The sequence below is a fragment of the Caballeronia sp. A2-2 genome (genome assembly GCF_057612605.2).
In genome coordinates this window covers 1,026,850-1,936,763 of the sequence record NZ_CM172587.1, presented here as the reverse complement: position 1 = coordinate 1,936,763, position 909,914 = coordinate 1,026,850, and the positions used below count along the sequence as shown (strand labels likewise).

Sequence of the window (909,914 nt, the reverse complement as noted above, 5' to 3'; positions counted from 1 at the left end):
CTCGGCCCAACACGACCGTGCGCAGAAACGCCGCGCGTTGACGCATGCCGCCCGAAAGCTCGAATGGTAAGTTGTCCTCGAATCCGGCTAGACCGAATGCGGCAAAGAGTTCGCGCGCCTTCGCACGCGCATCCCTGCGTTTCATGCCTGCTAGTTCGAGACCGAGCGCGGTGTTGTCCAGAATCGAGCGCCACGGAAAAAGCAGGTCCTTTTGCGGCATATACGCGAACGGCGTGCAATCGCCGGTGCGGTCGCGTCCGTCCACCAGAATGTGGCCGCTCGAAGGCGGCTCAAGCCCCGCCATGATGTTGAACACCGTGCTCTTGCCGCAGCCCGACGGGCCGATCACCGACACGAATTCGCCGGGCGCAGCGCGAAACGACACGTCGCCGACCACATCGCGCATCCCGCCTTTGCCCAGCGCGAAGGACTTTCGAATGTTCAGCAGTTCGATCTTGTTGAGGCTCATGAAACGCTCCTGTTCCGCTGTGTTCGCCCGTTCATTTGCCGCGCCGACGCGCCTTCACATGCCAGGGCACGACGACATATTCGACCGCATAGGTAAGACAGAACAGCGCCACGCTCAGGCTCGCCGTCACGATTACCGAGGCCAGCACGAGGTCCGTTCGAAACGCGTTTTTCTGCATGCCCATGTAGATGCCGAGACCGAACTCCGCGCCCACGTATTCCGCGAAGATCGCGCCCGTCACCGCATACGTGATGCTGATGCGCAAGGCCGTGAAGAACGCCGGCAATGCCGAAGGCAGACGCACGAAGCAGAACAGCTTCCAGCGATCGCCGCCCATGCTCTTGACCAGATTGGCGGATTCTCGGTCCGCGGAATCGAAGCCTTCGACCAGTCCCACCGTCACCGGGAAGAACGTGACGAGCGCGATCACCAGCACCTTCGGCAAGAGCCCGAAACCGAACCAGATGATGACGAGCGGCGCGATCGCGATGATCGGAATGGTCTGCGACGCAACGAGCAGCGGCATCATCCCGCGCCTGAGCCATGTCGAGAAATCGATCGCCACGGCCAACGCCCAGCCGATCACCAGCGACACCGAAAAACCGATCAGCGTCACATACAGCGTGGGCAGCGTGTTGTCCCACAGATCGGCGCGCGCGGCCCACCCTGCTTCGAGCACGCGCGAAGGCGCTGGCAAGATTTCTGGGGCCACGCCCGTGATACGCACCGCAGCCTCCCACACGAACAACAGCACGATGACGATCACGACGGGCGGCGTCACGCGCACCAGCACATCGCGCAAGGGCTCGCTCTTCGCCGCTTTTGCCACGACCGCGGCATCCGTCATGATTTCCGCTCCGTCACCGCCGAGCGGCGCAGACGATGTGAGTTCGTGCATGGGAAGTCCTCGCAACACTTGAATGCCAATGACACGACTAGTTCTTCGTCAGATAGTCGTTGGTAAAGTAGTCCGCCCAGTTAGGCTCGCCCTTGAGCGGCTTGCCATCGGCGCCTGAAAGCAAGCCTTTCTTGAACAGGAAACCTGAAAGACCGGACCATTGCGCGAGCGTCTGCGTGCCGACCTTGCCTTGCGCATCGCGATAGTCGGGCGAGAGCATCTTCTGGCTCTCGATCACGAAGTCCTTGTCCTGAAACGCCGATGCATTAAGCTTGATAAGCGATTGCGCGCCTTCTTCCGGGTGCGCGGCGGCGAACTCATAGCCCTTCTGCAACGCCGCCACGAACTTATGCGCGAAAGCGTCATGCGTCTTGAGCCATGCGGGATTCGACACCACGATCACGGCATAGGCATCCGGGAAACCGTAGTCCGTGTACTTGAAGTACTTCACCGGCTTGCCCGCGCGCTTCGCTTCCAGCCCTTCCCACGCCATGTATGGCAACGCGAAATCCACCGTGCCCTGCTTGAGCGCCTCGATATACGACGAGCGCAACGTGATGTGCTTGAAGTCCCCCGTGCCGCCCGCGTTCTTGATGACCTGCGAGACGATCGCGCGCTCACCCGGCGCACCCACGCCGCCGAACTTCTTGCCTTCGAGATCCTTCGGACTCTTGAGATCATCGCGGCTCGCGAGCACGCCGATGGACGACGCCCAATGCTGATCGATCGCGAACACGGACTTGACCTTCGCGCCCGCCGCGATGGAGAACGTCACTGCATCCTGAAACGTCGTGCCGAAATCGGCGACGCCCGCGCTCACCAGCGCATCGGGCGAAGTCTGGTTATACGGCAGCACCTTCACATCGATGCCTGCATCCTTGAAATAGCCTTTATCGATGGCGACGAACAAGCCTGTGTGGTCCGTGTTCGGCGTCCAGTCGAGCGCGAAGCGAACGGTGGTCAGATCGGCGGCCTGTGCGGCCGACAGACTGCTTGCGGCGATCAACGCAACGGCGGCTTGCCGGATAATGCGAAAAAAGAATGCGTGGGGTTTCACGTCAAGTGACCTCAAGGTTGAGAGAGATGAATTCATGCGTCGGCGGGCGTCGAGAAGCCGAAGCGCCGTTGCCAATAAAGCAGACCGTGCGATGCGCGCGCACTAGTTACCGTGTCGATGTCCGCGAACACCAGCTTGTGATCGCCCGCTTCCACGATGCGGTTGATCGTGCAACCGAAGCACGCCGATGCATCGCGCACCACCGGACCCCAGCCTTCGTCGAGCGTGGTGACATCGCGCAGACGATCATCGGATTTCACGGCGCACGCGGCGGCCACGTGTTGTTGTGCGCTTTCGAGCACGGACAGCGCGAACCGTGTGTCTTCATCGACGCGAGCCAGGAAGCTCGATGCATGCCCCAGCGCGATCATCAGCACGGGTGGCTCGAACGAGATCGAGGTGAACGCGGTGACGGTCGTCGCATGGCATCGGCCGAAATCATCGCGCAGTGCAATCACGGCGACCGGTGCGGCCACGTTGGCCCATGCATCGGCGAGTGCGGGTCCGAGATTCGAAGCCCTGCGTTCGCGCGTGCTGCGTAAGACATTGAGCGAAGGTGAGGAAATCATGTTCGTGCCTTGTTCTTTATGAAGACGACTGCGATTCCGCGAGATCCTCGCGCGTGCAAGCTGCTTCGTGACGCTTCCAGTTGTCGCGATGCTGCGAAGGCGAAATGCCGAAATGACGCTTGAAAACGCGGCTGAAATACGCCGAATCGTTGAAGCCCCAGCGAAAGCAGACTTCGGAAATGCTCTCGCGGAAGTACACCGGGTTCATCAGTTCTTCGTATGCGCTTTCCAGCCTGCGGCGGCGCACATAAAGATTGAAGGCCTCGCCGCCTTCGTTGAGGATCTTCTGCAAATAGCGCGGCGAAATCGACAACAAGGGCGCGACGCTTGCAGGCGAGATGCCCGCATCGCGCAGATGCCGGTCGATCGCTTCATGCGCGCGGCTCAGCAATACCGCGCGGCTCGCTGTCATGTCGCGCCGGTCGGGCGATGCCGCCAGCGCCGCGATGAAGAACTCGCAGATCGACAGCTCGATGGCGCGCACTTCCGCTTCGCTCATCAAATCGCAGGCGCGCACGAAGGTTTCGATCAGCGCGCCGAGCATGCGCGCCGCGCCCGTGTTCGAACGCACCGGCTGCACCGCTTTCAACGCGGCGGATGCGAGAAAGCGCGGCACGCGGCCCGAACGTGGAAGCTGCACGTATTCGAGCGTCAACGCATCGGCAGACTCGATCACCAGCCGATGACCGAGCGGACCGAACACGATATCGCCCTGTTCCAGCGTAAGCGAGTCGCTTTGTGTCCGCACGCGCGCCGCACCGGCCACGACATAAGCCAGCCAATATTCGTTAGGCCTGCGATGATCTTCCGTCGTGATGCTCTGCCCTTCAATGCGCACATTCACCATCTCGAAGCCGCCCGGCGCACGCCAGCGTCGTGCGCGAACGAGCAGCTCATCTGCCGGATCGCGTGGCGCGATGCTCCAGTCGAGGTCTTCGGCGAAGCGTTCCCATGCAGGCGTGCGCGCTGCATCGGGCAACGTCGCGGCATCGAAATGAGAGAGTTCGAGCACGGTGCCTTTCCTTAAGCGGCTGACGAAAGAAAACCGCTGACGAGCGCGTTGAACGCTTCAGGCACGACACGCGAACAGCTATGCCCTCCTGTTTCCAGCACTTCGAGCCTGCTGCCTGTTATGGCCTGCGCGAGCCTGCGCGACTGATAGGGCGGCGTGAGAATGTCGTCGGCGGCGCAGACGATAAGCGTCGGCGTCTTCACATGCGGCAAATGCTTCAACCAGTCGAACGCGAGAATGGCATCGATGCGCGCCGTCACGACCGCATACGGCTGCGCCATGTCTGCCGCACCTCGCGCTTCGGCTTCGAGCGCTTCGGCGTTGTCCTGCACATACCACGCGGGATACATGAAAAGGATGTTGCCGTGCGCGTACGCCTGCGTGCCCGCGCCATCCAGCACGTTGCGGCGCAGCTTGAAACACCAGCGAAAATGCGCATCCGTTGCGGGCCACGATGCGTACAGCACCATGGCTTCGACGCGCGCGGGCGTTTTCGTCGCGAGCACCTGACAGATCGCTCCGCCCGTCGAATGACCGACAAAGCACGCGCTCGCATGACCGAGATGGTCCATCAGCGCGAGCACGTCATCGGCGAGCAATTCGACGGAATACGCGCTTTCGGGCCGCTCGCTACGGTCCGTGCCGCGCTGATCGTGAAGGACTACCGTGTAATCGCGGGCGAGCGCATCGAGATTCGGTTCCCAGAAGCGCGCGCTGCCGCCGAGACCGGAGATCAAATAAAGCAGCGGACCCGACCCATGGATCTCGTAATGCAGATCGACTCCGTTGATTCGTGCGCTGGGCATTGGATTGTTTTTGCGTGAGTATTAAGTTTAAAAGGGCCCGTCAGCCGATATGCGCGACAGTCGCGATCTCGACGAGAAACTCCGGCTTCACCATTTCGAGCTTCACGCAGAAACGCGCGGGACGCGGCTCCTTGAAATACTCCATGTAGACCTTGTTCATCTCGGCGTAGTACGTCATGTCGCGAATGAAAATGTGGTTCATCGTGACGTCTTCGAGGGTCGCGCCCGCGGCTTCCAGCACGACCTTGATGTTCTCGATCACTTGCCGCGTCTGCGCGTTGATATCGCCGTGACCGGTGATCGCGCCGCTGACGGGGTCGGTCGAAAGCATGCCGGCCACGTAGACCGCCTTATCGGCTTTCACGCCCCAGGAGAGATGCGTGAATGAAGTGGTCCAGCCTTCGGGATGAATATGTTCGTTCATGTCGTGATGGATGTTGATGGAGTCAGTCGTTGATTGGCACTACTAGATTGACACGCCTGAAATCGCCGGGTTTGGACTCAGCGCTCCGATCTCTTGGAGTAACGCGTCGTGTTGCTTTTTTCGCTTGGAGCAAGGCGTTTTGGCTGCGTAAAGTGCGCACACCTCAACCGATGTATTCAAGGAATCGCGATGTCTTACACGTATCTCGGCAGCACCGGCCTGCAGGTTTCGAAGATCTGTCTCGGCGCGATGATGTTCGGCGGCCAGACCGATGCGCTCACGGCGCATCGCATCGTCGCGAAGGCGCATGAACAAGGCGTCAACTTCATCGACACGGCGGACATGTATCACGCGGGCGAATCGGAACGCGTGGTGGGCAGCGCCATTGCGAACCAACGCGATGACTGGATCGTCGCGACCAAGGTCGGCAATCCCATGGGCGCGCGTCCCAACGAACAAGGCATGTCGCGCAAGTGGATCATGCGTGCGGTCGAGGACAGTCTCGCGCGGCTCGGCACCGACTACATCGACTTGCTTTATGTGCATCGCGCGGACTTCAACGCGCCGCTCGGCGAGATGGTGCGCGCGTTCGCGGATCTCATCCGGCACGGCAAGGTGCGTTACTTCGGCGTGTCGAACTTCAAGGCGTGGCGGCTCGCCGAAACCGTGCGTCTCGCGGATGAAGCGGGCATCGACCGGCCGGCCGCGACGCAACCGCTCTACAACATCGTCAATCGCGAGGCCGAGGTCGAGCATTTGCCGGCGGCATCGCACTATGGCGTGGGCGTGGTGACGTATAGCCCGCTCGCGCGCGGCATTCTCACGGGCAAGTACGCGCCGGGTGAAGCGCCGGGTGCGGATACGCGTGCCGGCCGCGCCGATCCGCGCATGTTGCAGGCGGAGTGGCGCGAGGAATCGCTCGTGATCGCGCAACGGCTCGCCGACTACGCCGAACGCACCGGCACCACCGCCAGCGCGCTCGCTCAACAGTGGGTGCTCGCCAACCGCAAGGTGACTTCCGTGATCTGCGGGCCGCGCACCGAAGCGCAATGGGACAGCTACATGGCAAGCGCGCCGCGCGACTACACGAGCGACGACGAAGCCTTCGTCGATCAGCTCGTTTTGCCCGGTCATGCTTCTTCGCTGCGCCATGTCGATCCTCATCATCCGGTCGAAGGACGCATCGCGTTCTGAATATCGTGCGTGGCGTCCCGTTCAATGAGCACAGGTTAGGGACGCCATATTGTGCGGACAAGCGCCGAAATTGATGCTTATCGTTGCCGATATAGCAACACCTCCAGACGTGGCCGAGCGCGTGCATGATGCAAACATTTGCGCGCCGATGCGCCCGCACCACGTTATTTTGAAGGGCTGGACGAGACTTTTATGGCCATGCACCCTTTTGGCATGGACGCGGTTTGGAGCGGCGCAGTCCAAACGTGTGTCGTGCGTCCACCTGTGCGGATCGATTCGTGAAACTGCTTTCCCTGCGTTATTTCCATGAGGTCGCGCGGCTCGGCTCCATTCGCCGCGCGGCCGACTTGCTGCATATCGCGCCGTCTGCCGTGAGCCGGCAGATCGCGCAACTCGAAACCGATCTCGACGCGGTGCTGTTCTTTCGCTCCAAGGCGGGCGTGGCGCTCACGAACGCGGGCGAAACCTATTGGCGGCAAACGCGCCGCGTGATGCTCGATCTCGCCAATGCGCGTCAGTCGCTCGACGACATGCGCGGGCTGCGGCGCGGCGAAGTGCGCATTCACGTGATCGAGGGTTTGGTATCGGACTGGTTGCCGCGTCTGGTCAGCGAGTTTCGCAAGCTGTATCCGGGCATACGCTTTCATATCCGTTCGTCATCGACGGATCAGATCATGGCGGCGCTGCTGGAACATGAAGCCGACATTGGCCTGACCTTCAACGCGCCCACGCGCGATGAGATACAGAACATCGAGGAATATGTGGAGCCGGTGACGTGTCTGGTGTCGCCGGATCATCGGTTCGCGGATGCATCGCAACTCAAGATCAGTCAACTGATCGACGAACCCATGGCGCTCGCGGAATCGAGCTTCGGCTTGCGGCAACTGATCGAGCGCGCGTTCGCCCGATATCGTTCGGAGTTCGAACCGGCGATCACCACGAATTCGCTCGAACTGACCAAAGCCATGGCGATGACCGGCACGATGATCGCCTTCATGCCCACGCTCACCGTGCAGCGCGAATTGAACGAAGGCGTGTTGCGTCCGATACCGGTGGAATCGAAGGAACTGTCGGAATCCCGCACGAGTTTGTGCATTCATCGCGACCGGGCCTTGTCGTTTGCGGCGCGCGAGTTGTTGAAGGTCATGCGCGCGGAGTTTCGTTCGCTCAATGCAAAGCAGAGAAAGCGGCGCGCGTGATTCGGCCGCAAGCTGCCCTTTCGCTCACCACGCCCAGCGCACGCCCGCGCCGCCCTCGATCGCGCTCCGGTTCGGACCGTTCACATTCATCGTATAACCGACGTTCGCGTAGACGCTTCCGCGCGCGCTAACCTTGGCGACGATGCCGGCGCCGAACTGCGCGGACGTCGCCGAGACGCTCGCCGGAATCACATCGGAGCCGGCGAACGTCACCGTATCGGTGGCGCCAAAGGTGCGCCACAGGTTCGCGCGCACATACGGCTCCCACGAGGTGCCCGCCGCATCGAAACGGCCGAACAGACGCACGCCGAGACGGCCCGTCAGGCCGCCTGCTTCGTGCAATGACACGCTCGAAATGCCGTCGTCGAAATCGTTGAGCGTGACGTGTTGCCAGATGAGTTGCGCTTGCGGCTCGATGCCGAACATCGACGACAACGCGATCGGCAGGCCCGCTTCGAGCGATGCGCCCAGCGCCGTGCCGTGCGTCGATGCGCCCACGCCGCGCTCCGACGATGGATCGACCGTCAGCGAACTGCCGAGCACGACCGCGTCCGTGTACCAGCCGCCCGGGCCGATGTGCGTCCAGTAGAGGCCGGCGGTGTATGCGTTCATCGACAGATGGCCGGCGTCGCTGTTCGGCACACCCAAAGCGAAGCCGCTCACGTCGCCGCTCGCGCGCGCGAAGCCCACAAAAAAGCCATAGTGATTGCGATGCCCGCCCGGCGCGCCATCGGCGTAGAGATCGTGGCCGACCTGCACGCCGCCGATGCCGCCGCTGAATTCCGGGTCCGCCGCGCCCTCGCTGTGCAGCGTCGCATGGCCGCCCCACATGCGCACCCACGCAGCCGGCAACGCGCCGCTTTCAGTCAATAGCGCCTGCTCGCCCTGACGGTCGTGGAACGTGCCGATCTGCTGCAGCGTGAGTTCGCGGGATAAAGCCGGAATCTCCGAATAGACCGGCACTTCTTCACGATACAGCGGCACCGGGTCGGTGGCGGCCGCCGCCGTCGCGACCGGCAGCGCCATGTTCGTTTCGCGTCCCCTTGCCATGCCTATTGTCGAAGCCGGGTCACCCGTACCCGTGGGCGTCACGCCCGAGAGCGCGGCAGGCAACGTGGTGCTCGAACGCAGATACCAGTTCTCGCCGGTGCCCGCGCTCACGCCGCCCTTGAACAAAAGATACGAATACGCGCCCGCCGACACTGGCTGCCCGAGCGTGAACGAACCCAGGTCCGTGTGCGCGCCGTTGGTCGCCTGCACGACCATGATTCCGTCGCCGCGCGTCATGCCGCCCGCGCCGCCCACGTTCGTCACCGAGACCACGGTCTTGCCGGTCCCTGCGCCGCGTGAGATCACGAGGCGGTCGCTCGGCGAATTGTCCGTGCCCAGCACGCTTTGCAGTTGCAGCCGCGCGCCGCCCAGTCCGTTGTAGTTGCCGTTGACGACGAAGCGGTCGTTCGCGCTCGCGCCGCCGTTGGTCAGGTCGATGGTCGCGTGATTGTCGAACGTGACGAGTTGCCCCGCGACATACGGCGAAATCGACGTCTGGCCGATGCCGCCCGCCAACAGCGTCGTGGTGCCCGAAGTCGAGAACGTGCCGGTGCCCGAAACGCCGTCGCCGAGCGTGAGGCCGCGTGCATCGAAGGTGAGTTGCGTGTTGTCGCCGGTGGAGATCGACTCCCAGCCCGTCAGGCGCGACAGGCCGCTCATATGCGTGCCATCGAGCGTGAGCGTGTCGTTGCCGACGCCGCCGTCGATCCGCGTGACCGCCGCGAGCGTGCTGTCGGTCAGATGGCCGACGATCGCGTTATCGTTGCCCGCGCCGAGCACGATTGCCCCGGCGAGCGTGCCGCCCGTCCAGCTGAACGTGTCGTTCCCGGTCGATGTCGTCACGCCCTGTCCGATCGAACCGCCGGTGATATACACGCCGTTCGCCCCGGTGCCGAGCAGCACGCGCCCGGCGATGGTGCCGCCGGTCATCGTGAAGATGTCGCGGCCGATCAACGCGCTCACGTCGCCGTCGACCTGCCCGCCGGACATCGTGAACGTGCTGTTGCCGGCATTCAGATTCACGTTCCCGCCGACGTGCCCGCCCGACATGCGCGCCACATCGCTGCCAGAGACATCGCCGGAGATCAGCCCGGCCGTCATGGCGAACGTGTTGTGGCCGACGCCCTGATCCAGCGAGACGATCTGGCCGCCGTTCATGGTGAAACTGTCGTCGCCCGAACCCTGCGTGATGGCCCCGGTGACCACGCCGCCGTTCATGTTGAACGTATCGTTGCCCGCGCCCTGACTGACCGCGCCGTCGATGCTGCCCGCGTTCATGTTGACCGTGTCGTTGCCGATATCCGTCGAAATGGCCGCGATGAAAAGCGATTGCGGCGCGATGTGTCCCGTGTTGGTCAGCGTGAGGCTCGCGGGCGTGCTCGATTCGATCTGAACCGAAACCCCGCCGAGCATGCCGGAATTGACCACGTTCATCACGCCGTCGCGCAAAAAGAGAAAGCTGACGGTGCCGCTGTTGTTCAGCGAGCCGCCCGCGCTCACATCGATGCCCGTGGGAATGTTGCCCGAATTGGTGATCTGCACCGGCGCGCCGGTCGTCGTGATGCCCTGGAAGCCGCTGAGCGTGCCGCTGTTCGTCACGTTGCCGCCCTGCGCCAGGTTGATCGCCGCGCCGTGCGTGCCGTTGATGGTGCCGCTGTTGGTGATGTTGCCCGTGCCCGAGAAAATGTCGATACCGAGCGACCCCTGAATCAGCCCGGTGTTCTCGATGTTCGCGCCGCTGCGCGTCATGATGCCTCGCCCGAGGCTATCGGTGCCGAGAATCGTGCCGCCGTTGACGATGGTCGCGGGCAGCGTGCCGATCACCACGCCGGTCGGTCCGGTCACCGTTCCGCCTTTCAGGATGGTGAACGTGCCGCCGCCCTGCATCTCGATGCCTGCCACCGTCTGCCCGGTGATCGCGCCGCTGCTCGAGAATGTGCCGCTGCGTTGAGAAAACACGCCATCGGTGAAACCGGTGATGGTGCCGCCCGCGTTGTTCAGCGTGCCGCCGTTCTCGAACGAGGCGCCCGCGCGGTTCACGCCGATCATCGTGCCGGTGTTGGTGATGTGCGAACTCGGCGTTCCCATGTCGGCGGCGGAATCGCTCCCGACGAGCGTCCCGCTGTTGACGATCGTCGCGCTCGTATTCGCGATGATGGCCGATGCGCTGGTGCCGCGAATCGTGCCCGAGTTGGTGAAGTTGCCGTTGCCGCCCGTGATCGCGACGCCCACCGCGCCTTCTATGCTGCCGCTGTTGTCGAGGTTGAGCCCCTTGGTCGCGCCCACGCCGCCCGTGATCGTGCCGCTGTTGGTGAGCGTGGAGAATCCGTTCATGCTCACGGCGCCGTTCACCGTGCCGGCGTTGTCGATCGTGCTCGCGGCCTCGGCGGAGATGCCGCTTCCCTGCTGACTTGCGATCACGCCGCTCGTCGTATTGACGATCTTCGTCGTCCCGGTCGCGTGGATGCCGATGCCATTCACGCCGCTTGCCGTGATCTTGCCGGTGTTAGTGATGGTGTCGCCGCTTGCATCGAGCGATTCGATGCCGTTCGAGCCGCGCCCCGACACGTTGATCGTGCCGTTGTTGATGAGCGTGTTGCCCGCGCCGGTTCCCGCGCCCGAGGCATAGAGTCCGTGCGATCCTGCGCCCGATGTCGTGATCCGCCCGCTGCCGGTATTGATGAGCACATCGCCGTGCGCCTGCGTGGCCATGCCGAACGACGCGGCCCCGGTCGTCCCGAGCGTGCCTTCGTTGACGAGCGTGCCGCCGCCCGCGCTGCCGGCGTCGCGCATCGCGGATGCGTTCGTGCCGCTCGTCGCGATCGTGCCGGTCCGCGCGTTGCCCATCCGCGCGCCCGCGCCCGCGCCGACATTGACCATGCCTTCCGCGTTCGTGCCGGTGGTCGAGACCGCGCCTTCGTTGACGAGGATATCGTGACCGCTGCCGCTGCTCTGCGCGCGGATGGCATCGGCATCGGTGCCATTGACAGCGAGCGTGCCGCGATTGTCGATCTTGCTGTTATCGCGCACCACGAGCGCCGGACCACCGTTGATGTTCAGCACGGCCTGCGGCGTCACGTCGATCCGCACGTTGACGCTGTTCGCTGCCGCGACCACGGGCGAGGCCGATGGGTTGGGCGCGCGCGTGTCGCACGTGGCGGTTTGGCCGGTGCGCGGCGCGAGGTTGTCGCACGCGGCGAACGTGGGCATCGCGCGAAACAGGACGGTCGCGCCGAAGGCGAGCGATAACGCACGCGCGAGCGGCGTCGCGCAAGGAAAAGCGCACGAGCGAGACATGAATCCTCCGGCCGTTCAGGCACGTCACACATGCAACATGAACCGGCGCGTGGATGGCTACGTGCCGGCTGGTCGCATCGCGGCTCCGGTCTCGTGCTGTACAACGTCGTGGAGAATAGTTCAGACAACGAAATTATGCAAAGTTTTGGCGGAGCGAGGGTGACCGCGTCAATGGTTCGCAGCGCCAAATGATGTCGCTGCATCGCCGTTTTCTTCGGCAAAAGCAGCGCGCTTCAGTCAGCTTGACGACAAACGCCTTGACCGCGTTATGTGCGGTAACGTACATTTCCCTTCCTGACGGGCGGCGTAAAAAGCATCCATGTACAACTCTGTTCCGACGATTGACGCGCGTTCGCGGTCATCGGCCATGAAGTGACGGAGGAACCATGCAACGTCGCCGTTTGCTCCTTCTCGGTCTCGTACTCGCCGATGCCACCGCCACGTTCGCCGCACCCGTGCTGCCCGTGCGCGGCGTGTTCGAAGCCGGTGGCGGCAAGATCACGACCGGCGCGGATTCGGTCACCGTCAATCAGACGTCCACGCGCGGTGTCATCAACTGGACGAGCTTCTCGATTGGCGAAGGCGGCAAGGTCGCGATCGACAACGGCAGCGGCGCGACGCTCAATCGCGTGGTCGGCGGCGGCGGCGCATCCATGATTCTCGGCGCGCTCACCGGCACCGGCACCGTGTATGTGATGAACCCGCAAGGCGTCGTGATCGGCGCCACCGGCGTGGTCAACACGGGCGGGCAATTCCTGGCGTCGTCGCTTGCCGCGAACACGGCGGCGTTCATGGCGGGCGGCCCGCTCGCGTTGTCCAATGGCGGCAACGGCGCGGTCGTCAATCTCGGCAAGATCACATCGAGCGGCGGCGATGTGTTCCTGATCGCCCGGTCGCAAGTGGAGAATCGCGGCTCGATCGATGCCCCCAAGGGCACGGCGGAACTCGCCACCGGCACGCAGGTGACCTTGCAGGACAGCGCGAGCGGCCGTCAGGTCCGGCTCGATCTCGGTTCGGGCGGCACCATCACGAACGCGGGCGCGATCCGCGCGGCGCAGATCAGCCTGCAAGCGGCCGATGGCAACGTCTTCGCGCTTGCGGGCAAGACCAGCGCCATCCGGGCGACCGGCACCGCCGTGCGCGACGGCCACGTCTGGCTGGTCGCGGGCAAGGGCGAAATCCACGCGAATAGCGCGATTACCGCAACCAACGGCAACACCAGCGGCGGCACGGTCGATAGCAGCGCGGCGTCCTTCGACCTGTCGGGCGCGACCATCAGCGCGGGCCAATGGAACGTGACCTCCCCGGCCGTCTCGCTCGATGCCGCCGCCGGCGACGCCCTGTCGCGCAGCCTGAATGCCGGCACGGCGGTGAATGTCGCGGCGACCGGCGATATCGCGCTGAGCGGCAGCATCCGCTGGACCGGCAGCGCGGCGCTTGCGTTCAACGCGCCGCACAGCATCACGGTAGCGGCGGGCAGCACCATCGCCAACACGGGAAGCGGCAATCTCACGTTGCGCGCGGATTCGGGCGCGATCGACAACGGCGGCGGCATCGACAACAAAGGGACGATCGACTGGTCGCAGAGCAAGGGCATCGCCAGTCTGTTCTACGACATGAACAGCACGTCGTCGCCGGGCACCGTGTCGAGCAACCGTTTCTGGACGCCCGCGCCGTTCAGCGGGCTGGTCACGCAAGTCACGGCCTACAAGCTCGTCAACACTGTCGCGGATCTCGCGCAAGTCGCACAAGACCTGACCGGCAACTACGCGCTCGGCCGCGATATCGACGCGAGTTCCACCGCGCTCGACCCGTTCCACCCCATCGGCCAGATTCTCTCGACGCCGTTCGTCGGCCAGTTCGACGGCTTCGGCCACACCATCGGCAACTATCACGCGTATCCCTTCACCGACGCGGTGATCGATTACACCGGCCTGTTCGGCGTGATCGGCAACGCGGGCGTCGTGCGCAACGTGGGGATGGCGAACGCGGACATCGACCGTTCGGCGGCCGGATATTTCGGACTGCTGGCGGGACAAAGCAGCGGCCTGATCGAAAACACCTGGGCGACCGGCAGCTTGCGGGCAGACCCGCCGATCACGGCGGGCGGGCTCGTCGGGCGCAACGACGGCCATATCGAGCGTTCGTGGAGCAGCGCGACACTCGGCGGCAACGGCTTCATGGGCGGGCTCGTGGGCGAGAACAACGGCACGATCCTGCAGTCGTACGCCGCGAGCCACCTGGGCAGTCCCGGCACGCAGGCGGACGCGGGCGGGCTCGTCAGCATCAATGTCGGGACGATCGCGCAGTCGTATTCGACGAGCACGCTGGCCGGCGTCGTCAGCGGCGGATCGCTCGTCTACAACAACGCGGGCGTGATCTCGCAATCGTTCGGAACCGGGACGCTCACGGCCGCCGATCCGACCTTCTCGCTGACCGGCGGCATCGCCACCTATAACCGCGGCACCATCTGGAGCGACGTGTACTGGAACGCGGAATCGACCGGGCAAAACTATCCGGTTCAGACGAACCAGAATGTCGGCACCGTTCCGCCGATGTCGAACGGCCTGACCAACGCGGCCATGGCGCAGGCATCGAGTTTCGGCGGATACGATTTCAGCCCGTCCGGTGCGTGGGCAATGCCCGCCGGCGCGACGCATCCGATCCTGCAATGGCAGCAGGCGCGGCCCTGAAGGCTGCATTCAGAATCGAACACGTTCCTGCCGTGGATCGAAGTGGCCCGCCTTCTCGTTCCTGAACGTGTCGACGACGAAATCCACGAAGACGCGTGTCTTGGCCGATACAAGCGTGCGTGACGTGTAGTAAAGCGAGATCGTGCCGACATCGACGGTCCAGTCCGGAAGCAGCCGAATGAGATCTCCGCGCTCCAGGTCGGGTTGCACATCGGCCAGCGCAATCAACGCCACGCCCAAACCGAGCCGCGCGGCCTCGCGAATCGCGGCGGGATCATTCAAGACGATGGTTTCATCGAGTGCTTCCGCCATCTCCACACCGTTCGCATTCCGTAGCATCCAGTGGCGGATTCGCCCCGTGCCGGTCGAGCGCATGACAATGCCGCGATAGGCCGCAAGTCCTGAGGGATCGGTGGGCGGCGCCCGGCCGGACATATAGGCCGGAGCGGCCACGACGATGCCATGCACCGGGGCAAGCGGACGAGATACGAGTCCGGGCGCGAGTTCGAAGCCGGCGCCAATCGCGGCGTCGTAGCTCTCGGCGATCAAATCCACGGGCCGGTTTTCGAAGTGCCACTCCGGGCGGATGTGCGGGTAGCGCGCCAGAAACGGCGGTAACAACGGCAGCATGTGCATGATGCCGAAGGTCGGGCTCATGCTCACTTTCAGGACGCCTGCCGGTTCGCCGCTTTGTGCCTGCGCTTGGGTAATGGCGCTCTGGAGTGCGTCCAGGTTGCCATCGATCGACATGAGAAAGCGTTCGCCGGCTTCGGTGAGCGTGAGCTTGCGGGTGGATCGTTGAAAGAGCCGTATTCCGAGGTTGCGTTCGAGCATTGCCACGTTTCGGCTAACGGCGGCCGCGGTCAATCCCAGCATGCGTGCGGCTTGAGCAAAGCTGCCGCCTTGCGCGGCTTTCACGAATGATTCGAGATTCGCCAGAGTTTCCATTTATCAAGCCAATTACTCACGTTTGCTTGAAACAAGAACAAGACAATACCCCCTAATCAGCATGCAATAAAGTGCCTAACCTTGGCTCCAGTTTTCCAACCTGGAGTCAAATCGATGAAAGCCATTGTTTTCTCTCGCTTCGGCGAGCCCAAGGATGTTCTCGAACTGAAGACGCTGCCCGAGCCAACGCCGCCGGGCCCTGGCGAAGTGCTGATTCGCGTGACCAAGCTGCAGGTTCACCCCGGCAATCTCATGATGGTTCGAGGCATGTTCGAAATCCCGCTGCCACCGGACGGATTTCTGGTCCCCGGCGCCGATGGCGTGGGTGTCGTCGAGAGCGTGGGCGAAGGCGTGGATCGCGCCCATCTGAAGCCGGGCGTGCGCGTGATCTTCAATCCGAGCCCGGGCGCATGGGCGCAACGTCTCAAGGCCCCTGCCGAATCGGTCACGCCCATTCCGGATGATTTGCCCGACGCCATCGCAGCGCAAATGGGCCCGAACGCCGTGATCGCGCTCATGTTGCTGCGAGCAGCTCAAGACGCGGTGCCGGACGCGGGTCGCGACATACCGATCTTATTGAACGCTGCCGGGTCGTCGGTGGCGCGCTTCGTGACGATCGCGGCGCGCCGGCGTGGCTTGAAAGTCGTAGGCGTGGTCAGAAGCGCAAACGGTGCAAACGTCCTGTCACAGCGGTTCCCCGATATGCCCGTGGTCTCGACAGCCGACCCGGCGTGGCACGACCACGTCCGCCATGCCGCGAACATGCAACCGCTTCAGGTCGTGATGGATCCGGTAGCCGGGGCAATGGTCGGCGATCTCATTCCCTTGCTCGGCGACCGCGGAGTCGTGCTGCTTTACGGCGCCATGTCAGCGGACCCTATCGTCTTCCCGCTCAACGCGGTGCCGCGCGAGATCATGTTCGCAGGCGTGTCTTCTTCGCGCTGGATGCAGAACGCGTCGCGCGAACAGCGCCGTGAGGATGTAGCGGAGGCAATCGAGATCGGCCGCGGCGCGCCTGAAAAATTCGAGGTGGAGGCGGACTACGATCTGACCCGGTTCGCCAGTGCAATCGAACATATCGAGCGCGACAATCGCCATGGGGCAGTCTTGCTCAGCCTGGGCTGATCGATCGAACGGGCCGACGCAGGCGATCGCCCCGGGCGATGCCCGTTAGACAGCCTCGGCGTTGGCCCGCTTTTCAAATCGTCAGTCTGCCTAACGAACAAGCGACACCTTTATCTTCCAAGCTCGTGCAGGTAGGCCGTTCGCGCCGCGGAACCCGTATTGGCGAAGTCCGTGAACACGCCATCCACGCCGAGGCGGAAAAACTTCAGATACTCCTGCGCCGGGTCGCCGTTATAGTCTGCCGCCAGGTATTTCTTCTCGTTGCGGAAGGTGAAGACGTGCACGAACAATCCGGCCTTGTGAGCATCGCTGACGACGCTTGTCGCGGGTTGCGTGGTCGCGGCCGTCGTCGAACCGGCATAGGGCGTGCCGTCCGCATTGGTCGCCGGAAACGGCGATATCTTGAGCGGCACGATTTGCGGCTTCCACGGCCCGATACCGTCCGCGTAAGTCTTGATCTGCGCGAGTCCGGCAGGCGTGAGCATGGCGTCGAACCAGCGCGAGTCGCCCGCGATGGTCCAGTCGAACGGGCGGCTATCGGTGATCTCGTTGTAGATCACCGCGCCGCTGCGGTAATCGACATCGTAACCATCGATCAACTGCACGATCTTCGTGTTGAGGCCGTGCGCCTTCATGTATTGCAGGCTCGTCGGCTCGAAGCTCTGTACGAATACGGCAGCCGTTTTGCTGTTGAGATTGTTGTCGTTGAGAATCTTGATCAGCGCATCTTCGAGCGGGCGGCTGCCCGCCGCGCCGCAGCCGTTGGCGATCGCTTGCGCGTTGTTCCAGGTCGGATTCTTCGTCTCCGGATACACCGACAAGGTGCGCCCCGTTGCCGCGCTCTGGGTCTTCGCGATATCGATGATCTGCTGGAACGTGAGGATCGGATACTTGCCGTTGTATTCGGTGGGACGCTCGCTTGCCGCGTCGTATGTGGTGCCGCCCAGCAGCGTGCCCAGTTCCGCCGCCGTGAAGTCCGTGATCGACCAGTCGCCGGTGTGATCCTCGCCATCGACGATCAGCGACTTCAGCACCGACTTCGGATCGTTCGGATTGGTGAGATCGGTCAGATATTGCGACGGACCGGACGTTGTCGTGGTGGGCCATTTGACGTTGACCAGCACGCCCGGCACGGTGCGCTTTCTCGCGGCGACCGATGCGTTGCTCTTGGCGACATCGGCGACATTGGTGTTGTCGGACAGCCAGGGATTGTGTCGCGCGACCAGCACGCAATCCTTCGATAGATGCAGGTCTTCTTCGAGCGCATCCGCGCCGTTCTGCGCCGCGAGTTCGTACGACGGCTGAGTTTCTTCGGGACGCAAGCCGGGAAGTCCGCGGTGGCCGATGACGAGCGGTTGCTGCTTGTCGAGGGTGGCGAAGTCGTTGTTGTGATCGTCGCTGCCGCAGGCGGTCAGCGTTGTCATGAGCGCGAGAAAAGCGATGGGTGTAGCGACTTTGTTCTTGAAATACTTCGGATACCTTCTCATCGCCAGTCCTATTGTTTGCTTGTATCTTTGCATTATGACTATCGCATCATTACGGCTATATGAATGACATCGACTGACATGGAAACTAAATGAAATATGGACGAAATGCGGACAAGACCAAGCGCAGGTCTGGGTGCGTTTGAATTGCCTTGCTCAAAAAAAACGCGATCACCTGCCGGCTCTTTTAAGCTGACATAGTCAAACAATGGACATTCGATTTAGCCTAAGCATTGTTCCTTGCTGAAGGCACAAATCGATCAAGACGTCACACAAACGTAATTATCGGCCTATAGCCTCGATTCGCTGTGACGGTCGAATACCGGCCGTGTCCTCGGAGCGAACGTGATGACAAGCCTGCGCGCATGGTCGATAGCATTAGTGGGTGGCGTTTCTCTCGTGGGCTGCGGCGGGCACGACGCCACCAATCCCACTCCCCCACAGGCAACGCGCACGATCATCATGGTGTGGGACGGCTTGCGTCCCGATTCCGTCACTCAAGCCGATACCCCTAATCTCTATGCGTTGCGTCAGGCAGGCGTGAACTTCGCCGACAACCACTCGACCTATCCGACCTTCACGATGATGAACGGCTCGTCGTTCGCGACGGGGTCGTTTCCGAAGACGAGCGGTTTCTACGGCAATACGTTCTGGACGCCACCGCAAGGCGCGGCCGCCACGATTCCCGTCGGCAACTCGGCGACCGGCTCAAGCCAGGACTATGTCGATCCGGTCTTCACGGAGGACTATCAGGTTCTCACGACACTGAACAATTACTACGGCGGCCAGTTGCTGCTCGTGAAAAGCCTGTTTGCCACGGCGCAAGCGGCGGGCATGGTGACAGCGACCATTGGCAAATCGGGCGCGGCCTACATTCAGGATCTCGCGCAGGGCGGTTACTTTCTGGATGAGAACACCGCACAACCGCGCGGCCTGGTCACCGAACTTCAGGCGGCCAACATCGCGGTGCCGAAAAACACGACCTTCGGCTATTCGGGCACGAATGCCGTCACGCTCGCCGCGAACAACGGCGACCCCACCGCGCGCGCCGGATACATCACGTTCAATACCACCGCCTACGATCCCGCCGGCAAGCTCACCGTCGCCGCGCGCGACAGCACGGACAGCACGCAGGGCGCACCTGAAGACGCGGCCAACAAGTACATGATGTCGGTCTTCACGTCTTACATCCTGCCGAAGAAGCAACCGATGCTCTCGCTCATCTGGTTCCGTACGCCGGACAACGTCGAGCACGGGTACGGTCCCGGCACGCCCAACATGAAGGCAGGTTTGCGTTCACAAGACGCGCGGCTCGGCGAACTGATCGCAGGCCTGAAGGCGAACAACCTGTACGACCAGACGAACATCGTGGTCGTCTCGGATCACGGGCATTCGACGGTATCGGGTCCGCTTGCGCTCTATCCGTTGCGCGCGATCACCGCTTCCGCTACCCCGCCTGCCGGGCCCGCGATCAACGGTTCCACCAGCGGCACGGATGCCGCCGCGATCGGCGCCATCAACGCCAACGGCTACTCCTTCTCCGGCGACGTGCGTTCGGCCGATCTGCTGACCTTCCGTGGCTTCAAGGCGTATGACGGCGCAGGCTGCGGCACTTCGGCCATGTACGGCCTGAATGCCGCCGGCACACCCACCGTGCCCGTCAAGACGGACACCGGCGGCACCCTTTGCGGCACCGCGAACACGAAGTATCAGGCGATTAGTTCGACACTGCCCACGCCCGTCGCGAGCTTCAAGGTGCCCGCGCCTGGCAGCTTGCCGCCGAACGGCATCGTGGTGGCGGCGAACGGCGGCTCCGACTACTTCTATGTGCCCGGTCACGATCCCGCGACGATCCAGAGTCTCGTGAAGGTGCTTCAGCAGCGGGAGGAATTCGGCGCGATCTTCGTCGACAGCCGTTATGGCAACCTGCCCGGCACGCTGCCGATGTCCATGGTCAACCTTGAAAACGCGACGCGCCAGAACAACGGCCAGCCCGACGTGGTCGCGAGTTTCACCTGGGACGATCAGGTGAATGTGCAGGGTCTTCCCGGCATCGAGTTCGAAAGTGTCGGTGGGCAGCGCGGCATGCACGGGAGCTTCGGCATCAACGACGTGCATAACACGCTGGTCGCGAGCGGCCCGTCGTTCAAGACCACGACCGTGTTGAGCACGCCGACCGGAAATGTCGATGTCGCGCCGACGGTGGCCTATCTCCTTGGCTTATCGATGCCGCAGGCAGACGGACGCATCGTCAACGAATCGCTCCTGACGCCCAAGAGCACGTCGGCGCCGCAAGTCGCCCAATCGACGGTTCAGCCCGCAACGGCGGCGACTGGCCTGCGCTTCGAGCTGCCCACCGACCCTACCGGCGCGAGTGTCGATTCAGCGCTTTTGCAGGGAACGTACTCGATCAGTCTGGCAGTCAAGGATTTGACGGTGGACAGCAAGACGTACCGTTATTTCGATTATGCAAAAGCCATTCGTCAGTAAGCTGCTGGCGTCGATCTGCGCGGCGTTGACGGCAACGGCCACTTACCCGGCGACCAGCCAGGACAAAGCGCCGACGTTCGAATCCGTGTTCGCGACGAACGGTGAGCCATCCACGCTTCACTACACCGTGCAGTTCAGCACGCGCGACGGAAGACACACCATGCAGGTCTGGCGCGACGGCGACACCCGCCTGCGCCGCCGTACCGACGATGCGCTCGACACCTACGTGATAAGAGACGCGACTGACCCAACCGATTATCAGATGATCGTGGTCGATTACGACAAGCACATCACGACGCGCATCGATCGAAACAACCTCGTGCGGCTCGGGCGCTTTCTGGACTGGTTCGATCTCGCGCACGGATTGAAGCATCCCATCGGACCTTATCGAATCATGCGTTCCGAAGCGCCACCCAAGGTCGATGCGCCGCTGTCGGCCTGCCGCTGGTATCAAATCGAGCAAGGCGACGCGCGACATCGCGTTTGCTGGAGCGAGCGCGACCGCTTGCCGTTGTCGATCTGGACGGATTCGCAGGGAGAAATCTGGCGCGTGTCGGCAGTGGACCACACGAGTTTGCCGGCCAATACGTTCGAGCTGCACGATGCCGGCTTCGTGCGCAACGATGCCAATCAGGACATCGACAGCGATTGACATGCAAGGTTCGCGTTCTCTCAAGGCTTCCGGCGTCGATCCATGAAGCTGTCATTCCCGTTCGCTACGCTTGGCGACGATGCTCACATCGAATAAAGCACGCTGAAGGCCAAGGCTCTCACCCGCCCCGAACCGATCACCCAACCTTAACCCATCAAGAACGCGTTGAACCGTCACCGGTCGGGCCTCTCTCCACGCGAGAGGCAAGCAACGCTCTAACGAAACGGAGGCTGAATCCATGTCAGGACTACCTATTCCGCAGGTCGATACGTCCAATGCACGAAACCGGCGGCTCAGCCTGTTTGCTTTTCTTGCCGTCATCACCGTCGGCTTGCTCTATGTCGTCTTTCACCTCGTGGGCGATCTGCAGCCTGTTCAGCAAGCCTCGGCGCTTCCCTACATCTTGCTCGTGGTCGCGTTGCTGATCGCGCTTGGCTTCGAATTCGTGAATGGATTTCACGATACGGCCAATGCGGTCGCGACCGTGATCTACACGCATTCGCTCGCGCCGAACTTCGCCGTCATCTGGTCCGGCACGTGGAACTTTCTCGGCGTGCTGACTTCGAGCGGCGCGGTGGCGTTCGGCATACTGCAGTTGTTACCCGTCGAGCTGATTTTGCAGGTGGGCAGCAGCGGCGGGTTTGCCATGGTCTTCGCGCTGCTGATCGCGGCTATCATCTGGAATCTGGGCACGTGGTATTTTGGTTTGCCCTCCTCGAGTTCCCATACCTTGATCGGCTCGATCATCGGCGTGGGCCTGATGAATCAGATGATGCATGGCCCCAGCGGAACCAGCGGCGTGGATTGGGGACAAGCCCTCGGTGTCGGCAAATCGTTGCTCCTCTCGCCGCTCGTCGGGTTTCTGGCGGCAGGCCTCCTGTTGCTGATCCTCAAAGCAGTCGTGAAAATTCCCGCGCTGTACACCGCGCCTTCGGGAAACACGCCCCCGCCGTTCTGGATTCGCTCGCTGCTGATCCTGACATGCACGGGCGTGTCGTTTGCCCACGGGTCGAACGACGGGCAGAAAGGCATGGGGCTCATCATGCTCATCCTCATCGGTACAGTACCGACTGCCTATGCGTTGAACAAGGCGGTGACGCCCGAGGAAACTCAGACCTTCGTGTCGGTCGCACGCGATACATCGACCGCGCTTGGCCGATACTCAAATGGCGCCCCGAGCCCCGCGAATCCTCGTCAGGATGTCGAACTATATGTTCAGACGCATACCCTTACGCCCGCCACCGTCCCGGCACTTCAACAACTGGTCGAGCTGATCGGCCGGGAAGTCGGCGCATCGGGCGGGTCGCTGGCCAATGTGCCGAAGGACAGCGTCGATAACGTTCGAAACAACATGTATGTCGCATCGGAAGCCATCCGGCTGATGGAAAAGGCAAAGCAACCCGCTTTTTCGGAGGCCGACGCCAAGACCATCGACAACTTCAAAAAGCAAACCGATCACGCCACCAAGTTCATTCCGACCTGGGTGAAAGTGGCTGTCGCGATTGCGTTGGGACTCGGCACCATGGTGGGATGGAAGCGGATCGTCGTGACGGTCGGCGAGAAAATCGGCAAGCAGCATTTGACCTATGGTCAGGGTGCATCGGCCGAACTCGTCGCCATGCTGACCATTGGCGCTGCCGACATGTACGGACTGCCCGTGTCGACGACTCACGTGCTGTCGTCCGGCGTGGCGGGAACCATGGCTGCGAACGGCTCCGGATTGCAGTGGGACACGGTTCGCAACCTCGTGCTCGCCTGGGTGCTCACGCTTCCCATCTCGATCGCGCTGGCAGGGGCCCTTTACTGGCTATTCCGATTCGTTTTCTGATCGTACTTGGTCTGAAGGCATCGAAGGCATCGCGGACCGCGCGGCCTTCGATGCACGATCGCTCTCGAGACGCGTCAGTACCTTTCCGGCACGATCATCGATTCGGGCACGGGATGCCGAATGTACTCCTCATGGTGCACGCGTTCTGGCAACACGACGGGCTCATGCTCCACTTCCTCGTACGGCACCTGATCGAGCAGATGGCTGATGCAATTGAGCCTGGCGCGCTTCTTGTCGACTGCCTGCACGACCCACCACGGCGCCTCGGGAATATTGGAGCGCTCCAGCATGACCTCCTTGACGTGGGTGTATTCCTCCCAGCGTCGCCGGCTTTCCAGGTCCATCGGACTGAGCTTCCATTGCTTCAGCGGGTCTTGCACTCGAGCCTGAAAGCGCAGTTCCTGCTCATCGTCGGTGACCGAAAACCAGTACTTGATGATCTGGATGCCACTGCGAACGAGCAGCCGTTCGAACTCCGGCACGGAACGAAAGAACTCCTCGTATTCATCGTCCGTGCAAAAACCCATGACGCGTTCGACGCCCGCCCGGTTGTACCAGCTTCGATCGAACAGGACGATCTCGCCGCCCGCGGGCAGATGGGACACGTAGCGCTGAAAATACCATTGCGTCCGCTCGCGGTTGTTCGGTGCGGGAAGCGCGGCGACGCGGCACACGCGCGGGTTCAGCCGCTGCGTGATCCGTTTGATCACCCCGCCCTTGCCCGCCGCATCCCGCCCTTCGAACACCACGACCAGCCGGTGACCGGTCTTTTGCACCCAGTCCTGCAACTTCACCAGTTCGCCCTGCAGACGAAAAAGCTCCTGAAAATAGTGCTTGCGCGACAGGCGCGCTTGCTCGGTGAGCGCCGCATCTCCATCCTGAATCCGATCGTCCACCTCCAGTTCGAGTTCCTCGTCATAGGCATCGATGAGGTCCTCCTGAAAACGACGCTGTCTTTCGTCGAGCGCGGCCGCGTCGTGGAATCTGTCGAACTCTGTCATGTCAGTTCTCCTCTTGCGATGGAAAAATTGACGCGCCCGAAGCGGGCGCGCCTGCCACGGCAATCATCGGCTCAAGAAATGACGTTGAAGTTACTGACGGTGAAGTGAAGCCTTCGGCTTGCGCGGGCAAAAAGCGGGGCTCGCGCTTACTAAACGAGTTCGAATCGCACTGGCTTGATGTTCCAGATTGCTTCGCTGTATTCACGAATCGCGCGGTCCGAGGAGAACTTGCCGGAATACGCCGTGTTCAGAATCGACATGCGGGTCCAGCGCTGCGTATCCTTCCAGACCGCGCTGACTTCATCCTGAGCCGTGACGTAGGCGGCGTAGTCGGCGAGCACGAGAAACGGATCCGCGTGCAGCAGATTATCGACCAGCGGACGAAACACCTCTCGATCGCCGTGCGAGAAATGCCCGCTCCCGATCACTTCCAGCACTTCATGCAATTCCTGATTGTTGTTCACGAAGTCCGACGGGATATACCCTTCTCGCTTCACGCGCTCCACTTCGTCGGCATGCAGGCCGAACAAAAAGAAGTTCTCGTCGCCGCATTCCTCGCGAATTTCGACGTTCGCGCCATCCAGAGTGCCGATGGTCAACGCACCGTTCATCATGAACTTCATGTTGCCGGTGCCCGAGGCCTCCTTGCCCGCCGTCGAAATCTGCTCGGAGAGATCGGCCGCCGGATAGATGAAGTGTGCATTCTTCACATTGAAGTCGGGGAAGAACACCACCTTCAGACGTCCGTTCACGAGGGGATCGTCATTCACCACCTCGGCGATACCATTGATCAGCCGAATGATGAGCTTGGCCATTGCATAGCCGGGCGCGGCCTTGCCGCCGAAGACGAAGCAGCGCGGCGTCATGGCAAGCTGAGGATTGCGTCGCAGGCGCTGATAAAGCGTCACGATAAACAGTGCGTTCAGATGCTGGCGCTTGTATTCGTGAATGCGCTTGACCTGAATGTCGAACATCGCGGCTGGATCGACGGCAATGCCCGTCGCGCTCTTGATCTGCGCGGCCAGCGTGCGCTTGTTCGCGTGCTTGACCTCGCGCCAGCGAGCTTGGAAATCGACGTCGTCGGCGTGCCGATCGAGTGCGCGCAGTTGGCCGAGATCGGTGCGCCACGCACGCCCGAGCGTCTCGTCGAGCAACGCGGCGAGGCCCGGATTGCTGAGCATCAGGAAGCGGCGCGGCGTGACGCCATTCGTCACGTTATGAAAGCGCTCGGGCCAGAGTTCCGCGAAGTCGCGCAGCACGGTTTCTTCCAGCAGCTTCGAATGCAGCGCGGCCACACCGTTGACCGCTTGGCTGCCGATCGTGGCGAGATTCGCCATGCGCACGCGCTTCGCGCCGTTTTCATCGATCAGGGACATGCGGGCGATGCGCGCGTCATCGCCCGGATAACGTTGCCGGAGTTCATCCAGAAAGCGTGCGTTGATCTCATAGACGATTTCCAGCAGACGCGGCAACAGGCTTTGAAACAGCGGCAAACCCCACGTTTCCAGCGCCTCGGGCAACAGCGTGTGATTCGTGTAGGCCAGTGTGCGGTGCGTGATGTCCCATGCCTGTTCCCACGGAAGTCCGCGCTCGTCCACGAGCAGCCGCATCAGTTCGGCAACGGCGATCGACGGATGCGTGTCGTTCATCTGCGCCGTGAACATGTCCGGCAAGCGTTCGATCGGTTCGCCCTTGAGCGCGAGTAGCCGCAGCATGTCCTGCAATGAGCACGAGACGAAAAAGTATTGTTGCGCAAGCCGCAGACGCTTGCCGGCTTCGGGCTCGTCATTGGGATACAGCACTTTGGACAGGGTTTCGGATTGCACTTTCTCGTGCACGGCTTCGTAGTAGTCGCCGGCATTGAAGTTTTGCAGATCGAACGATTCGACGGCTTCGCTTTTCCACAACCTGAGCGTGTTGCATGTATTGACTTCGAAACCGGGAATCGGCGTGTCGCACGCCACGCCTTTTACTGTGTACGCGGGAATCCAGCGCACGCCGAAGCGCCCATGTTCGTCGGTTCCACTTTCCGTGCGCCCGCCAAAGCTCACATAGAACGCGACATCCGGGCGCAGGATTTCCCACGGATTGCCTTTTTGAAGCCATTTGTCGGTGACTTCCACCTGCCAGCCGTCGCGAATTTCCTGATCGAAGATGCCGAATTCATAGCGGATGCCATAGCCGATCGCGGGAATTTCGAGCGTCGAAAGCGAATCGAGATAGCAGGCGGCCAGACGTCCGAGACCGCCATTGCCGAGACCCGGTTCTTCTTCGATCGCGACCAGTGCGTCAAGGTCGAGGCCCAATTCCTCGAGCGCCTCGCGTGCGTTGCGCTGGATACCGAGGGCGATCAGGTTGTTGCCGAGTTGCGGCCCGATCAGGAACTCCGCCGAAAGGTAACAGGCCACCTTGGCGTCGTGCGCCACATAGGTACGCGTGGTGGCCACACGTCGCGCCATCATGCGATCGCGCACCGTGTAGGCCAGCGCCACGTACCAGTCGTGCGCCGTCGCGATCTCCGGATACCGCGCCTGAAGACAGATCAGGTTGTCGACGATATCGCGCTTGAGCGCTTCGACACCCAGGCCACTGCGGGCCGGCTCTGCGCTGGCCGGAATATTCAAGGTAGGTGCGTCGTCCATGATCCCTTCCGTTTGCTCGATGTGTTCGGAAATGGCGCGAACATCGACGACGGCCGGATGATGGGCGCGTCGCGACGATTGGCCATGAGCCTGCAAGCATGGTCGGGTTGTATGTCGGGCAGTTGACAGGGCGCAAGCGAACGCTGCAAGGGCGCCTGAGACAGTGAACATGGAACGCCCTGCCGATTACCGAGGCAGGACGCAAGGGTCTTAACACGATTAAGTGGCGACTCAAGCCTCGTCGTCTTCCTCGTCATCGGCCGGTTCGACGAACTCCAGATTGTTCTCGACAATGTCGATTCGAATGTCCTCGGGATCGTCTTCGAATTCGATGTTATTGGGCGGCGTCGCCACCACCTTGAAGTCGTAATCCAGACCGCTTGCGTAGGCGACGTACTCGCTCTCGTCGTCCTCGCGCATGACGTCGTCATCGAGCATGGAGCGTCTTTCCGGATTGAAATCCTTGGCCGTGAGAACGACCCGCTCCTCACGAGAAGTTCAACGTTTCCAGATGGCTCGAGTGTTGACTGTCACAATCGCGCGCTCCTTAATTTTTGGCACGCTGCTTCGTCCGTCAGCGTGAATGCGCGATATCCGCGACCGACGCCTTATACCGAGAAAAATACTCCGTCTTCGGGGACAAAAATCGGTGCTGTGCCTTCGCGCATTCAATTTTCGCGCCATGCCTGACGCTCATATGATGACGAAGCTCGACCAAGCCGACCGGCTGCTTTCCTCGCACAAAACATATCAAGGGTCGCGCGAAAAGACAGTATCCTCGCCCGTTCTTGTGAGCTGATTAAGGAGAAGCGATATGAAGGAATCGAACAAGGCCGTCCTACGAAAAGCGAATGCCGCGGTAAGCGCCGGGGATAACGAGGGATTTCTCTCGGCGTGCGCGGACGACATCGTATGGACGACGGTGGGCGCAGGAAGCCTTCGCGGCAAAGCGGCCGTCCGCGAGTGGATGGCAAACGAGTATGTGACTCCGCCGCAGTTCACGGTCGCCCGTTTGATCGGTGACGAAGATTTCGTGGTGGCGCTCGGCGAAATCATGTCCGCGGACGAAAACGGAAAAGAAATTCGGCATTCCTACTGCGACGTCTGGCGTTTCAGCGAAGGTAAGTTGGTGGAATTGAAGGCGTTCGTCGTGGAGACTTCGTGAAGGTTTGCGGGGTGTGCCCTGGAGCAATCGCGCCGCCCGTCAAAAATTGCTTCGTGCTCCGATACATATCGCGCGACGGTCCGCGTTACGCGTTGTGGGTCATTTTGTGGGTCAGAAAAACAAAAATCCCGCAGGCCATTGACCATGCGGGATTCCAAAAACGCTTTGGCGGAGAGAGGGTCCGCCATAAACCCATTATTTATGGGATTCTCCGCGAATATTTATCTTCTACCCGCCTACCAACCCGCCTACTCGCATATGTGTGGATGGAGAGGAAGCATGCCATTGTGTTTCGCTGGTTATATCAATTGTTTCTCGCGCAAGGCATACCCAAGTTGGAGCTTCTGATAGCGCCGATGCAGTTACCTCGCCTCTCGGCGCTTGGGCAGCTGTTACCACGCCAAAACCGATGCCCGAAGACCCGCTCCGCACAAGGATATTTTTACCAATCAATGCCATTTGACTAGTCTCCGATTGCATTTGATCGGTGTAGTTTGCACCGCAGCCCTGCTGCTATTTGGGTACACGGACAGGCGCTTACTGGAATGAGTCGATTCCCTACAGGTTATGGTTGCAATCAGCGTGGCGACGTTCGCTCAGAAGCGATGTCGTACCCCCGCACCGAAGCTGTTCGAGGTACCGGCCGTGCTCAGCTTGTCGTACATGTAGCTCGTGTAAACATCAGTACGCTTCGACAGCGGATAATCGAAAGTTACGCCGGCCGAGTTGCGGTAATAGGACACCGAGTTCAACGACAGCCGCGTGTTAGTGCGGGAATAAGCGAGTTCCAGCGAGGACACACCAATCGGGATCGTCACTCCGCCGTGATAGGTGTTGTTGTTCGAACCGAAATTAAATGATGCCGTGTGCGTGTAGGTCGCATACAACTGCACAAAGTTGAGGTTGTAGCTTGCGCCTAGATACCACGCATTCTGGTGATCGACCGGCGTGACGATACCCAGTCCGGTTCTGACACGCTGGACGACTCCCGCCAGGTACAACGGCCCTCGATCGTAGACGAGCGTGGCGGTTTCGTCGTGCGCGCCATTCCCTGGCGCAGTCGCCTGCACAGAAAACGTGAGGCCGCCGATCGACGGTGACTGGTAGAGGACCGCACTGTCCCAGCCGGTATCGCCAAGCACGGTTCTCCCATAGTTCACGATCCACGACTGGGTCATCAATGGACTGAAGCGAAACGATCCTCCCATCGGATTGGTACGCGCCATAATGTAGAACAGCGGCGTCACCTGACGTCCCATACGGATCATGCCGTACGGACTCGCCAGCTCGACGTATGCGTTGCGCGAGAATGCGCCATCGCCAGCGAATCGGCCAACCTGACCATTATTTACGAAGATGTAACTCTCGATCGCGAAACCGGCTTTCAGTCCGCCGCCGAGATCCTCGGTCCCCCGCATTCCGTAAAACGAGGTGATCAGTCCGCCGTTGAGCATGCCGACGAGCGACGAGGGATCACCGCTCGCCTTGAAGTTTCCGACTACGGAATCCAGCAGCCCATACAACTGGACCGTCGATGCCTGCGCATGGGCCAAATTCGACACGCCAAACAGGCCAGCGGCGCATGCTGTTCCGATATATTTCGTTATCCTATGTATGTTAGCCATTTTTGTCTCCTCATTGATCTTGTAACCTGCCTAGTATTGATGCTCCTTGTTTGCTATGGCGACAGACCGATGCGCACTGCCCGGCCGTGCTGAAGCGACTGCGCAACCGCTTCCATCACCGCAACATTCGAGAGCATCTGGTGGGTGCTAACGGGATAGTTCGCCTGCCCGCTGATCGCCGCGCAGAAACACTCTATGTTGTCCCTCACCGAATCGTTCCACTCAAACGCCGCCCATCGTTCCGTTTTGTCCGCGCGCCGCACAGAGAGATGACTCGCACCCTTTGAATCCGGATGATCGGCATTGCGCAGCTCGGCCCAGCCTTTCGCTCCGAACACCGCGACGCGCATATAAAGCGGCGTTTCGAGGATCGAATTGATGTAGCCGGTCGCACCGTTCGCAAATCGCACCTGGAGCGACAATGTCCGCCCCGCTTGCGAAACCTCGCGGGCAGGCGCCGCCGCGAAAACCTCGGTGATTTCACCGAGCAGATCTGCCAGCAGGTCGGTCATGTGAATTGCCGTTCCGGTCATCGCCAGCGGCACGGCATCACTCTCTGCTACGCGCCAGTTGTCGGCGGCGAGACTCGCGAGTTTGTCGTGGCTGAAGTTGGCTTCCGCGTGAACGATCGCGCCGAGTTCACCCTCGCGCACCAGCTTCGCGAGCGCGATCACTCCCGCCTCGAAGCGGCGCTCATGACCAATGCCGAGCCGCACCCCAGCACGCGCGCACGCCTCGATGCAGGCGCGTGCGTCTTCGCGGCTCATCGCGAGCGGCTTCTCACAAAACACATGCTTGCCGTGCGCTGCGGCGCTTGTTACCTGCTGCGCGTGCAGCCGATGCGGCGTCGCGATCACAACAAGTTCGATGTCAGAGCGAGCAAGGATCGCTTCACAGTCGGTGGAGAACGGCACGCCAAACTCTTCGGCGACTGCACGGTGCGCATCGCGGCTTCCCACTGCGGCAACGAACTGCAACGCCGGCGAGGCGCGCATCTGCGCAAGCAGGTGTCGTCCCCACCAGCCAAGCCCGACCAGCGCCGCCTTCAACGCCATGACTCGACCTCCATCACGTACAGCCCGCCGTTGTAGTCGGTCGAGTAGATCAATCCATTCGCGTCAACAAACACGTCCGCCGACTGAATCACAAGGGCCCGGTTTTGCCGGCGGTCGACCAGCCGATCCGGCGTCGGCGGCACCAGCGCCGCGATCTCGGCCGGACGATAGGGATCACGGATGTCGAATACGCGCACGCCCGCGTTCTGATACGTCGCGACGACGATCTCCGAACTGACAAACGTGCCAGGGCGATTCTCATGCAGATTGTGCGGTCCAAAATGGCCGGGCTTCGTTGCATAATCAATCTCTGCTGGCGATGGCAAAGTGGCGATGCTTACTGGATTCGACGGCTCCCGGATGTCGAACATCCAGATGAACTTCTCGCCGTCGGCCTGGTTGTCGAGCACCGCTTCATCGAGCACCACGAGCAGATCGCGATCAGGCAACGGCAAGCAGTTGTGGGTGCCACCACCGAACGGAGGCGACCAGTTGCGATGCGCGACTAGCTTCGGCGCCGCGCGGTCGGCGACGTCGAGGATCACCATGCCGGCATCGCGCCATGCGCAGTAGGCGGTATTGCCATGCACGATCGGATGATGCAGCCCGAAGCGTCGCGTGCTATCCCAGACTGGGGTCTCACCGCCCGCCGCGTGCATGCCCGGAATCCAATAGCGCCCCGCCTCGACCGGACGGCGTGGATCGGCCATGTCGATCGTTATGAAGATGTAATCGGTGAAGCCGTCGAGCAGCGCCGAGGCATAGGCCCAGCGCCCACCGGTGTACCAGACACGATGAATGCCGCCGCCCTCGACGGACATGAAGCCGATCTCGCGGGGCGCGTCGGGCGTCGAGATGTCGTACACCGCGAGGCCTGCTCGCCAGTGACGCACCCCGCCGGACCGGCTCGCGGTGCCCACTTTTTCGCCGAGCGCGCCACTGTAATACGCGCGCTCGTCCTGAAACTCGGTGGCGGCGAACATGTCTTTCGCGTTGATGACGAGCAGCAGATCGTCATGCGCCTGCAGATGGATGTTCCAGGTATCTGGCGGAGCGGCCGCGTAATGGACAGGCGTGGGCCGACGTGGATCACGCACATCGATAACGCTGAAGCCCTTCGAGAACATGTGGCCAATGTATGCGTAGCCGCGATGCACCATGAGCTGAACGCCGTCCGGGCGCCCACCCTGGTCGCAGTATCCGATCATGCGCATGTCGCGCGCAAAATCAGGAACCGGAAGTTCTGCAACGGACATAACTCTCTCCAGTTGAAGTCGGATGAATATGCGCCCTCACAGCGCCTTTAAAAAATCGGACGACGCGGTGTTGCGAAGGATGCCGGTCACGCTGTGAAACTCCCGCCAATGCGCATCGTCGGCTGCGTGCTCCGATGCTTCATTGGCGAGCAGGTACTCGCCAAGCGTGCGGCCGCGCTCGAACGCCATGCGTCCTTCGACAAGCCGCTCCTTTTCGAAATGCGCGAGCGCATCGTCGATCGACAGAGCCTTGTTTCCCAACGCATGCGCTAGCACCTGCGCATCCGAGGCGGCTTTGGCCACGCCCATGCCGATGTGCGGCCGGCCGACCGAGGCCGCATCGCCGATCAGCGCGACACGCCCGAACACCATCTTCGGCGAGAACAAATCGTAGATTGGTGTGAAGAACGGCCGCTCGATCACGGCAAGCGTGTCGCTAAACGAAGGCGGCAACTGTCTGCGCGCCGCGTCCTTCAGTTCGTCGATCAATTCCTGACGCACGAGGGGCGGCGGAATCGAAACCGGGTGATGATTGCCCTGTTCATCGACGAGCATTGTTTCGAGCGTCTGAGGGTCGACCGGCCGGTACCAGACCCAGTTGTAGCGCCGCCGGCCGACGTCGAGCGCATGATCAAGGCCCGGAATCGGGTAGCCGATAATCTTGTTGTTCGGTGGGAGGAAGAACGCAAACTTGTCGAAAATTGTGTCACGCGCGGATGCCGGCATTGCCGCCTCGTCGGCGACGCCGCGCCAGATCACGTAGCCCGCATAGATCGGCTGTACCGAGGGCATCACCATGCCGCGAATTCCTGAGCGGTAGCCGTCCGCGGCAATCAGCAAATCGGCGTGCTCGTGTCTTCCGTTCGAGAAATGCGCAGTCACGCCGTTATCATGCTGATCGATCGACACGAGATTGCAGCCGAGGTGATGATGGCCCTCGGGAATTGTCGCGCGCATCGACTGATGCAGCCGGTCCCAGGACGTGACGATCTGCGGATAATCGAGATGCTCGAGCACGTTGTCCGACTGATCGATCGCGATACGGTCCTTGATTGCCACGCCCAGACGCTCGATGTCCGCGCCGCTTTCGACGAGCGCGTCCAGCAGCTCGCCATGAGTGACAATGCCCGCGCCGCGCCCGAACAGTTCGACGTCGGAGCGTTCGAACAGGTCGACCGACCAGCCAGCCTTGTGCAGCAACGCCGTGGCAAAGAGCCCGGCCATCGATGCTCCGATCACCAGCGCGCGAGGACGCGCCGAATTGTTGGAATGCATGTTCATCGCTTGAACCTCTTGGCAATACGCTGAATGAGTAGAGAGAAAGGCATGCGCGTGCTGCGCGGTCCGGCACGTAACGGCGAGTTCAGACGTCACGCAGCCGCGAATAATCGAAGAACGCCATCAGCACCATTGCCACGCAAGGCGGCGCGACGACCATGACGTTAGCGGCGGTGGACCAGCCCCACAGCTCGACCAGTTCGCCGAACAGGAAGCCGGCGAACGGGCCGCTCATATAGAAGCCCGTCATGGCGGCGGACACCGCATAGCCGATTTGCAGCGGATGCGCGCTGCGCTGGATCACTGAGACGAATCGCGCGTAGAAAAAACCGCTCACCATCAACCCGAACAACAACGAGAGTCCTGCGTGGGCGAGAGGCTGAACGGTGCCGTTGAACATCAGGAAGCTAGCCGCCGCAAGTATCGCCAGTCCGCAGAAAATGCCCAGCTTGCCGAGCCTGTCGCCCGCCCAACCGCCGATGACCGCACCCATCGCGCCCAGCCCGTACATCCCGAGCGCCGATCCCGCCGCGACGGATGTGTAGTTCAGATGCTCGCGCAGATACGTTGCGTACAGCGCGGTATAGGAGAAGAACGACAGTCCGACGAGCGCGAAAGACGCCGAAGCGAGGCACACGTTGCGGTTCAGAAGCCGTGGCAGCGACGGCGCTTTCTCGAAGATTCCAGTGCGCTCGGCGGGCTCCATCGCTTCGCTGAAGCGGCCCGGCATGAAGCGCGCGAGCAGCAGCGCGACCACAATGCCCGCGACACCGAACACGTAGAACGGCAGTTCCCATTGCCCGAAAGCGCGATGCAGATGGACGCCGATCACTGGCCCCACCAGCGCCCCGAAGCCAAAAAACGCCTGCATCCAACCCATCGCGGCGCCGCGTGTACGGCCGAAGTAGCCGCCAAGACAACAATAGACGGCGCCGACCTGCAGCGCTTCGCCGACGCCCGTCAAGCCACGGAATGCCGCCAGCGTGGTGAATCCCTGCGCCAGCGGTGTGATGAGCGTGAACAGCGAATAGCCGATCAGCCCGCCCACCAAAATTGATTTGCGCGTATATCTTGCATAGAACCAGCCGGCGATCGGACCAACGATCGCCACGCTTAACGTAAATACCGTGCTGACAAATCCCGCCTGCGCGAGCGAAAGTCCGTAAGTTGTGCGTATCGCGCTTAGCAGCGATGGAAACACCTGGCGATCCATCGCGTTGAACATGTACGACGTGCCGAGCAGACCCATCACCAGGATCAGCATCGGTCGTGACAGGCGGTCGGGCGCCGTCGTCGCGAAGTCGTGTTGCGCGTAGCCTTGCATGCCGTTCATCGTTGTCTCCTGTGTATGCATCCGATGGCTCGTCTGAACCTAAACGGTCACGCCGTCTAGGTCCGTGCAAGCTCTTCTGTGCGATTTGCTCGGCGCGTGAACTGACGCGCCGATAAGGATTTCATGCGTTCACGTTCAGTCCTTCGAGGCGAAAGCCGATCTCGTCGAGCGACTGCATCAGCGTGTCGCCCTGGCGCTGATCGAGCGCGGTCAGCGGCGCACGTACGTGCGCCCAGTCGGGCGTCGCCCCGCTGCGCGCCAGCACGGTTTTCATCGCAGGGATCATGGGCACCGATGCGAAAACGCTCCGCACTGAGAGCGCCATCTGCTCATCGGGCGAGGGTTCGTTCGTCGACAGTGCCGCGAAGTAACGCACAAGTCCCGCCGGATTCATGTTCGCCGTCGCGCTGATGCACCCGGCAGCGCCGAGCGGTAATGCGCGTGCAAGCAATGCTTCGCTGGCAGGAAACACCGAGAAGCCGTCCGAGGCGAACGTTTTCAGCGTAGCTTCGAGGTTTCCCCAGTCGCCGGACGAATCCTTGATGCCGCATACGATGGAGGGATAGCGGCTTCGCAATTGCTCGATCAGGGATAGCGTGATCGGCACGCCTGTCATCTGGGGGATGTGATAGAGGTACACTCGCAGGCGTGCATCGGCCACCTGCTCGATCACGTCCAGGTAATAGCGCAGCAAGCCCGCCTCCGACGGCTGCGGAAAATAGAACGGCGGCAGCATCATAACGCGATGAATGCCGAGCCCGAGCGCGTGTCGGGTCAGGTCGACAGTTTCGCGCACAGAACACGTGCCAGTGCCCGGCATGAAGCGCGCGGGATCGAGGCCTGCCGCGATCAACGCTTCGAGCGCATGGAGGCGCTCGCCGAACGACAGCGAGGCTGCCTCGGAATTGGTCCCGAACACGGCAAGCCCGACGCCCGCGTCCAGCAGCCAGCGGCAATGCGCTTCGAAGGCGGGTTGATCGATGTCGCCGGACGCGTCGAATGGCGTGAGCGCGGGCGCGAGGACGCCGGTCATGGAGGGAATCGGTGTGGGGTCGGCATAGGTCATGTGAGTCATCCGTTTGCGTAGGAAAAGTGAGGCGCGCTTGGCCGGGCTTAGGCTGGCTCGTCCGCGGTTGAAATGCGATGCGTGTGATCATCGGTCGGCGCCTCGGCGTGGGCAGACGCGTCGTGCGCAAGCGCCAGCAGTTCGGCAAGATGCAGGACTTTGCGGCCAGCCCGCTGCTCGATCTGCTCTCGGCAACTAAAGCCGTTGCTCAGAATGAAGGCGGCGGGCGGCGCGCGGCGCACCGCTGGCAGTAGTACCAGTTCGCCGACCTTCGCGGAGATCTCCGCGTGTTTTTTGTCGAAGCCGAACGAACCGGCCATGCCGCAGCAGCCGCTGTCAAGCAATGTCGCCTGTACGCCCATCGTGTCCAGCAGCGCTTTGTCGCCCTGCACGCCGAAGAGCGACTTCTGATGGCAATGCGTATGCACGATGACGTGGGCATCGAAGCGCGGCGGCTGGTAGTCGTGCGCCACCAGAAAATCACCCAACATCTGCGCTTTCGCACTCAAAGCGTGAGCACGCGGATCATCCGGAAAAGTCTTGAGGAGTTCGTCGCGGAACACCGACATGCAGCCCGGTTCAAGTCCGACCAGCGCAATCGGCGCGTCGTCCGCGGCAAACATCGGCGTGAGCGCATCGAGAATCGCGGCAAGCCGGCCGCGCGCGCGATCGAGATAGCCGAAGTCGTACAACGGCCGGCCGCAGCACAACGGTGTCGGCGGCAGCACGGCAACAAAGCCGGCATGTTCGAGCACGCGCGCCGCCGCCTCGGCAATCTCCGGATGGAAGTGCTCGCAGAACGTATCGACCCACAGGATCACGCGCCTGCCTCCGCCTGCCGCTTGGCCGATGCGATGTGCCGCACGACGCCGATAGGTGGTCTTGGCGAATTTGGGCAACGTGCGCGCCGGGTCCACACCCGCGATGCGCTTGGCGAGCGTGGAGACGCCGGGCGTGCGATTAACGAGATTGACAAGCCCCGGCACGCGCGCGGCAAGCGGCGCCCAGTCGCCGATGCGGCCCATCGCCAGCGCCTGGCGCGGACGTCGGCGCTTCTCGTAGTAATGCGAAAGAAATTCGGCCTTGTACGACGCCATGTCCGTATGCGTTGGGCAATCACTGCGGCAGCCTTTGCACGCGAGGCATGTATCAAGCGCTTCCTTGACGGATTCGCTTTGCCAGCCGTCATCGATCAGATCGCCTTGCAGCATCTCCCACAGCAGCCGCGCGCGGCCGCGCGTCGAGAAACGTTCGTCCTGCGTCGCGCGGAAACTCGGGCACATCGTGCCGCCCTTCTGCGCGCGGCATCGTCCCATGCCGACGCAGCGTTCAAGCGCGCGCTGGAAGCCGTTACCTTCGGCGCTGCGGAACTGCAGCTTCGTCGCAAAATTGACGACCTTATACGCCGGGCCGGCGCGCAGATTGTCGTCGATGCGGTAAGCGTCAACGACCTTGCCGGGATTCATGCGGTTGTCCGGATCCCAGATGCGCTTGAACGCGCGCATTGCTTCCATCAACTCGTCGCCGAACATGATTGGCAGCAGCTCGGCGCGCGCCTGGCCGTCGCCGTGTTCTCCGGACAGCGATCCGCCGAAATTGACTACCAACTGCGCGGCCTCGCGCGCGAAGTTGCGGTAATCGAACACCCCCTGAGCGGAGCGCAGGTCGAAGGTCACGCGCGCGTGCACGCAGCCGTCGCCGAAGTGGCCGAACAGCGACGTGCGGTAGCCGTAGCGATCGACGAGCGCCTGAAACCCGCGCAGATAATCGCCGAGCCGCGCTGGGTCGACCGCGGCGTCTTCCCATCCGACTTTCGGATCCACAACGTCCGGATCGATCGACAACTGCGTGCTCGACGCGCCGTTCTCGCGGATCGACCAGATGCGCCGCTGCTCGTCGCGGCTCGTGATTAGGCAGCTCGTCGGACGCGGTCCGGCGTCACGCCTGCACAGCGCGTCGCGGGCCCGCTCGGCCAGTGCGATCGCGGCTTGCGCGGTGTCGGCACCGAATTCGAGCAGCACCCACGCGTCGCCGTCGGGAAGCATTGCAATTTCAGAGGCAGCCAGTTTGCGCGCCTGCAAACCGCGCACGATCTCTCGATCGAGGCCCTCGGCGGCGATCGGCTCGCAGCGCAGATATTCCGGAACGGCGTCGGCGGCTGTATAGATGTCTGGAAAACCGAGCGCCAATACGACACGTTCGCTTGGGCTGTGCACGAGCCGCACCTGCGCGTGCAGCGTGAGCGCACAGGTGCCTTCGGTGCCGACCAGCGCGCGCGCGACGTTGAAGCCGTTCTCCGGCAGCAGCTGATCGAGGTTATAGCCGGACACGCGGCGCCTGAGCGAGGGGAAACGCGCACGTATCAGCGGCGCGTAGCGGTCACGCAACGCGCGCAGCGCAGCGTAGATCTCGCCCTGACGACCGCCCGCGGCGATGATCGCCTCGAGCTGCGCGTCGCTCGTCGGCCCGGTCCAGAAGCGCGCGCCATCGTAGGTCATTACTTCGAGCGCCTCGACGTTTTCGAGCGTCTTGCCCGCCATGACCGAGTGCGGCCCGCAGGAGTTGTTCGCGATCATGCCGCCAAGCGTGCAGCGGCTGTGCGTCGATGGATCAGGTGCGAACGTCAGGCCGTGCTGTTCGGCCGCGTCGCGCAACTGGTCGCAGATGACGCCCGGTTCGACCACGGCGTGGCCTGCCGCCGGATCAAGTTCGACGATGGACGCGCAATGCCGCGACACGTCGAAAACGACGGCGGTATTGACGGTCTGTCCGCTCATCGACGTGCCCGCGCCGCGCATCAGCACTGGTGCGCCATAGCGTCGGCACACTCCGATGCCGGCCGCGAGTTCGTCGAGCGAGCGGGGAATCACGACCGCGACCGGCACCTGCCGGTAATTGGAGGCGTCGGATGCATAGACCGCGAGATGTCCCCGATCGAACTGCACCGACTCGCCCAGCGTGCTTTGCAGGTCGCGCGCCAATGCGCTCGAAGCGCGATCGGCCAAGTGCGCTCCGGCGGTATCCGACGCAGGCAGGCCGGCGTCACCAAGGGGAGAAATCGTTGACGACATGGAAGATTGGGCTCGTATGTTGACGATTGCGATTGGCGCTGCGGCTGGCGCTGAAATGGCGCTACGATCAGCCGCGCAGCCGCCTGACGAACTTGGCCACCGCTTCACCGATTTCATGCGGGCAATCCTCCGGCACATAGTGCTTCGCGCTGACGGTGAGCTCCTCTTGATTCGGCCAGGCGCGGCAAAAGTCGCGCGCAGCGCCGGCTGTGCCGTGGCCTTCGTCGGCGTTAATGAACAGCTTGGGCAGATCCGTGCTTTGCGAGAGCCAGTCGCTATAGCGCTTAACTCGAGCGTAGGTCTCGGGCGGATCGCCATCGAAGGGAATCTGGCGGGGAAACACCAGCGTTGGCAACCGCGACACGCCGGGCTTCAGGAAGCGCTGCGCATATACCTGTTTTTCCGCGTCGGTCAGCGCGCGTTTCACGCCGAGCTCGAACAGCATCTTGTCGACGAAAAAGTTATCTTCGAGCACCATCTGTTCGCCCTCCTCGCCACGTAGGCGGCGAAACACCGCCTGACGTTCCGGCGGCATGTCCGTCCAGAAGCGCGGGCGGACCATCGCCTCCATGTACGCAATGCCCGATACCGATTCCGGATAACGCACAGCGCGGTCGAACCCAAGCGCCGCTCCCCAATCCTGCACGACGAGCACGATGTTCTCGCGCAACCTCAACTGCTCGAACCACGCGTCGAGATAGTCCGCGTGGTCGTCGAAGCGATAGGAATACGTCGGCGAGTCGCTTGACTGGCCCATGCCGATCAGATCCGGTGCAAGACACCGGCCGAGCGGTTCGAGATAGGGAATCACGTTGCGCCATGTGTAGGACGAGGTCGGGTTGCCATGCAGGAACACGATCGGATCGCCCTCACCGACATCGACGTATGCCATCTCCGCGTCGCGCACTTTCACGCGTTGCATGTCATAGGGGAATGCAGCCGAAATGTCCTGACTCATCGTTGTCTCCGTTTGATTGAAATGTGCGCCTGGGAGTTATCGCGTCCGTACGGCATGCCGCGCTTGGGTACCTAGCGATTCCCCCTGTAGTTCTCATAGTCTGGACGTCTCATACTCGACGCTCAAACGAATTTTGGTCGGCTTTTCCATGAGGTTTTTGAATGAACCCTCGTCGTCTGACTCCGTCGATGTCACTACTGATCGCCTTCGACGCCGCCGCGCGCCGGCTGAGCTTCACGGATGCCGCATCCGACCTCGCCGTGACGCAAAGCGCTGTGAGCCGCCAGGTGCAAGCGCTTGAGGAACTGCTGGGCGTGCCGCTGTTTCGCCGCGTGAATCGCAAGTTGACGCTCACGGCGATTGGCGCGGTGTACCACCGGGACATAGGCCAGGCGTTGCAGCGCGTGCGAAGCGCCTCGCTTCAGGCGATCGCGTCGCAAACTGGACGCGGCAGCCTTAATCTCGCCGCACTGCCAACTTTCGCAAGCAAGTGGCTAATGCCTCGGTTATCCGACTTCTACAAGCGGCATCCAGGCGTGCTGATCAATCTGCATTCGCGCATTGGTCAGTTCGACTTCGAACGCACTGGCATCGACGCGGCGATCGGCGTCGGTGACGGCGCGTGGCCGGGGCTCGTGTCATACAAGCTCTGCGACGAAACCCTGCTGCCGATCATCAGCCCGTCGATCGTGCAGACGAACCCCATCCGCGTTCCGCGGGATCTGACGCGCCATTTGCTGTTGCGCGTAGCGGCACGGTCCGATTCCTGGATCCGCTGGTTTGAGGATCAGCAGATCGACGAGCGCTCGATGAACGTCGGCCCGCAATTCGAGTTGACGTCGCACTTGATCGAAGCGGTGTCCTCCGGCATCGGGATCGGGCTCGTGCCCAGTTTTCTGGTGCAGGACGAGTTGGCGTCCGGCGCGGTGATGCTCGCGATCGACCGGCCGTTGCGCACGGGCCTGAGCTACTACCTGTTCCTTCCCGCCGGAGATCAGCCCCTGCCGCAGAGCGTCGCGTTTCGCGAGTGGATACTGTCGCGCGCGCAGCAAGATTTCGCGGAGCCGCACACCATTTCGCATCCGTAATAATTTATCGGCCGATCATTTATCGATCGATAAATTTTATGTCGGCGGAACGGCGCGACCAAGCGTTGCCGCGCCAGCGTTTACCCTTGTGAAACAGTCCGCTGACGAAGACGCGGCGTAACGCCGGCGCGTGTCCGAGGAACGGGTTTCGCCTTTGTCTCGCTTTTCGCCGTCTTTCCAACTTTCGCAGCTTTCGCGGATTTCACAGCTTTCGGCAGATTGTTGAGCACGGCGGGTGTGCCGTTCAGGAAAGCATCGACCTGACGCTCGACGTGCGCTTCGAGATCGTTGGGGATCGGCATGCCATACACCCACTGGCGCATGCCAACGTAGAAGATGCTCGCATGCAGACTCCACACGAGTTCCATTTCTACTTCACGCGTCGCTTTGTCGTTGGCGGGCGGCAAGCCGTAAAACTCGCGGATTTCCTTAATCACTGGCTTGAACACCCGCTCGCACATTCGTTCGAGATAACGTTTGTTAATGCCCTCGCGCGCCAATCCCGCGAAGATGAACGTGCGGATCAACGGACGCGTCAGCATGACGCGCGAATACGCCTGATAGAACGCGGTGAGCCGCGCCTGCAGGTCGACGGTGCGATCCGCGATCAACGCGTCCCAAAGCGGATCCCAACGATAGATCTCGCTGTAAACGCGGTCGATGAGTGCGTCCTTGCTTGGGAAATAGCGGTACAGCAGCGGCTGGGTAACGCCGATCTGTCGCGCCAACTCGCGCGTGCTGCCGGAAAAGCCGTGGGTCGCGAAATGCTCGATTGCTTTATCGACGATCTGCTTTTCGCGTTCTTCCGGCGCCATACGGCGCGAGGTCGCAGTATTCGCGGCCGCCGGGCGTGCGGTCATGCTGCGCATCGACGACGGAGCCAACGGGACGCCGGGACGCTGGATGCGTGGCATCGCAAGCTCTCCGAAGTAGGCGGGTTCGACAATATAGCAAAAGCATCTTACGACTAGTCGCCTTCCGTCCGGCGGCCATTCCATATGGTAATGGCTGTTATTGCCGCCGACGATCTTCTCCAAAGGCGCATTGCGTCTGATCATCTGCTCACCGCAACTCAACTCCATAACCGCGATGAACACCTTCCCGAAACACACCATCGACAACGCGCCCGAAGCGTCCAAAGCCCTTCTTGAAGGCACGAAGAAAGCGTTTGGTTTCGTGCCGAACCTGCAGTCGTACATGGCTGAAGCGCCAGAGCTACTGGCCGGCTACTCAGCACTGTGGGACCTCTTCTCGAAAAGCACGCTGACGCCGCACGAGCAGCAGGTGGTGTACCTGACCTCGAACTTCGAGAACAACTGCCACTACTGCATGGCCGGTCACAGCACGCTTGCAAAGATGATCAAGATGGACGCGGGCGTAATCGCCGCACTGCGCGCCGGCACACCGCTGCCCGATGCAAAACTCGAAGCGCTGCATCGCTTTACGACGCTCGTGGTGCGTGAGCAGGGTTTCGTCTCGGACGCCGATGTCGACGCGTTTCTTGTCGCCGGCTATACCCGTCAGAATGTCCTTGAAGTGATCTTGGGCGTGGCGACGAAGGTGATGAGCAACTACACAAATCACATCGTCCACACCGAACTCGACGGCTTCATGGCCGGTAATGAGTGGACCAAACCGGTCGCTGCTGCGGCATAAGCCCACCCCGGGAGCCCTCACGGCTTTCATCCAACTCATACAGAAGCTCTCGGAGAAACCGCCATGTCCACGTTCGACCGCTATAAAGAAGCCTATCCCAATGCACGACTGACCCGTACACCGGACGGCGTACTCGAAGTCCGTTTCCATACCGAAGGCGCGAAGCTTGTCTTCAATGGCCACACGCATGAACAGTTCACCGATATGTTTCATCAGATCGGCGAAGACCCGGAGAACCGCGTGGTCATCCTGACGGGGAGTGGCGACGCATTCATGGACGCAATCTCGCCGGAAGGTTTCGATTTCTTCACACCGCGCGGCTACGACAAGATCTTCCGCGAAGGCCGCAAGATCCTGATGAATATACTCGACATCGAAGTGCCGATGATCGCCGCGCTGAACGGCCCGGTCTTGCTGCATTCTGAATATGTCCTGCTGTGCGACATCGTGGTGGCGACGCCCGAGGCTGTGTTCCAGGACATGCCGCACGCCGCATTCGGTATCGCTCCCAACGACGGCGTGCATCTGCTGTGGCCGGAAATGATCGGCAGCATTCGAGGCCGGTATTTCGTGCTCACGCAGCAGAAGCTTGACGCTGCAGAGGCGCAGTCGCTGGGTGTGGTGAATGAAATCGTACCTGCAGATCAGTTGCTCAAACGTGCGCACGCCATCGCCGCGACGATCGCAAAACAGCCGCCGCTCACTACCAAATACACGCGCATTGGCCTGACTCAACGCCTGCGTCGCGTGATCGACGAAGGTATCGGCTACGGCCTCGCGCTCGAAGGTATCACCGCAGCCGAAGTGGCGCGCATCGCAGCAGCACAGAGCGCAGCCTGAATCTATTCATTCGTTTAATTCTCTCAACGGAGAACACTCATGTCACTGCAAGACAAACTCGACGCATTCCGGGCCGACTTCAAGGCGGGCAAGCCGCCCTTTAACGCACCGCCGGAGATTCATCCGGTGATGGAGCGCGCTACAGCAGAACTGATTGCGAGTGGGCAAGCTGGCCGCGCAATCAAGGCTGGCGACCGCGCCCCGCATTTCAACCTCAAGGATCAGGATGGCAATGACGTGTCGTCCGCTGCGTTGCTGGTGAAGGGACCGCTAGTGGTGACGTTCTATCGCGGGGTCTGGTGTCCGTATTGCAATATCGAATTGCAGGCGATCAACGAAGTGCTGCCGCAGATTCAGGCCTATGGCGCGAACGTCGTAGCGATTTCTCCGCAGACGCCGGTCAACAGCCGCAAATCCGTGCGCACCAACGAACTCGGCTTTCCGGTGTTGAGCGACGTGAACGGTCAGACGGGCGCCGACTTCGGCTTGCGCTTTGCGTTGCCCGATTATCTGGTCGAGCTGTACAAGAACTTGAAGAACGACCTGCCCGCGTTCAATAACGACCCGAGTTGGACCCTGCCGATGCCGGCGCGTTACGTCATTGGACAGGATGGAACCGTGGTGTATTCGGAGGTCAATCCGGATTACACGCGTCGTCCCGACCCGTCGGACATGTTCCCGGTTCTGGAAAAGGCGACGGCCAACGCCTAAGCCTTGACATTCAACGCGAGGCAACTGCAAGGCCGCGCCGGGGAACCCGGCACGGCCTTTCGATTCCCTCGGGTTCTTAAAGGACTTTTGATGACACAGCGTACATTTCTCATCACCGGCGCGACCAAAGGCATTGGCCTCGCGTTGACAAACCGGCTGATTGCCGATGGCCACTACGTAGTGGGGCTCGCGCGCGAAGCAAGCGATTTTCCAGGCGAACTGGTCCGCGTCGATCTGGCCGACCGTGCCGCAACCGGCGCGGTGCTCGATGTCCTCGTGCGACGTCATGCGTTCGATGGCGTGGTGAATAACGTCGCATTAGTCAGGCCGCAACGTCTGGGCGAAGTCGCGCTAAACGATCTCGACGACGTTCTCGCGCTAAATCTTCACCCTGCCGTGCAAACGGTCCAGGCGCTGCTTCCCAGCATGCAGGAACGCAGCTGGGGACGCGTCGTGAACATTTCTAGCCTGACGATTCTCGGCATGACGCAACGCACGGCATATGCAGCGGCGAAAGCGGCGCTGGTAAGCTTTGCGCGTTCGTGGGCGCTGGAACTGGCAGGCACGGGCATCACGGTGAATGCTGTCGCACCGGGTCCGACCGAGACCGCGCTGTTTCGCGCCAACAACCCGCCCGGGAGCGAGGGCGAGAAGCGCTATCTGTCTGCAATACCGATGGGTCGCTTTGGCCAGCCTCACGAAATAGCTGCGACGATCGGTTTCCTGTTATCCGACGCCGCCGGGTTCATGACCGGTCAGACGCTCTACGTCGACGGCGGTGCGTCAATCGGCAAGCTCGCTTTCTGAAGGCACACTTCCGGTGTCGGCGCCTGTGGCACCGATTACCTCTTCCACGAAGGCGACGAACGCCCGCGCCTTCGCACTCACCAGGCGTCCGGCCGGAAACACTGCCCACAGGTCGATCGGGGGCAATTCCCAGTCCGTCAGGACGGCTTGGATCGAGCCGTCGGCAAGTTCCGGCGAAAACATCCATTCCGACGCGATTGCCAGACCCATTCCGTTCAGCACCATCGTACGCATGCCCTCAGCGGCGCTCACGCTGACACGCCCCGACACCACCACCGCCACTTCCTTGCCTTGCTGGCTGAACGCCCACGACTCGCCACCACCTCGCAACGAATACACGATCACCTGATGCTGACTGAGCTCCGCAGGGGTCTTCGGCACACCTGCTTCGGCGAGATAGGCAGGTGTGCCGACCAGCAGCCGACGACTTTGCGCAATGCGCCGTGCGGTCATCGTCGAATCGTCGAGCGAGCCCATGCGCAGCGCCACGTCTACGCCTTTTTCGAGCAGGTCAATGGTGCGATCGTCCAGCACGATATCGATCTGCAAGTTAGGGTGCCGGCCAAGAAACGACTTAAGTGCCGGAAGGATATGCAGCCGCGCAAAGGTCACGGCTGCGCTGATGCGCAACACACCGGATAGCCCGGTCGACGCGTCGCGCGCGACATGCTCGGCGAGGTCCACCTCTTCGATCGCGCGCCTTGCGTGCTCGTAAAAGCGCTGGCCTGCATCGGTGGGAGCCAGGCCGCGGGTCGAGCGCAACAAAAGCCGCACGCCGAGCCGTTCTTCGAGCTGCGCGATCGACTTCGACACGGCCGGTTGCCCAAGCTTGAGCCGCTTGGCGGCCGCCGAGAACGAACCCGCTTCAACGACGCTGACATACGTTTCCATTGCTGCCATGCGGTCCATGCCGTTGCTTCTCCTCGCGGACCGTGAAAGTCCCTGTTATGGCTGAGATGTGTTCAGGCGGAAGTCTAGCGCGTCACAACATTCGGTCGATCGAAAATGTCGATGATCGGCGTTTGCCATCTGTCTCCCATTCACAAAAGCAATCCGCAAATACAAGCGGCCCTGCCGCAGACGATCCTGCGGCGGGGCCAGTTTGCGATGCGTGCAGTCCGCTTCAGGCAACCGGCCCAGGGCTATGGAATGAATAATCAGTGTACCCGCGTGCGTTGCCGCCGTAGAACGTCGAGCGGTCGTAATGGTTCAGCGGTGCCCCGATGCGCAGCCGCTCCGGCAGGTCTGGATTGGAGACAAACAGGCGCCCGAATGCAACGAGATCGGCGTCGCCTGTTTCGATCATGTGATGCGCGCTGTCCGCAGTAAAGCCGCCTGCCGCGATGAGTGTGCCCTTGTACACGCGCCGCAAGTCTTTCGCTGAGACGGCGGACGCCGCTGCGGCGACGTCATCGTTACCGCGCACTCGCGGCTCGACGACATGCAGATACGCGAGCCCATAGCCGTCCAGACGCCGCGTGACGTACCCGAACGTGGCAAGCGGATCGCTATCGGACATCGTGCCATACGCGCTTCCTGGCGATAGGCGCACTGCAATCTGGTCGGCATTCCACACCGAAGCGATTGCGTCGATCACCTCGAACAGAAAGCGCGCCCGGTTTTCAAGCGAACCACCATACGCATCCGTACGGTGGTTCGAGCCGTCCTGCAGAAACTGGTCGGGCAGATAACCGTTAGCAGCATGCAGTTCCACGCCATCGAAACCGGCCTGTTTCGCAAGCGTCGCGGCGCGACGAAATTCTTCGATCACGCCAGTGATCTCTTCAAGCGCCAGTGCGTGCGGGACGACCTGCTCGACCTCGATCACGCGCCCGTTTTCGTCTTGAATTGCAGAGTGTTCATAAGCGCGCACGGCGGAGGGCGCGACCGGCAACACTCCGCCGATGTTGGCGGGATGCGCCTGTCGTCCCGCATGCCATAACTGCAGGAAGATACGTCCGCCTTTCGCGTGGATCGCGTCAGTGACGCGCCTCCAGCCGCGAGCATGCGCGTCGGTATAAATGCCTGGCGCGCCGACATAGGCGAAGCCGAGCGGAGACACGGACGTTGCATCAGAAATCAACAAGCCGCCGGCCGAAGCGCGCTGCGCGTAGTACTCGACCATCAGATCGCCAGGGACGTTCTGCGCTTCGGTGCGCATCCGTGTGAGCGGCGCCATAACGACGCGGTGACTGACCGGATAAGGGCCGACCTGAGTCTGAGTAAAAAGTGAGTTCATGGCGAGTGCCTGAAAAAGGGAGAAGACCTGTGGATCATCAAGGCGAGCACGATTCTGCAGAAGGCAGCAATGAGCGATAGCTGTCATTCCTGCGCGGAATAGCGAGAAGCATCCGATTCGGGAGGCCCTAGGCCATTCCTTGGGGGAATAGCGCTTATCACTCCGGTCGGACTTCACCGGAGATCGAATTCCGCGCACAGTGCGTCTCAAGGAAGCCGGTATCTCTCTGAAAGGATCACTCGCCATGTACCAGGTTCACGCATTCGCCACACCAAACTCCCTCAAGGTGCCGATTGCGCTCGAAGAACTCGGACTCGCCTACACGCTGCACGCCATCAACGTTCGAAAGGGCGAGCAGAAGAGCGATGCGTTTCTCGCATTGAATGCCAACGGAAAAGTGCCAGTGCTGACCACCGAAGACCGCGATTTCGTGCTGACCGAGTCTGCGGCCATTCTCGTTTATCTCGCCGAAAAGCACGGCAAGCTTCTCTCACAGGACCCTGTACGCCGGGCGCGCACGTTTGAGCAACTGTTCGCTCACGCGTCTGGACTGAGCCCGGCCTTCGGACAGGCAGGTTACTTTCTCAAATTTGCACCGGAAGTGATGCCCCACGCCATCGAGCGCTTTTCCGGCGAGGCGAATCGTCAACTGAAACTGCTCGACACTATTCTTGCCGAACAGCCCTTCGTCGCGGGCGACGAATACTCCATCGCAGATATCGCCCACTTCGGATGGATATGGCGACGAGCCTTCCCAAACGTGACACTGGACATGACGCCGCATGTAGAACGCTGGTACGAAGAGATGCTTGCACGGGCGGCGATAACGAAGGCGATCGGCAAGCTCGAACTGCTTGCGAGAGAGAACGGTTGATCGGATGCACGCCCGCGAGGGCTCCGAAGCTCAAGAGGCGCAATGCAGCGGGCAACTATAGCGGGTGATGCGAGCCATTCGAAAAGCTCCTGTCATCGGCGCGAACATCGGCTTGTGGCCGTCCGCTCGCCGCCAACACCCGATTTTCCTCACGAGGAAAGATTTAGGCGGCGGCGACCGGTCCGGTCATTACTCGCCGGCATATGTCTTATGACTCTCGGGCGATTGCACGCGGTGCGAGGTGTCCAACATACTTTCCGATAGCCACACCAAGGGCCGTAGCGGTTGCTTTAGGTCTTAGAGAATGTTGTCTCAACACTCTTATTGAAGGAGGAATCGATATATGACGAGCTCTAAAAAAGTCTTGATCATTGGTGCATCGCGTGGTCTTGGCCTCGCACTTGCCCAAGAGTGGCTTTCGCGAGACTGGAACGTCGTCGCTACGGTACGAAGTGGCAATACGCCGCTGCATCGCTTAGAACAGGCGTTTCCGGGGAAGATACGTATCGAGCAGATGGACGTCACCGATAGCTCTGATATTGAAGCCCTCGCGAGCCGTCTGCCTGATCACGAATTTGATGTCCTGTATGTCAATGCCGGTGTCGCCCTTGGTCCAGAGGATCGAGCAGACGAGGTTACGACCGAGGACTTCAGCCGTTTGATGGTGACAAACGCGTTGAGTCCGATCCGCATCATTGAGCGGCTGTACGACAAGGTGAAAGAACAAGGAACGATAGCAATAATGTCCTCAAGTCTTGGTAGCGTGGCACTGAACGAAAGCGGTGGATGGGAAGTCTATCGCGCCAGCAAGGCGGCTTTGAATATGCTAATGCGCTCCTTTGCCGCGCGCCACGCGAGCGCTTTACAAAGCCTCGCGCTGGTCGATCCTGGATGGGTTCGGACGGAAATGGGCGGTGCCGATGCCACCTTGAGCATTGAGGAAAGCATCCCCGGAATAGTGAATCAAATAGCCGCGTCGTCGGGCAAGGCAGGACTTCGTTACTACAACTACCTGGGCGAGACGCTTCCGTGGTAGTCCGTTTGCTGGCATGTTGTCGGTTCCTGACTCTTTGCGCCAGATTAACGATAGGTGATGGCCGAGACAAGCGCGATTGCAACCACCCGCTCTCTCCTCACTTAGCGGATTTGCGGATGCTCCCGAGCAATGGCCAGGGCGCGTACCGGGCTCTGCAGACCTTTTCAGGCAAAGGCTAGCCATCGCGTCCCAGACTCCGGTCGGGTCGGTCAACGCGTTTTCGATGTTGGCATGTCGGACACGATCGCACGCGAGCACAGATAATTCCTGGAATAAGCAAGCGGAGCTGGATATACAGCGCTGATCCGTGGCGCGGCAAAGTTCGCCACTCTGCTATAGCCCGTACTACGCAGTCGAGCAAGCATGCACTCGGGCGACTGCGTGCCTCACGAAGCAGTCGGGTGACGACTTCTGCCGACGGCACCGGTCCTGACAACGCCCAGCGCGACCACATTGCCTTTCGGATGGCCGCGCTCGATTTGCGGTCTCGCTGACCGGAGCAGCGCCAGGAGCACGCCTTCCCGTGGCGGACGCGGCGTGTCATGAAGATTACCTGTTTCCGAGGCATTGAGCGGCCGCCATCAGCAGGGAAGGAGCCGTTCGAATGCCGGCTTCGCGAGAGGGTCGGCCGGCAGAATGGCCGACTGCGGGAACTAGCTCGACTCGTGCGGAGCCACGGATCGAGCCTTTCGTGCCTGCGTTCAAGAAATCGCGCAGCGTTTCCGAGGAGGCGCACGCTGCGTTTAAGCTGCGCATGGACTCACTGAATTACGCCCTGGGGTGGCGGGTGAAAAAAGTCTGGAGCGAATCGGCCCGGGACCGACCGTTCCGTCAAATCTTTAGCCCGGTGAAATCAAGTAATCAGGTCGCCGGTCACTTCCTCTGACCGTCCGCCCAGCTTTAACATCTTTAACATGTTTTAACATCGCTTTAACATGTGCCGAAGTGCCTCAAAGCCCCGCCAGTAAAGGTGTTTAGTTAATTAGGGCCATGTTAAAGGCTTTAACATTTTTTTGTTAAAGGGGGATTTTTTCTGCGCGTGAGAGAACGCTCTGTGTCCGGGTCAAAAAGCTGCCAGGTCTCAGATACCCCCTCCCCCTAAGGTCCCAGTGTCTCATCGTACAACTCGACCGTCTATGCACGGTGCATTGGGAAACTGCCGCTATTGGCGATGGGCTAACGTCTCCATGACGGTGTACGCGCTCATTTTGGCGACGACGCGGCATGTCCTAAATCTTTTCGGCGAGATTCTGCACGGATGACCCACAGGAATGTGGCAATCCCGTAACGACGCGGGTTTGCGGGGTGCACTTCGCCACTTTCTCGCCACTTAGTTTTGGTTTTGATGATTTAGCCAAACGCATCTTCTCGCGCCGCCGTGCAAGCGCATTGACAACCCAGCCTAGGTCTGCCTCGCGGTGCACCATCGTTGCGCGCACATCCTCATAGCGCATTACGCGCCTGATGGGTTAAAAAGGAACGTCTGGCGTCGACTACAACCGACGACGTCTATGGAGCGTTTGTCGACGCTGACGAAGTTCGGCATGTCGCCTGCGAATCGATCGAAGGTGTTGGGTTGCGGAAAGAATACGGTTACCAACTCGGATTGGCACGAGCCGTCGATCGAGGTCGTCGTCTTATTTCCGTAGCTAATTTCTAGCACGCGCTGCCTCGATGGCCGCTTTGCGGCGAGCAAATTTGCAGGGGTACTGCCCCAGGCCGGCACAGCAAGCGACAGTCAGCCGATGCGTTCGAATGGCCGGTAGTGAAACCAAAGGAGCCCCTTTGGTGTACAGCGTCCGTGGTCGCTTTCTCTGCGTAGAGGAATTGAGCGCAACGTTCGATCTCGGTTCGCTTCTGCTCGGTTCGAACGAACCGTGCGTCGCAGTGCGATGATGGGGAACGTCGGTAGATTGTCTCAGGTAGGAATTCGTATATATACCGAGGACGACCTCGCCTGACCCGATACTGAAGGTTTGTAGAGGTAGAGGCAGCGACGGCGCCCGGTTCGCATTAGCCGCTCGCTTATCCCCGCGCTGCACGTCGCACAGCTTGAGGCGGCTGACCGAACGCCCGCAAAAACGCCCGACGCATTCTGTCCGGATCGATAAAACCAGTCTCTCGCGCAACAACGTCGATAGGCAACCGGCCTTGCTCAACCATGAGACGCGCTGCTTCTAGCCGCAAATTTTCCACAGCCTTCGCGGGTGATTGCCCTGTTTCCTCGCGGAACGCGCGGGTGAACTGTCGCACGCTCAAATTGGCGGCTTCGGCGAGTCGGCCCACCGTTAACTTAGTGTGCAAGTTACTCTTTGCGAACACCAAGGCGGTCTGTATTCGATCGTTTCTGGCATCGAGATCCAGCAAGGTCGAGTGTTGCAGCTGTCCGCCGGCACGCCGGTGAAACATGACCATCCGCTTGGCGATGGTGCTGGCTATCTTTACGCCGAGGTCGCGTTCTACCATGGAAATCGCTAAGTCGGTCCCTGCTGTCATGCCTGCAGACGTCCACACGGGACCATCGACGATGAAGATACGATCTTCTGCGACGTTGATCTTTGGATAGCTTGTCTGCAAAGCGCGAGCATGAGCCCAGTGGGTCGTGGCGCGTCGATCGTCAAGAATGCCGGCTTTTGCCAGGAAGAATGCTCCCGTGCACATTGAGGCCACACGGCGGGTGGTTTTCACCGCTGTTTGTAGAAAATCGACCAGTGCCGGACTTGGTTCATACACGCCATCTATAACGCCACCAATGATCACCGTATCGAAACTACCCTCATCGAAACGGTCCGTCATGACGGAGTATCCGAGAGAACTTTTGACGGGCCCACCTTCCTCGGAAATCAAACGTATCTCGTAGTGAGGTTTTTTTGTCAGACGGTTCGCCATTTCAAACACCGTCAGGCCGCTGAAGATCATCACCTGAAAATTCGGGGTGACTATATAGCCGATACGAAGCATGACATGTCCTCTGGGGAAAGTTGGTTAGCAGGACACGCTTCTGCCATGCGAGCAACGCGTGCAGGGCTTTCCAACAGCGCGCCGGCTATAGCTGCCTTTGCGGTTCCGACTGACCCCGGCTGCGATTCTAGCGGCCGATACCGACGTGATACACGTCGCTTCGCAAGTATGGCCTGAATTGTCGGATAAACGACCCGCCGAACCGATTGCGGGCTTCTACTATGTGCGAGTCCCTGAACCGAAGCATGACTAGCCGAGACTACTCCATGGATAGCAATTTCACCGAAGCGGCACCTGCTCTGACACCGCCATCCTCTCTTGCTCGCCGCACGTTCCTCGCCAATGGCACTGCGTTGGGCGCGAGTCTGTTGCTGGATCAGAAGGCGCAAGCCCAAAGTCCCCTGACTGGCGGAGGTCATACATCCAAGGAGTATGACATCAGCACCAATGGCATCTCTTTGCACGTAACCGAGCAAGGGGATGGACCGGTTGTGCTTTTTGTCCATGGCTTTCCGGATACGTCCTATACGTGGCGCCGACAGATGGAAACGGTATCGGCTGCCGGATACCGCGCAATTGCTCCAGACATGCGCGGCTATGGCCGCAGTTCCGCCCCCGCGGACGCGACGTTGTACACACCGCTGCACACGACAGGGGATCTGATTGGGCTACTCGACGCGCTGAATATCCCCACGGCAGTCCTCGTGGGCCACGACTGGGGGGCGACACACGCATGGAACGCCGCACTGCTGCGTCCCGATCGATTTACAGCGGTGTTTTGCCTGAGCGTGCCCTACGTCCCGCGTGGGGATGCGAGCGTGTTTGAACGCATGCGGAAATCGGGCCATCAAGACCGCTTTTATATGTTCGAACAGATCCGGCCCGATGCCGATCAGATTTGGGCTGACGCTGCGGTCACCATTCCCGGAATGCTGTATTGGGCCTCAGGTTCTGCACCAGCCGACAAGCGTTGGAGCCCGATGGATCCGGCCCGAAGCCTCCACCGTGCCGCGCCCATCCCTATACCGTCATGGGCGCAACCCGATTATGTCGCTTACAACATCGCTGAATTTCAGCGGACTGGCTTCCATGGTGGCTTGAACTACTATCGAGCTGCGGAGCCGTATTTCTACTTGTCCGCTCCATGGAAGGGCGCAAGGATCAACCAACCCTCATTTTTCATCTGGGGGAAAGCGGATGGCATGCAGGAGCTATATCCGATTACGGCGAACCAGATGCGTGCCGGTCTTCCCGGTCTCGTGGGGAGCCTTGATCTGGATGATGTGGGCCATTGGGTGCAGCACGAAGCCACGGAAGTGGTCAATGAGCATCTCGTCAAGTTCCTACGCACCGTCAGTCCCGCGTGACCTCGACCAGCGCGCTTGCTGCCAACACCCGCCGGGCGTAGTGGTACGAGGTAGAACGACGTTGCTTCGGATGGACACAGCGGCGTAAGGACAATCAACTCAAATGGAATCGACGATGGCGACATTCAAAGGCCCTGTTTTCAAGCTGAACAATGGGATCGAGATGCCTGGCTTCGGCTTCGGGGTGTTTCGCAGTGAGCCGGAGCAGACGGTTAATGCCGTGCAGTCGGCAGTCGCCAACGGATACCGGCTTATCGATACGGCCGCGGCCTACATGAATGAGCAGCAGGTGGGAGAAGGCGTTCGCGCTTCCGGTGTACCTCGCGAGGATGTTTTTGTTACGACCAAGGTGTGGATGACGGACTACGGTTGCGACCAGACTATCCATGCCTCCGATAAAAGTCTGCGCAAGCTCGGATTCGATTATCTGGATCTGTATCTGACTCATTGGCCCGTCCCTTCGGCCTTTGATGAAACTGTCGCATCTTACAAAGCCGCAATGAAGCTTCTTGAGGAGGGGCGCGTACGGGCGATCGGGGTGTGTAACTTCAGCGCGGGTCATCTCCGCAACCTGATTGAGCAAACCGGACATATCCCGGCTGTGAACCAGATAGAGGTACACCCGTTCTTCACCCAAAGTGAACTTCGCGAAGCAGACGAGAAGCTGGGGATCGCTACGCAAGCGTGGTCTCCCATAGGCGGTATCAAGCGTGATGGAGAGAAAGCAAAGGCGTCGGGGAAGGTGCTCGATCCGCTGTTCCATCCGGGTGTGGCTCAACTCGCGGCAAAGTACGGAAAAAGTCCCGCACAGATCATCCTGCGCTGGCAGATCCAGATAGGCACCTGTCCGATTCCCAAATCCGTGCGTCAGGAACGAATCGCCGAGAACATCGATATTTTCAGCTTCGCGCTTGCGGCTGACGAGGTCCAGGCAATCAGCGCGCTCGACACCGGAGAACGCGGCGGGCCGGACCCGGAACTTGTCAGTCCTCAAACCTTCCCACTGAGCACCCATGACTGAACTGAGCGCGCGCACCTTCACCTCGCCACGTCACACGACACATTACTGGGAGTGCGGGCCGGCCGATGGGCCCGTTATGGTTTTCGTTCATGGCTGGCCGGAAATTGGCCTGATGTGGCGCGCCCAGCTCGAGGCATTCTCGGCTGACGGCTGGCGTTGTGTCGCGCCAGACATGCGCGGCTACGGCGGCTCATCGAGCCCGGCCGCTCCCGAGGCCTACGCCCTGATCGAGATCGTTCAGGACATGGTCGAGCTTCACGACCATCTGGGAGGGCGTCCGGCAATATGGGTCGGGCATGACTGGGGAAGCCCGGTGGTCGGGGCGCTGGCCGCACAGCACAGCGACCGCAGTCGCGGCCAGGTACTGATTTCGGTGCCCTATTTCCCGGACGGCTTCGCGCTGCCCAGCCTTTTGCCGCTCATCGATCGACGCCTGTACCCGCTCCACCTTCATCCCGACGGACAGTGGGATTACTATCGGTTTTACCTGACCCATTTCGAACAGACGGTAAGCGACTTCGAGGCAGACATCTCTGCGGCGTTGGCATCACTCTACCGCCCAGGAAATCCTGCGTCCGCGGGCATGGTTTCTCCATCAGCCTTGATCACAAATAACGGAGGGCGCTATGGCTCAGCTCATCGTGCTCCTGCAACGCCCCCTGACCCGACAATGTGGCCACCTGCTGACTTTAATGCTTTGGCCCAATCGTTTCGCGACAATGGATTCCGCCCAGCCAATTCGTGGTACCTGAACGATGCGGTCAACATCGCCTATGCCTCAACCGCACCCGACAATGGCCGTCTGCATCAACCAGTCCTGTTCGTGAACGGCGATTGGGATGCGATCTGCGACATCAACCGCGGCCGACTCGGCGAACCCATGCATGCCAGTTGTACAGATCTTTCCGTCGCGAACCTTCCCGCTGGACATTGGCTTCCTCTCGAACGCAAAGCCGACCTTGTCCAGTCGATCCGTGCGTGGCTTAAGGCGTACGCACTATAGGCGCGAGCCGTCGGCGGAATTTGCGAGAGGTACGCTTACCAGCTTGAAGCCATTTCTGGAGACATTGCATGACTGTTCGCACAATCTTTGTAGCCGGGGCGACAGGTAATACCGGCGGAGCGGCTACAGATGCGCTTCTAGATGCGAGTGAGCGCGTGCGAACATTGGTCCGGAAGGAAGATGACCGGTCCGAGAGGCTTAAGGCGAGGGGTGTCGAGGTAGTCGTTGGAAATCTCTCGGATATCGACAATGTCAGCGTTGCGCTTGAAGGAATCTATTCTGCCTATTTTGTATTTCCCATCGAAGTAGGCGGTGTCTCGGCCACCGCCTACTTCGCGCAGGCTGCGCGTGAGAAGGGAATTCGCGCAATCGTCAACATGTCACAGATCTCAGCTCGTAGCTCGTCGCTCGTCGCTCGTCGCTCGCAGCTCGCAGCTCGCAGAGAGGCGAAGAGTCATGCCGCACGAGATCCTGGATTTCCGGGCGAATCTTTGACTGGTCCGGCACGCCGGTCACACACCTTCGCCCAACCTTCTTTGCGCTGTGGCTGACCTATCCTGGACAGGTGGCAAGCATCAGGAAGGACGGTGTGCTGCAACTTCCTTTCGGAGATGGGCGACATGCGCCTATTGCGGCAGAAAACCAGGGTCGAGTGATTGCCGCAGTCCTCAGAGATCCTGTCCCGCATTCAGGAAAGAAATATCCATTGCATGGCCCGGCGGAAATGAATCACTACGAGATTGCTTCGGAGATGAGCAAGGCTTTTGGGCGTGAAGTGACATACCGGCAGATCGACCTGGTTCTGTTCAAGAAACGCCTGGATAGCAATACCAAATTTAGCGATACGTTTGCCTAGCATCTGATGTCTTTCGCAGTCGATCATCAAGATGGCGTGTTCGCGGGTACGAATACGGTGTCGAGGACCTCACCGGTACGCCACCTATTACAGTCGAGGCATTTATTCGACGGCATGCCACTCTGTTTGCCCAAGTCACCGGACCGGCGAAGTTAAAGGAAAGCCCCACGTTCGCATTGTGACGACGACGGCGCATCATCGCTGCCGGCTCGCTGTCAGCAATCGCGCATACAGCGGACAGTCAATGCATGCACCGCGATTGTCCGCAGAGGGTCGGGAGTACACGCTTGACGACAGGCCGATTTCAATAAGACGGATCCCACTGGCCGCTTTCCGGCGATGAGTTGACAGACGGGTCTGACGCGACCCGACCCTCTGCAGACACTCGAGCAAGTAATGTTCGATGTCGCCTGATGTGCCGAGAACAGCCATTGCGCTTTAGTAAAAGACCGCCGGGCGTGATCCGTTTTTTTTCGCAAACCTATAGTGCTCGAACCGTATCATCCCTGGCCTCATAGGCAACTTTCGCGTAGTCCTCGTCCGCGCGCACGTCCAGTGTGTGCGTCTGTGGCCGTGCAGGACCTAACAAGAAGTCACCTTGCTCGAGTAGCCCGTATGGATTCCGGCATCGGCGTCCTACAAGCCTGCAGAGACTGCGATCGATTCACCTACCGCTCCGAACGTGCGCTCTCACGTGTAAGGAACCCCTGCATCGCGTAAGACTGTTCCTCTGCTACAAAGACGATCAAAACTACTTCTTAAAAACGTCTATCCAAGATTTCCAATGGAGGAGCCTCGAACCCTCGACTGTTTGATGCGTCTTTGTTTGCCGGCCGGCCCTTCACCCATCGGAGGTTACGCCGCTCCGTACAATCAACGTTCAGCAACTCACATCCAAGCATCCTCAGCTTCCTTGGCGATCCAGCTATAGAAGTCCGAGACAATGTGTCGAGCGTGTGATTCGGGACGACTAATCACGCAATACGTACCCTCCAACACGACCTTGAGGTCAAAGGGTGCGATTAGCTGCCCTGAACGGATTGCGCTCGAGGCGAGTACGGGAGTGGTCACTATGATTCCGTGCCCTGCCATGGCGGCTTCTATGCCCAGCGCGGCATGCGTAAAGCGAGGCCCGTCATTAACGTTCACGCATGTGACCCCAGCAGCGGACAGCCACATAGACCAAAACGAATCTGATTCGTATAGAGCTCCGCGCTCGTCATGCAACAACGTGTGATTGGCGACACTATCAATCGTTGTCAGTCGCGTTCCTATACTGGGTGCACACAAGGCGGTCAAGTACACCGGCATAAGCTTACGGACAACCATGCCCGGATAGTTGCCTGTGCCAAAGGCGATCACAATGTCCGACTCGGCTGCCCAGTTGAGAATGGTTTGAGAGTCTCCGCGATATCCGCGAGCCGCCCCTCTAAATTGCCTCATACGCGTTGACACGCGAATATCGGTACCAGGGTGATCAATGGCAAAGCGATGGAGTCGGGTCATAAGCCATTGGGAGCTAAAGGAGGGCGGCACGTCGATAGTCAAAGCACCGCGGCCTTTTTGGTTGCTTAACACAGCGACAGCCTGCTCAATCTTCTCAAAGCCTTCGTGAAGCTGTCCGAAGAATATTCGGCCCGCGTCCGTCAGTTCTATACCTCGATATTTTCGCTTGAACAAATCGGTTCCAAACGATTCTTCGAGTTGGCCAATTTGATGGCTAACCGCCGCGCTCGTCACATTGAGTTCGGCTGCTGCTTCCTTGATAGACAGGTGACGGGCGGCGCTTTCGAACGCTTTGAGCGCGTTCAGCGACGGCGTAGGGAATCGTTCCATCTCCGCTCCAACGAGAGTTTCACTTCATACTTTAGTTTTTCTCACCTTATCGTGCAAGTTTAATCGGGTGACGGTGCATTTTCGAGTGGTTACGATGCAAGAACGATGGCTTTAGAAGTACTGCTAGAGCAGGACAAAGGATTTCTGAGTTTTCTGTGCTCCATAGGTCATAGTGATAATCACCTATCATAAGGACAAGCATCGATGATGGAACTCAACTTATCCTCCCCCGCAGAATTGGGCGGAACGTTTGCTACTTATTCACAAGTTGCAGTAGCCACAGGCGCCACAAAGACGATATATGTTGCCGGCCAAGTGGCCACCGCCGCAGATGGCTCAATCGTCGGAGATGGCGTCACGGACGCGGCTTTCGATGCGCAGGCAGAACAAACATTCGCCAACATCGAGATCGCGCTGAAAAGTCAGGGTGCTGACTGGTCCAATGTCGCGCAATTCGTTTCATACCTCGTGAGCATCAACGACATTGAGCGTTTCAGGTTATGGCGTGAGAAGAAGTTCAAGACGTTATTTCCGGACGGCGAATTTCCGACGAACACTTTGCTCATTGTTAGCCGCTTAGTTCACCCAGCGCTTCGTGTTGAAGTCCAGGCCACGGCGGTCAAATGAGAGGCTACGTCCTGCAGGGCACGCTTGTGTTTGGGCCCGCATCCATTTCTCCGATGAGCGGCGGTGCAGTGGTCACCGAGGGCAAACGCATTGACTGGGTGGGCCCTGCTGCCGAGTTGCCCGACCGCTACAAGAGCAACGAGTATGAATCGATTTGTCTGCCGGATCGCACAATCATGCCGGGCCTGATCGACGGCCACACGCATATCTCCTTTGGTGAGGCTCGATCCGAAGAGGAACTCGCTCTGTACACGCCAGTTGAGTTTAGGACGATCAAGGCAATCTGGAACGCCTATAAGGTGCTGCAGGCCGGCGTTACTTCGGCATTTGACGCGGCCACAACCTACAACATTGCACAGTCGGTTCGTGATGCGATTGACTCCGGTATGTATCCGGGCCCTCGTTTCGCGGTTTCTGGCAAGCAACTAACCTCACATCAGGGACTTGAAGATTCATTCCCGAACTCAGTTGTGTTCCCAGAAGGTCAGGCGGGCGTTTTGGTTGGCTCAACACACGATATCGTCGAGCGAATCCGCTATCAGGTTAAAGACGGCGTCGACGCTATCAAGGTATCGGGTTCCAATGATTCGCTTATCAGTCCCGATTCGCTGGATGGCGCCGCTTTCACCGATGACGAATTCGCGCTGATAGCAAAGGAAGCACATCGCCTGGGAAAGCTCGCAACTGTCCACGCGCGGTCTCGCGATGCCATCACCCTCGCGGCGAAAGCCGGCTTCGATGTTCTGTTCCACGCGTCCTACATCGACGATGAAGGTATCGAAGCTGCGCTGAAAGCGGGCTCTGTCATTTGCCCGACGCTTCCTCTCATCACTAATTTTCTTGCTGCTAACGCTGGAAAATCGGGTGGCCTGATCGACGCGCTACAGCGCGAGTACGACGCGGCGAGAATCAATCTGCCGCGTGCCTATCGCGCGGGAATTCCCTTTGTTCAAGGATCCGAATCGGGTTGGTCTCCGATTCCCTACGGGCACTGGCATGCGCGCGAGGCGGAAATCTTTGTTCAGGAGTTCGGGTTCACGACTCTTGAAGCCATCGAGTGCGCCACCTATTCGGCGACGAAGATGTTCAAGCGTTTCGGTAATGAGGTGGGGATGCTCGAAGCCGGGCGTTTGGCAGATCTGCTTGTGATCGACGGCGACCCGGTGCAAGACATCACGTTGCTGCAGAAGTCGAGCAAGTTCAGTTTCATTTTCAAGGATGGAATTCCCATCGACCGGACGCCGGCTTTACCGCGTCAACGGATGCACTACGAGAAGCACAAAGTCTTCCTCGCTGGGCTGTATGAGTACGATCAGGACGCCGGAGCCGGTGTCTTCAGGCCATAAATCAAGGAGCAGTCATGGAACAGTACAGCTCGGAGCATCTGGCTTCGCTGGTCAAAATCGATCGCGTTCACCGCGACTATTACACCGATCCCCGTATCTTCGACATCGAGATCGAGAAGATCTTCAAAAAGGTTTGGGTCTATGTCGGTCATGATTCGATGGTCCCCAACGTGGGTGACTACTACACGACGACCATGGCGGGCCAACCGGTCGTGATGACCCGCCACACCGACAATAAGGTCTATGTTCTGATGAACCGCTGCGGTCACCGTGGCGCTGTCGTCGCAGCCAAGGAGCGCGGCAACGCTCGCCTGCTCGCCTGTATGTATCACGGCTGGACCTTCCGCTTGAACGGCGAAATTGCGGGCGTTCCGATGCGCAAGGACTTTCCACAAAGCTGCCTGGAAGAGCCGGAATCAGGAATGCTCCAGGTGGCCCGCGTCGATTCGTACCGTGGCTTCGTCTTCGCGTCGTTCAATTCCGACGTCATGCCGCTACTCAACTTCCTCGGCGCGTCGACGGACGGCATTGACGAACTCGTGAACCGCTCGCCGGAAGGCCGTGTCGAGTTCTCGTCAGGCGTCCATCGTTATAGCTTCCGCGGTAACTGGAAGTTCCAGATGGACAACATGGCCGATACCTATCACCCGGCCGCTACACACGGCTCGACCGTTGGCACCGATGGTCGTCAGTTCCAGCGTCGTGCGGGTAAGGAAGGCGGCCGAGCGCCCTTCTTTGCCGACAACGGAGAGTCGATCGTATCGCAGCTTGGCGTGCGCGGCTTCCCCAACGGCCATAGCTCGGAACAATCGCTCTTCGACAAGCCCCAGTCCGGTGGCGAAGGATTCGATGAATATCGGGCGCGTCTTACCGAAGCTTATGGCGAGGAAAAGACAGTAGACATCTTGAAGAATGTGCGCCATTCGCTGACCATTTTCCCGATCCTCGACATCCTGATTGCGCAGACGTCGGTGCGCGTGGTCAAACCCATTTCCGTGAACGAAACAATTGTCGAAATCTGGCCAGTGAAACTGGTAGGCGCTCCTGCGTCGGCGTCTGCTGACATCGTCAAATTCGTGAACATCAGCCACAGCGCTTCGTCCTTTGTGCAAACCGACGACATGGAAGCATTCGAACGTCTGCACAAGGGCGTGCAAACGGGCGGTGAATACACGCTTGTCGCCAAAGGCTTAGGCCATGAGGTTCAGGAAGATCGTGGTGTCCTGTTTGGAGCCCGCTCGTCGGAAGTCGGTCAGCGCGCAAAGCACTACGCCTGGCGTGACCTGATGGGTGCATCGGAATAACTGGACGAGGAAAACTGCAATGACTCTCGAAATACTTCGCTCGTTCATTGAGGACGAAGCAGAAGCACTGGACGCTCGAAACTACGAAGCGTGGCTCGCGATGTACGCGGAAGATGGCGTGTACTGGGCGCCGAAGTACAAGGACCAGACGGATGGGCTCAATACAGTCTCAATCTACTTTGACGATGATCTGGCGCGTAGAACCCGCGTTGAACGTCTGCGTCATACGCTGCTGCATTGCCAGGAACCCGAATCGGCCTGCGTGCGTACGATTTCAAGTCCCCGCCTTGTGAGCCACGACGAGAAGCAAAAGCAATTCATCGTGCGCTCGAAGCTCCTGATGGTCGAAGATCGTTTGGGTCACGATCAGCGTTTGTTCGCAGGCACCGTGCACCACACGATCCGGGTATGGGCCGATGAAATGAAGATTGTCCTCAAAAAGGTTGTGCTCACGAACTGTGATGGCGTTTTCCCGATGTTGACTCAGCCGTTCTAGCAGGAAATGCAACGCACCGAGCGCGGGCCGCAACCATTCAAAATAGACCGGCTCTCGCTTCGATGATATCTCCGGAGACAAACGTGAGTACTTTAATGAGTGATGCCCAGAGTGAACCTGCAAGCTGTCGCTTACCTAAAGCGGTATTTGTGCTGCAGTTCATCTGCGTTGGCCTCGGTTACCTCTTGTATACGTTTAACCGCACTGCGTTCCCTATTGGGCTCAGAGCTATCTCCGGATCACTGGGTTTCACGGTGGTGCAGGCGTCCACGCTCGGTACGATTTTTCTGGTGGGCCAAGGCATCATCGGTATCCCCGCTGGCTTTCTTAACCAGGGGGAAGCCGGTGCACGTGGCGTGACGCAACGCACGGCAACCGTGATGCTGCTCGGTACCGTGGGAACCGGGGTTATGTCTTTAGTACTCTCGTTCCTCGCCTTTAACTATCCATTGACTGTTACCTACCGAATCCTCTTCGGGGTTTTCGAGGGGTTATTCAATATCAGCGTGTACTCGTTCGCTGCTACTGCGTGGCCAGAGCGCCGGGCGTTTGTGAGCACGCTACTCGGATTTTTTTACGCGACCGGTGCGATGCTAGGGCCGCTGGTGTTTTCATCGATCCTGGCGACCAGCCACACGGATGCTGGCTGGCGGTACGGCCTATCAGTTTTCGGAATCTCGACCATCGTCATCGCATTCATCATTTTTGCAGTGCTGACCATCATGATGATCCGTCAGAAAAGAGACATGCCGAAACCGTTTGTGGCTGCTACCCGGGCAGTTCCGCGCGACTCTGTTTCCGTAGTGTTGAAAGATGTGTTTGGCAGTGCCGGCCTGTACAAAGGCTTGATTATCCACATTCTCAACTTGTTCACCATGTGGGCATTCATCGGCGGCTTTCCCTATCTGATGGAGCACTACCAGGGACGCGATGTGGCGTTCACCGGTCTTGTATTCGGTATCGGTTTCGGCTGCACCTCGATGGTGTCACCGCTCTTCGGTTGGTTTGCCGATACTTTTGGTCGCCGTTTGGTCGTGCTGATCCTCGGCGCAACTGACGTGATCGCGCTATATCTGATCACTTTCTTCAGGTTTGATGTGATCACAACGTCGGCCCTTGCTTTCGTGATCGGTGTTGGCGTCAACACCATGTACTTCATGGGCTACGTGCTGGCTCAGGATGGGGTGAAGCCAAATCGTACCGCGATCGCGACGGGTATCGCAGGCTCGCTCGGTTATGTCGTGGCCGGCTTCGCGGGTCCAATTCACGGTCTCGTTACGAACATTGCTGGCTGGCAGTCAGCCACCATGATCGTAATGCTCGCACCGCAGGCCGTTGCAATCTTTGCGGCATTGAAATTCCTCCCAAGCACGAAGGAATGGAAGACTCGCAATACGGCGCAAACGGGTACCAAACATTAGATCCCGCACGGGACCGCGAACCCGTCGCAGCATCCCCAATTGCCATGGGAATCTATCAATGCTTTCGTTCGATTTTATTTTTGAAGAGCACCGCGTGCGCGGGTTCGACGGTCAAAACGTGGGCAAACCTGCGCTCATGCTGATGCACGGCATAGGTCCCGGGGCTTCGTTCCTCAATGCATTTCGCCCAGTGCTTCCATTCCTGAATGAACACTGTCACGTGATGGGGATGGACTGGATCGGTTTCGGCGATAGTGCTCGCAAATCGGAGCAACCCTACGCCGACTTCGATTTCTGGGTGCGTCAGGGGCAGGCGCTGTTGTCGCGTATCCCTGGAAAACGGGTGTACGTGTTTGGCCACTCGATGTCGGCTGCTGTAGCGCTCCGTCTCGCCGGTTCGAACTCGCGTGTCGCCGCAGTGTTCACGACCGGCGCAGCAGGAACCCGTTTCCCATACAACGATGATTTGAAGCGTCTGTGGTCGTTCCCCAAAAGTGCCCAGGAGTTAAAAGCCGCAATGCGGAGCCTGATCCACGATACGAGCAATATCACGGACGATCAGATCGAAAGCCGGTGGGCTACGCTGTCGAGCGGCAACTACGGGGAATACTTTGAAAGCATGCTTTCGGATCCTGAACAACTGATTGCGGACTGGACGCTCAGTGATTCGCAACTAGCAGTAATCAAGTGCCCGGTAACGATGCTACACGGGCGTAATGATGTGGCCTGCCCTGCAAAAGAGACGTCGATCATTTTGGCATCAAAGATCGAGCATGCAAATCTGATTCTTCTTGATCAGTGTGGACACGCTCCCTCGGTCGAACAAACGGAGAAAGTGTGTGCGGCCCTAATGCTCGCGTTCCCTGATGTTTTTAAATCTTAACCCTGAACAGCGCCTAGCCGCTTTTCGATTAATCACCGATTAATTGCTAATTTATATGAAGCTCTTCCGCTATGGGCCCGTTTGCCAAGAACGTCCGGGCATCCTCGATTCCCAAGGGGGAATGCGCTCGCTGTATCCCGTCATCGAAGACATCGACGCCACGATCTTGGGCCCCGAAGGCATGGGATTTCTCAGGGCCGTTGATGCATCGAGGTTGCCTGAAGTCCCGAGCGGCACGCGTATCGGTTCGCCCTTGAGTCCAAAATCGATTATCGCTATCGGCTTAAATTACAGGGATCACGCTATCGAAGCGAATATGACCATTCCCACGGAGCCGGTTGTGTTTTCGAAAGCCATCAGCTCGGTATCGGGGCCGAATGATGACATCATGCTACCCGCACGCTCGGTCAAGGCGGATTGGGAAGTGGAGCTGGCGATCATTATCGGGAGTAAAGCATCGAACGTCAGTGCGGATCATGCGCCGAACTACATCGCTGGCTTTGCGCTCGTGAACGATGTCTCGGAGCGCTCCTGGCAACTTGATCGGGGTGGACAGTGGGGGAAAGGCAAAAGCTTCGACGGCTTCACCCCACTCGGTCCTTGGCTGGTAACCGGTGACGAAGTGGACGGAGCGAAGGCGCTCAAGTTGACGCTCACAGTCAACGACAAGGTGATGCAGGACGGCAATACCAAGAACATGATCTTCAACGTGAACACGGTCGTGGCATATGTGTCGAGCTTCCAAACCCTACATCCGGGAGACGTGATTATCACGGGAACTCCTGCCGGTGTCGGGCTCGGCATGAAACCACCAGAGTTCCTCAGGGCCGGTGACGTAATGTCGATGTCGGGATCGGCATTGGGGGACCAACATCATCGGATTGTCGCATCGGACTAAGTGGTTGCCGCGTGCTTACCGTTTAGTTGTACTGATACTCAAGCAGGGATTGGTTTGTCTTTCTTTTATTAAAAATATATTTGAGACTTGCAATGAAAAAAAATATCCCAGCTATCGCTGCTACAGCTTTCCTTTCGTCAACAGCAGTCCCTGCCCATGCCGTCAGTTACGTCACACTCTACGGCGTGCTTGATACAGGCATCAACATGAATAGCAATTCGGGCGGCAAACACCTCTACAACATGGACTCTACGAGCGGTCCGTTTGGCTCGCGCTGGGGTATCAAAGGCAACGAGGATCTCGGTGGTGGCCTCTCCGCGGTGTTCACTTTGGAGAGCGGTATAAATGCTGCCACGGGAGCATTGGCTCAAGGCGGTACGATGTTCGGGCGCCAGGCATTTGTTGGCTTGTCGAGCATCCGCTTGGGCACGCTTACCCTGGGGCGCCAATACGATTCGATGTTCGACTTTATGGGCGACTACCAATTTAGCCTCTCGTGGTACGGGTCGGGTTCTGCGCATCCGGGCGACCTCGATAACGGCGGGCGTACCTATCGCGAGAATAATTCGCTCAAGTATATGAGCCCGAACATTGAGGGTTTCAAATTTGGGGCCACGGCCTCGCTTGGCGGTCAACCCGGTTCAGTAAGCCGTGCCTCTGGTTACTCGCTGGGAGCGAAATATTCACTCGGTGGCTTCGCCGCCTCGGTCGTCTACGAGCTGTACAAAAACCCGTCGTCGATCGGCGCTATTCTTAACTCGAATGCGAATGCCAAGGACCCCACGGTTACTGCCGCGTACGGTTCGATCAATTCGGGCTTTCTGGCAGGTGCGGGGCCGGCTTCGTCATGGCAAGTGATCGCTGCTGGTGGTCAGTACTTAGTGGGCGACGCCACGATTGGTACTGTATGGACCAACACACGCTACAAGAACATCGGTAACTTCGGTGGCAAGAGTGCAGTGCTTAATTCGGCCGAAATAAACGGCGGATACAGGCTGACTCCGTTCGTTTTCGCGGGCTTGGAATACAACTACACGAAGGGCAACGCGATCACGGGGGACGTTGGCGATCAGACATATCACCAGGTCTCGGCTATCGCTGATTACTCGTTAAGCAAAGCGACTGACGTCTATATCTTGGGCACCTATCAACACGCAAGCGGTACCAGTTCGCGTGGACTACGTGCAGTTGCCGACATAAGCCTCCAGGGCGATTCCTCGAACTCACATCAGACATTTGTGCGAGTTGGGTTGCGTCATCTTTTCTGAAGAGTGAAGGTATCTCATGGTCGGCGCTAAAAAGCAGAAGATGGATATGACACTGGCGAGCGACAGCGATGTCAGTATTGCGTGGAACGATTCACGACCGCTGGGTTATGGACCCCTCGATGAAATGCACAAAGAGTTCTACGACGTAACGCTATTGTTATTCCTCTGCGATGAGGCTAATGCTTGCCGTGCTATAACGGCATTTGAAACCCACTGCATTAAACACTTCGGTCAAGAAGAGAGATGGATGCACGAGACCGAATTTCCACCTCGCCAGTGCCATATCGATGAACACAATGAGGTGATGAAGTCGGTGCGTGAAGTTAAGGCCGCGTGGGGTGAAAGAAGAATCCCATTGTCTGAACTTCACCGGCTGGCCGAATCTCTTTTCCAGTGGTTTCCAGGTCACGCGGATTACCTTGATTCGGCACTCGCCGCATACATGAGCAAAAAGACCCGGGGAGGTACGCCGGTGGTGTTACGTCGCACACTTTAATCTTTAATCTCTGTTACGTGCGTTCGTTCTCAACCCCTTCGGACCGTCGGCAGGCGAGCATCGATGGCCGCTTCCGATGGAAAAACGGCCGCTCAAGTGACCGTGCGCAGGATGTGGCGACCGGCAAGAAATGGCCGATCAGGTGAGGTCGCCAACGACCGCTTTATGGCACTGCAGCTCGAGCAACGTCGATCCGACTGACCACCTCGGAGGCGAACGTGTGACCGCAGGGTCGACTTGAGATATTTGAAGGGTACAAAATCAATAGAAGTTGCGGCTTATGCGGTATGCCCGTTGAGACGATGCGGAATATCGGAATATCTACGCGCCGCTGGGCGACCATCTAAATGCATGGAGCGCGTCATTAGCCGTATTTTCAATAAGTTCTAGCCAAGCCGTGACTGCATAAGCTTTCCGCTTACACCGACTCGCACGGGATTAAGCGTTCAACATCCCACTAAGCCGTCGATTGCAATGCTCGGTCATGGAGGATGCAGACATCCTCTTCTGAGAACAAGCGAAAAAGTTCAGCGGTCGATGCCACGCCAAGCTTAAGCATCGCGTTCGTTTTGTGCGTGCAGATGGTTTGCTTAGAGCGGTGGCGCGCGAACGCGATCTCCTTTAGCGACTGACCGGCTAGCGTCGCCTTCAGAACGTCAATCTCGCACGCGCTAAGAGGCTGATAATTTTGGCCGCGTCTAGGCAGCGTCGCCGCGTACTTGCTAAGCGTGGACGATACAAATTTTCGGCGAGCGTGAGCGGCATCGATCGCTGACTTCAGATGCTCGCCGACTTCATCCCGGTCCAGCACTGCGTGAACGGCGCTCAGGGCCGACAGCGTGGCGAGGTAAGCGGGATTCTTGATACACGAATGCAGCACCAGACCCACGTCAATATGTCCCGCCCGTATGCGGGTCAACAAAGGTTCGCGAGCGGAGTTTTGCCTCGACGAGACGCTCTGCAGGTCCGCGACAATCACATCACACTCACTCGCGAGCTTGGCCAGCGTATCACCGCAGCAGGTCGTGGCCACGGTTGTGACCCCTGCGCATTGCCTAACGGCCGCCTCGGTACCCAGTGCGCTTATGAGATGGCTACCAGCACAAACAACCCTTAACGACATCGTGACCTCGCAGATAGATACGAAGCAACGAGCCTACCGAGGGCGTGGGCCTCGGACAATCGGATGGATACGAACAGGCGATCTTCAGACAGCCGTCGCAATTGCTTTCAATAAGCTGTCGTCGATATCGAGTCGAGTTTTCCCCCACTCTATAGGTACACAAAACTCACTGCCAACACTGCCAAACTGCCAACAGCGGCCTCAAACCCTTACTGGATAAGGGTTTCGTTGTTGGCAGTGGGCAGCGCTTTGATGCCAATTGTTGGCAGTCGACTGCCCACACCAAGCTATCAGGGATTCCGTCATGCGAAACACTGCCAACACTGCCAACACACTGCCAACAGCAAAAGCTATATAGCATAAGGGTTTGAATAGGGTAGTTGGCAGTTGGCAGTGTTGGCAGTGAGATTTCCCTACCCGGGTATTTTGTGAAGGCAGAGAAATCAGTCGAAAGCCATTAGAAAGCGTTTAACGTGATCCTGACAAAGCTTTCATGTTCATGTGTTCCGTTTGGCCATAAAAAAACCTCGCACGGTGGCGAGGTCAAAAGATAGAAGCGCGGCGTGCTGCTACTGATCGTCGTCAGCTTTCCAATCAGCGTGATTTTTACGTGGGTAGAGCACGTAGACCTGCCCCAAGCCACGCCCACCGTTTCTCGTCCAGCCCTTGCGTCCTGTGGGACGCAATAGGATGCGAGCTTTGTGAAGGGCCTTGCAGGCGTGCTTCAGGTCATAACCGACGACGAACACCCCTTTGAAGGTTGCGGGCGGCACGTACACGGTGATCTTGCCGTCGGCGTCGGCCCGGATGAAGCCCAGTGAGTTATGCACCACGGGCATGTTTTCAGTGAGCGGCAGGCGAACGAATCTCGAGTGCTCATGCTGCTCGATGAGACCTTCGACCTGCTCGATCAAACGCTCATCATCGCGGTCGCCCGTCCCGAACACATCAAGCCACCGCCGCCAGACGGTATCGACCGCCTGCTGCGATTCTTCGGCGGTCCACCCCGTCAAGCCCGCCTGCGATGCCATCACCAAGGCAGCGGCTAGCAGGGCGAACTTGCGTGTCGCGCGCCGCACGGGTGGCGCGGCATCCGGCGGCACCATCGCCGCCATACGGATACGCTCGCGCCCGATCTGCTCGCGCGCGTCACTCCACCTTGGCAGGAGCCATTCCACAAACGCGGGCCCAAGCGTGCCATGCTGTGCGCGACCCGCAGCCGTCAGTGCGTCAGAGAAAGCTTCGGCGCTCGCGTAGCCGTGCAGTTCGTCAAATGCGCGATGCAGGCCCGCGTCGGCGGGCACATCAAGCAAGCGCACCTCCTGCCCGCCACGCGGCTTTAGACCGCCTTCGGCGAGATACTGACTCATCGCGACTTCGCCCGTCGAAATGAGCGTCAACCTCCACGACCGAGAAGCGACGGTGCCGCCGTCACGCGCTCCTTGTACCTTCGAAATGCCATTGAGCATCTGGTAGATCGCCGGGCCGATCTTGCGCGCATCGCCCGAGCCGATCTCGTCGAGATATAACAAGCGATCGTTGGCTGACTCCGACATCAGCGCCAGACCTAGGGACGTACCATTCCAGCTCGCCTTGCAGCGGTCTGGGTCTCCCCAGACGCTAGCAGCCACATCGCCGCAGGTGCTCTTACCCGCTGTCGAGTTGGTATAGAGATGCAAACCAATGCCGTCCTTCTCTCCGGCGATGGAAAGCAGCGGCCCGGCCAGCGCGCATGCCACGCTCGTCATAGCGAGGGCATTGCCTTGCGTTAGTCGACCTACCTGCTCTCGCCAATCGCCAAGCGTGCCACGCGCCTTATAGGCGCTCGGATTGTCCGGTTTGCCGTTAAAGTGCATGCGAGCATTGGGTTGCCCAACGACTTCCCCGGTCGGCAATACGAAAGCGCCGTGCTGCCAACCGGTCATGCTGACGATTTCGTACCACGCGTCGCGGTTCTCGGTCTGAAGCCAGTACGCGAGTCGCTCGCGGGCCGCGCGATCGGTTGCGACCGCCAGCCCGCCGCTACGCAATCGCGCCCAACCGTCGCGCTCCCCAATCTCTGCATTGGGCATGGCTTCGATTACCTCTTCGCCGCAACCCGCGCGCCGCCAGCGCAACACGCGCATCTGACGGCCTGGGCTGTCGCGGCCGCTTCCCAACGCCTCCAGCGAGTCACAAAGCCATCGAGGCGCGAGATAGACGGTCTTGCCGCTGTCGCGATCGACTTTCACGCCCACGAAGTACAAGCCGTCTTGACGGCGCTCGTAATACGCTTCTAGTTCGCCTGCGCCGGCAGTTGTCGTTTCTGCAAAGCTACGGTTCGGCTGATCGTCACCATCGGGCTTCACAGCCTTCCTGATCTGCGCGGCGACTGCGGCTGCTCCAAAACGTGTGTGCATGTCGTTGAAGTCCGTTTCGTCGTCACCACGCTTGTCGCCGAACTCCGGCAAGGCAACGGCGCCACCGACGGATCGCGCCGCCTCCACCGCCTTCTGCTGTCCATTACCGAGGTCCGCCAGTACCGTAATCTCGGCATCGGGATAGGCCGCGCGCATCGTCTGTGCAACCTTCGTGAGGTTGCCCGCCGAGAGCGCCGCCACTGCGACATCGCCCGTACAGAGGTGAGCCGATAGCGCTGTGGCGACACCTTCGGCGATGAGCATGCGCTTGCACTCTTCGGGCGCGGCGGCGAACCAGCAGCCGCCCGCCTTCTCCCCATTGGCCAAGGCCGACTTGCGCCCCTGTTCATCGATCATCTCGATGGTGGTCACAGCGCCCCCGACCTGCACAGGTGCGATGAGAACGCGCCCCTCGAGCTGCGCGCCGCCCGACTGTGGCCGGTAGCCGATCAGTTTCTGAAGCTTCGCGGCGTCTATTTCGCGCAGGGTGTCAACCGCACTGACACCCTTGCGCAACAGGTACGGATGATCGTCGCGAGCGGGGTGAGCTTTCTCGATGACGGCGATGGCAAGCGAAGCCGCGTGCTTACGGGCCTTCGTTCGTTTCTGCGCCTCTTGTTCCGTACGTGCGTCGCGCTCGACACGACGGCGCTCGACCTCTGCCGGGTCGATAACCGTTGCGGCGGTCGAACGCGGCTTGTAGCCGTACTTCTTCGCGATCGCGAACAGCGTACCGATGGTGATACCGGCGTCGGGACGCATTGAGCGCCACGTATCCCGAACGTCAGCCGCCACGTAGTTCGGGCTTTGCCGACTCCAGTTGTCGAACATCTCAAAGCCAGCTTCGCCCTCGCTATGCTTTAGCGACGCACCGATGCGAAACCACTCCTCGCGCTCAACGTCCGCCGGGATGAACGATAGCGCTTCGAGGATTCGCTGGCGATTGTCAAACATCGTGATCATTGTTCGCCTCCCGGCCGCACATGAGCCCGTGCGATCACACGAGCGAAGGCAAGGTTGTCGCCGATCGCCGCCGTCGCTTGCCCCGCGAGAACGCCCACGCGCGGCGATCGGACACCCTTCGCCATCATGGTTTCAAGCAGATCGGTACGGCGAAACCCCTTTTCGGCGGCAGCGGCAAACACTACGTCGAGCACGCGGCGTGCGAACTGGCGCACGTCGTCATCGGCTTTCTTTGCATGAAACACAAGGAAGCCGCACATGAGAACGCACTCAGTCGGGCTCGCGTACTCACCTTCAGCGATTGGAATGCCGAGTTTGTAGTTCTCGTTCATACGACCTCCCGCGCGGCCAGCGTCAGCCCCTGAATGAGCTGCGGCAGCAGTTCCGGGCGCAACATGATGCCCTTCTGCGTAGGCACGAATTCACCCGCTGCATTAGCGACCACAAGGCGGACATCGATGTACTCACGGCCTTTGTAACAACGATGAATGATCCGGATGCGCTGCGTCGCGCTCTTCTGAATATCCATCACCACCTTGTCCTGATCGACCGTACTCATACATCCTCCTTCGAACCGATCGCGCACTGACCGTGACGCACGCCATCTGCGTGCACGTATTCATGCAACTGTTCTGCGACTCCAGCAGACCGATCTATCAACATGCGAACGACACCGTAGACAGGGTGGTCGTCGTTCACAGGAAGGTCCGCAATGGCGATCAGCAACATCTGCAAGACATCGTGGAACTGCTGAGCCTTCGCCGCCATCTCGAGGTGCCTAACCATGGTTTCCTCCCTGTAAGGAGTACTCATCGCTGTGAGCACGGCTAGAGCGCTCTATTTTGAGACGGTCGATCAATCGCTGTCGAAGGACGCACTCGGCTTCAGACGCGGTCTCAACGATCTGACCGATGAGCTCGACTTCACTCGCGATGCGATAGAGCAAAAGCGGTTGTTCGGCCTCCTGTAACGCGCTCGAGCGAACTTGCTTGGGTTCGGCGCTTCGATCGCTCGCAATCAAACAACCAACGGCGGCCGTAACGGTGCTCAACGACAACGCTGCGTCGACTGCAACACATGAGCAGTCAGCGAGGAATTGCAGCTCGCTATCCGAGGCGTGCGCCATGTCAAAGCGCTCTGCGAAAAACGCGAGCAAGCCAGCCGCCGACGGTGTTTGATGGATAACGTCGCGTATTGTGTTAGTCATGGCGCACCTCCGCACGGGCGATGTCCACCAGCTGACGTAGCGCATTGCCGGTAATGTCGAGCGCATCCAGATCGGACGCGGCCAGCGTGGCTTCACGCAAGGCGTGTTGCGCGCACTGAATGATGTCGATGTAGACCAGGGGAACGATTCGCTCTGAACGAGCGGAAGAAATAGCACGCATTGCGGCCTCCGACGTTGTGTTGGAAGCCCGCTCCCCACTGCAAAATGGGGTGGGCAGGCACATGACAGGGTTTGCAGACCGGAACGTCGGCACCGGCGAGCGCACGCGCTCCCCTGCCAAGGCCCGCCCATTGATAGGCGCGCAAAGGCATACGGACGAAAAAAAACCGCACTGAGGCGGTCGTCCGCCGACATAATCCGGGCTGCAAATCCCGAGCGAGAGGTGTCTCCTCCCACGATTCAGAGGATAGACGACCGATTCCGACTTCGTCAAGCAAGTGATTTTCGTACTGGACTGATGGTGCGAGCGACTACACTTAGATACGATCGACTTCCAGCATGTAGTACCCCTCTTGGCTGGCCTTCGGGCCAGCTTTTTTTTATCCGTCATTTACGTGGTCTCCGGCGTCAGATACTTGCGGAGTTCACCGACGTTCCAACGGGTTGAGCCACCGATCTTCATGGGTCTTGGCAGTTTGCCGTTATTAGATCGGTCCCATACCGTTGCTACGTGACAGCAGCACAAAGCCGCCACCACGACATCGCTTACGCCTGCGGCGTTCGGCAATCGGTCGAAGTTCTGGAAAGCAACCAGCTCTGATTTTTTCATCGCATAAACTCGGTAGCGTTCGGGATTGAACGCGTCGAATTATGCGAGCGGGCGCTTTCGATGTCGTGGCCCGGAGTTGAAGGAAAAGGGCTCCGGAATAGCTAATGCGATTCTTGATACCGGAACTAAAAACGCTAGTTTTCGTTCCTACTTTCGAGCCGTTCGATCGATCTCGTCCTTTTTGGCCTGTTCTAAAGCTTGTCCGTAGAGCGTGTCCATAGCGGCGGGCGTCGCGAGTGACAAAGCGAGGGGCGCAACTACTTTACGCACGCGATCGGCCAGCATGACGCCATACTCGTCTGGGAACAATGCCACTCCGATTTGCTGCTGGGTGAGAGAAACTTTTGAAAGCGCGGCCCACATAGTCAAATCCAAGTAAGCCAAAATGCGAAATCTAGCCCAGTCGGCCATGTCGGCAACCGTGTACCGCCGCTTGAGATTTGGGACGCCGAGCTTGCTTCGGGTTGCTCTGAGCCACGTCCGAAAGTCTTCCACGAGCTTTTCCTCGGACGCGAAGAGGTCCACCGTTGCATGCACTTTGCCTGACAGGTCGTATCCCATGTCGAGATCAAATTCCCAATGCGGAACATCCAATACTGAGCAGGCCTCTTTCATTTCGTTGTTTTCGGACTTGTTGCCCTCAATGTCTCGTTGTATCGCCGACACCGCTTTTCGATATTTATTATCGGGATCCAATTCAGATGGGATGCTGATAAACCCCGTGAGATGGTCGAAGGCGGACATATCGGTAACCTGTGACTTGAAAATCGGTTTCGAATAGCCGTCCCCCTCTTCAATCTTCATCGATTCGGCTATTGGATTCTCGAAACGGCTCGAGAGCCCTTGCTTCATCTCATCTTGAAAGTACGCTCCCTGTTCGAACATCATAAGTCGCAGAGATCGTTGCATAAGGTTTGCGTACCATTCGCTCCAACCGAAATCACCACAGACGTCGTATTTTCGGATGTCGAAAGCTGCGGGCAGTGATATGTTTTTTCTGGGTCGATGAGCCACTTTTGTTCTGCACCTTCACTTATTCGCTAGTCGGATGAGGAGTCGTCGGCAATCGCAAAGCTTGAGCAGAAGTCAGCCCAATCTGCCATTAGCCGACGGCGTTTCTCCAAAATATCGCCACGCCAATAGGCCATTTCTGATGCTCCGCCGGGAACGTGAGCGAGGGCGACCTCGGCCAGTTCTCGTGGATGGTTCGTATGCTCGCTCGCCCAATCGCGGAAGGTCGAGCGAAATCCATGTGGCGTGGCCGAGAGGCCTTTCTTGCGCAGGATTGCAAGCAGCGTCATATCGCTCAGCACCTTGTTCGAACGTGGCGCGCGAAAGATCAAGTCTGTTTTGTCGTCGCGCTCGATGCTCTTCAGAAGTTCAACGGCGCGATCAGACAACGGAACACGATGTTCTTTCTGAGCCTTCATTCGTTTGCCAGGAATCGCCCATATACGACGATCAAGGTCGACCTCTGTCCATAGTGCTCCCCTTGCCTCCCCGGAGCGCGCAGCGGTAAGGATCACAAATTCCAGACATCGGGAGCCGATGCCAGTCGAATTACGCAGATCTGCGACAAATGCTGGCGTGTCGGCCAAAGGAAGCGCTGGATGATTCCGAACGCGCCTTGTCTTCTTCGGTGCTGATAAGAGCTTGTCAAGGTTGCCGCGCCAAGCCGCTGGATTCATGCCTTCGTCGCGATACCCTTTCACGCGAGCCCAATCAAGAATGGCTTCTATGCGTCCGCGCAGGCGGGACGCGGTCTCTGTTTTCTTTGTCCAGATCGGCTCGAGCACATCAGTGACGTGCGAGCGCATGATGTGCCGGACAAGCAAGTCTCCAATTTTCGGATAAGCGTATTCCGCGATCGTGTTAGTCCACTGGGATGCATGCTTGGCGTTTTTCCATTCAGGCGCCTTAGCTTCAATGAAGCGAGTGGCAGCCTCTTGGAATGTGACATCTAGCGCTCGACTCGCGCGCAGTCGGCTCGCTGCTTCCGCTTTCGCTACAAGAGGGTCGACCCCATTCGCAATTTCATCGCGCATTGCCTGTGCTTTAGCGTGAGCATCCTTCAGCGACACCGCTGGGTACGGACCAAGGCCGATCTCGCGGCGGCGTCCGGCAATCGTTGTTCGTAAGATCCACGAACGAGCGCCGCTCGACGAGATTTGCAGCATCAATCCAGCTATCCGGCCGACCGCGTGCGTACCCGACTTTGACAGACGTGACACGGCGAGCGCGCCAAGTTCTTGTGCAATACGAGGCATTCATTTCTACCCGCCAACCTACCCGCCTAAAAATTTACGACTTATGCCGATTAAAGGCAACCAGTTCCGACTGATAATTTTTAGGGGTTTGGCTGAAAGCCTTATCTGGAGGGGGTTTTGGCGACTGAATCCGATGAGTTCGGATTGTTTGGGAGGGGTGTCCTGGCGGAGAGAGGGGGATTCGAACCCCCGATAGGTTTTACCCTATACACGCTTTCCAGGCGTGCGACTTAAACCGCTCATCCATCTCTCCGGAAGACCGCGATTATACCAACTTCCGCGCGTCGCGCCAGCCCCTACGGATGACGAATGTAGTCCACCAGCGCACGCGTGTAGGCATCGGGTTTTCGGTCGAGCAAACTCACCGCGATCGCCACCGCGAAACCCGCCGGCACGCCGAACACGCCAGAGCTGATCGGCTCGATCCCAAACCACCGCGCACCCGCAAAGCCGGTGAGTTGCGCAAAAAACGGATACGTCGAGACGATGTAATAAACGCACACGGCGAGCCCCGCGATCATGCCCGCCACCACGCCGCGCTGCGTCGTGCGTTTCCAGAACACGCCGAGCACGAGCGCCGGAAACAAGCTCGACGCCGCCAGCGAAAACGCCGCGCCCACTAAAAACAAAATGTTCCCCGTGTTGAGCGATGCAACGTACGACGCCAGCAACGCCACGCCCAGCAACAATATCTTGGAGATGGTCACGCGCCGCTGACTGGTCGCGCTTTTATCGACCATGCAGTAATACACGTCGTGCGACAGCGCGTTCGCGATGGTCAGCAGCAAGCCATCCGCCGTCGAGAGCGCCGCTGCCAGCGCGCCCGCCGCGATCAGCCCGGAGATCACGTACGGCAGCCCCGCGATCTCGGGCGCGGCGAGCACCACCATGTCCGGCTGCATCTGAATGCCCGCCCATCGCACGATGCCATCGCCGTTCACATCGGTGATGCGAATGAGGTACGGCTCCACGCGCCGCCACTGCGTGACCCATTGCGGCAAATCCGCGAACCGATGCCCGACCAGCCCCGTCAATATCTCGTGCTTGATGAGCACCGCCAGCACCGGCACCGTCAGATAAAACAGTGCGACGAAGAACAAGGTCCAGCCGACGGAACGCCGCGCCGACGCCACCGAGGTCGTCGTGTTGTAGCGCGTGAGAATGTGCGGCAAGCTCGCCGTCCCGATCGACAAGCACAGCAACAAAGACAAAAAATTGAGCTTGTGCGTGCGCGGCGTTTCATCGTTCGACGATGTAGGCGCGAACGCTTCGGTCATCGGCACGGGCGCGGCGATGAGTTCGGTGAGCGCATCGCGGTCGCGCGACCAGCGGGTTTTCGCTTCGGCGGGATCGCGCGGGAAAGATGCCAGTTCGCGCTCGCGGGCGTTGATCTCGCGCAGTGGTCCGTTATGGCGGCGCAGGTCGGCCACTTCGTCGATCAGGCGCGCATGTTCGTCGAACCACGACTTCGGCAAGGCATCGATGCGCGCCTGCATCTGCGCGGCCTGCCGCGCGTAATCGGCCCGCACGCGCGCTTCTTCGGGCGATGCTGCCAATTGCCGCTCCAGCGTCCCGACCCGCTCCATCACGCGGCCATAGTTGAGTTGCGGCAACCATCCGAGCCCTTCGCGATGCGCGATCATCGAAACGGGAATGAGCATGGCCGAGATCAGGATGATGTACTGCGCCACCTGCGTCCAGGTCACCGCGCGCATGCCGCCGAGAAACGAACACACGAGAATGCCTGCCAGTCCGCAGAAGATGCCGATCGAAAACTCGATGCCGATGAACCGCGACGCAATCAGCCCGATGCCCTGAATCTGCGCGACGAGATAAACGAACGAACACAAAATCGCGGCGACGGCGGCAAGGCCGCGCACAAGGTTGCTCGAATAGCGCGTACCTAGAAAATCCGGAATGGTATAGCGCGCAAGTTTGCGCACGTAAGGCGCGAGCAGGAAGGCGACAAGGCAATAGCCGCTGGTCCAGCCCATCATGTAAGCAAGGCCGTCGTAACCGCTGGCGTAGATCGACCCCGCCAGCCCGATGAACGATGCCGCCGACAGCCAGTCGGCCGCCGTCGCCATGCCATTGAACGCGGACGGCACGCGCCGCCCCGCGACGTAGTACTCGACGAGATCGGACGTGCGCGACAGCAGTCCGATGACCGCGTACACCGCAATCGGCACGAACAAAAACACGTAACCGATCCACGTGCCCGGCCCGGTCGCGCGCTCGATGCGCTCCATCAAAAAGATGAACAGCAGGAAGCCGACCGTGTACAGCGCGTAGGCGAGGATGAGCCGGTTCGTGAGTTTCATGCGGCCGCGTCGGTTTGTTCGGCGCGGACGGCGCGTAGCAGACGCGCATCGGCAAAACGCATCAGCACAATATAGACGGCGATCAGCGCCACATAGACGAGGATCGTGCCTTGTGCGCCGAAGTAGAACGGCAGCGGAAAGCCCGCCACACGCATCGACTCAAGACGTTGCGCGAACAACGGCAAGACGAAGGAGACGACGAAGCCGACCGCCATCAACATGGCGATCAGCGCAAGATTGGTTCGCCAGTAAACGCGATGCGCGCGCGCCAGCGCTTCAGACACAGGCGGCGCGGTGGAAGTCGAAGAGGAAGATTCGGCGGGAGAAGCCATGCGGCTTTTTATCAAAACCGCATGGCGCAGGCAATCAGGATCGACCGCCTTTAATTACAGCGCTTCTCCAAGCTGATCGAGAATCGCCGGGTTCTCGAGCGTGGACACGTCCTGCGTGATCTCCTCGCCCTTCGCCAGCGAGCGCAACAACCGCCGCATGATCTTGCCGGAACGCGTTTTCGGCAAGTTCTCGCCGAAGCGGATGTCCTTCGGCTTCGCAATCGGGCCGATCTCCTTGCCGACCCAGTTGCGCAGTTCGGCGGCGATCTTCTTCGCTTCGTCGCCTTCGGGACGCGCGCGCTTGAGCACCACGAACGCGACCACGGCTTCACCGGTCGTATCGTCCGGACGGCCCACCACCGCCGCTTCCGCGACGATCGGATTGGCGACCAGCGCCGACTCGATCTCCATCGTGCCGAGGCGGTGACCGGAGACGTTCAGCACATCATCGATACGGCCCATGATGGTGAAGTAGCCGGTCTCCTTGTCGCGCACCGCGCCATCGCCCGCGAGATACAGCTTGCCGCCGAGTTCCTCGGGGAAATAGCTCGTCTGATAGCGCTTCGGGTCGCCCCACACGTTGCGCAGCATCGACGGCCACGGACGCTTCACGACCAGAATGCCGCCCTGCCCGTTCGGCACGTCCTGACCGGTTTCATCGACGATGGCGGCCATGATGCCCGGCAGCGGCAGCGTGCACGAACCCGGCACGAGCGGCGTCGCACCCGGCAGCGGCGTGATCATGTGGCCGCCGGTTTCCGTCTGCCACCACGTATCGACGATCGGACATTTCCCGCCGCCCACGTTCTCGTGATACCACATCCACGCTTCCGGATTGATCGGCTCGCCGACCGTGCCGAGCACGCGCAGCGAAGACAGGTCGTAGCTTTTCGGATGCACCTTCGCATCCGCCTCCGACACCTTGATGAGCGAGCGGATGGCCGTCGGCGCGGTATAGAACACGGTGACCTTGTGGCGCTGGATCATCTCCCAGAAACGGCCCGCGTTCGGATAGGTCGGCACGCCTTCGAACATGACCTGCGTCGCGCCGATGGCGAGCGGCCCGTACGCGATATAGCTATGCCCCGTGATCCAGCCGATATCCGCCGTGCACCAGAAGACATCGCCCGGCTTCATGTCGAAGGTCCACTTCATGGTTTGCGCGGCCCACAGCAACACGCCCGCCGTGCTGTGCTGCACGCCCTTCGGCTTGCCGGTGGAACCCGATGTATAGAGGATGAACAGCGGATGTTCCGCGCCCACCCATTCCGGCTCGCATTGTTCCGCTTCGTTTTCGACGATCTCGTGCAGCCACTCGTCGCGCCCTTCGGTCCACGCGACCTTGCCGCCCGTGCGCTTGTACACGATGACGTTCTTCACCGCATCGCAGCCGCCCGCCGCGAGCGCTTCGTCCGCGATGCTCTTGAGCGGCAGCGCCTTGCCGCCGCGCATCTGCTCGTCGGCGGTGATGAGCGCAACCGCGCCGACATCGACCAGACGCTCGTTGAGCGACTTCGACGAGAAGCCGCCGAACACCACCGAATGCGTCGCGCCGATGCGCACGCACGCCTGCATCGCGACCACGCCTTCGACCGACATCGGCATGTAGATGACCACGCGGTCGCCCTTCTTCACGCCGCGCTTGCGTAGCGCATTGGCCAGACGGCTCACGCGCCCGAGCAAGTCCTGATACGTGATGTTGGTGACGGTGCCATCGTCCGATTCGAAGATGATGGCGTTCTCGCCGCCGCGTCCGGCTTCCACGTGCCGGTCGAGGCAGTTGTAGGACGCGTTCAGTTCGCCGTCCTCGAACCACGTATAGAACGGCGCCTTGGATTCATCGAGCACCTTGGTGAACGGCTTGTGCCACGACACCGTTTCGCGTGCGAGGCCCGCCCAGAAGCCTTCGTAATCGCGCTCGGCCTGTTCGGCCAGCGCCCGGTACGCGTCCATGCCGGAAATGGCCGCGCCCGCCGTGGCTTTTTCGGACGGCGGGAACACGCGTTTTTCATGAAGAACCGATTCGATCGCAGACATCGACAACCTCTCTGATGGTGATTCCAAAGCCGGCGGCACGCATCGTTCGCGACGTGGCGAACCCGCGACGCGCACCGCATGTTATGAGGTCCGATAGCCGGAACGCGTGCTTCGTTTCCTGGCCGGAACCTTGTCTCCTTAATGCCGCGCTCACGTGGCGCAGCGGATGTCACGCATCACGGATTACGTGTGGCGTGTGCATCCCCATCGATTGCAAGATAAGCCGCACAACTTACCCGCTTCTTACGCGCCATGCTCGAATGGCACGGGGTATACGCGGATCATGTGCGATTTAACGCGTCAGTCCCGCAATCGTAACTGAACTGTTCGCGCTGCGGTATGGCGTCCCGGTTCGGGCGGCGACTTGCTGCGACGCGATACAATACCGCGCTTGATCGAGCGCATTTCCAGTGTTCCGTTTTGGCGCACTTCGCTCGTATAGAAGCTCAAAGGCTCGCCGCTTTCGTCCGTCACATTCGCCCGTCATCATCGCGGGCCCGGTCAACCCGAATCGAACGTCAAGCCGCCATGTCCGCACCTGATCGCGTTTCCTCGTCCTACACGCCGATGAAAGCATTGCCCCGCTTCATCTTCATGAGCCGTTGGCTGCAGGTGCCGCTCTATCTCGGGCTGATCGTGGCGCAAGGCGTGTATGTCGTGCTGTTTTTGAAGGAAGTCTGGCATCTCGTCACGCATGCCATGACGCTCGATGAAACCAACATCATGCTCGTGGTGCTCGGCCTCATCGACGTGGTGATGATCTCGAACCTGCTCATCATGGTGATCGTCGGCGGTTACGAAACGTTCGTGTCGCGGCTGGGCGTCGAGGGGCATCCGGACGAACCGGAATGGCTCGATCATGTGAACGCAGGCGTGCTGAAGGTCAAGCTGTCGATGGCGCTCATCAGCATCTCGTCCATCCATCTGCTCAAAACGTTCATCAACCCGGATCAGCACACCTTTCACACGGTGTTGTGGCAGGTGATCATCCACGTCGCGTTCCTGTTGTCCGCGCTGATCATGGCGTATGTAGACAAGCTGACCACGCATACGCATCCAAGACATTTTCATAGTGAAACGGTCGCGCCGCCGCGCAGCGCGCTCGACTGAAGCGTCACGTTTCGCCAGAACACCTAATAAGATTCCCGTCCCCAAGAGTTCCGCCATGACCGTCATCAAACAGGAAGACCTGATTCAGAGCATCGCCGATTCTCTGCAATACATCAGCTATTACCATCCGCTCGACTACATTCAGGCGCTCGGCCGCGCGTATGAACTGGAAGAAAGCGCCGCCGCGAAGGACGCCATCGCGCAAATCCTGACCAATAGCCGCATGTGCGCGGAAGGCAAGCGGCCGATCTGTCAGGACACGGGCATCGTCACGGTGTTCGTGAAGGTCGGCATGGACGTGCGATGGGACGGTGCGACGATGGGCGTCACCGACATGATCAACGAAGGCGTGCGCCGCGGTTATCTGAACCCGGACAACGTGCTGCGTGCGTCGATCGTCAGCCCGCCGGAAGGTGCGCGGAAGAACACGAAGGACAACACGCCCGCCGTGATCCATTACGAGATCGTGCCGGGCGACAAGGTGGACGTGCAGGTCGCGGCCAAGGGCGGCGGCTCGGAGAACAAGTCGAAGTTCGCCATGCTCAATCCGTCGGATTCCATCGTGGACTGGGTGCTCAAGACGGTGCCGACGATGGGCGCGGGCTGGTGTCCGCCGGGCATGCTCGGCATCGGCATCGGCGGCACGGCGGAGAAGGCGATGGTCATGGCGAAGGAATCGCTGATGGACCCGATCGACATTCAGGACATCATCGCGCGCGGGCCGCAGGACTGGATCGAGGAACTGCGCGTGGAACTGCACGAGACGGTCAATGCGCTCGGCATCGGCGCGCAGGGACTGGGCGGGCTTGCCACCGTGCTCGATGTGAAAATCATGGCGGCGCCGACGCACGCGGCCTCCAAGCCGATCGCGATCATCCCGAACTGCGCGGCCACGCGTCACGCGCACTTCACGCTGGATGGCACGGGCGTCGCGAAGCTGGAAGCGCCGTCGCTCGATGCATGGCCCAAGGTGCAGTGGGAGCCGGATACCGAAAAGAGCCAGCGCGTCGATCTGAACACGCTGACGCCGGAAGAAGTCGCCTCGTGGAAGCCGGGCCAGACGCTGCTGCTGTCGGGCAAGATGCTGACCGGGCGCGATGCGGCGCACAAGCGCATCGCCGACATGCTGGCGAAGGGCGAGAAGCTGCCGGTCGATTTCACCAACCGCGTGATCTACTACGTCGGCCCGGTCGATCCGGTGCGCGATGAAGCCGTCGGCCCCGCAGGCCCGACCACGGCCACGCGCATGGACAAATTCACCGAAATGATGCTCGCGCAAACCGGCCTGATCTCGATGATCGGCAAGGCCGAGCGCGGCCCCGTTGCCATCGAGGCTATCAAGAATCACAAGGCCGCGTATCTGATGGCGGTCGGCGGCGCGGCGTATCTCGTGTCGAAGGCTATTCGCGAGGCGCGCGTGCTGGCGTTCGAAGACCTCGGCATGGAAGCCATCTACGAGTTCGACGTGCAGGACATGCCGGTGACGGTCGCGGTGGATTCGCACGGCACGTCGGTTCACAAGACCGGCCCGGCCGAATGGCAGGCAAAGATCGGCAAGATTCCGGTCGCGACGGTTTGATCGCGGGCTAACGGCAAGTTCCTTCCGCCGATGAATGATATAAGTCGGGCCAATCAAGCCCGGCTTTTTATTTGAGATGCGCCTAGTCGAGAAGGATTGTCATTCTCAGTTTTATATAAAACGAAAAGTTTTTTACTCAGACTTGGCATTGTCAGGCGCAACGTTTATCTTTCCGGAAGTGCCCCACGTTACAAATAAGGAACAATCATGCAAGGCGACGCCAAAGTCATCGAATATCTGAACGCGCAGCTCAAGAACGAGCTGACCGCGATCAACCAGTACTTCCTCCACGCGCGGATGTACGACCATTGGGGCCTGGAGAAGATGTACAAGCACGAGTACGACGAGTCGATCGGCGAGATGAAGCACGCCGACTGGCTCATCAAGCGCGTGTTCATGCTCGACGGCCTGCCGAACCTTCAGGACTTGCACAAGCTGCTGATCGGCGAAGAAACCAAGGAAATTCTCGAGTGCGATCTGAAGCTCGAACAGATTTCCCAGACCACGTGCAAGGAAGCGATTGCTTACTGCGAGTCGGTGCGTGATTTCGTCTCGCGCGATATTTTCGACAAGATCCTGCACGACACGGAAGAACACATCGACTGGCTGGAAACGCAGCTCGATCTGATCGTCAAGGTCGGCATCCAGAACTATCAGCAGAGTATGATGGGCGACCAAGAGTAAGCTCTTTGCCCCGTATGTCCGCAGTCGCAGTAATCCCCGCTGTGTCTTCTTCTCCTTCCGAGCGTGCCGCGTCCGACGCGCGCGCGCCGGTCGGCATTTACGATTCCGGTCTCGGTGGTCTGTCGGTGCTGCGCGCCGTGCGGGCGGTGCTGCCGCACGAGCGGCTCGTGTATGTCGCCGATTCGCGCTATGCGCCGTATGGCGAGAAGGACGATGACTTCATCGTGGACCGCACGATGGCCATCGGCGAATGGCTCGTGGCGCAGGGCGCGAAGGCGCTGGTCGTCGCGTGCAATACGGCGACCGCGCAGTCGATCGCGTCGGTGCGGGAACGGCTGGCGATTCCGCTCGTCGGCGTGGAACCTGGCGTCAAGCCAGCGGCGGGCGTGTCGAAAACGCGCGTGGTCGGCGTGCTCGCCACGCAGGTGACACTGCGCAGCGCGCGGTTCCAGTCGTTGCTGGATCGTTACGCAGGCGATTGCCGTTTTCTTTGCCAGCCCGGTCATGGACTGGTTCAGGCTGTCGAACGGTGCGATACCTCGTCGCCCGAACTCATGGCGCTGCTCGAGAGCTACCTCAAACCTATGCTCGATGCCGACGCCGACACGCTCGTGCTCGGCTGCACGCATTACCCTTTTCTCGACCGCGCGATTCGCGAGATCGCAGGCGAACGGCTGCAACTCGTCGACACGAGCGTCGCGATTGCGCGGCAACTCGAACGGCTGCTGGATGCGCATCGCCTGAAAAACGATGCCGCGGTGGATGCGCTCCCGCGCTTCTGCTCTACCGGCGACGGCGAAGCGCAACGCCAGCTTGTCGCTTCCCTGCTCCATATCGATGCGCCGGTCGAGCGCATCGTCATCGAATCGCGGCGCACGCGTTGCGCGGAACCCGACATCGTCTGAGGGTTTCTCACTCGCCGGACGCGCACCGGCAGCCGCTTTCCCCCGCCACACAAGGCTTCCAGCAAGAAGCTCGCTAACTTTGCGGCTGTGTTACAAAAAACACCGAGCGTCGCTTGCAAAGCCTTCCATACTGAATGATAATAATTCGCATTAACGTAAGCTATTGCGAACGACCATGATTGTCTGCGTCTGCAAGTCAGTGTCCGACCGGAAGATCCGCACCGCCATCGCCGAGGGCATGGAGTCCTACGAGGAGCTCCAGTTCGAGCTTGGCGTCGCGCTGTGCTGCGGCAAGTGCGAAGCCACCGTGCGCGATGTGATGGCCGAAAGCGGCGTCTGCGCATCGCGCTGCGGCGTCGAAGCGCACGCGGCGCAAGCCATGCCGCTCACGTTCTACGAGCGCAAGGCAGCCTGAAGCATCGCGCGCCGCCCGCGTGCGGCGCATCGTCGTTTCGGCCACGGCATCCTGCCGCTGGACGCAGTATCGCCTCCCGCAAGCCAGGTTACCTTTCAAGCAGCCGGTCACTAGCCAGCCACGCAACCCTTGACCCTTTGGAGGGAAAGATGGAATTGCTGATTGGTTTCGTGGCCACCTTGTTCATTTCCCTGCTGATCTTCAGAACATGATGTCGTTTGCTTCTCTCCGCGCCGGGTCAGCAGACCGGACAGCGAATTCGGTAACGTGGCGCCGTGGCGTCGTCGGTCAATCCCGCAGTTCTGCAAGCCGCCAATAAGAATGCAGTCCCCGACCTCCTCTTCCAACGTGTTCCAGCCTGCGCCGCCGTCCAGCGTGAATCCGCGCCTGATCGTTGCGTGCGCTGTCGTCATCGCGCTGCATGTCGGCTTGTTCGCCATCGCGCTCAATATGCGCGACAGGCCGATGCCGCGCCCGATCGAAGCCAAGACGATCTCCGCGCAACTGATCAGCGAAACGCCGCAGCCCGCGCCGCTGCCGCAGCCGGTCGCGGTGGAATCGCCGCCGCCGCCGAAGCCCGTTCCCAAGCCGATTCCGAAACCGGTTCCGAAGCCCAAGGTCAAGCCGAAGATCGAGCCCGCGCCCAAGCCGATGCCGGTCACCGAAGCGCCCTCGCAGATCGCCGCGCCCGCGCCGGACCCGACGCCGCCCGCGCCGCCGCAAGCCGCCCCGCCGCCAGCCGCGCCCGCCATCGGTAAGCCGACGATGGAAATCACCGCGCCCAAGGACATTTCGCATCTGAATTGCAGCATCGCGGCACCCGACTATCCGGCGATGGCGCGGCGACGCGGCGAAACCGGCCGCGTCGTGGTGGCCATGACGGTCGGCCTGAACGGCAAGTTCGAGGACGTGCGCGTGCAAAAGAGCAGCGGTTCGCAGCGCCTCGACGACGCCGCGCTCGACGCCGTGCGCGGCAGCGCATGCAGCCCCTTCAAGCAGGACGGCCAGGCCGTGCGCGTGCCGACCTCGGTGCCGATCGACTTCACGCTGAAAGACTGACCAGTTACTTTGAATTTTTAGATACAGGAAGCCAAAAATGCAGAACTACGGGATAGCCCACGTCTGGGCGCAGGGCGACTTCGTGACACGCGGCATCGCGCTCGCGCTCGCGATCATGTCGGTGTTGTCGTGGACGGTGGTCGTCGTGAAGGGATGGAACGTGCTGCGTCTGAAGCGGCTCACCAAGAACGCGGAACAGGCCTTCTGGCACTCGGACGACTTCAACGACGGCATCAAGAAGCTCGGCAGCCAGTCGTCGAGCCCGGCGGACAATCCGTACCTCGCGCTCGCGCTGGCGGGTCAGGAAGCGGCGGAACATCACACGCAGACGCAACCGCATCTGCATGACCGCATGGACGTGTCGGACTGGATCACGCGTTGCCTGAAGGACGTGATGGACGAAGGCGTCGGCCGCATGCAGGCGGGTCTGGCGATCCTCGCCTCGATCGGTTCGACCGCGCCGTTCGTCGGACTGTTCGGCACGGTGTGGGGCATCTATCACGCGCTGCTGACCATTGGCGCGACGGGTCAGACATCCATCGATCAGGTCGCGGGTCCGGTCGGCGAGTCGCTCATCATGACCGCGTTCGGTCTGTTCGTCGCGATTCCTGCGGTGCTCGGCTACAACGCGCTGACTCGCGCGAACAAGAGCATCGTGACCAAGCTCAATCGCTTCGCGCACGGTCTGCACGCGTTCTTCGTCACGGGCGCCAAGCTCAATTCGACCAAGCGCGCGAAGAACGCTTCGTCGGAGAGCCTGCGTCTGGCGACGCGCGCGTCGGCATCATCGTAAGCAAGAGGAAATCGCAACATGGCCATGAGCCCTTTCGCCGGCGATGAAGACGACGGCATGATGAGCGAGATCAACATGACGCCGCTCGTCGATGTCATGCTCGTACTCCTGATCATTTTTCTCGTGACCATTCCGGCCATGAATCATGCGGTGAAGATCGACCTGCCGCATGCGAGCAGCCAGCCGCAGGACGACAAACCCGCGCACGTGGATGTCGCCATTTCCGCCGATGGCACCACGCTCTGGGACGAGCAACCCGTGGATGCCGCCGCGCTCGATGCGCGCATCGCGCAGGCCGCGCAGCAGAATCCGCAGCCGGAGATTCATCTGCGCGCGGATCGCAAGGTGCCGTATGAGAAAGTGGCCGATCTGATGTCCGCCGCGCAGTCGGGCGGGCTGACCAAGATCGGTTTCGTCACCGAGCCCAAGCACGGCAGCAAATAAGTCTTAAGTGCGCATAAAGTAAAAGGCCTTCATCGTCAGATGAAGGCCTTTTTTCGTGCGCACTCGGCGCATTCGGGCGAGGCAATTACTTGGGGCTGGAATACGTCCCAGAATCGCCGCATGCGACAGCCGTGCTCGACACGGACAGCGCGATCAACCCTATCAGGCTAACTATCAGAGTAGCCGTGAGTTTTCGCATAAGAAGCTCCTTAGCGAAAGGAGCTTCAATATACTGCCGCGAAATTTCGCATTCAAGGTTTCGGCGATTGAATGTGACCATCGCAAGCACACGCTCCAATGACATAAATCATGAGCGCTGCGAATTAGCTCAAACCGTTTCGCGTTCGGGGTGTTCGATGACAGGACATTCTCCGGGGAAGCGTTGTCCGCTGGCAATCGACTCCACGAGAAAATCGACGAACGCCCGTACGGCCGGCACCATGCCCTGCCGCGACAGAAACACCGCGTACAACTGCGGCGACGGAAAGGTCCAGCCCGGCATCACCGGCGAAAGCTGGCCGCTGCGTAAAGGCGCGCCGTACATCATTTCCGGCAAGGCCGCGATGCCGACGCCGCACATCACGGCTTCGCGGATCATCGAAAGGTCGGCGGTGACCAGACGCGGTTCGTGCTCGAACTCGTGACGCGTGCCATCCGGCGCGATGAGGCGATAGACGTGGCGGCCATCGGCGGAAGGCGTGTCGATGGTGTCGTATTGCGCCAGTTCGGCGGGCGTCATGGGCGGCGCGTTGGGCTTGAGCAGCGACGGCGCGGCCACCAGCATTTGCTCGGTGCGCCAGAGCGGACGCGCGACCACGTTGGAATTCGCGGGCGGCTCGGAACGCACGCGCAAGGCGACATCGATTGCATCTTCGAACAGATCGACGACGCGATTGGTCACACGCAGCACCACGCGCACTTCGGGATAGCGATGCATGAAGTCCGGCATGACCGCAGACAGAAACGTCTGCGCGATGGTCACCGGCACGCTCACCCGCACCGTGCCGCGCGGCGAATCGCGCAGGCTTTGCACGACATCGACGGCCGCGCGCGCTTCGGCGAGCATGGCCTGACAGTGTTGATAGAACAGTTGCCCCGCTTCGGTCAGCGCGAGCTTGCGCGTGGAGCGCTGCAACAGCCGCACGCCCAGCGATGCCTCCAGTTCCGACACGCGCCGCGACAGCCGCGACTTGGAAATACCCAGCACGCGCTCCGCCGCCGAAAACCCCCCATGCTCGATGACATGGGAGAAGTACATCAGATCATTGAGGTCGTGCGAGTCGGCTTTCATGGGCGGCCCGGAGTGCGGTCGTGGTTCGCGTGCTTCGCGTAGTTCGCGTCGTTCGTTATCGCCAGCGGGACAATCCATTGCACCGAGGCGGCTTTTATCCGCAAAATCGGTCCATATAATAGCTCCATGTTCCAAATTTAGCGCTATTCCCCTATGGCGCCTCAAGGAAAAACCAAGATGAGCCGCTCCATTTCCAGCATCATTCCGGCCGTGCGCACCGTCGAAGGCGGCGGGTTCGTCGTGCATCGCCCGTTTCCGACCCGTCTTTTGATGGACTTCGATCCCTTCCTTTTGCTCGATGAAATGGGCCCGGTCGATTACGCGCCCGGCGAGGCGAAAGGTGCGCCGGACCATCCGCATCGTGGCTTCGAGACGGTGACGTACATGCTCGAAGGCGAATTCGGTCACAAGGATTCGGCGGGCCATTCGGGCACGCTGCGCCCCGGCGATGTGCAGTGGATGACGGCGGGCGCAGGCGTCGTGCATAGCGAGATGCCGGGCGAGGAATTCACGCGCCAGGGTGGCCGCGTGCATGGTTTGCAGCTTTGGGTGAATCTGCCGAAGCGCGACAAGATGACCGCGCCGCGCTATCAGGAGATTCCGTCGGCGGGCATTCCGGTGGCGAAAAGCGAGGATGGCAAGGTCAGCGTGAAGGTGATCGCGGGCGAAGCGCTCGGTATGAAGGCGGCGATCGAAACGCGCACGCCGATTCTGTATCAGCATTTCTCGCTGCAACCGGGCGGGCGTGTCGAGCATCGCGTGCCGCGTGATTTTCGCGTGTTCGCCTATGCGTTGTCGGGCACGGGCCTGTACGGTCCGCAAGCGCAGCCGGTGCGCGCGCAGCAAATGGTCGTCTTCAAGGACGATGCCGATACCATCACGCTCGCCGCCGGTGACGAACCGGTCGAGATCATCCTGATCGGCGGCGTGCCGCTCAAGGAGCCGGTCGTGCGTTACGGTCCGTTCGTCATGAACACGGAAGACGAAATCCGTCAGGCAGTCACCGACTATCAGGCGGGACGGATGGGCGCGATCACGCACTGAGCATCGACGCCGAACGCATCAAATTTGGCGAAACGGCGCGGCAAAAACGGGCACATTGCGTCACAATGCCCGTTCAGGCCGCGCCGTTTTTTTGTCTGCCGCCGCCGTTCACCGGAGCATTCATGGCTACACCGACTGTCATCGCCACGAGCATCGACGCCGATTATCAGGTCAGTCTGGAGGACGGCACGCATCGCTGGAGCGCGGATGAACCCGCGAGTCTCGGCGGCGGCGACACCGCGCCCGAACCGGCCGCGTTGCTGCTGTCGAGTCTCGGCGCATGCACGAACATCACCTTGCGGATGTACGCGCGGCGCAAGGAATGGCCGCTCGAAGGCGTGCGCGTCGAACTCTCGATGACGAGCACGGCGGACGGCACGGTCATCGACCGGAAAATCGCGCTGGACGGGCCGCTTGCGCCGGACCAGCGGGAACGGCTGTTGCAAATCGCCAATGCGTGCCCCATGCACAAGGTTCTGAGCGGCGCGATCCGGATCGATTCCGGGCTCGTGTCCTGACGCTGACTCGACCTTGCGGAAAGGCCGCGAACGTTCAAGGGAAACGTCGTTTTGAATTTCGAACATCTCATCCAGATCAATGATCCGTCGAATCCGCTGGTGGATCCGCTGACGCGCGAACAGTTGTGGGAAGGGCTCGTGCTGCGCGCGGAGCAGCCACAGTTGTTCGTGCTCGGTCTCGACAGTTGCGCGATCCTCTCGCGCGAAGGCGACACGATGGAGCGCGAACTCCACTACGGTCAAGCCGTGGTGCGCGACCGTGTGACGCTCACGACCCACGAGCGCGTGCGCTACGACATCCTGCCGACGGCCGAGCACGTCGGTGGATCGCTGACGATGGCCATCGAGCAGCCTGATTCGACGCAGCTTTTTTTGCGTTTCACGTACAGCACCACGCTGCCCGAGAAAGCAGATCCGAGCCCTGACGAGCGGCAAACGCAAGAGATCGTGAAGTCGGCGTATCGCGAGTCGGACATCGATACGGTGCGGCTGATTCGGCAGTACGCGCACGGACGCAGCGAGGACGGTCCACTGCATTGATCGATGCGCTCGATGCTACGTCGCAGCATCGAGCGCGGCTATCGGATCATCGCAAGCCATGAGAAAGACTACTTGCAAATAGGAATGGTTATCATTTACTATAGATCCATCGAATCAACGAAGGCACACGCCGAGACATGACCGACACGCTGCGATCCACCACGCTCAGGCTGCGCCGCCCGGCTGTCCGCGACGCCGCGATCACCCGGCCGAAATCGGCTGCCGCCGTCACGGTGCGCGCCTCGACCGCCACGGTCACGCCGGATGCGAATGCCGAGCGCCAGTTGCGCAGCGACACCCTTTTGCAAGGGCGCAGCCACGTGAGCATCGTGCATAACGGGGAGACCTACCAGTTGCGCGCCACTCGTCTGGGCAAGCTGATCCTGACGAAGTAAGCGCGAAGAAAGAACAGCAGTACGTATCGAGTATTGTGGGGACCACCTCGCCTAAGAGGTGTTTGGCCTTAGCCAGCAAGGACGACTTGCACGCGAGAATTTAGACCCCTTCGTGCAAACACCAGCCAGTCGTCGATAGCAAGCGAAGCCGCTTTTTTTGGTTCCTGCGCAGCGCTGTGCTCAATTAAACGAGCCACGTCATGATGATCGATCGAACGGCACGCTTTGATGACAGAGCGTGCCGTTTTTTTATTCACGACGCTCTAAACGTTTTCGATCCCAAGCGCCGCAATCCCCGCCCGCGCGATCTGCGCATCCTGATCCGACTTCACGCCCGACACGCCCACCGCACCGACGATATCCGCGCCCACGAAAATCGGCACGCCGCCTTCGAGCATGGCGGTCATCGGCGCGGAGAGAAACGCCGTGCGGCCCTGCTTGATGGTGTCCTCGTAGACCTTGGTTTCGCGACGCCCCAGCACGGCGGTGCGCGCCTTGCCGTTCGCCATTTCCACCGTGCTCGCCCCCGCCCCGTCCAGCCGATGCAGATGCAGCAGATGCCCGCCGTCATCAACGATGGCGATGGTCACGTTCCAGTTGTGCTCGCGGGCGTGCGCCTCGGCTGCGGCCGCCACGGCCTTGACGTCTTCGTCAGTCAGTACGGGTTTGGTTCTCACGTCGCGCTCTCGGTTGCCGTGGATCGTTAAGTGGGTATCAGTTCCGGGTGAAGCCGTAGAACATCAGATACCACGCGCTGTCCGCGACGGCCAGCGCTGCGATGAACCATACCATCGAAAAAACGCGCGGAACAGAAGTCGATGCATAGCGCTTCGTCGTGCGCCATGCGAGCCATGCGCTCCAAACGTTGGCGATTGCAAGCAAGCCGATCCGCAGCGCCGGCACCCACCACAGCGGCACCTGCTCCGCGCGCAGCAGCGAAACGGTGGTCGCGGAAAGCCCCAAAAACACACCGACGCCCGCAATCGGAATCAGCGAAAGCGTCAGGTGATGCAACCGCCGCATGTTCCACTTGCCGAGCATGCGCGAAGACAGCGCCATCAGCCCGAACAGCACCGTGCCATACACGAGACCCGTGACGAGGATATAGCCGATCACCATCGAACCGTCGAGCCACGAGAACACGTCGTTCTGTTCGGGATAATGCGTGAACAGGAACCACGGCGCGTTGGTATCGAGCGGCCAGAGAATGTTGTGATCGATCAGCCAGCCCGCGAGATACTGCTTCAGATCGACGAACCACGTGCTCACGGTCCAATGAAACGCGCCGATGGCAATCCCAAGCAGCCCGTACAAAATCAGCGCCGTGTCCCACGGATTCGCCGCCTTGTCGCCGAGCTTCACGACTTCCTCGGCGGGCGAGCGCCACGTGAGCGCGATGGCATCGCGATGGCCGCTGCATCGGCCGCACATATGGCAGTCGGCCGCGCCCTTCATGCTGCGCAAGGGAACGAGCGGCGCGCAGTTGATCGGAATCACGCGGTGTCCGTGCTCGCCTTGCTTGTAAGAGCGGCGCCAAGCGTCTTCATTCACCTTGAAGTGAAACGGAGCCAGGCGCGCGAGCAGCGTGAACACGCCGTTCACCGGGCACAGATACTTGCACCAGACGCGCTTCTCGCGCCCGTACAGCACGCCGACGATCATCGCGCCCACGGTCGAGCCGCCGAGCACCAGCAACACCGCCTTCGGATATTGATAAACGCTGACCATCTGCCCGTAGATGGTTGTGAGCCCGAACGCCACGAACGGCCAGCCGCCCCAGCGCATCCAGCGAGGAATGGCCCAGCCGCGTCCGAAGCGGCTCGCGAATTCGGTGAGCGCGCCTTCGGGGCACAACACGCCGCACCACACGCGGCCGAGCATCACCATCGAAAGCAGCACGAAGGGCCACCAGATGCCCCAGAACACGAACTGCGCCGCGATCGTCAGGTTGTTCCACAGATGCGCAGAGCCATCGGGCAGCGGTATCACGGCGGGAACGACGATCAGAAACGCGTACACGGCCACCACGATCCACTGAATCATGCGGATCGCGCTGCCGTGACGTTGCATCCAGTTGCCGGCTTGTTGCAGCCGGTTTGGTCGCTGCTGTGTGACAGAACTCATGCTGGACGGCTTGCCGCCTTTTGTTTTTGCGCCATGCCCCGGTTCGAGCGGCGCAGCAGTAGATAGATGACGATCCAGTACACCGCGTACGCCACGAGGTTCATGCCCGCCGGATGCGCGCGATAACCCGTCAGCGTCGCGACCAGCGAGCCGAAGGTGCTCGAATCGTCGAGAAGCGCGGAAGTATTCCATACCTGATTGACGATCACAGGCAGCACTTCCATGTCGATCAGCTTGTCCACGCCGGTTTCGAACAGACCCGCGGCGAGAAACAGCAGCATGATTTCCGTGACGCGGAAGAACGAGCGCCACGAGAAGATCTTGCCGCCGAGTTGCAGCACATAGAACGTGAGCAGCGCGAGCGCGAAGCCCAGCACGATGGCGACGTACTGCGAGAGATCGACGTGCCCCGATTGCCCGAAGCCGACGCCATAAAGGAACACGGCGGTTTCGCTGCCTTCACGCGCAATCGCCAGCGCCACGAGCAACGCGATGCCCCACCAATGCCCGTCCTGCGTGGTCTTTTGCAGCGTGCTTTCCATGTCGCGCTTGAGCGTGCGGCCGTGGCGCTTCATCCACAGCACCATCTGCACGATGAGCACGCACGCGACCAGCACCATCGCCGTCTGAAAATAGTCCTGCGCGTTGCCGGACAGCACTTCCGTGAAGCCGATCAGCGCCGCGCCGAGCGCGATGGCCGCCAACAAGCCAATGGCGACGCCCGCCCACAGATAAGGCAGGCCACGGCGCGCCTGATGATCGCCGTTCTTCAGCCACGCGTACAGAATGCCGACGACGAGCAGCGCCTCGACACTCTCACGCCATACGATGAATAGGACCTGCCCCATTTCTAACCTCCCGCTCATTGCACTGCGATGATTACTTCGCGACGATCACGCCCTGCGCGGTCTGATGAAAATCGTCGAAGAACTTGTACTCGCCCGGATCGAGCGGCGCGATCACGACGAACGAATCCGCGCCCGGCGCCAGCACTTTTTCCTTGCGCAACTGCACGCTTTCGAACTCGGCCGCGCCCTTGCCGATGTTGTGCACCTCGATCTTGATGCGCTGTCCCGCCGGCACCTCGATGCGTGCGGGATTGAGCTTGCCGTCGTTCATTTCGAGCTTGAACGTGGGCAGATCGGCAGCGTGAACCATGCCTGCCGTCACTAGTGCGAACGCTGCGAGCGCCGCCTTCTGGAATTTCAAATTCATGCGGACTTCCTGAAGATGAACGCGCCCGGTTCCTGACTTGCAACCGGGCGCGGAATCAACCTGCCGGCGGCTTGCTTAGTAGCCGCCCTTCTTCCCGATGCCCGCGAACGGGAAGTCGTATTCGATGGTGAACGGCTTGAACCACGGACCCACGCCCGTTTCCTTGTCGACGTGACGGCCGAACGCCATATGGCCCGACTGCGACGGCGGCGCGATATGCAGCTTCAGGTGGTACTTGCCCGGTCCGAACAGCTTCACGTTGTCGCCGTAGTGCGGGCCGTCGTTGGCGACCATCGGCATCAAGTCACCCTTCAGGGTCTGAGTCGTGCCGACCTTCGTGAGTTCATACGTGACGTTCAGATACGGCATCCAGTCGCCTTCCGCGAAGCCGGTCGGATTGTTCTTGACCGCGTGGATGTCCGCTTCGAGGTGGACGTCGGAATCGGATGCCTTGCGCATCATGCCTTCCGGTTCCATCGTGATCGGCTGAAGATAGACGGCGCCCGTTTCCATGCCGCCTTCGATATGTTGCTTGCCGATCGGGTATTCCGCGGCCGAGGCCGCCATCATCGCCGTCAGACCTGCGGCGGCGACGAGGCCGCGCATCAACGTTGAAGCCATCAAGACACTCCTGTTTTTATCGATCGCGCATGGTGCGCGAATGTTTCCGAAGCGCCGGTCCGATGCAGGCCGCGCGCCTCTCTTCCCTGAAAAATTGCTCCCATGAACATTCGGCGACGCGAACGTTAATACGAACCATTCTCAACAGTCGCCAGTTTAGCACCGTTCGAATGGGCGAACAATTTGACGCCGCTAAGTGGAGGGTCAAGGAACCCTAAGCGTGACAAGGGTTTTGCGGGTTCGGCCGCCAATGAAAAAAGCGCGGCAAACCCATTCGGGCCGCCGCGCTTTCGCTCACAACGCGTTTATTTCTCGCCGATGCCGGTCACGTGATCGCCGACGTTCGCGCCAAACACGCGCTGTCGCAACAGCGCCAATTGGTCGCGGGTCTGCGCCGCCTTTTCGAATTCGAGGTTCTTGGCGTGATCCATCATCTGCTTTTCGAGCTTCTTGAGTTCCTTCGCCAACTGCTTCTCGGACATGTCCTCGAACTTCGCGCGCGTCTGCGCTTCCTTCAACTCGGCGCGCGCATCGTCGGCGCTGTAGACACCATCGATGATGTCCTTGATGCGCTTCTCCACCCCGCGCGGCGTGATGCCCCGCTCCAGATTGAACGCGATCTGCTTGGCGCGCCGCCGTTCGGTTTCGTCGATGGCGCGCTTCATCGAATCGGTCATGTTGTCGCCGTAGAGAATCGCCTTGCCGTTCACGTTGCGCGCCGCCCGGCCGATGGTCTGGATCAACGAGCGCTCGGCGCGCAGGAAGCCTTCCTTGTCGGCATCGAGAATGGCGACGAGCGAGACTTCGGGGATGTCCAGCCCTTCGCGCAGCAGGTTGATGCCGACCAGCACATCGAACGTGCCCAGCCGCAGATCGCGGATGATTTCCACGCGCTCGACCGTATCAATATCGCTGTGCAGATAGCGCACCTTCACACCGTGATCGGCGAGAAACTCGGTCAGTTGCTCGGCCATGCGCTTGGTCAGCGTGGTGACGAGCACGCGCTCGTGCACCGCGACGCGCGCGTTGATTTCGGAGAGCACGTCATCCACTTGCGAGCGCGCGGGCCGCACTTCGATGGCCGGATCGACCAAGCCAGTCGGTCGGACAAGTTGTTCGGCCACCTGCCCCGCTTTCTTCTGCTCGTAGTCGGCGGGCGTGGCGGAAACGAACACCGCCTGACGCATCTTGCGTTCGAACTCGTTGAACTTGAGCGGCCGGTTATCCAACGCGCACGGCAGACGGAAACCGTAATCGACCAGATTTTCCTTGCGCGCGCGGTCGCCGTTGTACATGCCGTTCAACTGGCCGATCAACACGTGCGATTCATCGAGCAACATGATCGCGTCGGGCGGCAAATAATCGACGAGCGTGGGCGGCGGCTCACCGGGCATCGCGCCGGAAAAGTGCCGCGAGTAATTCTCGATGCCCTTGCAGAAGCCGAGTTCCTGCAACATCTCCAGATCGAAGCGCGTGCGCTGTTCGAGCCGCTGCGCCTCCACCAGCTTGTTCTGCGAGTAGAAGAATTCGAGCCGTTCGCGCAGTTCGAGCTTGATGGCTTCGACCGCGCGCATGACCGTGTCGCGCGGCGTCACGTAGTGCGACGACGGATACACCGTGAAGCGCGGAATCTTGTTGCGCACGCGGCCGGTGAGCGGATCGAACAGCATCATCGATTCCACTTCATCGTCGAACAGTTCCACGCGCACGGCCATTTCCGCGTGTTCCGCCGGAAAAATATCGATGGTGTCGCCACGCACGCGGAACGTGCCGCGCGAGAAATCGGCCTCGTTGCGCGTGTACTGCATGGCGATCAGCCGCGCGATGACATCGCGCTGACCGAGCTTGTCGCCCGTGCGCAGCGTGAGAATCATCTTGTGATACTCGGACGGATTGCCGATACCGTAAATCGCGGAAACCGTTGCGACGATCACCACATCGCGCCGTTCGAGCAGGCTCTTAGTGGCCGAGAGCCGCATCTGTTCGATGTGCTCGTTGATCGACGAATCCTTCTCGATGAACAGATCGCGCTGCGGCACGTACGCTTCCGGCTGGTAATAGTCGTAGTACGAGACGAAATACTCGACCGCGTTGCGCGGGAAGAACTCGCGGAACTCGGCGTAAAGCTGCGCGGCGAGCGTCTTGTTCGGCGCGAACACAATGGCCGGTTTGCCGAGACGCGCGATCACGTTCGCCATGGTGAAGGTCTTGCCGGAGCCGGTCACGCCGAGCAAGGTCTGGAACGAGAGACCGTCCTCCACGCCTTCGACGAGCTTGGCGATGGCGTCGGGCTGATCGCCCGCGGGCAAGTACGGCTGATAGAGCTGGAAAGGCGAGCCATCGAAGGTGATGAACTTCGACTCGTCCAGTGCGTCGTCAGGTGTTTCGATGAGAGTGTCGGACATGGAGAGCGTGGGAGAAGTCGGCGCCTGAGCAAACATTCATTCTAGCGGCTTGCGGTCTGACGCATCGGGCGCGGGTCTTCGTGCAGATTGGGTGATGAAGCCGGAACTCAAGCCGTTTGATTGCGCCCTTTGAATTGCGTTATGTTGCAAGCGGCATAAAAATAAGGGCTGAATGACGTCGCAAGAATTGCCCGCATTGCAACAATACGTCCGAAAAGCGCCATCGGATTCGTTACAATGGACGACCGAGCCTGGGCGGCACGTCACCGCCCACGCCTTTCGTTTCATTTAGTACCCCTGTCGCCCGTCTCCCCTTCACTGTCGATCGATCATGTCTCTTTTCTCTGCCGTCGAACTCGCTCCCCGCGACCCGATTCTGGGCCTGAACGAAGCCTTCAACGCCGATACGCGTCCGACCAAGGTCAATCTTGGCGTGGGCGTCTACACGAATGAAGAAGGCAAGATTCCGCTGCTGCGCGCCGTGCGCGAAGCCGAAAAAGCGCGCGTCGATGCCGCGCTGCCGCGCGGATATCTGCCGATCGACGGCATCGCCGCGTATGACTCGGCCGTGCAAAAACTGCTGCTCGGCAACGATTCGCCGCTGGTCGCCGCAGGCCGCGTGGTCACGGCGCAGGCGCTGGGCGGCACGGGCGCGCTCAAGATCGGCGCGGATTTCCTCAAGCGTCTGAACCCGAACGCCAAGGTCGCGATCAGCGATCCTAGCTGGGAAAACCATCGCGCGCTGTTCGAAGGCGCGGGCTTCGAAGTCGTCAACTATCCGTACTACGATGCAGCCACGCACGGCGTGAAGTTCGACGCCATGCTCGGCGCGCTGAACGACTACGCGGCGGGCACGGTCGTGGTGCTGCACGCGTGCTGCCACAACCCGACCGGCGTCGATCTGACGGACGCGCAGTGGAAGCAGATCGTCGAAGTCGTGAAGGCGCGCAACCTCGTGCCGTTCCTCGACATGGCGTATCAGGGATTCGCGGAAAGCATCGACGCGGATTCGGCGGCCGTGCGTTTGTTCGCTGCTTCGGAACTGAATGTGTTCGTGTCGTCGTCGTTCTCGAAGTCGTTCTCGCTGTATGGCGAGCGCGTCGGGGCGCTGTCGATCATCACCACGTCCAAGGAAGAATCGGCGCGCGTGCTCTCGCAGCTCAAGCGCGTGATCCGCACCAACTACTCGAACCCGCCGACGCATGGCGGCTCGATCGTCGCGGCGGTGCTGGCGTCGCCGGAATTGCGCGCAACGTGGGAGCAGGAACTCGGCGAGATGCGGGATCGCATCCGCGCGATGCGCAACGGCCTCGTGCAGCGTCTGAAGGCGAACGGCGTGGATCGCGATTTTTCGTTCGTGGATCGTCAGCGCGGCATGTTCTCGTACTCCGGGCTGACGGCGGCGCAGGTCGATCGTCTGCGTGAGGAGTTCGGCATTTACGCGGTGAGCACGGGGCGCATCTGCGTGGCCGCGCTGAACACGCGCAATCTCGATGCAGTGGCGAGCGCGGTTGCCGCAGTGCTGAAGTAAGTCACCGGCACGTCAATGAAAATGGCGCCCTGCGAAGGGCGCCATTTTTTTGCTTCCTCGTTCACGCTGATTAGCGCTTAGGTCATCAAAGCGGCTTCGACGCCGGCATGACGATGGTGGCCGCCGACGCGTCGTCGGGCTGAACATAACCAAGCGACACCGCGCGCGCCAGTTCGGCGCTCACGTCGGTTTGCTCGTGCGTGCGCGTGGACGCATCACCTTGATGCGCTTGCAGATAAAACGCCAGCGCGATGGGAAGCAGGATCGCGACGGGCCAGTAAGTCGATATGGTTTTTCTCATGGGACTGCCTTTCGATTCAATGGCAGTGGAAGAAGACGCACTGCCGGACAGGTTGCAATGGTACGCAATCGTCCCCGTCTGAAAAAGATGCCAAAGAACAAAGGACCGTTGCGTGCCGGACAACAAGCGTTGCGGAGCGCATTGCTGCTTAAGGCCATCGTCATAAAGCCTTACAAAGTTCTTGGGACTTCGCTGTCATGCTTGCTGTCTCATCCATAACAAACAAACGAACTATTCCTCTGTCATGAAATCCGCAGTCGCAGGTTTGGTGATCGCGTCATCCGCCGTTTTAATGAGCGGATGCGCGGCTTATCCCGATTCACCCGGCTACAACGCCGGCTATTCCGGCTATGAACCCGGCCCCTACGATGACCCCGGCTATGGTTACGGCTATGGCTATGGCGGTCCGGTCGTGCAGCCGGGCGTGGTCATTCAGGGCGGGAGCTACTACGGCCCGCCGCCGCGCGGGTACTGGGACGATGGTCCCGGCTGGCGGCATCGTCCGCCTCCGGGCGGATGGAATCGCCCACCGCCGCGAGCCGGTGGACCCGATGGCCCGCCGCGCGGCGGACCGCCGCCAGGTGGTCATGGAGGGCCGCAAGGGCAAGGTGGACAGCCGCCTCAGGGCGGCGGCGGACATCAGCCTGGCGGACCGCCGCCGCAAGCGGGCGGCGGTGCACCGTTGCCGAGAGCCGTCGGCGGCCAACCGCCGGGACGGCAACAGCAGCAGCAGCCACCGGCCAACGGCGGCGGTAATCGTGGCGGTGGTGGCGGGAATGCGCGCGGCGGTGGCCCGAACGGAAACGGCGGTTGAGCATCAGTAGATTGGAAAGGCCGCGCGAGTCAAATCGCGCGGCTTTTTTTACTTCCGGCGTGCAACTAAAAACGCTCTCAAAGCCCGCCACGCCGCCATCTTCGCTGCATCGCAAACTTTTTTCACATTATGAGATACAATCGTCGTTCCGCTGTTTGACGCATCAACCGATCAGACGATGAGCGATACGAACCCGGACCCCAAGACCTCCATTCAGGTGATCGAGCGCATGATGCGCCTGCTCGATGCACTCGCCGAGCACACCGATCCCGTCAGCCTCAAAGAGCTGTCGCAGAGCACCGACCTGCATCCGTCGACCGCGCACCGCATCCTGAACGACATGGTGATGTGCCGTCTCGTCGACCGCTCCGATCCCGGCACCTACCGGCTCGGCATGCGTCTGCTCGAACTCGGCAATCTGGTGAAAGCGCGCCTTTCCGTGCGCGAAGCCGCCATGCCGCCGATGCGCGAGTTACACCGGCAGACGGGCCAGACCGTGAATCTTTCCGTGCGTCAGGGCGACGAGATCGTGTATATCGAACGCGCGTATTCCGAGCGTTCGGGCATGCAGGTCGTGCGCGCGATTGGCGGGCGCGCGCCGCTGCATCTCACATCGGTCGGCAAGCTCTTTCTCGCCGCCGATGAAGCCACGCGCGTGCGTGCTTACGCCATGCGCACGGGTTTGTCGGGGCATACGCAGAACAGCATCACCGATCTGGGCAAGCTCGAACGCGAGTTGTCGTTCGTGCGTCAGCAGGCATGCGCGCGTGATAACGAGGAACTGGAACTGGGCGTGCGGTGTATCGCGGCTGGTATTTATGACGATTCAGGCAAGCTGGTCGCGGGCCTTTCGCTCTCCGCACCTGCCGACCGTCTGCAGGACGCGTGGCTGAAGCAACTCAGTTCCACCGCACTGGAGATTTCGCGTTCGCTTGGTTATGCGCCGGAACAGGCGGCATCCGAGCCGGGGCATCATCAAGGTCGCCACTAATCAAGCGCCCATGAAAAAACCGGATTCGCCTCACGACGAATCCGGTTTTTTTGTGCCTCGACCGCTCGATGCAACAATCAGGGATTGGCGCTGCTGCCCATGTCCGCGCTCATGATATGCGGCTCGCCGAGCGTGTCGAGGAACGAACGCAGACGGCCGGCATCCGCGAAACGCGAGTACTTGCCGTAGGAATCCAGCAGCACGATCACGACCGGGCGGCCATTCACGTTCGCCTGCATCACCAGACACTCGCCCGCTTCGTTGATGAACCCGGTCTTCTGCAAACCGATGTCCCACGATGCATTGCGGATCAACGCATTCGTGCTGTTGTAGGCGATGTTGCGCTTGCCCGTGAACACGTCATAGCTGCGGTCCGTGGAGAACTTGCGGATCATCGGATATTGATACGCGGCGTTCACCATCTTCACGAGATCGCGCGCGCTCGACACGTTCTGGCTAGTAAGGCCGGTCGAATTCTCGAAGTGCGTGTCCGTCATGCCGAGCGAGTGCGCCTTGGCATTCATCGCGGCGATGAACGCCGGACGCCCGCCCGGGTAATAGCGCGACAGTGCGGCGGCAGCGCGGTTTTCCGATGCCATCAACGCGATATGCAGCATGTCTTCGCGGGTCAGCACCGAACCGACCGCCAGACGCGAGCCGGTGAACTTCTCGTAATCGCGGTCTTCATCTGTCACGGCGATTTCATCCGTGAGCGACAAGTGCGAATCGAGCACGACCATCGACGTCATGAGCTTGGTGATCGACGCGATCGGCACGACGGCGCGCGAATTCTTGTCGAACAGCGTTTCAGACGTGTTCTGGTCCACCACATACGCGACGCTCGAACGCAGCGCGAGACTGTCGGGCGTGTCATGCAGACCGAACGCCTGACCGACCGAAGTCGCACGCGGCTGGTACGCCACCGCATGCACGGCGGCGCGGCGCGAACGTGCGTCCATGCGGTAATTCACGCGATGCCGGCGCGAGGCGCGAGGCGCGTCGTCATCATCTTCCGCCGCGACTTTCGCGGCCTTCACGGGCCGCGGAGCCTTGAGCGAAGTCTTCGCGATGCGCGCGGGTTGCGCGGATTTCGACGACTTTTTGACGGTTTTGCTGGTGGAGGTCTTTGCAAGGGCTTCAGCCGGAGCCGCTGCGAAGGACGTCGCTACTGCGATGGAGACGGCGAGCGAGAGTGCGGAACGCACCGCCACGCCATGCACCACCTTCAACGACGAAAACATTTCGGTTTTCATTAGTGTTCTGTTGGGCGGCTGGAGAGTACCGCCAAGTGTAGTGAAGCTACTAAATTTAAGCAATATTAAGCACTTATCGCCGCTCGTTAAACTGAGTTGTAAGCGACGATTGCCAACTGCCCGACACGGTGCCGCCAATGATCGGAAAAAACGATCCGGCGCGGCGAAGAATCCTGCCGATAAAGCGCTTGAGCACATCTCTGACAAGTGCACTATCGGCAATACTTTCCAAGACTTGAGATCGATTCGAGGTATCGGGCGCAAAGCCCCATGAAATCGGGATGATCGTCATTTTCGAGTGTTCTCTCGCTGCAACACTTCTGTCGCGCTGCGGCATCAGAAACACTCGACAGGCGAAATGTTAACGGTTCTTCAACAATTTGGTGTACGGCGCCGTCTTAGAAATAGGAACAAATACAGAAAACTCTCGTTTCAGTTCGCGGTGATGTAAGACTGCGGAAGCCTGCCTCGGCGCTGTCAAACGCGCCTGTCATTATGTTCGGATACGATCGTGCACTGCGCTGCGTCATGCCGGAAGCCGCTTCCAGATTGGTGCACAGGGTTTTCACGGAGTCGTCCGACAAGCTTTTCCACAGACGTTAAACCCTTGTTTAAAAAGCGTTTTCGTTCGATTGTGCAATGCACAAAAAGCGCTTGACATCCATCGGAATATCTCTAAAATGAGCTTCATGTTGCGACGCACCAAAAGCGTTTGCACTCCAAGGTGGCGCTAGGCGCCCCATATCTACCCGAAACACGGCCCGCGTTTGACTGGCCGGCAAATCAGGAGCCTGAGATGACCCTTTTGACCCCCGAGCAAATCGCCGCTGCACAGAAATCCAACTTCGACACGCTGTTCGGTCTCACGAACAAGGCGTTCGAAGGCATCGAAAAGCTGGTCGAGCTTAACCTGCAAGTGATCAAGTCGACGCTGGCGGAAAGCCAGGAAAACACGCAACGCGCGTTGTCGGTCAAGGACGCTCAGGAACTGCTCGCGCTACAAGCCAGCCTGACCCAGCCGGTCGCGGAAAAGGCCCTGTCGTATGGCCGTCACCTGTATGAAATCGCGTCGGCCACGCAAGCCGAATTCGCCCGCGTCGCTGAAGCGCAATACGAAGAGCAAAACCGCAAGGTGCAAACGCTCGTCGACAACGTCGCCAAGAACGCACCGGCAGGTTCGGAAACGGCTGTCGCTGTCATGAAGTCGGCCATCACCGCCGCCAACACGACGTACGAAACCGTCCACAAGGCAACGAAGCAAGCCGTGGAAATGGCTGAAAGCAACTTCAACGCCGCCGCCACGGCCGCGACGAAGGCTGCCACGCAAGCCACCGAACAAGCTTCGCGCACCGCGAAGAAGTCGGTTGCCTAAGCTGGCTGTATCGCTTGAAGTATGAAAAACCCGGCCTTGTGCCGGGTTTTTTGTTTGCCACACGCAATAAAAAAGGCGCGCTCCGTAACAGAGCGCGCCTTTTCTTTTTGCTGATTCAGCAGCTTACTTCTTGCGTTGCGGCGGCAAATCCGTGCACACGCCTTCATACAGTTCCGCTGCCATGCCGACCGATTCACCAAGCGTCGGATGCGGGTGAATCGTCTTGCCGATGTCGGTAGCATCCGCGCCCATCTCGACTGCGAGACACACTTCGCTGATCAGATCGCCCGCGTTCAGACCGACGATGCCGCCGCCGATCACGCGATGCGTCGTCTCATCGAAAATGAGCTTGGTGAAGCCTTCGTCGCGGCCATTGGCGATCGCGCGGCCCGATGCGGCCCACGGGAACACCGCTTTCCCGTACTTGATGCCTTCGGCCTTGCACTGGTCTTCGGTCTTGCCCGCCCACGCCACTTCCGGATCGGTGTACGCCACCGACGGAATCTGCAACGCGTCGAAGTACGACTTCTCACCGTGCGCCGCTTCCGCCGCCACGTGACCTTCATGCACGGCCTTGTGCGCGAGCATCGGCTGGCCGACGAGATCGCCGATCGCGAAGATGTGCGGCACGTTGGTGCGCAGTTGCTTGTCCACGTTGATGAACCCGCGATCCGTCACGCTCACGCCCGCCTTGTCCGCGCCGATCTTGCCGCCGTTCGGACTGCGCCCGACCGCGAGCAACACGAGGTCGTAACGCTGCGGTTCGGCCGGGGCTTTCTCGCCCTCGAACGTCACGTAGATTCCGTCTTCCCTGGCTTCCGCCTTGGTCGTCTTCGTCTTGAGCATGACGTTCTTGAAGCGCTTGGCGTTGAACTTCTCCCAGACCTTCACGAGATCGCGATCCGCGCCCTGCATCAGGCCGTCGAGCATTTCCACCACGTCGATTTCCGCGCCGAGCGTGGAATACACCGTCGCCATTTCCAGCCCGATGATCCCGCCGCCCACCACCAGCATGCGCTTCGGAATCTGACGCAGTTCGAGCGCGCCGGTCGAATCGACCACGCGCGGATCGTCCGGGAAGAACGGCAGCTTCACCGACTGCGAACCCGCCGCGATGATCGCCTGCTTGAACTTCACGACCTTCTTGCCGTCCGCGCCCTGCACTTCCATGTGGTTCGGATCGACGAAATTGCCCACGCCCGTGACCACCGTCACCTTGCGCGCCTTCGCCATGCCCGCGAGACCGCCGGTCAGCTTCTTGACGACGCCTTCCTTGAAGTCGCGCAGCTTGCCCAGATCGATGGTCGGCTTGCCGAACACGATGCCGTGTTCCGCGAGTTCGTGCGTTTCGTCCATCACGAGCGCGGTATGCAGCAGCGCCTTCGACGGAATGCAGCCCACGTTCAGACACACGCCGCCCAAGGTCGAATAACGTTCGACGAGGACGGTCTTCATGCCGAGATCGGCTGCGCGGAACGCGGCCGAATAGCCGCCCGGACCTGCGCCGAGCACGAGCATGTCGCATTCGACATCCGCCGAGCCGGAATAGCTGCCGGCCTTTGGTGCGGGTGTCGGCGCTGCGGCAGGTGCCGGTGCTGCCTTCTGAGCGGCAGGAGCTGGAGCCGCCGCACCGCCGCCTTCGAGCGTCAGGATCAGCGTGCCTTCAGAAACGTTGTCGCCGATCTTGACCTTCAGTTCCTTCACGACGCCCGCTGCGGGCGACGGCACATCCATCGTCGCCTTGTCGGATTCGAGCGTGACGAGCGACTGCTCCTTCTCGACCGTGTCGCCCGGTTTCACGTGCACTTCGATCACCGGAATGTCCTTGAAGTCGCCGATATCCGGCACCTTCACGTCCTGCACGCCGCCGCCCGCCGCAGGTTTAGCGGCAGCCGGAGCCGGTGCCGCAGCAGGCGCAGGCGAAGGAGCCGCCGCCGCGCCTTCCGTTTCGATCATCGCGATGACCGAGCCCTGCGAAACCTTGTCGCCCTGCTTGACCTTCACTTCCTTGATGGTGCCCGCGACATCGGCGGGCACTTCCATGGTGGCCTTATCGGTTTCGAGCGTGATGACGCCCTGTTCCTTTTCGATGGCGTCGCCGGGCTTGATATTGACTTCGATGACATCGACATCGGAGAAGTCGCCGATGTCGGGTACTTTTAGTTCGACGAGACTCATGTTGTCCCCTAAGAGATGTGCGGATGGAACCTCAGGGCCATGCCCCGAGGTTCCGCCGTCGGCCAGATCGTCAGATCAGAGAATGACGCGACGGAAATCGCCCAGAATCGCCGACAGATACGCGTTGAAGCGCGCAGCAGCCGCACCGTCGATGACGCGATGGTCATACGACAGCGACATCGGCAGCGTGAGACGCGGCACGAACTGCTTGCCGTCCCACACCGGCTTCATCTGACCGCGCGAGAGGCCGAGAATCGCGACTTCGGGCGCGTTGATGATCGGCGTGAAGTGCGTCCCGCCGATGCCGCCCAGCGACGAGATCGAGAAGCAGCCGCCCTGCATCTGATCGGGCTTGAGCTTGCCGTCGCGCGCGAGCTTCGACAGTTCCGCCATCTCTTTCGCGATATCCACGAGGCCCTTCTTGTCCGCGTCGCGGATCACCGGAACGACCAGGCCGTTCGGCGTGTCGGCCGCGAAACCGATGTGGTAGTACTTCTTGAACACGAGATTGTCGCCGTCCAGGCTCGCGTTGAAGTCCGGGAACTTCTTGAGCGCCCCGACCACGGCCTTGATGACGAACGCGAGCATCGTGAACTTCACGCCCGCTTTCTCGTGCTCCTTGTTGAGCTTCACGCGCAACTCTTCCAGCTCGGTAATGTCCGCTTCGTCGTTGTTCGTGACGTGCGGGATCATCACCCAGTTGCGGTGCAGGTTCGCGCCCGAGATCTTCTTGATGCGCGAGAGCGGCTTCGGATCGACCGGGCCGAACTTCGTGAAGTCGACCTTCGGCCACGGCAGCAAACCGAGTTCGCCGCCACCGCCGCCTGCCGGTGCCGCCGCCGGCGCCTTGCCCTGACCCGACATCACGCCCTTCACGAAGGCCGTGATGTCTTCCTGCGTGATGCGTCCCTTCGGACCCGTGCCGCTGACACGCGAAACATCCACGCCCAGTTCGCGCGCGAACTTGCGCACGGACGGCGATGCGTGGCTCGACGACGCTTTGCCGTCGCCTGCGGGAATGGCCGGTGCCTGCGCGAGCGCGGACGGCGCTTCCTTGGCGGGCGCCGGTTTCGCCGGAGCATCGGCCGGTGCTGCGGCTTGAGCGGGCGCAGGTGCCGGACTCGGTGCGGGTGCCGCTTCGCCACCACCGCCTTCGAGCACGAGAATCAGCGTGCCTTCGGAGACGTTGTCGCCGACCTTGACCTTCAGTTCCTTGACCGTGCCCGCTGCGGGCGACGGCACATCCATCGTCGCCTTGTCGGATTCGAGCGTGATGAGCGACTGTTCCTTCTCCACTTTGTCGCCCACCTTCACCGAAATCTCGATGATGGGAATATCCGTGAAGTCGCCGATATCCGGCACCTTCACTTCGGTCGAACCGCCGCCGCCCGATGCCGCAGCGGGCGCCGGTGCCGCCGCCGGAGCAGGCGACGCAGCAGGCGCGGGCGCAGGAGCAGGAGACGGCGATGCCGCCGCGCCGCCGCCTTCCAGCACGACGATCAGCGTGCCTTCCGACACGTTGTCGCCGACCTTGACCTTTACTTCCTTGACGGTGCCTGCCGCCGAACTCGGCACGTCCATCGTCGCCTTGTCGGATTCCAGCGTGACGAGCGACTGCTCGGGTTCAACGGTGTCACCCACCTTGACCAGAACCTCGATCACGGGGATGTCCTTGAAATCGCCGATGTCCGGCACTTTGACTTCGATCGCTTGACTCATTATTGGTGTCTCCTGGTTGCACGCGGCCTCCGTCCGCTTCGGACAGAGGCCGCGTCACAACACACGGGGGCGATGCCTTTAGACGGTCATCGGATTGGGTTTGGACGGGTCGAGGTTGTACTTCTTGATCGCCTCGGCGACGACCGTGCGCTCGATCGTGCCTTCATCGGCGAGCGCATTGAGCGCGGCGAGCGTGACCCAGTAGCGGTCGACTTCGAAGAAGTGGCGCAGCGCCTCGCGGGTATCCGAACGGCCGTAGCCATCGGTGCCGAGCACCACGAACTTGTTCGGCACGTAGCCGCGAATCTGGTCGACCAGCGCACGGATGTAATCCGTCGATGCGATCACCGGACCCTGCGCGCCCTTGAGCAGCTTCGTGACATGCGGCACGCGCTTCTCTTCCGTCGGATGCAGCAGGTTGTAGCGATCGCACGCCTGACCGTCGCGCGACAGTTCGGTAAAGCTCGGCACGCTCCAGAGATCGGCGGTGACGCCCCAGTCGTTCTTGAGCAGATCGGCGGCCGCGATCACTTCGTTGAAGATCGTGCCCGCGCCCATCAACTGGACGTGCTTCTTGCTCGCGCCGCCTTCGGCCTTCCTGAACGCGTACATGCCCTTGATGATGTCGGAGGCCACAGCATCGCCCTGCGGGATCGCCGGGTGCTCGTAGTTCTCGTTCATCACGGTGATGTAGTAGTACACGTCCTCCTGATCCGCGACCATGCGGCGCAGACCGTCCTGCATGATGACGGCGAGTTCGTAGCCGAACGTCGGGTCATAGCTCACGCAGTTCGGGACCGATGCCGCCCACAGGAGCGAGTGGCCGTCTTCGTGTTGCAGGCCTTCGCCGTTGAGCGTCGTGCGTCCCGCCGTGCCGCCGAGCAGGAAGCCGCGCGAACGCATGTCGCCCGCCGCCCACGCCAGGTCGCCGATGCGCTGGAAGCCGAACATCGAATAGAAGATGTAGAACGGGATCATGATCTCGCCGTGCGTCGAGTACGACGTCGCGGCCGCGATCCAGTCACACATGCCACCGGCTTCGTTGATGCCTTCCTGCAAGATCTGACCGCTCTCGGATTCCTTGTAGAACATGAGCTGGTCGGAATCTTCCGGCACGTACTTCTGGCCGTCCTGATTCCAGATACCGATCTGGCGGAACAGACCTTCCATGCCGAAGGTACGCGATTCGTCCGGGACGATCGGCACCACGCGCTTGCCCAGCGCCTTGTCCTTCAAGAGGATGTTGAGAATCCGCACGAAGGCCATCGTCGTGGAAATCTCACGGCCTTCGCCCGTGCCCTTGAGCAGCGGTTCGAACGCGGACAATTCCGGCACCGGCAGCGATTCCGCCTTGGTGCGGCGCGTCGGCAGATAGCCGCCGAGGTCCATGCGCTTCTGGCGCATGTATTCGAGTTCCTTCGAGCCTTCCTCGAACGTGAGGTACGGCACGTCCACGATCTGCTCGTCGCTGATCGGCAGGCGGAACTGGTCGCGGAATTTCTTCAGCGTCTCGATCGGCAGCTTCTTCTGCTGGTGCGTGATGTTCATCGCCTGACCGTGCTCGCCCATGCCATAACCCTTGATGGTCTTGGCGAGGATGACGGTCGGCGCGCCCTTCGTCTGCGTGGCGGCAGAGAAAGCAGCGTAGATCTTGTGCGGGTCGTGGCCGCCGCGGTTCAGGTTCCAGATGTCTTCATCGGACCAGTCGGCCACCAGCGCCTTGAGTTCCGGCGTGTTGAAGAAATGCTCGCGCACGAACGCGCCCGACTCCGACTTGTACGTCTGGTACTCGCCATCGACCACGTCCATCATGCGGCGCATGAGCGCGCCGGTCTTGTCGCGTGCGAACAGAGCATCCCAGCGGCTGCCCCAGATCACCTTGATGACGTTCCAGCCCGCGCCACGGAACTCGCTTTCCAGTTCCTGGATGATCTTGCCGTTGCCGCGCACCGGGCCGTCCAGACGCTGCAAGTTGCAGTTGATGACGAACACGAGGTTGTCCAGACGCTCGCGCCCGGCCATGCCGATCGCGCCGAGCGATTCCGGCTCGTCCGTTTCGCCGTCGCCGAGGAACGCCCAGACCTTGCGGCCTTCGGTCTTCGCGATGCCGCGCGCTTCCATGTACTTCATGAAACGCGCCTGATAGATCGCCATGATCGGGCCTAAGCCCATCGACACGGTCGGGAACTGCCAGAAGTCCGGCATCAGCCACGGATGCGGATACGACGAGATGCCCTCGCCGCCCACTTCCTGACGGAAGTTGTTCAGTTGCTTCTCGGTCAGACGCCCGAGCAGGAACGCGCGCGAATAAACGCCCGGCGACGAATGACCCTGCACGAACACGAGATCGCCGCCATGTTCTTTCGACGGCGCATGCCAGAAGTGGTTGAAGCCCACGTCATACAACGTGGCGGCCGACGCGAACGACGCGATATGGCCGCCCACGTTCGTATCCTTACCCGCGCGCAGCACCATGGCGATGGCGTTCCAGCGCGTGTACGAGCGGATGCGGTGTTCGAGGTCCTGATCGCCCGGAATCTTCGCCTGCGCGGCGACGGGGATCGTGTTGATGTACGGCGTGTTCGCCGAGAACGGCAAATGCTCGCCATGCACGCGAGCGAACTCGATCTGTTTCTCGATCAGGTAGTGCGCGCGGTCGGGACCGACCGCCGAGATCACGCCATGCAGTGCGTCGAGCCACTCAGCGGTTTCCTGGGGATCGTCGTCGCGGGCGTTGGCGACGTATTTGAGAACTTCGTCGGGTACAGCGGACATGCTCGTCTCCTGATATGAGGAACACTCTGAGGACCGCCGGCGCACGCACGCACGAAAGTGGGCTTGGCCGCGTGCCGGCAATTCTAAAGAGGGTCCAGACCTTGTAGCAAGGAATTTTTCGAATCATGAGAATCTATCTCATAATGCGGAAAAATGCTGCAATGCACCGTCCGATAAGGTCGTTCAGGTCAGATGTTTCGCCTCCTATGGCTTGTTTTGAGTGCTCTTTACCGTCTTTTTACGCCAATTAACAATCGGACGCTGCGTTACAATCGCAGCCATGTTGACTGACCGGCTCAAACGCTCGGCACGGGTGGCGCGCAAGCAGACCGACTCGTCGCCCTCCCGCTGGCACCACGGCCCGTGGTGGTCGAACTCCTATTTACTCACGCCGCTCATTTCGATCCTCGTGTTCCTGGTCGTGATGAGTCTGATTCTCTGGAGTCTCAACCGGCGCGAACAGCAGCAGCAGGAAGACACGCTGTATCGCAACGTCGCGTGGGCGCAGCAGCAAATCCGGCTTTCCATGACGGGCGCGCAAGAGCAGATTCAGGCGCTCGCACGCGACATCGCCAGCGGTCACAACGATCCGCAAACCTTCCAGACGTCCTCCGCGGACATCATGCAGGGGCATCCCGAACTCCTCTACATGAACTGGTACACGAGCGAGCACAAGCCGCGCTGGCCGAACACGCCGCTGCCGGTGCTGGGTTCTCGTCTAGCCAAACCCAACGACACGCAGATGGACGAGGCCGTGCAGGCCGCCTTCGACGAAGCGCGCAACACGCGCCGACAAGTCTACTCGCCGCTGCTCTACGACGATCTAGGTAATGGCTATATCACCCTGCAGACGCCGGTGTTCCGCGACCGCGAGTTTCTCGGCTCGATCGCGGCGGTGTTTTCGATCGAAGGCATCCTGAAGCACGACATTCCCAGCGAGTTGTCGGCGAAATACAAGATCTCCATCACCGACCTGAACAATCGCGAACTCGCCACCACGTCGAGCCGCCCGCGCCTGCCGCGCGACATGTTCTACGACCTGCCGCTCGACCCGCCGGGGCAAGGCTTGTCGGTGCGCGTGTATTCGTATCCGCAACTCACGAACTTCACCAACAACACGCTGGTGTGGCTGGTCGCCGGTTTGTCGTGCTTCGTGCTGTGGAGCTTGTGGAGTTTGTGGAAGCACACGCGTCAGCGCTTCGAGGCGCAACAGGCGCTCTACGCCGAAGCGTTCTTCCGTCGCGCGATGGAAAACTCCGTGCTGATCGGCATGCGCGTGCTCGACATGCACGGCCGCATCACGCACGTGAATCCGGCGTTCTGCCGCATGACCGGCTGGGACGAAAGCGATCTCGTCGGCCGCAACGCGCCCTTCCCCTACTGGCCGCGCGATGCCTACCCGGAAATGCAACGCCAACTCGACATGACCTTGCGCGGCAAGGCGCCGTCGTCCGGCTTCGAGTTGCGCGTGCGCCGCAAGGACGGTTCGTTCTTCCACGCGCGTTTGTACGTATCGCCGCTGATCGACAGTTCGGGACGGCAAACCGGCTGGATGTCGTCGATGACCGACATCACCGAACCGAAACGCGCGCGCGAAGAACTCGCCGCCGCGCACGAGCGCTTCACCACGGTGCTCGAAAGTTTGGACGCCGCCGTGTCCGTGCTCGCCGCCGACGAAGCCGAACTGCTGTTCGCCAACCGCTATTACCGGCATCTGTTCGGCATCCGGCCGGACGGGCATTTGCAACTCGCGGGCGCGGGGTTCGACGGCGGACAAAGCTCGTCGGACGACATCGACATGGTGGACACTTACGCGGGATTGCCCGCCACGGCTATCACCGAAAGCTCGGCGGATGCGCAGGAAGTCTATGTCGAAGGCATCCAGAAGTGGTTCGAAGTGCGCCGCCAGTACATTCAATGGGTGGACGGCCACCTCGCGCAGATGCAGATCGCGACCGACATCACGCAACGCAAGCAGGCGCAGGAACTCGCGCATCAGCAGGAAGAAAAACTTCAGTTCACCAGCCGCCTGATGACGATGGGCGAGATGGCGTCGTCGCTCGCGCATGAGCTGAATCAGCCGCTCGCGGCCATCAATAATTACTGCTCGGGCTGCGTGGCGCTGGTGAAATCCGGCCGCATGACGCAGGAAACGCTGCTTCCGGTGCTCGAGAAAACCGCGCAGCAGGCGGTGCGCGCGGGCATGATCATCAAGCGCATTCGCGAGTTCGTGAAGCGCAGCGAGCCCAAGCGCCAGGCCACGCGCGTGGCGGATATCGTCGCGGACGCGGTCGGTCTCGCCGAGATCGAGGCGCGCAAACGCAAGATCCGCATCGTCACGGAAATCCGTTCGCGCATGCCGGTGATCTACGTCGATCCGGTGCTGATCGAACAAGTGCTCGTGAATCTGTTGAAAAATGCAGCCGAAGCCATGCATGATGCGAAACCGAACGCCGTCGATCCGGTGATTCGCGTGGTCGTGCAGCGCACGGATGGCGGCTTCGTCTGCATCAGCGTGGTCGATCAGGGACCGGGCGTGGACGAAGCCACCGCTGAGCGGCTTTTCGAACCGTTCTACAGCACGAAATCTGATGGAATGGGGATGGGGCTGAATATCTGCCGCTCGATCATCGAGTCGCATCGCGGACGGCTTTGGGTCGTCAACAACGTCGAATCGGATGGCAACGTGACGGGCGCGACCTTCCATTGCAGCCTGCCGATCGGTGAAGTGGACGGCTCCTCGGGCGGCCGCGGCACGGATACGCAAGACGAACATACGAGACAACAAACAGTAACGGGAGAACTATGAGCACAGTCACCACTCAGGAAACCGTCTTCGTCGTCGACGATGACGAGGCCGTGCGTGATTCCTTGCGCTGGCTGCTTGAAGCGAACGGCTACCGCGTTCAGTGTTTCTCCAGCGCGGAATCCTTCCTCGACGTGTATTTGCCGGTCGCGCATTCCGGCGCGATCTCCTGCCTGATCCTCGACGTGCGCATGGCCGGCATGACGGGGCTCGAATTGCAGGAGAAGCTCATCGCTGAAAATTCGCTGCTGCCGATCATCTTCGTGACCGGTCACGGCGATGTGCCGATGGCCGTCTCCACGATGAAGAAAGGCGCGATGGACTTCATCGAGAAGCCCTTCGACGAGGCGGAACTGCGCAAGCTCGTCGAGCGCATGCTGGAAAAGGCGCGCAGCGAAAGCACCAGCGTGCAGCAGCAGCGCGCGGCGGCCGAGCGGTTGGGCAAGCTCACGGCGCGCGAGCATCAGGTGCTGGAGCGGATCATCGCCGGGCGGCTGAACAAGCAGATTGCGGACGATCTGGGCATCAGCATCAAGACGGTGGAAGCGCACCGCGCGAACATCATGGAAAAGCTGTCGGTGAATACCGTGGCCGACCTGCTGCGTCTCGCGCTGTCGAACAAGCCGCAGCCGTAACAGCGCGGTTTCACTGATGAGTTCATCGAGCGGCCAGCCTTCAGTGCTGGCCGCCTGCGCTTTCGCGCGTCTTTCCTCTCTTACATAATTTCCCTGCCTTTTCGCGTGCCCGTTGTCGGTGCGGATGAAACGTGATATTTCGTGGATCACGTTGACTCGCATTCGTCCGGCCCGTACTTTGACCGGACCCTCTTTAACGGACTCGGTCATGCACGACATTGCGCGGGTCATCCCTTCACCGGACAGCCAAACGTTTGCCGTCCGAATCAATTTGCTGCGCGTCGGCAGCAAATTCAGCGTTGTATCCCCTCTTCGCTTTTCCCGTTCGCTTCACGCTTGCTTGTCGTACCGGCATCGTCCGGTCGAACAAGATGCGCAGGAGGACCAATCTTGAAAACGAATTCCCATACTGCGTTTCTTCCCGGCACGCGCCGCGCGTTTGCCTTGTGCGTTGCGCTCACGGCGATGCCGCTCGGCATGCTCCACGCGCCGGCCGTTTTCGCGCAGGCGCAGAGCAGCGCGCCTGCCGGTCAGAAACTGTCGAATCAGCAACTCGATTCGCTGACCGCGCCCGTCGCGCTTTATCCCGATGCGTTGCTCGCGCAAGTGCTGATGGCCGCAACGTATCCGCAGGACGTGCAGCAGGCGGCGGAATGGTCGAAGCAGAATCCCAACATCAAGGGCGACGATGCAGTGAAAGCCGTGCAGTCCGAACCATGGGACCCGAGCGTGCAATCGCTCGTCGCGTTCCCGCAGGCGCTCGCGACCATGGCCTCGAAACCCGAGTGGATGACGAATCTCGGCAACGCGTTCATCGCGCAGCCGAGTGAAGTGATGGACTCCGTGCAACGCCTGCGTCGCGCGGCGCAAAGCGCGGGCAATCTGAAGACGAACGAGCAGCAGAAGATCGTCGTGCAGCAGGCGCCGAGCACGAGCGTGACGACCATTCAGATTCAGCCGGCCAATCCGCAAGTGGTGTACGTGCCGACGTATAACCCGACGGTCGTGTACGGTGCGTGGCCTTATCCGGCGTATCCGCCGGTCTATGTGCCGCCGCCTCCGGGCTATGCGATGGCGACCGCGTTCGTCGGCGGGCTCGCGTTCGGTGCGGGCGTCGCGGTCGCGAATTCGTTGTGGGGCAACTGCGACTGGAATCACGGCAATGTGAACGTCAATGTGAACCGGTACAACAACATCAACGTGAATAACCGCATCAAGGCGAATAACGGCAATGTCAACTGGAACCGCAACGACCCGCAGTTCAACCGGAACAACGTGAACCGGCAGAACTTCAATAATCAAAATCTCGCGGCCAACCGGCAGAACTTCAACAATCAGAACCTTGCCGCGAATCGCGATCAGTTCCGTGGCCGCGACAATGCGCGCTCGCAGGCGGCGCAGACCTTGCAGCAGCGCACCGGGCAGAACATGAACCAGACGGCGAGTCAGCGCGCGCAGAACATCCGGCAAGGCGGCGGCGCGAACGGCATCAACAACGGCAATCTCAATCAGCGCGCGCAGAGCGTGAACCGCGACAACGCGCTGCGCGGCGCGGGCGATGGTCAGGGCGCGCGTCAGGACATGCAGCGCGGTCAGGCGAGCCGGCAGTCGTTCGAGAATCGGCAGCCGAGCCGGATGGGCGCGAATGGCGGAGGCGTGCAGCGTCAGGGTGGATTCGGTGGTGGTGGCGGCGGAGGTGGCTTCGGTGGCGGAGGCGGAGGCGGCTTCCACGGCGGTGGCGGCGGATTCCATCGTCGTTGATGCAACGCTCACCCTCGCGCGCCGTCGATGCGGTGCCCGCCCCCTTCAGGAGCCCAGAATGATGCACACCCAACCGAAAATCCCCGCTTATCTGCGCGCGATGTTCGCCGCGCTCTCGCTCGTGGCATCGGCGGCGCACGCGCAGGCCGTGTACCCCACGCCCGATGGCGCCGCGCAGGCGCTGACCGATGCCATCACGAACAACGACGAAACCGCGATCTCCACCGTGCTCGGCCGCGATCACGCGCGTTATGTGCCGACCGACAGCATCGGCGAAGAGGATATTTATCAGTACCTCGGCGCGTGGGCGCAGGGGCATCGCATCGTGCAGGACGAGGCGAAGATCGAAGGTCATCCGGCCGCGCATGTCGAAGTTGGAACGAGCGGCTGGACGCTGCCCATTCCGCTCGTCGATACGGCCCACGGCTGGCGCTTCGACATGGCCGCGGCACACGACGAACTCGCGGTGCGGCGCGTCGGCCGCAACGAGCGGTCCGCCATGCAGGTGGCGCTCGCCTACGTGGATGCGCAGAACGATTACCGCAAACTGACGAACCACTATGCCGAGCGTTTCCTGAGCACGCCGGGCAAGCACGACGGCCTGTACTGGGACACCGCGCCGGGCGAAGCCGAAAGTCCGCTCGGTCCACTGGCCGCAGCGATGCCGAACAAATCGACGGCATCCGGCGGCTATTACGGCTATCACTATCGCATTCTCACCGCGCAGGGCAAGCACGCGAAAGGCGGCGCGCGAAACTTCATGAAGGGCGCGCAACTGACGGGCGGCTTTGGCCTCATCGCGTGGCCGGCGAAATACGGCGAAACCGGCGTGATGTCCTTCATGATCGATCAGGACGGCCAACTCTACGAGAAGAACCTCGGGCCGCGCACGCCGACCGCCGCCGCCGCAATCAAGTCGTTCGATCCCGACGATTCGTGGAAGGCGGTCGCGCCCTGAGCGCATCGTAAGGCGATCGAAGCAACGCCATCGGGAACGTCCGCCGCGTGGCGGCGGTATAATTTTGCCCTTCCCGATGGCGTAAAAACGCCAAAACACGACGCACAGCGTCATGCCCCAGCGGCAGCACCCATGCCGTGCGCCCGACGACTGCCGCACCCGATCGCCCATCCTCGACCCGATTCGCCATGACCGCCCAACTCATCGACGGCAACGCCCTTTCCAAGACTCTCCGCGCCGATGTCGCCACGCGCGCCGCCGCCCTCACCGCTCGCGGCCACAAGCCGGGGCTCGCCGTCGTGCTGGTCGGCGACAACCCGGCGAGCGAAGTCTACGTGCGCAACAAGGTGAAGGCGTGCCACGACAACGGCCTGCATTCGGTGATGGACCGCTTCCCCGCGACGCTCGCGCAAGACGAACTGCTCGCGCACATCGACAAGCTGAACGCCGATCCGGCAATTCACGGCATCCTCGTGCAACTGCCGTTGCCCGCGCATATCGACAGCCACAAGGTGATCGAAGCTATCGCGCCCGAAAAGGACGTGGACGGATTTCACGTCGCCAACGCGGGCGCGCTCCTGACCGGCAAGCCGCTGTTTCGCCCGTGTACGCCGTATGGCGTGATGAAGATGTTCGAGGCGCATGACATCGACCTGAAAGGCGCGAACGCGGTGGTGATCGGGCGCTCGAACATCGTCGGCAAGCCGATGGCGCTGCTGCTGCTCGAAGCGGGCGCGACCGTCACGATCTGCCACAGCAAGACGCGCGATATCGGCAAGCACACGCGCGATGCGGATGTGATCGTGGCCGCCGTGGGCCGTCGCAACATTCTGACTGCCGACATGGTGAAGCCGGGCGCGACCGTGATCGATGTCGGCATGAACCGCGACGATCAGGGCAAGCTCTGCGGCGACGTGGATTTCGCGAACGTGCGCGAAGTGGCAGGTTACATCACGCCGGTGCCGGGCGGCGTCGGCCCGATGACCATCACCATGCTGCTCGTCAACACGATCGAAGCGGCCGAGCGTGCGGGCGAAGCATAAAACGGCGCCCACCAATCGTCCCCTTAAAAACATTCGATTGGATTTTGGACTCGCCGCCCCAATAATGCTTTGTTGAAGCATCCGAACATAGCGGCGCGGGGCTTTTTCATCGCCCTGCCCGCGCGTCACCTTCAACACGAGAACGGGAGCGCCATGAGCGATACCACTGCAGCAAGGTCGTCCGATAATCCGCTGCTCGACTTTTCCGACCTTCCGCGCTTCGGCGACATCAAGCCCGAACACGTCACCCCGGCCCTCGATGTGCTGCTCGCGGATGCGAAAGCCGCCGTCGATCACGCCGCCGCGCCCGACACGCCCGCCACCTGGACAGATATCGTCGAAGCGGTGGATCGCGAGTCGGAGAAACTGTCGCGCGCGTGGGGCGTCATCGGGCATCTGAATGCCGTTGCCGATACGCCCGAACTGCGTGCCGCGCATGCCGAAAACCTGCCGCGCGTCACGGAGTTTTCCGCGAGTGTTGGCCAGAATCTGGCGTTTTACGAGAAGTACAAGGCCATCGTGGCGAGCGCGGAGTTCGCCGGTCTTTCGCCCGAGCGCAAGAAGATCCTCGAAAACGCGCTGCGCGATTTTCGTCTGTCGGGCGCGGAATTGCCTGAGGACCGCAAACCGCGTTTCGCGCAATTGCAGGAAGAACAGGCGGCGCTCGCCAAGGCGTTTTCCGACCATGTGCTCGATGCAACCAACGCGTACGCGTACATCGTCACGGAAGAAAGCGAGCTTGCGGGCCTGCCCGGCGACGTGATCGAAGCAGCGCGCGAAGCCGCTCAGCGCGATGGCAAGGAAGGCTGGAAGTTCACGCTGCATTTTCCTTCGTATTTCCCGGTGCTTCAGTACGCCGAACATCGTCCGATGCGTGAGGCGATGTACCGCGCCTATGTCACGCGCGCGTCCGAACTTGGCGAGACTTACGGCCACGGCAAGTCGGAGTGGGACAACACCGCGAACGTGGCCGAGACGCTCAAGCTGCGTCGCGAAGAAGCGCTGACGCTCGGTTACCAGAACTTCGCGGAAGTCTCGCTCGCGCCGAAGATGGCGGAGTCGCCCGCGCAGGTCATCGCGTTCCTCGAAGATCTGGCCAGGCGCGCCCGCTCATACGGCGAAAACGACTGGATGGAACTGCGCGCGTTCGCCGCGACCGAACTCGGCATGCCGGAACTTCAGCCGTGGGACGTGGCGCTGGCATCGGAAAAACTGCGTCAGAAGCGCTATTCGTTCTCCGAGAACGAAGTGAAGCAATACTTCCCGCAGGAAGCCGTGCTGAAGGGTTTGTTCAAGGTCACCGAAACGCTGTTCAACGTGTCCATTCGTCGCGATGAAGCAGCGGTGTGGAATCCGGACGTGCGCTTTTTCCGTGTCGAGAACAAGGACGGCACGCTGGTCGCGCAGTTCTATCTCGATCTGTATGCGCGCGAAGGCAAGCGCGGCGGCGCGTGGATGGACGACGCGCGTTCGCGTCACAAGCGCACGCAAGGCGGCGTGCAGACGCCAGTCGCTTATCTCACCTGCAACTTTTCCGCGCCGGTGGGCGGCAAGCCCGCGTGCTTTACGCACGATGAAGTCATCACGCTGTTCCATGAGTTCGGGCATGGCTTGCATCACATGCTCACGCGCGTGGATGAACTGGGCGTGTCGGGCATTAACGGCGTCGAGTGGGATGCGGTCGAACTGCCGTCGCAGTTCATGGAGAACTTCTGCTGGGAGTGGGACGTGCTGACCGATATGTCCGCGCACGTCGAAACCGGCACGCCGTTGCCGCGTGAACTTTTCGACAAGATGCTGGCCGCGAAGAACTTCCAGAGCGGGCTGGGCACGCTGCGTCAGATCGTGCTTTCGATGTTCGATATGGTGCTGCATACGTCGTACGATCCGGCTAACGCCACGCAGAATGTGAACGACCTCGCGCGTGACATCAACGAGCAGTTTCATGTGGTGCCGCAGACGCCGTTCTCGCGGTGGACGAACACGTTCAGCCATATCTTCGCGGGCGGGTATGCGGCGGGGTATTACAGCTATAAGTGGGCCGAGGTGCTTTCGGCGGATGCGTATGCTGCGTTTGAGGAAGCTGCTAAGGCTGTTAATGGGTCCGTGCTGGATGCGCAGACGGGCACGCGTTATCGTCGTGAGATTTTGGAAGTGGGGGGGAGTCGGCCGGCGATGGATTCGTTTAAGGCGTTTCGTGGGCGTGAGCCGAATATTGATGCGTTGTTAAGGCATAACGGGATGGCGGGAACGACGGCGCAGTGAGGCGCGGTACGTACTATCGAAGAAACGCCGGTATTGCTACCGGCGTTTTTTTTTTGGTTTGTCGGCTCAGATTCCTGACTTTTCGGCCTTGGAGAGGCTTCAAATGAAGGCCAAGATTACCCCGAGGCGTCAAGCCGATCGTGAGGCGGATCACGCCTCGAAATCGTGCGAGCACGCGGCAAGTCACCAGCCAGAAAAGACGTGATCCGTTCTCCCAAGGTCAAGTCGAAGTTCGGTACATGTCCCCTGCGAATTTCCTCGCCCATGTGCGCCGGATGAGTCAAAGATCCGAACGCCTGCGAATCACTTTCCTGAAGGTCAGCAAAGCATTTGGAAAGTTCTTCGTCGGATAAAATATCCAGCTTCGCCTTTAGATTCTCGTATTTTTGCTTTTGGACTAAAGCGAGAACACTCTTGACTCCAGGCTGATAAACAAATGAAAAGGCCGCTAAAGCAGCGATAGCCAAGCCCGATATTATCGGCAGCGATTCAGTTATAACCGCTGCTCCAAGCAGTATTTGTACAAAGTTGACGACGCGGTCAATACGCGACAGCAGCATCGACTGCATCTTTTCTAAACGAATTGAATAGTCAATCTGAAAACACGTATCGTCCCGCACGTTCATATCGGCTCCTACTTGTTAGGCGGCGGTGGTGGCGGCGGTGGTACTGGTCGCGGTGAAACATGAGAGTGATGCTCCCTGTTTTGTGCCGGCCGCGCAGGCAGCGGTGAACGATGGTCGTTTGCCATCGTCGGCGGCTTCTTTGTTGACATGCGATTCTCCAAAACGAATTAGCCGGGAAGGCATCGTAGCAGTTCGTCTCGTTGAATCAAGCGGTAACGCAAGCAATCCTTATAAATTCAGAAAAATACACTTCGACTCTCGATCTGTTTTCGATCATGAGGCGTGTGAAGATAAATATCAAGATCGCTTGATCCGAAAATCCACTTCCGCTGGCCGCCCTTCCAACGCCAATATTGCCCGCACCGCAGGACTCCGGCTCACCACTTTTCCACGCCTAATCACCACCATCCGCGCCGCACGCAACCGAATCGCCTCGATCGGATCACGCGCATCGAGAATCACGCAATCGGCGTTACATCCCACTGCAATACCATACCCCTCAAGCCCCAGAATCCGCGCAGGATTCACCGTCACCGCATCGAAACAAGCACGCATGGCATCCACGCCTGTCATCTGCGCGACGTGCAGGCCCATATGCGCGACTTCCAGCATGTCGCCCGAGCCTAAGCTGTACCAAGGGTCCATCACGCAATCATGCCCAAACGCGACATTCACGCCCGCCGCCATGAGTTCGGGAACGCGCGTCATGCCGCGCCGCTTCGGATATGTATCCGACCGCCCTTGCAGCGTAATGTTGATAAGCGGATTAGCAATCGCCGCTACGCCGGACTCACGCATCAACGGAAGCAGCTTGCTGACGTAATAGTTATCCATCGAATGCATCGACGTGAGATGCGAGCCGGTCACGCGTCCATGCAATCTGAGCCGATGCGTTTCCGCCGCGAGCGTTTCGATATGACGCGACATCGGATCGTCGGACTCGTCGCAATGCATATCCACGCGCAGGCCCTTTTCCGCCGCGAATTCGCACAGCAGTTTCACCGATGCCGCGCCGTCCGCCATCGTGCGTTCGAAATGCGGAATGCCGCCGACCACGTCCACGCCCATCGCGATCGAGCGCTTGAGGTTGTCGAACGCGCCCGCACTGCGCAACACGCCGTCCTGCGGAAACGCGACAAGTTGCAAATCGAGATAAGGCTTCACACGGCGCTTCACTTCGAGCAGCGCTTCGACCGCGAGCAGGCGTTCGTCGCAGACATCGACGTGCGTGCGGATCGCCAGCAGCCCACGCGCGACGGCCCAGTCGCAGTATTGCATCGCGCGTTCGACGAGCGCTTCCTGCGTGAGTTCGGGCTTCAGTTCGCCCCATAGCGCGATGCCTTCCAGCAGCGTCCCCGAGCTATTCACGCGCGGCAAGCCGTAGGAAAGCGTCGCGTCCATGTGAAAGTGCGCATCGACGAAAGGCGCGCTGACGAGCGAACCGTTCGCGTCGATTTCCTCGCGCGCGGTCGCGTTCAGATGCGGCTCGATGGCGGCGATGCGCCCCGCCTGCATGCCGATATCGACGAGCGCATCCGAGCGGGCAAGCGCCGCGCGGCGAATGATGAGATCCATGTGCGAACCCTCCGGCCGTGGCTGTTCGTCCGATTGTAGCGGGACAGAAATCGGTCAGGTTCGAATGCGCGCCACCATCGCGAAGGAGAGCGGCAGCGCGCCGCGTGCGGTTGCGCGTCGTTGTTCCTGGTAGGCGCCTGTCTCGCGTGCGAGCGCGCCGTAGAGCGAGGGGCGACGCGACGCCAGCGCCCGTCGTCCCGCGCTCGCATCGGCCAAGGAAGGTTGAATATCGGCGATGCAGTCATCGCCCGAAGCCAGCACAGTGCCATCGGGACCGGCGATCACGCCCGCCCCGCTCGCCGCGATGAACATGCCGTGATCGATCGCGCGTGCCGCGATGCGTCCGGCGTCGCACATCGCGTCCTGCCGATACGGCGCGATGAGCAGCGTTGCGCCCATCAGCGCGTTCATCCTCACGTTCTCGACGATATCGTTGTCGTCACCGATCAGGATGCCTACGCGCGCGCCGAGCGGTGTATCAGCAACCGTGAAACGCTCGCCGACGTGATAGCGCCCATCGCCCTCGTTCAACGCGCGATGACGCATGCGCGCGCCGCCCGGCATGCAGAGCGCATAACTATCGTAGCGCCGCCCATCCGGCGTGCGTTCGATGAAACCCACGCCCGCCGCGACGCCACTCGTCTCCACAGCCTGCGCGATGTCATCTATCGCGACATCGATATCGTCCGCGCTCGCTTGCGGAAAAAGCGCAAGTTGCACGCTCTTGCGCGCAAGCCGCGACAACGTGGACGCCACGCTCGCCGCGTTCAGACGACGCATGACTGCAACACGAATCGAAGATGACGTTTCCAACCGGCCCTCCCGCGAAAGCAGCGAACACCCTCATTGAAACGTCCATCGTTCGATAAGTAAAATGAATGTTTTGAGCGAATCGATCGCCTTTTGGAATCGAACCGATGGAACTCAAACTGCTGCGGGCGTTTCTCATCATCGCCGAATTGCGGCATTTCGGACGCGCGGCGCAGGCGTTGCATCTGAGCCAGCCCGCGCTCAGCAAGCAGATTGCCGCGCTCGAAGAAAGCCTTGGCGCGCGGCTTTTCGAACGCGGCCGGCATGGCGCGGAACTGACGATATTCGGCGCGGGTTTCGTCGCCGATGCACAAAACCTCGTGCGCGATGCCGACGCCGTGCTCGCCCGCGCCCGTGAGTCGAGCAGCGGTGCGCGCGGTTTCTTGCGCGTGGGCTTGTGTCTGTCGGTGCTCACGCATGTGCCGAAGCTGATCGCGCAGTTTCGTCGCGAGAATCCGAACGTGAGCATCACGCTGCACGATCTGTCGTCCAGCGAGCAGACGCAACGGCTGCTTGCGAACAAGCTTGATGTCGGCTTCATGCGCATGCCGACGAGCGCTGGACTCACGGGTTTCGCCGTGCTCGACGAGACGCTGGCGCTTGCCGTGCCGGAGCATTTTCAGTACACGCGGCTGCCGAAAGATTTGAACGTGCTGAACGATCCCGGCTTCATCGCGCTGGCGAAGAGCCGCGGGCCGGGGCTGGCCGCGCAAATCGAGCGATGGTGTGGGAAGCACGGCCTCAAGCCGAACGTCACGCAGGAAGCGGACGATATTCAGTCGGTGTTGGCGGCAGTTGCGGGTGGTGTCGGCGCGGCGTTTCTGCCTTCACGCGCGCAATATCTGTTGCGCGATGCCCGCGTGCTTACTTTGCGCGATGCCCCGGCGAAATGGCGCATCGGCATTGCATGGCCGAGCACGCGCGACGATGCCGTGACGCAGCGCTTCGTCGCGCAAATCCGCGCGCATATGAAAGGCCGCGCTATGCTCGATGCGTGAGTTTCGCGCGCAGCATGGCCTTCACGCCGGGCCATTCATCATCGATGATCGAAAAGCGCACGGAGTTGCGCTTGCGCCCGTCCGGCATGATGCGCTCGTGCCGCACGATCCCTTCCTGCTTCGCGCCGATGCCGAGAATCGCCGCGCGTGACTTCTCGTTCAGCTCGTCGGTCGTGAACTGCACGCGCACGGCTTGCATGACCTCGAACGCATGCGTGAGCAGCAGCAGCTTCGCCTCGACGTTGATGCCCGTGCGCTGCGTCGAACGCGCGAGCCACGTATGCCCGATTTCCTGCTTGCGATTCACGCGGTCGATCTTCCAGAAACGCGTGCTGCCGACGATGCGCCCGGTGTCGCGCTGAACGATGACGAAGGGCATGACGGTGCCTGCATCGCGTCCGGTGAGTGCTGTGTCGATGTAGCGTTGGATGGTGTCGGGGCCGGGGACGACAGTGACGCTGAGGTTCCAGAGTTCGCCGTCGGCGGCGGCGGTGATCAGGGGGGCGGCGTGGTCGGGACGCAGGGGGCGTAACTCGACGTGGGGGCCGGTGAGGGTTGGTTGGGGGTCGGGGGATAAGCTCATTGCGTTATCTTATAGCGACTCTTCGTCGGGTGGATGTCGCCGGGCGCCTCGTCGACGGGCAGTCGTGAACCAGAAACGCGCGCTGGTGACGCGGCCGCTTGCATCCTCGATATTCTTCACGCCGATCTGGCCGCTACGCGCCTTCACGATCGCGCGGCAAATCGCCGGCCCCAATCCGATGCCCGGCTGCGCAGACTCCTTCTCGCCGCGCGTGAACTTGTCAAAGAGACGGCTTTGCGCGCTCGCCAGAACGCCCAGTCCTTCATCGTCGAGCAGATTGGCGAAGCAGTTTCTACGGACTTCGCTCTACGCGTGAATGAGCACATCAGGAACAAGCCAAGAAGGTCTGTCATTTATTATCTCTTCAATCGATTTAGCGGCGTGCCTGCTACAGACGAACTACTGCGCCGCCAATCGACTCTATTGCATCATTAGTTCTCGCAACATCGCGTCCCGAATCCGAACGTTATGCTCATAATGAAAATTCTCATCAAAGATCGATGCGTATTGCATTTCGACCTTCACGTCTTTGAAGGCCAGTATCGAACCCAACTCGCGTTGACAGGATAATGGTGCGATGTCGCCCAGGACCAGCAAAGGGTCTTCCTCGCCGACTCGCAAAACCGCCTGCTGATCGGGCCATCCAGTCCGGAAGCAGGTGGAGTTGAGCTTCATGTCCCTAATGAATTGTGGCCATATGCTTTCTCCAAGGCCGGAGTAGACTCGTCCATCAACGGCTATCGTCATGCTCTTAATTAACGCTGGTCCGAGACCTGCGTTTGACAGGAAAAGGCCAATCCGCTTTCCTGACTTATCGACGTGCGACATGACGATCGCATAAGGCCGGGCTGCAAGCTTGGCATTTTCGTTGGTCTCGTGAATTGACCATGCAGCGACGCAAAGAGATAAGCTCGATACGAGCAGTGCCGCTGCAGTTGATGTGAACTTCATAAGTTTCGCTAAATTCTGTGTCACACGTTGCGTAGTATAGGTTCCGGCGAAGTAACATGGTGTATAAATAGCATCCCAAAACAAAAGTGAGCAATATACATGTCTTCAAGCAATCAATTCAAAGTAGGTGATGTTGTCAGACTCAATTCTGGTGGGCCGTTGATGACCGTCACTACCCTGCCTGATGGCAATCACCGACATTCCTATTACTGCAAGTGGTTTGTCGATAGTGATGTAAGAGAAGCTAGCTTTGTCGGCGATGCGCTTAAAAAGATAAACGCAGGGTAAGCGTTGGTCGTCGTGTCCTTCGCGTTTTCCTCTGACGCATAGAGACTTACTTCACCAGTATTGCCGCGCCGCTCCGGCATGCCTCCGAACGACTTCCAACTATTTCCATACCGCAGCATCCGCGACTCAGCCGCTTGCCGCACTGATTGGCGTTTGGACGCGCGTTGTGTTGTCGTTGATGTCGGCGACGGGCGGTCCCACATAGCCACCTTCATCGCGACAGGCCCACGGACACGCGTTGCAGATTACCTGCCTAAGCGGTAACTGCACGCCCTCCACATCGAACGCGATAGCTAGCTCGAACCGATCAAGTCCAGCGACTCACGCGGTTTCTTGATTACGTAAAACACGTCGTCGAGAAGACCTCATTCGAATGCGCGAGAGGATTTCACATTACGAAACAAGCCACATTCGGATAGCGGATCAACATAGGCTTTCGAAATACCGAACAGTCAACCAATATCGGCGTACTGGCGGCACATCGCGATGACGATCCCGGCCGTGTTCGATGGGACGAGGCGCGGGCGCGGCAACTTGCCCTGCCCCCTCCCTTCGAACCCAATACCTGCACCGGATAGCGCAGGTAGGTAACGCCCTGCCAGATCATGTCGCTCGCAAGCTGAGTTGATCTACCGAGCAAGTCGTGCGACCCGAGCATGCGCAGTGAGTTGAGGGCAATTGATCAATCCAGGAACGACAGCATGGTCGTGAGACCCAAGCTTTGCAAGATCCGTGAGTCGATGTGCAACTTAACTCTCCGAGGCAACGGTCCAGCGCAGGGTGCGCACTGGTAGACTGCGGCTGGTAAAGTTCGGCGCATGCTCAAGGGGAATCACTGTGGAAAGCGTCGACGCACTGCTAGCGCCGTCCGACTCCGCCAAATGAACGTGGGTAGCCAGATGGGTAGCTGCACAGTATTTTTAGCGGCCCATCGACCGAAAACGGTTGCCCAGTAAGCTCTAGAAAATTAGATGAAAATCGCCACCTGGAACGTCAATTCCCTCAAAGTCCGTCAGCAGCACGTCATCGACTGGCTCACCCAAACGCAGGTCGATGTCCTGTGCCTGCAGGAACTCAAACTCCCCGACGAAAAATTCCCGCGCGCCGACCTCGAAGCCGCCGGTTACAAAAGCTGGTTCGCAGGACAGAAGACGTATAACGGCGTGGGCATCCTGGTGCGCGCCGCGTCGGATTTCGAAGTGGATGAGATCAACGTCATCCGCAATATCCCCGGCTTCGAGGATTTGCAGCAACGCGTGATCGCGGCGACGGTGAACGGCGTGCGCATCGTGTGCGCTTACTTCCCGAACGGGCAGGCGCCCGGCACCGAAAAGTTCGCCTACAAGATGCGCTGGCTCGATGCGTTGCGCGAGTATCTGCGCGAAGACATGGCGCGTCATCCGAAGCTCGCGCTGCTGGGCGATTACAACATCGCGCCCGAAGACCGCGACGTGCATGACCCGCAAGCATGGGTCGGCCAGAACCTCGTGTCACCCGAGGAACGCGCGCACTTCCAGCAACTCATTGCGCTAGGCCTGACCGATGCCTTCCGCAAGTTCGAGCAGCCCGAAAAAGTCTATACGTGGTGGGATTATCGAATGATGGCGTTTCGCCGCAACATGGGTCTGCGCATCGACCACATCTTGCTGTCGGCGGAACTGGCGGCGCTCTGCACGTCGTGCGAAGTGGACAAGGCGCCGCGCAAGCTGGAACAGCCGTCGGACCACGCACCCGTGATCGCGACGCTCGGTTGATCCGTCAAAGAAGCATCATCACGCGTCGATGTGCAATTCCTGAATCTTGCGCGTGATGGTGTTGCGGCCAATGCCCAGCCGCTCCGCTGCTTCGACCTTGCGCCCGCGCGTGAAGTCGAGCGCCTCGCGAATGACCGCGGCCTCGAAACGGCGCGCGAGTTCATCCATGACATCGGCGGAATTCTCGCGCAGCAAGCGCGCGACTTCCGTGCGCAGACCGTTCTCCCACACGCTCGCCGCCACGCCCGCAGGTGCGGCCAATGGCGCAGTCGCGATCGCCGCGCCGTTCTGCGCGACCGGGTTCCCGGCCACCGCGCCATCGGTCGAAACGGCAAGGCTTTCGGCCGTCGCGTAGTCCTGACGCGGCGTGAGGTCGGGCGGCAAATCCTTTTGCTCGATGACCTGTGCCGGCGCCATCACCGTGAGCCAGTTGCACAGGTTTTCCAGTTGCCGCACATTGCCGGGAAACGGCAGCGACGCGAGATACGCCAACGCTTCGTCGGACACACGCTTAGGCTCGACGCCCAGATCGCGCGCGCTCTTTTGCAGGAAGTGACGCGCGAGCAACGGGATATCTTCGCTGCGCTCACGCAACGCGGGCAGCCGCAGCCGAATCACATTGAGACGGTGATACAAGTCCTCGCGAAACAGCCCTTGCCGCACGCGCGATTCCAAATTCTGATGCGTCGCCGCGATCACGCGCACATTCGCCTTGAGCGGATTGTGACCGCCCACGCGATAGAACTGCCCGTCCGACAGCACGCGCAATAAACGCGTCTGCAAGTCGAACGGCATGTCGCCGATTTCATCGAGAAACAGCGTGCCGTTCTCGGCCTGCTCGAAACGGCCCTGCCGCATGGCCTGCGCGCCGGTGAACGCGCCGCGCTCGTGACCGAATAGTTCGGATTCCAACAGATCCTTCGGAATCGCCGCCGTGTTCAGCGCGATGAACGGCCCGTTCGCGCGTGGGCTATGTCGGTGCAAGGCGCGCGCGACAAGCTCCTTTCCGGTGCCTGATTCGCCCGTGATGAGCACGGTCGCCGCCGAATGCGACAGCCGGCCGATGGCGCGAAACATGTCCTGCATCGCGGGCGCCTGTCCGAGCATCTCGGGCGTTTCCGTCACGCGTTCTTCATACGCCGCTTCGCCGCGCATGCTTTCATCGACGGCGCGGCGGATGAGTTCCACGGCTTTATCGACATCGAACGGCTTGGCGAGATATTCGAACGCGCCGCCCTGAAACGCGGCCACGGCGCTGTCGAGGTCCGAGAACGCCGTCATGATGATGACCGGCAAGCCCGGCAGCCGGTCGCGCACGGTCTGCAACAGCTCCAGCCCCGAGCCGCCCGGCATGCGGATGTCCGACACCAGAACCTGCGGGCTTTCGTGTTCGAGCGCGGCGAGCGCATCGCGCACGCCGGAGAAACTGCGCGTGCTGAAGTTCTCTCGTGCAAGGGCCTTTTCCAGCACCCATCGGATGGATTGGTCGTCGTCTACTATCCAGATCGGCTTCATATCGTTCGGCGAGAAGTCTTCGTGTGGTTCGGTGTGAGCCCGTCGAAACGGTCAGGCGTCAAAGCGTGATTCGGAATATCGGCCAGTCTGACGGCGGCCTGTGACGTTCCTCGTAGTGTCGTCAGCAGTCAGGTTCAGTTCACTTCTCCGTGTAGCTCTCGAATGGCAGGAGGATCGCGAATTCGGTGCAGCCAGGGCGGCTTTCCACTTCGATCAGGCCATCGTGCTGATGCACGAAGGATTGCGCGAGCGTGAGACCCAGACCGCTGCCGTCTTCACGGCCCGACACGAGCGGAAAAAAGATCCGGTCGCGAATTTCCCGAGGAATGCCGGGACCGTTGTCAGTGATATGCAAGTCCAATGCCAGTTTGTGCAGTCGTTTGCCGATCGTCACCTTCCGCGCGATGCGCGTGCGCAGTTCGATCTTGGCATCGCCCTGCGAGATGCGTTCGCGGAGCGCCTCGGCCGCATTGCGCACGATGTTGAGCAGCGCCTGAATGAGTTGTTCCTTGTCGCCGCGCAGGTCGGGCACGCTCACGTCGTAATCGCGTTCGATATGCAGGCCGCGCGGAAACTCCGCGAGAATCACGGCGCGCACACGCTCGCAGACTTCGTGGATATTCACATCGCCCACGATATGCGGATGCCGGTGCGGCTCCAGCAACCGGTCCACCAGCGTTTGCAGACGGTCGGACTCCTTGATGATGACCTGCGTGTATTCGCGCAATTCGTCGCGTTCACGCTCGCCCAGTTCGAATTCGAGCAACTGCGCCGCGCCGCGAATGCCGCCCAGCGGATTCTTGATTTCGTGCGCGAGATTGCGGATCAACTGCTTGTTCACGGCCGTGAGATCGTGGATGCGCTCCTCGCGGTCCGTGCGCAGATGGCGCTCGTTCTCGAACAGTTCGAGCAGCACGTAATCCGTCGCGGCTTCGAGATAGCCGACGATCGCGTGCACGTGAATGGCCTCGCGCCCCGGCCGGTCGAGCGTGGCGTCGAGCCGCGTCGCGTTGAAGCGATTCTCGGCAATCGATGCAATCGTCAAAGCGAGTTCGTCCGCGTTGGCGAAAAGCTCCGGCCAGTTCGTCTGCGAAAGCTGCTTGCGCGAACGCTCCAGCATCGATTCGGCCGAAGGGTTCGCATACGCGATCTTCAGATTGCGCATGTCCAGCACGAGCACGACCGTCGGCAGCGATTCATAGCCCGCAAGCAGTCCCGTGGCGGCAAGCTGCGTGTCGTCGGACAATGAATCGGCGTGGCCACGGCGCGCCTTGATGAGATTCTTTAGCACCATCGACAACCAATGAAGTCGTTCGGATACCGATCTTTTTATCGATTCAGGAATGCGCGGCGATTAAAAAAGGGACGGCGCGCCGTCCCTTTTTCTTGTTCACCGCATGGCATGCGCCGCGCGCTTCTTCAAACTGCCGTGATCGAAACGCGCGAACGTCATGCGATTACAGCGAGTAGTACATTTCGAACTCGACCGGATGCACCGCCTGACGATAACGCTGCAACTCCTGCGTCTTCAGTTCGATGTAAGCGTCGAGCATCGAGTCCGTGAACACACCGCCGATGGTCAGGAACTCGCGATCCGCGTCGAGCGCGTCGAGTGCCTGATCGAGGCCCGCGCACACGGTCGGGATCTTCGCGTCTTCTTCCGGCGGCAGGTCGTACAGATTCTTGTCCGCGGCTTCGCCCGGATGAATCTTGTTCTGCACGCCGTCGAGACCCGCCATCATCAGCGCGGAGAAGCACAGGTACGGATTCGCGAGCGGATCCGGGAAGCGCGTTTCGATACGGCGGCCCTTCGGGTTGCTCACGTGCGGAATACGGATCGATGCCGAACGGTTGCGAGCCGAGTAAGCCAGCTTCACCGGCGCTTCGAAGTGCGGCACGAGGCGCTTGTACGAGTTCGTGCCCGGATTCGTGATGGCGTTCAGCGCGCGTGCATGCTTGATGATGCCGCCGATGTAGAACAGCGCGAATTCCGACAGACCGGCGTAGCCGTTGCCCGCGAACAGGTTCTGACCGTCCTTCCAGATCGACTGGTGAACGTGCATGCCCGAGCCGTTGTCGCCCACGATCGGCTTCGGCATGAAGGTCGCCGTCTTGCCATAGGTGTGCGCCACGTTCTGAACGATGTACTTCGTCTGTTGCAGCCAGTCCGCGCGCTGAACCAGCGTCGAGAACTTCGTGCCGATTTCGTTCTGGCCTTGACCCGCCACTTCGTGGTGGTGAACTTCGACCGGAATGCCGATCTGTTCGAGCAACAGACACATTTCCGAGCGCATGTCCTGGAACGTGTCGATCGGCGCGACCGGGAAGTAGCCGCCCTTCGTGCCCGGACGGTGACCCGTGTTGCCGCCTTCGAATTCCTTCGCCGACGACCACGGCGCTTCTTCCGAGCCGATCTTCACGAAGCAGCCCGACTGATCCGTGCTCCACTGGACCGAATCGAAGATGAAGAATTCCGGCTCCGGACCGAAGTAGGCGGTGTCGCCCAGGCCCGAGCTTTTCAGATAGGCTTCCGCGCGGCGGGCGAGCGAACGCGGATCGCGCTCGTAGCCTTTGCCATCGGACGGTTCGACCACGTCGCAGGTCAGAACCAGCGTGGATTCTTCATAGAACGGGTCGATGAAGGCGGTATCCGGGTCCGGCACCAGCAGCATGTCCGACGCTTCGATGCCCTTCCAGCCGGCAATGGAGGAACCGTCGAAAGCGTGGCCGCTTTCAAACTTGTCTTCGTCAAATGCCGAGACCGGCACGGAAACGTGTTGTTCTTTGCCGCGCGTGTCGGTGAAACGGAAATCGACGAACTTGACGTCCTCGTCCTTGACGAGTTGCACGACGTCGGCCACGGTTTTACTCATTACCTATCTCCTGATTAACAAAAGTCGGCGAATTGCTTCGCCGCCTCGACCAATTCGACCAGCGTGACTAATCGAGGATCAAAAAGCAGCTTCCATGCCAAGCGCACCAACTTTGCGCTAAGCACTTGAAGCAGCGTGCGTTTTTTCCGTGATTCGACTTCAGTTGCAAGGTGGGTGAAAAACTGCCGGCCCGGGGACGCGCACTAATTCGGTGCGTGACCACTTGCATCAACCTGCTCGCGCACTGTTTTTGTGCGATGAATCGGTGTTGCACCATTGTCGCGCATTTCATCCGGTCGTGAACGGTGGCGGCAGGCGTCGCGAACCGCTCCGCTAGAATGAACTTTTGGCCCCGACCACGGAGACCCACGCGCCATGAGCACGCTCGAACAACTGTATCGCCAGGCGGCCAGCCGCGCCGCTGAAAACAATCTGACCTACGCGGGCGCCTTCACGCCCGCCGAGGGTTTGGAACTGCTGCAACTCGATCCAACCGTGCGTCTCGTCGATGTTCGCACACGCGCCGAACTCGACTGGGTAGGACGTCCGGCCATCGAAGGCGCGCAGTACGCGCACATCGAATGGATTCGTTACCCCGGCTCCGTGCCGAACGACGAGTTTATCCAACAATTACGACAGATCGCCACCCCGGATACGCCGGTCGTGTTTCTGTGCCGCAGCGCCGCGCGTTCGAAGCTCGCGGCGGTGGCGGCGCAGAAGGAAGGGTTTGCGAAGGCGTATGACCTGCTCGAAGGGTTCGAAGGCGACAAGGATGCCCAAGGGCATCGGAAGACGGCTTCGGGGTGGTGCTTTCGGGGCTTGCCTTGGGCGGGTGCCTGAACGCTGCTACGTGTCGAGCAAGGACCGCACGCGCCTGACGCGCGCTTCATCGACGGGCGCGAGGCCTTTGCCGTCCACGCGCACGCCTGAGCCGAAGTGAACGGCGCTCAGGCCGGTTGCCTCGACGAAAGGCGCGACGGCATCGACGGTGAAGCCTGCGCCTGCGAGCACGGTGCAGCGTCGGTCTGCCGAACGCTTGACCAGATCCGCGATCATCGGTTGTGCTTCGAGCACGGAAGGCTTGCCGCCGGATGTCAGCACATTGGTCACGGCATCGAAACGCTGCAAGGTGTCGAACGCTTCGACGAGATCGCGTGTCTCGTCGAAGGCGCGATGGAAGGTCAGCGGCAGACCATCGGCGGCGTCTATCACGCGTTCCAAAACATCGGTGTCGATGGTGGCATCCGCGTGCAACGCGCCGAAGACGATCGCGTTCGCGCCGGACGCCGCGATGGCGCGTGCATCGCGCAGAATCACGGCTAAGTCGTCGGCATCGTAGACGAACGAGCGGCTGTGCGGACGCAGGATCACGTTCACCGGAATGCTCACGGCATCCACGACGGCTTCGATCAGCCCGATGCTCGGCGTCAACCCGCCCTCGCCCATCGCCGTGACGAGTTCCAGCCGGTTCGCGCCGCCGCGTTCCGCCGTGCGCGCATCGGCCACCGTGGTAGCGATTACTTCAAGCAAAATCACGACGCTTCCTCCGGCGGCACTTCCACCACTTCGCCGCCCAGATCCAGCACGCCGGTACGCAGCACCTCGAACGCGTTATCGACCTTGGCCGGATCGCCCTTCACGCCCAGATCGATATGCGAGCGCGCGTAAAGCGCTCCACGCGCCGCATCGCCGACGCTCGGCAGGCTGAATGCGCGCACGCCTTCGAAGTCGTGCTCGATCTGCATCATCAGCGGCGTGATGCGCGATTCCGGCAAGCCGAACACGAGCAGCGAGCGCTCGGCGTGCGGCGTCGCGTGATGCAAATGCGCGTAGTGATTGTCGAGCACCCATTCGATCATCGGCCACGCCATGACCGGAAAGCCCGGCACGAAATGATGATCGCCGACGGAAAAGCCCGGAATCTTGTTGTAACTGTTCGGGATGATGCGCGCGCCCTGCGGAAACGTCCCCATGTTCAGCCGATGCAGATTCTCCGGCGTCTCCAGTTCCACCGGTTTGCCCGCCTGCTCCGCCGTTTCGCGGATACGCGCGCGAATCAGCTCCGCCGCTTCCGGGTGCAACTCCAGCGGCACGCCGAGCGCCTTGGCCGCGCACTGGCGCGTGTGATCGTCCGGCGTCGCGCCGATACCGCCCGTCGAGAACACGATATCGCCCGAGGCGAGCGTGCGCGTAAGCGTCGCGGTAATGCGCGCGGGATCGTCGCCGACATATTCCGCCCAGTCGAGCGACAGCCCGCGCGCGCCCAGCAATTCGATGATCTTCGGCAGATGTTTGTCCGTGCGACGGCCCGACAGAATTTCGTCGCCGATGATGATGACGCCAATGCCCATGATTGCCCCTTGTTATTTTTCCAGAGTGACGTCGCGGCCCTGCGCCGTGATCGCCGGAAACTGCGGCTCGTTCGCGCGCAGGCGTTCGAGCGCGTGCAGGCAATAGTGCGCGAACCACAGCGCGGAAAAGATGAGGATGAATGCATACGCCCAGATCGTCGCGGCAGCGACGACCGGGAACAACGGCAGCAGCCAGACGGACCACGCCCACAGCATGGTCGGCACCGAACTCAGCAAACCGCTCACGATGCCGATGCCCAAGAGCGGCCAGCGCGCCTCGCGCACGATCAGACGGCGTTCTTCGACGCTGGCATGCACGGCGAGCGCGTCGTAGGTCATCACGCGGTACGTGAGCCAGCCCCAAAGCAGCGGCGGGATCAGCGCGAAGAACGGCGGAATCAGCCACAGCGGCAAGGTCACGACCAGCAATACCAGACACACGAGCGTCGTGATGACGGAATGGCCGAGGCTGCCGTACCACGAGCCGCCATGCCGCGCTTCGAGACTGGCGTAATGGCCGCGCGGCTTGCGCGTGAGCAAACCGATGACGCCGGGCATCGATAAGGTCGCGATCAGCAAGAGCACGGTCACGACGATCAGCGGCACCGCCATGATCACGACCAGAAACGGCGCGATCACGGCATGCAATGCGGAAAAGCCCACTGCATCGAACAAACGATACATGGCGGCGGTGAGCGCCCAGCCGTCGAGCCAGTTGCGCGCCGCGCCCGTCAGCGTCTGCCAGAAAAACCAGAGCACCGCGCCCCAGGCGATAGTCGCCGCCGCGAACGGCATGAGCGTGAGCCACAACATGCGCGGATGAAAAACGTTCGCCACCGCGCGCACGAACGAGCGCAACAGATCATTCATGCGTGAATCGTCGAAAGAAGAGAAAACGACAGGATAAACCAGCGCCACGAGCGGGCGCCGGCAGAGAGAAAATCAGAGCGCAGCCGAACCGTCGGACGCGGACGAACCTGCGCGACGCGCCGTGAGCCGCGCGCGGATGCGTTTGAAGGCGAGCCAGTGCTGCTCGAAGAAGCCTTCGCCATAGAGGACCGGCGCCACGCCCGGCGCGCCGAGTTGATCGCGGATGCCGGTCGGCTCGACAGTGCGGTCGAACGACGCCGAACGAAAGAGAATGTCCCAGAACGAGAACAGCACGCCGAAATTGCAGCCGTAAGCCGTGCCTTCGTGCCCGAAGCCAATCGCATGATGCCGCCGGTGAAACGCCGGACTCACCACGATCCGGTCGAACAGCCAGCCGAAATGCAGCCGGATATTCGCGTGCTGCACGCTCTGCATGAGATTGGTGATGGCGACCAGCACCACGAACTGCGACGGCTCCACGCCGATCACCAGCGCCACGCTCGCGAAGAAGCTGGCTTGCAGAATGTCGTCGAGCAGGTGATTGCGGTCGTCGGACCAGAGCGACATTTTCTGCTGGCTGTGATGCACCGCGTGCAACTCCCACCAAATCCCGATGCGATGCTCCAGCCGGTGATACCAGTAACCCGCGAAGTCCAGCACGATCAGATAGATGACGAACGTGACGATCGGTTGCGTGGTCACACCTGGCCAGATATTGTCGATATCGAGGCTCGGCACGTTTTGAAGGCGCAGCCAGCTTTGCATCGAATCGAACAGCGGCTGGAAGGTGAAGAAGAAAAACAGGTTCAGGATGCCGAGCTTGACGATCCACGTATAAAGCACGTCGATGCGCACGCCGCGCCGGTTTTCCCATTGTTCCGCCGGACGGAAGGCTTCGAGCGGACGCAGCACCGCGTACATGGCGAGCACTTCCATGACACCGACGATCACCCAATAGAGGGCATCGTAGGTGTCTTCGTCATAGTCCATCATGCCGGTCTTGAACAGGAACGGCTGGACCACGTCCACGTAGAGCAGCGTTTGCACTGCCGATACGAAGCTGTCGAGAGACGAAAGAATGGAATGAAACATGGTGCTCCGTCGTTCCTGAAACCTTAGCCCTTGCGTGACTACGTTTTCAATCCTAGTACAGAGCGCGAAAACGCGCCCCGACTTCCCGCTTCGACCTTACGCGCCGTTCGGCGACGTCACCGGCGCGCGGTCATAAAAATAGATGCCGTGCGGCGAGCGTCCCACCTTGATGGTCTGCACGAGCTTGCGGTTCGGCAGATCGATCACGCCGACGTGCTTCGCGAAGCGGAACGTCACCCACAGAGTCTTCTTGTCGGCGGAAAGTTCCATGTCGTCCGGCCCCGGCAAGAGGCCCGTGATATCGCCGACGTTCGTGAGCGCGTCTTCATCGATGATGCTGATGGTGTTCGCCACGCGGTTCGACACCAGCACGTGCTTGCCATCGACCATCGAGCGGAAGTTGTGCGCGCCCTTGCCCGTGGGAATGGTCTTGACGATCTTCTGGTTGCGCCAGTCGAGCACGGCCACATAATCCGCGCCCGTCATCCCGACGAGCAGGTATTTGTCGCCGGGCGTCATCCACACGCCTGCGGGCACTTCGCCCACTTTCATCTTCCATTTGACGGTTTGCGTCGCCAGATCAATGGCAGCGATTTCGCCCGACACTTGCAAGGAGATGAACGCCGTCGAACTGTCGTTGGAGAACGCGATATGACTCGGCATCTTGCCGAGCGGCAGGCGTTTGGCGATGGTCAGGTTATGGCCGTCGTAACGGTAGATATCCAGCCGATCCAGCCGCAAACCGGTGGAAACGAACCACTTCTTGTCCGGCGAAAAACCGATCTGATAAGGATCTTCGACATCCTGAACCCAGCGCTGTACCGTGCCCGTTTTCGGATCGACGAACATGAGGTTGTTCGACACCGAATTCGCGACGATCAGCGAGGACGCATCCGGCGTGGGCATCAAGTGATGCGGTTCCTTGCCGGTCGGCACGGTGCCGACGACCTGACGCGTGTTTTCATCGATCAGACTCAGCGTGGCTTCAGCCGAATTGAGCACGATGATGTTATTGGCGAAAGCAGCGGTAGCGACGAGCGCCGCGCCGGCAGCGATGGCGACGCGTGCGACAGCCGCACGGACGCGGCTGGAAAGAAGACTATTGCGCATGAACAGGACGTGTGGGAAGCAGCCGTCATTGTAGAACGTTTGCGTAGACAAAGACGTTGACGCATGGCTTTTTTCCGCGCAATGCTTTGAATCAGCGCAAGAAATACCACTTCGCGCGACCGTGGGCCGCGCGAAGTCATCAGCGTTGCATCGATTCCCAGACTTTTTGCAGCCGCTTGATCGAAACCGGCATGGGCGTGCGCAATTCCTGGGCGTACAGCGACACGCGCAGTTCTTCGAGCAGCCAGCGATATTCTGCGAGCCGCGCATCCGCGACGCCGCCGCGCTGCGAGAGTGCGCGCTGGTAATGCTGCGCGAGCGGCAGCATGTCGGCCATGAGACGCGCATCGCGAGCCGGATCGGCCTTGAGCTTGTCGATGCGCAGGCCGATGCCCTTCAGATAGCGCGGGAAATGCGTCATCTGCGTGTAAGGCGTGTCGATCACGAAGCGCTTGCCGACGAGCGCGTTCAGTTGTGCTTGCATATCCGCGTGGGCGGACGCGAAACCCTTCGCCTGCGCGAGTTTTTTCGTGACGGCCGCGTATTCGGCGAGAATCGCGCCGACCAGGCGCGCGATTTCCTGCGCGAGCAGCGTGAGCCGCCCTTTCGCGGCATCGCGGCGAGCGTGGAAGGTGGCGTCGTCGTCGGGCAGCGGGTCTTGCAGGCACGCGCGATCCAGCGCGGTATCCACGATCTGATCGCGCAGTTCGTCGGCGGTGCCGAGCGGCATGTATTGCATCGACATTTCGCGCAGTCCGGGGAGGTTGCGCTCCAGATAGCGGATCGGCTCGCGCAATTGCAAGGCGAACAAGCGCCGCAATCCCGCGCGATGAATCCGCGCCGCTTCCTCGGGCGAATCGAATACTTCGACATCGCAATGCGTGGTGCGATCGACCAGCGCCGGATAGCCGAACAGCGTTTGCCCGCGACGACGAATTTCCAGCAATTCGGGGAGCTTGCCGAAATTCCACGTCGTCAGGTTTTCGTACAGCGCGACGCCCTCGCCCGTAGCGGGCAGCGCTTGCGGCGCGACGCTGGTTTCGCCCGACAACGCATCGAACGCGGCGGTGGCCGTGAGCTTCTGAAAATGCTGTTGCGCCTGAGAGCCGAGTTCCGCGCGCAACTGCGCGAGATTGCGGCCCATCGCGAGTTGACGGCCGTGTTCGTCGATCACCTTGAAGTTCATGAACAGATGCGCGGGCAGCGTTTCCAGCTTGAAATCCGCGCTTTTCACGGCGATCTGCGTCTGCTCGCGAATATCGGCGATGATCGTATCGATCAGCATGCCCGCGCCGAACTTCGGCCCCGCGTGACGCTCGGCGAAACCCGCCGCGTAATCCGGCAGCGGCACCACGTGACGGCGCAACTTCTGCGGCAGCGACTTGAGCAGCAGTTGCGTCTTTTCCTTGATCATGCCCGGCACGACCCATTCGACGCGGCGCGCATCGATCTGATTCAGGCCGTAGAGCGGCACCGCGAGCGTCACGCCATCGCGCGGCGAACCCGGCTCGAAGTGATACGACAGCGACATCTCGATGCCCGACATCGTCATGCGCTTCGGGAAGAGATCGGTCGTGACGCCCGCGGCTTCATGGCGCATGAGGTCATCGCGCGAGAGAAACAGCAGCTTGTCGTTGCCCGCTTTCTTCTGCTCGTCGCGATACCAGCGCTCGAACGCCGCGCCCGTCCAGATGCCTTCCGGCACGAACGAATCGTAGAAGCCGTGGATGAGTTCGTCGTCCACGAGCACGTCCTGACGGCGCGACTTGTGCTCAAGCTGCTCGATGTCCGCGACCAGCTTGCGGTTATGCGCGAAGAACGGCAGGCGCGTGTCGAATTCGCCTTCCACCAGCGCGCTGCGAATGAAAAGCTCGCGCGCGTACTTCGGATCCTGCTGACCAAAGCTCACACGACGGCGCGCGTACACCGTGAGGCCGTAAAGCGTCGCACGTTCGTACGAAACGACCTGCGCCGCCTTCTTTTCCCAATGCGCATCCGAGAGCGATTTTTTCAGCAGATGCGCGCCCACCGTTTCCAGCCATTCCGGCTCGATCTTCGCGATGGTCCGCGCATACAAACGGCTCGTCTCGACGAGTTCGCCCGCCATCACCCAGCGCCCTGCTTTTTTCAGCAGCGCCGAACCCGGCCACAAATGAAACTTGATGCCGCGTGCGCCGAGATAATGCGGCTCGTCGTCGGCCTTGAGACCGACATTGCCGAGCAAACCCGTCAAGAGCGACAGATGCACCTGCTCGAACGTCGCATCGGATTCGTTGATGCGCCAGCCATGCTCACGCACGACCGTGAGCAATTGCGAATGCACATCGCGCCATTCGCGCAGGCGCAGATGCGAGAGGAAGTTGGCGCGGCACGCATCGGTCAGTTGCTTGTTCGATTTCTTGTGCGCGATGGCCTCTTCGAACCAGTTCCAGATGCGCGTCCACTGAAGAAATTCCGAACGCTCATCGACGAATTGCCGATGCGCCTGATCCGCCTGCTCCTGCGCTTCCACAGGCCGGTCGCGCGGGTCCTGCACCGACACCGCCGACGCGATAATCAGCACTTCCTTCAGCGCATGATGATCGCGCGCCGCCAGAATCATGCGTCCGACGCGCGGATCGAGCGGCAGGCGCGCGAGTTCGCGGCCGAGCGGCGTGAGCGCGTTGTCGTCATCGACGGCGCCGAGTTCGTTGAGCAGTTGATAACCGTCCGCGATGGCGCGGCCCGGCGGCGGCTCGATGAACGGGAACGTTTCGATCGCGGTGAGATGGAGCGACTTCATCCGCAAAATGACAGCGGCCAGCGACGAACGCAGGATTTCCGGATCGGTGAAGCGCGGACGCAACTGGTAATCCGCTTCGTCGTACAGCCGGATGCATATGCCGTCGGCCACGCGCCCGCAACGTCCCGCGCGCTGATTCGCCGCCGCCTGCGAAATCGGCTCGATCTGCAACTGCTCGACCTTGTTGCGATACGAATAGCGCTTCACGCGCGCGGTGCCTGCATCGACCACGTAACGGATGCCCGGCACGGTCAGCGAGGTTTCCGCCACGTTGGTCGCCAGCACGATCCGCCGCGCATTCGACGGCCGGAACACGCGCTCTTGTTCCTGCGCCGAGAGCCGCGCGAACAGCGGCAAGATTTCCGTGTGCGGCGGATGATGCTTGCGCAGCGCTTCGGCCGCATCGCGGATTTCGCGCTCGCCGGGGAGGAACACGAGCACGTCGCCGGGGCCTTCGCGGCAGAGTTCGTCGGCGGCATCGACGATGGCTTCCATCAGGTCGCGGTCGCTCTTGCGGTCGCCGCGTTTCGGCGCGGTGCCTTGCGCGTTTTTTATCGCTTCGCTCGCTTCCTCGATCGGGCGGTAGCGCATTTCGACCGGATACAAACGGCCGCTCACCTCGATCACCGGCGCGGGTTTTTCGTCGGTGCCGAAGTGACGCGCGAAGCGTTCGGCATCGATGGTCGCGGAGGTGACGATCAGCTTGAGATCCGGCCGGCGCGGCAGGATTTCCTTCAGATAGCCAAGCAGAAAGTCGATGTTGAGGCTGCGCTCGTGCGCCTCGTCGATGATGATCGTGTCGTACGCCTTGAGCAGCGGGTCGGTCTGCGTTTCGGCGAGCAGGATGCCGTCCGTCATCAGCTTGACGGATGCACCCGGCGCGAGATTGTCGGTGAAGCGCACCTTGTAGCCGACGACTTCGCCAAACGGCGTGCCGAGTTCCTCCGCGATGCGCTTGCCCGTCGCGGATGCCGCGATCCGGCGCGGCTGCGTGTGGCCGATCAGACCGCTGCCGCCTGCGCCTAAACCGCGTCCGAGCGTGAGGCAGATTTTCGGGAGCTGGGTGGTCTTGCCAGAGCCGGTTTCGCCGCTGACGATCACGACCTGGTTCGACGCGATGGCGCGCGCGATTTCCTCACGGCGGCCGGAGACCGGCAGCGCTTCGGGGAAGGTGATCGGCGGGATCGGGTTCGGCGTGACGATGCGCGGGGCGCGGGTTGGGCGCGGTGCGTGTGCGTCGCGGGGCGTTTGAGGTCCTGCGCGTTCCTGGCTGGGTTCGCGCGGCCCGCGTGCTTCGCGAGGCTGCGGATTGCGTGGTTGCGTGGGCGGCGTCGTGGCGCGTGCTTGCGGGTTCTGTTGCTTCGTGGGCGGCGTCGCGGCGCGTGCGTTCGGATTGCGTTGCTGTGCGGGTGGCGTCGTTGCACGTGCTTCCGGCTTGCGTTGCTGCGCGGATGGCGTCGTTGCGCGTGCTTCCGCGTTGCGTTGCCGCGTGGGCGGTGTCGCTGCGTGCGCTTCCAGCTTTTGTTGCTGCGTGCTTGGCGTCGCTGCGTGCACTTCCGGCTTGCGTTGCTGCGTGGGCGGTGTCGCTGCGCGTGCTTCCGGGTTGCGTGGCTGCGCGGATGGCGTCGTTGCGCGTGCTTCCGGCTCGCGTTGCTGTGCGGATGGCGTCGCAGCATGCGCTTCCGGCTTTCGTTGCTGTGCGGGTGGCGTCGCCGTGCGTGCTTCCGGGTTGCGTGGCTGCGCGGATAGCGATGTAGCGCGCGTTTCCGCCTTGCGCGGCTGCGCAGGCGGCGTCGCGGCGCGCGTTGTCTCCGAATCACGATGCATTTCACGCGGCGCGCGCTCGGACTTGCCATCGCTTTCGCGCGGCGCATTCGTCTGCTTCTGTATCGGAGCAGGTTTCGGCGATTCGTTTCGAGAAGCGCGCTGAGGCTTCGCATCTCGCGGCATCGCTTCGACGTGTGCCTTAACCGGCTCCTGCTCTTTCGTCACAGAACCCGCCCCACCCGCAAACCGCCGCGCCGCCAATTCCTTCTTACTCAGCACTTCATCCCCCGCCTCACCCGTGCGCTCCCCTTGCTCACGCCGCAAGTTTTCACGCAACTGTCGCAATTGCTCCAAAGGATCGAGGGATTTATCGGCTGACGGGGACTTGCCCGCATCGTTGGCACGTTCGGGACGTGAAGGTCGGGAAACATTCGGCATAGCATCGCATTATAATCCCGCCATGAATTCGCAAACCGACCTCAGCCTCGCGTCCAACGCGGTCTCGCAGCCTCCTCCGAGCGAGCCCGAGGCGCCGAATCCGCACGCCCAGTTCGTCGACTGGATGCGCTCCGTCGCGCCCTATATTCACGCGTTCAAGGATAAAACCTTCGTCGTGGCGTTCGGCGGCGAAATGGTGCAGGAAGGCCGGCTGAATGCGCTCGTGCAGGACATCGGTTTGCTGCATGCCATGGGCATTCACGTCGTATTGGTGCATGGTTCGCGTCCGCAGCTCGACGAGCAATTGAGCCTGCATGGCGTCGAATCGTCGTTTTCGCATGGCTTGCGCATTACGGATGCGCGCGCGCTCGAATCCGCGAAAGAAGCCGCCGGCGAAGTGCGCCTCGATATCGAAGCCGCCATCAGCCAGGGCTTGCCGAACACGCCGATGGCGCACGCGCATATCAGCGTGGTGTCGGGCAACTTCGTGACGGCGCGGCCGGTCGGCATTCTAGATGGCGTCGATTTCCAGCACACGGGCGTCGTGCGCAAGATCGACGGCGATTCGATCCGCCAGTCGCTTGCCTCGAACAAACTCGTGCTGCTGTCCTCGCTCGGCTTCTCGCCCACCGGCGAAGCGTTCAATCTGTCGATGGAAGATGTCGCGTCCGCCGCCGCCATCGCGTTGCGCGCCGACAAGATCATCTTCGTGACGGAAATTCCCGGTCTGGTCGATACCGAAGGCGAACTCATTCGCGAAATGTCGCTCGACGACGCTTACCGTCTGCAAGAAAGCGGCGAGCTTCAGGGCGACACGGCGTTCTACCTGAAGCACACCATTCGCGCATGCCGTGGCGGCGTGGCGCGCGGTCACATCATTCCGTATCTGCTCGATGGCAGCGTGCTGCTCGAACTGTTTCTGCACGATGGCGTCGGCACGATGATCTCGTACGAGAACCTCGAAAGCCTGCGCGAAGCCACGCCGGATGACGTCGGCGGCATTCTCACGCTGATCGAACCGCTGGAAAGCGACGGCACGCTCGTGCGGCGCGGGCGTCACCAGATCGAGCGCGACATCGACCATTTCTCGGTGATCGAGCACGATGGCGTGCTGTTCGGCTGCGCGGCGCTGTATCCGTACACGCAGGAGCGCATTGGTGAGATGGCGTGCCTGACGGTCGCGCCCGAAGCACAAGGTTCGGGCGATGGCGAGCGTCTGTTGAAGCGCATCGAGCAACGCGCCCGCGCGCGCGGTCTCACGCGCATCTTCGTGCTCACCACGCGCACCGAACACTGGTTCCTGAAGCGCGGCTTCGTCAAGGTGACCGTGGACGATCTGCCGGAAGACCGGCGCCGCCTCTACAACTGGCAACGTAAATCGCTCGTGCTGATGAAGCAGCTTTGACCCGATTCCCGGACGCGCGCGTGTCGTTCCGCGCGCCCCGCTACCCCGATACAGGAGAAAGACACGATGGCACGAATGGTTCAATGCGCGAAGCTCGGCAAGGAAGCCGAAGGTCTGGAATTTCCGCCACTGCCGGGCGAACTTGGCAAGCGCATCTACGAAACGATTTCCAAGGAAGCGTGGCAAGGCTGGCTCAAGCAGCAAACCATGCTCATCAACGAGAACCGGCTGAACATGGCGGACCCGCGCGCGCGTCAGTACCTTCTCAAGCAGACGGAGAAGTATTTCTTCGGCGAAGGCGCAGATACGGCGACTGGTTACGTGCCGCCGCAAAGCTGAAATCGGCGTCAGATTTGTCACAAAAAACCGGCTGCGCGCCGGTTTTTTGTTGTCCTCGAACTTAGGGTTAATCCTATACGCAGCAAGGGTTTGCGCGGCTATCGAAGCGCATTGTCGATAGCGTCGTTTGCAGATCGTCTGCGATCGTGTTATTATCTTGGTCGTTATCAACTGCAACTCACCCTCATTTACGTGTGTCGCTCTGAATGAGCACCACCCGGCAGTGACAGTTTTCATACAAAGAGGCGCGTCGGTTCTCTAGCAGCACGCCGGCCTTTTTCGTCTCAGCTTTGGTTTTTCCGACGTCGCGGCCCACCCGCGGCAGCCCTCACCCGGTTCGCCGTCCGCACGTCAAATTCGTTTGTTTCATCCCGAGTGCATTTTCGCGACGAGCGGGTTCCCGCTTCGCCCGCCAGGCACCGGCACCGCATTTGCTATGCAATCTTCAGCGTCGGTTTAAGAACGATGCTGCGCGGAGCCTTTGGCTCTGCGACCTGGCAACTGGCGTGCGGCGCCGTCGCGAAACTGCACTGTCCCGGCAATACGCAAGGCCTCCTACGGCCGCGCGCCCGACCGCTTTCCCGCAAGTGAGCGCCCGGGATCAATACGGAGTCTTTTCGAACATGAACGCTCTTGATGATGGCCTTTGGCGCAAACGTAACGAGCCTGCCCAAACTACCGATGCTGGCAAGGCGTCCGGCCTCACCATCGATGACATCACCATCGTCGATCAATCCCTGCTCAAGCGCGCAGTCGGCGCAATGGCCATCGGCAACGCGATGGAATGGTTCGACTTCGGCGTGTACAGCTATATCGCCGTGACGCTCGGGAAGGTCTTCTTCCCGTCGAGCAGCCCCGCCGCGCAATTGCTGGCGACCTTCGGCACGTTCGCGGCGGCGTTTCTCGTGCGCCCGATCGGCGGCATGGTGTTCGGGCCGCTGGGCGACCGCATCGGCCGCAAACGCGTGCTCGCCATGACCATGATCATGATGGCCATCGGCACCTTCTGTATCGGGCTGATTCCGAGCTATGGGACGATTGGCGTGATGGCGCCGGTGCTGCTGCTGGCCGCGCGTCTGCTGCAAGGGTTTTCGACCGGCGGCGAGTACGGCGGCGCGGCGACGTTCATCGCCGAATTCTCGCCGGACAAGAAGCGCGGGTTCATGGCGAGCTTCCTCGAATTCGGCACGCTCGTGGGCTATGTGCTGGGCGCGGGCGTGGTCGCCGTGCTGACGGCCGTGCTGTCGCAGGACGCGCTGCTGTCGTGGGGCTGGCGCATTCCGTTCATCATCGCGGGGCCGCTCGGGCTGATCGGTTTGTACATTCGGATGAAGCTCGAAGAAACGCCCGCGTTCCAGCGTGAAGCCGAGAAGGCCGAAGCCGTGTCGCACGAAACCACGAAGCAGCAGTTCCGCGAGACGCTCATCCAGCAATGGAAGCCGCTCTTGCAATGCGTGGGTCTCGTGCTGATCTTCAACGTGACCGATTACATGGCGCTGTCGTATCTGCCGAGCTATCTGTCCGCGACGCTCAAGTTCAACGAGACGCATGGCCTCTTTATCGTGCTCATCGTGATGGTGCTGATGATGCCGCTCACGCTGCTCGCCGGCCGTCTGTCGGACGCCGTGGGCCGCAAGCCTGTGATGCTCGCGGGTTGCGTCGGCTTGCTGCTGCTGTCGATTCCCGCGCTCTCGCTGATCCGCATGGGCAGCGTGACGTCGATTTTCGCGGGCATGATGATTCTCGGCGCGCTGCTCTGCACGTTCACGGGCGTGATGCCTTCGTCGCTGCCGGCGCTGTTCCCGACCAAGATTCGCTATGGCGCGCTGGCCATCGGCTTCAACGTGTCGGTGTCGCTGTTCGGCGGCACGACGCCGCTCGTCACCGCGTGGCTGGTCGACAAGACCGGCAATCTGATGATGCCGGCGTATTACCTGATGGGCGCGTCGATCATCGGTATCGTGTCGGTTTTGGCGCTGCATGAGACGGCGAAGAAGCCGTTGAAGGGCTCGCCGCCGGCCGTGGCCACGAAGTCCGAAGCGCATGCGGTGTTGCGCGGCCATCGTGAAGCGGCGGAGATGGATGGGCGCATGCCGGAAGGCGCGGCGCGCGCTTAATGATTTTGGCTTGATTGCCTGGAAGCCGGTGCCCTCTAAGCACCGGCTTTTTCTATTCGACGAGCCGAACGATGCGTGCATCCACCGAGCCGTTTTCGATATCGAGCAAGGCCAGCGAGATGGGCAATTTGAAGCGGCGCGGTCCCGCGCTGCCGGGGTTCACGAACAGCACGCCATCGCGGTTTTCGATCAGCGGCTTGTGCGAATGCCCGGTGACGACGACATCGATTCCATCGAGCGCGCGCGGAATATCCGCGATGTCATGCACGATGTAAAACGTCACGCCGCCGAGTTCGATGCGCACATGTTCAGGCAACGACGCGACGCCATCGTCGATGTCGTTGTTGCCGCGCACGGCGGTGAGCGGCGCGAGTTGCGCGAGTGTGATGAGCACATCGTGACGGCAGATATCGCCCGCATGCAGGATATGCGACACGCCGCGCAAGGCGTCGAGCGCTTCGGGCCGCACGAGATTGTGCGTGTCGGAGATAAGGCCGATGCGCATCACGTTGCCTCGCTGAGCTGGATTCGCTCGATGTGCGGCGCTTTAAGCTCCAACGCCATGGTCGTGATGACGAATGCTTCGAGCCGGGTCTTGCTCATCGGGAGTCCTCGCGCTTGGAATCGGGGCGGATGCGTCGCCGATTATGAGCGAGGGCGAAATGCCTGTCGATGACTCGGGCGAGGCGGTTTCGGCGTGGGGCAGCGCGGTGGTAGAATCGCGTCCGCTCTGCCGGGGTGATGAAATTGGTAAACATAGCGGACTTAAAATCCGCCGCCTAACGGCTTGCCGGTTCAAGTCCGGTCCCCGGTACCATAGCGCTGACAAGGCTTTTACGACGCCCGCCATCGTAACAGCGAAAAGCCAGTGTGTATTTTTCCGCCAAACCCGAAGCTCATTAGCCCGCTATACTGTTCATCCATACAGCATTCAAACGCGGTACATGATGCGACGAATTGGCGCCGTAGCTCTGAGCGATGTCGCCACCCGCGCGACGCACATACAGGTCGCATGCACAAGATGCGACAGGAAAGGAAAGTATCTGCTGGCACGGCTAGTGAATTCGCTTGGGCCTGATTTCGCCATTACCGATCTTGCCGGCGAACTGACAAGCTGCACGCGGCGCCAGGCGGCGGCCCCGCACGGCCGGTGTGATGTCTACTCTCCTACTCTAGGTCGAGCGATGCAAAGCGGCGAACCCGCCGCGTGTTTCGAACCACGAATCCAATCGTTTCGACGATGACGATAGAGCGCCCGGAGTATGGCTGAGCGCTCTGGGTGCGAGCCACTGGCGCGGATGATGATGCCGTGGGCGTATTGCGGAACGAAAACGACTGGTTCGGAAATGGTATTGACGTCAGTTGCCTGCTGAGCGACGATAGCGCCGCATGCGATCCATGCGCGTGCAACCTTCTTTTGCCCGTCCTCGTGACGGGTTTTTTTATGAGAGCGCTTCTTTGCCGATGATCTTGTCAGAGCACATCTCAGCGGCGCTATTCAAAAACTAAAACAAAAACTGCTTTATCCGTGGGAATCAATTGGAGAGATGCGTGCAGCCTTGCGGTGGGGCGCAACCTTGAGTTTAAAAGCCTTCATCGCGACTCAACTGAAGCTTCGCGGTAAGCGGACCCGCGTTGATACGAAGTCATGTTTGGCCTTGGAGCTGCGGAACAGGCTGCTGGGCGTCCTTGACTAGCCGCGGGGAGAGAAAAGTCAAGTGCTCACATCTAATCAGCTGCCGGTTCAATCTTCGATACCTTAGCATCCACATGATTACCTGTTGTTGGTTTTCAGCGCAGATAGACATTGATCTTGCAATACCTAATACACGTCAAGCCGGCCAATAAATCTTTCTAAGAGTTACTAGGTTTGACGAAAATATAGTGAGCATCAATTTGACGACATCCTCACAAATTATTAACCAGGTGCATCAACCTTCAGCCCAAAGATTTCTTTTGTTACCGAGACTATTAACAAACCATTAACAACGCTCGCAAAATTTTCACATATTCTGGAAGCATCAATTCATGCCTCGTAAACAGAATCAAACTCTCATCGAAAATGTTCTTACGTACGGGCCTCACCCAGTCATTGTTACCAGCAGGCCACTCTGAGAGGAGACACGGTGGCAGCTAGAGCGGGAGCGGACAGTCTGATGACAGCAAGAAGGACCATCCGACGCCATTCGCAACAAAAAATAGAACGAAGGTTCCATGAAGCTATTTGAGATCCAGCTAAGCTTGTAACGCATCCGTTGAAGACGTGAGCAGGATTGAAACGTGTCCCGTGAGACGTTCGAAATGTGACGTCCTATTTCGCTATCTTCGTCCGTGTCTTTTTCGCATCTGCATTGGCACCCTCATTCTTCTGGATGCATCGTACCTCTTAAGCAAGGAAAGCTGATGAAGACGACACTGGAAGAATTCAGAATTAGGTTGCGCCGTGTACGGACCGAACTTGGCGAGTCTCAGAAGCGATTCGCTTCAAGAGGCGGAGTTACGGAGAAAACTCAATGCAACTACGAAAATGGCGCGCGCGAACCTAGCTTGTTATATTTCTATAACCTTGGACGGTCAGGAGTAAATTTAAGCTATCTAATTACAGGCGAAGAATTCGAATCGCAGCTTGGTCCATATGAACAAGAACTTATTCGAGAAGTAAGAAAACACTACGGGCACAAGCGTGAAAGGTTACTCGCGGCCGTACTGGCTATTCTCAGCGCGTCCCGATTATAAACGCACATCAGTCCGTGTCAATTGCCATCGAGCTGCCGAGAAGCTAGTCCAAATCGAAACGCAAAATACAGCAGTGCATAGGGACGTATGCGACATCGTACAGCCTTATCTTAGCAAGTTGCGAATGACTCGGCGATAAGACACGTACGATTTTCAGAACAGAGGTGAGCAAAGGATACCCAATTTCGCTCGGCCACGAACACTGCGAGGAGATTGTTTCGCTTGGTGAGTCGATAAAATTGTTCAAGGTTGGCGACACGGTTTGTTTTAAACCAAACTTCAAGTGCGGTCGCTGCCGTTATTGCACTCGCGAGCAAGTGCATCTTTGTGAGCGATCAGAAGAGACTTCATATTCGAATCGCGGCTATGTGAAGTTCACTGACATTCATCATCCACAGCGAAGAAAACTGCCGCCAATGCGCTGCTCCTCTATGGGCGCCCTAGGGAACCATTGTCAGTTGCCTTGAATGCGCTGTCGCTTACAGTTCGCGCTCCATTAAAAAAGCGGGTCCTTGTCGCCGGCGCAGACGACATAGGAACAATGCTGACGTTCGCCATTATGGAGTGATGCGGAGCAACAGCGTGCATAGACGATTACATTTCGGAGAAGGTCGATAATCTGCGAAGCATCTACCCTGACCGAATCTTCGATTTTGCAACTGATTACATCGGCGCTCTGTTAAAGAGAAGCACTTTCGTCTTCACCTAACGCTACAGCAATCAGACGCGTCTGATTTATGACATTATCCGTAAAAGCGTGTCGGAATTTAGTCGTCATGTTGCAAAAGCATGCGCTATTTGCTAAGTTTGCACGAGCGTCATGTAGAACAAACATCAAAGCATTTCGCTGGCTAACTGCTCATTCGTTGAACAAATCTTTTTCTACTCGTCAATGACATCCTCCGTGAGGCGGTAAAGGTTGCAGCGATCCGCAATGGCATGTGGAGATCAATCTCCGCACGAGAGTGCGGCAACCCCACTCACATATAACGTTATACAATACGGGAATTCGGCATTGCTAAACATGCTGCATATGTTGTCCATACCCTTGCCTCCAGATGGAAAGACGTAAATTGGTCTATAGCGCTGCGGCCATCCTGTCAGTCGAGCGCCAGCGCTCGTTGTGATTTCTCGGCTCGAAATCTCACAACGCTCGGTCAGCCGCTTCCCTTCTCTACAAAATTTTTTCGTATATGCTTGCTGCCTCAAGCCCATTGCTAGCCCGGTCATAAAACTCATGTAGTACAAGCGTTCTGGTTCTCGATCGCTTCAAGACCAGACGGTATGGCTCCGCCATACCTTACAGCCTTTTCTTTGTTTTAATTTCCCTGGGCACTCGCCTAAATACTGTCCAAGCCAAAGGACCTTTGATAACTCTACGAGGGAGAAATAAATGCACACAGCCGCGTAAGTTTTAGAAGGCTCGTTTCCATGCTCTGTTGCATGGAGCTCAGACGACCGATCGCGAATGGCGAAGGGGGGAGATATGTGTTCCGTGAATAAATGCACTTTGAAGCGTACGATTTCTCTTGCTGGCCAGTTCGCGCGGCATTTAACGTAAGGCTGAATGATATCCCAATTATCATTAAGCACGATGAACTGGAGCAAGATAATGGAAAGCATCTTTGAAAACGAAGTCGAAACGAAGATCGACGCGCACGCTTTGGAACCGAAGCCGCAAGGGTATTCTGACCAAGGTTATCGCGAAGACTAATTCCGATAACTCGCTATGCTTAAATGGGGGCTTAGAGAGATCGATTCAAGATTTCGATTTGCCCCCACTCTTTTCGAAAATCAATGCTAACCGCAAAGTTCAGAACCAAACCTGGAGGCAACGGCGAGATATTCTCCGAATATTTCGAGCCGATCGAGACACCGAACTTACGGATGGATTATAAGCGGAGTGGAAACAAAGAACTTTGGTGCGTACATGAGCACTTTGGAACAGTTAATCTAGAAAATTTTTTCGCGAAAAGTGATTTCGAAAACGATGATTTTTCTGAAGAAACATCTTTTGACGGAATTGTTATAACCCTTATTAACCAGTGTGGCTCTGGGAAATTAAGTATATGCAGGACATCAAGTTCCAGTGTCCCGATCTTCTATTCATTTGCAAAAGATTTCGTCGTGATCAGCTGGGATTTCATTGTGGCCGCCGCAGCGATAAAGAATCCTAGTGTGAATGTGAACTCTTGCCGGCGTTTTGTCATACATGGCCCCGGCGTGGAAGCGGAAACGATTCTTAATGAGACCAACTTACTGGGGCCAGGGCATATTGTAGTGCTATCGCAAGGTCTGGCGAAAGTAAAAGCCATCGACCGCCGTACGCATCAAGCACCGTGCATTTTAAGTCCCCGTGCGAACGCGACCGATTGCTTTCTGGATATAATTGCGGCCGCGATAAAACCTAGATTGCAAAGGTCAAATAGTATTGCACTGGAACTTAGTGGCGGTCAGGACTCGTCCTGCGTAGCCGGTGCGTTGGCGCAACTGGGTGCTCGGGACATTGCAACATATGGGCTCATTCATGAGGGACCAGCCGGCAATCAGCAGCGCCTGCGCCGAGACGAACTCATCGAGCGTTATAATTTTTCGGACGTAATGGTTCCGTCCCAGCGATGCCGTCCGCTTTCGTCGTTCACGATGTCAGACATCAGACGGTCCTACTTCGATGAAATCTACCGCCTTGGCGTGAATGAGTGCCTAGATGCACTGCCGACTTCTCCAGATCTTGTATTGACTGGAATAGGTGGAGACGAACTCACGCTTCTTCCGTCGGCAAATACCGCCGAAGTGCTTTCGGACACAACAAAAGCGGCAAAAATCTTGTTCCGCGACGAGATAGAGCCGGGAATCAGAATATTAACCTTGCAAGCAAGCAGCGCGATTCAATCGTCATTTTCACGTGCTGATATGTTCCTAAGCCGTCGTATCTGGCCATACAATCCATTATGTGACCCAACGGTCGTCCAGTACTGCGCACGTCTTCCGGAATCGATGAAACGGGGAAGACTATTAAACAAAATAGCCTTGAGCCGATTAGGATTGAGTGACTATTTTATATTTCCGCGGTATAAAGAAAATTTTGCTGCTGTGTACGAAGAGGAATTGCGCCGGTTTAATCTGCCAATGTTTATGAAAAATTCTCTTATACACGAATATAAGATCATTGACATCTCTAGCCTGATGAACGAGCATTTGGCGTTTATAAATACAGGGATGTGCAGTATCCCCCTAGTGACCTTCTACTCCGCCATCGCGCTGGAGCATCTACTTAGGCAGATCTTCCTGCCTGCTGTCGTCTCGACAACAAGATGATGATGCACATGTCATTACTTCGCAATATCAAAACCCTGACGTCGATTCTGAGTAAGAAAACGCTCGGAGAGGCACTTTTCGTCACATGCACGTCGTGTGTTGCAACAGTCTTGAAGGTGGCCCAGCCATTTATGTTGGGCGCTGCAGCGGTGTCAATCGCAAGCGATAAACCACAACTTCCAATGTTACTGTGTACGTATGTCCTTGTTGGATTAGCCAGCGGTGTGTGCACGGCAATCAGCAGCTATTTCGCGCTGCAATCCCGCGAGAGGATCGGTGGTGACATTTCGCTCGCCGCGTTGTCGGCGATGCTGCGACCAGACATGTCATTTTGGCGACACTCCATAAGCGACTTAATGCATGCGTATTCGAAAGGCCGTGAGACTGCGCACGCGATCATCTCCGATCTTTTAATTGATCTGTTGCCATATCTTACAGGCTTGATTGTATCCATTTCGATCGTAGCGACTAAGATAAGTGTAGTAACTGCAGGCATCATCAGCGCATCTGCAGTTGCATTTATCATTCTCACTGCATTAGATGTGAAAACCGAAAGAATTCTTGCGACTACTTTAGACAAAGCGAACAAGGAGATAACGCGCAATATCGCATCCGCACATGAGCTAGGCGAGATCGTGAGAAGCTTCGGGACGGAGTCGTTTCTCCACCGCAAGCTACGGACGCAATTGGCTGATTTCGAGACGATGGTCAAGAGAAATGGCCTTCATTATCTAAAAAAACATATGCGTCTGGAATTGACGCGTTGGGCGGGTCTGCTTCTTACAATTGGTGTTTTTGTGCAAACGGACGGTAGCAGTTTTATCACGCAGGAGGCGCAGATAGGCGCACTGTTCACCCTTGTGTTGGTCTACTTTCAGTTGATCGAACCTATAGTGGCACTTTCAAGGGCAAGCGAGCGCCTGACCAAGGCGAGTGCGGGCATGGAACTCGCCGCGTCGGTGCTAAGCGAGGCGGACCATCGTATTGCGGAGCGCTGTATAGGCAGCGCGAAAGTGGATCGACTTGAGCTCCGCGAGGTTCGTGCGAGCGTGGGGGAACGAGCGCTCGGCGAAGCCTACACGCAGACATGGGTCAAGGGCGACGTGGTCGTATTCCAGGGGCCGAGCGGCGTAGGCAAATCGACGCTCGCCCGTACCATCGCAGGGCTGATCCCAGGGGCAACTGGCGACATTGTGGTTAACGGGATCAGTTTTTCGCAACCAACCGCATTCACCGAACTGCGCAAGTATGCGCTTTATGTCCCGCAGGTTGATTATGTGTTCGGTGCATCTGTGTCGGATAATATCAAGCTAGGAGACTCAACCGTAACAGATGCAGCGATCGAGGACGCGGCAGAACGCCTAGGGATTACCGAGATTTTAGCGGCTCGGGGAATGTCGCTTTCCGATCAGATCAATGATCGCGGCGGCGATTGGTCCGGTGGTGAGCGTAGACGGATCGCCTTATCGCGAGCCTTCGTACGAAAGGCGGGCGTGCTTATCCTGGACGAACCCACGACCAATCTGGATAAGTTATCGGGAGCGCGCATCCTCGACGCATTTCGGGAAAAGTTCAAAGACTCTATATTGATCGTCATCTCGCACGAACAAGTTGCTACGCCCAGCGACAAACAGCTAAGTTGGCAAGCGCTTAAAAGTTGCGAATAGTTTCGGTATCGACACTTCGCTCCTTTGCAGTAACAAACATTCTGCAGTGCTGATCCTAACAGGCATTGTTTTGTCGCGGCCTAATGGGTTCCTGCTGATGGCTCAACTCGGCTGCGGACGATTGACCTTATTACCGCACGATGCAATCAAAATCAAATCGCCCCTCAACAACACCCGCCTGTTGAAGTGTGCAGATGTAGCGCTGAAGACACTCGACCTTAGCGCGAGCATCGCCGTCCGCGTCGTCGACTATTTCGAAAAGAGCTCGTCCAACCTCTGGTGATAGCTCGGCGTAGCGACGGGTTCCATCGCCCATGCCGCCGGCGGCGGCGCTTGGATCCGAGGCATGTCCGTTGTCGGCGTTTGCGATTGCGATTGCGATGCGCAAGCGACGAGTGCCATCAGCAATAGCAGCGCGATTCTTTGCATTGTCAGCTTCATGAATCTTCCTTTCATGGTGAATTTGAGCGTCGAGCGCTGCGATATGAGCAGCGGCCGCATTGTGAGCTGCGATCGCATCGCTTGCTGCCTTCGCTGCGCCCTCTGAGAAGGACGCGAGCTTTCGTGCGTTTGCCTCGTTGTCGCGCGCGTGAGCGGCCTGCTCCTTGGCGAGGTCGCTGCTGTCGAACACGTGAAACGCTGTGCCTCCGATTGCGATGCCGAGCGCACATGCAAAAAGGTGCGGAGCGTAATTCATAGGCCTCGCTCACAAAGCGCGCGCTCCTCTGCGCGCCGCTTCACGAGCCCCGGAAGCACCCTGCCGCGCGAGGTGACCCACTGCGCATGCCCATCGTCTGATTCGTTCATTGCTCGACATGCGCCCTTCCAGTCGTGCTGATTGAATCGCTCGGCGGTGGTGCTGTTGCAATAGGCCTCGCCACCGATGTTGTACGCGAAGCTCACTGCAGCGGCGAGTTGGTCCGGGTGGTCCGTCAAGACTGGCGTGCATTTGAGCACGTCATCCGCGTGCGCCATGAGTTGCCGATTCAAAGACTCCCGGCACTCAGCCGCGCTGTAGTGCTTCCCGACGACAACGTCGTGCGTGTCGCCAGCACACTTTGTGGCAATGCCCACCGGATCAAGATAACCGCGGCGCACGACCCCTTCAAATCGCGGCACGATGCAGTACAACATCGCGGCGGCGGCCGTGCCAACGACACCCGCAAGCGCGCCTTTCGGTAGATTGGCCATCATCGGTCTCCACAAGCAACAGCCCCGACTGCCGAGAGCAGACGGGGCTTGATTAGTTCAATCGAATCAGGCGTGAGCCGACTCGTGCTCGCGCGCGCGTTGGTCGCGTCGGTCTTTTCGCCAGGCGAACACGAAGCTCGCACCGATGTAGGCAAGCGTGGCAATTGCCACCCACCAATTGATGTCGTGGTTGCTCAACCACAACCAGAAGTTTCCGCCCACTACAGGCGTGTTCTTCGCCATGCTCGCTGCAAAGTCATCTTTCATCGCTTCTCCCAAACTGTTTCTTGTGAGCAAGCGCAGGTCATATAGGTTTTCGATAGGTAGAAAAAAGCCGCCCGAGGGCGGCTAAAGGTCGTGGTCCCACTTCGATAGACTTCACCGCGCATCGCTCAGTTAGCGCACCGAACGACACGTGTCCCCGATGAAGTCAAACTCAATTCTGAGGACCTCGCTTTCTTTACGCAAGCGCCTACACCCGCACAACTAGCACAGACGAACGGTATCCGCCGCCGTGCCGGATCGCTCGTTCCGTTTTTCGCTTTTGCTCTGCTTTCATCAAGCAACGCGTCCTACCACTCCACGCCTGCTACCCTGGCCTCGCGCAGATTCGCGCCCGCGATGTCCGCGCCGCGAAGCTTCGCGTTCTGCATCCGCGCATCATCGAGATCGGCACCGCTCAGATCGGCGCCGAGGAGTACGGCTTCTGTCAGATCGGCGCTGCGCAGACATGCGCCGCTCAGGTTTGCGCCTTGCAGCCATGAGCGAGCCAAAATCGCACCACGCAAATCGGCGCCGCTTAAGTTGGCGCACCTTAGATCCGCACCGCTGAGATCGGCATCGGTGAGTACAGCGCCCATGAGCACCGCATTCACAAGCGGCGCGCGGCCGCGCTGTGCATCGCTCAGGTCGACATGTCGCAGACTTTTCTGCTCGGCGAGCACCTTTTGCAGTTCGGCTGAGAGGTCGTCGCCGCTCATGCTCAGCAACACATCGCCCGTATGGCGGTTCTTGATCGCCGTACCGCTTTTCCAACTCTTGTCACTTCGAACGGCGCCGTCAAGCTTTGCGCCCTCCAGCAGCGCTCCCTTCAAATTGCAGTCCCGCAAGTCCGCACCTTTTAAGTCTGCGCCATATAAATTTGCTCCGCCTAGATCTGCACCTCGCAATATTGCATCGGTCAACGTCGCGTTGACCAAGCTCGCCCCGCTCAACGTCGCATGGCTCAAGTTCGCGTCACTAAGCCCCGCGTGTTCGAGATCTGCGCCCCGAAGATCGGCTTTCTCCAGATTAGCTTTCGAGAGGAAAGCCTCATTGAGCTTCGCGTCAACTAAACGCGCACCGCGCAATTGTGCGCCGGCCAACGGTGCCGCTCCGCTCCAGGTTCCGCTTTCAAGGTTGATGTGGCTCAGATCAACGCCACTGCTGACTGCTTTGCTCAACGCTTCTTTAAGGGTGTCTGTGTCCTGCTTTAAGATGAGCCCACCCGTCCGGCGATTCTTATATTCGGCGCCTTTGTCCCATGACTGCAACGCTGTCGCATTCATTTTCGTCATCCTGAATTGTTTCAGAAACCGATGCCCGGTCCAGTCTCGCTGGGGTACCATTCGCTCGCGCTCAAAGAACTGCGATCAGCTGCCGACCTTCCGTAATGCACCCGCGCCCACGCATAGCCCTTCGAACGTTCTCTCGTTAGCACGGTGTCATTTGGCATGCTCCAGAGGCTCTCTTTAGCTTCCGAGAAATCGGAGGTCGGACCAAGGCGAAGTTCCACAATGTACTGAGGAACGTTGGCGACTCGCCGAACAACAACATAAAACGCAACGCTTTGTTTTATCGGAAACGAGTTGAACTGTTCAACGTACATGAGACCCGGCAAATGGGCGGTGGCCTGTACCGGAACTGAGAGACGCCCGTCCCACCCTTGGGCACATACCTGCACTGTATAACTACCATGTGCGACGTCGTTGAAGACTTGCTTGGGCATAAAGCTCCTCTCGGCGGTCGCGCGCCGCGTGTCAGCGTTTGGCCCAACCAAGGTTACGTTGTACTGCTTGGCGCCGGGCACGAATCCCCAGGAAATCTCTGCCGCCATCTTCGCGTCGGATCCCATGACGGCTCGAATGGCCAGATTAGCCGGCGAATCGATCGGCTCGTATTTGTCGTAGATGATGTTGCTGGTCGCCGCGTTATCCACTGCAGCGTATTTCTCCGGCACGTGCCGAGTCGCGGTAATGCTGAAGGCCGTGCCTTCAGCCACTTCCGAGACGCTCACCACTCGGAAGCTTTGCACAGAAGATCCTGCCGAGCGTAACGCCCACGCCGCGCCACTTACCGGCGCCTGCTCAAGGGGTGGCCGTACCGTGACAGCGGTTCCGCTTACCGCGTCGATCTCAACGCTGCAAGCCTTCGCATCGGGCAGTATCACCACGAGGTGGTCACCGGGCTGGGCTTGCACTTCTCGGTCGAGCATCACGTGTCCAGCCCCATCGATTTCCGCGATGCGCCCACCCGAGCAAGAGGCTGAGCGCAACGGATCTGCAATCTCGATCACCTGCCCCGGCAGCGCCAGCGCTCCATCGAGTCCAACACTGAAAGTAACAGTCTCCGTCTCCAGTCGGGACGTTTGCAATAGCCATTGACCCGCGCGTTGCGCCTGGCTGAGACTCGTGCAGCCAAACGCCGTCATCTCTGCCGCGTTATAGCCGTACAGTGCGATGCCTTCGGCATCTTCAACGGTCTCAACCGCTTGTTTGTAGCCGTTGTGCGGATTGCACCACGTCACCGTGGCCGCCGTGTATCGTGACTTCAAGGAACTGCCCGTGTACTTGAATATCCCGTCGACGACGTTAGCAGGGTTGTAGACATAGACCGGGTCACTGGGCATATCCGCCGAACTCAGCACACTTCCCGCGCTCCAAAAAACGATGCCGCGAAACACACTGGCGAGTTGCTGAAGAAGCGCAAACGCGTGCGAGCGGGATGTGATGTGACAATTGCAGGTGAATCGCGGCTCCTTGCCGCCGTCGCCGTTCGGAACAAGCTCGTCGCAATACTTCGCGATCGCATACAGCCCATAACGATCGACCATCGCTTCCTGCACCCAAGCGCCCGCACCATAACGGCGATTGAGCAGCAGGTCCCGAAATATCCAGGCCGGATTGTCCGTCCACCCGCGTTTGAACGTTCCATCCCATTGCCCGATGTAGCCGCGGGCGATCGGATCATAATTACTCGGCACGTCAACGATCAGACCCTTCAGATCGTAGGAGCGCACCGGAATGCGGTCGAATTTCTCGGAGGTGATCTGCAGCGCCATCAGCGCGCTTGCCGGATAACTGAAGCGTCCCTTCCTGCGCTTCGTATAGCTCTCGATGTGTACCTTGCCGTGCTTCTTCTTGGCGTTGTCGCCTTGCTCAATTTGGTCAGTGCGTTTGACTTGCAGCCTGAATGGCTTGCCTGGCGGTACCGCGAACACATAGGTCTTATGGTAGCTTTCACAGACACCGTTGATCGCGTCCGTTTTTGTTTCTGCTTCGCCGCGTCGGTCCGAGGGGCATGACGTAGTGAACTCGATGTCAACCTGTGCATTGGTAATCTTGCCCTTGTCGTCCCAGCGCTGATCGCTGAAACGCAGCGTGAGCGCAAGCTCATCGATGTCCGGTTCGTCAAGTTCCAGCACCCACGGCAAGGCGACCGTCCGTTTTTGCCCTTTCTCTTCGCCTGCGAGACGTCTGCGCAACTCCACACCGACGTGAACCTCATTGGTGGCCGCATCGATCGCCTTGCTATCAAATGGGAGCTGATCACGCTTTCCATAGCGATAGAAGAAGTTGTCAATCTCAAAGTTTTCCGTGCCATCGAAGTTCTGCAAGGGCACATCATCGAGGTAAATCGAGCGACGTATCAGTCCACCGGGTTCCGACTTAGTGTCGTGAACAAGGCCCTCGATCTCGCCTTCCGATACAAGATCAACAGCGGTGTAAATGACCTTGCTGTTCGGGTACCGGTTATCGTTATTACGCTTTTTAATAGAGTCGTGCTGATCGTCATCCGGCTCGCTTGATTGCTCAACTTTCCTCAACGGTAGATCCTCGGCCCGAAAGCATTCGCTGACCACGGTTGAGCCTATGCGCATGCGCCCATACAGCAGCGGCACGGGGCCGCCTTGAGCAACAACGTTTTGGACGCCCGGCATGCCATGTTGGTTTAGCCGTGGTGGCGTCGGCGTCTGCGGAGAAAGCAGCTGCGCAATACCGCCCAGCGCCAATGACCCGCCCATGAGCATCAGGTTGATGCTGTACGGATTGGCTCCGAAGGCGAGCAAGGAAGCTGCACCCGCAGCCGCAAGCGCGACTCCCGCAATCGTTTGAAAGACGCCCCCTGCCTTACTGCCCGCGAGCACCGGCGCGATCCGGATCGCTTCATCCCCCGTGGGCACATCAAGTTGCTTATGGTCCAAATTGCGCACGCCAGCAAACACCGCATAGCGCACGCCGCGCTCGCCGCTTCTGCACAGATCTTGCCAGAATCCTGGAATCATGACGCCGAGCGCGCGCAGCGCGTCGCGGGGTGAGCTCACAACATACCGATGCTCTCGACCAAACTTCGCACCCAGACTGCCATACAGGCGGATCGTTCGAACTACATGTTCCATTCAAGCGTCTCTTTGTGGCGCAACACGTGGGTGACGTGCGCACGGTAGCGCGGCAAACCTTCGCGCCGCGAGAGTTGATTCCATAGGTGATGCAAGATTTCGTCGCCGCCTAGATAAACGGCAGCATGGTTCGGTATTCCGCGGCGGCTGGCGATCGTCATGAGCAGCACATCTCCTTCGCGCAAGATGGCATCACGCCCGACGCTCACGAAGCCGGCCGCTTGGTAATTGTCGACATACAACGACGAGTCACCATCCTCCCACCAGCGCCCCGTCCGCGCGAAATCCGGCAAGTCGAGGTTAAGCGCCGCCAGGTAGTAGCGCTGGACAAGCGCGTAACAGTCGGTTGCGCCGTGCACGAAAGGCACACCGAGCAACGGCGCTCCTTTTCCACCGAGACCAAAGCAATGCAGACGGCCTATCGAAGGCTGGTCGTCGTCGACGCGACCAACACTCACGATGACCCAGGCGGGAACGTTCGACGCTTCGTGCGCAAGCAGATCTGCGATGCTCGGCCACGCGTCGGCGTCCGGATGCGAGTGCACAATTGCTTGGATTGCGCCCCGTTCTTCAGCGTGCGCATAGGCCGCCGGTGCGATGGCAAAAGCACGCGCGGGATCGATTGCGACGTTGCTACAAGCAATGTAGTCGTCGTTGACGATCACGCCACACGCCTCGTTCGGATAGCACCGTAACGCGTGTGTTTCAATGGCCAAGCGCACGCGATCGCTTAGGACCACCGGTCACCCTCTCCTGAATGACCCCGCAACGCCCGCGGCAGGGAAGCCACCGAAGGGCAAAGCGGGTTTTGTGATGTGGCGACACCGACAGCACGCCAGCCGCTTGCCGCATACGTCCTCCTCCTTATTACTCGTTGGATGGTTGTTGCGCGTGAAATAGGGTGGCCCCTCATAACCGCACTCCGGGCCTCGGTAGCTCCATTGGCACACTGAGCCGATGATTTGCCGAGCTGGCAACTTGCGACCCGACAAATCCAGCGCCGAGCTCAGTGAGAACTCAACCACCGTCGGCGTCTCCAACGTCTTCTGCTCGATTTGCCACAGCTCCACCGGCATCTCTGCTGTCGGATCAGCACTCGGGCTTGCGTCGAGATACTGCGCGAGCGTTCGTCGCCGGCGCAGCGGCGCGCCCACAAGGTCAGAATACTTCATGCACAGTTGAGAAACGAAACCGTTCAGATTGGCCACGCTCATCGTCGGTGTGGGCTGAGCGGCATCCCCTGTGCGTCCCAAGCCCGAAACCTGCATCGGCCACACGCGATACTCAAACTTGTTCCAGCTGATCAAGCCGCCGTGCTCGTGCGCATGAAATCGCAAGATCTCGTCGTTCCATCGGGTCAAATCGAGCTCGTACAGCTCGACAAGCGCACCCGGCTCCAGACGTTGGACGTCCGTCCTCACGCCGTTCATGGTTCGAATACTTCCTTGAATGTGACGCTCAACTGATATAGATCAGCACCCAGCGCACGCGTCTGTATGCCCGGCTGGGCATCGACGCGAAACAGTCCCCGCATGCGCAGAGGCGGTGTCCAAAGAAATGGCTCACTGCCGCGCGTTGAATCGAGAAACGCTCGAATCGCCTGGATCTCTTGTCCATCACCTACAAAGCGCAGCGGCCACGTGTCGGCAATATTGCGAATGCCGTCCGGCACCGCCTGGCTATAGCCATCGCCGAATTGCACCGTGCGCACGCGGTAATGCGTCGTGCCCTCGGCTCCGAGCATGGGCGACCACGTAAACGTGCGTCGCGGCGATGCCGACTTCATCCGAAATGCCCCTGCGAGATGAGGCTCGCGAGACCGCCTTGCCCACCCATCTTGCGCGCGATCTTCTGATCGACGAACGCACTCACCAATTGTTGAAGCTCGCGCGCATCACGCTCGCTCAGGCCACCCCCGCCATGACTGTGGACTTCCAGATGCACTTGTGCGCCCGCCGATCGCGTCGCCATTGGCACCGACGCACCCACGGGGCCGCCCGAGGCGAAGTGCGCCACATGATTCGAATTGATCGCATCGAGCAACGCATGGTGCTGGCGTGCCGCGTTTGCGTTGACAACATACTCGCCGTTGGACAGCGTGGCCGGAATGCTGTCGCTCGTGCCGGTGCCGGGTCCCGTAATCAGTCCGCCCTGTGCATGCCCGGCTAGCTTGAACAGCGGCATTTTTTCCACCAAGTTGCCCAGCGCTTGATGCAGGGCGAGTTTCGACAGATCGGCTAGAATCCCGGCGATGAACTCTTTCATATCAAGCTTGCCCTTCGTGACGAACTTCGATACGGCGTCCTCGATGTGCCTGAACGACTCGACCACCGCGTACTGGGCCGCGTGGGCCTTGTCCTGCGTGTTTTTGAAGAAGTCCGCCACACCCAGCTTCGCGCCTGCGACCCAGTCGCCCTGAACCCGTCGAAGTTCCTCGTAGTGCTTTTTGACGGCCTCAATCGCCTCGGCGTTACCACGCTCGATTTCGGCCAGCTTCGACAAGTATTCGCCGCTGTCGAGCAAGACCTCCGGGGTGATGCGCTTTAGCTCTTCGACGGCTTTTCGATAACGCGCGGCCGCCTCACTTAAGTCGCGGTCCTTGCGATGCTGTAGCGAATCAGCGTCTCGATCGCCCAGCTCGCGCGCGTAACGTTGAGTCTGCGTTTGCCTGAATTCGCTCAGGCTCTCGCTGATATGCTGCGAGCGCTCCTCGAACTTCGCCCGCGCCTCGCCCAGCTTGTTGGCTTTTTCAAGCGCGGCATTGTGCTCCAGCTGCGCCCGGATCGCCTTCTCTGAGTGCAGCAGGCTTCTCTCATCGGCGCTTGCGATATGCCGCTTGGCCGCCGCCATCTTCTCGTTAAAGCGCACCAACTCCTTCTGCGCATTCGTGAGCTTCTCGCTCGTGTGCAGCTGCGCTTCGAGCGCCGCACCCTGCTCACGCAGCTGCTCGAGATACCGTGCCCCGGCATCGGCGCGCGGCTCATGCGTCTTTCGCTCGCGCGACTTGTACAGTTCTGCGTTATGGGCGAGCATTTTTTGGCGATCCGCTTCGAGCGCCTTGAGCTCCTCGCGCGTCTTGCCTGCTGCTTCACCCGCTTTTTTTACCGCCGCGAAGTACTCGTTCGTCTCTTTGTTAGCATCGGCGAGCTTCTCTTGCGGCGAACGCGCCGACTTCATGTAATCGGCGTGATGCTCCAGAATTGACTTGAATGCATCGACGCTCTTTTGATGCGGATCGTTTTTCTGAGCTTCGCCAAGCAAGGTTTGCACAAGACGCTGCGCTTGGGCAATCTGCTTTTCGATCGCCGCCGTATTCATTCCGCCAGGGTTCGAATCAGGATCAAGCAGTGAAGCACGCAAGGCGGCTAGCTTGTCCTGTGCCTTCACCAAATTGTCGCCTTTGCCCGTGACGGTCCGCCAGAAACGATCCCACTTCTGACCGAGTGTCTCATAGCTCTCGGCCATCGCGCGATTATCGGATTGCACCGCCTCGCGCGCCTTTTTGCTTGCTGCCTCGACGAATGCGGCCCACGCCCCGGCCTTATCGCCCGAGAGATCAAGAATACGAATATGGTCGAGCTGCTCTTGGCTCAGGTCATGATGATCTTCGCGCCACTTGTGGGCGGCCTCCGTTGCGCGACCATACGACTGCAAGAACTGGCGTGCGGCCTCTTCCACCGACTGGCCCGAAACCTTTGCGTACGCCGCGACGCCTTGCGCTGCTTGCTGCAGATCCGCGCCGGCAACGTGCCCCGAGCTGGCCAGCGCCATCAGCGCATCACGCGCATCGGTCGCCGAGACCCCCACCCGACGCGAGAGGATGTCGGCGTACGCCTGCAGCTTGCCTTGCGTGAGCGCTGCATAATTGCCCGTGAGCAACATTGCGCGATCAAGCTTATCTTGTTGCTCGCTCAGCGCATGAATGGCGTGGTAGGCCACCGTAGCGCATGCACCCAGGGCGCCGAGCGCGATGCCCGCAGGACCGCACAGCATCGGCAACACGTCGATGCGCTCGCCCAGCACCATGAGCGAACCCACGAAGTTTTTCCAGCGATCCTGCATGGCCTCATGACCGAGCACAAACAACTCGCGCCGCGCAGCGACCGACCCCGCGCCGAGGTGATGCATGGCACTGGCGGCCGCCTCGGCCTTGGTGATCAGCGGTTCGGCCGCCTCGGCAATCCCCAGCTTGGCCGCCTTCAATCGCATCAGATCAAACCGGGTCTTCCCAGCCGTGTCGGCGAGCTTCTCGAAGCTTCTGACCGCAGCGCTCACTTGCCGGGCGGTCGCGGCGCTTCCGCTCTTCGCGGCTTCTTCGAGCGCGCGCGCAGTGATGCTGCTGTCGGCCGCCATTTGCCGCTGACACGCTTCGTAATTGCTCGCGCTTGCCTGCTGGTTCGCCACAAACCCGTTCGCGGCCCGCTTGGTGCGTTCCATGCCGGCTTCGAACCCGCTCGCATCGACGCTGACACGTGTGACGACCTCATTGGTCATCGGCTACCTCTTTGAGCTTCTTCTCGAGCACCTCAGCCATCTTGCGCGCGGCCGCCGTCCTGGTCGCCTCGAACGCCGGGCGAATGAACGGCTGCGCCGGCGTGCGCGAGCTGCCGAATTCAATGTCTCGAATCGCGCGCGCGAGCGTTCGTTCCGTGAGCTTGACCGCGTTGCGCTTGCCCAGTTCGACAAAGCGCCCATAGAAGGCATCCTTGCTCCAGGTGATCAGGTAAGAGGCGAGCCTGCCCGGCACCGATTGCTCCTGGTCATAGGCGATGAGCATGTGATCCCGCAAGAACCCCGGCCAGTGCGGCTGACCACGACGCATGCCCGCAAGCTCGCCCACCGGTGCACGCCGTTTGATCTCGTCATGGAAGATGCGCGCGCCCGCAACGGCCGCCTGGCGAAGCGTGCTTTCGCTCATCGCCTCGTCAAGCGTGCGCAACATTCCCGTCAACGATTCGAGATTCTCGACGCGATAGTTTTGGCTCATCCCTCGATCACCTCACCGTTGCGAACCACGATGCGCTTCGCACCAGCACGCTTCGCCGCCTCCAGGTCGATGCCAAACGTGCTGGCGGCTATCTCCTGCGCGCTTCGTATACGCGGTTTTAGCGACGCACGACTCCACCCTGACCAGGGCGTAAAGTCGGCCGCGTTCAGCGCGGGCGCATCCTTGCCACAATTCATGTTGTATAGAAGGCTCATGAGTGTGCCCACCCGCAAATCTTCGATGTGCTCGCCCCAAGGCTCGTGCTCGAACAACGCCACCCAATCGGCGTACTCGGCGCTGGACACTTCGAGCTTGGCGCGCCGCACCGACATCCCCAGCTTCATTGCGATGCGCATCCACATCAGTTTCTGCGGGTCGGCCTTCAGTTTTTTGAGGTTTGCTCCTGCGCGCGCTGACCGAGCGCGTTCAGGCGCATGGCAATCTGTGCGAGTTCCTCAAGCAACGGCGCACGACCCGCGCGCAACGCGTTCACGTCTTCGGCGCTGAACAGCGCTTGGCCATCGTCGTCAACGACAGTCGCCGCAATCAACGACGCCTCAAACCCGCTATTGCCTGTGCCGCTCTTTACGCCGTCGTACAGTGCGTCGCGCGCGGCCCCCGACAGCTCGCGAAAGCGGATCAACGCGCCATCCAGGGCCTTCACGGGTTCTTCAACGATCAGCGGCGCAAAGGCCGCCAGAATGTGTTCTCTCTTCATGGGTGTCTACCGGCTCGCGCCGGTTGATTGTTTAGGAATGGGGGAAGCTGACTTCCAAGTCACCGCTCACTTCAAGATTGACTGAGCTGGCGAGCATCTGATCAATTTTCGCGGAGATCGGGAAATCTTTGACGTGCGCATCGAATGTAATGACCGTCCTGTCCGACAGCGTGAGCTTGAATTTCAGGATGGATCCGTCCTTTCTGGCATTGAACAATGCCTGATGCGACAGATCTTTCATGTTGACGTGCAACGCAATCGTCACCTGCCCCCAATCCTGCATGCCGCGCTTCTTTTCGCGGCCTTTGCTATTAAGCCGCGTCACGTCAACCAAGTTCGCCGAACCCGTAAAGCTTGAAATGTCGGTGAAATTGGCGACTTCAGCAAACTTGCTGTCATCCTCGTCTTGCTTCCTGTATTCCAGCTTCGTGCCCTGCGATGGCACAGCGCTCGAGCTGATCGGTGCCTCAGGAGTCGTAGCCTGATTAGGCTTTTTGTCCTCTTGCTGTGTTCGCGTTTCTGCCATTCTTTTGATCCTCCTTTGCAACACTAAAAAGCCACTCTCGAGCGAGTCAAAGATGCCACTGGCTCGCTACAGCTCGCTCCAGATGCTCACGTCAAGGCGACTGCCGTAAAGGCGCGTCTCGCGCTCAAAGACTTCCGTGGGCGCGCCGAGCGCAATCGCACCCACTGCCGGATCCACCAACGCGCGAACGACCTGTCGCATCAAGGACGATCGACCTGGCGCGGTCGTGTGCCACACCGCGATCTGCACACGCGCGTAGTACTTGTCGAATGCCGCGCCGCTTAGGCTAACCTCGATCTTGCCCCCTGCTACTTGATAGACGATCCAGGGGGGACGCACGTCTTGGTCAGCGACATCTGGAAATACGTGTCCGTCCGCTAGATGCGCCAGTGCCTTGCGAATAAGCTGCTCAGCGTTCATCGAAAACACACACAAGGTCAATGTGCTCGCGCCGCGCGAGATCGGGCTGCACCGCCTCGATACGCATGACCAAGTCGTCAACCGTGACACGCATGCCTGCACGCAAAGTCTTGCGCAGCGCCTTGCGATATCGAATGCGAACGCTTGCTCGAACCGTACTTACAGGCGCATCCGCCGCGATGACCTCTTTGCCACTCAGCATGCGCACAGACGCTTTCCGATCGGCAACCCATTCCCACGCGATCGACTCGGCATCCGGATCCACGACACGACGCTCAATGAGCGCGTGACGGGTCAATCGACCTGCCTCCATCAGAACCTCGTTGGCACGCAGATGGGCGCGAGCAATACGTCGGCATAGCCGCCCGGCATCGCCATGACTGCTTGGCCTCGCGCAAACAGTTCGCGATGGTCATACGCCCAGGCAGCGGCCAGCAGCATCCATGAACGCACGGAGGGATAACGAGACAGATCGATGCCGGCCTGATAGGTGATGGTCACCGCACTCACATCGGGCCACCGACTTTCACCCAGCGGCGCAAGCAGCGTTTCGCGCCCTGACTGAACAAGCTCATACGTGCTTGCCGCAAGCGTCGACGACTGTCCGGACGTCTCGCGAATCTCAAGCTTCTCAACGCATGAAACCTGCCCGACGGACAAAGAGAAAGCGCCTGGCGGGAAAGCGGCAAGCCGTTCAACGTAGCGCGCCTTCCGAATAGCCGCGCCGGACTTGCTCTCGGCCGCCTGGCGCGCGCCGGGGATCACGATTTGCTCGATAAAATCGCGTTCGTCTTCATCGTCGTCGAGGCGACACTGCGCGGCGACATCCTCGAAGCTCAACGGCTCCGAGTCATCCAAGTACTCAACGAGCACTGCGGCCATTCGTGCCTCTCGATTCGGCGTGGGCTAGGCGCCCCATTTAACCCCCGTCAGCATTGCGATCGACTCCACGTGGCGTGGGCCGAAGTCGTTCTTCGCAATCACGCGGATCAACGTCTGATCGCGCTGGAAGGCGCTCACCGTTTCAGGTTTTCCATCCCGATTAATCGTGTAGGTCGCTTCCTTGCTGTAGTCGATTTCCAACGTCTCTTCTTCGCCGATGAACACATCGCCAAAGTCCACGAAGTAGATCTCCGATGCATTCGCGCCCTTGTCGTTGGTGTCCTTGTCACTGCCAGCCTTGTTGGACGCAGGCTTCTCGATGGCAAGGTTAATTGGCACCTGCGTGGTCCGACCGACCGGATACCCCTTGAGCATGCCGCTGTCGAGCTCCGGATAGACCTTGTTGCCGTTACCATCACGCATGCTCGACAGGAAGCGGAACACACGCGGCGCCATGATCCAGCCGGGCGAGATCATGTTCGCGTCCGCGCCTTCGAGCGCAAGAATCGCTCGGTTCAGGTCGATATCGACTAGCTGAGTTGTCGAACCATCGCTTGCTGCGATCTTGTTTGCGGCAATCGTCCAGTGCAGCAGCCCCTTCGGCGTGTTTGCCTCGCCATTGTCGCGAATGAACGCCTTGTCTTCGCGCGCACCAATCGCGCTCGTGAGATCACCAACGACGATTTGGTCGATATTCGGATTTACGCCCGCGTACTTGATGAGATCGTTGGAGATCGGCACCAGCGCAGCGAGTTTTTTCGCCGTCAGCTTCAGGTCATCAAACGATTGTTCCGTCACGCCGATATCGCTGTCGGACCCGATGTAGCCGACGACCGCGCCACCCTTGAGCCGCGGGATCGTGATGTTGCCGTTCGAGAGCGGCAGCGTGCGTGCCCCTAGCCTACGGACAACAGATTTAGGCCGCAGCAGCTCGATCACCTCGCTCGAAAGGTTTGTTGGCACCAGCACCCCGCCCGCGCTCGACGTGAGCGTGTTCAGCGACATCGCGACCTCTTCGCCGAAGCCACGCTCGATTGCCAGCCTTGAGGCGAGTTGCGCATCACCGCGCGCCGCCGCCAGCGCACGTACCATGCGCGCCATCTTGGCACCTTTCACCTCTGGCACCCTCGGTTGCGCTGGGATGCTCGGCACCAAGGGCGCAGCAATCGCGGCCGGCGTCGGGTCCACAGAAACGGCCGCCGCCGCGGCTATGCGCTCAGCCGCCTCAGCTCGCTCGATCTGTCCAGTGAGCTCACTGAATTTCGTGCTCAGCGTTGCAAATTCGGCGTGCTGCTCGGCCGACAGCGCGGTGCCGGCCGCTTCGATCGCCGCCAGCGCCTGCACCTGCTGATTGATATTTGCGCGTTCGCGGCGAAGTTCATTGATATTCAAGTTCGTTTCTCCAAAAAAAAACCGCCCGAAGGCGGCACCACTCGACTCAAAACGCGAACACGCTCAAATGCAGTCCGGGGGCAAGGCACATTCAATAATTGTTTCGCATATTCATTGCCGCGGCCCGAGCAGCCACGCTTGGGCTTCGCTTGCGCCGCGTGCGCGAGGTAGCAATTTCAGCTGCAATCCGATTCACTGCTGCCTGAGGCGTCTCGACGCTATCGGCCAGCCCTGCGCTTACCCCATCCTGGCCGTGATAAACGCCCGCCTGAGTTTCCTTGACCGCCTGCGTGGTAAGTCCTCGGAATTGCGCGATCGCGTCGACAAACTGCGCATATCTGGTTTGCACGACGCTTGTTAGGCGCTCCAGCGACTGGTCGCTCAGCGGCTCATGCGGCGTGAGATCATTCTTGCGATCGCCGGCAAACACCGATGTCACCTTGATACCTTGCTGCTCGTCGCGCTTGGATACATCAAGATGCTTCGCGATCACGCCGATCGAACCCACGCCCGAAGTCTGACTGACGATCACGTTAGACGCTGCGGCTGCAATCAGATAACCACCCGAGAACGCTGAGAAATTAACGATTGCGGTAATCGGCTTCAGTTTCGTGGCCGCACGGATGCCATCGGCAAGCTCGAACGCCCCGGTCGCGCTGCCACCGTTGCTATCCACATCGAAAATAACGTGCTCGACCGCAGGATCTGCAACCGCCTGGTTCAGCGATGCGCGCAAGCCCTCGTAACTGGTCATCGGCTCGCACGGATTGATGTGCGCCGAGCGCGATACGAGGATGCCGGCCACCGGAATGATGTCGAGGCCTGTGTCCGCCACTACCGCGCGCCGGCGCGCGGACGCTGAGGCCATCTGCAGGCCACTGCCGACGTCGTCATCGTCGATGACCTGCGGCTGCATGCCATTCACCGACAGATTGACGATATTCAAGTGCAAGGCTTGATCAGCCCATTGCACGGCAAGCGACATCATCTGGTCGCTGACGAGCTGCGGCTGATTGAAGATCAGGCTTGCAAGTCTCAAGTGTGGCTTCACGACAGGATCCTTTGAATGTCTTCGATTTGCGCTTTGGTAGGCGTGGCTTTATCTGGCGGCAGCGGCTTCGACACGTCCGCCATGTTCAAGGGGCTCAGATAGATATCGCCCGCCTTCACGGGCGGCATGTTCTCCAACCGGCGAACGTCATTGATCGACAACCAGCCCCACTGGCGGCCCACCGCATAGGCGGCATAGCGCGAGCTCTGGTCACCGCGCAACAGTCCTGCGAGGTTGTATTCGATGAAGTACTGCTTGCGCTCAGAGGGCAGTAAGAGATCGCGCGTCTTTGCTTGTTCGTGGCGCTTCACCCATGGCAGCAGCGTATAGATCACGAACTGGATCTCTTGATGCTCGACGTTGCTAAAGGTAGCCCGTTCAAGCTCGTTCACCATGTGTGCCGGAATCTTGTAGATGCGCGCAATGTCCAGCGCGGATAGACGCAGCGCCTCGATCAGCGCCGCATCGACATTGGTCATCGACAACGGCTTAAACGTCATCCCCTCCTGCAAAAGCGCGACCTTCTTCGCATTTGCTGTCCCACCAAATTTTGCATTCCATCCATCCGTGATCCGATCGACGCTCGCCTGATCCTTGATCGGCGGGCTTGCGCTCGGCCGCTCGATCACCCCGGAGAGCACCGTACCGTTCATGAACGAGCGGCCGGCATACTGCTGGATCGCCTGAGCCTGTCCGATCGTGTTCGCATGCAGCATGATGGGCGACAACCCTGTATAGCTGTTCATGGTCAACCAGCGAACGTGGTGGATCAGACGCTGGGGCATTGGCTCCGAGCCGTTCACGCAATACATGGGCTTCAGGTCCGGGCCCTTCATGACCATGACTGATTCATGGTCCAATGGGTAGAGCCCTTGAACCACACCGTCCGCATCGCGATCGATGTAGCTGTAGCTATTGCCGCGAAGTCCGACAGCCAGCTGCGTCTGCTCTTGATACTCGAACGGAGTCTGCCAGGAATTCGGTTCGTACTTTAAGACTGCATACAGCGGATGATCGACCGCAGGCGTCCGATCGTCTCCGGAACGCTCATAGAGCTCGATCGGCAACTGCGCAACGCTCTCAGAGAGCAAGGTGACGCAGTTCTGCAAGACGGTCAGCGACAAGGCGCTTTGAACGGTCACGACCTCACCAGCTTCGGAGCGCGCGCCACTGAACAACGACGAAATCCATCCGCCTACGCCCGTCTGCGAGAGCGCCGTGTTGGCAAGCAGATGCTTGCTGAAAAACACCAGCTACTCCTTGGCCCGGGATGCGCGTGCGGTGTCGGCAGTCGCAGCAGCCGCTCGGTCGGCGAGGTAAGCCCAAAACAACAAGAGCAGGCCCGCAACGATCAGGCCGACCGGTACGCTCATCAGCATCACACCCACGGTCAGCAGCCCAAAACCAAGCAACCCAGCAGTCCACCCAGCAACACTGATTAGATTCAAACACCTACCCCTTGGTCATAAACTGAACCGCCAGAGAGCGCCATAGGATTGAGCGCCATGAGTGTCACGGCGTTAAATAGCGCCATCAACGGGTCGATCTTCCCGGTACCACTGGCTTGCTTCGTAATGTTCACGGCGTTGCCCACAGGCACCACGCGCGCATTGCCCACGCACCACGCCATGAGCGGCTGAGCGCCATGCATAAGGACTCCATCAGGCGCCGGACCCTGTGCATCTGCCTTAAAGCCGCTCGCAACAGCAAGACGCCGCTCTGCCGTCTTAATTGCGCCTGACAGCTTCCAGCCCTGTGAGATGCCTATCACCTTGTCTTCTGGAATACCCACCTCAGCCAGCGCATCGAGCACGCTGCCTATGCCGGCCGGGTCCGCCCCGACCTTGTCAAGCAGCCCAGCGTGATAGATTGTCGCAACGATGTCGGCGACGTCCCGAACGTCGTCGCCGATCTGCGCCACCATCGTCAAGTCACCATCGCCTTCGAAATCGCGCAAGCGCGAGGCAATCTCCTTTCGACGCTCAAGGACTGACGGATGCGCCCAGGCGTGCGTCCATGCAAGCCAGTTACGCGTCTCTTTCTCTCGGCCAACCACCGCGAGACCAAGCAAGTCATCAAGACCCCCGCCGTCGATCCCCACGTCGATTACCTCGCAACGGTCCATCAGCTCCACGAGCGTGAGCCCCGATGCAAGCGCTGCTGCCTCCCAGAATTCCGCCGCCGCCCAGCGATCTGACCGCAATGCAAGGCCGATCTCTACGTTGGCGTGCTTCGCGAGGAAACCCCGGAACGACTCTTCGCCCTCTTCGCGTGCCTTGCGGAATTCGCGCTCCAAAAATGCCTGATCGACCGAGAATCCGAAGTTCGGATTGACCATCGCCAAGTTTTCTACTTTCAGATGGTCCTTCGAGCGCACCATTTCCGGCGGGTGCTCATAGATAACCGGTACGAACTGCTTGTCGATGATCTTGCCGTCGCGAATATCTCGCGCGTATTGCAACTTCTTGGCGAATACGCCTGCTGGTGGCTCGTTCGACTGTGTAGTCAGGTAAATAACAAAACCCTCAGGCCGGGCAGCGAGACCGCCAATGGCTTCACGCAGCATGTCTTCTGCGTTCGCCATCTTCCCAAACAACCATAGCTCGTCAACGAGCGTGCCGACCGACTTCTTGCCCGATACCGTGTTGGCATCCGCCGCCACAACCTTAAGCGTCGCACCTGTGATGCGGTGCGTAATCGTCTTCACGTGCACCTGAACCTGAAAGATCGGCTCGAGTTCCTCTTCGTGCTTTACCATGTCCCGCGACGGCGCAAAGCTGTTGTTAGCGACTTCGATCGTTGGCGCAAGAATGGCAAACTCCGCTGACTGGCGCTGATTGACCAGCATCGCAGTCATCATGATTCCCGCCGCAAGCGTCGACTTACTGTTTTTCTTCGGCAGGCACACAAACCATTCGATAATCAGCCGCCGATTGTTCGCTCGGTCGTACGCACCGAAGATCGACGCTACCAGATCGAACACCCACTGCGCCGATGCCTCGCCAAACGAGGGCGAACCGGGCGCGTCAACGATCTTCAGCGCCTTAAAAATTGATAGCGCGTACTCTGCCTCCTCGGCAAAGATGGGCGGCGGGATGATCGTGCGGCCATCCTTCAGCCGAGCACCCCAATCCGTACATGACGTGACCCAGTCGAGAACGATCTCCTGTTCCTCGGGCGTCACAGCTTCTTACCCCCGCTCGCCGCAAGGCGGGGTGCAGGGGGAGGCGCCCCGAATTTAGAGGCGGCCTTCTTCGCTGCCTCTTGCTGCTCCTGCTTCTTGCCACCCTCGCCCTTCTTGGCACGCTGATACGGAAGCACCGCTTTCGCCGCGTCGATCCGGAGCTTCGGCTCTGTCATCGGGTCGTTAAACGATGCAACCAGAAAGTCGAGGGCATCCTTAGTGGTGAACGCGACGCTCACATCAAAGCCCGCAGCTTGCGCCGCTTTCTTCAACTCGGGCGCGACCTGCGCGCCAAGTTGAAGCAACTTTTTGCGCCGCTCCAGCTCCGCAATGATTCGCGGGTTCTTTAGCAACCTGCTTGCTTCGACGTTAGCACTTCGCGCGCTGTATCCGGCCGCGATCGCGGCGTTTTTCCCTTTTCCGTCAACGAGATACGCCTCTACGAACAGCCGTTGCTTCCTAGTTAGCAACATTAGCAACTTCCGGAAAAGGGGAAAAAATTCTGCGCGTGAGGGGATAGCCTGTGTCCGCGCCCAAAAGTCTCCAGACTTGCGATACCCCCTCCCCCTTCGCTCCTCTCGCAGCTCACCATCCAACGCGCTCTGCAGTCTCCGCTGCCGACTTACGCGCATGGCATTCGACGCACAGCAATTGCAGGTTTGCATCGTCGTTGCTGCCGCCCACTTCAAGCGGGACACGATGATCGACGTGATCGATGCGGTGGTTCCAAACGCGACCGCAATCGGCGCAGCAGAGGTTGTCACGCCCAGCGATGCGCATGCGCGTCGTCATCCATCTGCGCCCACGAATGCGCGGCGTGGACCCGGCTTTCACATCCAACACTGTCAACCGACTTGCCTTCGCATTTGCCAGTCGAGGCTTGAGCATTCGGAGCTTTGACATTCGCAACTTGCAACAGAGTGATCCATGAACTAGCCTCGAATGAGGCTATCGGGCATGCAATACGCCAATGAAAAAGCCCGCACGGTATAAACCATGCGGGCTTTGAAGACAATGATGCAGCCTATCGATTAAGGGCCGATTTTAGCTCAAAGTGTTCAATCGACAGTAGAACTATTTTGTTCAATTCTTCTTGAACACCTTTCGGACATGAGGCTTTCACTCACTCGGCGGATTGATTTACTGAGGGATTCGGCGCGTACCACAAAGCGTCGAGCGCGGTTATAGATCGTGCCACGCGCGCAGTTTTGCTCCCGCGCCAAAGCCTTGATATTCGCGTTGTACCAGTAGATTCCAAGGAAGCACTCGGCCTCGTGCGCGCAGTCGCCCTGCTCACACAGCGAATGAATGGCCATATTAAGGAATGACATCTCGGGATCCAAAAACGAGTCCGGCTCCTCAGCCGGCGACCGCCGGAAAGGCTGAAGACGCGCAAGTACATTGGACTTCACGTACGGTGCGAAGATGCGACGCGTCAGGCACCAAGCGACCCACCGATGTGCCCTGTTGTCCGCAGCGTTTCGCGCATCAACACTCAACTCTTGTTCGTTCATAGCATATTCCTTCAGCCCGCTAGCGTTCGACCCCGTAGGGAATGTTCCAGTGATCCAACCATGCCACCAACTGCTCGCGCAGCTCTCGATTTCGCGGATACGGCAACTGAACCTCGCCTTCTTCCTCGACTCCAGCGAATGGGCAACCGGGAATGGAGATCCAAGTCTGCAATTCCTCCACGCGTCGCACGGCCATCTGCAAGAGCGGCCGCGGAATAGCAGACATCTCAATGTAGGTGTACGCGCTCATCTTGTCGACCTTGTGATGCTGTGCGCTTCGTCGTCCGCATTTTGAGCGGATGACACACAGGAATTTGCAAACCCTGTTGCGATGCGGGTTTGCGCAATGCCCTTCGCCACTTTCTCGCCACTCACTTCAGGGTTTGATGCACCGGCCAAGCCCATCTTCGCGCTCAGCCGTGCTTGCGCATCGACAACCGCGCCGAGGTCGGCCTCCAGATACACCATCGTTGTGCGCGCATCCTTGTGGCGCATCACGCGTCGGATCGTTTGGATCGGGACGCCCTGTTCGCTTAAGAGCGTGGCGAAGGTTCCTCGCAGCCGGTGCGGTGTAAGACCGACCACGTCGCATGCGGCGTTCGCAGCAAACATCGCTCTTCGCGTGAAACCCGCCTTAAAAGGCTCGCCGCTCTTGCGCTTGACGATCAGGCCGCGTGCTTGGCGCATGGGGTGCAGATAGTCGAGCAACCAACGAGGTACGGGTACGGGGTCCGCCTCACGGCCTTTGGTCCGGCCGGGCGTATAGGTGCCGCGTTCCCAATCGAGCCACTCCCATCGCGCCGTGATGGTTTCGAACTCACGCAGCCCCAAACCGAGCATCAACCGCACGGCGATCGACACAGCCGGTTGCCGTGTGGCCGCCGCATCTACCGCGCTCAACCACTTTGATGCCATCGACGCCGGCAACGTCGTGCGCGGCCGCTTCTGCAGCTTGATCAGCTTCACCGACCAAGGAACCATCGGAAGGACGTTGCGCCGGACCGCCCAGTTGCAAACGACCTTGATCGACTTGAGCCAATGATTGGCGCTCGCGCGGCTGTGGTTTTTAAGATGCTCAACGCGCGCCCGCTCAATGGCTTCGGTTGTCAAACTGGCTAGCGAGACATCGCCGAGCGCGTAGAGGTGCAAACGCGCAACGGTCTCCATTGATTTGATGTGCGCGCTGCTTACGATCGGCGCATTTGCTTCGATCCATCTAACGAACAACTCCCGCAGTGTCGGGATAGGCGCGCGCCCTCTGGACCAAAGCTTTGCGTCGTCATACGCCCGGGCGGCGACAGCTTCAGCCTTGTGCTTGACGCTCTCGCGTGTGCTGCGCTGCACGCGCGCGCCGTTCACTTGAAATCGGTAATGCCAGCGTTTCCCAACACGAAATAACTGATAAGTCACCGGCTCGCCTCTCGATAGATTCCGAACGACTTCAAATCGCCTCCGCGTAACCGGTGCTTCGCAAGCACGATGAATTTGCCCGTCCGCTCAACGAAGCGATCGACGATCACGTCTCCGTTGCGAAGTACGACGCGAACCCGGGTTCCTCTTGCACAGCATGTGTGCGGCGTCCTCATGGCGGCTCCTAGGCAAGACTCTTGAAAAGCGCGTGAAACTGGCGCAGCTTCTCCAAGTCGGCGTTGTCTTCCGCTCGCCGTTGTTCGATCGTCAGCGCTGCGGTCTCCATGTCGGAGGCCAGCTCCGTCAGTTCCCCGGCGAGCTTGCGCGCGCGACCAGAAAGTGCCGACAGAATGTCGAGCGCCGATTGGGTCGACCCGCTGTCTGGAATGGGTTCGATTTGTTTCGCTGCTACCGACACCGTGCCCCCCTTTTCTCTTACTTCCACTCGCTGGAAGCGCCCCTTGAACTTCTCGCGGATCAGGCCCGCGCCCTGCAATCTAATCAAGCACCTATCGAGCACAGCGACGTCGGGCGAGCTCTTCGTCACTCGCCGCAGATGCATTGCGATCTCGTTGCGCGACCATGCGTCTTGCTTCGGCACCATCTCCAGAACTTTCTTCGCGATCGCGGACTGGCCGCTTACCGCTGCCTGATATTTTGCTGGCGTCATTCGACTTCCCTCACATCCATTTCCTCCAGACCACTCGCTAGAAACGGCACCAACGTCCTGCGGTTTTTCTTCACCAGCGCTTTGATGCGATACACGCCAGGTTCGATCCAATTGCTATCGAGCAGAGGAATCCCCGCGCGGCGATTCTCGGGTATCCATGCATCGACCCATACATACGCTTCGAGCCTGCTATGGGTCTTTGGCCGAATCAGCCTGTAGACAGTCGTTTCGATTTGCGCCGTCATTTGCCACCGTTCGTACTGGTAGCGCTTGCCGCTTCGACCGCGGTAGGTGTTCCATGTCGTGTGTGTTGGGACATTGATTAGGCAGCGCATGGCCTGACCTCCATGCCGGTCTTAGCGCTGCGCAGCAGCGAGTTCTTCATCTGATTTCCTCCACGTCCCAGCCGCCGCCGTCTCGCGCCTTGCGCGGATATGCAACCTTGAAGACGAAGGGAAAGATCCATGCGGCGACTTTCATCTTGACCTTGGCGTCGTCACGGAAGATGGCACGCGCGCCCTTCACGTCGTGAAACTCCACAACTTTGGATGCCGATAACACCACGAAATCGACGGTCAGATAGGTTTTGGGAGCAAGCTTGAGCTTGAGCCCCTCGAACATGTACCACTCGATCTCGCCGGCGCGCCGTTGCGCTTCGAGATGCGCCTCATAGCGACGCTCGGTGGTGTTCCGCTCGCCGTCACGCAGTCGTCCGAGCGCCTGCAGTCGCTTGGTTGGGGGCTTGCGCTGTGTTGCCGCGCCACGCGCCGCCGGCGCCAGCGACACGACCGGTTTGGCGCACGACATGATCTCGTCCACCTCGCAAATCGGCAGCGTGCCGAACTTCCTTGCGAGGGCTCGTTGCTGCGAGTCACTTCCGACCGACATGTCTTCGCGAACACGAGCCGTGCCGATGTGCTTCGCGCCTTGCTCCAAGCGAATCGTTCTGAACCGCTTCACCATGCTCCTCCAACCTCGCGTTTAATCAAGGTGAGCAGATACGGGACACCCAGGAGTGTGGCAATGATGAACTCGCGTTGCCAAGCGAGGAGGCCGAGAATGGCCGTCGTCGACACGAAGTCGTAGAAGGCGTTCACGGGATAGCCGTGTTCGTAATCGCTAGCGGGAACGAGCAAGGCCGCGATCCACATTATTTCGGCGATGAAGCAAAGGTAAGCAATCGCGACATCTCGCGCGAGGGCGTGATCTCCCTCGATCCAAAGGTACAGGCAGATTGCGAGCAACGCGTCGAACAGGACGGCTCGAAAAAGCTTTGATGCGTTCACGACTTCTGACTCCAACAAATCGGGTTAAAACGGCAGCGCGAATGACCGGACACGCGTTGCCAGCCGGGCAGCCCTGCGCAGTTGCGAAAGCCCAGGCTATGCATGCGATTCGCATTGGCTCTTACGATCACGAATTTGCAGGTTTGGCAGCTATTCATGTCGTCCTTCGGTGTGGACTTTTCGCTCGTTATCAAAGCCGACTCCCGGCTCAAGCGTAAAAATCCGTCGGCAACAATGCGTCGCCAAGGGTGTCAATGACGCTTCGATAAAAACGCTCGGAGCCACTGCGCTGAGCGTCTTTGAGCACGTGATCGATCCACGGCCCTTTGCCGGCCGCCTTCGCCACCAGCACCCGGTACTCGGGCAAGGATTCATCGACATGCTTCGGACGAACGCCGAGGCGAGCGCCCTCGTCGCATACGGCGGCTTCGCCGCCAAGCCACCACTTGCAGCAGTGCGCTTGCATCGGCGCGCCCGGCGCTTCCGCCAGCAACTCGTCGACGAAGCGACTCAGGAAGCCGATATTGACCGCCCGACTGTCACCGTCACGCTCGCGCGCCGCCACTGCCCGGCGATGCGATTCGCGAAGCTGATCGGCTGTGACGCCTCGGCCCACCCATGCGAGCACATGCGCCCGGTCCCGACTGCGATCGATGAGACAACGTTTGCGCCGAGCGGCCTCCAAAGCGAGCAGCAATTCGGTGAGCTCGTGCTCGAGGTTTGGGTTCTCGTTTATCGAAAAAGCAGCAGCGGCAACATCAGAGTTATCCACAGAGTCGCGCACGCACGCGTTGCTGCTGCTCTCTGCTGTAATCTCTGCTGTAGTCTTAACACCGTTAACGACCTGGCCAAACCCCTCTCCGCGGGCAAGGGTTTGACCAGTCCGCGGACAAGGGTTTGACCGCTCGGCGGATTGGGAAAAGTCCATCTCCCGAAATGGACTTTTCCCATTTCGGGAAATGGGGTTTTCCCATTTGGGTGAATCTTTGTCTTCTGATGCGTGACCGTCCTCGACTAGTCGCTCCAGCGCGTCCTCATCGATCAGGAAGTAGATCTTGTGCTCCAAACGCTTCTCAGTCTCGATCAAGACGCCTGACTTCTTTAAGGTGCGGCGTGCCGCCCGCTGTTCCTCGTAGCTCAAGCCCGTTTCAGCGCACAACTCCTCCGAAGTCTTATGCACACCGAGCTCGCTCGTTGCGCGGCTTTGCCAATAGAAGATTTGGCAAAACAACACGGTCGCTTTAACGCCGCCCAGATATCGAGCGAGGCCGGGATAGTACGCAACAGGGCGACCAATATCACGTAGGACGTCGGATACCCTCATGCGCCTCCTCCCCGATCACTCTGCGCGTCGGGAACGGCGCGGCCGCTGACAAATCGGAACCGACGAGAATTTTTCGTGTGCACGAGCGCCCGCACGGCATCGCCGACCCGGTGGCACATAGCCCGTTGATATGCGTAACCATTCATCGCTGTATCCTCACGCGATGGCGAGCAGCCGGATGAATGGCGCAGGCGCTCAATCTCCCGCGCGCGGCTCGCCGCTGAAGCTATGATCTTTGGAAGAAGACGCGCCGCCCCGACGCCCGGCACGGCGACAATCCTTGTAAGCGCATCAGGCGCGATTACGACCGCATCCTGATCGATGGGGCGAACTTGCTGTTGACCATCGTGACCGACGTAGACGAGCCACCGCGTGCCGGTGATGTGAACCGAGCGCGGGTTGCTTCGTGTAGCCATATACGCTACACTGTCGAGATGATTTTGACCTTCCGACACAAAGGGCTTGAAGCGTTTTTCCGTAGCGGTAACAAATCCGGCATACAGCCGCATCACGCGAGCAAGCTGCGCGTTTTGTTGACGGCACTGGATCAGGCACAAAGCCCTCAAGACATGAGTGCGCCCGCTTGGAGACTTCACCCACTGACAGGCGCCCTTGCGGGACACTGGTCGATCTGGGTGAACGGCAATTGGCGGATCACCTTCACATTTAACGGCGATGATGCCGAACTCGTCGATTACCAGGACTATCACTAGAGACATAGACATGAGCAGAATGCACAATCCAGCGCATCCCGGCGAAGTGCTACGGGAATGGATTCCAGAAGAGATGACCATCGCCGAAGCCGCGGATGCTCTGAAAATTAATCGGGTTACGCTTTCCAAATTGCTGAACGGCAAGGCGAGCGCAACGGCAAACATCGCGCTGCGCTTATCTGCATGGCTTGGCACCTCGCCCGATCTTTGGATCGGCATGCAGGCGCAATGGGACTTGTGGCAAGCGGAGCAACTACCAAGGCCTGAAATCAAGCCGCTTGAAAAGCACGCTGCATGAACGTCGAGATGCCCTTTTTCACCACAGACGCGGACGACTGCCTTGACAGCAAGAAAGTCAATACCGAGTTCCTGACTGCGGTCCGCGCATACTTGAAATTCAACGTACTTGACAGCGCCATTTGCGCAGCAGCGCGCGTGCACGATGAGGCCGGAGATACGCAGCTCGGCTAGGGTTTGACGTCGGATGGCGCGCTTCACTTACGCCTCCACTTGGCGCGTGGCATGCTCAACGAGCTGTCGCGGCATCCATTTGCCGGCAGTCCGCTTATCTGGAACCGAGGCATCGCTTTTGTGCTCATGCATTTATTTGGTTGCTCATCAGATTGCCGTTGGAAGTTCAGTGCAGTTGCGCACCGCGGTGCGAAGATGTCACTTCTGCTCTTGACCGCCCCACGGAAAGCGGGCAATGACTTGATGCTGTCACCCGCCACACTTCTGTTCGAGGTTAAGGACCCAGCGCAACGCTTCCGCGCGCTCACCGGACGACGACTCCAGCTCGTGCGCGATCTGCTTGCGGCTTCGCATCCTGGACGTGCGTTCGCTGAGCGCCTCGCGCTGAGCTCGAGCGCGTGCATGACCGGCGACGTTCGCGCCCACGGCAACTAGCTCCCGGACCTTCTCGCGCTGCTGCGCCGGCGGAAGCTTGGAAAGCTGCCGGGCGTGAGTGACGTTAATGCGTGCGTTTTCGACCGCTTTGCGGACATCAGCGCAGCAATCGAGCAATGCGAGCGTGGCGCGCGCCGTCGCTGTCGAACAGCCAAAGATCGTCGCCAGCTCGTTCTCGCCGTAGCCGAATGCCATTACGCGGCGCATCTTCTCAGCGCGACCAAGCGGTGTATCCGGCTCCCGCAGCTCGTTCTCGCTGATGATCGCGGTCAGCACAGTGCGCCTATCCCCCCGATAGACCTGACCGGGCACCTGAATTGTTTGTTCGCCGCGTGCGCGCCGCCATTCGTTCGCGAGCCGCGCCGCTTTGACACGTTGTCGACCGACCGCGACTTCTGTCTCGCCCGTCTCCGTGTTTTTGACGACTGAAATCGGCTGCAACACGCCGTGGAAATCGATGTTTCGAGCGAGATCCTCATTCACTGGCAAGTCAACACGCGGGTCGTACAGCGGCGAAGCAACATCTGTCACGAGCACCAGTTGTCCGGGATCGAAAAAAAGCAGGTTCGTCTTGCCTGACGCCCCGTAGGCGTCCACGGAATTTTTAGCCATCGGTCATCCCCGTTTTTTCAGTGGCCGCAGGGCAGAGAACCGTCGTCCCTTTGTACTGCGCCGCAGGAAATGCACTTCCTTCTGTCTGAAGTGCCCTCATCAGCCTTGATGACGACCAGATCATCGACGTGCGTCGGTCGGTCAACATCAACACGCTGAACCACTTCCTCATCGTTCATACGACCCTCTGCATCCCGTAGTACAACTAATGACGTGGTAAATCACCCGAGCACATGGTCTCGGGTCCATCCCTGCTAACGATCATCCTGCGCATCTAAGCCGAGCGCGGGCCGGAGGAAAGAATCAAGCTTCCTTTCGACCAGCCCGCAAGATCGCCGCTGCCGCGTCCCGTCGATCCACAATGAAGCCCGTCATTGGCAGCGGTGTTGCCGGTTCGTAGGCGAAGCGCCGCTCTGATAGCGTCTCGCCTGGCCCGCGCTCGACGTGAAAGTGCTTCGGCACTTCATACTTGATTCGCTCCACAATCGCGTCCAGGGTTCTGCTGGTCGCTTGTCGAAGCATTTGCTGATGTTCAAAACTGAGCATCTGTCCTCCCAAGATAATTTCACAAATCTTTGAGATCGCGGAAGCCGCGACCACGACGCTTAACGTCTGTTCTTTCCTAACGGCCTCAGAGCAAGAACCGCATCCGGATCACCGCCGTCGATAAAAACAGGTCAAAACTCCAGCGTGCCGTGGATTGAAGCGCTTTGGAGCGTCGTGTCCCTCGCTTCCGCCCCATTCGTTCTTGGATCTCTAAAGACACATCCCATCTGCTCCGCTTTCCTTAAGCAATCGCGCCTGTCGTTAAGAATCAGCCGGTAAGTTCCAATCTGGGCCTACAGCCATAGGCCTTGCGCTGCAAGCCTTTCGGAGCGCATCAAACTTAATCATCTGACTGCCATGTTTATAGAAATTTTTGACGCAAAAGACGCTGCTGGAAACTTCTATCGAGTTGTCGTAACGCAAGACGCTGCGCCCGTGCCATCGTTCTCACCTAGGCTCAATCAACAAGGTCCGAAAAAGTTCCGTCTTATCGAGGGCGACGAGGTGCGACATGTCGCGGGCAAAACTTTTCAAATCGCTTCAAGAGGCACTATGATCATCCGGATCTAATTCCCATCAGCGAATGCTCAGCGCGTCGGAATGCAACCGGGTGACATTCGCCCCGACACCACGTCGCGCTGAGCGTCCTCCAGATTGCCTGCTCAACACCTTCCGTTATCACCACGTCGTCCACCACAATCGCTGCGTTCTCAACCTTGATGTTCTGGACGAGTTTTGGCTCAAGAGCCACAACCGGTTGTTCATCGACTGACAGCGACGTTCTGCGGATCGAACCGGGGACAGCCTGATCGTCGATGACAACGCGTCCCTTGCAGACGCTCTCGCTGCGCGTCGCTTCAATTGTTACTGTTGAAGCGTTCATCCGGCGAGCTCCATTCCGTGAGCGAAGAGATCTGGCTCAGATTCGGGTCGCCCATCGACGTCAATCCGCGTCTAGAAGCGTCATAGCTAAATACCGTTTTAAAGTGTTGTTAAGCGGATGATCATTTCCCTTTCAATCCTCGACGGCAGGAGCATTTCGTTTCCTATCCTGAGCAGAACTTCTGTAGAACGCCCAGTCGATCTCATCGTTGAGGCGCTCACTAATTACGCCAGTAAGGTTCTCGATGGCGGCACAATGCTCAGCTGGTACTTGTCCACGTCGACGCCAAGCTTGGACAACCTGATATCCGGATAGCCCAAGGGCTCTCGCCATCGCAGAAAGAGATCCAAAGTGCGCGATAGCTCGGTCAATAGCTTCGTTAGTAGGTTTCGTGAAGTTGCTCATGATCGCCAGTTTATGCAAGTTACGCTTGCATTACAAGCGAAGCTTGTGTTTTCACAAGGGAAACTTGCGACTAATATCGCGCGCATGAACATTCATGATCGAATCCGAGAGCGGCGAATCGCCCAGCAGCTTTCTCAAGAAGCGCTTGGCGAGACGCTAGGAGTGACCTACCAGACCATCCAGCAGTGGGAAAACGGAAAGACCGCGCCCAAAACGACACGCCTTGAAGCGTTAGCAAGGGCATTGAACACTACCGCTGAGTACCTCCTCTTTGGGACCCCCCCGCCTTCTGGAAGTCTTGATGAAGATGGTGCAAACAAGCACACAAGTGAGACAGGATATGTCTCATTAAGTGAGCATTATTCGTCTGATATATTCGAATTTCGTCCCGTGTTCGTCGCTCAACGGCCACGGGAAGGAATGCCTGAAAGACTTTGGACAGATGGGAATGAGTTAGTGGGAGCTACAGACAAATTCGCGGTCCTTGCGACGACAGATGCCAGAGCATTCATGACGCCAGTCATTGATACAGCGATGTATCCGCGTTATAAGCCTGGCGAATTTGCCCTTGTTTTACCAGGAAGTTCGCCGGATATTGAGGATGATGTCTTGGTGCGGATGACTACTGGAGAGACGCTACTGAGAATGCTTGTCTCGCGGAGAGGCGGTATTACACTCGGATCATATAACGAGTCAGGCACACGTCTCGTACAAGAGGTCGATATCAGTTGGATGTATCTTGTTGGTTATCCGGTCCCTGCCCGGTTAATGGGCCCAGCGAACGATTAGCCAAGCATTAGGCTGTATCTCGAACAACACACTTCGGCAAGCTCTCCAAAAGCTCACGCATGTCGCAGGACCGTCCTCCCACAAGTAATACTTGCATAGCAAGCGTCACTTGTGTACACTCCTTACATCGAGTTAGTTAAGGAGGCCGTCGAGGCGGTGGCGACACAGCAGTGTTTCTCAGCTGCGACATTTCTTCCGTCCTATAAGACAACGCAGCTCCCGCCAAAATTAGTAGTCCTGGCGTATGCGCGTTCTGATACAGGCTCGCTGGTGCATCTGTCTGGTAGGCAGCGCACGGCGCCTATACCCGCTTGTGTATTGCGTCCTAACTTGCTCTTTTGCGCGCAGCGTTATCAAAATGATACGCTTTCCTAACTTTTAAAAATCGTGATTTTAACGCTTTCCCCTATGCCTCAGTGTTCAACTCCAATCCCTCGACTCAACTCAGAGACTTTATTGATTGAAACGATCTTTTCCCATCTCCACTTTCCTACAGCCGGTGTTTGCCTTGGTTTCCCATTTAAGGACGATCCGCCAAACCACGTTCCTCCGGACAAATCGCTCGTGCTTTGCACGTGTCGCGCCGACATGTCAACCAACGATGGGTACAAGTGGCCGCGCGTGGGCGAGCTCGCGGAAGCGTCCTGCTGGGAGCCAAGGCACCGCTTCGGCGGCCTACGTGGTTGGCTTTACGGCCACGGCGACCATGCAATCGGTGGCTATATCGAAACAGACGCGAAGTGGCTCGTCGTCGAGAGCAATACCCATGAAATCGTCAATTTCGATGGCATCTGCAAATTCCCGAGCGGCAAGGTGCGATTTATTGGCACAAGCAGGGCGGCCGCTGATTTTCTCGTTACGCATGAGCCACGTGCTCGCGAGCATCCCGTGATTGGCGAACATCGCGCTGTCGGTGACGGAGAATCAGTAATAGTCGGGGCACTCGGCGAAGCGTCGGCCGGAAGTGATGGTGTAGCCGTTGCCGGATATCGCGGTATCGCCACGGCAGGCGCACGAGGAACGGCGACCACCGGTTTTCGCGGCATTTCCGCAGCAGGCCGCCGTGGGACAGCTATCACGGGAAATGGTGGAGTCGCAACAGCTGAAGACCACGGAACCGCCATCGCGGGCTTCCAAGGAAGAGTAAGCGCGGGCGTGAAAGGCCAGATCAGCCTCTGGTACTGGGACTTTTTTGAGCAGCGATACCGGATGAAGACCGGCTACACCGGTGAAGATGGTCTCGATCCGTACGCGCTCTACACGCTCGACGATCAGCATCGCTTCATCAAAGTGTAGGCGCCCGAATCAGGATTGACGCCGACGCTTTGGATGCACGATCGCCTTAGAGCCTGAGCCCACCGAAGAGAGAAAGCCTAGGGGTGTCTAGCCACCAGTCTTGCTTGCTCGTCGTTGGGCGTCAAGAAAGCCACCGTCATACGCTTCGTTCTCTGTTTCGAAATGAAGGGCGCTATCGTATCGATTTTCGATCACATCCGAACCACTTTGATCCAATTGGATTATCGTGTAAGTAAAGCCACCGCCGCGCAGCGGCTGAACCGATACTTGAAATTCGATATCTCCAACTCTGATCGGATTGCGTGACATAGCATTCTCCGGATAGGAATCGAGATCCTAACACGAGGCAGATTGCGCATGAACGATAGCGGGGCACGCGAGCATGGCATTGAAGTTGAATTCAGATTGAATTCTCATAGCACCACAATGTGTGTTAGCGGTACGTTCGTTCTCGAGTTGACGAATCCATGTACGAGTTCGAGACCAGCGGCAATATGCAACGCCGTCCGGTTAAGCATGATGCAGCAGACACAGTCTTTGAATTTGCAACGCGCGTTGCGTGCGTCAAATTCGCGTAGCTTTCCACACGCCCTTGCGATTGCCTGCGAACCTCGCGCGCCAGTGGTTCAGCGCGGTAGTCGCCATGGCGGCCACCGACGTAATAGGAGATGTAGTTTGATGTACTTCAACGCGATTGTGGGGTAGCTGGAGTCGGTCAGCTCGTATAGCCGTCCCGCATCAGGCGCTTGAGTATGGGCTCCATTGCTGGATCCTCAGGCTCACCCGCTTCGCACCAGTCGGCGAACGCGCTGATGTCGTCTGTGAACGGAGGTTCGCCGCGCGCTTTTCGAATAGCGTTTCGCGTTCCGAGAATGGCTTTCGACGGTGCCAGGTACGTGCCGATCGCCTTTGACAGTTCCGGATTGATCGCCGGATCGAATTCAGGATTTTCCATGCATGTCTTATCGGCGCATATTTCTAGAACTTGAAGGTGCGCGCGGCCCTAATGCTAAGGTCGAAAAGCGCGCGATGGAGAGAACGATGACCGATGACGAGATTACGACGTTGGCGAACGAGTGCTGGAGCAAGAACAAAGGTAGTGAATATGAAATCATCTTGGCACGCGCAATCGAACGCGAGACGCTCGAACGTGCGGCGCAAACTATCGAGAGCTACTGCCATGACAGCAACGATGAGCGCGTGAAAGAAGCAACCAGAGCGATCCGCTCGCTGAAGCGTGAAAGTGCCGCAAGAAACCCGGAGGAGTCTTGAGCAACGTCCGACAGATGCCGGCACCTGTCAAGACCGCCCGGCCAGCGCCAAAGCGAATCTTGCGCCCGTCCGAGTGGAGCTTGCTTGGCACCGTGCGCGACCTCGAAACGCAGATGGGAACGGTTGAAGCATATAACCGGCTGTGCGATGCCGCGCAGCTGCTCAAGGCGAAGATTGATTCGGGGAAAGCGAAGGCGCAGCACCCAATGTTTGCAACGGATCCGAAGTGGATCTGTCCGGCGGGAGGCAATTGATTAGTGCTGGTGCGAAGGCATGGACATCGCTGAGAGTGGCTGCGAGTGCGTTCTCGACTAGCCGTTGCTTACCAAGGTCGAACTGACCGCCGCGGCGACAATCTCAAGAGCTGCATCGAGCGCCTGCCCTTCCGACATCCCGCTACCGAGAAACGACGTCAAGTCGATAAATGACGGATCGCCCGCTGAACCGTCTGGGCGATTGATCGATAGCATCGCCCTCTTCTGGCCGGTCACAAGTTGAATAATTACTTCATGCCGCTTAATTAGACAACGTCTGTTCGGAGCAACCATGACCACACCTCAATTTTCTAACTAGATCGTGAGTATGCGACACATTCAAGTGGCCTGCACAAGCCTCAAACCAATCTGGAGATCGAACCGTGAACATCGCGTCCGGAAAACGAGTGACTGCCAAAGAGGCCGCTGACATCCTCGGCGTACCCGCGCACCTGATCAGCCGGCTGGATGTTCAAGGTCATCTCATTCAACGCTTCAAGCTCACGCGCAAGACGCACGTCTACGACCTGCAATCGCTATACGTCTATCTCGAATCATGCCAATCGAAACCCTTACAAAGAACGGACGCAAGCGCTACCGGTGGACATTCAACCGGATCATTAAAGGCGAACGTATCCGTCAAACAAAGCTTCTCCCTCGTGGAGTTTCTTCCGCAGAAGCGGACGGCCTCGCAAGACGATGGGAAGCGGAAATCTACGCGATCGCGAACGGAGAGCGTCGCCCGACGGTGACGATTGGTGAGTGCGTGCACAAACACGTCGCTGATAAGAAAGATCGCTGGAAGGATGCCGAGAAGCGGATCCGCATCCTTCAGAAATGGAGCGCCGAATATGCAGAGCAAGACGCGCTCGATCTACATGATTGGTCCATCCGAATCGCGACCTTCATGCGCGCTACGAAAGATCATCATGGCATGACGAAGCGGCCGCTGACCGATGCATCGATCAAGAACGTGCTGGCTTACCTGCGCGCGGCCATCAAGTACGCTCACAAAGTTGGCATGCTCGCGGAAGATCAGACGGCACGTATGGTCATGCCGTCGGTGAGCAACGAGCGTCATCATTATCCGCAACGCCGGGAGATGCTTCTGATTGCACGAGCATGCAGGCACCGCGAGGTACGTGCCGCGATTCGCATCGCGTTTTACTCGGGCATGCGCAAGTCAGAGATTCTGCGTGCGAAGGTGACGAAGAAAGGCTTTGCGCTAAGTGACACGAAGAACGGCATGCCCAGGATTATTCCAATCCATCCGCGCATCGCTGTGCTCGCACGCCACGTTCGATTCACGATCAGCGCGAACGTGTTCGGCAACCATTTCGAATCAGCGCGCGCCGCTGCTGGATTCCCCAACACAAACTTCCACGACTTGCGGCACGCGGCGGCTTCAGAAATGATCAACGCCGGAGTCGATCTCTTCACCGTCGGTAGTGTGCTCGGGCACTTATCGGTAGTTTCCACCAAACGTTACAGCCACTTAGTCACCGAAAAGCTCGCGAGCGCTATAGAACGAATAGGATCTTCAAAATAAGATGCTGTATTTGCTAGCCTCGGTCCGTGTCTAACCACGAGCATGGCGACCGAGGACGGAGGGTTAGAGATTGATGTGTCACTTTGGACTCGATACCCAGGCTGGCGATGAGCTGTTAATAAACTTACGTGCCGACGGAGCCTTTCACCCTCTGCAATATCGTTCCCGACCACTAAATATCGTCTGCGCTTGATGTGGCGTCCACACATCAGTGCGATCGAATCAATCCTAGACGAGCGAGCCTAACAAAAATCCTTTGAGACTATCTCATACTCGACCGAAAATTTTGTACTGCGACGATGTCAGGACCCGCACTGAAGCCAGATGTTATCGGAGGATCGCCCTCAGCACGAGGATAGCGCCCCACCCGACTGGTGGATGCATCGCCGCACCAAGAAGTCGCATCTTGCAGAAGTGCTTCACGTACTACTTCTAAACAAACTTCCTTCGATTTGCAAACACCTAAAATGATTTAATTTCGATGAGAAGGTTCATATTGAAACGGCTATTTTGGCGATAACTCACATTAATGCAATACGGTGTAGCGAGTTGAGCCCTTCCCACGTCCAATTACCGGGAACAGGTTTTTATTAAGTATCATTCTCTCCGAAATATTTTCTGGGTTTCGCATCCGAATGTTAAAAAAGCATGCTTCGCCCTGCGATTTGGCTTGCTGTAAATGGCTTGGTCGGATTCGAACCAATGTTCACGCAGGACCCACTAGAAAACAAGGTAACAAATAATACTCAAGATCCCGACTCCGATCCAAGAGCTGTTAATAGAGATGAAGCGTGTTCGTACATATGCATATAAGCTTGCGGGAACCTGGCAGTGAGACTACCGAGAATAGAAAGAGCATCCCGCACCATCGGTAGAGCAAGATGCGTGTGCCCATCGCGAATTAAAAGCTCCACATTAAGCATGAGTGCTGAGACGAGTAAGCGATCGATTGACCTATCTTCCTGACGTAGCCGCTGACACAACTCCAAAGCCTCCGCAGCACTCTCAAGCGCAACGTCTCGCCGATCGTCAAGAGCAAGTGCGTTCGTCAAATTAATAAGCGAGAGAGCAAGGTCTACGGTAAACCGATTCGGATGTTGTTGTGCCAAGCGCCTAAATCTGAGCACGGCGTCACTGGCATCGCGTATAGCGCGCTCCAAATGATTGTTTTTGCACAACTTGTTAGAAAGATTCGTTAGGGCCATTGCAACACGGGGCTCGAATATATCTGGCCGCTCCGCAGCAAGTTCTCTGTAGATTGATAACCCCTTTTCACCGGGTCCTAACGATTCTGAAATCAGCTCATTTTCTTCCAGCTTGTTCGATAAATTACATAAAGCCAGCGCAAGTTCCGGTCGCAAGGTCAAACTCTTTGCAACTGCAACCATATAGAGGGCAACAGATTTTCGCATTAACCGCAAAGCGGAATCGTGCCTGCCAACGTCGCTCATGAGGTTAGCCAGATTTGAGAGCGACCCCGCCAGCTTAGAAGAGAATTCATCTGGATTTTGTTTAGATAGGACTTTGAATAAGCGTACTGCGCGTATGCCTGCCCGAAGGGCTGTTCCGTATTCGCCGATGGCCGCATGCTGAATCGATAGCTCATTGTATGCGAGGGCATGATCAGGGATGATGACGCCGCCTGTGCGCTTTGATATAGCCTCAAAATAGCCTGTGGCTTCCTGTGCAGCACCCCGCGCTTCTTTGTGCTTTCCCGCAAACCCGAGCACACTGGCGAGGCGAAGCGCGGCGCTAGCATGCTGAAAAGGTTGAAAGGTAGCGTTGACCGAGGTCAACGAATACAAGCGACGGGAGATCGTTAAATTCACGTCTCGCAAAATTAAACTGTCGCTTGGGATAAGCTCTGACAAGGATCTAAGCTGGTCTTCATTGCTGCCGACCACATCAACGATTCGCGTCAACCAAACGATAGGATCTGAACAGCTACTACCAAAATCTTGTGCGCACCGAATGGCTACCTCAGCGACTTTCATGCCAAATTCTGCAAAGCAACGGATGACAGTTAGCGTTCCTAATTCGCCCCTCATTGCCTTTAGTATCAAGGCCTCGCCGATCATATCCGGCTGCACCGGAAGGATATTGTCACCCCCACCCAGTCCCTCCTGGGCGAAATCCATTAATGAAGCAGCACTTAAGCCGTCAGACCGGCCGATAGCCAATACTTCCTGATTTGCGAAGGCTTCGAGAGTGGTGCGCTGCACGCCTTGCGCGAGTGTGATGCATGCTGCGAGGTGCACAGCCAACCGTTTGTTTACACAATGATGGGACGCGTCTGCCAATCGCGAAAGCCTGCCGCACTCGATTTCGGCCAGCTCTTTCGCCAGGTCAGTGGGCCCTAACGAAAGAACGTTTGCATGGCCGACCTTACACATGTACGTGGCGGCCATCATTAAGAATAGGGGATCTCCTGCCCAACTCTGCTGCGCCAACTTCAAAGAAAGAACGTCGCGGGAGGGTTCGTCATCTAAATTTAAAACCGAATCGATTTTCGCCACGACCTGCCGCACCAATTGAACACGATCGGCGATCGTTGCTAATGCGAAGATTTCGACTGGCTCTACGGGATCTGGGAATTTTGATCTGCCAAATGACTCCCACGCGTCGCAGGCGAATATGGTATGCCACCAACCTTGGTCTGTGTCGGCATGTCGGTCAATGAGTATGAATCTCAATGGATAGGCGGGCGGTTCACTCCAATTCGTCAGCTCGTCAAACCAATCACGGAGGAGGCGTGCGTAGGACGACGCATTGTCCACGGCGATAAGGCAGGGCCGTCCCCAACCCCAATCGCCTACGTTGGTCTGGCCAATAAAGCGTTGCAGCTCGACTCCGGTAACGAAACCCGCGTCCCACCCGTCTGCGGTGGCACGATCGCATAGCTCCAATGCCAGTCGAGTTTTACCAACGCCAGCGCCGCCTACAAGCACACGAGCAGCTATCAATCGTGGACTGCGAAGGAACGACTGCAAGTCGGCTAACTCTGTTTGCCTTCCAGTCATAGACGTGAAGCGCGCGAAAGGATTTAGTCGCTCGAGGTCGAGGTTCGAAACTTGCGTTAAGAAGCGTGTGAGACGAATATATGCGCGTCCAATATTAACCGTGTTATTGTTCCCATTAATTTGCACGACGATATTTTTATCGCCAGTTACATGTGACGCCTGAGCCGTGCACTGCCTATTGGTTGACGCTGTTGTTCGAGCCAGAGCCGATCTGAGCAACCTTATTAGCGTTGCCCGCAACGCTCGCAACCTGACCGGCATTACACACCTCTCGTGCATCCAGAATCCAAGATTTAAGGAAGTCTGCTGAAGTCTCGTCTGCTTCAACTGTTTTCTTGAGTTGGTGCCTTAGCGCGGCTTGAGTATCCGGATCATCGGGCTCACTTTGGAGATCAACCAACGCACCGGCAACGCCTGGTCCTAAAAACCGACTTTTCAGCCGCTCAAACAGAGCGCCAGCAGAAAGCTTCCCAACCTCTTGCACACCAGCATCAGCCGCTAACTTCAGCAACGGAGTAAGTGTTGTTACAGTAGTGGAAACGAGAGTTGCTAACGTTGCGGAATCTAACATCTTGTTTGCGCTCAACGGTTAAATGGTGGAAAGCCCGAGCTAACTTCAACACGCCTTGATAGTAAGGCATTCTACTCTGCTACTTGCATTCTCAGAGCGACAGGAACAAGTAGCTAACAAAACTATTCACTCGCCGAGGTATCTTCATTTCCCAGCCGGCTTCGGCCCGATGTCGAACCAATCGTGCTTGAGGCAGCGTAGATGCCGATTACTAGATAGAAACCAAGGAGTTCTGCTCGGATGCGGCTTCGGCCGCAGCGCAAATTGCGCGATTCAGTTGCCGTGAAGTCAGCGGGTCGCAAGGATCCAATCCCGGAAATCACGAGCTACCATCAGGCATCTTGCCTCGAGTGCGCGCCACGAGCACCACAGACGCAAGCGCTTGAGCAGCACCGGCGAGAGCATCGCATAGCGATCTTTGTAACCTTTGGCCCGTTTGAGGCGCAGCATCGCGCGCTGGCTATCGACGTCGTCCCCTCTGAGCGACCACCGCGCCGGCACGCAACCCTGTGCTGTAAGCTAGCGACAACGCCGTTTGATGTTTCAAATAAACGGTTTCCGCGATCAGTCGCCGGACCTCGTCGGCGTCGAGAATGAACTGAAGTATGCGCGGCACACGCACCGGCTTCAAGCGAGCGATCAGCTCTGGTTACCGATCGACATCAGGCTTTTGCAACTTGCCTTGGCTTCATATGATCACGAGAAAAAAGCCTGTATTCCGGACCGATGATTCCTCAGGCTGCTTCAAGCAAGCCAACTTCTGGCCGCGGCGGCGCTCTATGCCCACGGATTATCAATCAAGTTTCAGTCCGGCATCATCCCTCTAGAAAGAACCGGTAGTGATAATCGTCAATTAGCACGTCCGACTCTGGCTCATCTTTCTCTCTCAAATAGAACTCCCACTCTCGCTTTCTTTTCTTTCGACGCTCTGGAGAATTAAGCCCGTACATGCGTATGGTTTCGATCGCTCTGGCCTGCTCTTCAACTGGGGCGTTAGGCAGAGCCTCAATGTCACCCGTCCTATAGTTTGCAACGAAGTAGCGTCCGAACGAATAATCATCCTCATCCGGCTTGAGCAGCCGCTCGTCGAAGCTTTCACGCTTTTCTGATTGGCACATGTCACAGCAAGGAAACAGGTTAGTCCAAGTGAATGCGAACTGAGCAAATGCCGACTTGGGTCGGAAATGTTCAATAGTTGCCCGGCTTTCGACTTTGAGCGGCCCGTCGCAGAATGCGCAATGGTCCGCCGTCATCCGAAGGAGCGCATCCCGAATATGGCGATAACAATGAGGGCTACGCCAACTAAATCTCGCGTTAGGATCATCGCGACGACGGGTAGCAAAGTCTTCATTCCAAACGTGAGCATTGGCCCTTAAGCATGCAGGCTCATCATGTCTTTCAATCCTACGCAAGCCGTACCTCCATCCCGCTACGGCGAGAAATCTGGCGTAACTCCGTCTCGACGATCGTTCTTGCCTCCTCGCTACGCTCGGCGAGCCGCGTGGCGGCAGCAAGAAGTTGGTCGGGATTAGTAGGTTGTCGGAGGAATTGCCCGCGCTCGGCGTAAAACTCATCGAACATTCTCTCGGTCTCGACATCAAACTCCTGCTCGATGCCGAAGATCTCGTCAAGAATCAACCGATAACTCTTACCAGCTCCTGAAGGCAGCGGCCTAATCACCCTTTCTCGCTGCTTGCCGCGTTCTGGCAACCGATATATCCAAGCCTCGTCAACCGAACCCACAACGAAAGGCGAATGCGTTGATACGAATATTTGTGCGTTCGGAAGAAGTTGTTGAACAGCAGGCAATATGCGGCGCTGCCAACGAGGATGTAAATGAACGTCTATCTCGTCGAGGAACAGAAAAATGCGCTGGGAAAAGATATCGATGCTCCTATCTTCCCAAGGAATCGCCTCTAGCCTGATCGTCAGGTCAGCAATCCATGAAACGACGGATTTTAGTCCATCCGGCAAAGCGTCAAAAGGGGTCCGCACGTCGCCAACAACTACCGCAACTGCCAATGGTGATCGAGTCACTCTGAATCGAAGGTCGAGATCACATATATCGCGAACCGCATCGGTAATGCGCATCAGTACCAAATCATAAGCAGCAGCTGCGCTTTCCTCACCTTCCGCCCTTGCCATTGCCGCCATTGCACGATTATTCGCGATCCACTGCACCATAATCTCAGGTCGTGCGGTGAAATCAAACGACAAGGCGCTCTCTAAAGGCGCGATATTGACTTCTGAGATAGCTCCGATAGAAACTTGCGTCAGAGTCCTTTGGCCCGAATACGCGAAAGCTGCAAATGGGAACGTGGCAGCAGACAGGCCGGTCACGTGGTTATATCCCGTATGCAATTGCTTGTAGCTAGGAATATTTGTTATCTCGTTATTAGCAGGGAAATCGGCTCGATCAATAGCGCCATAAATCCCTTGCGACACGTCGTTGTACCATAAAGTGACGGGGCCAAACTCAGAAAGAAATGTATTCTGCTGGTCTGCCTTATCGCCCGCGTTCGGTCGTTGAGCGCCATATTGTCCGTAGGACCTACTGGACTTATAGGAAACGGTACTCGCCGTCGATAAATAGCGCCGCCGTACCAGCCCGGCGCCATGCATCCCATCAAATATTCCGGCCAGTGCGTATAGAAGCGTGCTCTTCCCGCACCCGTTGGGCCCCGTAAAAAGATGAACTTCAGCTTTGTCGCTTTCATTCTGCTTGCTTGGGAAGTCAATTCTGGTGTCGTCGAAGACACCAACGCCCTTCAACACCAGTGACTCGATTCGGAGATCACTAACTTGGTTCATATGTGTGTGTGCCTGACTCAACATTCCGCTGCAAATTGTAACCGTGGTGACTGCTGCGGGATCGATTCGCTGGACCATTCGGCCCTTGTAAGATAGGCCACCCCGACAGGCTGCGGAAACTCGCCCAGATTCTGGCGTCGAAACCTTGAGGGAGGCGAGCACGTCTCTGCCAACTTACTTCGCGGCACTGTATTTATATACTATTCGCGGTGGATTTAGCCACTTTGATGCACCGTGACTCATGCAAATATACTGGTCGTATACACAGTGTATCAGGGCCCGCAATGGCTTTAGGTTGCGGTAGCGTATCGCAAGTCGTCGTTACTGATTAGCGTGCTGCTCGCGTGACGTCTTGGTGGCATTCTGAGTTTGAGTGGGAACAGATTGGCGACACTGCGGCTCACGCAATCAAGGGCTACGAAGCGCTGCCCAATGCCTCAAGCCGTGACGAAGGCTCGGCGAACGCTTTGTATGCATTTTCCCAATTACGATCAGCGCAAATCATGGAACAGTTGGTCCACCCGACTGACAGATGCTTGGCGATCCGAGCGATTACGCAGCGCAGGTACCCGTGTCGAAACGCTCACGCGGGAGATGGCGCGCTAAGCGTGGGTGCATGAAGGCACAAACTTGCCACTCGCCGGCAGCTTGATCATTTGGGCCGATGCGGCCCGCGCTTTACGCCAGGCCAAGTAAGGATACACAGCCGAACAATGTTAATTCGCACCCTTTTGAAGTTGGCTGCTGAGGTCGGAGCGGATGGCTTCAATGAGGCTTTGTTTAGCTGAAGCACTTAAGGCATTAACCGTTGCAGCGCTCGTGGATGCGCTGGGAGGCGTCGCGATTGATGATCCCGGGGTTGGTGTTGGAGTGGGGATAGTCTTCGCCCCATCACCCTTGCCTTTGTCCTGAGCTTTTGATGTCTCTGAACGATTTTCCGAAGACGCAATGTTGGGCAGCGGCAGAATCGTTGCTGGGACAGTTGCCGTATCAGGGCCCACCTTGCCATTGGTAAGTATTAACTCCGCCATTGTTAGCTGTTGCGCAATCAAGAGCATACGTCCCGCAGCCTTGCCGTATGTCACAGCGTCAATGACTCCATTGGCGTACTCATTACACAAGTTCGACAACACAACTCTATAGAGCAAAATACCTTGAGCGGGTTGAGTGACATGGGCCAAAGCAGACGCCACTTGAGAAACAGTTTGCCCCTTAACGCTAGCATCGACACCAGAGGGCGCCGGCGCGGCCGCAGCTAAACTCGCACCAAGATTAGCGCTCACATTTTCTGTCGCATCCGGCGGCGGCTCCATACAGGATCGACCGGTCTTCCCATTTATAAGTACCACGCGCCGATCCGATGTCGTGATTAACGCCGCGGTGGATCCATCTGAGTCGTTGAAACGTTCGACCAAAACCGGGTTTGCTATCCTTTGTTGCTGGAACAGACCACACGCAGGGAAACAACTAATAGAAAGACACAAGAAAAGAAAGATTGGTGCGCGCATGGGGCCACCGATTATAGTTTCCACTTATTAGAACGTAAAGCTTCTACGGTCGATCAACCATTAACCAGAACAAACATTAATTTTCTTCTCGATTGAACTGCATTTTATTTATTCAAAACTAGCAGATCGAAGAGGAGATGCGGTAGTTTGTCTGTCAATCTGTGATCTACCTCACATAACGTAAGTCGCATTGAGAGATGCCAGCCGCCTCAACTTGCCCGCGTTGTCACTGCCGTTCGCCAGTGGAGCACGTACGTCCGTGAATGTCGGCCGGTAGCGCGTGCTAGCGTCAGAAGGAACTAGTAAGACCCGAACGAATGTCTGCTTTTTCGGCTGGTCGACCGTCGCTTTCTCATCGGAATGCGTCGGGCGACGCAAATATCGAAGATTTGTTCGGGCTCGTGCGCCATTGGCCACCCCAAAAGGACTAACATCGCATTCAAGTAGTCACGCGATGGCATCTCATGCGATCGGGACTTCGGAAACGCGCCAATGCCCAGGTGCAAGCCCTCGCGTAGGGTGTGCATTTTTCTGCCAATTTACTGCGCGGCACTGTGTTTATATACAGTATCTCACTGACCGGAACGCCTTGTTTCACCGTAAGACTCATGCCAGTTCACTGTTTGTATATACAGTGCACCAGGACTTAAAATCCGCCGCCGCAAGGCTTGCCGGTTCAAGTCCGGTCCCCGGTACCAGAGCCCCTCGCGAGCAGCGCATCACCCCTCAAACCGCATTCAACAACCGCTCCGCATCCTTCACCGCATCGAACAGCGCCTCGATCGGCGTCTCGCGATCCAGCGGACAAAGATGCTCGATATCGAACGGCAGTGCATCCACGCCGATGAACCGCACCGTCCCGCCGAAGCATTCGCGAATCCGGCCCCGGCGAACCGACGCGATGTAGTGAGGGGTGACATACAGGGCAACTGGCATCATGGCGGCCTCCACGTCGGGATGCTCCGGCTGTCCATGTCTCGCTCGCAGCCGGTGAGGCCAAGTCTAGTCATCCGCGATGCGCGGCATCACCCTCGATTGGCAGGGAAGCGCTCCCCTCATAGCGACGGCGACAAAACTACACCGCATGCCCCAGCACGCGCGCGACGTAATGCCGTCCCCACGCCTCGCCGTGCGCGATCGCCTCGGCGACGGTTTCGAACGGACCGTGGCCGCCGGTCATTTCGCCGGAATCGTCCGCGATCTTCGCGCCGTGCAGCGGCTGGCTGTCGAGCCGCGTCACGCGCACGCGAATGGCGTAGCGCTCCGCCGGCGTCGCGTCCTCCTCGTCCATCACGGGCGGCGCATGCGGCACGGTATGAAGGGAAAGCAGATAATCGCCCACTTCGATCTCTTTCTGCATGACAGTCGCCTCCTCGATACGGCACCCGGCGATTGTGCTACCGCTTCACGCTTCGAAACAAGCGGCGCGATGTTGCCGCCCCCAGGCATGAGAGCATGTTATAAAACCGCGATCCTTTTTCCCCTCGATGCCGCACGGCGTCGACAGACCGGTTCCATCGATGAACAATTGCTCCCGCCTGCTCCTTTCGCTCTCCGTTCCGCTCGTGCTGCTGCAAGGCTGCACTTCCTACTATCGCAACGTCGAAGCCTGCCGGGACAGAGTGCGCGCCGACTACCCCAATGCCGCCAGCGCGCCGCTCAAAATCACGGGTTCGGGTGCGAGTTATCATGGCTCGCGGGTGGTCGTGCGCGGCGAATATCCCGACGCGCCGAAGCCGCCCGCCACGAAGATCGTACAGGCACCGCTCGCCGCCGAATGCACGTTCACCGACAACACGATGTCGGGCTTCCAGTGGCTCACGCCGGCGAAGCTGGCCGAGAAAACGCCGAATACCGACGAAGAATGAGGCGTCAGCGGCACGACAAAGGAGACGGTCCATGCTGCTTGCCCAGATCACCGACCTGCACATCACGCCGCCGGGCACGCTGGCTTACGGCTGCGTCGACACGGCCGCGTTCCTCGCCCGCGCAATCGAGGCGCTGAACGCCTTCACGCCGCGTCCGGACGCCGTGCTCATCACCGGCGATCTCGTGGATGCGGGCGGCATCGAGGAATATCGGCATTTGCGTGCGCTGCTCGACACGCTCGAATTGCCGTGGTGGCCGCTCGTCGGCAATCACGACGACCGTGCGAATCTGCGCGCGGTGTTCGGCGATCGCGCGGAACTCGCGGCACCGGCGAAAGATGATTTCGTGCAATACACGTTCGATGTAGCCAGCGTGCGCGTGATCGCGCTCGACACGCTCGATCCCGGCGCGGGCGGCGGACGTTTGTGCTCAGCGCGCCTCGCGTGGCTGGAAACGCAGCTGATCGACGCGCGCGATGTGCCCGTGATAATCGCCATGCATCATCCGCCGATGTCATGCGGAATCGGCTTCATGGATGGCATCCGCCTCGCGCCCGACGACAGCCGCGCGCTGGACGCGCTCGTGCGGCGTTATCCGAACGTGGAGCGGATCGTCTGCGGGCATGTGCATCGGGCGATCAGCGCGCGATTTGGCGGCACGCTCGTGTGGTGCGCGCCATCGACGGCGCATCAGGTCGCGCTCGCGCTCACGCCCGATTCGAACGATGCCTTCGTGATGGAGCCGCCCGCGTTCGGGCTGCATTTATGGCGCGCGGATACAGGATTGGTCACGCATTGCCGCGCCGTCGACCAAGGCGGCGCACCGCGACCTTTCTAACGACCGGACTGCGCGAAATCCTCAAGCGCATCCAGCACGCGGTCGAATTCCAGCGACTTGTCGAAGAAGCGCGTGACGCCGTACTGGCGGCATCGTTCGCGATAGGTGGACAGCGCATGATTGGTCAGCACCGCGACGAACGCCTTGTGCGCCACGCCCGACGCCTGCATCCACGCGAGCACTTCCATGCCGGAGCCGCGCCGCAGTTGCAGATCGACGATCACGGCATCGAACGCGCGCGACGAGAGATGTCCGATGGCATCGTCCGGCGTATCGGCGCAGGCGCTCACGTGCCACGGATGCAGCGCATCGATGGCTTCGGTAAGACTGCGGCGGATCAGCGGCGAATCCTCGATCAGCAGGACGGCCAAGCGTGCGCGGGACTGGCTGCCCGTATCGCCGCGTGCGGCTCCGTCGTCGGTGATGGTGTGATTGCCCACGCGCGTTGCCCGATTCATTCGATCAACCCGTTCTTGATCGCGTAATACGTGAGGTCGGCGTTGTTCGACAAGCGCATTTTTTCCAGCACGCGCGCGCGATACGTACTGACCGTCTTCACCGACAAATGCAATTCGTCCGCGATTTCCGTCGGAATCTGCCCGCCCGCGAGCTTGCAGAAAATCTGAAACTCGCGCTCGGACAGCATTTCGTGCGGACGTTCCGCCGCGGGCTTGTCCAGCTTGTCGGCGAGCGCATCGGCGACGAACTCCGACAGATAACGATGCCCGCGCGCCACCGTGCGAATGGCACGCACGATTTCCTCGGGCGCGGCGTCCTTGTTGAGATAACCGTTCGCGCCAGCCTTGAGGAGATTTATCGCGTACTGGCTTTCCGGATAACCCGACAAAATCAGCACGCCCTGCTCCGGCCGGATCTGCTTGATGACGCGCAAGGTGTCCACGCCGTTTTTGTCCGGCATGGCGATGTCGAGCAATACGACATCGAACGCCTGCGCGCGCACCAAGGCGATGGTTTCATCGCCGGTAGATGCTTCGCCCGCCACTTCCATGTCCGGCTCGTCCGCCACGAACTGGCGAAAACCGCTGCGCACGATCGCGTGGTCGTCGGCTATCAGGACTCGAATCATTCGCGCCGTGCGCTCCGTGGTGATCGATGAGCGGCCCATTTTACGCACGCCGCGCGCAAAACGATGCGCGGCCCGACCGCACCGCGCATTCGTTCACCGCGCATCGTCATGCGGTTTAGCCGTCGCGGCCTTCGAGCAGGTCGGCCATGTCGTCCGCGTGCTCTTCCTCGACCGCGAGAATGTCTTCGAACAGGCGGCGCGTGGTGACATCCTTATCGCCCAGATAACGGATGATCTCGCGATACGTGTCGATCGCAATGCGCTCGGCGATCAGGTTCTCGCGGATCATCTCGATCAGATTGCCGCCTTCCTTGTACTCGGAGTGCGAGCGCGAGGCCAAGCCTTGCGGCGCGAAATCCGGCTCGCCGCCAAGCTGCACGATGCGCTCGGCCAGCGTATCCGCGTGTTCCTGTTCCTCGTTGGCGTGTTCGAGGAATTCCTGCGCGACGGCTTCCGAGTGGATGCCCTTCGCCATGAAATAGTGACGCTTGTAGCGCAGCACGCAGACGATTTCCGTCGCCAGCGAATCGTTCAGCAGCTTGAGCACGACTTCGCGGTCCGCGCCGTAGCTTGCCGTGACCGGACCTTCATCCATGTGCTGCCGCGCGTCTGCGCGGATCTTTTCCACGTCGATGACGAAAGCGCCCTTGGAATCATTCGGCACGTTTTTTACAGCAGACGATTTGGACATTTGGTTCGCTCCTTCCTTGTGTTGGATTGATTCGTAGGTGCTGATGCTGGTGCGGGGCGCGGGACGTGTCGAAGCAGTGTCCATAGCGCTCTGCTATCCGAACATCAACGACGATGCACGCGCCATGCCCGCTCGGGACACGCGCGTAACGTCACGTCCGGAACACGCCGAGCAGCAGCGTGACGACGAACACCACGAGAAAAATGTAGAAGAGAATCTTGGCGATTTCGGCCGCGCCCGCCGCGATGCCCGTGAAGCCGAACACGGCGGCAATGATCGCGATGACGAAAAACACGGCAGCGTAGTGAAGCATGGTGACCTCCTTCCTGTGTGCGAATGTCGTCGGCGTACGCAACCGTTATCGCTAATCGACCACTTTCTTGGTGACGACGAACCCGAGCACCAGGAACACGACGCAGAGAATCAGGAACAGCACGAAGATGAATTTGGCGATGGCAGCCGCGCCGGCGGCCACGCCCGTGAAGCCGAGCAGCCCGGCAATGATGGCCACGATGGCGAAAAACAAGGCCCACTTGAGCATGGTCGGTCCCCGAAGGTTTGGATGGTGAGGACATCCTAGCGACACGCAGATGCGCGCGCATTCGGGCTGGCTCCTTTTTTGCTGTGGGAATGCACCGACACACGCTTTCAAAACGGCTGCGTTCCACGCGTCACCCGTGCAGGCGGGCGCGCAGCCCAAAAAGACCAACGCATCATGAGCCACGTACCGCGTGCTGCTTTTACCGATCTGCCCGAAGTTACCGGCCAGGACGAACTTTCCCTTCCGCCTGCGGCATCTCCCGGCGCTTTCGCGCGCCGCGCCGCGCGGCTGAACGACTGGATGCGCCGCTATAGCTGGCTCGTCGCGATGACGGTGGCGATCGTCATCACAGTCGGCGGGCTGGTGATTCTGGAGTCGGGGCGCATGCGCATCGCGTCCGAATACGAAACTGCCCTCGAAGCGAAGGACGCCACCGCGCGCCTTTCCGCGCTTGCCGCCGATATGGCCACACTCACCGCCGAACAACGCGCCTTCGCGCTCAAGCCCGACGCTGCGTACAAGGATCGCTTCGAGCAGGCGCGCGCGCGCATGTACCGCACGTTGGCCGCGCTCGATGCCTACTACCGCCGCATCCACGACGTTAACGCGCTCGCGAACTTCGCGCAGATCAGCGCCGCCGCCGACGATGTGATGAAGCAAGGCAAGGCGCGCATCGACGAACTGAGCAAACCCGGCCCCGCCGATCCCGCGTTACGCGCGCTCCCGCCGCCCGACAGCAGCGCGACGCTCGATGCCGCCCTCACCGCGCTGCGCCTGAACGAGGACCAGCGCGCCCAGCACGCACTCGATGCGAGCCGCGCCGATCAGCGCATTTCCACGCTGTGCGTCGGCGCGTTGTGCGCGTTGAACATCGTGCTGTTCGTGCTGTTGTTCCGCAATCTCGGCATTCAGTTGGACAAGCAGGACCGCGTGCAGAAGAAGCTCATCACGCAGCAGGAAGAACTCGACCGGCTGGTGTCCGAACGCACGCGTCAACTCGAAGCGCTCGCGTGGCATTTGCAATCGGTGAGCGAGAACGAGAAGACCGAACTCGCGCGCGAACTGCACGACGAACTCGGTTCCATCCTCACGGCGAGCAAGATGGATGTCGCATGGGTGCGCGGCAAGCTGCGCGAGAGCGATCCGGCGATGGCCGACAAACTTGCGCGCGCGCTCGGCAATCTGGATCAGGGCATCGCGTTGAAGCGGCGCATCATCGAGGATATGCGGCCGACGGTGCTGACCACGTTCGGACTGGTCACGGCGCTGCGTCTGCTCGCCGATGAATCCGCGCAACGCAACGGATGGACCGTCGAATTCGATCTCCCCGACGACGACGTGAAGCTCGGCGAGGCGGTGGAAATCGCGCTGTTCCGCGTCGCGCAGGAAACGCTCACGAACGCCGCGAAGTACGCGATGGCGCACGGCATTCGCGTGGCGCTGACGCTCGATGCGCGCCACGTTTCGCTGCATATCGCCGACGATGGCATCGGCATCGAGCCGGGCGATCTGCGGCGCACGCACACGCATGGGCTGGTCGGCATGCGTCAGCGCGTGCTGGCGCGCGGCGGACGCTTCGAGATCGAACGCGCGGTGCCGCATGGCACGAGCATCCGCGTATCGATGCCGCGCGAGCGCAGCGTGGAGGGTTCGCCGCTCGATGCGCACGCCGTGTAGGACGACGCCGACAGCAAATGCGGAACGCGCCGACAGCAAAACGCGAGCACGCCTACATTCTCGGCGTGAGCGCTTTTTTATGATTGTTTCTACCGGAGCGGTTCGCACGATGCCACATCCGCGCGTGGCCGCCGCACCGATCCATCATCGAACGTGTACCGTGCGTTTCGCGACGCACTTCAACTCCAAGGGGAATCCACATGACTCGAATCATCGCTTTGCTGCTGCTCACCGGCACCGTCGTCCTCACGGGCTGCAGTACCATGGCAGGCGCGGGCCAGGACATTTCGAAGGGCGGCAACGCGCTCACGAACTCGGCGGAAAAGCACGAATAAGGCTTGGCGCGACGGTGGATGCTGTCGCGTTTATTTGTTGCGTTGATGTAGTTCCCTGTCTTGCCGCCACCTTTGCGTGGCGGCATTTTTTTGTTTCTGCATGTGGGATACGCGATCGAGCGCCAGTTCTCCGAGCATGGCGTGCTTCCGAACACAGGCTGACTGATGTTCTGTCTTTTCTATTGATCCCAAGCACGAGAGGTTTCATATAACTTCATACCCAGTTCGTAGTCTGGTGACCGATCGACTTCCGCAATCAAGTTGTTAATCTGCTTCATGTCCAAACGATGATCCCCTGCGAAAAGCAAGCGCCGAATGGCATTAGCGAGCAGCCCTCTTTTCTCGTCAATAGAAGGCTCTGGGAGATCTTCATAGGGAATCGTCGATTCATTTGTCAATTGCGGCGTGGCCAGAAATGGCACTATCAAATTCGCCGTGAGCCGGCCAGTAGCGATCCATTCTCTATACAGGATATCTATCGGCAAATCCGAATTCGCTTCCTCCGCGAAAAGCTGACGCAAAGCTCGCTTTCCTTTCGGCGTGACGATGTAAGATGCAGTGCAATAGGCAAAGATTCCGCGCGCGTCGAGAATGCTAACTCCCTTCAACCAATGGCGCTCCGGGTCTGAAACGTCGCTCCGGACGCGATTCTTCATTTGCGTTTCACTGAGCGCCAGCAAGAATGGCGCTTGTCCATTGAACGATACACAATCCAAAAAGAGTATATCGCAACGGGGATTGTTCTCGACAAAATGGTTCAGCACCGTCTCATTGACGATAGTTGTGAAGTAGCGACTGAGTTCAACGTCGTCCTCCAGAACCAAAAGCAACGAATGCTCATCCGAACTTTCGACTGCCTCAATATGAGATCGCCGGCATGCCCAGACACCATTCTCAGCAGCATTGTCAAAAGGCCCATGAACTCTGCCATCGACGGCAGGGAAACGTTTGATCCAATTTTCGCAATGCAACTCGCGAATTTGACGTTGCATCGAAAATCGACGTTCTTCGCTTCTTTCAAGATTTACAAACACACCGGCAATCTGCATGCTACGAACTCTATCGAAACTACTTTTATCTATCGCCCGACGTGTTGATCACGTCAATGCGCTGCATGAGCAAAAATCGGGGAAAGTCAAATGTTAGTCAAGATTTGCGTTTCATGAAAGTTTAGAGTTGAGAGGCTGAATTGTTCTCACCGATGCAAGTTCACATGCCCTCGACCAAGGACGGGCTCGACTGCCGCCCGTCCTGTGTGCTATCTGCTTACCAGCGATAACCTGCCTGCGCCTTCATCGCAACTGGGCCGCCACTTGCCGAAGAAACGCCCAGGCCGACGTTCAGATTCATCGTAGCCTGGTAAGCCGCGGCAATGCCCACGGCACTCGATGTGCCATAGTTTCCAACGGCCGCACCCACCCATTTTTCTCCGCGATTCAGCACCGGAATGCTCGGAATCGCCAACGTTGATGCTGCCGCCCGATCGCTATAGTGCTTCATCTCGTTCTTTGCACTGGCGATCGACTGATCGGTATAGGCATTTGCACCTGCAATTGCGTTGTCCGTGTATGCATTCGCGCCTGAAACGACCTGATCGGTATAAGCGTTGGCTTCCTTGACCGCACCGTTCAACTGACCCACATTCGCGGCGTCCGTATCTTGAGTGCCTGCCGCGACGTTTGAAATCTGACGCGAATTTCCGGCTGCTCCCACCGAGACAGTATTCGCGCGATCCGCAACCGAGTTAGCCCCGATCGCGACAGCGTTTTCGGCGCTTGCGTTGGCGTTAGCACCGACCGCCAACGAATGCGCACCGCTGGCGGTCGCCGCTTCGGTTTGTTCGCCGTCCGCGGCGAATAGCGGGCTCGAGCCGCCCAGCGATGCACCGACGATCGGCGTGGCACTTACGTGCGAGGTCGCAGCAACCACCGACGGTGCGCTTTCGCTTACGTCGTTTGCACTCGACTGCGAAGGCGCACCGTTGAAGGTTGCCCTTAGGCCACCCTGCATTGCCGTGATGCTCGCGGTGTTTCTTGCCACTTGCGCGCTCACGGCATTTAGTTGCGACATATTGACGGCGTCATTACCGTCGATGCCGTTCGCGACACCAATAATGCGCCGCGAGTAACCCCAGTCGCCGCCGATACTCAAGACGTCATTTTGGCCCCAATCCCTGGAGTTAGCGCCCAGAGCGACCGAATTGACACCGCTCGATTGCGCACCGAAACCCACCGCAAGCGAATTTTTACTGGATGCACGCGAGCTATTGCCGAATGCCGCGCTTTGTTCGCCGTCCGAAATGGTATAACCGCCTGCAGCAATGCTCATCCATCCGGTAGCGTGCGCTTGCGATCCAAACGCCGTTGCGAAATGATCCGTGGCCGTGGCGGCTCCTCCTATCGCAATTGTGCTGAACTCAAGCGACTTCGATTCATTGCCGATTGCAATAGAGGACTGATTCGAGGTTACGGCACTGCTTCCGATTGCAACCTCATTGTCGCCTGAAACATTGATGTAGCGGCCGATTGCAACGGTGCTATCTCCGGTAACCTTAGTTCGGGTACCGATAGCAATAGAGTTAGGACCATTGACGCTTGCATTCCAGCCAGTAGCAACGGCGCCATAACCGAATGCAGACGTGCTCTCACCAATTGCGATGGGCGCATCGGAGTTGCCGGCTTTAGCATGATTGCCGAGCACGGTAGCACCGCCAGAACCGGTTGCCCCGTTGCCAAGCACCAGACTGCTGCCCGAGCCGATGGCTGCGTTTCCGACGACCAAACTTCCGGTGTCCGAACGAGCGGTGGTCCCAAGCGCGATACTGTAGCTGTCAGCGCGTGCTCCTGCCCCGACCACTGTTGCGCCAAAGTCTCCACCAAAAGCGTTGGTTCCGATGGCAACACCATTCAGACTGGCCCGTGCGTTTGCGCCGATGGCCGTTGCATCCGCGTAAGTTGCCTGAGCGTTCAGGCCGATGGCGACTGCATTTTGCCTTGCCCCGCTATTTGCTCCAATTGCAACCCCCGCCAGGTCACCGGAGTAGCCGTCGCCTGTCGAGTTCACGCTCGCCCCATTGCCAATCAAAACGCTATCTTTGACGTTGTTATTCTGATTATCGCCCATCATCGTTGCAGACGTATTCGTGTGATTTCCGTCACCGAACATATTCAAGGTAGATGGGTAACCACCGTCGACCTGGTTATTTCTTCCAGTCGTGGTTCCAGCCGAAGCGGTGACTGTCGCGAAAGCGGCCAAACCAGCCAAGGTTGCCAGAACAACAGGTTTAATGCGAAATTTGGGAGTGTGAAAACTCATATTGATGATCAACCTAAAACTCAAGCTTTTTCTTTGTTTGCGCTGCGATCGGCAATGGAAATTACCGGATGCCACGCGCCCTGTGCGGTTCGTCGATCACAAAATAAAGTACGGCTTAGCTGTTATCAATCACGAGCAGGCGTGAGCTCAATTATTCACCCATTTGCATTAGACGAATTTAACAAGGCCATACCAAAACGCTCGGACGAGCGAATCCCAATTCGAAATTTTTTTGAATTCAAACGATTTCTAATCGACCAGCGATTAAACAGAAAAGAAGACGAAAAACGTCAGCTAAGGGATTATTAAATTGAAATCTTTGAAATCACGCGTTCAGTGTTATGTAGGACAATAGGAAGAAACACGACCATTTGGAGCCAGAGCATTCGTTGAAATGGTGGTAATTTGTTGCGCGCAGTTTATTTCGGGTTTAGTCGATCAAGCAATACACCGACCGATAAAAACTCGATGCATCATTCCTAGGCCATACTCTCAAGTAATCAGGCAAGCCCCCGCCGCATCCGCTCGAACCAGAACGACAACCCGACGCTCATCAAAATAACAACCGTGGCAATCACCGTCCAGCGCGTCACAACCTCGCCGAGCAGCAGCGCACCGAGCATCACCGCGACGACGGGGTTCACATACATGCAACTGCTCGCGATGATCGGGCTCGTATGGCGGATCAAAAATCCATACGCGACGTAAGCCGTCATCGTGCCGATCAGCATGAGATAAAGAAACGATGCCGCCGGCACGAAGCCGATCGCGCCGAGGCGCTCGCCGGAGATCAGCGCGACGGTCGTGGAAATCGATCCGCCCAAACCAATCTGCAACGCAGTCGAGACGAACAAATCGGACGGCAGTTTGAGCCGGCTCGCCAGATGCGCGCCGCCCGCCCAGAAGATCGCGCCGCAGAGAATCGCGAAGCTGCCCGCCGTCGCGCCCGAACTCGAATCCCCGTGATTGAGCAACACGATACCGACCAGCCCCAGCGCCACCGCGACCCATTCGCCCTTTCCCACGCGCCGCCCGGTCAGCGCCGCGATGACGGTCGCGAACAGCGGAACCGTGGCGACCATCACCGCCGCCGTGCCGGTTTCGACCGTGCGCATGCCGAAGGCGAGCATGCCGCTCGACAAGCCAACCAAAAGCGTCCCGACGATGGCCGCATTGCGGACTTCGATCATCGTCGGCCAAACCGGCTTGCGTCGAGCAGCGAAGATAAACAACCCAATGCCCGCAAACAAGTTTCGCATCCCTGACAGCAGCAAAGGCGTAAAAGCCGCAAGCGCCAGATGCACGGCGAGATAGGTCGATCCCCACACGAGATACACGACGGCAAGCGCCAGCGCGATCTGCCCTTTGTGCGAGCGGGGAAAACGGAACGGAAAGCGATTGGGAAAGGCGAACGGCAAACGCGGCGGCAGAGCGGACATGAGTGCGAAAGAATTGCGATCGTGCGGGTGCTGCCTGGTGCGCAAAGCGGCTCTTTGCGCCGGAACCGCGGCCCGGTAAAACGCCGGATTCCGCGTGGCCCGACATTATGCAGTACGCGCTGACGCACCAACGCCATTCGTCGGCACAAATGCGCCGAAGTTGCCAAGACGCCACGCACCGGTGTATGGTGGCGGCTGCTAACGCGGGGGTCCTGCGTTGCACATCGCGGTTTCGTCGGCATCATGACGGACGCTTCGTGCGGCGTGGGTGAGAAATACCCTTTGAACCTGATCTGGATAATGCCAGCGCAGGGAAGCGTTCGAGTCCGGCGGCATCCCTGCTTCATTCACGCCACTTCTCCCGGACCCGACTCTTTCCATCTCGTTCCTCCCTGTTTAGCTCCTGAATCGGCGCGAACGCGTTTTCGCTCGCGCTGGAAAACCGCAGTCCCCACAGGAGATACAGCAATGAATGCCAATCCCAAGTTCCTGTCCGAGAACGCCGTCGTCGATGCCGCCGCCATCGCGCCGCTGCCGAATTCGCGCAAGGTCTACGTCGCCGGTTCCACGCCCGACATTCAGGTGCCGATGCGCGAAATCACGCAGTCCGACACGCCCGATGGCTTCGGCGGCGAGAAGAATCCGCCGGTGTACGTCTACGACACGTCCGGCCCGTACACCGACCCGGATGCGAAGATCGACATTCGTTCGGGACTGCCCGCGCTGCGCGCCGGGTGGATCGAACGACGCGGCGACACGGAAGCACTCGCGGGCCTGTCGAGCGAGTTCGGCCGCGAGCGCGCCGCCGACCCGAAGACGGCCGAACTGCGCTTCCCGGACCTGCATCGTCATCCGCGCCGCGCGTTGCCCGGCAAGAACGTCTCGCAGATGCATTACGCGCGGCAAGGCATCGTCACGCCGGAGATGGAGTACATCGCGATCCGGGAAAATCAGCGCCGCGCGGAATACCTCGAAAGCCTGAGGACGAGCGGCCCGAACGGCGAAAAACTCGCCAAGATGATGGGCCGTCAGCATCCCGGCCAAGCGTTCGGCGCGGCGGCGTTCGGCAAGGACGCGCCCAAGGAAATCACGCCCGAGTTCGTGCGCGAGGAAGTGGCGCGCGGCCGCGCGATCATCCCCGCGAATATCAATCACCCGGAAAGCGAGCCGATGATCATCGGCCGCAATTTCCTCGTGAAGATCAACGCGAACATCGGGAATTCGGCGGTGACGTCTTCCATCGGCGAAGAAGTGGACAAGATGACGTGGGCGATCCGCTGGGGCGGCGACACGGTGATGGACCTGTCCACCGGCAAGCATATTCACGAGACGCGCGAGTGGATCATCCGCAATTCGCCGGTGCCGATCGGCACGGTGCCGATTTATCAGGCGCTCGAAAAGGTGAATGGCAAGGCCGAAGACCTCACGTGGGAAATTTTCCGCGACACGCTCATCGAACAGGCCGAACAGGGCGTGGATTACTTCACGATTCACGCGGGCGTGCGGCTGCAATACGTGCCGCTGACGGCCAACCGCATGACGGGCATCGTGTCGCGCGGCGGGTCGATCATGGCGAAGTGGTGCCTCGCGCATCACAGGGAGAGCTTCATTTACGAGCACTTCGAGGACATCTGCGAAATCATGAAGCAATACGATGTCTCGTTCTCGCTCGGCGATGGCCTGCGTCCCGGCTCGATCTACGATGCCAACGACGAAGCGCAGCTCGGCGAACTCAAGACGCTCGGCGAGCTTACGCAAGTCGCGTGGAAGCACGATGTGCAGGTGATGATCGAAGGCCCCGGCCATGTGCCGATGCAGCTCATCAAGGAGAACATGGACCTGCAACTGGAATGGTGCGACGAAGCGCCCTTCTACACGCTTGGGCCGTTGACGACCGATATCGCGCCGGGCTACGACCACATCACCTCGGGCATCGGTGCGGCGATGATCGGCTGGTTCGGCACCGCCATGCTGTGTTACGTCACGCCGAAGGAACATCTCGGCTTGCCGAACAAGGACGATGTGAAGGAAGGCATCATCACGTACAAGCTGGCGGCGCATGCGGCGGATCTGGCGAAGGGGCATCCGGGCGCGCAAGTGCGGGACAACGCGTTGTCGAAGGCGCGCTTCGAATTCCGCTGGGAAGACCAATTCAACCTCGGCCTCGATCCCGACAAGGCGCGCGAATTCCACGACGAAACTTTGCCGAAGGATTCCGCCAAGGTTGCTCACTTCTGCTCGATGTGCGGCCCGCATTTCTGCTCGATGAAGATCACGCAGGACGTGCGCGACTTCGCGGCGAAACAAGGCCTGAGCGAGAACGAAGCGCTCGCGCATGGCATGGAGACAAAAGCGATCGAATTCGTGAAGAAAGGCGCGGAGATTTATCAGCCGACTTGACGTGTGTTTTGACGCTTATCTGGTGATAGGCAACGGCCTGCTTCGGCAGGCCGTTTTCGTTGTGAAATGCTTGCCGCGACGCACAAGCGATTTCCGAACAATCGGGCACTTTTCCTGCTGGTGAAGGCATCGAAACGGCACAAAACCTGGACGCGCTGGCTCGCAAACCGCGTGGTCGAAGGCAGCCGGTTCACTTCGTCACTGCATGGAGATCGATATGAAAAACATCAAACAGATCGGCTTCGCAGCCTTGATGGCCGCGTTGCTTGGAGGGCTGACAGCGTGTGGAGGCATGGACACGCGCTCGCGCGATACCGCGGTCGGCGCGGGTGTGGGTGCGGCGGGTGGCGCGATCATCGGCGGGAGCGCGCTTTCGACGCTCGGCGGCGCGGCGGTGGGCGGCGTCATCGGCAATCAGGTGGGTAAGTAAATCCTCTTTGGCGCGGGTCCGTGTTTCAGGCTTGAACCATCACGGCCCGCTTTAAAACTTTGTCACACAACGTCAGGCGCGCGCCATCGTCGTTCGAGTAAGCTGCTCTTAACGGGCCCATTCGTATCGATCATCGACAACTGAGAGCCCGGCAGTCATCAAGGAGCAGGTCATGAAATCCGGGCGTGTTTTCATCGGTCCAAAGGCTGCGCTTGCCGCGCTCGCCGCCGGGCTGCTTCTCGGCGGGTGTTACTACCCATACGGCTATTCGGCCTATCCGCCTTATCCCGGCTACGGGTCGCCGACCGTGCCGATCGAATATACCCAGCGTGAGTTCACGTTGCCGCCGGGGGCCACGGGTGCGTCTGGCACCGCAGTGGCGTCCGCGCCTGCATCGGGCACGGCGGAATACTTCGCGGATTACTACTCGACGCCGGCCTACGACACGTACGCGTACGCTGGTTATCCCTATGCCTATCCGTATGCCTATCCCTATCCGTACGCGGGTTATCCGGGGTACTACGGATATGGCTATCCGGCGGTTTCCATCGGCTTCGGCTACTGGGGCGGCGGAGGCTGCTGCTGGGGCCACGGATGGCATGGCGGATATTACGGCGGGTATCACGGATATCACGGCGGTTATGGCGGCGGCGGCTACGGCGGATACCACAGCGGCGGCGGATGGCACGGCGGTGGATCGAGCTGGGGCGGTGGTGGCGGATGGCACGGCGGCGGTGGTGGCGGGCACTATCGCTAGGTTGCGCGGATCAATCTGACCGTTCTGACAGCCGGACGTAACATTGCTGAAACACTATTCGCCGATTCGGGCGAACCATCGCGGCGGTACGCATTCGTGCGCCCCGCCACTTTCCTTTTCCGACAAGCCACTGGCGTTCAGCGACGCCCGAATGGCACGCTTCTGGCTATAGCCCTTCCCCATTGCCCGCGTTCAACTTTGGGGACTCCGAACATGATGGCCTTGATGCTTTTCGCGCTGTGGATGCTCGCCTCCCTCGCGCTGCTGGGCGTCTGGGTGTTTCGCCGCTCGCCGCCGATCATCGATGACCGGTCCGCCCCGCCCGCGTCGGCCGTCGAAAGCTGAAACTTGACTGACGCGATTCCTCCCCTATTCTTGATGTGCGCGTTATGCGAGTGCTTAAGCACATCGCTCGCCCTTACATGGGATCGGTACCAGCCCGCACATCAAACGCATATGAGGAGACCCGATGTTCCATCAGTTGCTCACGCCCATTTCCAATTCTCTGGCGCTCTCGTTCATCGTCGCGGCGCTGCCCATTCTGCTTGTGCTCGTGCTGCTCGGATGGGCGCGACGTCCTGCGTGGCAGGCCTCGCTCGCGGGGCTGGTGCTCGCGTTGATCATCGCCGTGGCGGGATGGCATTTCCCGGTCGGGCTCGCGCTCGATTCGATCGCGGCGGGCGCGGTGTTCGCGCTCTGGCCGGTCATGTGGATCGTCTTCGCCGCGATCCTGCTGTACAACATCTCGCAGCGCTCGGGCCGCTTTGAAGCCTTCCGCCTGTGGATGGTCGATAACCTGCCGAACGACCGGCGCATCGTGCTGGTGGTGATCGGCTTTTCGTTCGGCGCGCTGCTCGAAGGTATCTCGGGCTTCGGCACGCCGATCGCCATCACCAGTTCGCTGCTGATCATGCTCGGCTTTCCGACGCTCGAAGCGCTCACCTTCACGCTCATCTTCAACACCGCGCCCGTGGCGTTCGGCGCGCTCGGCGTGCCGATCACCGTGCTCGGCGCGGTCACGCACTTACCCACCGATGCCCTCGCGAAAATGGTCGGCCGCCAGTTGCCGCTGTTCGCGTTCTTCCTGCCGTTCTACGTGATCGGCGTCTACGCGGGCTTCAGGAACATGCTGCGCGTATGGCCGGTGCTGCTCGTCTCGGGCGGCGCGTTCGCCGTGACGCAGTACGTGACGTCGAACTACATCAGCTACGCGCTCACGGATGTGCTGTCCTCGCTCGTCTCGCTCATTCTGACCATCGCGTTTCTGCGCGTGTGGAAGCCGGTGGCCGACGAGCGTTTCGCCGTCAACGTGGACCGGCTGGCGCAGACGCGCGCGACGCTTTCGGCGGGACAAGGCTGGCTGCCGTGGATCGTCGTGTCGGTGGTGGTGATCGTGTGGACGGTCGCGAAAATTTTCCTGATCGGCGATGTCAAGCTCGCGTGGCCGGGTCTGGACAAGGCGGTCTTCATCACGCTGTACAACCAGCCGTACGGCGCGATCTGGGACTTCCAGCCGCTCGCCACCGGCACCGCGATTCTGGTCGCGGCGATCATCACGTCGCTGGCCGTGAAGCTGCCCGCGCGCGAGTTCGGCGCGGCCATCGCCGATACGTGGGTGCAGACGCGCATCGCCATTTTGACGGTGGCGACCATCGTCGGCATGGCGTATCTGATGAACTACTCGGGCATGAACTACACGCTGGGTCTGGGCGTGGCGTCAGTTGGGCCGTTGTTTCCGCTGGTGTCGGCGTTTCTCGGCTGGGTCGCGGTGTTTCTCTCGGGCAGCGATACGTCGGGCAACGCGCTCTTCGGTAACCTTCAGGTGGTCGCGGCGCATCAACTCAATCTGAATCCTGTGCTGATGGCGGCGACCAATTCGTCGGGCGGCGTGATGGGCAAAATGATCTCGCCGCAGAACATTTCCACTGGCGTGGCGACGACCGAACTCAAAGGCAAGGAAGGGTTGGTCTTCGCGCGCACGTTCAAGCATTCGATACTGCTGACGGTTCTGCTCGGGGTGCTAGTGTGGTTGCAGCAGAATGTGTTGACTTGGATGATTCCGCCGCATTGAGTCGTCGAAAGCCCGGTCATTGCGCCGGGCTTTTTAGCCCTCCCGCCCCATCACCCCCGCAACTCCCGCCGCAAAATCTTCCCGATATTGCTCTTAGGCAACGCATCCCTGAACTCGACCACCTTCGGCCGCTTATACCCCGTGAGCCGTTCCCGGCACCACTCGAACAGATCGGCATCGGCCAGAGCAAGGTCGCGCCGAACCACGACGATCTTCACCGCCTCGCCAGAGTGCCGGTCGGGCATGCCGACCGCCGCGACTTCGAACACGCCCGGATGCTGCGCCACCACATCCTCGATTTCGTTCGGATAGACGTTGAAGCCCGACACGAGAATCATGTCCTTCTTGCGATCGACGATCTTCACCAGCCCGCTTTCGCTCATCACGGCGATATCGCCCGACTTGAAGAAGCCGTCGGCGGTCATCACCTTGTCCGTCTCGTCGGGGCGCATCCAGTAACCGGACATCAACTGCGGGCCGCGAATGCAGAGTTCGCCGGCTTGACCTTGGGCGACTTCGTTGCCGTCGTCATCGCGGATCGATATTTCGGTGGATGGCAACGGCAATCCGATCGCGCCGCTGTACGCCGTGGTCAAAGGCGAGTTGCACGTCACGCACGCCGAAGTTTCCGTGAGCCCATAACCTTCGATAATCGGCACGCCCGTCCTGTCGAACCAGCGTGTCGCAACCGCTTCCTGAACCGCCATGCCGCCGCCCACGACCGCGAAAAGCTGAGAGAAGTCGAGCTTGCCGAAGTCGGGATGGTCCAGCATCGCGTTGTAGAGCGTGTTCACAGCGGGGAACAGCGTGATGCGATAGCCGCGCAGCGTCTTGATCATGCCCGCCATGTCGCGCGGATTCGGAATCAGCACGCTCTGGCCGCCGGTCAGGACCGTGAGCAAGCCGCACACGGTGAGCGCGAACACGTGATAGAGCGGCAATGCGGCAACCGTCGTGAATTGCGTGACATCGGGACGCCGCGCGCGCGCCGGTTCCAGCCACGCCTGCGTCTGCAAGAGATTGGCGATCACGTTGCGATGGAGCAACGTCGCGCCCTTGGAAACGCCGGTCGTGCCGCCCGTGTACTGAAGGAACGCGATGTCGTCCGGGCCCGGCTTCGTGCGTGCGAACGGCAGCCGCGCGCCTTCGCGCAGCACCGCGTTGAACGTCGTATGTCCCGGCAGATGCCACGCGGGCACCATCTTTTTCACGCGCCGGACCATGAAGTTCACGAGCGGGCCTTTCATGCCGAGCAGGTCGCCCATCGACGCCATCACGATATGTTTGATCGCCGTGTTATGCACGACCGCCTGCAACGTCACCGCGAAGTTCTCCAGCAGGACGATGGCCTCCGCGCCGCTGTCCTTGAGCTGATGCTCCAGCTCGCGCGGCGTATAAAGCGGATTCACGTTCACGACGACATACCCCGCGCGCAGAATCGCCGCCAGCGCGACCGGATATTGCAGGACGTTGGGCATCATGATGGCGACCCGCGCGCCGCGCGCGAGACCCTTCGATTGCAGCCACGCGGCGAGCCGCTGCGAGAGCGTGTCCAGTTGCGCGTAGCTGATCGACTTGCCCATGCAGGCGAACGCCGGTTTCGAACCATGCTGGCGAAAGCTCTCCTCGAACAGTTCGCCGAGCGACGCAAAACGCGTCACGTCGATGTCGGCCGGCACGCCGGGCGGATACGATTTGAGCCAATCTTTATTCATGTTGTCTTAGTTATTCGAGACTTGAGTTCTTGTTCGATCAAAGCTGCGCGCCACGCAAGCCCAGCACGATCTGCTGCAAGCGTTGAGGCGATGCCTCCGTCACCGCCAGCGGTTCGCCTACGGCGAGCGTGAGGTCGCTCATGACGCCACGACGCAGCGGACGCGGCACACGCGCCCCGGCATCGCGCGAAAACACGCTGCCCCAGAGGCCGCGCAGCGCCATCGGCACGACCGGCACCGGCTTGCGGCGCAGGATTTCCATGACGCCCTGGCGAAACGCGTTCATCTCGCCGGTTCGGGTAATCTTGCCTTCGGGAAAGATGCAGACGAGTTCGCCCTGTGCGAGCGCATCCGCGCAGCGCTCATAGGCGCGTTCGAGCAGCGCGGCGTCTTCGTGAGCGGGCGCAATCGGGATCGCCTTCACGTGACGGAAAAGCCAGCCCGCCAGCATCGAGCGGAAAATGCGGTGATCCATCACGAAGCGAATCGGCCGCGGACTTTCCGCCATGATGACGATGGCATCGACGAAGCTCACGTGATTGCAGACGAGCACGGCCGCGCCCGCTTCCGGAATGCGGTGGGTATCGACGAGACGAATGCGGTAAATCGTGTGCACCAGCAACCATGCGACGAAGCGCAGCATGAACTCCGGCACGAGCGAGTAGATATACACGGCGACGAAGATATTCAGGAGTCCCGTCGCCAGATAAAGCCCCGGAATGCTCACCCCCACTGCCCCGAACGCGACGCCCATGAGCGCCGAAGCAATCATGAACAGCGCATTGAGAATATTGTTGGCCGCAATGATGCGCGCGCGATGGCTCGCCTTGCTGCGGCTCTGAATCAGCGCGTAGAGCGGCACGCTGTAGAAGCCGCCGAACATCGCGAGCAGGAACAGATCGGCGAGCACGCGCCAGTGCGCGGGCATCGACAGAAACGCGCCGACGCTCTGGAGATGCGTCATCGCGGGCAAGCCACGGCTCGCAAAAAACAGATCGATGGCGAACACGCTCATGCCGATCGAACCCAGCGGCACGAGACCGATCTCGATGCGGCCACGTGACAGCCGCTCGCAGAACAGCGAGCCCAGCCCGATGCCCGCCGAGAACGTGGCGAGCAGCACGGTCACGACATCCGGGTTCGCGAAGAGCACGTCTTTCGCGAAGCTGAAGAACGACGCGAGCAAGGTCGCCCCGACGAACCACAACCACGAAATGCCGAGCAAGCCGAGAAACACCGTGCGATCCTCGCGCGCCACCTTGAGATTGCGCCACGTCTCGCTGAACGGATTCCAGTTGATCGACAAGTACGGCTCCGGTGCGGGCGAACGCGGCACGCGCGACGAAACCAGTCGCCCCAGCACCGCAATCGCGATGCAAAGACCCGCCAGCACCATCTCGCCATGCGCGCCCATCGCGGCGGCCGCGCCGCCCACCAGCGTGCCCGCCAGAATGGCGACGAACGTGCCCATTTCCACCAGCCCGTTCCCGCCGACGAGTTCCTTATCCGCCAGATGCTGCGGCAGGTACGCGTACTTGACCGGCCCGAACACGGCGGAGTGAACGCCCATCAGAAACGTGCATACGTAGAGCAGCGACGCGCTATGCAACAGGAAGCCCGCGCCACCGATGAGCATCGCGACGATTTCGAACGTCTTGACGAATCGCGTGAGCATGGCCTTGTCGAAGCGGTCGGCAATCTGCCCGGAGGTCGCCGAAAACAGCACGAACGGCAGCACGAACAGCGCGGGAATGACGAAGGCGGCGGTCTTCGCATCGACGCCGGAAAAGCGCGCGGCCGCGAACGTCACCAGCGATGAGAAGCCGATCTTGAACACGTTGTCGTTCAATGCGCCGAGGAACTGCGTCCAGAAGAACGGCGCGAAGCGACGCTGGCGCAGCAAGGCAAATTGCGACGATGGCAACGATGACGCGTCGCCGGAACGATCTTCACGCGTGTCGGGATGAGTCATGGAGGATCGGACTGCTCGGTTGTTGAGGGCGAGCGAATTATGAGGGCCGGGACCAAAAACGTTGTACTTTTATGTCATCGGGCTACTAGAATGACGCCTTGAGTATCGTTTTCTTATACCTTTTTTTGAACCGAGATGAGCGAAGCCGCCCAGCTTGTCGAAACCCTGAAGCGTCAGTTGCGCGCCCGGCGCCTGACTTATCGCGATGTCGCGCAGGCGCTGCGCATCTCCGAGCCCGCCGTGAAGCGGTTGTTTTCCAAAGGACGCTTCACCGTCGATCGGCTCGAAGAGATCTGCGGTTTGATCGGCTTCACGCTGGCCGAACTCGTGCAGGAGTCGTCGGCTGCACTGCCGCAGTTGCGCATGCTCGAAAGTGCGCAGGAAGCGCAACTCGTGTCGAACGAACGGCTGTTGCTCGTCACCGTGTGCGCGTTGAATCACTGGTCGGTGGACGATATCGTTTCCCGGTATCGCGTGACGCGCGCCGAGTGCCTGAAATCGCTGCTCGCGCTGGACCGCATGGGACTGATCGCGCTCATGCCGGGCGACCGTATCCGGCTGCTGATCGCGCGCGATTTCGACTGGATACCGGGCGGTCCCATCCGGCAATATTTCATGTCGCACGGGCTCGGCGATTTTCTGGAAAGCACCTTCGACGGAAGCGGCGACACGCTGGAATTCGCGCAGGGCATGTTGACGGAGACTGCGCGCGCGGAACTCGCGCTGGAGATACGCCGGCTCAGAAGCCGGTTCGCGGCTTTGCACGACGAATCTTCGTCCGCGCCGCTCACGCACCGAAGCGGCACCGGCTTGCTCATCGGCACGCGCGAATGGCAACCGCGCGTGTTCGAGAAGTTGCGCCGTCAAAGCGGCGGCTGAAAGTCATCTCCCGCTTCTTGCGGTCTCGTCGCCCTTTTGTTCTGCCAAACGATGCGCGGTGGTAGCATGCGCGGACTTTCAATCCGTATCGAAGTCCGCGAGCATCATGTCTCTTGTCAATTTGTTGCAACTCGTCGTCTTGGCCGCGCTCTGGGGCGCGTCGTTCCTCTTCATTCGCGTGGGCGTGGCCGAGTTCGGCGTCGCGCCGCTGATGGCCGTGCGCGTGGGCATCGGCGCGCTGTTTCTGGTGGCGATGCTCATCGCGCGCGGACGTTTCGCGCAAAGCCTCACGACCTTCCGCCGTCGCGCGTTGCAGTTGTTCATCGTCGGCATTCTGAATTCGGCCGCGCCGTTCTGCCTGTTCGCCTATGCCGAACTGACGCTCTCGGCGGGCGCGACTTCCGTCATCAACGCGACGACGCCGCTGTGGGGCGCGCTCGTCGCCTATCTGTGGCTCAAGGACAAGCTGACGACGGCGCGCAGCATCGGCATGGCGATCGGTTTCGCGGGTGTGCTGATGCTCGTGTGGAACCAGATCGCGCCCACGCACGATGCCGCCACCGCCAGCGTGCCCGTGCAAGGCTTGCTCGCCGCGGCCGCCGCGCTGGTCGCCTCCGCGCTGTACGGCGTGGCGGCGAACTTCGCCAAGAAATACCTGATGGATGTCGATCCGATGACCAACGCCGCAGGCAGCATGATTGCCGCGACGCTGGCGCTCACGCCCATCGCGTTCTTCACCTGGCCGGCGGTGGCGGTGTCGGCGCACGCGTGGCATGCGGTGCTTGCGCTCGGCATCGGTTGCACGGGCATCGCGTACTTTCTTTACTTCAGCCTGGTTGCCGCCGCCGGACCCGCGCGCGCGATGACCGTCACCTTCGTCATCCCGCTGTTCGGCATCCTGTGGGGCGCGCTGTTCCTGCACGAACACGTCTCGCTCGCCATGCTCGAAGGCTGCGCGATCGTGCTGCTCGGCACCGCGCTCGCCACCGGCATGCTCGGCCGTCTGCCCGTGTTCGGACGCCGCAAGCTCGCGCGATGAACTATTCTGTTTGAGAGCCGAAGGCGAGCTTCATCCGGTTTCATCGAATTGTCCGGATGCGCGTTGCACACGCTGCAACGCGCCGTCATCCTTCGCGCTTTCACATCGGGAGTCGAGATGGGAACCTTCGCGAAGATCAAACACGAAATGCTGAAGATGGTGCCGCCGACGCTATTCTTCTTCATCCTGCTGCACGTGGTCGTGATCGTGCGCGCGCTCATGCTCAAGGGCACCGGCATCTCGCTGCCGGCGTCGGCTTCGGTGATCGTCGCATCGTTGATACTCGGCAAGGCTGTGTTGATCGCAAACATGCTGCCATTTATCAATCGTTATCCCGATCATCCGCTCATCTGGAACGCGGCGTGGAAGACGCTGATCTACACCATCGTCGCGGGCATTCTGCATTTTCTGGAACGGCTGTTCGAGTTCTGGAAAGAAACGCACAACCTGGGCGGCGCGCTGCATGAGTTGCTCGTGCATATCAACTGGCCGCAGTTCTGGGCCGTTCAGATCATGCTCTGCGTGATGATCTTCAATTACTGCATCTTCGTGGAACTGGGGCGCGTGATCGGTCAGGATCGCTTGATGTTCATGGTCTTCGGCATCCGCGCGGGGGCATCGCCCGAACTGCACAACGGTTGATGCCATGACGATGCCATCCCTCACGATCAGCGTGTCGATTGAACGCGACTGGCGCGAACTCTACGAAGCGATATGGCGTCCCGAGACGTTCCCGCGCTGGGCGTCGGGCATGGCGCAATCGACGCTCGAAGCGCATGGCGATGTGTGGAAAGCGCGCGGACCGGCGGGCACGGTGACTATCCGCTTCACGCCGCACAACGCGTTCGGCGTGATGGATCACACGGTCATGCTCGAACAAGGCGTGAAAATCGACGTACCTTTGCGCGTGTTCCGCAACGGCGACGGCGCGGAAGTCGCGCTGACCTTGTTCCGTCAGCCAGACATGAGCGACGAGAAATTCGCCGCCGATGCCGACTGGGTGCGTCGCGATCTGGCTACGCTCGCGCGCATATTCTCGTAAGCGTCAATCCCCGCGCACCGGCCCGCGCCCGGCCTTGATCGCGCCGCGCTTGACCTTCCCTTCCACCCGCCGCACCTGCGATGCCCGCGTCGGCTTCGTCGCGATACGCTTCCGGCGCGTCACGCTCACACTGCGGATCAGTTCATCGAGCCGCGCGAGCGCCGCCGCGCGGTTCATGTCCTGCGTGCGATATTCCTGCGCCTTGATGACGACCACGCCCTCACGCGTGACGCGGCTATCTGACAGCGCCAGCAGCCGCGCCTTGATGTGCTCCGGCAACGACGACGCGCGGATATCGAAGCGCAGATGAATTGCGCTCGACACCTTGTTGACGTTCTGCCCGCCCGCACCCTGCGCGCGCACCGCCGTCAGTTCGATTTCGTTCGGAGGCACTGAAAAGTCGTTCATCGGTCGTGCTCCTTATCGAATCGACGGTGGCTCGTTTCAAGCGAGACGTCGCATTCTCGCAGCAAGTCCGGAATCGCGCCGCGTCGGTGCCGCAACCGCCTGCGCGAAAATCTCCGCCGCGCCGAACACATCCACCCGTCGCTTGGCTCGCGTGATGGCCGTGTACACCAATTCGCGCGACAGCACGCGTGCAAACGTGCTCGGCAAGACGAGCGCCGCATGCTCGAATTCGGAGCCTTGCGACTTGTGGACCGTCAGCGCGAACGCCGTTTCGTGCGGCGGCAGCGCGGCAGGCGAGACATAGCGCAGCGTGCCATCGGCCATGCGGAACGCCACGCGCAGCGCGCCATCCACGCCCGGCAGCGCAATGCCGATATCGCCGTTGAACAGCCCCAACGCGTAGTCGTTGCGCGTGACGATCACCGGCCGTCCCGCGAACCATTGCGCGCCCATCGCCACCGCAATTCCAGCCCGCTCGCGAACCTTCATCGCGATGCGCGCGTTCACTTCATCGACGCCGCGCGCGCCGTTGCGCGTCGCGCAGAGCACGCGGAAGGCGTTGAGCGCATCGAACAGCGTGGCTTCGATAGGCTGCTCCGCTGGCGTGCCGTGTCGCGCCTGGTCGATGAGCATCGACAATGCTTCGGTGTACGGCGCAAAGCCCGCCGCCAATCGCGCGAGCACGCGCTCGGGGAGTTTCGGCTGATCGTCGTCGTGGAGGATGGCGGCGTGCTCGCCGTTCGGATCGGTGACGTGGAGCGCGGCCAGCGCGCCGGATGCATCGCCGTCGCGAATGGCGATCGACAAACGCCCGATGTCCGAATCCAGCCCGAAGCGGTAATTGCGCGTGAGCCAGATGACGCAATCCGTCAGCGGCGACTCGACGCGTCCGGCGTCCGGCAGCGCCGCGTCGAACGCATCGAGCTTCACGCCCAAACCTGTCGCAATGGCCACCGCGCCCGCCCGGCTGAACGCCGGTTGCGCGCTCAGTTCCGCGAACACCGCGCCCGCCTCGACCGCCGCGAGCTGATCCTTGTCGCCGAGCATGACCAGTCGGCTTGTTGGCGCGACGGCTTCGAGCAGATGCGCCGCCAGCGCGACATCGATCATCGAGGCTTCATCGACGACGATCACATCGTAAGGCAGCGGATTGTCGCGATGATGCCGGAACCCGCCGTCCGGCAACACGCCGAGCAGACGTTGCAGCGTGAACGATGTACGCGGCAACCGCTGCGACAACTCCGGCGGCAGCATATGCGCACGTTCGATCAGCGCTTCCTGCATACGCTGCGCCGCCTTGCCCGTGGGCGCCGCCAGCGCGATACGCAAATCCGGCGCGGCATCGAGCAGACAAGCGAGCACGCCAACCACGGTCGTCGTCTTGCCGGTGCCCGGACCGCCGCTCACGATAGTCAGCCGGCCGCTCAACGCCGCGAGCGCCGCGACGCGCTGCCAGTCGATGTCGTCATCCTTGCGCGGTCCGAAGAATCGTTCGATGCGCGCCGCCTGCACAGCAAGTTCGTTCGCTGTCACATCGCGCCGTGCATTGCGCGCGCGTTCCGACAGCGCTTCGGCCAACCGCCGTTCGTAATCGAAGTAACGCGCGAGATAGAGCCGCCCGTCTTCATCGATGACGAGTGGCAAAAGATCAGCCGCGTTCCTGCGCTCACGACAAGCGACGCCACTCGCAATCAGCGAATCCCGCACCTCCGCGACACTCGCGCCTTCACGACGCGCCAACGCCGCCAGCGGCATGCAAACGTGCCCCGCCGCCGTCGCGCGGCTCAACGCATGCGCCGCGCGTTCGACCCACAGCACGCTGCGCGCATCCGCGCCGAGCCGCCGCGCCAGTTCGCTCATGCGATGCGCGAAGCCATCCGCGAGTGCGGTGTTTTCGTCGAGCGCAATTTCTCTCGCCGATGCGTCGGGTGTGCTCATGCTGCGCCTCCCGACATGAGCCGGTCGAGCGCTTCGACCAGTTCCAGCGATGGCCGTCCGCGATGCACGCCGCATGCCGCATCGCCATCGCGCCAGTCGGGACGCACGCCACGCACGAACAGATACAGATAGCCGCCGATGTGCGTGTCATACGCATAATTCGCCAGCCGCGCGCGCAGATACCGATGCAGCGCCACCACATACAACAACGCCTGAAGGTGATACGCATGGTCCGCCATGGCTTCGGCCATCGGCGCGGCGGTGTAATCGTCGGCGGTGTCGCCGAGATAGTTCGATTTCCAGTCCACGATCCAGAAGCGGCCGCCATGTTCGACGATCATGTCGATGAATCCCTTGATGAAGCCCGCGAGCGCGCCCGATTCGAGCACCACATCCGCCAAACCGTGCGCGGCGAGCAGACGGCGCAGCGCCGCGAAATCGAGCGTGCGCGCCGGAAACACGAACGCGAGTTCGTTCATGCGCCGCTTCATGGCGATGGACGACAGACGCATGCCGGGCGCGATCTCGGTTGCGGTCACATCGGCGATGAGGCGCTGCATCATCGGACGCAGACGTTGCGCAAGCGCTTCGGGCGCGGGCAAAGGATGTTCGTGCAACGCGCGTTCGATGGCGCCCGTCCACGTCTCTTTCTCCGTGAAATCCGCGTGTTCCAGCATGCAGTGCAGACAATCGCCCGCCGATGCGCCGCGCGGAAAACCAAGGATGTCGTCGTCCGCGATCGGCGCGCGGGTGGGCAGCGCGATGTCCGCCACATCCGCGAGTTCGTCGTGATCGGGACGCGCCTCGGCGGGATGCGGCTGCTGCGCCTCATCGCGCGCGCCCGCCGCGATCAGCGAACTGAAGCTCGCCATGCGCCATGAATCGCGCAACACGCGGCGATTGCTGCGTGCGGTAATCTCATTGCCGCTGTCGGGTTGCGATGCCAGCGGTTCGCGCACGTCGATGAACGGCAGCGGCTCCGTGCCGATCGAACCGCCCGATTCGGCTGCGAGCGCGCGCCATGCGTCGACGATCTGCGCGTCTTCGGGTGGCTCCTTGCGGAAGGCATCGAAAGGTGCGCCGCGGCTTCCTGCAACGAGCCAGTTCAACACGCTGCCGCGCGCTTCCTTCGTCGAATTCCTCACCGCATACACGCCTGCAACGAGATAGCATCGATAGACGGCGCGCGTCAGCGCCACATAGACGAGCCGCGCGCGTTCCGCCGCGAGTTCGCGCGCGATGGCTTCCTTCGCGAACGTTTCCTCATCGCCTTCTATGCCGTAATGCAAGACCGCGACGCCCGCCTCGTCGTGATACTCCTTCGCGTCGGGCAGGCTCGAACCGGGCGGCTCGCGCAACCCGCCATCGTTGAGAAACGGGCAGAACACGACCGCATATTCCAGCCCTTTCGACTTGTGGACGGTCACGATCTGCACGAGATTGCGGTCCGATTCCAGCCGCAATTGCGCTTCCTCGCCGCCGCCTTTCTGATCGCGCTGGGCGGCAAACCATCGCAGTGTCGGCGCGATGCCGGGCTGCTCGGCAAAACGCGCCTGCAGCAACTCGGCGAGATGATTGACGTTGGTCAGCCGCCGCTCGCCATCCGGTTTCGCCACGAGCCGCGCCGCGATCGACAACTCGCGCGCCAGCGTGCGCCACATCACCGCGAAGCCGCGCTCGTGCCAGATCGTGCGATAGCGCGAAAAGCGTTCGACCCAGCTTGTCGCGTCGAAGGCGTCGTCGGTGGAAGAAGACGTATCGGCATGTTCGAGCTTCCATAGCGCGGATGCATCGAGCCCGAACCAGTCGGTGGCAAGCGCCGCGCGCAGCCGGCGCACATCGCCCGGCGTATCGATGGCGACCAGCACGCGCTCGATCTGCTCGGCATCGAACGAACCGAACACGGACGCTTGCGCCAGTTCCACGCTGCCGATGCCCCACAACGCCAGTTCGCGCTTGATCGCGCTGCCTTGCCGATGCGTCTGCACGAGCACGGCGACATCGCCCGCCGACAACGGCGTCTCTCCGATGCGCACTTGCTCCTGCTGCGCGCCGCGCAACAGCCGCGCGATTTCGGCGGCGCACGCTTTCGAGGCTTCGCGATTGGCGACGGATTTCGCGAGCATCGAATCGCCGTGCGGGAGCAGCCACACGCGGAAATCGGCATCGTCGGAATAGGCTGCGGCGGGCGTTTCGTCGATGAACGGCGGACGTTGGCGCGTGCCGGCTCGCACGGGCTGATAGTCGAGTCCATCCAAAATGAACGCCGAAGGATTCGCCCCGAAAACACGGTTGCATGCGTCGATGATGCGCGCGGTCGAACGCTGATTCACTGCGAGCGTATAACGCGCGCTGGCACTTTTGCGCGCGGCAAGGTACGTATGCAGATCCGCCGCGCGAAAACTGTAAATTGCTTGCTTAGGATCACCGACAAGAAACAACGGCCCATGCGGCGCGAACACGCGCTTGAAGATTGCGTATTGCAACGGATCAGTGTCCTGAAACTCATCGATCAGCGCCGCCGGATACCGCGCCCGCAACGCCTGCGCGAGCCACGCATGCTTCACCAGCGCGTGATGCAGATTCGCCAGCAGATCGTCGAACGACACGATCCGGCGCGCGCGTTTTCTCGACGCGAGCTCCGCAGGCGCGTGATCGAGCCATTCGCGCACGACATCGAGCCAGCGCGCCCGTTGCGATGCCTCCGCCGCGCCCGCAGACACCGCGAGCGCTTCGGCCTGATCGAAGAAATCGTGCACGGGCGGCGCGTTTTTGCCCTTCGTGCCTTTGACGATCGCGGCGGCGGTGAGCTTGAGCGCCTTGTCCGGCGGTGGCGCGTGACAGTCCGCGTCCGCGAAATACTCGTTCCACGCGTCGATGGCGGCCGCGAGAATCGACGGCTTGTGCGTCGTTTTGTTGAGCACCGGCTCGGCCTTCGCCAGCAATTCGACGATGATTTCTCGCTCCGCTTTCCAGAGCGCGCAGGCGGCATCGAAGATGGCCTGCGCGTTGGCGGCATCGACCGTTTCGGTGAGCTGTTCGCCGCTCCAGCGCAACGCGGCGAGCGGCTTTTTTAGACGCCGCGCGAGTTGGGCATCGAGCGCGGCCGGACCCGCGCCCTTCGCCACCAGCCACGACGCGAAAGACGGCGTGCGTGCCGCGCGCGGCTCCACGCGTTCGCGCCAGAAATCCGCCGCGAGTTCGAAGCGCAACGCGCTGTCATCCGCCTCCATCTCGAACTCGAAGGGCATGGCGGCGGCGAACGGCGCTTCCTGCAACGCGCGCTGGCAGAACGCGTGGATCGTGTGGATCGCCGCCTGATCGAACGTCGATAGCGCGATGCGGATGCGTTGCAGCGCTTCATCGGCATCGATCCCGGCGAGCGTCGTATCGAACAGTTGCTCGATGAACGGATCGCCGCTGGCATCGCCCGTTTCGATGGCATGCGCCACGCCCGTCAGCCGCGTGCGAATCCGTTCGTGCAATTCCGCCGTCGCCGCCTTCGTGAACGTGACGACGAGAATACGATCGACAGGTAGTTGCTTTTCAAGCAGCAGCCGCACATAGAGCGCGCAGATATTCCACGTCTTGCCGGTTCCCGCCGATGCCTCGATCTGATTCACGCCGTCGAGCGCGCAAGTGAAGACGTCGAGTTCCTGCACGTCAATGCTTTCCACGTTGGTTGTCGGGTTCGTCATTGCGCGCCGCCCTTCAGATGTTGCACGAGCGGTTCGAACACGATTTTGGCGAGCGCGGCGAAGGTGTCGTCGAGCCTCACCTCCTCGCCACGAAACGCGATGCGATACACCGGATCGTCGCTTTCCGGACGCTTGCGCGATTGCGAGCGCGTGGCTTCCGGGTTCCATTCGTCCTGCGCGGCTCTTTCGCTGTCGGTCACGTTGAGCCACGCGCTCTTTGGAAAGAACCGCAGCGGCATGCGTCGCCCCGCGCGATACAGCGCGGCAAGTTCACCGAGATGCGCGAGCGGATCTTCGACCGGCATGAATTCGAAGTCTGACTTCTGCGCGCCGCGTCCGTGCCAGACCGTGCGACGCGGGCCGTCCGGTTGCGCCGCGCAGTAAGCCAGATGCGCGAGCCACGCGAGCAGATAGTCACGCGCGCGCGGTGCGTCGTAGCGATAGATCACCTGACCTTGCTGCGTGAGACGGTTGAGCGTGCCGACGAGCGTGAGCGGTCTTGCATCGTTCAGCGAATCGTCGTGCGGGCCGAACAGGTCCACGCCGCCGCTGTTCGGCCAGCGCGGCGCGATATCGAGCGTGAACGGCAGACGCAGCGCGCCGGTCGCGGTCGAGGCGCGCACGCGTTCGGCGAGCGCGGTCATCGCGTGAAGCTCGCGGGTTTGCCAGACGTTGCCGGTCGCGCCGCCCGGCATCTCGGGACTCGTGCGCGCGACTTCGCGGGCGCGTTGACGCGAGCTTCTGTCGTCCTCGTCCGTGGCTTCGAGCAGCGCGGGAAGCACGCGGCTCGCGAGCGCATCGCGGCCAGCGAAACCGAGTTCGAAGGGCTCGGCATCGTCGAGTTCGGCTTCGGCATCGACCAGAGAAATACCCAGACGGTCACGCAGCAACGCGCGCGCGGGATGCCGCCAGAAGCGCGCGAAGTCGTCGAAGGGAACGATGAGCGCGTCCTCGTCGTCTTCGGGCGGCAACGGCTTGAGGAAGAACGGCGCGTCCGGCCGCGTGCGACCCGAGGCGAGTTCGCGCGCGAGTGCGGCGCGTTCCGGCTCGTAGGTAAAGAGACGGCCATTCGGCTCGAAATACTTCGGCGCATACGGCTGCAAGGGATGCTCGAACACGAATTGCGCGCGCGCTTTATCAAGCTCGCCCGGCGATGCATGTTCGCCCGCCACCGCCTCGGAAAGATAGTCGAGCAATTCGTCGATGAGCGCGGCAGGCGGCAACACGGCGTTGTCGCGGATGCTGCGTCCGGTGTAGGCGATCATCAACCGGTCGCGCGCGGCGAGCAGCAGATCGAGGAACAAATTGCGCTCGTCGTCGCGGCGCTGGCGGTCGCCCAGTTTGCCGAAGCTCGCCATCAGGTCGAATTCGTCGGCGCGCGCGAGGCTCGGCAGCATGCCGTCGTCCATGCCGAGCAGACAGACCACGCGATACGGCAAGCCGCGCAAACTCGTGAGCGACGAGAACGTGACGCCGCCCCACGGCACGCCACCGCGCGCGGGATCGTCGAGCGTGTCGGTGAGCGCGGTGCGGACCACGGCGGCGGACAGCGGCACGTCGCCCGCGCCTTCGTCCATCGCGGCGATCAGCGCATCGATTGCGTCGCGTACGTCGCTGACCGTGTCGTTGAAGGCGATGCCCGCATCGAAGAAACGCGTGAGCGAATCGAGCAGCAGCGCGCCCCAGGCGCGTGCGCTGCGCGGTTGCGCGATGGCGTCGGCGAGCGCGCCGATGTCATCGACGAAACGCGTGAGACGGCCGAGCAACTCCGCCTCCGAACCGTTCGCGCCTTCGACGGGCAGCCAGGCATCGACGGGCGCGCCGCCTTCGGGCAGCGCGTAGCCGAGATAGAGACGCGTGAGGGCATCGCTGAAGGTATGGCGGGCGTCGGGGATGTGTTCGTCGGCATCGGCGGCGCGCGTCAACGGACGCAAACCGCGCCGCGCGCCCGCCAATGCGAGCCATTCCTGCGCCGTTTCAAGCGATACCGCGTCGATGCCGTACCGCGCCGCGACCGCATCCACGCGCAGCCATTCGATCAGTTCCGGCGCGCCGACGCTGCGTTCCGGCAACGCGAGCCAGTCGAGCAACGCGCGCGCCACCGGATTGGCCTGCGACGGCGGCAACCCGGTGATGCGATACGGAATGCGCCGCCGCTCGTTGCTGGCACCGGCGGGCGCGGTGCCGAACACGCCATCGATCAGCGGCCCGGCCACGGCGAGATCGGGAAACGCCACCAACACATCGGAAGGCTCCAGCCCTTCTATGCTGTCGAACCAGTCGAGCAAGCGGTCATGCAGCACTTCGAGTTGCCGCGACAGGCTATGGCAAATATGAACCTCGATGCCCGCTTCGACGATCTCATCGGGCTGCGGCGCGGCGCTGCTTTCATCGAGCGTGAGAATGCCGTTCTGCACGCGTGCAAGCCACGTCGGCGCGGGATTCTCCTCGAACAACTGCCGCTCGCTCGATGCCGCGCTCTCCGTCAATTCGTGCAGCATGTGAAGCTGCGCCTGCGTCTGCCGTCCCCATTCCGCGAGCAGCGGATGCCCGACTTCCTGAAAATCCTTCTCGCCCGTCAGTTCCAGTTGCCGGATGCGCCCGACACTCACGATATCGAACCAGAACTCGCTGCAGGGATTGAGCGCGTAGATGCGCACGTCGATCCAGCGCGACAATTCGCGCAGCAAGGCGATATGCAGCGGCGGCATGGTCGGCAACGCGAACACGCTGATGCGGCCCGGCCATTCGGCGCGCATCACGGCATCGAGGTCCATTCGCGGTGCTTCGTCGAGAAAGCGGAACGCGGGCGGCGTGGGGTCTTCCGCGCCGGGGCGCGCGAGATCGGCCAGCAGCGCGCGCCATAACGCGGCTTGCCAGCGTTCGTCCTCGCGTTGCAGATCGCTTGCGCCTTGCAGGCGCGGCGCGCGAAGGTCGGTCGGGGCATCGGCGGAGCCTGGTGCGCCCGCGAGAATCGAGCCGCCCGATTGCCAGTGCTTGAGCCATTCGGGGCGATACGTCACGTAGTGATCGAAGACCGTCGCCACGCGGCGCGCGAGTTCATAGCGCATGGAATCGTCGGCATCGGCTTCGGCGGCTTCGAGATAGCTCGAAAGACGCGCGGTTTCGCGCAAGGCGGGATCGTCGAATAAACGGAAACAGCGCCACGCGAGCCGGTCCGGCGCGAACGGTGAATGCACCGGCACCTTCAGCACTTGCCCGATGCGCGCCCATAACCACTGCGCCAGATAGCAGAACTCCACATTCGCGCAGATGCCGAAGCGCTCCGCCATGTCCAGTTCGAGCCGGCGACGCACGGCCGCGCTCGACACGATGACCGCTTCGCTTGCGAACGGATCGCCCTCGCGCATGGCGAAGGCGTCGAGGTCTTCGAAGAGTGCGGCGGCGAGCGTTTCGTGACGGTTGGAATAGAAAAGTTCGAGCATGGGAGGCGGCGTGCGACGCCTGAAAATGGCGTGAGTCGGAATGTTCGAAGGTTCAGGTGTCAGCATAACAAAGCGAACCCGCGCGCGAACACTAGCCGAACGGACGAGGTTCGAAGCACGCATGACTTGAGTTAGACTCGAAGTCGCTTTGTGTCCACGGCATCAGATCAGGAAGTCGATGCGCTATTCGTTCGAAATCAGGAAGTTCATCTACAGCCAGTATTTCTTCGGCGGCCTGCGCATCGCGCTCGGCGTTTCCATTCCCGCCGTGCTCATGCTGATCGTTTTCCATAACCGGGAACTGGGCTTCACCATCGCGACGGGCGCGCTCGGCGCGTGTGTCGTCGACATGCCGGGGCCGCTCAAGTACAAGCACAACGAAATGCTTGCGTGCAGCCTGATCGGCTTTTGCTCGGCGCTGGCTACCGGTATCGCGACGGCGCATCCGGTCACGTTGTGGCTGACGGTCGTGCCGCTCACGTTCGTGTTGTCGTTGATCGTCGTGTACGGCAACCGCTGGCCGCAAATCAGCTTCGCCACGCTCTTCATGATGGTCGTCACACTCGAAGAACATTTCACGCCGATGCAGGCGCTCATCAACGCATCGTGGATTCTCGTGGGCGGACTTTGGTACACGTATTGGGCGACGCTCGTGTCCCACTTGCTGGTGTATCGGATCGAGCAGCAGGCGCTGGCGGAGAGCATCTTCAGTTGCGCGGAATATCTGCTCGCGCGCGCCGAGTTTTACGACAGCGATGCCGACCTCAACGAGTGTTATCGCAAGCTGATCGAAAAGCAGACGGCGGCGGTCGAGCGGCAGGAGGCGGCGCGCGATATCGTGCTGCGCAATCTGCCGAAGATCGCCAGCGGCAAGCTCGATGCGCGGCGCGCGCGGCTCTTCAATCTGTTCATCAACGTGGTGGATTTGCACGAGTTTTTTGTCGGCGCGCATACGGACTATCCGCTCGTGCGCAAGACGTTTGCGGGCTCGGATGTGCTGATCTTTTATCGCGATCTGATGCGCAAGGCGGCGGCGGATCTCGAAGAAATCGGGCTTGCGGTGTTGCAGAACAATCGCGCGCCGAAGACGATCAGCATGAAGGCCGAATTGCGCGCCATCGAGTACGAATTGGAACTCATGCGCAAGCATGGTTTGCCGGAGAAAAACGCCGAAGCGTATGCCGCCGCGGCCGCCGTGTTCCGGCGTTTGTGGAGCGCGACGCGGCTGATCGACAAGATGCGCCGCCGCACCCGCGACGACGCCGGTCCGATCGAAAACGAAATGCAGATCGACCACGCGCTGTCGCGGTTCATATCGAGCCGGCGCGTGCCGTTCGGGCAGATATTCACCAATCTCACGATGGCCTCGCCCAGTTTCCGGCATGCGCTGCGCGTGACGATTGCGGTGGGCGTGGGCTTCTGGCTCGGCAGATTGCTGCCGCTCACCAATGCTTACTGGATCGTGATGACCACGGTCATCATCCTGAAGCCGGGCTATTCGCTCACCAAGCAGCGGAACACGCAGCGGATCATTGGCACGGCGATTGGCTGCGCGGTGACCATCGCGCTGATTTTGCTCGTGAAGGACTCGCGCATTCTGCTGGTCGTCATGTTTGCGTCGATGGTGATGAGCTACAGCCTGCTGCTGTTCAATTACGCGGCGAGCGTGGTGTTCACGTCGTCGTATGTGCTGCTGATGTTCCATTTGCTCGCGCCGGGGAGCATGCGCATCATCGGCGAGCGGGCGATCGATACGGCGGTCGGCTGCGCGATTGCGATTGCGGCGAGTCATCTGTTCCCGTATTGGGAATACCGGCTGATGGGCAAGCTCGTGAAGGACTTGCTTGCCGCCACGCGCAATTATTTGGAAGCAAGCTGGTGGTGGCGCGCGAAAAGCACGACGCCTCCGGATGCGCGGGCGCGTTCCGCTGCCGGCGCAAACCTGAGTGCGGCTTTCGCGGATGGCAACGCAGGCGCGGCGGCGTCATCGTCCGTGGAAACGATGGAGCCGGAAGTCGTCAGCGCACCGCTCGAACCCGAAGTGGTCACAGCAGCCGCGATCAAGGCCGCGAGCGCGACGGCGGAACGGCTGGCGTCAGTGAGCATCGGCGAGAGCACGGCGGCGACGACGAGCAAGGGCGCATCCGCTGCCGCGACGATTGCGGCGACGGCGCTGGATCGCGACTTCCGCTATCGGCTCGCGCGCAAGAACGTGCATGTCGCGTTCGCCAATCTCGCGCAGGCGTTTCAGCGGATGATGCTGGAGCCGAAGGCGCAGCAGCGTTATGTCGCCGAACTGAACGATTTGCTCGTGCAGAGTCATGTGCTGGCGTCGCAGATCACGGCTGCCGCGCCGTTGCTGCAATCGCTCAACGAAGCGGGCGGTCAGCCCTTCGAGCCGGTGCAGCGGACCTTCGGCGTGGTGCGCGACAGTCTTTCCGATGCACAGGAAGTGCTGCCTCAGCCCGCCGTCAAGGACGATGGCGATGCACCGGTCACATCATCGGACCCGGTAAAGGAACTGCGCCGCGAACTCGATGCGATGGTCGTTGCCGCCGAACGCGCGCAGTCGCTTTCGCCCGATGCGCTGCACGATCTGAAACTGCTCGCGCATCAATGCAAGCAGATGCTCACGGCGTCCGCGCTGATCGGCAAGGACGCGACGCGGATTCGTTTGCCGGCGTAATCGCCGAGAGCTATTTCGATGCGGACGCGCCCAGCGCCGGCACCGTGAGATGCGTGTCGCTCGTCGCCGAAGGCGTGTTTTGCGCGTCGAATTCTCGCTTTTCGCGGATCGCGTTGAACAACAACGTGCCGATGACCAGCAGCACCACGATCACGATAAACGCGCCAATGGCGAAGGTCGGATTCTTTTTGCGAGGCGTATTGCCCGGGCGGCGTTCGTTACGGCGATCATCGGTCATGGCGGGCGCGGCGGTTCCAGAAAATGGCGTTAACGTGCCGACATGGTACAGGGGTTGGTTTTCAGTTGGGTTGCGTGGGGAGGGGTCGCCATGGTCAACGTGTGCGGGTGCGCGCCACGTCGTACACGGAACCACGCTCGCGCTTGCCGACTGCGATCACTTCGACGGTGACTTTCGAATCTTCGACGCGGTAGACGAGCCGATTTGAAGCCGTCCTGCAAACATTACTTCTCGCCGACATGACCGGCATTGTTTAGCGTACGCGATTTCTTAACCGTCGTTAGCAAGGAAATCGCCGCTCACAAATCCTTCAAACTCACGCTCACAGCCTTTTCAAGACTCCGCGCACGGACGGTCTCCGCCGCTTCGTGGTCCTCCAGACTTTCGCAGACCGCTTCCCAACCGGCTGCGGGAACGAGATAAGCGACCACTTTGTCGCCATCAAGAACCGCGACCGGACCATCGGCCCGTTCGATGATGTCACCAGGATCAACCTTGAGTTCGCTGATGCCAATCGAGACTCGCGCGAGAATACTTTGCATGGCTATATCCGTTTCGAGAGCGCATTTCGCCAGAACGGAACGGCTCATCCAAAAGGCCAAATATTAAGTCCTTCGGATTGATTCGCCGAACGAACCCACCCCGCGAAATTCACAACTTCACCGCCACGCTTGGCCACCCCGCCCGGCTGACCCATACTCCACACGATTCCATGCACGTCTGATTCCGGCGAGGGCTGCCAGGGGCAATGCCGGGATACCTAGTGACCGGACGTGTTAGGCCGCTCTCCGCGAGCGGCTTTTTTTTGCGCGCGTCAGGACTCGATCGTGGGTCGCACGGGAAGCGCGGTCGAATACTTGATCTGCTCCATCGCGAAGCTGGAACTGACGTCGTAGAGCGGCACGGCGCGAATGAGTTGCTTGTAGACGCGGTCGTAATCGTCGATGCCCGACACCACCACGCGCAGCAAATAGTCCGTCTCGCCGCTCATGCGATAAACCTCGACCACTTCGGGAATGTCGCGCACGGCGCGCGTGAAGTCTTCGGCCCAGGTCTGCGTATGTTGATTGGTGCGCACCGCGACGAACACCGTCGTGCCAACACCCAGCTTCTTCGGATCGCACAAGGCGACCTGCGCGCGGATCACGCCCGTCTCTTTCAATCGCTGCACGCGTTTCCAGCAAGGCGTCTGCGAAAGATTGACCCGCTGCGCAAGCTCGGCAATGGGCATGGTCACGTCGTTCTGAAGCAGTTCGAGCAACTTGCGATCGATGAGGTCCATTCCCATGCTGCATCCCTGATAGGAAATTATTCTATTTTTCGAGCAATGAGCGGAAGTATATGGAAACTCTTTCTGGAAGCAAACCGGTATAAATGATGTGGTCGATTCGCGACAAATTCAGCGATCAAAACCTCACGAACACCGCGCCGTCATCATGAAACTCGAAACCGTCAGCCGTCCTGCTCATTCGTCGATGCCCTTCGCGCGCCCGGCATCCGAAGCCACTGCGCTTGATACTTTGTGCGCCGAACTCGACGCGGCGTTGTCCGTCATCGAAATCGGCGCGCGTGCGCCGTTCGGTCAACGCGTGCGGGCGGCGCTGCAACGCGCGATTGCCGATCCGCGTTTGTTGCGGGCGGATCAGCGCATCGGGAGCGCGCAGGGTTATCGGCGTCATCTGCTCGCGGCGGACCCGCTCGGGCGATACGCCATCGCGGCGCTCGTCTGGGCGCCGGGACAGGCGAGCCCGGTGCATGGGCATCGGACATGGTGTGCTTATGCGGTGATCGAAGGGACGCTCGGCGAGACGCTCTACCGCTGGGATGCCGATGCGCAAGCCGCCACCGAAGTGCGTCGGCATCCCCGGGCGGCGGGTGCGGTTTCCTACGTCGATGCCGGACGCGGCGCGATCCATCAGCTCGGCAATCCGGCGGAAGCCACGTCGCGCGCCATCTCGCTGCATATCTACGGCGTCGCGGGCGCGGAGATCGCCACGCACGTCAACGATCTGCTCGCGGCATAAAAAGCCCTTCCACTTTCAGCCCTTCCCCGGCTCCGGCGAAGTCGGAATCTGCGGCGGAATCTGCACCGATTGTTCAGTTGGCGGCGGCGCGGCGCGCGGGGCGTGCGACACATCGCGCGCACCGTCCGTCGTGCGTGACGGCGGTTGCGGTTCGAGGCCGGCCATGTCGAGCGCTTCTTCATCGACGAGCGCGGTTTCATCGCCGGTCCAGATACGGCGCGCGTTCGACTTCTCGTCCAGCACGTCGCGCGTCATCTGGATATGCATTTGCGGCACGGGAATCTCCATGCCCGCTTCGTCCATCTTCCGCTTGATGCGCAGATTGAACGCGCGCGCCACGCTCCATTGCTGGAGCGGCCGCGTCTTGATCTGGCCTTTCACGACCATCCAGTTCGGATCGAAACGGTCCAGTCCCCACACTTCCACGGGGCCGAGCATCTCGCGGCGGTAACGTACGTCCGCCATCAGTTCCGCGCCGACTTCGCGGATCATCTGCGTGACGTCATCGACATCAGCCGTGAAGGGCACGCGCACTTCGAACACGGCATAGGCGAAATCGCGCGACAGGTTCTTCACCGTCTTGATCTGCGAGAACGGAATGGCGTGGATCGCGCCCTGGCCATCGCGCAGGCGCACGGTGCGGATCGTCAGGCTTTCGACGATGCCCGCATGCCCGCCTTCCACCTCGATCGAATCGCCGACCGAAATCGTATCCTCGATGATGATGAACAGCCCCGTGATGAGATCCGCCACCAGCGATTGCGCGCCGAAGCCGACCGCCAGCCCGATCACGCCCGCGCCCGCCAGCAGCGGCGTCACGTTCAGGCCGAGATTGGCCGCCGTGACAATGGCCGCGATCATCAGCAATCCGACGAAGACCACGTTGCGCACGAGCGGCAACATGGTGCGCGCGCGCATGCTCGGACCGCGTCCGCCGCGCCGCGACGTGTCGGGCCTGAGCGCTTCCTGAATGCCGGTGTCGATCAGAATCCACACCAGCCAGACAATGAAGAACGTCATCACGATCATGCCGAACGCCTTCGTGATGCCGCGCGCCGCCACGCTTTGTTCGGCCAGTTGCACGAGCGAGAAGCCCCAGAACCGCGACGACACTTCGAGGAACACGAGCCACACGCCGGTGACGATCATCGTGCCGAGAAACTTGACGAGCCGCCGCACGTAGGCCGACTGGCGGCGCGGACGCTGCGATCGCGGCCGCGTGATGCGCACGACGATTGCCGACAGGAAGAACGCGACGACCAGCAAGCCCGCGGTGGCAATCGCCATCTGCAAGACGTTTTCCGAGGTGCCGATGCCCGCGAGCGTCGCCACTACGGATGCCGAAGCAAGCAACAACAGCGGCAGTTGCCAGAGCGAGGCCACCACGTCGAAGGTCTCGGTCGCCGCCTTGCGCGAATTACGCTGCTCGTAGCTGCGGCTGCGGATCAGATGCGCGACGGGCCGCTGGAACGCCAGCGCGAAGTACGCGGTAAGACCCGCCGCGCCCATGTTCGCGAAGGTCGAGATCAGCGCGGAGAGGTTGGTGCCAAGTTGCTGCGCGACATCGTAGTTCGAGGCGGCGTCGCCGAGCGCGCCGAGCGTGCCGATCACGAACAGCAGCCTGCGCGCACGCAGGATCAGCACGTTCACCGCCACGCGCCGGTGCGCCGAGCCGAACAGCGAAAACATGATGAGGCAGATGGCCGAGAACACCGCGCCCGCGACGATGGCGTAAGCGGTGACCATCGCGAGCGTGCGGCCAAGCGAGACCGGCATCCAGCGAGAAAAGGTCAGCGCGGCGACGAACGCCACCAGATACGGCGCGACGCGGCGCAGCGTGAAGCGCAGCAATTCGCCCGTAGTCGGATTCGAATGCAGCCCGGCCTCGATGTTGTAGCGCTTCATCATGCGGCGTTGCAGCCAGACGAGCGCGAAGGCGCACACGCCCCACCCGGCGAGCATCGCGAAATAGTTGAAGATTGTCTTGCCGAACGTTTCGCGGCTCTGGCTCGTGACGATGGTGAAGAGTTCGTTGCCGGCGGCGTTGAAACGGCCGCCCCAGTACGCGATGGGCGTCTTGCCGCGCCTCACGTCCGCTTCGATGCTGGTGAGCCCCGAGGCAATCGCGCCGAGCAGTCCCGCGTTCTGCGCCATGCTTGCCACGACCGATGAAGCCGTGGACGGCGCGGGCGCGCTTGCGCCGGATGCGGCGGTGGCGGTTGCATCGGCGCTGCTGGCGGCGGGTGCGGCGGCGCTGGCGCGCTTGGCATCGCGTAACTTCTTGAGTTGCGAGACGAGCGCGCCGCGTTCCTTTTCGCTGTCGAGCGTGGAGATGACGGTGTCGAGCGAATGAACCACGTCGGCGTCAGGCGCAGACGCAGCGGACGCAGGTTCAGGCGCGGATGCAGGCCGGATCAGTTCCTCGAACGACGGCAGATTGAGCGCGGGCGCGGCCTGCGCGAGCGCGGGCACGAACGCGAGCGCCATCAATAAAGATGCGCTCCGGGCGACAGTCGCGATGGATTTGATTCGTGCGATCCCCGCAAGCGTGGCGAGCAAGGACATCCAAACGATCGCGAGCGCGCCGAAGTGCGCGAGCTTGCGTGACTTCATGACGGTCTCGAATTTTGAGAGACCGACAGTGTAGCGGCTGCGCCTGACGCACCCGCCGAACCGGTGTAACCGAATGTTAAGCGGCGATGCCGCTTTTATTTGTCCATTTCCGTGCGCGCGCCGCTCGCATCACCCGAAGAACTCGCGCTCGACGGCGCCGATGTGCTCGATGTACCGGAAGCGCCGGGCGTCGCCGACCACTCCTGCAACTTGCGCCCCGCCGACTGCAAACCCGCGCCCGTCGCGCTCGCGGCGTTGTCGATGGCCGTATTGGTCGCGCTCGCGGCATTGGCGAAATTCGCCTTCGCCGATTCCACGACGCTGTTCGCGGAGACATCCGGCATCGAGCCTGCGTTATCGAAGTTCTGCTGCGCGGATTGTTTGGCGGCATCGACCTTCTGGCCGACGTAGCTTGCCGCCTGATCGAACTTCTGGTTGGTCTGGCTCGCGAAATTGTTGAGCGCGCCCGCGGCCTGACCGGCGGTGGCGTCGTGTTTTTCGCAGGCTGCGAGCACCGCCAGCGCCGAAAGCGCGACCGCGATGCGGGAAACGGGTGTCATGCGCATGGTCTTACCTTCTGCCGTGAACCGAGGTGAAAACAACGTGAAACCGTGAGACTTTCGTCTGTCTCGAAATTGGCGCTCATGATACGCCGTCGCCGCGCGCGCACCGGAAAACGCCTGTCGCGCATGCCCTGAAACCGTCGAATGCGCGGAGTAGACTGGCTTGCGCTTCCCCTGCGTGCGTCCGTCGAACGGCGGTGCGCGCCGATCATTCCCTTTCCGGAGACTCGCAATGCCTGCAAAGAAGATCCTCTTTCTCACCGGCGACTTCGCCGAGGACTATGAAACGATGGTGCCGTTCCAGGCGCTGCTGGCCGTCGGCCATTCGGTCGACGCGGTGTGTCCCGGCAAGAAAAGCGGCGATCACATCAAGACCGCGATTCACGATTTCGAGGGCGATCAGACCTACACGGAGAAGCCCGGCCACTTGTTCCGCCTGACCGCGAGCTTCGACGATATCGACCCGGCGCGTTACGACGCGATCGCCATCGCGGGAGGGCGCGCGCCGGAATATCTGCGAATGAACGCGCGCGTGCTGGAAGTCGTGCGGCACTTCGCCGAGGCGGGCAAGCCGATCGCGGCAATCTGCCACGCGGCGCAGTTGCTCGCGGCGGCGGGCGTGATCGAGGGCAAGCGCATTTCGGCCTATCCGGCGTGCGCGGCGGAAGTGAAGCTCGCGGGCGCGACCTACGCCGATATTCCCGTGGACGATGCCGTGACCGATGGCAATTTCGTCACCGCGCCCGCGTGGCCCGCGCATCCGGCGTGGATTCGACAGTTTCTCGTGCTGTTGGGCACGCGTATCGAACTGTAAGAAGCCTGTTGGCATGGGATGCCGGCGCTGCGTCGGCATCCGCGATGCATGAAGTTTGCTCAGTAGTGCACGTCATTCGTCAAAGAAATAGAGTATTCCCTCCACAATTAAGACTCTTCTGGTTTGGACACAAAGTGTCTTGAAATATAGTCGCGGGCAGCCTTGCAATCACACCGAAGTCGCCCACCATGCTCTTAATGAATCTTGTCATCGCCCTCGCCGCCGGGGTGATCCTGTTCGAACCGTTCACGCGTCCGCCCGTCTCCCGTTTCACCACGCATCGCATGCGCCGCTGTCTCGCCAAGCGCTCGTACTATCAGGCGGGCGCCGCGTTCTTTGCGGCGCTGCTGATCGCAACCAGCCAGCCCGCGCCGGAAAGTATCTCGCCCGTGTTCGTGCTCGTGGTGTCAGTGCTGCTCGTCACGGCAAGCCTCTACTGGGTCGTGCGCGGAAAGCGCCTGCTCAGACAGCGCCGCGTGTTCAACGACATTTATTGAGCTTGCAAATCGCGGTCAGATAAAAAGGGCGGATTATTCCGCCCTTTTTTGTTCCTCTCAGGTCTGCAACCGCGCCATCATTCAGTGCTAATTCAGCGTGCCTATCATCCACCTCATCGATAAACCGAACGAATTCATCTGAGGAGCACGGTCATGTCAGCAGCGGAAATTCTTCACGGCACGCCTACCTGGGTCTGGGTGCTGCTCGTCGTTCTCATGATTCGCGGCATCAGCGCGATGAAAGGCGGCACCTCGCCGCTCTCGAAACTCGCGATCATGCCGGTGGTGTTCGGCGGCATGGGCATCGTGCATCTGATCCACGCGCCGGTCGCGATGAGCACCGCGTCCTGCGCGTGGGTGATCGGCTTGCTGGCGGGCATCGTCGGTGGCGTGTATTTCGCGAGCCGCTCGCGCTTTACCGTCGATCCGGCCGCGCGCACTGTCACCCTGCCCGGCTCCGCGCTGCCGCTCGTTTTGATCCTGACCATCTTCGCCGCCAAGTTCTGGCTCGGCTTCGAGATGGCGACGGCCGTGAGTCTCGCCTCGATCGCGCTGTACACGATCATCGGCGCGTTGATCTCGGGCGCGGTGGCGGGCATGTTCGCGGGACGCTTCATCACCTACTGGAAAGCGATGCAGGTGCGCCAGATCATGCCCGCGTGAGGCTGCATCACCAGTGGTAGTTCATCCCGGCGAAGACCTGACGGCCGTAGCCGAACGCGCACCAGCTTCCGTAGTAGCACGACGCCACGTACTGCTTGTTGAACAGGTTCTGCGCGTTCACGTAGAGTTCCGCGCCCTTGAGTTGCGGGGCGGCGCGGCCCAGGTCGTAGTTCAGCGTGGCGTCGACCAGGAAGAAGCTCTGCACCTTGAAGCTGTTGTCGGCGCTGTACGTGGTGCCGGTGTAGCGGCCGCCCGCGCCCATCGACAAACCGGCGAGCGGCCCGCGATTGAGCGTGTAGTACGCCCACAGCGATGCCTGATTCTGCGGCACGGCCGGCAGGAACTTGCCGTCCAGCCCGCTGTTGTCCTTCGTGTACTTGGTGTTCGTGTACGTGTAGCTACCGGTGACGTTCAGCGAATCGGTCAGGCTCGCCTTCGCTTCGAGTTCGACGCCCAGCGAGCGCGCCTCGCCCACGGCGGACTGGAAGTTGGGATTGGCGGCATCGACGGTCAGAAGATTTTGGCGCGTCAGATCGAACAATGCGGCCGTGAAGAACGCGTTGTAGCCCTTCGGCTGGAACTTCACGCCCACTTCGTATTGATGCCCGCGCTCCGGCTGAAACTGCTGGCCGTTGATGTCGGTGCCCGCCTGCGGCGTGAACGATTCCGTGTAGCTCACATACGGCGCGATGCCGTTGTCAAACACATAACTCAGCCCCGCGCGCCCCGTGAACGCGCGGTCGAACTGATGCGACTGCGTGCCGTACGTCGTGTTGTTCGAATCGCTGCTCGCCCAGTCTTCACGTCCGCCGAGCGTGAGGATCACGTTGTTCCAGCGCAGTTGATCCTGCGCATACACGCCGTATTGCGTGCCGCTCAGAATCTGGTGATAGCGGTCGGGCGGCGTGACGGCCTGCGTGTAGTCCGGCGCGAAGATATCGAGCGTCGGCGCGGTGCCGAAGCCTGCGTCGAAGTTGCTCGCGTAGTGCTGGTAATCGAAACCGAACAGCACCGTATGGTCGATCGGACCAGTCGAGAAATTCCCTTCGACCTGATTGTCCAGCGAGATCGTATTGAGATTGTCGCGCGATGCCGCCGTGCCCCGGTCCAACGTGCGAAGATCGTCTTCCAGACCGCTGCCGTACACGCTCTTGTAATCCTGCGCGAGATGCAGCAAGCGCGCGTTCGAACGGAACGACCACGCGTTGGTCAGCTTGCGCTCGAACTTGTAGCCGATGGCTTCCTGCACGCGGTTGAAGCTCTCGAAGTTCAGGTCGCCGTCGTAGAAATCGCTCGACAGCTTGCCGTTCGGATTGAACAGAACGGTGCCCTGCGGCGGCACGCTGCCGTACGCGGTGCTGCGCGGATCGTGTTGATACACGCCCAGAATCGTGAGCGATGTCTTGCTGTCCGGCCGCCACGTGAACGACGGCGCAATCGCGATGCGCTCGTTCTTCGTCGTGTTCACCTGCCCGTCCTCGCTGCGCGCGATGCCCGTCAGGCGATACAGATAACGCTCATCGCCGCCAATCGGGCCTGAGAAATCGAACTTCGCCGCTTTGTGCGCGTAGTTGCCGAACTCCACGCCCACTTCGTGCAGCGGCACCGTGGTCGGCAGCTTGCTTTCCTGATCGACGAGACCACCCGCCGCCGCCTGACCGTAGAGCACCGACACCGGCCCCTTCAACACCTCGATGCGCTCCATCAGATACGGGTCGATCTGCGGCGTGGCGTACCACTGATTGTCGAGCAGCTTGAGACCGTTCCAGTACTTGTCGGCGTCGAAGCCGCGCACCTTCAGCAAGTCGTAGCGCGTCGCGATGCCCCCGCGCGTTTCCGGCGTCACGCCCGAGACATAGCGCACGGCGGCGTTCAAGGTCTGCGCGTTCTGCTGATCCATCTGTTCGCGCGTGACGACGGACACCGACTGCGGCGTCTCCAGAATCGGCGTGCCGGTCTTGAGCGCGGACGATTCCTTCGCGACATAGCCCTTCGTCGGACCATAAGGCTGATCGGTCGGCGCGGTGACCTTGACCGCGGGCAGCGCGTTGTCACCTGATGCCGGGCCATCCGTCGATTGCGCGTAGGCCATCGGCGCGGCCGCGAAAAGCAGCAATGCCGCCAGTTTCATGGGCCGCAACGCGACCGGACTCGTTACCCCTGAATTCATCTTGTACGTTCTCACTGTTCTCAATCGCCGTGAAAGACAAACATCGCAAATGCGAATGCTTATCATTTGGGCGGCGATTGTGCCCGGACGTTTTATATTTGTAAAGTTTTGATTCGGGATTTTTTGGATGCGAATGGCACGTGGAGGTTGAGGAACGAAGAAGTAAAACGCGCGGCGGATGCCCTGCCGGTAAGGACTTTGACGGTATCATCCTCGGGCACTGCCTCGGACTCGCCATTCCAACGTAGAAGGTGTCATGTCGAACAACGCGGACGAACTGCAAGCCGATCAAAAGAATCTGCACGAAGCCCCGGAGGAGCCGCCCGTAGAGGCATCATTCGAGGCACCGAACGAACCCTCCACCGACGCACCGCCCGTCGTGCGAACAGGGCCGCTCTCCGAAGCAAAACTGTTCGGCCGCCAGACGCCGCCGACGTCCGCCGATCCGGTTCCTGCGCCCGCACCCAAACCGCCGGGCGCGACCACCGCCAGCGGTTATCGCGCGCTCGCCGGTCTCTTGCTCGGTTACGCGCTGCTTATCACCGGGAACGGGTTGTTCCAGACGCTCATCCCGTTGCGCATCATTCAGTCAGGATCGCCGACGCTGCTCGTCGGCCTCATTCAGTCGTGCTACTACGCGGGGTTCATCCTCGGCGCGGTCGTGAACCGAAGGCTGATCGACCGGATCGGGCAGCATCGGACATTCGTGGCGTTTTCGGCGGCGGCGTCGATTCTCGCGCTCGCGTTCGGCGCGTCGCAGTCGCCGTGGGTGCTTGGGCTGGTGCGGTTGTTCACCGGCGTCGCGTTCATGGGTTTGTACACGTCGATCGAAAGCTGGCTCAACGGCACGGTGCAGAACGAAAAGCGCGGGCAAGTATTCGGCACGTACGCCGCGATCAACTATCTCGCGGTCGGCTCGGGTCAATTTCTGCTGAACGTGGGCGCGGGTTCGGGCGGCCAGCAGTTCTCGATCGCGGCCGCGCTCTTCGCCGCCGCCGTGCTGCCGGTCACCTTGCTCGAAGGCTGGCCCGTCAAGGTCGCCGATGAAAACCTCGACCGCATGCCCGCCCGCACCTGGGGCGAGAGCGTGCGCGAGATGTTGGCCGCCGCGCCGCTCGCGGTGCCGGGCTGCATCCTCGCGGGTTTCATCTACAGCAGCTTCTACGCGATGATGCCCGTCTACCTCGAACGCACCGGCTATTCGACGAGCGAACTCGCGACGTTCATGGGCGTCGCGCTGATCGGCGCGCTGGTGCCGCAATGGCCGATGGGCCGTCTCTCCGACCGCGTGGACCGGCGGCGTCTCGTGTACTACACGGCGTCGATCTCGGCAGCGCTGAGCGTCGTGCTGTTCTGCTTCGATGTGCGCGCCATCACGTGGTGCGCGACGCTTGCCTATGTCGCCGTCACCTTCACGCAATATGGGCTGATCGTGTCGCACGTGCATGACCGCACGGAGGCGCACTTGCGTGTTGCTGTTTCGGCGACGCTGCTCGTGCTGTTTTCACTTGGAGGGATGGCAGGCCCGGCATTGGCTTCGGCGCTGATGACGCTCGTCGGCCCGAGCGGCCTGTTCCTGTTCAACGCGTTGTCGTGCGTGGCGCTCGCTTTGTGTGCACGTCGCGCACTCGGGCTGTCGTTGCCGACGCTCGGGACACGCACCGAAAGTTGAGTGATCGATTTTGTCAGAACTGGCCAAGCGGTCCGTGAGATTGGCGGACATCGCCAACATTCGACCCCATAATAAGAGCGTGCATGCGCTGCAAGCTTGCGACATTGCGGTGCACGCTGCCCCAATACACCGAATGCCATAAGCAATCGTTTTCGCTGCCTCTAGAGTGTTTCTTCGGTTTCGCTTTAAGAGGCGACTTTTTAACCGGTATCAAACAGTTATTGCGCATCCGCATATGGACAAAAAATGTACATGTGAAAGCAATGAAATCAGGTTTTTAATCCCGCTTATCCCCATTCTCTTTTCCGCCGCACAAAAAAAAAGGCGCTACGTTGCCGTAGCGCCTTAAAAGTTCTAGCCATTCCGAGGGCCGTGCTAGAACCTGAGAGCCGGTGATTCGAGCCTTACAGTGGAAAGCAAGTCACACACATCGCTGCAAGTTTCGAAATTCGATTCCATTTTTTATGGTCTCAGGACCTAAGTCAAGCAAAATTTCGCACGTCGGGCAATAGCCCAAAGTCTCGCAAAATCCGGTGTTGTTAAAAAAAGTTTCACTCGAGATGCTACAAATAGCCGAGGCTTGCACACGCTGCAAACTTTGAGATTCGATTGGATAGAGCAAGGCTCTGCCACCCTCGAAACGATGTTTCACAATTAAATTCAAAAAATGAACACGCCAAACAGTACGACAACGGGCCGTGACAAGACGAGAGAGAAAGAGGGCGAAGAAGTAACCGCATTGGCGCGAGGTCTCGATGTTCTGCGTCGAATCGCAACCGCCGATGCGCCCGTGAGTAATCGCGAGTTGACCGAATGGACCGGCATTCCGAAGCCGACGGTATCGCGCATTACCGCGACGCTCGTAGGCGCGGGATTGCTTTTGCGTCTGCCGGACAGCGAGCGCTTCGTATTGACCGCGTCCGTTCTCGAACTGAGCAATGGCTTTCTGCGTAATTTCGATATTCGCGCCCGCGCGCGGCCGTTTCTCATTTCTTTGGCGGAGAAAACCGGCATGTCCGTGCATCTCGCGGTGCGCGACCGGCTCGAAATGGTCGTGATCGATTCGATCCGCCCACGTTCCGCCGTGCTGGTGTCGCGCCTGGAAGTGGGCGGCCGGATGGATCTGAGCCGCACCGCGGTCGGGCGCGCTTATCTGATGGTGTTGCCCACGCAAGAGCGTCAGGCGTTGATCGGCAGTCTGCAAACCGCATCCGGCGATGACTGGCCGGCCATCGCGCGCGGCCTGCAACTCGGGCTCGACTACGTGCGCGACAACGGCTACGCCATTTCCATCGGCGAATGGCATCAAGGACTGAATGCGATCGGCGCGGGCTTCATCGGGCCATCCGGGGAACGCTACGCGGTGAATTGCGGAGGCGCGGCGCATCAATGCCCGCGCGAAACACTCGTCGATGACGTCGCGCCCGCGCTCCTCGCGTGCATCGCGGATATCTCCCACGAGATCGGCGGCACACCCGTGTCACCGATGCCCTAGTAAGATAGCGCCCCACTCCCCTTCGAGCGAGTTGCCTCGCGCCTTGCACTTGCAGGCGCGGGCCGTGTAACACTCGTAATCGGCCGAAAGAATGACCGGTGGACGGGCCTCGGTGCGGGACGTAGCATCATGCTTCGCGCGAGCGCTGCCGTTCGCACGTCGCAGCGAGCGCATCGCGGGACGCCGCCCATCCGCTTCACGTAACAGACTCGAAATACCAGCCAGCGAACCGATGGACGATCAAAAGCATTCTCCCGGGCAGCCGCGCCCCGGCACTCCTTCCCCCGTCACCGATCAACCGGCGCGCAAACGCCGCATCGTGCCGCTTATCGTGGCCGCGCTGATCGTCGCGGGCGCGCTTGCGTGGTGGCATCCGTGGAACCGTACTGCGCCGGATGGCGCGGGCAACGCATCGCAGGCGCGTCAGGGCGGTAGACGCGGCGGACCCAACGCCAACATGGCGCAACCCGTGCATGTGGCAACGGTCACGCAAGGTGAGATGCCGGTCGTCATCAATTCACTTGGAACGGTCACGCCGCTTGCCAATGTCACGGTCAAGACGCAGCTAAACGGCATTCTCACGCAAGTCGCGTTCACCGAAGGCCAGATGGTCAAGCGCGGCGACCTGCTCGCCCAGATCGATCCGCGTCCGTATGAAATCTCGCTGCGCAATGCCGAAGGCGCGCTGGCGAAGGATCAGGCGTTGCTGCAAACCGCGCGCCTCGATTTGCAGCGCTATCAAACGCTGCTTTCTCAGGACTCCATCGCCAAGCAGACGGTGGATACGCAGGCCTCGCTCGTCAAGCAATACGAAGGCGCGGTGAAGTCCGATCAGGCCAATGTGGACACCTACAAACTCGATCTGACCTATGCGCGCATCACCGCGCCGGTGTCGGGGCGCGTGGGTCTGCGTCAGGTCGACCCGGGCAACTACGTGACCACCGGCGACACCAACGGCGTGGTCGTCATCACGCAATTGCAGCCGATCAGCGTGATCTTCACCACCTCCGAGGACAACCTCGGCGCCATTCTCAAACCGCTGCGCGCGGGCAACAAGATGTCGGTCACGGCCTATGACCGCGCCAACACAGTGGCGCTCGAATCCGGCTATCTCGAGACGGTCGATAACCAGATCGACACGACAACCGGCACCGTCAAGCTGCGCGGCACGTTCGACAACAAGGGCCTCGGGCTCTTTCCGAATCAGTTCGTCAACACCAAACTGCTCGTCGATGTCATCAAGGATGCGGTCATCGTGCCGACTCCCGCGGTGCTCAACGGTTCGTCGGGCGCGTTCGTGTATGTCGTGAAGCCGGACAACACGGTCACGGTGCGCAACGTGAAAGCGGGTCCGGTGGATGGCGAACGCACCAGCATCAAATCCGGGTTGCAGGTGGGCGAGCGCGTGGTGATCGACGGCTCCGACCGCCTGAAGGAAGGCGCGAAGATCACGATCCCGGCGGACAAGCCGAAGGCGGCTTCGGGCGCTTCCGGTGCTTCGGGTGCGTCGGCGGCGGCGCCTGCATCGGCGGCGTCGGGCGCGCATCATCATCGGCATCAGCAGCAGACGCAGTAAAAGCCAGGCCAACGCATGAATCCCTCCCGCATTTTTATCCTGCGCCCGGTCGGCACGGCGCTCCTGATGGCGGCGATCATGCTGGTCGGGCTGGTCGCGCTGCGCTTTCTGCCGCTCTCGGCGCTGCCCGCGGTCGACTATCCGACCATTCAGGTGCAGACGTTCTACCCCGGCGCATCGCCGGACGTGATGACTTCCAGCGTCACCGCGCCGCTCGAAAAGCAGTTCGGGCAGATGGCGAGTCTTAATCAGATGTCCTCGCAAAGTTCGGCGGGCGCATCGGTCATTACCTTGCAGTTCAGTCTCGATCTGCCGCTCGATATCGCCGAGCAGGAAGTGCAGGCCGCGATCAACGCGGCGGGCAATCTGCTGCCGTCCGATCTTCCCGCGCCGCCGATCTACGCCAAGGTGAATCCCGCCGATGCGCCGATCATGACGCTCGCGGTCAGTTCGAAAACGCTGCCGCTCACGCAGGTTCAGGACTTGGCCGATACGCGTCTCGCGCAGAAAATCTCGCAGGTCGCGGGTGTGGGCCTCGTGTCGGTGAGCGGCGGCAACCGCCCCGCCGTGCGCATTCAGGCGAACACGCGCGCGCTGGCATCGTATGGCTTGAATATCGACGATCTGCGCACGACCATCTCCAACCTGAACGTCAACACGCCGAAGGGCAACTTCGACGGTCCGTCGCGCGCCTACACCATCAACGCGAACGATCAGTTGACCGACGCCGACGCCTACAAGAGCGCGGTGGTCGCCTATCGCAATGGCCGGCCCGTCATGCTGACCGATGTCGCCACCATCGTGCAGGGCGCGGAAAACACCAAGCTCGGCGCGTGGGTCGATTCCACGCCGGCCATCATTCTGAACGTGCAGCGTCAGCCGGGCGCGAACGTCATTCAGGTGGTGGACGGCATCAAGAAGCTGCTGCCGGGTCTGCAACAGGCGTTGCCCGCCGCACTCGATGTGCGCGTGGTCACGGACCGCACCACGACCATCCGCGCGTCCGTGCGTGACGTGCAGTTCGAACTGGCGCTGTCCGTGGTGCTGGTCGTGCTGGTCATTTATCTGTTCCTCGCCAACGTCTACGCCACGCTCATTCCGAGCCTGTCCGTGCCGCTCTCGCTCGTCGGCACGCTGGCAGTCATGTACCTGTGCGGCTTCTCGCTCGACAACCTCTCGCTGATGGCGCTGACCATCGCGACGGGCTTCGTGGTGGATGACGCCATCGTGATGATCGAGAATATCGCGCGTTACGTCGAAGAAGGCGAGCCGCCGCTGGAAGCCGCGCTGAAGGGCTCGAAGCAGATCGGCTTCACCATCATCTCGCTGACGGTGTCGCTCATCGCGGTGCTGATTCCGCTGCTTTTCATGGGCGATGTCGTCGGCCGCCTGTTCCACGAATTCGCCATCACGCTGGCGGTGACCATCGTGATTTCGGCGATCGTCTCCCTCACGCTGGTGCCGATGATGTGCGCCAAGCTCCTTCGTCACACGCCGCCGAAGGACAGCAAGCGGTTCGAGGCGCGCGCGCATCGCTTCATCGACTGGGTGATCGGGCGTTATGCGGTGGCGCTCGAATGGGTGCTGGAACGGCAGCGCGCCACCCTGTTCGTGTTCCTGCTGACGTTGATCGTCACGGCCGTGCTGTACGTGTTCATTCCCAAGGGCTTTTTCCCGACGCAGGATACCGGCGTGATTCAGGCGATCACGCAGGCGCCGCAGGCCGCGTCCTATCAGGCGGTGGCCGATCAGCAGCAGGCGCTCGCCGCGAAGATTCTTCAGAACCCGGACGTGGAAAGTCTGACGTCGTTCATCGGCGTGGACGGCGCAAATATCACGTTGAACAGCGGGCGCATGCTCATCAATCTGAAGCCGCGCGATGACCGCAGCAATACGTCGAGCGACGTGATCCGCAGCATTCAAAGCGAAGTCGCGGATATTCCGGGCATCAAGCTGTACATGCAGCCGGTGCAGGATTTGACGATCGATTCCACCGTGAGTCCGACGCAATACCAGTTCATGCTGACGGACCCGAACGCGACCGAGTTCGCCGAATGGGTGCCGAAGCTCGTCGACCGGCTGCAACACACGGATATCCTCACCGATGTCGCGACCGACCTTCAGCAGAACGGCCAATCGGTGTATATCGAGATCGACCGGCCGACTGCCGCGCGCTTCGGCATCACGCCCGCGACGGTGGACAACGCGCTGTACGACGCGTTCGGTCAGCGCATCATCTCGACCATTTTCACGCAGTCGAACCAGTACCGCGTGATTCTGGAAAGCGAGCCGTCGGATGCGCATTACAGCGAAATCCTGAACGGCATCTACCTGCCCTCGTCCACCGCGACGAACGGACAGGTGCCGCTCTCGGCCATCGCCACGTTCCATGAGCGCGCCGCGCCGCTGCTGGTCACGCATCTCGGGCAATTCCCGGCGACCACGGTGTCGTTCAATCTCGCCAAGGGCGCGTCGCTCGGGGCGGCGGTGAAGGCGATCGATCAGGCAAAGAACGATATCGCGTTGCCCGCGTCGTTCCAGATTCGCTTTCAGGGCGCGGCGCTGGCGTTCCAGGCGTCGCTTTCCAACGAACTGTTCCTGATTCTCGCGGCCATCGTCACGATGTATATCGTGCTCGGCGTGTTGTACGAGAGCTTCATCCATCCGATCACGATTCTGTCCACGCTGCCGTCCGCAGGTGTCGGCGCGCTGCTTTCGTTGATGATTACCGGCAACGATCTGGACATCATCGGCATCATCGGCATCGTGCTGCTGATCGGTATCGTGAAGAAGAACGCGATCATGATGATCGACTTCGCACTGGAAGCGGAGCGCGAGCAAGGCAAGTCGCCGCGCGATGCGATCTTTCAGGCGTGTCTGCTGCGTTTCCGTCCGATTCTCATGACCACGATGGCCGCGTTGCTCGGCGCGCTGCCGCTCATGCTCGGCTGGGGCGCGGGTTCGGAACTGCGCCGGCCGCTCGGTATCGCGATTGTCGGCGGCCTGATCGTCTCGCAGATGTTGACGCTGTTCACAACGCCCGTGATCTATCTCGGCTTCGAATCGTTGAGCCGTAAGATGCGTGCGCGCTTCGGGCATCACCTGAATTCGCCGCGTCCCGCGAACGACAGGAGCTGACGCGATGAACCTGTCGCGCCTCTTCATCAACCGGCCGGTGGCGACGACGCTGCTTGCCATCGGCATCGCGCTTGCGGGCATGTTCGCGTTCGTGCGCCTGCCGGTCGCGCCGCTGCCGCAGGTCGATTTCCCGACCATTTCCGTGCAGGCGCAGTTGCCCGGCGCAAGTCCGGAAACGGTGGCCACGAGCGTGGCGAGCCCGCTGGAGCGGCATCTCGGCACCATCGCGGACGTCACCGAAATGACCTCGATGAGCGCGGTCGGCACTACGCGCATCACGTTGCAATTCGGCCTGAATCGCGACATCGACGGCGCGGCGCGCGACGTGCAGGCGGCCATCAACGCCGCACGCGCCGATCTGCCCACCGCGTTGCGCAGCAATCCGACCTATCACAAGGTCAATCCCGCCGATGCGCCGATTCTGGTGCTCGCGCTCTCCTCGCCCACGCGCACCGCGGGCGCGCTCTACGATTCCGCCGCGACCGTGCTTCAGCAAACGCTTTCAACCGTGCCGGGCGTCGGCGAAGTAGATGTGAGCGGTTCCGCGAATCCGGCGGTGCGCGTGGAACTGGAACCGGGCGCGCTGTTTCACTACGGCATCGGCCTGGAAGATGTGCGCGCGGCGCTGGCATCGGCAAATGCGAATAGCCCGAAGGGTTCCATCGAATTCAAGGACACGCACGTCCAGCTTTACACCAACGATCAGGCGAGCAAGGCCTCGCAATACAAGGATCTCGTCGTCGCGTATCGCAACGGTTCGGCGGTGAAGCTGTCGGATGTCGGCGAAGTCGTCGATTCCGTGGAAGACCTGCGCAATCTCGGCCTCATCAACAACAAGCGCGCGGTGCTGGTGATTCTGTATCGTCAGCCGGGCGCGAATATCATCGACACGATCGACCGCGTGAAGGAAATGCTGCCGCAGCTTCAGGCCGCCCTGCCCGCCGACGTGCTGATCACGCCCACCGCCGACCGTTCGACCACCATCCGCTCGTCGCTGCACGATACCGAACTCACGCTGGTGATCGCGGTGGCGCTGGTCGTGATGGTCGTGTTCCTGTTCCTGCGCAACTGGCGCGCGACGCTGATACCGAGCGTGGCCGTGCCGATCTCGATCATCGGCACGTTCGCGGCCATGTATCTGCTCGGCTTTTCGCTCGACAATCTCTCGCTGATGGCGCTGACCATCGCGACGGGCTTCGTAGTGGACGACGCCATCGTCGTGCTGGAAAACATCTCGCGGCATCTGGAAAACGGCATGTCGCGCATGGAAGCGGCGGTGGTCGGCGCGCGCGAGGTCGGCTTCACGGTGCTGTCGATCAGCGTGTCGCTGGTGGCCGTGTTCCTGCCTATTTTGCTGATGGGCGGCATCGTCGGGCGGCTGTTTCGCGAGTTCGCGCTCACGCTGTCGCTGGCCATTGCGGTGTCGCTCGTGGTGTCGCTCACCGTCACGCCGATGATGTGCTCGCGCCTGCTTCAGGAGCCGCACGAACGGCGCGAGGAAGGCCGCGTCGCGCAGTGGCTCGAACGGCAATTCATGCGCATGCAGGCGTTCTACTCCGACACGCTCGGCTGGGCGCTGGCGCATCCGCGCACTATCGTGCTGGTTTTGCTGGCGACCATCGGGCTGAACGTTTATCTGTACATCATCGTGCCGAAGGGGTTTTTCCCGCAGCAGGATACGGGGCGCATCATCGGCGGCATTCAGGCGGATCAGAGCACGTCGTTTCAGGCCATGAAAGGCAAGTTCTCGGAGATGATGCGCATCGTCGAGGCGGACCCGGCGGTGGATAGCGTCGCGGGTTTCACGGGCGGGCGCTCGACCAATTCGGGCCTCATGTTCATTTCGCTCAAGCCCAAAAGCGTGCGCAAGATTTCGGCGGAACAGGTCATCAACCGTCTGCGCAAGCCGCTCGGCGATGTCGCGGGCGCGACTACGTTCCTGCAAGCCGTGCAGGACATTCGCGTGGGCGGACGGCAATCGAACGCGCAATATCAGTTCACCTTGCTGTCCGACACGACCGCCGATCTCTACACGTGGGGACCGAAGCTCACGGACGCGCTCAAGCTGCGCCCCGAACTCGCGGACGTGAATTCCGACCAGCAGCAAGGCGGTCTCGAATCCATGGTCACGTTCGACCGCGCCACGGCGGCGCGCCTGAACATCAAGCCCGCGCAGATCGACAACACGCTCTACGATGCCTTCGGCCAGCGGCAGGTTTCGACCATCTACAACCCGCTGTCGCAGTATCACGTGGTCATGGAGTTGGCGCCGAAATATTGGCAAGACCCGGAGATGCTCAAGCAAATCTGGATCAGCACATCGGGCGGCACGGCGAGCGGTTCGGCGTCCACACAATCGACTACCACTGCAGCAACGACAACAACCACTGCGACGACCGGCACCACCGACGCCACCGCCGCGCTCGCCCTCGCTGCCGTGAAGAACTCGGCCACCAATGCAATTGCGGCGAGCGGCAAGTCCAGTTCGTCGGCAGGCGCGGCGGTGTCCACGTCGAAGGAAACCATGGTGCCGCTCTCGGCTATCGCTAAGTTCGGGCCTGGCAACACGCCGCTGTCGGTGAATCACCAGAGCCAGTTCGTCGCGTCAACCATCTCGTTCAATCTGCCGCCGGGCAAGTCGCTGTCGGAGGCCACCGCCGCGATCTACGAGACGATGGCGGAAATCGGCGTGCCGCAAACCATCCACGGGAGTTTTCAGGGCACGGCGCAGGCGTTCCAGCAATCGCTCAACGACCAGCCGGTCTTGATTCTCGCGGCGCTGGCGGCGGTGTATATCGTGCTCGGCATTTTGTATGAGAGTTATATCCATCCGATCACGATTCTCTCGACGCTGCCGTCCGCGGGCATCGGCGCGCTGCTGGCGCTGCTGCTGTTCCATACGGAGTTCAGCATCATCGCGTTGATCGCGGTGATTTTGCTGATCGGCATCGTCAAGAAGAACGCGATCATGATGGTGGACTTCGCCATCGAGGCCACGCGGCATGGTGCGAAAACGTCGCGCGATGCCATCGAGGAAGCGTGTCTGCTGCGCTTTCGTCCGATCATGATGACGACCGCCGCCGCGTTGCTCGGCGCGTTGCCGTTGGCATTCGGCACGGGCGAAGGTTCGGAGATGCGCGCGCCGCTGGGTATTGCCATCGTGGGCGGGTTGATCGTCAGCCAGATGTTGACGCTCTATACGACGCCGGTGGTTTATCTGTATATGGATCGCATCCGCGTGCGCGCGGAGGAACGGCGTGCGCGCCGCCGTGGTCGTGGGAGGCCCGCCAGCGCGACGGAATGATGCAGTGAAGCATCGAACGCGCGCATGCCCCGATAGCATGCATCGCAAAAATCGCCTACCTTGTTTCGGTCCGCCACCGTCCGGGAGCGATCACCATGAACGCGATGCGAATTCTGCTGATCGGCGCGCACGGCCGCACGGGCCGTCTGATCGCGCGGCGCCTGCATGACGAGGCGATTCCCTTTCGCGCGCTGCTGCGCCGCTCGGCGCACAAAAGCGAGTTCGCGGCGCTCGGCGCGCAGATCGTGCTCGGCGATCTCGCCAACGATTTCTATCACGTCTTCGACGACATCACGCATGTGATCTACGCGGCCGGATCGGCGGACACGGACAGCATTCACGAAGAACGCGCTGTGGACCGCGATGCCGTCATGCGCGCCGCCGATTACGCGAAACGCCGCCGCGTGCGTCAACTCGTGGTGGTCAGCGCGCTCACCGCGTTCCACCCCGAACGCATGCCGCTCACACTGCGTCATTATTCGCGGATGAAGCGCGAAGCCGATGCCTACATCGCGCGGCGCGGCGTGCCGTATGCGATTTTGCGTCCCGGTCCGTTGTCGGACGAACCGGCGCACGGCGGCATCGCGCTGGCGGATGAGGAAACGATCAGGATGCCTTCGGTCTCGCGCGAGGATGTCGCCGAACTCGCGGTGCGATGCGTCACCGCTGGCGTATCGAGCCGGATGCTCGCGTTCGTCGGCGGCGATGAACCCATCGGCAATGTCATCGCCTCTTTGGCAACCAATAAAACTACCGCCATCGCCTGAAGCTAACGCACGCCAACCAGCCGATACCCCACGCCCGTTTCGGTCACGATATGCTCGGGCTGCGCGGCATCGCGTTCGAGCTTTTGCCGCAAATGCGCCATGTAGATGCGCAGATAATGCGGGCTTTCGACGTGCGACGGCCCCCACACCTCCACCAGCAATTGCCGATGCGTGAGCACGCGCCCCGCATGCCGCACGAGCGTGGACAACAGCCGGTACTCGATGGGCGTCAAATGCACGTTCTCGTCGTTCTTCGTGACGCGGCGCATCGCGAGATCGACGGTGATGTCGCCGAACGCGATGACCGGCGTTTCGTCCGCGCTCGCCTGATTGCGCCGCCGCAAATGCGCACGAATGCGCGCCATCAATTCGGACACGCCGAAGGGCTTGGTGAGGTAATCGTCGGCGCCGGCATCGAGCGCGGCGACCTTCTGTTCTTCCTGCGTGCGCGCCGACAGCACGATCACCGGAATCTCGGTCCAGCCGCGCAGTTCCCGAATGACATCGATGCCGTCCGTATCCGGCAACCCGAGATCGACGATCACGAGATCGGGCTTGCGCGTGGCCGCTTCGATCAGCCCTTGCTTGCCCGTTTCCGCCTCGTGCACGCTCATGCCCTGCGCTTCCAGTGACACGCGCACGAAGCGGCGAATCTGCTTCTCGTCCTCGATCAGGACCACGGTGAAGGACGGTTCGCTCATCGTTTAATCGAGCGCATCAGGGCAGGAAGATCGTCGAGCCGGTGGTCTTGCGCGCTTCGAGGTCTTCGTGCGCGCGGGCGGCGTCGGACATCGGATAGCGTTGCCGCACGTTCGTCTTCACCTTGCCCGATGACACGACCTCGAACAGTTCCGCCGCCATCGCATCCAGATCGGCGCGTTTGGCGATGTAGCTGAACAGCGTGGGCCGCGTGAAGTACAACGAGCCGCGTCCGGCGAGTTCGGAGGAATCGATCGGCGGCAGCGGCCCCGACGAATTGCCGAAGCTCACGAACAGCCCGAGCGGCGCGAGGCAGTCGAGCGAACCCGTCCACGTATCCTTGCCGATGGAGTCATACACCACCGGCACGCCCGCGCCGTTCGTGATCTCGCGCACGCGCTGCGTGAAGTTATCGCGCGTGTAGACGACCGGGTAATCGCAGCCGTGCGCCTTCGCCAGTTCCGCTTTCTCGTCGGAGCCGACCGTGCCGATCACCGTCGCGCCGAGCGCCTTCGCCCACTGGCACGCGAGCATGCCCACGCCGCCCGCCGCCGCGTGAATCAGGACCGTGTCGCCCGCCTTCACGCGATAAGTGCGGCGCAGCAGATATTGCGCCGTCAGCCCTTGCAGCATGATCGACGCGGCATCTTCATAGCCAATCGAATCGGGCAGCTTGACGACGTAATCCGCCGCCATCACGCGTTCTTCCGCATACGCGCCCGGCGGTCGCGATGCATACGCCACGCGATCGCCCGGCTTGAATTGCGTGATGCCCTCGCCCACGGCCGTCACTTCGCCCGCCGCTTCCATGCCCAGACCGCCGGGCAGCGGCATCGGATAGAGACCGGTGCGGAAATACACGTCGATGAAATTCAGCCCCACCGCGTGATGCTTCACGCGGATTTCGCCCTTGCCCGGCTCGCCCACGTTCACATCGACCCACTTCATTACTTCGGGGCCGCCTGCCTTGTCGAAACGGATTGCCTTGGTCATCGCTGGATAGTCTCTAATATCGAATGTCAGGATGGCTGCGCATCACGCGAGAAGCGCAGACGAAGATCGTCGAGAATCATGCGCGCCGTCGAGATGTTGGTCGCGCACGGCACGTTGTGGACATCGCAGGCGCGCACGAGCGCGTTGATGTCCGGCTCGTGCGGCTGCGGCGTCATCGGATCGCGCAGGAAGATGACGATGTTCACGCGCCCTTCCGCCAGTTCCGCGCCGATCTGCAAATCGCCGCCGTGCGGGCCGGACAATTTGCGCTCGACCGTCAGCCCATGCGCCGCCGCGATCCGCGAGCCGGTCGTGCCCGTGGCGACGAGTTCGCATTGCGCGAGCGTGTCGGCGAACTCGCCGGCCAGCTTCACGATGTCGTCCTTCTTCATGTCGTGCGCGATGAGCGCGACGCGAGTGGTCATGTCGTGCCTCGCTCAGTACGTGCCGGGATAAGCGCCGCCATCGATCAACAGATTCTGACCGGTGATGTAGCCCGCATGCACGCTGCACAGGAACGCGCAGGCCTTGCCGAATTCCTCCGAATTGCCGAAACGCCCGGCAGGCAGACTTTGCGCCCGGCGCGCGCGCACTTCGTCGATGGAGACGTTCTGCGCCTTTGCCTGCGCTTCCATGGTCACGGCGATGCGGTCCGTGTCGAACGTGCCCGGCAGAATATTGTTGATGGTGACGCCGGTCGCCGCGACCTTGCGCGACACGCCCGCGACGAAGCCCGTCAGCCCGGAGCGCGCGCCGTTCGACAGCCCGAGCACGTCGATCGGCGCCTTCACCGAAGAACTCGTGATATTCACGATGCGCCCGAAACCGCGCGAAATCATGCCGTCGATGGTCGCCTGCATCAGCGCGATGGGCGTGAGCATGTTGGCTTCGAGCGCCTTGATCCACATTTCGTGCGTGAAGGTGCGGAAATCGCCCGGCGGCGGTCCGCCCGCATTGTTCACGAGGATATCCGGCTGGGGACACGCGGCGAGCGCCGCGGCCTGCCCTTCCGGCGTGGCGATATCGCCCGCCACCGCCGTGACCTGCACGCCGTATTGCGCGCGGATGTGCGCGGCGGTCGCCTCCAGCGTCTCCTTGGTGCGCGCCGTGATGACCAGATTCACGCCCTCGGCGGCGAGTGCTTCGGCGCAGCCGCGCCCGAGTCCCTTGCTTGCCGCGCAGACGAGCGCCGTGCGCCCCGCGATGCCCATGTCCATCGTTGATCTCCTGAATGACTGCGATTGTTTCGACCGGCATGCATGACGCCCCTCGCGCATTCTAGAAGAATCGGGGATGAAACGTCGGCAGGCCCTTCCGGCTCAGGGGCAAGCACGAATATTCTTAGATCGCGCGGGGGTTTTCGGTAAACTGTCGCCACTGTCCGCGCGGCGCCCGCCGTGCGCACGAGGCAGCCCATCACCCGAGCAGGACGCGCGAAAGCGCGAGACCCATGAAACAAGACAGCCGCTTCCCCAATCTCTTCATCCTCGACCACCCGCTGATCCAGCACAAGCTCACGCACATGCGGGACAAGGACACGTCGACGCGCACCTTCCGCGAACTGCTGCGCGAAATCACGCTGCTGATGGGCTACGAAATCACGCGCGATCTGCCGCTCACCACGCGCCATGTGACCACGCCGCTCGTCGATATCGATTCGCCGGTGATCGCCGGGAAAAAGCTCGCCATCGTGCCGGTGCTGCGCGCGGGCGTCGGCATGTCGGATGGCTTGCTCGATCTCATTCCGTCGGCGCGGGTCGGGCATATCGGCGTGTATCGCGCGGAAGATCATCGGCCGGTTGAATATCTCGTGCGCCTCCCGCCGGATCTGGAGGACCGCATGTTCATCCTGTGCGATCCGATGGTCGCCACCGGTTATTCCGCAGTCCACGCCGTCGATGTCATGAAGCGCCGCAACGTGCAGAGCGAGAACATCGTGTTCGTGGCGCTGGTGGCCGCGCCCGAAGGCGTGAAGGTGTTTCAGGACGCGCATCCGGACGTGAAGCTGTATGTGGCGTCGCTGGATTCGCATTTGAACGATCATGCGTACATCGTGCCGGGTCTGGGCGATGCAGGCGACCGGCTGTTCGGCACGAAGAACTGACGGCGCGCTTTTCGGCGGGCCCGGACGCCCCGGCGCGCGCCAAAGCGCCGCTTTCCGGGCCGGCCGACATGATAAAATTTCGGTCTGTTCCTAGCCGGGTCTCGGCATTGGCCGATAGCCCTCGCGCCACGGCGGCCCGGCTTTCGGGCGCAGACGAACACATTCCAGCTTCACAGCAAGCACGACAGCACACTTGCGCGGCCCAAGAAGCCTCGCGCGATGGAGAAAGGTATGGCGGGTCATTCGAAATGGGCCAACATCAAGCATAAGAAAGCCGCGGCGGACGCCAAGAAAGGCAAGGTCTGGACGCGTCTGATCAAGGAAATTCAGGTCGCGGCGCGCCTGGGCGGCGGCGACGCGGACACCAACCCGCGCCTGCGTCTGGCCGTGGACAAGGCCTACGACGCCAACATGCCGAAGGACAACATCAACCGCGCCATTCAGCGCGGCGTCGGCGGCGTGGATGGCGCGAATTACGAGGAAATCCGCTACGAAGGCTACGGCATCGGCGGCGCGGCGATCATCGTCGATACCATGACGGACAACCGCACGCGCACGGTCGCGGAAGTGCGCCACGCGTTCTCGAAGTTCGGCGGCAACATGGGCACGGACGGCTCGGTGTCGTTCATGTTCGATCACGTCGGCCAGTTCCTGTTCGCGCCCGGCACGCCGGAAGACAAGCTGATGGACGCCGCGCTCGAAGCCGGCGCGGACGATGTGGTCACGAACGAGGACGGCAGCATCGAAGTGGTCTGCCCGCCGAACGATTTCCAGAAGGTGAAGGACGCGCTGGAAGCCGCGGGCTTCAAGGCCGAACTCGCCGAAGTGACGATGAAACCGCAAACCGAAGTCGAATTCAGCGGCGACGACGCGGTGAAAATGCAAAAACTGCTCGATGCGCTCGAAAATCTCGACGACGTGCAGGAAGTCCACACCAACGCCGCGATCAACGACGAATAAGCGCGACCGGAAGCCGTTCCGTCACTGGAACGGCTTTCGCTTTAATGGCTGGGTCCAGAGGCGCGTGACGCAGCAGCGGTCAGCGCGAGCCGCCTTCAGGACCGCCGCGCGCGTTCAACCTTAAGCGAACGCACTGCTTTCATTCTTGCCGCATTGGATTTTTCGGGGATTCACATGAAGTTACTCGTCGTCGGTTCCGGCGGCCGCGAACACGCGCTGGCCTGGAAGCTCGCGCAATCGCCGCGCGTGCAGCTTGTCTATGTCGCGCCGGGCAACGGCGGCACCGCGCAGGACGAGCGTCTGCGCAACATCGACATCACGGACCCGGCGGCGCTCGCCGATTTCGCCGAGAGCGAACACGTGTCGATGACCGTGATCGGGCCGGAAGCGCCGCTGGCGGCGGGCATCGTCAATCTGTTCCGTTCGCGCGGGCTCAAGGTCTTCGGGCCGACGAAGGAAGCCGCGCAGTTGGAAAGCTCGAAGGACTTCGCCAAGGCGTTCATGAAGCGCCACCAGATTCCGACGGCCGAGTACGAGACCTTCAGCAACGCTGCCGCCGCGCACGCGTATATCGACGAGAAAGGCGCGCCGATCGTCATCAAGGCGGACGGACTCGCTGCCGGCAAGGGCGTGGTCGTCGCGATGGATGCCGACGAAGCCCACGCCGCCGTCGATTCCATGCTCGCCGACAACAAGCTGGGCGATGCCGGTGCGCGCGTGGTCATCGAAGAATTCCTGGCGGGCGAGGAAGCCAGTTTCATCGTGATGGTGGATGGCAAGCACGTGCTGGCGCTGGCGTCGAGCCAGGATCACAAGCGTCTGCTCGATGGCGACCGCGGCCCGAACACCGGCGGCATGGGCGCGTATTCGCCCGCGCCGATCGTCACGCCGCAACTGCACGCCCGCGTGATGCGCGAGATCATCCTGCCGACGGTGCGTGGCATGGAGCAGGAAGGCATCCGCTATACGGGTTTTCTGTACGCCGGTCTGATGATCGACGCGCAAGGCAACCCGAAGACGCTCGAATTCAACTGCCGAATGGGCGACCCGGAAACGCAGCCGATCATGGCGCGCCTGAAGGGCGATTTCTCGAAGGTCGTGGAAATGGCGATCGACGGCAAGCTCAACGGCGTGGAAATCGACTGGGATCGCCGCACGGCGCTGGGCGTGGTGCTGGCCGCGCACCATTATCCGGAGACGCCGCGCCGGGGTGACCGCATCAACGGGATTCCGGCGGAAACGGACAATTCGGTGACCTTCCACGCGGGCACCACGCTCGCGGATGGCAAGCTGACCACGTCCGGCGGACGCGTGCTGTGCGTGGTCGGCCTCGCGGATTCCGTGCGCGGCGCGCAATCCGTGGTCTACGATACGGTTAATCAGATTTCTTTCGACGGCATGCAGTACCGCCGCGATATCGGTTACCGCGCGGTGAACCGCAAGCACGGATGACGCACGGCTTAAGCCCTGCACGTTTCGCGCGCTGCCGGACTTCGGGTCCGGCAGTGTGTTTTTGAGCCTTTTAAGTTTTTCGATACCAAGGGTTTCTACCCAAGGACATTCAAACAGCAGCAATCGATGAGTGAACCGAACCACATCGCGCAAGAGAATCACGACATCGCGGCCGTGCGCGCCTATCTGACCGGCTTGCAGGCGCGCATCGCGGATGCGCTCGGCACGTTCGACGGCCAGCGCTTCGCCACGGACGCATGGGAACGCGAACCGGGCGCGCATCTGCGTGGCGGCGGCATCACGCGCATGCTGGAAGGCGGCGAATTCTTCGAGCGCGGCGGCATCGGTTTTTCGGACGTTCAGGGCGATGCGTTGCCGCCCGCCGCGAGCGCGGCGCGTCCGCAACTTGCCGGGCGCGGCTTCGAAGCGATGGGCGTATCGCTCGTCATGCATCCGCGCAATCCGCACTGCCCGACCGTGCATATGAACGTACGCATGCTGACCGCCATCAAGGAAGGTGAAGCGCCGGTGTTCTGGTTCGGCGGCGGCATGGATTTGACGCCCATTTACGGCTACGAGGACGACGCGCGGCATTTCCACGCGACCTGCCGCGACGCCCTCGCCCCGTTCGGCGCGGACCTGTACCCGCGCTTCAAGACGTGGTGCGACGAGTATTTCTATCTGAAGCACCGGAACGAGCAGCGCGGCATCGGCGGAATCTTTTTCGATGATTACTCGGAGCCGGGTTTCGAGCGCGCCTTCGCCATGATGCGCAGCGTCGGCGACGCGTTCCTGAAGGCGTATCTGCCGATCATCGAGCGCCGCCGCGATACGCCGTTCGGCGCGCACGAGCGCGAGTTTCAGGCGTACCGACGTGGCCGCTACGTCGAATTCAACCTCGTGTTCGACCGTGGCACGCATTTCGGTCTGCAAAGCGGCGGCCGCACCGAATCCATTCTCATGTCGATGCCGCCCGCCGCGAACTGGCGCTACAACTGGCAGCCCGAAGCGGGCACGCCGGAAGCGCGGCTGTATTCGGACTTTCTGGTGCGCCGGGAATGGCTGTGACGACGCGCGATGCTTCCACGCGCGAAACCTGCGCGCGCCGCGTCGGCATTCTCGGCGGCACGTTCGATCCGATCCACAACGCGCATCTGGCCATCGCGCGGCGCTTCGTGGACCTGCTCGATCTCACGGAACTGGTGCTGCTGCCCGCCGGCCAGCCGTGGCAGAAGGAAGGCGTGTCGGCGCCGGAGCATCGGCTGGCGATGACGCGTGCGGCGGCGGAATCGCTCGCGCTCGATGGCGTCACGGTGACGGTGGCCACCGACGAAATCGAACGCGAGGGCGCGACCTACACGGTCGAAACGCTGGCGCACTGGCGGGAACGCGAAGGCATGGAGGCGTCGCTTTCGTTGCTGATCGGCGCGGATCAGTTGCTCAAGCTCGATTCGTGGGACCGCTGGACGCAGTTGTTCGACTACGCCCACGTCTGCGTGGAAACACGCGCGGGCTTCGACGTGGCGAGCCTGCCCGCCGCGGTCGCCGGCGAAGTACGGATGCGCGCGGCATCGCCGGAAGTTTTGCGCGCGAGTGCGCACGGCCATGTGCTGATCGACGAGACGCTCAGCCTCGATGTTTCCGCCACGGCGATCCGCGAGGAAGCGCACGCACTGGCAAACGGGCAAGCCACCTCAGGCGAGGCACGCGCTCAGGTCCCATCCACCGTATGGGACTATATTGTTCAACATCATTTGTACCAACGGTAACTATGGAACTTCAGAAGCTACAACGCGCGATCATCGACGGTCTGGAAGACGTCAAGGCGCAAGACATCAAGGTCTTCAACACAACCCACCTGACGTCGCTGTTCGACCGCGTGGTCGTGGCGAGCGGCACGTCGAACCGGCAGACCAAGGCGCTCGCGAACAGCGTGCGTGAGAAGGTCAAGGAAGCGGGTGGCGACATCATCTCGACGGAAGGCGAAGAGATCGGCGAATGGGTGCTGGTCGATTGCGGCGACGCGGTCGTGCACATCCTGCAACCGGCGCTGCGCCAGTACTACAACCTCGAAGAAGTCTGGGGCGACAAACCCGTGCGCGTGAAGCTGCAGACGCCGAACATGTTCGGCGGCGCGAACGTCACCGCCGAGGACGACGAAGACGAGGACAGCGACGCGCCCGCCATCAGGCGTCCCGCGCGCAAGACGGCCACGCGCAAGCACTGACGCCGCTTCGTTGCGATGAAGCTCGTCATCCTCGCGGTCGGACACAAGATGCCCGACTGGATCGCGAATGGCTTCGACGAGTATGCGAAGCGCATGCCGCCTGAGTTGCGCATCGAGCTGAAAGAGATCAAGCCCGAGCAGCGCTCGTCCGGGCGCAACGCTGAAAGCGTGATGGCGGCCGAGAAGCAGCGTATCGATGCCGCGTTGCCGAAGCACGCGCGCATCGTCGCACTCGACGAACGTGGCCGCGACTGGACCACCATGCAGCTCGCGCAAGCCCTGCCCGGCTGGCAACAGGATGGACGCGATGTGGCGTTCATCATCGGCGGCGCGGACGGGCTGGACCCGCAGGTCAAGTCGCGCGCCGAACTGCTGTTGCGCGTGTCGAGCCTCACGCTGCCGCACGGCATGGTGCGCGTGCTGCTCGCCGAACAGCTTTACCGCGCGTGGAGCATCACGCAGAATCATCCCTATCATCGCGCGTGAGGCTGTTCGAGGTTGGATCGAATGCCGCGCGCGTCATTCGACACCGACTTCACGATGCCCGATCACGCCTTCGTTTATCTCGCTTCACAAAGCCCGCGCCGTCAGGAGTTGCTTCGTCAACTCGGCGTGCGCTTCGAACTCTTGCTGCCGCGTCCGGATGAGGACGCCGAAGCACTCGAAACCGAACTCCCCGCCGAAGCCGCCGATGCCTATGTCATGCGTGTATGCGCGCTCAAGGCACAGGCTGCACGCGAGCGTCTGCTCGCGGGCAAGCATGCGGTCGCGCCGATACTCGTCGCCGATACCACCGTCACCATCGATGGTTTGATCCTCGGCAAGCCGCTACACGAAGCGGATGCCGTGACGATGCTCGAACGCCTTGCAGGCCGCGAGCATGAAGTGCTGACCGCGATCGCCGTCGTCGATGCAGAAGGCTCGCTGCTCGAACCCGTGCTCTCGCGTTCGACGGTGCGCTTCGCCAACGCGGACCGTGCTGCACTGCAACGCTATGCCGCCACCGGCGAGCCGCTCGGCAAGGCGGGCGCGTATGGCATTCAGGGGCGCGCAGCAGCATTCATCGAGCGAATCGACGGGTCCTATTCGGGTATCATGGGTTTGCCCCTTTACGAAACAGCAGTTCTCCTGCGCGTGGCGCGCGTCGAATTCTAAAACAGGCCATGAACGAAGAAATCCTGATCAACGTCACACCGCAGGAAAGCCGCGTCGCAATCGTTCAGCAAGGCGCCGTTCAGGAGCTTCATGTCGAGCGCACGCTGTCGCGCGGGCGCGTGGGCAACGTCTATCTTGGCCGTGTGGTGCGCGTGTTGCCGGGCATGCAGTCGGCGTTCATCGACATTGGTCTTGAGCGCGCCGCGTTCCTTCATGTGGCCGATATCTGGCATCCGCGCGTGGCGGGTGAGCCGCATGGGTCGAGTCCGCATGTGCCCATCGAGAAGATCGTTTTTGAAGGACAGGCGTTGATGGTGCAGGTGGTGAAAGACCCCATCGGCACGAAGGGCGCGCGGCTGTCCACGCAGGTGAGCATTGCGGGGCGCACGCTGGTTTATCTGCCGCAGGAGCCGCACATCGGCATCTCGCAGAAGATCGAAAGCGAAGCGGAGCGCGAGGCCGTGCGCGCGCGTCTGACTGCCGTGCTGCCTGCTGACGAGAAAGGCGGCTATATCGTGCGCACCATCGCCGAGGATGCGTCGAGCGAGGAACTCGCGGCGGATGTGTCGTACTTGCGCAAGACGTGGGCGACCATCGTCACGCAGGCGCAGCGCGTGCCGCCGACCAGTTTGCTTTATCAGGATTTGAACCTTGCGCAACGCGTGCTGCGCGACTTCGTCAACGACGAAACCACGCGCATTCAGGTCGATTCACGCGAGACGCATCAGATGCTTGCGGACTTCGCTGCCGAGTTCACGCCGGCGGTGGCGTCGCGTGTGCATCACTACACCGGCGAGCGTCCGCTGTTCGATCTCTACAACATCGAGGCGGAGATTTTGCGGGCGTTGTCGCGGCGTGTGGATCTCAAGTCGGGCGGTTACTTGATGATCGACCAGACCGAGGCGATGACGACCATCGACGTCAACACGGGCGGCTATGTCGGCGCACGCAATTTCGATGACACCATCTTCAAGACGAATCTCGAAGCGGCGCATACGATCGCGCGGCAACTGCGGTTGAGGAATCTCGGTGGGATCATCATCATCGATTTCATCGACATGGAGAATGTCGAGCATCGGGATCAGGTGCTGGGCGAGTTGAAGAAGGCGTTGTCGCGGGATCGCACGCGGGTGACGGTGAACGGGTTCTCGCAGCTTGGGTTGGTCGAGATGACGCGCAAGCGCACGCGGGAATCGCTGGCGCATGTGTTGTGTGAGCCTTGTCCTACTTGTCAGGGGAAGGGGCAGGTGAAGACGCCGCGTACCGTGTGCTATGACGTGTTGCGCGAGATCATGCGGGAATCGCGGCAGTTTAATCCGCGGGAGTTTCGTGTGGTGGCTTCGCAGCAGGTGATCGATCTGTTTCTCGAGGAGGAGTCGCAGCATTTGGCCATGCTGATGGACTTTATCGGGAAGCCGGTTTCGCTGCAGGTGGAGAGTAATTTGAGTCAGGAGCAGTACGATATTGTTTTGATGTAGGGTTGGGTGGGATTGTTGCTGGCTCTATGTCGTCGTGCAGGGGCTGCTGTTGTTTGTGTCTTTATTGCAGTAGCCGCCTCCCCGGCGGGGGGGTAACTTTCTTTGCTGCTGCAAAGAAAGTCACCAAAGAAAGCAGCTTTTACCCCTCCGCACGCTGGCTGGAAAGTGTGGTCTGAATTAATGATGCAGTGGCCGCAATAGGACTTGCCATGCATAACTTGCCGCTTAGGCAACCTCGCGATCACGCGCTCGAAAAATCTTCTCTTAGTGGCCCGCATTCATTCCTTCGGCCATGCGCTTCGCGCGCCGAGAGCTTTAGAACGGAATCCCGCAGCGTATTAGCGCCCAGCAACCTCACACCACACCGCAAGATTGCTATTCGGCCCTACCTTGGTTGGCGCGTTCGCGAAAGACGTGTTTGCTCCGCAAGCTCAAAGGCTTAAGTCAAGTCGGCATTTGCCTTTTAGTCGGAGCACTAACGAACGTAGGGCCGAATAACAATATAGCGATGGCGTGTGGGGTGGCTGGGCACTTATAGGCTGCGGGATTCCGTTCTTACGTTCTCGGCGCGCGTAGCGCATGGCCGAAAGTATGAATGCGGTCCACTGCGCATTGATTATTCGAGCGCGAAATCGTTAGGTTGCCCACACGCTTAACCAGCCGAGGGACGTCCTATTGCGGCCACTGCATCATTAATCCAGGCCACACTTTCCAGCCATCGTGCATGGGGTAAAAAGCTGCTTTCTTTGGTGACTTTCTTTGCAGCAGCAAAGAAAGTTACCCCCCCCGCCGGGGAGGCGGCTACTGAATAAACCAAACAAACAAGAGAGGCCCTTTGCACGACAGAACGGCAACCCTTCACCCGACGCTGTCCGATAGGTCGAATACCAGCTAATACACACGACGTCGTGAAACTAGCTGCGGATCGAAATGCATATCTGAACGCCCAACCTCAAGACACGATTCCTCAAGCCGCCTGTTGCTGATACTGAATCCGATGCAAATGCGCATACAACCCGCCCTTGCGCAGCAGTTCCGCGTGACTCCCCTGCTCCGCGATCTTCCCCGCCTCCAACACGAGAATGCGATCCGCGCGCTCGATGGTCGATAACCGGTGCGCGATGACCAGCGTCGTGCGCCCCTTCATGAGCGTTTCGAGCGCTGCCTGCACATGCCGCTCGGACTCCGAATCGAGTGCGGAAGTGGCTTCGTCGAGAATGAGGATCGGCGCATCCTTGTAGATGGCGCGCGCGATGGCGAGCCGCTGACGTTGCCCGCCCGACAACCGCATGCCATTGCCGCCGATCAGCGTATCGATGCCTTCGGGCAGGCTCCCCACGACATCCGCGAGATTCGCCGCTGTCAGCGCCGCCAGCACGCGGTCGCGGTCCGGCGTCTGACCATAGGCCACGTTCGCCGCAATCGTGTCGTTGAACAGCACGACGTCCTGACTCACCATCGCCATCTGGCCGCGCAAATCGTGCAGGTTGTATTCGGTGAGTGCGACGCCATCGACCATTACTTGCCCGCTACGCGGATCGAAGAACCGCGGAAGCAAATTGACGAGCGTGGTCTTGCCGCTGCCCGACGGTCCCGCCAACGCGACCATCTCGCCCGGCGCGACCTTGAAGGACACGTGATCGAGCGTCGGACGGTCGGCGGAATAAGCGAAGGAAACATCGCGAAATTCGACTTCGCCGCGCGAACGCTCAAGCGTCCACCCGCCGCCCTTCGGCTCCTCGGGTTCGTCGATCAGGCCGAAGATCAGCTCGGCCGCGGTCATGCCGCGCTGCATCGGCTGATTGATGTCGATCAGATGCTTGAGCGGCGAAATGACGAGCAACATCGACGTGACGAAGGCGACGAAACCGCCCACCGTGGTCTGATCGTGCGTCGACTGCACGACCGCGATGGTCAACACGACCGCCAGCGCGATCGATGCAAGAAACTGCGTGATTGGCTGCGCCAGTCCGCCCGACACCTGCATGCGCATGGAGTAGCCGCGCAGACGGTGGCTCATCTCGGTGAAGCGGCTCATCTCGTAAGCCTCGCCGTTGTGCACCTTGACGACCTTGTAGCCGCCCACCGTTTCCTCGACGACATACGACAGTTCGTTCGTGAGCGCCTGATGCTCGCGATTCAGCCGCCGCAGCCGCCGGTTGATCTTGCTCACGAGCCAGCCGATCAGCGGCAATATCACCGCGACGATCAGCGTGAGCCGCCAGTTGAGAATGAACAGATAGCCGAGCAGGAACACGACCGTGAGCGAATCGCGCACCAGCGTCACGACCACGCTGGAAAGCACGGAGAGAATCTGATTCACCTCGAAGACGATCGCGTTGATGATCGTGCTCGCCGTCTCGCGCTGGAAGAATTCGGCGCTCGTGTGGATCATGCGTTCGAACATCTGCAAACGAAGTTGCAGCAGGATCTTGTTCGACACATAAGACAAGAAATAGCCCGATGCATACTGCGCCCCGCCACGCACCAGCGCCAGACCAATGACCGCGAGCGGCACGAGCCAGCGCGCGTGATCGCTGCCCTTGGTGCCGAAGCCGTGATCGAGCAGCGGCTTGAGCAGCATGGGAATGCCGGCCTCGGTCGCGGCCACGATCCCCATGGTGCCGATGCCCAGGATCACCATGCCGAGCAGCGGGCGGATATACGGCCAGAGCCGTTTCATGACGGCCATCGGCGAGGAGGCGTCCGCGCCGCCAATGGGCTTGCGGAGAGATTGATTCTTGCTCAAGTCGTTCCTCGGTATGCGGTGTGTGATGCGCCGGCTCAACCGCGTCGGGCGGACAAGCACAAAATCCCGCTATTCTAATCCGGCGATGCGCGCGCCTTCCGGTACGCGTTCAGTCTGACGAGGATGCATCGCCCGCCGCCACGCGCGGGACCGGCAGGCGCTGCGTCAGACGTTCGGCGCGCCCGAGCATCAGTCCCGCGAAACACCAGAAGGCGAGCGCGGTGGTCTGCCACATGAAGTCGTCGGTGATGTTCTTCGCGATCATCGCGCCGACCAGCGCGATGCCGCCCGCGGCCAGCCACGGCACCTCGTTGCGCACGCGCAGGAAGCGCCGCACCAGCGCCGCGAGCAGGACGATCTCCAGCAATAGTCCGATCACGCCGGTTTCGAGCCAGGTATTCAGAAACAGGTTGTGAGCGTGGGTGAGCGCCTGCGACTCCTCGGCGAGCAGACGCGGCGGAATCTCGCGTCCGTACACTTGGCCGGGCAACGGCTTGCCGAACCCCACGCCCGTCCACCTATGCGCCTTGCCCGCGCGGACGTAGAAGGCCCACAGGCGCGGACGCGTGTCGGTTGCGATGGTATCCGCGATGCCCGGCAAAAACGACGGCACGGGAATGCGGTCACCTTCGAGCGTGACGCCGTGCGCCGGTAACATCGGCGGCGCTTTTTCGAAGCGCATGCGCGCGCTGACCTCGAGCCCGCCGATGGCCGCCACGCCGATCACCGCGAGCGCGATGGACGCGATCATCATGCGCTTGCGATACAGCGGACTGAGCGCCAGCAGCAGCGTGATGAACGCCGCGATGCCGAAAAACCGGTTCAGCGTCGCAAAGCCGATGAACAGACTGAGCAGCACGCCCGTCACGCCGATCACCCGCCACTTCCCTTCCAGCATCATGCCGACGAACAGCGCGATCCCGAACAGCGCGACCGTGCTCGTATGCCCGACGCGGTTGTAGTAATGCAGCATGAACGTGTCGGCGGTCGGCGGTTGCAAATGCCCCCAATACACCGCGCTGATGACCGCGACCAGCACGCAGCCCAGCCAGTGCGCGAGCACGAAGCGCTCCGCCCGGGCCACGCGCGCGCCGATCAGCCAGAAGCCGAAAAACGCGAACAGCGGATAACACACCTCGTCGAGCCACGAATGAATGCTCACCGCCGGATACGGCGACCACGAGACCGACAGCAGCGTCCAGCCCGCCCACAGCGCGATGGGCAACATGAGCGGCCAGCGCAGCGGCGAGGCCACGCCGCGCGAGCACGCCACCGCGATCGTGCCCAGTCCGATGCACCCCAGCGCGATGTTTTCGAGCGCCGTCATGTGCGCGAACGTGACGACAAAAAGGATGACCGGCGCGCCGATCCACAACAGCCAGTCCGGCCGCTTATCTATTGTTTTCGTCATGAAGCTTTTGTCAGCATGTCCTCTAGCGCCTGACTCACCGCATCGAGCGAGATGAGGCCCATACATTCGGCGTGATCTCCCCGCCACGCGACGCATGTCTGCTCGTTGCGATCGCAGCGCCGCACCCATGAAACATGTCTGCGGAAAATAATCGGCTCGTCGCGGCACGGCATGTCCGCGATGGTAACCGGCCTGAAGCGCGCGTCAAACCAGAAATCACCCGCACCGTGAATCAGCGCGTTGCCCGGACCGAAGAGCGTCACCGTCGGCACGCCGACCATGCGGCCCAGATGCGCGACGCCGGTATCGGGACAGACGAGCGCGCGTGCGCCCTTGAACAGATGCCACAGTTCGCCGAGTCCCACGCGGCCCGCGAAGTTGGCGTACCGGCCTTGCGGATCGATCTCGCGGACGAGTTCGACTTCGCCGGGTCCGCCGCTCCACACCGGCGCATAGCCGAGCGCTTCGACGCGTTCGGCCAGCGCCTGCCAGCGGTCCTGCGGCCAGCGTTTGACGGTCGTGCTCGCGCCGGGATGCAGCACGACGTAAGGACGAGAAAGCGCCTGTTTATCTTCAGGCGCGAACGCGGCGGCTTTTGGCTCCGGCCAGTCTTCGGCGCGCGCCCGCTGCGGCGGCGGCCCGTCGATCAGCATCGCCGCGATATCGGCCCATGCAGCCGGCTGCGGCGGATACGGATGCGCTTCGTCGAGCGGCCAGCTCTTCCACGCGGGTGTATCGCCGCCATGTCCGACGATCCAGCGGCAACCCGCCGCCATCGCGAGCCACGCAAAGCGGTTCTCGCCCGCGACGATGCCCAGATCGTAAGGACCGGAGTTCAGCACGCCCTGCACGGTATCGACATCGCGCGGATCGAACGGCAAAGCCTGCGCGCCGAACGGACGTCCCGCGAACAGCGGCACGATGGCCTTCGGGCAAGTCAGCGCGATGCGCGCATGCGGATAGCGTTCGCGCAGTTTCGCGATGAGCGGCGTGAGCAGGAGCGTATCGCCGAGCAGCAAGTGGTGCGCGATCAGGATGCTCGACACGTCGGTCGGCGGCCGGCGAAACGCTTTGAGCGCCAGCTTGGGTATCGCTCGGGCAATCACACGAATGCGCCCGGAGAGTCGGCTCATAGTTTCGAAGAAAGACTGGCGGATGCCGCGCGCTGCCACGGATTGCGTCGCGCGATGACCGATGGGCCGGCTTGGTGCTTGTGCGCGCCTTCAGGCACGTGACGCGTTGAAACAGCGCGCCTCGAAGGCCGGGACAACAAAAAGAGGCACGCGGGCCTCTTGACGTTCGCACGAGTGCGGCCACGCGCCGATCGATAATCCTTGCCTCTTCGGCCGATCGTGACGCAGAAGTCCCGCAAACCCGCGCATACAGTGAATAATTATACCAACTTGGCAGCTTACAAAGCCTTATGTCACGCCCTACCCTCGGCATCGCCCTCATCACTCGCAACGCTTCCGCGCGGCTCGCGCAGTGCCTCCAGTCCGTGTCTTTCGCGGATGAAATCGTCGTCGTGGATAGCGGCAGCGCGGATGAAACCGTCGGCATCGCGCGGGCGCATCGGGCGCGCGTGATCGAGGCGCACGACTGGCCCGGCTTCGGCCCGCAAAAGAACCGCGCGCTCGATGCCTTGAGCACCGACTGGGTGCTCTCCATCGATGCCGACGAGATCGTGTCGCCGGAACTCGCGGCATCGATTCAATCCGCGATTGCCGCGCCGCAAGCCGATGTGTACGCGATCGACCGGCTTTCGAGCTTTTGCGGCGTGTGGGTCAAACATAGCGGCTGGTATCCGGACTGGATTCCGCGCTTGTTCAGGCGCGAGACGGCGCGCTTCTCGGCGGATCTCGTCCACGAACGGCTGGTCGTATCGAGCACGAAGCCCGTCGCGCGTCTGGACGGCAAGCTGATGCACTATTCCTATGAAGACTTCGAAGCCGTGCTGCGCAAGCTCGACGCGTATTCGAGCGCGGGCGCGCAGCAGCGCCATGCGGCGGGCAAACGCGGTGGTTTTGGCATGGCGCTCTCGCGCGGCGCGTGGGCGTTCGTCAGGACGTATGTGCTTAGACGCGGTTTTCTGGACGGCAAGACCGGCTTCATGATCGCGCTGTTCAACGCGCAGACGGTGTATTACCGCTTTCTCAAACTCGGCGCGATGAACGGAGTTCGGTAAGCGCAAGCAACGCCCGGACGTGTGCGGCGATGCTGGTGTCATAGCGCACCGCGCCGCCGTTCACGCGTTTGCGTGGCGACGCGATGGCCGCATTCACGACGCGGCGCAAATCGTCCGCATCGCCGGGTTTGAAGAGATGTTTGGCGTCATCCGAGATGGCATCGACACAGCCGATGTTCTCGGAAAATATCACCGGCGTGCCGCACATCACCGATTCGATGCCGACGAGCCCGAACGGCTCGTAGCTCGACGCCAGAATCGTGAAATCCGCCGCGCGATACGCATCCTCGATATTCTTCACGTAGCCGAGATAGCGCACATTGGACGCCGCGCGATCCGGCGCACGCCCCGCCACCGCTATGACCACGTTCATGCCCGCGAGCGCGCGTTCGATCAGCGGCAAACCCTTTCGCTCATGACTGCTCGATGGAAACAGCAGCACGGTTTCGTTCTCCGCGAAACCGAAGCGTTCGCGCAGACGCGTGCGTTCGTTTGCATCGGCGGGAGAAAAAAGTGCGGCGTCAACGGGCGGATACAGCACGCAAATCTTGTCATCGGCGATGCCGTAGAGCGACGCGAGTTCATCGCGCATCATGTCCGAATGCGCGACGATCACCGCTGCCTGCGCATACTGACGTCGTTCCAGCGCGATCTGCCGCGTATCGGATGGCTTCTCGCGCCTTCCGATCGCGCGCAGAAAACCGATATGCGTGCCGCCGCAAATCGCGATGTCCGAACCTTCGACGCGATTGCAGCCGATCAATACATCGACCTTCGCACGGCGACGCGCGCGCCCCAGCGCCCACGAGAAATACGCATCGCGCCACTTGCCCGGCAGAAACGACACGTTGATGCGATGCGCATCCACCAGCCGGCTTTCCGGCAACGAAGCATCGATCTTGCGCGCGAAGAACGCGGGCTTATTGGCGCCATCGAAACCCGCAAGCGCCAGGCCGCGCACAAGGTCCATCGCGTAACGTTCGAGCCCGCCGGAATGCTTCAGCGCATTGGCCGAAATGCCGATGCGCATCAGTAGACGATTTCGATCGCGCTGCCCGCAAACTCCCCGCGCAACGCCGTGATGAGATCGTCGGTGGGCTTGACGCGCCAGGCATCGCCCAGACGCACTTCGCCTTGCGCATGCTCGCTGCGATACACGATGCTCACGTTCAGCCCGTTCGGAATCGGCGCGGACGGCTGACGCCCCCGGCCATTGCCATTCTCACGCGACGGCGGTGCTGCTGCGGGCGCTTCAACCTGCGCGCCTGCCGCATGCGCTTCGAGCACGCGACGCAGACGCCAGGAATCCGCGTTCCCGTTCATCTCGACCTTGACCGACTGCGCGTAACGGCTGCGCGCGCGTTCGAGGTCCATCGCGGTGTCCACCGTGAAGCGAATGCCGCCGGTGAAAGCATCGTTGCGCGCCATGCCCTGCACGACGAGCAGTTCGTCTTCCTTGAACAGCGCCTTGTTGGCTTCGAACTGTTCGTTGAACACGGTGACTTCGCACTGGCCGCTGCCATCGTCCAGATTGACGATCAGCATCTTGCCGCGCTGAGTCATCTGCGTGCGCATGGCGGAGATCACGCCCGCGACCAACTTATCGCGCCCTTCCTTCAGTTCGCCGATTTTCTGGCGCACGAAGCGGCGCACTTCGCCCTTGTAGGCATCGAACAAATGGCCGGACAGATAGAAACCGAGCGCGGTCTTTTCTTCCTGCAGGCGCTTCTTGTCGGACCACGCGGCTTCTTCGACGTACTCGTGCTTCGCGAGCGGCGCGTCGCCCATGTCGAACAGGCCCGCCTGCATGGCGTTGGCGGCGGCCTGATCGGCGGCTTCCATGGCGAGCGGCACGGACGCCAGCAATTGCGCGCGATTGGCATGCACGCTGTCGAACGCGCCCGCGCGAATCAGCGCTTCCACCGTGCGCCGATTCACCACGCGCCGGTCGATGCGTTCGCAGAAATCGAACAGATCGGTGAACGGACCATCGCCGCGCGCACGCAAAATTTCTTCGATGGCGTTTTGCCCGCTGCCCTTCACCGCGCCTAATCCGTAGCGAATGGTTTTCGAGCGCTTGCCGTCGGGCTCGCCCACCGGTTCGAAGCGATACGCCGACTGATTGATGTCCGGCGGCAGCACGGCGAGACTATTCGTCGCGCAGTCTTCGAAAAGAATCTTCACCTTGTCGGTGTCATCCATGGCGAGCGACATGTTGGCCGCCATGAATTCCGCCGGATGATGCGCCTTCAGCCACGCGGTGTAATACGCGAGCAGCGCATACGCCGCCGCGTGCGACTTGTTGAAGCCGTAGCCCGCGAACTTTTCCATCAGGTCGAAGGTTTCGTCGGCTTTCGCGCGCGTGAGGCCGTTCTTCGCTGCGCCTTCCGCGAAAATCTCGCGATGCGTGGCCATTTCCTCGGGCTTCTTCTTGCCCATCGCGCGGCGCAGCAAGTCCGCGCCGCCGAGCGAGTAGCCGCCGATGATCTGCGCCATCTGCATCACCTGCTCCTGATAGACCATGATTCCGTAGGTCTCTTTCAGGACAGGCTCCACGCGCGGATCGGGATACTCGACGATCTCGCGCCCGTGCTTGCGCGCGCAGAAGCTCGGAATCAGGTCCATCGGCCCCGGACGATACAACGCCACCAGCGCGATGATGTCTTCGAAGCGGTCCGGCTGCGCGTCCTTCAGCATGCCCTGCATGCCGCGGCTTTCAAGCTGGAACACGGCGACGGTATTCGCCTTCTTCAGGATCGTGAACGATGCGGGATCGTCCAGCGGCACCTGCGCGAGATTCCAGTCCTTCTTCGATTCGTCCAGCCGGCGGATATACCGCTCGGCCCAGTCGAGAATGGTGAGCGTGGTCAAGCCCAAAAAGTCGAACTTGACGAGACCAACCGCTTCCACGTCGTCCTTGTCGTACTGACTGACGACGCCGCCGTCCTCGCCCTGCGTGTACAGCGGGCAGAAGTCCGTCAGCTTGCCCGGCGCGATCAGCACGCCGCCCGCGTGCATACCGACGTTACGCGTGAGCCCTTCCACGCGCTGCGCGAGTTCGAGCAACTGATGCACTTCGTCTTCGGAGTCGAAGCGTTCCTGAAGCGCGGGTTCTTCCTTCATCGCATCCGCGATGGTCACATGCTTGCCCGGCTTGAACGGAATGAGCTTGGCGATGCCGTCCGTGAACATATAGCCGAGATCGAGCACGCGGCCGATATCGCGCACCGCCGCCTTCGCGGCCATCGTGCCGAAGGTGGCGATCTGCGACACGGCATCCGCGCCGTACTTGCCCTTCACATACTGAATGACGCGGTCGCGCCCTTCCTGACAGAAGTCGATGTCGAAGTCGGGCATCGACACGCGTTCTGGGTTCAGGAAGCGCTCGAACAGCAGGTTGTAGCGCAGCGGATCGAGATCGGTGATGCCGAGCGCGTACGCCACGAGTGAACCCGCGCCCGAACCGCGCCCCGGCCCCACCGGCACGCCATTGTTCTTCGCCCACATGATGAAGTCGGCGACGATCAGGAAGTAGCCCGGAAAGCCCATCTTGATGATGGTGCCGCACTCGAATTCGAGCCGTTCGTAATAGGTCTGACGCTGTGCTTCACGCTCGGCTTCATTCGGATAAAGCTGTTGCAGGCGCACTTCCAGCCCTTCCTTCGACAACTGCACGAGGTAGTCGTCGAGCGACATGCCATCGGGTGTCGGAAAGAGCGGGAGCTTGGGCTTGCCGAGTTCGAGCGTGAGATTGCAGCGTTTGGCGATCTCCACCGTGTTCGCCAGCGCCGACGGAATGTCCGCGAATGCCGCGCACATTTCGTCCTGCGTGCGGAAATACTGATCCTGCGTGAAGCGCTTCTGCCGACGCGGATTGGCGAGAATATCGCCCTCGGAGATACACACGCGCGCTTCGTGCGCGGTGAAGTCGTCCGGCGTCATGTACTGCATCGGATGCGTGGCGACGACCGGCAGCTTCAGCTTCGCGGCGAGCGTGACGGCTTCGGTGACATAACCCTGTTCGCCCGGCAAACCCGCGCGTTGCAATTCGATGTAGAACGCGTTCGGAAACACCTTCGCCCAGCGCTCGGCGTGACGTTGCGCGGCCTGCGCGTTGCCCGCGGCGAACGCCATGCCGATATCGCCCTGCTGCGCGCCGGACAGCGCGAGCAAACCTTGCGCGAGGCCTTCATCGAGCCATTCGGCCAGCACTTCCGCGCGCCCGCGATATTGGTTCGTCAGCCACGCGCGGCTCAACAGTTCGCACAGGTTGAGATAGCCCTGCCTGTTGCGCACGAGCAGCAGAAGGCGCGAAGGTTTGTCGCGGTCGGCGGCGTTGGTGATCCACACATCGCAACCGGCGATGGGCTTCACGCCCGCACTGCGCGCTTCCTTGTAGAAGCGCACGAGGCCGAATGCGTTGGCGAGATCGGTGAGCGCGAGCGCACCTTGACCGTCTTTCGCGGCGGCCTTGACGACATCATCCAGCCGCACGATGCCATCGGCAATCGAGAACTCAGAGTGGACGCGGAGATGAACGAAACGGGGATCTGACATGGCGGTATTGTACATGCGGGTCAAACGCAAAAAATCCGCAAAAACGGGCGCGAAAGGCGTGTTGGCCGAACGGACGAGGGCTTGCGGCTTCGTTTAGCACGATACGAAAGGCGCAGGCCGTTTGCGGGATAATACGGGTTTCGCGCGGCGTCCGAGCACATCGCGCATCCGCACTTTTTACTGGCTTTGGCCGCATCACGCGTTATCGATCATGAGCATTCTGAACCTGTCCGCCTATAAATTCGTCACCATCGAGGACGGCCCCGCGTGGCGGCCGCTCGTGCGCGCGCAGTGCGACGCGCTCGGCCTGAAGGGCACGATCCTGCTGGCGCCGGAAGGCATCAATCTGTTCATCGCGGGGCCGGTGGCGCAGGTGCGCGAGTTCATCGATTATCTGCGCGGCGATGCGCTCTTCGGCGGGCGCTTCTCTGACCTGCAATTCAAGGAAAGCCTGTCCGCCAAGCAGCCGTTCCGCCGCATGCTGGTCAAGCTCAAGCGCGAAATCATCACGATGAAAAAGCCCGCAATCCGCCCGGAACTGGGCCGCGCGCCTTTCGTGGATGCCCCGACGCTCAAGTCCTGGCTCGACCGCGGCCACGACGACGAAGGCCGTCCGGTCGTCATGCTCGACACGCGCAATGCGTTCGAAGTCGATGTCGGCACCTTCGATCACGCGCTGGATTACCGCATCGAGAAATTCAGCGAGTTTCCGGAAGTGATCGAGCAGAACCGCGCGGACCTGGAAGGCAAGACCGTGGTGTCGTTCTGCACGGGCGGAATTCGCTGCGAGAAGGCCGCGATCCATATGAAAGAGGTGGGCATCGATCATGTGTATCAGCTCGAAGGCGGCATTCTCAAATACTTCGAGGAAGTCGGCGGCGCGCATTATCACGGCGAATGCTTCGTGTTTGATTACCGCACCGCGCTCGACCCGAATCTGGAACCGACCGCGACCTCGCAATGCTTCGGCTGCCGCGCGGTGGTGAGCGTCGAAGATCAGCAGTCGCCGTTCTACAAGCCGGGCGAAACGTGCCCGGAGTGCCATCCCGAAGCCCGTTCGCGCGCGGCCGCCTGACCGTTCAGATGACCTATCGCGGCCGCTTCGCGCCCTCGCCCACCGGTCCGCTGCACGCGGGCTCGCTGGTGTCGGCGCTGGCGAGCTATCTAGATGCGCGCGCGCACGACGGAAGCTGGATCGTGCGTATCGAAGATGTGGACGCGCCGCGCACCGCGCCCGGCGCCGCCGACGATGTGCTCGAAACGCTCGCGCATTTCGGCATGCGCTCGGATGAACCGCCCGTCTGGCAGAGCGATCGCGATATCGACTACGCGCGGGCCTTCGAGCGCTTGCAGGCGCGCGGGCTGATCTATCCATGCGGCTGCACGCGGCGCGAGATCGCCGATTCCCTCGTGCACGCTCATGCGCGCCACGCGACGCTGGCTTATCCCGGAACTTGTCGCGACGGTCTGAACGGCAAGCCCGCACGCGCATGGCGGCTGCGCGTGCCGGATGGCGATGCGGCGCACGTGCGTTTCGTGGATTGCTGGCAGGGCGCGCAGTCGCAGGATCTTGCAGCCGAAGTCGGCGATTTCGCGTTGAAGCGCGCGGATGGATTGTGGGCGTATCAACTGGCCGTCGTCGTCGATGATGCGGATGCGGGCATCACTCATGTCGTGCGCGGCGCGGATTTGCTCGATTCGACGGCGCGGCAGATTTATCTCCAGCGTTGCCTCGATGTACCGACGCCTTCCTATCTGCATGTGCCCGTGGTCGAGAGCAGCACGGGCGAAAAACTCAGCAAGCAGACGGGCGCGGTCCCGCTCGATCGCGGCGTGCCGCTCGATGCGCTGGCGCGGGCGGCGCGGCATCTGGGTATCGAGACGAATGAGACGGAGCGGCTCGACGTGTTTTATGCGGAAGCCACCGCGCAATGGGCGCGGCGTTTCGGGCGCTGATCGTTTGCATCGGCCAATAAAAAAGCAGCCACGCGGGCTGCTTTTTTTTCGCTTACGACGGCTTGCGCGGCATTCCCAAACCACCGAGCAAGGCCGCGAGCGGCTGCTTCGGCGCGCTCTTGCGCTCCGGCTCGGGTTGTTCCTCGTGACGCTTCATCGCGGAGGGCGACGGCTCGTAGGGCTTGAGGAAGAATTCATCGATCGGCTGCTGACGCGAACGCGGACGGTCGTACGAACTGCCGCTGCTGCTACGGCGACGCGCGCCCGCTTCCTCACGCGGCGCATGCCGATGCTCACCACGCTCCGGCCGTCCGAACCGTTCTTCGCGACGCGGCGAAGCACCATCGCGGCGCGCGGGCGCGGTGACTTGCAGCGGCTCGACCTGCAACGGCCGCTTGATGAGCTTTTCGATGTCCGCAAGCTGCTTGCGCTCGTTCGCGCTGCACAGCGAGAGCGCATCGCCGGATGCGCCCGCGCGGCCCGTCCGGCCGATACGGTGAACGTAATCTTCCGCGTTGAACGGCAAATCGAAGTTGATGACGGCAGGCAGTTCCGCGATATCCAAGCCGCGCGCGGCGACATCCGTCGCGACGAGCGCTTCGATCTCGCCGCGCTTGAACGCGTCCAGCGCCTGCATGCGCTCGCCCTGCGTGCGGTCGCCGTGAATCGCCGTCGCGATGATGCCTTCCTTCTCCAGCACGCGCGCCAGCCGGCTCGCGCCGATCTTGCTGTTGCAGAACACGATCACCTGCTTCAAACCGCGGTCGCGGATCAGTTGCGCGACCGCGCCGGACTTGTCGCTCTCGTGCACTTCATAGACGATCTGGCGCACGTTGGCGTTGGTCGAATTGCTGCGCGCGACTTCGATCGTCTGCGGGTTGCGCAGATAAGTAGCGGCGAGCTTCTTGATTTCGGGCGAGAACGTCGCCGAGAACAGCAGCGTCTGACGTTCCTTCGGCAGCAAATTGAGGATGCGCTGAAGGTCCGGCAGAAAGCCCATGTCGAGCATGCGGTCGGCTTCGTCGAGCACGAGCATCTGCACCTGACCGAGGTTGACGGTCTTTTGCTGCACGTGATCGAGCAGACGGCCCGGCGTCGCGATGAGAATTTCGACGCCACGGCGCAGCGCGTCCGATTGCGGGTTCATGTCGACGCCACCGAACACCACCGTGCTGCGCAAGGGCGTGTGCTTCGAGTACGTCTGCACGTTGGCGGCGACCTGATCGGCCAGCTCGCGCGTGGGCGTGAGCATCAGCGCGCGCACGGGATGGCGCGCGGGCGACGCGCTCGTGCTCGCCGACGGCAGCAATCGCTGGATGATCGGCAGCGAAAAGCTCGCGGTCTTGCCGGTGCCGGTTTGCGCCGCGCCCATCACGTCGCGGCCCGCCAGCACGACGGGAATGGCCTGCGCCTGAATGGGCGTGGGAATGGTGTAGCCGGACTCGCTCACCGCTTGCAGGATTTCGGCGGCCAAACCGAACTGGTCGAACGTGGGCGCGGCAGCTTCGGGCGCGGTGGACGTGTTCGTGACGACGGAATCTGACATGGTGGCTATCTTGGCTTTCGCTAAAAGTCCGCTCGATGCGGCGCGGGTAAGGTCTCGGCGGGTTCGTCGGCTCGCTGCTCCCGGCCGGCGCTGGACGCGCGTTAGTTTGCGCGATGGTTCGCGCGGCGGTTCCGCGCTGACGCTTGCAATGGGCATCGGACGGACAGCGCCGGTCGCGCTCGCCCGCTCAGATGGAACACGCCTTCGATGACGTTTTCAAGGCACGCTTTTCAAGGCATGCAGCAGACGGCGTCATCTCCGTTGCCACCGGCAAGGACAGCAAAATAAGTGTCGCTGTTCGGGAGGCCGGAAAACCGCATATTGTAGCACCGGCGGGGTTATCGCTTCGGCGGGCTATTTGGCGCGCGCCTGACAGTCCGCGAGGAGCGGCGGCGAGTCTTTCGGCGCGGTTTCATCGTAGAGATTGGCTTGCGGGCCTTTCGTCCACCAAATGTAGCGGTCGGCGGCGTAGCGCGCGCCCGAACCGGACATCACGCCGACGAACAGCAGTTTGCGACCGCCGACCGTGAGCGCAGCGAAGCTCTGCTGGTTGCGCGTGTTCGTATATTGCACGTTGATGCTCTTGCCATCCTTGCAGTCGTAGCGCGTACTCACGCTCGATGCGGTCTGGATCTGCGGCACGGTCAGCGGCATGGCGAACGCGGCGGATGCCGACATCAGCGCGCAGGCGAGCAATATTTTCATCATGGATCGATAACGTCCGCGCAGGCGTCGGTGGGCGCGGCGGCGACATGCCCCACCACCGGCACAATCTTCAGGCCCGCCGACGCAATACGGCAAGGCGCCGCCGCGAGACCGCATCCCGACAAACAGAACAGTGACGACACGAGCACGACAGTACACACGATGCGTTTCACCGCTTCCTCCTTCGACGCCCGGCCTATTTCACCGAAACCGGCCGCACTTTCCCCGCCGCGAGCTTCGCGCGGGCACGCGCTTCCTCGATATCGACACCCGTCGCCACCGCGACACCCATGCGGCGCTTCAAGAAGCTCTCCGGCTTGCCGAACAGCCGCAGATCCGCGCCCGGCACCGCGAGCGCATCGGCGACGCCTTCGAACGCGATGCCCTTCTCGTCCAGCCCGCCGTAAATCACCGCCGATGCGCCCGGCGAACTCAACGCAGTATCCACCGGTAAACCGAGAATCGCGCGCGCGTGGAGATCGAATTCGGAGAAACGCTGCGTCGCGAGCGTGACGAGGCCGGTGTCGTGCGGACGCGGACTGACTTCGGAGAACCACACGTCATCGCCTCGCACGAACAACTCGACGCCGAACAGGCCGCGCCCGCCGAGCGCCGTCGTGACCTTTTCCGACACCTCGCGCGCCTTCGCGAGCGCGGCGGCGTTCATCGGCTGCGGCTGCCACGATTCCACGTAATCGCCCGCCACCTGAACGTGACCGATCGGCTCGCAGAAATACGTGCGCGTTTCGCCGCTTTGCGGGTCCGCCGCGCGCACGGTCAACTGCGTGATTTCATATTCGAAGTCGATGAACCCCTCGACGATCACGCGCCCGTGGTTCACGCGCCCGCCCGCCATCGCGTGATTCCAGGCGGGTTCGACATCGGCTTCGCTCTTGAGCACCGATTGTCCCTTGCCCGATGACGACATCACCGGCTTGACCACGCACGGAAAGCCGATCTTGGCGATCGCCGCTTTCATCTCGTCGAGCGATTGCGCGAACGCATACGGCGACGTGGGCAAGCCCAGTTCCTCGGCAGCGAGCCGGCGGATGCCTTCGCGGTTCATCGTGAGTTGCGTGGCGCGCGCGGTGGGGATGACGGTGGCCGCGCCATCGGCTTCGATCTGCGCGAGCGCGTCGGTGGCGATGGCCTCGATCTCCGGCACGATCAGATGCGGCCGCTCCTGCTCCACGAGCGCACGCAGCGCCACAGCATCGGTCATGTCGATGACATGCGCCCGATGCGCCACCTGATGCCCCGGCGCATGCGCATAACGATCCACCGCGATGACTTCCACGCCCAGCCGTTGCAGCGCGATGATCACTTCCTTGCCCAGTTCGCCCGCGCCGAGCAGCATGACGCGCGTGGCCTGCGGCGAACCCGGCGTGCCGATGCGTGTGCTTTGAGAATCGGTCTGCATGAATGCTCCAAGATCGAAGAAGACGCCGTATATGCCGGATTGGGCGCGATGTTAACACGCAAGTTCCCGCGCACGCGGTTGCGAACACTAGACAAATCACAGGACGAGTGCGATACGCTTACGGTTTCGCCCGCTTCAGGATCATCGATGCCCACGCAACACATCCGCATGCAGTCTCCGCGCGCGTCGTCGCGCCTTTCGTCCTGCATCGCGGCGCTTGCCGCGACGGCGCTCGTCGCTGCCTGCGCCTTGCCGAAGCATCCCGATACCGCCGCGCCGCCGACCGACCCGTACAATCCCGCCGCCACACAGTTGCTCGATGACACGCAATGGCAGCTCACTGGCTGGACGGATGCAAGTGGTCATCCGCGCACGTTGCCGGAAGACAAGCAATCGCTCACGCTGGACTTTTCGACGGAGAGCGGACACCGGCGTGCGAGCGGCTTCTCGGGCTGCAACCGGTTCAGCGGCACGTACAGCCTGAAGGACGGCAAGCTCGCGTTCGGTCCGCTCGCGGGCACGCGCATGGCGTGCGGCGCGGGCGCGGGGGCATCGCTCGAACAGCCTTATCTCAGCGGGCTTGCGCATGTCGCGAAAAGCGGCGTGCAGATGAACGCGCCGCAAGCGCTCGAAATCACGCTCGACGATGGTCAGGTGATGACTTTCGCGAGGCGTCCGAACTGAAGTGTTGCGCGAGCGCGCCATGCGCATGATGCGCTCGCGGCCTGCGCTCGACACGCGCTCAACACCCGTTAAACTGCACAATCGAAATACAAGGCATCGCTGCGTCTCATGGTCGCGCGATGCGACTGTCTCAACCGCTTCACCCACACTTGGTTCATCTTCAGCATGCACACGGTAGTTCTCGGCTGGTTCGGTGCATCAGTCGTCTGGTTCATTGCGCTGCTCTGGCGCGTCGTCAAGTCGGTGCTTCCCGGCGGCGCGGGATTGCGCGGCCCCGGCACGATCCGGCTTTGGTTCGGCTTTTTCTGCGTGTTGCTGTCGAGCGCGACGCTCGAAGGCGCGCTTGCCGCAACCCTTGAAACACAGCTCGATATCAATCGATGCGGGCGCTTCCTTGCCAGTGCGCTGGCAAACGTCGCGCATCCGGCGGGCGCGATTGCTATCAGCGCGCTCGTGCTGGCGATCGTCGCGCCGTGGCTCGTCGAGTTCAGTTGGCGCTCGGTGCTCGGCTGGGCGGATGAAGCGTTCGGCTTCGGCGTGCCCGCGAGTTGGGTCGCGCCGCGTGTAAAAGCGGAACGCGAGGCGCGTCCGTCGAGGAAGAGCCGCGAGAAGGCGAACGGCGAATCGCGCGACAAGGTGAGCTGGTGGCGCGAACGCCGCGCGAGCGACAAGCAGAACAAGCCGATGAACGAGCCGCGCGGAATAGGCACCGGACAGTTCGATACCACGACGCCCCGCGTGCCGAGCGCGGAGCCCACGCTCGGCTTGCCGACCGGCAAGACCGGACGCTATCAGCGACCCACGGCATGGCGTCCGCCGATGAAGACGAAGGCGGGCGCGAGCCGCGTGGTTTCGCCGGTTACGCCTGAGACTTCGAAACCTGTACCTGTTGTTGGCGCGAATGCGGTGCGTACGGCACAAGTGGAACCGGTCGCGCCTTCCGGGTGGATCAAGCCGTCCGTGGCGGATACGCGTGCTGCGGCAAGCCGTGAGCCGGTTCCGCCCGCCGCGCCGCCGCGTCCTGTCACGTCGAATGGAGAGAGCATCGTTCGTAGGCCCGCGCCTGTGCAGACGAGCCCGCGGCAGGTGACCCAGTCGTCGCCTGCGCCGGTGCGGCGTCCGATGGCGTCGAGGCCGGCGTCCGGTACGAGTTCGCGTGACTTCATGACGACGTTGCTTTCCGCGCCTGCCGTTGCGCGGGCGCCCGCGCCGCCCGCGCCGCCGCCTGCGCCGGAAACGGTGGAGGCGACGCTGCGATCCATCAAGGAAAGAACGGCGATGTGGACGTCGCTTGCCAAGAGCGGTGCGGCGGATGTGGCGAAAGCGCCTGATATGTCTTTGAGGGCTGAAGTTCGACCGATGACGGCCGACCGTGCTGCGCCGACGCCGCTCGAACGTGATGAGCCTGCGCGCCAGGTGCCTCCCGCAGCATCGACACACGAAGCCGCGCCGATCAAGTCCGTCGTGCCCACGTTGACGCCGCTCGTTTCCACGCCGGACGCGATCGAAGCCGCGCCGCCGACGCCTCCGGTGAGCGCGACGTTCGCTACCACGGCGGACGCATCGCCGCGAACCGAACCCGCACGCGTGCCGGAGACGATGATCGAAGCCGCGCCATCGATGCCTGTCGTCCCCGCGTTGACGCTGGAGGCATCGACGCCGCGAATCGAACCCGCGCGTGTGCCGGAAACGGCAATTGAACCCGCGCCGTCGATGCCCGTCGTTCCCACACCAACGCCTCCTGTGAGCGCGACTTTCGCTACCACGGCGGACGCATTGCCGCGAACCGAACCTGCGCGCGTGCCGGAGACGATGATCGAAGCCGCGCCATCGATGCCTGTCGTCCCAACCTCGACGCCACCTGTAATCGCGACGCACGCTTCCTCGCCGGACGCATCGACACCGCAAATCGAAGCCGCGCCGCCGATGCCTGTCGTCCCGACGCCGACGCAGACTTCCACGCCGTCGCAAACCGAACCGGCGCGTGTGCCGGAGACGTTGATCGACGACATCGATGAAATCGAGCCCGTGCCGACGGCGGAACACGTCGCGCCATCGGCACCGCCGCCTGCGCCGTGGTCGCTTGCGCCTGCCACTCCCGCGAGCAACGAACCCGAGCCCGTGCGTATTGCTGCGCCGTCACGCTTCGAATTCACCGAGCCGCCCCCTGCCCTTCCGCCGCTGCCGACCTTCGCCCCTGCCTCGCCATGGGACAACGATGTGCCTGACGCAGACGAAGACGACGCCGATGCGCTCGCCTCGAACGTCGTGCGCTTTCCCACCATGACGCCGGTTGCGCATCACGAACCCGTCGAGGCGCCCACCGCTCCGAAACCGCCGGTCCGCGGCTCCGCGCCGGTTGGCTTCGAGTTCCACGCGCCGCACGCGTCGTCGGTCGAATTGCCGACGCTCGATCTGCTCGAACCCGCCTGCGACGAATTCGAACCGATTTCCGAAGCGCGTCTCGCCGAAACCGGTCAGTTGATCGAACAGCGGCTTCAGGAATTCAAGGTGCCGGTGACGGTGGTGGGCGCGTCAGCCGGACCGGTCATCACGCGTTTCGAGGTGGAACCGGCGCTCGGCGTGCGCGGCAGTCAGATCGTCGGCTTGATGAAGGATCTCTCGCGCGGGCTTGGTCTCACGTCGATTCGCGTCGTCGAGACGATTCCCGGCAAGACTTGCATGGGGCTCGAATTGCCGAACGCGCGGCGGCAGATGATCCGTCTGTCCGAGATTCTGGAGGACGACGTGTATCGCGCGTCGAAGTCCAATCTCACGATTGCGATGGGCAAGGACATCATCGGCAATCCGGTGGTGACGGATTTGGCCAAAGCGCCGCACATGCTTGTCGCGGGCACGACCGGCTCGGGCAAATCGGTCGCCATCAACGCGATGATTCTTTCGCTGCTCTACAAGGCGAAGCCGGAAGACGTGCGCCTCATCATGATCGACCCGAAGATGCTGGAATTGTCGGTGTACGAAGGAATTCCGCATCTGCTCGCGCCGGTCGTGACGGACATGAAGCTGGCGTCGAACGCGCTGAACTGGTGCGTCGGCGAGATGGAGAAGCGTTACCGGCTGATGTCGGCGGTTGGCGTGCGCAATCTACAGGGCTTCAATCAGAAAATCCGCACGATGGAGGCGCAGGGCAAGAAGCTCACGAATCCGTTCTCGCTGACGCCGGACGCGCCCGAACCGCTGTCGACGCTGCCGCTGATCGTGGTCGTCATCGACGAACTGGCCGATTTGATGATGGTTGCGGGCAAGCAGATCGAGCAACTGATCGCGCGGCTGGCGCAGAAGGCGCGGGCGGCGGGCATCCATTTGATTCTCGCGACGCAGCGGCCTTCGGTGGATGTCATCACCGGGCTCATCAAAGCGAACATTCCGACGCGCGTGGCGTTTCAGGTGTCGTCCAAGATCGATTCGCGGACGATTCTCGATCAGATGGGAGCGGAGTCGTTGCTTGGCGCGGGCGATATGTTGTTCTTGCCACCGGGGACGGGGTATCCGCAGCGCGTGCATGGCGCGTTTGTCGCGGATGACGAGGTGCATCGCGTGGTCGAGTATCTCAAGCAGTTTGGCGAGCCTGAGTATGAGGAAGGGATTCTTTCCGGGCCCGCCGCCGATGGCGCTTCGCAGGATTTGTTCGGGGATTCGCCGGAGGCTGAAGCCGATCCGCTTTATGACGAGGCTGTGGCGTTTGTTTTGCGGTCCCGGAGAGCGTCCATTTCTTCGGTGCAGCGGCAGTTGAGGATTGGGTATAACCGGGCAGCCCGGCTTGTGGAGCAGATGGAAGCGGCGGGGTTGGTTTCGGCTATGGGGAATAATGGGAATCGGGAGGTTTTGGCTCCGGCTGTTGATTGAGGGCTTGGTTTTTTGTGCAAGGGGCTGCTGTTGGTTGGGCTGTTTTTTCAGTAGCCGCCTCCCCGGCGGGGGGGTAACTTTCTTTGCTGCTGCAAAGAAAGTTACCAAAGAAAGCAGCTTTTTACCCCACGCTCGATGGCTGGAGAGGGTGGTCTGGATTAACGATACAGTGGCCGCAATAGGACTTGCCACGCATGACGAGTCGCTTAGGCAACCTCGCGATTTCGCGCTCGAACAATCAACACTCAGTGGTCCGCGCTCATTCTTTCGGCCATGCGCTACGCGCGCCGAGAACTTTAGAACGGAATCCCGCAGCGTATAAGCGCCCAGCCACATCACACTTCCCCGCAAGATTGCTATTCGGCCCTACCTTGGTTAGTGCTCCGACTAAAACGTGCTTGCGTTGGCGTGTGCGCTTTGCCCAGAAGCGCTTACCAAGGTAGGGCCCAATGGGAGAGGTGCGATGCGGTGTGAGGTGGCTGGGCACTGATACGCTGCGGGATTCCGTTCTTAGGTTCTCGGCGCGCGAAGCGCATGGCCGAAAGAATGACTGCGGACCACTGCGCAATGATTATTCGAGCGCGAAATCGTTAGGTTGCCCACATGCTTAACTAACCGAGGGACATCCTAACGCGGCCACTGTATCGTTAATTCAGACCACACTTTCCAGCCATCGTGCATGGGGTAAAAAGCTGCTTTCTTTGGTGACTTTCTTTGCAGCAGCAAAGAAAGTTACCCCCCCGCCGGGGAGGCGGCTACTGAATAAACAACACAATCAGCAGCAGCCCCTTGCACGACGAACAAAAGCCCAAAAAATCACCACAACCTCAACTTCCTCAACAAATAAATAGTAAACCCCGCACAAGCAGCCATCACCCCCACAACAATCCAGAAGGCCTCCGGGTCCTTCGTCCCCGGCAACCCCGCCACATTCATCCCAAAGATCCCTGTAACAAGCGTCGCTGGCAACAACAACGCCGACATGATCGCAAGCCAAAGCAGCTTACGATTGATGTCCTCGGAAAGCAGCGCTGCGATCTCATCCTGCAAGAGCTTGGCCCGTTCATAGAGCCCTTCCAACCCCGCCCCCAACCCATTCAAAACCTGAATAGCCTGCACAAGCGATTCCATCGACCGGGGCTCGGCCCATTCGAGCTTGCGGGTAACAAGCTGCATCAACGCATTGCGCTCAGGATCGATAAAGCGCTTCACTTCGACGATCCGCCGCCGCGCCCCACCCAACTCCGCGCGCCACTTGGGATGGCCGCCCTCGAGCACGCCCTCCTCCACATCATCCAGACAATCGCCGATCTCATCGATGCGGTCCGCAAACGTATCGTTCAACGCGCGAATCAATCCGGCGAACAAATCCACCGTGTCGCGAAACAACTCACCTTCAAGCACGGCATGACGCAACCGGTCGGTCGATTGCAAAGGCCGCGCACGCACGGTAATCATGCGATTACGATCGACGTAATACCGCAACGCGCCCATCGCGCGATTCTCCTCACGCGCACCGGGCGCGGCGGCATCCGGCGTCTTCGCGACCAACTCAAGATCCGCGACCACGCCATACATGAAGTTCGCGCCCATGTGAACGCGCGGCCGCTTGTCCTCGCCATTGAGAAACTCACGCGCGACATCCGGCATGGAGGTGACGCCTTCGAGCCAGCCTTCCACGGTGTCGTCGTTGGCGGAGAGATGCAGCCACGTCGGGCCGTCGCCCACGATCGCCGCGCGCGCTTCGTCCCACGTCAGCCGGATCGCCTCGCCGCCCGCGAAGCTGAACGCGGTGATGAAGCCCGCCGGTGCCGCATCGTCGCGTGTGGAATTCAACGGCGTGTTCACATCGGAGTTATATGTCGTATTCACTGCGCTTACCTTTCGATTTACTCAGTACCCCTTTCATTTACACGCACTTTTACAAGCGCGCCAAAGCAAAGAAGCATGACGGACACGCATCGTACTAGAACTCGTAGCGGCCCCAGAAGAAAGCGACATCGCCATCGTTCAGACCGGGCAGACGCGGAATGAGCGTGCCCATGACCGACGCGCGTTTGTAGCGGATCGACCCGATCGGCAACGCGAGCGGCAACGGCGCATAGTGCGCGACATCGCTGCGCGCGGTGAAGCCGACGAAATAGCCGCCGCCCGCCTGCAATCCGCCAAGCACGGATTTCGTGTACCACTGGCGCGCGTAACCGCCGATCGGCTCGAAGTTGTGATGCGAATCCGAAAAGGCGAACGCGAACAGGACGTCCTCGTTGCCGTTCGCATCGGTCCAGTGCTTGCCCGCGCCTCCGCCGTACGACCACGGGTTCAGTTCCTTGCGATCGGTGTAGCCGTCGATGTGCCAGCCATAGCCCGTGACATACAGATCCCACGTGCCGTCGTGCGCCACGCGCATCACGCGTTCGCAGGCGGCGGATAGCCAGTCGTGTCGATAGTCGCACTGCCCGTCGCCGGCATTCGCACATGTGGCGACGGGCATGCACAGCAATGGAACGATCGCTTTGGCGGGAGTATTTATCATCGTTTCGAGACCGTTCACATCACATTCATCAAGACGGCGATACGAACTGGAAATCCACCGGCGAGCCAATCGACAACTGTTTCGGATCGGATGCGAGATCGCCCGTCGCCGGATCGCGCCGGAAGAAGTACGCGGTGTCGCTGTCCTGATTGCCGACGATCAGCCAGCGCCCGCTCGGGTCCATCGCGAATTCGCGCGGCGTCTTGCCGAGCGTCGAATAGCGCTTCTGCAATTGCAGATGGCCGTTTGCAGGATCGACCGCGAACTGCACGAGTTGATTCGCGTCACCGCGATTGGTCGCGTACAAGTACTTCCCGTCCGGCGACAGATGAATCGCGCCGCCGCCAATCTTGCCCTTGAAGCCCGGCGCGGTCATCGGCAAGGTCTGCGTTTGCGTGAGCTTGCCGTCCCGATAGTCGAACACGGTCACGGATGCGTTCATTTCCGTGGTCAGATACGCGTGCTTGCCGCTGGCATCGAAAATCAAGTGGCGCGGTCCGGAACCCGGTTTGATCGGCACGTAGCGCGCTTCGGTCGGACCGAACAATCCGCGTGTGGATGCAGACGGGTCCGGTGTGTATCGATACGCGAACACTTTGTCCACGCCGAGATCCTGCGCGAAAAGATACTGTCCATCGGGCGAGAACACCGTGGAATGAACATGCGAGTTGTCCTGCCGCCCCTTCACCGGTCCACCGCCTTCATGATGTACCGTAAGCACCGATGTACCCACGTGGCCATCCGCCGCGAGCGGAAACACCGCGAAGCTGCCACCCGGATTCGCCGCCACCGAATAGTTCGCGGTGAGCAGATATTTGCCATCGGGCGAGATCGCGAGATAGCACGGATCGTTGCCATCGGAGGACACGCGGTTCACGAAGCTCAACTGCCCCGTCGCGCGATCGAAACGAAACGCGCTGATGCCGCCACGCTGCGACGCCGGGCCGTTGTCGCCCGGCAGTTCGTTCACCGCGTACACGTAATTCCGGTCGCGGCTCACGACGAGATACGAAGGATTCACCGTTTGCGCCGATGCGACACGCGTGAGTTCGCCGTTGCCGGCGTCGAAACGATAAACGTATATGCCTTCGCTCTTGCCGCCACCGGTATAAGTGCCGATCAACAAATCATACACGTTGCCGGAAGATGAATCGGTTTGCGCGAACGCATGTCCGGCGGTCAGTGAAAGAATCAAGGCGAGTCCTTTGATCCAATGGCGCAGGCGGGGCTGGCGCGCTCCTTGCAATCGCTCGGAACGGGCCTGCGCATCGAGGGGAAACTGGCTCGGGTGCATGAAACCTCCTTATCGTCTTATGCTGCTTGTTATCAGGGGGCAACGCGTGCAAAGCGTCGATGGCGAGCGCCACCGAGGAGCAAATTCTGCTCCCGCGCGGTGGCATCATGAGACATCATGCATCCACGCATCAGCAATATACCGATGCGGCCCAAAGCACCACCGGAGCGTGAAGCATGACCACGCGCCGGGCCAACTAAAATCAACAAAGGAGTTGCTGCGATGACCATCCATCTGAGTCTCGGTCCGCTCGTTTCGCTGATTGCGGGCATCCTGATCCTGATCGTGCCGCGTTTGTTGAACTTCATCGTCGCGATCTATCTGATCGTGATCGGGTTGATTGGCTTGTTCGGCATGGGCGGGATGCATTTCTGAGCACGCCCACGGCGTTGTCGTGTGACGCCGGTTTTCGGTGACGGTTCCATGCGCGGGTGCGCAGCCTCGGGCGCGCGCACTTTCCTGCTTATTGGCAGCGATTACGGCAGAATGCGGCAGACACGCACTTGGCGCGCACCTTACGGACACCTTGACATCGCCGGGATGCAACAACGTCCCGGTCGAGTTCTTCAACCCGCGGCGTGGCACACGACCCGCGCGCGCCGCCAGCAGGACAACGTTCGCTTATGCCAGCATTGATTGAAGATTACGCCATGGTCGGCGACGGCCATACCGCAGCGCTCATCGCCCGCGACGGTTCCGTCGATTGGTTGTGCTGGCCACGTTTCGATTCCGCCGCCTGTTTCGCCGCGCTCCTCGGCACGCCTGAACACGGCCGATGGCTGATCGCACCGGAAATGCCGGACGGTCATCAACCCGTCATCCAGCGCCGTTATCGCGGCGACACGCTGATTCTCGAAACGGATTACGAAACGCCGCAGGGTGCGGTGACAATCGTCGATTTCATGCCGCTGCGCAACGGGCATTCGGAACTGGTTCGGATCGTCGTCGGGCGGCGCGGCACGGTGCGCATGCGCATGGAACTGGTCCTGCGCTTCGATTACGGCTCGGCGACGCCGTGGGTAAGCCGTCTGCCGGACGACAGCGGCATCCGCGCGATTGCGGGACCGGACCTCGCGGTGTTGCGCACGCCGGTGGCGCTGCTCGGCGAGAACATGCGCACGACGGCGTATTTCGACATCGGCGAAGGTGAGCGCGTGCCGTTTTCGCTGTGCTATTCGCAGTCGCATCTGCGCCTGCCGCATGCGAGCGATCCGCACACGCAACTCGCGCGCACCGAGAACCACTGGCGCGAATGGTCCGCCCGGAGCGCGCTGAAAGGCCGCTACGCGGGCGCGATCCGCCGCTCGCTCATCACGCTCAAGGCGCTGGCTTACGAGCCGACCGGCGGCATCGTCGCCGCGCCGACCACTTCGCTGCCCGAACAACTCGGCGGCACGCGCAATTGGGACTATCGCTTTTGCTGGCTGCGCGATGCCACCATCACCCTGCTCGCGATGATGCGCGGCGGCTACTACGACGAAGCGCGCGCGTGGCGCGCATGGCTGGGCCGCGTGATGGCGGGTTCGCCCTCGCAGATTCAGATCATGTACGGCATCGCGGGCGAGCGGCGTCTGCCCGAATGGGAAATTCCGTGGCTGCCGGGCTACGAGGGCGCGTCGCCGGTGCGCATCGGCAATGGCGCGGTGGCGCAGTTGCAGCTCGATGTCTACGGCGAAGTCATGAACGCGCTGCATCTCGCGCGCGTCGGTGGCCTTCAGAGCGACGAAACCGCGTGGTCGATTCAATGCGCGATGCTCGTCCACCTCGATTCCGTCTGGCAGGAACCGGACGAAGGCATCTGGGAAGTGCGCGGCGGCAAGCAGCACTTCACGTTTTCCAAAGTCATGGCGTGGGTCGCCTACGACCGCGCGATCAAGTCGTCGGAACTGTTCAATTTGCCGGGGCCGGTCGATCACTGGCGCGAGATGCGCTCGCGCATCCGGGCCGAAGTGCTGAAGAAAAGCTGGAACCCGAAGCTCAACTCGTTCGTGCAGGCTTACGGCAGCGAAGCGCTCGATGCAAGCCTCCTTCTCATCCCGATGCTCGGTTTTTTGCCGCCAAACGATCCCAAAGTGACCGGCACCGTACATGCGATCGAAACGACTTTGACGCACGATGGCCTCGTCAAGCGTTATCACACGACCGAAGTATCGGACGGACTGCCGCCCGGAGAGGGCACGTTTCTGGCTTGTAGCTTCTGGCTGGTGGATAACCTGGCGTTGCAGGGCCGGATCGACGAGGCGCACGCGATGTTCGAGCGTCTGGTCGGCCTGTCGAACGATGTAGGCCTGCTGGCGGAGGAATACGACACGGTCGCCAAGCGCATGGTAGGCAACTTCCCGCAGGCGTTCACGCACGTGGCGCTGGTGCACACGGGCATGAACCTGATGCGCGTGGACGAGGAAATGGCGGAAGCAACGGGTCAGCCCGCAAGCGCCGACACGCCACGCGAAGCCGCCCAGCAGGCCCGCTCGGATGCCGTCGCGGACGCCGCGACAGGAAAGCAGTGAATGTGTACTAACCGTTTGTTCCGTTTGAATAATCCGCTCGCAGACGGTACTATTGATGCAGCGCACAAAATTAAGCATTGTGAACTGTTGTGAAAAAGCCGGTAAATTGAACTGCCTGATTGAATTGTGTGCTTAACGCGCGGAAAATGTTGCGGCATCAAACTCAAGGTTTGAACCGCGCGCGCCGTTAGTGAGGCCATGACCGGACGCGCGGCACGCGTCACTGCAAAAGGTTGAAGTCGGGAAAGTGAGTGCCCCGGAGCGCGGAAACAGCCGCCGCGCATCGGGGGTCATCGAAAGCCGTCAGGCCCGTTTCGCCGGAAGTGTTGCTTCCTTCCATCGACGGGCAAACCGGTCGTACGGGAGTCATCGGGGCAACCATGCTCTATCAAATCCACGAATTCCAGCGGGCCTTGCTGTCCCCCCTCACAGCCTGGGCCCAGGCCGCTTCCAAGTCGTTTGTGAATCCGGCCAGCCCCTTGTCCTATATACCCGGTTCGAGCCGGCTCGCGGCCGGTTACGAGTTGCTCTACCGGCTCGGCAAGGACTACGAGAAACCCCAGTTCGACCTTCATCAGATCGTCAAGGACGGCCACAACATTCCCATCGTCGAGCAGACGGTCGTGGATAAGCCTTTTTGCCGCCTGCTGCGCTTCAAGCGCTTCGCGGACGACAGCGCGACCGTGACGAAGCTGAAGGACGAGCCCATCGTGCTGGTGTGCGCGCCGCTGTCCGGCCACCACTCCACGCTGCTGCGCGACACCGTGAAGACGCTGCTTCAGGACCACAAGGTGTACATCACCGACTGGATCGACGCGCGCATGGTGCCGGTCGAAAACGGCCCGTTCCATCTGGACGATTACGTCGAATACATTCAGGAGTTCATCCGCCACATCGGCGCGAAGGACCTGCATGTGATTTCGGTGTGTCAGCCGACCGTGCCCGTGCTCGCCGCCATCTCGCTGATGGCGAGCCGCGGCGAAGACACGCCGCGCACCATGACCATGATGGGCGGCCCGATCGACGCACGCCGCAGTCCGACCTCGGTGAACTCGCTCGCCAACGAGCATTCCTACGAGTGGTTCAACAACAACGTCATCTACACAGTCCCGGCGAACTATCCGGGCGTGGGGCGCAAGGTGTATCCGGGCTTCCTGCAGCACGCGGGTTTCGTCGCGATGAACCCCGAGCGCCACCTCACGGCCCATTGGGACTTCTATCAAAACCTGCTGCGCGGCGACGATGAAGACGCCGAGCAACATCGCCGCTTCTACGACGAATACAACGCCGTGCTCGACATGGCCGCCGAGTATTACCTCGAAACCATCCGTATCGTGTTTCAGGAATTCCGGCTCGCGGAAGGCACGTGGGAAGTCAACGGCGAGATGGTGCGTCCGCAGGACATCAAGCACACCGCGCTGTTCACCATCGAAGGCGAGCTGGACGATATCTCCGGCAGCGGCCAGACGCGCGCGGCGCATGATCTGTGCACCAGCATTCCGAAGAAGGACAAGCGGCACTTCACGGCGGAGAAAGCCGGCCACTACGGCATTTTCTCGGGCCGTCGCTGGCGCACGATGGTGTATCCGCAATTGCGCGAGTTCATCCTCGAACACGACAAGCAGCCGAAGTCGGAAGCGGTTCCCGCATGAGATGAAATTGGTTCGGTCTGCTTGCTTCGGGACCGATTCCATTCGCAGAAAGCAAAACGTCGCGCCCTTCACGGACGCGACGTTTTTTCATGGCCGCACGCGCGCGCTACTTGCGCGTGAGATAGGCGAGCAGCAATTCCGTGTTCATGCGGACCATCTGATCGCGCTGCGCCGCTTCGCCGAAATCGAGTCCGAAGGTCGCTTCCAGCGTGAACCGGTTCGATACGATGTAATAGCCCAGCCCCGACAGCGTGATGTAGAACTTGAGCGCATCCACATCCTGCCGAAACAATCCTGCTTTCTGGCCGCGTTCGAGAATGGCAGACAGCGTGGCGACAACCGGCGAAATCAGTTCGCGAATACGATTCGATCCCTTGATGTATTTCGCTTCGTGAAGATTTTCATTGTTGATGAGACGCAGCAATTCAGGGTGATCGCGATAATAATCCCAGACAAAATGCGCAAGACGCGTCATGGCTTCGATCGGTGCGACGCCGTCGAGGTCGAGCGTGCGTTCGGCTTCGACGAGCGCCGACAGCGCGTGTTCGAGCACGGCGGTGAAAAGCTGCTCCTTGCTGCCGAAATAGTAATAGAGCATGCGCTCGTTGGTTTCGGCCCGGCGGGCGATCTGATCGACACGCGCGCCGAACAGGCCGCCCGCTGCAAACTCCTCAGCGGCTGCGAGCAAGATGCGGCGCCGGGTGCCTTCAGGATCTCTTTTGATTTTCGGCTGATTCATGGTGGCATGATTCGCAAGCCGCGTTGCCGGATATGCGTCACGCGGCCCGCTTGGGTACATGACGTGAACGGGCGCGCCAAAGTTATTGGGTAACACCGTCCTGCGGTCAAACGGTAAAGCGCTTTGATTATGCGCACATCGCTCCCTAATGGCAATCGGGGCTGAAAGCTATTCGTCACGGGTATTCCCCACATGGGCGATAATGCGCAAAGAAAGATCGAAAAAAGCGCACGGCGTTTCGCCGGACGCGCACTCAACAGCGCCGCGTGACGCATATCAAAAGAGCACGCCGCGCATCGTCCCCCAAGGCTTGACCGCAATTCCTCGTGACCGCCATCGTTTCCAAGACGCTCGCCGAGCGCATCGAAGACCTGCTGCCGCAAACTCAATGCACCAAATGCGGCTATCCCGCCTGCCGGCCTTACGCGCAAGCCATCGCGTCGGGTGAGGCGAGTCATGACCGATGCCCCCCGGGCGGCGCGCAGGGCATCGCGCGGCTCGCGGCGCTGCTCGGGCGTCCGGTCGTCGCGCTCGATACCACGCATGGCGAGGAACGTCCGCGGCCGGTGGCGGTGATCGACGAGAACGTCTGCATCGGCTGCACGCTGTGCATGCAGGCGTGTCCGGTCGATGCCATCGTCGGCGCGGCGAAGCAGATGCATACCGTCATCCCCGAACTGTGCACGGGTTGCGATCTGTGCGTGCCGCCCTGCCCGGTCGATTGCATCGACATGGTCGATGTCACTGGCGAGAAGACCGGCTGGGACGCATGGAGTCAGCCACAGGCCGACGATGCCCGCGCGCGCCACGATCGCCATCTCGCGCGGCTCGAACGTGAGCGTGTGGAGACGGAGGCACGCGCGTCGGCGCGACAGGCATCGCGGGCGGCGGCATCTGCGCCGGTCGCGGCCACGCCTGTTCCCGCAACCGCCGACGATGCCGAAGCGAAAAAACGCGCGATCATTCAGGCCGCGATGGAACGCGCCCGCAAGAAGAAGGAAGAGATGGCGACACTCGGCGCGGGACCGAAGAACACCGCGCACGTCAGCGCCGCCGTGCAGGCGCAGATCGATGCCGCCGACGAACGCCGCCGCCGTCTCGGGCTCGAAAACGCGTCGAAGGACAAGGACAGTTCCAAGGGCACGTCATGAACGCGAAGAAACGGCACGCCATCTTCGAGACGCTGCAAAGCATCGATCCGAATCCGAAGACCGAACTCGAATACACGACTCCTTTCGAACTGCTGATTGCCGTGATGCTCTCCGCGCAGGCCACCGATGTCTCCGTGAACAAGGCCATGCGCAAGATGTTTCCCGTCGCGAATACGCCGAAGAAGGTGCTCGCGCTGGGCGAGGAAGGCGTGACGGAGTTCATCCGCACGATCGGCCTTTACCGCACCAAGGCGAAGAACGTGATCGCGACATGCCGCATGCTGATCGACGAACACGGCGGCGAAGTGCCGGACAACCGTGAAGCGCTCGAAGCGCTGCCGGGCGTGGGCCGCAAGACCGCGAACGTAGTGCTCAATATCGCGTTCGGGCATCCGACCATCGCGGTGGATACGCATATCTTTCGCGTGGCGAACCGCACGGGTCTGGCGCCGGGCAAGGATGTGCGGGCGGTGGAAACGTCGCTGGAAAAGCATGTTCCGAAGGAGTTCGTCCAGCATGCGCATCACTGGTTGATTCTGCATGGGCGCTATGTCTGCAAGGCGCGCGTGCCGGAGTGCTGGCATTGCGTGATCGAGCCGCTTTGCGAATATCGGCTGAAGACGCCAGCGCCGGTGGAATGACCGCTCATCGAGCAGGCGGCAGGCTCGGGATTTATAATAACGGGTTGAATCCTGTATACGAATCAATAGGTTATGTTCAATCCAAGCCGTGACGAGGTCCGTCAATTCTTCATCGAAACGTGGCGCAAGGAGCGCGCGAGCGAAATCCTGACGCCGCTCGAAAGCATGGCCGCCGACTGGATCGGCGAGCATCCCGAGTATCACGACACGCTCGTCAAGCCGGATGCACCCGCCACCGATTATTCGCCCGAAGGCGGCCAGACCAATCCCTTTTTGCATCTGTCGATGCATCTCGCCATCAGCGAACAATTGTCGATCGATCAGCCGCCGGGCATTCGCCGCGCGCACGATCGGCTGGTCGCGCGTCTCGGTTCGCCGCACGATGCGCAGCACGCGATCATGGATTGCCTCGGCGAGACGATCTGGGAAGCGCAGCGCAACGGCACCCCGCCCGATACCGATGCCTATCTCGCGCGAATCGAGCGCCGGGCATCGCGCGACTGAAGCGTTGAACCGCGCCTTGAAAACAAACACCCCGCTTCGCAGCGGGGTGTTTGCTTTCAAGACCTGCAATCGACCAAGCGCGCTTACTTCTTCAGCACCAGCGCGCCATCGAGCGATTCGATATACGCCGCGAGATCCTTCAGATCGCTCTGCGACAGGTTCTGCACCTGCGCCGACATGATGGCGTTGTTGCGGCCGAAGTTCGGATTGCCATTGCCGATCTGATACTGGCGCAACGCCCAGTAGATATAGCTCGCATGCTGGCCCGCGAGCTTCGGATATTCCCCGCTCACCGGCTTGTTGAGATTCGGCCCGTGACAGGCCGCGCAGTTGTGGCTTTCGGCGAGCGCCTTGCCGTTGCCGGTATCCGCCGCGTGCGCCGCGCCGAACGCCGTCATGCCGATGAGCGCCACGGCCGCGCATGCCGCCTTGATGCCTGAGTCGAGTGCCTGAGAGGGCTTCATGAATTCTCCTGTCCTGGTTCGCCGAAGCGCCGTTGAATGTCGAAGCGCGTTGCGGCGACGAGGATCACTTGTCCGGATTGTTCTTGGTTTGGGGGTTTTGCGCGGCGTAGTACGCGGCAATGTCGGCGATGTCCTGATCCGTCAGCGTGGTCGCGATGGCGCGCATGGTGTCGAAATGGCGGTCGCCCTTCTTGTACGCATGCAGCGCATTGCTGATGTACTGAGCGTTCTGGCCGCCCAGCATCGGCACTTCGTAGACTTCGGGGTACGCCGTGCGATAGCCGGGGATGCCGTGACAGCCGATGCACATCGCCACCTTGCCTTCGGCGGCCTTCGCGTTGCCCACGACGTCGGCCGACGCCTGGGTCGCGAAGCCGGCGAGACCGGACAGCGCTGCAATCACGGCACACTTGCCGACGAAATTGTTCATAGCTTCTAACCTGGCATGAGGGGAAATCCGGCGCTCGAAGGCCACGGCCTGCGCCGAGCGCATTACAAGCTTCTCGGGACTTGACTGATGCTGCCGCCCTGTTTTGTTGCTCGATGACCGCGCAGGCCAAAAAAATCGGGCTAATTGTACCGCGCGGCCTTCGGAGCGTCCACAATCCGGGCCGCCCGAAAGCCTTGCTGGCAATGGGACGCGGCCTAAAAGCAGCTAATTGCCCTGCGACAATTCGCCCCTGCACAGTTGGCACGTCATCGCAATTTGCCGCGTGCATGCACCCGGAAAGGCCCGAACCGGGCGGCTCAAACGATACCCCGGCACGTCCCCATGCCGATAGGTCTTCTGACTTATACTGACTTTTTTCCCTGACCGGATCTTCGACATGCGCTTCGAAGGCTCATCGCAATACGTCGCCACCGACGATCTCAAACTTGCGGTGAACGCCGCCATGACGTTGCAGCGTCCTTTGCTCATCAAGGGCGAACCCGGCACCGGCAAGACCATGCTCGCGGAAGAAGTGGCGGGCGCGCTCGGCATGCCGCTTCTGCAATGGCACATCAAATCGACGACCAAGGCGCAGCAGGGTCTCTACGAGTACGACGCGGTTTCTCGCCTGCGCGATTCGCAACTCGGCGACGAACGCGTGAAGGATATCGCGAACTACATCGTCAAGGGCGTGTTGTGGCAGGCGTTCGAATCGGATCAGCAATCGGTCTTGCTGATCGATGAAATCGACAAGGCGGATATCGAATTCCCGAACGATCTGCTGCGCGAACTCGACCGCATGGAGTTCTACGTGTACGAGACGCGCGAACTGGTGCGCGCGAAGCATCGGCCGCTGGTCATCATCACGTCGAACAACGAGAAGGAACTGCCGGATGCGTTCCTGCGCCGCTGCTTCTTCCACTACATTCGCTTCCCCGATGCCACGACCATGAAGGAAATCGTCGAAGTGCATTTTCCGACGATCCGCGAAGACCTGTTGACCGCCGCCATGCAGAGTTTCTTCGAACTGCGCAACGTTTCCGGTTTGAAGAAAAAGCCTTCGACCTCCGAACTGCTCGACTGGCTCAAGCTGCTGCTGGCCGAGGACATTCCGCCCGAAGCGCTGCGTTCCGAAGATCAGAAGCAGATCGTGCCGCCGCTGCATGGCGCGTTGCTGAAGAACGAGCAGGATGTCGCGCTGTTCGAGCGGCTCTTGTTCATGAACCGCAATCATCGCTAAGCGAAAAAGAGAGACCGCACGGATGAGCCGCTGGATCGAACCCGTCACGCTCGAAGGCGCGCACGTCAAGCTCGTGCCGCTCACGCTCGAACACGAACAAGCGCTCATCGCCGCCGCGAGCGATGGCGAGTTGTGGAAGCTCTGGTACACGTTCGTCGCGCCGCCGGAGAAGATGCGCGCGTATATCGACACCGCGCTCGACATGCGCGAACGTCTGGGCGCGCTGCCCTTCGCCGTGATCGATGCGAAGACGGGCGATGTCGTCGGCTCCACGCGTCTTTTCCATGTGGATGAGGCGAACCGTCGGCTGGAAATCGGCCACACGTGGTATGCGAAGCGCGTGCAAAAAACCGCGCTCAACACCGAAGCCAAGCTGCTCTTGCTCACGCATGTGTTCGAACGGCTCGATGCCATTGCGGTGGAGTTCCGCACGCATTTCATGAACCACGCGTCACGCGCGGCCATCGCGCGGCTCGGGGCGAAGCAGGACGGCATTTTGCGCCACCATCAGATCGGGCGGGACGGCGTGTTGCGCGACACGGTCGTGTTCTCGATCATCGCGCCGGAGTGGCCGGCGGTGCGCGCCAACCTGAATTTCCGGCTGGATCGCTGATCCGATTGCGCCGACGACACGGAGAGCCGCGCTCATGCTGATCGATTTCTTCTACTCGCTGCGCGATGCGAAGTTGCCCGTCTCGGTGAAGGAATATCTGACGCTGCTCGAAGCGCTCAAGGCGCAGGTGATCGCGCCATCGCTCGATGAGTTCTACTTCCTCTCGCGCATGACGCTGGTGAAGGACGAGAAGTATTTCGACAAGTTCGATCGCGCGTTCGGCGAATACTTTCACGGCGTGGCAAAGCTGCCCGACGAAGCCTTCGAGATTCCGCTCGACTGGCTGAAGAAGCGTCTGGAGCGCGAATTCACGGCGGAAGAAAAGAAGCGCATCGAGGCCATGGGCGGGCTCGACAAGCTGATGGAGCGCTTCAAGGAACTGATGGACGAGCAGCACGATCGCCACGAAGGCGGCAACAAGTGGATCGGCACGGGCGGCACATCGCCGTTCGGGCACGGCGGGTATAACCCGGAAGGCTTTCGCATCGGCGGCGAGGAGTCGGGCAATCGCTCGGCGGTCAAGGTGTGGGACGAGCGCGCCTATCGCGATTACGACGATCAGGTGGAAATCGGCACGCGCAATATCAAGGTGGCGTTGCGGCGCTTGCGGCGTTTCGCGCGGGAAGGCGCGGCGGAAGAACTCGATCTGCCGGACACGATTCGCAGCACGGCGGCGAACGCGGGCTGGCTCGACATCAAGATGGTGCCCGAGCGCCACAACAACGTGAAGGTGCTGATGCTGCTCGACGTCGGCGGCTCGATGGACGACCACATCAAGCGTGTGGAAGAACTGTTCTCGGCGGCGAAGGCGGAGTTCAAGCATCTCGAGTTCTACTACTTCCACAACTGCGTCTACGACTACTTGTGGAAGCACAACCGCCGCCGTCACGCCGAGCGCACGTCCACTTTCGACGTGCTGCACAAGTTCACGCCCGACTACAAACTGATCTTCGTCGGCGATGCCACCATGAGCCCCTACGAAGTCCTGCAACCGGGCGGCTCGGTCGAATACAACAATGCCGAAGCGGGCGCGGTCTGGCTGCGCCGTTTCGCGGATCAGTTTCCGCGTCACGCGTGGCTCAATCCGGAGCCGGAGCGCTTGTGGGAATATCGCCAGTCGATTGGCGCGATCCGCAATATTTTAGGCAACCGAATGTACGCACTCACGATGGCTGGCCTCGAATCCGCCATGCGCGCCTTATCCAAGTAAGCGAATAAAACCCCGTTCATGAAAGCCCCGTCTTCCGCGCCGCTCGCGTTGCGCCCGTTCGCCGATTCATCCGTCTCCACCGTCGTCGCCGGTTTCGTCGCGATGATGACCGGCTACACCAGTTCCCTCGTCCTCATGTTTCAGGCCGGACAGGCCGCGCATTTGAGCGATGCGCAGATTTCCTCGTGGATCTGGGCACTCTCGATGGGCATGGCGGTCTGCACCATCGGCCTGTCGCTGCGCTATCGCGCGCCCATCGTCGTGGCATGGTCGACGCCCGGCGCGGCGCTGCTGGTGTCATCGCTGCCGCATGTCGCGTATTCGGATGCCATCGGCGCGTTCGTGGTCTGCGCGGCGCTGCTCGCGCTCGTCGGGCTGACCGGATGGTTCGATCGCCTGATGAAGCGCGTGCCGTCGGGCATCGCGGCGGCGCTGCTGGCGGGCATTCTCTTCGAGATCGGCATCGAAATTTTCAGGGCGGCGGCACACCAGACCGCGCTCGTGCTGACGATGTTCTTCACCTACCTCATCGGCAAACGGCTGGCACCGCGTTATGCGATTCCGGCGACGCTGGTCGCGGGCATTGCGCTGGCGGGCGCGCTCGGGCAACTCGATTTTTCGCGCTTTCACGTGGCGCTGGCGCATCCCGTCTTCACCATGCCCACGTTCTCGCTGTCGGCGGCGGTGAGCATCGGCGTGCCGCTGTTTATCGTGGCGATGGCTTCGCAAAACGTGCCGGGCGTGGCCGTGCTGCGCGCCGACGGTTACACCACGCCGTCCGCCCCGCTCATTTCCACGACCGGTTTAGCCTCGCTCGTGCTCGCGCCTTTCGGTTCGCACGGCGTGAATCTCGCCGCCATCACCGCCGCGATCTGCACCGGCCGCGAGGCGCACGAGGATCACGCCAGGCGGTACACGGCGGCCGTGTGGTGCGGCGTGTTTTACCTGATCGCGGGCACGTTCGGCGCGACCATCGCGGCGCTGTTCGCGGCGTTTCCGCAGGCGCTGGTCGTGTCAGTGGCGGCGCTGGCGCTGTTCGGCTCCATCGCGAGCGGCTTGACGGGAGCCATGAGCGATCTGCGCCAGCGCGAACCCGCGCTCGTGACCTTCATGGTGACGGCATCGGGCCTGAGCTTTCTGTCGATCGGCTCGGCGTTATGGGGCTTGCTCGCGGGCGTTCTGACACATTTCGTACTCAATGCCCGGCGCGCATCCGGCGGCCCGCGCGCGGCCTAGAATGATGAATCGGCCGCGCGTTTTCCGCATGGCCGATGTCTCTCATCACTCTTCGCCTCATCATCATGTCGCTGATCGATAAACTGCTGGCGCGCAGCGCCACGCCCGGCACCGTCCAGAAACGCAAGACCATCGTGCGCGTGCTCCTGGACGACGCAGGCCACGTCCAGGACGTCGTCCTCAAAATGAGTTGCGGCGATGCCGCCCGCGACGCCCGCGCGCTCGAAGAAGTCCGCGCGATGCGTTTCGCGCGCGGCCAGCTTGGCTCGGGCACCGTGCGGCGTTGGCACGAACTGGCTTACGCCGTGGAGTGAGCCCGGGCATGCCGCATGCGGCATGACACACTCTCAGCGCGTTTTCTTCGTGCAGGACTAGAATGCTGAAATGAATGCAGGGGCGCGCCACGCACGGAAGATCGCGTCGTGGTGTCGCGAACATGGGCCATCCGCGGGTTACCGCAATCTGACAAGGCGCATCGCGCCGACTTGACATGACATCCGCTCTCGACCAGCTCAAGCAGTACACCGTCGTCGTCGCCGACACGGGCGATTTCCAGCAATTCGTTCAATTCAAGCCACGGGACGCCACGACGAACCCGTCGCTGATCCTGAAAGCCGTCCAGAAGGATGACTACAAGCCGCTGCTCGAAGGCACGGTAAAGGAACACAAGAACAAGCCGCTACCGCAGATCATCGACAATCTGCTGGTGGCGTTCGGCACCGAGATTCTCAAGATCATTCCGGGCCGCGTCTCCACCGAGGTCGATGCACGTCTGTCCTTCGACACGAAGGGTTCCATCGATAAGGCGCACGACATCATCAAGCTGTATGAAAACGCCGGTATCGGGCGCGATCGCGTGCTCATCAAGCTGGCGTCGACGTGGGAAGGCATCCGCGCGGCGGAAGTGCTGCAGAAGGAAGGCATCCACTGCAACATGACGCTGTTGTTCTCGCTGGCGCAGGCGGTGGCGTGCGCGGAAGCGGGCGCGCAGTTGATCTCGCCGTTCGTCGGCCGCATCTACGACTGGTACAAGAAGGCTGCGGGCGCGGATTGGGACGAAGCGAAGAACGGCGGCGCGAACGATCCGGGCGTGGAGTCGGTGCGTCGCATCTACTCGTATTACAAGAAGTTCGGCTACAAGACCGAAGTGATGGGCGCGAGCTTCCGCACCGTCAGCCAGATCACGGAACTGGCCGGTTGCGATCTGCTCACCATCAGCCCGGACCTGCTCAAGAAGCTCGCCGACAGCAACGACACGATCGATCGCAAGCTCTCGCCGGATTCGGCGAAGGGCGAGAACATCGAGAAGATCGCCGTGGACGAGCCGACGTTCCGCTTCCAGTTGAACGACGACGCGATGGCCACCGAAAAGCTGGCCGAAGGCATCCGCACGTTCGCCGCAGATGCGATCAAGCTGGAAAAGCTGATCGTCGCGTTGCAGTAAGTTACGCCGGCGTCAGTCAAAAAACGCGCGACTCGTTCGCGCGTTTTTTTTTGCCAAATCGCTTGGCAGGACGATGGATTTATCCTACATCGTCGAGGCTTTCGCCCGGAACGGCATTATTCGACACGATGTGACCTAAATTGACGCTTTACGGCTCAACAACGTAATCCCGTGCAATAGACTTCCCTCCTTTCGCGGCGCGTCCGCTTCTGCCTGGAAGTCAGTCATGCAACTGGATATGTATTTGTTTTATCACGGCGAATGCGCCGATGCGCTTGCGCTCTATCAAACCGTGCTGGGCGCGGAGACGCTCGCGCTGATCCGCTTTCGGGACACGCCCGACGCCGTGAATGTCGCGCCGGAATGGCAAGACAAAGTAATGCACGCAATCTTCAACGTGAATGGCACGACGATGATGGTCTCGGACGGTCAGTTCGGACAGCCGAAGAAAGACTATCAGGGCTTCACACTGTCGATCGCCGCGGACAACGCGCCGTCCGGCGAGCACGTTTTCAACCAGCTCGCGCAAGGCGGCGAAGTGATCACGCCGTGGCAATCCACCTTCTTCACGGCGGGCTTCGGCATGGTCAAGGACCGCTTCGGGGTGCCCTGGCTCATCAACGTCGTCGCGCCGATGGAAGAAGCCGTCTGATCGCAGTCCGCCATGGCGCGCATCCGCTCACTGATCGTTCAGCGGACGCGCGCCTTCTATGTTCCAATGCCGCTCGATCTCACTGAGCCGCAGTCTCAACCGTTCCACCTGCTCCGAAAACCGCATGGCGAGCCAGTGCATGCCCTGCGTCGAGGTGTCTTCGCGCGCGGGCAGCGGGCAATCCTCAGGCAATGTGACCGAGGCATCGTTGCTTCGGTACAGCAGGCTCACGCGCCCGAAGCGTAACGCGCGCGCCGTGCGCAATAGCTGCTGACGCACCGCGTATTCGCGCGGCGTGCAGGCGAGCGCGAAACTTCCCACATTGGCTACGCCGCCCGCCGCTTCCCGGTGTTCCGGCATCGAATTGATCAGCATTTCCAGCGCCGCGAGAATCGACCGGTGCAGGCGTTGGATCTCCTCCAGCCGCGCGATCGGCACATGCGTTTCCTTCGCCACCGACTCCATCAACGCGCGCGCCTGCACCAAGCGCTGGCTCATCGCGAAAAAGCGGCGCGCGGTTTCCTCGGCGAAAAGCGGCGTGCCGTCGAGCAGCGAACCATAGAGCCGCGCGCATTCGCGCAGATTGTCGGCCAGCCGGTAACGCCACGAATACACCGCGTACTGCGGCAGCACGAACGAGAACGCCAACGCGATGGAAATGCCGATCAGCACATTCGCCGTGCGCCACAGGCCCGTGCTGAAGCCCAGATCGCCGTGACCGGAGACGATGACCATCGTGATGGCCGTGAGCAGCGCGACATAGCCCGCGCGGCCGATGGCGTAGTACGCGCAGCCGCCCGCGATGATCGACATCAGCAGAAAAAACAGCAGCAGCGAGCCGAACACCGTCTGCACGAGGATGAGGAACAGCCCGAACAGCGCGCCGAGCATGGTGCCGAGCGCGCGCTCCGTGGCCTTCTTGCGGATATTGCCGTAGTGCTGCAAGCCGCCCACCACGACCAGCAGCGACACCGACGCCCATACGCCGTGCGGCAAATCGATGCCTGTCGTCAGCAGAATCGACGCCGCCATCGCCAGTCCGACGCGAATCGCGTGGATCATGCTGGCGTGCCGGTAGCGGAAATACGGCGACGAAAACGCGTGCTTCAGGCGCGCGATGCGGCCGCGCCGGGGCACCGTGGAGGAGGGAGAAAGCATGGTTCGCTTGACCTCGCTGAAAGCATCGGCGCGGGATACGCCACGCTGATAAAAAACGCCCGCGACAACCGATGGCTGTTACGGGCGTTTTACCAGCATTCGACTGTCCGCGTCGAGCGGCGGATCAACCTTCGACGATATCCAGATAATCGTCAGGATGCGTGCGGTCCTCGGAGCGCTTGAGCCCCATCGCGCGCACGAGCATGCTCGCCACGATCGACACCACGAGGTTCACGATCAGCGCCCACACGGCGGCATAGCCCGGCACCGAATAGCCGAACAGATGCACCGTGAAGATCGAGCCTTTCAACTGGAGCGACACCGCCATCCACGTTCCCACGGCGATGCCCACCGCCCAGCCGAGCAGCAAACCGCGATGATCGAGCACGCGCGTGTAAAGCCCGAGCACGAGCGCGGGCAGCGTCTGGATGATCCAGATTCCGCCGAGCAGTTGAAGCTGAATGGCATAGGTCAGCGGCAGCGCGAGAATGAACACCACCGCGCCGACCTTCACGATCAGCGACACGAGCTTGGCGACGTTCGTTTCCTGCTCCGGCGTCATCGACCGGTTGACGAACTCGCGATGCACATTGCGCGTGTACAGATTGGCCGCCGCGATCGACATGATCGCCGCTGGCACCAGCGCGCCGATGCCGATGGCCGCGAACGCCACGCCCACGAACCACGACGGGAAGTAATGCAGGAACAGCGCGGGCACGGCGAAGTTCGCGCCGTAGGCCTTGAAGTACGACGCGTATTCCGGCATGTCCTTCACGCCCGAGGCCAGCGCCATGTAGCCGAGCAGCGCGAGCAGCCCGAGCACCAGCGAATACGCGGGCAGGAGCGCCATGTTGCGGCGAATCGTGTTGCCCGAGTTCGACGAGAGAATCGCCGTGACCGAGTGCGGATACAGGAACAGCGCGAGTGCCGAGCCGACCGCGAGCGTCGCGTACGCGCTGTAGCCGTTGAGGCTTTCCATGTCCGGCGCTTTCAGCAGCAGCTTGCCGGAAGGCACCGAGCCGAAGATATGGCCGAAGCCGCCAAGTTGCGCGGGAATCACGATCATCGCCGCGATGATGGTGATGTAGATCAGCACGTCCTTGACGACGGCGATCATCGCGGGCGCGCGCAGGCCGGAGGTGTACGTGTACGCTGCCAGAATCGCGAACGCGATGATGAGCGGCAGGTCGCCCAAGAGCCCTTGCGTCGAGAAGCCGAGCGCGCCGATCACCACTTCGATGCCGACCAGTTGCAGCGCGATATACGGCATCGTCGCGACAATGCCCGTCACCGCGATGGCCAGCGCCAGCATGCGGCTGTTGTAGCGCGCGTGCACGAAGTCGGCGGCGGTCACATAGCCGTGCCGCTTCGCGATGCTCCACAGCTTCGGGAACACGACGAACGCGAACGGATAGATCAGGATGGTGTACGGCAGCGCGAAGAAGCCGGTCGCGCCCGCGCCGAACACGAGCGCCGGCACCGCGACGAAGGTATAGGCCGTGTACAGGTCGCCGCCGAGCAGGAACCACGTCACGATGGTGCCGAAGCGGCGGCCGCCGAGACCCCATTCGTCGAGCTGGCCGAGATCGCCCTTGCGCCAGTGCGCGGCGATAAAGCCGAGAATCGTCACGCCGACGAAGAACAGCACGAACACGAAGGTAGCGGTGAGATTCATCGCGCGCCTCCCTGACGGCCTGACGGAAGCGCCTTCGTCTTGCTATAAACGACGGCGGTAATCACCGCGCTGATCAGCACCCAGAGCAACTGATACCAATAGAAAAACGGAAAACCCAGAAGCACGGGCTCGATCTTGTTGTAAAAAGGCACCCACACCACGCCGATCCACGGAAGGATCAGAAGCCACAGCCAATGCTTGTTGCGCGGTTGTCCGGTGCGGCTCGCGTCCTGAGCCATGTACTGCTCTCCTCTATTGTTTTGAGCGTTCGCTTTCCCGCGCGCCGCCAAATGGCGGCCACTGAAAGCGCCCCGAAATAACAGAGCGAGTATAGGGACCGAAAAAACCGGGTCAAGCAGGGAGATTCCCGACTATTCCGCAGATGTGAATAATCCGCGACACGCGCCGGGAAGCCCGTCCTGCCTGACTTTGGTGCATCAAAGCGTGAAGTTGCCGTTCTTCGGCACGCCCGCGCTTTCGATGAGCCCTTTGACCCACTTGCGCGCGGGGAGACCTAGCGTCGCTTCGATGACTTTCGCGCGCTCGTTGAGGGCATCGAACGGAATGTCGATGGCCGGCCCCGCGAACGCGATGGCGATTCGATTGCCGTCATGCACTTCCGGCAGCGCGATCACGCGGCGGTCGAACGCTTCGTTCAGATGCCGCATGTTGCGCACGAAGCTCGGATGATCGCCGAACAGGTTGATGGTGATGACGCCTGCTTCCGGCGTGAGGCACGCCCGGCACGCGCGGTAGAAGGACACGCTGTCGAGCACGGGGCCGCGCGCGGTGGCATCGTAGATATCGATCTGCAATGCGCCGATGGTCCCGTGATTCGCGCGGTCGTTGACGAACTCCCACGCGTCGCGTTCGGTGACGGTGAGGCGCGCGTCGTCGTAGGGAAGCTCGAACATCGCGCGCGCGGCGATCACGACGGCGGGGTTCAGTTCGACGGCTTCCACTCTTGCGCGCGTCAGGAAGCGATAGCAGAACTTCGTGAGCGCCGCCGCGCCGAGCCCGAGTTGCACGATGCGCTCGGGCGTTTCCAAAAAGAGCAGCCACGCCATCATCTGCTGCCCGTATTCCAGTTCGATGTGATCCGGCTTGCGGATGCGCATTGCGCCTTGAACCCATTCCGTGCCGAAGTGGAGATAGCGCACGCCGCTTTCTTCGGAGAACGTCACGGGGGCGAAGCGTGGTTTGCGGGGGGCTTCGATTCGCGGGGCATGGGCGAGATCGTCGTCTTCATCATCGCGATGCTTGGTCTTTTTGACGCTGTCTTGCTTGCGGCCGAACGCGCGCGCTTCGGCGGATGCGCGTTTGATGAGTTTGGTCATGGGTGGGGTCTTGATGGCGCGTTGGAGGCGCGGATTCTGATGGGACGAGAGGATAGCATTGAGCGCCGCGCTGATGATGGTGCGGAAGGCTGGAAGAGCAAGACCCGCATGTCGCGGGTCAACAAGCAGCTTAGGGTTCGACGTACGGGCCTTTGTAGGAGATGTGCCCCACCATTGCTCCGATGCCAGCGCCGTCTACGAGGCCTTCGCTCACGCCAGCCATGATAAATATGGCTGTCGCCGTTGATAACAGAACATTAGTAAAAAGCGCTGGCCTGAAAAGCCACGCCGTTAGTAAATCAGGCTTTAAGCCAGTCAGAAATATTGATGCTCCGCCTGCAACCAGAAATCCTATACTGGCGTCAAGATAGAGCGTAACTCCCGCAAAATCTTCAGCCACGAGCTCTTTCTCACGCAAGCGATAAATCAAGCCTCTGCCAGTAAAATCGGTTGTTGCGCCGCTTCCTGCAAGTGTTCCGTCCTTTGTCAAAAATTTCGGAAGCTTGATATCTGGAAGTCGAAAAGGCCGCGGAAACCGCCCGCCATAACCGACTCCCGGACCTGCTCCGGCGAAGTGAAATTCGAATTTCCGCAGACTCGGATCGTTTAGCACAAACATTCCGCCAGATGCCGTCACGCATGCAATGCTCAAACCTACAACTGCAGAAGTATGATAGCTCCATTCACTTCTATAAATCGTCATTTCTCACTCGCCCACGATCCAATGGCACCCCGAATAATCCGCCCATCAAGAATGCGACGGCGACCGCATTTAGAATTAAAAAAATTCCCCAGATACTAAAAATATTGTCCAAACAGGCGCCTCTCGGATCAGTTGGAACGTATCGAACATCGAGGTATTCGCCTATTTCAGTGTCGTGAAGGAAGGTACTTCCTGAAAAAGTCACGCGTTGTCCATTGGCCGTGTTGAATTCGACTTGGGGGTGCTTTCCGCCTGCATTCAGCTTGACGACCCGGCCGGTTGTGACGACCGAATCGCGAACAAAGTCAAACGTGAACGGTAGCAAGGGAAGTTGGATTCCCAACAACGCCACGCCAATAAATATCGCGCTCCAGTTAATGGTCTTGAAGGTTATTTTCATGTGAAAGTCAACTAGATTGCAAAGCGTTGAGTTTTTTCAGTCGCGTGCGCCGCCGGATAAAAATCCGGCGGCGACCCAGCTTCATATCAAGCAAACAACCCATACACGAAATGAATTATCCAGATCAACATCGTCCGCAACATCTCATACGTCATGTACAACAAAATTTGTCTCCGAAAACATGTTCATAAAAAATTCAACCCGCCGTTATCCGACATGCGGCCCCAGATCATAAAAAGCCTGAGCCACTCCGCCATAAATCCCAGGTTTTATCTGAGGCGAATATCGCCAGTCGATCGAGACAAACGACAAGGCCACCTCTTCGAAATGCCCACCGCCGTATCCAAACGAATCCATGCTCATGACCATCACTTGTTTAAGGATGATCGTCTGATAGTCGATCGGTGGAACGATCTTTCCAACCAATCCTTGACTCATGGGCTGTGCAGTGGGTTTGCGAATCGTCAGGATTGCTTGCTCTGCTACTTTGTTCGCGAACATATGATTCGACAAACTGGACGAGGCCAAATCGATGTTGTGAACGAAAGACAAATATCCGACTCTGGTCGACTTGCCCTTAGACGTTCTGTCCGATTTCGTTTTGCAAAGCGTCCAGCTCGTGACATCGATTTCACCTTCATGCCCCAGGTCTTGCGATTCGCCCATGACATCCGTCATCTTGAGCCAAATATTCGACACGATAAAAACTGCCTCCGACTAAAAAAACCCGCCGACGCGGATCATGTGTCGAGCGAGTCATATTGCGAATGCAAGTCATCGCTACGCAACTGAATCGTTTCAACGGAAGGCGCGAAAGTTACCGTGTGATTTTTTTAGGATAAATACGGGGAAGCCCTTAAGACAAAAACACTGATTCAAGGCAGCGAATAAGGCATTCAGGTATCTTAATTAAGTTCACGCCGCCGATTAACGACCAGCGCGAAGCCTTCGAGCTTCATCTCGCTTCGCCACGCCCGATGCGCGTCACCGGCGAACCCAGATGCTCATAAGCCCGCACATGGTCGCGCCGATGCCGCTCATGCATTGCGTCGAGCTTGCGCCAGAGCGCATCGAGCATGCATTCGGTGACCATCAGCGGCGCGCCGTGCCGTTCGAACACGGAACGCCGCGCGACCAACGCGTGAGGTGCTTCCGTTTGTCGTGTGGCGAGTAAATGCAACGGATGCCGCGCCGTGATGCTCCGGCTCGTCAGCACGGAGCGCGACACGCTGCGGTCGCTATAGAGCAGTTCCGCCAGCGGACGCGTACGCAGACGGCGCATCGATTGCCAGATGCCTGTGCTGTATTCCAGCGGCACGATGCTGTGCGCGACCACGAACGGCACGTCATCGACATTGAGCACGACTTCGCGCGTCCACACTGGCGTGCGCGGCGTGATGCCGAGCGCGCGCCATTCGTCGCGCCACGGAATGTCGATCGATTCGCGCGTGACTTCGACTGTGACGTGGCCCAGCGTGCGCAGATGTGCGGTCAAAGAACCGCCACGCGTGAGCCAGTCCTTTTGCGCATTGGACAGAGACGGTCGAGGCGCGGCGCTCCAGTGCGCGTCGGCAGGAATGATCGGGCTGAACATGAAAGCGGTTATCGAGGCTTAGGAGTTTTCGTGTGGATCACGGCTGGCATCGCTCGTATAAAGGAGCGGCAGACGACTGCAAATCGGTTTCGCGCTACCGCATGAAAAGCACGTTCTTTCGAGGTCAGAATGTCTAAAGGCAACATAACATCAGAACACATTGCTTCAATGGCAGGCGCCATTCTGGAGTACTTCAAGGAGCACGGCGCCAAGACGCAGGATGCGAAGGATATCGAGCGGATTGCTGCTTCGGCGATGAGTCAGGCCAAAGATCCAAGCAAGCACACGAGCCACACGATCGCTTCGATCGCGGGTCATATTCTGAGTCACGCGGCGCGCTATCCGGCGAGCGTGCGAAGTATCGCGGCGTCGGTGCTCGAACAAGCCAAGGCATGATCGGCACATAAAAAAACGCGCCGCCGCTTCCCCGGCGGCGCGCGTCCTTCCACTAATCAAAACCCTTACCGCGCCAACAACAACGCATTCGTCCGCTTCACGAAACTCGCCGGATCATCCAGTTGTCCGCCTTCGGCCAGCAACGCCTGATCGAACAACAAGTGGCACCAGTCCGCGAAATCCGCATCATCGGCATTCAGTGCCTTGACGAGCGGATGTTCCGGATTCACCTCCAAAATCGGTTCCGCCTGCGGCGCGTTCTGCCCCGCCGCCTTCAGCATGCGTTGCAGATAACCGCTCATGTCGCCTTCATCGGCCACGAGGCAAGTCGGCGAATCGGTCAGGCGGAACGTCAGACGCACGTCCTTCGCCTTGCCTTCGAGCGCTTCCTTCATCTTCTCGACGAGCGGCTTCAATTCCTCGCCGACCTTTTCCTGCTGCTGCTTTTCTTCGTCGTTGAGCGCGCCGAGATCGAGATCGCCGCGCGCCACGCTCGCCAGCGGCTTGCCGTCGAACTCGTTGAGGAACGAGAGCATCCATTCATCGACGCGATCCGTCAGCAGCAACACCTCGACGCCCTTCTTGCGGAACACTTCCAGATGCGGGCTGTTCTTCGCGGCCTGCCAGCTATCGGCGGTGACGTAGTAAATCTTCGTCTGCTCGGGCTTCATGCGCGCGACGTAATCCGCAAGCGACACGTTCTGCACGTCCGAATCGTTGTTCGTCGATGCAAACCGCACCAGCTTCGCAATCCGCTCGCGATTGCCAAAGTCCTCGCCGATGCCTTCCTTCAGCACCTGACCGAACGCGCTCCAGAAATTCGCGTACTTCTGCTTGTCGGCTTCTTCCGTCGCTTCGGCCGATGACGACGCGATTTCTTCCAGCATCGACAAGACGCGCTTGGTCACACCTTCGCGAATGGCCTTCACATCGCGGCTTTCCTGCAGGATTTCGCGCGATACATTCAGCGGCAAATCAGCCGAATCCACCACGCCTTTCACGAAGCGCAGATACGCGGGCAGCAGTTGTTCCGCATCGTCCATGATGAACACGCGCTTTACATACAGCTTCAGCCCGCCGCGATGCTCACGGTTCCACAGATCGAACGGCGCGTGCTTCGGCACATACAGCAGTTGCGTGTACTCGCTGCGGCCTTCGACGCGATTGTGCGTCCACGCGAGCGGTTCGTCGTGATCGTGCGAGATGTGCTGATAGAACTGCTTGTACTGCTCGTCGGTGATCTCGCTTTTCGGGCGCGTCCACAGCGCGCTCGCCTGATTGACGGTCTCGTCTTCATCCTTGACAACCATCTCGCTCTTTTCGGCATCCCATTCTTCCTTCTTCATGAGGATGGGCAGCGCGACGTGATCCGAATACTTTTGGATGATCGACTTCAACTTGTGCGTGGACAGCAGATCGTCCTCGTCCGCACGCAGATGCAGCGTGATGGTCGTGCCGCGTTGCGCGCGCTCAATATCCTCGACTTCGAAATCGCCCTCGCCCGCGCTGGTCCAGCGCACGCCCTCGTTCACCGGCAGACCGGCGCGGCGCGTCTCCACCGTGATCTTGTCCGCGACGATGAAGCCCGAATAGAACCCCACGCCGAACTGGCCGATCAGCGCCGCATCCTTCTGCTGGTCGCCGGAGAGCTTCGAGAAGAATTCCTTCGTGCCCGAACGCGCGATGGTGCCCAGGTGCGAAATGGCGTCCGCGCGGCTCATGCCGATGCCGTTGTCGTCGATGGTGACGGTCCGCGCGTCCTTGTCGAACGACACGCGGATGCGCAGGTCGGGATCGCTCTCGTACAGCGCGCTGTTTTCCAAAGCCTCGAAGCGCAGCTTGTCGGCGGCATCGGATGCGTTGGAAATCAGTTCGCGAAGAAAGATTTCCTTGTTGCTGTAGAGCGAGTGGATCATCAGTTGCAGAAGTTGCTTCACTTCTGCCTGAAAGCTCATGGTTTCTTGCGCCATGTCGGTTCCTCTTTTCGATTGCGTTGATGCGGATTGCGTGGCCTTTCAGAGCCGAATTCGTGCGATATATGGACGGATCAACCGATTTCAAGTCCCGCGCGCCGCTATGATGCCTGCATGCGCCGAACCGCCCGCCCGCTCTCGACCGGCGAAATACACGCCGCGCGGTCGATCTTTCGCGACGCCATCGACTATTCGAGCGTGCGCGTGCATGCGCGCGGCTATCTGCCGTTCGGCCTGCAACCCGCGCATACCGCGATGGCCCCGAACGGCAACCTGTATTTTCCGCCTGCCTGCTTTCAGCACGACTTTTCCCTGTGCGACGCCGGCGCGCGGATGTGGTTCATCCACGAGATGACGCATGTCTGGCAGTTTCAACTGGGCTATCCGGTGCGGCTGCGCGGCGCGATCCGCATTGGGCTGGGTTATGGCTATGAGCTTGGCGCGGAGAAGCGTCTGTCGGACTACAACATGGAAGCGCAAGGCAACGTGCTAGCGGACTACTTCGCGCTCAAATTCTGCGGCGCGCAGGATCGGCTTTACGAGCGGCGTTATCGTGCAATGCCAGACGCGCTCTCGCTCTACGAAACCGTCCTGCATGCATTCCTCGACAATCCGCACGCGCGCCATCACTTGCCCCGGCGTTTTTAACCACGCCGCGACGCGCCATCCAGATGGCCCGCCAACATGCCCGGCAACGCCGGATCGCCGCAATTCGCGACGTTGAAACGCATCCGCGTGGTCGGCGACTGATGCGGTGAAAACAAGCTGCCCGGCGTCAGCAGAAAGCCCGCTTCGTGGCCCGCCGCCGCGAGACCATCGGAATCGACGCCCGTATCCGCCCAGATGAACATGCCCGCTTCCGGCGGCGTGAACAGCGTCATGCCGGTTTTTTCCAGCATGCGCGCGGTCTTCTCGCGCACGCCGTCCAGCCGCGCGCGCAAGCGTTCGACGTGCCGCCGGTAATGCCCTTCCGTCAGCACCTTGTAGACCACGCGCTCATTCAACTCGGGACTGGTCATGCCTACGAGCATCTTCTGATCGGCCAGCGCCTTCGCCACGTCCGCCGATGCCGCGACATAGCCCACGCGCAGATTCGCCGCGAGCGTCTTCGAAAAGCTTCCGAGAAAGATCACGCGCTTGAGTTGATCGAGCGAAGCCATGCGCGTGGCGGCGAAACCGGTCGGGCAGAGATCGCCATAAACATCGTCCTCCACCACGATGAAGTCGTACTCCTGCGCGAGTTGCAGAATGCGGAACGCCTGCGCCGCCGTCAGCGACGTGCCCGTGGGATTCTGCAGCACCGAATTGATAATGAGCATCTTCGGCCGCCACGTGGCGACGAGCGTTTCGAGCGCATCGAGGTCGGGGCCGTGCGGCGTGTACGGCATGCCGACCAGCCGCGCGCCCTGCGAGGCGAAGCGGCCGAACATCTGGAACCACGCGGGATCGCCGACGATCACGGCATCGCCCGGTTTCACGTACAGGCGCGAAATCAGGTCGATCGCCTGCGTGATGCCCGAGGTCAACACGATCTGCTGCGCCGATGCGCCGATCTCCACTTCCTCCAGCCGCGTCTGCAATTGCTGGCGCAGCGGCAAAAACCCGTGCGGCGTGCCGAAGCCGAGCATCTGCGCGCCGGACAGGCGGCTCATCGAGCGCAGCGCATTGGTGATGAGTTCGCCATCGAGCCAGCGGCCCGGCAGATAGCCCAGCCCCGGACCTTTCTCGGGACTCGCCGTGTGCAGCATGTTGCGCAGCAGCCAGACCACATCGATGGCGCTCTGCACCGGCTCGCGCTCCGCCGCCACCGGCTGCGCGCCATTGACGACGAGCGTCGGCCCCGAACGCTCGCGCACATAAAAGCCCGAACCGCGCCGCGAATCCAGATAGCCGTGCGCGACCAGCCGTTCGTACGCCTCGACCACCGTGAAGCGCGACACGCCTTTGTCCAGCGCGAGCTTGCGGATGGACGGCATGCGCATGCCCGGCCTGAACACACGTTCGTCGATGCGGCGGCGGCCCCACTGCACCAGTTGATCGACGAGCGTGAGTTGCGCGGCGTCGTGCGGGGCGGGAATCTGGTCGAGCGGAACGGACATGCGGACCTCCGAAAAATCGATGGCGGCTCGGCGTCTGAAACTGTACCGAATAGTATTGGGCCGATTGTACCGTTACTGTCACGGTGATAGGGGCTACATTCTGCTTTCGGCCGGGGTTATGCTAACGGCCCTGTTTTCGTTTGCATCGCAACCATGACTTCACATCCGCTCAAGCTGGACCATCTCGTGATCGCCGCGCGCACGCTCGATGAGGGCGCGCGTTTCATCGCCGAAAAGTTCGGCGTGGAGGTCGCGCCCGGCGGACGGCATCCGTCGATGCGCACGCACAACGCGCTCTTGAATCTGTGGGGCGGCGCGTATATGGAAGTCATCGCGATCGATTCGGATGCCGCGCCGGTCGCTTCGCCGCGCCCGCGTTTGTTCGCACTCGATGATCCCGCCATGCAGCAACGTCTCGCGGAACACGGTCCGCAGCTTGTGCATTGGGTTGCGCGCGTGGACCGTCCGCGCTCGCTTGCGCGCTGGCAAGCGCAATATCCCGAACGCATCGCGCCGGTCGCGCCGATGTCGCGCGCAGGCAATACATGGAACCTGACCGTCCCCGACGATGGCGCGTTTCCCTCGTGGGATGGCGCAGGCGATGGCATCGCGCCGTCGCTGATTCAGTGGGACACGCCGCGTCATCCGAGCGATGCGCTGCCGGAAACCGGCATTCTGCTGCGCGCGCTGACGGGTTTTCATCCGCGTGCGGACGCGCTGAACGATCAGCTTTCGTGGCTCGGCGCGGCGCATCTGATGCGCGTCGAAGCGACCGAAGGCGCACCGGCGCTCGTCGCGCAATTCGAGTTGCCGGATGGCTCCATCGTCACGCTCGGCGAATCGGCGGATAGCATTCGCGAGCAAGAAGAAGCGCAACGCACAGCGGCCAAGCGCCGTCGTACAAAGAACTAACAAGGAGACCGCATCAGATGAGAACCCGCGAAACCGAAGGCATGCTGCTCGGCCTGATCGGCGTGGTCATTTTCAGCCTCACGCTGCCGATGACGCGCATCGTGGTCGAACAAGTGCATCCGCTGCTGAACGGTCTCGGGCGCGCGCTCGTCGCGGCCATTCCCGCCGCCGCGCTGCTCGCGTGGCGGCGCGAGAAACGGCCGACGTGGCCGCAGGTCAAAAGCCTCGCGGTGGTGTCGCTTGGCGTGATCGTCGCGTTTCCGGTGTTTTCCGCGTGGGCCATGAAAACCGTGCCCGCCTCGCACGGCGCGGTGGTCAACGGGCTGCAACCGCTGTGCGTCGCGATCTACGCGGCGTGGCTCTCGCGCGAGCGGCCATCGAAGGCATTCTGGGCGGTCGCCGTGGCGGGCAGCGCGATCGTCGTCGCGTTCGCGTTGCAGGCGGGCGGCGGCGGGCTTCAGACGGGCGATTTGCTGATGCTCGTCGCGGTCGGCATCGGCGCGCTCGGCTACGCGGAAGGCGCGCGGCTCGCGCGTCAGATCGGCGGATGGCAGGTGATCTGCTGGGCGCTCGTGCTGTCCGCGCCGTTTCTGGTGCTGCCGGTCGGCTGGCTCGCGTGGACGCATTACACGACGCATCCTGAACCGATCGCGCTCAAGGTGTGGCTCGCGTTCGGCTATGTCACGCTGTTCTCGCAGTTCATCGGCTTCTTCGCGTGGTACGCGGGATTGGCGATGGGCGGCATCGCACGCGTCGGGCAAGTGCAACTGCTGCAAATCTTCTTCACGATGGCGTTTTCCGCGCTGTTCTTCGGCGAACATGTCGCGGCATCGACATGGCTTTACGCAGCCGCCGTCATCGTCACCGTGATGCTGGGCCGCAAGGCCGCCGTGCGTCCCGCCATTCCCGTCGCGCGCCCCGGCGATCCAATCAACGAGCAACTCGCGAGATAATCGAATCCGTCGTCCGCACATTCAACCGAGACCTTTCATGAATCAAGCCGATCTCCGCGCCACGCCGTGGCAACTCTCCGAACGCGCCCGCAAGCTCACCAGCTCGGCCATCCGGGAAATCCTCAAGGTCACGGAACGGCCGGAAGTCATTTCGTTCGCGGGCGGTCTGCCCTCGCCCGCGACGTTTCCCGTCGAGGAAATGCGTCACGCGTCCGAGCGCATCCTGCGCGATCAGCCGTCCGCCGCGCTGCAATACAGCGCCACCGAAGGCTACATGCCGCTGCGCGAATGGATTGCCGCGCGCTACTCGGTGAACGGTGTCAGCATTCGTCCGACGCAAGTGCTCATCACGACCGGTTCGCAGCAGGCGCTCGACCTGCTCGGCAAGACGCTCGTCGATCCGGGCAGCCGCGTGCTGGTCGAAACGCCGACGTATCTCGGCGCGCTGCAATCGTTCTCGATGTTCGAGCCGCATTACGTGCAGGTGCCGACCGATGAATCCGGCCTGATTCCCGAACGGCTCGATGCCGCGCTCACCACGAACGCACGCCTGCTTTACGCACAACCGAATTTCCAGAATCCGACCGGCCGCCGCTTGCCGCTGGAACGCCGCCGCGCGCTCGCCGCGCTCGCGCAGAAGGCCGCGTTCCCGGTGATCGAGGACGATCCTTACGGCGCGCTCGATTACGCGGGCGCACCGCTGCCCACGCTGCTTTCCATGGCGCCGGACCATATCGTGCATCTCGGTTCGTTCTCCAAGGTGCTCGCGCCGGGCTTGCGCGTGGGGTACATCATCGCGCCGGAGGAATTGCACTTCAAACTCGTGCAGGCCAAACAGGCGACCGATTTGCACACGCCGAGCCTCACGCAGCGCATCGTGTACGAAGTCGTGAAGGACGGCTTTCTCGATACGCACGTGCCGAAGATCCGCGCGCTCTATCGCGATCAATGCAACGCCATGCTCGACGCGCTGGAACGCCACATGCCCGCCGGTGTCGAATGGAACCGGCCCGAAGGCGGCATGTTCGTGTGGGTCAAGCTGCCGCAGCATGTCGATTCGATGAAGCTGCTGGAGCAGGCCATCGCGCAGAATGTGGCCTTCGTGCCGGGCGGTCCGTTCTTCGCGAACGATGCCGAACACAACACCATGCGTCTGTCGTTTGTCACCGTGCCGCCCGCGATCATCGACGAAGGTGTGGCAAAGCTCGGCGCGCTGATCCGCGCGAGCATCTGAATTCGGTTCAACTCTCTCAAGGAGCAACGATGGCATCCAATGTCTACGACAAGCTGAAGGAACTCGGCATCGATCTGCCCACGGCCGGCGCGCCCGCTGCGGCTTACGTAATGAGCGCGCAGAGCGGCAACACGGTGTATCTGTCCGGGCATATCGCCAAGAAGGACGGCAAGCCGTATGTCGGCAAGTTGGGCGACACGCTTTCCACCGAGGAAGGCCAGGCGGCGGCGCGCAATGTCGCCATCGATCTGATCGCGACGCTGCATGCGCATGTGGGCGATCTGAACAAGGTGAAGCGCATCGTGAAGGTGATGAGCCTCGTCAACTCAACATTCGAGTTCACGGAGCAGCATATCGTGACCAATGGCGCGTCCGAACTCATCGCCAGCGTGTTCGGCGATGCCGGCAAGCACGCGCGTTCGGCCTTCGGCGTCGCGCAGATTCCCTTGGGTGCGTGCGTGGAAATCGAGCTGATCGCGGAAGTGGGCTGAAACGCCGTTTCATTGCGCGCTCGCGTGTCAGAATCGATGAACCCGGCGCATCTGGCGCCGGGTTTTTTTATTGGTCCATGTCCATGTCGCTCAAGACCGTTCCGTTCAAACAAGTCGATGTGTTCACCGCCGTTCCTTTCAAGGGCAACCCGCTCGCCGTGATCTTCGACGCGAACGATCTGTCCTCCGAACAGATGCAGGTCATCGCGCGCTGGACTAATCTTTCCGAAACAGCGTTTCTCTTGCCGCCGACCGACCCGCGCGCCGACTATCGCGTGCGCATCTTCACGACGGCGACGGAACTGCCCTTCGCGGGACATCCGACGCTCGGCAGCGCGCATGCGTGGCGCGAAAGCGGTCATGTGCCGAAGACGCCCGGCCGGCTCGTGCAGGAATGCGGCGTAGGTCTGGTCACGCTCGAAGAACGCGCCGCCGGTGAGTGGGCGTTCGAAGCGCCGCCTGCGCGCATCGTGCCGCTCGACGAGGAACAGCGCGCGCGGTTGAGCGCGGCGCTCGCACCGGCAGTAATCGATTTCAGCGTCCCGCCGAGCGCGGTGAACAACGGCGCGCCGTGGCTCATCGTGCGGCTGCAGAGTGCGGCACAGTGTCTCGATGTCAAGCCATCTCGGGAAGCGCGTGCGGTGATCGAATCGCTGTGCGAACAAGTGGACACGCATGGCATCGTGCTTTACGGCAACCATACGGACGGCATGCCCGCGACTTTCGAACTACGCGCGCTCATGCTCGGCGCGGAGACTGCCGAAGATCCGGTTACCGGTAGCGCGAACGCCGCACTGGCCGCCCTGCTCGATGTTCACGGCCAGCGTCCAGGTCCGTCCTACACCGTGCGTCAGGGCACGGCGCTCGATCGCGACGGCCGCGTGAGCGTGACTTACGACGATCGCGCAAGCGGTGCGGCAATCTGGATCGGCGGTCATGCCGTGACGATCATCGACGGCGTTTTTCGCTTCTGAAACAATGATCTGGCGAGGTAGTCGCCCGACTTCGCCGACGCGCGTATACCCCGACGCCATTCGCTTCCTTAAAGACCGCGGCTTGCGTACTATCTGACCAATGGAGCGCGGCATGACGATGCCGCGCGCCGGGCCTTCGAAACGCTTGCACCCTGACGCAAACGGTTGCCTTCAGCCAGGCCGAAGCCGGGCCATGCTGTCCATGACATGCTTCGCGCGCGCACGCTCAATTGCATGCGGTTCGTGCTGTCACCGTTGCGCGTCAGGCGCGGTATAGTCACTCGATTCGGCCCAACGCCCCACACCATGCATCGCCTTATCTTCATTGCGCGGTTGCCAGCCGCTCTCGCATCACACGATTCATCCCGAGCGGGCATCGCATGAAACGCGCGCGCGCGACCGCCGCGAACGACACACGCATCAGCGCGCATGCCGCGCGGCGGCGTCGCGCGTTGCTCGCCATTCCCGTGCTCGGCTCCATCGTGCTGGTGTTGTTGTGGGCGGTCATCTTCGCGCGTCTTTCGGTCGAACGGGAAGCGACCACGCACGAATCCATGGCATCCGCCGCCATTCTTTCTTCGGCGCTCGAACAACACACCATCAAGGCGATTCATCAGGTCGATCAGATCACGCGCTTCGTGAAGTACGAGTACGAGAAGTCGCCCGAGAACTTCGATCTGAGCGCGACGGTGGAGAAAGGCGTCGTGCAGAGCGACACGCTCGTGCAGGTGTCGCTGATCGATGCGGACGGTCATCTCGTCGCGACGACACAGGATTCGCATCCGCGGCCGATCGATCTGTCGGACCGCGAGCACTTCAAGGTGCATCTGCACGCCAACGACGACTTGCTCTACATCAGCCGCCCGGTGCGCGGACGCGTCTCCGGCATGTGGACCTTGCAGATCACGCGGCGGCTCAATCATCCCGATGGTTCGTTCGCGGGCGTGGTCGTGGTGTCGGAAGATCCGGCGTATTTCACGAGCGATTTCTATAACGTCGCCTCCATCGGACACGAAGGCGTGATCGCGGTGGTGTCCGACAACGGCTCGGTGCTCGCGCGCAGCACGGGCGGCGGCCCGACCGATACGCCGCCCGCTTCCGCAGTCGCCAAGGGCAGCGGCGGGCGCAATCTCTCGCCCGATGACCACACGCATGCCGCGTTCAGCGCAAGCGGCGTCTATCCGACTTCCGAGCATGCCTCGGGCATCTATGTCGATCCGATCGATCATGTGAAGCGGATCGTGTCGTACCGGCATATCGATGGTTATCCGCTCGGCGTGCTCGTCGGTCTTTCCGAGCGCGAGGAGATGATCGACTACAACCACACGCGCAATGTCTATCTGCTGATGGCGAGCTTCATCTCGCTTGCAATGCTCGGCTTCTTCGGCGTGGCGACCGGCTTGATCGGCAAGTTGCTCGGACGCGAGCGCGAGATGACGCATCTGGTCGAATACGATCTGCTCACCGGCCTGCGTAACCGCTATTCGACGCTGCGCGCGTTGCGGCAGGATGTGGCGCAGCCGGAGAACATCGGGCGGCTGGCGCTTTTGTTCATCGACCTCGACAACTTCAAGACGGTGAATGACACGCTCGGCCATAACGCGGGCGATATCGTTTTGCAGATGACGGCTTCGCGTCTGGCGGAAACGGTCGGGCAAAGCGGGACGCTGGCGCGCATCGGCGGCGACGAGTTCGTGGTGATCGTCAAGGGCGACGATGTGGAGCAGCGCGCGGTGACGCTGGCGAACGACATCGCGACCATGTTCGCGACGCCGTTCGATGTGCGCGGCAGTGCGTTCGTGCTGCATGCGAGCATTGGCATCGCGTTGTTTTCGGTGTCGAACGAGAGCGAGATCGATCTGCTCAAGAAGGCCGATCTCGCCATGTACAGCGCGAAGGATGCGGGCAAGAACTGCTACCAGTTTTACTCGCCGCACTTGTCGCATCGCGCGGATCATTTGATGAAGTGGGAGCAGCAGTTGCGCGTGGCCTTGGCTGAAGGGCAATTGTTCCTTGTGTATCAGCCGAAGATCGATTTGGCGCGGCGGTGTATCACCGGGTTCGAGGCGCTGGTGCGGTGGAATCATCCGCAGCATGGGTTGATTCCCGCGAACGAGTTCATTCCGGTGGCGGAATCGACGGGATTGATCGTGGCTGTTGGCGATTTCGTCGTGCATACCGCTTGCGCGCAACTCGCGCAGTGGCAGCGTGAGGGTTATACGGGGTTATCGCTGGCGGTGAATATTTCGGCGGTGCAGTTCTGGCGTGGCGATTTGCTGGAGACTGTGGCGCGCGCAATTGAGGCGACCGGCATTCCGCCCGATAAGCTCGAACTCGAAATCACCGAAACGGTGATGGTCGAATATCCCGAGCTTGTGCAAGAGAAGATCGTGGCGTTGAAGCGGCTTGGAGTGCGTATTGCGCTGGATGATTTTGGTACGGGGTATTCGTCGCTTTCCTACTTGAACCGTTTTTCCGTCGATACGCTGAAGGTGGATCGGTCGTTCATTCAGGCGATACCTGAAGACCGTTCCGTGTGCGTGATGGTGGCGGCGATCGTCAATCTTGCGCGGTCGCTTGGGCTCACGGTGGTCGTGGAAGGCACCGAGCGCGAGGAACAGATCGCGTGGCTCGCGGCGCTTGGGCCGGTGGAAGCGCAAGGCTTCCTGTTCTCGCGGCCCGTTCCTACCGATGGCGTGCATGCGCTTTTGGAGCGCTTTGGTGTATGCGGGTGGTTGCGCGGTTCCGCGCCGCGCGCGTTGCATGAGCCTACGGGCACGGCTCTTACTGATGAGCACGGCGGGCGTTGATTAGATTCCTCGGGAGAGGACGGCTGTGCCGATCGTCACCACACCCAGCACTAAATTAATCACGACGAGGCGTCGCACGGTGGCCACGGCGCGCGCGCCATCGGGCCAGTTCTGCGCCTGAACCGCACGGCGGATGCGCGGGAATACGCCGAAACGGATGTGGCCGAAGATAAGCATCATGACTATGCCCAGGCCGGCCATGGCGTGGAGAGGCCAGCCGGCTTGCGCGCCGCCGGATTCTATTAGCAGGTAGCCGCCGGTTATGAGGATCACGATTACCGAGCCGGCTACCCAGTTGAAGAAGCGGGCGAAGACTGATTCCCACAGGGGCAAGCGCAGTTGCGGAGTGAGATCGCCGAGTGCCGGGCGTAGGCAGAAATGAGCGAAGACCATGCCGCCGATCCAGATGGCTACGCCGAGGAGATGGACGTATAAGGCGGCTTCTTGGATTTTGTTCATTGTGGTTTAGGTTTTTGGTGCTTGTTGTAGGAATGGGTTTGGTAGGGGGGAGTTCCCGGGGTTTTTATTTTGTCGTGCAAAGGGCTTCTTTTGTTTGGGCTTTTTATTCAGTAGCCGCCTCCCCGGCGGGGGGATCACTTTCTTTGCTGCTGCAAAGAAAGTAATCAAAGAAAGCAGCTTTTACCCCCATGCTCGCTGGCTGGAAAGTGTGGCCTGAATTAACGATGCAGTGGCCGCAATAGGATGTCCTTCGTTTGCCAAAGCGCGTTGGCAACCTCGCGATTGTCCGCTCGAATAGGCTTGGCACTGTGGACCGCATTCATTCTTTCGGCCATGCGCTGCGCGCGCCGAGAACCTTAGAACGGAATCCCGCAGCCTATAAATGCCCAGCCACCCCACGCGCCATCGCTATATTGCTATTCGGCCCTACGTTCGTTAGTGCTCCGACTAAAAGGCAAACGCCAACATGACACCACGCCCACGCGAGTTGAGCCTTTGAGCTTGCGCCTTTCGCTTAGGCACTAACCAACGTAGGGCCGAATAGCAATCTTGCGGGGAAGCATGAGTTGGCTGGGCGCTGATACGCTGCGGGGTTCCGTTCTCAAGTTCTCGGCGCGCGTAGCGCATGGCCGAAAGAATGAATGCGGTCCACTAAGATCAAAGGATTCGAGCGCGTAATCGCAAGGTTGCCTAAGCGGCTCGTTACGCGTGGAAAGTCCTATTGCGGCCACTGCATCGTTAATCCAGACCAACCCTTTCCAGCCAGCGTGCATGGGGTAAAAAGCTGCTTTCTTTGGTGACTTTCTTTGCAGCAGCAAAGAAAGTTACCCCCCCGCCGGGGAGGCGGCTACTGAATAAAAAGCCCAAAAACCAGCAGCCCCTTGCACAACAAACCCTCACCCCTCAAACACCGGCCTCAACTCCAAAACCTTCAACGAAGAATCCGGCGCTCTCCCCTTCCGCGCCCGCTTGCCGAGATGCAATTCAAACTGCGACCCAGCCAACTTCTCATCCCGAACCTTCCCCCCGCGCCCGGTGCCAATCATCACAACACCCCGGGCATCAACCGCAAGCGCCTGTCGCAAAGTCTCCTTAGCATCAAGCCCCATCAAAATCACCCCACGTCCCCCGCCCGACAGCGTCTTCATCTCCTCCATCCCGAACACGAGCAACCGCCCCGCGCTGGACAGACAAGCAACATACGCAGCCGAAGGAATAACCGGCATCGGCGCAAGCGGAACAGCGCCTTCATCGATGGTCATGAACGCCTTGCCCGCCCTCTGCCGGCTGACCATATCCCCAAGCTTCGCGGTAAACCCAAACCCGTTGCTGGATGCCAGCAACAAAACCTGCTCGGCATTCGCCGCAAAGTAATGCAGCAGATGCGTCCCCGACTCAAGCTCGATGAGCGAGGTAACCGGCACCCCATCCCCGCGCCCGCCAGGCAACGAAGCCACCGGCACCGAATACACGCGCCCCTTGCTTCCCCAGGCAACGAGCGAATCCGGCGTCCGCGCCAAAAACGCCGCATACAAGCCATCACCTTGCTTAAAGGTAAAGCTCGCAGGATCGAGCCCATGCCCCTTCAACGCCCGCACCCAGCCACGCTGCGACACAACCACCGTCACCGGTTCATCCACCACCCGCGCTTCGAACGTCGCACGCTTTTCCTGCTGAATCAGCGTGCGGCGATCATCGCCATATTGCTTGGCATCCGCCTCGATTTCCTTGATGAGCAAGCGCTTCATCGCGGCATCGCTATTGAGCAGTTCTTCGAGCTTCTTCTTTTCCTCGCCAAGATCTTTGAGTTCCTGCTCGATCTTGATCGCCTCGAGCCGCGCCAATTGCCGCAAGCGAATCTCGAGAATATCTTCCGCCTGCCGGTCCGACAGATTGAACCGCGCGATCAACGCCTGCTTCGGCTCCTCCGACTCGCGAATGATGCGAATGACTTCATCGATATTCAGGAAGACGATCATTCGCCCTTCGAGAATATGAATGCGGTCATTCACCTTGTTCAGCCGATGCTGCGTGCGCCGCGTCACCGTCACGAAGCGAAAGCCGATCCACTCATGCAGAATCTCGACGATGCCCTTCTGCCGCGGCCGCCCGTCCGAGCCGATCATGACGAGGTTGATCGTCGCGTTCGATTCGAGACTCGTGTGCGCAAGCAACGTGGTCACGAATTCCGTCTGGTCGATGCGGCTCGACTTCGGCTCGAACACCAGCCGCACGGGCGCATCCTTGCCGGACTCGTCGCGCACGGCATCGAGCAGGCCGAGCAAGGTTTGCTTGGTCTGCACCTGTTCCGGCGTGAGCGTCTTCTTGCCGAGCTTGATCTTCGGATTGGTGAGTTCCTCGATTTCTTCGAGCACCTTCTGGCTCGACACGCCCGGCGGCAATTCGTTGATGACGATCTGCCACTGCCCGCGCGCCATGTCCTCGATCTTGTACCGCGCGCGCACCTTCAGACTGCCGCGCCCGTTCTCGTAGGCCGCCGATATTTCGGCCTGCGATGAAATGATCTGGCCGCCGCCCGGAAAGTCCGGCCCCGGCACCTTCTCCATGAGCCCCGCGTGGCCGATCTTCGGATCGCGAATCATCGCAACCGCCGCCTGCGCCACTTCGCGCAGATTGTGCGAGGGAATTTCCGTCGCCAAACCCACCGCGATGCCCGACGCCCCGTTCAGCAACAGGAACGGCAAACGCGCGGGCAGCAGCTTCGGCTCCTCGAACGAGCCGTCGTAGTTCGGCATGAAATCGACCGTGCCCTGATCGATTTCATCGAGCAGCAAGCGCGCGATGGGCGTCAGCCGCGCTTCGGTGTAACGCATGGCCGCCGCGCCATCGCCGTCGCGCGAACCGAAATTCCCTTGCCCGTCGATGAGCGGATAGCGCATCGAAAAGTCCTGCGCCAGACGCACCAGCGCGTCATACGCGGACTGGTCGCCGTGCGGGTGATACTTGCCGAGCACGTCGCCCACCACGCGCGCGGACTTCACCGGCTTGGCGCCGGACGCGAGGCCCATTTCGCTCATCGCGTAGAGAATGCGGCGCTGCACGGGCTTCTGGCCGTCGCACACATCGGGCAGCGCGCGGCCCTTGACCACGCTCACTGCATAGTCGAGATAGGCGCGTTCGGCGTAATCGCCGAGCGTGAGTTGTTCGCCGTCCGGTGCGGTCTGTTCGGCGAAGAGATCGTCTGTGATTCCCATCGAATATCCGTGTCAATGCGTTCGTGCGGGCAGATCAGATGTCCGCTTCGACTTCGTTGCCCTTTTCTTCGAGCCAGCTTCGGCGCGACGCCGCTTCGCCCTTGCCCATCAGCATGGTCATGCGCGAGACGGTGAGATCGAAGCCCAGATCGCCCAGTCCCACCGGCAAGAGACGCCGCGTGTCGGGATTCATGGTGGTGTCCCACAATTGTTCGGCGCTCATTTCGCCCAAGCCCTTGAAGCGGCTGATGGTCCACGCGGTTTCGCGCACGCCGTCCTTGCGCAGCTTGTCGAGAATGGCTTCGAGTTCGCCTTCGTCGAGCGCGTAGAGCTTCTGTGCGGGCTTCTTGCCACGCGCGGGGGCATCGACGCGAAACAGCGGCGGACGCGCCACGCACACATGGCCGCGTTCGATCAGTTGCGGGAAATGCTTGAAGAACAGCGTGAGCAGCAAGACCTGAATGTGCGCGCCGTCCACGTCCGCATCCGAGAGAATGCAGATCTTGCCGTAGCGCAGATTCGAAAGATCGATCTGCTCGTCCGGGCCGTGCGGATCGACGCCGATCGCCACCGCGATATCGTGCACTTCGTTATTCGCGAAGAGCCGGTCGCGCTCGGTTTCCCACGTGTTCAGCACCTTGCCGCGCAAGGGCAGGATGGCCTGGAATTCCTTGTCGCGGCCCATTTTCGCGGAGCCGCCCGCCGAATCGCCCTCGACCAGAAAGAGTTCGTTGCGCGTGATATCCGTGGATTCGCAATCGGTCAGCTTGCCGGGCAACACAGCCACGCCCGAACTCTTTTTCTTCTCGATCTTCTGACCCGCGCGCGTGCGCGCCTGCGCCTGCCGAATCACGAGTTCCGCGAGCTTCTTGCCGTACTCGACATGCTGGTTGAGCCACAACTCCAGCGCCGGCCGCGAGAACGACGACACGAGCCTGACCGCATCGCGGCTATTGAGACGTTCCTTGATCTGCCCTTGGAATTGCGGGTCGAGCACCTTCGCCGACAGCACGAAGGACACGCGCGCGAACACGTCTTCCGCGAGCAGCTTCACGCCCTTGGGTTGCAGATTGTGGATTTCGACGAAATTCTTGACCGCCTGAAAGAGGCCATCGCGCAGGCCGGATTCATGCGTGCCGCCTGCGGGCGTCGGAATGAGGTTGACGTAGGACTCGCGCAGCAGCGGCCCTTCCTCGCTCCACGCGACCACCCACGCCGCGCCTTCGCCTTCTGCAAACGTTTCCTCGGTATTGCGCGAGCTTTCCGCGTAACGCTCGCCCTCGTACAACGGAATCAGCAGATCGCTGCCGCCCATGCCTTCGAGCAGATAGCCGCGCAGACCGTCTTCGTACTTCCACGTCTGCCGTTCGCCGCTCTTTTCGATGACGAGCACCACTTCCACGCCCGGCAGCAACACGGCCTTCGAGCGCAGCAGACGCTGCAACTCGCCGAGCGGCAGGTTCGCGGAATCGAAGTACTTGGGATTCGGCCACGCACGCACGCGCGTGCCGGTTTTCTTCGCGCCGCGTTCGGCGGCGCGCGTGGTGAGCGTCTCAACCACATCGCCGTTGGCGAAGGCGAGTTGCGCGACCTTGTTGTCGCGCCACACCGTCACTTCGAGCCGCGTGGCGAGCGCGTTCGTCACCGACACGCCCACGCCGTGCAGACCGCCCGAGAACGTGTACGCGCCGCCCGCGGCCTTATCGAACTTGCCGCCCGCGTGCAGACGCGTGAAGACGATCTCGACCACCGGCACGCCTTCCTCGGGATGCATGCCGAACGGAATGCCGCGCCCGTCGTCCTCGACGGACACGGAATTGTCTGTGTGTACGGTCACCGTGATCTGTTTGCCAAAGCCGCCAAGCGCCTCGTCGGAGGCGTTGTCGATGACTTCCTGAATGATGTGCAGCGGGTTCTCGGTGCGCGTGTACATGCCGGGCCGCTGCTTGACCGGCTCCAGTCCCTTGAGCACCTTGATGGATGCCTCGCTGTAGCCGGCTGCCTTGGCATGCATGACAGTGCGCGCGCCTCGTTGAGTGCCAGTGGCCATTGCGCTGGATTTTTTCGTTGACATGATTGAACGTTGATCCGGCCGATGAAGCGCCCAAGCGTGAGCCGCCCGATGACGCCGTGTGTCGTGCCGGCGAATGCCTGATCGAAACTGCGAATACGTCTGGCCCGATCCGTGGCGTGAAGGCCGTGGCCCCGGCCGCCGCGTCGAGCCGCGCTAGGAGAATAGCGGTTTTCGCCCGCCGCGCCCACCTCGGGCGCATAAATCGGCTGGCGATTGTAGCTGCATCGTCCGTGCGATGCGAGGCGGGCAAGCTCACCGAAACGACCTGCCCGTGCGCGCGCGATGCCCTTATTTGCGCTTCGCTTCCAGTTCTTCCCAGCGTTCGAGCGCCACCAGCAATTCGTCTTCGATGGCCGCATGACGCTCGGAAAGACGCGCGCCTTCCTTCGCATCCTTCGCGAAAACGGAGCCGTCCGCCAGTTGCGCGGCAATGCGTTTCTGCTCCTCTTCCAGCGCCGCGATCTGCGCGGGAAGCGCCTCAAGCTCGCGCTGATCCTTGAACGAGAGCTTCGCGGTGCGCTGCGCATTGCGGCCCGAGGCGCTTTCCTTCGGCGCATCGTCCTTCTGCGTTTCCTTCGCGACCTGACGCGCCGCGTCTTCCGCGATCCGCTCCGAACGTTCGCGCTGAATCTGCCAGTCGGAGAAGCCGCCGACATACTCGCGCCACTTGCCGCCGCCTTCCGCCGCGAACACCGAGGTCACCACGTTGTCCAGAAACGCGCGGTCGTGGCTCACCAGCAGCACGGTGCCGTCGTATTCCGCGAGCAGTTCTTCGAGCAGTTCGAGCGTGGGAATGTCGAGATCGTTGGTCGGTTCGTCGAGCACGAGCACGTTCGCGGGGCGCGCGAACAAACGCGCCAGCAACAGGCGGTTACGCTCGCCGCCCGAGAGCGAACGCACCGGCGAACGCGCACGTTCCGGCGCGAACAGAAAGTCGCCGAGATAGCTCATGACGTGCTTCTTCACGCCGTTGACTTCGACCCATTCGCTGCCGGGGCTGATGGTGTCCGCGAGCGATTTGTCGAGATCGAGTTGCGCGCGCATCTGATCGAAATACGCGGCCTGAATGTTGGTGCCGGTGCGCACGCGGCCATCGTCCGGCTGCAATTCGCCGAGAATCAGCTTGAGCAGCGTGGTCTTGCCCGCCCCGTTCGGCCCGACGAAGCCGATCTTGTCGCCACGCATGACGGTCGCCGTGAAGTTATCGACGATGGTACGTTCACCGTAAATCTTGGTCACGTCCGTGAGTTCGGAGACGATCTTGCCGGACTTCTCGCCCTGACCGACATCGAGCTTCACATTGCCTTGCACGTTGCGGCGTTCGGCGCGCTCGTTGCGCATTTCCACCAGCCGCGCGATACGTCCGACGCTGCGCGTGCGCCGCGCCTCGACGCCCTTGCGAATCCACACTTCCTCTTGCGCGAGCAGCTTGTCGAACTTGGCCTGCTCCACTTGTTCGACTTCGAGTTGCTGCGCCTTGCGTGTCTGATACGCGCTGAAATTGCCCGGATACGACAGCAGCCGCCCGCGATCGAGTTCGACGATGCGCGAGGCCACGCGATCCAGAAACGCGCGATCGTGCGTGATGAACAGCAGCCCCGAGCGCAGCGTGACGAGCAAATCTTCGAGCCAGCGGATGCCGTCGAAATCCAGATGGTTGGTCGGCTCGTCCAGCAACAGAATGTCCGGCTGCACGACCAGCGCGCGCGCCAGCGCCACGCGCTTTTTCATGCCGCCGGAGAGCGCGCCGGTGCGCGCGTCGCCATCGAGGCCGATCTGCGCGAGCGTGGTCGCCACGCGCGTGCGCCAGTTCCAGGCATCGTGCAGATCGAGCGAGGTTTGCAGCGCGTTCATGCGCGACATCAACGAATCGTGTTCGGGGCCTTCGGGCGCGTCGGCGAGCGCGTGCGCGACGGCATCGTATTCGTCGAGCAAGGCGCGGGCATCGGTCAGGCCGGAGGCGACGACATCGAACACCGTGGCATCCAGATCGAATTCCGGCTCCTGTGGCACATAGACCGTGGTGAGTTCGTTCTGACGCGTGATGAGGCCATCGTCCGGCGCGGCGAGTCCCGCGACGATCTTGAGCAGCGACGACTTGCCCGCGCCGTTGCGGCCGATCAGACCGACACGTTCGCCCGCTTCGAGCGAGAAGTCGGCGTGATCGAGCAATGCGACATGGCCGAACGCGAGTTGCGCGTCCGAAATGGAATAGAGCGACATGGGAATTCAGGAATGGCGAACCGTGGCACCGGCATGGCCGTGGCACATAGGGAAGCGGTCATTGTACCGGTCAAGGGGCGCGCGGCGTCCATCGTTCGGACGGCATAAGCCAAAAGCACGCCGCCGCGCCGCCATTTCCTCGAAGCGTTACTGCACATGCACCTTGATGGTCGAACTCATTTCCGGCCCGAACGAGCGATGCGCGCCGTCGCCGAACTGCATGGTCAGCGTGTGATCGCCGGGCGGAAGTTTGACATCGGCTTCCGTCTGGCCTTTCCCGTAGTGCAGCGACGTGTCGTTGGCCGGAATGACCGTGCCCTTGGGCAGCGGCCCGGAATCGATCAGCAAGTGATGATGCCCCGTGCCTTCGGTCATCGTCCCGGCGGGCGCGACGGTCATGCCATCGACGCCGAACTTCACGTGCACCGGACTGGTGACGGTCGCGCCGTCCTTCGGTTCGACGAAATACACGCGCGCCGACTGGGCGTGCGCCTGACCCACGAAGGTCGAGAGCGCGAGTGCGGCGGGAATCAGTGCGCTCAACAGCGGTTTCTTCAGCATCGTCTTCTCCTTGTGTGAATCTGGTTTTTGGCTGAGCTGCTCGCGAGCAAGCATACACCGCGCTTTCGTGGGCGCGCAGCGGTTCGGTTCGCGTGCATCGGCGAAAATTAGCCGTTTTCCGGTAATATGCGGGCCGCCGTGCGCTGCAAGAACGCGCGCGGGGTGCGTCAATTCCTGTTCATTCAAATGCAAGAGCGTGTCGTGAGCGAAGTCATCGAATATAAAAGCTGGGTGTGTCTGATTTGCGGCTGGATCTACAACGAGGAGAACGGTTTGCCGGACGAAGGCATTCCACCGGGCACCTTGTTCGCGGATATTCCGGCGAACTGGCGCTGCCCGGAATGCGATGTCGGCAAGGAAGATTTCGTGGTGGTCGAGTTCTGAGCATCGGCGCGGTTTCAACGCGCTACCGCGATCAGTTCGCGGCTTGCTTCGTTCACTGGTGAGCCGTTCCAGTCGCCGTGCCAGTCGATTTCGGCGAAACCTGCGCGGGTCAAGAGCGCGTGTAGCTCTTCCTGCGTCCAGAAGCGTAATTCGCTCGATGCGCGCAGCGTTTCTTCTTTTTCTCCGCCGAAGCGATAGAACGTGGTGAAGGCTACGCGCCCGTCCTTCAACGGATCGGGCGATGCATGCCTTTCCTGCCACACCTCGACCTGTCCGTTTACCGTGCGCCGCGAATGTTCGGGAGTCCACGTTTCCCAAGCGCGCGCCGCCGGATGACGGCTTTCGAACGCAATGCGCCCGCCCGGCCTCAGCGCGCGTCGCGCGGCCTTCAGCACCGCCAAGAATTCATCGTCACCGAGAAAGATCTGGACGACGTGGCCCGTCATCACGATGAGATCGCAGCGATTCACGAACGCGAGCGCACCGGCATCGCCTTCGATCCACGTCACGCGGTCGCCGTTCGGACGATGGCGCGCGACAGCCAGCATCGCCCGCGAAGGATCGATGCCCGTCACGCGATACCCGCGCGCCGCCAATTCACAAGCAAGCAATCCCGTGCCGCAGCCCAGATCGACGACATGCGACGCCGATTCCGCCAGCGCGACGTAAAACGCGGTATCCGGGCCTTCGGGATTGAGCGCATCGTAGAGCGCGGCGAGGCGCGCATCCGTATAAAGTTCGTTCACTTGCGGTCCATGTAGGCGAGCGCGTCGCGCATCGGTTCGCTGCGGACCATGATCGGTCCGGTGAAAGGCGTATCGAGATCGAGAATGACGAGCACCGCAGACGCAATCGACAGCGCGCCCAACATGATCGTCACGAGCGACAGCGCATTGCGCGGCGCGATCAGCCCGAAGCACAAAAAAATAATCAGCAGCCAGCCGACGAGAATGCGGTCGAACGGATAGGAGATCGACCCTTTCGCTTCCTCGATCAGCTTCCAGCGCAGCGCGATCAGGCGATCGAAACGGCTGGCGGCATCGTCGGCGAGCTTGCGGTGGTAGTCGTCTTTCGGTTGCAGCAGGCGAACGTCGTGCTGGCCGCGGTTGAGGAAATCGCCGAGCACGCGGCTCGCCATGTTGTCGCTGCGCGGCGTGGAGGGATCGACATCGGGATACGTGCCGGAAGGCGGCGGCTCGCCCGGCCATGTGCTTGCAATCGCCGCCGCCGTGTAGGCGCGCAGCAGATCGCGCGCGTGATCCACATCCGCGCCGTAATCCCGCAGCGCGTGATCCAGTTCGATAAGCGAGGTCGCGTAGCTGCGCACATCGTTATTGGTCGTGTCGAACACCGTTTTCGCCGATGCCGTCAGCAAGCCCAGCACCAGCGCCGCGAACGTCACCAGCATGCCGACGAGCAACTGGATGAGTTGCACGGTCTCCTGCTCCCGATGCTCCTCGGGCAAGAGCGGCCGTACGATCGCCCCCAGCCCGGTGGCGACGAGCAGCAGAACGAACACGAGCACGGCGGACTGGACTTCGGTCATGGGAGGCGCGGCAGGGATGCGTCGTCGCATTATGGGCGGGAACGGGTGCCTCGTTCAATGCCCATGCCGGTGATGCACATCCGGAAAATGCGCATGCGTGTGTGTGATCGGCAGATGCACGTGCGCATGGGTATGCGGCTCATCGCCCTCATACGGAAAGTCGTGCTCATGCCGATGATGCTCGTCATGCCGATGCCGGTGCGCATGCTCCATATGCTCATGCGTATGTTCGTGTTCGTGCCGCTCGCGCACATGCAGCCAGACGCCGAGCGCCATCAGCGCCAGCGCCGCCCAGAAAACCGCGCCCGGCCACGCAGGCCAGATGACCAGGGACAGCGCCACGCCAAACAACGGCGCGACCGAAAAATACGCACCCGTCCGCGCCGTGCCGAGATGCCGCAACGCGATGACGAACAGCACGAGACTCACGCCATAACCCGCGAGACCGGTCAACATGGCAGCGCCCACCGTCGCCGCACCGGGAAGCGATGCACCGGAAGCCAACGCAATCGCCAGATTCACCGGCCCCGCGCACAGTCCCTTCACGCACGCGATCAGCATGGCATCGTGCGAGGACACCTTGCGCGTGAGATTGTTGTCGATGGCCCAGCACAGACACGCCAGCGCGATCAGCATCGCGCCCGGCGACACGCCTGCGCCACCGCCCTGCCACGACAGTAGCACGCCGCCCGCGACGATGGCGGCCATGCCGAGCATCACGTGTGCATCGACATTCTCGCGGAACACGACCCACGCGATCACCGCCGTCAGCACGCCTTCGAGATTGAGCAGCAGCGCGCTCGTCGCGGCAGGCGTGCTGGATAAACCGAGCATCAACAACGCCGGACCCGCGACGCCACCCGCCGCGATGGTGCCGATCAGCCATGGCCACTCCGTCCGCCCAATGCGCTCGATAGCGCCCCTGCCACGCACGAGAATGCCAACGCCCAAGCCGATCCCGCTGCCGAGATAAAACAACCCGGCGGTCATGAACGGCGACATCGTGCCGAGCAACGCCTTGGCCAACGGCGTGGCCGCGCCGAACAACGCAGCAGCAGCGAGCGCGGTCAGAATGGCGGCAGACCGGGCGCGCATGTCGATTTACGCCGTCCCGCCAAACACCACACGGCGAAAAAACTGCCCTAGCACATCCTCGGCGAACTGCGCGGGCACGGATTGCGGATCGGACGAATAGAAGAACTGAACGCCATCGCACAGGGCGATCAAACCGAGCGCCATCTGGTCCGCAGGCATGGTGAGCGGCGTGCCCACGCGCGCCGAAAACGCGCTGATATAGGCGCTCGTGTGTTCGCGCAACTCGCGCATGAGGGCGTTGAATTTCTCGCGGAACGGGGCATCGCGGCTGGCGTGGAGCTTGGCTTCCACCCACAGCAGAAAGCACGCGTTGTCCTGATAGCACTCGCTGTAGTACTGGAGCACGCGCGCTTCCATGTCCGCGCGCGATGCTTCGCCGTCCTCGAAAATGGACGACATGCGCTCCATGATAGTTTCGTGATCGCGCTTGAGCACGGCAAGCAGCAGTTCGGACTTGCTCGCGAAATTCGAATAGAACGCGCCGCGCGTGTAGCCCGCGTCGGCGGCGACGTCTTCCACGCTCGCGGCGCCGAATCCCTTTCTGATGAACACCGACTGCGCGGCATCGAGCAGGCGCGCGCGCGTCTGGTCACGGCTCTGCTCGCGGGTAAGGCGGGTTGGTTTCATGGGCGAAGTTTAGCACCGGACGACTTACAAATCCGTCTTTGCATTCGGATACATCCCTGCATTAGAATTCATCGCGTATCCCGAATCGATGCTCGGAAACCCCCGTTCCACGGCGCTTTCCGGCGTGCATGGCATTTTTTGGCGGCGCGGCCCGTATCTTGAAAAGCGCGTTTCCTTCTGCTTCGCCGCGTGGCTTTCGTCGTGTCGCGGCCCTTGCCCTTGAGCGTATCGAGGTATCTGTGAAGCCCTTTCTCCTGCTGATCGCCGTGTGTACGCTCGCCGCGTGCGAGCGGCACGAAGCGGCCGCGCCCGCGCCGCGTCCGGTCGTCGCCGTTGCCGCACAGGCCGATGCGCACGCGGCCACATCGTCGCTGCCGGGTCAGGTTCAGCCGCGCTATTCCACGCCGCTGTCGTTTCGCATCAACGGGAAGATTCTGGAGCGGCGCGTGCGGCTGGGCGACACCGTGAAAGCCGGTCAGACGGTCGCCCGCCTCGATCCCGCCGATGCCGAGAAGAACAGCGCCAGCGCGCGCGCTCAACTCGATGCCGCCGACCATCAGCTTGTCTATGCCAAGCAGCAACTCGACCGCGATCGCGCGCAGGCGGCGGAACAACTGATCGCGCCCGCGCAACTCGAACAGACGCAGAACGCCTACGCCAGCGCGCTCGCGCAGCGCAATCAGGCGCAGCAGCAAGCGGGGCTCGCGGCGGATCAATTGCATTACGCCACGCTCACCGCCGATCGCGCGGGCGTCATCACCGCCGAACAGGCCGATACGGGGCAGAACGTCACCTCGGGCCAAGCCGTGTTCACGCTCGCATGGAGCGGCGACATCGACGTGATCTGCGACGTGCCCGAAGCCTCGCTCGCGGCGTTCGCAGTCGGCCAGCACGCGCGCGTGAGTTTGCCCGCGCTGCCGAACCGCACGTTCGATGCACGTGTGCGCGAACTCTCCCCCGCCGCCGACACGCAAAGCCGCACGTGGCGCGCGAAGCTCACGCTCGATTCGCCCTCGCCCGATGTGCGTCTGGGCATGACGGCGGATGTCGCGTTCGCACCGGCGCAAGCAGCGGGAAAGGCGTTCACGATTCCATCGACCGCGCTGTTCCACGACAAGGGCCAGCCTGCCGTGTGGATCGTCAAAAAATCCGGCGATGCCCTCGAACTGCGCCGCGTCACCGTGGCGCGTTATGGCGAGCGCACGGTCACGCTGTCGGCCGGTGTCGAGCCGGGCGAGCGCGTGGTCTGGCAAGGCGTGCATACCGTTTCCGCCGATGAAAAAGTACGCGTGGTCGCGCCGCTGCATCCCGAGGACTTTGCTTCATGAGCACGGGCCCTCACGAAAACGCACACAAGCACGAAGAAGGCCGCTTCAATCTCTCCGCGTGGGCGTTGCGGCATCGCGCGCTGGTCGTGTTTCTCATCGCGATGGCGACGATCTTCGGCATCCTCGCGTACACCAAACTCGCGCAGTCCGAAGACCCGCCTTTCACCTTCCGCGTGATGGTCATCCGCACCTTCTGGCCGGGTGCGACGGCGCGGCAGGTGCAGGAGGAAGTGACGGACCGCATCGCGCGAAAATTGCAGGAAACGCCCGCGACGGATTTCATGCGCAGCTATTCGCGCCCCGGCGAATCGCTGCTGTTCTTCCAGATGAAGGATTCCGCGCCCGCGAAGGAAGTCGCCGAGGAGTGGTATCAGATCCGCAAGAAAGTGGGCGATATCGCCGCGACCTTGCCGCCCGGCGTGCAAGGCCCGTTCTTCAACGACGAATTCGGCGATGTCTATTCCACCATCTACGCGCTCGAAGGCGACGGCTTCTCGCCCGCGCAGCTTCACGATTACGCCGATGCCCTTCGCACCGTCCTTCTGCGCGTACCCGGCGTGGCGAAGGTCGATTACTTCGGCGATCAGGAAGAACGCGTGTATGTGGAGATCGCGAACACGCAACTCACGCGGCTGAACCTCTCGCCGCAGCAGATCGCGCAGGCCATCGACGGACAGAACGCAGTCTCGCCCGCAGGCGTGATGACCACGCCGCATGACCGCGTGTTCGTGCGTCCGAGCGGCCAGTTCAAAAGCATGGACGCGCTTGCGGATACGCTCATCAACGTGAACGGGCGGTCGTTCAGGCTGGGCGATATCGCAACCATCACGCGCGGTTATGTCGATCCACCCGCCACGCAAATGCGTTTTTCGGGCACGCCCGTGCTCGGCATCGGCGTGACGATGCAGCCCGGCGAAGATGTCGTGCGTCTGGGCAAATCGCTCGATGCGCAGATGACCCAACTACGCGCGCAATTGCCCGCAGGTCTGAAGCTCACCGAAGTGTCCAGCATGCCGCACGCCGTCTCGCGCTCCGTCGATGACTTCCTCGAAGCCGTCGCCGAAGCGGTTTTCATCGTGCTGATCGTGAGTCTGGTGTCGCTGGGCGTGCGTACGGGCATGGTCGTCGTGATCTCGATTCCGGTCGTGCTCGCGGTCACCGCGTTGTTCATGTACCTGTTCGATATCGGCTTGCATAAAGTCTCGCTCGGCACGCTGATTCTCGCGCTCGGACTGCTGGTGGACGATGCGATCATCGCCGTCGAAATGATGGCCGTGAAGCTCGAACAAGGCTGGAACCGCACGCGCGCCGCCGCATTCGCCTACACCAGCACCGCGTTTCCCATGCTCACCGGCACGCTCGTCACGGTTGCGGGTTTTCTGCCGATCGCGCTCGCCAAGTCGAGCACCGGCGAATACACGCGCTCGATCTTCGAAGTGTCGGCGATTGCGTTGATCGCGTCGTGGCTCGCGGCGGTCGTGCTCATTCCGCTGCTCGGCTACAAGCTCCTGCCGGAGCGGAAGAAGGAAGCGCATCTGCCGGATCATCACGAGCACGATATCTACGACACGAAGTTCTATGGCCGTTTGCGCGGCTGGGTCGGCTGGTGCATCGAGCGGCGCTTTATCGTGCTGGGGATTACCGTCGTGCTGTTCGTCATCGCGATGGCGGGTTTCACGCTCGTGCCGCAGCAGTTCTTCCCGAGTTCGGACCGGCCCGAATTGCTGATCGACGTGCGCTTGCAGGAAGGCGCTTCGTTCGATGCAACCCTGCGCGAAGCCAGACGCCTCGAAACCGCGCTCAAGGGCCGCGATGAAATCGACCACGTGGTGAGCTTCGTCGGCACCGGCGCACCGCGTTTTTATCTGCCGCTCGATCAGCAATTGCCGACGCCGAATTTCGCGCAGTTCGTCGTCACCGCGAAATCCATCAAGGCGCGCGAGCAGTTGTCGCAATGGCTCGATCCGATGCTGCGCGAACGCTTTCCCGCCGTGCGCACGCGTCTGTCGCGGCTGGAGAATGGCCCGCCGGTCGGCTATCCCGTGCAGTTTCGCGTGAGCGGCGACGATATCGGCACGGTGCGGAAGATCGCGGAGCAAGTCGCCGCCGACATGCGCGCCGATACGCGCACGACCAACGTGCAGTACGACTGGGACGAACCTTCCGAACGCTCCGTGCGCTTCGAACTCGATCAACAGAAGGCGCGCGATGCGGGCATCACCTCGCAGGACGTATCGAGTTTTTTGGCGATGACGTTAAGCGGCTACACCGTCACGCAGTATCGCGAACGCGACAAACTGATTGGCGTGGATTTACGTGCGCCGCGTGCGGAACGGGTCGATCCTTCACGTCTCGCCGCGCTCGCGATGCCCACGCCGCATGGTCCCGTGCCGCTCGGCGCGCTCGGGCGCGTGGTCGATACGCTCGAATACGGCGTGATCTGGGAACGCGACCGGCAACCGACGATTACTGTGCAGTCCGATGTGAAGGGCAACGCGCAGGGCATCGACGTGACGAACGCCATCGATAAGAAGCTCGATGCGATTCGGAGCGCGCTGCCGGTGGGGTATCGCATCGAAGTGGGCGGGCCGGTGGAGGAAAACGCCAAGGGTCAGTCGTCGATCAACGCGCAATTGCCGATCATGGTGATCGTCGTGCTCACGCTCCTGATGATTCAGCTTCAGAGCTTCTCACGCGTGATGCTGGTCGTGCTCACCGCGCCGCTCGGGCTGATCGGCGTGGTCGCGGCGCTGCTGCTGTTCGGCAAGCCGTTCGGCTTCGTCGCCATGCTCGGCGTGATCGCGATGTTCGGCATCATCATGCGTAATTCGGTCATTTTGGTGGATCAGATCGAGCAGGACATTGCTTCGGGTCATGCGCGGTTCGAGGCGATCGTCGGCGCGACGGTGCGGCGTTTTCGGCCCATCACGCTGACTGCCGCCGCTGCGGTGCTCGCGCTCATTCCGCTTCTGCGCAGCAACTTTTTCGGCCCGATGGCGACCGCGCTGATGGGCGGCATCACGAGCGCGACCGTGCTCACGCTGTTCTTTTTGCCGGCGTTGTACGCGGCTTCGTTTCGCGTGAAGCGTGAAGGAGCATCGTCATGAAGACTTCGCTCGCTTTGATGTCGGCATGCGCGATGCTCGCCGCCTGCGCCTTCGGCCCCGATGGCAAGCCGCCCGCGATGCCGCAGCCCGCCCACTACGGCGCGCTGCCGCAGACGCAATCGAGCGTGACGGCGGAAGGCGTGGCGCAGCGTTTCGTCGTGGATGCGAAGCCGGTGCCGCAATGGTGGACGCTCTATCGGTCGGACGCGTTGAATGCGCTCGTCGATGAAGGTCTGCACGCCAGTCCGAGTCTTGCCGCCGCCGATAAAAGCCTGCTTGCCGCGCGAGAGCAATTACGCGCGCAGGTCGGTTCGTCGCTCTTGCCGACCATCGATGCGGGCGCGCAAACCTCGCGGCAACGCGGACTCGGTGTGCCGGAGTTCGGGCCGCCGACCGCGCTTTATAACCTCTTCGTCGGACAGATTCAGGCGCAGTACACCTTCGATATTTTCGGGGCGGCGCGCTTCGCGAATGCATCGCTGGCGGCGCAGGTGGATCAGCAATCTTTCCAACTCGATGCCGCGCGCCGGGCGTTGGCCGCGAACATCGTGACGGGTGCGATCGGTGCGGCGGCGCTGCATGCGCAGATCGACGTGACGCAACGTTTGATTGCCCTCGCCAACGACGATGCGCGCGACGCGGAACGTCGTTATGCGCTGGGTTCGGGCACGCGCGCGGAGGCATCGAGTGCGCGGCAAAACGCGGCATCCCTGGCGGCGCAGTTGCCGGGCTTGCGCGTGCAATGGCTCGCCACGCGTCACGCGCTTGCCGTGCTGCTCGGACGCACGCCGGAGCACGCGCCGGACGATCTCGAACTCGCGAGTCTCACGTTGCCGTCCGATGTGCCGGTGGTCATGCCGTCCGAACTTTTGCAGACGCGCCCCGACATTCAGGCCGCCGATGCCGCGCTCAAAGCCGCCGCCGCGCAGGTCGGTGTGGCAACGGCGCAGTTGTTCCCGAGCTTGTCGATTTCGGCATCGATGGGCAAAGGCGGGTTTGACTGGCCGACGGCGTTGTCGGGTGCGGGGGCGTTGTGGAGCGTGGGGGCATCGCTGTCGCAGCCGATTTTTCATGGTGGCGCGCTGCTCGCGCAACGGCGCGCGGCGCAGGCGGCTTACGATGCGTCCGTCGCGCAGTACAAGCAAACGGTGCTGGCGGCGTTTCAGAACGTCGCGAATACGCTTGCGGCGCTGGAAGCGGACAGCGAAACGCTCGCTTTCGCCGATGCCGCGAGCCACGCGGCGCAGGATGCGTCCGACGATGCGACCGGACGCGTGCGGCTCGGGGCAATTGCGCCGCGGGTGGCGCGCGGTGCGCAGCAGCAGTTCTTCAACGCGCGGCTGGCGGCGATTCGCGCGAGCAGTGCGCGGATGAGCGATACGGCGGTGTTGTTTCAGGCGATGGGGTCGCCGTTGATTCAGTAACGCCCTCGGATCACCTTCAAAGCACCGGCAACATCCCCCGAATATGCGCCGCAAACGCCGCCGTCAACGCCGAAGGCCTTGCCCGCGCAATCTTCAGCGTGATGCCCACAGCCGGCAGCGAAGGCAAATCAGGATCGGCATCGAGCACTTGCAGATCGGCGGGCACAGCCGTGCGCGTGATAACCGCGAACGCCTGACCCGAGCGCACCACCGCAATCAGCCCCGACAGACTGCTGCTTGCATACGCGATGCGATACGCGCGCCCCGCCCGCTCCAGCGCATCGCACGCGGCGCGATGATCGAGCGTGTCGGGATCGGAGAGCGCGAGCGGCAGCGGATCGAAATGCGCGGATTGCAGGCCCGCCGAGCCGATCCAGACTAGCGGTTCGCGGCGGATGACGTCATCGTCGGGAGATGCATCGGGTAGCGAGATCATCGCGAGATCGACGGCACGTTTGTCCAGTTGCTCGACGAGGCGCGGCGTCGGCGCGCACAGCACTTCCACCAGCGCTTGCGGATGCAGGCTCGAAAAGCGCTTCAGCAGCGACGGCAGAAACACGGCGGCGTAATCGTCAGGACACCCGAAACGGATGCTGCCCGACAAACTCTTGCCGCAGAGATCGGCCATCGCTTCGTCATGCAGACGGAGAATGCGTTGCGCGTGGACCAGCAAACGCTCGCCCGGATTCGTCAGCACCACGCCGCGCCCGGTCCGCTGAAACAACGGCTGATCGACGATTTCTTCGAGCCGCCGAATCTGTTGACTCAGCGCCGATTGCGTCCGCCCGATGCGCCCGGCGGCGCGGCTCAGCGAGCGCGCATTCGCGATGGCGACGAAGGAACGCAGCAAATCCACATCCAGCGACAGACCCAAGGTATTAGCCCTCCTGCTGGCTCGCATAAGAAGTATTCGTTTCTATCAAAACAGAGGAGCGTCTAGACTGCAAGCTCATCCCACGGATTCGCGAGGAGCGGCACGATGTCCCGAAACGACGACGCAAGTTTTTGGCACAACGCGAGACACCATCTGATCCGCTACGGCGCGACCTTCGAGCCGGCGATCATCGAGCGCGCGCAGGGCAGCTTCGTGTACGACGCGGACGGCCGCGCGATCCTCGACTTCACCTCAGGCCAGATGAGTTCGCTGCTCGGGCATAGCCATCCGGATATCGTCGCGGTCATCAACGAATATGCGGGCAAGCTCGATCATTTGTTCAGCGGCATGCTTTCGCGGCCCGTGGTCGATCTGGCGACGCGGCTCGCCGAGATCACGCCGGAAGGGCTCGACCGCGCGCTGTTGCTGAGCACGGGCGCGGAATCGAACGAAGCAGCCATTCGCATGGCGAAGCTCGTCACGGGCGGTCATGAGATCGTCGGCTTCGCGCAGTCGTGGCATGGCATGACGGGCGCGGCGGCGTCCGCCACGTACAGCGCGGGACGCAAGGGCGTGGGTCCGGCGGCGGCGGGATCTTTCGCGATCAACGCGCCGTTCACCTATCGCGGCACCTTCGAGCGCAACGGCAAGTACGACTATCTGGCGGAACTGGACTACGGTTTCGATCTCGTCGATCGTCAATCTTGCGGCAAGCTCGCGGCGTTTATCGCGGAGCCTATTTTGAGTTCGGGCGGCATCATCGAATTGCCGGATGGTTATATGGCGGCGCTCAAGCGCAAGTGCGAGGAGCGCGGCATGCTGCTGATTCTCGACGAAGCGCAGACGGGCATCGGCCGGACGGGCACGATGTTCGCCTGCCAGCGCGACGGGGTGACGCCCGACATCCTCACGTTATCGAAGACGCTGGGCGCGGGGCTGCCGCTTGCGGCCATCGTCACGTCGGCGCAGATCGAGGAACGCGCGCATGAACTTGGCTATCTTTTCTATACCACGCATGTGTCCGATCCGTTGCCTGCCGCGGTCGGCCTGCGCGTGCTCGATGTGGTTCAGCGCGATGGTCTCGTCGCGCGTGCGAATGTGATGAGCGAGCGGCTGCGGCGCGGGTTGCTCGGTCTGATGGAGCGTCACGAATGCATCGGCGATGTGCGCGGGCGCGGGCTGTTGCTCGGCGTTGAGATCGTCAAGGACCGGCGCACCAAGGATCCCGCCGATGGGCTCGGCGCGAAGATCACGCGCGAGTGTATGAAGCTGGGATTGAGCATGAATATCGTGCAGTTGCCGGGGATGGGCGGGGTGTTTCGTATTGCGCCGCCGCTTACTGTGAGTGAGGAGGAGATTGATTTGGGGTTGGGGTTGTTGGATCAGGCGATTGCGCGGGTGGTTTGACGCGGATGTGAGGGCGCGTGTTACTTGTGGACGGCAGCGTTCTGTCGTGCAAAGGGCCTCTCTTGTTTGTTTGGTTTATTCAGTAGCCGCCTCCCCGGCGGGGGGGTAACTTTCTTTGCTGCTGCAAAGAAAGTCACCAAAGAAAGCAGCTTTTTACACCATGCACGATGGCTGGAGAGGGTTGGTCTGGATTAACGGATGCAGTGGCCGCAATAGGACTTGCCACGAATCACGAGCCGCTTAGGCAACCTAGCGATTTCGCGCTCGAATCTTTTAGCTTTAGTGGACCGCATTCATTCTTTCGGCTATGCGCTACGCGCGCCGAGAGCTTTAGAACCGAATCCCGCAGCCTGTAAGCGCCCAGCCACATCAAACCTCCCCGCAAGATTGCTATTCGGCCCTACCTTGGTTAGTGCCTGAGCGAAAGGCGCAAGCTCGAAGGCTTAACTCGCGTCGGCAAGTGGTGTCATGTTGGCGTTTGCCTTTTAGTCGGAGCACTAACGAACGTAGGGCCGAATAGCAATATAGCGATGGCGCGTGGGGTGGCTGGGCACTTATAGGCTGCGGGATTCCGTTCTTACGTTCTCGGCGCGCGCAGCGCATGGCCGATTGAATGAATGCGGTCCACCTAGACTTGAACATTCGAGCGCGAAATCGCGAGGTTGCCTAAGCGGCTTGTTATGCGCGGGACGTCCTAACGCGGCCACTGCATCGGTTAATCCAGACCAACCCTCTCCAGCCATCGTGCATGGGGTAAAAAGCTGCTTTCTTTGGTGACTTTCTTTGCAGCAGCAAAGAAAGTTACCCCCCCGCCGGGGAGGCGGCTACTGAATAAATCAAACAAACAAGAGCAGCCCCTTCCCCGCAAAATCAAACCACCCGCACCCCCCGCCCTTCCCTCGCCGACTGATAAAGCGCCTCCATCAACACCTGATCCCGCAACCCTTCCTCCCCCGGCGTATCCGCCTCACGATCATCACGCACACACTCCGCGAAGTGATCGATCTCCAGCATGAACTGATCCTTGAAATCCAGCCGCATCTCCTCAACAAGTTCGAAGTCGTCCCTTCGCTTCGCGATACGCATCCGCTGCCCCTTATAAGCAAACGCGTTCTCGATATCGATCCAGCCGCTCTCCAACCGAATACGCATGTCCTTCGATTCATGCGCGCCATAACTCGCCGCACAGTTAGCAATCGCGCCAGAAGGAAAACGCAACATGAACGCCATCGTTTCCTCGACCTGCTCGTAACGCGCATCATCCGGCGGATTGACAATCTGCGCATAAACCTCGATGGGTTCCTCGCCCAGCACATGACGCACGCCATTCAGGCAATACAAACCGATGTCCGGCAACGCGCCGCCACCTGCCATCGCGGCACGCAGACGCCATTGTTCCGCCGCGCCCTGCGCCTGCGCATTGGTCGCCTCGATGATGCGCGGACGCCCCAATTCGCCCGACCTCACGATGCGCGCCGCCGCGCTGTTGAAGACCTCGAACTGGCATCGATAAGCGATCATCAGTTTGACGCGCGCGGCCTTACATGCATCGATCATCTGGCGGGCTTCGGCGGCAGTGTTGGCCATCGGTTTCTCGCAAAGAACGTGTTTGCCCGCTTGTGCTGCGGCGCTCACGTGTTGCGGATGCAAACCATTCGGCGTGACGATATAGACAGCCTGCACATCAGCGTTATCGGCAAGGCGCGAGATGTCTTCATAACCATAAATAGCGCTTTCATCGATACCGTATTGCGCGGCCACCGTGCGCGCCTTCTCGGGCGAACCGGACACGAGCGCCGTCACACGCGCATGCTTGCTGCTGACGAACGCGGGCAAAATCTGTTCGAGCGCAAGCCGCCCCAATCCGACGACCGCGAAGCCCACGCGCTTATCCGGCAATGAAAGCGCGGGCGGCGGCGGCGAAGGTTTGTCCGCCTCGCCGCGCCAGTTGCCGAACGCGACCTTGCCGTCCTTCACCACGCCCGTGTCGATTGCGGCGGGCGCTTGCCATTGTCCCGAAGCGGGAAGCGTCGGACCGCCGGGCGTGCCGGGACCGGTCACGGAAAAGGGAGCGTGATCTTTTGCGGACATGAAAGCGTTCTCCATCGAAATGAATATCGGGCGAAGCAACACCTCATTCATTTCCGCAAATTCGATGCCCGTGCACTCACGAACGCACTCTCACCGCACGCACGAACCACACGAGACACAATCCAACGAACGCCGCCAGCGCCGCCACCACGAGCCCGGCGTGAATCGACGTCACCAGTGCTTCGCGCGCGGAACGCATCATCATGTCGCCGGATTGTCCTGCGCTCACGAGCCGTTCGATCAACGCGGACTGCTCCGCGCGATCCACCAGCAAATCGGGACTGGCGAACGACTTGAGCCATTGCGTGGCCTGATACGCATCGAGCGAGCGATGCACATTGCCCGCATACAAATGCCCGAGCAGCGCGCCGGTGATCGCGGTGCCGAGCATGCCGCCGAAAATGCGCAGCGATTGCAGCAGCGCCGTCACCGCGCCGATCTGCTCGCGTCCGACGATCTGCTGCGAGCAAATGGTCAGATTCGTCGCGACCAGACCAAGGCCGAGCCCGCTCGCGGCCATGCACGCCATCCATACCGCATGCCGTTCGTGTCCGTTGAGCGAGACGAGCGCGAGGCATCCCACCACGCACAGCGCGAAGCCCACATGCATGAGATGGTTCGCGCGCCGCATGCGCGTGACCATGCGATTGTTCAGCACGCTACCCACGGTCGTACCGAGCAGAAGCGGCGTGATGAGCATGCCCGACTCGTGCGGCGACATGCCGAAACCGCCCTGAAACAAGAGCGGAATGTAGAACACCATCGAGAACAACGCAAAGCCGCCAAGCACCGAAATTGCAAACAACGCGATGAGCTTGCGGTCGAGCAAAACATCGACGGGAACAATGGGATAACCCATGCGACGTTCCCAGAAGTACAGCGTGATGCCGAACGCGAGCGCGATCACCGATAGCAGAATGGTCGTCACGCTCACGCCTTCGCGCGGCAGCACTTCGATCAGCAATTGCAGCGCGCCGAACGTTACCGCGACGACGCACGCGCCGAGCCAGTCGAGTTGTATGCGTTCACGCGTTTTCACATGACGCACGTTCGGCACGAACAATCGCACGAAGATAAACGCGACGATGCCCACCGGCACGTTGACAAAGAACACGAGCCGCCAGCCGTGCATCTGCGTGAGCATGCCGCCGAGCGTCGGACCGATCACATTGGCGATGCCGAAGCTCGACGTGACGAGCACCAGCCAGCGCAAGCGCAACCGCGTATCGGGGAATAGATCGGCCACGGCGGCGAACACGGTGCCCAATAAAATGCCGCCGCCGATGCCCTGCACGCCGCGCGCGAGCACCAGAAACAGCATGCTGTTCGCAAGACCGCACAACACCGAAGCGGACGTGAACAGCACGATGGCCGCGATCAGAAACGGCTTGCGTCCGTAAAGATCGCCGAGCCGCCCGAAGATCGGAATGGTGATGACGGATGCGAGCATGTAGGACGTCGCGACCCACGCATACAGATCGAAGCCCTTGAGTTCCGCGACGATGTGCGGCAGCGCCGTGCCGACGATCGTCTGATCGAGCGCGACCAGCATCGTGACGAACGCGATACCGATCATCGCAAGCAAGGATTCGCGGAACGGCAGCGTCTGCCGCTCGGGATCTTCCATGATGTCAGCGCGTCATTGCCCGCCTTCCTGAATCGTCAGGACATTCTTCACCGACTTCACGCCGCTCACCCCTTTGGCGATGGAAGTGGCCTTGTCGATCTGCGAGGCATCCGCTGCATGACCCGCGAGCGTCACCGCGCCATTGCGCGCGATCACGTTAATGCCGATCAGATCGATGCCGCCTTTCTGCAACGCTTGCGTTACCTTGCGGCCGAGTGCGCGATTGGCTTTGCGCATCGCGGATTTCGACGTGCTCGCACTGGCAGATGGCGTGGTCGCGGACGAATCGCTGCTTTGCGGATACGCGTTGAAGGATACGAATACAGCCAGCGCGACGCCTGCCAGTTTGAGCGAATGGTTCATGTTCATTTCGTGCTCCTCTTGTGTGTGGAGTTATCGATCATCGCCTCGAATCATTCTAGACGTCACATTTTTGCGCGAAAGGCGAAGTTTGCTTACCTGAAAGCAAACGGAAGAATGGCATGGAGCTTGCATTTGAATCTGCATTTGCATTTGGATCCAAATTGAAGCGCATTTCTGGCTCAAAAGTGGTGCGTACAGGAGTTTCGATGAAAGACGACGGTGCGGTTTCGCTCGATATGGTGCGTGAAGCACTGCCTTCGACGCGTGGACGTCAGCAGTTGGTCAATGAAGTCTATGAGCGTTTGAAGGACGATATCGCCGCGTTCCGCGTGACGCCGGGACAGCGTTATTCGGAGCAACAGCTTGCCAATGCGCTGGGCGTGTCGCGCACGCCGTTAAGGCTTGCTCTTCATCTGCTCGCGCACGAAGGCTATCTTCAGCGGCTCGATGGACATTCGAGCTGGCAAGTGCAACCGCTCGACATCGCGCATTACGACGATCTGTATGACTTTCGCACCAGCATCGAACTGATCGCGGTGCAGCGCTTGTGTGAGATGCAGACCGCGCCGGATTTATCGGCGCTCACCGCGTTCTGGATGGTCCCGGAAAACGAACGCTGCACGGACGGCAAACAGGTTGCAGCGCAAGACGAACGCTTTCATCTGACGCTCGTGGAACTCGCGGGCAATCGCGAGATGACGCGAACGTTCGGTCAGCTTACCGATCGCATCCGCATCATTCGGCGGCTCGATTTCATCGACGAACAGCGGATCGCGGCGGCCTTCGACGAGCATTCGGCGATTCTCGCGCGGCTCATCGCACGTGATCGCGAAGGCGCGGAGAGGCTTATCAGGACGCATATCGGCGCATCGCGCACGGCGATTCAACACATCACGCTGCAACGTGTCGCGCTGGCGACCGCGCGCATGGCTTATTGACACCCCACTTATTACTCAACGCATCGAGGTTATCAACGTGAACCGCATCAATATCGTCCCGAAGGAGCTGGAAGGCTGCACGGACACCGTGCTGATGAATGACTGGCATGTCGTCGGTTTCAGTGAGGAAGTCGAGGCGGGCAAGCTCGTGCCCGTCACGCTGCTCGAACGCGATCTCGTGCTCTGGCGCGAGACGAGCGGCGCCATTCATGCGTGGGAAGATCTTTGCGTGCATCGCGGTGCGCGCTTGTCCAAAGGCTTTATCTGCGATGACAAAGTGGTGTGCCCGTATCACGGCTGGAATTACGCAGGCTCCGCGCAATGCGTGCTGATGCCTGCCGCGCCCAATGAAACGCCGATGAAAAAGGCGCGCGCGATCGAACATCACGTGCAAGAAAAATACGGCTTCATATGGGTTTGCATGGGCACGCCGGCGAATGATGTGCCGGTGTTTCCCGAATGGACCGATGCATCGTATGCGAAGGTCACGTGCGGCCCTTATCACTTCCGTTCGGGCTATCGCGCGTTGGAGAATTTCGTCGATCCGACGCATTTCCCGTTCGTGCATGCGGGCGTGAATGGTTTGATCGATGCACCCGATACTATTCCGCCATACGAAGTCGAAGAAATTAATGGCGCGCTGCATACGCCCGAAATTCGCGTGACGCAGCCTTATGGCGATCCGCGCAATGTACCGGTGATCGCGTATTACGCTTATCAAATTCTTCGGCCGCTCGTTGCGTACTTCAAGAAGCGCGTGGAAATCTCGGACCCGGCGCGCGCGCATGAAGGCAATCCGGCGGACCGTTTCTGTACGTTCCTCACGGCGCAGCAAGTGGATGAAACGCACAGCATCGTGCGTATTTGCTGCGCGATGAACTTCGATCCCATGCCCACGCCTGCCGATGTACGCAAGCGGCAAGACCTCGTTTATGCGCAGGATGCGGCGATTGTGGATACGCAGCGGCCTGAACGTATTCCGGTGGATTTGCGGCATGAGCTTCATCATCGCAGCGATCTGCTTGGGCAGAAGTATCGAACCTGGATGCGCAACATGGGCGTGACGTATGGCACTTACTTCTGAACTTGCTTTCGATGCTCGGCTTTATTCCATTCGATATGCGACGCCGGATGTTTCGTTGTTCGAATTTATTCCGCAGACGAAAATCGATTGGCCGATGCCTGAAGCAGGCGCGCATATCGACATTGCGTTCGACGATGGGATGGTGCGGCAGTATTCGCTCATCACGCCGTTGTGTGGGCGTGAGCGGTTGGTCGTCGCGGTGCGTCGTGAGCATGACGGGCGCGGTGGGTCGCGACGCTTGCATGACGAATGCCGCGTCGGGCAAATGTTTCGTCTTTCTACGCCGCGTAATCATTTCCCGCTGAGTGCGCGGGACGACGCGGGCAAAGTGTTGTTGCTGGCGGGCGGTATCGGCATCACGCCGATTTATTCGATGTTCGTGCAACTCGGGCGGCATGTGGAACTGCATTACTGGTGCCGTTCGTCCGACGATGCCCTGTTCCGCGATGAACTCGAAGGCCGCGCGGGCGTGACGCTGCATTATTCGCGCGGCCCGGAGCGCAACGCGGCGACGCTCGGCGCGGTGCTCGAAGGCGTGGATGACGACATCGATATCTATTGCTGCGGCCCGGCGCGCATGCTCGATGAATTCGCGCGGTTGACGGCGCATCGGCCTGAAGCGCGTAATCATGTCGAGCGGTTTGCTGCGGCGGCTGGCATGCCGCTTGAGCATACCGGCGCGTTTGTCGTTCAGTTGAAGCGCGCGGGCGTGGAGATTGCGGTCGGAGAAAACGAGTCGGTGCTCGAAGCGCTGCTGCGCGAAGATATCGATGTGCCCTATTCTTGCGAGGAAGGTATCTGCGGGGCGTGCGAAACCAAAGTGCTCGATGGAGAACCGCTGCATGGTGATTCGATTCGCTCACCCGAAGAGCACGCGCGGCGTGGGACGGTGATGATTTGCTGTGCGAGGAGTCGGTCTGCGCGGTTGGTGCTTGATGTTTGAGGTTGTAGGCAGCGGCGCTTGAATTGATGGACGGTTTTGGTTTTGTTGTTCTGTGGTGCAAGGGGCTGCTGGTTTTTGTGCTTTTATTGCAGTAGCCGCCTCCCCGGCGGGGGGGTAACTTTCTTTGCTGCTGCAAAGAAAGTCACCAAAGAAAGCAGCTTTTACCCCTCCGCACGCTGGCTGGAAAGGGTGGTCTGAATTAACGATACAGTGGCCGCAATAGGACTTTCCACGCTTAACGCGCCGCTTAGGCAACCTTGCGATTGCGCGCTCGAGTATTCAAGTCTTAGTGGACCGCATTCATTCTTTCGGCCATGCGCTGCGCGCGCCGAGAACTTTAGAACGGAATCCCGCAGCCTATAAGCGCCCAGCCACGTCACACGTCCCCGCAAGATTGCTATTCGGCCCAACCTTGGTTAGTGCTTTCACAAAAGGCGTGTTTGCCACGCGCGCTCAAACGCTCAAACCCGCATGGGCAAGTGTTGTCACGTTGACGCCTGCCCTTTAGTCGGAGCACTAACCAACGTAGGGCCGAATAGCAATACAGCGATGGCGCGTGGAGTGGCTGGGCGCTTATAGGCTGCGGGGTTCCGTTCTAAAGCTCTCGGCGCGCGCAGCGCATGGCCGAAAGCATGAATGCGGTCCACTAAGACTTGAATACTCGAGCGCGCAATCGCAAGGTTGCCTAAGCGACAAGTTATGCGTGGAAAGTCCTATTGCGGCCACTGTATCGTTTAATCCAGACCAACACTCTCCAGCCAGCGTGCATGGGGTAAAAAGCTGCTTTCTTTGGTGACTTTCTTTGCAGCAGCAAAGAAAGTTACCCCCCCGCCGGGGAGGCGGCTACTGAATAAGCCAAACAAACAAGAGCAGCGCTTCGCACGACAAAACGGCAACACGTAACCCAACCCAATCCGATAGTTACGTGGTCCGGCCAACACTCCCATCCCCCGATTCGCTCCCCCTTGTGGCCCCGACCACAGTGCAAGACCGCTCCAGAGACTAATCTGCAATAAACCAAACCAAAAACAAGGGACCCCCGATGACCCGCATCGCGACTACGCTCCGCATCCAACGCGAAGACCCGTGGTGCCACGACGCCCGGGTCTTGCTCGACGAACTCGGCGCGGTGCTCGCGCTATCGACGGGCAACAGCGGACAGTCCCGTTTCTTCATGGAAGAAGTGTGCTCGGCACGCGGCGCGTTTCTCGTCGCACGCACGCCGGAAGGCGACGCTGTAGGATGCGGCGCGTTCCGGCGCTTCGATTACGGCGTCGCGGAACTCACGCGCATCTACGGCCGTCCGGAACATTCGAACGTGGGCAAGACGCTGCTGGCGTATCTGGAAGAACAAGCGTCCACGGCCGGCTATCACACCGCTTTGGTGAACACGCACAATGCCACGCGCCGCGCCAAGAATTTCTTCTGGCGCAGCGGCTTCACGCCGACGCTCACGTACGGCCCTTTCTACACGACGCAGCGCGAGTTCTACATGGAAAAAGCGCTACCGGCAGGCGGTTGCCGGCACGCTTAAAAAAATCGTTCGGTTTACGAAGCAACCGTCTTCGCACCCAACACGATCCGATGCACGTTCGCTGCGTACACCCACTTGCGCGCGTGCCGCTCCACGAGTTGCATGAACGACGGCGGCCCGCAGCAGATGATCTGCGAAGTCGCGTGCGCCGGACTCACTGCCAGCGACACCGCGTTTTCCAGCGCTTCCTCATCCAGCCCGATGTTGTGATGCACCTCGGCGATGCCGCGAAACTCGTCCAGTTCATCACGAAAGATGGCGCGTTCGGAAGTCCGCGCGAAGTTGTGAATCTCGAAACGCTTGCCCGCATACGCGAGCCGCTTGCCGACACCCGCGATAACCGTCACGCCGACGCCCGCGCAAAACAGCACATAACGCGTATTCGACAGCACGGAAACCGCCGCGCTTCTCGGCGCGCCGACGAGCACTTCGTCGCCTTGATCCCAATGAAACGTCGATGAATCGGGTTGCCGCACACCGAGGATGAACGCATCGCGGCGCGAGGGAATACGCCATAGCGGATGCGATCTCATTGATGCATCGTGATGCTCGCGCATGAGATCGACGATGGCACCATCATCGAAACGTGGAAGTTCCGAGCGGGATTTCGTTTCCAGTTCGACCGCGTGATAACCCTGAGCGAGTTGCCACTTTCGAGTCACGACCGCTGCAATCATATCGTCGTTAGTGCGCATGTCTTCTCCGATGCCAGCCTGATTGAAATCATTGTGGAATTCAGGTTAGGACGCGCCTTCGATGCTCGCAAGACCCGCCCTCGCATGCTTCGTATATCCGATTCGCGATATGCTGCACGTGCACTCGTTCGCACTCCCGATGCCATGTCGATCGATACTCCCGGAACCCAAGGCTATGCAGAGAACGCGCCGCGCATGATCGAACGGTGGGAGCGGATGTCGTTTCATGGCCTTCACGCGGATGTCATGCATTTGCTTCCTGACGCGCCTTCTCATGTGTTGGATGTCGGCGCTGGCAGCGGGCGCGATGCTGCGGTTCTGGCGGGCATGGGGCATGAAGTTGTCGCCGTCGAGCCGGTGGACGAGCTTCGTCAGTTCGGCGAGAGGCGGCATGAATCGATTATGTGGATCGACGACAGCCTGCCGGAGCTTGCCGCCGTGCGTTTGATGAATATGCTCTTCGATCTCGTCATGCTGACCGCCGTGTGGATGCATCTGAACGCGCCCGAACGCCTTCGCGCAATGCAAACCTTGCGCACGCTTCTACGCTCGGGCGGCACGGTACTGATGACGCTGCGGCACGGCCCGATTCCCGAAGGACGGCGCATGTTCGATGTATCGGCAGAGGAAACTATTCGGCTTGCAAGCGAATGCGGAATGCATTCCGCGCTGGTGCTTGAAGGGCAATCGATTCAGGAGGCGAATCGGGAGAATGGCGTGGTCTGGACGCGGCTCGCGTTCAGGGGTGACTGACATCGGTCGAGATGCTGGTCCCCCCGGCAGGAATCGAACCTGCATCTAGCGCTTAGGAGGCACTCGTTCTATCCATTGAACTACGGGGAGATAGACTTTACTAGGGGGACGACCTAGACCTGACAAAATCCCGCCCAAGCCTTACCCAGTCTGCGTTTCCGGTTGATCGCGCTCCTTCCTAATGAAGCACCATGACACGCAGTGACACCCAATTTACCGCCGTCCTTGCTACAATTTTGCTACGAAATCGGCTTTTCGACCCAAAAGCTGATCTGGCACTGCTACAAATCCGAAGGACACCAAGATGGCATCGATCCTGCACATCGGTAGCCGCTGGCGCGCGCAAGTGCGTCGCCGGGGGCAGAGTATAACAAAGACCTTCAAGACCAAATCCGCTGCGCTGTCCTGGGCGCGCGACCAAGAAACAGCGATCGACAAAGGGAACAACGCAGTCGACGCCCGCGCTATCACCGTCGGCGAGCTGATCGTCAAGTATCGCGAGGCCCGCTCCGAATCCGCCCGTCCTATTGCCCCAAAGTCAAACGAGCACTACATCCTCCAGCGCCTCTCGGACGCATTTGGCGACGAGCTGGCCGGGCAGCTCAATACGCAGCGCATCGTCAAATTTGCCCAAGCGAGAAAAGCGGCCGGCGCCGGCGAATACACCATCGACATGGATCTATCAAAGCTCGGTACGGTTATGCGGCATACAGCCTCGTTGATGGACATGGTGCTGCCCGACGCGGTGGGCACCGCTCGCCCAGCCCTGCATCATCTGCACTTGATCGGACCCGGCAAGAAACGCGAGCGCCGCCCGACGAAAGCCGAGATCGAAAAGATCTTCGAATGGTTCGCCGAACACCCCGAGCGCGAGCAAGCGATGCCAGATCTATTGCGGGTGGCGATGCAATGCGCATTTCGCCGTGGCGAACTCTTCTCGCTACGTTGGGACGACATCGACGAAGAAAAGCATCTTGCTCTTGTTCGAGACCGAAAACATCCACGCCAAAAAAGTGGTAACAACGAATGGGTGCCGTTGATCGGAGACTCTTTCGAGATCATCATGAGGCAATCGCGCTTTCCAGTCCCGGAGGAATACGCGAGAAAGCGCGCAGTGGATCCTAGCCACCCTCCGCATAAGAACGAATTTATTTTCCGGTTCGATAAAGGCACCGCAAGCAAATACTTCAAGCAAGCCTGCGATGCAAAGTCAATCTCAGATCTCCGCCTGCATGATCTCAGACACGAGGCAACGAGCGCCCTATTTGAAGCAGGGTGGGAGATTCCCGAGGTTGCAACGGTTACAGGTCACAAAGACTGGCGCAATCTAAAGCGTTACACGAACCTCTGCCCCGCCAAGGTGGCCCGCAAAGGACGTCTTGAAATTGTAAAATCGGAGTCAAGCTAGCATGCCCAGCGCGCCGCCATTGTTTGCGCTTTCTGACGCCCTCATCCCTAGAGCCCTATTGATCCGGCGACAGGCCACCGGAAACGCGCCATAAACACCAATTCTCAGGACAATGACGCGCGCGAGGGTCTTCCGCTACACCGGAAAGCGGAACAACCGATCGCAACCAATACAGTAGTGACAGAAGCATCGACAGGTGCTTGCTCAGCTCTGTGACTTGCACTTTCTCGCCTTTCCCCAAATCGCGGTGCGTCGTCCCGTCATCAAGCCAGATCGGCGTCGACGAGAACACCGACGCCGAGCGAACCGTCCTCCCCGCAGAGAAAAAGCCGAGGCCACGCTTGCTCTGATCCATGCTTCAAACGAGACTTTTTTGTACGCCTCGAACTGTGCACACTGCGCAATGAGCGAAGCGCTCAAAAGGCGCACTGTAAGTACCGCATAGTCAATCATTGCCTCAATCGCTTTAGCTTGCTCGTACTTGGCTGATTCTCAGCGTCATTTCTTGACGCCCTACCTTGACGCAATTACCATCCGTCCGTCTGTCACAACCGAGGCTCAAATCTTGGACTCCTACTGTAGTCGATCGCAGAACGATACGACTGCCTGAGCGCAGAACGCACGACTCAATGAGCCGCCATTCTGCACACAGGCAGGATGGTGCGCGTCAAAGCTTTTTTAGCATCTCCCTCGCACCCACCCTTTTCTCAAACGCATAGGCTTGCGCATTTGCGCTCGTTAATGCTCCCACCGACCGCTGCGGCTCGGGTGGCGAACTTGCCTGCGCCCGACGGTGGGACGCAACTCTTTCATTTGAGCCAGAATTAGCCAGGCAAGGAGGCACCATGTCAGACCCTGAATTTACGCGCCAATCCATTACTCCTTTAGCCTAAACGTAGTCCGCGGCGGTTGTAATCAACCGTGCATCGAGCCCGAACACTGCCGATGAATGTCCACAGCCGACTTAAGACCATAAACCGAGCGATTGCTCGGACGGAGCATCCTAATGTACTTCGCCCTTCTCCTACCAAACCTCGCATTCGGCCACGAGCCCCTCGCGCACCTCTTTCCTCATAGGCCCGTGCGCACCCGTAAGCCCCGAGTGATCGCAAGGCTGCGCAATTGGTTGCGCAGCCGTGTTCGATCCTGCTAAGCGATACGACCATTCGAGTTTCCCAAAAATCAACACTTAAACGATCAGAGTGTCAGGTAGGCGATCCTATCTGACACATAAACTTGTCATGAAAAATCAGAAGAGCAAACATCACGCGAAGGCGACTAACAGAGGATTCCTACGTAATGGTCGAGCACGTCGCCCCGTTGACTTTCTATCAAGTGTTACCTACGAGGCCTTCAATAGCATTGAAGTGACGCTGCTGCATACGAACGGTTCGCTTAACGGCTTGATCGAATCTGACGCTGCCGATCGTTTGCATAGTAAGGGCAAAAACGAGGTAGCGCACGACAACGCACCGCACGCCATTGTTCAATTAGCTTACGCTTTCCGAAACCCATTTGTAGTAATCCTGCTCGTACTCGCGGGCATCAGCTACTGCACGGACGTCTATTTTGCTTCGCCCGACCAACGCGACTGGAACAGCGTGATTATCTTGCTGGTGATGGTCACTGTGAGCAGCCTTCTGCGCTTTTTCCAAGAGTATCGTTCAAATAGGGCGGCAGAACGCCTAAAGTCCATGGTGTGTAGCACTGCAACTGTCGTGCGACGAACCTCCAAAACAGCGAAGCCAGTTAGACGGAAGGTCCTCCTGTCCAGTCTCGTCGTAGGTGATATCGTCGACTTGCATGCTGGCGATATGATTCCCGCAGATGTTCGCCTTATCGATTCACGGAATTTTTTGGTGAGTCAGGCAGCCCTTACGGGCGAGGCCCTACCCGTTGAGAAATACGACACGCTTGGCGCCGTCATGCAAAAATCGGCGACTCGTACTTCGAAGGACTCACGCGATCTGCTTGAACTTCCAAATATTTGTTTCATGGGCACGAACGTAGTAAGCGGAAGCGCAACTGCGGTTATCGTAGAGACCGGTGCAAACACGTATTTCGGTACTCTCGCCAAAAGCGTGATCAGCCGCAAGCGTATCGAAACCAGTTTTGACCGAGGTGTGAATAGCGTCTCATGGTTGCTGATTCGCTTTATGCTGGTGATGGTGCCCGTAGTTTTCCTGATAAATGGCATCTCAAAAGGCGATTGGTTGTCTGCTCTGACGTTTGCGCTGGCGGTCGCGGTTGGCCTCACGCCCGAGATGCTCCCAATGATCGTCTCGGCCAACCTTGCAAAAGGAGCCATCGCGATGTCCCGTCGGAAGGTCGTGGTCAAGCGTCTTAATTCAGTCCAGAATTTCGGTGCCATGGATGTACTATGCACCGACAAGACAGGCACGCTGACACAAGACCGCATCATCCTCGAACATCATTTAAACGTAAATGGCGTTCGAGACGACCGAATCTTGGAGTTTGCTTGGCTGAATAGCTTCCATCAGCGTGGCCAGAAGAATTTGATGGACATGGCGATAGTTGAGCAGGCTGAGAAGTCTGGCTTATCTCCTCTCTTCACTCACTACAAGAAGGTGGACGAGTTACCGTTTGATTTCGAGCGCCGACGCGTTTCAGTCGTGCTCGAGCACGAAGCAGGTTCTCAACTCATGGTCTGCAAGGGCGCAGTCGAAGAGGTGCTCGACGTCTGCACATCCTTTCAGGAAGACTCAGGAGTCCGCGCTCTTAAGCAATTTGAGCGCGCTGCGTTGCTCACTCGTTCTCAGGTGTATAACAAGCAAGGTTATCGAGTACTGTTGATCGCGACACGCGAGATCCCGCCAAGCGATGCTAAAACTCACTTTCAAGCTGGCGACGAGCGTGAACTCGTAGTTCGGGGTTTCCTGACTTTCCTTGATCCGCCGAAGGATTCGGCAGCCCGTGCGATCCGCGCCTTGAATGAGCACAAAATCAGCGTAAAGGTGCTCACCGGCGACAATCCAATTGTGACAGCGAAAGTGTGTCGCGATGTTGGCCTTGAGCCAGGGACGCCTCTGCTTGGCCGTGACATTGAAGATATGACCGACACTGAGTTAGATGCTGCCGTCAAGCTAACGACCGTCTTTGCAAAGCTCACTCCGCTGCAAAAGGCTCGCGTCGTGAACGCCTTCCAGGCAAACGGACACACGGTGGGATTTCTCGGAGACGGAATAAACGATGCGGCTGCATTACGCGACGCAGACGTCGGGATCTCGGTCGACACGGGCAGTGATATCGCGAAGGAAACCGCCGACATAATCCTGCTGGAAAAGGATCTAATGGTGCTAGAACAAGGGGTCATTACGGGCAGACAAACGTTCGGCAATATCCTCAAGTACCTAAACATGACAGCGAGCTCAAATTTTGGCAACGTGTTCTCAGTGCTTATCGCAAGCGTTTTCCTCCCTTGGGAGCCAATGCTGGCCGTCCAGCTGCTGATCCAGAACCTTATCTACGATCTGTCGCAGATGTTTTTGCCGTGGGACAAGATGGACTCAGAGTTTTTAGCGAAGCCTCGGAAATGGGAAGCAGGCGATATCCGCCGTTTCATGATCTGGTTTGGACCTACTTCGTCCGTCTTCGATATCACGACCTTTTGGTTGCTTTGGACAGTATTCGGCGCTGGCGCCGCATACTACGCGAACGGAAGTGGCCAGATCATCATGAACTCTGGCTGGTTCATCGAGGGGCTTGTATCGCAGACGCTCGTCGTTCATATGTTGCGCACGCAACGTATCCCGTTCTTTCAAAGCGTGGCCGCCTTGCCTGTGGTGCTTTCTACAACTGTCGCGATTTTTTTAGCTTGCTGCCTACCGTATTCTCCATTCGCACACGCGCTTGGCTTCCAAGCGCTTGATCACCGTTACTGGGGGTGGCTCATCGCCACGATGGTTGCTTATATGCTGCTGGCGCAAGCCGTCAAGACTGTCTATATCCGCCGCTACCGACGTTGGTACTGAAGCGCAATCACGTCGATGCGAGCAGCACGATAGCAAATGCGCTCGCCTCACGAAATAATGACAGAGAACTCAGCAATGTCCTCAAGGAAAAGAATCTTGCGCGCTGGCGCGACAATCGGCACCCTTATTCTTATGATTCGGACTGCTAACGCCGAAAGCAGCGTATCCCTGTATGGCGAACTGGATGCTGGCTTTGCATGGCTCAACAATGTCGGTGGTCGCGGCCAGCTTAAGGCCGTTAGTGGCCTAATCGATGGCAGCTTTGTAGGGCTGAAAGGTTCAGAAGAGTTTGGCCGCGATACTCAGGCGGTGTTCCAGATCGAACGAGGAATCTCGGTTATGTCTGGAACCAGCGTCAACGATCATCCTTTTTACTTCGGCATTTCCAAGGAGTCAATCGGGACAGTCACGTTAGGCTATCAGTACGATCCTATCCACGATTATCTTGCTCCTTTGACGTTGACTGGCGGCACAGGCGGCACTGCGTTCGCGCATCCGTTCGATAACGACAACGCAAATAACTCGTTACTCGCGCACAATGCGATCAAATATGAAAAACAATTAACCAACGATTGGAGAATAGGCGGCTTTTATGCCTTCTCAAATGCGGCAGGAAATTTTTCCAACAATCGAGCGTATGGAATAGGCGCTAGCTACCAGAACGGCTCATTGAGCGCCGGTGCCGCTTGGCTGCATGTTAGTGGAGCGGGAAAGAGTGAAGCAGGTGCGTATGACGCCACGCCTCTTCCCGCGTTTCGCCATGAAATAGTCGACTCTTCGGTGCAAACGCAAAACTGCTATGGCATCGGAGTAAATTACTTGTTCGGCGATGTTACCCTTGGGGCGGTATGGACCCGATCGACGTTCGTTGGTATAGCCGACTTAAAAAACGGTAGCGAGATGCCCTCTATCGAGTTCAGCAACTACGAAGTGAACGCAACTTTCCAGTTAACGCCTTCACTTTCGGTTGCCAGCTCGTACACGTACACGAAGAGCTCGAACGATCATTGGCATGCGGGTGGACTGCAGGCAGTTCGACTCATCTCGAAGCGCACCGACGTTTATTCTGAGGTCATCTATCAACACGCGTCGGCAGACGCGCGTGCGCTCATCGCTGGTTTTAACCCGTCAACAAGCCGAACTCAGTTGCTCGTCGGTGCCGGCTTCCGGCATCGATTCTAACTAGAGCGAGAAACGCTCGTCCCGGGAGAACGGGTGCCCTTCGGGTCGCTAACCGCGCACTGACAGGGCTTCAGTGCTTCTCTTAATGAAACAGTCTCCATGACGATAAACGTGCAAGGAGAGAAAGCTTGAAGAATGCACACCAAAACCAGCGCATCGATCGAGTCAGCGAACACGCATCCATGATGCATGAACTAACTCGGCTGCGTACCGCACTGTCCCTGATCCACGAGATAGCGCACGGACCAACACGGCCTAATGCTCTCAGCGAAATTGCTCGGCTTGCACGATGCGCGCTGATCTCTTCGGCACCACCCAATTACCTAGATTATTAAGGGTAACAGAACAATCATGTGGATTTTATGTTCGTACCGAAAATGCCGCAGGCTACAACCATCAAGCTTGTAAACCGGATGATATTCGGACTGTCGATCTTAGTTCCTTCGGTTATCACGGTAGACATTTAACAGATGCTATTTGAAGCCCTCTACCGAAAGCTTGCTTCTCGCCACGAAGCCCTGCGCTGCTGTAGCGTGGCGACGTACTGCTGCAAATATTCTGCTTTCGCGCGAGCATCGGCATCCGCGCCGTCTGCTATTTCGAAAAGATATTTACCAAACCTCTGGTGATAGCTCGGCGTAGCGACGGGTTCCATCGCCCATGCCGCTGCCAGCGGTATTTGGATCCGCAGTATGTCCGCAGCGCGCGTCTCCAATGGAAATGCGCATTCGACGAGTGCCGTCAGCGATGGCGGCGCGAATCTTCGCGTTATCGGCTTCATGGAATTTCTTCTCACAGTGATATTGCTCGTCGAGCGCTGAGATACGAGCGGCCGCTTCGTTGTGAGCCGCGATCGCGTCGCTTGCAGCCCTCGCCGTTCGCTCCGAAAACGTCGCGAGCTTCTTGTTGTTCGTCTCGTTGTCGCGCGCGTGAGCGGCCTGCTCATTGGCAGTTGGATGTTGTCAAGTACTTGAAGGCAGCGCCGCCAGTCGCGATGCGAACGGCGAATGCCACCCACCTTATGATAAGGCCCGCTTCCGTTAGCAATCCTCCCTAGGATTCAGCATATAACGAAAGTCTGGCATTTAATCTTTCCTTCGTTGACGAGAAATCGCCGTGGCAGACGCAGTTCTTATACGGAATTTGCATAATCATTTACCTGATCGACTGAGCGGCATCACCAGCCGGAAGAACTCTAGCGTCTATGCTTTTTACAAAGCCTCGGATAATCACCTGTCCATTCGCACTGAATTTTTTTCCATTCGACAGGGTAATCGGAACTTTTTTTGAATACGCGAAAAATCCACTTTGCGTTTTGGTGCAGGTTTTGGTGTCGTACTCATAGGAATTAGACACATCCCCCACCACCCCACCAAAATCTGTTGAAGATACGGGGCCGAATAGTACGTTGATATACGCGAGTCGCGAACAGTCCGGAACAACAAACTGAGGATAGCCCGGTCTGTAAAAAGCGTAATATTCAGCAAACCCTTCGCCATGGGACTTTAGATCGCCAGTGCTTTCTGGCAGCGACCAGCTTCCTATATGAATCATTTCGCCGGTGTTGGTATCCTCGAGATCGCCAGACCAACTATGCATTCCTGACTTATGTATCGTAATGGAATACACGTGTCCATAATCTGCCGGAAATCCGATGCCACAGCTCACCCCTTCTCCGCCGTCCGCACCGAGACGGCAATTCTTGTCGCTTGTGCTCGTCCCGCTTATGAAGGACGAAAATACTGCTCGCAGATAGCTCTTGCCCCCTCTGTTCTTTTGTGGCTGCAGCCCAAGGTAACCCAGTTGCGTCTTCGAATCTAAATCAGAGAAGTAGAACTGGTGGGCAAAGAAGGTCCCCTCCTCTTGAAGCGTCGAATTTTCTATATGAAATATAAACGTAAGGTTAGTCAAGTGTGCGTTAGCCGACACGCCATTCACTTCCCAGACGGTGTGAACGTTCCCTGCCCTTACGTAATCCTCCGCTTGTGCAGGCGGAATCATAAATAAACAAATCCAAGCTTTCAGTATTACATCAAATCCCTGCAAGGTTGAAATACTCATAATCTTCATTACCCTCTGAAGTTGATTCAGGTTGAGGCACTCATTGCGGAAATTTGCTTCTGTTGATATCGCTGCTTCGGTTTTTGCAGGACATCATCGCTTTACCGTTTCTTTCGTAAGCACACAATCCTCTATGCGCCGCTTGACGAGGCCTGACAACACGCATCCCAGCGATGTCACCCATTGCGCACGGCTGTTGTCGGACTCATTCATCGCTCGACATGCGCCCCGCGCGTAAAAGCGCTTCGCAGCCGTGCTGTTACAGTCGGCTTCGCTGCCAATAAGCCTCGGCTGCCGGTAATAGACGGGACCTTATTTTTATTCGATCAAATCAAACGTGAGCTGATTTGTGTTCCCGCGCGCGCAGGTCACGCCGATCCTTTCGCCATGCGAACACGAAGCTCGCGCTGATGTAGGCGAGCGTCGCCACCGCCACCCACCAGTTGATGTCGTGATTACTCACCCATAGCCAGAAGTTGCCGCCCACTACGGGCGTCGCCTTCGCCGCACTCGATACAAACTCTTCTTTCATCGCTTCTCCCAAAACGATCTTGTGAGCGAGCGCGCATGCTTTTTCAAACTGCGATGGACATAAAAAAGCCGCCCGCAGGCGGCTTAAGACCATGTCCATATCCCAAGAACGACCTCACCGCACGTTAGCCGGCAATGGATGCCGGGTGACGGGTTCGAACCCGGTGAGATCAAGCCGATTTTGACAATCCGGCACCTCTGGCGCAAGCGCATGCGCGTACTCACCACGCCCAAACGGTTACTAATTCCTGCATCACGCGATCGCTCGGTCCGATTTCGAACTCACCGCTCCTTACCTTCACTTGAACGACGAACCGCTACCGCTCCATACCTCTCACCTTGGCTTCGCGCAAATTTGTCCCCGCGAGGTCTGCGCCGCGAAGCGTTGCGTTTTCCAGACAGGCTCCTTCCAAATCTGCGCCACCTAGATCTGCACCGAGCAACTCGGCACCCGTTAGATCCGCACTGCGCAGACACGCACCATTCAGATTGGCGCCGTTCAGCACGGCGCGCGTCAGAATCGCACCGCGTAGGTCCACGCCGCTTAAATCGGCGCACGTCAGGTTCGCGCCCGTAAGATCCGCGTCGCGAAGGCAAACGCCAGCAAACGGCGCATTGACAAGCGGCGCTCGACCTCGCTGCGCGTCGCTCAAATCGGCGTGACTTAGATCCTTGTGCTGCGCAAGCGCTTGTCGCAGCTCGTCCATCAGGTCATCGCTCTGCGTGGTGAATAGCTCCGCGCCTGTGCGCCGATTTTTGACCACACAGCCACGCTTCCATGCAGTGTCGCTGCGGATCGCTCCGTCGAAATTTGCTTCATCCACAATCGCTTCATGAAGCCTGCAGTCTCTCAAATCGGCTCCGCTCAAGTCCGCTCCATACAGATTCGCTCCGCTTAGATCCACGCCCCTCAAGACCGCGCCGGCCAGCTTTGCCTTCACCAAGCCCGCGCCTGCCAGACGCGCGCCGTCGAGGTGCGCTTGCACGAGATCGGCATTGTCCAGGCACGCCCCGCGCAGATCGGCGCGTTGCAGATTGACGCGGGTGAGGTTTGCGCCCTCGAGATAGGCATCGGCCAGACGTGCTGCGGGTAACTGCGCGCTCGACAGCGGCGCGCCAGTATTCAATTTGTCTCGGCCCAGTTCGATATGGCTCAAGTCCTTCCCGTTGGCTACCGCCTTCACAAGCGAGTCTCGAAATTCGTCGGTGTCCTGCTCAAGCATCGCGCTCTCGGTACGGCGATGCTTATATTCATAGCCTTTGTTCCATCGAGCGATCCAGAACGCCTCGTTGGCCTCCATTACTGCTCCCCTTAACCGAAATGAATACCGGCTTGCGTTTCCCTCGGAAACCATTCGCTCTCACTGCGCTCGCGCGGGTTCACCGACGACGTACCGTAACGAACCCGCAACCATGCATAACCCTCGGCCCCTCGACTCACTGAAACTATGGAATCGTTCTTTCTTCCCCAGGCAGTGTCAGTCGCTGCACGGAAGTCCCGCGTCTCGCCTAGCCGGATCTCGACCAGGAATTCTGGAATCTTGCACACATATTCGAGCTCAGCGTTAAACGCCACAACGCCGCCAACCCGCACCGAACCGGCATCTTTGACATAGACCAAGCCGCGCAAAACACAGGCGCTCTGGACCATCGTCGACAGACGGCTGTCCCACGCCTCGGCGTACGTCTTGACTGTATAGGCGCCTGGCTTGACGTCATGGAACATCGACTCCCGATCTCCACTCTGCGCAGTCGATTTCGTGACTTCTCCATTCGGCGCGTACCATTCGAGGTGGTATTGTTTTGCGCCGTCAACCAGGTCCCACGAGATTTTCGCGGCCATCTTCGCCTCGGGTCCCGCAACCGCCTGGATCTTCACGTTCGCCGGTGGCGCGATCGGAACATAGGCGTGGTGAATCTCGTTGGTGATGGCCGCATTGTCTACCGCCGCAAACTTCTCCGGCGCGTAACGCGTCGCGGTGATACTGAAGCTTGTGCCGTCCTGCGCCTCCGACACGCTTACCACTCTATAGCGCTGCTGCGTGGCGCTGCCCGACCGCACGCTCCAAGCTGCGCCCCGCACTGGAACCTGTTCAAGCGGCGAAGCAATATCGACCGTTGCTCCGCGTACGCCCGCAATTTCGACACGTCGCGCTCGAGCATCGGGCAGCACCACCGTGAGGCAGTCCCCGGGTTGCGCCTCCACTTCCCGGTCCAGCACCACCCGGGCGCCGCTCGCTTCGCGGATCCGCCCACCCGAGCAGAAGTCTGAGCGCGCATCCGAGCGCAACGGATCTGCAATCTCGATGATCTGTCCAGGAAGCGCGAGAGTCCCATCCAGCCCCACACTGAATGTGACGGTCTCGGTCTCCAGGCGCGAGGTCTGCAGCAACCAATGCCCGGCGCGCTGCGCCTGCCCGCGGCTCGTGCATCCAAAGGCCGTGAATTCCGCCGCGTTGTAGCCGTATAGCGCAATGCCATCAACGTCTTCGACGCTTTCAACGGCGCGCTTATGCCCGTCGAGCGGATCGCACCAGGTCACCATCGCCGCGGTGTACCGCGACTTCAGCGAACTGCCCGTGTACTTGAAGATCCCGTTCACGACGTTGGCCGGGTTGTACACGTACACGGGATCACTCGGCATGTCGGCCGATCCCCAGACGTGCTCTGCGCTCCAGTACGCGATCCCCCGAAACACGCTGGCGAGTTGCTGAAGCAGCGCGAACGCGTGCGTGCGCGAGGTGATATAGCAGTTGCATGTGAATCGCGGCTCCGTGCCACCGGCGCAGTTCGGCACCAGCTCGTCGCAATACCTGCCGATCGCATACAAGGAATAGGGATCGACCATCTCCGGTCGCACCCAGGCACCTGCGCCATAGCGGCGATTGAGCAGCACGTCTCTAAAGATCCAGACCGGGTTGTCCGTCCACGCCCGCTTGAACGTACCGTCCCAGGTGCCGTCGTACTTTCGCGTCTGCGGGTCATAATTGCGCGGCACATTGACCAGCAGCCCCTTCACCTCATACGAGCGAACCGGAACGCGCTCGAATTTCTCGGAACTGATCTGCAAGGCCGCCAGCGCGCTTGCCGGATATTTGAATTTGCCGGTGCGGCGCTTGGTATAACTCACCACATGCACTGTGCCGTGCTCCTTGCCCGCATTCTTTCCCTGGTCAATCTCATCGGTGCGCGTGAGCGTCAATCTGAACCGTGCGCCACCCGTGATGCTGACGGGAAATGTGAAGGTCTTGTAGTAGGCCTGGCAGGTACCCGCGATCTTCCGCTCTTCCGGCACCGGCGCGGGCGTATCCTTTTGCGCTGGGACATAACTTGGCGAGAATCTGAATTTGACGCTTGCGTTGGTATGCCCTTTGTTCGAGTCCCACCACAGATCACTTACCTGCAGGGTGACATCCACTTCATCGACGTCTGGCTCGGCTACTTCAAGTAACCACGGCGTGAACTGAGTGACCTTTCTTGTCTTGCCATTCTCCTCGATATCCGCCAGATGTCGGCGCAGCTCAACGCCGACCGGCGTCTCGTTTGCCGCGGCGGTAACCCAATCCACCGCTTGTTGCTCAACTGCACCACTGCGGAAGTCAAATTTATCGACCTGGAAGTTACGACTGCCACCGTCGTTCAGGACCCTCACATCATCCAGATAGACCGAGTAAAGCGGGAACCAGTCGGGCGGAATAGGACCAATATTGTTGGCAAGCCCCCCGATCTCGCCCTCGGCGATCAGATCGACCACCGTACAGGTGAGCCTGCTATTGAGGGGCGTGTTCTTTTGCTCTTCGATCTCATCAGGCGTCTGCCGTGTCGCCGCGCACGCTTGCAGCCCCCCCCTCGCCGGCGCATCCACAGCTTGCACACTGGTGCTGATGACGGTCGAGCCTACCCGCATGCGTCCGTAGAGCAGCGGCACGGGACCGCCCTGCGCGACCACGTTCTGGATGCCAGGCATGCCGTGCTGGTTTTTTGCCGGCGGCGTAGGGGTTTGCGGAGAAAGCATCTGCGCGATACCACCCAAGGCCAACGATCCCCCCGTAAGCATCATGTTGATGCCGTACGGATTGTCGAAGAACAGCGATGCGGCACCGGCGGCCGCGAGCGCCACGCCGGCAATCGTTTGGAACAATCCGCCCGCCTTGCTGCCCGTAATGATCGGAGCGATCCGAATCGGCTCGCTGCCCGCCGGCCAATCGAGTTGGGCCTCGCTCACATTGCGTTGGCCGACAAACACGGCATAGCGCAAGCCTCGCTCACCGCTTCGATAAAGCTCCTGCCAGAAGCCGGGAATCATCGCGCCCAGCGCACGCAACGCGTCGCGCGGCGATTGCACTACATATCGATGCTCGCGGCCAAACTTCGCGCCCAGACTCCCATATAGCCTGATTGACCGTACCATCTGCTGCACCGCTATCTGTTCCATTCGACTGCCTCGATGTGGCGCAGCACATGCGTGACGTGCGTCCCATAACGCGGCAGAGGCTCGCGCCGCGATAATTGATTCCAGAGGTGATGCAGGATCTCGTCTTCGCCGAGATAGACCGCGGCGTGATTGGGAACGCCACGGCGGCTGGCGATCGACATAAGCAGCACATCGCCCACGTGCAAGGTGGCGTCGCGACCGACGCTCATGAAACCGGCTGCTTCATAATTGTCGAGATAAAGCGAGGACTGGCCATCGTTCCACCACTTTCCCGATCGTGGGAAATCGGGCAGATCGACACTGAGCGCCGCGCGGTAATAGCGACGTACGACGCCATAGCAATCACTCGCCCCATGCACGAAAGGTGCGCCAATGAGGGGGAGGTCGTCTGCAGCTGGGCTGAAGCAATGAAGGCGACCGACTACGGGTTGCTCGTCGCGGTCGCCACACACACTCGCGATGATCCAATTGGGAACACGGGATGCTTGGCAGGCAAGCAGGTCTACGATGCTCGGCCAAGCGCTCGCGTCGGTATGCGAATGAACGATTGCCTGGATCGCACCCTTGTCCTCGACGCTCGCATAATCGAAGCCGGAAATCGCAAAGTCTCGCGTTGGATGGGCCGCGGTATTCGTGCACGCAACGTACTCGCCATCCACAATCAGCCCGCACGATTCGTTCGGGTAGCACTGCAGCGCATGCGTTTCGATTGCCGCGCGCACGTGATCGGCAACAACCATTTACTGCATTCTCACCAAAGCGCCTGCGACCCCTGCTGCGGGGAAGCCGCCGAACGGCAGTTCGACCCCTGCCCCGTGGCGACACCTGCAACATGCCAGGCGCTTGCCGCACGCATCTTCTCTCTCGTTGGTTGTCGGCGAATTGTTACGCGTGAAATACGGCGGCCCCTTGTAACCGCACTCCGGTCCGCGGTATTGCCACTGGCACACCGAACCGATGATCTGCCGCGCCGGCAGCTTCCGGCCCGACAGATCCAAGACGGAACTCAACGAGAACTCGACCAATGTCGGCGTCTCGAGCGTCTTCTGCTCAATCAGCCATAATTCAACCGGCATCTCGGCGCTCGGATCCGCGCTTGGGCTGCCATCTAGATATTGCGCCAGCGTTCGACGCCGACGCACAGGCGCACCAACCAAATCCGCACACCTCGTGCACAGCTTCGACACGAAACCGTCGAGGTTCGCTACGCTCAGCGTGGGCGTCGGCTGAGCGGCGTCGCTCGTGCGCCCAAATCCCGAAACCTGCATCGGCCACGCGCCAAATTCGTGCCCGTTCCACCTGATGACGCCACCGTGCTCATGCGCGTGAAACCGAAGCACTTCGTCGCTCCAGCGCGTGAGATCAAGCTCATACAGCTCGATGAGCGCGCCCGGCTCCAAACGTTGGACATCCGCTCGCAACGTGTTCATGGTTCGAATACCTCTTTGAATGTGACGCTCAGCGAATACAGATCGCCACTAAGCGCGCACGTTTGCACGCCTTGCTGCGCGTCGACCCGAAACAAGCCTCGCGTGCGTAACGGCGGCGTCCACAAGAACGTTTCACTGCCACGCGTCGCATCGAGAAAGGTTCGAATTGCCTGGATCTCAGACCGATCACCGACAAAGCGCAGCGGCCACGAGTCGGCGATATTGTTGATCCCGTCTGGCACCGCCTGGCTATAGCCGTCGCCGAACTGCACCGTGCGAACGTGATAGTGCGTCGCGCCTTCCACGCCCACGGCGGGCGACCAGGTGAAGGTGTGGCGGGGCTTTGCCGACTTCATCCGAAATGCCCCTGAGAGATCAGGCTGGCCAGGCCACCCTGGCCGCCGATCTTGCGTGCGATCTTCTGATCGACGAAGGCGCTCACCATCGCCTGCAACTCGCGCAAATCACGCTCGCTCAGTCCCGCGCCTGCGTGCGAGTGAACCTGCAGATGCACTTGCGCACCCTCCGATCGCGGCACGGCGCTTATCGAGTTCCCCACTGGACCGCCTGCAGCGAAATGCGCCAGATGCTTCGAATTGATGGCTTCCAGTAGCGCGTGATGCTGGCGCGCCGCATCGGCGTTCACGACATACTCGCCATTGGACAACATCGCGGGAATGCTGTCGCTCGTGCCGGTGCCAGGCCCCGCGATCAACCCGCCCTGCGCATGATGGGGCAAATACTTCAGAATCTGCGCGATCAAACCCGTGGCGGAAGACTTCTGCAGGCTCTCGAACATTGCACCCATCGCCTGATGCAACGCGAGCTTCGACAGATCGGCGAGCGCGCTAGCGACGAACTCCTTCACGCCGAACTTGCCTGTCGTCACGAACTTTGCCACCGCATCCTCCATGCGGCTCATCTGCGCTACCACCGCACGGCGCGCTACATCGGCCTTGTCCTGCGTGTCGATAAAGAACTCAGCGATACCCCGCTTCGCGCCACCCGCCCAGTCGCCCTGCACCCGTTTGAGATCCTCGTATTGCGTCTTGATCTGCTCGATCGTCTTGCTGTACTCCTGCTCGATCACGGTCACTTTGGCAAGGTATTCGCTGCCATTGAGCAGCGCTTCGGGCGTGCCTTTCTTCAGATCCTCTAGTGCCTTCTGATACCGGGTAGCCGCCTCGCTCAGCTCGCCCCGCGCGCCTCGGCGCAACGGGTCAGGATCGCGATCGTCCAGCTGACGCGCGTAGCGTTGCTCCTGTGCCTGCCTGAATTCACGCATGCTCTGCTGGACGTGCTGCGCCTGCTGCTCGAACTTATCCCGCGCATCGCGCAGCTTGATTTCTTTCTCCAACCCCACATTGCGTTCAAGCCCAAGGCGGATGGCCTTCTCATCGCGCAGCAGGCTCCTTTCCTCGGCGCTCGCGATATGCCGCTTGGCTGCGGCAGTCTTCTCGTTGAACTGCGCCAGTTCCTTCTGCGCACCCACGAGTTTCTCGTTCGTGTGCCACTGCGCCTCGAGCGCCGCCCCCTGCTCGCGCACATGCTCAACATACCGCGCCCCCGCATCTGCTCGCGGCTCGGGCGTCTTTCTCTCGTGCGGCTTGTAGCGTTCTGCGTTATGGGCGAGCATCTTTTGGCGATCCGCCTCGAGCGCCTTGAGCTCCTCGCGCGTCTTGCCCGCCGCCTCACCCGCTTTCTTCACCGCGGCGAAGTACTCGTTCGTCTCTTTGTTGGCGTCGGCGAGCTTTTCCTGCGGCAAACGCGCCGATTTCATATAGTCGGCGTGATGCTCCATGACCGACTTGAATGCTTCGACGCTCTTCTGATGCGGATCATGTTTCTGACCCTCGCCAAGCAGCGTTTGTACGAGATGCTGAACCTCGGCAATCTGCTTTTCGATCTCCGCCGTATTCATCCCACCCGGGTTCGACTCGGGGTCAAGCAGCGAAGCGCGCAATGCCGCCAGCCTGTCTTGCGCCTTCACCAAAGCGTCACTCTTGCCCGTGACGCCCCGCCAGAAACGATCCCATTTCTGACCGAGCGTCTCGTAGCTCTCGGCCATGTCGCGATTATCGGATTGCACCGCCTCGCGTGCCTTCTTGCTTGCCGCCTCCACAAACGCCGCCCATGCTCCTGCCTTGTCGCCCGATAGCTCAAGGATGCGAATATGGTTGATTTGCTCCAAGCTCAGATCATGATGTTGCTCAGCCCATTTACGTGCCGAGTCCGTTGCATGACCGTACGACTGCAGGAACTGATGCACCACCTCATCCACCGACTGCTTCGAGACCTTCGCGTACGCCGCCACGCTCTCGCCAGCTTGTTGCATATCGGCGCCGGCCACATGCCCCGAATTGGCAAGCGCCATCAGCGCATCGCGCGCTTCGTTCACCGACACGCCCACACGGCGCGAGATGATGTCGGAATACGCCTGCAGCTTGCCCTGCGTGAGCGCGGCATAGTTGCCCGTGAGCAACATCGCCCGATCGAGCGCCTCTTGCTGTTCGGTGAGCGCGTGAATCGCATGATAGGTCGCGTACGCGCTCGCTCCCAAGGCCCCGAGCGCGACGCCCGCCGGGCCGCACAACATTGGCAGCACGTCGATGCGCTCAGCCAGTACCATCAACGAGCCCATGAAGTTCTTCCAACTGCCCTGCATGGCCTCATGACCGAGCACAAATAACTCTCGGCGCGCGGCTACCGACCCCGCTCCGAGGTGATGCATGGCGCGCGAAGCTGCCTCGGCCTTTGCGATCAACGGCTCCGCCGACTCCGCGATACCAAGATTGGCCGCCTTCAACCGCATTAGATCAAAGCGCGTCTTACCGGCCGTATCGGCAATCTTCTCAAAACCTTTGACTGCAGCGCTGACCTGCCGTGCCGTCGCCGCACTGCCCGCTCTTACCGCTTCCTCGAGCGCGCGCGCAGTCAGCGTGCCGCTCGCCGCCATCTGCTGCTGACACGCCTCGTACTTGCGAGCACTCGCCTCCTGATTGGCGACGAAGCCCTTGGCCGCTCGGCTGACCTTCTCCATGCCCGCTTCGAAACCGCTTGCGTCGACACTGACCCGCGTGACAAGCTCATTAGACAACGCCCGCCTCCCTCAGCTTCTTTTCGACGACTTCGGCCATCTTGCGCACGGCCACCGTTTTAGTGGCGTCGAACGCCGGCCGAATGAACGGCTGCGCCGGCGTGCGCGAACTACCGAATTCGATCTCGTGAATCGCACGCGCAAGCGTGCGCTCGGTCAGCCTCACCGCGTTTCGCTTGCCCAGCTCGACGAAGCGCCCGTAGAACGCATCCTTGCTCCACGTAATGAGGTAGGACGCGTACTTGCCCGGCACCGACTCTTGCTGGTCGTACGCGATCAACATGTGATCCCGTAAGAAGCCGGGTGCATGTGGTTGACCGCGGCGCTTGCCCGTGCGCGTACCGATCGGCGCGCGACGCTTGACCTCGTCATGAATCACGCGCGCGCCGGCGACCGCCGCCTGGCGAAGCGTGCTTTCGCTCACCACCGCATCGAGCTTGTCTAGCATCCCCGTCAATGCGCCGAGATTTTCGACACGATAGTTTTTACTCATCCCCTGATCACCTCGCCTTTGCGTACCACGACCCGCTTGCCGCCCGAGAGCTTGATCGCTTCCAAATCAATGCCAAACGCGCAGGCGGCGATCTCGTCCGCATCTCGCTCGCACTCGCCACCATGTTCCTGCGCCTGAAGCGACTCGCGGCACCACCCCGACCACGGCGTGAAATCCGCTGCGCGCAGCGCCGGCGCGTCCTTGCCCCTGTTCATGTTGTATAGGAGGCTCATCAGGGTGCCCACCCGCAGATCCTCGATGTGCTCGCCCCAAGGCTCGTCCTCGTAGAACGTGACCCACTTCGCAAACTCGGCGCTCGACACTTCAAGCTTGGCGCGCCGCACCGACATGCCCAGTTTCGAGGCGATGCGCATCCACATCCATTCCCGCGGGTCGGCCCTCAGTTTTTTGAGGCTTCCTCCTGCGCACGCTGACCGAGCGCATTCAGGCGCACCGCGATCTGCGCGAGTTCTTCGAGCAACGCTGCGCGACCCACGCACAGGACGGCCACGTGATCTTCGCCAAGAAGTAGAGCATCGTGCTCGTCCACGAGCGTTGCAGCAATCAACGCCGCTTCGAAACCGCTATTGCCACCGCCGTTCCTAGCACTGTCGTACAGCGCATCGCGCGCGGCGCCCGACAGTTCACGGAAACGCATCGTTCTACCACCCAATTCCTTGACCGATTCTTCAACGATCTGCGGCGCGAAAGCCGCGAGGATCTGTTCCTTGTTCATAGATTTTATTCGCGGCTATGCCGTGCTCATTGATGTGATGCTTATTGACCCGGCGTCACAATGATGTCGCCCGTAATTTCGAGAGTGACCGTGCCCGACACGTACTGATCTACCTTCGCCGAGATCGGAAAGTCTTTCACGAACGCCGTAAATTCAATCGTGGATTTGTCCGAGAGGGTCAGTTTGAAGTCGAGCGGCGCGCCGTTGCGTTTGGCTTCCAGCAGCGCCTTGTGAGACTGCTCTTTAAAATTGATGAGCAGGGCGATTGCAAGTTGACCCCAGTCCTGCAGGCCCGGACGCTTCTCCTTGCCATCACTGTCCAGGCGCGTGACGTCTGCCATGTTCGCTGAGCCATTGAAGCCCGACACGTCGGTCAGGTTCGCCACCTGCGTCCAGTCGACCGTACCGGATGCGGCTCGATAGTGCAGCACCGTCTTTTGCGATGGGACCGCGGTCGAACTTTTTTGGTTTTTGCTTTCATCCTGCAACGTTCGTGTGTCTGACATCACGATTGCCCTCCTTTCAGACATTAAAATGCCGCCTTTACAGGCGGCTCGACCCTTCTCTAGCCAGTTAAAACTTGCACCACACCTTCACGTCCACGCGACTGCCAAACAAGCGTGTTTCGTGCTCAAACACGTTCGAGGGCGCACCGATCGGAACAGCGCCCGCCTCCGCAGCGAGCAGTGCGCGCACAACCTGTCGCATAAGGGACGATCGACCTCGTGCCGTCTTATGCCACACCGCCACCTGCACGCGCGTGCAACACGTGTCCAGCAGGGTGCCCTCTAAATCCACCGCGAACTCGCCGCCCGCCACCTGATACACAATCCACGGCGGGCTGGTGCCCTGATCGGCTACATCGGCGAATACGTGACCATCGGCAAGATGCGCCAACGCCTTACTCACAAGATCTTCAGCGATCATCGCTCACACACACGAGATCAATGTGTTCGTGTCGCAAGAGGTCCGGCAGCACCGCTTCGATACGCATGAGCGTATCTGCGACCGTGACGCGCATGCCTCCGCGCAGAGCCTGGCATAGCGCTTTGCGGTACCGAATGCGCACGCTCGCTTTCACTTGACTCATCGGCGCATCCGCTGCAATCACGTCCTTACCGCTCAGCATGCGCACGTACGCCTTCGGATTTTTGACAAACTCCCACCTGACAGACTCGCCGTCCGAGTCGACCACACGACGCTCAATGATCACGCGACAATTCAGACGACCCGCCTCCATCAGAACCTCGTCGGCACGCAGATGGGTGCGAGCAGCACGTCTGCGTAACCATCCGGGATCGCCGTGACGCCCTGGCCTCTCGCAAACAGTTCGCGATGGTCGTACGCCCATGCAGCGGCCAGCAGCATCCACGACCGCACTGATGGATAACGCGTCAGGTCGATCCCGGCTTGATACGTGATGGTGACAGCGCCCGAATCGGGCCACTCAGTCCCGTTCATCGGCGCGAGCAGCGTCTCGCGACCGAGCTGGACGAGCTCGTAGGTGCTCGCATCCAGCGTCGTCTCACCCGATGTGCCACGGGCCTGCAACTTTTCAACGCTCAGAACCTGTCCGACTGAAAGCGGGAAAGCACTTGGCGGGAAACTCGTCATGCGCTCGACGTACCGGGCTCGTCGGATGGCCGCCCCCGACTTGCTCTCCGCCGCTTGGCGCGCCCCTGGGATCACGATGCGCTCGATAAAATCCCGCTCATCATCGTCGTCGATCCGACACTGAACGACGACGTCTTCAAACCTCAACGGCTCCGCATCGTCCAGGTAGTCCACAAGAACTGCGGCCATGCCGAGTTAGCTCCGTGCAGCAGCGGTCTTGGCTGCAACGCGCTTTTCAGACCCCTTTGCATCGCTCGACTCAACTGCGTACCCGTCGGCGATTCCCAGATCGATGACTTTTTGAGCGTGCTCCTCATCGAATCCGGTGATGTCGCCTGGCGTGTACTGCCGGTGGTGACGCTTGATTCGGACCAGTTTCATTTACACACCCCAGCTCACGCCGGTCAGCATGGCGATCGACTCGACGTGGCGTGGGCCGAAGTCGTTCTTCGCGATCACACGGATTAACGTCTGGTCCCGCTGAAACGCACTGACGACATTGCCGTCAGTGTCCTTATACGTAGCCTCCTTGCTGTAGTCGATCTCCAGCGACTCCTCCTCCCCGATGAACACGTCGCCGAAATCCACGAAGTAGATCTCCGACTCGTTCGTGTCCTTGCCTAAGTTGACGGGTACTTGCGTCGTCCGGCCGACCGGATAACCCTTCAGCATCCCGCTGTCGAGCTCCGGATAGACCTTGTTGCCGTTGCCGTCGCGCATGCTCGACAGGAAGCGGAACACGCGCGGCGCCATGATCCACCCCGGCGACACCATATTCGCGTCGGCCCCTTCGAGCGCGAGAATTACCTTGTTCAGGTCGGTCTCGACTTTCTGGATCGTCGAGCCATCGCTTGCGGCCAGCTTGTTGCCCACGATCGCCCAGTGCAGCAAGCCCTTGGGCGTGTTCGCTGCCCCGTCGTCACGGATGAACGCCTTGTCTTCTCGCGCACCGATCGCGCTCGTGAGGTCACTCACGACGATCTGGTCTACATTCGGATTGACACCGGCATACTTGAGCAGATCGTTGGCGATCGGCACCAGTGCGGCAAGCTTCTTCGCGCGAAGCTGCAGGTCGTCGAACTGCTGTTGCGTCGCGGGAATATCAGTATCCGCGCCGATGTAGCCGACGATAGCGCCGCCTTTCAGTCGCGGAATGGTCATGTTGCCGTTCGAGAGCGGCAACGTGCGCGCACCGAGCTTCCGTACGACGGACTTCGGACGCAGCAACTCGATTACTTCACTCGACAGGTTCGTTGGCACCAGCACGCCACCCGCGCTCGAGGTGAGGGTATTCAGCGACATGGCGACCTCCTCCCCGAAACCACGCTCGATCGCGAGCTTCGAGGCGAGCTGCGCATCGCCGCGCGCGGCCGCCAGGGCGCGTACCATGCGCGCCATCTTCGCACCCTTCACCTCTGGCACTTTCGGTTGCACCGGGATGCTCGACGCCCCCGCAGCGCTCACGGCAGCGGGCGTAGGATCGACTGGTACAGCGGCGGCCACGGCCATGCGCTCGGCTGCTTCCGCGCGTTCGATCTGCGCCGTGATCTCTTTGAACTGCGCGCTCAGGTTCTCGAATTCCGCGTGTTGTTCAGCCGACAACGCAACGTCGCCCGCTTCGATTGCGGCCAGTGCCTGCACTTGTTTATTGATGCTTGCGCGTTCGCGGCGAAGTTCATTGATGTTCAACATTGATCTCCAAAAAAAAAGCCGCTCGCAGGCGGCAGTACTGGACTTAAACGCGAACGCGCTCAAGTGCGAATCAGGTGGTTTTAGTAGTGGTTTCGCATGTTCATCGCTGCTGCACGCGCGGCAACGCTTCGACTCGGCTTGCGCTGCGCACGCGAGGCACCAATTTCCGCTGCGATCCGGTTCACAGCGGCCTGAGGCGTCTCGACGCTGTCGGCCAGCCCTGCCGCTACGCCGCCCCTGCCGAAAAAGACACCCGCCTGCGTGTCCCTGACCGCGTGCGTGGTCAGCCCGCGGAATTCTGCGATCGCGTCGACGAACTGCGTGTAGCTGGTTTGCACGATGCTCGTCAGGCGCTCGAGCGACTGGTCACTTAGCGGCTCATGTGGCGTGAGATCGTTTTTTTGGTCGCCGGCGAACACCGATGTGACCTTGATGCCCTGCTGCTCGTCGCGCTTGGAGACATCGAGGTGTTTCGCAATCACACCAATCGAACCCACGCCCGAGGTCTGGCTCACGATCACGTGCGATGCCGCGGCGGCAATCAGATAGCCGCCAGAGAAGGCCGAAAAATTGACGATCGCCGTGATTGGCTTCAGTTTCGTGGCCGCGCGAATGTCGTGGGCAAGCTCGAACGCACCCGTCGCGCTGCCGCCGGTGCTGTCGATGTCGAGAATGATGTGTTCGACCGCAGGATCTGCCACCGCCTGATTGATGCATGAACGCAAGCTCTCGTAGCTGGTCATGGGCTCGCAGGGGTTCATATGCGCGGATCGCGAGACGAGGATGCCCGACACCGGGATGATGTTCAACCCCATATCGGCGACCACCGCACGGCGGCGATCGCTCGCGCTCATCATCTGCGCACCGCCACCGATGTCGTCATCGTCCATGAGCCTCGGCTGCGTGCCATTCACCGTCAGGTTGACGATGTTCAGGTGCAGCGCTTGGTTGGCCCATTGAACAGCCAGCGACATCATCTGGTCGCTCACGAGCTGCGGCTGATTAAAAATCAGGTTTGCAAGTCTAATATGTGATTTCACGCCAACATCCTTCCGACGTCTTCGATTTGTGCTTTGGTGGCTCTGGCGTTCTCTGGTGGCAACGGTTTGGATGCATCCACCATGTTGAGCGGACTCAAATAGACATCCCCTCCCTCGACTGGCGGCATGTTCTCCAGACGCCGGATGTCGTTGATCGAAAGCCACCCCCACTGCCGCCCAACAGCGTAAGCCGCGTAACGCGACGAAAGATCCCCGCGAAGCAGACCCGCGAGGTTGTACTCGATGAAGTACTTTTTGCGCTCCGACGGCAGCAGCAAATCGCGCATTTTCGCCTGCTCGTGCCGCCTGACCCATGGCAATAGCGTATAAATGACGAAATGGATTCCCTGGTGCTCGATATTGCTGAACGTGGCGCGCTCGAGCTCGTTAACCATGTGCGCTGGAATCTTGTACATCCGCGCAATGTCCAGTGTCGAAAGGCGCAGTGCGTCGATGAGCGCTGCGTCGACATTCGTCATCGACAGTGGTTTGAAGGTCATCCCCTCTTGCAACAGCGCAACCTTTTTCGCATTGCCTGAACCGCCGAACTTCGCATTCCAGCCATCCGTTACCCGGTCCACGCTCGCCTGCTCCTTCAACGGCGTGCTCGTACTCGGGCGCTCAATCACCCCTGAGAGCACCGTACCATTCAGGAACGATCTGCCGGCATATTGCTGGATGGCCTGGGCGTGCCCAATCGCGTTTGCGTGAAGCAAGATGGGCGATACACCGGTGTAGTCGTCCATCGACAACCAGCGAACGTGATGAATCAGGCGTTGCGGTATTCGATCACAACCGTTGATTTCATAGACGGGCGTCAGGTCATCACTCTTTAAGACCCGGACAACCCTGCGATCCAACGGATACAGTCCGAGAATCTCGCCATGAGGATCACGATCGATGTAGCTATAGCTGTTTCCGCAAAGTCCGACCGCGATCTGAGATTGCTCCTGGTACTCGAAGGGCGTCTGCCACGGATTCGGTTGATACTTCAGAACTGAATACAACGGGTGATCGACCGCTGGCCTACGCTCCTCTCCCGAACGTTCATACAACTCGATCGGCAACTGCGCGATGCTCTCCGCAAGTAACGTGACGCAGTTCTGCAGAACCGTAAGCGACAGAGCGCTTGCCGTGCTCACCACTTGCCCCGACTCCGAGCGCGCGCTACCGAGCAGTGAAGAGATCCACGCGCCCGAGCCCATCTGGGACAGCCCCCGGTTGGACAGCAAATGCTTGCTGAAAAACACCCACTACCCCTTTGTTTGCGTCGCGAGCGCCGCCTGCGCAATGCGCGCAGCAGCCCGGTCGGCCAAGAAGGCCCAGAACAACAGAGACAGGCCGGCCACAATGAATCCGGCCGGCACGCTGATCAACACTACGCCCGCCACCAGCAACCCAAACCCGAGCACTCCGGCAGCCCATGCCGCAACACCAATTGCATTCAAACGCTTACCCCCTGGTCATACACTGAGCCACCGTAGAGCGCTGCAGGATTGAGCGACATCAGCGTCACGGCGTTGAAAAGCGCCATCAACGCATCGATTTTTGCGGTCCCGCTGGCTTGCTTCGTGATATTCACACTGTTGCCAACCGGCACGACGCGTGCGTTACCCACGCACCACGCCATGAGTGGCTGACCACCATGTATCAGGGCGCCGTCAGAGACTGTTTCAGCCGCATCGTCTCTAGCGCCGCGCCCAGTCGCGAGACGGCGCTCAGCAGTCTTGATTGCCCCGGTGAGCTTCCAGCCCTGCGAAATGCCAACCACCCTCTCGTCAGGTATTCCAACGTCAGCCAAAGCATCGAGCACGCTTCCAACACCGGCGGGATCCACGCCCACCTTGTCGAGTAAGCCAGCCTCATAAATCGTCGAGACGATGTCGGCGACATCGCGTACGTCGTCGCCGATCTGTGCAACCATCGTCAGGTCTCCATCGCTTTCAAAGTCGCGAAGCCTGGACGCTATTTCCTTGCGCCGTTCGAGCACAGACGGATGGGCCCACGCGTGTGTCCAAGCGAGCCAATTGCGCTTGTCCTTCTCGCGCCCAAGCACGGCCAGCCCAACCAGGTCGTCCAGACCGCCAGCGTCGATACCAACGTCGATCACCTCGCAACGCCTCATCAATTCTGCAAGCGAGAGTCCCGGCAAACGCGCGGCCGCCTCCCAGAAATCGGCACCTGCCCATCGATCGGAACGCAAATTCAGACCGATCTCGACGTTCAGATGCTTCGCCACAAACTGCTGAAAGCTGCCGTCCGTTTTGTGCTGGATCTTGCGCAGCTGGTCCTCGAGCCACTCGGCGCTGACTGAGCGCCCAATGTTGGGGTTCGTGACGTAAAAGTTGGCCGGGTCAAGATAGGCTTTCGATGCGATCAGCTTGGCCGGAAACTCGTAGAGTACTCCGAGCGACTTGCGATCGACTATCCTCCCATCGCGCACGTTGCGGTAATAGTTCAGCTTTTCTCGAAAGACGCCCGCCGGCGGCTCGTCGCTCTGCGTCGTCAGGATCACGACCCATCCTTCTTCGCGCGATATCTGACCGCCCGTCGCTTCCATGAACATGCTTTCGGCGTTTACCTTCTTGCCAAAGAGCCAATGCTCGTCGATCAGGATGCGCCCTGATTTCTTGCCGGAAACCGTGTCGGTATCTGCGGCGACGACTTTCAACGATGCGCGTGTCACGCGGTGCGTGATGGTCCGAACGTGGTCTTGCACGTGAAAGAGCGCCGTTAGTTCGTCGTCAGCGCGGATCATCCCGGCAGCCGGTTTGAAGCTGTTGTCGGCAACTTCCTTCGTCGGCGCCAGGATCAAATGCTCTTCCTCTTCCCGCCAGCAACGGATGACTGCCGTCAGCATGATCCCAGCGGCAATCGTCGACTTAGTGTTCTTTTTGCTGATTAACAAAAAGAATTCACGGATTAACTGATTGCCACTCTCGGCGTCGTACGCGCCAAAGATCGCCGAGACGAAATCGAACACCCATTGCTCGCTGCATTCGCCGAACGTGGGCTTGCCGGGTAGATCGACAATGCGCAGCTCCTTGAAGATCGCCAGCGCCTGAGCGGCCTCATCGCGATAGATTGGAGCCGGAATGATCGATCGCCTCTCTACTAAACGGGCTTCCCAGTCAGGACAGGCTGTCGTCCATTCCATGCTCACACCTTCTTGCCACCCGCAGCGACGAGCTTCGGTGGCGGCGCAGGTGCAAATTTGCTCGCGACCTTCTTCGCTGCCTGGTCACGCTGCTCTTTTTTACCGCCTTCGCCGAGCTTGTGATGCACGAAAGGCATGAGTGCCTTTGCGGCGTCCACACGTAGCTTCTTCTCCGTTTCCTGGTCATTCATCGCTGCAATCAAGAATGCCTTGGGATCACGAAAGTTCATCACCGCCGCGAGATCGAACTCAGACTGCTGATCTTCGTCGCGCACGGGTCCTTCACTCTTTGGCAACTTCGAATCACTGGCGATGCGAGCGACGGCGAGATAAAGCACCACGTCCTTTTCCTTGGCAAGTCGTGCCCCGGCAGCCGACGCTGTGTTCACGCTGTAGCCGGCGAGAACCGCCGCTTCCTTATTCGACTTACCCGCCAACACAGCGTCGGCGAACAGCCGCTTTTTGCTGGTTAGCGCCACAAATCAACCCCTCCAAATAGTCGGTCCTGCTTTAACATCCCTTTAACATCTTTAACATCGCTTTAACATGGCCGGATTGGCTCAAAGCCCCGCCAGTAAAGGTGTTTAGTTAATTAGGGCCATGTTAAAGGCTTTAACATTTTTTGTTGAAGGGAGATTTTTTCTGTGCGTGAGAGAACGCTCTGTGTCCGCGTCGAAAAGTCCCCAGACCTTCGATACCCCCTCCCCTTAGCGCCATCTGCACCGAGGCTGTCCGAAGCGTACTGCGGCTTCTGCTGCGGTCTTGCGCGCATGGCAGTCCACGCACAGCAATTGCAGGTTCGCGTCGTCGTTGCTACCGCCAGCTTCAAGTGGAACACGGTGATCGACATGATCAATGCGGTCATTCCATCCTCGACCGCAATGCGCGCAGCAGAAGCTGTCGCGAACGGCAATGCGCATGCGGGTCGTCATCCATTTGCGTCCACGCACGCGCGGCGTCGATCCCGCTTTCACTTCTAGTACAGTCAATCGACCCGCCCTTGCATTTGCCAGTCGAGGCTTGAGCATCCGGAGCTTGGACATTCGCATGTTGCAACAGAGTGTTCTATGAACTAGCCTCAAATGAGGCTATAGCGCGAGACTCGCTCCAATGCAAAAAGCCCACGCGGCGAACCGAGTGAGCTTTCTTTGGGCGCAACTCTGCCGCCACATAGTTATTTTGCTTCAGTTGTCTCGTATGTGCAATAGCTTTTATGAACTACGCACGAATTCATTCTTTCCGTTCTCTAGAGCCACCGATCAAGCAGGTTGGTGCGTCTTTAACCATTCACGCAGCGCGTCGTTCATGCGTGTCTGCCAGCCATCGCCCGACGCTTTAAATGCTTCAACGATGTCCGCATCGTAGCGCACGGATAGCAGCACCTTGGGCGAGTCGAGGCGCGGTCGACCGCGCTCGCCACGCCGCTTCATCTTTTTGAATTGTTCGTCCGACACCTCGTACGTGTCCGGATCTGCGGCGATGCCGCGATTGATTGCCTCGTCTTCCTCGGGTGTCGGGAGTTCGAGCACGCGGCCCGACCGCGTCTTAATCGAATTGGGCATAGTTGCGCACCTCTCGGTCGTTTGCCTTGCGAAGGCTAATAACATGCATAGTCTCGCCACGCTGCGTGAAAACCACACAGTAGAGGCGCGTGCCGATCGGAGCGAAGCCGACTTCACGCACCTCCATGTAATCGCGACGAGCATCCACGTAGGACGAGACTGCCGACCAATCGATCACCTCTGCCAACTGGAGCGACATGCCATGCTTGGCAATATTCGCTTCGTTCTTACTCGGATCGTACGTGATGTCCATTTGATAAATGTAGCTACGTTATTGTATCACGCAAGAAATATTTGTAGCGACATCGTTAGCGCCTACGAATTAGGTTCTTTGCGAGCAACGCGGGACGCATGAACGCCTTGGCTTCGGCGTAGTCGCTCTCCTGCGTCCCGGGGCTACGAGGATTCCGGAACACAGTCGCCCCGGCTGCAAAGTTGCGCATTGACGTCATAACAGCAACGCGATGAGGGAGCGCTAACGTCCGGATGATGGGCTCGACCGCTTCGCCCGTGGCCGAACGCAACTGACTATCAACGACCTCATCGAGCTCCTCGTAAGACATCCACTGGCGACTGCTTTTACATTGCCGAAACGACGGATCTGCGCGTCCGTATCCGACCGCCGGCCGATATGATTCGCTCCACTCGTACCATTCAAGCAGCACCGCATCAATCTCATCCATGGCCATACATGTACCCGTCATGCCGCCTCTCTTGTAACATTCATTTCGCTACCTCTTGCATACGTCCATAGCCAAAGCACATCCAAGCACCGCGTGCGTGCAGACGGTCACCGCTCGACACCGTAGGGAATGCTCCAATGATCCAACCAGGCGACCAGCTGTTCGCGCAATATGGGGTTGCGGGGATACGGAAATTGAACCTCGCCTTCTTCCTCAATTCCAGCGAAAGGACATCCTGGAAACGAGATCCAACTCTGCAATTCCTCCACGCGTCGCACGGCCATTCGTAAGAGCGGCCGCGGAATAGCAGACATTTCAATGTAGGTGTATGCGGTCATGTTGTCGACCTGGTGTTGCCTTGATGTTCGCTGTCCGTATCTTGAGCGGATGACTCACAAGAATTTGCAAATTCAGACGCGACGCGGGTTTGCGCGATGCACTTCGCCACTTTTTCGCCACTCACTTTAGGTTTTGATGCATCGGCCAAGCCCATCTTTTCGCTCAACCGTGCTTGTGCATCGACAACTGCCGCAAGGTCCGCCTCCAAGTACACCATCGTCGTGCGCGGATCCTTGTGGCGCATCACGCGTCGAATCGTTTGGATCGGGACGCCCTGTTCACTCAGCAGCGTCGCGAATGTTCCGCGCAGCCGGTGCGGCGTAAGACCGACGACTTCGCATGCGGCGTTTGCAGCGAACATCGCCCGTCGCGTAAAGCCCGAATTGAACGCCTCGCCGTTCTTGCGCGTGACCACAAGTCCGGATGCCTGGCGCAGGGGGTGCAGATAGTCAAGCAACCAATGAGGTACGGGTACAGGGTCCGCCTCTCGGCCTTTGGTCCGGCCAGGCGTATAGGTGCCGCGCTCCCAATCAAGCCACTCCCAGCGCGCCGTGATGGTCTCGAATTCGCGCAGCCCTAACCCGAGCATCAACCGCACGGCGATCGACACAGCTGGCTGTCGAACGGCCGCCGAATCAACGTTATTCAACCACTTCGAGGCCATCGACACGGGAAGCGTCGTGCGTGGCCGCTTCTGCAGCTTGATCAGCTTCACTGACCACGGAACCATTGGCAGAATGTTTCGTCGGACCGCCCAGTTGCACACTACCTTGAGCGACTTGAGCCAATGATTAGCGCTCGCGCGGCTGTGAGTCTTCAAATGCTCAATGCGCGCCTGTTCGATCGCTTCGTTAGTCAAGCTGCCTACCGAGACGTCGCCGAGCCCGTAAAGATGCAATCGCGCGACGGTTTTCATCGATTTGAGGTGGGCGCTGCTCACGATTGGTTCGTTTGCTGCGATCCACTTGACGAAAAGCTCCCGCAGAGTCGGAACCGGCTCGCGCCCTCTCGACCACAGCTTGGCATCGCTGTAGGCGCGCGCGGCTACAGCCTCAGCCTTGCGCTTGATACTCTCCCGCGTGCTGCGCTGCACGCGGGCACCATTCACTTGAAAGCGGTAATGCCAGCGTTTGCCAACACGAATTAAGTGATAGCTCACCGACTCGACTCTCGATAAATTCCAAACGACTTCAAATCGCCTCCGCGCAGCCGATGCTTCGCAAGCACGATGAACTTGCCCGTGCGTTCAACAAAGCGATCAACGATCACGTCACCATTACGAAGCACCACGCGTACGCGGGTGCCTCTTGCGCAGCATGTGTGCGGCGTCTTCATAGCGGCTCCTTGGCGAGACTCTTGAAGAGCGCGTGAAACTGGCGCAGCTTCTCCAAGTCGGCAGTGTCTTCCGCTCGTCTTTGTTCGATCGTCAGCGCGGCAGTCTCCATGTCGGAGGCAAGCTCCATTAGATCTCCTGCGAGCTTGCGCGCACGTCCGGAAAGTGCCGACAGAATGTCGAGCGCCGATTGGCTTAGCGTGCCATCTGTCCTAATGGATTCAATTTGTCTCGCTGCTACCGTCACGGTGTTCTCCCTTTCTCTCACTTCCACGCGCTGAAAGCGCCCCTTCAACTTCTCGCGGATCAGACCCACGTCTTTCAATCGAAGCAAGCACCCATCGAGCACTGCAATATCGGGCGAACTTTTCGTCACTCGTTTCAGATGCATCGCGATCTGATTGCGCGACCATGCGTCCTGCTTCGGCACCATCTCCAGCACCTTTTTCACGATCGCAGACTGGCCGCTCACCGCCGCCTGATATTTCGCTGGCGTCATTCGACTTCCCTCACATTCATTTCCTCCAGTCCACTCGCTAAAAACGGCGCCAACGTCCTGCGGTTTTTCTTCAGTAGCGCTTTGGTGCGATACACGCCGGGTTCGATCCAGTTGCTATCGAGGAGAGGAATGCCCGCGCGGCGGTTCTCAGGTATCCATGCATCGACCCACACATACGCTTCGAGCTTGCTTTGGGTCTTTGGTCGAATCAGCCGGTAGACGGTCGTTTCAATCTGCGCCGTCATTTGCCACCGTTCGTACTGGTAGCGTTTGCCGTTTCGGCCTCGATAGGTGTTCCATGTCGTGTGCGTTGGCACGTTGATTAGGCAGCGCACGACTCGACCTCCATGCCGGCCTTCGCGCTGCGCACCAGCGAGTTCTTCATCAAAATTTCCTCCACGTCCCAGCCGCCTCCATCTCGCGCCTTTCGCGGATATGCCACTTTAAATACGAGGGGAAAGATCCATGCCGCGACCTTCATCTTGACCTTGGCGTCATCGCTGAAGATGGCGCGCGCACCCTTCACGTCGTGCATCTCTAACAACTCTGAAGCGGGAAGCACCGCGTAGTCGACAGTCAGAAAAGTTCTCGGCGCAAGCTTCAGCTTGATCCCTTCAAACAAGTACCATTGGATCTCGCCAGCCCGCCGCTGCTTTTCAAGATACGCCTCGTAACGACGCTCGGTTGCGTTTCGCTCGCCATCGCGCAGACGTCCTAGCGCTCGCAGTCGCATCGTTGCGGCCTCTCGCTGCGATTTCGTCTCGCGCGCCGCCGGTGCAGGCGAAACAACTGAATCGGTGCAAGACATGATCTCGTCGACCTCGCTGTTGGGCTGCGTACCGAACTTCCTTGACAGAGCTCGCTGCTGCGAGTCACGTCCAACCGTGAGGTCCTCGCGAACGCGCGCCGTGCCAATGGTCTTCGTTTCGGCCGGCACATGCACCGGCCACAATGACGAGCGCTTCACCATGCTCCTCCTACCTCCCTCTTTATCAAGGTGAGCAAATACGGGACGCCAAGAAGCGTCGCGACGATGAACTCGCGTTGCCAAGCGAGGATGCCCAGAATCGCCGTCGTCGACACGAAGTCGTAGAAAGCATTCACGGGATAGCCCTGCTCGTAATCCTTTGCAGGCACGAGGAAAGCAGCGATCCACATTATTTCGGCGATGACGCAGAGATAGGCGATAGCGACATCCCGCGCCAGCGAGTGACCACCTTCTATCCACAGATACAGACACACGGCGAGCAACACATCGAAAAAGACTGCTCGGGCAAGCTTTTTTGCGTTCACGACTTCTAACTCCAACGAATTTGATCGAAACGGCATGCGGAGTGACCGGAGAGGGATTGCTAATGCGGTAGACATGCGCAATTGCGAAAGCCCAAGCAACGCATACGCTCATGACCACCCATCTCGGTGACGGATTCACAGCTGCGGCAGGTGCTCATGCCGCCTCCGTGTTGCCGTTCCTGTCCCGCGGAACATCGTTGAAGTACGCGTAAAGCTGCTCGTATCGCTCCTCGCTCTCGCGACCTACGATGCGTAGCATGTCTTCCATCCACTCACCCGGACCGGCCACCTTGAACACGCGAGCCTTGAAGCGCATGAACGCCTCGTTCTCGCCCTGCTTCACACCGAGCTGCTTGCCTCGCGCTTCGATGCCACTCGACGTGCGCCACCAGTCCGCTGCAAATGTCTGCGCGCAATCTGACGGCAAGGGCGTCACTGTCTGCACCCTCACCGGAAATAGGCCCGTCCATCCGCGGAGAACGGCCTCCTCGACCGTTACCTCAGGCGACTGACCTCCGGCCGCTAGCGAAAGCAAACGTTTGACCGACACCGCAGCCGCTGCGCGCGTCCACGGCGCATCCCGGGCTTTCGCCTCGCGGTGTTCGCACCACATCGACCAGACATCGGTGGAGATGCCATCTGGCAACTTGAGTTCTCGAATCTGCTCATGCGACGCAACTCGCGACGCATGTCGCGCGGGTTTCGTTTCTTTCTCCTCTTCTCTTATCTCTTCTTCTCTCTTCTTATCTAGGGCGTTACTGGAACGTTCCTGTAACGTTTCATCGACGTTACCGAAACTCGGATGCAATGTTTCGCCATCGTTGCGCGCCTGTTTTACCTTCTCACGATGCGCGCGAACGCGTTCGGTACTGCTGTCTGAGCGCATCTGGCGTTTCTCCCACGCCAACGGCTGCCAGTTTTGATCGATCAAGCCAGCGCCGATCAAACGCTTCTTCACATCGCCGATGATCGCGTGATCGATCCAAAGGCGCTGCGCTACGATGCGTGTGAGCAGTTCGGGCGAGCAAGCATTGTCGAGCGTGCCTTCACCCTTCAGAGCCAGCACCCCGATAAAGTGACGCTGATCCTCGAACGCAAGACCGATCATCTTCGGGTCGTTGAGGAAGTCCGTGTACATCCGAAACCAGGGCATGTTTTTCGTACTCATGCGGCACCTCCACGGCCACCGAGCGCATCGGATACTGCGCGAGGGGTATCGAGCTGTTCGAGCAACCGCGCCGTGATCTGCTGTCCCATTTGCGCAAGGAGAAACGTGCGTTCTGTCTCTTCAGACGGCGCACTTTCAACAATCACGCTCAACAGTTCGTGGAGATGCTGAAGCTCGACGATCAACGCAGAAAGAGACGCATCGCGAATGCCTCCAGAGTTGTCGGATGAAGGCTGCAGGCGCTGCAACGCACTCGCGAGAATGTCGATCGCGCCGTTGGGCTCTGGATCGAGTGCGGCTGCACGGAGAGCGTCGTTGATTATTTCGAGGGGAGATTGCTTTTGCTCAGGACGAGCGGGGATATTGGCACGCATAGCGGCCTCCTTGGTCGGGTTAAGAACCCGCTCCCCAACGCCAATTGGGGTGGGCGGGCGCATGATGGGGTTGGCGTACCGGAGACCAAGGGAACCGGTGAGCCCGAAGGCTCCCCCGCCAAGGCCCGCCCATTGAAGGCGTGCACAGGCGTGCGGACGCAAAAAAAGCCGCTTTCGCGGCGGCAGGTCCGCCTTGGTCAGTTCCGGAACGCCAATCCCGGTCGCTGTTGTCTCAGCGATGCTCTGAGTATAGGCAGCGCCGCGGCAGACCGTCAAGAAGCCGGAGGGGCGTGTCACTACGTTGCGGTTGCCTATTCGTATCCACTCGGATACAATCCAGTTATGAACACTCTGCTTCGATCCGAGGAATTCGACGCGTGGCTTTCCAAAGTGCGTGATGCTCGCGCGAAGGCGAGAATCGCTGCGCGACTTATCAGCGCGCAGATGGGAAATTTCGGCGACTGCAAACCAGTTGGAGAAGGGATTAGCGAGATGCGAATCGATGTCGGTGTTGGGTATCGCGTCTATTACACGCGCACCGGTTCCGTGATCTACTTTCTTTTGACTGGCGGTGATAAGTCGAGTCAGGACCAAGACATCAAACGTGCGATCCATATGGCGCGCGAATTGAAGGAGTAAGCTATGACTACGTTTGCTACGTTCGATGCTGCCGATTACCTCGATAGTGAAGAAGCGATCGCGGAATTCCTCGCTGCTGCGATGGAAGACCCCAACCCTGACGTCTTCTTGTCCGCTCTCGGCGCAGTAACCCGAGCACGAGGCGTAGCCAAGATCGCTGCTGAAGCAGGACTCGGCCGCGAAAGCCTTTACAAAGCAATAGCGCCTGGCGCACATCCACGCTACGAGACGATTCAAAAGCTCTTGCGCGCGCTTGGCGTTCAGATGAGCATAAGTCCGCGCCATGCTCATTAAGCACTCAGCTGCCTTTCCAAACACACTTGGCGATGTCCGTGAGCTGACTAGCAGCGCGCTGCACCTGGAAGCGCTTAATAATCTGCAAAGCGGTTGACTGGACGCAGCTTTGTTCCGGTGTCTGACGGCGACTGACGTCGATCGCGTAAAAAACAAACTCTGCTGAATGTGAACAAGCTTTTTATGCCACTTATGACCGGACACACGACGCGCGGGAAAAGCATCTTTTATGACCTGTTCGCTGAAAGCGAAGCGGCGGAACTCGAAATACGCGCGAACTTGCTTCAAGCGCTCATGAACAGGTTGCATAATCAGAAGATGACACAAGCAACAGCCGCACAAGTGCTTGGCACAACTCAGGCGCGCGTGTCTGGCATCAAGCGAGGAAAGATCAACCAGTTCAGCCTCGAATTGCTCGTCAAGTTGGCTGCGCGGGCTGGCCTGCACCCTCGCATGAAGCTTGAGTCCGGTTGACCGACCCTCGCATGATGCCGCCCGAAGAACTCTGGAAAAACAAATGAATAAAAATTCAGTCGACCGGAGCCCCGCTTGGGTTGACCCCGACGATGCTCCAGAAATCACAGATGAGTGGATCGAGGAAGCCGATTTATACGAAGGCAACAGACTAATCCGACGCGGGTGCGCACGCTTAGCCGGCGATAGAAAAGTTGGGGCCGCCGACCTTGGTCGTGAGAAGGATTCACAGCTTAATGTGCCGCTGACAGCCGACGAACCCGAAATGTCAAATCGAATTCCTTTGACCGACAGCACCGGCGAAGTCCGAGAGCTGACGGAGTCGGACGCCAAGTATTTCAAGCCGGCTGGTGAAGCGCTGCCCCCGGCCCTATGCGAGCGGCTCGGCGTGACGCCGTCAGAAAAGAGGTCTGCTGCAGAACCACCGGGAAGTTCGGACAAGCGTCTGCACAAGATGCGCTGACCACAGGTTTCGAACTGCCGCTTACGCTTGAACACGGGCTTTATCAAAAGACCGGAAGCGCGTAATCCCTCGGAAGCCGGAAACGGAAATATCAAGCCCGTCATGCGCCTCCCTCACCGTCGTGCTCCATGCCCAGCACCCAGCGCAGTGCTGCCGCGCGATCTCCCGACGACACTTCGAGCTCGCGTGTGATTTCTTTGCGGCTGCGCAGCTTTGGCTTCGCGTCGCCAATTACTGCACGCTGCGCGCGAGCCCGTGCGTGGCCAACAACATGCTCGCCTGCTGCAATAAGATCTCGAACCTTCTCACGTTGCTCATCGGGTGAGAGTTTGGAAAGTTGCCGGGCGTGGGTAACATTGATCCGCAAATTCTCGACCGCGTTGCGCACGTCAGCGCAGCAGTCGAGTAACGTAATCGTGGCGCGCACAGTGCCTATCCCACAACCGAAGATCGTCGCTATTTCGGCCTCGCTGTAGCCGAGCGCGATTACGCGTCTCATCTTCTCTGCGCGACCGAGCGGAGTGTCGGCCTCTCGCAGCTCGTTTTCACCGATGATTGCAGTCAGCGTCGTGCGCCGCTCGCCGCGGTACACCTGCGCTGGAATCTGAATTGGCTTCTCGCCTCGAGCGCGCCGCCACTCGTTGACTAGCCGCGCCGCCTTCGTACGTTGCCTGCCCACCGCGACTTCGGTTTCGCCCGTCTCCGTGTTCTTGACGACCAAGATCGGCTGCAGCACACCTTGAAAGTCAATGTTCCGGGCAAGATCCTCATTCACCGGCAAGTCGATACGAGGGTCATAGAGCGGCGATGCAACGTCCGTGACTAGCACCAGCCGATCCGGATCAAAGAACAAGAGATTCGTTTTTCCCGACGCACCATATGCGTCGATTGAGTTCTTTGCCATTCGTTTTCTTCCTGTGACTTCAGTGATCACACGGCAGCCGGCCATCGGAGCTTTGCTTAGCGCCACATGACAGGCATACCTTTACGATGTTTGCAGTTAAACGCTCGTCCGGCATCGCCTCGCGAGTTTGGCGTTGATCGTCGCCGTCGATATGTGGATCTGCGCTCTTGACTTCGTCCATTAACAACCCTTTTGCAGTACTAATTCCATGACGCGTAGCTACAGCAGTGCTTCAGATCTCTTTACCCTTCCGTCACCGTGCGTTCGCGTTTTTCAGCATCTTCTTGCGCTTTTTCGTCAGATCCGGTGTCTGCGTCTTTATTTGCCGGCTGCTGATAGCCGTAGCGGAAGCCCGCCATCGGTATTGATTGGCGCGGCTCATTCATAAAATTGCGTTCGGACAGCGTTTCATTTTCACCAGTTTCGACATGAAACGCGCCTGGCCTTTCCTGCTTCATCCTTTCCTCGACGACGCGAAGAGCTTCTTGCGTCGCTTGCTTGAGCATTTGTCGGTGACGTTCGATATGCATCAGCTCGTCTCCATCGTTGATGTAAAGTTGCAAGTCGTCGTTCAACACTAGAAGTCAACGTTGCCGTGACGGCTTTAAGGGAAGCCACGATGATCGATGATCAATCGATGATTGGTGCAGGCGTCCGGCACCCATAGAAGAGCCTTGGAAACAGCTGCCGACAAACGTGAGGGCCTCGTGTGCCCTGTGCAGACGCCCGCGGCCATCGGCTCCGAATCACCTACCTGCGAAAGCACAGGAAAAGGATGGGCTACTCAGCAAGCTAAGCATCAACTTGACGGATTAACCATTGGACGCGTTCCCAACTTCGCTAGGCGGTCGCTCATTGGAAGGCCTAAGAAACACCTGGTTCCCACCAAGTTTAGTTTCCTGCGCGGCGCATTAGATCGCCTCGTACTGTCTCGCGCGTATTGCCCTCGAATCCGAGGACGAGCGCGCACGGGTAAGCCAGGGACCCCAACGCTCCGCCTTTGGCGCCTGTCCTTTGCAGTTCGGTCTCGCGAGTATCGCTTGAACATGTCGCCTGTCGCCGTTCCGCAGGCTCCTTACGCGAATGCCGCTGGCAAGAGCGCGTCTATGCGTTCGATGCCGAAATGCGCGGGCGTCTTTGAGGCCGTGTCGGATGAACAAAAGTCGATTACGGATCCACAGCTCCGGCCAGATATCGCGCCAATCGTGAGGGCGCAAATCTTGCCGTTTCACCACACCCCGAGTTAAGAATTCGATTACCACGCATCGAGCTGGCGAAATTGGGCAACGACCTGCCGCCAATTGCGACACGTACGACTGGGAGACTTCGAGCATTGCTGCAAGCCATGCGAGGGTCCCGCGCGGGCGGGTTTCAAAGTAAATTTTCAGGTCCATGGCGCAGCGTAGTGTTCAGTAAACAAAAAGTCAAGTGACAACTTGCTTAGTTAAAACTAAACTAGCGGTATGAACTCGACCGATACGCGCCGCGAGCGCTTGAAAGAATGGCTAAACACTCATTCCACGCCGCCAAAAGAGAAAAGCTATTTCTCCCAACTTGTCAACGGAACTGCTTCGTTTGGGGAGCGAGCTGCCCGCCGGATAGAACGACAGTACGGGATGGATGAGGGTTTTTTGGATCGCCCCTTACTTGGAGCAGCGCCAGAACGAATGGAGAGTGCCCTGCCGTCATTTGGTAAAAACTCGACCTCTCCTGATCCATCGCTTTTGATTCTGCGTCTCATGGCACAGTTGACGGAAACACAGAAAGTCGAGATCGCGAATACGATGCAGGCGATGGCCGATCGCAACGAACGACTACTTGCAGAACTGCTTGCTAGGAAGCTCGACTCAACCTCTTAAACCGCGCGCGCAAGTATTAACAATCCCACACCGACTTGCCAAGCAATGCAATTGCGGGGCAAGGTCTTGAATAAAAAGTACAGTACTCGCTTTACTTTTCATAGGTCTTTCAATAAACTTCAGGTCGGTGTCACTTGATGTCATGGATGTGCGCGGCAAATTGGCCTGCCAGGCCTCCAGGCGGCCTGCGAGTAGCCAAGTCGCCTGCCTAATAATGGATCGGTAGGATTGGCAAAAACTCTATCGAATCGATAGTTGTACTAACCGGAAATGTGATGCTTGATCGGATTTTCCTTGAACCTATTGCTGATGTGTGCCCGGCGCGCGTAGACCTGTCACTTAGTCCAACCATGGAGTTAGGCCTTGTTAGCGACACATCCCTAGTTCTTCGTACCTGCCGTGAAGATATGTCATCAACCAACGGCTTCGTCTGGCCCGGTGATGGCGAAAGCGTCCGAGCTGTCGATTGGACTCCAACTCAGCAGTGCGGTAATGGATTGCATGGCTGGCTTTACGGGCACGGGAACTATTATGCTCGAAGCGATCACCACGGCCATTGGCCTCTTGATTCGAGCACGAAGTGGTTGGTCGTCGAAGTGCAGACGGATAGCATCATGCTGCTCGATGGGAAATGCAAATTTCCGCGCGGTGAAGTCGTCTTTGTCGGCGGCATGGAGGAAGCTACAGATTTCCTTATTACCCATGAGCCGCATGCGCTTAGCGATGCAGTGATCGGCGCTCACGTAACAGTCGGTCCAAGCCTGACTGCCACGGTGGGCGCGCTTGGAACAGCGACAACCGCTGACTACGGCGTCGCCACAGCGGGCGATTTCGGCTGTGCGTGCGCCGGAGACTACGGAAGTGCAGTAGCAGGCATGCGCGGCACGGCAACGGTAGGTTTCAAGGGTTCCGCAATAGCAGGTGATTATGGGCACGCTACTGCTGGCGAATTCTCTGAGGCACGTGTCGGCGATTTCGGTAGAGCGACTGTCGGTGATGGCGGCAGAGCGATGGCAGGATTGTCTGGCATCGCTGAATCAGGGCTCGCAGGCACTGCGGGAGCGGGCGAAAGCGGTCAGATCCGGATTCGCTATTGGGATCCCATCACGTACCGGTATCGTACAAACGTGGGCTATGTAGGCGAGGATGGCTTGCGACCGAACGTGCCGTACAAACTAGATGGTAATTTTCAATTTACAGCGGTGTGAACACGTCGGTGGCGGGATGCTCGGTGCATCCTTTCCAGCATATCGTCCCCTGCTCGACTGAAACGTATGTCGCAAGCTTTGCTAAAGGAGACTTCGCGCGATGAAGCTTTTAACACGCGCATTCATTCTTGAAAACTATGGCGTGCGTCTCACAATGACTCAGCTCGCCGGACTTCTCGCGATGTCCGAGGGCACAATTCGCAATCAGGTCAGCGCGCAGACCTTTCCAATTCCCACTTACACGGAGGGTGTCAAGCGGTTTGCCGCGTATGATGCTGTGGCTGACTACCTCGACGAGATGTCCACAACCGCTCGGCGGCAAACGCAGCTTAATGCCCCTGTTCATTAAGTTTTTCCTGATGCAGCTTCTCATCAAGGAACTTGAATGGGCGTACCTTTCTCGGCGTCAAAAGAGGATATCGGATTTCAGAAACGCTGACCTTTATATCAATTCGGCGGAGTTTCAGTTTCGGCGCTTCGATCTCTTGGCAAAGTCCGATCGACGCTCGCCCATACGCTATCGGCAGCTCCTCGCCTGACGCGGCGTGCCGTGGCTAATGCCATCCAAGCGAACGCGATGGCACCGCCCATGGCAACGAGATCGACGCCTACCGCTGGAAGGCTTGCGCTAGACCACGGAGTGCCGCTGCTTGTTAGAAACAGTCCAATCAGGCTCGTCATCGGGATTAACGCCGTTAGCGCGGCGGCACATCGCAGCAAGGTGATAGCTGCGTTACCGGGCCCACGCAAGAATGCTAATGCAAGAGAACTGAAAAGGATTGCGTAGTAAATCCCCATATGCCACGCAGCCAGGTTTGCGACGTGGCCGTATAGCCATCTGCCAGCAACAATTGTCGCCGAAATGCCGCAGACACAGCCAAGACAAACCCCCACTGTCGCCGAAGCCATGTACCGTGTTCTGCGCTTCTGCACGGGGACTAAGCCATCGCGCCGTTGGGTTTTGCGCCGCGTCTCCACCCACAACAAATTGCCGGTGTAGAAAAGGAAGGCACCTGCCAGTCCGAGGAAGAAATACAGCCACGCAACCGGTGCCCCGCCAAAGCTACCGAAGTGAAGCGCAAAGAAACTCGTAACTGCGGCGAGCATCTCGGACTGGTGACCTGGAAGATAGTCAGTACTTTTGATCTCTCCGGAAAAAGGATCAAGCACGATAAAACCACCGGAGACCGAGCGCATGATGCTTCCAGCGTCGGAGCCCCAGGCACGCACCGAAGCGTGAAGGCTATCGACTTGGCTGTACTGTAGCGTGCGGGGACGGAACTCAGGCGTAACCTCGGCGATTTTTGCGAGCAATACGTTGGGCGGAAGCATTGTGCGCAAGTCCCGAACGCTGCCGGCCTTGAAGTCGGACGCCTGCTCGCCCCCGGAGTTAGCAAGCTTGCCCACGTGGACCACTTTGTCTTGTAAGGCATAGATGCTGTCATGGAAGGCGAAAATGACAGCGGTCAGCGCGAACATCAGATGGAAAGGCAGACTCACGATGCCAATCACGTTGTGCGCGTCGAGCCATGTGCGCTTCAGATTACGGCCTAGACGCAGCGCGAAGAAGTCTTTAACGATCGTGGGTAGCAGCACGATCAACCCCGAGACAAGCGCCAGCGCGTAGAGTACCGCAATCACCCCCATTACAATGCGGGTCTTATCTGTATCGACGGGGAAGCCCACCACACGATGCAAGTCGTCCAAAAACTGCGGTAGTCGCGACGACTCGACCGGGATGATATGTGCTTTGCCGTCCGCAAAAGTTGACATGTACTGGTGGCGCGGCGCACGACCATGGTCATCCAGCTTAGCGCCCGGTAGACGCTCCTCCCAAGTCATGGGGCCGAGAAGGTGTTCGCCCTCATCGAGATGGATGCGGAATTCGCGTGCGGCAGAGGGTCGTTGCGCGAGCGTCTGTTCAATTAGCGCCGGCACCTCACTGAGTGGCACTGTACGAACGGCCTCTGGAGGCGGCGAGACCCAGCGCGCAATCGGGTCTTTAAAAACGGTCAGGGCCCCAGCGTAAAAGGCGATAAAAAGCGCCATGCCGGCGCACAAGCCAGCCCAAGTATGAACGGACTTATAAATCCGGAAGATATCAGAACGCACTTTGACCTAATTCAAGAAAACGTCTCAGATGAGCCATTCGACTACAAGCGGAAGCACGCCGGTCGCGCACGACAAGCCAAGCCATAACCACGCTTGAGCGCCGCTGCGAAAGAGGTAGCAAAAGCTTGCCACACCCATCCAGATGGGTGCCACTAGCCACATCGCAAGTTGCGCGCGAGCGCTAACAGCGCTATCTGGGCCAAAGCGTATGAGCAGCGAGCCTGCAATAATTCCGAGTGTGAAGCCGAGTATTTGACCGGCCAAGGTTTTCGAAATCCAGTCGGCATGGATCGCCGGTCGTTTTTTGGCGTAGCTCATGAACGCGGTTGTTTTAAAATGCTGCGTAACGCACCGAGATAAGGATAGACAACGAACATCACAATCGCCGCAGTCACGAACAAGAAAACCCCCGCAATCGGTTGCATGGAGTTAGTCCACAAAACCAATGCTGCCAGCATTGAGGCAGCACCGCCAATGCGCGTTGGAATCGCCGGTAGCGGCTTTTGTAGCCAGGTTTGATTTTTCGCGCACAAATAGAGCAGAAGCGTGCCAATCGTGAGTGAGAGGAAGGCGAGTGCTGACACAATTAAAAGTCCACGGTAGCTGACGCAAGGAACGTTCGCGGCGCGCTCAAGACAGCGAGGCCGTCGCGCCAACTCGCATCCCAATAGGCGCGGTTTGCTATGTTTTGAACTCTGAAGCGCAGCGTGACGGGCGTCGAGCCCACGCGAGTGGCATATCGCGCACCAAGATCAAATCGCGTCCACGATGGCAACATCTGAGTGTTGGCGCTATCTAGGTAGGTACTGCTCGTGTAAATAGCAAGCGCACTAAGAGTGAAACCCGGTAAGAAGCCAACATCCCATTCAGCGCCCGCGTTCAACTTCCAATGCGGTGACGCAAACGCAGTATTGCCTTGGTTCACGCCCTTGGACGTACGGGTAAGGATACCGTCAGTGTAGGCCACGCCGCCCAGTAGCCGCACACTGCGCACTACTTCTCCAAACACATTGTATTCAAGCCCGCGGTTGCGCTGCTGGCCGTCGCCGTCGACGGAATAGCTGTTTCCCGCATAGACGTTGATGATGCTAGGGTTAGTAATTTGATAGAGCGCGAGCGTATGGCTCCAGCGGCCGAGGTCCCACTTCGTCCCGACTTCAATCTGTTTGGTCTTGAGTGGCGGAATCACCGCCCCGTAATTCGTCGCTGCGGGATCGCTTACTGTCGAGCCGCTGGTCAGCCCTTCGATGTAGTTGGCATAGACCGACAGACTGCGCAGCGGCTTGACGACGACCCCAAACATTGGCGTCGTCGTACTGACGTCGTAGGAGCTGGATCGCCGTACTTCCGTGCTGTTTGCCGACACTGGCGAATAGCCTGTGACCTTTACTTCTTGACGGCGTGCCCCGACGATCAGTTTTACGCGGTCGTTCAAGGCCGACATTGTGTCGGCTAAAGAGAAACCTGTAAGGTTCGTATCGGATGTGAGCAACACCGGGTAGCCCGTCGTTGTCAACTGCATCTGAGTGGGCGCGTAGATGTTCGAGGTGTAAAACGGAGTCGGATGCCTAGTCGATGCACCCGCGGCGATACGTAACGTGCTGTAGCCAAATGACCAGTCGTGCTTGATAGGACCAGTATTAAACCGCCCGCGTACTCCTGCCTCACCGGACTTCGTATTGTTGTAACTCTTGCCGGGATTCAGAGTGCCGCTGAAATTGCCTGTCGGCCCCACGTTGCGTGCGGCCGACGACGGGTAGCCGGTCTCATCGTGTCGACGCTCGCCGTAACCGGCATATACGCTCAGCCAGTCAGTTAAATCAAATTCGCCACGAGCGACCGCGCCCACGTCTTTGGAATCGTAGAAGGTGCCCGGGAAAAGGTTCGTGCGTGTACGCGGCGCTTTCGGTATCACAGGAGTGCTGAACGAAGCGAAAGCCCCAATGCCCCCGGCAGTGTGGTAGCGCGTATCGTACGCGTCTAACGAGAATCGCGCGCGCTTGCCAAGATAGTCCAGCGCAACCGCGCCGAGCCAGCGGTTGAGTGACTGACCATCAAGGCCAGTGTGCCCGGCGCTACCTTGACCATTGACACGCACGCCCCACTCGCCGTTCGCCCCGAAGCGGCGACCCACATCAACATGTGCACCAAACTGCGAATCGGAGGCATATGCCGTAGTAACTCGTGCCACTGGTTCTTCTTCGGCTCGCTTTGGCACGATATTGATGTTGCCGCCGACGGCGCCGCTCGGCGACTGCCCGAAGAGCATGGCGGCTGGTCCTTTTAAGACTTCGACACGTTCGGCCATTTCCACAGGAATTCTGCCGTACGGAGAGATGCCATACATTCCGCCAAACGACATGTCATGACCATTCAACAAGAAGCTGCGCACGTTGTAAAACTCGAGACCATACGTGCCGGGGCTGCCTTGTCGGACAGAGACGTCATTCGTTAAAACGTCGCCAACATTTTGCGCCTGCTGGCTCTCAATCAATTCGGACGTGTAGCTGCTAAAGCTGAAAGGCGCGCTCATCTGACCGATATTGCCGAGCACGCCGAGGCGTGCGCCACGTGCAACTTGTCCTCCGGTGTAGGGTGCGGGTAATTCTTCTGCAGTCTTGGCGGCCGTGACCTTTACAGAGGGAAGCGTTACGACGTTCTCGGCTACAGAAGGGAGTTCGCCCGCCCGAGCGACCACGATGCTGCTTGCTAGCGAGGCGACAGTAAAAGCAACAAAGCCGAGCCTACATAAGAAGGATAACGAAGCAATTCCAATGATTCCCATCATAGCTACCATCGAGTAAGATTTCACGCAATTCGACAATGCTAATGAGAACCATTCCTATTTAATATAGTTCTAGTTCGATTTTTGAGTTGTCGTTGTCAGACGACGAAGCAGTGAAATCTTGCGGCGCCTTACTGCCGCTAATACGACGAGATCACGTTACATGATCAAGCTACATACTAGCTTGAGGGATCATTGATGAAGCCCTTGCTTTTCTTCGAAAGCTTGCGCGCATGCAAGACTTCACCTCGTTCCGAGCGTCGGCAATTCGACTGATTCCAGTGTTTGTCTAGTCTGGCGCTGGTTGCCAAAAGACCGCTCCTCCACTTCCGTGCCGACGAGACACTGAAAGTGACCCAGGCGCACGCCGCCTTTGTTGCCAGTGATGGGATGAGACAATCAAGCCTCTCACTCGCGCGTTCTTTCTCGAAAGTACGGCGTGCCCTTACGGTGAATCAGCTCTCCATACTTCTCGAATGTCAGAAGGAGTTATTTGTAATCAAGTAAGCGTAGAGCCGTTTTTAATCGCCACATACACCGAGGAAGCGAAACGATATGCGGCCTACAACGCAATAATTGATTACTTTGACGATAGGTAAGCACATACAAGCGTGGAAGCTTTGAAATTGCGTTCTGGCCCGCCACTCGAGGCACAAAAACTTTCATGCATCTTCTGCCAAAACTTAGGACGTGGGCTGCAAGGCTGTTTGGTCAGCAATGGTCATCTCGTCAGCCAGTTATCTGCAGACGCAGATGTGGCCCGAAAAGCTGGCTTGGCAAAGAAATAGCCTTGCATGAGGGTAACGCCGTTGGCTGCAAAAAAGTCGCGCTCGCCAAGCGTTTCGATGCCCTCAGCGATTACGCGAATGCCGAGGTCGCGGCACATTGAGAGCACGCCTCGAACGATGCTCTGCCGTACCGGATCTGAGTCGACCCCGCGCACTAACTCCATGTCGAGTTTGATTAGGTCGGGTTGGAACTCAGCAAGCAGCGTGAGCCCGGCGTATCCTGCACCAAAATCATCGATGGCTGTCTGGAACCCGAAGCGACGATAAGCGCGAAAAATCTCGACCAAGTGCGAGCGGCTGATGATATTTTCGCTTTCGATGGTCTCGAAGATAATTCGATCAGTTGCGAAATTGCATCTCTCAGCCGCTTCAAATGTGCTTCGGATACATGCCTCCGGCCGGTAAACAGCGTTCGGCATGAAATTTATCGAGAGATACCCACTAATATCAAGCGCTGCCGCCTGTTCGATAGCGATCGTCCTGCAGCGTTGATCAAAATGGTAGCGATTGGTCTCATCGATCTGTCCAAGCACCGACTGGGCTGGCTCGCCATTCGGGCCACGTACCAAAGCCTCATGCGCGTAGGCAACGCCGGTGCTCGTATCGACGATCGGTTGAAATGCAAACGCCATTTCGATGACTTCGTGCGGGAGCACTTGGCAACCCGTGCACTTGTGTGGCTTTCCCTCGGTCGCGATCTGAATGCTCGCGGTTTTTTCGGTCATGATAAGTCCCCAAAATATGCACACCGTGCATACCTTAATTCTTATCATATCGGCCACAACTGATAAAACTGTACCCTGGATGCAAGCATTAGCCGCTATTTCCAACCCATGCCTTTCTGAGCGAATTGTTCGCGGACAGGGTTTGGTTAAATCTTTCGCTACTGCTGAGTCGATGCTGCGCTTTGTATTGTTCGACTGAACGGTCTCATCCGCCGATCTGTCGATCCGCCCGCAAAATGTTATTGAAGGTATCAAACTTGCTCGGTGCTCAAACCTGCATCTGCAGGGATCTCAGGAGCTAGAAGCCATGAACGAAGATCAAGTGAAGGGAGTGGCCGAGAAGGTCAAAGGGAAGGTCAATGAAGGAGTCGGAAAGATGACCAATGACCCAGTGCAGGAGGCGAAGGGCGACGCGCAGCAAGTCGCTGGCGAGGCGCGCAAGCAAGTTGGCGATGCAGAGGAAAGCCTGAAGGACACCGCGAAGAGCAACGACGATCTAGCAAAACCTTGAGCAAAGCAATCAAAGTGCAACACTGACGCCCGCGCTATGCGGGCGTTGATGTTTGGTGGCTCAAAGCAATCGTAAACCAGGAAAAGAAACTGTTCCCTTGCCTGTATCTCGGAGACGGCATGAGAGATAACGATATTAACTGGACGAAATCCCAAATGTTTCGGGCACTTCGCGTCTATCAAGTAGGACTAGCGGACATCGAACGGCATACCGAGAAGCTCGCGAAAGAGCTGGGAAAAAACGGGCTCACGCCGGAGTTGCGCATGTTTCTCGACCAAGTGGCCGGAACAATTATAGGTACAACGGTGGAGGCGGCAAAAATGCTTGACGAGCCGCCGTCTCGCCTCTAAGGTCCAGGGTCATCGCCGCGCCAGCAAGCGAAAGCGTGAGGGAGAAAATGTTCGACGAGACGATTCCGTTCACAAAAGTTCAGATGCTCGACGCGATACAAGCGCTCCAGGCCGGCTTGGCGGATATTGGTCGGCGAGCCGATGCTTTGCTAGCGGCAGCCAAGCATCAGGGCGTCGATCTCGAGTCTCATGTGTTCGTCGTCGAGACGATACGCGCAGTTGCTGAGGCGAATCACACCGCGAAAAAGTGCCTCGGCGTGGGTTGAGTTCGTTAGGTGGCGCCCTTACGGAAACAGCGTCGCGTGACGCTATTCAACACTACGCCGTCTTTTCTCCCTCACATGCACGATTCGCAGTTCTGCAACCGGGTCGCTGAGCTGGAAGATTTGCTTGTCCAGACCGAAGCCCTTCCAAAAGGGTGAGATTATCCAATCGGTCAGTCGCGCACTACCAAGGCGTCGTCCAATTCTGCGTTCTCCAACGCGAACTCGACAATGTCTCGGTTTGTTTCAATAAGACGACGACCCCAGATGTACGCTGCGCGCTCTGCCATTGCCTGAGATGGAAACAATGCCGGCACGGCATATTGCGCAGTTGTCTCGCGACGCGTCACCGAAGGCAAATTCCTGAACACGCGCACGACGCTCCTCCAGCCGTCCTGATACTCCTCAGACAAGCACTCAACGATGTAACCGCCGATCCTGTACATGGCGACCTCCATTTTTGATTTCTTCATACAAGCAAATCACGGGCCTAATTAACAGAACAATTACAAGGCCGACATCCACCTCCTCACAAGGCAGAACCGCTAGCGTCTCCCACGGGAGTCGCCTACAGCCGCCCGCTTGTCTCTTCGCGCGCCCCGCGTCAGCGACGTGACACTGACTTTTTCACCAAATAGTAGGAAACACGTGCCAAACTTGATTTGGTAGGTTTACCAGTTAAAATGGATTTATGGTTGATCGCAGAGGTGAAATCATCGATGCCGGTTTGGCGGTGATCCGCGAACTCGGTTTTGCTGGTCTGACGCAGCCGCGTGTAGCGGCCCGGGCAGGGCTTCGGGCTAGTCATTTGACCTACTACTATCCGACGCGAGCCGACCTACTTTCGGCCATCGGTCGAAGTGCGGTTGATCGCCAGCTATTCGCTGTGAGGGCTATGTTTGGCGGCCTTAAGTCGCTTGACCAAGCGGCAGGGGCGATCGCTGAATTGGTTACTCGGCACGACAACACGCGAGTGTTAATGGCACTTGCCCAAGCAGGAGATCAGGCGCCTGAAATCCGTATTATGTTTTGCGAACTTGCGGACGGTATCGCAACGGAGATTGATGCTTTTCTCACTCGCGTGACAGACCGCCCGCCAGCCGCACACGCCGCGCGGATGCTGCATGCGGCATCGGTTGGCTTAGCTGTTGTCACACTTGCGACTGGACGCGCTGATGGTCAAGAAGGCGTAGCAAGAATGATACGCGACCTGCTCACCGCACTATCGTAATCGTCTGCACCTCGCGGGCGTTTTCTTCGATCAATTACTTAGGATGACTGACATATGAATACTCCTGTGCTGATTGTCGGCGCTGGCCCTGTCGGAATGACACTCGCATCCGAACTTGCCCGCTATGGCATTCCGGTCCGTATCATCGATAAAGCGCCGCATCGAACCGACAAGTCGAAAGCCATGGTTATCTGGAGCAGGACGCTAGAGCTGCTTGATCGGGGGGCTGGCGGCGCCGCACCGTTCGTTGACGCCGGGTTTAAAATTGAGGGCTTCACCTTCATGGCGAACGATCGAGTTGTTGGTCGAGTCGACATGGATTCGATTCCAAGCTTGCATAACTACGCGCTGGCGCTACCCCAGTCCGAGACTGAGCGGCTCTTAGAGGAGCGGCTGATCAGTCAAGGAGTTGAGATCGAGCGGCAAGTCGAAGCAACGATGATCACGCCCGACGAGTCCGGCGCGCACGTAGACCTAGTCCATCCTGACGGCCGCAAAGAAGCTGTGCGTGCCAATTGGTTGATCGGTTGCGATGGTGCGCACAGTACTGTGCGCCATGCTCTGAGCGTACCGTTTGCTGGCGAGACGTTGCTAAGCGACTGGTTTCTCGCTGATGTGCATATGAGCGGGTATCCTCGCCCCGATACGGATGCTTCCATATACTGGCACGAGGAAGGCGTCTTACTTATTTTTCCGATTCAGGCGGGGCGTTACAGAATTATCGGCGATCTGCCGGCGACTCAAGATGCAATACCGCCGACGCCAACACTTGATCAAGTGCAGAAGCTTGTTGATAAGCGCGGACCCGCAGGAACTGAGTTGAAAGATCCTATCTGGTTGTCTGGCTTCCGGATAAACGGTCGCAAGGTCTCAAGCTATCAGCAAGATCACACCTTTCTTGCCGGAGACGCTGCGCACATTCACAGCCCTGCTGGCGGACAGGGAATGAATACTGGCATGCAGGACGCTATAAACCTCGGCTGGAAACTCGCTCTCGTCATCCGCGGCGATGCACACGAGTCCTTACTTGACAGCTACACTCCCGAACGGAGCGCGGTCGGCGACTCAGTACTTAAAGCAGCTGAACGGTTGACCACTGTTGCGACCATTCGCAACCCGGTAGCACAGCGACTTCGTAATCTCGCCGGGCACTTTGTCTTGGGACTCACTCATTTCACTCGCGGCGTTGCCGAAACGATGTCGGAAGTCGATATCCATTACCCCGATAGCCCGCTCAATGGTCCGCATCATGGCGGCTTGGTGCCTGGTCAGCGAGTGGCTCCGGTTGAAGGCTATCCTCCAGCGGGCTCAGGCCAAAGGCCCTTGTTCGCGGTGTTTGGGGCGCTTAGCAGCGACGTTGAGCAGATGGTGAAGCGGTACCCCAACCTACTCGAAGTGAATATAAGGCCACCCTTGCAGGACAACCTGATTTCGCTTGTGCGCCCCGACGGATACCTCGCGTGCTCCGCAAGCGAAACCGAAGATATTTCAGCCTATCTCGGGCGGTTGAGTGTTCCGGCTAAGTTTTCGTCGTGAAGGCCTTCAGCTTCGCATGGTGTCGGTCCATTCACGAATCTCAATGATGTGGCCGCCGGGAAGCCCCCTAGCCGGCGCTTCCCTTCGCTAGGCCTACGGAGCAGGTTGATAGGCCTGAATTCGTGGTCATCCAACCATGCGGTGCTTCCATTCAGCGTTTCGATTAGGCAATACCAGTGTGCCCGTTGAGCACAATACGCACCTTCCTTGCAAGTTCAGCTCTACCGTAAGGTTTGTGGAGCACATCGAATTCCACGCCTCGCGCGTCAGTGCTTTCTAGAGATGCATCTGCGTAGCCCGTGGTGAGAAGAATCTTGATAGCTGGCTTTTGCTTGCGCGCCTCGCGAGCCAGCACGACCCCATTCATATTGCCAGGCATGATCAGATCCGTGAACACCATATCAATCTCCGGGTGTTCGTCGAGTATCTGCAGCGCCTCTTTACCGTTAAACGCAACGTAGGTAGCGTATCCGATCTGTTCAAGCATTGCTTGGGCAACTTCTGCCACCTCGGGACGATCATCGACAATTAAAATTGTCTCGCTCCCCCCTTGTTCTACCAATTTGATTGGTGGGGAATGTCCTAACTCATCGTCAGCGACAGCAGGAAAGTAGAACCGAAGCGTTGTACCGACGCCGACTTCCGAATAGATGTTCACCGCACCGCCCGACTGCTTTGCGAACCCATATACCATTGATAGACCTAAGCCTGTTCCTTTGCCCTCCTCCTTTGTCGTGAAGAACGGATCCATCACTCTATCAATGATTTCGGGAGGGATTCCAGGGCCGTTATCAGAAACAGCGATCGAAACATAATGACCCGCCGGCAGGTCTGCAAATCCAATTACCTGCCGGCTTTCGAGCTCTACATTCGATGTATGCACGACGACGCTCGCATTCGACTGTCCGCCGAGTGCATCGCGCGCATTCAGAAGCACATTTAGCAACGCGACTTCGAGTTGGGTGCTATCGACCCGACAATTACGCAGTTCGCTGCCAAGTTCCGTGCGCAGCGATACATGGCCACCTAACGTGCGATTTGCCAGTTCGACCAAACCTCTAACAAGAGCATTCAGGTTCACGACACGGCCAGTCAAGCGTTGCTTACGCGCGAAGGCCAACAACTGCTGCGTAAGCACTCCGGATTTGGAGACTGCACCCCGGACTTTCTCTATCCCAGCATGCAACGTGAGAGGAGAGGCGCCTCTGTCGACACCCATATCTAGGACATCGAGATATCCCGCCATAACCTGCAGCAGATTGTTGAAATCGTGCGCAATGCCTCCAGTTAGTTGACCCAACGCCTCCATTTTTTGCGACTGGTGAAGAGCATCTTCGGCGTCCCGACGTCGACTAACGTCGAGCTGCGAAGCGAAGAAATAAACGACTTCGCCAGATTCGTTCAGAACAGGGGAAATGAACAGGGCGTTCCAAAACGTCGAGCCATCCTTCCGGTAGTTTAGGATTTCCGTTGATATGTCGCGCCGCTCTGCGATCGCTTCGCGCACCGATTGAATCGTCTCGCGATCAGTGTCTTTGCCTTGCAAGAACCTGCAGTTGTGACCCACGATTTCGTCAAGGCCATAGCCGGTCATTGTAACGAAAGCTTCATTAGCGAAGATGATCGGGTTATCCGGTTTTCGTGGATCGGTAACGATCATCGGCATCCGTGTCTTCGATACGGCTGCAAAGAAAATATCGTTGTGGTGATCATCGATCGATTGGCTCGTATTTGTGACGCTAGGATCTTTAATGGGCTTATTCAAAGTTTTTTCTCTAGCTGTTAGCAATGGAAACGACATAACGATCAGGCATTTTTCTGCCATTTGATCAGTGCAAGCGTTTCCACTTCACCAACTCAAGGATCTTCAGGTCTAGCTCACTAATCACGACCGGCTTTACAAAATGCGCATCAAAGCCGGCTTGCAACGCTCTTGTTTTGTCCAGGTCGCTACCATAACCCGTTACGGCGATAAACACGGTGCGCGACATTGCAGGGAATGAGGCGATCTTCTCGATCAGCTGATAGCCATCGGTGTCAGGAAGACCGATGTCGCTAATCAAAACATCAGGCTGCCGGGCAAGCATCAACGCCAAAGCATCCTCAGCCCGGTAAGCTATCCTAACCACATGTCCAGACATTTGATAATAAAGTCCCAACGCCTCTGCTGTATCCACGTTGTCGTCAACTATCACGATATCAAGTTCTGAAAACGCGTTGGCGGCTTCGGGAACGGTATGTTCGAGCGGTTTATCTGCGTGCCTGAGCGTAAGTATGAAATCGCTGCCGTGGCCTCGCCCATGACTTTCAGCCTTCAAAGTTCCTCCGTGCCATTCGGCGATCCGGCGGGCCAAGGCAAGTCCTAATCCAAGTCCGCCTTTCGCGCGATCCAGCGGCTGCTTTCCCTGCCCGAAAACTTCAAAAATTTCATCCATTTCGTCAGGATCAATGCCAATGCCCGTGTCACAGACATGAATCTCTACACCTTCGGTCCCAGCGCGTACAGTCAGTTCGATCCTGCCGCCCTCTGGCGTATATTTCGCTGCGTTTGTTAAAAGATTCGATATGAGCAGCGGACATTGCGTTTGATCGGCATGCACCCATGGGTCATCGATGACTGTGCAAGTGAACAGATGCTGAGCATCGATGATAAATCCGTGACTCAATTCGACGGCCCGGTCGACCAATGCCTTCGCAGACACAGGTTCGAGCTCAAGTTCCACCGCGCCGAATGACACAAGCGAGGCGGAAAGCATGTGGTCAACAATCTCACTCATATACCGCACGTTCCGACCGATAATTGACTTCGCCCACTTTCGCTGCTCGACGTTGATATGGTCCTGTTGCAGCACTTGTACGGCTGTCGTGATCGGTGCCAGGGGCGCTCGAAGCTCATGAGAAAGCATGGCAAGAAACTGATCGCGATTAATTCGCGCAAGTTCCAAACGCTCTTCGAGTGTACGGATTTCCCGCTGAGCCCGAACACCTTCTAGATGTTTAACAACTTGCTGAGCAAACTGACGAAGCGTCCGAATCTCTCCGCTTTGAAATTGGCGAGGCTGTGTGTCTGTTACGCAAAAGGTGCCAAGCGGATGCCCACCTGGTATGCGGAGAACAACACCTGCGTAAAAGCGCACGCCCCGTGCGTCGTTCACGATTGGATGCGCCGAATAGGCTGGATCGCTTAACGCATCTGGGACGATCAAAAGTTCTCCGGCGGTAAGCGCCATCGAGCAAAGGCAATCCTCGTTCGGCCTATTCTCGCGCACAGCTCCCCAAGCAGCCTTACACCAAGTGGTTGCGTCGTCGACGAAGTTGATGAAGGCACTAGGCATTTTTAATGCCGCAGCAGCCAACTGCACAAGGGAATCGAAGTGTTCTTCGGCCGGCTCGCCGAGAATACCCAGCGATCGTAGTTGCGATAGCCGACTTGGATCAGAAATGGCGGATGCGGTCGACATGGTACGAAGAGCTTAAGAAAGAGGCCGTAGGTGTGTCCGACGGAGCAACTGCCGTTCCCTTTGTAACGTCCTCGCTTGTAAAACGAGGTTCTTCTAGATTACAGATCACTGTCAAATTTTTGTCATAGGAGAACGTCTAGAGGGACGATTGGTCCACTAGGCGCATCGATCCGCGAATTTCCAAGCGGAACTCCTGATCTCCCCAACTCCGCCGCAAACCTTCCTCCGCAAACCAATGCGCGGAAAGGATGGGAGAAGCTTTGATCGGATCAAACGCACTGCAGACGGTAGCTCGCTAAATGTCATATGGGGGAGGCATGGATGATAATTGCTGCATTACATCTAAATGAGGGTGGTCGGTGAGCTGGCTATGGACGTGGGACGGAATCTCGTTTGGCTATCGCTTCGCGCATGATCAGTTGCGCACGCACGATGGCCGTCATGTTGGTTACTTCGTTAAGAATGAGATCTATGGCGCCGATGGCTTTTACCTCGGCGAACTGATATCCGATGAACGGCTCATCACACGGCAACGCAAGCTAGGACGCTTCAGTTTTCCTTTTCAGCCTCGTGCGGTTCGTGCTGAGCGGACACGACGCCCGGCGCGCGCGGCCCGACTGATGCGTGAGGGTTGCCAGGACTTCCCTGCTCCAGAGTACCTTTGAAGCGTCGGACACTTGTGATGAGACCTTTCCCTAATCATAAGTCCACAATCATCTACAAGAGGGCAGCTTGACTTATCCTTACTACATTCAAGTTGCTATCCACTCTTCGAGTGATGACGATCCGTTCGCCGGACCAGGCAGCAGATACAGCAAAGAGCTCAAACAATTTCTGCGCGTTTCCGAGTCGTTAGGCGCGACGGCCATCCGCCCGCAACTGACCATGGACAGTGCGGAACTTCAAACGGTCCTAGAATTCGCCGCGCCCCTGACGCACGACGCCCTAAACATGCTTGCAGCGGCGGTGATCGCATGGGTCCACGGTCGCCCCGGCCGCCGAACAGAAGTAAGTGGTTTCGGCGTCAAGATCAGAACGAATTCAGCCGAGGACGCAAAGCACCTCATTGACCAACTGGCAACGCTCCAAAAAAACATCGAGACCGGAGGTGAACTTGGTTAAGGTGGTGCTCGTATTGTTGCGGTAGCAGTTATCGACGCTCGCGGTAAATGTAGGCGGGCCAGCGTTCGCCCGATCTATGGAGTTTTTGCGTCGCGATTCGCAATCCGCACGTGTTGCACGTCTATGCGCCGACCGCAGGAAATGCTCCGAGCTAACGAGTCGGTGTAAGCTCAATCACCGCTATCTAAGCGATACACGAATAGGAGATAAAGATGGAGCGTGTAGCCACGCTACGTCTAACGCTGATACGTTCAACCTACGACGAGGCTGCGTTCAGCCCGAATTACCAGCGTGAGCTCAGACAGTTCTATCACTTAGCACGCGCTGATCACACTAGGATCAGCGCCATCGCGTTCAGCGTGCCGGGCTTTTCAGCCGATAGCGGCTACACCGGCGAGTTTGTGGTGCCCCTTAGTCAGGAAATCGGCCCTGTGCTTGCGCGTGCTGCGCTGGCCTGGAGAAACAGTCAGGCCGGCCGCATCCTTAGGCTGACCCTTGGATCTCTGGACTTCGATTTGCGCACCTTGAGCGATTTCGAAACGCTTCTCAAACGGGCACAGACACTGCTCGCAAGCTGGGATCCAAGCATCAGATCTGAGAGACCAACGACGTGATTTCCGGAAAACCGCTCCGTGCCCGATAAATCCATTTCCGACCTCCGTGAAGAGGTTGTTGCTGCTCTCGAGGCCCTTGAAGCTCTCGTCATTACCGTCGACTTCGATTGCGAGGACCCAGACAGCCTAGAGGCTGCTATTCATAAAGTCGAAGCCGAGATCGATGCCGCTGTAGCACCACTTCGTGGCCACCCTCTAATCGAGTCGGCCGTCGCTGCCCTGAAGGCCGAATGCCGAGACGGCCTCATGCGCAGGCCGAGCGCGCCGCCCCAATCATTCCGGGCATCATGACAAAGCCGTCACTGCATTGACCGTCCCGATGAATTTCATGCTGATTCCAGCGACCTCTCTGCCTGCTGACTGAGCTGTTAAAGGATCGATGTGTCTATCGATCTGTGGCTAAGTCGGCTTGATTAAGTGTATGTGGTTCGCTCAACGGGAACTCAGCTGGTTCGCCGATTGGATTTTGCCGCCTAATCGAGGGCGCGCTGGATGTTGAAAGCGGGCACGTGGACGACACGCAAAATCAAATACGTTGTGACGTTCCTTGTCGGCGCTGCTCGGGGTATTGGGATACCCTAATTCTGCCCCTGAGTGCGGAACGAAAAGGCAATCACAGTGCTACAGATTTGCTACGGCGGATCCGCAGAAGCTTGACCGCAGGGGGTATTACCGATCATTCCACCCCGTGAACTACGGGGAGCGGACCGGGCTCGCCGGTAAGCGGCGCGAGGCCCCGCCGACGAGAGCGCAGAGTATAGCAAACGCGGCGCGCGGCGCTTGATACCGCGCGAAAAGGGTTTTCCCGTACTCTTTGTCGACTAAGCTGCCGCCTTGCGCGAACGCTGTTGCTGCGCATGCGCCGCGAGCCGCACGGCCGCATTCGCCGCGCCATAACCGTCATAGCCGCCACGCCGTTCGATCACTTCGAGAAAGAATCGATGATCGAGTTGTTCCGTATAAGCATGGAAGAACTCGCCGCCGCGCTCGTCGCGATCATAAAGAATGTTGTGCTCGTGCATGATGTCGATCTGCTCGTCCGGCAAGCCGAAGCGCGCGACCAGATCGTCATAGTAATTGCGCGGGATGCGCAGGAACTTGACGCCATCCGTTTCGAGGCGGGGAATGGCATCGAAGATATCGGCGGTGCTGAAGGCCACGTGATTCAGCCCGGAGCCGCGATACGTCGAAAGCGATTCCGCCACCGCCGTATAGCGATCCATCGACGCGTTCAGCGCGATCCGCACCGAGCCATCGCGGCTGCGCACGGCACGGCTGCGCACGAGGCCGTACGGGTCCGGCACCAGCACGGCGGCTTCCGTTTCGAAGCCGAACGCGCTACGGAAAAACAGCACCCACGTATCGAGCGCATCGGCAGGCAAGGACAGGCAGACGTGATCGATCCGCTCGAGCGGACCCACTTCCACCGGACCGTTCACATCGATCAGATTGAAGTCGGATTCCCACAAGGTGGGCGCGTCCGGCGCTTCGTCGATGAAGTAATCGAGGCTGCCATCCGGCGACTGCACGCCCGGTACCACACGCTCGTTCGGACCGATCTGCCCGGAGAACGGCGCGGAGCCGTAAGCGGCGGCGCGCTCGAAGGCCTGCTTCGCGTCATCGACATGAAAGGCCGATGCGCACAGCGACAAGCCATGCTTCGTGAAGAACGTGCTGGCGAAGGAATCTGCCTCGGCGTTCAGCACGATCGATCCCGCGCCATGTCGGTACAACAGCACATCCTTCGAGCGATGCCGCCCCGCCAGCCGGAAGCCCAGCCGCCCGAGCCATTGCCCGACCTGTTCGCGCGCGCTCGCATCGACGGCGAATTCGAGGAACTGAAAGCCGATGTGCTGCGGCGGCGCGGGCGGATCGAAGCAATCGGCGGGCGCGCGCTCGCCCATCAGCGCGCGTGTTTGCTCTTGCAGATACAGCAGCGAGCGTTGACCGTCCGCTGCGGTGATCGCGGTGGGCGCGGCGCGAAAGCCATCGTTGAAAATCTCTAAAGACAGCGGCCCGTTGTAGCCCGTTTCGAGCACGCGGGCGGTAAAGCCCGCGACATCGAACGCGCCCTGGCCCGGAAAGCAGCGATAGTGACGGCTCCATTCGAGCACATCCATGGCGAGCACGGGCGCATCGGCGATCTGCACGAACGTGATGCGTTCGCCCGGAATCGCGGCGATCTCGTCCACGCTGTCGCGAATCGACAGCGTATGAAAGCTGTCGAGCACGATACCCAGATTCGGGTGATTCACCGCATCGACAAGTTTCCACGCGTGCTTGTACGAGTTGACGTGACGCCCCCACGCGAGCGCCTCGTAACCGACGATCACGCCCGCCTCTTGCGCGAGCTTCGCCAGCAGGCCGAGTTGATCGACGATCAGCGCATCGTCGTGAATCGTGTCGGGCGACACGTTGCTGCACGCGAGCATGCGGTCCGTGCCCAACTCATGCATGAGTTCGAACTTGCGCCGCGCGCGCTCGGCGTTCTTCGCGAGACGCTCGGCGCTTACGCCCTCGAAATCGCGGAACGGCTGGAACAGATAGATGGCCAGACCCAGGTCTTCGCACATGCGCCGCACATCGGCGGGCGAGCCGTCGAAATACAGCAGGTCGTTCTCGAAGATTTCCACGCCATTGAAGCCCGCAGCCTGGATGGCCCGCAGCTTCTCGGGCAATGTGCCGCTGATGGACACGGTCGCGATGGATGTCGGAATTGAACGCAGCATCGCTGCCCTCCCTTGCATTCGGTTCGACGCGATGGATCGCCGGTAGCTGTTCAGTCTACGCGCTGCACGCGATCCATGTCATTGTGCGGCATAATAACAAACTAACCAGTTGGTACAAAATACGGATAAACACCGAAGGACAGCAAAGTTGTGCGCGGTCACACTGCGTTCACTTTTCGTTATCGCGGCGCAGCATCGAAAGTCATGGATCGCGCCGCTTTCAGCCGGAGACTCGTGCATGACCAGCAAAACGTCGTATCTCATCGGCCTGATCGGTTCGGGCATCGCCGGATCGCTCACGCCTGCCATGCATGAGGAGGAAGGACGCATCCTCGGGCTGAATTATGTGTATCGGCGGATCGATTTGCAGGCTTTGGATTTGGCGCCGTCCGCGCTGCCCGAATTGCTCGTTGCGGCTGAACGCATGGGTTATGACGGGCTGAACATCACGTATCCGTGCAAGCAAAGCGTGATCCCGTTGCTCGATGAACTCGACCCCGACGCACGCGCGTTAGGCGCCGTCAACACGGTCTTGTTCAAGGATGGACGGCGCATCGGCTACAACACGGACTGGTCGGGTTTCAAGCGCGCATTCGAACGCGCCTTGCCCAATGTGCCGATGCAGCGCGTCGTGCAACTCGGCGCGGGTGGCGCGGGCGCTGCCGTCGCACACGCCGCGCTCACGATGGGCGCACGCGCGCTCACGTTGTTCGACTCGGACGCGGCGCGCGCGGCATCGCTCGCGGCGGAACTGGCCGCGCGTTTCCCGGATCGCACGGTCACGAGCGGCGGCGATCTGCGCGAGACGCTGGCATCGGCAAGCGGGTTGATCCACGCGACGCCGACAGGCATGGCGAAGCTGCCTGGCCTGCCTTTACCGGCGGACTATCTGCATCGCGAATTGTGGGTCGCGGAAATCGTGTACTTTCCGCTCGAAACGGAGTTGCTGAAGGCCGCGAAGGCGATTGGATGCCGCACGGTAAGCGGCGGCGGCATGGCGGTGTGTCAGGCGGTGGATGCGCTGCGTATCTTCACGGGACATGAGCCGGACGCCGAGCGCATGTTCGCGCATTTCCAGCGTTTGCTCGAAGCGTGATTGGAAAAACGGCGGCCTCGCAAAGCGGCCGCCGATGCATCATCCCTCGCGGCGCATGAAGCGCAACACGGAGTCGATGATCATCTCCCGATGACGCGCCCGCGAGCGCGTGCCGGACGGATCGCGCCCGAACGCCGCGCCCCACGTATGCCGGTTCGCGATGCGATGAAAGCACATCGAGCTGATCATCAGATGCAGGTCGATCGGATCGACATCCGCGCGAAACGCGCCTGCCTCGACCCCGCGCGCGATCAGATCCTCGATGGTCTTCACCACCGTCGAATTGCGCGTCTTGAAGGTCTTCGATTGTTCGATGTACTTCGCGCCGTGAATGTTCTCGATGGTCACGAGCCGCACGAAATCCCGATGCTTGTCGTGATAGTCGAACGTGAAACCGACGAACTCGCGCAACGCCTCCACAGGCGGCATTTCCGTGAGTTGAAGCTCTTGTTCGAGCGCGCGGATATCGCCATAAACTTGCTCCAGCACGGCTTCATACAAGCCTTCCTTGCTGCCGAAGTAGTAGTACAGCATGCGCTTGGTGGTGTTGGTGCGCTCCGCGATGGCATCGACGCGCGCACCCGTCAGGCCCATGGCCGAAAACTCCTGGGTGGCGATATCCAGGATATTGCGGCGGGTCTCCTCTGGATCGTATTTGCGCCGCCCTTCGACCGGAGCCGAGGCGTTTGAAGCGGGCGCAGCGCCGGCAGCCTTGCTCACCTCACCGGCGGCCTTGGGTGCTTTTTTCATTGTGTGCGTCTGAGAACGGCATTGGAAATCGATTCTAGCATGGGGGTATCGGGTCGCTTCGTGTTGCCGAACAATCGTTTGCTAATCGATTGCCGATGATCGCAAAGTTCAGATTAAAGCACTAGCGACGGCCAAGTCCCCTTGATTACTCTGTGTTCTCTATAAACGACGGAGAAGGGGACACGCTGCATGTTTTATCTTGGTCCGGACTACGGCGCTTATGGCGAACGCAGGGAATACGCGCATCTCTTCTGGCTAAGCACGCTTCGCCCGATTTATCTCAGCGTGGAGCATCCATGCATGTTTTTTCCGGCCAGCTACTACGCGTTTGCGACAAATCGCAGCAGCGCAGAAATAACGCACGACGAGATGGCCGACATTTCCTCCGCCATGCAGGCCGCAAGACAGGCATTCTTTCGGAATTTCGACACAACGCTGATGACGTGCTCACACGAAGACTGGCGCTCGGTACTTCGACGCTCGGACGAATCGTTTCCGGAATGGGTGTGGATGGATTTAAGTCCGACTGCTCAAGCCGTACACGAAGAAGTGAAAAGCGGGCGGCTAATCTTCGTGCCAACGCACGAGGATTTGCGCGCTTGCGTGAAGATCATTCAGGAAGACCGGCAGAAGCAGCGCTCACCGCAAAACCTTCACACGCGCTTGCCTGAATCGACACCGCTTGGTAACGCGCAGCCGATCGAGTATGTTCCGGACAGTCCCCGACAGGCCGTTGACTTTATGGCCGGTGGTGAAGGCACGCCGGGCAACAATCAAGCACAAAACAAACAGTTCAAGGCCGTGGTCAAGGCATTGGGCCTAAACAAAAATCAAGCGCAGGAACTCCACTTGGAGATCAGCAAACAAAGGCTCGGGTATCACGAGATCATGGAGCGAGCTCAAGACATTTTTGGAGGTAGCGGTGACTGATACCAAGCGCGCAATCACACAACGCCTTTCCGCATTGATTGGACTCGATGTAAGCGCAGTCAACCATGCGGTCGACATGCTGACCATCCAATTCGGCCCACAAACACCGTTCACAACGGGCCGAGGCACTGTCCTTGAAGGCGGCGCATGGGCCTTGCACGTTCAATGCAACTGGCAACTTCTGCGCGGAAATACGATCGTGGCAACGCAAGCCTTGCTTGCCGATGACGACGCGCATCGCGGAGCGGAGTGGCTCGAAACGCTTTTGGTCACAGATGGCCCGATGATCGTAAAAAGCCTCACGGCCACCGAATCCGGAGGATTTCAACTCTCGATGTCGAATGACTTCTTCCTCGACGTCATCCCGGGAAACGAGCCGGACGACGAAGACTGGCGCTTCTTCAGTCCGCACAGCGATGCGAAGCACTTCATCATCACAGGAGGAAAAGTGGACCCGTGGTGCTTGTCATAGACCTTCACCCTATAATTCCCAGCACCCACGCCACGCATAAAACGGGAGACACATGCCGCGCTCAAACGCCATCGCCGTCGTTTTGATGATGCTCGTCACGTTTGCCGCCCTGCCCGCCGCCGCGCAGGATCAGGCGGCGCCTGCGTCCGAACCCGCGATGCCGCCGGGGCATCCGACCAAGCCGCAATTGCTTGCGGCCGAGGGCGTGATGATGAGCGCGAACATCGCGCGGGGCGCTTCGGACATCTGCCAGATCGATGCCGCGAAAGTCGCCCGCTTCGAGGATGCCGCCCGCGCCAACTTCCCCGACGCCCCCGACTTCGATGCCGAATGGAAGCTCGGGCTGGCGCAGGCGCAACCCACCGTCGATCGCTTCGCCAAGCTCAAGACGAGCAATCCCACGGAATATAAAAAGGAAATCGGCGAGGCCTGCCCGGCGCTCAATCGCGGCATCGACGAGGTAACCGCCAAGGGGAAATAAGCGTCAGGCGGGTTTGCTCTCGTAATGCGCGCGCTTTTCCACGTACATGGCGGCGTCGGCGCGTTGCAGCATGGGTTCGAGACGTTCGCCGTCGTGCGCGGTGGCCGCGCCCATCGCAAAAGACAAAGGCATGCCGGAATAGAACTGGTTGTTCACTTCGAGCAACTGACGAATGCTGTCCATCACCGCTTCGCCGCCGCGCTCGTCGGTGCCGGGCAACAGCACCATGAACTCGTCACCGCCGATGCGCGCGGCGTGATTCGGCTTCTCCAGCGCCTTGCTCAGCACTTCGCCCGCGCGACGCAAAACCGAATCGCCTGCAGCGTGGCCGAGTTGATCGTTGATCGCCTTCAGGCCGTTCACGTCGACCGCGATCGCCGTCACCGGATACGGACCCTTGCGTTCGAGCCGGTTGATTTCATCGATATAAAACGAGCGGTTCTTGAGGCGCGTGAGCACATCGTGCTTGCCTAGAAACTCCAGATACGCCTCGGCCTTCTTGCGCGCGGTGATGTCCGTCAGCGCGACGAGCACCAGATCCCAGCGCGCCTCATGCCCCGGAAACACCGAGAATTGCAGATGCACATGCACTTCGCTGCCATCGAGCGAATAGTTCAGCACTTCGCGCTGGTGAAAGAGCTTGCCTTCCCATAGCTCGATCAACTGCTCCTGAAAATGCTGCTGCATGTCGTCGCGGAACACTTCGGGCAAGCGCGTGAGCAGCGTGGCCTTGTCCGGCGCGGCGAACATGCGCAGCGTGTGCTGATTCACATCGAGCACGTGAATTTCCTGCATGCAGCGCTCGACGAATTCCGGGTGCACGCTCGTGAACGTACGGAAATCGACGATGCCGCGTTCGCGCACATCATCGAGCAGCATCTTCACGGAGCTGAAATCTTCCACCCACAGCGACACGGGCGAATGCTCGAACAAACCGCGCGCATAGAGTTCGCTCGCGGCTTCGCGACGGCGCACGCTTTCGAGTTCCGTGATGTCCTCGATGGTGACGAGCACGCGGCTCCACGTGTCTTCGTGACCGGGCAAGATCACGGCCTTGAGCAGCACGTCGAGCCGCCGGCCATCGAGCGTGTAATTCACGGTCTGGCTGACGAACTCGCCCTTGCCCGACCACAGTTGTTCGAGTTCGTCGACGTGCGTGGTGAGCATGTCGTCGCGGAACACGCGTTCGAGGTTCTGCACGAGATGATCGACGTCCTTCGCGCGAAACAGCGAGAGCGTGCGCTTATTGACCTTGACCACGCGAATGCGCGACGAACATTCGACGATGCGCGCGGCATCGCCCGAAAGAAACGCGCGCAGATCGGTGATGCCCGCGGCGCGCCATCGCTCGAACTGCTCGCGCACGGCGCTGAAATCTTCCAGCCACAGCGAGACGGGCGCGAGTTCGAACATGTCGGTATCGTCCTCAGGCTCAGGCGCCGGAATGAATTGTCCGGCTGCACGGCGTGGGTCGTTGGGCATGGCGTTTTCTTCGCTTTGATTCATCTCAATATTGTAACGTGCGATTTTTTCGATGCCGTCGGATAGCCGGACCGGCACGCACCACGCGTATTCAGGGGCGGATGCTAAACTCAAAAGACAGCGGCATGCCGGGCATGGATGCTGCACCCTCGATGAATAACGGCACCAAGCGGGCGCAACTTGAACGGCCGGCCGCGCGTGCCATTCATCCAAAAGCAAGGAGGCATGACTCACATGGCTGATTTCCGCATCTGGTCCGATGAATTTCCCGCAAACGGCTTCATGACGCGCGATCATGAATTCGACTTACAGGCGTTCGGCGTGTCAGGCGAAAACATTTCCCCGGCGCTGCAATGGGAAGACCCGCCCGCCGATACCGCGAGCTTCGCGCTGACCGTCTACGATCCCGACGCGCCCACTGGCAGCGGCTTCTGGCATTGGGTCGTGGTGAACATTCCCGCCGATGTCCGCGCCCTGCCCCGCAACGCAGGCAAAGCGGACGGTAGCCTTCTGCCGCGCGGCGCGCTGCAATTGCGCAACGATTACGGCACGGTAGGCTTCGGTGGGGCCGCGCCGCCGCGTGGCGACAAGCCGCATCGCTATATTTTCCGCATTCACGCGCTGAAGGGCGAAGGCTTGCCACTCGACCTGAATTCGACGAACGCGGTCGCGCGGTTCATGACGCATCTGAACGAAATCGATTCGGCGACTTACACCGGGCTTTACGAACTGAAGTAATGCCCTGCGCGGGCGTGGTCGATCGATCACCACGCCCGCGTTCACAAGCCTTTTGAAAACGGCGCGTCTTACAATGCGCCGCCCGCCACTCTTAGCCCTCCGATGGATCCCGATCAAGGTCTTCCCCTGCCCCAGCGTTACTGGGCAATCGCGGTCGTGGCGCTGGGCGTCACGCTCGCGGTGCTCGATGGCGCCATCGCCAACGTCGCGCTGCCGACCATCGCGCGCAATCTGAACGCCACGCCCGCCGATTCGATCTGGGTCGTCAACGCGTATCAGCTTGCCATCACTATTTCGTTGCTGCCGCTTGCGTCGCTGGGCGATCGCATCGGTTATCGGCGCGTGTATGTGACGGGGCTGGCGCTTTTCACGCTGTCGTCGTTCGCGTGCGCGCTGTCGGGATCGTTGGCGCAACTGACGATCGCGCGCGTCATTCAGGGCTTCGGCGCGGCGGGCATCATGAGCGTGAATACGGCGCTCATCCGCATGATCTATCCGCACACGCAGCTCGGGCGCGGCGTGAGCATCAATGCGACGGTGGTGGCGATTTCCTCCGTGATCGGGCCGACTGTCGCGTCCGGCGTGCTCGCCGTCGCGCCGTGGCCGTGGCTGTTCGCGATCAACGTGCCGATCGGCATCGCGGCGTTCGCCATCGGGATGAAGGCGCTGCCGCGCACGCCCGGCCATCGGCAGCCTTATGACTACGTGAGCGCGGTGATGAACGCGTTGTTCTTCGGCATCGCGATTGTCGCGGTGGACGGGCTCGGGCATGGGGAGCATCGTCCGTTCGTGATCGGCGAGTTCGCGCTGGCGGCAGTCATCGGCTATTTCTTCGTGCGACGTCAGTTGAACCAGAGCGCGCCGCTTTTGCCGATCGATCTCATGCGTATTCCGGTGTTTGCGCTGTCGGTCTGCACGTCGGTGTGTTCGTTCTGCGCGCAAATGCTGGCGTATGTGTCGCTGCCGTTTCTGCTGCAAAACAGTCTGGGGATGAGTCAGGTCGAAACCGGGTTTTTGATGACGCCGTGGCCGCTCGTGATCGTGTTCGTCGCCCCGCTCTCGGGGATGCTCGCGGACCGCTACTCGGCAGGCTTACTGGGCGGCATCGGGCTTGCCGTGCTGATGGTCGGGCTGGTCCTGCTCGCAACGCTCGGCGTGCATCCCACGGCGTTCGATATCGCGTGGCGCATGGCCGTGTGCGGATTCGGCTTCGGGCTGTTCCAGTCGCCGAACAACAAGCAGATGTTGTCCGCCGCGCCGCGTCATCGTAGCGGCGGCGCAAGCGGCATGCTCGGCACCGCGCGTCTGACGGGACAAACGCTGGGCGCGGCGCTCGTCGCGCTGATTTTTGGTGTTGCGCCGCAGCGTGGACCGGAAGTCGCGCTCGGCGTGGCCGCCGCGTTCGCCGCTGTGGCGGCAGTGGTCAGCATGCTGCGCATCGCGCGCGGACGGAGCGTCGAAACCGCCTGACCTCGCTTTAGCTGGGCACACCCTTTGCTGCCGATTCGTTCGTGGATTCCGCCTTGCGCGGGACATCGAAACTAACGAAACGAGCAATCAAAGGAGTGTGTTCATGGCCATTTCACTCAATGGTTTCAAGGTCGCGATTCTTGCGGTCGATGGGTTCGAACAAGCCGAACTCGTCGAGCCGCAGCGCGCGCTGAAGGAAGCCGGCGCGCAGGTCGATGTGATTTCGCAGAAGCCCGGCCAGATTCAGGGTTTCAAACACGTGGACAAGGGCGATAAGGTCGACGTGACCCTCACGCTCGATGCCGTCAACGCCGCCGATTACGACGCACTCGTGCTCCCCGGCGGCGTAGTCAACGGCGATGCCATTCGCCTCGACGAACGCGCTCAAGCCTTCGTGAAGGAAACCGATCGCGCGAAGAAACCCATCGCGGTGATTTGCCACGGTGGCTGGCTGCCGATCTCGGCGGGCATCGTCGCAGGCCGCACGATGACAAGCTGGCCGAGCCTTCAGGACGACGTTCGCAACGCTGGCGGCACGTGGGTCGATCAGGAAGTGCAGATCGACGGCAATCTCATCACGAGCCGCAAGCCGGACGATTTGCCCGCGTTCAATCGCGCGCTGATCGAAACGCTCGCGAAGAAACAAGCGGCGTGATGAAGCGCGACGTTACGGGAGCCCGCCTCATGCCGAACAAGCGTTTTCAAGCACTTTGCGCGGCGCTCGCGCTTGTGGCGACCGCTGCATCGGCGCAGACCGAGTACGGCGCGCAATCGCCGAAGCTCTCCGCGACCGATCAGCAATTCATGCAGGACGCAGGCACCGCAGGCGCGACCGAAATCGCAGCCAGCAAGCTCGCGCTCGCGAATTCCAGCGATAAGCAAGTGAAGGACTTCGCGCAGCGAATGATCGCCGATCATACGAAGCTCGCGCGCAATCTCGATGTGATCGCACGCCGCCACGGCATCAACGCGCCGCCGAGCGCGGATTCGGCGGTCATCGGCAATTTGCAGAGCCTGCATGGCGCGGCGTTCGACAAGGCGTACATCGAACAAGTGGCGGTCGGCGGTCATCAGAAGGCCGTCGAGCTGTTCAGGAAGGAAAGCGAGAAAGGCAACGATACCGCCCTCAAGGCATCCGCTGCGAAGGCGCTGCCGGTCATCAGCCATCACTATGCAATGGCGCAGCAACTTGCCAAGACGAAGGCATCGTGATGAGCACCGCTTATGACTTCGCCGTTCAATCCGCGCGACCCGCCTATGAGGATTCGACCATGCACATCACTTTTGCGGAAGACAAGCCCGTGTTCGACGGCGATGATCTCGCGGTTCATTTCACCGCGCTCGTCGATAACGAACCGGTCGTGTGCTCGATCAGCGCCGAGGCATTGAAGGATCATTTCGATGCGGCATCGTCGCGTGAGGAAGATCTTCTCGATGCGTTCCAGCGCGGCGAGGCACGCATTCGCGCCGTCTGCGCCGAAGCGCTCGATGACAACGGCGGCGAGTCCGTCGTGTTGCGCTCCGGGCTGTTCCGCGTCGCGGGACTGGAACCGGAATAAGCGCTGCACGCGGCATCGAGAAACAACAACATGCAACCTGAACTCAAGGAGCCAACATGTCTCTGATCATAGCGGGCCGCTTTCAGACTTTCCCCGCCGCCGAATCCGCCGCCCGCAAGCTGTTCGCGCGCGGCTTCACGGAGGAAGATGTGACGCTGTTCTTCGTGAATCCGAGCGGACAGCATGCGCGTCATCCGGTGGGTGGCGATGTCGGCACCGATGCCGGTGCGATCTCTGCGCCTAAAGGCGCGGGCAAGGGCGTGACGATTGGCGCAGTCGTGGGCGCGGTCATCGGCGCGGCTATTTTCGCGATTTTCAAATCGCCGTTGTTGGTGTCGGTGATCGCGGCGGGGGTTGGTGCTTATATTGGCTCGCTTGCGGGGGCGATGTCGCATACGAAGAAGGAGCATATCGAGCATGGGGATGAGCCTACGCGTCATGCGGGGGTGCTTGTTGCCGTGCATGTTGCGCCGGAGACATCTGCCGATGCGGCGACTATTTTGCGCGAGTCAGGTGGTGTGGAGATCGAGCGGGCGTCGGGGCGGTGGCAGCAGGGCCGTTGGAGCGATTTCGATCCGTTGAAGGCACCGAATCCGGTTGAGGAATTTGCGCAGCCGCGGGTTTGATCGTGCAAGGGGCTGCTGGTTTTGGGATCTTTATTGCAGTAGCCGCCTCCCCGGCGGGGGGGTAACTTTCTTTGCTGCTGCAAAGAAAGTCACCAAAGAAAGCAGCTTTTACCCCTCCGCACGCTGGCTGGAAAGGGTGGTCTGAATTAACGATGCAGTGGCCGCAATAGGACTTGCCACGCATCACGAGCGCTTAGGCAACCTAGCGATTTCGCGCTCGAATAATCAAAGCTAAGTGGACCGCATTCATTCATTCGGCCATGCGCTTCGCGCGCCGAGAACTTTAGAACGGAATCCCGCAGCGTATGAGTGCCCAGCCACCTCACACCGCATCGCACCTCTCCCATTGGGCCCTACCTTGGTAAGTCCTTCTGGGCAAAACGCACACACCAACGCAAGTCACCTTTTAGTCGGAGCACTAACCAAGGTAGGGCCAAATAGCAATCTTGCGGGGACGTGTGATGTGGCTGGGCGCTGATACGCTGCGGGATTCCGTTCTTACTGTCTCGGCGCGCGCAGCGCATGGCCGAATGAATGAGCGCGATCCACTAAGCGTTGATTACTCAAGCGCGCAATCGCCAGGTTGCCTAAGCGACTCGTTATGCGTGGCAAGTCCTATTGCGGCCACTGTATCGTTAATCCAGTCCAACACTTTCCAGCCAGCGTGCATGGGGGTAAAAGCTGCTTTCTTTGGTGACTTTCTTTGCAGCAGCAAAGAAAGTTACCCCCCCGCCGGGGAGGCGGCTACTGCAATAAAAACACAACCAGCAGCAGCCCTTGCACGACACAAAGCCAGCAGCAAAACAGGCACGCTCCATGCGCTACTCCCTAGCAGGCCGAAAAAGCCGCATCAGCAAGTTCCAAACTACAAAGCCACAGGAGGTTTATATGAGCACGAATGTCATCTCGGTACTCAACGATCTAGTCGAAACGTCGAACGATGGTGAAAAGGGCTTCCTCAAGGCAGCCGAAGAAACCAAGGACCCGAGCCTCAAGCAACTGTTCCAGGGCCGCGCCCAAGCCTGCACGAGCGGCGCCCGCGAACTCCAGGAACTGGTGCAACGTCTCGGCGGCAAGCCGGAAACCGGCGGTTCCGTATCCGGCGCGCTGCATCGCGGCTGGGTGGATGTGAAGTCCGCCGTGACCGGCCACAGCGATCACGCGATTCTCGCGGAATGCGAACGCGGCGAAGATGCCGCCAAGAAGAACTATCGCCAGGCGCTCGACAAGGAACTACCGGCCGATGTGCGCGCGGTGATCGAACGTCAATATCAAGGTGTGCTGGAGAATCACGACCGCATCCGCGATCTGCGCGATCAATACGCCGCCGCGAAGTCCTAAAGCTCCACCGAAGCAAATTCTCGCAGTGTGCTTATCGCCGCCTCGCGCGGCGATTTTTTTGCGCGCTCAAAAGAAAACGGCCGCTTGCGCGGCCGTTTTCGTGGTCATCGCATGAAACGACTCAATGCGGCTGACCCTTGTCGTTCGTACCCATCGACGATGCCGCCGCAGCCGCGGATGCGCCCTTGAGCTTGTGCGACTTGTTCTGCTGATGCAGATAGGTGCCCTTCGACTTCTTGGCGGTCGTGCCGGCGGCGTCGGACGCTGCCTGCGCGAAGGCCGTGGTGGAGAAAGCGGCCGTCGCGGAAAGAGCGATCGCCAGCGCGCCAATCAATGCCATCTTTTTCGTCTTCATGGAAGAGCTCCTGTTCGTCGGGGCCCGCGAATGCCGCCATGTACATGCCGCACGCCGCAAGCCGCCTGATGAGTGACGGCCTTGAACCCGGAGCATGGACTCAGGGATTGGCCGTACTTCGTTTATAAAAAACCGACAATGCTGCGAGGTCCTTCGACAACACCTTACCGTGCGACTGTGAAGCTCATGCGAGAACCCGCGCCGAAATCCGGAACTTGCGCTCATATGAGTTCAAGCCCGAACCCGGCGCGGGTTCCTGTCCTGCATGTCCGTCGTGGCGGCTCGTTATTACGAACCTTTACGAATCGAACTAAGCGAACTATGCCATCAAGCCGCCATTACTGCGCGGCGATTTTCAGGCGATTCTTCACGGATGCAACACCCGACACGTTCTTGACGGTCGTTTCCGCATTGGTCTTGTCGTCGGCCGACGGCACCGTGCCCGTGAGCCACACCACGCCCTGCTTCGTCTTGACATGGATATGCGTGGCCTTCACGTCCTTCGCACTCAGAAGTTCGGCCTTGACCTTCGCGGTGACCGCGCTGTCATCGACCTTTTGTCCCATCGATGTATCGGTGCTGCCCGATTCCGTGGTGGCGGCATAGGCGCTCACATTCAATGCGAACACGGCAACCGCGATAGTGCCGGCAGTCTTCAGGAATTGAGTCGTCTTCATGGCAATACTCCATTTTCTCGATTTTGGTCGTGCGCGCCAGCTACGCGTTGCATCTCTCGATGATTGCGCGGGCGCCCCGTGCTGTCGCTCGCCGCATCCGCATGCGGGCCGGCAAGCACGTTCGCGACGTGGTTGTGCGAATCGTGCAAGGTCTACCGCAACTTGTGTGCCCCGCCCTGCCACTTTTGCCGTGTCGGACCTCCGGCAAAGCGGAAAGAGTCCAAACAATCAAGGCTTTGTCGATGTCTGGAGAATGTACGAATACCGCCCGGAGCGGCCTCTGCAGGCGTTTTCAAATCACGGCGGCACGCGCGGCGGTTTTGTCTGAGGCCGTGTAAAAAGTGCGTGAAAAGCGGTCTGCCGCTCACAGCTTCGCGACGCATCGGCATGCAACAACGTAGACGGCACACGGCATTGAGTGCAATTGGCACGGTTGCTGCTTTAGAAGCCTCACGCAGCATCCATCACGCCAAACACAATCGAGGATTCGCAAGCAATGCCGCCTTCACTCGAACTCCGCACCAAGCAAAGTCTGGCGCTCACACCGCGTCTTCAGCAGTCTGTGCGCCTGCTCCAACTCTCGTCGCTTGAGTTCCAGCAGGAACTGCGTAACGCGCTCGACACGAACCCTTTTCTCGAATACGACGAGTCGCAGACCGACGACAACGCACTCGGTGCTGATAACGGCAACTCGATGAGCGATTCGACATCGGCGAGCCCGGCCGATGGCGCATCCGAAGCGCCGCTCGCTTCCGAGCAAAGCATGGAAAGCGATGCCCCCGCCGACTCCGCCTCGCGTGACGATTCGATCAGCGAATATTCGTCGGGCGAGTACTCGTCCGATCCGTTCGGGCGCGGCTCCCGCAATGGCGGCGATGGCGAAGGCTCCGATCCTGCCGACTGGGTGCGCATCGAGCCGTCGCTGCATGAGACGTTGCACGACACGCTGCGTCTGTATCAGTTGAGCGAACGTGACCGCGCCATCGCGCAACTGGTGATTGAAGCACTCGATGACGATGGTTATCTCCGTCAAACGCTCGCGGAACTGGCGAGCGTGGTCGATATCGAGCCGGAGTTGTCCGAGGACGAATTGACCATCGCGCTCAAGCTGGTTCAATCGCTGGACAAGCCGGGCGTCGGCGCGCGCAATCTCTCCGAATGCCTCACGCTGCAACTCCGCGCGATGGACGAAGACACGCCGGGCCGCGAAGTCGCGATGGAAATCGTCGCGCATCATCTGGAGCGGCTTGCACGCCGCGAACAGGCGGAATTGCAGAAGAAGATCGGTTGCAGTTCTGAAGAACTGCGTACCGCATGCGCGCTCGTGCGCCGGCTCGATCCGAAGCCGGGCGAGAACTACGGTCAGGGCGAGGACAATTACGTGGTGCCCGATGTGATCGTGCGCCCGGTCAAGAAGCAATGGGTCGTGACCATCAACCCGGCCGTGTTGCCGCGTGCGCGTATCCACCGCATGTATGCCGAACTGTTCGCGCAATCGGCGGGCGCCAGCCGTTCGCCGCTTGCGCAACAGTTGCAGGAAGCGCGCTGGCTGATCCGCAACGCGCAGCAACGCTTCACGACCATTCAGCGCGTGGCGGAGTGCATCGTCTCGCATCAGAAGGCGTTCTTCGACTATGGCGAAATTGCGCTCAAGCCGCTCGTTCTTCGCGATGTCGCCGATGAACTCGGCCTGCACGAATCCACCATTTCGCGTGCGACGGGCAACAAATATATGTCGACGCCGCGTGGCATTTTCGAGTTCAAGCACTTCTTCCCGCGCGAGCTTTCGACGGATAGCGGCGGTACGTGTTCGGCCGCTGCCGTGCGCGCGCTGCTCAAGGAAATGATCTCGAAGGAGAATTCGCACGATCCGCTGTCGGATGTCAGTCTTGCGAAGATGTTGGCCGATCAGGGTGTGATCGTCGCGCGCCGGACGGTGGCGAAGTATCGCCATCTGATGAAGGTGCCCCCCGCGGAATTGCGCCGCTCGGCATAAACGTATTCGATGTTTTAACGCGCCGGTGGTCGCCTTCGACCCGGTCAACTGAGATGTGCGAGCACAATCCAGGCGCGATAGACGGGCCGCCCGAAGCATGGGCGGCCTTTTTTTATTCTGCTAGTTTTCTTCGTCGTCCAGATCGCTGAAGAGATCGGTGATCGCTTCGCTCGCCGGCTCTCGCGGCTGCAATGCGCCGCTGCGCGCCTGTTCGAGAATCTCGGGCGACAACCACTTTTCCTCCATCGCGGCGATGCCGCTCTCGATCATCTGCTGGAGGAAGAACGACTGCTTGCGCCCCGTCACTTCCGCCAGTAACCGCAACCGTTGCTCGATCGCCGGATCGACGCGCACGGCAACCACTTTCAGCTTGTTTTCGGCGGTCCTTCGCACTGCATGCTCCTGTTCGTGTGGCTCGCGCCCGTTTCGGGGCAGAGGGCGAGTATGTACCACGAAGGCGCGGCGAATCGCAAATATTCATCACCGTTTTTCATCACCGCCAGCCGGATTCGCGGTGCGTTCGCTTGCGCGCGGAGGTCGCGGCCAGTTCCGCGCCGAGCAGAAACACCGCCGCCGAGTAATACAGCCACATGAGGATGACGATGAGCGAGCCCGCCGCGCCGAACATGTTCGCCGTGCCCGCGTGTTCGAGATAAAAAGCGAACAGGCGTTTGCCGCATTCGAAAAGCATCGCGGATGCGGCCGCGCCGAGCACGGCATCGCGCCACTTCATGCGCGTGGTCGGCAGGAACTTGAGCAGCACGGTGAAGGCGAGCGTCAGCATGCCGAGCGAGATTGCGCGGCGCGTAAGCGAGGACAGCACGATGAACGGATTGCCGTCGCCCAACGCCCAATGGCCGAGCACTTCGACGGCGGCATCGAGCAACAACAGCACGACGACCAGCAACCCCGCGCCGACGACGAGGCCGAACGACATCGCGCGCACGCGCAACAGCGACACGATGCTCTCGCGCGTGCTGACGACCGGCGTCGGCCAGATCACATTGAGCGCGCTGTGCAGCGATGAAAACGTCGCCGATGCGCCGAGCAGCACGCCCGCGAGCGAGAGAATCGCGGTGCTGCGGGCGATATCCGCGTGCCACGCGTTCACGACGATGGCTTCCAGCGCGTGCGCCGCATCCGCGCCAACCACGCCGCTGATTTCATCGAACAGACGGCCTTGCACGGCATCCGCGCCGAAGAAAATGCTCGCCACCGAAATGACGATGACCAGCGTCGGCGCGAGCGAGAACGCCGCGAAGAACGCGATGGATGCGGAGAACATGAGGCAGTGGTCTTGCGTCCACTGTGTGATGGGATCCACCACCCACGACAGCCAGCCGAAGCGCGTCGTGCGGCCTGCGGCGAGCGGTGTTTGCGATGGTGAAGTCGGGCTTTCGCGGTTCATCGGCGAGAGACAAGTGAAACGTCAATCGCCGATGGTAGCTGTAAAACTATTAAGCGCGCTCGTCGTCTGCCGGATCGTCTTCTTCGTCCAGCAATCCGCGCGTTTCGTCTTCCACTTCGTCAGGGAGAATATCGGCGTCGGGTTCGAGATTGTGATCGCCATCGGCGGATGCGGCTTCGCCCGTGCCGTAGCGGTCGGTATCGCTGTTCAGTTCGGCTTGCGACTGGCCGAGCGCGTGGGCATCGAGTTCATCTTCGATGTCGCCCGGATGACGCATTTCGCCCTGCACGTCCGAGCCGCTATCCGATGAATCGCTCGGTCCGAGTGCGCCCGTGCCGTGTCCCTTGCCGACTTCCACTTCGCCCTCTTCGGACGGATTCAATGTGCTTCCGCTCATCATGACCTCCTGTTCGTGTTCAAGTGTCCATGACGAGTTCGCAAAACCCGTTCCGCGATAGCTGCGTACGCGCAAATAAAAACCCCGCGCATCCTTCGATGCGCGGGGTTCTTGATGCAAGCCATTCACGCCTTGGCAGCGGGCCGTTTCTGCGGCTGCGTGCCCTGCCTCACCGTCTTCACGGTCTGCTCGGTCACGGAAGTCGCGGTCGCGACGCTGCGCAAATCCGACAGGAACGAATCGCGCCAGACGGAAAGATTGTTCTCGCGCAGCGGCGCCATCATGTCGGTGTGGCGCGCCTGACGTTCGGCGAGCGGCATCGACAAGGCGCGTTCCAAAGCTTCGGACATCTGCGAAAGATCGAACGGATTCACGACGAGCGCGCCCGGCAACTGATCCGCCGCGCCCGCGAACTGTGACAGCACCAACGCGCCCGGATCGGCCGGATCCTGCGACGCTACGTATTCCTTCGCGACGAGGTTCATGCCATCGCGCAGCGGCGTGACATAGCCGACCTGCGAGAGCCGGAACAGCGCCATCAGCAGATTGCGTTCGTACTTGCGGTTGAGGTATTGAATCGGCGTCCAGTCGAGCTGCGCAAAACGTCCGTTGATGCGCCCCGCTTCGCCTTCCAGATTCTGACGGATGCGCTGATACGTCTGCACGTCCGAACGCGTCGGCGGCGCAATCTGCACGAGCGACACACGGCCATGCCAACCCGGCGCGTTCAGCAGCAAACGCTCGAACGCCTGAAAGCGCTCGACCAGGCCCTTCGAATAATCCAGCCGATCCACGCTCATGATGAGCTTGCGCCCACGCATGCTGTCGCGCAGGCTTTTCACCTGCTTGCGATTGGCGAACTGATCGGCGGCCTTGGCAATCGCATCCGGATAAATGCCGATCGGATACGCGCCCACCTTGAGCATGCGTCCGAAGGCCTGCAACATGCCGTCTTCGCTCGAATGTCCGCGCCCGGTGCGCTCGATATAGTCGACGAACGATTGCTTATCGGCATCCGTCTGGAAACCGACGACATCGAATTGGCACATCGCCGCGATGAGTTCTTCATGCGGCGGCACCGTGCGCATGATTTCCGGCACCGGAAACGGAATATGCAGGAAGAAGCCGATCGGGTTCTGCACGCCGATCTTCCGCAACTCCTGCGCGAACGGCAGCATGTGATAGTCGTGCACCCAGATGATGTCGTCCGGTTGCAGCAAAATTTTCAACTTGGCTGCGAGGCTCGCATTCACGCGCATGTAGCCCGCGTACTCTTCGCGATCGAAGCGCGAGAGATCGTTGCGATAGTGGAAGGTCGGCCACAGCGTGGCGTTCGAGAAGCCACGGTAATACTGGTCGTAATCGCGGCGCGTCAGCCCGACGGTCGCGTAAGTCACGTTGCCGCTCTTTTCCAGCACGGGGTCGGCTGCCTCACCGACGATCTCGCCGCTCCAGCCGAACCACACGCCGCCCGTTTCCTTGAGCGCGTCCAGCACGCCGATAGCCAGGCCGCCTGCGCTGGGCTTGCCTTCCTGGATGGGCGCGACGCGATTCGATACCACGATCAATCTGCTCATTACAGCGTCACCTCTCAGTTGTCGTCCATGCTCGAATTGGCGGTTACAAGCATGCAAGCTTTGTGCCCCTTTGTCGCGAATTGGAAACAAATATTCGTATCTGAATGTTACCGACGAACGAAAACACGCGACGAGCGACCGTCGCGTAGAAGAATTTCTTCAGACATCAAAGCGTTCGTGGCGCGTTTTCTCACGCGTCCTGCTCGGACCCGAGATCGCGCTGATAGTCGATGCCCTCCTTGCGCGCGCCGCCCTGATTGTGGTCGCCATCGGGCGGAACGCCAGGCGCGGCGCGGTTTTGGTGAGTTGGATCGTGTTCGGCGGGCGGCGGGGTCTCGCCCGGAACGCCCGATGCCTTGGCCGCTTCGGCGCGCGCTTCGCGCTTGGAAGAATGACGCGCGGAGCGTCGGAGTGCGGGGTGCCTCATGAGTGCCTCCAGAATTGAAGGCCGTCGCGTTGTGACGTCGGCGGCGTCGGTGCTGACACGCCGCATCGGCTTCGAGGCGGCGTTACGTCGGAAACAACGACCGGCAACATCGCGCATCGCCGGTCATTGATGCTTCATTCGTTGTAATCGCTACGCACGGGATGGAAACTTATTCAACGCTTGCACGAAATCAGGGAATCAGTCCGAATGCGCGTTTCCGGCGTCCATTCGACGCTTCAGTTCAATGCACATGCGGCGTTTCATTCGGTCCCGGCGGCGGGTCGCCGATCGGCTGCGTCGGCGGCCCCGGAGGCTCGCGCGTCGGGTCCGGATTCGTGTCGGGCGGAATCGGCGTGGGCGGCGGCTGATCGGGAGGCGTCACCGGCGGATCGGGCGGCTGCGGCGTTTGTGCGTGAACCTGTGCGTGAATCAGCGCCTGAATCCGGGAACGGGCGAAGGCATCGCTTCGGGCAACGATGAGAGACATGTTGGACTCCTTGCGGTCTTGTGATCGTGACGACCTTCAACGGTCACTTGTAAGACAGCAAGCCACATTCCCCTGCACTGCTCGACACGCCCTCGCTCATCTCATTATCGGCGCAGAAATGCCCGGTGCCAATAAAAACGCCCGCGCATTTTGCATGCAGCGGGCGGTGTTTTCGTCTAAAGATAAGCGACGATCAGGGATTTTCGCTGTCGGCGTCGTTGCTGTCGCCGTCGCCTGCAGCGGCCTTGCTCGCGTCCTCGCCGTACTCGACAAGGCGGTTATACAGCGTTTTCAGGCTGATGCCGAGAATTTCCGCCGCCCGGGTTTTCACGCCGCCGCACTGTTCCAGCGTGGCGAGGATCAGTTGCCGATCCGCCTGCGCCAGCGACGTGCCGAAGGGAATCGTCACCGCTGTGCCGGCAGAAGGCTTCGACAGCGAAATCTGCAAAGGCACCGTTGCCGTGCTGTCCGAATCGTTGCCGGACATGATGTACGCACGCTGAACGTAATTCTTCAACTCACGCACATTGCCGGGCCAGTTATACGATTCGAGCATCTCACGCACGGCAGGCGGGAAGCCCTTCTTCGTGTTGTAGCGCGAATTGAGTTCGTCCAGAAACGCCTGACCGAGCAATTCGACATCCTTGCCGCGTTCGCGCAGCGGCGGCAGGTTGATCGGAAACACGTTGAGCCGGTGATACAAGTCCAGCCGCAGCTTGCCTTCGAGCACGGCCTGTTCGGGATCGCGGTTGGTCGCGGCGATCAGGCGCACATCGGTTTCCAGTTCCTTCGTGGTACCCACGCGCATGAACATGCCGGTTTCCAGCACGCGCAGCAGCTTTACCTGAAGCTCGATCGGCATTTCGGTAATTTCATCGAGGAACAGCGTGCCGCCGTTCGCGCGTTCGAAATAGCCCTTGTGCTGACGATCCGCGCCCGTGAACGACCCGCGCTCGTGCCCGAACATTTCCGACTCGATCAGGTTCGGCGAGATCGCCCCGCAATTCACCGCGATGAACGAATGCTTGCGACGCAGCGAAAGCTCATGCAGCGTCTGCGCGGCGACTTCCTTGCCCGTGCCCGATTCACCGATCAGCAGCACCGAAGCGGCCGTCGGCGCGACGCGTCCGATCTGGTCGTACACGGTCTGCATGGCGGGCGAATTGCCAAGCATGAGGCCGAAGCGCCCCATGCGGCGCAACTCGCCGCGCAGCGTGCCGATTTCCGCCTTCAGGTCGCCCGCGCGCGGCAGGCGCGACAGAATGGCCTTCACGCGCTGCATGTTGATGGGCTTGACCAGATAATCGGCCGCGCCCATCTTGAGCGCGCTCACGGCGGATTCCACCGTCGCGTGTCCGGTGATGACGATGAACTCCACGCCCGAGCGCGGATCGAGATCCTCGAACAAGTCGACGCCCGTTCCATCGGGCAGTTTCAGATCGGTGAAGACGACATCAGGCGTCTGCCGCACGAGCTGAATGCGCGCCTCGCGCAAGTCGCCCGCCGTGGCGGTGGTCAGTCCGTCTTCGCCGATGATCGCGGCTAGCGCCTCGCGAGTGCTGGGATCGTCATCGACAATCAATACATGTGGCATGCGATTCGATTACTTTCAAAGCGTTTCAGGGTCACACGCCGCAATTCGGGCGTGGTCTTCTCCGGTGGCGCGGGGCCGTCCGGGCCGGGGCGCTTGCACGTTCGAACGCGCCTGCAAGCGCATGTCGTGTCGTGACGTGGCGCGGTAAGTAGAATAATTTCCGATGTTCCGCACGCTTTTGAACGTTCGCCGTAAGACTTTCCATATAGGCGACTTATGACGAAGTTCCACTGATTATAAAGGTTTATCAACACAAAAACGCACGCCGGATGGGCGTGCGTTTCGGACGCTCGTCTTGGTCACTCCACAAAGTGCGCCGAATTCAATGACGCAATCGTGAAGCTGCCAGCGCGTGCAAGGAGTCGCGTCGGCGCGAACTTAGCTGCGCGGAAAGTGCCACGCGTCGGGCGTGCCACCGACCGTGCCGTGGCCATTCACCGGCGCGCCGGATGCGCTCGATGCGCGCGACGGCGTGAGCACCTTGCCGCCTTCGTCTTCCCACACATTCAGGTCGCGCGCCGTGCGGCGACCCGCCGCATCGCGCGATTGCGCCCATTTCCACGCGAGCACGCCGCCGACTGCGAAGAGCGCGCCAAAGATTCCGATCGAGTGCCGTGCCATTTATCTGTTCTCCCTAGATGATGAAAATCCGAAGCCGCTCGCCTACAGCATCCGCTTAGCGCGACACGATCAATCCGACCAGAAACCCCACGCCCGCAGCGATCCCAAGCGACTGCCACGGATTGTCCTTCACATACTTTTCCGTGCAATCGATGCTCGAACGATAGCGGCTTTGCGCGCTCGCCTGCGCATCTTCGAGCGCGGTGCGCGCGGCATCGACGTGGTCGCGCAGACGCGTTCGCAGGGCATCGACACCTTCACCTGGCAAGGTTGCCGACAGCCGCGCGAGTTCCTCGGCGTCGTGCAACAACACCTTGATGTCTTCGATGATTTTTTGCTTGCCCAACGCAAGCTGGACAGTCGTCTGATTCATGAAATGAAGTCCTCGGCCAAGTTGAAGTTCTTGATGTTGTCGATGTCGCAGCTAGCGCTCAGGCCGTGCGCAGGCGCAGCCGCCTCAAAATGCCCGCCACCATCAGCGCGCCGCCCGCCACGCCGAATACCACGCTCGTCACATTCGCGGCGCGCGCGAGTCCTGGCGTACCCGCGGCGTAGCCGAGCACCGCGCACATGAGCGAAGTCACGAGCGCCACCGCCGCCCAGTGATAGATGTCGATCGTCTCGCCCGCCGCGAGTTCCGGACGTGCACGGGCAGGCGTCGTCGCGGGCGTGCCGCGTTCCTGACGGACCGGGCCCGCGTGTTCGCGTGCGTAAGAATCGAAGTCGAGAATGTCTTCCATGATGCGGTTGCCGTTGTGAGATGCCTGTTCTCGTATCGTGGGCGGCCCGCGTCGCGGCGCAGGTTTCAAGGTTCTGTGCGAGGGATAGTGCAGCTTTCGTGCCACGCCTCGCACGCCCGTGTTCAGGTAATGTCCGCGCGGCTGGCGCACGCGCCGCGTAGTTCCGGGTAACAATTGCGGGTCGCTTTTGTAATTTGTCGGCGGATGCAGGCGATCCTTGCCGTTACGCGGCTCAGACGCTCTACGGCATCAGACAATTTGCCGTCTGCTTACGGTCTGCATTGCCGCAAGGACGTGCCGAATGGTTAAATAGCGGATATTGAGATAGATGGGCCGGATTGGATCGCCCGGCGTCACGCGTCGCGCGATGCCATCGATCGCGAACGATTCCCGCGCACCTTCGACGCGGCGCTCACCCGATGTCCGCATGGCCGCTCGCCGCCGCCCTTCCTCACCCTATCGCAGAACTTCAGGAAACATCAGCACACATGGCGTCAACCGAACTGGACCCGCCGCTCGTCGCCGGCGAATCATCGGCGCAGAAAAAGCGCAATGCGGGAGAGGTGCCGGGCTTGAAGTCCTACGGACTGCTGTACGGCTCCTCGCCCGTCATGCACGAGCTTTACACGCAGATCGATCGCGTCGCCGCGACCGATGCGACTGCGCTCATCATCGGCGAATCGGGAACGGGGAAGGAACTGGTTGCCCGCACCATCCACGATTACAGCGCGCGCAAGGATGCACCGTTCATCGCCGTGAATTGCGGGGCGATTCCGGACAACCTGATCGAAGCCGAACTCTTCGGCCATGAGAAAGGCAGCTTCACGGGCGCGGTGCAGGGACGCATCGGCTATTTCGAACATGCCAACGGCGGCACGCTGTTTCTCGACGAAGTCACGGAGATGTCGCCGGTGCGGCAGGTCAAGTTGCTGCGCGCGCTCGAAACCGGCACGTTCTTTCGCGTCGGCGGCAACGATCTGATCACCTCGGACGTGCGCGTGATCGCCGCGACCAATCGCGATCCGGTCGTCGCCGTGAAAGAAAACGGGCTGCGCGAAGATTTGATGTACCGGCTCGCGGTGTTCCCGCTACGCGCGCCGCCCCTGCGCGAACGCGATTCGGACCGCGAACTGCTCGCGCAACATTTCCTCGCCGAGATGAACGCGCAGGAAGGGACGAGCAAGGCCTTCAGCAAGCGCGCGCTCGACGTGCTGCGAACGTATTCTTGGCCGGGCAACGTGCGTGAGTTGAAGAACACGGTGTATCGCGCGTTCATTCTCGCGGAGAAGACGGTGGAGATCGCGCATCCGCATCTCGCCTCGCGCGTGAAGAAGCCCGTGACTCAGGGCGATGCCATGAACGTCTGGGTCGGCACGCCCCTGGCCGATGCGCAGAAGCAGATCATTCTGGGCACGCTCAAGCATTGCGGTGGCGACAAGCGACGCGCGGCGAAGGCGCTCGGCGTGAGTCTCAAGACGCTCTACAACCGTCTCGGTGCGTACGAGAACGAAGACCCTGATAGTGGCGATACGCCGTCATCCAGCAACGAAAGCTGACCTCCAGCAATCTTCGAGTCTCCACACGAGCGCGCTTCCTGACGCGCTCGTTGTCTTTTGCGCGTGCCGTTCGTCGCGCTTGCAATTTCTTGCAAATTTCCCAGCACTGTAATTAGAAGCTTGCTTCAAAATGCGCGAGACGCGCGGCACGCCGCGATTCGTCCCGCGCATGGAGGAGTGCGCGCGGTTGCAAGCGACAACGCGCGCCGCTTTGCCTTCGGCGCGAACGACAGAACACGAAGACGAAGACGAAGGAAAGCACTATGCAGATGAAGGCCCAGAGACGCGGCGCGCGGGCCGCCGCGTTCGTCGCGACGCTCACAGGCGCGCTCGCCTGTCTCACTCTCAGCGGATGCAACTCGCTCTACAGCGAAGGCGCGACGGCGGGCGCCGGTATCGCGGGCGCGGCCATCGCGGGCAGCGTGACCAGCAACGCGGCGGTTGCGACCGGCATCGGCTTGGGCGCGGTGGCGGCGGCACGGACCGGCGTGCAGTACACGCAGCGCGTCGTCCATACCAACACGCAGGACAAGATCGCTTCGATCGCCGGGCCGCTCGCGGTCGGTGCGGTGGCGCCGTGGAGCATCGTGCATTCGGTGCCCATCGAGGATGACGAGAAAGGCCGCGTGACGGTGAGCCGCACCATCAGTTCGGGCGCGCTCGATTGCAAGGAGATCGTGTTCTCCGTCGATCGCGATGCCACGCAGGATCGTCCGGCCGACAGCGCGTTCTATGTCGCATCGGTCTGCCGCGATGGCAAACAGTGGAAGTGGGCCTCCGCCGAACCGGCGACGCCGCGCTGGGGTTCGCTGCAATGACGGTGCCATTGATTTCAGGCAACGCGCTGCGGCTTGCGCTCATCGCGACGGCATCGGCCGCGTGCGTATCGATGAGCGGCTGCGCATCGATCGGTGCGGCGACCGGCGCGGTGGCGGGCATCGCGACGGGCGCGGTGACGACCAATCCGGCGATTGGTTTTGGCGTGGGCATCGCGGTGCAGGCAGCGACGGATGAAGTCGTCAAGCGCACGATGAAATCGCTGCATCAGGATCAGCAGTTGATGATCGCGACGACCGCAGGCATGGCGCAAGTCGGCGAGACGCGGCCGTGGAAGGTCAAGCACACCTTGCCGGTCGAGAACGGGCATGGCGAAGTGCGCGTGCTTCGGGTGATGGATAACGCGTTGGCGAGCTGTCGCGAGTTCGCGTTCTCCGTCGTTGATGGTGACGAGGCGAATGCGCCGACTGAGTGGTATGTGGCGACGGCTTGTCAGCAGCCGAGCGGGTGGAAGTGGGCTTCGGCGGAGCCGGCGGTGGAGAGGTGGGGGAATTTGCAGTAGTTGGGTTGAAAAAAAGCGCGGTGGCTTTGAGGCGCCGCGCTTTTTCTTCGACCGAGCGTCGGCAACTTGCGTCGTTCACGAAGACGCCGCGCGCGCCGACGTCAGAGCATGAGCGCGTAGGTCGAGCGCCGACAGATTCAGGCTGACTGACTTCCAGACGGCATCCGCGTAATCGGGATTGCTCAGGTGTTCCGTCATTGGACGGGGATTTACGGAGGCATCCTGACCATTCTCTGCCAGGAATGCAAGGTGGGCATAGATGGCTTCCCTTGCGTTTTCGATTGCCTCATCCATCGTCTCGCCGGCTGAAAAACAGCCGGGCACATCGGGAACAGTGACTCCGAAGATGCTCCCTTCATCTTTGTGAATCGCGATCGGTAACTCCATTTTTGCTTCTCCGTCAGGGATACAGCCGGTTCAACATATCAGCGGCTTTCAGAACGGCTCTTACCGTCCCGATTGGAATGTCTTTTCTTGGATGCGGCACCGTGACACTACGTTGAGTCTCGGAGTGCCTGAATTGATGATGACTGCCCCTGATCCGCATCAACTCCCAACCCTCGTCAAGCAGCATTCTTATCAAACGCGATGAATCCATCTCATCTCCGAATGCTTCGTGCAAATTCTACACACGAAGCGGTGTTCTAGAAGATGAGAAATCTACGGACTGACGCCATTGTCGGGCAGTCAGCCGAACGGCCTAATCCCCAAACAAAAAGCGCGGCCCCGTTTCCGGCAACCGCGCCCCTTCACTCCTGGACCACCCAAGCCCTCAAGCCTCCACATCCTCCAGACTCAACATCTCCGTCTGATCGTTATACGAAAAAATCTCCCCATAACGTCCCCAGTCGATGACCGCATCCAGCGTCTCCTGCGCAGCGCTATCGGACAAGAAATCCTCAAGCTCCTGCTCGAACCGCACCCGCGGCGCGCGATGCCCCGGCCGCTCGTTCAGCACCTTCTTGATCCGCGCAGCGAGCGGCACATGCCGCAGCAAATGCTCCGCGAACATCATCTTGCGCTCCTGCGTGCCGAACTCCGCGAACACCCGCGCCTGCGGCGTCAGATAGATATCCCCTTCGCGCACATCGGCGAAACCAAGATGCTGAAGCACTTCCGCGATCGGAAACAGTTCATCCACTTCCAGATGCAGCGTGCGCGCGATTTCCGGCATGTCCGCGCGGCCGTGATACGGCTCCGCCGCGAGCGTTTCGATGAGACCCGCCATCAAATTGGTCGACACCGAAGGCAGCCAGCTTCCCAACTCCAGCCCCTTCTTCTTCGATTCATCGAGTTGACGCGCGGTCATCTTCGCGTAGATATCATCGACGAGCCGCCGGAACGCCGGATCCAACCGGTTGCGCGGATGCTTGAACGGCACCTTGATCTCGGCCATCACGCGTCCCGGATTCGACGACAGCACGAGAATCCGATCGCACATGAACACCGCTTCCTCGATGTTGTGCGTCACGATCAGCACCGACTTGATCGGCATGCGGCCCTGCGTCCACAGATCGAGCAGATCAGTACGCAAGTTCTCGGCGGTCAGCACGTCGAGCGCGGAGAACGGCTCGTCCATCAGCAGCAAGGTCGGATCGACGACCAGCGCGCGCGCAAAGCCCACACGCTGACGCATGCCGCCCGACAACTCGCGCGGATACGCATTCTCGAAGCCGTCCAGCCCGATCAGATCGATGGCGGCAAGCGCCCGTTCGCGCCGCTCGCGCGCACCGACGCCCTGTGCTTCCAGACCCGCTTCCACGTTCTGCAGCACGGTCAGCCACGGAAACAGCGCGAAGGTCTGAAACACCATCGCGACGCCCTTGGCCGGTCCGCGCAACGGCTCGTTGAGATACGTGACCTCGCCGCCCGTCGGCGAAATCAGCCCGGCGATGATGCGCAGAAGCGTCGATTTGCCCGAGCCGGAACGCCCGAGCAAGCCGACGATCTCGCCTTCGCGCAGCGCGAGATTGGCGTCATCGAGCACGAGCAGTTCGCCCTGTGTCTTGTTGAAGCCGCGACTCACATTGGCGACGCGCAGGATTTCCGCGCCGAGCCGAGGCGGCGTGCCCGGGATGGCGTTGGCGCCCGGACGCAAGGTTTGCGCGCCGGACGACTGCGTGTTTTTAAGGTTCTCCATCGGCACTCGTCCTCAATCCAGTCGAAGTCTTGATTCGGCGTAGGCGTACAGCGGACGCCACAGCACGCGGTTGAACAGCGTGACGAACAGCGACATCACGGCAATGCCCAGAATGATCTTCGGATAATCGCCATCGGCGGTGGTCTGCGCGATATACGCGCCCAGACCGTGCGCGACGATGCTCGTCTTGCCCCACGACACCGCCTCCGCGACGATGCTCGCATTCCACGCGCCGCCCGACGCCGTGATCGCCCCGGTCACGTAGTACGGAAAGATGCCCGGCAGCATGCATTTCCTCCACCACTGCCAGCCGCGAATCTGAAAGTTGGCCGCAGCCTCGCGGTAATCGTTCGGATAGGACGACGCACCGGCAATCACGTTGAACAGGATATACCACTGCGTTCCGAGCACGATCAGCGGCGAGAGCCAGATATCCGGGTTCAGATGGAACCGCACGATCACCACGACGAACACCGGAAACAGCAAGTTGGCCGGGAACGCGGCGAGGAACTGCGCGAGCGGCTGAAACTTCTCCGCGAGCGCGGGACGCAAGCCGATCAGCACGCCAATCGGCACCCACACGACCGACGCCAGCGCGATCAGCACCACCACGCGAATGAGCGTGATGAACCCGAGCACGAACACATGGCCGACTTCACCCCAGGTCACGCCCGCAGCGACGAACGCCACCACCTTCCACACGACGAACACGGTCAGCAGCACGACCACCGTGCCCCACGCGATATCGCCCGTGCGCGTGGACGGCACCGGCGCGCGGAAATTGCCGAGCTTCACGCCTTGCAAGGAAGGCAGCTTGATCGGCACGCGCGCGGCCTTCGCGAGAATCCAGCCCGCTGGCACGAGCAGACGGTGAATCAGCCGCGTGCGGCGGATCAGGTCGAGCAGCCACGACTGCGGCTCGTCGCCCGAACTCGTGTTCTCCATGCGGAACTTGTCGGCCCACGCGACCAGCGGGCGAAACATCAGCTGATCGTAAGCGAGGATGACGACCGTCATCGCGAGAATCACATAGCCGATCGCGGCGAGATTGCGCTCGCCGATGGCAGCCGCCAGATACGCGCCGATGCCCGGCAGCACGATGGTGCGATTGCCCACCGTGATCGCCTCCGATGCCACCACGAAGAACCATCCGCCCGACATCGACATCATCATGTTCCAGATGAGGCCGGGCATGGAGAACGGCACTTCGAGCTTCCAGAAGCGCTGCCAGTTGGTGAGATGAAAGCCGCGCGAGACTTCGTCCAGATCCCGCGGCACCGTGCGCAACGACTGGTAGAAGCTGAAGGTCATGTTCCACGCCTGACTCGTGAAGATGGCGAAGATCGCGGCGCACTCCGCACCGATCACGCGCCCCGGAAACAGCGCGAGAAAGAAGGTGACCGTAAACGAGATGTAGCCCAGCACCGGCACCGACTGAAGAATGTCGAGAATCGGCACCAGCACGATGGACGCGCGCCGGCTCTTGGCGGCAAGCGTGCCGTACACCAGCGTGAAGATGAGCGAGGCGACCATCGCCGCGAGCATGCGCAAGGTCGTGCGCAAGGCGTATTCGGGCAGGTTTCCGGGGTCGAGCGAGATGGCCTGCGTCTGCAGGGTGGAGATCGGCGCAAGCGTCTCGTGAAAGCCTACCGTCGCGAGCGCGAGCAGGCAAATGATCATCGGAAACGCGATGAAGTCCCAGCGATTGGGCAAGACCCGCCAGGCCGACGCATTCGCCGTGCGACTGAGATTGAAGCCAAATTCCATTCAACGCCCTCCCCGTAAGGCTTTATTGCGGCCCGCGTGCGCGGGATGATGCTGGAGGCGGCGCATGCACGCCACTTCGCGAGGCGCGCTGTCTCTCTGCTGTCTCTTTGCTGTCCCGGCTGTGCTGTTCAACGCGCACGCCAGCGGATCAGCCGACAGCCCATGCGATGCCGGCACGCCCCGTCCATGCCGAACCGAGCGACACTACACCATCCTTCGTGACAGACACAACCTCGGCGCGCATCCCCGGCGATATCTTCTTGCTCTTCGGCGCCGCGAAGGCAAAATGAAGGGGCGGTCGCCATGCAGAACATGCGTTCCAGTTTCTGCGGCGCCTCGGCGTGACCGAAAGGCGACCGAAACCCGTCCTTAATGTGGCAACAGGTGAGGGAACGCGATGCTTGAAAGGCGGCGCAAAACATCGTCCAATCTTGCCTTATCACGAACAAAAACTGAGCGTCGATCCGATGCCTGCCGCGACCTTCCTGCCAGTGTCCAGCCTGGCGCCTCGCCGGATTGCCCGGTCACCTTGCTGGCCTTGCCCCGCTGTGCTCGGAGCGAGCGCACAAGCATGTGGCGCGCCCGGCGTGCTGCGCGCTGCCGTCAGGGCGGCGATTATCCCGTTTTTGACCGGCGGCGGCGAGTGTTTCCGCGTGTCGTCGGAAGTCTTGTTGCCGCAAAGCAGCGTTTATACGTTTGCGCGCGCATGGCGCCCTGACAGCCGGCACAAGCGATGAACAAGATCCTCCTGCACCGCTTGATCGCGACGCTCGGCTTTGCCCTGCTCGCCTTCGTATGCTGGATCGCGGCCGGCCTGTTGTCCGATCGCATGGTGCAGCAGGAGATGAACGCGACGGTGCGCACGGAGCGGCAGATGGCGGCATCGATCGTGGACAACATGGCGCAGATCATCGCAAGCGATCTGGCGATGTCGCGCGCCATTCCGGGCACGCTCGCGCAAATGGACCTCGTGGACCGGGCGCTGTCGGAGTCGCGGCATCACGCGGTCAGCGCGTCCGGCACTGAAAGCCAGCGCCGCGCACACTTGAACGCGCTTCCGGGGCTGGCGCGCGTGAACCGCTTCCTACATGACGCGCAGGGATTCTCGGGACTCGATTCCATCTGGCTCGTCAACGACCAGGGGTACTGCATTGCCTCCAGCAACGCGGGCGACGACAACAGCTTCATCGGCTACGACATGAGTTCGCGTGCCTACGTCACGCGCGCGCTGCTTGGCGGTTTCGTCGAGATGTACGGCGTGGGGCGGCTTTCCGGCGAGCCGGGCATCTTCATCGCGGCGCCCGCGTACGACGACGGGCTGCTGGTGGGCGCGGTCATCGCCAAGGTGAGCATCGACCGGTTGCGGCATTGGGTGTCGCGCACCGGCACGTTCGTGACCGACGAAAACGGCGTCGTGGTGATGGCCAACGATGGCCGCCTCGAATATCAGGCCTTGCCGGATTCGCCCGTCGCCCGCATGACGCCCGAGGAGCGGCTCGGCCACTACCGGCGCGAGGCGTTTCCGGAACTGCGCGTGGTTCACATCGGCGAGCAGATGCGGGAATCCGCGCACTGGCTCGCGCCGACGCTCGCACAGAGTTTCTACGCGACCAACGGCAGCAACGTGCCCTCGCTCTACGACGAACGCACCGGGCTGAACTCGGGGCTGTCGGCGCATATCGTCCATCCGCTGACGAGTTGGCCGGAAATCAGCCGCAATCACAGCCGCGACCGTTTCCTCGTATTCCTGACGATGTTGGGCGTCGTGACGCTGGCCATCGTGATTGCAACGTCGTATTCGCGCGAACGACGCCTGCATCGCGCGACGCGCGATCTCGCGGAGAAATTGCAGTCGGCCAACACGCTGCTGTCGGCGGAAGCGCGCCACGATGCGCTCACGGGCGCGCTTTCACGCCGATACTTTCTGGACATGCTGCGTCATGAAATAGAACTCGCGCGGCAGGCGAACGCGCCGCTGTCGGTCGCCATCGCCGATCTGGATCACTTCAAGCAGATCAACGACCGCTTCGGGCATGCGTCGGGCGACCGGGCGCTCGAGCATTTCGTCGAGGTATGCCGCGCGCAGCTTCGTCCGAGCGATGCCATCGGACGCCTCGGCGGCGAGGAATTCGGCATTCTGCTGCCCCAAACCGCACTCGCGGATGCCCAGGCCGTGCTGGAGCGGCTGCGCAAGCGCTTTCACCACGAGCATTGCGCGCATCTTCCGGCGGATGCGGTGTTGTCGGTCAGCATCGGCATCACGCAACTCGGGGAAGACGACGCGCTCGAATGGATTCTGTCGCGCGCCGATCTTGCGCTCTACGAAGCGAAGGCGCGCGGCCGCGACCGCAGCGAAGTGCGCCCCGCCGATCCCGAACCGCCCACCTTGCATCCCGAGGACTCGCTTGCGGGCAAATGACCGCGCTTCTCTATGACGGCTTCCGGCAGCGCGCGCGGCACGCAGGTATCATCGACGTTCGATATTGCATGCCGCTGCCGTCATCGGAGGTTTGAATGAAGGGAAATCTGGTCATCGTCTGCCGCGATCAGGACGTCGAGACGTTCGATCACCTGCTCGCCGAGTACGGCTCGTTTCAGACGCGCCTCTCGTCGACGACGTGGTTCCTCAAGATCGATCTGGCGCCGGAGGTGATCCAGGAGGAGATTCTCTCGCGGCTTGGCAAGTACACGACGCACTACATCTTCGAGGCGTCGACGGTGACGTACAACACGGTGGACAGCGAAGCGGCCTCGGCGCTGGATACGCTGTTCGACTGATTTTTTCTTGCCTACAGCGCGCGTTCTTCGTGAAGGGAACTCGCGCGCTTTTCCAGATCGTCGCGCGTGGCGATATCGAACGGAAACGCCATCGCCACCTGCAAGCCGCCCTGCGGATGATTGCCGATCTCGCATTCGCCGCCCGCGCGCCGCGCCAGCCGCTCCACGATCGCCAGACCCAGCCCGCTATGACCGCTGCCGCCGCGCGCGGGATCGAGCCGCACGAACGGACGCGTGGCTTTGGTCAGATCGTCCGGTGCGATGCCCTTGCCGTGGTCCGTCACCGCGAGCACGAAGCCGTTGCTGGCGCGGCGCGTTTCGATCACCACCGGCGGCGCGCCATAAGCGTGCGCGTTGTCCAGCAAGTTCGACAGCAGCCGGTCGAGCGTGGCCGCGGGCAACACGAACGACGGTCCCGCCTCCAGCCTGAGCACGATGGTGTCCCCGCCCGACGCCGCCGCCTTGTACGCCCGCGCGATGCGCTCGGCCTGCTCGTCCACGCCCACCGGTTCGCTGGCGTCCGGCCGGTCGGTGGCGAACACCAGAAATTGATCGACGATATGCGCCATGGAATCGACATCGCGCACCACGCCATCGCGCATCTTCGCTTCGTCCATCATTTCGGCGCGCAGACGCAGACGCGCGAGCGGCGTCTTGAGATCGTGCGCGACGCCTGCGAGCATCACGGCACGGTCGTTCTCGTTCTGTGAGACTTCGCGCACCATCTGATTGAAGCCGTGCGTCAACTGACGCAATTCGCTCGGGCCGCGTTCGGGCACGACGGGCGTGGGCTGACCGCGCCCGAAGCGTTGCACCGCCTGCGCCAGCGCACGCAACGGTGACTGAAGCTGCCACGCGCCGAACAGCGCCGCGAGCACCGCCGCCGAAAAGATCAGCGCGAGCCACACGAGCATGCGGTCCCGCGAGCGCGGCGGGCGCAACGGCTGCACGGGCACGACGATCCACGAGGCATCTTTCGCCGCGTGAACCCACACGGCGGGCGGCCCGTTCGGCTCGTTCATGCGCACGTCGGTGCCATCGGGCAGACGGTCTTTCAGATCTTCGATGAAATGCAAGAGCGGCGGCGGCATGTCCTCATCGGGCGCATGCGGCACTTCGGCGCTGTCGAGCGGCACCACGCGCACGCGCGGCGGCAAGGGAAGATTCGGCGTATTGACGATGTGCTGACGCACCGCCTCGATCAGAAACGCGGCTTCTTCCACGGCGAAGCGCGTCTGCACGTTGTCGCGTTCGAAACGGATGATGGTGAACCACGCGACATGCGACAGCACCAGCATGCCGATGACGATGACGACCAGACGCCCGAACAGCGTGTCAATTGCCCGGCGCATTTTGCTCGCCGTCCGGCACGAACACGTAGCCGCGCCCGCGCACTGTTTGAATGAAGCGCGGCGCGGACGGGTCCGTTTCCAGAATGCGCCGCAGACGCCACACCTGCACGTCGATGCCGCGGTCGGTGCCGTCGTATTCCGGACCGTGCAGCAGTTCGAGCAAGCGCTCGCGCGTGAGCGTGCGCATGGGGTTGTTCACCAAAATCTTCAGGAGCGCGAATTCGCTGCCGGACAGGGTGATCGGCCGGTCGTCCTGTTGCAGGGTGCGCGACTGGAAATCCAGCCGGAAGCGGCCGAACGAATACGGTTCGCGCTGTTCGGGCGCCGCCGAAGGAATCGTGCGGCGGCGGCGCAGCACGGCCTGCACGCGCGCCAGCAATTCGCGCGGATTGAACGGCTTGCCGAGGTAATCGTCCGCGCCGAGTTCCAGACCGACGATGCGGTCCACGTCGTCCGCGCGCGCGGTCAGCATGATGACGGGGATGTCGTCGCCGGAAGCGCGCAGCGATTTGAGCGCAGTGAGGCCATCGACGCCCGGCATCATCAGATCGAGCACGATGAGATCGGGCCGCTCGCGCTCGATGCGGCGTTCGAGACCGCCGGCATCGTGCAGCACCGAAACCTCGATGCCCTGCCGGACCAGATAGTCGCGCAGAAGGTCGCGCAGTTCGGCGTCGTCATCGACGACAAGTATTTGCGTAGTCATGGGATGGAGTTTAGCGCGTGAGTCATATCGATCGGAGGCCCGCGCGCCGCAAAGGGTTACCGGGTGTTACCACGAAAGCGGCGCGTAAACCGGCGTAACAAGCCTCAAGCATGCCGTAACACGCGGCACGTCGTGAACCCCTACGCTGTGTTTCACCGACTGGCGCGCAATGCATGAACCCACGGGACGCTGCGCTTCGGCATCGACGATCAATAAGGGAGTACACAATGAGCAAGCAATATCGCATTCTCACCGCAGCCGCTGCCGCGATCGCGCTGACGTTCGGCGCCGCGCACGCAGCCACATCCGACGCACCGCCGCCGCCCCAAGGTGGTCCGGCCATGATGGGTGGTCCCGGCGGCCCCGGCGGTCATCACATGGAAATGCGCATGAAGAAGCAACTGGACGAACTGCACGGCCAGTTGAAACTCAACGCGGATCAGGAAAAGCTCTGGCAAACCGCGCTCGACACCATGAAGCAGGATCACGAGCAGATGCGCGAGGCGCACAAGCAAATGCGCGATCAGTTCAAGTCGATGGAGAACCAGCCGATCCTCGATCTGAACGCCATGCACGCGGCGCATCAGAAGCTGGAACAGCAGAGCGCGCAATTGCGCGAGCAGACTTCCACGGCGTGGCTGAACTTCTATAACGCGCTGAACGATCAGCAGAAGACCACCGTCAGCACGGCGCTCAAGAAGCACTTCGCGCGCATGCACGAACGTGGCGAGAAGATGCACGAGCGTTGGCAAAAGCATCACGGCGCGGGCGCGGCGTCGGGTGCTTCGGCAACCCAGCCGTAAGCGTCACGTTTAGCTGATGCAATGAAAACGGCCCGACCGGTTGAACCCGGTCGGGCCGTTATTTATTTCACCGCTTCAGGCGAGATCGAACAGCAGCACTTCCGCCTTGTCACCGCGATCCAAAGTGATCTTCGAAAGATCTTCGATGCTCACGGCATCACCAGCGGACAGCGCTTCGCCGTTCACCGACACCGCGCCGCGTGCAACGTGCACGTACACGCGACGGCCGGCGGGAACGTCGAATTCCGCGCGTTCGTCGGCATCGAAGAGGCCTGCGAAGATGCGCGCGTCGGCGCCGAGCTTGACCGAGCCCTCTTCGCCCGAAGGCGATGCGATCACGCGCAAACGGCCGCGTTTTTCCTCATCGCCGAAACGCTTTTCTTCGTAGCCAGGCGCGCCGCCCGGTGCATCCGGAATGATCCAGATTTGCAGGAAGTGCGCGGTGTCGGTCGGCGAACCGTTGTATTCGCTGTGCCGCACGCCCGTGCCCGCGCTCATGCGCTGCACGTCGCCCGGGCGGATGGTCGAACCGTTGCCCATGCTGTCGCGGTGCGCGAGCGCGCCGTCCAGCACGTAGCTGACGATTTCCATGTCGCGATGGCCGTGCGTGCCGAAGCCCTGCCCACCCGCGACGCGGTCTTCGTTGATGACGCGCAGCGCGCCGAAATGCACGTGCTTCGGATCGTGGTAATCCGCGAACGAGAAGGTGTGATACGAGTCGAGCCAGCCGTGATTGGCATGGCCGCGTTCGTTGCTGCGCCGGATTTCGAACATGGTATGTGCTCCCGCCCTTGGCGTTGATTTGCGATGGACAGAATGTAAGGGCGCACCGCCCGCCGCACAACGGGCGCGCTGGCACTACACCGTCCCGCCGGTGACGCTAATCGGGCCAGCCCTGAGCGCGCTCGCGCCGAAAGCCGCTTCGGGTAAAATACCGCGCTTTTCGGGCGGCGGCGGGCAAGGAAACACGGTAATCATGCGCTTGCAGGGTAACCCGCAAGGGCGACGCCCAATTTTGGCCACCTAGAATGACGCCGCCAGCGCCCTGAAAGAATCGAATCCAAAGTGCGCGGCGTTCCGCTTCGCGCGTCTCTCAATTACCCAAGGAATCGCCATGTTGCAAGGCTACGGTCCGCTGATCCTCGCGGGCACCTGGCAGACCGTGAAACTCGCGGTCCTGTCGCTCGCGTTCGCGTTCGTGATCGGCCTGATCGGCGCGATGGCGAAGCTCTCCAAGAGCCGCATCGCCTCGGGCATCGGCACGGTCTACACGACGCTGATCCGCGGCGTGCCCGATCTGGTGCTGATGCTGCTGCTGTTCTACAGCCTGCAAATCTGGCTGAACGCGCTGACCGACTGGATGAACATGGATCAGATCGACATCGATCCGTTCCTCGCGGGCATTCTGGTGCTCGGCTTCATCTACGGCGCGTATTTCACCGAGACGTTTCGCGGCGCGTTCCTGTCGGTGCCGCGCGGTCAGCTCGAAGCGGGCGCGGCCTACGGCATGACCGGCTGGCAGACCTTCACGCGCGTCATGTTCCCGCAGATGATGCGTTTCGCGCTGCCCGGCCTCGGCAACAACTGGCAGGTGATGGTGAAAGCCACCGCGCTGGTGTCGATCATCGGTCTGGCGGACGTGGTGAAGGCTGCGCAGGACGCTGGCAAGGGCACGCTGCGGTTCTTCTTTTTCACGTTGCTCGCGGGCGCGATCTACCTCGCCATCACGACGATCTCCAATTTCGTGCTGATCTGGCTGGAGCGGCGCTATTCCATCGGCGTGCGCAAAGCCGACCTTTAAAAGAGCGGTGACGAAGACATGATCGAAATCATCCAGGAATACTGGAAGAACTACCTTTTCACGGACGGCTACCGCATCACGGGTCTCGCGATCACGATGTGGCTGCTGGTCATCTCCATCGGACTGGGCTTTTGTCTGTCGATCCCGCTCGCGGTGGCGCGCGTGTCGAAGAACAAGCTGCTCTCGCGCGCGGTGTGGCTCTATACGTATGTGTTTCGCGGCACGCCGCTGTACGTGCAACTGCTGCTCTGCTACACCGGCCTGTACAGCCTGCAGGTCGTGCGCGATCACATGCTGCTGGCCGATTTCTTCAAGAGCGGCATGAACTGCACGCTGCTCGCCTTCACGCTGAACACCTGCGCGTACACCACGGAAATCTTCGCCGGTGCGATCAAGGCCACGCCGTACGGCGAGATCGAGGCCGCGCGTGCGTATGGCATGTCGGGCTTCACGCTGTATCGACGGGTGATTCTGCCCTCCGCGCTGCGCCGCGCGCTGCCCTACTACAGCAACGAAGTCATTTTGATGCTGCACGCCACCACCGTCGCCTTCACCGCGACCGTGCCGGACATCCTCAAGATCGCGCGCGATGTGAACTCGGCCACGTATCAGTCGTTCCAGGCGTTCGGCATTGCCGCGCTGCTCTATCTCGTCATTTCGTTCGCGCTCGTGTGGCTGTTCCGCCGCGCCGAGCATCGCTGGCTCGCGTATTTGCGCCCGCAAGGCAAGTAAGTTTCTCGCCGCCCAAGGACCCTCGCTCATGAATTCCCAGATGCAAAAGCTTTTCGTCGACGACATCCACAAGCAGTACGGCAGCAACGAAGTCTTGAAGGGCGTGTCGTTGCGCGCGAAGGCGGGCGATGTGATCAGCATCATCGGTTCGTCGGGCTCGGGCAAGAGCACGATGCTGCGTTGTATCAACTTCCTCGAACAGCCGAATCAGGGGCGCATCTTCGTCGATGGCGCGGAATTGCGCACGTTGAAGGACAAGCACGGCGCGCTGAAAGTGGCCGATGCGCAGCAGTTGCGCCAGATGCGCTCCAAGCTGTCGATGGTGTTCCAGCACTTCAATTTGTGGTCGCACATGAACGTGCTGGAGAACGTGATCGAAGCGCCCGTGCATGTGCTCGGGCTGACGCGCAAGGAAGCCGAGGATCGCGCGCGCACGTATCTGGAGAAGGTCGGGCTCGCGCCGCGCGTGGAGAAGCAGTATCCGTCGCATCTGTCGGGCGGGCAGCAGCAGCGCGTGGCGATTGCGCGCGCGCTCGCCATGCATCCCGATGTCATGCTGTTCGACGAACCGACTTCCGCGCTCGACCCGGAACTCGTCGGCGAAGTGCTCAAGGTCATGCAGACGCTCGCCGAGGAAGGCCGCACGATGATCGTCGTCACGCACGAGATGGCGTTCGCGCGCAATGTGTCGAATCACGTGGTGTTTCTGCATCAGGGGCGCATCGAGGAGGAAGGGCATCCCGATGAAGTCTTCGGCAACACGAAAAGCGAGCGGCTGCGGCAGTTTTTGTCGGGCAGTCTCAAGTGACGTGACGCGCGCTCCCCGCCGGAGCGCTGAACTTTGACTACATAAAAGCGCCTGCGAGGCGCTTTTTTTGTGCGCGCGTTCTCTCCGAAACGCCCGCGCCGCAGCATTTTTTCACCTAGCGCGCCAAACGCCGGTCGTCAATAGGCGTCATACCTGACCCCGAAACGTAACGAATGCCAAAGCCTTACCCAGTAAGCATTTGCGGCAGATTTCCCATGCTATGGGTCGATGTCGTGCCCGAACAGCATGGCATTTTTGACACAACAATTCACATCACCTCAAATTTCTCTGGCGTCTAAAACGCTTTTTGTTAAATTGGCAACCAAAGTAACAAAACGAACTTCACAAAAAGTAGTTTTACTTCAAATCCAAGAACAACTGAGGACAGACACCGATCGACGGGTCGGGAGTCGGATTCGCGCCCACGACGTGCGGATCATCACCAGCACTACCGCCCGCGCGTGTCCTGCCTCTGAAAACATTTCGGTCAAGTGCGCCCGCATCAGGCGCACCGGACCAAACGGCAGCAACTTGGGTTCCATTTTTTGACAGGGTTGGAGGAGATGATGAAAAAAGCTTTGCTCGCGGCAGCAGCACTGCTGACGTTCAGCGCGGTAGCGCAGGCTCAAAGCAGCGTCACGCTGTATGGTCGCCTGGATGCGGGGCTCGAGTACATGAACGGTGTGCCGACCGGCCCGGCTGGCGCTCCCGCCACGGGCAGCTCGCACCGCTTCAAGGCCGAATCCGGCGACTGGGGTACCAGCCTCTGGGGCATGAAGGGCGCTGAAGACCTGGGCGGCGGCAACAAGGCCGTGTTCCAGTTGGAAGGCAGCTTCAACACCATGACCGGTCAAGGCCCGGGCGGTGGCGGTCTCTTCAATCGCTGGGCGACGGTCGGTATCGCCAACAACAACTTCGGTACGGTGCTGTTGGGCCGCGAGCTGTTCATCTCCAACCAGGTGTGGGACTTCGACCCGTTCGGTCAGTCCAACTGGTCGTCGGCATCGCTGGTGCGTGGTCGTAACTGGCCGCAATCGAGCAACAACGTGTCGTACCAGTCGCCGAAGGTTGCAGGCTTCGACTTCTACGGCCAGTTCGCTTTCTCGAACGCGACGAACTTCAACGGTAACGGCACGACGACGCAAGGTCGCGAAGGCGGCGGCGCGGTCACCTACACGAACTCGCTGTTCCAGATTCGCGGCATGTACGACGAAATCCGCAATCCGGGCAACGGCACGCTCGGCGGCGCGTACAACCCGATCGACGGCAGCGTGGGCAACGGCAACGGCGTCTACGGGTATTCGCGTGAATACTCGGCGATGTTCAACGTGTTCCTCGGCCAGTTCAAGATTCAGGGCGCCTATCAGGCCATCCGCAGCTCGGGCATGACCGGTCAGTTGCCCGGCCAGCCGACGACCCTCGATCACGAATGGGGCGGCGTGACGTGGCAGGCAACGCCGGCAGCAGCGCTGATCGCGGCGGTCTACCACGTGAACGGCAACAACGGCGCGGGTAACGCGAACATCTACACGGTCGGCGGTTCGTACAACCTGTCCAAGCGCACGCTGTTCGATATCCAGGTGGCGTCCGTGCAGAACAGCAAGTCGGCCAACTACGGCCTGAACGCCAACAACTACGGCTCGGCCGCCTCGACTGACAACCCGTTCCCGGGCCACAGCCAGACGGGCGTGTACGCCGGTATCCAGCACTCGTTCTAAACGAAGGCCGGACTCAAGAATCGACATATAAGGTTTTCACGCTGCTGCGAGAGGCGCGTATCGGTGCGGTGCCCGAAAGGGTATCGCACCGTTTTTTATTGGTGCGGCGAACGCGTCGCTGCCGTCTGCCAATGGATCAACAAAAATTGGCAGATTACAAAGCAAAACTACATACAGGAACCCTAATCAAAACACTTTGTCCTCCAAAATCTCCGTTGCATCAAACGAAGAACCGCCTCACGAGGGCGGTTCGTTTTATTCGACGGAGTTTGGAGGAGTAGATGAAAAAAGCATTACTCGCGGCGGCGGCGCTGCTGACGTTCAGCGCGGTGGCGCAGGCTCAAAGCAGTGTCACGTTGTACGGCCGCCTCGACGCGGGACTGGAGTTCGTGAACCACGTGCCGACCGGCCCCGCTGACGGCCCGGCCACCGGCAGCGCGAACCGCTTCCGTGCGGAAAGCGGCGACTGGGGCACGAGCCTGTGGGGCCTGAAAGGCGCGGAAGATCTGGGCGGCGGCACGCGCGCGGTGTTCCAGCTCGAAGGCAGCTTCAACACGATGAACGGTCAGGGCCCCAGCGGCGGCGGTCTCTTCAACCGCTGGGCCACCGTCGGCCTGTCGAACAATGCGTACGGCACGTTCCTGATGGGCCGCGAGTTGTTCATCTCCAACGGCATCTGGGACTTCGATCCGTTCGGGCAATCGAACTGGTCGTCGGCATCGCTGGTGCGCGGGCGCAACTGGCCGCAGTCGAGCAACAACGTGTCGTATCAGTCGCCGAAGATCGCGGGATTCGACTTCTACGGCCAGTACGCGCTGTCGAACACGACAAGCTGGAACGGCAACGATCCCAAGGGACAAGGCCGCGAAGCCGGTGCGCAGATCACCTACACGGCGCCGCTGTTCCAGGTGCGCGGCCTGTATGACGAGATCCGCAATCCGGGCAACGGGTCGCTGGGCGGCAGCTATGCCGCAGGCAACGGCGCGTACGCCTATTCGCGCGAATACACCGCCATGCTCAACGTGTTCCTCGGCCAGTTCAAGGTTCAGGGCGGCTATCAGGCTATTCGCACCTCGGGCATGTCGAACCTGCTGCCCGGACAACCGAGCACGCTGGACCACGAATGGGGCGGCGTGACATGGCAGGCCACGCCTGCGGCCGCGCTGATCGCGGCGGTGTATCACGTCAACGGCAATAACGGCGCGGGCAATGCGACGCTCTATTCGCTCGGCGGTTCGTACAACCTGTCCAAGCGCACGCTGCTCGATCTGCAAGTGGCGACGGTTCAGAACAGCAAGCACGCGAACTATGGACTGAACGCCAACGATTACGGCTCATCGGCGGCAACGGGCAATCCGTTGCCTGGAAACAGCCAGACGGGCGTGTATGCTGGCATCCAGCATTCGTTCTAAGGACGCCCAATGAAAAACGCCGCCGGTTCAAACCCGGCGGCGTTTTTTTTCGCCCTTCAATCCCGCGCGATCCCCGATGCCCCGTGACTCAGCCAGTCCAGCACGGCGGCGGCATCGTCGTCGCCGGACTGGCGCGCTTTTGCCACCGTCTCGCTGATCTTCGCGCCGGGTTTCGGCGCAGCACGCCGAATGGCGACGCCGACCGCAAGAATATCGATGATGACGAGATGCAGAATGCGCGAAATCATCGACAACTGCGACTCGCGAATCTCGATGTGATCCGTCTCCAGCGCCACCGTCGCGCGCTTGGCGAGCGGCGTGTTGCTCGACGTGATCGCGATGACGGTTGCGCCCTGCTGCATCGCCACTTCGAGCACGCGCAGCAACTCCGGCGCACGCCCCGACTTCGATACCGCGACGATCACATCGCCGCGCCCGAGCAGCGCAGCGGACGCGGCTTGCATGTAAAGATCGCCATACGCAATCGTCGGGATGCCGAAGCGGAAGAACTTGTAGTGCGCGTCCTGCGCGACGATATTCGAATTCCCCAGCCCGTAAAACTCGATACGCCGCGCGCCGTTCAGAATATCGATTGCCCGCTCGACGTTCTCGAAGTTCAGATGCTCGCGCAGTTGCAGAATCGCGGACACCGTGTTGTCCAGCACCTTCGCGCCGAAGTCCGTCGCCGTATCGCCGAGATGCACCTGACTATGGCTCACGGGAATCGTGCCGGTCAGCCCGGTCGCGAGCTTGAGCTTGAAATCCGACAAGCCCTGACAGCCGAGCGAGCGGCAAAAGCGAATCACGGTCGGCTGGCTCACATCCGCCTTGCGCGCGATATCGATGATCGGATCGTTGATGATCGAGCGCGGATGGTTCAGCGCCAGATCGGCCACGCGCCGTTCGGCGGGCGTGAGCGCGTCGCGCATTTGACGGATGCGTTCGAACACTGCCGACGAGCCGCTATTCGCGCGGTTCGACAACTGTTCCGCGAGAATCGCCGAGACGCCGAGAAACGCCGGATATTCTGCCGTGATGATGTACGTCGGGATATTCGACAAATACTGCCGAAAGCGCCCTTTCGATTCGAACCGCTCGCGAAACGGCGACTTGTGGAACAGTTCGCCCAGCTTGAGCACCACGCCGCCGCCGATATAGATGCCGCCGAGCGCGCCCAGCGTCATCGCGATATTGCCGGCGAAGGTGCCGAGAATGGCGCAGAAGCAGTTCACGGCTTCGAGCGCCAGCGGTTCGCCCGCGTGCGCGCGGGTGGTGACTTCGGCGCTCGTGAACGGGTCCGCGACGGTGACGCCATCGCGCTCGGCGAATGCGCGGTAGATCAGTTCCAGTCCCGGCCCGGCGCACACGCGCTCGAACGAAACATGGTCCCACTTGCGGCGCGCGAACTTCGCAACGAGATCTTCGCTCTCATCGAACGATGAAAACGTGGCGTGCCCGCCTTCGCTGCCGAGCGCGATCCAACGGTCATCGGCGGGAATCAGACCCGACACGCCCAGACCCGTGCCCGGACCGAGCAGGCCGATCACGCTGTTCTGACGACGCGAACCGCCGCCGACCTGCTCGCGCTGCAAATCCGTGAGGCCGGGCAGCGCCATTGCCAAGGCGGTGAAATCGTTGACCACAAGCAAGGTATCGAAGCCGAGCGCGCGGCGCGTCGCCTCGATGGAGAAGCTCCAGTCGTGGTTGGTCATCTTCACGTGATCGCCGTCCACCGGATTGGCGATCGCGATGGCCGCATGGTTCACGCGCCCGACGTTCGTGTCCTTCAAATACTGCTGCATCACTTCCGCGATGCCCGGATAGTCCGCCCCCGGATACACGCGAATGTGGCCGATCTCCCCCGGCGCGGTCTCCAGCGCGAAGCGGGCGTTGGTGCCACCGATGTCGGCGAGCAGTCTCGGTCCGTCGGCGTGCTGGTTCGCGGCGGCCGCGCCCTTGTTATGCACACCAGTAGACATCGAGCTTCACTCCTTCGGTGTTGGCCAGTGTCGAGATGGCGTTTTTCTGTTGCGTGGCGAGCGCCGCGTTCAGCACGTCGAGTTTCTTCTGGCCGGAAATGAACAGATACAACTGGCCGATCTGCCGCAGCGCCGACATCGACAGGCTCACGCGCGCGTGCGGCGCCGCGCCGGGATGCACGCTCACATAGCGGTCCTGCGTGCTGATGGCGAGGTCCCATTCGGGAGCATCGGCAAAGATGGAGGCCGTGTGGCCGTCCTCGCCCATGCCGAGCACGCCCACGTCCGGCAGACGGCGGCGCGGATCGGCATTGAGTTCGGCGATCTGCGCTTCGATGCTTTTCGACGTATCGACGAGCGGCAGGAAGTACGCCGAAGCACCCGCGTTCTGGAGAATCGTCTCGCGGGCGAAGCGGTCGTTGCTGTCGGGATCGGTGGGCGGCACCCAGCGGTCATCGATCAGCGTCACGTCGATATGCGCCCAGTCGAGCGGCTCGTTCGACAGCGCCTTGAGAAACGGCCGTGGGCTGGAACCGCCCGATACGGCGAGCGTGGCATGCGCGGCATGGCCGGATGCATCGGCGGATGCGGCACCGCGCGCCGCGAGCGATGCCTTGAGCGCATCGCTCACGGCTTGGGCCAGCGCGTCCGAGTGGGCGCGCGGATCGTCGAAAGTGCGAAGCTCGATCACTGCTCCTCCTTGTCCTGGTTTGTCGTACCACTTTCATCCGGCGCGAAGCCGCGCGGCCGGACGAAGCGGTCTTGGTATCCGCATGCGCGCCGCGTTCCTCTCAGGAAACGTCAACGCGCATGGCCTTTAGTTTTCTTCTTCCAGCCAGCACGTGCCCGCCTGCGCCAGCATCGCGCTGGACGCCGCCGGTCCCCACGTGCCCGCCGCGTACGGCTTGGGCTTGTTCGTGGACGACGCCCACGCGTTCAGAATCGGCTCGACCCATTTCCACGCGGCTTCCTGTTCGTCGCGCCGCACGAACAGCGCGAGGCGTCCGCGAATGACATCGAGCAGAAGACGCTGGTACGCCTCCATCTGCCCTTCCTTGAAAAACTGATCGAACGCGAGATCCAGATGAACGCTTGCGAGATTCATGCCTTCGCCGGGCTGTTTCGCCAGACAATAAAGCCGGATGGTCTCATTGGGCTGCAAACGGATCACGAGCCGGTTCGTGCCCGCGCGCAACGCACTCGCGCCGAGCGCCGAATGCGGCACCGCGCGAAAGTTCACGACGATCTCCGCCACACGATCCGCAAGACGCTTGCCCGTGCGCAGGAAGAACGGCACGCCCGCCCAGCGCCAGTTTTCAATTTCCACTTTGAGCGCGACGAAGGTTTCCGTCGAACTGTCCGCGCGCACGCCGGGTTCGGTGGAATACGCCGGTACTTGCGTGCCGCGAATCACGCCCGCGTGATACTGGCCGCGCACCGCCACGCGGCTGATGTCGCGCTCGTCGATAGGCTTCAGAGCGCGCAGGACGCGTAGTTTTTCATCGCGCACGGAATCGGAGTCCATCGACAGCGGCGGCTCCATCGTGACGATGGAAAGCAGTTGCAGCAGATGGTTCTGCACCATGTCGCGCAGCGCGCCGGTGTTGTCGTAGAAGTCGCCGCGCGCTTCGACGCCGAGTTCTTCCGCAATCGTGATCTGAATGCTCTCGACCCATTCGCGCCGCCACAACGGCTCGAACAGCACGTTGGAAAAGCGCAGCGCGAGCAGATTCTGCACCGGCTCCTTGCCGAGGTAATGGTCGATCCGATAGATCTGTTCTTCCTGAAAGATCTCGCCGACCGCATCGTTGATGGCGTTCGACGACTTCAGATCGTAGCCCAGCGGCTTTTCCAGCACGATGCGCGCGCCTTCGTTCAGCCCCACGCTCGCCAGCGCGCGGCAGATGGGCACGAACAATTTGGGGCTGGTCGCGAGATAGAACACGCGCGTGCCGTCGTATTGCGCGAGCACGTCACGTAACACGACGAAGTCTTCCGCCCGCCCGAGATCGATGCCGACGTACTGAATGCGCTCCAGAAAGCTGCGCCACGCGGGTTCATCGACGCCGTTCTTGGAGACATGCGGCTTGACGTGCTCCTCGACCCACGCGCGGTATTCCGTCTGATCGATCGCCTCGCGCGCGACGGACACGATCCGTCCCGCCGGATTGAGCATGCCCGCGCGATGCGCCTCGAATAGCGCGGGAAGGATCTTGCGCATGGACAGGTCGCCCGTGCCGCCAAAGAGGATGAAGGTGAAGTTCGAATCGCTTTGCATGAGTCTGAACGTGGATTCCAGAGCGGATGGTGAGCCGAATCGCCGCGTCTGACGGGTCCGGATGAGAGGCGTAGCCGGTCGGCCGTAGTGCGATAAAATTTTTTTTGACACTGAATTGTAGTTTAACTACAATCCAAATCAAGAGGAAATGTCATTCGAGGAAAAAACGCGGCGTCAATAAGACTTCGCGCATCCCCGGTGGCATGTGTCCGCATGTTATCGGACCCCACGCGTCACTGCTTTCTTCGGAAGGCCGTTCGCAGGTGGTCCGGCACGCGCGGCCTCTGGCCCGGCGGCCGGCCGCGCATGCGCCCCGTCAGGCAAAAATCAAAAGAGGAGACAGCCGTTGCGATTCAACCCACTCATCTCTTGAGAGCCGAGCGGCCCTGAACCGGCCTGCCGGCACTTCGGGATACGCGACTTCCGCGCAAGCGCCTCGCCATCCTCGCCCCGCCGACATCGCCGTTTCTGGCCGCCCTCGTTTTACCGTCGTTCAACCCCTGTTTTTTTCGAAGCTTCTGGCGGGATCAGGAGCCAATCGTTTCTTGTTCAGGTATCTGGAGGAGATCAACAATGAAAGTCCGTAAGCTCATGGGCGCACTGTGCGCCGCAGGTCTTTTGTGCGGCGCGGTGTCGTCGTCGGTGCAGGCTGCCGAAGCCGTGTCGGTGCTGCACTGGTGGACGTCCGGCGGGGAGTCGAAAGCGGTCGGCGTGCTCAAGGACGACATGACCAAGCAGGGCTATCAGTGGAAGGACTTCGCGGTGGCGGGCGGCGCAGGCGCCGCGGCCATGACCGCGCTCAAGACGCAGGTGATCTCGGGCAACGCGCCGTCGGCGGCGCAGATCAAGGGTCCGCTCATTCAGGAATGGGCCGAGCAAGGCGTGCTGGTGCCGATCGATTCCGTGGCTGGCGACTGGAAGAAGAACCTGCCGCCTGAAATCGACAAGATCATCCACGCGGACGGCCATTACGTTGCAGCGCCGTTCTCGGTGCATCGCGTGAACTGGCTGTATATCAACAAGGCCGCGCTCGACAAGGCGGGTGGCAAGGTGCCCGCCAACTGGAACGAGTTCTTCCAGGTCGCCGACAAGATGAAGGCCGCGGGCATCATGCCGATCGCGATGGGCGGCCAGCCGTGGCAAGACCTGACGCTGTGGGAAGACGTGGTCCTGTCGCAGGGCGCGGACTTCTACAAGAAGGCCATCGTCGATCTCGATCAGAAGACGCTCACCTCGCCGCAGATGGTTCAGGTGTTCGACACGGTCCGCAAGATTCAGGGCTACTTCGACAGCGGCCGTACGGGCCGTGACTGGAACCTCGCCACCGCCATGGTCATCAACGGCAAGGCGGGCATGCAGTTCATGGGCGACTGGGCCAAGGGCGAGTTCGCCGGCGCCAACAAGAAGGCGGGCACGGACTACATCTGCGCGCCGGTGCCGGGCACGGACAAGGCCTACACCTTCAACGTCGATTCGTTCGTCTTCTTCCAGCAGAAAGGTGAGAAGAACGCGACGCCGGGCCAGCTCGCGCTCGCCAAGACCATCATGACGCCGGAATTCCAGGAGCAGTTCAGCCTGAACAAGGGTTCCATCCCGGTTCGTCTGGGCGTGCCGATGGACAAGTTCGACGACTGCGCGAAGAAATCCTACGCTGACGAACAGACGGCGATCAAATCGGGCGGCTATGTTCCGTCGCTCGCGCACGGCATGGCTCAGGGCGATGCCGTCGCCGGCGCCATGACCGACGTCGTCACGAAGTTCATGAACTCGTCGCAGGATTCGAAGAGCGCGGTCACCGCACTCGCGAACGCCGCCAAGACGAAGTAATTGCAGTGTGCGCCCGGCGCGCGTGACATAAAACGCGCGCCGGGCGGCAGGCAAGACACAACAAGACCGCATCAAGCAAAACGTCGCACCATTCAGCGCCAGCAGGCCTTCGCCACAGAAGCGCAAATCAGTGCATCGAACGCACGATAAGCGCCGGCGCATCTTCAAGGAGTCGAGTCGTGACTGCCTCCATCACCGCGGAAAAGAAACCGCGCAATCCAACCGGTCGCGTATCCGCTTCGGCGGCGCTCGCCGATCGCTGGATTCCCAAGCTCGTGCTCGCACCCAGCGTGCTGATCGCGCTCGTCTTCGTGTATGGCTTTATCGCCATCACGGGTTATCTGTCGTTGTCGGAATCGCGGCTCATGCCTCGTTACGACTTCGCAGGCTTCGACCGCTATAAACAGCTTTTCGCCAACGATGTCTGGTGGACCTCCGCCGCCAATCTCGGCTGGTTCGGCATTCCGTTCATCGCCATTTGCGTGATTCTCGGGCTGTTCCTCGCCATTCTGCTCGATCAGAAAATCCGCAACGAAGGCGCGCTGCGCGCGATCTTCCTTTACCCGATGGCGCTCTCCTTCATCGTGACGGGCACCGCGTGGCAGTGGATTCTGAATCCGAGTCTGGGCCTCGAAAAGGTCTTCCACGACTGGGGCTGGACGAGCTTTTCGTTCAACTGGCTGGGCGATCCGGACAAGGCCATTTTCTGCGTCGTGATCGCGGCCGTGTGGCAATCCACCGGCTTCGTGATGGCGCTGTTCCTCGCGGGCCTGCGCGGCGTGGACGCCGAAATCTTCAAGGCCGCGCAGATGGACGGCGCGGGGCTGCCGACCATCTACCGCAAGATCGTGATTCCGAGCATGCGCCCGGTGTTCTTCTCCGTGCTGCTGATTCTCTGCCACATCACCATCAAGACCTTTGACCTGGTCGTGGCGCTGACGGCGGGCGGTCCGGGCACCTCGTCGTCGCTGCCGGCCATCTTCATGTACACGTTCTCGTTCAACCGTGGCCAGCTCGGCGTGGGCGCGGCATCGTCGATGATGATGCTCGCCACAGTCGTCGCCGTGCTCGTGCCGCTCATGTATCTGGAGTCGAGGAGCACCCGCAATGGAAACTAAGATGACCCTGAGCCGCGCCGTCATCTACGCGGTGCTGATCCTGTTCGCGCTGTACTTCCTGTTCCCGATCTACGTGATGCTCTCGACGTCCTTCAAGGATCTCGACCAGCTTCGCACCGGCAACCTGCTCACGCCGCCCACGCACATGACCTTCGCGCCGTGGGTCAAGGCGTGGCAGGAAGCGTGTACCGGCGTGCGCTGCGACGGCATGCAGCCGTTCTTCATGAACTCGGTGCGCATGGTGATTCCGGCCGTGCTGATCTCGTCGTTCGTCGGCGCGTTCAACGGTTACGTGCTCACGCACTGGCGTTTCCGTGGCGCGGATGGCCTGTTCACCATGCTGCTGGTCGGCTGCTTCATTCCCTTCCAGGCCATTCTTTTGCCGATGGCGCGTCTGCAAGGCTTCCTCGGCTTGTCGAACACGACCACCGGCCTCGTGCTGGTGCACGTGATCTACGGCATCGCGTTCACGACCATGTTCTTCCGCAATTTCTACGTGAGCATTCCGGCGGAACTCGTGAAGGCGGCGCGTATCGACGGCGCGGGTTTCTTCACCATCTTCACGAAGATTCTGCTGCCGGTGTCGCTGCCCATTTTCATGGTCTGCCTGATCTGGCAATTCACGCAAATCTGGAACGACTTCCTGTTCGGGATCGTGTTCTCGGGCGTGGATTCCATGCCGATCACGGTCGCGCTGAACAACCTCGTGAATACATCGACGGGCGTGAAGGAATACAACGTCGACATGGCGGGCGCGATCATCGCCGCATTGCCGACCATTCTCGTCTACATGATCGCGGGACGTTACTTCGTGCGCGGGCTGACGGCCGGCGCGGTGAAGGGTTGATCGCCACGACGCGATTCCCTGCTCACGAGACAACTTAGAGGATTCAAAGCATGGCAAGCCTTTCCATCCGTGACGTGTACAAGACCTACCCGAACGGGGTTCCGGTTCTCAAGGGCGTCAACATCGACATCGAGGACGGTCAGTTCCTGATCCTCGTCGGCGGCTCGGGCTGCGGCAAATCGACCTTGCTGAACATGATCGCGGGGCTGGAGACCGTGACGCAGGGCGACATCATGATCGACGGCAAGACGGTGAACAACCTGTCGCCGAAGGACCGCGATATCGCGATGGTGTTCCAGTCCTACGCGCTCTATCCGTCCATGAGCGTGCGCGACAACATCTCGTTCGGGCTGAATATCCGCAAGGTGCCGAAGGACGAGCAGAAGAAGATCGTCGATCGCGTGTCGGATACGCTGCAGATCCAGCATCTGCTCGACCGCAAGCCGGGCCAGTTGTCGGGCGGCCAGCGTCAGCGCGTAGCGATGGGCCGCGCGCTCGCCCGCGACCCCGTCATGTTCCTGTTCGACGAACCGCTCTCCAATCTCGATGCCAAGCTGCGTATCGAGATGCGTTCGGAAATCAAGCTGCTGCATCAGCGTCTGGGCACGACCATCGTGTATGTGACGCACGATCAGATCGAAGCGATGACGCTCGGCGACCGCATCGCGGTGATGAAAGACGGCATCGTGCAGCAGTTCGGCGCGCCGCAGGAAATCTACGATTCGCCGGCGAATTTGTTCGTCGCGGGCTTCATCGGCGCGCCGCCGATGAACTTCGTCAACGGCAAGCTGACGAATGCGGGCTCGGGCGTCGGGCTGGAAATCGATACGGGTGTTTCGCGTCAAGTGCTGAATCTGCCGTTCGATGCGGGCAAGCTGCGCAATCACGTCGGGCAGGAAGTCGTGCTCGGTCTGCGCCCGGAGCGCATCACGGATTCGCGCAGCGCGCATAACGTCGCGGATGCAAGCCTTCAGCCGATCGAAGTGCGCATCGACGTGATCGAGCCGACCGGGCCGGACACGCTGGTGTTCTCGCAACTGAACGGCAAGCGTATTGTGTCGCGCGTGCATCCGGCGTCGAATCCGCAGGCGCAGTCGAACATGACGCTGCTGTTCGATGTTTCGAAAGCCGTGTTGTTCGATCCGAAAACGGAAGAACGGTTGGCCTAAAAAGCCTTCTTGTTTTGCCGAAGCCGCGCGTAGTCAGCGCGGCTTTTTCTTTGGGACAACTTCTGTCTTGTTCCGGTTCGATAGTGTTGATGTACACACTCAGCACTTAGAACATGACCGATCTTCAACGACCGCCCGACACCTCCCGTTCCCTCGTCCTGCAATGGATGAAACGCGCCCGCGATTCGCAAGTCCGCCATTACACGATGGCCGATCGCCTCACCATGCGCGGACGTTACCTCGGCCTCGCCGTCATCGGCATCACGACGCTCACCGGCACCTCCGCGTTTTTGTCGCTGGTCGCGACGACCGTGTCGCCGCAAGTGCGCATCGCGCTCGGCATGACGAGCATTTGTGCCACCGTGCTCGCCTCGTTGCAGACGTTCCTGCGCTATAGCGAGCGCGCCGAACTGCATCGGCAGGCGGGCGCGCGTTATGGTGCGATCCGGCGTCAACTCGAAGCGATCCACGCAAGCGATCCGTACGCGCTCGAACTGCGCGATATCGCCATCGTGCGAGACGAACTGGACCATCTCGCGCAGCATGCGCCGCACGTGCCGCGCCGCGTGATTCTGCGTGCGCGGCAGGCGGCGGCGTGAGCGCATCGGCGAATACGGCACAATCAGCGTTTTGCCTTCTCGCCTGACGCACGTACTCATGACTCTGCTGAACTCGCATCCCGAACTCTCCTGGCCTGCCGATGATGGCGCCGATCCGTTCATCGGCCTCGAATCCCTCGACGATGCCCACGCCCAAGCCTGGGTCGATGCCCAGAACCACCGTACCGAAACCAACTTCGGCAAGACGCCCGAGGCGCGCGCGCTGGCGGCGCGGCTGGAGAAGGCTTATACGTCGCAGGACCGCATCGTGACGTGCTCGCGTTATAACGACTGGGCGTACAACACGTGGCAGGACGATGCGCATCCGCTGGGCATCGTGCGGCGCACGCCGTGGGACGCGTGGCTCGCGGGCAAGGCGCAATGGGAAACCGTGCTCGATGTCGATGCCCTCGACCTCAACACGCACGCCAACGCCGAAACCCGCTGGACGCTCGCGGACTTCGACATGCGTTATCCCGACTACGACCGCGCGCTGGTGAGTCTCTCGCCGGGCGGCTCGGACGCCTGCATGGTGCGCGAGTTCGACCTTGCAACGAAGCGCTTCGTCGAAGATGGCTTCACGCTGCCCGATGTCGGCAAGCACGATATTTCGTGGATCGACCGCGACACCGTGTACGTCGGCTGGGATGACAGCAAGACCAATCCGCAACCGGCGCTCACGACCTCGGGCTTTCCGCGCCAGTCACGTCGATGGAAACGCGGCACGCCGCTCGCGAATGCGCCCGTGATCTTCGAAGGCACGCGCCGCGATGTCTCGGCGGGCGCGGACTACGATCCCATCGAAAAGCTGCATCTGGCCTCGCGCGCGGTGACTTTCTTCGAGACGCTGCATTACTGGCTCGACGAACCCGCGAACGAATGGCGTCAATACGATCTGCCCGCGCATGCCGACATCGAGCACTGGAACGGCTGGCTGTTCGTCACGCCGCGCAAGAACTGGAACGCGGGCGGGCGGCGTCACGCGCCGGGCACATTGCTCGTCATTCGCCGCGATGCCTTTCTCGCAGGCTCGCGGCATTTCACGACGCTGTTCGCGCCGTCCGAACGCTGCGTGCTCGCGGGCACCGATTTCACGAAGCACTGGATGATCGTCTCGCTGATGGACGACGGCGTGCCGCGCGTGTCGCTCATGCGCCCACCCGCATCCGCCGATTTCACCGCCGCGTGGGATGCGCGCGATTTCGCGCTGCCCGCATCGAGCCAGTCGTACGTCGAATCGATCGATGGCGAGCGCGACGACACCGTGCTCATTCACGTCGAGCATTTTCTGATGCCGCCGTCGCTGCATCACGCAGATCTCGCCAGCGATGCGCCGTGGCGTCTGCTCGCGCGTCTGCCCGCACAATTCGATGCGAGCGGTTTGTCGGCGGTGCGCGCGCATGCCATCGCGCCGGATGGCGAACGCATTCCGTATTGGCTGATCGGCCGCGATGTCGAACGTCAGAGCGGCGCGCGCCCTTGCTTGCTGTATGGCTACGGCGGCTTCGAAGTGCCGCTCGATCCGCATTACGATGCGACCACCGGCATCGCGTGGCTCGAACGCGGCGGGCTGTATGCGGTCGCGAATATTCGCGGCGGCGGCGAATTCGGTCCGGCGTGGCATCAGGCCGCGCTGCGCGAGAAGCGGCAAGTCGCGTTCGACGATTTCTACGCGGTGGCGCAGGCGTTGATCGACAGCGGCGTGACCACGGCGAAGCAGTTGGCGATTCGCGGTGGCAGCAACGGCGGGTTGCTCGTCGGCGTGTGTCTGGTGCAGCGGCCCGAGCTGTTCGGCGCGGTGCTCTCGGAAGTGCCGCTGCTGGACATGGCGCGGTTTCATCTGTTGCTGCAAGGCGCTTCGTGGGTAGACGAATACGGCGATCCCGACGATGCCGATGACCGCGCGGTTCTCCTCGCTTATTCGCCCTATCAGAACGTGAAGGCGGGCGTGGCGTATCCGCCCGCGCTGTTCACATCATCCACGGCGGACGATCGAGTGCATCCCGGTCACGCGCGCAAGATGGCCGCGAAGATGCAGGCGCAGGGTCACGAAAACGTCTGGTATCAGGAGACGGGCGAAGGCGGACACGGCGCGGGCGTGGAGCCGGAAGCCGTCGCGCAGGCGGAAGCGGCGGCGTTCACTTTCCTTGCCTCGAAGATCGGGCCGCTTTGACGTGAGCTTGTTTCAAACCTTCACCGGCGCGGCATGCGAGCGCAGCACCAGCGTGCGGCCGGCGAAGGTAAGCACGCCGCTCACGGCGATCACCACGCCCATGCCGTGCGGCGAGACATCGTGGAACAGGCCGACTGCGAGGCTCGACAGCGCGCCGAGTGCGAGTTGCATCGCGCCGAACACGGCGGCCGCCGCGCCCGCGTTGCGCGGATAGCGATGCATCAGTTCGGTCGTGCAATTGGCCGACAGCACGCCGATCACGCTGACCACGAAGAACAGGCACGCGACGATCGACCACAAGCCGCCCCAGCCTGTGAGCGCGACGAGCGCGACCGCCAGCGCCGCGCCCACGCTCACGAACGAGGCGGCGGAGATCATCTTCATCGCGCCGAGCCGGCCGACGAGCTTCGCGTTCAGCACGTTGCCCAGAATAATCCCGACGATATTCAGCCCGAACAGCAGCCCATAGTGCTGCGGCTTCACATGAAAGTAATCGATGTAGACGAACGGCGTCGCGGTGATATACGCGAACATCGATGCGAACGCCATGCCGCCGCAGATCATGTGGCCCCACGTCACCGGGTCGGTCAGCAAATGGCCGTACGCCGCGAACGACTTGCCGAGCGCCGAACTCGCGCGCTTTTCCTTCGGCCACGTTTCCGGCACGCGCAGGAAGGCGGTCACCGCGCAGATCGCGCCGAACAGCGTCAGGAAGACGAACACCACGCGCCAGCCGCCCAGCAACAGCAATTGGCCGCCGATGAGCGGTGCGAGCAGCGGACCCATCGACGTGACGATGGCGAGCATGGAGAGCACGCGGGCGGCATCGGACGGCTCGTGCGCATCGCGGGCGATGGCACGCGCCAGCACCGACGCCGCGCCCGCGCCGAGCGCTTGCAGGAAGCGCACGAGCACGAGCGAATCGATGGACTGCGCCGCCGTGCAGCCGATGCTCGCCACGACGAACAGCGCGATGCCGCCGAGGAGAATCGGGCGTCGGCCGTAAGCATCGGATAACGGTCCGTACAGCAGCATGCCGAACGAGAAGCCGAACAGGAAACTGGTGAGCGTGCGCTGCGCGTAGTCGGGACTAGTGCCGAATGCCGCCGCCAGCGACGGCAGGCTCGGCAGATACATGTCGATGGACAGCGGACCGCACGCGGCGAGCGCGCCGAGCAACAGAATCAGCCGCGCGTCGGGCCGGCGTCGGGAAGAGTCGGGCATTTAGTCGGGAGTATTGAGGAAGAAGGCTGGCAAGCGTTGAGCGGCCATTGTACGCGTCATCCGTCCCTGTTCTGCTGCTGCGCTAAGCTCTGTTTTTTCCCTATGCCGCTCAAGCGATGACCGCTTTCCTCCTGATCTGGAGCCCGAAGAAATGGCCGTGGCCGGAGTTGCCGGACATCGCGCGGCGCGTCGCCTTGGGCGAAGCCGTCGCCGATGTATGGGGCTGCGGCACCGCGCGCGGCTTGCTGCCAGGCGATCGCGTGTTCGTGCATCGCGTGGCGCAGGAGCCGAAGGGCGTGTTCGCATCGGGCTATGTGACGCGGGCGCCTTACGAAGTGCCGGATGCCGTGAGCAAACGCGGCTATCGCTTGTGCATCGACTTCGTGTACGACTGGCTGGTGGATGCGCACGCGCAAGTCGTCGTCACGCGCGATGAACTGCGCGCGCACCCGTTCTCCGTTCAAACCTGGGACGCGCAGATGTCCGGCACGCTCATCAAGCCGATGGCCGAGGGCGCGCTGGAGAAACTGTGGACCGCGCGCACGGGCAAGCGGCCCTCGCCCGGCGCCCTTGGCGGAGCGCCCTGACGCGAAACGCCGTCCCGGCTCATCGCGGACGAGTCCGGTACAATTTCGTGCATATCTCGGGCGTCGGCCAAGCCTTGTTCCGACGCCTTCGCCGCCACCGGCGAGTCCACTTTCCAGCGCAGGCCCGCATCCATGTCCAAGAATCAAGCTCTCTTCGAACGCGCCCAGCAGACCATTCCCGGCGGCGTGAATTCGCCGGTGCGGGCGTTCCGCTCGGTCGGCGGCACGCCGCGCTTCATCGAGCGCGCGCAAGGCCCGTACTTCTGGGATGCGGACGGCCAGCGCTATATCGACTACATCGGTTCGTGGGGACCGATGATCCTCGGCCACGTTCACCCCGAAGTGCTGGATGCCGTGCAGCGCGTGCTTGCCAACGGCTTTTCGTTTGGCGCGCCCACCGAGGCCGAAATCGAGATCGCGGAGGAAATCTGCAAGCTGGTGCCGTCCATCGAACAGGTGCGCATGGTGTCGAGCGGCACCGAGGCGACCATGAGCGCGTTGCGGCTCGCGCGCGGCTTCACCAACCGCAGCCGCATCATCAAGTTCGAGGGTTGCTATCACGGGCATGCGGACAGTCTGCTCGTGAAAGCGGGTTCGGGACTGCTGACGTTCGGCAATCCGACTTCGGCGGGCGTGCCGGCGGACATCGCCAAGCACACGACCGTGCTCGAATACAACAACGTCGAGCAACTCGATGAAGCCTTCGCGGCTTTCGGCAATGAGATCGCTTCCGTGATTGTCGAGCCGGTCGCGGGCAACATGAACCTCGTGCGCGCGACGCCGGAGTTCCTCAACGCGCTGCGCGAGCGCTGCAACGAATACGGTTCGGTCCTGATCTTCGACGAAGTGATGTGCGGCTTTCGCGTCGCGCTCGGCGGCGCGCAACAGGTGTACGGCATCAAGCCGGACCTGACGTGTCTGGGCAAGGTCATCGGCGGCGGCATGCCCGCTGCGGCCTTCGGCGGACGACGGGACATCATGGCGCATCTCGCGCCGCTCGGCGGCGTGTATCAGGCGGGCACGTTGTCGGGCAATCCGATCGCGGTCGCGGCGGGCCTGAAGACGCTGCAACTGATCCAGCGCCCCGGCTTCTACGATGCCCTCGCGAAGCAAACGCGCAAGCTCGTCGATGGCCTCACCGCCGCCGCGCGCGAAGCCCGCGTGCCCTTCTCCGCCGACTCCATCGGCGGCATGTTCGGCCTGTATTTCATGGAGCAGGTTCCGGCGAGCTTCGCGCAGATTCAGCACGGCGACACGAAGCGCTTCAACGCCTTCTTCCACGCGATGCTCGACGCGGGCGTGTACTTCGCGCCATCGGCCTTCGAAGCGGGTTTCGTATCGAGCGCCCACGACGACGCCGTGATCGACGCGACGCTCGAAGCCGCACGCGGCGCGTTCGCGCAGCTTGCCGCCTGACGCGCGCACGCGGGCCGCACGATGTTCTCGCAAACCGATTTCACCTACATGGAACGCGCGCTGGCGCTGGCTTCGCGCGGCATGTACACGACCACGCCGAATCCGCGCGTGGGCTGTGTGCTCGTCAAGAACGGCGAAGTGATCGGCATGGGTTTCACGCAGCCCGCCGGACAGGATCACGCCGAGATTCGCGCGCTGAAAGATGCCCGTTCGCGCGGCAAAGACCCGCGCGGCGCGACGGCTTATGTCACGCTCGAACCGTGCAGCCACTTCGGACGCACGCCGCCGTGCGCGCATGCGCTGATCGAGGCGCGCGTCGAGAAAGTGATCGCGGCGATGGAAGACCCGAATCCGACCGTGTCCGGGCGCGGGCTCGCCATGCTGCGCGATGCGGGCATCGATGTGCGCTGCGGCTTGCTGGCGAACGAAGCGCATGAGATGAACATCGGCTTCGTGTCGCGCATGACGCGGCGGCGGCCGTGGGTGCGGATGAAGGTGGCCGCATCGCTCGACGGGCGCACGGGCCTGCCTTCGGGCGAAAGCCAGTGGATCACCGGCGAGGACGCACGCGCCGATGGCCACGCCTGGCGTGCGCGCGCCTGCGCCATCCTGACCGGCATCGGCACCGTGCGCGAGGATGATCCGCAACTGACGGTGCGCGCCGTCGATACGCCGCGTCAGCCGCAGCGCGTGCTGATCGACAGCCGTCTGGACGTGCCGCTTTCCGCGCGCATTCTGGAAGGCGCGCCGCCGTGGATCTTCCATTCCGCCGAGGCCGATCCCGCTCGCATCGACGCACTGCGCGATAAAGGCGCGGAACTCGTCGAACTGTCGAACGAGCACGGCAAGGTCGATCTGCACGCCATGCTCACGGCGCTGGCGGATCGCGGCATCAACGAACTGCATGTTGAAGCGGGACACAAGCTCAATGGCTCGCTGGTGCGCGAAGGGTGCGTCGACGAACTGCTGGTGTATGTCGCGCCGTGCCTGCTCGGCAGCGCGCCCGGCATGTTCGATTTCCTGCCGCCCGACACGCTGGATGCGCGGCCGCATCTGAAGTTTCATCGCATCGACCGGCTCGGCGACGATCTGCGCATCCTTGCGCGTTTCGCCGAGGCGAAGGACGTCACCAACGAACTGCGCTGACACGCGCTGCATGAAAGGAAGGCATCGATGTTTACAGGAATCGTCACGGCGGTCGGCCGCATCGAAAAAGTCACGCCGCTGGGCGCGGAACTGCAAGCGGGCGTGCGTCTGACGGTGAGCGCCGGCGGGCTCGATCTCGGCGATGTCGAACTGGGCGACAGCATCGCCATTCAGGGCGCGTGCATGACGGTGATCGAAAAATCGGCGAATGCGTTCGATGTCGATGTCTCGCGCGAAAGCCTCAATAAAACGGTCGGGCTCGGTGAAACGGGCGCGGCGGTGAATCTGGAAAAGGCGCTGCGCGCGCATGACCGGCTGGGCGGGCATCTCGTGTCCGGCCACGTCGATGGCCTGGGCGTGGTGTCGCGCTTCGAGCGCGTGGGCGAATCGCATGAGCTTCGTGTCGTCGCGCCGAAGGACATCGGCAAATATCTGGCCTATAAGGGGTCGGTGACGGTGAACGGCGTGAGCCTCACCGTCAATTCGGTCAGCGACAGCGCCGAGGACTGCGAGTTTTCCATCAACCTGATTCCGCATACGGTCGAAGTCACGACGCTTCATGCGCTCAAAGCGGGCGCGCAGGTCAATCTGGAGATCGACCTGATCGCGCGCTATGTGGAAAGGATGATGAACGCGTCGTAACGCGCCCGGCGACCGGCGCGGCTAATCCTGAAGATGGCGGATCGACAGCAGGTGGATGGAATCGCCGGAAACGAGATACAGAATCCGGTATTGGCCCGTCACTTCGTCGCCGAAGGAATATTGGAAGACATCGCTGCACGGCGATTTGCGGTCGCGCAGCATGTCCTCCAGCGGTTCGGGCGACGGCGTATCGTCATCGGCTTCCGACAGGTCTTCGTGCAGACGCTGGCCTGCTTCGGGATCGCGCTCGAGCGTGGGAATCACCTCGTGTCGAATGAGGTCGATCACGCGATCGAACACGGACGGCGTGCCGACGCAGCGCCAAAACTTCCCTATTTCCGCCACGCGCCCGCCAAAATAGGTCGTGAGAAGAACCGCCGCGCGCCGATCCTGATCGACCATTGCGTCTTGGGTGTGCTGTTTCGAAACCGACATTGCCGCTCCATTGCGTGATTGAGGAGCCGCCAGTTTTTCACCCGGCCGGACTTCGCACCATTCAGCCGGATGGCATAAGCAAAATCGCATGGCGCCGAGCCAACCGATTTCACCGACCGTCCATCGGCCGTGGCGTAAAATACGCGCTTCGCCAAACCGCACTTCACGGGACGTCACCATGCCGCTCGCCTCCACTCCAGAGATCATCGCCGAACTCAAAGCCGGCAAAATGGTGATCCTCGTCGATGAAGAAGACCGCGAAAACGAAGGCGATCTCGTGCTGGCCGCCGAGTTCGTCACGCCGGAAGCCATTAATTTCATGGCGAAATACGGGCGCGGGCTGATCTGCCTGACCGTCACGCCGGAGCGCTGCAAGCAGTTGAACCTGCCGCTCATGACGCACCGCAACGGCACGCAATACGGGACGGCGTTCACCGTGAGCATCGAGGCGGCCGAAGGCGTTACCACGGGCATTTCGGCGTCGGACCGTGCGCGCACCATCCGCGCGGCGGTCGCACCGGATGCGCGGCCCGAGCACATCGTCCAGCCGGGCCACGTGTTCCCGATCATGGCGCAGCCCGGCGGCGTGCTCGTGCGCGCGGGCCACACGGAAGCCGGTTGCGATCTGACCGCGCTCGCCGGCCTCATGCCTTCGTCCGTGATCTGCGAAGTCATCAAGGACGACGGCGAAATGGCGCGCTTGCCCGACCTGATCGAATTCGGCGAGCAGCATGGCATCAAGATCGGCACCATCGCCGATCTGATCCACTACCGCAGCCGCACGGAATCGATCATCGAAAAGGTGGGCGAGCGGGTCATGCAAACCGCGCACGGCACGTTCCGCGCGGTGCTGTATCGCGACGAACCCACGCGTTCGCCGCATATCGCGCTGGTACGCGGCACGCCCACGCCCGAGCGCGAAACGCCGGTGCGCGTGCACGAACCGCTGTCTGTGCTGGATCTGCTGGAAACGGATGCGTCCACGCATTCCTGGACCATCGACGCCGCGATGAAGGAAATCGCCGCGCGCGACCTCGGCGCCATCGTCATGCTGAATTGCGGCGACTCGAAGGAGCATCTGGTGGACGTGTTCCGCGCCTTCGACGAGAAGGAAAAAGCGGCCGTGCTGCAACGCCGGCCAATCGACTTCAAGACCTACGGCATCGGCGCGCAAATCCTGCGCGATCTGGGCGTGGGCAAGATGCAGGTGCTCGCGAATCCGCGCAGGCTCGGCAGCATGTCGGGTTACGGGCTGGAAGTGACAGGCTTCGTGCCGATGCCCGGCTGCCCCGCGACCGCCGCGCCCACGGATGCGAACATCGCGCAGTTGCGCTCGGCCTGACTGCGCCGCATCTGAATCACCTCATTCCACACTTACGGAAACATTCATGGAAATCGGACAATACCAGCCCAACCTCGACGGTGACGGCTTGCGCATCGGCATCGTGCAGTCGCGCTTCAACGAACCGGTGTGCAACGGCCTCGCCGATGCGTGCATCGAGGAGCTGGAGCGTCTCGGCGTGATCGGCGAGGACGTGCTGCTCGTCACCGTGCCGGGCGCACTCGAAATTCCGCTCGCGCTGCAAAAGCTGGCGGAATCGGGCCAGTTCGACGCGCTCATCGCGGTCGGTTGCGTGGTGCGCGGCGAGACGTATCACTTCGAACTCGTGTCGAATGAGAACGGCTCGGGCATTTCGCGCATCGCGCTGGACTTCGGCATTCCGGTTGCAAACGGCGTGTTGACCACCGAAAACGACGAGCAAGCGGTCGCGCGCATGACCGAAAAAGGCCGTGACGCTGCCCGCGTGGCGGTGGAAATGGCGAATCTCTCGGTCGCGCTCGAACAGTTGAGCGGCGACGAGGACGAAGACGAGGAAGACGAAGAAGAGGACCGCGCATGAAAAGCGCTCGCCGCCGTTCGCGCGAACTCGCGACGCAAGGGCTTTACCAATGGTTGCTGTCGGGCGCGCCGTTTGGCGAAATCGACTCGCAACTACGCACCACGCAGGGTTACGACAAGGCCGATCAGACGCATCTCGATGCCATTCTGCGCGGGGTCATCAAGGAATCGGACGAGCTTTCGGCGCAGTTGCAGCCGTGTCTGGACCGTCCGATCGAACAACTCTCGCCGGTCGAGCGCGCGGTGCTGCTGGTCGCCGCGTTCGAGTTCAAGCATCACATCGACGTGCCGTATCGCGTGGTCATCAACGAAGCGGTCGAACTGACGAAAACCTTCGGCGGCTCGGACGGCTATAAGTACGTCAACGGCGTGCTGGACAAGCTCGCCGTGGCGATGCGTCCGACCGAAGCGCAGGCACGCGGGCGCGGCTGATGAACCGCGCGTCCGAACCGCTGCTCCGACTCGCCTCGCGGGTCGATGCCATCGAGCCGTTCTATGTGATGGAGCTGATGAAAGAGGCTCAGGCGCTGGAACGCGCGGGGCGCGACATCATCCATATGAGCATCGGCGAGCCGGATTTCACAGCGCCGGAACCGGTCACGCGCGCCGCCGCCGATGCCCTCACGCGCGGCGTCACGCAGTACACGAACGCGCTGGGCATCGCGCCGCTGCGCGAGGCGATCGCGCGGCATTATCTCGATACGTTCGGCATCAAGGTCGCGCCGGAGCGGATCGTGGTGACGGCGGGTGCGTCGGCGGCGCTGCTGCTGGCGTGCCTCGCGCTTGTCGATCAGGGCGACGAAGTGCTGATGCCCGACCCGTGCTATCCGTGCAACCGGCATTTCGTGTCGGCGGCGAACGGCAAGCCGGTGCTGATTCCGAGCGGTCCAGACGAGCGTTTTCAGTTGACGGCGGCGCATGTCGAGGAACATTGGAACGCGCACACGCGCGGCGTGCTGCTGGCATCGCCGTCGAATCCCACGGGAACGTCGATCGAGCCGGACGAGTTGCGGCGCATCGTCGAGACGGTGCGGGAGCGCGGTGGCTTCACCATCGTCGATGAGATCTATCAGGGCTTGAGCTACGACGCGAAGCCGGTGTCGGCGCTGTCCTTCGGCGAGGATGTCATCACGGTCAACAGCTTTTCGAAGTACTTCAACATGACCGGCTGGCGGCTGGGCTGGCTCGTCGTGCCGCCGGGAATGGTGAGCGCGGTCGAGAAGCTCGCGCAAAATCTGTTCATTTGCGCGTCGGCGTTGGCGCAGCATGCGGCGCTCGCGTGTTTCGAGCCGGCGACCATCGCCATCTACGAAACGCGGCGCATGGAGTTCAAGCGGCGGCGGGATTTCATCGTGCCGGCGCTGCGTTCGCTGGGCTTCGGCGTGCCGGTCGTGCCGGACGGCGCGTTTTACGTTTATGCGGATACGACGGGCGTGCATCATCCGGCGGCGGGAAACAGCGACGCGCTCTCGCATGCCATGCTGCACGATGCGGGCGTGGTGCTCGTGCCGGGGCAGGATTTCGGCTTTCATGCGCCGGAGCGGTATATCCGGCTCTCATACGCCACGGCTTACGAGAAGCTGGAAGAAGCGGTCGGGCGGCTCGGCTCTTTGTTCGGCCGATAAAGCCAAGACGCAAAAAAGGGCACCGAGGTGCCCTTTTCTACATTCAAACCTTCAAAGCATCACGCGCCGAATTCTGCCGAAGCCACATGCTTCGCATCGTTCTGCTGCGCGTTGTCACTGTTTTCTTCGTCCGAACCCGCCTTCTTCTGCGAGTCGATGGTCGCATGCACGCGCTTGTTGCCGTTCGCATCCGCCGAGGTCGAAGCCAACACCTGCTTCGGCGTGGCCTGAACAGGCGCTTGCGGCCCGTTGATCGGCACGTTGCGGCCGCGCGCGACATCGCGCAGACGCGAGCGTTCGGCAAGCACCTTCGCGCCGTAGCCGCCATCGTCCGGGTTGGTCGAGCCGACGTAATAACGCAGACCGCCCGCGACCGAACCGCCCCGCGCGATGCAGTCCTTCAGCACCAGCGCGCCGACCTTGATGTTCGCCAGCGGATCAAGCGCCGCCGTGGAGCCGCCGAAGTACTGAAACTTGTCCGAATGAACCGTGGACATCACCTGCATCAAACCCTTCGCGCCGACGCCGCTTTCGGCATACGGATTGAAACCCGATTCGATGGCCATCACCGACAAAAGCAGTAGCGGATCGAGACCGACTTCGCGGCCCGTGTCGAACGCGGCACGCACGAGCGCGCTGACCGGTTCCTGCGCCACACGATAACGCCGCGCGATGAACGTCGCGACGAGTTGCTGCTCGCGAGTGGAGACGAGCACGCGGTCATCCCGTGCATCCGCGACCACGCGCAGCGACGGAATGGCGCTGGCGAGCATGCCGATGGACGGCATCGTGCGCGGATCGAGTCCGTTCGGCGACACGGCCAGGCTGATTCCGCCCGTCAGTTGATGCGTGCTGCCGTCATCGCTGGCGGCAGCGCCGAGCGAAGGCGTGACCGCGGGCGGCGCAGTCCGGTTCGTGGACGCGAGGCTGGCCACGATATTGCTGGGTAGCTGTGTATCGACCGGCGAACGATGCACCGCCGAAAACGGCGGCAACGGCTGTCCGGCGAGCAGACGCGCGGGTCCGGCCTGAACGGCGGCAGACACGAACGGCATGACTTTCGCGGCAAGATTGGTGCGCCACGAAGGAAGCAACCACAAGGCAAGTGCGGAAACTACCGCAGCACAGCCTATTAAACTGAGTAAATGGTGACTCACACGGCGTCCACGACGAAGCGCGATTCGCATTACTTGCGCCGCGCGGGTGTCGGAACCCCACCAGGTTGAAGCGTTCATCGGTTCTCCCAATGTTGCATGATTAACGCAGATGAATACGAATAAAGCTCGAATCAAACGCGTAAATCAGACACCGCTCGCCTTGGCAAGCATGAGCGGCATCGGGGATACGGCATGCGCCGTGAAAGAAGCCAGACCGGCGAACTACACCGGTGTGCGCGGCACGAAAAACATGCCCTAAATGCGCAAAAGGCTTCTCACGCGAAAAACCGGCGCTCGGAAAACGCCGGTCAAGAAAACCAACAGCCATGAATCGCCGGGCAGGAACGGCGCAGGCGACGCACGTGCGTCTGAAGAAAACCTGAAGGCAGCGGTGAAAATTGCAAAACCTGCAATGGATGACGAGCGATTCTAGCAGGGTTTAATGATCCGTCAATGCTATGCGCCCCTGTTTCAATTACTTACAGTTATATAGACCGCCCGTTTTGAGGCTCGACCCACGTCGGACCGGCCTTTTCCACCAGAGTTCGCTGAATGTCATCAAACGTACCGACGAAGACCTAGGTAAAATCGACAATCGCATGGCGCGCAGCCGTCCCGCTCCTTCGAGCGCCCCGAGTCTTCACACGTTCATCGATGAAATACAAAGATCTGCGCGATTTCACCGCCCGCCTCGAAGCGCTCGGCGAATTGCGCCGCGTTCGGCAGCCCGTTTCCCCCGTTCTCGAAATCACTGAACTGTCCGACCGCGTGTTGCGCGCGGGCGGGCCTGCCCTGCTTTTCGAAAAACCCGTCGGTCACGCGATGCCGGTGCTCGCCAACCTGTTCGGCACGACGCGCCGAGTCGCGCTGGGCATGGGCATCGAAACGGAAACGCCGGTGAGCGCCGATGCCACGCTCGGCAGCGACACGGCCGCGCTCGGTTCGCTGCGCGATGTGGGCCGTCTGCTCTCCGCGCTCAAGGAACCCGAACCGCCCAAGGGCCTGCGCGATGCCGGCAAGCTGCTGACGCTCGCCAAGGCGGTGTGGGACATGGCGCCGAAGACGGTCAGTTCGCCGCCGTGCCAGGAGATCGTCTGGGAAGGCGATGACGTCGACCTGAACCGCCTGCCGATTCAAACATGCTGGCCCGGCGACGCCGGACCGCTGCTGACATGGGGACTCACCGTGACGCGCGGGCCGAACAAGCCGCGCCAGAATCTCGGCATCTACCGGCAGCAGTTGATCGGGCGCAACAAGCTCATCATGCGGTGGCTTGCGCATCGCGGCGGCGCGCTGGATTTTCGCGAGTTCGCGCTCGCCAATCCGGGCAAGCCGTATCCGGTCGCCGTCGTGCTCGGCGCGGACCCGGCCACGATTCTCGGCGCGGTTACGCCGGTGCCTGATTCGTTGTCCGAATATCAGTTCGCGGGGTTGCTGCGCGGCTCGCGAACCGAACTCGCGAAGTGCATGACGCCGGGCGTCGATACGCTGCAAGTGCCCGCGCGCGCGGAGATCGTGCTGGAAGGGTTCATTCATCCGCAAACGGGCGATGTGCCGCCCGCTCCGCCCGGCGCGCCGCCGCGCCCGAGCGCCGGTGCAAGCGCGCGTTACGAGCACGCGCTCGAAGGCCCGTATGGCGATCACACCGGCTACTACAACGAGCAGGAGTGGTTTCCGGTTTTCACGGTCGAGCGCATCACCATGCGGCGTGATCCCGTGTTCCATTCGACCTACACCGGCAAGCCGCCCGACGAACCCGCCGTGCTCGGCGTCGCGCTCAACGAAGTGTTCGTGCCGCTGTTGCAGAAGCAATTCACCGAGATCACCGACTTCTATCTGCCGCCCGAGGGATGCAGCTACCGCATGGCCATCGTGCAGATGAAGAAAAGTTATCCCGGCCACGCCAAGCGCGTGATGTTCGGCGTGTGGAGCTTCCTGCGGCAGTTCATGTACACGAAGTTCATCGTCGTGGTGGATGAAGACGTGAACGTGCGCGACTGGAAGGAAGTGATCTGGGCGATCACCACGCGCGTCGATCCCGTGCGCGACACGGTGATGGTCGACAGCACGCCGATCGACTATCTGGATTTCGCTTCGCCCGTGGCGGGTCTCGGCTCGAAGATGGGGCTCGACGCCACCAACAAATGGCCCGGCGAAACCTCGCGCGAATGGGGCCGCCCGATCGTGATGGATGCAGCGGTCAAGCGTCGCGTCGATGATCTGTGGACCGAAATCGGACTGGACAAGCCATGATCGCAGCGACGGTTTATCGGGGCGATGTCATCGAGAACACGCACACGGCGCATATCGCCGTGGTGGATGCGCAGGGCCGCCTGCTGCATTCGTTCGGCGATCCGCATCGCGTGACCTTGCCGCGTTCGGCGGCCAAGCCCGCGCAGGCGCTCGCCGTGATGGAAACGGGCGCGCTGGAACGCTTCGGTTTCGATGACGCCGATCTCGCGCTGATGTGTGCATCGCACAGCAGCGAGCCGCGTCATATCGAAGGCGTGCGCGCGATGCTCGCCAAAGCGCACGCGGACGAAAGCGATCTGCGCTGCGGCGGTCATCCGCCGATTTCGGACGCCGTGCAACGCGACTGGATCAAGCGCGGCTTCACGCCGACCGCCGTGTGCAGCAATTGTTCGGGCAAGCACGCCGGCATGCTCGCGGGCGCACGCGCGATGAACGCGCCGCTGGCGGATTACCACTTGCCCGATCATCCGTTGCAGGCGCATGTGAAGCGCACCATGGCGCGCGCGCTCGATCTGCGTGACGACAACGTGCAATGGGCCATCGACGGCTGCAATCTGCCGACGCCCGCGTTCCCGCTCGATCGTCTCGCGCGCTTCTTCGCCCGCCTGGCCGATGCGCCCGACGGCGCGCCGCTGTCGCGCATCTATCGCGCGATGACGTCGTATCCCGAACTCGTCGCGGGCGATGGACGATTCTGCACGCGCCTCATGCGCACGTTCGACGGCGCGCTCGTCGGCAAGACCGGCGCGGATGCGAGCTATGCCATCGGCGTGAAGCGTCCCGAAGGCGCGATCGGCATCGCGGTGAAGGTCGAGGATGGCAACGGCTTCGTCATTCAGGCGATCGTCGTGCGCGTGCTGGATTTGCTCGGCATCGGCACGGACGAACAACGGCGCGCGCTGGACGATATGCGTCATCCATCCATGCGCAACACCATGAACGTGCCCACCGGGCGGCTCGACGTGAGTTTCGATCTTCACCCTCATCCATAACGAAAAAATGCATTCGTGGTCGCTGCTGTCGGACGGTTTTTTTCTGTCGCTGTCGTTGTGTCTGGATATCGGGATCGCGAATGTCGCGATCATCTCGCTCGTGTTGTCGCATGGGTTCAGGCCGGGCTTCGTGCTCGGTCTCGGCACGTGTTTCGGCGATCTGTTCTATGCGGCGCTGGCGCTGGCGGGCATGTCGGCGCTGCTGCAATTCGCGCCCGTGCGATGGGTCGTGTGGATCGGCGGCGCGATCGTGCTGCTGTTCCTGACGTGGAAGATGGCGCGCGAGGCGCTGTATCCCGCGTCCGCGCCGCCGGTCGAAGGCGAAGCGGATCTGCGGACGCCGCGCCAGAGTCACCTCAAGAGCTTCGTTCGCGGATGCCTGCTGGCGGTGTCGTCGCCAAGCGCGATGATCTGGTTCGCGGCGGTGGGCGGCGCGCTCATCGCGAAGGCCGGTGCGAGCAGTCCGGTGAGTGCGTCCGTGTTTCTGACGGGTTTTTTCTGCGGCGGACTGGGCTGGACGCTCTTCATCTGCACACTCGCAAGCCACGGACGCAAACGCGCCGGCGCAGGTTTGCTGCGCGCGTGTCATGTGATGTCGGCGGTATTGTTCGCTTACTTCGCGTACAGCGTGATCGTGAGCGGATACCGCGATTTGATCGTCAACGCGGCGTCCTGAAGGTTTTCATCGCGCAAACAAAAAAGCGATGCAGGTTTAGCTGCATCGCTTTTTTTATTCGCCCTGACGGCTCAGTGCCAATATCCCGGCCCATGCCGATAGTAACCGTGGTGACGATAATACGGCCGGCCGTAGTACCCATATCCTCCTCCGACATAGACGGGAGGCGGCGGTGCATAAACCACCGGCGGAGGCGGCGGCGCGTACATGACGGGCGGCGGCGGCGCGACATACACCGGTTGCGGCGGCGGCGCATAAACCGGATACGCCGGATACGCCTGATAAGCCGGCACCCCGATGCCGATGCCCACGGACACATGCGCCTGCGCCACGCCTAAAAAACCGGCAGCCAACGCGCCTGCAACCAACAACTGACTGATCTTTTTCACGTTTGTTCTCCTCGCCGCTTTCGGCTGGCCATCCAGCACGCACGGCGGTACAGAATCCAATCTATCGAAAAAGCACAGTCGTTGCAGAACCCATTTGTAGCAAATTGCAAGTTCCTTAACGGAAGTTTCAGCGTGTAAGGCAATTCGAACACTGGCGACGGGCTACTTCGGTCATCGCGACATCAGACGGCCTTTAACAAGTAACGCATATTTACAACTCCAATCAAAAGCCCCGCCGTACCTGACGCACAGCGGGGCTTTTGAAGTAATACCTTTAATTCGATCAGCCGACTTTCACATAAGCGAATTCACGCGTGACATTCGGCGGGACATACGCGCCACCGATCACGACACGCGGCGTCAGGCGCTTCTTCTGATCCCACCAGCAACGGCGTTGGGCCTGACTCAAGAATCGCAAATGCTTCCGGTAAGAAAAAATGCTCATGGCGACCTCCGTACGTTGCGAAAGAAACCTGTGTAGAGCGCGTGCGCGCAGACGGCATTTTTTGGCTTTGGGCTGATCCCCTCTTTTAATTTGATAATCCGCGCTGTCAATGACGGCCGATGTACGCAAAGGAACACTTAATCGGGCTTGCATGTGTCGAAGCGCACTTGCCGTCTGAAATCTTTTCCTTATGTATTCGGCTTTTTTCTGATCGCGGTGGATTTTTGCCCGATTCGATTCGTTGCACGCCGCGCCCCACTGCATCGCATTTTCGTTTTGTCTATCGTGCCAGTTTTGCGTGATCTGCGCCCTTCGCGGACGTCTCGAATTGACAACACGAACGATCGCCGGACCGCGCGCCGTTTCACGCAGTGCTTGCGCGCGACTTTCACACGGCTTTCATGTCGATGTCCGCCAAACGCTCGCGCGGCGTTCGACAACGTTCCCAAGCCGTGTGCAAGCCATGTTATGGTGACGTCCGGCGCCCCATCTCAGTATTCGATGGGCGGGGTTTCCGAGCGCCGGGAAGCGAGAATGGAACAAGAACGCAGCGCCTGAAAAAAGCGTGCATGGCATCGGTCAGCCTCGGTCGCGGCCATCCTTGCACGACACTCCGGTCAAGAGAACGAACAAAGATCATGGACACTATTCACGACCCGTTCCGAGCGAACGGACGCTCGCAGTTTCATGCTCGCGGCCTGTGCGCGACGGCATGCTTCGATCCTGCGGACCGGCTCGCCTAGCCGCGCATCCCTTTTTCGCTTAACCGACCTTCGCGCGGCCTGTGCCGCTTACGCTTTCGAGAGGACCGAGATGTTCGGCGACGTCGCCCGCTTTCTGCTCAATACCCTTTTCACCTTGTTCGGCGCTGCGCTGCTGCTGCGCGCATGGATGCAGGTCGTGCGCCTGCCGCCGTACAACCCGGTTTCGAACGCCGTGATGCAGGCGACCAACTGGATCGTGCTGCCGCTGCGCAAGATCATGCCGGGCGGCAAGATCGACTGGGCGAGCCTCTTGGCCGCCTATATCTCGGCGCTGATCTACGTGACCTTGATGATCCTGCTTGCGAACATCGACCCCACCACGATGCTGCCGATGATCTTCCTCGTCGCGCTGCTGACGGTGGTCAAGTGGGCGCTGAACCTCATCATCTGGGTGACGATCTTGATGGCGCTGCTGTCGTGGCTCAATCCGCAGTCGCCCGCCATGCCGATTCTCTACCAGATCACGGCGCCCTTCCTCGATCCGCTGCGTCGCATTTTGCCGCGCTTGGGCGGCATCGATCTATCGCCGATTCTGCTGTTCGTGATCGTGCAAGTGTTGCTGATGGTCGTGACGCGCGTGGCGGTATCGATGACGCTGTTCGGTATCTGAAGCGCAGCGCCACATTGCATGGCGAAGGGCGTTGCGCTTACAATAGCTGGCTCTCGCGGGCGTCGTATAATGGCCATTACCGTAGCTTCCCAAGCTACAGACGTGGGTTCGATTCCCATCGCCCGCTCCAGAATCACAGCGAAAGCCGCCTCCTCAGGCGGCTTTTTGGTTTCGGGGCATGTCATCACGTCGATCACGTCATCGAGCAATCCAACGCCGCATTCCTGCTTTCCGCCTTTCGCCATGAACCACGATCCCCAACACGCCGACGACACTCCGCAAGACGACGCCTCTAACCTTCGTCACCGTCGCATTCGCAGTTTCGTCACGCGAGCGGGACGCGTGTCGCCGGGTCAGCAGCGCGCCATCGATCAACTCGGGCCGCGCTTCGTGCTGCCTTACTCGGCCGAACCCGCCGACTGGAACGCGATCTTCGGCCGCAGCGCGCCGCGCGTGCTGGAAATTGGCTTCGGCATGGGCGGGACCACGGCGGAAATCGCGGCCGCGCGTGCGAGCGATGACTTTATCGGCGTGGAAGTGCATGAGCCAGGCGTGGGCGCGCTGCTCAAGCTGATCGGCGAGCAATCGTTGAGCAACATTCGAATTCTTCAGCATGACGCCGTGGAAGTGCTGGAGCACATGATCGCGCCGGCGAGTCTGGACGGCGTGCATATCTATTTCCCGGACCCGTGGCACAAGGCGCGGCATCACAAGCGCCGCTTGATCCAGCCCAAGTTCGTCGCGCAACTCGTGTCGCGCATCAAACCCGGCGGTTATGTGCATCTCGCGACCGACTGGCAAAACTATGCCGAACAGATGCTCGAAGTTCTCTCGGGCGAGCCCGCGCTCGAGAACACGGCGGATGGCTATGCGCCTCGCCCGGACTATCGTCCCATCACGAAGTTCGAGACGCGCGGGCTGAAGCTGGGGCATGGCGTGTGGGATCTGATCTTCCGCCGAAAATAACGTGCAATGAAAAACGCCACGGCAAGCCGTGGCGTTTTCATATGCATCGGAGAATCAATCGGCCCAACTCAATCCGCCGCTGTATCCGACGATCAGAATCAGCAAGCCGAACCCGATCCGATACCACGCGAACGCCGAGAAATCGTGCGATGCCACGTAACGGAGCAGCCATCGCACGCACACGAACGCGCTCACGAACGCCGCCACGAGACCAATGGCGAACAGCCCGAGATCGTTGACGGTGAGCGTGCGCCAGTACTTCGCCATCTCGTACAAGGTCGCGCCGAAGATGATCGGAATCGCGAGAAAGAACGAAAACTCCGTGGCGACGCGGCGTTCCAGCCCGAACAGCATCCCGCCGATGATGGTCGCCCCCGAGCGCGACGTGCCCGGAATCAGCGCGAGACATTGCGCGAGACCGACCTTGAACGCATCCGAGTACGAGAGATCATCGACCGAATGCACGCGCACCGGCGTCTTGCGCTCACGCTGACGCGCTTCCGCCCAGAGAATCACGATCCCGCCGACGATCAGCGCAATCGACACCGGCACCGGCGAGAACAACACGGCCTTGATGTGCTTCTCCAGCGCGAGGCCAAGCACGATTGCCGGAATCGTCGCGATGATGACGTTCAACGTGAAGCGCCGCGCATCCGGCCGCGTGGGCAGGCCCACGACCACCGACGCGATCTTCGCGCGATATTCCCAGCAGATGGCGAGAATCGCGCCGAATTGAATGACGACGTCGAACGTCTTCGATTGCGCATCCGTGAAGTTGAGCAGACTTCCCGCGACGATCAGATGCCCCGTGCTTGAAACAGGCAAGAACTCGGTCAAGCCTTCGACGACGCCCAGAACGAGCGCCTTGATCATGAGGATCCAGTCCATCCTTCAGCCCTTTCTTCGCTGTTATAGCCGTTGGTTTGGAGCACGCCGCGAGAGGATTTCGATCTACTTCTCGACGATCTGCACGCGTATGCCGTTTGTAAGGACTGTGATTGTACCGGGTTCGTAAGAAACCCCGGCGAACTGAAGCTCTTCCGGCTTGAACGTGTGGATGGGATAACGGTCGAGCAATTGCGCCGCGAGTTGTCCGCCGATGGACGCGATCTGCTGGTTGTATTGCGCGGCGTCGCCGGTGAACTGCGCATCGTCGACGCTCGGGGACACGAGCACGACCGAAAGACTCGGGGCATCGTAGGCGAGTTGCGTCGAGAGCGTGAGCACGCCGGCCACCGGATTCGGCATGAACGGCGTGGCGAGCTTGGCATCGACACGAACCGTCACGCGGTTACAGTCCGGCGCCATGCCAACGACAGGATTGCTCAACAGCACTTCGAAGATTTGCGACGCCGTGCGATGCAGCGGAAACTTCCGCGCGACCGCGTCCTGAACCTGCTGCTGTGAAAATGTGTAGTGGTCCGGAATGAACGGAAAGATGGATGCGGCACGGCTGACGGGCGCGAGCGTGAGCGCCGATAACGCAGCGACGGCGTCGAACAGGAACCGGCGCCGGGTCGGCGCGGGGCGATGGGTCATGCGAAGTCCTCCGGGGAATAGCTCAGCGCGATCTAAAAGCGCCGCGCCGCAGTTTGGCGATTGGACCGGCGAACGTCAATGCGGTTTCGGCTGAGGTTGCGTGTCTCGCTCCAGCCTTTCTATATAAGCCAGCGCATAGACCCGCGTCTCCCCGCACATTTCCGCCGATGCCTGCAATCCGCTGCAACACTTCGGCCTGCGCGGATCGCCGAAGATCCGGCAACGCAGATCGTCATTAAGTTGGATGCAGCGTTCGCCCGCGCGCTTGCCGTTCGGCATGCCGGGAATCGGCGACGAAATGGAAGGCGCGATGCAACACGCACCGCATCCTTCGCGGCACGCATGAGGCGATGATGTTTCGACGGACATGAGAGAAAAAGCGCGCAGAAAGCGTCATTCTCCCACGCGCTGCGACCTTTTCACGCAAGCCTCGCGCGTCTTGCCTCGCTACACTCGGAAAAACGCTCAGGCCCACTGCCATGCAAGAAGCTCTCTTTCGTCCCGACCTGCTCGAACGCTACAGCGCGAACGGTCCGCGCTACACGTCCTATCCGACCGCGGTTCAGTTCACCGATACCTTCGACCCCGCGCACTATCATCGCGCCGCGATGGAAGGCGCGCCATCGGCGAATCTGTCGCTCTACTTCCATATCCCGTTCTGCGACACGGTCTGCTTTTACTGCGGCTGCAACAAGATCGCGACGAAGAACCGCGCGCATGCCCGCCCGTATCTCGAGCGCATGAAACGCGAAATCGCCATGCAGGCGGCGCTGTTCGACACTTCGCGTCCGGTCACGCAGTTGCATTGGGGCGGTGGCACGCCCACGTTTCTCTCGCACACCGAAATGCGCGAGTTGATGACCGCGACCGCCGAATACTTCTCGCTCGTGGCCGACGAGCGCGCCGAATATTCCATCGAAGTCGATCCGCGCGAAGCCTCGGCGGACACCATCGCGTTGCTGCGCGAACTGGGCTTCAATCGCCTGAGCCTCGGCGTTCAGGATTTCGATGAAACCGTGCAGCGCGCGATCAACCGCATTCAGCCGCGCGCGATGACCGAAACCGTGCTCGACGCCGCGCGCGAACAGGGCTTCACGTCCGTGAGCGTCGATCTGATTTACGGGCTGCCGCATCAAACGGTAGAGAGTTTCACGCGCACGCTGGATACGATCATCGACATGAAACCGGACCGCGTTTCCGTGTTCGGTTATGCGCACATGCCCGCGCTCTTTAAGATGCAACGGCAAATGGACGAAGCGACGCTGCCCTCGCCCGCCGCGCGTCTCGCGATTCTTCAACGCGTGATCGAGCGCATGAGCGGCGCGGGCTATGTCTTTATCGGCATGGATCACTTCGCGCTGCCCGGCGATGAACTCGCGCACGCGTACCGCGCGGGCACGCTGCAACGCAATTTTCAGGGCTATAGCACGCAGGCGGATTGCGATCTGATCGGCATAGGCGCGTCGTCCATCGGCAAGGTGGGGGATGTGTATGCGCAGAACGCGCGCGATCTCGCCGATTACGCGGAGGCCATCGATCACGGGCGGCTCGCCATCGCGCGCGGGCTGCGGCTTTCGGCGGACGACCGGCTGCGGCGCGACATCGTCATGCGGATCATGTGCGGCGGCACGCTGAATTTCAGCGAGGTGGACATCGACTTCAACACGACCTTCGCCGATGAACTCACGCGCTTCGCGCCGATGATCGATGACGGTCTCATCGAACTGACAGACGACGCGTTACGCGTGTTGCCCGCAGGCAGGATGTTCGTGCGCAATATTGCCGCCGTGTTCGACCGTTATCTGGGACAAGCCAACTTGCAGCGCTTTTCACGCACGATCTGAGCGCACATTGCTGTTTTCATCCAGCGATTCAATCGCGCGAACCCTCATCCATTCGGCATAAGCGCGGCGCGAAGTGGGTAATCCTTATCGTGCTGGCTTAGAATGTCAGGCATCTTGAGCGTCCCGCAGGCGCTCGTCCATTTACGTGCCGATGCCGCGCGCGACGCGTCATCCGGCCGCTGTTTCGTGAGACACCCGGCGAGCGTCGCGCCGCGCGCCTTGCGAAACGTCTCGCCACTGCACGACGCCATGCCAATCACATCGCCGCAGTTTGCCCCGCTTGCCCAACTCGCCGCCGATCTTCGCCACGGCCGCACGACGAGCCGCGCGCTCGTCGAGACGGCGCTGGAACGGATCGCGGACCCGTCGGGACAAGGCTCCACCGTTTTCATTTCGGTCGATGCCGAACGCGCCCGCGCCACCGCCGATGCTCACGACGCGCTGCGCCGCGCGGGCACGGTACTCTCGCCGCTCGCGGGCATTCCGGTGTCCATCAAGGATCTGTTCGATATCGAAGGGCAAGTCACGAGCGCGGGTTCGCGCGTACTCGCCAACGCGCCGCCCGCGAAAGCGGATGCCGTGACGGTCGCGCGGCTGCGTCGCGCGGGCGCGGTGATCGTCGGGCGTACCAACATGAGCGAGTTCGCGTTCTCGGGGCTAGGCCTGAATCCGCACTACGGCACGCCGCGCTCGCCGTATCACGCGCAGATCGCGGGCGGTGAACGCATCGCGGGCGGATCGTCGTCGGGTGCGGCGGCATCGGTGGCGGATGGCATGGCGGCCATCGCGCTCGGCACGGACACGGGCGGTTCCATCCGCATTCCCGCTGCACTGTGCGGCCTGACGGGCTTCAAGCCGACCGCGAGCCGCATTCCGAAACACGGCGGCGTGCCGCTGTCCAAAACGCTCGATTCGTTCGGGCCGATCGGCGTATCGGTCGCGTGCTGCGCGCTGGTGGACCGCATTCTCGCGGGCCGCGATCCCGACGTGCCCGCCACGCGTCCGCTCGAAGGGGTACGTTTGGGCGTGCTCACGAACTACGTCACGGACGATGTGGATGCATCCGTCGCCCAGGCGGTTGCGGCGGCCATCAATCATCTGGCGGCGGCGGGCGCGGGCATCGAAGATGTGCGGTTCGCGCCGCTGGACCGGTTGCCCACCATCAGCCGCTTTAGCCTGGTCGGGATCGAGGCGTACGCGTGGCATCGCAAATTGATCGATGAACACGCGGCGCAGTACGACCCGCGCGTGCTCTCGCGGCTCACGCGCGCCGAATCGGCGACGGCGGCCGACTACATCGACTTATGCGAAGCGCGCGCGGCAATGATCGAGGAAGCGCGCACCACGCTCTGGCAACGTTTCGATGCCATTCTTTGCCCGACCGTGCCGGTTGTGCCGCCACGCATCGCCGAACTGGAACGCGACGACGACGCCTTCATGCGCACCAACGCGCTGATCCTGCGCAATCCGACCGCCTTCAATTTTCTCGACGCCTGCGCGCTCTCGCTGCCGTGCCATCCGCGCGGCGACGCCCCGGTCGGCCTGATGCTGGCGGGCGCACCGAACAACGACGACACGCTGCTCTCGATCGGACGCGCGGTGGAGGCCGTGCTCGGAACCACGCGCTGAGCGCGACCCGGCAACAATTTCTGAAATGGAGCGTTCGCGCTAGAATTCACCGCGATGCCCCGCGACTCAGGTACTTCCTTCTCGTCTCGCTGCGAAACAATGAACCATTCCTTGAATCACTTCACGATGCACCAGGATGACCGCGTCATGCGCCGCGAACGACGGCTGCTGACGCTGCTCGGCTTTGTCAGTCTCGGTTTAGTGGGCGGCGCGCTCTATCTGCAATTCTTTCAGGGCGAAGATCCGTGCCCGCTGTGCATCATCCAGCGGTATTTTTTCGTGCTGATCGCGGTGTTCGCGTTTCTGGGCGCGGGTTTCAATAACTGGCGCGGCATCGCGCTGCTGGAAACGCTGGTGGCGTTGTCAGCGCTCGGCGGGCTGGCGGCGGCGGTGCGACATGTGTACGTGCAGGCGCATCCCGGCTTCAGTTGCGGGTTCGACGCGCTTCAGCCGATCGTCGATGGTCTGCCGCCCGCGCACTGGCTGCCGCAGGTTTTCAAGGTCGCGGGCCTGTGCGAAACGCCGTATCCGCCTATTCTCGGGTTGTCGCTGCCGCAATGGTCGCTGATCGCTTTCGCGTTGATTTTGCTGTTCGTCGGCCTGAGTCTGCGGCTCAAGCGCAGGCTGCGCACCGCGGCGCGCTGAATCTCTCCCGCTTGTTCTGCGCCCGTGGACGCTGGCCGTCCGCGCGGCGTCTGCCTCTTTCGCGCATCAGTCCATCCGAATAATCTTGATATCAGCCCGAAAATATTTTTGGGATATTGAGGTGTTAAGGTCGGAACTGGATGGCGATCTACGTGCGCGCAGTCCGTTTGCCCCGGCCCCCGCTGCCGCGCCAACGGAAACCGCGTAACGCGCGCCCGGTCCGCAATGTCTCCCCGGTCATGACAACGCACACCATCCGCTCCCTTCCGCCTGCTTTCGAACGGTTTCGCGCGTCCTGTGCGAATGACCGTTGGCGTCCGCACGCCGCGCCGTCCCCGGTAAACTAGCGACTGCGACGACGATAACTAGCGCGACAACGACCGCGACCCTTCCCCCTTTCCGGAGCTTCCTCGATGCAAGTTTGGCTGAACGACCTGCAACACCTGCTCGCGCATGGCGATGCCGCCGTGCTCGTGACGGTCGCGCGTGTCGAAGGCTCCGCGCCGCGCGAGCCGGGCACGAAGATGATCGTCACGCGAGAGGACGCGCGCTACACCATCGGCGGCGGGCATCTGGAATGGAAGGCCATCGAAACGGCGCGGCGCGTGCTGAAGGACGGCATGCGCACGCCGCGCGCGCGACGGCTCGAACGTTTCGCGCTCGGCCCGAGTCTAGGTCAGTGCTGCGGCGGCGCGGTGGTGCTGGCTTTCGAGCGGCTCGACGTATCGGACCTGAACTGGGTCACGACGCTTGCGAAACGCACGGCGCAAGGTCTCTCGACCGTGCGCAGCGTGTCGTTCGCGCCCGCGCCCGATGCCGTCATGCTCTCCGATCCCGAACCGGGCGCGACCGACGCCGACTGTCTTCTCTGGGACGGCGCCGGTTTCCGCGAAAGCGGCGCGCTGCTGACCGAAACCATCGCGCCGAACGATTTTCAGGTCGTGCTGTTCGGCGCAGGCCATGTGGGCGCGGCGCTCGTGCGCGTGCTGGCCACGCTGCCCTGTCACGTCACTTGGGTCGATGAGCGCGACGCCGCGTTCCCCGCCGCGCAGTTCGTGCCGGGCAACGTGAGCATCGAGCCGACGGATATTCCCGAGGAAGCGGTCGATAATGCGCCGCCGCGCGCGTACTTCATCGTGATGACGCATAACCACACGGTGGATTACACGCTGGCCGAACGTATCCTCACGCGCAACGATTTTGCGTTCTTCGGCATGATCGGTTCGCACACCAAGAAGAAGCAGTTCGAGCACCGGCTCGTCGCGCACGGGTTCGATCCGGCGCTCGTCGCACGCATGATCTGCCCGATCGGCGTGGACGGAATCGTCGATAAGGCACCCGAAGTCATCGCCGTCGCAGCAGCAGCCCAGTTGTTGCAGGCGGTCGAAGCCAACGCGCCAGCCCGCGCGTCGTCGTCATCATCACCTTCATCACCGCAGCAAACCGTTTGACAATCCCAACCCCAAAAGCCCATGAATCCCACACTAGCCGATAAGATCGCGCGCGCGCCGAAGGCGGAGCTGCACATCCATATCGAAGGATCGCTCGAACCGGAGCTGATTTTCGAGCTGGCCCAGCGCAACAATGTGAAGCTCGCGTACGACTCCATCGACGCATTGCGCGCCGCGTATGCGTTCACCGATCTGCAAACGTTCCTCGACATCTATTACGCAGGCGCGAGCGTGCTGCTCCACGAGCAGGACTTCTACGACATGACGATGGCCTATGTCGAACGCGCACTGGCCGACCACGTCACGCACACCGAAATTTTCTTCGATCCGCAGACGCATACGGAACGTGGTGTTTCCATCGCAACCGTGGTTGCAGGCATCGAACGCGCGTTGGCCGAAGGCGAAAAGCGCGGCCTCACCTCGAAGCTGATTCTGTGCTTCCTGCGCCATCTGTCCGAAGACGATGCCCTCGCCACGTACGAAAGCGCGTTGCCCTTGTTCGAACAGTACAAGCATCGGCTGATTGGCGTCGGGCTGGATTCGTCGGAGCGCGGGCATCCGCCGTCGAAGTTTGCGCGCGTGTTCGCGAAGGCGCGCGAACGCGGCCTCAAGCTCGTCGCGCATGCGGGCGAGGAAGGACCGCCGTCGTATGTGTACGAAGCGCTCGATCTGCTGAAAGTCGATCGCGTCGATCACGGCGTGCGCAGCATCGAAGATGCCGCACTCGTCGCGCGTCTCGCGGATGAACGCATCGCGTTGACCGTGTGCCCGCTGTCGAACATCAAGCTCTGCGTGTTCGACGACATGACCAAGCACACGCTCAAGGATCTGCTCGACCAGGGCGTCGCGGTCATGATTAATTCGGACGATCCCGCGTACTTCGGCGGCTATGTCAACGCGAACTACTTCGCCATCGTCGATGCCTTGAAGCTCGACGATCACGAGGTCTACACGCTGCTACGCAACAGCCTCGAAGCCTCGTTCGTCACCGAGCAAGAACGCGCCGCGATGATCGCGCGCCTGGACACGCACTGGAAGCACTAAGCAAAGAGCACGCGCATGGAAACGACAGCAACAATCGAACGCGACGTCACCACACTGGAACGCTTCTTCGGCATTCGCGCGGCGGGTTCGCGCACGAAAACGGAAGTCGTCGCGGGCATCACGACCTTTCTCACGGCGATGTACATCATCGTCGTCAATCCGGGCATTCTCTCGCAGGCGGGCGTGCCCTTTCCCGCCGCGCTCACGGCCACCGTCATCGTGAGTTTTCTGGGCAGTTGCGCGATGGGTCTGTACGCGCGCAATCCGGTGCTCGTCGCGCCCGGCATGGGCATGAACGCGCTGTTCGCCTTCGTCATGGTTCACGGCGGCAAGATGCCGTGGCAGACCGCGCTCGGCTGTGTGTTCTGGGCGGGCGTGATCTTCGCCGTGCTCGCCATTTTCAACGCGCGCAAGCTCGTCGTCGATGCCATTCCCGCGAATCTGCGGCATGCGGTGTCGTGCGGCATCGGACTGTTCATCAGCCTGATCGGGCTGGTCAACGCGAAGTTCGTGGTGGGCGATCCGGTCACCATCGTGCATTCGGCGTCGTTGAATCCCGTGGTCATCACGTTCCTGATCGGGCTGGCTGTCACGACCGTGCTCGTCGCGCGCAAGATCACCGGCGCGCTGATGATCGGCATCGTGTTCACGACGATCATCGCCATTCCCATCGGCCGCTTCTATGGCGACGGCACCGCGTACTGGCCCGCCGCCATCGCCACGAAAACGCTCGTCAACTGGAACGGCCTGTTCTCCGCGCCGGACTTTTCCGCCGTCGGCCAACTCGATCTGATGGGCGCGCTGAAGGTGGTCTACTGGCCGTTCATCTTCGTGATGCTGTTCACCTCGTTCTTCGATGCGCTTTCCACCTTCATGGCGATCTCGGAAGCGGGCAAGCTCTACGACAAGGACGGCAACCCGCGCAACATCCGCCAGTCGATGATGGTCGATTCGTTCTCCGCGCTGATTTCCGCGCCGCTCGGCACGAGCCCGGCGAACGCGTATATCGAATCGGCGGCGGGCATTTCGGCGGGCGGGCGCACGGGGCTGGTGGCCGTGGTCGCGGGCCTGTGCTTCCTGCCATTCCTGTTCCTCTCGCCGCTGCTGTCGCTCGTGCCGGCCATCGCGACCGCGCCCGCGCTCGTGCTGGTCGGCGTGTTCATGATGGAATCGATCACGCAGATCGAATGGCATCGCTTCGACGAAGCCATTCCCGCCTTCCTCGCGATGATCCTGATCCCGCTGACCTACTCCATCACCGATGGCGTGGCGTACGGCTTTCTCGCCTTCGTCGTGCTCAAGGCGGCGACCGGGCGCGCGAAGGAAATCAAGCCGGCGATGTGGATCATCGCGGCCTTCTCTTTAGTGCTGCTTTCACAGCTTTAAACCCAGAAACGGAGACGTTGCACCATGACTCAGACCGCCTACCGCGCCCAGTTGCTGACCTTCCGGGAAGATCCCGCGCATGCCGCTGACGGCGCGGTGTATGAGGCCGATGGCCTCCTGATCGTCGAGGACGGCAAAGTGATCGCGGCGGGCGCGTATGCGTCGGTGCGCGACCGGCTCGCGGCGGATGCGACCGTCCACACGATGCGCGACAAGCTGATCGTGCCGGGTTTCATCGACTCGCACATTCACTATCCGCAGACGGACATGATCGCCTCGCCCGCGCCGGGTCTGTTGCCGTGGCTCAACACGTACACGTTTCCGACCGAGCGCGGCTTCGAGAATCCGGCGGTGGCGCGTGAGACGTCGCGCTTTTTCATCGACGAACTGCTGGCGTGCGGGACGACCACGGCGTTGGTTTATTGCACGGTCCACAAGCAGTCGGCGGATGCGTTCTTCACCGAAAGCGAGTCGCGCAATCTGCGCATGGTCGCGGGCAAGGTGCTGATGGATCGCAACTGCCCCGAGTTTTTGCGCGACACGGCGCAATCCGGCTACGACGACAGCGACGAACTCATCGCGCGTTGGCATGGTCGCGGGCGGCAGCATTACGCGCTCACGCCGCGTTTCGCGCCGACCTCGACGGAAGCGCAACTGGAAGCGTGCGGCGCGCTCGCGCAGAAACATCAGGACGTGTTCATCCAGAGCCATGTGGCGGAAAACACCGACGAGATCAAATGGGTCGAAAGCCTGTTTCCGGGGCATCGCAGCTATCTGGATATTTACGATCACTACGGCTTGCTGCGTCGTCGCGCGGTGTATGGCCATTGCATCTATCTCGATGAACGCGACCGCGCGCGCATGGCGGAAACCGGCGCGGTGGCTTCGCATTGCCCGACATCGAACCTCTTTCTCGGCAGCGGTTTGTTCGACTTCGAGAAGGCGGGCGAATCGAACATGCCGGTGGCGCTGGCGACCGATGTCGGCGGCGGCACGTCGTTCTCCATGCTTCAGACGATGAGCGAAGCGCACAAGGTCGCGCGGCTGACGGGGCATCATCTGACGGCCACGCGCATGTTCTGGCTGGCGACCACGGGCGCGGCGCAAGTGCTCGAACTCGACGACAAGATCGGCACGCTCGCAGCAGGCAGCGAGGCGGATTTCGTCGTGCTCGATCCGAACGCCACGCCGTTGCTCTCGCGACGCATGGCGCGCACGGAATCGCTCGAAGAATTGTTGTTCGCGTTCGCCTTGCTCGGCGATGACCGTGCGGTTTTCGAAACGTACGCAGCAGGCAAGCGCGTGCATTCGCGCGATGCACGGCAGACGGCGCGGTTGGAACTCGCGGCCTGATTCAACGTCTTCAAAAAACGCGGATTGTTCGATTGACGAAAACGAACGATCCGCGTTTTTCCGTTTACCCACGATGTTGCACGCGTCGTCATCGATCAGCGTCCTAAGTCGCCTTGACCTCGCGCTTGCATCGAATATGCTTGGTCTGGCAGCGCGCGCCCTCCCTTTTCGTACCGACGATGCTTCCTGACAAGCATCGCCGATCCGTTCGTCTTCACCGATGAGAGGCTGCCGTGACTCGTCCAAAAATAACGATGCTGAGCGCGATGTGCATCGGCCTGTGGTTGATCTCGCCGCACGTGCACGCGGGTGGTCAGTTCAACGTCAACTGCACGTACTCGCATACGCTGCCGGACGATTCCATCGTGCATTACGGCGCGCCCGGCTCCGCGATGGTCCACGAGTTCTTCGGCAACACCAAGACCGACGCCTTCAGCGACGGCGGCACGCTCGACGCGAACAAGGTCACGTCCTGCAACGTGATCGCCGATGCTTCCGCGTACTGGGTGCCGCAATTGAAGCGCGCATCCGGCATCGTCAAGCCGGATTTCGCGAAGACGTACTACAAGAACGACCAGCCCGTGGTGCCGCTGCAAGTCATTCCGGCCGGTCTGCAAATGCTCGCGGGCGATCATATGTCGAGCCAGCCGAAGCCGCAGATCAACTACCTCTGCCGCGGCGGCGGCTACACGACCGTTGCGCCGACGAATTGCCCGGTCGTCACGGATTCGGGCGGCACGTACTCGCAGTTAAACATCTCCGTGCATTTTCCCGATTGCTGGGATGGCGTGCATCTGAAGCCGGACTTTAAAAGTCATATCGGGAACATGGCCTATCGCAACAAGGACGGCACGTGTCCATCGAGTTATCCGGTGAAGATTCCCGAGTTGCAGACGAACGTTCAATACTCGCTCGGACAGGACCCCGATCTTTCGACCGCGCAACTGTCGATGGACCCGTTCCTGCAAAACGGCGCGTGGGTGCCGCAATGGGGTTCGCTCTACACGGCGCATGGGGATTTCATCAGCGCGTGGAAAGCGGACACCATGCGCTATGCCATCGACAAATGTTCCAACGCGAATACCGCGTGCAACAACACGCTTCCCGCGTATTACTCGCCCGCCATCGCGGATGTCTGGACCGATGCATCCGGCACGCCGACCGCGACGGGCGACACCTTGCGCGTGGGTCCGGGCGATACGATCTTCCTCAAGTTCGCGACGCCCGTGAACACCACCGACTATCCGTGGACGAAGGCGCAGTTGCAGACGATGGGACAGAACATCACGGACACGAGCGCGATCACGATCTCGCTGTACGGCGCGACGACCGTATGGAACGATACCGACCATCTTCCGCAGGGCGCGGACTGCTCGCCGGTATCGATCGGCGGCATCTATCTGGACAACGCGAACCAGACGCGCCTGAACGATGTGACCGGCTTCGTGAAAAGCACGATTGCCGCCGCCACGCCGATGACGGGCATCTGCATCCGCAACAAGACGGGCAAGACGGTGGTGTTTTCATCGAAGGATGGCGTGTTTGCGCCTGCGCTATTTCTGAACTGAGAACGCATCGACCGGGGAATCCAGCAATTCCTTTGCATTGCCGATAAAGTGTAGGCTCTCCTTCACTTCAGCCGCATCCATCGTCTGCAATGCGTTCCATGAAGCACGTCGCGCGGGTTCTGCTCGTCGCTTTGACTTTGGCGTTTGCCGCGCCTGTGTTCGCCCGCGCCATCGAGGCGAAGCTCGATTGCCAGTCCAATGCGCATGACTTCATCGCGCCGCTGATCGAGGACGATCTGATCGAAGCGAAGCCCATGCGTATCGAGCCGAATTCGGTGAATGCGTTCCGGCCGGTTAAAGGCGCGGTGCTCACGGCCTACGGCTTCAAGGTCTATGCGGTGGTGGGGTATCAGAAGGACGACCCGCTGTTTCAGCCCGGCAAGGGCGAGCCGATTGCGGATTCGGCTTACGGTGCGGTGGTTTGGGGCGGCGATGACGAAGTGGAGCAGAAAGTCCGCGCGGCGGGCAGCGACGCGGCGATCCACCACGTCGCGCCCTTCATCACGGCGATCTTCTGCAAGCCCTGAGGCTTTCTCAGCGGATCAATTCCCCGACCGATGCAATCAGCCGCGCCATGTCGTCGGCATCGAGCGCGCCCATCGTCGAGATGCGGAACAGTTCCTTCGACAAGCCGCCCTGCCCTGCGTAGATGACGTAACCCTTCGCTTTCAACGCGTCGTGCAGCGTTTCGTAGGTGACGCCCGCAGGCAATCGATACGCGCGCAGCACCACGGAAGACTCCTCCGCCGGCAACGCGCTTTCGATCCCGAGCGCGGCCAGTCCCGCGCGAACCTGTTCCGCGAGCACCGCATAACGCGCATGACGCGCGCGCCAGCCGCCTTCTTCCTCGAACTCGCGCAGCGCTTCGACCAGCGCGTAATAAGCATGCACAGACGGCGTGAACGGCGTGTTGCGCGCATCCTGTAACTTCGCCAGCCGCGCGATGCCGAGGTAATACGTGCGGCTCGCGGCGTGCTGCAACGCATCGCGGCGCGCGATCACGAAGGCCGCGCCCGGCACGCCATGCAGGCACTTGTTCGCCGTCGCCGCAATCGCGACGATGCCGCCGCCGTCGAAATCGATGGCCTCCGCGCCGAAGCTGCTCACGGCGTCCACGAGCAGACCGATGCCGCGTTGCGCGCACGCTTGCGACAGCGCATCGAGCGCGTTGAGCCGCCCGGTCGTGGTCTCGTGATGGATGATCGCGACATTCGTGAACGTGCCTGCATCCAGCCGCGCGACGATGGCATCGATGTCCGGTGCCTGCATCCACTCGTATTTCGCGACTTCGTGATCGATGCCGTACTGCTGCGCGATCTGCGCGATGCGCTCGCCATACACGCCGTTCTCGACGATTAACAGCCGCCCGCCGTCCGGCACGAGCCCGGCGATCATGCTTTCCACCGCCGCCGTGCCGGAGCCGGTCATGAGCACGGCGCTCCACTTGGCGGGATCGAGTTCGTAGGCCGCGACGAGCCGTTGACGCGCCTCGTCCTGCAAGTCGAAGAACTCCGGCTCGCGATGGCACAGGTCGGTCTGCAAGAGGCTCTTGCGCACGCGTTCCGTGAGCGTGACGGGACCAGGATTGAGCAGCAGCATCAGCGGCCTCCGATGTGTTGTTGCAGACGCGCGCGCACGTCTTCGGGCGTGATCTTCGGGCGCGGCAAATCGCCGGGCGTGCCCGCTGAAATCGACAGACGCGCGAAGCGTGCGCCATCGAGGTTGCGTGCTTCGAACAGGGAATCGATCACGCCGATGTCGTCGCCATCCAGCGCGAGCGCGTAGCCGCACGCCGACGCGATCGACGCGAAGTCGATACCGCGCGATACCGTCGCCTGTCCGCCCGTCGATTCGTGCGCGCCGTTGTCGAGCAGCAGATGAACAAGGTTCGGCGGGCCGTATGCGCCGAGTGTCGCGAACGCGCCCATGCGCATGAGCGCGGCGCCGTCGCCATCAAGCGCGACCACGCGCAGATCGGGACGCGAAAGCGCGAGGCCGAGCGCCATCGGCGTGACGCAGCCCATCGAGCCGACGAGATACAACTGGTTCTCGCGGTCGTCGATGGCGTAGAGTTCGCGGCCGCAAAATCCCGTCGATGCGAGCACGACCGTCGAATCCTTCGGCGTATGCGCGATGACTTTTTCCAGCGCCGCATGACGCGAGACGCGCTCGCCTTCATGGCGCGTGACTTGCGCGGGTTTGTCGTTCGCGCGCACGCCCGAGAGGCCCGTTTTCTTCAACTCGAACGGCGCGACGCTGCCCTTCTGCATGACGAGCGCGTAAGGCCTTCCCGTGCTGTCCATGTATTCCGTCGCGCGGTCGAGCGCCGGGCCGATCTGATCGGCTTCGGTGGGAAACAACTCCCACGGTATCTCCATGGCTTCGAGCATGTGCGGCGTGATCGGACCCATGAGCGCGTGCTGCGGCTCGTCGTGCACGCCGGGCTGGCCGCGCCACGTCACGATCAGCAATTGCGGCAAGCGGAATGTCCAGGTCAGCGAAGTCAGCGGACTCACCGCGTTGCCGAGCCCGGAGTTTTGCATCATCGCGATGCCGCGACGTTTCGCGCCACCAAATCCCGCGCCGCCGAGCGCGACGCCCGCGATCAGCGCGACGGCATCGCCTTCGTTCGCCGCCGATACGTAATGCAGCGAATCGTCCTGAAGCACGTAGTTGATGAACGGCGTCAGGAACGAGCACGGCACGCCCGCGTACCAGTCGAAACCGCGCTCGCGCGCGGCCTCGACGAACTGAGCGGCTTCAATCACGCGCGTTCTCCATGCCTTCCGTGCCGATAGGCGTCTGACCGTGCGCGAAATCGCCTGCGCGGCGGAAGTCGTCGAGATCGTTGACGCCGCGCCAGTGGCCGTGCACGTACTGCACTTCCACCTTCTCGCCCGCCGCGATCAGCGCATTGAGCAGCGCGGCCGTATCGAGCTTGTCGAAGTCCGGGCGCGTCTGCAATTCGGCCAGCGTGTTGGCAAGACGCTCACGCGCGCACGCACGCACGTTGATGAGGCCGATCCACCGGCCTTGCGGCACGCGGCCCGCGCTCAGGCTTTGGCCCGCGCCGACCACGCTGTCGAGCCACACCTTCTGGCCGAACAGCGCGCGGTCGTCGGCGGTCGAGCAATAGACGAAATCGGTCGCGTTGTCGCTTGGCTGCGGCGTTTGCGACGAATCCACGACCACGGTGAAATCGCTTTGCGTCTCCACCAGATCGCGCAGGATGTAGCTGCGGAACAGCAAGTCGCCGTAGGAAATGACCGTATCGCCGTTCATGTGCCGCACTGCGCACGCGAGCGACGCCAGTTCGCCGGTCGTCTCGTGCTGCTCGTTGACGACCAGACGAATGCCGCCCTTGTCGATGGCATCCGCCCGATAACCGCCCACCACCGTGATGTCGTTGATGCCTTCCTTCTTGAACGCCTCGACCAGATGACGCAGCAGCGGCTTGCCCGCCACCGGCAGCATGACCTTCGGACGATCCGCCGTCACCGCTTCCAGCCCCGCGCCCCGGCTGGCCGCGAGCACCACCGCGCTGCGCTTGTCGCTCGCCGCCGACAAATAGATGTTCTCGGCCGCCGAATATTCATCGGCATCCTGAAGACGGAAAATCTCGTTCACCGTCGCGATGCGGTCTTCCACGTTCACCAGCGTCTCGCTGTCGTGAATTTCCTTGGCGATGGCCTGCATGGCCGACACCGCGCCGCGAATCAAGTGGTTCGCCCAGATCACGCAACTGATGCCCGCCTGGCGGAAGGCATCGGTCGGCGTGCTGTAGTACTTCGTCGGCACGATGACGAGCGGACCGCGCCCCGCCCATTCGCGCGCGAAGGTGAGGATTTCGTCGGGCTTGGACAGCTTCGAGTGGATCAGAATGGCGTCCGCGCCCGCCTGGCGATACGCCTCGGCGCGCTTGAGCGCTTCTTCCATGCCCCAGCCCGCGATCAGTGCTTCCACGCGCGCGACGATGGAAAAGTTCGGATCGCTCTGCGAATCCTTGCCCGCCTTGATCTTGCCGCAGAACTCGTCCATGTCGGCGAGCGGCTGCGCCTCGCCATTGATGAAGCTGTTGGTCTTCGGAAACTGCTTGTCCTCGATGCACACGCCCGCGATGCCGCGCTGCTCCAGCTTCCTCACCAGCCGCCGCACGTTGTTGAAGTTGCCATAGCCCGTGTCGCCATCGAGCAGAATGGGCAGGTCGCTGGCATCCGCCATGAATTCGAGGTTATCGACGACCTGCGTCCAGCTTGCTTCGTTGTTGTCGCGCACGCCGAACTGCGCGGAAATCGACAGGCCCGAGCCCCAGATCGCCTTGAAGCCCGCTTCCCGCGCGATGCGCGCGGAGATGCCGTTGTGCGCTTCCATCAGGAATTCGAGGCGGTTGCTTTGCAGCATCTCGCGCAGGCGCAGCGTGCGCGAATAGCCAACCGGGATTTGCGTGGGTGCGTTCATTGTTGCGAGGCTCCTGCGAACTGTTGCAGCGGGTTCAGTTGCGGCAGCACTTCGTCGGCCGCGCGCGTCACGTCGTTCTGAAAGTCGATTTCGATCCACGGCGCGCCGGTGACATCGGCGATATCGAACACGTGGGTCGGGTGCTGCACATTCTCAAGCAACAGGTCGCGCACGGCTTCCTCGTGCGGCATCTTCGCGCGGCCCGACTGCACGTAGTCCGCGCAGATTTGCGCGAGCCGCGCGGCGGTGGCTTCGTCGAAACGGAAAAAGCCGACCGATTCGCCGATGGTGTCGTACTTCAAACCGGCCGCCACTTGCTTGCGCAGTTCGACCGGCACGCCGTTTTCCACGCACAGCTTCACGGGTTCGTCGCCGGCTTCGAAATCGCGGTCGATCAGCAGCCGGTTCACGCTCGCGCCCGCCACCAGCGGCGCGAGAATGCGCTCGTCGTAGAGCACGTCGGCGTCCATCAGCAGGATGTCGCCGCCGCGTGTCATGGCCTCGCGCGCGGTGTGCACGGACAGCACGCTACCGAGCGAGAACTCATCGTTCACGACGATTTCCGTCGCGGGCTTCCAGTCGATCGCATCGAGTTCCGCCTCGATCTGCTCGCTCTTGAAGCCGGTCACGAAGACGACTTCATCGACGCCCGCCGCCTTCAGATAATGCAGATGACGCTCAAGCAGCGAGGCATCGCCGAATCTCAGCAGGCATTTGGGCTTTTGCTGGCCTTCGGGCTGCACGAGGCGCAAGCCCATCCCGGCCGCAAGAATAATTGCGCGCATGTTGGTTTCGTTCCAGGGTGATCAGTCGATATCCGGCACACGCGCGAGACGGCGGCGCTGCCAGCCTTTTTCAACGAAATGCAGATAGACGATGCCCGGCACGCCGAGCAGCAACTCGCGCGCGCGCTTGGCGAGCGACAGCGCGAGCGCCGTTTCCGGCGGCAAACCGACGAGGCGCGCGAGCAGCAGATAGCCGCCCTCCTGCACGCCGAGCGAACCGGGAATGGCGAAGGCCGCGCCGCGAATGGCCTGGCCGAGACTTTCGAGCAGCAGCGCTTCGGTCCAGCCGACGGGATGCCCGAGCAAACTGAGCGCGAGCCACACTTCCCCCGTGCCGACGATCCAGCCGATAAAGCTCAACGCGAAGCTCGCCGCCACCTTGCCGCGCTCGCGGTAGAGATCGTGGACGGCGGCATCGACGGCTTCGGCGCGCGTGACCAGCGAGGACCAGTCGCGCCGCGCGGAAAACTTCGCCGCGATGCCGGAGGCGAAGCGCATTGCACGGCCGAACAGGCCGCGCCGCTGCGCCAGATAGAACCCGAGGATCATCGCGCCGATCACGCCGATGACCGCGAGCACGGCGATCGTCACGGTGGTGGTGGAGCCGCCGGTGGCGTAGCCCATCAGCAGCACCACGCCGATCAGCGCGAAGATGAGCTGCGCGACGGTCTGCATGGTCGTGCTGACGGTGATCACGGCGGCAGCGTCCCGCGCGCGCATGCCGCGTTGCGCAAGATAGCGGACCATCAGCATGGGACCGCCGATCTGGCCTGCGGGCATCAGGCTGTTGACGGACTCGCCGCACCAGCGCGCCAGCAGCGCGTTGCTCAACGCGACGCTGCGCTCATGTTGCGGAAAAAGAATGCTGATGGCGAAGGCATCGATGACGAGCGGCACGAGATGGAACGCGGCGACCGCAACTAGCCCCCAGCCCGCGGCCGCGAGCGTCGAGGCGACGGAGCCGAAACCTTGCCAGCCGAGCAGCGCGACGAACAGCACCACACCAGCCGACAGCAGGAAGGTGCCCGCGCGGCTCATGCGTCGCCGGTCTTGCCGCCCTTGCGGCGAAAGACCTGCCGGAAACCGAAGTACGCGATCGAATCCTTCATGTTCGAGATGAAGCGCTGAAACGGCTTCATGTTCGGATTGGTCACGTATTCGAAGGTGAGCGACACGCGCATTTCATTCTTGCCGAGCGGCGTGATGCGGTGACGCAGCTTGTCGCCATCGAACAGCACGAACGCGCCCGGCGGATACTGCACCGAGCCGGGCTGATCGGGAATATCGGCATTGCGCGTATGCAGTTCGTAATCCAGACGGCACGAGGAATCGTCGATGACGCCGAGCAGCACCGTGTAACGGCGTCCGTCGTAATACGAAGTGTCGTAGTGCCAGCCGATGTGATCGCCCGGACGCGTGTAGAAGTACAGCGCGTAGGCGTGCGGATCGTCGGCGGGCGAGACTTGCAGCGTGTCGCCGGTAACTGCCGAGAGCCACTTGATGAACGCCTCGGAACGGTACAGGTCCGCGATGAACGGCGCGAGCCTGTCGAGCGTGTGACGGCTGACGCTGCCGCCCGCTTTGTGGCCCGGCAGATAGTTGCGGTTCACGGCGGGCGTGACATCGCGCACCGCCGCGATCAGGCGTTCGGTGAAATCGCGCGGCAGAAAGTCTTCGATGTAGAGAAACGAGCCTTGCCCTTCATATTCGCGACGCAATTCGGGCGTGTGCAGCGAGGCGAGGCGCGCGTTCAGCGTCGCGTCGATATCGCGCGGCGACGGATGCCCGATACGTGCTTCAGTGCTGCGTTCATTGACCGGAATTGCCGTATCGCTCATCGCACCGCCTGAAAGTCTTTGCCGTCCTTGCCCGATGTCTGCCGCGCATGGCGTTGCATGCGTCGCGCCACGCGCGAATGGTCGATTGCGACCACCACCGCGAACAACGGCGCGCCGATGGCCGCGGCGATCAAAAACGGCGTCATGCCGTTCAGAATGGTCACGACCGGCAGCAGATACAACACGTCTTCCGTCTCGAACCCGGCCACGGCCGCCTGCTGCGTGCCGGACTTGCCGATCATCGATTCGATCCGCATGCGCAAGTAGAAAATCAGCGCCACCGCCACGCCCGCCAGCCCGCCCAACCATTGCGCAGGCACGACCATATTCGGATGATGCACGCCCACATAAAACCCGATGCCCAGAAACAGCAGCACGGTGACGAGCGCATCGCACGCGAGATCGTAGAGGTGTCCGATCTTGCTCGATTGTCCGCTGATGCGCGCAAGCTCGCCGTCCGTGTGATCGACGAAGTTCGACAGCGCGATGAGCAAGGCGCCCAACGTGCATAACCAAAACTGACCGAGCGATAAATAGTACGCGCCGCCGAGACCAATAGCGAGGCGAAGTGTCGTCAGATGATTAGGAGTGACCGGCGTTCCAAGGAGCGGCGTGACGAGCCGGCGAGCGAGCCGGGCGTCCCACGTGGTGGGCTCGGGAACGATTTTTGGCAGGGGCGGACACGATTTTGTCATGACCGCGAATATAGCTCGATTCCAGTAAATCTGCATATATTGCGGATGATTCTCAAATCGTCGTGAATCCCCGTATGGACAGGCGCGATATGGCTTTACGCGCGATTGTGCTTTCGAAGTGAAGGCATCGAGCCAATCGTTTGCGGCAATTATTTCCGGCGGAAAATACATAGGAGAACGGCCCTTTGCAGGGCCGTTTTATTGCCTCTGTCACTGAACCTTGGGCGGAGGCGGCGGAACCGTTCGTTCGTTTCCGAGCGATGCATCGCTGCCCATCGCACCGTTTTTATCGACGGGAATCGTCACCGTGCGCACGGTGCCGTTGCCGAGCGGAAAGCCCGCGAGCGCGCTGCGTGCGAGATACGGCAACGAGTTGACAAGCGACGGGTCATCGGTCGAATTCACCGCCGATACCTTATAGACTTCGCGCCCGCTCGCGCGGTCCGTCATGCGGATCGACAACGCGTGGATATAGACCGGATAGGTTTGATCGACGTAACCCGTCGGTCCCCACGGACCGAACGCGCCGCCCCAGCCCGGTCCCCATCCGCCCCAGGGACCGCCCCACGGGCCATACCACGGATCGTAATAGACCGGCTGACGCACGGTGACCGCACTGCCGCGCACGGAATACGCGAGCGCGACCGAATAACGCGCGCTGGATTCGGGCACCTGCCGGAAGTTGTATCTCGACAATTCGCCCGCAATCAACGTCTCGTAAGTCGTCTGTTCGATGCTGTTGGACTGCTCGCCCTGCCGCGAGAACGCGTAGGTGCGCGTGGCGTCGCTGGCGCTGTCGTTCCAGTTGGAGAACGCGGTAACCTGCGTCTGGACGTAGGTCGTGCAGCCCGCGAGCCACATCGCGCATACGGCCAATCCGGCACGCGCCCACGCGCGCACACCGCGCGGTTTGAATCCGATCGGGTAATCCATGGTCTTCCTCACTTCTTCAAGCGCCCTGCTCGGTTATGGATGACGCCGCCGCAGGATGCATGACGACGTCCGGTTTTTGTGGGGTCCACGACGCTTTGCACCGCCCGATTCACGATCTCCGGGCGGCTTGTACAATGGTTCGACCAGCCGCGCGTGCATTGGTGCCGAAGCACGTATCCATGCCTGCGCCGCATCAACCATTTTAAAGATCTTGCCATGTCCGACACGACCGCATCCGCCGCTTCCGCCGTCATCCGCCGACAGGACTACACGCCGCCCGCATTTCTGATCGAGTCCGTCGCGCTCGAATTCGATCTCGTGCCAGCGCGCACGGTCGTGAGGAATACCATGCGCCTGTCGCGCAATCCGGATGCTCAGGGCAACGCACCGCGTCTGGAATTGCTGGGCGAGCAACTCGAATTCGTGAGTGCGAGCATCGATGGCAAATCGAATGAAGATGTCCGCGTGAGTGATAACGGGTTGTCCATCGGCAATATTCCGGACGGCGCGTTCGAGTTGGTCATCGAAAGCATCTGCAATCCTGCTGAAAATACGTCGTTGTCCGGGCTTTATGTGTCGAGCGGCAACTTCTTCACGCAGTGCGAGGCGGAAGGGTTTCGGCGTATCACGTATTTTCTGGACCGGCCGGATGTGATGTCCACCTATATCGTCACGCTGCGCGCGGACAAGACGGCGTATCCCGTGTTGCTGTCGAACGGCAATCTGATCGAAGAAGGCGATCTGCCCGATGGCCGTCATTTCGCCGTGTGGGAAGACCCGTTCAAGAAGCCGAGTTATCTGTTCGCGCTGGTCGCGGGCAAGCTGGTGTGCATCGAGGAAAAGATCAAGTCGGGTTCGGGCCGCGAGAAGCTGCTGCAAGTCTGGGTCGAGCCGCACGATCTCGACAAGACGCGTCATGCGATGGACTCGCTCATCCATTCCATTCGCTGGGACGAAAAGCGTTTCGGGCTGGAACTGGATCTGGACCGCTTCATGATCGTCGCGGTGAGCGACTTCAACATGGGCGCGATGGAAAACAAGGGCCTCAATATCTTCAACACGAAGTACGTGCTGGCCAATCCGGAAACGGCGACGGACATCGACTTTTCCAATATCGAAGCCGTGGTCGGCCACGAGTATTTCCATAACTGGACGGGCAACCGCGTGACTTGCCGCGACTGGTTCCAGTTGAGCCTGAAGGAAGGGCTGACCGTGTTCCGCGATCAGGAATTCTCCGCCGACATGGCTGCGGGCGACGTGGACGGCGCGGCGAGCGCGGCGGCGCGCGCGACCAAGCGCATCGAGGATGTGCGCGTGCTGCGTCAGATGCAGTTCGCCGAGGATGCCGGTCCGATGGCGCATCCGGTGCGTCCGGAGAGCTACGTCGAAATCAACAACTTCTACACGATGACCGTGTACGAGAAAGGCTCGGAAGTCGTGCGGATGTACCAGACGCTGTTCGGCCGCGACGGCTTCCGGCGCGGCATGGACCTCTACTTCGAGCGTCACGACGGACAGGCGGTGACCTGCGACGACTTCCGCCGCGCAATGGCGGACGCCAACGGCCGCGACCTCGCGCAATACGAGCGCTGGTACAGCCAGGCCGGCACGCCGCGCGTGTCCGTTCGTTCTAAATACGATGCAGCCGCCAAGCGCTACACGCTGACGCTCTCGCAAGGTTACGGCGACGCATCCGAAGCCGCGCGCGAAACGCAGCAAGGCCCGCTGCTGATTCCGTTCGCGGTCGGTCTCATCGGCAAGAACGGCGCGGATTTGCCGCTGCGTCTGGAAGGCGAGAAGGAACCGGGCGGCACGACGCGCGTGCTCGAATTCACCGAACGCGAGCAATCCTTCACCTTTGTCGATGTGAACGAAGCGCCGCTGCCCTCGCTGCTGCGCAATTTCTCGTCGCCGGTGATCGTCGAATATGACTACACGAACGAGGATCTTGCTTTCCTGCTCGCGCACGACAGCGATCCGTTCAACCGCTGGGAAGCCGGTCAGCGCCTTGCCACGCGCGAATTGCTCGCGCTGGCCGGACACGCGGCCAAGGGCGAAACGCTCTCGCTCGACGATCAGGTGATCGCCGCGTTCGCCCAAGTGCTCGACGATAAAACGCTCACGCCCGCCTTCCGCGAACTCGCGCTGATGCTGCCGTCCGAAAGCTATCTCGCCGAACAGATGCCGGTTTCCGACCCCGCCGCCGTGCACGCCGCGCGCGTGTTCATGAGCCGACGCCTCGCGAATCAGTTGCGCGACAAGTGGCTCGCGCTGTATGAAGCCAACCGCACGCCGGGCGAATATCGTCCGACGCCGGAAGATGCGGGCAAGCGCGGCCTGAAGAACCTCGCCCTCGCCTATCTCGCTCAAACCGACGATCCCGCAGATGCCGTCAACCTCGCGCAAGCGCAATACGACGCCGCCGACAACATGACCGATCGTTCGGCAGCGCTCTCCTCGCTGCTGCTCGCGAGCGCGACGAAGGGCGCGGATGCCACCGTCGCGGATGCCGCGCTGAACGACTTCTATCGCCGCTTCGAGAAAGAAGCGCTCGTCGTCGACAAATGGTTCGCGCTTCAGGCGACGCAGCGCGGCGGTCCAGATCGCAACGTGATCGAGATTGTGCGCAAGCTGATGCAGCATCAGGCGTTCACGCTGAAGAACCCGAACCGCGCGCGCTCGCTGATCTTCAGTTTTTGCAGCGGCAACCCGGCGCAATTCCACGCGGCCAACGGCTCCGGCTATGCGTTCTGGGCGGAACAGGTGATCGCGCTGGATTCGCTCAATCCGCAAGTCGCCGCCCGGCTCGCGCGCGGGCTCGAGTTGTGGCGTCGTTTCGCGCCCGCGCTGCGCGAGAAGATGCATGCAGCGCTCAGCGAAGTCGCGGCGAAGGCGAAGTCGCGCGATGTGCGTGAAGTCGTCGAAAAGGCGCTCGCCGCTTAAGCGCTGTTTAGTCTGAGTTTTTTGGCGTTCGACGGCCATCGCGCGAGGTTTTTGCGCGGTGGCCGTTCTCACTTCTGGCGGATTCGCGCGGGCGCTGTCATATAAAGCCGCCGGGTCGAGCGGTTAGAATCGTGAATATTCGTCTAACGCTACCGCTATCGGAGTCCCGCATGTCCTCCATCTCCAGTCGCACCACGCTCACCAAGTATCTGATCGAGCAACAGCGCGAACATCAAAACCTTCCCGCCGATTTGCGGCTGCTGATCGAAGTCATCGCGCGCGCGTGCAAGCAGATCAGCTTTCACGTGAGCAAGGGCGCACTCGGCGATGCGCTCGGCACCGCCGGCAGCGAAAACGTTCAGGGCGAAGTGCAGAAGAAACTCGATGTCATGTCGAACGAAATCCTGCTCGAAGCCAACGAATGGGGCGGCAATCTGGCGGCGATGGCCTCGGAGGAAATGGAAAAGATCTTCCCGATCCCGAATCGCTATCCGAAGGGCAACTATCTGCTGACCTTCGATCCGCTCGATGGCTCGTCGAACATCGACGTGAATGTGTCCATCGGCACCATTTTTTCGGTGCTGCGCTGCCCGGATGGCGCGGAGCCGAGCGAACAGGCGTTCATGCAGCCGGGTTCGGCACAGGTCGCGGCGGGTTATGCGGTGTATGGACCGCAGACGGTGCTCGTGCTCACGACCGGCCACGGCGTGAACTGCTTCACGCTCGATCGCGAACTCGGTTCGTGGGTGCTCACGCAGCGCGACATGACGGTGCCGACCGAAACGCGCGAGTACGCGATCAACGCATCGAACGCGCGTCATTGGTATGAGCCGGTCGAGCGCTATGTCGGCGAGCTGAACGACGGCAAGGACGGGCCGCGCAAGGAAGACTTCAACATGCGCTGGATTGCGTCGATGGTCGCGGATGTGCACCGCATTCTGAATCGCGGCGGCATCTTCATGTATCCCGCCGACAAGCGCGATCCGTCCAAGCCCGGCAAGTTGCGTCTGATGTACGAAGCGAATCCGATGGCGTTCATCGTCGAGCAAGCGGGTGGTGCTGCGACTAATGGCGAACAGCGCATTCTCGATATCGTGCCGACGAGTCTGCATCAGCGGGTCGCCGTGTTTCTTGGATCGAAGAATGAAGTGGATCGTGTGACCCGTTACCACTTGGACAAGAAAAATTGATTCAGGCTCTTGCCAAATCGAGAAAAGCCTCGCTATAATCTTGTTTCTCTGATGCCGGAATAGCTCAGACGGTAGAGCAGCGCATTCGTAATGCGAAGGTCGGGGGTTCGATTCCTCTTTCCGGCACCAAATAGATTTAAGCGAAAAAGCCCAGTCATTGCGACTGGGCTTTTTGCTTTCTGAAGTCCGTGTCATTTCCGAAGTAACCCTTTGAACGGGTTACTCGCAGGTCCAATATGCGACGGCTTAGTGCATTCCAGGCCGAACTTTAAAAGGACGCCAGCACGCGCACGATATACTATGCCGCCCTAATCAAAACCTTCTCCGATCTCAGTCAAATGCGGTCCCACGACCCGAGAAATCCCGAAATTCAGGCGTTGCGAGCGATTGCGGTACTTTTCGTCGTGGTCAGCCACTTACCCGCCCTGTTCGTCTGGGATGCCGAGCGCTGGACACACATTGGCGCGGGCTTGTGGACCGGCGTCGATATGTTCTATGCCATCTCGGGCTTCGTCATCGCGCGTGGACTATTGCCGCGCATCGAAGCACGGCAAGGACTCGATTTCTGGCGTGAAGTCATCGCCTTTTGGGTCAGGCGTTTTTATCGCATCGCGCCATCTGCGTGGCTTTGGCTCGCACTTCCGTTGCTTGCGGGTCTCACATTCAAATACACCGATACGCTCCGGCTCGATGGCAAGAATCTTTCCGACGTCGCCGCCATTCTCTTTCACATCAAGAATGTGCAGGACTATATGTGCTCGCAGCACGGCGGGATATGCGGCGATTTCCACATTTACTGGAGCCTGTCGCTGGAAGAACAGTTCTATGTCCTGTTCCCGTTCGTCGTGCTCTTGAGCAAGAAAAAGCTAGCGCCGGTGCTCGCTTTCCTGATTGTCTTGCAGTTCTTTCTATGGCGTCCTCAATGGGGAACGCTACCCGCTTTCCTGCGCACGGATGCTCTGCTGTTCGGCGTGCTGCTCGCGATTTTCGAACGCAGCGCCATCTACCGGCTTTTCGAACCACGTTTTTCCAATTCGAGTTTCGCCAGTTCGGCGATGCGCTATCCGCTTTGCATTGCGTTGCTGTTCGGCGTGTTCGCGTTCGCACGGTACGAAATCACGTGGTTCTACACCGGCATCATCGCCGCGATCAGTGGCGTTATCGTCTGGTTATGCTCTTATAACCGCGGGTACTTCCTCCCGGCATCGCCGGCTCGGTCTCTGCTCGAATGGATCGGTTCCAGGTCGTTTGCCATTTACCTCATCCACATGCCCGCTTTCTGGGTAACGCACGAGATCTGGGCGAGAGTCACGCATGGAGCGGCGCTGAACTCAACCTATACGTTGCGATTCGCGGCCACGGCACTCGCGATCATGCTGATCGGCGCGGAACTGAATTTTCGGTTGATCGAGGAACCGTTCCGAAAGAAAGGTGCGAAATTCAATCGTACGTTCGCTGCGGGCACGCCGACTTCGGTCTCCAACTGATCGAGTCGCTCGATTTGAAGCAAAAAAACCCGCGCTCTTGAAATGAGGCGGGTTTTCGCTCTTGCTCCCGGAGCCAATTCAGCTTGTCACCAACGCAGTGTCGCGCCCCGGACCTTGCGTTCTCCCACGAAACCTGTTGCATCGATTCGACGATTTGGCGGCCCGGCATTTCGTTTTGCGCCTTATGTGCGCTTTCGTACAACAACGAACCATTTTCCGCTGTGCACCATCGAGCGTCAACGCTGGTTTCCTTGTATCGTTATATCCATAGAGGAAAGGCTACAGTATTAGCACGTGAAGACATTCGATACCGGAAAACTGCGCCGTATCGATTTGCGCGATCGCTTTTTGATTCACACAAATACGTAATTTTTGCGAGTTAAGCTTGGTTTGAACCAGTAGTTTCTTGCTTCGCTCGCATGTGACAGAAATAAATCGGTGCCAAACGTTTTCGACCTTACGCTGCGCTCAAGTGCCTGTCAGGTCGAACCGATAACGCAATTACCGAGGAAAACGGTATTTGAAAGCAACGCGGGATGCGGCGGCGCAAAAAGCCGAATCGCGCGGCAGGCGAAATTGTTGTTGTCATCGAGGAGAAAATGATGGACGAGAAACCGACGAAAATTCCGACACCCGACACCGTTTCCTGTCCGGATCAGGAACCGACAGCGGTCGAGTTTCTCGCGGCCGAGTTGCCCGAGCATGTGCGCGCGTTCTTCGACGAACAGCGCAAAGCGGCAACGTCCACTTGAGGCGGACGCGCTGAACGATCGCACCGTCGTCGTGAAAACGACGCCCGGTATGCGCCGGCCGCAAGGCCCGCTGATGGCTCACGCCAGGACGCGACACGCGCATCGCGCATGACCCTCGATGCGAGCGGTCATGCGCCGCCGCTCGCCTTCTCCCCCAAGCAGGTGACGACGGTACGCTATGCTGGCGGTTTGTCCGCTTTCGCTCACAAACCGATGCGTCGTCGAAATCCCTGTTCCCGTCTTGTTCGCGCGCTCATCGCGAGTTGCGCGCTGTCGTCCGCCTGCATTGCGCCCGCTCATGCCGATGGCGACGACACGCCGTTCACCAACGTGATCGCGCTCGTCTCGCAGCGTCTGGCGCTGGCCGAACCCGTCGCGCGTTATAAATGGGCGCGTCATGAAGCCATCACCGATGAACCGCGTGAAGCCGCACTGCTCACGCAGGTCGTGGACAAGGCGACAGACGCGCAACTCGATCCGGATTTCGCCCGCCAGTTTTTTCGCGATCAGATCGATGCCAGCAAGGACGTGCAAAACGCGCTATTCGACAACTGGCGTTCGCTCAAGGCCGCGCCGGAAAGCGCGCCGCCCGACCTCGCGCACGACACTCGGCCGAAACTCGACCGGCTGACGCAATCTTTGATAAGCGCGCTGGCTCGCGTCGAACCGCTTCGTCATGCCGACGATTGCCCGCTGCGGCTCGCCGACAGTCTCGCGCGCTGGAAGCATCTCACGCGCTACGATGCGTCGATGAATGCGCCACTCGGCCGGGCGCTGTCGCATGTTTGCGCGGCAGGCGGCGTGGGCGCGGTGGGATAAGCCAGTAACGGCGTGACGGCCAGCCCGCGCGCCAGACGTTCTTCCAGAATGCGATGAACCGCGACTGCGAACGACGGCGATGCATCGGCGGCGCGCAGCAATCGGGCTTCGTCCAGCGTGGCGGCGGTTCCCATGTACCGCCATTTGTCGATCACGTGCCACGCGCGCTCGCCGGTCGTCGTGTCCCTTTCTTCGATCGCGATCGCGCCTGAGTACGGCCACGGCGCGCCCGGCACTTCGCCAAGGCGTGTTTTCGATGCGCGATTGTGAAGCGGTCGCAAGGTCGCAATCCACTGCGCTTCAGCAAGTAAAGCGCCGAGTTCGCCGCCGGTTGCCCTCCATTCGACGCGCCGCACGAGCGCTGCGAGACGCATATCCTTCGCCGACCGGCGCGGCCCGACCAGATGCGAACGCACGCGCTGACGCAGACGCACGCTCTTGCCGACGTAGAGCGGCACGTCGTTATCGCCATAGAAGGTGTAGGCGCCGAAGCCCGCGGACATGGCTTCGATCGTGTCTTCGTCGATATGCGCGGCAAGCTGAAACCGGCGCGTGACGCGTTCCATGTGAGCGAGCAGCACGTCGGCTTCGTGCGCGCGGTGGAGGTACTGCCAGAATTGCCACAGGAGATCGGCATCCGCGAGCGCGCGGTGGCGGGCGCTCGGCACCAGCGCGTGACGTGCGACGAGCGCATCCAGACCGTGGCGGCTTTCCGTTGGATACATCGCGCGTGATAACTGCACGGTACAAAGCACGTCCGGCACGAAACGCAAGCCGAGCCGCTTGAATTCGCTCTTCAAAAAGCTGTGATCGAAGTGGGCGTTATGGGCGATGAAAAGCTTGCCGTTCATCCGTTCGAGCAAGCCGGACGCGAGTTCTTCGAACGTCGGCGCGTGACGCACCATGTCATTCGTGATGCCGGTCAGGTTCTGAATGAACGCGGGAATCGGCTTGCCCGGATTGACCAGCGAATTCCAGGTCGACACGCCGGACGGCCCAACCTCCACGATCCCGATTTCCGTGATGCGATCTACCCCGAACGTGCCGCCGGTGGTTTCGAGATCGACAAATACGATGGGCGCAGCGGGAAGCGCGATTTCTGGAATGGTTTCAGGTGGCATTGTTGCTGGCACGGACAGAGCGAATCGGGCGGCGCCTTGGGCGCGAAAGGCTCGTTCATTCTAACGCAGCGCGTTTGCCCGTTTGATGACGAGCGCGATTAGCTGTCATCTTCTATCGGTCAGAAATACCGTATTTGTTAAGCGTCTAGTTCTGGCGATTTGATTTGTAGAGAGTAGATCGCGTGTGTCGACTAAAGCCTCGACACAGAATGAAGTTCGGCGCTGGTCATTTTGTCGCGAAGAGTTTAATCGTCATCGAACTAACTGTTAATTAATTACTCGAAGGCGTTCTTAGTTGAGGAAAAGCGCCACGCACAGGCTCGCCATACTGCAGGCCTTGGTCAGACATTCCGAAAGCAGTCGTATTTGCTATTTTGAACAGGTAAGAGTGCGGCTGAACATAAACACGTCAACTCGGTAATTCGCACTTTCTGGCCCAATAAATATGCTTGAACGGTGAACTGTTTGCCGAAAGTCCCGTGAGTAGCACTTATTACCACTTTAGTAACAGAATTATTCGAAACGTAAGTGTTTACTCGTCTTGTCCGATTCTCCATCCAAATTCAAACTGAAGATGTGATGGCAATGAATAGCAAGGGAGGATCTTAGTGATGACTCAATTCAAGCGAGCGGCCCTTTGGCTGAAGTCCTTGACCACACCGAACGTCGCGCCGGATGCAGAGGCAGTGTCGGCGCTCGAATTCGACCCGGCATGGCACGGAGATCACTGGCAAAACCTGCTTTCCTCGCCGATGGATGCGCGCCGTTACGTCATGGAAGACTGGGCCATTCCGATGAGCAGCGATCTCGTCGCCGAAGAAGAAAACGCATAAGGCGCACCGGGAGCGCGTGCAGCCAAAAAAAAAGCGCGACCTTTGAGGGTCGCGCTGACAAAGTTTGGAGATCTTTTTCCGTCAACGAAAAAGTCTGCTTCGGAAAGCAGAAATGCCAGTATATCCATAGCGTCCGCAAGAATTACCGTCAAAAAAGACAAACGTCTATTTCCACTTTCTCAACAATCGATATTCCGAGCTTTCCTGTTGCTTTTCCGTGACGAATCGTGTCGCGCAAGTGCAACGTCGATTGGTTGACACCGCCCGCCTTCCGACTTTATTCCGAACCAACTCATTGATTAAAAACGACAATTATTGATTTCAGCATCATTGCTGATCGGAGAATGATTTATTGCGGAAATCAGAACTTCGAGTCTGTAACACCGTCTTTACACTTCGTCTGGTCCGGAAACACATGTGTCGCATTGCCTGACACATTCGCTTCCGCGAAAGCGCCTCTCGCAGCGCGTCGCGAAAGCGGTTTCCTCAAAGCCTGGGTCCACGGCCCATACTGCTCTCGGAGTTACAAAGATGAAAAAGACTCTCATGGTCGCTGCCCTGACGGGCGTTTTTGCCACCGCGGCCCACGCGCAAAGCAGCGTCACGCTGTATGGCCTGATCGACGCGGGTATCACCTACACGAACAATCAAGGCGGCCACAGCAACTACAAGCTGACGAGCGGCCAGGTCAACGGCAGCCGTTGGGGCCTGCGCGGCGCTGAAGACCTCGGCGGCGGCCTGAAGGCAATCTTCACGTTGGAAAACGGCTTCAACATCGCGAACGGCACGCTGGGCCAAGGTGGTCGTGAGTTCGGTCGTCAAGCCTTCGTCGGTCTGTCGAGCGAACAGTTCGGTTCCGTTACTCTCGGTCGTCAATACGACTCCGTGGTCGACTTCCTCGGACCTCTGGCTCTGACCGGCACGCAATACGGCGGCACGCAGTTCGCCCACCCGTTCGATAACGACAACCTCGACAACACCTTCCGCGTCAACAACTCGGTGAAGTACACGAGCGCGAACTACGCCGGCTTCAAGCTGGGCGCGCAATATGGCTTCTCGAACGCAGCGGGCGGCTTCAACAACAACCGCGAATACAGCGTCGGCGCATCGTACAACTACGGTCCGTTGAACGTGGCGGCGGCTTACCTGCAACTGAACAACACGCAAACCAGCGCAGCCGGCGCGGCGCTGAACGCCAACGGCGCAGTCGCGGGAGACCAACCGTTCGCAGCAGGCCGTCAGCGCATCTTCGGCGGTGGCGTGAGCTACGCCTTCGGCCCGGCGACGGTCGGTTTCGTCTTCACGCAGACGATGCTCGACGACGCCTCGTTCATCACGCCGGCCGGCACGCAGGTTTCGGGCGTCTCGGACCCGCTGTCGAACGGCCACGTGCGCTTCACGAACTACGAAGTGAACGGCCGCTACAACCTGACGCCGGCGCTGTCGCTCGCCGCGAACTACACGTACACGAACAGCCGTATCGATGGCGTGGCGCCGAAGTGGCACCAGGTCGATCTGCAAACGGCCTACGCACTATCCAAGCGCACGGACGTGTACCTGCAGGGCGAATACCAACACGTGATCGGCACGGAAAACTCGGGCCTGGGCGCGACGATCAACGGCGTTGGCGTGTCCTCGACGGAAAACCAAGTGTCGGCGACGGTTGGTCTGCGTCACCGCTTCTAAGCAGCACGCGCAATACAAAAAGGCCGCTCTTCGGAGCGGCCTTTTTTTCATCTCGACGCGTTTTAACTCGGATACCTGACGTCGAGAATATCGATCTGCTGAATCCCGACGGGCGTATGCAGCGGCACCGTATCGCCGATCTTCGCCTTCAGGAGCGCGCGCGCCACCGGCGAAATCCAACTCACGTGGCCGCGATCCAGATCCACCTCATCCACGCCCACGATGGTCACCGTCTTCACATCGCCATCGTCGGCCGCGTAATCGACGGTCGCGCCGAAGAACACCTGATCCACGTTCTCCTGCCGGCTGCTGTCCACCACTTCCGCGATGTCCAGCCGCTTGGTGAGAAACCGGATGCGCCGGTCGATCTCGCGCAGCCGCCGCTTGCCGTAGATATAGTCTCCGTTCTCCGAACGATCGCCGTTCGACGCCGCCCACGACACGAGCCTGACCACTTCCGGACGATCGGTATCGAGCAGTTGCAGCAACTCGTCGCGCAGCCGTTTGTGGCCTGCGGGCGTGATGTAGTTCTTCGTCCCTGCGGGGACGTCGGGCTGGCCCAGATCGAGGTCGTCGTCGCTCTCGTCGGACTCTTTGACAAATGCCTTGTTCATGGTGCGAATCCTGACCGATGCGTGCTTTCAATCCATCAACTTACCACGTCCGAGCGCCGCCTGAAGCGGGTGCCAAGGCTTGGTACCTCGCGTTTTTGGTCAACGGCCCTTCCATTTTCCAATGGACGTGTTTATAATTCCGCTTCTGCGTGCGGCTGTAGCTCAGTTGGATAGAGTACTTGGCTACGAACCAAGGGGTCGTGGGTTCGAATCCTGCCAGCCGCGCCACTTATTTCTGATGTTTTCGTGTTGTCGTCAATACGGCGGTCGCGTTGAATGACGCAAACATCAAAGCGCTTAACCATAAGCGCATGACGTATCAAGCAGTACCGTTTTGCGTGCGGCTGTAGCTCAGTTGGATAGAGTACTTGGCTACGAACCAAGGGGTCGTGGGTTCGAATCCTGCCAGCCGCGCCACTTTTCGAAGGGCCTTCCATGTGGAAGGCCCTTTTTGTTTCTGCGCGTCCGGTTAGCTCAAACGCGCGGCGTCGAACCGATATCGCCGATGTGCATGGTAGGCGACGGCACATCCTCCACCGAAGTCACCGCCGTCGATTCTCCAATCGCCTCCGTGCGCAAGCCAAGCAGCGATTGCGGCCGACGCAGAATCTCGTCCTCGACCGTCTCGCCGAAGGTGTGGCGCACGAACGCGCGCAACAGCGCGATGCGCAGCGACGGCCCGCGCCCTTCCATCGATTGACCGTCTTTTCCGAAGCACACGTGGCACACCACTTCGCCGCGACCGTGATCGGCCATTTCCAGCTTGCACGCGCGCTCCAGCACGACGGACGCGGCTTCCCATGAAGTCGATGGCAAAAAGCGCCCGTCCCACGGACGCCCGCGATCGTTGCCGCGAATGGCAAGCGTCTCGCCGCTGTCGGTAAAGTGGATTTCACGAACGAAGTCGTGCAAGGCGCGCGCGACCCAGTAGTCGAGCGCGGTGTCATCGAGATCGGAAGTATTCATGTGCGGCATTCTCCTGTCGTGACGACAGGCATTGCACGCCGCGTTCCCGCGCCTGAAGGAAGAATCAGTAGTCGGCGCGTTCGCGGTCGATGCGCATGCCGCCGTCCTGATTGCGGTGATGCGGTTCGTCGCTCGGACGCTCACGCGCGATGCGCATGACATCCGGATTGGTGCGCACGCGACGCATGATGTTGGCGAGATGCACACGATCGCTCACCTGAATGACGAAGCGCAGCATCTTGGCTTCCTGCGAGACGTCTTCATCCATCGCGATATGCACGATGTTGGCATCCGCCGAGGTAATGTCCGCCGCGACGCGCGCGAACACGCCCTTCGTGTTCCTGACCAGCACCTTCACGGCGACATCGAACAGACGGCCCGGCTGCGGTGCCCACGCCACGTCGATCCAACGGCCCGGATCGCGCCGGTGAATGCGTTGCGCGACGCGGCATTCGGTCGTGTGAATCGCCATGCCGAGCCCAATGCCGATATAGCCCATGATGTCGTCGCCGGGAATCGGCCGGCAGCACGGCGACAGTTGCACCGACATGCCTTCCGTGCCGGTGATGACCACCGGCGGCGCGGTATTCGTGCTCGTATGTTCGCGGTGATGATGCTCGTCGTCGTCGCGCCCGTTCATCAGCACTTCGATACGTTTGGCCATGACCGCCGCCACGCGCCGGCCCAGCCCGATATCCGCGAAAATTTCCTGACGTGTCTTGTTGCCCGTCCACTGAACGAGCCTTTCCCACACTTCCGGCGTGACGTCGGACAGCGCGAGACCGTAGCCCTTCAGACTCTGATCGACGAGCCGTTCGCCCAGTTGCACGGACTCGTTCAGGCGCATCGTCTTCAGATAATGACGGATGGCCGAACGCGCCTTGCCCGTGCGCACGAAGCCGAGCCACGCGGGATTCGGCTTCGAATACGGCGCGGTAATGACTTCGACGATATCGCCGCTCTTGAGCTCCGTGCGCAACGGCAGAAGCTCGTTATTGATCTTCACCGCGACGCATTGATTGCCGAGGTCGCTGTGAATGGAATACGCGAAATCGAGCGCGGTCGCGCCGCGCGGCAGCGGCATGATTTTCGACTTCGGCGTGAACACGTAGACCGCATCCGGGAACAGATCGATCTTGACGTGTTCGAGGAATTCGCTCGAATCGCCGGCTTCGCTCTGAATATCCAGCAGCGATTTGAGCCATTGATGCGCGCGTTTCTGCACATCGTTGAGATCCGCGCCGCCGTTCTTGTACAGCCAATGCGCAGCCACGCCCGCTTCCGCGATCTCGTGCATCTTGCGCGTGCGAATCTGGAATTCGATGGGCGCGCCGAACGGCCCGACCAGCGTGGTATGCAAGGACTGATAGCCGTTCACCTTCGGAATGGCGATGTAATCCTTGAACTTGCCCGGCACCGGCTTGTAAAGCGCATGCAACGCGCCGATGCACGTATAGCATTCCAGCGCGCTCTCGACGACCACGCGAAAGCCATACACGTCGAGCACTTGCGAGAACGACAACTGCTTGTCGCGCATCTTCTTGTAGATGCTGAAGATGGTTTTCTCGCGGCCGGTGACTTCCGCGCTGATCTTCGCTTCCGCGATGGTCCGCTGCACCGACTCCAGAATCTTGCCGACCACTTCGCGACGATTGCCGCGCGCCGCCTTCACCGCTTTTTCGAGCGTGGCGTAACGCGTCGGATTGAAGTTCGCGAAGCTTAAGTCCTGCAACTCGCGATACGTATTGTTCAGACCGAGCCGATGCGCGATCGGCGCATAAATATCCAGCGTCTCGCGCGCCACGCGCCGGCGCTTCTCCGACGGCACCGCGCCCAGCGTGCGCATGTTGTGCAGCCGGTCTGCGAGCTTGACGAGAATGACGCGCACATCGCGCGCCATCGCGAGCAGCATCTTTCGAAAGTTTTCCGCCTGCGCTTCCTCGCGATTGCGGAACTCCATCTTGTCGAGCTTGGACAGGCCATCGACCAGTTCCGCGACCTTCGCGCCGAAGCGCTCCGCGATCTCGGTCTTGGTGACGCCCTGATCCTCGATCACGTCATGCAGCAGCGCCGCCATGATCGATTGCGCATCCAGCTTCCAGCCCGCGCAGATTTCCGCGACCGCCACCGGATGCGTGATGTACGGCTCGCCGCTCTGACGATACTGCCCGAGATGCGCTTCGTCGCTGAAATGGAACGCCGACTTGACCTCTTTGATCTCCTCCGGCGTGATGTAGCTCGCCAGCGCGTTCGTCAGTTTCGCGATGGAAACGACATCGAGCTTGCGTGGCTGCTCAGGCGTCGCCGTCGGGCCAAAGAGATGACGGAAGGATTGCTCGAGGACCGCGTCGATGTACTTGCGCGCGGGCTGAGACTTGTCGGCATCGTGCGAGGAATCGTGATCCTGCTCGATATCGGTATCCACGGAAGCGGAGGCGGGCAACGGTGCTGGACTCATGTTCGCCTCCGTGGTCGTGTGACGCGTGCGGTCGTCGGTTGAGAAAATGAAACGGTGGAACCGAAGGTGTTAAACAGGCACCTTCTTCAGCATTTCGATGCCGACCTGCCCTGCCGCGATCTCACGCAGCGCGACGACGGTCGGCTTGTCGCGGCTTTCGATCTTCGGCGTATGGCCTTGCGCGAGCTGACGCGCGCGATACGTTGCCGCGAGCGCCAGCTCGAAGCGATTCGGGATTTGTTTCAGGCAATCTTCAACGGTGATGCGAGCCATGTTTGTTTCCTTCGGGATATGCGTTTTATTCTACCTTATGTGACCGGTGCGACCCGGCCACCTTTAAGCGTCGTGCCGCCTCAATGCTGCGGCGACGAGTGAATGCCAAGCTCCACGAACAACTGCGTATTGCGCGCGTATTGCGAGGTAAAGCGAAGACGCGTCGCGGCCACCAGACAGCGCAGTTCAGCGAGCGCCCGGTCGAAGTTCTCGTTGATGACCACATACTCCGCTTCGGATGCATGCGCCATCTCGCTACCCGCCGCGAGCAGCCGCCGCACGATCACTTTCTCGGAATCCTGACCGCGTTTCTTGAGCCGGTCTTCGAGCGCGTCCAGCGACGGCGGCAGAATGAAAATTTCCACCGCATTGCGGAACTGCTTCTTGACCTGCTGCGCGCCCTGCCAGTCGATTTCGAGCAGCACGTCGTGGCCGTTTTTCATCTGATCCTCGATCCACACTTTCGAGGTCGCATAGTAGTTGCCGTGCACTTCCGCGCTTTCGAGGAATTCGCCCTTCTTGTGGCGATCCATGAATTCGTCGATGGAAACGAAGTGATATTGCATGCCGTTGGTTTCCTTCGGGCGCGGGTCGCGCGTGGTGTAGGAAACCGACAGACGGATGGCTTCGTCCTGCGCCAGCAGCGCGTTCACGAGCGTGGATTTGCCCGCGCCCGAAGGCGCCACCACCATGAACAGATTGCCGGGATAAATACCCGTGTAATGGCTGTGCGAGCTGTGTGTCGAGTGAGGCATGATCTTGCGTTACTCCAGATTCTGAACTTGTTCGCGCATCTGTTCGATGAGCAGCTTGAGCGTCATCGAGGAATCGGCGAGTTCCTTGGCCGCGGCCTTCGAGCCGAGCGTGTTCGCTTCGCGGTTGAGCTCCTGCATCATGAAATCGAGGCGCTTGCCGACCTTGCCGCCCTTTTGCAGCACGTGGCGCGTTTCGTTCAGATGCGCGGTGAGCCGCTGCAATTCCTCGGCGATGTCGATGCGAATGCCGTACATCGTCACTTCCTGGCGGATGCGCTCCGCGATTTCCTCGCGCGGCACCGAAGCCGATGCGCCTTCCGTTGCGACACCCAGCGCATCCTGCAAACGTTCGACGATCTTCTGCTGATGCTTGCCGATCAGTTCCGGCACCAGCGGCGTCACGCGCGCGACGATGGCTTCCATCTCCGTCACGTTATTGATGAGCACCGCCGACAAAGCCGCGCCTTCGCGCGCGCGCACATCGATCAGATCGGCGATGGCCTGCTTGCCGCACGCCAGCACCGCTTCGCGCAGCGCTTCCTGCGACACCGAGCTTTCCGACAGCACGCCCGGCCAGCGCAGGATTTCGCCGGTGCGCATGCGTTCGGCATCCGGGAAAGCGTCCAGCACGGCGCGTTCGAGCGTGGCGAGTTGCGTGAGCGCGTCGCGATTCAATGCGCCTGCGTTCGCCGTCTGTTCCACGCGGTTCAGATTGATGCGGATATCGACCTTGCCGCGCGAAAGCTTCGACATCAGCATTTCGCGCAATTGCGGTTCGGTCGCGCGGACGTCTTCGGGCATGCGGAAATTGAGGTCGAGAAAACGCGAATTCACCGAGCGCAATTCCACCGAAATGCCGACGCTCGACGCGCTTGCGCCATTGCTGCCCGCGCCTTGCGCGACGACTTCGCGCGTCACGCTGGCATAGCCTGTCATGCTGTAGATCATGGTACGTCTCGCGATGGACGCCTTCGTTGCGAAGGCCGGTTCAACGATACGCCGGGCGATTGCAGGTGCACTGGGACTGGCACGCGATAGGCCGCCGGGCGAGGAACGCTCATTATCCCATCTTTGCCGATGATCCCGCCCGGACCGCTGGCCGCGAAGCGTGACGCACGCGCAACGTCCACAGGGGTTTGACGATAAAATCCCGCTTTGCGCCGCGTTTGCGCGCATCCACTCTCACCATTCCCCTCCCATGACCGATTCCCCTTTGCTCAAGCCGTCTCCTCCGCGCCCGAGCGGCCGCCGCGCGAATCAGTTGCGCGATGTGCGCATCACGCGGCATTACACGAAGCATGCGGAAGGTTCGGTGCTGGTCGAATTCGGCGATACCAAGGTGATCTGCACCGCGAGCATCGCGGAGCGCGTGCCGGAGTTTCTGCGCGGACGCGAGCAAGGCTGGCTCACGGCGGAATACGGCATGCTGCCGCGCGCCACGCATACCCGGAACGACCGCGAAGCCGCGCGCGGCAAGCAAACCGGCCGCACGCAGGAGATTCAACGCCTGATCGGCCGCGCGCTGCGTTCGGTGTTCGATCTGAACGCGCTGGGTCCGCGCACGCTGCATATCGATTGCGACGTGATTCAGGCCGATGGCGGCACGCGCACCGCGAGCATCACCGGTGCATTCGTCGCCGCGCACGATGCCGTGAGCAAGCTGGTCGCATCGGGAAAGATCGCGCGCACGCCGGTGAAGGACTTCGTCGCGGCGATTTCGGTCGGGATCTTCGAAGGCTCGCCGGTGCTCGATCTCGATTACGACGAAGACTCGCAGTGCGACACCGACATGAACGTGGTGATGACCGGCGCGGGCGGTTTCGTCGAAGTGCAAGGCACGGCGGAAGGCGCGCCGTTCACGCGCGCAGAAATGAACGAATTGCTCGATCTGGCGGACAGCGGCATCAAGGCGCTGTTTTTGAAGCAGAAGGAAGCGCTGGAGATTCACGGTGTCTGATTCGGCGAGCCAACTGGGGCGCGTGGTGCTCGCATCGAACAATGCGGGCAAGCTGCGCGAATTCGCGTCGCTGTTGGATGCGGCGGGCGTCGAGCTGATCGCGCAAGGCGAACTCGGCGTGCCCGAAGCGCCCGAGCCGCACGCTACTTTTGTGGAAAACGCGTTGGCGAAGGCGCGGCATGCGGCATCGCTCACCGGACTGCCTGCGCTCGCCGACGATTCCGGTCTTTGCGTGCGCGCGCTCAACGGTGCGCCGGGCGTTTATTCGGCGCGTTATGCATCGCTCAACGGCGGTGAAAAAAGCGATGCCGCGAACAACGCGCGCCTCGTCGCCGATCTCGCGGATAAAGCAGACCGCCGCGCGTATTACTTCTGCGTGCTCGTGCTCGTGCGTCACGCGGACGATCCCGAACCGCTGATCGCCGAAGGCCGTTGGCATGGCGAAGTGATCGACGCCCCGCGTGGCGCACATGGCTTCGGCTACGACGCGCACTTCTATCTGCCGACGCTCAACGCCACCGCTGCCGAGCTCGATCCCGCGCGCAAGAACGCGCTCAGTCATCGCGCGCTCGCGTTGCGCGATCTGCTGCAACGGTTGAAGGAACTGGCGTGAGTGCGGGACCGAAAACTATCAATGTCGTGCAGGCGTTCACGTCGCCGGGAAGCATCCGGCTGACGTCGTTGCCGCCGCTTTCCTTGTACGTGCATTTTCCGTGGTGCGTGCGCAAGTGTCCGTACTGCGATTTCAATTCGCACGAAGCGAAGGACGACACGTTCCCCGAAGACCGTTATCTCGATGCCTTGCGCGCCGATCTTGAAAGCGCGCTGCCGCTCGTGTGGGGCCGTCAGGTGCATACGATCTTCATCGGCGGCGGCACGCCATCGCTGTTGTCGGCGCAGGGGCTCGACCGCTTGCTGTCGGATGCGCGCGCCCTGCTGCCCATCGATGCCGATGCCGAGATCACGCTCGAAGCCAATCCCGGCACGTTCGAAGCGGCGAAGTTCGCGTCGTATCGTGCGAGCGGGGTGAACCGCTTGTCGATCGGTATCCAGAGTTTCAATGAAGCGCATCTGAAGGCGCTGGGCCGTATTCACGATGCGACGCAGGCACGAACCGCCGTCGAAATCGCCGCGAAGCATTTCGACAACTTCAATCTCGATCTGATGTTCGCGCTGCCCGGGCAATCGCTCGATGAATGCCGGCACGATATCGAAACCGCGATGGCGTTCGCGCCGCCGCATCTCTCGCTGTATCACCTGACGATGGAGCCGAACACGCTGTTCGCCAAGTACCCGCCCGCCCTCCCCGACGACGATGCCGCCGCCGACATGCAGGACTGGATTCACGAACGCACGCAGGAAGCGGGTTATGCGCACTACGAAGTATCGGCGTATGCGCAGCCGCATCGGCAGAGCAAGCACAATCTGAACTACTGGCGCTTTGGCGATTATCTCGGCATCGGTGCGGGCGCGCATACGAAGCTGTCGTTTCCGCAAAAGATTCTGCGTCAGGCGCGCTTCAAGCATCCGGCGACGTACATGGAACAGGCGCTTTCATCCACGGAAAACGCGATTCAGGAAGAACGCGAAGTCGGCCCGCGCGATTTGCCGTTCGAATTCATGTTGAACACGCTGCGTCTGACCGAAGGCTCTCCGGTGCATGCGTTCGTCGAGCGCACGGGTTTGTCGTTGTCGTCCATCGAACCAGCATTGGTTGAAGCCGAGAAGCGCGGTCTTATCACGCGCGACTTCGAACGCATCGCGCCGACCGAACTCGGGCAGCGCTTTCTCAACGATCTCCAGGAGTTGTTCTTGAAGGAACCGCACAATTGAGCGCGCCGGCGATGGCGTCCTCGGTCATGCGGCATCGTCCGTTCGCGCTGTTCTGGAGCGCGCGGGTGATGTCGTCGGTGGCGTTTCAGATGATGTCGGTCGCGATCGGCTGGCAGGTTTATTCGATCACGCATAGCGCGTTCGCGCTCGGTTTCGTCGGCCTTGCGCAGTTTCTGCCGATGTTCCTGCTGACGCTCGTGGTCGGGCATGTTGCCGATCGATACGACCGGCGCACCATCGCATGGGTGTGTCAGACGATCGAGGGCGCGGGCGCGCTGTGTCTGTGCGCGGGCGCGTGGCATGGCTGGCAAACCGCCACGCCGATCTACGCGATTGCCGCCGTCACGGGTGCGGCGCGCGCGTTCGAATCGCCATCGATGGCGGCGCTTTTGCCTAACCTCATTCCGCGTGCGCAGTTACAGCAGGCGACCGCGTGGGCCACGTCCGCGAATCAAACCGCGATGATTCTCGGTCCTGCGATGGGTGGTCTGCTCTATGGGCTCGGCGCGTTGACGGTGTATGGCGCGGTGGCCGTTGTGTTTCTGGCGGCGGCGTTCGCCGTGACGTCGATTCGCATCGATGAAACGGTGCGCATGCGTGCGCCCTTGTCGTTCGAGGCGCTGTTTTCGGGGATCGGTTTCATCAAGAGCAAGCCGGTTATTCTCGGCGCGTTGTCGCTCGATCTGTTTGCCGTGCTGCTCGGCGGCGCGACGGCCTTATTGCCGGTGTTTGCGCGCGACATTCTGCATACCGGTCCGTGGGGTTTGGGCGTGTTGCGTGCGGCGCCTGCCGTGGGCGCCCTGACGGGATCGATCTGGCTCGCGCATTTTCCGCTGCGGCAGCGCGCGGGCACGGCGCTGTTCGGCGGCGTGATCGCGTTCGGCTTCGCGACGATCGTCTTCGGGCTGTCGCGCAATATCGTGCTGTCGCTGATCGCGCTGGCGGCGCTGGGCGCGTCGGATGTCATCAGCGTGGTGGTGCGGACATCGCTCGTGCAGTTGCAGACGCCGGATGACATGCGCGGTCGCGTCGGCGCGATCAATTCGCTGTTCATCGGGACGTCGAACCAGCTCGGCGAATTCGAGTCCGGCATGACGGCGGGATTGTTCGGGACGGTGCCGGCGGTGCTGATCGGCGGACTGGGGACGATCGCCATCGCGCTATTGTGGATGCGATTGTTTCCCGCTTTAAAAGCGACGCGGTCGCTGGAAGGCTAACGGCTGCCCACGGCCGAGGAGTTGCGCTACAATACGCGCCTTGCTGGAGGTGTGGCCGAGCGGTTTAAGGCACCGGTCTTGAAAACCGGCGAAGGAGTGATCCTTCCGTGAGTTCGAATCTCACCGCCTCCGCCACCCCGCCTGTTTTTTCTCGTCTCGTTTCGTCGCGCTTGATCGCGCAAACTCCCGTCCAGCAAGACTTTCAGCCCGATTCATCTCCGTCGGAGCGTCTCGACTCATTGCGTTTCGACGCGTTCAGTCGTAAATTTTATGGTGGATGGGATGGTGGAGGGCTGATGGTGGAGGGGTTGGTGGGTAGATTGCTCGCGGCTCCATCTAAGGCTCTCACAGCTTGTGGAAACTTCGACGATCGGCGATGCCAAAGAAAGCGAAGGAACTTGGACCGTTGGCGGTCAGCAGACTGAAGGAACCAGGCCGATACGCGGTGGGGGGCGTCGCTGGCTTGTACCTTGACGTCTCGGACACTGGGGCGGGCTACTGGGTGCTTCGCGTGGTTGTCGCCGGCAAGCGTCGCGAGATAGGCATCGAGGCCTACTCGCAGAAGGGGATGGGCGTCGCCGAAGCGCGCGAGAAGGCCCTCGCCCTCCGAGAGGACATCAAGCGCGGTATCGACCCTGTGATGCAGCGGAAGGAAGCGGCGAGTCAACTGCGCGCGGGCCACGCGCTGGAGATGACCTTCGAGAAGACCGCAGAGCGGTACATCGCTGCGAAGGAAGTCGAGTGGCGCAACCTTAAGCACGGCGCGCAGTGGACATATACCCTCGCCGAGTACGCTCACCCGGTCATCGGCAAAATGCAAATCCGCCATGTGACGCGCTCTCACGTCCTCGAAATCCTCGAACCCATTTGGCAGTCCAAGACCGAAACTGCAAGCCGCCTGCGCGGCCGGATTGAGGCCATTCTCGACTATGCGCGCGTGAAGGGCTTTCGGGATGAAGGTGTCAACCCGGCCGCGTGGCGGGGCAACCTCGACAAGCTACTGAGCGCCCCGAAGAAGACGAAGCGCGTTCGCAATCACCCCGCCTTGCCGATCGCGCAGATGGGCGCGTTCATGAAAAGGTTGCGCGCCATTGAAGGCGTCAGCGCGCGGTGCCTGGAGTTCTCGATATTGACCGCGGCGCGATCCGGCGAAGCGCGGGCTGCCGACTGGCGCGAGATAGACCTCGAAAAACGTATTTGGACGGTGCCGGCCGAGAAGATGAAGGCGCGAAAGGAACATCGAGTGCCGCTGCCCGCGGCGGCCGTACGGCTGCTGAAGGCCATCGAGCGCCAAGAGGATGTCTACCTCGTGTTTCCCAGCCCGAGGGCAAGCGGCGCGCTGTCTGATATGTCTCTGCTCGCGATCATGCGTCGGCAAGGGTTGCAGGCCACGCCCCACGGCTTCCGATCGACGTTCAGAGATTGGGCCAGCGAGTACACAAACTATCCTCGCGAACTGGCCGAAGTGGCGCTTGCACATATCAAGGGCGATGCGACTGAGGCGGCCTACTGGCGCTCCGACGTACTACAGAAGCGCCGACGTCTGATGGACGACTGGGCCGCGTTCTGTGACAAGGTCATCGAGGAAGGGACAGTCGTTCCTATGAACAAGCAGGCGTGAAGATCTGCCGTGCCTAGCCCGACGGGGCGAGAACCGGATGCCCTACCCGGCTGGCACGGCTGTCAATAGGGCTTCGCTACAGGGCAAGCAAATGCAGAAGCTTGGATCTTTCAAGCGATGGTTTTCCATCAGCCAAGCAGCCTCGCTCCTAGAAAATGCGTTCAACGAGCACATCACAGATTCAGACGTTCTCGAGCAGATAGCAGCGGGTGAAATTCCAGTCTGGTGGGATGCGACAGGACGTTATGCCGTTCCGATAGCGCGCGGTTGTCACTGTTTTGGGCTGCTCTCTTCGTCGGTTGCTGGCGGGCGTTCTTTCGATCCAAAGCGACGAGAGCAGTGGTTCTGGCAGTCAGACCAGGTTCAGTTGCTGGAGGGAGTGTATGAGATTGCCGTCGACGCCCGGCGCGAACGGCAGGAGGTCTTCGACGGAGACAGAGCAGGCCAGATAGTTTTCTCGGATGGAGTCCTCCTCCGAGACGCAGATGGACAATCACTTCTTCAAGTGCTGCGCCGGATGCCTGGCCGTGCCTCTGGCTCCAGCGTAGTAAAAGACTTCATTGTTGATGTTGAATTTCCTGATCCCGATGTTTTTCGTGTTGCCAGCGCGGACCTTCGCAGACTGCTAAATGGAGAGTCTGCTTCCCCGCGCGTCAATCAGACGGCGGAAGACACCGGGAAACGAGAGCGGGAAACGCTGCTTAAGCAAGTAGGCGCGATGGCCACGTTGCTCGCCGAGAGGGCGGCGCTCTACCGAAGAGGCGAAAAGCCGAACGCCAGCCAGATAGCAGATGCCGTCGTAGATCTCATCGCCGAAATCCCTGACGTCAATTGCAACGGGCTCGGGCGATCGAGTATTCGCGCCAGCGTGGCTGAAGGAGTCGATCTCCTCCGGAAATAGGCCAACTTGCCACCTGGCATCTGGCTTTGCCAAGTGGCAAAACCCATCAGACCATCGAAATACAGTCGTCTCGTGCAATCCCGCACTCTTTCGAGTCGATTCGATGCTCAACACTGAAGTCCGCAACTTCGACAGCCTGCCCTCCGCCGCAGGCGTCAGGGTTCAAGCCGTTGCTGCGCTTTGCTCCTGCAGCGTCTCTACGGTTTGGAATCGTTCTAAGCGCGGTGATCTCCCGAAGCCCCGCACCATTGGCGGCCACGCCCTGTGGAACGTCGGTGAGCTGCGTGCAGTCCTGCTCGGAGAGCCCGCATGACAAATAAAAAAATAGCCGGCCCGAAGGCCTGCCAATCAAACAACCCAATTACAGATGCTAGATCAGAGCACTTGCAGGCGCCATCGGCCAGGTACGATTCTGCGAACAACTTGACGGACGGCGAATCACTCGACTATCCTCCGGGAACGGTGCTCAAAACACCTCTACAAGCGGTCCAGCCACCCCGTCAGTCTGTGGCTTTTGTTTCGCCTATTGGTTTTGCGCCTATGGGCGGGAGTGCGGCTAATAAAAGACCCGCAAGGGGAATATGCCCGCCGTCTTGTAGCGGTTTTGAGCTCCTGCCCACCCGTCTCAAAAACGGGCCTAGTCTCACTACAAGGAGCAAAGCCATGCATGGCACTACTCTCGCTCGTCCTGAGCAAACCTATCCTCCGTTGCAAATCCAAATCATCAATCGCGCCCTGAGAGACGCCGCGCTCGCGCCTAGCGCGAATGATGCGCTGGATTGTTGCGCCAACGCCCTGCTTCATCTTGCTGAAATCATCCGTGCGGAGGTGGCACATGGCTAAGACGCGGAACTGCACCACGGTATCGCAAGGCCTGTGCGCGGCTGGGATGCTTGAATTTTTTTTCGAGCGTTTCGATATGACGACGGTTTCGGACAGCGAGTTGCAATATCTCTCTGGCTGTTCCGAAGTCGCAACGCTTAAGGCGTCATCTTTGGCTTCGCTCACCTCTGACGTCGCTGGTCTGCTTAATCAGCATCAAGATGGCGCGCACGCGGTTTCCTTCGAGCGTTCTAGTGCGGGAATCGATCATTCGATGCTGCTCTTTCAGCTCGCGAGCGAATTCAAGCTAATCGGGCAGATGATGCACATCGCATCCGAAGCAGACTGGTCTTTGCGTCAACGCTTATCAGACCGTCTCAGACTAGAACGATCCCGTCGTGGCCCCACCGATGAGTACTCCTCACGGGAGGATGTATGAGCACGATGAACAACGAGCAATTGGTGCTCGACATTCAAAAGAGCGCAACGCAGCGTATTCGCATTTCGCATCGCTGGTACAAGGGCCGGCGCTACATCGATATTCGGTTGCTGGTGGCCGACCGTGGAGGCGACTTCGTTCCAACGCGCCAGGGCATCTCCTTGCGCCCGGAACTGCTGACCCAGATCATTCAGGCGCTTACTCTGGCGGCGCGGGAGTCCGTATGAACGAAAACTACAAGCTGGGCATTCCGATTGGAGAAGGCAAGTACGCAAGTCCCAGCCAATGCCTTCTGATGTGTGGCTTCCTCGTGTACGAGGCGAAGCAGGCCGACGAGGACTTGCGGCAATATGCGCGTCGCGTGCTCGACTTGGTGTTTGCCACAGCCGCCGCGAACGGGTTTCGACGTGCGGATTTGCTCGAAACGCTGATGTCCAGAGGCGAGCGTACACCTCGGATTTTGAATTTGGCCCGGCAGGCGACAGCTGCGATTGGCGACAACCTCGCCTTCGTTCGTGTAATCGCGCAAGCTGGCGTGCGTACGGAGGACGGCCAATGAGCACCGTCTTCGACAATCACCAGCGGATCCTCGAAGCACTTTCGTTCATCCCGCCGGACGTTGAGCGCGACGTGTGGTTCCGCGTCGCTGCCTCGTTGAAGCATGAGGAAGGCGACGCCGGCTTCGAAACGTTCAATCGATGGAGTCAGGGAAGCCCAAGCTATGTCGCTGCCGATGTTCGCGATACGTGGCGCTCGATCCGTCCTAATGGAGGCATCACCATCGCCACGTTGTTTGCGATCGCCAAGAAGTACGGCTATAGCCCGCGCGGAAAGGCGGCGATCGTCGTAGATCCTGTGGAGGTCGAACGCCGCCGGACAGAACGCGACGCCCGGGTGCAAAAGGATGAGCGGCAACGAACGAAGGACCGCAAGCACGCGGCAACGGTCGCGCTCGCAATCATCGAGAAGTCTCAGCCTGCGCGTGACGACCATCCTTACTTGTCGCGCAAAGGCATCACAGCCGTGGAAGCGCTGCGTGAGCTCGACGTCCAAAAGCTTCAGATGCTGATGGGTTATCACCCGCAGTCCGCCGGCGTCAAGCTTGAGGGCCGAATCCTCATCGCGCCGGTCATGATCGACGGTGCGGTCACATCCGTGGAGATGATCGACGAATGCGGACACAAATCGGCGCTCGCGGGCGGCGCAAAGGCTGGCGGCGGTTGGTTCGTCGGCGATTCCGCGAAAGACTGCGACCGCGTCCTGATTGCAGAAGGTGTCGCTACTGCACTATCAGCCTATCTGTGCACAGGTTTCGCTACGGTGGCCGCGCTCTCGGCGGGCAACCTGATGAAGGTCGCCTGGGCGATGCGGGCTGCCCATCCGGATGCAGAGATTACCGTCCTCGCGGACCTCGGAAACGGGCAACAAAAGGCGGTCGAAGCGGCGAGAGCCGTCGATGGCACTGTCGCCTTGCCCGAGTTCGGCGACAAGCGTGGTGACGACGAAACGGACTTCAACGACATGCACACACGTTTCGGAGCGGCCGCGGTCGCCGCGCAGGTTGAACGGGCCGCAAAGCCGGACGGCGGGGAGCAACCGGATAAGGGCTGCGTGCCGCGCGGCTTCTCTGTGAGCAGAGAAGGCGTGTTCTATACAGATGACGACGGCATGCCGCACTGGATCTGCTCGCCGCTTCACGTCCGTGCGCTGGTGCGCGATCGCGCCTCGGAAAACTGGGGGCGTCTGCTCGAGTGGAAGGACGCGGACGATCATCCGCATGTCTGGGCCATGCCGATGGAGATGCTGCGCTCGGACGGTGCGGACATGCGCGGCGAGCTCGCTCGGCTGGGGCTGGACATCGCTCCGAGCTTCCGCGCTCGCAACAAGCTCACAGAGTACGTAACGACCGCCAAACCCAAGGCGCGGGGCAGGTGCGTGACGCGTACTGGCTGGCATAACGGCGCCTTCGTGTTTCCCGACCGTACGATTGGCGTGTCAGCTGAACGCGTGATCTTTCAATCGGAGGCAATAATGCGTGCATATTCACAGGCAGGAACGTCGGACGAGTGGAAGCGCGACGTCGCCGCTTACTGCTCAGGCAACTCACGGATGTTGGTGGCGGTCTCGACGGCGTTTGCCGGGATGATGTTGGCGTATTCCGGTCAGGAGTCGGGCGGTCTGAATTTGGTTGGCGATTCGTCGACAGGCAAGACGACGGCCCTTCGCGCTGCCTGTAGCGTCTATGGCGGCCCGGAATACATGCAGCGTTGGCGTGCGACGGCAAACGGCCTTGAAGGGCTTGCAGCGCTTCACAACGACACCCTGTTGGTGCTCGATGAGCTGGCGCAGGTCGATCCTCGCGAGGCGGGCGAGATCGCCTACATGTTGGCGAACGGCAGCGGCAAGGCGCGCGCGGGGCGAACCGGCTCGGCGCGTGCGCGGCAGTCGTGGCGACTGCTATTTCTGTCGGCTGGTGAGATCGGACTTGCGCAGCACATGCAGGCGGGCGGCAAAAGGGCCAAGGCGGGTCAAGAGGTACGCCTGGTCGAAATTCCGGCAGATGCTGGTCGGGGCTTTGGCTTGTTTGAAACGTTGCACGGACAAGGCGGCGGCGCGAAGCTTTCGGCACTGATCAATGAGGGCTGCAAGCGAAGCTACGGCGTCGCCGCGATCGAGATGCTCAACGCGATCGCCAAGGAGCCCGAGGTGATCGAACAGTACTTGCGTCAGGAGACAGCCAAGTTCCTCGCCGAGAACCTACCGGGTGATGCCAGCGGGCAAGCCCACCGTGTATGCGAGCGACTCGCGCTGATCGGCCTGGCTGGCGAATATGCGACCGATCGCGAAATCACTGGTTGGCAGCCCGGTGAGGCACTCGCGGCATCGGCGACGTGTTTCCGAGCATGGTTGGAGAACCGAGGCAGCGCAGGCAATCACGAGCAAGGCGCAATTCTCTCGCACGTGAAGGCGTTCTTCGAGGCCCATGAAGAGTCGCGGTTCACCGACTTCAACGATGTATCGGAGCGGCCGACCATCAATCGCGCGGGTTTCCGTCGCAAGGGCGATGCGGGTGTGGAGTATTTGGTCTTTCCAGAGATCTTCAAACGCGAAGTCTGTAATGGATTCGAAGCGCGTTCGGTGGCCAAAACACTCATTTGCGCCGGCTGGATTCGCCCGTCTGCCGATGGTCGCTCTGTTCGAGCCGAGCGCATTCCTGATAAAGGTCCCACGAAAGTCTACGTTTTCACCGCCGAAATGTGGAAATATTCTTTACCAACCTAAAAATCCACGGGTTACAGGGGTTACACGGGTTACGCTGACGGGAAGCCTTGCCGCATAAGGGTTTCGGCGTAACCCGATCGGAAAAAAGCGTAACCCATCGCGATTTGCACGGGTTACAGTCAGAGCGGTGTAACCCAAAACCGGGGTTGCACGACCTCTGGGTTACAAAATGGGTTACGAAATTTTCCCCTATAAATCAACAATCTAGACGAACGTAACCCATGTAACCCGTGTAACCCCTCGATCGAACAACTTTCGAAGAGTATTTGAGGACGGCGGGAGCAGCGGTAGGACGATCTACACACCTCACATGCAGGATAGTTCTGCCCGTTGGTACATCAATGAGATGGAGGCGCCTCTGGTGTAGCAGATTAAAACTTGAAGAGTCGCGGTGGAGCCGGCGAAAGTTCGCGGCGAAAAAATTTTGGTCGGCTTGTCAGTCCGCTAGCAGCACATGTGTCTGCTCTTCCAAGTCCGTTTCAAGCGCACCAAGCGTGCGGTTGTCAGCCAATTAGGACAATCGTCATTAATCCTTTGTGCGGCGGCAGTTCGGCACTTAGCTGTTTTCGCAATGCGGCGTAATCCATTGTCGGCTTTGAGGCAACGCAAGCGAGGCATGCCGAGCCATAGCCGACCTTCGCCGCTTACGAACTGTGCGGCTGCGCCCGGCCTCTTGCTGCCATGCGCCGGCTTGCACCGCTGAACCGAACGTCGCTTGTTGGAGATTAGCAGTCGTCCGAATACATATCAGTCAACGAAGGCGCGCGGCCACGATCGGCCTCCTCAGCAAGGTCAGGAGCAGCTCCACGTTCCTCCGTGCACGGTAGCCATGCGTGGACATCCCATGCTAGGGAGACTTGATGTCTATTCGAGAACTCACTTTTGCCGCAGCGACCATCCACTTCCGGAAAGCCTCAATGGCTTCGTCGTCCGCACGGTCCGCATTGACGACCATGGTGTAATCTGGCCCGCGCCAAATCGGCCCCGGCAAAGGACACACGAGCCGCCCCATGGCGATCTCGCGCTCAATGAGAGGCAGCGACGCCAAGGTCACACCGAGGCCTTCCATCGCTGCGGCCAACTGCAGGAACACGTGGTCGAAGTAGCGATGACGCGCACCCTGGATAGTGGTCTCGCCCGCCTGCCGCAACCAATCGGCCCATGCGGTGCGCGTGCTTGTCGAATGCAGCCATGTGTGGTGGCGCAAATCAGCAATTGTGCCGACCGGGTGATTAACCAACGCCTTCGGACTGCACGCGGGCAGGCGCAAGTCGGGCATCAGGATCGACGACTTGATGCCCGCCGCTTCTTCGGGTCCCGAACGCACGCCGATATCGAATGCATCCCCGACATAGCGCAGTCGGCGCGAAGTAGTCGATAGCCTCACATCGACGTCGGGATACAGCGCTTGAAATTCCGTCAGCCGGGGAATAAGCCAACAAAGCGCAAAACTCGCCAACGCATTCACGCGCACCACACCCCTGACTCGGCGCGTCATCGATTCGCGCCGCAACCGGCCTACAGAACTGCCGAGCCTTGCAAACGCGCCGTTGACATCGCTGAGCAGTGTGGTTCCCTCGTCGGTAAGAACCACGCCGCGCGCTTGACGCTCGAACAGGGGCACACTGAACCAGTCTTCCAGCAGGCGTATCTGCTTACCCACGGCCCAATGCGTCACGTGAAGCTCATTCGCCGCGGCCGCGAAGCTGCCGAGACGGGCCACCGCCTCGAAGTGCCGCAAGGCGTTTAGTGGGGGCAATTTATTGGTCTTCGAGACCGAGCGCTTTCCAGTACTCATCGGTGACTTTTTCTCCCGTCTGAGTCGATTTTATGTCAGTTGTTGCATGGCCGATCCGACCGTAGACTTCAGACTGCCTTGCAACGAAATGCGCGATGTCACCGCACTCGCGCACCCTAATTCAACGCATGCGACTTTTCTCCCTCTCCGCGCCGGCGACAACGACTGCCGAGCGCCCCGATCCGGCCGGCCCCGCGCAACGCACACGCGTTTTATGGCTTTCGTGTACGGCTCACGCACTGCACGACGGTTACACGGACATGATCTACGCGCTGTTGCCTACATGGCAGGCGGATTTCGGACTCGGCTATGGTGCGCTTGCGCTTCTGCGTGGTGTCTACGCCGGCACCATGGCGACATTTCAAGTGCCTACCGGGAGCCTGGCGCGTATTTTCGGCACGCGCGCGACGCTCGCGATCGGCACCCTATTCGCCGCGCTGGGCTACGCCCTCGCGGGCATGTCGGGTTCTTTGCTTGGTCTGTGCATCGCGCTTGCCGTGTCGGGATGCGGATCGAGCACACAGCATCCATTGGCGTCGGGGGCCGTGTCGCGCGCTTACGGACAAAAAGCCCGCGCCCCGCTCAGTGTCTATAACTTCGCAGGCGATCTCGGCAAGTCCGCGCTGCCTGCGGCCGTATCACTGCTAATCACCTTCATGCCCTGGCGTCACGCGCTGTGGGCGATGTCGACCATTGGTATGGTGGTCGCACTGGTCATTGCACTTTTCCTCCCCTCGATCCGGAAAAACGAGCCGTCAGTCGTTGAAGCGACCAGCGAAGATACGACGGGTCCACGGAGCGGATTCTCGCTGTTATTCGCTATCGGCGTCCTCGATACCGCCGTGCGGATGGGCCTGCTCACATTTTTACCGTTTCTCCTGCGCTCGAAAGGCATCTCGCCTCAAATGATGGGTACGGCGCTGGCACTGGTATTCATCGGCGGTGCGGCGGGCAAGTTCGCGTGCGGCTGGCTCGGCGCACGCGTCGGTGTAATCGGAACGGTGTTCGCTACCGAAGGTGCCACCGCGCTACTGATTCTCTCTGTGATCTGGCTGCCGCTCGCGCCCGCGATGATCCTGCTTCCGCTGCTCGGCGTGATGCTCAACGGCACGTCGTCGGTGCTTTATGGGACGGTCCCCGAATTCACGCTCGTCGGCCACACCGAGCGCGCGTTCGCCCTCTTTTACACCGGCACGATCGCGTCAGGTGCACTCGCACCGGTTGCGTACGGATTGCTGGGCGACCGGATCGGCGTGCACGGCGCGACGATCGCGACGGCCGCCACCGCGCTTGCGATCTTTCCATTAGCGCTTGCGCTTCACCGTCATCTAAGCAAAACGTGAGCTGCCAAGTAATCACAACGCTCAATAATCCAGGAAACCCAAGACGATGCCCCACACTCCAACGATCGCCCTTGTCGGTCCCGGCGCAATCGGTACTACTGTTGCCGCCTCGCTTCACGAAGCGGGCCGTACACCGGCTCTATTTGGCCGCACCGCACGCGCTTATCTAGACTTGCGATTCGACGGCGGCCAGATTCGCGTGCCAGGACCCGTGCGGACCAACCCCGCCCACATCGAAAGGAGATTCGATGTTGTGTTCGTCGCGGTGAAGACGACGCAGGTCAAAGCCGCGTCGAATTGGCTGTCCGCGCTGTGCGACGAGAGGACCGTGGTGTGCGTGTTGCAGAACGGCGTAGAACAGATAGATCAATTCGCGCCTTACGTCTCAAAAGACCGTGTGCTGCCTTCGGTGGTCTGGTTTCCAGCACAACGCGAGGCCGATGCCTCGGTGTGGCTGCGTGCGATGCCGAGGCTCACATTGCCGGACATACAGGCTGCAAAGGCCGTCGTGACGGCATTGCGCGATACCCGCTGTTCCGTAGGCGTTACCAAGGATTTCACAAGCATCGCTTGGCGGAAATTGCTTCACAACGCAGTCGCGGGATTGATGGTCTTGACGGGCCGCCGCGCCGGCATGTATTCCCGTGCTGATATCGAACACCTGTCGCTCGCGTACCTGAAGGAATGCCTCGAAGTCGCCCGCGCTGAGGGCGCGACATTGGGAGATGAAGTCATGCAAGAGATCATCGATGGATTCCAGCGTGCGCCGGCCGACCTCGGCACATCGATCCTCGCCGATCGGCAAGCGGGTCGGCCGCTCGAATGGGATAGCCGGAACGGAGTCATACAGCGTTGCGCCCGAGTGCGCGGCATTGCCACGCCTGTCAGCGATCTGATCCTGCCGCTTCTAGCGGCAGCGAGCGACGGACCGGGCTAAACACAGTAGGGGCGGTCTTTCTCTTATGCAAAGACCTAGCACCTCTACGGCTTCCGACGAACTTTGCGACAGCATCGTTCCCTTTCGAGATTGATGACCTCCGATTGCAAAGCGCTCGTAGAATTGCTCATGCGGCGACATCGTGAGACGGCAGTTTCCTGAAATCCTACGTTGTCCCTAATTGAAAAGAGCACGCTTTTCTATTGATAGCGCGCCGCGGCAGCATCGGTGCAGACCGGCTTTCCACTTCTTGAATCGGCGTACTGCCGCCATCCGACAGCTGAAGTAAAACCATCACATTCGACGAACGCGGCCATGGTCCGTGTTTGACCGGGTTTTTCTTTCTGGCTAAACGGAGAAATCCATACACGGTCTTTCTGGTCCCAGACAGACGAAGCTTGCATGATGTGGAAGCTCGTTGGGGCCTCATCATAGAGGGCTCGATAGTAACGCTCGATTTGCGTGTGTTGCCACTGAACACTTCTAATCGGACACAAGCTGCCAAGCACGCGATTCGGAACTTCCTTGATGTACCGTATCAAGGAGCGACTCTCCACAAGCATCATTAACCCGATCGCAACGACCCACAACCATATCCTAGGCTTTCGAGGGTGATGAGCGGTCCGTGCGCGTCTCATGAATAATTAGTAGGGTGGAGCGTCTGCGAGGTGACGTTCCGTCGTTTGACTTGACAAATGGTCGCCGGAACGACTGCTGTAAAGCGTTGCCTGGATTATGGCTCAAGCGGCGATGCGAATAAGCTCGTTCTTAAATACTTGGCATCTGGAATCTGAAGAATGGCCGCTCAGCATCCGAATCATTAGGGTGCAACGGTCGGGAGCAGCTCATATTCGAAGCACAGCGCGATGATGGCTTTGGTTGGCACGCTTGTGAAAAGCGTATCGATCCGCTTCATCCGAAACCAACGACAGTCACGGATCTCATTTCGTGCTACTGGCGTCTGTTGCTCATCCAAGTCTGCGAAGAAAACATGATGGCGTTTGCTGAGCCCACCAAAGTGAAATAGGTAGGTGAAGCCGGAAGCCACCATCGACGTTTCTTCACGCAACTCCCGGTCTGCTGCCTGAACAAGCGATTCTGTCGATTTCACGCCGCCGCCCGGCAGACTCCATCGAGCGCGGTTTCGCGTCACGAGAAGGATTTTGTCGTCGCGTCGACAGATGATTGTTGACCTATCCTTCATTGTGTTTCGTCATTGGCTCCTCGAATCCACTACCCGAGGCGTATGACCGTATGTTATCTGTCAAAATTTAACACCCCGCGCCATGCGACCATGTTCTGCCTTCAAGATCTGCCTTCCAGCACTTCTGTTAGCCACGGCGTGTCTTTTATCGACGCCCACATTCATTTTATCGATGCTCTGGATGTTCGCCGGAGCCGTCAGCGTCGGCCACCGCGATATTCGCAGCTTTCCAGGCGAGGCAATACCCATTGGCTGGCACAAAGGCTGGCGAAGTGTGTTCCTCACCGTCTATCACTTGGCACGGTGGCCTTGGTACGTGCGCACCGAGCTCTCCACTTTTATACAAGCCTGGATAAACCGCAGCAGAAATGCGCGCCGTACCAATAAAAAACGCCTCTCCAAGAGAAGGATGGTGATTAGGCACGCGACTCATTAGGCCGTGGACCAGACACGTCGGTTTAATAAACGGCTGCACCGGACTTCCGCTTCTGTCGCAGAAATGTCACGTTACTTATATTCAGCGGCGGGACCAAGGCGCCTACGCATTTCGAAAGTCCATCGTGCCGGTCGCTTTCGTCGGAGGAAGGACTAGGATTTCAAATGGCGAGATTCTCGCGCGCCTTGCAGTGGCCGGGGCGCTGGGTAGCGTAATCGGATTCGAGCGGGAGCGCCTGAATTAGGCCGTGGGTCTGCAAACGCACATGCTACTCAGCGTCGGTACGGCACTGATCATGCTGGTCTCAGCCTTCGGGTTCGCCGATATGCTCGGCCAGAAGAATGTTGTTTCTGGACCCGTCGCGGGTCGCGGCGCAAGAGTCTTAGGCATCGGCTTTCTCAGCGCGGGTTCTATCTTGATGCGCGGCGAAGTCGTCCGGGGCCGGACTACAGCAGCAAGCTTGTGGTTGGTTTCGGGAGTTGGACTTGCCGTCGGTGGCGGAATTTACACCGCATCGATTGGTGCGACGGTGATTATCAGCGTCATTTTTGCAGGCATGAAGCCTCTCGAGCGCCGTTTTATTTCGGTCAAACAACAGCGCACTATACAACTTCTTGCAGACCGGGACAGTATTACCCTCAATTCGCTGCACGAAGCACTCGGCAGCGGGCGCATCCGGGTCAAGCAATTCATCGTTCAGCAATCGGAAGACGACCCGCCGTGGATGAAGTGCAGATCGAACTCACGCACAACAGCCAACCAATTCGAAGCAATCTCGCGTCGACTGCTGTCAATCCATAGTGTGCGCTCATCGCAGCCGAAGTCACAATAGGGCCGGTTGGGAGCCGACGATATCTGCGCTCGCCTTCGCGCTCTCGTCGAGTTGGCGCATCAAGGAAAGGGTGACTTGTCGCTGCAGCCGTTGTGTTTAACGGTACTCGTTCAGGCGTTCTCGAGAACGATCCCCTCAAGAATGTTCGCCACGTCTTCGCACTTGTCGGTGACCGCTTCCAGCAACTCAAACACGGCTTTTAGCTTGATCAACGTCTTCACGTCGCCCTCTTCGCGAAACAGCTTCGACATTGCGGTGCGGAGGATACGATCTGCCTCCGACTCCAGAATATCGATGTCTTTGCAAGCGGCAATAATCTGATTTGATTGCCGCATGTTTGCCAGCTGGCTCACAGCAAAGTGGACGCGCTCGGCGGTCGATACACAGATGCGCGCCAGTTCATTCGCTTCTGACGTCAATGCCCGCACGTCGTAAAGAATGATGACCGTTGCGACATCCTCAATGAGATCGAGGATGTCGTCCATCGTGGTGATCAATTTATGAATAACGTCACGGTCGAACGGCGTGATGAACGTTTTGTGTAGCAGGTCCATCGTCTCGCGCGTAAGCTGGTCAGCAGCCTTCTCGGCTCGGTGGACGTTTTGTTTGTAGGCCTCGGCATTCGGCAAATCCGCGATCAGCCGTTCGAGCTCCCGGCTCGCCTCGACAATGCACTCACCGTGTGCATTAAAAATTTCGAAAAATCGGCCCTCCGTGGGCATGAACTTGCCGAACATGGACGTTCTCCGGAATTGATCGAGCCTTGCGCTGGCGACGGCGCCGTATTGTACCGCCCTGCCCGTCGATGTTCATTCGACGGGCGAACGCATGGAGACGAAGGAGAACGTATCAAAACGAGCTCCTCACGCCCGCTGCGCAGTTACTGCGACAGAGAAGACGAGTCAATGATCGCTCGGTAAGCGGGCTCCCATGAGCCTGTAGACGGAAACGCCAGCAATGACGTGACGCTGATGGATTCGGCGGGCGCACGCCCTCTTGACAAACATAAGTGATCTTGCGCCGTTGAGGGGAAAAGATTTGATCTCTCGGCCTCTACGCCATGGATCAAAACATTTCCGTGATTGACAGGCTGCAACCCACATCCAATGTTACGCAGCGTCGAGCTTTCGCTGCCTGAAGGTCCGGAGCCGCCAGGCAGGTCGCCCTTTTCGCTTGCTAAAATCAAACGGTCCAAGACCACTTGGACTTGAAACGACTTTGTGAGGTCGTCGACCGCCGTGTTCAGTGCTTCGGTTCGCTCTTGGTAATCGCGCCAGTGTGCGGATCGACATGCAACTCGTAGATTCGCCCGCCCATCTTTGCTTCTCCCTCCCAGTGTCCATCGTCGGCTTTCAGGTAGGCATTCGCATACCCTTCTCATTGAGTTTGGAGATCGCTTGCTGACTGGACATCCAGTCAGCTCCGGACGTATCAGCCATAGCGGCCGTTGAAGCCAGCATGACAAAGCCGGCCAAAACGGCCCGAAAACACTTTGACGAGGTCATAAGCTTCTCCTAAATGTGAGAGCTGTTTCGTAGCAAATGCTGAGCTTTCGTCGGCGTGGCCTAATTCGTCCGCCCGCCTCAAGCACCGCGCTTATGCCGTTCGAACACCTTGCGCACGTGTTTGAACGACGCTCGGCTTCTGCCAGCGGGCCATAATCGGTCAGGTGGCAAAGGACACTGCATTTTGCAGATACGTGCTCAACATCAACGCGGACAGTCCCGTGCCATGGATGGGATACGAGCCCGACGTCCTCGCAAGGCAGGTGCTAAGAAGCGGTGGCGGCGCAAATATTTTGCCGCCGCGCATTATCGAGTTGCATGAACTTCGAACCTTATGGCGTTACTCTTATGTCGAAACTGGCATCATCGTTGGCACGATTCGCTTGCGATGCACCGCAATCAGGATCTTAGGCCGGAGACGGTCGCTTTTGTTGGCTCAATTGCCGCACAAATGGTCTAACGATCGACGTCTTAAGTGACTGCAGATGGCCGATAGCACCAACTCGAGAGCACTTTGCGCAGCGATCGCTAACCTACGGTACGGCAGCTCATGGCGGCGAACGTGAGCGAGTGCTGTCGGCCAGAAGCGGGCATTCACGCAGGGCCTCTTGCAGACGGCCGAGCGGCACTTCCCATCCGAAAAAAGTCATTCACGATAGATGTCGTTCGATGTCTTGCCGTCTGAATCCGCGGTAAATGTCGCGCAAGTCCATGCAGATATAGAAGCACCTCTGCCACTGCCACTGCCACTGCCACTGCCACTGCCAAAAAGTAAGTTTTGCTGGCTGCGCAAGTTGAGTCGCACGCGTGAAACGGATGTTCCCAGTCCTTGTTACCCCACCACGCTCGGGTGTGACCTAGTTCTGTCTTCGGAAGCCGATACGCTGCCAGCAACGTGTGACATGATGTCGGATGTCGCCCGGTCCCGCGGCCATCGACGCGCTCAGTGGCCGAACGCATCACCGACCGAGCGTCGCTTCGCGGCGCCTGCTATCCGGATGTCGCCGACCAAAAGGACTTATAAGCGAATCCAAGACAGCGAACTTTGCCGCGGTGATGACGCAAGCAGCGCGCAACCGAGCCTGATTACGCCTTGTCAAAGAGGTCGAGCAACGCATCGGGGCCGGACAGTTCCCAGTCCGGCCTTTGCCCCATTTCCTCGAACGTATTGCCGCCGCGATTGATCCACGCAGTCGGAAAGCCGAAATGGCGCGCGCCGGTTGCGTCCCACGCATTCGACGAGACGAAGAGAATCGACGCGCGCGAAACACCGAATGCTTCCTCCGCGAGTTCGTAGGCGCGATCGTGCGGCTTGTAAATGCGCACCGGATCGACGCTCAGCAGATGATCGAAGTGATCGCGCAATCCCGCATGGCCGACTACGGAGCCGATGGAATGCAGCGAGCCGTTCGAGAGAATCGCGAGCCCGAGGCCGCGCTCCCTGAGCCGCGGAAGTGTCGCCGGCACTTCGGGAAAGGGCTGCAGCTTCAGATACGCATCGCAAAGTGCCGCCTTCGTCTTATCATCCAGATCGAGCTTCAGATGCCGCGCCGTATAGCGCAATGCATCTTCCGTCGCCTGCTCGAAGGTGACGTAGCGATTCATCAGGCTGCGCAGCCACGTGTATTCGAGCTGCTTCTGCCGCCAGATCGTGCTGATCTCGCGCCCGTGTCCCGGATATCGCTGCTCGCACTGATCAATGACCGAATGTACGTCGAACAGCGTGCCGTAAAGATCGAACGCAATCGCCCTGATGTGTTTCATGCTCTCTCCTTCCATTGAACATCCGGATCGAACGGTAAGGCTCAACCGCCCTTTCCTTCCCTGAGCCGCGCGCGATGCGCGGCCACCTTCGCGCGATTGCCGCAGATGGCCATGCTGCACCAGCGGCGCGCATGTCCACGCGTGTGATCGGCGAACAGCAGCGTGCACTTCGGGCCCTCGCACGCCTTGACGTACGTGAAGTCCTGTTCGCACACGAGCTTCGCCAGCGTCTCGACGATCGGCATCAGCAGCGACTCGGGCGTCGAGTAGCGGCGTTGCATCGTGAATGCAAGGCCGCTCGGCGCGCTCTCGTCCGCGACGATCGCGCCGTGCTGTTCGTCGCGCTGCAGCACGCCATTCAACGCTTCGAGTTCGCTCAGGTCCTTTGCCGCGAGCGGCCGTCCCTTTCTCTTCTGCACAAACGATCTGAACCATTCGCGCAGGCCGCGCGCCTTGGCCGCGATCTCGTCCAACTCGGCAGACGCGGTTTGCGAACGCATGTGCGCAAGCACCTCGGCAGGCACCAGTTGCGCCTGTTCGAGCCATGACAGAAGGCCTTCGCCGTCCGCGATCCAGTCGACGGGTTCGTCGACCGGCGTCGCGATCGAGTTGAGGAAATCGAGGCCGGGCGCATCGGCCACGAAGATCGCGGGGAGTGAGCTGTATTCCATTTTTTAGCCAGCCGTGTTTCTACGATGACTTTATCGTAACCGCTAAAACACCACTTGACAAGTTACTTCCGCGCTTTGTAACCTCTTTCAAATGTTTTTAACAGTTACGAGACGAAACCACCTCCCCCCCAAAGAAACGACCATGTCCGCTATTGCTCATCGCCATATCGACGTCGACGGCTTCAATGTGTTCTATCGCGAAGCCGGTCCTGCAGACGCGCCGAAGCTGCTTTTGCTGCACGGCTTTCCGAGTTCGAGCCACATGTTTCGCGACCTGATTCCGCTGTTTGCCGACCGCTTTCATACCGTCGCGCCGGACCTTCCGGGCTTCGGTCTCTCCGACATGCCGAGCCGCGACAGCTTCGCGTACACCTTCGAGAACATCGCCGGCGTCATCGACCGCTTTACAGAAGTGATCGGCTTCGACCGTTACGCTGTCTATGTCTTCGATTACGGCGCACCGACGGGCTTCCGCCTCGCGCTGAAGCATCCGGAGCGCATCACGGCCATCATTTCGCAGAACGGCAACGCTTATGAGGAAGGACTGAGCGACGGCTGGAATCCGATCCGCGCGTACTGGCAGGAGCAGACTCAGGCCAATCGCAATGCACTGCGCCCGTTCCTCACGAAGGAAACGACGAAGTGGCAATACAGGCACGGCGTGCCTGACGAGTCGGCCGTCTCGCCCGACGGCTACTCGCTCGACGACTACTACATGAGCCGTCCCGGCGCGCACGAAGTGCAGCTCGATCTGTTCGGCGATTACCGCAGCAATGTCGCGCTCTATCCGGCGTTCCAGGCGTACTTCCGCGAGCATCAACCGAAATTTCTCGCCGTGTGGGGCAAGAACGATCCGTTCTTCCTGCCGCCGGGCGCGGAAGCATTCAAGCGCGACATTCCGCATGCGGATGTGCGCTTCTTCGACACGGGCCACTTCGCGCTCGAAACGCACGCGGCGCAGATCGCGGCAGCCATCAACGAATTCCTCGCTGACTAAGCGCGGTCACACCGCGTTCATCTACCAAAGGAGAAACATCATGCGTGCAATCGTCCTCGAAAAGTTCGGCGGTCTCGACAGCCTCGTCTATGCGGAGATTCCGGAGCCGGAACCGCTGGAAGGGCATGTCGTCATCGAGATCAAGGCATTCGGCATCAATCACGCCGAGATGCACATGCGGCGCGGCGAATGGGCCGAAGCGGCAAAAGTGAGTGGCATCGAATGCGTGGGCATCGTGAAGTCGTGTCGGGGCGGCGAGTTTCCCGTCGGCGCGAAAGTGGCCGCGCTGATGGGCGGGCTCGGGCGCACCATTAACGGCAGCTATGCGCAGTTCACGCGCGCGCCTGTGTCGAATGTCGCGCTGATCGAATCCGATCTGCCATGGGCCGAACTCGCGGCGATTCCCGAAAGTTATGCGACGGCGTGGACGACCCTGTTCCGCAATCTTGAAATCAAGGAAGGGCAAACCGTGGTGATTCGCGGCGCAACCTCGTCGCTCGGGCAAGCGGCGGTGAATCTCGCCGTCAACGCAGGTGCGAAAGTGATCGCCACGACGCGCAGCCGCGAGCGCTTCGCGAAGCTCGAAGCAATGGGCGTGTCGCGCGTGGAACTCGAAGGGCCTGACCTCAGCAAGCGGATCGCGGAAGCGAAGCATATCGATGCCGTGCTCGACCTCGTCGGCAACAGCACGATTCTCGATTCGCTCGCGATGCTCCGGCGCGGCGGGCGCGCGTGCCTTGCGGGCTGGCTCGGCGGACTGGCGCCGATCCCGGATTTCAACCCGCTCCTGCAGATGTCGAGCGGCGTGTATCTGACCTTCTTCGGCAGTTTCGTGTTCGGCACGCCGGGCTTTCCGCTTTCCGATGTGCCGCTGCAGTCCATTGCAGCGGATATTGCGGCGGGCCGTTTCAATGCGAAGCCCTCGCGCGTGTTCTCGTTCGACGAGATTCACGAAGCCCATCGCGTGATGGAAGCCAACGAAGCGAACGGCAAGATGGTCGTCGTTCATTGAGCCGGGAGAAACCACATGTCCATTAAAGCAGCCATCGTCACGGGCGCGAGTCAGGGGATCGGGCGCTCGACGGCGATCCGCCTCGCACGCGATTTCGATTCGATCGTGCTCGTCGCACGTAATCGCGCCAATCTCGAAGAGACCGCCGACGCGGTTCAGAAGGCCGGCGTAAAGACGATCGCAATCGACATCGACCTCGCACGGCCCGAGGCCGCGCAGGACGTCGTCGATGAAGCGCTCGCCGCGTTCGGCCGCATCGACGCGCTGCTCAATATCGCGGGCGCGGTGCCGCAGATCGATCTCTTCGACATGACCGACGAGCAATGGGACGCCGGCCTCGCGCTGAAGCTTCACGGCGCGCGCAGGCTGACGGTCGCGGCCTGGCCGTCGCTGAAGCAGTCGTCCGGATCGGTCGTGCTGATGTCGGGGAATTCCGCGATGTTTCCGAAGGCGCCGTATGCGGCCGTCGGCACGATCAACGCGGCGATCGTCGCACTGGCGAAGGCGTTTTCCGATCGCGGCATCGCGGATGGCGTGCAGGTAAATAGCGTCCTTCCTGGCCCGGTGATGACCGGCCGCCGGCGCTCATATCTCGAGCACTGGGCGCCTCTGCACGACATGACCGTGGAAGAAGCGACGGCGCGTTTCCCCAAGGAAGCCGGCATCGCGCGTTACGGCACGCCGGAAGAAATCGCCGAGTTGATGGCATTCCTCGTCTCGCCCGCGGCCAAATGGATGACCGGCAGTACGCTGCGCATGGACGGCGGCGAGGTCAAATCGGTCTGAAGGGAAGAAGCCAAAGGCCGGACGGATGTCCGACCTTTGGCGCTTACCGCGACATCGCGCCCGAAGCCGGATTGGAACTCTCAATGCAGCGAGCGAAGTGACCGATGCACCGCGCGGCAGCCCGCCTAGGCCTGCCGCGTCTGCGCATGCGTGCGCCGCCAGCGCGCAGGCGTCAGGCCGAACTGCTGGCTGAACGCGCGCCGAAACGCCGCCACCGACTGATACCCGATCGTCTCGGCCACGGCTTCGGTCGACACGCCAGGCTTTTTCAGCTCGTTCGCTGCCAGCGCCATGCGTACATGGATTAGCAGATCGCTGGGCGAACGTCCGACCTTCGTTTGAAACTGACGGATCAACGTGGCTCGCGACATATTGCATAGGGCCGCCAGGTCGGGCAGCGTCCAGTCATGCGCCGGTTCCGTGAAGATCGCCTTGAGCGCCGGGGACAGTCGCGAATCGCCTGCGAGCGCCAGCAGCCCGGCGGGCGCTTCGTCGGACTCCGTGCTGGCGCGTAAAGTCAGTGCAAAAAGCGCCGCCGACAGCGCGTTCATCATCGCGTGGCCACCGAGATTGTCGGCAAGCGATTCCGCCCGCATCAGCGCGACGAGACCGTTCAACTGATTTAACGCGCCGTCCGGCCCGGCGCCCCTCGACGTCGAAGTGCGCACGACGAGCCGTCCGGGCAGATACGCCCGCACAAAGCGGTCATGCGGCGGCGCAAGCACGATGCGTCCGCACAGCATGTCCAGACGCTCCCCCGTGCCCGTGTTCTCGCTGACGATCAGATTCATGACCGCGCGCTGGCGGGCTGGCTTCGGCCGCGCGCCGCTGCCGTCGCGAAGCGTGTGGGCCGATCCGTGCGCAAGCAGCACGATATCCCCGGCGCCGAGCGGCTGCGGCTTGCCCGCGCCGGGCGTCTCCAGAATGGCCGATCCGCCCAGCACGATGTGATAGGGCATTTCGCCCTCGTCCGAATCGGCGTAGATGACTTCCCAGGGCGCGCCATACGAGCATCGGAGTTCGAGCTGACCGCGCACGGTCATCATGCCGAGCAGACGGCTCAGCCAGTCGATCGAAAGCGCCATGCTGATCTCCAAATGGAACTTTCGAGCATGATATTGAGCATTTGGCGACTCAACAAGCTCATTCGACAAACCTAAAGTGGAGGCTCCTGACCACCACCCAACGAGGTTCACCATGAGTCGCATCGCCATCCCCGCACTCTCCGCTGCCACTGGCGCCACCGCCGACGTCTATGCCCGCGTTCGCAAGATCGCGGGCGGCGGCGTGCCGAATCTGTTCGCCGCGCTCGGTCATCTCTCGCCCGCGACGTTGAACGCCGCGCTGGAAGCCGAAGGCGCGCTGGCGTCGAGCAGTCTGAGCAAGCAGGATCTGGAGACCATCAAGCTGCTGATCAGCGAACTGACCGGCTGTGACTACTGCGTGGCCGCGCACGTGATGCTCGGCAAGATGGCCGGTCTGACGCCAGCGGCGCTCAAGCAGATTCGCACCGGCCAGCCGACGGGCGACATCAAGCGCGATGCGCTGATCCGCTTCGTGCGGACCCTGCAAACGACGCGCGGCACCATCGACGAAGACGAGCTCACCGCCATTCGCGCGGCAGGCTACAGCGACACGCAATTGGCGGACATCTCGCTCGCGATTGCGATGACGATCTTCACCAACACGTTTAATCGAATTAACGATACCGACGTCGATTTTCCGGCCGTCGAGTGATCCATTCATTCATCCGTCAGCACATTGGAGAAAGTCATGTCTCAGATCGAACAGTTCGATACGCTGGTTCTCGGCAGCGGCCAGGGCGGCAAGCTCCTGGCGTGGCATCTGGCGCGCGCGGGACAGCGCGTCGCCGTGGTCGAGCGTCAATGGGTCGGCGGCTCGTGTCCCGCCGTCGCCTGTTTGCCCAGCAAAAACGAAATTTGGAGCGCGCGTGTCGCGCATTTGACGCACCATGCCGCCGATTTCGGCGCGATGACCGGACCCGTGACCATTGACATGGCGAAGGTTCGCGATCGCAAGCGCGGCATGGTCGAGCGGGAGGCTGCGTTTCACGTGCAGGCGTATGCGTTGAGCGGCGCGGAACTGGTCATGGGCGTGGGTCGATTCGTCGGGCCGAAGACCATCGAAGTGCGGCTCAACGATGGCGGCACGCGCACGCTCGTCGGTGATCGGGTCGTGGTGAACGTCGGCACCCACGCCGCGATTCCGGACGTGCCGGGTCTGCAGGCGTCCGATCCGCTGACGCACATCGGCGCGCTGGAACTCGATCGCGCGCCGCCGCATCTGATCGTGTTAGGCGGCGGTTACATCGGCGTGGAGATGGCGCAGGCATACCGGCGGTTCGGCAGCCGCGTGACCGTTGTAGAGCGCGGCGCGCGGCTGATGGCTCGCGAGGACGCGGACATCGGCGAAGAAATGCTGCGGATCCTCCGGGCGGAAGGCATCGACGTGACACTGGATGCGCAGACCATTCGCGTCGCAGGTCATTCCGGAACGCAAGTGCGCGTCGTCGTGCGGACGCCTTCGGGCGAACAGATGCTGGAGGGCAGCGACATTCTCGTCGCGGCGGGACGCGTGCCGAACACGGCGGATATTGGCCTTGACTTGGCGCGCGTGCAACTCGACGAGCGCGGCTACATTCGCGTGAACGATAGCCTGCAGACCTCGGCGGACGATGTCTGGGCGATCGGCGAAGTGGCGGGAAGCCCGCAGTTCACGCATGTCTCCGTCGACGATTTCCGGATCGTGCGCGACAACATGGCGGGCGGACATCGCAGCACGAGTGACCGACTGATTCCGTACACGCTGTTCACGGATCCGCCTCTGGCGCGTGTCGGCCTAAACGAAACCGATGCGCGGCGTGCGGGGATCGGCGTGCGCATTGCGACGCTACCGATGAGCAACGTTCTGCGCACCGAAGCGACGGACGAAACGCAGGGCTTCATGAAAGTGCTCGTCGGTGCGGACGACGACCGCATCCTCGGCTTCACGATGATCGGCTCGGAAGCAGGCGAAGTACTCGCGGCGATGCAGACCGCGATGATCGCCGGGCTGCCGTATCAAAAGCTGCGTGACGCCGTGATTTCCCATTTGACCGTGGCAGAAGGTCTGGGTCCGTTGTTGGCAAAGGTGCCCGAACGTACGGCCAAGTGAGATGCGAGGTCGGACGGGCGGCGTAGTTATTGAACGGGGTCCGGCAACTTAGGCTGCGGCGGGTACGTCCGCACGTGGAGCAGCGCGCCTTTGAGGGCGCGCTGCGCGTCCTGCGGCAGACTAAGCCCGGCGTTCGCGGTCACGCGGAAGTCATGCGGCCAAGTGCCGGGTGAGGGTCTCTTATTCGCGATCTTCATCTCCGATGCTCTCGTTGCGGATACAAGACGCGCAGCGAGCTATCGGCTTGGGCCTTGCAGAATAGGCGTTCGCCGACGCGAATAAGATGTGTAAACGGTTTCGGACGAGCTGATCGGGCCGACGCCATCGACATCGGGACGTCCGCCTGGACTCGACACACTGAGCGGCCTCGAATGACAAGCGCGAAGCGGCTAGTGCCGACCCTGGAACCGCGACACGTTCGCGAAGCTATGCTTCCGCTACCAGTTCCGCTAGCTCCTGAAAAACGTCACCTTCAAGCGAGACTGGAACACCCCAATAGTCGAAGATTCCACCATCTTTCCGATTCTGCCCACACGTCACAAAGACGCCAGTTCCAAACTTCTGTTTAAGGTAGTTTGCAAGCCAGCCGACAAATCCGCTGTTGTCGGCATCCGCTGGAAAGTGAAATCTAAAAATAGCAAACAGGTCTTCGTTTTTATCGCTGCAAGGTACAAGCTGACTCCAAACGTCATCATCACGGACAAGGGCTAGAGCATCTGGATTTACGGAGTTGGGAAAATCCTCGAGCGGAAATTCATGGAATGCATAGCTTTGCCGATAGATCTTCAGACGAGCCTTTTTGACGACGCGGCGAAGTCGTTTCTCGGTTTCGGTTGGCGATTCATACGAGATGTCTACCATGGCTTTTCCTGTTTGCGATTGCAGCGGAACAAAGCGCGGGGGAAACCCCATCGCCAGCTTCTGTCACGTCTGGAAGTATCGATCGTATCGTCGTACGCAACTACCATTGGGAAACAAGAAACAATTTCAGGAATAGCGGAAAAATGCTTTCGGATCCTATCAAGGCCGCTTGCGCCTCCGGCCCATCCACGGAGGATGCTCGAACTCTTCTGCCATCCAGTCGACGAACGCACGTACTTTCGCTGGCGTGTAATGCGCCGAAGCGCGGATCACATGCATTGTTTCATTGCCCTCTACTTCCCATGCGGGCAATACTTCGACGAGGCGTTTCTCACGTAACTCGCTCGCGACGATCCAGTCCGCGCAATACGCTACGCCAACGCCTTTAAGCGCCGCGTGCATCACGGCATCGATGTCGTCGGTGGCAAGCCGCGAACGCGTGCGCACTGCACGCCGCTGTCCGTGCCGCGAAAGATGCCAGACCGGATGCGAGGTCATCGGCGTAAATCCAATGCACGCATGCTGGACCAGGTCGCGCGGATGTCGGATCGGCGGATGCGCCTCCAGATACGCCGGCGATGCGCACAACAAGCGACGCATCGTCTGCACATGCGTCGCGACCAGCCGACTATCTTCGAGCCGCCCAATCCTCACGCCCACGTCAAAGCGCTCCGCAATCAGATCGACGAAGCGGTCGGTGAAGTCGGCTTGCACTTCCAGCGCAGGATAGCGCGCGAGAAACTCGGGCAGCCGCGGCGCGATCCAGCGGCGACCAAAGCCAGCCGGCAGGCTCACGCGCAGAAGTCCGATGGGCGAGGCACTCAACGAACGCGCCTCTTCCTCGCCGCTGCGGATCAGTTGCATGGCTTCCTGCACCCGTTCGCGCAGACGCATGCCGGCGTCGGTTGCAGAAAGACGGCGTGTCGATCTTTCTATGAGCCGGGTGCCGAGCCGGATTTCCAGCGCCTTTAACCGCCGCGAGATCACTGAACTATCGCGTCCGAGGCGGCGTCCTGCTGCCGTGAAACTGCCCGTGTCGAGCACCGCGAGAAACGCGCTGATCTCGTCCGCTTGCACGCCGTTCATTCATGTGCCTCATGCAAGGATGTTGTGCTTTGGCGATCGATTATAGATGTTCGTTCGCAGTAGCATTGCCTCTATCGATCACAAGAACGGAGCAACAGGCGATGCGTGCTTTCCAGTTGTCACCAGGGGAAACCTGGCAGCTCGTGTTGCGCGACGCACCGACACCGCGGCCGGCGGCGGACGAAGTGATAATCCGACTGCATGCAGCCGGTCTGAACTATCTGGACCTGATGGTGGCGCGCGGACGGCTGGGAGACGCGACACCGCCCTTCGTACCCGGGACGGACGGGGCCGGCGAGATCGTCGAAACAGGAGAGCAGGTGAAAGGCTGGGCGATTGGAGAGCGTGTGGTTTCAGGGTCGATCGTCGACTGGTCGGCAGGCTTGCCGACCGATGCGAACGCGCGGCGGATTCGCGGTGTCACCATGCCGGGATCGCTTGCCGACTATGCAGTCGTTCCTGCGAGCGCGTTAGTGCGGATTCCGGACGGGATGCCGTACACGCAAGCCGTCACGCTGCCGATCGCGGCCACGACGGCCTGGAACGCGATCGTAAAGGGGCGCGTCGGACCTGCATCGACCGTCGCCTTGCTGGGTACCGGCGGTGTGAGCCTGTTCGCATTGCAGTTCGCGAAGGCAGCGGGAGCATGCGTAATTCTGTCGTCGTCTTCGGACGAGAAGCTCGAACGTGCGCGACAACTCGGCGCCGATGTGCTGATCAACTACCGCACACGGCCCGCGTGGGACGAAGCCGTACTCGAAGCGACGCATGGCAAAGGCGCAGATCTCATCGTGGAAACGGTGGGCGGGAGCACGTTCGCACGGTCCATCAATGCGGCGAAGATCGGCGGCACGGTGTACGTGGTGGGCTTCATCGGCGGGATGGAAGTGACGATGCCTGTGCTGCCTGTGATGGTCAAGACCTTGAACATTCTTGGCAGCCAGACTGGCTCGACCAGCGACCTCGCGAATGCTGCGCAGGCCGTGCATCAGGCGCGCATCCAACCGGTGATCGATCGGGTGTTTCCGTTCGAGGCGGCGGGCGAGGCCTATGCGTATCTCGCCTCAGGAGCGCATTTCGGCAAAGTCGTCATGGAATTCGCCGAACGTCGATAGTTGGTTCGCTCGGGCAATCCCCGTCTTAGCGGTGCCTGTTGTGGCTGGCGGAGTCGCTACCCGACCACACCGAGTTTCCCCCCATATTCCAGCGTCCCGAAGTCTCGACGGCAGCCATCACCTCGATAAGAGACTTTCGAGGAATCAGCGGAGAACGGCCAAATTGGGTCGCGAAGCCTCATTCGCCGTTCCCCGAAGCTGACATTCAATTGCGCCACACCGCCGACGACAGCACAGCGAAGTGGAACAGCCGCACGGTCCGCGACCGACGAACATCGGCTTTGGCCGAGATGCTGTCTTCGAGACGCCGGCTTGAATGACGCATTACTCAGTAGGCCGCCGTCGAATCGGTGACAGCACGATCGTCGGCATTGGGTTCTGAGTATGTGAGTACGCGCTGACGACAGACCGCTGTCGGGAGGCTCGACGTGAACGACTGCTTTCTGGCGATGGGTTAAACGGCGACGCTGACGGGCCCCGCCTCAGAATGGTCATCCGACTTCCTCGGAAGCGGCCGTACCACGCAGCTTTACGGGCGGCAGTTGTCGACGGCCGCCTCTCCAATTTTGCTTAGCTTTCGCGTCAAGAAATTGATGCAAGGGAACATCGTCCACTGATTTCTAAGGCAAATAGGTTAGACACGATTGGGAAGGCGCGCCGTCCGTGCTGATGCCGGCGGTCGCCATCGCCACGCTGACCGTTGGCGTGAATCTCTTGACCGACAGCCTGCGCCGTCACGGCGCGCGCTCGCACGGAGGCTGACATGAACACCACCACGGCGAACATGATCGAAGTGAAGGGCCTGCGCGTGGTCGCGGGCAGCGCGCCCGATCCGGTGATCGAGAGGGCGCGGTGTTGTCCGAAGAGCCGGCGCGCAGGCATCGCTGACCGAAGCGCTGGAATAGAAGGATTTATGGATGGACTACCGTCATCCGAAATGGGCCGCCATTCGCTGAAGCATGACTGACGGCCTCGTTCACGTCGTCGAGTTTGAAGGAGGTTACGTCGAAGTGACCGAGGTCGAGCAGACCGCCACGAATCAGGCCCGTCATAAGCGTGATCGCTTCCGGCGAATACATCCATTTGCCCCGCACGGTGATGTCGTTGCGCATAATCCACGGATAGGGCAAATCAAGACCGTCGCCGCCGAGCATGCCGACACCGCCCATTAACACAACACGCCCGTAAGGCCGCACCGTCATCACTGCCGCTCGCACTGTTTTCGTGGTCGCAGATGGCGGCAGCAAGTCCATTACGCAGTCGATAGGGGCTCCGGCAGCCGCACGCATCCGTTCCCGATCGTCGTCCTCGTTGCCAGTCAGCTTCACTGTACAGATGCGTTCGCCGAAGCGCCGTTGCAGATCCGCGAGCACGTGTTCATTGCGGCCCGGCGCGACCACGCAGCGCACACCCATTGCGAGGGCAACCGCTACGCACGCGCTGCCGAAGTTGCCGGTTGCTCCGCTCACAAGCAATGTCTCGCCCGCCTGCAGATTCGACGCAAGCAGCCCGCCGTAAGGGACCAGCAGTGTGTTAAGCGCACACCATTTCGCCGCGTCGGCGGGATCAATTCCACCGATGCGAATGGCGTTCTCAGTTGGCACGCGCATTTGTGCGGCGAATGGACCGTGGCGGAAATGGCGCGCGAGTCGCAGGCCGCCGTCGCCGCGTGCACTCCAGCCCTGCAATGTGATGTCGGGCGTGAGCGCGTCGTCGCGTGAACGAACGGTCGGGTTGCAAAAAACCCAGTCGCCTATTTTGAGATGCGTGGCGTCGGGCCCGAACTCACGCACGCGCCCGATTGCCCCGCAGCCAGGCACGATCGGCAACTCGATCGCGTAGTGGCGCTCGCCGCTGAAAACTTCTCGCGCATACGACAGTACCGGCGCGGCAACGACGTCCACAATCACTTCGCCGGTGCCTAAAGAAGGATCTGCTACGTCTTCAACCGCAAGCGGCTCGCCGAGTGTCTTCAGAATTGCTGCTTTCATACGAGTCTCCTTGAATGGTAATCAGACAAGACCATTCTGGCAGGCATAGAATCGGTAACAAGGCCTAGTACTATCCTGGGATTAATGCGTACCTGCTTTCGAAGGTTGACGGTCATGACAACAGCGAGCCGAAAGGAATTTGGCGATTTTCTGCGCTCACGGCGCGAAAAGCTCAATCCCGAATCGGTGGGACTCAATAACGGGCGGCGACGTCGCACGCCTGGTTTGCGCCGCGAGGAAGTCGCGGAACTCGCGGGCATCGGCGTGGACTGGTATGTGCGGCTTGAGCAGGGCCGCACGGTGAGTCCGTCCGAAACCACGCTTCAGGCGCTGGCTCGCGCGCTGCGGCTCGGCAAAGCCGAGGCAGCGCATCTGCGCGCACTGGCGCGCGGCGGCGATCGGCAGCCGTTCGTTTGCGAAAGCGTGCCGGGACCGATCGCAAATCTGATCGCGACACTCGAGCTTCCCGCGTATGTCACGGGCAAGCGTTGGGATCTCTTGGCCTGGAACGCAGCAGCGGCCGATCTTCTCGGCTTCGACCGTCTTGACGAAGCGGACTGCAACATTTTGGTGTTCATGTTTATCGACCCGAACTCGCGCCGGCTCTTCGGCGCGACCTGGACCAGCGAGGCGCGTCGCATGATCGCGTTGTTCCGCGCAACGCACGATCTTTATGCTGACGATCCGGCCTTTGTCGAACTGGTCGACCGACTGCGCGCGCACAGCACCGAGTTTGCGAAATGGTGGAACGCGCACGATGTTCGTGGAGGCGCGTCCGGGCAGAAGGTGCTGACCCATCCGGCGCGCGGCGCGCAACGCTACGACTACGCGACGTTTCAGGCGAACGACGATCCTGCGTTGAAACTCGCGATCTACACGCCCGCATGAATCGAACTCCCTACGCGCGGCGCGTCAGCACGGCGAGGCAAGCCAAGCCGGCTATCCGATAAGCTCAAGCCACTGACGATAAGCGGACGAAGCATTGCCTCGCATGTGCTCCATCGCAAGGCACTCGTAGACGATTAGTGGTCGGAAGCCGGGCGTCCGTTCATCGCCGCCCACTGCTTGACAGCGATCGGCGGCATGCGACCCTGAGCCGCCGCTCGCACACGTATCTCGAAGGGCCGCTTCCCCGGCCGAAGGGGACATCGAGATGCTGACCACAAAAGAGTCCTGGCTATTGCAAACGCTCCGCTTGACGCACGTTAAGCGCGGGAAAGCCGGAAAACGCATGGGCAATGAAGTCCATGAATGCGATGGCCCGCTTCGGGAGCAGGCGGTTCGCCACATAAAGAATTTGAATCGGCACCGGCGCCGGGGCATAGTCGCTCAATACCATCACAAGGTTGCCACTTTTCAGTCCGGCGTCGAATAGCCATCGCGGTCCATGCGCGATGCCGATGCTCGAGTCCACGGCCTCCTGGACCGCTTGTGGAGAATTGACGCGAAGCCGCCCGGATACCGACACCTGGCTACCGCGAAAATGCCACGTGTTCCCAGAAGCGAGCAACGTATAGACGATGCAATTATGCTCGCTCAGATCGTGGGGCACTTGCGGCGTGCCGCGTCTGGCGAGATAGCCACGGCTTGCGACACAGACACGCTCGAACAGGCCAATGCGCCGCGCACGCAAGGCGCTATCTTCGAGATGTCCAATGCGGATTGCGAGTTCGGCACCCTCGTCAATCAGATTGACATACCCATCTCCGATTTGCAGATCGAGCTCCAACTCAGGATAACGCGCGAGAAAATCGGGAATCGCCGGCATGACAAAGGTGTGCGCCAACGCGCTCGGGCAGGCGACCCGCAGCAGACCCGACGGTGCGACCTGATCGCGAAACGAAGAATCGGCTTCTTCGACCGCATCGAGAATGCGCCTGACTTCTGCGTAGTAGCGCTCGCCCTCCGGCGTGAGCGATAGCCTGCGCGTGGACCGATGCAGCAACCGGGCTTGCAGATGTTCTTCCAGCGCGGCAACGTACCGGCTCACATTCGGCTGGCCGAGCCCCAAGTCACGTCCAGCAGCCGAAAAGCTCCCGGTTTCGACCGCGCGGGCAAAGCAGTTCATCAGCAGAAACCGATCCATTTCCAACTTCCACTCATGCTTACCGAGCATGAAATATATACGAATTCACTGTCTTATCGCCATGTCGGCATGAGTTCATTCTTTGAAAAGTAGCAGGCGGGCGGCATTTCCGTCTGTTTGCACTGCCACCCTTAAAGGAGAATGTCCATGTCACGTTTGCAAGGAAAGCGTACGCTCATCACCGGCGGCACCAGCGGTATCGGTCTTGAGACAGCCAGACAATTTCTTGCCGAAGGCGCGCGCGTAGTGGTGACCGGCAACGATCCCGAGCGCGTCGCCCACGCACAGGTCGAACTCGGCAAAGAGGTACTCGTGTTGCGCGCGGATTCGGCGAGCGTAGGCGAACAGCGACACCTCGCGCAGTCCGTCGCCGATCATTACGGAGAGCTCGACGCCGCGTTTCTCAACGCGGGCGTGTCCGTCTGGATGCCGATCGAGCAATGGACGGAACAGATGTTCGACCGTTCGTTCGACATCAACGTCAAAGGACCGTACTTTTTGATTCAGACATTGCTGCCCGTATTCGCGAATCCGGCTTCGATTGTGCTCAACACATCGATCAACGCGCACGTGGGCGCAGCGCACTCGTCGGTCTACGCAGCGACCAAGGCGGCGTTCCTGAACCTGTCGAAGACGCTGTCGGGCGAGCTACTCGAGCGTGGCATCCGCGTCAACGCGGTCAGCCCGGGGCCGATCGACACGCCGCTTTACGACAAACTCGGTATTCCCGACGCATATCGCGAGCAGGTCAACAAGGACATTGTCGCGACCATTCCGTATGGCCGCTTCGGGACGCCGGAAGAGGTCGCGAAAGCCGTGATGTATCTTGCGTCGGATGAGTCGAAGTGGACTGCCGGCTCTGAAATCATCGTCGACGGCGGCCGCACGCTGAACCGCTGACGGCGCCGGTTCTGCATCAGGCCGGTTGCCGCTAACGGCTCACATCGATGAACGCGCGCAGCTCGGGCTCCAACTGTGCGCGCGATGGAAAGTGGAGATGCATGCCCGCAGTCGTCTGGTAGCCCGACAACAGCCTGAGAGAGTTGTCGATATCCGCGACAGTGCGACGCAAGCGCACGAAGAGCACGGGAACGCTCGGAGCGCCTCATGGAAGGTGTGAGAACGGCAGCCTCAATCCGTCGGTGTCCACTTGCTCATCTGCAACAGTTGTTTGCAAATTCGCGGTGTATGACGGCTTGTGGCCGGTCTGAGACAGGACCTCCGCAAAATTAGCTCGCCGCAAGCCGGCGATGAAGTAAGCGCGCGCGGGAGCTCGGCTATCTAAATCACACGACGACCTCAATCGACGGCTCGTGCTCAATTCTGTTTCCAGACATATTCTTTCCTCCACCGAAAATGTTATATCGATCGGTAGGCGACATGCCGAACTCTGTCAGGGTCGACGAGTACCATTAGCCGTCGTCGTTTGTAGTTGACGCAAGACGCAAGAAATTCCTTTCCAAACCATCAGGTGCGTCATGCTCCATGAGTTTGTGCGCGCAACGTTAGTGCACCTGGAGGCAGGCCTCGGCTCGGTTGTCGATGCCCACGCACAATTGAGCAAGAAGGTGTGGTTGGTCGAAGTACCAAAGCCTGAAGTTAGTGGCGAGAAAGTGGCGAAGTGCACCCCGCAAACCCGCGTCGTTACTGAGTTTGCACATTCCTGTGGGTCATCCGTGCAGAATCTCGCCGAAAAGATTTAGGACATGCCGCGTCGTCGCCAAAATGAGCGCGTACACCGTCATGGAGACGTTAGCCCATCGCCAATAGCGGCAGTTTCCCAATGCACCGTGCATAGACGGTCGAGTTGTACGATGAGACACTGGGACCTTAGGGGGAGGGGGTATCTGAGACCTGGCAGCTTTTTGACCCGGACACAGAGCGTTCTCTCACGCGCAGAAAAAATCCCCCTTTAACAAAAAAATGTTAAAGCCTTTAACATGGCCCTAATTAACTAAACACCTTTACTGGCGGGGCTTTTAGGCACTTCGGCACATGTTAAAGCGATGTTAAAACATGTTAAAGATGTTAAAGCTCAGCGTCGCTTCTCCGATGTCGCCAGCAGTTCAAATTGTTAGTTTCTCGAGTACAAAATCGGCGGAACTGAAAGTTCCGTCAGTAATTATTACAGCCACCCGCCCTCTTCCGCCATCATTGGGCGTGGCATCGTCAATGTGTGCGGTATGAGAGAGCGTCCTGCCACGGAGATACGTGTTAGCACGTGCTAATTTATCGCATCATGCTTAAAGAGCAGAGAGCCTTATGCCAATCGCTCTACTTCGTGACCTTACTTCGCCCGACCGAACCGACCGGGGCAATCGGCGGCTTGGTTGTACCCTATGCTTTGTTGCCGGTGCGGCGAATGCGGGTGGCTTCCTAGCCGTTGGACAGTACACGTCTCATATGTCTGGTCTAGTGTCTTCAATCTCCGACAACGCCGTGCTAGGGCAAACGACGCTCGTCCTTTCAGCTGGGTGCGCTGTGACGGCCTTTATCTTGGGCGCGGCGACATCGGCGATCCTTATTAACTGGGGACGCCACCGCCTGGCACGGAGCATTTACGCGACGCCGCTGCTGCTCGAGGCCGCGCTTCTCTTAATTTTTGGGCTGCTGGGGTCGCATCTTGTGACGCACAGGCTGCTGGACACTCCGCTCACCGTGGCGCTCCTCTGTTACGTCATGGGACTGCAAAACGCGATGATTACGAAAATCTCGAAAGCAGAAATCCGTACGACGCACGTGACCGGACTCATCACCGATATCGGCATAGAGATAGGAAAAGGGTTGTATTGGAATCGAGGCAGTTCCTCCGATGGATCGGGCTATGTTCGTGCCAATCGCGCACGCCTTTCCTTGCTGGGTTCTTTACTGGCCATGTTTGTGCTGGGAGGCTTCGCTGGCGCGATCAGTTTCTCGCATATCGGCTTCCTCGCGACGCTTCCTCTAGCAAGCGTGCTCTTGATGCTTACACTGGTTCCACTCTTCGACGACATCAGCGCGATCCGGCGGCGCGCTCGTTCCTAGTGTCCAATCTGTACGGACATCCTAGGACCCGCGCCGGTCGAGGTACGCACGAACACGCTCTATCAGACTATCTGAATGCCCTGGCTTACGCGTCCTCGCACGTACATTCGGCGGCCCGGTTTCGACAAGGCAAAGCTTCTAGCCACTTGATCGGTGCAGGTCGGTCGTCCCGCGTCGTCGGCAAGCCATGAGTTCGACTCGCCTTCGCGAGCTGCTCGCATCGTCACTGACATCGCTTTTATTGCTCTATACCAGTAAGTGCGATACTGATGAAGGGTCGATCTGCAACGCGCGGTGTGCTTGCATCAAGCTGAGCTTGAGGCAATGTCCACTCCAGTGGGTCGATGTTTGTAACGACGCCAAAGTCGGGGAATCTTTGCGCAGAGGACGATTACCGGATTGACGACAGCGATTTCTCCGGCATCAGAGTGGTGCTCTAACGGCAGGCCAGCGCCGCGACGATCCCGCTAATCGGCCAACTCTCGAATTTTTGATTTGGCGGCGGAAAAAAAGTTGACGGAAAGGGGTGCGGATTGCACTCGAAGAACTCGGACTCGACTACACGCTGCACGCCATCAACGTTCGAAAGGGCGAGCAGAAGAGCGATGCGTTTCTCGCCTGAATGCCAACGGAAAAGTGCCTGTTCTGACCGCCGAAGACCGCGATTTCGTGCTGACCGAGTCTGCGGCCATTCTCGTTTACTTCGCCGAAAAGCACGGCAAGCTTCTCTCGCAGGACTCTGTACGCCGGGCGCGCACGTTTGAGCATCTGTTCGCGCACGCGTCTGGACTGAGCCCGGCCTTCGGACAGGCAGGTTACTTTCTCAAATTTGCACCGGAAGCGATGTCCCAGGCCATCGAGCGCTTCTCCGGCGAGGCGAATCGTCAACTGAAACTACTCGACACTATTCTTGCCGAACGGCCCCTTCGTCGCGGGCGAAGAATACTCCATCGCGGATATCGCGCACTTCGGATGGATATGGCGACGAGCCTTCCCAGACGTGACACTGGACATGACGCCGCATGTGCAACGCTGGTACGACGAGATGCTTGCACGGGCGGCAGTAACGAAGGCGATCGGCAAGCTCGAACTGCTTGTGAGAGAGAACGGTTGAACGGATGCGCGCCCGCGAGGCTTCGCAGCTTCAAGAGGCGCAATCATTACTCGGCGGCATATATCTTATGACTCTCGGGCGATTGCACGCGCTGGTAGGTGTACAACATACTTTCTGACAGCTACCCGAAGGGCCGTAGCGATAGCTTTAGGTTTTAGAAATGGTTATCTCAACATCCTTAATTAAGGAGGAGTCGATATATGACAAGCTCTAACAAAGTCTTGATCTTTGGTGCATCGCGTGGTCTAGGCTTCGCGCTCGCCCAAGAATGGCTTTCGCGAGACTGGAACGTCGTCGCTACGGTACGAAGTGGCAATACGCCGCTGCAACGCTTAGAAGACGCGTTTCCGGGGAAGATACATATCGAGCAGATAGACGTCACCGATGGCTCTGATATTGAAGCCCTCGCGAGCCGTCTGCCTGATCACGAATTTGATGTCCTGTATGTCAATGCCGGTGTCGCCCTTGGTCCAGAGGATCGAGCAGACGAAGTTACGACCGAGGACTTCAGCCGTTTGATGGTGACAAACGCTTTGAGTCCGATCCGCATCATTGAGCGGCTGTACGACAAGGTGAAAGAACAAGGAACGATAGCAATTATGTCCTCAAGCCTTGGTAGCGTGACACTGAACGAAAGCGGTGGATGGGAAGTCTATCGCGCCAGCAAGGCGGCTTTGAATATGCTAATGCGCTCCTTTGCCGCGCGCCACGCGAGCGCTTTACAAAGCCTCGCGCTGGTCGATCCTGGATGGGTTCGGACGGAAATGGGCGGTGCCGATGCGACCTTGAGCATTGAGGAAAGCATCCCCGGAATAGTGAATCAAATAGCCGCGTCATCGGGCAAGGCAGGCCTGCGTTACTACAACTACCGTGGCGAGACGCTTCCGTGGTAGTCCGTTTGCTGAGAAGTTGTCGGTTGCTGACCTATTACGCCAGATTAACGATAGGTGATGACCTAGACAAGCGCGCACTTGCCACCATCCGCGCTTTCCTCATTAAGCCGATCTGCGTATGCTCCGGAGCAAAGGCCAAGGCGCGTAATGGGTTCTGCAGACCTTCTCGGGTAAAGGCTGGCCACCGCGACATCCTAGACTCCAGTCGCGTCTGTCACCGCCTTTTCGATAATGGCTTGTCGGCACGATCGCGGGCGAGCACAGATAACCCCTGGAATAAGCAAGCGGAGCCGGATGGACAGCGCTGGATCCATGGCACGACAAAGTTCGCCACTCTGCTCTAGCCCGCCCTATGCAGGCGCGCAAGCATGCATAGGGCGACGTCGCGCCGCACGGCGCAGTTAGGTGACGGCTTCGCTGACGACGAAACCTGTCCTGTCAACGCCCCGCGCGACCATATTCCCTTCGGGTTGTCGCGCTCGATTTGCGTTCCCGCTGACCGGAGCAGCGCCAGGCGCACCTTCCTGTGGCGGAGGAGACGTGCCATGAAGGCTACATTTCCACGAACCGTCGAGCGACCGCCATCAGCAGGAAAGGAGCCATTCGAATGCCGACTTCGCAAGGGAATCGACCGGCCGAGAATGGCCGACCAGCTCCTGTCACAAACCCCAGCCTCGAGCGTGTTGTCGCTTGACCAAGGTGGATTGCCCTGCATGCCGCGGTGAATTTCTGCTTGCCGCGAGTCACGAAGGCTGAACTCAACGAGGCGCGGTCCTTGCAGCGGCATGAATACTCGATCTCGAAGCGACGATAGACAGGACAGCGGAAGCGATCAGACTGCCTCCAACGCATATCATTGCTACAACCAGTGCTCTGGCGAATGTAACCGGATCTGGCGAAGTCCCTGCGACACTGAAAAAAACGCCGCCGATAACCGCGACACCCAGCGCTGCGCTGATCTGCAACGCCGAATTCGTGATGCCCGCGATCATCCCGGAACCGGTCGCCGGTGCGCGATTGATGACCGAGCGCACCAGCGTCGGCAGCGCCCAGCCCTGACCGAATCCTAAAAGTGCTACCGCCCCGATCAGGGGAAACTGAGCCGGCATCTGTCCGGGCGCGTCGGCCACGAGAGCGGCTAGAAGTGTGCAGCCGGCGACCTCGAGCATCATGCCAATGGCGGGGACGCGCTCGCCGAAGAAACGAATAGCCAGCGGTGTCGTCAATGGCCCGATAAAGGCGCCGATGCCGAATGGCAAGAAAACCAGCCCTGTCTCTAATGGGCTCATGCCAAGCGCCGCCTGAAGGTAGACGGAAAACGTCAGGAAGAAAGCCGAGACGACGTAGAAGAAGAGGACGCCCGTAAGCCCGCTCAACAGGCCAGGCCTACGGATCAGCTCAACGCTGATCAGGGGCACGCCGCCTCGGCGGGCGTAGGCCATCTCATATCGGCAGAAGCCTAAGCCAGCGACAGGGCACGCAATGAGCATCGCGCAGGCCCACCACGGCCAATCCAATTCCCGCCCTTCGACCAGGGGCACGATGAGCAAGCCCAGCGTGAGCGCGCAGAGCAGCACCCCGATCCGGTCGATGGGTGCCGGGCTGTCACCGCGGACGTCGGGTAGCAACGGCAGCCCGAAAATTAGAACGGCAGCGACGACGGGCAAGTTGATGAGAAAGATGACTCGCCACGCCAAGTGAAAAAGGTCCGCAGAGATCAAAGCACCCCCGAGCGCCTGCGCGGCTACGGCGGCCAGTCCTACCGCGGCGCCGTAGAGGCCTAAGGCGCGCGCGCGCTCTTTCTCGGGAAACAGGGCGTGGATCGAGGCCAGTCCTTGCGGTGCCATGGCGGCGGCACTCAGGCCCTGCAGCACACGCCCGAGGATCAACATGACGGGTGACGATGCGAGGCCGCAGATCACCGATGTCAGTCCGAAGCCCGTGACGCCGATCAGGAAAATCTTCCGCCGACCGAAGAGATCGCCTAGCCGTCCTCCTGTGATAAGGAAGACTGCGTAGGCCGCGGCGTATCCGGAAATGACGAGTTGCAGTTCTGCACCGCTCGTGTGGAGGGTGCTCTGGATGGATGGCAAGGCGACGTTCACGATGAAGAAGTCTAGCGGAGGCAGAAATGCTCCCACCAGCAACACCGCGAACGCCGACCATCGATGCGTGGAAGAGGTTGTCGTGTGCATGAGTTCAAGCGGCCACGGGCCGCGTCAGGCCGGGCGGTCGAAGCGTTCTGTTCCCGTGATGGGGTGCCAGTTCTGAAGCGGCGTCGCGTAGTGCATGGTGAAGACGCGCTCCAGAAATGCCCAGCGGCCTTCACGTCGCTGATAGACGTCGCGGTATTGGCCGCTCACTTGAAGCGTACCCTCATCGATGTCATAAAAAAGACAGTTCGCTGCTACCAGGCCATGGCCGTTGTCACCGTCCACCGTGATCAGGGCATTCGCCATCCAATGATGCATGTGGGGCATGCGCTTCATGTTGATGCGTGCTTGCGCCAGGATGGCCTCCAGGCCATCGGAGTTGCCGTTCGCGCCCAGGAGCAGTCGCGAATCGGGATGCCAGAGCGTGGCGAGCAGCTCGACGTTCATGCTGTCGAACGCCTCGGCGTAGTTGGCGATCAGCGCATCGATAGCAGAGCGGCTTTCGATGGCGTCAAGGCGGGCTTCGATTTCTTTGGACATTGTTTTCCGTACCGAATGATACATAAATAGAGTCAAAAAAAACGGGGTTCGTATGGTGACCCCGCACTGTTTCCGATTTAAATACCGAACGGTACAAATATAAGGGAGCGCACAACGCCGTGTCAACCGCCCAGCTTGAACATACGTTGCCATGCAAGAGAGGTCGTGGCCGCGATTTGCTCGAAGATTGTGTATCGACTAGTATGTATATTTTGATGAGCGGAGAAGTTCATGAATCAGCGGGGCCGGCCGCGCACGTTCGACCGCGATGCCGCGATCATTTCGGCGATGCATCTGTTCTGGGAACATGGCTATGAATCGACATCTTTGTCGCAGCTGAAGGCGGCGATCGGCGGGGGCATTTCCGCGCCTAGCTTCTATGCGGCCTTCGAGTCCAAAGAGGCGCTGTACAAGGAGGCGCTGGAGCGATACATGGAGATTTACGGCAAGGTGACCCGTAGTCTCCATGACATGTCGCTTCCGCCACGGGAGGGCGTGTTCCTGGCGCTGCTCCGGTCGGCAAAAATGCAGACCGAGAGCGGCCACCCGAAAGGCTGCATGGTCGCGCTGGGCATCGTTGGCGTCAGCTCCACAGGCAGCGAAGCCGTCACCCAATTGCTTCGTGAGGTACGCAGTCGCACGCGCGCAGGCTTTCGCGCCTGCGTAGCACGGGGCATCAAGAGCGGAGAGCTGCGCAGCAGCACGGATCCGGCGGCGCTGTCCATCGCGTTCGACTGCTTTTTCCAGGGCTTGTCCGTGCTCGCCCGCGATCGCGTCCGGCATGCCGTCATCGAAAAAGCCGTGACTGACGCGATGGGGATCTGGGATGCCGCGGTGGACCAACCGATGCCTGAATGAGATCTGCAAAACGCAGTCTGAGGTCGCCTGAGCGGCGAACATCGAGCCCATGAAGCGGTTCAGCTTAGGATTGAACCAGTCGACCAGCAAGACGCGCAAGCGCAAGTTCCTTGACGAGATGGAATCATTCTTCATCGCTTTGTCCAAACGGGCAGCCGCCAAGTGCCGCGCGATGGATTGCATTGACGATACTCTCGTAGCCAGTGCATCGACACAAGTTGCCGCTGATGGCGCGCCGTATTTCTTCGTGACTCGGCAACGGATTCTGCTTCAACAGATCCGCGGCCGCGACGATCATGCCGCTCGTGCAAAAGCCGCACTGGAATCCGTTTTCTGCGATAAACGCCTCTTTCAGCGTCTCGATTCCCTCGATGCCTTCGATCGTCCGCACATCGTTGCCCGAAATCGACGCCGCCAGAACGAGGCATGCCTTTCGTACCTTGCCATCGATCAGCACCGTGCATGCCCCGCAATCGCCGGTCAGACAGCCGACGCGGGTCCCTTTTGCATCCAGCGCATCACGGATCGCCTCGACGAGCAACAGCCGCGAGTCTACGTCCGCGAAATGCGGCTCGCCATTGAGCGTGAGTTGCACCTGAATCGTTTCCTTCATTCTTTCGCTCCCGCGAGTAGCGTGCGCAAATGCCGCCTCACGACCCCCGGCACGATGGCACGTCGGTAAGCGCCATCCGCTAGTTCATCGTTCCAGCCTTCGCCGACGAGATCGAGCGCCCTGCTCGCGGCCTCCTCGATGAGCGCATCGGGCGCGAGCAACGATCTCTCGTCGATCATGAAGCAGCGATACGCCGGTCGGCGCCCTGCTGCACCAACCGCGAGCCGCACGCTCGCCTCTGCGCCACGATGCAACGAGCACGCGACGGTCACGATCGGCCACGAGCTCGCGCTCGCCTTGTACTTCTGGTACTGGCAGGCGATGAGGGTCGCATCGCGCGAGACGAGAATGCCGGTGAGGAATTCGTCCGCGCGTCGCACGGTGCGAAACGCGTCGGCGAAAAAATCATGCGCCGGTATGCAACGCTTTCCTTGGGACGAGCGCAACTCGAACACCGCCTCCATCGCCGTGAGACAGCCCGGCGCGTCGGACGAAGGATTCGCAAAGCTCGCGGCTCCGCCAAGCGTTCCCTGGTTCAGGATCGATGCGCCGCCCGTGACTTGAGCGGCCATCTTGGCGAGCAGCGGCGCGTGGCTGGCTACGATCGGCGAGGCGAGCAGCTGCGCGTAGGTCGTCATCGAGCCGATACGCAGGTGCGTGCCGTCCAGCTCGATCGAATCCAGACCGAGCGCGCTCAACCCGATGAGATGCGCGGGCCGCACGAGATTCGCCGACATCGACGGCACCAGCATCGTGCCGCCGCCCAGCACGGACGCGTCCTCGCCGAAGCGAGCCAGCAAGTCCGCTGCTTCGTCGAGTTCCTTGGGCTGGAGAAAATTGAACCGATGCCCGATCACGCGAATCGCTCCTGGAGGGACGCAATTACGCGTGCAGGCGTAGCCGGCACATGCGCGAGGCACGCATCGTCACCCAGCGCGTTCGCCACGGCGTTGCTGACGGCCGCGAGGGCGCCACCGAGCCCCGATTCGCCCGCGCCCTTCATCCCGAGCGGATGAAAAGGATTGAGCGTCACGCGATGCCCGACGCGGATCGGCGGAAGATCGTTTGCACGCGGTAGCAGGTAGCTCTTGAAACGATCGGTGATCATGCGATTGTGCTCGTCCATCTTGATCAGTTCCCACAGCGCCACGCCGATGCCCATCACGATCGCACCTTTGAGCTGCCCTTCCACGAGCGCTGGGTTGATCATCGCGCCGCAGTCGTGCACCACGGCATAGTCGAGGAGCTTGCTGTTGCCGGTGACCATGTCGAGTTCGAGCGCGACGGCATGCACGGAATACGAGAACGTCGGGTAAGTGGCGATGCGGCCTTGCGCATCCGGCTCCACGCGTACGTTCTTCGGCGCAAAGCTGCGCGTCACTTCGAGCGGAAGGGTCACGCCCGCAGCCACGGTGAACGGACGCAAGTGAGCGCCGAGTGCCAGTTCCGCCACGGCGATTTGCGCGCCATCCGACTGGCGGCGCGCATGCCCGTCGCGCAATACGATGTCGTCGGCCGTTCCTCCGAGCATGTTGACGGCGCACTGCGCAAGCCGGTCACGCAGTTCCCGCGCGGCGAGGTACGCAGCCGTGCCGCCATACATGAGCGCACGGCTGCTGGCATTGCCCGTGCCGAGCGGCGTCACGTCGGTATCGCCTTCGATGATGCTCACCTGATCGGCGCGCAAGCCGAGTTCGCCCGCCACCATCTGCGCGATGCCGGTGTCGCTACCGCTGCCGGGGGACGTCACGCCGGTCAGCACCTGCACGTCGCCCGACGGCATCATGCGTACCGTGGATGTCTCGTAGCCGTTGGGAAAATTTCCTGGCCGCGCCCCGCCCTCCGGTGTCAGTTCGAACGCAATGCCGATCCCGATGCGACACTCCGAGTCGCGCGCGGCGTGTGCCCGTGCCTGCCATTGCGGGTAGTCGAACATCGTGAGCAACTGCTCGAGGCCGCCCGGATAGTCTCCGCTGTCCACGTTCAGGCCGGATGGCAGGAGGCGCGGCAAGGCTTCGCGCGCAACGAGGTTGCGCCGGCGCAGTTCGACCGGGTCCATGCCGGTACGTTGCGCGAGCAGATCGATCGCCCGTTCGAGCACGAGATTGCCGATCTCCTTGCCGTAACCACGTATGGCTTGCCACGGGGGCTGGTTGGTCATGGCGAGCGAACACTCGACGTCGCAATGCTCGATCGTATAGACGGTCGGAAACACCGCCGGCGTGACGAGCGCCATCGCCCAGCTATGACCGGCGCCGATGATCCCGACGTCGACCAGGATGCGATCGCGCCACGCGATTAGCCTGCCGTTCTCATCTGCGGCGATCTCGAAGCGGTGATGCTGTGACCGCGCGCCCGCGAGCAGCGTTTCGCGCCGTTCCTCGATCCATGCCACCGGCCGTTTCGTGAGCCGGCTGAAGAGCGCGACCAGCACTTCCTCCGGATGTCCCGCCATCTTGAGCCCGAACGTGCCGCCGATGCGCGGCGCGATCACGCGCACCTGCGACTCTTTCACGCGTAGTGCCGCAGCGATCAACCAGCGGCTCGTATGGGGATTCTGGAACGTGCCGGTGAGCGCGTAACGCTCGCCGCGCGCATCCCATTCGGCGATATAGCAGAGCGTTTCCATCGGCGCGCTCGTCGACGAGCCGATGGTCAGTTCACCTCGCGCGACGTGTGCCGCGCGCGCGAACGCGGCATCGGCGTCGCCCGAGCGAATGCGGTCGTGCACGAGCAGATTCGTGTCCCAGCCGGGCTGGACGATCCGCGCACCGTCGCGCAAGGCTTCATGCGCGCTGACGGTCGGCGTGTGCGCTTCGTAGTCGATGCGAATTTTCGCGAGCGCCGCTTGCGCGTCGTGAACCGATGTCGCCACGAGCGCCGCCACGGGTTGACCGAAGTACGTCGCCTCTTCGAGCGCGAGGCAGCGACTCTGCAGGGGACCGCGCGCGCCTTTCGCGGGCAGGTCCATCGCCGGCGGCATCGCATCGCTGAAGAGGGCCGCTTCCTCGCCCGTCAGGCCGGCGACGACGCCGGGCATCGCCAGCGCGTCGGACAAATCGATCGACACGATCCTCGCGCACGCGTGCGCGCTGCGCAGTATGGCGAGATGGAGGGCATCGCGAGGAATGAGATCGGCACTGTAGTCGACACGTCCCGATACGAAACGCGCGCCATCGAGCCGCGCCACGCTCTCGCCGAGCAGGCTCCCCGGCGATGCGTCCTTGAAGGTCTGTTCCATGTCTGCCGCGAGCGGGCCCGATTGCGCGGGCCTCGACGTTTGTTGGTTGATCATGCATTCGACTGACGGCCGGTGCGCATGCACAGCATCGCGCATGCACCCAGTGCCAGCAGCGTGGTCATCAGATAAAGCCCACTGCTCAGCGTGCCGCTCAATGTCTTGAGCCAGCCCATTGCGAACGGACTGGCGAAGCCGCCTAGCAGGCCGAGGCTGTTGACGAAGGCGATTGCGGCAGCAGCCACGGATGAGCCCGCAAAATAGTCCGATGCGAGCGACCACAGCAGCGGAAGCGTGACGAACACCGTGGTCGATGCGATCGACAGCAGCACAATGGTCGCAGTCAGATCATGCGCCATGAGCGGCAGCAGCGAAAGCGCAATCGCCCCTGCGAAGGCGGCCAGCGCGCCATGCCAACGACGCTCCACCAGCCGGTCCGAATTTCGGCAGATCAGCACCATGCCTACAGCCGCGATCCCGTAGGGAATCGCCGAGAGCCAGCCGATACGCTCCACGCTCGTCGCGCCCGCGCTCTTGAGCACCGTCGGCAACCAAAAACTCAGCGCATAAGTGCCGCAAATGAACGTGAAATACGCGAAGCTTATAAGGTACACCTTCGGATCGGCGATCACCTTCCGCAACTGCCCGGTATGCTCCGATTCCGCGTCGCTCCGTTCGGCACGCAATGCATGGCGCAAACCATCGCGCTCAGACTCGGTCAGCCACTTTGCACGCCCGATGTCGTCCGACAGCGTGAACCACGTCACGACGCCAAGCAGCACCGCAGGAGCCGCTTCGACGATGTAAAGCCACTGCCAGCCCGCGAGTCCTGCGACGCCGCCGAGCCGGGACATCGCCCAGCCCGACACCGGTCCGCCGATCGCCCCTGCGATCGGAAAGCCCGTCATGAAGAGCCCTAGAATCTGGCCGCGGCGATGACGCGGAAACCACTGGCTCAGGTAGTACACGACGCCCGGAAAGAAGCCGGCCTCGAACACGCCGAGCAGAAAACGCAGCCCGTAGAACGCCGTCGGACTCGATACCGTCGCCATCGCGCATCCAGTGATGCCCCAGAAAACCATGATGCGCGTAATGGTCTTGCGTGCGCCGATGCGCTGCAAGAGCAGATTGCTCGGCACCTCGAACAGAAAATAGCCGATGAAGAAAATGCCGGCGCCCAAACCGTACACCGCATCGCTGAAGCCGAGCGCGTCCTGCATCTGGAGCTTGGCGAAGCCGACATTGATGCGGTCTAGATACGCGACCACATAGCACACGATCAGCAGCGGCACGAGCCGCAGCGCGACCTTGACATACAGCGCACGATCCGCGTCGCCCGGGACCCTCGTTTCTGCAGGCATGTCTGCATGTAAAACGGCTTTTCTCGACATGATGGCCCTCTCAGTAAAGATGGACCAAACGGAATGCAAACGACGGATAGCGATTCATCAACTGTCTCCTGGTCCTGCCGGCACTCGATGTCGGCGGCGTGTGTTCTTGCCGGGGCGCGCCCAAAGGCGCTGGATCGTCCTGATCGATATTCAAAAAACTGATCGATCGAACAGTCAGCACAGTAGCGGACGAGTCAACGCTGAGTCAACGATGTTTTTCGTCCGGCATTTCCCTTGTTGACTGATCGATCAGTCAGGGATAGGATTGCCGCCTGAAGAGCCTGTTCGAATATCGCCAGCGACAAGCCCGGCACGCATCCACGCCACATCTCAACGTTCAGAGGACCCCGCCGTGACCCAATTCAACGATTACGCAGACAAGTTCGAGACCATCCGCATGACGCGCGCTGACGGCGTGCTGGAAATGCACTTCCACACGCACGGCGGCCCGCTCGAATGGAACCTGACCGCGCATCGCGAGTTCGAGCAGGCGTTTCTCGACGTGGGCCGCGATCGTGAAAACGACGTGGTGATCATGACCGGTACCGGCGACTCCTTCAGCGGCCCCGCGATTGCCCCAGGAATGCATCACAACCGCAATTCGATGACGCCGACGATCTACGACCCGATCTACTGGGAAGCGAAGCATCTGCTCATCAATCTGCTCAATATCGAAGCGCTGGTGATCAGCATCCTCAACGGGCCCGCCGTCCGGCATGCGGAGATTCCCTTGCTGGGCGATATCGTGCTGGCATCCGATAAGGCAACCATCCAGGACACCGCGCACTTCCAGGGCGGCATGGTGCCCGGCGACGGCATGCACCTGATCATGCCGCTGCTGATGGGCCGCGCGCGGGGTCATTACTTCCTGCTCACGGGTCAAAACATCAGCGCAAGCGAGGCGCAGGAGATGGGTCTCGTGAACGAAGTCATGCCCACCGCCGACCTGCTACCGCGCGCCCGCGAACTCGCGCAGCTGATGCTCAAGCAGCCGCGTCTCGTGAGACGCTATACGCGCACCTGCCTGAACCAGGAGTTGAAGGCGCGCTTGCATGACGTACTGGGCTACGGACTCGCGCTCGAAGGCATCGCCCGCATGAAGGAAACGGCTGCCTGAGGCGGCGCTTCGCAGCTGCATCGCCATTCACACCGAATATCAAGGAGACAACATGACTGTCAGCAGTATCACGAGACCCATCGACATGGTGGGCTCAGTTATTGACGTAGTCGATTCCACGCCTGACGTGCTGGGCGAATCGATCATCTGGGACGAGAAAACGCAATTGCTCTGGTGGGTCGACGGTATCGGTCAGGTCATCCATCGCCTTGACACTTCGAACGGCGTCAAGAAAAGCTGGCCGATGCAGGAAGAGATCGGCAGCATCGGACTGCGCGCCAAAGGCGGTCTGCTGGTGGGCATGCGTTCCGGGTTCTATTTCTTCTCGCCCGAATCCGGCGAGCTGACCGAGATCGCGCGCCCCGACGCCGAGCGGCCGAAAAACCGCTTCAACGACGGCAAGTGCGACCGGCACGGCCGCTACTGGTCCGGAACCGTGGAGGCCGCCGCCTATACGCCGCGCGGGCGCCTGTACCGGCTCGACCCGGACCTGCAGCCGAAGCTGATCATGGAGGGCATCACTTGCATCAACGGCATCAGCTTCAGCCCGGACAACCGGCTGATGTACATGACCGACTCCTTCAGTTGCCAGATCGACGTGTTCGATTACGATTCGGTCGACGGCGCCATCTATAACCGCCGGAAGTTCGCAGACGTGCCGCTCGGGCGCGGCATCTGCGACGGATCGACCGTCGATGCCGATGGCTGCTTCTGGAGCGCGAACATGGACGGCTGGTGCGTGACGCGCTACGACCCGCGCGGACGGATCGACATGGTCGTCAATCTGCCGGTGCGGCGCGTGAGCAGCCTGTGCTTCGGCGGCCCAGATCTGGATATCTTGTTCATCACCACGGCGCGCCGCCGGATGAGCGAAAAGGAACTGGCGCAGCAACCGCTCGCCGGCAATGTTCTTGCGGTGCGGCCCGGCGTGAAGGGACTGCCGGAACCGGAGTTTCTCGGCTGACGGCACGTGGGGGGCCCGACTCTGTCCTGCCGGGCCAAGCAGCTTCACGGTATACTGACTGATCGATCAAATAGCCTGGAGAGGTCGCCTCGGAAATGAGTGCACAACGAGACAAGTCCGCGAAAGCCGCCAGTCCGGCTCAGGGGTCCGACCGCGGATCGGGCTCGCGCCTGTCGGCGATCCTGAACGCGGCCGAGCGGGTGTTCGGCCAACACGGCTATGCCGGTGCGAGCATGCGCAACATCGCAGATGAAGCCGGAGTGGCCCAAGCGCTCGTGCATTATCACTGCGCGACAAAGGACAAGCTCTACGAGGCCGTCTTCGAGCGCCGCTCGTCGGCCATCAATCTGTATCGCGGCAAGCTCCTGGACGCCCTGTTCGCGAGCGAGCAGACCGTGACGGTCGAAGACGTACTGACCATCGCCTTCACGCCGCTGTCGGACATTTTCAATGGTGACGAAGCTGCGAACCTTGCACTCTATGTTCAACTGGTCGCTTCCGTCAGCCTCGGCAGCGATGAGCGTTCACGGCGCATTCGTGAGACTTATTATGACCCGATCGCGGAACGTTTCATCGATGCACTGCATACGGTGTTGCCCGGTATCGCACGCGAACAGGCGGTATGGGCCTATTTGTTCTCAGTCGGGGCGCGGCAACAGGCGCACGCGCTCAATGGCCGCGCGAAGCACTTGGGTGCGCGGGACCGCGCGAAGAAGTCGACAGCTCACTACTCCGATCTCGTGCGCTTTGCAGCCGCCGGCATTCGCGAACTGGTACGCAATGGCGCGGAAACGATGGACACCGGCAGGGCATCGAGCAGCAAGGCGAAGGTGACAAAGACCCCACGCGCTCGCAACGCGTCGGCAGTGTCGAGTACGGAGCCAAGATCCGACTCAAAAGGAGCAAGGTCGCATGGTAGATGACATTGGAGCGGATGCCCGGGCACAGCGACTCGCCGAATTCGACAACGTTGCCATTTCCGTGACTGACATCGATCGTTCCGCGGATTGGTATGGCCGCTTGTTCGGATTTCGCCGCGGATACTCGACTTACATTGAATCCATGCAAGCGCATTTCCAGATACTCGAACGGAGCGACATGCGGATCGAACTGCTTTCGCGCGCAACAACCGTTCGTAACTCCGATGCCGATATTGTCCCCGGCCCGCATATCGACAAGACCGGCGTCAAGGCGGTCGTATTCCGCACATCCGACCTCGAAGCCGTGACATGGCACCTCGAGAGGGAAGGCGCAAGCTTCGAATGGAAGATGAAACACCTGTCCGAGGATGGCTTGCGCGCGACGATGATCCGCGATCCCGATGGCACCATCATCAACATCCTGCAATATCCCTAAGCATCGAATCCCCATCAAGCCGGGTTCCCGCACGAGACCATCGCGATTCCGCACATGGACGCAAGCAGTCTCACCGACCGTCTCCGACGCATAGGGGCCTCGAACAGCCGGTCTTGTGATTAATTGAACGGCAGGTTGTGGCCGATCGCGCGAGGTCGTCCACGGCCGCTTATCAGCACTCCACTTCGCGAATCTGGATCTGGCTGACTGACCGCTTTGAAGACGGCGGTCTGATCGGAGTGGGTCGGGTGTACGCACCGCGAGCGGCCGCCCCTAGGCAGTACAAATTTATCGACCGCTTTGCAGCGAAAAGGCTGAAGAGCGGGCGGCCGCAGCTCGGCCCGTTGCCGCCATTCGCTATTGCGCGAAGTGGCCGTTCAGTTACCCTCGACTCAGCTAGGCGCGACGACCATGCACAGCGTGTAGGTGCTCGAAGCATTCAGACCAACTGCGCTCGAAAAAGCTGCATCCAGACCACGAAGTACAGCCGAGATCAAAACCGTGAACGGCCTGTGAGTTCAGCCCGCTTGCATCATTGCCTGCATTCCGTGGCCTGCAATTCGGCATCGGTCATCGCCGCTGGACGATCGTCTCGCGGGAAGGCTGACCATCCACGGACATCGAGCTGGGGTCGGTGTTTGACTTTGAGACTGGGATTGGCGCGGGGCTGGTTATCCTCCACCCTGCAGCGTTGAGCGCTCTCGCTATCTTCTGAGCCACGTCGAAGCACTCGGGATCGTCCCGTAGATACGGGATTACAACTGGCTCGGAAGGTTGTCCTCGAAGTTCTTCAAACGGCGTGCGAGGGCACAGCAAGAGCATGAAAAGTACGCTGGAATGAAGTGCCGACTGTACCAGCGGACGACCATATCTCGTTGGCACAGTGAGCATCGCATCCGGCACCGCATCGAGCTCAAGCTGGTGTGCGCGTCGTTCACGACGACGCTGTTTTCCAAATCGCGGCCCTGCAGCCTGTTTACGCTGAACGCGAAATATGGATCTCATCTACCAGTCGGACACCATTTATACGCCGCTTGGGTAACTGTGCGAGATTTAGGGACAAACTATTCGGCAGAATGACCGCTTCTCGCGGTTGAGAACCCGTTCATCTTTATGGTGGATGGGATGGTGGATAGGATCCATAAATCAGGCTGGAAGCCTTATTTTTACTCACTCTTTGGCGGACACCGCCTCCGCCATATGAGGATTTAAAGCCCTGTAAGCTGAATTGCTTACGGGGCTTTGTTTTTTTGGCCCGGCAATTAGTTCATTACCCAACAATAGCTCAAGCGGCGCGAAAGATGTCTGCGACGTTTTTATCCCTGTCTTTGCTCGCCGATATCAGGCAACTTTCCAATACAAGCGAACGGCTAACAACCTAATTTACATTGTTGACTTCGAAAATGGTAAAATTTCTTCACAACTTCTAATAGAAAGCTAGTCGATAGTCACATCGGCTATTCTCCCAGAGCCGTATTTTCATGGCACTGAATGGAACGCAAAAATTTTGAAAATAAAGCTGAGCGAATCAAACGACTTAAGCCAGGATTATTCAAGAGGTGGTGAGTAAATGCTGCGCTATACGCTTTGTGTGGGAGACGAACCGGACACGGGCGGCTACATCGAACCGCTCATTACCGCTGCACCGTCGACAATCAAGGGGCATCCTGTCGCGTTTATTGGAGGCAAAGCCTTTTGCAATGCCTGTAGAACCTTTGGCGTTATCGCTAAGGCCGGAGGGCCGTACCGAGGCACAAACTGCAAGAGAGAAATCGCGCTTGATGGTGACGTACTACTGTGTCGATGTATAAAGCCGCCTCGATTGATTGCTAAAGTGCAATCAATCTCCCGTGTGGAGGATCAAGGAGGCGCTACGAGTTTGGATATCACGCAAGATTTTTTTGGTGAAGGACAACCTCATAATACGAATTTGCCCTATGACCGATTGATTATTTTGCAGGATCAAACAGGTTTGCCATTATCAAATCAGCACTATCGCATTACCCTGGAAGACGGGCAAATTTACGAAGGAATAACTAACGAAGCCGGCGAAACAACGCGTATTTATGCCGAATTTGCCGCTGAATTTGAAATTGAGTTGATGGCGTAACAAATGACTGATTCATACGTTGATTATATGCGTAATCGTCGCGGCAAGTTGAAGCCACGTACGGATAATTCAGATAAAGAAATGCACTACGCGACCACCGAGACTCGATATGTTCGAGCGCTGCCTGCAGACAGATCGCGCTGGCTTTATGTCCTTCCGTTATCATCGGACGCAAAATTCCCAATCTGCGAATATACAAAAGTTCTGTTATTGAAATCAGACGAAGACTACACTTATTTCAAAATTAGCGAAGGTCCGTGTGCCGGACGATCGGCTCGATTGAGCAATAAAAATGTCGAAAGCTGTTTATCAAAGACACCGCCTGCCCTATCCAAGGAAACGCTTACCGTAAAGTATGGAAAGAGGTCTCATGCTCGTTCCGCGCCTCGCGATAATGAAGACTTGGATCAGCAATGGGCAACCCTGACCGTTCAGGGAAAATCTGTTTCGGTGACGCTCAATAGCGATTGGAATGGGATCTATACTCCAATCCCACCCGGCGTACATCGTGTCATGGTCCCGGACGCACCGCATGAGCGCGCAGACACGGCGTTTTACGTTGAATATGCGAGTCGAAATGGGTTGGGGGAAATTATTGCCGATCAGGTATGGTTTCCCATTGAATTGGCGGGATCGGGCCGGAACTCGAGCCGGTATATACATCTTGGAAATTTCTCAGAAGGCTGTGTCACCGTCTATGCCCTCGAACAGTGGAATGATATTTATCGCTTTCTCATCTCGCATCGTCTTCCAGACACGCAAGGGAATTACGTCGCTTATCTAGAGGTGACGAAGTGAGATGGCTTTTAGGGCTGATGCTATTCGTTGGCTTGAACAGCGCATGGGCAGGCGAGTGGTTGCCCGAGCAGCCAGACAAAAAACTCTCCCCGCCCTTAGTATGCTCTGACTTTCTTAAAGCCCTCGGAGTGCAACGCAATGACATGGAATTCGTGGCCTGCGAGCCGATAGAATTCGGTGGGGTAAATTCTCTTGAAGCAAAGTATCGAGTCGAGGGAAAAGATGTTCTGAAAGTGGAAAACTGGTTAATTCATTTCGCCAAGGTTCGCCGCTTGCGACGCGCATGTTGTATATGGGAAACCAGTACGGAAGGTTTCAGAGGTAAGGATGGCGCGTTGTATGAGATTCGTATGTATGGCGAATCTAACTCGACGTCCGTTAACCGCGATGGACTCAAGACGATTCCGTTCTTTTATGTATTTGTCACACATGGGCTCTATCTACCGTGAATATGCAATAAGCAAATGAAGCGTTAAATCATTATCCGCATCGAGTTCTAAGGTGCGGGCGATTCTACTTCGCTAGCTACTTATTTGAATCTCCAACGCACTGATACGTCCTGCGGTGAAGATTCAGCGAAATGAACCCGTCCCCGCCTCCTCCATCTAACCGCGCATGACCCCCTAAAAGGAGCCTCGCCAATGCCTCGTCGCCTATTCGCGACCTTCCTGTTCGGTGCCTTATCACTCACAACGCTCACCGCCCAAGCCGAGCCCCAACCCAACGCTCAATGGCGCGCCGTCGAAACTTCGTTCTTCGACCTGATCCAAAACGGCTACACCATCGCCGCGGTCACCAGCCTCGCCGCGCGCAGCACCGGCCTTCCGCAAGACACCTACGTCCTGCAGAAGAACAACAGCGTCTTCCGATGCGTCGAGACCCGCGCCGCCGAAGCCGGCACCACGCGCACCAACGCACCGCTGCGATGCGCCGAGCTAGTCAAGCCCTACATGGACTGAGGCAAACTCAGGCAACCTCAGTTGTCATCCGACCGCACGGGCGGCCGCTTATGCGGAACAGGCTCAGCCTTCGCCGCATCCGGCGCAGGAACGGGTGTTTTCGTTTTGCTCTTTGAGGGCACCGACGACGAACGCGCAGGCGCGCTCTTGGAGGTGGAATGTTTGTCGCGCGACATGATGAAATCCTCCTTTCGATTCAGCATCCGCGCCACTGCACGAACAAGCGGCGCGGCATAAAACCCTCAACCCACCGGCGTTTCACCTTCGCCAGTTTCCTTCCCCGGACGATCGTTCGGCCCCTGCTTACGCCCTTCGTCCTCACGCTCCGGCAGCTTGCTCTTTTCGTTGTCGCTATGCTCAGCCGGTTGTGCATCCTGCGAAGTATTCGGATCGCTGTTCATGATTTCCTCCTGTTCGTTCGACGTCTGAATGGGTATGTAAGCCCGGCAGCAAGCCGCGCGCCCGTTCGACACTTTTTCGACGAACGACCATGCCAGCGACTACCATTCAGGCATCGCAACCGAACATATGAAGTCCGCGATGCTTTCCATTACGGCCCGCCTGAGCATCCTCGCATTCGGCCTCGCGCTATCCGCCTGCACGATCACCCCGCCGCCCAGCGTCGTGGAAGCGCGCATGGCGACGCTCCCGCCCTCGGGCCAGACGCTCGACGAATACAAGATGCGCATCGCGCAGCGCATCTTCGAGCGCAATCCGTCGCTCGTGCTCAAGGGCACGCCTCAGGCGATGCTCCGCTCCTTCGTGCTCGTTTCCTTCATCGTGGATCGCAACGGGCGCGTGGTGCAGTCATCGGTATATCGCACGAACGGGGACGATGAAGCCGAGGCCACCGCGCTCGCCTCGCTGCGTCGCGCGGCGCCTTTGCCCGCACCGCCATCGCGTTTGCTGAACGGCCGCGGTCAACTCGAACTCTTCGAAGGCTGGATGTTCAACGACAACGGCCAGTTCCAGTTGCAAACGTTCCACTCGCAACAGGCGACGACCATCGATTAGTTGCGCTCGCGCGCACGGTCGTTATAATTTTTGACACCCTTGGCCGGATGCCCTTCCGGCGCTGCCTTCGCCGCCTGCCCACGCCGAACTTCCGCGCGCATCGGGCGAAACACGATACAAGAAGCAAAACACAAAGCAACGACATACGGAGACACCCATGTCAGCACCCTCGCTTTCCGCCGCCAAGCCCGGCGACGGAGCACAAAGCGCCTCGCGCGTGATCTTCGCGAGCTTTATCGGCACCGCGATCGAGTTCTATGACTTCTACGTGTATGCGACAGCCGCCGCGCTCGTCATCGGGCCGGTGTTCTTTCCGCATAGCTCGCCAGCGGCGCAGGCGCTTTCGGCGTTTGTGACCTTCGGCATCGCGTTCGTTGCAAGGCCGATCGGCTCGTTTCTGTTCGGTCACTTCGGCGATCGCGTCGGGCGCAAATCGACGCTCGTCGCGTCGCTGCTGGTGATGGGTCTGTCGACGACGCTCATCGGCTTCGTGCCGGGTTATGCGTCCATCGGCAGTCTCGCGCCGATTCTGCTGTGCGTCCTGCGCTTCGGTCAGGGCATCGGCCTCGGCGGCGAATGGGGCGGCGCGGCGCTGCTCGCAACCGAATACGCGCCGCAGGGCAAGCGCGGGTTGTTCGGCATGTTCCCGCAACTCGGGCCGTCGATCGGCTTTCTGGCATCCAACGGATTGTTCTTCGGGCTGGCGCTCTCGCTTTCCGACGAGCAATTCCGCGCGTGGGGCTGGCGCGTGCCGTTCATCGTGAGCGCGGTGCTGGTGGCGCTCGGCCTGTACGTGCGCCTGAAGATCGCGGAAACGCCCGCGTTCCGCACGGCCATGGAGCGGCACGAGCGCGTGAAGGTGCCCATCGCGACGCTGCTCGGCAGCTATCTCGTGCCGACCTTGCTCGGCGCATTCGCGATGGTCGTCTGCTACACGCTGTTCTATATCTCGACGGTGTTCTCGCTGTCGTATGGCGTCGCCACGTTGCATTTCGCGCGCGAGAAGTTTCTCGGGCTGCTGTGCTTCGCGGTGCTGTTCATGGCGATTGCCACGCCGATCTCGGCCATCGCGAGCGATCGGTTCGGGCGCAGGCCGGTGCTGATCGTCGGCTGCATCCTCGCGATTCTGTCCGGCTTCTTGATGGCTCCGCTCCTCGGCAGCGGCGACACCATGCTGGTCGCGCTGTTCCTCACCATCGAACTGTTCTTGATGGGCGTGACGTTCGCACCGATGGGCGCGCTGCTGCCTGAGTTGTTCCCGACCAACGTGCGCTATACCGGCGCGGGCGTGGCCTATAACCTCGGCGGGATTCTAGGCGCGTCGGTGGCGCCGTACATCGCGCAATTGCTGGCGAATCGCGGCGGGCTGACGTGGGTGGGCGGGTATGTATCGGCGGCGGCGGCCGTGAGCCTGCTGGCCGTGCTGTGCATGCGCGAGACGCGGAACATCACGCTGGAATGATCCGCGCCTTCTGAGTCGTGATCAACGGTCCTGCCGGTTGCACGCGGGCACCGGCACCGGCCGCCCGTTGATGAGCGTGACGCGCGGCGTCGTCTTCGGTGCGATGCGCGCAGCCTTCTCCGCTTTCGCCGCCTTGCGGTAAGCCCAGAATCGCGCGATGGCGAGCATGCTGCCGATCGCGATGCCATCCGCGATCAGGCCCAGCGCCCAGTGCGACGGATAGCGCCCGAGCCCCTGCACGCCCATCGCGCGCAAAGCGGTATCGAGCACGAGCGAAATACACGCGCCCGCGATAAAGCACACCAACCCCTGCTGCCCGATGGTGACAACGCCCGGCAGCTTCTTCGCGAGCTTCGCGATCCATCCGGCATAGACCATCCGCGCGACGACCCACGCCACCGCCGCGAAACTCACGATACGCAGCGTCGCCAAGTTCTGCTTCATGAATCCCGGCGGCGCCTGCGTTTCGAGGAACAGTTTGTAGAACGCGAACGTCAGCGCAACCGCGATGGCCCCGGCCGTCAGCCAGCGCGCGGTGCGGCCGGCGTGGAATTCATCGCTGATCGGCTGGACGCGGGCAAGCACGCCGGTCATGAACATGAGTTGCCATGCGAACGGGTTGAAGGACCATGCATCGCCATAAGTGCCGGGCAAAGCATGCAGCAGCGGCACGCCCATGAGCCACACGAGCAGGCTGCCGAACATCGCGATGACGGGCTTCTTCTGCGCGAGCGGAACGATCACCGGCACGGCGAGCGCGAACACCGAGTACATGGGCAGCACGGCGGAAAGATACGGCTGCTGACGAAGGATTGCGATATCGCCAAGCAGACCGAACGGGCGCGAAAGGAAGTTCGGCCATTCGGTGTACTGGAGCATCGGCGTGTCGATCTTGAGCAGCATCATGAACGCGCCGCCGATCAGCATCAGAAAAGCCGTGAACAGATACGCGCGGTAGATCTCCAGACTGCGTTTGAAAAAGCGTCGGCGGGCGGCTGAATCGCTACGGCGAGTCGCAAGCGCCGTGTAAGCCGCCGCCGACGCATAACCTCCAAGGAAAACGAACACTTCGGCGGAGTCGCAGAACGCATATTGATGCAGCGTAAAGTGCGACAGCACGCTTCCCGTGATGTGGTCCACCGCGATAATGAGCAGCACGACGCCCCGAAAGAAGTCGACTTCGAGAGAACGAGTAGTCGGGGATGTCATGTGACGAATGCTCCGCGAACCTGCGATGAACGCGCTGCCGGATGGCCCTGCGCATACGGGGTTTGTACCTAGCTTAGAAAGAAAATTCCCGGTTTCAACGTCGAATTAACTTAACACTCGAGGACAGTCGGCAAGCTGACGGCAATATGACTTTTTTGTCGGCTTTCCAGTAAATTTGTGACTGCCTATACTCGACAAAACCGGGTCGCGGCAAGGAATGCCGCATGCTTTCCAAACACTCGCTAAACGTTTAGCAAGAAGCAGGACAGGAGGCCAAAATGCGTTTTCACTTACAGAGTTCGCATCTCGTCGCCATGGTCGCGCTGGCGCTTTTGACAGCGCTTCTGCTTGCCGTGAAGTTCCGTCCGGCCACTTGGCGCGGGGTTGTCTGCGAAGCGGTCATCGCGAATGTGGGCGCGATCGTCGCGGTCGTTGCCTTCGAATTGCTGACAGCCTGACCAGGCGCGCGCAGCAGAATTTCAACGCGTTTGAACTTTCGTCAAAGCCTCCAGTCACACGGGTTGATGCCGTGATGCGAACGCACGCGGCAACCTTCTCCTCTCCGCTTCTGCATAGTGTGGAAGCGTTTCTTGGGCGCCTGGCGAAAGCCTCGCGCCTGTTCTTTTTTCTGGGCCTCGCATTCGCGCGTTGACCGTCGAAGCCTTCGATCATTTCGAGACGCTCGCTATAATCAGCGCTTTGCCGACGAGCCGCCGATGATCCGAGCACTTCGCTCCGTGTCAGTCTTCACCGCGCGACGCACGCGCAGTCTCTGGCGCCGCTATGGCATCTTCTGGCTGGGCGCCATCGCGGTTGGTGTCGTCGCGGTTTATTACGCACGGCTGATCGACTGGGGCTACACCATCTTTCTCGATGTCCGCAGCCAGTACGTGTGGCTTCCGCTCATCGTTACGCCTGCGGCCACCGCGCTCTGCGTGTTCGTCACGCGCAAGTTCTTTCGCGGCGCGGAGGGCAGCGGCATTCCGCAAGTGATCGCCGTGCTGCATAGTCCGACATCGGCGGCGGGCGGACGGCTGCTCACGCTGCGCATTCTCATCGGCAAGATCGCGGTGTCGTTCATCGCGATTCTCGGCGGGCTCACCATCGGACGCGAAGGGCCGACCGTGCAAGTCGGCGCGGCGCTCATGTTCAACATGCGGCGCTTCTATCCGCGCTCGAATTCGCTGATCGAACGGCAACTCGTGCTGGCGGGCGCGGCGGCGGGTCTGTCGGCGGCCTTCAATACGCCGCTCGCGGGCATCGTGTTCGCCATCGAGGAACTCACGCGCAGCTTCGAGGCGCGCACGAGCGGCGTGCTGATTACCGGCATCATCATGGCGGGGATCGTCGCGCTCGGGCTGAACGGCAACTACACGTACTTCGGCACCATCGATGTCGGCGCGCACTTCTCCAACCTGCTCGCGGTCGCAGTCGGCGTGACCGCGCTCGTCACCGGCATCGCGGGCGGCGTGTTCTGCTGGCTGCTGCTCAATACGTCGAAGTGGATTCCCGCGCCGCTGCGCACCTTGCGCACGGAGCATCCGGTGGCGTTCGCGGCGCTGTGCGGGCTGATCATCGCGGCGGTCGGCCTTGCGGCGGGCGGCACGACTTTCGGCAGCGGTTACGCGGAAGCGCGCGGTTTGCTCGAAGGACGCGAGCATTTGTCCGTGCTCTATCCGCTCGCAAAAATGGTGTCGATGATCGGTTCATACCTGCCCGGCATTCCGGGCGGCATCTTCGCGCCGTCGCTGTCCATCGGCGCGGGTTTCGGCAACGTGCTGCATCTGATCTTCTCGCAGATGTCCTTGCCCATGCTCATCGCGCTTGGCATGGTGGGCTACCTCGCCGCCGTCACGCAATCGCCGATCACCGCCTTCGTCATCGTGATGGAGATGATCAACGGCCACGCGCTCGTCATCTCGCTGATGGCCACCGCGCTCATTTCGAGCCGCGTGTCGCGCATATTCGCGCCGCCGTTATACGAAGCGCTCGCCGAGCGCTACATGACGCCGCAACCCGTTCCCGCGCCCTCGCCCGAAGTGCCCGAAGAGAAACAGGATTTGTCCACCCACGCATGACGTGGGCGCTCGCAAACGTTTTCGTGGTCGATAAAAAAGCCAGAATCACCCGATTCTGGCTTTTTTTATGCGGACCGTCGCGTCCGCGCACACGCGGCCACTCCCGAAGGCGCGGACGGCGCGGTATTCGCTTACGCCTGCGGAATCTCGATCTTTACTTCCAGTACTTCGAGATCGTCCTGACGTTCCAGGCTCACTCGAATGTCATCGTCGGAAATCTTCACGTACTTCGAAATCACGGCAACCAGTTCCCGTTGCAACGCCGGCAGATAATCGGCGGCGGCTCTGCCACCCGCGCGCTCGTGCGCAATGATCAGCTGCAAGCGTTCCTTCGCGACCGAAGCGGATTTCTTTTTCTCGCCCAGCAAAAACGAAAGAATCGACATTGCGTCCCCTTACTTGGTGCCGAAGATGCGTTGCAGCAGACCAGGCTTCTGATAGTCGGTAAAGCGCAGCGCCTTCTCTTCCCCGAGAAAGCGCGACACCACGTCCTTGTACGACTCGGCGACATCCGTGCCATCCAGATGCACGGCCGGCAAGCCCTGGTTCGATGCGTGCAGCACAGCTTCCGACTCCGGGATCACGCCGATCAGCTCGATGCGCAAGATCTCCTGGATGTCGTTGAGAGAAAGCATCTCGCCTTCGGAGACGCGCTTCGGGTTGTAGCGGGTGATGAGCAGATGCTCCTTCACCGGCTCCTTGCCTTCGATCGCGCGCTTGGTCTTCGAAGCGAGAATGCCGAGGATACGGTCCGAATCGCGCACGGACGACACTTCCGGATTCGTCACGATGAGCGCTTCGTCCGCGAAGTGCATGGCCATCAGCGCGCCGGATTCGATGCCCGCCGGCGAATCGCAGATGATGAATTCGAAGTCCATCTTCACCAATTCGTCGATGACCTTCTCCACGCCTTCGAGCGTGAGCGCGTCCTTGTCGCGCGTCTGCGAGGCCGGCAGGATGTACAGCGTCTCCAGCTTCTTATCCTTGATGAGCGCCTGATGCAGGTTCGCTTCACCCTGAATCACGTTGATGAGGTCGTACACCACGCGGCGTTCGCAACCCATGATGAGGTCGAGATTGCGCAGACCGACATCGAAGTCGATCACGGCCGTTTTATGGCCGCGCAATGCGAGCGCCGATGCGAAGCTCGCGCTGGTGGTCGTCTTGCCGACGCCGCCCTTTCCCGAAGTCACCACAATGATTTTTGCCATACAGGTACCTTGTGTTCGTCAAATAAGTCCGCACACGTCGAACGCTCGGGCGCGCGCCAAAGGCATCGGGCGCGCGGCGGCTCAGGTCAGACGCAGCGGTTCGATCATGAGCTTTTCTTCGTCCAGCCAGATCTGCACCGGCTTGCTCGCCACATCGGCCGGCAGCGGGTTCTCGGTCGTGCGATAGATGCCCGCGATCGAGATGAGTTCCGGCTCCAGGCACGTGCAGAAAATTCGCGCGTCGAGATTGCCGTGGACGCCCGCGAGCGCGCGCCCCCGCAACGGCGCATAGATATGGATATTGCCTTCCGCGATGACTTCCGCGCCGTAGGACACGAGCCCGAGCACGATGACATCGCCCTTCGCATACACCTGCTGACCCGAACGCAGCGGCCGGTCGATGATGGTCGTCGCCTGCGGCACCGCGGCGGGCGGCGGCTCTTTCGCGACGGCGGCTTCGATCACCTTGGCGGCATCCGTGTTGGGTTTGACTTCATCGACCGAAGGCTTGGGTGCGCCACGCCGGTCGCGTGCTTCGAGCACCGGCAGGCCGCCTTCGTTCGCCCATTCGATGGCCCAGTTCTGCGCGGGCAACGCGCACACGCCGACCGGACGCATGCGCACGCTCCTGAGCAGCTTTTCGAGTTCCGCGAGGGACACACGCTCACCTTCGGCCAGACGCCGCACGTCGATGGCGACGACATCGCCCGCGAAGAATTCGGGAGTCGCCTCGAAGCGTCGCGTGAGTTCGGTGCGCAGGGCATCGAGGTCGGGAGTCTTGACGACGAAGAGAAGCGTATCGACGGAGCCGCTGCGCAGTTCGAAGAAGGGCGTTTTGTTGAGCGACATAGGAACGGCCAAAAATTTTGCGTATTTTACAGGCGTTGCCGCACACGGCCATAATTTTTACGGCCGTTTTGCAGCTAAGGAATACGAGCAGTGCGTGGAGAAAGTGACGTGCGGGAAGCGATGCGTGTGATGTTATGCGTCCTGTCCCGGCTGCACGTGACGCACGTAGAGGGATTCCGCGCCGGCCTCGTTCGAGAGCATCGCGCGACGGTCGCCGGTGGGACCGAAGCCCAGCCTTTCGTAGAAGCGCATGGCGGTCCGGTTCTCCTCCGCGATCCACGCATGCACTTCCGATGCACCCTGCTGCGCAAGCCATTGCGATGCCACGTTGACGAGCAATTCCCCGCCACGCAGATGACGCACCGCTGGCGCGACCCACAGCGCATTCACGAAGGCGCGCTCGGTCTCGCCTTCTTCGATATACGCATGCACCAGCCCGCAGGGATGCCCTTCGGTATAAAGCAGAAAGGTGGCGAGCCGCGCAGAGTGCGCGTGCAAGGCGGCGGTTTCGCCGAAGGACGAAGGTTCGACGAGCAGCGCTTCCGCGAGCGTCTCGCCAAATGCGTAGGGCGCTTCGCGCAGCGACGCCGTGCGCAGTTCGCGCAGGACCGCACCCTGTTCATCGGCAATACGGCTGACGGTCAGTGAAGGACTCATGCGGACGCTCATGCGGAGTGTTTCTCTCTGGCGTGATGGCCTCTTTGGCGCGTCCGCTTGAGTCGGACGCCCGGACCATTCCATAGCTTCAACTGAACGGGCGAACCCGTCAATTCCTAAATCCCGGAAAGTGCTTTACAACGCACACGCTGCGCGTTGCGCACCGCATTGGCGCACGGCGTCGATCAGGGCGCGGCATACGCACCGGTGCCGTCCGGCCAGGGCGTCAGCAACTCGAAGCCCTCTTCCGTCACGGCCACCATGTGCTCCCACTGCGCGGAGAGCGAGCGGTCCTTCGTGGTCACTGTCCAGCCATCGCGCGACTGCTGCGTGGCGGGACGGCCTGCGTTGATCATCGGCTCGATGGTGAAGACGAGGCCGGGCTTCAGACGCAGGCCCGCGCCACGCTGACCGTAATGCAGCACTTGCGGATCTTCGTGATACACGCGGCCGATGCCATGACCGCAATACTCGCGCACCACCGAAAACCCTTCGCGATGCGCGACCGACTGAATGGCCGCGCCGACATCGCCGAGCGTGGCGCCGGGACGCACTTCGCGGATGCCGGCGACCATCGCTTCATACGTGGTTTCGACGAGGCGTTGAGCATCCTTGTCCGGCGTGCCGGCGAAGTACATGCGGCTGGTATCGCCGTAGTAGCCGTCCTTGATGATGGCCACATCGATATTGATGATGTCGCCATCCTTGAGCGCCTTCGGCCCCGGAATGCCATGACAGACCACGTGATTGACCGACGTGCAGACCGTCTTCGGAAAGCCCATGTAGCCCACGTTCGCCGGCACGGCTTTCAGTTCATCGACGATGAAGCGATTGCAAATGGCGTCGAGTTCGTCGGTGGTGATGCCGGGGCGTACATGTTCGCCGATCATCGCCAGCACCTCGGCGGCCATGCGGCCGGAGATGCGTAGTTTCTCGATGTCGGCAGGAGTCTTGATCGTGATGGCCATTGAGCAATGCGATGGATTCGTGCGGGTTCCTGTGGCGTTTTCTGCCGTTTCGAGGCGCGCCGCGCTTCGGGAGCGCTTCAGGAACAATGGGGCCGATGATAGCACTTGCGGACAAATCAGCCTCTTTCCGCAAGGTTTGCAAAGGCGTTTTCTCCTTGAATTGAAAGCGTGGCCGCCCTTGTTATGCAGGTATGTTTGTGGTCTAGTGAGCGCGATTTGGAACGCGTTTGAAGGAGGGATTTTGCTTCGATTTGCTGTTGTACTTGCCGGTGTAGCCACGCTTGCAGGTTGTGGCTCGACCACGACCAATCCCGCCTTGCGGGCATCGCAACCGGTCATTCATGTTTCGTCGGCGCGCACGGCGTCGGATGTATCGGGATGTCTCGAGCGGATGATTCCATCGGCGCACATCGCGCGCGATCAGGGCACGACGGAAGTGATGGTCGGCTCGAACGCGTGGCTCGTGACGGTGACGCCATCGGTCTATGGTTCGGTCATCAAGGTGCAGCAGTCCGCCAGCGATGACGGCGGCGTGCCGGAACCGGAGCTTCGGTTCGACGTGGCGCGGTGTACGATTTGAGCGCGATGTTCTAGTCAGCCGCAAAACGAAAAACCCCGCAAGCCGTGACAGCTTGCGGGGTTTTGTATCTTGGCGGAGAGGGTGGGATTCGAACCCACGGTACGGGAAAACCGTACGCCTGATTTCGAGTCAGGTACATTCGACCACTCTGCCACCTCTCCGTCTACCTATCGCGCTTTACTTCGATCGGCCTTCGTGAAGCGGGTCGTTGCTCAACGAAGAACGAAAGTATATCCAAGTATTTCGCGCTTTCCAATACCCTTTTTGCAAAAATGCGTCAGGCCGCAGCCGGTGCCTCGATGCGCTCAGCCCCGCGCATATAAGGCCGCAAGACCGCCGGAATGGTCACCGAACCATCCGCGTTCTGGAAGTTTTCCAGCACCGCGACGAGCGTACGTCCCACCGCCAGTCCCGAACCATTGAGCGTATGCACGAACTCCGGCTTGCCCTGCGCATTGCGGAAACGCGCCTGCATGCGACGCGCCTGAAACGCTTCGGTATTCGAACAGCTCGAAATCTCGCGATACGTGTTCTGCGCCGGCAGCCACACTTCCAGATCGAAGGTCTTCGCCGCCGAGAAACCCATGTCGCCCGTGCACAGCGTGATCACGCGATACGGCAATTCGAGCTTCTGCAGAATCGCTTCCGCCTGACCGACCATCTCGTCGAGCGCCGCGTACGAATGCTCGGGCGCGACGACCTGCACCATTTCCACCTTGTCGAACTGATGCTGACGGATCAGCCCGCGCGTGTCGCGTCCATACGAGCCCGCTTCCGAGCGGAAGCACGGCGAATGCGCGGTGAGCTTCACCGGCAACGCGCTCGCCTCCAGAATGCTCTCGCGCACCGTGTTCGTAAGCGAGATTTCGGACGTCGAAATGAGGTACTGCGTGACCGTGTTCTCGTCGCCGCCCTTCTCCACGCGGAACATGTCGTCCGCGAACTTGGGCAACTGGCCGGTCCCGAACAAGATCTCCGGATTGACGATGTACGGCGTGTACGCCTCGGTATAGCCGTGCTGCTCCGTGTGCGTGTCGATCATGAACTGCGCAAGCGCGCGATGCAGCCGCGCAATCGGCCCGCGCAGCAGCGTGAAGCGCGCGCCCGAGAGCTTCGCGCCCGTTTCGAAATCGAGGCCGAGCGGCGCGCCGACATCCACGTGATCCTTCACTTCGAAGTCGAACGCGCGCGGTGTGCCCCAGCGTTTCACTTCGACGTTCTGCGATTCGTCGCGCCCAACCGGCACGCTTTCGTGCGGCAGATTCGGCACGGTCAGCATGAGATCGGACAGGCGCTTCTGGATATCGTCCAGCTTCGCCGCCGATTCCTTCATGATGTCGCCGATGCCGCCCACTTCCGCCATGACCGCCGACGTATCCTCACCCCGGCCTTTCATCGCGCCGATCTGTTTGGACAGCGTATTGCGGCGCGATTGAAGTTCTTCGGTGCGCGTCTGGATCTCGCGGCGTTCGACTTCGAGCGCGGCGAACGCGGCGACGTCGAGCGTGAAGCCGCGTTCGGCCAGACGCTTCGCGACGCCGTCCAGGTCTTTGCGGAGGTTTGTGATGTCGAGCATGTCGGGGGATGCAATGTTAAGTAATCGGAATGGTCGATTTTAGCGCACGGCCGCTGCGCGATTGACCGGCTTCTGGTCGAGTCTAGTTGACGCATCCGCGCATGGATCGAAACAAGCGGATGGCGGGAGCGAAACGAAGCCGCTCAACGCTTCTTTTCCTCTTTGTGCTCGCGCCGCCACGCCTCGTCCAGTTCCGACAGGCGCGAGAGCTTCTCGCCGATCTTGCTTTCAAGACCGCGCGGCGTCGGCTGATACCAGTGCGGCTCGCGCATGCCGTCCGGCAAGTACGTTTCGCCGGCGGCGTAGGCGTCCGGTTCGTCGTGCGCGTAACGGTACTCGTGACCGTAGCCGAGTTCCTTCATCAGCTTGGTCGGCGCGTTGCGCAGATGCACCGGCACGCCGCGCGACTGATCCTTGCCGACGAAACGCCGCGCCTCGTTGTACGCGTTGTAGCCCGCGTTCGATTTCGGCGCGACGGCCAGATAGATGAGCGCCTGCCCGAGCGCAAGTTCGCCTTCGGGCGAGCCGAGCCGCTCGTAGGTTTCCGCTGCATCCAGCGCGATGCGCGCCCCACGCGGATCCGCGATGCCGATATCCTCCCACGCCATCCGCACGATGCGCCGCGCGAGATAACGCGGGTCCGCGCCGCCGTCGATCATGCGGCAGAACCAGTAGAGCGCAGCGTCCGGATTGCTGCCGCGCACGGATTTGTGCAGCGCGCTGATTTGATCGTAGAACGCGTCGCCGCCCTTGTCGAAACGTCGCAGATTCTCGGTGAGCGCGCTGCCGAGCAAGGGGCCGTCGATCTCGCTTTTCTTTTGCTGCGCCGCCGCGCGCGCGACGATTTCCGAATTGTTGAGTAGCTTGCGGCCGTCGCCGTCCGCCGCGCCGATGAGCGCATCGCGCGCTTCGTCGGTGAAGGTGAGATTGCCGAGTTCATTGCTCGCGCGTTCGAGCAGCGTCTTGAGCTCATCGGCGTCGAGGCTTTTCAGCACATAGACCGCCGCGCGCGACAGCAACGCGCTGTTCACCTCGAACGACGGATTCTCGGTCGTCGCGCCGACAAACGTGAACAAGCCCGATTCCACGTGCGGCAAGAACGCGTCCTGCTGGCTTTTGTTGAAGCGATGCACTTCATCGACGAACACGAGCGTCTGCCGCCCGTTCGCGCGATGAATCTGCGCCGTCTCCACCGCCTCGCGAATATCCTTCACGCCCGAGAGCACCGCCGACAGTGAGATGAACTCGGCGTCGAAGGCATCGGCCATGAGGCGCGCGAGCGTGGTCTTGCCGACGCCGGGCGGGCCCCACAGAATCATCGAGTGCGCCTCGCCCGATTCGAACGCGACGCGCAGCGGCTTGCTCGGCCCGAGCAGATGCTTCTGCCCGATCACATCGTCGACGGTGCGGGGACGCAGGCGCTCCGCAAGCGGAACGTTGCCACGGGTTTCTTCGAACATGGGCTGTCGGGTGGTTGGCGCGGGTGGTTCAAAGGCGGCGATAATCTTGCCCTCTTCTCCCGCGTTTTTGCATTGGCCATATGGACTATCCATACGGACTATCCGTTCGGCCGATGCACACGCGGGCGGCAAGGCCGCAGAATCGGAACATTATGACAGCCGCGCGTTTTGTAAGAAGCGCCGGCCATCGACACCAACAATATAGGGACGCAAACCCATGCAGCAAGACAACACGGATACCGCCACCTACGCGCCGCTCACGCCCGTTCCCGCGCAACGGCGCGCGTTCGGCACGCGCGATGCCTTCGCGCTGTGGTTCTCGCTCGGCATCGGCCTCTTGGTCGCGCAGGCGGGCGCGCTGCTCGTGCCGGGGCTGTCGCTGACGCACGCGCTCGTCGCCATCACCATCGGCTCGGTGATCGGCGTGGTGTTGCTGGCGCTTGCGGGTGTGATCGGCACGGACACCGGGCTGGCCGCGATGTCGTCGCTGCGCCCGACGCTCGGCGTGCGCGGCGCGACCGTGCCCGCCGTGCTCAACGCGGTTCAACTGGTCGGCTGGGGCTCGTTCGAGATCATCGTGATGCGCGATTCCGCCGATGCCCTCGTCAAGCAATCCTTCAATCTCTCGATGCCGCTCGTCTGGACGCTAATCTTCGGCGTGCTCGCGACGCTGCTTGCGATCACCGGCCCGCTCTCCTTCGTGCGGCGCTTTTTGCGCACGTGGGGCATCTGGCTGCTGCTCGCGGGCGCGGGCTGGCTGACGTGGAATCTGCTCGCGAAGCAGGACATCGGCGCATTGCTGGCGCGTCCCGGCACGGGTGAGTTGGCGTTTGGCGCGGGCATCGATCTGGTTGTCGCGATGCCGCTCTCGTGGCTTCCGCTGATCGCCGATTACACGCGCTTCGGGCGCAGCGCGGGCGGCACGTTTCGCGGCACGCTGCTGGGCTGCGGCATCGCCAATCTGTGGTTCTACGCGCTTGGCGCGGTGTATGGGCTGGCTGCGGGTGGTGGGGATGCGTTGCTGACCGTCGCGCTCGCGCAGGCGGGTGGCGGCATCGCGCTGCTGCTGATTCTCATCGATGAGATCGACAACGCCTTCGCGGATATCCATTCGGCGGCGGTATCGACCGGCACGTTCTGGTCGCGCATGAGCGTGCCGATGCTGTCGGCCGCGTTTGGCGCGCTGTGCACGCTCGTCGCGCTCGTCGTCGCGATGGGCAAGTATCAGAACTTCCTGCTGCTGATCGGCTCGGTCTTCGCGCCGCTGTTCGGCGTCGTGCTGGTGGATCACTTCATCGTGCGCAAGCGGCGCGTGGATACTGCGGCGCTTGCCGATACGAGCGGGCGTTATGCATATTCGGGCGGCTGGCATGTGAGCGCGTTTATCGCTTGGGCCATCGGGATCACGGCGTATCACGCAATCAATCAATGGCTGCCGAATCTGGGCGCGACGTTGCCTTCGCTCGTGCTTGGGGCGGTGTGTTATCTCGTGCTGGTTTCGACGCGGCGGGCGGCGTTGGCTTCCTGAGGCGTGCTTCAATTGCGCGCGTCGTGGAATATGCTTTGTGCATCAATACGTTGAGGTGTTGATGCGCAGGTTATCCACATGTCTGTGCACGGTTTGCGGGGATAAGGTCGAGGGGAAGTGAAGCGCGCTTCACTTCCCCTTTGCGTTCATGGAGTTAAGGGAGTTGCCAGCGCGTTTTCAACAATGTCGTCCACTGAAAATGTGGATATCTTTTAGGCGCGCTAGCCGGGCTATTGCGCATCGTCTGCGCAAGATGAAATCCCGCCAAAATCAACATCGCTCCAAACTGAATGCGCGCGCACCTTAACGACTGCCATAAAGCAATTTAATAAGCATAACGAACGCCACAACGCTCCTATTCACAGGGCTTTTCGCGATTTCATCGAAAAATATATTGCGCTTTCGATCGGACTTCTCTTATTCTTTTCTCACACCAACAAGAACTCATTTAAGAGTCGAAGCGCACCAATCAGCGCACGCTTTCTTGCCGAGGAAAACATGAGTCGATCGAGATCAAAGGTGGCGAACTGGGCCGGACGAATCGCGGTATGGGGCGCGGTGGCGAGCGCATCCGCGAGTGCGGCGGCGTTCACCGTTCCGGGGGGGACGATTTACTTCAAGGGTGCGTTGGTCGCGCCGCCGTTTTCGGTGGCAATGCAATCGGGCGGGTACATCGCGCAGAGCAGTATCGAGAGCGATAGCGCGTTCGGGCGCGCGGCGACGGTGACATTCATCGCGCCGCCATCCAGCATGCCGAGCGCGGATGTGGCGCTGAACGCCAGTGCCGCCATGAAGATCGGCTTCGTCGATGGACGCGGGCAACGCATCACACGCGCATCGACCGGCGCATACCATCTCGGCAAATCCGGCGGCATTTTGTCGATGCAACCCGCACGGCCAGACAGCGCTGCAGCCGTGACCATCGTCACCACCTACAACTAAAACGATAAAGATATAAAGCGCGCGACCGTGAGGCCGGCCGCGCCACCAACAAAAACGATGCTTACCCGTTGATCACGTCCGCGCCTTTGGGCACGTTGAACTTGAAGGTGTCGCTCTTGATCGGCGGGTTTTTCTGAATGTTCGAGAACGTCAGCAGCGTGACATTGCCGAACACGTCGTGCAGTTCCATCGCCTGAAGATTGCCGTCCTTGAAGCCGATGCCCACGGTCTCGAATTGCGTGTCCTTCGCTTTCGGCGTGAGTTCGAGCCAGTCGATGCCGCCCTTCTCGCCCGCATCGCGCAGATTGAAGTTCTTGTCCAGATCGTTGCTGCCAAAAAGAATCGCTGCCGGACTCGCACCGAGCGAACCGCCAAGACTGCGCACCGTCACCTGATTCAGATCCTTGTCATACACGTAGAGCTTGTCGCCATCGGCCTGAAGCACTTGCGAGTACGGCTTCACATAGGACCAAATGAACTTGCCGGGCCGCGCGAACATGAACGTGCCGCTCGATGTCGCGCTCGGCGCGGGAATCGCGGATGCATTCGCCGCGCTTGCGCCCTTCGACGGCGATTTGACCTCCTGCTGCGTGAAGTCGCCGCGCGCCGCATGCACCTGCGAGACGAACGCCTTCAATTGCTCCGTGCCGCTCGCGAACGCCTGCGATGCGACCAACAAAAGCGCCACGCCGAACGCGCGCGCCAGAATTTTCCCCGCTTGCTGCTTCATCTTCCTTTCTCCATTACACGCTTTGCGCGGTTATTCCACGTCACGCACTGGCGCAAGAATCTCGCGGTTGCCGTTCGACGACATCGCCGACACCAGCCCCGAGTTTTCCATTTGTTCGAGCAGCCGCGCCGCCCGGTTATAACCGATGCGCAAATGCCGCTGCACCAGCGAAATCGACGCGCGCCGGTTCTTGATGACGACTTCGACGGCCTGATCGTACAAAGGATCGGACTCGCCATCGCCCGCGCCGCCGCCTGCACCCGCCGCGCCTTCTTCACCGTCGCCAGCCAGCCCGCCTTCCAGAATGCCTTCGATGTAATTCGGCTCGCCCTGTTCGCGCAGCTTGTCTACCACGCGATGCACTTCCTCATCCGACACGAACGCGCCATGCACGCGCACCGGCAAACCCGAACCCGGCGGCAGATACAGCATGTCGCCCATGCCGAGCAGCGATTCCGCGCCCTGCTGATCGAGAATCGTGCGCGAATCGATCTTCGAACTCACCTGGAACGCCATGCGCGTCGGCACGTTCGCCTTGATGAGCCCGGTGATGACATCGACCGACGGCCGCTGCGTCGCCAAAATCAAATGGATGCCCGCCGCGCGCGCCTTCTGCGCGATCCGCGCGATCAGTTCTTCCACCTTCTTGCCGACGACCATCATCAGGTCGGCCAGTTCGTCGATCACCACGACGATGTTCGGCAGACGCGTGAGCGGCTCGGGCGCGTCCGGCGTGAGACTGAACGGATTGGGGATGCTTTCGTCGCGCTTCTTCGCGTCGTCGATCTTCGAATTGAAGCTCGCGAGATTGCGCACGCCCATCTTGCTCATGAGCTTGTAGCGGCGCTCCATTTCCGCGACCGCCCAGTTGAGCGCGTGGCCCGCCTGCCGCATATCGGTGACGACCGGACACAGCAAATGCGGAATGCCTTCGTAGACGCTCATTTCGAGCATCTTCGGGTCGATCAGGATCAGCCGCACCTGATCCGCGCTCGCCTTGTACAAGAGCGAGAGAATCATCGCGTTGATGCCGACGGACTTGCCCGAACCGGTCGTGCCCGCGACGAGCAAGTGCGGCATCTTCGCGAGATCGGCACACACCGGATTCCCGCCGATGTCCTTGCCCAGACCCATCGTCAATGGCGATGCAGCGGCGGCATAAACCTCCGAGCCGAGAATCTCGGAGAGCCGCACCGTCTGCCGGCGCTGATTCGGCAATTCGAGCGCCATGAAGTTCTTGCCCGGAATGGTTTCGACCACGCGGATGGACACCAGCGACAGCGAGCGCGCCAGATCCTTGGCAAGCCCTACGATTTGACTGCCCTTCACGCCCGTCGCCGGTTCGATTTCGTAACGCGTGACGACCGGCCCCGGATACGCCGCCACCACGCCGACCTCGACGCCGAAGTCCTTCAGCTTCTTCTCGATGAGACGCGAGGTGTATTCGAGCGTGTCCGCAGCTATGGTTTCCTGCGTCTTGGGCGGAGGATCGAGCAACGCGAGCGGCGGCAGCGTGGAGTCGCCCGGCAGATCGTGGAACAGCGGAACCTGCTTTTCCTTCTCGGCGCGCTCGGAACGCGGCGGCGTCTTAACGGGCGGCACGATCACCACCGGTTCGTGATCTTCGGTCTTGGCGCGCGAACGCACGACCTTCACTTCGCGCGTGGACGCGGCTTCCTCGCCGAGCTTGCGATCGCGGCCCGCCTCGCGGCGCAGTCGCGCGCCCGTGACGGCGGAGAAAATGCCATCGCCGACTTTCTCGCACACGGAAAGCCACGAAAACCGGAAGTACAGCGAAAGCCCGATACCAAGCGCGATCAGCAAAAACAGCGTTGCGCCCGTGAAACCGAGCGCGTGCGACACGTGCCGCGCCACGACATCGCCGATGACACCGCCCGGCGCACGCGGCAACTGCACCTTGAGCGACCACATGCGCAGCGCCTCGATGCCGTCGCTGGCGAGCAGCACGAGCACGAACGCGAAGGCTTCCGCGAGCCAGGTGCGATCCTTCGGTGCGTCTTCATCGACGATGGGCGGCTGCGTGATGCGCCGGTAATTCGACACGATGCGCCGCGCCAGCAGCACGATCAGCCAGTAGGACGAGAGCCCGAACACGAGCAGCAGGATGTCGGACGTGTACGCGCCCACGCGCCCCGCCCAGTTCGAGATGTGATCGTAATTGACGGCGTGCGTCCAGCTCGGGTCCTTTCGGCTGTACGAAAGTAGCGCCATGACCAGAAACAGTCCGAGGGCGACCTGGAGAATCCAGCGAATCTCGGTGAAAAGCCGGGACATGCGGTGCGGCAACGCCTGCGGGCTCGCGGAGTAAGTAGCTTTGGCCATTGATTCTGTGTCGCTTGTCGCGGCCCGCGCAGACACGCGCTATGAGCCGCATGGAACGGTGGCCTATTGTAAACGCTGCATTGCGGTGAACGGCGCAAAAACCGGCAGCTTCTTGCATCCTGTAACACTCGTGACGCGCGCAACGCACTTTCGTCTTCCGTGTAATCGTGCGTCATTCCTGCGCCATTTTGCTATTAGCGCGATTGAAAGGTTCATTCGGAACGCTTTTGAGACGGCCTTTATAATTGGGGTTTTGCATCCAACTACGGTGAGTCGGCGCTGCGCCACGGTTTTTGCGCACATCGCTGACTCTTGCCATCGATAACGGACCATCGCCATGTCATCCCCCAAACACGCCAAAGTGCTGATCCTCGGTTCCGGCCCCGCCGGCTATTCGGCCGCCGTCTATGCCGCGCGCGCGAATCTTTCGCCGCTGCTCGTCACCGGTCTCGCGCAAGGCGGCCAGTTGATGACCACGACCGATGTCGAGAACTGGCCGGGCGATCCTTCCGGCGTGCAAGGCCCGGAACTCATGCAGCGCATGGAAGAACACGCGCGCCGCTTCAACACCGAGATCGTGTTCGATCACATCCACACCGCGAAGCTCAACGAGCGTCCGTTCCGCCTGATCGGCGATTCGGGCGAGTACACGGCGGATTCGCTCATCATTGCGACGGGCGCATCGGCTCAATATCTCGGCATGCCGTCCGAAGAAGCGTTCATGGGCAAGGGCGTGTCGGCCTGCGCCACGTGCGACGGCTTTTTCTATCGCAACGGCGAAGTCGCGGTGATCGGCGGCGGCAACACGGCCGTCGAGGAAGCGCTGTATTTGTCGGGCATCGCGAAGAAAGTGACGGTGATTCATCGCCGCGACAAGTTCCGCGCCGAGCCGATTCTCATCGACCGCCTGCTTGCGAAGGAAAAGGAAGGCGTCGTCGATATCAAATGGAATCACGTGCTCGATGAAGTCACGGGCGATGCGTCCGGCGTCACCGGCTTGCGCATCAAGAGCACGCAGAGCGGCGACACGACCGACATCGCGCTGCAAGGCGTGTTCGTCGCGATCGGCCACAAGCCGAACACCGACCTGTTCGCGGGCCAACTCGAGATGAAGAACGGCTACATCATCACCAAGGGCGGCGCCACGGGCGATGCCACGGCCACCAGCATCGCGGGCGTGTTCGCGGCGGGCGACGTGCAGGACCACATCTACCGTCAGGCGATCACGAGCGCCGGCACCGGCTGCATGGCCGCACTCGATGCGCAGCGCTATCTGGAAACCATCGACGAAACACCCACGCCGCATTCGATGAGCCACGAAGCGGCGCGCTGAGCGCGGCAATCCGTGCACGGCGCGGCGAGCCGTTAGAATGAACGCCGCCCGCTTCGCCGCTGCACGTGCTGCGAAAGCCAACAGAACGGGCCACGGTTTGCGCCGCCGGCCCGTTTTGTTTTGGACCGCACGCATGTCCGCGACCGCGCGCGGCGTTTGACGAACCGATTCTCCGCGTCCATCCGCTGGCCGAACGATGCCGAAGAACCAACCGCACCCGAACGAACCGAAGCCGCGCCGTGCATCCGCGCCGCGCGCGCCTGCGCCCGAGGACACCAAGCCCGCCGAACCGCGCGAAATCGCCGATGCCGTGAAACGCGAAGGCCTCGCCGGTCTCGCGGGCCTGCGCAGCGCGCTCAAGGCCGATGCGCAAAAGCGCGAAGTGCAACGCATCGCGGCGGCGCGCGCCGAACGTGAAGCCGTCGCGGAGGCGGATGAGTTTCGTCGCGCCATCGGCGAAATCGAGCCGTTGAAGACGCCGCCGCGCATCACCATGACGCGCGTGCCGCCGCCGCCCATCCCGACGCAAAGCCGTCTGGACGAAGAAGCCGTGCTGCACGAAGCGCTCTCCGACGAATACGATCCCGAAAGCCTGCTCGACATCGACGAAACGCTGTCCTTTTGCCGGACCGGCGTGAGTCAGGAAGTGGTGAGGAAGCTGCGGCGCGGTGCGTGGATCGTGCAGGCGCAACTCGACTTGCACGGCATGCGGCGCGAAGAAGCGCGCGAGGCGCTCGCGGAATTCATTCGCGAGGCGGTCAAGCGCGGGCTGCGTTGTCTGCGCGTGATTCACGGCAAGGGGCTCGGGTCGATTGGCCGGGAACCGGTGCTCAAGGGCAAGGTGCGCGCGTGGCTCGTGCAGAAAGAGGAAGTCATCGCGTTCTGTCAGGCGCGTCCTCACGATGGCGGCGCGGGCGCGGTGCTCGTCCTGTTGCAGCCGGGCAGCGCGCAGCGGCATCACACTCATCCGCAGGACAGAAGCCAGAACAAGGGCAGCAAGGCAGGGCCCGACCGTGCATCCTAGACTCACTCTCGCTATTTCCATCATGGAAGGGCTGGCGATTTTCGCCTACGCCTTTTCCGGTCTTATCGAAGCGCGCAAGCGGCGGCTGGATTCGGTCGGCGCGTTTCTCGTCGCGCTGGTCACCGCGTTCGGCGGCGGCACGGTGCGCGATGTGCTGCTGTCGCGCCGCCCGTTCTACTGGGTGATCCATCAGGATTACGTGCTCGTCGTTTTCGCGATGGCGATTTTCGCGCCGCTGTTCCTGCGCGTGACCACACGCCTGTTCGACCAGCGCGCCCTGCTCGTGACGGATGCCATCGGCCTCGGTCTGTTCAGCGTGTCGGGCACCTCCATCGCGCTGGACGCGCAGATGCCCGCCTTCACCGCGACGCTCATGGGCGTGATCACCGGCGTGTTCGGCGGCATTCTGCGCGACGTGCTGTGCAACGAAATCCCGCTGATCCTGCGCGATTCGCGCCCGTATGCAGTCTGCGCGTTCGCCGGATGCTGGATTTACCTCGGCCTCTCGGAACTGGAATTCGACACGATCTACAGCGTGCTGATTTCGACGGCGTTCATCCTGATCGCGCGCCTCCTGACCTTCAAGTTCGATATCCGGCTGCCGCATTGAATCGAGGCAACGTCAGGCCGACGGCCCGCGATCGGGCGGAAAAACCCGTCCGTTTGCTACAATCCAGAGGTTATCTGGCCCCCGCTCAAGGCTTGCGGCGTCGCGCCGCCAGCCGTCAACTCGCACACAGAACATGAACATCGAGCAAGCGCGTTTCAACATGATCGAGCAACAGATCCGTCCCTGGGATGTGCTGGACCAGGACGTCCTGAACCTGCTGTCGATCGTCAAGCGCGAGAACTTCGTTCCCGCCGCGTATCGCAACATCGCTTTCGCGGACCTCGAAGTTCCGCTGCCGGGCGGCGAACGCATGCTCGCGCCGCGGGTCGAGGCGCGCGTGCTTCAGGAACTCGCCATCCACAAGGGTGAGACGGTGCTGGAAATCGGCGCGGGCTCCGGCTATATGGCGGCGCTGCTCGCGCATCGCGGGCGCAGCGTGACATCGATCGAAATCTCGCCCGAACTCGCGGATTTCGCGAAGCAGAATCTCGCCGCCAACGGCGTGACGAACGCGGAAGTGATCGTCGGCGATGGCGCGCTGGGCTGGCCGGACGGCGCGCCTTACGACGTGATCTGCGTGTCGGGCGGCCTGCCGGTCATGCCGCAGGAGTTGCTGGAGCAATTGAAGGTGGGCGGGCGCATCGCGGCGTTCGTCGGGCGCGCGCCGGTCATGAAGGCGCAGATCATCCGCCGGGTCGACGAAAAGCAGTTCCGCGTGTCCGATATCTTCGAAACGCTCGTGGTGCCGCTGAAGAACGCGGCGCATCCGTCGCTGTTCCGCTTCTGACTTTAGTTTCGCATCGACGCCGGGTTTTGCCCGGCGTTTTGTTTTTATCCTTGACGAACGCTCATGCAAAACCTCACCGCACCCGAACTCGCCGCGTGGCTCGCGGATACCTCGCGCCCCGCTCCCGTTTTGCTCGACGTGCGCGAGCCGTGGGAGTTGCAGACCGCGAAGATGGAGAACATCGTCGCTATTCCGATGCGCGATGTCCCCGCCCGCAGCGAAGAACTGGACGACGAAGCGCAGATCGTTTGCATCTGCCATCACGGCGCACGCAGCGCGCAAGTCGCGATGTTCCTCGAATCGCGCGGCTTCAAGAGCATGTTCAATCTGTATGGCGGGATCGATGCGTGGTCGAAGCAAGTCGATTCGAAAGTGCCGACTTATTGACGCACGCTTGGTCGATAAAAAAAGCCGCATGGGCCTGAAATCCATGCGGCTTTTTCGTTGCTGCGTGACGAGCGTTCAAACCACGTTCATCGCCAACGCACTCGCCCGATAATGCTCGGCCGCCTTATCGGCTTCGCCCAGTTGCTCGAACAACCGCGCCAGCGCGCGATGCGTGCGGATCTTCAACGGCTCGTTGTCCGCCAGCTTGAGCGCCTGTTCAAGAAACGCCTGCGCCTTGCCCCACAACTGCTGATGCAGACACAAGCGCCCGAGCGTGAACAGCAAATCCGCGTCCTCGGTGCGCTCCTTCTGCCACGATTCCGCGCGCTGAATCAAAGGGAACGCATCCCCGCCGACGATGCAATCCGGATAACGCCGCAGCAAGCGCGCATCCCAGTTATGCGACAGCGCATCTTCGACGATCTTCCGCGCTTCCGCGCGACGATCCAGCGCGATCAGCAATTCCGCCGCGAGATCGGCCAGACGCGGCGACTGCTTTTCGGTCGGCGAGAGCGATTGCCAGAACTCCAGCAACGCATCTGGATTGTGGCGACGATCGCGCAGCAGATTTTCCGCCGCCACTTGCCGCAGCCGCACCGCCACCGCCGGATGCAGCGCCTCGCGCTTCTCCAGCATGCGCACGAGCTTGAGCACTTCGTTCCAGTTCTTCAACTGCTGCTGCGCGCGCAGGGCGATCTGCTGCGCGTGAATGCGCCGTCCGCCCTGCGCCTGCATTTCCGTCAGCGCGATGAGCGCGCCGTCCGCATCGCGGCCATCGGCGCGCATGTCGGCGGTGGCCATCAAGCGCGCGTCCTGCCAGTCGGTGCCGGAGACTTGCGCGAGCCACGTATCGCGCCGCGCATATTCATGCAGACGATGCGCCGCGCTCGCGCCGACGAGACTCGCCGCGCCCTTGTTGTCGTCGAAGGTGAGCGCATCGCGGGCGGATTTTTCGGCCTTTGCGAAGCGGCCCGCGTACAGATGGCCGACTGCATCGCGCAACGAAGCATTCGCCTTGGCGATCTTGCTGCGCCCGCGATATGCCGCCACGCGCGCCGGCATTTTCCACACGCCGCGCGCCGCGCGGATGATCCCGTACAGCACGATGAACAGCACCACGAGCGTCACCACGAACAGATTCAGCGACACGTCCACGCGATACGGCGGCATGACCAGCAGGATTTGCCCGCCGTCGAAGCCGCCGACCGTCGCGATCACCACCGCGACGGCGAACAGCAAAGCGAGCCAGATGAGTCCACGTATCGTCATTATCCGCCTCGCTTGAACTGATGCACGGCGGCGAGGCTGGCGTTCAGGTTCGGCAAGGTGACCGCGGGCGACGCGGCATCGACCTGACGCACGAGTTCCTGCACGGCCTGCACTTTCTTCGATGCCGGATCGAAATAGCGGCCAAGCGCGGTATCCGCTGCATGAAGGTCCGACTTGAGCGTGGGTTCGCTGCGTGAAAGCAGCGAGAGACGCGCGGACAGCAGCCGCAACTTCACGTTTTGACGCACGAAGTAACCCTGATCGGGCGACACCAACATGGCATCCGCGTTATCGATGCGCCGCACCGTCACGAGACCCGACAACTGTTGCCACACGCCGCCCGTGATTTGACGCCACAGCACTTTCCAGCGCGGCTCGCCGGTCGCCGCCGCGACCGATGCGCTGTCGGGCGCGTCGGCCGTCTGTGTGCGCGTATTGGCGATGGGCGCTTCGCCCTGCAACGGCAACTGATCGATCTGATCGATGGCCGTATCGAGCTTGATGGCGAGCCCCGTCAGGTCGGTGGAAGGCGTGGCCTTCAGCTTGTCGATGTCGGCGGCAATCGCCTTGCGGATCGTCACGATCTGCGGGCCGGTGCTGGCGGCAAGCCGTTGGTCGGCGCTTTGCAGCGCGAACAGCGCGAGTTGCACGTTGCCGGTCAACTGCAATTGCTGGCTCGCGCTCGACAAAATTTGCTCGACTTCGGCGAGCGTCCAGTCGTCGCGGTTGCTCGCCAAGTCCTGATATTGCTGCTGCAAGGCCTGGCTATGCGTTTCGGCATCGGCGAGCTTGCCTTGTAGCTGGATAAGCTGCGTGTTGAGCGCGTTGGTGGCGCTCGCGGCCTGATCGGACTTGGCGCGCAGTTCCGCGTTTTGCGCGTCGGCCTGCTGGACTTGCTGCGTCAGTTCCGCGTCGTGGCGCTCGAACTTGCGGTTCAGCACGAAAGCGCCCGCGCCCGCTGCCACCGCGAGAATAACGATGACGAACCACAACGACACGAGTCCCGCGTTGCCGCGCCGCTTCTCCTGCTGCTCATAAGGCGTGAATGGCGTGTTCGGCGGCACGGGCGGTGTCACGTTCGGCTGAGGTGAATCTTTGTTGGAATCGTTCGAATCAGTCATGCGTGATTGAGCCGGTTGGTTAGCCGGTTGATGAAGCGGCGCATTGGCCGTGCGGGATGCAGCGTCCGCCTGCGTGGAAGTGGAAGCAGACGCATCCGGTGCGCGAGGGAACAGCGTTTCGATTGTTTCGACGATGCGCTCATCGCCCGCGCCGGACACCGTCATCCTATCAAAACCCGCCTGCCGCGCGGCCTCGGCGATCCGTGGATGCGGACACACGAGCGGCGCGCGCTTCAGGCGCACGATTTCATCGGCGGTGAGATGTTCGCGCGCGAGTTCTTCGAGATTGCGCACGCCTTCGGAACTGGTGATGAGCCACGCGTGCGGACCGTCGGCGAGCAGCGCGTGAATGCGCTCCCACTTCTGCATGGACGGCTCGGGCAACACGCGGTGGTACGCGGTCGCTTTCTCGACGAGCGCGCCCGCTTCGGTCATGCGCTCGGCGAGCCATTCGCGGCCGCCGTCGCCGCGCACGATCAGCACGCGTTTGCCTTCGAGACCGGTTTCGCCGAACTCCGCTTCGATGGCCGTGTAAAGCGCTTCGGAATCGAAACGCGGATCGGCATGCTCGCCCGAAGGACTGATGACGCGATACGCCGGCGCGCTCACGCCCTGCTTCGCCAACGCGGCGACGCTGCCCGGCCCGACGACCGCGAGCGGCACATCGGCGGGCCACGCCGAATGCAGGCGAGTGAACGCATGATCGATCGCATTCGGCGACACGAACACGACGAGCGCATAACGCTGCGGTCCGTACAGTTCGTCGAGCGCGGCGCGCAGCGGGGCATCGTCCGCGACTGGTGTTATATCGATGAGCGGGAACTCGATCGTCTCGAAGCCCGCATCGTAAAGACGCGCGACGAGCGCGGCCGATTGCCCGCCCGGACGCGTGACGATGATCGTGGCGCGGCGTGCGGCTGCCATCAGGACTTCGACTCCGAAGGCGCGGTGTTCGGACCATCCGCGCGATGCAAGGTCGTGAGCGCATCGACGATTTCCATCGCGCCTTGCGCGGCGAGATCGGACGACACGCGCTTGCCCAGTTCCAGCGCTGCGGCGAGATCGGGCGTCTGCACGTGTTCTTCGGCGCGCAGCACGCGCTTGCCATCCGGCATGGCAACGATGCCACGCAGATGCAGCGCGTCGCCCTTCCATTGCGCGAACGCAGCCAGCGGCACTTCGCAACTGCCACCGAGCGCACGCGACACCGCGCGTTCTGCTTCGACGGCGAGCGCGGTCTTTTCATCATGAAGCGGCGCGAGCCACGCGATCAGATCGGCACGATCCGCGCGAATCTCGATACCGAGCGCGCCCTGTCCCGCCGCCGGCAAACTATCCGATGCATCGAGCCGCGCACGAATACGCGCTTCCATGCCGAGCCGCATCAAACCGGCGGACGCGAGAATGATGGCCGCGTAATCGCCGCGATCGAGCTTCGACAAACGCGTATCCAGATTGCCGCGCAACGGACGCACATCGAGATGCGGAAAGCGCATACGGATCATGGCTTCGCGACGCAAACTCGATGTCCCGACGATGCTTCCCGCAGGCAGTTCGTCGAGCGAAGCATAGTGCGTGGAGACGAAGGCATCGGTCGGATCTTCGCGTTCGAGAATGGCGCCGAGCGTGAAGCCATCGGGCAGTTGCATCGGCACATCTTTCAGCGAATGGACGGCGAGATCGGCGCGGCCATCGGCGAGCGCGGCTTCGAGTTCCTTCACGAAAAGACCCTTGCCGCCGACCTTGGACAAGGTGCGGTCGAGAATCTGATCGCCGCGTGTCGTCATTCCGAGGATTTTCACGTCGCAACGTGGATATAATTTGTGCAGCGCACACCGCACATGCTCGGCCTGCCACATGGCGAGCCGGCTCTCACGCGAGGCAATCGTGAGGCTTGCGGGCGGTTGCGTCGAATGCGTCTCGGAGTTGATTGAAGCCATTGAAGCTCGATCGAATGACGGGATTGAATAACGAACAATGGTAGCACGCACGCCACGGTCATCTTATCGACTGGCGTCGCGCAAAGCCTTGCCTGATGCGCCTTCCGGCGCGCGCCTGCCGTCTTGCGCGTGATCCTCGGCGGCTTGTCCGAAAGGAAGGCCGTGGCGCGGCTCGTTCAGAACAAGCCGTCTTCGCGCACGTCCGTTCGCGATCATCGTAAAAGCACGGGCAGTCGTTGTCGGATGCCGCGTGTTTTGCGCTCGTCGCCGATTTTTGTCGATGTACCTTGGTTTGGCTGCCCATGAGGAGAACCCACGTGACGTCTTCCGGACCGGCGCGCTCCAAGCGCCGCCAAGCGGTATCGCCCGACTCTCTCTCCGACGCGCCGAACGCGGCGTCGTCGTCCTCCGCCTCTGTCAGCATGACGAAAGCCGCAGCCGCCGAGAAGGCATCGCGCGCTTCCGTGGAGCCTTCTTCCGAGCCGATTGAAGGCAAGGTCAAGGGCAAGAAGAAGAAGGCCAAGGTCGAAGCTGCCGAAATCATCAACGGTACGTCTGTGCCCGCGCGCGATGACAAGGACCGTCCGCTGTTCGAGGACATCCGCTATCTCGGCCGTTTGCTGGGGGATGTTCTTCGCGAACAGGAAGGCGACGACGTGTTCGATGTCGTCGAATCCATTCGTCAGACCGCTGTGAAGTTTCGCCGCGAGGACGATGTGGATGCCTCGCAGTCGCTCGAAAAGCGTCTGCGCGGATTGTCGCCGGAGCAGACCGTGTCCGTCGTGCGCGCGTTCAGCTACTTTTCGCATCTCGCGAATATCGCGGAGGACCGGCATCACAATCGGCGGCGGCGCATTCACGCGCTTGCGGGTTCGGCATCGAAGCCGGGCACCATTTCATATGCCATCGAGCATATGCGCGAGCTGAAGAATGTCAGTTCGACGCGCAAGCTGCTGCACAAGTTCTTCGATAACGCGTTGATCATGCCCGTGCTCACTGCGCATCCGACCGAAGTGTCGCGCAAGAGCATTCTGGATGCGCAACACGACATCGCACGCCTGCTTGCCGAGCGCGATCAGGAATTGACGGCCCGCGAACGCGCGCATAACGAAGCGGTGTTGCGCGCGCGCGTGACTTCGCTCTGGCAGACGCGCATGCTGCGCGAGGCGCGTTTGAGCGTTGCGGATGAAATCGAAAATGCGCTCTCTTATTACCGCGCGACTTTCCTCGAAGAGATTCCCGCGCTGTATGCTGACATCGAAGATGCGCTGCGCGAACACGGCCTGCCCGCGCGTCTGCCGCCGTTCTTTCAGATGGGAAGCTGGATCGGCGGCGACCGCGATGGCAATCCGAACGTCAATGGTTCGACGCTGGAGAACGCCATCACGCGGCAAGCGACGGTCATCTTCGAACATTATCTGGAGCAGGTTCATAAGCTCGGCGCGGAGTTGTCCGTGTCCGACTTGCTCGCCGGTTCGAGTGATGCGCTGAAGGCGCTTGCGGAGGCATCGCCGGATCAGTCGCAGCATCGTACGGACGAGCCTTATCGGCGGGCGTTGATCGGCATTTACACGCGGCTGGCCGCGAGTGCGCGCGTGCGTCTGGGCGAAGGCGCGGTGGCGTTGCGCAGCGCGGGACGCGGTGCCGCGCCGGTGCGCGCGACGCCGTATGCGGATGCCGCCGAATTCACGCGCGATCTGAACGTGCTGATCGATTCGCTCACCGAACATCACGGTGCGCCGATGAGCATGTTGCGGTTGTCGCCGCTGGCGCGGGCATCGGAAGTGTTCGGGTTTCATCTGGCGAGCATCGACTTGCGGCAAAGCTCGGATATTCACGAAGCGGTCATCACCGAACTGTTTTCGCGTGCGGGCGTGGTGGCGGATTATGCGGCGCTCAGCGAGGAAGAAAAGCGCGCCGTGCTGCTGAAAGAGCTTGGACAACCGAGGCCGCTGCGTCTGCCGTATGCGGAGTATTCGGACCTCGCGAAAAGCGAACTCGGCGTGCTCGAAGCCGCGCGCGTGACGCGGGAGAAGTTCGGTGCGCGGGCGGTGCGCAACTACATCATCTCGCACACGGAAACGGTCAGCGATCTGCTCGAAGTCATGCTCTTGCAGAAGGAAACCGGCGTGCTGCAAGGCTATCTCGGATCGAAGGACGATTCGCCGCGCGATGGGCTGATGGTGATTCCGCTGTTCGAGACCATCGAGGATTTGCGCAATGCGTCCGTCATCATGGGTGAGTTTTTTGCGCTGCCGGGTATTGCGAAGCTCGTCGAGAATCAGGGCAATGAGCAGGAAGTGATGCTCGGGTATTCGGACAGCAACAAGGATGGCGGTTTTCTTACGTCGAACTGGGAGTTGTACCGCGCGGAATTGGCGTTGGTATCGCTATTTACGAAGCGCGGGATCACGTTGCGTCTGTTCCATGGACGCGGGGGCACCGTGGGACGTGGCGGTGGTCCGACCTATCAGGCGATTCTTTCGCAGCCGCCGGGCACGGTGGCGGGACAGATTCGTCTCACCGAGCAAGGCGAAGTGATCGCGAGCAAGTTCGCGAATGCCGAGATCGGGCGACGCAATCTGGAGACGGTCGTGGCGGCGACGCTGGAGGCATCGATTGCGCCGCACGAGAACGCGCCGGCCGATTTGCCGAAGTTCGAAGCAGCGATGCAGTCGCTTTCCGACTCCGCCATGGCGGCTTATCGTGCGCTGGTGTATGAGACGCCAGGGTTCACCGACTACTTCTTTTCATCGACGCCGATTGCTGAGATTGCTGAACTTAATATCGGCAGCCGGCCTGCTTCGCGGAAGTTGCAGGATCCTAAGCAGCGGAAGATCGAGGATTTGCGGGCGATTCCGTGGGGCTTTTCTTGGGGGCAGTGCCGTTTGCTTCTGACTGGCTGGTATGGGTTCGGGAGCGCGGTTTCCGCCTACCTCGATGGCGCGGGTTCGGATGCCGAGCGCGGCAAGCGGCTTAATCTCCTGCGCAAGATGCATAAGACGTGGCCGTTTTTTACCAATCTGCTTTCCAATATGGATATGGTGCTGGCCAAGACCGATCTGGCTGTGGCTTCGCGGTATGCGCAACTCGTGTCGGATAAGAAGCTGCGCAAGCTGGTGTTCGATCGGATTGTGGCTGAGCATGAGTTGACGTCTTCCATGCTTGGGGAGATCACCGGGCGCAAGGAAAGGCTTGCGGATAATCCTTTGCTGGCGCGGTCTATTAAGAATCGGTTTCCTTATCTCGATCCGCTTAATCATTTGCAGGTGGAGTTATTGAAGCGCCATCGCGCCGGGGATCAGAATGTTCGGCTCAGGCGAGGGATTCATTTGACGATTAATGGGATTGCGGCGGGGTTGAGGAATACGGGGTAGGTTTTTTGAGGAGTTTTTTTTCTTCGGGGAAGGGGCTGCTGTTGTTGGTTTTATTTATGCAGTAGCCGCCTCCCCGGCGGGGGGATCACTTTCTTTGCTGCTGCAAAGAAAGTGATCAAAGAAAGCAGCTTTTCCAAACAGACAGTGCCGGTTGAAACGGCAAGTGGATTAAGGTTTGCTCTTGGCGACAATAGTTACCCACGTCGGAGGCCTGCCCGGCCTGTAAGGGGCTAGGCCACCTTGCGATTACGCACCTCTTGTCGTATGGCAAAGCGGTCCGCGCTCATCCTTCCAACTTTGTCGGCGCCCCTGCGCCGCCTCGCTAGAGGGTCTGCAAGGGAAACACAGAGTGTGCATGTCGCCACTAAGAATGCTCAAGCGCCATCGCTGGGACGCTATTCGGCCCTACCGTTACTTTGAGGTGGGTGGTAAATAAGCGCTAAACATCAGTGGCCAATCGTTAAAGCATGGCACTTCTATTCGGCCTCACCATTGCTTTGAGATGGTCAGCAAAGAAGCGCTAAGCGCGGTTAGGCCGAATAGCATTAAAGCGATGACATTTGATGATGTCGTGAGCCTTGGTGATCTGCCGGGTTCCCTTGCAGACTGCCACGGCGAAGGCGCGTGAGCGCGAAAAACGCCGCGCGGATGACTGCGCACCACTTTGCTAGACCGACAGAGGTGCGAAATAGGCGCGTACCAAGCCCCTTGCAGGCCGGGCAGGCCTCCGAGGTGGATAACTATTGTCACCAAGCGCGCCCATTAATCACTTGCCTTTTCAAGCGGCACTGTCTGGTTGGAAAAGCTTTCTTTGATTACTTTCTTTGCAGCAGCAAAGAAAGTGATCCCCCCGCCGGGGAGGCGGCCACTGCATAAACAAAACCACAAACAGCAGCCTTGCACGAAAACGTAGAAAGCAGCCCTCAACCAGACAGACAGCGAAGGCAACACATCCCCCGACACTGTCTGATAGTTCGCGTATCGGCTAATACATCTCATATCGCTGGCAAAGGCCGCCTCCCAATCCTCCTGTTCGAGCATCGAATTTCTCAGCGGTTGTCGCAAATTCCCCGGCTTGCACAGCCATCCGCAGCGCCTGCTCAACTCGTTCAATCACGCCATTCCAGTCATCAGGCCGCTCCTGCCTGAAGATACGCGCCGACGGATACCACGGCGAATCCTCACGATCGACCAGCCAGCGCCAGTCACCATCGAAGGGCAACATAATCCACACCGGCTTGCCCAATGCGCCTGCAAGATGCGCCATACTCGTATCCACGCTGATCACCAGATCGAGGTTCTGAATGATCGCGGCCGTATCCGCGAGATCGGTGACGCCATCCATCATGTCGGCCGGGCGCAACTCCGCTGGGATTTGCGTTAGTTCCTCTTGGTTGGAAATTAACTGAAGACTCACGAATTCGACATCGCGATTGCTCAATAAGCCGCCAAGACTTTTCAGCGCCATCGTGCGTCCCGTATCCGTAATGCGCCGTCCGGGCCGTGGCTTGTCGAGGCCCCGACTGGCGGCCCAAACCAGGCCAATCCTCGGTTTTTCACACGACACGCGCGCGTTCAGAACGTCTTGCCACTGGACGACAAGATCCTGCGGTAGCCGGAGGTAAGGCACATCCGCAGGCAGGTTATCGAGTGTCATGCCAAGGTGATGCGCCGCGCTTATCATGTAGCACCACGCGTCGTACGAGGCAAACTCGACGTTCTGTGAAGCATCGAGCACCTCATCGATGCCATCGACAAAGCCCATCAGGCGAACCAGAACAGGCTGGCATCCAACTGCGAGTCTGGACAGACCTAGCGCCTTGAGCATCGGCATGAAGCGGGCAAACTGGATTGCATCGCCCAATCCCTGTTCAGGCACAACGACTAATGCCTTGCCCGCGAGCGAATTGCCCGCCCATCTCTTGTCCGGGGTTTCTCCCACGGTCGGATAGGGGAACAGAAAATTCTCGGTGTCCCATTCTTTCGATTTTTCGAAACGAGATTCGTAGAACTTCCACCCATCCTCGTACCGTCCAAGTTTGAGCAGAATGAACGCGAGCGTGAGTTTGACGGCTGGATTATTTGGGTAATGGACAAGAGCCTGCCGCCCGAACTTCTCCGCCTCCTCGGGGCGCTGCAAACCCGTCAATGCGAATGCCAATCCGTTGTACACCTGAACCGCGGTCGGATCGAGCGTCAGCGCACGCCTGTATGCCATTTCAGCCTCGGCGAAACGCCGCCTGAGTCTGAGTAAATCGCCGAGCGCTATGTACGCTAACGCACCATTTGGTTCCAGCGCTATCGCTCGACGAAATGCGTGTTCAGCCTCGTCCCAGCGAGCCAAGCTCTGCAAAACGCGTCCAAGAAAGCGATGCGCATCCGGCCAAAGCGGCTTGATGCGCACCGCGCGCTGCAATGCAAATACCGCACCGTTTGACTCGCTGAGATCGATCAACACACAAGCAAAGTTGAACGCAATGTCGGCCGATCCAGGATTGAGCCAAAAAGCTTTCTGAAGCGATGCCTTCGCCTCCTGAAACCGACCCAGCTGGCGTAGATGCAGGCCCAGATTATTGTTGGCCGCCGGGGATTCCGGGCTCGTCGCCACGCGGTGACGAAGATCCGCTTCAACTTGATCAGAGAAAAACATGCAGACTTTTGGCCTTGGAAATTCGAGCCGCGAATTTTAGTTCAGACTGCCAATAAAAAGCGCCGCTTCGGTCGCGTTTCTGTGATGTTTCGTCAAAGCCTCGCGGCTCGCAAGGCTTGCCATCCGTCTCATTCGATCCCGTCGATACCCCCTCGTCACCCCGACGTCGCCTCCACCAAAATCGCATCGAGTTCGAACGAGCCGTCGTCCTGCACGGCGAAGTACGTCCGCACTTCGTCCGGCGCGCGCTCCCACATCGAACGAATCGCGACGACGCGTTCCGCAGGCGTGCGCATGCGCGTGACCCATGCATCGAACTCCAGCGCGATCCGCCAGCGCTCCGACACATGCGCCTCAAACCCCGCATCGCGAAACATGGAAACCCACTCATCGACACGATAATCGCGAACATGCGAAGCATCGCGCAATAATTCGATCCCCTGAATATGCGTGTCGAAAAGCGGATCATCGATGCCCGCGATATCGATAAACCTGACCCGCCCACCGGGCTTCAACACCCGATGCACTTCCCGCAGCGCCGCCGGCACATTCCGCCAATGATGCGCACTCATCCGGCTGATGACCCAATCGAACGATGCATCCTTAAACGGCAGTGATTCCGCCGCACCCTGCTGCGTGCGCACCGACGAAAGCCCACGCTCCCGAGCAGCCGCATCGACAGTAGCAAGCATCTGCGGCGCGATGTCATAAGCCACCACCTCACGCACATGCGGCGCGACCGCAAAACTCGCGTGCCCCGCGCCGCAGCCCATGTCGAGGACGACGGCATTGCCGCATGTCGCCGCAAAAGTAGCCGCAAGGTTCTGCAAATCCGCGCCTGTCGCGTGGACCGCGCTCGTGAGATAGGCGGCGGCGGTGCTGCCGAACGCGTCGGCGACTTGATCGTGGTGTTTCATCGCGATTTTCCGTTTGGTCGTGGGGATGAATCGCTACAATAGAGCCCGATTTGTACCAGTACAAGTTGACCAATTATCCTGGTATCCAAACCACCTGCCGCTCGCGAAGAAATGAGTCCGTCATCAAAGAACACAGCGGAGAATATCGACGAAACCCCGGCCCGCGCGCTCGGCGATTTCATCCGCGCACACAGGGAGCGGCTCTCGCCGCAAGCCGTCGGACTGCCGCCCGGCCCGCGCCGCCGCACGCCCGGTCTGCGTCGCGAGGAAGTGGCCGCGCTGTGCGGTGTCAGCCCGACGTGGTACACGTGGATCGAGCAAGGCCGCCCGGTCTCCGCCTCCGCCGATGCACTCGCGCGCATCGCCGTGGCGCTGCAACTTTCGCGTGCCGAACGCGCGTATCTGTTTGAACTGGCCGCGCAACGCGATCCCGCCGAGCCGGACCCGGCGACTCAGGACGCGCCCGCCGCGCTGCTTCAGACGGTCGGTTTGATCGAGGCACCCGCGTACGTGCTCGACCGCCAGTGGAACGCGGTGCGCTGGAACGCGCATGCATCGGCGCTATTCGTTGGCTGGCTGGACGGCGCGCACGACCGCAATCTGCTCACCTACACGTTCACCTCGCCCGCGGCGCGCGAACTGATCGTCGATTGGGACACGCGCGCGCGACGTCTCGCCGCCGAATTCCGCGCCGATTCCATCCGCCATCTGAACGATCCGCCCACGCGCGCACTGATCGACTCGCTCTCCTCCGCAAGCGACGCCTTCGCGCGCTACTGGGCCTCGCAAGACGTGTTCGAGCGCGAAGGCGGCGAGCGCGCGTTCGATCATCCGGTGCGCGGTCGTATCGTGTTCGATCAGATCACGTTCAAGCCCGCGCATCGCGAGGATTTGAAGCTGGTGATCCTCGTCGGGGCAACCGTGCCCAAATGTTAAAATCTTCGACTTCCGGCTCGCAGAATCGCAGAGCGGGCCGTTTCCATCGCAAAGCGCACACCACACACCATGACGTCCCAATTGCATAAAAAAGGCGAAGCCTGGTCGGCTCGCTTCTCCGAGCCGATGTCGGAACTCGTCAAACGCTATACGTCGTCGGTGTTCTTCGACAAACGCCTGGCGCTGGTCGATATTCAAGGCTCGCTCGCGCATGCATCGATGCTCGCGGCGCAGAAGATCATCGGCGCGGACGATCTCGCGGCCATCGAACGCGGCATGGCGCAGATCAAGGGCGAAATCGAGCGCGGCGAATTCGAGTGGAAGCTGGATCTGGAAGACGTGCATCTGAACATCGAGGCGCGGTTGACGGCCTTGATCGGCGATGCCGGCAAGCGCCTGCACACCGGCCGCTCGCGCAACGATCAGGTCGCGACCGATATCCGCCTGTGGCTGCGTGGCGAGATCGACCGCATCGTCGAGTTGCTGAAGGATTTGCGCGTGGCGTTGATCGACATGGCCGAGCAGCACGCGGACACCATCATGCCGGGCTTCACGCATTTGCAAGTGGCGCAGCCGGTGACGTTCGGGCATCACCTGCTCGCCTACGTCGAAATGTTTTCGCGCGATGCCGAGCGCATGCGCGACGCCCGCAAGCGCGTGAACCGTCTGCCGCTGGGCGCGGCGGCGCTCGCAGGCACCAGCTATCCGATCGACCGTCACGCCGTGGCAAAAACGCTCGGCTTCGACGGCATCTGCGCGAATTCGCTCGATGCCGTGTCCGACCGCGATTTCGCCATCGAATTCACGGCGGCGGCCGCGCTCGTCATGACGCACGTTTCGCGCTTCTCCGAAGAACTCGTCTTGTGGATGAGCCCGCGCGTAGGCTTCATCGATCTGGCGGACCGTTTCTGCACGGGTTCGTCGATCATGCCGCAGAAGAAAAACCCCGACGTGCCCGAACTCGCGCGCGGCAAGACGGGCCGCGTGAACGGGCATCTGATGGCGCTGCTCACGCTGATGAAAGGCCAGCCGCTCGCGTATAACAAGGACAATCAGGAAGATAAGGAACCGTTGTTCGATACCGTCGATACGGTCGCGGACACGCTGCGCATTTTCGCGGAAATGGCTTCTGGCATCACCGTGAAACCGCAAGCGATGCGCGCCGCCGCGTTGCAAGGTTTCTCGACGGCGACCGATCTCGCGGACTATCTCGTCAAGCGCGGCCTGCCCTTCCGCGATGCGCACGAAGCGGTGGCGCATGCGGTGCGGATCTGCGTAGATCGCGATTGCGATATCGCGGACTTGTCGCTCGACGAGATGAAAAAGGAACTGCCGAACGTGGCGCATCTGCTCGGCGAGGACGTGTTCGAATATCTCACGCTCGAAGGCTCGGTCGCGAGCCGCGATCATCCGGGCGGCACCGCGCCGGATCAGGTGCGTGCAGCGGCGAAGGCGGCGCGCGCGGCGTTATGATTGTTTCGCTTTAGTCGCTTCCTTTGATATCGAAGGCCGTTCGCAAGAACGGCCTTTTTGTTTCCGATCGTGCTTTACGCGCTGGACGCGCTTCACCTAGTCTTACCGATGTGCTTTGCATTCCCGAGTCATCATGAACATGCGCACGCTTCATCGGACTGCGTTGACCGTCTTGCTGGCGATGAATGCAATCGCTGCGTCATCCGAAACGCGCTCGACGCATCACGCTTCGCAATTCGATGTCAGGCTGAGAATCGAGAGCACCTGCGCGATCGAACGGCCTGCCGTGCCGGTCGATCTCGGTCAGGCGCGGCACGTCGCGGTGCGCTGCGCGGTGCAAACGCAGCCGTATGCCATCGATATCGCGGCGCAATCGGCGTCCGGCGAGCCGATGTCATTGCAGACCATCGCGGGCCAAATTCACGACAAGCACGCTTCGCATGACGCCGATGCCGAAACGTATCTTCCCATCGTCACGGTGACGGTCGCCTTCTGACGCATCCGTTCATTCAAACGATGCGAGTCGCGCGGTCTCGTCATAAAACGACCTTCAAACAAGCAACGCCACGCGCACTCGTTGTCATTCCCGCGTTGACATTTCCATCGTCAAACAAGGTATTTGCCAACTGAATTAGAAGGAAACCTAATCATCAATTCTTGGCTTGAATACTTCCTATCGTTGGGTTATCACTATATCCGCACATCTGCATCCGGACTCGGCATGAAACGAGCCGAATGCTCCGACCGTCGGAATCGGTGAAACAAACCCGCGCGAGCAATTGGAGACCACTCCCATGCGTTGCATTTATAAGCATTCCAGAGCAACTTCGATCATGATGGCCGTCGTCGTTGCCTATTCCGTCAACGCTCACGGAGCCGAATGGAAGGAAGGCACGACTTACTCGGCGGGCACGACCGTTACTTATAACGGACACACGTATCAGGCTTTGCAGACACACACGGCCTATCCCGGCGCGGGATGGATGCCATCGACGACACCGACGTTGTGGAAGGATCTGGGTGCATCGGGTACGCCGACGCCTGCGCCCGCGCCCGCGCCGACTCCTGCGCCTACGCCAGCGCCGACACCCGCGCCAACTCCGACGCCAACGCCGACGCCGACGCCAACGCCAACGCCAACGCCAACGCCGACGCCAACGCCAACGCCAACGCCGAGCCCTTCATCCTGCTTCGATGCATGGTCCGCATCGCAGGCCTATGCGAATGCCGGCACGCGCGTGACCTATGGCGGACGCAACTATCGAAACAAGTGGTGGACGCAGGGCGACAACCCCGCGCAATCGGGACAATACGGCGTGTGGGAAGACATCGGCGCATGTTCCGGCGGGCCGACGCCTGCACCGACGCCGACGCCAACGCCAACGCCTGTACCGACTCCAACACCGACGCCTGCACCGGTTCCTACTCCCACGCCAACGCCGACGCCAACACCCATGCCAGTACCGACACCAACTCCGGTGCCAGTACCGACTCCGACACCAACACCGACACCCGCGCCGACGCCAACGCCGACGCCGACGCCCGCACCAACACCAACGCCAACACCCGCGCCAACGCCGACCCCGTCCCCCACCCCCGCCGGCGCACACGAAATCGGCGGCTATTTCGCTCAATGGGGCATCTACGACCGCAACTACAAGGTCAAGGACATCGACACCTCAGGCTCGGCGAAACTGCTGACGTTCATCAATTACGCGTTCGGCAACGTCTACCAAAAGAACAACGGTTACGAGTGCGGCATCATCAACAAGGCCGAACCGGGCGCGACCAATCCCGACGCGGCCGATGCAGGCACGGGCGGCGACGCGTGGGCCGACTATCAGAAGGGTTTCGACGGCAACGAATCCGTGGGCGGCAAGGCGGATGTGTGGGACTTCCCCTCGAACGATCCACGCTACGGCAAGAACACCGCTGGTCCGCTGAAGGGCAACTTCAACCAGCTCAAGCTGTTGAAGGCCAAGTATCCGAATCTGCGCGTGATCATTTCGCTCGGCGGCTGGACGTGGTCGAAGTGGTTCGCCAAGGCGGCCGCCACCGACGCATTGCGCAAGCAGCTCGTGTCGTCCTGCATCAACGTGTATATCAAGGGCAATCTGCCGTATGACGCGGCCTCGAACGCGGGCGGCGACGGCGTGGGCACGGACGTGTTCGATGGCATCGACATCGACTGGGAATTCCCCGGCGGCAACGGTCAGCCCTATAACGCCGTCGATCCGAACGACAAGAAGAACTACACGCTGCTGCTGGCCGAGTTCCGCAAACAACTCGACGCCATCGGCGGACAGAACGGCAAGCGCTATCTGCTGACGGTCGCGATCGGCGCGGGCGGCGACAAGATCTCGATGACCGAGCCGGGCGAATACAGCAAGTCGCTCGACTGGATCAACGTGATGTCCTACGACTTCCACGGCGGCTGGGAATCCTCGGGACCGACCGACTTTCAGGCGCCGCTCTACGGTGACCCCGACAGCCCGTCCTACAAGCTGGGCGGCTTCGCGCCGACCTACAACGTGGATGGCGCGGTCAAGGCGCTGCTGGCGGGCGGAACGCCTGCATCGAAGATCGTGGTCGGCATTCCGTTCTATGGACGCGGCTGGACCGGCGTCGCGAAGGGTTCCGGCGACGGGCTCTATCAGAAGGCCACCAAGCCCGCGCCCGGCAAGTACGAAGAAGGCATTCAGGACTACCGGCTTCTCAAGAGCGCGGCCGGGACGTTGTACGAGCATCCCGTCGCGAAGACCTCGTACAAGTACGACGGCACGACCTGGTGGTCCTACGATTCGCCCGTCGCGGTCAAGTTCAAGATGGACTACGTGAAGGCGCAGAGCCTGCGCGGCGCGTTCGCCTGGGAACTCGATGGCGATGGCCCCAACGCCGAACTGCTGAAAGTGATGAGCGACGGGCTCAAATGATCCGCCACGCGCGGCGCGCGTTTCGTCCGGCCTGACCCGGCGAAACGCGCGCGCGCGCCTGAACACCGAACCATGCCGGGGGCTGCCATGTACAACGATTCGACGAAGGCTGCCGCGTTGAGGGGAATGCTGATGCGCCCCGGCATCGGCATGCGCCGGCGGGGCTTCACGCTGCTGGAATTGCTGGTGGTGCTGCTCATCATCGCGTTGCTGGCGGGGTATGTGGGACCGAAGCTGTTCGGAGAAGTGGGCAAGGCGCGCACCAAGACGGCGGCATCGCAGATGAAGGGTATCGAGAGCGCGCTGGATCGCTACCGGCTCGACACCGGCCACTATCCCGACAGCACAGCGGGCCTCGCCGCGCTGATGACCAACGTCGGCAACACGCCGGGCTGGGAAGGCCCGTACATGAGCAGCGCCATTCCGAACGATCCGTGGGGCCGTCCGTATGTCTATCGCTCGCCGGGCGAGAACGGCAAGGACTACGACCTCATCACTTACGGCGCCGACGGCAAACCGGGCGGAACGGGAGAGGACGCGGACATCATCGCGAAATGAACGGCGCGGGGATCGTCATGCGCTATCGCGTCCGGGTCGATACCGACAGCGGCCAGCAAGAGCTCGAGATCGATGCCGACGACGACGCGCACGTGCGCCAGAGCGTCGCCGAGATGGGCTTTTCCTTGCTGAGCGCCACGCCCATCGAGAAGGCCAAACGCGGCTTCACGTTCCGCAAGCCGGTGTTCGAGCGCGCGCTTTTCACGCAGGAATTGATCGCGCTGCTCGAAGCGGGTTTGAGTCTCGTCGAAACCGTGGAAACGTTGCGCGATAAAAGCAAGGAAGGACTTAACCGGACCGTGCTGGCGCAGATCGTCTCCGCGCTTTACGAAGGCGAACCGTTGTCGCGCTCGCTCGAACGTCAGCCGGAGCATTTCCCGCCGCTCTACGTGGCGACGGTTGCATCGGCGGAACAAACCGGTCATCTGGCCGAGGCGCTCAAGCGCTATCACCACTACGACGCGCGGCTTTCCGTGGTGCGCAAGAAGGTCGTGTCGGCGATGGTGTATCCGTCCATCGTCATCGCGACGGGCGCGCTGATCGTGCTGTTTCTCGCGTTCTACGTGATCCCGAAGTTCAGCCAGGTGTTTGCATCGATGAAGGAGATTCCGTTCTCCGCCCGCATGATGCTCGTCTGGGGCAACCTCGTCGAAGCGCATGGCGGCTTGCTGCTCGCGGGGCTGGCGGGAATCGTCTTCGCTGCGGCGTGGTCGTTGCGCAGCGAGAAAGTGCGCGCGCGTTTGTTCGCCCTGTTCCTCAGGATGCCGAAGCTCGCGAACTATCAACGTCTTTTCGCATTGACGCGTTTTTATCGCACGCTCGGCCTGCTGCTCGCGGGCGGCATGTCGATGGTCACCTCGCTCGAACTGGCCGCCCAAGTCTTGCCAGGGCAATTGCAGACCGCGCTGGAAAACGCGCTCGAAGAAATCCGCGCGGGCAAGCCGCTGTCCGGCGCGCTGCCCGCCGCGAATCTCACGACACCGGTCGCGGAACGCCTGATCCGCGTCGGCGAACAAAGCGGCGAACTCGCCGGCATGGTCACGCGTTCCGCCGAATTCTGCGACGAAGAACTGGACCGCGCCATCGACACCTTGATGCGCGTGGTCGAGCCGGTGCTGATGCTGGTGGTCGGCGGCATCATCGGGACGATCATTTTTCTGTTGTACATGCCGATCTTTCAACTGGCCGGAGCCGTGGGGTGAATGATGGAACACGCCGTCGAAAGCACGCCCGACAACCGGACGCGTCAACAGAAACTGTGGGATGAAGCGCAGCACGACACCGGCGACTACTTGCAAAACGTCACGCGGATGCTCGGCCTGCGTGGCTTCGACGCCCACGCCTTGGACACGCTCGAACCGCGCTTCGACCTGCTCTCTTTCGGCGATGCCATGTCGCGCAAATGCCTGCTCGCCGAGGAAAGCGGCGGCCGTCTGTGGCTGGTGCTCGCCGATCCGCTGAACGCAACCTTGCGCGCCTGGGCCATGAACCGCGTGAAGCAGCCCTTCGCGTTCGCGTTCTGCGTCCCCGCCGATCTGATGACGTATCTCGCGCGCCATGAATCGGCGCATCAGGCGCTCACGCAGGTGAATGTGGACAGCAAGTCGGCGACGCTCGCCGATGCGGGCGTCGAGATCACGCTGAGCACACTCGCGGCGGATACGCATCCCGTCATCCGCTTGGTGAATTCGTCGCTGTATGACGCGTTGCGGGCGCGCGCATCGGACATTCATATCGAGAGCACGGCGGCGGGGCTGGTCATCAAGTATCGGATCGATGGCGTGTTGCAGGAAACGGCGACGGCACCCGGCATCGACACGGCGGAGCAGGTTTTGTCGCGCCTGAAGGTCATGGCGGACCTCGATATCGGCGAGCGGCGCATTCCGCAGGACGGGCGCTTCAAGGCGCTCATCAACAAGCGCGAAATCGATTTTCGTGTCTCGATCATGCCGTCGATTCACGGCGAGGACGCGGTGCTGCGCGTGCTCGACAAGCAACGCGGCGATGCGGCCAACACCGCGCTGCGGCTCGATTCGATCGGTCACGATGCGGAAATCGTCGAAGCCATCCGCTCGATTGCGCACGAGCCGTATGGGCTTCTGCTCGTGACAGGCCCGACCGGTTCGGGCAAATCCACCACGCTTTACGCCACGCTCACTGAGATCAACACGGGCGATGAAAAGATCATCACCATCGAAGATCCTGTGGAATACGAACTACCGGGCGTGTTGCAGATTCCCATCAACGACAAGAAAGGGCTGACGTTCGCGCGCGGCCTGCGTTCGATCCTGCGGCACGATCCCGACAAAATTCTCGTCGGTGAGATTCGCGATGGCGAGACGGCGGGCATCGCGGTGCAGGCGGCGCTCACGGGTCACCTCGTGCTGACGTCCGTGCATGCGAACAACGTGTTCTCCGTGCTCGACCGCTTTCTGCACATGGGCGTGGACATGCACAGCTTCATCGATGCGCTGATCGGCGCCGTCGCACAACGTCTGATGCGCAAGAACTGCCCGCATTGCGCGCAAGACGACGATCCGCCCGACGATGCCCTGCTCCGCGCTTCCGCACTCACGCGCGAACAAGTCGCGGGATGGCGCTTTCGACGCGGCGTCGGCTGCGATGCATGTCGTCGCACCGGCTATCTCGGACGGCAGCCGATTGCCGAAGTGCTGCGTCTGAACGATGCGATCAAGCAGTGCTTCATCGAGCGGCGGCCTATCGTGGAACTGAAGCAGTTGGCGTATGCGAACGGTTTCGTGCCGCTGCGCGGCATCGCGTTGCGCGCGGTCGCAGATGGCCGCACGACGTTGGCCGAAGTCAATCGCGTGACCATCGTCGAAGCGTAGCGGAGGCATCATGTCGCGTTGGTCGGAACATGTCGAAATACTGCGCGGGTTGATGCGCAAGCGTCCTAACGTTAGCGTTGGCACGAGCACGACAATCTGGCTCGATGGACGGCACGCGCGAACGGCCGCAGGCGCATCCGTCAAGCTCGCGACGATCAACGATGTCAGCGCGGCGCTCAAGGCCATCGAAGCGCTTTTGCCGAAGTCGGGCGCGCCGGGTCTGCGTGCGTTGCGTATCGTGACCGGCGCGCCGTTCGTGCGTTATCACGCGCTGGCGTGGCAGGCGTTGCCGAAGCCGCAGGACTGGGTGCCCGCGGCGCGCGCACAAGCCGTTCAGGCGGGCGCGGGCGCGGAAGCCTGGCGCTACGCCGTCACCGATGGCGCGTGGGGTCGCGGCCGTCTCGCCGCCGCGATGCCCGAGGCGTTGTGCGTGGGCATCGAACAGTTGTGCAAGTCGCGCAAGATTCGGCTGGCGGGCATCGAGCCGGGCTTCACGCATGCGCTGCGCAAGCATGCTTCGCGCATCAGCGATGGAAGCATCGCCATTGTCGAACTGGAAGAAACCGGAGGCGATGCTGCCATCGCGCATATCGGCCTGCGGCATGGCGGCGGCTGGACCGGTTTCATCGCGCTGCCGATCTTGCCGACGCTAGGAAGCGCGCTCGACGAAGTATTGCGCGATGCCATCGCGTTGTGCGCGAGTACATCGCCTGAACGCCGCTATGTAATTGGTCCGGGCACGCGCGAACGCTGGAGCGTGGACGCAGCGCTCGCCGAGTGGCTGCCCGCACCGTGGGATGTCCCGGCATGAAAGCGCCTACGCTCGATCTGCATCGCGCGAACAAACCCGGTTCCGTCGCGGGGCTGCTGGCGCTTGTCATTGCAATCGTCGCGCTGATCGCCGCGATGCAGTACCTCGACGCGCTCAAGACGCAAGGCGCGGCGCTCGACGAACGCGAATCCACGATTGCGAAGCAGGAAGCGAAGTTTCAGGTCATCAGCCACGCGCATCGCGAATCGAACAATTCGCGCATGGCGCAGATGATGGCGCAGCAACGCTATGCGGCGGAACCGGCGCGCTTTCTGATCGAAGGCGGATGGCATCCGAATATCGCGCTGCTGTCGCTGGATATCGTCACGGCGTCCCGGCAGATCAACATGTCGTTCGAAACGCGTTCGGTGCAGGAAGCGCTGTCGTATGCGGACTGGCTTCAGTCGCAGCCCGGCGCGGCGGACGTGTCGATCAAGCGGCAGATTCAGAAGCCGGGGCCGCCGGTTGCATCGACGGAAACAACGTTGCAGGTCACGTGGAAGCCGTTCGTCGCGCAACCGGTGGCCGCGCCCGAACAGGCGAGTGCGCCCTCATCGGGGATGCGTCGATGAACCGCCTGCCGTGGGAACTCAAACGCGCGCAATGGCGTCTCGACATGTTCGGGATGCTGGCGGTGCTGCTGATCGTTGGCGCGCTCGTCGTGATGCTCGTCGAAGCGTTGCCGTTGCAACGCGACATCGCGCAGCGCGAGGCGGATTTGAACACGCGTGCCGCGCGTCTCACGCAACCGCCGCCGCCCTCGCCTGACGAAGCCGTCGCGCCCATTGGCCCTGAAGAACGCTATCTCGTGTTCCTGCACAGCCTGCATGCAATCGCCGCGAAGAACGGCGTGACGATTCCACAGATCACGTATCAGCTTCCCGTGCAGGACAAGGATTCGCCGCTGCGGCGCTATGCCGTCGAAACCACGTTCAGCGCGACGTATCCGCAGTTCCGCCATTTCTTCCACGAAGTGCGCACGCTGCCCGGCGCGCGATGCGAACGGATCACGCTGTCGCGGCCGAACATCGGCGTGACGCAACTCGAAGTGCGGCTGCAATGCTCGTTTCTCGTGGAAACGGCGAAATGAAACCGCTCGATGTGCGCACGATGAAGGTCTCGTGGCCGGTGCAGGCGTTGATCGTGGCGGCGCTCGGGCTGGGCGCGTTCACGTACTTTCGAGGTGACCGCGACGAACCGCCGCCGCCTGTCGCAACAAAAACGACGCCGCCCACAGCGCCCGTTCATACGGACACCGTAGAAACTGCCGCAATCGATGAACCGCCCGGCATCGACATTTTTCCGGTGCAGACATGGCAGCCGCCACCGCCGCCTCCACCCGAACCACCGAAACCGCTCAAGCCCGTGAAGGCGCCGCCGCCCGAACCGCCGCCCTTGCCATTCGCGGTGCGCACGCTCTGGCTCGATCAGCAAGGCGTGTTTTATGTCGTGCTATCCGGCACCGGGCGCGAGTTTCCGCTCTGCATGAACTGCCACAAAAAAGGCTTTCTGCATCAGGGCGACGTGATCCTGAACGCTTATCGGATCGAGCACATCAGCCGCAATGAAGTCCGCTTCGTCTATTTGCCCCTGAAGCGCGGGCAGACGCTGTCGCTTGGAGAACTGAAATGAGCCGGCTGAAAGGCTTGACCGTCTGTGTGCTGGTTCCGTTGATCGCGGCGTGCGCGGGGGAGATGCATCGTCAGGATTTGCAGAACAAGCTGGCGGGCATGCCGCCCAATGCGCAACTCGACATGCTCGCGCAACAGAACGCGCAGTATCCCGACGATCTGGAAATCCGCAGTTGGTATCTGACATTGCGACGCAGGATGGCGGCGGACTACTTGCAGCGCGCGACGGTGGCGTATCGCGCGGGGGATTCCGCGCAAGCGCTCGCATGGGCGCACAAGGCGCAGGACGCCGCACCCGGCGACGACAACGCGCGCGAAACGATCGCGTGGATCGAGAAGCAGGCGCCGATCGACACCGCCGTGCAATACGCCGAGCGCATCGCGCCGGATCAGCCGCAGGCGGCGCTTTCCATCGCCACCGATGTGTTGAGAAAGCAGCCTGACAACGCACGCGCCATCCGCCTGCGCGACGAACTGACCACGCCGAAAGGTCAGGATCTCGAACCAAAGCTGAACAAGGACCTCAATCAGCCGATCACGGTGCAGTTTCGCGATCAACCGCTCATCAGCATATTTGAGCTTGTATCGAACATCACGGGACTGAGCTTCACCTTCGATCGCGATGTGCAGGCGGCCACGCCCACTACGATCTTCGCGAGCAACACGCCCGTGAAACAAGTGCTGTCGATGGTGCTTCAGGCGAATCAGTTATCGAGCAAGGTGGTGAGCGATAACTCCATCCTCATCTACCCGAAGCGGCCGGACAAGGACACCGAGTACAAGAACCTCGTCGTGCGCACGTTCTATCTTCAGAACGCGCAGGCCGCGCAAGTGCTGGGCGTGCTCAAGCAGATGGTCAAGACGCGCGATGCCGTGCTCGACGAGCGCACCAACGCGATCATCATGCGCGATGCGCCGGACACGATCAAGGTGGCGGAACGCATCATCCGTGCGCTGGATGTGACACCCGCCGAAGTCGTGATCGATGCGGAGATTCTAGAAGTTTCGTCATCCGATCTATTGCAGATGGGCATTCAGTACCCGGACCGGATCAGCTTCGGCCTCGCTGCGGGAACGTCGAACGATACGACACTGCCCGACAACACGGTCACGCTCGATGAACTGCATCATCTCAACAGCAGCGATGTGCTGGTCAGGCTCGGGCCGGTGGGCATCAACTTCTTGCAGACGCATGGCAAGACGAAAACGCTTGCCAATCCGAGCATCCGCGTGAGGAATCGGGAGAAGGCGAAGGTGTTGATCGGCGATCGTCTGCCGGTTGTCACGACCACGCTGTCCGGTAATTTCAGTTCCGAGAGTGTGAACTATCAGGATGTCGGGCTGACGCTGGATGTCGCGCCGGTCATCGTCAACTCCGACGAAGTGCAGGTGAAGCTGCACATGGAAGTGTCGAACGTCACCGATACGATCACGACGACGACCGGACTCGTCGCGTATCAGATCGGCACGCGCACGGCCGAAACCGTCATGAGCGTGCGCAACAACGAAACGCAAATGCTCGCCGGTCTGCTTCAGCGCAACGACCGCAACACGGGTTCGGGACTGCCGGGACTGAGTCGCCTGCCGTTGTTCGACCGCATCTTCGGTTCGCGCACCGACGATGGACGCGAAACCGAACTCGTGTTGCTGCTGACGCCGCGCATCGTGCGTAATCAGGCGATGCCCGCGCCCAACGTCATGCTGTTCGACTCGGGCACGGAGACGCGCATCAGCACGGAACGCGATGTGGTGACGGGCAACGAGAGCGGGCGTGTGCCGGTGACTTTGCTGCCTCCCGCCGCGCCCTCTGCTCCGCCGCCACCGCCGATCCCGCCCGCGCCGCCCGTCGCGATCCTGCCGCCGCCCGCGCCGGTGCTGAAGCCGAACAACGCCGCGCCGCCGCCATCCGACCGCGTTCAACCCTGAATCACGACGATGGACAAGGGCTTCACGATCATCGAAATGCTGGTCACGCTCGCGATTCTCGCCGCGCTGGCGATGGTCGCCGCGCCGCTCGTGCAGATCGCCGCGCAACATAATAAGGAAGACGAATTGCGTCGCGCGCTGTGGAGCATTCGCGATGCCATCGACGCCTACAAGAAAGCGGGCGACGACGGCAAGATCGATCGGACGATGGGCGACACCGGGTATCCGGCGAAGCTCGAAACGCTCGTGGAAGGCAGCGTCGACAAGACCAGCCCGAGTCACGCGCGCATCTATTTTTTGCGGCGCATTCCGCGCGATCCGATGTGCGATTGCCCGAGCCGTTCCGATGACGCCACGTGGGGCAAGCGCAGTTACGCCAGCCCGCCCGATTCGCCCAGCGAAGGCGATGACGTGTACGACGTGTATTCGCTGTCCGAAAGCGCCGGGCTGAACGGCGTTCCTTATCGAAAGTGGTGAACGTCATGCTGAAAAAGCTCTGTCGCGCGTTCACGTTGATCGAACTGCTGGTCGTGCTGGCGATCATCGCGACCTTGCTCACGCTGGTCGTGCCGCGCTATTTCGGTCAGGCCGACAAGGCGAAGGATACGGTGCTGCATCAGAACCTCGCGGCGATGCGCGATTCGATCGACCACTTTCGGGCAGATCAGGGCCGCTATCCGCAATCGCTCGACGAACTCGTGCAGAAGCGCTACTTGCGCGAAATACCGATGGACCCGGTTGCGGGCAATCGCACGTCGTGGGCGACGGAGCCATCGGCGGACGGCTCGCCCGGGGTCTACAACGTGCGCAGCGGCGCGAAAGGAAAGGCCAAGGATGGCACGGATTATGGCTCGTGGTAAGCGGTACAGGCGCGTCGCTCCAGGCGGACGCGAACGAGGCTTCGGCATGTTGTGGGCGCTGATGTGCGTCGCACTGATCTCCATCTATCTAATGCAGGTCGGCACGGTCTGGAGCACGCAGAATCAGCGTGCGAAGGAGGACGAACTATTGCGCCGGGGCGATGCCATCCGCCACGCGATCGAGGCTTACGTCAAGGCCGATCCGGGCGGCGCATTTCCGAAGCATTTCGAGGATCTGTTGCGCGATCCGCGCGCGTCGTTCGTGAAGCGCTATCTGCGCGATGCCTATAACGATCCGATGACCGGCGGCGATTGGCAACTCGTGCTCGGTCCCGGCGGCGAATGGTACGGCGTCAACAGCGCATCCACGGAAGCGCCGCTCAAGAAGGACGGTTTCTCCGACAGCGACGCGAGCTTCGCATTGCAGACGAGTTACGCCGAATGGAAGTTCACGTATTACCCGGAACGGAACATGAGCCGCCGGTAGTGTGGTCTTGACGCAGGAGAGTGAGATGGGTTCGATTCGCAGGAAACTGGCATGGCTGCCGGCCGCGCTGATGCTTCAGGCCGGCGTGACGCTCGCGCAGCAGGCGTGGACCGAGGGCAAGACTTACTCGGCGGGAACGACGGTGACGTATAACGGGCGGGTTTATCAGGCGTTGCAGACGCATACGGCTTATCCGGGGGCGGGGTGGATGCCGGCGACTACGCCTACGCTTTGGAAGGATGTGGGGGCGGTGGGGCCTGCGCCTGCGCCTGCGCCTGCGCCTTCTCCTTCTCCTTCTCCTGCGCCTGTACCAGCACCTGCGCCTGCCCCGGTGCCTGTGCCGACGCCCGCTCCTGTGCCTACGCCAGCGCCAACTCCGACGCCTTCGCCATCGCCATCACCTTCGCCATCGCCTTCGTCGAAATGCTATGCGGCGTGGGCTGCGGGTCAGACGTATGCGCAACCGGGCACGAACGTGACGCACAACGGGCGCAACTATCGCAACAAGTGGTGGACGCAAGGCGACGATCCTACGCAGTCCGGCGCGTATGGAGTTTGGGAAGACACTGGCGCGTGCAGTGGATCGCCCACTCCCGCACCGACACCGACGCCTACACCGGCTCCTGTTCCGACGCCAACGCCTGCGCCGGTCCCGACGCCGACACCGACGCCAACACCTGCGCCTGTCCCGATACCAACACCCGCACCGACACCAACACCGCCCCCTGCACCAACGCCAGCACCGACGCCAACGCCAACGCCAACGCCAGCCTCCTACAAACCCCAAATCACCTACATCCCCGCGCCCGCCGACTACCCCACGCAAGCACAATTCAACGCAGCCGAAAAAGCCCTCGTCGATCAATCCAGCGGCCAGATCGAAATCGTGCGTCAAGCCTTGCGCGTTCTGCCCGACGATCAGGTCAACGCCGTCGTCCCCGGCGCGGCGACCAACCCATCGAACGTGAAGCGCGTCGAATCGATTCTTCCCGAAGCCCGCTTCGACGCCCTCTTCCCCGTGCGCAACGTGGCCTACTCCTACGTCAACCTTCTGCGCGGCATCGCCAAATTCCCCGCGTATTGCGACGACTACAGCGACGGACGCGATGCGCTCGCCATCTGCCGCAAGCTGCTCGCCACGTCCTTCGCCCACTTCACGCAAGAGACCGGCGCGAACTGGCCGTCGCTCACGCCCGCGCAAGTGCGCTCGGGTTACGCGGATCACAACAATCCCGTGCTCGCGAAGATGCCGCAAGACACGCCCGTGCCCTTCTGGCAGCAGGCGTTATGGTTCCTGCGCGAATCCGGCTATAACGAAGGCTCGGCGGTCGGTGCGTATCAGCAATGCATTCCCGGCTCGCACGCGACGAACTGGATCTTCTATCCATGCGCGAAAAATGCCTCGGGCAAGTACCTCGACTATTTCGGTCGGGGTGCGAAGCAACTTTCTTGGAACTACAACTTCGGCCCGTTCTCGCAGGCCTTGTATGGCGACGTCAACATCCTGCTCGACGATCCCGGCCGCGTCGCGGATTCGTGGCTGAACTTCGCCTCGGCGGTCTGGTTCGCCGTGACGCCGCAAACGCCCAAGCCGCCGATGACATGGGCCATCGACGGAACATGGAAGCCGAACGCCGTCGATCTCGGCAACAATATGAAGCCGGGCTTCGGCGCGACGGTGTTCATCATCAACGGCGGCATCGAGTGCGGCAAGGGCGGCGCGGAGCAGGCGCAGGTGACCAACCGCATCAACGCGTACAAGGAATTCGCGCGCGAACTCGGCGCCACCATTCCACCCGACGAACCGCTCGGCTGCGCCAACATGCGCGGCTTCAACGAAGGCTCGGCCGCCGCGATCAAGGCGTATCTCGACAAGGATTATTCGTGGGCCAACGGCAAGCCCGTGACCGGCTGCAAGGTCGTGGACTATCAGATGCCCTTCTCGCTCATCAATCCGGGCGACTACAAGGCATGCACCGACTACTTCTTCCGTGGCAAGGTGACGTTCAACGGCAAGGTCGAGGTGGATAACACGAAGTAAAGCGAAGGAATCAACGCTCGTCGCGGTAACGCTGCACGAGCGTTTTCACGCGCGATACATAAGCCTGAGTCTCGGCATAGGGCGGCACGCCGTTGTAGCGATCGACGGTGGCCTCCCCGCTGTTGTACGCAGCGAGCGCGAAGTCGAGATTGCCGTTGAAATGCTTCATCAGCCACGAGAGATAGTGCACGCCGCCACGGATGTTCTGTGCCGCATCGAATGGATCGCCGACGTTGAAGCGCGCGGCGGTGGCGGGCATCAATTGCATGAGACCTTGCGCGCCTGCACGGGAAATCGCGTTGGGCCGATACGCCGATTCCGCGTGAATTACCGCACGCACGAGCGCGCGGTCCACGTCGAATGCCGTGGCAGCGGAATCGATTTCCGTGCCGTAGGATCGCGGGTTGAGCGTAAGTCCGGCGATATCGACATCTTTATCCGGCGCGCACAGATTGCACGTTTCCATGAAGTAGAGATTGATGACCGATACGCTCTCCGAAACATTATCCGGCTTCCTGCTCAGATAGTGAGATACGCCGTCTTCGACGTAGCTATACATGCGCACTGCCACGCGCCGCCGCACAGGCAATGCCGCGCGTGGCGCATCTGCCATCGATGGCGAGGAAGCAGGCCGCGCCCCTTGCAAGCTCATGTCGATGCGGACACACCGCGCATGCTCGATACGCTCGGTGACATAGCTCACCGTGCTGTCATCGGATTCGCAGCGAAGCATGGCCGATGCATGGGCGCACGGCGTTGCGAACATCAGCAATAAGACGAGCGCACCTCGCAGCGTTGTTTCATTCGCATCGTTGTTCTTCGGGCGCTTTTGTGCTTCCATTGAAGTCACCATGCATCACGATAAGACCAACCGCCATGAGCACGATTCCCCGCTTCGACGCCACATGGAAAGCCTGGATCGACGAGAACATCCGTCGCGGCTGCACGCCTCAATCGCTGATCGACGCGATGATCGAGGCGGCGTTCCATCCGAACACTGCGCGCATGATTCTCGCGCGTCATCTCGCAGGCGACGCATCGGTACAGGACGACGAACCTTCCGCCGACTATCTCTACGGCGAGCCGATGCTCCCGCGCCAACGCGTGCTCACCGCAAGCGGCCGCGAATCGCCCAAGGTCTTCAGTTGCGAGCAACCCGTGATCGCGCTCGTCGCCAACGTGCTCGATGACGCCGAATGCGACAAGCTGATCGAAATCGGCCGGGCGCGCGTGCAGCCGTCCGCCGTCGTCGATCCGGGTTCGGGCGATGAGATCACGATCGATCAGCGCAAAAGCGATGGCGCGTTCGTCAACGGCACGGCGGATGCGCTGGTGGACACCATCGACCGAAGGATTGCCGAGCTGTTTCGTCAGCCGGTCGAGAATGGCGAGGATCTGCATATTCTTCGATATGGCATCGGCGGGGAATATCGTCCGCATTACGACTACTTTCCCGAAGAGCAGGTCGGCAGCAAGCATCACATGCAGCGCGGCGGACAACGCGTCGCTACCGTCATCCTGTATCTGAACGAAGTGGAGCAAGGCGGCGACACGACGTTTCCCGATGTCGGGCTGGCCATTCATCCGCGACGTGGCAGCGCGCTCTATTTCGAATACGTCAACGCGCTCGGACAGAGCGACCCGAAAACGCTGCATGCCGGCACGCCTGTCGAAAAGGGCGAGAAATGGATCGCGACGAAATGGATTCGTCGCGGTCCGTTTCGCAGCGGGCAGTGAGCCCGCGCGTGGCGATTACTTGCACGGACCGACCTTTTCCCATGCGCCATCGGAGTTGGTCACCGGATCGACATTGGCGCTCCACCACTTGTTGCGATAGTTGCTGCCGCTGGAGCTGACGGTCGTGCCCGCGTTCGCGTAGGTCTTGCTCGCGCTCCACGGCGCGGCGCATGCAAGCGATGTCTGGCCCGAGCAGGTGCCCATGTCTTGCCACGATTTGCCGTTGCCGGAATTGCGCGAAGGGTCGTCGGTGTTCTCCCAGCGCGCGCTGTAGTTGTGGCCGTTGAGCGAGACGTTTTCCTTGGTCTTGTAGGTCGTGCCTGCTTGCCAGGGGACTGCGCAGGTGCCGGCGGGGGTTGGTGAAGGTGCGGGTGCTGGTGTGGGCGTTGGAGTCGGTGCGGGTGCGGGTGCGGGCGCGGGCGTTGGAGCGGGCGTAGGCGCTGGCGTCGGTGCGGGAGTGGGCGCAGGCGAAGGCGAAGGCGTAGGAGCAGGCGTAGGCGCCGTCCCCGTGTAATCCATCACGAAGTTATAGTCCTGCGGACCATCCACATAGATGTGATTCTGCGAAATCTGCTTCTGCACGACGATATTGCCGTTGTTGTCGATCAACCCGAGCCGCACGTGCTTCGACTCGTTGTTGACCTTCTGCGCCATCGCATACACCCAGTCGGCGGCGGCGGTCGTCTGCGCGGTCACGGTATAGCTGATCGACTCGACATCGTGGCCATCGGCATCGAACACGCGCAAGGTGACCTTCATGCCCGCCGGTTGATCCTGCGCGGTCGTGGGCAACGGACGCACCTCGCGCCACGTCGTCTTCACACCGTTGATGACGACATCGCTGCACGCATAGAACGCCTCCGCGCTGTCGTTGCGCTGCCAGATCGTATAGATGATGCGCCTGCCCGTCTTGCCCGACGGCAGCTTGCATTGCAGCTTGTATCGCCCGTTGTCGAGCGTGACGGTATTGATTTCGCAAAACGGCTTGCTGTCGAGATCGGACCATTTCAGCGGCTGATTGAAGTCGTAGCCATCGACGGTCATGTACATCTGAAAGTAGCGCGTCTGATGCGGCGCGGTGGCGTTCCACACGAATGTGTAATTGCCGCTGAGATCGGCGGAAATCGATGTAGCGGTCCAGTCGCCGCGCGCGAGATCGAGGCCGTAATAGTTGGGCTTGCCGCCGCTGCAGAGATGACCATCCGGCACGAAGGATTTGTGATCGCCGTTCGGCAACTGATTGACGCCCGCCCAATCGTAGAGAAACGATGGCCCCGCCACCGCGACCGCCGCTTTGCATGCAGCCGATGTCGGGTTCTCCGGCCCTTCGAGATAGCATGCGTAGACGCGGCTGACCGGCGTCTCCACCGTGCCGTGCGCGGCGGCCGTGCAAGGCACGAACAAGGGCAACAATACGAAACCGACACTCCGCTTCACAGCGATCATGACAAGCCCCCTCGTCAATAAATCTGGATGACTAACTTATATAACTCGATGCCGGTCCGGTTGCCCTTCATTCTAGTTGGCGCGGCGCGGATGAGTTAGCACGAACATAGGCAGTTGCGCCTTCAACGATGCGCGCAGCGAACCAGTCGGCGGCGTTTGAGATTCAGCCGCCTTATCATGTCGCGATAATTCAACCTTTCGCGTCCACGCCATGATCATCCGTCCCAAACTGAACTGGTTCCGATTGCTGTTCGCCTGGCGCGGCTCCGTGCTGCCGCAATTGCTGCCGAGGCTCGCGCTTATCTTCGTGTTGTCCATCGTGGCGATCTTCATGCACGACCACACGCGCGGCTATTCAATCGGCCTGGGCACGCCGCCGTTCGCGCTGGTGGGTATCGCGCTGGCCGTGTTTCTCGGCTTTCGCAACAATGCGAGCTACGAACGATGGTGGGAAGGCCGCAAGCTGTGGGGAACGCTCGCGATCACGGCACGCTCGCTCACGCGTCAGGCGCTGAGTCTTCCGCATCCATCCGATGCCGCCGACACGCGGCGTTTCGTCGCGGCGCTCGGCGGCTTCGCGCATGCGCTGCGGCATCAGCTACGCGGCACCGATGCGCTGACCGATCTCGCGCCGCGCCTAACGCCCGAGCTTCATGCCCGCGTGCGCGCCGCGCAGTTCCGCGCCGCGCTGATCTTGCTGTGGCTCGGCGAATGGGTCGCGCAACGCAAACGCGAAGGCACCATCGACAGCCAGATGCAACTCGCCTTCGACGCCAACCTGAACACGCTGTCGGCGGTCATCGGCGGATGCGAGCGGCTCTCGACCACGCCGCTGCCCTTCTCCTATTCCGTGATGATCCATCGCACGATCTATCTCTTCTGCGTGATGCTGCCGTTCGGTCTCGTCGATGGCGCGGGTCTGCTCACGCCGTTGTTCGCGCTGCTCGTGGCCTACGCGTTCATGGCGCTGGAAGCGATCGCCGCGCAGATCGAAGACCCGTTCGGCCTCGAAGAAAACGATCTCGCGCTGAACACGATGTGCACTACACTCGAAGACGCCCTGCACGACATGATGGCGGACCCTGCCTTCGAACGCGCACCCACGCCGCTGTCCAACGCGCGCGACTACATTCTCGACTAGATCGCGCACAAATCTCCTCACTATTTCGGACAACGTGACAATCGTTTCGTGGACGTCATCCTTCATAATGCCGGGCCGTTCATTTGGAGAAACGTCTTGAAACTCTTTTACAAAACGGGCGCATGCTCGCTCGCCTCGCATATCGCGCTCGTCGAATCGGGCTTGCCGTTCGAGATCGAATCCGTCGATCTGAAAACCAAGCGTACGGAAAGCGGCGCGGATTTCACGCAGATCACATCGAAGGGCTATGTCCCGGCGCTGCAACTCGACAGCGGCGAAGTGCTCACGGAAGGCCCGGCGATCATGCAATACATCGCGGACCAGGTGCCAGCCAAACATCTCGCCCCGCTCGCCGACGGCATGGCGCGCTACCGGCTGCAAAGCTGGCTGACGTTCATCGGCACGGAACTGCACAAGAACTTTTCGCCGTTCTTCAATCCTGCTGCGGGAAGCGACTGGCGCGCGGTTGCATCGGCGAATCTCGACCGACGCATGACGTATGTGGCGCAGCAGCTCGAAGGTCACGCGTTTTTGCTCGGCGACGAGTTCAGTATCGGCGATGCGTATCTCTTCACCGTGCTCGGCTGGGCGAAGCATATCGACCTGGATCTGGGCAAGTGGCCGGTGCTGGTGGCCTATCAGGCGCGCGTCGGCGCGCGGCCCGGCGTGCAGGCGGCGATGAAGGCGGAAGGACTGATCTGATCGTCCGGTACGTCTGATATCGCTTTGAACGGCCTTCTTCGGAAGGCCGTTTTTGTATCTTGAAATAGCGTTGAGGCCAGTTTCTACGAGGGGTTTCGCCCGGGCTTCTATCTCAATTAAGAACCGTCTCATTCCGTCTTAATGCCCCGCTCCCTATCATTAACACATGTTCTCGCGATGCCGAAGAGATCAGCCAGATCGAAACCGGCAGCCATCGTTTTCTTGATATTGGAGCTTCACACCATGCGTAACCTGTTCAATAAAGCCGCTCTCATCGCTATCGTTTCCAGCGTTGCTGTTCTGGGTGCGGTTGCTTCGCCGAGCGCAATGGCTGGCAGCAAGACCGCAGCGTTCGATGTGACGCTGACGGTTCAGGACGATTGCTCCATCGCGGCGAACCCGCTTGATTTCGGTAGCGCTGGCGTGCTGGATAAGAACGTGGACGGGAACACGTCGCTGTCGGTGACTTGCACGAAGGGCACGGCTTATAACGTCGCGCTGGATGCTGGCACGGCCGCAGGTTCGACGGTTGCTGATCGCACGATGAGCAACGCCGGTGGTGATGCATCGGTGGCGTTCAACCTCTATCGCGATGTCGGCCGCACGCAAGTTTGGGGTATGACGCCTGGCACGGATACTTTCGCCGGTACGGGCAATGGCGACAGCCAAAGCATCCCGGTGTTTGGCCGCGTGCAATCGCAGGACACACCGGCTCCGGGCGCGTATTCATCGACGATTACCGCGACTGTCGTGTTCTGATATTCGAAGCACTTGCAGCACCGCGAACGGCCTTCCTCGGAAGGCCGTTTTTGCGTTTGCGCCGTTATCTCGAAAACGCGCGAGCACCAATTACAGCAACCGAAACAGCCCAATACGCTATCTCAATTAAGAACCGTCTCATTCCGTCTTAATGCCCCGCTCCCTATCATTAACACATGTTCTCGCGATGCCGAAGAGATCAGCCAGATCGAAACCGGCAGCCATCGTTTTCTTGATATTGGAGCTTCACATCATGCGTAACCTGTTCAATAAAGCCGCTCTCATCGCTATCGTTTCCAGCGTTGCTGTTCTGGGCGCAGTTGCTTCGCCGAGCGCAATGGCTGGCAGCAAGACCGCGACGTTCGATGTGACGCTGACCGTTCAGGACGATTGCTCCATCGCCGCTAACCCGCTCGACTTTGGCAGCGCTGGCGTGCTGGATAAGAACGTGGACGGCAGTTCGTCGTTGTCGGTGACTTGCACGAAGGGCACGGCCTACAACGTCGCACTGGATGCAGGCACGGCCGCAGGTTCGACCATCGCGGATCGCACCATGAGCAACGCCGGTGGCGATGCATCGGTTGCCTTCAACCTCTATCGCGATGCCAGCCGCACGCAAGTCTGGGGCGCGACGACGGGCACCGATACCTACGCGGGCACGGGCAACGGCGACAGCCAAAGCATCCCGGTCTTCGGCCGCGTGCAATCGCAAGACACACCGGCACCGGGCGCGTATTCATCGACCATCACTGCAACCGTGGTGTTCTGATAGTCGAAGCACTTGCAGCACCGCGAACGGCCTTCCTCGGAAGGCCGTTTTTGCGTTTGCGCCAGCATCTCGAAAACGTGCGAACACCAATTACAGCAACAGAAACAGCCCGATACGCTATCTCAATTAAGAACCGTCTCATTCCATCTTAATGTCGCGCTCCCTATCATTGACACATGTTCTCGCGATGCCGAAGAGATCAGCCAGATCGAAACCGGCAGCCATCGTTTTCTTGATATTGGAGCCTCACACCATGCGTAACCTGTTCAATAAAGCCGCTCTCATCGCTATCGTTTCCAGCGTTGCTGTTCTGGGCGCGGTTGCTTCGCCGAGCGCAATGGCTGGTACCAAGACTGCGACGTTCGATGTGACGCTGACGGTGCAGGACGATTGCTCCATCGCTGCCAACCCGCTCGACTTTGGCAGCGCGGGCGTGCTCGATAAGAACGTGGACGGCAGTTCGTCGTTGTCGGTGACTTGCACCAAGGGCACGGCTTATAACGTCGCGTTGGACGCAGGCACGGCTGCCGGTTCGACCATCGCGGATCGCACCATGAGCAACGCTGGCGGCGATGCATCAGTTGCCTTCAACCTCTATCGCGATGCCAGCCGCACGCAAGTCTGGGGCGCGACGACCGGCACGGATACTTTCGCCGGCACGGGCAACGGCGACAGCCAAAGCATCCCGGTCTTCGGCCGTGTGCAATCGCAAGACACCCCGGCTCCGGGCGCGTATTCATCGACCATCACCGCGACTGTCGTGTTCTGATAGTCGAAGCATTCGAAGCAAACGCAGCACCGCGAACGGCCTTCCTCGGAAGGCCGTTTTTGCATTCGCGGCAACGCATGACGCGAACGTTTCCATCCATCCACGAGAGGCGATGAACAGTCGCCAAAAGCATGCTGCTCTACCTTGCCTAAAGCAATCTAAAGGAATATCAATCGACATAGCCCGCGAGCACTCAGGAGACGAACCATGTCGAAAATCGCATCGTATGTGTGCGCGGTTTTGCTCTTCGTGCAAGGCTCCGCCACGCTCGCTGCATCGTTGCAAATTTCGCCGGTGACGATACAACTCGCCAGCACCGAAGGCGGCAAGGTCATCAACTTGCGCAACGACGGCGCCGATCCGATTCACGCGCAAGTCCGCGCCTTCGTCTGGGATCAGGCCGACGACACGGACAAGCTCACGCCGACGCGCGAGATCGTCGCCAGCCCGCCGATCGCCGAGGTGGCCGCAGGCGGCGTGCAGATCATCCGCGTGATTCGCGGCGACATGGCGCCCGCGCCGCAGGAACGTGCGTATCGTTTGTTGATCGATGAACTGCCGCCCGAAAGCGGCGCGCAAGGCAAGGCCGTTCAGTTTCGTTTTCGATATTCCGTACCCCTATTTGTTTCGCCAGCCGGAGAAGCGACCCGTCCGAAGCTGCAATGGATCGTCGTGGATAAAGACGGCAAGACCTTCCTGCGCGTGACGAACAGCGGCGCGGTCCACGCGCAATTGAGCGTCGTGTCGCTCAAGGGCGATGCGGGCGACATCGTGGTATCGACCGGATTGCTGGGTTACGTGCTGCCCGGACGCACCCGCGCATGGCCGCTGCCCGACACAGCGCGCAGTCTGCGCGGCAAGACGGCCGGCGTCGTGGCGACGGTGAACGGCACGGCCGTCACGGACCGTCTCAGCGAGAACGCGCAGCCCTGAACGTGTGCGATGAACCGCATCGCCGGAAACGAATCGCACGCAAACGCCGTGCGTATGGCATCGCTATTGTCTTGCTGTCGCAGAGCGCCATTGCGCAGGTTGATATAACCGGTGGTTCGCCCGCTGGCGTGCCGAACCTTTCCGGCGCGCCACGCCTGCAACCGTTCGGCGCGCAGGCCGACACCAACGAACAGCTCGTGCTCGAAATCGTCATCAATGGGACGAGTCTCGGTGAACCGTCTGATTTCGAGTTGCGTCACGGTCAGCTTTACGCCGAGCCGCATACGCTGGAAAACGCGGGCATCCGCGTGAACGATCTCAAGCCTGACAGCGACGGATGGCTCGCGCTCTCCTCGATTCCCGGATTGCGCGCGACCTATTCGCCATCGCGTCAACAAGCGATCCTCGATGTCGATCTCACGCGCCAGACCACGCGCCGAATCGGCTACACGCAACCGGTGACGCCCAAGGCAACGCCCGGCACCGGCTTCCTGCTCAACTACGACGTGAGCTATACGCGTGAATTCGGCGAGAACCATAACGACGATCTCGGCATCTGGAGCGAGCAGCGTTTCTTTTCGCCGTTCGGCGTGTTCGACAACACCGGCACGTGGGTGAACAATGGCGGCACTTCGAGCCGCTACACGCGCCTCGACACGAACTGGTCCTACTCGGACCCGGCGAAACTGTTCACAACGACGGTCGGCGATTCGGTCTCCGGATCACTGCCGTGGACGCGTTCGGTACGCTTCGCGGGCGTGCAGATTCAGCGCGACTTCAGCCTCAGGCCCGACCTCATCACGTTTCCCTTGCCGACGTTTTCCGCATCGGCGGCGGTGCCATCGGCGGTCGATCTCTACATCAACGGCTTGCGGCAATACAGCGGCGAAGTCGCGCCCGGACCGTTTCAGATCGCGCAGCCGCCGAGTCTCACGGGCGCGGGCGTCGCGCAAGTCGTCGTGACGGATGCGCTCGGGCGGCGCGTGACCACGAGCGTGCCGCTCTACATCGACGCAAGATTGCTCTCGAAGGGATTGTTCAACTATTCGTTCGAAGCAGGCTTTCTGCGTGACAACTACACGGTCGATTCCTTCAGCTACGAACACTCGCCCGTCTACAACGGCGTGTTCAGCTATGGCGCGACCGACTGGCTCACCTTGCAGGCGCACTCGGAAGGCGGTCAGGGACTCGCCAACGGCGGCGGCGGCGCGGTCTTCAGCACGGGCGGATTCGGCGTGTTCAGCACGGCGCTTGCGGCGAGCCGCATCGGCGGGATGACGGGCGCGCTCTACAGCCTCGGGTATCAGTACATCGGGCCGAAATATTCGATGAACCTGCAAGGCACGCAAGCATCGAGCGGTTATCGCGATGTCGCTGCGTTGAGCGGCACGTCCACGTTCCAGCATATTTATCAGGCAACCACCTCGGTTTCGTTTGCACACGCGCAATCCGCGACGGTCAGTTACGTCGATTCCGAGGACTCGTTCTCAGGCCACGCGCGCGTCGTCACGCTCGCCTGGAACGCGCAGTTCGGCCGCCGCTGGTCGATCTTCGCGACGACCTATCGCGACTTCCTGCAAAAGAACGTGTGGGGCGGCTCGATCGGCGTGACGCTCGCGCTCGGCGGCAACATGGCGGTCAGCACGACGCTGTCGCAATCCGGCGGTCACACGACGGCCGATGTCACCGCCTCGCGTCCCGCCGATTTCGGCGGCGGCTGGGGCTGGTCCGTGCAGGCGGGCGCGGGCGCGGATTACCGGCATGCGTTCGCGGGCGCGGACTATCGCACGAGCTTCGGCGAATTCCAGGCGACCGCGCAGCGCTTCAACGGCACGACCACCGGCACGGCGGAACTGACCGGCGCCATCGCGATCATGGACCGCGCCGTGCTGCCCACACGCACCGTCACGGACGGCTTCGCGCTCGTTTCGACCGATGGCGTCGCGGGCGTGCCGGTGAGTCTGGAGAACCGCAAGGTCGGCATGACCGATTCGGGCGGCTATCTGCTCGTGCCGGATTTGCAGTCGTATCAGCGCAATCAGATCGCCATCGATTCGCTCGCGCTGCCCGCCGATGCGCGCATCGACACCGCGCGCCTCTATATCACGCCGGAGCGCCGCGCGGGTGCGCTCGCGCATTTCAAGCTGTCGCGCTATCAGGGCGCGTCCGTGAGTTTCGTCGATGCCAACAACGCGCCGATCAAGGAAGGCGCCGCCGCGACCAACCAGAGCACGGGCGAAACGGTGATCGTCGGCTTCGACGGCATCGCGTTCTTCAGCCAGCTCGATGCGACCAATACCGTGACCATCAAAGGCCCGAAAGTGGATTGTTCCGCGAGCGTGCCGTTCGCGCCGCCGTCCTCGCACGAACTGCCGCAGATCGGGCCGTTCATCTGTCAGGGCAAGGATACGAAGGATGGCGAAACAAAGGGAGAGTGAATCATGCGGATGGTGATGGCCGGACTCGTCGCGCTGTGTGCGTGGCTCGCGCTGCCGAACGCGGCGCACGCGCAAACGTGTTCGTTCTCGGTGGGCTACACCGACTTCGGCGAATACGACACGACCTACAGCGAGCCGACCGAAGTGGTCGGCGCGGTCATCGTCAATTGCAGCGGCTACAGCACGCCGATGGTCCGCCTGTGTCTGAACATCGGTTCGACGCGGCCGCGCGTGCTGACCGGCGTCAACGGCACGACGCTCGACTACAACCTCTATACCGATGCCAATCACGTGAACATCTGGGGTTCGGTTCTGAACCCTGCGACCACGCCGTATGTGATCGACCTGCCCGTGCATCCCAGCGGCAATGTATGGGCGCAGGAACCGTTCTACGGGCGCATTCCGCCCGGCCAGCAAGTGACGATGGGCACGTATTTGCAGACGTTTTCCGCTGCGGATACCTACTTCGTCTATGTCGGCTACAGCGGCACGCCGCCCGATTGCAGCACGGCGACCGTGCCTTATCAGTCAGCATCGTTCGTCGCGATGGTCAATGTGGGAAGCAACTGCAACATCACCGCGACGCCTTTAGCCTTCGGCCAGCAACTGGCGATCGATACCGCGATCGACGCGACCAGCCGCATCACCGCGACCTGCACGCCGGGCGCGGAATTCAACCTTGCGTTGAACGGCGGTTCGTCGGATGGCGGCACCATCGCCGCGCGCAAGCTCACGCGCGCGGGGGGCACCGAAACCATCGGCTATCAGCTTTATCTCAACTCGGCGCATACGGCCGTCTGGGGCGATGGCACGCAAGGCTCGTCGCCCGCCTTCGGCGACAGCACCGGCGCGGCCCAGACCTTCACCGTCTATGGACAAGTCCCGGCGCAGGCCGCGCCGATGCCCGGCCGCTACACCGACACGATCACCGTGCTGATCGTCTGGTGAAGCGGCCGCGCGCCGATGAACCTCAGGTCCGCACGCAGTCCACGAAATATTCGATACGCCCGTTGATGACCTCGCCGACGAGCCCGTGAATATCCGTGTGGAAGCCGGGGAAGCGCTCGTTGAACTCGCGCGCGAAGCGCAGATAATCGACGATCGTGCGATTGAAGCGCTCACCCGGAATCAGCAACGGAATGCCCGGCGGATACGGCGTGAGCAGAATGGACGTCACGCGCCCTTCCAGTTCATCGATGGGCACGCGGTCGATCTCGCGGTGCACGAGCTTGGCGTACGCCTCGGACGGTTTCATCGCCGGTTCCATGCTGGAGAGGTACATCTCGGTCGTGAGCCGCGCGATGTCGTTGGCGCGATAGACGCTGTGAATCTGCTCGCACAGATCGCGCAGGCCAATGCGCTCATACGACGGATGCTGCGCGACGAATTCCGGCAGCACGCGCCACAAGGGCTGATTGTTGTCGTAGTCGTCCTTGAATTGCTGAAGCTCGGTGACCATGGAATTCCAGCGGCCCTTGGTAATGCCGATGGTGAACATGATGAAGAACGAGTACAGCCCCGTCTTCTCCACGATGATGCCGTGCTCCGCCAGATACTTCGTCACGATGGCGGCCGGAATGCCGCTGTCGCCGAACGAGCCGTCCACGTCCAGCCCCGGCGTGATGATCGTCGCCTTGATCGGGTCGAGCATGTTGAAGTTTTCCGCGAGCGCGCCGAAGCCGTGCCAGCGGTCGTTGGGCTTCAGCATCCAGTCTTCGCGGTCGCCGATGCCTTCTTCGGCCAGCGACTCCGGGCCCCAAACCTTGAAGAACCAGTCGTCGCCGTATTCGGCATCGACCTTGCGCATGGCGCGGCGGAAGTCCAGCGCTTCCGCGATCGATTCCTCGACGAGCGCGGTGCCGCCGGGCGGCTCCATCATCGCGGCGGCCACGTCGCAGGACGCGATGATCGCGTATTGCGGCGAGGTGGACGTGTGCATCAGATACGCTTCGTTGAAGCGGTGGAAGTCGAACGTGCTGTTCTCGCTGTCCTGCACGAGAATCTGCGAGGCCTGCGAAATGCCTGCCAGCAGCTTGTGCGTCGAATGCGTCGCGAACACGAGCGCGCCCGTGCGCGGCCGGCCCGCGCCGATCGCGTGCATGTCCTGATAGAACGAATGGAACTCGGCGTGCGGCAGCCAGGCTTCGTCGAAATGCAGCGTGTCGAGCAGATCGCCCAGCAAGTCTTTGATCATTTCGACGTTGTAGATCACGCCGTCATACGTGCTCTGCGTGATCGTGAGGATGCGCGGCTTCACCTTCGGGTTCTTCGCCAGCGCCTCGCGCGCGAACGGATTCGCCTCGATCTTGCGGCGAATGTTTTCCGGCTTGAACTCGTCGCGCGGAATCGGCCCGATGATGCCGAAGTGATTGCGCGTCGGCGTGAGGAACACGGGAATCGCGCCCGTCATGGTGATGGCGTGCAGGATCGACTTGTGGCAGTTGCGGTCCACCAGCACGATATCGCCCGGCGCGACCGTGGCATGCCACACGATCTTGTTCGAGGTGGACGTGCCGTTCGTCACGAAGAACAGATGATCGGCGCTGAAGATGCGCGCCGCGTTGCGTTCGGACGCCGCGACCGGGCCGGTGTGATCGAGCAGTTGCCCGAGTTCGTCCACGGCGTTGCAGACATCCGCTCGCAGCATGTTCTCGCCGAAGAACTGGTGGAACATCTGGCCGAGCGGGTTCTTCAGGAACGCCACGCCGCCCGAGTGTCCCGGACAATGCCACGAATACGAACCTTCGTCCGCGTACTGCACCAGTTCCTTGAAGAATGGCGGCGCGAGCGCATCCAGATACACCTTCGCTTCACGAATCACATGGCGCGCGACGAATTCCGGCGTGTCCTCGAACATGTGGATGAAACCGTGCAGTTCGCGCAGGATGTCGTTCGGCAAGTGGCGCGACGTGCGCGTTTCGCCGTACAGGAAGATGGGGATATCCGCGTTGCGGCGGCGCACGGCGTTGATGAACGCCCGCAGCGCCACGATGGCCGACGCCAGTTCCGGCGTGTCGCCTTCCACCACGACGTTGTCCGCGTAGGGCAGCAGTTCGTCGTCATCGATCGACAAAATGAAACACGAGGCGCGGCTCGACTGTTGCGCGAACGCGGCCAGGTCGCCGTAGCTCGTCAGACCGAGCACTTCGGCGCCTTCTTTTTCGATCGCCTCGGCCAGCGCCCGGATGCCGGAACCCGAAATGTTCTCGGAACGAAAGTCTTCGTCGATGATGACGACAGGAAAGCGAAACTTCATGAGGCGATTCTCCAAATGGAACGACCGCTGCGCCGAGTCTCCGAACTCGATGCCAGCGGTCTTTCGACAACCATCGCTGGTTGATGTTTCTCCAACGTACGAGCGATATCAGGTTTTCGGCAGTGTGACGCCGTGCTGACCTTGATATTTGCCGCCGCGATCCGCATACGACGTTTCGCAAACGTCGTCGCTCTCGAAGAACAAAACCTGAGCGACGCCCTCGTTCGCGTAGATTTTGGCAGGCAAAGGTGTCGTATTCGAGAATTCGAGCGTGACGTAACCTTCCCATTCCGGTTCGAACGGCGTCACGTTGACGATGATCCCGCAGCGCGCATACGTGGACTTGCCCAGACACACGGTCAGGCACGAACGCGGAATGCGGAAATATTCGACCGTGCGCGCCAGCGCGAACGAGTTCGGCGGAATGATGCAGACATCGCCCTTGAAATCCACGAAGGACTTCTCGTCGAAGTTCTTCGGATCGACGATGGTCGAATTTATATTGGTGAAGATCTTGAATTCGTCGGCCACGCGAATGTCGTAGCCGTAGCTCGACGTGCCGTAGGAGACGATCTTGCGGCCGTCCTCGCTCACGCGCACCTGATCGCGCACGAACGGCTCGATCATTTTGTGTTCTTCGGCCATGCGCCGAATCCACTTGTCGGACTTGATGCTCATAGGGGACGTTACCCAACGTTGAGGCGCGCGGATTTCATGCTCGCGGCCGCGGTGAAACGGAGCCTGGCCGTGCGTCGCATGTGCGTATGCATGTGCGTGTGCAGGCCAGACAATGTCGATGACGAAAGCGCGTATTTTACGCGAATGGCGCGGCGCGTTTGCAGGCCGCGCGGGCTTTATCGACGGATCACGCCGCAGGCGAGCGCCGGGCCGACATTGTGCGGAGAGACCGCGTAAGGATCGGTGGCTTCCCGATGCAGCATGATGGCGCGCGAGATGACCGAGCGCACGCCGTCGAGCGAGACATCCGTCGCGACGATGAAGCCGGTGGCCGCGCCGGTGGCATCCGCGCGAATGTTGCCGAGTTCGCCCTCCAGCCGCGCGCCCGCGCGCGTGCGTTCGGACGGCACCGCGAACACCGGGCCCGCCGTGTCCTGATCGCTCACCGCGATGCAATCGCCGCGCTCGTGAACTTCGAGCGCGTGCTCGCTGTTGGGCGGCATGTCGGTGAGGTTGTACGAAACCTGCACGCCATCGGCGCGTTCGATCAGCGTGATCGTGCCGCGCGCGTTGTAGCCGGGCGTGGGCGTGAGCGTGGCGTCCGCGCGTTTTTCATGATTCTGAAAGAGGATGCCGCAGCCGCTCAGCATCACGCTGCACGCAGTCATTGCAAACAAGGCGTAAAGCGCCCTCCCGTCGAACCTGTCTCTCATGCGATCCTCTTGGCGGCCCGCTCGGACCCATGTGCCGGCATTGCCGCGTCAAGGCGACATCATAACGCGAGCCGCGCTGCACAAGGCTCGCGACCATCGCGACGATTCGCTTCGACTTTGGGCCTTACGTGTTCTGGACCACGATGCTCGGAAACTTCGAAGTCATGTCGCGCTGACGTTCGGCAATGGCGACCGCCACGCGCCGCGCAATCGCCCGATAACTGTCGGCGATGCCGCTCTCCGGCTGCGACACGACCGTGGGCTGACCGGCATCCGTGCGTTCGCGAATGGCGATATCGAGCGGCAAGGAGCCGAGAATCTCCACGCCGTATTCCCTCGACATGCGCTCGCCGCCGCCCGCGCCGAAGATATGTTCTTCGTGACCACAGTTGGAGCACACATGCGTGCTCATGTTCTCGACGATGCCGAGAATCGGAATGCCGACCTTCTCGAACATCTTCAAGCCCTTCTTGGCATCGAGCAGCGCGATGTCCTGCGGCGTCGTGACGATGACCGCGCCCGTGACCGGCACTTTCTGCGAGAGCGTGAGCTGAATGTCGCCGGTGCCGGGCGGCATGTCCACGACGAGATAATCGAGGTCCTGCCAGTTGGTCTGACGCAGCAGTTGTTCGAGCGCGGAGGTGACCATCGGGCCGCGCCAGACCATCGGGTTGTCCTGTTCGATCAGAAAGCCGATGGAGTTCGCCTGAATGCCGTGGCCGGTGAGCGGGTTCATCGACTGGTTATCGGGCGATTCGGGACGGCCGCTGATGCCGAGCATCATGGGCAACGAAGGGCCGTAGATGTCCGCATCCAGCATGCCGACCGACGCGCCTTCCTGCGCAAGCGCAAGCGCCAGATTCACCGCCGTCGTGCTCTTGCCCACGCCGCCCTTGCCCGATGCCACCGCGACAATATTCTTGACGTTAGGCAGCAATTTCACGCCGCGCTGGACTGCGTGCGCGACCACTTGCGAAGAGACAGCGACCTCGACTTGCTGCACGCCCGGCACTTCGCGCAGCGCGTTCGTGACCATCGCGCGGATCAGCTCGAACTGCGTTTTCGCCGGATAGCCGAGCACGACGTTCACGCTCACCTTCGCGTCATCCACGCTCACGTTTTTGATGCTCCTGGTCTCGACGAAAGTACGCCGGGTATTCGGGTCGGTCAGGGTGGCAAGTGCGGTGTCGATCTTCGCGCGGTCGATGCTCATCGAAACTCCGTGGGAACAGTGGTTGCTCAGCGCCGTCGATGGCTGACAACTATCTGATGAATTTGCAAGTATTTGTTAGACCCATTGCGCGGTTTTCACGCGCGTTGCACTATCCCGCAGCAAAGTTTTCCGGGGACTCATGCTATCGGGCAGAGTGACGCCTTTCTGACTATTGTAGAGGCTCGGTCCGGTGCTCGTCCGAAGACCCCTTTGACCATGCCGGCACTGCCGGCGCATTCGCTGCGCGTGAGCCGAAAGGCTCGTTGAAACAAGGAGATCGAAATGAATGGAAAGTTGATGGTTCGTCTGTCCGTCTTTGCGTTGATCGGCGGCTTGCTCGCCGGTTGCCAGACTCAGCAAGGCACGAATGCGGCGGTCGGGACCGGCGCGGGCGCGGCCACGGGCGCGGCGATCGGCGCGATTTTCGGTGGCGGCAAGGGCGCGGCCATCGGCGCGGCGGCGGGTGCGGCGACGGGCGGCGTGGTCGGCTACAACTGGCAGTCGATCAAGAACAAGATTTCCGGCGACTCGAAGGGCACCGGCACGCAGGTTACCGAGCAGCAGGATGGCTCGCTCAAGGTCAACATCCCGAATTCGATTTCCTTCGATACCAACAGCTACGCGATCAAGCCGTCGTTCGATCCGGTGCTGAACTCGGTGACGCAGACCTTGCAGCAGCATCCGGAACTGGTCGCGAACGTGATCGGCCATACGGATAACACCGGCACGCCGGCGTACAACCAGACGCTTTCGCAGAACCGCGCGCAGAGCGTCGCGGCGTATGTCTCGACGCACGGCGTGGCGGCGCAGCGTCTGTCGTCGCAGGGCATGGGCCAGAACCAGCCGATCGCAGACAATTCGACCGAAGCGGGCCGCGCGCAGAATCGTCGCGTGGAAATTTACCTGCGCGCGATGGCTCAGCCGGGTCAGGCGCAGTAATGCGTTGATTTTGATGGAGAAATCGCCGTTTTTGCTGAAACGGCGGGCGGCGGACAACGGCGGCGAACGCATGACGTAAAAAAATTTGAAACTCGCGCGCGCCGTTCGTGTCTGTCTCTTCGGTAGGCGCGCGACCAGGTCGCGGCCTGCCATTCTCCTCTTGTCGTTGTTGCTCCGGGGCCCGCTTTGAGCCCCGGTTTTTTTTTGCGCGCTGGATTGGTGCAGGTTGTTTCGAACGCGCTTAGGCAACCGATATGTTCAGTCTCTTGCCGAGTGTCAAAAAGGCCGCCTCGATCGTCTCGATCTTTGAAGAATGACGCGGATCGAGCAGGCGATCCACCTGTGGCATATGCACGTTCAGACGACGTGCCAGTTCCGCCTTGCGAACGCCTTGGCGGATCATTTCATTGGCAAGCAGAACTTTCGACACGACAAGCGCGGGCAAGATTACGACGTGCTGCCCCTTCTTCGATTTCGACGGCATTGGAACTTCACGCTTCTCATCGAAGTAGATTTCGATAGCGCTTTCGAGTGCATCGAGCGCGTTGAGCAGCGCTTCGTCTTCGTCGTCGCCGACGGAAATAGCTTCCGGAATGTCCGGAAAGCTGACCAGATAGGTGTTGTTGGTGTCGAGTTCCAGATTCACTGGATAGGACAACATGGTGGCGGATTCTCCGAAGAACATTGCGGCGCCTCTTCTCATTTCAGTCCAAGTTGCTTTTTGATTCGCGCGACCAGTCCTGTACCGATTTCGCGGCTGCCGTGATCAGGGAAGATGGTGCTTTTACCATTGAGCGTCACGCGAAAGTGACTACCCCTGGCAGGGGCGAACTGCGCTCCCTGCTCTTTCAGCCACCTCCGGAACTCGCTGTATTTCATACCCTCTCCAACGCTTGTCGAAGAAGTCAAAATACAACATCTATGTTGTATCATGCTACGCGAAAAAGGCAACTTATTTGTTGTTTTTCGTAGTTGCCCAAACGCAGCGATTTCAACCACCATCACGCGAGACCTTCGCCACCACCCACCACGCCCTCCTCCCCCTCCCTGCTAAAATCGAAATTCCGCTTTTTCCCCCAACACCAGCATTCCCGGGCCGCGCCTTTATGTCAGCACCGATTTCCGCTACCGCTTCCGCCGCGCCTGCCGCTCAGGGCACACGCCGCCAGATTCTCGTCACGTCCGCGCTGCCGTATGCGAACGGTCAGATTCATATCGGCCACATGGTCGAATACATTCAGACGGACATCTGGGTTCGGACGCTGCGCATGCACGGCCACGAGGTCTATTACGTCGGTGCGGACGACACGCACGGCACGCCGATCATGTTGCGCGCGGAGAAGGAAGGCATCACGCCCAAGCAACTGATCGAGCGCGTGTGGAAGGAACACAAGCGCGATTTCGACAGCTTCGGCATCTCGTTCGACAATTACTATTCGACCGATTCCGACGAAAACCGCGTGCTCTCCGAATCGGTCTATCTGGCGCTGAAGGAAGCCGGTTTGATCGAAGCGCGCGATATCGAACAAGCCTACGATCCGGTCAAGGAAATGTTCCTGCCGGACCGCTTCATCAAGGGCCAGTGCCCAAAATGTGGCGCGAAGGATCAATACGGCGACAACTGCGAAGTGTGCGGCTCGACCTATCAGCCGACCGACCTCATCAACCCGTATTCGGTGGTGTCGGGCGCGACGCCCATCCGCAAGACATCGACGCATTATTTCTTCAAGCTCTCCGACCCGCGCTGCGAAGACTTTCTGCGCGGCTGGGTGAGCGGCCTTGCGCAGCCCGAAGCCACGAACAAGATGCGCGAATGGCTCGGCGACAAGGGCGAATCGAAACTCGCCGACTGGGACATCTCGCGCGATGCGCCCTACTTCGGCTTCGAAATTCCCGGTGCGCCGGGCAAGTACTTCTACGTCTGGGTCGATGCCCCGGTCGGCTATTACGCGAGCTTCAAGAATCTGGCGGACCGCATCGGCCTGAATTTCGATGAATGGGTCAAGCCAGGCGCTAAGGCCGAGCAGTACCACTTCATCGGCAAGGACATTCTGTATTTCCACACGCTGTTCTGGCCGGCGATGCTGCAATTCTCCGGCCATCGCACGCCGACGAACGTGTTCGCGCACGGCTTCCTCACCGTGGATGGCGCGAAGATGTCGAAGTCGCGCGGCACGTTCATTACCGCGCAAAGCGTGATCGACACGGGCATCAATCCGGAATGGCTGCGCTATTACTTCGCGGCCAAGTTGAACAGCACGATGGAAGACATCGACCTGAATCTGGAAGATTTTCAGGCGCGTGTGAACAGCGATCTGGTCGGCAAGTACGTGAATATCGCGAGCCGCGCGGCGGGTTTTCTCATCAAGCGTTTCGATGGGAAAGTGCAGGACAGCGCGATGCAGCACCCGCTGCTGGCGCAGATGCGCGCCGCCGTTCCGCAGATCGCGGGCTTCTACGAATCGCGCGAATATGGCCGCGCGCTGCGCACGACCATGGAACTCGCGGATGCCGTGAACGCGTACGTCGATACCGCCAAGCCGTGGGATCAGGCGAAGGACCCGGCCAACGCCGTCGCGCTGCATGAGACGTGCAGCGTGAGTCTGGAAGCGTTCCGTCTGCTGTCGCTGGCGCTCAAGCCGGTGCTGCCGACGCTGATTCAATCGGTGGAAGCGTTCCTCGGCATTGCGCCGCTGGTGTGGACGGATGTGGACACGCCGCTGTCGTCGTCCAGCGCGATCAATGCGTACAAGCATCTGACCACGCGCGTCGATCCGAAGCAGATCGAAGCATTGCTCGCGGCGAATCGCGAGTCCTTGCAGCCGGGCGCGGAAACCGCGGCGCCTGCATCGACGGCGAAGAAGGACGTCAAGAAGGAAGAGGACGCTGGCGTCATCTCCATCGATGACTTCGCGAAGGTCGATCTGCGCGTGGCGAAGATCGTCGATTGCCGCGCGGTGGAAGGCTCGGACAAGCTGCTGCAACTGACGCTCGACATCGGCGAGGAAAAGACGCGCAACGTGTTTTCGGGCATCAAGTCGGCGTATCAGCCGCAGGATCTGATCGGCAAGCTGACCGTGATGGTCGCCAATCTCGCGCCGCGCAAGATGAAGTTCGGCATGTCGGAAGGCATGGTGCTGGCGGCGTCGGCGGCGGATGAGAAGGCGGAACCGGGGCTTTATATTCTGGAGCCGCATGATGGCGCGAAGCCGGGAATGCGGGTGAAGTAAGCGCATCGGCATGAGATACGAAAAGGGCACGCGAGGTTGGCGTGCCCTTTTTGCTTTAGGCAGGATCGCTGATTGATGACAGCAGAATTGCGCTTCAGTCATCGTATTTCCTTGCGGATGTTCAGATTTTTCGCCTTACCTGGCACCCTGCTTTCAAGAAAAATCGGTCCTCGATATCAAAGCTTTCGAGGCACGCTTGAGCATTTATCGTTTCCAGGAAGGCAGCATTGTCCCTCCCGATGGATGGCGCAATCAGTCCATCACGTCATTTCGGCTGACAGGCTCCGGTGACCCGAAGAAAGACGCGGCCATTCTCATCACACGTGACGACGACGCTCTACACGACGACCTTCACGAATACGTAGGTCGGCAACAACGCGCGTTGGAAAAGCAGTTTCCCGGCTTCACACTTCTCGGGCACGCCTCATTCACGCTGGACGGCGTCCCGGCAGTGCTGCTCGACTATTGGTGGCGCGGGACGCATGCGCCGATGCGGCAAAGCCAGGCGATTGCTCACGTCGGAACCACGATGTTGATCTTCACCCTGACTGCGCACATCGAGCACTTCGAACGATACACGACGACGTGGACCGCACTGCTGTCGTCGTTCCGCTGTAGCGGCCGCAGCCGCGACCCTTCCGGTTCCGAAGCCGATGATCCGAGTTCGCCGCAACACGCAATCACCGGCTATGTGTTCGCGTTGCACAGGCCTACGCAAACATTAAGCGTTCTCGCCACTCGCGCCGACGCACTCGCATTTGCTCCGGCTCATGAAATCGCTGCCGGGCAATGGACGTTCTTCGACCACACCGGAAGGCGTCTGGAGTCGTGGCTCCTGACTGCGGGCGTCCACACGTTGCAACCTGGCGACCCCATCGCCGGCGCGTTGAGTGGGTACTTGTCATCGGTCCGGCTAGGCATCGGTCTGGCGCCATTCGATTCGATTCGGTCGATCGAAGAGTGGCTCGCGCGGCCCGAAAACCGTCGCTCTCACGCATGAGCGAAGGGTCGATGGCATTAAGCGCAGCCCGGCATGGTGACGATATCGGCCATGACTTCGGACTGGTCGGCATGGTCGCAGGCGCGCTTGCCGGAGCCGCGATCGGAGCGGCAATCGTTGCAGCGGGTGTGGCAACCGGTGGCGTGGCAATCGCCGCCGTCGTGGGCGGTGCGATCGCCATGGGAGGACTTTCCGGCGGCTCCCTTGCACACGGCATTCAGGAAGTTTGCGATATCCCGGACCCCACCACGGGCACACTCACTTCGGGCTCCCCTGACACGTTTGTCAATGGCCAGCGGGCTCAGCGAGCAGGCGTCGACGGGGTTGCCTGCTGCAACGGCCTGTACAACTTCAATCACTGGTCGAAGCGCGTGCGCATCGCGCAAGGATCGAGCACCGTATGGGTGAACGGAGCGCCGATGGCGCGAACCTCGGACAAGATGGAATGCGGTGCGACGATCAAAGCGGGAAGCTCGAATGTGGTCGTCGGCGGGGCAGCGGTCACTGTTCTTACCATCTATGACGCCGAGGCGGCTTTTCAGACTGCTCTTGAGTTGTTGGGCGTGGTTTCGCTGGGCCTTGCAGGCGCTGCCGTCTTCGCGGCAGGTGGACTGGAGGCTGTGCTTGGCTTGGGAGCCGTAGTGGTTCTCACTGGCGAAGGCATAAGCGAATTGAAATCGTGGGGCGATTCGCTCGGATCGGGATGGGGCGATATATTTGCCGGGGTCGCAGGGTTTGCGTTGTTGGGGTTGGGCGCGAAATTTAGCGGTCCGAGTCAAGAATCTCCCGTTGTGAACGCGGACAGGTTCACCTCGGATCGGCCGCCACCCGGTCCAAGGCTCGTGATCGACGATAAGATTCGGGCTCAAATGAAAGAACGCGGGTGGTCGCAGTCCGATATCGAGTCTACGGTGCGGGATGGCGCGACCGGCAGAACCATTGACAAGCGTTCCGCCGGAAAAACTCCGGATGGCGTCGCGCGAGACGATCCGGCATCCGTTTATGGATCTCCTTCTGCTTACGTGGTCGTGAATGATCGTACCGGGGAGATCGTTCAACTCAGCAGCCGGCGCGTGTCCGACTGGATCCCAGACGGACGAATCAAGTGGAATGAATAAAAATGATCTTCGACTATCGCAAGCGTTACGACTCAGCTTCCGAGTTTTTTGAATTGAACGGCAGCATCACGATGAAGCTGACTGCCGACGCTGCTCGCGCCGTCTGCCGGACTGCAAGCAAACATGGGCTCGTTGTTTTTCGTGTCGAAGGCGGCATCTGGCATAACCCCGGGTTCGAGGCTCGACTGGACTGTATCTGGGATGGGAAAATGCCACCGCTCAATGAAACGGCGGCAATCGAAAACAATCGATCGGCTGAGAAGTTTATCGCCGACGAACAGTCTATTCACGACGTGTTTATTGTCAGTACGACTTCCTACAGGCACAACGCCACCCCACTTAGTCGATGAATCGCGAAGTGCTAATCATCGATCGGTCAGGCAACGTAACCACTCTTGACTTGGGAAAGTAAGTGTCTGTCGATCTATTTTGCTACGTGAAAGGGCTACCCTCGGCATCGGACGCAACGCTGACACGGCTCAAAGAGAGCCGTCCGGACTTTTTCGACCATAAGTTTCTGATTTCGGCATCGAGAGCAACGAGCGCACTACACCGTGAGATAGCTGGCGAGTTCGGTATGGTCCCAGACACTTTGTTTCTGGTGCACCTGAACGATAAAGAGTTCGCCCAGGAACTGGCTTCCGTCGCTGGGCTTCTCAAGTCGGCCTACGGTCCTGAGAATATCCTGATCCTGCTTCAGAACGAAAAGCGCGTGTGAATGAGTTCTTAGCGCACTGCCTCAATCAATCCGATTCCACCGCCGTAGCCGACGCCCCCAACGGCGCCGACACCCCCGACGCGCCCGACGCCATCGAAGGCTGCTGCGCCGAGCGCGAACCCGACGACATCGACAGCAAGCGCATCCACGAATTGAACCGCCGCGTGTACGAAAGATCCACGCCCTCATACGTCCCGCCATACGCCGTCACCGACCAGAACCGCGACAGCGCGAGCGTTGCCTTCACCGCGTTCTGCGCCGACTGTAAGCCCTGCTCGTAGCCGATCACGAGCCGCTCGTTGATCGCCTTCGACAACAGCACCACCTGCGGATCGGTCAGCCCCACTTCGCTCGATGCCACCGTGAACTCGTCCAGCCCCACGGTCTGCGCGATCTTGCGTCCGCCCGTGCTGCCGAGCAGCGCCAGCGCGCTCGTCATCGCGCTCTGCTGGCCGATGTTGTTGCCCTGATCCGTGCCGTGCCCGAACAGCAGCCACGACAGCTTTTCGTTGTCCGGCACGTTCGGCTCGGAGATGAGCTTGGCGACCGGCGCCTGCACCGTGCCCGTCACCTGCACGCCCGCCTCGACTTCCTGATTGCGACGCATCGCGAGGATATTGAGGCCAGGGTTCGCCACCGGTCCGTTGAAGGTGAAGAAGCCGTTCTCGATGTTGAGCTTGCGCCCGAACGCGGTGTACGTTGAACCCGGCGTCACGCGCACGTCGCCGACCGCGCGCAGCGGCATGTTCGGCGCGCTCGTCGCGGTGATCGTGCCCGCCAGTCCGAGGTCCGCGCCCGCGCCCTTGAAGCGGAACTTCTGCCCCAGATCGATCGCGACATTCGCGCGCGGCGTGAACGGCCCGACCGGCTTCTGCGTCGCCGCGGTGAACTTCTGGTTCTCGTTCTTGATGGTGCCGTCCGGGCGCTCGACCACCACGTCATCGCCGAGCGAAGGCGCGGCGCTTTCCGGCAGATCGAACAGCGCGTGATCGACGGTGAACGCGCCATCGATCGCCATGCCGCCCTGCAAGCCCGCGTTGGCGATTTTCGCGCTGCCCGAGAGCATCAGCTCCCGGTCCGGCGATGCGAACAACTCCAGCTTGTCCGCGATGATGCTCGCCGTCAGATCGGGCTGCTGCTGATCGAGCCGCACCTTGCCGGTGGCGCGCAGCGTGCCGCTCGCACCATGAAACTCGACCTGCTTGAGATCGACGAGATTCTCCGACAGCGCAATCCGAATGATGCCGTCCTTCAACTGAATGCCCTGATCGACGACCGTGGCGGAGAGATTGTCGCCATCGAGCGAGCCGGACAGACTCGGCTTCGCGACCACGCCCGCAATCGCCAGCTTGAGCGCTATACGTCCGCCCAGCAGATAGCTCGGCCCGAGCAGCCCGCCCGTCGTGCGCAGTTCGGGAATGTTCGCGTTGATCGCGCCCGTCAACGGCGCGTTGTCGTCGATCGTGAGAATGCCGTCGCGCGGGGAAAGCGGCGTGTGTACATCCGCATCGATCACGCCGATGCGGCTTGCCTGCGCGTGCAGCATCGCGTTCAGGCGATTGCCGTTGGTGAAGTCCGCGCGCGCGGTGATATCCGTGATGCCCAGCGCCGCGACGCCGCGCGTGCCGTCGATGGTGACATCGCCGCTACGCCGTTTGAATTGCACGTGGCCGGTGGCGGTGGCGCCGAGCGCGAAATCCCAATCGCCATCGAACACGAGATCGGTGCGGATCGGCGGCTCCTCGCCCGTCAATTCCTGCCGCACTTCGAGCAGATGCGGCACGGAAACATTCGTGAGCGTGCCCGCGGACTGAATGCGGCCGCCCTCCATCGCGAAGGATTTCAGATTCAGCGCGATGCCTTCCGCCACGAGCTTCGTCGCGCCGAGCACGAGCTTTTTCGGCCCGTAACTCACCGTCAGCGGCGATTCCATGTTGAGCGACGGCGTGCCCTTGTTGGTCAGCTTCGTGAGGGTGCCGTCCCAGTGCGGGCCGTCGGCGGCGTCGGTGAACTTGCCGTTCGCACCGAGCGCGAGATTCACCGGCTGGCCGCGCACCTTGCCCGTTGCCGTCACGTCGAGCGTGTGATGCGCGCGCGTGCCGTTGAGATTCGCATCAAGCGCGGCGATCTCGATGCCTTCGGTGCCGAACTCGCGCGCCTTCAGCGTGAAGACGAGCGGACCGTTCGAGCCATCGCGGATATCGGCGTGACCTTCTGCATGCCCGAGCCGGTTCGCGCCGAACACGACGCCATCGGCCTGATAGTTCGCCACCACGTTCGGATGCGCGATGGAACCGGTCAGATCGCCATCCGCCTTGACCGCGCCGGTCACGCCGAAGCCGAGCCGTTCGAGTTGCGGCGCATCGACCTTGAAGCGCAACTGGTCGCCGGGCGCACCGAAGCTGCCGTTCAGATCGACATCGTTGCCCGCGACGGACAGCGTCGCGCGACTCGGCAACAAGCGCATGCCGACCACTTGCACGGTGCCCTCGCCCGTCAGCGGGAGGTTGTCGTACATGCTGTCGGCGAGCTTGAAAGTGGCTTTGGTCGTGAGCGTCGGCGCGAGTTGGCCGGTGGCCGCGAGCGTGCCGTTCACGCGCGCTTCGATCACGCGGGCGGGCGCGGGGGATTTTTTAGTCGGCGCTTTCTTCGATGAAGCCGGCGCGGTCTTTGGCGCGATGAGTTGCTGTTGCAGCAGCAGCGGATTGAAATCGACGAACTTCGCCTTCAGGTCGTAGCTCGAATTCACGTCCTTTTTCAGCACGCCGTTCGCTTCCACGCGACCTTTGCCGACCGTGAGTTTTACTTCGTCGAGCGTGGTCTGCTTCGGGTCGAGTTTGACCTTGGCCTGTGCGCGGAGGGCCGCTTTCGGATCGTTGAGATCGGCCACGATGGATTGCGTGTCACCGTCCAGCACGATGCCCACCGGTCCGGAAAAATCCGTCGGCCGCACGCTTGGCTCGATGGCGTTCAGATCGAGCTTCGCCACCTTCAGATCGAACTTGCCCTTGCTGCCCGCGAGCGAGCCGCCGCCGGTGATCGTCGCTTCCTTGAGCAGTCGCACGTTCAGATCGGTGATGGTCTGCGCGGTGGCATCGACGCGCACGTTCGCGTGGGCATCGATCAGCGGCAGCAGCTTTTGTGCGATGGAGCCGGGTTTAGCGTTGACGATGGACACCGGTCCGCTGACCACGAACGCCTTGGGATCGCCGCCTTCGACGGGCTTCACTTCCGCGCGCACTGCAAGATCGGCGGCCGGTGCGCCCGGCGCGAAGGCCTGCGGATTGACGTGATCGACCGTGACGATGGCGAGCTTCAGCGGCACATCCGCGAACGGCAGCGCTTCGACGTGCGCATCGCCGTTGAGCTTGAGGCCGCTTGCCTGCGCATCGGCGATCAGGTCTTCGAGCGAGCCGGACAAGCGCGCGTTCACGTTCACGGATTCGCCGCTGACCTTGCCCGCGTAGGTTGCATCGCCCGACAACGGAAAGGGCCGCGCGCCGCCATCCAGTTTCAGCGACGCCGTCACCGCGCCGAACGGCGTATCGAGCCGTCGCACGGCGGCTTCGTGATGTTGACCGTCGCTCTGGCCGTTGAACAGCAACCCGGAGAGTTCGGTGGTCGTCGCGCCCTGATGCAGCCGCAGCTTTTCCACGCTCAGATCGCGGATCGCAAGCTGAATCGGCAAGCGCAGATCCTTCGGCAATTCGGTTTTCTTGCTCGGCGTGTTCGACGGCGCGATACGCACATCGACCACACCGACATGCAGGTAATCGACCGTGAAGCGCAACGGATCGCGCGTGAGCGCCCAGCGGCCCGACACGCTGTCCACCGCAATATCGGTGCCGTCCGTGCCCTTCCAGTGGACATCGCGCAGTTGCAGGCCGGAGGCGATCGCGCCGCCATCGAGCTTGCCGGTCAACTGGCCTTTGAGCAGCGAAGTCGCCGCCTGCCATGCGTAACGCGTGCCGCGCTCGGTCGTCAGCACGAAGAACACCGTGCCCACTGCGATACCCACGATCAGCACGACGACCAGCACGAGCACGCCGAGCCAGCGCGCGAGCCGACGCCAGCCGCTGCGGCGCGGCTTCTTGCCTTGGTCGTTGCCTTCGCCTGAAGCGGGCGCTTCGTCGGCGTCGGGTGGAGTGGTCGGGTCCGTCATTGCCTGTCGATATCCTCGATGCCGTCAGAACGCGATGCCGAGCGTCAGATACGGCTTGATGCTCTTGTTCTTCAACCCATACGCCAGATCGACGTTCACCGGCCCGACCGGACTGCGCCAGCGCGCGCCGACGCCCACGCCCGGCTGGAACACGCGCTCGCTCCAGGTATCCGTCGCCGTGCCGATATCGAAGAACACCGCGCCGCCCCAGTCGTGCGTGAACCAGTGCTGATACTCGCTGCTGCCCGTCACCATGTACTTGGTCGGCAGCACCGAGCCATCCACGTTATTGCCGATGCCCAGATAGCTATACCCGCGCACGGAATTCGCGCCGCCCGCGCGGAACAAGAGCGACGCGGGAATGCCGCTCGACGGCCCGCTCGTAAACACGCCGCCGAACTCCGCGCGGAACAGCACGAGATCGCGCTTCCCGATGGGAAAGTACTGCTGCGCGTTGGTGTAGAGCCGCGCGAAGGTCTGATCGGTCATCACGCCCTTGACGGCGAAGCTCGCCTCCGCGCGCACGATATTGCCCTTGCGCGGGAACAAAGGATCGTCGACATTGCGGCGCACCCATGTCCACGCGGGCACCAGCGCGCGCGCCGTCGACGGATTCGGCAGATTCTGCGTGATGCGGTCGTCATAGAACGTCAGCGAAAACGTCGTGTCGATGTTCTGCCGCGAACGCGAGCGCTGCACGCCCACGCGCGCGCTGTAGATGTTCGTGTCCGAGACATCCGTGATGGTGTAGGAACCGAATACGGCGTTCACCCAGCCGCGCGAATCCGGCGGCATGGCGAGTTGCACGCGGCCATATTGCTGCGTCTGATCGAGCCGGCCTGAAATGGTGAACGGATACGCCTTGCCGAACGTGTCCAGATACGAATACGCGCCCTGAATGTGAAAGCCGGTATCCGTCGCGTAACCCACGCCATAGCGGATACTGTTGTACGGATACTCGCTCACCTTCACATGCATCGGCACTTCGAGCGGCTTGTTGACGTCGCTGTCGGTATCGATGGCGACGCTCGCGTAATACGGCGTGTTCTGCACTTGCCGCTGAAGCTCGTTGACGCGCGCGACATCGTAAATCTCGCCCGGCTGAATGGGATTCACGTGATCGATGATCCACGATGGATAGCGCTTCGTGCCCGTCACATCGAGCTTGCCCAGCGTGAAAGTCGGCCCGCTGTCGAACGTGACCGACAAATCCGCGATATGCGAACGCGGATTGATGCGCGCCTGCGAACGCACGATCTTTGCGCCGAGATAACGCTTGGACTGAAGCGCACGGAGCGAGGCGTTCTTGGCATCGTCCCAGCCGCTTTGCGTGAAGGGATCGCCTTCGCTGACCGAAAAAGCCAGACGCGCGGCCGTTTCCTGATTGCGATCTTCGGTCGTCACCGCACCCTGAAAATGCAATTGCACGGAGGCGACCTTCGTTTGCGGGCCGGGATCGACGGCGAGTTTCACGGTGCGCTTGCCGGCGTCGTCGGTGGTGACGTCCGTGCGCACGACTGGCGTGAAGTAGCCCTCGGTCGCGACGAGATCGCGCACGTCCTTCGGTGTCGCGGTGACGAGGAAGTCGAACTGGTCGTCGCTGACGTCATCGCGCTTGGCGAAACGGGAGAGATCGAGGTGATCCTTGAGCAGCTTTTTGAGGCTGCGCGGGGCATCGATATCGACCGTGTACTTGGCCTGCGCGGGCAGCGCCGCGAGCAGCGAAAGCACGCCGATCAGCATGGCCGCGAGGCGGACGCGGGGCGCATCGGGCCGCGCGAGCGCCATCGGGCGTCTCGGCGCCATGCTCAGCCATGCGCGCAGCAGATCAAACGAACGGCCCGCCAAACGTGTCCTCCGGCATCGGGAAAGAGATTGAAAGGTCGCGCATGCCTCGGCTCAGGCGAGGCGGCAGGAACCGCAGGCGCTATTTCACCACAGGCGCACTGCGGCAAGCGCTTGTCGCGAAGTAAATAACCCGCGCGAGGCAGCGCAGAGGCAAGCGCCATGCCACGCCGCACAATCAAGCGCCGCGCGCCTTTGGACGATGCGCACGGCCATCGGTTCCGCAACGAGCGCACGGTCGTGCGCGCATACCTGAAACACCGCGCTCGGATTCACATGAACATCGCCACGCTTGCGGTAAAATTGCGACGCACGTGACGCAGCGCATATCAGTGTCATCCACGAACCGCAACGAACACTCGGAAGCCGGATCATGTACCAGTCGGACATCACCCAGTTCATCGCTCAGTTGAAGGAAAAGAATCCGAAGCTGGAAGAGAAGCAGCGCCAGGGCCGCGCGCTTCTGTGGGACAAGCAGCCGATCGACCTCGACGAGCGCCGCCAGCAACAGGAATCGCGCGTCAACCAGACGTCCTACGCCTACTACCAGAACTTCTGAACGTGAGCGCAGCCGGCCACGAGCCGCACGCGTCTGCACCCAGCGAGCGCCGGGACGAGACGCGGGAAGACCGCGCCGTGGCGCTCGCCACGCCCGCGACGGATTCGACGCCCGACACGATAGACGGCGTCGCAATCGCGCATTTGTACGGCGAGCCGCTCTGGAAGCTGCCGACCGATCTCTACATCCCGCCCGACGCGCTCGAAGTCTTTCTCGAAGCGTTCGAAGGCCCGATGGACCTGCTGCTCTACCTCATCCGCAAGCAGAACTTCAACGTGCTCGACATTCCGATGGCGGAAGTCACCGCGCAATATCTCGGCTACGTCGATCAGATTCGCGAGAACAATCTGGAACTGGCCTCCGAGTATCTGCTGATGGCGGCCATGCTGATCGAGATCAAGTCGCGCATGCTGCTGCCGGTCAAGAAGGCCGACACCGGCGAGGAAGCCGAAGACCCGCGCGCCGAACTCGTGCGCCGCCTGCTGGAATACGAGCAGATGAAGCTCGCCGCGCAACGGATCGATCAGTTGCCGCAACTGGGACGCGATTTCCTGCGCGCGGAGGTGTATATCGAACAGGCGCCGGAACAGCGGTTTCCGGACGTCGATATGAACGATCTGCGCACGGCCTGGGCGGATGTCATCAAGCGCGCGCGGCTCGTGCAGCATCACAAGATCACGCGTGAAGAATTGTCCGTGCGCGAGCACATGAGCGTGATTCTCAGGCGCTTACAGACCGCGCGCTTCATGGAGTTCACCGAACTTTTCGATACCTCGCGCGGTGTTCCGGTGGTCGTGGTGAACTTCATCGCCATGCTGGAACTGTCGCGCGAATCGCTGATCGAGATCACGCAGGCCGAGCCGTATGCGCCGATCTACGTGAGGCTCGCGTACTCGCCCGCCTGAAACCCTCTTTTTTGTTTACCCTTCCCCGGTGCGCCTGAATTCGTCAGCCGCCCGCCAGGAGACACCCCTCCGATGAAAGTCATCAGCTCGATCCAGGAACTGCGCGACCAGTTGCGCGGCCAGAACCGCACCGCCTTCGTTCCGACCATGGGCAATCTGCACGAAGGCCATATGTCGCTCATGCGGCTGGCGCGCCAGCACGGCGATCCGGTTGTTGCGAGCATCTTCGTCAATCGCTTGCAGTTCGGGCCGAACGAGGATTTCGATAAGTACCCGCGCACGATGCAGGACGACATCGACAAGCTGCAGGACGAGAACGTCTACGTGCTGTTCGCGCCGACCGAGCGCGACATGTATCCCGAGCCGCAGGAGTATCGCGTGCATCCGCCGCATAACCTTGGCGATATTCTCGAAGGCGAATTCCGTCCGGGATTTTTCACGGGCGTGTGCACGGTCGTGATGAAGCTGATGTCGTGCGTGCAGCCGCGCGTGGCCGTGTTCGGCAAGAAGGACTATCAACAGTTGATGATCGTGCGCGCCATGTGTCAGCAATTCGCGTTGCCGACCGAGATCATCGCGGCGGAAACCGTGCGGGATGCAGACGGTCTCGCGCTGTCGTCGCGCAACCGCTTTTTGAGCGTCGATGAACGCGCCGAAGCGCCGCAGCTTATCCGGCAACTGAAGCAGGTGCGCGAAGAAGCGCTCTCCGGCAAGCGCGATTACGCCGCGCTGGAACGCGATGCGATGAACGCGTTGACGAATCGCGGCTGGAAACCCGACTACATCAGCGTGCGCAAGCGTTCGAATCTGCTGCCGCCGGGCGTTGACGATCAGGACGCGCCGCTCGTCGTGCTCGCGGCGGCGAGACTGGGCACGACGCGACTCATCGACAATCTGGAAATCTGAAGTACCGAAGCAAGAGGAAAGGAATATATGCAGCGCACCATGCTCAAATCGAAGATTCACCGCGCCACCGTCACGCATTGCGAACTTCATTACGAAGGTTCGTGCGCGATCGATGAAAACCTGCTGGAAGCGGCGAACCTTCTGGAGAACGAGCAGATCGACATCTGGAACGTGAACAACGGCGAGCGTCTCACCACGTATGCCATCAAGGGCGAGCGCGGCAGCGGCATGATCTCGCTGAACGGCTCGGCGGCGCGGCGCGCGCAACTGGGCGATCTCGTCATCATCGCGGCGTTCGCGCAGGTGGACGAGCGCGAGATTCAGGCGGGCTGGAAACCGAACCTCGTGTTCGTCGATGGCGAGAACCATATCAAGGGCAGCCGCGATCACGTGCCGACGCAGAACTGGACGTGATCTTAGTGGCCTGAACAAAGCCGGCGCTTCCTCGAAGGACGCCGGCTTTTTTCATTTCTTGGCGACCCATTCCACGATGGGCGCCCACTGCTCCAGATCCTTTTCGACGCGGCTCTTGGCGACATCCCAGATGGTCAGGCCGTGCGCGGCGAGTTGCACGTAGTTCTGCGTATCGCGGATGAAGCCGAGCACCGGCAACTCCAGCCCTTCCACAAAGCGATGCAATTGATCCGCCGAACGCGTGCGCGCATCCACCCGCATGCCGACGACGCCGACGCGAATCGCGCCCTTGCGCACGGCCTTTTCCTTCGCGAGCCGGGCGAGGAAGTCTTGCGTGGCGAGGATATCGAACATCGACGGCTGGAGCGGCACGATCACCTTGTCGGCGAGGTCGAGCGCCAGCCCGAGGCGGTTGCCGTGCAGTCCGGCGGGTGTATCGATGACGGCTTTTTCGAGGCCCTTGGGCGGTTTGGCGGGGGCATCCGGGTCCATGCCCCACTCTTCGATTTTCGGCAGCGTGTCGGGCCGCAGCGCGAGCCACGCGTGGGACGAGCGCTGCTTGTCGAGATCGGCGAGCGCGACCCACTCGCCATTCGCCGCGAAATGCCCGGCCAGATTCGTCGCGAGCGTGCTCTTGCCGACACCGCCCTTTGGATTTGCCACTACGATCACGGTCATGAAAGGTCCTGGAGTTGTCTGGCGCGCGGGACATGGCCGATGCCGGTCCGCGCGATTCGTGTTATGAGAACGGTTGCATGATGCGAGCCGTTGCTATTATCGACAAAACTGAGGCGCGTGGCATGTTGGCCGAACGGCCGTGCGTTCATCCTTATCTTCTGACCTGACGAACATGACGACATTGCTCCGCCCGGAAGTCACTTTGGATTTTTTGCGCGCGCGGCAGAAGGGGCGTTTGCCGGAATTGCTTGGGGTGGAGTTGGTGTCCTTGGATCAGGGGGCGTTGACGGGTGAATTGGTCGTGCGGCCTGAGTTGCTTGCGCCGAATGGGTTTTTGCATGCGGCCACTGTCGTCGGGTTGGCGGATACGTGTTGTGGGTATGCTTGTATCGCGCATCTGCCGGAGAAGGCGTCGAACTTCACGACGCTGGAATTGAAAAGCAATCATGTTTCGACGGTGCGCGAGGGGAAGATTGTGGCGAAGGCGAGCGCGGTGCATCTTGGGAGGAGCACGCAGGTTTGGGATGCGGTGGTGAGTAGTGGTGACGGCAAGCTGATCGCGATGTTTCGGTGTACGCAGATGGTGCTTTATTGAGTTTGGCGATGCGGTTTTTGCTTATCGCTTGAACGAAGTTAATTGCTTTCCGGCAATCGTTTGGAGTCTAAAAATTGATTGTCGGTTTGAAGAGGGGTTTGGCTGTTTCTCGTTGTGGGTCAAGCAGTTATGATCTAGGGGTTCCTCCGCGTATGCGGAGATAGACCGAGCGATCCGTCCATCTGCTGCAGCGAGCCGGAGGTTCCTCCGCGTATGCGGAGATAGACCTTTCACGCATCACGTCGTTTCCTACCTGCTTCCGGTTCCTCCGCGTATGCGGAGATAGACCGCATCGCGGCCTGCTCGAGGCCATCAACAACGGGGTTCCTCCGCGTATGCGGAGATAGACCCCATTCCGGTTGACCCTGTTCGCAATTGACGATGGTTCCTCCGCGTATGCGGAGATAGACCTCAGTCCGCACAGTCCAATACAAACTCCGGAAAGGTTCCTCCGCGTATGCGGAGATAGACCTTGAATTCCGCCGTCCTTGAGCTTCGCGACGGCGGTTCCTCCGCGTATGCGGAGATAGACCCGGGTGACACATGCTGACCATTCCTCAACTCGAGGTTCCTCCGCGTATGCGGAGATAGACCCAGAGCGAAAGCGCACCCGCCGCAGCGATACACGGTTCCTCCGCGTATGCGGAGATAGACCGACATTGTTTGCATGGGTCTTTGCCCTCGGCTGGGTTCCTCCGCGTATGCGGAGATAGACCGGCGTCCTGCATGTCTTCAGCCCACGCGGTCTGGGTTCCTCCGCGTATGCGGAGATAGACCATACTGGGAGCCCATCAAGGCTTTTTTCGTATCGGTTCCTCCGCGTATGCGGAGATAGACCTAGATATAGCTTTCAGAGTGGTTGATGATGCGAGGTTCCTCCGCGTATGCGGAGATAGACCCGCTTACGGCTCCATTGTGGTAGGCGATTGGGAGGTTCCTCCGCGTATGCGGAGATAGACCCATCGTCTACTTTGAATTCGTTCTCAAGTTCGTGGTTCCTCCGCGTATGCGGAGATAGACCCCGCGATACGGGATGGACCCTTTCAATGACGCGGGTTCCTCCGCGTATGCGGAGATAGACCTTTCCAGCTTGGATGCACGCCTATCTGCAGTACGGTTCCTCCGCGTATGCGGGGATAGACCGGAGGCAGCAAGGGCGTGCTCATCTGTTCGACTGGTTCCTCCGCGTATGCGGAGATAGACCGACGACGATGACGATCACCTGGGATGCGACCGAGGTTCCTCCGCGTATGCGGAGATAGACCGGCGCGCACTTCGGCGTGACGCAGTCCGCCTGCGGTTCCTCCGCGTATGCGGAGATAGACCCTCGTTCACCATCGAATGCCCCACGGGCGGCGCGGTTCCTCCGCGTATGCGGAGATAGACCCCAGATTGCGTCACTGAATTACCCGACGCTCACGGTTCCTCCGCGTATGCGGAGATAGACCTTCCGGGAAGAAAAGTTCTTCCTTCGCGTGCTTGGTTCCTCCGCGTATGCGGAGATAGACCCGTAGCAGATAGTTGACCTCTCACCTTTACGGGGGTTCCTCCGCGTATGCGGAGATAGACCGATCGAGCGGACCATTCCCCTGCGGGGCGTGGTGGTTCCTCCGCGTATGCGGAGATAGACCGTGGGTAACGTTGGCGCTCGCGTCCGCGCCGTTGGTTCCTCCGCGTATGCGGAGATAAACGCACATTGATGTTGAGCACCTATCCCCACCTCGCCTTCACCGGAAGCGAACTGAACCAGCTATTCAGTTCCACATTTGCTCACTCAAATTTGCTTCACCCCCTCAAGCCCGCTTTTAAGAAATTCCGTGTAGCGATCATTTGGTTCCGCTTTTACTCTGGAAAGTTACCTCTGCTGCAAAACACCAAGCGAGCAACCATGAGCAACATCTTCCTGAGCATTGACGGCGTTACCGGTGAAAGCGATGTCATCGGGCATGAAAAAGAAATCGACATATTGAGCTGGCAATGGGAGATGCATCAAAGCTCGCGCGGTAGTTCACCGACCAATCGGGCAACGGTCGAGTGCATCGAACTAATTCACGAAGTCGATCTGGCCTCCAACGGCATGATGCAAATGCTTTTACAAAACAAGATCGCGCCTCAAGCTGTTATCTCGTTACGTCGTCCAAACGCACAAGCAAATACCAACTCCCTACTCGGCAAGGTTTTGCCGCCTCCCGACTTTCTAAAGATTTACCTCAAGGAAGTGATGATTCATCGCTTGGAACCGTATGCGTCTGCCTACGGCCACTATGAGCGCATCGTCCTCTCTTTCAGTGAGTTCAAACGTGAATACATGACGACCAACAAGGGCTTCCCAAGCGGCATAGCCTCGGTCAGCCATCGGATGCATCAAGGATGAGATTCAAAATCGATCGCTCCAAAATCAACTGGGACACGGTCATCATCGGCATTGTGTTTTTCGCGTTTCAACTCCCATTCCTACCGTCCACGCTCGAGTTTCGGTTTCTCTCTGTGGTCACTCAGGGCGAGGTGGTCAAGCTTAATGCCGGTGCCTTTCACCCTGAAGTCGCATTCACGACGGTTGACGGCAAAAGAGAATCCTTTGCCGGCAGCGCCTCGGTCCGTACCGAGACAGGGGATCGCGTGGAGGTCCGATATCGGCTGGATGACCCACGCGGCGCGATGCTAAACAATGTGTTCAGCATTTGGGGGATGCACCTGTACATAACGGTCTTTTCCTCACTCTTCATCATCGGCGGCCTTTACGGCGCAAAACCAAGTGGCCGCAATCGAGGTAACGATGATTGAAGGTAGTAAGTGGAGCTATGAAACGGCAGGATCGGGCGGTGTTGGAATCGGTGAGTTGCTGATCTCTGGCGGTAAGTTTGTGTTGAAAGCGCCTGACGGTAAGTTGCATCTATATCGGTATGCTGGTATCGGTGCAGGCGTTGGGCTTAACATTCGCCTCCCCAAATCCCTACGCCTGCCAGATATTCGGCTACCTCGCGGTGGCCACACAGTAAGCGGCGGCGGTGCGACAACCGATTTTCAGGCTGGCGGTTCGATATGGCGGTTTTATCCTACGGAGCTTAAACCTGGCGACTTCGCCGGCATGACGATTTACATCGACACGAGCTTCGGCCTGTTGGTATCGGAAAGCCTCTCCGGCTTCATCGTAGGGATTGATCCGCGAGGCATGATTCCGTGGATGTTCAATCCGGGCTTGTTCGCCAGTGCGCTTGGTGCAAGTGCCAAAGGCTTCGTCGTGTTGCGTGGCATGGGCGAGGGCCTGATTGACGGTGGAAGCGCTGGTTGTATGCTTGGTTCCATCACTTACTCGGGCGTCTACTCCGAAGACGACGATCAGGCCAATTAGGCTTCGCGCATTCATACCTTCTCGCTGGCTCGGGCTACCTTTCGCTGCTGGTTCTTCAGGAGACTCACCAATTTCAGACGGGTTCCTCCGCGTATGCGGAGATAGATCCGCGACTTGAATCGTCCCGGAAGGCCATGCTTCAGTTGAAGTAGTCGATATCTCATCTGACGCTGTCTGAGGGATCGAATACCGGCTAATACATCCTCCAGAGCCATCACCGAAACATCTTCCCCACCCCTTCCAAATCCATCGCCTTCTCCATCTCCTCCGCCAACCGCTCCAAAGACGCTTCCCGCAACGCCGGATAATCCACCCCCTGCGCATCCTCGACACCCGCCCACGTCAGCAGCGCAGCACACGCTTCCGGCGTATCAAACACCCCATGCAGATACGTCGCCGCGATCAGTCCATCTTCCGAAAGCGCGCCGTCGCAGCGTCCTGAATCGAGCGTGACGAAAGGCTGGCTCAACGCCGCGCCGCTCGTGCGTCCCATGTGTATCTCGTAGCCCCGCACGGGCGCATGCGAATCGCCGATAGTCAACCGCCCCGTCACATTCTCAAGCTGCTTCACCTGCGTGAGCACCGTCGAAAGCTCCAACAACCCAAGCCCATCCACACACTCCGCCGCACCCTCCACCCCATCCGGATCATCCACCTCACTTCCCAACATCTGCATCCCGCCGCAAATCCCCAGCACCTTCCCGCCATAACGCAGATGCCGCTCGATCGCCCGATCCCACCCATGCTCACGCAACCAGGCAAGATCGCGCTGCACACTTTTCGACCCGGGCAGCACGATCAGATCCGCAGAAGGAATCGCCCCGCCCGCACGCACATACTCGAAATCCACTTGAGGATGCGCCCGCAATGCATCGAAGTCCGTATGATTGCTGATGCGCGGCAACGCCGGCACGATCACCTTCAACGCAGGCCGCGCGCCGCGCACATGAGGCTGACTCGGCAACATGTCCTCGGCATCGAGCGTCAGGCCATGCAGATACGGCAACACGCCCAGCACCGGCTTGCCCGTCTGCGCCTCCAGCCACTCCAACCCCGGCTTCAACAACGCGATATCCCCCCGAAACCGGTTGATGACAAACCCCCGCACCCGCGCCCGCTCGCTCTCCGACAAACACGCGAGCGTCCCCACAAGATGCGCGAACACGCCGCCGCGATCGATATCCGCCACCAGCACGACCGGGCAATCCACGCGCTCCGCAAACCCCATGTTGGCGATGTCCCGATCGCGCAGATTGATCTCAGCAGGACTGCCCGCGCCTTCGACGATCACCGCATCGAACTCGTCACGCAGACGCGCGTAGGACGCAAGCACGGCATCGAACGCGGTGAGCTTGTAGTCGTGATAGGCGCGCGCATCGAGATTGGCGTGCGCGTGTCCGTGGATGATGACCTGCGCGCCGCGATCGCTCGTCGGCTTGAGCAACACCGGATTGAAGTCGATGCGCGCCTCCACGCCCGCCGCGATCGCCTGCAAGGCCTGCGCGCGGCCGATCTCGCCGCCATCGACGGTCACCGCGCTGTTCAGCGCCATGTTCTGCGGCTTGAACGGCGCGACCTTCACGCCGTTGCGATACGCCAGCCTGCACAGTCCCGCGACGAGCGTGCTCTTGCCCGCATCGGACGTGGTGCCCTGAATCATCAGCGTGCCGCGTGGAGTGAATGGCATCGAACGAATCCTTTGAGGCGTTTGAAGGCAACGCGTCATCTTATCCCGCCGTTACAATATTGCGATGACCTCCTTCCCTTCCTTACGCGACCTCACTTTCGTGCTCGGCGGCGCACGCTCGGGCAAGAGCGCGCATGCGGAGCGGCTCGCCATCGAAAGCGGCATGCCGGTCACGTATATCGCGACGGCGCATGTCGGCGATGCGGAATTCGCCGAGCGCGTGCGGCTGCATCGCGAACGCAGGCCCGCGCACTGGAAGCTGATCGAAGCGGATGCAGATCTCGCGGGCGCGCTGCGTGACGCTCAAGGCGACGGCCGATGCGTGCTGATCGACTGCCTGACCTTGTGGCTCGCCCGTCTGCTTCTCACGGATGAAACCGTCGACGGCACCAAAGCCTTCGCCGCCTTCGACGAAGCGCTGACGCACGCGCGCGGCAAGATCATCGTCGTGAGCAACGAAATCGGTCTCGGCGTCGTGCCGATGGGCGCGGTCACGCGTTCATACGTCGATGAACTCGGCCGCCTGAATCAGCGTGTCGCCGCCGCGAGCACGCGCGCCGTGCTGATGGCCGCCGGCCTGCCACTCGTCCTCAAGGGCTGACGCAAGATGCTCCTGCTCTCCGCCTACGCCATGTCGCTGCTTGCCGTGCTCGGCGTGATCGTCGACCGGTTGTTTGGCGAGCCGCGTTCGCGGCATCCGCTCGTCGGCTTCGGACAGATGGCGGCGCGTATCGAGGCGCGGCTGAACACGGGGCGTCGCGCGCGGCCGGCGGGCATGCTGGCGTGGTTCGTCGTGGTCGCGCCGCCGGTGAGCATCGCGTGGCTGGTGGTGAGCGTGCTGCCGTTCGCGTATGCCGGGCTCGTGCATGTGCTGCTGCTGTGGTTTGCGCTGGGCGCCAAGAGTCTGCGTCAACATATCGCGCCGATTGCCCGCGCGCTCAGTCTCGGCGATCTGCCGCACGCGCGCGCGCTGACTTCGCGCATCGTGTCGCGCGATACATCGCAGGCCGATGAAACCGCGCTCTCGCGTGCCGCCGTCGAATCCGCGCTGGAAAACGGCAACGATGCGATCTTCGGCGCGCTGTTCTGGTTCCTCGTCGCGGGCGGTCCGGGCGCGCTCATGTTCCGTCTCGCCAACACGCTCGACGCCATGTGGGGTTATCGCACGCCGCGCTATCTGCGCTTCGGCTGGGCGGCGGCACGCATCGACGATGCGCTCAACTTCATCCCCGCCCGCCTGACCGCCGCGAGCTACGCGCTCACCGGCGACACGCGCATGGCGTGGCATTGCTGGCGCACGCAGGCGCGCGCGTGGGACAGTCCCAACGCCGGTCCCGTGATGGCCGCGGGCACGGGCAGCCTGAACGTGCTGATCGGCGGCGCGGCGGTGTATCACGGCGTGCTCGAAACGCGGCCGACGCTCGGTGTCGGGCACGATGCGACGCCGCGCGATGTCGTGCGCGCGTTGCGCCTCGTCGATCGCGCTATGTTGCTGTGGCTCGCGCTCCTTCTGGTGCTGGCGATTTTCAGTGCGGCGGGTCATGGCTGATTTTTCTTCGATGCCCATTCGTCACGGCGGTAATTTGCTCGATGCGGCGCGTCGCTATGGCATCGCGCCGGAGGATTGGCTCGATCTGTCGACAGGCATCAATCCGTGTGGCTATCCGGTGCCGCCCGTGCCGCCGGATGCGTGGCGTCGTCTTCCCGAAGATGACGATGGTCTTGCCGCGTGCGCCGCGCGGTATTACGGCGCTGAATTGGCGTTGCCGGTTGCCGGTTCGCAAGCCGCCATCCGCGCGCTGCCTGAGTTGCTCAAGCGCGGTGTCGCGGGCGTCGCGCCGCTGACTTACGGTGAATATGCGCCGGCGTTTCGGCGCGCGGGGCATCGTATCGTCGCGCTCGATGTGAATGCCGATGCGTTGCCGGATGCGCTCGATCACGTGATCGTCGCGAATCCGAACAATCCGACTGCCGAGCGTGTGTCGCGCGAGACGCTTTTGCGTTGGCACGCGCAACTTGCGAGGCGTGGCGGCACGCTTATCGTCGATGAAGCGTTCGCGGATGTCGATCCTGCTGCTTCGCTTGCTGACGAGAGTGCGCGGGAAGGTCTAGTCGTGCTGCGGTCGGTGGGCAAGTTTTTCGGGCTGGCGGGTATTCGTGCGGGATTCGTGTTGTGCGCGCCGCTGCTGGCTCATGCGCTTGCCGACGCGCTCGGCGCGTGGACGGTCGGCGGTCCGGCGCGGCATGCGGTGCGTGCTGCGTTCGACGATCACGCGTGGCAGCGCGACACGCGCGAACGCTTGCAACGCGACGGCGCGCGTCTCGCTGGCTTACTCGCAGCACGCGGTTTCGATGTGCACGCAACGCCGCTTTTTTCATGGATGCCAACGCCTCACGCGCCCGCTTTGCAACACGCGCTGGCGGAACGCGGCATCTGGACACGGCTGTTCGACTCACCAGAAACGATGCCGAGTTTGCGCATCGGATTGCCGGGCGCGGAAGGCGAATGGGCGCGGCTCGAACGGACGCTTGCGGAGTGTGGCGTTTGAGGCGCGTTCTCGCTGCGTGTGTTTTGTGCGTCACGACGCATGCGTTCGCCGCGCTTTCCGTCGTCGATGACAGCGGCGCAACCATCACGCTTTCCGCACCCGCGACGCGCGTCGTAAGCCTCGCGCCTCACGTCACCGAATTGCTGTTCGCTGCAGGCGGTGGCGCGCGCGTGGTTGGCGCGGTGAGCTACAGCGATTATCCGAAGGAAGCGCAGGCGATTGCGCGCGTCGGTGACAACAAGGCGCTCGATCTGGAGCGCATCGTGGCCTTGCACCCGGATCTGATCGTCGCGTGGCGGCATGGCAATGCGGATCGGCAGATGGACCGATTGCGCGCGCTCGGCATTCCGGTTTTTTACAGCGAGCCGCGTCATCTGGCTGATATCGCGACGGACATCGACAAACTCGGCGTCTTGCTCGGCACTCAGAGCCGCGCGCACGAAGCGGCATCCGAATTTACGCAAAAGATCGATGACCTACGCACGCGTTATTCGCAGCGCGCGCCGGTGCGCGTGTTCTATCAGGTCTGGGACGATCCATTGATGACGCTGAACCGCGACAACGTGTTCAGCGAAGTGATTACGTCATGCGGCGGAGTGAATGTTTTCGCTGGCGAAACGTCGCGCGTGCCGACGCTTTCGACCGAAGCGGTGCTGGCGGCCAATCCTGAAGTCATCGTGACCGCGACGCCGGGCGCGACGAGGCCGGATCGTGCGTTGCCCGCGCTTGAGCGGTGGAAGCAATGGCCATCGCTGATGGCGGTATCGCGCGGCAATCTGTTCGGCATCGATGGCGATGTGATCAATCGGCCGACGCCGCGTATCGCGCTGGGGATGGAGGCGTTGTGTGGGGATTTGGAGAAGGCGCGGGGGCGGAGATGAACGTTGAGTGTGCTGCTGTCTACGTATCGTGCAAGGGGCTTCTGTTGTTTGGGCTTTTATTGCAGTAGCCGCCTCCCCGGCGGGGGGGTAACTTTCTTTGCTGCTGCAAAGAAAGTCACCAAAGAAAGCAGCTTTTTACACCATGCACGATGGCTGGAAAGTGTTGGTCTGGATTAACGGGTGCAGTGGCCGCAATAGGACTTGCCACGCATAACTTGCCGCTTAGGCAACCTGGCGATTACACGCCCGAGCAATCAACGCTTAGTGGATCGCATTCATTCTTTCGGCCATGCGCTTCGCGCGCCGAGACAGTAAGAACGGAATCCCGCAGCCTATCAGCGCCCAGCCACATCACGCTTCCCCGCAAGATTGCTATTCGGCCCTACCTTGATTAGTGCTCCGACTAAAAGGTGACTTGCGTTGGTGTACAAGCTTTGCCCAGAAGCGCTTACCAAGGTTGGGCCCAATGGGAGAGGTGCGATGCGGTGTGATGTGGCTGGGCACTCATACGCTGCGGGGTTCCGTTCTAGAGCTCTCGGCGCGCGCAGCGCATGGCCGAACGAATGAATGCGGTCCACTAAGACTCAAGGATTCGAGCGCGTAATCGCCAGGTTGCCCACGCGCTTAACCAACCGAGGCAAGTCCTATTGCGGCCACTGTATCGTTAATCCAGACCAACACTTTCCAGCCAGCGAGCATGGGGTAAAAAGCTGCTTTCTTTGGTGACTTTCTTTGCAGCAGCAAAGAAAGTTACCCCCCCGCCGGGGAGGCGGCTACTGCAATAAAGACACAATCAGCAGCAGCCCCTTGCGCAACAGAACAACGCCTCAAGCATTCCACCGCACAACTACCCACCTCACCCCCACCCTCCTAAGCCAAACGATCCCACCAAACTCCAACGGCCATTGCAACGCGCCATCAACACCGATACCCAACACATGCGCCGTCAACACGCGCATCACGCCTGCATGCGACACGACGTGAACAATCGACGCATCCCGCGCGCAAACATCCTCAAACCAAGACATCACACGCCGCGAGAAAAGCGCGAGACTTTCACCGCCATGCGGATTCGCATCGAGAATATCCGCCGCCCATGCATCGATCAGGGAACGTTCGATGCCATCCCAGCGAAGCCCTTCCCACGCGCCGAAATCCATCTCCGAGAGACGCGGATCGATGCGCACGTCTGCATCGCAAGGCAAGGCGCGTGCAAGCGAGAGGCATCGTTGCAAAGGACTCGTGTGCCAGCCGTTTTCACATGCAGGAACGCCTAACGAATCCATGCGCGCCTGCACTTCAAGCGCCGCCACCGCCACATCCTCACGCAAAGAAAGATCAGTCTGCCCATAGCAAACACCCGCATCGACCAAAGGCTCAGGATGCCGAATCAGAACGATATCCATGCCAGCCCAATCAAATACACCGCGATCTCGAACACCTGCTGCGCGAAGCCCAGACAATCGCCCGTATAACCGCCGATGCGCTTCACGAAGTAACGTCCAAGCACAAACCGCAAAATAGCAAGCAAACCGAACGTCACGCAAGCGAGCTTCCAGTCGAGCCACGTAAGCCAAGGCAACCCAAAAACACAAGCCATCGCGAAGGAAGAAACGCTCATGCGCTGCGCGACCGGCTTCGCCTTCCCTTCCGCGCGCACGTAATCGAGCGTGACGAGAAAGCTGATCGCGAACACGCGGCTCGCGGCGTGCGCCGAGAGCATCAGCCACGCTGCACGCAAGGATGGAAGCGCTGCAAGCGTCTGCCACTTGAGCATCAACGCGACGACCAGCGCAATCGCCCCGAAGGCGCCAATACGCGAGTCATGCATGATCCGCAACACGTCCTCACGCGTATAACCGCCGCCGAACGCATCGGCGCAATCGGCGAGGCCGTCTTCGTGGAAGGCGCCCGTGAGCACGAGCGTCGACGTCATCGAAAGCAGCACGGCGACGCTTGCGGGAAACACGCGCATCGCAACGAGATAAACCAGCGCTGCCACTCCACCGACCATCGCGCCGATGAGCGGAAAATACCGCGCCGCCGCGTTCAGATAATCGCGCTCGAAACCGACCCAGCGCGGCACCGGCACGCGCGTGAAATAGCCGAGCGCGGTGAAGAAGTAGCGCAGTTCGTCGAGCGGATTCATCGCGTCAGGCGTTCTTGTCCGACACGCCCGCCGACTCGAAACTCGCCATCTCGGTGACGAACGCCACCGCCGCGCGAAGAATCGGCAACGCGAGCGCCGCGCCGGTGCCTTCGCCCAGACGCAGATCGAGTTGCAGGAGCGGTGAAGCATCGAAATGCGCGAGCATGCGCCGATGCCCCGCCTCGTTCGAAGCATGCGCGAAAACGCAGTAATCGAGCACATGCGGCGCGAGCTTCGACGCCACGAGCAACGCGGACGTCGCGATGAAACCATCCACGAGCACGACCATGCGCGCCTGCGCGGCGGCGAGGTACGCGCCCGTCATCATCGCGATTTCGAAGCCGCCGAAAGCGGCGAGCGTATCGAGCGGATTGTCGCTGACCGGATGCAATGCAAGCGCCTTCGAAAGCACATCGCGTTTGTGGATGACGCCGCGATCGTCAAGCCCGGTGCCACGTCCCACGCATTCGTCGATCGACACATCGCACAAACGGCTCATCAGACACGCCGCCGCCGATGTATTCGCGATTCCCATCTCGCCGAATCCGATCACATTCGTCCCAAGCGACGCATGATGCCGCACACGCGCCGCGCCACGCGCAATCGCTTCGAGCGCTTCGTCGCGCGTCATCGCCGGTTCCCTGGCGAAGTTGCGTGTGCCGCGTCCGAGCGACAAAGCCTCGTAGCCTTCGAGCGGAATCGGCGCGGCGACGCCTGCATCGACCACTTCGAGCGTCATGCCCACCGAACGCGACAGCGCGTTGATCGCCGCGCCGCCCGCCAGAAAATTCGCCACCATCTGCGCGGTGACTTCCTGCGGATACGCGCTCACGCCTTCCTGCGCGATGCCGTGATCGGCGGCAAAAACGATCATCGCGGGACGCTCGATGCGCGGCTGCGTCGTCTGCTGGATCAAACCCATCTGCAAGGCGAGCGCTTCGAGCCGCCCGAGACTGCCGGGCGGCTTCGTCTTGGTATCGATGACGCGGCGCAAATCGGCTTCGATGGAACGGTCGAGCGCGTGCGGCATCGGGAGTGCGTCGGAGAAGGACATCGCATTTCCTTTATCGATGAGGGATCGCGGGCACGAGCGCTTCGACATCGCCCTCGCGGATCAGGGTGAGCGGATAGCCGAACGCGGCACTCGCGCGCTCGGGCGTGAGCACGTCCGCGACGCGGCCCGCAATCGCGCCGCCGCGTCCGTCGAGCAGCAGCGCGTGCGTGGCGAAGCGGCGCGCGAGATTCAGATCGTGACACGAGAAGATCACCGTGCGGTTTTGATCGCGCACGGCGTCGAGCAAGGCGTCCAGACAGTCGATCTGATGATGCAGATCGAGGTGCGCAAGCGGTTCATCGAGCAGCATGAGCGGCGTGTTTTGAGCGAGCACGCCCGCGAGCGCGACACGCTGACGTTCGCCGCCCGAGAGCGTGAGCACATCGCGCGTGGCGAAAGAAGCGAGGCCGAGCATATCGAGCGCGGCGCGGGCGGCGGCGCGGTCATCGGCGCTTTCCCAGCCCCATCCGGTGAGATACGGAAAGCGGTTGAGCAGCACGGTATCTAAAACGGACGCGCTGAAGGCATCGTGCAGGGCTTGCGGCATCAAGGCGCGCGTCTGCGCCAGATCGATGTCGCGCCACGCGTGCAGCGTGCGATCGCCGAGCGTGACGGTGCCGGATGCGGGCATCGACAATCCCGCCAGCACATCGATGAGCGTCGTCTTGCCCGCACCGTTCGGCCCGGCGATGCACCACATCTCGCCCGCTTGAAACGTCTGCGTCAGATCGCCTATCAACGTGCGATTTCCGGCATGCAGCGCGATGCCATCGAGATTAAGATTCATCGCGGCCTCCGCAGCAGCATCCACAGGAACATGGGCACGCCGACAAGCGCGGTCACTACGCCCACCGGCAGTTGTGCCGGCGCGATGACCGTACGCGCCGCGAGATCCGCGCTCATCACCGCGAGACCGCCCGCAAGCGCGGCGGCAGGCAGCAACATGCGCTGATCGTTGCCGAACGCGAGCCGCAGACAGTGCGGCACCACGAGCCCGACGAAACCGATGGTGCCCGCCGTCGTCACCGCTGCCGCCGCCGCGAGCGATGCGGCGAGATACATCCGCAAACGCAAGCGCGAAACCGGCACGCCGAGCGCGCGGGCGGTGGCATCGCCGCGCAGAAGCACGTTGAGTTGCGGCGCGACGGGAATCGTCATGGCGAGGGTAATCGCAAGCGCGACGAGCGCGGGCCACGGCGAACCCGCGCCGTTGAGATCGCCCGTCAGCCAGAACAGCATGCCGCGCAGCCGGTTCTCCGGCGCAACGCTCAGAATCAGCGTGATAAGCGCGCCCCATCCCGCCGCGATCACGACGCCGGTGAGCAGGAGCCTCGGCGTCGCATCGTGGCCGCCGTGGCGCAAGTCGCGCTGCGACAACCCGAGCACCAGCACGATCGATGCAAACGCACCCGCGCACGCGGCGACATCGACGCCCCACCACGGCGCGGCGACGAGCATGGCCGCGAGCGCGAACGCAGCCGCGCCGCCCGACACGCCGAGCACATAGGGCTCTGCCAGCGGATTGCGCAACAGCACTTGCAGCACCGCGCCCGCCAGCGCGAGCAACGCGCCGGACGCGAAGCCCGCGAGCGCACGCGGCAGACGCAGCGTGAGCACGATGTCATCGGCGATATCGGGACTCGTCGCGCGCGCATGCAGCAACGCACCGAGCGCACGCGGCAACGGCAACGCGACGCTGCCCAGCGTGAGCGACGCCGCCAACACGGCAAGCACCGCGAGGCCCAGCGCCGCCCAGATGAACGCGGCGCGAGAGAGCGTCATCGAACGCAAGGCGTCACTCACGGATGCCAGCCGAGCGTGACATAAGCCCCGCGCCGCGGCGTGTTGTACGAATAGGCGAGTTCATATTTCCGGTCCAGCAAATTGTCGATGCGCGCATCCACGTACCACGCCTTCGTGATGTCACAGCGTGCCGACAGGTTCACCACGCCATAACCCGCGAGCGTCGAATCGTAATCGGGGCGTTGTCCGCTCACGATCCATTCGCCGCCCACGCGCCAGCGCCCGATAGGACGATGCGCGCTGAACGACGCAAACCGCCGCGCGCGACGCGTGAGATCCTGATCGTTGGTTTCATCGACGGGATTTTGCAGTGTCACGCCCGCGCGTAAATCCGTCGTGCCGATGTGCCCTTGCCACGAACCCTCGACGCCCTGCACCTTCGCGCGCCCCACGTTCTGCGCGATGAAGAAGCCGCTGCCGTCATCGACATAATCGATCAGATTCGTATAACGCGTCTGGAACGCGGTCACGCGCAGCACGCCGACCGCGTTCGATGCGTATTGCAGCGCCGCTTCCAGCGAATGGCTGCGTTCCGGCTGCACCGAGGGATTGCCGCTGAACGGATAGTAGAGATCGTCGAAACTCGGCGCGCGGAACGACGCGGAATAGCTCGCGCTCGCGCGCCAGTGCGGATCGAAGTTGAACGCGTAGCCGAGATAGTAGCTGTTCGCGCCGCCGAAGTCGGAGTACTGATCGTGGCGCACGTTCGCTTGCACATCGCTTGGGCCGAAGCGGCCGGTGTAGCCTGCGAACACGGAATTCACATGACGATCGGGCGCGTCGAACTGGTCCGAATCCAGCGATTGATCGAGATGCTCGTAGCCGACGACGAACTTGTGTTCATCGCTCAGCTTGAAGTCGTTCTGCCAGGTGTATTGATGCGACTCCGAATTAAACAGGCTCGTGTACGCGCCGTTCAGTTGCGGATTCGCACGATCCTGTCCCTGCGCGATGGTTACGTGCGTGGTCCAGAAATCGGTGAGTTGCCCGTTCGCGAAAATCGAAGCCGAGCGCACGCGGTTATGCGATTCGTTGAGGTCGGTTGGCTGTCCGAAAGCATCGTCGTAACTGTTGATGCCGTTCGTCTGGTAGAAGCGCACGCCCGCATCCCATTTGTCCGTGAAGCGATGCCGCAGCGTCGCCGCGACGCTCTCGTTGAGGTAGCCGTTCGCGTTGGGGTTCGCATTCGGCGCGAGCGCGGGATCGATCGACGAGAACCCGTCGGTCTTCTCGCGCGACACGTCGAAGCTGAACGTCGTGCGCCCTTCCTTGTCGAGCGCGCCGTTCACGCCCGCCGCCTGACGCTGCGTGTGATAGCTGCCGTATTCGGTCTCGAAGTAGAAGCGCGGCGGGTGTGCATCGCCCGCTTTGGTGAAGATCTGCACGACGCCGCCCACCGCGTTCGAGCCATACAGCGCCGACACATTGCCATTCACCACTTCCATACGATCGATCTGGTCCGGCATGATCTGCGAAAGCTGCGCCTGTCCGAGCGATGCCGATTCCACGCGCACGCCGTCGATCATCACGAGCGATTGCGCCGACGATGCCCCGCGAATGGAGATGCCCGAATTCGCCCCGAGGCCGCCGTTGCGCGTGATCTGCACGCCGGGCGCGAGCGCGAGGAGATCGAGCGCATCGTGGGCGTTGCTGTCGGCGATGTCCTGCGCATCGAGGAGCGTGGTCTGCGGGATGGCATCGGCGAGCGGTTCTTTCGTGCGCGTCGCGGTGACGACGATGGGGCCGAGCGTGGCGGGAGATTCATCGGCATGCGCGGCACTTGTGAGCGTGACGGCACTGAATGCTGCAAGCGCAGCGCGGTGATACGGGACAAGCATGAACGGCTTCCGTTTCGATGGACTGGCGCAACCCCGCTCCCCGCAAGGCACAAGCGCGACGCGCACACCCATCGCACGAAAGCTCGCGCTAAGCCGGGCACGCAGGACGATTGGCCGGTATCCGGGCTGACGACGCTCGTTCCGCCTTCCCGCGCATGGCGCGCAGTGGCGTGGTCACATTTCTTGCAGGACGGCTCATGCTTTTCGCGTGATGAAAAATCATGCGGCATTCCTGAAAAAACGCGCCTGGAACGACTTGCAACTTGCGTTGCTGTCGCTTACCGTTGCGGGGGCAGCACAGGTTGGCGCGGTCCGGCCGTTCGCGCGGACTTCGCTCCCTGTTTCCCGTTTGACTGCGTCCGCTCATGAAAAGCGGACGCGAGCACCAAAAGTGCGGCAAGTGTAGGAGCGCGTCCGGTGACCGTCAAGAAACGCCATTGACGCACCCGCGAACGCGTGGTCCGTGCCCACAAAACGAACCGAACGACAAGCGCGCGCTTTCCGCACACAAATGAATTGCGATGCTGTCAGATCGCGTGTTGTTACGTCTCGAAACGAGACAATTATCGGAAGCTACGTTTAACCGCGCTAGAATGCGAGGTCTTTAGAGGACGCAGCACATGCTCAACGAACTCGAATCACTGTCAGGAAATATCGGCCGGCTGATCCAGATCAGCGAGCGCCACAATCAGGCGCGACTCGCGCTGGAAGCTCAAATCGAACAGTTGCGCGCAGACTTCGCCAACGTGCAGGCCGACCTTGCGCGCATGCGCGAGGAACGCGACACGTTGCAGGCAGAGCGCGACTCGCTCTCCGCGAAGATCGACGATGCGCAAGTGCGCCTCAACGCGATCCTCGAAAAGCTGCCGCGCGGCAAGTCGTCGCAACAAGCGGAAGCCGACAATCAGCTCGATCTCCTCGATGCCGGGTCCCACGCGCAGCATGAGCACGCGCATGCGGAAATGAACGGCGAACATCATCATGGAGAAAAGGCATGACGAGCAAGCAGATCGAAGTATCCATTCTCGGGCAACCTTATCGTCTCGCCTGCTCGCCGGAAACGGAAGCAGCGCTGCGCGAAGCCGTGGCCCGCGTGGATGCGGAAATGAACAAGGTGCGCAATGCGAGCAGCGTGCGCGGCACCGATCGTATCGCGGTGATGGCGGCGCTTTCGCTGGCGTCGGAATTGCTTAAGCTGCAGGACAGCGTGCGTCATGGCGAAGCTTTCCCCGCCGAGGAAATTCGCCGCACCATGCACTCGATGAACGAGCAGCTCGGCGCGGTCATCGCGCAATACGAAGCACATTGAAAGCGATGTGCCGAGGCTAACCGGCACGCGATGTCAATCGAAAAAACAAACTGCGCGCGCGTCGATCGAGGCTGCATCGGACCGACGATTGGTGTAGAGTGACGTTTCCCTGCCTGGTTCGCCAAGGTCATATATTCCTTGAACCAATGCTACATTGGCACGGTTGTGGAAACTTGTAGCACGGGCGCGCGCGTCACACTGTCTGATGTACCCGAAGTGCTGCTTACTGCGACCAATCTTGAACCCAGGTTCAGGATGCCGGCCTAGCGGCCAAGGTGGGGACCTTCTTCAAACGGCATCGGTTTATCCGGTGCCGTTTTCATTTGTGTCGGCGCTTTGGCTTGGCGCTTTTGGCTTAGCGAAAAACATGCGTTATTGGCTGATGAAGTCCGAACCGGACGAAGCGAGCATCGATCATCTCGCGCATGCGGCGAAGAAGACATTGCCGTGGACGGGCGTGCGCAACTATCAGGCGCGCAACTTCATGCGCGACCAGATGAGCATCGGCGATGGCGTGCTGTTCTATCACTCCAGTTGCCCGGAGCCGGGGATCGCGGGCATCGCCAAAGTTTGCTCGACGGCTTATCCCGATCCCACTCAGTTCGATTCCAAGAGTCCTTATTTCGATGCGAAATCCACGCAGGAAACACCGCGCTGGATGCTCGTCGATGTGAAGTTCGTTAAGAAGACGCCGCTTATCTCGCTTGCGGCGTTGCGTGAGCATGCCGAGCTTGCCGACATGCAGGTGTTGGCGCGCGGCAATCGCTTGTCGATCACGCCGGTTACCGAGGCGCAGTGGACGTTCATCACCGAACATCTCGTCTAACGCGGAACTTAGCGCCGGGATGTATCGCCTAAATCCCGTCGCGAATCGTGCGACGTTCGAGTCTGGAGTTCTTCGATGATGAATAAAAAAACCGCTGCCGCGTGTGCGCTTTTTGCGCTGTCGGGTGCTGCGTTGGTGATGTCTCAATCTGCTGTCGCGCAGAACGTGGTCAATCAGCAGCCTTCGGGTGTGCTTTCTCTTTCCGCTCAGGCGAGTGCGCAGGTGCCGCAGGATACGGTCGATATCACGCTCTTTTATGAGCAGGAAGCAGGTGATCCTTCGACGCTGACTAATACGCTCAATCAACGTGCGGATGCTGCGTTGCGGGAAGCCAAGGGCGTGGATGGAGTGACGGCCAAGAGCGGGTCGTTTAGCGTGTATCCGTCGACGGATCGCGATGGGAAGATTTCTGCGTGGCGTGGACGAACCGAGGTCGTGATCGAGTCGCATGACTTCGCGGCGGCTTCGAAACTCGCGGGGAAGATGAGCGCTTCCATGCAGGTGGGGAGTGTGCAGTTTTCTCTTTCGCCGGAGGCGCAGCGGAGTTCTGAAGAGAAGCTCGTGACTCAGGCGATCGATTCTTTCCGCAAGCAGGCGCAGGCGGCGGTTTCTGCGTTTGGGTATTCGTCGTTTTCGGTGCGGGAGGTGAATGTTGGGCGTGGTGGAGTTCAGCCCAGGCCGGTCATGATGATGCAGTCGAGGGCGCTTTCTGCTGATGCCAAGATGGCGGCGCCGATTGCCATGGAGGCGGGGACTTCTACGGTTACTGTGGAGGTTAGTGGATCTGTGCAGATGGCGCGGTAAGGGGTTTTTTGTTTTCGTTTTCGTTTTGTCGTGCAAGGGGCTGCTGCTTTTTGTTTCTTTATTGCAGTAGCCGCCTCCCCGGCGGGGGGATCACTTTCTTTGCTGCTGCAAAGAAAGTAATCAAAGAAAGCAGCTTTTTCAACCAGACAGTGCAGCTTGAAAGGGCAAGTGGATTAATGGTCGCTCTTGGTGACAATAGTTACCGGCCTCGGAGGCCTGCCCGGCCTGCACGGGGCTTGGTACGCAATGAGTACGCACCTCTCTAGGTCAAACGAAGTGGTCCGCAGTCATCCGCGCGGCGTTTTTGGCGCTCACGCGCCTTCGCCGTTGGGGTCTGCATGTGAACCCGGCAGATCGCCAAGGCTCAAGACTCATCAAATCTCCCCGCTTTAATGCTATTCGGCCCAACCACGTTTAGCGCTTTTTTGCTGACGAACTCAAGGCAATGGTAAAGCCGAACAGACGTGTCATTGCTTTAACTATTGGCCACTGGTGTTTAGCACTTCTTTCCTGACCACCTCAAAGTAACGGTAGGGCCGAATAGCGTTAAAGCGAGGACATTTGATAAGTCGTGAGCCTTACTAACCTGCCGGGTTCACGAGCAGACCCCTACGGCGAAGGCGCGTGAGCGCCAAGAACGCCGCGCGTATGACTGCGGACCACTTCGTTTGACCAAGAGAGGTGCGTGATCTTTGCGTACCAAGCCCCGTGCAGGCCGGGCAGGCCTCCGAGGCCGGTAACTATTGTCACCAAGGGCAAGCTTTAATCCACTTGCCCTTTCAAGCTGCACTGTCTGGTTGAGAAAGCTGCTTTCTTTGATTACTTTCTTTGCAGCAGCAAAGAAAGTGATCCCCCCGCCGGGGAGGCGGCTACTGAATAAAAAGCACAAACAAGAGAAGCCCCTTGCACGGAGAACAAAACCCTAAACCCCCTCCGGTAACCTCAAATTCCTCTTATAAGCCCACCCCATCATCAACACCCCCGCAACGATCATAGGAAGCGAAAGCCACTGCCCCATAGAAAGCCCTCCGGCGAGAAGCCCAAGATAATCATCCGGCTCCCGAGCAAACTCGACAGTAAACCGCGCCGCCCCATACCCAATCAGGAACAGAGCAGAAATCGCCCCCACAGGCCTTTGCTTCCGCGCAAACGTCCAAAGCAAAACAAAAAGCACAAGCCCTTCAAGCGCGATCTCATAAAGCTGAGAAGGATGCCTCGGCAACATGTGATACCGCTGAAAAATCTCCGAAAGATGCCACTGCGCATCCAGTTCAGGATGATGAGCAAGCCAAACCGCATCATCATTCGATGAGTTCTGAAACAACATGGCCCACGGCGCATTCGGGTCCGTCACCCGCCCCCACAACTCGCCATTGATGAAGTTCCCCAACCGCCCCGCCGCGAGCCCGAGCGGCACCATCGGCGCGACAAAATCGGTCACCTGCAACCACGTCCGCTTGCGCTGATACGCAAACACCACCATCGCCAGCGTCACGCCGAGAAAGCCGCCGTGAAACGACATCCCGCCTTCCCACACCTTGAACACATCGAGCGGATGCGCCAGGTAATAACTCGCCTTGTAAAAAACCACATACCCGATGCGCCCGCCAAGAATCGTCCCGAGCACGCCGTAGAACAGCATGTCGTCGATATCCTTCACGGTCCAGCCCTGCCCCGCGACATACGGCAGCCGCAGGCGCAACCGGCCAATGACAATGGCGGAAATGAACGCCACGAGATACATGAGGCCGTACCAACGTACGGCAAGCGGTCCGAGATGGATCGCGACGGGATCGAAATTGGGATGTATGAGCATCGTTCAGTGAAAGAGCAAACTTCAGGGCGAATCGAATCATAAAACAGGAACGCCGGCGGCCCGTGCGCGCACGATCTCGATGAACCCGGCCAGCACCGGACTCACCTCCGCCGCGCGCCACACGAGCCCGGTCTCGACGAGCGGCCCGGCGTCATCGGGCAACAGCAGCGGACGATACACCACACCCGTGCGCCGCAGATGACGCAACGACTGCGGCACGAGCGCCACGCCCATGCCGGCGGACACGAGGCTCACGATGGTCTGCATCTGAATGGCCTCCTGCCCGATGCGAGGCGTCAAACCCGCCGCAGCGTAGCAACCCATAATGATGTCATACAAACCCGGCGCGAGACGCCTCGGAAACACGACGAGCGGCGCCGCAGCCAGTTCGTGGAGATCGACCGGCGTCTCGGCCCACTCCGCCGAACCTTGTCCGAGCGCGATGGCGGCGTCGCCGGACAGGGCGACGACGAGCGGTTCACGCGCCACCGGCAGGTACGAGAGCGACATCGCGTGACGCGGCGGCAGCGGCGGAATGACCAATCCCGCGTCGATGCGGCCCGCGACCAGTTCTTCGACCTGCACATCGCTGGTCGCTTCGGTCAGTTGCAGACGCACGCCCGGATAACGCGCGCCGAACGCCCGCAGCAATTCCGGCAGCAACCCGTAATCGGCAGTCGATACGAACGCGAGCGACAACACGCCCGCCTCGCCGCGCGCAAGCGATTGAGCAAGCGGCCGCAGCGCATCGGCGGAAGCGAGCAGGCGGCGCACCTCCGGCAGCAGATCATGACCGACCGGCGTCAGCTCGACCGTGCGCCGCGTGCGCACGAACAGCGCGACGCCCAGCGCCTCCTCCAGCGCGCGGATGGCCTGCGAGAGCGGCGGCTGCGTCATCGCGAGTCGCGCGGCGGCGCGTCCGAAGTGCATCTCTTCGGCCACAGTAACGAAGTAGCGCAGCAAACGCAGTTCGACGGGCGTGTTCCTTTGCTCCATTGATATCTTTTGCGACCCAATAAGCCCTGAATAATATATTGGACAGACACAAGCGCGCGCTGCATTCTTGCCGGACGAACCAAAAAGTCCCCTTCAGGAGCACGTCATGGCCTTCAATCGCCGCTCGAAAAACATCACGCAGGGTGTCGCCCGCTCGCCGAATCGCTCGATGTTCTACGCCCTCGGTTACAAGGAGGAGGACTTCGACAAGCCGATGATCGGCGTCGCCAACGGCCACTCGACCATCACGCCGTGCAATGCCGGCCTGCAACGCCTGACCGATGCCGCAGTCGTCGCCATCAAGCAATCCGATGCCAATTCGCAGATGTTCGGCACGCCGACCATCTCAGATGGCATGTCGATGGGCACCGAAGGCATGAAGTATTCGCTGGTCTCGCGCGAGGTGATCGCGGACTGCATCGAAACCGCCGTGCAAGGGCAATGGATGGACGGCTGCGTGGTGATCGGCGGCTGCGACAAGAACATGCCGGGCGGCATGATCGGCATGGCGCGCATGAACGTGCCGTCGATCTACGTGTACGGCGGCACCATCCGGCCGGGCAACTGGAAGGGACGCGATCTGACCATCGTGTCGTCGTTCGAGGCGGTCGGGGAATTCACGGCGGGCCGCATGTCGGAGGAAGACTTCAAGGGCGTGGAGCAGAACGCGTGTCCGACCACGGGTTCGTGCGGCGGCATGTACACGGCCAACACCATGAGTTCCTCGTTCGAGGCGCTTGGCATGTCGCTGTTGTATTCATCGACGATGGCGAATCCGGATCAGGAGAAGGTCGATTCCGCCGCCGAATCCGCGCGCGTGCTCGTCGAAGCGGTGAAGAAGGATCTGAAGCCGCGCGACATCATCAGCAAGAAGTCGATCGAGAACGCGGTGGCGCTCATCATGGCGACGGGCGGCTCGACCAATGCCGTGCTGCACTATCTGGCGATCGCGCACGCGGCGGAAGTGGAATGGACGATCGACGACTTCGAGCGCATGCGCAAGAAAGTGCCGGTCATCTGCGATCTGAAGCCGTCGGGGCAATACGTCGCGACCGATCTGCACAAGGCGGGCGGCATTCCGCAAGTCATGAAAATCCTGCTCGATGCCGGGTTGATGCACGGCGATTGCATCACGATCACCGGACGCACGCTCGCTGAAGAACTGAAGGACGTGCCGAGCAAGCCGCGCGCCGATCAGAAGGTGATTTTCCCGATCGAGCAGGCGCTTTACAAGCAAGGCCATCTCGCGATCCTGCGCGGCAATCTCGCGGAAGACGGCGCGGTCGCGAAGATCACGGGGCTGAAGAACCCGGTCATCACCGGCCCCGCGCGCGTGTTCGACGACGAGCAAAGCGCGCTCGAAGCCATCCTCGCGGACAAGATCAATCCCGGCGATATTCTCGTGCTGCGTTATCTCGGACCGGTCGGCGGCCCCGGCATGCCGGAGATGCTCGCGCCGACGTCCGCGATCATCGGCAAGGGGCTGGGGGAATCGGTCGGGTTCATCACCGATGGGCGCTTCTCGGGCGGCACGTGGGGCATGGTGGTCGGCCACGTCGCGCCGGAAGCGTATGCGGGCGGGACCATCGCGCTGGTGCACGAAGGCGATTCGGTGACCATCGACGCGCACAAGCTGCTGCTTCAACTCAACGTGGACGATGCCGAACTCGCGCGCCGACGCGCCGCGTGGAAGCAGCCCGCGCCACGCTACACGCGCGGCGTGCTGGCGAAGTTCGCCGCACTCGCGGGACCGGCGAATCGCGGCGCGGTGACGGGCTGACGATAAAAAAGGGGCGCACGGTGCGCCCCTTCTGCTTTCTGCATGCGTGCGGCAAATCAGCTTTCGCGCTGACGCCGCAATTCCTCTTCGACCGCTTCGCCTACCCACACCTTCAGCCGGCTCTCCAACGCCGTCGCCACTTCGCGCGTGAGATCCTGCACGAGTTGCGGCGCGTGTTCGCGCAGCACTTCCGACACGCGCGCCTCGATCAACGCGCGCGCTTCGTGACTCAGCATCTCGGCGATGCGCTCGCGCACATGGTCCGCTGCCTGCGATGCATCGTATTCGAGCGCGGCGGCATCGGCGGCGGCCACGCGTGCGTATTCGGGCTTGCCGGGGACGACGACATCCGTCAGCGTGGGAATGGAGTTATCGAAGGAATCGGGGGATTGGGTCATCGGTTGGTCTCCTTGGGCGGCCCGAACAAAGCCGGACCGAATGCGCGGACGAATTATCGGGCTACCCGAGGCTAGCGCCGCTCGTCGTCGCGCTCTGTACGCTCAACCGCCTTGCTTGTGCATTTCGATGGCGTAACCGCGATCCCGATAGAAGCGAAAGCGCTCGCGCCCGGCGGTCAGTTCGTCGTCCTCGCTGCCGACGATCTCGATCAGCCGCTCGAAGCGCGCGAACTGCGCGGGCACCGGCGCGCCGAGATTGACCAATACCTGATGGTGCGGCGCATCGTCGAGACTGGATGCCAGCACCACCGGCGTTTCCTGCGCGAGCGGGCTTTTCGCCATGCAGTGCGGCACGAATTCGAGCGGCTGGAAGGTCCAGAGCTGTTCGTCGAACTCGGCGAGCCTGCGCGGCTCCGCGAGCACGATGAGCGCGTTGCCGCCCGCATACGCCTTGCGCGCGAGGCGGCAGGCGTAGGCGAGCGGATCGCCGACGTTCGTGTGAAAGTCGATGCGGGTCATGTGCGGCTTACTGACCCGCGCGATCGATCAGGAACTGCGAGAGCAACGGCACCGGACGGCCCGTCGCGCCCTTCGCCGCGCCACTTTTCCAAGCGGTCCCGGCAATATCCAGATGCGCCCACGGATAATTCTGCGCGAAGCGCGACAGGAAGCACGCGGCCGTCACGCTGCCCGCCGGACGTCCACCGATATTGGCGAGGTCCGCGAAATTCGACTTGAGCTGATCCTGATACTCGTCGTCGAGCGGCAGACGCCATGCCGGATCGGCCGATTCGCGCGAGGCATCGAGCAGTTCGCCGGCCAGGGCATCGTCCTTCGAGAACAGACCCGTGTTGTGATGCCCCAGCGCGATGATGCACGCGCCCGTGAGCGTCGCGATATCCACGACTGCAGCGGGCTTGAAGCGCTCGGCGTAGGTCAATGCATCGCACAGGATGAGACGGCCTTCGGCGTCCGTGTTCAGCACTTCGATGGTCGTGCCGTTCATCGCCGTGACGATATCGCCCGGCTTCACCGCGTTGCCCGCAGGCATGTTCTCGCAGGTCGGAACTACGCCGATCACGTTGAGCTTGAGGCCCATCTCCGCGACCGCGCGCATGGTGCCGAACACGCTGCCCGCGCCGCACATGTCGTACTTCATCTCGTCCATGCCTTCGCCCGGCTTGATCGAGATGCCGCCCGTGTCGAACGTGATGCCCTTGCCCACCAGCACCACGGGCGCGTTCTTGCCCTTGGCGCTCTCACCCGCGCCTTGATAATGCATGACGATGAACTGCGGCGGCTCGACCGAACCCTTCGCGACCGACAGGAACGAGCCCATGCCGAGCGTTTCGATCTGCTTCTGGCCGAGCACTTCGACCTTGAGCTTCCATTCGCGGCCGAGCTTCTTGGCCGTCTGGCCGAGATAAGTCGGCGTACAGATATTGGGCGGCAGATTGCCGAGGTCGCGCGTGAGGTCCATGCCGTTGGCGATGGCCGAGCCTTGCTTCGCCGCGACCTTGGCGGCTTTCTCGTCCGTCGTATCGACGCTGAAGACGATCTTCTTGAGCGAGCGCGCGCCGTTGTCGGGCTTGCTCTTCATCTGCGTGAACTTGTAGGTGAGTTCGCGCAACGCGAGGATGGCCGAACGCACGGCCCACACGCCGTCGCGTTCCTGGATCGGCAATTGCGCGAGCGTGAAGGTAACCTGGCCGATCTTCGAACCGAGGATCACGCGCCATGCCGCGCGCACCGCTTCGCCGTAGGCTTTCTGATTGAAGGCGTCCTGCTTGCCGAGCCCGACCAGCAGCACGCGCGATGCGCCGATGCCCGTCACTTCCGGCACCAGCAGCGTGGTGCCCGTGCGGCCGCTCATGTCACCCGCCTTCACGACGCGCGAGATGAGGCCCTTGGTGGCCACATCCATGTCGCGCGCTGCGCCCGTGAGCGTCTGTGCTTCGAAGATGCCGAGCACGATTGCATCCGACTTCCCCGTGAGGAAACCATTTGCCTCGCCTTTGCTCCAATCACAGGCTTTTATGCTAAAGTCCATCGCGCTTATCCTCGGATAAAATCTTGGCTGAAGGATGAAAGCCGCAATTATCCGCTATTTTTTCCGCGGCGGTCATGGGCGCAAAACGAGGATGAGCAACGTTGCCCTTCCCGTTTGCCACAAGATGCGTGCATGATTCCGCATCCCCGCCGGCATACAGCAAAATTCAATGATCTTCGAACGCTCCCTGCAGCGTGAACTCGCATACACGGCCGGGGCCGTGTTCATGGTGCTGCTCACCATCATGCTCACGTCGATGATGATCCGCATCGTCGGCTTCGCGGCCCAAGGCCAGATCGACCCGAGAGACGTCGTGGTGCTGATCGGGCTGACCGTGATCGGCTACACGGCCGTCATGCTCATCGTGACGCTGTTCGTGTCCATTCTGTTCGTGCTCACGCGCTGGTATCGCGACTCCGAAATGGTCGTGTGGCTGGCCTCGGGCGTGAGCCAGACGCAGCTCATCAAGCCGATCGCGGTGTTCTCCACGCCCATCATCATCCTGATCATGTTCTTCGCGTTCGTCGGATGGCCGTGGTCGAACCAGCAGAGCAAGCTCATCAAGACGCGCTTTCAGCAGCGCGATGAAGTGTCGCTGCTGGCGCCGGGGCAGTTCCGCGAATCGCCCTCGACGCAGCGCGTGTTTTTCATCGAGAAGATGTCGCCCGATCAGAGCCATGTGCAGAACGTGTTCGTGACCAGCACGGAAGGCGGCAAGGTCAACGTGATCGTCTCGCAGACGGGACACACCGAAGCGCGCGACGGCGACCGCTTCATCGTGCTGGAGAATGGGCGGCGCTACGACGGTTTGCCCGGTCAGCCGAACTTCCGCATTACCGAATTCGAGCGTTATGGCGTGAAGATCATGAGTCACGAAGTGATCAACACGCCGACCACCACCGGCATTCCCACGCGCTCGCTGCTCGCCAATCCGACTCGCGAGAATCTCGCCGAGTTCGCGTGGCGCGCGGGGCTGCCGCTCATCGCCATCAATCTGATGCTGCTCGCTATTCCGCTGTCCTATCAGAACCCGCGCCGCAGCCGGACGATCAATCTCGTGATGGCCGTGCTCATCTACCTCACCTATTCGAATCTGCTGAACGTGGTTCAGTCGTGGATCGAACAAGGCAAGCTGTCGTTCGGCGTGGGGCTGGTCGGGCTGCATGTCGTGGTGGCGTTGCTGGTGGCGTTCATCTTTTATCTAAGGGTGCGCAATCGGCCGTTGTTCACGCTCTCCTCGTTTTCGCGGTCGAAGGGAGCCTGACGCATGCGTATCTACGAACGATATTTCGCGCGCCAGATTTATCTTGCGTTCATCTTTATTCTGTTCGCGTTCTCGGGTCTGTTCTTTTTCTTCGATCTGATCAACGAACTGAACACGGTCGGGCATGGCAACTACAACTTCACGCTGGCGGTGTTGCGCGTGGCCTTGCAGACGCCTTCGCGCTTCTACGAAATCATTCCGGTCGCGGCGTTGATTTCGGCCATCTATGTGTTCGCGCAGATGGCGGCGGCGTCTGAGTTCACCATCTTTCGCGTGTCTGGTTTGTCTACGGGCGCGGCGTTGCGGTCGCTTTTGAAGATCGGCATTCCGATGGTGCTGGTGACGTACATCATCGGGGAAGTGGTCGGGCCTTACGCGGATCAACTGTCCGAACGCGTGCGGCTGGAGGCGCTGGGGTCGTCGGTGTCGTCGGATTTTCAGTCGGGCGTGTGGGTGAAGGACACGTTGACCGCGAAAGAGAATGGCGAGCAGGTCACGCGCTTCGTCAACGTGGGGACGTTGAATCCGGATACGACCATCGCCAATGTGCGCATCTATGAGTTCGATGCGAAGTTTCGCCTGCAGAACGTGCGCATCGCGAAGAGCGGCGTGTATGAGCCGCCGGGTCACTGGAAGCTGACGGATGTCACGGATACGCATCTCGTCGATGCAGCGCCGCAAGCCGTCAATCCCGGTGATGCGTTGAATCCGATCTATCGTGCGAATCAAACGACGTTGCCGACTTACGTCTTGCGCTCGGAATTGACGCCACAGATTCTTTCGGTGCTGCTTGTATCGCCGGATCGTATGTCGATGTTCAATCTGTTCCGGTATATCCAGCATTTGACGGAGAATCATCAGGACGCGCAGCGGTATGAGATTGCGTTTTGGCGCAAGATTCTTTATCCGTTTGCGGTGTTCGTGATGCTGATCTTGTCGTTGCCGTTTGCGTATTTGCATACGCGGGCTGGGGTTGTCGGCGTCAAAGTTTTTGGCGGGATCATGATCGGGATGAGTTTTCAGCTCTTTAATACGCTGTTTTCTCATATCGGGAATTTGAATACGTGGCCTGCGCCGATTACTGCTGCCGCGCCGGCGTTGGCTTATCTGGCGATTGGGTTGATCGGGCTCAAGTGGGTTGAGCGGCATTAGACTTTTTCGCGGAGTGCGCGATGGGCAAGCATGGGATTATTCTGTTTGGGCATGGCGCGAGGGATATCCGCTGGAAGGAGCCCTTTGAGCGGCTTTTAGGGAAGTTGCGATTAGCTCGCGGTGAGGGGCAACCCGTTGCGTTGGCGTTTCTGGAGTTGATGGAGCCGGATTTGGTTTCGGCAGTTTCTGGTTTGGCCGCTGATGGGTGTGAGGTTGTTACTGTGGTGCCGGTTTTCTTTGGGCAAGGTGGGCATGTTCGGAAGGATCTGCCGGAGATTGTTCAGCGGTGCCGTTTGCAGTTTCCCTCTTTGGATATTCGGTGCGCGGTTGCGGTCGGGGAAGATGAGGGGGTGCTTGATGCTGTCGCTGGGTTTTGTTTGAGGCAGGTTTAGGGGTTGTTTTTGTCGTCGTGCAAATGGCTTCTGTTGTTTGGGCTTTTTATTCAGTAGCCGCCTCCCCGGCGGGGGGATCACTTTCTTTGCTGCTGCAAAGAAAGTAATCAAAGAAAGCAGCTTTCTCAACCAGACAGTGCTGCTTGAAAGGGCAAGGGGATTAAGGCCTGCCCTTGGTGACAATAGTTACCGCCCTCGAAGGCCTGCCCGGCCTGCACGGGGCTTGGTACGCAAAGATCACGCATCTCGGTCAGTCAAGCAAAGTGGTCCACAGTCATCCGCGCGGCGTTTTTGGCGCTCACGCGCCTTCGCCGTAGGGGTCTACATGTGAACCCGGCAGGTTAGTAAGGCTCACGACTCATCACATGTCCTCGCTTTAACGCTATTCGGCCCTACCGTTACTTTGAGGTGGTCAGGGAAGAAGCGACAAACACCGTAGGGCCAATAGTTAAAGCAATGACGCTTGTGTGTTTAGCCTTTGTGGTCCGCGCATACCATTGCGTCGAGATCGTTAGCAAAGAAGCGCTAAACGCGGTTGGGCCGAATAGCATTAAAGCGGGGAGGTTTGATGAGACTTGAGCCTTGGCGATCTGCCGGGTTCACATGCAGACCCCAACGGCGAAGGCGCGTGAGCGCCAAAAACGCCGCGCGTATGACTGTGGACCACTTCGTTTGACAAAGAGAGGTGCGTGATCTTTGCGTACCAAGCCCCGTGCAGGCCGTACAGGCCTCCGAGGCCGGTAACTATTGTCACCAAGGGCGACCATTAATCCACTTGCCGCTTCAAGCTGCACTGTCTGGTTGAGAAAGCTGCTTTCTTTGATTACTTTCTTTGCAGCAGCAAAGAAAGTGATCCCCCCGCCGGGGAGGCGGCTACTGCAATAAAAGCCCAAACAAGAGAAGCCCTTTGCACGACGACAAAAACAAAACCCCCTAAGCCGCCAACACCTTCGGACCACAAGCCGCCAAAACAGCCTTGCGCTCAGCAAACGCCTCTCCGATCATCAAAAGACTAGGCTGCGCAGCATCAACCCACGATTGCGCGTGCCCTAGAGCCATCTCAGCCAGCGTCAACGTAAGAACCCTTTCCCGCACCGTGCTGCAAGCCTCAACAATAGCAACAGGCGTGGAACCAGCCCGACCCGCATCGATCAACTCCTGCGCGATATCAACCGCGCTATCTCGCCCCATATAAAACACCAACGAATCCGCCCGCGCCTGCTCGCGAATATCCTCACTCTCAGCCGCCCGGCTATGCGTAGCCAGCGCCACACTCCGCGCGACGCCTCGCAACGTCAACGACCGCTGCAACGCCGCAGCCCCGGCCAATGCAGCAGTAATCCCCGGCACCACTTCAAACTCGATGCCCGCAGCCTCGAGCGCCCGCATCTCCTCATCGGCGCGGCCGAACAGCATGGGATCGCCGCCCTTCAGCCGCACCACGACCTCATGCTCCAGCGCCGCATCGACGATTTGCTTGTTGATGAAATGCTGCGCGGTAGACCGTTGACCGCACCGCTTCCCAACGGCAATACGCTTCGCCGACGAAGGCGCATAGTCCAACATCGCAGGCTCGATGAGCGCATCGTGCAAAACCACATCCGCGCGTTCGAGCAAGCGCATGCCGCGAACCGTGATGAGATCCGCCGCCCCCGGTCCTGCTCCGATCAGATAGACCTTACCCATGGCGATAAACGTTTAAGCAGAGATAGCCCGAATCATACCGGCCGCGACCGTGTGATGCGTCGCCTCGTCGATCAGCACGAACGCGCCGGTGCCCTGATGCGTATCGTACGCGTCCGCGACGAGCGGCTTCTGCAACGTGAGCGCCACACGCCCGATGTCGTTCATCGCCAGCGTCGTGCGATCCACCGAATGCGACAGCGTATGCACATCGAGCACCTGCTTGACCGCGCCGATCCGCGCAAACACCGTGTTCGTGGTCTGCTTCAGCAAATACTTGCGCTGTGGCGAAAGCGGCTCCTCGTCGAACCAGCAGAGATCGGCTTCGAGCTTCTTCGCGGGTTCCACTTCCTGCGCCGCCGGAACGAAGGTATCGCCGCGCGATACATCGACGTCCTCGCTCAAACGAATCGTCACCGTCTGACCGGCGAACGCGCGATCCACCGCGCTCACGCCGCCCGGCACCGGCGCGATGATCTCCGCAACCGTCGCCGCACGATTCGCCGGCAGCACCGTGATGGCATCGCCTACGCGCACTTCGCCCGACTCCACGCGGCCCATGTAGCCGCGGAAATCGTCGGCCTGCGAACCATCCTGACGCGCCACCCATTGCACCGGGAACCGCAGCGCCTGATCGGTTGGCTGCGTCACCGGCAAGGATTCGAGCAGATCGAGCAACGGCTCGCCCGCATACCACGGCATGCGCTCGCTCGCGGTCACGATGTTGTCGCCCTTGAGCGCCGAAACCGGCACGAAACGCACATCGGCCAGACCGAGTTGACGCGCGAGCACGACATACGCATCGCGAATCTCGTTGAAACGCGCCTCGCTGTAATCGACCAGATCCATCTTGTTGATCGCGACGATCGCATGCTGCAAACCGAGCAGCTTGACGATCGCGCTATGCCGCTTGGTCTGCGGCAACAGTTGCGCGACGCCGTTCTCGAACGTGACGCGCGTCGGGTCGATCAAAATGATTGCCGCGTGCGCCGTGGACGCACCCGTCACCATGTTCCGCGTGTATTGCTCGTGCCCCGGCGTATCCGCGATGATGAACTTGCGCTTGGCCGTGGCGAAATAGCGATACGCGACATCGATGGTGATGCCCTGCTCGCGCTCCGCTTCCAGACCGTCCGTGAGCAGCGAGAGGTCGATTTCATCGCCGACGGTACGCTTGTTCTTCGCGCGCGAAATGGCGGACAACTGATCCGACAACACCGCCTTGCTGTCATACAGCAGACGGCCGATCAGCGTGCTCTTGCCATCGTCCACACTGCCCGCCGTGATGAAGCGCAACACGCCCAGGTCTTCAGCTTGATAGATGCTCATGATTCGTTCGTTCCTCGGCGTGATGCTCAGAAATAACCTTGCTTCTTGCGCTGTTCCATCGCGGCTTCGGACGTCTGATCGTCCATGCGGGTCGCGCCGCGCTCGGTGATCTCCGTCACGGCCGTTTCGGCGATGATCTTCTCGACGTCATCGGCATCGCTTGCGACCGGGCACGTGCAACTGATGTCGCCCACGGTGCGGAAACGGACCAGCGCGGTTTCGGCGGCTTCGCCCTCGCGCACCGGCGTGATCGGCGTCACCGGTACCAGCAGGCCGTTGCGGCGCACGATCTCGCGTTCATGCGCGTAGTAGATCGACGGCAGTTCGAGCTTTTCCCGGCCGATGTATTGCCACACATCGAGTTCGGTCCAGTTCGAGATCGGGAACACGCGCAAGTGCTCGCCCGCATGCAGCCGCGCGTTATAGATGCTCCACAGTTCCGGGCGCTGCGCCTTCGGGTCCCACTGGCCGAATTCGTCGCGGAACGAGAAGATGCGTTCCTTCGCGCGGGCCTTTTCCTCATCGCGGCGCGCGCCGCCGATCATCGCCGTGTAGCCGTGTTCCTCGATGGTTTCGAGCAGCGTCACCGCTTGCGCGGCATTGCGCGAATCCGTCTCGCGGCGCAGGCGCACGGTGCCTTTCCTGATCGAATCTTCGACATGGCCCACGACCAGTTCCGCGCCGATTTCCGCCGCGCGGCGGTTGCGGAAGTCGATCACTTCATCGAAGTTGTGACCCGTGTCGATATGCACGAGCGGAAACGGCAACTGCGTCTTGCGGCCCGCGCCCAGACCGAACGCCTTGAGCGCCAGATGCAGCACGACGACCGAATCCTTGCCGCCCGAAAACAGCAGTGCAGGCTTGCTGCACTCGGCCACCAGTTCGCGAATGATGTGGATCGACTCGGCTTCGAGCCAATCGAGATGGTCCATCCGCGTCGCGTGGTTGACGATCGGGGCGGTGACGTTGGAGTCGAGCGTGGTGCTCATGTTCGTCGATCCTTTTATATGCAGCGTCATGCAAGTTCCATGGTGACGATGCGTTCAGTGACAGGGTATAAAGCCGGCGTCTTTGCGCCTTCAGATCGCGGAGCTTGGCGCTTCCTCGACGATCTTGATGTTCGTGATGTGCAGACCGCATTCCTTCGTATCGCGCGATTCCCACCACCAGCGGCCCGCGCGGCTGTCCTCGCCGGGACGCACGGCACGCGTGCACGGCTCGCAGCCGATGCTCGGATAACCGCGCGCATGCAGCGGATTCACCGGCACATCGAGCGCCTTGAGGTAGTCCCACACGTCGCCTTCCGTCCAGTCCGCCAGCGGATTGAACTTGGCGATGCCGCGCGTCTCGTCGCGCTCTTCCTCGTGGAGTTCGGCGCGCGTCACGGACTGCTCGCGGCGCTGACCCGTCACCCACGCAGACACATCCGACAGCGCGCGGTTCAGCGGTTCCACCTTGCGGATATGGCAGCAACCCTTGCGTAAATCAATGCTCTCGTAGAACGCGTTGAGGCCGTGATCGCGCACGTATTCATCGACGGCATCCTGCTGCGGATGAAACTGCTCGATGTCGTAGCCATAGCGCGCTTTCACCGTGTCATACATGCCGACCGTTTCGGCATGCAGACGGCCCGTGTTCAGCGAGAAGATGCCGATCTTCACACCACGCGACAGAATGGCATGCGTGAGCACCATGTCTTCGGCGGCGAGGCTGCTGGCTAGCTTGACGTTCTCGTGACGCGCGGCGATGGAATCGAGCAGCGTGTCCAGACGTTCAATCTTGGCTTGCAATTCGGGAGTCATCGCTTGTTACGCTCCACGCGCGGCCAGCAGCGCCGAACGGCGGCGAAACAGCGGTTCGGGATTGTCGGTCGCGCCTTGATACAGATTGGTGAACTCGGTGAAGGCGTTCAGCGCGTCGTGGATGTCCTTGTCCGCGCGCACGGCGAACGCGTCGAAGCCGCAACGCGCGTGGAACGCCACCTGATCGCGCAGCACGTCGCCGATGGCGCGCAACTCGCCCGTCCAGTTGTAACGCTCGCGCAGCAGGCGTCCGATGGAGAAGCCACGGCCATCGCGGAACACCGGGAAATCGACCGCGATCACGCCGAGCTTGTCGAAGTCGGGCACGAGGTCGGCGGGTTCGTCGTCGGGCGCGAGCCACACGCCGATGTCGTCCTTCGCGCGCGTGGCGACGATCGCCGACGCATGCTCCTTCCACAACGCGAACGGCACGATGATCTTGCCTGCGGGCAGCGCATCGACGGCGGGCAACGCGCCGTCTTCGGCCGCACGCACCACGACGAAACTGTCCTCGACGACCGAGCGATTCTTGATAATCAACGTCATCTGAAATCCTTAAGCGTGAGCGGCCTGGCGCGATGCATACACGCGCTCCTTGAACGGCGCGATGCCGAGGCGGTTGAACGTTTCGATGAAGCGTTCGCCCTCGATGCGGTTATCCACGAACGTATCGATCACGTTCGAGATCACATCGGGCATCTCGTTGGCCGAGAACGACGGGCCGATCACCTTGCCGAGATGCGCGCCGGTCGCGCCCGAGCTTTGCTCGCCGCCGAGCGTGACCTGATACCACTCCGAGCCGTCCTTATCGACACCCAGCACGCCGATATTGCCGACGTGGTGATGCCCGCACGCGTTCATGCAACCCGAGATGTTCAGCGACAAATCGCCCAGGTCGTACACGTAATCCAGATCGTTGAAACGCTCTTGAATAGCCAGCGCGATGGGAATGGACTTCGCATTGGCGAGCGAGCAGAAATCGCCGCCCGGACACGCGATGATGTCCGTCAGCAAGCCGATATTCGATGTCGCGAAACCCAGCGCCTTCGCGCGTTCCCACACCGTGTGCAGGTCGCGCTTCTTCACGTTCGCGAGAATCAGGTTCTGCTCGTGCGATACGCGGATTTCGCCGAAGGAGAATTCGTCGGCCAAAGCGGCGACGTCATCCATTTGCTGGTCGGTGGCATCGCCCGGTGCGATGGCGCGCTGCTTGAGCGACAACGTCACCGATGCGTAACCCGGCACGCGATGCGGACGCACGTTGCGTTCGACCCAGCGCGCGAACGGCTTGCTGTCGATCAGATGCTTTTCGTAGGACGCGTCGGTGTCCGTGAGCTTTTCATAGACGGGCGGCGCGAAGAACTTCGACACGCGATCCACTTCGTCCTGCGTGAGCGTGGACGGACCGTCCTTCAAGTGCTGCCATTCTTCCTCGACCTGCTTCGAGAACTTCTCGGGCGAGAGCGCCTTCACGAGAATCTTGATGCGGGCCTTGTACATATTGTCGCGACGGCCATAGCGGTTGTACACGCGCAGCACGGCTTCGCAATACGTAATGAGATGCTGCCACGGCAGATCGCGCTTGATGACCGCGCCGACGATCGGCGTGCGGCCCAGACCGCCGCCCGCGAGAATGTCCATCACCACTTCGCCCTGCGCGTTCTTGCGCAGATACACGCCGAGATCGTGAATCTGGACGGCCGCGCGGTCTTCCGCCGAGCCGTTCACCGCGATCTTGAACTTGCGCGGCAGCCACGCGAATTCCGGATGGAACGTGGACCACTGACGCAGGATTTCCGACCACGGACGCGGATCGACTTCTTCGTCGGGCGCGACGCCCGCGAACTGATCGGCCGTGATGTTGCGGATGCAATTACCCGACGTCTGGATGCCATGCATCTGCACCGACGCCAGCTTGCGCAGGATTTCCGGCGTTTCTTCCAGTTCGATCCAGTTGAACTGGATATTGGTGCGCGTCGAAAAGTGGCCATAGCCGCGATCGTGCTCGCGCGCGATGGTCGCGAGCATGCGCAACTGGTCGCTGCGCAGGTTGCCGTAAGGAATGGCAATGCGATGCATGTACGCATGACGCTGCATGTACAACCCGTTTTGCAGACGCAGCGGACGGAATTCTTCTTCGCTCAATTCGCCCGACAAACGGCGGCGGACCTGGTCGGCGTACTGCGCGACACGTTCGTCGACGATTTGCTGGTCGATCTGATCGTATTGGTACATGTGGGGGCCCCAAGTTTCTTGTTCAGACGCCGCGTTCTAGCGTCCTAGGTATCGCGGCGCGTTTCATCCATCGAATATTCATTGATTCGCTGACTGCAGAGTCGTTCAGACCGAACGCTCATTTGCTTATCGCAGGCAGGAATATGCATATTGGAAAAATTGGACTGATAGTAACGAACCTGCTATATACTGCAAAAGACTGAAAAATTACTTTGATATGCGGTTGAGTTATAAATGAACCTGCACCAGTTCCGCTTCGTGCGTGAGGCCGTCCGGCAGAATTTCAACCTGACGGAGGCCGCCAAGGCGCTGTATACGTCGCAGCCGGGCGTGTCGAAGGCGATCATCGAGCTCGAGGATGAATTGGGCGTCGAGATCTTCACGCGGCATGGCAAGCGCGTGCGCTCGTTGACGGAGCCGGGGCGCATCATTTTGGCGTCGGTCGAGAAAATTCTGCAGGAAGTGGAAAGCCTCAAGCGCGTCGGTAAGGATTACGCCGCCCAGGATCAGGGCAATCTCGTTATTGCCGCCACGCATACACAGGCGCGCTATTCGCTGCCTGCGGCAATCGCCGAATTCAAGAAGCGCTTTCCGAAGGTTCACCTTTCCATTCTGCAAGGCAGTCCGACGCAAGTCGCGGACATGGTCATCCACGATCAGGCGGATATCGCCATCGCGACCGAGGCCATCGCCAACTATAAGGAACTGGTGTCGCTGCCCTGCTTCCAGTGGCAACACCTCGCGGTCATGTTGCCGGATCATCCGCTGCTGGAACGCAAGCAACTCACGCTCGACGATCTCGCGCAGTTTCCGATCATTACTTATGACGTGGCGTTCGCCGGGCGCACGAAGATCAATCAGGCGTTCGCGCTGCGCAATCTGACGCCGGATATCGTGCTCGAAGCCATCGATGCGGATGTCATCAAGACCTACGTCGAACTGGGGCTGGGCGTGGGCATCATGGCGGATATCGCGTTCAATCCCGAGCGCGACCGCCATTTGCGCGCGATGCCGGTCGGGCATCTGTTCGGCACCAATGTCACGCGCCTCGCGCTCAAGCAGGGCGCGTATCTGCGCAGCTATGTCTATACGCTTGTCGAACTGCTGTCGCCGTCGATGAACCGCAAGCTGATCGAGCAGGCCTTGTCCGGCGAGCACGAGAGTTACGAGCTATAAACGCTTCACCATCGAGAACAAACAAACGCCCTTCCCTGGAGAGTTTTCCGATGACGTCGTCGAAGTTCATGCGCCGGCTGTTGGCCGGCGTCGTTTTGTCCGCGATCAGTGTGGCGGCGCAGGCGCAACTGAAAGTGGGCATTGATCTGTCGAGCACGGGGCCGGCCGCTGCCATCGGCATCACCAGCAAGAACGCCATGTTGATGTGGCCGAAGACCATCGCCGGGCAGAACGCGGAGTACATCATTCTCGATGACGGTTCGGACCCCGGCGCGGCAGTGCGCAATATCCGCAAGCTCATCACCGAAGACCATGTCGATGTGATCGTCGGGCCGAACATCACGCCCGCCGCGATGGCCGCGCTCGATCCCGTCGCCGAATATCAGACGCCGATGATCACGCTGATCGGCTCGGCGCTCGTCGTGGAGCCGCAGGAAGGCAAGAAGGTGTGGGCCTTCAAGATGGCGCAGACCGACCGCGCCATGGCCGATGTGATGACGCGCTACATGGCCAATCACGGCGTGAAGACGGTGGGCTTCATCGGCTTCGCGGATAGCTACGGCGACAGTTGGTACAACGAGTTCGGCAAGTTCGCTGACTTGCGGCATATCAAGGTGGTGGCGAGCGAACGCTTCAACCGGACGGACGCCAGCGTCACCGGGCAGATTCTCAAGCTCATGTCCGCCAAGCCGGATGCCGTGCTGATCGCGGGCGCGGGCACGCCGACGGTGTTACCGGAGCGCACGCTGGTCGAGCGCGGCTACAAGGGCGCGATCTATCAGACCCACGGCATCGCGACACCGGAGTTTCTGCGGCTCGGCGGCAAGGATGTGGAAGGCACGCTTTTTCCGACGCAGCCGGTCGTGGTCGCGCGCACGTTGCCGGCAGATCATCCGTCGAAGAAGGCGGCGCTGGCGTTCGTCACCGCTTACGAGGACAAGTACGGTCCCGGCACCGTCACGCAGTTCGCAGGCGATGCGGCGGGCGTCTATCCGCGCCTTCAGGATGCCGTGGCGCGCGCGCTCAAAGCCGGCCAGCCGGGCACGAAGGAGTTTCGGGTGGCCTTGCGTTCGGAGTTGGAGCATGCGCATGAACTCGTCGTGCCGAACGGCGTGGTCAACACCAGCGCGAACGATCACGTCGGGCTGGATCAGCGCGCGAGCGTGATGGGCATCGTGAAGAACGGCGCATTCACTTACCTGAGTCAATGATGGAGACGCCGCGCGCTTGCCTGAGCGTGCGATTTGCGCCATAATCGCGGACTCGATTGCCCGGGTGGTGAAATTGGTAGACGCAGGGGACTCAAAATCCCCCGCCGCAAGGCGTGCCGGTTCGATTCCGGCCCCGGGCACCAGAACACCGCAAAAAAGCCGCTCCTTGTGAGCGGCTTTTTTGCGTTTGGGGATTGGCGTTCTTGTAGCGATAGCGCCAGCGCCGATTGCCGAGCGGTCTCCTCCGAGGCAAACCGCTGCGACGCAAGAGCGCGATCAGGGCGCTTCCGTCCGTTTCTTTTCATCCTCCCGGTCGCGGGCTTCGGCTATTCCGATGAGCCAGTCGGCCAGATAAGGCGCACCGAAATGCGCCACAGAGAGCATCACGATGAGCGGGTAGTATTCCCGGACGTACCCAATAAGAAAATTCACCACGATTTCGATCACTGCCATTTCAACACCATCCTGTCTTTCACAAGGCTTGAGGAAACCAAAAGCACGTAGTACGCCGAAGCTTCACTCAACGGATACCACGGCAACAAGAGCCTGACTTCATCGCTGAATGAGGCCATAAGCAGATAGAGCCATAAAACGACCCCGCCTAGCGAGGCGAAAATTCCCATATTTGCGATAAAGATTGGCCAGATCGTCGTTCTCGACCTTTCGCGCCCCATGCGCGCACGGCTGGAACGAGTAGGCGGCTCCGTCAGCGCGACGCTCAATCCCACACTCGACGCCACGAGTGAGATCGGAAAAAACGTGTTGGCATCCGGCTGTTTAAGTGCCAGTCGCAGCAAGTATTCGATCGCGCCCATGAAGAGCGGCAGCAGGAAAATCAGCCATCGCGTGGTGGCTTCGAAGTGGTTGGTTTTCATCGTGATGGCGGGTCTTGCTTCATGCGCTTACTTTCGCCGCGCATGACCCACAGCGGTAGTCGTCCGAATGGCCTAAGCGTGACGGCATGCCAAACGTTTGCGCGTACAAAGCCCGTGGCGCTCGCGCAACTTCTAGCGTTTTCCCTAGCCGGATCATTACGTTAATGTGCGCAATCACGTAGACGCGTTACGCTGCGCAGCCCAGAATTGGTCCTCCGATCGACATTCAGGAGTCCCGGCATGAAGGCATCGCGAGGATGCCGGTCATGTGCGGCGAACGCATTTCGGTTTGCTTAGGACTTCCCCTGTGCCGTGACTTGCTCGCGCTGCACCGGGCCATAACTCAAAATGGGTGCGACATGAATCGACCTGAATACTCGCTGACGCTCGACTCCGTGATTTGCCCGAGGTGCAATACGCTGTCCCGAGCCGACGAAGATACGTGTCCTCAATGCGGCGCGGATCGCCAAGGGGCGATTTTCACGAGCCACGCCGATACACCGCCGCCGCCACCGCCGCTTCGTACAGCGAGCGCGGCCGCCGCACCCATGCAGGAAGAAGCCTTCGATTTCGTCGATCTGCGCGACACCGGCTGGCTCACGCGCATGGCACGGCGCAAGATGGTGACGTCGTATCCGAGTCTGGCCGAACCTGGCGACGAGCCGCTCGAACCGGTGCATAAGCCTGCCCGCAAGGGACTTGCCGTGCTGATCGGCGGTGTGGTCGCGGGATTGGCCGCGGGCGGCTATCTCTATACGCAGTCGGGGCCGGGCATCGGCGTTGTGCCGCAGACGGACCGCACGGCGATCAGCGTCGCGGGCGCGATCCGCGACAAGTCATCGACGACGAACGATGCGGCCGCCGCAAGACACGACACGCTCACGCGCGATCGCGTTGAGAGCGCGAAGGCTGCGTCGCAAGTGAATGTGGCGACGGCGGAGGGCGCCAAGAGCGCGCAGGCAAAGTCGTCGCATGTCGATAGCACGGCTAAACCTGTTGTGGCGAACGTGCCGGTCAGCAAGCCGGAACCGCGCGTGGCTGTGCCTGCGGCAACGATCGCGGCGGCGACGCCCGCGCCAGTTGTCACGCGTGAAGCGACGCCCAAAGCCATCGCGAGCGTGACGCCAGCCGCGAAGCCCGTGCCACAGCAGACCATCGCTGCGACACCCGGTGCCAATGCCAACGTGACTTCCGTTGCTCGCGATGCCACGCCTGCCGCGAAGCCCACGCCACAGCAAACGATCACCGCAACGAACAACGCCAACGTGACTTCCGTCGCGCGCGATGCCACGCCAACGAAGAAGCCACAGCCAACGATCACCGCAACGAACAACGCCAGCGCAACTTCTATCGCGCGCGATGCCACGCCAACGAAGAAGCCACAGCCAACGATCGAGCCGGTCCAAGCCGCAGCAAGCAAGCAGCAGCCCGAACAATCCCGCACTCACACGCTCGCCGCCGCACCGCGCGTTGCCGAAACAAAACCCGTCGCCACCGCGTCACAACCGGCATCCGCGAAAGACGACCGCCGCGCCCGCACCACGCTTGCATCGATCGAAAAGCCTGCGTCTGTTGCCGCAAAAACGCCCGAAGCGCAGGAACCTTCTTCGCCGACCATCGCGCGCAGCATCGCGGCGGTTCAGCAGTCGCTCGCGACTCGCGATCTGTCGGGCGCGCGCCGCAACATGCGTCCGCTGCGCGCGAGCGAATCGCGCAGTCCTGAAATCCAGCAGCTTGCGGCCGATTTGTCCCGTCAGGAACGCGCGCGCGATGCCGCCATCACCAGCGCCCGCGTCTGCGCGTTGAACAAGGACCCGTCGTGCGCCGTGCGCAATGCGCGCCGCGCGGTGGCGCTCGATTCGCGCAACCCGCAAACGCAGGCCGCCTTGCGTCAGGCGATGGCCGTGCAAACCGAAGTCAACACCGCCTACTTCCGCCAAGCCAGCGCGATTCCCTCGCCCGCCATTCCGGCGCTGACATTCGATGGAAGATGGAGCGCGACGCATCCGCATGCAAGCGTATCGAGCGACGACAACGACCGCCCGAACTACTCGTCGTTCGGCTGGGGCGCACCCGGCGCATCGCGGGGACGCGGCGACGCGCATTGACGCATCAATCGAATCGAAATCGATTTGCGGAATAAGCCCCCGCCAGTATCCGTTTCATGGTGACGATCAACCGTCGGGCGCTCGCGCGTCGAAGGAGTCACCATGTTGAAGACCGTTTCGTGGCGCCGCGCGCTGGGTTGCGTGGCGATCGTCGCGGGCCTGTGCGGGCTCGCATCGTGTGGCGGCTCGAACGACAACATGCCGGGCGCGACGCGCTTCAAGGCCACGGTCGTCGTCTCCGATGGCGCGATTCCCGCACCGCACACCGATCCCAATCTCAAGAACGGCTGGGGTGTCGCGTTCAATCCGGCAGGCTTCGTGTGGGTCGCCAATAACGGCTCGCAAACGGCCACCCTTTACGATGGCAACGGCGTCGTGCAATCGCTCGTCGTGTCGATTCCGGCCACGGCGTCGGGACCGGCCAATCCGACCGGCATCGTCTTCAACAATGGCGCGGATGTCGTGGTGACAGCGAACGGCAAGAAGGGCACGGCGGCGTTTCTGTTCGCGGGCGAAGGCGGTTCGATCACCGCGTGGGCGCCCGCCGTCGACATGACGCACGCCTTCACCGTGGCCGATTCGAGCGCGGCCGGCGCGGTCTACAAGGGACTGGCGATCGCCGCGACATCGACCGGGCGGCGCCTCTACGCCACCGACTTCCACAACAACCGGATCGATGTCTTCAGCGACACGTTCGCGAAGATCGCGGTGCCCGGCGGCTTCATCGACACGCAGATGCCCGCGGGTTTCGCACCGTTCGGCATCCAGACGATCGGCACGAAGATCTTCGTGACCTACGCAAAGCAAGACGGCGCGATGCACGACGACGTGCCCGGCGCAGGCCAGGGCTTCGTGGATGTATTCGACGTCGATGGCAATCTGCTGCAACGCTTCGCGCAAGCCGGAGCGCTGAACGCGCCGTGGGGACTGGCACAAGCGCCCGCCAACTTCGGCAGCTTCAGCAACGACATTCTCGTGGGCAACTTCGGCGACGGCACGGTGAACGCGTTCAATCCCACGACCGGCGCGTTCGTCGGCCAGTTGATGAACACGGACGGCACGCCGCTCGTGCAGCGCGGGCTGTGGGGCATCGCGTTCGGCAACAACCTGAGCGCGCAGCCGTCGAACACACTGTTCTTCGCCGCCGGACCGAACTTCGAGGCGAATGGCGTGTACGGGCGCATCGACATGCAATAACGCGATGCTGTAATCGGAGCGGCGCACGCTCGCTTGCTAGAATGCGCCCTCCGACTTCCCTTCTCCGATGGACCTCGAAACCCTCCTCTTCTCCCAAGGCTTCGGGTCACGCCGCCAATGCCGGACCATCGTCGCGGAAGGACGCGTGCGCATTTCGGGCATCGCGTGCGACGATCCGCATGCCGATGTCCCCATCGCCTCCACGCCCGATTTCGAGGTGGACGGCCAATCGTGGACTTACCGCGAAAAAGCGTACATCGCGCTGAACAAGCCAGCGGGCTACGAATGTTCGCGCGACCCGCAGCATCATCTGAGCGTGTTTCATCTGCTGCCGCCGCAACTCGTCGAACGCGGCGTGCAATCGGTCGGCAGGCTCGATCAGGACACCACCGGCCTCTTGCTGCTCTCCGATGACGGCGCGTTCGTACACGCGTTCACCTCGCCCAAGCGCAAAGTGCCGAAGGTCTATCTCGCGACGCTGCGCCATCCGCTCGACGACGAGCAACTCACGCGGCTGCGCGAAGGCGTGCTGCTGCACGGCGAAGCCAAACCGAGCGTGGCGCTGGCCGCGCATCGGCGTGGCGAGCATCTGCTCGAACTGACCGTGCTCGAAGGCAAATACCATCAGGTCAAGCGCATGGTCGCGGCATCGGGCAACCGGGTCGAGAATCTGCATCGCGAACGCGTGGGCGGTTATGCTCTGCCTGACACGCTCGCAGAAGGCGCGTGGCGCTGGCTGGACGATGCCGATCTCGCCGCGCTGCGTTCGAAGGAGGAACGCGCCGACTGACCGCCCGATGCGAGCGCCGGCAGCTTCCATCCACCTGCGAGGTCGGCGACACATGCGGATTCCGGCGAGACGGCGGTTCATGCGGCTTGGTGCCCTGGCGTTTGGCGCAGCGCTTATCGGCGCATTTGAAGTCCACGCTCAGGAAGCCGAAGACGAGCAAGCCGATGGCATCGCCTACGGGCGCGACGCGCGGCTCAGACTCGATGTCTACGCGCCCGACGCCAAAGCCGCCAACGCGCGCCCCATCGTCGTGTATTTCTACGGCGGAAGCTGGCAGGCCGGCCAGCGCGCGGATTCGCGCGACGTGGCGCAAGCGCTTGCCGCGAACGGCATCGTGACGGTCGCGCCGGACTATCGCATCTATCCCGAAACCATCTTTCCCGGCTTTCTCGATGACGCCGCCGCCGCCGTGCGCTGGGCGCGCGATCATGCGCACGAGTATGGCGGCGATCCCGAGCGCATCGTCGTGATGGGACATTCGGCGGGCGCGCATATCGCCGCGATGATCGCAACCGACTCGCGTTATCTGAAGGCGCAAGGCCTGACCAAGCGCGCGCTCGGCGGCATGATCGGACTGGCCGGACCTTACACCGAGATTCCCGTCGAAACGCATATGACGGACATCTTCCCCGCCGCCTCGCGCTCGCAGGCGCTGCCCGTCGATTTCCTCTCTGGCGACGAACCGCCCATGCTCCTCGCCACCGGCACCGCAGACAAGGTCGTGGACCCGAACAACAGCCGCCAGTTCGCCGATGCGTTGCGCGCGCACGCCGACACGGTGGAGCTTAAGCAATACGAAGGTTACGGGCACGGCCGCATCGTCACGACCTTTTCGGCGAAGCAACGCGCGGATTCGCCCGTGCTCGCGGATGTGCTGGCGTTCATCGCCGCGCATCGGTCATGACAATCGGTGTAAGTCCTTAATGCGCCCCGCTGCGGCGCAGCATGCCTTCTGTCTGACAGGCTCATATACTGAGCTTACGGGTTACCAAAAATGACTATCAAAAAAGCAGGAGGGCATCATGGTCTCCCACATGAATGTCGCACTGATCGCGTTCGTGTTGTTGAGCGTCGCGCTCATCGGGGTGTTGGCCGTCGTCATGCGCATGCGCCATCGCTATTCGCCGAATCTCATCGGCGCTTTGATCGGCGCGTTGCTGTGCTTCGTGCTGCTTGAGACCATTCCGGCACTGATCTAGAACCTGCTTACTCGCCTGTCAGACGCCGCGCCCCGCGCTGCGCAGAAAATCGCTGACCGTCGGATGACGCAGCGCATAGCGCAACTCGCGCTTGAGCCGCGCGTTGGACAACCGACGCGATTCGCGCATGAACGACAGCATCACGGGTTCGAGCCGTTGCTCCGCTTCGTCACGCGTGATGCGCGGCACACGCGGCTTGTCGAAGGCATCGGCGACGAGATCGAAATAATCGGCCATGCGCAGGTCCGTATCGTCGGATGCGTTGACGACGCGCTGCGGTTTTCCCCGCGTCAGCGTACGCAAGAGAATGGCGGCGAGATCGTCGGCGTGAATGTGGTTCGTGTAGACGTCATCGCTTTCGACGAGTGCCGGCAAAGCCCGGTCGATGCGCGCAATCGGCAAACGATCGCCCGCGTAAATGCCCGGAATCCGCACGATGGACACGCGCCAGCCGCCGCCCGCGCCCGTCGCGCGCAGTTGCCCTTCCGCCGAGACACGCCGACGCGCCCGCTCGTTATCGGGCCGCGCAGGACGCGTTTCGTCGATCCACGCGCCGCCGCAATCGCCATAAACGCCGGTCGTGCTCGCATACACGAGGCGCGTGCCCGCGCGGAAAGCGTCCGCTTGCAGGCTCGGCGAAAAAGGACCGTCGGGTACAATGAATGATGTTGCCGCGAACCGGCTCGGGCGTGATCCGGGCCATCTCAGCGGCGCTCGCGAAGCGTTTCGCAGAACTGGATGCGCAGGCGAATCGAAAGCGCGCATGGTGCCGCGCGCGGTTCGCTGACGCATGACCGCTGCCGCTGTAGTGCGTGCGGCAGAACGATGCGGCGCGCGCAACGTGGCGATCAACGCGCGCGTGCGGCGGTCGGTATCACCGTCTTTTTGCGGAGGCGCGAGATGCAGCACCGTTCGCGCGATGCCCGCCAGACGCCGCAAGCTCGCGCGGTCGTCGAGGTCACCGGCAATCGGCAGCGCGCCCGCCATGCGCAGCAACTCCGCGCGTTCCGGGTGATGCGTGAGCGCGAACACGCGAGGCGCGGCGGCATGCGCCTTGAGAAGCGGCAACGCGCGCATGCCGACATCGCCGCAACCGACGATCAGCACACGGGCGCGGCGAAGAATTCGAGTGACGATCATCCAGACATTTTATCGTCTGCACACCCGAACGTGCCGCGCGCCGAACATAGAACCACGCAGAACCACACCGAAACACTCAACACGCACGAAATCGATCTATGGCTTTTAACGTAACGCTCCGGCAAAGCGGCCGGCAGTTTCAGGTTGAACCGGACGAGCCGGTTCTGAGCGCGGCGCTGCGTCAGGGAATCGGCCTGCCGTATGGCTGCAAGAACGGCGCTTGCGGTTCCTGCAAGGGCCATGTGGTGCAGGGCGAAGTCGAGCAGGCGCCGCATTCGTCGTCGGCTTTGTCGAACGATGAAAAAACGCGCGGCATGGCGCTGTTCTGCTGCGCGACGGCGCAAACCGATCTCACCATCGACGTGCGCGAAGTCGCGGGCGTGGGCGATGTGCAGGTGAAGAAGCTGCCCTGCCGCGTCAACGCGCTGGCGAAGAAGGCCGATGATGTCATCGAACTGAAGCTGCAATTGCCTGCCAACGAACGCCTGCAATATCTGGCGGGGCAGTACATCGAGTTCATTCTGAAGGACGGCAAGCGCCGCAGCTATTCGATGGCGAGCCCGCCGCATCATGAAGGTCCGCTCGAACTGCATATCCGCCACATGGCCGGCGGCGCGTTCACGGACCACGTGTTCGGCGCGATGAAAGAGCGCGACATCCTGCGCTTCGAAGGCCCGCTCGGCACGTTCTTCCTGCGCGACGAATCCGACAAGCCCATCGTGCTGCTCGCCTCGGGCACGGGCTTCGCGCCGATCAAGGCGATCATCGAGCATGCGGTGTTCAAGAACCTCAACCGTCCGATGACGCTCTACTGGGGCGGCCGCCGCAAGAAGGATCTGTACATGATGGATCTGGCCGAACAATGGGCGCGCGAGATTCCCAACTTCACCTTCGTGCCCGTGCTTTCCGAGCCGGACGCAAGCGATGCGTGGGCGGGCCGCACGGGCTTCGTTCATCGGGCTGTCATCGAAGATCTGCCAGACTTGAGCGCTTATCAGGTGTATGCGTGCGGCGCACCGGTCATGGTCGAATCCGCGCAACGCGATTTCACGCAGCATCATCGGCTGCCGGAAGACGAGTTTTACGCGGATTCGTTCACGAGCGCGGCGGACCTCGCGCATCCGGTCTGACGATGAATGCGCAGAACGCGGTGAATCATGCGTGCGGAAAAAATCCGCGTGCATGGTTTACACGCGGGAACGTCATAACGTATCCTTCGCGAATGAACCGAATCCTGACCGCACTTCGACGTCGCCGCTCGCCGCTTCCCTAGGGATGCCGCTGGCTCGTCACGCATCTGCGCTCACGGTTCGTTTTTTATCGAAGCGCATGAAAATGAAGCCACGGAATTCCGTGGCTTTTGTTTTTTCCGCCTCGCTTTCCTCTTTTTCGTTTCGCCTTCGTGGAGCCTGCAGTCATGAATTTCAATGAGTACCCTGTTGATTCGCTGATGTACATCACGAACCGTCCCGAGATCGTCTTCACGCACGGCAAGGGTTCCTGGCTCTACGACAACACCGGCAAGCGCTATCTCGACTTCATTCAGGGCTGGGCGGTGAATTCGCTCGGCCATTGCAACGAAGGCATGATCGAGGCGATGGAAAAGCAGGCGCGCACGCTCATCAATCCGTCGCCGGCTTTCTACAACGGTCCGATGGCGCAGTTGGCCGGTCTGCTCACGCAACACAGTTGCTTCGACAAGGTGTTTTTTGCCAACAGCGGCGCGGAAGCCAACGAAGGCGCGATCAAGCTCGCGCGCAAGTGGGGCCGCAAGTTCCGCGATGGCGCGTATGAAATCATCACCTTCGATCACAGCTTTCACGGCCGCACGCTCGCCACGATGTCGGCGTCTGGCAAGCCGGGCTGGGACACGATCTATGCGCCGCAGGTGCCGGGGTTTCCGAAGGCGGATTTGAACGACATCGCATCGGTCGAGAAACTCATTACCGAGAAGACCGTTGCCGTCATGCTGGAGCCGATTCAGGGCGAAGGCGGCGTGATTCCCGCGACGCGCGAGTTCATGAAGCAACTGCGCGATCTCACCAAGCAGCACAACCTGCTGTTGATCGTCGATGAAGTGCAAAGCGGGTGCGGCCGTGCGGGAACGCTGTTCGCGTATGAACTGTCGGGTATCGAGCCGGACATCATGACGCTGGGCAAGGGCATTGGCGGTGGCGTGCCGCTGGCGGCGTTGCTGTCGAAGGCATCGGTCGCGTGCTTCGAAGCGGGCGATCAGGGTGGCACGTACAACGGCAATCCGTTGATGAGCGCGGTCGGTTTTTCGGTGATTTCGCAGCTTGTCGCGCCGGGGTTTCTGGAAAGCGTGCGTGAGAAGGGTGAGTATCTCAAGCAGCAGTTGCTCAAGCTTTCCGATGAGCGCGGCTTCAAGGGCGAGCGCGGTGAAGGCTTGTTGCGTGCGTTGCTGCTCGATAGCGACAAGGGCCCGCAAATCGTCGAAAAGGCTCGGCTGATGCAGCCGGATGGGCTGTTGCTCAACGCGGCGCGGCCTAATTTGCTGCGTTTCATGCCGGCGTTGAATGTCACGCGTGAAGAAATCGATCAGATGATGTCGATGCTGCGGTCCGTGCTCGATTCGCTGTGATCATTCGGACGTTCGATATCGCCGATCGCGAGGCCGTGATTGCGCTTTGGCGCGATGTGTTTCCGGAGTACGCGGATGCATCGCGGCCGCAGCGCGATCCGGCTTTGTCGATCGCCAATAAGTTGCGGACGCAGCCTGAGTTGTTTTTCGTGGGCTTATGCGAGGGTGAGGTCGTTGGCACTGTGATGTGTGGGTTTGATGGGCATCGCGGGTGGGTTTATTCGCTTGCTGTTTCTTACGCGTTTCGCGGGAGAGGGTTTGGGAGGGCGTTGATGCTTCATGCGGAAGCGGCGCTCTCTGAACTCGGATGTCCTAAGGTTAATTTGCAGATTCTTGCTTCTCGTTCCGAGCTTTGCGGGTTTTATGAGGCTTTGGGGTATGGGGTGGATGAGGTTGTTAGTCTTGGGAAGAGGCTTTGAGTTTTTTGTGGAAGGGGCTGCTGTTGTTTGTGTCTTTATTTCAGTAGCCGCCTCCCCGGCGGGGGGGTAACTTTCTTTGCTGCTGCAAAGAAAGTCACCAAAGAAAGCAGCTTTTACCCCCATGCTCGCTGGCTGGAAAGTGTTGGTCTGGATTAACGATGCAGTGGCCGCAATAGGACTTGCCACGCATAACAAGCCGCTTAGGCAACCTCGCGATTGCGCGCTCGAAACGCTAAGCTTTAGTGGACCGCATTCATTCTTTCGGCCATGCGCTACGCGCGCCGAGAACCTAAGAACGGAATCCCGCAGCATGTAAGTGCCCAGCCACATCAAGCGGCATCGCTGTTTTGCTATTCGGCCCTACGTTAATTAGTATTCCGACTAAAGAAGATGCGCCAGCGTAGCGCCACGGCCAATGCGAGTGATCGCGCGCGGGCAATGCTTTTGTCAGAAGCGCCAACCAAGGTAGGGCCGAATAGCAATCTTGCGGGGAGGTTCGATGTGGCTGGGCGCTTATACGCTGCGGGATTCCGTTCTAAAGCTCTCGGCGCGCGAAGCGCATGGCCGAAAGCATGAATGCGGTCCACTAAGAGAGAATTTTTGGAGCGCGTAATCGCTAGGTTGCCTAAGCGGCAAGTTATGCGTGGCAAGTCCTATTGCGGCCACTGCATCGTTAATCCAGACCAACACTTTCCAGCCAGCGTGCATGGGGGTAAAAGCTGCTTTCTTTGGTGACTTTCTTTGCAGCAGCAAAGAAAGTTACCCCCCCGCCGGGGAGGCGGCTACTGCAATAAAGACACAATCAGCAGCAGCCCCTTGCACGACGACAACAACAAAAAACCTCACTCCCCGAGATAAGCCGCCCGAACCTTAGGATCATCGAGCATAACCTTAGCGTCGCCAGACATAGTGACAGTACCCGAATCCATCACATAACCCCGATTAGCGGCCTGAAGCGCCAACCGAGCATTCTGCTCAACCAACAAAACCGTCAACCCTTCCTTGGAAATCTCCCGCACCACCTCGAAGATCTTCTCCACCATGATCGGCGACAACCCCATGGAAGGCTCATCGAGCAGCAACAGCTTGGGCCGCGAAAGAAGCGCCCGCGCCATCGCCAACATCTGCTGCTCCCCGCCAGAAAGCGTCCCCGCATACTGCGAAGCCCGCTCCTTCAAACGCGGAAAGAACCCGAACATCCGCTCCGTATCCTTCTGGATGTTGTCAGCATCGTTACGCAGATAAGCCCCCATCTGCATATTCTCCAAAATCGACATGCGAGCAAAAATGCCGCGCCCTTCCGGCACCATCGCAAGCCCGCGCTTCAAAAGCTCATGCGTCGGCACGCCCTTGATCGATTGCCCCATGTACTGAATATCGCCCGCCGAATACGGCTTGAGCCCGGTGATGGCCTTCATCGTCGTGGTCTTGCCGGCGCCATTCGCGCCGATCAACGTCACGAGTTCGCCCTGCCCGACTTCCAGATCGACACCCTTCACCGCCTGGATGCCGCCGTAGTTCACCTGCAGACCTGTAATCTTCAACATCGCGCTTGGCGTCGCCATTAGTGCACCCCCGCACCCAAATATGCCTCGATCACCTTCGGGTCCTTCTGCACGTCCTGCGGCAGACCCTCGGCGATCACCTTGCCGTAATCGAGCACCGTCATGCGGTTGCACAATCCCATGACCAGCTTCACATCGTGTTCGATCAGCAGAATGGTCTTGCCATCCGAACGGATCTTGTCGAGCAGACGCGTGAGTTCGACCTTCTCGGTCGCGTTCATGCCCGCTGCCGGTTCGTCGAGCGCGAGCAGCTTCGGATCGGTCGCCAACGCGCGCGCAATTTCAAGCCGCCGCTGATGCCCATACGACAGATTGCGCGACGTGTAATCGGCGTACTGCAACACGCCCACGTATTCGAGCAGTTCGAGCGCGCGTTCCTTGATCTCGCGCTCCTCGCGGCGCTCGCTCGGCGTCTGAAACACCGCGCCGATCAACCCATGCTTCGTGCGCACATGCCGCCCGACCATCACGTTCTCCAGCGCCGTCATGCCGCCGAACAGGCGAATGTTCTGGAACGTGCGCGCGATGCCCGCCTGCGCCACCTGATACACCGCGGTCGGCGTGTAGTTCGTGCCATCGAGCTTGAATTCGCCCGAATCCGGCGTGTACAGCCCGGTAATCACGTTGAAGAACGTGGTCTTGCCCGCCCCGTTCGGGCCGATCAGACCGTAGATCTCGCCTTCGCGGATTTGCAGGCCGACATCCGACAGCGCCTGCAATCCGCCGAAGCGCTTGTTCACGCCCTTGACGGACAGGCGGATTTGTTTCGTATCGCTCATGTGTGATATTCCCCGCCCTTATGCACGAACCGGCTTCTTGTTGCCGCGCCTCGCAATCTTCGCGATGCGGTCTTCATGTTTCGACGCCGGCCACAAACCTTCAGGACGACGCAGCATGATGACGACCATCGCAAGACCGTAAAGAAGCTGACGGACGACTTCGGTATCCACGATCTGATGACCGAAGATGGCGTTCTGCAACGGCGTCATGGTGGAGCGCAGCACTTCCGGCAGCACGGCCAAAAGCATCGCGCCGAGGATCACGCCCGGAATGTGGCCCATGCCGCCCAGCACCACGCACGCCAGCACGACGATCGATTCCCACAGCGTGAACGATTCCGGCGACACGAAGCCCTGAAAGCCCGCGAACATGGTGCCCGACAGACCGCCGAAGGACGCGCCCATCGCGAACGCGAGCAGCTTCACGTTACGCGTGTTGATGCCCATGGCCTTCGCGGCGATCTCGTCTTCGCGGATCGCGGCCCACGCGCGGCCAATGCGCGAGTGCTGCAAGCGCGTACAGACCCAGATCACCAGCAGCGCGGCCAGCACGAACAGGTAGTAATACATGTACACCGACGGAAAGCGGAAGCCGAAGAAATTATGCGTCTGCGACAGATTGAAGCCCGCCACCGTCACCGGATCGATACCCGTGATGCCCTTCGGACCGTTGGTGATGTTCACCGGACGATCGAGGTTGTTCATGAAGATCCGGATGATTTCCCCGAAGCCCAACGTCACGATGGCGAGGTAATCGCCGCGCAAGCGCAGCGTCGGTGCGCCGAGCAGCACGCCGAAGGTCGCCGCGACCGCCATGCCGATCGGCGCGATGATGATGAACGGCAGATGCAGCCCGTTCGGCGCGAGATGCGCGATCCACTCGAACTGCGAGGTCAATTGCGGCGACGACAGCAGCGCCGCGACATACGCGCCGACCGCGTAAAACGCGATATAGCCCAAATCGAGCAGACCGGCGAAGCCGACCACCACGTTGAGGCCGAGCGCCAGCACCACGTAGAGCATCGCGAAGTCGAGCACGCGCACCCAGTAATTGCCGCCAGCCGCGCCGATCACCATGGGCGCGGCGATCACGACGAGCGCCGTGACGATGCCGACCACCATCGTCTTCGTCGCGTTTTTCTCGGGGATGAGCGTCGTGGACGGCTCAATCGGTTGAATCGAAGTCATTTTTTTGAGCTCCTCACACGGTCTTTAAGCGCGGTCCGCGACACGTTCGCCGAGCAGACCCGACGGACGGAACACGAGCACGATGATCAGCACGATGAAGGCGAACACGTCCTGATAGTTACTGCCGAAGACGCCGCCTGTCAGGTTGCCGATGTAACCGGCGCCCAACTGTTCGATGAGGCCGAGCAGCACGCCGCCGACCATCGCGCCCGCGAGGTTGCCGATGCCGCCCAGCACCGCCGCCGTGAACGCCTTGAGGCCCGGAATGAAGCCCATGTAGAAGTGCGCGTTGCCGTATTCGGAGGCGATCATCACGCCCGCGAGCGCCGCCAGCGCCGAGCCGATCATGAAGGTCGCGGAGATCACGAAGTTCGGGTTCACGCCCATCAGCGAGGCGACGCCCGGATTCTCGGCGATGGCGCGCATCGCGCGGCCGAGCTTGGTCTTGTGAACGAGCAACAGCAGGCCGCCCATCACCAGGAACGCGACGACGATGATGACGATTTCAGTCATCGAGATCACCGCGCCGGGATTGTTCTCGCCCGCCGTGATCACGTTGATCGGATCGGTCGGCAGAAGCTGCGGAAAGGCCAGCGGATTGCGGCCCCAGATCATCATGGCGAGGGTTTGCAAGAGGATCGACACGCCGATGGCGGTGATCAGCGGCGCGAGACGCGGCGCTTTACGCAACGGCCGGTACGCGACCTTTTCGATGGTGTAGCCGACCAGCGCGCAGACCACGGCCGCGATCACCAGCGCGATGGTCAGCATGATCGGCCCCGGTATGCCGGGAAAGTGGTTCTGCATGACGCCGATGGAGGATAACGCGACCATCGCGCCCACCATCAGCACGTCGCCGTGCGCGAAGTTGATGATGCCGAGAATCCCGTACACCATCGTGTAGCCCAGCGCGATGATGGCGTAGACGCTGCCCAGAACCAGACCGTTGATGATCTGCTGGATGAAAATATCCATGTAAAGCTCCTTAGCCCCGTGCGATCAGATAGTGCCTTTATCACCGGCCGATAAACCGATGTGAAGCGAAATCTGAAGCGGCACCGCGCGTACTTTGCAAAAACCGGTAAGGGTGAATCGACCGGCGCCCGTCCGCTGCCGGATGAAGCGGCGGACGTGGCCGGACGGATACGAATACGGCGCTCTCGATCAGGCGCCATGGAACCGCAAATAACTACAGCAACCGCAACTGCCGGACCCTCATTGCTTCACGACATCGAGTACGTCTTTCTTCTTGTCCTTGAAGTCGAAAAGCGTGATGGTGCCTGCCTTCAAATCGCCCTTGTCGTCGAATGCGATATGCCCCGTCAGACCGTTGAAGTCGGTCGTGGCGATCGCCGCGAGCACCTTGGGCGCTTCGATGGAATTGGCGCGCTTCATTGCATCGACGATCACGTACATGGCGTCATACGTGAACGGCGCGTAAATCTGCACGGGCTGGTGAAAACGCGCTTCGTATTTCGTGGCGAAGTCCGCGCCCTTGTCCATCTTCGAAAGCGCGAGCCCCGCTTCCGAACAGATGATGTTCTGCACGGCATCGCCCGCGAGTTCCGCGACCTGTCCCGTGCACACGCCGTCGCCGGCAAGAATCTTGGCCTTGATGCCGAGCGCCGCCGCCTCCTTGGCGAACGGGCCGCCCGTCACGTCCATGCCGCCGTACATCACCACGTCCGGCTGGATGCGCCTGATCTTCGTGAGAATCGCCTTGAAATTGCGCGCCTTCTCGGTGGTTGCCTCGCGGTCGGCGATCTTCACGCCGCCCGCCTGCATGGTTTTGGCGAATTCATCGGCGAGTCCCCGGCCGTAGGCGCTGGCGTCGTCCACCACGACCACTTTTTTCGCGTGCAGCGTTTTCATCGCGTAGCTGGCGAGCACCGGGCCTTGCAGCGCGTCGGTCGCCACCACGCGAAAGGTCGTCTTGTAGCCTTGCTGCGTGTAGGCGGGGTTCGTCGTGGACGGCGAAATCTGCGCGATGCCCGCATCGCTGTAAATCTTCGAAGCCGGAATGGACACGCCCGAGTTCATGTGGCCGATCACCGCGACCACTTTGTCGTCCACCAGTTTTTGCGCGGCTTCTTCGCCCGTACGCGGGTCGGCGGCATCGTCCTGACTGTCGAGTTCGAGGCGGATGGAGCGGCCGTCGATAGTCAAGCCCTGCGCGCTGATCTCTTCAAGCGCGAGCCGCGCGCCATTTTCGTTGTCCTTCCCCAGATGCGCCTGCAAGCCCGACAAGGGTCCAGCCTGACCGATCTTCACGACTGTTGCCTCACGCGCGGCGGGCGCGGCGGAAACCGAAGCCGGCGCCGATGCGGCACTTACCGCCGTCGCCTGATTGCTCGCCCCGCTTTCGTCCTTCTTGCCGCATGCGGTCACCATTGCAACCGCAGCCGCGATCGACACGGCGTGAGCAAACTTGAATCGCATCAAATAGGTCTCCTGCGCCTTGAATTTGCACTGTCACCAACCGTTCCAGGCTAAGGACGGGCGCATTGTAACGCTAAATATGAGACAGGCAATATTCCTGTGGGACGGGGTTTTCCAGCATTGCAACCCTACTTTTTGACCGATTTTTCGCAGATGGCGCAACCGGGTTGCGATTCAGATTTGTGCAGCAGTTGCACCATTCCGGGAGCAGGTTTATTTCCGGCCTTTTGCGCTTACGTTTGCGAGCGGATTTCGGGCTATCGAAAACGCCCCAAACTGGTGCTTCCCGTTGGTCCGATTATCGGCGCGGCGGTTCCTTGTCTTGAGTCCGGAAACGAAAAAAGCGCCCGGAGGCGCTTTTTTCGAGAACTTCGTCTAACTCGATAAACGGCAGATTACTGCGGCAGCGACAACCCGCGCGGCAGCGGAAACGCAATCGTCTCCTCGATGCCTTCCAGCGACCGCACACTGCGCACGCCCAACTCACGCAGCCGCGCGATGACCGCCTGCGCCAGCACTTCCGGCGCGGACGCGCCCGCCGTCACGCCGATGCGCTTCTTGCCTTCCACCCATTTCGGGTCGATCTGCGTGGGCGAATCCACCATGTACGAAGGGATGCCGCGCTTCTCGGCCACTTCGCGCAGACGGCTGGAGTTCGAACTGTTCGGGCTGCCGACCACGATCACCACGTCGCACTGCGGCGCGAGGATCTTGACCGCGTCCTGCCGGTTCTGCGTCGCGTAGCAGATATCCTGCTTCTTCGGCTCCTTCACCTGCGGATACTTCGCCTTGAGCGCATCGATGATGGCGGAGGCATCGTCCACGGACAGCGTGGTCTGCGTCACGTAGGCGATTCGCTGCGGGTCCGGCAGGTCGAGCGCCTGGACATCGTCGATATCTTCCACGAGGTGCATGCCCTCGCCCGACTGGCCCATCGTGCCTTCCACTTCCGGGTGGCCCTTGTGGCCGATCATCACGATATCGAAGCCGTCCTGACGCATCTTCGCCACTTCCATGTGGACCTTTGTGACGAGCGGACAGGTGGCGTCGAACACGCGCAAACCGCGCGCTTCCGCCTCGCCGCGCACTGCCTTCGAGACGCCGTGCGCGCTGAAAATCAGCGTGGCGCCTTCCGGCACATCGGCCAGATCCTCGATGAAGATCGCGCCCTTCTTGCGCAGATCCGCGACGACATAGGCGTTATGGACGATCTCGTGCCGCACGTAAATGGGCGCGCCGAACAGCTTGATGGCACGCTCGACGATCTCGATGGCGCGATCCACGCCCGCGCAAAAACCGCGCGGCTGGGCCAGCAGGATTTCGACGTCGGTCTGAACGTCGTTGAGGCTTTCAGTCAGGCTCATGGCTTACAGAATTCCGATGATTTTCACTTCGAAGGTCAGCGCCTGGCCGGCCAACGGGTGGTTGAAGTCGAACAGCGCCGACGTTTCGCCCACTTCCTTGAGCACGCCCGCATAGCGGCCGCCATTCGGCGCATTGAATTCGACGAGATCGCCGGGCGAAAAATCCTCGCCGATCATGCTGTTTTCACGCAGCGTCGCCAGCGACACGCGCTGAATCAGCTCCGGGTTACGCGGCCCGAACGCCTGCTCCGGATCTAGCCGAAAGGTCGAATGGTGCCCGACCTTCAAACCCAGCAGAATTTCTTCCAGCGGCGGCGCGAGTTGTCCTGCGCCGAGCAACAGCGTGGCGGGCTTGTCGTTGAAGGTGTTGACGATGTCGGCACCATCGGCCAATGCGAGCCGGTAATGAAGCGTGACGTGCGAACCGGGTTTCACCTCGGAAATATCGATGATGCTCATGAAATTTGAACGTGGCGGGTCAGTGGAGGCGCTTTCCGCGTGGTGCGCGCGTGCCTGTGCACCGTACGCAGCGGCTGGGAAACGGGATGCAGGAAAGCGCCGCATGCCGGATCGGACCAGAAGCCCAAGGCAGTATTGTAAGACAGAGTTGGAGTTCGCCGTGCCGACAGGCAATCGCCGTAATCCGACACGGCGCGCGACACATTATCACAGGAGCAGGTCATGGCCGCTGAACTGAAACTCGTCGGCGCGCCCTCGCCGGACGGCTTGAGCACGCCCCATGTGCCGATCCACGAGTGGGATGTCAACGAACGGCCGCGCGAGCGATTTCTCACGCTCGGCGCGGCCGCGCTGTCCGATGAGCAATTGCTGGCGGTGTTTCTACGTACCGGCGTGCGGGGTTCTTCAGCGGTCGATCTCGCGCGAGCGTTGCTCAAGCGCTTCGGCTCTCTGCGTGGCCTGCTCGACGCATCCGCGACGGAACTGCGGGGCGAGCGCGGCATCGGCGAGGCGCGCGCCGCGACCATTCTCGCGGTGTCGGAGCTTTTGCGGCGGGCGTTGTCCGAGAAAGCCCGCGAACGCACGATGCTCGATTCGCCCGGCACCGTCGAGGACATGTTGCGGCTCAGGATCGGCACGCTGCGGCGCGAAGTGTTCGTCGCGTTGTATCTGGACGGACGGCATCGGCTAATCGACTTGCGGGAGGAGGCGCACGGCACCCTCACGCGCGTTCCGGTGTTTCCGCAGGAAATCGCACGCCACGCGCTGGAAACGCACGCCGTCAGCGTGATCGTCGCGCATAATCATCCGTCCGGTGGCATCGAGCCGAGCGCGAGCGACCGCGCTCTGACGCGCACCATCAAGGACACGCTCAGGATCATCGACGTCAATCTGCTCGATCATTTCGTCGTGGCGAACAACGAGGTTTGCTCGTTCGCGCAGCTTGGCTGGCTCTGACGCATGTTTCTCAGCGCGCGCGACGGGTTGCAAACCATGAAACTGCTTGAAAATGCAGGAATTTTCCTGCTACAATCCGCGTTTGCTTCTCTCAACCCACCTGTTCTGGCTTACGTGGTCCTCATTGGCATAACCGTGCTGCCAAGTCCCCGATCAAGGCAATCGGGCGAATCAAGAGGCATCGGCGAACATTCCTGCAGTATCTAGCCTCCGTTCGCCGGGCGTTCGAACCAGACAAAATTAGGAGTATCAGCATGGCACGCGTATGCCAAGTAACTGGGAAAGGCCCGATGTCGGGCAACAACGTTTCCCACGCAAACAACAAGACCAAGCGTCGTTTCCTGCCGAACCTGCAGAACCGCCGTTTCTTCGTTGAAAGCGAAAACCGCTGGGTCCGTCTGCGCGTCTCGAACGCCGGTCTGCGACTGATCGACAAGAACGGTATTGACGCCGTGCTCGCGGATCTGCGCGCACGCGGTGAAATCTAAGGAGCACGCACATGGCCAAAGGCGCACGCGACAAGATCAAGCTGGAATCGACCGCAGGCACGGGTCACTTCTATACGACCACCAAGAACAAGCGCAACATGCCGGAAAAGATGCTGATCAAGAAATTTGATCCGGTCGCCCGCAAGCATGTTGACTACAAGGAAACCAAGATCAAGTAAGTCACTTGGTTTTGATTGCCTGACGGTTACAGCAAAAAGCCCCGCACACGCGGGGCTTTTTGTTTTCTGAAGTCTTTTCACGCGCTGTTCACATATTCGTGCATGGGTTTTTGCTGTCCCTCGTCAGGCGTGCGGGTTATGCTTGCCGCCTGCCGTCTTTGTGACAAGTTTCGACACAAAGGCGCAGCACAAGAACATGGACGGAGAACCGGCGGCATGAATTTCGATGTGGCGATCGTGGGAAGCGGCCTCGCGGGTCTGAGCGTCGCGTTGAATCTGGCGCAGACGCGGCGCGTCGCGATCATCGCCAAGCGCTCGGCGAGCGAAGGCGCGAGCGATTGGGCGCAGGGCGGCATCGCGGCGGTGCTCGATTCGGCGGACAGCATCGACAATCATGTGCGCGATACGCTCGTCGCGGGCGGCGGACTGTGCGACGAAGCCGCCACGCGTTTCATCGTCGAGAACGGGCGCGCGGCGATCGAATGGCTGATCGAGGAAGGCGTGCCCTTCACGCGCGACCGGTCGGCCGAACTCGGTTTCCATCTCACGCGCGAAGGCGGACACAGCCATCGGCGCATCATTCATGCGGCGGATGCCACCGGCCACGCGGTCGTCAGCACGCTCGGCGAGCGCGTGCGCAATCATCCGAATATCACGCTGCTGGAAGATCATTGCGCGATCGATCTGATCACGTCCGACCGGCTGGGATTGCCGGGGCATCGTTGTCATGGTCTGTATGCGCTCGATCTGACGAGCGGGCGCACGGTCACCATTCAGGCGCCGCATACCGTGCTCGCGACCGGCGGCGCGGGCAAGGTCTATCTCTACACGACGAACCCGGACACCGCGACCGGCGATGGCATCGCGATGGCGTGGCGCGCCGGCTGCCGCGTGGCGAACATGGAGTTCATCCAGTTCCATCCGACGTGTTTGTTCCATCCGTACGCGAAGTCGTTCCTCATTTCCGAAGCCGTGCGCGGCGAAGGCGGCATTCTGCGTCTGCCCGATGGCACGCGCTTCATGCCCGCCCACGACGAACGCGCCGAACTCGCGCCGCGCGATATCGTTGCGCGCGCGATTGACTTCGAGATCAAGAAACGCGGCATCGATTGCGTGTATCTGGACATCAGCCACCAGCCGCGCGCGTTTCTCGAAGAACATTTCCCGACGATTCTCGCGCGTTGCCGCGAATTCGGCATCGACATCGCGAAGGAGCCGATTCCGGTCGTGCCTGCCGCGCATTACACGTGCGGCGGCGTCGTGACCGATCTCGCGGGGCGCACCGATCGACCTGGCTTGTATGCCGTCGGCGAAACTTCGTACACCGGATTGCACGGCGCGAATCGGCTCGCGAGCAACTCGCTGCTGGAATGTCTCGTGGTAGGACGCGCCGCCGCGCAGGCGATCGAAGCGGACGGTTTCTCGAACGGCTGTCACGCGCAGTTGCCCGACTGGGACGAAAGCCGCGTCTCCGATCCCGATGAGGAAGTCGTCGTCGCGCATAACTGGGACGAACTGCGTCGGCTGATGTGGAATTACGTCGGCATCGTGCGCACGGACAAGCGGCTGGCGCGCGCGCAGCATCGGCTGGCGCTTCTGCGCGACGAAATCCACGAGTATTACGCGAACTTCAAGGTGAGCCGCGATCTGCTGGAACTGCGCAATCTCGTGGATGTAGCGTCGCTGATCGTGGAAAGCGCGTGCGCACGGCGCGAAAGCCGCGGCCTGCATTTCAGCCGCGATTGGCCTTCCACGTTACCGAAGGCGCTGCCCACGGTGTTGATGCCACCGCCCGCGCGCCGCCCGGCGATCTAGATCAGGCGCATCGAAAAGTCGGTTGCGCGCACGTCCTTCGTGAGCGCGCCGATGGAAATGCGATCCACGCCCGTCTCCGCAATCGCGCGAACGGAATCGAAATTCACGCCGCCCGAAACTTCGAGCAACGCACGGCCCGCCGTGATGCGCACAGCATCGCGCATGGCGTCGAGCGTGAAGTTATCCAGCAGAATCGACTCCGCGCGATGCGCCAGCGCCGTCTCCAGTTGTTCGAGCGTTTCCACTTCGATCTGAATCGACACGCCCGCGTTCAAGGCAAGCGCCGCATCCATCGCCGCGCCCACGCCGCCCGCCGCCGCGATATGGTTCTCCTTGATCAGAATGCCGTCGTACAGCGCGAGCCGCTGGTTCGCGCCGCCGCCCACGCGCACCGCGTACTTCTGCGCGAGCCGCAATCCGGGCAGCGTCTTGCGCGTATCGAGAATGCGCGCGCGCGTGCCTTCGATGGCATCGACATAGCGACGCGTCGCGCTCGCCACGCCCGAAAGCAATTGCAGAAAGTTCAGGCCGTTGCGCTCCGCCGTCAGCAGCGAACGCGCGGGACCGTGCAGCATCACGACAGGCGTATCCGCCTTCATGCGCTCGCCCTCGCGATACTGCCATTCCACTTCGATGGACGGATCGACGCGGCGCATCACCTCTTCGAACCAAGGCGCGCCGCACAGCACGGCCTCCTCACGCACGATGATGCGCGCCGTGCGCCGCACATCGGCGGGCACGAGGCGGCCGGTGTGATCGCCGCTGCCGACGTCTTCTTCCAGCGCATCGACGACATTGCGGGCCAGCGCGGCATCGAACGCTTCGCCGTATTGCTGGCGGACTTCCTCGAAGATCGACATCGACATCACGCGGCTCCCACGTTGGTGAACAGCGCGCTGTCTTTCGCGAGATCGCCGCTCGTCTGCACGCGCTTCTTGTGACGCGCGGCGAAGTCGAGCATGCGATCGATCGGCACACGCGCGCGTTCGCCGATGGCGGCATCGACATGAATTTCGTTGTGGCCGCGTTCGAGCACGTCGGCGAGATTGGCGAGGCCGTTCATCGCCATCCACGGGCAATGCGCGCAACTCTTGCAGGTGGCGCTGTTGCCGGCGGTCGGCGCTTCGATGAACGTCTTGCCGGGCGCGGCGAGCCGCATCTTGTGCAGAATGCCCAGATCCGTCGCGACGATGAAGCGCTGCGCATCCAGCTTCACGGCGGCGTCGATCAACTGCGTGGTCGAGCCGACGACATCCGCGAGCTTCACAACGCCTTCCGGCGACTCGGGATGCACGAGAATCTTCGCGTCGGGATATTCGGCGCGCAGCAAATCCAGTTCGACGCCCTTGAACTCGTCGTGCACGAGACACGAGCCTTGCCACAACAACATGTCCGCGCCGGTCTTCTTCTGGATGTAGCCGCCGAGATGCCGGTCCGGCGCCCACAGGATTTTCTCGCCGCGCGCGTGCAGGTCCGCGACGATTTCCAGACCGATGGACGACGTGACCATCCAGTCCGCGCGCGCCTTCACCGCCGCGCTGGTGTTCGCGTAGACGACGACGGTGCGGTCAGGGTGGGCATCGCAGAAAGCGGAAAATTCGTCGGCGGGACAGCCGAGATCGAGCGAACACGTGGCGTCGAGATCGGGCATGAGAATGCGCTTGTTCGGACTCAGGATCTTCGCGGTCTCGCCCATGAAGCGCACGCCCGCGACGACCAGCGTCTGAGCCGCGTGATCGCGGCCGAAGCGCGCCATTTCGAGCGAATCGGCGACGCAGCCGCCGGTTTCATCCGCGAGTTCCTGAAGTTCGGCATCGACATAGTAATGCGCGACCAGCACCGCTTTTTCTTGCTTCAACAACGCGCGGATACGTTCCTTCAGCTCCCGCTTGCGCTCTAGCGAGGGCGCATCCGGCACCCGCGCCCACGCTTCGCCCACTCCACACGTCAGGCCTTGCGGCCGGTCGTACTCGACGCTCCTGATCGCTTCCATTTCCCTGTCCCCTGCATTTTTGCGAACGACACCATGCGAAATCCGGCCGCCAAAAACAAAAACCCCGCCAGAGCGGGGTCTTGTGACGTCATTAAATTTTAACGGATTCGCGCGTCAGGCGTAGCGTCGCAAACGCAGGGCAAAGTCCTGCAAAGCCTTGATGCCGCTCTGCTCCGCACGATGCACCCAGTCCTGCAACTGCACCAGCAACTGCTCGCGCGATGCGTTCGACCGGTCCCACATCGCCGCCAGATCCTTGCGCAGTTCGATGTACGTACGCAGCTTCTGGTTGTCCAGATACAGTTCCGGCAGTTGCTTGCGCTGCGGCTCGTCCAGACCTTCTTCGTCCTTGTGAACCCACTTGCGCGCACCGCGCATCAACTGATACTTCTCGCGCGCGCCAGCTTCCTTCAGCTTCACGAGTTCCTGAGCGTAGGCGCGCTTGAGCGCCTTGCCGTAACGCGCCATGACTTCGTAGCGGTTCGACAGCACGGCCTGCAACGTGTCCTGATCCAGCACGGACTTGCTCGCGGCTAGCTTCGGCGTCGGCGCGATCTTCTTGACCTTCGCCAGACCGACGAACGACATCATGCGGATGTACATCCAGCCGATATCGAACTCGTACCACTTGTTCGACAGCTTGGCCGACGTCGCGTGCGTGTGATGGTTGTTATGCAGTTCTTCGCCGCCGATCAAAATGCCCAGCGGGAAAATGTTGGTGCTCGCATCCGGCGAATTGAAGTTGCGATAACCCCACCAGTGCGCGAGACCGTTGACCACGCCTGCCGCCCAGAAAGGAATCCAGATCATCTGCACGGCCCACACGGACAGCCCGACGATGCCGAACAGCGCGACGTCGATCACCATCATGATGCTGATGCCGAGGATCGGATAACGCGTGTAGACATTGCGCTCGATCCAGTCATCCGGCGTGCCGTGGCTGAACTTGCGCATGGTTTCTTCGTTCTTCGCTTCCGTGCGATAGAGTTCGGCGCCTTCGAGCAACACCTTCCAGATGCCGCGCGTTTGCGGGCTGTGCGGATCTTCTTCGGTCTCGCATTTGGCGTGGTGTTTACGATGGATGGCCGCCCACTGACCGGTCAGCATGCCGGTGGTGGACCAAAGCCAGAAGCGGAAAAAGTGGCTCGCGACGGGATGCAGATCCAGCGCGCGATGCGCCTGACAGCGATGCAAGTAGATCGTGACGCCGGCGATGGTGACGTGCGTCATCGCGAGCGTGAACAGGATGATCTGCCACCAGGAGGCGTTCAGCAATCCGTTTGCAAGAAAATCGAGGGAGGAATTCAGCAAGGCGATTTACCTTTGTACCTGTGAAATTCGGAAAAAATGGCTTATGAAACTTGACCTTAAGACGTTGTCGGGCACCTGAAAGCTGCCTGATATGGTTCGATCGCATTCTACTTCATGCGTTCCAACTCATTGTCGGAAAGGTGAAATTTTTTGAATGCTATCAAATCGGGGGAGATCTCACGTCCCGAAAAGATCCTATTTCCTGGTTCAAATCAGGAGATTGAGCTTTTCAGCGCATCTTCAAGCGCTTGGCGCAGGACTGTCGGGCCGAAGCCCGGTATTTAATGCCGATGTGTTCGACATTTGTTCAGCGCTCCCGACGATCCTGATTTCGCGCTGCGCGTAAGGAATCTCGATACCATGCTCGCAGAATAACCGCCAAATGTTACGGTTCACCTGCGACCTTACGCCGCCCGTGCCTTTCGCGGCTTCTTCAATCCAGAAGCTCAGTTCGAGATTGACGCCATCCGCGCCGAAGTTTGCGAGCAATGCGGCGGGCGCGGGATCGATCAACACACGTTCGACGCCATTTGCCGCTTCCACTAATAAGCGCATGGCCTGTTCCACGTCGCTGCGATAACTCACCTGCACCGCGACTTTCGCGTTACCGCGCGTCAAGTACGACGAATGATTCTGCACGACATCCGTGATGAGCTTCTCGTTCGGAATAAGCGTTTCGATGCCATCCAGCCCACGCACGACCGTGTAGCGCGTGCGAATCTGCGTGACGGTGCCCTGGCTGCCGCTCACGCTGATCATGTCGCCCAACCGCAGCGAACGATCCAGCAAGATGATGAAGCCCGACACGTAATTACTGGCGATCTTCTGCAAGCCAAAGCCCAACCCAACGCCAAGCGCGCCGCCGAACACCCCCAACACCGTGATATCGATGCCGACGATCGACAGGCTCACGAGAATCGCGGCCAGAATCATCAGCGCCCGCGCGACGCGTGCGAGCACCACCTTGAGATTGGCATCGAGGGAACGCGCGCGCATCAGGCGCTCGTCGAGCAGCGCGCCCGCCCACATCGCGACGATCAGCGTCACGCACACCCACAGCACGCCCGAGGCGAGCGAGAGCAGCGTCATGTGCGCGTTGGCGAAGTTGAAGCGCACGCTCGCCATCCAGCGCACGACGTCGTCCTGAATGCCCATCACGGTGAGCAGCATCGCGACCCAGACGATCACGGTCACGAGCTTTTCGAACAGATACAGCAGCGCGCCCGCCTCGTGCTCGCTGCCCGCGCGGCTGAACACGCGCCGCGCGACGTAGAACATCATGTAAATCACGGTGATGCCGCACAACGGCACCAGCGCGAGCCGCAAGAACGCCGTGTGGATGACCGGCGCCAGCGCCAGTTGCGCGAGCGTCACCAGCACCGTGCCGAGCAGCGGGAACAACGCTTTGTTGAGACTTTCCGCGCCGAAGCGCACGGCTTCGAAACGCGACTGGCGGCGCACATCGAGTTTCTTGCGCAGCACGCGCGCCAGCCACCACGCCACGACCAACATGCCGAGCAGCACCGCGACCTGCCAGATGACCTCGGGCTCGCCGAAATCGCGTGCGAGCCGTTCGAGGAAATCGTTCAGGAAGCGGTTGGACATGCTGACTTACGCGGTTTCTTCGACCGCAGGCGCCGCTTTCGATGCATCCGGCACGCGCTCCAGCACGGCGGCGAAGAAGCCGTCGGTGCCGTGCTTGTGCGGCCACAGCGAAAGGTAATCGCCGGTATCGAGATCGATGCGCTGTTCCGCGAGCACCTCACGCGCGGGCACGACGCGGAAGTTCGGATGCGTCTCCAAAAACTGCGCGACGACGTTCTCGTTCTCCGCTTCCAGCATGGAACACGTCGCGTAGACGAGCCGCCCGCCGACCTTCACGAGCCGCGAGGCGTTCGTGAGAATCGAGAGCTGCTTGGGCGTGAGTTCCGCCACGGACGTAGGCGATTGCCGCCACTTCAGATCAGGATTGCGACGCAGCGTGCCGAGCCCCGAACATGGCGCATCGACGAGCACGCGGTCGATCTTGCCCGCGAGGCGCTTGATCTTGGCATCGTGTTCGCTGTCGATCAGCACGGGATTCACATTCGACAGCCCGCTGCGCGCAAGGCGCGGCTTGAGCTTGGCGAGACGCTTGTCGGAGACATCGAACGCGTAGAGACGGCCGGTGGAACGCATCATCGCGCCGAGGGCGAGCGTCTTGCCTCCCGCGCCCGCGCAGAAATCCACCACCATTTCGCCACGGCGCGGAGCCATCAGCGAGCAAAGCAACTGGCTGCCTTCGTCCTGCACTTCGATCCAGCCTTCCTGAAACGGCGCGAGACGCGTGAGCGCGGGCTTGCCGTCCACGCGAATGCCGAACGGCGCGAACGGCGTTTCGCCCGCATCGATGCCAGCTTCCACGAGCGCCTTGATGACGACATCGCGATTCGCCTTGATCGGGTTCGCGCGCAGATCGAGCGGCGCGGGATAGTTCAGCACGGCGGCGAGCTTCGCCATTTCATCGGCGTCGAAGCGTTTGCTCAGTGCATCCGAAATCCATTGCGGCAGGTTGAAGCGCACGCGCATGGGCAGGCTTGCCGGATCGATCTTCGAGACTTGCGAGAGCCATTGATACTCGTCGGCGGACACATGCGGCTTGAGCGCCGAAAGACCGGCCGTCTGCATCAGCCCGAGCAGCGCAAGACGCCGCGCCTGATTGCCGCTGCCGCTTTCCGCCAGATGCGAAAACTCCATCTTCCGGCGCAGCACGGCGAACACCGCCTCCGCGATCACCCCACGCTCGCCATGCCCCAACTTCGGATGCGCGCGGAAAAAGCGGCTGGTCGCGGCATCGGCGGGACCGGCGAAGCGCAGCACGTCCGCCAATAACGTTTCGGTTTGTCCAATCAAGAATCCATGCAGCCTCATACGCCCTCCCCGGCAATGTCGGCAAAGAGCCATTGCGGCTCAGACGGCGTGAGAGCGACACGTTCGCCCTCGATAAAAAGACGCCCTTCGATAAACCAGCGCACCGCGCGCGGGTAGATGATGTGTTCGACCGTCAGCACGCGCGCGGCGAGCGCGGCGGCATCGTCACCGGCCATCACCGGGACGACGCCTTGCGCGACGACCGGTCCATGATCGAGCGTCGGCGTGACGAAATGCACCGTGGCGCCATGCACGCGCACGCCGGCATCGAGCGCCTGTTGATGCGTGCGCAGCCCCGGAAACAACGGCAGCAGCGACGGATGCACATTCAGCATGCGCCCGGCATAGCGCAGGACGAAATCATCCGTCAGCACCCGCATGAAACCCGCGAGCACGACGAGGTCCGGCGCGTGCCGGTCGATTTCGCGCGCGAGCGCTGCATCGAACGCTTCGCGCCCGTCAAACTGCCGATGATCCACCACCTGCGTTTCGATGCCGTTCGCCGCCGCAAAGGCGAGCCCGGCGGCATCCGGATTATTGGAAATGACCGCACAGACGCGCGCCGGCCAGCCTTCGCGCGCGCAAGCACGCACGACGGCCTCCATATTGCTCCCGCGTCCGGAGATCAGAATGACGATTTTTTTCATCCGCGAATTTTATCACCCGGCTTGGCGAAAATCGTGCCAATGGTCCTCATCCACGCGCCGCGAAAGCCGCGTGCGCCCGGGCGTCGCGGCGAACGTTTATAATCTAACGCTTTGCAGCATCGAGCCTTTTTCACCGACCAACGCCCATCGTGAGAGTCTTCCGCGGCCTCCCCAATGCCGAAAGCCGGTCGCCCTGCGCACTGACCATCGGCAACTTCGACGGTGTCCATCGCGGCCATCAGGCGCTGCTCGCGCGCGTGCGCGCCGCCGCGGACGAACGCGGGCTGCCCGTCTGCGTCATGACCTTCGAGCCGCATCCGCGCGAGTTCTTCAATCCTGCGGGCGCGCCGCCGCGTATCGCCATGCTGCGCGACAAGCTCGAAGCGCTGCGCACCAACGGCGTGGACCGCGTCGTGGTCGAGCATTTCAATCACACCTTCGCAAGCCAAACGCCGGATACGTTCGTGAAGAACGTCATCGTCGATGGTCTGCACGCGCGCTGGGTCATGGTCGGCGACGACTTCTGCTACGGCGCCAAGCGCGCGGGCAACTTCGCTTCGCTCAAGGCAGCAGGCGATCAATACGGTTTCGAAGTCGAGCAAATGGCGACCGTCGCGCATCCGAACGGCGCGCGCATTTCGTCGTCGTCGGTGCGCTCGTCGCTGGTCGCGGGCGATCTGGACGCGGCGCACGTCGCGCTCGGGCGTCCGTATGTCATCAGCGGTCATGTGGTGCATGGCGCGAAGCTCGGCCGCGATCTCGGCTTTCCCACGCTGAACCTGCCGATCGCGCACAAGCGTCCGGCGCTCGCGGGCATCTTCGTCGTCCGCGTGCACGGTCTCGCGGATGACCCGCTGCCCGCCGTCGCCAGTCTCGGTCTTCGTCCCACCGTGGACGATTCCGGCCGCGTGCTGCTCGAAGTCTTCGTACTCGACTGGCACGGCGACGCCTACGGAAAGCTGGTTCGCATCGAATTCCTGAAAAAGCTGCGCGACGAGGAGAAGTACATCGACCTCGAAACGCTCACCGCCGCCATCGCACGCGATGTCGACAACGCGCGCGCGTACTTCGGCCTGCCGCCCGCGAGCAACGCCGGCAGCCGCGCAACCGGTTTCGCCATTTCGGCCACCGATCGAATTAGGTAAGCGCGCGGTGCGTTCTGCGCCGCCCGCTGCCCCGTGATCGAATCAATCGCGCACTGTCCGTCACGCGCCGTCTCACCGAATTCACCGAGTCATTCATGAGCGACAAGAAAGAAAAAGCCTCCTCGAAGTACCCCGTCAATCTGCTCGACACGCCGTTTCCCATGCGCGGCGACCTGCCCAAACGCGAACCGGCGTGGGTCAAGGAATGGCAGGACAACAAGGTCTACGAGAAAATCCGCGCGGCATCCAAGGGCCGCAAGAAATTCATCCTGCACGATGGCCCGCCGTACGCGAACGGCGACATCCACCTGGGCCACGCGGTCAACAAGATCCTGAAGGACATGATCGTCAAGGCGCGCAATCTCGCGGGCTTCGACGCCGTGTACGTGCCGGGCTGGGATTGCCACGGCATGCCGATCGAAATCCAGATCGAAAAGCAGTTCGGCAAGTCGCTGCCGGCCATCGAAGTCATGCAGAAGGCGCGCGCCTACGCGAGCGAGCAGATCGAGAAGCAGAAGGTCGGCTTCCGCCGTCTGGGCGTGCTCGGCGACTGGGACAATCCGTACAAGACCATGAACTTCGTCAACGAAGCGGGCGAAATTCGCGCGCTCGGCAAGATCATGGAGAAGGGTTATGTGTATCGCGGACTGAAGCCGGTGAACTGGTGCTTCGATTGCGGCTCGGCGCTGGCGGAAGCGGAAGTCGAATACAAGGACAAGACCGATCCGACCATCGACGTGTTGTTCGCGTTCGCGGAACCGGAAAAGACCGCCGCCGCGTTCGGCCTGAACGCGTTGCCGCGCGCGGAAGGCGGCATCGTCATCTGGACGACGACGCCGTGGACCATTCCCGCGAATCAGGCGTTGAACGTGCATCCGGAGATCGTCTATGCGCTCGTCGATACGCCGCGCGGGCTGCTGATTCTCGCACAGGAACGTGTCGAGGAATGCCTGAAGAACTATGGCCTGAGCGGCGAAGTCATCGCCACGGCGACCGGTGAAAAGCTCGCGAATCTGCGCTTTCATCATCCGCTGGCGGCGGCGCATCCGGGCTACAAGCGCACCGCGCCGGTTTATCTCGGCGAATATGTGACGACGGAAAGCGGCACGGGCATCGTGCATTCGTCGCCGGCGTATGGCGTGGAAGACTTCGTGTCGTGCAAGGCGCACGGCATGTCGGATTCGGACATCATCAGTCCGGTGATGGGCGATGGGCGCTATATCGAATCGTTGCCGTTGTTTGGCGGGCTGTCGATCTGGAAGGCAAATCCGCAGATCGTGGAAGCGCTCGAAGGCGCGGGCTCACTGCTCAAGACCGAAAAGTACGTGCACAGCTACATGCATTGCTGGCGGCACAAGACGCCGATCATCTATCGCGCGACGTCGCAATGGTTCGCGGGCATGGACCTGACGCCGAAAGACGGCGGCAAGACGCTGCGCGAAACCGCGCTCGAAGGCGTGGAAAACACGGCGTTCTACCCGTCGTGGGGCAAGCAACGTCTGTACAGCATGATCGCGAATCGGCCGGACTGGACGCTGTCGCGTCAACGCCAATGGGGCGTGCCGATGGCGTTCTTCGTGCACAAGGAAACCGGCGAACTGCATCCGCGCACGCCGGAACTGCTGGAAGAAGTGGCGAAGCGCGTCGAGGAAGGCGGCATCGAAACGTGGCAGAAGCTCGATCCGCGCGAGCTGATCGGCGACGACGCCAACCTCTACGAAAAGAACCGCGACACGCTCGACGTGTGGTTCGATTCCGGCACGACGCACTGGCATGTGCTGCGCGGCTCGCACAAGGATTCGCTGCAATTCCCGGCTGATTTGTATCTCGAAGGCTCGGACCAGCATCGCGGCTGGTTCCATTCGTCGCTGCTCACGGCGTCCATGCTCGATGGCCGCGCGCCCTACGACGCGCTGCTCACGCACGGCTTTACCGTCGATGGCGAAGGCCGCAAGATGTCGAAGTCGCTCGGCAACGGCGTCGATCCGCATGAGGTGTCGAACCGGCTGGGCGCGGAAATCATCCGCTTGTGGATCGCCTCGACGGATTATTCGGGTGAGCTTGCGATCTCGGAGGAAATTCTCAAGCGCGTGACGGAGACGTACCGACGTATCCGCAACACGCTGCGCTTCCTGCTGGCCAATCTCTCGGACTTCGATTTCGCGAAGAACGCGGTGCCGGTGAACGAGTGGCTCGAAATCGATCGATACGCGGTCGCGCTCACGCACAATCTTCAGGACGACGCGCTCGCGCACTACGAGAAGTACGAGTTCCATCCGGTGGTCGCGAAAATCGCGACGTACTGCTCGGAAGATCTCGGCGGCTTTTATCTCGATGTGCTGAAGGACCGTCTCTACACGACCAAGCCTGATTCGCGCGAGCGTCGTAGCGCGCAGACGGCGCTCTATCACATCGCGCATGGTTTGCTGAGGCTGGTCGCGCCGTATCTTTCGTTCACGGCGGAAGAGGCGTACAAGGTGCTCAAGCCGGGTCAGGACACCATCTTCACCGAGGTCTACGCCGAGTATCCGCAGATCGCGAACTCGGGCGAATTGCTCGACAAGTGGACGCTCATCCGCAGCGCGCGCAGCGATGTGACCAAGGCGCTGGAAGAAGCACGCACGGCGAATCTGATCGGCTCGTCGCTGCAGGCGGAAGTGGTCGTGCGCGCGAGCGGCGCCCGTTACGACGCGCTGCAAAGTCTCGGCGATGCATTGCGCTTCGTGCTCATCACCTCATCGGCGCAAGTGGAAAAAGTGGCGGGCGAAGCGGAAGAAGGCGTGGATGTCGCGGCATCGACGTATATGAAGTGCGAGCGCTGCTGGCACTATTGCGCGGATGTCGGCTCGCACGCGGAACACCCGGGCTTGTGCGGCCGATGCTTCTCCAATCTGTTCGGCACGGGCGAAACGCGAGGCGCAGCATAATGGCTCCGACGATGGCGAAACAAACTTCGAGTAAAAGCAGCAGCGGATCGCTTGCGCCGTGGATCGGCATTGCGCTGATCGTGATTCTGTTCGATCAACTGACGAAGATCGCGGTGCAGAAGGTTTTCGGTTATGCCGAGCCGCATGCAATCGCGCCCTTCTTCAATCTGTTCCTCGTCTATAACAAGGGCGCGGCGTTCAGCTTTCTCGCGCTGGCGGGCGGCTGGCAGCGCTGGGTGTTCACGGCGCTCGGCGTGGTCGCGGCCGTCGTGATCTGCTATCTGTTGCGCCGGCATTCGGGCCAGCGGCTCTTTTGCACGGCGCTCGCGCTCATCATGGGCGGCGCGATCGGCAATGTGATCGACCGGTTGATGTACGGTCATGTCATCGACTTCCTGGATTTTCATGTGAAGACGTGGCACTGGCCGGCGTTCAATCTCGCCGACAGCGCGATCACCATCGGCGCGGTCTTGCTGGTGCTGGACGAATTGCGGCGCGTGCGCGGTTCGCGCTGAACGCCGATCTTCAGAGACGGAGGCAAGTTGGAACTCGCGGGCAAACATCTCGTGTTGGGTCTGACCGGCGGCATCGCGTGCTACAAGATCGCGGAACTCACGCGCTTGCTCATCAAGGGCGGTGCGACCGTGCAAATCGTGATGACGGAAGCGGCCACGCAGTTCATCACGCCGGTGACCATGCAGGCGCTCTCCGGGCGTCCTGTCTACACGTCGCAATGGGATGCGCGCATGCCGAACAACATGCCGCATATCGATCTTTCGCGCGAGGCGGATGCCATCGTCATCGCGCCGGCTTCCACGGATTTCATCGCGAAGCTGGCGCAGGGAAGGTGCGACGATCTGCTCTCGACGCTGTGCATCGCGCGGGATTGTCCGCTGCTCGTCGTTCCCGCGATGAACCGCCAGATGTGGCAGAACCCGGCGACGCAACGTAACGTCGCGCAACTGCGCGCGGATGGCGTGGAAGTGCTCGGGCCCGACTCCGGCTCGCAGGCGTGCGGCGAAGTCGGCGACGGACGCATGATCGAACCGGAAGCCGCGTTCGAAGCCATCTGCGCGTTTTTCCAGCCGAAGATTTTGCGCGGCCAGCGCGTTCTGATTACCGCCGGTCCCACGTTCGAACCGCTCGATCCGGTGCGCGGCATCACCAATCGTTCATCGGGCAAGATGGGTTTCGCGCTTGCACGCGCGGCGGCTCAGGCGGGCGCGGATGTGCATCTCGTCGCCGGTCCCGTTTCCTTGCCGACGCCGTGGGGCGTTTATCGCGAGGACGTGCAGACCGCGCAGCAAATGCACGATGCCGTCATGCAGGCCACGCCCGACGCGGACATTTTCATCGCGGTCGCGGCGGTGGCGGACTGGCGCGTGGATCACGTCAGCGAGCACAAGATCAAGAAGACCGGCGACGGCGCGTTGCCCACTTTCAGCTTCGTCGAGAATCCCGACATCCTCAAATCGGTGGCGATGCTGCCGAACCCGCCCTACTGCGTCGGCTTTGCGGCCGAAAGCGGCGACCTCGATATACACGGCGCCGAGAAGCGCGCGCGCAAGGGCGTTCCGCTGCTGATCGGCAATCTCGGCCCGCTCACGTTCGGGCAGGACGACAACGAAGTCGTGCTGTTCGAAGCAAGCGGCACGACGCCGCTGCCGCGCGCGAATAAGCAGGAACTCGCGCGCACGCTCATCGTGGAAATTGCCAAACGCGCGCCGAAAACCGGCGGCGCGCTTCTGTCATGACGAAACTCTCGATTCTCGACCAGACCCCGGTCATTCAAGGCCACACGACGGCGGATGCCATCGCGGCCACGCTCGATCTCGCGCAACTCGCCGACGATCTCGGCTACACGCGCTACTGGTGCGCGGAGCATCACGGCTTGTACGGCGTGTCGAATCCGTGCCCCGAAGTCATGCTCGCGCGCATCGGCAGTCTGACGAAGCGCATGCGCATTGGTTCGGGCGGCGTGATGCTGCCGTACTACTCGCCGTTCAAGGTTGCCGAACAGTTTCTGATGCTCGAAGCGCTGTTTCCGAACCGCGTCGATCTGGGCGTCGGGCGCGCGCCCGGCGGCGACATGCGCACGGCGCAGGCGGTCGCGGCGGGTTCGTACAACAGTGGCGATATTTTCCCGCAGCAAGTCGCCGAACTTGTCGCACTGTTCGACGGCAAGCTCCCCGACGATTCCCTCGCGCGCGGCGTGCTGCTTCAGCCGCAAATCGACACGCGTCCCGAACTTTGGATGCTCGGGTCGTCGGATTTCGGCGGGTTGCTGGCGGCGCAACTGGGCATTCGGTTTGCGTTCGCGCACTTCATCAATCCGCGGATCGGGCATCACGTGGCGGAGGCGTATCGTGAGCGCTTTGTCGCCGGGCACGAAGCGAAGCCTTATCTCGCGGCGGCGGTGTTCATCGTCTGCGCGGATACGGATCGCGAAGCCGAAGCGCTCGAACGCGCCGTCGATCTTCGTCGCGTGCAGATGGCGTACGGGCTGAATCAGCCGATTCCGTCCATCGCGCAGGGAATTTCGCAGGTCTATGGCGAGCGCGAACTCGCGGTGATCGCGCATGAGAAGGCGCGCAGCATCATCGGCACGCCGGAGCGCGTGACCGAACGCATGCACGCGCTACAGGAACAGTTCGATGCCGATGAACTCATCGTGCTGACAGTCGCCGGCAGTTACGCGGCACGCACGCGCTCTTATCAACTTCTGGCCGAGGCGTTCGACCTCGGCCGTTCGAATCGGTAGAAACATGAAACTCGACGTCAAGATTCTCGATGCGCGCATGCGCGACTTTCTGCCCGCCTACGCCACGCCCGGCAGCGCGGGGCTCGATCTGCGCGCTTGTCTGGATGCGCCGATGGTGATCGAGCCGCATCAAACCGTGCTCGTGCCGACGGGGCTTGCGATCCATCTGGCCGATCCGGGTTACGCGGCGGTTATTCTCCCGCGCTCGGGTCTAGGCCATAAGCACGGTATCGTGCTCGGCAATCTCGTCGGCCTGATCGATTCGGATTACCAAGGTCAACTGATGGTCTCGACGTGGAATCGCGGCGACACGGCCTTCACGCTCAACCCGATGGAACGCCTCGCGCAGATGGTGATCGTGCCGGTGGTGCAGGCGCAGTTCAACATCGTCGATGAATTCGATCTCAGCGAGCGCGGCGCGGGCGGCTTCGGCAGCACAGGCAAGCACTAACGGCCTGAATAAAAAAACGGCGCGGATTGAACTCCGCGCCGTTTTCACTTCTGTTGCAGCCCTCGATCAATCCACTTCGATCGTTTCCGGATTCGGACTCCGAGGCGGTGACGGATTCTCGTCGAACGTCAGACTCACCTTGTCTTCCGCATCCACGTCCACGGTCACGCGGCCACCGTTGAGCAGCTTGCCGAACAGCAGTTCGTCGGCCAGCGCACGACGGATCGTGTCCTGAATCAGACGTTGCATCGGACGCGCGCCCATCAGCGGATCGAAACCGTGCTTCGCGAGATGCTTGCGCAACGCATCCGTGAAGACCGCATCGACCTTGCGCTCGTGCAACTGATCTTCCAGTTGCATGAGGAACTTGTCGACCACGCGCAGGATGATTTCCTCGTCCAGCGAGCGGAAGCTGATGATCTGGTCCAGACGGTTACGGAACTCCGGCGTGAACATGCGCTTGATGTCGGCCATTTCGTCGCCCGACTCGCGCTTCGCCGTGAAACCGATCACCGCCTTGCCCATGGCTTCGGCGCCCGCGTTCGTCGTCATGATGATGATGACGTTGCGGAAATCTGCCTTGCGGCCATTGTTGTCCGTCAGCGTGCCGTGGTCCATCACCTGCAGCAGCACGTTGTAGATGTCCGGATGTGCCTTCTCGATTTCATCCAGCAGCAGCACGCAGTGCGGCTTCTTGGTGACGGCTTCCGTCAACAGACCGCCCTGATCGAACCCGACATAGCCCGGCGGCGCGCCGATCAGCCGGCTCACCGCGTGACGCTCCATGTACTCCGACATATCGAAGCGCAGCAGTTCGATGCCCAGCGTGAACGCCAGTTGCTTCGCCACTTCGGTCTTGCCGACGCCCGTCGGTCCCGAGAACAGGAACGCGCCGATCGGCTTGTCCGTCTTGCCGAGACCCGCGCGCGCCATCTTGATCGATGCCGACAGCGCATCGATGGCCGGGTCCTGACCGAACACCACGGCCTTGAGGTCGCGGTCCAGCGTTTGCAGCTTGCTGCGGTCGTCCTGCGACACGCTTTGCGGTGGCACGCGCGCGATCTTCGAGATGATCTCTTCGATCTCGCTCTTGCCGATGGTCTTCTTCTGCTTCGACTTCGGCAGGATGCGTTGCGCCGCGCCTGCTTCGTCGATCACGTCGATGGCCTTATCCGGCAAGTGACGATCCGTGATGAAACGCGCCGACAGTTCAGCCGCCGCCGACAGCGCACCCGACGAATACTTCACGCCATGATGCTCTTCGAAGCGCGTCTTGAGGCCGCGCAAAATGGCCACAGTCTGTTCGACGGTCGGTTCCGTGACATCGACTTTCTGGAAGCGCCGCGACAACGCCGCGTCCTTCTCGAAGATGCCGCGATATTCCGTGAACGTGGTCGCGCCGATGCACTTCAACTGCCCCGACGACAACGCCGGCTTCAGCAGGTTCGATGCATCCAGCGTGCCGCCCGATGCCGCGCCCGCGCCGATCAGCGTGTGAATTTCGTCGATGAACAGAATGGCGTGCGGACGCTCCTTCAGTTCCTTCAGCACCGTCTTGAGACGTTGCTCGAAGTCACCGCGATACTTCGTGCCCGCGAGCAGCGCGCCCATGTCGAGCGAGTACACCTGCGCGTCGGCCAGAATGTCCGGCACTTCGCCGCGCGTGATGCGCCACGCCAGCCCTTCGGCGATCGCGGTTTTACCCACGCCGGCTTCGCCGACCAGCAGCGGATTGTTCTTGCGGCGGCGGCACAACACCTGCACCACGCGCTCGACTTCCGACTCGCGGCCGATCAGAGGATCGATCTTGCCGTCCTTGGCGAGTTGGTTGAGATTCTGGGTGAACTGCGCAAGCGGCGTTTCCTTCTGCGCGGCGGCATCTTCCGATTCGGCGTTGGTTTCGCTGCTGGCCTTGGCCGCATCGCCGCCATTGGTCTTTGCGATACCGTGCGAAATGAAATTCACGACATCCAGACGCGTGACGCCCTGCTGTTGCAGGTAGTACACCGCGTGCGAATCCTTCTCGCCGAAGATCGCAACGAGCACGTTCGCGCCGGTCACTTCCTTCTTGCCGTTCGAGGTCGATTGCACATGCATGATGGCGCGCTGGATCACGCGTTGAAAACCCAGCGTCGGCTGTGTATCGACATCGTCCGTGCCGGGCACGGTCGGCGTGTTGTCATGAATGAAATTGCGCAGGTTCTGACGCAAATCTTCAATGTTGGCCGCACAGGCGCGCAACACTTCAGCGGCGGTCGGATTGTCCAACAGGGCGAGCAACAGATGTTCGACCGTTATGAACTCATGCCGCGCCTGACGTGCTTCCATAAACGCCATGTGCAGACTGACTTCCAGTTCCTGGGCAATCATGCTTCCTCCATCACGCACTGCAGCGGATGCCCCGACTGCCGTGCATGGCTAACGACTTGCTCAACTTTGGTCGACGCGATATCCCGCGTGTAGACCCCACAAACTCCCCTGCCTTCACGATGAACCTTCAGCATGATCTGCGTCGCAGTCTCGCGGTCTTTATTGAAGTATTCCTGCACGACCATCACGACGAATTCCATCGGCGTGAAGTCGTCATTCAGCAGAACCACTTTGTACATGGCCGGCGCCTTGAGCTTCTGCTCCTGCCGCTCCAGTACCGTGCCGTCCTGCTTGTTGGGATTTATCGCCATACACCCATTCTAAACAACACGGACGCCATCGCAATCGCGGCTCCGGCATCGATCAACCGATCGGAAACACTTGCCGAAACACTACACACAACTAGCGTCCATCTAATCCTGCCGCCGCCCAATGTTCGGCGCGGCCCGTTTGCACCTCGTCGAAACCAGTATCGCACAGCTTCAAAAAAAACAATTCGAAGCCCTTGAGTGCGTTGCCGGGATGCATCTGGCGGTACCACACAAGTGAGACGATTATGCGACTTTTCAAGAGGCCTTGCTTGGACGGGACCGCACACGGCGCGCCGGGAATTACCCTACGAATGCGACAGACACAACGAGCTTAACGGCCATCCCAAAATTTCCTTGACACCTGATTTAAGAGATTCAACAATCAAACTGGCACTTTTTTCCGGGGGCCTCCGGACAAGAAAGGCCGAGGTGAGCTTGTGAGGAGCGGGCGTCAGGACAATGTGGGGTTGTCTGCCCGAATTTTCGAGCGTGCTCAGGGTTGCGACGAGAGTTAGAGGGGAAGTACGAATGTCTACTGGTACGGTCAAATGGTTCAACGACGCGAAAGGCTACGGATTCATCACGCCCGATGAAGGCGGCGAGGATCTGTTCGCACATTTCTCGGCGATTCAGATGAACGGTTTCAAGACGCTCAAGGAAGGCCAGAAGGTCAGCTTTGAGATTGTTCAGGGACCGAAGGGCAAGCAGGCATCGAACATCCAGGATTCGGCCTGACCGTTCGATAGCTGCGTGTCTCTTGAAACCCGGCCTCGATGTCGGGTTTTTTTATGGGCGGGCGAGAATGGAAACCCGGCGGACGTTGCGCCGGCCGGGATCAAACATCACATATTCTCGATCATCACATCCCCGAACGCCGAACACGACACCTGCACCGCGCCTTCCATCAGGCGTGCGAAGTCGTAGGTCACGCGCTTGGAGAGAATCGACTGCTCCATCGACTGGATGATGCGGTCCGCCGCCTCCGTCCAGCCAAGATGGCGCAGCATCATCTCGGCGGAAAGAATCTCCGAGCCGGGATTGACGTAATCCTTGCCCGCGTACTTCGGCGCGGTGCCGTGCGTGGCCTCGAACATCGCCACGGAGTCCGACATATTCGCGCCCGGCGCGATGCCGATGCCGCCCACCTGCGCCGCGAGCGCATCCGAGATGTAATCGCCGTTCAGGTTGAGCGTGGCGATCACGTCGTATTCGGCGGGACGCAAAAGGATTTGCTGGAGGAAGGCATCGGCGATCACGTCTTTCACCACGATATCGCCGCCCGTCTTCGGATTCTTCACCTTCATCCACGGGCCGCCGTCGATCAGTTCGCCGCCGAATTCCTTCTGCGCGAGCGCGTAGCCGTAATCGCGGAACGCGCCTTCCGTGTACTTCATGATGTTGCCCTTGTGGACGAGCGTCACCGAGCGGCGTTCATGGTCGATCGCATATTGAATGGCCTTGCGCACCAGCCGCTCCGTGCCCTCGCGCGACACGGGCTTGATGCCGAGTCCTGACGAATCCGGGAAGCGAATCTTCTTGACGCCCATTTCCTCGCGCAGAAAACGGATGACCTTCTTGGCCTCGGGCGAATCCGCCGGCCATTCGACGCCCGCGTAAATATCTTCGGAGTTCTCGCGAAAGATCACCATGTCGATCTTCTCCGGTTCGCGCACCGGCGACGGCACGCCCTTGAAGTAACGCACCGGCCGCAGGCAAACATAAAGATCGAGTTGCTGCCGAAGCGCCACGTTCAGCGAGCGGATGCCACCGCCAACCGGCGTCGTGAGCGGCCCTTTGATCGACACGAGATAGTCCTTCACGACATCGAGCGTCTCATCCGGCAGCCAGACGTCCGGGCCGTAGATTTGCGTGGCCTTTTCGCCCGCGAAGATTTCCATCCACTGAATCTTGCGCTCGCCGCCGTAGGCTTTCTCGACCGCCGCATCGACCACCTTGATCATCACCGGGGTGATGTCCACGCCCGTGCCGTCGCCCTCGATGTACGGGATGATCGGCCGATTCGAAACGTTGAGCGAGAAGTCCGCGTTGGCGGTGATCTTCTCACCGTCGGTCGGAACCTTGATGTGCTGATACGGCATGGTCTGCTCCAGGTAAGCGGGGCTTGTTGGATTGGGGAGACTGCGTTCGAATGCGGTACGAACAGCGGCGCGCAACGGCCAGAACGCCATTCTAACCATGCTCGCGCGCGGCGCGCCCGGGCGGCCGTACTCGCGCCCGGATGGATTAAGATGCCGCTTCCCGCGCCACCCTCGCTCTTTGCGTTTCATCTTCCCTTCACGATGCCGCTCATCGCCCTGAACAAACCTTTCGGCACGATCTGCCAGTTTTCGGCGCACGAGACGCGCGCGTCGCTGGGCGACTGGGTGAAGACGCCGGGCGTGTATCCCGCCGGCCGGCTCGATGCGGACAGCGAAGGCCTGCTCCTGCTCACCGACGATGGCGCGTTGCAGGCGCGCATCGCGGAGCCGAAGCACAAGCTGGTGAAGCGCTATTGGGCGCAAGTCGAAGGCGCTCCGGGCGACGCCGCGCTCGCGCATTTGGCGGCGGGCGTCGATCTGGGCGATTACGTGAGCCAGCCATGCCGCACGCGTTTCGTCGCCAAGGACGAGAGCGACCGGCTCTGGCCGCGCACGCCGCCGATCCGCTACCGCGCCGCCATCCCGGCGACGTGGATCGAGCTTGCCATCACCGAAGGCAAAAACCGGCAGGTGCGGCGCATGACAGCGGCGGTCGGTTTCCCGACGCTGCGGCTCGTGCGCGTGGCGATCGGCGCGCTCGATATTTTCGCGCTCGGTCTCGCGCCCGGCGACACGATCGAACTGCCGCCGCGCGCGCCGTGGAATGCACATCGTTGAATGGCATTCGTCAAGGTTTCATGTAATCGACTTCAAGCTGTCGATTAAAGAATATGCAAATTCATGGCACTTAGTTGCAGCAACTTAAACGTCGTGTCATGAGAAGCGGCTAATAAGCAAACGACGAAGTAAACATCGCGCAGATTTTTTATTCGCCCGCGCGAATTCTTCGTCATTTCGCGTCAACCGGCTCATCGACCGATGCGTTAAGGGCCTCAGATGCCGCGAAAAGCTATCCGGCATGAACGCACTAACCCCTTTTTGTTTGCCTGTGTGCTCCAGGCTCGCTGAAAGGTTTAAACGTTCGCAACCGAATCGATCCAAAACCGTTCGATCCGATTGTCAACCGAAAGGTGGATGGCTCGTTTACCGACATGACTCAATGACCGGGTCGTTTGGTTAAATCAACTCAAGCTGAGGATTCTCAAATGAACAAACTGATCGCTGCTCTCGTCGCTGGCCTGTTCGCAACGGCTGCTTTCGCACAAGACGCTTCGGCTCCGGCTGCTGCTGCTCCGGCAGCTGCTTCGACGGCTCACAAGTCGTCGACGCACAAGAAGTCGCACCACAAGCACTCGCACAAGTCGAAGAAGGCCGCTGCCTCGGCACCGGAAGCCGCTTCGGCAGCTCAGTAAGTTTGTTGTAAGAGGCGGTAAAGCAACGCGTTTGGCCGACAGTTCAGTCAGCATTACAACGAGCATTACCGTCGTTCTTACGGCGTTGAAGGGCAGATCGCCGCAAGGCATCTGCCCTTTTGTTTTGTCCGCGCGCATCGAGTAACATGCGCGGGGTTTCTATGAGGAGCATCGTCGTGAACTTGCTGTCGCGCGTCTCGCGCCGCCTTTCCGCTTTCAAGCATTTCAACTTCTCCGCGATGCTGCGCGCGGCCGTCATCGCGCTGACGCTTCCTTTCGCGGCGCTGCCCGCCATGCAGGCGCATGCGCAGACCATGCCGCCGGGCGCGAAGCAACCGTCCGACTTCGCTCGTGCGCGACTCACCGCGGGCATGTATGTGATCGATGCCGCCGTCGCATCGAGCGATGCCGACCGCGAGCAAGGCCTCATGTACCGCACGCATCTCGCGCCGAACGAAGGCATGCTGTTCGTCTTCGGCGAAAACGCCGTGCATTGCTTCTGGATGAAGAACACGCTCATCCCGCTGTCGATTGCCTTCATTCGCGCGGATGGCACGGTGACCGACATCGACGAGATGGAAGCGGAGACCGAGAACAACCACTGTCCGCGCAACAACGGCACCTACGCGCTCGAAATGAGCAAGGGCTGGTTCGCGGCGAAGGGCATCACGCCGGGTACGAAGATCAAGGGTTTGCCGCAGATGCAGTGAGCGTTTCCTGTTCCGCGTGAGAAGGCGTGTCTTTGGCACGCCTTTTTTTTCGTCAATCGCACGCCTGAAGCCCACGCCGAGAGGTTTCCTGCAAAGACCCTGCCAACGCGCTATCCTAAAAAGATTCGCGACGCCGCGAGCCGTTTTCAAAACGGCGCCGCACGCGCGAGCGCGTCCGTCTCTTTTTGATGGCGGATGCCAGGGCTCCATCACCACAGGAGGTTCACGTGCCCCGCAAGACTCCCATCGAGCGTTATCGGAATATCGGGATCAGCGCTCACATCGACGCCGGCAAGACCACGACGACCGAGCGCATCCTTTTCTATACCGGCGTCACCCACAAGATCGGCGAGGTGCACGACGGCGCGGCCACGATGGACTGGATGGAGCAGGAGCAGGAACGCGGCATCACGATCACCTCCGCTGCCACCACCGCTTTCTGGAAGGGCATGGCGGGGAATTATCCCGAACATCGCATCAACATCATCGATACGCCGGGGCACGTCGACTTCACCATCGAAGTCGAGCGTTCCATGCGCGTGCTCGATGGCGCGTGCATGGTCTACGACTCGGTCGGCGGCGTGCAGCCGCAGTCGGAAACCGTGTGGCGTCAGGCGAACAAGTACAAGGTGCCGCGCATTGCGTTTGTCAACAAGATGGACCGCGTGGGCGCGGATTTCTTCCGCGTGCAGCGGCAGATCGGCGACCGGCTGAAAGGCGTGGCGGTGCCGATTCAGATTCCCATCGGCGCGGAAGAACACTTTCAGGGCGTGGTCGATCTCGTCAAGATGAAGGCGATTCTCTGGGATGACGACAGCCAGGGCATCAAATTCACCTATGCCGAGATTCCCGACGAACTCGCAGACCTCGCGCACGAATGGCGCGGAAAGATGATCGAGGCCGCGGCGGAAGCAAGCGAAGAACTGCTCGAAAAGTATCTCGACGATCACGAAAGTCTGACCGAGGCCGAGATCAAGGCCGCGTTGCGCCAGCGCACCGTCGCCAATGAAATCGTGCCGATGCTGTGCGGCAGCGCGTTCAAGAACAAGGGCGTGCAAGCCATGCTCGACGCCGTGATCGACTATCTGCCCTCGCCGGTGGACGTGCCCGCGATTCTCGGCCACACCGAAGACGATGAAGAAGCGGAACGCCATCCGAGCGATGACGAGCCGTTCTCCGCGCTCGCCTTCAAGATCATGACCGACCCGTTCGTCGGGCAATTGATCTTCTTCCGCGTGTATTCGGGCGTGGTCGAATCGGGCGACACGGTCTACAACCCGGTGAAGGAAAAGAAGGAACGGCTCGGGCGCATCCTGCAGATGCACGCCAACGAGCGCAAGGAAATCAAGGAAGTGCGCGCGGGCGACATCGCGGCGGCGGTCGGCCTGAAAGAAGCGACGACCGGCGACACGCTGTGCGATCCGGCTCACATCATCATCCTCGAACGGATGATTTTCCCGGAGCCGGTGATCTCGCAGGCGGTGGAACCGAAGACGAAGGTCGATCAGGAAAAGATGGGCATCGCGCTCAATCGGCTGGCGCAGGAAGATCCGTCGTTCCGCGTCACGTCGGATGAAGAATCCGGGCAGACGATCATCTCCGGCATGGGCGAGCTGCATCTGGAAATTCTGGTGGACCGGATGAAGCGCGAGTTCGGCGTGGAGGCCACGGTCGGCAAGCCGCAGGTGGCGTATCGCGAGACGGTGCGCAACAAGGTGGAAGGCGTCGAAGGCAAGTTCGTCAAGCAGTCGGGCGGACGCGGCCAGTATGGTCACGCGGTCGTCACGCTGGAACCGGCGCCCGGCAAGGGCTATGAATTCGTCGATGCCATCAAGGGCGGCGTGATTCCGCGCGAATACATTCCGGCGGTGGACAAGGGCATTCAGGAAACGCTCAAGGCCGGGGTGCTGGCGGGTTATCCCGTGGTCGATACGAAGGTGACGCTGACCTTCGGTTCATATCACGATGTCGATTCGAACGAAAACGCCTTCCGCATGGCCGGTTCGATGGCCTTCAAGGAAGCCATGCGCAAAGCGCGCCCCGTGCTGCTCGAACCGACCATGGCCGTGGAAGTGGAAACGCCCGAGGAATTCATGGGCAACGTGATGGGCGATCTGTCGAGCCGTCGCGGCATCGTGCAGGGCATGGACGATATCGCGGGCGGCGGCGGCAAGATCGTGCGCGCGGAAGTGCCGCTGGCCGAGATGTTCGGCTATTCCACGTCGCTGCGTTCGCTCACGCAAGGCCGCGCCACCTACACGATGGAGTTCAAGCACTACACCGAGACGCCGACCAATGTGTCGGAGGCGATCATCAACTCGAAGTCGAAGTAACGCGCTGTCCTTGCGTGTACTATCGGTAATGAAGGGAAGTCCGTTGCCGCTCGTTGGTGGGCGCGACGGACTTTTTTATCCGCAGACGATAAGACTCCCATATGAGCGACCCACATCACGAGCATGTCGATTGGCGCGAGCACGGCGTCAAGGTCATCAAGGGCGATCAGCTCGACACCAACACCGCGCAGACGCCGGGCATGAACCGCGCTGCCGCCATCAACGCCGCGCGCGTGGGCGCGCAGAAGATCTGGGCGGGCACCGTCACGATCCATCCGAATGCCAAGACCGGCGCGCATCATCACGGCGCGCTGGAGAGCGTGATCTACGTGGTTCGCGGCCAGGCGCGCATGCGCTGGGGCGAACACCTCGAATTCACCGCCGAGGCCGGTCCCGGCGATTTCATCTTCGTGCCGCCGTACGTGCCGCATCAGGAGATCAACGCCAGCACCGACGAGCCGCTCGAATGCGTGCTCGTGAGAAGCGACAACGAAGCCGTCGTCGTGAATCTGAACATCGATGCGGTGGAGACGCCCGAATCCGTCTATTGGGTCGATCCGATCCACAAGCATCCACACGATCACTGAAGCGGTCACGCGACGTCGCTTTCCGATGAGCGCGGCGCGAACCTTGCTACCGATGCCCCGACGCGCCACGTTTCTGGCGCGACCGTGCTGCTCGTCTGTCGCAGGCGAGTGAACGACAACTACAACGGAATCTCTCCGATGAAACGACCATTTTCCGGCGCGCGCAATCTCGAATCCATTCGTTCGCAAGCGGGCGAACTGGGCAATCACGCTATAGACGAGTTCACGGCGGGCCGCTTGTCGCGTCGCGAATTGCTGCGCCATGCGAGCGTGCTCGGCTTTGCGTGGTCCACCGGCATGTTCGCCATGTCGGGCGCGCGCGCACAAGGCACGGCGAAACCGGGCGGCACCATCCGCATTGCGCACATGACGCCCGCGGGCGCGGTCGATCCGCTCACCGTCACGGATTCGTCGGGGCTGGCGCTCATCAACCAGACCGGCGAGTTTTTGATCGACGACGACAGCGAAAAACTGACGCTCAGGCCCGCGCTCTCTCTGTCGTGGTCATCGAATGCGAAGGGCGATGTGTGGACCTTCAAGCTGCGCCCGAACGTGAAGTTTCACGACGGCCAGACCATGACCGCGAAAGATGTCGTCGCCACCTTCAACCGTCTGTCCGATCCGAACGCGGGTTCGGCGGCGCTCTCCGTGCTCAAGGGCGTGCTGTCGAAGGATTCGGCGAAGGCGGTGGACGATCACACCGTCGAGTTTCATCTGGATGCGCCGAACGGCAACTTCCCCTACTACGTTTCTTCGGACAACTACAACGCGGTGATCCTGCCCGCGAACTTCACCGGTCCGTATGAAAAGAGCTTCATGGGAACGGGCGCGTTCAAGTTGGAGAAGTACACGCCGAAGGTCGGTGTGTCGTTCGTGCGCAATCCGGATTACTGGGGCGAGAAGGCGCTGCCCGACCGTTTGCAGTTCGCGTTCTACAACGACCAGCAAGCGCAAATTCTCGCGATGCAAGGCCGGCAAGCCGACGTGATGGGCGACTTCACCGTGCAGGCCGGCGTCGCCATGCTGACGAATCCGCAGTTCAAGGTGCTGGGAACGAAGTCGGCGTCGCATCGGCAGATGCACATGCGCTGCGACATGAAGCCGTTCACCGACAAGCGCGTGCGTCAGGCGATGGCGCTCGCCATCAACCGCGAAGTGCTGGTGAAGGGCCTGTTCCGTGGCCGCGCGGTGGTCGCCAACGACAGCCCGTTCGCGCCGGTGTTTCCGTCGAGCGATCTGAGCGTGCCGCAGCGCAAGCTCGATATCGCGAAGGCCAAGCAACTGCTCGGCGAAGCGGGTCTGCCGAATGGTTTCGATGTCACGCTCACGACCGAGAAGTACATGGAGATTCCCGACCTCGCGGTGGTGATCCAGAACGCGGCGAAGGCCATCGGCGTGCGCATCACGCTCAAGGTCGAGAGTCAGGATTTGTATTACGGCTCGGGCACCTTCGGCAAGTCGGACTGGCTGGATTCGCCGCTGGGCATCACGGATTACGGGCATCGCGGCGTGCCGAACGTGTTCCTGAACGCACCGCTCACGAGCGAAGGCACGTGGAACGCGGCGCACTTCAAGAACCCGCAATACGACAAGCTGATGGCGAATTTCGTCGCGGCGCTGGATGTGACTTCGCAGAAGAAGATCGCGGGCGATATCGAGCGATTGCTGCTCGAAGAAACGCCCGTCGCGATCCCCTACTTCTACGATCACCTGATCCTCACGCGCGCGAACGTCTCCGGCGTGCGCCACAACGCGATCTCGCAGATGTGGTTCGATCACGCGACGGTGAGCGCTTGAAGGAGCTTTTACGATGAGCACGATCACGCCCACTACCCGCGTCGGCCCGGCACGCAACGGCGGCGCGAAAGCGTGGCGCATGGTGCGCTTCGTCGGCGTGCGCGTGCTGCTCGCGCTCATCACGCTCTGGCTTTTGTCGATGATCGTCTTCGCAGGCGGCCAGTTGTTGCCGGGCGACGTGGGCCGCGCCATTCTCGGCCCGCTCGCGGATGCCCGCGCCGTCGCCGCGCTCAATCATCAGCTTGGCGTGGACCGGCCGCTGCTCACGCAATACATGGGCTGGATCGGCCATTTCCTGCGCGGCGACATGGGCCAGTCGTACGCGTTTCGTGAGCCTGTGGCGCCGTTCATCGGCAACGCGCTGTGGGCATCGGCGAAGCTCGGGGCGCTGGCGTTCGTGGTCGTGGTGCCGCTGGGCATCGCGGGCGGCGTGTATGCGGCGCTGCACGCGGGACGGTGGATCGATCGCGTCATCAGCATCGGCGGACTGACGGCGACGGTCGTGCCGGAGTTCGTGTCGTCCATCGTGCTGATCTTGATTTTCGGCATCTGGCTGCAATGGCTGCCGATCGAAGCGACCGCGCCTGCGGATGCGAACATCCTCGTGCAACTGAAGCACTTGATCTTGCCCGTGCTGCCGCTCGTGTTCGTGTTCTTCGGCTATATCGCGCGGATGGCGCGCGCGGGCACGGTCGAGGCGCTCGATGCCGACTACACGCGCACCGCCATTCTCAAGGGCTTGCCGCGCCGCGTGGTGATCCTGCGGCACGTGCTGCGCAACGCGTTGCTGCCCACCGTCACCGTCGCCGCGACGCAACTCGGCTACATGATCGGCGGGCTGGTCGTCGTGGAGACGCTGTTCCACTATCAGGGCATCGGCTCGCTGATCTACAACGCCGCGCAGGCCAAGGATTTTCCGATGCTCGAAGCCGGCGTGCTGACCATCGGCGTGATCTACACGGCGGCGAATCTGATCGCGGATGCGTTGTATGTCGTGCTGAATCCGCGTCTGCGGACGGGGGAATCGAAATGAGCACCGCCGCCGCTTCCGCACCGCTTAAACCGCGCCGCTTCGAAGCGCTCGGCGCGCTCTTGCGCTCCGGCACCTTCGATATCGGCGTGGTCATTCTCCTGTTCTGGGTCGTCTGCGCGCTGTTCGGCCATTTCTTCGTGCCGGTCGATCCGTACGCCTCCGATCCGCTCAACTCGCTCGCGCCGCCTTCGGGCGAACACTGGTTCGGCACCGATCAGCTCGGCCGCGATGTGTTTTCGCGCGTCATCATCGGGTCGCGGGACATTCTGACGATTGCGCCACTGGCGACGCTGCTCGGCACGGCGGCGGGCACGGCCATCGGCCTCGTCACCGGTTACTTCGACGGCTGGGTGGATGCCGCCATCGGCCGCATCATCGATGCCTTGCTGGCGCTGCCGCTCGTGATCGTCGCGCTGCTCGCGCTCGCGGCGGTCGGGGCGAGCAACACGACGGTGATCATCGTCATCGGCCTGACTTTCGCGCCGATCACCGCGCGCACCGTGCGCGCCGCCGTGCTCGGCGAGCGGCATCTCGATTACGTGATGGCGGCGCAATTGCGCGGCGAGAACGCGCTGTACATCATGTTCGCGGAGATTCTGCCAAACGTGCTGCCGCCGATCATCGTCGAGGCGACCGTGCGGCTCGGCTACGCGATCTTCGCGGTCGCGACGCTTTCGTTCCTCGGCTTCGGCATTCAGCCGCCTTCCGCCGACTGGGGTCTGGCGCTCTCCGAGTGCTACACGCTGATGGCGGGCGGCGCGTGGTGGACCGTCGTGTTCGATGCCGCGGCCATCGCGTCGCTGGTCGTCGGCGTGAATCTCGTCGCCGATTCCGTGCAAGGAGTGCTCGACCGATGAACGGACCGCCGCCATCGGCTTTCCCCACTTTCGGCGCCGCCAAAGGCGATCAGACCGATGCGCTGACCGTCGTCGGCCTGACGGTCGCCTACCGTTCGCGCGGACGCGAGCGCGAAGTGCTTCAGGACGTCACCTTGCGCGTGAAGCGTGGCGAGACGTATGGGCTCGTCGGCGAATCCGGCTGCGGCAAATCGACCGCCGCGCTCGCGGTGCTGCGTTATCTGCCGCGTAACGGGCGCGTGAAGTCGGGGCGCATCTCCATCGCCGGACACGACGTTTCTTCGCTCAACGACGACGCCTTGCGCGAGATGCGCGCCAACGCGGTGTCGATGGTTTATCAGGACCCGGGGCGCGCGCTGAATCCGTCGCTGACCGTCGCGCGGCAGGTGTCGGAGGCGTTCGAGTTGTCGGGTGCATCGGCGCAGGACGCGCTGGAACGCACGGCGGATATGTTGCGGCGGGTGCGGATCGCATCGCCCGAGCGGGTGATGGAGAGTTATCCGCATCAATTGTCGGGCGGCATGCAGCAGCGCGTGGTCATCGCGATGGCGCTGGCGTGCAATCCCGAACTGCTGATCCTCGACGAACCCACCACTGGGCTTGATGCCACCGTCGAAGCCGAAGTGCTCGATCTGATCGCGCAATTGCGTGACGAATTCGGCATGGCGGTGCTGTTCATCAGCCATAACCTCGCGGTGATCGGGCGCATGTGCGACCGCGTCGGCGTGCTGTACGCGGGCAAGCTGGTGGAAGAAGGCGCGACCGTGGATGTGTTCGCGAAGCCGCGTCATCCCTATACGGTTGGCTTATTGCGATGCCTGCCGCGCGAAGGCCGCAGCAAGGAAACGGGCCGGCTCGACACGATTCCCGGCTCGCTGCCGTTGCCGGGATCGGTGACGCAGGGCTGCATCTTCGCCGCGCGCTGCAAGCTCGCCGACGAGCGATGCCTCAAGGATGCGCCGCCGCCCTATCGCATCGCCGCGATGAATGGCGATCAGATGGCGCGCTGCCATTACCACGAGCGTGCCGAATCCTTGCCGCGTTCGACCGACGAAGCGCCGGTTCCCGTCACGCGTGAAATGGAGACGACGCTTGCGCTGTCGGCGCGAAACCTCTCCAAGACCTTCCATGTCGGCGATGAAGAAGTGCGCGCCGTGCACGATGTGTCGCTCGATCTCGTTCAGGGCGAGACGCTTGGATTGGTCGGTGAATCCGGCAGCGGCAAGACGACGCTGGCGAAGCTGCTGCTGGGTCTCGTCGCACCGGACAAGGGCGCGGAGTTACGGCTCGATGGCAAGAACCTGCCCGAGCGCGTGACGCAGCGCAGCGGCGAGCAGGTGAAGTCGTTGCAGATCGTGTTTCAGAACCCTGATTCGGCGTTGAACCGCGCGCATTCGGTGCGGCAACTGATCGCGCGGTCGCTGTCGAAGCTGGCTTTATTGCATGGCGAGGCGAAGGAAGCGCGCTTGCATAAGTTGACCGAGGCGGTGCGTTTGCCGGAACGCTATCTCACTCAGCGCACGCGGCAATTGTCGGGGGGATTGAAGCAGCGCGTGGCGATTGCGCGGGCGTTCGCGGGCGACCCTCGCGTGGTCGTGTGCGATGAACCGACTTCGGCGCTCGATGTTTCGGTGCAGGCCGCCATTCTCAATTTGCTGGCGGATTTGCAGCGCGAGCGGCGCGTCAGCTATGTGTTCATCTCGCATGATCTGCATGTGGTGCGGTATTTGTCGGATCGCATCGCGGTGTTGTATCTCGGGCGGATCATGGAACTGGGCGCGGCCGCTGACGTGTTCGATGGGCCGCAGCATCCTTATACCGAGGCGTTGTTGTCGTCGGTGCCATCTATCGAGGCTGCGCCTGCTGCTGGCAAGCGCATTCGTTTGTCCGGTGAATTGCCGAGCGCGGCGAATCCGCCTTCCGGATGCGTGTTTCATACGCGATGCCCGCGCAAGATCGGGGCGGTTTGCGAAACCGATGTTCCGCCTTGCCGCGATGCCGGTAATGGGCATGTGATTCATTGCCATATTCCGGTTGATGAGTTGCGTGCTTTGCAGCGGGTTTAATGGGTTTTTGGCTTGGTGCGGAACCATTGCAACGTTTGTTTGCTCTTAGCGGTTGCTTACTGTGATGAGGATGGTTGACGATGAAACCCGCACTTTGTTTTGCGCTTGCTGCGTTTTCTTCTTTGGCTTTCGGGCAGACTCCGACGCCGGTTTCTGGCGCGGGGGATCCTAGTTTTTCGGCTTATGCGCTGGCGCAGGAATGTGGCGATAAATCGGATAATGCGGCGCAGGGGCAATGTGTTGGGGCTGTGCGCGGGATTGTGCGCGGGTATCAATATGGGGTGCTGTTTTTGGCGCAACACGCGGGTGTGTCGGATGCGGAAACCAAACGGCTTTCATTATGTTTGACGGATACTCAAGTCTCTTCGCTGGTTTCGGATTTTTTGGCGGATGCGAAGGTGGTTAGTGAGAGTGATCTTCGGCGGACGCCGGCTGAGGTTGCGGTGTTGGGGTCGGTGCATTCGCATCATGCTTGTGGGTAGGGGTTTTAGTCGTGGAAGGGGCTGCTGTTGTTTGTGTTTTTATTGCAGTAGCCGCCTCCCCGGCGGGGGGGTAACTTTCTTTGCTGCTGCAAAGAAAGTCACCAAAGAAAGCAGCTTTTTAACCCATGCACGATGGCTGGAAAGTGTTGGTCTGGATTAAGCGATGCAGTGGCCGCAATAGGAGTTGCCACGCATAACGGCCGCTTAGGCAACCTTGCGATTGCGCGCTCGAATCTCTTTCGCTCAGTGGTCCGCATTCATTCTTTCGGCCATGCGCTGCGCGCGCCGAGAACGTAAGAACGGAATCCCGCAGCATGCATGTGCCCAGCCTCCTCAAACCTCCCCGCTATATCGCTATTCGGCCCTACGTTCGTTAGGGCTCCGACTAAAATGCAAAGACCAACGCGGCACCACCGCCGATCTGCGGGTTGTATCTGTGACTTCGCGTGGCCTAACTTCGAAGCGCTAACCAAGGTAGGGCCGAATAGCAATCTTGCGGGGAAGTGTGAGGAGGCTGGGCGCTGATACGCTGCGGGATTCCGTTCTAAAGCTCTCGGCGCGCGTAGCGCATGGCCGAAAGAATGAGTGCGGGCCACTAAGAGAAGATTTTTCGAGCACGTGATCGCTAGGTTGCCTAAGCGGCTCGTTAAGCGTGGCAAGTCCTATTGCGGCCACTGCATCCGTTAATCCAGACCAACCCTCTCCAGCCATCGTGCATGGTGTAAAAAGCTGCTTTCTTTGGTGACTTTCTTTGCAGCAGCAAAGAAAGTTACCCCCCCGCCGGGGAGGCGGCTACTGCAATAAAGACCCAAATAACAGCAGCCCCTTGCACGACAAAAAAACTCAAAGCATCTCAAGCCGCCGCTTAGAACCCGGCGCTCGAAATTCACTTTCAATCTCCCCCAATTCAGAATCAGAAAGCAAAACCCCAACCGCATCGCGGTTCTCGCGCACATGCGCCACATCCCCCGCTTTGGGAATAGCAAAAACCGAATCCTGCATAAGCACCCAAGCCAGCGCCACCTGAAAAACCGACACCCCACGAGCAGATGCAATCCTTTGCAAAGCCCCGCCCTTGGGAAACCGCCCATGATCCACCGGGCTATAAGCCATCGCAGGCATGCGCCTTTCCCTCATCCAAGGCAAGAGATCAAACTCAGGCCCCCGCCGCGCGACGTTATAGAGCACCTGATCCGTAGCACACCGATCCCCGCCCTCAAGCGAAAACAGTTCTTCAAGATCGGCAACATCGAAATTACTCACGCCCCAGTGGCGAATCTTCCCATCACGCCGCAAGGCTTCGAAACCGGCGACCACGCCTTCAAGATCCTCTCCACCCCGCCAATGCAAAAGATATAAATCGATGCGATCGGTATTCAAGCGTTTAAGGCTTCGCTCACAAGCCGCCTTCACCCCGCGCTCGCTCCCGTTATGCGGATAAACCTTGCTGACGATAAACAACTCATCCCGCACATCCCCAAGCGCTTCGGCGATAAGTTTCTCGCTCTCCCCATCCCCATACATTTCCGCCGTATCGATGAGCGTCATCCCAAGTTCCACGCCTGCACGAAGCGCCGCGATCTCCGCACGTCGCGAAGAGGGCCGCTCACCCATCTCCCACGTGCCCTGACCGAGCTTCGGGATCGTTTCGCCGTCAGGAAGCACAACCGTAGGCATCGCGTTCGTCATGAAAAGTCTCCTTGTCGATCGGAACGATTGTGCCGCAAGGAGCACGCCCGCACACACCGCGATGCCCGCTATACGAGCCCGACAACCAGCGGCCCGAGCAGCGTCAACAGGACATTGGCGAGCGCATAGGTCACCGCAAACGCGGCAGTCGGAACCGCGCTTTCCGCACGATCGAGCACACCGCCGAACGCAGGATTCGCACTCCGCGACCCGGACAGCGCACCGGCAAACAATGCGGCGTTGTCATACCGCAGGACGTAGCGGCCAAAGAGCATCGTCAGGAGCAAGGGAAACAGCGTCACGAACACGCCGAGCAGAAAGAGCGTCACGCCGTGCTCCTTTACGGTCACCACCGCCTGCAAGCCCGAATTCAACCCGACCACCGCAACGAACGCAGCCAGCCCGAAGTCCTTCAACCATTGCGACGCGGCAGGCGGCATGACGCCATACATCGGATGCTTGCCGCGCATCCAGCCGAACACGAGGCCCGCGAGCAAACATCCGCCGCCCGAGCCGAGCGTGATCGGAATGCCGCCCACATGCACGACGATCAAGCCCATCAACAACCCGATCACGATGCCCACGCCCATGTAAATGAAATCGGTCTTGTTGGTGTACGGCAGCTCGTAACCTGCTGCATCGACGGCGCGTTTCGTATCTTGCGGCGAGCCGTAGAACGTGAGGACATCGCCATGTTCGAGACTCGTCTCGGGCAACACGGGCAATGCGCGGCCGCCGCGCGAAATCGCTTCGAGATACACGCCATGCCGCATGTCGCGATCCACAGTGGCGCGCACCGCCGCGATGGTCGTGTGATTCATGCCGCGCTTGGTGAACACGCCCTGCCGCCGCTGCATGACGATGCCCAGGCCGTTCACATCCGTGACTTCGTCGCCGATCTGCGTGGCCATGCGGGCCATCGCCTCGCGCCGTCCGACGACGAGCACGGTATCGCCCGTTTCCAGCGCGACGTCCTGACCCGGTTCGAGCGCGTGCCCGCCGCGCCGAATGCGCTCGACGGTAATCATGTCGCCTTCGCCGCTTTCGATCTCGGCCACCGTGCTGCCCTCGCCGCTCGTCACGCGATACGCGCGCCCGACGAGCGACGGCAGCACCGCGCGCTGTCCCGGACTCGGCCCCGCCGCTGCGCCCGCGAGCGACTTCTCCGCTTCGATGGACGCCTCCTTCAAGCCCTGTTTCATGAACTTCGGCAGGATGTTCACGCACACGACAATCGCGCCGAGCGAGCCGAACACATACGTCACCGCATAAGCAATGGCGACATCCGCCTGCAACGACGCAATCTGATCGGCCGGCAACGGAAGCCGCGCGATGGCGTCTCCCGCCGTGCCGATGATCGACGATTGCGTGAGCGCACCGCCCGCCAGCCCCGCCGCAAGTCCGCGATTCAAGCCGAAAATCTTCGCGCACGCGAGCACGGTGACGAGCGCCGTCACCGCGAGAAACACGGCCAGCGTGATTTCGCGCAACGTCTTGCGTGTGAGCGAATTGAAGAACTGCGGGCCGGAGTCGTAACCGACCGCGTAGATGAACACGGCGAACATCACGGCTTTCACGTTGTTGTCGATCTGCACGCCGACCTGGCTCACGATCACCGCCGCGATCAAGGACCCGCCGACGCCGCCCAACTGAAACCGCCCGAAGTTGATCTGCCCGATCAGATAGCCCGCCGCCAGCGACAGAAAAAGCGCCGCTTCGGGCGTGTTTGAAAAGACCGCGTGGAGCCAGTCCATTGCGTCTCCGTGTTTATCTTTGCGTGCTTCAGTTCATGCGCCCGACCAGCCCGACCACCAGCGGCCCGAGCAAGGGCAACAAGACGTTCGATATCGCATACGTGATCGTGTAGCCGATGACGGGCGTCGCATTGCCCGTCACGCCGGACAGCGCGCTGATGGCGGGCGTGCTGCACTGCTGGCCGGCGATCGCGCCGAGCAGCATCGGCACTTCGAGTTTGAGCAGCACGCGTCCGATGAACAACGACGCCAGCGCAGGCCCCAGCGTGATGACGATGCCCGCCACCGGCAGCGCCACGCCGTACTCGCGAATCAGCCGCAACGCATCCGCGCCCGCCGACAAGCCCACCGCCGCGATGAACGTGCACAGCCCGAAGTCCTTGACGATCTGCGCCGCCGCCGAGGGCAGCGAGCCGATCACCGGATAACGCGAGCGCGCCCAGCCGAACAGCAGGCCCGCGAGCAGACATCCGCCGCCGGTGCCGAGCGTGAGATCGATGCCGCCCACGCGCGCCGACAGCCGCCCCAACGCGATGCCTACGAGCACGCCCAGGCCGAGATAAACGAAATCGGTTTTCTGCGTCGCGCGGATCAGATAACCGAGGCGCGACGCGCCGCGCGCGACATCCTCCTTGTTGCCGACGAGCGTCAGCACATCGCCGCGTTGCAGGGTCGTGCCGGGCAGCGCGGGCACCGTGCTGTCCAGTCGCGTGACGGCCGCGACGTAGATGCCGCGTCCTTCCGCAGGCGTCGCGCGGGCGCGTGCCTGCGCGAGCGTGAGGCCGTGCAATTCGCGGCGCGTCAGCATGACATCGGCGGTTTCGACGTAGACATCCGACACGCCGCCGTTGAACACTTCCTCCCCGATCTCGGCGATGGCCGGAACCAGCGCTTCCCGCCGTCCGCCCACTACGATCCTGTCGCCCGCCTTGAGCACGACCGTCGGCTGCGGCTTGATGACGGAACGGTCGCGCAGCACGCGCTGCACGGTAATCGCGTTGCCGAAGCGCCCTTCCAGCTCACCGATGCTCCTGCCCGCCGCCTCCGTCACCCTGAACTCACGTCCGGCAAGCGGTGAGATCGCAAGAGACTGGCCTTCCGACATCGCGCCATCGCCACCGAGTTTGTGCCAGACGCGTTCGGCTTCATCGCGCAGATTCACGCGCAGGATGAGCGGCGCGAACTGGCTGCAAAACAGCACGATGGTGACGAGCCCGAACAGATAGCTCACGCTGTACGCCGTGACGATGTTCGCCTGCATCCGCGCGGTCTCGGCGGCGGACAGTCCCAGCCTTCCGATTGCTTCGGATGCCGTACCGATCACGGCGGACTCCGTGGCCCCGCCCGCGAGCAATCCGGCGGCGGTGCCCGGATCGAGCTTCATGAACCAGGTCGATGCCAGCACCAGCGCGACCACGCTGACGACTTCCACGACCGAGAGCGCGCCATAACGCCAGCCGCGCCCGATATTGGCGAAGAACTGCGGACCACCCGTGAACCCGAGCGCGAAGATGAAAAGCGCAAACGCGATGTTCTTGAGGTCGGGCGAAATGCGCGCGCCGCTTTGTCCCAGAACCAGCGCGACGATCAACGTGCCGCACACGCCGCCGAGTTGAACCGGGCCGAGTTTGAACGAGCCGATGAAAAAGCCGATCGCCAGACTTGCAAATAGCGCGATTTCCGGTTGCTTCGCGAGTAGATGCCAGAGCATTGCGCGTTCGTCTCCGATATTCGAGCGAAAAATCGTTATACCCAGCTAAATGCAGCACGAATTAATCTTCGGGTGAGATCTTTAAAATTTTCATTCGATTTACGAGCATTAATGAAACATTACGGAACCGAAACCACCAAAAAACAATGTCATTTTGGAGTTGCAATAATGTTTTTAAGCATAATCAGCAAGACGAATCGATTTTCCATTGGTGATTGCGCGCGTATTGCGAGAGCGAAAGCCCTAGCCGATCAAAATTGTTCATTGCAGTTTTTATTCTCCAATTTCGCCTCTAACTACATTTTTTTACTAAAAAAACGTTTAACGAAACACTTAATGCAGGTGAGTCTTTTTCGGCCTGCTGAGAATATTTTGATTCTGATATTGCAATATGGATGCGCTGTCAATATTATCCGCTACACAAGCTTTTCAAAAAGTGGACACATCCCCTTATCACGGATCGCGTCCGTCACAAGTGGCACAAAACCGAGAGGGCATCAAGATGAACCAAATCCATGCCATGCGCGTCTTCGTGCGTGTAGCAGATACGGAGAGTTTTCGCCGCGCCGCTCAGCAACTCGACGTCTCCAATGCGCTGGTCACCCGGGCAATTGCCATGCTCGAAGCACATTTGAGAACCCGCCTCATCAACCGCACCACGCGCAATCTGTCTCTGACCGAAGCCGGCACGCGCTATCTGGAAGGCTGCCGCGCCTTGCTGGAAGAACTGGATCATCTCGAATCGGCTGTTACTCATACCGAGGGCGAACCAAGCGGCACTTTGAGGGTGGTAGCGTCCAGCGCCCTTTCATTGCTCACACTCACGCCTTTGATAGACGGCTTCCGTCAGTTATATCCAAAAGTCAATGTGCGGCTCACGCTCGCGGAACGGCACGTCGATCTCGTCGAGGATGGTTATGACGTGGGCATCGTCACGGCGTTCATGGTGACGAGCACGGCGCTGGTCGAGCGGCCCATCGGGCAGAACGCGTTCGTGCCGGTCGCCACGCCCGCGTTTATCGCCGAGCACGGCATGCCTGCATCGCCCTCGGATCTTCAGACCATGCCCGCCGTGGCATTGCCTAATGAAATCCGCAGTTCCACCTGGCATTTCAGGCACAAGAACGGTTCGTCCGAGCAAGTGGCCGTGACGCCGGTGTATTCGGTCAACAGCGCGCTGATGGTCAGGCTCGCCACGCTGCGCGACATGGGTTTTTCCGTGCTGCCGGAAGGGATCGTCGCCGAGGATGTGAAGAACGGCACGCTGTTGCGCTTGCTGCCGGAATACGCCATCGACGATCCCGAGATGAAGGTGTCGATCGTCTATCCGGGACGTCAATATCTGCCGGCCAAGACGCGCTTCTTTATCGACTATGCTCTTGAAAAGCTGACGCAGGAAGTGAACGCGGGCGTCGCCCGGCCCGACGAGATCTTCCGGCAAACGCAGCCGAGCTTCGCGGCGGTCAAGCCCGAAGCAGTGGCTTCGGTAGCCGCAGTGGCCACGCATCACTGAGCCCGCGTGCGCGCCTGAACGGATGGCCGGCACGCGTCACGCATTCTTCGACCGGACCGGCCAGCCATCATGACCGCACCGCAAGCTCATCGTCTGATTCTGTTCAGCGCGCGTCAGTACGATATCGATACCTTCGCTCAGGCTAACGAAGCATTCGGCATCCATCTGGATTTTCAGGAAGCGCATCTGGACGCGCAAACGGCCATTCTCGCGCAGGGCTTTCCGGCCGTTTGCCCTTTCGTCAATGATTCCGTGGATGCCGCCGTGCTGGAAAAACTCCATGCGGGCGGCACACGCTGTATTGCGCTTCGTTCGGCGGGTTTCAATCACGTGGATTTGCATGCGGCGAAGCGCCTCGGCATGACGGTCACGCGTGTGCCCGCTTATTCGCCTTATGCGGTCGCGGAGCATGCCGTTGGCATGATTCTCACGCTCAATCGCCGGTTGCATCGCGCGGTGGCGCGCACGCGCGAAGGCGATTTCTCGCTCAACGGGCTGCTCGGCTTCGACCTGCATGGCAAGACCGTGGGCGTGATCGGCACGGGCATCATCGGGCGCGTGTTCGGGAACATCATGGCGGGCTTCGGCATGAACTTGCTGTGCCACGATCCCGGCAAACCCGCCGACGATCTGCTCGCGCACGGCGCGCGTTATGTCAGCGTGGACGAACTGCTCGCGAACTCGGACATCGTTTCATTGCATTGCCCGCTGTTGCCATCCACCTATCATTTGATCGATGAAAACGCCCTCGCCCGCATGAAGCGCGGCGCCATGCTCATCAACACCGGGCGCGGCGGTCTGGTGGACAGCAACGCATTGGCTGGCGCGCTCAAGAGCGGTCAGCTCGGCAATCTCGGGCTGGATGTGTACGAAGAAGAAGGCGGCCTGTTCTTCGAGGATCACTCGGACCATTTGCTTCAGGACGATGTGCTCGCGCGACTGCTGACGTTTCCGAATGTCATCATCACGGCGCATCAGGCGTTCTTCACGCGCGAGGCCATGGTCGAGATCGCCACGACCACGCTCGGCAACATGAAGGCATGGGCCGACGGCGCGCCCCGCAATCTCGTGGACGCGCCGCAGAACTAATCATCGTGCGTTTTACGTTTCGCCGTATTCGGGCGCGACGTTGGCATCCGGCGCGGCGCACATTTCGCGAAGCAATTCCGCCTCGCGCTCATGCACTTCCACCGGCATGCACAACGCGCCCGCATTCGCCATGTAGCGCGCCCGATGCTGCCCGTTGCGAAACGCCACCACGCCTTCCCGATGCACGCGCAATAAACCCAACAGCCCCGGCGGACGCCGCACGCTGATGGTCACATAAGGCATTTCCGGCACGCGCGGATTATCCGGGTCGAGAAACTCGCGGATGCCGCGTACCTTGCCCGCATGCCAGTCATTGACGGCTTTGAGCACGTAATCGGTATCGTCACGGTCCGCGCAGACGAGCAGCTTGCGTACATCGACCAGCACGACCTGATGTCGCGAACCCACCCCGTGAAAGACCCGCTTGAGCCGCACGAAATCGTATTGTGGATGGCTCTGCAGCCGGACGATCCAGACCGCTTCGGCGGCGGTCGGCGCAACCATCGTATCCATGTTCGGCTTCGCAAAAAAAGACTGCGGCGCGCGCGCCCCGTGCGCGCGTGTCCCGCAAGACATCGGTCTTGAGCGGACGCTCGGGCCAATTAAACTTTTACACCCTAGCCGCCATTCATGAAAGAGCCGTGACGGGCACGTCGCGTGCTTTTGTTGTCTGAAACGAACACTCCGACAACGCTCATCCGACCGTGCTTCTTCAGGTGCCTCCCGGGTGGCGACATCAACGATACGTGGACAACTCCTCCGACCTCATCGTCGCGCGTCCCGAAGGGCTTTACTGTCCGCCGGGCCACTTTTATATCGATCCGTGGCGTCCCGTCGAACGCGCGGTCATCACGCATGCGCACGCGGATCACGCGCGCTTCGGCCATGCACGCTATCTGTGCGCGGAACCGGGACGCGGCGTGTTGCTCTCGCGCTTGCCGGGGATCGATGTGCAAGGGCTGGCGTATGGCGAAGTCATCGAGGTGAACGGGGTGCGGGTGTCGCTGCATCCTGCCGGGCATGTGCTCGGGTCCGCGCAAGTGCGGGTCGAGCATGGTGGACGCGTGTGGGTGGCGTCCGGCGATTACAAGGTCGAACCCGATTCGACCTGCGCGCCCTTCGAACCCGTGCGCTGCGATACGTTCATCACGGAATCCACCTTCGGTCTGCCGATTTATCGCTGGGACCCGTCGCAAGTCGTGTTCGATGGAATCGATTCCTGGTGGCGGCATAACGCGAGTCAGGGCCGCGCGTCGGTGCTGTTCTGCTATTCGTTCGGCAAGGCGCAGCGTGTGCTGGCGGGCATCGATGCGGGCATCGGTCCGATCTTCTGTCATGGCGCGGTGGAACCGCTGAATCGCGCGTACGTGCAGGCCGGTGTTTCGCTGCCGCCGACGCGGCCCGTCAGCGAGATCGCCGCGAAGGACAAGGCCGCGTTCAAGGGCGCGCTGATCGTCGCGCCGCCGTCCGCGCAAGGCAGCACATGGATGCGTCGCTTCGGCGATTACAGCGACGCCTTCGCCTCGGGCTGGATGCGTCTGCGCGGCACGCGCCGCCGCAAGGGCGTGGACCGTGGCTTCGTGCTGTCGGATCACGCCGACTGGCCGGGGCTGCAACTGGCGATCGGCGCGACGCAGGCCGAACGCGTGATCGTCACGCATGGTCAGATCGAACCGATGGTCCGCTGGCTCACCGAGCAAGGTCTCGAAGCGGGCGCATTCACCACCGAATACGGCGATGACGCCATCGAAGCCGATGCCGCTGAAACCCAGGGCACGTCATCATGAGACGCTTCGCCGCGCTCTACACCGCGCTCGACGCCACGACATCGACGAATGAAAAGCTCGAAGCGCTGATCGCGTACTTCCGCAGCGCCGAGGCCGAAGACGCCGCGTGGGCCTCGTATTTTCTGGCGGGCGGCAAGCCGCGCCAGTCGGTGCCGACGCGCCTCATGATCGAATTCGCACGTGAGCGGGCCGGCTTGCCCGAATGGCTTTTCGAGGAGTCGTATCAGGCGGTCGGCGATCTTGCCGAAACCATCGCGCATGTGTTGCCGCCTGCATCGCGCGAATCGGAACTCGGGCTGGCGCAATGGATCGAGGAACGCGTGCTGACATTGCGCGGCGCGAGCCCCGTCGAGTTGCGCGAACGGCTGCTCGGCTACTGGGACGAACTCAACTGGGGCGAGCGCTTTCTGCTCACCAAACTGATCGGCGGCGGCTTTCGCGTGGGCGTCGCGCGGCAGCTCGTGGTGCGCGCGCTGGCGGAGGTGGCGGGCGTGGATCATAAACGCATCGCGCAGCGGATGGTGGGATGGACCGACTCGCGGGAAAATCCGGGCGCGGCGCGGTATCTGCGGCTGATTGCGCCGCAAGCCGAAGGCGAGAACATCGACACGCCGCATGAAAGCGATCTCGGCCTGCCCTATCCGTTCTTTCTCGCGCATCCGTTGCAGATCGATCCGGAAACGCTCGGGCCTGTTTCGAACTGGATCGTCGAATGGAAGTGGGATGGCATTCGCGCGCAACTCGTCAAGCGTGCGGGCCGCGTGTGGATCTGGTCGCGCGGTGAAGATCTCGTCACCGAACGCTTTCCCGAACTCGCGGCGCTCGGCGCAGCCTTGCCGGATGGCACCGTGATCGACGGCGAAATTCTCGCGTGGGAACCGGGCGCGAGCGCGCCGCTACCGTTCGCGCGGCTGCAACCGCGCATCACACGGAAATCGCTGACGAAGAAAGTGCTCGCCGATTCGCCCGCCGCGCTGCTCGCCTACGATCTGCTCGAAGCGGATGGCCGCGACTTGCGCACCGAGCCTCTGCATGCGCGCCGCGAACGGCTGGATGCGCTGGCGTCCTCGCTTGCGGTGGATGTGCTGCGTGTGTCGCCGGTCGTGATGGCATCCGACTGGACCACGCTCGCGACCTTGCGCGACGAAAGCCGCGCGCGCGGCGTCGAAGGCTTCATGGTCAAGGAACGCGAATCGATGTACGGCGTCGGCCGCACGAAAGCGTCCGGCACCTGGTGGAAATGGAAGATCGATCCGTATTCCATCGATGCCGTGCTGCTCTACGCCCAACGCGGCCACGGCCGACGCGCCAGCCTCTACACCGACTTCACCTTCGCCGTGTGGGACGAAGCGGACGGCGTGCGCACGCTCGTGCCCTTCGCCAAGGCGTATTCCGGCCTCACCGACGAAGAAATGCGCAAGGTGGACGCCATCGTGCGCAAGACGACCATCGAGAAGTTCGGGCCGGTGCGCAGCGTCGCGCCGTCGCTCGTGTTCGAGATCGGCTTCGAGGGCATTCAGGCGAGTCCGCGTCATAAATCGGGCATCGCGGTGCGCTTTCCGCGTATGTTGCGCTGGCGCACGGATAAGGCCATCGAAGATGCCGACACGCTCGGCATGCTCAAGGGCTTTCTCGACGAGGCAATGGCATGAGCGAGGACGAACCGATCGTAGAGAAACGCCGTTCGCCGCGCCCGCGTCGCGTGCCGCGTACCCGCGCCGCGCAAGCGAAGCTCGATGCCGCCAGCGCCGATGCCTTCAAACCCGCGCCCTTCGCCTTCGATGAAACCGAAGCCGCGAAGCCCATGCAAGACCGCATCGAACGATGGTTCGACGAACGCGGCTGGCAGCCGTTTCCGTTTCAGCGCGAAGTGTGGCGCGAAGTCGAACGCGGCGCGAGCGGCCTGCTGCATGCCACAACGGGCGCGGGCAAGACATGGGCAATCTGGCTCGGCGCGCTCGCCGCCTACGCAAACGGCAAGCCGTCTTCCAAGAGCTTGCCCGCGCCGCTCACCGTGCTCTGGATCACGCCGATGCGCGCGCTCGCCGCCGACACCGCACGCGCGTTGCAAACCGCCTTGACCGCGCTCTCCGTTCCGTGGACAGTAGGCTTGCGCACGGGCGACACGTCATCGACGGAACGCTCGCGGCAGAGCCGGCGCATGCCCTCGGCGCTCGTCACCACGCCCGAAAGCCTCACGCTGATGCTCACGCGCGCCAACGCCGACGAAGAACTGAAGCACGTGCGGCTCGTCGTCGTGGACGAATGGCACGAGTTGCTCGGCAACAAGCGCGGCACGCAGACGCAATTGGCGATCGCGCGGCTGGCGCGCTGGCGGCCCGAATTGCAGATTTGGGGCTTGTCCGCGACGCTCGGCAACCTCGCGCTCGCGCACGATGCGCTGCTGCATCCCGTGAAAACGCCGCGCGTGGTCGTTCAGGGCGCGCAGCCCAAGACGCTCGTCGTCGATACGCTGATTCCTGACACCATCGAACGCTTTCCGTGGGGCGGGCATCTCGGCGTGCGCCAGGTCGGTCCCGTTGCCGATGAAGTCGAACACGCGCAAAGCTCGCTCGTCTTTACCAACACGCGTTCGCAGGCGGAAATCTGGTATCGCGCGCTGCTGGAACTGAAGCCGGAATGGGCGGGGCTGATCGCGCTGCATCATGGATCTCTGGATAAGGAAGTGCGTGACTGGGTTGAACTCGGGTTGAAGAACGGGCAACTGAAGGCGGTGGTCTGCACGTCGAGTCTCGATCTGGGCGTCGATTTTCTGCCGGTGGATCGCGTGTTTCAGATCGGTTCGCCCAAGGGCGTCGCACGCTTGATGCAGCGCGCCGGACGCTCGGGCCACGCGCCGGGACGCGTGTCGCGCGTGACCATCGTGCCGACGCACGCGCTGGAACTGGTCGAAGCGGCGGCGGCGCGCTGGGCCATCGGCGAGCGTCGCATCGAAGGGCGCGACATGCCGCTCAAACCGCTCGACGTGTTGGTGCAGCATCTCGTGACGGTGGCCATCGGCGGCGGATTCGCGCCTGAAGACATGCTGGACGAAGTGCGCACCGCCTACGCATACCGCGATCTCACGCAGGCCGAGTTCGACTGGGCGCTGACTTTCGTCGAGCGCGGCGGCACGTCGCTGTCGGCGTATCCGGACTATCACCGCGTGGTGCGTGGCGATGACGGCATATATCGCGTGCCGCGCGAAGATCTGGTGCGGCGGCATCGGAACAATGTCGGCACCATCGTCGCCAATGCGACCATCAGCGTGGCGTATATGACGGGCGGACGCATCGGCGCGATGGAGGAATCGTTCATCTCGCGCCTGAAACCCGGCGATGTCTTCACCTTCGGCGGACGCGCGCTCGAACTCGTGCGCGTGCGCGACATGACCGCCTACGTGAAACGCGCGACCTCCTCACGCGGCGCGATGCCGCAATGGGCCGGCAGCAAGATGCCGCTCTCCTCCGAACTGTCGGACGCCGCGCTGGTGATGCTCGCGCGCGCCAACGACGGCATCTACGACGAGCCGGAAATGCGCGCCGTCCGTCCGCTGCTGGATTTGCAGGCGAAGTGGTCTGCGTTGCCGGGTCCGGGCGTGCTCGTTGTGGAATCGGTGCGTTCGCGCGAAGGGCATCATTTCTTCTGCTATCCGTTCGCGGGACGCATGGCGCATATCGGGCTGGGCTCGCTGATCGGCTGGCGCGTGGCGCGCGATCAACCCAGCACCTTCTCCATTTCGATGAACGATTACGGCTTCGAATTGCTGTCCGCGCGTCCCTTCGATTGGGAGACGCTCATCGCGGAAGGGCTGTTTTCGCCGGAGAATCTGGAACACGACATTCTCGCGAGCCTCAACGCGTCCGAACTTTCGGTGCGGCGCTTTCGGGAAATCGCGCGCGTGTCGGGGCTGATTTATCAGGGGCATCCCGGTCAGCAGAAAAGCGCGCGGCAATTGCAGGCATCGAGCGGGCTGTTTTATGAAGTGTTCCGCAAGCACGACAGCGGCAATTTGCTGCTCGCTCAGGCCGATCAGGAAGTGATGTTGCAGGAACTCGAACTCGGGCGGATTCGCGCGGCGCTGGAACGCATGAGCGAAAGCCGCCTCGCGCTCACGCATCCGAAAAAGCCGACGCCGTTCGCGTTCCCTTTGATCATCGCGCGGCTGCGGGAGAAAGTGAGCACGGAGAAGCTCGCGGACCGCGTCGAGCGCATGCTGGCCGATCTGGAAAAGGCGGCGCAAATTTAGGAGGTGTATGGCAGTCGAAGCTCTGACCGTCGATGTGAATGGCCACGCGCTGATGCTCTCCGCCGGGCGCGCGGCGTTCGATCCGCTGCTCAAGACACTTTTTATCGCCGATGCGCACTTCGGCAAGGACGCCGTGTTTCGTGCGCGCGGCATTCCGGTGCCCGTCGGCACGACCGGCGAGAGTCTCGTTCGGCTCGATGCCTTAGTCGCGGCGCATCGGCCGGAGTCGGTCGTGTTTCTCGGCGATCTGCTGCACGCGCGGGAATCCCATGCTGAAGAAACGTTGCGCGCGCTGCGTGAATGGCGCGAGCGGCATCGTGCTTTGCAGCTTGTTTTGGTCGAAGGCAATCACGACCGGCATGCGGGCGCGTTGCCCGCTTCGTTTGGCATCGAACTGGTGAAGGAACCGTTCAGGCTCGGGCCGTGGGCGCTTTGTCATCATCCGCAGTTGGTGGACGATGGTTACGCGCTCGCAGGACACGAACATCCGGTATATCGGCTAAGAACGCGACTCGACAGCGTGCGCCTGCCCTGCTTTCGCTTCGGTCCACGCGCGGGCGTGCTGCCCGCGTTCGGCGCGTTCACCGGCGGCTTCGAAGTCAACGACGATGTGCGCGGCGAAGCAATCTATGTCTGCGCAGACGAACGCGTATTCGGCGTGCGTGCCTGATCGCGTTCAGTGATAAACGTTCGTCGACGATTGCAGCTTCGTCAGCACGCCGCGCTCGAAGCGATACCAGCCGAGCGAGCCTTGCATCACCACTTCGTCGCCTTGCCAGAAAACGCGTTTGATCGTCATGCGCTTGTTCGTGCGTGAGACTGTCGGCGGTTTGCGTCGCAGATCGAAAAGAATCGGGCCGGTGTCGGTTTGAACGAGCGTGCGGGACAGCGTGCCGTTCGCGTTTGCTTCGTCATCGAAATGAACGAGCGTGTTGGCATCGAAACGGTCGAGCGGTTGATTGTCGAACATCACCACGAAATCGCGGTCGTCGCGCACGAATTGCAGCGTGCCTGCGGGCGTGCGAAACGGCCCGGCGTCGGTGCTCTGCGCGTGCGCGTTGATGGCGAAAAAAGCCGTGACGAGCGCGGCGAGAAGAAGGCGTTTCATCGAAATCATTTTTAAGTCCGAACGGCGATGCGGCAATTTTCCAACACTTCGGGCGGCAATTGCCTGACGGATATTAAGCAAAGAAACATCGCGCGGGACGCTTTGATCGAAATCAAATTCAAGTGCGATGCTCGTGGCCGCAAAACTCCTGCGTATCCGCGCGATTCAAAAAAATAACTCCGCGCGATCAGGATGGACGAGATCAGGGTTTATACCAGCATCGAAATTACATTTAGGTAAAATCCGATATTCGTAATCCGCTTAAGCGCCCGCGCACTCGTCCCGAGGACGCGCCTTTTGCGTGACATCCCGCGCGCCTTCCGCCATGCCTCTACCGCTTCTTGCACTTGCCATCGCCGCGTTCGGCATCGGCACGACCGAATTCGTCATCATGGGCCTGTTGCCGAACGTCGCGCGCGATCTCGGCGTGACCATTCCGGCGGCGGGCATGCTCGTGTCGGGCTATGCGCTGGGCGTGACCATCGGCGCGCCGATTCTCGCCGTCGTCACCTCAAAAATGCCACGCAAGAAAGCGTTGATGGGGCTGATCGCCGTGTTCATCGTCGGCAATACGCTGTGTGCGCTGGCGCCGAATTACTGGGTGCTGATGGGCGCGCGCATCGTCACGGCGTTCTGTCATGGCGCGTTTTTCGGCATCGGCTCGGTGGTGGCGGCGGACCTCGTCGCGCCGAATCGCCGCGCGCAGGCCATCGCGCTCATGTTCACCGGACTCACGCTTGCCAACGTGCTCGGCGTGCCGCTCGGCACCGCGCTCGGACAGGCGGCGGGCTGGCGCGCGACCTTCTGGGTCGTCACGCTGATCGGTTTGCTCGCGGCGGGCGCGCTGCAGGTGTGTTTGCCCAGGCATATCGAGATGCGAGAGACCAGCATCCTGCGTGAATTCGATGTGCTGAAGAACCCGCAAGTGTTGATGGTGCTGGGCATCAGCGTGCTGGCATCGGCGAGTCTGTTTTCGGTGTTCACCTACATCACGCCGATTCTGGAAGATGTCACGGGACTTTCGCCGCATGCCGTCACTTACGTGCTGCTGTTGTTCGGCCTCGGGCTGACGGTGGGCAGCACGCTCGGCGGCAAGCTCGCGGACTGGAAGCTGCTGCGTTCGCTGCTCACGTTCCTGCTGTCGATCGTCGTGATCCTCACGATTTTCGCGGGCACCATGCACGAGCCGGTTTCGGCGATGATCACCATTTTCCTGTGGGGCGTGCTGGCGTTCGCCATCGTGCCGCCGCTGCAAATCCTGATCGTGAATCGCGCCAGCGATGCGCCGAACCTCGCCTCGACGCTGAATCAAGGCGCGTTCAATCTCGGCAACGCGACGGGCGCATGGCTCGGCGGATGCGTCATCAGCGCGGGTGCGCCGCTCACTTCGCTGCCGTGGGTGGGCATCGCGATGGCGGGTTGCTCGTTCGCGCTCACGCTGGTTTCCGCGACGCTCGACAAGCGCGCGCGGCGCGTGGCGATCGGACAGGCCGCCTGAGCTTTTTTCGCGGATGGCCGGATGAAGGGCGTTTTCACGCGCGATTTCTTCGCGTTGATTCTGAGCGTGGCGGTCGTCGGACTGGGGCTCGGCGCGACGCTGCCACTTACCGCGCTCGCATTGACGCAGGCCGGGCATGGCAGCGATGTGGTGGGTTTCATGACGGCGATGCAGGCGGGCGGCGGGCTGGTCATCGCGCCGTTTGCCAGCCGCATCGCGGCGCGGTTCGGCGCGCGCGAGACGATTGCGGGCACGGTGGTCGTCGCGGCTTTCGCAACCATCGCCATGCAGTTTTCCGGCGAGCTTTGGCTGTGGGCGGTGCTGCGTTTGTTGTGCGGCGCGGCGCTCATGCTGCTGTTCACCATCGGCGAGGCGTGGGTCACGCAACTTGCCGACGATTCCACGCGCGGGCGCGTCGTCGCCATTTACGCGACCAACTTCACGTTGTTTCAGATGGCCGGGCCGGTGCTGGTGAGCGTGATCGGCGACTGGCCGTCGATGCGTTTCGCCCTCTGCGGCGCGGTCTTTTTGCTGGCGCTGCCTGCGTTGGCATCGATTCGTCTCTCCCCCCACGCTTTAGATGCCGATGAAGACGACCACGGCGACTGGCGGCAAGTGCTGCCGCGCATGCCTGCGCTCGTGATCGGCACGGGCTTCTTCGCGCTTTTCGATACGCTCGCCCTTTCGCTGATGCCGCTTTTCGCGATGTCGCATGGCGTGTCGGCGAACGTGGGCGTGCTGTTCGCGTCCGCCATCCTGCTCGGCGATACGACGATGCAGTTTCCCATCGGCTGGCTGGCGGATCATCTCGGGCGCGGGAAGGTGCATGCGGGCGCGGGGGTCGTCGTGGTGATGCTGTTGCCTTTGTTGCCTTGGGCGGTGGGGCATCCTTGGGTGTGCTGGCCGCTGCTGTTCGTGCTTGGCGCTGCGGCGGGGAGTGTTTATACGCTGTCGATCGTGGCTTGCGGGGCGCGGTTTCGTGGGGCGGCGTTGGTTTCGGCTACGGCGATTGTGGGGGCTTCGTGGAGTGTGGCGAGTTTTGGTGGGCCGATTGTGGCGGGGGCGTTGATGCGGAGTGTGGGCGCGGATGCGTTGGTGGGCGTGTTGATGGTGGGGGCGGTGGGGTTTTTGGGGGCGGTTTTGTGGGAGCGAGGTAGCGGGGGCCGGATTTCCGGCGATTAGATGTATTAGCTGGGGCTTGACCTGTCGGGTTACATGTCTATGCAAGGGGCTGCTGTTGTTTGGGCTTTTATTGCAGTAGCCGCCTCCCCGGCGGGGGGGTAACTTTCTTTGCTGCTGCAAAGAAAGTCACCAAAGAAAGCAGCTTTTTACCCCATGCTCGATGGCTGGAGAGGGTTGGTCTGGATTAACCGATGCAGTGGCCGCAATAGGACCTTCCACGCATAACGAGCCGCTTGGGCAACCTAGCGATTTCGCGCTCGAATATTTAAGTCTAAGTGGACCGCATTCATTCAATCGGCCATGCGCTACGCGCGCCGAGAACTTTAGAACGGAATCCCGCAGCCTATAAGCGCCCAGCCACATCACGCTTCCCCGCAAGATTGCTATTCGGTCCTACCTTGGTTAGTGCTCCGACTAAAAGGTGAATTGCATAGGTGTGCGAGCTCTGCCCGGGAGCGCTTACCAAGGTTGGGCCCAATGGGAGAGGTGCGATGCGGTGTGATGTGGCTGGGCGCTGATACGCTGCGGGATTCCGTTCTAAGGTTCTCGGCGCGCGCAGCGCATGGCCGAATGAATGACTGCGGTCCACTAAGACTTAAGGATTCGAGCGCGAAATCGCCAGGTTGCCTATGCGCGTTGCAAGACGAGGGAAGTCCTATTGCGGCCACTGCATCGTTAATCCAGACCAACACCTTCCAGCCATCGTGCATGGGGTAAAAAGCTGCTTTCTTTGGTGACTTTCTTTGCAGCAGCAAAGAAAGTTACCCCCCCGCCGGGGAGGCGGCTACTGCAATAAAAGCACAAACAAAAGAAGCCCCTTCCACGACACGAAGACAACAATTCGTGCTCCATAAAAATCAATGGTCGGTTAAACCAACCCTAACCACCCCACCCCTCCCCCTCCGAACCACCGCCAACACCCCCACCAACACCGCCGAACACAACACCGGCACCGCCGCCGCATGAAATAACTCCACATTCCCCCACCCCAACGCGATCATCTGCCCGCCAACAAGCGGCCCTATCACCGATCCCACGCGCCCGATCCCCAGACTCCAGCCGATGCCTGTCGAACGCAGCGTCGTCGGATAGTAATGTCCCGCGAGTGCATTCACCGCAGGCTGCCCGCCCACAATACAGAACCCCGCTGCAAACACCGCGACGAACAGCCAAACCTGCACATGCGCAACGCCACCGATCATCCCGACGCACACCGCGCCCACGCCAAAGCAAACCAGCAGCACCCGCACAAACCCAAAGCGCTCGATGAACCACCCAAGCAGCAACGTCCCAACCACGCCGCCAGTCTGCAACAGCGTGCCGACGAGCACCGCCATCCCCGATGAATAACCGGCATCGCGCATCACGGTCGGCAGCCAGTTCGACAGGAAGTACAGGTCGATGAGGTTCATGAAGCTGATCGCCCAGAGAATCAGCGTGACCGGGCCGCGGCCTGCGCGGAACAACTCCGCCACCGGCGCGCCGCCACCCGCTTTCTCCCGCACCACGAGACGCGTCGAGGCATCAAGAGCAAGCGAAGGATCGAACTTAGCAAGCCACGTCCGCGCCCGCGATTCATGCCCCTTCAGCACCAGAAATTGCAGCGATTCCGGCAGCGCGACGATCATCGCCACCGCGAGCAGCAACGGCACCGCGCCGCCGATCCAGAACACCGAGCGCCAGCCGAGCGCGGGAATCAGCGCGGCGCTCAGGAAACCGCCGAGTGCCGCGCCGAGTGTGAAGCCGCAGGAAACGAGCATCATCCGCTTGACGCGATGTTGGGTGCTCGAAAACTCGCCGACCAGCGCCATCGCGTTCGGCATGATGCAGCCCAAGCCAAGCCCGGTGACGAAGCGCAGCGTCGTGAGCACGGGCAGGCTGTGCGTGAACGCGGTGGCGATCATCGTCACGCCGAAGAACAGCGTCGCGCCGATCAACACCGGCCTGCGCCCGATGCGGTCCGCCAGCACCGACAAGCCGAGCGCGCCGAGCAGCATGCCGAACAAACTCGCGCTGAACACCGGCCCGAGCGCGGACTTGGGCACGCCCCAATCGGCGATGACGGCGGGCGCGACATAGCCCATCGCCTGTGCGTCGAAACCATCGATCACGAGGCACAGCCCGCACAGTGCGAGCAGCATGAAATGGAAAGCAGGCCGATGCGCTTCGCCCAGCACGCGTTCGACATCGAGGGTCGTCTCACTCGTCATGTCCGTTCTCTTTTTTACGTTTAATCTCGTGCCGCGAGAATGCGGCCGGAACACGCGCCGAAACCGACGCGATAGCCCTCGCCCTGACACCATCCGGTGATGGTGATTGCATCGCCATCCTGAAGAAACGCGCGCTCGCCGCCTTCCTTCAATTGCACGGGCCGCTGGCCGTTCCAGGTGCGTTCGAGCAGGCTGCCGCAGGAATCCGCCGTCGCGCCGCTGATCGTGCCGGAACCCATCAGATCGCCCACGCGCGTGTTGCAGCCCGATACCGTGTGATGCGCAAGCTGCTGCGCCATCGACCAGTACATGAGCCGGAAGTTGGTGTGTGCGATGGTCGTCGGCTCACGCGCGCCTTCGGGACGCAGAGTGACTTGCAGATCGATATCGAACGCGTGATCGCCTTCGTGACGCAGATACGCAAGCGGTTGCGGCTCCTGCGAAGGCGTCGCGGTGCGGAACGGTTCGAGCGCATCGAGCGTGACGATCCACGGCGAGATGGTCGTCGCGAAACCCTTCGAATTGAACGGCCCGAGCGGCACGTATTCCCACTGCTGAATATCGCGCGCGCTCCAGTCGTTGAGCAGCACCATGCCGAAGATATGCGACTCGGCGTCTTCACACGCAATCGGTTCGCCCAGCGCATTGCCGCGTCCGATGATGAAGCCCGTCTCCAGTTCGATATCCAGCTTGCGGCACGCGCCGAACACGGGCCGCTCGCTATCGGGCAACTTGATCTGCCCCGAAGGCCGACGCACCGGCGTGCCGCTCACCACGACCGACGACGCGCGTCCGTTATAGCCGATCGGCATCTCGGACCAGTTCGGCAGCAGCGCGTTCTTCGGATCGCGAAACATCGAACCGACGTTCGTTGCGTGTTCCTTCGACGAATAGAAATCCGTGTAGCCCGGAATCTCGACCGGCAGATGCAGCGTCGCGTTCGCGCGTGGCACGAGCGCGCGGCGGCGCAAGGCGGCATCGTCGCGCAACGTGGCGTTGTCCTTCGACAGCAGCCGCGAAAGCGCGATGCGCACCGCGCGCCACGTCTCGCGTCCCAGCGCGATGAAGTCGTTCAGACGCGGCGCGGCGAAGGTGCCGTGCGCATCGAGCAGACCCGCGCTTTCGAGCGCCGCGAGATCCACGATCCATTCGCCGATGGCCACGCCCGCGCGCGGCGACGCGTTCACGGCATCGCTGAAAATGCCGAACGGCAGGTTCTGGATCGGGAAGTCGCTGGCGGGATCGTTGGCGGAATCGATCCAGCTTTTGAGCGCGGGCGCGAGGGTGGCCTTGAGCGCGTCGTTCATCGTTGCTCCGGGTTGAAGTGTTTGGTGAGCCCTTGCCAGCATTCGTAGTAATGCGCCTGCAATTGCGCGGTTTCGAGCGCGAACTGCGTCGGCTTGATGAGCGTGCGCGTTTCGAACATGAAGGCCATCGTGTCGCCGACTTTCGCGGGCTTCGTCGTGTCGCCGTGCGATGCCTTCTCGAAGGTGCCTGCATCCGGTCCGTGTCCCGACATGCAGTTGTGCAGGCTCGCGCCGCCCGGCACGAAGCCTTCGGCCTTGGCGTCATACGCGCCATGCACGAGGCCCATGAACTCGCTCGCCACATTGCGATGAAACCACGGCGGCCGAAACGTGTCCTCGGCGGCGAGCCAGCGCGGCGGAAAAATCACGAAGTCGATGGAATCGACGCCCGGCGTATCGCTCGGCGACTGAAGCACGAGAAAGATCGATGGATCGGGATGATCGAAGCTGATCGAGCCGATGGTGTTGAAGTGGCGCAGATCGTACTTGTACGGCGCGTAGTTGCCGTGCCACGCGACGACATCGAGCGGCGAATGGCCGATATCCGCGCGCCACAACGCGCCGTTCATCTTGGCGACGAGTTCGAACGCGCCTTCGCGGTCTTCGTACGCGGCGTGCGGCGTGAGGAAGTCGCGCGGATTGGCGAGCCCGTTCGAACCGATCGGACCGAGATCGGGCAGTTGCAGCAGCGCGCCGAAGTTTTCGCAGATGTAGCCGCGTGCTTCGTCATCCGGCAGCGTGACGGTGAAGCGCACGCCGCGCGGAATGACCGCGATCTCGAATGGCGCGATGTCGAGCTTGCCGAATTCAGTGGCAATCGCAAGGCGTCCGTGTTGCGGGACGATCAGCAGTTCGCCGTCGGCGCTGTAGAAGAAGCGCTCGCGCATCGGACGGTTCGCGGCATAGAGATGGATCGCGCAGCCGGTCATGGATTCGGCGGCGCCGTTGCCGGCCATCGTCACCCAGCCATCGATGAAATCAGTCGGCGCGGCGGGCATGGGCAGCGGGTCCCAGCGCAATTGATTGGGCGGCGTGGGCGGGACATCGGCGAAATTCGCGACGATTCGTGCTTCAGGAAGTCGCGTGAAAGGCATGTGAACCGCGGCGGGCCGAATGCGATAGAGCCACGAACGCCGGTTGTGCGCGCGCGGCGCGGTGAACGCGGTGCCGGAAAGCTGCTCGGTGTAGAGCCCGTAAGCCGCGCGCTGCGGCGAGTTGCGGCCGATCGGCAACGCGCCGGGCAGCGCTTCGCTGGCGAAATCGTTGGCGAAGCCGGATTGATAGTGCCGGCTGGCATCGGTATGCGTTTCGAAGGGGGACATGGCTGAGATCCGTGGCATCGACTTTTACGGATAGTAAAACGAATTACGTTTAGTGAAATAGCTCGTATACCCTTAATCGACGGCGAAGGTCGCGAATATCAATATGTGGATTTGGTGAATGGCGCGGCGGCGCGCTTTGCTAACATCGGTGGATAACTTCAAACACAAACCGCGCGGCCCATTCGAATGATCACTCCGTCGTTGTCGGAACTCGTCAAGCGTGCTCATGAGCATCCGTTTCTGGCGGCTCATATCGCGTTGGATGAGCGCGAACATGCAGCCATCGCTCATTACGGGGCGCTCACGCTCGGCAGCGCCTATGAGCCGATCTTCGATGTCGGGACGCATAACTTTCCGCAGGTGTTGAGTGCATCGCCGGAGAGCGCCGAGCGTTTCGGCGATGAACTCGGCGTGCAGGCGATCACGCTGATCGAAGGCGATGCTTCCGGCGATCCTTTTGCGCAGATGCAGGACGATCGCGATCTCGTTGCGGTGGATCGGTTGTCGCGGGCGCTTCATGCGTTTAATTTTTTTGGGCCGCAGCGGCCGGGGCTGCTGTTTTTACGCGTGCATGAGCGGTTGTTGAAGAGCGTGAAGTATGACCATGGGTTGCATTTTTCTTCTGTACTGCTGGAGTTTGGGGTCAATCCTGCGCGGGTGGTGATTGAGTTGCCGGCGGCGGCGGTGGCTCACAAGACGTTTCTTGGGTATCTCATCAAGAGCTATCAGCGGTATGGGTTCAAGGTTGCGGGTAATTTGCCGAATGCCGGGCAGATCATGGCGGTTTCGGATATGGCTCGGTTGGACTTCATCAAGATGGATGCGGGTTTGGCGTTGCGGGACGCTGTGGTTAAACATCTGGTGGCTTATGCGCATCGGTTGAGGATTCCGCTTATTTTTAGCAATGTGGTGGATGGGGCGCAGTTTGATGCGCTTCAGCAATATGATGTGCATTTTGTGCAGGGGTCGGTGTTTGATTGATGGCTTGTTCTGGGAAGGCGCTTCTGTTTTTTGGGCTTTTATTGCAGTAGCCGCCTCCCCGGCGGGGGGGTAACTTTCTTTGCTGCTGCAAAGAAAGTCACCAAAGAAAGCAGCTTTTTAACCCATGCTCGCTGGCTGGAGAGGGTTGGTCTGGATTAACGATACAGTGGCCGCGTTAGGACGTCCCTCGTCTTGTTAAGCGCATGGGCAACCTCGCGATTGCGCGCTCCAATCTTCTTGGCTCAGTGGTCCGCATTCATTCTTTCGGCCATGCGCTGCGCGCGCCGAGAGAGTAAGAACGGAACCCCGCAGCATGCACGTGCCCAGCCTCCTCAAACGTCCCCGCTCTATCGCTATTCGGCCCTACGTTCGTTAGGGCTCCGACTAAAACGAAAAGACCGACGTAACACCACCGCCGATCTGCGGGTTATGTCTGTAGCTTCGCGTGGCCTAGCGTCGAAGCGCTAACCAAGGTAGGGCCGAATAGCAATCTTGCAGGGAGGCTTGAGATGGCTGGGCGCTCATAGGCTGCGGGGTTCCGTTCTCATGTTCTCGGCGCGCGCAGCGCATGGCCGAAAGAATGACCGCGATCCACTAAGCGTTGATTACTCAAGCGCGAAATCGCGAGGTTGCCTAAGCGGCAAGTTATGCGTGGCAAGTCCTAATGCGGCCACTGCATCAGTTAATCCAGACCAACCCTCTCCAGCCATCGTGCATGGGGTAAAAAGCTGCTTTCTTTGGTGACTTTCTTTGCAGCAGCAAAGAAAGTTACCCCCCCGCCGGGGAGGCGGCTACTGAATAAACAGCACAACCAACAGAAGCCCCTTGCACGACAAAACCCACAAACCCAAAAAATTCCACCTATCGTAGTTAGTCACCCCAACCCAAAACGCCGAATCCGGGAAAGCCCCAACAAACAGGCCAAAAAAACCCCCACGGCGCGCTCCTTGCGCCTCGGAAAAGCATCCCAAAACCTTGACTTTCCCCCACCCGAATACGATCATAAGCTCATCCATAGAGCAATTGCTCACACCCAAACCAAAAGAAAAACCGAACAAGGAAGAGACAACCTCATGAACGCATCGACCCAAAGCGAAAGCCCGAACGTCATCCTGCACATCGGCGCCGGCTCATTCCATCGCGCCCATCAGGCGTGGTATCTGCATCGGCTAATAGAAACAGGCGACAACGACTGGTCGCTGGCCGTAGGCAATATTCGCGGCGACATGAACGCCGTCCTCGAAGCGCTCGCAGCACAAAACGGCGAATACACGCTCGAAACCGTCACGCCAAAAGGCGAGCGCGAATACGAAACCATCCGCGCGATCAAAAAAGTGGTCCCGTGGTCGAAGGACCTCGATGCCCTCGTCGCGCTAGGCGCAGAAGCATCGACGAAAATCGTGTCGTTCACGGTGACCGAAGGCGGCTACTACCTCGACGAACACGACAAACTCGACACCGCAAACCCGGACATCGCCGCCGACCTCAAAGGCGGCCGCACCACGATCTATGGCGCACTCGCCGCCATCCTCGATGCGCGCATGAAAAACGGCGCAGGCCCGGTCTCGCTGCAAAACTGCGACAACCTGCGCAGCAACGGCGACCGCTTCAAGAAAGGCATGCTGCAATTCCTCGAACTGCGCGGCGAAACCGCCCTACGCGACTGGATGCTCGCCAACACGTCCTGCCCGAATTCGATGGTGGACCGCATCACGCCGCGCCCGACGCCGGACGTCGCCGAGCGCGTGAAAGCCGCGACCGGTTTCGACGACAAAGCCCCCGTGATGGGCGAAAAATTCATCCAGTGGGTCGTCGAAGACAACTTCATCGCCGGGCGCCCCGCGTGGGAAAAAGTCGGCGCGGAAATGGTGGATTCGGTCCACGCCTACGAGGAAGCCAAGATCCGCGTGCTCAACGCGAGCCATAGCTGCATCGCGTGGGCGGGAACGCTCGTTGGCCTGCAATACATCCACGAAGGCACGCAGGACCTCGAAATTCGCGCACTCGCGGATGCCTACATCACCGAAGACGTGATTCCCTGCCTCACGCCCAGCCCGCTGGATCTCGCCAAATACCGGGATGTCGTGCTGGATCGCTTCAGCAATCCGTACATTCAGGACACCAACCAGCGCGTGGCGGCGGATGGCTTCTCGAAGCTGCCGGGTTTCATCGCGCCGACGCTGTCCGAATGCTTCGCCCGCAGGGCCGATCCCGACGCCACCGCGATCCTCCCCGCGCTGTTCTTCCGCTTCCTCGAACGCTGGCACGAAGGCAAGCTGCCCTACACGTATCAGGATGGCGTGATGGACCCGGCCGTGGCGCATGCCTTCTTCGAAGCGCCCGATCCCGTCAAGGCGTTCACCGCCGACAAACTGCTCTGGGGCAGCATGGCGCAGACCGAGCATCTCGAACGTGTGATGCGCGGCGCGCTCGCGAAAGTCGATGCGTGGCTGGCCAGTCGCCCGTAACGCACTTATGTTCACCATCTCGTAACGCACGCGCCGCGCCGCTCGGGTATTGTGCCCATGGCGCGGCGCCGCGCGTGGCGTTAAATTAGCGCGTTCGTTCTCAGGCACCGCTCCTTGCATTCCGCCGAGTCTCCATTGCGTGCGACTTGGCAACCACTAAGGGTCCGTTCATGTACTTAGGCATCGACCTCGGCACCTCCGAAGTGAAAGTGCTGCTGCTTGCCGGCGACGGCAGCGTCATCGGCACGGCGGGCACGCCCTTTACCGTCTCGCGCCCGAAGCCGCGCTGGTCCGAACAGAATCCGCTCGACTGGTGGGCGGGCACGCGCGCGGCCATGTCCGCGTTGCGCGAGAAATTCCCTCAGGAGTTCGCACAGATTCGCGGCATCGGGCTATCTGGGCAGATGCATGGCGCGGTGTTGCTCGATTCCGCCGATCGCGTGTTGCGTCCCGCGATTCTCTGGAACGACATGCGCAGCGACAAGGAATGCGCCGAACTCTACGAACGCGCGCCGAACCTGCACGAGATCGCGGGCAATCTGGCGATGCCGGGTTTCACTGCGCCCAAGCTGCTCTGGGTCGCGCACAACGAGCCGGAAATTTTCAATCAGACCGCGTGCGTGTTGTTGCCGAAGGACTATCTGCGCATGCATCTGACGGGGACGAAAGTGTCCGATCCGTCCGATGCCGCGGGAACACTTTGGCTCGATGTCGCGCGTCGCGACTGGTCGGATGAGCTGCTTGCCGCGTGCAGCATGTCGCGTCAGCAGATGCCTTCGCTGGCGGAAGGCAGCGAGCCTTCGGGGACCTTGCTACCGGAAGTCGCGCGTGAGTTCGGCTTGCGCAATGACGTGATCGTGGCGGCGGGTGGTGGCGATAACGCCGCGAGCGCGGTGGGCATCGGGGCAACCGATCCGGGGGATGGGTTTTTGTCGCTCGGGACATCGGGGGTGTTGTGTGTGATTGGCGATCGGTTTCGGCCGAATCCGGCGTCGGCGGTGCATGCGTTCTGTCATGCGATTCCTGACCGCTGGCATCAGATGAGCGTGGTGTTGTCGGCCGCCAGTTGCCTGCGCTGGGTGTGCAAGCTGACCTCCACCGATGAACCGACCTTGCTCGCCGAAATCGAAGCGCTTCCCGCCGATGTGTTGCCGTCCGCGCCGTTGTTCTTGCCTTATCTCAGCGGTGAGCGCACGCCGCATAACGATCCTTACGCGCAGGGTGTTTTCTTCGGCATGACGCATGCGACCGATCGCGCGTTGCTCGGATATTCCGTGCTTGAAGGTGTCACGCTTTCTTTGACCGATGGGCTCGATGCGCTTCAATCCGCTGGCACGCAGGCGCGGGCATTGTCGATGTTGGGCGGCGGCGCGCGAAGTGCCTACTGGGCGCAAATGTTCGCCGATGCTTTCGATACGCCGACGCGGACGCACGGCGGTGGCGAGACCGGCGCTGCGCTCGGGGCTGCTCGATTGGGATGGCTCGCTGCCGGTGGCGAACCTTCGGTTGTGCTTGCGAAGCCTGCCATTAAGCAGGAGTTTTCGCCGAATGCGGAGAGGCATGAGGCGCTTCGCTCACGACTCAAAGGGTTTAGGGAGCTTTATCAGCATGTCCGTCCTTTGTTCGACCCTGCGCGGCCTCGGTTGGCTTGAGGTTTGCGTTTAGGGCTTGTATTTGTGGGATGCGTGGGCTTTAGTTGTATGTGGTGCGATGTCTTTCAAAGGGGCTGCTGTTTTCTGGGCTTTTATTGCAGTAGCCGCCTCCCCGGCGGGGGGGTAACTTTCTTTGCTGCTGCAAAGAAAGTCACCAAAGAAAGCAGCTTTTACCCCCATGCACGCTGGCTGGAAAAGGGCGGCCTGAATTAACGATACAGTGGCCGCAATAGGACTTCCCACGCATAACCCACCACTCAGGCAACCTGCGATTACACGCTCAATGCCCTAACCCTCAGTGGACCGCATTCATTCTTTCGGCCATGCGCTGCGCGCGCCGAGACAGTAAGAACGGAACCCCGCAGCACATTAGTGTCCAGCCACAACAAATGTCATCGCACATACGCTATTCGGCCCAACCGCGATCAACACTTTCGCTAAAGCTCAAACCAAGGTTGGGCCGAATAGCAGTAAATCGGGGAGATTTGATGTGTCTGGGCACTTGCATGCTGCGGGGTTCACTTATATACCTGTCGGCGCGCGGAGCGCATGGCCTAAGGAATGAATGTGGTCCACTGCGGGTTGAATATTCGCGAGGTTGCCAATGCGGATAATGAAACGAAGGACATCCTAATGCGGCCACTGTCTTGTTAATTCAGATCACACTTCCAGCCATCGGGCATGGGGGTAAAAGCTTTCTGCAATAAACAGCACAACCAACAGAAGCCCTATCCACGACCAAAACAAACCCAAAAATCACGTGCCCAAATCAACAGAAAAACTCGACTTGGCAACCCGCGCAGCGTGGCTCTACTACGTCGCCGGCGACACCCAAAACGAGATCGCCGAAAAGCTCCAGATCTCGCGCCCCGTGGCGCAACGCCTGGTGGCTTTCGCCGTCGAAAAGAACCTGATCCGCGTGCGCGTCGATCACCGCATCGCGGATTGTCTGTCGCTGGCGAAGCAACTCTGCGAACGCTACGGCATCGCGATGTGCGAAGTCGTCCCCATCGACGGTGACACGAGCGAGCAAATCGACCGCAAGCTCGCAGTCGCCGGCGCGCAAGTCATGGAGCGCTATCTGCTCGAAGAAAAGCCGCTGATCGTTTCGATCGGCAGCGGACGGACGCTCAAAGCCTGCGTGGCGCAAATCGGCCAGCTCGACCGGCCGCAGCATCGCTTCGTGTCGCTGGTCGGGGCCATCGCGCAGGACGGTTCCTCGAACCGCTACGATGTCGCGCAGCAGCTATCGGAGAAAACCGGCGGCAAGCATTTCATGTTGCCCGCGCCGCTCATGGCCGATAGCGAGGCCGAACGCGCGCAATGGGTCAATCACCGGTTGTATCGAATCGTCGATGAACTCGCGACTCAGGCCGACGTGGCCTTTGTCGGTATCGGCAATGTGGCGGTGAACTGCCCGCTGCATGAAGACGGCTTCATCACCCGCGACGAAGTGGACGAGATGATGCAAGCGGGCGCGGTCGCCGAATGGCTCGGCCTGCCCATCGACCAAAAAGGTGTGCGCGTGCAGTCGAAAACCGGCGCGCGCGTCACGAGCCTGAAGCTCGATACACCGCCGCAGCGTCCGACCATCGGTTTCGCGGGCGGTCAGCGCAAGCGTGAAGCGGTCATCGCCGCGCTCAAGGGAAAGTGGCTATCGGGACTGGTGACCGACGAGTTGTGCGCGAAGGCTGCGCTCGAAGCATAAAAAAACGCTGCCCTCTCGAGCAGCGTCATCGACTACGAAAGGATCAAGCACTCATCTTGCTTGCCACCGGATGCGCTGCATTCTCCTGCGCCCACGCATGCACCACGTTGCGCCGGAATGCCTGCCCTTCCGCATTGAACAGATGGCAATGGTCCGGCGCCGCGCCGAGCTTCATCTGCGTGCCGCGTGCGTGCTTTTCCAGCGGCGGAATGCGCGAGATCAAGCCATCCGGCGCGACCGGCGTTTCGGCGTAGAGATAGGCGGCATCGCCGAGCGTTTCGACCGTCATCGCCGATGCCGTGATGCCATACTCCCCCGCATCCGCCGCGTTCGGCTGCAAGTGCTCGGGACGCACGCCGACCGTGACCGCATCGCCGGGCTTGGCGTTGCCGGGCAGCACGCCGACCATCTGCGTTTCGCCAGTCTGATACTTCACCAGCACGCCATCGCTCTGAACCTGCGTGACCGTGCCCGACAGAAAATTCATCTTCGGCGAACCGATGAACCCCGCCACGAACTTATTCGCCGGTGCGTGATACAACTCGTTCGGCGTCCCGACCTGTTCGATGTTCCCCGCCGACAGCACCACGATCTTGTCGGCCAGCGTCATGGCCTCGACCTGATCGTGTGTCACGTAGATCATCGTGGTCTTGAGGTCGTCATGCAGACGCGCGAATTCGAGGCGCATCTTCACGCGCAGCGCGGCATCGAGGTTCGAGAGCGGTTCGTCGAAGAGAAACACCTTCGGCTTGCGCGTGATCGCGCGGCCGATCGCCACGCGCTGACGCTGCCCGCCCGACAACTGCTTGGGCTTGCGGTCCAGCAAATGATCGATGTGCAGAATCTTCGCGGCATTCTTCACGGCGGCATCGATGGCGGGCTTTTTCTCGCCCGCGAGCTTGAGGCCGAACGCCATGTTGTCGTACAGCGTCATGTGCGGATAGAGCGCATACGACTGAAACACCATCGCGATGCCGCGTTTGGCCGGCGGCAGTTCGTTCACGCGCGCGTTGTCGATCATGAGATCGCCGCCGCTGATGTCCTCCAGTCCCGCGATCATGCGCATCAGCGTGGACTTGCCGCAGCCCGACGGTCCCACGAACACGACGAATTCGCCGTCGTTGATATCCAGATTGATGTTGCGCATCACCTCGGTTTCTTCATAACGCTTGGTGATGTTGCGCAGGGTCAGGCTTGCCATGATGTGTCTCCTTGCGATGCCTTCGAAGTATCGCTATCTGATTTCAAACGCCGCGTTCGTGAGCCATTGCTCGACCAGCGACGGCAGCCGCGCCATGTCATCGAATACGAGTTCCGCACCCGCGCGTTCGAGCGCGCCGATCTGTCTTTCGTCCGCATGCCCGCCGCCGATGAAACCGAGCACCTGCATGCCGGCCGCCTTCGCCGCCGTCACGCCCGTCACGCTGTCCTCGACCACCAGACAACGCAGCGGATCGACCTTCAGCGCGCGCGCCGCCGCGAGATAGACGTCGGGCGCGGGCTTCGGATTGGCGACCATGTCGGCCGTGAAACGCCGCTCGCCGAAAAAGCGCGAAAGGCCCGTGCGGTTCAGCACGCTATCCACGTACGATGCAAAACTGTTGCTCGCGCAAGCCTTCTCGAACGGCACGGCGGCGAGCGCCTCTGCGATGCCCGGCACCATCGGCGCCTGCATCGCCGCCACTTCGACCGCGCGGCGAATCGACACCACCTGATCGTGCGTGAGCGTGCGGTTCACGGTGTCGGCCGCGCTCGACAGCACCGCCTCGATGCGCAGGCCGAGCAGCGGCATCACGACCGGCTCGACATCCACGCCCGGCCACAACGCCTGCAACTCGTGGACGAGCACCTTGCCCGCCACCGCTTCGCTGTCGATCAGAACGCCGTCGCAATCGCAGATCAAGAGGCGATCTTCGAGCGTGGCCAGTGATGATGGAGTGAGGTTCACCGGCCCGTCCTCACTTGACCGCGCCGAACGTGAGACCGCGCACCAGTTGCTTCTGCGACAGCCAGCCGACGATGAGAATCGGCGCGACCGCCAGCAGCGAAGCCGCCGAGAGCTTGGCCCAGAACAAGCCTTCAGGACTCGAATACGACGCGATGAACACCGTCAGCGGCGCGGCATTCGAACTGGACAGGTTGATGCTCCAGAACGCCTCGTTCCACGACAGGATGATGAGCAGCAGTCCCGTCGAGGCCAGGCCGGGAAGCGCCATCGGCATGAGCAAGTACACGATTTCTTGCCACGTCGTCGCGCCATCGATACGGCCCGCTTCGAGAATGTCCTTCGGCACTTCGTTAAAGTACGTGAACGCCATCCACACCGCAATCGGCAAGTTGATGAGCGTGTACACGATGATGAGACCGCTCACCGTGTCCAGCAGCCCGGTGTTCTTCCACAGAAGGTAGATCGGCACCAGCACGCCGACCGACGGCATCATCTTGGTCGAGAGCATCCACAGCAGGACCTTCTGCGTTTTCTTCGTCGGGAAGAAGGCCATCGCGTAGGCGCACGGCACGGCGAGAATCAGGCAGAGCACGGTGACGCCCACCGAGATCAGCACCGAATTCAGCGCGAAGCCGAAGTAGTTGCTGCGCGCGAACACCTCGCGGAAGCTGTCGAGCGTCGGCGTGAAGAACAGCGAGGACGAATACGCCTGCTGCTCGGTCTTGAACGCGGTGATCGTCATCCAGAAGATCGGGAAGAACAACAGGATGGAGACCAGCCACGCGACGATGCCCGGCACGATGCGCTTGACGATATCGAGCGGCGACGCCGAAGGGACATTGGAAACAGATTGAGTGCTCATGCGTCGTACTCCCCTTTCAGGTTCTTCGCGAGCATTCTCACGAGGAAGAACGCCACCACGTTCGCCAGGATGACCGCGAGAATGCCGCCCGCCGAAGCGAGACCGACATCGAACTGTTGCAGGCCCAGCGCGTAGATCAGGTACGACAGGTTGGTCGTGGCGTTGCCCGGCCCGCCGCCCGTGGTCGTGTAGATTTCCGCGAAGATCGACAGCAGGAAAATGGTTTCCATCATCACCACCACGGCAATCGCGCGCTTCAAATGCGGCAGCGTGATGAAGAAGAACATCGCGAACGGACCCGCGCCATCGATGCGCGCCGCTTCCTTCTGCTCCTGATCGAGCGACTGAATCGCCGTGAAGAGAATGAGGAACGCGAACGGCAGCCATTGCCACGCCACGATCACGATCACCGCGAACAGCGGATAGTCCGCGAACCAGTCGATCGGCTGCAAACCCATGGAACGCATCAGGCTGGCGATCAGGCCATACACCGGATGCAGGATCATGTTCTTCCAGATCAGCGCGGAAACGGTCGGCATCACGAAGAACGGCGCGATGATCAGCAGCCGCGCGATGCCCTGCCCGATGAACTTGCGGTCGAACAGCACGGCCAGCAGCACGCCGCCGATCACGGTAATCAGCAGCACCGAGATAATCAGCGACAGCGTATGGACAATGGACGGTCCGAACGAAGGATCGGTCGCGAGATACTTGTAATTGTCGATGCCCGCAAAACCGGAAACATCGGGGTTCAGCAGGTTATAGCGCGAGAACGAATACCAGATCGTCATCGCGAGCGGAATGGCCATCCACAGGAACAGCAGGCCGGTCGATGGCGTGATCAGCCAGCGCACCGACTTCGCGCGCCGCTTGTCGCGCTCGGCAGGCGTCTCCTGCACATGATGATCGGTGATGGGGGGATTCAGTTGACTCATCGTGTCACCTCTCGATGATGCTTTGATGGCCGCGCGCCGTGTCTCAGACGCGCGGCCCGATGCTGCAGGAAATTACTTCTGATAGCCAGCTTGCTTCACAGCGCGATCCGCCGTGGCATTGCCTGCCTTGAGCGCGGCATCCACCGTCGTCTGTCCGGCGACCACACCAGCGATGGACTGACCGACCACCGTGCCGAACGACTGGAACTCCGGAATGCCGACGAACTGCACGCCCGTGTACGGCACTTTCTTGAGCGTGGCGTCATCCGGGTTCGCGGATTCGATCGCCTTCAGCACGAAGTCGCCGAACGGTGCGGCCTGCTTGTATTCCGGCTTCGCGTAGGTCGATTTACGCGTGCCCGGCGGCACCGAGGCCCAGCCTTCGTCCTTGCCCACCATGTCGATGTACTCCTTCGACGTGGCCCATGCGGCGAACTTCTTGGCGGCTTCCTGTTGCTTGGAGGTCTTCGGAATCGCCAGCGACCACGACCACAGCCAATGCGAGCCCTTCGGCGTCACGGCGACCGGCGCGGCCGCGAAGCCGATCTTGTCCGCCACTTGCGATTGCGCCTTGTTGTAGAGCATGCCGGCAGCGACGGTTGCATCGATCCACATCGCGCACTTGCCGGAGGACATCAGCGTGAGGTTTTCGTTGAAGCCGTTCGAGCTGGCTCCCGGAGGGCCGTCGCTCTTGAGCAGGTCCGCATAGAAGGTCACGGCCTTGTGCCATTCGGGCGTGTCGAGTTGCGCTTGCCACTTCTCGTCGAACCAGCGGCCGCCGAAGGTGTTCACGACCGTCGAAACGAAGGCCATGTTCTCTCCCCAGCCTGCCTTGCCGCGCAGGCAGATACCGTACTGGCCTTTGGCCTTGTCGGTCAGCTTGTCGGCGAATTGCTTGATCTGGTCGTAGGTCGGCTGGTCGGGCATCTTGAGGCCGGCGGCATCGAAAAGGTCCTTGCGGTAATACGTCATCGAGCTTTCGACGTAGAACGGCAGCGCGTACAGCGTGCCGTTGTACGAGAGACCGTCGCGCGCGGTCTTCACCACGTCGTCGAGATCGTAGTTCGATGGCAGACCGGTCATCGGCGAGAGCCAGCCGCGCTTGCCCCACTGCGGCGCTTCATATGTGCCGATGGTCACCACGTCGAACTGTCCGCTGTTGGTGGTGATGTCGGTCGTCGCGCGCTGACGCAGCACGTTTTCTTCGAGGATCACCCACTTGAGCTGGATGTCCGGATTGGCCTTTTCGAACGCGGGCGAGAGCTTCTTCAGCTCGATGACGTCCGGGTTATTCAGCGTGGCGATGGTGATGGTCGCGGCGTTCGCCGTGGCCGGTGCGAACGCGGCCGTGCTCGCGAGCACGGAACCGGCGAGCGCGGTGAGAGCGAGCCGCGCGCGGGGCTGTGCTCGGACGATGTCTTGGATGCGTTTCATTTTGGTGCGTCTCCTTTTTCGTTGGCACGGGCGTTGGGGCCGTGTTTTCTTCGAGCGTGGCGCTCGTGCCGCCTGGCTGCTTCAGGGTGCGATGGCTCGCGTTGGTTTTTAGGGTTTTCCGTCGTTCCTGGGCCTTGCGCGCTGCACGCGCCGTCCTTCAAGCGATGACGGCGCCGTTCCACTATAGACGGTGCGCTTCATGCTGCAAGCGCGCATGCGTCGCGTGGCATCAACTCATCCAGTTGCCGCCATCCACATTCAGCGTTTGCGCGGTGATGTAATCCGCATCCGCCGATGCCAGGAACAGCGCCGCGCCCGTCAGATCGTCCGGCGCGCCCATGCGTCCGAGCGGCACGGCTTCGCCCACCAGGCGCTTCTTCTCGCCAAGCGGACGGTTCTCGTAACGGGCGAACAGCGCATCGACTTGTTCCCACATCGGGGTATCCACCACGCCCGGCGCGATACTGTTCACGTTGATGCGATCCTTCGCCAGCGCCAGCGCCGCCGATTGCGTATAGCTGATGACCGCCGCTTTAGTCGCGCAGTAATGCGAGACCAGCGCTTCGCCGCGCCGTCCTGCCTGCGATGACATGTTCACGATCTTGCCGCCGCGCCCCTGCTCCACCATGCGCTGGGCGACGGCCTGCATCAGGAAGAACATGCCTTTGACGTTGACCGCGAAGAGACGGTCATAGATATCCCACGATTCATCGAGGATCGGGCGCATGTCGAACAGCGCCGCGTTGTTGAAGAGAATGTCGATGCCGCCGAAACGCTCCACCGTCTGCGCGACGATCGATTGAATGTCTTCGCGGCGCGTGACGTCGGCCTTGATGGTGAGCACTCTGTCCGCTGTGTCCTGATAACGCAGCGCGATTTCGTCGGCGTCCTTGACATCGACCAGCGCGACCTTCGCGCCTTCTTCCAGATACCGCCGCGCCACCGCTTCGCCGATGCCGCTCGCGGCACCCGTGATGATGGCCACCTTGTCTCTCAGTCTCACCGATGTCTCCGATTTTTTGCTGGCTTCTCGTTGCGGCTGGGGTTGTCTCGCTTAGAAGTGAGCGAACGCCCGCTGCATGAACAATTGCTCTGTTGTTGATCGAATGATCGGCGTTGTCTGAGCGCGTGTCAAGGCGTGAGAACCAGTAAATCGATGGTGCGGCGCGGGATGCCTGGAGCAGGTGCAGTTGGAAGAAGTCGCCAGGCGAGCAATTCTTATTCCCGCTGAAAGCGAGCGGCGCATCGTTGCCGGTGTATGTATTGGCCTGACAACTAGCGCAACGAAGCTCCTTTAACCGATCTGCAGGCCAAAAATTTTGCTTGTCCTGTTTTGGTTGCTCTCAACCAGGATAAATTCATTGTGAGGATTCCGAGTTATTAGACCTTAAGCAAATATTTTAGGAAAACGAACGTTGACGGCGTGCTGACGCATGAAATAATTTCGTGCATTAGAAATTTCAATCGATCAAGGAGCCCTTAGCCATGCATGTGAGAATTGCCCGATTGTTGACTACATTATCTCTTCTCTCCACATTTTTTTGCTCACAGACATCATTAGCTGCCTGTACACAATCAAACGGCCGCGGATTCAGCCTTAAAGACGACATCGCGGTTAATCATGCGAGCGGCCTGACATGGAAGCGATGTCTTGTCGGAATGACATGGGACAACAAAACAAATCGATGCGAGGGCCGGCCAGGTGGGCTAAGTTACCCCGAGGCACTCATCGCGGCTCGAAAAGCTGGGGCCGGTTGGCGCATTCCCACAGGCAAAGAACTCGGAGCACTTCGCGAGCATGCATGTCATGGACCCAAAATCGACTCCAAGGTCTTTCCGAATATCGCGCTGGCTGATTTTGGTGAAGGCGCAAATGTCTGGACATCTACTCCTGCGTTGCCACAGACTTTCTACTTCGTGGACTTCACGGATGGCGATATAGATTTCCATAGTGAGGGCTTTTCTCAAGCTGTGCTGCTTGTCAGAAGCATGAAGACCGAAGCTCGATGACTTCACTGATTCGGTCTGTCGCTAAACACGAAAGGGCAGGCGCCCACCTCGTGACAAAACTTTAAAGTTTTGAGAGGCCAGAACGGATCGTTTCATGTTTTAATCAGTAAACCAAACTTTATTCACAAAACGAGTTACCCTTTCAATATGGAAACCTAACTGAAAGAAGTGGACTTTTAAGTCCATTCCGCTTTCTAGACGCCGACCAGATTTTCCTTTCTCTTTTTTCCAAAGAGCAAGGTTAGGCACGTTAGAGTTATCTCATCCATTTATAAAAACTCGAATGTTTCGCTTCCTGCATAGAGGGTCGATCACAAAGTCTCCCCTTAAAATCAGGACTCCGTTATACATCGCTTGAGGTAGAAATACGATGACATTTTCGTTTGTAGCAACACCAAATTCGGCCCAGTCGGCGTCGGCATCCCTATCCGATTTGAGAGGCCAAGGGAAGCTATTCGAACTCTCCGGTTGGAAACTTTGGCTTAAGTCTTGGCTGTCGACTCAAACATCCGAAGCAATTCACACCGACAACGAACAAACACATGTCTTAATCGGCGCCCCAACCAACATTGAAGAACTGCGCACGCTCGCTGCGGTCTTCACGGCTGAAGCTCTGTCAGCCAACGCTGTGCAAATTATCGTTTTATTGCGCAGCGCGTATGGCGATTTTGCACTTTCCCTGATCGAAGGACCGTTCACCCTCCTAACTTTCGGACCGCGCGGAAAGTTAAGCGTAGCGACCGACGGGCTCGGCTTACAACCTGTCCACATGGTGCGCGGGCGCTCGCTATGGGTGACTTCGGAACTCAAGCATGTCGGCCTTTGCAGCCCCGGAGAGCTCGAATTCCTACCCGAAGAGGAGATCATCGCGCATGACAACCGCGCGGACACCTTCCTCCCCATTCGCAACGCACAGCGCATCCGCCCCGGATCGATTTATTCCTTCGGATTCGATGGCGCCGGCCATCACTTATTCAACATATCGAATTATCTGACACTAAGGCTTGCGACTCCGCAACGGATCAGACGCGAACAAGCTCGATCGATCACGCACACGTTATTGTCAGCCTCTGTGAAAAGCGTCACGAGCACAAGCGCGCCCATTTCGATTCCCCTTTCAGGCGGTCTGGATTCCAGCATGGTGACGGCCCTTGCGGCTCGAAACCGAGTTGACGTAAATACGTTCGCGATCGGCACCGGTACAAGCAATGAATTTCCTTTTGCGAAGTCGGTTGCACGCCATGTCGGCACGACGCATCGGGAAACGACCTTCGATGACGACGCCATCATACGCGGCGCGCACGAAGCCATTTACTACAACGAGATTTTCGATGGTCTTTCTGCCGAAATTCAGGCAAGTCTTCTGTGCCTGTATCGATCGCTGGAAGGTACTGGCGGCAGAATTGTGACCGGCTACGGCTCTGATCTGTTGTTTGGCGGCGTTTTGAAGGCAGGAAGCGCACTCAATGACGCCAATGCCGAGTTGTGGAGGCAGGTCTATCGCACTCGCTGGACGGGCGAATTCTCCCAGTTCGGTGCGAACCGTTACGGCCTCGAGGTGCATCACCCCTTTTGGACAACACGCCTCATGTCGTTCGCACTCAGCCTCGCACCTGAAATGAAAGTCTCGCGCGACGAGGTAAAGGTCATGCTGCGTGAATGCGCCGCCGAAAACGCCCTGCTTCCCGACGAGATCGTATGGCGCAAGAAGATCGGAATTCATGAAGGATCGTCAGTGAACAGCATCTTTGCAAGTCACGTCGGTGCTGACACGGCCGACTACGCAGCCAAGACACGTTACACGTATCGGAAATATCGCGCCTATCTTTCAGGGCATGAAGAACCCGCAGCTTAAGCCAGCAAACAATATTCGAACAAAATTCAGGAGAAGGAAAACCATGTCCCTGGTCCAAGAAAGCAATGTGAGAAGCGTGCGTGTCATTACATTGAATCATGCAAGTCGTATGAATCCCTTCAGCGCGGAACTTGAACAGAGCGTGACGGCCGCCCTCAAACGAGCCAACGACGATTCGACCGTGAGCGCCGTTGTAGTGACGGGAGGCGCAGGCCGCTCGTTCAGCGCCGGCGGAGATTTCAACGAGGTTAAACAACTCAAGGGCGGCGTGGAGGTCGATCGTTGGATCGACCGGATCACGAGCCTGTACTCTAGCGTCCTGCTCGTGGAAAAACCTACGGTGGCAGCGATCGACGGCTTTGCAATTGGAATGGGATTTCAATTCGCGTTGATGTTCGACTGGCGACAAGCGGCGACGTCAGCTGAATTCCGCATGCCGGAGTTGCGTCATGGAATTGGCGGCTCGGTTGGCGTGTCGATCTTGCGTCATGCGATCGGCCACGCCGCCATGCAGGAAATCATCATCGCGTGCGAGTCCATTTCTGCCGAAAGAGCCCTCGATTACAGAATCGTGAACCGTCTCTCCGCACCTGAACGCGTGCTGGATGACGCTATCGTGCGCGCCGAGGACCTGGCGTCCTATCCGCAAGTTCCGTATCGCGCCACCAAGCAAGTCATCGTCGAAGCGATGCGCGATGTTCTGGTGCGATCAGCCGACTCCTCCAAGCGCGTGCACAAGGCTGCTTTCGCGGCACGCAGCCCGCATGCTCACTTCGCGCGGGTACTCGGCGAAACGCACATTGCCGAAGGTCAGCAATGAAAACGCACGGTTTTATCTCGCGACCGCTTGCTTCGGCATCGCCTGTTCCGCAAGGATTCCGAAGTTTCGTTGCTTGCGCCGGAGTAAAAGACACTTCCCGGGACCTCGCGGTAGTGATAAGCGATGTGCCGTCTGCGGTCGCCGGAGTGTACACACGCAATCATTTCGCCAGTGCGGCGGTGCGCGCCTCGCGTAGTCAACTATCTAGCGGCACCGCGCGTGCGCTGCTGGTGATATCCAAGAATGCCAACGTTGCAACCGGGCAGCAAGGCGAGGCTGATCTGGCGTTGCTCACCGACGAGCTTGCGCACCGGCTTAAGATTTCACCAACGGAATTGCAGAGCGCCGCCACGGGCGTTATCGGTCGCCGGTTGCCTGTCGAACGCATTATCCAGGCGCTTCCCCTTTCGCAGGATCGAATGGATACGCCGGCTGACTTTCGCGCCGTTGCGCAAACCATCATGACAACCGACACGACGGCAAAGGGCGTGGCTATCCGCGTCGGTGATAGCGTGCTGGTCGGCATTGCCAAGGGCGTCGGCATGATCGAGCCGGACATGGCTACTCTCCTTGTCTACTTTTTCACCGACGCCCGCATCGACCAGAGATGCCTGCAATCGCTTCTGAGTTCGGTGGTGGATCAAACCTTCAACTGCATGACCGTCGATTCGGACACGTCCACGAGCGATAGTTGCGCCATCTTCGCAAACGGTCTGGCGGGTGAAGTCGATTATCAGGATTTCGAACATGCACTTCTCGATGCCGCATCCCATCTTGCAACGATGGTCATGGGTGATGGTGAAGGCGTGACGAAGGTGTTCAAGGTAGTGGTCGAGCACGCAGAATCGAATTCCGTTGCAAAGACAATTGCAAAATCGATCGCCAATTCTCCTCTCGTCAAGACTGCTATTCATGGCAGCGATCCGAACTGGGGACGCATTGCGATGGCGATCGGAAAATGCGATCGAGGCTACCTTATCGATCCCGAGCGCACCAGCATCGCCATGTGTGGCATCCAGGTGTATCCGGCGGCTGGGGAGGCAAGCGCGCAGGCCGTGCGCGATGCCATGCGCGCCTCAAGACACATCGAGATTGAGGTAGATCTGAGCACGGGCGGCGGGCGCGCGGAAGTGTTGGGATGCGATCTATCGCCTGCATATGTCGAGTTGAACAGTCACTACACCACGTGATGCCTTTTGCTTAACTGCACGGCGGAAATAGTCCGCTTACCATTCGCAACTGTCTTTCTGCAGTGCCCTTCAACCAAGAGAGAAAAGGAAATAATCAATGGACGCACGAGTTCGCCTTTATGAAAAGGAATCGCTACTCCCTTCAGGATTTGGCACCCTGTTGAATCGTGACGCGATGCTTGCCGCAGACCCGGCCGAGATCAAAGACATCTTGAAGTTAAAAGGATTTACATTGGTTCGTGGTCTCCAACTCAAGCGAGAGGATTTCCTTAAACTTTATTCATCGTATGGCAATGTCGTGGCTTACGTGAATGAACGAGAGAAGGTAGGCTACGGGTATAAAGATACACTCGAACTCGACGGTGATCAGAAGAAAATAGTAACGGGTCGAGGACAACTGCCTCTCCATGCAGATGGCGGGCTGTTGCTTAGTCAGGTGGATGTCGTTTTCCTATACGGCGCGCGAATCAAAAACATGAAGTTTAGAGGCGCTACGTTAGTGACCGACCATGTTCTCGCCTGCGAAGAAATGCCCAGCCATTTGCGTGAGGTCCTTGAAAACGAGACCTTCGAGGTCCGCGTCACCGAGCGCGGCTATTACGTGAATGTTTCACCCGATGGGTGGTTCAAGGTGCCAGTATTCACTGATCTCGGTTGGGTCAGAAAGATGCTGCTCTACTTTCCTTTCGACGAAGGTCAACCCGCGAGCTGGGAGCCACGGATCGCCGGTTTTTCCCAGTACGAGACGAAGAAGTTCTTTTCTGAACTTTCCGCATTCTTTAAAAATCCACGCTACACCTATACCCATTACTGGAAGGAAGGCGATCTCCTCATAACGGATAACCGCCGAAGCATCCATGAGCGCGAGGAATTCAACGACCCGGCTATCGAACGCGTGCTGTGGCGTGGGCAGACAGCCGACACCGCCGCACGTGGACCGGTCCGCGACGTCGCACTCGGCTGACTGACGAGTCTCCCGAGCATGAGTTCGGCTCGTTAGCGGTTCTATCGACAGCGTTTCGACATCTCGGAGAAACGCTGTTTTATTTTGTTGTCCGAATCTTGATTCCGGCTTTATCAGACAACTGATTTAGCAAATCTGATCATACTCGGTATCAGGTTCGGTCCAGATTCGCATGGAGGAGACGGTGCAAGCCATCAGCGTGATAGAAAGTCTAGTACCGGTCGAACGACCTAGTTCGAACGTCGTGCAATTGAGGCTGCACGGCTTGACCCTTAGCAATTTCTTAAACAACAATGCAAGGCGCCTGGCTGTACAAGCCATCAATGAAGCCGGCCGTGAGCCGTCCATTTCGGCAGTGATCTTATCGGGGCCGCTCAACGCCGCGTTTTGCGGGGGCGGAGACGTAAGCGAGATCGCGGGCATCGCCAATGAGGCCGACGTTGACGCATGGCTTGATAGCATTATTGAACTCTATCTGGCTATTCTCGATTGTCCGAAACCCATCATTGCCGCGATCAACGGACAGGCAAAAGGACAAGGCTTGCAACTCGCCTTGCTGTGCGATGTGCGTGTCGCGTCTTACGGGACCCATTTCGCTGAACCCGAACTAACACAGGGTGTCGGATGCGCACTTGGCGCCACCATTTTGCGTCATTTCGTTTCATATGGGATAGCGACAGAGATGGTCTATGGTTGCCGCGAAATAGGCGCACTCACGGCAATGGAATACAACCTGATCAATGCTGCGGTGCCCGAGCAGGATCTCATCCCAACTGCGCTGCACTGGGCGCAACGTCTTGCGGCTTATTCAAAAGATGCTTTTGCGCACACCAAGCGCATCATCGCTCACGACATGGCGGAGGAGCTAAGAACGTGTCTTCCGGCTGCGCGGGCCATGCATAAACAACTCCTCGTAACACGGCCGTGACCAGCGAATGCTCTATTAAGACTCCAATGTTCAGGAAAAAAGCTCAACAGCCGCGCCGACTCGTGACGGGTTGCTTACGACCCTATCGGCTCTCGCAGCTTGCGGCTTGCGGCTTGCTGCTGGCATGTGCGTCCACGTACGCAGCGCAAGACTCTCGAACGTGCACGCCTGACGAAGATTATCTGCGTCGAATTGCTACGCGTGCCGACATTGAGAGCGTAGTCCGCTTCCGTGCCGATACTCAGCGCATGGTTCGCGATGAGCAGGACATGCGTCGCGAAGCTTCGGGTCGATCCGCAACGGACGATGTGAGCTTTCAGAATGGCACGGCATTTTTCTTGGGTATTCACGCCGAAAAAAACTCCAGGCTTGCGTTCGATTGGTTCCTTAAGGCGGCGCAACGCGGAGACATCGAAGCCGCGCTCGTGGTTGCCTATCTGTACGCGAAAGGCGAAGGGACTGTCCCAGATTGCCAGGAAGCGAAGAAATGGTTTTGCGCCGCCGCAGACGGCGGCATCGAGGAAGTCAAATTCACCATGGGAACCCGATGCTCTTCCTAAATAATCCGGATGGGCAACGCTGAACCAAAAGACTGCAGCTTGCCGCAGTTGCCAAAATTACCCAAATCACGATCATTAGCAGCCCGTTGAAATATCCCTGAATGAACGCGCGCTCGTTTATCCGCAAGAGCTAGCACGATGCAGTGTTTCAAATGAATTGACGCCAACTTTTCTTTGATTCATCTGCTGCCAATGCCGCTTTGCTTCTCGCTTACGTTTTCAAGCTGCCCGAGCAGCAAGCGTTCGCATGCGGGTCAAGTTGTACGCCACCTGAGTCAGCAGAAAAAGTTGGTCGACTCGCTTCAGACCTCGATACATCGCCTGCCGAATCCGCCCGACGGTCTTGCCCCATCCGAACACCTGCTCGATGCATTTGCGTTTGCACTGACTCATTGCATAGCCGGGCCATCGCGTGGTTCGAGCGTCGATCGCGGAACCGCCCGCGCGTGCATCGTTTTGCGCCACGTGCGGTGTCACGTTGTTCGCGCGACACGTCGCCACGAAGCCAGCCGTATCGTAGTTCTTGTCGGCACCGACCGTTATGGTCGTACCGGCACATTGCGCAGCATCCGCAAGCATCTGCGCGGCAGCGTCGCGTTCGGCCGTGCCGCTGGCCTGCGTGACCTGCGCGTTGACCACGAGACCATGCCGGTTATCGGTCAGCACGTGACCCATGTAGCAAAGCACCGCGCCCGTGCCACGACTCTTGCGGAACAGTCGTGCCTGATTGTCCGTGCTGGATTCGTGTGTGTCGTTGCTGCGTTTCTCGCCGCGCCAGTTCTCCTGCGAGCCGTCTCCGCCCTCAGGCGGCGAATCGTCATCCGGTTTCGTCTTGGGCACGAAACTCTTGTGCCCCGCCCACGCCTGAATGAGCGTGCCGTCGACGCTGAAATGCTCGCCCGACAGGTGACCTCGCCCGCGCGCCGTCTCGACAGTCTCGTTGAACAGGCTGACCATGACATCGTGGACCATCAGCCGGTCGCGGTTCTTGCTGAAGGTGGAGTGGTCCCAGACCGCATCGTCCATCGCCAGTCCGACGAACCATCGAAACAGCATGTTGTAAGAGATTTGCTCCATCAGCATGCGTTCGCTGCGAATCGAATACAGCACCTGCAACAACAGCGCGCGTATCAGTTTCTCCGGCGCGATGCTCGGGCGACCGCCCTTGGCCTCGCTCTCGTACATGCGCGAAAACACCGCGTCCATGCGCGTGAGCGCCTCGTTCAGCCACAAGCGAATGGGTCGCAGCGGATGATTGGCCGGAACGAAATCGTCCAGTCTGGACATCGTAAACATCGATTCGGTATAGCCGTCGGGGCCGCGCATCGCTTTGGTCTCTGTGTCGTTCGATTCTTTAGATCAACGTTTCTGCCTTGCGTATGGATGACTCGGGAGGAGGGTATTTCAACAGGCTGTTAGAATGTCCAATAGCCTGAAAACCCTTTTGGGCGGAAGCGCCCTCATCCTTTCGTCGACCCTGAACATCGCCTTTGCTTCTGCGCATCAAGCAGGCTCGTTAAAAACAATCGAATCATCACGTCCGCCGTACGTAGCCAAAGTGGATAGCGGACGCTTGATATCAATCGCCTTGCCGCCTCGGCAATTGCCGCTCGACATGAACGCGGCTAATTCGATCCGTTCCGAAACCGGCGACTTCAAGCCCGCGCGCTACTCCTTCCCCGCGGCCGAGGTGCCTCAATCCACATTGTCGCGACTCACCGACCTCTACCGATACGACCGCCGCCGCGATGTCCCAATCGTATCGTCCGGCGGCGACTGGGTGATCGCGGAATACTTCAAGGCCGGCTCTCATGTTCCGGTGTCACGCTTCCAGTTGCTCGGCAAGGAAGTTCAGCGGCAGGAACAACTCGATGTAAGGGGAAAAGTCACAAAGGTCGTTCTCGTCGGCTGGGCGCCAGCCTCGTCCACGAACGACGATGAAACGACAGACCCTTCCGCGCTCGGCGCACATCCCGCATGGATTCGCGTGTTTCGAGTATCGCCGACGGGAGAGCGGACACTGGTCGCGATCGCCTGGCGGAAGACGCCTTTCGTCGCCGCGCCCGAAACCTATGACATACCGAAGGATGACGAACTCGCGTTCGGGTTGCCGAACGGCGTGGTGAAGTGGCGTACCAAAACTGCGTTTCTGACGGCGGAGCATATCGACCTCTCCGCCGCAAGCCTTGCTGGACATGCTGCATCGGATGCGGGCAAACGCGTGACGCGCTAATGTTGATTCGTCGCGTCGCAGTGGGGCTGATCATCTTGCTTGGCCTCACCCTTGTCAAAATCACCGCATCCATCGGCGCAGCGATTGGCGTGACCGAGCTGTCGGCCAGTCCGCCACATTATTATGTCGGCCGCCAAGGTAACGCTTACGTGTACGCCAAACTATCGGCGATCGATAGCGAAACCGAAACTCGCGTGCTTGTGTGGTTTCTGGGTAAGGGCAAAGGTGGCGAGGCTATCGTGCGGTATAGCGATGGCACGAGCAGCGGCACGCTGCGGTGTTACGACGACTGCCAGTTCGTCCGCGGCGAAACGATGGTCGATGGAAAACTCGTTCATACGGGTCGAATCCGCGTGACAAACGACCCCCTCATCAGCGCGATCATGCATGACGCGCAAAGCGGCGTGCTGTCGAAGCACTAGCAAGCCGCCACAAGAAAGTGCCGGACCGTGCCTCAGGTCCGATCACCCATTCCTGCACACCCTCCCCGATACGTTATATCATCTCGGAATTCCCCGAAATTCATAAACCCATGACCGCATCCGTCGAATCCATGCTCGCTCGTGCCGACGCGCTCGCCGGCGAGCGGGGCATCGCGCTCACGCCGCTGCGGCGGCAAGTCTACGAACTCGTGCTCAAGGCGCATAAGCCCATCGGCGCGTACGACCTGATCGACGCGATGGAGCCCAAACGCGGCACGCGCGTGCCGCCGACCACCATCTATCGCGCGCTGGACTTTCTGGTGGAGAACGGCTTCGTGCATCGGATCGAGTCGAAGAACGCGTTTATCGCGTGTTGCGATGCCGGCAAGCCGCACGAAAGCCAGTTCCTCATCTGCGACGAATGCGGCGCGACGCTCGAAATTCAGGGCCGCGATCTGGCGTCGTCGCTGTCGGCGAGCCCGCCCGCGCATGGCTTCGAAGTGCGGCATCAGGTCGTCGAACTGAGCGGATTGTGCCGCGATTGCCAGAAGAAGCATCGCGCGCAGCGTCGCGGCGCGTGACGTGTCGCATCGATCAAAACAAACGCAATAACACCACGAGGAAACCGATGAAATTCGCGCACGTCCTGAGCTGCTTCGCTCTCGCGTTGGGTATCTGTCAGACCGCTTCCGCGCAAACCGCGCGCGTGCCGGTGGTCGCGGCGGAGAATTTTTACGGCGATGTGATCCGCCAGCTAGGCGGCGATCACGTGCAGGTAACAAGCATTCTCAGCAATCCCGACGAAGATCCGCATCTGTTCGAAGCCAGCCCGAAAACCGCGCGCGCGTTGCAGCACGCGGCGCTGGTCGTCTACAACGGCGCGAACTACGATCCTTGGATGGACAAGCTGCTCGCGGCATCGAAAAGCAATGACAAGCGCACGGTGATCGTCGCGGCGCAACTGGTCGGCAAGAAAGCCGGCGACAACCCGCATCTCTGGTACGACCCGGCGACCATGCCCGCCGTCGCGAAAGCGGTGAGCGCGTATCTTGCAAGCGTCGACCCGTCGCACAAAAGCGATTACGATGCGCGCCTCGACACCTTTCTCACCTCGCTCAAGCCGATCGATGCCAGCGTCGCGCAACTGAAGGCGCACTACAAAGGCGTGCCCGTGACCGCCACCGAACCCGTGTTCGGCTACATGGCGGATGCCATCGGCTTCGAGATGCGCAACGAGCGCTTCCAACTGGCCGCGATGAACGAGACCGAGCCGAGCGCCGCCGACATCGCCGCTTTCGAAAAAGACCTGCGCGAACGCCGCGTGCACGTGCTCATCTACAACAGTCAGGCGACGGGCGCGCTCACCAAACGCATGCTCGCCATCGCGAAGGACGGGCATGTGCCGAGCATCAGCGTGACGGAAACACTGCCTGCCGGCAAAACCTTCCAGCAATGGATGACCTCGCAACTCGATAACCTCGCGCTCGCGCTCCGAGGATGGCAATGACGACCGTCGCCGCGCTCGAAGTCGATCGCGTGACGCTCGCGCTCGGCGGCCGCACGATCCTGAACGACGCGAGCTTCACGGTCGGCAAAGGCGAGTTCATCGGCGTACTCGGGCCGAACGGCGCGGGCAAGACCACCTTGATGCGCGCATTGCTCGGCCTCGTGCCCATGCAAAGCGGCACGATTCGCGTGCATGGCGAGCCGGTCGTGCGCGGCAATCCGTCGATCGGCTACATGCCGCAGATTCGCAGCGGGCTGGCGAACCGCCGCGTGCTCGGACGCGATTTCGTCGCGATGGCGGCGGACGGGCATCGCTGGGGATTGCCGCATCGGAATGCGCGCGTGAATGCGGATGTCGAGCGCGTGCTCGAACTCGTCGGCGCGACTCAGCTTGCATCGCGGCCGTTGTCGGAACTGTCGGGCGGCGAGCGTCAACGTCTGCTGCTCGCGCAATGTCTGCTCGGCAATCCGCATCTGCTGCTGCTGGACGAACCGCTCATCAGCCTCGACCCGCGTCATCAGACGGGCGTCGTCGAACTCGTGCGGCGCGTGCAGCGGGAGTTGAACATCACCGTGCTCTTTTCCGCGCACGAACTGAATCCGCTGCTCAATTCGCTGGACCGCGTGCTGTATCTCGGCAACGGGCGCGCGGCGCTCGGCACCGTCGATGAAGTCATCTCCAAGCCCGTGCTCTCGAAACTGTACGGCTCGCCCATCGACGTGATGCGCGTGAAGGGCCGCATTTTCGTGATGTCGGGCGATGTCGAAATCGACAAGCTCGATCACGCTCACGAGGAAGGCGACGAGCATCAGCACGAACACGATCATGGTCACGGGCATGAGCACGACCACGGTCATCACCACAGTCACGAGAAGTAACGATGTTCGAATACGACTTCATGATCAACGCATTCGCGGCGTCGGGGATCGTCGCGGTGCTGGCGGGCATCGTCGGCTATTTTCTGGTGATGCGCGGACAGACCTTCGCCGGCCACGCGCTCTCGCACGTCGGCTTCACGGGCGCCACGGGCGCGGTGCTGCTCGGCATTCCGCCGATCTGGGGCATGGTGGGCTTCACGCTCGCGGCGGGCGTGGGCATGGGCGCGCTCGGCGAAAAGCTATCCGGGCGCGATGTGGCCATCGGCGTGATTCTTTCGCTGTCGCTGGGCTTTGGCCTGCTGTTTCTGCACTTCTTCACCGCCTACGCCACGCAGGCGACGGCGCTGTTGTTCGGCAACGTGCTCGGCGTGAGTCATGAAACGCTCGCGGTGTTGTCGGGCCTGGCCGTGGTGAGTCTCGGCGCGCTCGCCATCATCATGCGGCCGCTGATGTTCGCCTCGCTGCAACCGGAACTGGCCGAAGCCAAGGGCGTGTCGCTGCGCTTCGTGTCCGTGCTGTTTCTCGCGATCACCGCGCTCGCGGTCGCGGCGTGCACGCAGATCGTCGGCGTGTTGCTCGTGTTCGCGTTGATGGTCGGTCCCGCCGCCGCCGCGCAGAACATGACGACGCGGCTCACGTCCGGTCTGTTCCTCGCGGCCGCGTTCGCGCTTGGCCAAGCGTGGATCGGATTGACGCTCGCCTATTACACCGACTGGCCGACGAGCTTTTGGATCACGATGCTCGCCGCGCTGGTGTACGGCGCTAGCCTACTCGGGCGACGCGGGCATTAAAAAAGGCCGTTCCGAATAATCCCGGAACGGCCTTTTCACTTCAGCAAAGCAACCGCATCAAGCCGATGCCTTCGCCTGCTTCCTTCTCTTGCAACGCCTGAACATGCGCACCAGCGCGGCCAGCACGATCACCGCGATCGTCAAGCCCGCGATGGCCAGCGCCCGGAACATGCCCATCGGGCTTTCACCGCCCGCGCGCAACGTCTTCACGTGGTCGGCATCGACCTTGACCGCGTCGTTGCCGTACTCGCTCATCACGAAGGTGGCGAGTTGCGCGACTTGCTCGTCGTTCAGATCGTCGGCGAAACCCGGCATCAGACGCTCGCCCTTCGCGGTCTTGATATTCAGACCGTGCAGGATCACGTTCACGAGGTTGTCCGCGTTGGTGCCACCGAGCGTCGAGTTATGCGTGAGCGACGGGAACGCGCCGTCCTTCGTGCCGTCGCCGCCCGGCTGATGGCATGCCGCGCAGTTGCCGCTGTAGAGTTGCGCGCCGGTCGTGAGCTTCGGATAACCGGCATCGCTCTTGCCGTAACCGATGCCCTGATTCGTCGCACGCAAATCCGCTTCGTAACCGCTGCCGGACGCGCGGCCTTCGAACGCATACGCAGGCTTGGTTTGCGCCGGATCGCGCACCGGCGTCGTCGCCTTCAAGTACGTCGCGATGGCCTGCAAATCCGCATCGGTCAGATATTGCAGACTGTTCTCGATGGCTTCGGCCATGCCGCCCGCCGCCTGCGCGCGGCCCTCGGCGCGGCCCGTGCGCAGATACTCGACGAGTTGCGCGTCCGTCCATCCGCCGATGCCGCTCACCGCGTCCGACGTGATGTTCGGCGTATGCCATGCGCCAAGCTGCGCGCCCGACAGCGGCGAGCCCGAATCTTCCGCCATCGCGATATTGCGCGGCGTGTGGCATGCCCCGCAATGGCCGAGCGCGTTCACCAGATACCGCCCGCGATTCCACTCGACGCTCTTCGACGGGTCCGCCTCGAACGGCTTGCCCTGCGCGAACATCATGTTCCAGCCGGACATCAGCCAGCGCTGGCTGAACGGAAACGGCAGTTGCGTTTCGGGCACGGCTGCGTCGACCGGCTTCACGCCCTGCATGAAGTACGCGTAAAGCGCCTTCATGTCGTCGTCGCCGATAGCCGCGTAACTCGTATAAGGCATCGCCGGATAAAGATGACGGCCTTCCGCGTCCACGCCCTGACGCACGGCGCGCGCGAATTGTTCCTCGCTGTAATTGCCGATGCCATGCGTCTTCGACGGCGTGATGTTGCTGGCGTAGATCTTCCCCAGCGGCGAATCGATGCCGTAGCCGCCCGCGAACGGCGTATCGCTTTTCGGCGCGGTATGGCAGCCCGCGCAATCGGCGGCGGCGGCGAGATAGCGGCCGCGCTCGATGAGTTGCGCATCGGCCGAAACAGCGGATGAAGCGGATGCAGCATGCGCCGTTGCCGCAAAAGCCAGCCACACGCAGGAGATCGCGTTGATCAGTTTGTTCATCGTCATCTCCCGATCAGACCGCGTGCGACAGTTCGGCGCGAATCGTGTCCGCGACGCGCAATGCCAGCGCCGCGACCGTCAGCGTAGGATTGGCCGTGCCCGTGTTCACGAACACCGCGCTCGATGCGAAGTACAGGTTCTTCTGCTCGTGCGAGCGGCAATCGCGGTCGCAGACCGAGTTGTCCGGGTTGTCGCCCATCAGCAAGCCGCCCATCGGATGGTCCTGCGCCGCGAACGTCAACGGGTTTTTCGCATCGGGGATATAGGTGATATCCGTCGCGCCCATGCCCCGGAAAATGTCCTCGTACATCGCGATCGTGCGGCGCGCGCTCTTGCGCGTGTATTCATCGATCGAGTAATGGACCTTGGGATACGGAATGCCGAGCATGTCGCGCTTGGTGTCGTGCAGCGTCAGGCGGTTATCGGCGTTCGGCAGCACGGCGTGGTGCGTCGAGAGTTCCACCTTGTGCGCGACGCCATGACGAATCGCCTGATCGAGCGGCTTGCCCACCAGTCCCTTCTTGAGCGCGTCCGCCGTGACATACGGCGTCTGATTACCGTCGTCGATACGCGTGATCGCCGAAGCCATTTCACCCTGCCACGGACCGTCGCGCAGGCTGTCGATGGCCGCGTTGTGCTGCGGTCCCTGCCCCATCCACACGGGTTCACGGCTCATGAACTGAACCTCGGTGCCCGCGTGTTCCATCATGTAGCGGCCGACCTGATCCGTATTGTTGGCGACGCCGTTCGGGTTCTTCTCGTCCTTCGAGAACAACATCAGCTTCACGCTTTCGATGCAATGCGCCGCGATGATGAAGCTGCGCCCCGTCACGCGATGGCTGTTCTTGTCGGGATCGTAGAAATGCACCGCCACGACTTCCTTGTTCGATGCGTCCGTCTCGATGCGATAGACGACCGAGTTCTCCATCACGCGCGCGCCCGCACGCTCGGCCTTGAGCACGCTGTCCATGCCGCTGTACATCGCGCCGATGGGGCACAAAGGCATGCAATTGTTGTTGCCCGCGCAGGTCGGACGGCCATCGTAGGGATGCGTGTTGCGCGCTTCCGGCTCATGCACGACGCGATAGCCGGTGTGCTTCGCGACGACATCGGCGAAGACGCGGCCGGTGTAGGTCAGCGGCATCTTGTCCATCGGATACGGCTGCGCGCGCGGCGAACCGAGATCCTCGCCGCCGCGCGACGGGTCGGGACCGCACACGCCCATTTCCACTTCGGCGCGATAGTAGTACGGCTCCAGATCGTCATAACCGATGGGCCAGTCGCGGCCCACGCCGTACTTCGACTTCAGACGGAAGTCGTTCGGCAGATGCCGCCACGCGCAACCGGCCCAGTGCCAGGTCGTGCCGCCGACCAGACGCAGATAGTCGGTCTGGAACGCGTAGGCGTCCGGGCCTTCGGTTTGCAGATAATCGAGCGCGTTGCCCGCTTCGTCATAGAACGGTGCGAGCGCCCAGGGCTTGGGCGGATACGGCGTGGTCAGCGCGCGCGTGGTGGCCGGGGAATTGCGAAAATTCTCGATGATCTCGCCGCGCGTCACGCGCGGGCCCGAATCGAGCACCAGTACCGACAAGCCGTTTTTGGCAAGCTCATGCGCGGCGAGGCTGCCCGCGACGCCGGCGCCGACGATCACGACGTCGGCGGAATAAGACGTGTCACTCATGGAAATCCGTGGGTTTGAAGCGAAGGGGAGAAGGCTTCTTACGTGCCTTGAGTCGTGGGATTGGTGACGGCCCAGTTGAGCGGTCCCGCGCGCACATAGCTGGGCACGCTGAGGACATCGGCGGTCGGGCGGTACATCAGCGCGGTTTGATACGCATACACCTTGTTATCGACGATGCCGAGATACCACGCCGAGACGATCTTGTTGAGCGTGTCGCGCAGCGCGGTCTGCTTGCTCGCATCGAGTTGCGCGGCCAGCGACTCGATGGTCGTGCCGGGCGCGGCCGCCAGATGCGCGAGCGCCTGCACGTTGGCATCGAAGGCCGGGGTTTTGCTCAGCGCATCGTGGAGCGCGCGGCCGGTGCGTGCGTCAAGCGCGGCATCGGTGACGAGGCGGGACACGATCATGAAATCGCTACCGGCGAAATTCGTATCGGCGGCGAACACTGCGGTGTGCGGTTTCGCCAGCGTCAGCGCGGCGAGCGCCAAGGCGCTCATCACGAAGCCGCGGCGGGCGGGACTCACAGGCGCGCGTTGGCCGGCGCCATCCATCAGATTCATACGGGTTCTGCTTTTGAGGGGAAGTGAAACGGAAAGCGCGGCTCAGCCCTGGACGGAATAACCGCCATCCACGGGAATGGCCGTGCCGGTGATGAAATCGCACGCCTTCGAGCAGAGCGCCACCGAGATGCCCGCGAGGTCGGCGGGACGTCCCCAGCGTGCCTGCGGCGTGCGCGAAAGAATGCCGGCTTCGAGATCGGGGAATAGCTTCTTCGCCTCGGCGGTGAGTTCGGTTTCGATCCAACCCGGCAGCAGCGTGTTGACCTGAATGTTGTCGTTCGCCCATTCCACGGCGAGCGCCCGGCCGAGCTGCACGATGCCGCCCTTGCTCGCGGCATAGCCCAGCGCGAAGGTGGTGCCGAACAGCGAAAGCATGGAACCGATGTTGAGAATCTTGCCGCCGCCCGCGCGCAGGAAGGCCGCGTGCGCCGCCTGCGAGCAATGGAACGCGCTGCTCAGATTCGTGCTCAGGATCTCGTCCCACTCGGCCTGCGTGTAGGCCTCGGCGTCGCGGCGAATGTTCATGCCCGCGTTGTTGACGAGAATATCGACGCGGCCGAAGCGGCGCTCCGTCTCGTCGATGGCGGCGAAGCATGCGTCGCGAACGGTGACATCGGCGGCGATGAACGTGGCAGCATCGCCCGCAGCGAGGGCTTCGAGCGCCCGCGCGCCGCGTGCGGCATCGCGACCGATCAGCACGACGCGCGCCCCAGCATCCACAAAACCTTTGGCGATGCCAAAGCCGATACCGCTCGTGCCGCCTGTCACCACGGCAACCTTGCCGCTGAGATCGAACATGTTCGCCACCTTCATGATTCAGGGAAGGCGGCGATTATAGCGACGGACTGTCGCAAGCCATTAGGGATACTTGTCAAACAATGTGATGTTTTGTTTGATAGTCGTCAGCGTTGGTGTACATCGTAAAAAAACGCGCCACGGGAACACCGTGGCGCGCTTGATTTAGGCCTTCAAGATTCGCGCGTGATGCGCGATATGCTCGCCCACGAACGTGGCGATGAAGAAATACCCGTGGTCGTAGCCTTCGTGCCGACGCACGTTGACCTTCGCGCCGGATTCGCGCGCATTGCGTTCGAACACATCGGGATAAAGCTGCTCGGCGAGAAACGCATCCGCCAAACCCTGATCGATCAGAATGCCGCCTTCGAAGCGCAACGCATTCGGACCTTTGACGAGTTCGCTGGCGTCGTACTGCTTCCACGCTTCGCGATCCTCGCCCAGATAGCCCGAAAACGCCTTCGCCCCCCACGGACACAGCGACGGCGCGGCGATCGGCGCGAACGCCGACACGCTTCGGTAAGTGTCGGGATTGCGCAGCGCGAGCACGAGTGCGCCGTGTCCGCCCATCGAATGGCCGAAGATGCCGAGCCTTGTCTCGTCGATGGGCAACTCCGCGATCACCGCGTTTTTGAGGTCCTGCGTCACGTAGGAATACATGCGGTAATGCTTCGACCACGGCTCGCGCGTGGCATCCACATAAAAACCTGCGCCGACGCCGAAATCCCACGCATCTTTCTCGCCGGAAATATCCGCACCGCGCGGCGACGTATCCGGCGCGATCAGCGCGATGCCATGCTCCGCCGCGTAACGCTGCGCGCCCGCCTTGATCGGAAACGTCTCTTCCGTGCAAGTCAGGCCGGCGAGATAGAACAGCGCCGGCACCTTGCCCGCCGACGCCTCTTTCGGCAGGAAGACGGAGAAGCGCATCGGCAAGCCGATGGACGCCGATTCATGCTTGTAGATGCGCTGCACGCCATCGAAAGTACGATGTTCTTCCACGAGTTCGAGCATGGCCATGTCCCCGCTCAATAGATGACGACGGAACGGATCGACTCGCCCTTCTTCATCAGATCGAAGCCTTCGTTGATCCGTTCGAGCGGCAAGTGATGCGTGATGAGATCGTCGATATTGATCTTGCCTTCCATGTACCAGTCGACGATCTTCGGCACATCCGTGCGGCCGCGCGCGCCGCCGAACGCCGAGCCTTTCCACTGACGCCCCGTGACGAGCTGAAACGGCCGCGTGCTGATTTCCTCGCCCGCCGCCGCCACGCCGATGATGAACGATTGCCCCCAGCCCTTGTGCGTGCATTCCAACGCCTCACGCATGAGCTTGGTATTGCCGACGCATTCGAACGAATAGTCCGCGCCGCCATCCGTCAGTTGCACGATGTGATCGACCACGTTCGGCACTTCCTTCGGGTTGATGAAGTGCGTCATGCCGAACTTCTTAGCCAGTTCCACGCGGCCCGGATTGATATCCACGCCGATGATCTTGTCCGCGCCGACCATCTTCGCGCCCTGAATCACGTTCAGCCCGATGCCGCCGAGCCCGAACACGACCACGTTCGCGCCCGCTTCCACCTTCGCCGAATACACGACCGCACCGACGCCCGTCGTCACGCCGCAGCCGATATAGCAGATCTTGTCGAACGGCGCGTCTTCACGCACCTTCGCCACCGCGATCTCCGGCACGACGATGTAATTCGAGAACGTCGATGTGCCCATGTAATGGAACAGCGGCTTGCCGTCGAGCGAGAAGCGCGAAGTGGCGTCGGGCATCAAGCCTTTGCCTTGCGTCGCGCGGATTTTCTGGCAGAGATTGGTCTTGCGCGAAAGACAGAACTTGCATTCGCGGCATTCCGGCGTGTAGAGCGGAATGACGTGATCGCCCTTCTTCAAGGTGCCGACGCCCGGGCCGACATCCACGACCACGCCCGCGCCTTCGTGGCCGAGAATCGCCGGAAAAATGCCTTCCGGGTCCGCGCCCGACAACGTGTAGTAGTCGGTGTGGCAGATGCCCGTCGCCTTCACTTCGATCAGCACTTCACCCGCGCGCGGCCCTTCGAGATCGACTTCCTCGATGGTGAGCGGCTGGCCGGCTTTCCATGCGATTGCTGCCTTGGTCTTCATCTATCGGCTCCCTGTTTTCGAAGATTAAAAATTCTGATTAACGGACGACGTTCAGCACTTCGTAGCACGCGCCCATCGTGTGATAGTCGGTCTTGCCTGCGGGGCTTTTTTCGTCGCTGTACTGGCGGTTGTCCGGCGTGAGAATGCGATACCACGCGCCCCATGTGTGATCGACGAAATGTTCCCAGCTATAGGCCCACAGGCGGTCGTAATCGTTCCAGTAACGCGCGGCGGCGGTTTGATCGCCTTCGCGTTCCATGCGCTCGGCGAGCAGCGCGGCGGTGGCAAGCGATTCGGCCTGCACCCAGAAATACTTGTCTTCGTCGTAGAACTTGCCTTCCGTGTCGAAGCCATAGACCATCCCGCCGTGCTCGTGATCCCACGACAATTCGAGCGCGCGATCGAACAATTCACGCGCGCGCGTGAGATGCCACGCCTCCGGACGATGCCGGTCGAGAATCAGCAGCAGCTTCGCCCATTCGGTCTGATGGCCCGGCTGAAAGCCCCACGGTCTGAAGATGTTGCTGCGGTCGCCCTTGTTGTAATCCCAGTCGATCGACCAGTCCGGCTTGTAGTGTTCCCACACGAGCCCGCCCGCAAGCGCTGCCTGACGGTTCACCATGTTGTCCGCGAGCAAAGCCGCGCGGTCGAGATAACGCGTCTCGCCAGTGGCCTCGAACGCGGCGAGAAAGGCTTCGCACGCGTGCATGTTGGCGTTCTGGCCGCGATAGTCGGACACCTTCCAGTCGGCGGTGGCTTCGTCCTTGTACAGGCCGTGCGGCGCATCCCAGAAGTGCGTTTCCATCACGTTCCAGGTTTCGTCGAGATAGGCGCGCGCTTCGTCGATGCCCGCTTCCACCGCTTTCGCATACGCGAGCACGACGAACGCGAGGCCGTAGCAATGGTTCGTGGCATCCGTGACGGTGCGGCCGTCGAGCGTCCACGCATAGCCGCCCGTCTGCGGATTGCGATGAAACTCGCGCAGATAATCGATGCCATGCACCACGCCGCCGCGATATTCATCGTGACCGAACTGCTTGTGCGCCATCGCGTAGTTGAAGACGAAGCGCGTGCTCGACACGAGATGCCGCGACTTGCGGTCGTAAATGGTGCCGTCGTTCTTGTAGTAGTGGAAAAAACCGCCTGCCGGGTCCATGCAGTGCGGGTGATAGAAGGTCATGGTGCGCAGTACGTGATCGAGCAGGAACGCGCGCGAACGAAAATCGGGGGATGAGGACATGGCTTGAGTCGGTAGCGAGGTGTGAGACAAAAATGCGTTTCCGATGCGTCCGTGGAGCCGCAAAGTTTAAGCGCTATCGGCGCTGACGTCAGAACCAGTGCTCGACGTGCTTATACAAATCGATGAAGCGCGCATGGCGATGTTCCAGCGCCCGGTCGATGCGCGGTGACGCCGCGAGCGTCGCGGCGGGCGCCAGCGCCGTCAGCGCATCGATGCGCCAGTGGCCTGCCGCGATGCCGCCGAGCATCGCGGCGCCGCGCGTGGCTGCGTTCGGGCAATCGACGGCGTGAAGCTCGGTTTGCAGCGCATCGGCGAGCAACTGACGCCAGCGCGCGTCGATGGAGCCGCCGCCCGCCAGGCGCATCGACGTGAGCGGCGTGCCGCTTGCGCGGATCGCATCGAGACCCGCGCGCAAGGCGAATGCCACGCCTTCGAAGGCGGCGCGCATCAGCGTGCCGCGCGTGTCGGCGAGACCCAGACCGAGCCAGCCGCCGCGCGCGGACGGGTTCATCCACGGCGAACGCTCGCCGCTTAAGTACGGCAGGAAGCTCACGGAATCGCTGGCATCGGCGGCGAAGGCTTCGTCGTAGGCGTCGGGCCATGACACGTAGCCGAGCCAGCCGCGCACGCGCTCCAGTGCCACGCCGACGTTCTGCATCGCCGCCATGCGATACCACGCGCCGGTTGCCGCACGATACGTGTGCAGGCCGCGCACCGGCTCGGGCGCGTGTTCGCACATGACGACGATCTGGCCGCCCGTGCCGGTGGTGAGCAACGCATCGCCGTGGGCGGACAGGCCGCTGCCGAGCGCGGCGCATGGCGTATCGCCTGCGCCGACGGCCATCGGAATGCCTGCGGGCACGCCAAGCATGGATGCCGCTTCGTCCGACAACGTGCCGCCGTGTCCGAACGATTTCGCAAGCGGCGCGAACCACGCGCGCGGCAAGCCGAGCCGGTCGATGAGCGCATCGTCCCATTCGCCCGATGGGTGAGCGAGCGCGGTGGCGCAGGCATCGGATGCATCGGTCATGAACGCGCCGCCGAGCTTCGCGCGCAGCCAGTCCTTCGGTTGCAGCGCGAAGCGTGTGCGGGCGGCGAGCGCGGGTTCGTTCGCCGCGAACCAGCGCAACAACGGTCCGGCCATGCCCGGCGCGACGGGGTTCGGTTGCGGCTCGGGCCACGCGTCGAGCAAGTGGCTGGCGCGCGTGTCGGGCCAAAGCATGGCGGGGCGTAACGCGCGGCCGTTTTCGTCGGCGATGACGACACCGTGCATCTGACCGGAGAAGCCGATTGCGCGCACCGCTTCACGTTCGTGTGCGGGAAGACGCGATGCGGCATCGCCGAGCGCGGCGAGCCATGCATCGACATTCGTCTCCGCCCAACCCGGATGCGCGCTGACGACTTCATACGCCGCGCCGGACGCGGCGCGTTCGTGCCCGTCTTCATCGACGATGGCGAGTTTCAACGATCCCGTGCCGAGATCGATGCCAAGAAAACGCATGGATTCCGTGCCTGAAAAGACGTTAGGGAAAACGCGTAAAACGGGGGTTTACCCCGTCCGCGCGCGGCCTTCGCGAAAAACGGACTATACGCGCGGCGTGATGAACATCATAACGAGCGCTTCACGAAAGCCGCCTTTCTTCACACGACGATCTTCCTCCGAAACGCGCCAAACCCCTTGTGCAAAGGCCTTCGCCGCATTCCGGCGCGTGTCGCCGCGCATGATGCATATCGCCCCGCGAACGCGACGTATAGCGTCGCGTGGTCTTGTTCATGTGCTTTTGAGCACTTAACTTGGAGGCCATTCCAAAGAAGGTACACAGGAGAGAGACATGGCTTCAGGTTCAATGGACCAGACAACGCATCGGGTCCATCCCGTCGATGAACGTCTGCCCGGCGGTCAATTGCTGACGCTCGGCATTCAACACGTGCTCGTGATGTACGCGGGCGCGGTCGCGGTGCCGCTGATTCTCGGTGCGGCGATGCATCTCACGAAGGATCAGGTCGCCTTCCTCATCAGCGCGGATCTGTTTTCCTGCGGCGTCGCCACGCTGATTCAAACGCTCGGTCTGTGGATCTTCGGCATTCGCCTGCCGGTCATCATGGGCTGCACGTTCGCGGCGGTCGGCCCGATGATCGCTATCGGCACCAATCCGTCGCTTGGCATTCTCGATGTATTCGGCTCGACGATTGCGGCGGGTGTGATCGGCATCGTGCTCGCGCCGATGATTGGCAAGCTGCTGCGCTTCTTCCCGCCTGTGGTGGTCGGCACGGTGATCGCGGTGATCGGTTTGTCGCTGATGGGCGTGGGTATCAACTGGGCGGCGGGCGGTGTTGGCAATCCGGATTACGGCAATCCGGTTTTTCTGTTGCTTTCGCTGGTGGTGTTGTCGCTGATTCTGCTCATCAACAAGTTTGCGCGCGGCTTCATCGCGAATATTTCGGTGCTGCTCGGGATTGTCGCGGGCTTCGTGATCGCCGCGATGCTCGGGCGCGTGAACATGGATGGCGTCGCGCATGCGCCGTGGGTCGGCATCGTGTTGCCGTTCCACTTCGGCATGCCGCACTTCGACCCGCTGTCCGTCGCGACGATGGTCATCGTCATGTTCGTGACGTTCATCGAATCGACCGGCATGTTCCTCGCGATCGGCGATCTGGTGGAGCGTCCGGTGGATCAGAAGGCGTTGGTGCGCGGCCTGCGGGTGGATGGCTTGGGCACGTTGATCGGCGGCATCTTCAATTCGTTTCCGCATACGTCGTTTTCGCAGAACGTGGGCTTGATTGGGGTGACGGGCGTGAAGAGCCGCTTCGTCTGCGCGACGGGTGGCGTGATTCTCGTCGTGCTCGGGCTGTTTCCGAAGATGGCGCAGGTGGTGGCGTCGGTGCCGCCGTTCGTGCTGGGCGGCGCGGGTATCGTGATGTTCGGGATGGTGGCGGCGAATGGCATCAAGACGCTGTCACGCGTGGATTTTTCGACGAATCACCACAATCTTTTTATCGTTGCGGTGAGCGTGGGGATGGGGATGGTGCCGGTGGTTGCGCCGAAGTTTTTCTCGCAATTGCCGCATGCGCTGGAGCCGATTCTTCATAGCGGGATTTTGCTGGCTTCGGTGACGGCGGTGTTGTTGAACGTGGTCTTTAACGGCGTGCGACGTGAACGCGATGCTCGCAGGGAGATGCGTGAAGCCGCGCATGAGTTTGAGGGTGCTGCGCATGCGGGGGATGGGCATTGAGGGTTTTTTAGGTTCTGCTGTTGTTGGGTGGTTTGCGTTGGGCGCCGTGTCGGGAGATGCGGCGTTTTTTTTGAGTGCGGGTGGCTGTGTTTATGTCGTGCAAGGGGCTTCTTTTGGTTGGGCTTTTTTTTGCAGTAGCCGCCTCCCCGGCGGGGGGGTAACTTTCTTTGCTGCTGCAAAGAAAGTCACCAAAGAAAGCAGCTTTTTACCCCATGCACGATGGCTGGAAAGGGTTGGTCTGGATTAACCGATACCGTGGCCGCAATAGGACTTTCCACACATAACGAGCCGCTTAGGCAACCTCGCGATTACGCGCTCGAATCCTTTGGTGTTAGTGGACCGCATTCATTCTTTCGGCCATGCGCTACGCGCGCCGAGAGCGTAAGAACGGAATCCCGCAGCGTACGAGTGCCCAGTCACATCACACCGCATCGCACCTCTCCCATTGGGCACTACCTTGGTAAGCACTTCTGGGCAAAGCGTGCGTACCAACGCAACCTTTTAGTCGGAGCACTAACCACGGTAGGGCCGAATAGCAATCTTGCGGGGAAGCGTGATGTGGCTGGGCGCTTATAGACTGCGGGATTCCGTTCTAAAGCTCTCGGCGCGCGCAGCGCATGGCCGAATGAATGAGCACGATCCACTAAGCGTTAATTTTTCGAGCGCGCAATCGCCAGGTTGCCTAAGCGGCTCGTTAAGCGTGGCAAGTCCTATTGCGGCCACTGCATCGGTTAATCCAGACCAACCCTCTCCAGCCATCGAGCATGGGGTAAAAAGCTGCTTTCTTTGGTGACTTTCTTTGCAGCAGTGTATAGACGGGAGACATCGCTGCAAAGAAAGTTACCCCCCCGCCGGGGAGGCGGCTACTGCAATAAAGCCCCAAACAACAGAAGCCCCTTGCAAGAAACCGCAAACGCACCCGCTTCGATCCCGTCACGCGAGTAGGTAGAATGCAACTGCCCCGCTTGAGCATCAAGGCGTCGTCCCACACTTGGCAATCAGAGCCTTTGTTGTCGTGACGCCAGCGGGGCATCTCGCATTCGTTTACACCGTTTTGAGAGCCAACCCCCGACCCTCAAGGCGCAGCCCCTAAAAAAATCCTATGTCCCCGCCACCACATCCACCGCACGCGGACCATCCCCCGTCCTCTCAACCCACCCACCCCCCAGCGCCCGATACAACGTCACCAGATTCCCCAAACGCTGCGTCCTCGCCGCGATCAACGTCTGCTGCGTCGAATAAAGATCCTGCTGCGCCGTCAGCACACCGAGATAACTATCCACACCATTCCTGTACCGCAGCGTCGATAAATCCAGCCGCCGCTGCTGCGCCGCCGTATCACGCGTAAGCGCCTGAATCTGCTGGTCATAGGTGCCACGCGCCGCCAACCCATCGGCGACTTCGCGGAACGCGGTCTGCACGGCCTTCTCATACTGCGCGACCTGAATGTTCTTCTGGACATTCGCGAGATCGAGATTGGCCATGTTCTGCCCGCCCTCGAAAATCGGCAGCGTGATGGCCGGCGCAAAGCTCCACGCCGCCGAGCCGGCCTTGAACAACCCGCCAAGCGAAGGACTCAGCGTGCCGAAACTTCCCGTCAACGAAGTGCTCGGAAAGAACGCCGCACGCGCCGCGCCGATATTCGCATTCGCGGCGACCAGGTTCTGCTCCGCTTCCATGATGTCGGGCCGACGCGTCAACAGGTCCGAAGGCAAGCCAGCGGGAATATCCGTCAGCATGTCCTGCCCGTCGAGCGATGCGCCCGCCGGTAAATCCTCGGGCAACGGCTCGCCGAGCAGCAACACGAGCGCGTTCACCGCCTGCGCCCGCGCGCGACGCTGCGCTTGCAAATTCGCCTGCGCCGAATCGACGATCGTTTGCGATTGCATCAGATCGAGTTCGGACGCCGCGCCGTTGTCGAATTGCAGCTTGATGAGCTTGTACGAATCCTGCGCGGTGCCAAGCGTCTGCACCGTCACCTTCAGCAAGTCGTCCGCTTCGAGCACTTGCAAGTACTGCGTCGCGACTTGCGAGACGAGCGATATCTCCGCCGCCTTGCGCGCATGGGCCGTCGCGAAGTATTGAGCCAGCGCCTGGTTCTTCAAACTCTGCACGCGCCCGAACAAGTCGATTTCCCACGCGCCATTCAGACCGACGCTATACGTGTTCGAGATCGTCTGGCCGAAGAACGACAAATCCTTCGGCGTGCGCGATCTCGACTGATCCGCCTGCGCGCCGATAGTCGGCATCAACTCCGAACGCGTCACGCGATACTGCGCCTGCGCCGCCTGCACATTGAGCACGGCGACGCGCAAATCGCGGTTGTTCCTGAGCGCGATGTCGATCAGCCGCTGCAAGCGCGCATCGACGAAAAAGTCGCGCCAGCCGAGATCGGCCGCAGCCACGCCATGATCGCCGCCCGCGACGGGCTGCGATGCATACACGCCGCCCTGCGGAAAATCCGCCGCGACCGGCAATGCGGGACGCTCGTAAGTCGGCGCGAGCGTGCAGCCTGCCGCCAGCATCGCGATGGCCGTGGCGAGGAAAGAAGTCTTCAGCATGTCAATGTCCTTCATTGCTTGAGCCATCGCGCGTTTTCTTTTCGTAGCGCGCGAGCGCCGCGCCCACGTCTTCCTTCTCGCCGCCGAACTGCGAACGCACGACGACGAAGAACATCGGCACCATGAAAATGGCGAGGAAAGTGGCCGTGAGCATGCCGCCGATCACGCCCGTGCCAATCGCGTGCTGACTGCCCGAACCCGCGCCGTTGCTGATGGCGAGCGGCATCGTGCCGAGAATGAACGCGAGCGACGTCATCAAAATCGGACGCAGACGCAAACGCGCCGCTTCCATCGCCGCTTCGACCGGACCCATGTTGTGAGAGGTCTGCAAATCGCGCGCGAACTCGACGATCAGAATGGCGTTCTTCGCCGACAGACCGACCGTGGTCAGCAAGCCGACCTGGAAGAACACGTCGTTCTCCAGCCCGCGCAGCGACACCGCGAGCAGCGCGCCGACCACGCCGAGCGGCACGACCAGAATCACGGAGAACGGAATCGACCAGCTTTCATACAGCGCGGCCAGACACAGGAACACGACGAGAATCGAGATGCCGTAGAGAATCGGCGCTTGCGAGCCGGACTGAATCTGCTGATACGACAGCCCCGTCCATTCATAGCCGATGCCCGCAGGCAGCTTCGCGGCCAGCGCTTCGATCGCGGCCATCGCCTGACCGGTGGATTTGCCGGGCGCGGCGACACCCTGAATCTCGATGGACGACTGCCCGTTATAACGTTCGAGCTTGGGCGAGCCATAGCTCCACTCGCCCGACGCGAACGACGAGAACGGCACCATCGCGCCGGACGCGTTGCGCACGTACCAGCTACCGATGTTCTCCGGACTCATGCGGAACGGCGCATCGCCCTGCAAATACACCTTCTTGATGCGGCTGTCCGTATCGAGGAAGTTGTTCACATACTTCGATGCCCACGCAATCGAGAACGTCTGATCGATGGTGCTCGGATCGACGCTTTGCGCCAGCGCTTTCTCGCGATCGATGCTCACCTTGAACTGCGCGGTGTCGTTGAGCCCGTTCGGACGCACCTGCGCCAGCGACGGGTCCTGCGCCGCCATGCCGAGCAACATGCCGCGCGCCTGCATCAGCTTTTCATGGCCGAGACCCGCGCGATCCTGCAACTCGAAGTCGAAGCCCGCCGCCGTGCCGAGTTCGGGAATGGACGGCGGATTGACCGGGAACACGAGCGCGTTCTTGTAACCGGCGAACGCGCCGAAGGTACGGCCAACCAGCGCCTGCACCTTTTCGTTCGCGCTCGTGCGTTGCGCGAAGTCCTTCAGCCGCACGAACACGAGGCCCGAGTTCTGGCCGCGTCCCGCGAAGCTGAAGCCGTTCACCGTGAACACCGATTCGACGACCGCTGCTTCCTTCTTGAGCAAGTAACCGGCAACATCGTCGAGTGCGTGTTGGGTCAGCTCTTGCGTCGAGCCGGCGGGCGTCGCGACGAGCACGAACATCGTGCCCTGATCTTCATCGGGCAAGAACGCCTTCGGCAGCTTCATGAACAGCATGCCCACCGCGACGATGATGACCAGGTACAAAATCAGGAAGCGCCCCGACCGGCGGATCACGTTCGACACGCCACGGTGATACTTCGTCTGACTCTTCGCGAACACGCGATTGAACCAGCCGAAGAAACCGGTCTTCTTCTCCTCGTGGCCCTTCGGCAGCGGCTTGAGGATGGTCGCGCACAACGCGGGCGTGAGAATCAGCGCGGTGAGCACGGACAGGCCCATCGCGGAGACGATGGTGAGCGAGAACTGGCGATAGATTGCGCCGACCGAACCGCCTGTGAACGCGACCGGCACGAACACGGCCGCCAGCACCAGCGCCACGCCGATCAGCGCGCCGGTGATCTGGCTCATCGCGCGGCGCGTGGCTTCGACCGGCGAGAGCCCTTCTTCCGACATCACGCGCTCGACGTTCTCCACCACCACGATGGCGTCATCCACCAGCAAGCCGATGGCGAGCACGAGGCCGAACATCGACAGCGTGTTGATGGAAAAGCCCGCCATGCCCATGATCGCGAAGGTGCCGAGCAGCACCACGGGCACCGCGATGGTCGGAATGAGCGTCGCGCGCAGGTTCTGCAAAAACAGATACATCACGAGGAACACCAGCACGATGGCCTCGATCAGCGTCTTCACCACATCCGCGATGGACTGCTTGACGAACGGCGTGGTGTCGTACGGATACTTCACGACCAGCCCGTGCGGGAAGAACTTCGACAACTGATCGATCTTCGCGCGCACCGCGTCCGCCGTTGCCAGCGCGTTCGCGCCGGTGGCAAGCTGAATGCCGAAGCCCGCTGCCGGACGGCCGTTGTACTGCGTCTCGAAGTTGTAGTTCTCGCCGCCCAGACCGATGCGCGCGACATCCTTCAAACGCACCTGCGAGCCGTCCTGATTCACCTTTAGCAACACGTTGCCGAATTGCTCCGGCGTGCGCAGCAGCGTGGCTTCGGTGATGGTCGCCTGCATCGACTGGCCGGGCACGGCGGGCGTGCCGCCCAACTGACCGCCCGCGACCTGAACGTTCTGCGATTGCAGCGCGGTCTGGACATCGACCGGTGTGAGGTTGAACTTGGTGAGCCGCATCGGATCGAGCCAGATGCGCATGGCGTACTGCGAGCCGAACAGCGTGACCGTGCCAACGCCGTTCAGGCGGCTGATCGGGTCCTGCACGTGCGAAGCGACGTAGTTCGCCAGATCCTCGCGCATCATGCTGCCGTCTTCGGAGACGAACGCCAGCACCAGCAGGAAGCTGCTGCTCGCCTTGCTCACGCTGATGCCCAGTTGCTGGACGACCCCCGGCAGATTGGGCGTGGCGAGTTGCAGCTTGTTCTGCACCTGCACCTGCGCGATATCCGCGTTGGTGCCCGCGGCGAACGTCAGCGTGACGGTCGCGGTGCCGCTGTCATCGGACGTGGACGAGATGTAGAGCAGATGATCCAGCCCGTTCATCTGCTGTTCGATGACCTGCGTCACCGTGTTTTCGACCGTCTGCGCCGATGCGCCCGGATACATCGCCGAAATCTGGATGGCGGGCGGCGCGATGCTCGGATACTGCGCAATCGGCAGCGACGATAAGGACGCAAGCCCCGCGAGCATCAGAATGATGGCGATCACCCACGCGAAAATCGGTCGATCGATAAAGAACCTTGCCATGAATGCGTGCCTCCGTGCTTATGCGCCCGCGGCGCTGGACGCGGGCATGGAAGGCGTCGCATCCGGCCGATGCGCTTCCACTGCCTTCACCGGCATGCCCGGCTTCACCTTGTCGATGCCCTCGACGATCACGCGGTCGCCCGCGTTCAGGCCGCTTTCGACCACCCAGTTCTGCCCTTGCGTGCCTGAAGTGACGAGCGGACGCAGCGCGACCTTGTTCTCGCCATCGACGATCATCGCGACGGCGGTGCCTTTCTGATCGTGCGAGATGCCCTGCACCGGCACGACGAGCGCGTGCGGATTCGTGCCCTGCTCGATGCGCGCGCGCACGAACATGCCCGGCAGCAGCACGCGATCCTTGTTCTCGAACACGGCGCGCACGGTCACCGAACCGGTGGATTGATCCACCGTCACATCGCTGAACTGAAGGCGGCCCTGCTCGGGATATTCGCGGCCGTCTTCGAGAATGAGCGTGACTTTCGCGGCATTCGCGCCGTCCGAGGTGAGGCGGCCTTCCTGCATCTGGCGGCGCAGCTTCAGCCCGTCGAGACTCGATTGCGTGAGATCGACGTACATCGGATCGAGCTGTTGCACGGTGACCATGAGCGTGGCCTGCGCGGCCTGCACGTACGCGCCGGGCGTGACCTGCGAGATACCCGCCTGACCGGTAACGGGCGAAAGCACATCCGTATAGCCCAAGTTGATCTGCGCGCTTTCCACCTGCGCCTTCGCCGATGCCACGTCCGCCCGCGCCTGACCTTCCGACGCCACCGCGTTGTCGTAATCCTGCTTGCTGACCGCGTTCGCTTCCACCAGCACCTTGTAACGCTGCGCCTGCGCGGTGGTCGAGACGAGATTCGCCTGCGCCTTCGCGAGCGCCGCCTTCGCGCTGTTCAATTGCGCGATGTACGGCGCGGGATCGATCTTGTAGAGCCGTTGGCCCTGCTTGACGAGCCCGCCTTCGGTGAATTCGCGGCGCAGCACGATGCCATCGACGCGCGCGCGAACCTGGGCATCGACGAACGCGCTGGTGCGGCCCGTGAGTTCCGTGGTGACGGGCACGCCGGTCGCCTTGAGCGTCACGACGCCGACTTCGGGCGTGTGCTGCGGCATGGCGGAGGGATGCTTGTCCGAGCAAGCGGCCAGCGACATGGCGGCCGCCACGACGCAGATGAGACGGGAGGGAACACGTTCGAGACGCATTGAGCGCAGACCTCTTTAGATGCTTGAATGAAGATGCGCACGTCCCGCTCATTCGGGGATGTCCGTGCGCGCGGCGTGTTTCGCTCGACGCGGAACGCCCGGCTTGGGGCAACGAGCGCCGGGTATCGCGTATTTTTGGGATGACTAAGCGTTCTCTTTTGCCGTTGGGACGAAGAAAACGCAGTCGTCGGCAGAACGGTCAGCTGGGATCGAACCGGCTTCGACTGGCCAGGCGATTATAGGAAGGGTGTCAGGTCAACGAGGTCTGCGAAGCGGCATCCGCGCGGAAATATGACGTCAGCGGAAGATTTGTTTCTGTTTTGCTGAAATGATGAGCAAAACGAAGGATTCAGTAGGGATAAAAAAAGCCCGGCGCGATGCCGGGCTTTCATCAGCAAACCACTGCTATCAATCAGCCAATCACCCCGCCGCCGATGCCGCTTTCGGCGCACTTGCCGCACCGAAATCAGTCGGTGCATCAGCGGGGCGCGGTGTGTCGCCAGCGTGCTCGATCCATCCGCCGCCGAGGAACTGATACAGATCGACCAGGTTCGTCAACCGATTCAGCCGCGCCGTAATCAACGTCTGCTGCGCGGAATACAGATCGGTCTGCGCCGTCAACACCGCGAGATAACTATCCACGCCGTTGCGATACCGCAAATCCGACAACTCCAGCCGCCTGCTCTGCGACTTCACGAACCGTTCGAGCGAGCGAATCTGTTCGTCGTAGGTGCCGCGTGCCGCCAGACCATCGGCGACTTCGCGGAATGCGGTCTGAATCGCCTTCTCGTAATTGGCGATCTCGATACGCTTCTGCACCTGCGCGAGATCGAGATTGGCGACGTTCGCACCGCCTTCAAAAATCGGCAGATCGATTTGCGGGGCGAACGACCACGCCGCCGAACCCGGCTTGAACAAGCCGCCGAGCGTCGGCGAAAGCGTGCCGAAGCTGCCGGTCAGCGTGACTCTCGGGAAGAACGCCGCCCGCGCCGCGCCGATATTCGCATTCGCTGCCAGCAACGACTCTTCCGCCGCCGCGATGTCAGGACGACGCACCAGCAGATCGGACGGCAAGCCCGCCGGAATGTCCGACAGCAGGTTTTGCGAATCGAGCGGCATGCCTTTGGGCATGTCGTCCGGCAATGGCTCGCCGACCAGCACCACGAGCGCGTTCTCCGCCTGCGCCCGCAAGCGCGCCTGCGCCTGCAAGTTCGCCTGCGCCTGCTGCACCACGCCTTCGGACTGGCGCAGATCGAGTTCCGAGCCCGTGCCGTTGTCGAATTGCAGCTTGGTGATGCGATACGACTCCTGCGCCGTCTTAAGCGTGTTCTGCGTGACGACAAGCTGATCGTCATACGCGAGCATGGTCAGATATTGATCCGCCACCGACGACACCAGCGCGATCTCCGCCGCCTTGCGCGATTCGGCAGTCGACAGATACTGCGCCAACGCCTGATCCTTCAGGCTGCGAATACGCCCGAAAAAGTCGATTTCCCACGACGCCGACAATCCCACCGAATACTGATTGGAGATGGTCTGGTCGAAGAACGACAAATCCTTCGGCGTGCGCGATTTGGTCTGCGACGCCACGCCATCGAGCGTCGGGAACAGGCCCGCGCGCGTGATCTGATACTGCGCGCGTTGCGCATCGACATTGAGCATCGATACGCGCAGATCGCGGTTGTTCTTCAGCGCCAGCGCCACGATTTCCTGCAAGCGCGGATCGGCGAAGAAGTCGCGCCAGCCGATTTCCGGTGCGCTCTGCCCGCTGGCGCTGCGGCCATTGCTCGCTTCCGATTGCGCGCCCGGCTGCGTCGCGTAGACGCCGCCTTGCGGGAACGTCTGCGAGACGGGCGCCTCGGGCCGTTCGTACTTCGGCTCGAAGGTGCAGCCGGCGGCGAGCATCGCCACCGTGGCCGCGATCAAAGAATGTTTAAGCATCTCAGTGTCCTTCCTTGCCCGTGGCGGGCGCACCGCCATGACCTTCGATATCGCCATCCGAACCCGGCGCCGGCATGTCCTTGCTCTTGCTGAACTTCGAGATCACGACGAAGAACATCGGGATCATGAAGATGGCGAGGAAAGTTGCCGTAATCATCCCGCCGATCACGCCGGTGCCGATCGCGTGCTGACTGGCCGAACCCGCGCCGTTGGAAATGGCCAGCGGCATCACGCCGAGAATGAACGCGAGCGAGGTCATCAGAATCGGACGCAACCGCAGACGCGCCGCTTCCATCGCCGCTTCCACCGTGGTCATGCCCTGCATGCGCAGTTCACGGGCGAATTCCACGATCAGAATCGCGTTCTTCGCCGACAAGCCTACCGTCGTCAACAGACCGACCTGGAAGAACACGTCGTTTTCCAGACCGCGCAGCGTCGCCGCCAAGAGCGCGCCGAGCACGCCCAGCGGCACGACCATGATGACCGAGAACGGAATCGACCAGCTTTCATACAGCGCCGCCAGACACAGGAACACCACGAGGATCGAGATGCCGTACAGAATCGGCGCCTGCGAACCCGACTGACGCTCCTGATACGACAGCCCCGTCCATTCGTAGCCGATGCCCGCAGGCAGTTTCGCCGCGATGGCTTCGATCGCCGTCATGGCCTGACCGGTCGATTTACCCGCCGATGCCGCGCCCTGAATTTCGACCGCCGAGATACCGTTGTAGCGTTCGAGCTTCGGCGAACCGTAGATCCACTCGGCCGTCGAGAACGCGGAGAACGGCACCATCGTTCCGCTGGTATTGCGCACGTACCACTTGTCGACATCTTCCGGCGTCATGCGGAACTGGTTGTCGCCCTGCACGTAGACCTTCTTGATCCGGTTATCGACATCGAGGAAGTTGTTGACGTAGCTCGACGCCCACGCGATGGAGAACGTGTTGTCCACATCCGCGATGGACACGCCCAGCGCCTGTGCCTTCTCGCGGTCGATATTCACCTTGAACTGCGGCGTGTCGTTCAGACCGTTCGGACGCACCTGCGCGAGCGTCGGGTCCTTCGCCGCCATGCCGAGCAGCATGTTGCGCGCTTCCATCAGCTTCGCGTGGCCCACGCCCGCGCGATCCTGCAACTCGAAGTCGAAGCCCGCCGCCGTGCCGAGTTCGGGAATCGAAGGCGGATTGACCGGGAAGATCATCGCGTCCTTATACGGCGCGAAGTGCATGAACATGCGTCCGACCAGCGCCTGCACCTTCTGATCGGTGTGCTGACGATCGGCGTAATCCTTCATCCGCACGAACACGAGACCGGAGTTCTGGCCGCGTCCCGCGAACGAGAAGCCGTTCACCGTGAACACCGATTCGACGATGCCCTTCTCGTCGTTGAGCAAATACTCCTGCACGTCCTTGAGCACATGCGCGGTGTATTCCTGCGTGGAGCCGGACGGCGCCTGCACCAGCACGAACATGGTGCCCTGATCTTCATCGGGCAGGAACGACTTCGGCAGACGCAGGAACAGCATGCCCACCGCGACGATCACCACGAGATAGATGATGAGCCAGCGCCCCGAGCGCCGGATCACGTGCTGCACGCCGCTGTGATACTTCTCCTGGCTCTTGTTGAAGTTGCGGTTGAACCAGCCGAAGAAGCCCTTGCGCTCGGCGACGTGCCCTTCAGGATGCGGCTTCAGGATCGTCGCGCACAGTGCGGGCGTGAGAATCAGCGCGACCATCACGGAAAGCACCATCGCCGCGACGATGGTCAGCGAGAACTGCCGGTAAATCGCGCCCACGGAACCGCCCGAGAACGCCACCGGCACGAACACCGCCGAGAGCACCAGCGCCACGCCGACCAGCGCGCCGGTGATCTGGCCCATCGCTTTCCGGGTGGCGTCGCGTGGCGATAAATGCTCCTCGGACATCACCCGCTCGACGTTCTCCACCACCACGATGGCATCGTCCACCAGCAAGCCGATGGCGAGCACGAGGCCGAACATCGACAACACGTTGATGGAAAAGCCCACCGCCGACATGATCGCGAAGGTGCCCAGCAACACCACCGGCACCGCGATGGTCGGGATGATCGTCGCCCGCAGGTTTTGCAGGAACAGATACATCACCAGGAACACCAGCACGATCCCTTCGATCAGCGTCTTGACCACTTCCTCGATCGACAGGCGCACGAACGGCGTGGTGTCGTACGGATACTTCACGACCAGCCCGTTCGGGAAGTACTTCGACAGTTCATCGACCTTCTGGCGCACCGCCTTGGCGGTCGCGAGCGCGTTCGCGCCGGTGGCAAGCTGAATACCGAAGCCTGCCGTCGGCTGACCGTTGTACTTGGTGTCGAAGTTGTAGTTTTCGCCGCCGAGGTCGATGTGCGAGACATCCTTCAGCCGCACCTGCGAACCGTCCTTGTTCACCTTGAGCAGGATGTTGCCGAACTGCTCGGGCGTTTGCAGCAGCGTCGCCTGCGTGATGGTCGCCTGCAACATCTGACCCGGCACCGCGGGCGTGCCGCCCAGACTGCCCGCCGCCACCTGCACGTTCTGCGCGGCGATGGCGTTGGAGACATCGACCGGCGTCAGCGAGTAGTTGGTGAGCTTGGTGGCATCCAGCCAGATCCGCATGGCGTACTGCGAGCCGAACAGCGTCACCGTGCCCACGCCGTCGATCCGCGAGAGCGGGTCCTGCACCTTCGACGCCACGTAGTTCGCGAGGTCGTACTTGTTCATGCTGCCGTCCTGCGACACGAACGCAAGCACGAGCAGGAAGCTCGAACTCGATTTCGTCACCTTCGTGCCGAGCTGCTGCACGACCTGCGGCAGAAGCGGCGTCGCCAGTTGCAGCTTGTTCTGCACCTGCACCTGCGCGATGTCCGGATTCGTGCCCGCCGCGAACGTCAGCGTGATGGTCGCCGTGCCGGAGTCATCCGACGTGGATGACAGATACAGCAAGTGGTCGAGACCGCTCATCTGCTGCTCGATCACCTGCGTGACCGTGTTTTCCACGGTGCTGGCGGAAGCGCCCGGATACGTCGCGCTGATCTGAATGGCCGGCGGCGCGATGGTCGGATACTGCGCGACCGGCAGCGTGAAGATCGACGCCATCCCCGCCAGCATCAGGATGATGGCGATCACCCATGCGAAGATCGGGCGATCGATAAAAAACTTTGCCATGAAACAGGCTCCCTGTTATGCCGCGTTCAAGCGCCCGAAGCGGCGGACGCCGCCTGCGCACCGCTCGCGTTGGCCGGAGCCGCGCCCGGCGCACCGGATGCCGCAGGCGCGGATGCCGCCGCCGCGCCCGAAGCGCCCGCGACCGGGTACGGGAATTTCGCGTCCACCGGCTTCACCTGCATGCCGGGCTTGGCCTTCTCCACGCCGTTGACGATCACGCGGTCGCCGGGGGAAATGCCGCTGTCGACCACCCAGCTCTGACCGTAGGTTCCGCTGGTCACGAGCTGACGCAGTTCGACCTTGTCGTCCTTGTTGACGACGAGCGCGGTCGGCTGGCCCTTCTGGTCATGCGTGACGCCGATCTGCGGCACCACCAGCGCGTGGTCGTTCACGCCTTCCTGAATGCGCGCGCGCACGAACATGCCCGGCAAGAGCACGCGGTCCTTGTTCTGAAAGATCGCGCGCACGGTCACGGAGCCGGTGCTCTGATCCACGCTCACGTCGGAGAACTGGAGCTTGCCCTGCTCGGAATAGACGCGGCCGTCTTCCAGCACCAGTTGCACCTTCGCCGCATGGATGCCTTCGGTCTGCAGGCGGCCCTCCTGAATCTGGCGGCGCAGCTTGAGGCCGTCGACGCTCGATTGCGTCAGATCGACGTAGATCGGGTCGAGTTGCTGGATGGTCGTCATCAGCGTCGCGGCGCTCGCCTGCACGTACGCGCCCGGCGTGACTTGCGAGAGGCCGGTGCGTCCGCTGATCGGCGAGAGCACGTCGGTGTAGCCGAGGTTGATCTGCGCGGTATCGACCGATGCCTTGCCCGCGGCCACATCCGCCGCTGCCTGCCCTTCCGATGCCACGGCGTTGTCGTAGTCCTGCTTGCTCACCGCGTTGCTGGCGACCAGCACCTTGTAGCGGCCGGCCTGCGCGGTGGTCGAGACGAGGTTGGCCTGCGCTTTCGCCAGCGTCGCCTTCGCGTTGTTCAGCGCGGCGATGTACGGCGCGGGATCGATCTTGTAGAGGCGCTGGCCTTGCTTGACGTCATCGCCTTCGGTGAATTCACGGCGCAACACGATGCCGTCCACCCGCGCGCGCACTTGCGCGACCAGGAACGCGCTGGTGCGGCCCGGCAGATCGGCGACGACCGGCACGCTGGTCGGCTGAACGGTGACGATGCCCACTTCGGGCGTTTGCGGCGGCGGTGCTGACTGTTTTTGTCCGCAGGCGGCCAGGAATACGGCAGCCGTCGCGGCGGTGATGATGCTGACTGGAACCCAGCGGTATGGAACCCGTTCGACGCGCATGGAGCGACCTCTGTCTAAGACTGAGAATGAGGAGGTGCGCGGCGGCCTTCCCCGGGCCACGCCGCGCACGAGCGTTCTAAGACGCTGATCCAAAAACCAAGCAGTAATACCGGTGAGCGCGATTCCAGCCGAGGCCGGATTTCATGCTCGTGCGACGCCGTCAGGCGCCGTCGGAAGCCAAGGAACGGCCAGAACGAGCAATCGAAATGAAAGCTTAATTGGCTTACTGCTCGCTGTCTGCTACTTGGGGTATTTGGTTGACGGGTGGTATTGTATATACATTCGTCAATGAATGTAAAAAACTGTACTTCAATTCGCTTGCGGGTGGACGATAAAAACGTTCCACCCGTAATCGATTACGTTCGACGAATCTTCGACAGCGTGGCCGCGAGGGCCGAAACACACGTAAGCACGGGAGCATCCGGCCGCAGGCCGAACGTTATGGTCAGACGAACCAAGGAAGAGGCGCAGGAGACGCGAAACCGCATTCTCGATGCAGCCGAGCGCGTCTTCTACGAAAAAGGCGTTTCACGCACGACGCTCGCGGACATCGCCCTGGCGGCAGGGGTCACGCGCGGCGCGATCTACTGGCATTTCGCCAACAAGGGCGATCTTTTCAACGCGATGTTCGAGCGCAGCGTCTTGCCGCTCGACGAACTGGTGGAAGCCACGCTCGATGGCCGCGAGCCGGACCCGCTCGCTCAGTTGCGCGATCTGTTCATCTGGTGCATGCGCAATATCACCGCCGACGAGCGACGCCGCCGCGTGTTCGACATTCTTTTTCTGAAGTGCGAGTTCGTCGAGGAAATGGGACCGGTGCGCGAGCGCCAGCAAAACAATTCGCGCGAAGGGATGGAGCGCATCGAGCGGGCGTTGCGCAATGCCATCGAGAAAAAGCAGTTGCCCGCGAAGCTGGACACGCGCCGCGCCATGAACATGCTGCACGCGCTGTTCACCGGCATCCTGCACGATTCGCTGATGCTGCCGGGCAGCGTCGATCCGTCGCGGGACTCCGAAGCGCTCGTCGATGCCTGTCTCGATGCGTTGCGCTTGAGTCCGGCGTTGCTGACTGCTTAGTGCCCGGTTTTCGGCGCGAAGAACGCGAACAGCGCGAGGCAGACGATCATCGCGGTCCACGCCCAACCGGGAAGCCCAAGCGGATGATGCTCCGGCTCCCGGTCCCGCCGATGCAGAAACCGCCCCGGCATCCGATGACGCAACACGCCGCTCGCCGCCGCCGCGCCCGCCGGTTCGTTGAGCGCACGCATGCTCGCGCCCATCCGGCGCGAAAACGCCGCCGACAGCGCGCCGGGCCGCAGGAAGATGTGGCGCCGCTCGGGCATCGCGCGATCCGATGGCAGTCCGTACTTTGCGCACACGACTTCGCAGAACTCGGCAAAAAATTCGTCCGCGCCTTCGCGTAATGCGTTCTCGATCTGACGCGATGGAAGATCGGCGAGCGGACCCGACACGGTCGCCCAAACGGTGTATTCGACCCACGTTGCTTCGCCGTCCTGATCCGGACTCAGCGCGACGGCAATCTGTCCGCGCAACGAGCCGACACCTTCGCCGCGCGCCCTGAAGCTCAGGGTGCGCGCGTGAATCTGATCGCCGGAACGTGATGGTGCGCCATCCTGACCATTTCGCGCGTCCTGCCGCGTCTCGCCCGCCGCGTGCAGGCGAATCTCGTAGCGTGCCCGCAGCGCGCCGAGCGGCACCGTCAGCGTGAGCGTGTGTTCGCCGTTAGGCGTTCGCGTGAACGATTCGCAATTGTCCAGACTCGCGCGCAGCAACGCGATATCGGCGAGCGCTTCCCGAACTCGCGCCGGATCGAGCGGAATGCGCAAGGCTTCGTCGATTTCCATCCGGGCCTCCGGGACGCGGAACGCTGAGTTAGGTTGTCGCGCATCGGGCGCGCTGCGTCTGTGCGGCAACTCGCCTACGAAGTCTCGTCGATACGATCCACGCGCGAACCGTAGAAAGCCAGATAGCCCTTGATCGGTGCGGCGGCGTCGGACGGCGCTTCGTAGCTCCACGCGGCGTTTTCCACGGGGCCGTCTTCGGTCAGCAAGTGATAGTGCGTCGCCTCGCCCTTGTGCGGGCAATGCGAGGTGTGAATGGAGCGCTGCATCCGCGCCATGTTGACGTCGCCGCGCGGGAAGTAGTGAACATCGTCCGCGCCGGTTTCGGTAAGCGTCAGCGAGGCGAGCGTGTCGGCGTACGTGACGCCCTGGTGAATCACGCGGCAGCGCCGGGCGTTCGGCCGAAGCTCCAGCCGATGCGCGGCTTCGTGACCGTCGTTGAGATCCGTGCTCATCGTGGTGCCCTCCGGCGTTCGCGGAAATCGCAAGGCGCGTGATCGTGTGGTCGTACTTGTTCGTCGAGCCGCGCCCGGCCACTAAAAAGCCACGGGCATTGCGTTGCCCGTGGCTTTCATTATGAGACAACTTTTGCCGGTCTGGGTGAGCGCGTTGACCGGCATATCGCTAACTGTCGCGCGTGCGCTTACTGAATGCTCCAGTGAAACGCCGCCTTGGCCTTGCCCGGCCCAGACACGCTCACCGATTGTTTCTTTTCCTGATCCTTGTACTTCGCAAAGACCGTGTAACTGCCGGCCGGCAGCTTCACCAGCATGTACGGTCCCATTGCTTCGGTGCTCAATATTTCGCTGCCCTTTCCATCGACGATGCGCACATGCACGTTCGACAGATAATCCGCCGTCGGGCCGGTGAAACGCATGGACAGCGGCCAGTGCGACTGCTCGCGCTGCAACGCGTGCGATTCGTCGAGCCCGACACCGCCGGACGTGTACGACACATCGCCTTGCTGCTGGACTTGCGGCAGGCCGCCGCCGTTGTCGTTCCCGGCGCTGCCTGTATCGCTTGTGCCGCCCACCGTCGCACCCGATGCCTGCGCCCACGCGCCGTTTGCAAGCCCTGCGCCGAGCGCGGCCGCCAACATCGCGGCAACCAGTTTTCCCGTGGCTTTGTTCATTTGTCGTTTTCTCCTGTTCCGATGCCGCCACGCGTTGCTTTGCATGCAACGCGTTTCACGGCCTCACGCCCGATGCGCGGCAATCACGCGATGGGGCACCGAAGCACCAAGGAGCATGCTTCGTGCCCGCATCGGCATCGCCTAGCCCGCTTAGCCGAGGTCGACCGGAACGAAGATCTGCGCGTCGTCACGCTGGATCAGAAGCGCGATGCTGTCGCCCGCGCGCGAGACCATCGTCTTCAACTGCTGCGTCGTGGTGACCGGCTGTCCGTTGACCGCGAGAATCACGTCGCCCGGCTGGATGCCCGCGTTCGCCGCCGCGCCGTTGCTCTGCTGCACAAGCAGACCGCGCGCGATCGAGCCTTGCTGCTTCTCATCCGGCGTGAGGGGACGCACCGCGACGCCCAACCGCGTGTCCTGCGCCGCCGCGCCACCATCGTCGCCGCCAGCCTTCGAATCGGCGCTCGCGACCTTGGCGTCCTTGAGCGCGCCGATGGTGACATCGATATCCTTCGCGCTCTTGTCGCGCCACACCGTGACCTTGGCCGACGTGCCCGGCGACAACCCCGCCACCTGCGACGGCAGCGAAGTCGAATCCGCCACCGCCGTGCCGTTGACCGCGGTGATGACATCGCCCGGTTGCAGGCCCGCCTTCGCCGCCGGACCGCCCGGCTCGACCGAACTCACCAGCGCGCCTTCCGGCGACTTCATGCCGAACGAATTCGCTAGCGTCTGATTCATGCTCTGCACCGTCACGCCGAGACGGCCGCGATCCACGTGACCCGTCTTGATGAGCGCATCCTTCACCTTGATCGCTTCATTGATCGGGATAGCGAACGAAAGTCCCTGGAAGCCGCCCGTCTGCGAGTAGATCATCGAGTTGATGCCGATTACTTCGCCCTGCAAATTAAACAGCGGCCCGCCCGAGTTGCCCGGATTCACCGGCACGTCGGTCTGAATGAACGGCGTGTAATTCTCGTTCGGCAGTGCCCGCGACTTCGCGCTGATGATGCCAGACGTCACCGTGTTGTCGAAACCATAAGGCGAACCGATCGCGACGACCCACTGGCCGACCTTGCTGCCGTTCGGATCGCCGATCTTGACGACAGGCAGGTCCTTCGCATCGATCTTGAGCACAGCGACGTCCGACTGCTTATCGGCACCGATCACCTTCGCGCGATATTCGCGCTTGTCCGTCAGCTTGACCGTGACCACGTTCGCGTTATCGACCACGTGCGCGTTGGTGAGGATGTAGCCATCGCTGCTCACGATGAAGCCCGAACCCAGCCCTTCGCTCGGACGATCCGCACTGGGACCATCGCCGCCACCGCCGCCGCCGAAGCCGGGGACGTTGCCGTAGAAGCGCTTGAAGAACTGGTAGAACGGATCGTCGGGGTCCATCGGCACCTGATTCGCGTTGCCGCCGCGACGCGCGGATGTCTGCTTGACGACATGCTTCGCGCTGATGTTCACCACCGCCGGACCGTAGGTTTCGACCAGGCCGGAGAAATCGGGCACGCCGGTCTTGGCGGCAGCCTCGGCGGGCATCAGCGCGGCTTGCGCGGACGGGATGACTTGCGGCGCAGGAACATTGTTGTGACCGGCCACGTAGCCCGCCGACAAGGCAACGGCAACGGCTGCCGCGACGGCGCTGCGGGTGAGGATCTTCGCTTTCATCGTGTGTGCTCCTGACGGGATGCCATGCGCTTTGAGGGTTGGCGCAAGATTGGATGAACGAAGGTTACGGGGCGTCGCTTAATCCTTTCTTAAAGCTGGATGAGTCGGGCGGCGAATCATCGCGACATCGGCTGATGCAAAAAAAAATGGCGCGCCATTGAGGCGCGCCATCGGTACTTCTGCTTCGGTTTCAGAGCGATTCGACTGCCATCGCCCCTACAGTCCGCTTACTTCGCGGAGATCGTTACCCGGCGGTTCGGTGCGAGGCATTGGACGACATCCGGCGTCGCCTTGTTGCCGGGGCAGGACTTGACCGGATCGGCCGCGCCGCGACCCGCAACATCGAAGCGGCCCGCGACGACGCCACGCTCCCGCAGCGCTTTTTCGACCGTCTGTGCGCGTTGCAGCGACAGCTTGCGATTGTGCGCGGCAGAGCCGAATCGATCGGTATAACCGTCGATGCGCACCACGTTCACCTTCGAACCCGACTCGCGCAGTCCTTTCGCGATCGATTCGGCCATGCGCTCGCCTTCCGGCGTGAGGACGGCGCTATCGAAGCCGAACAGCGCGTCGGTGGCGAGCGTGACCGGCTTGTCGAGCACCGTCGGCGCGACCACCGCCGGTGTCACCACCGCCGGCGTTGCGGGAGCCACGCACTTGTCGAGATCGCCGCTGACTTTCTGCGCGAGCTTTTGCGCGCGCTCGATCGCGTCCCAGCCGTGAACCCAGCGGGTTCCGTGGGACTCTTCCTGCTCTTTCCAGGCTTCGTCGGTCAGTGCGGAGAGACGTCCCGCATCCTCGCTATGGCACGGCGATTTGGCCGCGCGCTGGTTGGTGGCATCGATTTGCTGCAGCGCCTGCACCCACTGCGGACGCGTCTGCTGCGGCCACTGCTTCTGGCCGTAGATCGGCTGGAACGGCACGCTGCCGTCGATGAAATGACGCGCGTTGTTGAGGGAACGCGCAGCCGCGTCGTTATAGACGGACGACACGATTACGTGGCTGTCCTGACGTTCGGCGACTTCGAGCCAGCCTTCGGCCGCGCCGCGCTGATACGGATCGGCGACGTGTTGCGCGGCAGGCATGAGTGCCTGGGCATCGCTGCCGACGCTCGCGAACGCCTGCGCGCTCACCAGCGACGCGATCAGCGCGCCGTAAATCAAAGATATTTTCATGAGATTCCCGAGGCGCGCCACGGTTGTACGTCGGCGCCGTGATGGAGCCGTCGCTGTTCACCGTCGAACCGCCGCCGAGCGCGTCAGCCGTCGAGTTGGCCAGCGCGTAGAGCTGCGAGCCGTTCACTGCCTGCAGGCTCGTGCCGTTCACCGCGCCTGCCGCCACGCCGTCCAGAACGCGTGCACCTTGCTTGCCGGTGAAGTCGACCGTCGTACCGTCGGTGTCCTTCGCGACCGTGATGTCGTGCGTCGTCGGGTCTTGCTGCACCAGACCGACCGTGCCGTTGTTGATCTGATTGTTGATGTCGCTGATTGCCGTCGTGTTGTTGGCGATATCCGTGGCGTTCTTCGTCACGTTCAGGTTCGTCGCGTAAAGCTGCGAACCGTTCACGCCGTCCGTGCTGGTCGCCGTCAGGTCGCCTGCCGTCACACTCTTCAACTTACGCGTGTTGCCACTTACGTTGGCGAAGTCCACGGCCGTACCGTCGGCGCCCTTGCCGACCGTCAGATCCGCGCCGGCGCCAGCTTGCTGAACCAGACCCGTCGTGCCGTTGTTGATGTTGTTGATGTCGGCGGTCAGGTTAGTGATGGCCGTCGTGTTGCCCGCGATATCCGTGGCGTTCTTCGTCACGTTCAGGTTCGTCGCGTAAAGCTGCGAACCGTTCACGCCGTCCGTGCTGCTCGCCGTCAGGTCGCCTGCCGTCACACTCTTCAACTTACGCGTGTTGCCGCTCACGTTGGCGAAGTCCACGGCCGTGCCGTCGGCGCCCTTGCCGACCGTCAGATCCGCGCCGGCGCCAGCTTGCTGAACCAGACCCGTCGTGCCGTTGTTGATGTTGTTGATGTCGGCGGTCAGGTTAGTGATGGCCGTCGTGTTGCCCGCGATATCCGACGTGTTCTTCGCGATGTACGCCGGTGCCGTGATCGAGCCGTCGGCGTTCACCGTGGAACCGCCGCCCAGCGCGGTTGCCGTCGAACTTGCCACCGCGTGCAGTTGCGAGCCGTTCACTGCGTGCAGGCTCGTGGCGGAGACTTCGCCTGCGGCCACGCCGTTCAGGATGCGCGCGCCTGACGTGCCTGCGAAGTTGACCATCGTGCCGTCGCTGTTCGTCGCGATGTTGATGTTGCGCGTGGCGGCGTCCTGTGTCGCGAGGCCGAGTTCACCGTTGTTGATCTGGGTCGTGATGTTGCTGACCGAGGTGGACAAGTTGGAGATCGACGTCGTGTTGCCTTCGACGGTGGTTGACAGGTTGTTGATCGAAGTCGTGTTGTCGGCGAGTGACGTTGACAGGTTGTTGATCGAAGTCGTGTTGCCTTCGACCGTGGTCGACAAGTTGCTGATCGAGTTCGTGTTGTTCGCGACTGACGTCGAGAGGTTGTTGATCGAGGTCGTGTTGCCTTCGACTGTGGTCGCCAGGTTGCTGATCGAGTTCGTGTTGTTCGCGACCGACGTCGAGAGGTTGTTGATCGAGGTCGTGTTGCCTTCGACCGTGGTCGACAAGCTGGTGAACGACGTTGACATGTTGTTGACCGAAGTCGACAGGTTGTTGATCGACGTCGTATTGCCGTCAACCGTCGTCGACAGGTTGTTCACCGACGTCGACAGGTTGTTGATCGAGTTCGTGTTGCCGGCGACCGTCGTCGACAAGTTGCTGATCGACGTCGTGTTGCCTTCGACCGTGGTCGAGAGACTCGTGACCGAAGTCGACAGGTTGTTGATCGAGGTCGTATTCGCAGAAACCGACGTCGACAGGTTGCTGATCGAGTTCGTGTTGTTGGCGACGGCAGCGTTGGTCGCGTTCAACTGCGACATGTTCACGGCATCGGTGTCGGCGACGCCGGCCGTTACCTTCGACAGCGTGCGGGTCGCGCCACTGTTGTTGGCGAAGCTCACCGCCGCGCCGTTCGTGCCCGCGCCGACCGTCAGATCCGCGCCAGAAGCCGCTTGTTTCACCAGGCCGATTTCGCCATTGTTGATTTGATTGGTGATCGAATTGACAGACGTCGACAGGTTGTTGATCGAGCTTGTGTTGCCTGCGACTGACGTCGACAAGTTGTTGATCGAAGTCGTGTTGCCGTCGACCGTCGTCGACAAATTCGTGACCGAGGTCGACAGATTGCTGATCGAGTTCGTATTGCCTGCGACCGACGTCGACAAGTTGTTGATCGAAGTCGTGTTGCCGTCAACCGTCGTCGACAAGTTCGTGACCGAGGTCGACAGATTGCTGATCGAGTTCGTATTGCCCGCGACCGACGTCGACAGGTTATTGATCGACGTCGTGTTGCCGTCAACCGTCGTCGACAAATTCGTGACCGATGTCGACAAGTTGCTGATCGAGTTCGTATTGCCCGCGACCGACGTCGACAGGTTATTGATCGACGTCGTGTTGCCGTCAACCGTCGTCGACAAGGTGCTGACCGAGGTCGACAGATTGCTAATCGAATTGGTGTTGTTCGCGACGACAGCATTGGTCGCGTTCAACTGCGACATGTTCACCGCATCCGTATCAGCCACGCCAGCCGTCACGTTCGACAGAGTGCGGGTCGCGCCACTGTTGTTGGCGAAACTCACCGCCGCGCCGTCCGTGGCCGCACCGACCGTCAGGTCCGCGCCGGGCGCCGCCTGCTGCACGAGATTGGCGTTATTGATCTGAGCCTGAAGCGCGTTCAACTGCGACATATTCGCAGCGTCGGTACCGGCGACACCGGCGGCAACGTCGGAAATCTTGTTGCCGCTCATCGACAGGGTGCCGACCATCGTGGTCGGACCCGTGAGGGTGATGCCGCTCGGAGCGTACAACGAGATCGAGCCGCCATCCTGATAGTTGGTCGAACCGACGGCCAGCCAGGCGCCCGTACCCGTGAGGCCGGTGCCCTTATAGTTCGTCGCGCCGCTGAGAATCACGCCGCTACCCTTGCGGCAGTCCATTTCGGAACCGTTCGTGTTGTAGGTTCCACCGACCCAGCCCGCGTTGTCCGAGCCCCACGCGCCGCCGGACGTGTTCGTCGGCTGATTACAGTTGACGACCTCACCGGCCATCGCCGTCTGGGCGAAGCCGCAGATCAGGACTGCGGAGATCGCGGCAAGAATGCTTTTGACCGATTTCTTCGTGCGGCCCTTCGAAAGCTCGGAAGCGACAACCCATTGAGCAACAGCGGAATTCCAGACGATGCGATAAACGTTATTCATGCTAAACCTTGAGCTTTCAACTCGGAGAAAATTTAGAAAGATTTCGATTCATCCGCTTGTCAGAAACGCTCGATTAACGGCTATTTCGCATCGCGATCAAAATCATGTGGGCCGGGAAGTAATGCATGCTGTCGTCTTAAAACCAGACAGCTACCTCTCAAATCGTTAAGACAGATTCCTAAGGGCCGAGACGAAATTTAACCGGCATCCCGCGTTTAACCCATGGGCATATTCCGATAGATTCGGGAGGCGTTGACTAGAAATATTTAAGACGTGTCTTATTCAGATTGGCGGAAGCCTTTACCAGCGGGGCATCGAATGTAAATTTCTGTCGTATGACGCGCGGAAATTTCACAAATCGAATCTGTATTTTTATGAGATAGGGGTAAAAGCGATCGACGAATTGCCGAAAACGGAAGGCAATGCAAATGCGTAATTCAGCGATTCATCGCGAATTAATGAGGTATTAGTCCGCGCACGCGGAACGTAATGCTTAGAATCGCGTAATCACGCTCAAACCGCCCGCGCGCGATTGCGCGAGTTCCACGGAAGCCGAATGCTGGTCCGCAATGCGCCGGACAATCGCAAGTCCAAGTCCGCTTCCCGCGATATCCGTTCTCGCCCGATCCACGCTTTCGCCGACGCGATAAAACCTGTCGAATACGCGTTCTCGTTCTTCTGCCGGAATGCCCGGTCCGGTATCGGAGATTTCGACGGTCGGCCTTCCATCTTGTACTTTTAAGCCGACGTCCACGCGCCCGCCGCGCGGCGTGTATTTGATCGCGTTGTCGATGAGATTGTTGAACAGCACGCGCAGCGAATCCGCATCGCCGGTCACGGTCGCAGGCTCGCTCGCCTCGATGCCGAGATCGACACCGCGCGTCTGAGCGACCAGCACATAAGCGCGCACGGAATCATCCAGCAACGCGCGCAGATCGACCTGCGTCTTCGTCACCTTGCTATCCGGCTCCGAACGCGCGAGCGCCAACAACTGCTCCGCCAGCCGCGTCGCGCGCCCGATACCTTCCTGCAAGTCCGCAAGCGCCTCGCGACGCGTTTCATCGTCCGATGCGCGCGCGACGAGCTGCGCCTGAATCTGCACGGCGGCAAGCGGCGTGCGCAACTCGTGCGCGGCATCGGCGACGAAGGCTTTTTGCGTGTCGAGCGCGGTGGCAAGACGCGCCAGCAGCGCATTCAACGCCCGCACCACGGGCCGCACTTCCTGCGGCAGACGACGATCGGGCAAGGGATCGAGCGCATCGGGATGACGCGTGTCGAGCGCGCGCGTCATGCGCTGCAACGGCGCAAGCCCACGACCGACGATCACCCAGATAGCCGCGCCGAGCAACGGCAGCAACAGCACGAGCGGCCACAACGTGCGCCACGCGACGCCCGCCGCCACCCGGTTGCGGATGGAAAGCGGCTGCGCAAGCTGCACGACGTTATCCCCGACGATGGCGCTATACACGCGCCATTCGCCACGCGGCGTGGACTCGGTGGAAAAGCCGAGTTCCGCGTGCGGCGCCAGCGGCACACGCGGATGCGAGAAGTACATCAGCGCGCCATTGCGGTTCCAGATTTGAATGACGACGCCTTCATCGCTCTCACTGCGCGAACTGAGCACCGACGAAAACGGCTCCGATGGCAACGCGGACGCGATCTGCTGCAACTGGTAATCGAAGAGTTCGTTGGCTTCCGCGAGCGCCTGCCGGTAAATCAGCCAGCCCGCGATACCCACGCCGAATATCACCAGCGCGAGCAGCCAGATGACCAGTTGCCGGCGGATCGACCGCATCAGGCGTCCTTCGCGACCATGTAGCCGAGGCCGCGCACGTTGCGGATGAGTTCTGCGCCGAGTTTCTTGCGCAACGAATGGATATACACCTCCACCGTGTTGCTGCCGATTTCCTCGCCCCAGCCGTAGATTTTTTCTTCGAGCTGGCTTTTGGAAAGCACCGCGCCGGGCCGCGCCATGAGCGCTTCGAGCAATGCGAACTCGCGTGCGGAAAGCGCCACGGGTGCGCCCGCGAGCGTCACCTGATGATGCACCGGATCGAGCGTCAGTTCGCCGTGACGCACCAGCGATTCGCCGCGTCCGGCGTGACGGCGGATGAGCGCGCGCATGCGTGCGCCGAGTTCATCGAGATCGAAGGGCTTGACGAGATAATCGTCCGCGCCGGCATCGAGGCCTTTCACGCGGTCGGCGATCGCATCGCGCGCGGTGACGACGAGCACGGGCAAGGCGTTCGCGCGCGCTCGCAGCGTCTTCAGCACGTCGAGGCCATCGCGACGCGGCAAACCGAGATCGAGCAGCATGAGATCGTAGGACTCGCCGCTCACGGCCGTCAGCGCCGCTTCGCCGTCCTGCACCCAGTCGACCGCGAAGCCATCCGCGCGCAATGCCTTGCGCACGCCTTCGGCGATCATCCGATCATCTTCGACTAGCAGGATTCGCATGGCATCTTCGTATCGTGTAAGTGGACCTGCGGCTTTCGAGCCGCGTCGCAATTCTATCTTTGCAGGGCTTAAACCGGACTTAATGGCATCGCGTACTTTCATTCGTACGACTATCGCAAGCCGGCTTGTCTACAATAGCCCCGTCGCCGATGCGGTGTCATACGGCGCAGCCTCGACAATCACGCTCTCAACAAACGCTTGCCCATGCCGCTTGCCTTGCCCGTCCTCCGGTTCGTCTCCTTGCGCGCGTCGTCTTTCGCGCTTTCCGCGCTGATCGCGTGCGCCACTTTCGTTCATGTCGATGCCGTTCACGCGCGCGGCGGCGGCGGTTCGAAAGCGGATGCGCAAGGCCACGCGCCCGCGCGGGCAGCATTCGGCAAAACCAAACGCGCCGCCAAAGCGGAAAAGACCACGCGCGTCGCGAAGGCGCGTGTGCCTGCCGGGCCGCTGCCCGCAACGGTCATGGCGGCGCTAGCTAAGGCGCACGTACCGCTTTCGTCGATGAGCGTGGTCGTGCAACGTATCGGCGCACCGGTGCCGCTCGTGTCGATCAACGCGAACGAGCCGATGCTGCCCGCCTCCACGATGAAGCTCGTCACGACCTATGCAGGCCTGTCGCTGCTCGGCCCCGACTATCGCTGGAAAACGACCGCCTACGCCGACGGCGAGCCCGACGCGCAAGGCGTGCTGCACGGCAATCTCTACATTCAGGGCACGGGCGACCCGAAGCTCGTGCCGGAAGAACTCATCGATCTCGTCGATCAGATTCGCAAGAGCGGCATCACCGGCATCGACGGCGCGATCGTGCTCGACAAGCGTTATTTCGATGCCTCCACGCGCGATCTTCCCGCCTTCGACGAGGATCAAAGCGCGCCGTACAACGTCGGCCCCGATCCGCTGCTGTACGCGTTCAAGTCGCTCTCCTTCACACTCACGCCGAGTTCGGACGGGCAAGTCGCCATCGATGTCTTGCCGCAACTCGCGCAATTGCAGATCGACAACGAACTGCGCGTGACGCGCGGCGCGTGCACCGGCTCGTTGCAGGCGGCGTCGCCGAGCGTGGCGCAGACGCAGGGCGGCTTCGTGCAGGCGTCGTTCGTCGGCGACTATCCGTTGCGCTGCGGTTCGCGCACCATCAACGTCGCCGCCCTCGATCACTCGACCTTCTTCGCGGGCGGTTTTCTCGCGTTGTGGAAGCAGGCGGGCGGCACGTTTCAGGGCGCGACGCGCGAAGGCCCGACGCCTTCATCCGCCCGGCTGGTGGGCACGCATCGCAGCCCGGTGCTCTCGGATGTCGTGCGCGACATCAACAAGTTCAGCAACAACGTGATGGCGCGCAACTTGTTTCTGACCATCGGCGCGACGGTTTCCAAACCGCCCGCGACGACCGCGAAATCGTCCGCCGCCATTCGCGCGTTCCTCTCCCGCAGCGCCTTGCCGATGAACGGCCTCGTGCTCGACAACGGCTCGGGTCTTTCGCGCGATGAAACCATCAGCGCGACCTCGCTCGCCGATTTGCTGGTCGCGGCCAACTCCAGCCCGGTGGCACAGGTCTACGTTGAATCGCTGCCGATTGCCGGTGTCGATGGCACCATGCGCAACCGCCTGACCAACGCGGCTGCGCTCGGCAATGCGCACATCAAGACCGGCACCTTGCGCGATGTCCGCGCGATTGCGGGTTATGTCGGCGCGGCGAACGGCGAGAGTTACGTGGTGGTGAGCTTCATCAACGATCCGCGTGCGGAAGCGGCCCGCGCCGCGCACGATGCGTTGCTCGAATGGGTCTACGAAGGCGCCCGCAACACGGCAGAAGCCGAATAACGCGCCGCGCGTGAATCTCAAGCACGACTAGGCATTCGCGGCAATCCAGCGAAACCCGCGCCCGCGCTCGTCCGACCGAAGCTTTCTTCTACGAAGTCCCGTCCGATAAGGCGGACGCGCCGTGTACGCTGTCGTGCACGGCGCGTCCCGCGTCGATGGAAGGGTCCGCGCGTCTCGACATCGCGCGTGCATCCGGCACAATGCGATGCAGCGGACACCCTGCATCGATCGATAAGCGCATGACATCGACGGGACGGCCGCGTACAAACTAGAAAACACCGAGCAACGGAGACGAGGTCCATGAAGACGTCACTTTCAACACGCGCCCTGCGCTATTCCCGTATTGCCGTGGCGAGCGCTGCGTTCGCCCTGCTCGCTGCCTGCGGCGGCGGAGGCGATGACAACTCGACGCCGCAAGGCGGAGTGAAACTGCAAATCGTGTCCTTCGGCGACAGTCTTTCCGATGTCGGCACGTATGCGCCGGTGGCTGCCGCGAACTTCGGCGGCGGGCGCTTCACGACGAATCCCGGACAAGTGTGGGTGCAGAACGTCGCGCAGTATTACGGCGATACGCTCACGCCCGCGATGACCGGCGGCTTCGGCGTCGCGCCGCAGACGCAATCCGGTCTGGGCTATGCGCAGGGCGGCTCGCGCGTGACCAATCCGGTCGGTATCGGCCATGCGACGACGGACCCTGCCAACTTCACGGGCGCGCTGACGGTGCCGGTGGTGCAGCAGGTCACGAACTATTTGTCGGCGCACGGGAGCTTCAACTCGGGGCAGTTGGTCATCATCAACGGTGGCGCGAACGACATCCTCTATAACCTGCAGGCCGTCGCCGCTGGCGCGATGACGCCGGCTGCGGCGAGCGCGGCCATCGGGCAGGCGGCGATCGATCTGGCGGGCGTCATCGGCAAGGTCGTACAGAGCGGCGCGACGCATGTGCTGGTGTCGGATGTGCCGGACATCGGCACGACGCCGCAGGGCATGATGAGTCCCGCGACGACGAAGGCGCTGCTGTCGCAGGCGTCGCTCGGGTTCAATCAGGCTTTGTCGGCGGCGCTGACGCAGAGCGGGTTGATGTCGAAGGTGATTTATCTGGATATCGTGCCCGCGCTGGCGAATATCACGGCGAATTTTCAGTCGTTTGGGTTCGCGGTTTCGAATACGGGGACGGCTTGTAATTTGCAGGCGATGGCGGCGGCGGCGGCGAAGTTCGGCGAGCCGGATCCGCAGGATTTTGCGACCTCGCTTTTCTGTTCGCCGCAAACGCTGACGGTCGCGGGCGCGGATCAGTCGTATATGTACGCGGATACCGTGCATCCGACGACGCATCTGCATGCGCTTTATGCGCAGACGGCGGAGCAGACGGTGGCGAAGTCGGGGTTGGGGAAGTAGTTTTTTTGTAGTTTGGGACTTCGAAGCCGCCTGAGTTTGGGCGGCTTTTTTTGTTTTCTCCGGGTTTTGATTTGCTGCTTAGCGGCAATGCATTTGTCTTAAGGGAATCCCCGCATACATCCTGAAATTCGCGACGCGTAACGTCCGGTCGGGCCCATCTCCGCGTGCCGAGGAATTGCCTATCACGTCATTTTCGTATAGTGTAGCTATACACAGATCGACGATCGGATTGGCCCATCCGAATAGGCCGTCTTTGCAAGGTGATGGAAATGATCAATTTTTTAGGTAGTGTGGAGCCCCATGATCAGATCATGGCGACACAAGGGACTCGAAGCATTTTTCCTCAGCGGTCGTAAGACGGGTATCAGACCCGACCATGCATCAAAGCTGGCGCGTCAACTGGCTCGACTCGATGCTGCTCAGTCTCCGCGCGATATGAACGTGCCCGGTTGGAAGTTTCACGGCCTGGAAGGGCCGCTAGCTGGCCACTACGCCGTAAGTGTGAATGGAAACTGGCGAATGACGTTCATGTTCGAGGACGGCGACGCAATCTTGGTCGATTATCAGGACTATCACTAGAAGCAAGGTTCACAAATGGTTCAGTTCAATCCTCCCCACCCCGGCGAAATGCTTCGAGACGACATCCTTCCCGCACTCGGCCTCACCGTGACCCAAGCTGCGGATCAGCTCGGCGTTACTCGGGTTGCGCTGTCTCGTGTGCTGCACGGGCACGCTGGAATCTCCCCCGAGATGGCGCTTCGGATAGAGGGCTGGCTTGGCGTTGAAAATGGCGGCCGCGCAGATCTTTGGCTCGCACAACAGATGGCGTATGACCTTTGGATCGCACGGTCGAAGGGCGCGCCGAAGGTTGAGCGTGCTCATGCTTGTGTTTGATGGGGTGGGGGGGTGCGGCGCTTAACTCCACGCCTATCGAGGTACTGGCGATCCATGCAGCACGGCATCTTTGTCGACGGATCCATCTCCGCGTACGCGGAGGAACCCATTGCACCATCAGAAAACCGGCGCGCGGTCGGGGTCTATCTCCGCGTACGCGGAGGAACCTTGGCGCGGCAGACCTTCTCGGCTACGTCCCAAGGTCTATCTCCGCGTGCACGGAGGAACCAACCGCATTTCGCTTGAAGGGCGAGCCTTCCACGGTCTATCTCCGCGTACGCGGAGGAACCGCTGGGTTCGGCCATTTTTGTAAGGTCTCCTAGGGCCTATCTCCGCGTACGTGGAGGAACCGTGCATGCTCAGGTTGCACTCGCGCAGAAGGCGGGTCTATCTCCGCGTACGCGGAGGAACCGATTTTAAAGCGTTTTGTTCTTCGATGTGTCGAGGTCTATCTCCGCGTACGCGGAGGAACCTGGGAGGTCGAGCGCGGCATCGATGCGAGGAAAGGTCTATCTCCGCGTACGCGGAGGAACCCATGATCCAGTTGATGATGAGGAGCATCATTGTGGTCTATCTCCGCGTACGCGGAGGAACCCGACAGATCAAATGTGTAGACACGTTCGTCTGAGGTCTATCTCCGCGTACGCGGAGGAACCCTTTACCGACGGGACGACAAAGCCAAACGTCCGGGTCTATCTCCGCGTACGCGGAGGAACCGTCGCTCATCTCACGCCGCTATCCATACCTAAGGGTCTATCTCCGCGTACGCGGAGGAACCGAAACTACGTATCCGCGCCTGAAGGGCACACCTAGGTCTATCTCCGCGTACGCGGAGGAACCCGATCGACTGTCCCGATGTCGTCGGTGCCGGCGGGTCTATCTCCGCGTACGCGGAGGAACCCTGCTGGCGAACGGGTCACCCGCCTCCTCGATCGGTCTATCTCCGCGTACGCGGAGGAACCGGGATTCGCCATCACGATCGACGAGTTCAGACCGGTCTATCTCCGCGTACGCGGAGGAACCCCTTTGCGGCAGCAATTTCTTCCTCGGTCATCGGGTCTATCTCCGCGTACGCGGAGGAACCGAAAAACTCCAAAGGACCGGGCAATTTCCGGAAGGTCTATCTCCGCGTACGCGGAGGAACCTTCTGTGCCTGGTCCTCGCTGATCTCATTTCGCGGTCTATCTCCGCGTACGCGGAGGAACCTGGATCGCCATGTCACATCCGCCCCGGCGTGAGGGTCTATCTCCGCGTACGCGGAGGAACCGCGTTCGAATCCGGCGATCTCGATGGCTTCGCCGGTCTATCTCCGCGTACGCGGAGGAACCCCGTAGAACGTCATGTAAGGATGATGCAAGTCCGGTCTATCTCCGCGTACGCGGAGGAACCAAGTCGAACGTCGCTGCACTGCTCGATCCTCTGGGTCTATCTCCGCGTACGCGGAGGAACCCAGTCTCCAACGTTTTTCAGCACGCAGTCAAACGGTCTATCTCCGCGTACGCGGAGGAACCACTGCCGTCGAAGCTGATCTCGCCAGCGTTTATGGTCTATCTCCGCGTACGCGGAGGAACCCGCATGGTCACGTGTCTTGAGCCGGCTATCGAGGGTCTATCTCCGCGTACGCGGAGGAACCCTCCCAGGCTTCCCATGTGTCCACCATGCAGCGGGTCTATCTCCGCGTACGCGGAGGAACCTTCTGGCATTTCTCGATAGCCCCTACGCGGTACGGTCTATCTCCGCGTACGCGGAGGAACCGCAGCCTGTGAGCGGAAGCGTCAGCGTCGCGAAGGTCTATCTCCGCGTACGCGGAGGAACCGAAGGAACAGCTTTTTCCCCTGCTCAGGGATCCAGGTCTATCTCCGCGTACGCGGAGGAACCCCTCGATCATAACCACATGATCCCAAAGCCAAATCCCCAAAACCCATCTCCAGCAAAGCACCCCAAAAACTCACCCCTCCCCAAACGCCGCCGCCGCCCTCCCCAACCGATCATTCACCGCTGCCCACTCCACCGTCTCCGGCAGCTTCTCCACCAAGATCCTCTCCACATTCGCCCGATCCAGCGCCCTCAACAACCCATAAAGCGCCTTCGCATACCCCTGCGCATCCTCAGGCGCCGCCACGAAATGCACATGCGCTGCATGCGCCCACTCCCCCGCACTCGACGCCCGAGCCACCAACGCAACCTTCCTCCCACTAGCCCGATCATGCCCCGCGATCAACGGCTCCAACGCCGCAAACGGCATCAACAATAGCGGAGTACGCGGCGCGTAATGCGCCTTCAGCGTCCCGGAAGCACGCGGCGCGGTCGCATCCGTGCCATCGGGCAGACGCGGGGCCATGCCGATCACATCCGCGATCTGCTGCGGGCTCACATGCCCCGGCCGCAACAACGCCGGAAATCCGCGCGACAAATCCAGAATGGTCGATTCGATGCCCACCTCCGCCGCCCCGCCATCGACGACATGCACCCCGCTGCCGAATTCATCGCGAACATGCTGCGCCGTCGTCGGACTCACGTGACCAAAGCGATTCGCCGATGGCCCCGCCACGCCGCCCTGCTTCCCCGTCCCAACACGCCGCCGATGAAACGCCGACAACAACGCCTGCGCCACCGGATGCGAAGGACACCGAACGCCCACCGAATCCTGCCCGCCGCTCACCGCCGCCGGAATATGCGCCGCACGCTTCAAAATCAGCGTCAGCGGCCCCGGCCAGAACGCTTCGATGAGCTTGCGCGCATCGTCGGGCAACGCGCGCACCCAATAGCCCGGATCGGCTTCCGGCGCGAGATGCACAATCACCGGATGATTCGCCGGCCTGCCCTTCGCCGCATAAATACGCGCGATGGCATCCGGGTTCTCGGCATCGCCGCCCAGTCCATAAACGGTTTCCGTCGGAAAAGCGACGAGTTCGCCGGCATCGAGCAGCGCCGCCGCTTCTTCGATCTGCGCGGCGCTCGGGGTATGAAGTGTCATTGCGTACTTCGAAATTGCTCAGTCAAGCGCGATATGCAACATGCGCGCACAGTCACGCGCGGCGGTGCGCGCTTCTTCGAGCGTCGCCGCCGTGAAATTGATATGCCCCATCTTGCGGCCCGGACGCGCCTCCTCCTTGCCATACAGATGCAAGCGCGCCGCGGGCATCGCCGCGACTTCGGTCCACGCGGGCGCGCGCGTTTCCTTGCCCGCGAACCAGATATCGCCGAGCAGATTCAACATGGCGGCGGGCGAATGCTGGCGCGTGTCGCCGAGCGGCATGCCGGTCATCGCGCGGACTTGCTGTTCGAACTGGCTGGTGGCGCAGGCATCGACCGTGTAATGGCCGGAATTGTGCGGACGTGGCGCCATTTCGTTGGCGATCAACGAGCCATCTTCCAGCACGAAAAACTCGACGCACAGCACGCCCACATAACCCAGCTTCGCGGCGATGGTGAGCGCGCCGTCCTGCGCCTGCGCGACGAGCGCATCCGGCGCGTCGGGCGCGGGCACGACGGTTTTCGCCAGAATGCCGCCGACATGCGAATTCTGCGCAAGCGGAAAGACTGCGGACTTGCCATCGCAGCCGCGCGCGATCAGCACGGACACCTCGTACTTCAGCGGCATGCGCTTTTCCAGCACGCACGGCACGCCCGACAACGATGCATACGCCGTGCGCACTTCCTGCGCATTACGCACGCTCACCTGCCCCTTGCCGTCGTAGCCCAGCCGCGCGGTCTTGAGGATGCCCGGCAGCACCGCAGCGAGTTTCGCGTCGTCGAGCGCATCGAGCGCCGCCGACGATTCGATCACCACATGCGGCGCGACCGGCACGCCCGATTCCGCGATGAACCGCTTCTCTGCCACGCGATCCTGCGCGATCGCCACGCAACTCGCCGCCGGGCTCACGAACGTGCACGACGCGAGAAATTCGAGGCTCGCGGCGGGCACGTTCTCGAATTCCGTCGATACCGCCGCGCACAAACGGCCGAGTTCGGTCAGCGCGGTCTTGTCGTCGTAGGCGGCGCGGATATGACGATCGGCCACCGCGCCCGCCGGGCTCGTCTCGTCGGGATCGAGCACGGCGACGCGATAGCCCATCGATTGCGCGGCGAAGCAGAACATGCGGCCGAGCTGGCCGCCGCCGACCATGCCGAGCCATGCGCCCGGCAGGATGGGAGAGATCGGAGATTTATGTGGGTTCATCGTGGCTGATCGTGGGGCTGAGTTGCGTTGCATGGCGTTACGTTGGCCAGGCGTTCGCGCAATGAGCACATCAAAGCGGCGGCAATTCCATGTCGCGCGCCGCCTGATTCTGCTTCACGCGAAAAGCGGCGAGCGCGTCGGCGAACTTCGCATCCGTCACGCTCAGGATCGATACCGCGAACAACGCCGCGTTCGCCGCGCCCGCCTCGCCGATGGCGAAGGTCGCGACCGGCACGCCCTTGGGCATCTGCACGATCGAATGCAGCGAATCGACGCCCTTTAGATACTTGCTCGCCACCGGCACGCCGAGCACCGGCACCGTGGTTTTTGCCGCCAGCATGCCCGGCAGATGCGCCGCGCCGCCCGCCCCCGCGATGATCGCGCGCAGACCGCGTTCGCGCGCGCTTTCGGCATAGGCGAACATCTCGTCCGGCATGCGATGCGCCGAAACCACTTTCGCTTCGTACGGCACGCCGAATTCCTGGAGCATCGCCACGGCGTTTTTCATCACATCCCAGTCGGAACTGGAACCCATCAGCACGCCGACGAGCGGCGCGTCATGCGTATGCGTTGTTTGCACTTCGGTTGCCATTCAGCGATCCCTTTTAGTCGAGCGTCTTGCCGGTCAAACGCTGAAGCGCTTCCTGATACTTCTCCGACGTCTTCGCAATCACATCATCCGGTAGCTTCGGTGCGGGCGGTTCCTTCTTCCACGGCTGCGTTTCCAGCCAGTCGCGCACGAACTGCTTGTCGAACGACGGCGGATTCGTGCCGACCTGATACGCGTCTGCGGGCCAGAAGCGCGACGAATCGGCGGTCAGCACTTCGTCCATCAGGAATAGTTCGCCCTTGTTGTCCAGCCCGAACTCGAACTTCGTATCCGCGATGATGATCCCGCGCGTCGCCGCGAACTCGGCCGCTTCCTTGTACAACTGGATGGAGATGCGCTTGATCGTCGCCGACAATTCGGTGCCGATGCGGCGCTCCATGTCATCGTAGGTGATGTTTTCGTCGTGATGGCCCATTTCGGCCTTCGCGGCGGGCGTGAAGATCGGCTCGGGCAGTTTCTGCGCGTTTTGCAGGCCCGGCGGCAGTTCCACGCCGCACACCGCGCCCGTCGCCTGATAGTCCTTCCAGCCGCTGCCGGCCAGATAACCGCGCACCACGGCTTCGACGAGAATCGGCTCCAGACGCTTCACCACGACCGCGCGGCCTTTCAACTGCGCCGCTTCTTCCGCCGTCACGACCGACGCCGGATCGATGCCCGTGTTGTGGTTCGGCACGATATGGCCGAGCTTCTCGAACCAGAAATCGGCCATCGTGTTGAGCACGCGGCCCTTGTTGGGGATCGGCTCGCCCATGACGACATCGAAGGCGGACAGGCGGTCGGTCGTCACGATCAGGAGCTTGTCTTGCCCGACGGCGTAGTTGTCGCGGACCTTGCCACGACCGAGCAGCGGCAGCGATTTGATCGTGGATTCGTATAACGTGGACATCGTCGTGTACCGATAAGAAGAAATGCCGGGCGCTCCCCAGACTGCGGGAACGGCTGAAAATGGGTGGGGCACTGCGAAACGCGAACGGGCTCCGTCGCCGGAACCCGTTGATTTTACTTTACAAAACCGCGTGGACTCAGATCAATCTCATTTCACGATCTGAGCGAGCGCGCCGGATTTGTATTTTTCGGCGATCTTGTCGAGCGCGACCGGCCTGATCTTGCCCGCCATGCCCTCGCAGCCGAACTGCATGTAACGCTGGCGGCAAATTTCCTTGGTTGCCTCGCGCGCGGGCTTCAGATAGTCGCGCGGATCGAACTTCGACGGATTTTCGAACATGAAGCGGCGGATGGCGCCGGTGATCGCCAGCCGCAAGTCCGTGTCGATATTCACCTTGCGCACGCCGTATTTGATGCCTTCCTGAATTTCCTCGACCGGCACGCCGTACGTTTCCTTCATGTCGCCGCCGAACGCGCGAATTTCCGCGAGCAACTCCTGCGGCACGGAAGACGAGCCGTGCATCACGAGATGCGTGTTCGGAATGCGCTGGTGAATCTCCTTGATGCGGTCGATGGCGAGAATATCGCCCGTCGGCTTCTTCGAGAACTTGTACGCACCGTGCGACGTGCCGATGGCGATGGCCAACGCATCGCACTGTGTCTGCTTCACGAAATCGGCGGCCTGTTCGACATCGGTGAGGAGTTGTTCGCGCGTCATGGTGCCGTCCGCGCCGTGGCCGTCTTCCTTGTCGCCCCTCATGGTTTCGAGCGAGCCGAGCACGCCCAGTTCCGCTTCCACCGTCACGCCGATGGAATGCGAAAACTCCACGACCTGCTTCGACACCGCGACGTTGTACTCATACGATGCAACGGTCTTGCCATCGGCTTCGAGCGAACCATCCATCATCACGCTGGTGAAGCCGGAGCGGATCGCGGCCATGCACACCGCCGGCGATTGCCCGTGATCCTGATGCATCACGACCGGAATATGCGGATACGACTCGACCGCCGCTTCGATCAGATGCCGCAGGAACGCTTCGCCCGCGTACTTCCGCGCGCCGGCGGAGGCCTGCATGATGACCGGCGCGTTGACTTCGTGCGCCGCCTGCATGATCGCCTGCACCTGCTCCAGATTGTTGACGTTGAATGCCGGGAGGCCGTAGCCGTGTTCGGCTGCGTGATCCAGCAACTGACGCATTGATACGAGAGGCATTGTGGTGAAACTCCAAGATGTGAAACGAATTCTGTGCGCGCACGTTTCCCGCTCTCTAAGGCGGTTTTCGGCTTTTTAGCGTTGGCTGGCGCGGGTTTTCGATGCCCGCGCCGCCCTGCGCGCTAGGTCATGCAGACTGCTTCAGAAGTGATCGCCGACGCGCACGATCTTGAGCGTATTGGTGCCGCCCGCCGCGCCCATCGGTTCGCCGACGGTGAGCACCACCATGTCGCCACGCGCCGCGTAACCCTTCGACACGACCACTTCCAGCGCCTGGTTCAACGCGAGATCGCGGTCCATCGTGGTATCGAGATGAAGCGGCGTGACATTGCGATACAGCGACATCGTGCGTTCGCTCGTCACGCGCGGCGTGAGCGCGAAGATCGGCACATGCGTCCAGTGACGCGACATCCACAGCGCGGTCGAGCCGGATTCCGTCAGCGCGACCACGGCCTTCGCGCCGAGATGGAACGCCGTGAACAGCGCGCCCATCGCGATCGACTGATCGATGCGCGTGAACGTGCGATCAAGGAAATCGCGATCCAGTTGCGATTCTTCGGACTTCTCGGCTTCCACGCAGACGGCGGCCATCGTCTCGATGGTCGTCACCGGATATTTGCCCGCAGCCGTTTCGGCGGACAGCATCACGGCGTCGGTGCCGTCGAGCACCGCGTTCGCCACGTCCGACACTTCCGCGCGCGTGGGCACCGGCGCGTGGATCATCGATTCCATCATCTGCGTGGCGGTGATCACGAGCTTGTTCGACTCGCGCGCCATGCGGATCATGCGCTTCTGCAACGCGGGCACCGCCGCGTTGCCGACCTCCACGGCCAGATCGCCGCGCGCCACCATGATGCCGTCCGACGCATCGAGAATGCCTTGCAGCGCCGGAATGGCCTCGGCCCGCTCGATCTTCGCGATCATCTTCGGCTTGATGCCGTAAGGCGCGCCCGCGATGTTCGCCAGTTGCCGCGCCATTTCCATGTCGGTCGCGTTCTTCGGGAACGACACAGCGACGAAATCCGCGCCGAGCGACATCGCCGTCTTGATGTCCTCCATGTCCTTCTCGGTCAGCGCGGGCGCGGTCAGCCCGCCGCCCTGACGGTTGATGCCCTTGTTGTTCGACAACTCGCCGCCCACCTTCACGACCGTGTGAATTTCTTCACCGATCACGCGCGTGACATCGAGCACGATCAGGCCGTCGTTGAGCAGCAGCACGTCGCCCGCGCGCAGATCGCGCGGCAAATCCTTGTAGTCGAGACCGCAACGCTCGTTGTTGCCGAGCGGACAGTTCGCATCGAGGATGAACGGATTGCCCGCGACGAGCATCGTCTTGTTGTTCTCGAACTTGCCGACGCGAATCTTCGGGCCTTGCAGGTCGGCCATGATGGCGACCTCGCGGCCCACGGTGCGGGCCGCCTCGCGCACCCATTCGGCGCGCTGGCGGTGGTCGTCGGCGGAGCCGTGCGAAAAGTTGAAGCGAACGACGTCGAGCCCGGCCTGCATCATCTGCAGCAGGATGTCCGGATTGCTCGATGCCGGTCCGATGGTGGCAACAATCTTGGTGGCGCGATGCATGTCTTTCCTCGTCTCTGTAGGATCGCCCGTGTTGACGCTGCGAGCACGTTGCGCTTGCGGTGAGGTGTTGCTCACCGCGGGCGCGCGCGCGCCGGTCGATGCCGGCGTCGCTTTATCGATGTGTGTTTCAGTTGCTGCTTGAGCGGCCACGCCGCCGATGACTACGACCGGCGCTGAAGCCTGTTCTTCCTTCGGCGTGTCTGCTTCTGCACTGCGCGCCGCTTCCGCGATGGCCAATGCAGCCTGCGCGGCGGCATCGAGTTCATCGCCCGACACACCGCGTTCTATCACGTTCCTGATGACTTCCGCCTGCGCGCCGCCGGCTTCTGGCGCGCCCTTCTTGTCTCCCTTCGCCGGATCTTTTCGGGCGGCCAAGGCTCAGGCTCCCGCGCGCGATTCGAGCACTTCGACCGCAGGCAGTTTCTTGCCTTCGAGGAATTCGAGGAACGCGCCGCCGCCGGTCGAGATATAGCTCACCTTGTCCGCGATGTCGTACTTCGCGATGGCCGCGAGCGTATCCCCGCCGCCCGCGATGGAAAACGCCGACGAACTGGCGATCGCCTGCGCGAGCGTCTTGGTGCCATTGCCGAACTGGTCAAACTCGAACACGCCGACCGGGCCGTTCCACACGATGGTGCCCGCCGTTTCAAGCTGCGCGGCGAGCGCCTTCGCCGTGTCCGGACCGATGTCGAGAATCAGGTCATCGTCGGCGACATCGGCGACGGGCTTGGTTTCGGCTTTCGCGGTCGGAGCGAACTCTTTCGCGGTGACGACATCGCTCGGAATCGGCACGGATGCGCCACGCGCGCGCGCTGCATCGATGATCTCTTTCGCCTCGCCGACGAGATCCGCCTCGGCCAGCGACTTGCCGATCTTCAGGCCCGACGCCAGCATGAACGTATTGGCAATCCCGCCGCCGACGATCAACTGATCCACCTTCTCCGCAAGCGACTTGAGAATGGTCAGCTTGGTCGAAACCTTCGAACCCGCGACGATCGCCACCAGCGGACGCTTCGGATTGCCGAGCGCCTTGCCGAGCGCATCGAGTTCGGCGGCGAGCAGCGGACCCGCACACGCAACCGGCGCGTATTTCGCGATGCCGTGCGTCGTCGCTTCCGCGCGATGCGAGGTGCCGAAGGCATCGTTCACGTAGATGTCGCAGAGCTTCGCGAGCTTTTGGGCGAGGGCGTCGTCGTTCTTCTTCTCGCCCTTGTTGACGCGGCAGTTTTCCAGCAGCACGACCTGGCCTGGCTGGACGCTCACGCCATCCACCCAGTCGGCGACGAGCGGCACGTCGCGGCCGAGCAATTCGGACAGGCGTTTGGCGACTGGCGCCAGCGAGTCTTCCGGCTTGAACTGGCCTTCGGTCGGACGGCCGAGGTGCGATGTGACCATCACGGCGGCGCCCGCATCGAGCGCGGCCTTGATGGCCGGCACGGAGGCACGCACGCGCGTGTCTTCGGTGATGTTGCCGGCATCGTCCTGAGGCACGTTGAGATCCGCGCGGATGAACACACGCTTGCCGGAAACTTTGCCTTCGGCGATCAGGTCGGTGAAACGCAGAACTTTCGTCATGGGAGTCAACGTAGTGAGTGGAGCGGTTCGGGCGAAAACGGCCGCATGCGCCGCCGTACATGCGCACAGCGGACAAACGGACGATTCGAAAGGAAGGCGATGGCCGCGAGAACGGGCTGAAAAACGGGCCGGAAGAATGAAGCGAAGCGAGCGCGAAGGCTAACGGGAGCGGACAAAGGCTCTCCGGCCGGCGTGGTTGTCGGAAGCGTCTGCGTGTTTCGGAACCGATGCGCGGTGACTGCCGGGAACACTCTCGACCTCGCTCGATGCGACAGGAAAGACCGTTATTTTAACCGATAGGTTCGGGCGCTTTTAGCCGTCAATCCTTGATGACGCGTATTTGGCGCGTGTTTTCCGGGTTTTATTCCGCTTATGCGCGCTCAAATGGTCAGACGCAACACCGTGAAAACCACCATGCCCACGGCGATGGTGCCCATCATGCCGCGCCGCCACACGTAATACGCCAGGCCCGCGAGCGACGCCCAAAGCGCGTGATTAGACAGCGCGAAGGACAGCCCGGCGGGCGTTTCGAGCAATTCAGGCACGACGACCGCCGCGAGCGCCGCCGCAGGCGCGTAACGCAACACGCGCTGGATGCGCGGCGGCAAAACCATCCGTTCGCCGCCGATGAGGAAGAACGCGCGCGTGATCGTGGTGACGATGCACATGCCGAGGATCGCGAGCCAGGTTTGGAGCGGGGTCATCGGACGGGCCTCGTTTCGGTGGCGTCGGGTTTGGGTTCATCGACCGATGGCGGCGGCGGATTCGCGCGTTCCGCGATCACATCCGCCAGCGTTCCCGCCAGCAGCGCGGTGACGACCGCGATCGGCAGACCGAAGCGATACGGCAGATCGAACGTCAGCAACGCGACGATGCTCGCCACCGCGACCGCCGCCAGCGTCGAACGCGTGGCAATAGCCGACACGATGATTGGAATGAGCGCGAGCGTGCCCGCGAGTTCAAGCCCCCAGTTATCCGGCACGAGGCTCGCGAGCAGGATTCCCGCTATCGACGAGACTTGCCATGCGAGCCAGCATCCCAGCGAAAGGCCCCAGAAATATGCCTCTTTGCCCGGCTGATACCCCGGCGCGAAATTCCGGCTGGCGAACATCAAATAGATGATGTCGCCATTGAAATAGCCAAGCAGCAGCCGTCGCTTCAAGGGCAGATAGGAGAAATGCGGCGAAAGCCCGGCGCTGAAGATGACGAAGCGCAGATTCACCATCGCGGCGGTAAGCAGAATGGTCCACAACGGTAGCTTCGCGGCGAACAACGGCAGCACGGCCAATTGCGACGAACCGGCATAAGCCAGCAGCGACATGCCCAACGCCTGCGGCATGGTCAGCACCGACTTCGACATGGCTATGCCCGTCACGACGCCCCAAGACAGAATGGCCGGAATGGCGGGAGAAAACGTGCGCATGCCTTCGAAAAAGGCGCGGCGATTGGAGTCGGACAGCCGGTCGAGCATGTGAGGGCGAAACGAAGAACGGAAGCTCGACCCGATTCCATGAACGAACCGGCAAGAGACCGCCGAAAGTGAAATTCGCCGCCAACTTCGCGGCGAAAGCGAAATTATAGCGTCGCGAAAGCCGCGCCACGCTCGGTTCCGTCGCGAAAAGACGCTAAAATGACGATCTTTCGCCGCCTTTAGGAGTTTTCTCGCGCCTGTGCGGGCGGCACGAAATTCAGTCGGCTTGCCCGAATCACTTGAACGAGACTGCTAGGAGAACCGTATGTCAATGGCCGACCGCGACGGCAAGATCTGGATGGATGGCAAGCTGATCGACTGGCGTGACGCCAAGATCCACGTCCTCACGCATACGCTGCATTACGGCATGGGCGTTTTCGAAGGCGTGCGCGCGTACAAGACCGCGCAGGGCACGGCCATTTTCCGCCTGAAGGAGCACACCAAGCGTCTGCTCAACTCGGCCAAGATATTCCAGATGGACGTTCCCTTCGATGCCGCCACGCTCGAAGCCGCGCAACTCGAAGTGGTCAAGGCCAACGAACTGGAAAGCTGCTATCTGCGCCCGATCATCTGGGTCGGTTCGGAAAAGCTTGGCGTCTCGGCCAAGGGCAACACCATTCACGTCGCCATCGCGGCGTGGCCGTGGGGCGCGTATCTCGGCGAGGACGGGTTGGCGAAGGGCATCCGCGTGAAGACGTCATCATTCACGCGCCATCATGTGAATGTGTCGATGGTGCGCGCCAAGGCATCCGGCTGGTACGTGAACTCGATCCTCGCGAATCAGGAAGCCGTGACCGACGGTTACGACGAAGCGCTTCTGCTCGATGTGGACGGTTACGTCTCCGAAGGCTCGGGCGAGAACTTCTTCCTCGTGAACAACGGCAAGATCTATACGCCGGACCTGGCTTCGTGCCTCGATGGCATCACGCGCGACACGGTCATCACGCTGGCGCGCGACTTCGGCATTCCGGTCATCGAAAAGCGCATCACGCGTGACGAGGTTTATACCTGCGACGAAGCCTTCTTCACGGGCACCGCCGCCGAAGTCACGCCCATCCGCGAGCTGGACAACCGGACCATCGGCGAAGGCAAGCGCGGTCCGATCACCGAGAAGCTGCAAAGCGCCTTCTTCGATGTGGTCGGCGGCAAGAACGAGAAGTACGCGAGCTGGCTCGCGAAGGTTTGATGGATGGAAGCACGGCGCGGGCGCGGTCTGCCCGCCGTGTCCCCGCATGCGATTCAGTACATCGAAAAAGAGAATGCAATGAGCGACTTGAAGGAAATGCCGCTGGTGGAATTGTCGGCGAAGGACGTGCCCGCCTTCTGCCCGAACCCGAAGATGCAGCGCTGGAGCACGCATCCGCGCGTGTTTCTCGACGTGACGCACGGCGAAGCGCGCTGCCCGTATTGCGGCACGCGCTATAAGCTCAAGGACGGCGAAGTCGTCAAGGGCGCGCATTAAGCGCTCGTCCACCAAACGCTGAACCGAAGGCGGCCCAAGCGGCCGCCTCGCGGCGTTTCCCCACCCCACGGCCCGGCGGTTTCAACGCGCCGCAAGCCGCACTAATTTTGAGATCGGAAACTTTCAGATGCGCCGTGCGCTGGTAATAGCACCGAACTGGATCGGTGACGCATTGATGGCGCAGCCGCTTTTCACGCTTCTGAAGAAGCTGCATCCGCGCGTCGTCATCGATGCCATCGCGCCTTCGTGGGTCGCGCCCGTGCTCGAACGCATGCCGGAGATCCGCGACGTCTACGCCACCGATCTCGCCCACGGCAAGCTGCAGTTGTACCGCCGCTGGCAGCTCGCGAGCGACTTGCGCGAAGTCGGCTACGACGCCGCCTATGTGCTGCCCAACTCGATGAAATCCGCGCTGATTCCGTGGCTGGCGGGCATCAATCTGCGCATCGGCTACAAGGGCGAAAGCCGTTTCGGGCTGCTCAACGTGCGCCACGCGAACCCGCCGAAGACCGATCGCCCGCCGATGACCGCGCATTACGCCGCGCTCGCCTACGCGCCCGGCGCGAAGCTGCCCTTCGTCGATCGCCACGTCCAGCCGGATGCCGCCGCGCAACCCGATGCACAAACGCTGCCGGTGCCGCGTCTGGACGCCGATCCGAACGAAGCCGCGCGCGTGTCGGCGCGCTTCAATCTCGACACGCGCACGCCGCTGGTCGTGTTCTGTCCGGGCGCGGAATACGGTCCGGCCAAGCGCTGGCCGCCGGAGCATTTCGCCTCGCTCGCGCAGTTCGTCGCGCAGTCGTTTCCTTATGCGCGCATCGTGGCGCTCGGGTCGAACAAGGATGCGCCGATTGCGCAGGCTATCGCCGAACGCGCGCCGAACGTGCGCAACCTGTGCGGACAGACATCGCTCGGGGAAGCCTGCGCGTTGATTTCGCGGGCAAGCGCGGTCGTCACCAACGACTCGGGGCTGATGCACGTTTCCGCCGCGCTGCGACGCCCGCTCGTCGCGGTGTACGGCTCGACCGACCCGCGCCATACGCCGCCCTTGTCGGAGCTTGCAAAGGTACAATGGCTGCATCTCGAATGCAGTCCGTGCTTTGCCCGCGAGTGTCCGCTCGGCCATCTGAACTGCCTGCGGGAGTTGTCCGCCGAGCAAGTGTTCGGCGATTTGCGCGGCATGTTGCTGGCTCATCGCTGAAGCGGCGAGTTTCAGCTTTCTTCAGACGGCCTTCCGCCCTGTGTGCGGGCGCGGACACGCGAATGTCTCCGAACGGAGGCATGCTTTGACCAATGACCGATGCAGCGCGCAAGCCTTATGTGGCGCGCCGCACCGAATGCCAGAGACCCACGAGCCATGCCACGTTTCGCCCGCCTCTTCGAAGCCGCCGCCGACACGCTCAACGCTTATTACCAGGCCGTCGCGGATTCAAGCATCGACACGGTGATGTCGCTGTGGATCGACGAGGAGTTCGCCACCTGCATCTGCGCGGACGGCACGCATCTGCATGGGCTTGAGCATATTCGTGCGGGCATGGCAAAACAGCTAGAAAGCGCGGTGACGATCGAACCGCTCGACATTCGCGTGTACGACAGCCTCGGCACCGTCGTGTATGCGATCGCGGAGGCGCATCAGCCGGCCAGTTCCACGGCCTCGACTTCGCCACGCATGGTCTTCACGACCTACGTGATGGTCCACGAGCGCGGCGAATGGCGCATCGCGCACATTCACGCGAGCGAGATGCCGCTGGAAACGGCGGGCCAGTTTGCAGTGAAGATGCGTCACGGCCAGGGGCCGTTGCATTGAAAGAACATAAGCGCTGAAGACGTACGTCGGGGAGGTTCCATGAAGCGCGATCCGTTGTTGAAGCACGATTCGTCGTTCGTGGACAAATCGCCTGCCATGGCGGTGAAGCAAACCGCGCCGCTCGCCTCTTCCGTTTCGGAGTGGCTCTACCGCGCGCCGCGCTGGTTGCCGACGAGCCACGCGCAGACCATCGTGCCCGCGCTGTTCGGGCGCAAGCCGACCGTCCACTATCGCCGCGAGCGATGGGACACGCCGGACGGCGATTTCATCGACCTCGATTTTCTCGACTACGAACCGCACGCAGCGCCAAGTCCGAACGCGCCGCTGCTGGTCCTGTTCCACGGTCTCGAAGGCAGTTCGGATTCCCACTACGCCCGCGCGATCATGGCGCAGGCTCAGGCGCGCGGATGGCATGGCGTCGTGCCGCATTTCCGCAGTTGCAGCGGGCCGTTGAACTTGCTGCCGCGCTTCTATCATCTCGCCGATCACGCCGAAGTCGACTGGATATTGCGACGTTTGGCGCTTGCGCATCAGGGGCCGGTGTTCGCGGCGGGCGTGTCGCTCGGCGGCAATGTGTTGCTGCAATGGCTGTGCGAGCAAGGATCGCATGCGTCGATCATCACCGCTGCTGCCGCCATTTCCGCGCCGCTCGATGTCCACGCAGGCGGCCGCGCGATCTCGCAAGGCTTCGGCATGGTCTATACGCGCAGCTTCCTCAAGACGCTCAAGCAGAAGGCGCTCGCCAAGCTCGGCCAGTATCCTGGTCTGTACGATCGCGACGCCATGCTCGCCGCGCGCAATTTGTACGAGTTCGACAACGTGGTGACAGCGCCCGTCCACGGTTTTCGCGATACCAACGATTACTGGTCCACCGCGACCACGCGCGCGCATCTGAAGCACATCGAAATACCGGCGCTCGTGCTGAATGCGCGCAACGATCCGTTCCTGCCCGCCTACGCGCTGCCTTCGCGCGCGGAAGTGTCGGCGTGCGTGACGCTCGATCAACCCAATCACGGCGGACACGTCGGCTTCATGACCGGGCCGTTTCCGGGGCGCATCGACTGGCTTTCGGAGCGCGTGTTCGGCTATATCGATCAGCATCTCCCGCATGGATGAGATCGTCAAACAGGCGCTCGCCAAATGGCCCAACGTGCCGCATTGCACCGGTTGGCTGCTGCTCGACAGGCGCGGCCAGTGGCGCATGCGCGACGAAGCCGCGCAGGCCGAAGGCACGCTCGGCACGGTGATCCGGCATGACGCGCTGCTCGGTTTCATCAACCGTAATTACGAGCGGGATGAAGACGGCCAGTGGTTTTTTCAGAACGGTCCGCAGCGTGTGTATGTCGAACTGGCGTGTACGCCGTGGATCGTGCGTCTTGCTGAAATCGACGGCGATTTGCGGCTGACCGATCAAACCGGCGCGGCGTTCGAGCCCGCGCATGCGTGGATCGACGACGCAGGCAGCATCCTCTTTTCCGATGACGCCGCGCCCCCGCGCGTGGCTGCGCTGCACGATCACGACATCGATCTGTTTTCCGATCACGCCACGCTCGATGATGCCGCGCGCGGCGGCGTGTTCCATTGGCGCGATGGCGTCGATCTGCCGTTGCAGTTCATCGAGCGAGCGGAACTCGAACAGCGCTTTGGGTTTATCGCCAGTCCTGCATTGCGCGCGGCGCGCTAACTGTTCTTCTCGTCGTCGCGTTCTTCTTTGTAGCGCGTTTCGAAGTCGCGCAAGCGCGCCGAAATCGTCGAGAGATCGTAGAAATTCGCGGACTTCACATCGCGCGCTTCCTTTAATTGGCGAATCGCGGACGGCCACGCGCCGTCGAGCGCGAGCTTTTCGGCCATCGCCTGATGCTGTGTCAAGGCATCGTTGAGACCGACGCTTGCCTGCGCCAGATACAACCACCATTCGCCGCGATTCGGCTCGGCGCGCGTTTCGCGACGAGCAAGCGCTTGCGCATCCGCGAACCGATGCGCGGCCAAGAGCGCCTGCAAGTCCTGATCGATGGCCGCGTGCGAGTCGGGCCAGCGCTTTTCCGCGAGTTGCGCGAGGCGGATGGCTTCGTCGGGATGGCCTGCGCGGCGGGCGATGTCGGCGGCGAGGACGTCGAGGCTGGGGGAACTGCGTGCAGCTTTGGGTGCTGGCGGCGTTGGCTGCGGTTTAGGTGCGATGGCCGTGACAGATATTGGCGGGAGCGCGACGGCGGATGCCTCCGCATTTTGCAGCGAAGGATGCACGCTCTCGGCCCGTTTCGGATGCGCCTTCACGACGGTCGCCGCCTTCGCTTCCGCTTGCTTCCGAACCTGCGCCGCTGCCGCCGCCTCGCTCGCCTCCTCGCCCTCGAAAAGCCGGCGCGATGTCGCGAGCGCGTCGTTCGCGGCATCGTAATCGCCGGTCAGCATGTTCGCCAACGCGATTCCATACCAGTTCGCCGATGGATTGAGCGCGGTCTGATCGGCGATTTCGGACTTCAGACGGCTGGCCATCTCGCGATAATCGCTCGCGAAATTGAGTTGCAGCACGCGCGCCCGCGCCCGAATGAACGCGAATTCCGTCGATTGACGCGGCTGCCGATACGGCACGCGCCGCGCGCGATCCTCCATGTCGGCGATGCGCTCGCCCGTCAGCGGATGCGTGCGCACATACGCGGGCACGCCGTTATCGGACATCGTCGAACGGTCGAGACGTTCGAAGAACGCCGCCATGCCGTACGGGTCGTAGCCCGCCGCCGTCAACATTTGGAAGCCGACGCGGTCCGCCTCGTGTTCCGCCGCGCGCGAAAAACGCAACTGGTTATCGACGGCATACGCCTGTCCGCCCATCGCGATGCCCATGCCGAGATCGCCGCTGCGCGCGAGCAAACCCGCCAGCAGTCCCGCGAGCATGCCGGCCAGCGCCGCGTAGCCGCTCTTTTCCTGCATGCTGATCATCCGCGCGATGTGGCGCTGAAGCACATGCCCCATCTCGTGGCCGATCACCGACGCCAGTTCCGACTCCGTCTGCGCCGACGCAATCAGCCCCGTGTTCACGCCGATGAAACCGCCCGGCATCGAAAACGCGTTGATCTGCGGATCGCGCACGGCGAACAAATCGAAGTCGGGACGATAGCCGCCGAGATACTGCGTCGCGGCCGCGGCGGAGAGTTTGGATGCGATCGAATCGAGATAATCGCGGATCAGCCAGTCATCGAGATAATCGGGATCGGCGCGGACTTCGCGCATCATGCGTTCACCGACTTTGCGTTCGGCCTGTGGCGTGAGCGTGCCGCCTGAGCCATCGCCGAGATCGGGCAGTTCCACGGACGAGAGCGGCGCGCGCAGGCCGGCGATCGTGCCGGGCTTGTTGGTGAAATAGCTTTCGCGGCCGCCGTAGACGCCGAACACGCCTTGCGCGACGTTGGCGGGAATCGCGTCGTCCTGAACGGAATGGAGCGCGGTAGCGGCGAGCGTGTCGGTTTGCGAGGAACCGATCTTGGGCGCGTTACCCGTGGATGCGCTCGTCTGCGCCAGCGCGGCGGGCGGCACGGCGAGGCTCAGGCACAACGCGGCAATCAGAAAACGGCTCGGACGCTTCGTCACCATGACGCGAAACCGGCGGGCTGTGAATGGAAAGGAAAACGGAAACGCGCTTATCGTATCAAGTGTCGGGCGTGCTCAGAATCGGTACGCGACGCGCGGTATCATGAGCGCCCATTTCGAAGGAGACGTCCATGTCCAACCTCACCCATTTCGATGCCGCCGGCGACGCGCACATGGTCGATGTCGGCGACAAGAGCGAAACGCGGCGCGTGGCGGTCGCGCGCGGTTCCATCGTCATGCTCGATGCGACGCTTGTGCTTATCCGCGAAGGGCGCGCCAAGAAAGGCGATGTGCTTGGGGTGGCGCGCATCGCTGCGATTCAAGGGGCGAAGCGGACGGCGGATTTGATTCCGTTGTGTCATCCGCTGGCGCTGACGCGGGTCGCGGTCGAGTTTGAGATCGATGAAGCGCTGCCGGGCGTGCATTGTGAGGTGCGGGTGGAGACGGTCGGGCGCACGGGTGTGGAGATGGAAGCGCTGACTGCCGTGCAGGTTGGACTGCTGACGGTGTATGACATGTGCAAAGCGGTGGATCGGGGAATGACGATTACGAATGTGCGGGTGATGGAGAAGAAGGGGGGGGAGTCGGGGGATTGGGTGGCCGATGAAGCCAGCGGCGCACCCTGATTCGACCGTCAACCCGCTTTCGAACTACGCCTCGTCACGCCAGCTTTCTCGTCCTTGCGCTCACGTGCTTGAGTCCGTTCCGACATACTGCCCGGACCTTGAATAGCACGCGAACGCAGCCTTGCCCCGACCGTGGTCTCGACGATTCTCTCGACCAACGTTTGCAACGTGTCTCGTTTGACGATCACCATGTCGAAGTGACGGGCGATGGCTTCGAGATCCTTCTTGGTTCGCGCAACGGAACGCACGTAGTCTTGTGCGGCCGTTCGTTCATCGAACGTGGCGAGCCTTTCAGTCAAAAGCTCGAAAGAAATTTCCGGCTTTGGCTTTGCCTGCGCCCTGGCTTTCTTTGGTCGAGAGACTTTTATCTGAATCTCTACATCCGGATTGGAAAGCTTTGCATAATCAGCGTCGCTGAGTGCGTTCAAGGCGCTTTGGATTTTATCCATGACGGCGGGTTCGATCACGCGGTGGTCATTCATCTTCGGCGACCTCGAGCGTTGCTTCGAACTCGTCCACGAACTCCTTCATCTCGCTAACGACCTGAATATGAGTGGTCGAAGGATATTGATTCAATATGACCGGAAGAAGCTGCTCCGGCGCTTCGGCGAACACAGTGAAATTCTCCCTGAAAAAGCTGGAAAATACCGGGATGCCGTTATTCCGCTTTACCGTTGACATGTATTGTCGTTGCGCCGTAATCGGTTGACGGCCAAAACATTGAATCATGGTAAATACCACGCCAAGAATCTGCGGCGATATGGAGTCGCCGTCATCATCCGTCGCCGAAAACTCGTTGTAGCTTTCAACGAGCGTGTCCACGCTCTTCTTCAGATAATCGATCCCGAGCGTTGACAGATAATCGGGTTTTGCCGGGATCAAAATTCTTTCCGCAGCCACGATCGCGTTCTTGGTCACGATATTGAAGTTCGGCGGGCAATCGATCAGTACCACGTCGTAGTCTGATTCTTCGGCCAGCGCGAGCATGGCCCGGCGCAACTGGCCGTGTACCTTGATAAAATTTTTCTTGTTTTGCTGCATGCTGGCGCCGCCCAGCAACGTCGCCAATTCCAGATCGATATCCAGCAAACTCAGGTTGGAACAAATCAAATCGAGGCGACCGCCGTTTTTCGCGACTCGCTGATTCACCGTCGACGGCGAGTAGATAAACCGTTTGAGCGACGGTGGTTCTTTCCCGTCGACAATGGCATCGAACCAAGACTTGATAGTCAACGTTTTTTCGAGATTTGCAGCCCAAAAATCAGGCGTCACGAACGAGAACGTTAGACTCGCCTGTGCATCGGTATCTAGTACAAGCACTTTCTTGCCACGAAAAGCAAGTTCTGCTGCGAGGTTGGACGTAACCGTTGTTTTCCCAACCCCGCCTTTATAGTTGATAACCGCAATTATTTCCATGCCTGAGTCCGATAGTTTCTTCTGCGTCTCCGTGGCCGAATTGTCGGCCCATCCAGCGGACACATGGAAATTTTATCGTTACTCTGGCACTCTATTCGTTATTAAAAGGCGCTTTCACCGCACGATAATTCTGAAAAGCGCTTTTCCCGCGCTTAGAAAGCGGCGATATTTATCTGCTCACTCATCGTCGTCGTCATCATCGTCGCTTGGCGCATCCGCTGGCGGCTCTCCATACAGCTTCACCAAATCCGCCTTGAACGGCTTCAACGGGCCGCCGATCTCATCCACCATCTTCACCGTCGCGGCCAACTGCGTCGGCCAGTCGTGCAGCATTGTCGCGAAGATCTTGAGACGCGCCATCGTGTCGAGCGCGGCTTCCCGCTGCCCGGCCAGCGCCTGCAAAACGGCATAGCGACGCAACACCGTCTCACCCGGCAACAGCGCAATGGCCTTGCGATGCGCCGCGAGCTTCTCGTCCAGATCCTGCGCATTCATCGGCAGCAAGGTCGCGGCGCCGTATTCGCCCCATGCGGAAAACAGGAACGACGGATCGTCGCGATATTCTTCTGCCGGATGCGCGCCGTAATACAGCACCTCGGCGCGGTTGTAATCGCGCATCGTCGGATACAGCGCGATCAGGCCGCCCACCACCAGCACGACATACACGCCGTACGACACCGGCCGCGCAACCAGCCGCAATGCGCGCGGTTCGAGCAGACCGATGACGAGCATCGCCGGCATCAGGAAAAACATGTACTGCTGCGGATATTCGACAAGCGCATGCATCAACAGCACGCCGAGCAGCGACAATCCGAAAATGCGCGCGGGCGTCTGCGGGGCGCGCAGCACGCGGATCATCCACAGCACGATGCCGAGCAACACGATCGCCATGCCGATCACGCCGGTCTTGCCGAGCAAATCGAAAAAGACGTTGTGCGCATTGTTCGCGATCTCGACACTGCCCATCTGGCGCACCATGTCGAACTCGTAGCGCGGAAACTCTCCCCAGCCGACGCCCAGCAACGGGTGCGTCCTGAACATGGTCCAGCCGTACTTCCAGAGCGCCAGACGCGGCGCGATCTGATTGGCGTCCTGCATGCGTTCCGCCGCCGATTGCGACAGGTCCAGGCCGAAGCGGACATTGGCCCAGCGCACCGCGCCGTTCACCGCGAAAAAGAGCAGCGCCAGCACCACAGGGATGATCCACGCACGCGTATCGCGCCGGCCGGGACCGTCGAAACCCTCCGCCGCGATCGGCCGTCCGAGCACGAACGCCATCCAGAATCCCGCGACGACGATCACGCCCGTTTGCAACCACGGCCCGCGCGATACCGTCAGCGCGAATCCCAGCGAGTAGATCGCCGAGACGATCAGCCACAGCACGACAGGCAGGCGGCGCGTCTGCACGAAGTAGAGCGCGCCGGCCATCGCAAAAGCAATCACCGTGGCGAGATGGTTGGCCTGCGCCATGTTGCCGAACGGCCGGCGCTCGGTCATCACGTTATAGGCGACGACGAACGGCGTGAACTTCACTTCGAGATGCAGCAACTGCACGACCTGACAGAACACGGCAAAGAGGCCGCCCACCATCAACGCCGCCGCGCCCACGCGCAAGGCCTTCTCGCCAAGTCCTGCCCGCACGAAACCGAACCCCGTATGCACCGCGACGAACGACGCCAGCAAATAAGCGCCGCCGAGCCAGTTCATCGACGGCTGCGCAATCGGCAACAGCACCGTCTGCGCGACGAGCAGCACGCCGAAGGCGAGCGGCATCAGCGCGACGACGGGTGACGCGAACGGCACCTTCGGCTCCGACACGCGCACGAGCAGCGCGATGGTCGCACCGAGCGCGAGGTACAGCGCGAGCGCGGTGTATTCGGCGTAGAACGTCGGAATCGGGTACGTGTGGTTGACGACGCCGAAGGGAATCGTCAACGCAAGACACAGAACGGCGAAGCTAAGGTAACGCGCAATATGAGAAGGCATGAGGGACTGGGAACGTCGGCGACCGGCGCACTATACAAAACTTTGCCCGTGCTGTCCGGTCAAGCACCGAAATTGCCACGAAATCCGTGTTTTTCGCATGAAAATCTTCACGCAGCGCTCATGCACGGCATTCGGGTGGTGCGAGGTTGCCCGGCAAGGTCGGGGCATCCGCGGGCATCGGGCCCGCGCCCGGTGCGGGCAATGAAGACGCCGCTTTACCGCCCGCAAAGCATTCCCATGTCACGCTGCCCGCCTGAATCGTGCCGCGCGCGAGAGGTACGCGCGCCGTGGGTGTATCCGCATTGTCGGGCGCGGATGGAATCAGCACGAGCGTGTTCGATCCCGCCGGCGCGACGCGTGTCGAATAAGCAATCGTGATCTGTCCGTTATCGCTGTCGACGTGAATCGATTCGACATTGCGCGTGCCCGGCGGCGATGCATAACCGCTCCCGAGATCCGCGCCGCTCGATGCGTTCTCCGCCACCGCCAATCGCGCCGATGCCGCCAGCGACACGCCCTCGCCCACCCGGCTGCGCGCCAGATAGTCCTGATACGCAGGAATGGCGTACCCCGCAACCACGGCGACGATCGCCAGCACGATCATGAGTTCGATCAGGGTGAAACCTTTCGCGGCGATCTTCCGCACACCGCTTGCTTCTTCGCTTGCGGCGACATTCAACGTCATCATCGTCATTGCTTCCTCGAAAAGAAAAAAGCGCCCGCCGCGTGATGCAGACAGGACGCTTCGATCGTATTGAGGAAACAGAATGAGCGGCAGTCAGCCGGATGGCATAGGACAATTCGCCCTGCGCTTGAGCAACCATCCGATGCACACGACGAACACCGCGCCCACCGCATGCGCGGCGTAAATCGCAAAGTCCGTATTGAGCGCGGGCCAGCGGTCGATGAACGGATCGTCGATGATGAGCCCGCCCGCGATCCAACCCAACAATCCCGCGCCCAACGTGACGACGACCGGAAAGCGGTCGAGCAGCCTGAGCACCAACGTGCTGCCCCACACGATCAGCGGAATGCTCACGATCAGCCCGAACACCACGAGCGTCAGCCGGTGCCGCGGGTCCGCCGCCTCCGCCGCGCCCGCAATGGCGATCACGTTGTCGAGGCTCATCACCGCATCCGCGACGATGATGGTCTTCACCGCCGTCCACAAGCGGTCGGACGCGTTGATCTCGTGCTCGTCATGACCCGGCTGCATCAGCTTGATGCCGATCCACAGCAACAACAAACCGCCGACGAACTTGAGAAAGGGAATATCGAGCAACACGACCGCGAACGCGATCAGCAACACGCGCAACACGATTGCGCCGAGCGTGCCCAGCACGATGCCGCGCGTGCGCAACGTGTCGGGCAAGTCGCGGCAGGCCAGCGCGATCACTACCGCGTTGTCGCCACCGAGCAGAATGTCGATGACGATGATCTGAACGACCGCGCCCCAATGGAGCGTCGAGAAAAATTCGAGCATGGAGGAAAGGTAGCGCGCGGAACGTGGTCGAAAAAAAAGCGAGGAAGCCAGGCTCCCTCGCTTTTCATCGGCACTTGCGAAAGGGTTCGGTAAGCATACCAAACCTCAACGCGCGATGCCTTTTGCCTCACACGCTCAGATCACCGACTTGAGCAAACGCGCCATTTCCGACGGGTTCTTCGTGACCTTGATGCCGCACGCGTCCATGATTTCGAGCTTGGCATCCGCCGTGTCCGCACCGCCCGAGATCAGCGCGCCTGCGTGGCCCATGCGCTTGCCCGGAGGCGCCGTGACGCCCGCGATGAAGCCAACCACCGGCTTCTTCATGTTGTCCTTGATCCAGTAAGCGGCGTTCGCTTCGTCCGGACCACCGATCTCGCCGATCATGATGACGGCGTCCGTTTCGGGATCGTCGTTGAACATCTTCATCACGTCGATGTGCTTCAGACCGTTGATCGGATCGCCGCCGATGCCGACCGCCGACGACTGGCCAAGGCCCAGCGCCGTCAACTGGCCGACCGCTTCATACGTCAGCGTGCCCGAGCGCGACACCACGCCGATACGGCCCTTGCGGTGAATGTGACCCGGCATGATGCCGATCTTCAGCTCGTCCGGCGTGATCGTGCCGGGGCAGTTCGGTCCGAGCAACAGCGTCTTGCGGTTCTCGCGGCGCATGCGGTCCTTGATTTCCAGCATGTCGCGAACCGGAATGCCTTCCGTGATGCAGATGGCGAGATCCAGATCCGCCTCGACGGCTTCCCAGATCGCGGCGGCCGCGCCCGCGGGCGGCACGTAGATGACGGAAACGGTCGCGCCGGTTTCGGCCTTCGCTTCCTTCACCGATGCATAGATGGGAATGCCTTCGAAGTCTTCGCCGGCCTTCTTCGGGTTCACGCCCGCGACATAGGCTTCACGGCCGTTCGCGTATTCGCGGCAGGCGCGCGTGTGGAACTGGCCGGTCTTGCCGGTGATGCCCTGCGTGATGACCTTCGTGTCTTTGTTGATCAGAATCGACATGTAGTGACCTCTGTTCGTTTGGCGTCGCTAAAGCACAGGCTCGTCGCGCCGCCATTCGTATCTGGTGAACGCTGTTTTAAGACAGGAAGCGCGTGCGCTTACTTGCCTTCGGCTGCCGCGACGACCTTCTGCGCGGCCTCTTCCATGCTGTCCGCCGAGATGATCGGCAGGCCGGAATCAGCCAGCATCTTCTTGCCGAGGTCTTCGTTCGTGCCCTTCATGCGCACGACGAGCGGCACCTTCAGGTCCACGGCCTTCGACGCCACCATCACGCCTTCCGCGATCACGTCGCAGCGCATGATGCCGCCGAAGATGTTCACGAGGATCGCCTTCAGGTTCGGGTTCTTCAGCATCAGCTTGAAGGCTTCGGTCACCTTCTCGGTCGTGGCACCGCCGCCGACGTCGAGGAAGTTGGCCGGTTCGCCGCCGAACAGCTTGATGGTGTCCATCGTCGCCATGGCCAGACCCGCGCCGTTCACCAGACAGCCGATGTTGCCATCGAGCGAGATGTACGCGAGATCGAACTTCGACGCTTCGACTTCAGCCGGATCTTCTTCGTCCAGATCGCGATACGCGACGATTTCCGGATGACGGAACAGCGCGTTGGCGTCGAAGTTGAACTTGGCGTCGAGCGCGATCACCTTGCCGTCGCCGGTCACGATCAGCGGGTTGATTTCCGCGAGCGATGCATCGGTTTCCCAGAACGCGTCATAGAGCCCTTGCAGGATCGCGCGCGCTTGCGGAATGGAGGCATCCGGAATGCCGATCTTGCGGGCGAGGTCGTCCGCTTCGGAATCCTTCAGGCCGGTTGCCGGGTCGACGGCCAGCTTGTGCAGCAATTCCGGCGTCTTTTCCGCGACTTCCTCGATGTCCATGCCGCCTTCGCTGGACGCCATCACGACGACCTTCTGCGAAACACGGTCGAGCACCAGGCCGACATACAGTTCCTTCTTGATGTCCGCGCCTTCCTCGATCAGCAGGCGGTTCACCTTCTGGCCTTCCGGGCCGGTCTGGTGCGTGACGAGCTGCATGCCGAGAATCTGGTTCGAATATTCGCGAACCTGCTCGATGGTCTTCGCGACCTTCACGCCGCCGCCCTTGCCGCGACCACCCGCGTGGATCTGCGCCTTGACGACCCAGACCGGGCCGCCCAGCTCTTCAGCGGCCTTGACCGCATCGTCCACCGAGAACACGGGTGTGCCGCGCGGGACCGCGACGCCGAATTTCCGCAGGATTTCCTTACCCTGGTACTCGTGAATCTTCATGCGTGATTCCTTCAGTCTGAGAGTTGGAGAGAACTTCGATTTGCACGAATCGCTGGACTCATCGATTCTGTTTCTAATGAGATGCGCGGCGTGAATTGCGCTTCATTCCTTCGCCCCGTCCTTGGCCTTTGGCTTGCGCTCGTAGGCAACCCATTGCGGATGATATTCGGCGACGGCCGGACCATCGAAACGCAGCGCGTGACAACGCCCGAACTGGAACGGCGGTTCGGGTGGGGACGCGGCATGTGTCGAATGGGAGCTTGCGGCGGGCTTGCCGTCTTTCGTGTTCCAGACATCGCCGGCGTAGGCCTGAATGGCTGCGGTCGGCAAGACGGCGCACAACTCGGTGAGATGCGTGCAGCCCGCCGTGCCGCGCAGCCGTTCGTTGACTTCGCGGCGAAAGCTCTGGCGCAGATTGAGCCCGATAAGCGTGCGATAAGCGGGATTGGACTCCGCGCACAAGGCACCATAAGGCGACCACTCCGACGACGCTTCGGCGTCGACGATAGTGAGTTCGCGATCGATGGTGATGCGCAGCCAGAGTTCATGGATCGGCAGGCCATTGGGCCGGACGCCCGACGCGAGTTGAACATCGCGCGGCTTCTCATCGGTTAGACAGGCTTCGATATCCCACAGGCCATCTTCCCGCTGAAATGCTTCCACTCGAATCGCGCGACGGTGGCGCAACTGTCGGGAAACGGGCGGAGAAAGAGGCATGAGCGACCAAAGCCGGAACGGGGGAAACCGTCGAATTTTAGCATATTGGGTATTTCAAGCCGGGGATGGCCCTAATACTTGGGACGTGCCTGCGCAATCAGCGCGTTCCCCGGTGTGACGTGGTGCGGCGAAATGGCGCTGCGGGGTGGTTCAGTCATCGGTGAAGTCGTCCGGGAAGTCTTCGTCCGCGCCTTTGAGCACCTTGCCGATGGTGCTGCCGGAAAAGCCGCGCGAGGCCAGAAAGCGCGCCTGCTTCGCGCGTTCGGCGGGCGTTTCCGGCGCGGTGCCGAATTTCTTGGCCCATACGGACTGCGCGCGTGCGGTTTCGGTCTGCGCGAGTTGGCCAGCCGTTTCGCCGATCAGCGCATCGCCGACGGCGTGATGCTTCAGCTCGTGGATGATGCGCTTGCCGCCCATCTGCGACGCCCTGCGATGCACCACGCTTTCCACGAAGCGCGCGTTCGACAGCCAGCCATCGCGTTCGAGATCGTCGAGCACGCTGTCGAGCGAATCGGTTTCTTCGACGTAGGGCTTGAGCTTGCGCGATAGCTCCGCGCGGGAGTGTTCGCGGCGTGAGAGATAGCCGAGCGCGCGGCCCTTCAGCGATAGCTTCGGGCGGCTGGCGTTCTTTCTGATCTCTGAAGCAGACGGTTTGCGCTTGCGTTGACTGGAACGCGTGTAGACGGGTTCTTCGGCTTCGGCCTTTGTCGAAGCGATAGTCGCACATTGTTCGAATGGCTCGAACGGGTCGGCGTCGTCGTCAAACGTGCTTGCGCGCTCGGGCGGCGTTCCGGCCGAAGTCTTCGCAACGTTCGATGCCTGCGCCACTCTCAGCGCTTTGGGTTGCGCGGCCGCCTGCTGCAATAACGCGCGGGCGTGATCGAGACGCTTCTCGCGGTCTTCGACAGACGCGCTGGCCTGAGGCTCTGCCCGAACAGCATCACGCTCAGCCCGCAAAGCAGAACGCGCGGACGTGAATGGCTTCACGTCCGCGCGTTCGTTCTTGCGTGCAAATCCTCGCGCCTTGGGCGATGCGTTCCGACGCTCGCTGCTACGTTCGTAGCAGTCGTCATCCGCATCCGTGCGAGCCGGACTCGCACCGTCAACTTTCGATCCGAACCGGCTCCTGCGCATTGCCATGCCGCCCGACGTGGATCAGCTTACTCGCCGTCCGCCGTCGCGACGCCAGCGACAACGGCTTCGCCCATTGCAGCCACGCCCAGCGATTCGCGGATCTTGTTTTCGATCTCGCGCGCGATGTCCGGGTTCTCGCGCAGGAATTCCCGCGCATTGTCCTTGCCCTGACCGATTCGATCGCCGTTGTAGCTGTACCAGGCGCCGGCCTTGTCCACCAGCTTGGCCTGCACGCCGAGGTCGATGATTTCCCCCTGACGCGAAATACCTTCGCCATACAGAATGTCGAAGATGGCTTCGCGGAACGGCGGCGCTACTTTGTTCTTCACCACCTTCACGCGCGTTTCATTGCCGATGACTTCATCGTTCTTCTTGATGGAGCCGATCCGGCGAATGTCCAGACGCACCGACGAGTAGAACTTCAGCGCGTTACCGCCCGTGGTGGTTTCCGGATTGCCGAACATGACGCCGATCTTCATGCGGATCTGGTTGATGAAGATGACGAGGCAGTTCGTGCGCTTGATGGTGCCGGTGAGCTTGCGCAGCGCCTGCGACATGAGACGCGCCTGCAAACCGGGCAGCGAGTCGCCCATTTCGCCTTCGATTTCCGCCTTCGGCACGAGCGCCGCGACCGAGTCGATGACGATCATGTCGATGGAACCGGAGCGCACCAGCGCATCCGCGATTTCGAGCGCTTGCTCACCGGTATCCGGCTGCGAGATGAGCAATTCCGGAATGTTCACGCCGAGCTTGCCCGCGTATTGAACGTCGAGCGCGTGTTCCGCGTCGATGAACGCCGCCGTGCCGCCGAGCTTTTGCATCTCCGCGATCACCTGCAGCGTGAGCGTGGTCTTGCCCGACGACTCCGGACCGTAGATTTCGACTACCCGGCCACGCGGCAAGCCGCCGACGCCGAGCGCGATATCCAGTCCGAGCGAGCCGGTGGACACGACCTGAATGTCTTCGACCGCCTCACCTGCGCCGAGCCGCATGATCGACCCTTTGCCGAATTGCTTTTCGATCTGCGACAGCGCGGCGGCCAGCGCCTTGCTCTTTTCCGCAGTCATTCCAGCCGGGCCTTTCTTGCTATCTTCCATGAATCGTCCTTTGCTATGATGAACGGCGTCTGAGGCAGTGCGGACGAGGGTTTTCGACACACGAAACCCACCTCTGGCACTCACGCAGACACTGTATAAAAAAACAGTAGTTTTTGCAAGGCCGATCGTGCGGTGTGCGTAAATTTCCACGCCGCGCGAACCGCGCAAAAACCAGTTACAACGGAGACCGCCGCGCCGCGCGACAGACGGTGCCGGCAATGCCGTGCGCTCAATCGCGCACCAAGGCGCCACCGATGCGAATCCTCATTGCCGAAGACGACAGCATACTCGCGGACGGTCTCGTTCGATCACTCCGCCAATCGGGATACGCGGTCGATCATGTGAAGCACGGCGTCGAGGCCGATACCGCCCTCGCGCTGCAACCTTTCGACCTCCTCATTCTCGATCTCGGATTGCCGCTCATGCCAGGCCTGGAGGTGCTTCGCCGGCTGCGCGCACGCAATTCGCAGATGCCGGTTTTGATCCTCACCGCCGCCGATTCCGTCGATGAACGCGTGAAGGGACTCGACCTCGGCGCCGATGACTACATGGCCAAACCCTTCGCGCTCAACGAGCTGGAAGCGCGCGTTCGGGCGCTCACGCGACGCGGCGCAGGTGGCGGTCCGACAGTCGTCAAGCACGGTTCGCTGTCGTTCGATCAGGTCGGGCGCATCGCGACGATCGGCGATCAGGTGATCGATCTGTCGGCGCGCGAACTCGGCGTGCTCGAAGTGCTGTTGCAACGAACGGGCCGGCTCGTGTCGAAGGAGCAACTCGTCAATCATTTGTGCGAGTGGGGCGAGGAAGTCAGCAACAACGCCATCGAGGTCTACGTGCACCGGTTGCGCAAGAAGATCGAGCCGAGCGGCGCGAAGATCATCACCGTGCGCGGGCTGGGATATACGCTGGAGAAGCCCTCTCCCGCTCCGGCCAGCGCGCCCGTATCCGCCAGCCATCACTATAAGTAACGCGCACATGGCGTCGCCCGCTTCGACCGAAGACAGCGCAGACACCGACGCCCGCCGCGACGCGCGCTATGCCAATCCGTTCGCGCCGCCCGACGAACTGGAACAGGACCACGAACGGCATCCGCGATCATTGTTCGGCGAGATTCTCGACTGGATGCTCGCGCCGCTGCTGCTGCTCTGGCCGATGAGCATCGCGGTGACGTATCTGGTCGCGAAGTCCATCGCCAACGGTCCGTTCGACCGCGCGCTCGAAGCCGATGCCTACGTCATCGCGCGGCAGATTCAGCCGGTGAACGGCGTCGCCGAGCTTCGTTTGCCGCAGGCGACGCGCGACTTCCTGCGCGCCGACAACGTGGACAGCGTGTTCTTTCAGGTGCTCGGCACGCGCGGCGAACTGGTCGGCGGCGACCGCGACATGCCCTTGCCGCACGAGGACGACCGGCCGCAGCCGGGCATCGTCGAGTTTCGGGACGATGTGCTGCGCGGCAACGATATCCGCGTGGCCTATACGACGGTCGATCTGCCCGGACTCGCGCCGGGACGCGCGCCCGACAGCACGCAGCCCGTGCTCGTGCAGGTGGCGGAAACGCTCGACAAGCGCAGCCAGCTTGCCAACGACATCATCAAGGGCGTGATTCTTCCGCAGTTCGTGATTCTGCCGCTGGCGATCATCCTCGTGTGGTTCGGGTTGTCGCGCGGGCTCGCGCCATTGCATGCGTTGCAAGCGAACATTCGCGCGCGGCGGCCGGACGATCTCTCGCCGCTCGAAGCCGAGCGCGCGCCGCCGGAAATCGCGCCGCTCGTGGCGTCGTTCAACGATCTGCTCGTGCGACTCGAACAGAACATGGAGTTTCAGAAGCGCTTTATCGCCGATGCCGCGCATCAGATGAAGACGCCGCTCGCGGGTTTGCGCATGCAGGCGGAATTCGCCTTGCGTCAGGATGTCTCGACGGAAGTGCAGCGCTCGCTCGAACAGATCGCCACGAGTTCCGAGCATGCGGCGCGGCTCGTCACGCAACTGCTGGCGCTCGCGCGCGCGGAGAATCGCGCGGCGGGGCAGGTTTTTACGCGTATCGAACTGGCGACCCTGGCGCGGCTGGCCGTGCGCGACTGGGTGCAGGCCGCGCTCGCCAAACGCATGGACCTCGGTTACGAGGAGCCGCCGTTTCCGGTCGAAGTGGAAGGCAACGTCGTGATGCTGCGCGAACTGCTGTCCAATCTGATCGACAACGCCATCCGCTACACGCCGGCGGGCGGGCGCATCACCGTGCGCGTGCGGACTGATGAAACCGATTCCGACCGCGTGCATCTCGAAGTAGAAGACACCGGGCTCGGCATTCCGGCGGCGGAGCGGGTGCGCGTCGTCGAGCGGTTTTATCGGATTCTCGGGCGCGAAGGCGATGGCAGCGGGCTGGGTCTGGCCATCGTCAAAGAGATCACGGCGATGCATGGCGGCACGCTCGCCATCGAGGATCACGTGTATCAGGAATCGCCGAGACTGGCGGGAACGCTCGTCCGCGTGAGTCTTCAGCGGGTTTTCACTGCCCGGGATTAACCCTGACCGTCAGCTACACACATAAGCGCTTGATTTTCGGGATCGCGAACGTTGCTGCATTTTGAGCGCGTTTTATCCACGCGTTGACCTAAATTACGCACATCATCAAGAGAAAGCCGCAACGCGCAGGCAAGTAATCAAGTCAGAACGCCGTAAGTTTTCGTTCCAATAATCGTCTCACCGGAACCGCCCTGCGCGGGGCCGACGAATGCGAACATCCGAAATGACAAGGCGATAAGGAGACGATTCATGGCTACGGTTGAAGGGCGCATTTCCCACGCGCCGATGACGGCGGAGGAACGGAAGGTCATCTTCGCCTCGTCGCTCGGCACGGTGTTCGAGTGGTACGACTTCTATCTGGCCGGGTCGCTCGCCATCTATATCAGCAAGACGTTCTTCTCGGGCGTCAATCCCACTGCGGGCTTCGTCTTCACGCTGCTCGGCTTCGCGGCCGGTTTCGCGGTGCGTCCGTTCGGCGCGATCGTGTTCGGGCGGCTCGGCGACATGGTCGGGCGCAAGTACACGTTCCTCGTGACCATCGTCATCATGGGTTTGTCGACGTTTCTGATCGGCTTCTTGCCGGGGTACGCGACCATCGGCATTGCCGCGCCAGTCATCTTCATCGCGATGCGGCTATTACAAGGTCTCGCGCTCGGCGGCGAGTATGGGGGCGCGGCGACCTATGTCGCGGAACACGCGCCATCGAACAAACGCGGCGCGTGGACCGCGTGGATTCAAACCACGGCGACGCTCGGCCTGTTCATCTCGCTGATCGTGATTCTCGCGGTGCGCATGACGGTCGGCGAGGAACAGTTCGCCGCGTGGGCGTGGCGCGTGCCGTTCCTCGTGTCGATCCTGCTGCTCGGCGTGTCGGTGTGGATTCGGATGAAGCTCCACGAGTCGCCGGTATTCGAGCGCATCAAGTCCGAAGGCAAGACCTCGAAGGCGCCGCTCACGGAAGCGTTCGGCCAGTGGAAGAACCTGAAGATCGTGCTGCTCGCGCTGTTCGGTCTGACGGCGGGCCAGGCGGTCGTGTGGTACACGGGCCAGTTCTACTCGCTGTTCTTCCTGACGCAAACGCTCAAGGTCGATGGCACCAGCGCGAACATCATGGTCGCGGTGGCGCTGTTGATCGGCACGCCGTTCTTCGTGTTCTTCGGCTCGCTGTCGGACCGCATCGGCCGCAAGCCAATCATCATGGCCGGTTGCCTGATCGCGGCGCTGTCGTTCTTCCCGCTCTTCAAGGCGCTCGCGCATTACACCAATCCGACGCTCGAAGCCGCCACGCAGAAGTCGCCGATCGTCGTCATCGCCAATCCGGACGAGTGCTCGTTCCAGTTCAATCCGGTGGGCACGTCGAAGTTCACGAGTTCGTGCGATATCGCCAAGAGCGCGTTGTCGAAGGCCGGTCTGAACTACGAGAACGTGGCCGCGCCCGCGGGCACGCTCGCGCAGATCAAGGTCGGCGAGACCGTGGTCAACACGTATGACGGCAAGGCGGCGGACGCCAAGGCTCAAGGCGCCACGTTCGACAAGACGCTCTCCGGCACGCTCAAGAGTGCGGGCTATCCGGCGAAGGCGGACCCGGCGCTCATCAACTGGCCGATGGCGATCGTCGTCCTGACCATCCTCGTCATTTTCGTGACGATGGTGTACGGCCCGATCGCGGCGATGCTGGTCGAGATGTTCCCGGCGCGCATTCGCTATACGTCGATGTCGCTGCCCTATCACATCGGCAATGGCTGGTTCGGCGGCTTCCTGCCGGCGACCGCGTTCGCCATCGTCGCGGCCAGAGGCGATATTTATTCGGGGCTGTGGTATCCGATCGTGATCGCGCTGGCGACCTTCGTGATCGGCATGCTGTTCGTGAAGGACACGCACAAGTCGAACGTGTATCACGAGGATTGATGTCGGCCCCCGGCGCGCGTTGATTGGAAAAACGCGCGCGCGGGGTTGACAGCGATTTCACGCCTCGGCATAATCTCGTCTCTTTGGCGAATTAGCTCAGCCGGTTAGAGCGACGGAATCATAATCCGCAGGTCCGGGGTTCGAATCCCTGATTCGCCACCAAGTTGTAAAAGAAAGCCCTTGATCGCGAGATCAAGGGCTTTTTTTGTTGGCTCGCCGCATGCCATCGAACGTTGGTACGTAAAACAAAACCGCCCCTTCCCTTTCACCCCACTGAACGCCGCAACCCTTGCCCAGAAGGCGATCCGGACGTTTTTACCTCTCAATTTTTGCACCACATCAAAGTACGTTCGATTGCCCACGTTTGCCGTGTTTGCGCCGTGGAAGAATACGTTCACGGCTTGCGGGCTGCTGGCCATCTGGGGACATAAAAATGGGCTATATCGAGAGCACGGCGCAACTGAGCGCAGCGGAAGCACCGGTGTCGAGGACCGAACTCGAAGCGCCACCCGCAGACGAGCGCGCCCTCGTCGAACGCGCGCCGGAAGCGAAGGAAAGCTCGATTGCCGCCATGGCGATCGTCGCGGTCGTGCTGTTCGCGGTCTGGGCGGTGTTCACCGTGGTTCAGCGTTTGTCCCTGCGTCGCACACGCATCGTCGCGCGCGCTTAAAGCCTCATGGTCTAATGAGGGATCGTCGGCCTGACATCCCTCAAACGTGCCCACCTTCGATCAACTCGCTTCCACCATCCGCGAACGTTTTCCCGACCTGAGCCCGCAATTTCAGGCGGGCGCTGCGTTCCTGCTCGATTTTCCGGACGAAGTTGCCGTCCTGTCCATGCGCAAGGTCGCCGAGCGGGCGAAGGTCCAGCCCGCCGCGATGGTGCGTCTCTCGCAACAACTCGGTTTTCCCGGCTGGAACGAACTGCGCGAAATCTTCGTGAGCCGCGTGCGTACGCGCCCCGAGCCGCTCACCACGCGCGCGCGCACGCTGGTGAAAGGCGGCGCGGACGATCATCTGAGCCGCGATCTTGCGCGCGCGCAATCGCACAATCTCGAACTCACGCTGGCGCAGAACGCCGCGAATGTCGTCGATGCCGCCAAAACCCTGCGACGCGCGCCGCATGTTCACATCGCCGGATTTCGCTCCTGCTATCCAGTCGCGTTCGGCTTGTTGTACGGGTACCGGCTGTTCCGTCCGTCGGTGAGTCTGGTGAACGGTGAAGCGGGCACGCTGGAGATGCAGTTGCGCGGCATCGAAAAGAAACATGCGACTGTGGTCGTGAGTTTCGCGCCGTATTCGGTCGAAGCCGTGCGCGTGGCGCAGGCCACCGTCGAACGCGGCGGGAAGCTCATCGCGCTGACGGACAGCGCCGTGTCGCCGATTGCGCTGAACGCGGATCACACGCTGATCTTTTCGCACGAGTCGCCGTCGTTCTTTCCGTCGTTGATCGCGGCGTCGGCGCTGGCGGAAATGCTCGTCGCGCAATTGCTCGCGCTCGAAGGCAAGGATGCGGTCGCGTATCTGGAAGCGGCTGAGGCCGCGCTGCATTCGCAAGGTGCGTATTCGGCGAGTTAGCGAATGTTGTCGTCGTCCTTATGATTGACAACATGTGTTGTATCGCGTTTAATTGCGACATCACAAGGGCCGACTCCATGACTCACATATTCCACCGCGCGCCGCGCGCGAAGCTGCCGGTCGCCGTGCGGGGCGAAGGCATCGAAATCATCGATTCCAACGGCAAGCGCTATATCGATGCCAGCGGCGGCGCGGCCGTTTCATGCCTCGGCCACAGCGACGCGCGCGTGATCGACGCCATTCAGCGGCAAGTCGAACGTCTGCCCTACGCGCACACATCGTTCTTCACGAACGAGCCGGCCGAAGAACTCGCCGCCAGACTCGTCGATGCCGCGCCGCGCGGGCTCGATCACGTCTACTTCGTGTCGGGCGGATCGGAGGCGATGGAAGCCGCGCTCAAACTCGCTCGTCAGTTTTTCGTCGAAAAGGGCGAAACGAAGCGCAGGCATTTCATCGCGCGGCGGCAGAGTTATCACGGCAACACGCTCGGCGCGCTCGCCATCGGCGGCAACGCGTGGCGGCGCGAGCCGTTTCTGCCTTTGCTCATCGAGGCGCATCATGTTTCGCCGTGCTTCGCGTATCGCGAACAGCACGAAGGCGAATCCGACGATGCCTACGCCCAACGTCTCGCCGACGAACTCGAAACCAAAATCCTCGAACTCGGTCCAGACACGGTCGCGGCGTTCGTCGCGGAAACGGTCGTCGGCGCGACGGCGGGCGCGGTGCCGCCGGTGCGCGACTACTTCCGCAAGATCCGCGCGGTGTGCGACAAATACGGCGTCCTGCTGATTCTCGATGAAGTCATGTCCGGCATGGGCCGCACGGGCTATCTGTTCGCGTGCGATGAAGACGGCATCGCGCCGGATATTCTCGCCATCGCCAAGGGACTGGGCGCGGGCTATCAGGCCATCGGCGCGACGCTCGTTTCGGACGACATCTACGACACCATCGTCGGCGGTTCGGGCTTCTTTCAGCACGGGCACACGTACATCGGCCACGCGACGGCGTGCGCGGCGGCGCTGGCGGTGCAGAAGGTCATCGAGGAAGACAAACTGCTGGACAACGTGCAGGCGCGCGGCGAACAATTGCGCGCCGCGTTGCGCGCGCGTCAGGTTGCGCATTCTTTTATCGGCGATGTTCGCGGACGCGGCCTGTTCGTCGGCGTCGAACTGGTGCAGGACCGCGACTCGAAGGAGCCGTTCGATGCGAAACACAAGCTCCACGCACGCATCAAAACCGAAGCGATGCAACGCGGCCTCATGGTCTATCCGATGGGCGGCACGCTCGACGGGCAAATCGGCGATCATGTGTTGCTCGCGCCGCCGTTCATTTGCACGAGCGCGCAGATCGAGACCATCGTGGAGCGTCTGTGCGATTCGATCGACGGCGCGATTTCTTCCATCGGCATGTCCACCACGCGTTAACCGACCATGAGCAAGCGACTTCCCGAGTTCCAGATCGACACCGCATCCGACGAACAAAAGGCCGTGGTGCAGGACATCCTGAACGGTCCGCGCGGCAATCTCAACGGGCCGTTTCTCGGCTGGATTCACAGCCCGGAACTCGCGCAACACGCGCAGAAGCTCGGCGCGTTCTGCCGCTACAAAACCGGCCTTCCGTTGCGGCTCTCGGAACTCGCCATTCTCGTGACGGCGGCGCGCTGGCGCTCGCAGGGCGAGTGGCATATTCATCATCCGATCGCGCTACAGGCAGGCGTTCCCGCCGAAGTCGCCGAAGCACTGCGCACAGGCCAAAACCCCGTTTTCGCCGATAAAGACGACGCGCTCATCTTCACCTTCGCGAGCGAACTCTACGACAGCAAGCGCGTGTCCGATGCCACGTATCACGCCGCCGCCCAGCGTTTCGGCACGACGGTCGTCATCAATCTCGTCGGCCTGCTCGGCTATTACGTACTCGTCGCCATGACGCTCAACACCTTCGACATGCGCGCCCAAGGGCAGACGGAACTGCCCTTCGACGAGTGAAATCGCGCTATTCGAACGCCTTGTCGTTCGGGTTCGCGTAGAGCTTCTGCATGGCGTCGCTCATCGGAAAATCGAAGTCGATGTTCTCCGGCGGCACCGGCTTCATGAACCACTTGTCGTACATCGTCCTGATCTCGCCGCTCGTCATGACCTGAGTCATGGCGTCATCGACGAGCTTTTTGAACTCGGGATCGTCGCGACGCATCATGAAGCCATACGCTTCCGACGACTGCGGCGTGCCGACGATCACCCAGTCCGCCGGATTCGCCGTGAGCGAGCGCGTGCCGGCGAGCAGCACGTCATCCATCATGTACGCGACCGCGCGCCCGGTTTCGAGCGTCACCCGCCCTTCGCCGTAATCCTTCGCGCTGATGATGCTCATGTTCATCTTCTTGTCCTCGTTCATCTTGCGCAGGATGCGCTCGGACGTGGTGCCCTGATTCGTCACGACGGTCTTGCCGGCGAGATCCGCGAAATCCTTGATGCCGGAAGTCCTCTTCGTCAGCAGACGCGTGGTCGCGACGAAAAACGTGTCCGAGAACGCCACCTGATTCTGCCGCGCGACGAGGTTGGTCGTCACGCCGCATTCGAGATCGACGGTGCCGTTCTGCACGAGCGCGATGCGGTTCTGCGACGTCACTGGAATAAAGCGCACGCGCAAGCCCGGATGTTTGGTCCGCGCTTTCACGGCATCGATGACCTTGTTGCACAGGTCTTGCGAGAACCCGATCACGTTGTTGTTCGCATCGACATAAGAAAACGGCACCGACGTTTCGCGATGCCCGATGGCGATCAGATCGACACTCTGAATCTTGGCGAGCGTGTTCGGCGCGTCCTGCGCGCGAACAGCGCCCGCAGCAAGAGAAAGCGCCGCGAGCGCAATCAGCGATGAGTATTTCATGGCGTATCCCTTCGATTGAGTGGTTTGATACAGATGTTGCCGTAAACAAAAATAACGCAACATATGTATTCACCCTAAAACGAACGTGTCGGGAAGCGATGACGAATCTTTTACTTACAAATGTCACAGCTAACGCGTGCACCGGGCGTAAGCAGCGGCGTTATAGCAGACAGGCATTCAACCGTTTCGTCCGCGCAAAAGCGCAAACCGTCGTAGACAGGAGTCGTTGCCATGAACGCCGTTCCTCAGTTCGAAACGAAGTCGTCCCGCCTTCATCCGCTCGTCGCGGCGGCGGCCGTGTCGATCATCCTCGCGTGCGGGACCGGCGTCGCGGCGATGGCGGGATGGCTGCCGTCATCGAAGGCAACGGCGCAGGCGGTGACGGCATCGCCGCTGGTGGATACGCAGGTCGCGCAGGCGGCGTCCGTGCCGAGCACGCATGAAGCACCGTTGCCGCGTGCGGTGCGCGGGCATCACATCAAGGCGGCAGCGCCCGTGCAAAGCGCGCCCGCTCCGAGTTATGCGGAGAACACCGCGCCCGCCTATGATCCTTACGCGGGCCAGGTGACGTCGATCGACGCGGTGCAGAGCGCGCAACCGGCGACAGGCATCGGCGCGATCGGCGGCGCGGTCGTGGGTGGCCTCGCGGGCACGCAGATCGGCAACGGACGCGGCCGCACGGCGGCGACGATTCTGGGCGCCATCGGCGGCGGTCTGGCGGGCAATCAGATCGAGCACGTCGTTCACAAGAGCACGACGTATCAGGTGCAGGTGCGCATGAATGACGGCAGCTATCGCTCGTTCAACTACGAAACCGCGCCCGGCATGGCAGTCGGCCAACGCGTGCGGGTGAACGGTGAATCGCTGAGCCCGGCATAACACTACTGCCTTAAGACAACGCTAATTTTTCGATGCGATGATGCTTTCCATGCCAAGCGCATCCCTATCCTGCATCGAGAAGTACACCATTCCGGGAGACCTTCCGTGAAGAAAAAATCGAAGTCCATGAGATCGAGCCGTCCTTCCATGTCGCCGCTGCTGCTGGCCCTGACGCACAGCCGCGCCGCCCGCGAGCCGATGACGCACACGCTGCTGCTGCAGTGCTACAGCGCGCTGGACGCGTTCCATCGCGGGCATGGATCGCATGCGCTGTTCATGGCGTTGTGCCGGCATCTGCTGGTCGCGGAAGAGTTGTGTCAGCTTGGCCACGCGGAGGAATTCGCGGACGACATCACGCTCGCACACGAAGCGCTGGTGCGCGTCGAACAACGCCACGCGAGCACCACGCACTGGACGCTCGCCGATGCCGACCACGCGCCTCTGTGCGATGCCCTCGCCGTCTACGCCGCGCAACTCGACGATGCATCGCTCGAACACATCGCGCAGGCGGAAGCGCGCATGGTCACGCAGTCGCTCGTCGCGGCGCGTGCGCAACCGGAAGCGGCGCGGCTGGAACTGGCGGCATCGGAACATTGAGTGTGGTTTTCGCATCACGAACGATGCGAATGTTGGAACACGTACATTCATACAAAACGAATGCCGAGATACTGATTCTGCGCTCGGGGGTAGTTCAAAAAGCGCGCAGGGAGATCAACAAAGACAGGCGGCATTCGTTCGGGTTGTAGGTAATGGCAATGCGCGATTTGTTCGCGGATGCGCATCGCAATGCGGCGCACGCCCTTACCGACAATCCGGCGATTCGCGTAGCTCAAAAGCCGACGCCTCGACACCAAGCCTAAAACAAGAAGTTCGAAAGCCGGCTCATGCCGGCTTTTTCTTTTTCGACTTTGGACGATGCGCCAATGCCTCAGCGATAGTTCGCGAACACGGTTCGCGCGCACTCGTCGCACCAAAGACGCTGCGCTTCATGCGCGAAGGCGGACCATGTGTGTCCGTGCGCGCATTCCCAGTGCAGCGGCATGGACGTATCGATCGGACTGAACGACGCGAGCCGGCCGCCGCGCACGCGCGCAAGCTCCTGCAGGCGCTTCGCTTCCGCCTCGCGCCGCTGCGACGCGCAGTTGATGCAGCGCACGTTTTGCGCAACATCGAGCGATTCATCCCAGCGATGCCCTTTCCCGCAAGCCCAATCCGCGCCGTGTTCCGGGTGCACGCCTTCTGCCATGCGCTCCCGGAATCGTTCGGCCTCCTCCATCAGCGCCTGTCTCTTTTTTTCGTTCATCTCGCTTGTTCGGTCGAGTTGTTTTTATTCTCGCTTGTGTTCAGTGCTCAGTGCTCAGTGGCCGCGCACCGCCTCCGATCGCGATGTGGTCACGACCGTGCCATCCGGTCCGAAATGCGCGTTGAACATGGCATCCTGATTCACGCCGTCTTCGAGCCAGTGCCAGCTCCAGACGCGCTCCTTTTTCAGACGATATTCCGCGATGGTGGTCGGCTTGCCGAGCAGGCGGCGCACTTCGTCCTGCGTCATGCCAATTCGCACCTTCGCGATGTTTTCCGCGGTGAGCACTTGCGTCACGGAAACGAACAGGCCGTCCGAATCCAGATCCACGAAGTACGTGTTGGTCCCGGCCGGACCGCGCGGATACTCGAAGCGCTTCGAACCGTCGGTAAAGGTCCGTTCCGTTTCCGGCTCGCCCATCTGATCGCGAATCTGCGCTTCGGTCGTGACACCGGGCTTGAGATCCTTGAGCAGAAGCTCATCGGGCTTCACTGCATTGAAAAACGATTTGAGTTTGTTCATTGCATCATCGTTTTGCTGCTGATCGCAGCCAGCAAGCAACGACACCGTGACGCACAGCGCGAACACGATCTTTTTCACATCCTTCTCCTACATATATTGCCAAGGCGCGTTCAGCCGCCAGCGCCGAGCAACGGCTCCGGATCGACTGCCGCGCCACCCTTGCGCACTTCAAAATGCAGCGTGGCCGAGCCGCTCGGCGCGGTTCCCATATCCGCGATGGTCGCCCCTTGCTTCACGCTGTCGCCCTCTTTCACCAACAGTTTTTCGTTATAGGCGTAGGCGGTCAGATAATCGTTGCCATGCTTCACGATGATCATGCGCCCGTACGAGCGCAGGCCGCTTCCCGCATACACCACCTTGCCGGATGCCGACGCTTTCACCGGATCGCCCACCTTCCCCGCGATGTCGATGCCCTTGTTCCCGCTCGCGCCGAACTTGCGCACCACTTCGCCGTGCACGGGCCACAAGAACGAGCCTTTCGATGCGGTGACGGCCGAGGCTTTCTCTTCGTGCGCCGGCTTTTGCTCGGCCGCTTTCGATGGCGTCGGAAGCAGCGGCGGCTGCTCTGCCTTCGATGCAGCAGTCGAAGCCGAAGCCGAAGCCGAAACCGCAGCACCCGGCGGCACCACGCGCAACACTTGCCCGACATTCACCTGCCTGCTTTCCGGCAAGCTGTTCCACTTCGCCAGTTCGTCGGGCTTTTGCTTGTACATGCGCGAGACGGCGTAGAGCGTATCGCCCGGCTTCACGCGATAGAAACCCGGCTCAACTGGCGCGGACACGGTCGGCGTGATCGGTGCAAGCGGCGCGGGCGTCGTGCTGACGCCGGGCGCGGTGCCCTGCACGACAGGCGACGTGCTTACCGCCGAGCTTTCCACGATCGGCGCAGGCGTGCGCGGCGTCGTGGTACAGGCCGCCAGTGTCACGACCGCCACGATTGCTGAAGCGAGCGTCAGGCTCGCGAAGGCCGCGCCCGGGCGCGGATTGAAACCGTCTTTGCGCATCAACACCAAACTTCCCCTGCTTATCCGTTTTGATTGGGTCACTCGAGGTCTGCGTCCTGAGCGCGCGATGCGTCAGCCGCACATATTGACCGCCACGCCGTATAACGACACGCCGCCGCATCGAAGTATGCCGCAACCCGACACGAGCAAGGCTACCGCGATGCACGCCGCAAGCGAAAACACCACGCTTGCCCGATCCTTCCTTTTGCTTTCAAACGACATGAAACTCCGCCTCGACGATTCTCTCACGTCACATCAACGACACACCCGTGCTTGTCGCCGACGTAATCGCAAGGCGTACTCAATTTTTGACGGTCCGCGCGCATGGCCGATGGCCGGACTCGTACGAGCGGACGCATCGCGTCGCCATGACAAACCTTGACAATCGCGCCGTCCATGCGCGCCGTGCATCGGATAAATTGAGCGACGCTCGAAAGCGAGTCATTCCGCACTTCCGCGGAGTTCACTTCATTGAGGTTTTACCCATGCATTTCCTGCAAAACGGAATCATCCTGACGCTGATCATCGGCGGTGTGGCGGGCTGGCTCGCCGGTCTGATCATGAACGGCAGCGGCTTCGGCGTGCTGGTCGATATCATCGTCGGCATCGTCGGCGGCGCGCTCGGCGGCTGGCTGTTCGGCCTGATCGGCTTCTCGTTCGGCGGCGGCATCTTCGGTTCGCTGCTGACGGCAGTCATCGGCGCGGTCGTGCTGATCTTCATCATCCGGCTGGTGCGTCGCGGGTAAGCGCTCACCGCGCGTTCACCCGGAATGGCGGAATCGTCGCGTGACGGTTCCGCCATTTTTTTCGTTATACCTTCGAGCCGCGACGGCTCATCTTCCACAGTGCGCCCAGCACGATCGGCACCACCGCCGCGCCGATTCCCACCAGCACGATCACGTTCAAATATTGCTTGATGAACGGAATATTGCCGAAGAAATAGCCGAGCAGCGTCAGCAGCAGCACCCAGAACAACGCGCCGAGCACGTTGAATAGCTGGAAGCGTCCCGCATCCATCGACGATGCACCGGCAACGAACGGCGCGAACGTGCGCACCACCGGCACGAAGCGCGCGATCACGATGGTCTTGCCGCCGTGGCGCTCGTAGAAGTTATGGGTTTTCTGCAGCGCGGCGCGGTCGAGAAAACGTTCGAGCACCGGTATGTTGGTATCGAACACCTTCGGTCCGATCGAACGCCCGATCCAGTAGTTCACCGTATTGCCCGCGACTGCCGCGATCAGCAGCAGCACGATCAGCGCGCCGAGATTCATCTCGTGGCTGGCCGCGAACGCACCGCCGATGAACAGCAGCGAATCGCCCGGCAGAAACGGGAAAACGACCAGCCCGGTTTCGCAGAACACGATCAGAAACAGGACCGCGTAGACCCAGGCGCCGTAGTTCTGAATGAAAACGCCCAGCGACTTGTCGATGTGGAGAATGAGTCCCAGAAATTGCAGCAGCGTGTCCAAAAGCTTTCCTCGATGAGTGAACAAGGCCCGCGCGCAGGCCATCCGCGCGCGTGGCAATGAATGAAAAGAGTCGCGCAATGATACCGAAACGATGTGCAAGTCCGGCCAAAACGCGCACATCCCGACGTCATTCCGGTGCGATGCGTCTCGCGGCCCGCGCCCGGCGAATCGCTATAATTTGGCCATGGCCGACCTTAACGCACCCTTAGACGGCGGTTTGACCGCCGACGCCCCGCGCCGTTCGCGCGCCATCGCACCGTTGCACGATCAGCTCATCAGCCAGATCGCGGCGGGCGAAGTAGTCGAACGGCCGGCATCGGTCGTCAAGGAATTGCTCGAAAACGCGCTCGATGCGGGCGCGAAAACGCTGCGCATCACGCTGGACGAAGGCGGGGTGAAGCGCATCGTGGTGACGGACGATGGTTGCGGCATTCCGCCGAACGAGCTTCCGCTCGCGCTGTTGCGTCACGCGACCAGCAAGATTCGCTCGCTTGCCGAATTGGAAGCGGTCGCCACGCTCGGGTTTCGCGGTGAGGCCATCGCGTCGATTGCATCGGTGGCCGAATTGTTCATCACGAGCCGCACCGAAAGTTGCCCGCACGCGACGCGCATCGATGCACAAACGGGCGTGCTTTCGCCCGCTGCGGGCACGGTCGGGACTACGATGGAAGTGCGCGAACTGTATTTCAGCACGCCCGCGCGGCGCAAGTTCCTCAAGAGCGAGCAGACCGAACTCGGCCATTGCCTCGACGTGATTCGTCGCACCGCGCTGGCGCGGCCCGACGTCGCGATTTCGGTGATGCACAACGGCAAAGCCATCGAACACTGGAACGCCAGCGATCCGCAAACGCGCGTGGCGAAAATTCTCGGCGAGGTGTTCGAAACCGCGCATTTGCCGCTCGATGAGCGCGCCGGGCCGCTCGCGGTGTACGGCTGCGCGGGCCTCCCCACCGCGAGCCGCGGACGCGCCGATCAGCAGTTTTTCTTCGTCAATGGCCGCTTCGTGCGCGACAAACTGCTCACGCACGCTGTGCGCGCAGCCTATGAAGATGTGCTGCATGGCAATCGCTATCCCGCGTACGTGCTGTTCCTCGATCTGCCGCCCGAATCCGTCGATGTGAACGTGCATCCGTCGAAGATCGAGGTGCGCTTTCGCGATTCGCGCTCGATTCATCAATACGTGTTTCATGCCGTGCAGCGGGCGTTGGCGCGGCATGCGGGGGCATCGCCGGAAACGACTTCGGGCGGACACGCCGCGCAGATCGAAACCACCGGGCCAGCCTCGTTCAGCGCGAAGCCGTTCGCCGGCACGCCGGACACGCTCAACCTGAGAAGCGAGAGCGGCACGAACTGGATGCGCCAGTCGCGCATGACGCAAGGCAACTTGCCCGTCGCGCAACCGCTTGCGCTGTATGACGCGTTGTTCGGGCGCAAGGAACCCGGCGCGCCCATCACCTACGCCGAGGAAAAAGCGCCTCAGTATCACGTCGATGAACAACCGCTGGGCTTTGCCATCGGGCAGATTCATGGCATCTATGTGCTCGCGCAGAACGCGCGCGGACTCGTGCTCGTCGATATGCACGCGGCGCACGAACGCATTCTCTACGAGCAATTCAAGAACGCGCTCGGCGATCACGCGATTGCCGTGCAGCCGCTTCTGATTCCCGTGTCGATGACGGCGGAACCGGTCGAAATCGGCGTGGTCGAGGAGGAGAAGGAAACGCTCGACGCGCTCGGCTTCGACCTCGCCGTGCTGTCGCCGACATCGATCGCCATTCGCGCCGTGCCTGCGTTGTTGAAGGACGCCGACCTGCCCGCCCTCGCGCGCGCCGTGCTCGCCGATCTTCACGCCTACGGCGGCTCGCGCGTGCTCACCGAACGTCAGCACGAACTGCTCGGCACGCTCGCGTGTCACAACGCCGTGCGCGCCAACCGCCGCCTCACGCTCGACGAAATGAACGCGCTCCTGCGTCAGATGGAAGCCACCGAACGCGCCGATCAATGCAATCACGGCCGGCCGACGTGGTTCCAGCTCACGCTCGCGGACCTCGACCGGCTTTTCATGCGCGGCCAATGAGCGAAATCACGAATGTGGCGTGTCTGCTCGGGCCGACCGCGTCCGGCAAGACGGCGGCGGCGTTGGCGTTCGCGGCGCGGCATCCGGTGGAGATCGTGAGCGTCGATTCGGCGCTCGTCTATCGCGAGATGGATATCGGCACGGCCAAGCCGAGCGCCGAGGAACGCGCGGTGGCGCCGCATCATCTGATCGACGTCATCGATCCGTTGCAGAGCTATTCCGCCGCGCAGTTTCATGACGACGCGTTGCGCCTCGTCGGCGAGATCATCGCGCGCGGGAATGTGCCGCTGCTGGTCGGCGGCACCATGCTGTATTACAAGGCGCTCACGCAAGGTCTCAACGATCTGCCTTCCGCCGATGCCGATATCCGTGCCGCGCTCGATGCCGACGCCGCGCGCGATGGCTGGCCCGCGCTCCACGCACGACTCGCTTCCGTCGATGCCATGACCGCCGCGCGTCTCGCGCCGAACGATTCGCAACGCATCCAGCGGGCGCTCGAAGTGTTCATGCTGAGCGGCCAGCCGATGTCCGCGCTGCTTGCATCGCCGCGCGTTCGGGCAAGTGATGCGCCGTATCGCTTCGTGCCTATCGCGCTGGAGCCATCGGACCGCGCGGTGCTGCATGGGCGCATCGCGCAGCGCTTCGATGCGATGCTGGCGCATGGGTTCATCGACGAAGTGAAGCGGCTGCGCGCGCGCGGCGACCTCGATCTGTCGATGCCGTCGATGCGTTGCGTCGGCTATCGGCAGGCGTGGGAATATCTCGACGGTGCATACGGCTACGACGAGATGCGCGATAAAGGCGTGTTCGCGACGCGGCAGTTGTGCAAGCGGCAGCTTACGTGGCTGCGGGGGATGCCGGAGCGTGTCGTGGTGGATTGTTGTGCGGAGGATGCCACCGTGCGGGCGGTGGAGGCGATCGAAGGCGCTATAAAACCGCAAGGTTGAAAAACCAGAACAACGCCACTACTATAAAGAATAGTTTCAACTTTGGCCGCTTTCTGGTTCTATTCTTTATGCCCCGTCGCGCCACCGCAACCGACATGCTTCCCGCTCCCGCGTCTCGCGCGCTGCTTGCGCTCGGCACGAATCTGCGCGTCGCACGCAAGCGCCGCCGCGAGTCACTCGCGACATTCGCCGAACGCATGCAGGTTTCCGTTCCGACGCTGCAAAAGATGGAGAAAGGCGACCCCACGGTATCGGTGGGCGTGTATGCGTCGGCGCTGTGGCTGATCGGCCGCGTGCAGTTCCTTGCCACCATCGCCGATCCCGCGACGGACGAAACCGCGTTGATGCTCGAATTGCACAAGCTCTCGGGCAAAAAGAGCGCAACATGAACGACGAACTGTTCGTCTGGATTTATCCGCCCGACGCGCTCACGCCTCGCGCATGCGGCGTGCTGCGTCTCATCGGCGGAAGACGCTGCCTCTTTACCTACAGCCCGGATTGGTTGAGCGATCCGCAGGCCTTCGCGCTCTCGCCGGACTTGCCGCTTCGTCCAGGCACGTTCGAGCCTGAACCGGGACAAGACATCCATCCGATTTTCGAGGATGCCGGTCCGGATCGCTGGGGAAAGCAAGTCATCGACACAGCGTTTCGTCCGAGACGCCGCGCACCGATCGACTATCTTGCGCTTGCCGGAGAGAATCGAATCGGCGCGCTCGGGTTTTCGTGGTCGAGCGAAGCCTACGAAACGCCGCCCGATCAGGCGTTTCATATCGCCGATCTGCAAGCGTTGGCGGAAGCCGCGCATGCCATCGAAGTCCACGAGCCGATCGACGAGCGCCTGCGCCGACTGTTGCAGCCCGGCCGCAGCGTGGGCGGCGCGCGTCCGAAGGCAATCGTTCAGGATGACGGACGTTACTGGATCGCGAAGTTTCCCGCCGAGGGCGACGAAGTCGATGTGAGCACGGTCGAACACGCATCGCTGTGTCTGGCGAAAGCGTGCGGCATTCAAGTGCCGGAGTCGCGTCTCGTATCGATTCGAGGGAGGAACATTCTGCTCGTCGAGCGTTTCGACCGGGACGCGTCGGGCGGCCGGCATCATCTCGCCAGCGGAAGGACGATGTTGATCGCGGAAGGCATCGATATAAGCGCTGCGTCATATGGCGATCTGGCCGAGATCGCGCGGCGTTACTCGCCCGCGCCACGCAGCGATAGCCGCGAACTCTTTCGACGCATGGTCTTCAACGCGCTGATGGAGAACACCGACGATCACGAGAAGAACCACGCGTTTCTGAATCGCGATGGCAAATGGAAACTGTCGCCCGCGTACGATCTTCAGCCGCAATTGCAGGGCATCGGGTATCAGCAGCTTATCGTAGGCGCGGATGCGCACGAGCCATCTATCGCCAATGCGCTTTCACACGCGGGACGTTTCATGATGACGCGCGCGGAAGCCGAGGAAGAAATGAATCGCCTGCTCGATGTGTTGATGCGCTGGCCGGAGATATTCGAGGCGTCTGGCGTGAGTAGACGCGATATCGATCTGTGTCGCCGGTTCGTATTGGTCGAGCGTCAGGCTGACCTTTGGCGCAATGCTGCGCAATAAAAAAACCCTCGCATTAAGCGAGGGTTTTTAAAACAACTCAAACCACCACCGTCTGCGCCTCCCCATCCCTGCTCTCGCGCACGACCCCAATCGTCCAAACCTGCTCCCCCGCCGCCGACAGAACCGCAGTCGCCGCCTGCGCATCTTCCGCCGCGACGATCACCGCCATCCCGATCCCGCAATTGAACACGCGATGCATCTCCGCATCCGCGACACCGCCGTGCTTCTGCAGCCACGCGAACAGCGGCGGCAACGGCCACGCGCGATGATCCAGTTCCGCCGTCAGCCCTGCGCGCAGCACGCGCGGAATATTCTCGACCAACCCGCCGCCCGTGATATGCGCCATGCCTTTCACCGTCACGCTCTGCATGGCGGCCAGCAACGGTTTCACGTAAATACGCGTGGGCGCCATCAACGCATCGGCGAGTGTGCGGCCATCGAAATCCGCGTCCAGATCGGGATTCGCGCGCTCGATGATCTTGCGCACCAGCGAATAACCGTTCGAATGAATGCCGCTCGATGCCAGCCCGAGCACGACATCGCCCGGCTTGATGGTGGAACCATCGATGATCTTGCTCTTTTCCACCGCGCCGACCGCGAAGCCCGCGAGATCATACTCGCCATCGGGATACATGCCCGGCATTTCCGCCGTCTCGCCGCCGATCAGCGCGCAGCCTGCATATTCACAACCCTGCGCGATGCCCTTCACCACGTCCGCCGCCGTATCGACATCCAGCTTGCCGCAGGCGAAGTAATCGAGGAAAAACAGCGGTTCCGCGCCCTGCACGAGAATGTCGTTCACGCTCATCGCGACCAGATCCTGGCCCACCGTATCGTGCCGGTTCAGCGTGAACGCGAGGCGCAGCTTGGTGCCCACGCCATCCGTGCCGGACACGAGCACCGGCTCCTTGTATTTCTTCGGTACTTCGAACAGCGCGCCGAATCCGCCGATGCCGCCGAGCACGCCGTCGCGCATGGTTTTCTTCGCGAACGGCTTGATGCGATCGACGAGCGCATCGCCCGCGTCGATGTCCACGCCGGCATCGCGATAAGACAAACCCTGCGACGAACCTTGGGCCGAATCGGTGGAATTCGGGGCGGATTTCGGTTGATTCATGGGGCGAGTGCTCGAAGGTCGGTAAAATGCGATTTTAACCGATGCCGACACGCCAACCGGATTTCCCGTGCGTGTAAAAGTCCACCGCAGCGCTGTTTTCGAGATTCGGCGCGCGTGTGGGAAACCGGCATCGGTTGACGCAAATGCAGGCGGCAGGCGGCCTGGCGCGCAACGGCGCGGCATCACCGCCATTTTTCGAGACACACTCAGCTTTCAGCCCCGACGAACCTTTCTCCCGTGCAACGCCAACTGACGCTCGATCTGGGCACGCCGCCGCCCGCCACTTTCGACAATTATTTCGCCGCGAGCAATCACGAACTCGTGACGCGTCTGCGCGAACTCGAAGGCGCGCTCGCGGCTGGTCCGGTCGCGGATCGCACGTTCTATATGTGGAGCGATTCCGGCAGCGGGCGCAGTCACTTGCTGCACGCGCTGGTCCACGAATCGAACGGGCGCGCGCGTTTTCTGAGCCCGCAAAGCCCGCTGAACGCATTCGGTTTCGATCCGCGCGTGACGGTTTATGCGGTCGATGACTGCGACCGGCTTTCGCCCGCGCAACAGATCGCGCTCTTCAATCTGTTCAACGAAGTGCGCGCGTATCCCGGCAGCGCGCTGGTCGCCACGGGCAACGCCGCGCCGCTCGCGCTCGATGTCCGCGAAGATCTGCGCACGCGCCTCGGATGGGGTCTCGTGTTTCATCTGCAACCGCTGTCGGACGAGGCGAAGGCGGCGGTCCTGAAGCACGCGGCGCGCGAACGCGGCATCGTGCTGGCGGACGATGTTCCCGACTACCTCCTCACGCATTTCCGCCGCGACATGCCGAGCCTGATGGCGCTGTTCGACGACCTCGACCGCTTCTCGCTCGAAAAGAAGAGCGCGGTCACGACCAAGCTGATCCGCACGATGCTCGACACGCGCACCCCGCCGCTCGCCGCACTGGATGCACGCGCCGCCGAAACCGCCACGCTGGCCGCGCCGGGCAATGCGGCGGGCAACGCGCCAGGCAACGCTCTGACCCGCTTCAAGTAGAATGCGCTCCCATGAACCTCGCCCTCTTTGATCTCGACCACACGCTCATCCCGACCGACAGCGACCACGAATGGGGCCGCTTCATGGTGAAGCTGGGTATCGTCGATGCGGATTCTTTCGCGCGTCAGAACGATGCCTTCTACGCCGATTACAAGGCGGGCGTGCTCGATATCGACGCGTATTTGCACGCCATGCTCGCGCCGCTCGCGAAGCATTCGCGCGAACAGCTCGACGAATGGCACGCGCAGTACATGCGCGAGGTGATCGCACCGCGCATCGCGCCGGCGGCGGTCATGCTGGTGCGCGAGCATCAGGACAACGGCGATCTGTGCGCGCTCGTCACCGCGACCAATGCGTTCATCACCGGGCCGATCGCGGAAGCCTTCGGCATCGATGCGCTGATCGCCTGCGAGGTCGAAACCGTCGGCGACGATCCGCGCGGCGCGCTCACGGGCCGCCCGACCGGCACGCCGAGTTATCGCGAAGGCAAGATCGTGCGCGTGGAGCAATGGCTCGCGACGCTCGGCAAGAAGCTGGGCGACTTCAGGCACAGCTATTTCTACAGCGATTCACACAACGACATTCCGCTGCTCGAACGCGTCACCGATCCCGTCGCGACCAATCCCGACGATACGCTGCGCGCGCATGCCCAGGCTCAAGGCTGGCGCATCCTGAACCTCTTCGAAACACGTGATTAAAAAACTCATCCGCAAGCTGTTCGGGCAGGACAGCGCCGAACCGAAGGAAAGCGACGACGGTCCCGCATCGCCCCAGCCGAAAACGGCGCGTAAAAGCACGCGCAAGAAAGCCGACGCGCCGCCCAAGCGCGATCCGAATGTGCCCGTCATTCTGTCGTCGGACATTCATGGCATCGATCCGTCGCTGATCTCGAAGAACGCCGTGCGCGTGACCGAGGGATTGCAGCAGGCGGGGCATCGCGCGTTCATCGTCGGTGGCGCGGTGCGCGATCTGCTGCTCGGCATTCCGCCCAAGGACTTCGATGTCGCGACCGACGCCACGCCCGATCAGGTGCAGAAGCTGTTCCGGCGCGCGCGCATCATCGGGCGGCGGTTTCAGATCGTGCACGTGCAGTTCGGGCAGGAGATCATCGAGACCTCGACGTTCCGCGCATTGGTGGATGTTCCCGCCGAGCCTTCGCCGGAACCGCCGCGCCGTCTCAAACGCGGCGAACTGGATGCCCGCACGCACGCCGTCGATGCAAGCGGCCGCGTGCTGCGCGACAACGTGTGGGGCGAGCAGCACGAAGACGCCACGCGGCGCGACTTCACCATCAACGCGATGTACTACGATCCGGCCACGCAAACCGTGCTGGATTATCACGACGGCATGGCCGATGTCCGCGCGCGCCTGTTGCGCATGATCGGCGATCCGGCCACGCGTTATCGCGAAGACCCGGTGCGCATGCTGCGCGTGGTGCGTTTCGCGGCCAAGCTCGGCTTCGAGATCGACGACGCCACGCGCGCGCCCATTCAGGAACTCGCGGACCTCATGAACAACGTGCCCGCCGCGCGTTTGTTCGACGAAATGCTCAAGCTGCTGATGTCGGGCCACGCGCTGGCGTGCCTCACGCGTTTGCGCAAGGAAGGCTTGCATCACGGCGTGTTGCCCTTGCTCGATGTCGTGCTCGAACAGCCGACCGGCGAGAAGTTCGTCACACTCGCGCTGACCAGCACCGACGAACGCGTGCGCGCAGGCAAGCCGGTCGCGCCGGGCTTTCTGTTCGCGGCGCTCCTGTGGCACGACATGCAATCGCGCTGGCAGCAGTACACGGCGAACGGCGAATATCCGGTGCCCGCGCTGCATCGCGCGATGGACGACGTCCTCGACATGCAGACCGAGAAACTCGCCATCCACAAGCGTTTCTCGTCGGACATGCGCGAAATCTGGGGCTTGCAGCATCGGCTGGAAAAGCGCGGACGTACTGCGTTCAAGCTGCTGGAGCATCAGCGATTCAGGGCTGCGTACGACTTCATGTTGCTGCGCTGTGAGTCTGGCGAACTGGATGCCGAGACCGGTCAGTGGTGGACCGAATTCATCGAAGGCGATCACGTCACGCGCGACACGATGGTCACGCAAGGCGGACGCGATCGCGGTCCGAAGAAGCGTCGCCGTCGCAGCAATGCGAAGCGCAAACCGGCCGATCAAGCCGGTCAGGACGATCAGCAGAACGCGGACGATTCACACGCATCGAACGGTCACGAAAGCGCGGACGACGAGTAACGCGAGATTTCGTTACAGTAGCGGATAACGGTTTGCGCTCGGGGCCGCGTGCGGTCGTCGAAGAACGGGGCGCGCACCGGCATTTCGCCTTCGATCACGCGTAGGACTTCTGCCATGACGCTTGCTTATCTGGGCCTCGGTGCGAATCTCGGCGATGCGCGCCAGGCCCTGAAAGACGCCGTCGTATGTCTCGCCCAACAGCACACGATCACCGTGCTCGCGAAGTCGAGCATCTATCGCACGGCGCCGATCGATTCGTCCGGCGACGATTATTTCAACTGCGTCGTCAAGCTCGAAACCTCGCTGCCCGCGCGTTCGCTGCTGCGTCTGTGTCATGCGATCGAAGAACAGTTCGGGCGAGAGCGGCCGTATCGCAATGCACCGCGCACGCTCGACCTCGATATTCTGCTGTACGGCGCATCGAGCATCGATGAAGCGGATCTCGTGGTGCCGCATCCGCGCATGACGGAACGCGCGTTCGTGCTGGTGCCGCTGGTCGAACTGGAGCCGGACCTCATCGTGCCGCAACTCGGCCGCGCAGATGCTTTTCTCGCCGCGGTGGAAGATCAGCGTATCGAAAAAGTCGCGGTGTGCCAGTGTCTGGCGCCCGGCGCATCCAAACCTTCCGAAGTCAACGCAACCCCTACCAAACCAGATTGCCGATGAGCGTACCGCCACTCACCGTCACCGCGCCGCACATGCGCCCGCCGCATCGCTATATCGCGATCGAAGGGCCGATCGGCGTCGGCAAGACCACGCTCGCGACGCTGCTCGCCGAACGCTGGTCGATGAAGACGCTATTCGAGCGCCCGCAGGACAATCCGTTTCTCGAACGTTTCTATCGCGACACCACGCGTCATGCGCTCGCCACGCAACTGAGCTTCGCGTTGCAGCGCGCCGCGCAGACGCGCGAAGTCACCGAATTGCTCACGCGCGAGACGCCGCTGATGGCCGATTTCGTCACGCAGAAAAGCGAGATTTTCGCGCGCCTGACGCTACCCGACGACGAGTTCGCGCTGTACAAGGACATTGCTTCGCGCATCGGCGCGGACGGTCCCGCGCCGGATCTCGTCGTGTATTTGCAGGCGAGCCCCGAAGTGCTGTTCGCGCGCATCCAGAAACGCGCGTTGCCGATGGAACTGCAAATATCGGATTCCTATCTGCGCGCGCTGTCGGATGCCTATAACGACTTCTTCTATCACTACGATGCCTCGCCCGTGCTCACGGTGAACGCGGAACATCTGAATCCGCTCGCATCGGAAGACGATCTCGCGCTGCTCATCGAGCGTATCGAAACGATGCGCGGGCGCAAGGAATCCTTTGTCAAAGGCGTGTCGGTCTGAAGCCGGAACGCGCGCCATCTCAAGCAAAAAACGATCATGACGTATCTGCAGGAAACGGGCCGCTCGACGGTCACCGTCCCCAAACTCCAGGCCATGCGCGAAGCGGGCGAACGTATCGTCATGCTGACGTGCTATGACGCGAGCTTCGCCGCGCTGCTCGAACGCGCGGGCGTCGATGTCATGCTGATCGGCGATTCGCTCGGCAACGTGCTGCAAGGTCATTCGACGACGCTGCCCGTCACGCTCGCCGATATCGCGTATCACACGGCGGCGGTCGCGCGCGGCAACAAGAGCGCGCTGATCGTCGCGGACATGCCGTTCGGCACCCTCGGCTCGAAGGAAGAAGCGTATGCGAACGCCGTGCAGTTGATGCGCGCGGGCGCGGCGATGGTGAAGATCGAAGGCGGCGAATGGCTCGCGGAAACCGTGCGCTTTCTGGTCGAGCGCTCGATTCCGGTGTGCGGTCATGTCGGGCTCACGCCGCAATCGGTGCACGCGTTCGGCGGCTTCAAGGTGCAGGGCAAGTCGGAAGCGGCGGCCGAACAAATGAAGCGCGATGCACTCGCGCTTCAGCAAGCAGGCGCGCAACTGATCGTGATCGAAGCCGTGCCGACGCTGCTCGCGCGCGAAGTGACGCAACAGCTTTCGGTGCCGACCATCGGCATTGGCGCGGGCGTGGATTGTTCGGGACAAGTGCTGGTGCTGCACGACATGCTCGGCGTTTTTCACGGCAAACGCCCGCGCTTCGTGAAGGATTTCATGCAAGGTCAGCCGAGCATTTTTGCGGCCGTCGAAGCCTATGTGCGCGCGGTCAAGGATGGAAGTTTCCCCGGACCGGAGCACACGTTCTAGGCATTTTTGATTCCTCGCACGATTTGCGCTTTCTCGAACATACTGGCGAGATTCTTGCGCTTACGCTTGGCGACAGTTGCTCATTGCCCGTCAACGTCACTTAAAAGCGAGAAAAATCATGTGGCACACGCTTCCCGATGAAACCCTCCGCGCGCAGCTCACGGTTGGCGCATTGGTCGCGTTCGGCGTGGCGCGGGTGGTGGTGGCGGCGCTCGGCGCCGAGCGCAACTGGCGTATTGCGAGCGTGACGCAATGGTTCATCGTCGCGGGGATGGTTTTCTGCGCGCCGCAATTGCTCGATATCTTGTTCGCCGTGGATGTGCATTCGGCGTATGTCGAACTTCAGGGCAAGTTCATGGGATGCGCGCTGGCGCTGTTTTGCGCGCCGATCGTGAGTCATCGGCTGGGCTACGAATAATTTTCTAGCCGATTGTCGCCATGCCCGGAACGGCGTGCGATAAAACCGCCGCCGCGACGAACACCCCGAGCATCGCCACGGCTTCGATGCGCATGAGTTTGATGACCGTGTGCGCGTCCGTCGTCGATGCACTGCGATGCAGACGCGGCAACGCCTTCCATCGGTTCATCGAGCCGAGCACGAGTGCGGTTGCGACCAGCGCGAGCTTCACCGCGAGCGCGTGACCCCATGTGCTCGACGTCATCACCGCAAGCGATCCGCCGGTGCCGCGCCATCCGTTGAACGTGCCGGTCACCAGCACCAGCGCGATGGCGATCATCGCGGAATGCGACATGCGCGTGATCGTTTGAATGAGCGTCGCGCGCGTGATCGATGCCATCAGCGTAGGCAACACCGCCAGCGCCCCCGCGATGACCACGCCGCCCCACACGCCCGTCGCGAGCACATGCACCGTTTGCACCGCCTCGGGAATCGAGAACGCGCCCGCATCCGCTGCATGACCAATCGCTGCTTTTCCCGATGCCGCGACAATCGCCCCGCCGATGGCGAGCGCCCTCAGCGCGCCGCGCGAAACCGTCGCCAGCACGAGCAGCACGCTGCCGACGAACGCAATCGACCAGCCGATGCCCGCATGCGTCGCCGTCGCGACGAGCCACAACGAATCGCCGGCCTGCATCAATGGCAAGCCGCTCATCGCCGCGGACTGAAGCCACAACGAGGCGAGATTGCAGAAGGCGAGCAGCATCGCGCAAACACTGGCGAAACGCACCGCGCGTTGTGCGCCGCGACGCGCGGGCGACCCCGCCGCGAACGGAGCGAACGCCTGTTCGCGGACCAGCCAGACATCGAGCAGCAATGCGCCGAGCACACAGGCGAACGCGATATCGCCGAGCGCGGCGAGGCCGGTTTGCGCCAGCCAGAGCGGATCGATCGTCATGCCGGTGCCCAACCGGAAGCGTTGAAAACGGAGTTCATCGAATGATTTGAAGTGCGCGGGAACATGGGCGCGAAGTCTAAACCACGCGGTCCGCGAGCGGCACTTGCCGAAACGCCTTGAACCTTCGCCGTCCCCTTCCTAAGCTTGGCGACGCAGGCTTGATTAAATCGATGCCGGACCGGTGCGCGGTCAATGCTTTGTCCAAGCGCGCGATGCCGTGACGCAGCACAAAAGTCGTTCAGCGGTCAAAGGTCACGCGGCATATTGTCGCGATTTCCACGAACAAAGCATTACACATTGCAGCAAATAGTCACCATCAGGCATCGATGATAGAATTCCGCGTCGCATCAGAGGCTCGTCGAGCCGCTGTGGCCGTGGTCCGCCACCCTCCGCCGCCGTTAGCATGGCCGTGGTTCGCCACCTTCGCACCGAGTCGCACGAAGCTCGGCAAGTCCCCGAATTTGATGGAGTGTCGCGTGTTTTCAAGACGCATCTTTCGTCCGCTGCTCGCATTGGCACTGATCGGCAGCGCTGGCATTTTCGGCGCTGTTCAGGCGCAGGCCCAGACAGCCAATCAGCCGGCGACCGACAGCATGGCAGCGCGCGTGCAGGGCTGCACCGCATGTCACGGCGTTCATGGCGAAGGCACGGACAACGACTACTTCCCGCGTCTTGCCGGCAAACCCGCCGACTATCTGTACAACCAGCTCCAGAATTTCCGTGAAGGCCGGCGCCGTTATCCGCCGATGAACTACCTCGTCACGTATCTCTCGGACGATTACCTTCATCAGATCGCGACGTACTTCTCGAATCAGCGTCCGCCGTATCCGCAGCCGGCCAAGTCGAATCAGTCGGCAACCACGCTTGCGCGCGGTCAGCAGATCGTGCTGAACGGCGATACGTCGAAGAACATTCCCGCGTGCGCGGCTTGCCACGGCAAGGGTCTCACCGGCATGCAGCCGGCCATTCCGGGTCTCGTCGGGCTGCACTCGGATTACATCAGCGCGCAGGTCGGCGCATGGAAGTCGGGCACGCGTCACGCCAAGGCGCCCGACTGCATGCAGCAAATCGCCTCGCGCCTGACGGATGACGATGTAACCGCCGTCGCCGCCTGGCTGTCCACGCAAACCGCACCCGCCAACCCGGTGCCCGCGCCCGCTGGCTCGTTGAAAACGCCGCTCCAGTGCGGCAGCGAACCGCAATAAGGCGTCTGGAGCGACAACACAATGAAACGCAAGTCCCTGTACGCACTTTCCTCGGCTGTCGTGGTGGCAGCCATCGCAGCCGGCGCAGTTCTCTGGTCGGGCGGCGACAATCTCCATTCGGGCGGCGCGCAGGCCGCGACGCCCGCCGACAAGGCCGCGCTCGTCAAGCAAGGCGAGTATCTGGCGCGCGCCGGCGACTGTATCGCCTGCCACACCGTGCGCGGCGGCAAGCAGTTCGGCGGCGGCCTGCCCATGGCTACGCCCTTCGGCACCATGTTCACGCCGAACATCACGCCGGACGATCAATACGGCATCGGCAAATGGACGTCGGACGACTTTTATCGCGCGATGCACACAGGCCGCTCGAAGGACGGCAGCCTGCTGTACCCGGGCTTCCCGTTCACGAGCTACACCAAGGTGACGCGCGCCGATTCGGACGCGATCTACGCGTATCTGCGCTCGGTCGCGCCGGTCAACGAGCCGAGCCGTCCGCATGAACTGCGCTTCCCGTTCAACAACCGCAATCTGCTGATCGGCTGGCGCACGCTGTTCTTTTCGGAAGGCGAGTACAAGCCGGACCCGACCAAGTCGGTCGAATGGAACCGTGGCGCGTATCTGGTCGAAGGTCTCGGTCACTGCGGCATGTGCCACACCTCGATCAACGCGATGGGCGGTCCGGTCAGCTCGGCGGCCTTCGCGGGCGGTCTGATTCCGCTGCAGAACTGGTACGCGCCTTCGCTCACGTCGAACAAGGAAGCGGGTCTGGGCGACTGGGACATCAAGGACATCAACGATCTGCTGAAGACCGGCACGTCGCAACGCGGCGCGGTGTTCGGCCCGATGGCCGAAGTGGTCCACAACAGCCTGCAGTACATGAACGACGGCGACATCAACGCGATCTCGACGTATCTCAAGTCGATTCCGCAGAAGAAGGAAGCGCCGGAAAACCTGCAACTCGAAACGTCCGAGAAATTCGGCGGCGAATTGCTCACGATGGGCAAGAAGGTCTACACCGAGAACTGCGCGAAGTGTCACGCGGAAAACGGTCTGGGCAAGCCGCCGGCGTATCCGCCGCTGGCCAACAACCAGTCGATCCAGATGCCCTCGGCGGTGAACCCGATCCGCATGACGCTCAACGGCGGCTATCCGCCGAGCACGGAAGGCAACCCGATGCCGCACGGCATGCCGCCGTTCGCGCAGGCGTTGTCGGACACGGAAGTGGCGGCGGTGGTCACGTACATTCGTATGTCGTGGGGCAACCACGGCACGCCGGTGTCGCCGCAGCAGGTCAGCAACTTGCGCTCGGCGCCGCTGGACTGATGATCTGACGTCCATTCGCGAGGACAGCGTACAATACGCAGCGGGGCGCAGCCTTCACGTTGGGGCCGCGCCCCTTGTCTTTTGGGGTGAACGTTGTCATGCATGTGGGCGAGCGGTTCAACAGCATCAGCCATCTGATCGGCGTGGTCCTGTCGGTGGCGGGACTGGTGGCGCTCGTGATCATGGGCGCCATGGAACGCGATCCGTACAAGATCGTGAGCTTCGCCGTGTATGGCGCGATGCTCGTCATCCTGTACGTTATTTCGACGCTGTATCATTGGGCGCGCACGCCGCGCATGAAGGCCGTTCTTCAGAAGTGCGATCATTCGGCCATCTATTTGTTGATCGCAGGCAGCTATACCCCATTCACGCTGGTGACCTTGCGTGGTCCCTGGGGCTGGTCGCTGTTCGGCGTGTCGTGGGGACTCGCCGCGCTGGGCATCACGCAGGAACTCACGCTCGGACGCAAAACCCGCATTGTTTCGATGGTGCTCTACGTGCTGATGGGATGGCTCGCGCTCGTGGCCGTTCATCCGCTCGTGACGGCGCTGCCCGTGGCCGGAACCGCATGGCTGGTGGCAGGCGGCGTGATCTATAGCGTCGGCATCTACTTTTTCATCAACGACGAGCGTATCCGGCACGGCCACGGTATCTGGCATCTGTTCGTGCTGGCAGGCAGCCTTTGCCAATTCGTGAGCGTCGCGCGCTACGTCGCGTGAACGTGCGGATGCGGCATTCCGCCATGCATCTCTACCGGGAATGCAACTTACGGCCAGTTGGCGTGTCTTGATACGCGCCGAACCTCGCGGCAACGCTCGGGCGCAATACTGCCCGCAAGGCACGCCGCCCGATTGATTTCCGAGCGTCGCATGTGCGCTCTGCCGGCCGAACGCGTATCAACAGTTCGCCGCCGCAGACTCGTTCGCACGCGCGCCGCCCGTCATAACGAACTCGAACATCCTTTATGTCTTTCGATTCACTCGGCCTGTCCGAACCTCTTCTTCGCGCTGTCAACGAACTGGGCTATTCGAGCCCGACTCCGATTCAACTCCAGGCGATTCCCGCCGTCCTCAAGGGCGGCGACCTGCTGGCCGGCGCGCAGACCGGCACCGGCAAGACCGCCGGCTTCACGCTGCCGATCCTGCAACGTCTCTCGCAACTCGCGCCCGTGACCGGCGGCGCGAAGCGCCCGGTGCGCGCGCTGATCCTCACACCGACGCGTGAACTCGCCGCGCAGGTCGAGGAAAGCGTGCGTGCGTATGGCAAGTACCTCAAGCTCCGTTCGACCGTGATGTTCGGCGGCGTGGGCATCAATCCGCAGATCGACGCACTGAAGCGCGGCGTGGATATCGTCGTGGCGACGCCGGGGCGTCTGCTCGATCACATGCAGCAGAAGACCATCGACGTGTCGCAGCTCGAAATTCTCGTGCTCGATGAAGCCGATCGCATGCTCGACATGGGTTTCATCCACGACATCAAGCGCGTGCTTGCTCGACTGCCCGCGAAACGTCAAAACCTGCTGTTTTCGGCAACGTTCTCGGACGAGATCAAGGCGCTGGCCGACAGCCTGCTCGATTCGCCCGCGTTGATCGAAGTCGCGCGGCGTAATACGACGGCTGAGCGCATCGAGCAGAAGATTTATCCGGTCGATCGTGACCGCAAGCGCGACATGCTCACGCACCTGATCCGCACGAATGACTGGACGCAGGTGCTCGTGTTCACGCGCACCAAGCACGGCGCGAACCGGCTGGCGGAACAACTCGGCAAGGACGGCATCAGCGCGCTCGCCATTCATGGCAACAAGAGCCAGTCGGCTCGCACGCGCGCGCTGGCCGAATTCAAGGATCAGACGTTGCAGGTTTTGGTGGCGACGGATATCGCGGCGCGTGGCATCGATATCGATCAACTGCCGCATGTGGTGAACTTCGATCTGCCGAACGTGCCGGAAGATTATGTGCATCGGATTGGGCGGACGGGGCGTGCGGGTGCGGAAGGTGAGGCGGTGTCGCTCGTGTGCGTCGATGAGCATCAGTTGTTGCGCGATATCGAACGGCTCATCAAGCGTCCGATTCCGCAGGAAGTGATTCCGGGCTTCGAGCCGGACCCGAACGCGAAGGCCGAGCCGATTCAACGACGCAGCCAGGGCCAGGGGCAAGGTCGTCGCGGGCAGGGTAATGGTGGTTCGTCAGGCGCGGGGCGTGAAGCGCGTCCGGCGAAGGCGGCGAATGGTAATGGTGGCGGTAACGGCGGTGGACGTGCGCCGAAGCCTGCTTCGGCTGGTAACAAGCCGAGTCACGGTGCCGGTAGTGGCACGGGCGGCGCACCGCGACGTTCTTCTTCCGAAGGCTCGAATCAGCGTGGCAAGAGCGGCGGCGGAAATCCGGGCGCGTTGCTGAGCGGCAAGCCGCGAAGCACGGGCAGCGGCGCGCCGCGACGTGATGGCGTTCGCACGGGCGATCGCGGTCGTTGATTTCGCTGTCGCAGGACGTTCAAGGCGTCCTGCTCTTTTTTCAGGCGCTCGCCGCCCGCTTCAACCATCCAATCTGCTCGCGCCAGCGGGCTTCTACCGTCGCGGCATCCATCAACTCGAATTCGATGCCGCTCGTCAAACGCGCATAAGCCACTTGCTGCCGCTCACCGCTGTCGATCGTTGTGATGAAGCATGTGAGCGGCACATCGTCCAGCGTGACGGCGCGCGCATTCAACTGAATCTGATAGAACGATTCGTCGAACACAAAGGTGAGCGTGGCGTGCCCACTCGCGACGATCGCCTGCGCGGTGCGCGATGTCGGCCACAACGCAAAGCCGAGCGTGCGCGCATCCGACGCGAACAGTTCGCCTGCGCTTAACAACGCGGTCCGCACGCGATTCGAGCCATCGGTCGCGCAGAGTGACGCAGCGAAACCGCGTGGCGCATGCACGAGCGTGCCATCGAACAAGGCGCGTAGCTCGGGCGGCCATTCGTCGAAGGTCGTGTTCATGAAAATGATGTGCTTCGACGTAACGGCCTTGCCGTCGCGTTTCCGAAGCTGCTCAGCGGAAAAACAATTGCGTCATCTTGGCGAGCGGATACTGCACGCCCGGCAGAATGCGCGCCGGAAGATCGAGCGGCTTGAGCAGCATCTTGATGCACTGATCCGTGGAAAGATTGCGCCGAACCAGCGCATTCACGCGCGCGGACAACTCGCGGTTGTATTCCGTATCGCGCACACGATCCGGAAAACGAATGGCGAACACATGACGCAGCGCGATCTCGGAGTCCTCGCTCTTGAGTTCCGCCACGCGACGAATCAGCGCGCCAAGCACCGCGAAACGCCCATTGCCTTCGATCTTGTTCCACTTCTTGAAGAACTGGAAAAAGTGCTTGTAGTGGCGCACTTCGTCCGTGCGGATGTTGTCGGTAATCTCCTTGAGCACCGGTTCATCCGAACACTTGTTGATGGCGCGATACAACGTGGCCGTGCCCGTTTCGACTACACAGCGCGCCACCATTTCCAGCGCGCGTTTCTTTTCGAACTCCTCATACGAACACGTCAGCGAGTATTCGTCGAAGAAGTTCTTGAAGGCCGTGTCCCAGTCGAAGTCGGGCCAGACGTGATGAATATAGGCCTTGAGTGCGCGCCCGTGCTGCATTTCTTCGGGCTCCCACTCGTTGTTCAGCCAGGCGGAAATCTCGGGGTCGTCCTGAAAGTAAGTGCTGAGGTTGCTCGTATAAAGATCGGTGCCGCTTTCGATGAACGAACACGCGCAAAGCAACAAAAGCAGATCTTCGTTCGATTCAGCGCGATGTCGATCGATCCTGTTCAGGTCGATGTCTTCGATGCGCCAAGGCATCGTGTGTTTGGTTTCGGTGTGCATATATCGCGCTCCTGGCTGGAGTGAACGCGCCATCGGCCAACAAAGTAGGCCGAGGTTCAAATGAGCCGCAAACGCCTCGTTGCGGCTCAACTAAATTTTCGGCGGCTTGTTTATCCATCTTAGCTGTCCTGCAATGAGTTTGCAGAACAGGGGGACAGACTCGCGCCGCTTGCGCGGGTTCCGTTCCGCTCAAAATTCCACGGTTATCGGGGCCGCGCTTGGGCGAGTGTCGGAGCAGGAATCATGCCCTGATGGCTTGAGCGTAACGATGCCTGCGCCACGCGACGATCGCCAATGAAATGCCGGAGAGCAACGCAGCCAGCAGCACGTAATAACTCGGCGCGAGTTTGTCGCCGGTCACGTGGATGAACGCCTCGACGATGGTCGGTGCAAAGCCGCCGAACAATGTAACGCCCAGCGCATACGCGATGGACAGCCCGGTCGATCGCACACGCGTGGGGAAGATTTCGGACATGAGCGCGGGCATCGGCCCGGAATACGCGGCTTTGAGAATGCCCGCCGCCGCCTGAAGCACGACGAGCGATGCGACGGTCGGATGCGCTTGCAAGAACGCAAACATCGGATAAATGCCAACGCCCATCACGATCGACGCACCAAGCATGATGCGAATGCGCCCGAGCCGGTCCGACAGCGCGCCCATCAACGGTGAGAAGATGAACTGCAGGCCACCATTGAGCACGACTACAGCAAACGAACTCGCAGCAGGAAGATGCAACTGCTTCACCGCGTACAGCGGCATGTAGAGTTGCAGCACATACACGCCGACCGTCGATTGCGCCACGATGCCTACCGACAGCAACAAGTTGACCCACTGATTCGGCTCACTCGCTTTCGGCGCAGCGCGTGTCGCGAGAAACTCCGGCGTCTCGTCGAGGTGCGAACGAATGTAATAACCCACCGGCCCGATGAGCAGACCGAACACGAACGGAATGCGCCAGCCCCAGCTTTCGAGTTGCGACGGCGCGAGCCACGCGTTCAACAAGGAGCCGAACGCCGCCGCCATGATCGCGGCCAACCCTTGACTCGCGAATTGCCAGCTCGCGTAATAGCCGCGCTTCGACGCGCTGTGCTCGACCATGAACGCCGTCGCGCTGCCGAACTCACCGCCGACCGCAAAACCCTGAATCAGCCGCGCGAGCAATACCGCGAGCGGCGCCGCAATGCCGATACGCTCATACGACGGCATGACCGCCATCGTCAGCGTGCCGAGCATCATCAGCAGGATGGCGAGCGTGAGCGCGGCCTTGCGGCCTTTGCGGTCGCCATAGATGCCGAGCACGATCGCGCCCAGCGGACGCATGAGAAACGAAATGCCGAACGTGCCGATGGCGAGCATCGTCGAAAGCCATTCGTCGTGCGACGGAAAGAACGTCTTCGCGATGGATGTCGCGAAGTAGCCGTACACGAGGAAGTCGAACCATTCGAGCGCGTTTCCCACCGACGACGAGAACACGATGCGGCGAACCATCGCCTTCGATAGCGGCTTCGGCGAAGCAACGCCCGCTTGCATGAACGGTTCGGACACTGCTCAGAACCCGGCGGCCAGTCCGTCGCGCCGGCTGTCGCTTGCCGCCACATAACCGCGTTCGGGATCGTTGCGGTCGAGCTTCCAGATGTATTGGCCCGAGCCGAAATCCATGTACGGGTCGTCCACGGACTTGATGGTATGGCCGAGACCTTCAAGCGCACGCGCCGTATCGAGATCGAGCGTGGCTTCGATATCGATGGTGAAATCGCGGTTGACCTTCCAGCGCGGCGCATCGCACGCGGCCTGCGGCTGCTGGCCGTAGTCGAGCATGCGCACGATCGACTGAAGATGCCCTTGTGGCTGCATGTCGCCGCCCATCACGCCAAAGCTCATAACGGCTTCGCGCTTGCCGTCCACCTGTTGCGTCAGGAACGCCGGAATGATGGTGTGGAACGGCCGCTTGCCGCCTTCGACGACATTCGCCGACTTCGGGTCCATCGAGAAACCGCAACCACGGTTCTGCAACGAGATGCCCATGTTCGGCACGACCACGCCCGAACCGAAGCCCATGTAATTCGACTGGATGAAGCTCACCATCATGCCGCGCTCGTCCGCCGCCGACATGTAGATGGTGCCGCCCGCCTTCGGCATGCCGAAATCGAATTGCGTGGCCTTCGCCGGATCGATGAGCTTCGCGCGTTCGGTGAGATAGGCGTCGTCGAGCATCTGCTCGGGCGTGACTTCCATGGAGCGCGGATCGGCGACGTAGCGATAGACATCAGCGAAAGCGAGCTTCATCGCTTCGATCTGCAAATGCTGCGACTCGATGCGATCCACCGTCAGCGCGCTCACATCGAACTTGTCGAGAATGCCGAGCGCGATGAGCGCGGCGATGCCCTGCCCGTTCGGCGGAATCTCATGCACCGTGTAGCCGCGATAATCCTTCGCGATGGGCTCGACCCAGTCCGCGCGATAGTCGCGAAGATCGTTCATGGTCATGGCCGCGCCGCCCTCACGCGCGAAGGCCGCGATACGCTCGGCGATCTCGCCTTCGTAAAAGGCGCGCGGGCCTTTTTCGGCGAGCAGGCGCAGCGTGTTTGCGTGACCGGGGAAGCGCACCAGTTCGCTCACTTCGGGCGCGCGGCCGTGCGGCATGAAGACATCCGCGAAACCGGGCTGGTCTTTCAGTTCGGGAACCGCGGCCGCCCATTTGTACGCGACGATGCTTGCGACCGCATGACCGCGCTCGGCGATCTCGATGGCTGGCTCCATCAGATCGGCGAACGGAAGCGAACCGAACTTTTCATGCAGCGCTTGCCACCCCGCGATTACGCCGGGCACGGTGACGGCATCCCAACCTCGCTTCGGCTGGCGGGCAAGCCCGTTTTCCTCGCCGTATTTACTGCGAAAGTAATCGACGTTCCACGCAGCCGGCGACGTACCCGACGCGTTCAAACCGTGCAGCTTCTTGCCGTCCCAGACGAGCGCGAAGGCATCGCCGCCAAGGCCGCAGGACACCGGCTCGACCACGGTGATGGCCGCCGCCGCAGCGATCGCGGCATCGACGGCATTGCCACCCTTCCACAGCATGCGAAGCCCGGCCTGCGCCGCCAGCGGATGCGACGTCGAAACGATATTGCGGGCGAACACCGGAAGGCGCGGCGTCGGATACGGGTTTTGCCAGTTGAAGCGTGTCATGAGTCGGGTCCGGGATTCGGCAGCAGCAAACTACCGCTTGAAATGGTTTCGTACAAAAAACAGAAAGCTGAAATAGTGCAATGAGCACTACATTCAAATCAAATTCATTTATCGTCTGGATTGATGCGTCCGTCGCATGAATTTCACAAGCAAATGAATTGTGCGATGCGACAAGAAGCTCATGCGAATTCTCCGAATTAGCAGCGACACGCACCCGCCGCGCTGTCCAACAAAAGTCAAAGCCAAAATTTTTGCTGCGCCGTGTGTCACTCGTCAGACGCTTGCCTACAATCCGAATTCCCGGTGGATGAAGCACAAAAAGCCACACATTCACCCGGCGATTTTCAGCCTCCCTTACACGTTTCGAAGCGAAAGAAACCCGGCCCACAAAGCCGGTCGCTATTGCCGTTCAGTCGTCATGGAGAACACGATGCTGAGTCCGCACGAATTCGCTACCTTGCTTCTGATTCAGGAAGCGCCCCATCAACTCGATATGGAGCGCCAGGAACTCGACGCGTTGCTCGAACGCCAGTTGGTCCAACTCGAAAATCTCGCTTCGGGCCGGCAACAATGGCGCCTCACTGCTTCAGGTGATTCCACCGTCAAGGCATTCAAGCGGTTCTCCTAGACTGGTGTGCAGCAGTTCCCGGGCGCGGTCATTCGACCGCGCCCTTTGTTTGTCCTCATCTCGAAGCGCTTTTATCCCGCGCGCAAGGTCGGATCGACCGCGGCGCGCCAGCTCAAAGCCTGCGCGCGCTGATCCAGAAAGAAGTTCGCCCACGCGCTCTGTGCCTCGGCGCTCGGGTTCGTCTTGTACGCGCTGTAGCGCGACGCAATGGATGCCTGGAACGCACAATAACGGTCCTTCGGCAAACCACCGCGCTTTTGCGCCACGTAAGCATCGTAGAAAGCCGAATAGACGGACTGCGCATCCTGACCGTAATCCACGGGCGCGGTGCCGCATTGTTCCTGAAGCGCGCCGAACGACGACGCCCCGACCGTGCCCGTGAGACTCGGCGTGGATACACAACCCGCGAGCGCCACCACGCTCAGGAGACCTATCGCCCCGCACACGACCGACTTTCGCATTGCGTTCACCTCTGCATTGATTCGAGCCCTCAGTATCGAACGATCTGGGCCTTCGCGCCACTCGGCCGAATGGCATAGGCCAATCTGCAATCCACGGGCATTGCGGACGAAAACTGCACTTTTGCCTATGCCATCCGGCCAGGTTGTGGACGCGCTGCGCCTCCGATAGATTGCTCGTGCAGACTTACCGCACGCAAAGCCCGCTCAAAAAGGAGGAGACCATGCAGGATCAATACGTTCTCGCGCTCGATCAGGGCACGACGAGTTCTCGCGCCATGCTGTTCGACCGTGGCGGCAACATCGTGTCGGTGGCGCAGAAGGAGTTCGGGCAGATCTATCCGCAGGCGGGCTGGGTCGAACACGATCCTTTGGAAATCTGGTCCACGCAGGCCGGCGTCGCCGCCGAGGCTGTCACGCGCGCGGGCGTGGGCGCGTCGTCGATTGCGGCGGTCGGCATCACGAATCAGCGCGAGACGACCATCGTGTGGGACCGGGAAACCGGCAAGCCGGTGTACAACGCGATCGTGTGGCAGGACCGGCGCACGGCATCTCTGTGCGATGAATTCCGCGAGCGCGGACTCGAAGCGCTCGTTCGCGCGAAAACCGGTTTGCCAATCGATGCCTACTTCTCGGCCACGAAAATCCGCTGGATTCTCGATAACGTCGAAGGTGCTCGCGACAAGGCGAAGCAAGGCCGGCTGGCATTCGGCACTGTCGATAGCTGGCTCGTGTGGAACTTCATGCGGCACGAGCTGCACGTTACCGACATCACCAATGCCTCGCGCACCATGCTTTTCGATATCCACGCCTGCCGTTGGGACGACGAACTGCTCGACGCCTTCGATATTCCGCGCAGCATGCTGCCGGAAGTGCGCACGTCTTCCGAAGTGTATGGCACGACGAAAGGCACAGTGTTCGCCGCTGACCTGCCGCTCGCATCCATCGCGGGCGATCAGCACGCCGCACTGTTCGGACAGATGTGCACAGACGTCGGCATGGTGAAGAACACTTACGGCACAGGCTGCTTTCTTGTCATGAACACAGGCGATACGCCGATCGAGTCGAGCAACAATCTCGTCACGACTGTTGCCTGGCAGATTGGCGATCGCGTGACGTATGCGCTTGAGGGCAGCATCTTTATCGCGGGCGCGGTGGTGCAGTGGTTGCGCGATGGGCTCGGCCTGATCCGCCACGCGAGCGAGATCGAAGCGCTCGCGCGCAGCGTGCCGCACAGCGATGGCGTGTATCTCGTGCCCGCGTTCGCCGGGCTGGGCGCACCGCACTGGAACGCACACGCGCGCGGCACGATGTTCGGCGTCACGCGCGGCACGACATCGGCGCATATCGCGCGAGCGGCACTCGATGCCATCGCGTATCAGTCGCTCGATGTTTTGCGCGCCATGGAAGCGGATGCCGGCACACACATCGCGCAATTACGCGTGGATGGCGGCGCGTGCGCCAACGATCTGCTCATGCAGTTTCAGGCTGACATGCTCGGCGTCGATGCCGTGCGCCCGCGCGTGTCGGAAACTACTGCGCTGGGCGCGGCGTATCTTGCGGGACTCGCGGTCGGTTACTGGAAGGATGTGGAGGAATTGAAAGCGCAGTGGCAACTGGATCGTCGCTTCACGCCGTCCATGCCTCAAAAGGAAGTCGAGACGAACGTCGCAGGCTGGAAGCGTGCCGTCGATGCCGCCAAGGTTTGGGCGGACGCCCGCTGATCCGCCATGTTCCGAACGTTACGAAAGCACGTCGCCGAAATCGCCGCGTATGCCCGCCGCCACCAGCGCGGGCAACTCGTCCATATGCGCGAAGATTCGCGTGATGCCGGTTTCGTGCAGCACTTGCGCGTATCCGTCGGGAATGTGGCTCGCCCCGACGAACGCGACGGTCTTCATGCCCGCCGCGCGCGCCGCCGTCAGTCCGGCAATGCTGTCCTCGACCACGAGACAGCGCGCGGGATCGACGCCGAGCGTTCGGGCTGCGAACAGATAGACATCGGGATAGGGCTTGGGTCGCGCGACCTGCTGCGCGCTGAACACGCGCTCACCCATGATTTCTTCGAGTCCCGCGCGCCGCAAGGACGTCTTCACGCGTTCGAGGCCACTATTGGACACCACCGCCACCGGCAAACCGCACTGTTCGAGCGCAGCGCGCACACCCGCGATGGGTCCGACCGAGTGCTCCAGTTCGTGCAGCACGCGCGCTTCGATCGTGCCGGTAAAGTCCGGCGGCATCACGATATCGAATTGCGTTTCGAGCCCGGCGAGAAAGCGCGAAGTCTGCTGGCCGAACGCGCTCTTCACAGCGGGCTTGAAGTCGATGCCGGGAAACGTCTCCGTCAGCACGTCCAGCATCACGCGGTCCGCGATGACTTCGCTATCGACGAGCACGCCGTCGCAGTCACAGATGAGATGGTCGATCATGTTGGCGAGTTGCCCAAATCCGCGATTGAAGCAGCCATCATAGCGGTAGACAAATATCCGCCAGTATTACGAAGGCATTCGGGACCGCGCGATGACGAACTCGACGACGACACCCGGCGCGAGCCGCACGAAAAGCTGGCGTTCGCCTGTGAGCGGCACATCGGCGAACTGGTAGGGATAGCCGTGACGGGCGAGGCGTTCGATCAGCGCCGCCCATTCGTTTGCATCGGCAAGACGAAAAGCCACATGGTCGATGCGCGCCGCCGCGGGCTTTTCGGTCGAAGCCGCGAACAAAGTGGACGCGGTCAGATGCACCGCAGGCCGTCCATCGAGATACAGCCAATACCCGGTAACGCCGAATGGCGGACGCGCGCCAACGGCCATCCCGGCGACATCGACGAAAAAGCGCATGATCGCGTCGCAATCGGGCGCGACGAGCGTGACGTGATCGAGTTGCATGAGCATGAACGCGTGGAGTGGAACTGAACGCGATTCTGCGTTTTCCGCACACGCCTGAAAATGGGCCTGCGAGTTGAATCATCCTCAAAGGAAACTTGAAGATGGCGCAGTGTTTGCAAAAGGAACAGCGGGCACGCGAGCGCGTCGGAAATGCCCGTCGGCGCTATAATATCGGGCTAAATTACAGTAAAAAGCAGGCAGATTCGTGCGGAATACGTGATAGCACGCAAACGGCACGCGAAGCCTTCCCATCCATCACTTTTATAGACGCCCCCAGGTTAACCACTGCGACCGGCGACGATTCATGACCAAGAAAGTTTATGTAAAGACCTTTGGCTGCCAGATGAACGAGTACGACTCCGACAAGATGGTCGACGTACTCGGCGCGGCGGAAGGCCTCGTCAAGACGGACACGCCCGAAGACGCGGACGTCATTCTGTTCAATACGTGCTCGGTGCGCGAAAAGGCGCAGGAGAAAGTGTTCTCCGATCTCGGCCGCGTGCGCGAACTCAAGGAAGCGAACCCGAATCTGCTGATCGGTGTGGGCGGTTGCGTGGCGAGCCAGGAAGGCGCGTCGATTGTCGCGCGCGCGCCGTATGTCGATCTCGTGTTCGGTCCGCAGACCTTGCATCGGCTGCCGGCCATGATCGATCAGCGCCGTGCCACGGGCCGCGCGCAGGTCGATATCTCGTTCCCGGAAATCGAGAAGTTCGATCACCTTCCGCCCGCGCGCGTGGATGGTCCGAGCGCGTTTGTCTCGATCATGGAAGGTTGTTCGAAGTACTGTAGTTATTGCGTGGTGCCCTACACGCGCGGCGAGGAAGTTTCGCGTCCGCTGGACGACGTGCTCACCGAAATCGCCGGTCTGGCCGATCAGGGCGTGCGCGAAGTCACGCTGCTCGGCCAGAACGTCAACGCCTATCGCGGCGCGCTCACGCTCGGCGCGGACGAGATCGCGGATTTCGCCACGCTGATCGAATACGTCGCGGAAGTGCCGGGCATCGAGCGCATTCGTTATACGACTTCGCATCCGAAGGAATTCACGCAGCGCCTCATCGATACCTACGCGAAAGTGCCGAAGCTCGTCTCGCATCTGCATTTGCCGGTGCAGCACGGCTCGGACCGCATTCTCATGGCGATGAAGCGCGGTTACTCGGTGCTCGAATACAAGTCGGTCATTCGCCGTCTGCGCGCCATTCGTCCGGACTTGTCGCTGTCGACGGATTTCATCGTCGGCTTTCCCGGCGAGACCGAAGACGATTTCAACAAGATGATGACGCTCGTCCACGAGATGAGCTACGACACGAGCTTTTCGTTCATCTACAGTCCGCGTCCCGGCACGCCCGCCGCGAACCTGCACGACGACACGCCGCGCGAAGTCAAGCTCAAGCGTCTGCAACATTTGCAGGCGACCATCGAGGAAAACGTGCAGCGCATCAGCCAGTCGATGGTCGGCAAGATCGAACGCATTCTGGTCGAGCGCCCGGCGCGCAAGGACCCGAACGAACTCGCGGGGCGCACGCAGAACAATCGCGTCGTCAATTTTCCGGCGCCGGTCGAAACGCACGCGCGCCTGATCGGCCAGATGATCGACGTGCAGATCGTGCATGCGTATCCGCATTCCTTGCGCGGCGAACTCGTGATGGCGCCCGAACTGACGCACTAAAGACAGGAACCCAAGTTCACTTTGAAGAACGCTCCCACGCAGCATTTGGAATTCACCGCACCGCGCGAGGACAACGCGCGGCTCGCCAACCTCTGCGGCCCGCTCGATGAAAACTTGCGGCAGATCGAGCAGGCGCTCGACGTGACGCTTTCGCGTCGCGGCCACAAGATTTCGATTCGCGGGCGCGGTGCCAAGGTGGCGCTCGCGGCGCTCGAAAACTTCTACAACCGCGCGCGCGATCCGCTTTCCGTCGATGACATCCAGCTCGCGCTGGTCGAAGCGCATCACGTCACGCGCCGCGCAAAAGATGCGCGCGAGGCCAACGGCGAAGGTTCGGAAGTCGATCCGCGTTTTCGCGGCGACCCGGATCATCCGTTCGACGAACCGAGCGCGACCATCGATCTGGGCGACGACGAAGACCACGGCCCGAAGCTCTACACGCGCCGCGCCGATCTTCGCGGACGCACGCCCGCGCAACGCGACTATCTGAAGCAGATTCTGGCGCACGACGTGACCTTCGGCATCGGGCCGGCGGGCACGGGCAAGACTTATCTCGCGGTGGCGTGCGCGGTCGATGCGCTCGAACGCGATCAGGTCAAGCGAATCGTGCTGACGCGTCCGGCCGTGGAAGCGGGCGAGCGGCTCGGCTTTCTGCCGGGCGATCTCGCGCAGAAGGTCGATCCGTATCTGCGTCCGTTGTATGACGCGCTTTACGATCTGCTCGGCTTCGATAAAACCGCGAAGATGTTCGAGCGCCAGATGATCGAAATCGCGCCGCTCGCCTACATGCGCGGCCGCACGCTGAATCACGCGTTCATCATTCTGGACGAGGCGCAGAACACCACGCCCGAGCAGATGAAGATGTTCCTCACGCGGATCGGCTTCGGCTCGAAGGCGGTCGTGACCGGCGACACCACGCAGGTCGATTTGCCGCGCGGCCACAAGAGCGGGCTGATCGAGGCGCAGCATGTGCTGTCGGAAGTGCGCGGCATTGCCATCACGCATTTCACGTCGGCGGATGTGGTGCGGCATCCGCTGGTGGCGCGCATCGTCGAGGCTTACGACGCGCAGTCGCAGAAGGATGCCGCCATCGCCGAGGCGGCGCGTCAGGCTCAACAGTCGCAATCGCAGAAACCGGAATGACGCCGCGTTTGAATCTCACGTTGCAGTTTCCTGCGGCGAAAGCGTATCCGTCGCACAAGGCGATGCTTTCGCGTGCGACGGTCATGCGCTGGATCAAGGCTTCGTTGTTCGCGGATGCCGAGCTGACCGTGCGTTTCGTCGATGAGGAAGAAGGCCGTGCGCTCAACCGCACGTATCGTCAGAAAGATTACGCGACCAATGTGCTGACTTTCGCGTATGCGGAATCCGAAGACGATCCCGTGACCGGCGATTTGATTCTGTGCTGTCCGGTGGTCGAGCGGGAAGCCGCCGAACAGGGCAAGCCGCTGGAAGCGCATTACGCGCATCTGCTCGTGCACGGCGCGCTGCATGCGCAAGGCTACGATCACGAAGTCGAAAGCGAGGCGCAAGAGATGGAATCCATCGAGACGGATATCATGCAGTCTCTGGGCTTTACCGATCCGTACGTGCCTTTGGCCTAAAAACGTTCAGCCGCCGCCACCGATTCGATGCCGTGAACGACAAACTGCCCGAGTCCTCACCCCTTTCCGACCCCTGCGCCGATGCGCCGGCGACGCCCTGTCCGGGCTATCCGCCCGCGCTCGTCGATTCCGCGCTCCTATCCGATGAAGAACTGGCCGTTTCGCGTGAGGCGGCGCTTGCTCACTGGGACCGCAAATCGGACCTTTGGCTGTTCGGTTATGGCTCGCTCATTTGGAATCCCGGTTTGCCGACGCTCGAAGCCGTGCGCAGCAAGGTGCATGGCTATCATCGCGGCCTGTATCTGTGGTCGCGCGTGAATCGCGGAACGCCGGAGCAGCCGGGGCTTGTGCTCGCGCTGGATCGCGGCGGCTCGTGCACCGGCATGGCGTTTCGGCTCGCGGGCGAAGGCGCGATTCCGCATCTCGAAGTCCTCTGGAAACGCGAAATGGCGATGGCGTCGTACCGCCCCGCGTGGCTGCCCTGCACGCTCGCGGATGGCCGGCGTGTT

General features: G+C 61.0%; 840 protein-coding genes, 11 tRNA genes, 1 other RNA gene, 5 pseudogenes, 2 CRISPR repeat arrays and 2 riboswitches (2 of these 861 only partly in view). Of the genes and pseudogenes, 428 read left to right on the top strand and 429 right to left on the bottom strand.

All coding sequences use genetic code 11. The features are described 5' to 3' along the window. The 7 genes in view from ACZCWR_RS09165 to ACZCWR_RS09135 are tightly spaced (at most 40 nt apart) and all read right to left on the bottom strand, a layout consistent with a single transcriptional unit that may run on beyond the window. Positions 1–469: the 5' portion of an ABC transporter ATP-binding protein gene (locus ACZCWR_RS09165; protein WP_487300458.1), read on the bottom strand. The gene continues 329 nt to the left of window position 1, outside the view; only the first 469 of its 798 coding nucleotides appear in the window; it begins with the start codon at positions 467–469; its stop codon lies beyond the left edge, outside the window. A gap of 31 nt (positions 470–500) precedes the next feature. Continuing rightward, a complete protein-coding gene (locus tag ACZCWR_RS09160) occupies positions 501–1,367 on the bottom strand; it encodes an ABC transporter permease (RefSeq protein ID WP_487300457.1) in 867 nt (288 codons plus the stop codon). A 37-nt stretch (positions 1,368–1,404) separates the two neighbouring features. Next, positions 1,405–2,424 (bottom strand): ABC transporter substrate-binding protein, encoded by a 1,020-nt coding sequence (locus tag ACZCWR_RS09155; RefSeq protein ID WP_487300456.1) that lies wholly within the window; start codon positions 2,422–2,424, stop codon positions 1,405–1,407. 32 nt (positions 2,425–2,456) lie between these two features. Next, positions 2,457–2,993, bottom strand: a complete 537-nt coding sequence (locus ACZCWR_RS09150; protein ID WP_487300455.1) for a flavin reductase family protein — start codon at positions 2,991–2,993, stop codon at positions 2,457–2,459. 16 nt (positions 2,994–3,009) lie between these two features. Then, positions 3,010–4,005: a helix-turn-helix domain-containing protein gene (locus tag ACZCWR_RS09145; protein ID WP_487300454.1), complete on the bottom strand. Its 996-nt coding sequence runs from the start codon at positions 4,003–4,005 to the stop codon at positions 3,010–3,012. Between the two features lie 11 nt (positions 4,006–4,016). Next, positions 4,017–4,811 (bottom strand): alpha/beta fold hydrolase, encoded by a 795-nt coding sequence (locus tag ACZCWR_RS09140; RefSeq protein WP_487300453.1) that lies wholly within the window; start codon positions 4,809–4,811, stop codon positions 4,017–4,019. A gap of 40 nt (positions 4,812–4,851) precedes the next feature. Then, entirely contained in the window at positions 4,852–5,235 is a 384-nt protein-coding gene (locus tag ACZCWR_RS09135) for a Rid family hydrolase (RefSeq protein ID WP_487300452.1), read from the bottom strand. A 189-nt stretch (positions 5,236–5,424) separates the two neighbouring features. Between ACZCWR_RS09135 and ACZCWR_RS09130 the strand changes: the two genes are divergently transcribed. Together ACZCWR_RS09130 and ACZCWR_RS09125 are read left to right on the top strand one after the other, a co-directional pair. Then, the gene (locus ACZCWR_RS09130) at positions 5,425–6,429 is read left to right on the top strand and encodes an aldo/keto reductase (RefSeq protein ID WP_487300451.1); all 1,005 of its coding nucleotides are present in this window, start codon (positions 5,425–5,427) and stop codon (positions 6,427–6,429) included. A gap of 278 nt (positions 6,430–6,707) precedes the next feature. Beyond that, a complete protein-coding gene (locus ACZCWR_RS09125; RefSeq protein ID WP_487300450.1) occupies positions 6,708–7,628 on the top strand; it encodes a LysR family transcriptional regulator in 921 nt (306 codons plus the stop codon). 24 nt (positions 7,629–7,652) lie between these two features. Here ACZCWR_RS09125 and ACZCWR_RS09120 read toward each other — a convergent pair whose 3' ends face one another. Further along, positions 7,653–11,975, bottom strand: coding sequence for an autotransporter outer membrane beta-barrel domain-containing protein (locus ACZCWR_RS09120; protein ID WP_487300449.1), 4,323 nt, complete (start codon positions 11,973–11,975; stop codon positions 7,653–7,655). A 386-nt stretch (positions 11,976–12,361) separates the two neighbouring features. Here ACZCWR_RS09120 and ACZCWR_RS09115 point away from each other — a divergent pair, with 386 nt between their 5' ends. After that, positions 12,362–14,668, top strand: a complete 2,307-nt coding sequence (locus ACZCWR_RS09115; RefSeq protein WP_487300448.1) for a beta strand repeat-containing protein — start codon at positions 12,362–12,364, stop codon at positions 14,666–14,668. A gap of 9 nt (positions 14,669–14,677) precedes the next feature. Here the strand turns inward: ACZCWR_RS09115 and ACZCWR_RS09110 are convergent, their stop codons facing one another. After that, a complete protein-coding gene (locus tag ACZCWR_RS09110; RefSeq protein ID WP_487300447.1) occupies positions 14,678–15,616 on the bottom strand; it encodes a LysR family transcriptional regulator in 939 nt (312 codons plus the stop codon). Between the two features lie 114 nt (positions 15,617–15,730). Here ACZCWR_RS09110 and ACZCWR_RS09105 point away from each other — a divergent pair, with 114 nt between their 5' ends. Continuing rightward, positions 15,731–16,741: an alcohol dehydrogenase catalytic domain-containing protein gene (locus ACZCWR_RS09105; RefSeq protein ID WP_487300446.1), complete on the top strand. Its 1,011-nt coding sequence runs from the start codon at positions 15,731–15,733 to the stop codon at positions 16,739–16,741. Positions 16,742–16,851: 110 nt separating this feature from the next. Here the strand turns inward: ACZCWR_RS09105 and ACZCWR_RS09100 are convergent, their stop codons facing one another. Then, entirely contained in the window at positions 16,852–18,228 is a 1,377-nt protein-coding gene (locus ACZCWR_RS09100; RefSeq protein ID WP_487300445.1) for a glycerophosphodiester phosphodiesterase family protein, read from the bottom strand. Between the two features lie 345 nt (positions 18,229–18,573). On the opposite strand from ACZCWR_RS09100, the gene ACZCWR_RS09095 reads away from it, so the two are divergent. From ACZCWR_RS09095 to ACZCWR_RS09085, 3 genes are all read left to right on the top strand, one after another. Continuing rightward, a complete protein-coding gene (locus ACZCWR_RS09095) occupies positions 18,574–20,715 on the top strand; it encodes an alkaline phosphatase family protein (protein WP_487300444.1) in 2,142 nt (713 codons plus the stop codon). Further along, a complete protein-coding gene (locus ACZCWR_RS09090; protein ID WP_487300443.1) occupies positions 20,693–21,367 on the top strand; it encodes a hypothetical protein in 675 nt (224 codons plus the stop codon). Before ACZCWR_RS09095 ends, ACZCWR_RS09090 begins: the two co-directional genes overlap by 23 nt. 238 nt (positions 21,368–21,605) lie before the next feature. Beyond that, the gene (locus ACZCWR_RS09085) at positions 21,606–23,195 is read left to right on the top strand and encodes an inorganic phosphate transporter (protein ID WP_487300442.1); all 1,590 of its coding nucleotides are present in this window, start codon (positions 21,606–21,608) and stop codon (positions 23,193–23,195) included. A gap of 74 nt (positions 23,196–23,269) precedes the next feature. On the opposite strand, the gene ppk2 is transcribed toward ACZCWR_RS09085, so the two are convergent. From ppk2 to ACZCWR_RS09070, 3 genes are all read right to left on the bottom strand, one after another. After that, positions 23,270–24,196: a polyphosphate kinase 2 gene (gene ppk2, locus ACZCWR_RS09080; RefSeq protein WP_487300441.1), complete on the bottom strand. Its 927-nt coding sequence runs from the start codon at positions 24,194–24,196 to the stop codon at positions 23,270–23,272. A gap of 149 nt (positions 24,197–24,345) precedes the next feature. Continuing rightward, positions 24,346–26,838, bottom strand: a complete 2,493-nt coding sequence (locus ACZCWR_RS09075; protein WP_487300440.1) for a glycogen/starch/alpha-glucan phosphorylase — start codon at positions 26,836–26,838, stop codon at positions 24,346–24,348. 231 nt (positions 26,839–27,069) lie between these two features. After that, complete coding sequence (locus tag ACZCWR_RS09070; RefSeq protein WP_487300439.1) at positions 27,070–27,276, bottom strand: hypothetical protein; 207 nt, start codon at positions 27,274–27,276, stop codon at positions 27,070–27,072. A 376-nt stretch (positions 27,277–27,652) separates the two neighbouring features. On the opposite strand from ACZCWR_RS09070, the gene ACZCWR_RS09065 reads away from it, so the two are divergent. Then, a complete protein-coding gene (locus ACZCWR_RS09065; protein WP_487300438.1) occupies positions 27,653–28,003 on the top strand; it encodes a nuclear transport factor 2 family protein in 351 nt (116 codons plus the stop codon). Between the two features lie 596 nt (positions 28,004–28,599). Here ACZCWR_RS09065 and ACZCWR_RS09060 read toward each other — a convergent pair. From ACZCWR_RS09060 to ACZCWR_RS09025, 8 genes are all read right to left on the bottom strand, one after another. After that, positions 28,600–29,628 carry a porin gene (locus tag ACZCWR_RS09060; RefSeq protein WP_487300437.1) on the bottom strand — a complete coding sequence of 343 codons (1,029 nt, stop codon included), beginning with the start codon at positions 29,626–29,628 and terminating at the stop codon, positions 28,600–28,602. Between the two features lie 53 nt (positions 29,629–29,681). Continuing rightward, entirely contained in the window at positions 29,682–30,683 is a 1,002-nt protein-coding gene (locus tag ACZCWR_RS09055; RefSeq protein WP_487300436.1) for a Gfo/Idh/MocA family protein, read from the bottom strand. Continuing rightward, complete coding sequence (locus tag ACZCWR_RS09050) at positions 30,674–31,939, bottom strand: LVIVD repeat-containing protein (protein WP_487300435.1); 1,266 nt, start codon at positions 31,937–31,939, stop codon at positions 30,674–30,676. Before ACZCWR_RS09050 ends, ACZCWR_RS09055 begins: the two co-directional genes overlap by 10 nt. Before the next feature lie 36 nt (positions 31,940–31,975). After that, on the bottom strand, positions 31,976–33,220 hold the full coding sequence (locus ACZCWR_RS09045; protein WP_487300434.1) for an FAD binding domain-containing protein: 1,245 nt from the start codon (positions 33,218–33,220) through the stop codon (positions 31,976–31,978). An 82-nt stretch (positions 33,221–33,302) separates the two neighbouring features. Further along, the gene (locus ACZCWR_RS09040; RefSeq protein ID WP_487300433.1) at positions 33,303–34,550 is read right to left on the bottom strand and encodes an MFS transporter; all 1,248 of its coding nucleotides are present in this window, start codon (positions 34,548–34,550) and stop codon (positions 33,303–33,305) included. Between the two features lie 121 nt (positions 34,551–34,671). Continuing rightward, a complete protein-coding gene (locus tag ACZCWR_RS09035) occupies positions 34,672–35,616 on the bottom strand; it encodes a dihydrodipicolinate synthase family protein (protein ID WP_487300432.1) in 945 nt (314 codons plus the stop codon). A 47-nt stretch (positions 35,617–35,663) separates the two neighbouring features. Next, a complete protein-coding gene (locus tag ACZCWR_RS09030) occupies positions 35,664–38,687 on the bottom strand; it encodes an FAD-binding and (Fe-S)-binding domain-containing protein (protein ID WP_487300431.1) in 3,024 nt (1,007 codons plus the stop codon). 67 nt (positions 38,688–38,754) lie between these two features. Beyond that, the gene (locus ACZCWR_RS09025; protein ID WP_487300430.1) at positions 38,755–39,645 is read right to left on the bottom strand and encodes a haloalkane dehalogenase; all 891 of its coding nucleotides are present in this window, start codon (positions 39,643–39,645) and stop codon (positions 38,755–38,757) included. 188 nt (positions 39,646–39,833) lie between these two features. Between ACZCWR_RS09025 and ACZCWR_RS09020 the strand changes: the two genes are divergently transcribed. Then, positions 39,834–40,733 carry a LysR substrate-binding domain-containing protein gene (locus ACZCWR_RS09020; RefSeq protein WP_487300429.1) on the top strand — a complete coding sequence of 300 codons (900 nt, stop codon included), beginning with the start codon at positions 39,834–39,836 and terminating at the stop codon, positions 40,731–40,733. An 80-nt stretch (positions 40,734–40,813) separates the two neighbouring features. On the opposite strand, the gene ACZCWR_RS09015 is transcribed toward ACZCWR_RS09020, so the two are convergent. After that, entirely contained in the window at positions 40,814–41,647 is an 834-nt protein-coding gene (locus tag ACZCWR_RS09015) for a TetR/AcrR family transcriptional regulator (protein WP_487300428.1), read from the bottom strand. A 175-nt stretch (positions 41,648–41,822) separates the two neighbouring features. On the opposite strand from ACZCWR_RS09015, the gene ACZCWR_RS09010 reads away from it, so the two are divergent. From ACZCWR_RS09010 to ACZCWR_RS08995, 4 genes are all read left to right on the top strand, one after another. After that, positions 41,823–42,389, top strand: a complete 567-nt coding sequence (locus ACZCWR_RS09010) for a carboxymuconolactone decarboxylase family protein (RefSeq protein WP_487303291.1) — start codon at positions 41,823–41,825, stop codon at positions 42,387–42,389. Positions 42,390–42,452: 63 nt separating this feature from the next. After that, positions 42,453–43,229, top strand: coding sequence for an enoyl-CoA hydratase/isomerase family protein (locus ACZCWR_RS09005; protein ID WP_487300427.1), 777 nt, complete (start codon positions 42,453–42,455; stop codon positions 43,227–43,229). 39 nt (positions 43,230–43,268) lie between these two features. Continuing rightward, the gene (locus ACZCWR_RS09000; protein ID WP_487300426.1) at positions 43,269–43,940 is read left to right on the top strand and encodes a peroxiredoxin-like family protein; all 672 of its coding nucleotides are present in this window, start codon (positions 43,269–43,271) and stop codon (positions 43,938–43,940) included. A 90-nt stretch (positions 43,941–44,030) separates the two neighbouring features. Next, entirely contained in the window at positions 44,031–44,747 is a 717-nt protein-coding gene (locus ACZCWR_RS08995) for an SDR family oxidoreductase (protein ID WP_487300425.1), read from the top strand. Here the strand turns inward: ACZCWR_RS08995 and ACZCWR_RS08990 are convergent. Beyond that, complete coding sequence (locus ACZCWR_RS08990; protein WP_487300424.1) at positions 44,724–45,656, bottom strand: LysR family transcriptional regulator; 933 nt, start codon at positions 45,654–45,656, stop codon at positions 44,724–44,726. The genes ACZCWR_RS08995 and ACZCWR_RS08990 overlap by 24 nt on opposite strands. A gap of 214 nt (positions 45,657–45,870) precedes the next feature. Further along, positions 45,871–46,986, bottom strand: a complete 1,116-nt coding sequence (locus ACZCWR_RS08985) for an alkene reductase (protein ID WP_487303290.1) — start codon at positions 46,984–46,986, stop codon at positions 45,871–45,873. A 199-nt stretch (positions 46,987–47,185) separates the two neighbouring features. Here ACZCWR_RS08985 and ACZCWR_RS08980 point away from each other — a divergent pair, with 199 nt between their 5' ends. From ACZCWR_RS08980 to ACZCWR_RS08970, 3 genes are all read left to right on the top strand, one after another. Further along, on the top strand, positions 47,186–47,860 hold the full coding sequence (locus ACZCWR_RS08980) for a glutathione S-transferase family protein (RefSeq protein ID WP_487300423.1): 675 nt from the start codon (positions 47,186–47,188) through the stop codon (positions 47,858–47,860). Between the two features lie 343 nt (positions 47,861–48,203). Beyond that, positions 48,204–48,896: an SDR family NAD(P)-dependent oxidoreductase gene (locus tag ACZCWR_RS08975; protein WP_487300422.1), complete on the top strand. Its 693-nt coding sequence runs from the start codon at positions 48,204–48,206 to the stop codon at positions 48,894–48,896. Between the two features lie 691 nt (positions 48,897–49,587). Next, positions 49,588–49,782, top strand: coding sequence for a hypothetical protein (locus ACZCWR_RS08970; protein ID WP_487300421.1), 195 nt, complete (start codon positions 49,588–49,590; stop codon positions 49,780–49,782). Positions 49,783–50,921: 1,139 nt separating this feature from the next. On the opposite strand, the gene ACZCWR_RS08965 is transcribed toward ACZCWR_RS08970, so the two are convergent. After that, positions 50,922–51,857 carry a GlxA family transcriptional regulator gene (locus tag ACZCWR_RS08965; RefSeq protein WP_487300420.1) on the bottom strand — a complete coding sequence of 312 codons (936 nt, stop codon included), beginning with the start codon at positions 51,855–51,857 and terminating at the stop codon, positions 50,922–50,924. A gap of 266 nt (positions 51,858–52,123) precedes the next feature. Here ACZCWR_RS08965 and ACZCWR_RS08960 point away from each other — a divergent pair, with 266 nt between their 5' ends. From ACZCWR_RS08960 to ACZCWR_RS08940, 5 genes are all read left to right on the top strand, one after another. Beyond that, entirely contained in the window at positions 52,124–53,224 is a 1,101-nt protein-coding gene (locus tag ACZCWR_RS08960) for an alpha/beta fold hydrolase (protein WP_487300419.1), read from the top strand. A 115-nt stretch (positions 53,225–53,339) separates the two neighbouring features. Further along, positions 53,340–54,245: an aldo/keto reductase gene (locus ACZCWR_RS08955; protein ID WP_487300418.1), complete on the top strand. Its 906-nt coding sequence runs from the start codon at positions 53,340–53,342 to the stop codon at positions 54,243–54,245. After that, on the top strand, positions 54,238–55,248 hold the full coding sequence (locus ACZCWR_RS08950) for an alpha/beta fold hydrolase (protein WP_487300417.1): 1,011 nt from the start codon (positions 54,238–54,240) through the stop codon (positions 55,246–55,248). Before ACZCWR_RS08955 ends, ACZCWR_RS08950 begins: the two co-directional genes overlap by 8 nt. Before the next feature lie 68 nt (positions 55,249–55,316). Further along, positions 55,317–55,799 (top strand): NmrA family NAD(P)-binding protein, encoded by a 483-nt coding sequence (locus ACZCWR_RS08945; protein ID WP_487300416.1) that lies wholly within the window; start codon positions 55,317–55,319, stop codon positions 55,797–55,799. A gap of 38 nt (positions 55,800–55,837) precedes the next feature. Continuing rightward, positions 55,838–56,104, top strand: coding sequence for a hypothetical protein (locus tag ACZCWR_RS08940; protein ID WP_487300415.1), 267 nt, complete (start codon positions 55,838–55,840; stop codon positions 56,102–56,104). 888 nt (positions 56,105–56,992) lie between these two features. Here the strand turns inward: ACZCWR_RS08940 and ACZCWR_RS08935 are convergent. Then, positions 56,993–57,940: a LysR substrate-binding domain-containing protein gene (locus ACZCWR_RS08935; RefSeq protein WP_487300414.1), complete on the bottom strand. Its 948-nt coding sequence runs from the start codon at positions 57,938–57,940 to the stop codon at positions 56,993–56,995. Positions 57,941–58,144: 204 nt separating this feature from the next. Here ACZCWR_RS08935 and ACZCWR_RS08930 point away from each other — a divergent pair, with 204 nt between their 5' ends. The 9 genes from ACZCWR_RS08930 to ACZCWR_RS08890 all read left to right on the top strand — a co-directional run bounded on the left by ACZCWR_RS08930 (position 58,145) and on the right by ACZCWR_RS08890 (position 66,679). Beyond that, the gene (locus tag ACZCWR_RS08930) at positions 58,145–58,567 is read left to right on the top strand and encodes a RidA family protein (RefSeq protein ID WP_487300413.1); all 423 of its coding nucleotides are present in this window, start codon (positions 58,145–58,147) and stop codon (positions 58,565–58,567) included. After that, positions 58,564–59,913, top strand: coding sequence for a metal-dependent hydrolase family protein (locus tag ACZCWR_RS08925; RefSeq protein WP_487300412.1), 1,350 nt, complete (start codon positions 58,564–58,566; stop codon positions 59,911–59,913). Before ACZCWR_RS08930 ends, ACZCWR_RS08925 begins: the two co-directional genes overlap by 4 nt. 14 nt (positions 59,914–59,927) lie before the next feature. After that, positions 59,928–61,217 (top strand): aromatic ring-hydroxylating oxygenase subunit alpha, encoded by a 1,290-nt coding sequence (locus tag ACZCWR_RS08920; RefSeq protein ID WP_487300411.1) that lies wholly within the window; start codon positions 59,928–59,930, stop codon positions 61,215–61,217. A gap of 19 nt (positions 61,218–61,236) precedes the next feature. Further along, positions 61,237–61,713: an aromatic-ring-hydroxylating dioxygenase subunit beta gene (locus tag ACZCWR_RS08915; RefSeq protein WP_487300410.1), complete on the top strand. Its 477-nt coding sequence runs from the start codon at positions 61,237–61,239 to the stop codon at positions 61,711–61,713. Positions 61,714–61,796: 83 nt separating this feature from the next. Beyond that, entirely contained in the window at positions 61,797–63,134 is a 1,338-nt protein-coding gene (locus tag ACZCWR_RS08910) for an MFS transporter (RefSeq protein WP_487300409.1), read from the top strand. A gap of 58 nt (positions 63,135–63,192) precedes the next feature. Then, positions 63,193–64,017: an alpha/beta fold hydrolase gene (locus ACZCWR_RS08905; RefSeq protein WP_487300408.1), complete on the top strand. Its 825-nt coding sequence runs from the start codon at positions 63,193–63,195 to the stop codon at positions 64,015–64,017. A 55-nt stretch (positions 64,018–64,072) separates the two neighbouring features. Next, complete coding sequence (locus ACZCWR_RS08900; protein WP_487300407.1) at positions 64,073–64,915, top strand: fumarylacetoacetate hydrolase family protein; 843 nt, start codon at positions 64,073–64,075, stop codon at positions 64,913–64,915. Positions 64,916–65,007: 92 nt separating this feature from the next. Next, positions 65,008–66,183 (top strand): porin, encoded by a 1,176-nt coding sequence (locus ACZCWR_RS08895; RefSeq protein ID WP_487300406.1) that lies wholly within the window; start codon positions 65,008–65,010, stop codon positions 66,181–66,183. A gap of 16 nt (positions 66,184–66,199) precedes the next feature. Beyond that, positions 66,200–66,679, top strand: a complete 480-nt coding sequence (locus ACZCWR_RS08890; protein WP_487300405.1) for a hemerythrin domain-containing protein — start codon at positions 66,200–66,202, stop codon at positions 66,677–66,679. 457 nt (positions 66,680–67,136) lie between these two features. On the opposite strand, the gene ACZCWR_RS08885 is transcribed toward ACZCWR_RS08890, so the two are convergent. The 5 genes from ACZCWR_RS08885 to ACZCWR_RS08865 all read right to left on the bottom strand — a co-directional run bounded on the left by ACZCWR_RS08885 (position 67,137) and on the right by ACZCWR_RS08865 (position 71,950). Next, positions 67,137–67,712 (bottom strand): LuxR C-terminal-related transcriptional regulator, encoded by a 576-nt coding sequence (locus ACZCWR_RS08885; protein WP_487300404.1) that lies wholly within the window; start codon positions 67,710–67,712, stop codon positions 67,137–67,139. Positions 67,713–68,371: 659 nt separating this feature from the next. Then, positions 68,372–71,164 (bottom strand): DUF927 domain-containing protein, encoded by a 2,793-nt coding sequence (locus ACZCWR_RS08880; protein WP_487300403.1) that lies wholly within the window; start codon positions 71,162–71,164, stop codon positions 68,372–68,374. Next, a complete protein-coding gene (locus ACZCWR_RS08875; protein WP_487300402.1) occupies positions 71,161–71,496 on the bottom strand; it encodes a hypothetical protein in 336 nt (111 codons plus the stop codon). Before ACZCWR_RS08875 ends, ACZCWR_RS08880 begins: the two co-directional genes overlap by 4 nt. Further along, positions 71,493–71,723: a transcriptional coactivator p15/PC4 family protein gene (locus ACZCWR_RS08870; RefSeq protein WP_487300401.1), complete on the bottom strand. Its 231-nt coding sequence runs from the start codon at positions 71,721–71,723 to the stop codon at positions 71,493–71,495. The genes ACZCWR_RS08875 and ACZCWR_RS08870 overlap by 4 nt, the downstream gene beginning before the upstream one ends. Next, complete coding sequence (locus ACZCWR_RS08865; RefSeq protein ID WP_487300400.1) at positions 71,720–71,950, bottom strand: hypothetical protein; 231 nt, start codon at positions 71,948–71,950, stop codon at positions 71,720–71,722. The genes ACZCWR_RS08870 and ACZCWR_RS08865 overlap by 4 nt, the downstream gene beginning before the upstream one ends. Positions 71,951–71,981: 31 nt before the next feature. On the opposite strand from ACZCWR_RS08865, the gene ACZCWR_RS08860 reads away from it, so the two are divergent. Continuing rightward, positions 71,982–72,134: a hypothetical protein gene (locus ACZCWR_RS08860; RefSeq protein WP_487300399.1), complete on the top strand. Its 153-nt coding sequence runs from the start codon at positions 71,982–71,984 to the stop codon at positions 72,132–72,134. A 229-nt stretch (positions 72,135–72,363) separates the two neighbouring features. On the opposite strand, the gene ACZCWR_RS08855 is transcribed toward ACZCWR_RS08860, so the two are convergent. The 8 genes from ACZCWR_RS08855 to acs all read right to left on the bottom strand — a co-directional run bounded on the left by ACZCWR_RS08855 (position 72,364) and on the right by acs (position 80,118). Further along, complete coding sequence (locus ACZCWR_RS08855; protein WP_487300398.1) at positions 72,364–72,552, bottom strand: hypothetical protein; 189 nt, start codon at positions 72,550–72,552, stop codon at positions 72,364–72,366. Positions 72,553–72,942: 390 nt separating this feature from the next. Then, entirely contained in the window at positions 72,943–73,161 is a 219-nt protein-coding gene (locus ACZCWR_RS08850) for a helix-turn-helix transcriptional regulator (protein ID WP_487300397.1), read from the bottom strand. A gap of 147 nt (positions 73,162–73,308) precedes the next feature. Next, positions 73,309–74,175, bottom strand: coding sequence for a DUF6387 family protein (locus tag ACZCWR_RS08845; RefSeq protein WP_487300396.1), 867 nt, complete (start codon positions 74,173–74,175; stop codon positions 73,309–73,311). A gap of 26 nt (positions 74,176–74,201) precedes the next feature. Continuing rightward, positions 74,202–75,428 (bottom strand): tyrosine-type recombinase/integrase, encoded by a 1,227-nt coding sequence (locus ACZCWR_RS08840; RefSeq protein WP_487300395.1) that lies wholly within the window; start codon positions 75,426–75,428, stop codon positions 74,202–74,204. A gap of 163 nt (positions 75,429–75,591) precedes the next feature. Beyond that, positions 75,592–75,681 (bottom strand) — tRNA-Ser (locus tag ACZCWR_RS08835). 43 nt (positions 75,682–75,724) lie between these two features. Then, a complete protein-coding gene (locus ACZCWR_RS08830) occupies positions 75,725–77,749 on the bottom strand; it encodes a sodium:solute symporter family protein (RefSeq protein WP_487300394.1) in 2,025 nt (674 codons plus the stop codon). Next, a complete protein-coding gene (locus ACZCWR_RS08825; RefSeq protein ID WP_487300393.1) occupies positions 77,746–78,033 on the bottom strand; it encodes a DUF4212 domain-containing protein in 288 nt (95 codons plus the stop codon). Before ACZCWR_RS08825 ends, ACZCWR_RS08830 begins: the two co-directional genes overlap by 4 nt. A gap of 102 nt (positions 78,034–78,135) precedes the next feature. Further along, positions 78,136–80,118 carry an acetate--CoA ligase gene (gene acs / locus ACZCWR_RS08820; RefSeq protein WP_487300392.1) on the bottom strand — a complete coding sequence of 661 codons (1,983 nt, stop codon included), beginning with the start codon at positions 80,116–80,118 and terminating at the stop codon, positions 78,136–78,138. Between the two features lie 528 nt (positions 80,119–80,646). Here acs and ACZCWR_RS08815 point away from each other — a divergent pair. The 8 genes from ACZCWR_RS08815 (at position 80,647) to ACZCWR_RS08780 (ending at position 87,107) form a co-directional block, all read left to right on the top strand. Continuing rightward, entirely contained in the window at positions 80,647–81,228 is a 582-nt protein-coding gene (locus ACZCWR_RS08815; protein WP_487300391.1) for a TIGR00645 family protein, read from the top strand. Positions 81,229–81,283: 55 nt separating this feature from the next. Continuing rightward, positions 81,284–82,807 (top strand): fumarate hydratase, encoded by a 1,524-nt coding sequence (locus ACZCWR_RS08810; RefSeq protein WP_487300390.1) that lies wholly within the window; start codon positions 81,284–81,286, stop codon positions 82,805–82,807. Between the two features lie 207 nt (positions 82,808–83,014). After that, on the top strand, positions 83,015–83,491 hold the full coding sequence (gene bfr, locus ACZCWR_RS08805) for a bacterioferritin (RefSeq protein ID WP_487300389.1): 477 nt from the start codon (positions 83,015–83,017) through the stop codon (positions 83,489–83,491). 14 nt (positions 83,492–83,505) lie between these two features. Then, positions 83,506–84,396: a glutamate racemase gene (gene murI / locus ACZCWR_RS08800; protein WP_487300388.1), complete on the top strand. Its 891-nt coding sequence runs from the start codon at positions 83,506–83,508 to the stop codon at positions 84,394–84,396. Positions 84,397–84,571: 175 nt separating this feature from the next. After that, on the top strand, positions 84,572–84,811 hold the full coding sequence (locus tag ACZCWR_RS08795; protein ID WP_487300387.1) for a (2Fe-2S)-binding protein: 240 nt from the start codon (positions 84,572–84,574) through the stop codon (positions 84,809–84,811). A gap of 321 nt (positions 84,812–85,132) precedes the next feature. Then, positions 85,133–85,870 carry an energy transducer TonB gene (locus tag ACZCWR_RS08790; RefSeq protein ID WP_487300386.1) on the top strand — a complete coding sequence of 246 codons (738 nt, stop codon included), beginning with the start codon at positions 85,133–85,135 and terminating at the stop codon, positions 85,868–85,870. 37 nt (positions 85,871–85,907) lie between these two features. After that, the gene (locus ACZCWR_RS08785) at positions 85,908–86,663 is read left to right on the top strand and encodes a MotA/TolQ/ExbB proton channel family protein (RefSeq protein ID WP_487300385.1); all 756 of its coding nucleotides are present in this window, start codon (positions 85,908–85,910) and stop codon (positions 86,661–86,663) included. Positions 86,664–86,681: 18 nt separating this feature from the next. Then, positions 86,682–87,107: an ExbD/TolR family protein gene (locus ACZCWR_RS08780; RefSeq protein WP_487300384.1), complete on the top strand. Its 426-nt coding sequence runs from the start codon at positions 86,682–86,684 to the stop codon at positions 87,105–87,107. 328 nt (positions 87,108–87,435) lie between these two features. On the opposite strand, the gene ACZCWR_RS08775 is transcribed toward ACZCWR_RS08780, so the two are convergent. Beyond that, positions 87,436–88,398 carry a LysR substrate-binding domain-containing protein gene (locus tag ACZCWR_RS08775; protein WP_487300383.1) on the bottom strand — a complete coding sequence of 321 codons (963 nt, stop codon included), beginning with the start codon at positions 88,396–88,398 and terminating at the stop codon, positions 87,436–87,438. A gap of 177 nt (positions 88,399–88,575) precedes the next feature. On the opposite strand from ACZCWR_RS08775, the gene ACZCWR_RS08770 reads away from it, so the two are divergent. The 4 genes from ACZCWR_RS08770 (at position 88,576) to hemP (ending at position 90,895) form a co-directional block, all read left to right on the top strand. Then, positions 88,576–89,442, top strand: a complete 867-nt coding sequence (locus ACZCWR_RS08770) for a pirin family protein (RefSeq protein WP_487300382.1) — start codon at positions 88,576–88,578, stop codon at positions 89,440–89,442. Positions 89,443–89,564: 122 nt separating this feature from the next. Continuing rightward, entirely contained in the window at positions 89,565–89,960 is a 396-nt protein-coding gene (locus ACZCWR_RS08765; protein WP_487300381.1) for an OsmC family protein, read from the top strand. A 51-nt stretch (positions 89,961–90,011) separates the two neighbouring features. Continuing rightward, entirely contained in the window at positions 90,012–90,500 is a 489-nt protein-coding gene (locus ACZCWR_RS08760; protein ID WP_487300380.1) for an SRPBCC family protein, read from the top strand. 137 nt (positions 90,501–90,637) lie between these two features. Then, a complete protein-coding gene (hemP, locus tag ACZCWR_RS08755) occupies positions 90,638–90,895 on the top strand; it encodes a hemin uptake protein HemP (RefSeq protein WP_487300379.1) in 258 nt (85 codons plus the stop codon). Between the two features lie 263 nt (positions 90,896–91,158). Here hemP and ACZCWR_RS08750 read toward each other — a convergent pair whose 3' ends face one another. The 6 genes from ACZCWR_RS08750 to uvrB all read right to left on the bottom strand — a co-directional run bounded on the left by ACZCWR_RS08750 (position 91,159) and on the right by uvrB (position 97,260). Continuing rightward, positions 91,159–91,572 carry a GlcG/HbpS family heme-binding protein gene (locus ACZCWR_RS08750; protein WP_487300378.1) on the bottom strand — a complete coding sequence of 138 codons (414 nt, stop codon included), beginning with the start codon at positions 91,570–91,572 and terminating at the stop codon, positions 91,159–91,161. Between the two features lie 37 nt (positions 91,573–91,609). Further along, positions 91,610–93,019, bottom strand: coding sequence for a 4Fe-4S binding protein (locus ACZCWR_RS08745; protein WP_487300377.1), 1,410 nt, complete (start codon positions 93,017–93,019; stop codon positions 91,610–91,612). Continuing rightward, positions 93,016–93,867 carry an FTR1 family iron permease gene (locus ACZCWR_RS08740; RefSeq protein ID WP_487300376.1) on the bottom strand — a complete coding sequence of 284 codons (852 nt, stop codon included), beginning with the start codon at positions 93,865–93,867 and terminating at the stop codon, positions 93,016–93,018. The genes ACZCWR_RS08745 and ACZCWR_RS08740 overlap by 4 nt, the downstream gene beginning before the upstream one ends. A 31-nt stretch (positions 93,868–93,898) precedes the next feature. Next, positions 93,899–94,234 carry a cupredoxin domain-containing protein gene (locus ACZCWR_RS08735; protein ID WP_487300375.1) on the bottom strand — a complete coding sequence of 112 codons (336 nt, stop codon included), beginning with the start codon at positions 94,232–94,234 and terminating at the stop codon, positions 93,899–93,901. 75 nt (positions 94,235–94,309) lie between these two features. Continuing rightward, on the bottom strand, positions 94,310–94,855 hold the full coding sequence (locus tag ACZCWR_RS08730) for an iron transporter (RefSeq protein ID WP_487300374.1): 546 nt from the start codon (positions 94,853–94,855) through the stop codon (positions 94,310–94,312). Between the two features lie 305 nt (positions 94,856–95,160). Continuing rightward, positions 95,161–97,260 carry an excinuclease ABC subunit UvrB gene (gene uvrB, locus ACZCWR_RS08725; RefSeq protein WP_487300373.1) on the bottom strand — a complete coding sequence of 700 codons (2,100 nt, stop codon included), beginning with the start codon at positions 97,258–97,260 and terminating at the stop codon, positions 95,161–95,163. Positions 97,261–97,591: 331 nt separating this feature from the next. On the opposite strand from uvrB, the gene ACZCWR_RS08720 reads away from it, so the two are divergent. Continuing rightward, positions 97,592–98,791: an amino acid aminotransferase gene (locus tag ACZCWR_RS08720; RefSeq protein ID WP_487300372.1), complete on the top strand. Its 1,200-nt coding sequence runs from the start codon at positions 97,592–97,594 to the stop codon at positions 98,789–98,791. 85 nt (positions 98,792–98,876) lie between these two features. Here the strand turns inward: ACZCWR_RS08720 and ACZCWR_RS08715 are convergent, their stop codons facing one another. Further along, positions 98,877–99,092, bottom strand: a complete 216-nt coding sequence (locus ACZCWR_RS08715; RefSeq protein WP_487300371.1) for a hypothetical protein — start codon at positions 99,090–99,092, stop codon at positions 98,877–98,879. Positions 99,093–99,336: 244 nt separating this feature from the next. Here ACZCWR_RS08715 and ACZCWR_RS08710 point away from each other — a divergent pair, with 244 nt between their 5' ends. Continuing rightward, positions 99,337–99,906 (top strand): hypothetical protein, encoded by a 570-nt coding sequence (locus ACZCWR_RS08710; protein WP_487300370.1) that lies wholly within the window; start codon positions 99,337–99,339, stop codon positions 99,904–99,906. Between the two features lie 178 nt (positions 99,907–100,084). Then, positions 100,085–100,897: an IclR family transcriptional regulator gene (locus ACZCWR_RS08705; RefSeq protein ID WP_487300369.1), complete on the top strand. Its 813-nt coding sequence runs from the start codon at positions 100,085–100,087 to the stop codon at positions 100,895–100,897. A 77-nt stretch (positions 100,898–100,974) separates the two neighbouring features. On the opposite strand, the gene pbpG is transcribed toward ACZCWR_RS08705, so the two are convergent. Beyond that, complete coding sequence (pbpG, locus tag ACZCWR_RS08700; RefSeq protein ID WP_487300368.1) at positions 100,975–102,150, bottom strand: D-alanyl-D-alanine endopeptidase; 1,176 nt, start codon at positions 102,148–102,150, stop codon at positions 100,975–100,977. A gap of 73 nt (positions 102,151–102,223) precedes the next feature. Further along, on the bottom strand, positions 102,224–102,487 hold the full coding sequence (locus tag ACZCWR_RS08695) for a hypothetical protein (protein WP_487300367.1): 264 nt from the start codon (positions 102,485–102,487) through the stop codon (positions 102,224–102,226). Positions 102,488–102,946: 459 nt separating this feature from the next. Between ACZCWR_RS08695 and ACZCWR_RS08690 the strand changes: the two genes are divergently transcribed. Next, positions 102,947–103,522 carry a phasin family protein gene (locus tag ACZCWR_RS08690; RefSeq protein WP_487300366.1) on the top strand — a complete coding sequence of 192 codons (576 nt, stop codon included), beginning with the start codon at positions 102,947–102,949 and terminating at the stop codon, positions 103,520–103,522. A gap of 123 nt (positions 103,523–103,645) precedes the next feature. Here ACZCWR_RS08690 and lpdA read toward each other — a convergent pair whose 3' ends face one another. The 4 genes and pseudogenes from lpdA to aceE form a co-directional block, all read right to left on the bottom strand. Beyond that, complete coding sequence (gene lpdA / locus ACZCWR_RS08685) at positions 103,646–105,385, bottom strand: dihydrolipoyl dehydrogenase (RefSeq protein WP_487303289.1); 1,740 nt, start codon at positions 105,383–105,385, stop codon at positions 103,646–103,648. Between the two features lie 99 nt (positions 105,386–105,484). Continuing rightward, positions 105,485–105,700 (bottom strand): annotated as a pseudogene (locus ACZCWR_RS08680) (biotin/lipoyl-containing protein); the annotation flags it as partial. A gap of 75 nt (positions 105,701–105,775) precedes the next feature. After that, a complete protein-coding gene (gene aceF, locus ACZCWR_RS08675) occupies positions 105,776–107,419 on the bottom strand; it encodes a dihydrolipoyllysine-residue acetyltransferase (RefSeq protein WP_487300365.1) in 1,644 nt (547 codons plus the stop codon). Between the two features lie 78 nt (positions 107,420–107,497). Then, positions 107,498–110,194, bottom strand: coding sequence for a pyruvate dehydrogenase (acetyl-transferring), homodimeric type (gene aceE, locus ACZCWR_RS08670; protein ID WP_487300364.1), 2,697 nt, complete (start codon positions 110,192–110,194; stop codon positions 107,498–107,500). 280 nt (positions 110,195–110,474) lie between these two features. On the opposite strand from aceE, the gene fixL reads away from it, so the two are divergent. The 6 genes from fixL to ACZCWR_RS08640 all read left to right on the top strand — a co-directional run bounded on the left by fixL (position 110,475) and on the right by ACZCWR_RS08640 (position 119,662). After that, a complete protein-coding gene (fixL, locus tag ACZCWR_RS08665) occupies positions 110,475–113,003 on the top strand; it encodes an oxygen sensor histidine kinase FixL (RefSeq protein WP_487300363.1) in 2,529 nt (842 codons plus the stop codon). Further along, complete coding sequence (gene fixJ, locus ACZCWR_RS08660) at positions 113,000–113,635, top strand: oxygen response regulator transcription factor FixJ (protein WP_487300362.1); 636 nt, start codon at positions 113,000–113,002, stop codon at positions 113,633–113,635. Before fixL ends, fixJ begins: the two co-directional genes overlap by 4 nt. 465 nt (positions 113,636–114,100) lie before the next feature. Next, entirely contained in the window at positions 114,101–115,396 is a 1,296-nt protein-coding gene (locus ACZCWR_RS08655) for a DUF3300 domain-containing protein (protein WP_487303288.1), read from the top strand. A gap of 58 nt (positions 115,397–115,454) precedes the next feature. Beyond that, complete coding sequence (locus ACZCWR_RS08650; RefSeq protein WP_487300361.1) at positions 115,455–116,354, top strand: DUF2950 domain-containing protein; 900 nt, start codon at positions 115,455–115,457, stop codon at positions 116,352–116,354. Between the two features lie 188 nt (positions 116,355–116,542). Next, positions 116,543–117,397 (top strand): bifunctional methylenetetrahydrofolate dehydrogenase/methenyltetrahydrofolate cyclohydrolase FolD, encoded by an 855-nt coding sequence (gene folD / locus ACZCWR_RS08645; protein ID WP_487300360.1) that lies wholly within the window; start codon positions 116,543–116,545, stop codon positions 117,395–117,397. 153 nt (positions 117,398–117,550) lie between these two features. Next, positions 117,551–119,662, top strand: coding sequence for a M3 family metallopeptidase (locus tag ACZCWR_RS08640; RefSeq protein ID WP_487300359.1), 2,112 nt, complete (start codon positions 117,551–117,553; stop codon positions 119,660–119,662). A gap of 116 nt (positions 119,663–119,778) precedes the next feature. On the opposite strand, the gene ACZCWR_RS08635 is transcribed toward ACZCWR_RS08640, so the two are convergent. From ACZCWR_RS08635 to ACZCWR_RS08625, 3 genes are all read right to left on the bottom strand, one after another. Beyond that, on the bottom strand, positions 119,779–120,288 hold the full coding sequence (locus tag ACZCWR_RS08635; RefSeq protein WP_487300358.1) for a hypothetical protein: 510 nt from the start codon (positions 120,286–120,288) through the stop codon (positions 119,779–119,781). Between the two features lie 297 nt (positions 120,289–120,585). Further along, a complete protein-coding gene (locus ACZCWR_RS08630; protein ID WP_487300357.1) occupies positions 120,586–121,863 on the bottom strand; it encodes an amidohydrolase family protein in 1,278 nt (425 codons plus the stop codon). Between the two features lie 54 nt (positions 121,864–121,917). After that, positions 121,918–122,676: a nitrilase-related carbon-nitrogen hydrolase gene (locus ACZCWR_RS08625; protein WP_488876487.1), complete on the bottom strand. Its 759-nt coding sequence runs from the start codon at positions 122,674–122,676 to the stop codon at positions 121,918–121,920. 104 nt (positions 122,677–122,780) lie between these two features. On the opposite strand from ACZCWR_RS08625, the gene ACZCWR_RS08620 reads away from it, so the two are divergent. Next, a complete protein-coding gene (locus ACZCWR_RS08620) occupies positions 122,781–123,671 on the top strand; it encodes a LysR family transcriptional regulator (RefSeq protein WP_487300355.1) in 891 nt (296 codons plus the stop codon). On the opposite strand, the gene ACZCWR_RS08615 is transcribed toward ACZCWR_RS08620, so the two are convergent. The 3 genes and pseudogenes from ACZCWR_RS08615 to ACZCWR_RS08605 form a co-directional block, all read right to left on the bottom strand. After that, entirely contained in the window at positions 123,655–124,254 is a 600-nt protein-coding gene (locus ACZCWR_RS08615) for a GNAT family N-acetyltransferase (RefSeq protein ID WP_487300354.1), read from the bottom strand. The genes ACZCWR_RS08620 and ACZCWR_RS08615 overlap by 17 nt on opposite strands. Before the next feature lie 41 nt (positions 124,255–124,295). Beyond that, positions 124,296–124,527 (bottom strand): annotated as a pseudogene (locus tag ACZCWR_RS08610) (ATP-binding protein); the annotation flags it as partial. Positions 124,528–124,674: 147 nt separating this feature from the next. Continuing rightward, positions 124,675–125,205 (bottom strand): hypothetical protein, encoded by a 531-nt coding sequence (locus ACZCWR_RS08605; RefSeq protein WP_487300353.1) that lies wholly within the window; start codon positions 125,203–125,205, stop codon positions 124,675–124,677. Positions 125,206–125,304: 99 nt separating this feature from the next. On the opposite strand from ACZCWR_RS08605, the gene ACZCWR_RS08600 reads away from it, so the two are divergent. After that, entirely contained in the window at positions 125,305–125,493 is a 189-nt protein-coding gene (locus ACZCWR_RS08600; RefSeq protein WP_487300352.1) for a YodC family protein, read from the top strand. A gap of 126 nt (positions 125,494–125,619) precedes the next feature. Here the strand turns inward: ACZCWR_RS08600 and ACZCWR_RS08595 are convergent. Beyond that, positions 125,620–125,787: pseudogene (locus ACZCWR_RS08595) on the bottom strand (hypothetical protein); the annotation flags it as partial. Between the two features lie 677 nt (positions 125,788–126,464). Between ACZCWR_RS08595 and xth the strand changes: the two are divergent. Further along, a complete protein-coding gene (xth, locus tag ACZCWR_RS08590; protein ID WP_487300351.1) occupies positions 126,465–127,247 on the top strand; it encodes an exodeoxyribonuclease III in 783 nt (260 codons plus the stop codon). An 18-nt stretch (positions 127,248–127,265) separates the two neighbouring features. Here the strand turns inward: xth and ntrC are convergent, their stop codons facing one another. The 3 genes from ntrC to glnA form a co-directional block, all read right to left on the bottom strand. Then, a complete protein-coding gene (gene ntrC, locus ACZCWR_RS08585) occupies positions 127,266–128,762 on the bottom strand; it encodes a nitrogen regulation protein NR(I) (RefSeq protein ID WP_487300350.1) in 1,497 nt (498 codons plus the stop codon). A gap of 139 nt (positions 128,763–128,901) precedes the next feature. Continuing rightward, the gene (glnL, locus tag ACZCWR_RS08580) at positions 128,902–130,056 is read right to left on the bottom strand and encodes a nitrogen regulation protein NR(II) (protein WP_487303287.1); all 1,155 of its coding nucleotides are present in this window, start codon (positions 130,054–130,056) and stop codon (positions 128,902–128,904) included. A 163-nt stretch (positions 130,057–130,219) separates the two neighbouring features. Next, on the bottom strand, positions 130,220–131,635 hold the full coding sequence (gene glnA, locus ACZCWR_RS08575) for a type I glutamate--ammonia ligase (RefSeq protein WP_487300349.1): 1,416 nt from the start codon (positions 131,633–131,635) through the stop codon (positions 130,220–130,222). 375 nt (positions 131,636–132,010) lie between these two features. Here glnA and ACZCWR_RS08570 point away from each other — a divergent pair, with 375 nt between their 5' ends. Further along, positions 132,011–132,475, top strand: coding sequence for a rhodanese-like domain-containing protein (locus ACZCWR_RS08570; RefSeq protein WP_487300348.1), 465 nt, complete (start codon positions 132,011–132,013; stop codon positions 132,473–132,475). A gap of 6 nt (positions 132,476–132,481) precedes the next feature. Here ACZCWR_RS08570 and ACZCWR_RS08565 read toward each other — a convergent pair whose 3' ends face one another. The 6 genes from ACZCWR_RS08565 to hrpA form a co-directional block, all read right to left on the bottom strand. Then, positions 132,482–133,171, bottom strand: a complete 690-nt coding sequence (locus tag ACZCWR_RS08565; RefSeq protein ID WP_487300347.1) for a copper homeostasis protein CutC — start codon at positions 133,169–133,171, stop codon at positions 132,482–132,484. After that, the gene (locus ACZCWR_RS08560; RefSeq protein ID WP_487300346.1) at positions 133,168–133,986 is read right to left on the bottom strand and encodes a competence/damage-inducible protein A; all 819 of its coding nucleotides are present in this window, start codon (positions 133,984–133,986) and stop codon (positions 133,168–133,170) included. The genes ACZCWR_RS08565 and ACZCWR_RS08560 overlap by 4 nt, the downstream gene beginning before the upstream one ends. Before the next feature lie 12 nt (positions 133,987–133,998). Further along, positions 133,999–134,856, bottom strand: a complete 858-nt coding sequence (locus ACZCWR_RS08555) for an EI24 domain-containing protein (protein ID WP_487300345.1) — start codon at positions 134,854–134,856, stop codon at positions 133,999–134,001. Between the two features lie 72 nt (positions 134,857–134,928). Further along, positions 134,929–135,948 carry a sterol desaturase family protein gene (locus tag ACZCWR_RS08550; protein ID WP_487300344.1) on the bottom strand — a complete coding sequence of 340 codons (1,020 nt, stop codon included), beginning with the start codon at positions 135,946–135,948 and terminating at the stop codon, positions 134,929–134,931. 96 nt (positions 135,949–136,044) lie between these two features. Next, positions 136,045–137,058, bottom strand: a complete 1,014-nt coding sequence (locus tag ACZCWR_RS08545) for a YncE family protein (RefSeq protein ID WP_487300343.1) — start codon at positions 137,056–137,058, stop codon at positions 136,045–136,047. Between the two features lie 139 nt (positions 137,059–137,197). Continuing rightward, positions 137,198–142,045, bottom strand: coding sequence for an ATP-dependent RNA helicase HrpA (gene hrpA / locus ACZCWR_RS08540; protein ID WP_487300342.1), 4,848 nt, complete (start codon positions 142,043–142,045; stop codon positions 137,198–137,200). Positions 142,046–142,067: 22 nt separating this feature from the next. Between hrpA and argA the strand changes: the two genes are divergently transcribed. The 3 genes from argA to proP all read left to right on the top strand — a co-directional run bounded on the left by argA (position 142,068) and on the right by proP (position 145,906). Then, on the top strand, positions 142,068–143,450 hold the full coding sequence (gene argA, locus ACZCWR_RS08535; RefSeq protein ID WP_487300341.1) for an amino-acid N-acetyltransferase: 1,383 nt from the start codon (positions 142,068–142,070) through the stop codon (positions 143,448–143,450). A gap of 66 nt (positions 143,451–143,516) precedes the next feature. Beyond that, positions 143,517–143,789 carry an oxidative damage protection protein gene (locus ACZCWR_RS08530; protein ID WP_487300340.1) on the top strand — a complete coding sequence of 91 codons (273 nt, stop codon included), beginning with the start codon at positions 143,517–143,519 and terminating at the stop codon, positions 143,787–143,789. A 623-nt stretch (positions 143,790–144,412) separates the two neighbouring features. After that, a complete protein-coding gene (gene proP, locus ACZCWR_RS08525) occupies positions 144,413–145,906 on the top strand; it encodes a glycine betaine/L-proline transporter ProP (RefSeq protein WP_487300339.1) in 1,494 nt (497 codons plus the stop codon). Positions 145,907–145,958: 52 nt separating this feature from the next. Here proP and ACZCWR_RS08520 read toward each other — a convergent pair whose 3' ends face one another. Next, a complete protein-coding gene (locus tag ACZCWR_RS08520) occupies positions 145,959–146,411 on the bottom strand; it encodes a metallophosphoesterase family protein (protein ID WP_487300338.1) in 453 nt (150 codons plus the stop codon). A 227-nt stretch (positions 146,412–146,638) separates the two neighbouring features. On the opposite strand from ACZCWR_RS08520, the gene ACZCWR_RS08515 reads away from it, so the two are divergent. The 4 genes from ACZCWR_RS08515 to ACZCWR_RS08500 all read left to right on the top strand — a co-directional run bounded on the left by ACZCWR_RS08515 (position 146,639) and on the right by ACZCWR_RS08500 (position 153,627). Beyond that, a tRNA-Leu gene (locus tag ACZCWR_RS08515) sits at positions 146,639–146,723 on the top strand. Positions 146,724–148,806: 2,083 nt separating this feature from the next. Next, entirely contained in the window at positions 148,807–149,109 is a 303-nt protein-coding gene (locus ACZCWR_RS08510) for an alcohol dehydrogenase catalytic domain-containing protein (RefSeq protein ID WP_487300337.1), read from the top strand. Positions 149,110–150,439: 1,330 nt separating this feature from the next. Beyond that, complete coding sequence (locus tag ACZCWR_RS08505) at positions 150,440–151,960, top strand: asparagine synthetase B family protein (RefSeq protein ID WP_487300336.1); 1,521 nt, start codon at positions 150,440–150,442, stop codon at positions 151,958–151,960. Beyond that, complete coding sequence (locus ACZCWR_RS08500) at positions 151,957–153,627, top strand: ATP-binding cassette domain-containing protein (RefSeq protein ID WP_487300335.1); 1,671 nt, start codon at positions 151,957–151,959, stop codon at positions 153,625–153,627. Before ACZCWR_RS08505 ends, ACZCWR_RS08500 begins: the two co-directional genes overlap by 4 nt. Before the next feature lie 130 nt (positions 153,628–153,757). Here the strand turns inward: ACZCWR_RS08500 and ACZCWR_RS08495 are convergent, their stop codons facing one another. The 30 genes from ACZCWR_RS08495 to ACZCWR_RS08350 form a co-directional block, all read right to left on the bottom strand. Then, positions 153,758–154,324, bottom strand: a complete 567-nt coding sequence (locus ACZCWR_RS08495; RefSeq protein ID WP_487300334.1) for a lysis system i-spanin subunit Rz — start codon at positions 154,322–154,324, stop codon at positions 153,758–153,760. Beyond that, entirely contained in the window at positions 154,321–154,818 is a 498-nt protein-coding gene (locus ACZCWR_RS08490; RefSeq protein WP_487303286.1) for a lysozyme, read from the bottom strand. The genes ACZCWR_RS08495 and ACZCWR_RS08490 overlap by 4 nt, the downstream gene beginning before the upstream one ends. A gap of 66 nt (positions 154,819–154,884) precedes the next feature. Beyond that, positions 154,885–155,085 carry a hypothetical protein gene (locus tag ACZCWR_RS08485; RefSeq protein ID WP_487300333.1) on the bottom strand — a complete coding sequence of 67 codons (201 nt, stop codon included), beginning with the start codon at positions 155,083–155,085 and terminating at the stop codon, positions 154,885–154,887. Between the two features lie 305 nt (positions 155,086–155,390). After that, on the bottom strand, positions 155,391–156,365 hold the full coding sequence (locus ACZCWR_RS08480) for a pentapeptide repeat-containing protein (RefSeq protein ID WP_487300332.1): 975 nt from the start codon (positions 156,363–156,365) through the stop codon (positions 155,391–155,393). A gap of 20 nt (positions 156,366–156,385) precedes the next feature. Beyond that, on the bottom strand, positions 156,386–159,475 hold the full coding sequence (locus ACZCWR_RS08475) for a phage tail protein (protein WP_487300331.1): 3,090 nt from the start codon (positions 159,473–159,475) through the stop codon (positions 156,386–156,388). Beyond that, positions 159,463–160,197, bottom strand: a complete 735-nt coding sequence (locus ACZCWR_RS08470; RefSeq protein WP_487303285.1) for a C40 family peptidase — start codon at positions 160,195–160,197, stop codon at positions 159,463–159,465. The genes ACZCWR_RS08475 and ACZCWR_RS08470 overlap by 13 nt, the downstream gene beginning before the upstream one ends. Before the next feature lie 21 nt (positions 160,198–160,218). Then, positions 160,219–160,905, bottom strand: coding sequence for a phage minor tail protein L (locus ACZCWR_RS08465; RefSeq protein ID WP_487300330.1), 687 nt, complete (start codon positions 160,903–160,905; stop codon positions 160,219–160,221). Continuing rightward, complete coding sequence (locus ACZCWR_RS08460) at positions 160,902–161,261, bottom strand: phage tail protein (RefSeq protein WP_487300329.1); 360 nt, start codon at positions 161,259–161,261, stop codon at positions 160,902–160,904. Before ACZCWR_RS08460 ends, ACZCWR_RS08465 begins: the two co-directional genes overlap by 4 nt. Beyond that, positions 161,258–163,969, bottom strand: a complete 2,712-nt coding sequence (locus ACZCWR_RS08455; RefSeq protein ID WP_487300328.1) for a phage tail length tape measure family protein — start codon at positions 163,967–163,969, stop codon at positions 161,258–161,260. Before ACZCWR_RS08455 ends, ACZCWR_RS08460 begins: the two co-directional genes overlap by 4 nt. Then, positions 163,959–164,462, bottom strand: a complete 504-nt coding sequence (locus ACZCWR_RS08450) for an HK97-gp10 family putative phage morphogenesis protein (protein ID WP_487300327.1) — start codon at positions 164,460–164,462, stop codon at positions 163,959–163,961. The genes ACZCWR_RS08455 and ACZCWR_RS08450 overlap by 11 nt, the downstream gene beginning before the upstream one ends. Beyond that, complete coding sequence (locus tag ACZCWR_RS08445) at positions 164,459–164,824, bottom strand: phage tail assembly protein T (protein ID WP_487300326.1); 366 nt, start codon at positions 164,822–164,824, stop codon at positions 164,459–164,461. Before ACZCWR_RS08445 ends, ACZCWR_RS08450 begins: the two co-directional genes overlap by 4 nt. Before the next feature lie 20 nt (positions 164,825–164,844). After that, entirely contained in the window at positions 164,845–165,180 is a 336-nt protein-coding gene (locus ACZCWR_RS08440; RefSeq protein WP_459908689.1) for a hypothetical protein, read from the bottom strand. Between the two features lie 31 nt (positions 165,181–165,211). Further along, positions 165,212–165,706 (bottom strand): phage tail tube protein, encoded by a 495-nt coding sequence (locus ACZCWR_RS08435; protein WP_487300325.1) that lies wholly within the window; start codon positions 165,704–165,706, stop codon positions 165,212–165,214. A 66-nt stretch (positions 165,707–165,772) separates the two neighbouring features. Beyond that, complete coding sequence (gene gp17, locus ACZCWR_RS08430) at positions 165,773–166,126, bottom strand: tail completion protein gp17 (protein ID WP_487300324.1); 354 nt, start codon at positions 166,124–166,126, stop codon at positions 165,773–165,775. Next, positions 166,116–166,439 (bottom strand): phage head closure protein, encoded by a 324-nt coding sequence (locus tag ACZCWR_RS08425; RefSeq protein ID WP_487300323.1) that lies wholly within the window; start codon positions 166,437–166,439, stop codon positions 166,116–166,118. Before ACZCWR_RS08425 ends, gp17 (ACZCWR_RS08430) begins: the two co-directional genes overlap by 11 nt. Beyond that, positions 166,439–167,008 (bottom strand): hypothetical protein, encoded by a 570-nt coding sequence (locus ACZCWR_RS08420; RefSeq protein WP_487300322.1) that lies wholly within the window; start codon positions 167,006–167,008, stop codon positions 166,439–166,441. Before ACZCWR_RS08420 ends, ACZCWR_RS08425 begins: the two co-directional genes overlap by 1 nt. 24 nt (positions 167,009–167,032) lie before the next feature. Continuing rightward, a complete protein-coding gene (locus ACZCWR_RS08415) occupies positions 167,033–168,400 on the bottom strand; it encodes a phage major capsid protein (protein WP_487300321.1) in 1,368 nt (455 codons plus the stop codon). 91 nt (positions 168,401–168,491) lie between these two features. Continuing rightward, complete coding sequence (locus ACZCWR_RS08410) at positions 168,492–169,451, bottom strand: S49 family peptidase (protein WP_487300320.1); 960 nt, start codon at positions 169,449–169,451, stop codon at positions 168,492–168,494. Further along, positions 169,448–170,701, bottom strand: a complete 1,254-nt coding sequence (locus tag ACZCWR_RS08405; protein WP_487300319.1) for a phage portal protein — start codon at positions 170,699–170,701, stop codon at positions 169,448–169,450. The genes ACZCWR_RS08410 and ACZCWR_RS08405 overlap by 4 nt, the downstream gene beginning before the upstream one ends. A 194-nt stretch (positions 170,702–170,895) precedes the next feature. Next, positions 170,896–172,635: a terminase large subunit gene (locus ACZCWR_RS08400; RefSeq protein ID WP_487300318.1), complete on the bottom strand. Its 1,740-nt coding sequence runs from the start codon at positions 172,633–172,635 to the stop codon at positions 170,896–170,898. Further along, complete coding sequence (locus ACZCWR_RS08395; RefSeq protein ID WP_487300317.1) at positions 172,632–173,108, bottom strand: terminase small subunit; 477 nt, start codon at positions 173,106–173,108, stop codon at positions 172,632–172,634. The genes ACZCWR_RS08400 and ACZCWR_RS08395 overlap by 4 nt, the downstream gene beginning before the upstream one ends. Before the next feature lie 112 nt (positions 173,109–173,220). Further along, on the bottom strand, positions 173,221–173,415 hold the full coding sequence (locus ACZCWR_RS08390; RefSeq protein ID WP_487303284.1) for an HNH endonuclease: 195 nt from the start codon (positions 173,413–173,415) through the stop codon (positions 173,221–173,223). A 278-nt stretch (positions 173,416–173,693) separates the two neighbouring features. After that, positions 173,694–174,149 carry a hypothetical protein gene (locus ACZCWR_RS08385; protein ID WP_487300316.1) on the bottom strand — a complete coding sequence of 152 codons (456 nt, stop codon included), beginning with the start codon at positions 174,147–174,149 and terminating at the stop codon, positions 173,694–173,696. Positions 174,150–174,168: 19 nt separating this feature from the next. Next, complete coding sequence (locus ACZCWR_RS08380) at positions 174,169–174,399, bottom strand: hypothetical protein (protein ID WP_487300315.1); 231 nt, start codon at positions 174,397–174,399, stop codon at positions 174,169–174,171. After that, positions 174,396–175,559, bottom strand: a complete 1,164-nt coding sequence (locus ACZCWR_RS08375) for a tyrosine-type recombinase/integrase (RefSeq protein WP_487300314.1) — start codon at positions 175,557–175,559, stop codon at positions 174,396–174,398. The genes ACZCWR_RS08380 and ACZCWR_RS08375 overlap by 4 nt, the downstream gene beginning before the upstream one ends. Positions 175,560–175,743: 184 nt before the next feature. Beyond that, positions 175,744–176,229, bottom strand: coding sequence for a hypothetical protein (locus ACZCWR_RS08370; protein ID WP_487300313.1), 486 nt, complete (start codon positions 176,227–176,229; stop codon positions 175,744–175,746). Next, positions 176,226–176,564 (bottom strand): hypothetical protein, encoded by a 339-nt coding sequence (locus ACZCWR_RS08365; protein ID WP_487300312.1) that lies wholly within the window; start codon positions 176,562–176,564, stop codon positions 176,226–176,228. Before ACZCWR_RS08365 ends, ACZCWR_RS08370 begins: the two co-directional genes overlap by 4 nt. A gap of 46 nt (positions 176,565–176,610) precedes the next feature. Continuing rightward, positions 176,611–177,192 carry a hypothetical protein gene (locus ACZCWR_RS08360; RefSeq protein WP_487300311.1) on the bottom strand — a complete coding sequence of 194 codons (582 nt, stop codon included), beginning with the start codon at positions 177,190–177,192 and terminating at the stop codon, positions 176,611–176,613. Then, the gene (locus ACZCWR_RS08355) at positions 177,186–177,515 is read right to left on the bottom strand and encodes a hypothetical protein (RefSeq protein ID WP_487300310.1); all 330 of its coding nucleotides are present in this window, start codon (positions 177,513–177,515) and stop codon (positions 177,186–177,188) included. The genes ACZCWR_RS08360 and ACZCWR_RS08355 overlap by 7 nt, the downstream gene beginning before the upstream one ends. 208 nt (positions 177,516–177,723) lie before the next feature. Next, on the bottom strand, positions 177,724–178,839 hold the full coding sequence (locus tag ACZCWR_RS08350; protein WP_487300309.1) for a hypothetical protein: 1,116 nt from the start codon (positions 178,837–178,839) through the stop codon (positions 177,724–177,726). Positions 178,840–179,273: 434 nt separating this feature from the next. Here ACZCWR_RS08350 and ACZCWR_RS08345 point away from each other — a divergent pair, with 434 nt between their 5' ends. From ACZCWR_RS08345 to ACZCWR_RS08335, 3 genes are read left to right on the top strand one after another with little or no spacing between them, the layout of a single operon-like run. Beyond that, on the top strand, positions 179,274–179,552 hold the full coding sequence (locus tag ACZCWR_RS08345) for a type II toxin-antitoxin system RelE/ParE family toxin (RefSeq protein ID WP_487303283.1): 279 nt from the start codon (positions 179,274–179,276) through the stop codon (positions 179,550–179,552). A 10-nt stretch (positions 179,553–179,562) separates the two neighbouring features. Next, the gene (locus ACZCWR_RS08340) at positions 179,563–179,850 is read left to right on the top strand and encodes a HigA family addiction module antitoxin (protein ID WP_487300308.1); all 288 of its coding nucleotides are present in this window, start codon (positions 179,563–179,565) and stop codon (positions 179,848–179,850) included. After that, positions 179,847–180,023, top strand: a complete 177-nt coding sequence (locus ACZCWR_RS08335) for a hypothetical protein (RefSeq protein ID WP_487300307.1) — start codon at positions 179,847–179,849, stop codon at positions 180,021–180,023. The genes ACZCWR_RS08340 and ACZCWR_RS08335 overlap by 4 nt, the downstream gene beginning before the upstream one ends. A 249-nt stretch (positions 180,024–180,272) precedes the next feature. Here ACZCWR_RS08335 and ACZCWR_RS08330 read toward each other — a convergent pair whose 3' ends face one another. From ACZCWR_RS08330 to ACZCWR_RS08315, 4 genes are all read right to left on the bottom strand, one after another. After that, complete coding sequence (locus tag ACZCWR_RS08330) at positions 180,273–181,070, bottom strand: ParB/RepB/Spo0J family partition protein (protein ID WP_487300306.1); 798 nt, start codon at positions 181,068–181,070, stop codon at positions 180,273–180,275. 303 nt (positions 181,071–181,373) lie between these two features. Next, positions 181,374–181,616, bottom strand: coding sequence for a hypothetical protein (locus tag ACZCWR_RS08325; RefSeq protein WP_487300305.1), 243 nt, complete (start codon positions 181,614–181,616; stop codon positions 181,374–181,376). 556 nt (positions 181,617–182,172) lie between these two features. Further along, entirely contained in the window at positions 182,173–182,499 is a 327-nt protein-coding gene (locus ACZCWR_RS08320; RefSeq protein ID WP_487300304.1) for a hypothetical protein, read from the bottom strand. Positions 182,500–182,631: 132 nt separating this feature from the next. Continuing rightward, positions 182,632–182,832, bottom strand: a complete 201-nt coding sequence (locus tag ACZCWR_RS08315) for a YdaS family helix-turn-helix protein (RefSeq protein WP_487300303.1) — start codon at positions 182,830–182,832, stop codon at positions 182,632–182,634. A gap of 18 nt (positions 182,833–182,850) precedes the next feature. On the opposite strand from ACZCWR_RS08315, the gene ACZCWR_RS08310 reads away from it, so the two are divergent. Together ACZCWR_RS08310 and ACZCWR_RS08305 are read left to right on the top strand one after the other, a co-directional pair. Continuing rightward, on the top strand, positions 182,851–183,693 hold the full coding sequence (locus ACZCWR_RS08310) for a helix-turn-helix domain-containing protein (RefSeq protein ID WP_487300302.1): 843 nt from the start codon (positions 182,851–182,853) through the stop codon (positions 183,691–183,693). A gap of 588 nt (positions 183,694–184,281) precedes the next feature. After that, positions 184,282–184,989 (top strand): hypothetical protein, encoded by a 708-nt coding sequence (locus tag ACZCWR_RS08305; RefSeq protein ID WP_487300301.1) that lies wholly within the window; start codon positions 184,282–184,284, stop codon positions 184,987–184,989. Positions 184,990–185,076: 87 nt separating this feature from the next. Here ACZCWR_RS08305 and ACZCWR_RS08300 read toward each other — a convergent pair whose 3' ends face one another. Beyond that, entirely contained in the window at positions 185,077–185,298 is a 222-nt protein-coding gene (locus tag ACZCWR_RS08300; protein ID WP_487300300.1) for a hypothetical protein, read from the bottom strand. Between the two features lie 406 nt (positions 185,299–185,704). Beyond that, a complete protein-coding gene (locus ACZCWR_RS08295) occupies positions 185,705–185,944 on the bottom strand; it encodes a hypothetical protein (protein ID WP_487300299.1) in 240 nt (79 codons plus the stop codon). Positions 185,945–186,030: 86 nt separating this feature from the next. Between ACZCWR_RS08295 and ACZCWR_RS08290 the strand changes: the two genes are divergently transcribed. Both ACZCWR_RS08290 and ACZCWR_RS08285 read left to right on the top strand, forming a co-directional pair. After that, positions 186,031–186,261: a hypothetical protein gene (locus ACZCWR_RS08290; protein WP_487300298.1), complete on the top strand. Its 231-nt coding sequence runs from the start codon at positions 186,031–186,033 to the stop codon at positions 186,259–186,261. Then, positions 186,258–186,515: a hypothetical protein gene (locus tag ACZCWR_RS08285; RefSeq protein ID WP_487300297.1), complete on the top strand. Its 258-nt coding sequence runs from the start codon at positions 186,258–186,260 to the stop codon at positions 186,513–186,515. Before ACZCWR_RS08290 ends, ACZCWR_RS08285 begins: the two co-directional genes overlap by 4 nt. Before the next feature lie 57 nt (positions 186,516–186,572). Here ACZCWR_RS08285 and ACZCWR_RS08280 read toward each other — a convergent pair whose 3' ends face one another. Then, the gene (locus ACZCWR_RS08280; protein ID WP_487300296.1) at positions 186,573–186,809 is read right to left on the bottom strand and encodes a hypothetical protein; all 237 of its coding nucleotides are present in this window, start codon (positions 186,807–186,809) and stop codon (positions 186,573–186,575) included. Positions 186,810–187,071: 262 nt separating this feature from the next. On the opposite strand from ACZCWR_RS08280, the gene ACZCWR_RS08275 reads away from it, so the two are divergent. Next, positions 187,072–188,064, top strand: coding sequence for a tyrosine-type recombinase/integrase (locus ACZCWR_RS08275; protein WP_487300295.1), 993 nt, complete (start codon positions 187,072–187,074; stop codon positions 188,062–188,064). Between the two features lie 746 nt (positions 188,065–188,810). On the opposite strand, the gene ACZCWR_RS08270 is transcribed toward ACZCWR_RS08275, so the two are convergent. The 7 genes from ACZCWR_RS08270 to ACZCWR_RS08240 all read right to left on the bottom strand — a co-directional run bounded on the left by ACZCWR_RS08270 (position 188,811) and on the right by ACZCWR_RS08240 (position 197,334). Then, positions 188,811–191,054 carry a tetratricopeptide repeat protein gene (locus ACZCWR_RS08270; protein ID WP_487300294.1) on the bottom strand — a complete coding sequence of 748 codons (2,244 nt, stop codon included), beginning with the start codon at positions 191,052–191,054 and terminating at the stop codon, positions 188,811–188,813. Between the two features lie 205 nt (positions 191,055–191,259). Then, positions 191,260–191,670, bottom strand: a complete 411-nt coding sequence (locus ACZCWR_RS08265) for a hypothetical protein (RefSeq protein WP_487300293.1) — start codon at positions 191,668–191,670, stop codon at positions 191,260–191,262. A gap of 800 nt (positions 191,671–192,470) precedes the next feature. Beyond that, positions 192,471–192,908, bottom strand: coding sequence for an HNH endonuclease family protein (locus tag ACZCWR_RS08260; protein WP_487300292.1), 438 nt, complete (start codon positions 192,906–192,908; stop codon positions 192,471–192,473). 151 nt (positions 192,909–193,059) lie between these two features. Continuing rightward, a complete protein-coding gene (locus ACZCWR_RS08255) occupies positions 193,060–194,466 on the bottom strand; it encodes an AAA family ATPase (protein ID WP_487300291.1) in 1,407 nt (468 codons plus the stop codon). Between the two features lie 716 nt (positions 194,467–195,182). Beyond that, positions 195,183–195,974: a hypothetical protein gene (locus ACZCWR_RS08250; RefSeq protein ID WP_487300290.1), complete on the bottom strand. Its 792-nt coding sequence runs from the start codon at positions 195,972–195,974 to the stop codon at positions 195,183–195,185. A gap of 726 nt (positions 195,975–196,700) precedes the next feature. After that, positions 196,701–196,913: a hypothetical protein gene (locus ACZCWR_RS08245; RefSeq protein WP_487300289.1), complete on the bottom strand. Its 213-nt coding sequence runs from the start codon at positions 196,911–196,913 to the stop codon at positions 196,701–196,703. Positions 196,914–197,049: 136 nt separating this feature from the next. Continuing rightward, the gene (locus ACZCWR_RS08240; RefSeq protein ID WP_487300288.1) at positions 197,050–197,334 is read right to left on the bottom strand and encodes a hypothetical protein; all 285 of its coding nucleotides are present in this window, start codon (positions 197,332–197,334) and stop codon (positions 197,050–197,052) included. A gap of 160 nt (positions 197,335–197,494) precedes the next feature. Here ACZCWR_RS08240 and ACZCWR_RS08235 point away from each other — a divergent pair, with 160 nt between their 5' ends. Together ACZCWR_RS08235 and ACZCWR_RS08230 are read left to right on the top strand one after the other, a co-directional pair. Next, positions 197,495–197,842, top strand: coding sequence for a hypothetical protein (locus ACZCWR_RS08235; RefSeq protein WP_487300287.1), 348 nt, complete (start codon positions 197,495–197,497; stop codon positions 197,840–197,842). Positions 197,843–197,873: 31 nt separating this feature from the next. Beyond that, positions 197,874–198,680, top strand: coding sequence for a phosphodiesterase (locus ACZCWR_RS08230; protein ID WP_487300286.1), 807 nt, complete (start codon positions 197,874–197,876; stop codon positions 198,678–198,680). Here the strand turns inward: ACZCWR_RS08230 and ACZCWR_RS08225 are convergent. The 5 genes from ACZCWR_RS08225 to ACZCWR_RS08205 form a co-directional block, all read right to left on the bottom strand. Beyond that, entirely contained in the window at positions 198,677–199,138 is a 462-nt protein-coding gene (locus ACZCWR_RS08225; protein ID WP_487300285.1) for a response regulator, read from the bottom strand. The genes ACZCWR_RS08230 and ACZCWR_RS08225 overlap by 4 nt on opposite strands. Then, entirely contained in the window at positions 199,135–199,767 is a 633-nt protein-coding gene (locus ACZCWR_RS08220) for a response regulator (RefSeq protein WP_487300284.1), read from the bottom strand. Before ACZCWR_RS08220 ends, ACZCWR_RS08225 begins: the two co-directional genes overlap by 4 nt. 115 nt (positions 199,768–199,882) lie before the next feature. Next, positions 199,883–200,458: a ferritin-like domain-containing protein gene (locus ACZCWR_RS08215; RefSeq protein WP_487300283.1), complete on the bottom strand. Its 576-nt coding sequence runs from the start codon at positions 200,456–200,458 to the stop codon at positions 199,883–199,885. 151 nt (positions 200,459–200,609) lie between these two features. Beyond that, positions 200,610–200,771, bottom strand: coding sequence for a DUF1328 domain-containing protein (locus ACZCWR_RS08210; protein WP_040048814.1), 162 nt, complete (start codon positions 200,769–200,771; stop codon positions 200,610–200,612). Between the two features lie 51 nt (positions 200,772–200,822). Further along, positions 200,823–200,999 carry a DUF1328 domain-containing protein gene (locus ACZCWR_RS08205; RefSeq protein ID WP_487300282.1) on the bottom strand — a complete coding sequence of 59 codons (177 nt, stop codon included), beginning with the start codon at positions 200,997–200,999 and terminating at the stop codon, positions 200,823–200,825. A gap of 174 nt (positions 201,000–201,173) precedes the next feature. Between ACZCWR_RS08205 and ACZCWR_RS08200 the strand changes: the two genes are divergently transcribed. Then, positions 201,174–202,676, top strand: a complete 1,503-nt coding sequence (locus ACZCWR_RS08200) for a sensor histidine kinase (protein ID WP_487300281.1) — start codon at positions 201,174–201,176, stop codon at positions 202,674–202,676. 200 nt (positions 202,677–202,876) lie between these two features. Then, a complete protein-coding gene (locus ACZCWR_RS08195; protein WP_487300280.1) occupies positions 202,877–203,011 on the top strand; it encodes an entericidin A/B family lipoprotein in 135 nt (44 codons plus the stop codon). 179 nt (positions 203,012–203,190) lie between these two features. Here ACZCWR_RS08195 and ACZCWR_RS08190 read toward each other — a convergent pair whose 3' ends face one another. From ACZCWR_RS08190 to ACZCWR_RS08180, 3 genes are all read right to left on the bottom strand, one after another. Then, a complete protein-coding gene (locus ACZCWR_RS08190) occupies positions 203,191–204,060 on the bottom strand; it encodes a glycosyltransferase family 25 protein (protein ID WP_487300279.1) in 870 nt (289 codons plus the stop codon). A 217-nt stretch (positions 204,061–204,277) separates the two neighbouring features. Next, positions 204,278–206,338 carry a YadA family autotransporter adhesin gene (locus ACZCWR_RS08185; RefSeq protein ID WP_487300278.1) on the bottom strand — a complete coding sequence of 687 codons (2,061 nt, stop codon included), beginning with the start codon at positions 206,336–206,338 and terminating at the stop codon, positions 204,278–204,280. Positions 206,339–206,826: 488 nt separating this feature from the next. Next, on the bottom strand, positions 206,827–207,765 hold the full coding sequence (locus ACZCWR_RS08180; protein WP_487300277.1) for an EamA family transporter: 939 nt from the start codon (positions 207,763–207,765) through the stop codon (positions 206,827–206,829). Positions 207,766–207,960: 195 nt separating this feature from the next. Beyond that, positions 207,961–208,098: riboswitch (TPP riboswitch) on the top strand. A gap of 135 nt (positions 208,099–208,233) precedes the next feature. Between ACZCWR_RS08180 and thiC the strand changes: the two genes are divergently transcribed. The 5 genes from thiC to ACZCWR_RS08155 all read left to right on the top strand — a co-directional run bounded on the left by thiC (position 208,234) and on the right by ACZCWR_RS08155 (position 213,423). Continuing rightward, positions 208,234–210,165, top strand: a complete 1,932-nt coding sequence (gene thiC / locus ACZCWR_RS08175; protein WP_487303194.1) for a phosphomethylpyrimidine synthase ThiC — start codon at positions 208,234–208,236, stop codon at positions 210,163–210,165. 217 nt (positions 210,166–210,382) lie between these two features. Further along, a complete protein-coding gene (locus ACZCWR_RS08170) occupies positions 210,383–210,595 on the top strand; it encodes a YMGG-like glycine zipper-containing protein (protein WP_487303193.1) in 213 nt (70 codons plus the stop codon). Positions 210,596–210,767: 172 nt separating this feature from the next. Then, a complete protein-coding gene (locus tag ACZCWR_RS08165; RefSeq protein ID WP_487303192.1) occupies positions 210,768–211,352 on the top strand; it encodes a hypothetical protein in 585 nt (194 codons plus the stop codon). Positions 211,353–211,565: 213 nt separating this feature from the next. Next, complete coding sequence (locus tag ACZCWR_RS08160) at positions 211,566–211,697, top strand: hypothetical protein (RefSeq protein ID WP_487303191.1); 132 nt, start codon at positions 211,566–211,568, stop codon at positions 211,695–211,697. 124 nt (positions 211,698–211,821) lie between these two features. Then, positions 211,822–213,423, top strand: coding sequence for an L-lactate permease (locus ACZCWR_RS08155; protein WP_487303190.1), 1,602 nt, complete (start codon positions 211,822–211,824; stop codon positions 213,421–213,423). A 50-nt stretch (positions 213,424–213,473) separates the two neighbouring features. Here the strand turns inward: ACZCWR_RS08155 and ACZCWR_RS08150 are convergent, their stop codons facing one another. After that, complete coding sequence (locus tag ACZCWR_RS08150; protein WP_487303189.1) at positions 213,474–215,138, bottom strand: long-chain-fatty-acid--CoA ligase; 1,665 nt, start codon at positions 215,136–215,138, stop codon at positions 213,474–213,476. A gap of 37 nt (positions 215,139–215,175) precedes the next feature. Next, positions 215,176–217,110, bottom strand: coding sequence for an MFS transporter (locus tag ACZCWR_RS08145; RefSeq protein WP_487303188.1), 1,935 nt, complete (start codon positions 217,108–217,110; stop codon positions 215,176–215,178). Positions 217,111–217,245: 135 nt separating this feature from the next. Between ACZCWR_RS08145 and ACZCWR_RS08140 the strand changes: the two genes are divergently transcribed. The 4 genes from ACZCWR_RS08140 (at position 217,246) to ACZCWR_RS08125 (ending at position 220,070) form a co-directional block, all read left to right on the top strand. Further along, positions 217,246–217,989 carry a helix-turn-helix domain-containing protein gene (locus tag ACZCWR_RS08140; RefSeq protein ID WP_487303187.1) on the top strand — a complete coding sequence of 248 codons (744 nt, stop codon included), beginning with the start codon at positions 217,246–217,248 and terminating at the stop codon, positions 217,987–217,989. A gap of 106 nt (positions 217,990–218,095) precedes the next feature. After that, positions 218,096–219,028: a DMT family transporter gene (locus tag ACZCWR_RS08135; RefSeq protein ID WP_487303186.1), complete on the top strand. Its 933-nt coding sequence runs from the start codon at positions 218,096–218,098 to the stop codon at positions 219,026–219,028. Positions 219,029–219,145: 117 nt separating this feature from the next. Then, positions 219,146–219,670 carry a hypothetical protein gene (locus tag ACZCWR_RS08130; protein ID WP_487303185.1) on the top strand — a complete coding sequence of 175 codons (525 nt, stop codon included), beginning with the start codon at positions 219,146–219,148 and terminating at the stop codon, positions 219,668–219,670. A 4-nt stretch (positions 219,671–219,674) separates the two neighbouring features. Continuing rightward, positions 219,675–220,070, top strand: coding sequence for a polyketide cyclase (locus ACZCWR_RS08125; protein ID WP_487303184.1), 396 nt, complete (start codon positions 219,675–219,677; stop codon positions 220,068–220,070). Between the two features lie 3 nt (positions 220,071–220,073). Here ACZCWR_RS08125 and arfB read toward each other — a convergent pair whose 3' ends face one another. The 4 genes from arfB to recC are packed head-to-tail and all read right to left on the bottom strand — an operon-like array spanning position 220,074 to position 229,560. Further along, on the bottom strand, positions 220,074–220,478 hold the full coding sequence (arfB, locus tag ACZCWR_RS08120; protein ID WP_487303183.1) for an alternative ribosome rescue aminoacyl-tRNA hydrolase ArfB: 405 nt from the start codon (positions 220,476–220,478) through the stop codon (positions 220,074–220,076). 36 nt (positions 220,479–220,514) lie between these two features. Then, entirely contained in the window at positions 220,515–222,416 is a 1,902-nt protein-coding gene (recD, locus tag ACZCWR_RS08115; protein WP_487303182.1) for an exodeoxyribonuclease V subunit alpha, read from the bottom strand. Further along, positions 222,413–226,114 carry an exodeoxyribonuclease V subunit beta gene (gene recB, locus ACZCWR_RS08110; RefSeq protein ID WP_487303181.1) on the bottom strand — a complete coding sequence of 1,234 codons (3,702 nt, stop codon included), beginning with the start codon at positions 226,112–226,114 and terminating at the stop codon, positions 222,413–222,415. The genes recD and recB overlap by 4 nt, the downstream gene beginning before the upstream one ends. Then, the gene (gene recC / locus ACZCWR_RS08105; RefSeq protein ID WP_487303180.1) at positions 226,111–229,560 is read right to left on the bottom strand and encodes an exodeoxyribonuclease V subunit gamma; all 3,450 of its coding nucleotides are present in this window, start codon (positions 229,558–229,560) and stop codon (positions 226,111–226,113) included. Before recC ends, recB begins: the two co-directional genes overlap by 4 nt. Before the next feature lie 178 nt (positions 229,561–229,738). Between recC and ACZCWR_RS08100 the strand changes: the two genes are divergently transcribed. Beyond that, positions 229,739–232,246, top strand: coding sequence for an FUSC family protein (locus ACZCWR_RS08100; protein ID WP_487303179.1), 2,508 nt, complete (start codon positions 229,739–229,741; stop codon positions 232,244–232,246). A gap of 10 nt (positions 232,247–232,256) precedes the next feature. Here the strand turns inward: ACZCWR_RS08100 and ACZCWR_RS08095 are convergent, their stop codons facing one another. From ACZCWR_RS08095 to ACZCWR_RS08085, 3 genes are all read right to left on the bottom strand, one after another. Further along, positions 232,257–232,484 carry a hypothetical protein gene (locus tag ACZCWR_RS08095; protein ID WP_487303178.1) on the bottom strand — a complete coding sequence of 76 codons (228 nt, stop codon included), beginning with the start codon at positions 232,482–232,484 and terminating at the stop codon, positions 232,257–232,259. Between the two features lie 299 nt (positions 232,485–232,783). Then, positions 232,784–233,074 carry a type II toxin-antitoxin system Phd/YefM family antitoxin gene (locus ACZCWR_RS08090; protein ID WP_487303177.1) on the bottom strand — a complete coding sequence of 97 codons (291 nt, stop codon included), beginning with the start codon at positions 233,072–233,074 and terminating at the stop codon, positions 232,784–232,786. Positions 233,075–233,298: 224 nt separating this feature from the next. Further along, a complete protein-coding gene (locus ACZCWR_RS08085) occupies positions 233,299–233,772 on the bottom strand; it encodes an Lrp/AsnC family transcriptional regulator (RefSeq protein WP_487303176.1) in 474 nt (157 codons plus the stop codon). A gap of 148 nt (positions 233,773–233,920) precedes the next feature. On the opposite strand from ACZCWR_RS08085, the gene ACZCWR_RS08080 reads away from it, so the two are divergent. Continuing rightward, entirely contained in the window at positions 233,921–234,508 is a 588-nt protein-coding gene (locus ACZCWR_RS08080; RefSeq protein WP_487303175.1) for a cysteine dioxygenase family protein, read from the top strand. A 15-nt stretch (positions 234,509–234,523) separates the two neighbouring features. Here the strand turns inward: ACZCWR_RS08080 and ACZCWR_RS08075 are convergent, their stop codons facing one another. After that, entirely contained in the window at positions 234,524–237,121 is a 2,598-nt protein-coding gene (locus tag ACZCWR_RS08075) for a mechanosensitive ion channel family protein (RefSeq protein WP_487303174.1), read from the bottom strand. Between the two features lie 95 nt (positions 237,122–237,216). Beyond that, positions 237,217–237,687 (bottom strand): BCAL1086 family glycoprotein, encoded by a 471-nt coding sequence (locus ACZCWR_RS08070; RefSeq protein ID WP_487303173.1) that lies wholly within the window; start codon positions 237,685–237,687, stop codon positions 237,217–237,219. Positions 237,688–237,916: 229 nt separating this feature from the next. On the opposite strand from ACZCWR_RS08070, the gene ACZCWR_RS08065 reads away from it, so the two are divergent. The 3 genes from ACZCWR_RS08065 (at position 237,917) to ACZCWR_RS08055 (ending at position 239,658) form a co-directional block, all read left to right on the top strand. Then, positions 237,917–238,498: a DJ-1/PfpI family protein gene (locus ACZCWR_RS08065; RefSeq protein WP_487303172.1), complete on the top strand. Its 582-nt coding sequence runs from the start codon at positions 237,917–237,919 to the stop codon at positions 238,496–238,498. A 188-nt stretch (positions 238,499–238,686) separates the two neighbouring features. Then, entirely contained in the window at positions 238,687–238,995 is a 309-nt protein-coding gene (locus ACZCWR_RS08060; RefSeq protein WP_487303171.1) for a hypothetical protein, read from the top strand. Between the two features lie 153 nt (positions 238,996–239,148). Further along, positions 239,149–239,658 (top strand): DUF6622 family protein, encoded by a 510-nt coding sequence (locus ACZCWR_RS08055; protein WP_487303170.1) that lies wholly within the window; start codon positions 239,149–239,151, stop codon positions 239,656–239,658. 7 nt (positions 239,659–239,665) lie between these two features. Here the strand turns inward: ACZCWR_RS08055 and ACZCWR_RS08050 are convergent, their stop codons facing one another. After that, positions 239,666–241,828: a TonB-dependent siderophore receptor gene (locus ACZCWR_RS08050; RefSeq protein ID WP_487303169.1), complete on the bottom strand. Its 2,163-nt coding sequence runs from the start codon at positions 241,826–241,828 to the stop codon at positions 239,666–239,668. Between the two features lie 256 nt (positions 241,829–242,084). Here ACZCWR_RS08050 and ACZCWR_RS08045 point away from each other — a divergent pair, with 256 nt between their 5' ends. The 6 genes from ACZCWR_RS08045 (at position 242,085) to ACZCWR_RS08020 (ending at position 253,780) form a co-directional block, all read left to right on the top strand. Next, the gene (locus tag ACZCWR_RS08045; protein ID WP_487303168.1) at positions 242,085–243,500 is read left to right on the top strand and encodes an MFS transporter; all 1,416 of its coding nucleotides are present in this window, start codon (positions 242,085–242,087) and stop codon (positions 243,498–243,500) included. Positions 243,501–244,167: 667 nt separating this feature from the next. Then, on the top strand, positions 244,168–244,995 hold the full coding sequence (locus ACZCWR_RS08040; protein ID WP_487303167.1) for an IclR family transcriptional regulator: 828 nt from the start codon (positions 244,168–244,170) through the stop codon (positions 244,993–244,995). A 232-nt stretch (positions 244,996–245,227) separates the two neighbouring features. Further along, positions 245,228–246,571, top strand: a complete 1,344-nt coding sequence (locus tag ACZCWR_RS08035; protein WP_487303166.1) for an MdtA/MuxA family multidrug efflux RND transporter periplasmic adaptor subunit — start codon at positions 245,228–245,230, stop codon at positions 246,569–246,571. A 15-nt stretch (positions 246,572–246,586) separates the two neighbouring features. Continuing rightward, positions 246,587–249,709: an MdtB/MuxB family multidrug efflux RND transporter permease subunit gene (locus ACZCWR_RS08030; protein ID WP_487303165.1), complete on the top strand. Its 3,123-nt coding sequence runs from the start codon at positions 246,587–246,589 to the stop codon at positions 249,707–249,709. A 4-nt stretch (positions 249,710–249,713) separates the two neighbouring features. Next, positions 249,714–253,013: an efflux RND transporter permease subunit gene (locus ACZCWR_RS08025; RefSeq protein WP_487303164.1), complete on the top strand. Its 3,300-nt coding sequence runs from the start codon at positions 249,714–249,716 to the stop codon at positions 253,011–253,013. A gap of 95 nt (positions 253,014–253,108) precedes the next feature. Then, positions 253,109–253,780, top strand: coding sequence for an NAD(P)H-binding protein (locus ACZCWR_RS08020; RefSeq protein ID WP_487303163.1), 672 nt, complete (start codon positions 253,109–253,111; stop codon positions 253,778–253,780). 2 nt (positions 253,781–253,782) lie between these two features. Here the strand turns inward: ACZCWR_RS08020 and kdpE are convergent, their stop codons facing one another. The 4 genes from kdpE to ACZCWR_RS08000 are packed head-to-tail and all read right to left on the bottom strand — an operon-like array spanning position 253,783 to position 256,689. Next, positions 253,783–254,481 (bottom strand): two-component system response regulator KdpE, encoded by a 699-nt coding sequence (gene kdpE, locus ACZCWR_RS08015; protein WP_487303162.1) that lies wholly within the window; start codon positions 254,479–254,481, stop codon positions 253,783–253,785. Between the two features lie 16 nt (positions 254,482–254,497). After that, positions 254,498–255,472 carry a quinone oxidoreductase family protein gene (locus tag ACZCWR_RS08010; RefSeq protein WP_487303161.1) on the bottom strand — a complete coding sequence of 325 codons (975 nt, stop codon included), beginning with the start codon at positions 255,470–255,472 and terminating at the stop codon, positions 254,498–254,500. Between the two features lie 26 nt (positions 255,473–255,498). After that, entirely contained in the window at positions 255,499–255,897 is a 399-nt protein-coding gene (locus ACZCWR_RS08005) for a methylglyoxal synthase (protein ID WP_487303160.1), read from the bottom strand. Positions 255,898–255,909: 12 nt separating this feature from the next. Continuing rightward, positions 255,910–256,689 (bottom strand): SDR family oxidoreductase, encoded by a 780-nt coding sequence (locus ACZCWR_RS08000; protein WP_487303159.1) that lies wholly within the window; start codon positions 256,687–256,689, stop codon positions 255,910–255,912. Positions 256,690–256,922: 233 nt separating this feature from the next. Here ACZCWR_RS08000 and upp point away from each other — a divergent pair, with 233 nt between their 5' ends. The 9 genes from upp to rng all read left to right on the top strand — a co-directional run bounded on the left by upp (position 256,923) and on the right by rng (position 264,848). After that, positions 256,923–257,576, top strand: coding sequence for a uracil phosphoribosyltransferase (gene upp, locus ACZCWR_RS07995; protein ID WP_487303158.1), 654 nt, complete (start codon positions 256,923–256,925; stop codon positions 257,574–257,576). A 231-nt stretch (positions 257,577–257,807) separates the two neighbouring features. Beyond that, on the top strand, positions 257,808–258,536 hold the full coding sequence (locus ACZCWR_RS07990) for a YebC/PmpR family DNA-binding transcriptional regulator (protein WP_487303282.1): 729 nt from the start codon (positions 257,808–257,810) through the stop codon (positions 258,534–258,536). 174 nt (positions 258,537–258,710) lie between these two features. Beyond that, positions 258,711–259,988 carry a phosphoribosylamine--glycine ligase gene (gene purD, locus ACZCWR_RS07985; RefSeq protein WP_487303157.1) on the top strand — a complete coding sequence of 426 codons (1,278 nt, stop codon included), beginning with the start codon at positions 258,711–258,713 and terminating at the stop codon, positions 259,986–259,988. Positions 259,989–260,114: 126 nt separating this feature from the next. Next, positions 260,115–261,056 carry an oxygen-dependent coproporphyrinogen oxidase gene (gene hemF, locus ACZCWR_RS07980; RefSeq protein WP_487303156.1) on the top strand — a complete coding sequence of 314 codons (942 nt, stop codon included), beginning with the start codon at positions 260,115–260,117 and terminating at the stop codon, positions 261,054–261,056. After that, a complete protein-coding gene (locus ACZCWR_RS07975; protein WP_487303155.1) occupies positions 261,047–261,757 on the top strand; it encodes a nicotinate-nucleotide adenylyltransferase in 711 nt (236 codons plus the stop codon). The genes hemF and ACZCWR_RS07975 overlap by 10 nt, the downstream gene beginning before the upstream one ends. 2 nt (positions 261,758–261,759) lie before the next feature. Then, positions 261,760–262,215 carry a ribosome silencing factor gene (gene rsfS / locus ACZCWR_RS07970; RefSeq protein ID WP_487303154.1) on the top strand — a complete coding sequence of 152 codons (456 nt, stop codon included), beginning with the start codon at positions 261,760–261,762 and terminating at the stop codon, positions 262,213–262,215. Between the two features lie 15 nt (positions 262,216–262,230). After that, the gene (gene rlmH, locus ACZCWR_RS07965; RefSeq protein WP_487303153.1) at positions 262,231–262,701 is read left to right on the top strand and encodes a 23S rRNA (pseudouridine(1915)-N(3))-methyltransferase RlmH; all 471 of its coding nucleotides are present in this window, start codon (positions 262,231–262,233) and stop codon (positions 262,699–262,701) included. Between the two features lie 21 nt (positions 262,702–262,722). After that, positions 262,723–263,370 (top strand): Maf family protein, encoded by a 648-nt coding sequence (locus ACZCWR_RS07960; RefSeq protein ID WP_487303152.1) that lies wholly within the window; start codon positions 262,723–262,725, stop codon positions 263,368–263,370. A gap of 8 nt (positions 263,371–263,378) precedes the next feature. Further along, positions 263,379–264,848 carry a ribonuclease G gene (gene rng / locus ACZCWR_RS07955; RefSeq protein ID WP_487303151.1) on the top strand — a complete coding sequence of 490 codons (1,470 nt, stop codon included), beginning with the start codon at positions 263,379–263,381 and terminating at the stop codon, positions 264,846–264,848. Between the two features lie 967 nt (positions 264,849–265,815). On the opposite strand, the gene msbA is transcribed toward rng, so the two are convergent. The 3 genes from msbA to ACZCWR_RS07940 all read right to left on the bottom strand — a co-directional run bounded on the left by msbA (position 265,816) and on the right by ACZCWR_RS07940 (position 270,141). Next, entirely contained in the window at positions 265,816–267,540 is a 1,725-nt protein-coding gene (gene msbA / locus ACZCWR_RS07950; protein WP_487303281.1) for a lipid A export permease/ATP-binding protein MsbA, read from the bottom strand. Between the two features lie 166 nt (positions 267,541–267,706). Beyond that, positions 267,707–269,008 (bottom strand): O-antigen ligase family protein, encoded by a 1,302-nt coding sequence (locus ACZCWR_RS07945; RefSeq protein WP_487303150.1) that lies wholly within the window; start codon positions 269,006–269,008, stop codon positions 267,707–267,709. Next, entirely contained in the window at positions 269,005–270,141 is a 1,137-nt protein-coding gene (locus tag ACZCWR_RS07940) for a glycosyltransferase family 9 protein (protein ID WP_487303149.1), read from the bottom strand. Before ACZCWR_RS07940 ends, ACZCWR_RS07945 begins: the two co-directional genes overlap by 4 nt. A gap of 290 nt (positions 270,142–270,431) precedes the next feature. Here ACZCWR_RS07940 and ACZCWR_RS07935 point away from each other — a divergent pair, with 290 nt between their 5' ends. Next, a complete protein-coding gene (locus ACZCWR_RS07935; RefSeq protein ID WP_487303148.1) occupies positions 270,432–271,193 on the top strand; it encodes a glycosyltransferase family 2 protein in 762 nt (253 codons plus the stop codon). On the opposite strand, the gene ACZCWR_RS07930 is transcribed toward ACZCWR_RS07935, so the two are convergent. After that, positions 271,162–272,223 carry a glycosyltransferase family 4 protein gene (locus tag ACZCWR_RS07930; protein WP_487303147.1) on the bottom strand — a complete coding sequence of 354 codons (1,062 nt, stop codon included), beginning with the start codon at positions 272,221–272,223 and terminating at the stop codon, positions 271,162–271,164. The two genes, ACZCWR_RS07935 and ACZCWR_RS07930, sit on opposite strands and share 32 nt — an antisense overlap. Beyond that, the gene (dnaE, locus tag ACZCWR_RS07925) at positions 272,223–275,765 is read right to left on the bottom strand and encodes a DNA polymerase III subunit alpha (RefSeq protein ID WP_487303280.1); all 3,543 of its coding nucleotides are present in this window, start codon (positions 275,763–275,765) and stop codon (positions 272,223–272,225) included. The genes ACZCWR_RS07930 and dnaE overlap by 1 nt, the downstream gene beginning before the upstream one ends. A gap of 196 nt (positions 275,766–275,961) precedes the next feature. Between dnaE and ACZCWR_RS07920 the strand changes: the two genes are divergently transcribed. Then, entirely contained in the window at positions 275,962–276,825 is an 864-nt protein-coding gene (locus ACZCWR_RS07920; RefSeq protein WP_487303146.1) for a sulfurtransferase, read from the top strand. Between the two features lie 8 nt (positions 276,826–276,833). Beyond that, positions 276,834–277,706, top strand: a complete 873-nt coding sequence (gene gluQRS / locus ACZCWR_RS07915; protein WP_487303279.1) for a tRNA glutamyl-Q(34) synthetase GluQRS — start codon at positions 276,834–276,836, stop codon at positions 277,704–277,706. A 52-nt stretch (positions 277,707–277,758) separates the two neighbouring features. On the opposite strand, the gene ACZCWR_RS07910 is transcribed toward gluQRS, so the two are convergent. The 4 genes from ACZCWR_RS07910 to purT all read right to left on the bottom strand — a co-directional run bounded on the left by ACZCWR_RS07910 (position 277,759) and on the right by purT (position 281,377). Beyond that, positions 277,759–279,252, bottom strand: a complete 1,494-nt coding sequence (locus ACZCWR_RS07910; RefSeq protein WP_487303145.1) for a DEAD/DEAH box helicase — start codon at positions 279,250–279,252, stop codon at positions 277,759–277,761. 354 nt (positions 279,253–279,606) lie between these two features. Further along, complete coding sequence (locus tag ACZCWR_RS07905; RefSeq protein WP_487303144.1) at positions 279,607–279,960, bottom strand: MliC family protein; 354 nt, start codon at positions 279,958–279,960, stop codon at positions 279,607–279,609. Further along, positions 279,957–280,130 carry a DUF6726 family protein gene (locus tag ACZCWR_RS07900; RefSeq protein WP_487303143.1) on the bottom strand — a complete coding sequence of 58 codons (174 nt, stop codon included), beginning with the start codon at positions 280,128–280,130 and terminating at the stop codon, positions 279,957–279,959. Before ACZCWR_RS07900 ends, ACZCWR_RS07905 begins: the two co-directional genes overlap by 4 nt. A 23-nt stretch (positions 280,131–280,153) precedes the next feature. Then, the gene (purT, locus tag ACZCWR_RS07895; RefSeq protein ID WP_487303142.1) at positions 280,154–281,377 is read right to left on the bottom strand and encodes a formate-dependent phosphoribosylglycinamide formyltransferase; all 1,224 of its coding nucleotides are present in this window, start codon (positions 281,375–281,377) and stop codon (positions 280,154–280,156) included. A 147-nt stretch (positions 281,378–281,524) separates the two neighbouring features. On the opposite strand from purT, the gene ACZCWR_RS07890 reads away from it, so the two are divergent. Together ACZCWR_RS07890 and ACZCWR_RS07885 are read left to right on the top strand one after the other, a co-directional pair. After that, positions 281,525–282,061, top strand: a complete 537-nt coding sequence (locus ACZCWR_RS07890; RefSeq protein WP_487303141.1) for an META domain-containing protein — start codon at positions 281,525–281,527, stop codon at positions 282,059–282,061. Positions 282,062–282,226: 165 nt separating this feature from the next. Beyond that, positions 282,227–285,928: a DNA translocase FtsK gene (locus tag ACZCWR_RS07885; protein WP_487303140.1), complete on the top strand. Its 3,702-nt coding sequence runs from the start codon at positions 282,227–282,229 to the stop codon at positions 285,926–285,928. Between the two features lie 816 nt (positions 285,929–286,744). Here the strand turns inward: ACZCWR_RS07885 and ACZCWR_RS07880 are convergent. From ACZCWR_RS07880 to ACZCWR_RS07870, 3 genes are all read right to left on the bottom strand, one after another. Next, positions 286,745–287,800, bottom strand: a complete 1,056-nt coding sequence (locus tag ACZCWR_RS07880; RefSeq protein ID WP_487303139.1) for a transporter — start codon at positions 287,798–287,800, stop codon at positions 286,745–286,747. 94 nt (positions 287,801–287,894) lie between these two features. After that, positions 287,895–288,461 carry an antimicrobial peptide resistance and lipid A acylation PagP gene (locus ACZCWR_RS07875; protein ID WP_487303138.1) on the bottom strand — a complete coding sequence of 189 codons (567 nt, stop codon included), beginning with the start codon at positions 288,459–288,461 and terminating at the stop codon, positions 287,895–287,897. 28 nt (positions 288,462–288,489) lie between these two features. After that, positions 288,490–289,755 carry a lactonase family protein gene (locus tag ACZCWR_RS07870; protein ID WP_487303137.1) on the bottom strand — a complete coding sequence of 422 codons (1,266 nt, stop codon included), beginning with the start codon at positions 289,753–289,755 and terminating at the stop codon, positions 288,490–288,492. A gap of 222 nt (positions 289,756–289,977) precedes the next feature. Between ACZCWR_RS07870 and ACZCWR_RS07865 the strand changes: the two genes are divergently transcribed. The 3 genes from ACZCWR_RS07865 (at position 289,978) to ACZCWR_RS07855 (ending at position 293,917) form a co-directional block, all read left to right on the top strand. Then, positions 289,978–290,130 (top strand): DUF3096 domain-containing protein, encoded by a 153-nt coding sequence (locus ACZCWR_RS07865; protein ID WP_487303136.1) that lies wholly within the window; start codon positions 289,978–289,980, stop codon positions 290,128–290,130. Between the two features lie 248 nt (positions 290,131–290,378). Then, positions 290,379–292,265 carry a glycoside hydrolase family 15 protein gene (locus ACZCWR_RS07860; protein ID WP_487303135.1) on the top strand — a complete coding sequence of 629 codons (1,887 nt, stop codon included), beginning with the start codon at positions 290,379–290,381 and terminating at the stop codon, positions 292,263–292,265. A gap of 380 nt (positions 292,266–292,645) precedes the next feature. After that, entirely contained in the window at positions 292,646–293,917 is a 1,272-nt protein-coding gene (locus ACZCWR_RS07855) for a polyhydroxyalkanoate depolymerase (RefSeq protein WP_487303134.1), read from the top strand. A 106-nt stretch (positions 293,918–294,023) separates the two neighbouring features. Here the strand turns inward: ACZCWR_RS07855 and ACZCWR_RS07850 are convergent, their stop codons facing one another. Then, entirely contained in the window at positions 294,024–294,656 is a 633-nt protein-coding gene (locus ACZCWR_RS07850; protein ID WP_487303133.1) for a TetR/AcrR family transcriptional regulator, read from the bottom strand. 326 nt (positions 294,657–294,982) lie between these two features. Here ACZCWR_RS07850 and rsxB point away from each other — a divergent pair, with 326 nt between their 5' ends. The 3 genes from rsxB (at position 294,983) to ACZCWR_RS07835 (ending at position 296,952) form a co-directional block, all read left to right on the top strand. Continuing rightward, positions 294,983–295,807, top strand: a complete 825-nt coding sequence (rsxB, locus tag ACZCWR_RS07845) for an electron transport complex subunit RsxB (protein WP_487303132.1) — start codon at positions 294,983–294,985, stop codon at positions 295,805–295,807. Next, on the top strand, positions 295,804–296,448 hold the full coding sequence (gene nth / locus ACZCWR_RS07840; protein ID WP_487303131.1) for an endonuclease III: 645 nt from the start codon (positions 295,804–295,806) through the stop codon (positions 296,446–296,448). The genes rsxB and nth overlap by 4 nt, the downstream gene beginning before the upstream one ends. 72 nt (positions 296,449–296,520) lie before the next feature. Further along, the gene (locus tag ACZCWR_RS07835; RefSeq protein WP_487303130.1) at positions 296,521–296,952 is read left to right on the top strand and encodes a DUF1841 family protein; all 432 of its coding nucleotides are present in this window, start codon (positions 296,521–296,523) and stop codon (positions 296,950–296,952) included. A gap of 83 nt (positions 296,953–297,035) precedes the next feature. Here the strand turns inward: ACZCWR_RS07835 and ACZCWR_RS07830 are convergent, their stop codons facing one another. Both ACZCWR_RS07830 and ACZCWR_RS07825 read right to left on the bottom strand, forming a co-directional pair. After that, on the bottom strand, positions 297,036–297,416 hold the full coding sequence (locus ACZCWR_RS07830) for a c-type cytochrome (protein WP_487303129.1): 381 nt from the start codon (positions 297,414–297,416) through the stop codon (positions 297,036–297,038). A gap of 64 nt (positions 297,417–297,480) precedes the next feature. Next, complete coding sequence (locus ACZCWR_RS07825; protein ID WP_487303128.1) at positions 297,481–297,846, bottom strand: c-type cytochrome; 366 nt, start codon at positions 297,844–297,846, stop codon at positions 297,481–297,483. Positions 297,847–298,243: 397 nt separating this feature from the next. On the opposite strand from ACZCWR_RS07825, the gene ACZCWR_RS07820 reads away from it, so the two are divergent. The 7 genes from ACZCWR_RS07820 (at position 298,244) to ACZCWR_RS07790 (ending at position 304,241) form a co-directional block, all read left to right on the top strand. After that, positions 298,244–299,086 carry an AAA family ATPase gene (locus ACZCWR_RS07820; protein WP_487303127.1) on the top strand — a complete coding sequence of 281 codons (843 nt, stop codon included), beginning with the start codon at positions 298,244–298,246 and terminating at the stop codon, positions 299,084–299,086. Positions 299,087–299,108: 22 nt separating this feature from the next. Beyond that, on the top strand, positions 299,109–299,699 hold the full coding sequence (locus tag ACZCWR_RS07815; protein ID WP_487303126.1) for a GNAT family N-acetyltransferase: 591 nt from the start codon (positions 299,109–299,111) through the stop codon (positions 299,697–299,699). Between the two features lie 34 nt (positions 299,700–299,733). Continuing rightward, the gene (locus ACZCWR_RS07810) at positions 299,734–300,909 is read left to right on the top strand and encodes a vWA domain-containing protein (protein WP_487303125.1); all 1,176 of its coding nucleotides are present in this window, start codon (positions 299,734–299,736) and stop codon (positions 300,907–300,909) included. An 18-nt stretch (positions 300,910–300,927) separates the two neighbouring features. After that, positions 300,928–302,145: a benzoate/H(+) symporter BenE family transporter gene (locus tag ACZCWR_RS07805; protein WP_487303124.1), complete on the top strand. Its 1,218-nt coding sequence runs from the start codon at positions 300,928–300,930 to the stop codon at positions 302,143–302,145. Between the two features lie 35 nt (positions 302,146–302,180). Next, entirely contained in the window at positions 302,181–302,459 is a 279-nt protein-coding gene (locus tag ACZCWR_RS07800) for an energy transducer TonB (protein WP_487303123.1), read from the top strand. 176 nt (positions 302,460–302,635) lie between these two features. Continuing rightward, positions 302,636–303,589, top strand: coding sequence for a transaldolase (gene tal, locus ACZCWR_RS07795; RefSeq protein WP_487303122.1), 954 nt, complete (start codon positions 302,636–302,638; stop codon positions 303,587–303,589). Positions 303,590–303,815: 226 nt separating this feature from the next. After that, positions 303,816–304,241, top strand: coding sequence for a VOC family protein (locus ACZCWR_RS07790; RefSeq protein WP_487303121.1), 426 nt, complete (start codon positions 303,816–303,818; stop codon positions 304,239–304,241). Between the two features lie 27 nt (positions 304,242–304,268). On the opposite strand, the gene ACZCWR_RS07785 is transcribed toward ACZCWR_RS07790, so the two are convergent. The 8 genes from ACZCWR_RS07785 to ACZCWR_RS07750 form a co-directional block, all read right to left on the bottom strand. Then, positions 304,269–305,399 (bottom strand): FUSC family protein, encoded by a 1,131-nt coding sequence (locus ACZCWR_RS07785; protein WP_487303120.1) that lies wholly within the window; start codon positions 305,397–305,399, stop codon positions 304,269–304,271. 124 nt (positions 305,400–305,523) lie between these two features. Then, on the bottom strand, positions 305,524–307,074 hold the full coding sequence (gene mctP, locus ACZCWR_RS07780) for a monocarboxylate uptake permease MctP (RefSeq protein WP_487303119.1): 1,551 nt from the start codon (positions 307,072–307,074) through the stop codon (positions 305,524–305,526). Continuing rightward, positions 307,071–307,313 carry a DUF3311 domain-containing protein gene (locus ACZCWR_RS07775; RefSeq protein WP_487303118.1) on the bottom strand — a complete coding sequence of 81 codons (243 nt, stop codon included), beginning with the start codon at positions 307,311–307,313 and terminating at the stop codon, positions 307,071–307,073. The genes mctP and ACZCWR_RS07775 overlap by 4 nt, the downstream gene beginning before the upstream one ends. 198 nt (positions 307,314–307,511) lie before the next feature. Continuing rightward, a complete protein-coding gene (locus tag ACZCWR_RS07770) occupies positions 307,512–308,411 on the bottom strand; it encodes a class I SAM-dependent methyltransferase (protein ID WP_487303117.1) in 900 nt (299 codons plus the stop codon). A gap of 130 nt (positions 308,412–308,541) precedes the next feature. After that, the gene (locus tag ACZCWR_RS07765) at positions 308,542–309,114 is read right to left on the bottom strand and encodes a hypothetical protein (RefSeq protein WP_487303116.1); all 573 of its coding nucleotides are present in this window, start codon (positions 309,112–309,114) and stop codon (positions 308,542–308,544) included. Further along, positions 309,101–309,514 (bottom strand): DUF3592 domain-containing protein, encoded by a 414-nt coding sequence (locus ACZCWR_RS07760; protein WP_487303115.1) that lies wholly within the window; start codon positions 309,512–309,514, stop codon positions 309,101–309,103. The genes ACZCWR_RS07765 and ACZCWR_RS07760 overlap by 14 nt, the downstream gene beginning before the upstream one ends. A 207-nt stretch (positions 309,515–309,721) precedes the next feature. After that, on the bottom strand, positions 309,722–310,213 hold the full coding sequence (locus tag ACZCWR_RS07755) for a type VI secretion system tube protein Hcp (protein WP_487303114.1): 492 nt from the start codon (positions 310,211–310,213) through the stop codon (positions 309,722–309,724). Positions 310,214–310,469: 256 nt separating this feature from the next. Next, complete coding sequence (locus tag ACZCWR_RS07750) at positions 310,470–311,108, bottom strand: chorismate--pyruvate lyase family protein (RefSeq protein ID WP_487303113.1); 639 nt, start codon at positions 311,106–311,108, stop codon at positions 310,470–310,472. 168 nt (positions 311,109–311,276) lie between these two features. On the opposite strand from ACZCWR_RS07750, the gene ACZCWR_RS07745 reads away from it, so the two are divergent. Then, positions 311,277–311,504: a hypothetical protein gene (locus ACZCWR_RS07745; RefSeq protein ID WP_487303112.1), complete on the top strand. Its 228-nt coding sequence runs from the start codon at positions 311,277–311,279 to the stop codon at positions 311,502–311,504. A 65-nt stretch (positions 311,505–311,569) separates the two neighbouring features. Here ACZCWR_RS07745 and htpG read toward each other — a convergent pair whose 3' ends face one another. Then, the gene (gene htpG, locus ACZCWR_RS07740) at positions 311,570–313,474 is read right to left on the bottom strand and encodes a molecular chaperone HtpG (RefSeq protein WP_487303111.1); all 1,905 of its coding nucleotides are present in this window, start codon (positions 313,472–313,474) and stop codon (positions 311,570–311,572) included. Positions 313,475–313,591: 117 nt separating this feature from the next. Here htpG and ACZCWR_RS07735 point away from each other — a divergent pair, with 117 nt between their 5' ends. After that, the gene (locus ACZCWR_RS07735; protein WP_487303110.1) at positions 313,592–314,125 is read left to right on the top strand and encodes a Rhs element Vgr protein; all 534 of its coding nucleotides are present in this window, start codon (positions 313,592–313,594) and stop codon (positions 314,123–314,125) included. Here the strand turns inward: ACZCWR_RS07735 and ACZCWR_RS07730 are convergent. Then, a complete protein-coding gene (locus ACZCWR_RS07730) occupies positions 314,122–315,576 on the bottom strand; it encodes an aminotransferase-like domain-containing protein (RefSeq protein WP_487303109.1) in 1,455 nt (484 codons plus the stop codon). The genes ACZCWR_RS07735 and ACZCWR_RS07730 overlap by 4 nt on opposite strands. Before the next feature lie 153 nt (positions 315,577–315,729). Here ACZCWR_RS07730 and ACZCWR_RS07725 point away from each other — a divergent pair, with 153 nt between their 5' ends. From ACZCWR_RS07725 to ACZCWR_RS07700, 6 genes are all read left to right on the top strand, one after another. Beyond that, positions 315,730–316,488, top strand: coding sequence for a VOC family protein (locus tag ACZCWR_RS07725; protein WP_487303108.1), 759 nt, complete (start codon positions 315,730–315,732; stop codon positions 316,486–316,488). A gap of 17 nt (positions 316,489–316,505) precedes the next feature. Beyond that, positions 316,506–317,441 (top strand): DMT family transporter, encoded by a 936-nt coding sequence (locus ACZCWR_RS07720; protein ID WP_487303107.1) that lies wholly within the window; start codon positions 316,506–316,508, stop codon positions 317,439–317,441. Positions 317,442–317,478: 37 nt separating this feature from the next. Further along, positions 317,479–318,675 (top strand): aminotransferase-like domain-containing protein, encoded by a 1,197-nt coding sequence (locus ACZCWR_RS07715; protein WP_487303106.1) that lies wholly within the window; start codon positions 317,479–317,481, stop codon positions 318,673–318,675. A 29-nt stretch (positions 318,676–318,704) separates the two neighbouring features. Next, positions 318,705–319,166: a RidA family protein gene (locus ACZCWR_RS07710; RefSeq protein WP_487303105.1), complete on the top strand. Its 462-nt coding sequence runs from the start codon at positions 318,705–318,707 to the stop codon at positions 319,164–319,166. An 83-nt stretch (positions 319,167–319,249) separates the two neighbouring features. After that, complete coding sequence (locus ACZCWR_RS07705; RefSeq protein ID WP_487303104.1) at positions 319,250–320,140, top strand: PhzF family phenazine biosynthesis protein; 891 nt, start codon at positions 319,250–319,252, stop codon at positions 320,138–320,140. Positions 320,141–320,520: 380 nt separating this feature from the next. Beyond that, positions 320,521–322,950 carry a bifunctional diguanylate cyclase/phosphodiesterase gene (locus ACZCWR_RS07700; protein ID WP_487303103.1) on the top strand — a complete coding sequence of 810 codons (2,430 nt, stop codon included), beginning with the start codon at positions 320,521–320,523 and terminating at the stop codon, positions 322,948–322,950. On the opposite strand, the gene ACZCWR_RS07695 is transcribed toward ACZCWR_RS07700, so the two are convergent. The 5 genes from ACZCWR_RS07695 to ACZCWR_RS07675 all read right to left on the bottom strand — a co-directional run bounded on the left by ACZCWR_RS07695 (position 322,951) and on the right by ACZCWR_RS07675 (position 331,482). Beyond that, positions 322,951–323,409: a CopD family protein gene (locus tag ACZCWR_RS07695; protein WP_487303102.1), complete on the bottom strand. Its 459-nt coding sequence runs from the start codon at positions 323,407–323,409 to the stop codon at positions 322,951–322,953. 896 nt (positions 323,410–324,305) lie between these two features. Beyond that, the gene (gene parC / locus ACZCWR_RS07690) at positions 324,306–326,624 is read right to left on the bottom strand and encodes a DNA topoisomerase IV subunit A (protein WP_487303101.1); all 2,319 of its coding nucleotides are present in this window, start codon (positions 326,622–326,624) and stop codon (positions 324,306–324,308) included. A gap of 34 nt (positions 326,625–326,658) precedes the next feature. Then, entirely contained in the window at positions 326,659–328,638 is a 1,980-nt protein-coding gene (locus ACZCWR_RS07685) for a DNA topoisomerase IV subunit B (RefSeq protein WP_487303100.1), read from the bottom strand. Between the two features lie 348 nt (positions 328,639–328,986). Next, positions 328,987–330,921, bottom strand: coding sequence for an ATP-binding cassette domain-containing protein (locus tag ACZCWR_RS07680; RefSeq protein WP_487303099.1), 1,935 nt, complete (start codon positions 330,919–330,921; stop codon positions 328,987–328,989). Positions 330,922–331,068: 147 nt separating this feature from the next. After that, positions 331,069–331,482, bottom strand: coding sequence for a DUF4399 domain-containing protein (locus tag ACZCWR_RS07675; protein ID WP_487303098.1), 414 nt, complete (start codon positions 331,480–331,482; stop codon positions 331,069–331,071). Between the two features lie 201 nt (positions 331,483–331,683). Between ACZCWR_RS07675 and ACZCWR_RS07670 the strand changes: the two genes are divergently transcribed. Further along, the gene (locus ACZCWR_RS07670) at positions 331,684–331,866 is read left to right on the top strand and encodes a rubredoxin (RefSeq protein WP_487303097.1); all 183 of its coding nucleotides are present in this window, start codon (positions 331,684–331,686) and stop codon (positions 331,864–331,866) included. Between the two features lie 14 nt (positions 331,867–331,880). Here the strand turns inward: ACZCWR_RS07670 and ACZCWR_RS07665 are convergent, their stop codons facing one another. From ACZCWR_RS07665 to ACZCWR_RS07650, 4 genes are read right to left on the bottom strand one after another with little or no spacing between them, the layout of a single operon-like run. Beyond that, entirely contained in the window at positions 331,881–332,612 is a 732-nt protein-coding gene (locus ACZCWR_RS07665) for a class I SAM-dependent methyltransferase (protein WP_487303096.1), read from the bottom strand. Then, positions 332,609–333,412: a bestrophin-like domain gene (locus ACZCWR_RS07660; RefSeq protein ID WP_487303095.1), complete on the bottom strand. Its 804-nt coding sequence runs from the start codon at positions 333,410–333,412 to the stop codon at positions 332,609–332,611. Before ACZCWR_RS07660 ends, ACZCWR_RS07665 begins: the two co-directional genes overlap by 4 nt. Before the next feature lie 54 nt (positions 333,413–333,466). Continuing rightward, the gene (locus ACZCWR_RS07655) at positions 333,467–334,507 is read right to left on the bottom strand and encodes a DMT family transporter (protein ID WP_487303094.1); all 1,041 of its coding nucleotides are present in this window, start codon (positions 334,505–334,507) and stop codon (positions 333,467–333,469) included. Positions 334,508–334,513: 6 nt separating this feature from the next. Further along, positions 334,514–335,134 carry a TetR/AcrR family transcriptional regulator gene (locus ACZCWR_RS07650; protein WP_487303093.1) on the bottom strand — a complete coding sequence of 207 codons (621 nt, stop codon included), beginning with the start codon at positions 335,132–335,134 and terminating at the stop codon, positions 334,514–334,516. Between the two features lie 239 nt (positions 335,135–335,373). Between ACZCWR_RS07650 and ACZCWR_RS07645 the strand changes: the two genes are divergently transcribed. From ACZCWR_RS07645 to ACZCWR_RS07635, 3 genes are read left to right on the top strand one after another with little or no spacing between them, the layout of a single operon-like run. Continuing rightward, on the top strand, positions 335,374–336,462 hold the full coding sequence (locus ACZCWR_RS07645; protein WP_487303092.1) for an efflux RND transporter periplasmic adaptor subunit: 1,089 nt from the start codon (positions 335,374–335,376) through the stop codon (positions 336,460–336,462). Then, on the top strand, positions 336,459–339,569 hold the full coding sequence (locus ACZCWR_RS07640) for an efflux RND transporter permease subunit (protein WP_487303091.1): 3,111 nt from the start codon (positions 336,459–336,461) through the stop codon (positions 339,567–339,569). Before ACZCWR_RS07645 ends, ACZCWR_RS07640 begins: the two co-directional genes overlap by 4 nt. Then, complete coding sequence (locus ACZCWR_RS07635; RefSeq protein WP_487303090.1) at positions 339,566–340,993, top strand: efflux transporter outer membrane subunit; 1,428 nt, start codon at positions 339,566–339,568, stop codon at positions 340,991–340,993. Before ACZCWR_RS07640 ends, ACZCWR_RS07635 begins: the two co-directional genes overlap by 4 nt. Before the next feature lie 16 nt (positions 340,994–341,009). On the opposite strand, the gene ACZCWR_RS07630 is transcribed toward ACZCWR_RS07635, so the two are convergent. Next, positions 341,010–341,894, bottom strand: a complete 885-nt coding sequence (locus ACZCWR_RS07630) for a LysR family transcriptional regulator (protein WP_487303089.1) — start codon at positions 341,892–341,894, stop codon at positions 341,010–341,012. 78 nt (positions 341,895–341,972) lie between these two features. Between ACZCWR_RS07630 and ACZCWR_RS07625 the strand changes: the two genes are divergently transcribed. Beyond that, positions 341,973–343,274 (top strand): aspartate aminotransferase family protein, encoded by a 1,302-nt coding sequence (locus tag ACZCWR_RS07625; protein WP_487303088.1) that lies wholly within the window; start codon positions 341,973–341,975, stop codon positions 343,272–343,274. An 870-nt stretch (positions 343,275–344,144) separates the two neighbouring features. On the opposite strand, the gene ACZCWR_RS07620 is transcribed toward ACZCWR_RS07625, so the two are convergent. The 3 genes from ACZCWR_RS07620 to ACZCWR_RS07610 all read right to left on the bottom strand — a co-directional run bounded on the left by ACZCWR_RS07620 (position 344,145) and on the right by ACZCWR_RS07610 (position 347,361). Beyond that, entirely contained in the window at positions 344,145–345,365 is a 1,221-nt protein-coding gene (locus tag ACZCWR_RS07620; protein ID WP_487303087.1) for a Gfo/Idh/MocA family protein, read from the bottom strand. 76 nt (positions 345,366–345,441) lie between these two features. Then, positions 345,442–346,992: an MFS transporter gene (locus ACZCWR_RS07615; protein WP_487303086.1), complete on the bottom strand. Its 1,551-nt coding sequence runs from the start codon at positions 346,990–346,992 to the stop codon at positions 345,442–345,444. A 12-nt stretch (positions 346,993–347,004) separates the two neighbouring features. After that, a complete protein-coding gene (locus tag ACZCWR_RS07610; protein WP_487303085.1) occupies positions 347,005–347,361 on the bottom strand; it encodes a BON domain-containing protein in 357 nt (118 codons plus the stop codon). A 200-nt stretch (positions 347,362–347,561) separates the two neighbouring features. Between ACZCWR_RS07610 and ACZCWR_RS07605 the strand changes: the two genes are divergently transcribed. From ACZCWR_RS07605 to ACZCWR_RS07590, 4 genes are all read left to right on the top strand, one after another. Then, on the top strand, positions 347,562–348,293 hold the full coding sequence (locus ACZCWR_RS07605) for a GntR family transcriptional regulator (protein ID WP_487303084.1): 732 nt from the start codon (positions 347,562–347,564) through the stop codon (positions 348,291–348,293). 37 nt (positions 348,294–348,330) lie between these two features. Continuing rightward, complete coding sequence (locus ACZCWR_RS07600) at positions 348,331–349,377, top strand: Rieske 2Fe-2S domain-containing protein (protein WP_487303083.1); 1,047 nt, start codon at positions 348,331–348,333, stop codon at positions 349,375–349,377. A gap of 94 nt (positions 349,378–349,471) precedes the next feature. Continuing rightward, complete coding sequence (locus ACZCWR_RS07595) at positions 349,472–350,320, top strand: PDR/VanB family oxidoreductase (RefSeq protein ID WP_487303082.1); 849 nt, start codon at positions 349,472–349,474, stop codon at positions 350,318–350,320. Positions 350,321–351,362: 1,042 nt separating this feature from the next. Continuing rightward, positions 351,363–351,854 carry a GNAT family N-acetyltransferase gene (locus ACZCWR_RS07590; protein WP_487303081.1) on the top strand — a complete coding sequence of 164 codons (492 nt, stop codon included), beginning with the start codon at positions 351,363–351,365 and terminating at the stop codon, positions 351,852–351,854. Positions 351,855–351,868: 14 nt separating this feature from the next. On the opposite strand, the gene ACZCWR_RS07585 is transcribed toward ACZCWR_RS07590, so the two are convergent. Further along, on the bottom strand, positions 351,869–352,549 hold the full coding sequence (locus ACZCWR_RS07585) for a ferredoxin reductase domain-containing protein (RefSeq protein WP_487303080.1): 681 nt from the start codon (positions 352,547–352,549) through the stop codon (positions 351,869–351,871). Positions 352,550–352,693: 144 nt separating this feature from the next. Here ACZCWR_RS07585 and ACZCWR_RS07580 point away from each other — a divergent pair, with 144 nt between their 5' ends. Continuing rightward, positions 352,694–353,302, top strand: a complete 609-nt coding sequence (locus ACZCWR_RS07580) for a class I SAM-dependent methyltransferase (protein WP_487303079.1) — start codon at positions 352,694–352,696, stop codon at positions 353,300–353,302. Positions 353,303–353,317: 15 nt separating this feature from the next. Here the strand turns inward: ACZCWR_RS07580 and ACZCWR_RS07575 are convergent. Next, positions 353,318–353,392, bottom strand: a tRNA-Arg gene (locus ACZCWR_RS07575). A gap of 214 nt (positions 353,393–353,606) precedes the next feature. Between ACZCWR_RS07575 and ACZCWR_RS07570 the strand changes: the two genes are divergently transcribed. The 3 genes from ACZCWR_RS07570 (at position 353,607) to ACZCWR_RS07560 (ending at position 359,884) form a co-directional block, all read left to right on the top strand. Next, a complete protein-coding gene (locus ACZCWR_RS07570) occupies positions 353,607–354,710 on the top strand; it encodes a site-specific integrase (protein ID WP_459908663.1) in 1,104 nt (367 codons plus the stop codon). A 1,241-nt stretch (positions 354,711–355,951) separates the two neighbouring features. Continuing rightward, on the top strand, positions 355,952–358,702 hold the full coding sequence (gene mgtA / locus ACZCWR_RS07565) for a magnesium-translocating P-type ATPase (RefSeq protein ID WP_487303078.1): 2,751 nt from the start codon (positions 355,952–355,954) through the stop codon (positions 358,700–358,702). Positions 358,703–358,798: 96 nt separating this feature from the next. Continuing rightward, positions 358,799–359,884: a porin gene (locus ACZCWR_RS07560; protein ID WP_487303077.1), complete on the top strand. Its 1,086-nt coding sequence runs from the start codon at positions 358,799–358,801 to the stop codon at positions 359,882–359,884. 1,155 nt (positions 359,885–361,039) lie between these two features. On the opposite strand, the gene ACZCWR_RS07555 is transcribed toward ACZCWR_RS07560, so the two are convergent. The 35 genes and pseudogenes from ACZCWR_RS07555 to ACZCWR_RS07385 all read right to left on the bottom strand — a co-directional run bounded on the left by ACZCWR_RS07555 (position 361,040) and on the right by ACZCWR_RS07385 (position 387,421). Next, positions 361,040–361,954, bottom strand: coding sequence for a hypothetical protein (locus tag ACZCWR_RS07555; RefSeq protein WP_487303076.1), 915 nt, complete (start codon positions 361,952–361,954; stop codon positions 361,040–361,042). Between the two features lie 84 nt (positions 361,955–362,038). Continuing rightward, a pseudogene (locus tag ACZCWR_RS07550) lies at positions 362,039–362,227 on the bottom strand (hypothetical protein); the annotation flags it as partial. Positions 362,228–362,276: 49 nt separating this feature from the next. Continuing rightward, entirely contained in the window at positions 362,277–362,570 is a 294-nt protein-coding gene (locus tag ACZCWR_RS07545; RefSeq protein ID WP_487303075.1) for a hypothetical protein, read from the bottom strand. A 223-nt stretch (positions 362,571–362,793) separates the two neighbouring features. Beyond that, positions 362,794–363,777, bottom strand: a complete 984-nt coding sequence (locus tag ACZCWR_RS07540) for a pentapeptide repeat-containing protein (RefSeq protein ID WP_487303074.1) — start codon at positions 363,775–363,777, stop codon at positions 362,794–362,796. 11 nt (positions 363,778–363,788) lie between these two features. After that, positions 363,789–366,911, bottom strand: coding sequence for a phage tail protein (locus tag ACZCWR_RS07535; RefSeq protein WP_487303073.1), 3,123 nt, complete (start codon positions 366,909–366,911; stop codon positions 363,789–363,791). Further along, complete coding sequence (locus tag ACZCWR_RS07530) at positions 366,899–367,651, bottom strand: C40 family peptidase (protein WP_487303072.1); 753 nt, start codon at positions 367,649–367,651, stop codon at positions 366,899–366,901. The genes ACZCWR_RS07535 and ACZCWR_RS07530 overlap by 13 nt, the downstream gene beginning before the upstream one ends. Beyond that, on the bottom strand, positions 367,652–368,341 hold the full coding sequence (locus tag ACZCWR_RS07525) for a phage minor tail protein L (protein ID WP_487303071.1): 690 nt from the start codon (positions 368,339–368,341) through the stop codon (positions 367,652–367,654). Next, positions 368,338–368,697 carry a phage tail protein gene (locus tag ACZCWR_RS07520; RefSeq protein WP_487303070.1) on the bottom strand — a complete coding sequence of 120 codons (360 nt, stop codon included), beginning with the start codon at positions 368,695–368,697 and terminating at the stop codon, positions 368,338–368,340. Before ACZCWR_RS07520 ends, ACZCWR_RS07525 begins: the two co-directional genes overlap by 4 nt. Beyond that, positions 368,694–371,438 carry a phage tail length tape measure family protein gene (locus tag ACZCWR_RS07515; RefSeq protein WP_487303069.1) on the bottom strand — a complete coding sequence of 915 codons (2,745 nt, stop codon included), beginning with the start codon at positions 371,436–371,438 and terminating at the stop codon, positions 368,694–368,696. Before ACZCWR_RS07515 ends, ACZCWR_RS07520 begins: the two co-directional genes overlap by 4 nt. Beyond that, positions 371,431–371,931 (bottom strand): HK97-gp10 family putative phage morphogenesis protein, encoded by a 501-nt coding sequence (locus tag ACZCWR_RS07510; protein ID WP_487303068.1) that lies wholly within the window; start codon positions 371,929–371,931, stop codon positions 371,431–371,433. The genes ACZCWR_RS07515 and ACZCWR_RS07510 overlap by 8 nt, the downstream gene beginning before the upstream one ends. Next, the gene (locus ACZCWR_RS07505; protein ID WP_487303067.1) at positions 371,928–372,305 is read right to left on the bottom strand and encodes a phage tail assembly protein T; all 378 of its coding nucleotides are present in this window, start codon (positions 372,303–372,305) and stop codon (positions 371,928–371,930) included. The genes ACZCWR_RS07510 and ACZCWR_RS07505 overlap by 4 nt, the downstream gene beginning before the upstream one ends. A gap of 26 nt (positions 372,306–372,331) precedes the next feature. Further along, entirely contained in the window at positions 372,332–372,667 is a 336-nt protein-coding gene (locus ACZCWR_RS07500; protein ID WP_487303066.1) for a hypothetical protein, read from the bottom strand. 41 nt (positions 372,668–372,708) lie between these two features. Beyond that, the gene (locus tag ACZCWR_RS07495; RefSeq protein WP_487303278.1) at positions 372,709–373,173 is read right to left on the bottom strand and encodes a phage tail tube protein; all 465 of its coding nucleotides are present in this window, start codon (positions 373,171–373,173) and stop codon (positions 372,709–372,711) included. 67 nt (positions 373,174–373,240) lie between these two features. Next, complete coding sequence (gene gp17, locus ACZCWR_RS07490; protein WP_487303065.1) at positions 373,241–373,594, bottom strand: tail completion protein gp17; 354 nt, start codon at positions 373,592–373,594, stop codon at positions 373,241–373,243. Beyond that, positions 373,584–373,907 carry a phage head closure protein gene (locus tag ACZCWR_RS07485; protein WP_487303064.1) on the bottom strand — a complete coding sequence of 108 codons (324 nt, stop codon included), beginning with the start codon at positions 373,905–373,907 and terminating at the stop codon, positions 373,584–373,586. Before ACZCWR_RS07485 ends, gp17 (ACZCWR_RS07490) begins: the two co-directional genes overlap by 11 nt. Continuing rightward, a complete protein-coding gene (locus ACZCWR_RS07480; RefSeq protein ID WP_487303063.1) occupies positions 373,907–374,470 on the bottom strand; it encodes a hypothetical protein in 564 nt (187 codons plus the stop codon). The genes ACZCWR_RS07485 and ACZCWR_RS07480 overlap by 1 nt, the downstream gene beginning before the upstream one ends. A gap of 6 nt (positions 374,471–374,476) precedes the next feature. Further along, on the bottom strand, positions 374,477–374,662 hold the full coding sequence (locus ACZCWR_RS07475) for a hypothetical protein (RefSeq protein ID WP_487303062.1): 186 nt from the start codon (positions 374,660–374,662) through the stop codon (positions 374,477–374,479). After that, on the bottom strand, positions 374,663–375,970 hold the full coding sequence (locus ACZCWR_RS07470; protein ID WP_487303277.1) for a phage major capsid protein: 1,308 nt from the start codon (positions 375,968–375,970) through the stop codon (positions 374,663–374,665). Between the two features lie 83 nt (positions 375,971–376,053). Next, on the bottom strand, positions 376,054–377,013 hold the full coding sequence (locus ACZCWR_RS07465; protein WP_487303061.1) for a S49 family peptidase: 960 nt from the start codon (positions 377,011–377,013) through the stop codon (positions 376,054–376,056). Then, on the bottom strand, positions 377,010–378,263 hold the full coding sequence (locus ACZCWR_RS07460; RefSeq protein ID WP_487303060.1) for a phage portal protein: 1,254 nt from the start codon (positions 378,261–378,263) through the stop codon (positions 377,010–377,012). Before ACZCWR_RS07460 ends, ACZCWR_RS07465 begins: the two co-directional genes overlap by 4 nt. 194 nt (positions 378,264–378,457) lie before the next feature. Continuing rightward, entirely contained in the window at positions 378,458–380,170 is a 1,713-nt protein-coding gene (locus ACZCWR_RS07455; RefSeq protein ID WP_487303059.1) for a terminase large subunit, read from the bottom strand. Between the two features lie 2 nt (positions 380,171–380,172). Continuing rightward, positions 380,173–380,649 carry a terminase small subunit gene (locus ACZCWR_RS07450; protein ID WP_487303058.1) on the bottom strand — a complete coding sequence of 159 codons (477 nt, stop codon included), beginning with the start codon at positions 380,647–380,649 and terminating at the stop codon, positions 380,173–380,175. A 228-nt stretch (positions 380,650–380,877) separates the two neighbouring features. Further along, positions 380,878–381,090 carry an HNH endonuclease gene (locus ACZCWR_RS07445; RefSeq protein ID WP_487303276.1) on the bottom strand — a complete coding sequence of 71 codons (213 nt, stop codon included), beginning with the start codon at positions 381,088–381,090 and terminating at the stop codon, positions 380,878–380,880. A 339-nt stretch (positions 381,091–381,429) separates the two neighbouring features. Further along, a complete protein-coding gene (locus ACZCWR_RS07440) occupies positions 381,430–381,732 on the bottom strand; it encodes a BrnA antitoxin family protein (protein WP_487303057.1) in 303 nt (100 codons plus the stop codon). Beyond that, entirely contained in the window at positions 381,716–381,985 is a 270-nt protein-coding gene (locus ACZCWR_RS07435) for a BrnT family toxin (RefSeq protein ID WP_487303056.1), read from the bottom strand. Before ACZCWR_RS07435 ends, ACZCWR_RS07440 begins: the two co-directional genes overlap by 17 nt. 55 nt (positions 381,986–382,040) lie before the next feature. After that, entirely contained in the window at positions 382,041–382,421 is a 381-nt protein-coding gene (locus ACZCWR_RS07430) for a hypothetical protein (protein WP_487303055.1), read from the bottom strand. 101 nt (positions 382,422–382,522) lie between these two features. Next, complete coding sequence (locus tag ACZCWR_RS07425; protein WP_487303054.1) at positions 382,523–382,753, bottom strand: hypothetical protein; 231 nt, start codon at positions 382,751–382,753, stop codon at positions 382,523–382,525. Beyond that, positions 382,750–383,913 carry a tyrosine-type recombinase/integrase gene (locus ACZCWR_RS07420; protein WP_487303053.1) on the bottom strand — a complete coding sequence of 388 codons (1,164 nt, stop codon included), beginning with the start codon at positions 383,911–383,913 and terminating at the stop codon, positions 382,750–382,752. The genes ACZCWR_RS07425 and ACZCWR_RS07420 overlap by 4 nt, the downstream gene beginning before the upstream one ends. Further along, positions 383,910–384,089 (bottom strand): hypothetical protein, encoded by a 180-nt coding sequence (locus ACZCWR_RS07415; RefSeq protein ID WP_487303052.1) that lies wholly within the window; start codon positions 384,087–384,089, stop codon positions 383,910–383,912. The genes ACZCWR_RS07420 and ACZCWR_RS07415 overlap by 4 nt, the downstream gene beginning before the upstream one ends. Then, entirely contained in the window at positions 384,086–384,586 is a 501-nt protein-coding gene (locus ACZCWR_RS07410; protein ID WP_487303051.1) for a hypothetical protein, read from the bottom strand. Before ACZCWR_RS07410 ends, ACZCWR_RS07415 begins: the two co-directional genes overlap by 4 nt. Then, positions 384,583–384,831 (bottom strand): hypothetical protein, encoded by a 249-nt coding sequence (locus tag ACZCWR_RS07405; protein WP_487303050.1) that lies wholly within the window; start codon positions 384,829–384,831, stop codon positions 384,583–384,585. The genes ACZCWR_RS07410 and ACZCWR_RS07405 overlap by 4 nt, the downstream gene beginning before the upstream one ends. Before the next feature lie 77 nt (positions 384,832–384,908). Next, positions 384,909–385,556 (bottom strand): hypothetical protein, encoded by a 648-nt coding sequence (locus tag ACZCWR_RS07400; protein ID WP_487303049.1) that lies wholly within the window; start codon positions 385,554–385,556, stop codon positions 384,909–384,911. Then, positions 385,550–385,879, bottom strand: coding sequence for a hypothetical protein (locus tag ACZCWR_RS07395; RefSeq protein ID WP_487303048.1), 330 nt, complete (start codon positions 385,877–385,879; stop codon positions 385,550–385,552). Before ACZCWR_RS07395 ends, ACZCWR_RS07400 begins: the two co-directional genes overlap by 7 nt. A 154-nt stretch (positions 385,880–386,033) precedes the next feature. After that, positions 386,034–387,047 carry a hypothetical protein gene (locus ACZCWR_RS07390; RefSeq protein WP_487303047.1) on the bottom strand — a complete coding sequence of 338 codons (1,014 nt, stop codon included), beginning with the start codon at positions 387,045–387,047 and terminating at the stop codon, positions 386,034–386,036. Continuing rightward, a complete protein-coding gene (locus tag ACZCWR_RS07385; protein WP_487303046.1) occupies positions 387,044–387,421 on the bottom strand; it encodes a hypothetical protein in 378 nt (125 codons plus the stop codon). Before ACZCWR_RS07385 ends, ACZCWR_RS07390 begins: the two co-directional genes overlap by 4 nt. Before the next feature lie 342 nt (positions 387,422–387,763). On the opposite strand from ACZCWR_RS07385, the gene ACZCWR_RS07380 reads away from it, so the two are divergent. The 4 genes from ACZCWR_RS07380 (at position 387,764) to ACZCWR_RS07365 (ending at position 389,291) form a co-directional block, all read left to right on the top strand. Beyond that, positions 387,764–388,060: a type II toxin-antitoxin system RelE/ParE family toxin gene (locus ACZCWR_RS07380; RefSeq protein ID WP_487303045.1), complete on the top strand. Its 297-nt coding sequence runs from the start codon at positions 387,764–387,766 to the stop codon at positions 388,058–388,060. 3 nt (positions 388,061–388,063) lie between these two features. Continuing rightward, complete coding sequence (locus ACZCWR_RS07375) at positions 388,064–388,354, top strand: addiction module antidote protein (protein ID WP_465470492.1); 291 nt, start codon at positions 388,064–388,066, stop codon at positions 388,352–388,354. A 168-nt stretch (positions 388,355–388,522) separates the two neighbouring features. Then, entirely contained in the window at positions 388,523–388,828 is a 306-nt protein-coding gene (locus ACZCWR_RS07370) for a helix-turn-helix domain-containing protein (protein ID WP_487303044.1), read from the top strand. Between the two features lie 43 nt (positions 388,829–388,871). Continuing rightward, entirely contained in the window at positions 388,872–389,291 is a 420-nt protein-coding gene (locus tag ACZCWR_RS07365) for a hypothetical protein (RefSeq protein WP_487303043.1), read from the top strand. Between the two features lie 100 nt (positions 389,292–389,391). On the opposite strand, the gene ACZCWR_RS07360 is transcribed toward ACZCWR_RS07365, so the two are convergent. The 3 genes from ACZCWR_RS07360 to ACZCWR_RS07350 all read right to left on the bottom strand — a co-directional run bounded on the left by ACZCWR_RS07360 (position 389,392) and on the right by ACZCWR_RS07350 (position 391,589). After that, entirely contained in the window at positions 389,392–390,195 is an 804-nt protein-coding gene (locus ACZCWR_RS07360; protein ID WP_487303042.1) for a ParB/RepB/Spo0J family partition protein, read from the bottom strand. Positions 390,196–390,437: 242 nt separating this feature from the next. After that, on the bottom strand, positions 390,438–390,725 hold the full coding sequence (locus tag ACZCWR_RS07355) for a hypothetical protein (RefSeq protein WP_487303041.1): 288 nt from the start codon (positions 390,723–390,725) through the stop codon (positions 390,438–390,440). A 381-nt stretch (positions 390,726–391,106) separates the two neighbouring features. Further along, on the bottom strand, positions 391,107–391,589 hold the full coding sequence (locus tag ACZCWR_RS07350; protein WP_487303040.1) for a YdaS family helix-turn-helix protein: 483 nt from the start codon (positions 391,587–391,589) through the stop codon (positions 391,107–391,109). Positions 391,590–391,658: 69 nt separating this feature from the next. Between ACZCWR_RS07350 and ACZCWR_RS07345 the strand changes: the two genes are divergently transcribed. The 3 genes from ACZCWR_RS07345 to ACZCWR_RS07335 all read left to right on the top strand — a co-directional run bounded on the left by ACZCWR_RS07345 (position 391,659) and on the right by ACZCWR_RS07335 (position 393,611). Next, a complete protein-coding gene (locus ACZCWR_RS07345) occupies positions 391,659–392,054 on the top strand; it encodes a hypothetical protein (protein WP_487303039.1) in 396 nt (131 codons plus the stop codon). A gap of 275 nt (positions 392,055–392,329) precedes the next feature. Continuing rightward, the gene (locus tag ACZCWR_RS07340; protein WP_487303038.1) at positions 392,330–393,262 is read left to right on the top strand and encodes a DUF7666 domain-containing protein; all 933 of its coding nucleotides are present in this window, start codon (positions 392,330–392,332) and stop codon (positions 393,260–393,262) included. Between the two features lie 100 nt (positions 393,263–393,362). Then, positions 393,363–393,611, top strand: coding sequence for a hypothetical protein (locus ACZCWR_RS07335; RefSeq protein WP_487303037.1), 249 nt, complete (start codon positions 393,363–393,365; stop codon positions 393,609–393,611). Positions 393,612–393,709: 98 nt separating this feature from the next. On the opposite strand, the gene ACZCWR_RS07330 is transcribed toward ACZCWR_RS07335, so the two are convergent. The 5 genes from ACZCWR_RS07330 to ACZCWR_RS07310 form a co-directional block, all read right to left on the bottom strand. Then, the gene (locus tag ACZCWR_RS07330) at positions 393,710–395,374 is read right to left on the bottom strand and encodes a PepSY-associated TM helix domain-containing protein (protein WP_487303036.1); all 1,665 of its coding nucleotides are present in this window, start codon (positions 395,372–395,374) and stop codon (positions 393,710–393,712) included. A 24-nt stretch (positions 395,375–395,398) separates the two neighbouring features. After that, positions 395,399–395,692 carry a hypothetical protein gene (locus ACZCWR_RS07325; RefSeq protein WP_487303035.1) on the bottom strand — a complete coding sequence of 98 codons (294 nt, stop codon included), beginning with the start codon at positions 395,690–395,692 and terminating at the stop codon, positions 395,399–395,401. After that, complete coding sequence (locus ACZCWR_RS07320) at positions 395,689–395,958, bottom strand: hypothetical protein (RefSeq protein ID WP_459908746.1); 270 nt, start codon at positions 395,956–395,958, stop codon at positions 395,689–395,691. Before ACZCWR_RS07320 ends, ACZCWR_RS07325 begins: the two co-directional genes overlap by 4 nt. A 2-nt stretch (positions 395,959–395,960) precedes the next feature. After that, the gene (locus ACZCWR_RS07315; protein WP_487303034.1) at positions 395,961–398,162 is read right to left on the bottom strand and encodes a TonB-dependent receptor; all 2,202 of its coding nucleotides are present in this window, start codon (positions 398,160–398,162) and stop codon (positions 395,961–395,963) included. A gap of 718 nt (positions 398,163–398,880) precedes the next feature. After that, positions 398,881–399,672, bottom strand: coding sequence for an EAL domain-containing protein (locus ACZCWR_RS07310; protein WP_487303033.1), 792 nt, complete (start codon positions 399,670–399,672; stop codon positions 398,881–398,883). 307 nt (positions 399,673–399,979) lie between these two features. Here ACZCWR_RS07310 and ACZCWR_RS07305 point away from each other — a divergent pair, with 307 nt between their 5' ends. From ACZCWR_RS07305 to ACZCWR_RS07295, 3 genes are all read left to right on the top strand, one after another. Continuing rightward, positions 399,980–400,183 (top strand): CsbD family protein, encoded by a 204-nt coding sequence (locus ACZCWR_RS07305; RefSeq protein ID WP_487303032.1) that lies wholly within the window; start codon positions 399,980–399,982, stop codon positions 400,181–400,183. 119 nt (positions 400,184–400,302) lie between these two features. Next, positions 400,303–400,533, top strand: a complete 231-nt coding sequence (locus tag ACZCWR_RS07300; RefSeq protein WP_487303031.1) for a hypothetical protein — start codon at positions 400,303–400,305, stop codon at positions 400,531–400,533. A gap of 47 nt (positions 400,534–400,580) precedes the next feature. Continuing rightward, a complete protein-coding gene (locus ACZCWR_RS07295; RefSeq protein WP_487303030.1) occupies positions 400,581–400,799 on the top strand; it encodes a hypothetical protein in 219 nt (72 codons plus the stop codon). Positions 400,800–400,969: 170 nt separating this feature from the next. Here ACZCWR_RS07295 and ACZCWR_RS07290 read toward each other — a convergent pair whose 3' ends face one another. After that, positions 400,970–401,269 carry a hypothetical protein gene (locus ACZCWR_RS07290; protein ID WP_487303029.1) on the bottom strand — a complete coding sequence of 100 codons (300 nt, stop codon included), beginning with the start codon at positions 401,267–401,269 and terminating at the stop codon, positions 400,970–400,972. A 218-nt stretch (positions 401,270–401,487) separates the two neighbouring features. Here ACZCWR_RS07290 and ACZCWR_RS07285 point away from each other — a divergent pair, with 218 nt between their 5' ends. Both ACZCWR_RS07285 and ACZCWR_RS07280 read left to right on the top strand, forming a co-directional pair. Continuing rightward, entirely contained in the window at positions 401,488–402,027 is a 540-nt protein-coding gene (locus ACZCWR_RS07285; protein WP_487303028.1) for a TetR/AcrR family transcriptional regulator, read from the top strand. Positions 402,028–402,081: 54 nt separating this feature from the next. Next, the gene (locus tag ACZCWR_RS07280) at positions 402,082–403,563 is read left to right on the top strand and encodes an FAD-dependent monooxygenase (protein WP_487303027.1); all 1,482 of its coding nucleotides are present in this window, start codon (positions 402,082–402,084) and stop codon (positions 403,561–403,563) included. Between the two features lie 163 nt (positions 403,564–403,726). On the opposite strand, the gene ACZCWR_RS07275 is transcribed toward ACZCWR_RS07280, so the two are convergent. Together ACZCWR_RS07275 and ACZCWR_RS07270 are read right to left on the bottom strand one after the other, a co-directional pair. Continuing rightward, positions 403,727–405,388 (bottom strand): histidine kinase famiy protein, encoded by a 1,662-nt coding sequence (locus ACZCWR_RS07275; protein WP_487303026.1) that lies wholly within the window; start codon positions 405,386–405,388, stop codon positions 403,727–403,729. A gap of 4 nt (positions 405,389–405,392) precedes the next feature. Continuing rightward, positions 405,393–407,024 (bottom strand): hybrid sensor histidine kinase/response regulator, encoded by a 1,632-nt coding sequence (locus ACZCWR_RS07270; protein ID WP_487303025.1) that lies wholly within the window; start codon positions 407,022–407,024, stop codon positions 405,393–405,395. Positions 407,025–407,383: 359 nt separating this feature from the next. On the opposite strand from ACZCWR_RS07270, the gene ACZCWR_RS07265 reads away from it, so the two are divergent. The 4 genes from ACZCWR_RS07265 (at position 407,384) to ACZCWR_RS07250 (ending at position 409,051) form a co-directional block, all read left to right on the top strand. Beyond that, on the top strand, positions 407,384–407,689 hold the full coding sequence (locus ACZCWR_RS07265; protein WP_459908762.1) for a hypothetical protein: 306 nt from the start codon (positions 407,384–407,386) through the stop codon (positions 407,687–407,689). Positions 407,690–407,756: 67 nt separating this feature from the next. Then, a complete protein-coding gene (locus ACZCWR_RS07260; protein WP_487303024.1) occupies positions 407,757–408,146 on the top strand; it encodes a hypothetical protein in 390 nt (129 codons plus the stop codon). A gap of 212 nt (positions 408,147–408,358) precedes the next feature. After that, complete coding sequence (locus ACZCWR_RS07255) at positions 408,359–408,760, top strand: hypothetical protein (RefSeq protein ID WP_487303023.1); 402 nt, start codon at positions 408,359–408,361, stop codon at positions 408,758–408,760. Positions 408,761–408,778: 18 nt separating this feature from the next. Continuing rightward, complete coding sequence (locus tag ACZCWR_RS07250) at positions 408,779–409,051, top strand: hypothetical protein (protein ID WP_487303022.1); 273 nt, start codon at positions 408,779–408,781, stop codon at positions 409,049–409,051. A 530-nt stretch (positions 409,052–409,581) separates the two neighbouring features. Here ACZCWR_RS07250 and ACZCWR_RS07245 read toward each other — a convergent pair. After that, complete coding sequence (locus tag ACZCWR_RS07245) at positions 409,582–411,477, bottom strand: bifunctional sugar phosphate isomerase/epimerase/4-hydroxyphenylpyruvate dioxygenase family protein (RefSeq protein WP_487303275.1); 1,896 nt, start codon at positions 411,475–411,477, stop codon at positions 409,582–409,584. Positions 411,478–411,727: 250 nt separating this feature from the next. Here ACZCWR_RS07245 and ACZCWR_RS07240 point away from each other — a divergent pair, with 250 nt between their 5' ends. Then, positions 411,728–412,585, top strand: a complete 858-nt coding sequence (locus ACZCWR_RS07240) for a shikimate dehydrogenase (RefSeq protein ID WP_487303021.1) — start codon at positions 411,728–411,730, stop codon at positions 412,583–412,585. Positions 412,586–412,624: 39 nt separating this feature from the next. Here ACZCWR_RS07240 and ACZCWR_RS07235 read toward each other — a convergent pair whose 3' ends face one another. Beyond that, complete coding sequence (locus ACZCWR_RS07235) at positions 412,625–413,335, bottom strand: TetR/AcrR family transcriptional regulator (RefSeq protein WP_487303020.1); 711 nt, start codon at positions 413,333–413,335, stop codon at positions 412,625–412,627. 189 nt (positions 413,336–413,524) lie between these two features. On the opposite strand from ACZCWR_RS07235, the gene ACZCWR_RS07230 reads away from it, so the two are divergent. Genes ACZCWR_RS07230 through ACZCWR_RS07220 form a run of 3 tightly spaced genes read left to right on the top strand, consistent with a single transcriptional unit; the run spans position 413,525 to position 415,218 of the window. Beyond that, on the top strand, positions 413,525–414,265 hold the full coding sequence (locus ACZCWR_RS07230) for a hypothetical protein (RefSeq protein ID WP_487303019.1): 741 nt from the start codon (positions 413,525–413,527) through the stop codon (positions 414,263–414,265). Then, the gene (locus ACZCWR_RS07225; RefSeq protein WP_487303018.1) at positions 414,258–414,737 is read left to right on the top strand and encodes a hypothetical protein; all 480 of its coding nucleotides are present in this window, start codon (positions 414,258–414,260) and stop codon (positions 414,735–414,737) included. Before ACZCWR_RS07230 ends, ACZCWR_RS07225 begins: the two co-directional genes overlap by 8 nt. Before the next feature lie 52 nt (positions 414,738–414,789). Then, positions 414,790–415,218 (top strand): hypothetical protein, encoded by a 429-nt coding sequence (locus ACZCWR_RS07220; protein WP_487303017.1) that lies wholly within the window; start codon positions 414,790–414,792, stop codon positions 415,216–415,218. Between the two features lie 3 nt (positions 415,219–415,221). Here ACZCWR_RS07220 and ACZCWR_RS07215 read toward each other — a convergent pair whose 3' ends face one another. Further along, positions 415,222–416,700 (bottom strand): sensor domain-containing diguanylate cyclase, encoded by a 1,479-nt coding sequence (locus tag ACZCWR_RS07215; protein ID WP_487303016.1) that lies wholly within the window; start codon positions 416,698–416,700, stop codon positions 415,222–415,224. A gap of 234 nt (positions 416,701–416,934) precedes the next feature. Here ACZCWR_RS07215 and ACZCWR_RS07210 point away from each other — a divergent pair, with 234 nt between their 5' ends. The 7 genes from ACZCWR_RS07210 (at position 416,935) to ACZCWR_RS07180 (ending at position 422,434) form a co-directional block, all read left to right on the top strand. Beyond that, positions 416,935–417,438 carry a YbhB/YbcL family Raf kinase inhibitor-like protein gene (locus ACZCWR_RS07210; RefSeq protein WP_487303015.1) on the top strand — a complete coding sequence of 168 codons (504 nt, stop codon included), beginning with the start codon at positions 416,935–416,937 and terminating at the stop codon, positions 417,436–417,438. Positions 417,439–417,540: 102 nt separating this feature from the next. After that, a complete protein-coding gene (locus tag ACZCWR_RS07205; protein ID WP_487303014.1) occupies positions 417,541–418,908 on the top strand; it encodes an MFS transporter in 1,368 nt (455 codons plus the stop codon). Between the two features lie 103 nt (positions 418,909–419,011). Continuing rightward, positions 419,012–419,563: a type 1 glutamine amidotransferase domain-containing protein gene (locus ACZCWR_RS07200; RefSeq protein WP_487303013.1), complete on the top strand. Its 552-nt coding sequence runs from the start codon at positions 419,012–419,014 to the stop codon at positions 419,561–419,563. Positions 419,564–419,592: 29 nt separating this feature from the next. Continuing rightward, positions 419,593–420,120, top strand: a complete 528-nt coding sequence (locus ACZCWR_RS07195) for a DUF4142 domain-containing protein (protein ID WP_487303012.1) — start codon at positions 419,593–419,595, stop codon at positions 420,118–420,120. Next, positions 420,120–420,467 carry a DUF1488 family protein gene (locus ACZCWR_RS07190; RefSeq protein WP_487303011.1) on the top strand — a complete coding sequence of 116 codons (348 nt, stop codon included), beginning with the start codon at positions 420,120–420,122 and terminating at the stop codon, positions 420,465–420,467. Before ACZCWR_RS07195 ends, ACZCWR_RS07190 begins: the two co-directional genes overlap by 1 nt. A 56-nt stretch (positions 420,468–420,523) precedes the next feature. Beyond that, the gene (locus ACZCWR_RS07185) at positions 420,524–421,093 is read left to right on the top strand and encodes a glycine zipper domain-containing protein (protein ID WP_487303010.1); all 570 of its coding nucleotides are present in this window, start codon (positions 420,524–420,526) and stop codon (positions 421,091–421,093) included. Between the two features lie 888 nt (positions 421,094–421,981). Then, positions 421,982–422,434, top strand: a complete 453-nt coding sequence (locus ACZCWR_RS07180) for a PA2169 family four-helix-bundle protein (RefSeq protein ID WP_487303009.1) — start codon at positions 421,982–421,984, stop codon at positions 422,432–422,434. 121 nt (positions 422,435–422,555) lie between these two features. Here the strand turns inward: ACZCWR_RS07180 and ACZCWR_RS07175 are convergent, their stop codons facing one another. Both ACZCWR_RS07175 and ACZCWR_RS07170 read right to left on the bottom strand, forming a co-directional pair. After that, complete coding sequence (locus tag ACZCWR_RS07175) at positions 422,556–422,789, bottom strand: hypothetical protein (RefSeq protein WP_487303008.1); 234 nt, start codon at positions 422,787–422,789, stop codon at positions 422,556–422,558. A 338-nt stretch (positions 422,790–423,127) separates the two neighbouring features. Beyond that, positions 423,128–423,466: a BON domain-containing protein gene (locus tag ACZCWR_RS07170; RefSeq protein WP_487303007.1), complete on the bottom strand. Its 339-nt coding sequence runs from the start codon at positions 423,464–423,466 to the stop codon at positions 423,128–423,130. A 496-nt stretch (positions 423,467–423,962) separates the two neighbouring features. Here ACZCWR_RS07170 and ACZCWR_RS07165 point away from each other — a divergent pair, with 496 nt between their 5' ends. Then, the gene (locus tag ACZCWR_RS07165) at positions 423,963–425,462 is read left to right on the top strand and encodes an RNA polymerase factor sigma-54 (RefSeq protein ID WP_487303006.1); all 1,500 of its coding nucleotides are present in this window, start codon (positions 423,963–423,965) and stop codon (positions 425,460–425,462) included. A gap of 120 nt (positions 425,463–425,582) precedes the next feature. On the opposite strand, the gene ACZCWR_RS07160 is transcribed toward ACZCWR_RS07165, so the two are convergent. The 11 genes from ACZCWR_RS07160 to ACZCWR_RS07110 all read right to left on the bottom strand — a co-directional run bounded on the left by ACZCWR_RS07160 (position 425,583) and on the right by ACZCWR_RS07110 (position 433,142). After that, positions 425,583–425,855 carry a hypothetical protein gene (locus ACZCWR_RS07160; RefSeq protein ID WP_487303005.1) on the bottom strand — a complete coding sequence of 91 codons (273 nt, stop codon included), beginning with the start codon at positions 425,853–425,855 and terminating at the stop codon, positions 425,583–425,585. A gap of 100 nt (positions 425,856–425,955) precedes the next feature. Continuing rightward, entirely contained in the window at positions 425,956–426,870 is a 915-nt protein-coding gene (locus ACZCWR_RS07155) for a YihY/virulence factor BrkB family protein (RefSeq protein ID WP_487303004.1), read from the bottom strand. A 49-nt stretch (positions 426,871–426,919) separates the two neighbouring features. Then, positions 426,920–427,270 carry a chemotaxis protein gene (locus tag ACZCWR_RS07150; RefSeq protein ID WP_487303274.1) on the bottom strand — a complete coding sequence of 117 codons (351 nt, stop codon included), beginning with the start codon at positions 427,268–427,270 and terminating at the stop codon, positions 426,920–426,922. Positions 427,271–427,392: 122 nt separating this feature from the next. Beyond that, entirely contained in the window at positions 427,393–428,844 is a 1,452-nt protein-coding gene (otsA, locus tag ACZCWR_RS07145; protein WP_487303003.1) for an alpha,alpha-trehalose-phosphate synthase (UDP-forming), read from the bottom strand. Between the two features lie 190 nt (positions 428,845–429,034). Then, positions 429,035–429,271, bottom strand: coding sequence for a hypothetical protein (locus ACZCWR_RS07140; protein WP_487303002.1), 237 nt, complete (start codon positions 429,269–429,271; stop codon positions 429,035–429,037). 241 nt (positions 429,272–429,512) lie between these two features. Beyond that, positions 429,513–429,758, bottom strand: coding sequence for a hypothetical protein (locus ACZCWR_RS07135; protein ID WP_487303001.1), 246 nt, complete (start codon positions 429,756–429,758; stop codon positions 429,513–429,515). 193 nt (positions 429,759–429,951) lie between these two features. Next, positions 429,952–431,352 carry a sigma-54-dependent transcriptional regulator gene (locus ACZCWR_RS07130; RefSeq protein ID WP_487303000.1) on the bottom strand — a complete coding sequence of 467 codons (1,401 nt, stop codon included), beginning with the start codon at positions 431,350–431,352 and terminating at the stop codon, positions 429,952–429,954. A gap of 378 nt (positions 431,353–431,730) precedes the next feature. Beyond that, on the bottom strand, positions 431,731–431,973 hold the full coding sequence (locus ACZCWR_RS07125; protein ID WP_487302999.1) for a hypothetical protein: 243 nt from the start codon (positions 431,971–431,973) through the stop codon (positions 431,731–431,733). Positions 431,974–432,028: 55 nt separating this feature from the next. Next, positions 432,029–432,346, bottom strand: coding sequence for an ElaB/YgaM/YqjD family protein (locus tag ACZCWR_RS07120; RefSeq protein WP_487302998.1), 318 nt, complete (start codon positions 432,344–432,346; stop codon positions 432,029–432,031). A gap of 58 nt (positions 432,347–432,404) precedes the next feature. Continuing rightward, the gene (locus tag ACZCWR_RS07115; RefSeq protein WP_487302997.1) at positions 432,405–432,713 is read right to left on the bottom strand and encodes a hypothetical protein; all 309 of its coding nucleotides are present in this window, start codon (positions 432,711–432,713) and stop codon (positions 432,405–432,407) included. 249 nt (positions 432,714–432,962) lie between these two features. After that, positions 432,963–433,142, bottom strand: a complete 180-nt coding sequence (locus ACZCWR_RS07110) for a hypothetical protein (RefSeq protein WP_487302996.1) — start codon at positions 433,140–433,142, stop codon at positions 432,963–432,965. Between the two features lie 59 nt (positions 433,143–433,201). On the opposite strand from ACZCWR_RS07110, the gene ACZCWR_RS07105 reads away from it, so the two are divergent. The 3 genes from ACZCWR_RS07105 to ACZCWR_RS07095 all read left to right on the top strand — a co-directional run bounded on the left by ACZCWR_RS07105 (position 433,202) and on the right by ACZCWR_RS07095 (position 435,608). After that, positions 433,202–434,269 carry a sigma-54 interaction domain-containing protein gene (locus ACZCWR_RS07105; protein WP_487302995.1) on the top strand — a complete coding sequence of 356 codons (1,068 nt, stop codon included), beginning with the start codon at positions 433,202–433,204 and terminating at the stop codon, positions 434,267–434,269. Between the two features lie 263 nt (positions 434,270–434,532). Beyond that, entirely contained in the window at positions 434,533–435,087 is a 555-nt protein-coding gene (locus ACZCWR_RS07100) for a hypothetical protein (protein WP_487302994.1), read from the top strand. Continuing rightward, a complete protein-coding gene (locus ACZCWR_RS07095) occupies positions 435,084–435,608 on the top strand; it encodes a hypothetical protein (protein WP_487302993.1) in 525 nt (174 codons plus the stop codon). Before ACZCWR_RS07100 ends, ACZCWR_RS07095 begins: the two co-directional genes overlap by 4 nt. Before the next feature lie 75 nt (positions 435,609–435,683). Here ACZCWR_RS07095 and ACZCWR_RS07090 read toward each other — a convergent pair whose 3' ends face one another. The 4 genes from ACZCWR_RS07090 to ACZCWR_RS07075 form a co-directional block, all read right to left on the bottom strand. After that, entirely contained in the window at positions 435,684–435,995 is a 312-nt protein-coding gene (locus ACZCWR_RS07090) for a type II toxin-antitoxin system HicB family antitoxin (RefSeq protein ID WP_487302992.1), read from the bottom strand. A gap of 13 nt (positions 435,996–436,008) precedes the next feature. After that, positions 436,009–436,206 carry a type II toxin-antitoxin system HicA family toxin gene (locus tag ACZCWR_RS07085; RefSeq protein WP_487302991.1) on the bottom strand — a complete coding sequence of 66 codons (198 nt, stop codon included), beginning with the start codon at positions 436,204–436,206 and terminating at the stop codon, positions 436,009–436,011. Positions 436,207–436,380: 174 nt separating this feature from the next. After that, positions 436,381–437,748 carry an ABC transporter ATP-binding protein gene (locus ACZCWR_RS07080; RefSeq protein ID WP_487302990.1) on the bottom strand — a complete coding sequence of 456 codons (1,368 nt, stop codon included), beginning with the start codon at positions 437,746–437,748 and terminating at the stop codon, positions 436,381–436,383. Positions 437,749–437,760: 12 nt separating this feature from the next. Continuing rightward, positions 437,761–439,515, bottom strand: a complete 1,755-nt coding sequence (locus tag ACZCWR_RS07075) for an ABC transporter permease (protein WP_487302989.1) — start codon at positions 439,513–439,515, stop codon at positions 437,761–437,763. Positions 439,516–440,248: 733 nt separating this feature from the next. Here ACZCWR_RS07075 and ACZCWR_RS07070 point away from each other — a divergent pair. Then, positions 440,249–441,934: a sensor domain-containing diguanylate cyclase gene (locus ACZCWR_RS07070; protein WP_487302988.1), complete on the top strand. Its 1,686-nt coding sequence runs from the start codon at positions 440,249–440,251 to the stop codon at positions 441,932–441,934. A gap of 95 nt (positions 441,935–442,029) precedes the next feature. Beyond that, positions 442,030–442,293 carry a hypothetical protein gene (locus tag ACZCWR_RS07065; RefSeq protein WP_487302987.1) on the top strand — a complete coding sequence of 88 codons (264 nt, stop codon included), beginning with the start codon at positions 442,030–442,032 and terminating at the stop codon, positions 442,291–442,293. A gap of 11 nt (positions 442,294–442,304) precedes the next feature. Here ACZCWR_RS07065 and ACZCWR_RS07060 read toward each other — a convergent pair whose 3' ends face one another. Both ACZCWR_RS07060 and ACZCWR_RS07055 read right to left on the bottom strand, forming a co-directional pair. Next, positions 442,305–443,645, bottom strand: coding sequence for an ATP-binding protein (locus tag ACZCWR_RS07060; protein ID WP_487302986.1), 1,341 nt, complete (start codon positions 443,643–443,645; stop codon positions 442,305–442,307). Beyond that, entirely contained in the window at positions 443,629–444,351 is a 723-nt protein-coding gene (locus tag ACZCWR_RS07055) for a response regulator (protein WP_487302985.1), read from the bottom strand. The genes ACZCWR_RS07060 and ACZCWR_RS07055 overlap by 17 nt, the downstream gene beginning before the upstream one ends. Positions 444,352–444,578: 227 nt before the next feature. Between ACZCWR_RS07055 and ACZCWR_RS07050 the strand changes: the two genes are divergently transcribed. Then, a complete protein-coding gene (locus ACZCWR_RS07050; protein WP_487302984.1) occupies positions 444,579–445,154 on the top strand; it encodes a Spy/CpxP family protein refolding chaperone in 576 nt (191 codons plus the stop codon). 75 nt (positions 445,155–445,229) lie between these two features. On the opposite strand, the gene ACZCWR_RS07045 is transcribed toward ACZCWR_RS07050, so the two are convergent. Beyond that, a complete protein-coding gene (locus ACZCWR_RS07045; protein ID WP_487302983.1) occupies positions 445,230–445,928 on the bottom strand; it encodes a pirin family protein in 699 nt (232 codons plus the stop codon). A 340-nt stretch (positions 445,929–446,268) separates the two neighbouring features. Between ACZCWR_RS07045 and ACZCWR_RS07040 the strand changes: the two genes are divergently transcribed. The 5 genes from ACZCWR_RS07040 to ACZCWR_RS07020 all read left to right on the top strand — a co-directional run bounded on the left by ACZCWR_RS07040 (position 446,269) and on the right by ACZCWR_RS07020 (position 451,625). Then, complete coding sequence (locus tag ACZCWR_RS07040; protein WP_487302982.1) at positions 446,269–446,955, top strand: ABC transporter permease; 687 nt, start codon at positions 446,269–446,271, stop codon at positions 446,953–446,955. A gap of 18 nt (positions 446,956–446,973) precedes the next feature. Further along, positions 446,974–447,687, top strand: a complete 714-nt coding sequence (locus ACZCWR_RS07035; RefSeq protein ID WP_487302981.1) for an ABC transporter permease — start codon at positions 446,974–446,976, stop codon at positions 447,685–447,687. A gap of 28 nt (positions 447,688–447,715) precedes the next feature. Further along, complete coding sequence (locus ACZCWR_RS07030; protein WP_487302980.1) at positions 447,716–448,495, top strand: ABC transporter ATP-binding protein; 780 nt, start codon at positions 447,716–447,718, stop codon at positions 448,493–448,495. 566 nt (positions 448,496–449,061) lie between these two features. Further along, a complete protein-coding gene (locus tag ACZCWR_RS07025; RefSeq protein ID WP_487302979.1) occupies positions 449,062–450,213 on the top strand; it encodes a porin in 1,152 nt (383 codons plus the stop codon). A 281-nt stretch (positions 450,214–450,494) separates the two neighbouring features. Continuing rightward, on the top strand, positions 450,495–451,625 hold the full coding sequence (locus ACZCWR_RS07020; RefSeq protein ID WP_487302978.1) for a porin: 1,131 nt from the start codon (positions 450,495–450,497) through the stop codon (positions 451,623–451,625). Positions 451,626–451,681: 56 nt separating this feature from the next. Here the strand turns inward: ACZCWR_RS07020 and ACZCWR_RS07015 are convergent, their stop codons facing one another. The 3 genes from ACZCWR_RS07015 to zwf all read right to left on the bottom strand — a co-directional run bounded on the left by ACZCWR_RS07015 (position 451,682) and on the right by zwf (position 455,882). Then, on the bottom strand, positions 451,682–453,604 hold the full coding sequence (locus ACZCWR_RS07015) for a bifunctional transcriptional regulator/glucokinase (RefSeq protein WP_487302977.1): 1,923 nt from the start codon (positions 453,602–453,604) through the stop codon (positions 451,682–451,684). After that, positions 453,585–454,295: a 6-phosphogluconolactonase gene (pgl, locus tag ACZCWR_RS07010; RefSeq protein ID WP_487302976.1), complete on the bottom strand. Its 711-nt coding sequence runs from the start codon at positions 454,293–454,295 to the stop codon at positions 453,585–453,587. The genes ACZCWR_RS07015 and pgl overlap by 20 nt, the downstream gene beginning before the upstream one ends. 126 nt (positions 454,296–454,421) lie before the next feature. After that, complete coding sequence (gene zwf / locus ACZCWR_RS07005) at positions 454,422–455,882, bottom strand: glucose-6-phosphate dehydrogenase (protein ID WP_487302975.1); 1,461 nt, start codon at positions 455,880–455,882, stop codon at positions 454,422–454,424. A 573-nt stretch (positions 455,883–456,455) separates the two neighbouring features. On the opposite strand from zwf, the gene ACZCWR_RS07000 reads away from it, so the two are divergent. The 6 genes from ACZCWR_RS07000 to ACZCWR_RS06975 all read left to right on the top strand — a co-directional run bounded on the left by ACZCWR_RS07000 (position 456,456) and on the right by ACZCWR_RS06975 (position 463,615). Continuing rightward, positions 456,456–457,709: an ABC transporter substrate-binding protein gene (locus tag ACZCWR_RS07000; protein WP_487302974.1), complete on the top strand. Its 1,254-nt coding sequence runs from the start codon at positions 456,456–456,458 to the stop codon at positions 457,707–457,709. Between the two features lie 179 nt (positions 457,710–457,888). Continuing rightward, complete coding sequence (locus ACZCWR_RS06995) at positions 457,889–458,827, top strand: carbohydrate ABC transporter permease (protein WP_487302973.1); 939 nt, start codon at positions 457,889–457,891, stop codon at positions 458,825–458,827. Further along, complete coding sequence (locus ACZCWR_RS06990; RefSeq protein ID WP_487302972.1) at positions 458,817–459,674, top strand: carbohydrate ABC transporter permease; 858 nt, start codon at positions 458,817–458,819, stop codon at positions 459,672–459,674. Before ACZCWR_RS06995 ends, ACZCWR_RS06990 begins: the two co-directional genes overlap by 11 nt. Before the next feature lie 50 nt (positions 459,675–459,724). Next, positions 459,725–460,843: an ABC transporter ATP-binding protein gene (locus ACZCWR_RS06985; protein ID WP_487302971.1), complete on the top strand. Its 1,119-nt coding sequence runs from the start codon at positions 459,725–459,727 to the stop codon at positions 460,841–460,843. Between the two features lie 113 nt (positions 460,844–460,956). Next, entirely contained in the window at positions 460,957–461,442 is a 486-nt protein-coding gene (locus tag ACZCWR_RS06980) for an SLATT domain-containing protein (RefSeq protein WP_487302970.1), read from the top strand. A 58-nt stretch (positions 461,443–461,500) separates the two neighbouring features. Continuing rightward, complete coding sequence (locus tag ACZCWR_RS06975; protein WP_487302969.1) at positions 461,501–463,615, top strand: prolyl oligopeptidase family serine peptidase; 2,115 nt, start codon at positions 461,501–461,503, stop codon at positions 463,613–463,615. Positions 463,616–463,627: 12 nt separating this feature from the next. On the opposite strand, the gene ACZCWR_RS06970 is transcribed toward ACZCWR_RS06975, so the two are convergent. After that, on the bottom strand, positions 463,628–464,839 hold the full coding sequence (locus ACZCWR_RS06970; RefSeq protein ID WP_487302968.1) for a Bcr/CflA family multidrug efflux MFS transporter: 1,212 nt from the start codon (positions 464,837–464,839) through the stop codon (positions 463,628–463,630). Between the two features lie 116 nt (positions 464,840–464,955). On the opposite strand from ACZCWR_RS06970, the gene ACZCWR_RS06965 reads away from it, so the two are divergent. The 4 genes from ACZCWR_RS06965 (at position 464,956) to ACZCWR_RS06950 (ending at position 468,630) form a co-directional block, all read left to right on the top strand. Beyond that, positions 464,956–465,426: a hypothetical protein gene (locus ACZCWR_RS06965; protein ID WP_487302967.1), complete on the top strand. Its 471-nt coding sequence runs from the start codon at positions 464,956–464,958 to the stop codon at positions 465,424–465,426. Positions 465,427–465,558: 132 nt separating this feature from the next. Beyond that, entirely contained in the window at positions 465,559–466,842 is a 1,284-nt protein-coding gene (gene hemL, locus ACZCWR_RS06960; protein WP_487302966.1) for a glutamate-1-semialdehyde 2,1-aminomutase, read from the top strand. A 21-nt stretch (positions 466,843–466,863) separates the two neighbouring features. Beyond that, positions 466,864–467,988 (top strand): bifunctional diaminohydroxyphosphoribosylaminopyrimidine deaminase/5-amino-6-(5-phosphoribosylamino)uracil reductase RibD, encoded by a 1,125-nt coding sequence (ribD, locus tag ACZCWR_RS06955; RefSeq protein WP_487302965.1) that lies wholly within the window; start codon positions 466,864–466,866, stop codon positions 467,986–467,988. Between the two features lie 27 nt (positions 467,989–468,015). After that, a complete protein-coding gene (locus ACZCWR_RS06950; RefSeq protein ID WP_487302964.1) occupies positions 468,016–468,630 on the top strand; it encodes a riboflavin synthase in 615 nt (204 codons plus the stop codon). Between the two features lie 21 nt (positions 468,631–468,651). Here ACZCWR_RS06950 and ACZCWR_RS06945 read toward each other — a convergent pair whose 3' ends face one another. Continuing rightward, positions 468,652–469,065 (bottom strand): hypothetical protein, encoded by a 414-nt coding sequence (locus ACZCWR_RS06945; protein WP_487302963.1) that lies wholly within the window; start codon positions 469,063–469,065, stop codon positions 468,652–468,654. Between the two features lie 178 nt (positions 469,066–469,243). Between ACZCWR_RS06945 and ribBA the strand changes: the two genes are divergently transcribed. Genes ribBA through ACZCWR_RS06925 form a run of 4 tightly spaced genes read left to right on the top strand, consistent with a single transcriptional unit; the run spans position 469,244 to position 472,590 of the window. Next, positions 469,244–470,407: a bifunctional 3,4-dihydroxy-2-butanone-4-phosphate synthase/GTP cyclohydrolase II gene (ribBA, locus tag ACZCWR_RS06940; RefSeq protein ID WP_487302962.1), complete on the top strand. Its 1,164-nt coding sequence runs from the start codon at positions 469,244–469,246 to the stop codon at positions 470,405–470,407. A gap of 46 nt (positions 470,408–470,453) precedes the next feature. After that, the gene (ribH, locus tag ACZCWR_RS06935; protein ID WP_487302961.1) at positions 470,454–470,966 is read left to right on the top strand and encodes a 6,7-dimethyl-8-ribityllumazine synthase; all 513 of its coding nucleotides are present in this window, start codon (positions 470,454–470,456) and stop codon (positions 470,964–470,966) included. Next, positions 470,963–471,397: a transcription antitermination factor NusB gene (gene nusB, locus ACZCWR_RS06930; protein WP_487302960.1), complete on the top strand. Its 435-nt coding sequence runs from the start codon at positions 470,963–470,965 to the stop codon at positions 471,395–471,397. Before ribH ends, nusB begins: the two co-directional genes overlap by 4 nt. Beyond that, positions 471,397–472,590, top strand: a complete 1,194-nt coding sequence (locus ACZCWR_RS06925; protein ID WP_487302959.1) for a pyridoxal phosphate-dependent aminotransferase — start codon at positions 471,397–471,399, stop codon at positions 472,588–472,590. The genes nusB and ACZCWR_RS06925 overlap by 1 nt, the downstream gene beginning before the upstream one ends. 59 nt (positions 472,591–472,649) lie before the next feature. Here ACZCWR_RS06925 and ACZCWR_RS06920 read toward each other — a convergent pair whose 3' ends face one another. Further along, positions 472,650–473,825, bottom strand: coding sequence for a transglycosylase SLT domain-containing protein (locus ACZCWR_RS06920; protein WP_487302958.1), 1,176 nt, complete (start codon positions 473,823–473,825; stop codon positions 472,650–472,652). A gap of 576 nt (positions 473,826–474,401) precedes the next feature. Here ACZCWR_RS06920 and ACZCWR_RS06915 point away from each other — a divergent pair. From ACZCWR_RS06915 to ACZCWR_RS06905, 3 genes are read left to right on the top strand one after another with little or no spacing between them, the layout of a single operon-like run. After that, positions 474,402–476,000 (top strand): UbiD family decarboxylase, encoded by a 1,599-nt coding sequence (locus ACZCWR_RS06915; protein WP_487302957.1) that lies wholly within the window; start codon positions 474,402–474,404, stop codon positions 475,998–476,000. Further along, entirely contained in the window at positions 475,997–476,992 is a 996-nt protein-coding gene (locus ACZCWR_RS06910; protein WP_487302956.1) for an asparaginase, read from the top strand. The genes ACZCWR_RS06915 and ACZCWR_RS06910 overlap by 4 nt, the downstream gene beginning before the upstream one ends. A 7-nt stretch (positions 476,993–476,999) precedes the next feature. Continuing rightward, positions 477,000–477,668: a LysE family translocator gene (locus ACZCWR_RS06905; RefSeq protein ID WP_487302955.1), complete on the top strand. Its 669-nt coding sequence runs from the start codon at positions 477,000–477,002 to the stop codon at positions 477,666–477,668. 71 nt (positions 477,669–477,739) lie between these two features. On the opposite strand, the gene ACZCWR_RS06900 is transcribed toward ACZCWR_RS06905, so the two are convergent. Both ACZCWR_RS06900 and ACZCWR_RS06895 read right to left on the bottom strand, forming a co-directional pair. Next, the gene (locus tag ACZCWR_RS06900; RefSeq protein WP_487302954.1) at positions 477,740–478,057 is read right to left on the bottom strand and encodes a hypothetical protein; all 318 of its coding nucleotides are present in this window, start codon (positions 478,055–478,057) and stop codon (positions 477,740–477,742) included. 283 nt (positions 478,058–478,340) lie between these two features. Next, entirely contained in the window at positions 478,341–478,502 is a 162-nt protein-coding gene (locus ACZCWR_RS06895) for a hypothetical protein (protein WP_487302953.1), read from the bottom strand. An 813-nt stretch (positions 478,503–479,315) separates the two neighbouring features. Between ACZCWR_RS06895 and ACZCWR_RS06890 the strand changes: the two genes are divergently transcribed. From ACZCWR_RS06890 to trmB, 3 genes are all read left to right on the top strand, one after another. Continuing rightward, entirely contained in the window at positions 479,316–479,876 is a 561-nt protein-coding gene (locus ACZCWR_RS06890; RefSeq protein ID WP_487302952.1) for a YggT family protein, read from the top strand. A gap of 55 nt (positions 479,877–479,931) precedes the next feature. Next, positions 479,932–480,006, top strand: a tRNA-Gly gene (locus ACZCWR_RS06885). Between the two features lie 113 nt (positions 480,007–480,119). Further along, positions 480,120–480,842 carry a tRNA (guanosine(46)-N7)-methyltransferase TrmB gene (gene trmB / locus ACZCWR_RS06880; protein ID WP_487302951.1) on the top strand — a complete coding sequence of 241 codons (723 nt, stop codon included), beginning with the start codon at positions 480,120–480,122 and terminating at the stop codon, positions 480,840–480,842. Between the two features lie 54 nt (positions 480,843–480,896). On the opposite strand, the gene ACZCWR_RS06875 is transcribed toward trmB, so the two are convergent. From ACZCWR_RS06875 to ACZCWR_RS06865, 3 genes are all read right to left on the bottom strand, one after another. Further along, positions 480,897–481,730: an undecaprenyl-diphosphate phosphatase gene (locus ACZCWR_RS06875; protein WP_487302950.1), complete on the bottom strand. Its 834-nt coding sequence runs from the start codon at positions 481,728–481,730 to the stop codon at positions 480,897–480,899. Between the two features lie 63 nt (positions 481,731–481,793). Next, entirely contained in the window at positions 481,794–482,381 is a 588-nt protein-coding gene (locus tag ACZCWR_RS06870) for a DUF1439 domain-containing protein (RefSeq protein WP_487302949.1), read from the bottom strand. A gap of 75 nt (positions 482,382–482,456) precedes the next feature. Next, a complete protein-coding gene (locus ACZCWR_RS06865; protein ID WP_487302948.1) occupies positions 482,457–482,750 on the bottom strand; it encodes a YkgJ family cysteine cluster protein in 294 nt (97 codons plus the stop codon). Positions 482,751–482,860: 110 nt separating this feature from the next. On the opposite strand from ACZCWR_RS06865, the gene hemN reads away from it, so the two are divergent. The 9 genes from hemN to ACZCWR_RS06820 all read left to right on the top strand — a co-directional run bounded on the left by hemN (position 482,861) and on the right by ACZCWR_RS06820 (position 493,828). Then, on the top strand, positions 482,861–484,225 hold the full coding sequence (hemN, locus tag ACZCWR_RS06860; RefSeq protein WP_487302947.1) for an oxygen-independent coproporphyrinogen III oxidase: 1,365 nt from the start codon (positions 482,861–482,863) through the stop codon (positions 484,223–484,225). A 249-nt stretch (positions 484,226–484,474) separates the two neighbouring features. Continuing rightward, entirely contained in the window at positions 484,475–485,854 is a 1,380-nt protein-coding gene (locus ACZCWR_RS06855; RefSeq protein WP_487302946.1) for an amidase, read from the top strand. Positions 485,855–485,980: 126 nt separating this feature from the next. Next, entirely contained in the window at positions 485,981–486,499 is a 519-nt protein-coding gene (locus tag ACZCWR_RS06850) for a disulfide bond formation protein B (protein WP_487303273.1), read from the top strand. A 413-nt stretch (positions 486,500–486,912) separates the two neighbouring features. Continuing rightward, the gene (xdhC, locus tag ACZCWR_RS06845; protein ID WP_487302945.1) at positions 486,913–487,950 is read left to right on the top strand and encodes a xanthine dehydrogenase accessory protein XdhC; all 1,038 of its coding nucleotides are present in this window, start codon (positions 486,913–486,915) and stop codon (positions 487,948–487,950) included. Between the two features lie 21 nt (positions 487,951–487,971). Beyond that, on the top strand, positions 487,972–488,994 hold the full coding sequence (locus ACZCWR_RS06840) for an adenosine deaminase (RefSeq protein ID WP_487302944.1): 1,023 nt from the start codon (positions 487,972–487,974) through the stop codon (positions 488,992–488,994). A 15-nt stretch (positions 488,995–489,009) separates the two neighbouring features. Beyond that, on the top strand, positions 489,010–490,380 hold the full coding sequence (locus tag ACZCWR_RS06835) for an NCS2 family permease (protein ID WP_487302943.1): 1,371 nt from the start codon (positions 489,010–489,012) through the stop codon (positions 490,378–490,380). A 24-nt stretch (positions 490,381–490,404) separates the two neighbouring features. After that, entirely contained in the window at positions 490,405–491,733 is a 1,329-nt protein-coding gene (gene guaD / locus ACZCWR_RS06830; protein ID WP_487302942.1) for a guanine deaminase, read from the top strand. 233 nt (positions 491,734–491,966) lie between these two features. Then, positions 491,967–493,301 carry a DUF1996 domain-containing protein gene (locus ACZCWR_RS06825; protein ID WP_487302941.1) on the top strand — a complete coding sequence of 445 codons (1,335 nt, stop codon included), beginning with the start codon at positions 491,967–491,969 and terminating at the stop codon, positions 493,299–493,301. Positions 493,302–493,399: 98 nt separating this feature from the next. Next, complete coding sequence (locus ACZCWR_RS06820; protein ID WP_487303272.1) at positions 493,400–493,828, top strand: hypothetical protein; 429 nt, start codon at positions 493,400–493,402, stop codon at positions 493,826–493,828. A 7-nt stretch (positions 493,829–493,835) separates the two neighbouring features. On the opposite strand, the gene ACZCWR_RS06815 is transcribed toward ACZCWR_RS06820, so the two are convergent. The 8 genes from ACZCWR_RS06815 to ACZCWR_RS06780 all read right to left on the bottom strand — a co-directional run bounded on the left by ACZCWR_RS06815 (position 493,836) and on the right by ACZCWR_RS06780 (position 502,010). Continuing rightward, entirely contained in the window at positions 493,836–494,900 is a 1,065-nt protein-coding gene (locus tag ACZCWR_RS06815) for a 2-aminoethylphosphonate aminotransferase (protein WP_487302940.1), read from the bottom strand. After that, positions 494,900–496,069, bottom strand: coding sequence for a phosphonopyruvate decarboxylase (aepY, locus tag ACZCWR_RS06810; protein WP_487302939.1), 1,170 nt, complete (start codon positions 496,067–496,069; stop codon positions 494,900–494,902). The genes ACZCWR_RS06815 and aepY overlap by 1 nt, the downstream gene beginning before the upstream one ends. Further along, positions 496,062–497,759: a phosphoenolpyruvate mutase gene (aepX, locus tag ACZCWR_RS06805; RefSeq protein ID WP_487302938.1), complete on the bottom strand. Its 1,698-nt coding sequence runs from the start codon at positions 497,757–497,759 to the stop codon at positions 496,062–496,064. Before aepX ends, aepY begins: the two co-directional genes overlap by 8 nt. Then, a complete protein-coding gene (locus ACZCWR_RS06800; RefSeq protein WP_487302937.1) occupies positions 497,756–498,544 on the bottom strand; it encodes a phosphocholine cytidylyltransferase family protein in 789 nt (262 codons plus the stop codon). The genes aepX and ACZCWR_RS06800 overlap by 4 nt, the downstream gene beginning before the upstream one ends. 21 nt (positions 498,545–498,565) lie before the next feature. Then, positions 498,566–499,582: a flippase-like domain-containing protein gene (locus ACZCWR_RS06795; RefSeq protein WP_487302936.1), complete on the bottom strand. Its 1,017-nt coding sequence runs from the start codon at positions 499,580–499,582 to the stop codon at positions 498,566–498,568. Further along, positions 499,579–500,382, bottom strand: a complete 804-nt coding sequence (locus ACZCWR_RS06790) for a HalD/BesD family halogenase (protein ID WP_487302935.1) — start codon at positions 500,380–500,382, stop codon at positions 499,579–499,581. The genes ACZCWR_RS06795 and ACZCWR_RS06790 overlap by 4 nt, the downstream gene beginning before the upstream one ends. Further along, complete coding sequence (locus ACZCWR_RS06785) at positions 500,379–501,077, bottom strand: CDP-alcohol phosphatidyltransferase family protein (protein WP_487302934.1); 699 nt, start codon at positions 501,075–501,077, stop codon at positions 500,379–500,381. The genes ACZCWR_RS06790 and ACZCWR_RS06785 overlap by 4 nt, the downstream gene beginning before the upstream one ends. Before the next feature lie 210 nt (positions 501,078–501,287). Next, positions 501,288–502,010: a DUF4136 domain-containing protein gene (locus ACZCWR_RS06780; protein WP_487302933.1), complete on the bottom strand. Its 723-nt coding sequence runs from the start codon at positions 502,008–502,010 to the stop codon at positions 501,288–501,290. Positions 502,011–502,226: 216 nt separating this feature from the next. Between ACZCWR_RS06780 and pepN the strand changes: the two genes are divergently transcribed. The 6 genes from pepN to ACZCWR_RS06750 all read left to right on the top strand — a co-directional run bounded on the left by pepN (position 502,227) and on the right by ACZCWR_RS06750 (position 509,201). Beyond that, a complete protein-coding gene (gene pepN / locus ACZCWR_RS06775) occupies positions 502,227–504,953 on the top strand; it encodes an aminopeptidase N (RefSeq protein ID WP_487302932.1) in 2,727 nt (908 codons plus the stop codon). Between the two features lie 170 nt (positions 504,954–505,123). Continuing rightward, on the top strand, positions 505,124–506,143 hold the full coding sequence (locus ACZCWR_RS06770; protein ID WP_487302931.1) for a class 1 fructose-bisphosphatase: 1,020 nt from the start codon (positions 505,124–505,126) through the stop codon (positions 506,141–506,143). A gap of 53 nt (positions 506,144–506,196) precedes the next feature. After that, positions 506,197–506,272 (top strand) — tRNA-Thr (locus tag ACZCWR_RS06765). A 209-nt stretch (positions 506,273–506,481) separates the two neighbouring features. Then, on the top strand, positions 506,482–507,630 hold the full coding sequence (locus tag ACZCWR_RS06760) for an acyltransferase family protein (RefSeq protein ID WP_487302930.1): 1,149 nt from the start codon (positions 506,482–506,484) through the stop codon (positions 507,628–507,630). Positions 507,631–508,229: 599 nt separating this feature from the next. Continuing rightward, positions 508,230–508,382: a hypothetical protein gene (locus ACZCWR_RS06755; protein WP_487303356.1), complete on the top strand. Its 153-nt coding sequence runs from the start codon at positions 508,230–508,232 to the stop codon at positions 508,380–508,382. 213 nt (positions 508,383–508,595) lie between these two features. After that, a complete protein-coding gene (locus tag ACZCWR_RS06750) occupies positions 508,596–509,201 on the top strand; it encodes a chorismate mutase (RefSeq protein WP_487303271.1) in 606 nt (201 codons plus the stop codon). Here ACZCWR_RS06750 and ACZCWR_RS06745 read toward each other — a convergent pair. Next, positions 509,120–510,322, bottom strand: coding sequence for an exonuclease domain-containing protein (locus ACZCWR_RS06745; RefSeq protein WP_487302929.1), 1,203 nt, complete (start codon positions 510,320–510,322; stop codon positions 509,120–509,122). The genes ACZCWR_RS06750 and ACZCWR_RS06745 overlap by 82 nt on opposite strands. A gap of 611 nt (positions 510,323–510,933) precedes the next feature. Here ACZCWR_RS06745 and ACZCWR_RS06740 point away from each other — a divergent pair. Next, positions 510,934–511,155 (top strand): hypothetical protein, encoded by a 222-nt coding sequence (locus ACZCWR_RS06740; protein ID WP_487302928.1) that lies wholly within the window; start codon positions 510,934–510,936, stop codon positions 511,153–511,155. Positions 511,156–511,686: 531 nt separating this feature from the next. Then, entirely contained in the window at positions 511,687–512,841 is a 1,155-nt protein-coding gene (locus ACZCWR_RS06735) for a porin (protein WP_487302927.1), read from the top strand. Positions 512,842–512,903: 62 nt separating this feature from the next. Here ACZCWR_RS06735 and greB read toward each other — a convergent pair whose 3' ends face one another. Then, positions 512,904–513,455, bottom strand: a complete 552-nt coding sequence (greB, locus tag ACZCWR_RS06730; protein WP_487302926.1) for a transcription elongation factor GreB — start codon at positions 513,453–513,455, stop codon at positions 512,904–512,906. Between the two features lie 151 nt (positions 513,456–513,606). On the opposite strand from greB, the gene ACZCWR_RS06725 reads away from it, so the two are divergent. Both ACZCWR_RS06725 and ACZCWR_RS06720 read left to right on the top strand, forming a co-directional pair. Beyond that, positions 513,607–513,683, top strand: a tRNA-Arg gene (locus ACZCWR_RS06725). A gap of 112 nt (positions 513,684–513,795) precedes the next feature. Beyond that, a tRNA-Arg gene (locus ACZCWR_RS06720) sits at positions 513,796–513,872 on the top strand. A gap of 57 nt (positions 513,873–513,929) precedes the next feature. Here ACZCWR_RS06720 and ACZCWR_RS06715 read toward each other — a convergent pair. From ACZCWR_RS06715 to ACZCWR_RS06695, 5 genes are all read right to left on the bottom strand, one after another. Then, complete coding sequence (locus ACZCWR_RS06715) at positions 513,930–514,421, bottom strand: phage protein NinX family protein (protein ID WP_487302925.1); 492 nt, start codon at positions 514,419–514,421, stop codon at positions 513,930–513,932. 64 nt (positions 514,422–514,485) lie between these two features. Then, positions 514,486–516,879: a RelA/SpoT family protein gene (locus ACZCWR_RS06710; protein ID WP_487302924.1), complete on the bottom strand. Its 2,394-nt coding sequence runs from the start codon at positions 516,877–516,879 to the stop codon at positions 514,486–514,488. A 69-nt stretch (positions 516,880–516,948) separates the two neighbouring features. Then, positions 516,949–517,152 carry a DNA-directed RNA polymerase subunit omega gene (gene rpoZ, locus ACZCWR_RS06705; protein WP_006999799.1) on the bottom strand — a complete coding sequence of 68 codons (204 nt, stop codon included), beginning with the start codon at positions 517,150–517,152 and terminating at the stop codon, positions 516,949–516,951. An 80-nt stretch (positions 517,153–517,232) separates the two neighbouring features. After that, complete coding sequence (gene gmk, locus ACZCWR_RS06700; protein WP_487302923.1) at positions 517,233–517,907, bottom strand: guanylate kinase; 675 nt, start codon at positions 517,905–517,907, stop codon at positions 517,233–517,235. A 9-nt stretch (positions 517,908–517,916) separates the two neighbouring features. Continuing rightward, positions 517,917–518,855: a YicC/YloC family endoribonuclease gene (locus tag ACZCWR_RS06695; RefSeq protein WP_487302922.1), complete on the bottom strand. Its 939-nt coding sequence runs from the start codon at positions 518,853–518,855 to the stop codon at positions 517,917–517,919. A gap of 250 nt (positions 518,856–519,105) precedes the next feature. Here ACZCWR_RS06695 and rph point away from each other — a divergent pair, with 250 nt between their 5' ends. From rph to ACZCWR_RS06635, 12 genes are all read left to right on the top strand, one after another. Next, positions 519,106–519,864: a ribonuclease PH gene (gene rph / locus ACZCWR_RS06690; RefSeq protein WP_487302921.1), complete on the top strand. Its 759-nt coding sequence runs from the start codon at positions 519,106–519,108 to the stop codon at positions 519,862–519,864. Continuing rightward, entirely contained in the window at positions 519,857–520,477 is a 621-nt protein-coding gene (rdgB, locus tag ACZCWR_RS06685) for an RdgB/HAM1 family non-canonical purine NTP pyrophosphatase (RefSeq protein WP_487302920.1), read from the top strand. Before rph ends, rdgB begins: the two co-directional genes overlap by 8 nt. Further along, positions 520,474–521,697 carry a radical SAM family heme chaperone HemW gene (gene hemW / locus ACZCWR_RS06680; protein ID WP_487302919.1) on the top strand — a complete coding sequence of 408 codons (1,224 nt, stop codon included), beginning with the start codon at positions 520,474–520,476 and terminating at the stop codon, positions 521,695–521,697. The genes rdgB and hemW overlap by 4 nt, the downstream gene beginning before the upstream one ends. Before the next feature lie 11 nt (positions 521,698–521,708). Further along, positions 521,709–522,914 carry an MFS transporter gene (locus tag ACZCWR_RS06675; RefSeq protein WP_487303270.1) on the top strand — a complete coding sequence of 402 codons (1,206 nt, stop codon included), beginning with the start codon at positions 521,709–521,711 and terminating at the stop codon, positions 522,912–522,914. Positions 522,915–522,959: 45 nt separating this feature from the next. Continuing rightward, positions 522,960–523,049 (top strand) — tRNA-Ser (locus tag ACZCWR_RS06670). A gap of 241 nt (positions 523,050–523,290) precedes the next feature. Beyond that, positions 523,291–524,535 (top strand): tyrosine-type recombinase/integrase, encoded by a 1,245-nt coding sequence (locus ACZCWR_RS06665; RefSeq protein WP_487302918.1) that lies wholly within the window; start codon positions 523,291–523,293, stop codon positions 524,533–524,535. Between the two features lie 91 nt (positions 524,536–524,626). Then, positions 524,627–525,436, top strand: coding sequence for a hypothetical protein (locus ACZCWR_RS06660; protein ID WP_487302917.1), 810 nt, complete (start codon positions 524,627–524,629; stop codon positions 525,434–525,436). Between the two features lie 663 nt (positions 525,437–526,099). Beyond that, positions 526,100–526,279 carry a hypothetical protein gene (locus ACZCWR_RS06655; protein WP_487302916.1) on the top strand — a complete coding sequence of 60 codons (180 nt, stop codon included), beginning with the start codon at positions 526,100–526,102 and terminating at the stop codon, positions 526,277–526,279. Next, positions 526,272–526,697, top strand: a complete 426-nt coding sequence (locus ACZCWR_RS06650) for a hypothetical protein (RefSeq protein WP_487302915.1) — start codon at positions 526,272–526,274, stop codon at positions 526,695–526,697. The genes ACZCWR_RS06655 and ACZCWR_RS06650 overlap by 8 nt, the downstream gene beginning before the upstream one ends. Beyond that, positions 526,694–526,924, top strand: a complete 231-nt coding sequence (locus ACZCWR_RS06645; RefSeq protein WP_487302914.1) for a transcriptional coactivator p15/PC4 family protein — start codon at positions 526,694–526,696, stop codon at positions 526,922–526,924. The genes ACZCWR_RS06650 and ACZCWR_RS06645 overlap by 4 nt, the downstream gene beginning before the upstream one ends. Continuing rightward, the gene (locus ACZCWR_RS06640; RefSeq protein ID WP_487302913.1) at positions 526,921–527,256 is read left to right on the top strand and encodes a hypothetical protein; all 336 of its coding nucleotides are present in this window, start codon (positions 526,921–526,923) and stop codon (positions 527,254–527,256) included. The genes ACZCWR_RS06645 and ACZCWR_RS06640 overlap by 4 nt, the downstream gene beginning before the upstream one ends. Then, a complete protein-coding gene (locus ACZCWR_RS06635; RefSeq protein ID WP_487302912.1) occupies positions 527,253–529,979 on the top strand; it encodes a DUF927 domain-containing protein in 2,727 nt (908 codons plus the stop codon). The genes ACZCWR_RS06640 and ACZCWR_RS06635 overlap by 4 nt, the downstream gene beginning before the upstream one ends. An 847-nt stretch (positions 529,980–530,826) precedes the next feature. Here the strand turns inward: ACZCWR_RS06635 and ACZCWR_RS06630 are convergent. Beyond that, a complete protein-coding gene (locus tag ACZCWR_RS06630; RefSeq protein WP_487302911.1) occupies positions 530,827–531,777 on the bottom strand; it encodes a LysR substrate-binding domain-containing protein in 951 nt (316 codons plus the stop codon). Positions 531,778–531,905: 128 nt separating this feature from the next. On the opposite strand from ACZCWR_RS06630, the gene ACZCWR_RS06625 reads away from it, so the two are divergent. After that, positions 531,906–533,120, top strand: a complete 1,215-nt coding sequence (locus tag ACZCWR_RS06625) for an MFS transporter (RefSeq protein WP_487303269.1) — start codon at positions 531,906–531,908, stop codon at positions 533,118–533,120. A 46-nt stretch (positions 533,121–533,166) separates the two neighbouring features. After that, positions 533,167–534,057 carry an oxidoreductase gene (locus ACZCWR_RS06620; RefSeq protein WP_487302910.1) on the top strand — a complete coding sequence of 297 codons (891 nt, stop codon included), beginning with the start codon at positions 533,167–533,169 and terminating at the stop codon, positions 534,055–534,057. Positions 534,058–534,877: 820 nt separating this feature from the next. On the opposite strand, the gene ACZCWR_RS06615 is transcribed toward ACZCWR_RS06620, so the two are convergent. Next, complete coding sequence (locus tag ACZCWR_RS06615) at positions 534,878–535,261, bottom strand: NUDIX hydrolase (protein ID WP_487302909.1); 384 nt, start codon at positions 535,259–535,261, stop codon at positions 534,878–534,880. 683 nt (positions 535,262–535,944) lie between these two features. On the opposite strand from ACZCWR_RS06615, the gene ACZCWR_RS06610 reads away from it, so the two are divergent. Beyond that, positions 535,945–536,529 carry an MgtC/SapB family protein gene (locus ACZCWR_RS06610; RefSeq protein ID WP_487302908.1) on the top strand — a complete coding sequence of 195 codons (585 nt, stop codon included), beginning with the start codon at positions 535,945–535,947 and terminating at the stop codon, positions 536,527–536,529. A gap of 110 nt (positions 536,530–536,639) precedes the next feature. Here ACZCWR_RS06610 and ACZCWR_RS06605 read toward each other — a convergent pair whose 3' ends face one another. From ACZCWR_RS06605 to ACZCWR_RS06590, 4 genes are all read right to left on the bottom strand, one after another. Next, positions 536,640–537,266, bottom strand: coding sequence for a DUF47 domain-containing protein (locus ACZCWR_RS06605; RefSeq protein WP_487302907.1), 627 nt, complete (start codon positions 537,264–537,266; stop codon positions 536,640–536,642). Positions 537,267–537,771: 505 nt separating this feature from the next. After that, positions 537,772–537,885 carry a PepSY domain-containing protein gene (locus ACZCWR_RS06600; RefSeq protein ID WP_487303268.1) on the bottom strand — a complete coding sequence of 38 codons (114 nt, stop codon included), beginning with the start codon at positions 537,883–537,885 and terminating at the stop codon, positions 537,772–537,774. Between the two features lie 1,235 nt (positions 537,886–539,120). Further along, complete coding sequence (locus ACZCWR_RS06595; RefSeq protein WP_487302906.1) at positions 539,121–539,798, bottom strand: haloacid dehalogenase type II; 678 nt, start codon at positions 539,796–539,798, stop codon at positions 539,121–539,123. Between the two features lie 41 nt (positions 539,799–539,839). Then, entirely contained in the window at positions 539,840–540,469 is a 630-nt protein-coding gene (locus tag ACZCWR_RS06590; RefSeq protein ID WP_487302205.1) for a CGNR zinc finger domain-containing protein, read from the bottom strand. Positions 540,470–540,611: 142 nt separating this feature from the next. Between ACZCWR_RS06590 and ACZCWR_RS06585 the strand changes: the two genes are divergently transcribed. Genes ACZCWR_RS06585 through ACZCWR_RS06575 form a run of 3 tightly spaced genes read left to right on the top strand, consistent with a single transcriptional unit; the run spans position 540,612 to position 543,264 of the window. Then, positions 540,612–541,466: an alpha/beta fold hydrolase gene (locus ACZCWR_RS06585; RefSeq protein ID WP_487302905.1), complete on the top strand. Its 855-nt coding sequence runs from the start codon at positions 540,612–540,614 to the stop codon at positions 541,464–541,466. 40 nt (positions 541,467–541,506) lie between these two features. Next, the gene (locus ACZCWR_RS06580) at positions 541,507–542,478 is read left to right on the top strand and encodes a zinc-binding alcohol dehydrogenase family protein (RefSeq protein ID WP_487302904.1); all 972 of its coding nucleotides are present in this window, start codon (positions 541,507–541,509) and stop codon (positions 542,476–542,478) included. A gap of 15 nt (positions 542,479–542,493) precedes the next feature. Beyond that, the gene (locus tag ACZCWR_RS06575) at positions 542,494–543,264 is read left to right on the top strand and encodes an SDR family oxidoreductase (protein WP_487302903.1); all 771 of its coding nucleotides are present in this window, start codon (positions 542,494–542,496) and stop codon (positions 543,262–543,264) included. A 125-nt stretch (positions 543,265–543,389) separates the two neighbouring features. Here ACZCWR_RS06575 and ACZCWR_RS06570 read toward each other — a convergent pair whose 3' ends face one another. Then, positions 543,390–544,349: a cupin domain-containing protein gene (locus ACZCWR_RS06570; RefSeq protein WP_487302902.1), complete on the bottom strand. Its 960-nt coding sequence runs from the start codon at positions 544,347–544,349 to the stop codon at positions 543,390–543,392. Between the two features lie 112 nt (positions 544,350–544,461). Here ACZCWR_RS06570 and ACZCWR_RS06565 point away from each other — a divergent pair, with 112 nt between their 5' ends. Continuing rightward, positions 544,462–545,001 (top strand): carboxymuconolactone decarboxylase family protein, encoded by a 540-nt coding sequence (locus ACZCWR_RS06565; protein ID WP_487302901.1) that lies wholly within the window; start codon positions 544,462–544,464, stop codon positions 544,999–545,001. 36 nt (positions 545,002–545,037) lie between these two features. Continuing rightward, complete coding sequence (locus ACZCWR_RS06560) at positions 545,038–546,438, top strand: FAD-dependent oxidoreductase (protein ID WP_487302900.1); 1,401 nt, start codon at positions 545,038–545,040, stop codon at positions 546,436–546,438. Between the two features lie 426 nt (positions 546,439–546,864). Here the strand turns inward: ACZCWR_RS06560 and ACZCWR_RS06555 are convergent, their stop codons facing one another. Together ACZCWR_RS06555 and ACZCWR_RS06550 are read right to left on the bottom strand one after the other, a co-directional pair. Then, positions 546,865–547,350 (bottom strand): DUF6196 family protein, encoded by a 486-nt coding sequence (locus ACZCWR_RS06555; protein ID WP_487302899.1) that lies wholly within the window; start codon positions 547,348–547,350, stop codon positions 546,865–546,867. A 108-nt stretch (positions 547,351–547,458) separates the two neighbouring features. Further along, on the bottom strand, positions 547,459–548,385 hold the full coding sequence (locus ACZCWR_RS06550; RefSeq protein ID WP_487302898.1) for a LysR family transcriptional regulator: 927 nt from the start codon (positions 548,383–548,385) through the stop codon (positions 547,459–547,461). Between the two features lie 185 nt (positions 548,386–548,570). Between ACZCWR_RS06550 and ACZCWR_RS06545 the strand changes: the two genes are divergently transcribed. From ACZCWR_RS06545 to ACZCWR_RS06535, 3 genes and pseudogenes are all read left to right on the top strand, one after another. After that, positions 548,571–549,500 carry a zinc-dependent alcohol dehydrogenase family protein gene (locus tag ACZCWR_RS06545; protein WP_487302897.1) on the top strand — a complete coding sequence of 310 codons (930 nt, stop codon included), beginning with the start codon at positions 548,571–548,573 and terminating at the stop codon, positions 549,498–549,500. A gap of 648 nt (positions 549,501–550,148) precedes the next feature. Beyond that, positions 550,149–550,262: pseudogene (locus tag ACZCWR_RS06540) on the top strand (ABC transporter permease); the annotation flags it as partial. A 1-nt stretch (position 550,263) separates the two neighbouring features. After that, positions 550,264–550,467 (top strand): hypothetical protein, encoded by a 204-nt coding sequence (locus ACZCWR_RS06535; RefSeq protein WP_487302896.1) that lies wholly within the window; start codon positions 550,264–550,266, stop codon positions 550,465–550,467. Here ACZCWR_RS06535 and ACZCWR_RS06530 read toward each other — a convergent pair. Beyond that, positions 550,412–551,491, bottom strand: coding sequence for a zinc-binding dehydrogenase (locus ACZCWR_RS06530; RefSeq protein WP_487302895.1), 1,080 nt, complete (start codon positions 551,489–551,491; stop codon positions 550,412–550,414). The two genes, ACZCWR_RS06535 and ACZCWR_RS06530, sit on opposite strands and share 56 nt — an antisense overlap. A 114-nt stretch (positions 551,492–551,605) precedes the next feature. Between ACZCWR_RS06530 and ACZCWR_RS06525 the strand changes: the two genes are divergently transcribed. Then, entirely contained in the window at positions 551,606–552,379 is a 774-nt protein-coding gene (locus ACZCWR_RS06525) for a helix-turn-helix transcriptional regulator (protein ID WP_487302894.1), read from the top strand. 289 nt (positions 552,380–552,668) lie between these two features. On the opposite strand, the gene ACZCWR_RS06520 is transcribed toward ACZCWR_RS06525, so the two are convergent. Then, complete coding sequence (locus tag ACZCWR_RS06520; RefSeq protein ID WP_487302893.1) at positions 552,669–553,577, bottom strand: LysR family transcriptional regulator; 909 nt, start codon at positions 553,575–553,577, stop codon at positions 552,669–552,671. Positions 553,578–553,724: 147 nt separating this feature from the next. Here ACZCWR_RS06520 and ACZCWR_RS06515 point away from each other — a divergent pair, with 147 nt between their 5' ends. Beyond that, positions 553,725–554,477 (top strand): SDR family oxidoreductase, encoded by a 753-nt coding sequence (locus ACZCWR_RS06515; protein ID WP_487302892.1) that lies wholly within the window; start codon positions 553,725–553,727, stop codon positions 554,475–554,477. Positions 554,478–554,508: 31 nt separating this feature from the next. Here ACZCWR_RS06515 and ACZCWR_RS06510 read toward each other — a convergent pair whose 3' ends face one another. Next, positions 554,509–554,664 (bottom strand): hypothetical protein, encoded by a 156-nt coding sequence (locus ACZCWR_RS06510; protein ID WP_487302891.1) that lies wholly within the window; start codon positions 554,662–554,664, stop codon positions 554,509–554,511. A gap of 1,175 nt (positions 554,665–555,839) precedes the next feature. Here ACZCWR_RS06510 and ACZCWR_RS06505 point away from each other — a divergent pair. The 4 genes from ACZCWR_RS06505 to ACZCWR_RS06490 all read left to right on the top strand — a co-directional run bounded on the left by ACZCWR_RS06505 (position 555,840) and on the right by ACZCWR_RS06490 (position 558,608). Continuing rightward, positions 555,840–556,601 carry a YoaK family protein gene (locus ACZCWR_RS06505; RefSeq protein ID WP_487302890.1) on the top strand — a complete coding sequence of 254 codons (762 nt, stop codon included), beginning with the start codon at positions 555,840–555,842 and terminating at the stop codon, positions 556,599–556,601. 526 nt (positions 556,602–557,127) lie between these two features. Beyond that, positions 557,128–557,223: a thioredoxin domain-containing protein gene (locus tag ACZCWR_RS06500; protein WP_487302889.1), complete on the top strand. Its 96-nt coding sequence runs from the start codon at positions 557,128–557,130 to the stop codon at positions 557,221–557,223. A gap of 288 nt (positions 557,224–557,511) precedes the next feature. Next, positions 557,512–557,715, top strand: a complete 204-nt coding sequence (locus ACZCWR_RS06495) for a glutathione binding-like protein (RefSeq protein WP_487302888.1) — start codon at positions 557,512–557,514, stop codon at positions 557,713–557,715. Positions 557,716–557,915: 200 nt separating this feature from the next. After that, on the top strand, positions 557,916–558,608 hold the full coding sequence (locus ACZCWR_RS06490) for an SDR family NAD(P)-dependent oxidoreductase (RefSeq protein ID WP_487302887.1): 693 nt from the start codon (positions 557,916–557,918) through the stop codon (positions 558,606–558,608). Positions 558,609–559,366: 758 nt separating this feature from the next. On the opposite strand, the gene ACZCWR_RS06485 is transcribed toward ACZCWR_RS06490, so the two are convergent. Then, positions 559,367–560,803, bottom strand: a complete 1,437-nt coding sequence (locus ACZCWR_RS06485) for an MFS transporter (RefSeq protein ID WP_487302886.1) — start codon at positions 560,801–560,803, stop codon at positions 559,367–559,369. Positions 560,804–560,827: 24 nt separating this feature from the next. Further along, on the bottom strand, positions 560,828–561,301 hold the full coding sequence (locus tag ACZCWR_RS06480; RefSeq protein ID WP_487302885.1) for a nuclear transport factor 2 family protein: 474 nt from the start codon (positions 561,299–561,301) through the stop codon (positions 560,828–560,830). Positions 561,302–561,532: 231 nt separating this feature from the next. Between ACZCWR_RS06480 and ACZCWR_RS06475 the strand changes: the two genes are divergently transcribed. Then, positions 561,533–562,159, top strand: coding sequence for a TetR/AcrR family transcriptional regulator (locus ACZCWR_RS06475; protein WP_487302884.1), 627 nt, complete (start codon positions 561,533–561,535; stop codon positions 562,157–562,159). 124 nt (positions 562,160–562,283) lie between these two features. On the opposite strand, the gene ACZCWR_RS06470 is transcribed toward ACZCWR_RS06475, so the two are convergent. Genes ACZCWR_RS06470 through ACZCWR_RS06455 form a run of 4 tightly spaced genes read right to left on the bottom strand, consistent with a single transcriptional unit; the run spans position 562,284 to position 567,371 of the window. Then, complete coding sequence (locus ACZCWR_RS06470) at positions 562,284–562,772, bottom strand: (2Fe-2S)-binding protein (protein WP_487302883.1); 489 nt, start codon at positions 562,770–562,772, stop codon at positions 562,284–562,286. Beyond that, the gene (locus ACZCWR_RS06465; protein WP_487302882.1) at positions 562,769–563,629 is read right to left on the bottom strand and encodes an FAD binding domain-containing protein; all 861 of its coding nucleotides are present in this window, start codon (positions 563,627–563,629) and stop codon (positions 562,769–562,771) included. The genes ACZCWR_RS06470 and ACZCWR_RS06465 overlap by 4 nt, the downstream gene beginning before the upstream one ends. Then, a complete protein-coding gene (locus ACZCWR_RS06460) occupies positions 563,626–566,067 on the bottom strand; it encodes a xanthine dehydrogenase family protein molybdopterin-binding subunit (RefSeq protein WP_487302881.1) in 2,442 nt (813 codons plus the stop codon). The genes ACZCWR_RS06465 and ACZCWR_RS06460 overlap by 4 nt, the downstream gene beginning before the upstream one ends. Then, positions 566,064–567,371: an MFS transporter gene (locus tag ACZCWR_RS06455; RefSeq protein ID WP_487302880.1), complete on the bottom strand. Its 1,308-nt coding sequence runs from the start codon at positions 567,369–567,371 to the stop codon at positions 566,064–566,066. The genes ACZCWR_RS06460 and ACZCWR_RS06455 overlap by 4 nt, the downstream gene beginning before the upstream one ends. A gap of 382 nt (positions 567,372–567,753) precedes the next feature. Here ACZCWR_RS06455 and ACZCWR_RS06450 point away from each other — a divergent pair, with 382 nt between their 5' ends. The 8 genes from ACZCWR_RS06450 to ACZCWR_RS06415 all read left to right on the top strand — a co-directional run bounded on the left by ACZCWR_RS06450 (position 567,754) and on the right by ACZCWR_RS06415 (position 574,705). Continuing rightward, positions 567,754–568,518 carry an enoyl-CoA hydratase/isomerase family protein gene (locus ACZCWR_RS06450; protein ID WP_487302879.1) on the top strand — a complete coding sequence of 255 codons (765 nt, stop codon included), beginning with the start codon at positions 567,754–567,756 and terminating at the stop codon, positions 568,516–568,518. A gap of 127 nt (positions 568,519–568,645) precedes the next feature. Next, positions 568,646–569,482, top strand: coding sequence for an SMP-30/gluconolactonase/LRE family protein (locus ACZCWR_RS06445; protein WP_487302878.1), 837 nt, complete (start codon positions 568,646–568,648; stop codon positions 569,480–569,482). 95 nt (positions 569,483–569,577) lie between these two features. Beyond that, the gene (locus tag ACZCWR_RS06440) at positions 569,578–570,405 is read left to right on the top strand and encodes a TetR/AcrR family transcriptional regulator (RefSeq protein ID WP_459908915.1); all 828 of its coding nucleotides are present in this window, start codon (positions 569,578–569,580) and stop codon (positions 570,403–570,405) included. Next, positions 570,395–570,838 (top strand): VOC family protein, encoded by a 444-nt coding sequence (locus tag ACZCWR_RS06435; RefSeq protein ID WP_459908917.1) that lies wholly within the window; start codon positions 570,395–570,397, stop codon positions 570,836–570,838. Before ACZCWR_RS06440 ends, ACZCWR_RS06435 begins: the two co-directional genes overlap by 11 nt. A 1,570-nt stretch (positions 570,839–572,408) precedes the next feature. Then, entirely contained in the window at positions 572,409–572,948 is a 540-nt protein-coding gene (locus tag ACZCWR_RS06430; RefSeq protein WP_487302877.1) for a PAAR domain-containing protein, read from the top strand. Positions 572,949–572,951: 3 nt separating this feature from the next. Next, positions 572,952–573,746, top strand: a complete 795-nt coding sequence (locus ACZCWR_RS06425) for a hypothetical protein (protein ID WP_487302876.1) — start codon at positions 572,952–572,954, stop codon at positions 573,744–573,746. 17 nt (positions 573,747–573,763) lie between these two features. Beyond that, entirely contained in the window at positions 573,764–574,195 is a 432-nt protein-coding gene (locus ACZCWR_RS06420; protein WP_487303267.1) for a DUF4952 domain-containing protein, read from the top strand. A gap of 192 nt (positions 574,196–574,387) precedes the next feature. Then, entirely contained in the window at positions 574,388–574,705 is a 318-nt protein-coding gene (locus ACZCWR_RS06415; protein ID WP_487302875.1) for a hypothetical protein, read from the top strand. 242 nt (positions 574,706–574,947) lie between these two features. Here the strand turns inward: ACZCWR_RS06415 and ACZCWR_RS06410 are convergent, their stop codons facing one another. Beyond that, positions 574,948–575,106 (bottom strand): hypothetical protein, encoded by a 159-nt coding sequence (locus ACZCWR_RS06410; protein WP_487302874.1) that lies wholly within the window; start codon positions 575,104–575,106, stop codon positions 574,948–574,950. Positions 575,107–575,245: 139 nt separating this feature from the next. Here ACZCWR_RS06410 and ACZCWR_RS06405 point away from each other — a divergent pair, with 139 nt between their 5' ends. Beyond that, complete coding sequence (locus tag ACZCWR_RS06405) at positions 575,246–575,719, top strand: energy transducer TonB family protein (protein ID WP_487302873.1); 474 nt, start codon at positions 575,246–575,248, stop codon at positions 575,717–575,719. Positions 575,720–575,876: 157 nt separating this feature from the next. Then, positions 575,877–577,181 carry an MFS transporter gene (locus ACZCWR_RS06400; RefSeq protein WP_487302872.1) on the top strand — a complete coding sequence of 435 codons (1,305 nt, stop codon included), beginning with the start codon at positions 575,877–575,879 and terminating at the stop codon, positions 577,179–577,181. A gap of 21 nt (positions 577,182–577,202) precedes the next feature. Here the strand turns inward: ACZCWR_RS06400 and ACZCWR_RS06395 are convergent, their stop codons facing one another. Then, complete coding sequence (locus ACZCWR_RS06395) at positions 577,203–578,390, bottom strand: OpgC domain-containing protein (RefSeq protein ID WP_487302871.1); 1,188 nt, start codon at positions 578,388–578,390, stop codon at positions 577,203–577,205. Between the two features lie 278 nt (positions 578,391–578,668). On the opposite strand from ACZCWR_RS06395, the gene ACZCWR_RS06390 reads away from it, so the two are divergent. Both ACZCWR_RS06390 and ACZCWR_RS06385 read left to right on the top strand, forming a co-directional pair. Then, positions 578,669–578,848 (top strand): hypothetical protein, encoded by a 180-nt coding sequence (locus ACZCWR_RS06390; RefSeq protein WP_487302870.1) that lies wholly within the window; start codon positions 578,669–578,671, stop codon positions 578,846–578,848. Between the two features lie 258 nt (positions 578,849–579,106). Then, a complete protein-coding gene (locus tag ACZCWR_RS06385) occupies positions 579,107–580,468 on the top strand; it encodes a chloride channel protein (protein ID WP_487302869.1) in 1,362 nt (453 codons plus the stop codon). A 131-nt stretch (positions 580,469–580,599) separates the two neighbouring features. On the opposite strand, the gene minE is transcribed toward ACZCWR_RS06385, so the two are convergent. From minE to map, 5 genes are all read right to left on the bottom strand, one after another. Next, on the bottom strand, positions 580,600–580,854 hold the full coding sequence (minE, locus tag ACZCWR_RS06380; RefSeq protein ID WP_016344622.1) for a cell division topological specificity factor MinE: 255 nt from the start codon (positions 580,852–580,854) through the stop codon (positions 580,600–580,602). Positions 580,855–580,863: 9 nt separating this feature from the next. After that, positions 580,864–581,679 (bottom strand): septum site-determining protein MinD, encoded by an 816-nt coding sequence (gene minD / locus ACZCWR_RS06375; protein ID WP_487302868.1) that lies wholly within the window; start codon positions 581,677–581,679, stop codon positions 580,864–580,866. Positions 581,680–581,760: 81 nt separating this feature from the next. After that, positions 581,761–582,528: a septum site-determining protein MinC gene (gene minC, locus ACZCWR_RS06370; RefSeq protein ID WP_487302867.1), complete on the bottom strand. Its 768-nt coding sequence runs from the start codon at positions 582,526–582,528 to the stop codon at positions 581,761–581,763. 132 nt (positions 582,529–582,660) lie between these two features. Next, complete coding sequence (locus ACZCWR_RS06365) at positions 582,661–583,185, bottom strand: GNAT family N-acetyltransferase (RefSeq protein WP_487302866.1); 525 nt, start codon at positions 583,183–583,185, stop codon at positions 582,661–582,663. Between the two features lie 185 nt (positions 583,186–583,370). After that, on the bottom strand, positions 583,371–584,153 hold the full coding sequence (gene map / locus ACZCWR_RS06360; protein ID WP_487302865.1) for a type I methionyl aminopeptidase: 783 nt from the start codon (positions 584,151–584,153) through the stop codon (positions 583,371–583,373). Between the two features lie 241 nt (positions 584,154–584,394). Between map and ACZCWR_RS06355 the strand changes: the two genes are divergently transcribed. Beyond that, the gene (locus tag ACZCWR_RS06355; RefSeq protein ID WP_487302864.1) at positions 584,395–584,733 is read left to right on the top strand and encodes a hypothetical protein; all 339 of its coding nucleotides are present in this window, start codon (positions 584,395–584,397) and stop codon (positions 584,731–584,733) included. A gap of 70 nt (positions 584,734–584,803) precedes the next feature. Here ACZCWR_RS06355 and ACZCWR_RS06350 read toward each other — a convergent pair. The 3 genes from ACZCWR_RS06350 to ACZCWR_RS06340 form a co-directional block, all read right to left on the bottom strand. Beyond that, positions 584,804–584,894: transfer RNA gene (locus tag ACZCWR_RS06350), tRNA-Ser, on the bottom strand. Between the two features lie 116 nt (positions 584,895–585,010). Beyond that, complete coding sequence (gene serS, locus ACZCWR_RS06345; protein WP_487302863.1) at positions 585,011–586,309, bottom strand: serine--tRNA ligase; 1,299 nt, start codon at positions 586,307–586,309, stop codon at positions 585,011–585,013. A gap of 143 nt (positions 586,310–586,452) precedes the next feature. After that, positions 586,453–587,769 carry a replication-associated recombination protein A gene (locus ACZCWR_RS06340; RefSeq protein WP_487302862.1) on the bottom strand — a complete coding sequence of 439 codons (1,317 nt, stop codon included), beginning with the start codon at positions 587,767–587,769 and terminating at the stop codon, positions 586,453–586,455. Positions 587,770–587,986: 217 nt separating this feature from the next. On the opposite strand from ACZCWR_RS06340, the gene cytX reads away from it, so the two are divergent. Together cytX and ACZCWR_RS06330 are read left to right on the top strand one after the other, a co-directional pair. Beyond that, the gene (gene cytX / locus ACZCWR_RS06335) at positions 587,987–589,297 is read left to right on the top strand and encodes a putative hydroxymethylpyrimidine transporter CytX (protein WP_487302861.1); all 1,311 of its coding nucleotides are present in this window, start codon (positions 587,987–587,989) and stop codon (positions 589,295–589,297) included. 498 nt (positions 589,298–589,795) lie between these two features. Continuing rightward, the gene (locus tag ACZCWR_RS06330; RefSeq protein WP_487302860.1) at positions 589,796–590,239 is read left to right on the top strand and encodes a hypothetical protein; all 444 of its coding nucleotides are present in this window, start codon (positions 589,796–589,798) and stop codon (positions 590,237–590,239) included. 61 nt (positions 590,240–590,300) lie between these two features. Here ACZCWR_RS06330 and lolA read toward each other — a convergent pair whose 3' ends face one another. Continuing rightward, positions 590,301–590,969, bottom strand: coding sequence for an outer membrane lipoprotein chaperone LolA (gene lolA, locus ACZCWR_RS06325; RefSeq protein ID WP_487302859.1), 669 nt, complete (start codon positions 590,967–590,969; stop codon positions 590,301–590,303). A 30-nt stretch (positions 590,970–590,999) separates the two neighbouring features. Then, positions 591,000–593,312, bottom strand: a complete 2,313-nt coding sequence (locus tag ACZCWR_RS06320; RefSeq protein ID WP_487302858.1) for a DNA translocase FtsK — start codon at positions 593,310–593,312, stop codon at positions 591,000–591,002. 337 nt (positions 593,313–593,649) lie between these two features. Between ACZCWR_RS06320 and trxB the strand changes: the two genes are divergently transcribed. From trxB to ACZCWR_RS06295, 5 genes are all read left to right on the top strand, one after another. Then, a complete protein-coding gene (gene trxB, locus ACZCWR_RS06315) occupies positions 593,650–594,645 on the top strand; it encodes a thioredoxin-disulfide reductase (protein WP_487302857.1) in 996 nt (331 codons plus the stop codon). A 196-nt stretch (positions 594,646–594,841) separates the two neighbouring features. Further along, positions 594,842–595,669, top strand: coding sequence for a Smr/MutS family protein (locus ACZCWR_RS06310; protein ID WP_487302856.1), 828 nt, complete (start codon positions 594,842–594,844; stop codon positions 595,667–595,669). Beyond that, complete coding sequence (locus ACZCWR_RS06305) at positions 595,659–596,279, top strand: trimeric intracellular cation channel family protein (RefSeq protein ID WP_487302855.1); 621 nt, start codon at positions 595,659–595,661, stop codon at positions 596,277–596,279. The genes ACZCWR_RS06310 and ACZCWR_RS06305 overlap by 11 nt, the downstream gene beginning before the upstream one ends. A gap of 133 nt (positions 596,280–596,412) precedes the next feature. Beyond that, positions 596,413–597,066 (top strand): protein-L-isoaspartate O-methyltransferase family protein, encoded by a 654-nt coding sequence (locus ACZCWR_RS06300; protein WP_487302854.1) that lies wholly within the window; start codon positions 596,413–596,415, stop codon positions 597,064–597,066. A gap of 63 nt (positions 597,067–597,129) precedes the next feature. After that, a complete protein-coding gene (locus tag ACZCWR_RS06295) occupies positions 597,130–597,453 on the top strand; it encodes a rhodanese-like domain-containing protein (RefSeq protein WP_487302853.1) in 324 nt (107 codons plus the stop codon). Between the two features lie 75 nt (positions 597,454–597,528). Here ACZCWR_RS06295 and ACZCWR_RS06290 read toward each other — a convergent pair whose 3' ends face one another. The 3 genes from ACZCWR_RS06290 to hemC are packed head-to-tail and all read right to left on the bottom strand — an operon-like array spanning position 597,529 to position 601,774. Beyond that, on the bottom strand, positions 597,529–598,722 hold the full coding sequence (locus ACZCWR_RS06290) for a heme biosynthesis HemY N-terminal domain-containing protein (protein WP_487302852.1): 1,194 nt from the start codon (positions 598,720–598,722) through the stop codon (positions 597,529–597,531). Next, positions 598,722–600,767 (bottom strand): fused uroporphyrinogen-III synthase HemD/membrane protein HemX, encoded by a 2,046-nt coding sequence (gene hemDX / locus ACZCWR_RS06285; RefSeq protein WP_487302851.1) that lies wholly within the window; start codon positions 600,765–600,767, stop codon positions 598,722–598,724. The genes ACZCWR_RS06290 and hemDX overlap by 1 nt, the downstream gene beginning before the upstream one ends. Next, positions 600,767–601,774, bottom strand: coding sequence for a hydroxymethylbilane synthase (hemC, locus tag ACZCWR_RS06280; RefSeq protein WP_487303266.1), 1,008 nt, complete (start codon positions 601,772–601,774; stop codon positions 600,767–600,769). The genes hemDX and hemC overlap by 1 nt, the downstream gene beginning before the upstream one ends. A gap of 326 nt (positions 601,775–602,100) precedes the next feature. On the opposite strand from hemC, the gene ppc reads away from it, so the two are divergent. After that, entirely contained in the window at positions 602,101–605,160 is a 3,060-nt protein-coding gene (gene ppc / locus ACZCWR_RS06275; RefSeq protein WP_487302850.1) for a phosphoenolpyruvate carboxylase, read from the top strand. 985 nt (positions 605,161–606,145) lie between these two features. On the opposite strand, the gene ACZCWR_RS06270 is transcribed toward ppc, so the two are convergent. Together ACZCWR_RS06270 and ACZCWR_RS06265 are read right to left on the bottom strand one after the other, a co-directional pair. Further along, the gene (locus ACZCWR_RS06270) at positions 606,146–607,810 is read right to left on the bottom strand and encodes a tetratricopeptide repeat protein (RefSeq protein WP_487302849.1); all 1,665 of its coding nucleotides are present in this window, start codon (positions 607,808–607,810) and stop codon (positions 606,146–606,148) included. Positions 607,811–607,965: 155 nt separating this feature from the next. Then, positions 607,966–608,727 (bottom strand): class I SAM-dependent methyltransferase, encoded by a 762-nt coding sequence (locus ACZCWR_RS06265; protein WP_487302848.1) that lies wholly within the window; start codon positions 608,725–608,727, stop codon positions 607,966–607,968. A gap of 111 nt (positions 608,728–608,838) precedes the next feature. Here ACZCWR_RS06265 and ACZCWR_RS06260 point away from each other — a divergent pair, with 111 nt between their 5' ends. From ACZCWR_RS06260 to ACZCWR_RS06185, 16 genes are all read left to right on the top strand, one after another. After that, positions 608,839–609,663 carry a helix-turn-helix transcriptional regulator gene (locus ACZCWR_RS06260; RefSeq protein ID WP_487302847.1) on the top strand — a complete coding sequence of 275 codons (825 nt, stop codon included), beginning with the start codon at positions 608,839–608,841 and terminating at the stop codon, positions 609,661–609,663. A 69-nt stretch (positions 609,664–609,732) separates the two neighbouring features. Then, entirely contained in the window at positions 609,733–611,136 is a 1,404-nt protein-coding gene (gene argH / locus ACZCWR_RS06255) for an argininosuccinate lyase (RefSeq protein WP_487302846.1), read from the top strand. Between the two features lie 133 nt (positions 611,137–611,269). Next, positions 611,270–611,632: a hypothetical protein gene (locus ACZCWR_RS06250; protein ID WP_487302845.1), complete on the top strand. Its 363-nt coding sequence runs from the start codon at positions 611,270–611,272 to the stop codon at positions 611,630–611,632. Positions 611,633–611,969: 337 nt separating this feature from the next. Continuing rightward, on the top strand, positions 611,970–614,069 hold the full coding sequence (locus ACZCWR_RS06245) for a glycosyl hydrolase family 18 protein (RefSeq protein ID WP_487302844.1): 2,100 nt from the start codon (positions 611,970–611,972) through the stop codon (positions 614,067–614,069). 87 nt (positions 614,070–614,156) lie between these two features. Next, a complete protein-coding gene (gspG, locus tag ACZCWR_RS06240) occupies positions 614,157–614,627 on the top strand; it encodes a type II secretion system major pseudopilin GspG (RefSeq protein ID WP_487302843.1) in 471 nt (156 codons plus the stop codon). A gap of 17 nt (positions 614,628–614,644) precedes the next feature. Continuing rightward, positions 614,645–615,829 (top strand): type II secretion system F family protein, encoded by a 1,185-nt coding sequence (locus ACZCWR_RS06235; RefSeq protein WP_487302842.1) that lies wholly within the window; start codon positions 614,645–614,647, stop codon positions 615,827–615,829. Beyond that, the gene (locus ACZCWR_RS06230; protein ID WP_487302841.1) at positions 615,830–617,476 is read left to right on the top strand and encodes a GspE/PulE family protein; all 1,647 of its coding nucleotides are present in this window, start codon (positions 615,830–615,832) and stop codon (positions 617,474–617,476) included. A 10-nt stretch (positions 617,477–617,486) separates the two neighbouring features. Further along, a complete protein-coding gene (locus tag ACZCWR_RS06225; protein WP_487302840.1) occupies positions 617,487–618,287 on the top strand; it encodes a hypothetical protein in 801 nt (266 codons plus the stop codon). After that, positions 618,284–618,859, top strand: coding sequence for a hypothetical protein (locus ACZCWR_RS06220; RefSeq protein ID WP_487302839.1), 576 nt, complete (start codon positions 618,284–618,286; stop codon positions 618,857–618,859). Before ACZCWR_RS06225 ends, ACZCWR_RS06220 begins: the two co-directional genes overlap by 4 nt. Beyond that, a complete protein-coding gene (locus ACZCWR_RS06215; protein ID WP_487302838.1) occupies positions 618,856–619,377 on the top strand; it encodes a hypothetical protein in 522 nt (173 codons plus the stop codon). The genes ACZCWR_RS06220 and ACZCWR_RS06215 overlap by 4 nt, the downstream gene beginning before the upstream one ends. Then, on the top strand, positions 619,374–619,919 hold the full coding sequence (locus ACZCWR_RS06210) for a hypothetical protein (RefSeq protein WP_487302837.1): 546 nt from the start codon (positions 619,374–619,376) through the stop codon (positions 619,917–619,919). The genes ACZCWR_RS06215 and ACZCWR_RS06210 overlap by 4 nt, the downstream gene beginning before the upstream one ends. Continuing rightward, the gene (locus ACZCWR_RS06205) at positions 619,916–621,844 is read left to right on the top strand and encodes a secretin N-terminal domain-containing protein (RefSeq protein ID WP_487302836.1); all 1,929 of its coding nucleotides are present in this window, start codon (positions 619,916–619,918) and stop codon (positions 621,842–621,844) included. Before ACZCWR_RS06210 ends, ACZCWR_RS06205 begins: the two co-directional genes overlap by 4 nt. 9 nt (positions 621,845–621,853) lie before the next feature. Further along, a complete protein-coding gene (locus ACZCWR_RS06200; protein ID WP_487302835.1) occupies positions 621,854–622,321 on the top strand; it encodes a type II secretion system protein in 468 nt (155 codons plus the stop codon). A gap of 5 nt (positions 622,322–622,326) precedes the next feature. Next, positions 622,327–622,704: a type II secretion system protein gene (locus ACZCWR_RS06195; RefSeq protein WP_487302834.1), complete on the top strand. Its 378-nt coding sequence runs from the start codon at positions 622,327–622,329 to the stop codon at positions 622,702–622,704. Positions 622,705–622,750: 46 nt separating this feature from the next. Next, positions 622,751–623,191, top strand: coding sequence for a type II secretion system protein (locus ACZCWR_RS06190; protein WP_487302833.1), 441 nt, complete (start codon positions 622,751–622,753; stop codon positions 623,189–623,191). 25 nt (positions 623,192–623,216) lie between these two features. After that, positions 623,217–625,232 (top strand): glycoside hydrolase family 19 protein, encoded by a 2,016-nt coding sequence (locus ACZCWR_RS06185; protein ID WP_487302832.1) that lies wholly within the window; start codon positions 623,217–623,219, stop codon positions 625,230–625,232. Between the two features lie 10 nt (positions 625,233–625,242). Here ACZCWR_RS06185 and ACZCWR_RS06180 read toward each other — a convergent pair whose 3' ends face one another. Continuing rightward, complete coding sequence (locus tag ACZCWR_RS06180; protein ID WP_487302831.1) at positions 625,243–626,073, bottom strand: lytic transglycosylase domain-containing protein; 831 nt, start codon at positions 626,071–626,073, stop codon at positions 625,243–625,245. Positions 626,074–626,108: 35 nt separating this feature from the next. Here ACZCWR_RS06180 and ACZCWR_RS06175 point away from each other — a divergent pair, with 35 nt between their 5' ends. Further along, positions 626,109–626,969, top strand: a complete 861-nt coding sequence (locus ACZCWR_RS06175) for a 2OG-Fe(II) oxygenase (RefSeq protein WP_487302830.1) — start codon at positions 626,109–626,111, stop codon at positions 626,967–626,969. Positions 626,970–626,984: 15 nt separating this feature from the next. Here the strand turns inward: ACZCWR_RS06175 and ACZCWR_RS06170 are convergent, their stop codons facing one another. Beyond that, complete coding sequence (locus tag ACZCWR_RS06170; protein ID WP_487302829.1) at positions 626,985–628,415, bottom strand: lytic polysaccharide monooxygenase; 1,431 nt, start codon at positions 628,413–628,415, stop codon at positions 626,985–626,987. Positions 628,416–628,626: 211 nt separating this feature from the next. Here ACZCWR_RS06170 and ACZCWR_RS06165 point away from each other — a divergent pair, with 211 nt between their 5' ends. From ACZCWR_RS06165 to ACZCWR_RS06130, 8 genes are all read left to right on the top strand, one after another. Continuing rightward, the gene (locus ACZCWR_RS06165; RefSeq protein WP_487302828.1) at positions 628,627–629,556 is read left to right on the top strand and encodes a bestrophin family protein; all 930 of its coding nucleotides are present in this window, start codon (positions 628,627–628,629) and stop codon (positions 629,554–629,556) included. Positions 629,557–629,652: 96 nt separating this feature from the next. Beyond that, positions 629,653–630,258, top strand: coding sequence for a glutathione transferase GstA (gene gstA, locus ACZCWR_RS06160; RefSeq protein WP_487302827.1), 606 nt, complete (start codon positions 629,653–629,655; stop codon positions 630,256–630,258). Positions 630,259–630,501: 243 nt separating this feature from the next. Beyond that, positions 630,502–631,017 carry a Csu type fimbrial protein gene (locus tag ACZCWR_RS06155; protein WP_487302826.1) on the top strand — a complete coding sequence of 172 codons (516 nt, stop codon included), beginning with the start codon at positions 630,502–630,504 and terminating at the stop codon, positions 631,015–631,017. 253 nt (positions 631,018–631,270) lie between these two features. After that, positions 631,271–631,786, top strand: a complete 516-nt coding sequence (locus ACZCWR_RS06150) for a Csu type fimbrial protein (protein WP_487302825.1) — start codon at positions 631,271–631,273, stop codon at positions 631,784–631,786. Positions 631,787–632,039: 253 nt separating this feature from the next. Continuing rightward, positions 632,040–632,555, top strand: a complete 516-nt coding sequence (locus tag ACZCWR_RS06145) for a Csu type fimbrial protein (RefSeq protein ID WP_487302824.1) — start codon at positions 632,040–632,042, stop codon at positions 632,553–632,555. A gap of 207 nt (positions 632,556–632,762) precedes the next feature. Then, positions 632,763–633,488, top strand: a complete 726-nt coding sequence (locus tag ACZCWR_RS06140; RefSeq protein ID WP_487302823.1) for a fimbrial biogenesis chaperone — start codon at positions 632,763–632,765, stop codon at positions 633,486–633,488. 71 nt (positions 633,489–633,559) lie between these two features. Next, positions 633,560–635,926, top strand: a complete 2,367-nt coding sequence (locus ACZCWR_RS06135) for a fimbria/pilus outer membrane usher protein (protein ID WP_487302822.1) — start codon at positions 633,560–633,562, stop codon at positions 635,924–635,926. Between the two features lie 3 nt (positions 635,927–635,929). Next, complete coding sequence (locus ACZCWR_RS06130; protein WP_487302821.1) at positions 635,930–636,874, top strand: Csu type fimbrial protein; 945 nt, start codon at positions 635,930–635,932, stop codon at positions 636,872–636,874. Between the two features lie 22 nt (positions 636,875–636,896). Here the strand turns inward: ACZCWR_RS06130 and ACZCWR_RS06125 are convergent, their stop codons facing one another. The 4 genes from ACZCWR_RS06125 to apbC all read right to left on the bottom strand — a co-directional run bounded on the left by ACZCWR_RS06125 (position 636,897) and on the right by apbC (position 641,786). After that, the gene (locus ACZCWR_RS06125) at positions 636,897–639,182 is read right to left on the bottom strand and encodes an Orn/Lys/Arg family decarboxylase (protein WP_487302820.1); all 2,286 of its coding nucleotides are present in this window, start codon (positions 639,180–639,182) and stop codon (positions 636,897–636,899) included. A gap of 108 nt (positions 639,183–639,290) precedes the next feature. Next, positions 639,291–639,860: a dCTP deaminase gene (gene dcd, locus ACZCWR_RS06120; protein ID WP_487302819.1), complete on the bottom strand. Its 570-nt coding sequence runs from the start codon at positions 639,858–639,860 to the stop codon at positions 639,291–639,293. A gap of 176 nt (positions 639,861–640,036) precedes the next feature. After that, entirely contained in the window at positions 640,037–640,573 is a 537-nt protein-coding gene (locus ACZCWR_RS06115) for a superoxide dismutase family protein (protein WP_487302818.1), read from the bottom strand. A gap of 124 nt (positions 640,574–640,697) precedes the next feature. Beyond that, complete coding sequence (gene apbC / locus ACZCWR_RS06110; RefSeq protein ID WP_487302817.1) at positions 640,698–641,786, bottom strand: iron-sulfur cluster carrier protein ApbC; 1,089 nt, start codon at positions 641,784–641,786, stop codon at positions 640,698–640,700. 282 nt (positions 641,787–642,068) lie between these two features. On the opposite strand from apbC, the gene ACZCWR_RS06105 reads away from it, so the two are divergent. After that, entirely contained in the window at positions 642,069–642,725 is a 657-nt protein-coding gene (locus tag ACZCWR_RS06105) for a YiaD family glycine zipper/OmpA-like lipoprotein (protein ID WP_487302816.1), read from the top strand. 241 nt (positions 642,726–642,966) lie between these two features. Here the strand turns inward: ACZCWR_RS06105 and ACZCWR_RS06100 are convergent, their stop codons facing one another. Further along, positions 642,967–643,386, bottom strand: a complete 420-nt coding sequence (locus ACZCWR_RS06100) for a type II toxin-antitoxin system HicB family antitoxin (RefSeq protein ID WP_487302815.1) — start codon at positions 643,384–643,386, stop codon at positions 642,967–642,969. A gap of 38 nt (positions 643,387–643,424) precedes the next feature. Further along, a complete protein-coding gene (locus tag ACZCWR_RS06095; protein ID WP_487302814.1) occupies positions 643,425–643,604 on the bottom strand; it encodes a type II toxin-antitoxin system HicA family toxin in 180 nt (59 codons plus the stop codon). 227 nt (positions 643,605–643,831) lie between these two features. Here ACZCWR_RS06095 and metG point away from each other — a divergent pair, with 227 nt between their 5' ends. From metG to ACZCWR_RS06070, 5 genes are all read left to right on the top strand, one after another. Beyond that, the gene (gene metG, locus ACZCWR_RS06090) at positions 643,832–645,955 is read left to right on the top strand and encodes a methionine--tRNA ligase (RefSeq protein ID WP_487302813.1); all 2,124 of its coding nucleotides are present in this window, start codon (positions 643,832–643,834) and stop codon (positions 645,953–645,955) included. Between the two features lie 196 nt (positions 645,956–646,151). Beyond that, on the top strand, positions 646,152–646,955 hold the full coding sequence (locus ACZCWR_RS06085; protein ID WP_487302812.1) for a DcrB-related protein: 804 nt from the start codon (positions 646,152–646,154) through the stop codon (positions 646,953–646,955). Between the two features lie 11 nt (positions 646,956–646,966). Then, the gene (locus tag ACZCWR_RS06080) at positions 646,967–648,073 is read left to right on the top strand and encodes a colicin E5-related ribonuclease (RefSeq protein WP_487302811.1); all 1,107 of its coding nucleotides are present in this window, start codon (positions 646,967–646,969) and stop codon (positions 648,071–648,073) included. A 2-nt stretch (positions 648,074–648,075) separates the two neighbouring features. Continuing rightward, positions 648,076–648,423: a colicin immunity protein gene (locus tag ACZCWR_RS06075; RefSeq protein ID WP_487302810.1), complete on the top strand. Its 348-nt coding sequence runs from the start codon at positions 648,076–648,078 to the stop codon at positions 648,421–648,423. 62 nt (positions 648,424–648,485) lie between these two features. Beyond that, positions 648,486–648,791 (top strand): hypothetical protein, encoded by a 306-nt coding sequence (locus ACZCWR_RS06070; RefSeq protein ID WP_487302809.1) that lies wholly within the window; start codon positions 648,486–648,488, stop codon positions 648,789–648,791. A 25-nt stretch (positions 648,792–648,816) separates the two neighbouring features. Here ACZCWR_RS06070 and ACZCWR_RS06065 read toward each other — a convergent pair whose 3' ends face one another. Further along, positions 648,817–652,953 (bottom strand): translocation/assembly module TamB domain-containing protein, encoded by a 4,137-nt coding sequence (locus ACZCWR_RS06065; protein WP_487302808.1) that lies wholly within the window; start codon positions 652,951–652,953, stop codon positions 648,817–648,819. A gap of 24 nt (positions 652,954–652,977) precedes the next feature. After that, a complete protein-coding gene (locus ACZCWR_RS06060; RefSeq protein WP_487302807.1) occupies positions 652,978–654,759 on the bottom strand; it encodes an autotransporter assembly complex protein TamA in 1,782 nt (593 codons plus the stop codon). A gap of 409 nt (positions 654,760–655,168) precedes the next feature. Here ACZCWR_RS06060 and ACZCWR_RS06055 point away from each other — a divergent pair, with 409 nt between their 5' ends. From ACZCWR_RS06055 to panD, 4 genes are all read left to right on the top strand, one after another. Then, positions 655,169–655,357, top strand: a complete 189-nt coding sequence (locus ACZCWR_RS06055) for a DUF3460 family protein (RefSeq protein ID WP_487303265.1) — start codon at positions 655,169–655,171, stop codon at positions 655,355–655,357. 77 nt (positions 655,358–655,434) lie between these two features. Continuing rightward, complete coding sequence (locus tag ACZCWR_RS06050) at positions 655,435–656,262, top strand: segregation and condensation protein A (protein ID WP_487303264.1); 828 nt, start codon at positions 655,435–655,437, stop codon at positions 656,260–656,262. 72 nt (positions 656,263–656,334) lie between these two features. Further along, positions 656,335–657,168: a pantoate--beta-alanine ligase gene (gene panC, locus ACZCWR_RS06045; RefSeq protein WP_487302806.1), complete on the top strand. Its 834-nt coding sequence runs from the start codon at positions 656,335–656,337 to the stop codon at positions 657,166–657,168. 27 nt (positions 657,169–657,195) lie between these two features. Continuing rightward, positions 657,196–657,582, top strand: a complete 387-nt coding sequence (gene panD / locus ACZCWR_RS06040; RefSeq protein ID WP_487302805.1) for an aspartate 1-decarboxylase — start codon at positions 657,196–657,198, stop codon at positions 657,580–657,582. A gap of 51 nt (positions 657,583–657,633) precedes the next feature. Here panD and ACZCWR_RS06035 read toward each other — a convergent pair whose 3' ends face one another. Next, positions 657,634–658,260, bottom strand: coding sequence for a ParA family protein (locus ACZCWR_RS06035; protein WP_487302804.1), 627 nt, complete (start codon positions 658,258–658,260; stop codon positions 657,634–657,636). A gap of 172 nt (positions 658,261–658,432) precedes the next feature. Between ACZCWR_RS06035 and ACZCWR_RS06030 the strand changes: the two genes are divergently transcribed. From ACZCWR_RS06030 to ACZCWR_RS06015, 4 genes are all read left to right on the top strand, one after another. Continuing rightward, positions 658,433–658,855: a PaaI family thioesterase gene (locus tag ACZCWR_RS06030; RefSeq protein WP_487302803.1), complete on the top strand. Its 423-nt coding sequence runs from the start codon at positions 658,433–658,435 to the stop codon at positions 658,853–658,855. Between the two features lie 139 nt (positions 658,856–658,994). Then, a CRISPR array of direct repeats spans positions 658,995–660,547; the repeat unit is 28 nt; unit sequence GGTTCCTCCGCGTATGCGGAGATAGACC. Between the two features lie 7 nt (positions 660,548–660,554). Continuing rightward, positions 660,555–661,229 carry an Hcp family type VI secretion system effector gene (locus ACZCWR_RS06025; protein WP_487302802.1) on the top strand — a complete coding sequence of 225 codons (675 nt, stop codon included), beginning with the start codon at positions 660,555–660,557 and terminating at the stop codon, positions 661,227–661,229. Further along, a complete protein-coding gene (locus tag ACZCWR_RS06020) occupies positions 661,226–661,639 on the top strand; it encodes a DUF3592 domain-containing protein (RefSeq protein ID WP_487302801.1) in 414 nt (137 codons plus the stop codon). Before ACZCWR_RS06025 ends, ACZCWR_RS06020 begins: the two co-directional genes overlap by 4 nt. After that, positions 661,632–662,207 carry a hypothetical protein gene (locus ACZCWR_RS06015; protein WP_487302800.1) on the top strand — a complete coding sequence of 192 codons (576 nt, stop codon included), beginning with the start codon at positions 661,632–661,634 and terminating at the stop codon, positions 662,205–662,207. The genes ACZCWR_RS06020 and ACZCWR_RS06015 overlap by 8 nt, the downstream gene beginning before the upstream one ends. A gap of 214 nt (positions 662,208–662,421) precedes the next feature. Here ACZCWR_RS06015 and ACZCWR_RS06010 read toward each other — a convergent pair whose 3' ends face one another. Continuing rightward, the gene (locus tag ACZCWR_RS06010; protein WP_487302799.1) at positions 662,422–663,894 is read right to left on the bottom strand and encodes a cobyric acid synthase; all 1,473 of its coding nucleotides are present in this window, start codon (positions 663,892–663,894) and stop codon (positions 662,422–662,424) included. 64 nt (positions 663,895–663,958) lie between these two features. On the opposite strand from ACZCWR_RS06010, the gene cobU reads away from it, so the two are divergent. Genes cobU through ACZCWR_RS05990 form a run of 4 tightly spaced genes read left to right on the top strand, consistent with a single transcriptional unit; the run spans position 663,959 to position 667,324 of the window. Next, positions 663,959–664,495 carry a bifunctional adenosylcobinamide kinase/adenosylcobinamide-phosphate guanylyltransferase gene (cobU, locus tag ACZCWR_RS06005; RefSeq protein WP_487302798.1) on the top strand — a complete coding sequence of 179 codons (537 nt, stop codon included), beginning with the start codon at positions 663,959–663,961 and terminating at the stop codon, positions 664,493–664,495. Positions 664,496–664,501: 6 nt separating this feature from the next. Beyond that, the gene (cbiB, locus tag ACZCWR_RS06000; protein WP_487302797.1) at positions 664,502–665,443 is read left to right on the top strand and encodes an adenosylcobinamide-phosphate synthase CbiB; all 942 of its coding nucleotides are present in this window, start codon (positions 664,502–664,504) and stop codon (positions 665,441–665,443) included. Next, complete coding sequence (gene cobD, locus ACZCWR_RS05995; RefSeq protein WP_487302796.1) at positions 665,436–666,443, top strand: threonine-phosphate decarboxylase CobD; 1,008 nt, start codon at positions 665,436–665,438, stop codon at positions 666,441–666,443. The genes cbiB and cobD overlap by 8 nt, the downstream gene beginning before the upstream one ends. Beyond that, positions 666,401–667,324: a cobalamin-binding protein gene (locus ACZCWR_RS05990; protein ID WP_487302795.1), complete on the top strand. Its 924-nt coding sequence runs from the start codon at positions 666,401–666,403 to the stop codon at positions 667,322–667,324. Before cobD ends, ACZCWR_RS05990 begins: the two co-directional genes overlap by 43 nt. 827 nt (positions 667,325–668,151) lie before the next feature. Here ACZCWR_RS05990 and cobC read toward each other — a convergent pair. From cobC to ACZCWR_RS05960, 6 genes are read right to left on the bottom strand one after another with little or no spacing between them, the layout of a single operon-like run. Continuing rightward, the gene (gene cobC, locus ACZCWR_RS05985) at positions 668,152–668,730 is read right to left on the bottom strand and encodes an alpha-ribazole phosphatase family protein (protein WP_487302794.1); all 579 of its coding nucleotides are present in this window, start codon (positions 668,728–668,730) and stop codon (positions 668,152–668,154) included. Next, positions 668,715–669,473 (bottom strand): adenosylcobinamide-GDP ribazoletransferase, encoded by a 759-nt coding sequence (locus ACZCWR_RS05980; protein WP_487302793.1) that lies wholly within the window; start codon positions 669,471–669,473, stop codon positions 668,715–668,717. The genes cobC and ACZCWR_RS05980 overlap by 16 nt, the downstream gene beginning before the upstream one ends. A gap of 4 nt (positions 669,474–669,477) precedes the next feature. Beyond that, on the bottom strand, positions 669,478–670,527 hold the full coding sequence (cobT, locus tag ACZCWR_RS05975; RefSeq protein ID WP_487302792.1) for a nicotinate-nucleotide--dimethylbenzimidazole phosphoribosyltransferase: 1,050 nt from the start codon (positions 670,525–670,527) through the stop codon (positions 669,478–669,480). A gap of 10 nt (positions 670,528–670,537) precedes the next feature. Next, positions 670,538–671,314, bottom strand: coding sequence for an ABC transporter ATP-binding protein (locus tag ACZCWR_RS05970; protein ID WP_487302791.1), 777 nt, complete (start codon positions 671,312–671,314; stop codon positions 670,538–670,540). Next, positions 671,311–672,309 carry a FecCD family ABC transporter permease gene (locus tag ACZCWR_RS05965; RefSeq protein WP_487303263.1) on the bottom strand — a complete coding sequence of 333 codons (999 nt, stop codon included), beginning with the start codon at positions 672,307–672,309 and terminating at the stop codon, positions 671,311–671,313. The genes ACZCWR_RS05970 and ACZCWR_RS05965 overlap by 4 nt, the downstream gene beginning before the upstream one ends. Before the next feature lie 17 nt (positions 672,310–672,326). After that, positions 672,327–674,168: a TonB-dependent receptor domain-containing protein gene (locus ACZCWR_RS05960; RefSeq protein WP_487302790.1), complete on the bottom strand. Its 1,842-nt coding sequence runs from the start codon at positions 674,166–674,168 to the stop codon at positions 672,327–672,329. A 95-nt stretch (positions 674,169–674,263) separates the two neighbouring features. After that, a riboswitch (cobalamin riboswitch) is annotated at positions 674,264–674,573 on the bottom strand. Between the two features lie 215 nt (positions 674,574–674,788). On the opposite strand from ACZCWR_RS05960, the gene ACZCWR_RS05955 reads away from it, so the two are divergent. From ACZCWR_RS05955 to ACZCWR_RS05935, 5 genes are all read left to right on the top strand, one after another. Further along, positions 674,789–675,166: an ATPase gene (locus ACZCWR_RS05955; protein WP_487302789.1), complete on the top strand. Its 378-nt coding sequence runs from the start codon at positions 674,789–674,791 to the stop codon at positions 675,164–675,166. Further along, positions 675,163–675,477 (top strand): cell division protein ZapA, encoded by a 315-nt coding sequence (locus tag ACZCWR_RS05950; RefSeq protein WP_487302788.1) that lies wholly within the window; start codon positions 675,163–675,165, stop codon positions 675,475–675,477. The genes ACZCWR_RS05955 and ACZCWR_RS05950 overlap by 4 nt, the downstream gene beginning before the upstream one ends. A 103-nt stretch (positions 675,478–675,580) precedes the next feature. Then, positions 675,581–675,763, top strand: a non-coding RNA gene (gene ssrS, locus ACZCWR_RS05945) — 6S RNA. 81 nt (positions 675,764–675,844) lie between these two features. Further along, on the top strand, positions 675,845–676,303 hold the full coding sequence (locus ACZCWR_RS05940) for an EVE domain-containing protein (protein WP_487302787.1): 459 nt from the start codon (positions 675,845–675,847) through the stop codon (positions 676,301–676,303). Between the two features lie 75 nt (positions 676,304–676,378). Beyond that, complete coding sequence (locus ACZCWR_RS05935; protein WP_487302786.1) at positions 676,379–677,107, top strand: SIMPL domain-containing protein; 729 nt, start codon at positions 676,379–676,381, stop codon at positions 677,105–677,107. Between the two features lie 922 nt (positions 677,108–678,029). Here ACZCWR_RS05935 and lgt read toward each other — a convergent pair. After that, positions 678,030–678,923, bottom strand: a complete 894-nt coding sequence (gene lgt, locus ACZCWR_RS05930; RefSeq protein ID WP_487302785.1) for a prolipoprotein diacylglyceryl transferase — start codon at positions 678,921–678,923, stop codon at positions 678,030–678,032. Between the two features lie 36 nt (positions 678,924–678,959). Next, the gene (locus tag ACZCWR_RS05925; protein ID WP_487302784.1) at positions 678,960–679,919 is read right to left on the bottom strand and encodes a LysR substrate-binding domain-containing protein; all 960 of its coding nucleotides are present in this window, start codon (positions 679,917–679,919) and stop codon (positions 678,960–678,962) included. A 106-nt stretch (positions 679,920–680,025) separates the two neighbouring features. Between ACZCWR_RS05925 and ilvD the strand changes: the two genes are divergently transcribed. Next, positions 680,026–681,699 carry a dihydroxy-acid dehydratase gene (ilvD, locus tag ACZCWR_RS05920; protein ID WP_487302783.1) on the top strand — a complete coding sequence of 558 codons (1,674 nt, stop codon included), beginning with the start codon at positions 680,026–680,028 and terminating at the stop codon, positions 681,697–681,699. A 56-nt stretch (positions 681,700–681,755) separates the two neighbouring features. On the opposite strand, the gene ACZCWR_RS05915 is transcribed toward ilvD, so the two are convergent. The 3 genes from ACZCWR_RS05915 to ACZCWR_RS05905 form a co-directional block, all read right to left on the bottom strand. Beyond that, a complete protein-coding gene (locus tag ACZCWR_RS05915) occupies positions 681,756–682,097 on the bottom strand; it encodes a DUF2486 family protein (protein WP_487302782.1) in 342 nt (113 codons plus the stop codon). A gap of 102 nt (positions 682,098–682,199) precedes the next feature. After that, the gene (locus ACZCWR_RS05910; RefSeq protein ID WP_487302781.1) at positions 682,200–682,616 is read right to left on the bottom strand and encodes a DNA polymerase III subunit chi; all 417 of its coding nucleotides are present in this window, start codon (positions 682,614–682,616) and stop codon (positions 682,200–682,202) included. A 7-nt stretch (positions 682,617–682,623) separates the two neighbouring features. Continuing rightward, a complete protein-coding gene (locus tag ACZCWR_RS05905; RefSeq protein ID WP_487302780.1) occupies positions 682,624–684,147 on the bottom strand; it encodes a leucyl aminopeptidase in 1,524 nt (507 codons plus the stop codon). Positions 684,148–684,316: 169 nt separating this feature from the next. On the opposite strand from ACZCWR_RS05905, the gene lptF reads away from it, so the two are divergent. The 3 genes from lptF to ACZCWR_RS05890 are packed head-to-tail and all read left to right on the top strand — an operon-like array spanning position 684,317 to position 686,955. Beyond that, entirely contained in the window at positions 684,317–685,411 is a 1,095-nt protein-coding gene (gene lptF / locus ACZCWR_RS05900; RefSeq protein ID WP_487302779.1) for an LPS export ABC transporter permease LptF, read from the top strand. 3 nt (positions 685,412–685,414) lie between these two features. Beyond that, on the top strand, positions 685,415–686,563 hold the full coding sequence (gene lptG / locus ACZCWR_RS05895; RefSeq protein ID WP_487302778.1) for an LPS export ABC transporter permease LptG: 1,149 nt from the start codon (positions 685,415–685,417) through the stop codon (positions 686,561–686,563). Between the two features lie 20 nt (positions 686,564–686,583). After that, positions 686,584–686,955, top strand: a complete 372-nt coding sequence (locus ACZCWR_RS05890; RefSeq protein ID WP_487302777.1) for a sirohydrochlorin chelatase — start codon at positions 686,584–686,586, stop codon at positions 686,953–686,955. A gap of 933 nt (positions 686,956–687,888) precedes the next feature. Here ACZCWR_RS05890 and cobA read toward each other — a convergent pair. From cobA to ACZCWR_RS05860, 6 genes are all read right to left on the bottom strand, one after another. Next, complete coding sequence (cobA, locus tag ACZCWR_RS05885) at positions 687,889–688,641, bottom strand: uroporphyrinogen-III C-methyltransferase (RefSeq protein ID WP_487302776.1); 753 nt, start codon at positions 688,639–688,641, stop codon at positions 687,889–687,891. Between the two features lie 12 nt (positions 688,642–688,653). Continuing rightward, on the bottom strand, positions 688,654–689,967 hold the full coding sequence (locus tag ACZCWR_RS05880; RefSeq protein ID WP_487302775.1) for a sulfate adenylyltransferase subunit 1: 1,314 nt from the start codon (positions 689,965–689,967) through the stop codon (positions 688,654–688,656). Positions 689,968–689,993: 26 nt separating this feature from the next. Continuing rightward, positions 689,994–690,956 (bottom strand): sulfate adenylyltransferase subunit CysD, encoded by a 963-nt coding sequence (cysD, locus tag ACZCWR_RS05875; RefSeq protein ID WP_487302774.1) that lies wholly within the window; start codon positions 690,954–690,956, stop codon positions 689,994–689,996. A 90-nt stretch (positions 690,957–691,046) separates the two neighbouring features. Further along, positions 691,047–691,769, bottom strand: coding sequence for a phosphoadenylyl-sulfate reductase (locus ACZCWR_RS05870; RefSeq protein WP_487302773.1), 723 nt, complete (start codon positions 691,767–691,769; stop codon positions 691,047–691,049). A 6-nt stretch (positions 691,770–691,775) separates the two neighbouring features. After that, the gene (locus tag ACZCWR_RS05865; RefSeq protein ID WP_487302772.1) at positions 691,776–692,315 is read right to left on the bottom strand and encodes a DUF934 domain-containing protein; all 540 of its coding nucleotides are present in this window, start codon (positions 692,313–692,315) and stop codon (positions 691,776–691,778) included. Between the two features lie 9 nt (positions 692,316–692,324). Beyond that, the gene (locus ACZCWR_RS05860) at positions 692,325–694,004 is read right to left on the bottom strand and encodes a nitrite/sulfite reductase (protein ID WP_487302771.1); all 1,680 of its coding nucleotides are present in this window, start codon (positions 694,002–694,004) and stop codon (positions 692,325–692,327) included. A gap of 234 nt (positions 694,005–694,238) precedes the next feature. On the opposite strand from ACZCWR_RS05860, the gene ACZCWR_RS05855 reads away from it, so the two are divergent. The 3 genes from ACZCWR_RS05855 to ACZCWR_RS05845 all read left to right on the top strand — a co-directional run bounded on the left by ACZCWR_RS05855 (position 694,239) and on the right by ACZCWR_RS05845 (position 696,534). Next, a complete protein-coding gene (locus tag ACZCWR_RS05855) occupies positions 694,239–695,180 on the top strand; it encodes a CysB family HTH-type transcriptional regulator (protein WP_487302770.1) in 942 nt (313 codons plus the stop codon). Between the two features lie 50 nt (positions 695,181–695,230). Next, a complete protein-coding gene (locus tag ACZCWR_RS05850; protein ID WP_487302769.1) occupies positions 695,231–696,391 on the top strand; it encodes an ABC transporter substrate-binding protein in 1,161 nt (386 codons plus the stop codon). A gap of 58 nt (positions 696,392–696,449) precedes the next feature. Beyond that, a tRNA-Leu gene (locus ACZCWR_RS05845) sits at positions 696,450–696,534 on the top strand. Positions 696,535–696,667: 133 nt separating this feature from the next. Here ACZCWR_RS05845 and ACZCWR_RS05840 read toward each other — a convergent pair. Continuing rightward, complete coding sequence (locus ACZCWR_RS05840; RefSeq protein WP_487302768.1) at positions 696,668–696,844, bottom strand: hypothetical protein; 177 nt, start codon at positions 696,842–696,844, stop codon at positions 696,668–696,670. Beyond that, positions 696,835–697,266 carry a hypothetical protein gene (locus tag ACZCWR_RS05835; protein ID WP_487302767.1) on the bottom strand — a complete coding sequence of 144 codons (432 nt, stop codon included), beginning with the start codon at positions 697,264–697,266 and terminating at the stop codon, positions 696,835–696,837. The genes ACZCWR_RS05840 and ACZCWR_RS05835 overlap by 10 nt, the downstream gene beginning before the upstream one ends. A 359-nt stretch (positions 697,267–697,625) precedes the next feature. Between ACZCWR_RS05835 and ACZCWR_RS05830 the strand changes: the two genes are divergently transcribed. From ACZCWR_RS05830 to ACZCWR_RS05810, 5 genes are all read left to right on the top strand, one after another. Further along, positions 697,626–699,374: a hypothetical protein gene (locus tag ACZCWR_RS05830; protein WP_487302766.1), complete on the top strand. Its 1,749-nt coding sequence runs from the start codon at positions 697,626–697,628 to the stop codon at positions 699,372–699,374. Positions 699,375–699,476: 102 nt separating this feature from the next. Beyond that, entirely contained in the window at positions 699,477–700,571 is a 1,095-nt protein-coding gene (locus ACZCWR_RS05825) for a TIGR03118 family protein (protein ID WP_487302765.1), read from the top strand. A gap of 67 nt (positions 700,572–700,638) precedes the next feature. Beyond that, positions 700,639–701,361 (top strand): pseudouridine synthase, encoded by a 723-nt coding sequence (locus ACZCWR_RS05820; RefSeq protein ID WP_487302764.1) that lies wholly within the window; start codon positions 700,639–700,641, stop codon positions 701,359–701,361. A 79-nt stretch (positions 701,362–701,440) separates the two neighbouring features. Further along, positions 701,441–702,265, top strand: coding sequence for an alpha/beta hydrolase (locus ACZCWR_RS05815; protein ID WP_487302763.1), 825 nt, complete (start codon positions 701,441–701,443; stop codon positions 702,263–702,265). 118 nt (positions 702,266–702,383) lie between these two features. Then, positions 702,384–702,560 carry a hypothetical protein gene (locus tag ACZCWR_RS05810; protein WP_487302762.1) on the top strand — a complete coding sequence of 59 codons (177 nt, stop codon included), beginning with the start codon at positions 702,384–702,386 and terminating at the stop codon, positions 702,558–702,560. 18 nt (positions 702,561–702,578) lie between these two features. On the opposite strand, the gene ACZCWR_RS05805 is transcribed toward ACZCWR_RS05810, so the two are convergent. Continuing rightward, a complete protein-coding gene (locus ACZCWR_RS05805) occupies positions 702,579–703,700 on the bottom strand; it encodes an NAD-dependent epimerase/dehydratase family protein (RefSeq protein ID WP_487302761.1) in 1,122 nt (373 codons plus the stop codon). Positions 703,701–703,798: 98 nt separating this feature from the next. On the opposite strand from ACZCWR_RS05805, the gene ACZCWR_RS05800 reads away from it, so the two are divergent. The 3 genes from ACZCWR_RS05800 to ACZCWR_RS05790 all read left to right on the top strand — a co-directional run bounded on the left by ACZCWR_RS05800 (position 703,799) and on the right by ACZCWR_RS05790 (position 706,721). After that, complete coding sequence (locus ACZCWR_RS05800) at positions 703,799–704,830, top strand: CDP-6-deoxy-delta-3,4-glucoseen reductase (RefSeq protein WP_487302760.1); 1,032 nt, start codon at positions 703,799–703,801, stop codon at positions 704,828–704,830. A 287-nt stretch (positions 704,831–705,117) separates the two neighbouring features. After that, on the top strand, positions 705,118–706,302 hold the full coding sequence (locus ACZCWR_RS05795) for an acetylornithine transaminase (RefSeq protein WP_487302759.1): 1,185 nt from the start codon (positions 705,118–705,120) through the stop codon (positions 706,300–706,302). Continuing rightward, positions 706,299–706,721: a GNAT family acetyltransferase gene (locus ACZCWR_RS05790; protein WP_487302758.1), complete on the top strand. Its 423-nt coding sequence runs from the start codon at positions 706,299–706,301 to the stop codon at positions 706,719–706,721. Before ACZCWR_RS05795 ends, ACZCWR_RS05790 begins: the two co-directional genes overlap by 4 nt. 842 nt (positions 706,722–707,563) lie before the next feature. On the opposite strand, the gene ACZCWR_RS05785 is transcribed toward ACZCWR_RS05790, so the two are convergent. From ACZCWR_RS05785 to ACZCWR_RS05755, 7 genes are all read right to left on the bottom strand, one after another. Then, positions 707,564–708,286 (bottom strand): ABC transporter ATP-binding protein, encoded by a 723-nt coding sequence (locus ACZCWR_RS05785; protein ID WP_487302757.1) that lies wholly within the window; start codon positions 708,284–708,286, stop codon positions 707,564–707,566. Further along, on the bottom strand, positions 708,286–709,065 hold the full coding sequence (locus tag ACZCWR_RS05780; protein WP_487302756.1) for an ABC transporter ATP-binding protein: 780 nt from the start codon (positions 709,063–709,065) through the stop codon (positions 708,286–708,288). Before ACZCWR_RS05780 ends, ACZCWR_RS05785 begins: the two co-directional genes overlap by 1 nt. A gap of 18 nt (positions 709,066–709,083) precedes the next feature. Next, positions 709,084–710,253: an ABC transporter permease subunit gene (locus tag ACZCWR_RS05775; protein ID WP_487302755.1), complete on the bottom strand. Its 1,170-nt coding sequence runs from the start codon at positions 710,251–710,253 to the stop codon at positions 709,084–709,086. Between the two features lie 24 nt (positions 710,254–710,277). Next, complete coding sequence (locus ACZCWR_RS05770) at positions 710,278–711,228, bottom strand: branched-chain amino acid ABC transporter permease (RefSeq protein ID WP_487302754.1); 951 nt, start codon at positions 711,226–711,228, stop codon at positions 710,278–710,280. 240 nt (positions 711,229–711,468) lie between these two features. Beyond that, on the bottom strand, positions 711,469–712,692 hold the full coding sequence (locus tag ACZCWR_RS05765; protein WP_487302753.1) for a branched-chain amino acid ABC transporter substrate-binding protein: 1,224 nt from the start codon (positions 712,690–712,692) through the stop codon (positions 711,469–711,471). 395 nt (positions 712,693–713,087) lie between these two features. Beyond that, positions 713,088–714,056, bottom strand: coding sequence for a 4-hydroxy-3-methylbut-2-enyl diphosphate reductase (gene ispH, locus ACZCWR_RS05760; protein WP_487302752.1), 969 nt, complete (start codon positions 714,054–714,056; stop codon positions 713,088–713,090). A gap of 3 nt (positions 714,057–714,059) precedes the next feature. Beyond that, positions 714,060–714,515 carry an FKBP-type peptidyl-prolyl cis-trans isomerase gene (locus ACZCWR_RS05755; protein ID WP_487302751.1) on the bottom strand — a complete coding sequence of 152 codons (456 nt, stop codon included), beginning with the start codon at positions 714,513–714,515 and terminating at the stop codon, positions 714,060–714,062. 222 nt (positions 714,516–714,737) lie between these two features. Between ACZCWR_RS05755 and radC the strand changes: the two genes are divergently transcribed. The 4 genes from radC to nadB all read left to right on the top strand — a co-directional run bounded on the left by radC (position 714,738) and on the right by nadB (position 717,954). Next, positions 714,738–715,472, top strand: a complete 735-nt coding sequence (gene radC / locus ACZCWR_RS05750; protein WP_487302750.1) for a RadC family protein — start codon at positions 714,738–714,740, stop codon at positions 715,470–715,472. A 254-nt stretch (positions 715,473–715,726) separates the two neighbouring features. Next, positions 715,727–715,960, top strand: a complete 234-nt coding sequence (gene rpmB / locus ACZCWR_RS05745) for a 50S ribosomal protein L28 (protein WP_008351171.1) — start codon at positions 715,727–715,729, stop codon at positions 715,958–715,960. Positions 715,961–715,971: 11 nt separating this feature from the next. Then, positions 715,972–716,139, top strand: coding sequence for a 50S ribosomal protein L33 (gene rpmG / locus ACZCWR_RS05740; RefSeq protein ID WP_014190626.1), 168 nt, complete (start codon positions 715,972–715,974; stop codon positions 716,137–716,139). Between the two features lie 216 nt (positions 716,140–716,355). Continuing rightward, the gene (nadB, locus tag ACZCWR_RS05735) at positions 716,356–717,954 is read left to right on the top strand and encodes an L-aspartate oxidase (protein WP_487302749.1); all 1,599 of its coding nucleotides are present in this window, start codon (positions 716,356–716,358) and stop codon (positions 717,952–717,954) included. On the opposite strand, the gene nadC is transcribed toward nadB, so the two are convergent. From nadC to purN, 6 genes are all read right to left on the bottom strand, one after another. After that, positions 717,951–718,814: a carboxylating nicotinate-nucleotide diphosphorylase gene (gene nadC, locus ACZCWR_RS05730; RefSeq protein WP_487303262.1), complete on the bottom strand. Its 864-nt coding sequence runs from the start codon at positions 718,812–718,814 to the stop codon at positions 717,951–717,953. The two genes, nadB and nadC, sit on opposite strands and share 4 nt — an antisense overlap. Before the next feature lie 5 nt (positions 718,815–718,819). Then, a complete protein-coding gene (nadA, locus tag ACZCWR_RS05725; protein WP_487302748.1) occupies positions 718,820–719,947 on the bottom strand; it encodes a quinolinate synthase NadA in 1,128 nt (375 codons plus the stop codon). Positions 719,948–720,061: 114 nt separating this feature from the next. Continuing rightward, positions 720,062–721,258: a DesA family fatty acid desaturase gene (locus ACZCWR_RS05720; protein WP_487302747.1), complete on the bottom strand. Its 1,197-nt coding sequence runs from the start codon at positions 721,256–721,258 to the stop codon at positions 720,062–720,064. Between the two features lie 240 nt (positions 721,259–721,498). Further along, positions 721,499–722,863, bottom strand: coding sequence for a mechanosensitive ion channel family protein (locus ACZCWR_RS05715; RefSeq protein ID WP_487302746.1), 1,365 nt, complete (start codon positions 722,861–722,863; stop codon positions 721,499–721,501). Between the two features lie 6 nt (positions 722,864–722,869). Next, the gene (locus ACZCWR_RS05710; protein WP_487302745.1) at positions 722,870–724,168 is read right to left on the bottom strand and encodes an RsmB/NOP family class I SAM-dependent RNA methyltransferase; all 1,299 of its coding nucleotides are present in this window, start codon (positions 724,166–724,168) and stop codon (positions 722,870–722,872) included. Then, positions 724,165–724,815 (bottom strand): phosphoribosylglycinamide formyltransferase, encoded by a 651-nt coding sequence (purN, locus tag ACZCWR_RS05705; protein WP_487302744.1) that lies wholly within the window; start codon positions 724,813–724,815, stop codon positions 724,165–724,167. Before purN ends, ACZCWR_RS05710 begins: the two co-directional genes overlap by 4 nt. Positions 724,816–724,964: 149 nt before the next feature. On the opposite strand from purN, the gene ACZCWR_RS05700 reads away from it, so the two are divergent. The 6 genes from ACZCWR_RS05700 to dut all read left to right on the top strand — a co-directional run bounded on the left by ACZCWR_RS05700 (position 724,965) and on the right by dut (position 732,099). After that, positions 724,965–725,960: a bifunctional riboflavin kinase/FAD synthetase gene (locus ACZCWR_RS05700; RefSeq protein ID WP_487302743.1), complete on the top strand. Its 996-nt coding sequence runs from the start codon at positions 724,965–724,967 to the stop codon at positions 725,958–725,960. A gap of 95 nt (positions 725,961–726,055) precedes the next feature. Then, on the top strand, positions 726,056–728,887 hold the full coding sequence (gene ileS, locus ACZCWR_RS05695) for an isoleucine--tRNA ligase (RefSeq protein ID WP_487302742.1): 2,832 nt from the start codon (positions 726,056–726,058) through the stop codon (positions 728,885–728,887). Then, on the top strand, positions 728,887–729,402 hold the full coding sequence (gene lspA, locus ACZCWR_RS05690) for a signal peptidase II (protein WP_487302741.1): 516 nt from the start codon (positions 728,887–728,889) through the stop codon (positions 729,400–729,402). Before ileS ends, lspA begins: the two co-directional genes overlap by 1 nt. A gap of 27 nt (positions 729,403–729,429) precedes the next feature. Further along, positions 729,430–730,641 carry a bifunctional phosphopantothenoylcysteine decarboxylase/phosphopantothenate--cysteine ligase CoaBC gene (coaBC, locus tag ACZCWR_RS05685; protein ID WP_487302740.1) on the top strand — a complete coding sequence of 404 codons (1,212 nt, stop codon included), beginning with the start codon at positions 729,430–729,432 and terminating at the stop codon, positions 730,639–730,641. Continuing rightward, positions 730,638–731,648 carry an LLM class flavin-dependent oxidoreductase gene (locus ACZCWR_RS05680; protein ID WP_487302739.1) on the top strand — a complete coding sequence of 337 codons (1,011 nt, stop codon included), beginning with the start codon at positions 730,638–730,640 and terminating at the stop codon, positions 731,646–731,648. Before coaBC ends, ACZCWR_RS05680 begins: the two co-directional genes overlap by 4 nt. A gap of 4 nt (positions 731,649–731,652) precedes the next feature. Then, entirely contained in the window at positions 731,653–732,099 is a 447-nt protein-coding gene (dut, locus tag ACZCWR_RS05675) for a dUTP diphosphatase (protein ID WP_487302738.1), read from the top strand. 66 nt (positions 732,100–732,165) lie between these two features. On the opposite strand, the gene clpA is transcribed toward dut, so the two are convergent. Both clpA and clpS read right to left on the bottom strand, forming a co-directional pair. Beyond that, positions 732,166–734,469, bottom strand: a complete 2,304-nt coding sequence (gene clpA, locus ACZCWR_RS05670; RefSeq protein ID WP_487302737.1) for an ATP-dependent Clp protease ATP-binding subunit ClpA — start codon at positions 734,467–734,469, stop codon at positions 732,166–732,168. Further along, on the bottom strand, positions 734,466–734,780 hold the full coding sequence (gene clpS / locus ACZCWR_RS05665; RefSeq protein WP_487302736.1) for an ATP-dependent Clp protease adapter ClpS: 315 nt from the start codon (positions 734,778–734,780) through the stop codon (positions 734,466–734,468). Before clpS ends, clpA begins: the two co-directional genes overlap by 4 nt. Positions 734,781–735,308: 528 nt before the next feature. Between clpS and ACZCWR_RS05660 the strand changes: the two genes are divergently transcribed. After that, the gene (locus tag ACZCWR_RS05660; protein ID WP_309830834.1) at positions 735,309–735,515 is read left to right on the top strand and encodes a cold-shock protein; all 207 of its coding nucleotides are present in this window, start codon (positions 735,309–735,311) and stop codon (positions 735,513–735,515) included. Between the two features lie 107 nt (positions 735,516–735,622). Here the strand turns inward: ACZCWR_RS05660 and icd are convergent, their stop codons facing one another. Continuing rightward, entirely contained in the window at positions 735,623–736,879 is a 1,257-nt protein-coding gene (gene icd / locus ACZCWR_RS05655; RefSeq protein ID WP_487302735.1) for an NADP-dependent isocitrate dehydrogenase, read from the bottom strand. A 201-nt stretch (positions 736,880–737,080) separates the two neighbouring features. Here icd and ACZCWR_RS05650 point away from each other — a divergent pair, with 201 nt between their 5' ends. The 10 genes from ACZCWR_RS05650 (at position 737,081) to ACZCWR_RS05605 (ending at position 748,156) form a co-directional block, all read left to right on the top strand. Next, on the top strand, positions 737,081–737,656 hold the full coding sequence (locus tag ACZCWR_RS05650; protein ID WP_487303261.1) for a pseudouridine synthase: 576 nt from the start codon (positions 737,081–737,083) through the stop codon (positions 737,654–737,656). 428 nt (positions 737,657–738,084) lie between these two features. Next, positions 738,085–738,291, top strand: coding sequence for a hypothetical protein (locus tag ACZCWR_RS05645; protein ID WP_487302734.1), 207 nt, complete (start codon positions 738,085–738,087; stop codon positions 738,289–738,291). Between the two features lie 239 nt (positions 738,292–738,530). Beyond that, on the top strand, positions 738,531–739,001 hold the full coding sequence (locus ACZCWR_RS05640) for a DUF192 domain-containing protein (RefSeq protein WP_487303260.1): 471 nt from the start codon (positions 738,531–738,533) through the stop codon (positions 738,999–739,001). 227 nt (positions 739,002–739,228) lie between these two features. After that, positions 739,229–741,334 carry an elongation factor G gene (gene fusA / locus ACZCWR_RS05635; RefSeq protein WP_487302733.1) on the top strand — a complete coding sequence of 702 codons (2,106 nt, stop codon included), beginning with the start codon at positions 739,229–739,231 and terminating at the stop codon, positions 741,332–741,334. Between the two features lie 101 nt (positions 741,335–741,435). Continuing rightward, positions 741,436–741,921 (top strand): cupin domain-containing protein, encoded by a 486-nt coding sequence (locus tag ACZCWR_RS05630; RefSeq protein ID WP_487302732.1) that lies wholly within the window; start codon positions 741,436–741,438, stop codon positions 741,919–741,921. A gap of 138 nt (positions 741,922–742,059) precedes the next feature. Then, a complete protein-coding gene (locus ACZCWR_RS05625; protein ID WP_487302731.1) occupies positions 742,060–743,718 on the top strand; it encodes an ABC transporter substrate-binding protein in 1,659 nt (552 codons plus the stop codon). 13 nt (positions 743,719–743,731) lie between these two features. Next, positions 743,732–744,751 (top strand): ABC transporter permease, encoded by a 1,020-nt coding sequence (locus ACZCWR_RS05620; RefSeq protein WP_487302730.1) that lies wholly within the window; start codon positions 743,732–743,734, stop codon positions 744,749–744,751. Then, positions 744,748–745,608: an ABC transporter permease gene (locus tag ACZCWR_RS05615; protein ID WP_487302729.1), complete on the top strand. Its 861-nt coding sequence runs from the start codon at positions 744,748–744,750 to the stop codon at positions 745,606–745,608. Before ACZCWR_RS05620 ends, ACZCWR_RS05615 begins: the two co-directional genes overlap by 4 nt. Beyond that, a complete protein-coding gene (locus tag ACZCWR_RS05610) occupies positions 745,605–747,674 on the top strand; it encodes an ABC transporter ATP-binding protein (RefSeq protein ID WP_487302728.1) in 2,070 nt (689 codons plus the stop codon). The genes ACZCWR_RS05615 and ACZCWR_RS05610 overlap by 4 nt, the downstream gene beginning before the upstream one ends. Before the next feature lie 80 nt (positions 747,675–747,754). Beyond that, the gene (locus ACZCWR_RS05605) at positions 747,755–748,156 is read left to right on the top strand and encodes a hypothetical protein (RefSeq protein WP_487302727.1); all 402 of its coding nucleotides are present in this window, start codon (positions 747,755–747,757) and stop codon (positions 748,154–748,156) included. Positions 748,157–748,999: 843 nt separating this feature from the next. On the opposite strand, the gene ACZCWR_RS05600 is transcribed toward ACZCWR_RS05605, so the two are convergent. The 3 genes from ACZCWR_RS05600 to aspT (ACZCWR_RS05590) form a co-directional block, all read right to left on the bottom strand. Next, positions 749,000–749,845: an aldo/keto reductase gene (locus ACZCWR_RS05600; protein ID WP_487302726.1), complete on the bottom strand. Its 846-nt coding sequence runs from the start codon at positions 749,843–749,845 to the stop codon at positions 749,000–749,002. Positions 749,846–749,913: 68 nt separating this feature from the next. Next, positions 749,914–751,599 (bottom strand): aspartate-alanine antiporter, encoded by a 1,686-nt coding sequence (aspT, locus tag ACZCWR_RS05595; RefSeq protein ID WP_487302725.1) that lies wholly within the window; start codon positions 751,597–751,599, stop codon positions 749,914–749,916. A 28-nt stretch (positions 751,600–751,627) separates the two neighbouring features. Beyond that, a complete protein-coding gene (gene aspT, locus ACZCWR_RS05590) occupies positions 751,628–753,310 on the bottom strand; it encodes an aspartate-alanine antiporter (protein WP_487302724.1) in 1,683 nt (560 codons plus the stop codon). Between the two features lie 502 nt (positions 753,311–753,812). Here aspT (ACZCWR_RS05590) and ACZCWR_RS05585 point away from each other — a divergent pair. Both ACZCWR_RS05585 and ACZCWR_RS05580 read left to right on the top strand, forming a co-directional pair. After that, complete coding sequence (locus tag ACZCWR_RS05585; RefSeq protein WP_487302723.1) at positions 753,813–754,823, top strand: LysR family transcriptional regulator; 1,011 nt, start codon at positions 753,813–753,815, stop codon at positions 754,821–754,823. Between the two features lie 69 nt (positions 754,824–754,892). Further along, on the top strand, positions 754,893–755,912 hold the full coding sequence (locus ACZCWR_RS05580; protein ID WP_487302722.1) for a 2-hydroxyacid dehydrogenase: 1,020 nt from the start codon (positions 754,893–754,895) through the stop codon (positions 755,910–755,912). A gap of 12 nt (positions 755,913–755,924) precedes the next feature. On the opposite strand, the gene ACZCWR_RS05575 is transcribed toward ACZCWR_RS05580, so the two are convergent. After that, on the bottom strand, positions 755,925–756,425 hold the full coding sequence (locus tag ACZCWR_RS05575; RefSeq protein ID WP_487302721.1) for a plasmid fertility inhibition factor family protein: 501 nt from the start codon (positions 756,423–756,425) through the stop codon (positions 755,925–755,927). 233 nt (positions 756,426–756,658) lie between these two features. Here ACZCWR_RS05575 and ACZCWR_RS05570 point away from each other — a divergent pair, with 233 nt between their 5' ends. Genes ACZCWR_RS05570 through pdeM form a run of 4 tightly spaced genes read left to right on the top strand, consistent with a single transcriptional unit; the run spans position 756,659 to position 762,618 of the window. Then, positions 756,659–757,699 carry a ligase-associated DNA damage response exonuclease gene (locus ACZCWR_RS05570; protein ID WP_487302720.1) on the top strand — a complete coding sequence of 347 codons (1,041 nt, stop codon included), beginning with the start codon at positions 756,659–756,661 and terminating at the stop codon, positions 757,697–757,699. Beyond that, entirely contained in the window at positions 757,696–759,351 is a 1,656-nt protein-coding gene (locus tag ACZCWR_RS05565) for an ATP-dependent DNA ligase (protein ID WP_487302719.1), read from the top strand. The genes ACZCWR_RS05570 and ACZCWR_RS05565 overlap by 4 nt, the downstream gene beginning before the upstream one ends. Further along, positions 759,348–761,948 carry a ligase-associated DNA damage response DEXH box helicase gene (locus tag ACZCWR_RS05560; RefSeq protein WP_487302718.1) on the top strand — a complete coding sequence of 867 codons (2,601 nt, stop codon included), beginning with the start codon at positions 759,348–759,350 and terminating at the stop codon, positions 761,946–761,948. The genes ACZCWR_RS05565 and ACZCWR_RS05560 overlap by 4 nt, the downstream gene beginning before the upstream one ends. Positions 761,949–761,955: 7 nt before the next feature. Next, complete coding sequence (pdeM, locus tag ACZCWR_RS05555) at positions 761,956–762,618, top strand: ligase-associated DNA damage response endonuclease PdeM (RefSeq protein WP_487302717.1); 663 nt, start codon at positions 761,956–761,958, stop codon at positions 762,616–762,618. A 6-nt stretch (positions 762,619–762,624) separates the two neighbouring features. Here the strand turns inward: pdeM and ACZCWR_RS05550 are convergent, their stop codons facing one another. Further along, the gene (locus ACZCWR_RS05550) at positions 762,625–763,056 is read right to left on the bottom strand and encodes a hypothetical protein (RefSeq protein WP_487302716.1); all 432 of its coding nucleotides are present in this window, start codon (positions 763,054–763,056) and stop codon (positions 762,625–762,627) included. A 325-nt stretch (positions 763,057–763,381) separates the two neighbouring features. Here ACZCWR_RS05550 and ACZCWR_RS05545 point away from each other — a divergent pair, with 325 nt between their 5' ends. Together ACZCWR_RS05545 and ACZCWR_RS05540 are read left to right on the top strand one after the other, a co-directional pair. Beyond that, positions 763,382–764,554, top strand: a complete 1,173-nt coding sequence (locus tag ACZCWR_RS05545; RefSeq protein WP_487302715.1) for an MFS transporter — start codon at positions 763,382–763,384, stop codon at positions 764,552–764,554. A 21-nt stretch (positions 764,555–764,575) separates the two neighbouring features. Further along, positions 764,576–765,736 carry an MFS transporter gene (locus ACZCWR_RS05540; RefSeq protein WP_487302714.1) on the top strand — a complete coding sequence of 387 codons (1,161 nt, stop codon included), beginning with the start codon at positions 764,576–764,578 and terminating at the stop codon, positions 765,734–765,736. 857 nt (positions 765,737–766,593) lie between these two features. On the opposite strand, the gene ACZCWR_RS05535 is transcribed toward ACZCWR_RS05540, so the two are convergent. The 3 genes from ACZCWR_RS05535 to hmgA are packed head-to-tail and all read right to left on the bottom strand — an operon-like array spanning position 766,594 to position 770,575. Then, positions 766,594–767,946: an MFS transporter gene (locus ACZCWR_RS05535; RefSeq protein WP_487302713.1), complete on the bottom strand. Its 1,353-nt coding sequence runs from the start codon at positions 767,944–767,946 to the stop codon at positions 766,594–766,596. A gap of 20 nt (positions 767,947–767,966) precedes the next feature. Further along, on the bottom strand, positions 767,967–769,253 hold the full coding sequence (gene fahA, locus ACZCWR_RS05530) for a fumarylacetoacetase (protein WP_487302712.1): 1,287 nt from the start codon (positions 769,251–769,253) through the stop codon (positions 767,967–767,969). Then, on the bottom strand, positions 769,250–770,575 hold the full coding sequence (gene hmgA / locus ACZCWR_RS05525) for a homogentisate 1,2-dioxygenase (protein ID WP_487302711.1): 1,326 nt from the start codon (positions 770,573–770,575) through the stop codon (positions 769,250–769,252). Before hmgA ends, fahA begins: the two co-directional genes overlap by 4 nt. Positions 770,576–770,761: 186 nt before the next feature. Here hmgA and ACZCWR_RS05520 point away from each other — a divergent pair, with 186 nt between their 5' ends. The 4 genes from ACZCWR_RS05520 to ACZCWR_RS05505 all read left to right on the top strand — a co-directional run bounded on the left by ACZCWR_RS05520 (position 770,762) and on the right by ACZCWR_RS05505 (position 777,384). Beyond that, complete coding sequence (locus ACZCWR_RS05520; RefSeq protein WP_487302710.1) at positions 770,762–771,556, top strand: EAL domain-containing protein; 795 nt, start codon at positions 770,762–770,764, stop codon at positions 771,554–771,556. 1,073 nt (positions 771,557–772,629) lie between these two features. Beyond that, positions 772,630–774,024 (top strand): D-arabinitol 4-dehydrogenase, encoded by a 1,395-nt coding sequence (gene dalD / locus ACZCWR_RS05515; RefSeq protein WP_487302709.1) that lies wholly within the window; start codon positions 772,630–772,632, stop codon positions 774,022–774,024. 170 nt (positions 774,025–774,194) lie between these two features. Beyond that, positions 774,195–775,676, top strand: coding sequence for a xylulokinase (gene xylB, locus ACZCWR_RS05510; protein WP_487303259.1), 1,482 nt, complete (start codon positions 774,195–774,197; stop codon positions 775,674–775,676). Positions 775,677–776,436: 760 nt separating this feature from the next. Beyond that, complete coding sequence (locus ACZCWR_RS05505) at positions 776,437–777,384, top strand: sugar-binding transcriptional regulator (RefSeq protein WP_487302708.1); 948 nt, start codon at positions 776,437–776,439, stop codon at positions 777,382–777,384. A gap of 43 nt (positions 777,385–777,427) precedes the next feature. On the opposite strand, the gene ACZCWR_RS05500 is transcribed toward ACZCWR_RS05505, so the two are convergent. The 6 genes from ACZCWR_RS05500 to ACZCWR_RS05475 form a co-directional block, all read right to left on the bottom strand. Next, positions 777,428–778,585, bottom strand: a complete 1,158-nt coding sequence (locus ACZCWR_RS05500; protein WP_487302707.1) for an ABC transporter ATP-binding protein — start codon at positions 778,583–778,585, stop codon at positions 777,428–777,430. A gap of 33 nt (positions 778,586–778,618) precedes the next feature. After that, positions 778,619–779,332 (bottom strand): HAD family hydrolase, encoded by a 714-nt coding sequence (locus tag ACZCWR_RS05495; RefSeq protein WP_487302706.1) that lies wholly within the window; start codon positions 779,330–779,332, stop codon positions 778,619–778,621. Positions 779,333–779,342: 10 nt separating this feature from the next. Further along, complete coding sequence (locus ACZCWR_RS05490; protein ID WP_487302705.1) at positions 779,343–780,194, bottom strand: carbohydrate ABC transporter permease; 852 nt, start codon at positions 780,192–780,194, stop codon at positions 779,343–779,345. After that, positions 780,191–781,129 (bottom strand): carbohydrate ABC transporter permease, encoded by a 939-nt coding sequence (locus tag ACZCWR_RS05485; RefSeq protein WP_487302704.1) that lies wholly within the window; start codon positions 781,127–781,129, stop codon positions 780,191–780,193. Before ACZCWR_RS05485 ends, ACZCWR_RS05490 begins: the two co-directional genes overlap by 4 nt. Before the next feature lie 72 nt (positions 781,130–781,201). Further along, positions 781,202–782,563 carry an ABC transporter substrate-binding protein gene (locus ACZCWR_RS05480; RefSeq protein WP_487302703.1) on the bottom strand — a complete coding sequence of 454 codons (1,362 nt, stop codon included), beginning with the start codon at positions 782,561–782,563 and terminating at the stop codon, positions 781,202–781,204. A 229-nt stretch (positions 782,564–782,792) separates the two neighbouring features. Further along, on the bottom strand, positions 782,793–783,566 hold the full coding sequence (locus ACZCWR_RS05475; RefSeq protein WP_487302702.1) for an L-iditol 2-dehydrogenase: 774 nt from the start codon (positions 783,564–783,566) through the stop codon (positions 782,793–782,795). A gap of 482 nt (positions 783,567–784,048) precedes the next feature. On the opposite strand from ACZCWR_RS05475, the gene ACZCWR_RS05470 reads away from it, so the two are divergent. From ACZCWR_RS05470 to ACZCWR_RS05440, 7 genes are all read left to right on the top strand, one after another. Next, on the top strand, positions 784,049–784,573 hold the full coding sequence (locus ACZCWR_RS05470) for an Lcl C-terminal domain-containing protein (RefSeq protein WP_487302701.1): 525 nt from the start codon (positions 784,049–784,051) through the stop codon (positions 784,571–784,573). Positions 784,574–784,943: 370 nt separating this feature from the next. After that, positions 784,944–786,428 (top strand): asparagine synthase family protein, encoded by a 1,485-nt coding sequence (locus tag ACZCWR_RS05465; RefSeq protein WP_487302700.1) that lies wholly within the window; start codon positions 784,944–784,946, stop codon positions 786,426–786,428. Positions 786,429–786,471: 43 nt separating this feature from the next. Continuing rightward, positions 786,472–787,248 carry an enoyl-CoA hydratase/isomerase family protein gene (locus ACZCWR_RS05460; RefSeq protein ID WP_487302699.1) on the top strand — a complete coding sequence of 259 codons (777 nt, stop codon included), beginning with the start codon at positions 786,472–786,474 and terminating at the stop codon, positions 787,246–787,248. Continuing rightward, on the top strand, positions 787,245–788,438 hold the full coding sequence (argJ, locus tag ACZCWR_RS05455; RefSeq protein WP_487302698.1) for a bifunctional glutamate N-acetyltransferase/amino-acid acetyltransferase ArgJ: 1,194 nt from the start codon (positions 787,245–787,247) through the stop codon (positions 788,436–788,438). Before ACZCWR_RS05460 ends, argJ begins: the two co-directional genes overlap by 4 nt. Before the next feature lie 97 nt (positions 788,439–788,535). After that, positions 788,536–789,402: a TauD/TfdA dioxygenase family protein gene (locus ACZCWR_RS05450; protein ID WP_487302697.1), complete on the top strand. Its 867-nt coding sequence runs from the start codon at positions 788,536–788,538 to the stop codon at positions 789,400–789,402. Between the two features lie 184 nt (positions 789,403–789,586). Then, positions 789,587–790,330 carry an enoyl-CoA hydratase/isomerase family protein gene (locus tag ACZCWR_RS05445; RefSeq protein WP_487302696.1) on the top strand — a complete coding sequence of 248 codons (744 nt, stop codon included), beginning with the start codon at positions 789,587–789,589 and terminating at the stop codon, positions 790,328–790,330. Positions 790,331–790,578: 248 nt separating this feature from the next. Further along, positions 790,579–790,890, top strand: a complete 312-nt coding sequence (locus tag ACZCWR_RS05440) for a tetratricopeptide repeat protein (RefSeq protein WP_487302695.1) — start codon at positions 790,579–790,581, stop codon at positions 790,888–790,890. A gap of 219 nt (positions 790,891–791,109) precedes the next feature. On the opposite strand, the gene ACZCWR_RS05435 is transcribed toward ACZCWR_RS05440, so the two are convergent. Further along, on the bottom strand, positions 791,110–792,216 hold the full coding sequence (locus ACZCWR_RS05435) for an IS5 family transposase (RefSeq protein WP_487302694.1): 1,107 nt from the start codon (positions 792,214–792,216) through the stop codon (positions 791,110–791,112). A 94-nt stretch (positions 792,217–792,310) separates the two neighbouring features. Between ACZCWR_RS05435 and ACZCWR_RS05430 the strand changes: the two genes are divergently transcribed. The 6 genes from ACZCWR_RS05430 (at position 792,311) to ACZCWR_RS05405 (ending at position 796,721) form a co-directional block, all read left to right on the top strand. Beyond that, a complete protein-coding gene (locus ACZCWR_RS05430) occupies positions 792,311–793,123 on the top strand; it encodes a hypothetical protein (protein ID WP_487302693.1) in 813 nt (270 codons plus the stop codon). After that, positions 793,123–793,545 (top strand): hypothetical protein, encoded by a 423-nt coding sequence (locus ACZCWR_RS05425; RefSeq protein ID WP_487302692.1) that lies wholly within the window; start codon positions 793,123–793,125, stop codon positions 793,543–793,545. Before ACZCWR_RS05430 ends, ACZCWR_RS05425 begins: the two co-directional genes overlap by 1 nt. A 110-nt stretch (positions 793,546–793,655) precedes the next feature. Further along, positions 793,656–794,126 (top strand): Fur family transcriptional regulator, encoded by a 471-nt coding sequence (locus tag ACZCWR_RS05420; protein WP_487302691.1) that lies wholly within the window; start codon positions 793,656–793,658, stop codon positions 794,124–794,126. Positions 794,127–794,173: 47 nt separating this feature from the next. Continuing rightward, complete coding sequence (locus tag ACZCWR_RS05415; RefSeq protein ID WP_487302690.1) at positions 794,174–795,052, top strand: metal ABC transporter solute-binding protein; 879 nt, start codon at positions 794,174–794,176, stop codon at positions 795,050–795,052. Then, positions 795,049–795,930: a metal ABC transporter ATP-binding protein gene (locus tag ACZCWR_RS05410; RefSeq protein ID WP_487302689.1), complete on the top strand. Its 882-nt coding sequence runs from the start codon at positions 795,049–795,051 to the stop codon at positions 795,928–795,930. Before ACZCWR_RS05415 ends, ACZCWR_RS05410 begins: the two co-directional genes overlap by 4 nt. A 2-nt stretch (positions 795,931–795,932) precedes the next feature. Further along, positions 795,933–796,721, top strand: a complete 789-nt coding sequence (locus ACZCWR_RS05405) for a metal ABC transporter permease (protein ID WP_487302688.1) — start codon at positions 795,933–795,935, stop codon at positions 796,719–796,721. 57 nt (positions 796,722–796,778) lie between these two features. Here the strand turns inward: ACZCWR_RS05405 and ACZCWR_RS05400 are convergent, their stop codons facing one another. From ACZCWR_RS05400 to ACZCWR_RS05365, 8 genes are all read right to left on the bottom strand, one after another. Continuing rightward, positions 796,779–798,227 (bottom strand): c-type cytochrome, encoded by a 1,449-nt coding sequence (locus ACZCWR_RS05400; protein ID WP_487302687.1) that lies wholly within the window; start codon positions 798,225–798,227, stop codon positions 796,779–796,781. A 13-nt stretch (positions 798,228–798,240) separates the two neighbouring features. Then, entirely contained in the window at positions 798,241–799,908 is a 1,668-nt protein-coding gene (locus tag ACZCWR_RS05395; protein WP_487302686.1) for a GMC family oxidoreductase, read from the bottom strand. Between the two features lie 38 nt (positions 799,909–799,946). Beyond that, positions 799,947–800,468: a sugar dehydrogenase complex small subunit gene (locus tag ACZCWR_RS05390; protein WP_487302685.1), complete on the bottom strand. Its 522-nt coding sequence runs from the start codon at positions 800,466–800,468 to the stop codon at positions 799,947–799,949. A 42-nt stretch (positions 800,469–800,510) separates the two neighbouring features. Further along, positions 800,511–801,266, bottom strand: coding sequence for an SDR family NAD(P)-dependent oxidoreductase (locus tag ACZCWR_RS05385; protein WP_487302684.1), 756 nt, complete (start codon positions 801,264–801,266; stop codon positions 800,511–800,513). A gap of 162 nt (positions 801,267–801,428) precedes the next feature. After that, complete coding sequence (gene fghA / locus ACZCWR_RS05380) at positions 801,429–802,277, bottom strand: S-formylglutathione hydrolase (protein ID WP_487303258.1); 849 nt, start codon at positions 802,275–802,277, stop codon at positions 801,429–801,431. Positions 802,278–802,291: 14 nt separating this feature from the next. After that, the gene (locus ACZCWR_RS05375; RefSeq protein ID WP_487302683.1) at positions 802,292–803,398 is read right to left on the bottom strand and encodes an S-(hydroxymethyl)glutathione dehydrogenase/class III alcohol dehydrogenase; all 1,107 of its coding nucleotides are present in this window, start codon (positions 803,396–803,398) and stop codon (positions 802,292–802,294) included. Between the two features lie 37 nt (positions 803,399–803,435). Further along, positions 803,436–804,638 carry an AGE family epimerase/isomerase gene (locus ACZCWR_RS05370; protein ID WP_487302682.1) on the bottom strand — a complete coding sequence of 401 codons (1,203 nt, stop codon included), beginning with the start codon at positions 804,636–804,638 and terminating at the stop codon, positions 803,436–803,438. A gap of 88 nt (positions 804,639–804,726) precedes the next feature. Further along, positions 804,727–806,139 carry a xylulokinase gene (locus tag ACZCWR_RS05365; RefSeq protein WP_487302681.1) on the bottom strand — a complete coding sequence of 471 codons (1,413 nt, stop codon included), beginning with the start codon at positions 806,137–806,139 and terminating at the stop codon, positions 804,727–804,729. A gap of 331 nt (positions 806,140–806,470) precedes the next feature. On the opposite strand from ACZCWR_RS05365, the gene ACZCWR_RS05360 reads away from it, so the two are divergent. Together ACZCWR_RS05360 and ACZCWR_RS05355 are read left to right on the top strand one after the other, a co-directional pair. Continuing rightward, on the top strand, positions 806,471–807,871 hold the full coding sequence (locus tag ACZCWR_RS05360; protein ID WP_487302680.1) for a nucleobase:cation symporter-2 family protein: 1,401 nt from the start codon (positions 806,471–806,473) through the stop codon (positions 807,869–807,871). Continuing rightward, positions 807,831–808,118, top strand: a complete 288-nt coding sequence (locus ACZCWR_RS05355) for a hypothetical protein (RefSeq protein WP_487302679.1) — start codon at positions 807,831–807,833, stop codon at positions 808,116–808,118. Before ACZCWR_RS05360 ends, ACZCWR_RS05355 begins: the two co-directional genes overlap by 41 nt. An 853-nt stretch (positions 808,119–808,971) precedes the next feature. Here the strand turns inward: ACZCWR_RS05355 and ACZCWR_RS05350 are convergent. The 6 genes from ACZCWR_RS05350 to ACZCWR_RS05325 all read right to left on the bottom strand — a co-directional run bounded on the left by ACZCWR_RS05350 (position 808,972) and on the right by ACZCWR_RS05325 (position 821,239). After that, positions 808,972–810,432 (bottom strand): efflux transporter outer membrane subunit, encoded by a 1,461-nt coding sequence (locus ACZCWR_RS05350; protein WP_487302678.1) that lies wholly within the window; start codon positions 810,430–810,432, stop codon positions 808,972–808,974. Between the two features lies 1 nt (position 810,433). Next, positions 810,434–813,613: an efflux RND transporter permease subunit gene (locus ACZCWR_RS05345; protein ID WP_487302677.1), complete on the bottom strand. Its 3,180-nt coding sequence runs from the start codon at positions 813,611–813,613 to the stop codon at positions 810,434–810,436. An 18-nt stretch (positions 813,614–813,631) separates the two neighbouring features. Further along, positions 813,632–814,816, bottom strand: coding sequence for an efflux RND transporter periplasmic adaptor subunit (locus ACZCWR_RS05340; protein ID WP_487302676.1), 1,185 nt, complete (start codon positions 814,814–814,816; stop codon positions 813,632–813,634). Positions 814,817–815,236: 420 nt separating this feature from the next. Further along, complete coding sequence (locus ACZCWR_RS05335; protein WP_487302675.1) at positions 815,237–816,757, bottom strand: efflux transporter outer membrane subunit; 1,521 nt, start codon at positions 816,755–816,757, stop codon at positions 815,237–815,239. Position 816,758: 1 nt separating this feature from the next. Further along, positions 816,759–819,938, bottom strand: a complete 3,180-nt coding sequence (locus ACZCWR_RS05330; protein WP_487302674.1) for an efflux RND transporter permease subunit — start codon at positions 819,936–819,938, stop codon at positions 816,759–816,761. A 26-nt stretch (positions 819,939–819,964) separates the two neighbouring features. Continuing rightward, entirely contained in the window at positions 819,965–821,239 is a 1,275-nt protein-coding gene (locus ACZCWR_RS05325) for an efflux RND transporter periplasmic adaptor subunit (RefSeq protein WP_487302673.1), read from the bottom strand. Positions 821,240–821,680: 441 nt separating this feature from the next. Between ACZCWR_RS05325 and ACZCWR_RS05320 the strand changes: the two genes are divergently transcribed. Then, positions 821,681–822,316 carry a TetR family transcriptional regulator gene (locus tag ACZCWR_RS05320; protein ID WP_487302672.1) on the top strand — a complete coding sequence of 212 codons (636 nt, stop codon included), beginning with the start codon at positions 821,681–821,683 and terminating at the stop codon, positions 822,314–822,316. Here the strand turns inward: ACZCWR_RS05320 and ACZCWR_RS05315 are convergent. The 8 genes from ACZCWR_RS05315 to ACZCWR_RS05280 form a co-directional block, all read right to left on the bottom strand. After that, positions 822,313–823,104 carry an SRPBCC family protein gene (locus ACZCWR_RS05315; protein ID WP_487302671.1) on the bottom strand — a complete coding sequence of 264 codons (792 nt, stop codon included), beginning with the start codon at positions 823,102–823,104 and terminating at the stop codon, positions 822,313–822,315. The two genes, ACZCWR_RS05320 and ACZCWR_RS05315, sit on opposite strands and share 4 nt — an antisense overlap. A gap of 74 nt (positions 823,105–823,178) precedes the next feature. After that, positions 823,179–823,556 carry a DUF427 domain-containing protein gene (locus ACZCWR_RS05310; protein ID WP_487302670.1) on the bottom strand — a complete coding sequence of 126 codons (378 nt, stop codon included), beginning with the start codon at positions 823,554–823,556 and terminating at the stop codon, positions 823,179–823,181. 188 nt (positions 823,557–823,744) lie between these two features. Beyond that, positions 823,745–824,233, bottom strand: coding sequence for a carboxypeptidase regulatory-like domain-containing protein (locus ACZCWR_RS05305; RefSeq protein WP_487302669.1), 489 nt, complete (start codon positions 824,231–824,233; stop codon positions 823,745–823,747). Positions 824,234–824,383: 150 nt separating this feature from the next. Then, positions 824,384–825,910: a DegQ family serine endoprotease gene (locus tag ACZCWR_RS05300; protein WP_487302668.1), complete on the bottom strand. Its 1,527-nt coding sequence runs from the start codon at positions 825,908–825,910 to the stop codon at positions 824,384–824,386. 227 nt (positions 825,911–826,137) lie between these two features. After that, the gene (locus ACZCWR_RS05295; RefSeq protein ID WP_487303257.1) at positions 826,138–826,995 is read right to left on the bottom strand and encodes an OmpA family protein; all 858 of its coding nucleotides are present in this window, start codon (positions 826,993–826,995) and stop codon (positions 826,138–826,140) included. Further along, complete coding sequence (locus ACZCWR_RS05290; protein ID WP_487302667.1) at positions 826,886–830,275, bottom strand: ESPR-type extended signal peptide-containing protein; 3,390 nt, start codon at positions 830,273–830,275, stop codon at positions 826,886–826,888. The genes ACZCWR_RS05295 and ACZCWR_RS05290 overlap by 110 nt, the downstream gene beginning before the upstream one ends. Positions 830,276–830,768: 493 nt before the next feature. Continuing rightward, positions 830,769–832,070 carry a sensor histidine kinase gene (locus ACZCWR_RS05285; protein ID WP_487302666.1) on the bottom strand — a complete coding sequence of 434 codons (1,302 nt, stop codon included), beginning with the start codon at positions 832,068–832,070 and terminating at the stop codon, positions 830,769–830,771. After that, positions 832,070–832,732: a response regulator gene (locus ACZCWR_RS05280; protein ID WP_487302665.1), complete on the bottom strand. Its 663-nt coding sequence runs from the start codon at positions 832,730–832,732 to the stop codon at positions 832,070–832,072. The genes ACZCWR_RS05285 and ACZCWR_RS05280 overlap by 1 nt, the downstream gene beginning before the upstream one ends. Positions 832,733–832,936: 204 nt before the next feature. On the opposite strand from ACZCWR_RS05280, the gene dacB reads away from it, so the two are divergent. The 4 genes from dacB to ACZCWR_RS05260 all read left to right on the top strand — a co-directional run bounded on the left by dacB (position 832,937) and on the right by ACZCWR_RS05260 (position 836,845). Next, positions 832,937–834,553 (top strand): D-alanyl-D-alanine carboxypeptidase/D-alanyl-D-alanine endopeptidase, encoded by a 1,617-nt coding sequence (dacB, locus tag ACZCWR_RS05275; RefSeq protein ID WP_487302664.1) that lies wholly within the window; start codon positions 832,937–832,939, stop codon positions 834,551–834,553. Between the two features lie 300 nt (positions 834,554–834,853). Beyond that, positions 834,854–835,951, top strand: a complete 1,098-nt coding sequence (locus tag ACZCWR_RS05270) for an SGNH/GDSL hydrolase family protein (protein WP_487302663.1) — start codon at positions 834,854–834,856, stop codon at positions 835,949–835,951. Between the two features lie 300 nt (positions 835,952–836,251). After that, entirely contained in the window at positions 836,252–836,530 is a 279-nt protein-coding gene (locus tag ACZCWR_RS05265) for a type II toxin-antitoxin system RelE/ParE family toxin (protein WP_487302662.1), read from the top strand. A gap of 15 nt (positions 836,531–836,545) precedes the next feature. Beyond that, entirely contained in the window at positions 836,546–836,845 is a 300-nt protein-coding gene (locus tag ACZCWR_RS05260) for a HigA family addiction module antitoxin (protein WP_487302661.1), read from the top strand. Positions 836,846–836,924: 79 nt separating this feature from the next. Next, a CRISPR array of direct repeats spans positions 836,925–838,723; the repeat unit is 28 nt; unit sequence GGTCTATCTCCGCGTACGCGGAGGAACC. Between the two features lie 70 nt (positions 838,724–838,793). On the opposite strand, the gene ACZCWR_RS05255 is transcribed toward ACZCWR_RS05260, so the two are convergent. From ACZCWR_RS05255 to ACZCWR_RS05215, 9 genes are all read right to left on the bottom strand, one after another. Then, positions 838,794–839,822: an L-threonylcarbamoyladenylate synthase gene (locus tag ACZCWR_RS05255; protein WP_487302660.1), complete on the bottom strand. Its 1,029-nt coding sequence runs from the start codon at positions 839,820–839,822 to the stop codon at positions 838,794–838,796. A gap of 18 nt (positions 839,823–839,840) precedes the next feature. Further along, positions 839,841–841,028 (bottom strand): 5-(carboxyamino)imidazole ribonucleotide synthase, encoded by a 1,188-nt coding sequence (locus ACZCWR_RS05250; RefSeq protein WP_487302659.1) that lies wholly within the window; start codon positions 841,026–841,028, stop codon positions 839,841–839,843. Between the two features lie 70 nt (positions 841,029–841,098). Further along, entirely contained in the window at positions 841,099–841,620 is a 522-nt protein-coding gene (gene purE, locus ACZCWR_RS05245) for a 5-(carboxyamino)imidazole ribonucleotide mutase (protein ID WP_487302658.1), read from the bottom strand. 13 nt (positions 841,621–841,633) lie between these two features. Further along, the gene (locus tag ACZCWR_RS05240; RefSeq protein ID WP_487302657.1) at positions 841,634–842,524 is read right to left on the bottom strand and encodes a phosphoribosylaminoimidazolesuccinocarboxamide synthase; all 891 of its coding nucleotides are present in this window, start codon (positions 842,522–842,524) and stop codon (positions 841,634–841,636) included. Between the two features lie 147 nt (positions 842,525–842,671). Next, positions 842,672–843,736 (bottom strand): class II fructose-bisphosphate aldolase, encoded by a 1,065-nt coding sequence (gene fba, locus ACZCWR_RS05235; RefSeq protein WP_487302656.1) that lies wholly within the window; start codon positions 843,734–843,736, stop codon positions 842,672–842,674. 141 nt (positions 843,737–843,877) lie between these two features. Further along, positions 843,878–845,314: a pyruvate kinase gene (gene pyk / locus ACZCWR_RS05230; RefSeq protein ID WP_487303256.1), complete on the bottom strand. Its 1,437-nt coding sequence runs from the start codon at positions 845,312–845,314 to the stop codon at positions 843,878–843,880. 378 nt (positions 845,315–845,692) lie between these two features. Next, positions 845,693–846,889 carry a phosphoglycerate kinase gene (locus ACZCWR_RS05225; RefSeq protein WP_487302655.1) on the bottom strand — a complete coding sequence of 399 codons (1,197 nt, stop codon included), beginning with the start codon at positions 846,887–846,889 and terminating at the stop codon, positions 845,693–845,695. 380 nt (positions 846,890–847,269) lie between these two features. Further along, a complete protein-coding gene (locus ACZCWR_RS05220; RefSeq protein WP_487302654.1) occupies positions 847,270–847,593 on the bottom strand; it encodes an AzlD domain-containing protein in 324 nt (107 codons plus the stop codon). Continuing rightward, positions 847,590–848,360, bottom strand: a complete 771-nt coding sequence (locus tag ACZCWR_RS05215; protein ID WP_487302653.1) for an AzlC family ABC transporter permease — start codon at positions 848,358–848,360, stop codon at positions 847,590–847,592. The genes ACZCWR_RS05220 and ACZCWR_RS05215 overlap by 4 nt, the downstream gene beginning before the upstream one ends. A 265-nt stretch (positions 848,361–848,625) precedes the next feature. Here ACZCWR_RS05215 and ACZCWR_RS05210 point away from each other — a divergent pair, with 265 nt between their 5' ends. The 6 genes from ACZCWR_RS05210 (at position 848,626) to ACZCWR_RS05185 (ending at position 853,313) form a co-directional block, all read left to right on the top strand. Next, positions 848,626–849,546 (top strand): branched-chain amino acid transaminase, encoded by a 921-nt coding sequence (locus tag ACZCWR_RS05210; RefSeq protein ID WP_487302652.1) that lies wholly within the window; start codon positions 848,626–848,628, stop codon positions 849,544–849,546. A gap of 78 nt (positions 849,547–849,624) precedes the next feature. Then, positions 849,625–849,822 (top strand): zinc-finger domain-containing protein, encoded by a 198-nt coding sequence (locus ACZCWR_RS05205; RefSeq protein WP_487303255.1) that lies wholly within the window; start codon positions 849,625–849,627, stop codon positions 849,820–849,822. Between the two features lie 127 nt (positions 849,823–849,949). Continuing rightward, positions 849,950–851,023, top strand: coding sequence for a lipopolysaccharide heptosyltransferase II (waaF, locus tag ACZCWR_RS05200; RefSeq protein ID WP_487302651.1), 1,074 nt, complete (start codon positions 849,950–849,952; stop codon positions 851,021–851,023). A 156-nt stretch (positions 851,024–851,179) separates the two neighbouring features. Then, complete coding sequence (locus ACZCWR_RS05195) at positions 851,180–851,629, top strand: nuclear transport factor 2 family protein (RefSeq protein WP_487302650.1); 450 nt, start codon at positions 851,180–851,182, stop codon at positions 851,627–851,629. Positions 851,630–851,668: 39 nt separating this feature from the next. Next, positions 851,669–852,745: a YheT family hydrolase gene (locus ACZCWR_RS05190; protein WP_487302649.1), complete on the top strand. Its 1,077-nt coding sequence runs from the start codon at positions 851,669–851,671 to the stop codon at positions 852,743–852,745. Then, entirely contained in the window at positions 852,738–853,313 is a 576-nt protein-coding gene (locus ACZCWR_RS05185; protein ID WP_487302648.1) for a DUF2946 family protein, read from the top strand. Before ACZCWR_RS05190 ends, ACZCWR_RS05185 begins: the two co-directional genes overlap by 8 nt. Here the strand turns inward: ACZCWR_RS05185 and ACZCWR_RS05180 are convergent. Further along, a complete protein-coding gene (locus ACZCWR_RS05180) occupies positions 853,310–855,217 on the bottom strand; it encodes a M48 family metallopeptidase (protein WP_487302647.1) in 1,908 nt (635 codons plus the stop codon). The two genes, ACZCWR_RS05185 and ACZCWR_RS05180, sit on opposite strands and share 4 nt — an antisense overlap. A 128-nt stretch (positions 855,218–855,345) precedes the next feature. Here ACZCWR_RS05180 and moaC point away from each other — a divergent pair, with 128 nt between their 5' ends. Beyond that, complete coding sequence (gene moaC, locus ACZCWR_RS05175; protein WP_487302646.1) at positions 855,346–855,840, top strand: cyclic pyranopterin monophosphate synthase MoaC; 495 nt, start codon at positions 855,346–855,348, stop codon at positions 855,838–855,840. Between the two features lie 8 nt (positions 855,841–855,848). Here moaC and ACZCWR_RS05170 read toward each other — a convergent pair whose 3' ends face one another. From ACZCWR_RS05170 to recA, 10 genes are all read right to left on the bottom strand, one after another. Next, positions 855,849–856,322 (bottom strand): hypothetical protein, encoded by a 474-nt coding sequence (locus ACZCWR_RS05170; RefSeq protein ID WP_487302645.1) that lies wholly within the window; start codon positions 856,320–856,322, stop codon positions 855,849–855,851. Then, a complete protein-coding gene (locus ACZCWR_RS05165) occupies positions 856,315–857,256 on the bottom strand; it encodes a ParA family protein (protein ID WP_487302644.1) in 942 nt (313 codons plus the stop codon). Before ACZCWR_RS05165 ends, ACZCWR_RS05170 begins: the two co-directional genes overlap by 8 nt. Positions 857,257–857,433: 177 nt before the next feature. After that, the gene (locus tag ACZCWR_RS05160) at positions 857,434–859,242 is read right to left on the bottom strand and encodes a PglL family O-oligosaccharyltransferase (RefSeq protein ID WP_487302643.1); all 1,809 of its coding nucleotides are present in this window, start codon (positions 859,240–859,242) and stop codon (positions 857,434–857,436) included. 118 nt (positions 859,243–859,360) lie between these two features. After that, a complete protein-coding gene (locus ACZCWR_RS05155) occupies positions 859,361–859,927 on the bottom strand; it encodes a pilin (RefSeq protein ID WP_487303254.1) in 567 nt (188 codons plus the stop codon). 93 nt (positions 859,928–860,020) lie between these two features. Continuing rightward, positions 860,021–860,725: a TerC family protein gene (locus ACZCWR_RS05150; RefSeq protein WP_487302642.1), complete on the bottom strand. Its 705-nt coding sequence runs from the start codon at positions 860,723–860,725 to the stop codon at positions 860,021–860,023. 135 nt (positions 860,726–860,860) lie between these two features. After that, positions 860,861–861,742 carry a succinate--CoA ligase subunit alpha gene (sucD, locus tag ACZCWR_RS05145; RefSeq protein WP_487302641.1) on the bottom strand — a complete coding sequence of 294 codons (882 nt, stop codon included), beginning with the start codon at positions 861,740–861,742 and terminating at the stop codon, positions 860,861–860,863. Positions 861,743–861,840: 98 nt separating this feature from the next. Then, positions 861,841–863,022 carry an ADP-forming succinate--CoA ligase subunit beta gene (gene sucC / locus ACZCWR_RS05140; protein WP_487303253.1) on the bottom strand — a complete coding sequence of 394 codons (1,182 nt, stop codon included), beginning with the start codon at positions 863,020–863,022 and terminating at the stop codon, positions 861,841–861,843. Positions 863,023–863,109: 87 nt separating this feature from the next. After that, complete coding sequence (locus tag ACZCWR_RS05135; protein ID WP_487302640.1) at positions 863,110–863,724, bottom strand: DUF2889 domain-containing protein; 615 nt, start codon at positions 863,722–863,724, stop codon at positions 863,110–863,112. A gap of 150 nt (positions 863,725–863,874) precedes the next feature. Beyond that, positions 863,875–864,711: a recombination regulator RecX gene (recX, locus tag ACZCWR_RS05130; RefSeq protein WP_487302639.1), complete on the bottom strand. Its 837-nt coding sequence runs from the start codon at positions 864,709–864,711 to the stop codon at positions 863,875–863,877. A 173-nt stretch (positions 864,712–864,884) separates the two neighbouring features. Next, a complete protein-coding gene (gene recA, locus ACZCWR_RS05125; RefSeq protein WP_487302638.1) occupies positions 864,885–865,955 on the bottom strand; it encodes a recombinase RecA in 1,071 nt (356 codons plus the stop codon). Positions 865,956–866,209: 254 nt separating this feature from the next. On the opposite strand from recA, the gene ACZCWR_RS05120 reads away from it, so the two are divergent. The 8 genes from ACZCWR_RS05120 to ACZCWR_RS05085 all read left to right on the top strand — a co-directional run bounded on the left by ACZCWR_RS05120 (position 866,210) and on the right by ACZCWR_RS05085 (position 873,948). Then, on the top strand, positions 866,210–866,923 hold the full coding sequence (locus ACZCWR_RS05120; RefSeq protein WP_487302637.1) for a response regulator: 714 nt from the start codon (positions 866,210–866,212) through the stop codon (positions 866,921–866,923). 7 nt (positions 866,924–866,930) lie between these two features. Next, on the top strand, positions 866,931–868,478 hold the full coding sequence (locus ACZCWR_RS05115; RefSeq protein ID WP_487302636.1) for a sensor histidine kinase N-terminal domain-containing protein: 1,548 nt from the start codon (positions 866,931–866,933) through the stop codon (positions 868,476–868,478). 249 nt (positions 868,479–868,727) lie between these two features. Then, on the top strand, positions 868,728–870,386 hold the full coding sequence (locus ACZCWR_RS05110) for an MFS transporter (protein WP_487302635.1): 1,659 nt from the start codon (positions 868,728–868,730) through the stop codon (positions 870,384–870,386). 85 nt (positions 870,387–870,471) lie between these two features. Beyond that, positions 870,472–870,548 (top strand) — tRNA-Met (locus ACZCWR_RS05105). A gap of 271 nt (positions 870,549–870,819) precedes the next feature. Next, on the top strand, positions 870,820–871,056 hold the full coding sequence (locus ACZCWR_RS05100; RefSeq protein ID WP_487302634.1) for a hypothetical protein: 237 nt from the start codon (positions 870,820–870,822) through the stop codon (positions 871,054–871,056). A gap of 46 nt (positions 871,057–871,102) precedes the next feature. After that, positions 871,103–871,963 carry a MurR/RpiR family transcriptional regulator gene (locus ACZCWR_RS05095; protein ID WP_487302633.1) on the top strand — a complete coding sequence of 287 codons (861 nt, stop codon included), beginning with the start codon at positions 871,103–871,105 and terminating at the stop codon, positions 871,961–871,963. Between the two features lie 77 nt (positions 871,964–872,040). Continuing rightward, positions 872,041–873,387, top strand: coding sequence for an aspartate aminotransferase family protein (locus ACZCWR_RS05090; RefSeq protein ID WP_487302632.1), 1,347 nt, complete (start codon positions 872,041–872,043; stop codon positions 873,385–873,387). Positions 873,388–873,393: 6 nt separating this feature from the next. Beyond that, the gene (locus ACZCWR_RS05085; RefSeq protein ID WP_487302631.1) at positions 873,394–873,948 is read left to right on the top strand and encodes a carboxymuconolactone decarboxylase family protein; all 555 of its coding nucleotides are present in this window, start codon (positions 873,394–873,396) and stop codon (positions 873,946–873,948) included. Between the two features lie 7 nt (positions 873,949–873,955). On the opposite strand, the gene ACZCWR_RS05080 is transcribed toward ACZCWR_RS05085, so the two are convergent. Then, complete coding sequence (locus ACZCWR_RS05080) at positions 873,956–874,849, bottom strand: glutamate/aspartate ABC transporter substrate-binding protein (RefSeq protein WP_487302630.1); 894 nt, start codon at positions 874,847–874,849, stop codon at positions 873,956–873,958. Between the two features lie 231 nt (positions 874,850–875,080). Here ACZCWR_RS05080 and ACZCWR_RS05075 point away from each other — a divergent pair, with 231 nt between their 5' ends. Then, positions 875,081–875,728 (top strand): glycine zipper 2TM domain-containing protein, encoded by a 648-nt coding sequence (locus tag ACZCWR_RS05075; RefSeq protein ID WP_487302629.1) that lies wholly within the window; start codon positions 875,081–875,083, stop codon positions 875,726–875,728. Between the two features lie 105 nt (positions 875,729–875,833). After that, complete coding sequence (locus ACZCWR_RS05070; protein WP_487302628.1) at positions 875,834–876,325, top strand: hypothetical protein; 492 nt, start codon at positions 875,834–875,836, stop codon at positions 876,323–876,325. Between the two features lie 47 nt (positions 876,326–876,372). Here ACZCWR_RS05070 and ACZCWR_RS05065 read toward each other — a convergent pair whose 3' ends face one another. The 5 genes from ACZCWR_RS05065 to ACZCWR_RS05045 all read right to left on the bottom strand — a co-directional run bounded on the left by ACZCWR_RS05065 (position 876,373) and on the right by ACZCWR_RS05045 (position 878,779). Further along, a complete protein-coding gene (locus ACZCWR_RS05065; protein ID WP_487302627.1) occupies positions 876,373–876,561 on the bottom strand; it encodes a hypothetical protein in 189 nt (62 codons plus the stop codon). A gap of 95 nt (positions 876,562–876,656) precedes the next feature. Then, positions 876,657–877,031: a hypothetical protein gene (locus tag ACZCWR_RS05060; RefSeq protein WP_487302626.1), complete on the bottom strand. Its 375-nt coding sequence runs from the start codon at positions 877,029–877,031 to the stop codon at positions 876,657–876,659. A 54-nt stretch (positions 877,032–877,085) separates the two neighbouring features. Further along, positions 877,086–877,553, bottom strand: a complete 468-nt coding sequence (gene bamE, locus ACZCWR_RS05055) for an outer membrane protein assembly factor BamE domain-containing protein (RefSeq protein ID WP_487303252.1) — start codon at positions 877,551–877,553, stop codon at positions 877,086–877,088. A 110-nt stretch (positions 877,554–877,663) separates the two neighbouring features. Then, a complete protein-coding gene (locus ACZCWR_RS05050) occupies positions 877,664–878,557 on the bottom strand; it encodes a peptidoglycan DD-metalloendopeptidase family protein (protein WP_487303251.1) in 894 nt (297 codons plus the stop codon). 72 nt (positions 878,558–878,629) lie between these two features. Continuing rightward, on the bottom strand, positions 878,630–878,779 hold the full coding sequence (locus ACZCWR_RS05045; RefSeq protein ID WP_487302625.1) for a hypothetical protein: 150 nt from the start codon (positions 878,777–878,779) through the stop codon (positions 878,630–878,632). Positions 878,780–879,042: 263 nt separating this feature from the next. Between ACZCWR_RS05045 and ACZCWR_RS05040 the strand changes: the two genes are divergently transcribed. Then, positions 879,043–879,303, top strand: a complete 261-nt coding sequence (locus tag ACZCWR_RS05040) for a GlsB/YeaQ/YmgE family stress response membrane protein (RefSeq protein ID WP_487302624.1) — start codon at positions 879,043–879,045, stop codon at positions 879,301–879,303. Between the two features lie 64 nt (positions 879,304–879,367). Here the strand turns inward: ACZCWR_RS05040 and ACZCWR_RS05035 are convergent, their stop codons facing one another. Next, positions 879,368–880,027 carry a DedA family protein gene (locus ACZCWR_RS05035; RefSeq protein ID WP_487302623.1) on the bottom strand — a complete coding sequence of 220 codons (660 nt, stop codon included), beginning with the start codon at positions 880,025–880,027 and terminating at the stop codon, positions 879,368–879,370. 184 nt (positions 880,028–880,211) lie between these two features. Here ACZCWR_RS05035 and mutL point away from each other — a divergent pair, with 184 nt between their 5' ends. The 4 genes from mutL (at position 880,212) to ACZCWR_RS05015 (ending at position 884,654) form a co-directional block, all read left to right on the top strand. Further along, a complete protein-coding gene (mutL, locus tag ACZCWR_RS05030; protein ID WP_487302622.1) occupies positions 880,212–882,104 on the top strand; it encodes a DNA mismatch repair endonuclease MutL in 1,893 nt (630 codons plus the stop codon). Beyond that, on the top strand, positions 882,101–883,051 hold the full coding sequence (gene miaA, locus ACZCWR_RS05025; protein WP_487302621.1) for a tRNA (adenosine(37)-N6)-dimethylallyltransferase MiaA: 951 nt from the start codon (positions 882,101–882,103) through the stop codon (positions 883,049–883,051). Before mutL ends, miaA begins: the two co-directional genes overlap by 4 nt. A 95-nt stretch (positions 883,052–883,146) precedes the next feature. Beyond that, on the top strand, positions 883,147–883,440 hold the full coding sequence (locus ACZCWR_RS05020; RefSeq protein ID WP_487302620.1) for a helix-turn-helix domain-containing protein: 294 nt from the start codon (positions 883,147–883,149) through the stop codon (positions 883,438–883,440). Next, positions 883,437–884,654 (top strand): type II toxin-antitoxin system HipA family toxin, encoded by a 1,218-nt coding sequence (locus ACZCWR_RS05015; RefSeq protein WP_487302619.1) that lies wholly within the window; start codon positions 883,437–883,439, stop codon positions 884,652–884,654. The genes ACZCWR_RS05020 and ACZCWR_RS05015 overlap by 4 nt, the downstream gene beginning before the upstream one ends. Positions 884,655–884,691: 37 nt before the next feature. Here ACZCWR_RS05015 and purM read toward each other — a convergent pair whose 3' ends face one another. Continuing rightward, positions 884,692–885,771 (bottom strand): phosphoribosylformylglycinamidine cyclo-ligase, encoded by a 1,080-nt coding sequence (gene purM / locus ACZCWR_RS05010; RefSeq protein WP_487302618.1) that lies wholly within the window; start codon positions 885,769–885,771, stop codon positions 884,692–884,694. A 237-nt stretch (positions 885,772–886,008) separates the two neighbouring features. Between purM and hda the strand changes: the two genes are divergently transcribed. The 7 genes from hda (at position 886,009) to ACZCWR_RS04975 (ending at position 891,654) form a co-directional block, all read left to right on the top strand. Next, a complete protein-coding gene (gene hda / locus ACZCWR_RS05005) occupies positions 886,009–886,800 on the top strand; it encodes a DnaA regulatory inactivator Hda (RefSeq protein WP_487302617.1) in 792 nt (263 codons plus the stop codon). Positions 886,801–886,811: 11 nt separating this feature from the next. Continuing rightward, positions 886,812–887,498 (top strand): histidinol-phosphatase, encoded by a 687-nt coding sequence (locus ACZCWR_RS05000; protein ID WP_487302616.1) that lies wholly within the window; start codon positions 886,812–886,814, stop codon positions 887,496–887,498. Further along, entirely contained in the window at positions 887,491–889,041 is a 1,551-nt protein-coding gene (gene pcnB, locus ACZCWR_RS04995; protein ID WP_487302615.1) for a polynucleotide adenylyltransferase PcnB, read from the top strand. The genes ACZCWR_RS05000 and pcnB overlap by 8 nt, the downstream gene beginning before the upstream one ends. A gap of 114 nt (positions 889,042–889,155) precedes the next feature. Then, a complete protein-coding gene (gene folK / locus ACZCWR_RS04990; protein WP_487302614.1) occupies positions 889,156–889,707 on the top strand; it encodes a 2-amino-4-hydroxy-6-hydroxymethyldihydropteridine diphosphokinase in 552 nt (183 codons plus the stop codon). Beyond that, positions 889,704–890,384 carry a deoxynucleoside kinase gene (locus tag ACZCWR_RS04985; RefSeq protein WP_487302613.1) on the top strand — a complete coding sequence of 227 codons (681 nt, stop codon included), beginning with the start codon at positions 889,704–889,706 and terminating at the stop codon, positions 890,382–890,384. Before folK ends, ACZCWR_RS04985 begins: the two co-directional genes overlap by 4 nt. A 36-nt stretch (positions 890,385–890,420) precedes the next feature. Further along, positions 890,421–891,236: a 3-methyl-2-oxobutanoate hydroxymethyltransferase gene (gene panB, locus ACZCWR_RS04980; RefSeq protein ID WP_487302612.1), complete on the top strand. Its 816-nt coding sequence runs from the start codon at positions 890,421–890,423 to the stop codon at positions 891,234–891,236. A 118-nt stretch (positions 891,237–891,354) separates the two neighbouring features. Then, positions 891,355–891,654 (top strand): hypothetical protein, encoded by a 300-nt coding sequence (locus ACZCWR_RS04975; protein ID WP_487302611.1) that lies wholly within the window; start codon positions 891,355–891,357, stop codon positions 891,652–891,654. A gap of 4 nt (positions 891,655–891,658) precedes the next feature. On the opposite strand, the gene ACZCWR_RS04970 is transcribed toward ACZCWR_RS04975, so the two are convergent. Then, positions 891,659–892,591 (bottom strand): CopD family protein, encoded by a 933-nt coding sequence (locus tag ACZCWR_RS04970; RefSeq protein WP_487302610.1) that lies wholly within the window; start codon positions 892,589–892,591, stop codon positions 891,659–891,661. Positions 892,592–893,055: 464 nt separating this feature from the next. Between ACZCWR_RS04970 and ACZCWR_RS04965 the strand changes: the two genes are divergently transcribed. The 4 genes from ACZCWR_RS04965 to ACZCWR_RS04950 all read left to right on the top strand — a co-directional run bounded on the left by ACZCWR_RS04965 (position 893,056) and on the right by ACZCWR_RS04950 (position 897,586). Next, a complete protein-coding gene (locus ACZCWR_RS04965) occupies positions 893,056–893,796 on the top strand; it encodes a c-type cytochrome (protein ID WP_487303250.1) in 741 nt (246 codons plus the stop codon). 21 nt (positions 893,797–893,817) lie between these two features. After that, a complete protein-coding gene (locus ACZCWR_RS04960; protein WP_487302609.1) occupies positions 893,818–895,116 on the top strand; it encodes a c-type cytochrome in 1,299 nt (432 codons plus the stop codon). 98 nt (positions 895,117–895,214) lie between these two features. Then, positions 895,215–895,835 (top strand): PAQR family membrane homeostasis protein TrhA, encoded by a 621-nt coding sequence (gene trhA / locus ACZCWR_RS04955; RefSeq protein WP_487303249.1) that lies wholly within the window; start codon positions 895,215–895,217, stop codon positions 895,833–895,835. A 245-nt stretch (positions 895,836–896,080) separates the two neighbouring features. Then, on the top strand, positions 896,081–897,586 hold the full coding sequence (locus tag ACZCWR_RS04950; protein WP_487302608.1) for a DEAD/DEAH box helicase: 1,506 nt from the start codon (positions 896,081–896,083) through the stop codon (positions 897,584–897,586). Positions 897,587–897,626: 40 nt separating this feature from the next. On the opposite strand, the gene ACZCWR_RS04945 is transcribed toward ACZCWR_RS04950, so the two are convergent. From ACZCWR_RS04945 to ggt, 4 genes are all read right to left on the bottom strand, one after another. Continuing rightward, a complete protein-coding gene (locus ACZCWR_RS04945; RefSeq protein WP_487302607.1) occupies positions 897,627–898,097 on the bottom strand; it encodes a PNPOx family protein in 471 nt (156 codons plus the stop codon). Positions 898,098–898,149: 52 nt separating this feature from the next. After that, positions 898,150–898,974: a ferritin-like domain-containing protein gene (locus tag ACZCWR_RS04940; RefSeq protein WP_487302606.1), complete on the bottom strand. Its 825-nt coding sequence runs from the start codon at positions 898,972–898,974 to the stop codon at positions 898,150–898,152. Between the two features lie 241 nt (positions 898,975–899,215). Further along, on the bottom strand, positions 899,216–900,505 hold the full coding sequence (locus ACZCWR_RS04935; RefSeq protein ID WP_487302605.1) for an MFS transporter: 1,290 nt from the start codon (positions 900,503–900,505) through the stop codon (positions 899,216–899,218). 18 nt (positions 900,506–900,523) lie between these two features. Then, complete coding sequence (gene ggt, locus ACZCWR_RS04930) at positions 900,524–902,161, bottom strand: gamma-glutamyltransferase (protein ID WP_487302604.1); 1,638 nt, start codon at positions 902,159–902,161, stop codon at positions 900,524–900,526. A 430-nt stretch (positions 902,162–902,591) separates the two neighbouring features. Between ggt and ACZCWR_RS04925 the strand changes: the two genes are divergently transcribed. Continuing rightward, positions 902,592–902,789: a hypothetical protein gene (locus ACZCWR_RS04925; RefSeq protein ID WP_487303248.1), complete on the top strand. Its 198-nt coding sequence runs from the start codon at positions 902,592–902,594 to the stop codon at positions 902,787–902,789. A 71-nt stretch (positions 902,790–902,860) separates the two neighbouring features. On the opposite strand, the gene ACZCWR_RS04920 is transcribed toward ACZCWR_RS04925, so the two are convergent. Continuing rightward, on the bottom strand, positions 902,861–903,250 hold the full coding sequence (locus ACZCWR_RS04920; protein WP_487302603.1) for a hypothetical protein: 390 nt from the start codon (positions 903,248–903,250) through the stop codon (positions 902,861–902,863). 221 nt (positions 903,251–903,471) lie between these two features. On the opposite strand from ACZCWR_RS04920, the gene glpK reads away from it, so the two are divergent. Beyond that, positions 903,472–904,971, top strand: coding sequence for a glycerol kinase GlpK (gene glpK, locus ACZCWR_RS04915; RefSeq protein WP_487302602.1), 1,500 nt, complete (start codon positions 903,472–903,474; stop codon positions 904,969–904,971). 18 nt (positions 904,972–904,989) lie between these two features. Here glpK and ACZCWR_RS04910 read toward each other — a convergent pair whose 3' ends face one another. Both ACZCWR_RS04910 and ACZCWR_RS04905 read right to left on the bottom strand, forming a co-directional pair. Then, on the bottom strand, positions 904,990–905,676 hold the full coding sequence (locus ACZCWR_RS04910) for an HAD family hydrolase (RefSeq protein ID WP_487302601.1): 687 nt from the start codon (positions 905,674–905,676) through the stop codon (positions 904,990–904,992). Between the two features lie 66 nt (positions 905,677–905,742). Next, the gene (locus tag ACZCWR_RS04905) at positions 905,743–906,135 is read right to left on the bottom strand and encodes a VOC family protein (RefSeq protein WP_487302600.1); all 393 of its coding nucleotides are present in this window, start codon (positions 906,133–906,135) and stop codon (positions 905,743–905,745) included. Positions 906,136–906,439: 304 nt separating this feature from the next. Between ACZCWR_RS04905 and miaB the strand changes: the two genes are divergently transcribed. The 4 genes in view from miaB to ACZCWR_RS04885 are tightly spaced (at most 32 nt apart) and all read left to right on the top strand, a layout consistent with a single transcriptional unit that may run on beyond the window. After that, entirely contained in the window at positions 906,440–907,801 is a 1,362-nt protein-coding gene (miaB, locus tag ACZCWR_RS04900) for a tRNA (N6-isopentenyl adenosine(37)-C2)-methylthiotransferase MiaB (protein WP_487302599.1), read from the top strand. Positions 907,802–907,822: 21 nt separating this feature from the next. Further along, complete coding sequence (locus ACZCWR_RS04895) at positions 907,823–908,944, top strand: PhoH family protein (RefSeq protein WP_487302598.1); 1,122 nt, start codon at positions 907,823–907,825, stop codon at positions 908,942–908,944. After that, the gene (ybeY, locus tag ACZCWR_RS04890; protein WP_487302597.1) at positions 908,941–909,405 is read left to right on the top strand and encodes an rRNA maturation RNase YbeY; all 465 of its coding nucleotides are present in this window, start codon (positions 908,941–908,943) and stop codon (positions 909,403–909,405) included. Before ACZCWR_RS04895 ends, ybeY begins: the two co-directional genes overlap by 4 nt. Before the next feature lie 32 nt (positions 909,406–909,437). Then, positions 909,438–909,914: the 5' portion of a gamma-glutamylcyclotransferase gene (locus tag ACZCWR_RS04885; RefSeq protein WP_487302596.1), read on the top strand. The gene runs 207 nt beyond the window's last position; 477 of the gene's 684 nt are visible here — the first part of the coding sequence; its start codon is at positions 909,438–909,440; the stop codon falls past the right edge of the window.

What these genes read in the sequence shown, in the direction of transcription:
- ACZCWR_RS05250 (WP_487302659.1), bottom strand. Translation starts at nt 841,028, where the DNA reads ATGAACCCACATAAATCTCCGATCTCTCCCATCCTGCCGGGCGCATGG.
- ACZCWR_RS05225 (WP_487302655.1), bottom strand. Translation starts at nt 846,889, where the DNA reads ATGACGAAAGTTCTGCGTTTCACCGACCTGATCGCCGAAGGCAAAGTT.
- ACZCWR_RS07700 (WP_487303103.1), top strand. Translation starts at nt 320,521, where the DNA reads ATGAAACGCGCGCGCGCGACCGCCGCGAACGACACACGCATCAGCGCG.
- ACZCWR_RS08720 (WP_487300372.1), top strand. Translation starts at nt 97,592, where the DNA reads ATGTCTCTTTTCTCTGCCGTCGAACTCGCTCCCCGCGACCCGATTCTG.
- ACZCWR_RS05605 (WP_487302727.1), top strand. Translation starts at nt 747,755, where the DNA reads ATGAAACCCGCACTTTGTTTTGCGCTTGCTGCGTTTTCTTCTTTGGCT.
- ACZCWR_RS06105 (WP_487302816.1), top strand. Translation starts at nt 642,069, where the DNA reads ATGAATGGAAAGTTGATGGTTCGTCTGTCCGTCTTTGCGTTGATCGGC.
- dnaE (WP_487303280.1), bottom strand. Translation starts at nt 275,765, where the DNA reads ATGTACAATACCGCCATGTCAGATCCCCGTTTCGTTCATCTCCGCGTC.
- ACZCWR_RS07725 (WP_487303108.1), top strand. Translation starts at nt 315,730, where the DNA reads ATGACTTCACATCCGCTCAAGCTGGACCATCTCGTGATCGCCGCGCGC.
- ACZCWR_RS07205 (WP_487303014.1), top strand. Translation starts at nt 417,541, where the DNA reads ATGGATCCCGATCAAGGTCTTCCCCTGCCCCAGCGTTACTGGGCAATC.
- miaB (WP_487302599.1), top strand. Translation starts at nt 906,440, where the DNA reads ATGACCAAGAAAGTTTATGTAAAGACCTTTGGCTGCCAGATGAACGAG.
- ACZCWR_RS07485 (WP_487303064.1), bottom strand. Translation starts at nt 373,907, where the DNA reads ATGGAGGCGGGTCGTCTGAATTGTCGCGTGATCATTGAGCGTCGTGTG.
- ACZCWR_RS08945 (WP_487300416.1), top strand. Translation starts at nt 55,317, where the DNA reads ATGACTGTTCGCACAATCTTTGTAGCCGGGGCGACAGGTAATACCGGC.
- ACZCWR_RS06490 (WP_487302887.1), top strand. Translation starts at nt 557,916, where the DNA reads ATGACAAGCTCTAACAAAGTCTTGATCTTTGGTGCATCGCGTGGTCTA.
- lptG (WP_487302778.1), top strand. Translation starts at nt 685,415, where the DNA reads ATGCGTATCTACGAACGATATTTCGCGCGCCAGATTTATCTTGCGTTC.
- ACZCWR_RS04920 (WP_487302603.1), bottom strand. Translation starts at nt 903,250, where the DNA reads ATGCGAAAGTCGGTCGTGTGCGGGGCGATAGGTCTCCTGAGCGTGGTG.
- ACZCWR_RS06695 (WP_487302922.1), bottom strand. Translation starts at nt 518,855, where the DNA reads ATGATCTACAGCATGACAGGCTATGCCAGCGTGACGCGCGAAGTCGTC.
- ACZCWR_RS07270 (WP_487303025.1), bottom strand. Translation starts at nt 407,024, where the DNA reads ATGTCGACCGCATCCGCCATTTCTGATCCAAGTCGGCTATCGCAACTA.
- ilvD (WP_487302783.1), top strand. Translation starts at nt 680,026, where the DNA reads ATGGCCTTCAATCGCCGCTCGAAAAACATCACGCAGGGTGTCGCCCGC.
- ACZCWR_RS08090 (WP_487303177.1), bottom strand. Translation starts at nt 233,074, where the DNA reads ATGAGCCGTTCCGTTCTGGCGAAATGCGCTCTCGAAACGGATATAGCC.
- ACZCWR_RS07530 (WP_487303072.1), bottom strand. Translation starts at nt 367,651, where the DNA reads ATGGTTGTTGCCGATCACGTGCGCGCGGCAATCGAAACGCATGCGCTG.
- upp (WP_487303158.1), top strand. Translation starts at nt 256,923, where the DNA reads ATGAAACAAGACAGCCGCTTCCCCAATCTCTTCATCCTCGACCACCCG.
- ACZCWR_RS08040 (WP_487303167.1), top strand. Translation starts at nt 244,168, where the DNA reads ATGAACACGCCAAACAGTACGACAACGGGCCGTGACAAGACGAGAGAG.
- hemP (WP_487300379.1), top strand. Translation starts at nt 90,638, where the DNA reads ATGACCGACACGCTGCGATCCACCACGCTCAGGCTGCGCCGCCCGGCT.
- ACZCWR_RS05540 (WP_487302714.1), top strand. Translation starts at nt 764,576, where the DNA reads ATGAAGGGCGTTTTCACGCGCGATTTCTTCGCGTTGATTCTGAGCGTG.
- ACZCWR_RS06630 (WP_487302911.1), bottom strand. Translation starts at nt 531,777, where the DNA reads ATGAGTACTGGAAAGCGCTCGGTCTCGAAGACCAATAAATTGCCCCCA.
- ACZCWR_RS07525 (WP_487303071.1), bottom strand. Translation starts at nt 368,341, where the DNA reads ATGAACACGTTGCGAGCGGATGTCCAACGTTTGGAGCCGGGCGCGCTC.
- ACZCWR_RS05340 (WP_487302676.1), bottom strand. Translation starts at nt 814,816, where the DNA reads ATGCGTCTCGAACGTGTTCCCTCCCGTCTCATCTGCGTCGTGGCGGCC.
- tal (WP_487303122.1), top strand. Translation starts at nt 302,636, where the DNA reads ATGACATCCGCTCTCGACCAGCTCAAGCAGTACACCGTCGTCGTCGCC.
- ribH (WP_487302961.1), top strand. Translation starts at nt 470,454, where the DNA reads ATGGAAATCGGACAATACCAGCCCAACCTCGACGGTGACGGCTTGCGC.
- ACZCWR_RS07085 (WP_487302991.1), bottom strand. Translation starts at nt 436,206, where the DNA reads ATGGATTCATCGCGTTTGATAAGAATGCTGCTTGACGAGGGTTGGGAG.
- ACZCWR_RS08125 (WP_487303184.1), top strand. Translation starts at nt 219,675, where the DNA reads ATGACGATGCCATCCCTCACGATCAGCGTGTCGATTGAACGCGACTGG.
- ACZCWR_RS06890 (WP_487302952.1), top strand. Translation starts at nt 479,316, where the DNA reads ATGTTCGGCGACGTCGCCCGCTTTCTGCTCAATACCCTTTTCACCTTG.
- ACZCWR_RS09025 (WP_487300430.1), bottom strand. Translation starts at nt 39,645, where the DNA reads ATGAGTCAGGACATTTCGGCTGCATTCCCCTATGACATGCAACGCGTG.
- ACZCWR_RS07095 (WP_487302993.1), top strand. Translation starts at nt 435,084, where the DNA reads ATGACGGTGCCATTGATTTCAGGCAACGCGCTGCGGCTTGCGCTCATC.
- ACZCWR_RS05780 (WP_487302756.1), bottom strand. Translation starts at nt 709,065, where the DNA reads ATGAGCGATACGAAACAAATCCGCCTGTCCGTCAAGGGCGTGAACAAG.
- ACZCWR_RS07455 (WP_487303059.1), bottom strand. Translation starts at nt 380,170, where the DNA reads ATGGAATGGACGACAGCCTGTCCTGACTGGGAAGCCCGTTTAGTAGAG.
- mctP (WP_487303119.1), bottom strand. Translation starts at nt 307,074, where the DNA reads ATGAATCTCACCGCTACCTTCGTGTTCGTGCTGTTCTTCGTCGGCGTG.
- ACZCWR_RS06435 (WP_459908917.1), top strand. Translation starts at nt 570,395, where the DNA reads ATGGTAGATGACATTGGAGCGGATGCCCGGGCACAGCGACTCGCCGAA.
- ACZCWR_RS05170 (WP_487302645.1), bottom strand. Translation starts at nt 856,322, where the DNA reads ATGAATGACCACCGCGTGATCGAACCCGCCGTCATGGATAAAATCCAA.
- ACZCWR_RS07885 (WP_487303140.1), top strand. Translation starts at nt 282,227, where the DNA reads ATGCACACGGTAGTTCTCGGCTGGTTCGGTGCATCAGTCGTCTGGTTC.
- ACZCWR_RS07770 (WP_487303117.1), bottom strand. Translation starts at nt 308,411, where the DNA reads ATGACCAAACTCATCAAACGCGCATCCGCCGAAGCGCGCGCGTTCGGC.
- ACZCWR_RS06800 (WP_487302937.1), bottom strand. Translation starts at nt 498,544, where the DNA reads ATGCGCGCAATTATTCTTGCGGCCGGGATGGGCTTGCGCCTCGTGCAG.
- ACZCWR_RS08315 (WP_487300303.1), bottom strand. Translation starts at nt 182,832, where the DNA reads ATGGCGAGAGCCCTTGGGCTATCCGGATATCAGGTTGTCCAAGCTTGG.
- ACZCWR_RS05520 (WP_487302710.1), top strand. Translation starts at nt 770,762, where the DNA reads ATGATCACTCCGTCGTTGTCGGAACTCGTCAAGCGTGCTCATGAGCAT.
- ACZCWR_RS08380 (WP_487300315.1), bottom strand. Translation starts at nt 174,399, where the DNA reads ATGAGCGCGTACACCTACATTGAGATGTCTGCTATTCCGCGGCCGCTC.
- trhA (WP_487303249.1), top strand. Translation starts at nt 895,215, where the DNA reads ATGCATGTGGGCGAGCGGTTCAACAGCATCAGCCATCTGATCGGCGTG.
- ACZCWR_RS08855 (WP_487300398.1), bottom strand. Translation starts at nt 72,552, where the DNA reads ATGCGTGCTATTTCTTCCGCTCGTTCAGAGCGAATCGTTCCCCTGGTC.
- ACZCWR_RS08440 (WP_459908689.1), bottom strand. Translation starts at nt 165,180, where the DNA reads ATGAAGAGAGAACACATTCTGGCGGCCTTTGCGCCGCTGATCGTTGAA.
- ACZCWR_RS06645 (WP_487302914.1), top strand. Translation starts at nt 526,694, where the DNA reads ATGAGCACGATGAACAACGAGCAATTGGTGCTCGACATTCAAAAGAGC.
- ACZCWR_RS07210 (WP_487303015.1), top strand. Translation starts at nt 416,935, where the DNA reads ATGGCTGATTTCCGCATCTGGTCCGATGAATTTCCCGCAAACGGCTTC.
- bamE (WP_487303252.1), bottom strand. Translation starts at nt 877,553, where the DNA reads ATGAACAAACTCAAATCGTTTTTCAATGCAGTGAAGCCCGATGAGCTT.
- xth (WP_487300351.1), top strand. Translation starts at nt 126,465, where the DNA reads ATGAAAATCGCCACCTGGAACGTCAATTCCCTCAAAGTCCGTCAGCAG.
- ACZCWR_RS08480 (WP_487300332.1), bottom strand. Translation starts at nt 156,365, where the DNA reads ATGAATGCGACAGCGTTGCAGTCATGGGACAAAGGCGCCGAATATAAG.
- ACZCWR_RS07125 (WP_487302999.1), bottom strand. Translation starts at nt 431,973, where the DNA reads ATGGCACGGCACTCGATCGGAATCTTTGGCGCGCTCTTCGCAGTCGGC.
- ACZCWR_RS08550 (WP_487300344.1), bottom strand. Translation starts at nt 135,948, where the DNA reads ATGTTTCATTCCATTCTTTCGTCTCTCGACAGCTTCGTATCGGCAGTG.
- ACZCWR_RS07920 (WP_487303146.1), top strand. Translation starts at nt 275,962, where the DNA reads ATGAGCATTCTGAACCTGTCCGCCTATAAATTCGTCACCATCGAGGAC.
- ACZCWR_RS05185 (WP_487302648.1), top strand. Translation starts at nt 852,738, where the DNA reads ATGGATGAGATCGTCAAACAGGCGCTCGCCAAATGGCCCAACGTGCCG.
- cytX (WP_487302861.1), top strand. Translation starts at nt 587,987, where the DNA reads ATGCAGCAAGACAACACGGATACCGCCACCTACGCGCCGCTCACGCCC.
- ACZCWR_RS07300 (WP_487303031.1), top strand. Translation starts at nt 400,303, where the DNA reads ATGAGAGATAACGATATTAACTGGACGAAATCCCAAATGTTTCGGGCA.
- purN (WP_487302744.1), bottom strand. Translation starts at nt 724,815, where the DNA reads ATGAAAAAAATCGTCATTCTGATCTCCGGACGCGGGAGCAATATGGAG.
- ACZCWR_RS05785 (WP_487302757.1), bottom strand. Translation starts at nt 708,286, where the DNA reads ATGGCGACGCCAAGCGCGATGTTGAAGATTACAGGTCTGCAGGTGAAC.
- ACZCWR_RS09075 (WP_487300440.1), bottom strand. Translation starts at nt 26,838, where the DNA reads ATGGACGACGCACCTACCTTGAATATTCCGGCCAGCGCAGAGCCGGCC.
- thiC (WP_487303194.1), top strand. Translation starts at nt 208,234, where the DNA reads ATGAATGCCAATCCCAAGTTCCTGTCCGAGAACGCCGTCGTCGATGCC.
- ACZCWR_RS05485 (WP_487302704.1), bottom strand. Translation starts at nt 781,129, where the DNA reads ATGAGTCAACTGAATCCCCCCATCACCGATCATCATGTGCAGGAGACG.
- ACZCWR_RS06915 (WP_487302957.1), top strand. Translation starts at nt 474,402, where the DNA reads ATGAAATACAAAGATCTGCGCGATTTCACCGCCCGCCTCGAAGCGCTC.
- ACZCWR_RS08200 (WP_487300281.1), top strand. Translation starts at nt 201,174, where the DNA reads ATGAGCCACGTACCGCGTGCTGCTTTTACCGATCTGCCCGAAGTTACC.
- ACZCWR_RS08990 (WP_487300424.1), bottom strand. Translation starts at nt 45,656, where the DNA reads ATGGACCGCATGGCAGCAATGGAAACGTATGTCAGCGTCGTTGAAGCG.
- ACZCWR_RS07630 (WP_487303089.1), bottom strand. Translation starts at nt 341,894, where the DNA reads ATGCGAGCCAGCAGGAGGGCTAATACCTTGGGTCTGTCGCTGGATGTG.
- ACZCWR_RS08255 (WP_487300291.1), bottom strand. Translation starts at nt 194,466, where the DNA reads ATGAACCAAGTTAGTGATCTCCGAATCGAGTCACTGGTGTTGAAGGGC.
- ACZCWR_RS09105 (WP_487300446.1), top strand. Translation starts at nt 15,731, where the DNA reads ATGAAAGCCATTGTTTTCTCTCGCTTCGGCGAGCCCAAGGATGTTCTC.
- ACZCWR_RS06870 (WP_487302949.1), bottom strand. Translation starts at nt 482,381, where the DNA reads ATGACCCATCGCCCCGCGCCGACCCGGCGCCGGTTCCTGTTCGACGCC.
- ACZCWR_RS06745 (WP_487302929.1), bottom strand. Translation starts at nt 510,322, where the DNA reads ATGCCACCTGAAACCATTCCAGAAATCGCGCTTCCCGCTGCGCCCATC.
- ACZCWR_RS09000 (WP_487300426.1), top strand. Translation starts at nt 43,269, where the DNA reads ATGTCACTGCAAGACAAACTCGACGCATTCCGGGCCGACTTCAAGGCG.
- ACZCWR_RS08505 (WP_487300336.1), top strand. Translation starts at nt 150,440, where the DNA reads ATGCTAACCGCAAAGTTCAGAACCAAACCTGGAGGCAACGGCGAGATA.
- ACZCWR_RS05155 (WP_487303254.1), bottom strand. Translation starts at nt 859,927, where the DNA reads ATGACGTTGAATGTCGCCGCAAGCGAAGAAGCAAGCGGTGTGCGGAAG.
- ACZCWR_RS08230 (WP_487300286.1), top strand. Translation starts at nt 197,874, where the DNA reads ATGCTGCTTGCCCAGATCACCGACCTGCACATCACGCCGCCGGGCACG.
- ACZCWR_RS06235 (WP_487302842.1), top strand. Translation starts at nt 614,645, where the DNA reads ATGCGCTATCGCGTCCGGGTCGATACCGACAGCGGCCAGCAAGAGCTC.
- ACZCWR_RS07510 (WP_487303068.1), bottom strand. Translation starts at nt 371,931, where the DNA reads ATGAGTAAAAACTATCGTGTCGAAAATCTCGGCGCATTGACGGGGATG.
- ACZCWR_RS09090 (WP_487300443.1), top strand. Translation starts at nt 20,693, where the DNA reads ATGCAAAAGCCATTCGTCAGTAAGCTGCTGGCGTCGATCTGCGCGGCG.
- ACZCWR_RS08360 (WP_487300311.1), bottom strand. Translation starts at nt 177,192, where the DNA reads ATGGTGAAGCGGTTCAGAACGATTCGCTTGGAGCAAGGCGCGAAGCAC.
- ACZCWR_RS06655 (WP_487302916.1), top strand. Translation starts at nt 526,100, where the DNA reads ATGCATGGCACTACTCTCGCTCGTCCTGAGCAAACCTATCCTCCGTTG.
- ACZCWR_RS07445 (WP_487303276.1), bottom strand. Translation starts at nt 381,090, where the DNA reads ATGCGCATTGCCGTTCGCGACAGCTTCTGCTGCGCGCATTGCGGTCGA.
- ACZCWR_RS07235 (WP_487303020.1), bottom strand. Translation starts at nt 413,335, where the DNA reads ATGAAAAAAGCACCCAAGGCCGCCGGTGAGGTGAGCAAGGCTGCCGGC.
- ACZCWR_RS08715 (WP_487300371.1), bottom strand. Translation starts at nt 99,092, where the DNA reads ATGAGAAAAACCATATCGACTTACTGGCCCGTCGCGATCCTGCTTCCC.
- ACZCWR_RS05350 (WP_487302678.1), bottom strand. Translation starts at nt 810,432, where the DNA reads ATGCTGAAGACTTCTTTCCTCGCCACGGCCATCGCGATGCTGGCGGCA.
- ACZCWR_RS06580 (WP_487302904.1), top strand. Translation starts at nt 541,507, where the DNA reads ATGCGTGCAATCGTCCTCGAAAAGTTCGGCGGTCTCGACAGCCTCGTC.
- glpK (WP_487302602.1), top strand. Translation starts at nt 903,472, where the DNA reads ATGCAGGATCAATACGTTCTCGCGCTCGATCAGGGCACGACGAGTTCT.
- ACZCWR_RS06965 (WP_487302967.1), top strand. Translation starts at nt 464,956, where the DNA reads ATGACCGCTTTCCTCCTGATCTGGAGCCCGAAGAAATGGCCGTGGCCG.
- ACZCWR_RS06130 (WP_487302821.1), top strand. Translation starts at nt 635,930, where the DNA reads ATGCGGATGGTGATGGCCGGACTCGTCGCGCTGTGTGCGTGGCTCGCG.
- ACZCWR_RS05265 (WP_487302662.1), top strand. Translation starts at nt 836,252, where the DNA reads ATGATCAGATCATGGCGACACAAGGGACTCGAAGCATTTTTCCTCAGC.
- ACZCWR_RS07495 (WP_487303278.1), bottom strand. Translation starts at nt 373,173, where the DNA reads ATGTCAGACACACGAACGTTGCAGGATGAAAGCAAAAACCAAAAAAGT.
- ACZCWR_RS04925 (WP_487303248.1), top strand. Translation starts at nt 902,592, where the DNA reads ATGCTGAGTCCGCACGAATTCGCTACCTTGCTTCTGATTCAGGAAGCG.
- ACZCWR_RS07280 (WP_487303027.1), top strand. Translation starts at nt 402,082, where the DNA reads ATGAATACTCCTGTGCTGATTGTCGGCGCTGGCCCTGTCGGAATGACA.
- ACZCWR_RS05625 (WP_487302731.1), top strand. Translation starts at nt 742,060, where the DNA reads ATGAAACGACCATTTTCCGGCGCGCGCAATCTCGAATCCATTCGTTCG.
- ACZCWR_RS05270 (WP_487302663.1), top strand. Translation starts at nt 834,854, where the DNA reads ATGAAGACGTCACTTTCAACACGCGCCCTGCGCTATTCCCGTATTGCC.
- ACZCWR_RS07945 (WP_487303150.1), bottom strand. Translation starts at nt 269,008, where the DNA reads ATGACGAAAACAATAGATAAGCGGCCGGACTGGCTGTTGTGGATCGGC.
- ACZCWR_RS08155 (WP_487303190.1), top strand. Translation starts at nt 211,822, where the DNA reads ATGTTCCATCAGTTGCTCACGCCCATTTCCAATTCTCTGGCGCTCTCG.
- ACZCWR_RS08460 (WP_487300329.1), bottom strand. Translation starts at nt 161,261, where the DNA reads ATGAAGTCGGCATCGCCGCGACGCACGTTTACGTGGTCGCCCATGCTC.
- ACZCWR_RS05260 (WP_487302661.1), top strand. Translation starts at nt 836,546, where the DNA reads ATGGTTCAGTTCAATCCTCCCCACCCCGGCGAAATGCTTCGAGACGAC.
- ACZCWR_RS07150 (WP_487303274.1), bottom strand. Translation starts at nt 427,270, where the DNA reads ATGATGAGCGGAAGCACATTGAATCCGTCCGAAGAGGGCGAAGTGGAA.
- ACZCWR_RS04985 (WP_487302613.1), top strand. Translation starts at nt 889,704, where the DNA reads ATGAGCGTACCGCCACTCACCGTCACCGCGCCGCACATGCGCCCGCCG.
- ACZCWR_RS06385 (WP_487302869.1), top strand. Translation starts at nt 579,107, where the DNA reads ATGATCCGAGCACTTCGCTCCGTGTCAGTCTTCACCGCGCGACGCACG.
- gp17 (WP_487303065.1), bottom strand. Translation starts at nt 373,594, where the DNA reads ATGATCGCTGAAGATCTTGTGAGTAAGGCGTTGGCGCATCTTGCCGAT.
- ACZCWR_RS09150 (WP_487300455.1), bottom strand. Translation starts at nt 2,993, where the DNA reads ATGATTTCCTCACCTTCGCTCAATGTCTTACGCAGCACGCGCGAACGC.
- ACZCWR_RS06190 (WP_487302833.1), top strand. Translation starts at nt 622,751, where the DNA reads ATGTTGTGGGCGCTGATGTGCGTCGCACTGATCTCCATCTATCTAATG.
- ACZCWR_RS08170 (WP_487303193.1), top strand. Translation starts at nt 210,383, where the DNA reads ATGAAAAACATCAAACAGATCGGCTTCGCAGCCTTGATGGCCGCGTTG.
- ACZCWR_RS08710 (WP_487300370.1), top strand. Translation starts at nt 99,337, where the DNA reads ATGAAATCCGCAGTCGCAGGTTTGGTGATCGCGTCATCCGCCGTTTTA.
- ACZCWR_RS06535 (WP_487302896.1), top strand. Translation starts at nt 550,264, where the DNA reads ATGAACACCACCACGGCGAACATGATCGAAGTGAAGGGCCTGCGCGTG.
- ACZCWR_RS06895 (WP_487302953.1), bottom strand. Translation starts at nt 478,502, where the DNA reads ATGAGCATTTTTTCTTACCGGAAGCATTTGCGATTCTTGAGTCAGGCC.
- ACZCWR_RS05850 (WP_487302769.1), top strand. Translation starts at nt 695,231, where the DNA reads ATGACGTCGTCGAAGTTCATGCGCCGGCTGTTGGCCGGCGTCGTTTTG.
- ACZCWR_RS09050 (WP_487300435.1), bottom strand. Translation starts at nt 31,939, where the DNA reads ATGTCCGTTGCAGAACTTCCGGTTCCTGATTTTGCGCGCGACATGCGC.
- ACZCWR_RS07730 (WP_487303109.1), bottom strand. Translation starts at nt 315,576, where the DNA reads ATGTCCGTTCCGCTCGACCAGATTCCCGCCCCGCACGACGCCGCGCAA.
- ACZCWR_RS08140 (WP_487303187.1), top strand. Translation starts at nt 217,246, where the DNA reads ATGAGCGAAGCCGCCCAGCTTGTCGAAACCCTGAAGCGTCAGTTGCGC.
- ACZCWR_RS07760 (WP_487303115.1), bottom strand. Translation starts at nt 309,514, where the DNA reads ATGAAAATAACCTTCAAGACCATTAACTGGAGCGCGATATTTATTGGC.
- ACZCWR_RS08830 (WP_487300394.1), bottom strand. Translation starts at nt 77,749, where the DNA reads ATGAAACTCACGAACCGGCTCATCCTCGCCTACGCGCTGTACACGGTC.
- ACZCWR_RS05215 (WP_487302653.1), bottom strand. Translation starts at nt 848,360, where the DNA reads ATGCTCGACCGGCTGTCCGACTCCAATCGCCGCGCCTTTTTCGAAGGC.
- ACZCWR_RS06460 (WP_487302881.1), bottom strand. Translation starts at nt 566,067, where the DNA reads ATGATCAACCAACAAACGTCGAGGCCCGCGCAATCGGGCCCGCTCGCG.
- ACZCWR_RS07180 (WP_487303009.1), top strand. Translation starts at nt 421,982, where the DNA reads ATGAGCACGAATGTCATCTCGGTACTCAACGATCTAGTCGAAACGTCG.
- ACZCWR_RS06875 (WP_487302950.1), bottom strand. Translation starts at nt 481,730, where the DNA reads ATGGACTGGATCCTCATGATCAAGGCGCTCGTTCTGGGCGTCGTCGAA.
- ACZCWR_RS05400 (WP_487302687.1), bottom strand. Translation starts at nt 798,227, where the DNA reads ATGAACAAACTGATCAACGCGATCTCCTGCGTGTGGCTGGCTTTTGCG.
- ACZCWR_RS08295 (WP_487300299.1), bottom strand. Translation starts at nt 185,944, where the DNA reads ATGGAAAATCCTGAATTCGATCCGGCGATCAATCCGGAACTGTCAAAG.
- ACZCWR_RS09070 (WP_487300439.1), bottom strand. Translation starts at nt 27,276, where the DNA reads ATGCTCGATGACGACGTCATGCGCGAGGACGACGAGAGCGAGTACGTC.
- aspT (WP_487302725.1), bottom strand. Translation starts at nt 751,599, where the DNA reads ATGGACTGGCTCCACGCGGTCTTTTCAAACACGCCCGAAGCGGCGCTT.
- ACZCWR_RS07220 (WP_487303017.1), top strand. Translation starts at nt 414,790, where the DNA reads ATGCCGCGCTCAAACGCCATCGCCGTCGTTTTGATGATGCTCGTCACG.
- ACZCWR_RS08630 (WP_487300357.1), bottom strand. Translation starts at nt 121,863, where the DNA reads ATGGATCTCATCATTCGCCGCGCGGCGCTTGCCCGCTCGGATGCGCTC.
- aspT (WP_487302724.1), bottom strand. Translation starts at nt 753,310, where the DNA reads ATGCTCTGGCATCTACTCGCGAAGCAACCGGAAATCGCGCTATTTGCA.
- rlmH (WP_487303153.1), top strand. Translation starts at nt 262,231, where the DNA reads ATGAAGCTCGTCATCCTCGCGGTCGGACACAAGATGCCCGACTGGATC.
- ACZCWR_RS05645 (WP_487302734.1), top strand. Translation starts at nt 738,085, where the DNA reads ATGAACAAACTGATCGCTGCTCTCGTCGCTGGCCTGTTCGCAACGGCT.
- ACZCWR_RS05435 (WP_487302694.1), bottom strand. Translation starts at nt 792,216, where the DNA reads ATGCGCGGCCCCGACGGCTATACCGAATCGATGTTTACGATGTCCAGA.
- ACZCWR_RS05385 (WP_487302684.1), bottom strand. Translation starts at nt 801,266, where the DNA reads ATGTTCGATCTCAGCGGCAAGGTTGCCGTGGTGACAGGCGGCACGAGC.
- ACZCWR_RS06365 (WP_487302866.1), bottom strand. Translation starts at nt 583,185, where the DNA reads ATGAGTCCTTCACTGACCGTCAGCCGTATTGCCGATGAACAGGGTGCG.
- ACZCWR_RS08495 (WP_487300334.1), bottom strand. Translation starts at nt 154,324, where the DNA reads ATGAATTACGCTCCGCACCTTTTTGCATGTGCGCTCGGCATCGCAATC.
- ACZCWR_RS07055 (WP_487302985.1), bottom strand. Translation starts at nt 444,351, where the DNA reads ATGACTACGCAAATACTTGTCGTCGATGACGACGCCGAACTGCGCGAC.
- ACZCWR_RS05020 (WP_487302620.1), top strand. Translation starts at nt 883,147, where the DNA reads ATGCTTCCCGCTCCCGCGTCTCGCGCGCTGCTTGCGCTCGGCACGAAT.
- trmB (WP_487302951.1), top strand. Translation starts at nt 480,120, where the DNA reads ATGAACCACGATCCCCAACACGCCGACGACACTCCGCAAGACGACGCC.
- ACZCWR_RS05205 (WP_487303255.1), top strand. Translation starts at nt 849,625, where the DNA reads ATGAGCGACTTGAAGGAAATGCCGCTGGTGGAATTGTCGGCGAAGGAC.
- ACZCWR_RS06320 (WP_487302858.1), bottom strand. Translation starts at nt 593,312, where the DNA reads ATGGCCAAAGCTACTTACTCCGCGAGCCCGCAGGCGTTGCCGCACCGC.
- glnL (WP_487303287.1), bottom strand. Translation starts at nt 130,056, where the DNA reads ATGGTGCTAAAGAATCTCATCAAGGCGCGCCGTGGCCACGCCGATTCA.
- ACZCWR_RS07870 (WP_487303137.1), bottom strand. Translation starts at nt 289,755, where the DNA reads ATGCACCCGAGCCAGTTTCCCCTCGATGCGCAGGCCCGTTCCGAGCGA.
- ACZCWR_RS06485 (WP_487302886.1), bottom strand. Translation starts at nt 560,803, where the DNA reads ATGCACACGACAACCTCTTCCACGCATCGATGGTCGGCGTTCGCGGTG.
- ACZCWR_RS07500 (WP_487303066.1), bottom strand. Translation starts at nt 372,667, where the DNA reads ATGAACAAGGAACAGATCCTCGCGGCTTTCGCGCCGCAGATCGTTGAA.
- trxB (WP_487302857.1), top strand. Translation starts at nt 593,650, where the DNA reads ATGTCATCCCCCAAACACGCCAAAGTGCTGATCCTCGGTTCCGGCCCC.
- ACZCWR_RS05810 (WP_487302762.1), top strand. Translation starts at nt 702,384, where the DNA reads ATGGTCTCCCACATGAATGTCGCACTGATCGCGTTCGTGTTGTTGAGC.
- ACZCWR_RS06620 (WP_487302910.1), top strand. Translation starts at nt 533,167, where the DNA reads ATGCCCCACACTCCAACGATCGCCCTTGTCGGTCCCGGCGCAATCGGT.
- ACZCWR_RS06300 (WP_487302854.1), top strand. Translation starts at nt 596,413, where the DNA reads ATGAACATCGAGCAAGCGCGTTTCAACATGATCGAGCAACAGATCCGT.
- ACZCWR_RS05890 (WP_487302777.1), top strand. Translation starts at nt 686,584, where the DNA reads ATGGGCAAGCATGGGATTATTCTGTTTGGGCATGGCGCGAGGGATATC.
- ACZCWR_RS07175 (WP_487303008.1), bottom strand. Translation starts at nt 422,789, where the DNA reads ATGAAGACGAAAAAGATGGCATTGATTGGCGCGCTGGCGATCGCTCTT.
- ACZCWR_RS07030 (WP_487302980.1), top strand. Translation starts at nt 447,716, where the DNA reads ATGAATTCCCAGATGCAAAAGCTTTTCGTCGACGACATCCACAAGCAG.
- ACZCWR_RS05970 (WP_487302791.1), bottom strand. Translation starts at nt 671,314, where the DNA reads ATGAATCTTAATCTCGATGGCATCGCGCTGCATGCCGGAAATCGCACG.
- ACZCWR_RS07410 (WP_487303051.1), bottom strand. Translation starts at nt 384,586, where the DNA reads ATGACGCCAGCGAAATATCAGGCGGCGGTGAGCGGCCAGTCTGCGATC.
- ACZCWR_RS07290 (WP_487303029.1), bottom strand. Translation starts at nt 401,269, where the DNA reads ATGAAGAAATCAAAAATGGAGGTCGCCATGTACAGGATCGGCGGTTAC.
- ACZCWR_RS08195 (WP_487300280.1), top strand. Translation starts at nt 202,877, where the DNA reads ATGACTCGAATCATCGCTTTGCTGCTGCTCACCGGCACCGTCGTCCTC.
- ACZCWR_RS06185 (WP_487302832.1), top strand. Translation starts at nt 623,217, where the DNA reads ATGGGTTCGATTCGCAGGAAACTGGCATGGCTGCCGGCCGCGCTGATG.
- ACZCWR_RS09020 (WP_487300429.1), top strand. Translation starts at nt 39,834, where the DNA reads ATGTCACTACTGATCGCCTTCGACGCCGCCGCGCGCCGGCTGAGCTTC.
- ACZCWR_RS04975 (WP_487302611.1), top strand. Translation starts at nt 891,355, where the DNA reads ATGTGGCACACGCTTCCCGATGAAACCCTCCGCGCGCAGCTCACGGTT.
- ACZCWR_RS05390 (WP_487302685.1), bottom strand. Translation starts at nt 800,468, where the DNA reads ATGAATCTGATGGATGGCGCCGGCCAACGCGCGCCTGTGAGTCCCGCC.
- pepN (WP_487302932.1), top strand. Translation starts at nt 502,227, where the DNA reads ATGTCCGACACGACCGCATCCGCCGCTTCCGCCGTCATCCGCCGACAG.
- dalD (WP_487302709.1), top strand. Translation starts at nt 772,630, where the DNA reads ATGAACGCATCGACCCAAAGCGAAAGCCCGAACGTCATCCTGCACATC.
- ACZCWR_RS07615 (WP_487303086.1), bottom strand. Translation starts at nt 346,992, where the DNA reads ATGGAAGATCCCGAGCGGCAGACGCTGCCGTTCCGCGAATCCTTGCTT.
- ACZCWR_RS08890 (WP_487300405.1), top strand. Translation starts at nt 66,200, where the DNA reads ATGGTCGGCGCTAAAAAGCAGAAGATGGATATGACACTGGCGAGCGAC.
- ACZCWR_RS04940 (WP_487302606.1), bottom strand. Translation starts at nt 898,974, where the DNA reads ATGCACACCGAAACCAAACACACGATGCCTTGGCGCATCGAAGACATC.
- ACZCWR_RS06095 (WP_487302814.1), bottom strand. Translation starts at nt 643,604, where the DNA reads ATGAAATACAGCGAGTTCCGGAGGTGGCTGAAAGAGCAGGGAGCGCAG.
- ACZCWR_RS05805 (WP_487302761.1), bottom strand. Translation starts at nt 703,700, where the DNA reads ATGATCGTCACTCGAATTCTTCGCCGCGCCCGTGTGCTGATCGTCGGT.
- ACZCWR_RS06550 (WP_487302898.1), bottom strand. Translation starts at nt 548,385, where the DNA reads ATGAACGGCGTGCAAGCGGACGAGATCAGCGCGTTTCTCGCGGTGCTC.
- lgt (WP_487302785.1), bottom strand. Translation starts at nt 678,923, where the DNA reads ATGCTCATACATCCCAATTTCGATCCCGTCGCGATCCATCTCGGACCG.
- ACZCWR_RS05955 (WP_487302789.1), top strand. Translation starts at nt 674,789, where the DNA reads ATGCTCAACGAACTCGAATCACTGTCAGGAAATATCGGCCGGCTGATC.
- ACZCWR_RS05650 (WP_487303261.1), top strand. Translation starts at nt 737,081, where the DNA reads ATGCCGCTCATCGCCCTGAACAAACCTTTCGGCACGATCTGCCAGTTT.
- ACZCWR_RS06010 (WP_487302799.1), bottom strand. Translation starts at nt 663,894, where the DNA reads ATGCCATTCACTCCACGCGGCACGCTGATGATTCAGGGCACCACGTCC.
- ACZCWR_RS07625 (WP_487303088.1), top strand. Translation starts at nt 341,973, where the DNA reads ATGTCCCGAAACGACGACGCAAGTTTTTGGCACAACGCGAGACACCAT.
- ACZCWR_RS08260 (WP_487300292.1), bottom strand. Translation starts at nt 192,908, where the DNA reads ATGACGGCGGACCATTGCGCATTCTGCGACGGGCCGCTCAAAGTCGAA.
- ACZCWR_RS07835 (WP_487303130.1), top strand. Translation starts at nt 296,521, where the DNA reads ATGTTCAATCCAAGCCGTGACGAGGTCCGTCAATTCTTCATCGAAACG.
- ACZCWR_RS07310 (WP_487303033.1), bottom strand. Translation starts at nt 399,672, where the DNA reads ATGACCGAAAAAACCGCGAGCATTCAGATCGCGACCGAGGGAAAGCCA.
- ACZCWR_RS06575 (WP_487302903.1), top strand. Translation starts at nt 542,494, where the DNA reads ATGTCCATTAAAGCAGCCATCGTCACGGGCGCGAGTCAGGGGATCGGG.
- aceF (WP_487300365.1), bottom strand. Translation starts at nt 107,419, where the DNA reads ATGAGTCAAGCGATCGAAGTCAAAGTGCCGGACATCGGCGATTTCAAG.
- ACZCWR_RS07365 (WP_487303043.1), top strand. Translation starts at nt 388,872, where the DNA reads ATGAATAAAAATTCAGTCGACCGGAGCCCCGCTTGGGTTGACCCCGAC.
- ACZCWR_RS07930 (WP_487303147.1), bottom strand. Translation starts at nt 272,223, where the DNA reads ATGCGCATCGGCATTTCGGCCAATGCGCTGAAGCATTCCGGCGGGCTC.
- ACZCWR_RS05365 (WP_487302681.1), bottom strand. Translation starts at nt 806,139, where the DNA reads ATGCGTTTTCTTGGCATCGATCTCGGCACGGGATCGTTGAAACTCGCC.
- ACZCWR_RS07415 (WP_487303052.1), bottom strand. Translation starts at nt 384,089, where the DNA reads ATGAAGACGCCGCACACATGCTGCGCAAGAGGCACCCGCGTACGCGTG.
- metG (WP_487302813.1), top strand. Translation starts at nt 643,832, where the DNA reads ATGTCAGCACCGATTTCCGCTACCGCTTCCGCCGCGCCTGCCGCTCAG.
- ACZCWR_RS05800 (WP_487302760.1), top strand. Translation starts at nt 703,799, where the DNA reads ATGGCTTTTAACGTAACGCTCCGGCAAAGCGGCCGGCAGTTTCAGGTT.
- ACZCWR_RS05420 (WP_487302691.1), top strand. Translation starts at nt 793,656, where the DNA reads ATGACCGCATCCGTCGAATCCATGCTCGCTCGTGCCGACGCGCTCGCC.
- ACZCWR_RS07130 (WP_487303000.1), bottom strand. Translation starts at nt 431,352, where the DNA reads ATGCCACATGTATTGATTGTCGATGACGATCCCAGCACTCGCGAGGCG.
- ribBA (WP_487302962.1), top strand. Translation starts at nt 469,244, where the DNA reads ATGCCGCTCGCCTCCACTCCAGAGATCATCGCCGAACTCAAAGCCGGC.
- ACZCWR_RS07000 (WP_487302974.1), top strand. Translation starts at nt 456,456, where the DNA reads ATGAAAGTCCGTAAGCTCATGGGCGCACTGTGCGCCGCAGGTCTTTTG.
- ACZCWR_RS07610 (WP_487303085.1), bottom strand. Translation starts at nt 347,361, where the DNA reads ATGAACATGAACCATTCGCTCAAACTGGCAGGCGTCGCGCTGGCTGTA.
- ACZCWR_RS07070 (WP_487302988.1), top strand. Translation starts at nt 440,249, where the DNA reads ATGAACAAGATCCTCCTGCACCGCTTGATCGCGACGCTCGGCTTTGCC.
- ACZCWR_RS05290 (WP_487302667.1), bottom strand. Translation starts at nt 830,275, where the DNA reads ATGAATAACGTTTATCGCATCGTCTGGAATTCCGCTGTTGCTCAATGG.
- ACZCWR_RS08455 (WP_487300328.1), bottom strand. Translation starts at nt 163,969, where the DNA reads ATGACCAATGAGGTCGTCACACGTGTCAGCGTCGATGCGAGCGGGTTC.
- ACZCWR_RS08065 (WP_487303172.1), top strand. Translation starts at nt 237,917, where the DNA reads ATGCCTGCAAAGAAGATCCTCTTTCTCACCGGCGACTTCGCCGAGGAC.
- ACZCWR_RS09015 (WP_487300428.1), bottom strand. Translation starts at nt 41,647, where the DNA reads ATGCCACGCATCCAGCGTCCCGGCGTCCCGTTGGCTCCGTCGTCGATG.
- panC (WP_487302806.1), top strand. Translation starts at nt 656,335, where the DNA reads ATGAAAGTCATCAGCTCGATCCAGGAACTGCGCGACCAGTTGCGCGGC.
- ACZCWR_RS08490 (WP_487303286.1), bottom strand. Translation starts at nt 154,818, where the DNA reads ATGGCCAATCTACCGAAAGGCGCGCTTGCGGGTGTCGTTGGCACGGCC.
- ACZCWR_RS08010 (WP_487303161.1), bottom strand. Translation starts at nt 255,472, where the DNA reads ATGACCAAGGCAATCCGTTTCGACAAGGCAGGCGGCCCCGAAGTAATG.
- ACZCWR_RS07065 (WP_487302987.1), top strand. Translation starts at nt 442,030, where the DNA reads ATGAAGGGAAATCTGGTCATCGTCTGCCGCGATCAGGACGTCGAGACG.
- ACZCWR_RS07635 (WP_487303090.1), top strand. Translation starts at nt 339,566, where the DNA reads ATGAAGACTTCGCTCGCTTTGATGTCGGCATGCGCGATGCTCGCCGCC.
- ACZCWR_RS07810 (WP_487303125.1), top strand. Translation starts at nt 299,734, where the DNA reads ATGCTGATCGATTTCTTCTACTCGCTGCGCGATGCGAAGTTGCCCGTC.
- ACZCWR_RS06945 (WP_487302963.1), bottom strand. Translation starts at nt 469,065, where the DNA reads ATGTCGGTTTCGAAACAGCACACCCAAGACGCAATGGTCGATCAGGAT.
- ACZCWR_RS09140 (WP_487300453.1), bottom strand. Translation starts at nt 4,811, where the DNA reads ATGCCCAGCGCACGAATCAACGGAGTCGATCTGCATTACGAGATCCAT.
- ACZCWR_RS06195 (WP_487302834.1), top strand. Translation starts at nt 622,327, where the DNA reads ATGCTGAAAAAGCTCTGTCGCGCGTTCACGTTGATCGAACTGCTGGTC.
- ACZCWR_RS08225 (WP_487300285.1), bottom strand. Translation starts at nt 199,138, where the DNA reads ATGAATCGGGCAACGCGCGTGGGCAATCACACCATCACCGACGACGGA.
- ACZCWR_RS08210 (WP_040048814.1), bottom strand. Translation starts at nt 200,771, where the DNA reads ATGCTTCACTACGCTGCCGTGTTTTTCGTCATCGCGATCATTGCCGCC.
- ACZCWR_RS08370 (WP_487300313.1), bottom strand. Translation starts at nt 176,229, where the DNA reads ATGACGCCAGCAAAATATCAGGCAGCGGTAAGCGGCCAGTCCGCGATC.
- ACZCWR_RS08305 (WP_487300301.1), top strand. Translation starts at nt 184,282, where the DNA reads ATGTCAACCAACGATGGGTACAAGTGGCCGCGCGTGGGCGAGCTCGCG.
- ACZCWR_RS07200 (WP_487303013.1), top strand. Translation starts at nt 419,012, where the DNA reads ATGGCCATTTCACTCAATGGTTTCAAGGTCGCGATTCTTGCGGTCGAT.
- ACZCWR_RS07110 (WP_487302996.1), bottom strand. Translation starts at nt 433,142, where the DNA reads ATGCGGACATCGGGTGAGCGCCGCGTCGAAGGTGCGCGGGAATCGTTC.
- bfr (WP_487300389.1), top strand. Translation starts at nt 83,015, where the DNA reads ATGCAAGGCGACGCCAAAGTCATCGAATATCTGAACGCGCAGCTCAAG.
- ACZCWR_RS05905 (WP_487302780.1), bottom strand. Translation starts at nt 684,147, where the DNA reads ATGGACTTTAGCATAAAAGCCTGTGATTGGAGCAAAGGCGAGGCAAAT.
- fghA (WP_487303258.1), bottom strand. Translation starts at nt 802,277, where the DNA reads ATGCTCGAACTCGTGGAAGAACATCGTACTTTCGATGGCGTGCAGCGC.
- ACZCWR_RS08955 (WP_487300418.1), top strand. Translation starts at nt 53,340, where the DNA reads ATGGCGACATTCAAAGGCCCTGTTTTCAAGCTGAACAATGGGATCGAG.
- ACZCWR_RS05580 (WP_487302722.1), top strand. Translation starts at nt 754,893, where the DNA reads ATGACCGCACCGCAAGCTCATCGTCTGATTCTGTTCAGCGCGCGTCAG.
- ACZCWR_RS07830 (WP_487303129.1), bottom strand. Translation starts at nt 297,416, where the DNA reads ATGAAGCCCTCTCAGGCACTCGACTCAGGCATCAAGGCGGCATGCGCG.
- ACZCWR_RS09115 (WP_487300448.1), top strand. Translation starts at nt 12,362, where the DNA reads ATGCAACGTCGCCGTTTGCTCCTTCTCGGTCTCGTACTCGCCGATGCC.
- ACZCWR_RS08840 (WP_487300395.1), bottom strand. Translation starts at nt 75,428, where the DNA reads ATGCCTCGTATTGCACAAGAACTTGGCGCGCTCGCCGTGTCACGTCTG.
- ACZCWR_RS05680 (WP_487302739.1), top strand. Translation starts at nt 730,638, where the DNA reads ATGACGAAACTCTCGATTCTCGACCAGACCCCGGTCATTCAAGGCCAC.
- ACZCWR_RS07570 (WP_459908663.1), top strand. Translation starts at nt 353,607, where the DNA reads ATGGCATCGATCCTGCACATCGGTAGCCGCTGGCGCGCGCAAGTGCGT.
- ACZCWR_RS08740 (WP_487300376.1), bottom strand. Translation starts at nt 93,867, where the DNA reads ATGGGGCAGGTCCTATTCATCGTATGGCGTGAGAGTGTCGAGGCGCTG.
- lspA (WP_487302741.1), top strand. Translation starts at nt 728,887, where the DNA reads ATGGCTCCGACGATGGCGAAACAAACTTCGAGTAAAAGCAGCAGCGGA.
- ACZCWR_RS05330 (WP_487302674.1), bottom strand. Translation starts at nt 819,938, where the DNA reads ATGGCAAAGTTTTTTATCGATCGCCCGATCTTCGCATGGGTGATCGCC.
- ACZCWR_RS07390 (WP_487303047.1), bottom strand. Translation starts at nt 387,047, where the DNA reads ATGAGTACGAAAAACATGCCCTGGTTTCGGATGTACACGGACTTCCTC.
- ispH (WP_487302752.1), bottom strand. Translation starts at nt 714,056, where the DNA reads ATGAGCCTGACTGAAAGCCTCAACGACGTTCAGACCGACGTCGAAATC.
- kdpE (WP_487303162.1), bottom strand. Translation starts at nt 254,481, where the DNA reads ATGAGCGAACCGTCCTTCACCGTGGTCCTGATCGAGGACGAGAAGCAG.
- ACZCWR_RS08650 (WP_487300361.1), top strand. Translation starts at nt 115,455, where the DNA reads ATGATGCACACCCAACCGAAAATCCCCGCTTATCTGCGCGCGATGTTC.
- ACZCWR_RS05110 (WP_487302635.1), top strand. Translation starts at nt 868,728, where the DNA reads ATGGCTACGGTTGAAGGGCGCATTTCCCACGCGCCGATGACGGCGGAG.
- ACZCWR_RS09085 (WP_487300442.1), top strand. Translation starts at nt 21,606, where the DNA reads ATGTCAGGACTACCTATTCCGCAGGTCGATACGTCCAATGCACGAAAC.
- greB (WP_487302926.1), bottom strand. Translation starts at nt 513,455, where the DNA reads ATGAACAAGGCATTTGTCAAAGAGTCCGACGAGAGCGACGACGACCTC.
- cobA (WP_487302776.1), bottom strand. Translation starts at nt 688,641, where the DNA reads ATGGGTAAGGTCTATCTGATCGGAGCAGGACCGGGGGCGGCGGATCTC.
- pdeM (WP_487302717.1), top strand. Translation starts at nt 761,956, where the DNA reads ATGGCAGTCGAAGCTCTGACCGTCGATGTGAATGGCCACGCGCTGATG.
- cysD (WP_487302774.1), bottom strand. Translation starts at nt 690,956, where the DNA reads ATGAGCACCACGCTCGACTCCAACGTCACCGCCCCGATCGTCAACCAC.
- ACZCWR_RS08420 (WP_487300322.1), bottom strand. Translation starts at nt 167,008, where the DNA reads ATGGCCGCAGTGCTCGTTGAGTACTTGGATGACTCGGAGCCGTTGAGC.
- ACZCWR_RS05855 (WP_487302770.1), top strand. Translation starts at nt 694,239, where the DNA reads ATGAACCTGCACCAGTTCCGCTTCGTGCGTGAGGCCGTCCGGCAGAAT.
- ACZCWR_RS07960 (WP_487303152.1), top strand. Translation starts at nt 262,723, where the DNA reads ATGCCGCGCGCGTCATTCGACACCGACTTCACGATGCCCGATCACGCC.
- ACZCWR_RS05980 (WP_487302793.1), bottom strand. Translation starts at nt 669,473, where the DNA reads ATGAATCCGCTCGACGAACTGCGCTACTTCTTCACCGCGCTCGGCTAT.
- ACZCWR_RS07815 (WP_487303126.1), top strand. Translation starts at nt 299,109, where the DNA reads ATGAGCCGCTGGATCGAACCCGTCACGCTCGAAGGCGCGCACGTCAAG.
- ACZCWR_RS08695 (WP_487300367.1), bottom strand. Translation starts at nt 102,487, where the DNA reads ATGCCGCAGCGCGACAGAAGTGTTGCAGCGAGAGAACACTCGAAAATG.
- ACZCWR_RS08100 (WP_487303179.1), top strand. Translation starts at nt 229,739, where the DNA reads ATGCGCTATTCGTTCGAAATCAGGAAGTTCATCTACAGCCAGTATTTC.
- hrpA (WP_487300342.1), bottom strand. Translation starts at nt 142,045, where the DNA reads ATGCCGAATGTTTCCCGACCTTCACGTCCCGAACGTGCCAACGATGCG.
- ACZCWR_RS06260 (WP_487302847.1), top strand. Translation starts at nt 608,839, where the DNA reads ATGAGTCCGTCATCAAAGAACACAGCGGAGAATATCGACGAAACCCCG.
- ACZCWR_RS07910 (WP_487303145.1), bottom strand. Translation starts at nt 279,252, where the DNA reads ATGTCAGATTCCGTCGTCACGAACACGTCCACCGCGCCCGAAGCTGCC.
- arfB (WP_487303183.1), bottom strand. Translation starts at nt 220,478, where the DNA reads ATGAACGACTTTTCAGTGCCTCCGAACGAAATCGAACTGACGGCGGTG.
- ACZCWR_RS07695 (WP_487303102.1), bottom strand. Translation starts at nt 323,409, where the DNA reads ATGAACAAAATCCAAGAAGCCGCCTTATACGTCCATCTCCTCGGCGTA.
- ACZCWR_RS07315 (WP_487303034.1), bottom strand. Translation starts at nt 398,162, where the DNA reads ATGATGGGAATCATTGGAATTGCTTCGTTATCCTTCTTATGTAGGCTC.
- ACZCWR_RS04945 (WP_487302607.1), bottom strand. Translation starts at nt 898,097, where the DNA reads ATGAACACGACCTTCGACGAATGGCCGCCCGAGCTACGCGCCTTGTTC.
- hmgA (WP_487302711.1), bottom strand. Translation starts at nt 770,575, where the DNA reads ATGTCCCCCTTCGAAACGCATACCGATGCCAGCCGGCACTATCAATCC.
- ACZCWR_RS04910 (WP_487302601.1), bottom strand. Translation starts at nt 905,676, where the DNA reads ATGATCGACCATCTCATCTGTGACTGCGACGGCGTGCTCGTCGATAGC.
- ACZCWR_RS05355 (WP_487302679.1), top strand. Translation starts at nt 807,831, where the DNA reads ATGAGTTTGAGGGTGCTGCGCATGCGGGGGATGGGCATTGAGGGTTTT.
- ACZCWR_RS06150 (WP_487302825.1), top strand. Translation starts at nt 631,271, where the DNA reads ATGCGTAACCTGTTCAATAAAGCCGCTCTCATCGCTATCGTTTCCAGC.
- ACZCWR_RS07440 (WP_487303057.1), bottom strand. Translation starts at nt 381,732, where the DNA reads ATGCCCAATTCGATTAAGACGCGGTCGGGCCGCGTGCTCGAACTCCCG.
- ACZCWR_RS06270 (WP_487302849.1), bottom strand. Translation starts at nt 607,810, where the DNA reads ATGTTTTTCTCTGATCAAGTTGAAGCGGATCTTCGTCACCGCGTGGCG.
- ACZCWR_RS08735 (WP_487300375.1), bottom strand. Translation starts at nt 94,234, where the DNA reads ATGAATTTGAAATTCCAGAAGGCGGCGCTCGCAGCGTTCGCACTAGTG.
- ACZCWR_RS05195 (WP_487302650.1), top strand. Translation starts at nt 851,180, where the DNA reads ATGCCACGTTTCGCCCGCCTCTTCGAAGCCGCCGCCGACACGCTCAAC.
- ACZCWR_RS05630 (WP_487302732.1), top strand. Translation starts at nt 741,436, where the DNA reads ATGAGCGACCCACATCACGAGCATGTCGATTGGCGCGAGCACGGCGTC.
- ACZCWR_RS08930 (WP_487300413.1), top strand. Translation starts at nt 58,145, where the DNA reads ATGATGGAACTCAACTTATCCTCCCCCGCAGAATTGGGCGGAACGTTT.
- ACZCWR_RS07580 (WP_487303079.1), top strand. Translation starts at nt 352,694, where the DNA reads ATGTCGATCGATACTCCCGGAACCCAAGGCTATGCAGAGAACGCGCCG.
- fixJ (WP_487300362.1), top strand. Translation starts at nt 113,000, where the DNA reads ATGAGCACAGTCACCACTCAGGAAACCGTCTTCGTCGTCGACGATGAC.
- ACZCWR_RS07255 (WP_487303023.1), top strand. Translation starts at nt 408,359, where the DNA reads ATGGAGCGTGTAGCCACGCTACGTCTAACGCTGATACGTTCAACCTAC.
- ACZCWR_RS04965 (WP_487303250.1), top strand. Translation starts at nt 893,056, where the DNA reads ATGGAGTGTCGCGTGTTTTCAAGACGCATCTTTCGTCCGCTGCTCGCA.
- ACZCWR_RS08920 (WP_487300411.1), top strand. Translation starts at nt 59,928, where the DNA reads ATGGAACAGTACAGCTCGGAGCATCTGGCTTCGCTGGTCAAAATCGAT.
- ACZCWR_RS06565 (WP_487302901.1), top strand. Translation starts at nt 544,462, where the DNA reads ATGAGTCGCATCGCCATCCCCGCACTCTCCGCTGCCACTGGCGCCACC.
- ACZCWR_RS06080 (WP_487302811.1), top strand. Translation starts at nt 646,967, where the DNA reads ATGGCATTAAGCGCAGCCCGGCATGGTGACGATATCGGCCATGACTTC.
- ACZCWR_RS07020 (WP_487302978.1), top strand. Translation starts at nt 450,495, where the DNA reads ATGAAAAAAGCATTACTCGCGGCGGCGGCGCTGCTGACGTTCAGCGCG.
- msbA (WP_487303281.1), bottom strand. Translation starts at nt 267,540, where the DNA reads ATGGCCGTCATGAAACGGCTCTGGCCGTATATCCGCCCGCTGCTCGGC.
- ACZCWR_RS08220 (WP_487300284.1), bottom strand. Translation starts at nt 199,767, where the DNA reads ATGATTCGAGTCCTGATAGCCGACGACCACGCGATCGTGCGCAGCGGT.
- ACZCWR_RS06990 (WP_487302972.1), top strand. Translation starts at nt 458,817, where the DNA reads ATGGAAACTAAGATGACCCTGAGCCGCGCCGTCATCTACGCGGTGCTG.
- ACZCWR_RS07075 (WP_487302989.1), bottom strand. Translation starts at nt 439,515, where the DNA reads ATGGAATTTGGCTTCAATCTCAGTCGCACGGCGAATGCGTCGGCCTGG.
- ACZCWR_RS05375 (WP_487302683.1), bottom strand. Translation starts at nt 803,398, where the DNA reads ATGAAGACCAAGGCAGCAATCGCATGGAAAGCCGGCCAGCCGCTCACC.
- ACZCWR_RS08365 (WP_487300312.1), bottom strand. Translation starts at nt 176,564, where the DNA reads ATGCGCTGCCTAATCAATGTCCCAACACACACGACATGGAACACCTAC.
- gmk (WP_487302923.1), bottom strand. Translation starts at nt 517,907, where the DNA reads ATGCCTCACTCGACACACAGCTCGCACAGCCATTACACGGGTATTTAT.
- ACZCWR_RS05310 (WP_487302670.1), bottom strand. Translation starts at nt 823,556, where the DNA reads ATGAGCACGGATCTCAACGACGGTCACGAAGCCGCGCATCGGCTGGAG.
- ACZCWR_RS05770 (WP_487302754.1), bottom strand. Translation starts at nt 711,228, where the DNA reads ATGGATATTTTCATCCAGCAGATCATCAACGGTCTGGTTCTGGGCAGC.
- purE (WP_487302658.1), bottom strand. Translation starts at nt 841,620, where the DNA reads ATGGCAACCGAAGTGCAAACAACGCATACGCATGACGCGCCGCTCGTC.
- ACZCWR_RS08810 (WP_487300390.1), top strand. Translation starts at nt 81,284, where the DNA reads ATGACCGTCATCAAACAGGAAGACCTGATTCAGAGCATCGCCGATTCT.
- guaD (WP_487302942.1), top strand. Translation starts at nt 490,405, where the DNA reads ATGACTCAGACCGCCTACCGCGCCCAGTTGCTGACCTTCCGGGAAGAT.
- ACZCWR_RS05820 (WP_487302764.1), top strand. Translation starts at nt 700,639, where the DNA reads ATGGACCTCGAAACCCTCCTCTTCTCCCAAGGCTTCGGGTCACGCCGC.
- ACZCWR_RS05965 (WP_487303263.1), bottom strand. Translation starts at nt 672,309, where the DNA reads ATGACGCTCTCTCGCGCCGCGTTCATCTGGGCGGCGCTGGGCCTCGCG.
- ACZCWR_RS08150 (WP_487303189.1), bottom strand. Translation starts at nt 215,138, where the DNA reads ATGAATAAAGATTGGCTCAAATCGTATCCGCCCGGCGTGCCGGCCGAC.
- rng (WP_487303151.1), top strand. Translation starts at nt 263,379, where the DNA reads ATGAACGAAGAAATCCTGATCAACGTCACACCGCAGGAAAGCCGCGTC.
- ACZCWR_RS06530 (WP_487302895.1), bottom strand. Translation starts at nt 551,491, where the DNA reads ATGAAAGCAGCAATTCTGAAGACACTCGGCGAGCCGCTTGCGGTTGAA.
- ACZCWR_RS06815 (WP_487302940.1), bottom strand. Translation starts at nt 494,900, where the DNA reads ATGCTGCTGCTCAATCCTGGTCCCGTCACGCTCACGGAACGCGTGCGC.
- moaC (WP_487302646.1), top strand. Translation starts at nt 855,346, where the DNA reads ATGTCCAACCTCACCCATTTCGATGCCGCCGGCGACGCGCACATGGTC.
- ACZCWR_RS06555 (WP_487302899.1), bottom strand. Translation starts at nt 547,350, where the DNA reads ATGGGGTTTCCCCCGCGCTTTGTTCCGCTGCAATCGCAAACAGGAAAA.
- ACZCWR_RS05135 (WP_487302640.1), bottom strand. Translation starts at nt 863,724, where the DNA reads ATGCCTCTTTCTCCGCCCGTTTCCCGACAGTTGCGCCACCGTCGCGCG.
- ACZCWR_RS05470 (WP_487302701.1), top strand. Translation starts at nt 784,049, where the DNA reads ATGCATGTGAGAATTGCCCGATTGTTGACTACATTATCTCTTCTCTCC.
- ACZCWR_RS07380 (WP_487303045.1), top strand. Translation starts at nt 387,764, where the DNA reads ATGAACACTCTGCTTCGATCCGAGGAATTCGACGCGTGGCTTTCCAAA.
- ACZCWR_RS07805 (WP_487303124.1), top strand. Translation starts at nt 300,928, where the DNA reads ATGAAAGCCCCGTCTTCCGCGCCGCTCGCGTTGCGCCCGTTCGCCGAT.
- ACZCWR_RS07080 (WP_487302990.1), bottom strand. Translation starts at nt 437,748, where the DNA reads ATGGAGAACCTTAAAAACACGCAGTCGTCCGGCGCGCAAACCTTGCGT.
- ACZCWR_RS08960 (WP_487300419.1), top strand. Translation starts at nt 52,124, where the DNA reads ATGGATAGCAATTTCACCGAAGCGGCACCTGCTCTGACACCGCCATCC.
- ACZCWR_RS07620 (WP_487303087.1), bottom strand. Translation starts at nt 345,365, where the DNA reads ATGTCCGCAAAAGATCACGCTCCCTTTTCCGTGACCGGTCCCGGCACG.
- ACZCWR_RS06595 (WP_487302906.1), bottom strand. Translation starts at nt 539,798, where the DNA reads ATGAAACACATCAGGGCGATTGCGTTCGATCTTTACGGCACGCTGTTC.
- ACZCWR_RS07875 (WP_487303138.1), bottom strand. Translation starts at nt 288,461, where the DNA reads ATGATAAATACTCCCGCCAAAGCGATCGTTCCATTGCTGTGCATGCCC.
- ACZCWR_RS04950 (WP_487302608.1), top strand. Translation starts at nt 896,081, where the DNA reads ATGTCTTTCGATTCACTCGGCCTGTCCGAACCTCTTCTTCGCGCTGTC.
- ACZCWR_RS08560 (WP_487300346.1), bottom strand. Translation starts at nt 133,986, where the DNA reads ATGGGCATTGGCGTCATCATCATCGGCGACGAAATTCTGTCGGGCCGT.
- ACZCWR_RS07195 (WP_487303012.1), top strand. Translation starts at nt 419,593, where the DNA reads ATGCCGAACAAGCGTTTTCAAGCACTTTGCGCGGCGCTCGCGCTTGTG.
- ACZCWR_RS05430 (WP_487302693.1), top strand. Translation starts at nt 792,311, where the DNA reads ATGTCCAATAGCCTGAAAACCCTTTTGGGCGGAAGCGCCCTCATCCTT.
- ACZCWR_RS06200 (WP_487302835.1), top strand. Translation starts at nt 621,854, where the DNA reads ATGGACAAGGGCTTCACGATCATCGAAATGCTGGTCACGCTCGCGATT.
- ACZCWR_RS06470 (WP_487302883.1), bottom strand. Translation starts at nt 562,772, where the DNA reads ATGAAGGAAACGATTCAGGTGCAACTCACGCTCAATGGCGAGCCGCAT.
- ACZCWR_RS07025 (WP_487302979.1), top strand. Translation starts at nt 449,062, where the DNA reads ATGAAAAAAGCTTTGCTCGCGGCAGCAGCACTGCTGACGTTCAGCGCG.
- ACZCWR_RS06290 (WP_487302852.1), bottom strand. Translation starts at nt 598,722, where the DNA reads ATGACGATACGTGGACTCATCTGGCTCGCTTTGCTGTTCGCCGTCGCG.
- ACZCWR_RS09030 (WP_487300431.1), bottom strand. Translation starts at nt 38,687, where the DNA reads ATGTCGTCAACGATTTCTCCCCTTGGTGACGCCGGCCTGCCTGCGTCG.
- ACZCWR_RS05015 (WP_487302619.1), top strand. Translation starts at nt 883,437, where the DNA reads ATGAACGACGAACTGTTCGTCTGGATTTATCCGCCCGACGCGCTCACG.
- ACZCWR_RS07535 (WP_487303073.1), bottom strand. Translation starts at nt 366,911, where the DNA reads ATGGAACAGATAGCGGTGCAGCAGATGGTACGGTCAATCAGGCTATAT.
- ACZCWR_RS06140 (WP_487302823.1), top strand. Translation starts at nt 632,763, where the DNA reads ATGTCGAAAATCGCATCGTATGTGTGCGCGGTTTTGCTCTTCGTGCAA.
- ACZCWR_RS07360 (WP_487303042.1), bottom strand. Translation starts at nt 390,195, where the DNA reads ATGGCAAAGAACTCAATCGACGCATATGGTGCGTCGGGAAAAACGAAT.
- ACZCWR_RS09130 (WP_487300451.1), top strand. Translation starts at nt 5,425, where the DNA reads ATGTCTTACACGTATCTCGGCAGCACCGGCCTGCAGGTTTCGAAGATC.
- ACZCWR_RS07040 (WP_487302982.1), top strand. Translation starts at nt 446,269, where the DNA reads ATGTTGCAAGGCTACGGTCCGCTGATCCTCGCGGGCACCTGGCAGACC.
- ACZCWR_RS05620 (WP_487302730.1), top strand. Translation starts at nt 743,732, where the DNA reads ATGAGCACGATCACGCCCACTACCCGCGTCGGCCCGGCACGCAACGGC.
- nth (WP_487303131.1), top strand. Translation starts at nt 295,804, where the DNA reads ATGAACGCGAAGAAACGGCACGCCATCTTCGAGACGCTGCAAAGCATC.
- aepX (WP_487302938.1), bottom strand. Translation starts at nt 497,759, where the DNA reads ATGAACGCACCCACGCAAATCCCGGTTGGCTATTCGCGCACGCTGCGC.
- ACZCWR_RS08780 (WP_487300384.1), top strand. Translation starts at nt 86,682, where the DNA reads ATGGCCATGAGCCCTTTCGCCGGCGATGAAGACGACGGCATGATGAGC.
- ACZCWR_RS07660 (WP_487303095.1), bottom strand. Translation starts at nt 333,412, where the DNA reads ATGACCGAAGTCCAGTCCGCCGTGCTCGTGTTCGTTCTGCTGCTCGTC.
- ACZCWR_RS08790 (WP_487300386.1), top strand. Translation starts at nt 85,133, where the DNA reads ATGCAGTCCCCGACCTCCTCTTCCAACGTGTTCCAGCCTGCGCCGCCG.
- ACZCWR_RS05345 (WP_487302677.1), bottom strand. Translation starts at nt 813,613, where the DNA reads ATGGCAAGGTTCTTTATCGATCGACCGATTTTCGCGTGGGTGATCGCC.
- fahA (WP_487302712.1), bottom strand. Translation starts at nt 769,253, where the DNA reads ATGAACGACGCGCTCAAGGCCACCCTCGCGCCCGCGCTCAAAAGCTGG.
- cobD (WP_487302796.1), top strand. Translation starts at nt 665,436, where the DNA reads ATGGCTGATTTTTCTTCGATGCCCATTCGTCACGGCGGTAATTTGCTC.
- ACZCWR_RS08165 (WP_487303192.1), top strand. Translation starts at nt 210,768, where the DNA reads ATGAAATCCGGGCGTGTTTTCATCGGTCCAAAGGCTGCGCTTGCCGCG.
- ACZCWR_RS07325 (WP_487303035.1), bottom strand. Translation starts at nt 395,692, where the DNA reads ATGAGCTACGCCAAAAAACGACCGGCGATCCATGCCGACTGGATTTCG.
- gluQRS (WP_487303279.1), top strand. Translation starts at nt 276,834, where the DNA reads ATGACCTATCGCGGCCGCTTCGCGCCCTCGCCCACCGGTCCGCTGCAC.
- ACZCWR_RS05615 (WP_487302729.1), top strand. Translation starts at nt 744,748, where the DNA reads ATGAGCACCGCCGCCGCTTCCGCACCGCTTAAACCGCGCCGCTTCGAA.
- ACZCWR_RS05255 (WP_487302660.1), bottom strand. Translation starts at nt 839,822, where the DNA reads ATGACACTTCATACCCCGAGCGCCGCGCAGATCGAAGAAGCGGCGGCG.
- ACZCWR_RS06115 (WP_487302818.1), bottom strand. Translation starts at nt 640,573, where the DNA reads ATGAGAGACAGGTTCGACGGGAGGGCGCTTTACGCCTTGTTTGCAATG.
- ACZCWR_RS07905 (WP_487303144.1), bottom strand. Translation starts at nt 279,960, where the DNA reads ATGATGAAAATATTGCTCGCCTGCGCGCTGATGTCGGCATCCGCCGCG.
- ACZCWR_RS05910 (WP_487302781.1), bottom strand. Translation starts at nt 682,616, where the DNA reads ATGACCCGCATCGACTTTCACACGAACGTCGGCGATCCGCTCGCCTAC.
- ACZCWR_RS05180 (WP_487302647.1), bottom strand. Translation starts at nt 855,217, where the DNA reads ATGGTGACGAAGCGTCCGAGCCGTTTTCTGATTGCCGCGTTGTGCCTG.
- ACZCWR_RS07305 (WP_487303032.1), top strand. Translation starts at nt 399,980, where the DNA reads ATGAACGAAGATCAAGTGAAGGGAGTGGCCGAGAAGGTCAAAGGGAAG.
- cobT (WP_487302792.1), bottom strand. Translation starts at nt 670,527, where the DNA reads ATGTCCTTCTCCGACGCACTCCCGATGCCGCACGCGCTCGACCGTTCC.
- ACZCWR_RS06225 (WP_487302840.1), top strand. Translation starts at nt 617,487, where the DNA reads ATGTCGCGTTGGTCGGAACATGTCGAAATACTGCGCGGGTTGATGCGC.
- argA (WP_487300341.1), top strand. Translation starts at nt 142,068, where the DNA reads ATGAATTCGCAAACCGACCTCAGCCTCGCGTCCAACGCGGTCTCGCAG.
- ACZCWR_RS06770 (WP_487302931.1), top strand. Translation starts at nt 505,124, where the DNA reads ATGTCCTCCATCTCCAGTCGCACCACGCTCACCAAGTATCTGATCGAG.
- ACZCWR_RS07340 (WP_487303038.1), top strand. Translation starts at nt 392,330, where the DNA reads ATGCTTGATCGGATTTTCCTTGAACCTATTGCTGATGTGTGCCCGGCG.
- ACZCWR_RS07860 (WP_487303135.1), top strand. Translation starts at nt 290,379, where the DNA reads ATGCCAGCATTGATTGAAGATTACGCCATGGTCGGCGACGGCCATACC.
- ACZCWR_RS09095 (WP_487300444.1), top strand. Translation starts at nt 18,574, where the DNA reads ATGACAAGCCTGCGCGCATGGTCGATAGCATTAGTGGGTGGCGTTTCT.
- ACZCWR_RS08130 (WP_487303185.1), top strand. Translation starts at nt 219,146, where the DNA reads ATGGGAACCTTCGCGAAGATCAAACACGAAATGCTGAAGATGGTGCCG.
- ACZCWR_RS05160 (WP_487302643.1), bottom strand. Translation starts at nt 859,242, where the DNA reads ATGCCTTCTCATATTGCGCGTTACCTTAGCTTCGCCGTTCTGTGTCTT.
- ACZCWR_RS08020 (WP_487303163.1), top strand. Translation starts at nt 253,109, where the DNA reads ATGAACGCGATGCGAATTCTGCTGATCGGCGCGCACGGCCGCACGGGC.
- ACZCWR_RS08300 (WP_487300300.1), bottom strand. Translation starts at nt 185,298, where the DNA reads ATGTCACGCAATCCGATCAGAGTTGGAGATATCGAATTTCAAGTATCG.
- ACZCWR_RS05660 (WP_309830834.1), top strand. Translation starts at nt 735,309, where the DNA reads ATGTCTACTGGTACGGTCAAATGGTTCAACGACGCGAAAGGCTACGGA.
- recA (WP_487302638.1), bottom strand. Translation starts at nt 865,955, where the DNA reads ATGGAAGATAGCAAGAAAGGCCCGGCTGGAATGACTGCGGAAAAGAGC.
- rpoZ (WP_006999799.1), bottom strand. Translation starts at nt 517,152, where the DNA reads ATGGCTCGCATCACCGTTGAAGATTGCCTGAAACAAATCCCGAATCGC.
- ACZCWR_RS05295 (WP_487303257.1), bottom strand. Translation starts at nt 826,995, where the DNA reads ATGCCTGCCGCGCAACACGTCGCCGATCCGTATCAGCGCGGCGCGGCC.
- ACZCWR_RS07350 (WP_487303040.1), bottom strand. Translation starts at nt 391,589, where the DNA reads ATGGACCTGAAAATTTACTTTGAAACCCGCCCGCGCGGGACCCTCGCA.
- ACZCWR_RS06420 (WP_487303267.1), top strand. Translation starts at nt 573,764, where the DNA reads ATGCTATTCGTTGGCTTGAACAGCGCATGGGCAGGCGAGTGGTTGCCC.
- ACZCWR_RS08145 (WP_487303188.1), bottom strand. Translation starts at nt 217,110, where the DNA reads ATGACTCATCCCGACACGCGTGAAGATCGTTCCGGCGACGCGTCATCG.
- ACZCWR_RS08325 (WP_487300305.1), bottom strand. Translation starts at nt 181,616, where the DNA reads ATGCTCAGTTTTGAACATCAGCAAATGCTTCGACAAGCGACCAGCAGA.
- ACZCWR_RS08215 (WP_487300283.1), bottom strand. Translation starts at nt 200,458, where the DNA reads ATGTCCAAATCGTCTGCTGTAAAAAACGTGCCGAATGATTCCAAGGGC.
- ACZCWR_RS05560 (WP_487302718.1), top strand. Translation starts at nt 759,348, where the DNA reads ATGAGCGAGGACGAACCGATCGTAGAGAAACGCCGTTCGCCGCGCCCG.
- ACZCWR_RS08775 (WP_487300383.1), bottom strand. Translation starts at nt 88,398, where the DNA reads ATGAAAGCCGACTCGCACGACCTCAATGATCTGATGTACTTCTCCCAT.
- ACZCWR_RS07800 (WP_487303123.1), top strand. Translation starts at nt 302,181, where the DNA reads ATGTCTCTCATCACTCTTCGCCTCATCATCATGTCGCTGATCGATAAA.
- hemF (WP_487303156.1), top strand. Translation starts at nt 260,115, where the DNA reads ATGAGTGAACCGAACCACATCGCGCAAGAGAATCACGACATCGCGGCC.
- ACZCWR_RS06310 (WP_487302856.1), top strand. Translation starts at nt 594,842, where the DNA reads ATGCCGAAGAACCAACCGCACCCGAACGAACCGAAGCCGCGCCGTGCA.
- ACZCWR_RS05715 (WP_487302746.1), bottom strand. Translation starts at nt 722,863, where the DNA reads ATGTCCAACCGCTTCCTGAACGATTTCCTCGAACGGCTCGCACGCGAT.
- ACZCWR_RS08475 (WP_487300331.1), bottom strand. Translation starts at nt 159,475, where the DNA reads ATGGAACATGTAGTTCGAACGATCCGCCTGTATGGCAGTCTGGGTGCG.
- ACZCWR_RS06030 (WP_487302803.1), top strand. Translation starts at nt 658,433, where the DNA reads ATGACGACATTGCTCCGCCCGGAAGTCACTTTGGATTTTTTGCGCGCG.
- ACZCWR_RS07135 (WP_487303001.1), bottom strand. Translation starts at nt 429,758, where the DNA reads ATGTCTCTCATCGTTGCCCGAAGCGATGCCTTCGCCCGTTCCCGGATT.
- ACZCWR_RS08095 (WP_487303178.1), bottom strand. Translation starts at nt 232,484, where the DNA reads ATGACCGATGATCGCCGTAACGAACGCCGCCCGGGCAATACGCCTCGC.
- ACZCWR_RS05460 (WP_487302699.1), top strand. Translation starts at nt 786,472, where the DNA reads ATGTCCCTGGTCCAAGAAAGCAATGTGAGAAGCGTGCGTGTCATTACA.
- murI (WP_487300388.1), top strand. Translation starts at nt 83,506, where the DNA reads ATGTCCGCAGTCGCAGTAATCCCCGCTGTGTCTTCTTCTCCTTCCGAG.
- ACZCWR_RS06950 (WP_487302964.1), top strand. Translation starts at nt 468,016, where the DNA reads ATGTTTACAGGAATCGTCACGGCGGTCGGCCGCATCGAAAAAGTCACG.
- ACZCWR_RS07480 (WP_487303063.1), bottom strand. Translation starts at nt 374,470, where the DNA reads ATGGCCGCAGTTCTTGTGGACTACCTGGACGATGCGGAGCCGTTGAGG.
- ACZCWR_RS05320 (WP_487302672.1), top strand. Translation starts at nt 821,681, where the DNA reads ATGGTCAGACGAACCAAGGAAGAGGCGCAGGAGACGCGAAACCGCATT.
- ggt (WP_487302604.1), bottom strand. Translation starts at nt 902,161, where the DNA reads ATGACACGCTTCAACTGGCAAAACCCGTATCCGACGCCGCGCCTTCCG.
- lptF (WP_487302779.1), top strand. Translation starts at nt 684,317, where the DNA reads ATGATCTTCGAACGCTCCCTGCAGCGTGAACTCGCATACACGGCCGGG.
- ACZCWR_RS08205 (WP_487300282.1), bottom strand. Translation starts at nt 200,999, where the DNA reads ATGCTCAAGTGGGCCTTGTTTTTCGCCATCGTGGCCATCATTGCCGGG.
- panB (WP_487302612.1), top strand. Translation starts at nt 890,421, where the DNA reads ATGACGTATCTGCAGGAAACGGGCCGCTCGACGGTCACCGTCCCCAAA.
- ACZCWR_RS07385 (WP_487303046.1), bottom strand. Translation starts at nt 387,421, where the DNA reads ATGCGTGCCAATATCCCCGCTCGTCCTGAGCAAAAGCAATCTCCCCTC.
- ACZCWR_RS05425 (WP_487302692.1), top strand. Translation starts at nt 793,123, where the DNA reads ATGTTGATTCGTCGCGTCGCAGTGGGGCTGATCATCTTGCTTGGCCTC.
- ACZCWR_RS06780 (WP_487302933.1), bottom strand. Translation starts at nt 502,010, where the DNA reads ATGGATTACCCGATCGGATTCAAACCGCGCGGTGTGCGCGCGTGGGCG.
- ACZCWR_RS07720 (WP_487303107.1), top strand. Translation starts at nt 316,506, where the DNA reads ATGAGAACCCGCGAAACCGAAGGCATGCTGCTCGGCCTGATCGGCGTG.
- minD (WP_487302868.1), bottom strand. Translation starts at nt 581,679, where the DNA reads ATGGCAAAAATCATTGTGGTGACTTCGGGAAAGGGCGGCGTCGGCAAG.
- ACZCWR_RS05285 (WP_487302666.1), bottom strand. Translation starts at nt 832,070, where the DNA reads ATGCGGTCGATCCGCCGGCAACTGGTCATCTGGCTGCTCGCGCTGGTG.
- ACZCWR_RS05990 (WP_487302795.1), top strand. Translation starts at nt 666,401, where the DNA reads ATGGGCGCGGCTCGAACGGACGCTTGCGGAGTGTGGCGTTTGAGGCGC.
- ACZCWR_RS08745 (WP_487300377.1), bottom strand. Translation starts at nt 93,019, where the DNA reads ATGAGTTCTGTCACACAGCAGCGACCAAACCGGCTGCAACAAGCCGGC.
- ACZCWR_RS08135 (WP_487303186.1), top strand. Translation starts at nt 218,096, where the DNA reads ATGTCTCTTGTCAATTTGTTGCAACTCGTCGTCTTGGCCGCGCTCTGG.
- ACZCWR_RS05500 (WP_487302707.1), bottom strand. Translation starts at nt 778,585, where the DNA reads ATGGCAAGCCTGACCCTGCGCAACATCACCAAGCGTTATGAAGAAACC.
- rpmG (WP_014190626.1), top strand. Translation starts at nt 715,972, where the DNA reads ATGGCCAAAGGCGCACGCGACAAGATCAAGCTGGAATCGACCGCAGGC.
- ACZCWR_RS06865 (WP_487302948.1), bottom strand. Translation starts at nt 482,750, where the DNA reads ATGTCCGTCGAAACATCATCGCCTCATGCGTGCCGCGAAGGATGCGGT.
- ACZCWR_RS06635 (WP_487302912.1), top strand. Translation starts at nt 527,253, where the DNA reads ATGAGCACCGTCTTCGACAATCACCAGCGGATCCTCGAAGCACTTTCG.
- ACZCWR_RS07545 (WP_487303075.1), bottom strand. Translation starts at nt 362,570, where the DNA reads ATGGTCTTAAGCCGCCTGCGGGCGGCTTTTTTATGTCCATCGCAGTTT.
- ACZCWR_RS07105 (WP_487302995.1), top strand. Translation starts at nt 433,202, where the DNA reads ATGGCGTCAACCGAACTGGACCCGCCGCTCGTCGCCGGCGAATCATCG.
- ACZCWR_RS07735 (WP_487303110.1), top strand. Translation starts at nt 313,592, where the DNA reads ATGCGCCGAACCGCCCGCCCGCTCTCGACCGGCGAAATACACGCCGCG.
- ACZCWR_RS07120 (WP_487302998.1), bottom strand. Translation starts at nt 432,346, where the DNA reads ATGAATCAGACGACTGTCCAGCTTGCGTTGGGCAAGCAAAAAATCATC.
- ACZCWR_RS08600 (WP_487300352.1), top strand. Translation starts at nt 125,305, where the DNA reads ATGTCTTCAAGCAATCAATTCAAAGTAGGTGATGTTGTCAGACTCAAT.
- ACZCWR_RS08000 (WP_487303159.1), bottom strand. Translation starts at nt 256,689, where the DNA reads ATGGACATGGGCATCGCGGGGCGCACGGCGCTCGTCTGCGCGGCAAGC.
- ACZCWR_RS06230 (WP_487302841.1), top strand. Translation starts at nt 615,830, where the DNA reads ATGATGGAACACGCCGTCGAAAGCACGCCCGACAACCGGACGCGTCAA.
- ACZCWR_RS06560 (WP_487302900.1), top strand. Translation starts at nt 545,038, where the DNA reads ATGTCTCAGATCGAACAGTTCGATACGCTGGTTCTCGGCAGCGGCCAG.
- ACZCWR_RS07595 (WP_487303082.1), top strand. Translation starts at nt 349,472, where the DNA reads ATGCCTGAAGCAGGCGCGCATATCGACATTGCGTTCGACGATGGGATG.
- ACZCWR_RS05575 (WP_487302721.1), bottom strand. Translation starts at nt 756,425, where the DNA reads ATGGATACGATGGTTGCGCCGACCGCCGCCGAAGCGGTCTGGATCGTC.
- ACZCWR_RS06660 (WP_487302917.1), top strand. Translation starts at nt 524,627, where the DNA reads ATGCAGAAGCTTGGATCTTTCAAGCGATGGTTTTCCATCAGCCAAGCA.
- ACZCWR_RS06640 (WP_487302913.1), top strand. Translation starts at nt 526,921, where the DNA reads ATGAACGAAAACTACAAGCTGGGCATTCCGATTGGAGAAGGCAAGTAC.
- ACZCWR_RS08925 (WP_487300412.1), top strand. Translation starts at nt 58,564, where the DNA reads ATGAGAGGCTACGTCCTGCAGGGCACGCTTGTGTTTGGGCCCGCATCC.
- sucD (WP_487302641.1), bottom strand. Translation starts at nt 861,742, where the DNA reads ATGTCGATTCTGATCAACAAAGACACGAAGGTCATCACGCAGGGCATC.
- parC (WP_487303101.1), bottom strand. Translation starts at nt 326,624, where the DNA reads ATGGGAATCACAGACGATCTCTTCGCCGAACAGACCGCACCGGACGGC.
- ACZCWR_RS07605 (WP_487303084.1), top strand. Translation starts at nt 347,562, where the DNA reads ATGAAAGACGACGGTGCGGTTTCGCTCGATATGGTGCGTGAAGCACTG.
- ACZCWR_RS07865 (WP_487303136.1), top strand. Translation starts at nt 289,978, where the DNA reads ATGACCATCCATCTGAGTCTCGGTCCGCTCGTTTCGCTGATTGCGGGC.
- ACZCWR_RS07185 (WP_487303010.1), top strand. Translation starts at nt 420,524, where the DNA reads ATGTCTCTGATCATAGCGGGCCGCTTTCAGACTTTCCCCGCCGCCGAA.
- ACZCWR_RS05640 (WP_487303260.1), top strand. Translation starts at nt 738,531, where the DNA reads ATGCTGCGCGCGGCCGTCATCGCGCTGACGCTTCCTTTCGCGGCGCTG.
- ACZCWR_RS08025 (WP_487303164.1), top strand. Translation starts at nt 249,714, where the DNA reads ATGAACCTGTCGCGCCTCTTCATCAACCGGCCGGTGGCGACGACGCTG.
- ACZCWR_RS05150 (WP_487302642.1), bottom strand. Translation starts at nt 860,725, where the DNA reads ATGCTCGAATTTTTCTCGACGCTCCATTGGGGCGCGGTCGTTCAGATC.
- ACZCWR_RS05370 (WP_487302682.1), bottom strand. Translation starts at nt 804,638, where the DNA reads ATGTCCTCATCCCCCGATTTTCGTTCGCGCGCGTTCCTGCTCGATCAC.
- ACZCWR_RS08530 (WP_487300340.1), top strand. Translation starts at nt 143,517, where the DNA reads ATGGCACGAATGGTTCAATGCGCGAAGCTCGGCAAGGAAGCCGAAGGT.
- ACZCWR_RS07785 (WP_487303120.1), bottom strand. Translation starts at nt 305,399, where the DNA reads ATGCTTTCTCCCTCCTCCACGGTGCCCCGGCGCGGCCGCATCGCGCGC.
- ACZCWR_RS06155 (WP_487302826.1), top strand. Translation starts at nt 630,502, where the DNA reads ATGCGTAACCTGTTCAATAAAGCCGCTCTCATCGCTATCGTTTCCAGC.
- nusB (WP_487302960.1), top strand. Translation starts at nt 470,963, where the DNA reads ATGAAAAGCGCTCGCCGCCGTTCGCGCGAACTCGCGACGCAAGGGCTT.
- ACZCWR_RS05440 (WP_487302695.1), top strand. Translation starts at nt 790,579, where the DNA reads ATGGTTCGCGATGAGCAGGACATGCGTCGCGAAGCTTCGGGTCGATCC.
- ACZCWR_RS06605 (WP_487302907.1), bottom strand. Translation starts at nt 537,266, where the DNA reads ATGTTCGGCAAGTTCATGCCCACGGAGGGCCGATTTTTCGAAATTTTT.
- ACZCWR_RS07155 (WP_487303004.1), bottom strand. Translation starts at nt 426,870, where the DNA reads ATGAACCGCGAAAGCCCGACTTCACCATCGCAAACACCGCTCGCCGCA.
- ACZCWR_RS08275 (WP_487300295.1), top strand. Translation starts at nt 187,072, where the DNA reads ATGCCAATCGAAACCCTTACAAAGAACGGACGCAAGCGCTACCGGTGG.
- ACZCWR_RS06175 (WP_487302830.1), top strand. Translation starts at nt 626,109, where the DNA reads ATGAGCACGATTCCCCGCTTCGACGCCACATGGAAAGCCTGGATCGAC.
- ybeY (WP_487302597.1), top strand. Translation starts at nt 908,941, where the DNA reads ATGACGCCGCGTTTGAATCTCACGTTGCAGTTTCCTGCGGCGAAAGCG.
- ACZCWR_RS09065 (WP_487300438.1), top strand. Translation starts at nt 27,653, where the DNA reads ATGAAGGAATCGAACAAGGCCGTCCTACGAAAAGCGAATGCCGCGGTA.
- ACZCWR_RS07050 (WP_487302984.1), top strand. Translation starts at nt 444,579, where the DNA reads ATGAGCAAGCAATATCGCATTCTCACCGCAGCCGCTGCCGCGATCGCG.
- ACZCWR_RS05880 (WP_487302775.1), bottom strand. Translation starts at nt 689,967, where the DNA reads ATGAGCATCTATCAAGCTGAAGACCTGGGCGTGTTGCGCTTCATCACG.
- pyk (WP_487303256.1), bottom strand. Translation starts at nt 845,314, where the DNA reads ATGCATCGCGCCACCAAGATTGTTGCCACCATCGGACCGGCATCGAGC.
- ACZCWR_RS07990 (WP_487303282.1), top strand. Translation starts at nt 257,808, where the DNA reads ATGGCGGGTCATTCGAAATGGGCCAACATCAAGCATAAGAAAGCCGCG.
- htpG (WP_487303111.1), bottom strand. Translation starts at nt 313,474, where the DNA reads ATGGCGCAAGAAACCATGAGCTTTCAGGCAGAAGTGAAGCAACTTCTG.
- zwf (WP_487302975.1), bottom strand. Translation starts at nt 455,882, where the DNA reads ATGCAAAGCGATTCGAACTTCACCTTCATCCTCTTTGGCGGCACGGGC.
- ACZCWR_RS08485 (WP_487300333.1), bottom strand. Translation starts at nt 155,085, where the DNA reads ATGAAAGATGACTTTGCAGCGAGCATGGCGAAGAACACGCCTGTAGTG.
- ACZCWR_RS06165 (WP_487302828.1), top strand. Translation starts at nt 628,627, where the DNA reads ATGATCATCCGTCCCAAACTGAACTGGTTCCGATTGCTGTTCGCCTGG.
- ACZCWR_RS07115 (WP_487302997.1), bottom strand. Translation starts at nt 432,713, where the DNA reads ATGGAAGACATTCTCGACTTCGATTCTTACGCACGCGAACACGCGGGC.
- ACZCWR_RS06850 (WP_487303273.1), top strand. Translation starts at nt 485,981, where the DNA reads ATGCACCAGGATGACCGCGTCATGCGCCGCGAACGACGGCTGCTGACG.
- ACZCWR_RS07585 (WP_487303080.1), bottom strand. Translation starts at nt 352,549, where the DNA reads ATGCGCACTAACGACGATATGATTGCAGCGGTCGTGACTCGAAAGTGG.
- ACZCWR_RS05535 (WP_487302713.1), bottom strand. Translation starts at nt 767,946, where the DNA reads ATGACGAGTGAGACGACCCTCGATGTCGAACGCGTGCTGGGCGAAGCG.
- ACZCWR_RS05585 (WP_487302723.1), top strand. Translation starts at nt 753,813, where the DNA reads ATGAACCAAATCCATGCCATGCGCGTCTTCGTGCGTGTAGCAGATACG.
- ACZCWR_RS07035 (WP_487302981.1), top strand. Translation starts at nt 446,974, where the DNA reads ATGATCGAAATCATCCAGGAATACTGGAAGAACTACCTTTTCACGGAC.
- ACZCWR_RS06475 (WP_487302884.1), top strand. Translation starts at nt 561,533, where the DNA reads ATGAATCAGCGGGGCCGGCCGCGCACGTTCGACCGCGATGCCGCGATC.
- ACZCWR_RS08865 (WP_487300400.1), bottom strand. Translation starts at nt 71,950, where the DNA reads ATGGTTAGGCACCTCGAGATGGCGGCGAAGGCTCAGCAGTTCCACGAT.
- ACZCWR_RS08075 (WP_487303174.1), bottom strand. Translation starts at nt 237,121, where the DNA reads ATGAAGTCACGCAAGCTCGCGCACTTCGGCGCGCTCGCGATCGTTTGG.
- ACZCWR_RS05190 (WP_487302649.1), top strand. Translation starts at nt 851,669, where the DNA reads ATGAAGCGCGATCCGTTGTTGAAGCACGATTCGTCGTTCGTGGACAAA.
- ACZCWR_RS06910 (WP_487302956.1), top strand. Translation starts at nt 475,997, where the DNA reads ATGATCGCAGCGACGGTTTATCGGGGCGATGTCATCGAGAACACGCAC.
- ACZCWR_RS08340 (WP_487300308.1), top strand. Translation starts at nt 179,563, where the DNA reads ATGAGCAGAATGCACAATCCAGCGCATCCCGGCGAAGTGCTACGGGAA.
- ACZCWR_RS06740 (WP_487302928.1), top strand. Translation starts at nt 510,934, where the DNA reads ATGACTCAATTCAAGCGAGCGGCCCTTTGGCTGAAGTCCTTGACCACA.
- ACZCWR_RS06920 (WP_487302958.1), bottom strand. Translation starts at nt 473,825, where the DNA reads ATGAACGCTTCAACCTGGTGGGGTTCCGACACCCGCGCGGCGCAAGTA.
- ACZCWR_RS08465 (WP_487300330.1), bottom strand. Translation starts at nt 160,905, where the DNA reads ATGAACGGCGTGAGGACGGACGTCCAACGTCTGGAGCCGGGTGCGCTT.
- ACZCWR_RS08905 (WP_487300408.1), top strand. Translation starts at nt 63,193, where the DNA reads ATGCTTTCGTTCGATTTTATTTTTGAAGAGCACCGCGTGCGCGGGTTC.
- ACZCWR_RS08975 (WP_487300422.1), top strand. Translation starts at nt 48,204, where the DNA reads ATGACGAGCTCTAAAAAAGTCTTGATCATTGGTGCATCGCGTGGTCTT.
- ACZCWR_RS08900 (WP_487300407.1), top strand. Translation starts at nt 64,073, where the DNA reads ATGAAGCTCTTCCGCTATGGGCCCGTTTGCCAAGAACGTCCGGGCATC.
- purT (WP_487303142.1), bottom strand. Translation starts at nt 281,377, where the DNA reads ATGCAGACCGATTCTCAAAGCACACGCATCGGCACGCCGGGTTCGCCG.
- ACZCWR_RS07675 (WP_487303098.1), bottom strand. Translation starts at nt 331,482, where the DNA reads ATGCTGAAGAAACCGCTGTTGAGCGCACTGATTCCCGCCGCACTCGCG.
- ACZCWR_RS06835 (WP_487302943.1), top strand. Translation starts at nt 489,010, where the DNA reads ATGGAAACGACAGCAACAATCGAACGCGACGTCACCACACTGGAACGC.
- ACZCWR_RS04935 (WP_487302605.1), bottom strand. Translation starts at nt 900,505, where the DNA reads ATGCAAGCGGGCGTTGCTTCGCCGAAGCCGCTATCGAAGGCGATGGTT.
- ACZCWR_RS06025 (WP_487302802.1), top strand. Translation starts at nt 660,555, where the DNA reads ATGTTGAGCACCTATCCCCACCTCGCCTTCACCGGAAGCGAACTGAAC.
- ACZCWR_RS08425 (WP_487300323.1), bottom strand. Translation starts at nt 166,439, where the DNA reads ATGGAGGCAGGTCGATTGACCCGTCACGCGCTCATTGAGCGTCGTGTC.
- ACZCWR_RS06075 (WP_487302810.1), top strand. Translation starts at nt 648,076, where the DNA reads ATGATCTTCGACTATCGCAAGCGTTACGACTCAGCTTCCGAGTTTTTT.
- ACZCWR_RS06455 (WP_487302880.1), bottom strand. Translation starts at nt 567,371, where the DNA reads ATGCCTGCAGAAACGAGGGTCCCGGGCGACGCGGATCGTGCGCTGTAT.
- ACZCWR_RS06735 (WP_487302927.1), top strand. Translation starts at nt 511,687, where the DNA reads ATGAAAAAGACTCTCATGGTCGCTGCCCTGACGGGCGTTTTTGCCACC.
- ACZCWR_RS05465 (WP_487302700.1), top strand. Translation starts at nt 784,944, where the DNA reads ATGACATTTTCGTTTGTAGCAACACCAAATTCGGCCCAGTCGGCGTCG.
- ACZCWR_RS08395 (WP_487300317.1), bottom strand. Translation starts at nt 173,108, where the DNA reads ATGTTGCTAACTAGGAAGCAACGGCTGTTCGTAGAGGCGTATCTCGTT.
- ACZCWR_RS05490 (WP_487302705.1), bottom strand. Translation starts at nt 780,194, where the DNA reads ATGAGCACTCAATCTGTTTCCAATGTCCCTTCGGCGTCGCCGCTCGAT.
- ACZCWR_RS06985 (WP_487302971.1), top strand. Translation starts at nt 459,725, where the DNA reads ATGGCAAGCCTTTCCATCCGTGACGTGTACAAGACCTACCCGAACGGG.
- ACZCWR_RS08345 (WP_487303283.1), top strand. Translation starts at nt 179,274, where the DNA reads ATGATTTTGACCTTCCGACACAAAGGGCTTGAAGCGTTTTTCCGTAGC.
- ACZCWR_RS09100 (WP_487300445.1), bottom strand. Translation starts at nt 18,228, where the DNA reads ATGAGAAGGTATCCGAAGTATTTCAAGAACAAAGTCGCTACACCCATC.
- ACZCWR_RS05305 (WP_487302669.1), bottom strand. Translation starts at nt 824,233, where the DNA reads ATGAACAAAGCCACGGGAAAACTGGTTGCCGCGATGTTGGCGGCCGCG.
- ACZCWR_RS06170 (WP_487302829.1), bottom strand. Translation starts at nt 628,415, where the DNA reads ATGATCGCTGTGAAGCGGAGTGTCGGTTTCGTATTGTTGCCCTTGTTC.
- ACZCWR_RS07705 (WP_487303104.1), top strand. Translation starts at nt 319,250, where the DNA reads ATGTCGCTCAAGACCGTTCCGTTCAAACAAGTCGATGTGTTCACCGCC.
- ACZCWR_RS07715 (WP_487303106.1), top strand. Translation starts at nt 317,479, where the DNA reads ATGAATCAAGCCGATCTCCGCGCCACGCCGTGGCAACTCTCCGAACGC.
- ACZCWR_RS07935 (WP_487303148.1), top strand. Translation starts at nt 270,432, where the DNA reads ATGTCACGCCCTACCCTCGGCATCGCCCTCATCACTCGCAACGCTTCC.
- ACZCWR_RS08880 (WP_487300403.1), bottom strand. Translation starts at nt 71,164, where the DNA reads ATGATCACGATGTTTGACAATCGCCAGCGAATCCTCGAAGCGCTATCG.
- ACZCWR_RS07215 (WP_487303016.1), bottom strand. Translation starts at nt 416,700, where the DNA reads ATGCCCAACGACCCACGCCGTGCAGCCGGACAATTCATTCCGGCGCCT.
- ACZCWR_RS07405 (WP_487303050.1), bottom strand. Translation starts at nt 384,831, where the DNA reads ATGACGGCGCAGATTGAAACGACCGTCTACCGGCTGATTCGACCAAAG.
- ACZCWR_RS08435 (WP_487300325.1), bottom strand. Translation starts at nt 165,706, where the DNA reads ATGGCAGAAACGCGAACACAGCAAGAGGACAAAAAGCCTAATCAGGCT.
- ACZCWR_RS06060 (WP_487302807.1), bottom strand. Translation starts at nt 654,759, where the DNA reads ATGGCGCCGAGACGCCCGATGGCGCTCGCGCGGCCCGATGCGCCCCGC.
- ACZCWR_RS06615 (WP_487302909.1), bottom strand. Translation starts at nt 535,261, where the DNA reads ATGAAGGATAGGTCAACAATCATCTGTCGACGCGACGACAAAATCCTT.
- recC (WP_487303180.1), bottom strand. Translation starts at nt 229,560, where the DNA reads ATGCTCGAACTTTTCTATTCCAACCGTCACGAAACGCTCGCCGCCGCA.
- ACZCWR_RS08935 (WP_487300414.1), bottom strand. Translation starts at nt 57,940, where the DNA reads ATGGAACGATTCCCTACGCCGTCGCTGAACGCGCTCAAAGCGTTCGAA.
- ACZCWR_RS06590 (WP_487302205.1), bottom strand. Translation starts at nt 540,469, where the DNA reads ATGGAATACAGCTCACTCCCCGCGATCTTCGTGGCCGATGCGCCCGGC.
- ACZCWR_RS07335 (WP_487303037.1), top strand. Translation starts at nt 393,363, where the DNA reads ATGAAGCTTTTAACACGCGCATTCATTCTTGAAAACTATGGCGTGCGT.
- ACZCWR_RS07015 (WP_487302977.1), bottom strand. Translation starts at nt 453,604, where the DNA reads ATGTCTACTGGTGTGCATAACAAGGGCGCGGCCGCCGCGAACCAGCAC.
- ACZCWR_RS06440 (WP_459908915.1), top strand. Translation starts at nt 569,578, where the DNA reads ATGAGTGCACAACGAGACAAGTCCGCGAAAGCCGCCAGTCCGGCTCAG.
- ACZCWR_RS05090 (WP_487302632.1), top strand. Translation starts at nt 872,041, where the DNA reads ATGACTCACATATTCCACCGCGCGCCGCGCGCGAAGCTGCCGGTCGCC.
- ACZCWR_RS07590 (WP_487303081.1), top strand. Translation starts at nt 351,363, where the DNA reads ATGACCCGCATCGCGACTACGCTCCGCATCCAACGCGAAGACCCGTGG.
- ACZCWR_RS08605 (WP_487300353.1), bottom strand. Translation starts at nt 125,205, where the DNA reads ATGAAGTTCACATCAACTGCAGCGGCACTGCTCGTATCGAGCTTATCT.
- map (WP_487302865.1), bottom strand. Translation starts at nt 584,153, where the DNA reads ATGGCCATCACGATCAAGACTCCTGCCGACATCGAGAAACTACGCATC.
- ACZCWR_RS06855 (WP_487302946.1), top strand. Translation starts at nt 484,475, where the DNA reads ATGCCAATCACATCGCCGCAGTTTGCCCCGCTTGCCCAACTCGCCGCC.
- ACZCWR_RS07285 (WP_487303028.1), top strand. Translation starts at nt 401,488, where the DNA reads ATGGTTGATCGCAGAGGTGAAATCATCGATGCCGGTTTGGCGGTGATC.
- ACZCWR_RS05815 (WP_487302763.1), top strand. Translation starts at nt 701,441, where the DNA reads ATGCGGCTTGGTGCCCTGGCGTTTGGCGCAGCGCTTATCGGCGCATTT.
- ACZCWR_RS05565 (WP_487302719.1), top strand. Translation starts at nt 757,696, where the DNA reads ATGAGACGCTTCGCCGCGCTCTACACCGCGCTCGACGCCACGACATCG.
- ACZCWR_RS07230 (WP_487303019.1), top strand. Translation starts at nt 413,525, where the DNA reads ATGTTTTATCTTGGTCCGGACTACGGCGCTTATGGCGAACGCAGGGAA.
- ACZCWR_RS06970 (WP_487302968.1), bottom strand. Translation starts at nt 464,839, where the DNA reads ATGCCCGACTCTTCCCGACGCCGGCCCGACGCGCGGCTGATTCTGTTG.
- ACZCWR_RS06035 (WP_487302804.1), bottom strand. Translation starts at nt 658,260, where the DNA reads ATGACCGTGATCGTAGTGGCAAATCCAAAGGGCGGTGTCGGCAAGAGC.
- ACZCWR_RS06505 (WP_487302890.1), top strand. Translation starts at nt 555,840, where the DNA reads ATGCCAATCGCTCTACTTCGTGACCTTACTTCGCCCGACCGAACCGAC.
- ACZCWR_RS07045 (WP_487302983.1), bottom strand. Translation starts at nt 445,928, where the DNA reads ATGTTCGAAATCCGGCGCAGCAACGAACGCGGCCATGCCAATCACGGC.
- ACZCWR_RS08655 (WP_487303288.1), top strand. Translation starts at nt 114,101, where the DNA reads ATGCCGCTCGGCATGCTCCACGCGCCGGCCGTTTTCGCGCAGGCGCAG.
- ACZCWR_RS05915 (WP_487302782.1), bottom strand. Translation starts at nt 682,097, where the DNA reads ATGACCCAATCCCCCGATTCCTTCGATAACTCCATTCCCACGCTGACG.
- ACZCWR_RS05335 (WP_487302675.1), bottom strand. Translation starts at nt 816,757, where the DNA reads ATGCTTAAACATTCTTTGATCGCGGCCACGGTGGCGATGCTCGCCGCC.
- ACZCWR_RS08085 (WP_487303176.1), bottom strand. Translation starts at nt 233,772, where the DNA reads ATGGGAATGGACCTCATCGATCGCAAGTTGCTCGAACTGCTTCAGAAC.
- ACZCWR_RS08240 (WP_487300288.1), bottom strand. Translation starts at nt 197,334, where the DNA reads ATGCAGAAAGAGATCGAAGTGGGCGATTATCTGCTTTCCCTTCATACC.
- dcd (WP_487302819.1), bottom strand. Translation starts at nt 639,860, where the DNA reads ATGAGCATCAAGTCCGACAAGTGGATTCGGCGCATGGCCGAAGAACAC.
- ACZCWR_RS05765 (WP_487302753.1), bottom strand. Translation starts at nt 712,692, where the DNA reads ATGCGATTCAAGTTTGCTCACGCCGTGTCGATCGCGGCTGCGGTTGCA.
- ACZCWR_RS07655 (WP_487303094.1), bottom strand. Translation starts at nt 334,507, where the DNA reads ATGCGCGCCCGGTCTGCCGCCATTCTGACCGCGCTCGCTGCTGCTGCG.
- ACZCWR_RS06425 (WP_487302876.1), top strand. Translation starts at nt 572,952, where the DNA reads ATGACTGATTCATACGTTGATTATATGCGTAATCGTCGCGGCAAGTTG.
- ACZCWR_RS08765 (WP_487300381.1), top strand. Translation starts at nt 89,565, where the DNA reads ATGGCTACACCGACTGTCATCGCCACGAGCATCGACGCCGATTATCAG.
- nadB (WP_487302749.1), top strand. Translation starts at nt 716,356, where the DNA reads ATGAATTTCGATGTGGCGATCGTGGGAAGCGGCCTCGCGGGTCTGAGC.
- ACZCWR_RS07275 (WP_487303026.1), bottom strand. Translation starts at nt 405,388, where the DNA reads ATGGCAGAAAAATGCCTGATCGTTATGTCGTTTCCATTGCTAACAGCT.
- ACZCWR_RS08705 (WP_487300369.1), top strand. Translation starts at nt 100,085, where the DNA reads ATGAGCGATACGAACCCGGACCCCAAGACCTCCATTCAGGTGATCGAG.
- hemDX (WP_487302851.1), bottom strand. Translation starts at nt 600,767, where the DNA reads ATGGCAGCCGCACGCCGCGCCACGATCATCGTCACGCGTCCGGGCGGG.
- ACZCWR_RS08190 (WP_487300279.1), bottom strand. Translation starts at nt 204,060, where the DNA reads ATGCAGATTGCCGGTGTGTTTGTAAATCTTGAAAGAAGCGAAGAACGT.
- clpA (WP_487302737.1), bottom strand. Translation starts at nt 734,469, where the DNA reads ATGATTGCCCAGGAACTGGAAGTCAGTCTGCACATGGCGTTTATGGAA.
- ACZCWR_RS08950 (WP_487300417.1), top strand. Translation starts at nt 54,238, where the DNA reads ATGACTGAACTGAGCGCGCGCACCTTCACCTCGCCACGTCACACGACA.
- ACZCWR_RS06820 (WP_487303272.1), top strand. Translation starts at nt 493,400, where the DNA reads ATGAAGCACGTCGCGCGGGTTCTGCTCGTCGCTTTGACTTTGGCGTTT.
- ACZCWR_RS05395 (WP_487302686.1), bottom strand. Translation starts at nt 799,908, where the DNA reads ATGAGTGACACGTCTTATTCCGCCGACGTCGTGATCGTCGGCGCCGGC.
- folD (WP_487300360.1), top strand. Translation starts at nt 116,543, where the DNA reads ATGACCGCCCAACTCATCGACGGCAACGCCCTTTCCAAGACTCTCCGC.
- ACZCWR_RS06795 (WP_487302936.1), bottom strand. Translation starts at nt 499,582, where the DNA reads ATGAGCCGCGCGGGCACCTTCCTGCTGTCGGCTGGTGTGGTGCTGTTC.
- ACZCWR_RS06515 (WP_487302892.1), top strand. Translation starts at nt 553,725, where the DNA reads ATGTCACGTTTGCAAGGAAAGCGTACGCTCATCACCGGCGGCACCAGC.
- ACZCWR_RS06785 (WP_487302934.1), bottom strand. Translation starts at nt 501,077, where the DNA reads ATGACAAAATCGTGTCCGCCCCTGCCAAAAATCGTTCCCGAGCCCACC.
- ACZCWR_RS06650 (WP_487302915.1), top strand. Translation starts at nt 526,272, where the DNA reads ATGGCTAAGACGCGGAACTGCACCACGGTATCGCAAGGCCTGTGCGCG.
- ACZCWR_RS08245 (WP_487300289.1), bottom strand. Translation starts at nt 196,913, where the DNA reads ATGATGCCAGTTGCCCTGTATGTCACCCCTCACTACATCGCGTCGGTT.
- ACZCWR_RS08350 (WP_487300309.1), bottom strand. Translation starts at nt 178,839, where the DNA reads ATGAGGGTATCCGACGTCCTACGTGATATTGGTCGCCCTGTTGCGTAC.
- ACZCWR_RS05950 (WP_487302788.1), top strand. Translation starts at nt 675,163, where the DNA reads ATGACGAGCAAGCAGATCGAAGTATCCATTCTCGGGCAACCTTATCGT.
- ntrC (WP_487300350.1), bottom strand. Translation starts at nt 128,762, where the DNA reads ATGAAGCCGATCTGGATAGTAGACGACGACCAATCCATCCGATGGGTG.
- ACZCWR_RS06760 (WP_487302930.1), top strand. Translation starts at nt 506,482, where the DNA reads ATGCGGTCCCACGACCCGAGAAATCCCGAAATTCAGGCGTTGCGAGCG.
- ACZCWR_RS05050 (WP_487303251.1), bottom strand. Translation starts at nt 878,557, where the DNA reads ATGCGCAAAGACGGTTTCAATCCGCGCCCGGGCGCGGCCTTCGCGAGC.
- ACZCWR_RS07680 (WP_487303099.1), bottom strand. Translation starts at nt 330,921, where the DNA reads ATGTCGCTCTATTCCATTTCGGACGCGCAACTCGCGTTCGGCCATGTC.
- ACZCWR_RS08005 (WP_487303160.1), bottom strand. Translation starts at nt 255,897, where the DNA reads ATGACCACTCGCGTCGCGCTCATCGCGCACGACATGAAGAAGGACGAC.
- ACZCWR_RS05085 (WP_487302631.1), top strand. Translation starts at nt 873,394, where the DNA reads ATGAGCAAGCGACTTCCCGAGTTCCAGATCGACACCGCATCCGACGAA.
- dacB (WP_487302664.1), top strand. Translation starts at nt 832,937, where the DNA reads ATGCCGCTTGCCTTGCCCGTCCTCCGGTTCGTCTCCTTGCGCGCGTCG.
- ACZCWR_RS09040 (WP_487300433.1), bottom strand. Translation starts at nt 34,550, where the DNA reads ATGAACGGCATGCAAGGCTACGCGCAACACGACTTCGCGACGACGGCG.
- ACZCWR_RS08875 (WP_487300402.1), bottom strand. Translation starts at nt 71,496, where the DNA reads ATGAACGAGAACTACAAACTCGGCATTCCAATCGCTGAAGGTGAGTAC.
- ACZCWR_RS08635 (WP_487300358.1), bottom strand. Translation starts at nt 120,288, where the DNA reads ATGAACGTGCGGGACGATACGTGTTTTCAGATTGACTATTCAATTCGT.
- hemL (WP_487302966.1), top strand. Translation starts at nt 465,559, where the DNA reads ATGTCCAAGAATCAAGCTCTCTTCGAACGCGCCCAGCAGACCATTCCC.
- ACZCWR_RS06525 (WP_487302894.1), top strand. Translation starts at nt 551,606, where the DNA reads ATGACAACAGCGAGCCGAAAGGAATTTGGCGATTTTCTGCGCTCACGG.
- ACZCWR_RS07090 (WP_487302992.1), bottom strand. Translation starts at nt 435,995, where the DNA reads ATGGAGTTACCGATCGCGATTCACAAAGATGAAGGGAGCATCTTCGGA.
- ACZCWR_RS07165 (WP_487303006.1), top strand. Translation starts at nt 423,963, where the DNA reads ATGCCGCCTTCACTCGAACTCCGCACCAAGCAAAGTCTGGCGCTCACA.
- ACZCWR_RS06065 (WP_487302808.1), bottom strand. Translation starts at nt 652,953, where the DNA reads ATGACGGACCCGACCACTCCACCCGACGCCGACGAAGCGCCCGCTTCA.
- serS (WP_487302863.1), bottom strand. Translation starts at nt 586,309, where the DNA reads ATGCTCGACATCACAAACCTCCGCAAAGACCTGGACGGCGTCGCGAAG.
- cobU (WP_487302798.1), top strand. Translation starts at nt 663,959, where the DNA reads ATGACCTCCTTCCCTTCCTTACGCGACCTCACTTTCGTGCTCGGCGGC.
- ACZCWR_RS08985 (WP_487303290.1), bottom strand. Translation starts at nt 46,986, where the DNA reads ATGAACTCACTTTTTACTCAGACTCAGGTCGGCCCTTATCCGGTCAGT.
- ACZCWR_RS07650 (WP_487303093.1), bottom strand. Translation starts at nt 335,134, where the DNA reads ATGAAACCAACCCGCCTTACCCGCGAGCAGAGCCGTGACCAGACGCGC.
- proP (WP_487300339.1), top strand. Translation starts at nt 144,413, where the DNA reads ATGAACGCTCTTGATGATGGCCTTTGGCGCAAACGTAACGAGCCTGCC.
- ACZCWR_RS07855 (WP_487303134.1), top strand. Translation starts at nt 292,646, where the DNA reads ATGCTCTATCAAATCCACGAATTCCAGCGGGCCTTGCTGTCCCCCCTC.
- ACZCWR_RS04970 (WP_487302610.1), bottom strand. Translation starts at nt 892,591, where the DNA reads ATGACGATCGATCCGCTCTGGCTGGCGCAAACCGGCCTCGCCGCGCTC.
- ACZCWR_RS06755 (WP_487303356.1), top strand. Translation starts at nt 508,230, where the DNA reads ATGATGGACGAGAAACCGACGAAAATTCCGACACCCGACACCGTTTCC.
- ACZCWR_RS09010 (WP_487303291.1), top strand. Translation starts at nt 41,823, where the DNA reads ATGAACACCTTCCCGAAACACACCATCGACAACGCGCCCGAAGCGTCC.
- ACZCWR_RS05360 (WP_487302680.1), top strand. Translation starts at nt 806,471, where the DNA reads ATGGCTTCAGGTTCAATGGACCAGACAACGCATCGGGTCCATCCCGTC.
- ACZCWR_RS08235 (WP_487300287.1), top strand. Translation starts at nt 197,495, where the DNA reads ATGAACAATTGCTCCCGCCTGCTCCTTTCGCTCTCCGTTCCGCTCGTG.
- rpmB (WP_008351171.1), top strand. Translation starts at nt 715,727, where the DNA reads ATGGCACGCGTATGCCAAGTAACTGGGAAAGGCCCGATGTCGGGCAAC.
- ACZCWR_RS07240 (WP_487303021.1), top strand. Translation starts at nt 411,728, where the DNA reads ATGACCAGCAAAACGTCGTATCTCATCGGCCTGATCGGTTCGGGCATC.
- ACZCWR_RS06790 (WP_487302935.1), bottom strand. Translation starts at nt 500,382, where the DNA reads ATGAGCGATACGGCAATTCCGGTCAATGAACGCAGCACTGAAGCACGT.
- ACZCWR_RS08450 (WP_487300327.1), bottom strand. Translation starts at nt 164,462, where the DNA reads ATGAGCCAAAACTATCGCGTCGAGAATCTCGAATCGTTGACGGGAATG.
- argJ (WP_487302698.1), top strand. Translation starts at nt 787,245, where the DNA reads ATGAAAACGCACGGTTTTATCTCGCGACCGCTTGCTTCGGCATCGCCT.
- ACZCWR_RS08080 (WP_487303175.1), top strand. Translation starts at nt 233,921, where the DNA reads ATGAAACTCGAAACCGTCAGCCGTCCTGCTCATTCGTCGATGCCCTTC.
- ACZCWR_RS07140 (WP_487303002.1), bottom strand. Translation starts at nt 429,271, where the DNA reads ATGAGGCACCCCGCACTCCGACGCTCCGCGCGTCATTCTTCCAAGCGC.
- ACZCWR_RS07100 (WP_487302994.1), top strand. Translation starts at nt 434,533, where the DNA reads ATGCAGATGAAGGCCCAGAGACGCGGCGCGCGGGCCGCCGCGTTCGTC.
- ACZCWR_RS07355 (WP_487303041.1), bottom strand. Translation starts at nt 390,725, where the DNA reads ATGCATATCGAACGTCACCGACAAATGCTCAAGCAAGCGACGCAAGAA.
- ACZCWR_RS07345 (WP_487303039.1), top strand. Translation starts at nt 391,659, where the DNA reads ATGAACTCGACCGATACGCGCCGCGAGCGCTTGAAAGAATGGCTAAAC.
- ACZCWR_RS05960 (WP_487302790.1), bottom strand. Translation starts at nt 674,168, where the DNA reads ATGCTTGTCCCGTATCACCGCGCTGCGCTTGCAGCATTCAGTGCCGTC.
- ACZCWR_RS05165 (WP_487302644.1), bottom strand. Translation starts at nt 857,256, where the DNA reads ATGGAAATAATTGCGGTTATCAACTATAAAGGCGGGGTTGGGAAAACA.
- ACZCWR_RS08290 (WP_487300298.1), top strand. Translation starts at nt 186,031, where the DNA reads ATGACCGATGACGAGATTACGACGTTGGCGAACGAGTGCTGGAGCAAG.
- ACZCWR_RS05840 (WP_487302768.1), bottom strand. Translation starts at nt 696,844, where the DNA reads ATGGCAGTGATCGAAATCGTGGTGAATTTTCTTATTGGGTACGTCCGG.
- panD (WP_487302805.1), top strand. Translation starts at nt 657,196, where the DNA reads ATGCAGCGCACCATGCTCAAATCGAAGATTCACCGCGCCACCGTCACG.
- apbC (WP_487302817.1), bottom strand. Translation starts at nt 641,786, where the DNA reads ATGAGCATCGACCGCGCGAAGATCGACACCGCACTTGCCACCCTGACC.
- ACZCWR_RS06210 (WP_487302837.1), top strand. Translation starts at nt 619,374, where the DNA reads ATGAAACCGCTCGATGTGCGCACGATGAAGGTCTCGTGGCCGGTGCAG.
- ACZCWR_RS09160 (WP_487300457.1), bottom strand. Translation starts at nt 1,367, where the DNA reads ATGCACGAACTCACATCGTCTGCGCCGCTCGGCGGTGACGGAGCGGAA.
- gspG (WP_487302843.1), top strand. Translation starts at nt 614,157, where the DNA reads ATGTACAACGATTCGACGAAGGCTGCCGCGTTGAGGGGAATGCTGATG.
- ACZCWR_RS05830 (WP_487302766.1), top strand. Translation starts at nt 697,626, where the DNA reads ATGAATCGACCTGAATACTCGCTGACGCTCGACTCCGTGATTTGCCCG.
- ACZCWR_RS08640 (WP_487300359.1), top strand. Translation starts at nt 117,551, where the DNA reads ATGAGCGATACCACTGCAGCAAGGTCGTCCGATAATCCGCTGCTCGAC.
- ACZCWR_RS05775 (WP_487302755.1), bottom strand. Translation starts at nt 710,253, where the DNA reads ATGACTTCGATTCAACCGATTGAGCCGTCCACGACGCTCATCCCCGAG.
- ACZCWR_RS07765 (WP_487303116.1), bottom strand. Translation starts at nt 309,114, where the DNA reads ATGACGATTTATAGAAGTGAATGGAGCTATCATACTTCTGCAGTTGTA.
- ACZCWR_RS05040 (WP_487302624.1), top strand. Translation starts at nt 879,043, where the DNA reads ATGCATTTCCTGCAAAACGGAATCATCCTGACGCTGATCATCGGCGGT.
- ACZCWR_RS09060 (WP_487300437.1), bottom strand. Translation starts at nt 29,628, where the DNA reads ATGGCTAACATACATAGGATAACGAAATATATCGGAACAGCATGCGCC.
- ACZCWR_RS05410 (WP_487302689.1), top strand. Translation starts at nt 795,049, where the DNA reads ATGACGACCGTCGCCGCGCTCGAAGTCGATCGCGTGACGCTCGCGCTC.
- ACZCWR_RS07540 (WP_487303074.1), bottom strand. Translation starts at nt 363,777, where the DNA reads ATGGAGGCCAACGAGGCGTTCTGGATCGCTCGATGGAACAAAGGCTAT.
- ACZCWR_RS08385 (WP_487300316.1), bottom strand. Translation starts at nt 174,149, where the DNA reads ATGAACGAACAAGAGTTGAGTGTTGATGCGCGAAACGCTGCGGACAAC.
- waaF (WP_487302651.1), top strand. Translation starts at nt 849,950, where the DNA reads ATGCGCCGTGCGCTGGTAATAGCACCGAACTGGATCGGTGACGCATTG.
- mgtA (WP_487303078.1), top strand. Translation starts at nt 355,952, where the DNA reads ATGAAAAATCAGAAGAGCAAACATCACGCGAAGGCGACTAACAGAGGA.
- ACZCWR_RS08055 (WP_487303170.1), top strand. Translation starts at nt 239,149, where the DNA reads ATGTCAGCAGCGGAAATTCTTCACGGCACGCCTACCTGGGTCTGGGTG.
- ACZCWR_RS05550 (WP_487302716.1), bottom strand. Translation starts at nt 763,056, where the DNA reads ATGAAACGCCTTCTTCTCGCCGCGCTCGTCACGGCTTTTTTCGCCATC.
- ACZCWR_RS05835 (WP_487302767.1), bottom strand. Translation starts at nt 697,266, where the DNA reads ATGAAAACCAACCACTTCGAAGCCACCACGCGATGGCTGATTTTCCTG.
- ACZCWR_RS09035 (WP_487300432.1), bottom strand. Translation starts at nt 35,616, where the DNA reads ATGACCTATGCCGACCCCACACCGATTCCCTCCATGACCGGCGTCCTC.
- ACZCWR_RS06245 (WP_487302844.1), top strand. Translation starts at nt 611,970, where the DNA reads ATGATGGCCGTCGTCGTTGCCTATTCCGTCAACGCTCACGGAGCCGAA.
- radC (WP_487302750.1), top strand. Translation starts at nt 714,738, where the DNA reads ATGGCCGCTGAACTGAAACTCGTCGGCGCGCCCTCGCCGGACGGCTTG.
- ACZCWR_RS08035 (WP_487303166.1), top strand. Translation starts at nt 245,228, where the DNA reads ATGGACGATCAAAAGCATTCTCCCGGGCAGCCGCGCCCCGGCACTCCT.
- ACZCWR_RS05795 (WP_487302759.1), top strand. Translation starts at nt 705,118, where the DNA reads ATGAATTTCAATGAGTACCCTGTTGATTCGCTGATGTACATCACGAAC.
- recD (WP_487303182.1), bottom strand. Translation starts at nt 222,416, where the DNA reads ATGAGCACACCCGACGCATCGGCGAGAGAAATTGCGCTCGACGAAAAC.
- folK (WP_487302614.1), top strand. Translation starts at nt 889,156, where the DNA reads ATGACGCTTGCTTATCTGGGCCTCGGTGCGAATCTCGGCGATGCGCGC.
- ACZCWR_RS05480 (WP_487302703.1), bottom strand. Translation starts at nt 782,563, where the DNA reads ATGAAACGCATCCAAGACATCGTCCGAGCACAGCCCCGCGCGCGGCTC.
- ACZCWR_RS08280 (WP_487300296.1), bottom strand. Translation starts at nt 186,809, where the DNA reads ATGGTTGCTCCGAACAGACGTTGTCTAATTAAGCGGCATGAAGTAATT.
- ACZCWR_RS07710 (WP_487303105.1), top strand. Translation starts at nt 318,705, where the DNA reads ATGGCATCCAATGTCTACGACAAGCTGAAGGAACTCGGCATCGATCTG.
- ACZCWR_RS06100 (WP_487302815.1), bottom strand. Translation starts at nt 643,386, where the DNA reads ATGTTGTCCTATCCAGTGAATCTGGAACTCGACACCAACAACACCTAT.
- ACZCWR_RS08330 (WP_487300306.1), bottom strand. Translation starts at nt 181,070, where the DNA reads ATGGCTAAAAATTCCGTGGACGCCTACGGGGCGTCAGGCAAGACGAAC.
- purD (WP_487303157.1), top strand. Translation starts at nt 258,711, where the DNA reads ATGAAGTTACTCGTCGTCGGTTCCGGCGGCCGCGAACACGCGCTGGCC.
- ACZCWR_RS05100 (WP_487302634.1), top strand. Translation starts at nt 870,820, where the DNA reads ATGGGCTATATCGAGAGCACGGCGCAACTGAGCGCAGCGGAAGCACCG.
- ileS (WP_487302742.1), top strand. Translation starts at nt 726,056, where the DNA reads ATGAGCGACAAGAAAGAAAAAGCCTCCTCGAAGTACCCCGTCAATCTG.
- ACZCWR_RS06905 (WP_487302955.1), top strand. Translation starts at nt 477,000, where the DNA reads ATGCATTCGTGGTCGCTGCTGTCGGACGGTTTTTTTCTGTCGCTGTCG.
- ACZCWR_RS07170 (WP_487303007.1), bottom strand. Translation starts at nt 423,466, where the DNA reads ATGAAGACGACTCAATTCCTGAAGACTGCCGGCACTATCGCGGTTGCC.
- ACZCWR_RS05545 (WP_487302715.1), top strand. Translation starts at nt 763,382, where the DNA reads ATGCCTCTACCGCTTCTTGCACTTGCCATCGCCGCGTTCGGCATCGGC.
- nadA (WP_487302748.1), bottom strand. Translation starts at nt 719,947, where the DNA reads ATGGAAGCGATCAGGAGCGTCGAGTACGACCGGCCGCAAGGCCTGACG.
- otsA (WP_487303003.1), bottom strand. Translation starts at nt 428,844, where the DNA reads ATGAGCAGATTGATCGTGGTATCGAATCGCGTCGCGCCCATCCAGGAA.
- pbpG (WP_487300368.1), bottom strand. Translation starts at nt 102,150, where the DNA reads ATGAAAACCGAAATGTTTTCGTCGTTGAAGGTGGTGCATGGCGTGGCG.
- ACZCWR_RS05075 (WP_487302629.1), top strand. Translation starts at nt 875,081, where the DNA reads ATGAACGCCGTTCCTCAGTTCGAAACGAAGTCGTCCCGCCTTCATCCG.
- ACZCWR_RS08690 (WP_487300366.1), top strand. Translation starts at nt 102,947, where the DNA reads ATGACCCTTTTGACCCCCGAGCAAATCGCCGCTGCACAGAAATCCAAC.
- ACZCWR_RS05060 (WP_487302626.1), bottom strand. Translation starts at nt 877,031, where the DNA reads ATGAACGAAAAAAAGAGACAGGCGCTGATGGAGGAGGCCGAACGATTC.
- rph (WP_487302921.1), top strand. Translation starts at nt 519,106, where the DNA reads ATGACCGATTCCCCTTTGCTCAAGCCGTCTCCTCCGCGCCCGAGCGGC.
- icd (WP_487302735.1), bottom strand. Translation starts at nt 736,879, where the DNA reads ATGCCGTATCAGCACATCAAGGTTCCGACCGACGGTGAGAAGATCACC.
- ACZCWR_RS07750 (WP_487303113.1), bottom strand. Translation starts at nt 311,108, where the DNA reads ATGTTCAGCCCGATCATTCCTGCCGACGCGCACTGGAGCGCCGCGCCT.
- ACZCWR_RS07940 (WP_487303149.1), bottom strand. Translation starts at nt 270,141, where the DNA reads ATGAGCCGACTCTCCGGGCGCATTCGTGTGATTGCCCGAGCGATACCC.
- ACZCWR_RS06250 (WP_487302845.1), top strand. Translation starts at nt 611,270, where the DNA reads ATGAACATGCGCACGCTTCATCGGACTGCGTTGACCGTCTTGCTGGCG.
- ACZCWR_RS05220 (WP_487302654.1), bottom strand. Translation starts at nt 847,593, where the DNA reads ATGACCCCGCTCCAAACCTGGCTCGCGATCCTCGGCATGTGCATCGTC.
- ACZCWR_RS06205 (WP_487302836.1), top strand. Translation starts at nt 619,916, where the DNA reads ATGAGCCGGCTGAAAGGCTTGACCGTCTGTGTGCTGGTTCCGTTGATC.
- ACZCWR_RS06480 (WP_487302885.1), bottom strand. Translation starts at nt 561,301, where the DNA reads ATGTCCAAAGAAATCGAAGCCCGCCTTGACGCCATCGAAAGCCGCTCT.
- ACZCWR_RS06625 (WP_487303269.1), top strand. Translation starts at nt 531,906, where the DNA reads ATGCGACTTTTCTCCCTCTCCGCGCCGGCGACAACGACTGCCGAGCGC.
- ACZCWR_RS05000 (WP_487302616.1), top strand. Translation starts at nt 886,812, where the DNA reads ATGAACCTCGCCCTCTTTGATCTCGACCACACGCTCATCCCGACCGAC.
- ACZCWR_RS08500 (WP_487300335.1), top strand. Translation starts at nt 151,957, where the DNA reads ATGATGATGCACATGTCATTACTTCGCAATATCAAAACCCTGACGTCG.
- ACZCWR_RS05315 (WP_487302671.1), bottom strand. Translation starts at nt 823,104, where the DNA reads ATGGAAATCGACGAAGCCTTGCGCATTCCGCTCGATCCGGCGCGAGTT.
- ACZCWR_RS06330 (WP_487302860.1), top strand. Translation starts at nt 589,796, where the DNA reads ATGAGTCGATCGAGATCAAAGGTGGCGAACTGGGCCGGACGAATCGCG.
- ACZCWR_RS09135 (WP_487300452.1), bottom strand. Translation starts at nt 5,235, where the DNA reads ATGAACGAACATATTCATCCCGAAGGCTGGACCACTTCATTCACGCAT.
- ACZCWR_RS05405 (WP_487302688.1), top strand. Translation starts at nt 795,933, where the DNA reads ATGTTCGAATACGACTTCATGATCAACGCATTCGCGGCGTCGGGGATC.
- ACZCWR_RS06675 (WP_487303270.1), top strand. Translation starts at nt 521,709, where the DNA reads ATGGCGTCCTCGGTCATGCGGCATCGTCCGTTCGCGCTGTTCTGGAGC.
- ACZCWR_RS08795 (WP_487300387.1), top strand. Translation starts at nt 84,572, where the DNA reads ATGATTGTCTGCGTCTGCAAGTCAGTGTCCGACCGGAAGATCCGCACC.
- ACZCWR_RS06585 (WP_487302905.1), top strand. Translation starts at nt 540,612, where the DNA reads ATGTCCGCTATTGCTCATCGCCATATCGACGTCGACGGCTTCAATGTG.
- fixL (WP_487300363.1), top strand. Translation starts at nt 110,475, where the DNA reads ATGTTGACTGACCGGCTCAAACGCTCGGCACGGGTGGCGCGCAAGCAG.
- ACZCWR_RS07685 (WP_487303100.1), bottom strand. Translation starts at nt 328,638, where the DNA reads ATGCATGCCAAGGCAGCCGGCTACAGCGAGGCATCCATCAAGGTGCTC.
- ACZCWR_RS06340 (WP_487302862.1), bottom strand. Translation starts at nt 587,769, where the DNA reads ATGTTCGAAGAAACCCGTGGCAACGTTCCGCTTGCGGAGCGCCTGCGT.
- ACZCWR_RS07820 (WP_487303127.1), top strand. Translation starts at nt 298,244, where the DNA reads ATGCGCTTCGAAGGCTCATCGCAATACGTCGCCACCGACGATCTCAAA.
- ACZCWR_RS07745 (WP_487303112.1), top strand. Translation starts at nt 311,277, where the DNA reads ATGGCAGGCGCCATTCTGGAGTACTTCAAGGAGCACGGCGCCAAGACG.
- ACZCWR_RS06295 (WP_487302853.1), top strand. Translation starts at nt 597,130, where the DNA reads ATGCAAAACCTCACCGCACCCGAACTCGCCGCGTGGCTCGCGGATACC.
- ACZCWR_RS08320 (WP_487300304.1), bottom strand. Translation starts at nt 182,499, where the DNA reads ATGAACGCTTCAACAGTAACAATTGAAGCGACGCGCAGCGAGAGCGTC.
- ACZCWR_RS07435 (WP_487303056.1), bottom strand. Translation starts at nt 381,985, where the DNA reads ATGGACATCACGTACGATCCGAGTAAGAACGAAGCGAATATTGCCAAG.
- ACZCWR_RS08965 (WP_487300420.1), bottom strand. Translation starts at nt 51,857, where the DNA reads ATGCTTCGTATCGGCTATATAGTCACCCCGAATTTTCAGGTGATGATC.
- ACZCWR_RS07890 (WP_487303141.1), top strand. Translation starts at nt 281,525, where the DNA reads ATGCCCACGCAACACATCCGCATGCAGTCTCCGCGCGCGTCGTCGCGC.
- ACZCWR_RS08895 (WP_487300406.1), top strand. Translation starts at nt 65,008, where the DNA reads ATGAAAAAAAATATCCCAGCTATCGCTGCTACAGCTTTCCTTTCGTCA.
- ACZCWR_RS09055 (WP_487300436.1), bottom strand. Translation starts at nt 30,683, where the DNA reads ATGGCGTTGAAGGCGGCGCTGGTCGGGCTTGGCTGGTGGGGACGACAC.
- ACZCWR_RS08545 (WP_487300343.1), bottom strand. Translation starts at nt 137,058, where the DNA reads ATGCGCAATAGTCTTCTTTCCAGCCGCGTCCGTGCGGCTGTCGCACGC.
- rsfS (WP_487303154.1), top strand. Translation starts at nt 261,760, where the DNA reads ATGGAACTTCAGAAGCTACAACGCGCGATCATCGACGGTCTGGAAGAC.
- ACZCWR_RS07190 (WP_487303011.1), top strand. Translation starts at nt 420,120, where the DNA reads ATGAGCACCGCTTATGACTTCGCCGTTCAATCCGCGCGACCCGCCTAT.
- ACZCWR_RS08915 (WP_487300410.1), top strand. Translation starts at nt 61,237, where the DNA reads ATGACTCTCGAAATACTTCGCTCGTTCATTGAGGACGAAGCAGAAGCA.
- ACZCWR_RS07555 (WP_487303076.1), bottom strand. Translation starts at nt 361,954, where the DNA reads ATGAAGATTATGAGTATTTCAACCTTGCAGGGATTTGATGTAATACTG.
- argH (WP_487302846.1), top strand. Translation starts at nt 609,733, where the DNA reads ATGACGTCCCAATTGCATAAAAAAGGCGAAGCCTGGTCGGCTCGCTTC.
- ACZCWR_RS09045 (WP_487300434.1), bottom strand. Translation starts at nt 33,220, where the DNA reads ATGAACATGCATTCCAACAATTCGGCGCGTCCTCGCGCGCTGGTGATC.
- mutL (WP_487302622.1), top strand. Translation starts at nt 880,212, where the DNA reads ATGGCCGACCTTAACGCACCCTTAGACGGCGGTTTGACCGCCGACGCC.
- ACZCWR_RS06215 (WP_487302838.1), top strand. Translation starts at nt 618,856, where the DNA reads ATGAACCGCCTGCCGTGGGAACTCAAACGCGCGCAATGGCGTCTCGAC.
- ACZCWR_RS06570 (WP_487302902.1), bottom strand. Translation starts at nt 544,349, where the DNA reads ATGGCGCTTTCGATCGACTGGCTGAGCCGTCTGCTCGGCATGATGACC.
- cobC (WP_487302794.1), bottom strand. Translation starts at nt 668,730, where the DNA reads ATGGATATCGTTCTGATTCGGCATCCTGAGCCTTTGGTCGATGCGGGT.
- ACZCWR_RS06710 (WP_487302924.1), bottom strand. Translation starts at nt 516,879, where the DNA reads ATGAGTCCAGCACCGTTGCCCGCCTCCGCTTCCGTGGATACCGATATC.
- gp17 (WP_487300324.1), bottom strand. Translation starts at nt 166,126, where the DNA reads ATGAACGCTGAGCAGCTTATTCGCAAGGCACTGGCGCATCTAGCGGAC.
- ACZCWR_RS08050 (WP_487303169.1), bottom strand. Translation starts at nt 241,828, where the DNA reads ATGAATTCAGGGGTAACGAGTCCGGTCGCGTTGCGGCCCATGAAACTG.
- ACZCWR_RS09110 (WP_487300447.1), bottom strand. Translation starts at nt 15,616, where the DNA reads ATGGAAACTCTGGCGAATCTCGAATCATTCGTGAAAGCCGCGCAAGGC.
- ACZCWR_RS09120 (WP_487300449.1), bottom strand. Translation starts at nt 11,975, where the DNA reads ATGTCTCGCTCGTGCGCTTTTCCTTGCGCGACGCCGCTCGCGCGTGCG.
- ACZCWR_RS08785 (WP_487300385.1), top strand. Translation starts at nt 85,908, where the DNA reads ATGCAGAACTACGGGATAGCCCACGTCTGGGCGCAGGGCGACTTCGTG.
- ACZCWR_RS06265 (WP_487302848.1), bottom strand. Translation starts at nt 608,727, where the DNA reads ATGAAACACCACGATCAAGTCGCCGACGCGTTCGGCAGCACCGCCGCC.
- ACZCWR_RS08570 (WP_487300348.1), top strand. Translation starts at nt 132,011, where the DNA reads ATGAGCACGCTCGAACAACTGTATCGCCAGGCGGCCAGCCGCGCCGCT.
- ACZCWR_RS04960 (WP_487302609.1), top strand. Translation starts at nt 893,818, where the DNA reads ATGAAACGCAAGTCCCTGTACGCACTTTCCTCGGCTGTCGTGGTGGCA.
- ACZCWR_RS08995 (WP_487300425.1), top strand. Translation starts at nt 44,031, where the DNA reads ATGACACAGCGTACATTTCTCATCACCGGCGCGACCAAAGGCATTGGC.
- ACZCWR_RS05610 (WP_487302728.1), top strand. Translation starts at nt 745,605, where the DNA reads ATGAACGGACCGCCGCCATCGGCTTTCCCCACTTTCGGCGCCGCCAAA.
- ACZCWR_RS05600 (WP_487302726.1), bottom strand. Translation starts at nt 749,845, where the DNA reads ATGACGAACGCGATGCCTACGGTTGTGCTTCCTGACGGCGAAACGATC.
- ACZCWR_RS06410 (WP_487302874.1), bottom strand. Translation starts at nt 575,106, where the DNA reads ATGAACAGCGATCCGAATACTTCGCAGGATGCACAACCGGCTGAGCAT.
- ACZCWR_RS06145 (WP_487302824.1), top strand. Translation starts at nt 632,040, where the DNA reads ATGCGTAACCTGTTCAATAAAGCCGCTCTCATCGCTATCGTTTCCAGC.
- ACZCWR_RS07505 (WP_487303067.1), bottom strand. Translation starts at nt 372,305, where the DNA reads ATGCGCATCGCCTCGAAACTGGGCATGTCGGTGCGGCGCGCCAAGCTT.
- ACZCWR_RS06750 (WP_487303271.1), top strand. Translation starts at nt 508,596, where the DNA reads ATGCGTCGTCGAAATCCCTGTTCCCGTCTTGTTCGCGCGCTCATCGCG.
- ACZCWR_RS08445 (WP_487300326.1), bottom strand. Translation starts at nt 164,824, where the DNA reads ATGTGGATGCGCATCGCAATGAAGCTGGGGATGTCGGTGCGGCGCGCC.
- ACZCWR_RS05925 (WP_487302784.1), bottom strand. Translation starts at nt 679,919, where the DNA reads ATGGAGCAAAGGAACACGCCCGTCGAACTGCGTTTGCTGCGCTACTTC.
- ACZCWR_RS06220 (WP_487302839.1), top strand. Translation starts at nt 618,284, where the DNA reads ATGAAAGCGCCTACGCTCGATCTGCATCGCGCGAACAAACCCGGTTCC.
- recB (WP_487303181.1), bottom strand. Translation starts at nt 226,114, where the DNA reads ATGACGAACCCGACAACCAACGTGGAAAGCATTGACGTGCAGGAACTC.
- ACZCWR_RS07640 (WP_487303091.1), top strand. Translation starts at nt 336,459, where the DNA reads ATGAGCACGGGCCCTCACGAAAACGCACACAAGCACGAAGAAGGCCGC.
- minE (WP_016344622.1), bottom strand. Translation starts at nt 580,854, where the DNA reads ATGTCGATTCTTTCGTTTTTGCTGGGCGAGAAAAAGAAATCCGCTTCG.
- ACZCWR_RS06405 (WP_487302873.1), top strand. Translation starts at nt 575,246, where the DNA reads ATGCTTTCCATTACGGCCCGCCTGAGCATCCTCGCATTCGGCCTCGCG.
- ACZCWR_RS06415 (WP_487302875.1), top strand. Translation starts at nt 574,388, where the DNA reads ATGCCTCGTCGCCTATTCGCGACCTTCCTGTTCGGTGCCTTATCACTC.
- ACZCWR_RS08030 (WP_487303165.1), top strand. Translation starts at nt 246,587, where the DNA reads ATGAATCCCTCCCGCATTTTTATCCTGCGCCCGGTCGGCACGGCGCTC.
- ACZCWR_RS05325 (WP_487302673.1), bottom strand. Translation starts at nt 821,239, where the DNA reads ATGCGCGTCGAACGGGTTCCATACCGCTGGGTTCCAGTCAGCATCATC.
- ACZCWR_RS05870 (WP_487302773.1), bottom strand. Translation starts at nt 691,769, where the DNA reads ATGACTCCCGAATTGCAAGCCAAGATTGAACGTCTGGACACGCTGCTC.
- ACZCWR_RS08555 (WP_487300345.1), bottom strand. Translation starts at nt 134,856, where the DNA reads ATGAATGATCTGTTGCGCTCGTTCGTGCGCGCGGTGGCGAACGTTTTT.
- ACZCWR_RS08730 (WP_487300374.1), bottom strand. Translation starts at nt 94,855, where the DNA reads ATGGCTTCAACGTTGATGCGCGGCCTCGTCGCCGCCGCAGGTCTGACG.
- ACZCWR_RS05935 (WP_487302786.1), top strand. Translation starts at nt 676,379, where the DNA reads ATGATGAATAAAAAAACCGCTGCCGCGTGTGCGCTTTTTGCGCTGTCG.
- ACZCWR_RS09005 (WP_487300427.1), top strand. Translation starts at nt 42,453, where the DNA reads ATGTCCACGTTCGACCGCTATAAAGAAGCCTATCCCAATGCACGACTG.
- ACZCWR_RS06015 (WP_487302800.1), top strand. Translation starts at nt 661,632, where the DNA reads ATGATTGAAGGTAGTAAGTGGAGCTATGAAACGGCAGGATCGGGCGGT.
- clpS (WP_487302736.1), bottom strand. Translation starts at nt 734,780, where the DNA reads ATGGCGATAAATCCCAACAAGCAGGACGGCACGGTACTGGAGCGGCAG.
- nadC (WP_487303262.1), bottom strand. Translation starts at nt 718,814, where the DNA reads ATGTCGATCTTCGAGGAAGTCCGCCAGCAATACGGCGAAGCGTTCGAT.
- ACZCWR_RS06975 (WP_487302969.1), top strand. Translation starts at nt 461,501, where the DNA reads ATGACTCTGCTGAACTCGCATCCCGAACTCTCCTGGCCTGCCGATGAT.
- ACZCWR_RS05940 (WP_487302787.1), top strand. Translation starts at nt 675,845, where the DNA reads ATGCGTTATTGGCTGATGAAGTCCGAACCGGACGAAGCGAGCATCGAT.
- ACZCWR_RS08850 (WP_487300397.1), bottom strand. Translation starts at nt 73,161, where the DNA reads ATGAAAAAATCAGAGCTGGTTGCTTTCCAGAACTTCGACCGATTGCCG.
- ACZCWR_RS05860 (WP_487302771.1), bottom strand. Translation starts at nt 694,004, where the DNA reads ATGTACCAATACGATCAGATCGACCAGCAAATCGTCGACGAACGTGTC.
- ACZCWR_RS07400 (WP_487303049.1), bottom strand. Translation starts at nt 385,556, where the DNA reads ATGGTGAAGCGCTCGTCATTGTGGCCGGTGCATGTGCCGGCCGAAACG.
- ACZCWR_RS08770 (WP_487300382.1), top strand. Translation starts at nt 88,576, where the DNA reads ATGAGCCGCTCCATTTCCAGCATCATTCCGGCCGTGCGCACCGTCGAA.
- ACZCWR_RS05210 (WP_487302652.1), top strand. Translation starts at nt 848,626, where the DNA reads ATGTCAATGGCCGACCGCGACGGCAAGATCTGGATGGATGGCAAGCTG.
- ACZCWR_RS05115 (WP_487302636.1), top strand. Translation starts at nt 866,931, where the DNA reads ATGGCGTCGCCCGCTTCGACCGAAGACAGCGCAGACACCGACGCCCGC.
- ACZCWR_RS08335 (WP_487300307.1), top strand. Translation starts at nt 179,847, where the DNA reads ATGAACGTCGAGATGCCCTTTTTCACCACAGACGCGGACGACTGCCTT.
- ACZCWR_RS05865 (WP_487302772.1), bottom strand. Translation starts at nt 692,315, where the DNA reads ATGACGTTGATTATCAAGAATCGCTCGGTCGTCGAGGACAGTTTCGTC.
- ACZCWR_RS05450 (WP_487302697.1), top strand. Translation starts at nt 788,536, where the DNA reads ATGGACGCACGAGTTCGCCTTTATGAAAAGGAATCGCTACTCCCTTCA.
- ACZCWR_RS06840 (WP_487302944.1), top strand. Translation starts at nt 487,972, where the DNA reads ATGAATCCCACACTAGCCGATAAGATCGCGCGCGCGCCGAAGGCGGAG.
- ACZCWR_RS07060 (WP_487302986.1), bottom strand. Translation starts at nt 443,645, where the DNA reads ATGCGCCGGGCAATTGACACGCTGTTCGGGCGTCTGGTCGTCATCGTC.
- ACZCWR_RS05080 (WP_487302630.1), bottom strand. Translation starts at nt 874,849, where the DNA reads ATGAAATACTCATCGCTGATTGCGCTCGCGGCGCTTTCTCTTGCTGCG.
- ACZCWR_RS04905 (WP_487302600.1), bottom strand. Translation starts at nt 906,135, where the DNA reads ATGCAACTCGATCACGTCACGCTCGTCGCGCCCGATTGCGACGCGATC.
- ACZCWR_RS07975 (WP_487303155.1), top strand. Translation starts at nt 261,047, where the DNA reads ATGGCTGTGACGACGCGCGATGCTTCCACGCGCGAAACCTGCGCGCGC.
- ACZCWR_RS06925 (WP_487302959.1), top strand. Translation starts at nt 471,397, where the DNA reads ATGAACCGCGCGTCCGAACCGCTGCTCCGACTCGCCTCGCGGGTCGAT.
- lolA (WP_487302859.1), bottom strand. Translation starts at nt 590,969, where the DNA reads ATGAAGCAGCAAGCGGGGAAAATTCTGGCGCGCGCGTTCGGCGTGGCG.
- ACZCWR_RS06400 (WP_487302872.1), top strand. Translation starts at nt 575,877, where the DNA reads ATGTCAGCACCCTCGCTTTCCGCCGCCAAGCCCGGCGACGGAGCACAA.
- ACZCWR_RS08180 (WP_487300277.1), bottom strand. Translation starts at nt 207,765, where the DNA reads ATGTCCGCTCTGCCGCCGCGTTTGCCGTTCGCCTTTCCCAATCGCTTT.
- ACZCWR_RS07520 (WP_487303070.1), bottom strand. Translation starts at nt 368,697, where the DNA reads ATGAAGTCGGCAAAGCCCCGCCACACCTTCACCTGGTCGCCCGCCGTG.
- xylB (WP_487303259.1), top strand. Translation starts at nt 774,195, where the DNA reads ATGTACTTAGGCATCGACCTCGGCACCTCCGAAGTGAAAGTGCTGCTG.
- acs (WP_487300392.1), bottom strand. Translation starts at nt 80,118, where the DNA reads ATGTCTGCGATCGAATCGGTTCTTCATGAAAAACGCGTGTTCCCGCCG.
- dut (WP_487302738.1), top strand. Translation starts at nt 731,653, where the DNA reads ATGAAACTCGACGTCAAGATTCTCGATGCGCGCATGCGCGACTTTCTG.
- ACZCWR_RS05240 (WP_487302657.1), bottom strand. Translation starts at nt 842,524, where the DNA reads ATGTCCACGTTATACGAATCCACGATCAAATCGCTGCCGCTGCTCGGT.
- purM (WP_487302618.1), bottom strand. Translation starts at nt 885,771, where the DNA reads ATGAATCAACCGAAATCCGCCCCGAATTCCACCGATTCGGCCCAAGGT.
- ACZCWR_RS08615 (WP_487300354.1), bottom strand. Translation starts at nt 124,254, where the DNA reads ATGAGCTTATCCCCCGACCCCCAACCAACCCTCACCGGCCCCCACGTC.
- ribD (WP_487302965.1), top strand. Translation starts at nt 466,864, where the DNA reads ATGTTCTCGCAAACCGATTTCACCTACATGGAACGCGCGCTGGCGCTG.
- ACZCWR_RS05415 (WP_487302690.1), top strand. Translation starts at nt 794,174, where the DNA reads ATGAAATTCGCGCACGTCCTGAGCTGCTTCGCTCTCGCGTTGGGTATC.
- ACZCWR_RS08060 (WP_487303171.1), top strand. Translation starts at nt 238,687, where the DNA reads ATGCTCTTAATGAATCTTGTCATCGCCCTCGCCGCCGGGGTGATCCTG.
- ACZCWR_RS07850 (WP_487303133.1), bottom strand. Translation starts at nt 294,656, where the DNA reads ATGAATCAGCCGAAAATCAAAAGAGATCCTGAAGGCACCCGGCGCCGC.
- ACZCWR_RS07775 (WP_487303118.1), bottom strand. Translation starts at nt 307,313, where the DNA reads ATGGCTCAGGACGCGAGCCGCACCGGACAACCGCGCAACAAGCATTGG.
- aceE (WP_487300364.1), bottom strand. Translation starts at nt 110,194, where the DNA reads ATGTCCGCTGTACCCGACGAAGTTCTCAAATACGTCGCCAACGCCCGC.
- uvrB (WP_487300373.1), bottom strand. Translation starts at nt 97,260, where the DNA reads ATGTCCGACACTCTCATCGAAACACCTGACGACGCACTGGACGAGTCG.
- ACZCWR_RS05045 (WP_487302625.1), bottom strand. Translation starts at nt 878,779, where the DNA reads ATGTCGTTTGAAAGCAAAAGGAAGGATCGGGCAAGCGTGGTGTTTTCG.
- ACZCWR_RS08620 (WP_487300355.1), top strand. Translation starts at nt 122,781, where the DNA reads ATGGAACTCAAACTGCTGCGGGCGTTTCTCATCATCGCCGAATTGCGG.
- ACZCWR_RS08520 (WP_487300338.1), bottom strand. Translation starts at nt 146,411, where the DNA reads ATGCGCATCGGCCTTATCTCCGACACGCACAATCTCGTGCGGCCCGAA.
- ACZCWR_RS08045 (WP_487303168.1), top strand. Translation starts at nt 242,085, where the DNA reads ATGTCGAACAACGCGGACGAACTGCAAGCCGATCAAAAGAATCTGCAC.
- ACZCWR_RS06020 (WP_487302801.1), top strand. Translation starts at nt 661,226, where the DNA reads ATGAGATTCAAAATCGATCGCTCCAAAATCAACTGGGACACGGTCATC.
- ACZCWR_RS07375 (WP_465470492.1), top strand. Translation starts at nt 388,064, where the DNA reads ATGACTACGTTTGCTACGTTCGATGCTGCCGATTACCTCGATAGTGAA.
- ACZCWR_RS08870 (WP_487300401.1), bottom strand. Translation starts at nt 71,723, where the DNA reads ATGAGTACGGTCGATCAGGACAAGGTGGTGATGGATATTCAGAAGAGC.
- ACZCWR_RS07825 (WP_487303128.1), bottom strand. Translation starts at nt 297,846, where the DNA reads ATGAACAATTTCGTCGGCAAGTGTGCCGTGATTGCAGCGCTGTCCGGT.
- minC (WP_487302867.1), bottom strand. Translation starts at nt 582,528, where the DNA reads ATGTCGCTCAACAAAACGCCCTTCTTCGAACTGCGCAGCGGCTCCGTC.
- ACZCWR_RS05755 (WP_487302751.1), bottom strand. Translation starts at nt 714,515, where the DNA reads ATGAGCATCATCGATATTTCCGAGGTGAAACCCGGTTCGCACGTCACG.
- ACZCWR_RS06390 (WP_487302870.1), top strand. Translation starts at nt 578,669, where the DNA reads ATGCGTTTTCACTTACAGAGTTCGCATCTCGTCGCCATGGTCGCGCTG.
- ACZCWR_RS08815 (WP_487300391.1), top strand. Translation starts at nt 80,647, where the DNA reads ATGTCCGCACCTGATCGCGTTTCCTCGTCCTACACGCCGATGAAAGCA.
- ACZCWR_RS07295 (WP_487303030.1), top strand. Translation starts at nt 400,581, where the DNA reads ATGTTCGACGAGACGATTCCGTTCACAAAAGTTCAGATGCTCGACGCG.
- ACZCWR_RS06665 (WP_487302918.1), top strand. Translation starts at nt 523,291, where the DNA reads ATGCCAAAGAAAGCGAAGGAACTTGGACCGTTGGCGGTCAGCAGACTG.
- ACZCWR_RS06395 (WP_487302871.1), bottom strand. Translation starts at nt 578,390, where the DNA reads ATGACATCCCCGACTACTCGTTCTCTCGAAGTCGACTTCTTTCGGGGC.
- ACZCWR_RS08160 (WP_487303191.1), top strand. Translation starts at nt 211,566, where the DNA reads ATGATGGCCTTGATGCTTTTCGCGCTGTGGATGCTCGCCTCCCTCGCG.
- ppk2 (WP_487300441.1), bottom strand. Translation starts at nt 24,196, where the DNA reads ATGACAGAGTTCGACAGATTCCACGACGCGGCCGCGCTCGACGAAAGA.
- ACZCWR_RS06180 (WP_487302831.1), bottom strand. Translation starts at nt 626,073, where the DNA reads ATGGAAGCACAAAAGCGCCCGAAGAACAACGATGCGAATGAAACAACG.
- glnA (WP_487300349.1), bottom strand. Translation starts at nt 131,635, where the DNA reads ATGAGTAAAACCGTGGCCGACGTCGTGCAACTCGTCAAGGACGAGGAC.
- ACZCWR_RS05300 (WP_487302668.1), bottom strand. Translation starts at nt 825,910, where the DNA reads ATGAAAGCGAAGATCCTCACCCGCAGCGCCGTCGCGGCAGCCGTTGCC.
- ACZCWR_RS05710 (WP_487302745.1), bottom strand. Translation starts at nt 724,168, where the DNA reads ATGAGGCTGCATGGATTCTTGATTGGACAAACCGAAACGTTATTGGCG.
- ACZCWR_RS07425 (WP_487303054.1), bottom strand. Translation starts at nt 382,753, where the DNA reads ATGACCGCATACACCTACATTGAAATGTCTGCTATTCCGCGGCCGCTC.
- ACZCWR_RS06980 (WP_487302970.1), top strand. Translation starts at nt 460,957, where the DNA reads ATGACCGATCTTCAACGACCGCCCGACACCTCCCGTTCCCTCGTCCTG.
- ACZCWR_RS08250 (WP_487300290.1), bottom strand. Translation starts at nt 195,974, where the DNA reads ATGCGCGCACCAATCTTTCTTTTCTTGTGTCTTTCTATTAGTTGTTTC.
- ACZCWR_RS05120 (WP_487302637.1), top strand. Translation starts at nt 866,210, where the DNA reads ATGCGAATCCTCATTGCCGAAGACGACAGCATACTCGCGGACGGTCTC.
- hemN (WP_487302947.1), top strand. Translation starts at nt 482,861, where the DNA reads ATGCAAGAAGCTCTCTTTCGTCCCGACCTGCTCGAACGCTACAGCGCG.
- ACZCWR_RS07475 (WP_487303062.1), bottom strand. Translation starts at nt 374,662, where the DNA reads ATGAAACTGGTCCGAATCAAGCGTCACCACCGGCAGTACACGCCAGGC.
- ACZCWR_RS06125 (WP_487302820.1), bottom strand. Translation starts at nt 639,182, where the DNA reads ATGAAGTTTCGCTTTCCTGTCGTCATCATCGACGAAGACTTTCGTTCC.
- ACZCWR_RS08070 (WP_487303173.1), bottom strand. Translation starts at nt 237,687, where the DNA reads ATGCGCATGACACCCGTTTCCCGCATCGCGGTCGCGCTTTCGGCGCTG.
- ACZCWR_RS08390 (WP_487303284.1), bottom strand. Translation starts at nt 173,415, where the DNA reads ATGCGCATCGCTGGGCGTGACAACCTCTGCTGCGCCGATTGCGGTCGC.
- ACZCWR_RS07430 (WP_487303055.1), bottom strand. Translation starts at nt 382,421, where the DNA reads ATGGCCATGGATGAGATTGATGCGGTGCTGCTTGAATGGTACGAGTGG.
- ACZCWR_RS06520 (WP_487302893.1), bottom strand. Translation starts at nt 553,577, where the DNA reads ATGGATCGGTTTCTGCTGATGAACTGCTTTGCCCGCGCGGTCGAAACC.
- ACZCWR_RS06715 (WP_487302925.1), bottom strand. Translation starts at nt 514,421, where the DNA reads ATGAATACTTCCGATCTCGATGACACCGCGCTCGACTACTGGGTCGCG.
- cbiB (WP_487302797.1), top strand. Translation starts at nt 664,502, where the DNA reads ATGCTCCTGCTCTCCGCCTACGCCATGTCGCTGCTTGCCGTGCTCGGC.
- ACZCWR_RS05825 (WP_487302765.1), top strand. Translation starts at nt 699,477, where the DNA reads ATGTTGAAGACCGTTTCGTGGCGCCGCGCGCTGGGTTGCGTGGCGATC.
- ACZCWR_RS07790 (WP_487303121.1), top strand. Translation starts at nt 303,816, where the DNA reads ATGCAACTGGATATGTATTTGTTTTATCACGGCGAATGCGCCGATGCG.
- ACZCWR_RS05280 (WP_487302665.1), bottom strand. Translation starts at nt 832,732, where the DNA reads ATGCGAATCCTGCTAGTCGAAGATGATCGGATGATCGCCGAAGGCGTG.
- ACZCWR_RS06430 (WP_487302877.1), top strand. Translation starts at nt 572,409, where the DNA reads ATGCTGCGCTATACGCTTTGTGTGGGAGACGAACCGGACACGGGCGGC.
- miaA (WP_487302621.1), top strand. Translation starts at nt 882,101, where the DNA reads ATGAGCGAAATCACGAATGTGGCGTGTCTGCTCGGGCCGACCGCGTCC.
- fba (WP_487302656.1), bottom strand. Translation starts at nt 843,736, where the DNA reads ATGCCTCTCGTATCAATGCGTCAGTTGCTGGATCACGCAGCCGAACAC.
- xdhC (WP_487302945.1), top strand. Translation starts at nt 486,913, where the DNA reads ATGCAAGTTTGGCTGAACGACCTGCAACACCTGCTCGCGCATGGCGAT.